Source organism: Escherichia ruysiae (assembly GCF_031323975.1).
In the GTDB taxonomy this organism is placed as follows: Bacteria; Pseudomonadota; Gammaproteobacteria; order Enterobacterales; family Enterobacteriaceae; genus Escherichia; species Escherichia ruysiae.
The window spans coordinates 3,107,677-4,030,422 of record NZ_JAVIWS010000001.1 but is presented as its reverse complement, the minus strand read 5'-3'; the positions used below and the strand labels follow the sequence as shown (position 1 = coordinate 4,030,422).

The window sequence follows — 922,746 nt, the reverse complement described above, 5'->3', positions numbered from 1 at the left end:
GTGAAGATAATTCCGGGCTACCGGAAGAGAGCCAGTTTCAAACATGGCTGAATGCGGTGATCCCGCAGTTTCAGGAAGAATCGGAAGTGACTATTCGCCTGGTCGATACCGCCGAAAGCCACAGTCTGAATCTGACCTATCGCGGTAAGGATAAGCCGACCAACGTGCTCTCCTTCCCGTTTGAAGTGCCGCCTGGCATGGAGATGTCGCTGCTGGGCGATCTGGTTATCTGCCGTCAGGTGGTTGAGAAGGAAGCACAGGAGCAAGGCAAACCACTGGAGGCGCACTGGGCGCATATGGTGGTGCACGGCAGTCTGCATTTGTTAGGTTACGATCACATCGAAGATGACGAAGCAGAAGAAATGGAAGCCCTCGAAACAGAGATTATGCTTGCTCTGGGCTATGAGGATCCGTACATTGCCGAGAAAGAATAATTTGCCAGGCATTTGACTGGCAGATGTCCCCGCCGTTGGTGATTAACGACGGCGTTTTGATTAACTAACATGAGAACCCATACGACGCCATGAGCGACGACAATTCACACAGTAGTGACACGATAAGCAACAAGAAGGGATTTTTCTCCCTGTTACTCAGCCAACTTTTCCACGGTGAACCGAAAAACCGTGACGAACTGCTGGCGCTGATCCGTGATTCCGGGCAGAACGACCTTATCGACGAAGATACGCGCGATATGCTCGAAGGGGTGATGGACATCGCAGACCAACGCGTCCGCGACATCATGATCCCCCGCTCCCAGATGATTACCCTGAAACGCAACCAGACGCTGGACGAATGCCTTGATGTCATCATCGAGTCCGCCCACTCACGTTTCCCGGTGATTAGCGAAGACAAAGATCACATTGAAGGGATTCTGATGGCGAAAGACTTGCTGCCGTTTATGCGCAGCGATGCTGAAGCCTTCAGCATGGACAAAGTGTTACGTCAGGCGGTTGTCGTTCCTGAAAGTAAGCGCGTAGACCGGATGCTGAAAGAGTTTCGCTCTCAGCGTTACCACATGGCGATCGTCATTGACGAATTCGGTGGGGTTTCCGGTCTGGTGACCATTGAAGACATCCTGGAACTGATTGTTGGTGAGATTGAAGACGAGTATGACGAAGAAGATGACATCGACTTCCGTCAGCTGAGTCGTCATACCTGGACCGTGCGCGCGTTGGCTTCCATTGAAGACTTCAACGAAGCGTTCGGCACTCACTTTAGCGATGAAGAGGTCGACACTATCGGTGGTCTGGTGATGCAGGCGTTTGGGCATCTTCCGGCACGTGGTGAAACCATCGACATCGACGGTTACCAGTTCAAAGTGGCGATGGCTGACAGTCGGCGTATTATTCAGGTTCATGTCAAAATCCCGGATGACTCACCCCAGCCGAAGCTGGATGAATAAAACCGAAACTGGATAGATAACTACATGGCTTTTGCCTCATTAATTGAACGCCAGCGCATTCGCCTGCTGCTGGCGTTATTATTCGGTGCCTGCGGAACGCTGGCCTTCTCTCCTTACGACGTCTGGCCTACGGCGATTATTTCGCTGATGGGGCTTCAGGCGCTGACCTTTAACCGCCGTCCACTCCAGTCTGCCGCTATTGGCTTTTGCTGGGGATTTGGTCTCTTTGGCAGCGGTATTAACTGGGTCTATGTCAGCATCGCGACCTTTGGCGGGATGCCTGGCCCGGTTAACATCTTCCTGGTGGTGCTGCTGGCGGCGTATTTGTCGCTGTATACCGGACTGTTTGCTGGCGTGCTGTCGCGTCTGTGGCCGAAAACCACCTGGCTGCGCGTGGCGATTGCCGCCCCTGCTCTCTGGCAAGTGACCGAGTTTCTGCGCGGTTGGGTGCTGACTGGTTTCCCGTGGTTACAGTTCGGCTATAGCCAGATTGATGGCCCGTTAAAAGGGCTGGCACCGATAATGGGCGTGGAAGCCATTAACTTCCTGCTAATGATGGTTAGCGGCCTGCTGGCACTGGCGTTGGTCAAACGCAACTGGCGTCCGATGGTGGTGGCCGTCGTGCTGTTCGCCCTTCCCTTCCCGCTGCGTTACATCCAGTGGTTTACCCCGCAACCGGAGAAAACCATTCAGGTTTCGATGGTTCAGGGCGATATTCCGCAATCGCTGAAGTGGGATGAAAGCCAGCTTCTTAATACGCTGAAGATTTACTACAACGCAACGGCACCGCTGATGGGCAAATCATCGTTGATTATCTGGCCGGAGTCGGCGATAACCGATCTGGAAATTAATCAGCAACCGTTCCTCAAAGCACTGGACGGTGAGTTGCGCGATAAAGGTAGCTCGCTGGTAACCGGGATTGTTGACGCGCGTCTCAATAAACAGAACCGCTACGATACCTACAACACCATCATCACGCTGGGTAAAGGTGCACCGTACAGCTACGAATCAGCCGATCGCTATAACAAAAACCATCTGGTGCCATTTGGCGAGTTTGTCCCGCTGGAGTCGATTCTGCGTCCGTTAGCGCCGTTCTTTGATCTGCCGATGTCCTCATTCAGCCGTGGACCATATATCCAGCCGCCGCTGTCGGTGAATGGTATTGAGCTTACTGCGGCTATTTGCTACGAGATCATTCTCGGCGAGCAAGTGCGTGATAACTTCCGCCCGGATACCGACTATCTGCTGACTATCTCCAACGATGCGTGGTTCGGCAAGTCTATTGGCCCGTGGCAGCACTTCCAGATGGCGCGAATGCGTGCGCTGGAGCTGGCGCGCCCGCTGCTGCGCAGCACCAACAACGGCATTACAGCGGTGATTGGCCCGCAGGGTGAGATTCAGGCGATGATCCCGCAGTTCACCCGCGAGGTGTTAACCACTCACGTGACGCCGACCACCGGACTCACACCTTACGCACGTACCGGCAACTGGCCGCTGTGGGTGCTGACGGCACTGTTTGGTTTTGCCGCTGTGTTGATGAGCCTGCGTCAGCGACGTAAATAACCCCTTCTTATCGTGCCGGAATACATCCCGTATTTCGGCACGCTCGCCGGATGCGGCATCAGTGCGTTATCCGGATAACAAAATTCCCCTATCCAACTTTGGCACATCTATTGCTTTGTTATACAAGGCAAACCCTGAACCGGCATTAGCGCAACCCGGTTGCACCACAGCAATACAGCAATAGCACCAAAAAGGTGCATTTTAAGAATTTTGCTTCGGAATGGTGCGGTACATCTCGCAAAAACAAACAATAAAACAGCAATATCTTTACATTTAGCCAAACTAAATGTTACCTAACAAGCACAACACTGCACAATAAAGTTGCAGATGATAACAACACAAACACTCACAACGGGTATCCATGCGTTCTTAACGCAGGAGATAAAGGAGTTGGATATGCAATTACGTAAACCTGCCACATCAATCCTGGCCCTGGCGCTTTCTGCTGGACTGGCACAGGCAGAAGACGCTGCCCCGGCAGCGGGCAGTACGCTGGACAAAATCGCCAAAAACGGCGTGATTGTCGTCGGTCACCGTGAATCTTCAGTACCTTTCTCTTATTACGACAATCAGCAAAAAGTGGTGGGTTACTCGCAGGATTACTCCAACGCCATTGTTGAAGCAGTGAAAAAGAAACTCAACAAACCGGACTTGCAGGTGAAACTGATTCCGATCACCTCACAAAACCGTATTCCGCTGCTGCAAAACGGCACTTTCGATTTTGAATGTGGTTCTACCACCAACAACCTCGAACGCCAGAAACAGGCGGCTTTCTCTGACACCATTTTCGTGGTCGGTACGCGCCTGCTGACCAAAAAAGGTGGCGATGTTAAAGATTTTGCCGATCTGAAAGATAAAGCCGTAGTCGTCACTTCCGGCACCACCTCTGAAGTTTTGCTCAACAAACTGAATGAAGAGCAAAAAATGAATATGCGCATCATCAGCGCCAAAGATCACGGTGACTCCTTCCGCACCCTGGAAAGTGGTCGCGCCGTTGCCTTTATGATGGATGATGCCCTGCTGGCCGGTGAGCGTGCGAAAGCGAAGAAACCAGACAACTGGGAAATCGTCGGCAAGCCGCAGTCTCAGGAAGCTTACGGTTGCATGTTGCGTAAAGATGATCCGCAGTTCAAAAAGCTGATGGATGACACCATCGCTCAGGTGCAGACCTCCGGTGAAGCGGAAAAATGGTTTGATAAGTGGTTCAAAAATCCAATTCCGCCAAAAAACCTGAACATGAATTTCGAACTGTCAGACGAAATGAAAGCACTGTTCAAAGAACCGAATGACAAGGCACTGAACTAATTACAAGAACCAGGGGCGGAAATTCCAGCCCTCTCGATTGTTACGTAGCACGGACAGACTATACGCCTGATGGTCGTTCCCCATCGAGCCTGAAAACCGCAATACGCTGGGTAACAATCTTCGAGGGTAGCAGTTAACGCTGCTACCCTCTTTTTTCTGGAGTAGATTTATGTCTATAGACTGGAACTGGGGTATTTTTTTACAACAAGCCCCGTTCGGCAACACCACCTATCTTGGCTGGATCTGGAGCGGCTTTCAGGTGACGATCGCTTTGTCGATCTGCGCCTGGATTATCGCTTTCCTCGTCGGCTCGTTATTCGGCATTTTGCGTACCGTTCCTAACCGTTTTCTCTCCGGTCTGGGTACGTTGTATGTCGAACTGTTCCGCAACGTGCCACTAATTGTGCAGTTCTTTACCTGGTATCTGGTGATCCCGGAGCTACTGCCGGAGAAGATCGGCATGTGGTTTAAGGCCGAGCTGGATCCCAATATTCAGTTTTTCCTTTCATCCATGCTCTGTCTGGGGCTGTTTACCGCCGCTCGTGTTTGCGAACAGGTGCGCGCCGCGATCCAGTCGCTGCCACGTGGGCAAAAAAATGCCGCGCTGGCGATGGGGTTGACGCTACCACAGGCTTATCGCTACGTGCTGTTGCCTAACGCTTATCGCGTTATCGTCCCGCCGATGACGTCCGAGATGATGAACCTGGTGAAAAACTCCGCCATCGCCTCGACCATCGGGCTGGTGGATATGGCGGCGCAGGCCGGTAAATTGCTCGATTACTCCGCCCACGCCTGGGAATCGTTTACCGCCATTACGCTGGCGTATGTATTGATTAACGCGGTTATCATGCTGGTGATGACGCTGGTTGAACGTAAAGTTCGCCTGCCCGGCAACATGGGAGGCAAGTAATGTACGAGTTTGACTGGAGTTCCATAGTTCCTTCCCTGCCGTATCTGCTGGACGGGCTGGTGATCACCCTGAAAATTACCATCACGGCAGTCGTGATTGGTATTTTATGGGGCACCATGCTGGCGGTGATGCGCCTGTCCAGCTTTGCGCCCGTGGCGTGGTTTGCCAAAGCCTACGTTAACGTGTTCCGTTCAATCCCATTAGTAATGGTTCTGCTATGGTTTTACCTGATCGTGCCGGGTTTTCTGCAAAACGTGCTGGGATTATCACCAAAAACAGATATCCGCTTAATTTCTGCCATGGTGGCGTTTTCGATGTTTGAAGCGGCCTACTATTCCGAGATTATCCGCGCCGGTATTCAAAGTATCTCCCGTGGGCAGTCGAGCGCCGCGCTGGCACTCGGCATGACCCACTGGCAGTCGATGAAACTGATTATTCTGCCGCAGGCATTCCGTGCAATGGTGCCGCTACTGCTCACTCAGGGCATCGTACTGTTTCAGGATACCTCGCTGGTGTATGTGTTATCTCTGGCCGATTTCTTCCGTACCGCCTCAACCATTGGTGAACGTGATGGTACGCAGGTTGAGATGATCCTGTTTGCCGGATTTGTTTATTTCGTTATTAGCCTTAGCGCATCGTTGTTGGTCAGCTACTTGAAAAGAAGGACAGCATAATGATTTCCCTGAAAAATGTTTCAAAATGGTATGGTCACTTTCAGGTGCTGACCGACTGCTCAACCGAAGTGAAAAAAGGCGAAGTGGTGGTGGTTTGTGGCCCGTCCGGCTCCGGTAAATCAACGCTGATAAAAACCGTCAACGGCCTCGAACCGGTGCAGCAAGGCGAAATCACCGTGGATGGCATCGTGGTTAATGACAAGAAAACCGATCTGGCAAAGCTGCGATCCCGCGTCGGCATGGTGTTCCAGCATTTTGAACTGTTCCCCCATCTGTCGATTATCGAAAACCTGACGCTGGCTCAGGTGAAAGTGCTTAAACGCGATAAAGCACCGGCTCGTGAAAAAGCACTGAAATTGCTGGAGCGAGTCGGGCTTTCTGCTCACGCCAATAAGTTCCCGGCGCAGCTTTCCGGCGGTCAGCAGCAGCGTGTGGCAATCGCTCGCGCGTTGTGCATGGATCCTATTGCGATGTTGTTCGACGAACCGACGTCGGCACTCGATCCGGAGATGATCAACGAAGTACTGGACGTGATGGTCGAACTGGCGAACGAAGGAATGACCATGATGGTGGTGACCCACGAAATGGGCTTTGCCCGCAAAGTGGCGAATCGGGTGATCTTTATGGATGAGGGTAAAATTGTCGAAGACTCGCCGAAAGACGCTTTCTTCGATGATCCGAAATCGGACCGCGCGAAAGACTTCCTCGCGAAAATCCTGCATTAATCCCTCTGGCGCGCATAGCCAAGTGCGCGCCATCTCACGCTTTATCGTTTCGCTCCTCGTATCTGTTACATCCTGGCGTTACCCTTGTCGCAAAGAAGCACACAACAAGGAGCAACAATGGCACTGCCAATTCTGTTAGATTGCGACCCAGGTCATGATGACGCTATCGCAATAGTTCTCGCCCTCGCCTCGCCAGAGCTTGATGTCAAAGCGATTACTTCCTCCGCCGGAAACCAGACACCAGAAAAAACCTTACGTAATGTTCTGCGTATGCTGACCTTGCTTAATCGCACCGATATTCCGGTAGCAGGCGGCGCGGTGAAACCGTTAATGCGTGAGTTGATTATCGCGGACAACGTGCACGGCGAAAGTGGGCTGGACGGTCCGGCATTACCGGAACCCGCATTTGCGCCGCAAAATTGCACGGCGGTGGAGCTGATGGCGAAAACGCTGCGCGAAAGTGCTGACCCCGTCACCATTGTTTCTACCGGACCACAAACTAACGTCGCCTTGCTGCTCAATAGCCATCCGGAACTGCATAGCAAAATCGCCCGTATCGTGATTATGGGCGGTGCAATGGGGCTTGGTAACTGGACGCCAGCGGCGGAATTTAATATTTACGTTGACCCGGAAGCGGCAGAAATTGTCTTCCAGTCAGGGATCCCGGTGGTGATGGCCGGTCTGGATGTTACTCACAAAGCACAAATCCACGTTGAGGACACCGAGCGTTTCCGCGCGATTGGCAACCCTGTTTCAACCATTGTTGCCGAACTGCTGGATTTCTTCCTCGAATATCATAAAGACGAAAAATGGGGCTTTGTCGGCGCACCACTGCATGACCCATGCACCATCGCCTGGCTACTGAAACCTGAACTGTTCACCACCGTTGAACGCTGGGTCGGCGTGGAAACACAGGGGAAATATACCCAGGGTATGACGGTGGTTGATTATTATTATCTGACTGGCAATAAACCGAATGCCACTGTAATGGTCGATGTTGATCGTCAGGGCTTTGTTGATTTACTGGCTGAACGGCTTAAATTTTACGCTTAATAACTCGCCGGATGGTATCACGTCATCCGGCACTACCATTACGGCTCGAACGGGCGTCTCTGGAACTGGTCATGACCACATTTCGGGCATAGCGTTAGGACTTCCGGCGTGTAGATCGGGAGATGGAAGTGACATTTCTCGCAGACCAGATTCCCCAGCCCTACCACTTCTCCGCTGTGATAAACCCCGTGATGGTTGAGATCCTGGAAAACTTCGCGCCATTCAAGCTGCGTTTTATCGGTGATGTCTGCCAGCTCCTGCCACAAGCTTTCTTTTATCACCCGCATAAAGACGCTGTCAGATTCTTCTTTCAGGCTCTCTTCATAGCTCATGGCGAACTCTTCCAGGTCACGTCTGACAGCTCGCGTCAACTCATCGACCTCGGTTCGCGTTAACTCCCCTGTTTTTATTACGCGCTCCCGCGCCTGTTCCACCAGTGCGTCGATATCACGTTCGCCATTACGCAGGCGTTCGCTCAGTGACGCGACCAGTTCACGGTAATATTGAGCAACCTTGTTCATCGTTTCATCTCCCGGGTCGTTAACTGACTATAATAATAGACGTTCTTTGTTCCTTGCTTTGCTAATACGCCCACAAACTCTGTAAATTAATGTATGAATAATCCGGGCATCATTTCAACGTCGAGTGCGCGAAAGGCTGTTTTGACGCGGACGTTTGGGCTATGCTATGCGGATCTGAAAAACCACCTCAACGCTACATTTGTAGCCGTATTGAAAACAGGACCACTGGCTGCCATGCAAGAGCAATACCGCCCGGAAGAGATAGAATCCAAAGTACAGCTTCATTGGGATGAGAAGCGCACATTTGAAGTAACCGAAGACGAGAGCAAAGAGAAGTATTACTGCCTGTCTATGCTTCCCTATCCTTCTGGTCGACTACACATGGGCCACGTACGTAACTACACCATCGGTGACGTGATCGCCCGCTACCAGCGTATGCTGGGCAAAAACGTCCTGCAGCCGATCGGCTGGGACGCGTTTGGTCTGCCTGCGGAAGGCGCGGCGGTGAAAAACAACACCGCTCCGGCACCGTGGACGTACGACAACATCGCGTATATGAAAAACCAGCTCAAAATGCTGGGCTTTGGTTATGACTGGAGCCGCGAGCTGGCAACCTGTACGCCGGAATACTACCGTTGGGAACAGAAATTCTTCACCGAGCTGTATAAAAAAGGCCTGGTATATAAGAAGACTTCTGCGGTCAACTGGTGTCCGAACGACCAGACCGTACTGGCGAACGAACAGGTTATCGACGGCTGCTGCTGGCGCTGCGATACCAAAGTTGAACGTAAAGAGATCCCGCAGTGGTTTATCAAAATCACCGCTTACGCTGACGAACTGCTCAACGATCTGGATAAACTGGATCACTGGCCAGACACCGTTAAAACCATGCAGCGTAACTGGATCGGTCGTTCCGAAGGCGTGGAAATCACCTTCAACGTTAACGACTATGACAACACGCTGACCGTTTACACTACCCGCCCGGACACCTTTATGGGTTGTACTTATCTGGCGGTAGCGGCGGGTCATCCGCTGGCACAGAAAGCGGCAGAAAATAATCCTGAACTGGCGTCCTTTATCGACGAATGCCGTAACACCAAAGTTGCCGAAGCTGAAATGGCGACAATGGAGAAAAAAGGTGTCGATACCGGCTTTAAAGCGGTTCACCCATTAACGGGCGAAGAAATTCCGGTTTGGGCAGCAAACTTCGTATTGATGGAGTACGGCACTGGCGCAGTCATGGCGGTTCCGGGTCACGACCAGCGCGACTACGAGTTTGCCTCTAAATACGGCCTGAACATCAAACCGGTGATCCTGGCTGCTGACGGCTCTGAGCCAGATCTTTCTCAGCAAGCCCTGACTGAAAAAGGCGTGCTGTTCAACTCTGGTGAGTTCAACGGTCTTGACCATGAAGCGGCCTTTAACGCCATTGCCGACAAATTGACGGCAATGGGCGTTGGCGAGCGTAAAGTAAACTATCGCCTGCGCGACTGGGGTGTTTCCCGTCAGCGTTACTGGGGCGCACCGATTCCGATGGTGACGCTGGAGGACGGCACTGTGATGCCTACTCCGGACGACCAGTTGCCGGTGATCCTGCCGGAAGATGTGGTAATGGATGGTATTACCAGCCCGATCAAAGCAGATCCTGAGTGGGCGAAAACCACCGTTAACGGTATGCCGGCACTGCGTGAAACCGATACTTTCGACACCTTTATGGAGTCCTCCTGGTACTATGCGCGCTACACTTGCCCGGAGTACAAAGAGGGTATGCTGGATTCCAAAGCAGCTAACTACTGGCTGCCGGTAGATATCTACATTGGTGGTATCGAACACGCCATCATGCACCTGCTCTACTTCCGCTTCTTCCACAAACTGATGCGTGATGCAGGCATGGTGAACTCTGACGAGCCAGCGAAACAGCTGCTGTGTCAGGGTATGGTGCTGGCAGATGCCTTCTACTATGTAGGCGAAAACGGCGAACGTAACTGGGTTTCCCCGGTTGATGCTATCGTTGAGCGCGACGAGAAAGGCCGTATCGTGAAAGCGAAAGACGCGGCAGGCCATGAACTGGTGTATACCGGCATGAGCAAAATGTCCAAGTCGAAGAACAACGGTATCGACCCGCAGGTGATGGTTGAACGTTACGGCGCGGACACCGTTCGTCTGTTTATGATGTTCGCTTCTCCGGCGGATATGACTCTCGAATGGCAGGAGTCCGGCGTTGAAGGGGCTAACCGCTTCCTGAAACGTGTCTGGAAACTGGTGTACGAGCACACTGCGAAAGGTGATGTTGCGGCGCTGAACGTTGACGCACTGACTGAAGATCAGAAAGCTCTACGTCGTGATGTTCATAAAACTATCGCTAAAGTGACCGATGATATCGGTCGTCGTCAGACCTTCAACACCGCAATTGCGGCGATTATGGAGCTGATGAACAAACTGGCGAAAGCACCGACCGATGGCGAGCAGGATCGCGCTCTGATGCAGGAAGCCCTGCTGGCCGTTGTTCGTATGCTTAACCCGTTCACGCCGCACATCTGCTTCACGCTGTGGCAGGAACTGAAAGGTGAAGGTGATATCGACAACGCGCCGTGGCCGGTTGCAGACGAGAAAGCGATGGTGGAAGATTCCACTCTGGTGGTGGTGCAGGTTAACGGTAAAGTCCGTGCCAAAATCACCGTTCCGGTAGATGCAACGGAAGAACAGGTTCGCGAACGTGCTGGCCAGGAACATCTGGTAGCAAAATATCTTGATGGCGTTACCGTGCGTAAAGTGATTTACGTACCGGGTAAACTCCTCAATCTGGTCGTTGGCTAAGCGCGGGAGGAAGCGTGCGATATCTGGCAACATTGTTGTTATCTCTGGCGGTGTTAATCACCGCCGGGTGTGGCTGGCATCTGCGTGATACCACGCAGGTTCCTTCCACTATGAAGGTCATGATCCTGGACTCTGGCGACCCGAACGGGCCGTTAAGCCGTGCGGTGCGTAATCAGTTGCGTCTGAACGGTGTTGAGTTGCTTGATAAAGAAACCACGCGTAAGGATGTTCCATCCCTGCGTTTGGGTGCTGTATCAATCTCCCAGGATACCGCTTCAGTTTTCCGTAATGGTCAAACCGCTGAATATCAAATGGTGATGACTGTCAGCGCGTCAGTATTGATCCCTGGCCGTGACATCTACCCGATTAGCGCCAAAGTCTTCCGTTCGTTCTTCGATAACCCGCAAATGGCGTTAGCGAAAGATAATGAGCAAAGCATGATCATTCAAGAGATGTACGACCGTGCTGCCGAACAGCTGATACGTAAGCTGCCAAGCATCCGCGCTGCGGATATCCGTTCCGACGAAGATACGTCGAAAACAACGGATACTGCAGCAACGCCTGCACGCGTCTCTACTACGCTGGGTAACTGATGATTCGGTTGTACCCGGAACAACTCCGCGCGCAGCTCAATGAAGGGCTGCGCGCGGCGTATCTTTTGCTTGGTAACGATCCTCTGTTGTTGCAGGAAAGCCAGGACGCTGTTCGTCAGGTAGCTGCAGCACAAGGATTTGCAGAACACCACACTTTTTCCATTGATCCCAACACCGACTGGAATGCGATATTTTCGCTATGCCAGGCCATGAGCCTGTTCGCCAGTCGACAAACGCTATTGCTGCTGTTACCAGAAAACGGACCAAATGCGGCGATCAATGACCAACTTCTGACACTGACCGGACTGCTGCATGACGATTTGCTGCTGATCGTGCGCGGCAATAAATTAAGCAAAGCGCAGGAAAATGCTGCCTGGTTTACTGCTCTTGCTAATCGAAGCGTGCAGGTAACCTGTCAGACACCGGAGCAGGCTCAGCTTCCTCGCTGGGTTGCTGCGCGTGCAAAACAGCTCAACTTAGAACTGGATGACGCTGCAAATCAGATGCTCTGCTATTGTTATGAAGGTAACCTGCTGGCGCTGGCACAGGCGCTGGAGCGTTTATCGCTTCTCTGGCCGGACGGCAAACTGACATTACCGCGCGTTGAGCAGGCAGTGAATGATGCCGCGCATTTCACCCCTTTTCATTGGGTCGATGCTTTGTTGATGGGCAAAAGCAAGCGCGCATTGCACATTCTTCAGCAACTGCGTCTGGAAGGCAGCGAGCCGGTTATTTTGTTGCGCACATTACAACGTGAACTGTTGTTACTGGTTAATTTGAAACGTCAGTCTGCCCATATGCCGTTACGCGCGTTGTTTGATAAGCATCGCGTTTGGCAGAACCGGCGGGGCATGATGGGCGAGGCATTAAATCGCTTAAGCCAGCCGCAGTTACGTCAGGCCGTGCAACTTCTCACACGAACGGAACTCACCCTCAAACAAGATTACGGCCAGTCGGTTTGGGCAGATCTGGAGGGATTATCTCTTCTGTTGTGCCATAAACCACTGGCAGACGTATTTATCGATGGTTGATATGAAATCTTTACAGGCTCTGTTTGGCGGCACCTTCGATCCGGTGCACTATGGTCATCTTAAACCCGTGGAAACGCTGGCGAATCTGATTGGTCTGACGCAAGTGACTATCATCCCTAACAATGTTCCTCCGCATCGTCCACAGCCGGAAGCAAACAGCGCGCAGCGAAAACACATGCTTGAACTGGCTATTGCCGACAAACCACTGTTTACCCTTGATGAACGTGAGTTAAAGCGCAATGCCCCCTCTTACACTGCGCAAACACTCAAAGAGTGGCGACAGGAACAAGGTGACGATGTGCCACTGGCGTTTATTATTGGTCAGGATTCACTGCTGACTTTTCCCACCTGGTACGAATACGAAACAATTCTCGACAATGCGCATTTAATTGTCTGTCGGCGTCCCGGTTACCCGCTTGAAATGGCGCAACCACAATACCAGCAGTGGCTGGAAGATCATTTGACGCATAATCCAGAAGATCTGCACCTTCAGTCTGCCGGTAAAATTTACCTCGCTGAAACGCCGTGGTTTAACATCTCGGCGACCATCATCCGCGAACGCTTGCAAAACGGCGAATCATGTGAAGATTTGTTACCGGAATCGGTATTGACCTACATTAACCAACAAGGCTTGTATCGCTGATACCTGTCATCACGGAGGGAATGATGCGACTGTGGTTAATTCGTCACGGCGAAACGCAGGCAAATGTCGATGGATTGTACAGCGGTCATGCGCCGACGCCACTGACTGCACGCGGTATCGAGCAAGCTCAAAGCCTGAATACCCTGTTGCGTGATGTTCCCTTCGATATGGTTTTATGTAGTGAGCTGGAACGCGCGCAGCATACCGCGCGGCTGGTTCTCAGTGACCGCCAGCTCCCTGTACAAACCGTCCCTGAGCTTAATGAAATGTTTTTTGGTGACTGGGAGATGCGGCATCATCGCGATTTGATGCAAGAAGATGCCGAAAACTATAGCGCATGGTGCAATGACTGGCAGTATGCCGTCCCAACTAACGGCGAAGGTTTTCAGGCGTTTTCGCAACGGGTAGAAAGGTTTATTGCCGGATTTGTTGAATATCAGCACCACAAAAATATATTAGTCATCAGCCATCAGGGCGTGTTGAGTCTGTTAATTGCACGCTTACTTGGTATGCCAGCCGGGGCGATGTGGCATTTTCGTGTAGACCAGGGCTGCTGGAGCGCCATTGAAATCAATGACGCATTCGCAACTCTACGTGTCCTCAATAGCCGTGCTATATGGCACAGGGATGCATGACTTTTCTGTTTTTTTGCATGTAAGGTGCAGCGCCCATTGACAGCCCCGGACAGGCTGATATTCTCCGCAGCCGGACTTTTTCCGCTAAACACGACTTTGTAGAAATTGTTTTACAAAAATGGCGATGCAATCTGCGGCGCAGGGTGGGATGATAGCCCACTTTCGAAAGCCGATTCGGCGACAATTGTCCCGAAATCGCCTCTGGTTCAGGTATACTGGCAGACCGTTTTTTATCTTTTTAATTCACCCAGGGGGAAAACTTGCAGGGTAAAGCACTCCAGGATTTTGTTATCGACAAAATTGATGACCTCAAAGGTCAGGACATCATCGCCTTAGACGTTCAGGGCAAATCCAGCATCACCGACTGCATGATCATCTGTACGGGTACGTCCAGCCGTCATGTTATGTCCATTGCTGACCACGTTGTGCAGGAGTCTCGTGCTGCTGGTCTATTGCCGCTCGGCGTAGAAGGTGAAAACAGCGCCGACTGGATTGTCGTTGATTTGGGCGAAGTTATTGTCCATGTCATGCAGGAAGAGAGCCGTCGCCTGTATGAACTGGAAAAACTCTGGAGTTAATGTGTGAAGCTGCAACTTGTGGCCGTGGGAACGAAAATGCCGGACTGGGTACAAACCGGTTTTACCGAGTACCTGCGTCGTTTTCCGAAAGATATGCCTTTTGAGCTGATTGAAATTCCGGCCGGGAAACGCGGCAAGAACGCGGACATCAAGCGCATACTCGACAAAGAGGGTGAGCAGATGCTGGCAGCCGCAGGCAAAAACCGCATTGTCACCCTCGACATTCCAGGCAAGCCCTGGGACACACCGCAGTTAGCCGCTGAACTGGAACGATGGAAGCTTGATGGCCGCGACGTCAGCCTGCTTATTGGCGGGCCTGAAGGGTTATCACCTGCCTGTAAAGCAGCGGCAGAACAAAGCTGGTCGCTTTCCGCGCTGACCCTCCCCCATCCGCTGGTTCGCGTACTGGTCGCAGAGAGTCTGTACCGGGCGTGGAGCATTACCACCAACCATCCTTATCACCGTGAGTGATAAGAAAGCTTTGAGTAGAAAACGCAGCGGATGAAACTACAGAACTCTTTTCGCGACTATACGGCAGAGTCCGCACTGTTTGTGCGCCGGGCACTGGTCGCCTTTTTGGGAATTTTGCTGCTGACCGGCGTGCTTATCGCCAACCTGTATAATCTGCAAATTGTTCGTTTTACCGATTATCAGACCCGTTCTAATGAAAACCGCATCAAACTGGTGCCTATCGCCCCCAGTCGCGGCATTATCTACGATCGTAACGGCATCCCTCTGGCACTCAACCGCACTATCTATCAGGTAGAGATGATGCCGGAGAAAGTCGATAACGTGCAGCAAACGCTGGACGCTTTGCGCAGCGTGGTCGATCTGACCGATGATGATATCGCTGCATTCAGAAAAGAGCGCGCACGTTCACACCGTTTCACCTCGATTCCAGTGAAAACTAACCTGACCGAAGTACAAGTAGCTCGCTTTGCCGTCAATCAGTACCGTTTTCCGGGTGTCGAAGTTAAAGGCTATAAACGCCGTTACTATCCTTACGGTTCGGCGCTGACCCACGTCATCGGCTATGTGTCGAAAATCAACGATAAAGATGTCGAACGCCTGAATAATGACGGCAAACTAGCCAATTATGCGGCAACGCATGATATCGGTAAGCTAGGCATTGAGCGTTACTATGAAGATGTGTTGCACGGTCAGACCGGTTATGAAGAGGTTGAAGTTAACAACCGTGGTCGCGTCATCCGCCAGTTAAAAGAAGTACCGCCACAAGCCGGGCACGATATTTACCTGACGATAGATCTCAAACTCCAGCAGTATATTGAAACACTACTGGCAGGCAGCCGCGCGGCTGTGGTAGTCACCGATCCGCGCACAGGTGGTGTGCTGGCGCTGGTTTCCACGCCAAGCTATGACCCAAACTTGTTTGTTGACGGTATATCCAGCAAAGATTATTCCGCATTGCTGAACGACCCGAACACACCGCTGGTGAACCGAGCCACGCAGGGGGTTTATCCACCGGCGTCTACGGTTAAACCTTATGTAGCAGTTTCAGCATTAAGTGCTGGGGTGATCACGCGCAATACTACGCTGTTTGACCCAGGCTGGTGGCAGCTGCCTGGTTCGGAAAAACGTTACCGTGACTGGAAAAAATGGGGTCACGGACGCCTGAATGTCACAAGATCGCTGGAAGAATCTGCGGATACCTTCTTCTATCAAGTGGCCTACGATATGGGGATCGATCGTCTTTCCGAATGGATGGGGAAATTCGGTTATGGCCATTACACCGGTATCGACCTGGCAGAAGAACGTTCCGGCAACATGCCTACCCGCGAATGGAAACAGAAACGCTTTAAAAAACCGTGGTATCAGGGTGACACCATTCCGGTCGGTATCGGTCAGGGTTACTGGACAGCGACCCCAATCCAGATGAGTAAGGCACTGATGATCCTGATTAATGACGGTGTCGTGAAAGTTCCGCATTTGCTGATGAGCACCGCCGAAGACGGCAAACAGGTGCCATGGGTACAACCGCATGAACCGCCAGTTGGCGATATTCATTCCGGTTACTGGGAGCTGGCGAAAGACGGTATGTACGGGGTTGCTAACCGCCCTAACGGTACGGCGCATAAATACTTTGCCAGCGCACCGTACAAAATTGCGGCGAAATCTGGTACGGCTCAGGTATTCGGTCTGAAAGCGAACGAAACCTATAATGCGCACAAAATTGCTGAGCGTCTGCGTGACCACAAATTAATGACCGCCTTTGCGCCGTATAACAATCCGCAAGTGGCTGTCGCCATGATTCTGGAGAACGGCGGCGCGGGTCCGGCGGTCGGTACGCTGATGCGCCAGATCCTCGACCACATTATGCTGGGCGATAACAACACCGATCTGCCTGCGGAAAACCCAGCGGTTACCGCAGCGGAGGACCATTAATCATGACGGATAATCCGAATAAAAAAACATTCTGGGATAAAGTCCATCTTGATCCCACGATGCTGCTGATTTTACTGGCATTGCTGGTCTACAGTGCTCTGGTAATCTGGAGTGCCAGCGGCCAGGATATCGGCATGATGGAGCGTAAAATCGGTCAGATCGCAATGGGTCTGGTCATTATGGTGGTAATGGCGCAAATCCCTCCGCGCGTTTATGAGGGCTGGGCGCCCTATCTCTATATCATCTGTATTATTTTGCTGGTAGCAGTAGATGCCTTTGGCGCCATCTCCAAAGGTGCTCAACGCTGGCTGGATCTCGGTATCGTTCGTTTCCAGCCGTCGGAAATTGCCAAAATAGCTGTGCCGCTGATGGTGGCACGCTTTATCAACCGCGACGTTTGTCCTCCGTCGTTAAAAAATACCGCCATCGCCCTGGTGCTGATATTTATGCCCACGCTGCTGGTCGCAGCGCAGCCTGACCTGGGGACGTCAATTCTCGTTGCGCTTTCCGGTCTGTTCGTACTGTTCCTCTCTGGCCTTAGCTGGCGCCTGATCGGCGTTGCAGTGGTGCTGGTAGCAGCGTTCATTCCGATTCTGTGGTTCTTCCTGATGCATGATTACCAGCGCCAGCGCGTAATGATGCTCCTCGACCCAGAATCAGACCCTCTTGGCGCGGGTTATCACATTATTCAGTCTAAAATAGCTATTGGCTCCGGCGGATTACGCGGCAAAGGCTGGCTGCACGGCACTCAGTCACAGCTTGAATTTCTGCCCGAGCGCCATACCGACTTTATCTTCGCGGTACTGGCGGAAGAGCTGGGATTAGTGGGCATTTTGATTCTGCTCGCTCTCTACATTCTGCTGATCATGCGCGGGCTGTGGATAGCCGCCAGAGCACAAACCACCTTTGGTCGCGTCATGGCTGGCGGTTTAATGCTGATATTATTCGTTTATGTCTTCGTAAATATTGGTATGGTAAGCGGTATTCTGCCGGTTGTAGGGGTTCCGCTCCCACTGGTCAGTTATGGAGGATCGGCGCTTATAGTGCTGATGGCTGGGTTCGGGATTGTGATGTCAATCCACACCCACAGGAAAATGTTGTCGAAAAGCGTGTAAGAGGTGCGCAATGCGTAAGCAGTGGCTCGTGATCTGCATCGCGGCAGGAATGCTCGCGGCATGTACAAGCGATGATGGTCAGCAACAGACGGTAAGTATACCGCAGCCTGCGGTATGTAACGGCCCAATAGTTGAGATTGGCGGGGCAGAACCGCGTTTCGAACCACTGAACGCGACAGCGAATCAGGATTACCAACGCGATGGCAAAAGCTACAAAATCGTGCAGGATCCCTCACGCTTTAGTCAGGCTGGCCTGGCGGCTATTTATGATGCCGAACCGGGCAGCAATCTGACGGCCTCAGGTGAAGCGTTCGATCCGATGCAGCTAACAGCGGCACATCCGACTCTGCCGATCCCCAGCTACGCGCGAATCACGAACCTGGCTAATGGTCGGATGATTGTGGTGCGCATTAACGATCGTGGTCCCTACGGCAACGATCGCGTAATTTCACTTTCCCGCGCGGCAGCCGACCGTCTTAACACCTCGAACAACACCAAAGTTCGTATCGATCCGATTATCGTCGCCCAGGATGGTTCTCTTTCTGGTCCAGGCATGGCTTGTACCACTGTCGCCAAACAGACTTATGCCCTGCCAGCGCCCCCCGACTTAAGCGGCGGAGCGGGAACAAATTCAGTATCTGGCCCGCAGGGTGATATTCTTCCGGTCAGCAATTCGACGCTGAAAAGTGAAGATCCGACCGGCGCGCCTGTCACCAGCAGCGGTTTCCTCGGCGCACCAACCACCTTAGCGCCTGGTGTACTGGAAGGCAGTGAACCGACGCCGACACCACAGCCAGTGGTCACAGCACCGGCTTCAACGCCTGCAACAACACCTGCAATGGTGACACCGCAAGCTGCTTCGCAAAATGCCAGCGGTAACTTTATGGTGCAAGTCGGTGCTGTTAGCGATCAGGCTCGCGCTCAACAGTATCAACAGCAGTTAGGACAGAAGTTCGGCGTCCCCGGTCGAGTGACCCAAAACGGCGCAGTCTGGCGGATCCAGCTTGGCCCATTTGCCAGCAAAGCCGAAGCCAGTACCTTGCAGCAACGTTTACAAACCGAAGCCCAATTACAGTCATTTATTACCACCGCGCAATAGCGTAAAGCAGGCAACTGAAGTGTCAATTTCTGTAAATGACGTTAACAAAGTCACGCGGAAAGTCAGATGCCTGTCGGTAGTGCATTTGCTATAGTAGGGCACTTTTTTTAATTCCATCACGGATGTCGTAGTTCAGACCATGAATACCATTTCTTCCGCTCGTATCATGAAGCGCCTGGCGCTCACCACGGCTCTTTGCACAGCCTTTATCTCTGCTGCACATGCCGATGACCTGAATATCAAAACTATGATCCCGGGTGTACCGCAGATCGACGCGGAGTCCTACATCCTGATCGACTATAACTCCGGCAAAGTGCTCGCCGAACAGAACGCAGATGTCCGCCGCGATCCTGCCAGCCTGACCAAAATGATGACCAGCTACGTTATCGGCCAGGCAATGAAAGCCGGTAAATTTAAAGAAACTGATTTAGTGACCATCGGCAACGACGCCTGGGCTACCGGTAACCCGGTGTTTAAAGGTTCTTCGCTGATGTTCCTCAAACCGGGTATGCAGGTTCCAGTTTCGCAGCTTATCCGTGGTATTAACCTGCAATCCGGTAACGATGCTTGTGTTGCTATGGCAGACTTTGCCGCCGGTAGTCAGGATGCTTTTGTTGGCCTGATGAACAGCTACGTTAACGCGCTGGGTCTGAAAAATACCCATTTCCAGACCGTACACGGTCTCGACGCTGACGGTCAGTACAGCTCTGCACGAGATATGGCGCTGATCGGTCAGGCGCTGATTCGTGACGTACCAAATGAATACTCTATCTATAAAGAGAAAGAGTTCACCTTTAACGGTATTCGTCAGCTCAACCGTAACGGCCTGCTGTGGGATAACAGCCTGAATGTTGACGGTATCAAAACCGGTCATACTGACAAGGCAGGTTACAACCTTGTTGCTTCTGCGACAGAAGGTCAGATGCGTCTGATCTCCGCAGTCATGGGCGGACGCACTTTCAAAGGCCGTGAAGCCGAAAGTAAAAAACTGCTGACCTGGGGCTTCCGTTTCTTCGAAACCGTTAACCCGCTGAAAGTAGGCAAAGAGTTCGCCTCTGAACCGGTTTGGTTTGGTGATTCTGATCGCGCTTCGTTAGGTGTTGATAAAGACGTTTACCTGACCATCCCACGTGGCCGCATGAAAGACCTGAAAGCCAGCTACGTGCTGAACAGCAGTGAGCTTCATGCGCCGCTGCAAAAGAATCAGGTCGTTGGTACTATTAACTTCCAGCTTGACGGTAAAACCATTGAGCAACGTCCGCTGGTGGTGTTGCAGGAAATCCCGGAAGGCAACTTCTTCGGCAAAATCATTGATTACATTAAATTAATGTTCCATCACTGGTTTGGTTAAAAATTGAACACTTGAAAGTGTGATTTCCGCCCCCATATACTAAGCATCAGTAAAAACTCCCGCCTTCTGGCGGGAGTTGCTATTTAATTACGTTACGCCGGAGCTGACATGAAAACCAAACTTAACGAACTGCTTGAATTCCCTACTCCTTTTACTTACAAAGTTATGGGGCAGGCGTTACCTGAGCTGGTTGATCAGGTGGTTGAAGTGGTACAGCGCCATGCGCCAGGTAACTACACCCCAACGGTAAAACCAAGCAGCAAAGGCAACTACCACTCGGTATCTATCACTATCAACGCCACTCATATCGAGCAGGTTGAAACACTGTATGAAGAACTGGGCAAAATCGATATTGTCCGCATGGTTCTGTAACTCGCTTTACCATTACCCGGCCTCCTGGTCGGGTAACTCCCCTCCCTCCTCTGTGATATACTTTTTCTCCACTTTTACTCATTCTCCACGGAGATGCCGTTTTGTATCAGGATAAAATTCTTGTCCGCCAGCTCGGTCTTCAGCCTTACGAGCCAATCTCCCAGGCTATGCATGAATTCACCGATACCCGCGATGAAAGTACCCTTGATGAGATCTGGCTGGTCGAGCACTATCCGGTATTCACGCAGGGACAAGCAGGAAAAGCGGAGCATATTTTAATGCCGGGTGATATTCCGGTGATCCAGAGCGACCGTGGCGGTCAGGTGACTTATCACGGCCCAGGTCAGCAGGTAATGTACGTTTTGTTTAATCTTAAACGCCGCAAACTGGGTGTGCGTGAGTTGGTGACCTTACTCGAACAAACGGTTGTAAATACCCTGGCTGAACTGGATATTGATGCACATCCTCGTGCAGATGCTCCGGGTGTCTATGTCGGGGAAAAGAAAATTTGCTCGCTCGGCTTACGTATTCGTCGCGGTTGTTCATTCCACGGCCTGGCATTAAACGTCAATATGGATCTTTCGCCATTTTTACGCATTAACCCTTGTGGGTATGCGGGAATGGAAATGGCTAAAATATCGCAATGGAGACCTGATGCAACAACCGACAATGTTGCGCCACGCTTGCTGAGAAATATTTTAGCCCTGCTAAATAATCCTGCCGTAGAATATATATCTGCTTAACGACGCTCATAAATGACCCAACTTGTACTGGGTCATTACTCATGCCCACATTTATGTCCTCTTTAACCGTTGCAGGCCTCTGGAGAAATAGCTCTTTTCAGCATTAAATGAGGGGCAAATGGATTTTGCTGTCTATTACAACACATTCATCCAGCGTGCTCAGACTTCATGAGTGATTGATGTTACCGACAACGTCATTTGAAAAAATTATTGTTACAGCCAGATCACAGAGATAAACGACAAAATGGCACAAACCAACAACAATTTTACATTTTCGCGACCGCTTTGGCTGCTTTCTGGACCGTTTCAATGATATACTGCCAGTCGTTAATTCAAAAATAGTTGATAATTACAACAATCTATTGAGTTGAACGCTTTCCTTCGTAATTCGCAACTGGAACACGCACGCTATGAGTAAACCCATTGTGATGGAACGCGGTGTAAAATACCGCGATGCCGATAAGATGGCCCTTATCCCGGTTAAAAACGTGGCAACAGAGCGCGAAGCCCTGCTGCGCAAGCCGGAATGGATGAAAATCAAGCTTCCTGCAGACTCTACACGTATCCAGGGCATCAAAGCCGCAATGCGCAAAAATGGCCTGCATTCTGTCTGCGAGGAAGCCTCCTGCCCTAACCTGGCAGAATGCTTCAACCACGGTACAGCAACGTTTATGATCCTCGGCGCTATTTGTACCCGCCGTTGTCCGTTCTGTGACGTTGCCCACGGTCGCCCGGTAGCTCCGGATGCCAATGAGCCGGTGAAACTGGCGCAGACCATTGCCGATATGGCACTGCGTTATGTGGTTATCACCTCCGTTGACCGTGACGACCTGCGCGATGGCGGTGCCCAGCACTTTGCGGATTGCATTACTGCCATTCGGGAAAAAAGCCCGGAAATCAAAATTGAAACTCTGGTGCCGGATTTCCGTGGTCGTATGGATCGCGCGCTGGATATTCTGACCGCCACGCCGCCAGACGTGTTCAACCACAACCTGGAAAACGTGCCGCGTATTTACCGTCAGGTACGCCCAGGCGCGGATTACAACTGGTCGCTGAAACTTTTAGAACGCTTTAAAGAAGCGCATCCGGAAATCCCGACCAAATCGGGTTTAATGGTGGGTCTGGGCGAAACCAATGAAGAAATTATTGAAGTGATGCGAGATCTGCGTCGTCATGGTGTGACCATGTTAACGCTGGGGCAATATTTGCAGCCAAGCCGCCATCACCTGCCAGTTCAACGTTACGTTAGCCCGGATGAGTTCGACGAAATGAAAGCCGAGGCACTGGCGATGGGCTTTACCCATGCTGCATGTGGTCCGTTTGTCCGTTCTTCCTACCACGCTGATTTGCAGGCGAAAGGGATGGAAGTTAAGTAATCCCGTAATAATTACTTACATCTGTCTGATAAAAACCCGCTATCTGAAGCGGGTTTTTTTATCGAACAAGATATAGAGGGAGCGTCCTGCTCGCCACGTCACTCTTTATGAGAGAGCTTTTCAGCCTGAAGATCAACGTCTGCGCCTTTCTTCGCCGCAGCATCGTCATCATTCATCGCTTTCTTGAATCCTTTGATAGCCGCTCCAAGGTCTCCGCCCAGCGTACGTAACTTCTTAGTCCCAAACAGCAGAACGACCAGTGCCGCAACGACCAGCAGTTTGGTAATACTAATCTCACCCATAGATACCTTCTTGACATAAAACCGGCAACAGAACGCGCCTTAAAAACCAGAGAATATTAACGGTCATTCGACGCGCGCACACAATAGCAATCTGTAACAAGGTGAATCAAGCGCCGAATAAAAAAACATCATAATAATTGCGGTGGCGCAAACCGTCGGTTGTTTAAGACGGGGAGTTGTGCACGTACCTGACGCACGCGTTCAGGTGTCACTTCCGCCATGATTAAGGCCGGCATTTCTGCCGCCGCCGCAATGGTGACGCCAAAGGGATCGATAATCCGGCTTTGCCCGATATTTTTGTTCCCGCACTCCCCTGCCGCCACCATATAACAGGTGGTATCCAGAGCACGAGCAGCAAGCAACGTTGACCAGTGGTGCTCTTTGAGCGGTCCGCGAACCCAGGCTGCCGGAAGGACCAGGATTTCTGCTCCCTGTATAGCCTGTGCCAGCGCCAGCTCCGGAAAGCGTAAGTCATAGCAGGTCATAAGACCGACCTTCATGCCTTCGACCTCCAGTAACTGGGCTATTTCATTACCTGCATCAACATGACGCGACTCCTGAATGGAAAACGCATCATAAAGATGCAATTTGGCATAACGAGCGACAATTTTTCCTGCCTGAAGAGCCACCAGCATATTCCATGCTCGCCCCGGCGTAGAGGGAACATGAATCGTCAGAATCGTCGTCATCATGTTACGTTTACTTTCCCGCAATAAACGCCCGATAAATTGGCCTTCCAGCAGCTGCGCTGATTTAACAGATAGATCCGGATCATGATCGTCCCGCGCCAGCAAGGCTTCCGGCAGGACAAACAACGAGACGTCGTTTTCCGCCGCCTGCGCCATCAACGAGGCGCAAATTTCAGCGTTCTTTTCCCACACGGATGTAACAGCAAATTGTCCTGCGGCAACCAGCATTACCACCTCCTGCCAAAGTCGTAAAATTCGCCAACGATGATTATTCGGCGTTACACTTATCACTCATACAAATCAAATAGCAGGATTTTGCAGTGTTACAACTCCTTTTAGCAGTTTTTATTGGCGGTGGTACGGGAAGCGTGGCGAGATGGCTGTTAAGTATGCGATTTAACCCGCTGCATCAGGCGATTCCTTTGGGAACATTGGCAGCAAACCTGATCGGCGCATTCATCATAGGTATGGGATTTGCCTGGTTCAGTCGGATGACAAACATTGATCCAGTGTGGAAAGTATTAATCACCACCGGATTTTGTGGCGGGTTGACAACCTTCTCAACATTTTCAGCCGAAGTGGTGTTTTTGTTGCAGGAAGGGCGTTTTGGTTGGGCATTACTGAACGTCTTCGTAAACCTGTTAGGTTCTTTTGCCATGACTGCACTGGCTTTCTGGTTGTTTTCAGCATCAACCGCACACTAAAGACCAAAAAAAACCCGCTGATTAAGCGGGTTTTGAATTCTTGCTGACGTATCTTACAGAGCGATTACGTTTGCAGCAGAAGGGCCTTTGGCACCGTTAGTGATTTCGAACTCTACGCGCTGACCTTCAGCAAGAGTTTTAAAACCATTAGTCTGGATTGCAGAGAAGTGTACGAACACATCTTTGCTGCCGTCTTCCGGAGTAATGAAACCGAATCCTTTGGACTCATTAAACCACTTAACGTTACCTTTAATCTTAGACATCAAAATTACCTTTACATGAAAAATAGACACAAATGCTGTGTCGGTTACCAGTACACCAATTGTGGTACGCTTTGTCCAGTGCAACTTTGCTAAAAAGTGATAAAAGTCGCGTTATTTTTGGTGATACTTGCCTTACGCTATGATTTTTAAAGGTTTTGTAAAAACATAACTTGTCTAAAACTGAAACCGCATCCAGGCAAAGTAAACATTGCCATTGTTGTAGGTGCCAGGAATATAGGTCATCTGAAAAGTAGCCAGCTCATAGCCCACACAAACCAATGGCAGTACACCGGGACAGGTATGTCGTTCCCGTTATCACGCGTCGTTACGTACAAACCGTACCCGTTACTTTTCTCATCCCAACGCAACTGACCCAAACCGCTGCCCCACGATTTTTCGTTATAGCGATCGTTTTTTCTTTGTTATAAGCGAAAAGTGAATGCCAGGTTTTACCGAGATTCTATCTAAATGTAGTAATCCATAGATCCGTACCAGCAGAAACTTAGTCAACACGGATTCGCTCAATGAAAACAAGGGGAATTACGGCAATACATTTACTTGCGCCCATTAGTGGCCATAAAATATTTATCAGAAATCCACTGTCAGCATAGCTAAACTAAAATAAACAAACCTTAATTACTTCAACCTAAAGAACAAACTTAATATTTAATAGCGTTATACAAGAAAATATCATCAAATTATTCCGGAGACTTAAGTTGTATTTTTCTTTCATATAGCTGCTTAATCACAAAATTCATCCCAGCACGGTTCGCAATCTACAACAGAAAAAAACCTTATTTTTTAACTAGATGAAATAATAAGTCAGCAAATAAACATCTCCTACACTCTCATCACGCGTATACAGAAAATCATTTTTTAAGTAAGAAAAGGTTCTCCCATCAAGCGATTAACAAAACTGCATCAATTACTTATCAATTAGCATACATAATCACATTGATAAATACCGGTCATAAAAACGCATTTTGTTATTCAGGTATAAAAAACAAAAACATCAATGTATTAATGGTAGCTTTTCTTGATTTTAATCAGCATTCGCCACCCATTTATTCGGCATATTTTTTCTTTAGTCTTAGGAATTTGTTATTATTTACCTTGGAGTCTGGAACAGGAAAAATTATGCTGACATTCATTGAGCTCCTTATTGGAGTTATGGTTATTGTGGGTGTAGCTCGCTACATCATTAAAGGGTATTCCGCCACCGGGGTATTATTTGCAGGTGGTCTGTTATTGCTGATTATCAGTGCCATTATGGGGCACAAAGTTTTACCTGCCAGCCAGACTTCAACGGGCTATAGTGCCACGGATATCGTTGAATACATTAAAATATTGCTGATGAGTCGCGGTGGCGACCTTGGCATGATGATCATGATGCTGTGTGGTTTTGCCGCTTATATGACCCATATCGGCGCGAACGATATGGTCGTCAAGCTGGCGTCAAAACCGCTGCAGTACATAAACTCCCCTTACCTGCTGATGATTGCCGCCTATTTTGTTGCCTGCCTGATGTCACTGGCAGTTTCCTCCGCAACGGGCCTGGGCGTTTTACTGATGGCAACGTTGTTCCCGGTCATGGTGAACGTGGGTATTAGTCGCGGCGCGGCTGCTGCCATTTGCGCCTCACCGGCGGCAATTATTCTCGCACCAACTTCTGGTGATGTGGTGCTGGCGGCGCAGGCTTCCGAAATGCCGTTAATTGACTTCGCCTTCAAAACGACGCTGCCTATCTCAATTACCGCAATTATCGGCATGGCGATAGCCCATTTTTTCTGGCAGCGTTATCTGGATAAAAAAGAGCACATCTCTCATGAAATGTTAGATGTCAGCGAAATCACTACCACCGCCCCCGCGTTTTACGCCATTCTGCCGTTCACACCGATCATTGGCGTGCTATTTTTTGACGGCAAATGGGGTCCGCAATTGCACATCATCACCATTCTGGTGATATGTATGCTGATTGCCTCCGTTCTGGAATTTATTCGCAGCTTTAATACACAAAAAGTCTTTTCTGGCCTCGAAGTGGCTTATCGCGGCATGGCTGATGCCTTCGCTAACGTGGTAATGCTATTAGTTGCTGCGGGGGTATTTGCCCAGGGACTTAGCACCATCGGTTTTATCCAGAGCCTGATCTCAATCGCTACCTCGTTTGGTTCAGCGAGCATTATCCTCATGCTGGTGTTGGTTATCCTGACGATGCTGGCGGCGGTGACTACGGGTTCCGGCAATGCGCCATTCTATGCATTCGTTGAGATGATCCCGAAACTGGCGCACTCTTCAGGCATTAACCCGGCATACCTGACTATTCCAATGCTACAGGCGTCAAACCTGGGTCGCACGATTTCGCCTGTCTCTGGCGTTGTGGTTGCGGTTGCCGGGATGGCAAAAATTTCGCCTTTTGAAGTGGTTAAACGCACCTCGGTGCCGGTGCTTGTTGGGCTGGTGATTGTCATCGTGGCTACAGAGTTGATTGTACCCGGAACAGCCGCCGCAGTTACAGGTAAATAATTCTCCTTGCCGGAGGTATGCTTCCTCCGGCACTCTCTTCAGCCACTGTGGTAAATGCGCTGCGGCCTGCCAACTTTACCGTGAACAATTTCAGCAATAACAAGATGGCGGCTGGCGCAATATTCAAGATAACGTCTGGCGGTAGTGCGACTGATGGTCAATGCCTGCGCTACCGTCTCCGCCGTATGTTGCACACCTGGCTCTTTGAAAAGTTTCCGCACTGCGTTAAGTGTCAACGCATCAATACCAGTCGGAAGATCGTCCTTCGGTTCGCCACGCGCATAAGCGTTAAACATCTCATCAATTTGCTTCTGACTGGCACTATCAATACTTTCCAGCATATGTTTACGCTGGCGAAAACGGGTCAATGTCTGTCCCAGACGCTCATAAGCAATTGGCTTGATCAGATAATCAAACACACCACAGCGTACTGCTTCAGATACCGTTTCCATATCGCTGGCAGCAGTAGTAAACACCACGTCACCGGGATAATGCGCCTGCACTAGTTCATGCAGTAAATTAATACCTCTACCGTCAGGGAGATAGTTATCCAGCAGGATAAGCCCCGGCTTAAAACGCTCGATCATCATTCGGGCCTGCGCCAGGTTTCCCGCCAGCAATATCTGACTGAATCCGGGAATATGACGAATATATTCCGCATGCATCTCTGCCAGCGGCGTTTCGTCCTCAACGATCAATAGAGTTAATGGAGCTGTCATTAGGTTTCACTTTCGGAATATAGATTGAAAATAAAGTACCGCAGGGGTCATTCTCTTCAAGAGTGATAACTCCACCGCAGCGCGTTACATAGCTGGCAATAAGATACAACCCAATGCCATGCTCACCGGGTTCATCAGCACGCGTACTGACGCCCTGCTCAAATATTTTGTCGCGCAGAGCCTCTGGGACACCGCAACCCTGATCGGCGACTTCTATCACCACATCATCGCCTTCATCACTCAAATATAACTCGACTATCTTATTCCCTTCATCGCTGCGCAAACTGGCTTCGAAAGCGTTATCGAGTAAGTTGCCCACAATCGCCGCAAACTCAGTGCTGTCCAGCCCTGGCGGCAGTTGAGAAAGCTGGCTGCCGGGGACGATTGTCATTTTTAGCCCCAGTTCGCGGGCGCGCTGTACTTTACCAAACAACAGCCCCGCCACCTGGCGATCGGCAAAGGCTTCGCGCAGACTGTCAATAAGCTGTTGCTGAGCCTGGGACTCCCCCTGAACCATCGCCAGCACGCGATCATACTCTTTCATCTGCAACAGACCATTGAGCGTAGACATCCAATTGAGATGTTCATGACGCAATGTGCGCAGGCTTTCGACATATTGTTTAATTTGCGTCAGTTGTGCATTGAGGGTGGAAATTTCGTCTTTACTACGAAAGCTGATAATTGCCCCCAGCAAATCGTCACCAGAACGAATAGCCTCCCGATTAGCAATGACGCTCAGGCCGTTAAAATTTGTCACCACATCCTGGCGTTTTTCATCAATCTGCTCGGTGAAGAAATCGGCGGGTCTGACCACCTCTGCAATGGGTTTGCCCAGCCACTGCCGCCCAGGGGAACTCAGCCCCAGCATTTTTCTTGCGTTACGGTTGATGGCGGTTATGTCACCGTGCGGATCCACTGCAATCAGCCCTTCATAAACCGAACTAAACAGCGCCTCTTGCTGACGAACAACCCGCGCAATTTGCTTCGGTTCCATCCCCATCATTTGGCGGCGGATATGTGCGGCTAAGAACCACGACAACAGCATCAGAATACCCAGTAGCACGACAAATACGCCGGCCATTGGTAATAAAAATTCGGCGCGCCAGCTATCGATTTTACTGACCAGATAACCCACCGACACCACGCCGATGACTTTGCCATCATCATCAAAGATCGGTGTTTTGGCACGCATCGCCATACCTATCGACCCTTTACCCGTGATGAAGTAGCTCTCCCCTTTCTCCAGCGCGCCGGGTTTGGTGAATTGCATAGGATAACCAATTTTCTCGGGATTAGGATGGTAAAGGCGGATCGAGTTGCGGTCACCTATCACCACATAGTCAAAATCAGTATCTCTTTGTAATTTATCGGCAATGGTCGCCAGCCGTTTGTAATTACGCGCTTTAACCGCCGTGATGATGCTGTCATTGGAGGCAATAATTTTCGCCTGATTCATTGCCATATCGCGCACATGAAGCGTTAAATAGTCCTCAAAACTGGCCGTAAAATATTGCGCCAGTGCTGCGATGACAAATATTGAGAACACCAGAATCAGCAGGAAGATACGCAACGGAAATGCCAGTCGTTCGAAAAAAGCAAACTGTTTATTCTCATTAAACTGCAACATTGTTTTCCTTGCGGGGTAAACCCTGTCTTTTGGTGAATGTAATTAAAATGTTGAATCTCGATATATAAAAATCAAATATGATCGTGGCAAAATTCATTCATTAAATCAATTAAATAACTTAAAACCACGCACCAATCCGCAATTACATTAATTAAAAAACTTAAAACCATTAAATAAATAAAAAACCACTAACTCTATGTGAAATAAATCAAAATTTCACGCCGCAATACTCCTTAGGATGTATGGCAAAAGGAGAAACAGATATACCTCGCTCGCTGCCTTTTCTCCCAACTGAAAATAAAAGGTTATCAGTTTGCAACACTGACTAACATTCATTGCAAATTGATAACAACACATACCTTCAGGATATGACTTATTATGTTCGGCAATGATATTTTCACCCGGGTAAAACGTTCAGAAAATAAAAAAATGGCAGAAATTGCCCAATTTCTGCATGACAATGATTTGAGCGTTGACACAACAGTCGAAGTATTTATTACCGTAACCCGCAATGAAAAGCTTATCGCTTGCGGTGGAATCGCCGGAAATATTATTAAGTGCGTCGCTATCAGCGAATCTGTTCGCGGTGAAGGACTGGCGCTGACATTAGCCACCGAACTGATAAACCTCGCCTATGAACGGCACAGCACGCATCTGTTTATTTATACCAAAATCGAATACGAGGCGCTGTTCCGCCAGTGCGGTTTTTACACGCTGACCAGCGTACCAGGCGTGATGGTGTTGATGGAAAACAGTGCCACACGTCTGAAACGCTATGCCGAGTCACTAAAAAAATTTCGTCATGAAGGGAACAAAATTGGCTGCATTGTGATGAACGCCAATCCCTTTACTAACGGTCACCGTTATCTGATTCAACAGGCAGCGGCACAGTGTGACTGGCTGCATCTGTTTTTAGTCAAAGAAGATTCTTCGCGCTTTCCCTATGAAGACCGGCTGGATCTGGTGTTGAAAGGCACCGCCGATATTCCGCGCCTGACCGTGCATCGCGGCTCCGAATACATCATCTCCCGCGCCACGTTCCCCTGCTACTTCATTAAAGAACAGTGCGTCATTAACCATTGCTACACCGAAATTGATCTGAAGATTTTCCGTCAGTACCTCGCTCCAGCATTGGGCGTTACCCATCGCTTTGTCGGTACTGAACCTTATTGCCGCGTGACCGCCCAGTACAACCAGGATATGCGCTACTGGCTGGAAACACCGACTATCTCCGCACCGCCCATTGAACTGGTTGAAATTGAGCGGCTGCGTTACCAGGAGATGCCGATATCCGCTTCCCGGGTACGCCAACTGCTGGTGAAAAACGATCTCACGGCTATCGCGCCGCTGGTTCCGGCAGCCACGCTGCATTACTTGCAGAATCTGCTTGAACACTCCCGTCAGGACGCGGCAGCTCGTCAAAAGACCCCCGCATGAGAAACAGGTGAAAAATGAAAATAAACCAGCCCGCCGTTGCAGGCACCCTTGAGTCTGGGGATGTGATGATACGCATCGCCCCGCTCGATACGCAGGATATCGACCTGCAAATCAACAGCAGCGTTGAGAAACAGTTTGGTGATGCGATTCGCACCACCATCCTGGACGTTCTCGCCCGCTATAACGTGCGCGGCGTACAGCTGAATGTCGATGACAAAGGCGCACTGGATTGCATTTTACGTGCACGACTGGAAGCCCTGCTGGCGCGCGCCAGCGGTATCCCGGCTCTGCCATGGGAGGATTGCCAATGATTTCCGCTTCGCTGCAACAACGTAAAACCCGCACCCGCCGCAGCATGTTGTTTGTGCCTGGCGCTAATGCCGCGATGGTCAGCAACTCTTTCATCTACCCGGCTGATGCCTTGATGTTTGACCTCGAAGACTCCGTGGCGCTGCGTGAAAAAGACACCGCTCGCCGCATGGTCTACCACGCACTGCAACATCCTCTGTATCGCGACATTGAAACCATTGTGCGTGTAAACGCGCTGGATTCCGAATGGGGTGTTAACGACCTGGAAGCTGTCGTTCGCGGTGGTGCAGACGTTGTGCGTCTGCCGAAAACTGATACCGCTCAGGATGTGCTGGATATCGAAAAAGAGATCCTGCGTATTGAAAAAGCCTGCGGACGCGAACCGGGCAGCACCGGTTTGCTGGCGGCAATTGAATCTCCGCTGGGTATTACCCGCGCGGTAGAAATCGCTCACGCATCTGAACGTTTAATCGGTATCGCGCTGGGCGCGGAAGACTACGTGCGTAACCTGCGCACTGAACGCTCACCGGAAGGTACAGAACTGCTGTTCGCTCGCTGCTCCATTTTGCAAGCCGCGCGCTCTGCCGGTATCCAGGCGTTCGATACCGTCTATTCCGACGCCAACAACGAAGCCGGATTCCTGCAAGAAGCCGCACACATCAAACAGCTGGGCTTTGACGGCAAATCGCTGATCAACCCGCGTCAGATTGATCTGCTCCACAACCTCTACGCACCAACCCAGAAAGAAGTGGATCACGCACGCCGCGTCGTAGAAGCCGCTGAAGCCGCCGCTCGCGAAGGCCTCGGTGTGGTTTCCCTGAACGGCAAGATGGTTGACGGTCCGGTTATCGATCGTGCCCGTCTGGTGCTCTCCCGCGCAGAACTTTCCGGCATCCGCGAAGAATAAGGCAATCAAAATGACGCAGAAAATTGAACAATCTCAACGACAAGAACGGGTAGCGGCCTGGAATCGTCGCGCTGAATGCGATCTTGCCGCTTTCCAGAACTCGCCAAAGCAAACCTACCAGGCTGAAAAAGCGCGCGATCGCAAACTGTGCGCCAACCTGGAAGACGCTATTCGTCGTTCTGGTTTAAAGGACGGCATGACCGTCTCCTTCCACCACGCTTTCCGTGGCGGTGACCTGACCGTCAATATGGTGATGGACGTCATCGCGAAGATGGGCTTTAAAAACCTGACACTGGCGTCCAGCTCTTTGAGCGACTGCCATGCACCGCTGGTAGAACATATTCGTCAGGGTGTGGTCACCCGCATTTATACCTCTGGTCTGCGCGGCCCACTGGCGGAAGAAATCTCCCGTGGCCTGCTGGCTGAACCGGTACAAATCCACTCTCACGGCGGTCGTGTACATCTGGTACAGAGCGGTGAACTGAATATCGACGTTGCTTTTCTCGGCGTCCCGTCCTGTGATGAATTCGGTAATGCCAACGGTTACACCGGTAAAGCCTGCTGCGGCTCCCTCGGCTATGCGATGGTCGATGCCGACAATGCGAAACAAGTAGTCATGCTCACCGAGGAACTGCTGCCTTATCCGCATAACCCGGCCAGTATTGAACAGGATCAGGTTGATCTGATCGTCAAAGTTGATCGCGTTGGCGATGCCGCAAAAATCGGCGCAGGCGCGACCCGTATGACCACTAACCCGCGCGAACTGCTGATTGCCCGCAGCGCAGCAGATGTGATTGTCAACTCTGGCTACTTCAAAGAAGGTTTTTCCATGCAGACAGGCACCGGCGGCGCTTCGCTTGCGGTAACCCGTTTTCTGGAAGACAAAATGCGTAGCCGCGATATTCGCGCCGACTTCGCCCTCGGCGGCATTACCGCAACGATGGTTGATCTGCACGAAAAAGGGCTGATCCGCAAACTGCTGGATGTGCAGAGCTTTGACAGCCACGCTGCGCAATCGCTGGCTCGTAACCCGAATCATATCGAAATCAGCGCCAACCAGTACGCCAACTGGGGTTCGAAAGGTGCATCGGTTGATCGTCTCGACGTGGTGGTACTGAGCGCGCTGGAAATTGACACCCAGTTCAACGTCAACGTGCTGACTGGCTCTGACGGCGTACTGCGTGGCGCTTCCGGCGGTCACTGCGATACCGCGATTGCATCCGCCCTTTCCATCATCGTCGCACCGCTGGTACGCGGTCGTATTCCGACTCTGGTGGATAACGTGCTGACCTGCATCACCCCGGGTTCCAGCGTCGATATCCTGGTTACCGACCACGGTATCGCTGTTAACCCGGCACGTCCTGAACTGGCAGAACGTCTGCAGGAAGCGGGCATTAAAGTGGTTTCCATTGAGTGGCTGCGCGAACGTGCGCGTCTGTTGACCGGTGAACCACAGCCGATTGAATTCACCGACCGCGTCGTTGCCGTCGTGCGTTACCGCGATGGCTCAGTGATTGATGTTGTACATCAGGTGAAGGAATAAGCCATGCACCTGCTCCCTGAACTCGCCAGCCACCATGCGGTTTCGATTCCCGAGTTGCTCATCAGCCGGGATGAAAGGCAAGCACGGCAACACGCCTGGCTCAAGCGCCATCCTGTTCCACTGGTCTCCTTTACCGTGGTTGCGCCTGGGCCGATTAAAGACAGCGAGGTCACACGCCGGATTTTTAATCATGGCGTGACTGCCCTGCGTGCTTTAGCCGCAAAACAGGGCTGGCAAATTCAGGAGCAGGCTGCACTGGTTTCCGCCAGCGGGCCGGAGGGCATGTTGAGCATTGCCGCACCGGCTCGCGACCTCAAGCTCGCCACCATTGAGCTTGAACATAGTCATGCTCTTGGACGTTTGTGGGATATCGATGTCCTGACGCCCGAAGGCGAAATTCTCTCCCGCCGCAATTATTCACTGCCGCCTCGCCGCTGCCTGTTGTGCGAGCAAAGTGCGGCAGTTTGTGCGCGTGGGAAAACCCACCAACTGACCGATTTACTCAACCGTATGGAGGCGCTGCTGAACGATGTCGATGCCTGCAACGTCAACTAAAACCACAAAGCTTGCGACGTCATTAATCAATGACTACGCCCTGCTGGGCTGGCGCGCCATGCTGACTGAAGTCAATCTGTCACCGAAACCCGGTCTCGTGGATCGCATTAACTGCGGTGCGCACAAAGATATGTCGCTGGAAGATTTCCACCGTAGCGCGCTGGCGATTCAGGGCTGGCTACCACGTTTCATTGAATTTGGTGCCTGTAGTGCAGAAATGGCACCAGAATCGGTACTCAGCGGATTACGCCCAATTGGTATGGCCTGCGAAGGCGATATGTTCCGCGCTACCGCTGGTGTAAACACCCATAAAGGCAGTATTTTTTCTTTAGGGCTGATGTGTGCGGCAATTGGTCGTTTGCTTCAGCTCAACCAGCCGGTAATGCCCAAAACCGTTTGTGCGACGGCAGCCAGTTTCTGCCGTGGTCTAACCGATCGCGAACTGCGCACCAATAATCCACAACTAACGGCAGGCCAACGGTTATATCAGCAACTTGGTCTTACCGGTGCGCGCGGTGAAGCCGAAGCGGGCTACCCGCTGGTTATCAACCGCGCCCTCCCGCATTACCTCACTCTGCTGGATCAGGGGCTGGATCCTGAACTGGCATTGCTCGATACCTTATTGCTACTGATGGCGATCAACGGCGATACCAACGTCGCATCGCGCGGTGGCGAGGGGGGCCTGCGCTGGCTACAGCGCCAGGCGCAAACATTATTGCAAAAAGGGGGCATCCGAACCCCCGCCGATCTCGATTATCTCCGGCAGTTCGACAGGGAGTGTATCGAACGAAATCTCAGTCCAGGCGGCAGCGCCGACCTGCTGATCCTTACCTGGTTTTTAGCACAGATTTAATAATTTAAGCACTTGATAAATTTGGAAATATTAATTTTCGGAGAACCCGTATGTCTTTAGCAAAAGATAAGATATGGAAATTATTGGCCCCACTGGTGGTGATGGGCGTCATGTTTCTTATCCCTGTACCCGACGGTATGCCGCCGCAGGCATGGCATTACTTCGCCGTGTTTGTGGCAATGATTGTCGGCATGATCCTCGAGCCAATTCCGGCAACGGCGATCAGTTTTATTGCAGTGACTATTTGCGTTATTGGCAGTAATTACCTGCTCTTTGACGCCAAAGAATTAGCTGACCCCGCTTTTAATGCCCAAAAACAGGCACTGAAATGGGGACTGGCTGGCTTTTCCAGTACCACTGTCTGGCTGGTATTTGGCGCATTTATCTTTGCATTAGGGTATGAAGTTTCCGGATTAGGCCGTCGTATTGCCCTTTTCCTGGTGAAATTCATGGGCAAACGCACGCTGACGTTGGGTTATGCAATTGTCATTATCGACATTCTGCTGGCTCCGTTTACACCGTCTAACACCGCACGTACCGGGGGTACGGTTTTCCCGGTCATTAAAAACCTGCCGCCGCTGTTTAAATCATTCCCGAACGATCCGTCCGCGCGTCGTATTGGCGGCTATTTAATGTGGATGATGGTCATCAGTACCAGTCTGAGTTCCTCCATGTTTGTCACCGGTGCGGCACCGAACGTGCTGGGTCTGGAGTTCGTCAGCAAAATTGCCGGTATCCAGATTAGCTGGTTGCAGTGGTTCCTCTGCTTCCTGCCTGTTGGGGTTATCTTACTTATCATTGCACCGTGGCTTTCCTACGTGCTGTACAAACCGGAAGTCACTCATAGTGAAGAAGTGGCAACCTGGGCAGGCGACGAGCTGAAAACTATGGGGCGCCTGACTCGCAGAGAGTGGACGCTGATTGGTCTTGTTCTGCTCAGCTTAGGTTTGTGGGTATTTGGTAGTGAAGTGATTAACGCCACTGCGGTTGGCCTGCTGGCAGTTTCGCTGATGCTGGCGCTGCACGTTGTGCCGTGGAAAGACATTACCCGCTATAACAGCGCATGGAACACGCTGGTTAACCTGGCAACGCTGGTTGTCATGGCTAATGGCCTGACCCGTTCTGGCTTTATCGACTGGTTCGCCAGCACCATGAGTACGCACCTGGAAGGTTTCTCACCACACGCAACAGTGATTGTACTGGTTCTGGTCTTCTACTTTGCACACTACCTGTTTGCCAGCCTGTCTGCGCATACCGCAACTATGCTGCCAGTCATTCTGGCCGTCGGTAAAGGGATTCCGGGCGTACCAATGGAACAACTGTGTATCCTGCTGGTGCTGTCTATCGGTATCATGGGCTGTCTGACGCCGTATGCAACCGGTCCTGGGGTGATTATTTACGGCTGTGGCTATGTGAAATCGAAAGATTACTGGCGTCTTGGCGCTATCTTCGGGGTGATTTATATTGCCATGCTGCTTCTGGTAGGCTGGCCGATTCTCGCCATGTGGAACTAATACGTTCGTCAAACGCTGAATAAATCATCACGCCCGCCAGGTACCCCCACCTGGCGGGCTTTTTTATGATTTAATAGATAGTATTCAGTGTATGTATGAGTTCCACACCCATTATGAAAGCATTCTGGCGTAACGCCGCTTTACTGACGGCTTCTCTGCTCTCCTTATCTTCTGTCAACGCCGCTGCGTTGCAGGCAAAACAGTATGGCGATTTTGACCGCTATGTCCTGGCTCTCTCCTGGCAAACAGGATTTTGCCAGAGTCAACACGATCGAAATCGTAACGAACGAGATGAATGTCGCCTGCAAACCGAAACGACCAACAAAGCTGATTTTCTGACCGTACATGGCCTGTGGCCGGGGTTGCCAAAATCAGTCGCAGCGCGTGGCGTTGATGAACGCCGCTGGATGCGCTTCGGCTGCGCCACTCGTCCAATCCCGAACTTGCCGGAAGCTCGCGCCAGCCGGATGTGTTCATCACCGGAAACCGGGTTATCGCTGGAAACCGCAGCTAAACTGAGTGAAGTTATGCCAGGGGCTGGCGGACGCTCCTGTCTGGAACGTTACGAATACGCGAAACATGGTGCCTGTTTTGGTTTTGACCCGGACGCTTATTTCGGCACGATGGTGCGTCTGAATCAAGAAATTAAAGAGAGCACAGCCGGAAAATTCCTTGCGGATAACTACGGTAAAACCGTAAGCCGCAGTGACTTTGACGCGGCCTTTGCCAAAAGCTGGGGGAAAGAGAACGTCAAAGCGGTCAAGTTAACGTGCCAGGGTAACCCGGCGTATTTGACTGAAATCCAGATTTCGATAAAAGCTGACGCCATCAACGCACCGCTCTCAGCAAACTCATTCTTACCACAACCACACCCTGGCAACTGTGGCAAAGCCTTTGTGATTGATAAAGTGGGTTATTAATCATCTGATCTGTAAAACGTCGTCGCGCGTTTTACGTAAAACATGATGATTAATATATATACATAATGCGCTGCATTGAGGAATTACCTGAATGTGACGTATATCACTTCAAAGAGTGAGCAACAGTCAGTATCATCATATGAGTTAAACCCTCGCCGCCTGACGGTGAGGGTTTTCTTTTGGGTATGTTTATCTGCGACACTCGCAGTACCGACGACATGGAGTAAAAATGTCCAGACCAACTATCATCATTAACGACCTGGATGCCGAACGCATCGATATTCTGCTGGAGCAACCCGCCTATGCCGGTTTGCCAATCGCCGACGCGTTAAACGCAGAGTTGGATCGCGCCCAAATGTGTCGGCCAGAAGAGATGCCACACGACGTGGTGACGATGAACAGCCGGGTAAAATTCCGCAATCTTAGCGATGGCGAAGTGCGTGTACGCACACTGGTGTATCCGGCCAAAATGACCGACAGCAATACTCAGCTTTCCGTTATGGCTCCGGTAGGTGCCGCACTGCTGGGACTGCGCGTTGGCGATTCCATTCACTGGGAACTTCCGGGCGGCGTTGCAACCCACCTTGAAGTGCTGGAACTCGAATACCAGCCAGAAGCTGCTGGCGACTACCTGCTTTAATCCCATCTGCACAAGCGTTAACTCGCTTTGCCCAGAGGATGCACTCGCATCCTCTTTCCGCTCAAATATCAACCAGATTTATCATTTTGCTCTTCCCCGCTACGTTCTAATCTGAACTGGTTATCAACCTGCGGACTCCATTATGAGTGAAGCTCTTGGTATTACAGTATTTTATATTTTCATCGCGGCAATACTTGTTGTCGCGGTGCTATACCTTGAGCAACACTGGTAGTGTTTATGTGAATATATTTTACCAATCAATACTTAATAGATATAAAATCAACGTCGCAAATCACAGAACTGCAATCAATAATGTGATGTTATGTATTCATGCAACAGCAAGGAGAGAATGCTTATGTACAAAACAATCATTATGCCGGTAGACGTATTTGAAATGGAATTAAGCGACAAAGCCGTTCGTCATGCTGAATTTCTCGCCCAGGATGATGGTGTAATTCATTTACTCCATGTATTACCTGGCGCCGCAAGCCTTAGTCTGCACCGTTTTGCTGCCGATGTGCGTCGTTTCGAAGAGCATTTGCAACATGAGGCGGAAGAACGCCTGCAGACAATGGTTGGTCATTTCAATATTGATCCCTCCCGTATCAAAACTCATGTACGTTTTGGTAGCGTGCGAGATGAGGTGAACGAGTTAGCCAAAGAACTGAATGCAGATGTCGTGGTTATCGGTTCACGTAATCCATCAATTTCAACTCATCTGTTAGGATCTAATGCTTCCAGTGTGATCCGCCACACCAACCTGCCTGTATTAGTCGTTCGTTAACAGATTAACGTATTTATGATGCCCTGCCCGGAGCAATCCCGGCAGGTTTTTTATAACGAAAAAAAGCCGCCAGATTTGACCCCGGCGGCTAAACAATAGCAGGTGAATCTTACTTCTTCTTATGCAGTTTTGGTGCGAATCAGGTAGTCAAAGGCGCTCAGAGAGGCTTTGGCACCTTCGCCAGTGGCGATGATGATCTGCTTGTACGGAACAGTCGTACAGTCACCAGCAGCAAACACACCTTTAACGTTGGTTTCGCATTTCGCATCGATGATGATTTCACCCATGCGGTTACGTTCTACTGCGCCTTCCAGCCAGTTAGTGTTCGGCAGCAGACCGATCTGGACGAAAATACCGGCCAGTTCGATGTTGTGAATATCGCCGCTAACACGGTCGCGATATTCAAGGCCGGTCACTTTGCTGCCGTCGCCTTTTACTTCAGTGGTTTGCGCGTTCAGAATGATATCGACGTTTTTCAGGCTGCGCAGTTTGTCCTGCAATACCTGGTCTGCCTTCATTTCCGGAGCAAACTCAAGCAGGGTTACGTGTTCAACAATACCTGCCAGGTCGATTGCCGCTTCCACACCGGAGTTACCGCCGCCAATCACCGCCACACGTTTGCCTTTAAACAGCGGGCCATCGCAGTGCGGGCAGTAGGTTACGCCCTTAGTGCGATACTGATCTTCACCTGGTACATTCATGTTGCGCCATTTCGCGCCGGTCGCCACGATAATGCTGCGTGCTTTCAGCACCGCACCGGAGGCCGTTTCAATCTGATGCAGACCGCCTTCAACCGCCGCAGGAATCAGTTTGCTCGCGCTCTGGCTGTCGATTACATCAACATCGTATTCATCAACGTGAACTTTCAGCGCACCAGCCAGTTTCTGGCCTTCGGTTTTCGGTACGGAGATGTAGTTTTCGATATCGACGGTATCGAGGATCTGACCGCCAAAACGTTCGCCCATCAGACCGGTACGAATGCCTTTACGTGCGGAATAAATGGCCGCCGCTGCACCTGCCGGGCCGGAACCGACGATTAATACGTCATAAGCATCACGTTTGTTCAGTTCTTCTGCCGCACGTTTTTCCGCACCCGTATCGATTTTGGCAACGATTTCGGAAATAGTCATACGACCCTGACCAAACTCTTTACCATTCACGAACACAGCCGGAACACCCATCACGTTGCGATCGGTAATTTCGTTCTGGAACGTACCGCCATCAATCGCCGTGTGCTTAATGCGCGGGTTCAGTACGCTCATCAGGTTCAGCGCCTGCACCACGTCCGGGCAATTATGGCAGGAGAGCGAATAATAAGTTTCAAATTCAAAATCACCGTCGATATGGCGAATCTGCTCCAGCAAAGATTGTGCTTCTTTCGACGGATGACCGCCGGTCCACAACAGCGCCAGTACCAGCGAGGTAAACTCGTGACCCAGCGGGGAACCTGCAAAGCGCGGCCCCTGGTTGGAACCTGGATTGGTGATCAGAAATGACGGCTTACGCACCGGCAAGCTGTTATCTTCTTTAAAGGTGACTTTGTCTGACAGTTCAGCGATTTCAGCCAACAGTTCCTTGATTTCTGCCGATTTTGCGCTGTCATCCAGCGTGGCAATTAACTCAACAGGCTTTGTCAATTTCTCAAGGTAAGCCTTGAGTTGAGTTTTCATATTTGTGTCGAGCATGTTTATCTCCTGGGCTTTAAACATCATCATGCAAGCGGCCTCATCGGCTACCTGGATGCAGCTTGCATCATGGTGCGGGGAAGAAAATCGGGTGCCGCAGCACCCGAAGAATTAGGTGAATTTCCAAAGTATTTCACGCCAGAGCAAGGCGGCTAGCCTGTGAATCCCCGGAAGCTTACACAAGTAAGTGACCGGGGTGAGCGGGCGACGCCAACGCCGCTATGGCGTGAAAGACGAAGGAAATTTAGATTTTACCAACCAGGTCCAGGGACGGAGCCAGAGTTGCTTCACCTTCTTTCCATTTAGCCGGGCAAACTTCACCTGGGTGAGAAGCCACGTACTGTGCTGCTTTGATTTTACGCAGCAGGTCAGACGCGTCACGGCCAATGCCTTCAGCGGTAACTTCGATAGCCTGGATGATACCCTGCGGGTCAACAACGAAGGTAGCACGGTCAGCCAGACCTTCGTCTTCACGCATGTTGTCGAAGTTACGGGTCAGGGCGCCAGTCGGGTCGCCGATCATCGCATATTTGATTTTAGCGATGGTTTCAGAGCTGCTGTGCCATGCTTTGTGGGTGAAGTGAGTATCGGTAGATACTGCGTATACGTCTACGCCCAGTTTCTGCAGTTCTTCGTAGTGGTCAGCAACGTCGCCCAGTTCGGTCGGGCATACGAAAGTAAAGTCAGCCGGGTAGAAGAAGAAGACGCTCCAGCGGCCTTCGGTATCTTTTTCGGTGATTTCAATGAATTCGCCGTTTTTGAATGCCTGGTTTTTAAAAGGTTTAATTTTGGTGTTAATCAAGGACATCTATACTTCCTCCGTGTTTTCGATGTGATGTAAGGTAACCAATTTTTGCCGATTCGGCTAATGCGTTTCCATTATCAAATCGATAAGTTTTACCTTACAACCTTCGTAAGACAACTTTGTGAACTTTGCACCGCCAGCGGCGATAAAAAGTAAAAAGGGTCCCCTTTCCAGGTGACCGCATAACCTGAACTACCCTTTGGTATCTTCAGCGCCTGTTCAACAGGCTGCGGTGTTGCAATGATGATCGCAACGACGAGAGGGATTACAACACCCTCATAAACAAAGGGCAATCATCTGACATAAGGTCTTAACTATGACAGTGATAGGTTAAGCCTTTTATTGTGTATTTGCACTGAACGAAAAGGACAAAGCAATGTTAAAAAAGATAATTTTTTTAACCCTACTCCCAGGATTAGCTTACGCCGAAGAGCTTCCTGCGCCCGTTAAAGCGATTGAAAAACAGGGGATTGCGATTATTAGATCGTTCGATGCACCGGGTGGCATGAAAGGTTATCTGGGGAAATATCAGGACATGGGAGTCACTATCTACCTTACGCCTGACGGCAAACATGCCATCTCTGGCTATATGTACAACGAAAAGGGAGAAAACCTCAGTAACGCCCTTATTGAAAAAGAGATTTACGCACCTGCCGGACGCGAAATGTGGCAGCGCATGGAACAATCAAGCTGGTTACTTGACGGTAAAAAAGATGCACCCGTCGTGGTTTATGTTTTTGCCGATCCTTTCTGCCCATATTGCAAACAATTCTGGCAACAAGCGCGCCCCTGGGTTGATGCCGGTAAAGTACAAATTCGTACCCTACTGGTTGGCGTGATAAAACCCGAAAGCCCAGCCACTGCGGCGGCAATCCTTGCGTCTAAGGATCCTGCAAAAACGTGGCAAGAGTATGAAGCATCAGGCGGCAAGTTAAAGCTGAACCTCTCCGGGAGCGTGAGTCCGGAACAGATGAAGATTCTAAGTGCCAATGAGGCGTTGATGGACGAATTGGGTGCAAATGTCACACCTGCGATTTATTACATGAGTCAAGAGAACACATTGCAGCAGGCTGTCGGATTACCGGATCAAAAGACCTTAAATATTATTATGGGAAATAAATAGCATACATTTTATGGATAATTGGAATAGATCACTCTTTTTCAGTTATCCATAAAATCGCAAGTATTGTTCACCCCACTCATACCAACTATGCTATTTTAGAAAAACTTAATCGTAAATTAAGTAAAACAACATAATATATAAAAATACATAAAGCCATATCATTGACTTGATGAATATTATGAGAGCAAGCATATGAATGGAGTGCATCATGGCTAATCTTTACGACTTAAAAAAATTTGATTTAAACTTGCTTGTCATTTTTGAATGCATATATCAGCATCTTAGCATTAGCAAGGCCGCAGAATCGTTATATATAACACCTTCTGCGGTAAGCCAATCTTTACAACGTCTACGCGCACAATTTAATGACCCCTTGTTTATTCGCTCCGGGAAAGGTATTGCACCAACAACAACAGGGTTAAATTTGCATCATCACCTTGAGAAGAATCTTAAAAACCTTGAACAAACTATCAACATTGTCAATAAAGCAGAACTGAAGAAAAAATTTATTATTTATGGCCCGCAACTCATCTCTTCAACTAATAGTAGCCTTTTGATCGGATGTCTACGACAAGATACAGCCGTAGAAATTGAACATCATGACATTATGATGTCAGCAGAAAGCGCCGAAGATTTATTGACTTATCGCAAAGCAGATCTGGTCATCACATTAATGCCTGTCATCAGTCGCTCGGTGATCTGCATGCCTTTTCAGTCGATACGAAACACGCTTATCTGTAGCGCAACCCATCCGAGAATAACGGAAAACAGTAGCCGCGAAGAAATTCTTGATGAAGAGTTCACCTCCCTGGCATCAAAAGCACCTGGCCTTGAAGATTTTCAGATGGAAATAGAAGCGATTCTGGCAAACCGAAAAATAGCATTTCGTAGCTCGTCACTGTTTACTATTGTCAATACTATTGCAGTAACCGATTTACTGGGTATTGTCCCCTTCGAATTATATCGTAACTATCAAAAAAACCTTCAATTAAAACAAATAAAACTAGAACAAAATCTACCTTCTAATACTCTTTATATTTCCTATAATAAATCATCATTAAACAACCTGAGCTTCTCTCGTTTTATTGACCGCTTGAATGATAACTTTTGTTAAACAGCTGCCAGTATGGATAATATCCGCCAGAAAGATTTATTATATGAATATAAAATAAGATACCTCATTTTAATTTATTAATATTATAATCAGGAAACTATCGCACTTTTCTCACGGTCACGTTAAGAGAGCGTCTTCAGATGTCCATTTATAAAATTCCGCTACCTCTCAATATCCTGGAAGCAGCACAAGACCGTATCACCTGGACACTTAATACTCTGCCTCGCGTATGCGTCTCTTTTTCTGGTGGTAAAGATTCTGGCTTAATGCTCCATTTGACCGCAGATCTGGCCAGAAAAATGGGAAAAAAAATACACGTCCTGTTTATCGACTGGGAAGCTCAGTTTTCTTGTACGATTGACTATGTTCAATCGCTACGTGAGCAGTATGCCGATGTTATCGAAGAGTTTTATTGGGTGGCACTACCGCTAACAACGCAAAATTCATTATCCCAATATCAACCCGAATGGCAGTGCTGGCAGCCTGATATTGAATGGGTTCGTCAACCGCCAGAAGATGCGATAACCGATCCCGCATTTTTCTCGTTTTATCAATCTGGCATGAGCTTTGAACATTTCGTGCGTGAATTTGCCGAATGGTTTTCACAACATCGCCCAGCCGCAATGATGGTCGGTATCCGTGCCGACGAGTCTTATAATCGTTTCGTCGCCATTGCCAGCTTAAATAAACAACGTTTTGCTGACGATAAACCGTGGACCACCGCCGCACCAGGTGGCCATTGTTGGTATATTTATCCCATTTATGACTGGAAGGTGGCCGATATCTGGACCTGGTATGCTAAACACCAGTCTCTATCTAACCCTTTGTATAACCTGATGTACCAGGCTGGCGTCCCTCTGCGTCTTATGCGAATCTGCGAACCTTTTGGCCCAGAACAACGGCAAGGTTTGTGGCTATATCATGTTCTTGAACCTGACCGATGGGCCGCAATGTGCGCCCGGGTCAGTGGCATAAAAAGCGGTGGAATTTACGCAGGTCATGACAATCAATTTTATGGTCACAGGAAGATCCTTAAGCCCGACCATCTAGACTGGCAGGAATATGCCTTATTACTGCTTAACAGTATGCCGGAAAAAACGGCTGAACATTATCGCAATAAAATTGCTGTTTATTTGCACTGGTATCAAAAAAAAGGCATCGAGATCCCTCAGACACAGCATGGAGATATTGGCTCAAAAGACGTCCCTTCCTGGCGACGTATCTGCAAAGTATTGCTCAACAATGATTATTGGTGTCGGGCATTATCATTCAGCCCCACAAAAGCCAAAAATTATCAACGTTATAACGAACGGATTAAAGGAAAACGTCAGGAATGGGGAATACTATGCAGCAGCGATTAACGCAGGATTTAACTCAATTTCTCGCCAGTCTGGCAGAAGAAGATCGCATTAAGGCGATCAATGAGATCAGAACGGCGATCCATCAAGTGAGTCCATTTCGCGACGAACCGGTCGATTGTGTTTTGTGGGTTAAGAACACCCAACTCACTCCCAATGATTACAATCCGAATAACGTCGCGCCGCCAGAGAAACGATTACTACAAAAATCAATTGAGATCGATGGTTTTACCCAGCCAATTGTGGTGACCAATACACGAGCCAGCACACTTGAAATTGTTGATGGTTTTCACCGTCATGAAATTGGTAAAGGCTCTAACACGTTAAAATTGCGATTAAAAGGGTATTTACCGGTCACCTGTCTGGAAGGAACACGTAACGAACGTATCGCTGCAACTATTCGCCACAACCGTGCGCGTGGTCGCCACCAGGTCACGGCAATGTCAGAAATTGTTCGAGAACTCAGCCAGTTAGGTTGGGACGATAATAAAATCAGTAAAGAGCTGGGTATGGATAGCGACGAAGTATTGCGCCTCAAGCAAATTAACGGCCTGCAAGAACTGTTTGCCGACCGTCAATATTCCCGCGCCTGGACGGTTAAATAGCTAAAGCTGGCGCAGGCGTTCAGCCGCCGCCAGCAGCGTCGATTCCTTCTTGGCAAAGCAGAGACGAATCAGTTTATGCGGGAAGGGATCGGCGCAAAACACCGACAGCGGGATCGCTGCCACGCTATGCTCCCACGTCAACCACTGGCAAAACTCAACATCATCCAGCGTAGAAACCGCGCTGTAATCCACCAGCAAAAAGTAAGTGCCTTCGCACGGTAAAATCTCCAGCCGACTCTCACTTAAGGCATTCACCAGAATATCGCGTTTCTGGCGATAAAAGTCCGGTAACGCAAGATAATGCTCAGGTTCTGCACGTAGCATATCGGCAAGCGCCAGTTGCGCCGGGGTATTTACCGAAAAGGTCAGATACTGATGTACCTTGCGAATTTCGGCACTGATGGGCGCTGGCGCAACGCAATAACCCACTTTCCAGCCGGTCATATGATAAGTCTTGCCAAATGAAGAAACTGCCACCGCCCGCTCACGCAGCTGCGGATGCGACAGCACGCTGGCATGGCCCTGTTGTGAAAAGTTGATGTGCTCGTAAACTTCATCGCTAATGACAAAAATCTCGTGCCCGGCAATTGCCTGCCACAAAGCGGCGAAATCAGCCTGCTGCCAGACAGTTGCACTGGGGTTATGCGGGGTGTTGAGGATCACCAGTCGGGTGCGCTCGCTTAACAATGCGGCAAATTCCTGCCAGTCCACGCGAAAATGCGGTGGTTGCAGTGCAATACGTTTCACTATTCCCCCCGAAAGCGCGATGGCGGGCGCGTAACTGTCATAGCTGGGATCAAAGCAGATCACTTCATCACCATTGCGCACCAATGCGGTAATCGCTGCATATAACGCTTCCGTCGCCCCTGCCGTTACGGTGATATCGCTATCGGCATCTGGTTGATAGCCATACAAACGTTCCGTTTTCTGAGCAATCGCCTCGCGCAAGGCCTGCACGCCGGTCATGGGCGCGTATTGGTTTGCCCCCTGGGCAACGTGGTACGCCAGCCGCTCCTGTAAATAGCGCGGACCATCAAAATCAGGAAAGCCTTGCGACAGGTTAATCGCCTGGTGTTGCTGCGCCAGCGCGCTCATCTGGGTGAAAATAGTGGTGCCAAGTTGTGGAAGTTTGCTTTGTGGAATCAGAGGGTTATTTGTCATTTTTATTGTGCCTGACGAAGTTGCGTGTTGAAGGCACTATAACACGATGCTAGTATTTGGCAATCAAGACGTTTAGATGTCTAAATAAAACAATAAGGACAACACAACATGCCTCACAATCCTATCCGCGTCGTCGTCGGCCCGGCTAACTACTTTTCACATCCAGGAAGTTTCAATCACCTGCACGACTTTTTCACTGATGAACAGCTTTCTCGCGCGGTGTGGATCTACGGCGAACGCGCCATTGCTGCGGCGCAAATCAGACTTCCACCAGCGTTTCAACTGCCTGGTGCAAAGCATATTTTGTTTCGCGGTCATTGCAGCGAAAGCGATGTACAGCACCTGGCGGCTGAGTCCGGTGACGATCGCAGCGTGGTGATTGGCGTCGGCGGCGGCGCACTGCTCGACACCGCGAAAGCCCTCGCCCGCCGTCTCGGTCTGCCGTTTGTTGCCGTTCCGACGATCGCCGCCACCTGCGCCGCCTGGACACCGCTCTCCGTCTGGTATAACGATGCCGGACAGGCGCTGCATTATGAGATTTTCGACGACGCCAATTTTATGGTGCTGGTGGAGCCAGAGATTATCCTCAATGCGCCGCAAGAATATCTGCTGGCGGGGATCGGTGACACGCTGGCGAAATGGTATGAAGCGGTGGTGCTGGCTCCGCAACCAGAAACCTTGCCGCTAACCGTGCGTCTGGGAATCAATAATGCGCAGGCCATTCGCGACGTCTTGTTAAACAGTAGCGAACAGGCGCTGAGCGATCAGCAAAAACAACAGTTAACGCAATCATTTTGCGATGTGGTGGATGCGATTATCGCCGGAGGTGGAATGGTCGGTGGTCTGGGCGATCGTTTTACGCGTGTGGCGGCGGCTCATGCCGTGCATAACGGTCTGACCGTGCTACCGCAAACCGAGAAGTTTCTTCACGGCACCAAAGTCGCCTACGGAATTCTGGTGCAAAGCGCCTTGCTGGGTCAGGATGATGTGCTGGCACAATTAACCGGGGCGTATCAGCGTTTTCATCTGCCGACTACGCTGGCGGAGCTGGAAGTGGATATCAATAATCAGGCGGAGATCGACAAAGTGATTGCCCACACCTTACGTCCGGTGGAATCCATTCATTACCTGCCGGTCACGCTGACACCAGATACGTTGCGTGCAGCGTTCGAAAAAGTGGAATCGTTTAAAGCCTGACGTACATATTTAGCAGCAGCGCGCGCCGCCTTTTCCACCGTAGCGCGCGTCCTGCCGCTCACGGAAAAACTCTTCGTAGGTCATCGGCGTTTGATCGGGATGGTTAACCCGCATATGTTCGACATAGTTGTCGTAATCAGGCATACCAATCATCAGCTTCGCCGCCTGACCTAAATATTTTCCGGCTTTTGCCAGTGAATCAAACATTAATACCTCCGGTAAACAGGTTGCTGATAGAGTGCATTAATAGCTATCAACGCGCTCGGTCAGTCCCCTCGCCCCACCGGGGAGAGGGTTAGGGTGAGGGGGAACCCTCGGCACTATGCCAACATTCGCCAACATCCCCCCACACTCTGACTTTAGTGCGCGCCTTTCGCCTGCGCTACGATCTCCTCAACATTTTCCGGCATTGGCTCATACGGCGTTTCTTTCGCCGTTGGCTTCGGCTCTTTCAATGCCGCCAGTGCCGTCTTAATCGAGAACAGCGCCAGAACCACCACAACCACCATAAAGAAGATGGTCAACCCGGCATCCAGACGGTTGTTGAACACCAGTTGCGCCAGTTGTGACTCGGTATACTGCGACGGAATGTTGCCGCTGTCGATCATTGCCTGGAACTTATTGGCAATGGCCAGGAAGCCCACTTTCGCATCCGGGCTGAACGCTTTCTGCCAGCCTGCGGTCAGGGTACAAATCAGCAGCCAGGCTGTTGGCACCAGCGCCACCCAGGCGTAACGTTGACGTTTCATCTTGAACAACACTACGGCACAGAGCATCAGCGCCATCCCTGCCAGCATCTGGTTGGCAATACCAAACAGCGGCCACAGAGTGTTAATACCACCCAGCGGATCGACTACGCCCTGATGCAGGAAGTAACCCCACGCCAGCACACACAGCGCCGTTGCCAGCAGGTTAGCAGGCAGAGAATCTGTCCGTTTCAGACCCGGAGACACCACGCCCAGCAAATCCTGCAACATAAAGCGCGCAGCACGCGTACCCGCATCTACCGCCGTCAAAATAAACAGTGCTTCAAACAGAATGGCGAAGTGATACCAGAAGGCCACATCCATCATGCCGCCCAGCGCACCGTGCAGAATGTAGGCCATCCCCACCGCCAGCGTCGGCGCACCGCCCGCACGGGAAATGATCGACTGTTCACCCACTTCGCTGGCAATCTGGTTTAACGTATCCGGAGTTATCGCAAAGCCCCAGCTACTCACCACCTGCGCCGCAGAAGCGACCACATCCGCCGTCCCTGCCGGAGCCAGCACCGCCATCGGGCTGTTCATAGCGAAGTACACGCCCGGATCGATGATACAGGCAGAAACCAACGCCATAATCGCCACGAAGGATTCCATCAGCATTCCGCCATAGCCGATAAAGCACGCCTGACCTTCGTTCGCCAGCATCTTCGGCGTGGTGCCGGAAGAGATCAGCGCATGGAAGCCAGACACCGCACCACAGGCGATGGTGATAAAGAGGAACGGGAACAGGTTACCGGTCCATACCGGGCCAGTGCCATCGACAAATTTGGTCAGCGCAGGCATGGTCAGCGTCGGGCGCATGATCAAAATGCCTACCGCCAGACCGACGATAGTCCCGATTTTCAGGAAGGTAGATAGGTAGTCACGCGGAGCCAGCAGCAGCCATACGGGCAGCACCGCCGCCACAAAACCGTAACCCACCAGCATCCAGGTCAACTGCACGCCGGTAAAATCAAAGTACGGTGCCCAGGTTGGGCTTTCTGCCACCCAGCCGCCAGAGATAATGGCGAAAATCAGGAACACCAGGCCAATGACCGACACTTCGCCAATACGACCTGGACGCAGATAGCGCAGATAGATCCCCATAAACAGCGCCAGCGGAATGGTGAACGCAACGGTATACGTTCCCCACGGGCTATGGGTCAGGGCTTTCACCACGATCATCGCCAGCACTGCAAGGATGATGACCATGATCATAAAGCAGGCAACCAGCGCAATCACCCCGGCGGTTGGCCCCATCTCTTCTTTGACCAGCTCACCCAGCGAGCGACCGTCACGGCGCGTGGAAACAAACAGCACCATGAAATCCTGTACCGCACCGGCGAGAACCACCCCAGCAAGCAGCCAGATCATCCCCGGCAGGTAGCCCATTTGCGCTGCCAGCACCGGCCCCACCAACGGACCAGCTCCGGCAATGGCCGCAAAATGGTGACCGAACAGCACTTTCTTATCCGTCGGCACATAATCCAGACCGTCGTTATGGCGCACCGCTGGCGTCATACGCGTCGGGTCAACCGCCAGCACATTTTTGGCGATATACAGACCATAAAAACGATAAGCGATCAGATAGATACAGACCGACGCCACCACAATCCACAGCGCGTTGATCTGTTCCCCACGATTTAAAGCAATGTATCCCAGAGCAAATGCTCCCATTACAGAGAGCACTGTCCAGACGAGGTATTTCCCTGATTTGTTCATAGTTGTTATCCGTGTGCGTGTCCATAGAGATGTTACATTTTGTTTCTATAACATCTCTGGATAATTTAACAACACAGTAACCATGTAAATCGGAGTTGAAACCAATATTTAACTTAACAATGTTAACTCGATCACTCCGTTAACCGAGTTTTCCTGCAATCTCATTTAATTCTGTCGGGTTCATCCCAAAACCGCCGTGCCCAGCCGACAAGTGCAGCAACGCCGCCCCTGTTCATCGAAAACGACGATTTCCCAACTCTGATTTTGCCGCCCAAGATGCAGCGGCTGGCAGACGCCGCGCACCTTTCCCTCAGACACCGGACGATGATGTGTGGCATTAAGTTCCGTGCCTACCACACACTGCCCGTCGCGGGTCATCATAAATCCGGCCATCGATCCCAGCGTTTCCGCCAGCGCCGCCGACGCACCGCCATGCAGCAGGCCAAACGGCTGATGAGTACGGGTATCAACCGGCATTTCGGCTTCCAGCACATCATCGCCCAAACGGGTATACACAATTCCCAGATGCGCCACCATTGTGTTGTCGCTGGTGGCGTTGAGTTCGTCGAGCGTTAAATGGCGTTTCCAGATCATGCTTATGCTCCCAGCGTTGAGCCGCCATCCACCACGATATCCTGTAGCGTGATATGGCTGGCGAGGTCAGAGGCGAGGAACAAAATCGTGTTGGCGATCTCTTGTGGACGGGCGATTTTCCCCAGCGGAATGCCGAGCTTAAACTGCTCGCCAAAGCCACGAATACGCTGTTCTTCGGCGTCATCGCTCACCCACAGCGTGCGTTGCATATCGGTATCGGTGGAACCAGGGGAAACCACATTACAGCGCACGCCACTACCCGCCAGTTCCAGCCCGACGCTCAAGGCCAGGCTTTTCAGCGCCGCTTTCGACGCACCATAAGCACTCATACCAATACGCGGCGTGTGTGCAGCGTCGGACGCTACCGTAACAATCGCCCCGCCCCGCTGACGGCGAAACTGGTTCATGGTTTGCTGAAACAGGTTAAACGCACCGCCAACGTTGACCGCAAAGGTCTGCTGCCAGTCTTCTTTGCTGAGCTGATCGGTCGCGCCCATGCGTAAAATTCCCGCTGCATTGACCAGCACGTCCAGTCGTTCCGTTTCCGCTAACAGCCGCTGACACACTTGCGCAACCTGCCCAGCATCGGCAACATCCATCACTTCGGTCGCAAAGGGATATTGCTCCTGCGCGAACACCCGATCAAAGCCCGTGACCTTCGCACCCGCTTCAACAAATGCCAGCGCCGTGGCGTAACCGATACCTTTCCCCGCACCGGTTACCCAGACATTTTTGCCGCTGAAATCCATTATTTCACCTCGCGGGAGAGCAGTTTCCACCAGGCATCAATGGTTGGGTTTTTCGCCAGCATGACAAAATCGATATCGCCATGTACTTTGCGCCAGCGCGCCGCCAGCGCCATCATGCGCACCGAATCCAGACCGTAGTCGATCAGGTTGTCGTCATCGAACGGTTCATCGGACTCATCCAGCAGCGGCAGGATCACCTCGCGCAGCGCCGCTTTACTGGAAGGGATCGGTGCTGGCAGTAACTCTTCAGTCATCACCACCCGACCAGAACGTCCGGCCACATATTTCAGCGACATCAAATGCTCGTCACGGCTGAAATCAGCCAGCGCATCCGCCACCATAAACGGTTTAATATCGCGCATAAATGCGTCGGTCGCGGTGGTCATACAGCCAATGTGCGCGTACACCCCGGTGATAATCAGTTGGTTACGTCCGCTTTCTTTCAGCATTTGCTCCAGCGGGGAACGATGAAACGCGCTGTAGCGCCACTTCACCAGCACCGTGTCGTCGGCATCTGGCGTCAGGCGATCCACCACCTTTTGCTGTTCCGGCGAACGGGTCAGACCCGGCCCCCACATATCATTCAGCAGCGCCCGATCTTCATCGCTTTGCTCTTTCGGCTGGGCGGTGTAATAAACCGGGATATTGTGCTTTTTGCAGTAGTCGCGCAGCGCAGCAATATTGGCGATCACCTGCTCCATCATCGGGCAGTTCTCGCCCCAGAAGCTGACAAAATAGTCCTGCATATCATGAATTAACAGCGCGGCGCGTTGCGGTTCAAAGGCCCAGTCGACTTTATTTTGCGGAATATCGTGAGACTCCGGCAGTGCGTAAGCCTGTAATTTTGGAATAGCCATCGTGTTCTCTCCTTCAGGCTGAAGCGCGTGACGCCAGCCACTGACGTAATTGTTTTTTATCGACTTTCCCGACCGCCGTCAGCGGAAGTGAATCCACACACTCCACGCGATCCGGTAATTTAAATTCGGCAATACCCTGTTCACGCAGGAAGCGACGCACCTGCACCGCGCGCAGCGGTTCTTTCACCACCAGATAAGCGCAGCTTTTTTCGCCCATCAGCTCATCTTCCATGCTAACCAGTGCGGCGTAGATCACCGCCGGATGGCGCAGCAGCAGGTTTTCGATCTCTTCGGCAGCAATCTTCTCGCCGCCACGGTTGATCTGATCTTTCTCGCGCCCCTGCACGGTGATGTAACCCTCTGGATCAATGGAGATCAGATCGCCGGAACAGTAAAAACCGTTGGCATCAAAGGCGCTGGCATTGTGCTGCGGGCTTTTGTAATAGCCACGGAAGGTGTACGGCCCGCGCGTCATCAGGCGTCCGACTTCCCCTTGCGGCAGTGGATTTCCATCAGCATCCGCGACCCATACTTCATCGTCCGGGCACATTGGGTAGCCCTGGGTATGGATAATTTTCTCCGCACTATCATCAAGACGGGTGTAGTTCACCAGCCCTTCCGCCATGCCGAACACCTGCTGCAACTGGCAGCCAATCTCTGCGGGAATACGCGCCGCCAGCGTGGCAGAAAGACGTGCGCCGCCGACCTGTAACAGTTTCAGCGAGACAAGTTGCGCCCGGTTTTCGCCTTCAGCCAACGCCTGCAACCACAGGCTTACCGCCGGCGGCACCAGCGCGGTAACGTTGACCTGATGTTTTGCAATCAATGGAAAGCAGAGCGCGGCGCTAGGATCGGCCGCCAGAACGACAGTGCCGCCCGCAAGAAATACGCCCAGCGATCCCGGCGAACTCATGGCATAGTTGTGCGCCGCCGGAATCGCGCACAGGTAGCGCGTCTGCTGCGTGAACTGACAAATCTCGACGCTACGGCGCACGCTGTAGTAATAGTCGTTATGGGTACGCGGGATCAGTTTCGGCGTACCGGTGGTGCCGCCAGAAAGCTGGAAATAGGCCACTTCATCAGCGGGTGACGGCGTGGCAGTAAAATCCTCTGCCTGATGGTTAAACGCATCCTGCAAATTGTGCTCGCCGCTATCGTTCAGCAGTTGCACCACACGAATAGAGGAATGTTCTGTGACGAAAGTATTGAGGAAATCATCCCCGCTAAACAGCGCATGTTGGCGATCGGCAATCAGCAAGGCGGGTTCAATCTGGCTGGCATAGGCGTTCAGTTCACTACGCTGATGGCTGAACAGCGCCAGAACCGGCGCAACGCCCAGTTTCAGCAGGGCAAAAAAGGTAATGTACAGTTCAGCGACATTGCCCAACTGTACCAGCGCGGTTTCGCCGGGTTTAATGCCCTGACGGCGCAAGCTACAGGCGAGATTATCCGCCGCCTGATTCAGCTCCCGGTAACTCAACTGCCGCTCGCCGTCGATAACCGCGATGCTGTCACTCGCAGCGTGGCGAGTCAGAATGTCGGTCAGCGGCAAATCCTGCCAGTAGCCTTTTTCCCGATAGCGACGGGCAAACTCTTCCGGCCAGCGGGTGAATGGAATGCTCATCCTCGCTCCTTAATGCAATCCAAAAACGTTCAACATGGTAGAAAGTTTGACGCCGGTTTCGCGCCACTCACCCAACGGTGACGACGCAGGCACAATCCCCGCTCCGGCAAACAGACGCACCTGATTTTCCCGCAGCTTCGCGCAGCGGATGGTCACCACCCATTCGCCGTTACCTTCGCTGTCACACCAACCCACGATGCCTCCAAACAGTTCGCGGTCGAACGGCTCCAGTTCAGCAATAACCTGGGTCGCGGCCTGATGCGGGAAACCGCTCAGCGCGGGGGTCGGATGCAGCAGACAGGCCAAAGTCAGTGCGTTTTCTTGCGAATTCGCTTTACCTTCAAAGGGGGTTGCGAGATGCCACAGCGTCGGCGTGGTGATCAATTGTGGGGAGGAAGGAACGTGTAACTCACTACTGCGTTCGCGCAGTACCTCTTTCATCGCCTGAGTCACCAGTTCATGTTCATGGCGGTCTTTTTCCGACGCCAGCAGTCGATTTCCCGCTTCCCTGTCCAGCACTTCATCCGGCTGACGGCGTGCGGAACCGGCTAACGGAATGGAGCTAAAACGCTCGCCGTCTTTGCGCAGCAGCAGTTCCGGGCTGGCACCGAGCAGAACTCCACCATCGGACAGCGGGACATGGAAGTTGTAACTAACCGGGTTTTGCGCGATCAACCGTTCCAGTAGTACACCGCTGTCAATGGCGGCGTCGGTGGTGATATCAATCAACCGTGATAACACCACTTTGTCGACCTGCGGCGTGGCAGTGAGTGCAGCGGCGCGGGCGACCATCTGTTCAAAAGTAGCTTGCTCCGGAATTGCCTGACGTTCTACCACGTTCAGCGCCTGGCTGCGGGTGAAACGGCGCGCGGAAGCTTGTTTTTCTTTACGGGAGAATGGCTGCCAGGATTCGGGAATATACAGCGACGAAGGCTGACGTGGATCGAAGGGAATCGCCCCGACCATCACCGGATTTTTGATGCCCTGCGCTTTGGCATCAGCAAACAGCGCGGCGAGTTTTTGCTGGAAGGGACTGTCGGGCGAATCCCCGTTCACAGCAGGTTCATCGAAGCGGGCGAAACATCCTGACGTCGTAAAACTGCGGTACGGCGACATAAAGAAAAAGCGATTGGGCGCAAGTGTTGCCATGGTCTGCTGTACTTCCTCAGCCAGTGACGTATCCATATCATCCTCCATAAAATGATAAAGGCTTTAATAATGATTATCATTTATATTTTCGGTCGCTAACCTAAAAGCAAACGCGCACTATGTCAACTCTTGAGGCAACGCAATCTGCAACTCAGGGTTGCATCTGGTTGTGGTTACAATGAAAATGAGAAGCATTATTGATGAATTCGCATAAGCGCAATGTGATGTCCTGCGCCGTTCTGCCCCCTCTCCCTTCCAGGGAGAGGGCTGGGGTGAGGGTCAGTGTTCGCACCAGTGCTGGCTGTTCCCCTCACCCTAACCCTCTCCCCAAAGGGGCGAGGGGACGGATTGTGCGCTTTGTCGAATTTGTCATTACGCCCTTAACCTTATTAATAACAGGAAGCTGATTTGTGAGACTCGCCCCGCTCTACCGCAACGCCCTTCTATTAACAGGAATTTTGCTTTCAGGAATAGCCGCCGTTCAGGCCGCCGACTGGCCGCGTCAGATTACTGACAGCCGTGGCACTCATACCCTGGAAAGCCAGCCGCAGCGTATTGTTTCCACCAGCGTCACCCTGACCGGCTCACTGCTGGCGATCGATGCTCCAGTGATTGCCAGCGGCGCGACCACGCCGAATAACCGCGTAGCGGATGACCAGGGCTTTTTACGCCAGTGGAGCAAGGTGGCGAAAGAACGCAAACTGCAACGGCTCTATATCGGCGAACCGAGCGCCGAAGCCGTTGCCGCGCAAATGCCGGATCTGATTTTAATTAGCGCAACCGGCGGTGATTCGGCGCTGGCGCTGTACGATCAGCTTTCCACCATCGCCCCGACATTAATCATCAATTACGACGACAAAAGCTGGCAGTCGCTGTTAACGCAGCTTGGCGAAATTACCGGGCATGAGAAACAAGCGGCAGAGCGGATTGCACAGTTTGATAAGCAACTGGCGGCGGCGAAAGAGCAAATCAAATTACCGCCGCAGCCGGTCACTGCCATTGTCTATACTGCCGCTGCACACAGTGCCAATCTCTGGACGCCGGAATCAGCACAAGGGCAAATGCTGGAACAACTCGGCTTTACGCTGGCGAAGTTGCCCGCAGGCTTAAACGCCAGCCAAAGCCAGGGCAAACGCCATGACATCATTCAGCTTGGTGGGGAAAATCTGGCGGCAGGGTTAAATGGCGAGTCACTATTCCTGTTCGCCGGTGATCAGAAAGACGCCGATGCTATTTATGCTAATCCGCTGCTCGCGCACCTGCCCGCAGTACAAAACAAGCAGGTTTATGCGCTGGGAACCGAGACGTTCCGCCTGGATTACTACAGCGCCATGCAAGTGCTGGACAGACTTAATTCACTGTTTAAAAAAGATTGATAAAACATACAATTAGAGCACTAACAGTCCCCTCGCCCCTTTGGGGAGAGGGTTAGGGTGAGGGGAAAATGCACCTTTAGCTAACTGTCGGACGCTGTCACCTGCGGCGGCGTCTGGCGAAAACGTCGCAACTCCACCAGCACCAGCAACAACAACACGCCGATAATCAACAAACCAAAACCGCTCGCGCTTGCGGAAGCAACCGGTGTCATCATCGCTCCCAAACCGCCCAGCAGCGCCGCGCCTATGGCATCTCCCGTCACGTTTTGCGCCGTCCACAAACCGTTAATCCGCCCTAACATCGCTTCCGGGGTTTGCGTTTGCAGCATTGTATATTGCAGCAACGAACTAACCGCGCTCAGCCAGCCGAACAGCGCCAGACAAACCACGCCTAAAATCCACATCGGCATCAGGCCAAACAGACCAATGGCGAGGAACGATCCCAGCGTGGAGAGCAGCATCAATAACCCTGGTCGCGCGCTATGTGCCAGCTTCCCGCTGGTTAACGCGCCAATAGCCGCACCGAGCGGGATCGCCGCATAGAGAAAACCAATCTGTGCCGCCGACATCTGCCAGTTGTCAGCCAGCGCCGGATACAGTACCCGCACCGCACTCGCCATCGTCAATAACCCCCCCAGCAGCGCAATTCCCCCCACCAGCGGGCTGGCGAGCAGAAAACGAATCGCTGCCAGAAGCGATTTCAGCGGATGCTCACGCGGCTGCGGTGGCGGTGGCAGCGCCGGAAGGCTTAACAACGGCAGCAGGGTAATAAACGTTCCCGCCGCCGCCAGCCCGTAGTTCCAGGCCACGCCACCGGTCGCCAGCAATAAACCGCCAATCATGGGCGAAATCACCGAACCCAGGCGCACGGTCAACATGGTGATCGCCCCGGCCTGCATTAAGTTTTCACGCCCTACCAGTGCAGGTGTCGCCGCCAGTAGCGCCGTAACGCCAAGCGATGCGAAAAAACCATCCCATAAACCAAGTAAATAGATTGCCAGCAATGACGGCTCCGGCAGCAGCGCGTTCAGGCACAGTCCAATGAAGCCAATGCCACAGGTGCCGCGCGCCAGCAAAATCACTTTTTTGCGCTCATAGCGATCCGCCAGCACGCCGCCAACCATCAGGCCAACAAACATCGCGCTGCCGGTGAGCGTCACCGAAAGCCCCACCTGCCAGGTAGAATGCGTCATCATCTGGATCTGCACCGGCACCGCGACGCCGAGCAAACCCAGAGACACAATTGAGATAAAACGAGCGAGGAATACTGCGCGAAACGCCGGGTGCGTTTTCAACAGGCTGAGGTTAAGCAGCCAGGATTGTTTATTCATTACAATGCCTTGCCATCAAATATTTTAAATACCTATTCTTAGGCTGCACATGCTAACATATCCAAATAAGATCGATAACGATAATTAATTTCATTATCATGGAAGTTCGTATGTCTGGTTCTGTTGCCGTGACACGCGCCATTGCCGTGCCCGGATTGCTGTTATTACTGATTATCGCGACGGCATTAAGCCTGCTCATTGGAGCAAAATCACTCCCCGCTTCCGTAGTGCTGGAGGCCCTCTCCGGCACCTGTCAGAGCGCCGACTGCACCATCGTGCTCGACGCGCGACTGCCGCGCACCCTTGCCGGTTTACTTGCAGGCGGCGCGCTTGGCCTTGCCGGGGCGTTGATGCAAACCCTCACCCGAAATCCACTTGCCGACCCCGGCTTGCTTGGCGTGAACGCCGGAGCCAGCTTTGCCATTGTGCTGGGTGCGGCGCTGTTTGGTTACTCTTCCGCACAGGAACAACTGGCGATGGCCTTCGCCGGGGCGCTGGTGGCCTCGTTGATTGTTGCCTTTACCGGCAGCCAGGGCGGCGGGCAGTTAAGTCCGGTGCGTTTAACCCTGGCGGGCGTGGCGCTGGCGGCGGTGCTGGAAGGGCTGACCAGCGGCATCGCCCTGCTTAATCCTGACGTCTACGATCAACTGCGTTTCTGGCAAGCCGGTTCGCTGGATATTCGCAATCTACATACCTTAAAAGTGGTGCTGATCCCGGTGCTGATCGCCGGAGCAACCGCGCTATTACTGAGCCGCGCACTGAACAGTTTAAGCCTCGGTAGCGACACCGCGACGGCGCTGGGCAGTCGCGTGGCGCGCACACAGTTAATTGGTCTGCTGGCGATTACCGTGCTTTGCGGAAGTGCGACGGCGGTAGTTGGCCCAATTGCCTTTATTGGCCTGATGATGCCGCACATGGCGCGCTGGCTGGTGGGTGCCGATCATCGCTGGTCACTCCCCGTCACGCTACTTGCTACCCCTGCCCTGCTGCTGTTTGCCGATATCATCGGGCGTGTGATTGTGCCCGGCGAGCTGCGCGTTTCTGTGGTCAGCGCCTTTATTGGCGCACCAGTGTTGATCTTTCTTGTCCGACGTAAAATGCGAGGTGCCGCATGATTTACGTCTCTCGCCGATTACTCATCACCTGTTTGCTGCTGATTTCCACCTGTGTGGTTGCAGGTATCTGGGGATTACGCAGCGGTGCCGTCACGCTGGAAACCTCGCAGGTATTCGCCGCGCTGATGGGCGATGCGCCGCGCAGTATGACGATGGTGGTCACCGAATGGCGTTTACCACGCGTGCTGATGGCGCTGTTGATTGGCGCGGCGCTGGGCGTCAGCGGCGCGATTTTTCAGTCGCTGATGCGTAACCCGCTCGGCAGTCCGGATGTGATGGGCTTTAACACCGGGGCGTGGAGCGGCGTACTGGTGGCGATGGTACTGTTTGGTCAGGATCTGACAGCTATCGCGCTGGCAGCAATGGCGGGCGGCATTGCCACTTCTCTACTGGTCTGGCTGCTTGCCTGGCGTAACGGCATCGACACCTTTCGATTGATTATTATCGGCATCGGCGTTCGCGCCATGCTGGTGGCCTTTAATACCTGGCTGCTGCTGAAAGCGTCTTTAGAAACGGCGCTAACAGCGGGGTTGTGGAATGCCGGATCGCTCAATGGCCTGACGTGGGCAAAAACCTCGCCCTCCGCACCCATTATTATATTGATGCTCATTGCCGCCGCCTTGCTGGTAAGGCGGATGCGCTTGCTGGAGATGGGCGATGACACCGCCTGCGCACTGGGCGTCAGCGTCGAACGCTCGCGTCTGTTAATGATGCTGGTCGCCGTAATACTTACCGCAGCTGCCACTGCCCTGGCGGGGCCAATTTCCTTTATCGCGCTGGTTGCACCGCACATTGCCCGACGCATTAGCGGCACTGCTCGCTGGGGGCTAACTCAGGCGGCGCTGTGCGGGGCGTTGTTACTGCTGGTGGCCGATCTCTGCGCTCAGCAACTGTTTATGCCGTATCAACTTCCGGTTGGCGTCGTTACCGTCAGTCTCGGCGGTATTTACCTTATCGTCTTGTTAATTCAGGAGTCTCGCAAAAAATGACCGAATCAGTAGCCCGTTTGCGCGGCGAACAGTTAACCCTGGGATATGGCAAATATACCGTCGCGGAAAATCTTACTGTAGAAATTCCTGACGGTCACTTCACGGCAATTATCGGGCCAAATGGCTGCGGTAAATCCACGTTACTGCGTACCTTAAGCCGCCTGATGACGCCTGCTCACGGGCATGTCTGGCTGGATGGCGAGCACATTCAACATTACGCCAGTAAAGAGGTCGCACGCCGGATTGGCTTGCTGGCGCAAAATGCCACCACGCCGGGCGATATCACCGTGCAGGAGCTGGTGGCGCGTGGGCGTTACCCGCATCAACCGCTGTTTACCCGCTGGCGCAAAGAAGATGAAGAAGCGGTAATGAAAGCGATGCAGGCCACGGGCATTACTCATCTGGCGAATCAAAGCGTGGACACCCTTTCCGGTGGGCAACGGCAGCGAGCGTGGATTGCCATGGTGCTGGCACAGGAAACGGCAATTATGCTGCTCGACGAGCCGACCACCTGGCTGGATATCAGTCATCAGATTGATCTACTGGAATTATTGAGCGAACTGAACCGCGAGAAAGGCTATACGCTGGCGGCGGTGCTGCACGATCTTAATCAGGCCTGTCGCTACGCCAGCCATTTGATTGCGCTGCGGGAAGGAAAAATTGTCGCTCAGGGAGCGCCGAAAGAGATTGTCACTGCTGAACTGATCGAGCGTATTTACGGTTTGCGCTGCATGATTATTGATGATCCGGTAGCAGGAACACCGTTAGTGGTGCCGCTCGGACGAACGGCACCGTCAACCGCCGTGATTTAAACTAACCGATCTTCCATCATGGCATCCTGTTTTCTGGATGCCATTGCATGATGCAAGAGCACACTGCCACAAGCAACCATACCGCCGATCAACGCGGAAAGGATCACGATAATTGCTTTGCCCGGACCGTCTTTTTTCACCGGCAAAGTCGGACGCAACTGATATTTAAACGGCGTAAAATTTACATCGTTGACATTTGCTTTTGTTAACTGATTGACAAAATATTGACGATTACGTAACTCACCGTTCAGTTCCGCAACATCGGTGACCGCTTTTTCAATTTCAAGTTTGCGTTCAATACCGTCTGCGCCGAGAGAAATAGAAAAATCAGGGTCGTCTTTAACGGCCTGACCATTACTGTAAACAGGCTTTTTAATTCCTGCCGCATTGGCAATATCCAGTGAATAATTGAGGCGCTGAATATTTGCATCAAGCTGGTTTTTCGTTTTAATACGATCCTGAGCCAGTTTTTCTTTTTCAAACTGGGTTCTGATTTCCAGTTTATTACGCACATTTTCAATCGACTCTTTCACCACGATAGCAGAGATATAATCGATATACCCTGCCAATACTGTCTGCGCTTCTTCACTGGTGGGTGCGGTGAAACTTAATGTCCAGGAGGTATACAACGCAGGCTCATCTTTTTTCTTACTGGCGTTGTCATCAACCGCTTTCATTTTTTCGCTCAATGTAACAATAGCGCGATGCAGCTCCTGTTCATCAATCTTCGCCTCTTTTAATTGATCCATGACATAAGGTGATGAACGCAGATAGTCTTCCAATAAACTCACAGACTGAAATTTCTTGATAAACAGGTTAAACACACCGTTGCGATCGATATTGGCATCCAGATCCAGCACGCGGAGTTTGGTGAAGACCTTCTCCAGATCTTGCCACTGGACAGCCTCTGCGGGCGTGATAACTGCCGAGCTGGTCCATTTTTGCGGCAAAATGAAAGACACCAGTAACCCAATACAGGCAAAGGCTAAAGCCACCGCTATTACCCGCGTTTTTGCGTACCACAAAACTTCGATAAGTTTAAGTAAATCAATTTCATTATTACTGGGCGACGCCAGATGATAATCGGGAAAATGAGAATCGCTTCCCTGCTTAATATTCAGTGATGACATGCGATATGACCTGAAATGAGTCCAATAAGATTAAATCTCCACGGCGCTCACTTTATCAGTTAGCAAGAATTATCCGAAGCTGAACTTTGTAAATTCCCCTCACCGAACACAACATTAAGCGTGTTTTCAGAGAAGCAACTGAGGATTCATCATAATAATAAATAATAAAATCCACAATCATTTACAGTAATTATGGATTTTATTTAAGATAAAGTTATTTATTTAGCGTCGCCAAAATAATTGGCCCGATTTTTTCAAACGCCATCGGCGAGATAATATCCACATGCGCACAATCTAAACGATAAATATCCAGCTCAGCTATCCATGGCGACCAGGCGCGTTCAGGACTCATACCTTCCTGAAGTGTACGTTCGGCAACAAACAGCGTCGCTTTGCCATCAAACGGTACGCTATGGGCAGTGGTCAACAAGCGCACTGCATCAGCGTAGTTGCCTTCAATAGTGGTAAACAGCTCCGTCGACGCACTCCCTTGCTGAGCCGCCAGGAAGGCTTCGCGCTCGCGGTTAATCTCCGCCAGCACTTCCGGGTCCAGACCGTTAGCTTCTTTTTCCTGCCAGTTTTGCGTTTCTGGCGGCCAGGTATCCAGCAAGCCAAGAAATGCCACCTGTTCGCCACGGGCACGCAACCGCGCCGCAATCCCCTGCGCCAGCGTACCGCCCAGCGAATAACCCAGCAGGTAATAAGGGCCGTGAGGTTGTTGTTCAAGTAACGTGGCCAGATGCGCTTCACAGACTTCATCCAGGTTTGCCGCCGTCTGCATAGCTCCATGAGGGCGCGGCGACTGAATGCCAATAATCGACCATTGTGGATCGAGATAACGCGAGAGCACGCTAAACTGCCAGGCAAAACCGGACGCCGGATGGAAACAAAACAGCGTCGGGCCATTGCCTTCACGCAACGGCAGAATGGTTTCGAATCCCATGCGCCGGGTGCTGTCTTCTTTACCATCAATAATCGTTGCCAGTTTGGCGACGGTTGACGCAACCATCACCTGCCCCGGCGTCACCTGGCGGGAAAACTGCCGACTTAACTGCGCCGCCAGTTTCATTGCCAGTAGCGAATGACCGCCAAGCGCGAAGAAATCAGCGTCGGCATCCTGCACATCACAGCCCAGCAATGACGAGAACGCCCTGGCGATAATCGTTTCACTGCCCGCTTTCGGCGCACGCCCCGGCGCTTGTGTCTTCAGTTCAGGCAACGGTAAGGCTTTGCGATCCAACTTACCATTGGCGCTAAGTGGCAACTGTGGAAGTTGTAGCAGAACCACGGGCACCATATGCGGTGGCAAGGTTTCGCGCAACTGCGCCTGCAATGCGCTGGTATCCAGCGGTAAGCCTGATTGCGACACCAGATATCCTACCAACTGGCGAGCGTCGCCGCCGGTTGCTGCCGCCTGGTTAATCACACAGGCATGGGTAACGGCTTGTTCGACATCCGGCAGCGCCTGCATCACGCGATCGATTTCGCCCAGTTCGATACGCTGCCCGCGAATTTTTAGCTGATCGTCACTGCGCCCGAGGTACTCCACCGCGCCGTTATCCAGCCAGCGGGCAACGTCTCCGGTACGGTACATCCGCTCACCGGGGGCGAAAGGGTCGGCAATAAAGCGGCTGGCTGTCAGATCGGGTCGTCCCAGATACCCCTGCGCCAGTTGAATGCCGGTGAGATAGAGATCACCCGCCACCCCCAGCGGCACCGGATGCATCATCGCATCAAGAATACGCAGCCCCGTGTTCCACACCGGGTAGCCAATCGGCACACTGCTGCCGCGTACCTGTGCCAGTTCCTCGCCAAAAGCCGGATACCAGCTAACGTCCACCGCTGCTTCCGTCGGGCCATACAGATTATGTAACGGCGCACCGGTTAACTGTTGCCATTCGCGGCATAAATCAGCCGGTAACGCTTCACCACTACAGAAAACCTGTTTCAACGTCGCGCAACTCTGGCGAGCGGTTTCCGGCGTCAGCGAAGCAACAAATGCCGCCAGCATTGAGGGAACAAAGTGCGTGGTCGTTACGCCATATTCGGCAAAGAATTGCTGCATAGCGAGCGGATCGCGGTGCGCCTCTGGTTCAGCCATCACCAGTTTCGCCCCCGCAATAAATGGCCAGAAAAACTCCCACACCGAGACATCAAAACTGCACGGTGTTTTTTGGGCAACGACATCTTCGCCTGTAAGCGGATAATGATTTTGCATCCACAGCAGGCGGTTAACGATAGCCGTCTGCCCGACCATCACCCCTTTCGGCCTGCCGGTGGAACCAGAGGTGAAGATGATATAAGCCGTATGGTGCGGTTGTGAAAGTTGCAGCGGCGCACTGCCCTGTGGAGTAAGCGGGGCGTTATAGCAAAGGCTTATTAAATTGGGAACATCGCTAAAGCGCGGCAGTTGATCGTCGGTGGTGATTAACAGCGACGGACGCGCATCTTCCAGCATCATTTTCAGACGATCGTCCGGATAACCCGTATCCAGTGGTAGCCAGGCCGCACCTGCTTCAACAATCGCATGTAGTGCCAGGGTCAAAAAGACCGAGCGCGGTAGCGCCACCGCCACGCTGTCGCCAGGTTTAACGCCGCGCTCACGCAGCAGATTCGCCAGCGCCACCACCTGCTCGCGCATTTCCCGATAGCTGAACTGGTAATGCGCATCTGCCAGCGCCGGTGCATCCGGTGCTTTTGCCGCTTGTTCTGCCACCAGCGCGCTCAGCGTGGTTTCAGGGATTTCTACCTGTGTGGCGTTGATCTGCGCCAACTGTGCATACTCACCTGGCAGCATAATATCGACATCGCCGCACAACAGCGCCGGATTCGCGGCGAACTGCGCAATCAGCATTTTCAGCCGTTCGGCGTGCTGAATTAACGTTGGCTCATCGTAACGCTGTTTATTGGCGAGAATCTCAATACTCAAACCACCGTGTTCATCCGGGAACAGCGCCAGTTCAAGGTCATTAACCGGACCGGTTGCCAGTGTATGGGTTTGCGCCTGAACACCAGGAATATCCAGTTGGTAATCAAATACCTTGATATTGAGTACCGGACCAAACAGCGGTTCATCACCTGCCGCTCGCCCGCTGTCACGGACAATCTGTTCGGCATCGTAGCGTTGATGACGGCGCATTTTTTTCAGTTGAGCCGCCAGGCGGATTGCCAACTGAGGCAGCGTCTCTTGCGCCTCAATGTGAATACCCAACGGCAAAACATTGAGCACGGGACCGGTCGCCGTAAGCGCCGCCGACCCCATTCGACGCATAAAGATAAATCCGGCAGCGTAGTCCATGCGGTTGCACAATCGCCCCAGCCATAAGGTCGCCAGCGCGAGAGCTAAATCGGTACGTTGTACGGTCGGCAGTTGTGCTGCCAACTGCCGAAATTCCCCATCGGTAAATTCCAGTTTCAGGCGCAGAATATCTGCCGAGGCGCCGCGCCCCGCTAAAGGTGCAGACGAAAGTGACGCAGGCGGCGGCAGTTGGCGACGCTGTTCCGCCCAGAATGCCGCATCACGCTGCCAGGCCTCGCTTTCCCGATACTGCTGGTACTCTTCCACCACTTCAGCGAAAGGCGTAAACGGCGAAGCAGGCGTTGGTTCGCCACGCAGCCATGCACAGTAAATATTGGCGATCTGGCGGGTAATTGCCGGAAAACTGAAACCATCAACCAGCAAATGATGATAACGCTGATACCAGTACCAGCGGTTATCCGCCACCTGTATCAGCTGATGAAAGACCAGTGGGTTACCGTTATCGACACGCAGATTTTGTTGCAAATCGGTTTGCATTAATGCCTGCGCAGTTCCGTGTGGATCAATGTTGGCACGCAGGTCGATAATTTCTGGCTGTTCGAACGTCAACGCATCATCGACCCATTGCCAGACTTCGCCGTTATCTTCCGTAAAACGCATCCGTAGCGTATCCGCTTGTGCTAATCCGGCAACCACCGCGCGAGCCAGTAATGGCGCATCAACCTCTCCGGTTAACTCAACGTAATGCGCCACGCTCCAGGTGGAAGGTAAATCTGACAGTTTTTCTGCCATCCAGATGCCGGGCTGTGCGGCGACCAAAGGTAAATGTTGGCTCATTGCGCCTCCTGCTGCTGGGTAAAATTCGCCGGTGTCAGAGTACGCCAGTGGGCTTCCAGCCACTGCTGGCAGGACGCCTGTGACTGCGGCTGACACACAACATCCCAGTCTGCCGGTAACGCGCACTGTTGCGGCCACAGACTGAATTGCCCCTGCGCATTGCGCAAAATGTAAAACACGCCCTGCGGATCATCGAAGGGATTACTGAATGCCATATTCAACTCCTGTCATGGAAAAGCGGTTGCCAGAGGTCAATTAGCCCCTGCATCAAGCCACCGCGCCAACAAAGCGCATCATGTCCGCCGTCAACCTGACGCCAGAAAATGGATTCTTTTATGGGATATAGTTGCGCATACAGCGCCTGATTGGCTCGCATGATCAGCGGCTCACGAATCCCCGCCTCCAGAACAATGCGCAGACCTTCGGCGCTAACTTCGCCAGTTTTAAGCTGTTCAAGTAACACGCCCTCTTGCTGACCGCCCCGATGCGGCCACCAGTACGATCCTGACTGGCTTAATACACAGCCAAAGCGTTCAGGCCAGTGCAATCCGGCATACAGCGCGGAAAGCCCACCAAAACTTTGCCCGGCGACCACTGTGCGATCGGCACGATCGCTAAAAGGAGCGATCGTTTTCACCAGCGGCAGTAACTCTTGCTGTACTGCCAGCCAGAAATCCGCATTACACGGCAGTTCGCGGGCACGGTGCGCGGTGTCGATGGCGTCAATCAACACATACACGGCGGGAGGAAGCTGCTGACGACGGGTCAGCGAAGTCAACGCAGGCCAGACGGGCATACTTTGCGCCCAAAATTCACCATCGAGCAGAATAGCTAACGGACGCTCCTCGACTGGCGTATCGCCGGTGGTAAAAATCCATACACGACGTGAATTTCCCAACCGTTCACTTTTCCAGGTTATTTCTTTCGCTGAGTTAGCGGGGGCTTGCGGACAATCCCAGCCGGGTTGCTGCGGCGCTTGCGGCATTTCGAGTGCGGAAACAGCGTGCCCTCGCCCTCCTTTCCAGCTTTGCGGATTCAGCGGATCGGCTATCGCCTGGGGTAATAGTTTTCGCCAACCTTCGCGTAATTCGAGGCGATCGGGTGATGGTGCAGAAAAAATGTCATCGCGTTCGGTGGGAATAAAACAGTAACTGCCGCGCCAGTTAGCATTGAGTTGTGTCGTCCACTGCCAGACGTCGGTGCCTGCAATGCGCTGCATCGACTGGGGCTGGCTGTTCTGATGGTGATCGGTAACGCCAGTGATGTAAACCCATACGCGCTTCACCGTCGAGCGGTCTTCAGAACCTTGGGGATCACGCCACCAGAAAGTGACCTCAAACATTTCGTCATTCAGACGCTGCCATTCCGGGCCATGTTTCGACTGCCACCAGCTCTCATTTCCCACATTTAACACCGTCACACCATAACCCCATGTTTACTGTGCAATTTTTCATTGATTGCAGAAATATATTGATAATATTATTGATAACTATTTGCATTTGCAATAGCGTATTGGCGCGCCATGTCAAGCGCGGACATTAATTAACCAACTGCACTGCGTGTCTTTCAGGATCAAAGGTTTTCGCGGTAGCGGGATGCGTCATGCTGATGACGACCATGCCCGACAGTTGCAATTCGTGGCAAAAATGCAGGAATAAAACAATGAACAAGAAGATTCATTCCCTGGCCTTGTTGGTCAACCTGGGGATTTATGGGGTAGCGCAGGCACAAGAGCCAAACGATCCCCCTGTTTCACATGACGATACCATTGTCGTTACCGCCGCCGAGCAGAACTTGCAGGCGCCTGGCGTTTCGACCATCACCGCAGATGAAATCCGCAAAAATCCGGTTGCCCGCGATGTATCGGAGATCATCCGTACCATGCCAGGCGTTAACCTGACCGGTAACTCCACCAGTGGTCAGCGCGGTAATAACCGCCAGATTGATATTCGCGGCATGGGGCCGGAAAACACGCTGATTTTAATTGACGGCAAACCGGTCAGCAGCCGTAACTCGGTGCGTCAGGGCTGGCGCGGCGAGCGCGATACCCGTGGTGATACCTCCTGGGTGCCGCCGGAGATGATTGAACGAATTGAAGTTCTGCGTGGTCCGGCGGCTGCACGTTATGGCAACGGCGCGGCGGGCGGCGTGGTTAACATCATTACCAAAAAAGGCAGTGGTGAGTGGCACGGTTCCTGGGACGCTTATTTCAATGCGCCAGAACATAAAGAGGAAGGTGCCACCAAACGCACCAACTTCAGCCTGACCGGTCCGCTGGGCGACGAATTCAGCTTCCGCTTGTATGGCAACCTCGACAAAACCCAGGCTGACGCGTGGGATATCAACCAGGGTCATCAGTCCGCGCGTGCCGGAACGTATGCCACGACGTTACCAGCCGGGCGCGAAGGGGTGATCAACAAAGATATTAATGGCGTGGTGCGCTGGGACTTCGCGCCTCTGCAATCACTCGAACTGGAAGCGGGTTACAGCCGCCAGGGCAACCTGTATGCAGGCGATACCCAGAACACCAACTCCGACGCTTATACCCGCTCTAAATACGGCGATGAAACCAACCGTCTGTATCGCCAGAATTACTCACTGACCTGGAACGGTGGCTGGGATAACGGCGTGACCACCAGCAACTGGGTGCAGTACGAACATACCCGTAACTCGCGTATTCCGGAAGGTCTGGCGGGCGGCACCGAAGGGAAATTTAACGAAAAAGCGACGCAGGATTTCGTCGATATTGATCTCGATGACGTGATGCTGCACAGCGAAGTTAACCTGCCGATTGATTTCCTCGTTAACCAGACGCTGACGCTGGGTACGGAGTGGAATCAGCAGCGGATGAAGGACTTGAGTTCCAACACCCAGGCGCTAACCGGGACGAATACCGGCGGTGCTATTGATGGTGTGAGTGCCACCGACCGTAGCCCGTATTCAAAAGCAGAAATTTTCTCGCTGTTTGCCGAAAACAACATGGAGCTGACTGACAGCACCATCGTGACACCGGGGCTGCGTTTCGATCATCACAGTATAGTCGGCAATAACTGGAGCCCGGCGCTGAACATATCGCAAGGTTTAGGCGATGACTTCACGCTGAAAATGGGCATTGCCCGTGCTTATAAAGCGCCGAGTCTGTACCAGACTAACCCGAACTACATTCTCTACAGTAAAGGTCAGGGTTGCTATGCCAGCGCGGGCGGCTGCTATCTGCAAGGTAATGATGACCTGAAAGCGGAAACCAGTATCAACAAGGAGATTGGTCTGGAGTTCAAACGCGACGGCTGGCTGGCGGGCGTCACCTGGTTCCGTAACGATTATCGCAATAAGATTGAAGCGGGCTATGTGGCTGTAGGGCAAAACGCAGTCGGCACTGACCTCTATCAGTGGGATAATGTACCGAAAGCGGTGGTTGAAGGTCTGGAAGGATCGTTAAACGTACCGGTTAGCGAAACGGTGATGTGGACCAACAACATCACTTATATGCTGAAGAGTGAAAACAAAACCACGGGCGACCGTTTGTCGATCATCCCGGAATATACGTTGAACTCAACGCTGAGCTGGCAGGCGCGGGAAGATTTGTCGATGCAAACAACCTTCACCTGGTACGGCAAGCAGCAACCGAAGAAGTACAACTACAAAGGCCAGCCAGCGGTTGGGCCGGAAACCAAAGAAATCAGTCCGTACAGCATTGTTGGCCTGAGCGCGACCTGGGATGTGACGAAGAACGTCAGTCTGACCGGCGGCGTGGACAACCTGTTCGACAAGCGTTTGTGGCGTGCGGGTAATGCCCAGACCACAGGTGATTTGGCAGGAGCCAACTATATTGCCGGTGCCGGTGCGTATACCTATAACGAGCCGGGACGTACGTGGTATATGAGCGTAAACACTCACTTCTGATGCTAACGTCAGATTGTTGACAAAGTGCGCGTCGTTCATGCCGGATGCGGCGTGAACGCCTTATCCGGCCTACAAAATCTTGCCAATTCAATATATTGCAGGATCACGTAGGCCTGATAAGCGCAGCGCAACAGGCAGTTTTGCGTTTGTCATCAGTCTCTAATATGGTCGACATGAAAACTACGCATACCTCCCTCCCCTTTGCCGGACATACGCTGCATTTTGTTGAGTTCGATCCGGTGAGTTTTCGCGAGCAGGATTTACTCTGGCTGCCACACTACGCACAACTGCAACACGCTGGACGTAAACGTAAAACAGAGCATTTAGCCGGACGGATCGCTGCTGTTTATGCCTTGCGGGAATATGGCTATAAATGTGTGCCCGCAATCGGCGAGCTACGCCAACCGGTGTGGCCTGCGGAGGTATACGGCAGTATTAGCCACTGCGGGACTACGGCATTAACCGTGGTTTCCCGTCAACCGATTGGCGTTGATATCGAAGAAATTTTTTCTGCGCAAACAGCGACCGAATTGACAGACAACATTATTACACCAGCAGAACACGAGCGACTCGCAGACTGCGGTTTAGCCTTTTCTCTGGCGCTGACACTGGCATTTTCCGCCAAAGAGAGCGCATTTAAGGCAAGTGAGATCCAAACTGATGCAGGTTTTCTGGACTATCAGATAATTAGCTGGAATAAACAGCAGGTCATCATTCATCGTGAGAATGAGATGTTTGCTGTGCACTGGCAGATAAAAGAAAAAATAGTCATAACTCTGTGCCAACACGATTAATTGACAACATCTGGTACGATTCGCCCGCAGCCATCACTGACTGCGGGCGAAAGTGTAAAGCAGGTGCCTTACCACTCTGACCTGACAACCGGATATGCGGGGATTGCTCCCCGCACAACGGCTACTTCTTCGGTTCGTAAGCGAGAACAGCCTTAAACTCAATATTACGTTCCTTTACGGTGAACTCACACAGCGAGTCTCCGACCAGAAGCGTAAATCCCAGCACTGTTAAACACAGTACTATGACCGCCACAAGGGCATATTTCGTCAGCATGTTTATATTGCCTCCATGCGAAGAAGGGACTACCATCCAAATTGTCTGGTTTGGAGTGGCAGCCCCAGGGTTGATAGAAATATCTCCTGGGGCTTCATCTTTCCAGACCTCAGAGTAAACCTGAAACCGGAAAGCTTCAGGCACCCGCTGTTATCTTACCCTTCCTTAGCAAAATATCTGTTTATTTATACAGCAAATCCTGTTCCGGACTTCTGCTAATACAACTCATCATGGCCTTAAAACGAGATCGCCCGCAGCCATCACTGACTGCGGGCGAAAGTGTAAAGCAGGTGCCTTACCACTCTGACCTGACAACCGGATATGCGGGGATTGCTCCCCGCACAACGGCTACTTCTTCGGTTCGTAAGCGAGAACAGCCTTAAACTCAATATTACGTTCCTTTACGGTGAACTCACACAGCGAGTCTCCGACCAGAAGCGTAAATCCCAGCACTGTTAAACACAGCACCATGACCGCCACAAGGGCATATTTCGTCAGCATGTTTATATTGCCTCCATGCGAAGAAGGGACTACCATCCAAATTGTTGGGTTTGGAGTGGCAGCCCCAGGGTTGATAGAAATATCTCCTGGGGCTTCATCTTTCCAGACCTCAGAGTAAACCTGAAACCGGAAAGCTTCAGGCACCCGCTGTTATCTTACCCTTCCTTAGCAAAATACCTGTTTATTTATACAGTAAATCCTGTTCCGGACTTCTCACACTACTCATTTGATCAACCGAAGCTGAGCCAGTTTTTTTCTGCACGCCCCAATCGTCAAAATTCTTCGCCGCCAGCCAGCTCTGCCGCTACTTGTCACATTGCAAAAGTAGCCAAATTGCTTCAGTAGCAATCAGTTCACCATCACCAAAAAAAGAAACATTCCAGAACTTCCGCATCTCGCCCTGCCGCTGACACTTCTATACTGGAATGAAAACGCCAACATAAGAGAAACCTATGCCATTACCCGATTTTCATGTCTCTGAACCTTTTACCCTCGGTATTGAACTGGAAATGCAGGTGGTTAATCCTCCGGGATATGACCTTAGCCAGGACTCTTCAACGCTGATTGACGCGGTAAAAAGCAAGATCACTGCCGGGGAGGTGAAGCACGATATCACCGAAAGTATGCTGGAACTGGCGACGGATGTTTGCCGTGATATCAACCAGGCTGCCGGGCAATTTTCAGCGATGCAGAAAGTCGTATTGCAGGCAGCCGCAGACCATCATCTGGAAATTTGCGGCGGTGGTACGCACCCGTTTCAGAAATGGCAGCGTCAGGAGGTGTGCGATAACGAACGTTATCAACGGACGCTGGAAAACTTCGGCTATCTCATTCAACAAGCGACTGTTTTTGGTCAGCATGTTCACGTTGGCTGCGCCAGTGGTGATGACGCTATTTATTTGCTGCACGGCTTATCACGCTTTGTACCGCACTTTATCGCCCTTTCTGCCGCATCGCCGTATATGCAAGGAACGGATACACGTTTTGCCTCCTCACGACCGAATATTTTTTCTGCCTTTCCCGATAATGGTCCAATGCCGTGGGTCAGTAACTGGCAACAATTTGAAGCCCTGTTTCGCTGCCTGAGTTACACCACGATGATCGACAGCATTAAAGATCTGCACTGGGATATTCGCCCTAGCCCTCATTTTGGCACGGTGGAGGTTCGGGTGATGGATACCCCGTTAACCCTTAGCCATGCGGTAAATATGGCGGGATTGATTCAGGCCACCGCCCACTGGTTGCTGACGGAACGCCCGTTCAAACATCAGGAGAAAGATTATCTGCTGTATAAATTCAACCGTTTCCAGGCCTGCCGTTATGGTCTGGAAGGCGTCGTTACCGATCCGCACACCGGCGATCGTCGTCCACTGACAGAAGACACCTTGCGATTGTTGGAAAAAATCGCTCCTTCTGCACATAAAATTGGTGCATCCAGTGCAATTGAAGCACTGCACCGCCAGGTCGTCAGCGGTCTGAATGAAGCGCAGCTGATGCGAGATTTTGTCGCCGATGGCGGCTCGCTGATTGGGCTGGTGAAAAAGCATTGTGAGATTTGGGCTGGAGACTAAGCGGAGAATTGCGTTACGCAGAAATATCCCCGACAATGGTGTTTTAACTTACATTTAACAATGTTATGAAACACCCCTTAGAAACCTTGACCGCAGCAGCAGGCATTTTGCTGATGGCTTTTCTCTCTTGCCTGCTGCTGCCCGCCCCTGCGCTGGGGCTGACGCTGGCACAGAAACTGATGGCCACGTTCCATCTGATGGATCTGAGTCAGCTTTACACGTTGTTATTTTGCCTATGGTTTTTAGTGCTGGGCGCTATTGAGTATTTTGTTCTGCGCTTTATCTGGCGACGCTGGTTCTCGCTAGCGGATTAAACGTCGATTATCGCCGAACTTCGCGGCATACTTTGCTTATTCTCCTTCGCCTAAAGGAACGTTTATGGATAAGCAATCACTGCACGAAACGGCGAAACGCCTGGCTCTTGAGTTACCCTTTGTCGAGCTTTGCTGGCCTTTTGGCCCGGAGTTCGATGTTTTTAAAATTGGCGGCAAGATTTTTATGCTGTCGTCAGAACTGCGCGGCGTCCCCTTTATCAATCTGAAGTCCGATCCACAAAAATCCCTGTTAAATCAGCAAATATACCCGAGCATTAAGCCTGGGTATCACATGAATAAAAAGCACTGGATTTCGGTGTATCCCGGCGACGAAATCTCTGAATCGTTGCTCAGCGATCTGATTAACGATTCGTGGAACTTAGTGGTTGATGGCCTGGCTAAACGCGATCAAAAAAGAGTACGTCCAGACTAAAGCGGAAATCTATAGCGCATTTTTCTCGCTTACCATTTTACTTCGATCCTTGTAATCTGCTGGCACACAAACATCTTTCACAAGGAGTCTTTATGGATATCATTTCTGTCGCCCTAAAGCGTCATTCCACTAAGGCATTTGATGCCAGCAAAAAACTTACCCCGGAACAAGCCGAGCAGATCAAAACCCTGTTGCAGTACAGCCCATCCAGCACCAACTCCCAGCCATGGCATTTTATTGTGGCCAGCACGGAAGAAGGTAAAGCGCGTGTCGCTAAATCCGCCGCCGACAATTACGTGTTCAACGAACGTAAAATACTTGATGCCTCGCACGTCGTGGTGTTCTGCGCGAAAACCGCAATGGACGATGCCTGGCTGAAGCTGGTTGTTGACCAGGAAGATGCCGATGGTCGCTTTGCCACGCCGGAAGCCAAAGCGGCGAACGATAAAGGCCGTAAGTTCTTCGCCGATATGCACCGTAAAGATCTGCATGATGATGCAGAGTGGATGGCAAAACAGGTTTATCTCAACGTCGGTAACTTCCTGCTGGGCGTTGCGGCACTGGGTCTGGACGCGGTGCCAATCGAAGGTTTTGACGCGGCGATCCTCGATGAAGAATTTGGTTTGAAAGAGAAAGGTTACACCAGTCTGGTGGTCGTACCGGTAGGCCATCACAGCGTGGAAGATTTTAACGCTACCCTGCCAAAATCTCGTCTGCCGCAAAGTATCACCTTAACTGAAGTGTAATTCTCCTTTATAGCCGGGAACTGTTCCCGGCTATTTCACATCAGATTTTCCTGATTTGCATAACCCTGTTTCAGCCGTCATCATAGTCCGCTGTTGTATACAGGAGACGTTATGCAGGATTTAATATCCCAGGTTGAAGATTTAGCGGGTATTGAGATTGATCACACCACCTCAATGGTGATGATTTTCGGTATTATTTTTCTGACCGCCGTTGTAGTACATATTATTTTGCACTGGGTGGTATTACGTACCTTCGAAAAACGCGCCATTGCCAGTTCACGGCTGTGGCTGCAAATCATTACCCAGAATAAACTATTTCACCGTTTAGCTTTTACCCTGCAGGGGATTATCGTCAATATTCAGGCGGTATTCTGGCTGCAAAAAGGCACCGAAGCGGCTGATATTCTGACCACCTGCGCACAGTTGTGGATCATGATGTATGCGCTGCTTTCAGTCTTCTCGTTGCTGGATGTTATTTTAAATCTGGCGCAGAAATTCCCGGCAGCAAAACAGTTACCGCTGAAAGGGATATTTCAGGGGATAAAGCTGATCGGCGCTATTCTGGTCGGCATTTTGATGATCTCGCTGCTGATTGGTCAGTCACCGACCATTCTGATCAGTGGTCTTGGCGCAATGGCTGCCGTGCTGATGTTGGTATTTAAAGATCCGATTCTTGGTCTGGTGGCAGGTATTCAGCTTTCCGCGAACGATATGCTGAAACTGGGCGACTGGCTGGAAATGCCGAAATACGGCGCGGATGGCGCGGTGATCGATATTGGTTTAACCACCGTCAAAGTACGTAACTGGGACAATACCATTACCACTATTCCCACCTGGTCTCTGGTTTCTGACTCCTTTAAAAACTGGAGCGGAATGTCAGCCTCTGGTGGACGACGCATTAAACGCAGTATCAGTATTGATGTCACCAGCATTCGCTTTCTTGATGAAACCGAAATGCAGCGGCTGAATAAAGCGCATCTGTTAAAGCCTTATTTAACCAGCCGCCATCAGGAAATTAATGAGTGGAACCGCCAGCAAGGGTCTACGGAGTCAGTATTAAACCTGCGCCGAATGACGAATATTGGAACATTTCGTGCCTATCTGAACGAATATCTACGTAACCATCCACGTATTCGTAAAGATATGACCTTAATGGTACGCCAGCTTGCACCGGGCGATAATGGTTTACCGCTTGAGATATATGCGTTTACCAATACCGTAGTGTGGCTGGAATATGAAAGCATTCAGGCGGATATTTTTGACCATATATTTGCCATTGTCGAAGAGTTTGGTCTGCGACTTCATCAGTCGCCAACCGGCAATGATATTCGCTCTCTGGCGGGTGCATTTAAGCAGTAATTAAAAAAACCGCTCTCATCGAATGGATGAGAGCGGACATCGTTTTGTCGGATGTAGCGTGAATGCCTTATTTCCGACGCAGCGTTTTAAACGCCACAAACAGGAACACAATCCACACCGGCAGTAGGATCGCTGACAAGCGCATATCATCTATTGTGCACATCAGCAGCAAAATCATGCCGAGAAAGGCAATGCAAAGATAGTTGCCAAACGGATACATCAGAGCTTTGAAGCGGGTTTCACGCCCCTGACGTCGCATCGCCGCACGAAAACGCAGGTGCGCCAGGCAGATCATAATCCAGTTCAACAGCAGCGTTGCTACCACCAGCGCCATCAGCAGACCAAACGCTTTTTGCGGCAGCAGATAGTTGATTAACACCACCAGCGAAGTGATCGCTCCGGAAAGCATCAGCGAGTTAATCGGAACACCGCGACGGCTTACGCGAGTCAAAAACTTCGGCGCATTCCCCTGGACGGAAAGGCCAAACAGCATCCGGCTGTTGGAGTAAACTCCGCTGTTATACACTGACAGCGACGCCACCAGAATGACGAAGTTCAGCGCAGAAGCTACCACGTTGCTGTCGAGATTATGGAAAATCATCACAAACGGGCTACTGTTGGATTTCACTTCCACCCACGGGTAGAGCGCCAGTAAAACCACCAGTGAACCGATATAAAACAGCAGGATGCGATACACGACCTGATTCACTGCTTTAGGGATGCTTTTTTCTGGATCGCGCGCTTCAGCCGCAGTAATCCCAATCAGCTCCAGACCGCCGAAGGAGAACATAATCACCGCCAGCGACAAAATCAGCCCATTCCAGCCGGTGGCAAAGAAACCGCCGTAGCGCCAGAGGTTGTCGATACTGGCTTTCTCGCCGCCGTGACCAGAGAACAGTAGCCACAGGCCAAAACCGATCATGCCGATAATCGCCAGCACTTTAATCAGCGCAAACCAGAACTCGGTTTCGCCATATAAGCGCACGTTCACCAGGTTAACGGCGTTGATGATAATAAAGAAGGCGGCAGCCCAAATCCACGTTGGAACATCCGGGAACCAGTACTGCATATAGATACCCGCAGCCGTCAGTTCAGCCATTCCTACCAGCACGAACATCACCCAGTAGTTCCAGCCGGAGAGGAAGCCCGCAAACGGTCCCCAGTATTTATAGGCAAAATGGGCAAACGAACCAGATACCGGCTCTTCGACCACCATCTCGCCGAGCTGGCGCATAATCAGGAAAGCGATGATCCCGGCAACGCCGTAGCCCAGCAATACAGCCGGCCCCGCCATCTGAATCGCCGGACCAATGCCAAGAAACAGACCAGTACCAATGGCGCCACCCAGCGCAATTAGCTGAATATGACGGTTATGTAATCCCCGATGAAGCGTCGGTTCTTGATTCGACGCAGTATCTTCCGATACGGTTGACGCGTTTTTCACGTCTTTCCCCTGTGTGTCTTTTTTATTGAGGGGCTCCTTTTAACATTTAGTGCTGGTCGTCGCAAGACACAATCCACACAGTTAAACCGGGTATCCCTTTCTTATGCAAATTGCCGACAAAAAGTACCTTGTTATTGCCAATTAGGGTGTTAACGCCTTATTTGGCCTACAGAAATGTGCAAATTCAATAAATTATAATTCACGCTGTAGGCCTGATAAGCGTAGCGCATCAGGCAATTTTGCCTAAATCCGATGCCGGTGCAGCCACATCAGCTTATACGCCGCCGGGATAATAAACAGCGACAGCAAAGGTGCAGTAATCATGCCGCCAATCATCGGCGCGGCGATGCGGCTCATCACCTCTGAGCCCGCCCCCGTTCCCCACAGAATCGGCAGCAGACCGGCGATAATCACCGCCACCGTCATCGCTTTCGGGCGCACGCGCAGTACCGCGCCGTGATACAACGCCTCATCCAGTTTCTGCTCGCTAAAGGTCTGCGGGTTATCCAGCGACGGCTCTGCCTCTATGGCGTGACGTAAATACATCAGCATCACCACGCCAAACTCGGCAGCGACTCCGGCGAGAGCGATAAAACCGGTGCCCGTCGCGACGGAAAGATGAAAGCCCATCCACCACAGGAACCAGATGCCGCCCACCAGCGCAAACGGTACGCTGCTGATAATCAGTAACGCTTCCCCCACGCGACGGAACGCCAGATATAGCAGCACGAAAATGATCATCAGCGTCATCGGCACCATGAGTTTCAGCTTATGGTTGGCGCGCTCCAGTAGCTCGAACTGACCGGAAAACGCCACACTGGTGCCCGGTTTCAACTGCACTTTTTCGGCAATCGCTTTTTGCAGATCGTGAACCACTGACACCATGTCACGATCGCGGGCGTCGATATAAATCCAGCTTGTCGGGCGCGCATTCTCGGTTTTTAGCATCGACGGTCCGGTGGAGACGTTAACGTCGGCCACGTCCGCCAGGGTGATTTGCTGCTTCATCGGCGTCAGGATCGGTAACTGTCGCAGCGCCTGCGGGCTATCGCGCCAGCTTTGCGGATAACGCAGATTAATCGGATAACGGGCAATTCCTTCCACCGTTTCGCCAACCATCGCCCCGCCCACCGCAGAGGTGACAAACAACTGCACATCCGCCACCGTCATACCGTAACGCGCGGCTTTTTCACGGTTAATCTCAACGTTAATATAGCGCCCACCTTCCAGACGCTCGGCAAGGGCCGAAACCACGCCTGGCACCGTTCGCGCCACGTCTTCAATTTGCTCTGCCATCGCGTCGATATCTGCCAGCACAGTGCCGGACACTTTAATGCCGATGGGGCTTTTAATGCCGGTTGAGAGCATGTCGATGCGGTTACGGATTGGCGGCACCCACAGATTCGCCAGCCCCGGCAGCCGCACGGTGTTATCCAGCTCTTCGATGATTTTGTCCATCGTCATGCCTGGCCGCCACTGATCCTGCGGCTTAAGCTGAATGGTCGTTTCTACCATCTCCAGCGGAGCGGAGTCGGTGGCAGTTTCCGCTTTCCCTGTTTTGCCAAACACCCGCGCCACTTCAGGTACGCTCATAATCAGCTTGTCGGTTTTTTGCAACATACTCGCTGCTTCCGACGCGGAAATCCCCGGCAGCGTCGATGGCATATATAACAAGTCGCCTTCATTGATCTGCGGTAAAAATTCCCCGCCAACTTTATTCAGCGGCCAGATAACCGTCAGCACCGAAAGCGCCGCCACCAGCAGCGTGGTTTTCGGCCAGTGCAGTACTTTCAGCAACAGCGGATGGTAAATACGAATCAAAAAACGGTTGAGCGGGTTACTGCTTTCTGGCGGAATTTTGCCACGTATCCAGTAGCCCATCAGGATCGGGATCACCACGATCGCCAGCAGCGCCGCACCCGCCATGGCATAGGTTTTGGTGAACGCCAGTGGGCCAAACAGACGCCCTTCCTGCCCTTCCAGGGTGAAGATCGGGATAAACGACAACGTGATAATCAGCAGACTGATAAACAGCGCCGGCCCCACTTCAACAGATGCATCGGTGATAATCTGCCAGCGCGTTTTATTATCCAGCGTGGCGTCAGGATGCTGGTGCTGCCACTCTTCCAGCCGTTTATGCGCATTCTCGATCATGACGATAGCGGCATCGACCATCGCCCCGACGGCAATCGCAATGCCGCCCAGCGACATAATATTGGCGTTCAGTCCCTGAAAGTGCATGACAATAAAAGCAATACACAACCCCAGCGGCAACGAAATAATCGCCACCAGCGCCGAGCGCACATGCCAGAGAAACAGCGCGCAGACTATCGCCACCACAATAAACTCTTCCAGCAACTTGCCGCTGAGGTTGTCGATGGCGCGATCAATGAGCTGGCTGCGATCGTATGTTGTAACTATCTCCACGCCTTCCGGCAGACTGCTTTTCAGCGTTTCCAGCTTGTCCTTCACGGCGGCGATCACTTCACGGGCGTTTTTGCCGGAACGCAGGATCACCACTCCGCCAGCGACTTCGCCTTCGCCGTTCAGTTCCGCAATGCCCCGGCGCATTTCCGGCCCTACCTGGACTTTCGCAACATCACGCAGATAAACAGGCACGCCATTTTCACTGGCTTTTAAAACGATGTGATTAAAGTCGTCGAGCGTTTGCAGATAGCCGCTGGCGCGCACCATATATTCCGCTTCCGCCAGTTCGATCGACGAACCGCCCGCTTCCTGGTTTGAAGCATCCAGCGCGCTTTTTACTTCGGCGAGACTGATGCCATACTGCGCCAGGCGCTGAGGATCGATGACCACCTGGTACTCTTTCACCACTCCGCCCACCGACGCTACTTCCGCAACGTCTGAGATGGTTTTTAGCTCATATTTGAGAAACCAGTCCTGCAATGAGCGTAAATCAGCCAGATCGTGCTTACCGCTGCGATCCACCAGCGCGTATTCATAGATCCAGCCAACACCCGTAGCGTCTGGCCCCAGCTCGGCGCTGACTCCTGCAGGCAGCTTACCCTGCACCTGGTTGAGATACTCCAGCACCCGCGAGCGCGCCCAGTACGGATCGGTGCCATCTTCGAAAATGACATACACATAAGAATCACCAAACTGCGAGAAACCGCGCACGGTCTTCGCGCCAGGCACCGACAACATGGTGGTGGTTAGCGGATAAGTCACCTGATTTTCAACGATTTGCGGTGCCTGACCGGGATAGCTGGTTTTAATAATCACCTGCACATCGGAAAGATCCGGCAGCGCATCCACTGGCGTGTTAATGATGGTCCAGGTGCCCCAGATACTCAGAAACAACGCGCCCATCAGTACCAGAAAACGGTTCGCCACCGAGCGACGAATAATCCATTCAATCATTAGTTATTCCCTCAATGCGCATGGGTAGCACTTTCAGAGCGCATCCGCTCCAGTGCGCCGGAAATATTGGCTTCAGAATCAATCAGGAACAGGCCGCTGGAAACCACCTTTTCACCTTCCGCCAGACCAGAACGTAACGCGGTGACGCCTTGCGAGGCCTGGAAAACGGCAACGCGTTTCGGTACAAAGCGTCCGTCGGCATCAACGGTAATCACCCGCTGTTCGCTGCCGGTATCAATCAGCGCCTGTGACGGAATGAGCAGCATCGGTTCGCTGGCGGTGTTGAGTTGCAACCAGGCGTTCATTCCCGGTTTTAGTGCCTCGTCGGCGTTATCGACTTCCAGACGCAGTTGCAAAGTGCGGGTCGCGGCATCCACGCCCGGTAGTAGCGTCCATTTGCGGATGGTGAGCGTTTTATCGGGTCGCGCCGGAACGGTGAGTGTAAACTGCGAGGCATCTTTCACCAGCCAGGCGATGGACTCCGGGATCGCAGCAGTGACCCACACCGGATCCATACCCTGAATTTTCGCTACCACGTTATCTTTGGCGATATTCATTCCCGCGCGCAGATCAAACGCGGTGATCACGCCATCAATGGGCGCTTTGAGCGTAAAGCGAGTCTGGATTTTTTGCGTGGCGATCAGGCGGCGAATATCAGCCTCCGGCATTCCCGCCAGTCTCAGCCGCTCAAGAATGCCTTCAGTCTGGGTCGCCGTACCGCCGGTTTCGCGCAGCAGTAAATACTCACTCTGCGCTTCCACCCAGTCGGGAATGGTCAGGTCGAGAAGCGGCGCGCCCTTTTGCACTTTATCGCCCACGGTAAGCGGATAAACTTTGTCGATAAACCCGGCGGCGCGAGCCTGTACAATGGCAAACTGATACTCGTTGTAACTGACATTCGCCGGGAAACTCTGGGCAAACGTCAGCGACCCGCGCGTGACGGTAGCCGTTTTCACCCCAAGGTTCTGCGTCTGAGTCGGGTCAATGCGCACACCAGACGCAGAACTCTCTTCATCGGCATATTTCGGCACCAGATCCATATCCATAAACGGCGATTTACCCGGTTTATCGAACCGCGTATTGGGATACATCGGGTCGTACCAGAATAAGATTTTACGTTCTGCGGTTGGCGTTTTTTCCACTGGCGGTTCCGCCTTTGCAAACCAGGTAAAACCTGCCGCAGAAATAATGCCGCCCGCGATCATGCTGCCGATAATAAGCGCGATTTTTTTCATTGAATTAAACCTGGGTTACTGGCTGACTTTAATATCCTGTAATAAAGAGAGATTGCCCTGCTGGACAAAATTAAACGCCACTTTGTCGCCGGTTTTAATTTCGCTCATTTTCGTCTGCGGGGTGATGGTAAAACGCATGGTCATCTCCGGCCAGTTGACTGCGGCAATCGGATCGTGATGGATGGTGATTTTTTTGCTTTCCAGATCAACGCCTTTTACCACACCGGTGGCGCTAATGACCTGTGGCTGTGCTTCGCTCATGGTTTCATGATGATGTTCGTTAGCCTGGGCATTAAAGCCAATAACGGTAAACAGACTGAACATTGCGACTTGCAGTGCTTTTTTCATTTATTATCTCCTGGAGTTAAAAATTACTGCTACCAACCGCCACCAAGTGCGGTATATAAAGAAACTTCGTTAGCCTGACGGGCATAATTCAGGTCGAGTAAAGTTTGTCGGGTTGCAAATAAAGAACGTTCGGCATCCAGCACTTCCAGATAACTAACCGCGCCGTGCTGATATAATGCCCGCGCCCGTTGCAGGGTAATTTGTAGCGACGCCAGATAACGCTGCTGGGCGCTAATTTGATCATTCAGGCTTTGACGTAATGCCAGCGCATCAGCCACTTCTTTAAAGGCGTTCTGGATTTTCTGTTCATAATTCACTACCGACTGCTGCTGGCGAATTTCGGCGATATCCAGATTGGCCTGGTTGCGCCCGGCATTAAAAATGGGGATCTCAATTTTGGGAATAAAATTCCACATCCCGCTGCTGGCGTTAAATAATGACGACAGTTCGCTACTAGCGGTCGATATTCCGCTGGTCAGGCTTATAGACGGGAAAAATGCCGCGCGTGCGGCGCCAATATTGGCATTAGCCGCCATTAACGCGTGTTCAGCTTCCATAATATCCGGGCGCTGCAACAAGATTTGTGACGACAAGTCCGCCGGTAATTTAACACTTTGCAGGCTGTCGCTATCCGCTGTCTGCGCTTGCGGCAGCTTGCCGTAGCTTCCCAGTAACAGTTGCAATGCATTATTCGCCTGCGCCAGTTCCCCCTGACGTTTAGCGATATCGCTGCGGGTACTTTCAATCACCCCGCGAGCCTGTTCCAGCGCCAGAACATTGCTGCTACCTGTCAACAGTTGTTTTTCGACAAACGCATATGACTGCTGATAATTACGCAGCGTTTCTTCGGCTATTTGCAATTGCGCATAAGCCAGCTGCTGATTGAAATAGCTTTGCGCGACATTAGAAACCAGCAGAATATGCACCGCGCGCTGAGCTTCCTCAGTGGCTAAATAATTTTGTCGCTCGGCTTCGCTCATGTTCTTTAAGCGACCGAAAAAATCGAGATCAAAGCTGGCGTTAAGGCCAGTCGAGAACTCCCGTGTCGTAGCCGAATCGCCCTGAAGATTGCCGCTCCAGCTACCGCTGCCCTCGCCATTGAGCTGTGGGTAGCGATCGGCATCGGTCAGACGATATTGCGCACGCGCTTCCTGCACTTTCAGCGTCGCCATGCGCAAATCCCGGTTATTCACCAGCGCCTCGCTAATCAGCGTCTTCACCTGATTATCAACAAAAAAGGTGCGCCAGCCCGCGTTCTGATAGTTATCTGCTGCGTTAACCAGCCCGTTCTGGCTGAGTGAGAACTGCTGCGGCACGGGCATTGCCGGACGCTGATAATCCGGTGCCAGCGAACAACCGGTTAGCACAAGACCCACACAAAATGTCAGAAGTTTACAAGGAGACATAGGCACATAATTTTTAGTGATTTTATGCCGCCAACTTTACCCTCCAGGCTCTGATTTTCCGGTGACAGGAAAATGACAAAATTGTCATTTTGCCAATAAGCGATTGCCATCTGATCCCGCTACTCTAGAATTGCCCGGGCAACATGCGGAGGAAATATGAAACTGTTGATTGTCGAAGATGAAAAGAAAACTGGCGAATACCTAACCAAAGGGTTAACTGAAGCCGGTTTTGTGGTCGATTTAGCCGACAACGGGCTGAATGGCTACCATCTGGCGATGACCGGTGATTATGACCTGATAATCCTCGATATTATGCTGCCGGACGTGAACGGCTGGGATATCGTGCGCATGTTGCGTTCTGCCAATAAAGGGATGCCGATTCTGTTGCTCAGCGCGCTGGGTACGATTGAACATCGCGTCAAGGGACTGGAGCTGGGAGCGGATGACTACCTGGTGAAGCCGTTCGCTTTTGCTGAACTGCTGGCGCGGGTGCGCACTCTACTGCGGCGCGGGGCGGCGGTGATTATCGAAAGTCAGTTTCAGGTTGCCGATTTGATGGTCGATCTCGTCAGCCGCAAAGTCACCCGCAGCGGCACGCGCATCACTTTGACCAGTAAAGAATTTACTCTGCTGGAGTTTTTCCTCCGCCATCAGGGCGAAGTGCTGCCCCGCTCGCTTATCGCCTCGCAGGTATGGGACATGAATTTTGACAGCGATACCAACGCCATTGATGTGGCGGTGAAGCGGCTGCGCGGCAAAATCGACAACGACTTTGAACCAAAGCTGATTCAGACCGTGCGCGGCGTGGGTTACATGCTCGAGGTGCCGGATGGCCAGTAAGCCGTTTCAGCGCCCGTTTTCACTGGCAACCCGCCTGACCTTTTTTATCAGCCTGGCCACCATCGCGGCATTTTTCGCCTTTGCATGGATCATGATCCACTCGGTAAAGGTGCATTTTGCCGAGCAGGATATTAATGATTTAAAAGAGATTAGCACCACGCTCAAGCGCGTTCTTAATCATCCCGAAGAGACACAAGCCCGACGCTTAATGACGCTGGAAGACATTGTCAGTGGTTATTCCAACGTGTTGATTTCCCTGGAAGATAGCCACGGAAAAACGGTGTATCACTCCCCCGACGCGCCCGATATCCGCGAGTTTGCGCGCGACGCCATACCCGATAAAGACGCACGGGGCGGCGAGGTATATCTCCTTTCTGGCCCGACGATGATGATGCCGGGCCACGGTCATGGGCATATGGAACACAGCAACTGGCGGATGATTAGCTTGCCGGTTGGCCCGCTGGTGGACGGCAAACCTGCTTATACGCTCTATATCGCGCTATCGATCGATTTTCATCTTCATTACATAAATGATTTGATGAATAAACTTATTATGACCGCATCGATCATCAGCATCCTGATCGTCTTTATCGTGCTGTTGGCGGTACATAAAGGCCATTCGCCAATTCGCAGCGTCAGTCGTCAGATCCAGAACATTACTTCAAAAGATCTCGATGTTCGCCTTGACCCGCAGACCGTGCCGATTGAGCTGGAACAGTTGGTACTGTCGTTCAACCATATGATCGAGCGTATTGAGGATGTCTTTACCCGCCAGTCCAATTTCTCAGCGGATATCGCCCACGAAATTCGCACGCCGATTACTAATCTCATTACGCAAACGGAAATCGCCCTCAGCCAGTCGCGCAGCCAGAAGGAACTGGAAGATGTGCTCTACTCTAATCTCGAAGAGCTGACGCGAATGGCGAAAATGGTCAGCGATATGCTGTTTCTCGCCCAGGCCGATAACAACCAGTTAATCCCCGAAAAGAAAATGCTCAACCTGGCAGATGAAGTCGGCAAAGTGTTCGATTTTTTCGAGGCGTTAGCGGAAGATCGCGGCGTGGAGTTGCGGTTTGTTGGCGACGAATGTCAGGTTGCGGGCGATCCGCTGATGCTGCGTCGGGCGTTAAGCAACCTGCTTTCTAATGCCCTGCGTTATACGCCACCCGGAGAGGCAATTGTAGTGCGCTGCCAGACGGTCGATCACCAGGTGCAAGTTACCGTCGAAAACCCCGGTACGCCCATTGCGCCCGAGCACTTACCGCGATTGTTTGACCGTTTCTATCGCGTTGACCCCTCCCGTCAGCGAAAAGGCGAAGGTAGCGGCATTGGTCTGGCGATAGTGAAATCGATAGTTGTCGCGCATAAAGGCACGGTTGCAGTAACGTCAGATGCGCGGGGGACAAGGTTTATTATCACATTACTCGCTTAATTATTCAGCAAACGGCAACTTTTATAACCAGTGTAAAAATAACGTGCCGCAATAGTCATACCTATTAATGGTAAAAAGCTGTCACAATTCATAAAAAACCTTAATATACGCCACCCTAAACATAACCAGCGTTAATGTAAGGTTTTTGTGTGGACTGGCTTCTTGATGTTTTTGCTACCTGGCTCTACGGCTTAAAAGTAATCGCGATAACGTTAGCGGTCATCATGTTCATCAGCGGGCTGGACGATTTTTTTATTGATGTCGTCTACTGGGTACGCCGCATTAAACGCAAGTTGAGTGTTTATCGCCGCTACCCGCGAATGAGTTACCGCGAACTGTATAAACCAGATGAAAAACCGTTAGCGATTATGGTTCCGGCGTGGAATGAAACGGGCGTCATCGGCAATATGGCCGAGCTGGCGGCGACCACGCTCGATTACGAAAACTATCATATCTTTGTTGGCACCTACCCCAACGACCCCGATACTCAGCGTGATGTTGACGAAGTGTGCGCTCGCTTTCCGAATGTACACAAGGTGGTCTGCGCGCGTCCTGGCCCCACCAGTAAAGCCGACTGCCTGAACAACGTGCTGGACGCCATCACCCAGTTTGAACGTAGCGCCAATTTCGCCTTTGCTGGTTTTATTTTGCATGATGCTGAAGACGTGATTTCGCCAATGGAATTGCGTCTGTTCAACTATCTGGTTGAGCGTAAAGATCTGATTCAGATCCCGGTGTATCCGTTTGAACGCGAGTGGACACACTTCACCAGCATGACCTATATCGATGAATTTTCAGAACTGCATGGCAAAGATGTTCCGGTGCGTGAAGCTCTCGCCGGACAGGTGCCTAGCGCAGGCGTCGGCACCTGCTTCAGCCGCCGCGCCGTGACCGCGCTGTTAGCCGACGGTGACGGTATCGCTTTCGACGTGCAGAGTCTTACCGAAGATTACGATATTGGTTTCCGCCTGAAAGAAAAAGGTATGACGGAAATTTTTGTCCGTTTTCCGGTGGTGGACGAAGCCAAAGAACGCGAGCAGCGTAAATTTTTACAGCACGCGCGGACGTCAAACATGATCTGCGTGCGCGAATATTTCCCCGACACCTTTTCGACTGCGGTTCGACAAAAATCTCGCTGGATCATCGGCATTGTTTTCCAGGGCTTTAAAACCCACAAATGGACCTCCAGCCTGACGCTGAACTACTTTCTCTGGCGCGACCGCAAAGGGGCAATCAGTAACTTTGTCAGCTTCCTCGCGATGCTGGTGATGCTCCAGCTTTTGCTGTTGATGGCGTATGAAAGTTTGTGCTCCGATGCCTGGCATTTTCTTTCTATTTTCAGCGGCAGCGCATGGTTAATGACCCTGCTGTGGCTAAACTTTGGCTTGATGATCAACCGCATTGTGCAACGGGTGATTTTTGTCACTGGCTACTACGGCCTGACGCAAGGTTTACTCTCCGTCCTGCGGCTATTCTGGGGCAACCTGATTAACTTTATGGCCAACTGGCGCGCGTTGAAACAGGTTCTTCAGCACGGCGACCCGCGTCGCGTGGCATGGGATAAAACGACGCATGATTTCCCCAGCGTGACTGGCGATACCCGTTCGTTGCGCCCGTTAGGTCAAATCCTGCTGGAAAATCAGGTCATCACTGAAGAGCAACTCGATACAGCACTGCGTAATCGTGTTGAAGGTCTACGCCTCGGCGGTTCGATGCTGATGCAGGGATTGATTAGCGCCGAGCAACTGGCGCAGGCACTGGCGGAGCAAAACGGCGTGGCGTGGGAATCGATCGATGCCTGGCAGATCCCTTCCTCGCTGATTGCCGAAATGCCTGCGTCCGTGGCGCTACATTATGCGGTACTGCCGCTGCGTCTGGAAAACGATGAGTTAATTGTCGGCAGCGAAGATGGTATCGATCCGGTTTCACTGGCGGCTCTGACACGTAAGGTCGGACGCAAGGTGCGTTACGTCATTGTTCTGCGCGGGCAAATCGTCACCGGTTTACGTCACTGGTATGCGCGTCGTCGCGGTTATGACCCACGAGCAATGTTGCACAATGCGGTTCAGCAGCAATGGCTCACTGAACAGCAGGCCAGCGACATCTGGCAGCAATATGTACCGCATCAGTTCCTGTTCGCCGAAATACTGACCACGCTCGGCCATATTAATCGTTCTGCAATTAACGTGTTGTTATTGCGCCATGAACGCAGCTCACTGCCGCTCGGTAAATTTTTGGTCACCGAAGGCGTTATCAGCCAGGAAACGTTGGATCGCGTCCTGACAATTCAACGCGAATTACAAGTTTCGATGCAATCACTATTACTCAAAGCAGGTTTAAACACAGAACAGGTTGCGCAACTGGAGTCCGAAAATGAAGGAGAATAACCTTAATCGCGTCATCGGATGGTCTGGTTTACTGCTGACGTCTTTATTGAGTACCAGCGCACTCGCAGACACTATCGGCACCAGCGCAGAAGAGCTGGGGCTTAGCGACTATCGCCATTTTGTTATTTATCCCCGTCTCGATAAGGCGCTAAAGGCACAGAAAAATAACGACGAAGCAACCGCCATCCGCGAATTTGAATATATTCATCAGCAGGTGCCGGATAATATTCCGTTGACGTTATATCTGGCGGAAGCCTATCGCCATTTTGGTCATGATGATCGCGCGCGGCTGTTGCTTGAAGATCAACTGAAACGTCATCCTGGTGATGCCCGCCTTGAACGCAATCTTGCGGCTATTCCAGTAGAAGTCAAAACCGTTAATACCGTTGAAGAACTGCTGGCTCAGCAAAAAGCGTGCGATGCTGCGCCGACCCTGCGTTGCCGCAGTGAAGTCGGGCAGAATGCCCTGCGACTGGCACAGTTGCCTGTCGCCAGAGCGCAACTGAACGATGCAACGTTTGCCGCATCGCCGGAAGGAAAAACGTTGCGTACCGATCTGCTGCAACGCGCAATCTACCTCAAGCAGTGGCCGCTGGCAGAAGCGTTATTCAGTGAATCACGGCAACAAAATACATTAAACGCAGCTGAGCGCCGTCAGTGGTTTGATGTTCTGCTTGCCGGGCAGCTGGACGATCGGATACTGGCGCTGCAATCACAGGGGATCTTCACCGATCCACAGTCATATATTACTTACGCGACCGCGCTGGCTTATCGTGGCGAGAAAGCACGCCTCCAGCATTATCTCATTGAAAATAAGCCGCTGTTTACCACGGACGCACAAGAGAAAAGTTGGCTCTATCTGTTATCTAAATACAGCGCCAACCCCGTTCAGGCGTTGGCGAATTATACGGTGCAGTTTGCCGATAACCGCCAGTATGTTGTTGGCGCAACGCTACCGGTGCTTTTAAAAGAAGGTCAGTACGACGCAGCGCAAAAACTGCTCGCCACCCTCCCCGCCAATGAAATGCTTGAGGAGCGTTATGCCGTTAGCGTAGCGACCCGTAACAAGGCTGAAGCTCTGCGTCTGGCACGATTGCTGTATCAGCAAGAACCGGCAAATCTTACCCGTCTGGATCAACTGACCTGGCAACTGATGCAGAACGAGCAGTCACGCGAAGCTGCCGATTTATTGCTGCACCGCTATCCTTTCCAGGGCGATGCGCGTGTCAGCCAGACTCTAATGGCGCGACTGGCGTCTCTGCTGGAAAGTCATCCTTACCTGGCGACGCCTGCGAAAGTGGCGATTTTATCGAAACCCTTGCCGCTGGCGGAGCAACGTCAGTGGCAAAGTCAGTTGCCGGGTATTGCAGATAATTGCCCGGCGATAGTCCGCCTGCTGGGCGATATGTCGCCTTCCTACGATGCTGCGGCCTGGAACCGTCTGGCGAAGTGTTATCGGGACACGCTACCCGGTGTGGCGTTGTATGCATGGCTTCAGGCCGAACAACGACAACCGAACGCGTGGCAACATCGCGCGGTGGCTTATCAGGCATATCAGGTTGAGGACTACGCCACCGCACTGGCGGCCTGGCAGAAAATCAGCCTTCACGACATGAGCAATGAAGATCTACTTGCTGCCGCCAATACCGCTCAGGCAGCAGGAAATGGCGCGGCTCGCGATCGCTGGCTTCAGCAGGCAGAACAACGCGGGCTGGGAAACAATGCTCTGTACTGGTGGCTACATGCACAACGTTATATTCCTGGTCAGCCGGAACTCGCACTGAACGATCTCACGCACTCAATTAACATTGCACCTTCTGCTAACGCTTACGTTGCGCGGGCGACGATTTATCGCCAACGTCATGATGTCTCTGCGGCGGTGAGCGATTTGCGCGCCGCTCTGGAACTGGAACCCAATAACAGCAATACCCAGGCGGCGCTCGGTTACGCCTTGTGGGATAGCGGTGATATCGCGCAATCGCGGGAAATGCTGGAACAGGCACATAAAGGATTGCCGGACGATCCGGCACTGATCCGACAACTGGCCTACGTGAACCAGCGTCTGGATGATATGCCTGCAACACAACAGTACGCCCGACTGGTGATTGATGATATTGATAACCAGGCGCTGATAACCCCACTTACGCCAGAGCAAAATCAGCAACGCTTCAATTTCCGCCGTCTGCATGAAGATGTCGGTCGCCGCTGGACGTTCAGTTTCGATTCTTCCATCGGCTTGCGTTCCGGGGCGATGAGTACCGCTAACAACAATGTTGGCGGCGCTGCGCCAGGGAAAAGCTATCGTAGCTACGCGCAACTGGAAGCCGAGTACCGCATCGGGCGCAATATGCTGCTGGAAGGCGACCTGCTTTCGGTTTACAGCCGCGTCTTTGCCGATACCGGAGAAAACGGTGTAGCAATGCCGGTGAAAAATCCGATGTCCGGCACCGGCCTGCGCTGGAAGCCCCTGCGCGACCAAATCTTTTTCCTCGCCGTTGAACAGCAGTTGCCGCTGAACGGACAAAATGGCGCCTCCGATACCATGCTGCGCGCCAGTGCCTCGTTCTTTAACGGCGGCAAATACAGCGACGAGTGGCACCCGAACGGTTCAGGCTGGTTTGCCCAAAACCTGTATCTCGATGCGGCGCAATATGTCCGCCAGGATATTCAGGCGTGGACGGCAGATTATCGCGTGAGCTGGCATCAGAAGGTGGCGAACGGACAAACCATTGAGCCTTACGCTCACGTTCAGGACAACGGCTATCGTGATAAAGGCACTCAGGGCGCGCAGCTTGGCGGTGTTGGCGTGCGCTGGAATATCTGGACCGGCGAGACGCACTATGATGCCTGGCCGCACAAAGTCAGTCTCGGCGTCGAATATCAGCATACCTTTAAGGCGATTAATCAACGTAGCGGGGAGCGCAACAACGCGTTTCTCACCATTGGAGTGCACTGGTAAATGCGTAAGTTAATTTTCGTAATGCTGACACTGCTGCTGGTCAGCCCTTTTTCCTTTGCGATGAAAGGTATCATCTGGCAACCGCAAAATCGTGACAGTCAGGTCACCGACGCCCAGTGGCAGGGACTGATGAGTCAGTTGCATTTGCAAGGATTCGACACCCTGATTCTGCAATGGACCCGTTACGGCGATGCGTTCACCCAGCCAGAACAGCGTGCATTATTGTTCAGACGAGCAGCGGCAGCGCAGCACGCTGGCCTGAAGCTGATTGTTGGCCTGAATGCCGATCCGGAATTTTTTATGCATCAGAAGCAGTCATCTGCGGCGCTGGAGAGCTATCTTAATCGCCTGCTGGCGGCCGATCTCCAGCAAGCCAGATTATGGAGCGCCGCACCGGGCGTAACGCCGGATGGCTGGTACATCAGTGCGGAAATTGACGATCTGAACTGGCGCAGCGAAGCCGCCCGTCAGCCATTGCTGAAATGGTTAAACAATGCTCAGCGACTGCTTAGTGATGTTTCGGCAAAACCGGTTTATATCAGTAGTTTCTTCGCCGGAAATATGTCGCCCGATGGCTATCGGCAACTGCTGGAACAAGTTAAAGCAACCGGCGTTAATGTCTGGGTACAGGATGGCAGCGGCGTGGATAAACTCACCGCCGGGCAGCGCGAACGTTATCTGCAAGCCAGTGCAGATTGCCAGGCTTCCTCACCCGCCAGCGGCATTGTTTATGAACTGTTTGTCGCGGGCAAAGGTAAAACGTTTGAAGCTAAACCAAAACCGGATGCGGAGATCGCCTCGCTATTAGCAAAACGTTCCGCCTGCGGCAAAGACGCGCTCTATTTCTCCCTGCGCTATTTGCCCGTCGCGCGTGGCATCCTCGAATATTAATTGTTTAAGGGAGCAACTTTGCTTGCTCCCTTCCTTTTCACTTTCCTAATCAGAATCCTGTTTGTATTAATTGTTTAGCAGATTCTCTTTTTTCAACGCATTTTATGCGTCTCGGTTTTGCCCCACTACGACCTGCATAGCCAATAAGAAGATAGCCGTGACACAAATAACCGGTGCAGCCACTACTCAGAGGCATTATATAATCATATTCATGCCACTATATAACCTGTAAATAAGAACAATCATTCATTGATTGCAATAACATCAGCATATTCCTTTACACAGGAATAAAACCTTTTATTTAATAAACAAAGAGAGTCAAAGATGAGTAAAATTACAGGCGTTTTAGTTGACAACCATATCTATGATATTAACAATGATATGAAGAATGGTTACCATTTTCCTAACTGCTTGTTTCCAGGCGCCACCTTTAAGATGGTTATTGATAATGACCCGGTTAATAATGACAAGGTAAAATGGAGCTGTAGCACTGATGCAGACAATAATGTTCTGGCGGTCAGTCAGGATGGCACAGTAACTTTTCCTGACGTTGACGAAAAGTGTATTGGGAAGATTTTTGCTATTTTCGCCACTGATAAATCAACGAACAAAACTGCCGGTATTTATATTTTTACTGTTAAGCGTTTTTTAAATACAGCATTGAAACTTATGATTCAATTCAAAAGATTTTACCATGGGTTGAGAGCATGAACGGAGAATTTCCTGAAGCACAGGATATCGATAGTTACGATTATAATGATCATAATTCAGGTCATATTATCTCGCGAGAAGTTAACGCAGGTCTTTACCAGGAGTGGGGCAATGTAGCTAATAGTGGATGGAATACAAATAATGAGATTGGCGGTATTTGTAGAATTTACGCTTTTAATAAAGAAAATAATATTTATTATTGGCTGAAAAATGATGGAGTCAGACAGGTATTGAGCGGGGGACTCACCGCTCAGGCAGTAGCATCCTACGGTGACTCTATCAACTGATTGTACTTTTTGTCCACTATCATTTGTATTATTACAGCGTAAACATTCACTGAAATTATAAAATTAAACTTACGCATAACCACCCGTTCAGCGGGTGGTTATCATTTTATCAGCGATGTGTACGAAGGTTAAAAATAAACAAACTTAATATTTCATTTTTATTTTTCTATAAACTATCAACTCTCGATATCAAATACCTACCTATACCGCCAATATCCGTTTCATCACAAAATGCTGGCGGCATTTCTCACCGAAAACTTTATTGCTACTGTTCAAAACGCAAATGTGGTAATCCCCTGCTCCACTTGCCAAAAAAAATTTACCCGCAGTATAAAAAGTAGCCCGTATAAACATACGGGCTACCATATTTCACTCGATTCAAAAGAAATTATTTTTAATGTGGTGCGCTTCGTGACAATAAGTTAATTACCAACACTCCGGCACAAATCAACATCATGCCTATAATGGCTGGCAGATCCAACCGTTGGCCGAAAAATCCCCAGGACAGTAAACTAATCAGGACGATACCGACTCCTGACCAGATAGCATAAGCAATCCCTGTAGGAATATAAGCCAGCGTCTGAGCTAATAACCAGAATGATGCACAGTAACAAATAATTGTACCAACAGAGGGCCATAACCGTGTAAAACCCTCTGAAAACTTCATTAAAGTTGTACCAATGACTTCTGCAAGTATTGCGCCACCAAGATAAATATAAGGGTTCATAGCATATTCTTTCCTGTTAATACCGGAGCGAATTGTACTACAGTTTGAACTTAACTCACCGGATTCATTCTGGTGCATTCATTGATGTTCTTCATCAGTGCTTCAGGAAATGGGCGGATGGGAATCCATAGAAATGGTGCGTAGTTATGCTCACCTTGCGCCTAATCATTTGACAGAGCACGCGAGGAAAATAGACGACATCTTTGGTGATGATGTCCCAGATATGTCCCACTCTGGAATTATGGAGGAGATAAAGAAGGCGTAACTGATTGAATTTTAATGGCGCGCCCTGCAGGATTCGAACCTGCGGCCCACGACTTAGAAGGTCGTTGCTCTATCCAACTGAGCTAAGGGCGCATTGATACCACAATGTGTGTGTAATTGCGTGAATTATACGGTCAACCCTTGCTGAGTCAATGGCTTTTGAACCGGTTGCTGAACAAGTGTACGACCGCATCTGATTTACCTCGCTACAGCGGCAAACCAACGACGGTTATCATTATCGCCAGGTACAGAAGGTTTTACTTTTCAGAAAACGAAAACTGACAGCACGCCCCGCTTCTGACAAAATAGACGCATCCCCTTCGACCTACGTAACAGATGGAATCCTCTCTCTGATGGCAGCAAAGATTATTGACGGTAAAACGATTGCGCAGCAGGTGCGCTCTGAAGTTGCTCAAAAAGTTCAGGCGCGCGTTGCGGCCGGACTGCGGGCGCCAGGACTGGCCGTTGTGCTGGTGGGTAGCAACCCTGCATCGCAAATTTATGTCGCAAGCAAACGCAAGGCTTGTGAAGAAGTCGGGTTCGTCTCCCGCTCCTATGACCTCCCGGAAACCACCAGCGAAGCAGAACTGCTTGAGCTTATCGATGCGCTGAACGCCGACAACACCATTGACGGCATTCTGGTGCAGTTGCCGCTTCCGGCGGGAATTGACTACATCAAAGTGCTGGAACGTATTCACCCGGACAAAGACGTGGACGGTTTCCATCCTTATAACGTCGGTCGTCTGTGCCAGCGCGCGCCGCGTCTGCGTCCTTGCACTCCGCGCGGTATCGTCACGCTGCTTGAGCGTTACAACATTGATACCTTTGGTCTTAATGCTGTGGTGATTGGCGCATCAAATATCGTCGGTCGCCCGATGAGCATGGAACTGCTGCTGGCAGGTTGCACCACCACCGTGACCCACCGTTTCACTAAAAATCTGCGTCATCATGTAGAAAACGCCGATCTGTTGATCGTTGCCGTCGGCAAGCCGGGCTTTATTCCAGGTGACTGGATCAAAGAAGGCGCAATTGTGATTGATGTCGGCATCAACCGTCTGGAAAATGGCAAAGTTGTGGGCGACGTAGTGTTTGAAGAAGCGGCTAAGCGCGCTTCTTACATTACGCCCGTTCCCGGCGGCGTTGGCCCGATGACGGTTGCCACGCTGATTGAAAACACGCTCCAGGCGTGCGTTGAATATCATGATCCACAGGGTGAGTAACATGGCGACATTTTCTTTAGGTAAACATCCGCACGTTGAGCTGTGCGACTTGCTGAAACTGGAAGGCTGGAGCGAAAGCGGCGCGCAGGCGAAAATCGCGATCGCCGAAGGCCAGGTGAAAGTCGACGGCGCGGTTGAAACACGCAAACGTTGCAAAATCGTCGCCGGTCAGACAGTGAGTTTTGCAGGGCACAGCGTACAGGTTGTTGCCTGATCCCACTTCGGCCTGCCGGTATGCAGGCCGATTCTCTTTTCAGACCTTTGCCCTCTTCGTCGCTTTCATCCATGCTGATAGCGTCGACATTTTGCCGAAGCGATCATCATGCCAACCGTTATTACTCACGCCGCCGTTCCCCTTTGTATTGGTTTAGGTCTGGGATCGAAAATCATCCCTCCGCGTCTGTTATTTGCCGGAATCGTCCTGGCGATGCTGCCAGACGCCGACGTATTGTCGTTTAAATTTGGCGTTGCTTACGGCAATGTCTTTGGTCATCGCGGGTTTACCCATTCGCTGGTGTTTGCGTTTGTTGTCCCGTTACTATGCGTACTTATTGGTCGACGATGGTTCAGGGCTGGGCTGATTCGCTGCTGGCTGTTTTTAACCGTCTCGTTGCTATCGCACAGCTTGCTGGATTCGGTAACCACTGGCGGTAAAGGGGTTGGCTGGCTGTGGCCGTGGTCAGATGAACGCTTTTTCGCTCCCTGGCAGGTGATTAAAGTCGCGCCGTTTGCATTGTCTCGTTACACCACGCCGTACGGGCATCAGGTGATTATTTCTGAATTGATGTGGGTGTGGTTGCCGGGGATGCTACTGATGGGAATGTTGTGGTGGCGCAGACGATAACCGGATGCGAAAACTCGCATCCGGCAATAGCGCAATTACTTACGACGCCAGGTGGTCCCTTGCGGGCCATCTTCCAGCACGATCCCCATCTCGTTAAGACGGTCACGCGCCGCATCTGCCGCCGCCCAGTCTTTCGCTTTACGGGCATCCAGACGCTGTTGAATTAACGCTTCAATCTCAGCCACTTCGCTGTCGTCTGCCTGCGCGCCGCTTTGCAGGAACGCTTCCGGTTCTTGCTCCAGCAGGCCCAATACAGCGGAAAGTTTACGCAGGTGAGATGCCATTGCATTCGCCGCTGTCATATCTTCTGCTTTCAGACGGTTTACTTCACGCGCCATATCAAACAGTACGGAATAGGCTTCCGGGGTGTTGAAATCGTCGTCCATCGCTTCAATAAAGCGCGCTTCAAACGCTTCGCCACCGGCAGGAGCAACGGTTTTGTCTGTGCCGCGCAGGGCAGTGTAGAGACGCTCCAGCGCCGCACGCGCCTGCTTCAGGTTCTCTTCGCTGTAGTTCAGCTGGCTGCGATAGTGTCCCGACATCAGGAAGTAACGCACGGTTTCCGCGTCGTAGTATTTCAGCACATCGCGCACGGTAAAGAAGTTACCCAGCGATTTGGACATCTTCTCGCGGTCAACCATCACCATGCCGGAGTGCATCCAGTAGTTTACATACTGACCATCATGCGCACAGGTGGACTGGGCAATTTCGTTCTCGTGGTGCGGGAACATCAGGTCAGAACCGCCGCCATGGATATCAAAGTGGTTACCCAACTGTTTGCAGTTCATTGCTGAACACTCAATGTGCCAGCCTGGACGCCCCGCGCCCCACGGAGACGGCCAGCTTGGTTCGCCCTCTTTAGACATCTTCCACAGAACGAAGTCCATCGGGTTGCGTTTGTCGTCGACCACGTCAACGCGCGCGCCTGCCTGCAGCTGGTCAAGATCCTGACGCGACAGCACGCCATAAGTTGGATCGGTCGGTACGTCGAACATCACGTCGCCGTTGTCCGCCACATAAGCGTGACCTTTGGCGATCAGTTGCTCAGTGAGTTCAATAATTTCTGCGATATGGTGCGTCGCGCGTGGCTCCATATCCGGGCGCAGAATGTTCAAAGCATCAAAATCTTTGTGCATTTCGGCGATCATGCGATCCACCAGCGCCACAAAGCTTTCGCCATTTTCATTGGCGCGTTTGATGATTTTATCGTCGATATCGGTAATGTTGCGCACATACTTCAGCTTGTAGCCGAGGAAACGCAGGTAGCGTGCAACCACGTCAAAGGCAACAAAGGTACGCCCGTGACCGATATGACAGAGGTCGTAAACGGTGATTCCACACACGTACATGCCGACTTCCCCGGCGTGAATAGGCTTAAATTCCTCTTTTTGGCGTGTCAGAGTATTGAAGATTTTTAGCATCGAAGATTCCGTTTAGACATGTGTGGGTAATTGAGTTGCGTATAATACCCATATTTCCCGCGCGATTCAGCATACATTGCGAGATGATCCGATCGTGCGGTTATGCTATAACACCACCCTATATATGACCCGAACCGGGTTGAAGCACCAATCAAACGGAACAGGATGCAAAAATGGTTACTTTCCACACCAATCACGGCGATATTGTCATCAAAACTTTTGACGATAAAGCACCTGAAACAGTTAAAAACTTCCTGGACTACTGCCGCGAAGGTTTTTACAACAACACCATTTTCCACCGTGTTATCAACGGTTTTATGATTCAGGGCGGCGGTTTTGAACCGGGCATGAAACAAAAAGCCACCAAAGAACCGATCAAAAACGAAGCCAACAACGGCCTGAAAAATACCCGTGGTACGCTGGCAATGGCCCGTACTCAGGCTCCGCACTCTGCAACTGCACAGTTCTTCATCAACGTGGTTGATAACGACTTCCTGAACTTCTCTGGCGAAAGCCTGCAAGGTTGGGGTTACTGCGTGTTTGCTGAAGTGGTTGAAGGCATGGACGTGGTAGACAAAATCAAAGGTGTTGCAACCGGTCGTAGCGGTATGCACCAGGACGTGCCAAAAGAAGACGTTATCATTGAAAGCGTGACCGTTAGCGAGTAATCGTGGCGACACTCTTTATTGCAGATCTTCATCTCTGCGTGGAAGAACCGGCGATCACCGCCGGTTTTCTGCGTTTTTTAGCGGGAGAAGCCAGCAAGGCCGACGCGCTGTATATTCTTGGCGATCTGTTTGAAGCATGGATTGGCGACGACGATCCCAACCCACTCCATCGCCAGATGGCGGCAGCAATCAAAGCGGTATCCGATTCCGGCGTTCCCTGTTATTTCATTCATGGCAACCGTGATTTTCTGCTCGGCAAACGCTTTGCCCGTGAAAGCGGCATGACGTTATTGCCGCAAGAAAAGGTGCTCGAACTTTATGGTCGTCGGGTGCTGATTATGCATGGCGACACGCTGTGCACCGATGATGCGGGTTATCAGGCTTTTCGCGCCAAAGTCCACAAACCGTGGCTACAAACGCTATTCCTCACCCTGCCGTTGTTTGTACGCAAACGCATTGCCGCGCGAATGCGCGCGAACAGTAAAGAAGCCAACAGCAGCAAATCGCTGGCGATCATGGACGTTAACCAAAACGCGGTGGTCAGTGCGATGGAAAAGCATCAGGTGCAATGGCTGATCCACGGGCATACCCATCGCCCGGCGGTGCATGAATTCATCGCCAATCAGCAACCTGCTTTCCGCGTCGTGCTGGGTGCCTGGCATACCGAAGGTTCGATGGTGAAAGTCACGGCGGATGACGTTGAGCTAATCCATTTCCCGTTTTAATAACGCACAAGTTTGCTGATTCCACAGCCACGCAACCGTTTTCCTTGCTCTCTTTCCGTGCTATTCTCTGTGCCCTCTAAAGCCGAGAGTTGTGCACCACAGGAGTTTTTAGACGCATGTCTTCCCGCAATAATCCGGCGCGTGTCGCCATAGTGATGGGGTCCAAAAGCGACTGGGCTACCATGCAGTTCGCCGCCGAAATCTTCGAAATCCTGAATGTCCCGCACCACGTTGAAGTGGTTTCTGCTCACCGCACCCCCGATAAACTGTTCAGCTTTGCCGAAAGCGCCGAAGAGAATGGTTATCAGGTGATTATTGCGGGCGCGGGCGGCGCAGCGCATCTGCCAGGCATGATTGCCGCCAAAACGCTGGTGCCGGTGCTGGGCGTGCCAGTACAGAGCGCCGCACTGAGCGGTGTCGATAGCCTCTACTCCATCGTACAAATGCCGCGTGGCATTCCGGTGGGTACGCTGGCGATTGGTAAAGCGGGCGCGGCAAACGCGGCGTTGCTGGCAGCACAAATTCTTGCGACTCATGATAAAGAACTGCACCAGCGTCTGAATGACTGGCGCAAAGCTCAGACCGACGAAGTGCTGGAAAACCCGGATCCGCGAGGTGCGGCATGAAACAGGTTTGCGTCCTCGGTAACGGGCAGTTAGGCCGAATGCTGCGTCAGGCAGGCGAACCGTTAGGCATTGCTGTCTGGCCGGTCGGGCTGGACGCTGAACCTGCGGCGGTGCCTTTTCAACAAAGCGTGATTACCGCTGAGATCGAACGCTGGCCGGAAACTGCATTAACCCGCGAGCTGGCGCGCCATCCGGCCTTTGTGAACCGCGATGTGTTCCCGATTATTGCCGACCGTCTGACTCAGAAGCAACTTTTCGATAAGCTCCACCTGCCGACCGCACCGTGGCAGTTACTTGCCGCTCGCAGCGAGTGGCCTGCGGTGTTTGATCGTTTAGGTGAGCTGGCGATTGTTAAGCGTCGCACTGGTGGCTATGACGGTCGCGGTCAATGGCGTTTACGCGCCGATGAAACCGAACAGTTACCGGCAGAGTGTTACGGCGAATGTATTGTCGAGCAGGGCATTAACTTCTCTGGCGAAGTGTCGCTGGTTGGCGCGCGCGGCTTTGATGGCAGCACGGTGTTTTATCCGCTGACGCATAACCTGCATCAGGACGGTATTTTGCGCACCAGCGTCGCTTTCCCGCAGGCCAATGCACAGCAACAGGCGCAAGCCGAAGAGATGCTGTCGGCGATTATGCAGGAGCTGGGCTATGTGGGCGTGATGGCGATGGAGTGTTTTGTCACCCCGCAAGGTCTGCTGATCAACGAACTGGCTCCGCGTGTGCATAACAGTGGTCACTGGACGCAAAACGGCGCCAGCATCAGCCAGTTTGAGCTGCACCTGCGAGCGATTACCGATCTGCCGTTACCGCAACCGGTAGTGAATAGTCCGTCGGTGATGATCAACCTGATTGGTAGCGATGTGAATTATGACTGGCTGAAACTGCCGCTGGTGCACCTGCACTGGTACGACAAAGAAGTCCGTCCGGGGCGTAAAGTGGGGCATCTGAATTTGACCGACAGCGATACATCGCGTCTGACCGCGACGCTGGAAGCCTTAATCCCGCTGCTGCCGCCGGAGTATGCCAGCGGCGTGATTTGGGCGCAGAATAAATTCAGTTAATCAGGTACTCATTTTCTTGCCGGATGCGGCGTGAACGCCTTATCCAGCCTACCGATCCGGCACCCATTGTAGGCCTGATAAGACGCGTCAAGCGTCGCATCAGGCACAAATGTCTACTGCCTACAACTACAGCGAAATACAGGTCCCCGCCTCGCCCGCCAGCGTCTCTTCAATCCGCGATAACGCCCCAATCCACGCGGGTTTACCACCGCTTCTGACATAGCCACTCACCGCCGTTACCTTCGGCCCCATCGAACCATCGGCTTTGGCAAATGGAGCTAACTCATCCGGTGTGGCATGGCGAATGGCACGTTGCTGCGGCGTTCCCCAGTTTTCATATACCGCATCAGCATCGGTGAGGATCACCAGTCCATCGGCATTAATCTGCTCGGCGAGCAACGCAGCGGCGAGATCTTTATCAATCACCGCTTCACTCCCAGCCCCGTCTTCCGTCACAGGCACACCACCGCCGCCACTGCAAATCACCACATGCCCCTCTTTGAGCAACAACTCGATGGCTTCGCTGTCGAGAATTTTACGCGGTTGCGGAGACGCCACCACCCGGCGCAAATATTTACCATCACGTTTCATATGCCAGCCGTAAGCCGCTTCCAGTGCCTCTTGTTCTTCTGGCTGATAAACCGGACCAATAAACTTCTCTGGCTGCAAAAACGCCGGATCATCCGGCGAAACCTCAATGCGCGTCAGCACCGTCGTGACAGGCGGCATCTGCGGCTGTGCGCTCAAACTCTGCGCCAGCATATAGCCAATCATCCCCTGGCTTTCCGCCACCAGCACATCCAGCGGATACGGTTCTACCTCTTTCCACGCCAGATTCTGTAACGCCAGCAGCCCCACCTGTGGCCCGTTGCCGTGAACAATCGCCAGCCGATAAGAACGGGCCAGGCGCGCCAGTGCGGGTACAGCACTGGCAATGTTGCGATATTGATTTTCTGCCGCCAGCGCCTCACCGCGCTGGAGTAAGGCGTTGCCCCCAAGAGCTACAACCAGTGTTTTCATGGTTTTCCTTGTAATAATTGTTGACCAAGCCAGAACCCCAGCAGCGTATCTGCCCCTGACGTGTGCCCCAGCGCCAGCAGCGAATCAATCGCAACAGCGGTACGTTTCGGGCAACTCAGAGCATGAACAAAGTGCAGGAGTGGCGAGGCGAAATATCCTTGCGCGGCATAACGTAAATAACTGACGCTCACCGCTGTGGTAACGAGTTGAAGATTGTTGGAACAGGCAAAAAACGGGCGACCGGAGCACGCATCTAAAGCGCCATAATACCAGGCCGCCAGCAGCATTCCGCTCAGCGTGTCATCATGACTCGGCGTTAATCCGGGGCCTTTACCCAGCCAGTGCCGCCAGTCGGTCTTAATGCCATTGAGCGCGGCCTGAAAACAGTGACGAAACTGGCGTAATTCAGCAGGCAGCGGATCGCTTGTCGCCATCGCCAGTGGCCCGAAAAGCCCGGTTTCCTCCGCGCGTTGCATCCATGCAGCGGCAAGCGGTTGAGGATGTGCAGGCGGCGTAATACGCAGCAAACAATAACGCTGTGGCTGTTTAACCGTGAAACGCCCGAGGCGAATCCCTTGAGCCACAACCTGTGGTCGTTCATTGCCGCATAATCCACCGCATAACGCATCGAATTGCGCGCGGCGAAGCACCCATCCTCCGGGGCCGAAACCACTACCCTGACGATGCAGCGTTAACAGTTCGCCGCTTTCCGTCATCAGGTTAATCGCCCGTCGCCACACTCCCGCTAACCGCCAGGACTGGCGATAATTCGGTGCGCTACGGCTGGCAAGCAGAGGATGGATGATCGTCATTGCACGTTCCTCAACCAATCCCCATGCTTTCAGCCAGTGCTTCCAGCGCCTGTTCAAAACACGCCAGCGGTGCCCGCACAGTGCCTGCGCCAATCTGCCCGATCCCCGCCTCTTTATGGGCGATACCGGTATTGATGAGTGGCGTAATGCCGGTTTCTACCACGCGACGAATGTCCAGTCCCAGACACGCGCCCTGAAAATCCCAGCTTGGGATCTGCAACTGCATATTGCGTTCAAGGTAAATTTCCGCCATCTCTTCAGATACCGCTCTGGCCGCTTCCATGCCACCCGCACCGACAAAGCGCGTTACGCCAGGCGCTGCGATCATTGCGGCTCCGCCAATACCAAAGGTTTCGGTAATCGCGCTATCGCCCATATCCGGGTTCGCCTGCTCCTGCGAGAAGCCGGTGAAAAACAGACCTTGCGGAGTGTTTACAGGCGCAGTAAACCAGCGTTCACCCAGCCCGCTTACCCGAATCCCGAACATATTGCCGTTGCGGGTCATAGCCGTAACGATGCTGCCTGCGCGGATCATCGCGCCAGCATCCATCGCCGCCTTGCAGTAAGCCATCGCGAGGTTGAGGAAGAACTGATCGGTCACGCTGAGGAAATCCATCACTTCGGCGATGTGCTGTTTATCATGATCGAGTCGGGCAATTTGTGGGGCCAGCGCACGCATTAACAATGCTGAGGAAGCAATATTGCGTTGATGGAACTCATCGCCCATCGTAATGCCCTGCGCCATCATCGCGGTGAGATCGATACCGCGCTCCATGCGCCCCAGCGCCGCACTTAATACTGGCATTAACACATCGCGCATCCAGCGATGGCGAGTCAGGACATCTTCGCCGTAAGCGCCAAAACGCATCACTTTGCCGATACCTTCGTTGAGGTTGCAGTACGCCCGGTTGCCGTCGGTCACGTTCTCGACCACCAGCATCGGCATACTGGCAGAAGTAATGCCGCCCATTGGCCCGACGGCATTCACATGGTGACAAGGAATGAAGTTCACTTCCCCCAGCTCCAGTATTGCCAGCGCCTGCGCTTCATCTTTCGCCCAGCCTTCAAACAGACATGCGCCCACGCACGCCCCTTTCATGGGTCCGGTCATCTCCTGCCAGCGCATCGGCGGCCCGGCGTGAAGCAGTGTTTTGCCCTGATTCAATTCGCTAATGAGTAAAGACGCCGGTTGCACATCCAGCCAGTGTGGACGAGCGCGACGAATTTGTTCGATAACCGCAGCATTGGCTTGCGCCACTGATGTAAACATGGGAACCCCTTATTGCAAACGTTCTAATAAACGAGCCAGTTTTTTATTGCCGCCAGCGACTGGCGCCCATTGGTAATGCACGACCGGTTTGCTGGCGCCTTGTAGTTCCAGCGCAAAACTGCGTAATCCGGCGTTAATCACCGCGACGTTTTCCAGTAATGACGGTGTGTGTTGCAGTGTGGCAGGCGAAAGCGGGCGAATCAGTGCCGCCGCCAGTAATGTGGCTTCCGGCAGCGAACTCACTACCGCGATCCCCGCATCTTCCAGGATGGCGATTTGCTGCGAGCGGCATTGCGGGTCACGTTCGGTACCTGTCACCGTGGCAATGGCGTACAGCGGTTGGTTGTCTTCACGCGCGGCACAGGCTTGTTGCCAGGCGCTTACCAATGAAGCAGCAGGATCGGCAGTGGCGCCGAAGCCAATGACTACGTCAATCAGCAACACGCGCACTTGTGGTTTTGAGCCAAGATCGGCAATTAGCAGGTTGCGTAAGGTCGGGTCGATCATCGGATGGGGACGCCCGACGGTGTAGAAATCATCGCCCAGGTCAATGATCTGGTGACCATCAGCGTCCAGCATCATGCCATGATGATGGACATCGTCGGCTACCACGCCAGGATGCCCGGCGAGTAATCCCGCCGCTTCGGCGGCCAGCGTACCACCGGTATACAAGCCGCAAATAACTCCGCTGCTGACCGGCGCTATTGCGTTACGTCGCGCAGTGACCCGCGAAAGCAGGCAAGCCAGACGCGCGGCATCATCCAGCGAGGAGGCAAACCAGATATTTTCGTCACGAGCCACCGCCGGGGCATAACCTAAAAACAGCGCCACCGTCGGTTTACCCGTCGCTTTCATCGCGTTAACGATACGCAGGCACACGGCTTCGGCAGGTGGTTTAGAGACAAACGCCAGCACTTCACTTTTCGCATCGGCACTCAACATTTCCAGCGCCGTCAGCGCACTGATGCCGCCCACTTCACGACTGAGATCGCGCCCGCCAAGACCAATCGCGTGAGTAATTCCCTCACCTGCCAGCGCAATCTGCGAGCACAGTTCCTGAATCCCTGTACCAGAAGCGCCAATGACACCAATATTGCCTTCCGGCATCACATTGGCGAAAGCCAGCGGCGTGTCGGCAATCATCGACGTACCGCAGTCCGGTCCCATCACCAGCAAGCCTTTTTCCCGCGCGCGGGTTTTGAGTTGGATTTCATCTTCCAGCGTGACGTTATCGGAGAACATCATCACGTTGAGGTTGCGATCCAGCGCCTGGTTCGCCAGCTCCGCCGCGTACTCACCAGCCACTGAAATCAGCGCCAGATTGGCATCGGGTAATTTCTGACAGGCACTGTCCCAGCGACGCACCTGCGTCAACGCCTGGCTGCTGCCTGAACCTTGCGCCAGTTGTTTTAGCGCCTCTTCAAGCTGCTGCATAATCGCCTGCGCGATCCCCGCATCCGCCGCTTCGCTACGAATTGCCACGCAAATATCGTTCGGCGTGGCGTTATTAAAATCGTCATGCCAGAAACCTGTGGTATCTAATAACGCTTTATTGGCGGGAGTACCCATCATTACGGAAACATCATCAATATTTTCTGATTCGCTGAGTTTTCGTGAAATAATCATTAAACTGACCGAATCCTGAAAACACCCTTTTTTAATAAAGGCGTGGATCATAACAACTCCTTAAAAATTGCACCCATGGCAATTGCACGAGCAGTGTTAATGTGTCAATTACGGTATCGATGACCGATGAAAAATAAGGTGATGAATATCACACGGGAATTATTAGCAAAAGAATTCAAATAACCGCCAGACTATTATCTGCTAATTTTTAACAAGCAGGGTTATTTTAAAAAACAAACCAAAAGTGCGCGGATTATCAAATAAATTCTAATTATATTTTTTTGCCTGTCTGGATCACATAATCCAGATATTTTCCCTGTATGTTAATTGCAGTCATGCTTCACACCGTCGTTAAAAAGGAAGACAGATGAAAATCAGTCGGGAAACACTCCACCAGCTAATCGAGAATAAACTCTGCCAGGCTGGATTAAAACGTGAGCACGCTGCAACCGTGGCTGAAGTATTGGTTTATGCCGATGCCAGAGGGATCCACTCTCATGGCGCGGTACGCGTGGAATACTACGCAGAACGTATTTCAAAAGGCGGCACCAACCGCGAACCGGAGTTCCGTCTTGAAGAAACGGGGCCGTGTTCGGCAATTTTACATGCCGACAATGCCGCCGGGCAGGTCGCCGCGAAAATGGGCATGGAACATGCCATTAAAACAGCACAACAAAATGGCGTTGCGGTGGTCGGTATCAGCCGGATGGGTCACAGCGGCGCAATCTCTTATTTTGTGCAGCAGGCAGCCCGCGCCGGATTAATTGGCATTTCGATGTGCCAGTCCGATCCAATGGTGGTGCCGTTTGGCGGCGCGGAAATTTACTACGGTACTAACCCACTTGCCTTTGCCGCGCCGGGAGAAGGCGACGAGATCCTTACCTTTGATATGGCGACTACCGTACAGGCATGGGGAAAAGTGCTCGACGCCCGCTCGCGTAATATGTCTATCCCGGAAAGCTGGGCGGTCGATAAAAACGGTGCACCAACAACCGATCCGTTCGCGGTACATGCTCTGCTCCCCGCCGCTGGGCCGAAAGGGTATGGCCTGATGATGATGATTGACGTCCTCTCAGGCGTGTTACTCGGCTTACCGTTCGGGCGCCAGGTCAGTTCGATGTATGACGATCTACACGCCGGGCGTAATTTGGGGCAATTACATGTAGTTATTAACCCGAACTTTTTCTCCTCCAGCGAAATATTCCGTCAACATCTTAGCCAGACCATGCGTGAATTAAATGCCATTACCCCCGCGCCCGGTTTTAACCAGGTTTATTATCCCGGTCAGGATCAGGATATTAAACAACAAAAAGCCGCCGTCGAAGGCATCGAAATTGTTGATGACATTTACCAGTATTTAATTTCCGGCGCGCTTTATAACACGTCATACGAAACGAAAAATCCCTTTGCGCAATAATTATTGAGACAGGACTTTCCTATGATTACACATTTTCGTCAAGCTATAGAAGAAACGCTGCCCTGGCTTTCCTCTTTTGGCGCGGATCCAACCGGCGGTATGACCCGTTTACTTTATTCGCCGGAATGGCTGGAAACCCAGCAGCAATTTAAAAAAAGAATGGCAGCAAGTGGGCTGGAAACACGTTTCGATGACGTGGGGAATTTATACGGTCGCCTGAGTGGCAGCGAATATCCACAGGAAGTGGTTCTGAGCGGTTCGCATATCGATACCGTGGTTAACGGCGGTAACCTCGACGGGCAATTCGGCGCACTGGCGGCGTGGCTGGCAATTGACTGGCTGAAAACACAATACGGCGCGCCGCTACGTACTGTCGAAGTGGTGGCGATGGCGGAAGAAGAAGGCAGCCGCTTCCCGTATGTCTTCTGGGGCAGTAAAAATATCTTTGGGCTGGCGAATCCTGACGACGTGCGGAATATCTGTGATGCCAAAGGAAATAGTTTTGTCGATGCGATGAAGGCTTGCGGATTCACTCTGCCGAACGCCCCACTAACTCCGCGTCAGGATATTCAAGCCTTTGTCGAACTGCATATCGAACAGGGCTGTGTGCTGGAAAGTAATGGGCAGTCAATTGGCGTGGTGAATGCAATTGTCGGGCAACGTCGCTATACGGTGACGCTGAACGGCGAATCAAACCATGCAGGCACCACGCCGATGGGCTATCGTCGTGACACGGTTTATGCGTTTAGCCGCATTTGCAATCAGTCCGTAGCCAAAGCGAAAAAGATGGGCGATCCGCTGGTGCTGACCTTTGGCAAGGTGGAGCCGCGCCCAAATACGGTTAACGTAGTGCCGGGTAAAACCACGTTCACCATTGATTGTCGTCACACCGACGCTGCCGTGCTGCGCGATTTCACCCAACAGTTAGAAAACGACATGCGGGCGATTTGCGATGAAATGGACATTGGTATTGATATCGATTTATGGATGGACGAAGAACCGGTGCCGATGAACGAAGAGCTGGTCACCACCCTGACGGAACTGTGTGAAACAGAAAAACTGAATTACCGGGTGATGCACAGTGGTGCCGGGCACGATGCGCAAATTTTCGCGCCTCGCGTGCCGACCTGCATGATTTTCATTCCCAGCATTAACGGGATCAGCCATAACCCGGCGGAACGCACCAATATTACCGACCTTGCCGAAGGGGTCAAAACGTTGGCACTCATGCTTTATCAACTTGCCTGGCAGAAATAAGGAGTTATAAATGGGATATTTAAATAACGTCACCGGTTACCGCGATGATTTACTGGTTAACCGTGCGATTGTTAAACACGGTAATTTCGCGCTGTTAACCCCGGATGGTCTGGTAAAAAATATTATTCCTGGCTTTGAAAATTGTGACGCGACAATCCTGTCCACACCAAAGCTTGGCGCTACGTTTGTCGATTATCTGGTGACGCTGCATCAAAACGGCGGTAATCAGCAGGGATTCGGCGGAGAAGGAATTGAAACGTTCCTGTATGTCATTTCTGGAAATATCACTGCCGAAGCCGAAGGAAAAACATTTGCCTTAAGCGAAGGTGGCTATCTTTATTGCCCGCCAGGCTCCTTAATGACGTTTGTTAATGCCCAGGCCGAAGACAGCCAAATCTTCTTGTATAAGCGCCGCTATGTTCCGGTAGAAGGTCATGCGCCGTGGCTGGTTTCTGGCAATGCCAGCGAACTGGAACGCATTCATTATGAAGGTATGGATGATGTGATCCTGCTGGATTTTCTGCCCAAAGAGTTAGGTTTTGATATGAACATGCATATCCTCTCTTTTGCGCCAGGTGCCAGCCACGGTTATATCGAAACCCACGTTCAGGAGCACGGTGCTTATATTCTTTCCGGTCAGGGAGTTTATAACCTTGATAATAACTGGATACCGGTGAAAAAAGGCGATTACATCTTTATGAGCGCATATTCTTTACAAGCCGGTTATGGCGTAGGGCGTGGTGAAGCGTTCAGCTATATTTACTCGAAAGATTGCAACCGCGACGTAGAGATTTAAGTCATACCACTCGCCTGATTATTTTTAGCTATGTTGGATTTTGCCACGGTTTATACCGTGGCTTTTTTTGCGGTAAATTCAGGCAAAAAACAGATGCGGGATAAAATGCATCCGCTTCAGGCTGAAAACCGCACAGACAATCCCCTCGCCCCTTTGGGGAGAGGGGGAAAGCCATGCTCGTAGCAATCAGAAGCAGATGCGATATGAACCGCATCCGCTTTAAAGGTAAGAATCAGGGTTTAATTCCCTGACCTATTTTAATGGCGCAGGCAATATTTCGCGCGCTGTTGAAGAGATTGGTTTCACCACTGGCGAGCACTTCGGCTAAAGGTGCCAGACGTGGCAAAATGCTGAACACCGCGTCAATGCCGTACTGGTGCACCACTTCCACACCATCACCCAATACGCCAGCAATCCCAATCACCGGTACATTAAACTGCTTCGCCACCGACGCCACGCCCAGCGGCGCTTTACCGCCTGCCGTTTGCGAGTCGATGCGCCCTTCCCCGGTGATCACCAGCGCCGCTCCCTGCACCGCCTGCTCCAGGTTGACCGCCCGCAGTACAATCTCAATACCCGGTTTAATATCCGCATTGAGAAATACCGCCGCCGCAATACCCATACCGCCCGCCGCGCCGCCGCCCGCCATCTGGCAGACATTGATTTCCGTTTGCTGCTGCAAAACACGGGCGAAATTTTGCAGCCCCTGCTCCAGCTCTTCGACCATCTCCGGCGTTGCCCCTTTTTGCGGGCCAAACACCGCCGCCGCGCCGCGTGCCCCTACCAGCGGGTTATCAACATCACACGCCACTTCAATATGACAGCTCGCCAGACGCGGATCGCATTCCTCCATCTCAATGCTTGCCACACGCGCTAAATTGCCGCCGTTTGCCGCCAGCGCCTGACCGTCGGCATCAATGAAACGCACACCGAGCGCCTGCGCCATGCCCATACCGCCGTCTACCGTCGCGCTGCCGCCAATGCCGAGAATAATATGGCGAATGCCGTTATCCAGCGCATGACGAATCAGCTCGCCGGTGCCATAACTTGACGCCAGCAATGGATTACGCTTTTCAGGCGCGACCAGCATCAGGCCACTTGCTGCCGCCATCTCAATCACCGCCGTTTTCCCGTCGCCGGTAAGGCCATAAAAAGCATTCACTTTTTCGCCCATCGGCCCGCAGACTTCAAGCTTCACGATGTTGCCGCCCGTCGCGGCGACCATCGCATCCACCGTCCCTTCGCCGCCATCCGCTATCGGCAAACAGATATAGTGCGCATCGGGAAAGAGGGTCGAAAACCCGGCTTTAATTGCCTGACAACATTTTTCTGCACTTAAGCTCTCTTTAAAAGAGTCTGGCGCAATGACAATCTTCATTATCAATCCTTTTTCAACAAATTATTCGATGCGTTCCCACGGAATAAGATTATCCATAAGAACAGCCAGTAAAATTCCGACCAGTAAGCCGTTACTGAGCAGAGGACGAAGCGTTAATGGAAGGTCTTGCAGATACACAGGCGGTAATGCCATTAAAAATATGCCGACAAATAACGGCAATGCGAGTCGATAAATATTGCGAGCGGTAAACGTTATTTGCTGACTAAACACCAGCGCGGAAAAGAGTAAAGGCAGATAAGAAACCAGCATGACCGCGCTACTCACTGGTAAAGGGATACTGCAAAATAGTCGCGTGAGTGCCGGAACCAGTGCCACCAGCAGGCAAATAACGCTGCCATAAATAAACGAACGCCGCGTGTAATCGCCAGTCTGGGTTAATAAACCAATGGATGAAACAAACGGCGAGAATGGTATTACCGCCAGCGGCACGGTTATCAGCGTCATAAATCCGGTTGCCACAAAGCTGCGACGATAACGCGTATTCCCCGCGCCCTGCTGCGGATAAAAAACATCCGTGCCCCGAATCGCACCGTAGGTATTACTGATATTCACCAGACCTGTAATCACCGCCGTCAGAATAATTCCCGGCGACAACGCACCGCCACTGCCGAGCGGGAACCACTGCCAGTGCAACTCACCGGAGAGCGAATGCGAAGAAGGAAAGCAAAAGTACCACAACAACCAGCCGGTTATCGTGCCGACCAACAGGCCGTAACGAGCAAAACGTTGCGGCAGGAAGATAATCATCCCCAGTACCAGGCACATCACCGCCACCGAGAGCGCGAACGGCGGTAACTGAATTTTAAAATTCGGGTCGGCTATGCCAAACGGCAGCCCGAGCATACCTTTGAAAAAGATAGTGGTCAGCTGCGCGCCCAGCATCAGCATAAACAGCACCATCACCGTCGGAGTAAATAACCGCGCAAGGCGATGACCTAATCCACTAAGTCCAATCAATATCGTCAGCACGCCGGAAATCGCAATCCCCACCGCCAGACTGGTGGCGATATCATTGACAGGCGTTCCGCGCGATGCTTCGCCAAGGGTGATAGTGAGGATAGTTCCCCACCACAGGCCACCTGGCCCTTCCATAATAGCGCGACGATGACCGCAGAACGCCTGAGCGAAGCAGGCCAGTGCAGTAGCAAGAAAAGCATATTGGGTGAGCGTAAGCAGACTACTTTGCGGCAACTGAAAAGCCGAAAGCAGCGTAGGAGGAACCACAACCGTGTTGCAAAAAATAAAGAAAAACCACTGAAATCCTGATAACAGGCTTTCGCGGCTCACTGCAAAATTGAACATAAACACACCTTAACCGGAGAATGCCCGCCGCGAAGGCGGGCATTGCAGGGGCCAGATTACTGCTGATGTTTAAGGATAAATTGACCTTTCGGCGCAACAGGGAAGCCCTGTTCGATGTCGTAAATCACATCACCACGTAAGATGGTTTTCGTGATACGCGCGCCAATGGTTCGGCCAACATACGGGCTGACTTTGTGGCGATATTCCAAATCGTCATTGGTAAGAACATAGCTGCTATTCGGTTGAATGAAGACAAAGTCGGCATCTTTTCCTGAGGCGATACGACCTTTTTGCTGCAGACCGAAGATATCTGCTGCATTAGTCGCCATTAATTTGCCAAACATGGCCAGAGACATACCGCGTTTCTGTACTGCTTCATCGAACATCACGTCCATGCAGCTTTGCAGACCGGCGATACCGCCCCATGCTTTCATGATGTTACCGGCTTTCATTTCCGGCGGGCATGGAGAGTGGTCGGAAACCAGGCAGTCGATTTCACCGTTAAACAGTTTTTCCCACATGCCTTTCTGGTTTTCCAGATCGCGGATCGGCGGTGAACACTTCGCCAGGGTGCCAATTTCTTCGAACTGATCGGTATCCAGCACAAAGTAATGCGGGCAGGATTCACAGGTAACATCCTGACCTTCCTGACGCGCACGAGTCACTTCCTCAACACCTTCCGGGCTGCTGATGTGGCAAACGTACAGACGGCAACCGGCAACTTTCGCCAGGTACAGTACGCGGCGAATCGCTTCCACTTCGGTAAATACCGGACGAGAAGCCACATAGTCATGTGCGGTTACGCGACCTTCACGCTTCGCTTCTTCGCCCAGTTCATCACAGATCAGGGCGTTTTCGCAGTGCACCAGCACCGGCTGCCCCATTTCGCCCAGCTTCTGCGCGCCTTTGAAGAACTGCCAGTCGTTTACGTCACGGAAGTCGTTGTCGATACCACGATCGCCACAGGTCGCAACGAAGCATTTGAAGCCGACAACGCCCACTTCATCCAGTTCGTGCAGACGGTCGATGTTATAAGAGACCAGGCCACCCAGTTGTGCCGCATCGACAGTCAACTTACCTTTAGCGGCGTCGAACTTCAGTTCAATCGATGCGCGATCAACGGTTGCTGGCAACTGGTTGAGCGGCATTTCGATCATGGTGGTGATACCGCCTTTTGCCGCTGCGCGAGTGCCGGTTTCATAACCTTCCCAGTGGCTACGACCCGGTTCAGAAATATGGCTGTGCGCATCGACCATACCCGGAGAAACCACCAGACCAGACGCATCCATAACTTCTTTTGCATCGCCCAGATCCTGACCGATAGCGGCAATTTTTCCGCCTTTAACGGCAATATCTACAACGCGAGCTTCGTTTTCTAAAATGACGGTGCCGTTTTTAATAATTAAATCAAAAGACATAACAAACTCCTTGTAAAATACAGATTGTTTTTTAACTCAATGTTCAATATCGGGATTAATTAACCTGTGACTTTTTGCTCTCCTGTTTTTTCTACTGCTGTGCGTTTCTTTAATAAAGCGTAGGCCGCAAAGGCGACGATGACGCCGACAAACCATGAAACACGCGATAACGGTTCCATGACCGGAATAAATTTACCGCCGAGAGATAAAATAACCGCCACCAGAGTGACAGAGAATGCAGTGAGGTTAAAACCGTTATCGTAATATTTAAAATCACCTGGTGCGGTGTACAGTTCATCAAGATTAATTTGCCCGCGCATTACTACGAAATAATGCGCCATCATCACACCAATTACCGGCCCCAGCATCCCACCGATAATATCGAGGAACAGATAAATACTGTCCTGATTCTCCATTAATTTCCACGGGCAGATCAGCAGGCTGATAATACTGGCAATCAGTACGCCGTTTTTATAGGTCAGTTTCGTCGGTGCAATAGCGGCAATCTGATAACCGGCCGGAATAATATTACCGGTGGCGTTAGTGGAGATGGTTGTCATCAGAATAACCAGTACCGCAAAGAACGAGGCAAACAGGCTGTCCCAACGCTGAACAATATCCAGCACGTTCCAGGTGTCAGCGCCGTAATGAATACTGGCTCCGGCAATAATACATACCCCGGCGACCGCAAACAGAATATAGGCCACAACCAAACCGAGCGTTTGCCCCAGCGCCTGCTCACGGAAAGAGTGAGCGTTTTGCGTAAAGTCTGATGCGCTCACCGCCGGTGCCGCCCAGACCGCAACCACCGCGTTGATCACCACCAGGAACAGGAAGCCACTATTTTCTGCTTTCTGAATACCGCCAGGAATGTAGTCAAAGATTGGAGCAATCCCTACCAGCGAAATCGCCCAAATTGCCATACCGCCGAAGACGATATAGATGCACGGGTTAAGAATAGCGGTGAATTTATTTAAAACTTTGCCACCGCCAAAACCAATACCAACGTTAACCAGCCAGAAGAGTAAGAAAGTGATTAAGCCCGGTAGAGAAAGCCCTAACAGGGTAAAATCACCGCCGAGAGTTAAAAATCCCGGCCAGATTTTGCCAATCAGGATCAAGCAGGCCAGCGATCCGGCATAACACTGCAAACCAAACCACATGATGGCGGCAATCCCGCCTCTTAACAGTCCGGGAAACAGTGCGCCACGCACGCCATACGAAGCTCGCAGGATCATAGCAAAAGGCACGCCGTATTTACTGCCCGCAGCACCGTTTAATACCATTACCGCAGCTATAAAAAAGGCGCTAAGGATAATTGCCAGCATAATACTAAAAGTAGACAAGCCGAGAATAAAAAAGCCGCCGACCATTACATAATTGGGAACGTTATGAACCGAACCCATCCATAAGGTAAAGTAGTTAAATGTTTTCCAGGTACGTTGACTTTGTGTTTTCGGTAATAAATCTTCGCTATATCCGCGTTGCTGGAATAGTTTTCTCTGATGTTCCATAAATCCCTCTTAATTTCACGTATCGAATAACGTTGTTATTAATCTAGCTATGAGGAACTAATAAAATAAAAAATAATTTTTTAATACTGAAGCAACGTCGTTGGCTGCTTTCTTTTTTAATATTGCTGGCCGATTCATTTTCTGATATCGGCCATTTTGATTGCGGACATCAGGTCAGTTTATGATTCGCCATTAACTCCAGCGCCTGCACTAATGCAGAGTGATCCAACTGGCTGCCGCCGTTTGCCGCACAGGTATTAAATAACTCCTGGCAGGTTGCGGTGTTTGGCAGATTCAGCGCCAGTGCTTTCGCACTTTGCAGCGCCAGGTTGAGATCTTTCTGGTGCAGAGCGATTTTGAAGCCCGGATTAAAGGTGCGTTTAATCATACGCTCACCGTGAACTTCCAGAATGCGCGAGGAAGCAAAGCCGCCCATCAGCGCCTGGCGCACACGCACCGGATCGGCACCGGCTTTCGATGCAAACAGCAGGGCTTCAGAAACCGCTTCAATATTGAGCGCCACGATAATCTGGTTTGCTACTTTACAGGTCTGACCGTCGCCGTTACCGCCCACGAGGGTGATATTTTTACCGAGCAATTCAAACAGCGGTTTAACACGTTCAAATACCGCTTCGTCACCGCCAACCATAATCGACAACGTCCCTTCACGCGCGCCGATTTCACCGCCGGAGACTGGCGCATCAAGATAATCGCCGCCCAGTTCATTCACCTGACGAGCGAAACGTTTAGTTTCAATCGGGGAAATGGAGCTCATATCAACAATGGTTTTGCCCTTCAGCGAGGCTTTGGTACAACCATTTTCACCAAACAGAACTTCTTCAACCTGTGGCGTATCCGGCACCATAATAAAAATGATGTCTGACGCTTCTGTTACCTGGCGCGCAGTGTCAACGCTGACGGCACCGAGTGACAGTAATTCATCAGCAACCGAACCAATAGTTGTGACATGCAGTTGATGACCGGCGCGCGCCAGATTAATGGCCATCGGAGTACCCATAATGCCTAAGCCAATAAATCCCAGTTTCATATTTAGCCTCTTTTAAATGTCGCTTTTCCTGAATTCAGACAACGCGATCCCCTGCCGACGTAGCGGCCTAAAAAAGCATTGTCTGAACAGCGTTACGTTTTAACGGTACGGTTTCATCCAGCCTAAACCGGCTTCCGTGGTGGTTCTGGGTTTATATTCACAGCCAACCCAACCGTTGTAGTCAGAATTTTCAATTACCTTAAAGAGATAATCGTAATTAATTTCTCCGGTTCCCGGTTCGCCACGATGTGGATTATCGGCGATTTGCAGGTGACCAATTTTATCGGCCCATTGGGTCATGGTGTTGGTTAATTCACCTTCCATCCGCTGCATATGATAAATGTCATACTGAATTTTCAAATTGCAGCAGCCTACATCATCAATCAGTTTCAGCGCCTGCTGAGTTCCGGTGAGATGGAAACCAGGGATATCGAAATGGTTGATAGGTTCAATCAGTAATAAAATATCTTCTTTCATCAACATATTCGCGGCATAACGCAGGTTTTCCACAAGCGTTGCGTGAATCTGTTCACTGCTGAAACCCGCCGGAGTTTTACCGACCAGACAGTTGATTTTTTTATTACCCAGCGCACGGGCATAACGAATCGCCGCCGCTACGCCATCACGAAACTCTTCTTCACGGCCAGGAATACAGGCAATACCCCGCTCGCCCGCCGCCCAGTCACCCGCAGGTAAATTATGCAGCGTATGCTCGAGTTTATTACTCACCAGCACCTGTTTTAATTCTTCAATGTCGTAGTCATAAGGGAACATAAATTCAACGCCGCGAAAACCACACTGCGCGGCTTTCTCAAAACGGGCGAGAAAATCATATTCGCCAAATAACATCGATAAATTAGCAGAGAAACGTAACATTATTTATCTCCCTTATTCATAGTGCATGAAGCAGGTTTCAGTCGGCGCGTCCGCTGCGTTATCGGCGATATCTTCAAATTCCATAACGTTATCCAGTTCGCTACCCATCGAAATATTGGTTACTCGCTCCAGCATAATTTCCACCACCACCGGGACTCGGTACTGATTCATTAAGACTTTCGCTTGTTCAAAGGCCGGAGCAATATCTTCCGGTTTGAAAACGCGAATCGCTTTACAACCTAAACCTTCCGCCACTTTCACGTGGTCAACGCCATAACCGTTCACATCACTGGAGTTAATATTTTCAAACGCAAGCTGTACGCAGTAATCCATATCAAATGCACGCTGCGACTGACGAATCAGGCCGAGATAGGCGTTATTAACCAGCACATGGATGTACGGAATATTGAACTGTGCGCCAACGGCTAACTCTTCAATCAGGAACTGGAAGTCGAAGTCACCGGAAATCGCCACCACATTACGCTCTGGATCAGCCGCACACACACCCAGCGCCGCCGGAATGGTCCAGCCCAGCGGGCCTGCCTGACCACAGTTGATCCAGTGACGGTCTTTAAAGACGTGCAGCATTTGCGCCGCAGCAATTTGTGACAGGCCGATGGTGGTGACATAGCAAACATCGCGACCAAAGGCTTTGTTCATCTCTTCATACACGCGCTGCGGTTTCACCGGCACGTTGTCGAAGTGAGTTTTACGCAGCAAAGTGCGTTTGCGCTGCTGGCAGTCGGCGACCCACTCTTTACGACACGGCAGACGACCGGCTTTTTGCATCTCCTGCGCCACATCAACCAGCAGCGTCAGTGCCGCTTTGGCGTCGGAGACAATACCCAGATCCGGGCACAGTACGCGACCAATTTGCGTCGGCTCAATATCGATATGGACGATTTTGCGCCCTTCGGTGTATTTCTCTACCGAACCGGTATGACGGTTGGCAAAACGGTTACCGATACCAAACACCATGTCGGACGCCAGCAATGTTGCGTTACCGTAACGATGCGCAGTTTGCAGACCCACCATCCCGGCCATCAGTTCATGATCGTCCGGGATACAGCCCCAGCCCATCAGCGTTGGGATCACCGGAACGCTGGTCAGTTCAGCAAACTGTTGTAACAGCGCGGCTGCGTCAGCATTGATAACCCCGCCCCCGGCAACGATCACTGGACGCTCAGCCTGGATTAACATTTCTACGGCTTTTTCGATCTGCATACGGCTGGCAGCAGGTTTGTAGACCGGCAGCGGTTCGTACATATCAGGATCAAACTCGATTTCCGCTACCTGAACGTCGAACGGTAAATCCACCAGTACCGGCCCCGGACGACCAGAACGCATCAGGTGAAATGCCTGTTGCAGCACACGAGGCACCAGCGCCGCTTCACGTACTGTAACCGCCATTTTACTGACCGGCTTGGCGATAGCTTCAATATCAACGGCCTGGAAATCTTCTTTATGCAGACGGGCACGCGGAGCCTGGCCGGTAATGCACAAAATAGGAATGGAATCAGCAGAAGCGGAATAGAGCGCGGTGATCATGTCAGTGCCTGCTGGTCCCGACGTTCCCAGACATACGCCGATATTCCCTGCCGTTGCGCGGGTGTAGCCTTCCGCCATGTGCGACGCACCTTCCACGTGACGCGCCAGAATGTGACGAATACCGCCGTGCTTACGCATCGCTGAATAGAAAGGATTGATTGCTGCTCCCGGAACGCCGAAGGCGGTGGTGATACCTTCTTTCTCCAGCACATACATTGCCGCGTCAACGGCTCTCATTTTTGCCATTTTCTTCCTACCTCAATTAATTGGAAAAATTTTCCAACTTTCAAATTTTGTCAAAAAAACCCGCTCCGCAGAGCGGGATGCGACAGACACTATGGATGTGCTTTCAGTCCCAACGCCGTGCTGATATCGCGGGCGGTGTCTCTGACCAGCTCACCCTGACTGACAAAACGATCTTCTGTCAGTCTTGATGAAGGCCCGGAGATGGAGATAGCGGCAACAACACTACCCACATCATCGTAAATTGCTGAAGCTATGCAATTCAGGCCAACAACATGCTCTTCTTTATCTACGGTATAGCCCAGTTCACGCGCTTGTTCCAGATCCTTCAGCAAGGTGGGCATATCCACAAGCGTAGTTGGCGTAAACTGCTGCAAACCGGTTTGCAGGATGATGCTCATCAACTCCTCTTCCGCCAGCGGATAAAGCAGCGCCTTGCCCGCACCGGAAGCATGCAGCGGCAGACGACTGCCCAGCGGCGCACACATCCTGACCATCGATTTACACTCTAACTGACCAATTAATACTGCTTCATTGCCGTTACGAATCGCGACATTGACCGTTTCGCCGGAAAGTAACATCAGGCGGCGCATAAACGGCCCGGCGACGGAGAGGACATCGCGGTTATGGATGTACGCCGCACCGACGTTAAAGACACCTAATCCTATATGCCACCAGCCTAACTGACTGTCCTGATAGACAAAATCCGCTGCCTGTAAAACCTTCAGCAGGCGAAAGGTCGTGGAGAGCGGCAAATCCAGATTGAGAGAAATATCGCTAACTGACGAACTTCCCCCACTTTTTTCCAGATATTGCAGAATCGCAATTCCCCGCTCTAATGCCTGTGCGCCCTTCTGTGCCACAGGCTCCGCCTGTCCTGGCCTGCCGCGCCGTCTAACTTCCGTCATACCTACGTTAACTCCGACCTACAAGTGAGCATAAACAATGAACAATTCGTTTATCTTATGCAAGTCGGTTGCAGGCGTCACGCAAAACAGAGCTCCTGCTCAGGAATACTTTCGACATCACAGTTGTCACTGCCGCCGCGATCGATGGTCAGAAAATCGGTGACTCGTTGCCAGGCGAAAAGCGGGTGATGCCAGACATTACGATGGTAATTCACCCCCTGCTCACCGTTGGTGATAAACGCCCGCAGCGTTGTCAGGTCTGGTTTGTCGTCACCTAACGCCACGACCACCACAAACACTTCCCCTTTCATCGGGATAAACGCCTGAGTGCCCAGCGGATGACGTTCGAGTTCGTGAATGGTCAGCGGCAGCCTGGCAGGTTGCGCGCGGTTAATGCTAATCAGAGTACGGTCTTGCTCAAGAATCTCAACCAGCGCCAAATCGTGATAACGCTCCACCAGGCCATTGTTAATATGAAAAAAATCCCGTTGCTGCGTTTCGATTACGTCGCCATAAGCACTGAAGGCTTCCTGACTTAACGGTAATACCTGAAGTTTCATCTTGTTGTCCTTGTAACATAATTCCGTTCAACCAGCGCCGACCGGTCAGCTTGGTTTCAATAACAGGCAATCTAAAACCTTAAGAGAACAACATCAACACAAAAGTTGGAATATTTTTCCAAAACTAGATTTAGCCCACAAATCACACAGGGTTATCATGTAAAAATACAAGTAAATCAAAGGACAGCAAAATCACGCAACTTGCTGATTTAAAAGGGGATACCTGAAGATGTTTGATCCAGAAACCTTGCGGACTTTCATTGCGGTTGCTGAAACAGGAAGTTTTTCAAAAGCGGCAGAACGATTATGCAAAACCACGGCGACCATCAGTTATCGCATTAAACTTCTGGAAGAGAATACCGGGGTGGCGTTGTTTTTCCGCACCACTCGCAGCGTGACATTGACAGCGGCAGGCGAGCATCTGCTTTGTCAGGCCAGAGACTGGCTGAGCTGGCTGGAAAGTATGCCCAGCGAGCTGCAACAGGTGAATGATGGCGTAGAACGCCAGGTGAATATTGTCATCAACAACCTGCTCTACACCCCCCAGGCCGTCGCCCAATTGCTGGCGTGGCTGAATGAACGTTACCCGTTTACCCAGTTTCACATCTCCCGGCAAATCTATATGGGCGTCTGGGATTCTCTATTGTACGAAGGTTTTTCACTGGCTATCGGCGTCACAGGAACCGAGGCGCTGGCAAATACCTTTAGTCTTGATCCCTTAGGATCGGTGCAATGGCGCTTTGTCATGGCGGTGGATCATCCGCTGGCGAACGTTGAAGAGCCGCTCACAGAAGCGCAGTTACGGCGCTTTCCGGCGGTCAATATTGAAGACAGCGCCCGCACATTAACCAAACGCGTGGCCTGGCGATTGCCGGGGCAAAAAGAGATTCTCGTTCCGGACATGGAAACGAAAATCGCCGCCCATCTGGCGGGCATTGGCATTGGTTTTTTGCCAAAATCACTTTGCCAGTCAATGATCGATAATCAACAACTGGTCAGCCGGGTCATTCCAACGATGCGCCCTCCTTCGCCATTGAGTCTGGCATGGCGCAAATTTGGCAGCGGCAAAGCGGTAGAAGATATTGTGACCTTGTTCACCCAGCGCAGGCCGGAAATCAGCGGATTTTTAGAAATTTTCGGCAACTCACACAGTTAAAAATCAAGTTTCCTTGCGCGTTGGCGCGTAAAATAGCGCGCAAGCTGATTTGAGGTTCACTTTTAACTATGCAAGAGAGACACACGGAACAGGACTATCGTGCCCTGCTGATTGCTGATACGCCCATTATTGATGTTCGCGCCCCCATTGAGTTTGAGCAAGGCACAATGCCCGCCGCTATCAACCTGCCGTTAATGAATAACGATGAACGCGCCGCCGTTGGCACCTGCTACAAACAGCAAGGGTCAGACGCGGCGCTGGCGCTGGGGCATAAACTGGTGGCGGGTGAAATTCGTCAGCAGCGCATGGACGCCTGGCGGGCAGCGTGCCTGCAAAATCCGCAAGGTATTCTCTGCTGCGCCCGTGGCGGTCAACGTTCACATATTGTGCAACGTTGGCTGCATGAAGCGGGGATTGATTATCCGCTGGTGGAAGGCGGTTATAAGGCACTGCGCCAGACCGCGATTCAGGCGACCATTGAACTGTCACAAAAACCGATAGTGCTGATTGGCGGTTGTACCGGCAGTGGTAAAACGCTGTTAGTGCAGCAACAGCCGAACGGTGTCGATCTGGAAGGGCTGGCGCGCCATCGCGGTTCTGCTTTTGGTCGCACGTTACAGCCGCAACTTAGCCAGGCGAGTTTTGAAAACCTGCTGGCTGCCGAGATGCTAAAAACTGACGCCCGTCAGGATCTGCGCCTGTGGGTGCTGGAAGATGAAAGCCGGATGATTGGTTCAAACCATCTGCCGGAATGTCTGCGCGAGCGAATGACCCAGGCGGCGATTGCCGTGGTAGAAGACCCGTTTGAGATCCGGCTTGAACGCCTGAACGAAGAATATTTCTTGCGTATGCATCATGATTTTACCCATGCATATGGCGACGAACAGGGCTGGCAAGCGTATTGCGAATATCTGCATCACGGTCTTTCGGCGATTAAGCGTCGGCTGGGGCTACAACGATATAATGAACTGGCTGCCCGGCTGGATGCGGCGCTGACAACGCAACTCGCAACCGGCAGCACCGACGGTCATCTGGCCTGGCTGGTGCCGTTACTTGAAGAATATTACGACCCGATGTATCGCTATCAGCTTGAGAAAAAAGCGGAAAAAGTTGTCTTTCGCGGTGAGTGGGCTGAAGTGATGGCGTGGGTTAAGGCGCGGTAATGAGCGGTATTCTGAAACGGCGATTGTCGTGAGAACAGAATGATTGCAACAGAATACAGATATAAAAAAACCGACATGACAGTCGGTTTTTTTATTTTTCCGCCCGAGAGTTGGTGGTTCTGGGCAGAGATGAAACAGTCCTCATCTAGCAAGTGAATTATAAGTCAGGATACCTACATATTCAAACAGCTATGCCGGCGATACAATCCCAACGCTAGTAATGATACTGCCTCAAGGGATTACCGCAGTGCGGAAAAGTACTTTTAAGTCCTGGTCAGGATACAGGTGGTGCTGATTCTGGTGCTCTGATTTGGAGAGAGGCAGTCCTCATCTAGCACATGAAGGAAAATCATAGTTACAGGCAACGTAAGGGTAAGCTGTGATTGTCTTTCTCCCTTAAGGGAGCAACGGATGAAAACTTTTCTCGATAAAGTTCTCATCGTTCTTAAGGCGCTGATCGCGCTGCTGGAACTGATCCGCCAGTTTATTGAATAACTGAGGAAACGTAGCTAAGGCCGAAGGTTTACCACCTTCGGCCTTTAACAAACCGGCATGACAGTCGGTTTCAGATTGTTGCCAAAGGGCGCACTATTCATGCCGGATGCGCTACGCCTGTCATCACCCCGCAAACTGCCTGAACAGCGCCTTCCCCTTAACCAGTCGCGCGCCCAGCCAGCCGCCGCAAAGCGACAGCAGCAACGCACCGCTGCACGGCAGCACAATCCACAATCGCCAGTCTGGCTCCCACGGGAAATCAAACACTTTTGATTGCAGTACCGCCAGCGCCGTTTCCGCACCGATGGCGGCCACCAGGCCAGAAACAAACCCGAGCATGGCAAACTCACACCACAATGTCGTGCGCAGCAGTTTTTTGCCCGCACCGAGTGTGCGCCACACCACCAGCTCCTGATGGCGCTGACGCATTCCCACCTGCACCTGTGCCAGCAACAGCAACATACCGCAGGCGGTGACCAGCACCACCATCACTTCCAGCGCCCGACTTACCTGCTCCAGCACCTGACCGACCTGTTTTAAAATCGCGCCAATGTCTAACAGGCTAATGGTCGGGAACTGGCGGTTGAGTTGCGTCAACATGCCGTTGCCGTTCTCCCAGCGGAAACTGGTGAGCCAGCTTTGCGGCTGCCCGTCCAGCGCCCCTTCCGGGAAAATAAAATAGAAATTAGGCCGCAGACTTTCCCAGTCCACTTTGCGCAGGCTACTCACTTTAGCGCGGAACTCCTGGGTATCGCCCATAAAGGTGACGGTATCGCCAAGGGTAACGTTTAAGCGTTTCGCCAGCCCCTCTTCCATCGACACTTCATCAGCTTTTGGCGGCCAGTTACCGGCGACAATCGGGTTATGATCGGGCCGCGTATTTTGCCAGGTGAGGTTGAGTTCGCGGTTGAGCGCCTCATCTTCATTGCCTTCTGTCGGCTTGCCGTTAATCGCCGTCAGCCGCGCCCGCACTACCGGATAAAACGATTCCGGGACTATCTGATGTTCCGCAAGGAACGCTTTTAGCGGTATAACCTGTTCTGTTGCGATGTTGATTAAAAAGTAGTTCGGGCTTTCTGGCGGTAGCTGCTGTTGCCAGCGGTCGAGCAGATCGCCACGCAACACCAGCAGCAGTGCCAGCAGCATAAAGGAGAGCGAAAATGCCGAAAGCTGGCTTAACGTTGACCACGGCTGACGTAACAGGCGGCTGACTGCCAGACGCAGAGGTAGCGATTTTAGCGTCATGCTGCGTAATACATTAAGCAGCATCCAGCCCAGCACACCGCACAGCAAAGCCAGCACTACCGCGCCCGCCAGCACTGCCCAGAGCAGCATACTGCCACCCATTAATCCGGCGAGCAGCAGCACAACCACCACACTGACAATCGGCAGATAAAACTTCAGCGGCCAGACGTTCGCTACCACATCATTACGTAATACGCGTAAAGGCTGCGTTGCCAGCAACAGGCGGTACGGTCGCAGCCCCACCAGCAGCGAGATGACCGTCATGGTGCCGAGCGCCCACAGCCACGGCCAGAGGCTGGCTGGCGGTAGTGCGGCAGGCAGAACGGGCTTGAGCAGCACCATCAACACGTTTTCGAACAACAGACCTATCGCCCCACCGGTAACGGCTGAAAGCGTCAGCACCATCAACCACTGACCGACGATTAGCTTACGCAGTTGCGCTCGCCCTGCCCCCAGCGTTTTGAGGATCGCCACCAGATCGTAGCGACTGCGACAGTAATGATTCATCGCCACAGCCACCGCTGCCACTGCCAGCAGCAAGGTCAGAAGCGCCGAAAGCAGCAGGAACTGCTGCGAGCGTTCCATCGAGCGCCCCAGCGCGCCTTCGTCCTGTTCCAGCCCGTACCAACGTTGTTCGGGTTTAAGCTGCGGTAACAGCCATTTCTCATAGCCGTCGAGCTGGTTCTCGTTGCCGCCGAATTTATAGCGCCAGGTGACGCGACTCCCCGGCTGCACGGCTCCGGTTTTATCGACATCCGCCAGGTTCATCATCAGACGCGGAGCCATCTGGAAGGGGTTAAAACCGGAATCAGGTTCCTGAATTACTTCTCCGGCAATCCGCAGTGTGGCATCGCCCACGTCGATGGTGTCGCCCGTTTTCAGGTTAAGGAGCGCCATCAGGCGTGGGGCCAGTAATACGCTGCCCGCCTGCGGTTTCAGGTCTGGGGGATTAGTTTGCAGATCGCCATACATCGGGTAGATATCATCCACCGCTTTGACGTTCGCCAGCTGCGGAGTGTCGCCCGCAAAGGTCATAGTGGCGAAAGTCAGCTGCTTGCCGACTTTCAGGCCGCGCTTTTGCGCTTCCTCCAGCCACGCTTGCGGCACTTCGCGCGAACTGCGCAACGCCCGATCGCCCGCCATAAACTCCCGGCTTTGCTGGCTTAAACCTTTCTCCATGCGATCGCTGATATTGCCCAGCGCCAGCACGCAGGCCACCGCCAGGCTTAGCGCCAGCCAGACAATTAATAGCGACGGCGAGCGCCATTCGCGCCAGAACCAACGTGCAATCATGCTTCCTCCTGCAACTGCCCGTTAACCAGCCGTAAGCAGCGGTCGCAGCGCGCCGCCAGTTGCAGGTCGTGAGTCACCATAATCAACGTGGTGCCATGTTCACGGTTGAGGGAAAACAGCAGGTCGGCAATTTTATCGCCCGTCTGGCGGTCAAGGTTGCCGGTAGGTTCATCGGCAAACAGCACATCAGGCCGACCGTTAAAGGCTCGCGCCAGCGCCACACGTTGCTGTTCGCCGCCGGAAAGCTGTGCCGGAAGATGATCAAGACGTTTACCCAGCCCTAACTGTTCGAGCAACGCTTTCGCTCCGTTACGACTTTCCACGCTACTCTCACCGCGCAGCAGCGCCGGAAGCTCGACGTTTTCCAGCGCGTTAAGGGTAGGAATTAACATAAATGACTGAAAAACAAAGCCGACGTGCTTCGCGCGCAACTTTGCCCGCGCTTCTTCGTCCATATTATGTAGCGGTTGTCCCACCAGACTCACTTCGCCACTGCTGCCGTCATCCAGCCCGGCGAGGATCGCCAGTAAGGTTGACTTACCCGATCCCGACTCGCCCACCAGTGCGATGGTTTCGCCACGTTTGACAACCAGCTCAACTCCGGTGAGGATGGAGAGTTCATGCTCCCCCTGACCGACGGACTTCTTAAGATGATGAACTTCAACAATGTTTTCCGCTGGCATTTGCCCTTCCTGTTCCTGGTTCTGTTAACCTTCCGTGCCGCCGCAGCGGACACGTTATTAATTCTGGGTGATAGCCTGAGCGCCGGGTATCGAATGTCTGCCAGCGCGGCCTGGCCTGCCTTGTTGAATGATAAGTGGCAGAGTAAAACGTCGGTAGTTAATGCCAGCATCAGCGGCGACACCTCGCAACAAGGGCTGGCGCGCCTTCCGGCTTTGCTGAAGCAGCATCAGCCGCGCTGGGTGCTGGTTGAACTGGGCGGCAATGATGGATTGCGTGGTTTTCAGCCACAGCAAACCGAGCAAACGCTGCGCCAGATTTTGCAGGATGTCAAAGCCGCCAACGCTGAACCATTGTTAATGCAAATACGTCTGCCTGCAAACTATGGTCGCCGTTATAATGAAGCCTTTAGCGCCATTTACCCCAAACTCGCCAAAGAGTTTGATGTTCCGCTGCTGCCTTTTTTTATGGAAGAGGTCTACCTCAAGCCACAATGGATGCAGGATGACGGTATTCATCCCAACCGCGACGCCCAGCCGTTTATTGCCGACTGGATGGCGAAGCAGTTGCAGCCTTTAGTAAATCATGACTCATAAAGCAACGGAGATCCTGACAGGTAAAGTTATGCAAAAATCGGTCTTAATTACCGGATGTTCCAGTGGAATTGGCCTGGAAAGCGCGCTCGAATTAAAACGCCAGGGTTTTCATGTGCTGGCAGGTTGCCGGAAACCGGATGATGTTGAGCGCATGAACAGCATGGGATTTACCGGCGTGTTGATCGATCTGGATTCACCAGAAAGTGTTGATCGCGCAGCCGACGAAGTGATCGCCCTGACCGATAATTGTCTGTATGGGATCTTTAACAATGCCGGATTCGGCATGTATGGCCCCCTTTCCACCATCAGCCGTGCGCAGATGGAACAGCAGTTTTCCGCCAACTTTTTCGGCGCACACCAGCTCACCATGCGCCTGTTACCCGCGATGTTACCGCACGGTGAAGGACGTATTGTGATGACCTCATCGGTGATGGGATTAATCTCCACGCCGGGTCGCGGCGCTTACGCGGCCAGTAAATATGCGCTGGAGGCGTGGTCAGACGCGCTGCGCATGGAGCTGCGCCACAGCGGAATTAAAGTCAGCCTGATAGAGCCGGGGCCCATTCGTACTCGCTTTACCGACAACGTCAACCAGACGCAAAGTGATAAACCGGTCGAAAACCCTGGCATTGCTGCCCGCTTTACGTTGGGGCCGGAAGCGGTGGTCGCCAAAGTGCGCCACGCTTTTATTAGCGAGAAGCCGAAGATGCGCTATCCGGTGACGCTGGTGACCTGGGCGGTAATGGTGCTCAAACGCCTGCTGCCGGGGCGCGTGATGGACAAAATATTGCAGGGGTGAGTTGAAGCGCGCGCTTAAGCCCCCATGTCAAAGAAAATATCGACAACAGAGAGCGACTCCATGTCCGTAGAAAATATTGTCAACATTAACGAATCTAACCTGCAACAGGTTCTTGAACAGTCGATGACCACACCGGTGCTGTTCTATTTTTGGTCTGAACGTAGCCAGCACTGTTTGCAGTTAACCCCAATTCTGGAAAGCCTCGCGGCGCAGTACAACGGGCAATTTATTCTGGCGAAGCTGGACTGCGATGCGGAGCAGATGATTGCCGCGCAGTTTGGTCTGCGCGCGATTCCGACCGTATATCTGTTCCAGAACGGGCAACCGGTAGACGGCTTCCAGGGGCCGCAACCGGAAGAGGCGATCCGCGCCCTGCTGGATAAAGTGCTGCCGCGCGAAGAAGAGCTGAAAGCGCAGCAGGCGATGCAACTGATGCAGGAAGGCAATTACACCGACGCCCTGCCATTGCTGAAAGACGCCTGGCAGTTGTCGAATCAGAACGGGGAAATCGGCCTGCTGTTGGCAGAAACGCTGATTGCGCTGAACCGTTCTGAAGATGCAGAAGCCGTGCTGAAAACCATTCCATTGCAGGATCAGGACACCCGCTACCAGGGGCTGGTGGCGCAAATCGAACTGCTGAAGCAGGCGGCTGATACGCCGGAAATTCAACAATTGCAACAGCAGGTAGCAGAGAATCCTGAAGATGCCGCACTGGCAACGCAACTGGCGCTACAGTTGCATCAGGTTGGGCGCAATGAAGAGGCGCTGGAGTTACTGTTCGGGCATCTGCGTAAAGATCTCACCGCCGCAGACGGTCAGACACGTAAAACGTTCCAGGAGATCCTCGCTGCGCTGGGTACGGGGGATGCGCTGGCGTCGAAGTATCGCCGCCAGTTGTATGCATTGTTGTATTGATATTCCGTTGATCGGCACATGAACCACAACGCCGGATGCGATGCTGCGCATCCGGTATCGCATCATTTCTTCTTCAATTGCGTCACCACCAACTGGTGGCGCGAATTGTAAAACTTACGATAGGTTAAATAGCAGGCAATAATGGTCGACAAGCTGGCGGTTGAGAGCAGCATAAAGGTCACCATAATCTGATATTTAATCGCCTTCACCGGATCAATCCCGGCAAATATCAACCCGGACATCATTCCCGGTAGACTAACTAAGCCAACCGTTTTTGCTGAATCGACCGTTGGAATTAACGCCGCTCGAATACTGTCGCGTATTAATATTGCAGAAGCCTGTTTTGGCGTTGCGCCAAGACTCAATTTTTCCTGAATTTGCTGCTGTTCGCTGATAAACCGCTGACCGAGATTGTTATAACACAACCCCACCGCTACCATGGCGTTACCGGCTATCATCCCGGCGATAGGGATCACCTGCATCGGGATAAACTCAATCGAACCCGATAAAATTAACACCGCAAGGGTAACTCCCGCCCCGACCGTAATGGCAATAAACGATGAGATAAAAGCTTTAGCAATATATTTACTGCGTTTTTGCGCGTTCCACGCCGCATTAAAGCAGATAAATAACACCATCAATAATGTCAGGCTGGCATCATCCACGCTGAAAATATACTTCAGCACATAGCCAACAATAATCAGCTGAATTATCGCTCGCCCGACGCTCCAGAGAATATCTTTCTCCAGCGCCAGTTTTTCTTTATGGCTAATTAAGATTGCCACCACCACCAGCATTAATGCCAGTGCTAATGATTCGTTGGTAATATTATGCGTGTTCATAGCGTGCTTCCTGCATTTCTCCGGCATGCGGTTGCAGCGTAATCACTTTATCCGCATGATTAATTTCATCTTTATCGTGTGTTACCCACAGTACGGCAATATTTTGCTCGCGCACATAACGGTGGATCATCTCATTAACGTTATGTTTATTACTTTCATCCAGTGCACTGGTTATTTCATCCAGCAATAAAACCTTCGGCATAAATTGCAGGTTACGAATCAATGAGATGCGTTGTTTTTCACCACCAGATAGCTCGGCGATATTCTTCGTCAAAATGGTGTCCGCTAAGGCGAAACGTTCGAGGAAATCGAGAAAAATAGCCGGGTCAGGCTGCTGGTTACGGATCTGCCAGGGAAAAATCAGGTTATCGTATACCGTGTCGCCAAACAACACTGGTGTCTGGGCACAGTAGGAGACTTGCTGGCGATACTCCTCTGGCTTCAGGGTGAATATATCTTCGCCTGCAAATAGTAACGTTCCACTACTCGGACTGATTAATGAAGCAACAATTTTTAGTAGCGTACTTTTGCCGCAGCCGGAAGGGCCGGTAATTAACTTAAATTCGCCAGCACGCAGCGAAAAATTGATGTTATTTAGAATCTTCGTATCGCCCACCTGATATCCAACATTTTGCAGTTGGAGCAAAAGACTATTTTCCTGCATTACCCATCCCTTTTTCTGATTTTTACTAAAAACAGTTTATCCTCCGCAAGAATAAGGGGGAACTCTCTTTCAGTAATCAGGTATAATTTGTTTAATCAAGCAGCAATTTTGCTCTTTATGGACGGTACAACAGGAGGTTTTTCCGATGCTTATTTTTATCCCGATTCTCATTTTTGTCGCGCTGGTGATTGTCGGCGCGGGCGTCAAAATCGTGCCGCAGGGCTATCAGTGGACGGTAGAACGTTTTGGTCGCTATACCAAAACGTTACAGCCGGGGCTCAGTCTGGTGGTGCCATTTATGGATCGCATTGGTCGCAAGATCAATATGATGGAGCAAGTGCTCGATATCCCTTCCCAGGAAGTTATCTCGAAAGATAACGCCAACGTGACCATCGACGCAGTCTGTTTTATTCAGGTGATTGATGCCCCGCGTGCCGCTTATGAAGTCAGCAATCTGGAGCTGGCAATCATCAACCTGACCATGACCAACATCCGTACCGTGCTTGGCTCAATGGAACTGGACGAAATGCTCTCCCAGCGCGACAGCATTAACTCGCGCCTGCTGCATATTGTCGATGAAGCCACCAACCCGTGGGGGATTAAAGTCACCCGTATTGAAATTCGTGATGTGCGCCCACCGGCAGAGCTTATCTCTTCGATGAACGCGCAGATGAAAGCGGAACGTACCAAACGCGCTTACATCCTTGAGGCGGAAGGGATCCGTCAGGCGGAAATCCTCAAAGCCGAAGGTGAAAAACAATCGCAAATCCTGAAAGCGGAAGGCGAACGTCAGTCGGCGTTTTTACAGGCTGAAGCGCGAGAACGTTCCGCCGAAGCGGAAGCTCGCGCGACCCAAATGGTGTCTGAAGCCATCGCCTCCGGTGATATTCAGGCGGTGAACTACTTCGTAGCACAGAAATACACCGAAGCGTTGCAACAGATCGGTTCGTCCAGTAACAGCAAAGTGGTGATGATGCCATTAGACGCCAGCAGCCTGATGGGGTCGATTGCCGGGATTGCCGAACTGGTGAAAGACAGCGCCAACGAGCGAAATAAATCATGATCGAGCTGCTGGTAGTACACCCGCATATTTTCTGGCTGAGTCTCGGCGGTTTATTGCTGGCTGCCGAGATGCTGGGCGGAAACGGTTATCTGTTGTGGAGCGGTGTCGCGGCGGTGATTACTGGCCTGGTGGTCTGGCTGCTGCCGCTGGGTTGGGAGTGGCAAGGGGTGATCTTTGCCATCCTGACGCTGCTCGCCGCCTGGCTGTGGTGGAAATGGTTGTCACGGCGGGTACGCGAACAAAAGCACAGCGACAGTCATTTAAACCAGCGTGGCCAGCAGTTGATTGGCAGGCGGTTTGTGCTGGAATCGCCGCTGGTCAACGGGCGCGGTCATATGCGCGTCGGCGACAGTTCATGGCCTGTCAGCGCCAGCGAGGATCTCGGCGCAGGTACGCATGTTGAGGTGATTGCGATTGAAGGGATAACGTTGATCATCCGTGCGGTCATCGCCTGATGCGACGCTGACGCGTCTTATCAGGCCTACAAAACCTGCCAGTCTATGCGCGAACGTAGGCCGGATAAGGCGTTTACGCCGCATCCGGCATGTGGGCGGGGAATGGCAATTTACTCTTCTGTGGTTTTACCCATACTTTTCTGGTCTTCATCCGGATAATGTTTTTTTAAATATTCCAGGACGTTTTTATTGACCTTATGTTGGGTATACACCCACCCTTTCCAGTAATCGGGCTGATCCAGGTAAACTTCTGGCGGAATGGTGAAATCAGAAAGCGTTAACCATTCGGCTAACAAATCGGGGTTTCTCTTCTGGATCAACTGCAACAGCATGATCAGCGACATGGCAGAGGCAGGAGCCGTACTATCGCCGCTTAAATACTTCCACACCGTGGAGCGATTCGAACGAAAAAGGATAGGGAGTAACGCCCTGTCCAGATTCATTTCATTAAAAATCTTCTCAAATTCATTCATTTAATTTTCCTGCCTGGTGTAAACCTCTTAAAAATTGAGATTTATCAAAGAAACGCATTCTAACATACATCAGCAACAGCATCACGTTTAGTGCAGAAACAGAGTTTATTTCGCTTATCAAAACAAGTCTTTACGGTTTGTTACTGAGAAATAGCACAAAATGATTTTCCATTTTATTTCCAATGGAAACTTTTTTAGTTTCTATTAGTCGGTGTTTACGCTTACATCGTATAAAAACGCGCTTTACATCACACAAATGCCAGCGTAGATTTCGATCAATACGAAACGCATAATATTTCTTATAACAACAATTAATGTTGCTATAAGAAACATAAATGCGACTTACTTTGATTGAGAAAAAATGAATGAAAACTGTAAAGATGTCTTTACTGGCTGTCGTTATTGCTACTGCTGTCAGTCCATCTGCCTTTGCGGGTGATACGATTGAGGCGGCAGCGACAGAACTGGAGGCAATCCAACCAGGGATGTCACATGAAGAAGTTGACCAGAAAATTGGACGCTTCATGATTCGTACTGGAAATACAGAAGCCGCGCAAGACTACCTGTTTTCGCATGGGTATATGTCTCCAGAGACGGGCGACAATATCTCCCCGGAACAGACCCAGGCAGACCGCGATGCGGCACAGGATACCGCCATCCAGAATGCGCAAACCACCGCTAACACAGCAGTGTCGACCGCCAATGAAGCGCACCAGGCCATTACGTCAGCGCAAACCGAGATTGACGCCAGCAAAGCGGCTATTCATAAAAATACTGACGACATTATCGAACAGAAGAACATTCTTAGAGCTCAACAAGACCAAATTAACGATACGCAAAAAACGGTTGCTGCTACCGGTGATGTCCAGAACACAGCCCGTTATCAGAGTATGGTAAACGCCCGTCAGGAGGCTGCGGATATCGCACAGCAGCAACAAGCCGAAGCCCAGCAAACGCAGATTACCGAACAACAAAAGCAAATCGAAGCTACACAAAAAACAGTCGCCGCTACCGGTGATGTCCAAAACGCAGCGCGTTATCAGAGTATGGTCAACGCTAAACTGGCTGCGGAAAATGAAGCCAGCACGCGCGCTTCTGCGGAGCAAGGGAAAAAAATTGACGCTCTTTCTTCTACCATGACGACGGTATCTCAAAGTGTTGCCACCGAGAACCAATCAAAAGAACTGGAAGAAATTCATGGCGATATAACAAAAACCAACACTGCGGTAAGTAAGCTGGCGGCACAACAACAGATTGATAGCGTTCATTACGGTGAACAAATTCAAAATCTGGTGCAGGATTCCACCGATACACATCAGCAGTTATCAACCACGCAAAAACGAGTAGCGGATAACAGCCAGCAAATTAATACGCTCAATAACCATTTCAGCTCACTGAAAAACGAAGTTGAAGACAACCGTAAAGATGCCAATGCGGGGATTGCGTCAGCTATTGCCATTGCCTCACAGCCGCAGGTAAAAACCGGTGATTTAATGATGGTGTCTGCGGGCGCGGGAACGTTTAATGGTGAATCAGCGGTATCTGTCGGCACGTCTTTTAATGCCGGAACGCATACAGTGCTTAAAGCGGGTGTTTCTGCGGATACGCAATCTGATTTCGGTGCTGGTGTCGGTGTGGGATATTCGTTCTAAAATTTTACCAGACACCTTATAAATACCAATAAAAAACAGAACTATTGAATAAATTAGAGCAAGGACGTTTGCCTAATATCACCTCTTCATTAATTCTCATATTATTTAAGGTTAACAATGATGAATAGCACCATTAAATCGATTTCCCTGCTGGCGTTAATCATGCTGGCTGGTTGTAGCTCTCCCGCGTCTCGCATTGCAGACTGCCAGGCGCAAGGCGTATCTCATGACACCTGTTATCTTGCCGAACAACAGCGTCAGGCGGCTATTTTAAGTGCATCCGAAGCGCAGGCATTTAAAAATGCAGAAGCCGCACAACATGCCCAGGCGACAAAGAAAGCCATTTATAAAGGATTTGGCATGACCTTTAGAATGAGCAGTAAGAACTTTGCTTATCTCAATGATTCATTATGTGCGATTGATGAAGATAATGCCGATGCCACAGTTTATCAGTCAGGTCTTTATAACGTCATTGTTTATCACCACACGGGAAAAGTCGCCTTAATGAAGGAAGGTCAGTTTGTGGGTTATTTAAAATGAAGGATGAAAAGAAAATATCCCTGACACATATTCTGATTATCGGTGCGTTTATTTTTGCCTTCTTGCAAGTAGTATTATTAGCCTCCCTGGTTCACGCGGTTAATGCCAGCAACGCAATACAGGAAGGCTTATTTCAGACGGGACGCATTATGGTAGAAAGTTTGCAGCATATTCTTTCGGTGCAAACGGGGATTAACTGATTTTTCACCCCGCCCGATGATGACAGCAGCCGGAGAGATTTTCGATAATCGGGCAGTCGGCGCTGTCATCGCCGGGGCAGGCATTCGCCAGCGCCAGTAACTGGTCGCGCATGGATTGCAGTTCTTCGATATGTCGCTCGATCTCCGCCACCTTCTCCAGCGTGCGCCGTTTTACATCAGCACTGTGGCGCTGCGGGTCGTTAAACAGATTCACCAGTTCGCCGCTCTCTTCCAGGTTAAAGCCCACCTGGCGCGCCTGGCGCAGTAAGGTCAGTTCGTTGAGATGCTGCTGCGTGTAGGTGCGATAACCATTTTCGCTGCGCATCGGTGGTGTCACCAGCCCCTTCTCTTCATAGAAGCGAATGGCTTTGCTGGTCAGGCCGGTAATTTTTGCTACATCGCTAATGTTCATCGTTCGCGCAACGCCTCCTGTGCTTTGTTAAAGGGTTTCAACAGATAATCCAGCACGCTCTTTTTGCCGGTGCGGATATCGACCGTCGCCACCATACCGGGAAATATCGGAAACTGCTGTTTGCTTTTATTTTCCAGATGGTTGCTGAAAGTGCGAATGTACACCCGATAGTAATAAACATCGCGCCGCACTTCATCCTGCACGGTATCCGGTGAAATCACCGCCACTTCTCCCGGCAGACCGCCATAAATGGAGTAATCGTAAGCGGTTATTTTCACCAGCGATTTTTGCCCAGGATGGATAAACGCCACATCGCGCGGGGAGATTTTTGCCTCAATCAGCAATTGCTCATCCAGCGGCACAATGGTCATCAGTTTACCACCGGGGGCAATGACGCCGCCAACCGTGGTGACATCAATATCCTGAACAATGCCACGAACTGGCGCAGTAAAGTTGAGCCTGGTGAGGGAGTCTTCACGCCCACGGATCACCGAACGCTGGGTTTCCACTTCCGCATTGGCTTTCGCTAACTCTTCCCGCGCCTGTACGTAGTATTGCGTGCGCACGTCGCTAAGTTTGTTTTCCAGTTCATTGGCCTGGCGTTGCAGGCGCAGCACTTCGACGCTGCTCGCAGCCCCTTGTTTCACCAGCGGCTGGGTCATCGCCAGTTCACGGTTGACCAGGCTAATCCCCTGCGTCAGCCCGGTGGTGGCTTTGTTCAACCCGTCGCGGCGAGTGTTGTACAACGCCGTTTCCGACTCGATAAGTTCGGGGAATTTATTCAGTTCGTCAGGGAAGACCAGCGGTTTATTACTCACTTCCGCCCGCAGCCGCGCCGAGGTTGCCAGCGCCGCGTACAAGCGCGACATCGCTTCCTGGACGTCGGATTCCGTTTTGGTGCGGTTAAGCTGCGCCAGCGGCTGGCCCTGTTCAACAATATCGCCAACCTTGACGTCGAGATGATACAGAATTCCGCCTTCCAGCGACTGCACCACCTGTTCGCGCCCGGAGGGTTCTACCGTGCCGCTGCCGGTGGTCACTTCATCAAGCTGGAAGTACCACGCCCAGCCGAGAAAACAGAGCAGCATTACGGCAGTCACGCGTACCGCCAGCGCCGAACGCGGCAGGCGAGGTTCAGTCAGGCCACGGTTGTATTGCAGTTGTCCGTTCATGCGGCAGACCCCTTATTCTTCTCCTGCAACACCACGCGTCGCGCCGTGGGTTCGCCCTGTTCACGCAAAATAGTCTCTTTCGCGCCGTCCATCACAATGCGCCCCTGATCCATCACGATTATCCTGTCCACCAGTTGCAGCATCGCCGTGCGGTGAGTGGCGATAATCAGCGTGCGATGCCCAATCCACTGTTTCAGTTGTTCGATTAAATACGCTTCCGCCATTTCGTCCAGCGAGGCGCTGGGTTCATCGAGCAGCACGATATTGGGTTGAGAGATGAGCAGCCGCGCCAGCAGCAGCGTTTGCCGCTGACCACCAGAGAGGCCAAATCCCCCTTCCTGAATCATGTAGTTGAGGCCGTTTTTCTGCTTCTGCACAAAGGGCAGCGCCCCGCTGAGGGTTAATGCGCGTTCGATATCTTCATCGCTGGCTTCCGGCATCCCCATAGTGAGGTTTTCCCGCAGCGAACCGAAGAACAGTCGCCCGGTCTGGCTGAGCAGCCCCATGTCGCGGCGCAGATCCGCCGGATCAAGCTGCCCGATGCTGATGTTATCCAGCAACACCTGCCCCTGCTGGGCGATACGCATTCCGGCGAGCATTTGCAGCAGCGTTGATTTACCCGCGCCGTTGCGCCCAAGAATGGCTATTTTCTCACCAGCCTGAATGTTGAGTTTGCCAATCGCCACATCGGCAATCTTCTCTTCTTCGTCGTAATAAAACACCGCGTTGCTGAACTGATAATTGCCGTGCAGCACCGCTTTATGCACCAGTTTGCCGTGTTCCGGCTGATCCACCGGGCGCTTCATCAGTTCATCAAGGCCATTACGCGCCACTTTTGCCTGCTGCCAGCGCGAGAGCACGCCGGATATCTGCGACAGCGGCGCGATGGTACGCGAAGCCAGGATCGTCGTCCCGACCAGTGCGCCGGTGGTCATGTCGCCGTTCATCACCATAAAACAGCCCACCAACAGCACCACGACGTAGACTATGGATTGCACTTCCTGGGTCCAGGTGAGCAGTAGCCCGGTGAGAAAACGTTGCTTCATGCTGATGGACGAGGCCACGTCGTTGGTGTGATTCCACTGATTCTGAAAACGCTGTTCAGCGCGCAGCAGTTTAATGTCTTCAATCGACTGCACGGCTTCCACCAGCGTAGCGTTACGCACCGCCGACTCGCGCATCCCTTCGTTCGCCAGCCGCGCCAGCGGGCGTTGTACCAGCAGGCCGGGGATCACCAATAACGGCAGCGCCAGCAAAACCACCAGCACCAGCCAGCCGCCAATCATCCACAAAATAAAGACAAACAGCAGGAAGAACGGCAGATCCGCCACTGCACCAATGGTGGTGGAGGTGATCAGCTCCCGCACCGATTCCAGTTCGCGGATCTGCGAGATAAACGATCCGGTGGATTTCGATCGCACGTTGTTTTTCAGCCGTAATGCGTGACCAAAAACGCGATCCGAAATGCGCAGATCCGCCCGCTTGCCGATCACATCGGAAAGGTGCGTGCGCACCATGCGCATACAGAACTCAAACAGGATCGCCATCATCACCCCGGCGAACAGCACCCACAGCGTCGGGTACGACTGCGCCGGAACGACGCGGTCGTAAACCTGCATCGAGAAAATCATCGCCGCCAGCGCCAGCACGTTCGCCACCAGCGAGGCCAGCATAATGTCGCCATAGCGCCGCCAGTCTTTCAGCGACAGATTCCAGAACCAGTTCGCCTGATACGGGCGAATATAGTCATCCACGCGCGCGTCGGGGATGGCGCTGAGCGGGCGCAGTAGCGCCAGTTCGACGATTTTATCTTCAATATCCGCGACGTTAAGCGTGGTTTCCAGCCCTTCGTCACCGCTGAACTGAACGCTGATATTGTCGTGGTTATCGCGGCGGGTGATCACGCCAATCTGCTGATTATCAAACACGGCGATCAACGGCAGTCGCCACGGGTTAAGCGAATCGGCGGAAAACTCCACCAGCCGTAACCCCATTCCCAGCTGCCGCGCCATATCGGTGAGCAACTCCTCCCGCTTACTGTCGCGCTCCCAGTTGACGGTCGCGCGCACGTTCTCCTGAGAAAAATCAAGGCGGTAATAACGCGCCACGGCGATCATCGCCTCCAGCCAGGCTTCCACGGACTGGGCATTTTTTTTCATTCTCTACACCACCATCAACTGATGATTCGCCAGCAAAGTGGCGAGGTCGGTATGCACGCCCGTCAGCGTGACCACGTTAGTTGCCGCAAAAGTGCCGCCCGTGCCGTCGCGGTCGATCTGCACGATGGTGTCGCTGCCGCTCTGGGTGACTTTGACAAAATCACCGATGTTCCCGGCCTGCGCATCCAGCGTTGCCACGCCGTTGACGTAGCTGGCTTTGCCGTTGCCGGTGTAGCCGCTGCCCTGTAACAACTCGCGGATATCAATGCGATCGGTGTCGGCGGTGCCTTCCCATGTCCCTACCGTAAAGCCATTCACCACGTCTGAGCCGTTGCCGCCGGTAGCGTCACTGGCGTTGAGCAGTTTATAGAGCAAGGTATCATGACCGCCGTTTCCGATGTTAAGGGTGTCGTTGCCGCCGCGCCCTTCCAGTTGGTTATCGCCGCTGCTGCCGGTCAGAGTGTCGTTAAAATTCGAGCCGGAAATGCCTTCGATATTGGTAAATGTCGAGGTGTTAAAGCCAGTAGCCTGCGCGGCGGTGCTGCTTAAGTTCGCGGTCACGCCCACCGTCGAGAGGCGGAAATCAACCACGTCCATCCCGCCATTCGCCAGCCAGGTTCCGGTACCGGAGCTGTACACCCAGCCGCCGGAACCGTCGTAGGTATCGGTGCCTGCGGTGGCAAAGAAGGTGTCGTTATAACCGGTGCCGACGAACTTGCCGTTGTTGCTCGCGGTACCCGCTTCGGCGCTGAGATCGTAAGCGTGGGTGGCATCGGTGGCCTGTAAGCCGCCCCAGCTGGTGTTGACCGTCTGGTCGATATTGCTGGCTGTGGTGCCGGTGGATTTGATCAGCACCGCGTTATAGGTTTCTCCGGCGTTCAGCCCGTAGAAGTTGACCAGCGCCGAGGTATCGTTAACCCCCATCCCCGACTGTGGATTGATAATTTGCGTGGCAACCAGCACACCCGCCGAGTTGTACAGTTTTACGGTATTGCCGTAATAGACGTTAATGCCGTTGGGATCGGTAATGCGCAGGTGCAGCGAAGTGCCGTAGCTCACCGTGTTGGTGTTGCGGATCAGGAACACGCTGCCCGACTGTTTGGTTACCAGTACATCCACCGCACCGTCCCAGTCGTAGTCCATTGCCGCCACGCCGCTGGTAGTGCCGCTCTGGCTGCCGCCGAGTACCGACTGCGTCCAGTTGCTGGCTCCGCCAACGTTGGTGTAAAGGTAGGATTGTCCGGTCTGGGCAATACGGGCGATATCCATCAGACCGTCGTGGTTCCAGTCCACCGCCAGGCTAAACTGGCTGGCGTAGGTGGTTGCCGTTGCCCCCACCGCCACCGGATTTCCCAGCACGCCGTTGGTGTTGAATAACAGGGAGCCGTAGTTAGCTCTTCCCTGGCTGGCGGGCAGGAAGAGATCCATATCGCCGTCGCCATCGAAATCCGCCCAGGTCATGGAGACAGACGTCGAGTTGCCGCCGCTGCCCGCCGTGCTGAGGAAGGTATTGATGGTGTTCTGCCCCCAGACAAACGTGCCGTTGCCCTGGCTGATGAGCGAGGACAGCGTGTAATAGTTATTCAGGTTGAAAGTGTGCTGAACCAGGTCAATCCTGCCGTCGTTGTTAAGATCAACGCCAGAACCCTCGTTGAGCGAAAGATACCCCGTCACCGCCCCGCCGACCGTGGCGCTCCCCCCGTTGTTAGTCACGGTAGAGTTCCCCGTCAGCACGCCCGCGTTGTTCCACAGGAAGGTATTGGAGTCTGGCCCCCCGGCGTCGCCAATCCAGAAATCAAGATAGCCGTCGCCCTCTTTATCAAACGCTACTACCGAGCCATACCACGTCAGAGTGCCAACGGCGACCAGAATGGCACTGGAAAACGTGCCGTCGCCGTTATTGGTAAAGCCGTTGATATAGCCCGTGCCGTAATCATCACGGGTAATAAACAGATCGCCCGTACCGTTACGGTCGTAATCGGCAATGGAACTGGTGGCGTAGTTGTTGCCGCTCTGATACAGCGTCAGGGCGGTCTTCGACCAGGTAAGCGGGTCGGTAGATTGCATCACCTGCTGGTTGGCCAGCACCGTCCACATTCCGTGCGTGTCGAGGCCGTAGGTCAGCCCCCAGGCAGTTGTTTTATTGGCGGTCGTCCAGGCTGGCGTGTAATCAATTGCCGCGTTGACTGTCACCGTGCCATTGCTGACGTTGGCGGTGTTGCCGTTGCCCGCCGAGCTTTTCACCTGCGCGGTGACGTTATAAGCAGTTGCGGACGCTGCCAGCGCGTCGGTATCCGGCAGTTGCACATACCAGGTATTGTGCGCCGGATCGACCACTACCGCGCCGCCCGGCTGTGAGGTGTAGGTTTTGCCGTTGATCACCACTTCGACGTACTGCCCACTGGCAAGCGCAGCGGTGATTACGCCGCTGATAATTGGCGTGGTGTCACGCGTGGTCTGGCTGGTGATTTGCGCCAGCGTCGTCGGAATAGAGGTATCGACTGTCAGGATAAAATCACTGGAGGAGGTGATATTCCCCGCCAGATCCACCACTCGCGCGCTGTAGGTATAGGCACCGCTGACCAGACCACTGTCGCTGTAGGTCCAGTTCAGTGCGCCGACCATCGTTACCGCGCCTAACAACAAGCCATTGCGGTAGAGGTAAACCACTTCGCCGCTGGCCAGCGGAGCGGAGAGCACGCCGTTCAGCAGTGGCGTGGTGTCGTCGGTAGCCTGCGCACTGCTTAACGTCCCCTGCCGCTGCCCGACATCATCGGTATACGACACAATACCTGGCGTGGCGGTGGGGTTAATCGTATCGACCACCACCGTTTTCGACACCACCGGGCCGGTATTTCCCGCCAGATCCAGCACCCGCACCTGATAAACGTAGCTGCCGTCGATCAATGTGCGGCTGTCGGTGTAAGTCCACTGCGTGCCGTTGGTGGTGAGCGTAGTCCAGGTCGCGCCGCCATCAAGGCTAATCTGCGCTACTTCGCCGCTGGCAAGCCCCGCTCCCAGCGAACCGGTTAGCGTGAGCGAGGTATCGCTGGTGATAAAGTCAGTTGCCGAGCTCCCCGTGTCGGTGCTGATGCTGGCGATGGTCAACACCTGCGCCGGGTTAACGGTATCAATCTGCGCCGACTGGCTGCCGGTGGCACCAACGTTGCCCGCCAGATCGACCACCCGCACCAGCCAGGTTGTCGTGCCGTTAGTCAACGTGCGCCCATCAGCGTATGTCCAGTTAAGGCCGTCTGCCGCCAGCGTCACGTTCACCCAGGTTGCGCCGTTGTCGGTACTGATTTGCGCGAATTCGTTAGCGCCGAGCGCCGCGCCCAGCACGCCGCGCACGGTAAGCGTAGTATCGCTGGTAATAAAGTCGCTGCTGCTGGCTCCGGTGTCATCGCTGATACCGGTAATGGTGATGCTTTTCGCCGCTTCCGGGCTGGTGGTATCGACCACCACGTTTTGCGTCGCGGTCTGCCCGACGTTCCCCGCCAGATCCACCACCCGCACCGTGTAGTTCCAGGTGCCGTCGGTAAGCGTGCGACCATCGGCATAGCTCCAGCTGGTGCCGATAACGGTTAACGTAGTCCAGGTAACACCGCCGTCGAGGCTGATTTGTGCCCGTTCATCTGCCGCCAGCGCCGCGCCGAGTGTACCGCGCACGGTCAGCGTCGTGTCGCGAGTAACAAAATCGCTGCTGCTTAAGCCGGTGTCATCGCTAATGCCCGCAATGACGATGGTTTTGCTCGCCAGCGGCGCGCTGGTGTCAACGGTGACAATCTGGCTGGCGGTCGCGCCGATATTTCCGGCGGTGTCGATAACCCGCACCTGATAGTTGTAGTTGCCGTCAGTCAGCGTGCGCCCATCAAGGTACGTCCAGGTCAAACCGCTTACCGAAAGATTCTGCCAGGTGGTGCCGCCATCGATACTGATTTGCGCGAACTCGCCGGCAGAAAGAGTCGCGCCCAGCGTGCCGCTCACCGCCAGCGTCGTGTCGCTGGTGATAAAATCGTTAGTGATCAATCCAGTATCGGTGGTGATCGCGCTGATGGCGATGGTTTTCACCGCTGGATCTGGCGCGATGGTGTCGATCACCACGTTCTGGCTGTCAGTCGCGCCGACGTTGCCCGCCGCATCAATCACCCGCACCTGATAGAGATAGTTGCCATCAGTCAGCGTGCGGCTGTCGTTATAGCGCCAGGTCGTGCCGGTCACGGTGAGCGTGCTCCAGGTTGCGCCGCCGTCGATACTGATTTGCGCCGTCTCGTTACTGGCAAGCGCGGCGGTGAGTGAGCCATTGACCACCACCGGGCTGACGCTGGTGATAAAGTCGCTGGCGCTAAGGCCGGTGTCGGCTTGCAGGGAATCGATATTAATCCCCATCGCCGGGGCGCTGAGATCGACGGTGATAGTGTGATTGCTGCTGCCGGTGTTGCCAATGGCGTTAGTGACCGAGGCGTTAATCACATAGGCGTTGCCATCCGCCAGCGCGGTGACATCGGCGCTGGCAAGAGTGTAGCTCCAGCTACCGCCGGTCTGCACCGTGGTGGTGTAGGTTTTGCCGTTTAAGGTAAGAGTCAGCGTCTGGCCGACCGGCGCGGTGGTGGTGCCGCTGATAACCAGAGACGAACCGTGTTCCGCCGCGTTCACCACATCATCGCCCGCAAAGGTGTTGATGGTGACGGTGGGGACGTCGCCGTTCAACGTGACGCCACGGCTGGCGCTGCCGGGGTTTCCGGCCTGATCGCTGACCGACGCGCTAATGGTGTAGCTGCCGTCGCTTAATCCGGCAAACTGCTGCGCCGGAATAAATACCGACCAGTTTCCGCCGCTGCCAACCGTTGCGCTCCAGCTCTGACCGTTAAAGGTGACGGTTACCGTCTGGCCCACTTCGGCGGTGGTGGTGCCGCTGATAGTTTGCCCGGCGAGCTGTTCGGCGTTGTTGATAATATCGTCGCCCGCTACCGTGGCGATGGTCACCGTCGGCGCAGCGGTGTCGACGGTCAGGGCGTGCGTGGTTTGACCGGGGTTACCGGCGCGATCGTTCACGCTGGCGGTGATGGTCTGCGCGCCCTGCCCGAGCGTTGCCAGATCCGCCGCAGGTACGTTCAGCGCCCAGGTGCCATTGGCGGCTACCGTGGCGGTATAGGTTTTGCCGCCAAAGGTCACGGTGACCGTCTGCCCCACTTCCGCGCTGGTCGATCCATTAAGGGTTAACGGCTGCTGTTGTTCGGCGGCGTTGAGTCGGTCGTCAGTTGAAACGGTGTTGATGCTGATAACCGGTGCGGTGAGATCCACCGCCACGCTGCGCGAGGCCGTGGCGCTGTTTCCGGCGCTGTCCTGAGCGGAGGCGCTAACCGTATAGCTGGTGCCATCCGCAAGCGCCGCAACGTCTGCCGCTGGCACATTCACGCTCCAGCTCCCGTTGCTTTGAATGGTGGCGCTGTAGCCTTTGCCGTTAAGCAACACGGTCACCACTGTGCCTGTCGCAAAATTGGTGCCGGTGCCGCTAAGGGTCAGCGCACTGCCTGCTTCGGCGGCGTTAATGAGGTTATCGCCGCTGATGGTGCTGACCGAGAGCGATACCGCCGCCGTATTCACCTGCACGTTGTGGGTCTGCGTGCTGCTGTTGCCTGCGCTGTCGGTGATGGTGGCGCTGATGGTCACCGTGCCATCCGCAAGACCGGAAATTACGCTGGCAGGCACGCCGACGCTCCAGTTGCCGCTGGCATCGGTGCTGGTGACATACTGCTGCCCGGCGATGGTCACCACCAGGCGGTCGCCAGCTACCGCGCCCGTGGCGGTGCCGCTGATAATCTGCGCCTGGGTGTGTTCGACGTTGTTAATCACATCATCGCCCGCCACGGTGTTAAAACTGATCACCGGCGCGGTGGTATCGACGGTTACGCCTTTACTGGCGCTGCCAGGGTTACCCGCCAGATCGCTGACCGTAGCGGTCAGGGTGTAGCCATTATTGGCAAGCGCGGTTAAGTCGCCGGCAGGCAGCGTTAAGCTCCAGCTCCCGTCTGCCTGCACCGTGGTCTGGTAGTTACTGCCGTTAAGCGTGACGGTCAGCGTCTGCCCCGTCTCCGCCGTGCTGGTGCCGGAAACCGTCACACCTGCCGCCGCTTCGCTGGCGTTGATGATGTTATCGCTGGCAATGGTGTTGATGGTCACCGTTGGCGCGGCGCTATCGACGCTGTATTCATGCGTTGCCGTGGCGCTGTTGCCGTTAACGTTTGTCACCCGCACCTGGGCGCTGGCATCGCCATCACGCAGAGCCGCCATATCCGCTGCCGGAACGGTGGTGCTCCAGCTACCGTTTGCCGCCACCGTGGTGGTGTAGGTTTTACCGCCAAAGGTGACGGTGACGGTTTGCCCCGCTTCGACGCCGGAGGTGCTGCCGGAGAGCGTTAACGCTGCACTTTTTTCAACGGCATTAATCACATCATCGCTGGTGATGCTGTTCATGCTGATGGCGACGGCGGTGAGATCAACGGTCAGCGGATGGGTAATACTGGTTTGCGTTCCGGCACTGTTCGCCCCGCTAACGGTAATATTCAGCGTTCCCGCAGGCCAGTTGCTGACATCCGCCGCCGGAACGCCGACGCTCCAGGTGCCGTTCGCCAGCACCGTGGCGGCGTAAGTTTGGTTATTTATCACCACCGTCAACGCCGTGCCTGCCGCAAAGCCGGAACTGCTGCCGGTAATCACCTGCGCCTGACCGTGTTCGATGATATTGACCACATCATCGCCAGCGACAGTATCGACCCGCAGACCGGGCAGACTGGCATCGATGGTGATATCGCGCGTGCCGCTGCCGGTATTGCCAACGGCGCTGGTCACCGAGGCGTTAACCGTTAACTCACCGTTACCCAGCGCCTGCCAGTCGGCGGCTGGTACGCTCACATTCCAGCTTAAATCTGGCTGGACGGTGGCGGTGTAAGTTTTACCGCCCAGTTCAACGGTGACGGTGCTGCCCGCCGCCGCCCCGGTGACCTGGCCGCTGATGGTTTGCGCACTGCCTGCTTCGGCGGCGTTGATAATATCGTCCGTCGCCACCGGATTGATGGTGACGCCCGGCAGCGCGGTATTGACCTGTACGTTATGGCTGGCGGTGCTGCTGTTGCCCTGAGCGTTGGTGACGCTCGCCGTGACGCTGTAGGTGGCCTCACCCAGCGTACTGACCGCCGAGGCAGGAACGGTGACGCTCCAGTTGCCGGAGGCGTCGGTGGTGGCGCTGTAGTTTTGTCCGTTCAGCGTGACGGTGATCGCCGTACCCGCAGGCTGATCGCTGGTGCCGGAAAGCGCCAGATCAGATCCTTTTTCCGTCGCGTTGATCACATCATCGCCCGCGATGGTGTTGATACCAATCACTGGCGCTGTGAGGCTGACGGTAACGGTGCGGCTGGCGTCATCGCTGTTGCCCGCCCGATCGCTGACGCTGGCAGTGATGGTCTGTGCGCCGCTACCCAGCGCCGTCACATCCGCCGCCGGTACTCCGACGCTCCAGTTACCGGAGGCGTCCAACGTGGTGGTGTAGGTTTTGCCGTTGAGCACAACGCTCACCACATCGCCCGCTTCCCCGCCGCTGCTGGTGCCGGAGATCACCAGCGCCTGCGCGTGCTCGGCGTCGTTGATGATGTCATCGCCTGCCACGGTGTTAATGGTGAGAACCGGTGCGATGGTGTCTATCGCCAGATTATGGCTGGCGCTGCCGGGGTTGCCCGCTTTGTCGTTGACCGTGGCGCTGACGGTGTAATTGCTTGCGGTGAGCGCGCCTAAGGCTGAAGTGGGAACACTGACGCTCCAGCTACCGTCCGCCTGTACGTTCCCGCTGTAGGTTGCGCCATTAAGGGTGACGGTCACCGTCTGCCCGGTTTCGGCGGTGCTGGTGCCGCTGATGGTGAGCGGGCTTCCGGCCTCCGTAGCGTTCAGGATATCGTCGCTGGCGATGGTGTTAATGGTGAGCGTTGGCGCACTGGCATCGACGCTGTACGCATGGGTCGCCGAAGCGTTATTGCCGCTCGCGCTGCTGACGCTGGCCTGCACGTTCGCCGCGCCGTCTGGCAGAGTTGCCAGATCTGCCGCCGGAACCGTTACGCTCCAGCTTCCGTTGGCGGCGACGCTTGCGGTGTAGGTTTTGCCGCCAAAAGTGACGGTGACGGTTTGCCCGCTTTCAATCCCGCTGGTGCTGCCGGAAAGGGTCAGATCGGCACCTTTTTCAGCGGCATTAATTACGTCGTCGCTGGCAACGGTGTTGATGCTGATAGCCACCGCTGTTAAATCGACGGTGAACGGATGGCTGACGCTGACCGGGTTTCCGGCGCTGCTCTGCCCTGCTACCTCAACGGTTAACGGCCCCGCAGGCCAGGCGCTGACGTTTGCCGCCGGAATACCTACGCTCCAGCTACCATCCGCCTGTACCGTGGCGGCATAGGCCGTGCCGTTGATGGTGACCGTCAGCACGGCGCCGGTATTCAAACCGCTACTGCCACCAGTGATCACCAGCGCCTGTCCGTGCTCTATGCTGTTGACGATATCATCGCCCGCGACGGTATCCACGCGCAGACCTGGCAGGTTGGCGTCAATGGTGATATCTCGCGTGCCGCTACCGGTGTTGCCACTGGCGTTGGTGACCGAAGCGGTAATGGTCAAATCACCATTACCCAACGCCTGTAAATCGGCTGCCGGAACGCTGACGCTCCAGCTTAAATCAGCCTGAACTTGTGCAGTATAAGTATTGCCGCCCAGCGTGACGGTCACCATATCGCCTGCGGCGGCGCGGGTCACCACCCCGCTGATGGTTTGATCGGCGCCCGCTTCAGCGGCGTTGATAATATCGTCGCCCGCCACGGTGTTGATGGTGACGCCCGGCAGGCCGCTGTCGACCAGTAAATTCGCCTGGCTGCTGGCGGTGTTACCCTCCGCGCTGGTAGCACTGGCGCTGACGGTATAGTTGGCCTGGCCTAAGGCCGCCAGATCGCTCACCGGTACGGTTAACGTCCAGTTGCCCGCCGCGTCGGTGGTGGCGCTGTAGTTATGACCGTTGAGCGTGACGGTAACCTGTGCGCCGGTCGCCAGCCCCGTACTACTGCCGCTGATGGTCAACGGCTGACCTTTTTCATCGGCGTTCAGGACGTTATCGCCGCTGATGGCGTTAAAGGTAATGGTTGGCAGCCCGGTATTGACCGTCACCTGATGGGTGGCGCTGCCGCTGTTACCCCCGGCATCGGTGACGCTGGCGTTGATGGTGACCGTGCCGTTTGCCAGCGCCGAAACGACGCTCGACGGTACGCCGACGCTCCAGTTACCGCTGGCATCCAACACGGTGGTGAAGGTATTGGTGCCGATAGTCACCGTCACGGTGCTACCGGTTGCCGCACCCGTGGCGGAGCCGCTGATAATCTGCGCCTGGGCGTGTTCAGTCGCGTTGATCACATCATCACCCGCCACCGTGTTGATGGTGACAACCGGAACGGAAGTATCCACCGTCAGGTTATGGTTAGCGGAGGCCGGGTTTCCGGCTTTGTCGCTCACCGCCGCGCTGACGGTGTAGTTACTGGCGGTCAAGGCGCTTAAGTCGGCTGGCGGCACGCTGACGCTCCAGCTGCCGTCCGTCTGTACGGTGCCGGTATAGTTTTCGCCATTGAGGGTGACGGTCACCGTCTGCCCCGCTTCCGCCGTACTGCTGCCGGTGATGGTCAGCGCCGATCCGGCTTCGGCGGCGTTAAGAATGTCGTCGCCCGCAATGGTGTTAATGGTCACCGTTGGCGCGCTGGCATCGACGCTGTACGCGTGGGTCGTGGTGGCGCTGTTGCCGTTAACGTTGCTGACGCTGGCCTGTGCGCTGGCATCGCCATCACGCAGGGCTGCCATATCCGCCGCCGGAACTGTGGTGCTCCATAAACCGTTCGCCGCGACGCTTGCAGTGTAGTTTTTGCCGCCAAAGGTGACGGTGACCGTTTGCCCGGCCTCCACGCCGGACGTGCTGCCGGAGAGCGTTAACGCCGCGCCTTTTTCGGCGGCGTTAATCACATCATCAGCGGTAATGGCGTTGATGCTGACGGCAATCGCCGTGAGATCGACGGTGACCGGGTGCGTGACGCTGACCGGATTTCCGGCGGTGGTGCTACCACTCGCCGTAATCGTGACCGTCCCCGCAGGCCAGGCGCTGACATCCACCGCCGGAACGCCGACGCTCCATGAACCATCGGCTAAAACCGTTGCGCTATAGTTCTGGCTATTAATCGAAACCGTGAGTACGGCACCCGCTGCCAGACCAGAACTGCTGCCGGTTACCACCAGTGCCTGACCGTGCTCGATGATATTCACCACATCATCGCCAGCGACGGTATCGACCCGCAGACCTGGGAGATTAGCGTCAATGGTAATGTCACGCGTACCGCTGCCAGTATTGCCCACGCTGTTCGTCACCGAAGCCGAAATGCTCAACTCGCCGTTGCCCAACGCCTGTAAAGCGGCTGCCGGAACATTAATACTCCAGCTTAAATTGGCCTGCACTGTCGCCGTGTAAGTCTCGCCACCCAGCGTGACGGTCACCGTGTCGCCCACCGCCGCGCCTGTAACCTGACCGCTGATAGTTTGATCTACCCCAGCTTCGGCGGCGTTAATAATATCGTCCATTGCCACAACGTTAATGGTGACGCCCGGCAGCGCGGTATTGACCTGTACGTTATGGCTGGCGGAACCGCTGTTGCCAGTGGAGTCAGTAGCGGCGGCGGTCACGGTATAAGTCGCTTCACCAAGCGTACCAACCGCAGACGCCGGAACGGTCACGCTCCAGTTACCGGAAGCATCGGCTGTGGTGGTGTAATTTTGCCCGTTGAGCGTCACGGTTACCTGCGTGCCCGCAGGCTGGTTGCTGCTGCCGGAAATCGCCAGATCCGCGCCTTTCTCGGTGGCGTTGATGATGTCGTCGACGGCGATGGTGTTAATGCCGAGTACCGGAGCACCGAGCGCCACGCTGACGATGTGCGAGGCTGTGCCGCTGTTGCCTGCGGAGTCGGTGACCGTGGCGGTAATGGTCACATCGCCCTGCGCCAGTGCGGAAATCACGCTGGCAGGTACGCCGATGCTCCAGTTGCCGTTGGCGTCCAGCACTGTGGTGTAGGTGGTCGTGCCAATCGTCACGGAAACCGTGTTACCTGTGGTCGCGCCCGTTGCCGAGCCGCTGATAATCTGCGCCTGGCTGTGTTCCGTGGCGTTAATGATGTCGTCGCCCGCCACCGTGTTGATGGTGACGACTGGGGCAATCAGATCCACCGCCAGATTATGCGTTGCCGAGGCCGGATTTCCGGCTTTGTCGCTGACCGCCGCGTTGACGGTATACGAGCTGGCGGTGAGATTCGCTAAATCGCCAGTTGGTACGCTGATGCTCCAGCTTCCGTCTGCTTGTACGTTGCCGCTGTAATTGACGCCGTTTAGCGTCACGGTCACCATCTGCCCGGCTTCTGCCGTGCTGGTGCCGCTGATGGTCAGCGCCGTTCCGGCTTCGGCGGCATTAAGAATATCGTCCGTGGCGATGGTGTTGATGGTGACAGAGGGCGCGGTGGCATCAACGCTGTAAGCATGTGTTGTCTGGGCAATGTTGCCAGCTACGTTGCTGACGCTGGCTTGAACGTTTGCTGCACCGTCCGGTAAAGCCGTGAGATCGACGGCTGGGATTGTCATCCCCCAGGTATTATCCGCAGCAACCGTCGTGGTGTAGCTTTTGCCGCCAAAAATAACGGTAATAGTCTGCCCCGCCTCCACGCCGAAGGTGGTGCCGGAAAGCTGCAAATCACTGCCCTTTTCGGCGGCGTTAATCACATCATCAGTGGAAAGGGGGTTGATGGTAATCGCCACGTCGGCGAGATCGACCGTGACCGGATGGCTAATACTGGTAGTTGTTCCGGCGGTGTTAGTGCCTGTAACCGTAATATCGACTGTCCCCGCAGGCCAGTTAGCGACATCCGTCGCCGGAACGCCCACGCTCCAGGTGCCATCGGCTAATACCGTTGCGCCATAGGTGACGCTGTTGATTTCCACGGTTAGTGGCGTCCCCACCGCCAGTCCGGTACTGCTACCAGTGACAACCAGCGCCTGACCGTGTTCGATAATATTGACCACATCATCGCCTGCCACGGTATCGACGCGCAGACCAGGCAGGTTGGCGTCTATCACGATGTCGTGCGTGGCGGTGCCGGTATTGCCTGTGGTGTTGGTCACCGAGGCGCTGATGGTCAGCTCACCGTTACCCAACGCCTGCAAATCTGCCGCCGGCACGCTGACACTCCAGCTTAAATCTGGTTGCACGGTAGCGGTATACTGGTTGCCACCAAGCGTGACCGTCACCGTATTCCCCGCCTGCGCCGTCCCCGTTACCTGGCCGCTAATAGTCTGGTTAACACCGCTTTCAGCCGCGTTGATAATGTCATCGCCTGCCACGGTATTAATGATCACCCCAGGCAGGAGCGATTCGACATTCACCGTATGGGTGGTGCTGCCGTTGTTGCCCGCGCTGTCGGTAGCACTGGCGCTAATCTGGTATACCGCCTCGCCCAGTGCGCCGACTGCCGAAGCAGGCACGGTAATGCTCCAGTTGCCAGAACCATCGGTGGTGGCGCTGTACGCCAGGCCGTTCAACATCACGGTGACCGTGGTGCCGGTCGCCAGACCGCTGGAGCCGCCGCTGATGGTCAGATCCTGGGTTTTCTCGGTATTGTTAATGATGTCATCGCCGGAGACGGTGTTGATGGTCAGCGTCGGGCCGCTGAGATCAACGGTCACATCGTGAGTCGTGCTGTCGCTGTTGCCCGCGCGATCGCTCAGGCTGGCGGTGATCGTCTGGCTTCCGGTTGCCAGCGCCGTGACATCCGCCGCCGGAATGCCCACACTCCAGTTACCTGAGGCGTCCAGCGTAGTGGTGTAGTTTTTACCGTTCAGCGTGACGGTTACCACATCCCCCGCCGCCGCGCCCGTGCTGGTGCCGCTCACCACCAGCGCCTGACCGTGTTCGATGGCGTTGATAATGTCATCGCCCGCGACGGTATTAATGGTGAGATCCGGCGCGGTGACATCCACCGCCAGTGCGTGGTCGGCGCTTGCCGGGTTACCCGCTTTGTCGCTTACCGTGGCGGTCACGGTATAGCTGCTGGCGGTTAATCCGCTTAAATCCGCTGCCGGAACATTCACGCTCCAAGTGCCATCCGCGAGAACGGTGGTCTGGTATGTGTTGTTATTGAGCGTGACGGTCAGCGTCTGTCCGGCCTGTGCCGTGGTGGTACCGCTGATGGTTATCCCCGCGCCCGCTTCGCTCACGTTGAGAGTATCGTCGCTGGCGATGGTGTTGATGGTCACAAGCGGTGCGGTGGCATCGACGCTGTACGCGCGATCCGCCTGGGCATTATTGCCGTTAATGTTGCTGACGCTCGCCTGCACGTTGCCCGCGCCGTCCGGCAGCGCAGCGAGATCGGCAGGCGGCACATTCACCGTCCAGCTGCCGTTGGCCTCCACGGTGGTGGTGTAATTTTTACCACCAAAGGTGACGGTTACCGTCTGCCCGGCTTCCACACCGCTGGTGCTGCCGCTTACGACCAGCGTTTCGCCTTTTTCGACGGCGTTGATCACATCATCACCAGAGAGAGTGTTAATGGTGATGGCGACCGCCGCCAGATCGACGGTAACCGGATGGGTAATGGTGGAGGTTGTTCCGGCGCTGTTGGTGCCGCTTACCATGATATCCACCGTACCCGCAGGCCAGTTGCTAACGTCTGCCGCCGGAACACCGAGGTTCCATGTGCCGTCGGCTAACACCGTCGCGCCGTAAGTGACGTTATTGATAACGACCGTTAACGCGGTTCCCACCGTTAATCCGCTGCTGCTCCCGGTGATCACCAGCGCCTGATTGTGCTCAATGCTGTTAATAACATCATCGCCCGCCACGGTATCGACCCGCAGGCCAGGTAGATTGGCGTCGATAGTGATGTCTCGCGAACCGTTGCCGGTGTTGCCGACGACGTTGGTCACCGAGGCGTTAACCGTCAAGGAGCCGTTACCCAGCGCCTGAATATCCGCCGCCGGAACGCTGACGCTCCAGCTTAAATTAGCCTGCACCGTGGCGGTGTAGGTATTGCCGCCCAGCGTAATGGTGACCGTATCTCCCTGCGCCGCACCCGTGACCTGGCCGCTGATGGTTTGCGCGTTTCCGGATTCAGCAGCGTTAATAATATCGTCGGTCGCCACCGCGTTAATGGTGACAGCAGGCAAGGCGCTGTTGACCAGCACATTATGGCTGGCGGAATTACTGTTGCCTGCCGTGTCAGTGACGTTTGCCGTTACCGTGTAGTTGGCTTCACCCAGCGCGCTAACCGCCGAGGCTGGCACCGTGGCGATCCAGTTGCCGTTGCTATCGGTAGTGGCAGTGTAATTTTGCCCGTTCAGCGTCACCGTAACCGTAGTGTCCGCTGGCTGATTACTGGTGCCGGTGATTTGCAGATCCGCACCTTTTTCCGTGGCGTTAATCACGTCATCCGTAGCAATGGTGTTGATGCCAATTGTCGGCGAGGTGAGATTCACAGTAACCGTGCGGCTGGCGTCGTCGCTGTTGCCTGCCGCGTCGGTAATGGTCGCGGTGATGGTTTGTGCGCCGCTGCCCAGCGCAGTGACATCTGCCGCCGGAACGCCGACGCTCCAGTTGCCGGAAGCGTCCAGCGTGGTGGTGTAGGTTTTACTGTTTAACGTGACGGTGATGACATCGCCCGCTTCGCCACCAGTGCTGGAACCGGAGATCACCAGCGCCTGCCCGTGCTCGGTAGCGTTAATTATGTCATCGCCGGAGACAGTGTTGATGGTCAGCACTGGAACAGTGAGATCCACCGCCAGGCCGTGAGTGGCGGTCGCCGGGTTACCCGCTTTATCGCTTATCGAGGCGCTGACCGTGTACTGGCTGGCGGTCAGATTGCTGAGATCCGCCGTCGGTACGCTGACGCTCCAGCTGCCGTCCGCCTGGACGGTGCCAGTATAAGTCACGCCATTAAGGGTAACGGTGACCATCTGCCCCGCTTCGGCGGTAGTGGTGCCGCTGATGGTTAACGGATTGCCCGCCTCGGCGGCGTTAAGAATATCGTCAGTGGCGATGGTGTTAATGGCAAGCGTCGGTGCCGTGGCATCGATGCTATAGGCGTGTGTCGCCGAAGCCGTGTTGCCGTTAACGTTGCTGACGCTGGCCTGTACCGTGGCGTCGCCATCGCGTAACGCGTTGAGATCGGCGGCAGGCACGGTGGTTGTCCAGCTACCATCGCCCGCTACGGTCGCGGTATAGGTTTTTCCGCCAAAGGTGACGGTGACCGTTTGCCCCGCTTCCACGCCAGAGGTGCTGCCGGACAGGGTTAAATCTGCCCCTTTTTCGGCGGCGTTAATCACATCATCACCGGAAACGGTGTTAATGGAGATCGCCACCGCCGCCAGATCGACGGTGACCGGATGGGTGATAGTGACCGGGTTTCCGGCGCTACTGGCACCTGAAACCGTGATATTCACCGTCCCCGCAGGCCAGTTGCCCACATCTGCCGCCGGAACGCCAACGCTCCATGTGCCATCGGCTAATACTGTTGCAGCGTAAGTGACCGTGTTAATCACCACCGTCAGTGCCGCGCCCGTCGCCAGCCCACTGCTGCTACCGGTGATCACCAGCGCCTGAGCGTGCTCGATGCTGTTGACCACATCATCGCCCGCCACGGTATCAACGCGCAGACCCGGCAGGTTGGCGTCTATCACAATATCGCGCGAACCGCTGCCGGTATTGCCAACGCCGTTGGTTACCGAGGCGTTAACCGTGAGAGAGCCATTGCCCAGCGCCTGCATATCTGCCGCCGGAACGTCCACGCTCCAGCTTAAATTGCCCTGCACGGTGGCGGTGTAGGTTTTCCCGCCCAGCGTTACGGTGACGGTATCGCCCGCCGCCGCGCCCGTCACCTGGCCGCTGATGGTCTGCGCCACGCCCGATTCGGCGGCGTTAATAATATCGTCGCTCGCCACCGGATTAATGGTGACACCAGGCAGCGCGGTATTGACCTGCACGTTATGGCTGGCGGAATTGCTGTTACCTGCGCTGTCGGTGACGTTCGCCGTCACCGTGTAGCTGGCTTCGCCCAGCGCACCTACTGCGGAAGCGGGCACCGTGGTGCTCCAGTTACCTGCTGCGTCCGTCGTGGCGGTGTAATTTTGCCCGTTAAGCGTCACCGTAATTGCGGTGCCTGCGGGCTGGTTGCTGGTGCCGCTGATTTGCAGATCCGCGCCTTTTTCCGTGGCGTTAATCACGTCATCGGTGGCGATGGTGTTAATGCCAATGGTCGGCGCGGTAAGGTTAACGGCGACCGTGTGCGTCTCGCTGTCGCTGTTGCCCGCCGCATCGGTAACGCTCGCCGTTACGGTTTGTGAACCGCTGCCCAGCGCAGTGACGTCCGCCGCCGGAACGCCGACGCTCCAGTTGCCGGAGGCATCCAGCGTCGTGGTATAGGTTTTACTGTTTAGCGTGACGGTGACGACATCCCCCGCTTCTCCACCGGTGCTGGAACCAGAAATCACCAGCGCCTGCCCGTGTTCGGCGGCGTTAATAATATCGTCGCCCGCAATGGTGTTGATGGTGAGTACCGGAACGGTGAGATCCACGGCCAGATTATGCGTGGTGCTCGCCGGGTTGCCCGCTTTGTCATTGACCGTCGCGGTCAGGGTGTGGCTGCCATCGGTCAACGCTGCGAGATCTGCCGCAGGAATATTGATGCTCCAGCTGCCGTCGGCCTGTACCGTTGCCTGATACGTCTGCACGGTCGGGCTGTTAAGCGTTATCGTAACAATCTGCCCCGCTTCGGCGGTGGTGCTGCCGCTCACCGTCACGCCCGCATCGGCTTCGCTGCCGTTGACGATATTGTCGCTGGCAACGGTATTGATAATGATGGTCGGCGCGCTGCTATCGACGCTGTAGTTATGCACCGCCGAGGCGCTATTGCCGTTGACGTTGCTGACGCTGGCCTGCGCGGTGGCGCTACCATCGGTTAATGACGCTAAATCGGCAGCGGGTACAGTGGTTGTCCAGCTACCATCGCCTGCAACCGTGGCTGTGTAATTTTTACCGCCAAAAGTGACGGTGACCGTTTGTCCGGGTTCTACGTTAGTGGTGGTGCCGGAAAGGGTTAAATCAGCGCCTTTTTCTGCGGCGTTAATCACATCGTCCGTGGCGATGGTATTGATGGCGATCGCCGCCGGTGTGAGATCGACCGTAACGGAATGGGCGATGCTCACCGGATTTCCCGCGCTACTTTCCCCGGACACGGCAACCGTCACCGTCCCCGCAGGCCAGGCGCTAACCTGCGCCGCCGTCACGCCCACGCTCCAGCTACCATCGGCCTGCACCGCAGTGGTGTATTCGACGTTATTAATCGTGACGGTAAGCGGCGTGCCTTCAGCCAGCCCCGAGCTGCTGCCGGTGACCACCAGTGCCTGCCCGTGCTCGATGATATTGACCACATCATCACCCGCTACCGTATCGACCCGCAGGCCAGGCAGATTGGCGTCGATGGTGATATCCCGCGAGCCGCTACCGGTGTTGCCGTTTTGATTGGTGACCGAGGCATTAACCGTTAAATCACCATTACCCAGCGCCTGAATATCTGCTGCCGGAACGCTCACGCTCCAGCTTAAACCAGCCTGAACGGTAGTCGTGTAGGTATTACCGCCCAACGTAATAGTTACCGCGTCGCCAACGGCTGCACCAGTCACCTGTCCGCTGATGGTTTGCGCAGCGCCCGCTTCGGCGGCGTTAATAATATCGTCGCTCGCCACAGGATTAATGGTCACGCCGGGCAGCGCGCTATCGACCAGCACGTTATGGCTGGCGGTGGCGCTGTTGCCAATACTACTGGTCACCGCTGCCGTCACCGTGTAGTTGGCCTGGCCTAATGCGGTTACCGCCGACGCCGGAACGGTGACGCTCCAGTTGCCGGAGGCGTCGGTCGTGGTGGTGTAATTTTGCCCGTTCAGCGTCACGGTGATGGCGGTATTAACAGGTTGATCGCTGGTGCCGGTAATTTGAACATCGGCTCCTTTTTCGCTGGCGTTAATCACATCATCGCCAGCAATGGTATTAATTCCAACCACTGGCGCGGCGGTATTAACCGTGACGGTGAGTGCCTGGCTGCCGCTGTTTCCGGCGCGGTCAGTCACTGAAACGTTGATCGGATAACTGCCGTCCACCAGCCCGCTGACAACGGAAGCCGGAACGCCCAGGCTCCAGTTGCCGGAAGCATCCACCACCGTGGTGTAATCCACATTATTCAGCGTAACGGTGACAACATCGCCAGCCTGCGCGCCGGTAACCGTGCCGCTGATGATTTGCGCCTGGGTATGTTCCGGCGTGTTAATGACGTTATCGCTTGCCACCGGATTAATGGTCACCACAGGCGGCGTGGCATCGACCAGCGCCACGCGTGAAACGCTGCTCGGGTTACCAGCAACATCGTTCACGCTGGCGGTGACCGTGGCGTTGCCGTCAGCCAGTGCGTCAACGTTGGCGGCGGGAACCGTCACACTCCATGTGCCATCTGGTTGCACGATGCCCTGATACGTCTGCCCGTTAAGCGTCACCGTTACCGTCTGCCCCGGCTGGGCGTCAGTGGTGCCAGTGATGGGCAGATCCTGCCCGCTTTCGGCGGCGTTGATGATGTTGTCGGCGGTCAGTGGATCAATGCTTAAGGCCGGCGCCTGGCTATCGACGGTAATGGTGCGGGAGGTGTTGCCGGTATTACCACTGAGATCCGTCACAGAAGCGGTAATCGCTACGGCACCGTCAGGCAGATCACCCATATTGGCAGCGGGTACTGTCAGACTCCAGGAGCCATCGGCCTGCACGGTAGTGGTAAAACTCTGTCCAGCCAGGGTTACTGTGACGGTTTGTCCTGTCTCGGCCTGTTGAGTGCTACCGGTAAGGGTCAGTGGCGCACCTTTTTCTGCGCCACTGATAATGTCATCGCCGGAGACGGTGTTAATGGTGATCAACGGAGAAACACCTACCAGCGTGATTGCACGAGACGCCGCGCCGGTATTTCCGGCGGCATCTGTCACGGTGACGAAAATCGTATTGGCTCCGCGATCCAGCGTGCGGGTTACCGCCGGATCCAGCGCCACATTCCAGCTACCGTCTGCCAGCACGACGCCCGTCAGGACATGAGCGCCCAATTTCACAGTCACCGTATCGCCAGGAGAAGCACCGCTGACATTTCCGGAGATGATCTGTGCGACGGCCTGTTCGGCATTATTAAGAATATCGTCGCCCGCCACGGTGTTGACGTTAATCGTCGGCGCGCTGGTATCTACCACGAAATTCGCGCTGTTGCTGGTGGTGTTTCCTGCCCGGTCGCTGACGCTGGCATTTACGGCGTAGTTACCATCTGCCAGCGCCTGCACTTCTGCGGCAGGCAGCGCCACCTGCCATGTGCCATCGCTACCGACGGTTGCTGTATGGCTTTTACCATTTACTGTCAGTGTAACGATTTGCCCGGCTTCAGCATTCGAAGTCCCGCTCAGTACCAGCGCGGCGTTATGTTCTGCGGCGCTGACAATGTTGTCCTGGGCGATAGTGTTGATAGCAAGCGTCGGCGGCTGAGTATCGACGGTTAACAGCTGCGCGCCGGTGACCGTATTGCCCGTGGCATCTTTCCCGCTGACCAGCACTGCCTGATTCCCTTCGCCTAACGCCTGGGCGTCAGCGGTCGGCACCTGCACGCTCCACGCGCCGTTAGCACCTACGCTGGTCGTGTAGGTTTTACCGTTTAGCGTGACGCTGAGTTCTGTTCCCTGCGGCAAGTTGCTCGTCGTACCTGAAAGCGTAAATCCGGCGGCCTGTTCGCTGGCGTTAATAATGTTATCGCCTGCGGTGGTGGCGACCTGCACGCTGGCCTGGCTGTCGTCGATGGTTAACGTTATCGAACCAGCGTCAGTGATGGTGCTGCCGACAATTTGCACCACTGACCAGGTATGTTCACCTGCGCTTTGCGTGGGTAAAGAGACACTCCAGTGCCCGTTGCTGTCTACCTGAGTACTGGCAATAGTATTGCCGTTACTGTCTTTAATCTGGATGGTCGCACCCGCCTGCCCGCTACCGCTAAAGGTTGGCGTGGTGTCATCGGTGATGTCATTGGTGGCGAGAATACCGCGCTGATCGCCCTGATTATCGGTGACTAAAAATGACGGGGTTGCATTGCCTGGCCGGTGGGTGGCGGAGGGTTGTTAACCACTTCAGTTTTTGAATCGTCATCGCCACCGCTTGCCAGTAAAGCGCCAAGCGCACCGCCACCTACCGCCGCACCGGCTAACCATCCCCACGGGAAGGTGCTGGTCTGAGCAACGGTATCAAGAAATGGCGCAATGCTTTCAATAGCGGTGGTCTGGGCGCTCAGTTCTACGGGGGCTAATCCCCCCGCTGCGGCATCGGCAAAGGTGACGTGGGTTAGCTGTTGCCCATCAGCAAACACCAGTTCCGATTGTTCAGTGGTATTTGCCGCTTGCAGGAAATAGCCGTTGCAACGGATAACCGTGCCATCCTGCATATAGATCAACAGATCATTTCCTTCGCGAACGTAACGCGCAACGGCAGATGCCTGAGCATGAACCTGCACCACAGAGGGCTCATAAATAACAACCGTAACGCCGCCAGGATTAATCAGCGTTTGTTTGACGGATGTTTTACGCGAAATAACATCAATAATCAGGCTCATAATGGCATTCCTGATAAATGGCGCACATCCTTAGCGAGTCCATTTATCTAAATAAGACAAAGGTAATAACTCAACAACGATGCCTACCTGATATTAATAATGGCAGGATTATTTTAAATCGGGTAAGTCGTTGTATAAGCCCTGTTTAATTCCCGCTAATGGAATAAGGTTATTAACCGCAGCGGCATAATTTACTGCGGCAACCCAGCCATCATAACTGGCATTTATTTCAGCCGATTGCGCCTGAAAGACATCTTGCTCGACGGTTAATAGATCATTCAGACTGCGTTTACCTAATTTATATTCATTTTGATACACATCTCGCGTTTTGTGTGCACTTTCGGATTGCGCTAAACCGGCTTCTTCGCGCCCCCGTGCGCCAGTCCAGTTGGCATACGCCACTGATGCCCGTTGTAATACATCCAGTTTTGCCTGTTCGACCTGCGAGGCGGAGATTTTTTGTTGCCCTTCGGCCTGTTGTACCTGGGCAGAAACCGCACCGCCCTGATACAACGGCGCGTTAACGTTCAGCTGTAACTGGTCGTCCCAGTACGAGCGATCGCTGGTCTGGTAGCGCGTTTTGCCTCCCTGAATACTGAGCGTCGGCCAGTATTGCGCTTTGGTTTTTTCCACGCCGTACTGTGCCGACTGGCGTAAATTTTCTGCCGCCAGCACCAGCGGAATGGACTGGTAATCAATATTTTTTAGCGATACCGGCTGCTCGGCTAATTCCGCAGGTGGCGCGGCTATCGCCTCCGGCTGTACGCCAGTCAGCACCGCCAGTTGCGCTTTGGCGCTCGCCATTTGCGCCTGATATTGCTCCAGCGTCGAGCGCATTCCGGCAATGCGTGTCTGAGCCTGCAATTCATCAGAAGATGAGTTCAGGCCGGCGTTGGCGCGTAGTGCCGCCATGTTGTAGACATTTTCCAGCGAGTGGATATTACGTTGAGCCGCATCGCACAAAGCCTGATAACGGCTAACTTCCATATAGGTGGTCGCCGTTTTCTCTGCGACATCGGTTAGGGTTGCCATCAATTTAAATCGGTAGCTGTCACGAGCGGCAGTTTGCAGTTTGATATCGTTGTTCGTTTTACCAAAGTCATACACCAACTGCGTCAGGGTTATGCCATACGAAACGTTGTTATCAAGCCTGCCGCTGGAGTCCGTTTGTCGGGACGGCCCCGCGTTACCGGTTAAGCCAACGTGCGGATACCAGGCACTTTTGGCTTCATCGATTTGCGCTTCGCCAATACCTATCTGCGCCGCCTGTTGGGTGACGTCGGGGTTTCGCGCAAATGCGCGTAATATACTTTCCTGTAAGGATAAACTGGCAACCGACGTAACCGCAGGGGCGTTAGCCCATTGTGGTAATGGCGCTGCAAGCGCGTTTTCTCCCATCACAATAAAACTTATTAAAAATATCAGGCATTTATTTTTACGGTTTTTTAATTGTAATCGCGCCATAGATAAGTCACTTCCTTCCAGGTCATTATTTTAACTGGTTTTTATAACCAGCCTCATTTTATTTAAGAAGGGTAATAACTTGTGCATCTCTTTCGTTTTTATTCCCCCTATTAAAAGAAATGCAGCTAAAAAGCTTATACGTTATTTATTAAGAATACACTACGAGTTTTAGATTACCATCATCCGCATTGAGAATAATCCATAGTAAGAAGTGATAAGAATCACAGTTTTATCGTGTATATACCATTTTTTTGTGACTTATTTATTAAAAGTATAAGACGGAGGATTTGATTAAGAAAAAAAATAAAGGCGCAGCACAGAAAGCACTGCGCGCAGGTAGATTTTATATGGTTTTATTCCGTTTCATTACCATTGCCACAATAAGGCTTAGTAATAGTGCGCCAATAATCCACATCAGTGCGCTGCTGCCCTGGGACCATAGACTGTAAATAAAACCGATGATTACCAATAGCATGACCATCATACCGACAACGAGGATTGGCAACGAGGCGTGAATATCATGACGCAGACGGATCGCCACCACAAACACCGCAAGGTAGCAGATCAAAAAGGTGGCGCTGGCAACACTGGCCAGGGAACCTAAATTAAGCGCGGCCGTCATCAGCATGATCAACACCACTATGATGATGTTGCCCCACGTACTCTGCCGCCACAGGGATTTATTCATTAGCTTCGGCAGTTCACGCTCGCTGCCCATGTTGTCCATGATATTAAACACCGCAAACAGGTTTGCGTTGATGGCTGATGCCGTCGCCAGCAAAGCACCTATCACCACTATCACATAACCCACATGCCCAAGCAGTGGAGAAGCGGCCTGCGCTACGGCGGTATCGGCATATTTTTCTAACTCTAATGCCGAAACATCACTAAGCAGCACCAGTGCCAGGGAAATATAGAGCAGTGTGGTAACGCCTATCGCCAGCAAAAATGCTCGCGGCATAATGACCGCCGGATCTTTCACTTTATCCGCCGCGTTTGCCATCATGCCAAAGCCCGCATAAGCAAGGAAGGTAATCCCGATACAAGAGAAGAATGCGCCGGAGCTGGGGGGCGCAGAGACGGAAATATGCGCCGGTTGCAGCGACCAGACGCCCGCAATAATCAGCAACAACAGGATCATCATTTTGATGCCGACAAGGATCACTTCCAGTCGCCCTACCGCATGGTTGCTTAAGGAGTTGAACAGCGTCATCAGGGCAATGATCGCCAGCGCGTAGAGCAAAATAAGATGCTCATCCTGGCTGCCCTCATGCAAAAACTGCACAGCATAAGCACCAAAGGCACGGGCAACCATCGCGATACTCACCGCCAGCGTCATCAGGTACAGCAACGAGAGCGCCAGCGAAAAAACACCGTTGCCTAACCCCCGGCGAAAGAAGTCAATAATCCCGCCATTGCTGGGATAACTTGCACCAAGGCGCGCATAAGCATATCCGGAAAACATCGCCACAATGCCGCCAAAAGCAAAAGCGACCCAGGTCGAGGCTTCCATTAGCAACGCCGCTTGCCCCAACAGGGCAAAGATCCCCGCCCCCACCATCGCCCCGATACCTATGGAAACCACATTCCATAGTCCCAGAGGTTTGTCACCGTTATTACCTTCCGTGTTCATCATGATCAGCCCTTAAACACGTTATAGCCGAGTTGTTTAGCGACCGATGCCACCATTTTTTGTCCACGAACACTGTTGCCTTCTTCATCCAACGGTGGCGAGAACGCGGCAATCCCCATCACGCCAGGCACTACCGCCAGAATGCCGCCACCGACGCCGCTTTTGCCGGGTAAGCCAACGCGATACGCCCAGTCACCAGAGCGACCATACAGCCCTTCCATCATCATTTCGGCCAGGATGTACGGCACATTGTCAGCCTGGAGAACGCGTTTTTGGCTTAGCGGATTAACACCGCCCGCCGCCAGTGTCGCGCCAAGCGTAGCCAGCTCAACGGTATTGATAAGCGTGGAGCACTGACGGGTATACACATCACAGGCTTCCATCGCATCGCAATAGAGATATCCAGAGGAATACAGCAGCCAGGCAATCGCCCGGTTGTGGAAGTTGGTGGTCTGTTCCGACTGGTTCACTTCCTCAGAAAGCGCCACCTGCTCACCAGCAAGTTGTTGTTGGATGTGTAAAATTCTCTGCCAGCGTTGTTCAGCATTATCGGCTTTGATCAGACTGGTAGTGGCGATAGCGCCTGCATTTACCAGCGGCGACAACGGCTTGCCACCATGAAGTTCTAAGGCAATGACTGAGTTAAAAGGCAATCCGGTCGGGTCAGCGCCAATTTTGTCCTGCACCGCCTGCGGGCCGACATCTTCCAGCGCGAGGGCTAAAGTACAGACTTTCGAGATGGATTCCAGCGCAAAGCGGTAATCACTATCACCCGCGCGATAGACGTTGCCATCGCAAGTCACAATAGCTACCCCCGCCAGTTGGCTGGGGACATTCGCCAGAAAGGGAATGTAATCGGCATTTTGCCCGCCGCTAAGTGAGTGAAATTGGACATATGCCTGATCCACTGCCTGCTGTAAATTTTTTGCATCTGACATCTGTTGTTAACTCCTTTTTATAGATGCGGGAGGCTATTCCTCATCCCGATGCCAATTTTCAGGCATCCTGATTTAACTTAGCACCCGCAACTTAACCAAAGGAAAACAAAGAGATAAATGTCTAATCCTGATGCAAATTGAGCCAATCTTTTAATCTCCACCGCGTTTTCATTGCGCTACGAAATAATTTCTTGACCTTCCCCTTGCTGGAAGGTTTACCCTTTATCACAGTCAGTCAAAACTGTCTTAAAGGAGTACGTTATGTCACAAACTATCGACCTGACCCTGGACGGCCTGTCCTGCGGTCACTGCGTTAAACGCGTGAAAGAAAGTCTCGAACAGCGCCCGGACGTTGAGCAGGCAGATGTGTCAATTACTGAAGCGCACGTCACCGGTACTGCCAGCGCGGAACAGCTTATCGAAACCATCAAGCAAGCGGGTTATGACGCATCTGTAAGCCACCCAAAGGCTAAACCGCTGGCGGAGTCATCAATCCCGTCGGAAGCACTGACAGCGGTTTCTGATGAGCTTCCGGCAGCAACCGCCGATGACGACGATAGCCAGCAGTTGCTGTTGAGCGGCATGAGCTGCGCCAGTTGTGTCACCCGCGTACAAAATGCGCTGCAAAGCGTACCGGGCGTCACCCAGGCACGGGTAAACCTGGCGGAGCGCACTGCGCTGGTGATGGGCAGTGCCTCCGCACAAGATTTAGTGCAGGCGGTGGAAAAAGCGGGCTACGGCGCAGAAGCGATTGAAGATGACGCTAAACGACGTGAGCGCCAGCAGGAAACAGCCGTCGCTACCATGAAACGCTTCCGCTGGCAGGCAATTGTCGCTCTGGCGGTGGGTATCCCGGTAATGGTCTGGGGGATGATCGGCGATAACATGATGGTCACCGCCGACAACCGCAGCCTGTGGCTGGTTATTGGGCTGATAACCCTGGCGGTTATGGTTTTCGCTGGCGGACATTTTTACCGCAGTGCATGGAAAAGCCTGCTCAACGGCGCGGCGACGATGGATACGCTGGTGGCGCTGGGTACTGGCGTGGCATGGCTCTATTCAATGAGCGTTAACCTGTGGCCGCAGTGGTTCCCGATGGAAGCACGACATCTTTATTACGAAGCCAGCGCGATGATTATCGGTCTGATTAATCTCGGTCATATGCTGGAAGCGCGTGCGCGTCAGCGTTCTTCAAAGGCGCTGGAGAAATTACTCGATTTAACCCCGCCGACGGCGCGACTGGTTACTGACGAAGGTGAAAAGAGTGTGCCGCTGGCAGACGTTCAGCCAGGTATGTTGCTGCGCCTGACAACCGGTGACCGTGTGCCGGTGGATGGCGAAATCACTCAGGGCGAAGCGTGGCTGGATGAGGCGATGTTAACGGGCGAACCTATTCCACAGCAAAAAGGCGAAGGCGATAGCGTTCATGCCGGGACAGTGGTACAGGACGGTAGTGTGCTGTTTCGCGCCAGCGCAGTCGGCAGCCATACCACGCTGTCGCGGATCATTCGCATGGTGCGCCAGGCTCAGAGCAGTAAACCGGAAATCGGCCAGCTGGCGGATAAAATCTCTGCCGTGTTTGTGCCGGTGGTAGTGGTGATTGCGTTGATCAGTGCGGCAATCTGGTATTTCTTTGGACCCGCACCGCAAATTGTTTATACCCTGGTGATTGCCACCACGGTGCTGATTATCGCCTGTCCGTGTGCGCTGGGGCTGGCAACGCCGATGTCGATTATTTCCGGCGTCGGGCGCGCGGCAGAATTTGGGGTGCTGGTGCGTGACGCCGATGCGCTGCAACGTGCCAGTACGCTCGACACCGTGGTGTTCGATAAAACCGGGACGCTGACCGAAGGTAAACCACAGGTTGTCGCAGTAAAAACGTTTGCTGATATTGATGAAGCGCAGGCATTGCGTCTGGCGGCGGCACTGGAGCAAGGTTCCAGCCATCCGCTGGCGCGGGCAATCCTCGATAAAGCAGGCGATATCACGCTGCCACAGGTCAATAGCTTCCGTACATTGCGCGGACTGGGGGTAAGTGGCGAAGCGGAAGGCCATTCACTGCTGCTGGGGAATCAGGCTCTGTTAAATGACCAGCAAGTCGATACGAAAGCGATTGAAGCTGATATTTCAGCCCAGGCATCACAAGGCGCAACGCCGGTGTTACTGGCCGTTGATGGCAAAGCGGTGGCTCTGTTGGCGGTACGCGATCCATTGCGTAGCGATAGCGTGGCGGCGCTGCAACGTCTGCATAAAGCGGGATATCGTCTGGTAATGTTAACCGGCGATAACCCAACCACCGCCAATGCGATCGCCAAAGAAGCAGGGATTGATGAAGTGATTGCGGGTGTATTGCCGGATGGAAAAGCCGAAGCGATTAAACGTCTGCAAAGCGAGGGTCGCCAGGTAGCAATGGTGGGCGACGGCATTAACGACGCGCCGGCGCTGGCCCAGGCGGATGTCGGTATTGCAATGGGTGGCGGGAGTGATGTTGCCATTGAAACAGCGGCGATTACCCTGATGCGCCATAGCCTGATGGGGGTTGCAGACGCACTCGCCATCTCCCGCGCGACGCTACGCAATATGAAGCAAAACCTGCTTGGCGCGTTTATCTACAACAGTATCGGTATTCCGGTCGCCGCCGGTATTTTGTGGCCGTTCACCGGAACACTGCTTAACCCGGTGGTCGCCGGAGCGGCAATGGCGCTCTCGTCGATTACGGTGGTGAGTAACGCTAACCGATTGCTGCGGTTTAAACCGAAGGAATAAGTATGTCATTGCGGATGCGCTGCTTTAGGGTGGCGCATCCGTTATAGGGAAATGATTCTACGCGACCTTTTTTGCACGCTCTTCACGGCGTGCCAAATATTCAGCCACTGTTTCAATCCGTCCCAATTCTTCCTGGGTGCGCATGTTGTTTTCAACTTCCCAAAGATCAACTGCCGCCTGGAGGTTTAGCCAAAAATCGACTGTGGTATCAAAAACTTTCGCCAGACGAAATGCCATATCAGTGGTGAGTTTACGATTATTATTGATCAGTGCACTGACGCTATTACGATGAACATGCAGCAACTCTGCTAACTCATTGATTTTCAAATCGAGCGGTTCCAGATATTCATAGAGAAGAATATCTCCGGGTGTCGTCGGTTTTCTTGTTGCCTGTTTCATGGTTTTACCTTTCTCGTCAATACGACAGCTATGTTTTAGTAGTTGTGTGGATCTAAAAACAATTCTTCGGCCTTGCCATTAACCCATTTAAATATCAGTCGGTACTGTTTATTCACTCTAATGGAGGAGTATTCCTGCAATTTCCCCGATAACTCTTCGTACCGGTTCCCTGGTGGGGAACGTAAATCCCGATGGGAAGTGGCAGCATTAATGATGTCCAATTTTCTTGATAACGCGTTATGGATTTCAGCAGGGATCTTTCGATGTGGCGTTGAGTGGACAAAAAAATCAGCCAGCCAGGGATCACGAAAACTCCTTATGTTGATTTTTTGAGCCATTCCATTCTCATCTCCTTGTCCATTATTTAATCATTATAATGCACACAAGCACTGTGCACAAGTGCAACAATCAACTCCATTTGCGCCATCCCTCCCCGCGCGCTAGCATGATATTTCACAAAGGGAGGTCGTATGGATCTGTTGTACCGGGTAAAAACACTTTGGGCCGCGCTGCGCGGTAATCATTACACCTGGCCTGCCATCGATATCTCCCTCCCCGGCAATCGCCATTTTCATCTGATTGGCAGTATTCATATGGGTAGCCACGATATGGCTCCTCTACCCACCCGTTTGCTTAAAAAGCTCAAACAAGCCGATGCGCTGATTGTCGAGGCAGATGTTTCCACCAGCGATACGCCTTTTGCTAATTTGCCTGCCTGCGAGGCGCTGGAAGAGCGCATCAGCGAAGAACAATTACAAAATCTGCAGCACATCAGCCAGGAAATGGGCATTTCTCCGTCGCTCTTTTCTACCCAACCACTGTGGCAAATCGCGATGGTTCTCCAGGCGACGCAGGCGCAAAAACTGGGGCTGCGGGCAGAATATGGTATCGATTACCAGCTATTGCAGGCGGCGAAACAACAACATAAGCCCGTGATTGAACTGGAAGGGGCAGAAAATCAGATTGCCATGTTGCTCCAGCTCCCCGACAAAGGACTGGCGCTGCTGGACGATACGCTGACCCACTGGCATACCAACGCACGGCTACTACAACAAATGATGAGCTGGTGGCTGAATGCGCCGCCACAAAATAATGAAATAACGCTGCCCAATACGTTCAGCCAGTCGCTGTACGACGTGTTGATGCATCAGCGAAATCTTGCCTGGCGGGATAAATTACGGGCCATGCCACCGGGGCGCTATGTGGTCGCGGTCGGTGCGTTACATCTGTATGGAGAAGGGAATTTGCCACAAATGTTGCGCTAAAAAAATGGCCAATATCGCTATTGGCCCGTCAAAGAGGAATTTCATATTTTTATTATTATGCCGTCACTTTAAGCGACGGTGTAACTCGATTGTCGCTCAATCTCACCATCCTGCCAATACTATTAGGCAAGATGACTCTTTTTTTTGAGCCGCCATCAGGCGTATGCTTTCTCCGTTTTTTTGTTTAAGGCAGGAAAATTACGATGACACCCGCAGTTAAATTACTCGAAAAAAACAAAATTTCATTCCAGATTCATACCTACGATCACGATCCGGCTGAAACCAACTTTGGCGATGAAGTGGTCAAAAAATTAGGCTTGAATGCAGATCAGGTCTACAAAACGCTGCTGGTCGCAGTGAACGGCGATATGAAACATCTGGCGGTGGCCGTTACGCCGGTCGCCGGTCAACTGGATCTTAAAAAGGTGGCAAAGGCGCTGGGTGCCAAAAAGGTAGAGATGGCCGATCCGATGGTGGCACAGCGTTCGACGGGATATTTAGTTGGGGGAATTAGCCCACTAGGACAGAAAAAACGTCTGCCGACGATTATTGATGCCCCCGCGCAAGAATTTGCCACTATTTATGTTTCCGGTGGCAAGCGCGGACTGGATATTGAACTTGCGGCAGGCGATCTGGCGAAGATCCTCGATGCGAAATTTGCCGATATCGCCCGCCGGGATTAAGCATTGTGCCGGATGCAAACATCCGGCACTTTCAGATTACTGCCAGCTCACCTCACCTTTCGGCTCATACGCGCTCGCATCCAGCGGCGAGTTTTTCTGGATATAGCCTTTCAGCACTTCAGCATCTATAAAGCCGGTATTGACATAGCCCGGTTTGTTATCAAGGCGCGGATAACCATCACCGCCGGTGGCATTGAAGTTTAACGTCGCCATGCGGTAAGTTTTTGCCGGATCGACCGGTTCGCCTTTGATTTTCAGGTCGTTAAGTTTGCCATCTTTCGCCACAAAGCTGACGTTGGCAAATTGCGGATAGGCACCGGAATCCGGCTTCATTTGTGCAACGGCGGTCAGGTAATCAATCACTTCCTTACCGCTCATGTCGGCATACACCACCACATTGCCGAACGGCTGCACTTTCAGCACGTTTTTATAACTGATGTTACCCGCGTCGATGGAGTCACGAATTCCGCCTCCGCTCATCACCGCAAAGTCGGCTCCGGTGCGATCCATTTGTGCTGCCAGAATCAACCGTCCCATATTGGTCTGTACGAAACGAACTTTGCTGCGGTCGCCTTCAAGACGGTCACTAACCTCACCAATTTTCACTTCCAGCTGTGCTTTGCCTTTGTTCTGGAACGGTGATAACAGCGAGATCATTTGCTGGTTTTCGGCGATTTCCGGAGTGTACAGCACGCGTTCGCTTTTTCCGTCTTCCCAGGTCACTTTTTTCTTCAGGTTCACCGGAATCAACTGGTAATTGACCATTTTCATTTCGCCATTGCGAAACTCAAAATCGGCTCGTCCCACATACTTGCCCCACTCATGCGCCTGGACAATCCAGATGCCGTTTTGTTGATCCGGCTTGCAAGGTGTACCCGGCACATAATCGACCTGTTTTTTATTTTCTGCTGCCATGCAGACCGGATCTTGCGAGTGACCGCCGACAATCATCGCCAACGATCCGGCAGGCAGGCTGCGCGCCATCTCTACATCGCCCGGTGCGTTTGAACCGTGTTCACCATTGTCGTAATGCCCCATATGCGTGGCTGCAATAATAATGTCCGGCTTTTCTGTCTGTTGCAGTTCCTGAATCACCAGCTTCGCTTCGTCGGCAGGTTTACGAAATTCAATGTCGGTGAAATATTCCGGGTTACCAATTTTCGCCGTGTCATCGGTCGTCAGACCAATTACCGCGATTTTCAGATCCTGACGCTTAAACAACGCCCAGGGTTTAAACAAACGCTCGCCGGTACTTTTTTGATAGATATTGGCGGAGAGCAACGGGAACTTTGCCCATTTTTCCTGCTGACGTAATACGGTGAGCGGGTTATCAAATTCATGATTACCGATTGCCATCGCGTCATAACCCACCAGATTCATGCCGCGAAAATCCGGTTCGGCGTCCTGTAAATCAGACTCTGGAACACCAGTGTTAATGTCACCTCCAGAAAGTAACAGCACGCTACCGCCTTCAGCCGCGACTTCTTTGCGGATACCATCCACCAGCGTTTTTTGCGCCGCCAGACCATATTCGCCATATTCATTACGCCAGAAATGACCGTGGTGGTCGTTGGTATGAAGTACCGTAATTTTGTAGGTTTTATCCTGCTCATAAGCCTGGGCGGTTTCACTCGCCAGTGTAAATGCGGCTAATAGTGCTAATGCCACACCCCGCTGCAAAAACTTCATATTTCTCTCTCCCTGACCAGATATCAACGTGTTGAAAATTAGTATGACGCGACATAATAGACAAGTCTGTGTTCGGTGATGGTAAATCTACATACAAAAATGGAAATTCTGTATTAAGCATTGAGACTTCCTTCAGACAGCGCATACAGGTATGTTAGTCGGGTAATAATCACAAATAAGATCATTCTTTACATCGCAACTCTGAAAAAGTGACTTTCCTATGGCAATGAGTGAACAAACCCAGCCTGCGGCGGGCGCGGCTGCATCGACCACTAAGGCTCGTACATCATTTGGTATTTTAGGCGCAATCAGCCTTTCGCATCTGCTGAACGACATGATCCAATCGCTAATTCTGGCGATTTATCCGCTGCTTCAGTCAGAGTTTTCCCTGACGTTTATGCAGATTGGGATGATTACCCTCACCTTTCAGCTCGCCTCTTCGCTGTTGCAACCGGTAGTCGGTTACTGGACAGATAAATACCCAATGCCGTGGTCATTACCGATTGGCATGTGCTTTACCATGAGCGGCCTGATACTGCTGGCGCTGGCGGGTAGTTTTGGCACGGTTCTGCTGGCGGCGGCGCTGGTCGGTACGGGTTCGTCGGTCTTTCACCCGGAATCTTCCCGCGTGGCGCGTATGGCGTCTGGTGGACGTCATGGCCTGGCGCAATCTATCTTCCAGGTAGGCGGTAACTTTGGTAGTTCGTTGGGGCCATTGCTGGCGGCGGTGATCATCGCCCCTTACGGCAAAGGCAACGTTGCATGGTTTGTGCTGGCGGCGTTGCTGGCTATCGTGGTACTGGCGCAAATCAGCCGTTGGTACTCTGCACAGCATCGGATGAGTAAAGGCAAACCGAAAGCAATAATAATCAATCCACTGCCGCGTAATAAGGTCGTGCTGGCTGTTTGTGTGCTGTTAGTGCTGATTTTCTCGAAATATTTCTATATGGCGAGCATCAGCAGCTATTACACCTTTTATCTGATGCAAAAATTCGGATTATCTATCCAGAATGCCCAGCTTCATCTGTTTGCCTTCCTGTTTGCCGTCGCGGCGGGTACGGTGATTGGCGGGCCTGTAGGCGATAAAATCGGTCGAAAATATGTGATTTGGGGCTCTATCCTCGGCGTTGCGCCATTTACCTTGATTTTACCCTACGCCAGCCTGTACTGGACGGGGGTTTTAACGGTGATTATTGGATTTATCCTCGCCTCGGCGTTTTCCGCCATTCTGGTCTACGCTCAGGAGCTACTTCCGGGACGTATCGGCATGGTTTCTGGACTGTTTTTCGGTTTTGCTTTCGGTATGGGGGGGCTGGGCGCTGCGGTTCTGGGGCTTATCGCCGATCATACCAGTATCGAGTTAGTTTATAAAATCTGTGCTTTCCTTCCACTTCTTGGTATGTTGACCATATTCCTGCCTGATAACCGGCATAAATCCTGATTTCCATGCAGCCAAAGGTAAACTTTGGCTGCTTCATTTTGCAGTAGCCATAAGCCTTTCCTCTTCATACACCTTATCACTTTTCCGATCCGTGCCTTTTTTGCGGTTAATTCCATTTTTCTGCAAAATTCAACAATTATTCATAAACATCAACCATGAAATTGTCATAAACTATTACCTGTAATTTTGGTTTTCCCAGCCAAAAATGGACAACAACCACCAGGAACAGGAGACGGAATGCATCACGCCACCCCGCTTATCACCACCATTGTTGGCGGCCTTGTGCTCGCTTTTATCCTCGGCATGATTGCTAATAAACTGCGTATTTCTCCTCTGGTGGGATATCTGTTAGCGGGCGTGCTGGCAGGGCCATTCACTCCAGGGTTTGTTGCCGATACCAAGCTTGCGCCGGAACTGGCGGAGCTGGGCGTTATTTTGCTGATGTTCGGCGTCGGTTTGCATTTTTCGCTCAAGGATTTGATGGCGGTAAAGTCCATTGCCATTCCCGGCGCGATCGCCCAGATAGCCGTGGCGACGCTGCTGGGTATGGCGCTCTCTGCCGTGCTGGGCTGGTCGTTAATGACCGGTATCGTGTTCGGTTTATGTCTTTCCACCGCCAGTACCGTGGTGTTACTGCGCGCACTTGAAGAACGGCAATTAATAGACAGCCAGCGCGGGCAAATCGCCATCGGCTGGTTGATTGTGGAAGATTTGGTGATGGTTCTGACGCTGGTGTTGCTGCCCGCAGTGGCAGGGATGCTGGAACAGGGCGATGTGGGCTTCGCGACGCTGGCGGTTGATATGGGGATCACCATCGGCAAGGTGGTAGCATTTATCGCCATAATGATGTTAGTGGGTCGCCGTCTGGTGCCGTGGATTATGGCACGCAGCGCGGCAACCGGTTCGCGTGAACTGTTTACCCTGTCGGTGCTGGCACTGGCGTTAGGCATTGCTTTTGGTGCGGTAGAACTGTTTGACGTCTCCTTTGCGCTCGGTGCATTCTTCGCCGGGATGGTGCTGAATGAATCCGAACTTAGCCACCGCGCCGCACACGATACGCTGCCATTGCGCGACGCCTTTGCGGTGCTGTTTTTTGTCTCCGTCGGGATGTTATTTGATCCGTTAATTCTGATTCAGCAACCGCTGGCAGTGCTGGCAACGCTGGCAATTATTCTGTTTGGTAAATCTGTCGCGGCACTGTTCCTCGTTCGGTTGTTTGGTCACTCCCAGCGCACGGCGTTAACCATCGCCGCCAGCCTCGCGCAGATTGGTGAGTTCGCGTTTATCCTGGCGGGACTGGGAATGGCATTAAATTTACTGCCGCAGGCCGGACAAAACCTGGTACTGGCAGGCGCGATCCTGTCGATTATGCTCAACCCGGTGCTGTTCGCGCTGCTGGAGAAATATCTGGCAAAAACCGAAACGCTGGAAGAACAGACGCTGGAAGAAGCTATCGAAGAAGAGAAGCAGATCCCGGTGGATATTTGCAACCATGCGCTACTGGTGGGCTACGGTCGTGTAGGCAGTCTGCTGGGGGAGAAATTACTCGCCTCTGATATTCCGTTAGTGGTGATTGAAACATCACGAACCCGCGTCGATGAACTGCGTGAGCGCGGCGTTCGCGCGGTACTGGGCAACGCGGCGAATGAAGAGATCATGCAACTGGCGCATCTGGAGTGCGCGAAATGGCTGATTCTGACCATTCCTAACGGTTACGAAGCTGGCGAGATTGTGGCCTCTGCTCGCGCCAAAAACCCGGATATTGAGATTATCGCCCGCGCCCATTATGACGATGAGGTGGCGTATATCACCGAACGTGGCGCGAATCAGGTAGTGATGGGTGAACGTGAAATCGCCCGTACTATGCTGGAACTGCTGGAAACGCCACCGGCGGGTGAAGTGGTGACGGGGTAATACATTGACGCCATTGCCGGATGCGATGCTGCCGCATCTTATCCGGCCCACAGGTGCCATCTTCCGTAGGTCGGATAAGGCGTTTACGCCGCATCCGACTGTCATTGGTTCAATGGCTTAACGATCCCAGTAAGACTCTTCCAGGCTGTCTTCTCGCTCCGGCAGACCGCGCGTTAAACGTGGTGAATGCTGGTTCAGTACCTGATAGCTCACACGGTTAGCATATTTACACACCTGCGCTAACGACGAATAAGTCAGCCAGGTGAATTTATGCTTGCTGGAATTTGGCACGTTAGTGCGGTGATAGCTATTGGCGGTAATGTCATGCAACAGCGCCGCCAGCGCCCCATCACCGGCACCGTTAGTGTTCATGATTTTTTCTGGCCCGCCCATATACGGCGCAATGTGCGAATAGACGCGCAGCGGATTCTGGCAATCTTTGTGGCGCATGGCGCGGCTAAACTCATACTGGTTAAATTCCGCGATAGCGCCCGGCAACAGCGGATGCTGGGTTTTGCGTTTCGCTTCGTCTTCCGTAAAGCCCGCCATATACAAGCCGATTGGCCCGGCGGTGCACAGCACCAGATCAACCCAGTCCAGCGCCTTATCAGATGCCAGCAGCGGATCGCTCTCTCCGGTCAACGCTTCAGCTTCTTCTTCGTTCATCGCAAGGATGGAGACGTGTTCTTTGAGGAATTGCTGCCACCATTGTGGATTCTCGGCGATGACAAATTTAGTGCCCAGCGTCAGCACCACCGGTACGTTATATTTCTTCGCATACTCAATGGCTTTCATGGTCGCTTCCGGCATCGGTTCACCCGGCTTGCAACGCACCAGATAGGACGTTAATACCAGCGCCGACGCTCCGGCGATAACATCTTCCGGAATGCTTTCTGCCCGTAACTGGTTCATATGACCTGGACTGATAGCAAAGGTACGTTCGCCAGACTCACCAATCAGCGTAAAGCAACGACCAATCGGGCCATCCACACCCTGCAGATAGTTAAGATCGGTACGGCTGGATGTATTGCACAAGTAACGATAGGCATAGCTGCCAATTTCAATATTGCTGCACATCACGCCCAGCAGCACCGAACGGTCGTCCGCGAGCACCGAGTAGTTGTGCATGGTATTGCCAATAGTGCCACCTGCAAACTGATGAGTAATCAGGTTTTTCTGTTTCAGCTCCTGATAAAGTGCTTCAGCAACATCATCTTCAATGACCAGTGAATGCCCGGCGCTTAATCCATAACGTTCAATAAAATCGTCTTCCACTTTCGCTTCAATATCCACCAGCGTCTGGTCGATACCGACCACCCAGGCTGCGCTGGTTTCGTTTTCTGGTTGGATTTGCTGCAACAGCGGATCGCGTGCATTTACGGGGAAGTAATGTTTGGATTTACGTTTGCCGGGAAATTTCATGGTTGTTTTTACGGGTGGTTAACTGAGCGGCGAATGTTAACACAATCATGCCTGAACGCGCGAGACGCAGGCAGTTTCAATATCAGCCGACGGGATCGCATTTTCATGGGAGATGTTCCTTACAATGACGCAATTTGAAAGGAGTTTTTGCATGAAGCCGGAAAACAAACTACCCGTGCTGGAGCTAATCTCTGCCGAAATGAAGGCGGTTGTTAATACTCTTCAGCCCGATTTACCGCCCTGGCCCGCAACGGGAACGATTGCCGAACAACGCCAGCATTACACGCTTGAGCGCCGATTCTGGAACGCTGGCGCTCCAGAAATGGAAACCAGAGCTTACGCGGTTCCGACAAAATATGGTCAGGTAGAAGCACGGCAATTTTGTCCGAACCCGGATAGTCCGGCGACGCTGTTTTATCTACATGGCGGCGGTTTTATTCTCGGCAATCTCGATACCCACGATCGCATTATGCGTCTGCTGGCAAAGTACACCCAGTGTACGGTGATTGGCATTGATTACACCCTTTCGCCAGAAGCGCGTTTTCCGCAAGCGATAGAGGAAATCGTGGCGTCTTGTTGTCACTTCCACCAGCAGGCGGGCGATTATCAGATCAATATGTCACGCATTGGTTTTGCCGGTGATTCCGCTGGCGCCATGCTGGCGCTCGCCAGTGCTTTATGGTTGCGTAATAAGCAGATCGATTGCGGCAAAGTTGTGGGCGTTTTGCTGTGGTATGGGCTTTACGGATTACGTGATTCCGTGACTCGTCGTCTGTTGGGGGGTGACTGGGATGGCTTAACGCAACAAGATTTGCAGATGTATGAAGAGGCATATTTAAACAACGAAGCAGACCGCGAGTCGCCGTATTACTGCCTGTTTAATAACGATCTCACTCGCGATGTGCCCCCCTGCTATATCGCCGGCGCAGAGTTCGATCCGCTGCTGGATGACAGTCGCTTGCTTTACCAGACGTTAGCGGCGCATCAGCAGCCCTGTGAGTTCAGACTCTACCCAGGCACGCTGCACGCCTTTTTGCATTATTCACGGATGATGAAAACCGCCGACGATGCTCTTCGCGACGGCGCTCAATTCTTTACCGCTCAGCTTTAGCGATACGCGGCAACAAGATTAGCCATCATTTCGATATGTTCCGGTGTGGCATTAAGCGCCGGAATATATTCATATTTTTTTCCGCCTGCACCGAGGAAGACTTCACGGTTTTGCTCGGCAATCTCTTCCAGTGTTTCCAGACAATCCGCAGCAAAACCCGGACACATCACCTGAATATGGCCGACACCTTTTTCTCCCAGCATTTTCAGCGTTTCGTCGGTATAAGGCATCAACCAGGGTTCCCGACCAAAGCGCGACTGGAAGGTCATCATCACTTTTTCCGGTGCCATTCCCAGCGCAGACGCCAGTTCACGAGTCGTTGTGCGACAACGTTGCGGATAATCATCGCCTTCATCCGCATAACGTTGCGGAATGCCATGATAAGAAAGCAACAGCAGATCCGGTTCGCCATGTTTAGCGAAAGAGGCGCGAACGCTATTCGCCAGCGCATTAATGTAATCGTGGTTATCGGCGTAATCACGTATAAACGATATCCCCGGAATGCTACGTTTGCGCGCCAGAATGCGAGCCAGTTCATCCCACACCGCACCGACCGTTGAACAGGAGTATTGCGGGTAGAGCGGCAGTACCACGATATGATCAACATGTTCAGCCAGTAGTTCATCTACGGCGCTTTCCAGCGATGGCGTGCCGTAGCTCATTCCCAGCGCCACGGGCGTCTCCGGTAAACGTTGTGCCAGCGCCTGTTGTTGCTGGCGGCTGTAAACCATCAGCGGCGAGCCACCTTCCATCCAGACAGAGGCATACAGCTTCGCCACACGCGGCGAGCGCAGCGGCAAAATCACGCCGCGCAGCAATGGCCACCACAACAGCCGTGAAGTATCGACTACGCGTCTGTCGCTTAAAAATTGTTTCAGGTAGCGTTTTACCGCTTCAGGTGTGGGGGCATCGGGTGTGCCCAGGTTTGCCAGCAGGATACCGGTTTTTGTCTGACGCATTACCGCCTCTTATCGATTCAACTTGTTGATAATTGTAGCGGAAAAGTGAGGAAGAAGAACTAATTGCTGTGAGAGGTCAAATCAGAAAAAGGAATAACGCAGATTGAGGTTTTTGTAAAAGGCCGAATGAAAATCCGGCCTGAGATTGCTGATAAGTTTGCTTGTGCGGGCCTGTTCCCCTCACCCTCTCCCCGAGGGCAAGGGGACTATCCGTGCGCGCTTTCGAATTAACCGAGGATTTTTTCCAGAGCCGCGCGAACTTCAGCAACCGGTTTGGTGCCGTCGACTTTTGCGTATTTGGTGTTGCCCGCTTCCGCTTCTTTAGAGTAGTAGCCAATCAGCGGCGCAGTCATCTGATGGTATTCAACCAGACGTTTACGCACGGTTTCTTCCTGATCGTCTTTACGGGTAGTCAGTTCTTCACCGGTAACGTCGTCTTTGCCTTCTACTTTCGGCGGATTGAATTTAACGTGATAAACACGACCAGACGGCGCATGAACGCGGCGACCGACAATACGGTCAACGATCAGTTCGTCCGGTACGTCGAATTCCAGAACGTAATCAACATTGATGCCCGCTTCTTTCATCGCGTCTGCCTGCGGAATGGTACGCGGGAAGCCGTCCAACAGGAAACCATTACGGCAGTCTTCCTGAGCAATGCGCTCTTTAACCAGCGCGATCACCAGTTCGTCGGTGACCAGTTTGCCAGCATCCATAATGTCTTTTGCTTGTTTACCCAGCTCGGAGCCAGATTTGACCGCAGCACGCAGCATATCGCCAGTGGAGATTTGCGGAATACCATATTTCTCCATGATGAACTGAGCCTGAGTCCCTTTCCCCGCGCCCGGAGCGCCAAGCAGAATGATACGCATTGCGAAAATCCCCTTAAAATGTGTCGAATTTTTTGAAAAAGCGATAAACGATACCACCAACAGGCAATTGCCTCAAGAAAGGCACATGGGGCTGAAACGGTTAAGGAGAGAAAGTTTGGGGGAAAGTGCGGTTGATGCCCCTCACCCCGGCCCTCTCCCCAAAAGGGCGAGGGTGAAAACCAGCGCAGTTCTTTAATATCTGCACGATCGATCCCCTCTCCCCTTTGAGGAGAGGGTTAGGGTAAGGGGGTAAAAGGCTTACGACACCAGCAGCTGGTTCATACGACGAATAAACAGGTTCGGATCTTCCAGCGTACCGCGTTCTGCCAGCAGCGCCTGATCCAGCAGCAGTTCTACCCACTCGCTGAACTTGGCTTCATCTTCAGTATCTGCCGCACGTTTCACCAGTACGTGATCCGGGTTCAGTTCGAAGATATATTTCACTTCTGGCACTTTCTGGCCCGCCGCAGCGAACAGTTTCGCCATCTGAGTGCTCATTTCGTCCGCGTCGGTCGAAACGATCGCTGGCGTATCGGTCAGACGGTGAGTCAGACGGACATCTTTCACGCGCTCGCCGAGCAGAGCTTTCACACGGTCAATGAACGGAGTCAGTGCTTTCTCCGCTTCTTTCGCGCTCTCATCAACTTCGTCAGCCAGTTTTTCCAGCGACTCGTCAACTTTAGACACCGACTGGAACGGTTTACCGTCGAACTCAGTCAGATAGTTCATCATCCACTCATCGATGCGGTCGGAAAGCAGCAGAACTTCGATGCCTTTCTTACGCAGCAGTTCCAGGTGCGGGCTGCTCTTCGCTGCCGCATAGCTGTCTGCGGTGATGTAGTAGATTTTCTCCTGCCCTTCTTTCATGCGGGAAACATAGTCTTCCAGAGACACGGTCTGCGCAGAAGAGTCGGTATGGGTAGAAGCAAAACGCAGCAGTTTGGCGATCGCTTCCTGGTTAGCGAAATCTTCCGCCGGACCTTCTTTCAGTACCAGACCAAACTGTTGCCAGAAGGTCTGGTATTTTTCCGCGTCGTCTTTCGCCAGTTTTTCCAGCATTTGCAGCACACGCTTGGTCAGCGCATTGCGCAGGTTACGCGTTACCGTGCTGTCCTGGAGGATTTCACGGGAAACGTTCAGCGGCAGATCGCTGGAGTCAATCAGACCACGCACGAAGCGCAGATAGTTCGGCATGAACTGTTCTGCGTCGTCCATGATGAACACACGCTGAACATACAGTTTCAGGCCGTGTTTATGATCGCGGTTCCACATATCCCACGGAGCCTGGGACGGGATGTACAGCAGGCTGGTGTACTCCTGCTTACCTTCAACGCGGTTGTGGCTCCAGGTCAGCGGATCGTTAAAGTCGTGGGCGATGTGTTTGTAGAACTCTTTGTACTCTTCATCGGTGATTTCCGACTTGTTACGCGTCCACAGCGCCTGCGCTTTGTTGATTTTCTCCCAGGAAATAACGGTTTCGCCGTCTTTCTCTTCGCGTTTTTCGATCTCTACCGGCAGCGCGATATGGTCGGAGTATTTGCTGATGATGGAGCGAACGCGCCAGTCATCGAGGAATTCATCTTCGCCTTCACGCAGATGCAGGGTGATTTCAGTACCGCGATCTTCTTTGGTGATGTCGGCAACGGTGTATTCACCTTCGCCAGCCGATTCCCAGAACACGCCGTTTTCTGGTTTTTCGCCTGCCGCGCGAGTACGCACGGTCACTTTATCGGCCACGATAAATGCGGAGTAGAAACCAACACCAAACTGACCGATCAGCTGGCTGTCTTTCGCCTGATCAGATCCCAGAGATTCGAGGAACGATTTGGTGCCGGATTTAGCGATAGTCCCCAGGTGGTCGATCACTTCGTCGCGGGTCATCCCCACGCCGTTGTCGGAAATAGTCAGCGTGCGCTTGTCTTTATCGAAAGAGACACGAACGCGCAGTTCGCCATCACCTTCGTACAGATCCGGATTAGAGAGCGCGCGGAAACGCAGCTTGTCCGCCGCATCGGAGGCGTTAGAGATAAGCTCACGCAGGAAGATTTCTTTATTGGAATAGAGAGAATGGATCATCAGATGCAGAAGCTGCTTCACTTCTGACTGAAAACCACGAGTTTCTTGTCCTTTCATGTAGGTCTACCTCAATGATGCCATTTTAAGGTTAAAAACAGGATGAGGGAGAGATGGGGACAAGGGGGGGTAATTTCAAGCGAGAGCAGGTGATCCTGCTCTCGTTTGCTTAAAAACGAATCTTATGACGCCCGGCGAGTGAGTGCGACAGCGTGGTGCCATCGACCATTTCCAGTTCGCCGCCAACCGGTACGCCGTGGGCAATACGGCTGGCTTCCACGTCATACTGCGCGCAAAGCTCGGCAATGTAGTTAGCGGTGGCTTCACCTTCGACCGTTGGGTTGGTGGCGAGGATCACTTCGGTGATTTTTTCCTCCGCCAGACGCTGTTCCAGACGATCAAGTCCGATATCATCCGGGCCAATGCCGTCCAGCGGTGACAGGTGCCCCATCAACACAAAATAGCGACCGGAAAACTGCCCCGTCTGCTCAATGGCGTAGATATCCGCAGGACTCTCTACCACGCAAATCTGACCGTTTTCCTGACGACGCGGGTTTGAACAGATGTTACAGACTTCCTGTTCAGTGAAGGTGCGGCAATCGGCGCAGTGACCGATTTCCGACATCGCCCGGGTGAGCGCCTGCGCCAGACGCATCCCGCCGCTACGATCGCGCTGAAGCAGCGTGAACGCCATACGCTGCGCTGACTTCGGGCCAACGCCCGGCAGACAGCGCAGTGCTTCCATAAGCTGTGTTAACAGCGGGCTGGTTTGCATCAGAACGGCATCTTAAAGCCTGGCGGCAACTGCATTCCGGAGGAAACAGAGGCCATTTTTTCTTTCTGAGTTTCTTCGATACGACGCGCCGCATCGTTGAATGCCGCAGCAACCAGATCTTCCAGCATCTCTTTGTCATCTTCCAGCAGGCTTGGGTCGATCTCAACGCGACGGCAGTTGTGTGCGCCGTTGATGGTCACTTTCACCAGACCTGCGCCGGATTCGCCGGTCACTTCCAGCTTCGCGATTTCTTCCTGCATCTGCTGCATTTTTTCTTGCATCTGCTGGGCCTGCTTCATCAGGTTGCCCAGACCGCCTTTACCAAACATAGGTTTCTCTCTCAATCACGTTAAGGATGACGATCGTAAGCTATGCTTACGATCAAATGGGGCGGATACTTTCTTCATCCAGCTCCGCATCGAAGAATCGACGCAGGGTCTGAATATTATTATCCGCAATAATGGACTCGCGCGCCTGCGCAAGTTTTTCTTCGTATATCGCCTGACGCCACTCCAGCGGCGTACGCACCGCTGGATTATCATCTTCAACGATAGTCAGTTCAACCGTTGAGCCATTTAACGTACTCAACGCTTCAGCCAGTTTTTGTTGTGCACCGCTGTTATTCAAATGACGCTGAGAGGAGCGCAAATGCAGACACACCGTGTTGCCGTTCTCCTCTTTCCAGGCATTTAACGCCACCTGTTCGACCAGTTTTGGTAGCGAAAGTTGGCTCACCTGTGCTGCCCACGGATCGCGCTCAATGGCTTCTGCCGCCAGCTTCGCCGCCAGCTCTGGCGTTTTTTCATGTTCCAGCGCCTTTTTCAGCGCCTTCGGCGTGGCGACGACTTCTTTTTGTTGCATCACTGGGGTGGTTGCCTTCCAGCGATACGCTTCTTTTTTGGCTGGCGCTTTTTCCAGCGCCGATGGTGCCGGACGCGACTGAACGCGATCGGTGACCGAAGCCAGTCTTTCCAGCGCAGCGTTATTCACCGGCCGCGCGCGGGTAGCGGCTGCCGGTTCACTCTTTTTTGCTTTGGTTGCTCCCTGTGCGCGCTGTAGTTGTTGGCGCGCCGCCAGCACCTGGCTGGTGGTTTCTGAGAGCGGTACGGTCGGTGCCTGCTGCGGCGCTGATTGCGGCTGTGGCGGCACCTGCATTGGCGTCATTACCGCCGTCGGCGCGACTGGCGCAAAGGACTGGCGCGGCACTTCCGGTTCGGGTAGAGGCATACGCGGATGGAACGCCAGCGCGCGCAATAGCGTCATTTCAACGCCCATGCGTCTGTCCGGCGCATACGGTAATTCTTTGCGACCAATCAATAGCGTCTGGTAGTAAAGCTGAATATCTGTTGGCGGCACGGTACGTGCCAGTTCACGCATCCGCAGCTCAATGGCAGCCATGTCATTGCCAAGCGCAGCAGGCGAAAGCTGTACCATCGCAATGCGGTGCAGCAGGCCGAGCATTTCCACCAGCAACGCTTCCCACTCAATACCACGAGCAGCGGCTTCATTAATCAGCGCCATTACGCGCTCGCCGTTGGCTTCCACCATCGCTTCTACCAGCGACAGCGCCTGATCGTCGTCGAGCGTACCGAGCATCGAACTGACCGCCTGGGTCGAAACCTGACCATCACCGCTGGCAATCGCCTGGTCAGTCAGACTTAACGCGTCTCGCAGGCTGCCTTCAGCGGCGCGCGCCAGCAGTTGCAGCGCCCGAGGCTCGTGGGCGATATGTTCTTCGTTGAGAATGTGCTCAAGCTGATGACGAATTTGCTCGACATCCAGCGCCTTGAGATGAAATTGCAGACAGCGCGACAAAATCGTCACCGGCAATTTCTGAGGATCGGTGGTTGCCAGCAGAAACTTCACATGCTCTGGTGGCTCTTCAAGGGTTTTTAACAGTGCGTTGAAGCTGTGGCGCGACAGCATATGCACTTCGTCGATCAGATAGACTTTAAAGCGACCGCGCGCTGGCGCGTACTGAACGTTATCCAGCAGGTCGCGGGTATCTTCGACTTTGGTGCGCGAGGCGGCATCGATCTCAATCAGATCAACAAAGCGCCCCTGTTCGATTTCGCGGCAGTTATCGCATACGCCGCACGGCGTCGCGGTAATGCCTGTTTCGCAGTTTAGCCCCTTCGCCAGCAGTCGGGCGATAGAGGTTTTTCCGACGCCACGGGTGCCGGAAAAAAGATAAGCATGATGAATACGCCCTAACGACAAGCCGTTCGCCAGTGCGGTCAGCACATGTTCCTGGCCGACGACGTCAGCAAAGGTTTGTGGGCGCCATTTTCGGGCTAAGACCTGATAACTCATTGGCAGGCTCTGAAACGCTGGAAGGTGGATTCACGAAGGGGTAATGCTAACACAGCCCCGTCAGAACGGCGAGGCTGAATGTACATCTTGTGCTGCCCATGGCGCGGGCTGTCGAAAATTAGTGGCCCGGGAACGGGACAAGGCTATAACAGGTAATGCCTTGATTTTCGAGACGCTGTTCACCGCCGAGGTCGAACAAATTAATGATGAATGCAGCGTCAGTGACTTCACCGCCCAGACGACGGATCAATTTCACTGTCGCCTCAATGGTGCCCCCAGTTGCCAGCAAATCGTCGACTACCAATACTTTGTCACCTGGTTTAATGGCATCAACGTGGATTTCCAGCTTATCGGTGCCGTATTCCAGTTCGTAAGTTTCGCTGATGGTTTCGCGCGGCAGTTTGCCCGGTTTACGTACCGGTACAAAACCTACGCCCAGACCCAATGCTACCGGAGCACCAAACAAGAAGCCACGTGCTTCGGTGCCGACAACTTTGGTAATACCCGCATTTTTGTAACGCTCAACCAGCAGGTCGATGCTGAGAGCGTAAGCTTTCGGGTCTTCCAGTAAGCTGGTGACATCACGGAACAGAATGCCGGGTTTTGGGTAGTCCTGAATGCTTTTGATGCTATTTTTGAGATACTCAAGCTGCTGTGCAGTCGCGGTCATAAGTGTATGCCTGCTTGTTACGGTGGTACTCACGGCGCGTTTTAAACGTATCAAAAGTAACTTTTGTTTAACCTTTGACCGCCTGCGCCTGTGCTCGAAAACGCCAGAATGTACTGGCTGTGCGCGATAATTGCAACAGCGATTGTTGTGCTTCAGTGCTTTTCTTGCTTTTCATCAATCACCGGGATTCGCCACATAAAAATCAGCAAACAAGTGAGGATCACCAGCAACAAAATGCGTACCCACACCATATGCACAAACCATAGTGAAATAGCAAAAGTCACGAGTATCAATAAAATCGCCCGTGGTTTTGCGCCACGCGGCATTGCATGGTATTTCTGCCAGAAACGTAAATAGCTGCCAAACCATGAGCGGTACAACAGCCAGGCGTGAAAACGCGGGGAAGAGCGCGCAAAGCACCAGGCCGCCAACAGGATAAACGGCGTAGTCGGCAATACCGGTAATACCACGCCCAGCGTACCCAACACTACCGCCAGCCAGCCAATGATGATTAAAATGATTCGTTGCATATTGAGTGTTGTCAGCTTACAGAGTGGCTACTTTAGCATAACAATTATCATTTTCATTGAGGTCTTATCGTGAAAACTACCTTGCTGCTGGAAAAACTGGAAGGTCAGCTCGCCACGCTGCGCCAGCGTTGTGTCCCGGTGGCGCAGTTCAGCACGTTAAGCGCCCGTTTCGACAGGCATCTTTTTCAGACTCGCGCGACAACGTTACAGGCTTGTCTTGATGAGGCGGGCGATAACATGGCTGCGCTTCATCACGCAGTCGAACAGCAGCAGCTGCCGCAAGTAGCCTGGCTGGCAGAACACCTGGTCGCCCAACTGGAAGCGATTGCCCGTGAAGCGGCATCCTGGTCACTGCGCGAGTGGGACAGCGCGCCACCAAAAATTGCCCGCTGGCAACGAAAAAGGATTCAACATCAGGATTTTGAACGGCGATTACGTGAGATGGTAGCGGAACGTAAATCCCGTCTGGCGCAGGCAACCGATCTCGTAGAGCAGCAAACGCTGCATCGTGAAGTAGAAGCCTATGAAGCGCGTCTGGCGCGGTGTCGCCATGCGCTGGAAAAAATCGAAAACAGGTTAGCGCGTTTAACCCGCTAACAATGGAGAGAGTATGTCACTGGAAAATGCCCCTGACGATGTCAAACTGGCCGTCGATTTGATTGTGCTGCTGGAGGAAAATCAGATCCCTGCCAGTACCGTGCTGCGCGCCCTTGATATTGTAAAACGTGATTATGAAAAGAAATTAACGCGCGATGATGAGGCGCAAAGCGAAAAATAAATGGGGTGGCTAGATGCCGTCCCTGCGATTGCTGACAAACTCGCTTACGGGTCAAAACGGGCACGGCTTTCCCCCTCGCCCTTTTAGAGAGAGGGTCGGGGTGAGGGTATTATTCGCACAGGCGCTGGCCTGCCCCCTCACCCTAGCCCTCTCCCCGATGGGGCGAGGGGATCGTCCGTGCATATGCCGGGCTTTGTCAGCAATCTCGGGGGCGGATAAATGTCGCCCCCTTTCGTTATTACCCTACCGCTGGCGTCGGATCGTCGCCTTTGTAGTCGCGTTTTACTTCCGTCACCTCATCGCCCTTCTCGTTGTGCAGATGCACTTCAAGCTGGTTAAAGGCAATGTTGATGTCGTTTTCACGGCACAGCTGATCAATGGTACGGTTCAGTTCATCGACAGTACGGCTACGGTCGCGCAGTTCACGAACGTACAGGCGCAGCTCGTGATCCAGGGTGCTGGCGCCAAACGCAGTAAAGAAGACTTCCGGCATCGGTTCGTGCATCACCCTTGGATGCTCAGTCGCTGCCTGAAGCAGGACTCTGCGTACTTTTTCCAGATCAGAACCGTAAGCCACACCCAGGCGGATCACCAGACGAGTGGTGGTATCGGTTAACGACCAGTTGATCAGACGCTCGGTTACGAACGCTTTGTTCGGGATGATCACTTCTTTGCGATCGAAGTCCGTAATAGTCGTTGCACGAATACGAATCTTACTGACTGTCCCGGAGAAAGTACCGATGGTTACCGTATCGCCAATGCGCACCGGACGTTCGAACAGGATGATCAAACCAGAAACGAAGTTACCGAAGATCTCTTGTAAACCAAAACCCAGACCTACAGATAATGCCGCTGCCAGCCACTGGAGTTTATCCCACGAGACGCCCAGCGATCCGAACACCGTCATCGCACCAACGGCAATGATGATGTAGTTAAGGATGGTAGTAATGGCATACGACGCGCCCTGCCGCATATTCAGTCGCGAGAGCACCAGCACTTCCAGCAAACCAGGCAGGTTGCGGATCAGCGCCCAGGCAACCATCGATGCGATAATCGCAAACAACAGACTGCCCATAGTGACGCTTTTCACCACCGCAACCCCGGCTTCAGTGCCGTTGTAATGCCAGAGCGTGATGCTGTCGAGATAGCTGAACACGGTGATCAAATCGGACCAAATTGCCCAGAACATGACACCGAACAGCGCAAACATCAGCAACATGGTAATACGCAGCGTCTGCTGGTTAACCTGCTCCAGTGCAATGGTGGGTTCTTCCGGCGGTTCGGCACCTTCTGCGCCCTCTTTCACCAGATTCTGCCGACGCGCCAGCGCACGACGCCAGGCGATACGCCGCGCCGCTACGCTTAAGCCGCGCAATACCGTCTGGTACAGCAGGTTCCAGATGATCACCAGATAAACGGTTTCAATCCAACGCCCGGAGAGGCGCAGCGTGGTGTAGAAATAACCTGTGGCGGTCAGCACCATCAACGCAATCGGGATAATCGACAGCACGGTAATGGTGACCAGTCGCATGGTGTGCGACTCTTTATCGCGCCAGCTTTCGCGGCACATCGGCCATACCAGGAAGGCAATCAGCAGCAGGTTGAAGAAAATCATCGCCTGCCCCAGCACATCATCCATCAGATGCAGCGGGGAAAGTTCTGCCACCACAGACCAGAAATGGATTGGCAGCAACGCGAGGCTGATGCGGACAATTTGCCGACGCCAGTGGCTGGTCTGCTGTTCCGGCATACCAAAGTGACGAACAGCAACGCCATTTTTCTCCAGCACCTTCCAGCACAGGCCAAACACCAGCCAGAAAATCGCCAGTTTTTTGCTGAACGACCACAGTAATTCACTGATGTTGAGCTGCATGGTGAGCAGAATCAAACCGACGGCAAGAATAATCAGACACACCGGCAGCGCGCGGATCAGATCGATAAGGATCGCTTTTGGTGTGTTGAGCTGGCTGTCGTTACGCAGGGAACCTACGGCGGAAGCCAGTTTTTGTTGATACGCTTTCAGCCATCCCAGACGCCAGTGAATCAACCCGGCGATGAGCAGCAGCGGCAAACCAGCGAGGAAAGCGATAAAGACGGCAGGCCAGGCTTTTTCCCAGTTCACCGTAATTTTCATCGACTTGAATTCATCCTGCAGCGTTTGCGGGAACGCTTTAATCCAGTCCCAGTCCATCGGGCGGTTACTGTTCACCCAGAAAATCTGCTGGGTCAGGATGGATTTCAGGTTTTTCGATACGCTCATTAACTGTTGCTGGTTGATTTGCAGGTTAATGGCCATCATGAGTTGGTTGCCCAACTGTTTGTTAAGCTGATCCAGCAATTCGCGACGCATATCAACTACTTGCAACAATGCGTCACGGACTTCGTCGTTGACTTCATTCGCATGACCCTCTTCCAGTTTGGCGACATAAGCATCGCTCTGGAAGAGTGCGTCACGCTGCTGGTTCACTTCGAACTGTTCGAGACGCAAATCCGCAATGCGGTTGGTCATATTTTCCAGTTCGTCCGCCGAGGGCAGCGTTTGTTGTTGCTGATAAAGAATACGTGACAGCAGCAGACTGCCCTTCAGGACAGAAATCTGCTCTTTGATATTGCGTTCCGATTGCAGCGCCCGCTCCAGCCAGTTTTTGACTTTTATGTTTTGCTGCATCAGCAAATTGCCGTTTTCAGTGGCGCTAATCAGACGCTGACTTAACTGCTGGTTAATTTCCAGCTCTTGTTTCACCAGCGGATTAGCCTGAATACGCGCAGCTTCGTCCGGCGTTACCGCTTCCTGCGCCGTTTTTTCAGTTAATGTCAGACGCTTGCTGTTAACCGCCTCCTGCAATAGTTGCAGCTCATGTTCCAGACGAGTGCTGTTCGCCGTCACATAATCGCGTTGCTTTTGCAGGGTATCCTGTAAGACGGTGTTCCCTTCCAGGCTTTTACGTTGCTGGTCAATCTCGGCATTCAACAAAGCCTGCTGCGCCTGCATCAGCACTTTCTGGCTGGGACGTAAGGCTGTCTCACCGACTTCCGTGCCATCCAGGCGGCTGCGAATTTGTTGCAGCTGCTGTGAGGCGGTATACATCGCATTTTGCACGCGTTCAGGCTGCGTCTGTAAAGAAACTAACTGGCTGTTATAAGACGCCAGATCGTTTTGTGCGTTTTGCAAATCGTCCAGCGCCTGGGCAACGCGAGTTTCCAGTTGGCGCAACGAAAGCGTGCTCAGAATTTTGCGCGTTTCGTCGTCGTTGTCCACATCGCTAAGTGCGGTTAACGCTGCGGTCGCCTGGCGCATTTTTTCTGGCGCTTCAGCCACTTTTTGTCGTAACTGAACCGTCTCTTCTTTTACGCGATCGATTTTATCGAGAGTGGCTAATGTGTCTGTCAGATCCTGCTGAACCAGTTTGTCCTGAGCAGAAAGATCTTTTTGTTTATTAAGCGAGTCAAGCTGTGCCTGTAGATCCGCTTTCGTCGGTAAGTCACCATTTGATGACGCCCGCGCAAAGGCCGTGTTCTGGCATAACAAGACCAAAACAAAAGCAATAAATGCTGAAAAAACAAAATGCCGTGATCGTTTGTAATACTGGAACATAGTCATGATGAATGAAGGTTTCTGAACCTGAAGGACGACCTGAAATAGTCAAGCGGCTAGAATAGCACGCCGTAGAGAGCCAGAATAGCAACAGAGAAAATGTCCAGGAAAAATCCTGGAGTCTGATTCAGGATTTTTCGTTGGTGGCCGGTGTACGAAGCGTAGGGCAAAGAAGATACATTTCCAACAATATGGCAACGTAATCGCGGGCTTCTTTTTTGAGGTCAAAAGATTGCGGGGCAAAGAGCCAATTTTCCATTAAGCCGGAAATATAGCCGCGCATAATAATTGCTGCGCGACGCGTCATTAAATCTGCGGGCAGCATTTTCGCTTCAATACAATGTCTTAACGTTTGTTCTATACGGTCATAACTTTCCAGACAGAGATTACGTTGTGCCTGTTGAACAACAGCCATTTCTCCGACAAATTCGCATTTGTGGAAAATAATCTCCATCAATAATCGCCGCCGCTCTTCAGTCACCGTCGATTCAAGAACATGAATTAGTATTTCTCTTAATACTGAGAGTGGATCGTCAGGGAATTTTGCCTGATACTCAAGCTCTAGTTCACCAATATTGGATTCTGACAGCTCCCAGATCTCACTGAACAAATCCGACTTATCTTTAAAATGCCAGTAGATTGCACCACGCGTAACGCCTGCTGCTTTTGCAATCTCTCCCAGTGAGGTGGATGATACCCCCTGCTGTGAGAAAAGACGTAAAGCCACATCGAGGATGTGTTGACGCGTTTCTTGCGCTTCTTGTTTGGTTTTTCGTGCCATATGTTCGTGAATTTACAGGCGTTAGATTTACATACATTTATGAATGTATGTACCATAGCACGACGATAATATAAACGCAGCAATGGGTTTATCGACTTTTGACCATTGACCAATTTGAAATCGGACACTCGAGGTTTACATATGAACAAAAACAGAGGGTTTACGCCTCTGGCGATCGTTCTGATGCTCTCAGGCAGCTTAGCGCTTACAGGATGTGACGACAAACAGGCCCAACAAGGTGGCCAGCAGATGCCCGCTGTTGGGGTAGTAACAGTCAAAACTGAACCTCTGCAGATCACAACCGAGCTTCCGGGTCGCACCAGTGCCTACCGGATCGCAGAAGTTCGTCCTCAAGTTAGCGGGATTATCCTGAAGCGTAATTTCAAAGAAGGTAGCGACATCGAAGCAGGTGTCTCTCTCTATCAGATTGATCCTGCGACCTATCAGGCAGCGTACGACAGTGCAAAAGGCGATCTGGCTAAAGCGCAGGCAGCAGCCAATATCGCGCAGTTGACTGTTAATCGTTACCAGAAGCTGCTGGGTACTCAGTACATCAGTAAGCAAGAGTACGATCAGGCGCTGGCTGATGCGCAACAGGCAAATGCGGCTGTTACTGCGGCGAAAGCGGCTGTTGAAACCGCGCGCATCAATCTGGCTTACACCAAAGTCACCTCTCCGATTACCGGCCGTATTGGTAAATCGAACGTGACGGAAGGCGCATTGGTGCAAAACGGCCAGGCGACTGCGCTGGCGACCGTGCAGCAACTTGATCCGATCTACGTTGATGTTACTCAGTCCAGTAACGATTTCCTGCGTCTGAAACAAGAACTCGCCAACGGCACACTGAAGCAAGAGAACGGTAAAGCCAAAGTCTCGCTAATCACCAGTGACGGTATTAAGTTCCCGCAGGACGGTACGCTGGAGTTCTCTGACGTTACCGTTGATCAGACCACCGGTTCTATCACTTTACGCGCTATCTTCCCGAACCCGGATCACACCCTGCTGCCGGGTATGTTCGTGCGCGCACGTCTGGAAGAAGGGCTTAATCCAACCGCCATTTTAGTTCCGCAACAAGGTGTAACTCGTACACCACGCGGCGAAGCTACCGTTCTGGTAGTTGGCGCGGATGACAAAGTGGAAACTCGTCCGATCGTCGCAAGCCAGGCCATTGGCGATAAGTGGCTGGTGACTGAGGGTCTGAAAGCAGGCGAACGAGTAGTAGTAAGTGGGCTGCAGAAAGTGCGTCCTGGTGTCCAGGTGAAAGCACAAGAGATAACCGCTGATAACAACCAGCAAGACGCAAGCGGTGCTCAGCCTGAACAGTCCAAGTCTTAACTTAAACAGGAGCCGTTAAGACATGCCTAATTTCTTTATTGATCGCCCGATTTTTGCATGGGTGATCGCCATCATCATCATGTTGGCAGGGGGGCTGGCGATCCTCAAACTGCCGGTGGCGCAATATCCTACGATTGCACCGCCGGCAGTAACGATCTCCGCTTCCTATCCTGGCGCTGATGCAAAAACGGTGCAGGACACTGTTACACAGGTTATCGAACAGAATATGAACGGTATCGATAACCTGATGTACATGTCCTCCAACAGTGACTCCACGGGTACTGTGCAGATCACCCTGACCTTTGAGTCTGGTACTGATGCGGATATTGCGCAGGTTCAGGTGCAGAACAAACTGCAACTGGCGATGCCATTACTGCCGCAGGAAGTACAGCAGCAAGGGGTGAGCGTTGAGAAATCCTCCAGTAGCTTCCTGATGGTTGTCGGCGTTATCAACACCGATGGCTCCATGACGCAGGAGGATATCTCCGACTATGTAGCGGCGAATATGAAAGATGCCATCAGCCGTACATCAGGCGTCGGTGACGTTCAGCTGTTCGGTTCACAGTATGCGATGCGTATCTGGATGAACCCGAATGAGCTGAACAAATACCAGTTAACACCGGTTGATGTCATTACCGCTATCAAAGCACAAAACGCCCAGGTCGCGGCCGGTCAGCTCGGTGGTACGCCGCCGGTGAAAGGCCAGCAGCTTAACGCCTCTATTATTGCTCAGACGCGTCTGACCTCCACTGAAGAGTTCGGCAAAATTCTGCTGAAAGTGAATCAGGATGGTTCCCGCGTACTGCTGCGTGATGTGGCGAAAATTGAGCTGGGTGGTGAGAACTACGACATCATCGCAGAGTTTAACGGACAACCCGCTTCTGGTCTGGGTATCAAACTGGCGACCGGTGCGAACGCGCTGGATACGGCTGCGGCAATCCGTGCTGAACTGGCGAAGATGGAGCCGTTCTTCCCATCGGGTCTGAAAATCGTTTATCCATACGACACTACGCCGTTCGTGAAAATCTCCATTCACGAAGTGGTTAAAACGCTGGTTGAAGCGATCATCCTCGTGTTCCTGGTCATGTATCTGTTCTTGCAGAACTTCCGCGCGACGTTGATTCCGACCATTGCCGTACCGGTGGTATTGCTGGGAACCTTTGCGGTTCTTGCTGCCTTTGGCTTCTCGATAAACACGCTAACGATGTTCGGGATGGTGCTCGCTATCGGCCTGTTGGTGGATGACGCCATCGTTGTAGTAGAAAACGTGGAACGTGTGATGGCGGAAGAAGGTTTGCCGCCGAAAGAAGCTACACGTAAATCGATGGGGCAGATTCAGGGCGCACTGGTGGGTATCGCGATGGTGCTGTCTGCGGTATTCGTACCAATGGCCTTCTTCGGCGGTTCGACTGGTGCAATCTATCGTCAGTTCTCCATTACCATTGTTTCGGCAATGGCACTGTCGGTACTGGTGGCATTGATCCTGACTCCGGCGCTTTGTGCGACCATGCTGAAACCGATTGCCAAAGGCGATCACGGGGAAGGCAAGAAAGGCTTCTTCGGCTGGTTTAACCGCATGTTCGAGAAGAGCACGCACCACTACACCGACAGCGTAGGCGGAATTCTGCGCAGTACGGGGCGTTATCTGGTGCTGTATCTGATCATCGTGGTCGGCATGGCCTATCTGTTCGTGCGTCTGCCAAGCTCCTTCTTGCCAGATGAAGACCAGGGCGTATTTATGACCATGGTTCAGCTGCCTGCAGGTGCAACGCAGGAACGCACGCAGAAAGTGCTCAACGAAGTGACGAATTACTATCTGACCAAAGAAAAGAACAACGTTGAATCGGTGTTCGCCGTTAACGGCTTCGGTTTTGCAGGACGTGGTCAGAACACGGGTATTGCGTTCGTTTCGTTGAAGGACTGGGCTGACCGTCCGGGTGATGAAAACAAAGTTGAAGCAATTACCACGCGTGCAACGCGCGCTTTCTCGCAGATTAAAGATGCGATGGTGTTCGCCTTTAACCTGCCAGCGATTGTAGAACTGGGTACGGCAACCGGTTTTGACTTTGAGTTGATTGACCAGGCCGGCCTCGGTCACGAAAAACTGACTCAGGCACGTAACCAGTTGCTGGGCGAAGCGGCGAAGCATCCTGATATGCTGACCAGCGTGCGTCCGAACGGTCTGGAAGACACGCCGCAGTTTAAAATTGATATCGACCAGGAAAAAGCTCAGGCGCTGGGTGTTTCTATCAACGACATTAACACCACTCTGGGTGCTGCATGGGGCGGCAGCTACGTGAACGACTTTATCGACCGTGGTCGCGTGAAGAAAGTTTACGTGATGTCAGAAGCGAAATACCGCATGTTGCCAGAAGATATCGGTAACTGGTATGTCCGCGCGGCTAATGGTCAGATGGTGCCATTCTCGGCGTTCTCCTCTTCCCGTTGGGAATACGGTTCGCCGCGTCTGGAACGTTACAACGGTCTGCCATCCATGGAGATCTTAGGCCAGGCAGCACCAGGCAAGAGTACCGGTGAAGCGATGGCGTTGATGGAGCAACTGGCGAGCAAACTGCCTACGGGGGTTGGCTACGACTGGACGGGGATGTCCTATCAGGAACGTCTCTCCGGCAACCAGGCGCCTTCGCTGTACGCAATTTCGTTGATTGTGGTGTTCCTGTGTCTGGCGGCGCTGTATGAGAGCTGGTCGATTCCGTTCTCCGTTATGCTGGTTGTTCCGCTAGGGGTTATCGGTGCGTTGCTGGCAGCCACCTTCCGTGGCTTAACCAATGACGTATACTTCCAGGTGGGCCTGCTTACAACCATTGGGTTGTCGGCGAAGAACGCGATACTTATCGTCGAATTCGCCAAAGACTTGATGGATAAAGAAGGTAAGGGTCTGATTGAAGCAACTCTGGACGCGGTGCGTATGCGTTTACGCCCAATCCTGATGACCTCACTGGCGTTTATCCTCGGTGTTATGCCGTTGGTTATCAGCACTGGTGCTGGCTCTGGCGCACAAAATGCGGTAGGTACTGGCGTAATGGGTGGGATGGTGACGGCAACAGTACTGGCAATCTTCTTCGTTCCGGTGTTCTTTGTGGTGGTTCGCCGCCGCTTTAGTCGCAAGAATGAAGATATCGAACATAACCATACTGTCGATCATCATTGATAGATCTCGTAATCACTAAGGCCGCGCAAGCGGCCTTTTTAATACGTATAATCTTAAAATAACAATGTTTACAGCTAAGCTCGCAAACGGAAGTTAGTTTTAACGCTACATAAAATTCATAAAAAATGCTTATTGTTAGTTAATTTATATTAAGTGGTAGCAATAGGTATAATAACCCATAGACATCTAGAGGCTATTCTTAATTATTTGCGGCAATCCTTTATTTATTCATATCAATTACATCATAATCAGAGTAATCCTGGGTATTAGTGTGACAAATTCCCGTCTCATTTTATCACCCCCGACGCAAGGATCCTGATTACGTTATGAATAGCATCAAACAAACTGCTTTAGCCTTTACGTGGTTGATGCAGGGTGAAAAAGTAAGCCTTTTCCCTCTCCTCCCACTAATTGTAATTTTTCGTAATAATGCGATGAAAACCTTCATAGAGTGGATTATAGTTAATCTAACAACTGTGAGGGCAAGTCCAGGTCAGTAAGTTTTCCCACCCCGAAAGGTGTCCGTTAGTTCAACCACTAAGAAGGGGACGCGTTATGGATGAATACTCACCAAAAAGACATGATATTGCACAGCTTAAATTTCTCTGCGAAACCCTGTATCATGACTGTCTTGCAAACCTTGAAGAAAGCAATCATGGTTGGGTTAACGACCCTACCTCGGCTATCAATCTGCAGCTTAATGAACTCATTGAGCATATTGCGACCTTCGCACTTAATTACAAAATTAAGTATAATGAAGACAATAAGCTCATTGAGCAGATAGATGAATATCTGGACGACACCTTTATGTTGTTCAGTAGTTATGGTATTAATATGCAGGATCTCCAGAAATGGCGGAAGTCAGGTAACCGACTGTTCCGTTGTTTTGTGAACGCCACTAAAGAGAATCCTGCGAGTTTATCTTGTTCTAATTATTACAACCATGGGTAGAAGTATGTCCGATAAGCCTTTAACGAAAACCGATTATTTGATGCGTTTGCGTCGTTGTCAGACAATTGACACGCTGGAACGTGTTATCGAGAAAAATAAATACGAATTATCAGATAATGAACTGGCGGTATTTTACTCAGCCGCAGATCACCGTCTTGCAGAATTGACCATGAATAAGCTTTACGACAAGATCCCTTCCTCGGTGTGGAAATTTATTCGATAATTAAACAGTATAAGCACTGGACTATAACCATCTGTTTATTAGATATATTTTATTTTTACTATGACGACATGCCGCGTGTGACTTCTGTCACACAGAGGTGACGGGAACGTTCTCATCACTGACATTTCGTATTACTGTGTTGCCCCATTTCCAGCAACCGGGTCGTCAGTAATGAGCACAGAAAAAGAAAAGATGATTGCTGGTGAGTTGTATCGATCGGCAGATGAGACTTTATCTCGCGATCGCCTGCGCGCTCGTCAGCTTATTCACCAATACAATCATTCCTCGCCGGAAGATCAATCCTTACGCCAAAAAATCCTCGCCGATTTACTCGGTCAGGTTGCGGATGCGTATATTGAGCCCTCCTTTCGCTGCGACTATGGCTATAACATTTTTCTCGGTAAAGGGTTTTACGCGAACTTCGATTGCGTGATGCTTGATGTCTGCCCTATTCATATCGGCGATAATTGTATGCTGGCGCCTGGTGTCCATATCTACACGGCAACACATCCCATCGACCCTGTAGCACGTAATAGCGGTGTTGAACTGGGGAAACCGGTGACTATCGGTAACAACGTCTGGATTGGTGGTCGTGCCATCATTAACCCGGGCGTTACCATTGGCGATAACGTCGTAGTGGCATCAGGTGCCGTCGTCACCAAAGATGTCCCTGATAATGTTGTCGTAGGCGGTAACCCAGCCAGAGTCATTAAAAAACTGTAACTACAAATTGCAACTGTTATGCAAAATTGTAGTTAATCTGTTACTTTTCTCATGTCATTCCCACGTTAAAATAGGGTGTTCCCTGGAGAGTTGCAGATACCACGAAGGCAAAAGATGACCGAAATACAACGCCTACTGACCGAAACAATTGAATCTCTGAATACGCGCGAAAAACGCGACAACAAGCCCCGCTTTAGTATCAGTTTTATCCGCAAACATCCGGGGCTGTTTATTGGCATGTATGTTGCCTTTTTTGCTACGCTGGCAGTGATGTTGCAGTCCGAAACGCTATCAGGTTCAGTCTGGCTCCTTGTCGTGCTATTCATCCTGCTCAACGGTTTCTTCTTTTTCGATGTCTACCCACGCTACCGCTACGAAGACATCGACGTGCTGGATTTTCGAGTTTGCTATAACGGCGAATGGTATAACACGCGCTTTGTCCCTGCCGCGCTGGTTGAAACCATACTGAACTCGCCGCGTGTCGCAGATGTTCATAAAGAACAACTGCAAAAAATGATCGCCCGTAAAGGCGAGCTGTCTTTTTACGATATTTTCACTCTCGCTCGCGCCGAATCAACATCTTAAGTCAGACTGTCACACCAGGCGTAAGCTCTGCGCCTGGTCAATTGACAATGATCGTTGCCACCCATCATTTCATGAAATACTGACCTTACCCACTTATCTCCTGCCAGCCTTTTTCCACAATCAGATATACTTTCCCTACATTGTGTTGATAAGGACATGTTGGTGAGAACACGACATCTGGTCAGCCTGATTTCGGGAGTGCTTATACTTTCAGTACTACTGCCTGTCGGCTTAAGCATCTGGCTGGCTCATCAGCAGGTAGAAGCGTCGTTTGTTGAAGAGCTGAATACCTATTCCTCCCGCGTCGCTATTCGAGCCAATAAAGTGGCGACGCAAGGGAAAGATGCACTACAAGAGCTGGAAAGATGGCAAGGCGGAGCCTGTAGTGAAGAGCATCTCATGGAAATGCGGCGGGTTTCATACAGCTATCGCTATATTCAGGAAGTGGTTTATATCGATAACAACGTTCCCCAATGCTCTTCTCTGGAACACGAAAGCCCACCGGATACCTTTCCGGAGCCGGGGAAGATTTCAAAAGATGGTTATCGGGTCTGGTTAACCTCACACAATGACTTAGGTATTACCCGTTACATGGTTGCTATGGGAACCGCACATTACGTAGTGATGATCGACCCCGCCTCCTTTATCGACGTGATTCCTTATAGCTCATGGCAAATTGATGCCGCTATTATTGGCAATGCCCGTAATATAGTCATAACCAGCAGCGACGAAATTGCCCGGGGTATTATTACCCAATTGCAAAAAACACCCGGTGAGCACATCGAAAATAATGGGATCATTTACGACATTCTGCCCTTACCAGAGATGAATATTTCCATCATCACCTGGGCTTCAACGAAAACGTTGCAAAAAGGCTGGCATCGGCAGGTCTTTATCTGGTTACCTGTAGGGTTGTTAATTGGCCTGCTGGCAGCCATGTTTGTGCTGCGTATTTTGCGTCGTATCCAGTCTCCGCATCATCGCTTGCAGGATGCCATCGAAAATCGTGATATTTGTGTGCACTATCAGCCGATTGTCTCCTTAGCCAATGGCAAAATTGTCGGTGCCGAAGCACTGGCGCGCTGGCCGCAGACAGACGGTAGTTGGTTGTCGCCAGATAGTTTTATTCCGCTGGCACAGCAAACGGGTCTTTCTGAGCCACTGACGCTGCTGATTATAAGAAACGTGTTTGAAGATATGGGCGACTGGCTGCGACAACACCCGGAACAACATATTTCCATCAATCTTGAATCCACCGTGCTCGCCTCGGAAAAAATTCCGCAACTGCTGCGAGACATGATCAATCACTACCAGGTTAACCCCAAACAGATCGCTCTTGAACTCACAGAGCGCGAATTTGCCGATCCGAAAACCAGCGCCCCGATAATTTCGCGCTACCGGGAAGCGGGTCATGATATTTACCTGGATGATTTTGGTACGGGGTATTCAAGTTTAAGTTATTTACAGGATCTGGATGTCGACATTCTGAAGATCGATAAATCCTTCGTTGATGCGTTGGAATATAAAAATGTCACACCGCATATCATCGAAATGGCAAAAACGTTGAAACTGAAAATGGTGGCGGAAGGGATCGAAACGGGTAAACAGGAAGAGTGGCTACGTCAGCATGGCGTGCATTACGGTCAGGGCTGGCTGTACAGCAAAGCGTTGCCAAAAGAAGATTTCATACGCTGGGCAGAATACCATCTGTAAATTTTGGGGGCTGGCGGCACGCCGCACAGCCCGTCACGCTACTCGTCGATGATTGACTCAAACCCGCCGTAAATCATCCGTTTGCCATCAAACGGCATTGATTCGCCGAACTCTTTCATTCGTGGGTCAGACATCATTTTTTGATTGGCAGCGTCGCGGACCTCTTTTGAAGGGTATTCAATCCAGCTAAACACCACTTCCTCATTCTCTTCCGCTTTCACTGCCATGCGAAAATCGGTCACTTTGCCGTTTGGCACATCGCTGGCCCAACATTCAACAATACGAAGCGCGCCGAACTCTTTAAACAATGGCGCGGCCTTTGCGGCCATTTCTCGATAGGCATCTTTATTTTCGGCAGGAACAGCAACCACAAAACCATCAACATACTTCATCAGAAATACCTCCGAAGCGTACTGCGCAGCCAGACAATTCTTGCGGCGTCAGTCGTGGTTAAAGTTTAGCCACGTTGGGATTTTTTGACGAAACGGCAGGAGCAGAAATGGGTGGGGGCCCTGCCAGCTACATCCCGGCACACGCGTCATCTGCCTTGGCTGCTTCCTTCCGGACCTGACCTGGTAAACAGAGTAGCGTTGCGGGAGAACCAACAGAGCCCCCATTGAGAGCGTTGAGAACCAACGCGCAGGCGCATTATCACTGCTGCCCCGGCTAATTGCAACCCATTGCGTGCCGGATGCTGGTTTCTTGCGCAATGCGGCTTCACTCAGAGGTTTTTCCAGATTATGCTGAAAAATTACCTCAGGAAGAAAAGATGGAAAAAGAAGATTCATTTCCCCAACGCGTCTGGCAAATCGTAGCCGCTATTCCCGAAGGCTACGTCACCACTTACGGCGACGTCGCAAAACTGGCAGGATCACCCCGTGCTGCGCGCCAGGTGGGCGGTGTGTTAAAGCGTCTACCCGAAGGCAGCACCCTCCCCTGGCATCGGGTGGTTAATCGCCACGGCACAATCTCGTTAACCGGCCCGGATTTGCAGCGTCAACGGCAGGCATTACTGGCAGAAGGAGTGATGGTGTCGGGAAGCGGGCAAATCGACTTACAGCGTTATCGCTGGATTTACTAACCCTCTCCAGCGGAGAGGGTTAGTGGCGCTTAGTATTGCGTAGGGGCTGGAACTGCCGAAGACGGATTCACCTGGGTTGGTGAAGTCGAAGGTACGGTGGTCGTTGCGCCACCGCTGGCCTGAACCGGTACAGCGGTTTGCTGAACCGGCACTAATGTCAGGTCAGCTTTGGTTCCGCCCTGATTGATCACCGGTTGAACGGTATCGGTGATAAACACCAATTTGTCGTTCACGGTAACCGCCGCACTCAACAGGATACGTGCGTTCGGCTGAACGTCTGCCGGGTTAAATGGCAGAACAAAACTGAACGGTGACTGTTTACCTTCGGTACGTACTGCTTTCTGCGCCAGAACTTTAGAAGGCGCATCGGCTAACGACGCGTCAGAAAGTGTCACGGTCAGCACAGCATCAGGCGGCAGTGCGACTTTCTGACGGATCCAGACCGTACCGGAAACATTCGGTTGTTGTATAGCAGGTTGCTGTGTCGCTGCAATAGACGTATTTGCAGCCGGTGCTGGCGTCTGGATATCCGCGCTTTTATCCGCGCAAGCTGCCAACGCAATTGCAACCGCTAAACCACTGACCATGTGCACGAGTTTCATTCACTTCTCCTTATTATCAATGCACCAGCGGGATAACTTTCCTCGCCGGAAGAGTGGTTAACAAAATAGTAACGTCAATAAGTGTGGCACATGTCACGTATTAACGCCTGCATTTAGCCCGTAATTCAGACCATTGCACCCATCGGACCAGTACCAAAATTGCGTTATACTCAACTCACTTTGGCTTGCTGCGGCAGCTTTGTTACTGGAGAGTTATATGAGTCAGGCGCTAAAAAATTTACTGACATTGTTAAATCTGGAAAAAATTGAGGAAGGACTCTTTCGCGGCCAGAGTGAGGATTTAGGTTTACGCCAGGTCTTTGGCGGCCAGGTTGTTGGTCAGGCGCTATATGCAGCAAAAGAGACGGTCCCGGAAGAGCGTCTGGTGCATTCGTTTCATAGCTACTTTCTTCGCCCTGGCGATAGCAAAAAACCCATTATTTATGATGTAGAAACGCTACGCGACGGCAACAGCTTCAGCGCCCGCCGGGTTGCTGCTATTCAAAACGGTAAACCGATTTTCTATATGACGGCCTCTTTCCAGGCGCCAGAGGCTGGATTCGAGCACCAAAAAGAGATGCCGCCCGCGCCAGCGCCTGATGGCCTGCCTTCGGAAACGCAAATCGCCCAATCGCTGGCGCACCTGCTGCCGCCGGTGCTAAAAGATAAATTCATCTGCGATCGTCCACTGGAGGTTCGTCCGGTAGAGTTTCATAACCCGCTGAAAGGGCACGTTGCAGAACCGCATCGTCAGGTATGGATCCGCGCAAATGGTAGCGTGCCAGATGATCTGCGCGTTCATCAGTATCTGCTCGGTTACGCTTCTGACCTTAACTTCCTGCCGGTTGCTTTACAGCCGCACGGCATCGGTTTTCTTGAACCGGGGATTCAGATTGCCACCATTGACCATTCCATGTGGTTCCATCGCCCGTTTAATTTGAATGAATGGCTGTTGTATAGCGTGGAGAGCACCTCGGCGTCCAGCGCACGCGGCTTTGTGCGCGGGGAGTTTTATACCCAGGACGGCGTGCTGGTTGCCTCGACCGTTCAGGAAGGGGTAATGCGTAATCACAATTAAAAAAACAGCCGGAGGTGAAAACCGTCCGGCTATTTTTTTGCAGTGCTTGTTACGCGTTATAAGCATTTTCACCGTGGCTGTTGACGTCCAGTCCTTCGCGCTCCTGCTCTTCCGGCACGCGCAGGCCAACTGTCAAATCCGCCAGTTTGTAGCCAATAAATGCCACCACACCAGACCAGACAATCGTAATGGCGATGCTTTCCAGCTGTACCAACAGCTGATGTCCCATCGTCACACCTTCGGCGAAGCCCACACCACCCAGCGAACTGGCGGCAAAAATCCCGGTCATGATACAGCCGACAATGCCACAAACACCGTGTACCCCGAAGACATCGCAGGGATCATCCACCCGCAGCAGGCGTTTCAACATGGTAACGCCCCACAAGCCCGCCAGACCAGCTACAACGCCGATAATCAACGCACCGCCAACCCCAATATAGCCACAGGCTGGCGTCACGCCGACCAGACCGGCAATCGCGCCAGAACACGCTCCCAGCAGTGAAGGCTTACCACGCAGCGCCCATTCACCGAAGATCCAGCCAAGAATTGCCGCTGCCGTTGCGACCACAGTATTCACAAATGCCAGTGCCGCGATTTCATTCGCCGTGCCCGCTGACCCGGCGTTAAAGCCAAACCAACCGATATAGAGAATGGCAGTCCCGGTAAAGACCATCGGCAGGTTGTGCGGTTTAAACGCCTCTTTGCCGAAGCCCACGCGTTTGCCTATCAGATATGCGCCCACCAGACCGGCAATTGCGGCGTTAATGTGCACCACCGTGCCGCCCGCGAAATCCAGCGCACCGTGAGAAGCCAGCAAACCGCCGCCCCAGACCATATGCGCAATCGGAATGTAAGAGAGCGTCAGCCACACTACCACGAAGATCAACACAGCTGAGAAGCGGATTCGTTCCGCCAGCGCCCCAACGATCAAGCCTACGGTAATGCAGGCAAACGATCCCTGAAACGCTACGTGGATATACTGATAAATGCTGCCCATCACCGCCGTCAGTTCGATGTTTTTCAGCATTAACCAGTTAATGTTGCCAAAGAAATTGTTGCCTTCACCAAACGCCAGCGAGTAGCCGTAAACCACCCAGAGAATACAGACCAGTGCAAACGTCACGGTCACCTGCGTCAGCATCGACAGCACGTTTTTGCCGCGAATCAACCCACCGTAAAACAGGGCAATTCCCGGAATAGTCATAAACAGCACCAGCGCAGTACAAATCATCATAAACGCATTGTCGGCTTTATCGGCCACCGCAGGTGCAGCCATTACCAGTCCCGGCAGCATCGCCAGTGAAGCAAGCCCAGTTTTTATCGTCGCTATCTTCATTTTTCGTTCCTGTTGCTGTGTGCCAGAGATTACAGCGCCGCTTCGTCGGCTTCGCCGGTACGAATTCGAATGACGCGTTGCAATTCAGCGACGAAGATTTTGCCGTCGCCAATTTTTCCGGTGTAAGCCGCCTTGCTGACGATATCGATCACTTCATCGAGTTGGTCATCAGCAATCGCCACATCAATTTTTACTTTTGGCAGGAAGTTGACGCTGTATTCCGCCCCCCGGTACAGCTCAGCATGTCCTTTCTGACGCCCGAAACCTTTCACTTCGGTGACGGTCAGCCCCTGAATACCAATGGAAGATAACGCTTCACGAACGTCTTCCAGCTTGAATGGTTTGATTATCACGGTCACCAGCTTCATAGATCCCCTCCGGTCAGAATTCGGTAATGGTTCTGCTACACGAAGAAGGTATTGCAAGCGGTATGCCAGAAATGAAAAACGAGAAAGAGAGCAGGAAGTTAAGAAGATTGAAAATGAAAACGCACTATGACAGTGCACAGTGCGTTACATTTTTGCACCAACGATGAAATATTGCGCTATTCAGGCGCTCAATGATTCCTCTTCACGCACGCTGGCTGCCAGCTCTTCGCCCGCAAGTTGCAGTTGATACATCTGCCAGTAGCGTCCCTGGGCCGCCAGCAGTTGCTGGTGAGTGCCCTGCTCCACGGCTTGCCCACGATGAAGCACCAGAATGGTGTCGGCATCAACAATAGTCGATAAGCGGTGAGCAATCACGACCAGCGTGGTATGTTCACGCACCGCCGCCAGAGCATGTTGAATCGCCTGTTCAGTACCGGAATCAATGCTGGCGGTTGCCTCATCAAGGATCAGGATTTGCGGCGTCTCCACCAGCACGCGCGCCAGCGCCAGCAGTTGCTTTTGCCCGACCGAAAGATTATTCCCCTGCTCGCCCAGCGGCGTATAAATACCGTCGCTCATGCTGCGCGCCAGCTCCGCCAGTTGCACGGTTTCCAGTGCCTGCCAGACACGCTCTTCGGAGATATCACGCCCCAGCGTCACGTTGGCGAGGAAAGTATCCGCCAGCACCACCGGATCTTGCTGCACCATCGCCACGCCCTGACGTAATGCGCTGTGACTTAGCGAATTTAATGGACGACCGTCGAGATGAATCTCACCTTCCGTTAGCGGGTAATACCCCATCAATAAACTTGCAAGGGTGCTTTTGCCACTGCCGGTATGCCCGACCAGCGCCACAAAGTTACGCGAAGGCACAGAGAGATTAATGTTCTTCAGTACCAGATTATTGTCGCGATAAGCAAACGACACATTATCGACTTCGATGGTGCCGCTCTGTAACGGGCGATCATCATTGCCATATTGCTGGCGCGGTCCGTCCATCAGCTCAAATACGCGCTCACCAGCAACAACAGCCTGTTGCAGCATCGCCTGTTGCGTGGTCAGTTCGATTAATGGTTCGTTAAGCCGCCCAAGATAGCTGATAAACGCATACAGCACGCCCACTTCCATGGTGCCGCTGGCGGAGAAGCCAAACAGCATCAACAAGCCACAAAGGATGAGCGACGAAAAAAGACTCAGTAATGGCCGCAGTAAAAAACCGTCGAGGCGCAGGGTTTGCATCCTCGCCATATAGTGCGACCGACTGGCCTCACCCATGCGTTCACCAAATCGTGCCTGCTGACGGAACTGCTGGATGACGCTCATACCGTTGATGATTTCGTTAAAGCCGTCGTTGATATCCGCCAGATAGGCGCGCACACGGCGGACAATCGGCGTACTGTAACGCTGGTATATCACCATCACCACCAGCACGACCGGAAAAATCATTATCGCCACCAGCGCCATCCGCCAGTCGAGGCTGAACATCGCTACCAGCATCGCGCCCACCAGTGCGGCGCTACGCAGAACGGTCGCAACCACAGTAACGTAGAGGTCGCGGATCACTTCAGTATCATTAGTGACGCGGGAAATCACCTGCCCGACAGGCTGGATATCAAACTCGCTTAATGGCTGGCGTAGCGCAGCATCCATTACATCGGTACGCAACTGTTGTACAACGCCAACTGCCGCCCGATTAAACAGCAGCGACTGTGCGTAGTGCAGTCCAGCGGCAAACAGTTGCAGCCCAACATACGCCGCCGCCAGACCGGCAACCACTTTCAACGGCAGATTATTTTTCGCCACCATATTATCGATGAAATAGCTGATGAGTAGCGGTCCACTGACTTCTGCCGCTGCCGCAACCCACATCATCAGAACCGCAATCCCCAGTGGTTTGCGCCACGGCGAACCATACGCTAACAGGCGTTTGAGAGTCGGCCAGAGTTGGCTAAAACTACGCATCGACGGCCTCCTCACGAATTTCCGGAGCATCGTCAAGCGCCGCCTCCAGTTGTTGATAGCGATACATATCGCGATACCAGCCGCTTTGTTGCGCCAGCGCATCATGATTGCCACGCTGGGCGATATGTCCGTGCTGCATCACAATAATCTCACTGGCCTCCGTCAGCGCAGAAAGGCGATGGGCACTGATGATTACTGTTCTTCCCTGCCCCCACTGGCGCAGGTTATGCAGGATCTGATGCTCTGTGCGTCCGTCCACCGCCGAAAGCGCATCATCAAGGATAAGGATTTCTGCGTTGACTAATAACGCACGAGCAATGGATATGCGCTGCTTTTGTCCACCGGAAAGCATCACGCCGCGCTCGCCCACTTCTGTGTCGTAACCTTGCGGTAGACGCAAAATATCGTCATGTACGCTGGCTAACCGCGCTACGTGTTCAATCTCTTGCTGGGTGGCATTCGGGCAACCCAGCGCGATGTTGTTCGCCACAGTGTCGGAAAAAAGGAATGGCGTCTGGCTGACTACCGCCAGGCGGCTACGCCAGCTATCGAGTTGTAACTTCGTCAGAGGAATATCATGAAAGCGGATATCCCCCTCACTGACGTCGAAATGACGCTGAATGAGTGACAGCAGAGTACTTTTGCCAGAACCGGTCGCTCCGCAAATACCCAGCATCTGACCGGGTTTGAGTGCGAAACTGACATTCTCCAGCGCAGGATGATCAGTTTGTGGATAAGTAAACTGGCGAATATTTACATCCAGTTCGCCACGCCCTTGCGGCACTGGTTCGCTACCATCATTCACCACCGGCGCTTCAGCCAGCATCGTCCGAATACGGCTATATGCCGCGCTGCCGCGTTCCACAATGTTAAACATCCAGGCCAGCGCCAGCATCGGCCAAATCATTAACCCCAGATACATCATAAAACTGGTGAGCTGCCCCAGCGTTAAGCTGCCCTGCACCACCATCCAGCTTCCCCCACCAATCGCCAGCAAATTCGCCATGCCAATCGCGATATAGATAGTCGGATCAAAACGGGCATCAATACGCGCCACCCGCATGTTTTTCTTGCCGGTGTCTTCAGCATCTGCGGCAAATAGCGCCGACTGGCGATCTTCCAGACCAAAGGCTTTGATCATGCGGATACTGGTGAGGCTCTCCTGGGTGCGATCGTTGAGACTGGAAAACGCCGCCTGCGCCAGCTTAAAGCGTTCATGCAAAGCATCGCCGTTGCGCTTAATCATGATTGCCATCACTGGCATCGGCAATAGTGCAAATAAGGTCAACTGCCAGCTAATTTGCGTTGACATCATAATCAACACTGCGCAGCCCATCACCAGTGAATCCACTAGCGTCAGCACCCCTTCTCCGGCGGCAAACACGACCCGATCGACGTCATTGGTCGCACGAGCCATGAGGTCGCCCGTACGATGACGCAGGTAAAACTCTGGATGCTGGCGGCTTAGCTGGCGGTAATAATCTTCACGCAGTTCAACAGCCAGTTGATAAGACGCGCCAAACAGCAGTACGCGCCAGACATAACGCAGGAGATAAACCACGACTGCAATCAGCACCATGGTGGCGATCCACATCAGGATCTGCCCGGTAGTAAAGTGTTGTTCCGTCACGCCATCGACAACAATACCGACCACTTTCGGCGGAACCAGTTGCAGCATCGCGATAATAACAAGCAAGGCCACAGCCCCGAGATAGCGACGCCATTCCCGACGGAAATACCAGCTTAGTTGAGCAAATAATCGCACGCGTTGTGTCCTGACCTGATTCTGGATATTTATTCGATGGGTAAAGAAGTGGTGTATTTAATCTGTTCCATAGCGAAGCTGGAAGTAACGTCCGACAGACCTGGAACGCTGTTTACCAGACGCTTATAAAATTCGTCATAGCGTTTCATATCGGCAACCTGAACACGCATCAGATAATCATATTCACCGGCCATGCGCCAGAACCCCAGCACTTCTGGCATTTCCGTTACCACCGTGACAAAGCGGCAATACCATTCGCTGCTGTGATGTTGCGTTTTAATCAACACAAAAGCAGTCAGCCCGAGGCCAATTTTTTCCGGGTCCAGCAGGGCGACTTTGCCGATAAGGATACCGTCATCCTCCAGCCGTTTCAGACGCTTCCAGCAAGGCGTGGTTGTCAGATTAACGGCTTCTGCCAGTGCCTGCAAAGAGAGGGTGCAATCCTGCTGTAGTAAGGCCAGCAGCTTACGGTCAATTTTATCTAACATAGCCAATCCGCAGAGAATTTTTTTCTCTTTTAATTCTATTTTAAAGACGAAATACCGACAATTTATTCTGTGCGGTTTAAACGCCACTGCACAAAATGACAAATTCAAAGTAAAAAAACCGGGCGATTGCCCGGCGCTGGAAGAGAGCTCGTTATTCGGGGGAATAAGGTAGATTTGGATTGTCCAGCCAGTGCGTCAAATAGTGAGAGACCGCCTGATTTCGGCAATGTCCAATCACCGGTAAATGAGGGAGTTCCGCGCGCAGTTGCGGCATCGCATTGCCCATGATAAAACCGCTACCGACGCTGCCTAACATTTCGCGATCGTTCATCGCATCACCAAAGGCCATGCAGTCGTGCAGTGAAAAACCTAAATGTTGGGTCAGCACCGCCAACGCCGCGCCTTTATTACACCCACTGGCAGCACTTCCAGGCAATTAATCGCAGAAAAACACAAATGTGCGCGCTCGCCTAATGCTTCGTTTAGTTGGATATGCAAGCGCATAAGATCGTCGTGATCGCCACAGAAACAGATCTTGGTGACGCTGCCGAGTGGCATTTTTTTGACATCGATAATCTGATAACGGAAACCGCTATACACAAATGCCTGCAACAATGCTGGGATCTCTTGCCCGGTAAACCAGCCATTGTCATTGAAGATATGCATACTGGCCTGGGTATCCCATTTCTGGTACAGCACTAATTCCGCCACGTCCGCAGGCAAATCATCACGATGTAAAAGTTCGCCTTCCAGAGAGTGCACACGCGTACCGTTGCCGGTAATTAAATACGCATCCAGCGATAGCACCCCGATAATATGCTGCATCTCCAGCGCATGGCGCCCCGTAGCAAAAGTGAGGGTAATATCGCGTTCACGCAGACGCGCCAGAGTCGAGAGGGTTTTCTCACCTAAATGGTGATCAGGCATCAATAAAGTGCCGTCCATATCAAATGCTGCCAGACGAGCCATTTCTTTCTCCACTCTGTGACACGGTTAATGGTGATTGAGTATTACCTGATATATACGGAAGTAATAGTGAATAGTTAAATAATATTGTTCCGGGTTTATATGCGACTGCTAAACCGTCTTAACCAGTATCAACGTCTGTGGCAACCTTCTGCCGGAGAGCCGCAATCCGTCACCGTCAGCGAACTGGCCGAACGCTGTTTTTGCAGCGAACGCCACGTGCGCACCCTGTTACGTCAGGCTCAGGAGTCGGGATGGCTGGAGTGGCAGGCGCAATCAGGACGCGGAAAACGCGGGCACCTGCGTTTTCTGGTGACACCGGGATCCCTGCGCAACGCGATGATGGAACAGGCACTGGAAACAGGAAAGCAGCAAGATGTGCTGGAGCTGGCGCAACTGGCCCCAGGAGAGCTGCGCACTCTGTTACAACCGTTTATGGGCGGGCAATGGCAAAACGATACGCCAACGTTGCGTATTCCCTATTATCGCCCGCTCGAACCGCTACAACCGGGCTTTTTACCCGGTCGTGCCGAGCAGCATCTCGCCGGGCAGATATTTTCCGGTCTGACCCGCTTCGACAATAATACCCAACGCCCGATTGGCGATTTAGCACATCACTGGGAAATCTCTGCTGACGGGCTACGCTGGGATTTTTATCTTCGTTCAACGCTGCACTGGCATAACGGCGATGTGGTAAAAGCAACGCAACTACACCAGCGATTATTGATGCTGCTACAACTGCCAGCGTTGGGGAAATTATTGACTAGCGTGAAGCGTATTGAAGTCACCCATCCGCAGTGTCTGACCTTCTTTTTACATCGCCCTGATTATTGGCTGGCACACAGGCTGGCGAGCTATTGTAGTCATCTGGCGCATCCGCAATTATCGCTGGTGGGAACCGGTCCTTTTCGCTTAACAAAATTCACAACAGAACTGGTGCGACTCGAAAGCCATGATTATTACCATTTACGTCACCCACTGCTAAAAGCGGTTGAGTACTGGATAACCCCACCACTTTTTGAAAAAGATTTGGGAACCAGTTGTCAGCATCCAGTACAAATCACCATCGGTAAACCTGAAGAGTTGCCACGGGTCAGCCAGGTCAGTAGCGGCATCAGTTTAGGTTTTTGCTATTTAACGTTGCGCAAAAGCCCCCGCCTTTCCCTCTGGCAGGCGCGAAAAGTGATTTCCATTATCCATCAATCCGGTTTACTACAAACGTTAGAAGTCGGAGAAAACCTGATCACTGCCAGTAATGCATTGCTGCCTGGCTGGGCTATTCCACAATGGGATGTACCGGATGAGGTCAAATTACCGGAAACCCTGACGTTGGTTTATCACCTGCCAGTGGAACTTCATGCAATGGCAGAACAATTACGAACGACGCTGGCAGCAGAAGGTTGCGAATTAACGATTGTTTTTCATAACGCGAAAAACTGGGACGACACGACCCCGCTGGCACAGGCAGATTTGATGATGGGCGACAGGCTAATTGGCGAAGCGCCGGAATATACTCTGGAGCAATGGCTGCGTTGCGATCCACTCTGGTCATATGTTTTCGACGCTTCCGCATATGCACATCAGCAATCGACACTGGATACCGTGCAGTTGATGGCTGATGAGGAAAAGCGGAATAACGCGCTGAAAACTGTGTTTAGCCAGTTAATGGAAGATGCAACGCTGACGCCGCTGTTCAATTATCACTATCGCATTAGCGCCCCGCCTGGAGTAAATGGTGTGCGACTGACACCGCGTGGCTGGTTTGAATTTACCGAAGCCTGGCTTCCCGCGCCGTCGCAATGAAGCACTGGTCGGTGTTAACCGCAGGCGTTACCATAACGCTTTTATCGATTTAGCAGGATTATCTATGAAACGTGCCGTCGTTGTGTTTAGTGGAGGTCAGGATTCCACCACCTGTCTGGTACAGGCATTGCAGCAATATGATGAAGTCCATTGCGTGACGTTCGATTACGGTCAGCGCCATCGCGCAGAGATTGACGTGGCACGCGAACTGGCATTGAAACTGGGTGCACGCGCGCATAAGGTGCTGGATGTGACGCTACTCAACGAGCTGGCGGTCAGCAGCCTGACGCGTGACAGCATTCCGGTGCCTGATTATGAACCTGAAGCCGATGGTATCCCGAATACGTTTGTCCCAGGGCGTAATATTCTGTTCCTGACGCTGGCGGCGATATATGCGTATCAGGTTAAAGCAGAAGCAGTGATCACCGGCGTCTGCGAAACGGATTTCTCCGGTTACCCGGATTGTCGCGATGAGTTTGTGAAAGCACTGAACCATGCCGTCAGTCTGGGCATGGCGAAAGATATTCGATTTGAAACACCGCTGATGTGGATTGATAAAGCGGAAACCTGGGCGCTCGCGGATTATTACGGCAAACTGGATTTAGTGCGTAACGAAACGCTGACCTGTTATAACGGTATTAAAGGCGATGGTTGTGGTCATTGTGCTGCATGTAATCTGCGCGCTAACGGATTGAATCATTATCTGGCCGACAAACCGACGGTGATGGCAGCGATGAAGCAGAAAACCGGATTGAAGTAATTATTCGTGGTGTCGCCGGATGCGGCTTGAGCATCCGGCCAACAAAACGTTTACTGAACCATCAGATCCAGTTTTTCGCGCAGTTCCCCTTCCAGAGCTAATGCTTTCTGCGTTTTGAGATCGATACAAACAAACGTGATAAGCGCATCCGCTACCACCTGCCCTTCCGGCTCAAGAGTGATGACCTGACTCAAAATGCCGCTTTTACCATTTAATTGCTGTAACTGGCTGGTAATGGTTAACAAGTCACTTAATACCGCCGGGCGGCGATAGTTGATATTGATATTGACCACCACGAAAGCGATGTTATGGGCAGTCATCCATTGAAAGCTGTCGCTATTTTCCAGCCCATCCCAGCGGGCTTCTTCGAGAAACTCAAGGTAGCGGGCGTTGTTGACGTGTTGGTAGACGTCGAGATGATATCCACGAACTTTGATTTGTGTTTGCATAGCGCAATAACCTTACGTTGTTGTTATAAGAACTGTTATAAGTACAGAGGTCATAACTGGTATGACCTCTTCAGTCTGGCAAAAAATTGCCACTATGCAAATTAATTACAGGGTTAATACCGCCAGATTACGTTCCACCAGCGAATTGCCCATTCCCGGCACCTGTTTTAAATCCTCCACCGTTTTAAACGGGCCGTACTCTTCGCGATAACTGACAATTGCCTGCGCTTTCTTCAGACCAACGCCATTCATCGCGCGGGCTAGCTCTTCCGCGCTGGCATTATTAATGCTGACCCTGGTGCCTTCTTCGTCACTGGCTTTCGCCGGTACTGCCGCTTTGCTTTGTGCTGCAGGAGCTTCCGCTTTGGTTTCTACCGCTGCCGGTTTCACCGCAGGAGCTGCCGCCAGCGCGCTATGAGACATTCCGGCACAGGCCAGAGACAGGGTGATGAGCAGTGCTTTAATTCCGTGTTTCATACTGTTTTCTCCTTGTTTGTTAACAGTGGAATCACCTTAACGGCAGCGAAAACAGTAAACAAATGGCAATGTTCAGAAATGGAAAAGGCCGCGAAAGCGACCTTTTCTTGTTACAGCTGCAAAGCATTTTTTTGCGAGGCGGCTTCCGGATTATTGCTGTTCCAGCGCATCGCCAATTTTGATTTTCGCCTCTTTACGCAGGTTACTCATCAGAGCTTCAAAGACGATTTGTGCGTTGTTCTGGGTGATGCCCTGCACCATCGCTTTTTTCTGATCTTCCGGCATAGAACCTTGTTTCACTTCGTCCAGCGCCAGCAGAACCACATTACCTTGCATATCGGTCGCCATACCGTAGCTTGGTTTGTCTTTCGCTGGCAGTGGCAGTGCAAACGCCGCCTGGCTAATCGGGTCACGACCGGAACGGCTTAAGGTTTTCGGCTCGCCAAATTTCAGACCGGCAGCCTGCATAGCTTCCGCACCTTTGCCCGCTTTCAGCTCAACCAGCAGTTTTTCAGCATCCACTTTCGCCTGTTGCTCAGCTTTGTTGTGCTGAACCAGTGCCTTAACTTGTTCCTGAACATCTGCCAACGGTTTCACCGCTTCCGGTTTGTGCTCGCTGATGCGCAACACGAATGCGCGATCGCCGTCTACGGTGATAATGTCAGAGTTGATGCCCGGCGCGCCGTTTTCACCTACCAGACCGCCGTTAAAGATAGCATCTGCAACCGGCTTGAAGTTCAACTCTTCCGGCAGTTTATCTTTGCTGAACCAGCCAGTCTGGGTAGCTTTAACGCCCGCAGCCTGCTCTGCGCCAGCCAGAGATTCGGTGTCATTGCTTGCCGCATCGCTCACTTTCTGCTGCAGCGCGTAATACGCATCGAGGGCTTTTTCGTGTTTCACTTTCGCCGCGATATCGTCACGCACTTCGTCTAACGACTTCACTTTTGCCGGCTGAATATCATCCAGACGCACAATCAGGAAACCGACCGAAGATTTGATGACGCCAGACAGTTGGCCTTTTTCTTTCAGACCGGCATTTTTCAGTTCGTCCGGGATAGTGGCATCTTCTAACCACCCCATATCGCCGCCGTTACGGGCAGAGATAATATCGGCAGATTTTTCTTTTGCTAACGCAGCAAAATCACCACCTTTATTCAGCTCCTCAAGTACTGCTTTCGCTTCATCTTCAGTTTTAGTCTGGATGATGCTGTAGCGAGTACGCTGTGGCTGGGTGAATTGATCCTGATGCTGATCGTAGTAGCTCTGGATATCCGCATCGCTAACCGGTTGCTGCATCGTTGCGGCATCCAGCTTGATGTAGCTCACGCGGAATTGTTCCGGAGTCATGAAATTGTTTTTGTTTTGCTCGTAGTAGCTGGCGATTTCTGGTTCGGTCACAGCTTGTTTAGCCGCCAGCGCGTTAACGTCGATAGTCGCTTCACGCACCACGCGTTGTTGAGCGACCAGCGCAGCCAGTTCGTCGGTTTCACCTTTCAACATAAAGTCGGTGCCCGCAACGCCGTTAATCAGCTGCTGGGTAGTGAGCTGATTACGCAGTGCCTGCGCGTACTGATCGGCACTCATCCCCATCTGGTTGAGGATACCGTTATAGCGGCTGTTATCGAACTTGCCGTCAACCTGAAACGCTGGGGTTGCGAAAATCGCCTGTTTAACCTGCTCATCGCTGATACTCAGTTTTAGTTCGCGAGCGTACTGATCCAGCAGCGCCTCGTCGATCAGACGATTCAGCACCTGTTGACGCAGGGTTTTCATATAGCCTTCGTTCGCCGCCAGCTCAGAGTATTGATCGCCCAACTGTTGCTGCATGCGATTACGCTCGCTGTTGAAGGCGTTCTCGAACTGCCCACGGCTGATTTCCTGGTCATTCACTTTTGCGGCGTAGTTATTGCCTGCGCCAATCAGGTAACCACTCACGCCGGTCAATATGAACGACACGATAATGATACCGAAAATAATCTTGAGCACGAGACTGTTTGCAGCCGTGCGTAAGCTGTCCATCATGGTGTAACAACACTCCGCTGTAGATGACTGTGTACCTCACGCAACATATCGCTGCGCGCAAAGGCCTATTGTGACAAGAAACGGGGGCAATTGTCAGCCCACAACTCGCAGAAAGTCACGCAATACAAATAAAAAAGGCACATCAGTAGATGCGCCCTTGAACTTCGTCACATCCCCAATGGGGATAATCCTTAGTTTACCGCGTCTTTCAGTGCTTTACCTGCACGGAAGCTCGGTACTTTAGCTGCAGCGATGGTGATCTCTTTACCGGTCTGCGGGTTGCGACCAGTACGGGCGGCACGCTCTTTAACGGCAAAAGTACCAAAACCTACCAGTGCTACATCATCCCCTTCTTTCAGGGATTCAGTTACGGAAGCAATAATAGCATCTAACGCACGGCCAGCCGCAGCTTTAGAGATATCAGCCCCTGCAGCAATCTTGTCAATCAATTGAGATTTATTCACTCTTCTCTTCCTCTTTATAATTTATCCCGCACTTGAATCCTTCAACGTGCGAACGCGCAGCAGTTATATCAGGCCAGCCATCCCCTTACAACACCCCTTAATAAGGGCAAGCCTAATCCGCCCTCTAACTTAACGAGACAAAAAAAGGCTGGCAAGTCCGAATTGGCTCGCCAGCCCTCTTTTTATTAGTGCAATTTGCGCAAGGTCACTATTTTGCAGTCACAACCTGCATACCAGACGGTTCATTTTGCAGCGCCAGAGTCAGAACTTCCTCAATGCGCTTCACAGGATGAATGTCCAGATCGGCAATCACGTTGTCCGGAATCTCTTCCAGATCGCGTTTATTTTCGAACGGAATTAACACTGTTTTAATCCCGCCGCGATGTGCCGCCAGCAGTTTTTCTTTCAAACCACCGATTGGCAACACCTGACCACGCAGAGTAATCTCGCCAGTCATCGCCACATCGGCACGAACCGGGTTACCGGTCAGGCAAGAAACCAGCGCGGTGCACATGGCAATACCGGCACTCGGACCATCTTTTGGCGTCGCACCTTCCGGTACGTGCACGTGGATGTCGCGTTTTTCGTAAAAATCAGGGTTGATCCCCAGTTTTTCCGCACGCGCACGAACCACCGTTAACGCCGCCTGAATGGACTCCTGCATGACTTCACCCAGCGAACCGGTATAGGTCAGTTTACCTTTGCCCGGTACACACGCGGTTTCGATGGTCAGCAAGTCACCGCCCACTTCCGTCCACGCCAGACCCGTTACCTGACCGACACGGTTTTCGTTATCCGCGCGACCATAGTCGAAACGCTGAACACCGAGGTAGTCATGCAGGTTATCGCCGTTAATTTCGATATGTTTTAGAGACTTATCGAGCAGTAACTGCTTAACCGCTTTACGGCACAGTTTGGAGATTTCACGCTCCAGACCACGCACGCCCGCCTCACGGGTGTAGTAACGAATAATGCCGATAATGGCGCTATCGTCGACGGTCAACTCACCTTTTTTCAGCGCATTACGTTCAATCTGCTTCGGCAGCAGGTGACGTTTGGCGATGTTCAGTTTTTCATCTTCGGTATAACCGGAGAGGCGAATCACTTCCATACGATCCAACAGCGGTGCCGGAATGTTCATGGAGTTCGACGTCGCGACAAACATCACGTCGCTAAGGTCGTAATCCACTTCCAGGTAGTGGTCGCTGAACGCCACGTTCTGCTCTGGATCCAGCACTTCAAGCAGTGCGGAGGCCGGATCGCCACGCATGTCAGAAGACATTTTGTCGATCTCATCGAGCAGGAACAGCGGGTTTTTAACGCCCACTTTCGCCATTTTCTGGATCAATTTACCCGGCATAGAACCGATGTAAGTACGGCGGTGACCACGGATTTCCGCTTCATCACGCACGCCGCCCAGCGCCATACGGACATATTTACGTCCGGTAGCTTTGGCGATGGACTGCCCCAGAGAAGTTTTACCTACCCCCGGCGGCCCAACCAGGCAAAGGATCGGCCCCTTGATTTTGTTGACACGGCTTTGAACCGCAAGATACTCAAGGATACGATCTTTCACGCGCTCCAGACCATAATGGTCGGTATCAAGGATTTCTTGCGCCTGACGCAGGTCTTTTTTGACCTTGCTACGCGCATTCCACGGCACCTGCACCATCCAGTCGATATAGCCACGCACCACGGTCGCTTCTGCCGACATCGGAGACATCATTTTCAGCTTCTGCAACTCTGCTTCCGCTTTCTCTTTTGCCTCTTTCGGCATCTTCGCCGCGTCGATTTTGCGCTTCAGGGCTTCGTTTTCGTCCGGTGCGTCGTCCATTTCACCGAGTTCTTTCTGAATAGCTTTCATTTGCTCGTTCAGATAGTACTCACGCTGGGATTTCTCCATCTGCTTTTTGACGCGGTTGCGAATGCGTTTCTCAACCTGCAGCAGATCGATTTCCGATTCCATCATCGCCATCAAATATTCCAGACGTTCGTTAACGTCGGACATCTCAAGAACGGACTGTTTGTCAGCCAGTTTCAGCGGCATATGCGCGGCAATGGTATCCGCCAGCCGCGCCGGATCGTCGATGCTGTTCAGCGACGTCAGCACTTCTGGTGGGATTTTTTTGTTCAGCTTGATGTAGCCTTCGAACTGGCTGATTGCGGTACGCACCAGCACTTCCTGTTCCCGCTCATCAATGGTCGGCGACTCCAGATACTCCGCCTTCGCAGAAAAGTGTTCGCCATTGTCAGAGAGCGCAGAAATACGCGCGCGCTGTAACCCCTCAACCAGCACTTTGACGGTGCCGTCAGGCAGTTTCAGCATCTGCAATATAGAGGCCACGGTCCCGACAGTGAAAAGATCGTTTACACCCGGCTCATCCGTTGAAGCTTCTTTCTGCGCGACCAGCATAATTTTTTTATCATGGTCCATCGCCGCTTCCAGACAACGGATAGACTTTTCCCGCCCAACAAATAAGGGGATGACCATGTGCGGATAAACCACCACATCGCGCAGCGGCAATACGGGGATTTCAATGCGTTCAGAACGCTCAGGATTCATAGAGCTCTCTCTTAGTTTAATTTCCGCCAGGTAATCAGATGACACGACTGTGCTTCACGCCATCTATTAACATGTACGTCAGTATATGGGGATGTTTCCCCCACATTCAACGCCGAGAATAGAGGAAAAATTAAAGGGGAGATAAAATCCCCCCTTTTTGGTTAACTAATTGTATGGGAATGGTTAATTATTCACCAGATGCCTGCTGAGCTTCCGGCTTGCCATAAATCAGCAACGGTTTGCTTTGCCCATCAATTACCGACTCGTCGATAACCACTTTTTCGACATCTTCCATGGACGGCAGATCGTACATGGTATCGAGCAGCGCAGCTTCTACGATGGAGCGCAGACCACGAGCACCGGTTTTACGCGCCATCGCTTTCTTAGCGATAGCATCCAGCGCCTCGTCACGGAATTCCAGATCCACGCCCTCAAGATTAAACAGCGCCTGATACTGCTTGGTCAGGGCGTTTTTCGGCTCTTTGAGGATCTGAATCAGGGCTTCTTCGCTCAGTTCATTCAGCGTTGCGACAACTGGCAGACGACCGATGAACTCAGGGATCAGACCAAACTTAATCAGATCTTCTGGTTCAACCTGCGCCAGCAGTTCACCTTCGCTTGCTTTGTCAGATTTCGCTTTTACCGTCGCGCCAAAACCAATGCCGGAACCGGTTTCTACACGATGGGAAATGACTTTATCCAGACCAGCGAACGCACCACCACAGATAAACAGGATCTTAGAGGTATCTACCTGCAAGAATTCCTGCTGCGGATGCTTACGTCCCCCCTGCGGTGGGACGGCGGCAACCGTACCTTCGATCAGTTTCAACAGTGCCTGCTGTACGCCTTCACCGGAAACGTCTCGGGTAATAGAAGGATTGTCCGACTTACGAGAAATCTTGTCGATTTCATCGATGTAGACAATCCCACGCTGTGCTTTCTGTACGTCGTAATCGCACTTTTGCAACAGCTTCTGAATGATGTTTTCAACGTCTTCGCCCACATAACCGGCTTCGGTCAGCGTGGTCGCGTCGGCCATGGTGAATGGGACGTCCAGCAGACGCGCCAGAGTTTCGGCCAGCAGCGTTTTACCGGAACCCGTCGGACCGATCAGCAGAATGTTACTTTTGCCCAACTCGACGCCATTGCTGGTATCGCCGTTGCGCAGACGTTTGTAGTGGTTGTATACCGCGACCGCCAGCACTTTTTTCGCCTGTTCCTGACCGATAACGTAATCGTCCAGGTGGTTGCGAATTTCATGCGGCGTCGGTAGCGCACTGCGTTCACGATGCGGTGCAACTTCTTTAATCTCTTCGCGAATGATGTCATTACATAAATCAACACATTCGTCGCAGATATACACGGATGGACCGGCAATCAGCTTGCGCACTTCATGCTGGCTTTTGCCGCAAAAAGAGCAATACAGCAATTTGCCTGAGCCATCTTTGCGTTTATCTGTCATGGGTCAAAACCTCTTCTTTGTTCTTTGTGCCGCACACGACGACGCAAATGCCATTCTCAGGCGCAAGCCGCTTACAGCGTTGTGCCGCCCTGGATAAGTATAGCGGCACAGTTGCGCCTCTGGCATCAATTACGATGGGTCAGAATCGAATCGACCAGACCGTATTCCACCGCTTCAGGGGCGGAAAGGAAGCGATCGCGCTCGGTATCACGTTCAATCTGTTCTAATGATTGACCCGTATGAAGCGCCATAAGTTCATTCATGCGCCCTTTAACTTTCAGAATTTCACGGGCATGAATTTCGATATCGGTCGCCTGGCCCTGATAGCCGCCCAACGGCTGGTGAATCATCACGCGCGAATTCGGCAGGCAGAAACGTTTACCTTTTGCCCCTGCGGTCAGCAAGAAAGCGCCCATCGAGGCCGCCTGGCCCATACAAATGGTGCTGACATCAGGCTTGATAAACTGCATGGTGTCATAGATAGACATCCCGGCAGTGATCACCCCGCCTGGGGAGTTAATGTACAGATAGATATCTTTTTCTGGATTTTCTGCTTCCAGGAACAGCATCTGCGCCACAATCAGGTTAGCCATGTGGTCTTCAACCTGGCCAGTCAGAAAAATGACGCGTTCCTTAAGTAGACGAGAATAGATATCAAAAGAGCGCTCACCGCGTGAGGTCTGTTCAATGACCATCGGCACCAGCGCCATATGGGGTGCAAAGTTATCTCGTTCGCCGCTGTATGACATTTCCGTCTCCTGGATAAAATTGAAAAAACCTGCTGTACCGATTGTAACCTTATGGACGGATTATCAGCTAGTCCCTGTGTTATGGGTACGGCATCATCCTATTTCAAGCATAACAATCTTTTGTTGTTACGCTAACACCGAAAGAGGGTTTTCGCACGGTTCCATGCAAAATTCATGACAAAAAAAAGCCCACCACCTGGCGGTGACGGGCCTTTGTGCGAATTTAGCGCGTTATGCTGCTTAAATTACGCCTGCTGGTTCATCAGCTCATTGAAAGTGGTTTCTTTTTCAGTCACTTTCGCTTTCGCCAGTACAGCTTCAACAGCCTGTTCTTCCAGAGCAACATTGCGCATGTTGTCCATCAGTTCTTTGTTTTTGCTGTAGAACTCGATAACTTCTTTCGGATCTTCGTACGCAGAAGCCATCTCTTCGATCAGGCCTTTCACGCGCTCTTCGTCAGCTTTCAGCTCGTTGGCGCGAATAACTTCGCCCAGCAGCAGGCCAACAACTACGCGGCGTTTAGCCTGTTCTTCGAACAGTTCGCGCGGCAGTTCCAGAGCTTGTTTTTCGTTGCCACCGAAACGCTGTGCAGCCTGGCGACGCAGAACGTCGATTTCGCTATCGATCAGCGCAGCCGGTACGTCGATGTCGTTAGCTTTTACCAGACCTTCGATCGCCTGAGACTTAACGCGGTTACGGATGGCGCTCTTCAGCTCGCGCTCCATGTTTTTACGCACTTCAGCGCGCAGACCTTCTACGGAACCATCTTCAACGCCGAAACGTTTGATGAATTCAGCAGTCAGTTCCGGCAGTTCACGCTCTTCAACTTTCTTCAGGTTGATAGCAAATTTCGCTGCTTTACCTTTCAGGTTTTCTGCGTGGTACTCTTCCGGGAAGGTCACGTCGATGGTGAACTCTTCGCCCGCTTTGTGGCCTTTGATACCGTCTTCAAAGCCCGGAATCATACGACCCTGGCCCATCGCCAGTACGAAATCAGACGCTTTACCGCCTTCGAACTCTTCGCCGTCTACAGAACCAGTGAAGTCGATGGTCACACGGTCTTCTGCTTCAACAGCGCCGTCTTTTTCTTTCCAGGTCGCCTGCTGTTTACGCAGAGTATCTAACATACCGTCAACGTCAGCGTCGGTCACTTCAACGATCGGTTTTTCAACTTCAATCGCTTCCAGACCCTGCAGTTCAACTTCCGGATAAACTTCAAACTCTACAGAGTAGGTGAAGTCTTCACCCAGCTTGTATTCGCCCGGAACGTAAGTCGGTGCGCCAGCCGGATTGATTTTTTCTTTAATGATGGCGTCAATGAAGTTACGGCTCATCAGGTCGCCCAGAACGTCCTGGCGTACAGACGCGCCATAACGCTGAGCAACGATATTCATTGGCACTTTGCCTTTGCGGAAGCCGTCAATACGTACTTTTTTCGCAACGTTGACCAGCTCGCTTTTAACAGCGGTCTCGATGCTGTCAGCAGCGATAGTAATCGTTACACGGCGGCCAAGGCCTTGAGTGGTTTCAACTGAAACTTGCATCTTGTTACCTCAAAAAATCACAGTGCTCGGTCAACTCTTACCCCGCAAGCACAGGTTGTTGGCTTCGCGGAACCGGGATGTTCTTATAATCAATCACATTCCCTGTTACCAGAATCATCCCGAAAGCATTCAAATAGGACGCGGCATTATAGCGGCATCACTTTTATGAGTCGAGAACGGTTATTGCGCGCTGCCGCGTATTTTTTCACAATTCTCAGGTAATTTTCGTCTGAATGCTGGGCAAAAAGCGCAAAATCCAGACAAAACAAAACGGCCCGCAGGCCGTTTTTCATAAAATCTTTAACAACATACTGGAAAAACGCTAACTGTTGCAAATGCGTTTAGGCAATGCTTCCAGCTCCACGACAGGGAGGAGAAGCAAAGATGGTATCCTGCAATCCTTCCCACTCTTTAATGGTATAAGTATGCAGAGCCAGCGCATGAACGGTAGTAGAGAGTTCCTCCGCTAAAGTACTGTAAATCATTCGATGACGATTCAGAAAACGTTCACCCATAAAACGATCGCTGACCAGCACAACTTTAAAATGGCTTTCAGAGCCGGCTGGGACATTGTGACGATAGCTTTCATCCACAACTTCGAGGAATACGGGTTGGAACGCCGTCCTTAATTTTTCTTCTATCCGCTCACGTATCATCATGAAATATCTCCTCCGACAACGCTGAGATGTCACCCATCCCTTTAAATACTAGCCGCTTTAACCGTTTCCATTACAGCTTAACAACAAATAATTAGCTTTCATCCTATTTTTTCTGTCAAGCGTATGAAGTTTACTGATTTAAAGATTGATTCACCGGCTTCACATCGGTGTTTCTTTTACCCAAGGCGATTATTTCGTCAACATAATGAATTTACATGTCTTACCCACTTCCCCTCGTCGTTGGCGATGTTATGATGGCGGGAATCTTTACCAAACACGCTAAAAAGTCTCTGAGAGCCAGAACATGTTCAAAAAAATCCTCTTCCCGTTAGTTGCTCTGTTTATGCTTGCAGGATGTGCAAAACCGCCAACAACCATTGAAGTTTCTCCGACGATGACGCTGCCACAGCAAGATCCAAGTCTGATGGGCATCACCGTTAGCATTAATGGTGCCGATCAGCGTACCGATCAGGCGCTGGCAAAAGTCACCCGCGATAATCAAATCGTTACCCTGACCGCTTCCCGCGATCTGCGTTTCCTGCTGCAAGAAGTGCTGGAAAAACAGATGACCGCTCGCGGTTATATGGTTGGCCCGAATGGCCCGGTTAATCTGCAAATCATCGTTAGCCAACTGTATGCCGACGTGTCCCAGGGCAACGTGCGCTACAACATTGCTACTAAAGCAGATATCGCCATCATTGCCACCGCGCAGAATGGCAACAAAATGACTAAAAACTATCGTGCCAGCTACAACGTTGAAGGTGCATTCCAGGCCTCCAACAAAAACATTGCCGATGCGGTTAACAGTGTGCTGACCGACACCATTGCTGATATGTCTCAGGACACCAGCATCCACGAATTTATCAAGCAGAACGCACGTTAATTTCTGCCCTCTGGCCCGGTGTAAATCGGGCCTGTAGACGCCCATGTCCAGTCAATATTTACGTATTTTCCAACAGCCACGTTCAGCTATTTTGCTGATCCTGGGTTTTGCTTCCGGGCTGCCGCTCGCCCTGACATCCGGCACCTTACAGGCGTGGATGACCGTCGAGAATATCGATCTTAAAACCATTGGTTTCTTCTCTCTGGTGGGTCAGGCATACGTCTTTAAATTCCTCTGGTCGCCGCTGATGGACCGCTATACCCCGCCGTTCCTCGATCGTCGACGCGGCTGGCTGCTCGCTACGCAAGCGTTGCTGTTACTGGCGATTGCGGCGATGGGGTTTCTCGAACCGGGTACTCAACTTCGTTGGATGGCGGCACTGGCGGTGGTTATCGCTTTTTGCTCCGCTTCTCAGGATATCGTCTTTGATGCATGGAAAACGGATGTGCTTCCTGCGGAAGAACGTGGCGCAGGTGCAGCAATCAGCGTGCTGGGTTACCGTTTAGGGATGCTGGTTTCTGGTGGTTTAGCCTTATGGCTGGCAGATAAATGGCTGGGCTGGCAAGGCATGTACTGGTTGATGGCGGCTCTGCTGATCCCCTGTATTATCGCAACGTTGCTTGCGCCAGAACCAACCGACACTATTCCTGTTCCCAAAACACTAGAACAAGCCGTTGTAGCACCGTTACGTGATTTCTTCGGTCGCAATAACGCATGGCTGATTCTGCTTTTAATCGTGCTGTATAAGCTGGGCGATGCTTTCGCCATGAGTCTGACTACCACCTTTTTGATTCGCGGCGTCGGGTTTGATGCCGGTGAAGTGGGCGTGGTTAACAAAACGCTCGGTCTGCTGGCGACCATCGTCGGCGCGTTGTACGGTGGTATTCTGATGCAGCGTCTTTCGCTGTTCCGTGCACTACTGATTTTCGGCCTTTTACAAGGTGCGTCCAACGCCGGTTACTGGCTGCTTTCGGTGACTGATAAGCATCTCTACAGCATGGGCGCAGCCGTCTTTTTCGAAAACCTGTGTGGCGGGATGGGCACATCGGCATTTGTGGCGCTGTTAATGACGCTGTGTAATAAGTCATTTTCCGCTACTCAGTTTGCCCTGCTCTCGGCGCTTTCCGCTGTCGGACGGGTATATGTCGGCCCCGTGGCGGGCTGGTTTGTTGAATCACACGGCTGGCCGACGTTTTATCTGTTCTCTGTTGCGGCCGCTGCACCAGGGCTTATTTTGCTGCTGGTTTGTCGCCAGACGCTTGAATATACACGGGTCAACGACAACTTTATCCCACGTACCGAATATCCGTCAGGTTATGCTTTTGCCATGTGGACACTGGCGGTGGGCGTCGGTCTGTTAGCCGTGTGGTTACTGCTGTTGACAATGGACGCGCTGGATTTGACCCACTTCTCTTTCCTGCCTGCGCTGTTGGAAGTCGGCGTTTTAGTCGCCCTGGGCGGCGTCGTGCTTGGTGGTTTTCTGGATTATCTGGCGCTACGAAAAACGCATCTGACGTAATCTGTGAATATAATTTAGCTGTAGTAATCACCCGGCGTAATTATTACGGCTAAATAAACATCAGCATTGCTTAATAATATTTGTTCTTTTGTGCGGCTTAGATTTCTGAAATTATTGACTGAATCTATATGTTTTATTTTTTTACACGATTCAGCTAATGACTTTTTATTTCCCTACGCCTGATTTGTCACCTCAATGATGATTATTTGTTAAATAATTGTTTTATTTTGAGATTGGTTATACCAATTGCCATCCCCACCCCCTTCTGTAGTCCCCTTTCGTTATAACGCCCTTTTGTAACAGCTTCTTAAAATCAACCTGATATGTTTTGCAACATATGTGACCTGACAGCCAAATCCAAGTAACAGGAATTTAATCATGTTTACAGTAATGTAACCTTCCCGTAAAATGCCCACACACTTTAAACGCCACCAGATCCCGTGGAATTGAGGTCGTTAAATGAGACTCAGGAAATACAATAAAAGTTTGGGATGGTTGTCATTATTTGCAGGCACTGTATTGCTCAGTGGTTGTAATTCTGCGCTGTTAGATCCCAAAGGACAGATTGGTCTGGAGCAACGTTCACTGATACTGACGGCATTTGGCCTGATGTTGATTGTCGTTATTCCCGCAATCTTGATGGCTGTTGGTTTCGCCTGGAAGTACCGTGCGAGCAATAAAGATGCTAAGTACAGCCCGAACTGGTCACACTCCAATAAAGTGGAAGCTGTGGTCTGGACGGTGCCTATCTTAATCATCATCTTCCTTGCGGTACTAACCTGGAAAACCACTCACGCTCTTGAGCCTAGCAAGCCGCTGGCACACGACGAGAAGCCCATTACCATCGAAGTGGTTTCCATGGACTGGAAATGGTTCTTCATCTACCCGGAACAGGGCATTGCAACCGTGAATGAAATCGCTTTCCCGGCGAACACTCCGGTGTACTTCAAAGTGACCTCCAACTCCGTGATGAACTCCTTCTTTATTCCGCGTCTGGGTAGCCAGATTTATGCCATGGCCGGTATGCAGACTCGCCTGCATCTGATCGCCAACGAACCCGGTACTTATGACGGTATCTCCGCCAGCTACAGCGGCCCGGGCTTCTCAGGCATGAAGTTCAAAGCTATCGCAACACCGGATCGTGCCGCATTCGACCAATGGGTCGCAAAAGCCAAACAGTCGCCGAACACCATGTCTGACATGGCTGCGTTCGAAAAACTGGCCGCGCCTAGCGAATACAACCAGGTGGAATATTTCTCCAACGTGAAACCAGATTTGTTTGCCGATGTGATTAACAAGTTTATGGCTCACGGTAAGAGCATGGACATGACCCAGCCAGAAGGTGAGCACAGCGCACACGAAGGTATGGAAGGCATGGACATGAGCCACGCGGAATCCGCCCATTAAAGGGGTTGAGGAAGAATAAAGATGTTCGGAAAATTATCACTTGATGCAGTCCCGTTCCATGAACCTATCGTCATGGTTACGATCGCTGCCATTATTTTGGGAGGTCTGGCGCTCGTTGGCCTGATCACTTACTTCGGTAAGTGGACCTACCTGTGGAAAGAGTGGCTGACCTCCGTCGACCATAAACGCCTTGGTATCATGTATATCATCGTGGCAATTGTGATGCTGCTGCGTGGTTTTGCTGACGCCATTATGATGCGTAGCCAGCAGGCTCTTGCCTCAGCGGGCGAAGCGGGCTTCCTGCCGCCTCACCACTACGATCAGATCTTCACCGCGCACGGCGTGATTATGATCTTCTTCGTGGCGATGCCTTTCGTTATCGGTCTGATGAACCTGGTGGTTCCGCTGCAGATCGGCGCGCGTGACGTTGCGTTCCCGTTCCTCAACAACTTAAGCTTCTGGTTTACCGTTGTTGGTGTGATTCTGGTTAACGTTTCTCTCGGCGTGGGCGAGTTTGCGCAGACCGGCTGGCTGGCCTATCCACCGCTATCGGGAATAGAGTACAGTCCGGGGGTCGGTGTCGATTACTGGATATGGAGTCTCCAGCTATCCGGTATTGGTACGACGCTAACTGGTATCAACTTCTTCGTTACCATTCTGAAGATGCGCGCACCGGGCATGACCATGTTCAAGATGCCAGTATTTACCTGGGCATCATTGTGCGCAAACATTCTGATTATTGCTTCCTTCCCAATTCTGACGGTTACCGTCGCGTTGTTGACCCTGGATCGCTATCTGGGCACCCATTTCTTTACCAACGATATGGGTGGCAACATGATGATGTACATCAACCTGATTTGGGCATGGGGACATCCGGAAGTTTACATCCTGATCCTGCCTGTTTTCGGTGTGTTCTCCGAAATTGCGGCAACCTTCTCGCGTAAACGTCTGTTTGGTTATACCTCGCTGGTATGGGCAACCGTCTGTATCACCGTGCTGTCGTTCATCGTCTGGCTGCACCACTTCTTTACGATGGGTGCGGGCGCGAACGTAAACGCCTTCTTTGGTATCACCACAATGATTATCGCCATCCCGACCGGGGTGAAGATCTTCAACTGGCTGTTCACCATGTATCAGGGTCGCATCGTGTTCCATTCCGCGATGCTGTGGACCATCGGTTTTATCGTCACCTTCTCGGTGGGCGGTATGACTGGCGTGCTGCTGGCAGTACCGGGCGCGGACTTCGTTCTGCATAACAGCCTGTTCCTGATTGCGCACTTCCATAACGTGATCATCGGCGGCGTGGTCTTCGGCTGCTTCGCAGGGATGACCTACTGGTGGCCTAAAGCGTTCGGTTTCAAACTGAACGAAACCTGGGGTAAACGCGCGTTCTGGTTCTGGATCATCGGCTTCTTCGTTGCCTTTATGCCGCTGTATGCGCTGGGCTTTATGGGTATGACCCGTCGTTTGAGCCAGCAGATTGACCCGCAGTTCCACACTATGCTGATGATTGCAGCCAGCGGTGCGGTACTGATTGCGCTGGGTATTCTCTGCCTCGTGATTCAGATGTACGTTTCTATTCGCGACCGCGACCAGAACCGTGATCTGACTGGCGACCCGTGGGGTGGCCGTACGCTGGAGTGGGCAACCTCTTCCCCGCCTCCGTTCTATAACTTTGCCGTTGTGCCGCACGTTCACGAGCGTGATGCATTCTGGGAAATGAAAGAGAAAGGCGAAGCGTACAAAAAGCCTGACCACTATGAAGAAATTCATATGCCGAAAAACAGCGGCGCCGGTATTGTCATTGCGGCTTTCTCCACCATCTTCGGTTTCGCCATGATCTGGCATATCTGGTGGCTGGCGATTGTTGGCTTCGCAGGCATGATCATCACCTGGATCGTGAAAAGCTTCGACGAGGACGTGGATTACTACGTGCCGGTGGCAGAAATCGAAAAACTGGAAAACCAGCATTTCGATGAGATTACTAAGGCAGGGCTGAAAAATGGCAACTGATACTTTGACGCACGCGACTGCCCACGCGCACGAACACGGGCACCACGATGCAGGCGGAACCAAAATCTTCGGATTCTGGATCTACCTGATGAGCGACTGCATTCTGTTCTCCATCTTGTTTGCTACCTATGCCGTTCTGGTGAACGGCACCGCAGGCGGCCCGACAGGTAAGGACATTTTCGAACTGCCGTTCGTTCTGGTTGAAACCTTCTTGCTGTTGTTCAGCTCCATCACCTACGGCATGGCGGCTATCGCCATGTACAAAAACAACAAAAGCCAGGTTATCTCCTGGCTGGCGTTGACCTGGTTGTTTGGTGCCGGATTTATCGGGATGGAACTCTATGAATTCCATCATCTGATTGTTAACGACATGGGTCCGGATCGCAGCGGCTTCCTGTCAGCGTTCTTTGCGCTGGTCGGGACACACGGTCTGCACGTCACTTCCGGTCTTATCTGGATGGCGGTGCTGATGGTGCAAATCGCCCGTCGTGGCCTGACCAGCACTAACCGTACCCGCATCATGTGTCTGAGCCTGTTCTGGCACTTCCTGGATGTGGTGTGGATCTGTGTGTTCACTGTTGTTTATCTGATGGGGGCGATGTAATGAGTCATTCTAACGTGAGCGGCGGCGCATCCCATGGCAGCGTAAAAACCTATATGACAGGCTTTATCCTGTCGATCATTCTGACGGTGATTCCGTTCTGGATGGTGATGTCAGGTTCTGCCTCTCCGGCCGTAATTCTGGGAACAATCCTGGCAATGGCAGTGGTACAGGTTCTGGTGCATCTGGTGTGCTTCCTGCACATGAATACTAAATCAGATGAAGGCTGGAACATGACGGCGTTTGTCTTCACCGTGCTAATCATCGCGATTCTGGTTGTAGGCTCCATCTGGATCATGTGGAACCTCAACTACAACATGATGATGCACTAAGAGCGGCGGTTATGATGTTTAAGCAATACCTGCAAGTAACGAAACCAGGCATCATCTTTGGCAACCTGATCTCGGTGATTGGGGGATTCCTGCTGGCCTCAAAGGGCAGCATTGATTATCCCCTGTTTATCTACACGTTGGTTGGAGTGTCACTGGTTGTGGCGTCGGGTTGTGTGTTTAACAACTACATCGACAGGGATATCGACAGAAAGATGGAAAGGACGAAGAATCGGGTGCTGGTTAAAGGCCTGATCTCTCCTGCTGTCTCGCTGGTGTACGCCACCGTGCTGGGTATTGCTGGCTTTATGCTGCTGTGGTTTGGCGCGAATCCGCTGGCCTGCTGGCTGGGGGTGATGGGCTTTGTGGTGTATGTTGGCGTTTATAGCCTGTACATGAAACGCCACTCTGTCTACGGCACGTTGATTGGTTCGCTCTCCGGCGCTGCGCCGCCGGTGATCGGCTACTGTGCGGTGACAGGCGACTTCGATAGCGGCGCTGCAATCCTGCTGGCTATCTTCAGCCTGTGGCAAATGCCTCACTCTTATGCCATCGCCATTTTCCGCTTCAAGGATTATCAGGCGGCGAACATTCCGGTACTGCCGGTAGTGAAAGGCATTTCAGTGGCGAAGAATCACATCACGCTGTATATCATCGCCTTTGCTGTTGCCACGCTGATGCTCTCTCTTGGCGGTTACGCTGGATACAAATATCTGGTGGTCGCTGCGGCAGTCAGCGTCTGGTGGTTAGGTATGGCCCTGCGTGGTTATAAAGTTGCTGATGACCGAATCTGGGCGCGCAAGCTGTTCGGCTTCTCTATCATCGCCATCACTGCCCTCTCGGTGATGATGTCCGTTGATTTTATGGTGCCGGACTCGCATACGCTGCTGGCTGGCGTTTGGTAACTGCGACTTCCCTGTTAAAAAAGGTGCTACGGCACCTTTTTTCTTAGCATTAGAAACATATCCCTCACGAAATATTTACTAAAAAATCCGCATGTTTACCCCATTCGTTTGCCGCTTTACACTAGTCGCGAATTTAAAACAGAGGTGGTAATGAACGATTATAAAATGACGCCAGGCGAGCGGCGCGCGACCTGGGGTTTAGGAACCGTATTTTCATTGCGTATGCTGGGCATGTTTATGGTTCTGCCGGTTCTGACCACGTACGGCATGGCTCTGCAAGGCGCCAGTGAAGCGTTGATCGGGATTGCGATTGGCATTTATGGTCTGACTCAGGCCGTTTTTCAGATTCCATTTGGCCTGCTTTCCGACCGCATAGGCCGCAAACCGCTTATCGTTGGCGGGTTAGCTGTGTTCGTCGCGGGTAGCGTGATTGCCGCGCTTTCCGACTCCATCTGGGGGATCATTCTGGGTCGTGCGTTACAAGGTTCTGGCGCCATAGCCGCAGCCGTTATGGCGCTACTTTCTGATCTGACTCGCGAACAAAACCGTACCAAAGCGATGGCATTTATCGGCGTCAGTTTTGGCATTACCTTCGCCATTGCGATGGTGCTTGGCCCGATCATCACTCACAAACTTGGGCTACATGCGCTGTTCTGGATGATCGCTATTCTGGCAACGACCGGCATTGCGTTGACCATTTGGGTTGTGCCTAACAGCCGCACGCACGTACTTAATCGTGAGTCCGGGATGGTGAAAGGCAGTTTCAGTAAAGTGCTGGCGGAACCACGCCTGCTGAAACTCAACTTCGGCATTATGTGTCTGCACATGTTGCTGATGTCGACGTTTGTTGCCCTGCCAGGGCAACTGGCTGGCGCGGGTTTTCCGGCAGCTGAACACTGGAAGGTCTATCTGGCGACGATGTTAATCGCCTTTGGCTCGGTTGTGCCTTTCATTATCTACGCCGAAGTTAAGCGCAAAATGAAACAGGTCTTTATCTTCTGCGTCGGGCTGATCGTCATTGCGGAAATCGTGTTGTGGAACGCACAAACGCAGTTCTGGCAGTTAGTGGTCGGCGTGCAGCTTTTCTTTGTGGCGTTTAACCTGATGGAAGCCCTCCTGCCTTCACTTATCAGTAAAGAGTCGCCAGCAGGTTACAAAGGCACGGCGATGGGTGTTTACTCCACCAGCCAGTTTCTTGGCGTGGCGATTGGCGGTTCTCTGGGCGGCTGGATTGACGGCATGTTTGACGGTCAGGGGGTTTTTCTGGCAGGTGCAATACTGGCGGCGGTGTGGCTGGCGGTCGCCAGTACGATGAAAGAACCGCCGTATGTCAGCAGCTTGCGCATTGAAATCCCGGCTGAAGTTGCCGCAAATGATTTGTTAAAAGTTCGTTTACTGGAAACGGCTGGCGTCAAAGAAGTGTTGATTGCAGAAGAAGAACATTCGGCTTACGTGAAAATCGACAGCAAAGTGACGAATCGCTTTGAGGTTGAACAGGCAATTCGCCAGGCATAAAAACGAGGCTAAATTGCCTGATGCGCTACGCTTATCAGGCCTACAAAGTTGCTGTAATCTTTTGAAATCACAAACTTTTGCAGGCCAGTTAAGGCGATCATGCCGCATCCGGCATGAACAGAGCGCACGTTATCGAGATTAATCGCGGAAGTTTTTGAACTGGAACGGCTGGCCGAGATCGCCACCGCGTACCATCGCCATAACAGCCTGCAAATCATCACGGGATTTACCGGTCACACGGATCTCATCACCCTGAATTTGCGCCTGCACTTTCAGTTTGCTGTCTTTGATCATCTTGACGATTTTCTTCTGGGTCGCACTCTCAATGCCCTGCTTCAGCTTCGCTTCCACAAACCAGGTTTTACCGCTATGAACGATATTTTCCGGTACATCCAGCGAACTGCCTTCAATGCCGCGTTTCAGCAGTTTGGCACGCAGAATATCCAGCAACTGATTGACCTGGAAATCGGACTCACTCAGCACTTTGATAGTTTTGTTAGCGTCGTTCAGCTCAAACGACGCTTCAACGTTACGGAAGTCAAAACGAGACTCCACTTCGCGACTCGCGTTATCGACCGCGTTACGCGCTTCCTGAAGATCAACTTCAGAGACAATATCGAAAGATGGCATCTTTTTCTCTCCCTTCATTTTTGATGCGAAGCATAATACCTGCAAAGTTAAATAACAGACAGTCCTGCGCCAGGACGTATCCCTTAATTGTGCATAGTCACAACACCATGCACAATTAAGGGATAGCCTTATTGAACACCCGGTGTGGTTGCGGGTGAGGAGGAACAATGAAAATTACCGTATTGGGATGCGGTGCCTTAGGGCAATTATGGCTTACAGCATTTTGCAAACAAGGTCACGAGGTTCAGGGCTGGCTGCGCGTACCGCAACCTTATTGTAGCGTGAATCTGGTGGAGACAGACGGTTCGATATTTAACGAATCGCTGACCGCCAATGATCCCGATTTTCTCGCCACCAGCGATCTACTCCTGGTGACGCTGAAAGCCTGGCAGGTATCTGATGCCGTCAAAAGCCTGGCGTCGACGCTACCTGTAACCACGCCAATTCTGCTGATCCACAACGGCATGGGCACCATTGAAGAGTTACAGAACATCGGGCAACCGTTACTGATGGGCACGACCACCCATGCAGCGCGCCGCGACGGCAACGTCATCATTCACGTGGCAAACGGTATCACACATATCGGCCCGGCACGGCAACAGGACGGTGATTACAGTTATCTGGCGGATATTTTGCAAACCGTGTTGCCTGACGTTGCCTGGCATAACAATATTCGCGCCGAGCTGTGGCGCAAGCTGGCGGTAAACTGTGTGATTAATCCGCTCACTGCCATCTGGAATTGCCCGAACGGTGAATTACGTCATCACCCGCAAGAGATTATGCAGATATGCGAAGAAGTCGCGGCGGTGATCGAACGCGAAGGGCATCATACTTCAGCGGAAGATTTACGTGATTACGTGATGCAGGTGATTGATGCCACAGCAGAAAACATTTCGTCGATGTTGCAGGACATCCGCGCAATGCGCCATACAGAAATCGACTATATCAATGGTTTTCTCTTACGCCGTGCCCGCGCGCATGGGATTGCTGTACCGGAAAACACCCGCCTGTTTGAAATGGTAAAAAGAAAGGAGAGTGAATATGAGCGCATCGGCACTGGTCTGCCTCGCCCCTGGTAGTGAAGAGACTGAAGCGGTCACCACCATCGACCTGTTGGTTCGCGGTGGTATTAATGTCACCACTGCCAGCGTCGCCAGCGATGGCAACCTGGCGATTACCTGCTCGCGCGGCGTGAAGCTGCTGGCGGATGCGCCGCTGGTCGAAGTGGCGGATGGCGAATATGACGTGATCGTGCTGCCTGGTGGCATTAAAGGCGCAGAGTGTTTTCGCGATAGTACCCTGCTGGTTGAAACCGTTAAACAGTTCCACCGTTCCGGGCGTATCGTCGCGGCTATTTGCGCCGCACCAGCCACCGTGCTGGTGCCGCACGATATCTTCCCGATTGGCAATATGACCGGCTTCCCGACGCTGAAAGACAAAATTCCCGCTGAACAATGGCAGGACAAGCGCGTCGTCTGGGATGCACGGGTAAAATTGCTGACCAGCCAGGGGCCGGGTACGGCTATTGATTTTGGTCTGAAAATTATCGACCTGCTGGTTGGGCGCGAGAAAGCCCATGAAGTGGCATCACAACTGGTGATGGCGGCAGGGATTTATAATTATTACGAGTAGTGTCGGATGCGGCAAACGTCGCATCTGACCAGATGCGACGTAAAAACCACAAATTACGGGCGATATACCTTCACATTATTAAAGCCCTGCTCGCGCAGATAGAGCGCCTGCAGGCGGCTCATCACCCCACGCTCACACCACAATAGCCAGGTTTTGTTCTGGTCGAGATCGCCAAATTTGGTGCTCAGTTTATAGAACGGTAGAGAAACCACGTCGATCCCTTCGACTTTCAACGGCTTATCTTCCTGTTCATCGATAGAGCGAATATCGAGGATCACGTCGTTCGGGCCGAAGCCATTGACGGTTTCCACTTCCACCACTTCCTGCTCGGTCTGCTGAGCGATTTCGCGGATATCAACGTTATTCGCTTCCTCAACTACTTTGTCGAGAATGCTGAAGTCGAACTTCTCTTCTTCCGCTTCAATCTTCGATTTAACCGCTTTCACCGTCGGGCTTTTGGAGATCACACCGCAATATTCCGGCATCGTGCGGGCAAAGTCTTCGGTGCCAATCTGACGAGCCAGGTTGATGATGTGCTCTTTGTCGTAAGAGATCAGCGGACGCAGGATCAGCGTATCAGAGACGTTATCAATCAGGCGCAGGTTGGTCAGCGTCTGGCTGGACACCTGGCCCAGCGCCTCGCCGGTGACCAGCGCCTGTACGCCATAACGTTCAGCCACTTTAGACGCGGCACGCACCATCATACGTTTGAGGATAACGCCCATCTGACCGTCGTCGATTTTCTCAAGAATCTCCCCGACGACCGGCTCGAAGTTAATCGCAACAAAACGCACGCGGTGAGAGCTGCCAAAACGGTTCCACAGATAATGCGCCACCTGACGAACGCCGATTTCGTGCGCCGCGCCGCCGAGATTAAAGAAGCAGTAATGCACGCGGCAGCCGCGACGCATCAACATATAGCTGGAAACACCGGAGTCGAAACCGCCGGAGATCAGCGACAGCACATCTTCCTGGGTGCCGATCGGGAAACCGCCAATACCTTCGTAGCGGCCTTTGATCAGCAGGAGACGATCGTCCTCAACTTCCAGATGGACAGTCACATCCGGATTGGTCAGCTTCACGCGCGCGGACTCAATATGCTGATTTAAACCGCCGCCGACGTAACGTTCCACATCAATCGAGCTAAAATCATGTTTGCCACGGCGCTTCACGCGTACACAGAAGGTTTTACCTTCCAGCTGATCGCGATACTGAACCAACGCTTTCTCAAAAATATCGTGCATGTCAGTAAACGGCACGTCTTCGACTTCGAGAATATGGTGGATACCCGGAATACGGGTCAGGGCATCGCGAATGGCCAGACGCTGATTTTCATCTTTTGCGCGAACTTCGATGTTATCCCAGTGGCGGACGACAGCGAGCGTCTCATCATAGTGCTTTAAAACGTTACGAATATTCCCGGTAAGGATTTTTATAAAGCGCAAGCGCACAGATTGGCTCTTGATGGTGATTTCCGGGAACAATTTAATGATAAACTTCATGGCGGCAATGGTTCGTTGGCAAGTCTTAAGCGACTTGTATAGGGAAAAATACAGCAGCCCACACCTGCGGCTGCATCCAGGCGCGGAAGTATACCACTAACATCGCTTTGCTGCGCACATCACCTTACCATTGCGCGTTATTTGCTATTTGCCCTGAGTCCGTTACCATGGCGGGGCGTAAAATATTGAGAGTCAGACATTCATTATGCCGAAGAAAAATGAGGCGCCCGCCAGCTTTGAAAAGGCGCTAAGCGAGCTGGAACAGATTGTGACCCGTCTGGAAAGTGGCGACCTGCCGCTGGAAGAGGCACTGAACGAGTTCGAACGTGGCGTGCAGCTGGCACGTCAAGGGCAGGCCAAATTACAACAAGCCGAACAGCGCGTACAAATCCTGCTGTCTGACAACGAAGACGCCTCTCCGACACCTTTTACACCGGACAATGAGTAATGGACTTTCCGCAGCAACTCGAAGCCTGTGTTAAGCAGGCCAACCAGGCGCTGAGCCGTTTTATCGCCCCACTGCCCTTTCAGAACACTCCCGTGGTAGAAACCATGCAGTATGGCGCATTATTAGGTGGTAAGCGCCTGCGACCGTTCCTGGTTTATGCTACTGGTCAAATGCTCGGCGTTAGCATGAGCACGTTAGACGCACCCGCTGCCGCCGTAGAGTGTATCCACGCTTACTCATTAATTCATGATGATTTACCGGCAATGGATGATGACGATCTGCGTCGCGGGTTGCCGACCTGCCATGTGAAGTTTGGCGAAGCGAACGCAATTCTTGCTGGCGATGCTTTACAAACGCTGGCGTTTTCGATTTTAAGCGATGCCGATATGCCGGAAGTATCAGATCGCGACAGAATTGCGATGATTTCTGAACTGGCAAATGCCAGCGGTATTGCCGGAATGTGCGGCGGTCAGGCATTAGATTTAGACGCAGAAGGCAAACACATACCTCTGGAGGCGCTTGAGCGTATTCATCGTCATAAAACCGGCGCATTGATTCGCGCCGCCGTTCGCCTTGGTGCATTAAGCGCCGGAGATAAAGGACGAAATGCACTGCCTATACTCGACAAGTATGCAGAGAGCATCGGCCTTGCCTTCCAGGTTCAGGATGACATCCTGGATGTGGTGGGAGATACTGCAACGTTGGGTAAACGCCAGGGTGCCGACCAGCAACTTGGTAAAAGTACCTACCCTGCACTTCTGGGTCTTGAGCAAGCCCGGAAGAAAGCCCGGGATCTGATCGACGATGCCCGTCAGTCGCTGAAACAACTGGCTGAACAGTCACTCGATACCTCGGCACTGGAAGCGCTAGCGGACTACATCATCCAGCGTAATAAATAAACAATAAGTATTAATAGGCCCCTGATGAGTTTTGATATTGCCAAATACCCGACCCTGGCACTGGTCGACTCCACCCAGGAGTTACGACTGTTGCCAAAAGAGAGTTTACCGAAACTCTGCGACGAACTGCGCCGCTATTTACTCGACAGCGTGAGCCGTTCCAGCGGGCACTTCGCCTCCGGGCTGGGCACGGTCGAACTGACCGTGGCGCTGCACTATGTCTACAACACTCCTTTTGACCAATTGATTTGGGATGTGGGGCATCAGGCTTATCCGCATAAAATTTTGACCGGACGCCGCGACAAAATCGGCACCATCCGTCAGAAAGGCGGTCTGCATCCGTTCCCGTGGCGCGGCGAAAGCGAATATGACGTATTAAGCGTCGGGCATTCATCAACCTCCATCAGTGCCGGAATTGGTATTGCGGTTGCTGCTGAGAAAGAAGGCAAAAATCGCCGCACCGTCTGTGTCATTGGCGATGGCGCGATTACCGCTGGCATGGCGTTTGAAGCAATGAACCATGCGGGTGATATCCGTCCTGATATGCTGGTTGTCCTTAACGACAATGAAATGTCGATTTCCGAAAATGTCGGCGCGCTCAACAACCATCTGGCGCAGCTACTTTCTGGTAAGCTTTACTCTTCACTGCGCGAAGGCGGGAAAAAAGTTTTCTCTGGCGTTCCGCCAATTAAAGAACTGCTCAAACGTACCGAAGAACATATTAAAGGCATGGTGGTGCCTGGCACGTTGTTTGAAGAGCTGGGCTTTAACTACATCGGCCCGGTGGACGGTCACGATGTGCTGGGGCTTATCACTACGCTTAAGAACATGCGCGACCTGAAAGGCCCACAGTTCCTGCATATCATGACTAAAAAAGGTCGTGGTTATGAACCGGCAGAAAAAGACCCTATCACCTTCCACGCCGTGCCTAAATTTGATCCCTCCAGCGGTTGTTTGCCGAAAAGTAGCGGCGGTTTGCCGAGCTATTCAAAAATCTTTGGCGACTGGTTGTGCGAAACCGCAGCGAAAGACAACAAGCTGATGGCGATTACTCCGGCGATGCGTGAAGGTTCTGGCATGGTCGAATTCTCACGTAAATTCCCGGATCGCTATTTTGATGTGGCAATCGCTGAGCAACACGCAGTGACCTTTGCTGCGGGTCTGGCGATTGGGGGGTACAAACCAATCGTGGCGATCTACTCCACCTTCCTGCAACGCGCCTATGATCAGGTACTGCATGACGTGGCGATTCAAAAGCTACCGGTTCTGTTCGCCATCGACCGCGCGGGCATTGTTGGTGCTGACGGTCAAACCCATCAGGGCGCGTTTGATCTCTCTTACCTGCGCTGCATTCCGGAAATGGTCATTATGACCCCGAGCGATGAAAACGAATGTCGCCAAATGCTCCATACCGGCTATCACTATAACGAGGGGCCGTCAGCGGTGCGCTACCCGCGCGGCAATGCCGTCGGCGTGGAGCTGACGCCGCTGGAAAAACTGCCGATTGGCAAAGGCATCGTGAAGCGTCGTGGTGAAAAGCTAGCGATCCTCAACTTTGGTACGCTAATGCCAGAAGCGGCGAAAGTCGCCGAATCGCTGAACGCTACGCTGGTCGATATGCGTTTTGTGAAGCCGCTTGATGAAGCGTTAATTCTGGAAATGGCCGCCAGCCATGAGGCGCTGGTCACCGTTGAAGAAAACGCCATTATGGGCGGCGCGGGCAGTGGCGTGAACGAAGTGCTGATGGCTCATCGTAAACCGGTGCCGGTACTGAACATTGGCCTGCCGGACTTCTTTATTCCGCAAGGAACTCAGGAAGAAATGCGCGCCGAGCTCGGCCTCGATGCCGCCGGAATGGAAGCCAAAATCAAGGCCTGGCTGGCATAATCCCTACTCCACTCCTGCTATGCTTAAGAAATTATTCATGGCAGGAGTGGCAGCATGCAATACAACCCCTTAGGAAAAACCGACCTTCGCGTTTCCCGACTTTGCCTTGGCTGTATGACCTTTGGCGAGCCAGATCGCGGTAATCACGCATGGACACTGCCGGAAGAGAGCAGCCGTCCAATCATCAAACGTGCGCTGGAAGGCGGCATAAATTTCTTTGATACCGCCAACAGCTATTCTGACGGCAGCAGCGAAGAGATAGTCGGTCGCGCATTGCGGGATTTCGCCCGCCGTGAAGACGTGGTCGTTGCCACCAAAGTGTTCCATCGTGTCGGTGATTTGCCAGAAGGATTATCCCGCGCACAAATTTTGCGCTCTATTGACGACAGCCTGCGCCGTCTCGGCATGGATTATGTTGATATCCTGCAAATTCATCGCTGGGATTACAACACGCCGATCGAAGAGACGCTGGAAGCCCTGAACGACGTGGTAAAAGCCGGGAAAGCGCGTTATATCGGCGCGTCATCCATGCACGCCTCGCAGTTTGCTCAGGCTCTGGAGCTGCAAAAACAGCACGGCTGGGCGCAGTTTGTCAGTATGCAGGATCACTACAATCTGATTTATCGCGAAGAAGAACGCGAGATGCTGCCGCTATGTTATCAGGAGGGCGTCGCGGTGATCCCGTGGAGCCCGCTGGCGCGGGGACGTCTGACTCGTCCGTGGGGAGAAACCACCGCACGATTAGTTTCCGATGAAGTAGGAAAAAATCTCTACAACGAAAGCGACGAAAATGACGCGCAGATTGCAGAACGATTAACGGGCGTGAGTGAAGAATTGGGGGCTACGCGAGCACAAGTGGCGCTGGCGTGGCTATTGAGCAAACCGGGCATTGCCGCGCCGATTATCGGAACTTCGCGGGAAGAACAGCTTGATGAGTTGCTGAACGCGGTGGATATCACGCTAAAACCAGAGCAGATTGCCGAACTGGAAACGCCGTATAAACCCCATCCGATAGTAGGATTTAAATAGATATCCAGGCCTGATAAGGCGTTCACGTCGTATCAGGCATCGGTGCGCAACCGCCGGATGCGGCGTGAACGCCTTATTCGGCCTACGACAGAATACCCATCGGCCAGTGATGGCCGATAAAATAGAGTATTCCAGCGGAAATCACCCCAGCGACAATATCATCGATCATGATCCCCATGCCGCCATGCACATTGCGATCAAACCAGCGGATCGGCCACGGTTTCCACATATCCAGAATACGGAAAATCACAAACCCGGCGGCAACCCACTGCCAGTCATTGGTCGGCAGCGCCATCAGGGTGATCCACATGCCAATAAATTCGTCCCAGACGATACTGCCGTGATCGTGCACGCCCATATCTTTCGCCGTCTGATGGCAAAGATAGACACCGATACAGATCCCCAGCATCACCACCAGCGAATAGAGCTGCCAGGGCAAAAAGGTCATCAGATACCAGAACGGAATCGCCGCCAGCGAGCCCATCGTACCAGGGACAATCGGACTTAACCCACTCCCGAACCCCGTAGCCAATAAGTGCCACGGGTTACTCATTTTCAGGCGACTTTTCGCGACATCTTTATGGCGTGGCAAAATGGTCATATCCTTTCCAGTCTAACGTGACAGGTTCACCGTCACGAACAAAACAAAGCCCTTCGATATCGGCGGTCATTTGCCCGATACAGGTAAACGGTACGCCCAGGTGTCCGAGAGCCACATCCAGCGCGCCACGGTTCAGTTCCGGCACAGTGAAACACAACTCGTAATCTTCACCGCCAGAGAGCGCCCAACGCAGCGCCTGTTCCGGTTCGACATGACGTGAAAGTGCATCAGAGAATGGCAACAACGCCAGATCAATACGTGCGCCGCAGTCGCTGGCTTTCACGATATGGCCGAGGTCGGAGATCAGACCGTCAGAGAGATCGATGGCTGAACTCGCCAGATCGCGCAATGCCTGCCCCTGTAAAATACGCGGCGACGGACGGAGATGACGTTTGATTAAATACTCCGCATCTTTAGCATCGGCAACCTGCAAACGATTTTGCAAAATCGCCAGCCCGGCGGCGCTATCGCCCGGCGTACCGGTCACGTAAATCCAGTCGCCCGGCTTCGCACCAGAGCGCGTTAAGGCGCGTCCCATCGGAACAAAGCCGTGGATACCCAACGTCATTGATAATGGTCCACGCGTGGTATCGCCGCCAATGAGTTGCATATCGTAATAATTGAGAAGGTCAAACAAACTGTCGCTGAAAGATTCAAGCCACGCTTCGTCTACGTTCGGTAAAGTCAATGCCAGCGTCAACCAGGCCGGATCAGCGCCCATCGCCGCCAGATCGCTTAAGTTTACTGCCAGTGCTTTATACGCCAGATCCGCAGGATCGATATCAGGGAGGAAGTGGTTGCCCGCCACCAGCGTATCAGTACTGATCGCCAGGGTCTGTTTCTCGGGGATATTGAGAAGTGCACAATCGTCACCGATGCCAAGTTCGACATCAAGACGAGAGCTTCTTACACGGTCAAAATAACGGGCAATCAGGGAGAACTCGCCACATGCCATACGTTATGCCTCAGCAGGTAAAAAAGAAAAGGCCGGAGAGTACGGAAATGCTTTCCGTTACTCTGCCGGCCTGGATATCACTTTTTGTTAGGGCGAATCACTGGTGCTGCTTTATCGAGTACGCCGTTGACGAACTTATGGCTGTCTTCTGCGCCGAACGATTTCGCCAGTTCGATCGCTTCGTTAATGGCCACTTTATACGGCACATCGCTACGTTTAGACAGCTCGTACAGCGCAATGCGTAGTACTGCTTTTTCTACCTGGCCCAGCTCTTCCAGCAGGCGCGAAAGATATGGCTTCATCAGTCCGTCGAGGTATGCGGTGTTAGTCGCCACCCCGGCCAGTAGCTCACGGAAGTACAGGACGTCAACGTCTTTTACATCCTGTTCAGCCAGGAACTGGTATTCAACATCAGCGATGTCGTTCTGGGACAACTGCCAGGAGTAGAGCGCCTGGACGGCACACTCACGAGCGCGGCGACGAGCAGCAGGTTTCACGGATTTCCCCTTACTAATTTCAGGCCTTGATGGCTTTCAATACATTAATCATTTCAAGCGCGGTCAGTGCAGCTTCTGCACCTTTGTTACCAGCTTTGGTGCCAGCACGTTCGATCGCTTGTTCAATGCTTTCAGTGGTCAGAACCCCAAAAGCAACCGGAATTTCGCTGTCCTGGGCAACATGCGCCAGGCCGTTGCTTGCACCACCAGCGACGTATTCAAAGTGGGCAGTGCCACCACGAATAACCGTACCCAGCGCGATCACCGCATCGTATTTACCGGTTTTAGCCAGTGCACCAGCCGCCAGCGGCAGCTCATAGGCACCTGGCACCCAAACAACGGTAATGTTTTCATCTTTTACCTGACCAATACGTTTCAGTGCGTCAATCGCACCTTCCAGCAGGCTGTCATTGATAAAGTTGTTGAAACGCGCGATGGTGATGGCGACGCGAGCGTCCGGGGTAGCAACGTTAGCTTCAATAATGTTCATTTTCTTCCTTCGGGTTCGAGTATGGCCCCGCAGGGGGGCGGATTTTAGCATAATATTTCGTGCGCTGCTTCCCTTTCGAGCCGGGAGATCATGCACCCACTAAATGCAGGCAAACATCCGGGCCTACATGACGTATCTCTTTGAATTTAAATTGGGGGGCGTCAGCTAATTTCTCAAGCCCTGGCAGCGTACATAATCCACGGGCGTCGCTACCTAAAAGTTTAGGTGCGATATAGACAATCAGCTCATCGACTAAACCAGCCTGTAGCAGTGCGCCAGCGAGCGTTGGCCCCGCCTCTACCCACACACTATTAATTTGTTGCTTGCCCAGTTGCATCATCAGCACAACCAAATCCAGATGACCTTTATGTTCCGGGATCAGCAAAGTGCGCACTGTTTCCGGCCACTCGCGGGTGTCATCCTGCGTTCGGGCAAACCAGGTCTCGCCTGGCTGCTGCACGATGCGGTGTTCCGGCGTCACGCGATTCTGACTGTCAATGACGATGCGTACCGGCTGGCGGAGATTTTGTTGCGGATAGAGCGCCTGAGTTTGTTCATCCAGTTCAGACCAACGCGCCGTTAAGGCCGGATCGTCCGCCAGCACCGTGGCGCTACTGGTTAAAATGGCATGACTTTGCGCACGCAGACGTTGTACATCGCGCCGCGCCTGAGGCGAAGTGATCCACTGGCTCTCACCGCTCGCCATCGCCGTGCGACCATCAAGCGATGCGCCAAGTTTTAACTGGATATAAGGAAAGCCAGTGCGCATCCGCTTGAGAAAGCCTTTATTCAATTGCTCGGCTTCACTCATCATCAGCCCGTGGCTGACGTCAATGCCAGCCTGTTGCAGACGGTAAAGTCCACGTCCAGCAACCTGCGGGTTCGGATCCTGCATCGCAGCGACCACGCGCGCTACGCCAGCGGCGATGAGTGCGTCACAGCACGGCGGCGTTCGACCATGATGACTGCAAGGTTCGAGTGTGACATAGGCGGTTGCACCTTTGGCTTTTTCACCCGCCATACGCAACGCGTGTACTTCGGCATGTGGTTCACCCGCACGGTGATGGTAACCTTCGCCGACAATTTCACCATCTTTCACAATGACACACCCAACATTTGGGTTTGGGTGAGTAGTGAAACGTCCTCGTTGCGCCAGCTTTAGCGCCCGCGCCATGTAATACTCGTCCTGCACGGTTTAATCCTCCAGGCGCGCGATCTCTTCGCCAAATTCTTTGATATCTTCGAAACTGCGATAGACAGAGGCAAAACGGATATAGGCGACTTTATCGAGTTTTTTCAATTGTTCCATCACCAGATTGCCAATCATCTTGCTCGGCACTTCACGCTCACCGGTGGCACGTAGCTGTGACTTTATATGGTTGATCGCCATTTCGACGTCATCGGAACTTACCGGACGTTTTTCCAGCGCCCGCAGCATTCCGCTGCGCAATTTCTCTTCATTAAACGGTTCACGCACGTCGTTGCTTTTTACAACGCGCGGCATAACCAGTTCCGCCACCTCAAAAGTGGTGAAACGTTCATTACACACCAGACACTGCCGACGGCGGCGTACAGATGAACCCTCGCCTACGAGACGAGAGTCAATAACCTTAGTGTCCACGGCGAAACAGAATGGGCAATGCATACGGCGTCCTGACCAGGTGGTTAACAGAAACCTATTTTACCCTGAACTGACGATACAACAAAGGCGCAACGCTTTTGAGATAAAGGAGCGATGTTTTCGCTGCTTTTACGCTCTATTATTAAGCTAATTGCGACAAGAAAGGGACGACCTATGAACACTAAAGTTATTCGACTATTCCTGCTGGGAAGCCTGTTCAGCTTAAGCGCCTGCGTACAGCAAAGCGAAGTACGCCAGATGAAACAAAGCGTCAGCACGCTGAATAAAGAGATGACGCAGCTCAATAAAGAGACCGTCAAAATCACTCAGCAAAACAGGCTGAATGAAAAATCCAGCAGTGGGGTTTACCTTCTGCCGGGCTCGAAAACAGCCGCACGTCTGGAAAGCCAGATCGGCACCTTACGAATGTCGCTTATGGATATTGCGCCAAATGCAGAGGGCACTACGCTGACCTTACGGATTCAGGGCGAATCCAATGACCCTTTACCCGCATTCAGCGGAACCGTTGAATATGGACAAATTCAGGGAACAATAGATAACTTTCAGGAAATCAATGTGCAGAATCAATTGATTAATGCACCAGCAAGTCTCCTCGCGCCCAGCGATGTTGACATCCCACTACAGTTAAATGGCATCACGCCTGAACAATTAGGCTTTGTACGCATTCACGACATTCAGCCTGTTATGCAATAAACGTTTGGCGGGGTGTTTTGTGCGTCCCGCAACATCTTCCCCTATTATTTTGTTACTCCGCTTACATCACCCGGATTGATAGTAAAAGTTTGCAACAAGGGTGAAAGTCAGTACAATCCCCGCCCGAATATGTGTAAACGTGAACGCAATCGATTACGTAAATGATAGAACTGTGAAACGAAACATATTTTTGTGAGCAATGATTTTTATAATAGGCTCCTCTGTATACGTAATATTTAGAAACGCAATTTGCGCCTTTTTCACTCCCGCAAGGGATTTTCAAACAGTGGCATACATATGAAAAAAACATTACTGGCAGCCGGCGCGGTACTGGCGCTCTCTTCGTCTTTTACTGTCAACGCAGCTGAAAACGACAAACCGCAGTATCTCTCCGACTGGTGGCACCAGAGCGTTAACGTCGTAGGAAGTTATCACACCCGTTTCGGACCGCAGATCCGCAACGATACCTACCTGGAGTACGAAGCATTCGCTAAAAAAGACTGGTTCGACTTTTATGGTTATGCGGATGCGCCGGTATTCTTCGGCGGTAACTCCGATGCAAAAGGTATCTGGAACCACGGTTCTCCGCTGTTTATGGAAATCGAACCGCGTTTCTCCATCGACAAGCTGACCAATACTGACCTTAGCTTCGGTCCGTTCAAAGAGTGGTACTTCGCGAACAACTACATTTACGACATGGGTCGTAATAAAGATGGTCGCCAGAGCACCTGGTACATGGGTCTGGGTACGGACATCGACACTGGCCTGCCGATGAGCCTGTCCTTGAACGTGTATGCGAAATACCAGTGGCAGAACTACGGTGCAGCGAACGAAAACGAGTGGGACGGTTACCGTTTCAAAGTTAAATACTTTGTGCCGATTACCGATCTGTGGGGCGGTCAGTTAAGCTACATCGGTTTCACCAACTTTGACTGGGGTTCCGATCTGGGTGATGACAGCGGTAACGCAATCAACGGTATTAAGACGCGTACCAATAACTCTATCGCTTCCAGCCATATTCTGGCTCTGAACTATGATCACTGGCACTACTCTGTCGTTGCTCGTTACTGGCACGACGGTGGTCAGTGGAACGACGATGCAGAGCTGAACTTCGGTAACGGCAACTTCAACGTTCGCTCTACCGGTTGGGGTGGTTACCTGGTGGTAGGTTACAACTTCTAATAGTTGAAATGCCGGATGCAACATCCGGCATTTTTTATCACTTCTTCTTATTCATCATCGCTTTTAAATCAGCGAAAGGGTTGTATTTCGCTTCACCGACATCTTTCTGCGCATCTTCCCCTGCGATAACCGTCGTACCATACTGATCCGCTTCGGTATATTTCGAATGCTCATGATCGTGGCAATACAGACACAACAATTCCCAGTTACTACCATCTTCCGGGTTATTGGTATGGTCATGATCAATGTGGTGAACGGTAAGCTCACGCAGGTTGGAGTAAACAAACTCACGGGAGCAACGTCCGCACACCCACGGATAGAGTTTCAGCGCCTTTTCGCGATAACCGTTTTCTAACCGCGCATAGTTTTTTGGGATGATAGCCATGAAAAGTTACCTGGATAAAATGTAGGGTTACGCGCAGTTTCCCAAGATGGGGTGATTTTCGCAATCACCTCATATAAAAAATCCCGATCTTCTGACCGGGATTTTCAACATCAACTGAAACTTGATTAAGGCAGAATTGACGGCTGATCCGCCCCTTCTTTTTCCACTTTCTGCTGCAGCATGTGCTCACGCTTCATGCCCAGTTTCAGAGCCAGCGCCGATGCAACATAGATGGAAGATGCCGTACCGATGGAAACACCGATAAGCATAGTCAGCGAGAAGCCTTCCAGCACCGGACCACCGAAGAGATACAGCATCAGGATAACCATCAAGGTAGTACCGGATGTGATCAAGGTACGGTGCAGCGTCTGGGTCAAGGACACGTTAAAGATTTCGTAAGGTGTACCGCGACGGATCTTGCGGAAGTTTTCACGAATACGGTCCGATACCACGATACTGTCGTTAAGCGAGTAACCGATGACCGACATCAGCGATGCCACAATGGTCAGGTCAATCTCGATATGGAATAACGACAAAATACCCAGCGTAATGATAACGTCGTGCGCCAGCGCGATAACGACCCCTGCCGCCAGTCGCCACTCGAAGCGGAAACCTACGTACACAAGGATAGACAGCAGCGCCGCCATCAACGCCATTGCGCCGGTTTGTGCAAGGTCTGCACCCACGCTCGGACCGACGAACTCAATACGCTTCACTGCTGCATTCTGATTGGTGGATTCGTTAATCACCTTCAGAACCTGGCTGCCCAGCACCTGACCGCCGGTTTCGCCTTCAGCAGGCGGCATACGGACCATGATGTCGTGGCTGCTACCAAAGTTTTGCAGCATCGGCTCTTCAAAACCGGCTTTTTGCAATGCATCACGCATTACGTCAATTTCAGCCGGCTTTTCGAGCGTAATTTCAATAACTGTACCACCGGTGAAATCCAGCCCCCAGTTAAAGCCGCGCACGCCCATAATGACGATAGCGGCGATTAACAGCAGACCAGAGATGCCAAAAGCCCAGTAGTCCCAGCGCATAAAGTCATAGACTTTACGGCCGTGGTTTAGTTGTTCAACAGTATATTCCTGTGCCACATCGCACTCCTCAGATTGACAGCTTCTTGACGCGCTTGCCGCCATATAGCAGGTTTACGATGGCACGCGTACCAACAATCGCGGTAAACATCGACGTTGCCACACCGATACCGGTAGTAATCGCGAACCCTTTAATTGCCCCGGTTCCCACTGCGTACAGGATGATGACTTTAATCAGCGTGGTGATGTTCGCATCAAAGATGGAACTGAATGCACCGCGATAACCTTCATCAATTGCCTGCTGAACAGTACGCCCGTTGCTCAACTCTTCTTTAATACGTTCGTTGATCAGTACGTTCGCATCGACCGCCACCGCAAGGGTTAAGACGATACCCGCGATACCTGGCATACTCAGCGTTGCGCCTGGCAACAGTGACATAATACCGACGATCAAGATCAGGTTGGCAACCAGAGCACTGGTCGCAATCAGACCAAACTTCTTATAGAAGAGGATCATGAACAGAATAGAAACCAGCAGGCCAGCCAGACACGCTTCCAGCCCCTGTTCAATGTTCTGCATACCCAGAGTCGGGCCAATGGTACGTTCTTCAACAATCTGAATTGGCGCGATCAATGCACCAGCACGCAGCAACAGTGACAGCTGGCGGGCTTCGTTCGGGTTGTTGATGCCGGTGATACGGAAGCTATTGCCCAGACGAGACTGGATATTAGCGATGTTAATCACCTCTTCCTGTTTCACCAGTACCGCACGACCGTTTGCATCTTTCTTACCGCTGTCTTTGTACTCCACAAACAGGGTCGCCATCGGTTTACCGATGTTGTCCTTCGTGAAGTTAGACATGATGTTGCCACCTGCGCTGTCGAGCGAGATGTTAACCTGCGGTTGGTTGTATTCGTCCTGGCTGGAAGTGGAGTCGGTGATATGGTCACCGGTCAGGATCACGCGTTTGTACAGCACAACCGGCTGACCTTCGCGGGTCTGTTTCACTTCAGAGTCACCCGGTACGCGGCCAGACGCGGCAGCGGCCTGGTCAACGTTGGTGTTTACCAGACGGAATTCCAGCGTTGCCGTCGCGCCCAGAATCTCTTTCGCGCGAGCGGTATCCTGGATACCTGGCAGTTCAACAACGATACGGTCTGCGCCCTGGCGCTGTACCACAGGCTCAGCAACACCAAGCTGGTTTACACGGTTACGCAGAATGTTGATGTTCTGCTGCACCGCATATTCACGCGCTTCGCTCAGACGTGCGTCGCTCATTACCGCACGCAGCTGGTTGCTGCCCTGGCTGCTAATCACCAGATCAGGATGACGCTTGCTCAGATACGCAATGGCTTCATCACGCGCATTAGAGTCACGGAAGGTGATGCTCAGGCCGTAGTTGTTTTCTTTACGAACGGTGGTATATGGGATGCCTTTTTCACGCAGGTCGCTGCGCAGGCTATCGATATTTTGTTCCTGGAGCTTGCCAAGCGCGGTGTCCATATCCACTTCCATCAGGAAGTGAACGCCGCCACGCAGGTCAAGACCGAGCTTCATCGGCTCAGCGTGAATAGCTGCCAGCCAGCGCGGCGTTGCCGGGGCAAGGTTAAGCGCCACGACGTATTTGTCACCCATAACGCCCATTAATGCTTCACGAGCGCGCAGTTGGGTGTCAGTGGAGTCGAAGCGCGCAAGAATAGCGCCCTCTTCCAGTGCCACAGACTTAGCAGTTATTTTTTCTTCTTGTAACGTTTTCTGGACCTGGATCAGCGTTTGCTCACTGGCGGCGACTCCGCGCGCACCAGTGATCTGAACAGCCGGATCCTCACCAAACAGGTTGGGAAGCGCATACAGCAGACCGATGACAATCACCACGATCAGCATGACGTACTTCCACAAAGGATAACGGTTTAACACGGCAATTCCCTTAGGGAAAAATTTGAATTACAGCGCCTTCATGGTGCCTTTCGGCAGAACGGCAGCTACGAAGTCACGTTTAATAACTACTTCAGTGGTGTCATTCAGCGCGATAGCAATGTAGCCGTTTTCCGCTACTTTGGTTACGCGACCAACCAGGCCACCGTTCGTCAGAACTTCATCACCTTTAGCAATGGAGTCCATCAGCTTTTTGTGTTCTTTGGTGCGCTTCTGCTGTGGGCGCAGGATCATGAAATAGAAAATCAGACCGAATACCACCAGCATCAAAATCAAAGACATCGGGCTACCTTGTGCCGGAGCACCCGTTGCCGCTACCGCATCAGAAATAAAAAAGCTCATTAAATTTCCCTCATTATTAATATTAATCAACGTTCAAAGGTGGTACTTCTCGCCCCTGACGCTGGTAAAAATCAGCTACGAAGCTCTCTAATTTACCCTCTTCAATAGCCTTGCGTAAACCCGCCATCAAACGCTGGTAGTAACGAAGGTTATGAATGGTGTTGAGTCGCGCGCCTAATATTTCGTTGCAACGGTCGAGATGATGCAAGTAGGCACGTGAATAATTGCGACAGGTGTAGCAATCACACTCAGGATCGAGCGGCCCTGTGTCGCTCTTATACTTCGCATTGCGGATTTTCACCACGCCATCGGTCACGAACAGATGACCGTTACGCGCATTACGTGTTGGCATTACGCAGTCAAACATATCGATACCGCGACGCACGCCTTCAACCAGATCTTCCGGTTTACCCACGCCCATCAGGTAACGCGGTTTGTCTGCCGGAATTTGCGGGCATACATGCTCCAGAATACGGTGCATATCTGCTTTCGGCTCACCCACAGCCAGACCGCCGACAGCGTAGCCATCAAAACCGATATCTACCAGACCTTTAACAGAAATATCACGTAAATCTTCGTAAACGCTGCCCTGAATGATACCAAACAGCGCATTTTTGTTTCCGAGACTGTCAAAACGCTCACGGCTACGCTTCGCCCAACGCAGAGACATCTCCATCGAACGTTTTGCGTAATCCCAGTCAGCAGGATACGGCGTACACTCGTCAAAAATCATGACGATATCTGAACCAAGATCATACTGAATCTCCATCGATTTTTCAGGATCGAGGAAAATCGGATCGCCGTTGATCGGGTTACGGAAGTGTACGCCCTGTTCGGTGATTTTACGGATATCGCCAAGGCTGAAGACCTGGAAACCACCGGAATCGGTGAGGATTGGGCCTTTCCATTGCATGAAATCGTGCAGATCGCCATGCAGCTTCATGATTTCCTGACCTGGGCGCAACCACAGGTGAAAGGTGTTACCAAGGATAATCTGTGCGCCGGTCGCTTCAACTTCTTCCGGCGTCATCCCTTTTACGGTGCCGTAGGTGCCAACAGGCATAAAACAAGGCGTTTCCACTACGCCACGATCGAAAACCAGGCGACCACGGCGTGCGCGACCGTCGGTGGTATCCAGTTCAAATTTCATTTTTTCTCCACTACGTCAGAAAAACAGTCCAACGTTTAAACCAGCGCCGCAGAATTACTCCCCGACGCGCTCATTAATTGCCTGCGGATTGTACGTGATAAACATCGCATCACCGTAACTAAAAAAGCGATATTTCTCTTCTACCGCCGCTTTATAGGCGTTCATCGTGTGTTGATAACCGGCAAATGCCGAAACCAGCATAATCAGCGTCGACTCTGGCAGGTGGAAGTTAGTCACCAGCGCATCGACCACTTTGTACTGGAAGCCCGGATAGATAAAGATTTGGGTATCGTCAAAGAACGGTTCGATGAGATCGTTTTTCGCCGCCTGCGCTGCGCTCTCCAGAGAGCGTACAGAGGTTGTGCCAACCGCAATCACCCGATTTCCGCGCGCTTTCGCTGCCAGCACCGCATCAACCACCTCCTGCGGCACTTCAGCGTATTCCGAGTGCATGATGTGATCTTCAATAGTGTCGACGCGCACCGGCTGGAAAGTACCCGCGCCAACGTGCAAGGTCACAAATGCCATCTCCACGCCTTTGGCACGCAATTTTTCAAGCAAAGGTTCGTCAAAATGCAGTCCGGCGGTCGGCGCGGCTACCGCGCCCGGTTTTTCGCTATAAACCGTTTGATAAAGTTCGCGATCGGCATCTTCGTCCGGACGGTCGATGTATGGCGGCAATGGCATATGACCGATGCTGTTGAGAATATCCAACACCGAACGCTCATCATTAAATTCGACTTCAAACAATGCGCCGTGGCGGGCTGTCATTGTTGCTTTAATGCTTTCGTCATCGCCCAGCAGAAGTTCAGCGCCCGGCTTTGGTGCTTTCGAAGCGCGAATATGCGCAAGAATGCGTTTGTCGTCGAGCATCCGCTCAACCAGCACTTCAATCTTGCCACCGCTGGCTTTACGCCCAAACAGGCGCGCCGGGATCACGCGGGTATTGTTAAAAACCAGAAGATCGCCGGGGTTGAGCTTATCGAGTAAATCGGTGAAAGTACCGTGCGTCAGCGCGCCCGTTGGCCCGTCCAGCGACAGTAAACGACAGCTACTGCGTTCAGGCATGGGATAGTGGGCAATCAGGGATTCGGGCAATTCAAAGGAGAAATCGGTAACGCGCATGACACTGACTCAGACTAAAATAAGAGGCGGGTAGTCTAGTGCCGGGGCGCTCTCCCTGCAACCTTTACCCCCCTTTGGATAGAATATAATCGATGAATTTTTTAGCTCACCTGCATTTAGCTCACCTGGCGGAAAGCTCGCTTTCCGGCAATTTACTGGCAGATTTCGTTCGCGGAAACCCCGATGAAATTTATCCACCCGACGTCGTGGCTGGTATTCATATGCATCGGCGAATCGACGTATTAACCGACAACCTGCCGGAAGTCCGCGAAGCGCGGGAGTGGTTTCGTAGTGAAACCCGCCGGGTTGCGCCTATCACGCTGGATGTCATGTGGGATCATTTTCTTTCCCGCCACTGGTCGCAGCTGTCACCCAATTTTCCGCTAGAGGAATTTGTCTGTTATGCCCGCGAACAAGTGATCACTATTCTGCCGGACTCACCGCCACGCTTTATCAATCTGAACAACTACTTATGGTCAGAGCAGTGGCTGGTGCGCTATCGCGATATGGATTTCATCCAGAGCGTGTTAAACGGTATGGCTAGCCGTCGCCCACGCCTGGATGCCCTGCGTGACTCCTGGTACGATTTAGACGCCCATTACGATGCCCTTGAAACCCGCTTCTGGCAGTTTTATCCCCGGATGATGGCGCAGGCGTCGCGCAAGGCGTTATAAGACGTTAATTCATCCACACCGTCGCCGATATCGCAGGCAATGTCAAAATGCCATCCGCCAGTTGCCCGTGACCTTCTTTACGTTGCCATTGCGCGACATTAAGCAACGGCGATGCGGGCAGCACTACTTCACAGGCGTCGCCACGGTTGATCGCCACCAGCACATGCTGCTGATTTAGCACGCGCACAAACACCACCACGTTATCTTCCGCGTACAGCACCTGACAGCCACCGCGACGCAGTGCCTGACTCTTCTTACGCAGCGCAATCATTCGCTGGTACAGCGAAAATAGCTCAGCATCTTGTTTTTCCGGCTGCCACGGGAATGGCTTACGGCAAAATGGATCGTTATTGCCATCCAGCCCCACTTCATCACCGTAATAAATACAGGGCACGCCAGGCCAGGTGAGCAGCCAGACCACCGCCAGCGGCAGGCGCGCAACATCCCGACCGAGCAAGGTTTTAAATCGCGCAGTATCGTGGCTATCGAGCTGATTAAACATACGCAATTGCTGTTGATGAGAAAGGCCGGCGCGGTAATTATCCATCCAGGCCATACAGGTTTGGGCATCAATCTGCTGCGGATCGTAAGAGATGTCGGTATTGGCGAGAAATCCCCACAACGGGAATGTGAAGCCGCGATAGTTCATGGCAGCATCTTCCACATCTGCCTGTAGCCATTGTCGTGCATCGCCAAAATGCTCGCCAACAATATAGGCTTCCGGCAGGGTTTCTTTCGCCGCTTCGGTGATCCCGGCGACGTGCTGCAAATTATTACGCGCACCGCCCGCTTCCCCCAGCATATGCACCACATCCAGCCGCCAACCGTCCATATTCCACGGTGCTTTCAGCCAGTGGCGGACAATGCTGTCTTCGCCGCGATAAATTTCATTCACCAGACTTTCCGATTGATAATCCAGCTTCGGCAGGCTGGCATAGCCCAGCCAGTCGAGCGCCGTGCCATCATCGCTAAACGAGTACCAGTCACGCCAGGGCGATTCGGGGTTGTGACAAGCACCCCCCGTCCCGCGATTGTGCCTGTCAAACCAGGCATGGGAATCACCACTGTGGTTAAACACACCGTCCAGTACCAGCCGCATTCCCTGTTGCTGTGTATTGTGGCGTAAGCGCAGCAATGCCCCGTCGCCGCCAAACTGCGGGTCAACGTGGCGATAATCTTCGGTATCGTATTTATGCACGCTGGGAGCTTTGAACACCGGATTGAGATACAGCGCCGTCACGCCGAGTTTTTTCAGATACGGCAGTTTTTCGCTGATACCGTCCAGATCTCCGCCATAGAACGTTGATCCACCCGCCTGCGCCGTAACCGGCTCATTCCAGTCACGCAATATGATCTCTTGTCCGGCTGCGTGATGGTAATAGACATGATCCTGCCCGGCTTCGCGTGGCAAGCTACGGGCAAAACGATCCGGGAAGATCTGATAAAAAATCTGGTCTACGACCCATTGTGGCCCAATATCTGGTACATCAACAGCAAACTGTTCCAGCCGCGCTGGCGGTATTTGGCTAAGACCTTGCGGCGAAAACCATCGCTGGCGATCGTGCCACAGCAATTTGAAGCTATAGCGCCGCCGAGGTTGTCCGGTGGAGAGATCGACAGCCGCCCGCCATGCCGTTACGCCCGGCTGTGGCTGACTGCGCAGTTTGTACATCGGTACTGACGTTTCTTCGTTATCGTTTTCCGTGCGCAGCATAATGCGCTGCGGCGGTTCTTCACCCGTCAACCACAGTGTAATAAGCAGTTGATCTTTGCTTTGCTTAACAAATGGGGGCACCGGCAGGTGCCATGTATTCAACATTATAATTCCCCTGTGATGAAAATCTGATCACATTGCCATAGCCTACTGCAGGATCACTCATCGTCTGAAGGATATTTGGGGGAGGAGGTCGGGGGCGGATAACTTTCGGAATAACCGGTTCAGGCTCTACCCTGAACCGGCTTACAAACGTGGGAATTAGTGGTTTTCAGCCAACTGGCGGTCATGGCGGCGTTTAAACATCCAGCCAATCAACAGCAGAACAATCCACGCGAAACCAACGTACAGAGAGATTCGCGTTTCAGGGTGATAACCGATCAGTCCGATGATAAAGACCAGGAAAATCAGCCCCGCGATAGTCGTTGCCACCCCGCCAGGTACTTTGAATTTCAGCGCCTTAACTTCTTCCGGCGGTAGGCGGCGACGGAAGGCAATCTGCGACAACAAAATCATAATCCACACCCACACCGTGGCAAAGGTTGCCAGCGAAGCGATCACCAGGAAGACGTTTTCCGGCATGATGTAGTTCAGATACACCGCAAACAGTAGCGCAGTGGTCATCACCAGCACAGTTACCCATGGAATACCGCGACGCGAGGTTTTACTGAAGATTTTCGGTGCGCTGCCCTGCTCTGCCATGCCGTGCAACATACGACCTACGCCAAACACGTCACTGTTAATTGCCGACAGCGAAGCGGTCAGCACAACAAAGTTAAGAATGCTGGCGGCAAAGGTAATCCCCATATGCTGGAACGTCAGCACGAACGGGCTACCGGCAGTGCCAACCTGATTCCAAGGGTAAATAGACATAATGACGAACAGCGTACCGACATAGAACACCAGAATACGCATCGGCACTGAGTTAATCGCGCGCGGAATGGATTTCTCTGGCTCTTTCGCTTCCCCGGCGGTAATCCCGATAATTTCGATCCCACCATAGGCAAACATCACCATTTGTAACGACATCACCATGCCAAGCCAGCCGTTACTGAAGAAGCCACCGTTGCTCCACAGGTTATGGATACCCGTCGGTTGCCCGCCGTTGCCAATCCCCCAGATGATGATACCGAAACCGGCGACAATCATGATGATAATGGTGGCAACTTTAAAGAACGAGAACCAGAACTCCAGCTCGCCGAACACTTTCACGCTCATCAGGTTGATGGCGCAAATGATTAACACCACACTCAGCACCCAAATCCAGTGTGGTACTGTCGGGAACCAGACGCCCATATAGATACCGAAAGCGGTCACATCGGCAATGGCGACAATAAGGATTTCAAAGCAGTAGGTCCAGCCGGTGATATAACCTGCCAGCGGCCCCAGGTTTTCCTGCGCATAACGCGAGAAAGAGCTGGCAGCCGGGTTATGTACCGACATTTCCCCCAGCGCACGCATAATGATATATGCCGCGACACCACCAATAATATAGGCCAACAACACGCTCGGACCGGCCATTTTGATGGCGTCTGCCGAACCGTAAAACAGCCCGGTGCCGATTGCTGACCCCAGTGCCATAAAGCGTATGTGTCGGGTACTTAGCCCACGCTTTAGCTTGTTCTTACTTTCCATCAATTCCTAACCCATCAACACAATAAAAAAACCACGGGGCATCGCAGCCCCGTGGTTAAAACAAATTATCAGTGATTTAGTGGGCGCTGGAGGTCACCTGACGACCTGCCGCGCGATCCCAGATAATGGCCAGAACCACCATCACCACTGTTGGCATTAACCACGCCAGACCTTGTTCGGCCAGCGGTAAACGCTGCGCCCAGGACGGTAAGATATCGCTGAATGCAGATGCTTTGATCCCGTCGAGAATACCAAAAAGCAGGCTGATAAACATCGGCGGAGCAATCACGCGGGACGAATTATGCCACCATGAGCGTGTAAAACTTAATACAACCAGTGCGATACACGGCGGATAAATGGCGGTCAGCACCGGCACAGAGATCTGAATCAACTGACTCAAACCAAGGTTAGACACCACCATCGAGAAGCCGCCGAGGATAAACACCAGCGTACGGTAAGAGAGCGGTACGTACTGGGCGAAAAATTCTGCACAAGCACAGGTCAGGCCAACTGCCGTTACCAGGCAAGCGATGAAGATTAACGCCGCCAGCAGGAAGCTACCGCCGCCGCCAAAGGTGTGTTGAACATAAGCGTGCAGAATAGCCGCACCGTTTGCTGACTGATCAACCAGCGACGCACTATCTGACCCCAGACGGAACAGCGCCAGGTAAAGCAGAGTCAGACCGACACCCGCCATCAGGCCAGCCCAGACGGTATAACGGGTCAGCAGACGCGCTTCGGTAACGCCACGAGAACGCGCCGCGTTAACAATAACGATACCAAACACCATTGCGCCCAGCGTATCCATTGTCAGATAGCCGTTGACGAAGCCGTTAGAAAACGCAGCGTTTTGATAAGCCTCAGTCGCCGTGCTGATAGAACCCGCAGGCCAGACAATCGCGGCGACAGACAGGATGACCAGCGCGATAATTTTCAGCGGCGCAAGGAAGTTGCCCACGGTATCCAGCAGCTTGCCCGGATAGAGCGAAACCAGAATAACGATAGCGAAATAGACCAGGCTGTAGATAAACAGCGGCAGCGCGGAGTCACCCGTCAGCGGCGCAATCCCCACTTCAAAGGAGACGGTGGCTGTACGCGGCGTGGCGAACAGCGGCCCCACAGCCAGGTAGCAAACCGTTGCCAGCAGTACGCCAGCGACTTTACCGATTGGCGTGCTCAGGCTGTCAACACCGCCACCAACTTTCGCCAGCGCCACTACCGTTAATACCGGCAGACCAACGGCAGTAATGAGGAAGCCGAATGCCGCAGTCCAGACGTGTTCGCCTGCCTGCAAGCCGACCATTGGAGGGAAAATAATGTTACCTGCGCCGACGAACAACGCAAATGTCATAAAGCCCAGAGCGATGATATCGCGCGATCTTAATTGATGGGTCATAAATCATACTGCCTGTGGATGTGGTGTTGTAACGTTAAATTTTTGTGCCAATCCCTGGGGATGATACAGCGGTATATTTAAACAATTTTAGCGGGAAATACTCCCAACCAGGCGCGGCGAAGAATAGTTTTTCGATTTACCGCGTGAATGCAGTCAGTATGACAGCACCTGAAGCGCAATTTAAACGCTTATAACGTTTTAAAGCAAGAAGGGATCTAAAAACCAGAGGGATATAACGATAAGAAATCACCAACCAGTATAAAACACTATTTCCGTGAAAAAGATATGGCTTATCATGCGAACAAAAAATCACCAGCCGGTGTAAAGTTCAGCGTCCATTTTTTGACTGCAAAGAAAAAAAGCCAGCATCGGCTGGCTTATGGCAACAAAAAATGACAAAGGCAGATTAATTGCTGTTTTTGGCAATTAAACGTTCCGGCAGAACAAAACTGAAACGCGTACCTTTGCCCACCGTACTGTCAATATTCAGGCGGCTTTCGTGGTGATTTACCGCATGTTTAACAATTGCTAACCCCAGTCCGCTACCGCCTGTTTGTCGGGAACGCGCTTTGTCTACACGATAAAAACGCTCGGTCAGGCGCGGAATATGCTCCGGTGCGATGCCCGGCCCATTATCTTCAACGCTAAATTCGGCACCGTGCGGCACTCGCTGCCAGCGTACCGTGATATGCGTGCCTTCTGGCGTGTGATTCACGGCGTTATAGACCAGGTTCGAAATCGCACTGCGTAGCTGATCTTCATTGCCAGACACTTTGAGGTCGTTATCTATTTCAAAGGTAAATGTCTGTTTTTTCTGGCTCAGAGTCTGAGCTTCGCGCTCAACAACGCGCAGCATCATCGGCACATCAACCTTTTCATTGAGCAACTGCGTCGGTGCGGCTTCGATTTTCGACAGTGTCAGTAACTGCTTCACCAGCCCTTCCATCCGCTGAGTCTGCTCGCGCATGGTGTGCAACGCTTTTTCGCGAACCGCGCCTTCCAGCGGTTGCTCATCCATCATCTCCAGGTAACCCTGTAACACCGTCAACGGCGTGCGTAACTCATGGCTTACGTTGGCAAAAAAGTTACGCCGCGCCCCTTCCAGTTGATGCATTTGCGTGACATCACGCGCCACCATCAGCAACTGTTTATGGGTATAAGGCATGACGCGAATTTCCAGATGCCGCCCGGTGTTGAGCACCAGATTGAGCGGGCGAGAAAAATCACGCGTTTTCAGATATTGCGTAAACTCCGGGTAACGCAGCAGGTTAAGGATGTTCTGCCCGTTATCTTCCGGCCAGCGCAGGCCAAGAATCTGTTGCGCCAGTCCGTTACACCAGAAAATACCGCCCTCTTCCGTGGTCAGCACCACCGCATCGGGCAGCGACTCCGCGCCACTACGAAAGCGTTTAATCAGATTGCCCAGCTCGCGGCGGCGTTTTTTATTTCGCAGCTGCATCTGGTGTAAGCCATATAGTAGCGGTTCCCAGCTACCACGCCCCGGTGGCGGCGTCATACTGCGATCAACCCACAGCCACCATGAAAGGCGCAATAAATTCCAGAAATGCCAGATAAGCAGTCCTGTTACCGATGCCAGCAAAAACCAGGGCAGGTAACCAAAAAATGCACCCAGGATGAAAGCCGGGAGGCAGCAAAGTAGCAGCTCCAGCACCAGCCTTTTCCACGACAGCCGTTCCAGCACGTAAGATACTCCAGTTATGAAATCATAAGCCCTGCTCTGCGTCCGATGAGCAAGGCGTTAAAAGCGGGTTGAAAAACGATATCCTGTACCGCGCACGGTCTGCACCATGCGGTCATGCCCGCCGGGCTCCAGTGCTTTACGCAGGCGACGAATGTGGACATCGACCGTGCGGTCTTCTACATACACGTTGGTTCCCCAGACGTGGTTTAATAGCTGCTCGCGGCTGTACACGCGCTCAGGATGCGTCATAAAAAAGTGCAGCAATTTAAATTCTGTCGGCCCCATCTCCAGCGGCTCTTCGCCCGCCATCACCCGGTGAGATGTCGGATCCAGACTTAGCCCCTGCATCTCGATCACCTCTTCCACCGCCATTGGCGAAATACGGCGCATTACCGCTTTGATTCGCGCCACCAGCTCCTTCGGCGAAAACGGCTTGGTGATATAGTCGTCCGCACCGGTTTCAAGACCACGCACGCGATCTTCTTCTTCCCCTCTGGCGGTCAACATCACCACTGGAATATCCCGGGTCATCGACTCGCGCTTAAGGTGTTTGATGAACTGGATACCCGAGCCGCCGGGTAACATCCAGTCGAGGAGAATCAAATCCGGCCAGGGTTCATTCAGTTGATTCACAGCACTGTCATAATCTTCCGCTTCGACCGGCTGAAAGCCATTTTGTTCGAGCACGAAGCAGACCATTTCGCGAATTGGAGCTTCATCTTCTACGACCAGAATACGTCTCGCCATGATTTGCCCTGTTGTAATAAATAGGTTGCGATCATTAATGCGACGCCATTATGCGTCAGATTTATGACAGATTTATGAAAAGCACGTCGCACATATCTTCAGGTTATTGATTTACGTGGCGCAGAAAAAAGCAAATGACACATCTGTTTGGGTATAATCGCGCCCATGCTTTTTCGCCAGAGAATCGTTATGCGCATCCTTCACACCTCAGACTGGCATCTCGGCCAGAACTTCTACAGTAAAAGCCGCGAAGCTGAACACCAGGCTTTTCTTGACTGGCTGCTGGAGACAGCACAAACCCATCAGGTGGATGCGATTATTGTTGCCGGTGATGTTTTCGATACCGGCTCGCCGCCCAGTTACGCCCGCACGTTATACAACCGTTTTGTTGTCAATTTACAGCAAACTGGCTGTCATCTGGTGGTACTGGCGGGAAACCATGACTCGGTCGCCACGTTGAATGAATCGCGCGATATCATGGCGTTCCTCAATACTACTGTGGTCGCCAGCGCCGGACATGCGCCGCAAATCTTGCCTCGTCGCGACGGGACGCCAGGCGCAGTGCTGTGTCCCATTCCTTTTTTACGCCCGCGTGACATTATTACCAGCCAGGCGGGACTTAACGGCATGGAAAAACAGCAACATTTGCTGGCAGCGATCACCGATTATTATCAACAACACTATGCAGATGCCTGCAAGCTGCGCGGCAATCAACCTCTTCCCATCATCGCCACGGGGCATTTAACGACTGTGGGTGCCAGTAAAAGTGATGCCGTGCGTGACATCTATATTGGCACGCTGGACGCGTTTCCGGCACAAAACTTTCCGCCAGCCGACTACATCGCGCTTGGACATATTCACCGCGCGCAAATTATTGGCGGCATGGAACATGTTCGCTATTGCGGATCCCCCATCCCACTGAGTTTTGATGAGTGCGGCAAGAGTAAATATGTCCATCTGGTAACTTTTTCAAACGGCAAATTAGAGAGCGTGGAAAACCTGAACGTACCGGTAACACAACCGATGGCGGTGCTGAAAGGCGATTTGGCGTCGATTACCGAACAGCTTGAACAATGGCGCGATGTGCCACAGGAACCACCTGTCTGGCTGGATATTGAAATCACTACCGATGAGTATCTGCATGATATTCAGCGCAAAATCCAGGCATTAACCGAATCACTGCCTGTCGAAGTATTGCTGGTACGCCGGAGTCGTGAACAGCGCGAGCGTGTGTTAGCCAGCCAACGGCGTGAAACCCTCAGCGAACTTAGCGTCGAAGATGTTTTTAATCGCCGTCTGGCACTGGAAGAACTTGATGAATCGCAGCATCAACGCTTGCAACATCTTTTCGCCACGACATTGCAGACCCTCGCCGGAGAACACGAAGCATGAAAATTCTCAGCCTGCGCCTGAAAAACCTGAACTCATTAAAAGGCGAATGGAAGATTGATTTCACCCGCGAGCCGTTCGCCAGCAACGGGCTGTTTGCAATTACCGGCCCGACCGGTGCGGGGAAAACCACCCTGCTGGACGCCATTTGTCTGGCGCTGTATCACGAAACTCCGCGCCTCTCTAACGTTTCACAATCGCAAAATGATCTCATGACCCGCGATACCGCCGAATGTCTGGCGGAGGTGGAGTTTGAAGTGAAAGGTGAAGCGTATCGCGCGTTCTGGAGCCAGAATCGGGCGCGTAACCAACCCGACGGTAATTTGCAGGTACCACGCGTAGAGCTGGCGCGCTGCGCAGACGGCAAAATTCTCGCCGACAAAGTGAAAGATAAGCTGGAACTGACGGCGACGTTAACCGGGCTGGATTACGGGCGTTTCACCCGTTCGATGCTGCTTTCGCAGGGACAATTTGCTGCCTTCCTCAATGCCAAACCGAAAGAACGAGCGGAATTGCTGGAGGAGTTAACCGGCACCGAAATTTACGGTCAAATCTCCGCGATGGTCTTTGAACAGCATAAATCGGCCCGTACTGAGCTGGAAAAACTGCAAGCGCAGGCCAGCGGTGTCGCATTATTAGCGCCAGAACAAGTGCAATCGCTGACAGAAAGTTTGCAGGTACTCACTGACGAAGAAAAACAGTTACTCGTCACACAGCAGCAAGAACAACAATCGCTTAACTGGTTAACGCGTCTGGATGAATTGCAAAAAGACGCCAGCCGCCGTCAGCAGGCACTGCAACAGGTGTTAGCCGAGGAAGAAAAAGCGCAACCTCAACTGGCGGCGCTCAGTCTGGCACAACCGGCACGAAATCTTCGTCCGCACTGGGAACGCATCGCAGAACACACTGCGGCACTAACGCATACTCGTCAGCAGATTGAAGAAGTAAATACTCGCTTACAGCGCACAATGGCGCTTCGCGCAAATATTCGTCACCACGCGGCGAAGCAGTCGGCAGAATTACAACAGCAGCAACAAAATCTGAATGCGTGGTTACACGAACACGACCGCTTCCGGCAGTGGAATAACGAACTGGCGGGTTGGCGGGCGCAGTTCGCCCAACAGGCCAGCGATCGCAAGTATCTGCGGCAATGGCAACAGCAATTAACCCATGCAGAGCAAAAACTTAATGCTCTTCCGGCGATCTCTTTAACTTTAACCGCCGCCGAAGTTGCCGCTGCGCAGGCACAACATGCCGAACAACGTCCGCTGCGTCAGCGCCTGAGCGCACTATATGGGCAGATTGTTCCCCAGCAAAAACGCCTGTCGCAGCTACAGGCCGCTATTCAGAGCGTTACGCAGGAACAGACACAACGTAACGCCGCGCTCACTGAAATGCGCCAACGTTATAAAGAAAAGACGCAACAGCTTGCCGATGTCAAAACCATTTGCGAGCAGGAAGCACGCATCAAAACCCTGGAAGCTCAACGTGCGCAGTTACAGGCAGGTCAGCCTTGCCCACTTTGTGGTTCCACCAGCCACCCGGCGGTCGAGGCGTATCGGGCGCTGGAACCGGGGGTTAATCAGTCTCGATTACTGGCGCTGGAAAATGAAGTTAAAAAGCTCGGTGAAGAAGGCGCGGCGCTACGTGGGCAACTGGACGCCTTAACGAAGCAGCTTCAGCGGGATGAGAACGAAGCACAAAGCCTCCGACAAGATGAGCAAGCACTTACTCAGGAATGGCATACACTAACTGCCAGCCTCAGTATCACCTTGCAGCCGCAGGACGATATTCAACCATGGCTTGCCACCCAGGAAGAGCATGAAAAGCAACTGCAATTACTCAATCAGCGTCATGAATTACAGGAGCAAATTGCCGCGCACAATCAACAAATTATCCAGTATCAACAACAGATTGAACAACGCCATCAGCAACTCTCTGCGGCGTTAACGGGTTACGCGCTGGCACTGCCACAGGAAGATGAAGAAGAGAGCTGGTTGGCGACACGTCAGCAAGAAGCGCAGGGCTGGCAGCAGCGCCAGAACGAATTAACCGAGCTGCAAAACCGTATTCAACAGCTGACGCCGATTCTGGACACATTGCCGCAAAATGATGAACTGCCACACAGCGAAGCTACTGTGACGCTGGAAAACTGGCGGCAAGTTCATGAGCAATGTCTCGCGTTGCAAAGCCAGCGGCAAACCTTGCAGCAACAAGAGGTTTTGGCGGCGCAAGGTCTGCAAAAAGCCCAGACACAGTTTGACACCGCGCTACAGGCCAGCGTCTTTGACGATCAGCAGGCGTTCCTTGCGGCGCTAATGGATGAACAGACACTAACGCAACTGGAACAACTCAAGCAGAACCTGGAAAACCAGCGTCGTCAGGCGCAAACGCTGGCCACTCAAACAGCAGAAACGCTGGCACAGCATCAGCAACACCGACCTGACGAGTTAGCTCTCACTGTGACGGTGGAGCAGATTCAACAAGAGTTAGCGCAAACTAACCAAAAGTTGCGTGCAAACACCACGAGTCAAGGCGAAATTCGCCAGCAGTTGAAGCAGGATGCAGACAACCGTCAGCAACAACAAACCTTAATGCAGCAAATTGCCCAGACAACACAGCAGGTTGAAGACTGGGGTTATCTCAATTCGCTGATTGGCTCCAAAGAGGGCGATAAATTCCGTAAGTTTGCCCAAGGGCTGACGCTGGATAATTTAGTTCATCTCGCTAACCAGCAACTTACCCGCCTGCACGGGCGCTATTTGTTACAGCGTAAAGCCAGCGAGGCGCTGGAAGTCGAGGTTGTCGATACCTGGCAGGCAGATGCAGTACGCGATACCCGAACGCTTTCCGGCGGAGAGAGTTTTCTCGTCAGTCTGGCACTGGCGCTGGCGCTTTCGGATCTGGTCAGCCATAAAACGCGCATTGACTCGTTATTCCTCGATGAAGGTTTCGGCACGCTGGATAGCGAAACGCTGGATACCGCCCTTGATGCGCTGGATGCCCTGAACGCCAGTGGTAAAACTATCGGCGTGATTAGCCACGTTGAAGCGATGAAAGAGCGTATTCCGGTGCAGATCAAAGTGAAGAAGATCAACGGCCTGGGCTACAGCAAACTGGACAACACGTTTGCGGTGAAATAACTATTCAGCAGGATAATGAATACAGAAGGGCGAATTATCTCTTGGCCTCGCTGGTCGTTATCCTGCAAGCTATCACTTTATTGGCTACGGTGATTCGTAGCCGTCCTGGTGGTTGTGATGGTGGTATGAAAAAAGTCATTTTATCTTTGGCTCTGGGCACGTTTGGTTTGGGGATGGCCGAATTTGGCATTATGGGCGTGCTCACGGAGCTGGCGCATAACGTAGGAATTTCGATTCCTGCTGCCGGGCATATGATCTCGTATTATGCGCTGGGGGTGGTGGTCGGTGCGCCAATCATCGCCCTCTTTTCCAGCCGCTACTCACTCAAACATATCTTGTTGTTTCTGGTGGCGTTGTGCGTCATTGGCAACGCCATGTTCACGCTCTCTTCGTCTTACCTGATGCTCGCCATTGGTCGGCTGGTTTCCGGCTTTCCGCATGGTGCATTTTTCGGCGTCGGAGCGATCGTGTTATCGAAAATTATCAAACCCGGCAAAGTCACCGCCGCCGTGGCGGGGATGGTTTCCGGGATGACAGTCGCCAATCTGCTGGGCATTCCGCTGGGAACGTATTTAAGTCAGGAATTTAGCTGGCGTTACACCTTTTTATTGATCGCTGTTTTTAATATTGCGGTGATGGCATCGGTCTATTTTTGGGTGCCGGATATTCGCGACGAGGCGAAAGGAAAGCTGCGCGAACAATTTCACTTTTTGCGTAGCCCCGCACCGTGGTTAATTTTTGCCGCCACGATGTTTGGCAATGCCGGTGTATTTGCCTGGTTCAGCTACGTAAAACCTTACATGATGTTTATCTCCGGTTTTTCGGAAACGGCGATGACGTTTATTATGATGTTAGTTGGGCTGGGGATGGTTCTGGGAAATATTCTAAGTGGACGTATTTCAGGACGTTACTCGCCTTTGCGTATTGCAGCAGTAACTGACTTCATTATTGTGCTGGCGTTGCTCATGCTTTTTTTCTTCGGCGGCATGAAAACAACGTCGCTTATTTTTGCTTTTATTTGTTGCGCAGGGTTATTTGCCCTTTCGGCACCGCTGCAAATATTGTTACTGCAAAATGCCAAAGGCGGAGAATTATTAGGTGCCGCAGGCGGGCAAATAGCGTTTAACCTCGGCAGCGCCGTCGGCGCATATTGCGGTGGTATGATGCTGACGCTGGGGCTGGCATATAATTATGTGGCGCTGCCTGCTGCCCTGCTCTCGTTTGCAGCGATGTCTTCGTTGCTGCTGTATGGTCGCTATAAGCGCCAGCAAGTGGCGGACAGTCCGGTGCTGGCGAAACCACTGGGTAAGTTGCACTAACTGTGCGCGTTGTTTATTGCCGGATGCGGCGTGAACGCCTTATCCGACCACGAGCTGCTCATTTCGTAGGCCTGATAAGACACGCCAGTGTCGCATCAGGCATCTGAGCACGGTGCCGGATGCGGCGCGAGCGCCTTATCCGGCCTACGGGCTCCGGGACGGCTCATTTTGTAGGCCTGGTAAGGCGCGGCAAGCGTCGCATCAGGCATGATGTACCAATTACCTGAATTTTTTACTCTTGCGGCCATAACCACGCGGCGCCGCGTACGCCGCTGGAATCACCATGCTTCGCCTTGCGCACCGGCGTTTCACATTCGCCGCCGAAGACAAATTGTTTAATCAACTGCGGAACCGTTTGATATAAACGGTCAACATTGCTCATCCCGCCCCCCAGCACAATCACATCCGGGTCGAGAATATTCACCACGTGTGCCAGCGACTTTGCCAGCCGCAGCTCATAGCGACGCAATGCCAGCTCTGCAACCGGATCGCTTTCTTCAACCAGGCGGATAATTTCACTACCTTTCAGCGCATGTCCGCTCAACCGATGATAATCCGTCGCGAATCCCGTGCCCGAAATAAAGGTTTCAATACAACCTTTTTTACCGCAATAACAAGGGACTTCTTCGCGATAACGCAGTTCATCTTCGTCCATCCACGGTAGCGGATTATGTCCCCACTCACCTGCCGTGCCGTTGCCGCCAATATGCGCCCGCCCATTGAACGCCACGCCCGCGCCGCATCCCGTACCGATAATCACGGCAAATACCGTCTGCGCTCCCGCTGCCGCGCCATCTACCGCTTCCGAAACCGCCAGACAGTTGGCGTCATTTGCCAGGCGCACTTCCCGCTGCAACCGCGCGCTTAAGTCTTTATCGAATGGCTGACCATTAAGCCAGGTCGAATTAGCGTTTTTCACCACGCCGGTGTAGGGCGAAATCGAGCCGGGAATGCCCATGCCTACTGTTCCGCTCTGCCCCGTCGCCTGCTCCGCCATATCAACCAACGTGGCGATAGTTTCAATAGTTTGCCAGTAATCATCACGCGGCGTGGGCAGACGATGACGGTACAATTGCTCTCCTGCATCGCCCAGTGCAATCACTTCAGTTTTGGTGCCGCCTAAATCGATACCTATACGCACGGTACTCTCCTTATTTTTTTCAATATCAATAGCGTAGAGACGGACAACCGGATTGGCAATGCAAGGCCGCCGACAATTCGTTATCATGCCCGCTAAATTTAACGACAAGGCCGTGGAAATTATCATGCTGTGGTTCAAAAATTTAATGGTTTACCGTCTTAGCCGCGAAATTTCGCTGCGTGCAGAAGAGATGGAAAAACAGCTAGCCTCGATGGCATTTACCCCATGCGGAAGCCAGGACATGGCGAAGATGGGCTGGGTTCCTCCGATGGGATCGCACAGCGATGCATTAACGCACGTTGCCAATGGTCAAATTGTTATCTGCGCGCGTAAAGAAGAAAAAATCCTTCCGTCTCCGGTGATTAAACAGGCGCTGGAAGCGAAAATCGCCAAACTGGAAGCAGAACAGGCGCGTAAGCTGAAGAAAACCGAAAAAGATTCGCTGAAAGATGAAGTGCTGCACTCTCTGTTACCGCGCGCTTTTAGCCGCTTCAGCCAGACCATGATGTGGATCGACACGGTTAACGGGTTGATTATGGTGGACTGCGCCAGCGCCAAAAAAGCAGAAGATACGCTGGCACTGCTGCGTAAAAGCCTGGGGTCGTTACCGGTTGTGCCATTGACCATGGAAAACCCGATTGAACTGACGCTGACCGAATGGGTACGCTCCGGTAGCGCGGCGCAGGGCTTCCAGTTGCTTGATGAAGCCGAGCTGAAATCGCTGCTGGAAGATGGCGGCGTGATCCGCGCGAAGAAACAGGATCTGACCAGCGAAGAGATCACCAATCACATTGAAGCTGGAAAAGTGGTGACTAAACTGGCGCTCGACTGGCAGCAGCGCATTCAGTTTGTGATGTGTGATGATGGTTCGCTCAAACGCCTGAAATTCTGCGACGAACTGCGCGATCAAAACGAAGATATCGACCGAGAAGATTTCGCCCAGCGTTTTGACGCCGATTTCATCCTGATGACCGGTGAACTGGCGGCATTAATTCAAAACCTGATCGAAGGATTGGGTGGCGAAGCACAACGTTAATTGCTGATTTGCCTTCAATGCCGGATGCGACGCCAGACGCGTCTTATCCGGCGTAAAAAGTCAAACCTGACATTGATATAATCATTCGCGATTTTTAAGGCGATAACCGGTGTTTCCACTATTTTAAATTACGCGCGGATAACTGATGCAATGAATTTATAGACGGTTCGTCAAAGTCAGTAATACAAGTTATCAACCTATTATTTTTATTCACAATCTTCGCTAAGGTTTATATCAATTTGATATTTTATGTATATATCGAAAATATAAAAACCAGCAGCCACTGGCGTTTATTATTACCAAAATAAAGAATATTCCAGAAAAATGCCCTCCCATTAAATGGGAAGGCGAGATATTACAGATAGCGGCACAAATAAGAGGTCGGTTCAGCAACTTGCAGATGGAACTCGCTGTGGCCGGGAACATTAAATACAGAGCCGGCTTCATACACTTGCCAGTCGGTCGCGTCAGGCAGTAACACATTCAGCGCCCCGCTGATTACCGTCATCTCTTCAGGTTCGGCGGTGCTGAAGGTGTATTCGCCTTCAACCATGACACCAACGCTGGCGCGACCAGTGCTGCTGCTGGAAAAGCCGATCGATTTCACTTTGCCGGAAAAGTACTCATTACTTTGAAGCATAAACTGGCCCTGTCTGGTAGTTGAACGTCTACTTCACTATAGGGGCCAGAGGCGCTGGCTGTCACGCAAAATCACATCAGTAATTCTGCAGCCAGCCTTGTAATCAATACGTTAGAGAGCAAAACAGGAACATCGAGCTGTTTTTGCAGTAAATCACGATGGCGCTGATTAAATCCCAAACAATCCAGCATGATGACATCCGCACCGTTTTCCAGTAGTTCTTTCCCGGCATCAATGATTTTCTGTTCAGAATCATGAATAGGGTTCCCCAGGGAAAACAAGGGCGGTTTCTGCAAGATTTGCCATTTTTGTGCCTGAACGTGCAACAGTTCTTCAACCGGTACGATTACACCGACCTGATGACCTTCGACAATGGTAGAAACCAGCGGTGGCAATATACGCAACGGCTCCAGAAAGATTGTATTACGCGCCGTCATACTGCTAATGTTTGCCGTACTCATCAACAAAATGACGTCGTAACCCTGGTTATCAAGCACTTCAACCACGCTTTGCAGATCGCGTTCTACTTTACGACGCGAGACGTGAGCCGGTTGATTGTCATTTAATAATGTAAGAATCGTTTCTTCGCCTGCTTCTGGCGCATACTCCGCCATCACTTCTTCGCGGCTTAACTTCCCCAGCAGGCTATGATGGGAAATGTTATTTTCGTCAATGTACTCAGTCAGGAGCGGTAAAACTTCCTGCATAGGTACAATGCCGATGGTCAGGATCGCCAACGACGCACTCATTGTTATTCCACCTTACTTTTACTTCGTCGTTAATTACCGGGCAAATGTTAAGCACCACTGCTGGCACTTACCTGTGCTACAAATGACAAAAAGCGTAGCAGTAGACGCGCCCGGAATAATGTAAAGATTCCAAATGATTCCAGTAATAGATTGTTATTGTTTAATATTCTAATTATTTGAAAAACATGAATTGTGAAAAATGTGACGCAGATCCTTTGTAGTAGCACTCAGAGTCCCTTCCGAGCAGTCTGATACGGTCACTCTTTGTCAGGATCCTCATAGCGTTTTTTAGCATCCATCGCTTCCTGAGCGGTCGGATGTTCGCTGATTAAAGAGTCAGGTTTGGGATGATCGGCTCTGAGCTGATACCAGGTTACGGTCTGCCCTGGTTTTCCTTTTTCAATCGTTACAATATATGCTTCACGAGGATAAGGCGGTTTCGTTGGCATCGTTCTTCCTTATTTCACGGGATGAACGTTAAGTATAGGCGCTCGGGAGTCAACAATTGATCGTCTGTGCCAGGGCGCTACGAATTTCAGAAATCACCTGACTGGGTTCATTATTAGCGTTAATGATAATATGCGCGACTTCACGATATAACGCATCGCGTTCTTCCAGCACTTCCCGAACTTCTTCACTTAGCGGCTTTCCGGTTAAGGTTGGTCGCAAATCCTCTTCGGGTGCTGCTTGCAGACGATTAACCAGTACCGCTACTGGCGCACACAGATAAACCACAATCCCGTTATTACGCATGTAGTGACGATTAAATTCCGTCAGAATAATGCCGCCCCCCGTGGCGATAACGGTCGATGGTGCTGTCACCGCTTCCAGTGCTGCGGTTTCTCTGGCGCGAAATCCGGCCCACTCTTCCCTTTCGACGATCTCCGCGACCGTCATATTGAGCTGTGATTGCAACCACTGGTCGGTATCGACAAACCGACGGTTAAGCGAATCGGCAAGAGCCATTCCGACCGTTGTTTTACCACAGCCCCGAGGCCCGATCAGAAAAAGAGGTTGTGTCATCGTGGGTTTTCCCCAAAAGGTCGCAATGCGGCGAAAGCCGGGTTCGTAAGAATAGCGATCATACCATCAAGCTAGTACAATTTCGATTGTAAAGAAATAATTCCACTTAGGGTGAAATTTTCAATACACTCTTTACTATACCAAGAAATGCTCAAGAAAGAAGTGTAACTAATAAATTACATTCATGAGCGACTACGTTGCACTTCCAGCCACCACTTTTCCAGTTCAGCGGCGAATGCCTGGCGGTCACGCTGCGAAAAGCTATCTGGCCCTCCGGTCTGGATACCACTGGCGCGTAAGGTATCCATAAAATCGCGCATCATCAGACGTTCACGAATGGTCGCTGGCGTGTAACGTTCACCACGTGGATTAAGTGCCGCTGCTCCCTTCTCAATGGCTTCAGAAGCCAGAGGAATGTCTGCGGTGATCACCAAATCGCCCGCTTCACACTGACGTACAATTTCATTATCGGCAACGTCAAAACCTGCCGCGACGCGTAGCGTGCGAATAAACGGCGATGGCGGTACACGTAAACTCTGGTTAGCCACCAGTACCAGCGGCATTTGCATACGTTCAGCCGCGCGATACAAAATATCTTTAATTACATTGGGACACGCGTCGGCGTCCACCCAAATTGTCATAAAGTCATCCTTTGTTGGGTAATCCTCTATTGTGTCGCGCTTTTGCCTTCCGGCATAGTTCTGTTTATGCTTCTGCCAGCGATTATCAAAACAATGAATTTCACGGCAGGAGTGAGGCAATGGAAAAGAAAATCGGTTTTATTGGCTGCGGTAATATGGGAAAAGCCATTCTCGGCGGTCTGATTGCCAGTGGTCAGGTGCTTCCAGGGCAAATCTGGGTGTATACCCCCTCCCCGGATAAAGTCGCTGCTTTACACGATCAATTCGGCATCAACGCCGCAGAGTCAGCGCAGGAAGTGGCACAAATCACCGACATCGTTTTTGCCGCCGTTAAACCGGGCATCATGATCAAAGTGCTTAGCGAAATCACGTCCAGCCTGAATAAAGACTCGCTGGTTGTCTCTATTGCAGCGGGCGTCACACTCGACCAACTTGCCCGCGCACTGGGCCATGACCGGAAAATTATCCGCGCGATGCCAAATACCCCCGCGCTGGTCAATGCCGGGATGACTTCCGTAACGCCAAACGCGCTGGTTACGCCTGAAGATACTGCTGATGTGCTGAATATCTTTCGCTGTTTTGGCGAGGCGGAAGTGATTGCCGAACCAATGATCCATCCGGTGGTCGGCGTGAGTGGTTCTTCTCCTGCCTATGTCTTTATGTTTATCGAAGCGATGGCCGACGCAGCCGTGCTGGGGGGAATGCCACGCGCGCAGGCGTATAAATTTGCCGCCCAGGCGGTAATGGGTTCTGCAAAAATGGTGCTGGAAACCGGAGAACATCCGGGCGCGTTGAAAGATATGGTTTGCTCACCAGGAGGCACCACCATTGAAGCGGTGCGCGTACTGGAAGAGAAAGGTTTCCGTGCCGCAGTGATCGAAGCAATGACGAAGTGTATGGAAAAATCAGAAAAACTTAGCAAGTCCTGATGCACTCTCCCCGGACGTCAGGCCGCCACTTCGGTGCGGTTACGTCCGGCTTTCTTTGCTTTATAAAGTGCCATATCTGCCGATTTCAGCCACTCACGATAGTGACTCATTTGCGGGCTCAGCGGCGCGACACCGACACTTATCCGCAACATTACCTGCGGCGTATTTGGTAAACGTAATGTATTTAACCCTTCATGTACCCGTAACATGGCGGTAATGGCATTTTCTGCTGGCGTACCAGACATAATCACCGCAAATTCATCCCCCCCAAAACGACCAATCACATCACTACCGCGCAGAGTAATTTGTAACTGACGGGTGAGAGCAACTATCGCTTCATCGCCCACATCGTGGCCCCAGGTGTCGTTGATACTTTTGAAATGGTCGATATCGATGATTAACAACGTCGCATCGCGGTTATGTCGCCGACAATTATCAAACTCATTGCGCAACATTAGTTCCCAGTGACGCCTGTTGTAAACGCCCGTCATGCCATCACGGGTACTCATTACCTGCAATCTGCGTTTATGTTCTGCAAGTTTTGTTGCCGTCTGATAGCTAACCCAGCCAAACAGCAAAGGATAAATGACGATAATGGGCAGTGAGAGCCACCATTCCAGCGGCGCACTATTTAGTGACACCGTGATACCCGTCAGTTCGAGGGTGACAAGGCAGGAAACGACCATCAGCACCAGACCAGCGACAAACAGACGAGGGCCACCGGCTCCCATCAAATTCAGACACATAATCATCAACATCGCGATCGAAGGCAGCACGTTTACGCCCATCACGCCTACCCACATTCCCGCTAACACCGCATCGGTTTTTAAGTTGTAAATTTCCCGACCAAGCGGATCAATGGCTCTGCTCGCTAACTGCCAGGCTAAATGCGGCCAGACAAAAGCCCAGCCCACTAACACCAGCCACCACCAGCCCGACGGCGGATGCGAAACCAGCGTTGAAGCAATCGGTAAGAACATCCCCGCCAGTCCTACCATACGGGGTAACCTGACGCGCCGGGCGAAGCGCAGCCCGGAACGCTGATGTTCGTTTTGAGGAGTTAATGGTGGTTCCTCCCCGTACGCCGCCGCTTTTTTGAAAAAATTTTCATCATTCATTATTTTTGGGAACATTCAGAAACAATTTTCCCAAATTATAGAGACGGGGCGAAAAGCGGAAGTATGATATTTCGGGTGAGCCATTTTCTTAGCTCACCCGTTAGCACTATCAGGGATCAGGCGGCGTTCTTAAGGCAAGTGCTCATAAACTTATTGCGATCATCGCCTTTCAGAGATTGCTGCGTCGCCTGGCCATTGCATTCACGCATCTTCTGCTGCTGCGGCGTCAAGCTCTTCTCGCCGGGCGCAGATTTACTGTTCTTCAGGCAATCACTCATATACGTCTTGCGGGCATCCCCTTTCAACGCCTTCGCCGTCGCCTGTTGATTACAGGAAGTCATACGTTGTTGTTGCGGGGTTAACGTCTTCTCGGCAGCGCCGACAGTGGTTAAAAAAACTAAACCGAATAACAGGGTAACCAGTAATGTTATTTTCATAGCACCATCCCTCTTCACATTTTAACCAGGAGCGTTTGCGCCCGTGATCTGCCTTTAAGTCTGGTTGCTAACAGAAAAAATACCAACCGGCGGCAAAAATTCACCGCCGGATGCGTTTTGACTACAGACCCAGCGCGGCTTTCATGGTGTAGAAGAGATCGGTCTGATCGGTCAGACCAACCACGTTGGAAGCGTGCGGACCATAAGCGGCAATACGCAACTGGCTGCCGGTATGTTCTTGTGAATCTTCTTCCGAGTTACCGTAGCTCATTACCATCACCGCACCATCTTTGGTCATTAATGCCTGAGTCAGACCCGGAGCTTTGGTATCCGGCGCGACAATCTGGCTGGCGTGAGCGTGGTCAGCGGTAACTATCACCAATGTATTGCCATCTTTTTTGGCAAACTCAAGCGCACGTTGTACCGCTTCATCGAGGTCAACCGTCTCACCAATTTGCCCACAAGGATTAGCGGCATGATCCTGTTTATCGATAGATGCACCTTCAACTTGCAGGAAGAATCCTTTCTCGTTTTTACTCAATAACTCAATAGCTTTATCGGTCATCTGCGCTAACGTCGGCACACTGTCATTTCGTTGCGGATTCGGGGTACAGGTTACTGCGGGTTTATCGATATTACCGTGATAAGACGCCTTCGGCCCTTCCCAACGAACTGGCATATTGCCGTCAGAAAACAGCCCAAGTAGCGGTTTATCCTGATTTGCCTCTGTTACTGCCTCCAGCGACGCTGCGTCACTCACTAACTGATAGCCGCGAGCCTGCGCCTGTTCACGCAGCGTTTTTCCCTGCCACTCACCGGCGGTTGCCGTTTCTGCAAACGTTTTTGCACCGCCGCCAAGCGTAACATCGGCACGGGCGTTAAGAAGTTGTTCGGTAATGGAACCTTTACCGCCTTTTTCCAGCGCATTACTTGGACATTTTTCACTGGTCACGCTCGGTCCGTAGCATTTGCGCGATGTCACATGCGCCACCAGCGCAGCGGGTGTGGCATCCTGCAATTCTGCCGTTGAAACGTTGCCGGTCGCCAGTCCTGCGGCTTTTGCTATCTCCAGAATCGTTGGATGATCTTTTTCATGAATATCGACGCCCAGCGCGCCGTTATAAGTTTTGACGCCAGTTGACCAGGCGGTTGCTGATGCAGCGGAGTCGGTGACATAGTCCGGTTTACCGGTTTTTTTATCCAGTGAGTAGTGGGTGTATTGTCCGGTAAGCGGTAAGGCATCGATTCCTTTAAAAAAACCGCCCGCACCTTCGGCATAATTTCGTGCGGCAGTTATTTCCGAATCCCCCATCCCATCGCCAATAAGTAAAATAATATTTTTCGCCGGTTTATCGCTAAGAGAATCACGCAAGGCAGCAGTCTGATCGCCAGTTAAACGGCGAGCGCCGCCCGGCGTAGTAATATCTCCCTGTGCAGCTCGTTTTTCCAGAATGGGTACATCAGGTGTCCGGGCTTTTGTCACAGGGGTAAACAGTAACGGTAAGAGAGCCAGTGCAATAGTGCTTTGTTTCACTTTATTTTCTCCATGTACAAATACAGTAAAAAATAAAAACAAAGCGACTATAAGTCTCTGCCGTGACAGCTTTATGACAACGGTTGAAAAGGTTTAACGTTTTACTGACGAGGATGCCTCAATAACTTTTTTACGTAATCGCGCAGCAGCTCCGTATCGTCGTCAGGAATGCTGGCATCGGGCTTTACCGCGTACAGTGCCCCCTCAACCTGATCAATCAACTGCTGTTGGTCTTTTTGCGTCATATTGCGAAGCATCGCGGTGACTATAATCTCCAGTGCCTCAACCTGCGCGCACAGTTCTTTCGACTCTTCTTCTTTTTGGGCAAGCTTAAATAACAACTCAGCAATGAGATTTTTCATGTCTGTATTTCCTTATCCAAAGTATGGAGAAGTTAACATTATGCTTCATAACTGCATAGGGGTTGTAAGTAGTATTTTTATGACACAGGAAATACTTTGCAAAAATATTTGCACATATTTATCAGCGAAACGTTTCTCTTATTTAAATAATTCCCTTATAAATAAAACAGCTATTCAATTATAAAGCATTAATATAATAAAAAGTTATGAAATATATTTACTTCGTTAACTTATTATTAAGCTATTCACTGATTGAACCATGGTTAATACCAGAGATAAATTAGCTTCCCGTTCATCATTTTTGTGATCTAACGCACATAATTTAGCCATTGATATTTCTCAGTCAGTACGCTGGGCGCTTTGTGACCAGAAGATTGCAACATTCTGTCAGAAGGCCGCGAATCAACCGTTTTGTCGTGGTAATGTATGTGCTTTATGTTCGACGGGATAGGTTTTTAAGATGGAAAAACTGCGGGTAGGTATCGTTTTTGGTGGAAAATCAGCGGAACATGAAGTGTCTTTGCAATCGGCAAAAAACATTGTTGATGCCATTGATAAAAGTCGCTTCGACGTTGTGCTGCTGGGCATTGATAAACAAGGGCAATGGCACGTCAGCGATGCCAGCAATTATCTGCTAAACGCAGACGATCCTGCCCATATTGCGTTGCGTCCTTCGGCGACCAGCCTTGCGCAGGTGCCGGGTAAACATGAACACCAGCTTATTGATGCACAGAATGGTCAACCATTACCAACGGTGGATGTCATTTTCCCGATTGTCCACGGTACGCTGGGTGAAGATGGCTCCCTGCAGGGGATGTTACGCGTCGCCAATTTACCATTTGTTGGTTCCGATGTTCTGGCTTCTGCTGCATGTATGGACAAAGACGTCACCAAACGTCTACTGCGTGATGCCGGATTGAACATCGCGCCATTTATTACCCTGACGCGCGCCAATCGCCACAACATCAGTTTTGCCGAAGTGAAGTCTAAACTGGGTTTACCGCTGTTTGTAAAACCGGCTAACCAGGGTTCCTCCGTAGGCGTCAGCAAAGTAACCAGCGAAGAACAGTATACAATTGCCGTCGATCTGGCGTTCGAGTTCGATCACAAAGTGATCGTTGAGCAAGGGATCAAAGGGCGTGAGATCGAATGCGCGGTTCTGGGCAATGACAATCCGCAGGCCAGCACCTGTGGCGAGATCGTACTGACCAGTGATTTCTACGCCTACGACACCAAATACATTGATGAAGATGGTGCAAAAGTGGTGGTTCCGGCGACCATTGCGCCAGAAATCAACGATAAGATCCGGGCGATTGCGGTTAAGGCTTACCAGACGTTGGGATGTGCTGGCATGGCGCGTGTAGACGTCTTTTTAACGCCGGAAAACGAAGTGGTGATCAACGAGATCAACACGCTGCCAGGCTTCACTAATATCAGCATGTATCCGAAATTGTGGCAAGCCAGCGGCCTGAGTTACACCGATCTGATCACGCGTTTGATTGAGCTGGCACTGGAACGTCATGCTGCGGATAACGCATTGAAAACCACTATGTAATTTTCAATCGCCCGGTAATATTTTATTGGGCGTTTAAGACTGATAGTAAACGTAAGATTGCCTGATACGCTTCGCTTACCAGGCCTACCAGATAATTGCAATGTATTGATTTTGCACTATTTTGTAGGCAGGGTAAGACGTTCAAGCCATATCCGGCATAAACAACGAGCACTTTGTCAGCACTCCAGAATTCCCAATCCTCTGTTATTGGGCGTTTTCAGTATCCTCTTCGCGACGACGAATAATCATTCCCGCCAGCCAGAAACTAATCACCCACGTCAGCAGACCGACTGCATAGGTTTGCCAGCCTTTTGCTTCAAATCCCAGCAACCCCACCACACCGTTAAGAATGAAAATCAGGCCAATAGCGAACGCATAATAGTGCCAGTCACGGCGGATTTTTACAGGCAGATTCATGGCGGCTCCGTTAACGAAAAATCACATCCTCGCATAATCGATAACATACGTCTGTGGTGTAGACAGCATTTCCCGTATCGTTAAAAAATTTAACTTAAAGTTACCGTTTTGTGACTCATGGCGAATATTCACGCTTCGGGAATATTCCCACCATCAATTTACCATGATTCTGATATTGACAATCTAAATGACCTGTCAGACTTGCCATAAGCCGCTGGTATCACACCAGAAGAGAAGCAGATGACTTCCGGAGGTTTTTATGGCTGATTTCACCCTGTCAAAATCGCTGTTTAGCGGAAAATATCGCAACGCCTCTTCAACGCCAGGCAACATTGCCTATGCGCTGTTTGTACTGTTTTGCTTTTGGGCTGGGGCGCAATTGCTTAATCTCCTGGTACATGCGCCCGGCGTTTATGAGCGTTTGATGCAGGTGCAAGAGACAGGCCGTCCACGGGTGGAAATTGGTCTGGGAGTCGGCACTATTTTCGGGCTGATCCCGTTTTTAGTTGGCTGCTTCATTTTTGCAGTGGTGGCGCTATGGCTGCACTGGCGACATCGCCGCCAGTAAGATTTACTTTGCCAGATGCGGCCTAAAACGCCTTATCTGGCCTGGTGTTCTCGATTGATCACTGTTTCATACAACGCGCACGTCGTTCATCAACGCGCTTCGCAAACCATGCAGTGGTAAGGTTACGGGTGATTTTCGGGCTTTCCAACTGAATCCCAGGCAACATCTCTCGTGGCAGAGATTTCCCCGTTTTCGCTTCTGCAAGCTGATAAACTTTCTTGTACAGTGCCGTCTCTTCAAAAGAGAAGCTATCCCCTTTCTCTAACTGTCGGCGGATTTCGCTGTCGCTCATTCCCAGTTTGCCCGCCAGTTTGCGCGTTGCCAGTTCTGTTTTCCCAGGCTCTTTGCTGTCATAGCGAATTAAATCACCATCCAGCGCCAGCTTCACGCCGCTGGCTTTACTGACCGCGTTCTGAAACGCGGCATTCCGGCTGGCATACCAGCCAGCGTTAAAATCGGCAAAACGGAAGATTGGCGCACTGTAACTCGCTGGATAATTCAGTAAATGGTAAGTACCGAACCACAAGCCACCGCGACGACTGAAGACTTCCTGACGTACCGTTCCGTCCATTTTCCACGGATAACCTTTGGTATGCTGTTCGGCAAAAGCAATGCTGACCTGCATCGGCCCACCGGTGCGTACCGGGTTGAGCGAACCAAACAGCGTCTGCCCCATCGGCACCATGCTGATCAGATCATCAAAAATCGCGCTTAACTGCTTTTCTGTACGCACAGAATCTAATCGTTCGCTGTAACTTTTGCCGTTTGGCGATTTAATTTTTAGCGCGGTATGAACCAAAAACGCGGGGATATGCATCCGTTCGGCGCGACGGTCAATCTCTTGCCAGGCAATTTTGCTTAAGCCCGGAACAGCCGGATCTGCCTGATAATTTGACTCCTGCTGCGCCACTGCCAGCACCGAGCAGACGTTTTCCAGCGTCGGTGCCAGCCCCTGACTTTCAAAAGTGGTGGCAAGATCTTTCGCCCAGGCATCGCGGTCTTTCACGCTGGCGGGTAACTTCTGCCGCACCACGCTCGCCACATCTATCGCTTTTTCACCCTTTTTCAACGGTTGCGGAGCCTGACTACTACACCCCGCTAAAACCAGAACTACCAATAATGAAAGCGAAGAAAGACGAGTGACCTGCGACATTACCTCTCCTTTTTAACTCAACGTATGGGTTACTTCCTGAATTTTGTCACTATCCAGCTCATGTTCAAAGCTACGCAGACGTTTGTAGATAGACATCAGCTCAACCAGCGTAGTCCACGAGTTAATCAGATACTGGAAAGCACCACGAACCTGACCGAAAACGTTGGTAATTTGCGTCATCAGTCCGAGCGTAATCGTACCGGCAACAATCGACGGAAACAGCAGGAACAAACCGAAAACGTTATCGACTTGCAAATAGAGGATACGGGCGATGTTGAAATACATATAGTGAAAATAGAGGCGGAAATAGTTTTTCCGCACGGCGCTGAACAACTCACGTACCGTTGGCGGCGTCGCGCGCGATGCATCATCTTCACCGTAGACCAACTCTTTACGATAAGCCGCTTCTACGCGTTGGTTTTTAAATTCCAGCCCCGGCAGTTTGATACCCACAACCGCCAGCAATCCGGTTCCCATCAACGACCATACGATGGCTGCAATCACCAGTCCATATGGTATATGCCCGATAATCGGCAATTCCGGTACATGTGCGGAGAGCGTCACCAGTACCGGTAAAAAAGCGATTAACGTCATGATAGCGTTGATAAAACTGACCCCCATATTCTCCAGCGTTGAGGCAAAACGCATAGTATCTTCCTGCACACGCTGAGCGGCACCTTCGATATGACGCAGTTGTTGCCAGTTCGCCATGTAATATTCGTTCATCGCCGTACGCCAACGAAACACGTAATGGCTGACAAAGAAGTTGTTCAGCACACTGATCACCACAGCAATCAGCGCGATTCCCAGAAAGACGCCCACTTCGCGATAAAATTGTTCGATGGTGACTTTATGCGGCGAACTTAGCGCGGTTTGAATCAGATCATAGAACGGTGCATACCAGGCGTTGACGGCAACCCCAACTTCCACCAGAAACCAGGTAACGAAGATAATCAGCGCAGTGCCGAGTATTGACCAGTATTGCCAACGATGCGGACTGTAGATAAACCAGAACAGCGCAAAAAGCCCTACACAAACAATGTAGTAAGCGTAAAAAACCAAGAAGTCTAACGACCAGAAACGTGCGGCGCTAATCGGGATCTGCCCAGTAGCTCCGGTGATACGCGCCACCCAATCACCACCACCGGCTTGCCAGAAGATCACGGCAATCAGTGCCCAAATAAAGGCCGAGAGAAAAAAGGCTCCCGGCTTTGGGAAAAAAGACTTAAACATATGCTCTCCTGCTAACTTCTTATCGTTTTAACAACTGCTGTGCATTAACCGCATGATTGCTCCGAGGAGCCAGCTAAATGAAACCGCCCATTGTGACCAACGGCAAGGTACTTAGTTCGTCATGCTGACCGTAAGAATTGTTTCGACGGATTTCACAAACAAAGGATTGTTTACATTAGCAGATTCACACGCGCAGGATCACAAATGCAGGCATTGGTGCTCAGGAAAAAGATCGTGTTTACGCGCCGTTACGTTTTTAGCACTATTATTGCACTAATTCGCCCTTTGCAATCCATCTATGAGTAGTATAAATACGCTCAGTTACCTTCATTTAATTTATGGACACCACCGTTGAAACGTAGTCTGCTTTTTTCTGCCGTGCTGTGTGCGGCGTCATTGACCTCCGTCCATGCGGCACAGCCGATCACCGAACCGGAGTTCGCCTCTGATATTGTCGATCGCTATGCCGATCATATTTTTTACGGCAGCGGTGCCACGGGGATGGCACTGGTCGTTATTGACGGTAATCAGCGCGTCTTTCGCAGTTATGGGGAAACGCGTCCCGGTAATAACGTTCGCCCACAATTAGACTCTGTAGTCCGAATTGCGTCCCTCACTAAACTGATGACCAGTGAAATGCTGGTTAAGCTGCTCGATCAAGGCACGGTGAAGTTAAACGACCCGTTAAGTAAATATGCTCTACCAGGCACACGCGTGCCGACCTACAATGGAAAGCCCATTACGCTGGTGAATCTGGCAACCCATACCAGCGCCCTGCCGCGTGAACAGCCTGGCGGTGCAGCAAATCGTCCGGTGTTTGTCTGGCCGACACGCGAACAACGCTGGAAATACCTTTCTACGGCGAAGCTGAAAGCCGCGCCCGGCAGTCAGGCTGCATACTCTAACCTTGCGTTTGATCTGCTGGCGGATGCGCTGGCGAATGCGTCCGGAAAGCCTTATACACAGTTGTTTGAAGAGCAGATCACTCGTCCGTTGGGGATGAAAGACACCACCTACACGCCATCGCCAGATCAGTGCCGACGTTTAATGGTTGCCGAGCGCGGTGCCAGTCCGTGCAATAACACGCTGGCGGCAATCGGTAGCGGCGGCGTCTATTCCACGCCTGGCGATATGATGCGCTGGATGCAGCAGTATTTGTCGTCTGATTTTTATCAGCGCAGTAACCAGGCGGATCGTATGCAGACGCTGATTTATCAACGCGCGCAGTTTACGAAAGTGATCGGCATGGATGTACCTGGCAGAGCGGATGCGCTCGGTTTAGGCTGGGTATATATGGCGCCGAAAGATGGGCGTCCGGGAATTATTCAGAAAACTGGTGGCGGCGGCGGATTCATTACCTATATGGCGATGATCCCGCAAAAAAATATTGGTGCTTTTGTGGTCGTCACTCGCTCGCCGTTGACTCGCTTTAAAAACATGAGCGATGGTATCAATGATCTGGTAACCGAACTGAGCGGGAATAAACCGCTGGTCATCCCCGCGTCCTGATTAATACTCTGAAGGCAAACGGTTGATAGCGACCAGTTTGCCTTTATTCATTTCGATATAGCCGCCTTTGCGCAAAGCCGCGAGAACTTCTGCGACGACGGAACGTGATATGCGTGTACGTTGATGGATATAATTCATCACACCAATACGTGCGCGTAATTCGTCATTCCAGTCAATCATTGATAATAAAGTGGCGCGAATTTGTTCGTAAGAATTATGTCCAATAAGCTGAACGTCACGTAATTCCAGAATTCGATTTTGCCATGCTAACCAGTAAAAAGCGTCACGCCAGAGTTGATGTTGTTCAATCAGAGAAATGGTTTGTTTGGCAGGCAGATGATATCCCGTACAGTTTCCTTCTGATATTAATTTGTATGGTATATCGTTTTTCATTAAACCATCAGCCAGTCCCATAATAAAAGGAGCCTGGGTAATACCGATAAGTACATTTTCTTCTCTACGCAGAGAGATAACACCTTCTAAAATAACGAATGTGTCTTCGCTATTAACGTCACTTGAAAATATAACTTGCTTTTCATTATTAAACTCGAAGCGAGTGCCGTATCTGGACAAACATTTATCGAGCTTACCAAATTCCTGAAGCGGTTTAACTACAGATAACATTTGCGCGTCCTTTGCAGTAATGCCCGTCAAATCCTTGACGGGCATTATTTAGATTAAATTACCTATTTCTTCGCAGTGAAGAATATTACCAGGTATATTTAACACCCACGTTCGCGGACCAGTCTTGATCTACGTCACCACCACCGAGGTAGTTAGCATCGGTATAGGCGCTGAAGTTTTTGGTGAAGCTGAACTGAGTACCCAGACCAACACGTACCGCAGACCCTTCAGTACCGTTATCGATGGAATCACCATTCACATCGTTATCGTTGTTAGAGTCGTCGTAGACGTAAGCCAGTTTGAAGTACGGAGTCAGAGCCTGGTCTTCGCTGTAGGTGAAGGTATAACCTGCATCTACACCCAGTTCATAACGCATGCTGTCGTAAGACTGACCGTCAACTTTCATGTCGTTGCTCAGCTGGTAGTCATCACCAGACTGGAACAGACCAGAAACGCTGCCGTAAGGAGTCACGTAACCAGCATCACCCAGTTTGAAGTCGTAACCGGCTTTCAAACCGAAGCCCCAAGCGTCGGAGTTGGTGCTACCGTCAACGTAAGTACCGTTGCTCATGGTTGCAGACAGATCGTTGTTGAAGTGAGAGTAGCTCAGGCTACCATCAACAAAGATGTTGTTCGCGAAGCGAGCAGAAGAGTAGATGTAGGCAGACTGGCTGTCTTGATCTACCTGACCAGAACGGTCGTTCATGTCACCTTTAGCAAAGCCTGCTGCTGCACCGACGATCCACTTAGCGTTGTTACCGTCAACTTTGGTATCAACACCGACCATGATGCCGTTAACATCCTGATCATAGTTGATGGTGCCGTTGTCGCCGTTAAAGTTACCACCGAAGTAGCTTACCCATGCGCCGCCGTTATCAGCCAGGCCATGACGAGAGTTGGTCAGACGAGTACCAACGGTGTCTTGTTCCAGGTTCCAGATATTGGTGTTTGCAGACGGGATGCTCAGCGCCATGTTAGCGTAGTCGGTCAGCTCCATCTGTTGCAGAACAACGGTGTTACCGCGCTGTTCAGCCTGATAGGTGTATGCACCCAGGTCAGCTTTGTTAGCAGCAGAGAAGGTAGCGTTGCTGTTTTTGTCGTTAACGTAAATCAGCTCGTTGCCGTTGTAGTCAGCGATTGAACCAGCACCAGTAGCGTTGTCGATACGGACTTTGTAGTTACCGGTTGCAGCTGCAACATGGTCACCGTTGTTATCAACTTCGTTCTGACCGGCTTCGATAGAAGCAGTGTTATCGTTATCGCCGTTACCGTTAATGGTCAGGTGACCATCAGAGTTCATTGCGATTAAGCCATAACCGTAGTTTGACTTGGTAGTATCGTTGGTACGGTCGTTGGTCAGGTCTGCATCAAGTACGAAGCGGTTGCTTTCGATGTTGAACACACCAGCGTGAATGTTACCACTGGTATCAGTAGTGCTGGTCAGGTTCAGAGTATCAACCTGCAAAGCATTCGCCGCAGTGTTACCGACATCCAGAATACCGTCGTTAGTAACGTTGATGGTGTTCGCATACAGAGCAGCATCACCTACAGCCCAACCAGCAGAAACTTCATCAGAAATAGTTACGGTACTGTTGTCGACAGTCAGTGAATCAGTTGCAACATGACCATCTTCGTTGATGTTCAGCGCAGAAAGACCTGTCAGAGAGATAGAGTCAGAAATCAGCGTTGAATCAGCAACATTAACAGCTGAACCACTGTTGATGCTCAGGGTGTCAATCAGAGAAGTTTTGGTGGTATCCCACTGTGAACCGGTGTTCAGGGTCACATTGAACAGACCGCTCTGGTAAACTTCGTTACCGATGATGTGATCAAATTCGCTGTATTCAGAGTCGCTGTTTTCTACACCAACAGTTGACGAAGGCCACAGGCTGTTAGCTGCGATGTCGATCAGAGTTGCAGTGGCTTCAGTATTGATTCCATATGTATAGGAGTCATTTACACCATCGTCATCAGTATCAACGCCAATCTGATGCGCAGACATTGCCGCACCAACCCACTTGCTGCCATTGTTCAGGGTCAGATCCAGGCGATCAGTACCATCCCAACCGTTAGTATCTACATCACCATCGGCATCACGATAGCTATCACGACCATGTGGGAAGAAGTTCTCATCAAAGTTGCTTGAGAAGAGTACATCGCCCATCAGTGTGGAATTATCGAATGTTGCAGTAGTCTGCATGGCATTATCAGCAGCAGGATGTGCAATAACTGCTAATGCGATATCGTCAGCGATCCAGCCATTACCATTGTAATCACTTGCATTACCAGTATTACCAAACCAGCCAGTAGTACCTTCATCAGTCCATGAACCAGAGGTCACGGTAGAATCTTTAACAGTGATGGTGTTATTAAACACTTCGCTGCTATTTACGCCAGTGCTAACTGTGTTGTCGTCGATATCCTCCCACTCATAACCCTGAGTCAGCGTAATACCTGCTACGTGAGAGTTATTAGAGATGGACAGATCAACTTCCTGATCCAGAGTGATGGCAGTACCGATGTTATAAACGTCTACAACATGAGTATCAGCGGCATTATTGTAGGTGCCGTTATATGTGTAGTGTTCGTAGTTATCGTCGATTGTTGAATTATCAACAGTCAGCGCCAGACGATCATGATAGTAATCATTCGCGCGATCTGCACAACCGTCTTTGGTCATACACTCGGAATAAATCATACCGTGAATAGTGCTGTTTTTGATTGTCAGACTATTGGCGTTGGTATTGGTAGAAATACCGTCGTCCAGATAGTAAGTAGAAATTACGCCGTTAACGGTAGCGTTATTAATGACCGGATAGATATCGCCGTTGTAATAGCTATCAGCGGCATAGTTGTTCCAGCCTACATAACCATCATAGTAAACGCCATCAACATAGGTGGCGTCGTTGTAGTGATGGAAAGTATTGTAAGTTTGACCAGAAATATCGTTGGTCGCTGCATTAGCCTGAGAGGTGATAGCCAGAGTGCAAGCCAATGCTAATTGTGATACTACAAGTTTCTTTTTCCAGGAGTGCATTTGTCATCCCTCCTCAGGGACGTAATAAGTTGATCCATCAATTATCAATGCATAGAAAACATATTATGTTTCGCGTTTACGATTATGCGGCGTTACAGATGAATGGTTCAATTATTCTTTCCCCTAAGTCCGAATGTGGACATATATGAATAACGTGTAAACACAGATCACAAAAACAGACAAAAACCTAACATTTCAATCTGTTAATGACAGCATTGATTTCAAAGTTATATACTCTACAAATATTACATCAGCAAATTAGACAAATAATGTATTAATAAACAATGAACTTTAAGTCATTCTATTTTTAACAGCGCAGTCAAACTCCCAAAAACAATAATCAGGGAGAATTAATAAAAATTAAAAATATTTTCAGTGAATATGAAAATATTGCTATTTATATTAAAAAGATGTCCAGGCCGGTCTTTCCTTCTCTTCTTGTCAACATCGCGACAACTTTCGTAAAACACCCCCGCCCTGCTTCAGGTATACTATGTCCCTCGATTCCACAAACATCAGGCAGACCATGACAGACTTAATCCAACGCCCTCGTCGCCTGCGCAAATCTCCTGCGCTGCGCGCTATGTTTGAAGAGACAACACTTAGCCTTAACGACCTGGTGTTGCCGATCTTTGTTGAAGAAGAAATTGACGACTACAAAGCCGTTGAAGCCATGCCGGGCGTAATGCGTATTCCAGAGAAACATCTGGCGCGCGAAATCGAACGTATCGCCAATGCCGGTATTCGGTCAGTAATGACTTTCGGCATCTCTCACCATACCGATGAAACGGGCAGCGATGCCTGGCGGGAAGATGGTCTGGTGGCGCGTATGTCACGCATTTGCAAGCAGACCGTGCCTGAAATGATCGTTATGTCAGACACCTGTTTCTGCGAATACACCTCTCACGGTCACTGCGGTGTGCTGTGCGAGCACGGCGTCGACAACGACGCGACCCTCGAAAATTTAGGCAAACAAGCAGTGGTCGCTGCTGCTGCGGGTGCAGACTTCATCGCCCCTTCCGCCGCAATGGACGGTCAGGTACAGGCGATTCGTCAGGCGCTGGACGCTGCGGGTTTTAAAGATACGGCGATCATGTCGTATTCGACCAAGTTCGCTTCCTCCTTTTATGGTCCGTTCCGTGAAGCTGCCGGAAGCGCATTAAAAGGTGACCGCAAAAGCTATCAGATGAACCCAATGAACCGTCGCGAAGCGATTCGTGAATCACTGCTGGATGAAGCTCAGGGCGCAGACTGCCTGATGGTTAAACCAGCCGGAGCGTACCTGGACATCGTGCGTGAGCTGCGTGAACGTACTGAACTGCCGATTGGCGCGTATCAGGTAAGCGGCGAGTACGCGATGATTAAGTTCGCCGCGCTGGCGGGTGCTATAGATGAAGAGAAAGTAGTGCTCGAAAGCTTAGGTTCGATTAAGCGTGCGGGTGCGGATCTGATTTTCAGCTACTTTGCGCTGGATCTGGCTGAGAAGAAGATTCTGCGTTAATTTTGTTTCCTCTCAGAAAGGGGGAGTTAACCTGTTGAAAGTACGGTGAACGCCCCCTCACCCTAACCCTCTCCCCAAGGGGGCGAGGGGACCGTCCGCACTCGCTTCATCTATATCACCGTTCTTTCGCCGCTCAAGGGGACCGTCCGTATTCGTTTTATCTAAATCACCGTTCTTTCGCCACACGAGGGGACCGTCCGCGCTCGTTTCACCCCGCCCGATAAAACGGTTTATCCCCGAGGATCGTCGCCCGATGCATAATCCGCCGCTGTGGCAGATAATCTGCATTCGCATAGTGCTGAGTCACGCGGTTATCCCAAATCGCGATATCATTTGGCTGCCAGCGCCAGCGCACCTGAAACTCCGGTTTGGTGATATGGGTAAATAAAAAGCCTAGCAAGGCTTCGCTCTCTTTCTCACTGACATCGACAATTCGCGTGGTAAATCCTTCATTAACAAACAACGCCTGTTTACCGCTCACCGGATGCGTTCGCACCACCGGATGTAGTAAAGGAGGATTTTTCGCTGCCGCCTCGCGCCAGCGTTGATGCTCCTCCTCCGTTTTGCGGTATTTGTATTCCGGGAACGATTTACGGAAATCATGCTCCGCGCGCAGCCCGCTCAACAACTGACGGAAGGGAACAGAGAGCGCCTCATACGCCGCAATACCACTGGTCCATAGCGTATCGCCCCCGGTTGATGGTAACTCTTTCGCTGCCAGTATCGCTCCCGCTGGCGGCGTCTCAATAAATGTCACATCGGTGTGCCAGTTGTCGTTATCCGGCGGATTATCGTTATGGGTATCCAGTACGATAATCTCCTCAACCCCTTCGGCATGAGGGTAAACAGGATGAATATGTAGCTCGCCAAAACGCTGGGCCAGCGCGCGTTGCTGCTGTGGCGAAATGCCTTGTTCACGCAGAAACACCACCTGATGGCGCAACACCGCATGGTAAAGCTGTTCAAACTGATTATCACTTAACGGACGCGTCAGGTCGGCACCCGAAATTTGTGCGCCGATATACGGCCCCAGCGGGGTAATGCTCAGACGTTCACTCATTGTACTTCTCCATGCCAGGGCGTCAGGCGGCGCTGTAACGCACGCAGACCCAGTTCTAAAAGAAAGGCGATAATCGCAATCACCGCGATCCCCGCCAGCACCACGTCAGTTGCGAGAAATTCACCCGCTGACTGAACCATAAAACCTAAGCCTCGCGTCGCGGCAATCAGCTCCGCCGCCACCAGCGTAGACCAGCCAACCCCCAGACCAATACGTAATCCGGTGAGAATTTCCGGCAGCGCGCCAGGCAGAATGACAAACCACAGCACCTGCGTGCGACTGGCGCCCAGCGACTGCGCGGCACGAACGCGAACCTGCTGCACGCTTTTCACCCCCGCCAGCGCCGACATCGCCACCGGTGCAAAAATCGCTAAATAGATCAGTAAGATCTTCGAGGTTTCACCAATACCAAACCAGATCACCATCAGCGGCAAATAGGCCAGCGGCGGCACCGGGCGATACAGTTCAATTACCGGATCCAGAATGCCGCGCACCGTCGGGCTTAGCCCCATGGCGATCCCAACCGGAATGCCGATTAACACCGCCGCAAGTAGCGCCAGCACAATGCGCGTCAGGCTGGCTGCCAGATGCTGCCACAGCGTGGCGTCCATAAATCCTTGCGTTCCGGCAATGGTGAGCAGTTTTGCCAGTACCTGTTGCGGCGGCGGCAAAAACAGCGGGCTAATCAGTTGCAGCGCCGCCACTGCCCACCATAAAGTCAGTAAAACCGCTAGTGTGCCAATGCTTAAAGTCACCTGACGCGAGAGCGGCCAGCGCAATTTCAGCCGACGCGAATGCATTTTTTCATTAATAAGCACACTCATGAGAACGCCTCTCGTTGCTCAAATACGCGGCTTAAAACATATTCGCGCATGGCGATGAATTGTGGATCGGACTTGATGCTGCGGCTCGACTCACCCGCAACAAAGCGGCGGGCGAAGTTGAGCCGCAGACGCTCCAGCACACGACCCGGCCCCGGTGAAAGCAGAACCAGTTCGGTCGCCATAAACACCGCTTCTTCTATATCATGGGTAATCAACAACACCTGCTTGCCTGTCTCCTGCCAGAGTTTCAGCAGCAGTATTTGCATCTGGTCGCGGGTGAAGGCGTCCAGCGCGCCAAACGGTTCGTCGAGTAATAACATCCGGGGATTAGCCGCCAGCGCGCGGGCAATCCCTACCCGCTGACGCTGACCGCCGGAAAGCTGCCAGATGTCGCGTTTTTCTGCACCTTCCAGGCCGACTTTTTTCAGCATTTGGTGAGCGATTTCCAGACGTTGCTTTTTCTCCATCCCCGCCAGTTGCAGGCCGAACGCCACGTTATCCTGCACATTACGCCACGGCAGCAGCCCTTCATTCTGAAAAACCACCCCGCGCTCTGCACCCGGTCCCTCGATACGCTTGCCCGCCAGTTGAATGCTGCCTTGCTGATAATGCACAAAACCGGCAATCAGATTCAGTAAGGTGGTTTTGCCACAGCCAGACGGCCCCAGCACCACCAGCAGTTCGCCGCTTTCCAGCGTCAGATTGATATCTTCCAGCGCCGGTTTACCGCCATAATCGGCATAGAGATGAGAGATTTGCAGCATTCGCGCCTCCTTTTATTGCACGAAGCGCGAGGTAACGTACTGGCTGTAATCATTCGCCACGGCGGGAACTTTACCCTGCTCTTTCAAAAACTGCGCGGTGTCGATGATCGCTTTGTTCACCGCTCCGGTCAGTTCTGCCGTTTGCTGCTGCGGCGTCAGATAGGTATTTCCCTTGACCAGCCCCGGTACGTCAGCTTCCGGTACACCGCTCAAGCGCGCCAGTTTGCTGATGTTTTCCGGCTGTTTCAGCCACGCGTCCGGATTCGCAATGTACGGTTGCTGGGCATCGATGGCGCTTTTAGCGAACGCTTTCACCACCTCAGGATGTTTCTGGGCAAAATCTTTGCGCACTACCCAAACGTCCAGCGTCGGCGCGCCCCACCGCCCGACCTGTTCTGAGTCTGTCAACACCTTGCCGTCTTTTTCCAGCGCATTAACCGCAGGTGCCCAGACATAAGCGCCATCAATATCTCCCCGTTGCCAGGCGGCAATAATCGCTGGCGGTTGCAGGTTCACAATCTCCACTTGTCCGGGTTTAATGCCCCAGTGTTTCAACGCTGCCAGCAGGCTGTAGTGCGTGGTGGAGATAAACGGCACGGCGATGCGTTTGCCAATCAGATCTTCGGGTTTGCTGATGTTTTTCTTAACTACCAGCGCCTCGGAGTTACCCAGTTTTGACGCCAGCAAGAAAACTTCAATCGGCACCTGCTGGCTGGCAGCAACCGCTAACGGGCTGGAACCGAGATTACCGATTTGCACGTCGCCAGAAGCCAGCGCCCGAACGATGCTGGCTCCGCTGTCAAACTTGCGCCAGTCCACGGTCGCCCCGCTCTCTTTGGCAAAGGTGTTATCAGCCTGAGCCACTTTCGCCGGTTCGGCGGAGGTTTGATACGCCACGGTGACGTTCACCGCCTGCGCCTGAAAAGTGATGAATGCCAGTGTGGCAAGAAGTGTGTTACGCGATGAAATTGCCATAATTGTCTGCTCCCCTGTCTTGTTATGAGAGCAGTATTCGCGGAGAAAGATATTTGATAAAAGAATTAATCATTATGGACAATATGTTTTTATTCTTAGCAAAAAAATGGCAAACGATAGATGAGTTATGCATTTACCAACCGTTTTCCTACAAAGCAATGCCACATTTACTTTTATATACGAATAAAAATTCAAACAATAAAAATTTATTTCACCCTCCACCAACCAGACAACCAATAATAAATATATATATTATTTTTATTTTATATAATGCAATCTTCAAAACCTCTTTGCCATACCAATTCATTCATAAAACGAATATAAAAAGTAATGGTTGATAGAAGATATTTTTTAAATGCAATTAATTGACAAACTAAATCACATCTAAATACAATATGTAAAAAATATAATCACGCTCACAAAACACACAAATGTTTAACATATGATGCACACAAATCAAACTTATACCGCTTACGGCCCTCCGGGCATTAATTGACCTGTTCTCAGGATTATTCTTTTTTTACCGCGTGTCATTTTTAACATCTGAGTATGTTGCAGAGGGTTGCCGCTCTGCATTCGTCGCGCTTTCAGCATAATAATTACAATGGAGTGTCATGAATTGGATAAGGTTTTAAATTCTGCGTTGCATTCTTCAGCAGAAAAGAGGAAAGGTATTCTTGCGATTGGTGCGCATCCTGACGATATTGAATTAGGTTGTGGCGCATCGCTTGCTCGTCTTGCGCAGAAAGGATTTTATATCACCGCCGTTGTCATGACTGCTGGCGATTCGGGTGTAAGCGAAATCATCGATCGTCATGAAGAATCTCGCGAAGCATTAAAGATGTTGGGGTGTCAGAAAACTATTCATCTTAATTTTTCAGACACCCGTACACATCTGCAACTCAATGATATGATTTCCTCCCTGGAAGATATTATTAAAAATCAAATTCCCGCTGATGTAGAAATCATACGGGTATATACCATGCATGATGCTGACCGCCATCAGGATCATCTGGCAGTTTATCAGGCATCAATGGTTGCCTGCCGCACTATTCCACAGATCCTCGGCTATGAAACGCCAAGCACCTGGCTTTCATTTATGCCCCAGGTTTTTGAATCCGTAAAAGAAGAATATTTTACCGTAAAACTTGCAGCGTTAAAAAAACATAAAAGCCAGGAGCGACGTGATTATATGCGTCATGAACGTTTACGTGCTGTTGCACAATTTCGCGGACAACAGGTCAATAGTGATCTGGGTGAAGGCTTTGTTATTCATAAAATGATTCTTTGAGCAGACTTAATGAAAACCTGGATCTTTATATTTATGGCCGTAGCAATATTGCTATGGTTTTTGAGTACGTTAAGGCGTAAGCCCAGCCAAAAGAAAGGCTGTATTGACGCGATTATTCCTGCCTATAACGAAGGCCCCTGTCTGGCACAATCACTGGATAATCTGCTGCGCAATCCTTATTTTTGCCGGGTAATTTGTGTTAACGACGGCTCCACGGATAATACCGAAGCGGTAATGGCGGAAGTCAAACGCAAATGGGGCGACCGCTTTGTTGCTGTTACGCAAAAAAATACCGGCAAAGGCGGCGCTCTGATGAACGGCCTGAACTACGCCACCTGCGACCAGGTTTTTTTAAGCGATGCTGACACCTATGTTCCGCCCGATAAAGACGGAATGGGTTATATGCTGGCGGAAATTGAGCGCGGCGCTGATGCCGTCGGCGGCATTCCTTCCACAGCGTTAAAAGGCGCAGGTTTGCTGCCTCATATTCGCGCCACGGTAAAACTGCCGATGATCGTTATGAAGCGCACGCTACAACAGCTTTTGGGCGGCGCGCCCTTTATTATCAGCGGTGCCTGTGGGATGTTCCGTACCGATGTATTGCGTAAATTTGGTTTCTCGGATCGTACCAAAGTCGAAGATCTGGATCTCACCTGGACGTTGGTCGCCAATGGTTACCGCATTCGTCAGGCGAATCGCTGTATTGTATACCCTCAGGAATGCAACAACCCGCGTGAGGAGTGGCGTCGCTGGCGGCGCTGGATTGTGGGTTACGCGGTCTGTATGCGTCTGCATAAAAGGCTTTTATTTAGCCGTTTCGGCATCTTCAGTATTTTCCCTATGCTGTTGGTCGTGCTCTATGGCGTTGGGATTTATCTAACCACCTGGTTTAATGAATTAATCACCACCGGGCCACATGGCGTGGTACTGGCCATGTTTCCGCTTATCTGGGTCGGCGTAGTTTGTGTTATTGGTGCTTTTAGCGCCTGGTTTCATCGTTGCTGGTTGTTGGTGCCTTTAGCGCCACTTTCCGTTGTGTATGTATTATTAGCTTATGCCATCTGGATTATTTATGGACTTATTGCCTTTTTTACTGGACGCGAACCTCAGCGCGACAAACCCACCCGTTATTCCGCACTGGTGGAAGCGCCAACCGCTTATTCCCAACCTTCTGTCGCAGGAACTGAAAAGCTATCTGAAGCTTAATGTTAAAGAGAAAAATATTCAGATTGCTGACCAGGTGATTATTGATGAAAGTGCCGGTGAAGTTGTTATCGGTGCCAATACCCGTATTTGCCACGGTGTGGTTATTCAAGGGCCGGTAGTGATTGGTACAAACTGCCTGATAGGTAATTATGCGTTTATTCGCCCCGGTACGGTAATCAACAATGGCGTAAAAATTGGTTTTGCCACTGAAATCAAAAATGCGGTTATTGAGGCGGAAGCGATGATTGGACCGCAATGCTTTATTGCCGATTCCGTTGTTGCAAGCCAGGCATATTTGGGCGCACAGGTGCGTACCAGTAACCATCGACTGGATGAACAGCCAGTATCGGTTCGCACCCCAGAGGGTATTATCGCTACCGGCTGCGATAAATTAGGTTGTTATATTGGTCAGCGTTCACGTCTTGGCGTGCAGGTAATTATTTTACCTGGCCGAATTATTTCGCCAAACACGCAACTTGGCCCGCGCGTTATTGTAGAACGCAATTTACCTACCGGAAATTATTCACTCCGGCAAGAACTTATCCGTACAGGAGATTAAAATGATAAAACGGACGTTATTAGCAGCGGCAATCTTTAGCGCATTGCCCGCTTATGCCGGGTTAACTTCTATTACCGCAGGCTACGATTTTACCGATTATTCTGGCGATCATGGCAACCGTAATTTAGCGTATGCTGAACTGGTGGCGAAAGTTGAAAACGCAACGCTGCTTTTTAATCTTTCCCAGGGGCGTCGTGATTATGAGACTGAACGTTTCAATGCCACACGCGGTCAGGGCGCTGTCTGGTACAAATGGAATAACTGGCTGACAACCCGCACGGGTATTGCCTTTGCCGATAATACACCGGTCTTTGCCCGCCAGGATTTTCGTCAGGATATTAACCTGGCTTTGCTGCCAAAAACGCTGTTCACGACTGGTTATCGCTACACTAAATATTACGATGATGTTGAAGTCGATGCCTGGCAAGGCGGCGTATCGCTCTACACTGGCCCGGTGATCACCAGCTATCGCTATACCCATTATGACTCCAGCGATGCTGGCGGCAGTTACAGCAATATGATTTCCTTGCGTCTGAATGACCCTCGCGGCGGCGGTTATACTCAACTTTGGCTTAGTCGTGGGACGGGAGCTTACACCTACGACTGGTCTCCGGAGACGCGTCACGGCAGCATGAAGAGCGCCAGTTTACAACGTATTCAACCGTTGACTGAGCAACTGAATCTGGGGCTGACTGCCGGTAAAGTGTGGTATGACACGCCGACCGATGATTATAACGGCCTGCAATTCGCTGCCAATCTGACATGGAAATTTTGATTCCTTCCGCCGCCTGCTATCCGGGCGGCAATCCCACGAGATTAGCGCCCAAACACTCTTCTTTCCTCTTCGTTTCCTCCAGATATCACCCACATTCATCGGATAAATTTTATTCTCCAGTGTTATATACTATAGGGGGGTATGCATTGACATATAGCATACCCCCCTATAGTATATTGCGTACAGATGATGAGGTGCGAAATGCCCAGTACTCCGGAAGAGAAGAAAAAGGTGCTTACTCGAGTTCGTCGTATTCGGGGGCAGATTGATGCTCTGGAACGGTCACTGGAAGGTGATGCCGAATGCCGTGCCATACTCCAGCAGATCGCTGCCGTTCGGGGCGCGGCTAACGGGCTGATGGCAGAAGTGCTTGAAAGCCATATCCGGGAAACGTTTGACCGAAATGACTGCTATAGCCGCGAAGTCAGCCAATCCGTTGATGACACGATTGAACTGGTTCGTGCCTATCTTAAATAGCAGAAACCACTACCCTATTGAGGAAAAGCGAAATATGAAATCACGTGCTGCCGTTGCATTTGCTCCCGGTAAACCACTGGAAATCGTTGAAATTGACGTAGCGCCACCGAAGAAAGGTGAAGTGCTGATTAAAGTCACTCATACCGGCGTCTGCCATACTGATGCATTTACCCTCTCCGGCGATGACCCGGAAGGTGTATTCCCGGTCGTTCTCGGTCACGAAGGGGCTGGCGTTGTGGTTGAAGTCGGTGAAGGCGTGACCAGCGTTAAACCTGGCGACCATGTGATCCCGCTTTACACCGCAGAGTGCGGCGAGTGCGAATTCTGTCGTTCCGGTAAAACCAACCTCTGTGTCGCGGTTCGCGAAACCCAGGGCAAAGGTCTGATGCCAGACGGCACAACACGTTTTTCTTACAACGGGCAACCGCTTTATCACTACATGGGCTGTTCCACCTTCAGTGAATATACCGTGGTCGCGGAAGTGTCTCTGGCAAAAATTAACCCAGAAGCAAACCATGAACACGTCTGCCTGCTGGGCTGTGGCGTCACCACCGGCATTGGCGCAGTACACAACACCGCTAAAGTTCAACCTGGTGATTCCGTTGCCGTATTCGGTCTTGGTGCGATTGGTCTGGCGGTTGTTCAGGGCGCTCGTCAGGCGAAAGCGGGACGGATTATCGCTATCGACACTAACCCGAAGAAATTCGATCTGGCGCGTCGCTTCGGTGCCACCGACTGCATTAATCCGAATGACTACGACAAACCGATTAAAGATGTCCTGCTGGATATCAACAAATGGGGTATCGACCATACCTTTGAGTGCATCGGCAACGTCAATGTGATGCGCGCGGCGTTGGAAAGTGCTCACCGTGGCTGGGGTCAGTCGGTGATCATCGGTGTGGCTGGCGCCGGTCAGGAAATCTCAACCCGTCCATTCCAGTTGGTCACCGGTCGCGTATGGAAAGGTTCCGCGTTTGGCGGCGTGAAAGGTCGTTCCCAGTTGCCGGGTATGGTTGAAGATGCGATGAAAGGTAATATCGACCTGGAGCCGTTTGTAACGCATACCATGAGTCTGGATGAAATTAATGACGCCTTTGAATTAATGCATGAAGGCAAATCAATTCGAACCGTGATCCGTTATTAATATCCCGCACGTAACGAACCGTCGCCATCCTGTTCGCGGATGGTGACGGACATATAATTACCACATCAAATCATCAGGCACCTTAAAGTCGGCATACGGATCGTCTTCATCCTGCTCTTCGGCGCTGAGTGCACTGTGCAACACAATACTGCTGGCATCACGTTGGGCGATTTTGTCGGCAACGCTTGCCGGAATAATGGCGTATTCACCTTCACTATTGCCGTCAGTAACCAAACGGGCAATTGCCAGGCGGCCATTAATCAACTGCGTTTGCGTGAGCTTATCTACAAAAATTTTCTTAATCAGATTGCCGTCGGTGAAGTTAAAACCGATATCGCCATTAGCAATGGTGATACGGTTCATTTCAATAAGCTGCTTCACCTGGGCTTTATATTCTTTCGCTAATGCCGCTTGTTTTTGTTGTTCACTAAGCTGTTTATCACGCTCAAGCTGTGCCTTTTTATTTTCTTCTACCGCCGCCCGTGCTTCACGCGCCTGAACACGCGATTTTTTCGCCGTTCTCTCGACCTTCGCCGCTTTTTTGCTGGTGACTAATCCTGCTTTGAGCAACTGCTCTTGTAAGGTAAGTTTTGCCATCTTTATTTCCAAACCCGCTGAATAATTTTTGCGAGTATACCTGTAAATACAGTGAGTGTATCGAAGTGGGCTTTCTCTCTCCTGTGACCTGGCGTCAGCATTTTAAATTTCACTTTGGTGTCAGCCCTGCCGGGTGGCGCAAAACCTTCCGTGGTATGGCATGATAACGCCCGGAAGAGAGTCAATTCAGGATGGTGAATGTGAAACCAGTAACGCTATACGATGTCGCCGAGTATGCCGGAGTCTCTTATCAGACCGTTTCCCGCGTGGTAAATCAGGCCAGCCACGTTTCTGCGAAAACGCGGGAAAAAGTGGAAGCGGCAATGGCGGAGCTGAATTACATTCCCAACCGCGTGGCACAGCAACTAGCGGGCAAACAGTCGTTGCTGATTGGCGTTGCCACTTCCAACCTGGCGCTTCATGCGCCTTCACAAATTGTTGCGGCAATTAAATCCCGCGCCGATCAACTCGGTGCCAGCGTAGTGGTATCAATGGTGGAACGCAGTGGCGTCGAAGCCTGTAAAGCGGCGGTTCATAATCTTCTCGCACAACGCGTCAGCGGCCTGATTATCAACTATCCCCTGGATGAACAAGATGCCATCGCCGTAGAGGCAGCCTGCGGCCACGTGCCGGTTTTGTTTCTTGATGTCTCCGACAAATCCCCCATTAACAGCATTATTTTTTCCCATGATGACGGCGCACGGCTCGGCGTGGAACATCTGGTCGCGTTGGGTCACCAGCAAATTGCGCTGTTGGCGGGTCCATTAAGTTCTGTCTCGGCGCGTCTGCGTCTGGCGGGCTGGCACAAATATCTCGATTGCAATCAACTACAGCCAATAGCGGAGCTTGAGGGTGACTGGAGCGCCATGTCTGGTTTTCAACAAACCATACAGATGCTGAATGAGGGCATTACCCCCACCGCAATGCTGGTTGCTAACGATCAGATGGCGCTGGGTGCAATGCGCGCCATTACCGAGTCAGGGCTGCGCGTTGGTGCGGATATCTCAGTGGTGGGGTATGACGATACCGAAGACAGCTCGTGTTATATCCCACCGTTAACCACCATTAAACAGGATTTTCGCCTGCTGGGGCAGACCAGCGTGGATCGCTTGCTGCAACTCTCTCAGGGTCAGGCGGTGAAGGGAAATCAGCTATTGCCCGTATCACTGGTGACACGTAAAACCACCCTGCCACCCAATACGCAAACCGCCTCTCCCCGCGCGTTGGCGGATTCATTAATGCAGCTGGCACGGCAAATTTCCCGGCTGGAAACCGGGCAGTGAGCGCAACACAATTAATGTGAGTCAGCTCACTCATTAAGCACCCCAGGCTTTACACTCTATGCTTCTGGCTCGTATGTTGTGTGAAATTGTGAGCGGATAACAATTTCACACAGGATACAGCAATGACCATGATTACGGATTCACTGGCCGTCGTATTACAACGTCGTGACTGGGAAAACCCTGGCGTTACCCAACTCAACCGCCTTGCGGCGCATCCCCCTTTCGCCAGCTGGCGAAATAGTGAAGAAGCCCGCGAGAATTGCCCTTCCCGCCAGTTGCGCAGTCTGAATGGCAAATGGCAATTTGCCTGGTTTCCCGCCCCAGACGCGGTGCCAGAAAGCTGGCTGGAGTGCGATCTTCCTGACGCCGATACAGTCCCCGTCCCCTCAAACTGGCAGATGCACGGTTACGACGCGCCCATCTACACTAACGTAACCTATCCCATTGCGGTCAATCCGCCGTTTGTTCCCGCAGAGAATCCGACGGGCTGTTACTCGCTCACATTTAATATTGATGAAAGCTGGCTACAGGAAGGCCAGACGCGGATTATCTTTGATGGCGTTAACTCAGCATTCCATTTGTGGTGCAACGGACGCTGGGTCGGTTACGGGCAGGACAGCCGTTTGCCGTCTGAATTTGACCTGAGCAACTTTTTACGCGCCGGAGAAAACCGCCTCGCGGTGATGGTGCTGCGCTGGAGTGACGGCAGTTATCTGGAAGATCAGGATATGTGGCGGATGAGCGGCATTTTCCGCGACGTCTCGCTGCTGCACAAACCGACCACGCAAATCAGCAATTTCCATGTTGCTACCCATTTTAATGACGATTTCAGCCGTGCCGTTCTCGACGCTGAAGTCCGCATGTGTGGCGAACTGCGCGACGATCTGCGGGTAACGGTATCCTTATGGCAGGGGGAAACGCAGGTCGCCAGCGGCACCGCGCCTTTCGGCGGTGAAATTATCGATGAGCGCGGTGGTTATGCCGATCGCGTCACACTACGTCTGAACGTCGAAAGCCCGGCGTTGTGGAGCGCAGAAACCCCGAACCTTTACCGTGCGGTAGTTGAACTGCACACCGTCGACGGCGCGCTGATTGAAGCAGAAGCCTGCGATGTCGGTTTCCGCGAGGTGCGGATTGAAAATGGCCTGCTGCTGCTGAACGGCAAGCCGTTGCTGATTCGCGGCGTTAACCGTCACGAGCATCATCCTCTGCATGGTCAGGTCATGGATGAGCAGACGATGGTGCAGGATATCCTGCTGATGAAGCAGAACAACTTTAACGCCGTGCGCTGTTCGCATTATCCGAACCATCCACTGTGGTACACGCTGTGCGACCGCTACGGCCTGTATGTGGTGGATGAAGCTAATATTGAAACTCACGGTATGGTGCCGATGAACCGCCTGACAGATGATCCGCAGTGGCTGCCCGCGATGAGCGAGCGCGTAACGCGGATGGTGCAGCGCGATCGTAATCACCCGAGCGTAATTATCTGGTCGCTGGGTAATGAATCAGGCCACGGCGCTAATCACGACGCGCTGTATCGCTGGATCAAATCCGTCGATCCTTCCCGCCCGGTACAGTATGAAGGCGGCGGTGCAGACACCTCCGCAACCGATATTATTTGCCCGATGTACGCGCGCGTGGATGAAGATCAACCCTTCCCGGCAGTACCGAAATGGTCAATCAAAAAATGGCTTTCGCTGCCAGGTGAGTTACGCCCGCTGATCCTCTGCGAATACGCCCACGCGATGGGTAACAGTCTTGGCGGCTTCGCTAAATACTGGCAGGCGTTTCGTCAGTACCCACGTTTACAGGGCGGCTTCGTCTGGGACTGGGTGGATCAGTCACTGATTAAATATGATGAAAACGGCAACCCGTGGTCGGCTTACGGCGGTGATTTTGGCGATACACCGAACGATCGCCAGTTCTGTATGAACGGTCTGGTCTTTGCCGATCGCACGCCGCATCCGGCGCTGACAGAAGCAAAACACCAACAGCAGTTTTTCCAGTTCCGTTTATCCGGGCGAATCATCGAAGTGACCAGCGAATACCTGTTCCGTCATAGCGATAACGAAATTCTGCACTGGTCGGTGGCACTGGATGGCAAGCCGCTGGCAAGTGGCGAAGTGCCTCTGACTGTCGCTCCACAAGGTAAACAGTTGATTGAGCTGCCTGAACTGCCACAGCCGGAGAGCGCCGGACAACTCTGGCTCACAGTGCGCGTAGTGCAACCGAACGCGACCGCATGGTCAGAAGCCGGACACATCAGCGCCTGGCAACAGTGGCGTCTGGCGGAAAACCTTAGTGTGACGCCCCTCTCCGCGCCCCACTCCTCCCCGCAATTGACCACCAGCGAAACGGATTTTTGCATCGGGCTGGGTAATAAACGTTGGCAATTTAACCGGCAGTCAGGTCTTCTTTCACAGATGTGGATTGGCGATGAAAAACAACTGCTGACGCCGCTGCGCGATCAGTTCACCCGTGCGCCGCTGGATAACGACATTGGCGTGAGTGAAGCGACCCGCATTGACCCGAACGCCTGGGTAGAACGCTGGAAAGCAGCAGGACATTACCAGGCCGAAGCGGCGTTGTTGCAGTGCACGGCAGATACGCTTGCCGACGCGGTGCTGATTACGACTGTCCACGCCTGGCTGCATCAGGGGAAAACCTTATTTATCAGCCGCAAAACCTACCGTATTGATGGTCGTGGTCAAATGACGATTACCGTCGATGTTGAAGTGGCAAGCGATACACCGCATCCGGCGCGGATTGGCCTGACCTGCCAACTGGCACAGGTCGCAGAGCGGGTTAACTGGCTGGGGCTGGGGCCGCAAGAAAACTATCCCGACCGCCTTACTGCGGCCTGTTTTGACCGCTGGGATCTGCCATTGTCTGACATGTATACCCCATACGTCTTCCCAGGCGAAAACGGTCTGCGCTGCGGGACGCGCGAATTGAATTATGGCTCACACCAGTGGCGCGGCGACTTCCAGTTCAATATCAGCCGCTATAGCCAACAACAACTGATGGAAACCAGCCATCGCCATCTGCTGCACGCAGAAGAAGGCAGTTGGCTGAATATCGACGGTTTCCATATGGGGATTGGTGGCGACGACTCCTGGAGCCCGTCAGTGTCGGCAGAATACCAACTGAGTGCTGGTCGCTACCATTACCAGTTGGTCTGGCGTCAAAAATAATAATAACCGGGCAGGCCATGTCTGCCCGTATTTCGCGTAAGGAAATCCATTATGTTCTATCTAAAAAACACAAACTTTTGGATGTTCGGCTTATTCTTTTTCTTTTACTTTTTTATCATGGGAGCCTACTCCCGTTTTTCCCGATTTGGCTACATGACATCAACCATATCAGCAAAAGTGATACGGGTATTATTTTTGCCGCTATTTCTCTATTCTCTCTGTTATTCCAACCGCTGTTTGGCTTGCTTTCTGACAAACTTGGGCTGCGCAAATATCTGCTATGGATTATTACCGGCATGTTAGTGATGTTTGCGCCATTCTTTATTTTTATCTTTGGCCCGCTGTTACAATACAATATTTTATTGGGTTCGGTTGTTGGCGGTATTTATCTTGGTTTTTGTTTTAACGCCGGTGCGCCAGCAGTAGAAGCATTTATCGAGAAGGTCAGCCGTCGCAGTAATTTCGAATTTGGTCGCGCGCGAATGTTTGGCTGCGTTGGCTGGGCGCTGTGTGCCTCGATTGTCGGCATCATGTTCACCATCAACAACCAGTTTGTTTTCTGGCTGGGTTCTGGCTGTGCACTCATCCTCGCTGTATTGCTCTTTTTCGCCAAAACAGATGCCCCTTCTTCCGCCACGGTTGCCAATGCCGTAGGTGCCAACCATTCGGCATTTAGCCTTAAACTGGCGCTGGAACTGTTCAGACAGCCAAAGCTGTGGTTTTTGTCACTGTATGTTATTGGCGTTTCCTGCACCTACGATGTTTTTGACCAACAGTTTGCTAATTTCTTTACTTCGTTCTTTGCCACCGGTGAGCAAGGTACGCGGGTATTTGGCTATGTCACAACAATGGGCGAATTACTTAACGCCTCGATTATGTTCTTTGCGCCACTGATCATTAATCGCATCGGTGGGAAAAACGCCTTGCTGCTGGCTGGCACCATTATGTCTGTACGTATTATTGGCTCATCGTTCGCCACCTCGGCGCTGGAAGTGGTTATTCTAAAAACGCTGCATATGTTTGAAGTCCCGTTCCTGCTGGTGGGCTGCTTTAAATATATTACCAGCCAGTTTGAAGTGCGTTTTTCAGCGACGATTTATCTGGTCTGTTTCTGCTTCTTTAAGCAACTGGCGATGATTTTTATGTCTGTACTGGCGGGCAATATGTATGAAAGCATCGGTTTCCAGGGCGCGTATCTGGTGCTAGGTCTGGTGGCGCTGGGCTTCACCTTAATTTCCGTGTTCACGCTCAGCGGCCCCGGCCCGCTTTCTCTGCTGCGTCGACAGGTGAATGAAGTCGCTTAAGCAATCAATGTCGGATGCGGCGCGAGCGCCTTATCCGACCAACATATCAGGACGGAATGATCGCAATGAACATGTCGATGACAGAAAGAATAAAAGCAGGAAAGCTATTTACCGATATGTGCGAAGGCTTACCTGAAAAAAGACTTCGTGGGAAAACGTTAATGTATGAGTTTAATCACTCGCATCCAGCGGAAGTTGAAAAAAGGGAAAGCCTGATTAATGAAATGTTTGCCACAGTAGGAGAAAATGCCTGGATAGAACCGCCTGTCTATTTCTCTTACGGTTCCAACATCCATATAGGCCGCAATTTTTATGCAAATTTCAATTTAACCATTGTCGATGATTACACGGTAACGATCGGTGATAACGTACTGATTGCCCCCAACGTTACTCTTTCCGTTACGGGGCACCCGGTACACCATGAATTAAGAAAAAACGGAGAGATGTACTCTTTTCCGATAACGATAGGCAATAATGTCTGGATCGGGAGTCATGTGGTCATTAATCCAGGCATCACCATCGGGGATAATTCGGTTATTGGCGCGGGTAGCGTCGTCACAAAAAACATTCCACCAAACGTCGTAGCTGCGGGCGTTCCCTGTCGGGTTATTCGCGAAATAAACGACCGGGATAAGCAGTATTATTTCAAAGATTACAAAGTTGAATCGTCAGTTTAAATTATAAAAATTGCCTGATGCGCTTCGCTTATCAGGCCTACAAATTCAGTGATCTACGTTGGCCGCATCCGGCATGAACAAAGCGCAGGAACAGGCGTCGCCTCATGCCTCTTTGACCCACAGCTGCGGAAAACGTGCCGGTGCAAAGCGCAGGGTTATGATCATCAACCCAACAACGCACAGCGCATGAAACACCCAGTCCATCAGGTAATTGCCACTGATGCTACGCAGCACACCAGAAAACCAGGGAGCAAGCCCGGCGATAATAAAACCGATCCCCTGCATAAACGCCACCAGCTTGCCAGCAATACCCGGTTGCGCAGAGTGATCGAGCGCCAGCAGCAAACAGAGCGGAAATGCGCCGCCCAGACCTAAACCACACACCATCGCCCACAATACCGGCAATTGCAGCGGCAGCCAGATAAAGCCGCAGAAACCCACCAGTTGTAACGCCAGTGCCAACAGCAAAAGTTTGCGCCGATCCTGATGGCGAGCCATAGCAGGCATCAGTAACGCCCCCGCCGCTTGCCCAAGCGTCATCAACGCCAGCAAAGAACCGCTGTACTGCGCGCTGGCGCCAATCTCAATATAGAAGGCGGGTAACCAGGCAATCAGGCTGGCGTAACCGCCGTTAATCAGACCGAAGTAAAGTCCCAGCGTCCACGCGCGGGGAGTGAATACTACGCGAACCGGAGTGGTTGTTGTCTTGTGGGAAGAGGCGACCTCGCGGGAGCTTTGCCACCACCAGGCAAAGAGCGCAACAACGGCAGGCAGCGCCCACCAGGCGAGTGTTTGATACCAAATCTCGCTGTGTTGAACTAACCAGGGCGTCAGGGCGGCACCAAGTCCACCGCCGCCCATCAGAGCCGCAGACCACAGCCCCATCACCAGTGGCGTGCGCTGCTGAAACCGCCGTTTAATCACCGGAGGCATCACCGCCTGAATGATGCCGATCCCCACCCCACCGAGCAGTGCGCTGCTAAGCAGCAGCACACTTTGAGGGTAAAGCTCACGCATCAATGCACCGACGGCAATCAGCACCAGGCTAATGGCGACGCTGCGACGTTCGCTGACATGCTGATGAAGCCAGCTTCCGGCCAGCGCCAGCCCGCCCATGGTGACCACCGGCAGAGCCGTCAACAGGGCAGCCACGCTAAAGCTCATTCCGCTCGCCTGGCGCAATTGCGGTAGCAGTGGCCCGACGGAGGTGAGCAGTGGTCGCATATTAAGACCAATCAGCACCAGAACCAGCAGCATCGTGAACGTCTTTTGATGGTCGCGCATGGCTGTCAGAACGGTTTGGTCGGCAGATATTTGCCATCTAAAGTGATGACCGCGCGTTCGCCACCTTCCGGATCCGCCACCTTCTTGACGTCGAGTTTGAAGTTAATCGCGCTGATGATGCCATCGCCAAACTTCTCATGAACCAACGCTTTCAGGGTTGTGCCGTACACCTGCAACATTTCATAGAAACGATACATCGTTGGGTCGGTTGGAATACGGTCATCAATGCAGCCACGCAGTGGAATCATCTGCAACAGTAGAATGGCGTCTTCGTCGAGATCCAGCTTCGCCCCGACCAGGCGGGCGGCGTCGGCAGGAAGCGCCTGCTGCCCCAGCAAAGCAGCGGTCACGAAGGCTTCTGCCAGACCGGTGCCGTCGGCAAGCTCGGCAAATGAGAGATCTTTTTTCGCTTTGCTGAGCAGAATGGCATCGGCAAGATCAAGACGAATATTGCGGTTAATTTGCGACTGAATCATGGTAAATCTCCTGATGGTTTAAAAATAAGGTTACGCTGCGGTTGGCTGGCGTAGCGGTATGGCACAAACGCCGGGATTGGTTGCCAGTGGTACGAACTGGCGGGTTGCGCCGTCAAAGGCTGCGATACTGCCGCTTTCAATGTCGTAGACCCAGCCGTGCAGCGCGATCCGTCCCTCTTCGAGCGCCAGGCGCACCGATGGATGCGTTTGCAAATTAGCCAACTGAGCAATGACGTTTTCACGCACCATCGCCGCAGCTTTGGACGGTAAATCGCGATGCGGGCGCACCTCATTAACGACGCGGGCAGAATCGGCATAACGCAGCCAGTGGGAGACGGCAGGCATATGGTTCATGCACTGACAGCTGGCAATGGCGGTCATGGCGCCACAGTTGGAATGACCACAAATCACAATGTCAGATACCCGAAGCGCAGCGACGGCATACTCCACCGAAGCAGAAACGCCACCGGGTTCCGGCCCGTAGGAAGGGACAATATTGCCCGCGTTGCGAATAACGAACAGATCGCCAGGTTCACGTTGCGTCACAAGCTCAGGAACCAGACGGCTGTCGGAGCAGGAAATAAAAAGTGTGCGCGGGCTTTGTTGTGTCGCCAGCTGTTTAAACAAGGCTTCCCGCTCAGGAAATGCTTCGCGCTGGAATTTAAGAAATCCGTCAATAATCTCTTTCACCGTTAATCCTCTGTCTGTCTCTGGAATGAGAGGCAGACTACTCGCCGATTGTCATAAGGTAAAAGTCTCATTTATGATGAGTTCTATTGGATTTACTTATAGGTTGGCGAATGCTCTCTCGACATATCAATTATTTTCTTGCCGTGGCTGAACATGGCAGCTTCACCCGTGCCGCCAGTGCGTTACACGTCTCCCAGCCTGCACTTTCCCAGCAGATTCGCCAGTTAGAGGAGAGTTTAGGCGTGCCGCTGTTTGACCGTAGCGGGCGAACGATTCGTCTCACCGATGCGGGGGAAGTCTGGCGACAGTACGCCAGCCGGGCATTACAGGAACTGGGAGCGGGTAAACGGGCGATTCATGACGTTGCCGATCTGACGCGAGGATCGCTGCGTATCGCCGTCACTCCCACCTTTACAAGCTACTTTATCGGCCCTTTAATGGCGGATTTCTATGCGCGCTACCCCGGCATCACGCTCCAGCTACAGGAAATGTCGCAGGAGAAAATCGAAGATATGCTTTGCCGCGACGAGTTGGACGTTGGGATTGCCTTCGCGCCTGTGCATTCGCCGGAGCTTGAGGCAATTCCTCTACTGACAGAAAGTTTAGCGTTAGTCGTGGCGCAACATCATCCGCTGGCTGCCTGTGAACAGGTGGCGTTGAGTCGCTTGCATGATGAAAAACTGGTGCTGCTCAGCGCGGAATTTGCCACCAGAGAGCAAATTGACCACTACTGCGAGAAAGCGGGGCTGCATCCACAGGTGGTCATTGAGGCGAACTCAATTAGCGCGGTTCTGGAGCTGATTCGCCGCACTTCCCTTTCCACATTGTTACCAGCAGCGATTGCCACACAACATGACGGGCTTAAAGCTATTTCTCTTGCCCCGCCACTACTGGAGAGAACGGCGGTTTTGTTGCGGCGGAAAAATAGCTGGCAGACAGCCGCCGCGAAGGCATTTTTGCACATGGCGTTGGAGGAATGCGCGGTTGTTGGCGGGAATGAATCACGGTAGCCACTGACACAGGTCAGTGGCTGGAATTGCCTGATGCGCTACGCTTATCAGGCCTACGAGTTTAGTGCTCTACGTAGGCCGGATAAGGCGTTCACGCCGCATCCGGCATAAACTACGCTCGCTTTGTCAACACACAGCCCAGCCGATCACCGTTTGTAATCGATGGCTTCTGGCTGCTCCAGATACACGGTGGTTTGTGCCGGTTGTGTACTGGCAATCACCTTACCGCCACGAACCGAATAACGCACCGGAACCTGACGGCGCAGCGCATCAAACCCATTTTCAGCCGGCAGGATAATCAGGTTGGCGCTGTTTCCGGCGGCAATGCCGTAATCCTGCAAATTCAACGTTCTGGCGCTGTGGTGGGTGATTAAATTCAGGCCATCGTTAATCTGCCCGTAGCCCATCAGCTGGCAAACATGCAGCCCCATATGCAGCACTTGCAGCATATTCGCCGTTCCCAGCGGATACCACGGATCGAAGACATCATCGTGACCAAAGCAGACGTTAATGCCGGACTCCAGCATCTCTTTAACGCGCGTGATGCCGCGACGTTTTGGATACGTATCGAAACGCCCTTGCAGATGAATATTGACCAACGGGTTAGCGACAAAGTTAATACCGGACATTTTCAGCAAGCGGAACAGGCGCGAGGTATACGCCCCGTTATAGGAGTGCATTGCCGTGGTGTGGCTGGCGGTGACTCGCGCGCCCATTCCTTCACGGTGCGCCAGGGCGGCAACGGTTTCGACAAAACGCGACTGCTCATCATCAATCTCGTCACAGTGAACGTCGATGAGACAGTCGTATTTTTGCGCCAGGGCGAAGGTTTTATGCAGCGACTCCACGCCGTATTCACGGGTAAATTCAAAATGCGGAATCGCCCCCACTACGTCAGCCCCTAAGCGTAACGCCTCTTCCAGCAACGTTTCACCGTTGGGATACGACAAAATCCCTTCCTGCGGGAAGGCGACAATTTGCAGATCAATCCACGGCGCGACTTCCTGCTTCACTTCCAGCATTGCTTTCAATGCGGTCAGCGTTGCATCCGAAACATCGACATGGGTACGCACATGCTGAATACCGTTGGCAATCTGCCATTTCAGCGTTTGCCATGCGCGTTGTTTCACATCGTCATGGGTTAATAACGCTTTGCGCTCGGCCCAACGTTCAATACCTTCAAACAGCGTGCCGGACTGATTCCAGTTCGGTTGCCCGGCGGTTTGCGTGGTGTCCAGATGAATATGCGGCTCCACAAACGGCGGTAAAACTAAACCTTGTTCGGCATCCAGGCTATTTTCTGTTACGGGCATCACGCCGGATTGTGCATCAATGGCGCTGATTTTTCCGTCGTGCAGATGAATCTGCCACAGCCCCTCTTTGCCGGGTAAGCGGGCGTTAATAATGGTCTGTAAAGCGTTATTCGACACTGTTAGCCTCCACATGCGTCATTGTAGCTGTCGTTTTGCGATTCAAAATCGGGTTAAGGATCAGATAGCTCAGCGCGCCACCTAATACCGCGTTGACCGGAACAATTCCCGGTAACCAGTGGCCTGCGGCAATCCCCAGCGCGACAGCCAGAATCGCCACCCAATTGACACTCATCATACGCGTGGTCGCAAAGTGCTCATAGCGGCGACGGTTCATCAGATAGTCGGCGATGATCACGCCACCTACCGGAGGAATAGCTGCCGAAAGGAAGGTCAACCAGCCGACAAAATTGTTATACAGCCATAGTGCGCAGACCGTACCGATAATACCGTTAATCACCGAAAGGGTTTTGCTCGACATACCGGTAATGTTGGCGAAACCTAAACCTGACGCATACAGCGCGTTATCGTTGGTGGTCCAGATATTCAGCCCCAGCACCACAATCGCAGGCAGCAGCAAACCCTGAGCAATCATCACATCAGAGATATCCGCCATCCCCAGTGCCGCAGCGCCCGCCGCACCGAAAATAAACATCAACGAGTTGCCGAGGAAAAAGGCCACCATCGCCACCAGCACCGCCAGTTTGGCATTGCGACCAAACCGGACAAAGTCAGCGGTGAGCGTGCCCGCACTGATAAATGAACCGACAACCAGCGCCAGCGCGACATTGAAATCTAACGGTTGTGCGGGAACGACCGCTTTCAATGCATCCAGACCGCCCATGCCGTTAACGGCCAGCCACACGGAATAACCGCCCAGGCAGGCAATCGCCGGAACCGCAATTACAGACAGAACCGTCAGCGCCGAAATGCCAAAGAAGACGGTAACGGTCATCAGTAAACCGGAGACGGCAATCAGCAAATTGATATCCAGCCCGGTTGCCTTGCCCACCGGAATAGCAAACATCGCCACGCCGACGCCAAACCAGCCAACCTGAGTGCCCCCCAGCAGCAGTGAAGGCAGCCATGAGCCTTTGACACCAAACGAGAAGCGAGCAAGAAGATGGGTGGTCAGGCCGGTTTTTGCGCCAATGTAACCAAGAAATGAAGTGTAAATACCGAGGAGAAGATTACCAATGAGGACTGCGAGGAAGAAATCATGATAGCTAAGACCGGTTCCGAGAGTGCCGCCGGTCCACATACTGGCGGAAAAAAAGGTTAATCCCAGCATGACGAACGTCAATGCCAATACCCCTTTCCGCGCCGACTGCGGGACTGGCCCCTGGCTAAAGTTGTTATCTTGCGACACGAAATTCCCCCTTTTTGCTGTTTGAAACCCAAAAAATCCGCCGCATTCTATTCATCTGAAAATAAAAAGCAATCGTTTCCGTGGGGAAATATATTTTTTATATGAATGAATAAAAAAAGATGGGGAAAAATTTATCAGTGTAAAAACAGTGGGTAGGCATGATAAGACGCGTCAGCGTCGCATCAGGCATCTGCGCACGGTGTCGGATGCGGCGCGCGACGCATCCGACAATACCTTACTCTTCCATCGCCTGGCGGATCTGATCCAACGATGAAGGATCATCAATGGTCGTCAGATCCCCCGGATCGCGTCCTTCGCAAATCGCCTGGATCGTGCGGCGCAGCATTTTTCCGGATCGCGTTTTTGGCAATTGCGAGACAAACCAGACGTGCGCCGGGCGGCCAAAGTTGCCAATCTGGCTGTCCACCAGCGCCATAATCGCCTTCTCTTGCGAGTGCGCCACCTCACGGTCTTCCAGACTATCGCTCTCTTTCGGAATGACAAACGCCACCGCCACCTGCCCTTTCAGCGCATCTTTCACCCCAACCACCGCTACTTCGGCAACGCCCGGATGACTGGAAATACTCTCTTCAATCTCGCGCGTGCCCAGCCGATGCCCGGCAACGTTAATCACATCGTCGGTACGCCCGAGAATAAAGTGATAACCGTCAGCGTCGCGGATACCCCAGTCAAACGTGGCGTAAACCGGACGGGAAAACAGCGACCAGTAAGTCTTCACAAAGCGGTCGTCGTCGCCCCAGATGGTCTGAATACAGCCCGGTGGTAACGGTCCTTCCACCACCAGCATCCCTTTCTCGTTGACGCCGCACGGCTCGCCAGTGACTTCATTGAGCAACTGCACGTTGTAGCCATACATCGGCACGCCGGGGCTTCCCAGCCGCGTCGGCCTGTCGTCCAGACCGCGAGCAATCGCCATAATCGGCCAGCCGGATTCGGTCTGCCAATAGTTGTCGATCACCGGCACATCCAGCGTATTGCTCACCCAACTGGCTGTCGGCTCGTCCAGCGGTTCTCCTGCCAGATAGAGCACTTCCAGCGACGAAAGATCGTGTTTGCGAATTTCAGCGGTAGGGAATTTTTTCAGCACGCGAATGGCGGTCGGCGCTGAGAACATCCGGCTCACCTGATATTTCTCGACGATTTTCCACCACACGCCGCAGTCAGGCCAGGTCGGCAATCCTTCGTAAACAATGGTCGCCATCCCCGCCAGCAGCGGCGCGTAGACGATATACGAATGCCCTACCACCCAGCCGATATCCGACGCGCAAAAGAACACGCCACCCGCTTTGCCGCCAAAAATGGTTTCCATCGAGGTCGCCAGCGCCACCGCATAACCGCCGACGTCACGCTGCACGCCTTTAGGTTTGCCGGTCGTGCCGGAGGTGTAGAGAATGCAGGAGGTTTCGTTGGATTCCAGCCACGCCACCGGCACCCGCGCGCCGATGTGCTGATGGCGCAACGACGCGAAATCGACATCCCGCCCGCTGACGCGCGCCATTTTCGCCAGCCCGCGATCCACCAGCAAAACGTGGCGCGGCTGGTGCTGCGCCTGGCTTATCGCATCGTCGAGCAATTTTTTATAGGGAATGATTTTGCCGCCGCGCGCTCCGGCATCTGCCGAGACAATCAACACCGGTTTAGCGTCATCAATCCGCGCCGCCACGCTGTGCGAGGCAAAACCACCAAACACTACCGAGTGAATAGCGCCAATGCGCGCACAGGCCAGCAGGGTAATATGCGCTTCGGCAATCATCGGCATATACACCAGCACCCGATCGCCACGCTGCACACCCAGTGAGCGCAGCATTGACGCCACCGCGTTTACTTCGTCATGAAGCTGGCGAAAGGTAAAGGTGCGCTCTTCTTCTGTTTCCGAAGAGACGGCAATCAGCGCCAGCGCCTCTGGCTGTTTTTCCAGCCAGCGGTCGATGGCGTTGTGGCACAAGTTGGTTCGGCCTTCACAAAACCAACGGGCAAACGGCGGATTGCTGTGATCGAGCGTTTGTGTAAAGGGCGTCTGCCAGTCAATACGCTGAGCCTGCTCAGCCCAGAACTGCTCCGGTTCGTTAATCGAACGCTGATAAAATTCGCTAAAAGACATAATGCTCTCCTGTTGAACTTACGCCTTACCGCCGTTTACTTAAATGACGTACAGGTCGAGATACTCATTGACCGGCATCTGTTCCAGGCGAGTTCTGTCGAGAGAAACGTCCAGAATGCGCTGCTGCTGGCGAGTCGGGAACTGGCGCGCGAGATTGATTTTGAATTTATCGACCAGCTTCGGAATGCCATCCTGACGGCGGCGAGCATGACCAATTGGGTACTCCACCACCACTTCTTCAAAGCGCGTGCCGTCGGTGAACTCAAGGGTAATGGCATTGGCGATAGCGCGTTTTTCCGGATCGTGGTAGTCAGCGGTAAATGCCGGATCTTCAAAGCAATTGATCTTCTCGCGCAGGGCATCGATGCGTTTATCTTGCGCAACGTTATCTTCGTAATCTGCCGCCGTTAAGCGCCCGAACAGCAGCGGGATCGCCACCATGTACTGAATGCAGTGATCGCGGTCTGCCGGGTTATTGAGCGGCCCTTTTTTGTCGATGATGCGAATACAGGCTTCGTGGGTGCGAATGGTCACTTTTTCGATATCCGCCGCCGTTTTGCCTACTGCCTGCATCTGTTCATAGAGCGTCATCGCCGCTTCAACTGCCGTCTGGGAGTGGAACTCCGCCGGGAAGGAGATTTTGAACAGCACATTTTCCATAACGTAGGAACCATACGGGCGCTGGAAACGGAACGACTCGCCTTTAAAGGAGACGTCGTAGAAGCCCCACACCGGCGCGGTCAGGGCTGACGGATAACCCATTTCGCCGGTTTTCGCCATCAGTGCCAGACGTACCGCGCGGGAAGTGGCATCGCCCGCCGCCCAGGATTTGCGCGTGCCGGTGTTCGGCGCATGGCGATAGGTGCGCAGCGACTGACCGTCTACCCACGCCAGCGAAACGGCGTTGAGGATTTCCTCGCGGGTCAGGCCGAGCATTTCGGCGACCACGGCGGTGGAAGCCACTTTCACTAACAGAACGTGGTCGAGGCCGACGCGGTTAAAGGAGTTTTCCAGTGCAATACAGCCCTGAATTTCATGGGCTTTGATCATTGCGGTCAGCACCTGTTTCATGGTCAACGGCGCTTTGCCGCTGGCGACCGCGTTGCGCGAAAGCCAGTCCGCCGTTGCCAGAATGCCGCCGAGGTTGTCGGAAGGATGGCCCCACTCCGCCGCCAGCCAGGTATCGTTGAAATCGAGCCAACGGATCATCGCGCCGATGTTAAATGCCGCCTGGACGGGGTCGAGCTGGAACTGAGTTCCGGGGACGCGCACGCCGTTAGGTACGACGGTGCCGGGGACAATTGGCCCCAGCAGTTTTTTACAGGCCGGGTATTCGAGAGCTTCCAGACCGCAGCCGAGAGTGTCGAGCAGGCAGTAATGTGCGGTGTCGTAGGCCACTCTGGAGCTGATTTCGAAGTTCATTACGTAATCGACGATATCAATAATTTCGCGGTCGAATTCCGGGCGGATGTTGTTGATTTGAGCTGACATTGGGTACGTTTCCTTCGGATTTTTTATAAAGTTAAAGTGATTATTTTTTTACTCTGTTATCGAGAGTGAGTGTTTGCTTCTGAGCAGGCCTTTCCCCTCACCCTAACCCTCTCCCCGGAGGGGCGAGGGAACTGTCCGTGCACTCGGTCAAATGGAGCGCGTTTTTCCCCCTCTCCCTTCCGGGGAGTGAGCCGGGGCGAGGGAACTGTCCGTGCACTCGGTCAAATGGAGCGCGTTTTTCCCCCTCTCCCTTCCGGGGAGTGAGCCGGGGCGAGGGAATTGTTCGTGCACCCGGTCAAATGGGGCGCGTTTTTCCCCCTCTCCCTTCCGGGGAGTGAGCCGGGGCGAGGGAATTGTTCGTGCACCCGGTCAAATGGGGCGCGTTTTTCCCCCTCTCCCTTCCAGGGAGAGGGCCGGGGTGAGGGTCTGTGCTCGCACCTGAGCTGACCTTCCCCCTCACCCTAACGGGCAAATTGTGCACGCGGTTACCTCCTGCTCCGTTCTTCTTACTGCCGCTTATCCAGCGCGACAAACGGGCGGTCTTCCGGGCCAACATAATTGGCGGAAGGACGGATAATTTTGTTGTCCTGACGTTGTTCGATAATGTGCGCCGCCCAGCCAGTAACGCGGGCGATAACAAACAGTGGCGTAAACATCTCGGTGGGAACGCCCATCATGTTGTAGGAAACGGCTGAGAACCAGTCGAGATTGGGGAACATCTTTTTGCTCTCCCACATCACTGTTTCCAGGCGATCGGCAATGTGGTACATCTTCAGCGAGCCGCCTTCCTGCGAGAGCTGCTTCGCCACGCGTTTGATCACCTGATGACGCGGGTCAGCGATGGTATAAACCGGATGCCCAAAACCAATGACCACTTCTTTGTTTTCCACGCGTTTGCGGATATCTGCTTCGGCTTCGTCCGGCGTTTCGTAGCGTTGTTGGATCTCCAGCGACACTTCATTCGCCCCACCGTGTTTCGGCCCGCGCAGTGCGCCAATCGCGCCGATAATGGCTGAATACATGTCAGAGCCGGTGCCCGCAATCACCCGGCTGGTAAAAGTGGAGGCGTTAAACTCGTGCTCGGCGTACAGCACCAGTGAAATATGCATCGCCTTTTCCCAGCTTTGCGATGGCTTTTCGCCATGCAGCAGATGCAGGAAGTGACCGCCGATGGAATCGTCATCAGTTTCCGGCTGGATGCGTTCGCCGTTGTGGCTATAGTGATACCAATAGAGAAGAATCGAGCTAAGTGACGCCAACAGTTTGTCGGCAATATCCCGCGCACCAGAGACGGTGTGCCCCTCTTTTTCCGGCAGCGTGCAGCCGAGCGCGGAAACGCCGGTGCGCATGACATCCATCGGATGTGACGCCGCAGGTAAAGCCTCCAGTACAGTACGCACGTTAGCCGGTAAGCCACGTAGGGCTTTTAGTTTCGTTTTGTAAGCGGCGAGTTCGTCACGGGTCGGCAGTTTGCCGTGGATCAGCAGGTGCGCCACTTCTTCAAATTCGCAATGTTCCGCCAGATCGAGAATATCGTAGCCACGGTAATGCAGGTCATTGCCGCTTTTACCCACGGTGCTGAGCGCCGTATTGCCCGCCGGAACGCCGGAAAGTGCCACAGATTTTTTCGGTTTAATGACATGGGTATTGTTTTGCAGGATCGTTGTGTCGCTCATGTTGTCCTCGTCATTGTTATCATTTGTAGGGTCGGGATTATTGTCGGATGCGACGCCATGCGTCTTATCCGACCTACAGTTCAGTTCATCCCGTAGGCCTGATAAGTCGCGTCAGCGGCGCATCAGGCATCGGTTGTCGAATACAACCAACGGGCGTTTTTTATTTCGCCTGGTTACGGGCAAACAGGTCGTCGAGCTTCTCTTCGTACTGGTAATAGTTGATGCTTTCGTACAACTCGTTGCGGGTCTGCATGGTGTCGATCACGCTTTTCTGCGTGCCTTCCTGACGCAGGACGTTGTAGACATGTTCAGCGGCGCGGTTCATGGCGCGAAACGCTGAAAGCGGGTACAGCGCCATTGCAACATGGGCACTGCGTAATTCATCGGTAGTGAACAGGGGCGTTGCGCCAAATTCGGTGATGTTGGCGAGGATCGGCACCTGCACCGCATCGGCAAACTGGCGGTACATGGCGAGTTCGGTAATCGCCTCCGGGAACAACATCTCGGCACCGGCTTCAACGTAGGCCTGCGCACGCTCGATCGCGGCATCCAGCCCCTCTACCGCCAGCGCATCGGTGCGTGCCATGATCACAAAATCAGGATCGGTTTTCGCATCCACCGCCGCGCGGATCCGATCCACCATCTCTTCTTTTGAGACGATCGCTTTGTTCGGACGATGACCGCAGCGTTTCGCGCCGACTTGATCTTCAATATGTAAGCCTGCCGCCCCTGCTTTGATCATCGATTTCACGGTGCGGGCGACGTTAAAGGCCGAAGAGCCAAAACCAATATCAGCATCCACCAGCAACGGCAGCGAACAAACGTCGGTGATACGGCGAATGTCGGTCAGTACATCATCAAGGGTAGAAATACCGAGATCGGGCAACCCCAGCGAGCCTGCCGCCACACCGCCCCCGGAGAGATAAATCGCCTGATACCCGGCACGCTGTGCCAGCAGCGCATGGTTAGCGTTGATGGTGCCGACAATCTGCAATGGATTTTCTTTAGTGAGTGCAGCGCGAAAAGCTTTACCTGGAGAGTGTAGAGACATAGCACATCCTTTGTTATCAACTTGTTATTTGCGTTAATAAACACAAAGCAAGGGATGTGCCACAATTGCATGAATGTAATTAAATTTTTATTTTCAATAAGTTAATTTAAAATCCTTAATTTAATCCGCAAATATGCGTTTCAGTTAACGTTTCAGGCAATGTTTCACTGCGTTTCATTGCAACAATTATGAAACAAGACTAAACCCAATATTCGGTTTCTTAATTCTTTAGGGTGCTATGGCACATCCACCACGGCTGAACGACGACAAACCCGTTTTTTGGACGGTATCAGTGACGCGCTTGTTCGAACTGTTTCGCGATATCAGCCTTGAGTTTGATCACCTGGCGAACATTACGCCTATCCAGCTTGGCTTTGAAAAAGCGGTGACCTACATCCGCAAGAAACTGGCCAGCGAACGCTGCGACGCTATCATCGCCGCTGGCTCTAACGGCGCGTATCTGAAGAGCCGCCTGTCGGTGCCGGTGATTCTGATCAAACCCAGCGGATTCGATGTGTTACAGGCACTGGCAAAAGCCGGAAAACTCACCTCTTCTATCGGCGTTGTCACCTATCAGGAAACCATTCCGGCGCTGGTCGCGTTTCAAAAAACCTTTAATTTGCGCCTTGATCAACGTAGCTACATCACCGAAGAAGACGCACGCGGGCAGATTAACGAGCTAAAAGCTAACGGCACCGAAGCCGTGGTCGGTGCCGGGCTGATTACCGATCTGGCAGAAGAAGCCGGAATGACCGGAATTTTTATCTATTCCGCTGCCACCGTGCGCCAGGCGTTCAGCGATGCGCTGGATATGACGCGCATGTCTCTCCGGCATAACGCCCAGGATACTACCCGCAACGCCCTGCGTACTCGTTACGTTCTGAGCGATATGCTTGGTCAATCACCACAGATGGAACAAGTGCGGCAAACCATTTTGCTCTATGCCCGCTCCAGTGCGGCGGTGTTGATTGAGGGGGAAACGGGAACCGGTAAAGAGCTGGCGGCTCAGGCGATTCATCGGGAATACTTTACCCGCTACGATGCGCGACAGGGCAAAAAGTCGCATCCGTTTGTTGCCGTGAACTGCGGAGCGATTGCTGAATCATTGCTGGAAGCGGAGCTGTTTGGCTATGAAGAAGGGGCGTTTACCGGCTCACGACGCGGAGGCCGCGCCGGGCTGTTTGAAATCGCCCACGGCGGCACGCTGTTTCTTGATGAGATTGGCGAAATGCCGCTTCCTTTGCAGACTCGCCTGCTGCGGGTTCTGGAAGAAAAAGAGGTCACTCGCGTCGGCGGACATCAACCGATTCCGGTGGATGTGCGGGTCATCAGCGCCACCCACTGCAATCTGGAAGAGGATATGCAGCAAGGACATTTTCGCCGTGATCTGTTTTATCGACTGAGTATTCTGCGTCTGCAATTGCCACCATTGCGCGAGCGAGATGCGGATATTCTGTCGCTGGCGGAAAGCTTTTTGAAAGCGTCTCTGGCGGCGCTCTCCGCCCCGTTTTCTGCTGCATTACGCGAGGGGTTAAATACCTGCCAGGTGGTTTTATTGCACTATGAGTGGCCGGGAAATATTCGTGAACTACGCAATATGATGGAGCGACTGGCGCTATTTTTAAGTGTGGAACCGACGCCGGATTTAACACCGCAGTTTTTGCAACAGCTACTGCCGGAATTAGTCCACGAGTCGGCGAAAATTACCGCCTCCCCTTTGCTGACACCCCAACAGGCACTGGATAAATTTAATGGTAATAAAACAGCAGCGGCGAATTATTTAGGCGTCAGCCGGACGACGTTCTGGCGGCGGCTGAAAAATTAAATTGCCGGATGCGGCGTGAACGCCTTATCCGGCCTACAAAACCATGAATTTCAATATATTACGCTCACCGATAGACGTGCGCATCGGGCATATTTACAGGGGCTTCAGAATTACTTCTTCTTATAGATATTTGCCGTACCGTGGATCTTATTGTCAGTCTGACCGGAGGTCAGTACCAACACATCAGCACCTTTTTCATCCGCTTTTTTGATCAAATCTTCTTTTGCATCTGCAGTCGACATTTCATTACTTGTTGAAATATCACCTATTTTTTCATATTGCGATTCAACCTTTTCAAATTCCGCTTTGGTCATCAATTCAGCAGCATAGACGTTTGTAACAACAAAAGCTAACGCACCAACTAAGAGCTTAGTTCCAGTTTTCATAAGTGAACTCCATAATGTGTGATTGGCTAATGCCCTGAAGCTAACAGTCATCATCAGGGTTGATTAATAAGTAGTTCAGCGGTTAGGAAAAATCTATAGGAAAAGAGAATATATTTGTATTGTTCTTAATGCGAACCACTCTTGTCCAACTGGTTAATAACTTTCACTGCAAGTATCGCTGGTGTTATTTGAATTATTTTTCATGAAAATCTCATATTTTCACCCTGCCAGAGATTCAATATAAAACTTACATTATCCACATTATTTTTCTGAACAAGAAAAAACCAACCATCTATTGGATTGATTTTTATAAGCATTATTTATTTTATTCCTTATTAACCTTAAGACGATTTACTATTATTTTTAATGATAATAGTAAAAAACTTCACTCACACCATTTACAAACCACTAAAACCTATCAATACAATGAACAACTAACAATTTAATAAATTTATTGTATCTAATATTACAGATATTCTTATTTGGCAACTTGCATGCTTACACCCAACAAGTCTTCAGGAAGAAAATCAGTGCAATAAAACACATCTCGCTATTTATATTTTAAGGATGAAAGTGAGTGATATGAGTGATATGAAGTTAACAAAACATGCTTTATCAACCCTGGCTATAGCCATTTCAACAATACTATACACACCAGTATCTCTGGCCGTTGACCCTCCCTCAAATCTAAATAGTAGAGTTGTCGTCAATAATAATGAAGAATTGAAACTCATTGCTTCAGAGGGTTACAATCCCAAATGGAAGCAATTTGGTTTTTTGATGGTGGGCGAAAACTCTAATGGCTCCGTTATCCTTGATAATATGTTAATTATTACCAGATACTCTACCATAGGTAGAAATTCTGAAGGTTCCATCACTTTATTAAACCATACCGACTGGCAGTTTAATCTCACTGCACCCAGGATGGAGCTGGGGACATATGATGGTTCCGGCACCGTATATGTGTTAGAAGGCAGTAAGATAAGTGGCCTGCAAGACCTAAAAATTGGTGATTATTATGGTGATGCCAAAGGATTGATGTTTATTGATGGGGAAAACTCGTCAGTTACCTCTAACATTACTACTGTTGGCAATCAGGGAACCGGCAATTTACGTATTACTAATGGCGGTACATTCACTTCCTTAGCTCAACTAAATATAGGCTATGCTTCTCCAGTCAATGGTATATCAGAAAATCTTAATAGTTATGGAAATATCCTGGTTGACGGTAAAAATTCAACATTGAATGCTGAATATATTTATCTTGGCGGATTTAGCCCTGATGTTCCGGTTACGACTACCGGTATCCTTACCGTTAATAACGGTGCAACAATCAATGCCAATTCGTTTATCTGGGTTACTCTCGCCCCTGGCGCCACAGGCATTTTAAATATTGGTGGTGCGCAAGGTGAGGCTGAACAGCCTGCAGGTTCGATTAATACGCCATTTATTCATTTAGGCGCAGCGGATGCCTCTTCCTCTTCGGTAGTAAACTTTAATCACACCAACGCTGATTTTGTCCTGGCCTCCGCTATTGAGGGGAACGGCCAGGTTAACCAGGTCGGCTCCGGGACAACCACATTATCCGGCTCGAATAACTATGCCGGTAATACCTATATAACCAAAGGCAGCCTACGCGCAGGTAAAGAAAATACCTTCAGCCCCAACTCCGATTATATTGTCGACAACGATGGGCATCTCGATTTAAACAGTTATTCGCAGGCGTTAAAAACGCTGACGCTGGCTGGAACAACAACGTTGTCTTCGTATGAACAGGGTCACGAGTTCACGCCGACCACACTGACCATTAACGGCAACTACACCGCCAATGATGGCCTGTTAGTCATGCATACTGTATTAGGCGATGATAATTCCGTAACGGATAAACTCATCGTAAAAGGTGATACTTCCGGTAGTACCCGCATTATGGTCAACAATGCGGGCGGTCTGGGCGCGAATACTCTGGAAGGGATAAAAATTGTAGAGGTTGATGGCCTGTCAGAGGGCGTTTTCAGTAAAGAAGGTCGCATTGTTGCCGGTCCCTATGACTACAACGTGGTAAAAAGCGACAATCAGAACTGGTTTTTAACCAGTGAAATTCCCGCAGGACCGTATACTCCACCGGAACTGCCCGTCATCCCGGAACCAGATCCTGAGCCTCCTGTAACACCAGAACCGCCTGTGACACCGGAGCCGCCTGTTACGCCATCTGTCCCACAACCAGAACGAAAACATCTGTATCGCCCGGAAATTGGTAGCTATCTTGCCAATATTCAGGCGGCAAATACGCTGTTTAATACCCGACTGCATGACCGGCTGGGGGAAACACAATATACCGACCTGCTGACCGGCGAGCAGAAAGTGACCAGCTTGTGGATGCGTAACATTGGTGGACATAATCGTTTTAAAGATCGCTCAGATGAACTGAACACTCAGAGCAACCGTTATGTTCTGCAACTTGGCGGCGATCTTGCGCAATGGAGCAGTAACGCACTCGATCGCTGGCATCTCGGCCTGATGGCTGGCTATGCCAACAGCAAGAGTCACACGCATTCCAGCCTGACCGGGTACAGCTCTCGTGGGCAAATCGACGGCTACAGTGTGGGGGTGTATGGCACCTGGTACGCTAACGAAGCAGATAAAACAGGGACTTATGTTGATAGCTGGTTGCTCTATAACTGGTTTGATAACACCGTCTCCGGCGAGTATCTGCCCAGTGAAAAATATCACTCTGACGGTATCACTGCCGCCATTGAGGCGGGTTATACCTTCCGTCTTGGCGAAAGCGCAGATGCCCGCACCAGCTACTGGTTGCAGCCTAAAATGCAACTGACGTGGATGGATGTGAAGGCAGATAATCATACTGAAGACAATGGCACTCTGGTTGAGGACAGCACCGAAGGCAACCTGCAAACGCGTCTGGGGGTGAAAGCGTACCTGCAGGGTCATAATGCTATTGATGATCATAAAGCGCGTTCCTTCCAGCCTTTCGTGGAAGCCAACTGGATTTATAACTCCCGCAATTACAGCGTGAAGATGGATGGCATCAGCGATGAAATCATCGGCACGCGTAACATCGGCGAGTTAAAAGTTGGGGTGGAAGGTCAGCTTAATCCGCGTCTGCAACTGTGGGGAAACGTCGCCCAGCAGTTGGGTGACAACGGTTACAGCGATACCCAGGGAATGCTGGGCATGAAATATCTCTTTTAATGCCACTTTGCCGCCCGTCACGTGCGGGTGGCACTCTTTTTAGATCAACGTTCTTTGTGATCGCGCTCGCATTCAGTCATTTTTACTATAAATATGATGAAGTTAATTCAGCTTATTCATGGGTGAAATGACTATGGCTCCCTTGCACGCCGTATATAACCCCTCCCGTTGTGCAAGTTATTTTTCATCTGTGTAACGGAAGTTAGTTTCATTCGTATATCCGACCTCTCTTACGGTACCGTCGTACCCGGCCATGATGTGTGATTAGGCCAATGCACTAAAGCTATCAATCATCATCAGGGTTGATTAATAATTAGTTCAGCGGTTAGGAAAAATCTACAAAAAAAGAGGATATATTTCTATTTTTCTCAAAAAACAGCCACATTTCTCCTGTTGTTGAATAATGCTCACGACAATTATCGCTGGTGTTCCTTAAATTAATTTTCATAAAAATCTCAAATTCCTGCCTCCGCTAAAATCCAATATAAAATTCACATAAGCTATATTACTTTTCTGGACAAAAAACCACCACTCATCTATTAATGTGATTTCCATACCCTTTCGTTATTTCACTTACATAAACTTTAGGATTATTAGATGTATTTTTTCTAAACGACATAAAAAAACTGCATTAACTCCACTTACAAACCACTAAAACCAATCAATGTAATGAACAACTAACACTTTAATAAATTTATTACATCTAATATTACATATATTCTTATTTAGTAACTTGCATGTATGCGCCTTACAAGGCTTCAGGAAGAAAACAGTGCAATAAAAAACATCTCGCCATTTAAATTTAAGGATGAAAGTGAGTGATATGAAATCAGCAAAAAAAAGCTTATCGACACGGGCGATAGCAATTTCAACAGTATTATTTACACCCGTATCCCTGGCCGTAACCCCACCCACAGATGCAAATAGCGTTGTTATCATTAATAATGGCGAAGAGGCAAAAGTTATTGCCTCCGAAGGTTACGATCCTGGATGGAATCATTTTACTTCTTTGAATGTAGGCCAAAACTCTAATGGCTCACTACTCATTGATAATATTTCACTTATTACTGCTAATGCTACCGTAGGTAATAATGCTGAAGGTTCCCTCACTTTATCCAACCATACCAACTGGCAGTTTGATACCCCTACATCCAAATTGTTTTTGGGTACAAATGAAGGTTCCGGCACCGTATATGTGTTAGAAGGCAGTAAGATAAGTGGCCTGCAGGAACTAAGGGTTGGTGAATATTATGGTGATGCCAAGGGGTTGATGGTTATTGATGGGGAAAACTCATCTGTTTCCTCTAACATTACTCTTGTTGGCGATCAGGGAACCGGCAATTTACGTATAACTAATGGCGGCACACTCACTACCTCAGCTCAGGTAGCTATTGGATATGCTTATCCAGCCAATGATATATCAAAAAATCGTAATAGTTATGGCGAGGTTCTGGTTGACGGTAAAAATTCAACATTGAATGCTGAATATGTTTATCTTGGTGGATTCAGCCCTGATGTTCCGGTTACGACTACCGGTATCCTTACCGTTAATAACGGTGCAACAATCAATGCCAATTCGTTTATCTGGGTTACTCTCGCCCCTGGCGCCACAGGCATTTTAAATATTGGTGGTGCGCAAGGTGAGGCTGAACAGCCTGCAGGTTCGATTAATACGCCATTTATTCATTTGGGAGCCGCAGATGCTTCCTCCTCGTCGGTAGTAAACTTTAATCACTCCAGTGCCGATTTTGTTCTGGCCTCACCTATCCAGGGGAACGGCCAGGTTAACCAGGTCGGCTCCGGGACAACCACATTATCCGGCTCGAATAACTATGCCGGTAATACCTATATAACCAAAGGCAGCCTACGCGCAGGTAAAGAAAATACCTTCAGCCCCAACTCCGATTATATTGTCGACAACGATGGGCATCTCGATTTAAACAGTTATTCGCAGGCGTTAAAAACGCTGACGCTGGCTGGAACAACAACGTTGTCTTCGTATGAACAGGGTCACGAGTTCACGCCGACCACACTGACCATTAACGGCAACTACACCGCCAATGATGGCCTGTTAGTCATGCATACTGTATTAGGCGATGATAATTCCGTAACGGATAAACTCATCGTAAAAGGTGATACTTCCGGTAGTACCCGCGTCATGGTCAACAATGCGGGCGGTCTGGGCGCGAATACTCTGGAAGGGATAAAAATTGTAGAGGTTGACGGCCTGTCAGAGGGCGTTTTCAGTAAAGAAGGTCGTATTGTTGCCGGTCCCTATGACTACAACGTGGTAAAAAGCGACAACCAGAACTGGTTTTTAACCAGTGAAATTCCCGCAGGACCGTATACTCCACCGGAACTGCCCGTCATCCCGTAACCAGATCCTGAGCCTCCTGTAACACCAGAACCCCCTGTGACACCGGAGCCGCCTGTTACGCCATCTGTCCCACAACCAGAACGAAAACATCTGTATCGCCCGGAAATTGGTAGCTATCTTGCCAATATTCAGGCGGCAAATACGCTGTTTAATACCCGACTGCATGACCGTCTGGGGGAAACACAATATACCGACCTGCTGACCGGTGAGCAGAAAGCGACCAGCTTGTGGATGCGTAACATTGGTGGACACAATCGTTTTAAAGATCGCTCGGATGAACTGAGCACTCAGAGCAACCGTTATGTTCTGCAACTTGGCGGCGATCTTGCGCAATGGAGCAGTAACGCACTCGATCGCTGGCATCTCGGCCTGATGGCTGGCTATGCCAACAGCAAGAGCCACACACATTCCAGCCTGACCGGCTACAACTCACGCGGGCAAATCGACGGCTACAGTGTGGGCGTGTATGGCACCTGGTACGCTAACGAAGCAGATAAAACAGGGACTTATGTTGATAGCTGGTTGCTCTATAACTGGTTTGATAACACCGTCTCCGGCGAGTATCTGCCCAGTGAAAAATATCACTCTGACGGTATCACCGCCGCCATTGAAGCGGGTTATACCTTCCGTCTTGGTGAAAGCGCAAATGCCCGCACCAGCTACTGGTTGCAGCCTAAAATGCAACTGACGTGGATGGATGTGAAGGCAGATAATCATACTGAAGACAATGGCACTCTGGTTGAGGACAGCACCGAAGGCAACCTGCAAACGCGTCTGGGGGTGAAAGCGTACCTGCAGGGTCATAATGCTATTGATGATCATAAAGCGCGTTCCTTCCAGCCTTTCGTGGAAGCCAACTGGATTTATAACTCCCGCAATTACAGCGTGAAGATGGATGGCATCAGCGATGAGATCATCGGCGCGCGTAACACAGGCGAGTTAAAAGTCGGGGTGGAAGGTCAGCTTAATCCACGTCTGCAACTGTGGGGCAACGTCGCCCAGCAGTTAGGTGACAACGGTTACAGCGATACCCAGGGAATGCTGGGCATAAAATATCTCTTTTAATGCCACTTTGCCGCCCGTCACGATACGGGCGGCACTCTTTTTAGATCCACGGTCTTTGTGATCGCGCTCGCATTCAGTCATTTTTACTATAAATATGATGAAGTTAATTCAGCTTATTTATGGATGAAATCACTATGGATCCTTTGCACGCCGTTTACCTGACCGTCGGACTGTTCGTCATCACGTTTTTTAATCCAGGCGCAAATCTCTTTGTCGTGGTTCAAACCAGTCTGGCTTCTGGTCGTCGCGCGGGCGTACTCACCGGGCTTGGTGTGGCGTTGGGCGACGCCATCTATTCCGGGCTGGGATTATTTGGGATGGCAACGCTCATTACTCAGTGTGAAGAGATTTTCTCACTCATTAAAATCGTCGGCGGTGCTTATCTCTTATGGTTTGCCTGGAACAGTATGCGCCGACAATCAACACCACAGATGAGCGCGTTACAGCAGCCCCTTAGCGCCCCCTGGTATGTATTTTTCCGCCGTGGGTTAATTACCGATCTCTCGAATCCACAAACAGTTTTATTTTTTATCAGTATCTTCTCAGTGACGTTAAGTGCAGAAACGCCGACCTGGGCGCGTTTAATGGCCTGGGCAGGGATTGTGCTCGCGTCTGTTATCTGGCGTATATTCCTTAGTCAGGCGTTTTCTTTACCCGCCGTGCGTCGCGCATATGGACGTATGCAGCAGGTCGCCAGTCGGATTATTGGTATGGTTATTGGTCTATTTGCGCTACGGCTGATTTATGAAGGGGTGACGCGGCAATGAGCTGATGATTGGTAATTAATACGATTGAAAAGTTGGACCGCCATCGAGGCCTCGAACCCCGTACCATACAACAATCCTGGTTGTCGTCTGCTCTTCCTGATGAGCTAATGGCGGTTTTTTGATACGAACCTTACAGCATATTTTCTGTCAGGCCCTGGTGCGATGCATAAGATACAGAAAGTGCCCTACGCAAACCTGACGGAATTATGATTTTTTTCATATGAATGTCAACCCATACATTCACAAAATGTCTTTGTTGTTCATTAATAAAGCAATAGCGAATCCCTGTCGATTTACTCGCCCATGGTATTCCCTACGCCAAGGGAGTGCCCGCCAGCACCGCTTCAAAATCTGCGGCGCTCAGATCGGTTGCCCCTTTGAGCATATCTCTCGCCAATGCCCGGCGTCGGTTCAGTAATTCATCCAACGTTTCTTCAAAAGTCATTAACTGGCTATCACGCACCGTCGGATAATAGACGTAAACATCTTTCTGCTGCCCGATACGGTAGGCCCGATCGGTCGCCTGATCTTCCTTCGCCGGATTCCAGCAACGGGTAAAGTGGATGACATGATTTGCTTTCTGGACATTGACGCCAAACCCAACCGCAATGGTGGATAAAATAATGACGTTAAAACCGGGCGTTGACTGAAATGTATCGATCAGGCTCTGACGATTTTGATCGCTGCCAGATTTGGTGCTGGTATCACCATTAATAATAAAAGGCTTAAAGCCAAAATGCTGCGCAATCAGATGTTGCAGTTCTCGTTGAATATCGCGCAGTTCCGTAAAAATAATCACTTTGTCATCAGATGACTGGCGAATCGTATTTAATGTCTCCAGCAGCCATTTTACTTTCGGGGCATCGTTCCGTAAGCGCAAATCTGCACTTACGGAATAAGGCCATGCGCAAATAAGTTTCAGGCGATGCAGTAACCCCAGCATACCTGAGCCTCGTTGATCCAGCCCTTCGCTGATCTCCTGTTGATTTTGCCAGCTTGCAACCGAGTGGGTATAGAGATCCCGTTGCAATGGCAGCATATTCAACTGTTTACAGCGTTGATCTTCAATCTTATCCGGCAGGTCTTTCGCCACTTCTTCTTTGGTGCGGCGCAGCGTCTGCGGTTCTATTAATTTACGTAGCGATTCGAGGACAGCATTATCATTCTGTTGCTCAATGGGGCGCAGATAATCTTTACCAAAATTATTTAAAGCCCCCAACAAACCTGGCTGCACGAAGTCAAATAAACACCACAGATCGACAAGGGTATTTTCGACCGGTGTTCCGGTACATGCGACTTTAAATTGTGCCTGAATGGCTTTTGCCGATTGGGTAATTAATGCCGCCGGATTTTTAATTTTCTGCGCTTCGTCGCACACCATTATGGACCAGGGCTGACGAGCCAGCGAAAATTCCTGATCGCGCAACGTCTCATAGGTGGTAAGAACAATATGCGCGTCACCCACCCAGTCACTTTGCAGTAAGTTCTTAATCCCCTTACTTTTAAGCGCCTGTGGAATACTCTCTTTCGCGCATTTCTTAGCCTTAAGTTCATTACCGTAGAGTTTTAAAATCGACACCTGCTCGCGCAGGAAGAAATTCCCAACCTCACGCTCCCAGTTATCGAGTAACGACACCGGAGCAACAATCAGCGAAGGAGGCGAATCCGGGAAACGTTCACGATGCCAGATGAGAAAAGTTAGAATCTGTAAGGTTTTACCCAGCCCCATATCGTCTGCGAGCAAACATCCCGCCGTCTCTATTGGCGACTTTAGATACAACTGCTGGAGCCACGCTACCCCTTTACGCTGGTGTTCACGTAGCTGAATGGACGTTTTGAGGATCATCGGCAGTTCGACTTCTGCCTGATGTGCACCGAGCAAAGAGTCCCGCCGTTGTTTAACATACAGCGCCTGCTCGATATTTTGTTCTATCAGCAGAACGGCACGACTGACCGGCTCACTACTGACGCCATCATTTGTTTCACCGTCAATTTTCTTTTTCCATTTATCGTGGAAAATTTCTGCTTCTTCACGGGGCAAAAGGTTGTCGTTCCAGGGCATGGCGACTTCCGGCGCATCCGTGGCTTTTGCCTCTTCCAGCCGCTCTTCCAGTTCCTGAAAATGTTGATGATTATCGAGATCCCAGCCAGAGAACATAGCCTCGCACATCTCTTGCGCAAGGTTCTCCGGAAGCCATTTTTCACTTTCACTTTTGACCAGATAAGGCGAACTTATTTTTTCAAATTCACCGATCCCGATAACCCGGTCGCTGTATTTGTTCAGATCGAGGACGTGGGTAAAATTCATTCCCGCCGCCTGGTGCTGCCAGTTTTCAAGCAACGCCTGATAACCTTGCAGTTCTTCCTGGCTGAATCTGGAAAGCTCCAGATCGTAACCCTGCCAGACTCCGGCGGGCAGTTGTGCCGCTAACTTTTGCTCCAGTTCAGAGAGCAACGCCGCCAGTTCACCTGGACGTTTAAAGATATAGGTTTCATCCGCCACAGATTGCTCAGTTCTGGGGCTGAGAAGAAGCGTTACCGCCGCAATTTGCCTGTTTTCATCAATCTGCGGCTCCAGACGGAAATCATAAAAGTAGATCCCGGCGTCCTGCAAATTCTGCTCATAAACGTCAGGATCAAGCACCTGGCTCGCCTCTTCACCAATCCAGGTGTAGGGGTTGCGAACAAATGAGAGCGCATCATCCCCCGCCACGCGACGCCCCGTAATAGCGTGCACGGAGGTCAGGACGTCTTTGACTTCAGGGGAAAGAATGACATGGTTTAAGACACCATCGTCCCCTAAAACACGGTAACGATCCTGCACCTGTTGCGTGCGGTCAAAACTCTGTAACCAGTTGGCAGGCTGCTCATCAAAAACAGGTTCAATTTCCAGCACCGGAGTATCCACCACCAGCGATTTTCGCAGTTTTAACTGCAACGATTCCGGCCTGATGACGATCGTTTTCGCAAGATAGTCATCCAGTTTTGCCCCTGCTTTTTTGGCCTGCCGCCGTATTTTGGCCCAACGGGTTTGGTTGACCGTTTCGCCCGGCGTCTGTCGCTGCTGCAACCTGAGTTGCTGTAGTGCGTCCAGAAGTTGCCAGTTCTCTTCACTTAACACAAAGGTGCCTTCCGCAGAGGAAAAGCTGGCGCCTGTGCAAGTTATCTCAACAGGGCGATAGTCATCAGGTAGGGTCCATTTATCAATGAAAACGCGAAAAGTGTCATCGCTAATGCTTCCTGTTGCAGCAAGATGAGCCGTCAGATTGCGCTGTGAAGGGAAAGCAAAAATCGCCAGACTGCTGGCATAGTCGTCATTTTTCCGGATGCGGTAAAAATCATCCCAGCTAAGAAACCAGCAATCAGACCAGTGTGAAACATAATCTTCCTCATGAAGCTGTTCCAGGCATGAGGCGACAGGCCAGTTATCTTCGCTATCGGCAAGACTAAAGGGGAAAGCAAAACCCTCTTCTTTCATTACATACAGCGGCGCAAATGAAGCAGGTAGTGAAGTATTCTCTTTAATAAATTTACCCAACAATTTTTTGAACACTATTTGCTCCAGTAAGTAAATTTACCCAGCACAGGTTTAAACCCAAGGCTGAGTAATTTTTGCGCCGCTTCATGGTCTGGTTCATTGAACTGAATATGGATTGCGCCCCCCAGCCCTCGTTTATCCATCACTTTGCAATCGACCGAACGAATAATCTCCCGGATTTGTTGTTCCCGGTCGGGGAGATCTTTTTTGGCTTTTAACGAGGAGGCGATGATTTTGATTTGCTCTTCCCGGTCTGACTTTGCATCACTGACTTCATGTTCAGATAACGATGCAGATTCAGGCCGACTCACGGTCTTTGAGGCATTGAAGCGAGAGATATCCAAAGTGACAGAGGACTGATTTAAATCTTCCGCAACGTAATCAATACCCAGCTTACGAAGTTCTTCGTCATATCGGCTCATCCACCCCTCAATTCGGTTGAGTGAGTAGAGAAATACCGGCGACAAATGCGGTAAACGCAACCGGACTTTACGGCGGTTATTCCGCTTATCTTTCAGATCATAATCAATATCAAGAATGCCGGTTTCCGGATTAAAGGGCGCATTCCCCATATGGTAGGCATACATCGCCCCCACTTTCGAAAATTCGACAAACAGATAATCACCAATGCGCATAATCATGGCATTGTTATCGCGTGAACCAGAACCTTGCAGACGGCTTAATCGCCCTGCGTTTTTCGCCCTGAATTCAACATAATCGGCATCTTTGGATCGCAGCGCATCTTCGCCCAGCACAATGCGCGTATAGCTCATTTGGTTGGCAAAACGTAGCCAGTAGAACAGGCGCGCATGGTCAACATCCCGATTGCCTTTCAGCAATTCAAAGAACAGCTTCAGGTCGTCTTTGGCGAACCATCCTTGCACCATCAGTAATACCGGATTTTCAACGTGAACCTGCCAGCTTTTATTACGGCTGGTTAACTGCGGATTTCCCCAATATTCCAGGGCCAATTGCTTGAGTTCGAAATGCGTTTGATGTTTAAAAGCCGACTGATAATAACGGGTCAGAGTGGCTGCCAGAATATTATCTTTAAACCGCGTAAGCTGGCGGCTCAAGGCGATAAGAGAATGAATTTTCTGCTGAAAAGCATCGTCAGTCAGGCAAAAAATCTCATTGACCAGGTGGTTAACAATTTTGCGCCATAACCAGCTGGTTTGCGGAATTTGCGCGACTTTCTCCAGCACCGAAATATCCGTGATTTCTCCACGCCCAAGCTGTTGTCCGAGAAGAAAACCTGCATTATCGGTAAAAATATCGCTATAGGTGTCAATGACCGACATCCAGGACATCTGACGCGGCGCACTCTCTTTTAGCTGTTGAAACCCACGAGCAATCTGCGTGCGTAGCTGAAGCCACTGCGGATTCTTTTCCGGTGTATCGCTGGAATGACCAAAGTAGCTGGTACATAGCGCCAGCCATTCGCGGCGTGTTAACCGCTGCTGCGCAATTTTTTGTTCAATTTCAGCGATAATCCTCGCGAAGTTTGTTGCATCATCAATCAATGCAATTTCAAACAGATCGCCTTCTGCCACGTCATTAAGGCCAAAAAAAATCATCTTCCACTCGAAGGGCTTTGGCGTATCCCCCGCACGCAGCCGGGCAATGGCCTGTCGGCGTTTCTCCAGAGGGGGAACCATCTGCACCGCGCGAGCATCTACCTTCCTCTCAAGTTGCGCGATAACGCGCTGAAGATAGTGAAAAGCATGACTTACCGTCGGCTGCACGTTCTGCTCCCGATAGGGCAGCAAACGGGTTTTCAGTTTTTCAATAGCGGAAGTCATTGCATGGCTCCCAACTGACAGGTTTCCTGACTAATGCCAGGAACAACATCCATGCTTTCGTCGCGCTTTTTGTCTTTCAGGCCAAAGAATTGCATCCGCAGTTCTACGCGACGGCTGGCTTCTTTGCTCTCTTTCGCATTGTTGAACGAAACCCCGCCCGCCAGAAATAATTTACGGATCTGGACCTGTTGTTCCGGGGTTATTTTTTGCTGTAGCGCGCTTCTGCTATCCAGCAAACTGCACATCACCCATTCCGAGCGTTGCAACGAAAGGTGCAGGTTATAGAGATAAGAACCGTCAGTATCCGTAAAACCTTCTATAACAATTTGCTTAAACCATTTTTTGCCTTCATCGCTATTTGCCGCCTCCAGCACTAACGGCACCACATCCTGTAGCGCCTGTAATCCTTCGGCGTTAAGCGCAAAGCGATTGTGCTCAAAACGCCCTGCTTCACCAAAGCTGATACGGTTGTCATGGCAGTCAACCTGAATCGTCTTATTGAGATTCTTTGCCTGAAGCTCAAGTTTTTCACACAGGCGAGCGATATCATGCCCGCGCGATTTCTCCCCCGCCTCCGCCTGCTGGATCCGCTGCGTAACAGAGCTAAGTGACGCCACCATCACCACCAAAAACAGCACCATCATGGCGGTCATCAGGTCTGCATAGGAGATCCAGAAGGGTTTTTCCGCTTCATCGCTGCGCCGTTGCCTGCCATTAAATACCCGGTTAAACATCAGCCTGTTCCTTACGCGCGACGATGACGGAGTACTGTTTCCAGCGTATCCACGCTTTCACCGATAATCTCAACCGAAGAACTTAAGGCTCCCGCCGCTTTCGTCAGTTGCGTATCCATCTCTTGCAGTGAACGATTCAGGCCGTTTTCCACTCCGGTCGTAAAGGATTCAAAACTGGTTCCCATTACCTCGGCAATGTTATGCAGGAACTCCTGAGCCTCACGGTTATATTGTTGCAGGCGTTCAGAGTACGCTTTCAGATCGTCAACAAAACGGCTGCGCGATGTTTGTTCATCATGGCTACGGTTAATCAGCGTTTCGAGTGCCGTTATGGCATTCGCCACGACTTCACGGGTATTACGATAATCGGCAATCAATGCCCCCAACTCCGCGCTGGCACTGGAAAGCGTGCGTCCTGCCTGTTGCGTGCCATTGAGCACCTCAGCGGTCAACTGATTAGCCTCAGCAACACGATCGCCCGCAGCTTCAAAGCGGTCGGCAGCCACGCGCATTTTATCGGCTCCTGTTTGTATCTCTTCCAGATGGCGCGTGGTGTTTTGCGCCATCCGTTGCAGCAGATCGCCTGAAGCAGATTGCTGTTCACGCAGCATCTGCATCAGCGACTCAACCTGACTTTCAAGCTGACCAATGATTCGCTGCGCTTCCTGTTGTAACGCACTCTGCGCAGATTGCTGTTGCTGACTGAGCGACTTCTGACCTTCTTCCAGTTGCCCAAACAGGTTGCCAAGTTGGCTACCCAGGTGATCGATACCGCTGGTCATTTTCTCTCGCAGGGCATCCTGACCGGAATGCATGGTTTGCTGTAACGACGTCATAAACTGTTGCTGTTGCTCAGCCGCCGCCTGCTCACGCGCTTCGCTACGTGCCAGAAGCTGCTGAGTTTCTTCATGCAGCACGCGTTGCCCCTGTTCTTGAGTCTGGCTCATCTGTTTTTGCCCTGACTCCAGTTGGCTGAATACTCCCGCCAGGTTTTGCGTCAGCGTTTCGATACCTTTGCTCATATTGCCCATCAGCAGATTTTGCGCCTGGTTTTGCTGCTGATTAAGTTGCTGCTGACCATTTTCCAGTTGTGCAAAGAGCGTCGCCATATGGCTGCCAAGCGTATCCACGGAAGCTGCCATTTTCTCCATGGTTTCATTTTGCCCTTGCTGAACACTGGACTGGATAGCCTCAATAAACGCGCGCATCTGTTCCGCCATCGCTTTTTCACGCGCTTCGCTGTCGGCAAAGATTTTTTCCAGTTGTTGCGCCATCCGTTCGCCCGCGCCCTCACCTTCTGCGCCAATACGGGCAACGGATTCCTGCAAGCTGCGCAGCATCTCATTCATCCCTGCCTGCATCTCCTGCTGACCGCTTTTCATTTCGCTTAACAGTTGAGAGATCAGTTGCGCGCTGCCCTGACGTGAGTCATCCCCGGCCTGACGCATATCCTGCAACAACGTTGAGAAGCCGCTTTGCATAGACTGAATGGCTTCCACAGAACGCCCCATCATCTCCTGCATGGTGGTGAATTGCTGACCAAAGGTATTATCCATTTTGCTCATAAAGGCGGTCAGGACGTTCTCCAGCATCGACTGCACACGATGGCTCTGATCGCCGGAGGCGGTTTGCACCACACCAGCAATTTTATCCAGCGGATTTTTCAGACTGGTTTCGATAGCACCACTGACCTGTTCAGCAAACTGTTGGCCTGACTCGCGGTATGTTGTTGATAATGTCTCTGCCAGCTTTTGATTTTCCCGCACCTGGCTATCCACCAGGTTTTGCAGCATTTCGCGCAGGTCAGTGACCAGACCATCCTTAAGTTGCCGCGCATGGGTGGTGTTTTCTTTAGTACTGGAAAGAAGTTGCGAAAGGTAATCTTCACCGACGCCGCCCTCAAAAAGCTGGTCAATGCTGGCGGTAAGAAGTTCAAGGTTTTTATAACATTGCGCCAGTCGCCATTTTTCAAACATGGTGACCAGAATGGAAAACGTAATAGCAAACGCCGAACCTAAAAACGCATACAGAACGTCGCGTAAAAGGTTAGCGACGCTGGCGCTGACCTGCTCTGGCGTGCTGGGGTCAAAATGGTGCAAACCAATCATCAGCCCCGAAAAGGTGCCGATGATCCCAATTCCGGTCAGGATGCCAGGGAGATGTTTAAACGCTTCCGTATAGAGAGGAATTTCGACTAATAACGGTTCCGTAAACCATGCTGACGACGGAGCCGTTGAACGGATGGCGCTAATTTTTTTTTGCCCGCTGTTTTCGTCAAACTCAAACTGGCGATGTAGAGACTCTTTAAATTCGCTCCAGGGATGCGCAAAAAATTTATCAGAGAATAACGCGTCTAATTTTTCGAGTTGTTGTGCCGGTTTTTCATTGCCAAGTTGCCGAATTGCTTTCGCTTTTTGTTTAAAGCGCGCTGAAACCCTAAATGAAGGAATAGCGTAACGGACAATGAAACCCAACAACAAAACCCCAACCACAATAGCGACATAAATCGGCACATTTTCTGGATTAACAGAGGTTAACGTGTCGAGGAACGAAGTCAGCGAAAACATCTAAATACCTTGAGTGAAGGAAAAGAAATTTGCAGGGCAGAACATCACCAGCAAGGAAAAAAATCGCCCGCTCATTATAGGAAAAGTCTCGATTTTTACATCAATAAAACGTTATATATCTCACAAAAACATTGATCACACGCATATGTAAGAAATTTAAATCGCTTGGTGAAAATAATTCACAGAATTTATGCTTTATGACACAAAGATTGGGGATTTTATTTTTTTCGCCGCCAGACTTACGTATGAAACTTTTTCGTAGGGCGCGCTGCTTCTAATAACGTCCAGTCACTATTCAACGAGACAATTAAATGAGTGAGATTGACATTAAGGGCGATGAAACGCTGGTTGCTCTGCTACTGAACGCCGACAAAAACGATATCGATCTGCTGATTGATTACATTACCCCAGACGGAAAATTTAATTTTTCCCAGTCTGACCGCGTTAAAAAGGCCTTGCGCGATGGTAAAAATAGCGAAGCTGTTGATGAGGAAACATTGCGTTTGCTGATTCGCGAACTGCAACATTTTGGCGGTAACACCGTAATGAATCTGTTCCGACGCAATGGCGTTAGCTATAGCGAAATTGTTGACGATGTCGCCAGCCATCTGAAAATTAAAGTCGCGAAAAATGCCCCGGTAAAAGAAAAAGAATCACTGATTATCGATGCCGTTTTTGCGTCATCCTGGAACAAAATGTCAGATGACGATCGCCGTCAGCTTCTCCGTGATATGGGAATTAACACCAGTATTAGCCTGGATAAGTTGTCACGTATGGAGCTGCCACTTTTGCAACGTGCGGCAATGGTAGCAAGCGGTCTGGCGCAGATCGCCACGGGGAAGGCACTCCCGCTAATTGCGGGTCTGGGGATAGGTCGCGTGTTGGGCGTTCTCACCGGTCCTGTCGGGTTAGCCCTCACCGGTTTATATACCGCTTATGATATTTCCAACCCGGCGTTCCGAATCACCTTGCCCTGTGTAGTGCAAATTGCCTGGATTCGCTTAAAAAATTCCCGCCATCACCGTCTGAGCGAATCGGTATCATCAACGGCAATGTCAACCGCAAACTATGGCAATCGCTGGGTGTTTGAAAATGAAAAGTCGCAGCGCGTTTTAACTGTATCGTCTATCGCTTTAAATGAAATTACCCACCCCGACACTCTGATACGACATGACATTACTGAAATTTCACGGTTAGGCCCACTCTTACAGACGCTTCCTTCGCTCGCCACCGCCGCCCATGTCGCCAGTCATCACTATATGGAAGTCATAATTGATGGCGCACTGGCGAAAGTGAAAGATGGCTCGGGATATCGTGGCTTCAGTCTCGGGGAAAAAGGAATTAAAGCGCACGCAGTTTTGCTGAACCCTGACAAACTGAATCAATTAGTCAATGCCAGCATATTACTGAATGTCGCTTCGGCGATACTGGCACAAAAACATCTGGCAGATATCAGCAATAAACTGACGCAGATAATTGAAACTATTCGGGAGATTTCTGCGTTCCAGAACAATGCCCGCAAATCTGAAATTGTCGGCGCTATTCAGTATTTACAGCAAATCACACCTGTCGTCATTGAGGGGCAATCTTCGCCAGAAATACGGCAAATACTTGAAGCTATCGAAAAGGATTTTTCAACGCTCCAGGATCATCTGCTGACGGATATTGCCTTTGCTGGCGAGAAGGTAGCCTCTATAAATGACGGCAGTTTTTTCAGTAGCGCAACCATCACCAGTAAAATTCAGGCGCAACAAAAAATTATTGAAGAACGGACGATGGAGTGGGATTTAGCGATGAGGGTACGCGGGCAAGCATTACATCTGGTCAGCCATAGTGAGGGTCAGACGATGCTGGTAGAACGTCGTCAGCAGGCTATAGAACATCATTATGCGCAGTTCGATACGGTTATCAGCAAGGTAGAAAAACAATTACAGTCACGAATTGATAGCATCGGCGCCGTAGCGGAACAGGCGAATACCACCAGCGCCAATAAAGTCATTTTGCGAAAATGGTGCAATAACCGCTTAATGCCGCAAAAAGTCGCAATTAAGGAAGCCCGCATGGCGTTCGACCAATTCCAGCAAAATATGCTGGACAAGCCGTTGCAGACCAGCCGCATGTTGGTGGAAATGAAAGACGGAAAACCGGTGAAGTGTTATGCGTTGCCGGATGCTTAAGGCGGCTCGTAAGGTTTACTGTGTGGTTAGCGGTGCCACACACAATGTCTCCGACTCAGAAGAATCAAGGCCAACAAACCCATATTCAAGTTGCCCCACTCCCTGGGGCGATAAATCTCTTACGACTCACCGTTGAAGACATTTCAAACGGACATCAACCTGCCACACGCCCCCATACCAGTTGCCCTTTATGGAACGTTGCTGTACGTGGCGAGATACGCGCCACCGCCTCGGCGGAACAGGAGGCGTCCACCAGCACAAAGCTGGCGTCATCCTGCGCTTTTGGCCAGACGCGCTCGCCTTTTTCATTCAGCGGCAGGACATCGCCAGTGGCTAAAAACAGCGATCGGGATAAATTCTGTTCGTTAGGGCGAATATAGAGCTGCGCATACAGATTGGCTTTTTCCAGCATGTCGCCCAGGCCGTAAGGCGACCAGTGGTCGATAACGCTGTCGGTTCCTGTCATGACTTTTACGCCTTTGTCGTGCAACTGTTTGAGCGGCATATGCAGCGTGCCAATCGGCACCGTCGAGGCGATAGTAATTTGCTGCGCCGCCATGCGGTTTGCCAGTCCATCCACCTGTTGCTCGTTAAGCGTTGCCAGCGCAAAGGCGTGACTGATGGTCAGCTTGCCCTTCAGTTGCGGCGTTTTCTCTACGGTTTCAACCATATAATTGATGGCCGCCACGCCTGCCGGCGTGGTTTCGTGCAGGTGAATATCGACGCCTTTGTCGTAGTCCAGCGCAATCTGGAACATGGTGTCGAGAGATTTTTCCATCGCGCCATCAACACTGGTCGGGTCCAGCCCGCCGACGTAATGCGCCCCCGCCTGCATCGCTTCGCGCATTAAGGATTCCGATTTCGACAACAGCAAACCGTGCTGCGGGAAGGCGACAATTTCACACTCGAAGCCCGCCTGACGTCGCGCCAGCACCGCCTGCAAGTTTTGCAGATTTTTCAGGCCGGAAACCGGTTCGATATTGCAGTGGCTGCGGGCAATGGTGGTGCCTTTCGACTGCAATAAATCGATCAGTTTTTCCGCCCGCTCCTGAGTGTAAGGTTGCAGCTCCGGCAGCATTTTCTGCTCAAGCTTAATCATGTCCTGGATGGTGGTGCCTGCCGGGCGATTGAGCGAGCGCCACGGCCCGCCGTAAAAGGTTTTGTCGAGATGAATATGCATGTCGCGGGTGGTGGGCAGCATCAACTTACCGCCAGCGTCATAGTGCGGCAGCGTGGCGTCCGGATGCTGCTTATTCTCGCGCAGGGCAACAATTTTACCGTTCTGAATCTCCACGGTCTGGCGCGCCGTGCGGGTCTGCACCGCTACGCCGTTTTCGTAATCAAAACCGGTTTCCAGCAACACGTTGTCGAGATAGTAGTGCGGGTCAGTGATTTTCATGGTGTTATTCGCTTCGCAGTTTGCGGTGCCAGAGACTGCCGCGTGGGCGAGCGGCACAGACGTACCAAACAGCGCGGCGGCGGTAACCATCTTACCGCTCTGGCTCAAAAACTCACGACGGCTATTGCTTTCTTTCATCTTACGTCCTTACGTTTTAATAATATGGGTGCCCGTTTCACCGCGCAGCGCCGCTGGCAGGCATTCCGGCGTGGTGATAATCACTTCTTTGCCGCCCTGTTCTAAAAATGTCAGGCTGGCGATAATTTTTGGCAACATGCTGCCGGGCGGGAAATGCCCTTCCTGCATATAGCGGGTCATGGTGGCAATATCCACCCGATCCAGCGCCTGCTGCTGCGGCTTGCCAAAGTGAATACACACCTTTTCCACGCCAGTGGTGATCACTAAAATGTCAGCGTGAATTTCGCGCGCCAGCAGTGCAGTGGAGAGATCTTTGTCGATAACCGCGTCCACGCTTTGGTAATCGCCTGCTTCACTGCGCACCACCGGAATTCCGCCACCGCCCGCGCCAATCACCACAAAGCCTTGTTGGATCAGCGCCTTAATAGCAGGCGCTTCCACAATGCGTTTCGGTTCCGGCGAGGCGACAACGCGGCGATAGCCCCGTCCGGCATCCTCAACAAAATGCCAGTCAGGGTTTGCCTTTTGTAATTCGTCACGCTGGCTTTCACTAAAGAATGCACCGATGGGCTTGGTGGGATGAGCAAAACCCGGATCGTTTTTATCCACTTCCACCTGAGTCACCACGGTGACGGCTTTTTTCTCGCCGTGACGCGCCAGTCGGTTGTTCAGCGCCTGTTGGATCAGATAGCCAATGCCGCCTTGCGTATCTGCCACACAGTTCGCCAGCGGCGTTAAGGGCAGCCCTTCACGCTCGTGGGCAATCTCCGCGCGGCGTAAATCCAGCCCGACCTGCGGCCCGTTGCCGTGGGTCAGCACAATGTCGTAATCGGAAGCCAGCATTTCCAGCACCGTATCGGCGACGGCTTTCACCGCCTCCGCCTGATGCTCAATCGACTGGCTGGCGTTATCTTTGATAATGCTGTTGCCACCAATGGCAACGACCACAAGTTCTTTCATGTTGTTATGTCCGCGACAGAGGGTGATGGGGTTATGACCAACGCCAGACTGCCTGATGCGCTACGCTTATCAGGCCTACAGATTCTTGTGCCATCCGGCAATGGTGAAAAATGCCTGATGCGACGTTCGCGCGTCTTATCAGGCCTACAAACTCTTGTGCCATTCGTAGGCCGGATAAGGCGTTCACGCCGCATCCGGCATAAACATGTAGGTCAGACGCCGTAACGTTCGCACCAGCCAAGAATGGCTTTCTCGAAGCAGGCGAATGGTGGATGCACAATGCCCGCGCCAATCATGCCGACGCCCGCATCTTTATGGGCGATGGCGGTGTTGATCACCGGCAGAATGCCGCTGCTGCCCACGCGGGTGATGTCGATTGCCGACGGCACGCCCATAAAACCGAGCAGCGGAATGGTGACATTCGGGTTTTCACCGAGGGTGATTTCTCGCATCTGACGGGAGAAATCGATAGCCTCTTCCACCGTGCCGCCCACCAGCGCGACGATCGCAGGCGCGGTCGCCATAGCAAATCCGCCAATACCGTAGGTTTCGGTGATGGCGCTGTCGCCGATATCCAGCCCCGAATCCTCCGGCTTATAACCGGCAAACATCGGGCCGATGACCTGCTGCGCCGGGCCGGTAAACCACTGCCCCGGCAGGCCGCTGACCCGCAGGCCGAACTCGACGCCGTTTCGCGCCATCGTGGTGACCACGGTGCTGTATTCGATGCCGTGCGCCGCATCCATCGCCGCTTTACACATCGCCATCCACGTCGGGCCGGAGAAGTAGTCGCTGCTGGCGACAAACTCAAACACTTCGCGCTGTTGCTCCACGGAATAGCCCGCCTGAATAATCCCCGGCGTCAGCGCCTGAATCAGCAGCGTCGTCCCGGCGTTATTGCGGTTATGGCATTCATCGCCCATATGCAGCGCCTGCGCCAGCATTAAGCGCAGATCGATTTCGCCGATAATTTTCATCGCGTCGCGCAGTATTGGTCCCTGCACATCACGCATCCAGTTCAGGCGGTCAATCACGCTCTGGTCGTTAGCGCCCATACGCAAAATCTTCGCCATCTGCTCGCTCATGTTGGTATAAGCGATGTTGCCGTAGGTTTTGTTTTTTACGATGTGCATAAACATCGAGGCCGAGGTAACACCCGCCATCGATCCCACACAGTCGTGTTCGTGGCACGGCGAGAAGGTGATCTCCCCGGAGGCCGCCAGTTCAGCCGCCTCGTCGAGATCTTTCGCCAGCCCTTCGAACACCAGCGCCCCGGTGACCGCGCCTTTCATTGCGCCGCACATTTTTTCCCAGGTAACCGGCGGCCCGGCGTGAAGAATGGTTTTCGGCGTCATGCCCGGCACCACGTTAATCGCCTGATCAAAACCAATTAGCACCGGATGCGACTGAATAATGCGCTCCAGCGCCTGCTGATTAGCGGCAGCGATTTTGTCTGCCAGGGGCGAATCGGCAATATTATCCAGCGCCTGCACCACCTGCATATTGCCCTGCCCCGGCGGCGTCCAGTCGAGCTGGGTCACTTCTACATGCTGCTTTTTAAGATCATCGCTAAACATGGCGATGCCGACGTTAATAACGTTCAACGGTTGGCTAAACAGTGACGGGCTCATCAGGCTTCCTCCCCTTTGCAGATAAATTCACGCGCCAGCAATCCAGTATTGGTGCTGCTGCTGGCCAGAATCACTCCGGCATCAAGCAGCGTCTGGCTCTGTTGTTCTAATGATGGCGTATCGAGATCGGTGCCCAGCACATAGGCGAGAATGATCAACTCGCGCCCTTCGGTAGCGGCGATCGCTTTTGCTTCTTTGATCGCCTCGATGGTGGAGCCGACCGGATCTTCATGCGATCCAAATCCGAGCACAAAATCCATCACGATCACCGCCACTTCGGGATCGCGCGCCTCTTCGATCAACCGGCTGATACGGTTGGTGGGGTCAATCATTGGATGTGGTTTGCCGTTGGTGAAATCATCATCACCAAAGTCGAGGAAGGTATGTTTGATGCTGCGGTTGATATCTTTCAGGCGGAGTTCAGGATCGGGCTGAATGTTGCTGTACACATCGCCGTGTTTTTCCATCACCGCGAACATCGTTTCGTCACACAGCGTACCGCCGCAGAACAGGCCACGAATGTATTTCTGTTGCGGCTTCAGGCGAGCGCGCACGTCAGCAATCAACGGCTGGTTTAGCGTATGCAGGTCGAGATGTTCTTGTTTCACGCCGGAAAGCATCACTGCTTTCAGCGCCGCTTCTTTGGTGCCGCGAGCAAACTGTAGCCCCTGCTCATCCACTGGCGTTTCGCCACGACCGAGGAAGCAGACTACCACCGGTTTGCGGCAGGCGCGCGCGCGTTCCAGCACTTTGCGAGCCACCGCCGGCGCTGGCGGTTTAGAAATTAAGGCGATGATTTCAGTTTGCGGATCGTTTTCTAACATGCCGATGGCGTCGAGCATCATCAGGCCGCCAATTTTCTCGCTCAGGTCACGCCCGCCGGTGCCGATCAGTTGCGAAACGCCGCCGCCAAATTCATGGATGCGGACACTCAGTTCCTGGCTGCCGGTGCCGGATGCGCCAACAATACCGATGTTGCCACGACGCACGGCGTTACCAAAGCAGAGCGCCGCGCCGTTGATAATCGCCGTGCCGCAGTCTGGCCCCATCATCAGCAGCCCTTTTTCGTGAGCGAGCTGCTTGAGCGCCAGTTCATCTTCAACCGAGACGTTATCGGAGAACAGCATCACGTTGAGGTCATTTTGCAGCGCCTGACGCGCTTCGCGAGCGGCAAACAGGCCGTTGACGGAAATCACCGTCAGGTTACTTTCCGGGATATGCTTTTTGGCGCTGGTGATAGTGGCATAACGCGCCTCGTGCGTACCACTTTGCGCTTTGGTATTGAACAGTTCTTCAATCTCCACCAGCAACTGCTCGTTGTCCACGCCCGCTTTGCCGTTGATAACGATCATCAGGTCGCCGTTTTTCGCCTGCTCCAGTTCCGGCGTCAGCAGCCCTAAATTTTTCAGCACGCCTTTGTTCATTTCGGTCGCCATCGCCACAAATGCCTGCTCAACACCGTCGAGTTTATTTGCACGCGTGGAGATGGACATCAACGAGACAGAATCAAAATAGGTATTCGGTTTAATGACTATTTTAACTGACATAATTCCCTCCGTAGGTTTGGCTCAGCGCACAACCATCGGCCATGCCATACAGCATGTCGCAGCCGGAACTGGAGCCAATATGTTTAATTTTTTCTATTGTCTGAGTGGCGTTCTCAGGGATGTCATTAATGATGCCGTGAATAAAGTGATAAATATTTTCCCGACAGCGTTGTTGTAATGCGGCTTCCAGCGTTATGGCACTTAATAACGTGGTATTATTTCTGCCGCGTTGCAGGCCGAGATAAAATTCCTCTTTGTATTTTTCTACCGGATGCCCGGAAATAAATAAAACAAGCGCCAGACCTGTTAAATAATCATCGGCTGAAGGCGTCAGACCAATCCCTAATCCAATCATATTAGCGACCGCTGACGCGATATTTTGCTTATCGTTTACTGCCTGAATAACAGCACGTCGCCTGATATGTAATTCTTTATTTAACGCCTGATAAAATGGATTATCGCCGCGATAATTAAACAGGGTTTCATTTTCCCCCAGATGCTGATGAATAATGTCGTACCACTGTTGCCAGGCAATAAGGTGAAAATTCAGAGCGGTCATTTGCAGTGTTGGGGACAGCCAACGCTGACAACGATGCTTATCTATATGAATATCTTTACCAATCGTAATCCCGTGCTCGTCAAACTGAACCTTATCGCCATGATGGAACAGACCATCAAAGTGAGTGAGTGCCAACCGACAACTGTTTGGTGCATTGTCATATTCTTCACAAAGCAGCGTCAGCAACTGCTGGCGAGCCGGGAGTGCGATATTTACCGCTCTGGCAAAGACCTGTTCAACCTGTCCTTGCCCCCGCTGCGCCAGAAAATCCGCATCCGCAGTTAGCGCCCACACACACCGTCTTTGTGGTGTGTCGATAGCAAGCCTCCCGGATTATGCACCTGCGGCAATCAGCAATTGAGCAATCTCTTCAAAACCGCGTTCCCGCGCCAGTTCCAGCGGCGTTTTGCCATATTTATCGGTCAGATGCGGGCTGGCACCGTGTTCCAGCAATAACTGGACAATCGCCTGCTGTTTAATACCGCCATCATTAAGCACAATCGCTTCCAGTAATGGCGTCCAGCCAACATGGTTGGTCTGGTTAACGTTAATTTCCGTATGCGCCAAAAGCTCTTTTACAATACTTAAATGGCCTTTTTCACAGGCAGGCGTCAGGCCGACACCGCCAAAACGGGTTACGCAATTAAGATCGGGTTTAGCCGGTAAAATAATTCGTAGTAGCGTTAAATCATCGTTCAGACAGCTAATTAAAAAAGGATTTAAACAGGTATGATCTTGTTTATTAATATCCGCTCCGGCGTCAATTAATGCCTGAATGCAAGCATATTGCTGATATAAACTTGCCAGCGTAATTGCCGTTTTCCCCTGACGATCGCAGGTATTAATATCGACACCCAGCGCAAGGCAGGTTTTTACTTTATCGATATCGCCCTGTTGTGCAGCCAATAAATAGTCGGCAGGCAGATTATTTATAGTCATTAACATTCCCCTGGTTTTTGTGGCTGTTTTCGATGAATTGAGAATAGCAACGAAATTCAGCTAAAAGAACCCGCTTAAATTTAATTCGCCGTATTTCGCCTTTTTGTTGAAAGATGTTCAACAATCTTTTCGCAGTGTGCGGTAGTGCAATATTTGTTTCTTTGACCCGATACCCTTTCACTCAATCAGGTTTTATTTCTCTATAGTCTGCACATGTAAGAGTAGCTTTCGTCCATGTCTAACCAGAGGGGAACAAGATGAACGGACTCACGGCAACGGGTGTCACCGTCGGTATTTGTGCTGGGCTTTGGCAGTTAGTGGCTTCACATGTCGGGCTCTCTCAGGGATGGGAATTATTAGGAACCATTGGCTTCGTCGCCTTTTGCAGTTTTTATGCCGCAGGCGGCGGTAAATCGGGGTTTATCAGAAGCCTGGCGGTTAATTATTCCGGGATGGTGTGGGCGTTTTTCGCCGCGCTGGCTGCCGGCTGGCTGGCTTCTGTAAGTGGTCTTTCTGGATTCTGGGCAAGCGTGATTACTACCGTGCCCTTCTCAGCGGTGGTGGTCTGGCAAGGACGTTTCTGGTTACTGTCATTCATTCCCGGTGGCTTTCTCGGCATGACGCTATTTTTTGCCAGCGGGATGAACTGGACGGTAACGTTACTGGGTTTTCTGGCGGGTAACTGCGTGGGGATAATTTCCGAATATGGCGGACAAAAATTAAGCGAAGCGACAACTAAACGCGACGGGTATTAAAAGTTATTCAAAAATGATTATCTATCTTTAACCGATACCTCTACAGTCATGGCTGGAGAAATTCATATTAGAAAATGGCGGGAATGGTTTAATGAACTCAATTTTTACCGAAGAAAATCTGTTGGCATTTACTACCGCTGCGCGTTTTGGCAGCTTCAGTAAAGCGGCAGAAGAGTTGGGTTTAACCACTTCCGCCATTAGCTACACCATCAAGCGAATGGAAACGGGGCTGGATGTAGTGCTGTTCACCCGCAATACCCGCAGCATTGAGTTAACGGAGTCCGGGCGTTATTTTTTCCGCAAGGCCACCGACCTGCTGAATGATTTTCACGCCATCAAACGCAGCATCGATACTATTTCGCAGGGCATAGAAGCACGCGTGCGCATTTGTATTAATCAGCTACTTTATACACCCAAACACACCGCACGCTTATTACAGGTGCTGAAAAAGCAGTTTCCTACCTGCCAGATTACCGTCACCACCGAAGTGTATAACGGCGTCTGGGATGCGATTATCAATAACCAGGCGAATATCGCCATCGGCGCGCCCGATACGCTGCTGGACGGTGGCGGCATTGATTACACCGAGATTGGTGCGATTCGCTGGGCTTTTGCTATCGCCCCGGATCACCCGTTAGCCTTTGTGCCGGAGCCGATCGCCGAAAGCCAGCTGCGTCTCTACCCTAATATTATGGTGGAGGACACCGCGCATACGATTAATAAAAAGGTTGGTTGGTTGCTGCATGGGCAGGAGTCGATTCTGGTGCCAGATTTCAACACCAAATGTCAGTGCCAGATTTTAGGTGAAGGGATTGGTTTTTTGCCAGATTACATGGTTCGTGAAGCGATGGCGCAATCACTGCTGGTTACCCGACAAATTCATAATCCGCGCCAGGATTCACGCATGTTACTGGCGACCCAGCACTCTGCAACGGGTCAGGTGACGCAATGGATTAAAAGGCAATTTGCGCCAAATGGCATATTAACGGGGATCTATCAGGATTTACTGCATCGGGAGAATTAATCGCTGCCAACCTCCCGATGCGCTGTGAATAGCGGCTTACATCAACCACCGGCTTTCATTACCCAGTCAGAGACAAATTTATTACCCGGAACCGGCGGAGAGTACAAATAGCCCTGCAAAAAGTGAACGCCTTTACCGATCATTAAGTCCGCCTGCTCCTGGGTTTCTACCCCTTCCGCTACGATACTCAGACCAGGCTTACGCGCCAGTTCGACAATATTGTCCACAATATGGCCGGAGATTTCGTCAACACTCGCCATTTGCACAAACGACTTGTCAATTTTAATAAAATCGACCGGAAACGCCTGCAGATAACGATAGGTCGCATAACCCGTACCAAAGTCATCCAGCGCAAAGGTAATGTTGTGCTGATGAAGGCTGTCAAATATCGCTCTGGCTTCTGGTGTTACCGGAATGGGGTTACGTTCTGTCAGCTCAAGAACCAGCTTGATTTTATCATTACCTAATTTCTTGACCAGGTTCAGACACTCTTTTTCAAATCCCGCAGCCAAAAAACAGCCCGCCGAGACGTTGATACCAATATGGAAATTGTCCGGTAGCAAATGTTTTACCGGCAGCAGAATATCCGCAGTCTGTTTCATCAACTGGCGGGTCATTATGACAATAAGGCCAGATGACTCCGCCAGAGGAATAAACTGATCCGGAGGGATAATTCCCGTTTGCGGGTGCTCCCAGCGAACAAGCACTTCACAGCCTGTTAGTACCCCTGTCTGTGCGCAGAAAACAGGTTGGATCCACGGTTTAAATTCATGGTTTTCCAGCGCCAGGCTAATGGCTTCAGGCGTGACAATATGGTGACAACGGTTGTCAGGGATATAGAATTTATTTTTATTACCTGTGGCGGTGACTACCTGTGGATGATATTGAAAAAAGATATCCCGCCAGAAGGTAATATCACTCTGAATACCGAGTTTTTCGTACAGTTGTTTCTTTTGATGTGAAATTGTTTTTGCACTGCGGTTTCTATATTGTGATATTTCTGTAACAGACATCCCCTCCATCAGCAGCTTGAGTAAAAGCCGTTCTTTCTCGGACACAATACCAGGCAACGTCAGATTAACGGTTGCCCCGAACTCTTCAAGAAAAACACTCAAATCATGCGAAGCCATTTAACACACCTTGCTTAAATCATGTGCGCCAGCTAAATCCGCTTGTCTCCTTTCTGGCAGAAAAAGCTGGCGGCAAAAAAATAATACAGAGAGTCGAATTGTCACTCATCCGACTCCCTCTCCTTTTACGAATTATTCAGTTCAGAATGACCACTTAACGCCAATCATCGCGGAGGTGTCATTATATCCCTTGTCAGCAACCTGAACGCCCACATTTCCCCAGACATTCAGGTTGGCATTTAGCTGTCCTTCCACCCCGGTTTTTATCTCGGCAATATTTCGGGTTCCATCCTGAGAGACTGACACGCCATCCATGCGAGTGCTGAAATCCTTACTGTTATGTAGCCAGTTCACTTCCATAAATGGCTGGAACTCGCGGGATTTGCCTTCATCCATTTTATGGTGGCTCTTAAGCCAGGTTTTCACGCCCAGTCGGGTCTGAATATTACCGTCTCCTTCGCTTCGCACCAGAGTACCGTTGCTTTCGCGATGCTTATCAGCTTTTACTCCCATCCAGGTAATCTGTGCTTGTGGCTGGATATACCATTCGTTCCGCGTTCCCTGGCTGCCATTAAATTCAGCTAATTTGTGCTTGTATCCAGCCTCCAGTGAAGCGGTAAACCCTTTTGATTTATAAGATTCGCTCTGTAAATCATCACCTTTCACTGTGTTATCAAACCAGCTGTACTGCGCCCAACTGTCGAGATACGCCCCGTTATGTGACTCATCATCCGCATACCAGGTCGCATATAACCCCGTGCTGTAACCATTCACGCTTGCTTTAGTTCGATAACCGGTGCGCGATGAAATAGTCTTGCTGTCACTGTTACCGTAACCAGCCATGACCCCCAGATGCCAGCGGTCGTTGCCACTTATACTCCACTGCGCGATATCGCCCCCCAGTTGCAGAACATAGCGATTGCTTTGGGTTTTCAACTGGCCACTTGCATCACGCCATTTGTTGTGACCCCCTTCATGACGCATCCACATGGTGGTTTGTTTCTGCTCACCCGTGACCAGATCGGTATAGTATGTGCTCCCCAGACGTTCATGCAGTCGGGAGGTAAACATTGTGTTGGCTGCCGCAAGGTTCGCGATGTAACCACCAGCCTCCGGGCGCAGGTCATTATCCAGAGTCTGGTCAGGAACAGGCGTTGGCTCTGGCGTCGGCTCTGGTGTCGGATTCGGCTCCGGATTCGGCTCCGGATTCGGCTCCGGATTCGGCTCCGGATTCGGCTCCGGCATCGGCTCAGGCTCCGGTTGCGGTTCAACTGACTCACCACCGCTGGTCAGATACCAGTTACCGCTGTTTGCCCCCTGACCACGTGCGAGAGTGTAGTCATACGCGCCCGCAACGATACGCCCCGCCTGAACAAACTCCCCCTCAGACTTACCACCTACATGGATAAGTTCGATACCGTTAAGGGTTTGAGCGCCTGTACCGCCAGCGTTATTCACCGTAACGGACGTCATGCCGCTGGTATCGCCCTCAACAACCAGTTTATCAGTCACTGAATCATCGCCATTCAGTACCGTATTCATAACCAGTTGACCGTTATTACCGTGGTAGTTCCCCTTCACCACTAACGCATTGCCCGCTTGCTGTCCTGACATCCCGGTCATCAGCGTGCCGTTGTTGGTCAAATTGCCACCCAGGCTGTAACTCACTGGCACAGCCGCTCTTTTTTCACCGCTATTATTCAACACCAGGGTGCCGTTGTTCTCAACGTTTGCGCTACCCAATCCCTGTGCGTGGCTTACCAGGACATGAGCTGAGTTAGCAATATTCATATTCGCCGTCAGGCTGCTGTTATCGCCCGCGATATCCAGCGTACCACCCTGAACATTCAGCGTCCCGCTCCCCGTTAATGAACCGGTTGCAGTGCCCCCGTTGGCAAGAGTCAGAGTTCCGCCGTTTAAGTTCAACAGCGAATCGGCGCTACCATTGAGCGTACCCACGGTCTGGCTATGACCATTCATATCCATTTCAGTTTCTGCCGCCAGACGCAGTTCCTGGGTATTACCCAACACATTATCGTTATTCAGCAAGAGCGTCCCGCTACGCAGATCGGTAACACCGGTATAGTCGTTGTCTTTGTTAGAAAGCGATACAGTCTGGCCTTTCTGGCTGCTGAATGCCAGGTCACCATTACCGGTAATTTTTGCGCTGAGATCGGCGGCATTCTCGCTTTTACCATTGGCACTCAGCACCAGGGCATCGCTGTCAGTAGCCTGCAAATCAAGCTGCGTCAGGCCATAGCCGATATACAGGCCGTCATTATTTACCCCACTCGTCAGACGATAGTCATAAGTGCCAACGGCAGCTTTTTTCCCATTCTGCTGAATATCACGTTGCGCACTGCTGGAGAGAGTTTGTCCATTTTTATCCTGCAATTGCAGATTGCCCGCATCCCCCAGCACCTCCGCCCCCTGCGCATCAACCAGCAGAATGGCGCTGTTATCATCATCAACTTCAGTGAGCGATAATGCAGAGTCAATATCACGAGATACTGAGCTTACAACGTCGCGGTCGGCAACCTGAATAACCCCCTCGCCCCGTAGATCCAGCGTTTTGCTAACTTTGACGGTTCCTTCTGTCATCTGTGCATCAGTTGTCAGAGCACCAAAATCAACGGTTCCGCCGGAGAACCCCAGAGTGCTAATGGAGTGAGTACCATTACCCACCGTTATCTGACTTCCCTGACCCGCAGTGATCCCGCCTCTCTGCAGAAACTCAGCATTCTGTTCCAGGTTAAATGTCGTGTTCTGGAACGCCAGTGAACCCTGGAACCAGTCGGTGTAAGCAAACTCATCGAAGGAGAATGCATGATTCCCCATGTCTATTTCAACAATGCCTTTACCTTGAAGATCGTTATCAAATACCCAATCTTTGTTGGCATTAATTTGCAATTTGCCATCAACATCCAGATCCGCATTACCGATGTTCTTTTCTTCAGTAATAACAGCTACAGCATCGGAGGCAACATCAATATATCCGCTGAATGCATAATTATTACCGGTCAAAGCAACCGTCCCACTGTCGATACTGATTGTACCGTTGCCGGAGATCTTATTGGCAAAGGTCATGCTATCGTCAGCCTTCAGGTGTAATTTTCCGCGATTAGAGATATCTGCCGTGCCTATATTTTGAGTGATCCCCAAAGCTCCATTTTGGCCAATCGTTACTTTGCCGCTAAATGCAGAATTATCACCGGTTAAGTAAGTCGTGCCACTGAGCGCATTGATATTGCCCAGCCCCTCACTACCACTGACAATGTTAGCGGAAATAGTCGCGTTTTTATCCGTGTGGTTTAATGTGATTTTCTTTTCGGATGTCGAAGCCCACACAAACTCAATTTTTTCGGCATCAATAATCCCTGCTGCTTTCGCATCACTCCCTTCCTGTGCACCTAACGCCAACTCCGAATTGGTGCTTAAACTAATTTTCGGTGCAGAAATTTTGCCGCCGTCTGAAACAGCAAGTGTGGTATCGGAGTTTTGATTATAATAGCCCAGACTAATTTGCTCACTGGCATTAACTTCACCACCGTTATTAACAGACAGGTACTGATCTCCACCGTAACTGCTGTAAACGCCCATGAAGAAAGTTTTGGAATTTACCTGGCTGCCTTCGCCACTGACATTTCCCTGCGTATAAGTCAGACGACTGGTGCCATTAACATGAATTTTGCCGCCGTTGGAGACATTAAAATAGCCGCGATCGTGCCTGGAGCCAGAGTTTGAGTCATAGAGATCATCAGCATACAATTCACTACCGGCATTTGAAACGTTTAGAAAACCCGTCCCTTTCAGCAATACATCAAGCTGACCATTGATATACACTTTCCCTCCGGTGATATCCAACCCACCACCAGAATTGAGCGTGAAACGTGGACGAGAAGTGTCTGTAACGTCGATAACCAGATTAGCATTATCAGTAACCGTAATACGGTAATCGATGTTTTGATCGGCCTTGCCAAAATCAATAGTCTTGTCCTGGTTCACGGTGACATCACCAGAGAACGCCAGAGATGAATATAAACCTATCGCGCTAATTAAAACGGCTCTTGCCTTCTTTCCTTTTATTCTACTTCCCAGCTCAGAGCAAACGCACCAACAGTTACGGGACCTGTTCCACTTTAGCCGATATATTTTATTCATGAGACTCTCCAGCAATGCATCCAGACAAAACCAAGCTCTCATACACCGAGGTGAATTAAATTCCGCACCTCGACTCATGAGAGATATAAAAATTCAAAAAGACTGCATAATATCGAAAACTGTATAATTCAGGCATACAGTTCAGAGGGTAATATAGGGCTAACTCTCCACTGGACACGTTTTCCAAATTAACAACCGCAACATCATCCTTACATTAACTTCCAGTTTTGAACACAGGCGCATTATATGTATCTACGAATCCAGATCAACTCAAAATATAGTCCAAAGCAAAGCAATGAGAGCTCATATTAATATAAGAAAAATTGGTAACACTAAATGAGTATATAAATATAAGACTTATCTTATTAAAAATAATATATCAACTTAGGACTGAATCCATTCAGCAAAAATATAAGATATTATTAAGAAAAGAATAAATCTCAGCGGGATTTAACTGTGATTACAAGGAAAGCATCTGAATGCTGTAAAAATATAAGCGTGGATTTTTACACTAAATCTTTACAGCGTAAAACTATAATGACACAAACAATCGACGTTCGGTTTATTTTTATCCACCAAACATAACACAAATGAACGGGTGTTTTAACTGCCTATTTTTCCATCACCCTGGTATATGCGCTCCCGTTTCTGAGCGCCCAGATAGAGCAGTTATTCCGTTCAATATGACAGCGCCATTCTGGATGTTCATACCAGAATGGCCGCCAATCTCTCTCTCAACAATCCTCAATAATCAGGTACACCGCCTTCACCGGCCCGTGAACCCCAACGACTTTGATAAGCTCAATGTCCGCTGTTGAACTGGGACCACTGATGATGTTAATGCAGGATGGCATACGTTCACCGGCCTGCGCTTTCTGGTGCAATTTTTCTGCCAGCTGCGCCACTCGGGGCAAAATAGTGCTTTTACGCAAGATAAAAATAGAGGACTCAGGTAGCAGACTCAATGAACGCCCGCGCTCAGCGGCGGAAAAAAGAACCACACCTCCCGACTCTGTTAAGCCATATTCAGCATACACAACGCCAACTTTCGCCTGCTCCGCCAGAGCGATATTCTCGACACCTTTCGCCGGATCCCAAACAGCGGCATTGCATTCCTGCTGTAAACGTCCACTGATCCCCAGCTCCTCCAGTCGCTTGTCGCCACTCACCACGACCGACTGATCTCCCAGCTCTTTACACAAACGTAATGCCGCTTCTGCCGCCTGCGCCTCGCTGGTCAGTTCACAACGCGTCAACATGACATCGCTGGCAAACTGGATAAACGCATCACAGTGCTGCTGTTGATTAAGTTCGGTAAGCCGCTCGTTAGCATAGTTGTTAAGCGGCGCATCTTCTGCTTGCGGTTCACGTCGCAGCGGGCGCCCCAGTGCCTGAGCAACGTTGTTCAAAAATTCGCTCCGATTATCCATTCTTTTTCTCCTGCGCCTGATGTTTCTTAAACCAGCTACGAAAACTCTCTCCGTCAGCTTCAGGAAGATCGCGTGCTTCCATCCAGTCGCTAATTGCGCCGATCCTGAGCGGTGTTTTGCCGCCATTGATAAACCAGCTTGCCGCATGGGCGCCAGCCATCATTCCGACTTTCCACAATCCCGGATGACTATTGGCATAAGCAAACATTTTGATCGCCCGTTGCTCTGCTTTTGCGGTGATTCCTTTTTCAGCCATCACCCGACGATGGCGTAAAATCAGTTTCGACAGAGGAATACGCACCGGACAAACGCTGTCACAGGCCGTGCATAAAGAGCAGGCGTAAGGCAAATCTTTAAAATCTTTATAGCCGCCAAGCAATGGAGAAATCACCGCGCCAATTGGTCCTGGGTAAATAGAGCCATATCCGTGACCGCCAATATGGCGATATGCCGGGCAGGTATTCATACAGGCTCCGCAGCGAATACAGCGCAGCACATCACGAAATTCAGAGGCCAGCACCTCGGAGCGTCCGTTATCAACAATAACCAGATGAAACTCTTCAGGGCCATCAACGTGTCCTGCTTCGCGCGGTCCTGTCAGCCAGGTGTTGTATCCCGTCAAACGCGCACCAACGGCACTGCGCGCCAGCATGGTGATCAATACGTCTACCTCGGCAAACGTGGGGGCGATACGCTCCATACCCATCACCGCAATGTGCGTTTTAGGCAGCGTGGTACACATTCGCGCATTACCTTCATTAGTCACCAGACATACCGAACCGGTTTCTGCCACCGCGAAATTACAGCCGGTAATACCGATTTCAGCACTGAGGAAATCTTCGCGGATCTTTTGGCGAATGAATAAGGTCATCGCTTCAGGCGTTTCCGGGCCATCATAACCCAGGCGTTCGTGTAGCACCCGGCGGATCTGGTGGCGATCTTTATGAATAGCCGGAACCACAACATGAGATGGCGGATCTTGATCCAACTGCAGAATGTATTCCCCCAGATCGGTTTCAATCACCTGAATGCCAGCATCCTGCAACACATGGTTGACGCCAATTTCTTCGGTCACCATTGATTTCGACTTCACCACTTTCCGCGCATTTTTACGCTGGGCGACCTGTAAAATGTAGCGGGTAGCGTCTTCTTTGGTTTTTGCAAAATAGACGTGACCGCCGTTTTGCGTCACTTTTTCTGAGAGCTGGTACAAATAAGCGTCAAGATTACTCAGAACATGATCACGTATCTGGGCAGCGCGATCGCGCCACTCCTCCCAGTGCCCTAGTTCATCAACCATTTTTTGCCGATTTGCACCAATACGCTGCTGCGCATTTGCCACCGCTTTGCGCATGATCGGATCTTCAATTTGCTGACGGATGCGTGTCTTAAATTCTGTATTACTGGTTTTGATCGACATATTTATATCCTCAGCGGCTCATCAGCACTTCAGCAATATGCATCACTTTGACTTTCTGCCCTTCACGTTGTAATCGCCCACTAATGTTCAGCAGGCAACTCACGTCAGCGCCAATTAAATACTCAGGGCGGACTTCCATCAGGTGCGAAACCTTTTCTTTCACCATCTCGCCGGATATTTCGGCCATTTTGACCGAGAACGTGCCGCCAAACCCGCAGCAAGTGTCCTGTTCGGCAAAGGGCAACAGCTCCAGTCCGCGTACATTTTTCAGCAGCGTAAGTGGCTCGTCCTTCACCCCCAGCTTACGGGACAGGCTGCAAGATGGGTGATACACCGCTCTCCCCTGCAAGCTGGCGCCGACATCCACTACCCCTAATTTATTAACAATAAAAGAGGTGAGATCCTGCATACGCGCGGCAACCTTTTCGGCACGTAATGCCCATTCAGGTTCATCCGCCAGATACGTCGGGTAACTTTTTACGGCATAGGTGCAGGAACCAGCAGGTGAAATAATGGGATCGTCGTTATCCTCCAGTGCAGCGATCAGATTTTTCATCCCCGGAATCGCTTCTTTGATATAACCACTATTGATCGCAGGCTGACCGCAGCATCCCTGTTTCTCCGGGAAATTTACGCGACAGCCGAGTTTTTCCAGTAGCAGCACGGAGTCTCGTGCCATCCTTGATTTCAGTGCATCACCAATACAGGTAACAAAGAAATTTACATTCACAACCAACACTCCATTACTTCATTTCTGTTTATGCCCGATGGCAACCACCCCTTCTGGGTTATCAATCATCAATAAAAATAGGGGCTCTTTTTTATTAAGTAATAAAATACAATTCCAAACTCATTTGTATGACAAAACAGATAATCCGTCATTCAATACCTGGATGCAATAACTAATTTTATTTCTTTCGGCATCGCTCACATTTTTATAAAGACACCAGCTATCAACACTGGGGTGAAAATTTGACTTAAGTGGGTCACAAAATTCATAAACCCGACCTTGAATACCTATTTAGAGTTACTCATTAAGGAGCTGTTAAAATATACATACATTATTTTATAAATCAGAATATTAACAATAAATATACAAACATTAACAATGTGTAATTTTATTTTACTGAAGCGATTCAGTTTGCATTTTTTATTTTAATAATGAGATAACCTCCATCGGAAAAATAGATAAACAAGGTTGATAAATATAGTCAGGAATAGAAATGCACGGATATTTAATGTTTGCTATTGCACTCTCACCTTTGCTCCTTATGGTATTTTTGATTCTGAAACTGAAGATACCTGTTCATTATTCAGTTCTGATATCACTGGCATTTACAGCGGCTTTATCTGTCCTGTTCTGGGACATGCCAATACAGAATCTGAAAGCCTCAGTGGGTTATGGCGCACTCAAAGGATTATGGCCGATCGTGATTGTGATCCTCGGTGCAATATTCAGTTATAACGTCATGCAGGCAACCAAAGCTCTGGATATTCTCCGCGATATTCTCGCCAGTATTAGCGAAGATAAGCGTATCCAGGTGCTCCTTATTTCATGGTGTTTTGGTGGTTTTCTTGAGGCTGCTGCCGGCTACGGTACTGCGGTCGCCATTCCTATTGGTATCCTCATCGCGTTGGGATTCAACCCACTGAAAGCCGCAATTGCTTCACTGGTTGCCAATACGGTGCCTACAGCGTTTGGGGCGGTAGGTATTCCGGTTTCAATCCTCGCCGAGCAGGTTAATCTGTCTGTTTACACCTTAGGTGGCACAATTATTCTACAATTAGCGATTTTTAATCTCCTGCTGCCCTTTGTCATTATTTGTATTATTGGCGGCGGCGTGAAAGCGATTCGCGGCGTATTCCTTATCACACTGCTATGTGGCATCGCGACACTTATTCCGCAATACTTTGTTGCCGTCCATCTTGGTGCCGAATTGCCCGCTTTTGCTGGCAGCCTGGCTAGCCTTTTCGCTGTCGCAATTGCCAGCCGTCTGCGCAAAGGTGAAGTAGACCCAGAGTGGCGTATTGAAGCCAGCCATACCCGTGAAATGGCACCACGTTCGGCAAAGGTGCTGTTCCGGGTCGGTTCTATTTACCTGTTTATTTTTGTCTTTATTCTGCTGTGCTCACCGTTATTCCCAACGATAAAAGCAGCAGCATCTCAGCTGGCTTCAGTGCTGCATTTTTCACTGGTCGATGGCGGAACATTAGCATTAAAAATAGAATGGCTCACAACGCCTGGAATGTTGATTATCTTTGCAACTATTCTCGGCGGTTTTATTCAGGGGGCATCAGCACGCGGTATGCTGGAAGTATTTATCAAAACCGTATTCCAGCTTAAAAATTCTATTATTGCGATTATGGCCATTGTCGCCATGGCAACAGTTATGGATCTCAGCGGCATTATTTCTACGCTGGCACGGTCAATTGTCGATCTCACCGGAAGTTCATACGTCTTTCTCGCGCCGGTCATTGGTGCGCTGGGTACTTTTGTCACCGGCAGCGACACTAACTCGAATATTTTGTTTGGCAAACTACAAACTATTGCAGCCAGCAAGCTGCATATCGATCCCAATTGGCTGGCGGCGGCAAATACTTCCGGTGCCACGGGTGGGAAAATGATTTCACCGCAAAGTATTGCCATTGCCGTTTCTGCCACAAAAATGGAAGGGCAAGCCAATCAAATAATGTCTGGCACCATGAAATACTGCTGTGCTTACATCGCAATACTTGGCTTAAAAGTAGGTCTCTTTTATTTCTGGTTTATGCGATAAAGTGGTTTTCTTAACCATACGCTTTTATATGGATAAGGATGCATACAAAGATTAAGTAACAGAAATCTTACCTTTAGAATGCCTGGATGTTCTTTATTTCTACCAGAACATCCGGCTGTTTTTCCCCGCTACGCTGAGTATGACTTGCTCTATTTTTATAACAGATAATCTTATCCATACTTAGCTTATAAGATAACCTCCTGAAGCTGTCTGACTCTTTCCCGATATTCACCTGGAGTACAGCCAAACTCGCGAACAAAAGCCTTGTGAAAGGATGATTCACTGGCATAGCCTACTGACTCAGCGATCACCACGACGGGGAGCGTTTCCCGGGAAAACCGCTGAGCCGCTATTTGTAGCCGCAACTTTGTTAATACAGCCAGTGGCGTGGTTCCAGAAACATCACGAAAAAGTTGGGCAAAACTTGCCCTGGACATGTGAACGATGCTGGCCAGCGATTCGACTGTCCAGGGATGGCCAGGTATTTCCAGCATTTGCTGAATCACCGCGCCAAGGCGAGGATGAAGCAACAAACTGAGAATATTTTTCTCCGTATTAGCCTGTACGATCCATCCACGCACGGCGAGTGTAAAGAGTGTGGCGCATACCTGGCTACACAGAGCATCCGCTCCCGGCATTGCCGCTCTGGATTCCTGTTGTAAAAAAGGAATCGCCTCCCTCAGCCAGTTAAACTCCACGCTGTCACTTTCCGGTGCCAAAAACAGAGCTTCCGGCAAAGAGGTCAAAAAATAACGCGCCGAACGTTGCAGCCGAAGAGTGCCACATACGATACAGGTCGATTCATTTTCAATGTGACTCAGGCGATGAGCTGAGTTTTGTGGTAGCAGAACCACATTCCCAGGGCGCAATGTAAAGGTCTGCCCCGCCGGCATTTCCAGTTTCGCCGCACCTTGTGTTAACACATGCCAACGAATAACCGATAGTTCCCCCGCAACATGTGGAAGCTGCCAGTCACTTCCTAACTCGCAATTTTTATCGATCGTTCCTTGTGGAGCGTTAAGCATCAACAAACGGCTAAGGGCATCCATATCAGACTCCTGAGTAGTTTTTTGATTATAGATAGCAATAATCTTATATAAGACTTAAGCCAATATCATCAATAAGTTAATCATCATCGTTATATTGTGACCCTGATTAAAAAACAACGAACATCAGACGATAAGACAAAATATCAAGCGTTGTGAAGAAGTGTTATTTGCGCATTTACGTCTATAGTCATTACGTCAAATGAATACGTTTCGACAGGAAATTATCATGAATAAATATCAGGCAGTTATTATTGGTTTTGGTAAGGCAGGAAAAACATTAGCCGTCACGCTGGCTAAAGCGGGTTGGCGTGTGGCTCTCATCGAACAATCGAATGCAATGTATGGCGGGACATGTATTAATATCGGCTGCATCCCAACCAAAACATTGGTTCATGACGCACAACAGCACACAGATTTTTCCCGTGCCATGCAGCGTAAAGATGAGGTCGTCAAATTCTTACGCAATAAGAATTTCCATAATCTTGCGGATATGCCCAATATCGACGTGATCGTCGGGCAAGCGGAGTTTATCAATAATCATATTCTGCGTATTCATCGACCAGAGGGAAATCTGGAGATTCACGGTGAGAAAATTTTTATTAATACCGGCGCACAAACTGTGGTTCCATCAATTCCAGGAATAACCACGACGCCAGGCGTCTATGACAGTACCGGATTACTTAACCTGAAGGAATTACCCGAACATTTAGGTATTTTGGGCGGGGGATATATTGGCATTGAGTTCGCCTCTATGTTCGCTAATTTTGGCAGTAAGGTGACTATTTTCGAAGCAGCGCCTCTGTTTTTGCCTCGGGAAGATCGGGACATTGCTGATAATATCGCGACTATTTTACGCGAGCAGGGAGTGGATATTATCCTCAACGCCCATGTGCAGCGTATCAGCCACGATAAAAATAAAGTACAAGTGCATACCGGACACACTCAACTGGCGGTGGATGTCCTGTTAATTGCTTCCGGTCGCCAGCCTGCTACCGCCTCGTTAAAACCAGAAAATGCCGGGGTTGCGGTGAACGAGCGCGGGGCAATTGTCGTTGACAAGCGATTACATACCACCGCAGACAATATTTGGGCGATGGGAGATGTTACCGGCGGGCTGCAGTTTACTTATATTTCACTGGATGATTACCGCATTGTGCGCGATGAGTTACTGGGAGAAGGCAAACGTAGTACTGATGATCGGAAAAATGTGCCTTATTCCGTATTCATGACTCCTCCACTGTCTCGGGTTGGTATGACAGAAGAACAAGCCAGAGAGAGTGGTGCAGATATTCAGGTGGTTACATTGCCTGTAGCGGCAATTCCGCGCGCCAGAGTGATGAACGATACCCGTGGGGTATTAAAAGCGATTATCGATAATAAAACCCAACGTATATTAGGGGCATCACTGCTATGTGTTGACTCCCACGAGATGATCAATATTGTGAAAATGGCGATGGATGCCGGGCTGCCTTATAGCATATTACGCGATCAGATATTTACTCATCCGTCGATGAGCGAATCACTCAATGATCTATTTTCATTAGTCAAATAAACCTAAAATCAGACGCCAGGACAAATATTCTGGTGTCTCAGAGAAAACAATTTTATCAATTTTTGCTTATTCTATAATTCCTCAATCACTTCATTGATGGTATTTTATATGTTTAAAAAAACTGTTTTATTTGCAATGCTATTATCTGGTGTTATGGCTTTTTCCACCAATGCAGATGACAAAATAGTTCTGAAACATGTCAGCGTCTCGTCAGTATCAACATCACCGACAGTTCTGGAGGATGCCATTGCTGATATCGCCAGAAAACATGACGCATCATCATGGAAAATTACCTCCATGCGGATTGATAACAACTCAACCGCGACGGCAGTATTGTATAAATAAGGACGTTGATAATGGAAAAATACCTGCACCTGTTAAGTCGGGGAGATAAAATTGGCCTGACATTGATTCGTCTGAGCATTGCGATTGTTTTTATGTGGATTGGGTTATTAAAGTTTGTCCCTTACGAGGCCGACAGCATTACACCATTCGTCGCGAACAGTCCGCTAATGTCGTTCTTCTATGAACATCCGGAAGAATATAAACAGTATCTGACTCACGAAGGCGAATATAAGCCGGAAGCCCGGACATGGCAAATTGCTAATAATACCTATGGTTTTTCCAATGGCCTTGGCGTCGTGGAGGTGATGATTGCTCTGCTGGTGTTAGCAAATCCTGTTAACCGGTGGTTGGGTTTATTGGGTGGATTAATGTCATTTGCCACACCGCTGGTAACACTCTCATTTTTAATCACCACTCCTGAAGCCTGGGTGCCTGCTCTGGGGGATGCTCATCATGGTTTTCCCTATTTATCCGGAGCCGGTCGTCTGGTGTTGAAAGATACCCTGATGCTGGCTGGCGCAGTCATGATAATGGCTGATTCGGCGCGGGAAATCCTTAAGCAACGAAGTAATGAGTCATGTTCAGATTTTAAAATTTAACTCTTTATAATCAGAACAGAATCTGTTGTTTAATTTTTCAGGCGTCAGTTTTCCCTTTGTACAGGTAAGGCTGACGCTATTTTTATGCTCAATGTTTCCTTGTTTAAGGTTGGGGCTTACCATATCTCTCACGCTAACATGTAAACAGATATCTTTTTCCCGCAATGAGAGGCAGAGAGTGGCACGAGAAAATCTTAATGATTTAATGGCATTCATCGTTGTTGCGCGTGAAAAGAGTTTCACCAGGGCTGCTGCTCAATTGGGGATATCACAATCAGCTTTGAGTCACAGTATGCGCACCCTTGAATCTCGTCTGGGTATGAAACTCCTCACTCGCACCACCCGCAGCATATCGCTGACGGATGTAGGGCAATCAATGCTTGATGAGCTGGGGCCTTATATTGATGGGATTCAGGGAACATTGCAGCAACTAAAAGATCTCAACAAGAAGCCTGCTGGAACCGTTCGAATATCCACATCTGATTACGCTATCAGGTCTGTCATCTGGCCAAAACTTGAGCCATTACTAAAAGAATATCCGGATATAAATCTGGAATTAATTGATGATTATACTTTAACGGATATTGTATCCGGCCGATTCGATGCAGGAACGCGCCTGGGAGAACAGATATCCAGCGGTATGATCTCTGTACGTATTGGTCCCGACGTGCGCTTTGCTGTTGTCGGTTCGCCAGCATATTTTTCTCAACACCCTTATCCAAAGCATCCAGATGACCTTATTAGTCATAACTGCATTAATCTTCGTTTTCCAACGCATGGCAATCTGTATGCGTGGGAGTTTGAAAAAGAAGGAAAAAGCCTGAATGTCAAAGTCAGCGGTCAACTGGTGTTTAGCCGTATCTATCAAAATTTGCAGGCGGCGTTAGAGGGCTACGGCCTGGCGCATGTTCCACGCGATATTGCGGAAAAATACATCGCCAGCGGCGAACTGATCAGTGTACTTGAAGACTGGTGTCCTTATTGGGATGGTTATTATATTTATTACCCGGAAAACAGAAATCACTCAAAAGCATTCCAGCTGGTTGTTGATGCGCTACGCCATCATAAAAAAAACTGAACATCAGGCAGACAAAAGCCAGGGCTATCGCAAGACTCTGGCTTTTTAATATAAAAATGTCTGTTAGTGCTCAGCGCAAATTCCTGCTCTCAAACACATTTTGGGTTCCATTATTGAACGCCTTTCTTGTGAGTTGCTGGAAAATATACAGAAGCTCTGCGCTGAATGATTCCGTTACTCAGCATTCAGTGAAGCCATGTCAATAACAAAACGATGTGCCATATCCCCTTTTGCAAGGCGAGTAAAAGCATCGTTTATTTGATCAATATTGATCATTTCACATTCGGGATAAATATTATGCTTCGCACAGAAATCCAGCACTTCCTGTGTTTCTGCAATACCGCCGATGAGTGAGCCAGCAACACGGCGACGCCCCATAATCAGAGGAATTGTTGACGGTTCTTCCATTGGTCCAACCTGTCCAACAATAACTAATGAACCATCAATATCTAACAATGGGGTGTAGATATTCAGGTCATGTTTAACGGGAACTGTATCGATAATCAAATCGAATGCACAGGCTGACATCTGTAATGCCTCTGGGTCTGAAGACGGCAGAATGCCTTTTGCACCGAGCAATTTTGCGTCTGCTTCTTTGCTTTTAGTCCGGCTAATCACAGTAACGTCAGCCCCCATCGCGACAGCCAGTTTTACAGCCATATGACCTAAACCGCCTAACCCAATAACGCCAACACGGCTGCCTGGGCCAACATTCCAGGTACGTAATGGTGAGAACGTGGTAATTCCGGCACAGAGAATCGGCGCAGTTTTGGCTAAATCCATATTTTCAGGGATCCGCAGTACAAATTCTTCACGTACTACAATATGTTTGGAGTAGCCTCCCTGAGTAATTTCGCCGCTAATCCGATCCTTAGCACCGTAGGTTGGCGTCATCCCGTGGCGGCAATACTGTTCTTCACCTTGTTCACACTGGTCGCAATGCATACAGCTATCGACCATACAGCCAACGGCAACATGATCGCCTACTTGATATTTTTTAACCCCCTGCCCCACTGCTCTCACGATACCGACAATTTCGTGCCCCGGAATTAACGGATAAGGCTGAGGCCCCCAGTCACCATTAACTGTATGTAAATCTGAGTGACAAACGCCACAATAAAGAATTTCGATGGCAATATCATTGTCCCGTAACTCACGACGTTTAAAATGATAAGGAACCAGTTTTGCATCGGAAGAGAGTGCGGCATAACCGATAGTTTTCATAAAGTGCCTCTTCATTATGAAATGATTGATAATTTAAGAATCATATTCTTAAATCGCTGGTTAAAACCCATATTGTCTGATTTTACTATTTTATAAAACAAAACCTGTAAGCTCAGATAAAAACGTCATTATCCAAATAATATAGCTCAACAAATACTAAAATCAGTCATGTATTTTTACGCCAAGACAACCACGAACAAATTCAGGATTAAAATGTTTTACGGATTCACCAACATAGCCTAAATCAAGCGAACTAATTTGCTCCATTTCTGCCTCTGTCAGTGAAAAATCCCAGATGGCGAAGTTCTCTTCAATACGCTGTTGATGAGTTGATTTTGGGATAACAACCACGCCACGTTGAATATTCCAGCGCAATATCACCTGAGAAATCGTTTTTTGGTGGGCATCAGCAATACTCTGAAGCATTCTGTTTTCAAACGGCTTATGTCTTCCGCCGCCTAATGGAGCCCAGGCTTCAGGTTGCACATTATAGTGTTTCATGGTTGCCAGCGCCTCTGGTTGTGCAAAATAGGGATGCAGCTCAACCTGGTTCACCATTGGTTTTATTCTGACTGTTTCACAAAAGTTTGCTAATACATGAGGATAGAAATTGGAAACACCAATCGCTTTCAGTTTGCCTTCATCATAAGCGGCTTCCAGGGCTCGCCACGCACTGAAATAATCGCGCATCGCCTGGTGCAATAAATAGAGGTCAAAATATTCAAGTCCCGATTTTTTTAACGATGCTTCAATTCCTGCTTTTGCTGTATCCTGATTAACCATATCCTGCACCCACAGTTTTGACGTAATAAATAACTCCTCACGGGTACAAAGACCTTCCGAAATGGCCTCACGAACAGCTTCACCGACGGCATCTTCATTACCGTATACCGCAGCCGTGTCGATAAGACGATACCCGGTTCGGATAGCACTTAACACTGACTGTTTACACTCTTCTTTATCGGTAACCTGAAAAACCCCAAACCCTATCATTGGCATTTTTAGGTTGTTGCTTAATACAGAAAACACCACGGTAAGCACCTCCATCAGGTATGACTTATTATTCTAAGTTAAAATACGACTCTCGATTAGTATGTAAATATCGATTTCACTTATGCAAATAATTCATCAATAAAATAGACCTACACGATAACAGTGCTACTCAATCAGCATTGAGGCAGATTAATGAATTTTGTTCATAGCCCCTGACAAATCCCGCCGTCTAATTGAATAACTCTCTTTACGTTATGCTTCCAATGAACAATAACGGGAGGCTAACACCATGCAAACTGTAAGACTGAACAACGGTATTGAAATGCCCTTGCTGGGTTTTGGTGTATTTCAGATGACCGATGCCACCGAATGCGAAAGAGCGGTCATTGACGCTATTGATACTGGTTATCGACTGATTGACAGCGCCGCCTCATATCAGAATGAAACTCAGGTCGGGAATGCGCTGAAACAAAGCGGTATCGCGCGTAACGAACTCTTTGTCACTACTAAACTCTGGTTGCAGGATACCAGTTACGAAGGAGCCAAAGCCCAATTCGAACGCTCTCTGAATCGGCTGCAATTAGATTACGTTGACCTGTATTTGATTCATCAGCCTTACGGCGATGTCCACGGTGCCTGGCGTGCCATGGAAGAGCTGCACCAGGCAGGCAAGATCCGCGCTATTGGCGTCAGTAACTTCCATCCTGACCGACTGGCTGACCTTATCGCCTTTAATAAAGTGGTTCCGGCGGTCAACCAGATTGAAGTTAACCCCTTCAACCAGCAACTTCATGCCGTTCCGTGGATGCAAAGCCGTGGCATTCAGCCAGAAGCCTGGGCACCGTTTGCGGAAGGTAAAAATGGTCTGTTCCAGCATCCCGTGTTAACGGCAATTGGCGAGAAGTATGGCAAAAGCGTGGGCCAGGTTGTTCTTCGCTGGATCTACCAACGAGGCATCGTTTCACTGGCAAAATCAGTGCGCAAAGAACGCATGGAAGAGAATATCAACATTCTCGATTTTGAACTCAGTCCTGAAGATATACTGCAAATTACCGCCCTGGATACCGCAACCAGCGCGTTCTTCTCTCACCGCGACCCGGCGATGGTGGAATGGCTGACTGGCCGCAAACTTGATGTTTAAGCCGCGATAAAAGAGGTATTCATTCAATGCAAAAACGTTATCTGGGTAAATCCGGACTCGAAGTCTCCGCGCTTGGGCTAGGTTGCATGGGTTTAAGCCACGGCTACGGCCCGGCGACAGATACCCGTCAGGCTATCGAACTCATTCGTGCTGCGGTTGAACGCGGCGTCACCTTCTTCGATACCGCCGAAGTGTATGGTCCGTATCTGAATGAAGAAGTGGTCGGTGAAGCCTTAAGACCGTTTCGTGACCGCGTGGTGATTGCGACTAAATTTGGTTTTACCTTCGGCGATGATAATAAGCAGCAGATTCTAAACAGCCGCCCGGAACATATCCGTGAAGCCGTTGAAGGATCATTACGCCGCCTTAAGACAGATGTTATTGACCTGCTGTACCAACACCGTGTCGATCCGGATGTCCCGATTGAAGATGTTGCAGGAACGGTGAAAGACCTAATCGCAGAAGGTAAGGTCAAACATTTTGGCTTGTCAGAAGCGGGGGCACAAACCATTCGTCGTGCCCATGCGGTACAACCAGTCACCGCCCTGCAAAGCGAATATTCCATGTGGTGGCGTGAACCTGAACAGGAAATCCTGCCGTTGCTGGAGGAACTGGGGATTGGTTTTGTACCGTTCAGCCCATTAGGTAAAGGTTTCCTGACGGGGTCGATTAAGCCGGGGACAACTTTCGGTAAGGATGATTACCGTAGCACCGTACCGCGTTTCGCTGCACAAGCCATTGAAGTCAATGAAAAACTGGTCACTTTGTTAGGCGAACTGGCTGCGGAGAAAGGGGTAACCTCTGCACAAATCGCACTGGCATGGCTGTTAGCACAAAAGCCGTGGATTGTTCCCATCCCAGGCACCACTAAACTGCACCGGCTGGAGGAAAACCTGGCCGCTGTCGACATCGTTCTTTCGCAGAATGATACTCAGCAGATAACCCAGGCACTGGAAACGATTAAAATCGTCGGTGAACGTTACTCGCCTGAGCATCAGGCTCGCGTAGGCCGTTAATGCTCAAACGGAGCCACAGTAAAATGCGGCTCCGTTATTCTGCGTAGCGAAGTGCATCGATCATCAGCGCAAAAGCAGGTGGGTGCTGCTTACGGCTTGGATAGTAAAGGTAATATCCGGGGAAATAAGGACACCACTCCTGTAAAACCTGAATAAGCTCGCCTGACTTTATATGATCCTGAACCGCGTTTTCGGGAACACAGGCGATACCAAATCCTGATAATGCTGCATCAATTCTTTCTGGCAGCAAATTAAATGTCAGTTGCCCATCAACTCTGACCCGTAACAGTTTCCCTTCTCGCTCAAACTCCCAGTGATAAAGTCCACCGGCAGTTGGCAGACGCATATTGATGCAGCGATGATTTTGTAGTTCGTGAGGCGTTCCAGGCGCAGGGTTTGTAGCGAAATAAGACGGTGCCCCCACTACAGCCATTCTCATGTCCGGCCCAATTCTTACCGCAATCATGTCCTTATCCACGCTTTCGCCCAGCCGTACCCCGGCATCAAAGCGACCTTCAACAATATCGACAAAACCGTTATCCACCACCAGTTCGACATTGATTTCGGGATACTCTCTGAGAAAGGGTTTTAGCTTCGGCCAGATCAGACTGCGCGCGGCATGTTCCCCGGCAGATAACCGAATATTCCCGGAGGGCGTGCCGTTCAGTTGAATAAGTGATTCCAGCTCCTGTTCAAGTTCGTCAATACGAGGCTCAAGACAGGCGATTATTCTCTCCCCCGCTTCTGTGGGAGCCACGCTGCGAGTCGTTCGGGTTAAGAGGCGGATATTTAACCTTTCCTCCAGAGCCTTAATCGCGTGGCTGAGAGCTGACTGAGAAACACCGAGTTTGCCCGCTGCTTTGGTAAAACTTCGCTCCCTTGCCACCACAAGAAAGATTTGCAGTTCATTGAAGTTTTCTTTGAGCATTAGCGATTTCCTTGTAGAAGCATTCCCTTCAAAACGTACTTATGAAGGGTGTTCATAGACACAATCATTTTAGCCGTATTATTGGTAATAATGATAATCTATAAGTCTGAACTCTCAGGAGATTTATTATGAATAAACGTACCCTCACGATTGCGCTATTCTTCTTACCGATATTCTGACACACATCATTAATTTTCGATTTCTATTCTTTTCTCCACCATAAAATCGATAAAAGCACGAACTTTAGAGGGCATTCTCACCCGTGATGAAACATAAATATAAAATCCAGGAAATGAAACGGCCCAATCCTGAAGAATCGGCTGTAACTTACCCGCATTGATGTGTTCAGCGATTGCAAAATCCAGATGTTGGATGATACCTGTCCCATTAAGCGCCATTCGTATCATGCTTTCGTCATCATTAGAAATGTACTTCCCTGACACCTCTATTTCGAACTCTTCATTATTCCCCGTGACATTAGAAAACTCCCATGCTGAGAGTGCACCGCTACTTTTATGCCGCAACCGTAGACAATTATGGTTACTCAGTTCCTGAGGCGTTTCAGGAATACCGTGTTCTCTTAAATAATCTGGTGATGCCACGGTAACCAGTTTAATAAGCGGAGAAACAGGAACGGCAGTCATATGCTCATCCAGCCTTTGCTCAAGGCGTATGCCCACATCACAGCCGTCCGCAATAATGTTAGATAAACCGTCATCCATAATCAGTTCTATCTTTATTTTGGGGTAACGGGTAAGAAACTCGCCAATATGAGGCTCAACAAGCATCCTTGCTGCAACACGGGAGGAATTTATTCTCAATAGGCCAGTAGGTTCAAGTTGGGTATCACCGACATCTTTCAAAGCATCATCAATCTGCCCCAAAGCAGATACCAGCACGTCATACAGACGCTGCCCCTCTTCGGTAAGCGACATATTGCGGGTTGTACGGTATATCAGCTTGGTGTTAAGACGTTCCTCAAGAGATTTTAAATTTTGGGATAATGCCGCCCGCGTAATACCCATTTCAGAAGCGGCTCTGGAGAAACTTCCGGCTCGAACAATCAATGCAAACCAGGCAAGAGAAGGCAAAATTGAAGGCTCTATTTTCATCATTGTAAACCTTAACTTAACACTGTGATAGATATTAGACCATTGATGATAACCAATACAAGTCATACTATTACGCCGTTCGCGATATGAACACGAATGCCAGTTGCGGATAATAGAAATGATATTTAAATCTGTTTAGGCAAATCCCCGGAGCTTGAAATGAAAACTGTTTCGATAAAACATACCTACTGGGATATAGCTGCTGATATCTATTTCCCTGACGATTTTAATAGCGAGAAAAAATATCCTGCCATTATCAGCGCCCATCCTATTGGAAGCTGCAAAGAACAGACATCGGGTAGCGTCTATGGAGCAGCACTGGCAAAAGCAGGCTTTATCGTCATTGCTTTTGATGCCAGTTTTCAGGGAAGCAGTGGTGGAGAACCGCGTTATCTGGAAGATCCAACAATGCGAGTCAAAGACTTCAGCATTGTCGTTGATTACCTGACCACCTTACCTTACGTTGATGCCGAGCGTATTGGTGTTCTGGGCATTTGTGGTGGGGGTGGATATGCTATTAATGCCGCAATGACAGAACGTCGAATTAAAGCTATTGGTACTGTCACGGGTGCAAACTATGGGCGTCTTATGCGTGAAGGGTTTTCGGCGTTTGATCCTATCGGAGCACTCGAAGCAATGGCGCAACAAAGAACAGACGAAGCTAATGGCGCAAAACTTCGCGTAGATGATTTACTCCCCTCTTCTCCAGACGCAGCTCTTGAAGCGGGATTAACAGAAATAGATCTTTTTGAAGCAACAGAATATTATCGTTCGCCACGAGGCTGTGCGCCAAATGGGGTAAATCGTTCACTATTTTCTCATCAGACTGTTGCTGTGGGCTGGGATGCTTTTCATCTTGCAGAAGTCCTCTTAACTCAACCACTAATGGTTGTAGTGGGTGATAGAGTGGGCGCTTTTGGTGCATACCGTGACGGCTGCGAAATTATTGGTCGTGCTGCCTCAAAACATAAAGAGCTGGTCGTGGTTGAAGGTTATTCACATTACGACCTGTATGATAAGCCAGAACCTGTGAAACAGGCACTCGATAAATTAATTCCTTTTTATAAAACACATTTGTAATAATCTTACAGGGAGATTTCTTATCTCCCTGACATTTATCCTTTATTGACTACACAACAATAATAAAATTACGCAAAAAGAAATTTCATTAAAGAAACAAAAAAGCAGCAACTCAATTATTAAGATTATTAGAAACCCTTTGAAGGAATTATAAATAAAGCCAGAAATCTTGGTTCCAAAGCTGGCAACAACTAACCAGTTAAAACATACGCATCAAAATCAGATAAACATTTGAGGTATTGTTATGACAAATAAACACCCATCATTGTTTTCTCCTTTTATGCTGACAGAAGAAATAAAATTACGTAATCGTATCGTTATGGCTCCTATGACGACCTGGTCAGCGAATCCTGATGGAACCATCTCTGAGCAAGAACTCGAATTTTATAAACGCCGTTCACAAAATGTTGGTCTGGTAATAACAGGATGCACCTATGTCACGCCAAGCGGCATTGGGTTTACTCATGAATTTGCCGCATATGATGACCGTTTCATTAACAGCCTTGAAAAATTAGCTGCTGCAGCCAAAAGTGGCGGAGCTCCGGCAATCCTGCAGATTTTTCACGCCGGTAATAAAGCTCTCCCAGAGCTTGTGCCGAATCACGATGTTATTAGTGCCAGCGCATCAAGCGTAAAATCCGGTGATTTTATGAAGAGAGTGGTACAAAGCAGGGAAATGACTGAAAACGAAATTCAGGAAACTATCAGAGCATTCGGAGACGTCACAAAGAGAGCCATTAAAGCAGGTTTTGATGGCGTTGAACTTCATGGCGCGCATGGATTCCTTCTGCAGAATTTCTTTTCTCCTCTCTTTAACCGTCGTAATGATCGATGGGGAGGTGATCTCGAAAGACGTATGCGCTTCCCGCTGGCCGTATTACAGGAAGTAAAAAATGTAGTCTATGAATATGCGACCAGGCCCTTTGCTATCGGTTACAGAATATCCCCTGAAGAATCTGCAACAGGGGGGCTGCGGATAGAGGATACTTATAAACTCCTGGACCGGCTAATTTCATCCGGTATTTCGTATATACATACCTCGCTGGTCAGTGTTAACGATAGCTACCCCGTTGATTCGCCAAATGGACCACGAACCATTGAGCTGATTTTAAATCATATCGCAGGAAGAGTACCGGTAATCGCCGCAGGTAAAATACGCACGCCGTCTCAGGCTCAAGAGGCAATTTCTGTTGGCCTGCCACTTGTTGCAATCGGTAAAGGGCTGGTGATTAATCCAGAATGGGTGACTTTAGCTGCATCAGGTAGAAGTCATGAAATTCAAACAACCCTTAATCCACAGCGCGTTCCTGAATTAACCATTCCGGATAAACTATGGGTTCAAATTCAGGCATCGAAAGGAACTGGCTGGTTTCCATTAATGGATTAAATATCTATTTCCTTTGGAGAGGCGATAACCTGTTGTTCACATAATAGTAAAACTATCAAGCAAACTCGAACTCTGTTCAGGTTCACAAACTCTTTTAGATAATTAACCCGTCGCCGCAGCACACTCTTGCATATGGCGTGCCTGCGGTGTAATCCAGTAATGACTATTCCATATATTCGGCACTGTTGACAGCTTAATAGAACCCGATACGTCCTCTGATTACCAATAACGATATCTTGTATAATACCCTGAGAGATCCGACATTCTGAACAGTTGTGATATGTTTCCCCTGTGCCAATCGACGCCAGAATTGGTCACTCATGAGAGCAGACGCATCCACGGAGATGATTTCAGGTGATGTATATCGATGACTTTGCTATCATAAGTGATGGCTGATGTGATACATCTTTTCAAATTTGTGATACACCTCAAAAAATTGGTTGACCAAACTCGTTATTTATATAAGAGCACTTACGAAGTGCACTCTTTTTTAAAGCGAGGAAGTACCAATGAAAGAGAATAAAATACAGCAAATCAGTAATAAACTGATTAATATCGTTGTTTTTGTTGCAATTGTAGAATACGCCTATTTGTTCCTCCATTTCTATTAATAACATCATAAAACAATTCACTTGCGTGATATTTAAAATATGTACCCCCCCTGCTTTTCAAGCTATTTAGCGGCGTAAGAAAAATTGTTGATTATGAATTTGACGGTTTAACAATATCTGTCTGACTGGCAACATAATCATCTGTGATTAATGCTGGCCTATTGATTACACCAGCATTAACCACTTAAGGATGTATTATTCCTGTTCATTTATAGAATGCGAAAGAGAGAGTAAATAAAACTGTGGCAAATATTACTTTAGCACACCAAACCGAAGCATCCGTAAAATTAGCAGAATAACTGGTACAGTAGGTTGGAATAGAGCCATTTGTCAGGCATTCCATTGCCATAACAATGACAATTTTGAATCAATATACAAGCTTTCTGGTAATGTATTACAATTTAAACCATTTGCTTTATGAAGCGTTATTTTTATTTACAGGTGTTAACTTTGCTATCATATAAACTCTGTTCTTAAAAAACACCCCAAGAATTTCATATGATTTTCCTTGTTTTTCTGCCTGTAAAGATATTCCTTTCTCAGCACTGTCAATGATTGAACCGACGGCAGTAACAGTTTTAGCGACGCTACTGAAGGACAATAAAGACAGAGCGGCAATGACAATTAAAGAATACGTAGTATTCATGGTTATTATCCTGATAATTAAGAGTATGGCTTTTTATATGCAAAGGAATTAAACAAGCGACAGTTTATTCCCTGATAAAATCATTTTACTGCAATTAAAACTCTATCTCCCTCGGAGTGAGAATGCATAATTTAGTGAATCTTGCTAGGCACGACAGAGGGATATGAAATTTCCTCCCGATATATTGAATAAAACGGGAATGTAAACATTAACGTTATCCTTCAGTTTGCAGACGCAGTGGGTCTGATGGTAATTTCAGTTGTATCAACGCTTTCAGGAGATTCAATAATATGCCTTACTGCACGAGCTATATCTGCGGGTTGAAGTGCAACAGAACGGTAGGCGTCCATTGCCTTTATGGTTTCTACATGGGTAATGCTTGACGCTAGCCCACTTTCTACAACGCCAGGATTTACGCAGGTCACGCGTATTTTCGAACTTTCCTGCCGTAAGCCATCAGAAATAGCCCGTACAGCAAACTTAGTTGCACAATAGACTGCGCCAGTAGGCACGACAGAAAGAGCACCAATAGAACCAAGATTGATGATCTGACCGGAACCCTGTGCTTCCATCACCGGAAGTACGGCGCCAATTCCCCAAAGCACGCCCTTGATATTCACGTCAATAGTGAGCTCCCATTCATCCTGTTTTCCTGCTGCAAGCGGTGAAAGCGGCATAACGCCCGCATTATTGATAAGAACATCAACCCGGCCCCAGCTATCCAGCGCAGCTTGCACAAAACCGCTCATGGACTGTCGGTTTGTAACATCCAACGCCCGCGCTTTAGCAATACCGCCTGCGCGACAGATTTCTGCTGCAATGGCTCCGATCCGCTCAAGTCTGCGTGCTCCCAGTAAAACCTTCGCACCTGTCGTTCCCAACTCTCTGGCAATACCTTCCCCAATACCACTTGATGCGCCGGTGATTAATATGACCTTATCCATTACGTTCTCCTTCAAATGTGTTCGGAGAGATAATAGAACTTTATGATTGGTTCCAGTATCCTGCTTTCAATGTACTCAGTGGTTAGCGGCATTAAACAATGAAAATCGATCTTAATCTTTTACCCATTTTTATCGCGGTAGCAGAAGAGAGTAATTTCAGTAAAGCCGCCGCACGACTGGGCGTTACCCGTTCAGCGGTCAGTCAGGGAATAAGACGGCTTGAAGATACTTTCGGGACAATGCTTGTAATGCGGACCACGCGCTCAGTTAATTTGACGGAAGCAGGAGAACGGCTGCACAAATCGCTGTCATTACCTTTATCCGGTATTGAGGCGGCGTTCGAAGAAATGGTATCTGACCATATGCCACGTGGACTTCTCAGAATCGCGGTGACGTCGATAGCTGAAGAATTTCTTTCAGGTCCGCTAATCGCTTCGTTTGCTGCTGCCAATCCCGCCGTTACGCTTGATATTGTAGTCACAGATGAGGAATTCGATATCGTAGCCGCAGGTTACGATGCTGGCGTAAGGCTCGGAGAAGTCATTGAAAAAGACATGATTGCTGTTCCCCTTACCGCCAGGCAGCGTGAAATGGTGGTTGCCTCTCCCTCCTATCTCGCAGCCCACAGCACACCTGTTCATCCGCGTGAACTTGTGAATCATAAGTGTATCGGCTGGCGTCAATCCCCGGATGTTGCGCCTTATCGCTGGCCATTTGAAGAAAACGGGAGAGCTTTCGACCTTGCGATTGAACCGCAGATTACGACTAATGATCTGCGTCTGATGTTGAGGCTGGCTCTTGCCGGAGGAGGCATAACAATTGCCACTCAGGAAACTTTCAGGCCGTATATTGAAAGTGGTAAGCTCGTATCTCTGCTTGATGACTTTCTTCCACAATTTCCTGGCTTCTATCTGTATTTCCCTCAGCGTCGCAATATTGCACCAAAGCTCCGCGCCCTGATTGACCACGTCAAGGAATGGCGACAGCAATTGGCTTAATTATCTGCACCTACACTGCCTCATGCCAGAGCATGTATTTTGATAAATTGGCAGGGTTGCAATGGCGCAAATACGGCATAGGAGGGAAAACATGGAGCATTTAAATATGGAGTAACTGCTTGATTTAAATGGTGCCGATAATAGGAATAAAATAAAACGATAACATACTGAAAAATATACAAAAAAGAAACACACCGTTAAGTAATGCCCCCGAAAATGCCCCCATAATAGATGCCGCAGTAAGTCGACTTGTCCCAAGGACTGGTAAGTAATGTCAATAGCGGGAACAAAGAGACATTACTTACCGAGAATGGAATCCATTTAGGTTATGCTGGCCAATCCCACTGCTGATAGGCAGAGAATAGGCGCGTGAGCTCAGCAGGCGCAAGAATATCAACAATATTAGCTCTGTAGCTATGCGATTTACCTAATGGAACATTTTCGAAATAATTAGCTTGATAAGGATTAAAATCGTGAAGCTCACCTAATGTTGAGATATCGGTATTAATAGTTTTAAGCCAAGAAACAAGAATTACTTTTGCCCCTGTTCTCTGTATGTAAGCTCTTGCCGATTCAAAACTATAGCCTCGAGTTGTTATATCATCTATAAGAAGTACTGTTTTACCAGGGCCTAAAGGTGGTTTTTTATAGGTAGTTCTAGGATTTCTGTGTGGCTTAGAATTAAGACAAATTGTATTAAGTTGATTGCAATGGTCAATTGCAACTCCCTCATTTCTTGCTTTTTGAGATTTTTTGGAAGTCGTATGCCTTAAAATAAGATCTGGGATATACGTCTTGCGAAAACATTTTCCAAATATTGAAATCGCTTCATCCATGATATTATTCCCATATCCTTGCTTATGCCCTGGATAAACACTAACATAATTAATCATCTTATGAATGCCACTAAAATAGAGACTGGATATTAAGGCACTCGTCCAAAATTCAGGATGGCCTAATCCATGTTTAGCAGCAGCACGAGCATCTTCAGAGTAAAGAGTATACTCTTCCTTCATGGTGCTGAAAGGAGCAAGTGCATAGAAATTAAAATCACCATCGTGAATTTCATGACACCAAAGATGCTCTCTTAAACAGAAGGTATCTATAAATCTAGCAATATCTTTAGGGGTTGAAAACTCGAAACCATAATCTGTTTTGTCTGCCCACCATGTAGCTCTTAAAAAGAGCAACTCACCATTAACTGCTGTTTGCATGTCGTTTATCGAAGCACCAATGTACAAAGTTTCTGTACTTTCCCAACCCATCAAATCAAGGACATATTTTGTAGCATCCGCAGTTGGCTTCCCTGGAATGCTCTTATCTTTCGCTCGACAAAGATATTTAAATTCTCCCCAATGCTTTTGTAACACATCCTCTAAAGGGGTTCTTTCATCTCCGACAACCCAACCCCTGTTAGTGAATACAACAAACTCGATCTTTTTAGTTCTGAAATATCTAATTAATTTATCTACCTCTGCAAAGATTTCGCTATCGATCTTTCCCTTAGGCACAAGAATATCTTCAACACTAAGAATCACACCCTTAATTTTGCTCATTTCATCTTCCTTAGAGATCTAAGCTCTGCTGTATCGGCTGTGCTTTTAAATCATGATTATTATTCAAAATATAATTACTCATCTCATTCAATTCAAAAGGCATTAAAAAAGATAAAGAATTTCTATTTTCTTCAGCAAACTTCAATTCTGGTCTACTTTCATACGTAGTAGGAAGATATGGACTCGCTATCTTTTTTGCATACTTAAAAGCATAATCAACAGTATGTGATGTTCCACTTTTAATATTCCATTCGACTGGTATTAGTGAATCACATAAAGCAGCCTGGATTCTGTTGCGCCTTACAAAATTTTCTGCGCTATATGTTTGTTCAGGTAGATACTCGGTAACGATAGCCCCACCATTAGAAACTATTGCTCGATATAACTCTTTAGAACCTTTCGGATACTCGACAAAAATCCCATTACCCAATACCGCAATAGTTGGAATGCCATATCTCAGCGATTCATAATGACAACATTGATCTATTCCTGTCGCCAAACCACTGACTGTTGAAACATCTTTAGAATATAGAGAAGAAACAATCAGTTTTACTAGAAAAATACCATCATCCGTTGGCTTTCGTGTCCCCACAATTGCAACAGATTTCTTATTAAGAAGTTCATAATTACCATGAACAAAAATCCAAAATGGCGGATCGCTTATGTTCTTTAATGATTGAGGAAATGTAGCCTGATCATAAAAGGTGAGCACAATACCATTTTTATTGAGTTCACGAGCTCTCTCCAGTCCCTTAGACCAAAGGTCTTGTTGAAATGTTTCCCAAGATATATTTTTAGGCAAGGAAACTCTTAGATATCCTGCCAAGGCATCAGCTGTATTATCTTTTAATATATTCTTAAATCCAATTTTGGATTGATAGATTTTGCGAAGCGTCCAGTAACCAACCCCCTTTAGACAAGTTAAGGCAAGAAACGCAATAATTTCATTTTTCCAAAACTCTCTAACTTCAGTGTAATCTTTATATTCCATTTTACGTTTGCCTTTTAGATTACAACCCGTACTCAACACAAAAAATTTAGAAAATTGTTGCCAAAAGCATATTATAAATAGCATCTTACCGCAGATTTGTGAAGCAACAACATCCCTAGGAGAAACCTTAACCTAGCGGGATAACTTACTGACCAATCCTCAGCTAGCTCATTGAATTGCCCCCATATCGCACAGCCCCGCACGCCTGCCCGCTTCGCTTAACAGACTGGTTTTCATGCACCTCATAAATCGTCTCAGAAGCCACCAAACAAGGGCTTTCTCGTCAAAAATGGTGCATAAGACTCATGCGTTTTCATGCGCCATAGACATGCACTCATGCGCTCTCAAGCCAGCCAGGGAAAAGGTGTTAAAAATCCCGGTACTCGACCGGGATTACGTGAGAGTTTTTTTCTAATCAGACAGGAATCTGCTGACGGCTTGACAGTTTTGACGCGGAGCCATAGCGATTGAGCGTTTGCTGTTGTTTTACCAGGGTTTGTGATTTGTCTGGTTCCTGTTCATTGCGCCGGGGTTTCATGATTATCTTATCCACACTCTCCAGTGCCGTAAATGTGCAGGAACATTCCAGATTCTGGCACTGATACCACGAGCGTTTAACTGACGGAGCTTCATAGGCTGCTGTTCTGGCGTGTGCAACTGTACCGCATTCCGGACATTTAAGTGCCATTAATATCACTCCTGTATATCGTTAATGTCATTCAGGCGTTGCTGAAAACGCAGATGTTGTGCCGGAGTGTAAGAGCCCTGGCAATCACGAATCATACTGGGGTCAGGCATCAAACCGGATTCATCCAGGATCTCACGATAATCCCCGGCAATTTCAGGCGGTGTTATTGCCAGCTGGCGAACCAGAGCACTGCGTAATATACGGGACGCAACGTCAACCCCTCCGCGCCCCTTCAGGAACGGAGCCAGTGCAGATGTCAGGGCTGCCCCATTCGCCTGCATAAAATTGCTGAGAGCGGCTTCTGTGCAGGTCTCCATCAGTAAATGCTGCGAGTAAATGCATTCGCGCGCAGCACAGTTAATTTGCCATTTCAGCACATCCAGACGTTCCCGCAGGAATTCGAGCTGTCGGGCATAATCTGCTGGTTTTTCTGTGGCAGCGAGGAGAGATGTTATCTGTTGTTCAACGGCTTTTCGGCTCTCACTATGTCTGGCCCACAGAATACGGGCATTCCGAAAACTGGTAAGTACCTGGTCAGGTGTGCCTCGGGCCGTCATACTGCTTTCTCCTTCTCAGCAAGTTCCTGACGAACCTTTATTTTATGCATAGCTGCTGGAGAGAGTTGATTACTGAAATCCAGACGCGCCGCATAATCCGGGGCAACTCCCGCCAGTTTAAACACCGGGTCCTGTTCAGGCATCGCATCGTTAGCCAGAGCCGGTCTGGTGATATGTTTATGAATAAAGTCTTTCAGCACTGTGTCCGGGTCATTAACTGAATTCACCACACCCACAACGGCACTGGCTTCCCGGCCCATTGTGGATTTAAGCAGGCTCAGCGTCTGAATAAGCGCTTTTCCATGCGACTGCATAAAATCCTCCCAGATTTGTTTTGCGCGAATATCCACAAGAATGTTATGCGCGTGGATATACTTTCCGGCTAATTCCGCAGCTTTCTGCGGCAAAAGTGCATTTTCGCTTTCCTGAGCCGCCAGCAGCTCATCAAAATCCTCAAGCGTTTCTCGTCCCAGCGCAATTTCCGTGCGCAGTTTTTTCATTTCCTTTGAGACCACGCCCTGACTTTCACGAAACAGCGTGCGCCACTCCTCATTCAGTGTATTCGTCGTGGATTCCATTTCAGCGCGGCGCTGGCGGATTGTCGCAATATTATCCGCTGCCGCTTTCTGCTGACGACGTGCTTCAAGCCATGCGTTTCTGGCTGTGTTCATGGTTTCCAGTGCCCGCTGCGTTACAGCCGGAAAAGTGGAAAGGTTGTTATTCACTGCGGTGTTGTTCATGACTTCTCCTGTCGGGTTGGTTCGTTACGTCAATTGTGTCGTGGCTGACACAAGCACACTATCGGTGCTCAGTGTGTGGTGGCTGGCACAACGGGCGCTTGCGGTTATTCAGACGTGGCTATGAAAGCCAGCCAGATAAAAATGCCCACTGTTTCAGTCTGCTTTATGTCCCTGATGCGGTGGAACAGGTGAAACATGTGTTACAGCTTTGTTTTATAAATCATTTATATACACTGCACCCGTGGAACATCGCGGGTAACAAGGTGGAACAGCGGATTGGCTGGCGTTACATCTGTTCCACCTCACTATTTCAGAAGGTGGAACAGGTTCAGCCCCTGTAAAATACGGTTGTTCCACCTGTTTCACCTGTTACCCTTAATAAATAAGACTCACGCAAAGCCTTAACCCGGCACCTCGCTGTTGAAGACATAGAGCCTGCGGGGATTCATCTCTGGCGGGCGAATGGTTGTCTGGAGTTTGCCATCAGTGGAGGGCAGCAGGTATCCACGATCTGCGCACAGACGCGCCACCTTGCGCGGGTCAAATCCCCTGCAGATTTCTTTCCAGCCGGACGGCATGACATAAAACGTAGTGACAGCTTCCGTGCCCTGCGCGGTACTGCCTTTCTCCACCCTGCGCCAGCCCACCATATTGGCGGGACGGTTGCGCTCGTCATACCAGTCTGCAAAGCGGCTGTACTGATTCGCGGTAAAGAAACTGCGAACCTGCTCCAGTGCGGCGATATCTTCCTGATTGGCGGTGTGCCCGCGCTCTTTCAGCCATGCGTTCAGGCAGACGCGGGTTGCCCGCAATGCTTCACCCTCAGGCCAGCCGGTGATACCCAGACGGGTTGCCAGTTCACCTGCCATCGCCACCAGTGCAAAGCGGTTCACAGCCCGGCCCACCTGATTGCCTGCATCTTTCGGAGTCAGGGCGGCAGCATATTCCTTCATCAACGATTTTGCCTGTGCCGTTAGTCCGTTAAGATCAGCGGTCAGTGCTTTCAGCCACTCCCGGAACGGCGAACCGTAGTAGCAGGACGTGGCCCATTCAAGATGCTCTGCCAGAGCCTTGCCGCTGTCGAAGCCGTGCAGCTCCTCAAAAACGCCAAACTTCCCGGAATCGCTGGGGATCTGGATCATCCTGACTTCCATCCCGGCAAAAGTACGCTCACCGGCCTTTGCCGCATGTTCGGTCAGAGATAACTCGCCAGTTGAAAAGAACAACAGGCGCCACTGCTTACGGGTACGCAGTTCACCGTCCGTACCGGCACGACCCTTGCCCTGACCGTTTGCCAGCATGTAGGCGATATTGCCTGCCTCGCGTCCGTCAACTTCCCGGATCTCATCAAGCATCATGGCGGCATCGTTGCGGCGGCTGGCACATCCCTCCAGCGCGTTGCCGGTGGCCCGCCATGTCTGCCAGTAGTCAGGCCCGCCGCAGACGGAGGTTGCCGCTTTCATGGTGGTGGTCTTACCGTCTGTCGATTCCCCTTTGAGGTGGTAGCCGCCGCCGTCCATACCAACCAGCCGTAACAGTGGTGCAGCAAAGGCCAGGCTGACAGCAAATGCCACGCGGGAGTTGCCGGTACAGTAGCGGGATACGTTCTCCCGCCATTCCTCTGTTGTGCCCGACACGCGGAAATCACGCCCCTGCACGGAAGTGGTCTGGAGAATGACACCCTCTGCACCTTCACCGCTGACCTCATCCTGCAGGACGTAAACCTGACCATGCCAGCCAGTACGGCTGACGCAGGTCACGCGACGTTCCGGTTTACACAGTGAGATATATTCCATCAGGCGTGCGCGTGCCTCACCGGTGGTGCTGATATAAGACAGCCCGTTAACAAGCAGTACCCGGCGCAGTTCCTCACCACTGCCGCTCAGCATTTCCATCGGCATCGCCCAGCGGCGACGCTCACCCCACGTATCTTCCCATTCCAGCAGTCGTCCGAAGTTACCGCCATCGGCATCGCAGGTGATTGCCGTCACGCGCAGCGGGCTGCATATTTTGACGTTCTGGATCTCCGTCTCACCGTTGCGCTGTACCTGCTTTTCATACCAGAGATATTCCTGGGTAAGACGGAACCCGTGCGGCAGTTGCGTGCGGCCTTCCCCGCACAGTACCAGACCGTTGCGAAAGGCTTCACGGGCACGGGTAATACCGTGCTCCCGATGAAAGTCATTCCAGTCAGCCTTAATCTCTCCTGGTGGCAGCGTCATCCAGCCGCCAACAGCTTTTGCCGCCCGTTCAGCAAAGGCTCTGCCGGGATTCTCCCCCCCGTCCTGAAAATCGTTATCACCGGCGATGATAATTTTTACCTCAGGCCAGCGTGCCCGCAGCGACTGCGCCACATTGGGCAGGTTGCCCGCAGATATGGCAGCCACTACGCATCCGGCAGTGAGCTGGCTTACCGTCAGCGCCGTAGCGTAACCTTCGGTAATCACCACCTGTACCGGTGGTTCAGACGGTAACGGGCTGAGCGACACAAACGCGCCTTTCATCGTGCTGCCGGGCAGTATGCTTTTTTCACCCGTCGGGGCGATAAGCTGTGCACCGGTCACGGCTCCGGTGTTGGTCGTGAGTGGTAACAGCAGGGAACCGGCAGGAAAATCCTTACCGCTGATATGCTGCACGCTTCCGGTCAGAGAGGCCGGGTATCCGGCGAACCCTTTTCCTGCCAGATAGGCACTTTCTCCCGTGTGGCTCTCTTTCATCAGCGTCGCCACGGTAAGGCTCATGTCGCGTTTAGGGGCTTTTTGTCTGGCAGGCTTAACAGGCAGTTCCTGCACATCCGGCACATTAAGCACCTGCGCCACCTGCTGCGCAGCCTTTCTGACGTTGTAGCCGGTTACGAGCTTAACCAGATCCAGACCGTCACCATTGCCACACTGGCTGCAGATCCACGTCCCGCGCCCGTCAAGGTCATCGAGGCGAAAACGATCCTTGCCCCCACATTTCGGGCAGGGACCGTGCCTGCCGTTTTCAGGTACATCAATACGCAGCATATGCAGAATAACGGGCCATTTCCCCCGCGCGGCGGCTGAAATCTGCGTAACCGTCTGTATTGTCATACTTCCCCCTGATACAACGTCACACCAGTACTGCAGAAGTCATCAAAGGTCGCCGGAAGCGTGCGGTACATCTCCGCCATTACTTCACAGCCGCGCGCGGTCAGTACCGGCGGCGCGGTCAGCAGTGACGGCTCCAGCATGTCAGTCAGCAGTGCCAGCGCGGCAGCGGCGCCCTGTGCTTCGCCGTACTCGTTAATCAGTGCGCACTCGATATGCAGCGCAATGGCCATTTCAATACGCTCCACCGTCAGGCTGTGCGGACCATACTGATCACTGCCAGTTTCGTTCAGCATTTTCTGCCGCCATGCTGAAGCAATAGCCCGCCGGTAAAGCGCGGTTGTCATTTCTGCCGGGAAAATGGAAACCTGCGGCTGGTTCATCTGGCACCTCCTTCAATCAGTGCACAGCTGTGCGCAATATCCGTCAAATCTGCCCGCAGGTACTCCATCAGCGCGGCGACACCATGCGCACAGCCAGCGTCCAGTGCTCCGGCCTGAGACGGGTATTCAGAAAAGAGAAGCTGGAGCATGTCGCAGGCATTTCTTGCGCGGGTCAGCTTTCCGAAACTGTCCTCTGACAACCATAGGCAAAAGCACCGGTATTGTGTTTTTCAGGCAAAGTGTGGCCCTGAGCACCGTTGTGCCCGTTTGAAATATTCATCGTGGATTACTCCGTTTTCAGCGGTATTTTGTCAGAGAAACTTTGAATAGTGACCGTCGTCAGGCTCAGCAGAACGCCGTATGCTACGCTCCCGCCAGCGGATAAATAGCACAGACGGATGCAGTGTCAGCGGGCCGGAACCACTACCGCCTGCAGGAGCTGGTGCAGGCTTAAAGAGCGGTACATCAAACAGGCGCGTATACCGCTGTTCAAACCATGCCAGAGGGCAGGAAGAAAGCTGGTTGTCGCTGTCATGACGTATCAGCACTTCACAGCTGAATTCAGGATTAACCAGCGCCACAGAGGGCGAGGCTTCAATTAATCGGATAATCGTGACCGTCCAGCCACGTTCATGCTGCCAGCGTTCGCCGGGGTGCGGATAATTACGCATGTTCACCTCCGCAGGGAATGCGCCCGGCAAAGCTCAGTACATAATCCGGGGCAAGTCTGCGCCGCGCTGACCGCTCGTTATCTGCGGTGATCCTTAACATCACAGGACGGGCATTGCGTTGACTGCGGTTGATCGCCGCAAATAACCAGGTACACTTCTGTTTAGCCATCTTCGTTACCTCTTATAACGGTTGGTTAAATGCCCGATTTGTGTTCCCGCACAATCGGGCATTGCTTTTACAAGCGAACTATACTTACAATGGTAATTACCATGTAGTCATCATATTCTAGGGTAATTACCATGTCAACACCACAAGAGAAACGTTCCCCACCATTCCAAATGCGTCTTACCGACGATTTTAGGTTGCAACTCGAAAAAGAAATGCGCAAAGATGGAGATAGCGCGTTGGCAACTTGGATTAAAAGAATTTTACGTAAAGAACTACAATCACGCGGGATTGACCCTAAAGGTTAATCAGTTAAATATTACTAACTATCAATTAAGGCTTAGGGAGTAGGTGATAATCTATTCCCTTTATTAATTGCTCTTGCCTTATTTCTCATCCCCTCAAACTGTTGACCTGAGTTTTCTTCAAACCCATCTCGCCACTTATAATAATCAGCAGCGCGCCATCGGGACATCCGACCTATTTTTATAGGTTTTGGAAAGCGATTCAGAGAAATCAATCGATAAATCCATTTGTCACTTAATAAACAATCGGAAGTAATAAACTTCATATCGATCAGAGAATCCATTGAAGGTCGTTGCAAAGTAGTATTATCATGTTTAGATAACATTCATCATTCTCCGTTTATCTAAGTCTATTGGCTTCAACACGGAAAATTAAAACATAGGTTATAAATGAGAAAAATGTGACTAATGAAAAAAATCCAAAATCATTAGTCACAATAATTGTTAACATTTAGTTAAACTTAATGTTTTTCATGCAACTACGTAGCAAGCTAACAACAGTATCATAGCTCAAAGGTGGTTCTCCGGTCTTAGGCCAGAACTCACTGGCATGTTGAAAAAGATAATCAGCTATCGCTGCTGGACTCTCTCTTCTTAGCCTCATATCACGATGATAGAGCGAAATAATAGCCATGAGTATTTCAGTTCGAGGAACAGCATGTTTTTGTTTTTGCGCCTCAGATTGTGATTTATATTTATTGGCGTTTTTTATCCGTTTTTGTTCGCATAAGACTATATCAATGAATTTTTGAATCTGTACCTTTGTAATCCACAAAACCTCAAAAAGATAATAATTTTCTTTTTCATCATAATTTACATAAAGAATTACCTTACAATTTATATTAGGCGTACCCGCCAGTAGAAAATGAATAGGCCAGGAATCCGGTTGCCCCTCATGCTTAACTAACAGATCTTTATATTCATAATCAACAGCCCATAAACCGGATATAAAGCATCGAATAAAACCATTTTTATCAATTAAATTATTTTCATCAGGGATTCTTATAGAGCTTAAGTCTGACAACATAATATTGCCATTTCTATCTCGTGGTAAATATTTCAGATTAGATAAGAACTCATCCATTTGACCATCAATCTTCAAACCACATGAAACATCATACTCATCATCATGGAATTCCATGCATAGCTCTACATCTCGTTCTCTGGCAAACCAGAGTATATCCTTTTCACTACAACCAATTTTTTCTGAAGCTTCATCCAACTGGTAGTAATCTCTGAGCAGAGAATCAGTATTATTAATTTTTAAAATATTCATTTATGAGTACCAATTAGCTCAGATAAATAATTAGCATACCATTGCATCATTTCTCTTCTCCCTTCGAGATATTGGGCATGGTTATAAATTCCACGAATAGAGTTTTTGTCCGAATGAGCAAGCTGGGTTTCAATCCAAGCGCTGTTAAATCCTTTCTCATGTAGAATTGTACTCATCGTATGCCTGAAACCATGTCCCGTAACACGCCCTGCATATCCAATACGTTTAAACACCTGATTGATGCTTGCTTCACTCATAAATTTGCTAGGATCGTTGCGTCCAGGGAACATCAGCGGGTAGTTCCCAGTTAGTTCTTTCAAACTTTTGAGATGGGATAATGCTTGTTTTGGTAACGGGACAATATGGCTCCTACGCATTTTCATACGTTCTTTTGGGATCTCCCACACCGCATTATCAAAATCCACCTCTCGCCACTCACCTGCTCGTAGTTCTCCAGTTCGTAGACCTGTCAGGATAAGTAAATGCGCCCCCAACAATACAATTGGACTTCCTGAATAAGAATTAAGGGCATTAAAGAACTCCGGTAGTTCGTTGGCTTTGAGGAATGGATAGTGGACTGCTTCATGTCCTTGCATCGCACTGGCAAGATCCGGTGCCGGATTGTAGATTGCCCTACCCGTTACGATGGCATAGCGAAAAACTTCACCGCATCGCTGACGGACTTTCTTCGCTTTCTCCATAGCGCCTCGAGCTTCTATCAACCTCAGAACTTCAAGCAGTTCAAGGGGCTGAATATCAGCTATAGGTCTGTGCCCAATATGCGGAAAAATGTCTTTCTCAAATGCCTCAATGATGTCGGAAGCATAGCCCTCAGACCATTTGGATGATTTCATTTTGTGCCACTCTAACGCCACTTCTCTGAATGGGTTAAGTGTCTCAATCGCTGCGTTTAAAGCCTGCTTTTTGGCTTTTTTGACTTCGCCGGGATCTTCACCTGCTGCGAGTAGTTTCTTTGCGTCTTCTCGTTTTTGTCTGGCATCAGCAAGTGTGACTGTTGGATAAACACCAAAGGACAATCGTTTCTCTTTACCAGCAAAACGGTATTTCATACGCCAGTAACGCGAGCCATTAGGTTCGACCTGAAGGTATAGGCCACCTCCATCAAACAGCTTATAGCTTTTCTCTTTTCCTTTCGCAGCTTCAACCTTGCGGGCATTCAGCATCATTGGGGGCACATTTCCTAGACCGAACAGAACATGCCCCTGATTGTGCCCCCAACCGCGTGTTGATTTCAAGAGACAAGGGTTGACCTCAAACGTATGAAAACAACGTAATATATATGTTTTTAAATGATTTTGTTGATGTGGGTTGACTTGGGAAAACTAGGTGATGGTGCCGATAATAGGAGTCGAACCTACGACCTTCGCATTACGAATGCGCTGCTCTACCAACTGAGCTATATCGGCCCTGAAAGGACATGTTCACGAACGTGAATCACGGTGGACAAGGTTAAAACTAACCGGGCGATGCGTCAATGGCCTTGTGAATCAAACGGCTACTTTTGCATCACCCGGTTTTGTTTACGCACGAATGGTGTAATCACCAATGCCGATCCACTTGTAAGTGGTCAGTGCTTCCAGCCCCATCGGGCCGCGCGCGTGGAGTTTTTGTGTGCTTACCGCCACTTCCGCGCCAAGACCAAACTGGCCGCCGTCGGTAAAACGTGTAGAGGCGTTGACGTAAACAGCAGAAGAATCCACTTCGTTAACAAAACGCTGGGCATTGCGCATATCACGTGTCAGGATCGCATCGGAGTGCTGGGTGCCGTGTTCACGAATATGAGCGATGGCATCGTCAAGATCGCTGACGATTTTGACGTTCAAATCTAATGACAGAAACTCATCGTCATACTCTTCGGCTTTAACAGCCACCACCTTCGCAGGGCCTGCCTGTAACTGCGCCAGCGCAGCTACATCTGCGTGTAACGTCACGCCGCTTTCCGCCATTTGCTTGCTTAATGCGGGCAGGAAGCTATCAGCGATGTTTTTATTTACCAGCAACGTTTCTACCGTATTACATGTGCTCGGACGCTGAGTTTTCGCGTTGATAATTACTTTCAGGGCTTCAGCTATCTCTGCACTTTCATCAACATAAATATGGCAGACGCCAATACCGCCGGTGATCACCGGGATCGTTGACTGCTCGCGGCACAGCTTATGCAAACCAGCGCCACCGCGCGGGATCAGCATGTCGATGTATTTATCCATACGCAGCATTTCACTCACCAATGCGCGATCCGGATTATCAATCGCCTGCACTGCGCCTGCCGGTAAACCGCAGGATTGCAGGGCGTCCTGAATCACCGCCACCGTTGCAGCGTTGGTGCGGCAGGTTTCTTTACCACCGCGCAGGATCACCGCGTTACCGGTTTTCAGGCACAGGGAAGCGACATCAACCGTCACGTTCGGGCGCGCTTCATAAATCACCCCAATCACGCCAAGTGGGACGCGACGACGCTCCAGACGCAGACCGCTGTCCAGCACACCACCATCAATCACCTGCCCCACCGGATCGGCGAGATTACACACCTGGCGCACATCGTCGGCAATGCCTTTCAGTCGCGCGGGCGTCAGTGCCAGACGGTCAAGCATCGCTTCGCTAAGGCCATTGGCACGCGCGTCTGCAACATCCTGGGCGTTAGCGTTGAGGATATTTTCGCTTTGTGCTTCCAGTTCATCGGCGATCTTTTCCAGCACGCGATTTTTTTCGCGGCTGGAGAGTTGCGCTAATTTATACGAGGCTTGCTTCGCGGCAATGCCCATTTGTTCCAGCATCGGCCTGCTCCTTAACGGGTAATCATGTCATCACGGTGAACGGCAACCGGGCCATATTCATATCCCAGTATTGCATCAATTTCTTGCGAGTGGTGTCCGGCAATGCGACGCAATGCATCGCTGTTGTAACGGCTGACACCGTGGGCTATATCGCGACCTTCGAGGTTGCAAATACGAATGACTTCACCACGCGAGAAGTTGCCGCTCACGCTTTTAATACCTTTCGGCAACAGGGAGCTGCCGCGTTCAAGAATAGCAGCAGTCGCCCCTTCATCAACGGTAATTTCACCCGCAGGTGGCGCGCCAAAAATCCAGCGTTTACGATTTTCTAAAGGCGTTGCCTGGGCATGGAACAGCGTACCGACAGGAATACCTTCCATCACATCACCAATGACGCCCGGCTTGTTACCTGCGGCAATAATGGTGTCGATCCCCGCACGGCAAGCCACGTCCGCCGCCTGCAATTTGGTGCCCATGCCGCCGGTTCCAAGACCTGAAACGCTGTCACCGGCAATCGCCCGCAGTGCGTCATCAATGCCGTAAACATCTTTAATCAGTTCCGCCTGCGGATTGCTGCGCGGGTCAGCGGTATACAAACCTTTTTGATCGGTCAGCAGCAACAGCTTATCGGCACCTGCCAGAATCGCCGCCAGCGCAGAAAGGTTGTCGTTATCGCCGACTTTAATCTCTGCCGTAGCAACAGCATCGTTCTCATTAATTACCGGAACGATGTTGTTATCGAGCAGCGCACGCAGCGTATCGCGGGCATTCAGGAAGCGTTCACGGTCTTCCATATCGGCACGGGTCAGTAACATCTGCCCGACGTGAATGCCGTAAATTGCAAAGAGTTGTTCCCACAGTTGAATCAGTCGACTCTGCCCTACCGCCGCCAATAGTTGCTTCGAGGCGATAGTCGCTGGCAGTTCCGGGTAACCCAGGTGCTCACGTCCGGCGGCAATCGCGCCCGACGTCACAATGACTATCCGATGCCCGGCGGCATGTAACTGCGCGCACTGGCGAACAAGTTCTACGATATGGGCACGGTTCAGACGGCGCGATCCGCCTGTTAGCACACTGGTGCCGAGTTTTACCACCAGCGTCTGGCTGTCACTCATGATTCTCTGCCATTCAATTTTAGGAAAAATGATATCAAACGAACGTTTTAGCAGGACTGTCGCCGGTTGCCAACCATCTGCGAGCAAAGCATAGCGTTTTGTTGCGCGGGATCAGCAAGCGTAGCGGCAGTTGTTTACGTTTTTATTACAGATTTAATAAATTACCACATTTTAAGAATATTATTAATCTGTAATATATCTTTAACAATCTCAGGTTAAAAACTTTCCTGTTTTCAATGGGTCTCTCCCGCTGAATATTCGCGCGTTAATTAAAATCAGGAATGGAAATGAAAAAGAGCACTCTGGCATTAGTGGTGATGGGTATTGTGGCATCTGCATCCGTTCAGGCCGCAGAAATATATAACAAAGACGGTAATAAACTGGATGTCTATGGCAAAGTTAAAGCCATGCATTATATGAGTGATAATGACAGTAAAGATGGCGACCAGAGTTATATCCGTTTTGGCTTTAAAGGCGAAACGCAAATTAACGATCAACTGATCGGTTATGGTCGGTGGGAAGCGGAGTTTGCCGGAAATAAAGCGGAGAGTGATACCGCACAGCAAAAAACGCGTCTCGCTTTTGCCGGGTTGAAATATAAGGATTTAGGTTCTTTCGATTATGGACGTAACCTGGGCGCGCTGTATGACGTCGAAGCCTGGACCGATATGTTCCCGGAATTTGGTGGCGACTCCTCGGCGCAGACCGACAACTTTATGACCAAACGCGCCAGCGGGCTGGCGACGTATCGGAACACCGACTTCTTCGGCGTTATCGATGGCCTGAACTTAACCCTGCAATATCAAGGGAAAAACGAAAACCGCGACGTTAAAAAGCAAAACGGCGATGGCTTCGGCACGTCATTGACATATGACTTTGGCGGCAGCGATTTCGCCATTAGTGGGGCCTATACCAACTCAGATCGCACCAACGAGCAGAATCTGCAAAGCCGTGGCACAGGCAAGCGTGCAGAAGCATGGGCAACAGGTCTGAAATACGATGCCAATAATATTTATCTGGCAACTTTCTATTCTGAAACACGCAAAATGACGCCAATAACTGGCGGCTTTGCCAATAAGACACAGAACTTTGAAGCGGTCGCTCAATACCAATTCGACTTTGGTCTGCGTCCATCTTTAGGTTATGTGCTATCGAAAGGAAAAGATATTGAAGGTATCGGTGATGAGGATCTGGTCAATTATATCGACGTCGGTGCCACGTATTATTTCAACAAAAACATGTCAGCATTTGTTGATTATAAAATCAACCAACTGGATAGCGATAATAAGTTGAATATTAATAATGATGATATTGTCGCGATAGGAATGACATATCAGTTTTAATAATATTGCCGGATGCGACGTGAACGCCTTATCCGGCCTACGAAAACCACTATTTCAGGCCGGAAGAGATGCTCAAACATCACATCCGGCACTTTTCACTCACGCCGTTAACTTCACCGGCTCATCACGAAAATCATCCGCCGGTTCCAGCTTCAGATTCAGCGTCGCCAGCAGTTCACGCAGCTTTTCATGAAACTCTCGCAGAGTGTGCTCCAGCCGCTCAACCACTTCCGCATCTTTTACCTGAACATGCGTCCAGTCGCCTGCTTTATCGAACAGACCAAACTGGTAACTGTAGGTAAAACGGGATTCCTGCGCTTCCAGTTCCATCCACCAGCCCCAGAACTCACGCACTTCCGGCGCCGGTTTCACATTGACGCATACAGCCAGACAATCGAAAAAGAATCGATTATCTTCGCACTTACCTTCACGAATATACGGGCCTAGTGCGGTAAATTTTTTGATCAATCTGCTTTTCGGGTGTCCACTCGGTAACGTCATTGCGATCTCCTGTTGTGAAGCAACTGTTTTACCAAATTGGCAAAATTTAGCAAATCTTTAACACAATCGCTTTTCGAGCCAGTTAGTAATTTCCTGGAGTGCTTTGTCAAAATTCCGATACACCGGATTAAATGGAATTTCTAACAATTTACCGTCAGCAGATGACGAAGTGATTAATCGTGAATCCTCTTCCGGGCTGAACGGATCGTTCTTCCAGAAGCCTGATAACATTGGCGTTGGGCAGCGACGTCCCAGCAACCCTTGCACTTTCAATGAATAGCGATTCAACTCTACACGTAACGCTTCGTCGGAAGCATCGTGCATCCCTAAACGACTCGCCAGAACGTCAAGATACATTTCCGGCACCTGTTGCTGGCAATTAAAATCACTCAGCAAGGTGTGAACCACCGGACCAAGGCAGGCCACAGCTTTCAGACGCGGCGATTCAAGGTAAGCCAGACGTACAGCGACGTTAGCACCAAAACGGAAACCAAAGGCCGCAACGCGTGTGTGATCCACCCACGGCACATTAGGCAGAGCCTTTAACACATGCTGATGCAGAAGGCTGGAATCCTGGGTGAGTTTCCATTTTGAAGAAAAACCAACCGAAGGCATATCGATAGTCAACATCGCAATGCCGCGCGGCGCAAAATAACGCTCATAAAGAGAGTAATAGTCCGTTTGCATCGCATCCAGACCACCACACATTAATACTGTCGGGAACGGACCATCGCCTTTTGGCATATGGAGAAACCCGGTGATGGGCGCGCCCCCTGGCACAGTGAATTCCATTTGCCGCATCGTTCCTGGCAGACGTTGCGCCGCTTCTTCATAAGCGCGGTTTGATAACGTCTGCGCCTGTTCTGCCAGATCATCACCCTTCAGGTGTGGATAGGCAGCAATATTGTACAACGTCGCTGCGTGCAGCCAGTAACGACCGCTGACTTGTGGATTTTCTTCCGCACACGCTTTCTGTTGCCACAACATCGCCTGGGTGGCCCACTCATAAATCCAGTTACCGCCACGGTAACCAATCACCGTATCGTACAAATCATTGTCGGTGCGTTCGGCATCGCTCATCACAATACGCGCCTGGACGTCGAGGATTTCGCGCGGATCAACGCCGCGCCAGATCCACATCAGGCGGTTAATCATGCGATACCAGTGGGGAATAGTTTTGCCATCAAGAGCCGACTGCACTGGCGGTTGTGCACCGTGATTAAAGCGGCGGACAAGCGTCGAGGTTTCAGGGTGTTTAAAGCGGGGTTTGAACAGGGTTTCGCTCAGGTTTGCCTGTGTCATGGATGCAACCTCCAGGAATACTTACTGGAAGCTATTGTAACTCGCCTGCAGTTAAAAAGAACAACGCCCGGCGAAGCCAGGCGTTGAAAAGATTAGCGACCAGAGATAGGCGGAACGAATACCACGCCCATATCCCACGGTTGCTCAATCCAGGTATCTTGTGGGATATCAATAACATAATCATCAACCAGTGGACGACCAGCCGGTTTAGCGAAGATGGTGACAAAGTGCGCTTTAGGATACATTTCACGAATCGCAACCGCAGTACCGCCGGTATCCACCAGATCATCAATGACGATGAAGCCTTCACCGTCGCCTTCTGCACGTTTCAGCACTTTCAGTTCGCGCTGGTTATCGTGATCGTAGCTGGAAATACAAACGGTATCGACATGACGAATACCCAGTTCACGCGCCAGTAACGCACCCGGCACCAGACCGCCACGGCTAACGGCAATAATGCCTTTCCATTGTTCAGAAGGCATCAGTCGGCTTGCGAGTTTACGTGCATGGATCTGCAACATGTCCCAGGTGACGATGTATTTTTCGCTCATGTGAAGTGTCCCAGCCTGTTTATCTACGGCTTAAAAAGTGTTCGAGGGGAAAATAGGTTGCGCGAGATTATAGAGATCTGACGCACTAAAAACCAGTATTTCACATAAGTCCGCGTCTTTTTGCGCACTGCTACTACCTGTCGCTGGATAAAGTGGTATTCTCAAACATATCTCGCAAGCCTGACTTGTGCTGACAACATTTTCTGCTAACCCTGTGACCTGCAATACTGTTTTGCGGGTGATCGACAAGGAGACTTAACGTGTCTGAACTGTCTCAATTATCTCCACAGCCGCTGTGGGATATTTTTGCCAAAATCTGTTCTATTCCTCACCCGTCCTACCACGAAGAGCAACTCGCTGAATACATTGTAGGTTGGGCAAAAGAAAAAGGTTTCCATGTCGAACGCGATCAAGTGGGGAATATCCTGATTCGTAAACCTGCCACCGCAGGTATGGAAAATCGTAAACCGGTCGTCTTACAAGCTCACCTCGATATGGTGCCGCAGAAAAACAACGATACCGTGCACGACTTCACTAAAGATCCTATCCAGCCTTATATCGATGGCGAATGGGTTAAAGCGCGCGGCACCACGCTCGGTGCAGATAACGGCATTGGCATGGCGTCTGCGCTGGCGGTTCTTGCCGATGACAACGTGGTACACGGCCCGCTGGAAGTGCTGCTGACCATGACCGAAGAAGCCGGTATGGACGGTGCGTTCGGCTTACAGAGCAACTGGTTACAGGCAGATATTCTGATTAACACCGACTCTGAAGAAGAAGGTGAAATCTACATGGGCTGCGCGGGGGGTATCGACTTCACCTCCAACCTGCATTTAGACCGTGAAACAGTTCCGGCTGGTTTTGAAACCTTTAAATTAACCTTAAAAGGTCTGAAAGGCGGTCACTCTGGTGGCGAAATCCACGTTGGCCTGGGTAATGCAAACAAACTGCTGGTGCGCTTCCTGGCAGGTCATGCGGAAGAACTGGATCTGCGCCTTATCGATTTCAACGGCGGCACACTGCGTAACGCCATCCCGCGTGAAGCCTTTGCAACCATCGCTGTCGCAGCCGATAAAGTCGACGCGCTGAAATCTCTGGTGAATACCTATCAGGAGATCCTGAAAAACGAGCTGGCCGAGAAAGAGAAAAACCTGGCATTACTGCTGGATTCAGTAGCGAACGACAAAACTGCGCTGACCACCAAATCTCGCGATACCTTTATTCGCCTGTTGAACGCCACCCCGAACGGTGTGATCCGTAACTCCGACGTGGCAAAAGGCGTGGTTGAAACCTCACTGAACGTCGGTGTGGTAACCATGACCGACAATAACGTACAAATTCACTGCCTGATCCGTTCTCTGATCGACAGCGGTAAAGACTACGTGGTCAGTATGCTGGATTCGCTGGGTAAACTGGCAGGCGCGAAAACCGAAGCGAAAGGCGCATATCCTGGCTGGCAGCCGGACGCTAACTCTCCGGTAATGCATCTGGTACGTGAAACCTATCAGCGTCTGTTCAACAAGACGCCGAACATCCAGATTATCCACGCGGGTCTGGAATGTGGTCTGTTCAAAAAACCGTATCCGGAAATGGACATGGTTTCTATCGGGCCGACTATCACCGGACCACACTCTCCGGATGAGCAAGTTCATATCGAAAGCGTTGGTCATTACTGGACGCTTCTGACTGAACTGCTGAAAGAAATTCCGGCGAAGTAATTATTTGATTTGCTGCCGGATGGCGTTTAATCGCCTTCCGGCAGTTTCCCTTCACTATCCTTCGATAAAAGCCATCCCTGTAAATGTCCGTCGCGGGTTGCCACGTTCAATCTGGTGATGGAACATTCGCCGCTGCGATTTCAGCGCCGTGCTATTTTCCAGTTGCTGTTGTTCCAGCTTCCAGGCAATCAGCAATCGCGCCAGCCGTTTGTTAGCATGCTGGCTGCGCTCTGACTGAACCTTCACGCTAATCCCGGTTGCCAGATGCGTGGCGCGCACCGCCGAGTCGGTTTTATTGACATGTTGACCGCCCGGCCCCGACGAACGCAGCGTCTCATACCGGATCGCATCGGATTGCTCCTGCTCATCAGCGGTAAAACGCCCAATACCCAGAAACCAGTTTTTGCGCCCATGATGAGGCCGATACGGACTCGGACAAATCCACTGAATAGTGCCACACCAGCTTTCGCTTAATGCCCATGCGCTGTCGCCATCAAGTGAAATCAGCGCCGAACGCAGAGTGTCAGAATAGCGACCCGTTTCTGTTTCCAGCACCGTTACCGCGACGTCTTGTCGGGTAGCTTCTTTAATCAACCTGTCCAGCGCCTTTTTCACTGCGAGACAACATTCTTCCGGCCCCTGAGCTGAGGAGAGTTGTAGCAAAATCATCCTTTTTTCCCTCCACTGTTTTTGAGCGTCAGCACCGGACGCAGCCGCGCGACAGGAATAATTAAACCGGCCTGCACCAGACATTGCACCACGCTTTCTGCCGATTTATAGGCTTGTGGCGCTTCTTCGAAGATGAGTTGTTTATCGCGACAAATTACCCGGCTGCCAAGTTCAGTACGCGAGAGTTGCGTCGCCGTGTATTTCGCTGCCAGCCGCCCTTTACACTCGGTGCGCCCCCATTTACGCCCTGCCCCATGCGCCAGCGAGTGAAGCGTTTTTTCGTTCGCAACAGGCTGTACAAGCCAGGAGTAATCACCGCGTGAACCGGGAATAATCACCAGACCGTTGTCATCCGGCGTGGCACCTTTACGATGCAAGAAACCCTGTTGATCGCCGATTTGACACGCGCTAACAAAGTTATGCGCCACATCCAGAACCGGACTTCCGCTGGCTTTCACCTGTTGCATTATGCGCAGAGCGATCATCTGGCGATTAATACGCGCAAACGCCAGCGCATCGTCATGTTCCGCAATATACCGTAGCGCGTCATCACTGCCTTCAGGCAAACCATGATGCGAAAACGAGGCAATATGTCGCTGTAAAATAGACTGCCCCAAACCCCGCGAGCCGCTATGAACCAGCAGTTGCAGATGCTGCGCATCCAGACCAGCCAGTGCAAACAGTTCCGCGTCGATAATTTGATCAACTTGTTGCAGTTCTGCGAAGTGGTTTCCGCCACCGATAGAGCCAAGCGCGCTGCGCCACGAATGCTGTGCAAACGCTGACGGCAGGTTTTCCTCCAGCCAGCTTTCTTCAGCAACGTCATCCAAAGCTGATAATCGCTTTTCAAACTTATCGGCGTTGTATTTGCGAGCGAGAATATCTGTTTGCCATAGCGCCATGCCGCAGCCGATATCATTGCCGACCAGTGCCGGGTAAAAACGACCAACGGAGAAGAACGCTGCGCCAATCGGGTAGCCGCGTCCGGGGTGTAAATCTGGCATCCCAACTACGCGTTGCATGTTGGGTAAATTTGCCGTGGTGTGTAATTGTTGGATCGCTGAACTCTCGATCCACAGGTCATCAGATGCGATGGTAAATACCGCATCGGATAAGGGACGAATATATTTGCCCATGTACCATTCCATTTATACTCGTCATACTTCAAGTTGCATGTACTGCGACTCGAATTATTTAGAGTATATAAATATAAAAATCAGAAAATGGCAGACGAATCCAGGGCAAGAAAAAAAGAATTAATCCTGGAAAGGTCTGCAAAGAGTCATTGATAAAGGATTTGTCATGATTTACCTCCTTGCAGTTTGTGGAATAAAAAAACGCGCACATATTAGGCGGGCGTTATTTTCATTGCAAGCTGGATTTAATGTTGCTGTTTATATCGCATATAAAAATTAGTAAACCACGCCCCCCGACATTCAACGCGTTGCTGCTTAACCACCTGAAAACCATAACGTTCAAAAAAGGGTTTTGCAGTTATGCTGGCGTCCACCGTAAGTTCGGATTCAGACTTAATCAAAGGTTTTAACAAGGCACTGGCGACACCACAGCGGGTGTATTCCGGGTCAACAAATAGCATATCGATATAATGTTCAATACGGGTAATAAAGCCGACCGTTTGTGTATTAATCACCGCAACCCGCACTTGTGATTGTGCGAGTTTCTCCTTCCAGCGAGATTCATCAATCTGCGCCCAGGCGGCAATTTGTTGCGGTGAATAATGCTGACTGGCAGTCATCGTAACCGCTCTAATGAAAATAGCGCATAGTTGCTGAAAATCGCCAGACTGATAGTCTCTTATTTGAATGTTATTCATAATCCCAGCACCAGTTGTCTTTCCATTTGCGGATCAAGCAACGTCACATGCAGCCCCACCAACCGTACACCGCGTCCGCCGCGACGTTCATCCCAGGTTTTACGCGCAGTGGCGATTAGGTCAGCTTTATTCAAACGCGGCCAGACATGCTCCTGAGTGGTTTGCTGAAAATCATCGAACTTTAATTTCACTCCCTGGCGGGCGATCAGTAAATCAGGCTTCACCTTTGCCAGACGGCGCTCCAGTTCAGGATAAAGCCGCTCAATAATCGCTTCGCATTCAGACCAGTGATGGATATCTTCCGCCATCGTGCGTTCCACACCGACGGATTTACGCAGCCGTTCACTGTTAACATCGCGCTCGTCGATACCCTGGCTACGCTCCCACAAAATGCGGCCAAATTTGCCAAAGCGCTTGAGCAATGTCACCAGATCACACTTTTGTACATCACCACAGGTGCGCAGCCCCATCGCCTCTAGTTTTGCCGCTGATACTTTGCCGACACCAGGAATCTTCGCCAGCGGCAACGTTTCCAGAAATGCAGGAACGTCAGCAGGTGTAATCACAAACTGACCGTTGGGTTTGTTCATGTCAGAGGCGATTTTGGCGAGAAACTTAACCGGCGCCACGCCCGCAGAAGCCGTCAAGTGCAACTCGTTAAAGATCGTCTGACGGATTTCCTGGGCGATGAGAGTCGCAGAACCGTGGCAATGCACGCTGTCGGTGACATCGAGATAGGCCTCATCCAGCGACAACGGCTCAATGCGCGAAGTGTAACGCGAGAAGATTTCGCGGATATGATTTGAGGCTTCTTTGTAGGCGTCAAAGCGCCCCGGAAGCAAGGTGAGGTGCGGGCATAATTTGAGCGCCATGCCGGTCGGCATTGCGCTGCGTACACCAAATTTACGCGCGGGATAATTGGCGGTGCTGATCACCCCCCGACGTTCGCGGCTACCGCCAATAGCTACAGGGATATCGCGCAGGGCGGGATTATCACGCATCTCCACCGCTGCGAAAAAGCAGTCCATATCCACATGAATGATTTTACGCATCGCTCACCTCTCAATACTGGTAAAGTATACAGTGATTTTAAGGTTTGAGAAATGCGTAAAGATTCTGCAATCAGTCCCCTTATTGCCGGATGCGCTGCGCTTATCTGACCAACAGGAGGCCGTTTTTGCTACCCGTGCTGCTTATCCAGTTTTTGCACCAGCGGCTGCACCACTTTATCCCCATGCTGACCAAAATATTGATACAGCGTATCCGACGCGCTTTTGGTTAGCACCATAATCTCAATGCGCCGGTTGCCTGCGCTTTGCGGATTATTCGCGTCCAGCAGCATCTGGTCCGCCATCGCACTTACCTGCATCACTTTATCTTCCGGCATTCCGGCATCTTCCAGCACCCGACGGGCCGAAAGCGCGCGGTCACCCGAAAGGTTCCAGTTGTTATAGATATTGCTTTTATAGGCCATCGCATCGGTATGCCCGGTGATAATGATCTTGTTATCGAGTGAGTCAAAAACCGGCGCTAATTCTACCAGCAGCGTTTTAAAAAACGGCATAATCTTCGCGCTGCCGCGTTCAAACATATTGCGGTTTTGGTCATCTTTAATCAGCACGCGTAATCCCTGCGGGACAATCTCCATCTCCAGATTGGCTTCCATATGCGCATTACGGGCGATGGTATTGATATTGGTCGCCAGCTCGCCCAGTTCAGTGGCGGATTTCTTCTTCAGTAACGCCGTTTTCTCGTTCACATCACGTGCTTTTTTCTCGGTTTCTTCCGGCACCGCCACGGTAGTCGGTTTCGGCGGATGAGTCGGGCTTATTTTATTTAACGGCGACAGCCCGCCACCGTTGAAGATCGACTGCCCATGCAGCGCCGCCATAATGCTTTCGCGCTCGGATTTACTGACGCTGTTGACAATCCACAGCGTCATAAACAGCGCCATCATCGCCAGGGTAAAGTCGGCGAACGCCACTTTCCACGCGCCGCCGTGATGCCCGGCATGATTCTTTTTGATCTGCCGCCGGACGATGGTGGTTTTTGCCCCACGCTCGCGGCGGTTGCCCGTATTTCTCATGCTTATTCTTGCTCCAGCATCGCATTCACCCACGCATCGAGATTGGCGAAGGTCGGTTTGGACGCCAGATGCAGCAGCTTACGCCCGGCGTCCACCGCCAGCAGCGTCGGTTTGCCGCCCGCCTGCGCCACCAGCACGGTACGCACGCACTCCAGCAGCGAATGTTCCGCTCGTGCCTGCTGTTCCATGGCGTTGGCGAGCGGGTCCATCAGGCAATAGCAGATAAACACGCCTAAAAACGTACCCACCAGCGCCGCCGCCACTTTCAGGCCAATCAGAGCAATAGAGCCATCGATTGACTGCATGGTGATGATAATGCCCAGCACCGCCGCACAAATGCCAAATCCCGGCATCGCTTCAGCGGTACGTTGCAGCGAGCGTGACGGCGTTAACAGAGACTCTTCAGCGGTGTCCAGCTCCTGATCGAGAATGCCTTCCAGTTCATGGGCGTCAATCTTGCCCATCGCCATCAGGCGAAAGTTATCGGCAATAAAAGTCACCAGCCGCTTCTGGGTTAGCACCAGCGGGTATTTCTGGAAAATAGTGCTCTCTTCCGGTTGCTCAATATGTTGATCAAGCATCCGCAGACCGCCGTTTTGCACCATTTCGAGCAACTCATACAGGCACATTAAAAGCTGACGCTGAAACTCCGGCCCGAGCTGTTTTTTACTGATCACACCTTTAATTTGATGGGCTATCTCTTTCAGCACATGTTTCGGGTTACCAATAATCATCGCCCCGAAACCGGCGCCTAAAATAATGATCATTTCCGCCGGTTGCCAGATAGCCACTAATTGCCCGCCTGCTTCAAAATAGCCGCCAAATACGCAGCCGAGCACCACCAACAAGCCTAAAATCTTTTGCATGATTTCCTCTTCACATTAATTCGGACAGACACAATCACGAATTTTCTGTGCGATCTGTTTATTCAGTTGACAAATTCTGGCTTCAGTCAGCCCTAATACCAGCGCAATCTCTTTTAGATTCATCTCATGCTGGTAATACATTGAAAGGATCAGTTGCTCTTTTTCACTTAATTGCGCCAGCGCGTATTGCAGCATTTTCTGGGTGACAAACTGCTCTTCCAGTTCTCTGCCCGCAAGCGGAATGCCTGAACCTTCTCCGTTGAGCAACTCATCAAGACTGGCGAGGGTTTCCGCCCCTTCCAGTTGCTGATATTCGAGGTAGTCTTCATGCGAGATCCCTTCCCCGGCCAGTTCTGACCACTCCGGTTCGTGCCCCAGTTTTTTCCGCGTTTCACGAATCAGGTCTTTCATCTGGTGATATTTCTGCCGCAGCTGGCGCGGTCGCCAGTCGAGTGCGCGCAGCTCATCAAGGATCGCACCGCGAATACGGTGCACGGCGTAACCTGCAAAACCTTCATCCGGCAGCCCGTATCGGCGAATGGCGTTAAGCAACCCCATTAACGCCGTCTGCTCCATATCCTGACGGTCAATAATGCCGTTACACTGCGGAGCAAGTTGCCGCACCACTTTACGCACCAGTGGTAAATAGGCCTGCAAATAATGACTCTCCTGCTGCGGGGTTAATACCGGCGCGGCAGCAAATTCTTCTGACTCGAATACGTCCTGTAGCATGTTTATATCCGCCTGGTGATTACTGGAAGACCACTTTTTTCACCAGCAAATCCTTATACGGTGCGCTCATTTTGCGACGCTGCAGATCTTTCTTTAACGCGTCAGAAATCAGTTTGCGGATGGCAGATATTTTCATGCCGCGCAAATCTTCAAATTTCATTTCCGTCAGGCATTCAACCGCAATACTTTGATACAGCGGCTCCTGATGTTTTATTTTTTCCGCTTCTTTGTCACTGGCGACCACCATCACTAATTCTGCCGACAAATAATGGTCAGCGCCGTTATTGTCATGCAGCGTGACAATGGTTTCCGGCAAGGTCACAAATACGCTTTTGCTTTCATCCATCGTTTCCACCGATTCCGCCCGCGCAACGGCAATCGGTTTTCCTTTTCCGGCATAATGATGCCAGACTCCCCATCCAGCCCCGGCACCGACCACCAGCGCCAGAACGGCGCTGACCACGCCCGCCACCACGATTTTCTTCATATTGCCTTTACACTTTGATCAAAACGGATTCGTTCTGTTGAAATTGAGGCGCATCGTCGAGAAGTAAGGCTGCACTCACCTCCTCCTGCTGATGGCCCGACTGTTGTTGCTGCTGCGACTGCCCTTCGGAGGAGACCTGTACGTTCACCTCCATAAAATTTTGCGCCGTCAGATGTTGTCGAAGATCGTCGCTAAACTGCTGTAACGCGCGGCAGACCTCACTTTGGTTCGCACCGATGTGCACCGTCAGTTTGCCGTTGTCGAGCTGTACGGCAATCTCGAGTTTGCCAAGCGACGGCGGATCAAGGCGGATGGTGGAGATCTGCTGCTGTTTATTGAGCTGAAAGTGGATCTGATCTTTCAGCAAGGTTGTCAGTTTTTCGCCCAGTTCATCCATCGAGAGCGTGGCAGGTCTGGCGGCGATCTCATGAGGATCGCTGACCAGCTCCGGCGTTTTAACCTGCAACACCGCGCGCGGCATCACCGGCTCGCTGTCCGGTACTTTTTCTGCTTTACGCTCGACCTGCGGGCGCACAGTCACGCGGTTTGTCTCAGGTTTCTGGCGAGCGGGCTGTGTTGATACGCGTGGCTGCGAGGGTGCAATGGCGCGTAAATCTTCGCTGGCGTAAGTCGCCAGTCTGGCCTGCTGTTCGGGTTTTGCCTGCGGCAACTGGGCGAGAGCCTCCTGCAACTGTGGCGGCAGTTCCTGCGTTGTTGGCGCAAGAGTTTGCTGCGACGCATGTTGTACGATCGCCTTAGCCAGATGCTGCATCACCGGCGATGCAGCCACCGTCAGCGACGGCTGCACGGCTGCCTGTTGCGCTTGAGGCGCGGCAGATTGTGGCAGTAACAGCGCCATCAAGGCCTGCATCGCCGCCGGATCGTTCTCCTGCGCACGCGTCGCCTGCTGTTGGGGGGGTTTAGCACTATGCACACGCTCTGCCACCGCCGCGACGGCCATTTTCGGCAGCGTAAACGCAGGCGCGTTTTCCCCGCTCACCGGCGGTAAGATGTCCGTTTTCAGCGATGCCGTTTCTGCAAGCGTTCCGAGCGTGGCAAGCAATGCCGGATTCATGACTTCTCCGAGAATAAATTAACAATTGAGTAGGCCAGTACGCCTTCCTGATGCCGCTGATGCTGTTCCATGCGCGCCTTTAACACATCTGCGCGCTGCTCGCGCCGTTTAATCAGGGCATTAAACGCGCCGTACAGTTGCGCCTTCACCGCATCCAACTGTGCCGCATCGGTTTCTGCCACCGCGTAGTCGTGAAACTGGCGCATCAACTGCTGATGCAGCGCCGGAAGGCGTCGCCAGCGTTGTTTATCCAGCGCCTCATTCATCGCCTCAACCAGCGCGAAAAGTTGCCTGCGTTGTTTTTCCATCGTCTTAACCCAGCTTGCCCGAAAGCCCTTCCCAGCCTTCACGCAGGTTGCTTAAGATGAGCATCACTTCATCGATTTTTTCCGCCGACAATTCACCGCTGGCTTCATATAAACGCCAGACGCAATGGTCATAGAGACGCGAAAGATTCACCACCAGCTCGCCGCCGGTTTCAAACTCCAGCGAGCTAGTGAGCGCGTTGAGAATGTCGATGCATTTGTTGATGCTCTGAGCTTTCTTTTCGAATCGCTTCGCCGCGATATGGCTTTTGGCGCGTTCCAGCTCATCCATCAGGCCGGAAAACAGCACCAGTACCAGTTCCAGAGGTGACGCCGCTGCCGTGCGAGCCGCAAGGTCAACCTCTTTATATTGCGAATAGCCGTCCTGTACTTCGTACATCTTTAGGGATATTCCTTGTTAATTACGCGAATGCCGCCATGCTGGCTTTCATGGTGTACACCTCGACCAGCGTGTTGGTGTACTCCTCAAGATAGCGATCGTAGTTAGCGTTATAGGTGTCAGTAAGCTGGTCGCCTTCGTCCTGAATTTTGCTCATCTGATCGTCAATGTTCTGCTGACGCAGGGTAATGATGCCGTTGCTGGAGTCCGTATAGGTGTCGATCAGGTCATCCATCTTCGCCACCATGCTGTTATCGCCGACGAAAATAGAGGTCAGACCGTCGGGATTTTTCGCCATTTCGTCGTTGAACTGGTCAGAGTCGATCTGCAAATGACCGTGAGAATCGAGGGTGATGCCATAGTCAACAATCGACACGCCGTTGTAGCTGGCATGGGCGATGTCATCGAGCTGGTTCGCCAGTGAACTTAGTCCGGCGTCGCCCGCAAACACCCCGGCGCTGCTACTGTCATCACCGTGGGTGGTCAGTGAATCAACCGTATCAATCAGCGAGTTATAGGCATCAACGAAGGTCTGTACTTTCTCCTGGCTGGCGCTGGAATCTTCGCTGATGTTAAAAGTGGTGAGATCGCTGTCAGAATCGCTGACTTCGGTGAAAGTCATGGTGACGCCGGGGATCACATCATCAAAGGTGTTGCTGCTGTTGGTGATGGCCGGCCCTGTGGCGCTACCAAGATGAATAATCGCGTCCTGAGCCGTGGAAACATCCGTGGGAACGGGCGCGCTGGCGCTGTCGTTCGTGGCATCATGCCCCGTTACGCTGAACGAAAACGCACTGTCTACTCCGGTGCTGTCTGATGTCAGCATGATGGTGGTGGTGCCGTCGGTTTTCACCAACGCCGCCGAAACGCCTGGATTATCATCGGAGTCGTTAATCGCATTCACCAGTTCGCTGGCGTCGATAAAACCGTCGCCGTCACCGTTCTGATCCGCCGCCGCCAGATCGATATCCATGGTGCTGTCGCCCATCGTCATTTCGAAGGTGCCGGTGGCGGAAAAGGCGTCGTCGCCCATACTGAAAGTGGTCTGCTGCCCCTGCGCCAGTTGCTCAACGAAAAATGAGTAGCTCCCCGCCTGCGCCTGCGAGTTAGCGGAAACGGTCGCCGAGTCATTATTGCTGGAAGCGGCAAAAGTCACCGGGCCGTCGGTATCGCTGTTCAGCGCGTCAACGGCGCTCTGGAAATCGCTCAACGCCGAGCTGAGCGAGTCCAGGCCGCTGCTTTCAGCATCCAGCTCACTCTGCTTCTCCTGCAAATTTGTCGCCTGAGTGGCGACATCGGCATAAGCGATTTCTTGCGCAATGGTTCTTGGGTTAATCATTGATGACTCCGGGTAACGATGTCTGGTTATTGGCAAAAGGCGTGCCAATAATTTTTATGTGAATAATCAATAAATTGAAAAACAGGCGGAAAGGCCGTTTCCGGTCTGGCGGAAGAGTGCCTGCCGCAGAAAGGACAACACCGCCCGCAGGCGGTGTCTTTTTTCCCCCTCGCCCTTCCAGGGAGAGGGCCGGGGTGAGGGTCAAAGCCCGCACAGCCCCTCACTCTAACCCTCTCCCCAAAAGGTCAAGAGGACAATCCGAACTTACTGCAGCAGGCTAGAAACCATGCTGGACATGCTGTTGGACTGTTTCAGCATGGTAATGCCGGTCTGCATCAACACCTGCTGTTTGGTCATGTTGGACGCTTCCGTCGCGTAGTCGGTATCCATGATGTTACCGATAGCGACTTCGGTGTTGTCCTGCATACTGGTCAGGTTGTTGGCGGTATCGTTCAGACGGTTGATAGACGCACCCAGCTTGGACTGGATCTGAGAAACATCATCCATCGCGGTAGAAATGCTGGTGATCATCTGGTTAGCCGAGCCAGACGCGGTCAGTTCAGTACCGCCAGAAACGCCTGCTGTGCCCGTGGTGTCTGCCTGATCCGCGCTAAAGGAGTTGCTGATCGCAGAAAGGTCTGTCACCAGCGTATTCAGTTGGCTTGAAATATTCACGGTCATGGTGTCAGAAGATTCCGCGCCCACCTGGAAAGTTACCGCGCTCTGGAACAAGCCGTCAGTACCGGTGTTGCTGGTGCCGGAAACACCGAACAGGTTGGTGCCGCCGTAGGTGGTGTTTTGCAGCATGTCAGACATCTGCTGACCCAGTTCGTCGTATTCGTCCTGCATCGCCTGCAGGTCGTCGTCGCTGTAGGTGCCGTTCGCTGCCTGAGTGGAGAGGTCTTTCATACGCCCCAGTACATCAGACATTTCGTCGAACATGCTGTCGGCCGTTTGCAGCATCGCGGTGGCATCGTTAATGTTGCTCAGCGCCACGCCCATACCGCTGGACTGTGCAGTTAAACGGTTAGCAATCTGTTTGCCCGCCGCATCATCTGCTGAAGAGTTAATACGGTTACCAGTCGCAAGGCGTTCCATAGAAGTAGAAAGAGACGCGCTACTTTTGCTGATTGCGTTAACGGCGGCCATTGATGCGTTATTGGTATTCATAGATAACATGATACTGCTCCTTGGGATTAATCGTGTTCGTTTCGATACCCTGTAAAAACGACACCCCACGAGCAAACTTAAAATGACTATTAAAAATTTTTCCGTCTCTTTTATCGGATGCCACTTTTAGCTAAAAAAAACAGAATCAAATTCAGATAAAAAGATTATTAGCAATATATGCCACATGGCCAGGTGACAAAAAATGTCAGCCTCAAATGCTTGTTATCATTCAGATTACTATCAGAAAAATTGATTATTACCCAACGAACTGATGCCAAAATTTACATTGCGTTGCAAATAACACACATTTTACTATTGTGACTCGCCATCCATTTCGTTACATTCTCACGCCATATAGAGATTAAGAATAATCCTATTACCATTAAATATTAATTATTACGCGGTAAAACCATCTTCTCAAGGATGTATAAGACTCTGCTTAATGCAGCGGACTATCAGGAAACATTTATCCCTTGCTAAGGTAAACTCAACCATGAGTATTATTATCAATAACTGGCGGATGGACCCGTCGCTTAATGCCTTAATTCATTGTGAAACGGGTGAAACACGTCGTCTTGGCGAATACCATTTTATTTTGCTGGAAACATTAGCAAAAAATGCCGAGACAGTTTTATCGCGATCTTATTTATGTGCCGAGGTGTGGAAAAATCGCATTGTCGGCGGTAACAGCTTGCCGACGGCGATCCACGCCTTGCGTGTTGCCATTGACGATGATGGTAAACAACAGAACATTATTAAAACCATTCCGAAAAAAGGTTACTTGTGCAATAAAGAGTATGTAGCTTTTCCGGAATCATCGCCTGCGGAGGCGCTGATTATTACCAATCAGGTACAGGAAACTGTGCCAGAAGAGATATCTTCGACAACACCGCCTGTGCCTGTTAGAAAAAAACATAAAGGAATGATGGGGCTGGCATTAACCGCTGCTGTTATATTCGTTGGCTCGACCGTGGGTTATCCACACTTAAAAAGTACACCTGATGTCCCGCAACTGGTAAAAGAATCAATTAACAGTCCAAGAATAAAAATATTTCATCTTAGCTCTGGAAAAGAAAATAATTCCTTACCATTACTGTCACAAACTCTCGCACCAGGAAAAGACAAACTCGATAATTTATTGTCAGCGCACAATATGATCATGACAACCTATTATAAATATGTTCGTAACCGACTGGAGAGTGATATCGTTCTGCGTAACCAGTGCAACGGTAGCTGGCAATTAACCTTTAATGTGGAAAGCTGGCAGAATAGCGATATTAGTAGCGCGATGTATCAGAACTTAGAGAAGTTGTTAAATACTGTGCAGAAATGCTGATGCGCGCCAACATATGCCGGATGCGACGTTTTCTTATCCGGCATTCATATAATTAGCCCAATAAATTCCTCACCGTCTGGCTGGAAATCCGTGCCTGACCGTTCACCGCCTGTAATAACACCTGATAATTATGATTGGCGCTGTCCAGCACCCCGCCGAGGTTTTCCGATGCCTGCACCGCATTCTCCGCATCCGGGAAGCGGGACATGCTGTCGATCAACTGCCGCGCCTTCTCCTGCTGCACCGCCATTTGCGCACGTTGCTGACTAATACTTTCTAACGTCTGAGAAATCCCCGCCCCGCCCTGTTGCAAACTTTGTACTAAACGGTCGACCTGCGACGGCTCGGCAAACGTTTTTAGCGGCGTAAACGTCGACTTATCGCCATCGGCGCGCACGCTTAAGGTGCTTTCGATATGGGGCCACTGTTTTTCTGACGTGGAGAAACTGATGCCATCGGCGTGTTGATGCATCTGCACCCCCACGCGGCGCAGCGCGTTGGTCAGCCGTGTCTGATACTGCCCGGCGCTATCATCATCAGATAACATCACCGCTGCAAGCTGGGTCTGACGCCCGTCAGAAACGCTGAACATCCGCGTTCCCGGCGTAGGGTTGTGCACCAGATTCACCAGATCCGGCGAGTGAAAGGTTACCCGCGCTTCGCCCTGCAACACCGGCTGCAACTGGCGGTTCACCGCACCGCCGGAAAGCGCGGCGCGTTTGTCCAGCATCTGCATGAGCACCGAGCTCTGCGCCTGCCCGCCTTTGCGCTGGCTATGACGATAATCGAGCAACTGCTGCTCCAGCTGCCCGAAATAGTGATCCGCCTGCTGCAAGGTGGTGAGCTGATCGTTAAGCTGCACGCTGTAACGCTGCGGGCGAGTGGTAATCAGCGGCGAGGCCGGATATTCACTCGCCGTCGCCGGGAGTTTTTGCCGCACCGCCTGAGTGGGCGCAACGGTTGACGACGATACCGCAGAGCTATGCGCCCCACCGGTGGCGAGTGATGAAGATGTAAGTCCGACCTGCATACTGTTCCTGAAAGAGTTAGAGAACGCTGAACAAATTCAACTCACTCACTTTCGAGTAAGTCTTGAGGGTAGCTTCCATTGCCACTTCCAGTCCGGTAAAGGTGATCGACGCCGGGCCGTAATCGAGATCCTGTAAAGAGCCAATCAACTGATCGTTGGAGGTGGAGATATCCGTCTGCGCATCGCTCAGCATCGACATGGTGTTTTGCGTTTCGCCAAGCGAAGCAATTGATGCGTTGAGGTTGTCCGAGGCGGTGTCCACCACATCAACGGCGTTCTGAATATCGCTTTGCACCTGCGGATCCGCCGGGTCAACGTCCGGGTTTTGCAGCTCCTGCGACAGGGAATTCAGCGTGTTGAGCACGTCTAAATTGCTGCCGAAGAAATCGCTCGCCGCCACGTTGGTATCCACTTCCACGCCGTTCGACACGGTGGTCTGGCGGTGGTCGCTGTTACCCTGATAGCTATAGCTGTCGGTCATGCCGTCGCCGTCATCATCCACCGCCACGATCGGCGGCTGATCGTTGATGGTGCCGCCAAACACGTAGTGCCCGTCTTCATCCTGATAGTTCAGCGCCGCGACCATCGATTCGGTGAGCGACTCAATATCCTGGCCCAGGCTTGCGAGCGAATCGGCGGTATTGGTGCCGTTCGCCGCTTCCAGCAGGTCGTCGCGCACAGCCAGCAGGCTGTTGTTGACGCCATCAAGAATCGACTCCTGCTGACTTAACCCCGCCGACGCGGAGTCGATATTGCTCTGATACTGCTCAATCGCCGACTGCTGGCGGTTCAACTGGGTAATGCGCGTGGCGGCGATTGGGTCGTCCGACGGCTGCAAAATCTGCTTGCCGGTTGCCATCTGCTCGACCACGTGCGCCAGATCGCCGGAGAGATTATTAAAACTTTGCGTCATCGAGACGTAGGTTTGTTGGGTGGTTACTCGCATTCTCGCGCTCCCGCTTAGCTGCACATTTCCAGTACCGAATCGAAAATCTCGGCGCCGGCGGAAATGACTTTCAGATTGGCTTCATAAATTTGTTGATAGGTGATCAGGTTCACCGCTTCTTCGTCCATGCTGACACCGCTAACGCTGCTCTGCTGGTTTTGCGCCTCAGAATAGACATTGGACGCGGCGGTCACTTCGGTCTGGTTTTGCTGACTGTAGATGCCGATATTGCTGATAATCGACGAGCAGGCCTGCCCGACCGTCACGCTGCCAAGGTTGTCGATCTCCAGCGGTTCGGTGGAGATGTTGATCAGCGCCTGGAGGTTGTCGCTGTTACCGCTTTCGTCCGGTGAACTGGAGAACGCCAGCTCATCGGCAGTGATATCCGGGTTGACGGTCAGCGGGCCATCGGCATTGCTGGCGTCGTAAATAAACAGCGGCTCACCGGGGTTGCCGTTGAGATCGTATCCCTGCGCCAGTTGGTTGTTGACCGCATCGGCAAACTGCGAGGCGATGCTGTTGATGGTGTCGGTCAGCGGCGTCAGCACGTCGTTTTGATAATCAAACAGCGCGCCTAATGAACCGCCGGTATCGGTGGTCATCGTCGAGGTAGTTCCGGCAAAGGTCAGCGACATGGTCGGCGTGCCGTCGGCGTTGGTTTCCAGCGCGATGGTCGAACTTTGCTGCCCACTCACCAACGGCTGACCGTTTTTCAGCGTGACGTTGTAGTTGCCCTGGTCGTCGATATTGACCTGCACATCCATCATTCCGCTGAGTTCTTCCACCATTTGATCGCGGGCATCGTACAGCGCGGAGGCGTTATCACCGTTGGCTTCGGCCTGGGCGATTTGCTGGTTATAGCTGGCGATGCCGCTGGTGAGCGTATTGATTTGCGACACCATCGCCTGCTGCTGGCTGATGATTTCCGTGCTTTGCGAGTCGATGTAATCCAGCGTGTTGTCGATACGCAGCGACAGCGCCCCGGCTTCGCTGATCACCTGCTCGCGCAGGGCGGAATCATCGGGGCTGGTGGTCGCTTCGTTAAGGGCGGCGAAGAAGTTATCGAAGCCGCCGCTCAGGCTGCTGTTATCGTCGCTCAGTACGGCTTCCAGTTGGCTAAGATACCCCTGCTGGGTGCTGTAATAGCCGTAATCGCTGGCGGCATACCACACCTGATTCACCTGATACTGGTTGGAGACGCGGCGAATGCTGTCGACCTGCACGCCGTTACCGGCGCTGTTCGGCGAACCGCCGCTGGCACCGATGGTGCTGATTTCCGCCACCTGGCGGGTGTAGCCTGTGGTCATGGCATTAGCGGTGTTTTGCGCCGTGACGTTCAGCTCCACCTGCGCGGTTGAGGCGCCGCTGTAGCCGATGTTAATCATGTCCATGTTGGATCCTTACCGGTAAATCGTGCCGGTTAAAAGCGGCGTGAAGTTGTCGATTCTTAAGTGGGTAATGGTGCGCGCTGATGCCCTCACCCCGCCCCTCTCCCACAGGGAGAGGGAGAAAACCAGCGCCCTGTTCAATACCGCGCTCGATCGGTTCCCTCGCCACTTTTGGAATAGCGGGAAAACCTGCGCCATATTCACCTCCGCGCTCGATCGATCCCCTCGCCACTTTTGGAATAGCGGGAAAACCTGCGCCATATTCACCTCCGCGCTCGATCGATCCCCTCGCCCCTTCGGGGAGAGGGTTAGGGTGAGGGGCAAAGCGCGTACCTCCCCTCACCTATGCTTCGGCGACAACTGCTTCACAATCATCGCCGCAATCCCGATCCCGTGCTGCTGCGCCAGGGTGTTACACAACTCATCGTCATAAAACCCCTGCATCATGCGCACCGAATCGCTGTTAAACGGGTTATCTTTCGAATCAAACAATTCGTTGGTTTTACGCATCTCTTTGAGCATGTTGCGTAAAAAAATCGCCTCGAACTGTTCGGCGGCCTGCCTGATATCATTGGCCTGAACTTTCGGCCCCATTAACGCATCGCTGCCGTCAATCCCGCCGCTACCGTTGATTTTCATCAGATCACCTCCAGGTCGGCATCCAGCGCGCCCGCTTCATGCAGCGCCTGCAAAATCGACATAATGTCGTCCGGCGTTGCGCCTAAACTGTTCAGGGCATTAACCAGCGTTTTCAGGCTGCTCGACTCCGGCAAGCTCACCACGCCAGGGCGCGCATGATTCACCGCGATATTGCTCTGCGGCGTCACCGCCGTGCGCCCACCGGCAAAGGCATTCGGCTGGCTGACGTTGCTGGTTTCGTTAATCGAGACAGTAAGACTGCCGTGCGACACCGCCGCCGCATGCAACGAAACGCCGTCGCCCATCACCACCGTACCGGTGCGCGAGTTAAACACCACGCGGGCGCGGATTTTCTCCGCCTGAACCTGCACATCATCCAGTTGCGACATAAACGCCACCCGCGCGCCGGGGCTGGTGGGGGCACGCACGGTAACGTTGGTGGAACTCTGCGCGGTGGCGATGCCGCCAAACGAGGCGTTGATCGCCGCCGCAATGTTGTTGGCATCTTTAAACGACGGGCGTTTCAGGTTGAGGGTGATGGTATCGCCCATCTGAAAATCGCTGGGGATCTCACGCTCCACCGTCGCGCCGTTGGGAATTAACCCGGCGGTCGGCGTGTTAACCGTTACGCTTGAGCCGCTGGCCCCGGTGGCATTCATCCCGCCCACCACCACGCTACCCTGCGCCAGCGCGTAAACTTCGCCATCTGCGCCGTGCAATTGGGTCAGCAGCAAAGTGCCGCCGCGAATACTTTTGGCATCACCAATCGACGAGACGGTAACGTCGATGGTTTGCCCGCGTGAGTACATCGGCGGCAGCGTGGCGCTCACCGCCACCGCCGCCACGTTTTTCACCTTCGGGTCGATTTTATTCGGCAGTTGCACGCCAAACTGGCGCAGCATATTGGTGATGGTCTGGTTGGTGAATTTGACCTGGTTTTTATCGCCAGTGCCGTCAAGGCCGACCACCAGGCTGTAGCCCACCAGTTGGTTTTCACGCACGCCCTGTACGTTGACCAGCGACTCCAGCGATTGCGCCAGCGCCACGCCGGGCAGCACCAGGCTTACGGCGATCATCACCGTCTTTATCCAGTTTTGCATTGCACTCTCCGGCATTAAATCGGGAACAGAGGATGGTTAAACAGCCGCGTCAGCCAGCCTGCAGCGTTGGCGTCGCTTAACGCGCCGCGTCCGGCATAGGAGATGCGGGCATCGGCGATCCGCTGAGAGGAAACCGAGTTGTCGTTCTGAATATCGTCGGCTCGCACCAGACCGCTTAAGCGGATGTACTCATCGCCCTGGTTAAGGGTGAGCCATTTCTCGCCGCGAATTTCCAGGATGCCGTTGGGCTGCACCGCATGGACGGAAACGGTGATCTCCCCGCGCAGGCTATTCTGCTGCTGGGAGGTGGCGCTGCCGTCAAAGTCGCGGTTGGCGTCGATGGAGCCGGAAAGCTTATCTTTGGTGTGACCGAACACCGTTGGCGCGGTGATATCGACGCTGTTGCTCTTGCCGAAATTGGTTTTCGCCTGTTTGCTCGACTGGGTCGATTCTTCGAGAATCACCGTCAGGATATCGCCCACACGGTAAGCTCGTCGGTCGGCGGTGAGCGACCAGTTGTAGCCAGTTTCAAACACGCCTCCGGCACGCCCGTCAGCCGGAGGCGGCGCTTCGGTTTTCGGTGGCGCAAAGTATGCGTCGTCTTTTTTGACCAGAATGGCCTGCGATTCACACCCGCTAAGCAGGGGAAGCAGCGCCACCAGCCAGAGATAATTTTTCACGTTCTGCCTGTTTAGTGTTGCAGGCCACGGGGGTGGCCGGTTGTTTGGTGGGTGTGGAGTTGTTTGTTCCCCTCACCCTAACCCTCTCCCCAAAGGGGCGAGGGGACTGATCGAGTGCGATGTTGAATACGGCGCCAGTCTGCTCCCTCTCCCTGTGGGAGAGGGCCGGGGTGAGGGCATCAGACCGCACCGCCCTCACTCCCTTACAGCGTCTGGCTGATGTACTGCAACATATCGTCCGCAGCCGACACCATTTTGGCGTTCATCTCATAAGCGCGTTGCACCGTAATCATCGCCACCATTTCGTTGACGATATCCACGTTCGAGCCTTCCAGCGCGTTGTCCTGCAAGGTGCCCAGCCCATCTTCGCCCGGCACACCTTCGGTCGGCTGACCGCTGGCGGCAGTTTCCAGATAGAGGTTGTCACCCTCGGCGGAAAGCCCTGCCGGATTAGCGAAGTTGACCAGCGTCAGTTGCCCTAACTCGGTCACATCGCTGTCGCCGGGTAAGATCGCCGTCACCGTGCCATCCTCACCAAACGCAACGTTGGTCGCCCCCGCCGGAACGTCGATTTCAGGCTGCAACGGCAAGCCCTGCGAGTTGGTCAGCACACCGTCGGCGTTCACCTGCAAATTGCCGTCGCGGGTATAGGCGATATCGCCATTAGCCTTTTGCACCTGTAAAAACCCCTGCCCCATAATGGCGACATTCATCGCGTTGTCGGTGGTTTCGACGTTGCCTTCGGTGAAGGTTTTCTGGGTGCCGACAATGCGCACGCCGCTGCCAAATTGCAGCCCGGTCGGCATGATGTTGTTCTGGTCAAGCATAGCGCCCGGCGCTTCCTGGGTCTGGTAGAACAGATCCTGAAACATCACCCGGTCGCGCTTGAAGCCGGTGGTGTTAACGTTGGCGATGTTGTTGGCAATCGCGCTCATTTCAGCATCCTGCGCCGAGAGGCCGGTTTTGCTAATCCATAGTGCTGCGTTCATGGTGGTAAATTCCGTGTTGTTTTTTGCCGCCGATTGCCGGATGCGGCGTGAACGCCTTATCCGGCCTACGATGTACGGTTACGAGCCGCGCAATAAGCGGTTGCCCGCGTCGCTGATATCTTCGGCGGTTTTCATCATCTTGATCTGCGCTTCGAACTGACGATTCATGGCGATGGACGACATCATCTCACTCACCGCCGAGACGTTACTGCCCTCCAGAAAACCGCCGCTGACTTTGATGTTTTCATCGCGTTGAGCCGGAACTCCGTCGGCAGTTACCAGCATCCCTTCGCCGTTTTTCGCCAGGTTAGCGACCGGAATATCCACCAGCTTCAGGCGGTCGATATCCATCGTCGCGGTCACGTCACCGTCATCGGGCGTCACCGAGAGCGTGCCGTCGCTGCCAAACGAGGCAATCGCGTTCGGCGGCAGAATGATCGGCCCGTTATCCCCCAACACCAGATTGCCATTGATGGTCAGTTGCCCCTGATCGTCCTGCTGAATGTTGCCGTTGCGGGTATAGACTTCGTTGCCGTTTTTATCCTGCACTGCAATGTAACCCGCGCCCTGAATCGCCACGTCCAGCGGGCGCTCGGTTTTCTCCGCCACGCCCGTGCTGTCGTTCACGCCGCTGGCTCCTTCCTGCGCCATATAGCGCGTGTCGAAGCCACCGCCTTTCACCTTGTCGTTGGTCGCCATCGCCATATCGGCACGAAAACCGTTGGTGTTGACGTTCGCAAGGTTGTTGGCGCTAATTTGCTGCTCGTACAACGTCTGAGAAGCCCCGCTCAGGGCGGTATAAATCAGGCGATCCATTACATTGCCTGGAACAGCGCGTCATCGAGCTGTGTACTGGTGGCGATCACTTTGGTGTTGGCCTGATAGTTACGCTGGGCGGTCATCAGGTTGACCAGTTCGCTGGTGATATCGACGTTAGAGCTTTCAAGCACGCCGGACGTGAGCGTGCCGCAGGTGCCGGAGCCGGGAACGCCAATCAGCGGAGTGCCGGATTCCCCCGTTTGTACCCACGCGGTGCCGCTCACCGCTTCGAGGCCGTTTTCATTCGGGAAGGTCGCCAGCACCACCTGCCCCTGCAACATGCGCTCGCCGTTGCTGTAGGTGGCGTAAACTTTGCCATCATCATCGACCTGCACACCGTTTTGCGTTGCAGAGGCGTAGCCGTTGGCGGAGTTGGTGGTGACCGAGAAGTCCGAGCCGTATTGCGTACAGGTGGAGTAATCGACGGTTAAATCGATGGGTGCGGCGGCGTCGGTCTGAAACTCAATGGTCTGCGGCGTGGTTGGTGAAGTCAGCTTCCCGGTGTTCGGGTCGAAGGTTAATGTCGTCGCCGGAACGCCGGTCTGCTGCTGACCGTCGAAGGTGTACTGCACTTCCCAGGTGTTATCGCTGGTTTTGGTGAAATACTGGCATACCGAGTGTTCGTTACCTAATGAGTCGTACACCGTGGTGGTGTAGCTGTCGGTGTACGAGCTACTGTTGGCCGGGTCGAACGGTACGGTGGTGCGGTCGATAGCCGCATCGCTGGCGTTGAAGTTGGCGGTAAAGGTCAGGCTGCTGCTGGCCTGCGCCGGGATATTGCCGGTTTTGATCTGGATATCCGTCACCGTGCCGGTTTGCAGGGTGCCGCTGTCATCGACCGGATAGCCCTGCAAATAAGCGCCCGACGCGTTTACGATATAACCGTTTTTGTCGGTTTCAAACGAACCGGCACGGGTATAAGAAATGTTGCCCGCGCTGTCGCAGGTAACAAAAAAACCATCGTTGTTAATCGCCAGATCCAGCGCGTTGCCGGTGGATACCAGCGAGCCGCCACGGGAAATACTTTGCGCCGTGCCTGCCACGCTGACGCCCATCGCCTGACTTCCGGCATACATCGCTGAAAACTGGGTGGTCATCGACTTATAGCCCACCGTTCCGGCGTTAGCGATGTTGTTACTGATCCCGTCGAGCTGTTCGTTAACGGCATTCAGCCCCGTTGCGGCAATTTCATAACTCATTGTTTCTTCCTGTTAATTCAGATTTTGGCAGCGTGCCCGTTGTTTTGCCGGATACGGCGTGAACATAAAAATATGCGCGAATTCGTAGGCCTGATAAGACGCGCCAGCGTCGCATCAGGCATCTTGCACCGAACGCCGGATGCGGCGTGAACGCCTTATCCGGCCTACAAAACCATGCAGATTCAATACATTGCTGTTTCATGTAGGCCTGATAAGCGAAGCGCATCAGGCAATTTGGCACCGGACATCACGCCACATCACTGTCGGCATCGGGTACGCCAAACTGGCTAATCATGGTGAATGGCACTTCGCCCACGCCTGCAACGTTGAGCACCGGAGAGCTGCCGTCGAGCGGGATGCGTACATCTTCCACTTCGCCGGAGACTTCAATCGGCACTTCTTCTTCCCCGGTGTTGGTCACCACCGAGACGTCGTAATCGCCCGGCGGGATGCCGTAATCAGCCGGATTAATTGAGAAATCCACCTGCCCTGGCCCCACGGAAGAACTGCCTTCCGGGATTAGCGAGACGGTGTAGTCATCGCCTGCGGCATCGGTAAAGTGGAGATCGGCAGTGGTACAGGCATCGTCCAGCGTGGCGCGACCGTTAATAGTCTGGTCGCTTACCTGCAAGGCGGAGGTCTGTACCATAATGTCGTCGCCCACCAGGTTGCCAAGCGCCATCACCTGAATGTTGCTCATCAGCACCGCGTTGGTGTTGGCCTGCACGCTCATCTCCTCCATCATCGCCACCTGCGCCATCGACGAAAGCTGGTCGATATATTCGGTGGCGTCGGTCGGGTCGGTCGGGTCCTGGTTTTGGATCTCGGCGACAAACAGCGTCAGGAAAGTATCGACGGGCGAGCTATCGCTGCTGCTTGTCGTGTCGCTGGCCGCCACGTTATTGCTTTCCGCCGTGGCGGTCGGCTGCGGCGATTGCGCATTCAGCGCCAGGGTATTCATCAGGCTTCTCCCAGTTTCAGCAGGCTTTGCTGCATACTTTTCACGTTGTTGAGCACATCAACGTTGGTTTCAAAATCGCGCGAAGCCGACATCATGTCCGCCATCTGCTCCACCACGTTGACGTCGGGATACCAGACATCCCCGTTAGCATCGGCGAGCGGCGAATGCGGTTCATAGCGTTTCACCGCCCCGCCGGTTTGCAGCACGTCCTGCACCTGCACGCTGGCGCCGTCAATGGCATGACGATGTGTTCCCGCCAGCAAGCTGTGGTGATACACCGCCGCAAACACCGGGCTGCGCGCTTTATACGCCTGCGCCTCGCTGCTGGCGGGCGCATTGGCATTTGCCAGGTTACTGGCGACGGTATTCAGACGCAGCGTTTGCGCCGTCATCGCCGAGCCGGAAATCTGATAGATATCAGTAAATGACATGCTTATTTCCCTTCAATGGCCTCTCTGATGCCGCTGATTTGCAGATTCAGAAAGGTCAGACTGCTTTGATAATCCATACTATTTTGTGAAAATCGCGCCTGTTCGCTGTTCAGTTCCACGGTGTTGCCATCTTCCGACGGCTGCATCGGTACGCGGTACTGGACATCCACCGCCGCGTTATTTGCCCGTTGCATCTCCCTGGCAAAATCAATATCTTTAGCCTTGAAATTTGGCGTATCGACATTCGCCAGATTCGCAGTCAGTAGCTCGGTCCTCTCAAGACGTAACTTCACTGCCTGCGGATGCACTCCCAATGCCTGTTGAAAACTGATCCCCATTTCTTGCGTCACTCCTGCTTCAATCCGCATACGCTAAGCAATCGCTGTGCCAATTTTTAAGTAACTGATGAGAAAGGGTTTATGAGTTTTCAATTTTGCGGGCGGAAGATGTTCTTCCTCCTGGCGCTGGCCTTACCGGGCTACGCCGCCATCCATCCCGTGCAACACAGCGCGCGGGAACAAGTCAACGCTCAGATGCTGAGCGCCGCCAGCCAGCAGATTGAATCACTGGCACAGCAGCGGCAGTGGCATGACTATCGCTACACCTTTAACGTCTACATTCCCTCACAGATTGCGACTGCCGCGCCCTGTGCGACTACACCCGCCGTCACGCTGACTTCGCCAACTGACATAGCCCTCAACCGGATGAACTTCACCATCAGTTGCCCGCAAAGCTGGCAGATGAACGTGGCAGTGCGCCCGGATGTGCGGGTGCCAGTGGTGATGGCAAAGTCAGTGATTGCCCGCGATACGCCGCTTACGGCGAATGATGTGGAACTGAAGCCTTACAACGTCAGTGCCCAACGGCGAGATGTGTTGATGGCTCTTGATGACGCGATTGGTTTGAGCAGTAAACACGCCCTGCAACCAGGTAAACCCATCACCAAAGAGGAACTGGTTTCTCCGGTGCTGGTCGGGCGCGATCAACCGGTGATGATTGTTTACCAGAGCGTGGGGATCACCGCGTCGATGCCCGGCGTGGCGCTGAAAAATGGTCGCAAAGGGGAGATGGTGAAAGTACGTAACGCCAGCAGCCAGCGGGTCATCAGCGCGATGGTGGCGGAAAGCGGCGTGGTGACGACAGTGACCGCAGAGTAATTTGCGCAGGCGATTAAAGTTTTGCCCCACATTCACCGCTTTACCGGAGTAACACACCTTCAAACAGAGACGAGGTTGCGATGAAAATCACCCCGACTATGCCTGGCAATCGCCCAATTGCTACCGCTGCTGGCACCCGCCAGACCAGCAAAAGCACGGCGGCCACCACTACCACGCTGAGCGCCGACGACATTACCCAGGCAGGATTGCAGTCTGCCCAGCAAACGCTGAACGACCAGCAAGAGAGCGATATCGACAGCGACAAAGTGGCGCAAATGCAGGCGATGCTGGCCTCTGGCAGTCTGCAAGTGGACACCGAACAATTAGCCAGCGACATGCTGAGTTTTTTCCAGAACTAAGAGGCCGATAAAGTGAGTATTCGGTTGCAACAGGTAAAGGCGCTGCTACAGGGCATTCGCGACGATGACGCGCTGTATGATTCCCTGCGCGAACTGCTTCAGCGACAGCGGATCTGCATGATTCGCCGCGCGAGTGAGGAATTACTGGCGGTGAATGATGAGATAACGCATCACTACGATCAGTTAAACAGCCACAGCCAACAACGCCACAGCCTGCTGAAATTTCTCGGCGTCAGTGTCAATCGGGAAGGTTTAGAGCAGATTTTTAACTGGTTACCCGCCGTACAAAAAGAGGCGGCACAACGCTTGTGGCAACGACTTGAACAAAAAGCCGAACGCTGTAAGGCGTATAACGATAAAAACGGTGAATTGTTGATTCGTCAGTATGAATTTATTCAGTCTTTTTTAGGCAGCGAAGCGGATTTTATTTATCAGGAATAATGACCATTCCTTACCCCATAGCGGAAATGGATTTTCCGCCTGAAAAACAATTCTTTGTTTTATATTAAAAAATTTTCCGGCACGGTAATTGCAATTCCTGTTCAGCATTAAAGACTGGAAGCCACCTATGAGTTTTATTGAATGTTACGAACCTGAATTTGTGCGCAAATTTATTGCACAACATCCTGGTTCGCCTTTGTATGTCCGCAAGGTATGGAAAAATGAAATTCGCCTGAGTCTGATGCTTACAGAGCCAGAAAGCTGCGAAGCGGTGCTCAACAACGCCAGTGCGTTTGAATTACAGCTCACCTATCGGTCTATGGAAGAGAGTGCCGGTGAGCTTTCCGCACGCGATGTGATATTAAACCAGGTCATTTTGAGCACCCTTACGCTCGCCGATTTAACCCCGGAATTGTCACTGTATGCCGTCGGTATCCTGCTCTCCCGCGCCAGTAAAATGCCGGGCAAGAATGGCGATACTCTGGCCCGTTTGACGACGCTGCCGCAGGCGCTGGCCGACCATGCGCGAAAAGGTACGCTACAGGCACAGTTCGCCCAGTTGCCACCTGTGCCACAGCTGGCACGCCAGCTGGTGACGCTGCTCGGAAGTTTTGCGTTTGACTGGTCGATTCTGCCGGAAAGCCCGCGCAAAGCCTCGCTGCCGTTGCAGGTTTCTTTACTGACATTGCATGACGCCAACAGCGAAGCCCTGTTACATCAGCAGCTTCAGGCGCAGTGGCAAACTACCTGGCAGCAGCATTTCACCACTTCACCCTGGATTTTGCGTAATTACCTGATCTACCGCGTTTACCACGATGCGATCGGGCAGGCAGACGGGGCGGATTATTTCCCGCTGGTGTGCGATTTTTATCTCCTCCTCACGTTAATCAGTTTGTGGACGCTGGATGATTCTCCACTGCGACAAGAGGATATTTTCGCCCTTTTCGCCATGTTTGAACGCTGGCGAGTGAGTGAAAATGCTGCGGCGATTCGCCAGCAAATTCAGTCATTATGTGCCGCAGAGCCACTGCTGTCAGCTTTTTCGCTGCTGACGTGAGTCGCTCTGTGCGCGCTTTGCCCCTCACCCTAACCCTCTCCCCAAAGGGGCGAGGGGATCGATCGAGCACGGTGTTAAAATCGGCGCTGGTTTTCTCCCTCTCCCTGTGGGAGAGGGTCGGGGTGAGGGCATCAGCGCGCACATTCATCACATTCACCCATTAACTTACCCAAACACCATGCCAACACCAACCATCATCAAAACACTCGCCACCCACCGCGAAAAACCGTTTGTCAGCGTCGTCACGCCAACCTGGAATCGCAGCGCATTCCTGCCGTACCTGCTGTATATGTACCGCTATCAGGATTACCCGGCAGACCGCCGCGAACTCATCATCCTCGACGACTCCCCGCAAAGCTACCAGCACATCATCGACCGGCTGACCAATGACACGCCGGAAGCCTTTAACATCCGCTATATCCATCACCCGGAAAAACTGCCGCTGGGCAAAAAACGCAATATGCTTAACGAACTGGCGACGGGCGAATACATCCTTTGTATGGATGATGACGACTACTACCCGGCAAATAAAATCTCGTACACCATCGCCATGATGCAAAAACACCGGGCGTTAATCTCCGGCTCCGACCAGATACCGATCTGGTACAGCCATATCAACCGCATTTTCAAAAGCCGCAGCTTTGGCTCGCATAACATCCTCAACGGCACCTTTTGCTATCACCGTAACTACCTGAAAAAGCACCGTTACGACGATAATTGCAGCCTTGGCGAAGAGAAAAGTTTCACCGACAATTTCAGCGTTAACCCGCTACAACTGCCCGGCGAGCGCACCATTCTGTGTATCTCGCACAGCCACAACACCTTTGATAAAGACTTTATTCTCGGGGCCAGTACGCCGGTAAACACCGAACTGGGTGAAATCGTCGGCGATCCGCTGCTACGCAATGCTTATCTGAGTCTGCATAACGCCACTCATCACCAGACGATCAACCATCAGGCGATCGATCAGGTCGTATTGATCAATCTGGATAAACGCCCGGATCGCTTACAGCAGATCCGTGAAGAACTGGCACTGCTGCATATTCCGCCCGAGAAGATCACCCGCATTGCCGCCTGCGAAGATGAAAACGGTCAACGAGGCCGCCTTCAATCGCACTTGCAGGCGCTGCGCCTGGCGCAACAGCACGGCTGGCAAAACTATCTGTTGCTGGAAGATGATGCGGTCATTCTCAAGCAGGAGAAACATATTCAGGTGCTGAACACCCTGCTCGCCAGCCTGACGAAAATCCCCTGGCAGGTGATGATCCTCGGCGGCGAAATTACCCAAGGAACGATGCTAAAAAGCTTGCCGGGGTTGGTGCACGCGCGGGACTGCCTTAAAGTGTGTGCTTATCTGGTGAACAGTCGCTACTACCCGCAACTGGCGCAGCAGATGAGCAACGATGAGCACTCGCTGGAAGCCTGCTGGCAGCCGCTGCTGCGCGCCGACAAATGGCTGGCCTGTTATCCGAGCCTTTGTTATCAGCGACCAGGCTTTAGTGATATCGAGAAAAAAGTAACTGACAACATTAGTCACTATTTCAATAAGTTACCCGTAGCCACAAAGCCATCTGCGTTACCCATCGCCGACACCATCGGCTTTTTTATGGAAACCTCCTTTCACTACGCGCTGTACCGCCCCATCATCACCGCCCTGCAGGCGCAGGGGCAAGGCTGCACGCTGGTGATTAACGACCGCGTGTTTAAACCGTTTCTTGATGAAATGCTGGAAACGCTGAAAAGCATCGACGATCCGCAGCTTAAAGGTATGCGTCTGTCAGAAATGCAGGCACACGGTCAGCGAGTGAAATGCCTGGTTAGCCCCTACCACACACTCGCGCTCAATGGCCTGGCAGCGGTGAATGTCCGCGCCATGTACGGCTTAGCCAAAGAAACGTGGAACCACGCCGACTGGAACCGTTTTTATCAGCGCATTTTGTGTTACAGCCACTACAGCCAGCAGGCGCTGGCGCATTTTGGCAGCGCGAAAGTGGTTGGTAATCCGCGCTTTGACGCCTGGCATAACGGCACGTTCAACCGTGCGTTGCCGGAAAATATCAAACTGGACGAGCGTAAACCCTCCGTACTCTACGCCCCAACGTTTGGTGCATTAAGCTCCCTGCCCCATTGGGCTGAAAAATTGGGACGCTTAAGCGGTGATGTGAACCTGATTTGCAAACTACACCACGGCACCCGCTCGCGCCCGGAAGAAGCGGCATCGCTGGCCCTGGCGCGCAGGCATTTAAAACAGCGCACCGACTCTGCTCAGCACACGCTGGCACTGCTGGATAAAGCGGATTATGTGCTGACCGATAACAGCGGTTTTATTTTCGATGCTATCCATATTGATAAGCGGGTGATCCTGCTCGACTTTCCGGGCATGACGGAACTGCTCGATGGCGAGAAAAGCTACTCCTCGCCCGAAAGCGCCGACCAGCAAATCCGCGCGATATTACCCGTCGCCCACGATATGGCGGAACTGCGTTATCTGCTGTCAGAGGCGTTTGACTGGAAAGCGTTGCAGGCGAAGCTGGCGGAGATTCGCCATCACTATTGCGATGCGTTTATGGATGGCAAGGCGGGGGAACGGGCGGCGATGGTGATTGTGGAGGCGCTGGCGGACAAGGAATCGTCAGGGATATGTCGATAAAATTCGATTTTTTAACATGTCGTTGGAATACGTTTATGCCATCGACATGTTTTAGGGATATGTCGAAAAAACGCGATTTTTTAAACATATTTAACATAGCCAAACGGCAGACGGCATCATCTTCTCTCACTACGGGAATTAAATCAGTAGGTGGCTGATTTACCCCTAATCACCTCAATAATCCCCGTCGTCGACACCGACGGCGTGCGGGGAAAATACACCACCTCACAAATATACGCAAAGCTATCAAACTTCCCTGCCCAGTCATCGCCCATCACTAAAATATCTGCACTGTACCCCCGCAAATACTCTGCTTTCTGCTCCAGCGATTCCTCCAGAAAAACGCCATCCACGCACGCCAGCCCGGCGATAATCGCCATGCGGTCATCCTGATGGTATACCGGTGCTCTGCCTTTTTTGGCGATGTTCAGGGCGTCGGACGATACGCCGACCAGCAGCCGCTCGCCCAGCGTGCGGGCGCGTTGTAAAAGACGCAGATGACCGACATGAAACACATCGAAGGTGCCGAAGGTGATGACCGTTTTCATGGCTACTCCGCTAATTTGTGCCGTAGCCAGCACTGCACCGCAATATCGTCCACCGCTTTTTGCGCTTTCGCCGTGGCGCTTTCCTGCTGCTCGCGGCGTTTGTCGTCCAGCGTCAAAGCCACCACTTTCTCTTCGCACGCCGCCGCCGTCAGGTTTTTCTGCATTCGCGTGGCTTTGATGTTAGCCAGCGTTTTTTCCTGCTCCTGCCAGGCAATCACCTTGCGCAGGGTGCCTTTGTAGCCGCTGACATTTTTCAGCGATTCCACCGACGCCGTCGCGCCCGCAGAGGTTTTCTCCACCAGGTAACCTAATGCTTTGATATTGTTGTCATAACCCGCGCAAATCTGTTTTTGCTTTGCCAGCTCGACGGTTTTGTCCTTGACCGATTTATCCCGCAGGCGTTGCAACTGCGCCAGCGTGTCGATGATTTGTCGCATGGTTACTGTTCTGCCTTTTTGACGCCAGGAAAGAGGATTTGCAGGCGGCTTTGCACCAGTTCGAGGGAGGCGGGTTCGCGCATCTCCTGACGTAGAAATCGCTCGATGGTCGGGTACATTTTTACCGCCTTGTCGACGCTGGCATCCGCACCTGGCACGTAGCCGCCGAGCGGGATCAGCGGTTTGATCTCCATATAGGCAGCGTAGTGTTGTTTCATCGCGCGGGCAGATTGCTGATGTTCCAGGCTGGTGACCTGGTTCATGCAGCGACTGATCGACTGGCCGATATCAATGGCCGGATAGTGCCCCGCTTCCGCCAGTTTGCGGGTTAATACAATATGCCCGTCCAGCACCGCGCGGGCGCAGTCTACAATCGGATCTTGCTGGTCGTCGCCTTCCGCCAGCACGGTGTAGATGGCGGTCATCGAGCCGGTGCTTTCGCTGTTGCCTGCACTTTCGACCAGTTTGGGGATCATGCCGAATGCCGATGGCGGATAGCCTTTGGTGGCGGGTGGTTCGCCAAGCGAGAGGGCGATTTCTCGCTGCGCCATCGCGTAGCGGGTCAGGGAATCCACCAGCAGTAAAACGTGATGCCCACGGTCGCGAAACCAGGCGGCGATGGAGTGGCACAGTTCGGTGGCTTTCAGGCGCATCAGCGGCGATTCATCGGCAGGCGCGACGACAACAATAGACTTTGCCAGCCCGTCCGCACCCAGCGAGTGGTCGATAAACTCTTTCACTTCGCGCCCGCGCTCGCCAATCAGCCCGACCACCACAATATCGGCTTTAGTCTGGCGGGTGATCATCCCCAGCAACACGCTTTTCCCCACGCCGCTGCCCGCCATCAGCCCGACGCGCTGGCCTTTGCCGATGGTCAGCAGGCCGTTGATCGCTTTCACGCCCACGTCCAGCGGTTCGTCCACTGAACGCCGGGTTAAGGGATTGACCGACGGTGGCAGCGGCGGCAAAAGATCGCTGCCATTTAAGCGCCCTTTGCCATCCAGCGGCTCGCCGAGGCCATTCACCACGCGGCCTAGCCAGCTTTCGCCAATCAGGATGTCGTGGGCTTTTTCCTCCGGGAAGACGCGCGCGCCCGCCATCAAGCCGACCGGCTGTTTAAACGGCATTAAGTAGGTGATGTCGCGATTAAATCCCACGGCCTGCGCGTCGATCAGCGTGTGGTTGGCGCTTTCGATGCGGCACAGTTGTCCGGTCATTAGCGGGCAACCGACGCTCTCCAGCAGGATGCCGTTAAGGCGCACCAGTCGCCCGGCGACGCGGGCTAATGGGATCGACTCCAGCGAGCGCAGGGCGTTATCGAAAGCGGAAAAATCACTCACTTTGCGACTCCGGCGTTAGGGTCTCTTTTAGTGCTGTCATGCACTGTTCAAGGCGGTGCTCGCAGCCGATATCCAGTTCGGATTTATCGGTAATCACCCGGCATTCACCCGGCGCTAAGTCGAGTGACGGCATCAGCCCCCATTCGTTGACTTTTTCCGGCACCGCGTCACGGATGCGGTTAAATTCTTCCGCACTCATCATCACTTGCAGGGTTTCCGGCATGGAAGGGAACGCCGCCAGCGCCTCTTCCACCAGCGCCAGCAATTGCGTCGGTTGCAGCGCCAGTTCGCAGCGGATCACCTGGCGGGTGACTTTTTCCACCAGTTGCAGCAAATCTTCCCGCTGTTTACGTTCGATATGGGCGAGGAAGTCGTTCACTTTTCCGCTGATGGCTTCCAGCGGCTGCGCCGCCTCCACAAACTGCTTGCGCCCTTCCTGCTGCCCGGAGAGGCTGCCTTCGGTGTAGCCCTGGCGTCGCCCATCTTCAAACCCTTTTTGATGACCTTCAAGAAATCCCTGGTCGATCCCTTCGGTCATCCCCTGCTCAAAGCCTTTTTGCAGCCCTTCCTGAAAACCGTCTTTTAACTGGCGCTGGTAGTCGGCGGCGCTGATCCCTGCGGTCAGTGGTTCACTCGCCATAGCTCGCTGGCGCGGCGGAAAACGGTGCAGACGATAACGCCCGCGCAGTGTTTCAATGGTCATGGGTTACTCCGCCGTCTGTTCCGCAAAAAGCTGTAGCTGAATTTCGCCCGCCTCTTCCAGCTCACGGGCAATGCCCATGATTTCGCGGCGGATCTGTTCGATACGGCTGACCGGCACCGGCCCCAGGCGCGCGGTGATCGCTTCCAGTTGCTGAGCCTGACGTTTTGGCATTACCGCGTAAATGGAACGGCGCAGCAGAGCTTCAGTACCTTTCAGCGCCACCGCCCAGTCTTCCATCGGCACTTCGTCGAGCAGACGTCGGCGCACCTCTTCGTTCTGGCGGCTGAGGATAAAGAAGTCATACATCTCATCCTGGAGCTGCTCCAGCACGTTTTCGTCACGCTCGCGCATCTGGTCGAGGATCACCTGCTGGTTGCCCTGAAAGCGGTTGACGATATCCGCCGCCTGTTTGATGCCTTTCACCTTCGAGCCGTGCTCCGAAAGCACCGACAGGCCGCGTTCGATCAGGCGGTCCAGTTCATCCACCACGTCGCGGTTGACGTCGTTGAGTTTCGCCACCCGATAGAGAATTTCGTTTTGTACCGATTCGTTGAGATATGAAAGCACCGCCGCCGAGATTTCCGGTGTCAGAAACGCGAGGAACACCGCCTGCAATTGCAGATGCTCTTCGGAGATCAGCATCGCCAGCTGGCGTGGTTCCACCCATTGCAGACGCGCCATCCGTGAGCGGATCTCATCGCCGTAGATGCCGTTGATCACGCTGCTGGCGATCTCGGTGCCGAGGGCTTTGTTGAGAATGCCCTGCAACATGGATCGCGATGCGCCGTTGATGCCGCTCTGTTCGCGGAACTCATCAAAGAAGTTATTGATCACTTTGCGCGCCATGCTGGTTTTGACGCCGGAAAGCCGCGCCATGTTTTCGCTCAGGCGCACCACTTCTTCGCGGCTGAGTTTTTGCATCACCGTCGCCGCCGCCTCTTCGCCCAGACACAGCAGCAGGATCGCCGCCTGTTCCAGGTAGCTGTTGCTTTTATTTGTTGTCAATTCGCTCATTGCTGGTGATCCATTGTCTGAGAACTTCGGCTACGCGATCGGTGTCGCTCATGGCCAGTTTTTGCAGGAACTCGAGTTTTACTTCGAGGCCGGAACTCTGGGACGGCAGGCTGTCATCGCCGGGTAGCGACGGCAGATCGACGTTTTTGCGCTCCTCTTCCGGCATGGCGATCCACGGTTCGCTGACGGCTTCCGGTTCTGGCGGGATAACCGGCGCACGTACCGCCGTCAGGCGTTTCATTACCGGGCGCACCACAAAGAACAGCAACAACAGCGCCAGCAGGCCGCAGCCAATCAGCCGCACCCAGGCCAGCACGCTGTCGTCTTTCCACAGCGGAATAATTGGTTCGACCGGCACCGCCTGCGGCACAAAGTTAAGCAGCGATAAGGTGAGATTGTCACCGCGCTGGACGTCGATCCCGGCGGCATTGTTCAGCAACGCGGTCAGTTGCGCAGTCTGCTCCGGCTTCCAGTTTTTCAGCGCCGGGGCGTTTTGATTGAGCACCACCGCCACGTTGAGGCGTTTCACCGCAAACCCGGGATGCTGAATATGCTGGACGCTGCGGTCGTAAGAGTAATCGCGCTTGCTTTCGCTGTGTTTGGATAACGCTTCCGGCGAGCGGTTTTCTTCCGTACCGTTGGTCATCTGATTCGCCGCAACCGGCGGACGGTTACTGAGCGAACCGGGCACGCCCATCGCCACCTGGTTAGTGTCGCTGTCCAGCACGCTCTCTTCGCGGTTGATTTTCGGCGCGTCGCCGTAGTGTTCCTGGGTTTCGTCGATGGTGCTGAGGTCGAGATCCGGCATCACGCTGACGCGGTAATTCCCGCTGCCGACCAGCGAATCCAGCACGTTTGCCACGCTGGCGCGGGTTTTGTCCTGGATGTCTTTGAGAATCTGATCGCGTTTACGGGTAGCGGCAGAAACCGCCTCGCCCGCGCCAATGCCGTCGGTTAGCAGATTTCCCGCCTGATCGACGACGCTAACTTTGCTGGCGTGCAGCCCCGGAATGCTGCCGGAAACCAGATGCACAATGGCGTTCACCTGGTCCATATTCAGCTTCGCGCCGTAGTGCAGACGCACCACCACCGAGGCGCTGTTTTGCGGCTCATCGCTGACCACAAACGAGCTTTCTTCGTTGAGCGCCAGATGCACCCGCGCGCTCTCCACCGCGTCCAGCGACATGATGCTCTGCGCCAGCTCCCCTTCGAGGCTGCGTTTATAGCGCACGTTCTGCACGAACTGGCTGCTGCCGAGCACTTCGTCTTTGTCCATCAGCTCGTAGCCGCTGGGCAATATCGCCTGCACACCTTTGGCGGCGAGGGTCATGCGCGTTTTCGACAGTTCATCTTCCGGCACCAGAATTTGCCCGCTCTGCGGGTCGATGCGGTAGCTGAGCTTTTCGCCGCCCAGCACGGTGACAATCTGCGACACGGGCAGATTTTCCTGGCGTCCGTAGAGCGAGACGTAGCCGCGATTAGCAGTCCACAGCACGCTGACGATAATCGCCGTTGCCGCAACGGCAAGCCCCACTCCCGCCATCAGCACCCAGCGTTTGTTATCTGCGAGACGCAGTCGAAACGCCGGAAACGCCTGGGTTAACTTCTTGATTTGTGCATTCATAGGGTTAGATCGACATACTCATCAGGTCGTTAAACCCGGTGGCGATTTTATTGCGCACCTGCACCAGCGCGGAAAAAGAGAGCGATGCCTGCTGGCTGGCGATCATCGCACCTGCCAGGTCATCACTTTTGCCCATGTCGACAGCCGTTTGCTGCTGCTCCGCCACCTGCTGGAACTGGTCAACGTGACTGAACGCGCCGCTCATAATGCGGTTAAACGAAACGTCCGGGTCGGTGGAACTGAAGGTCATGGCGGGCAGCACCGGTGCCTGGGCGTTGGCCTGCATCCGCTGCACGTCCTGCATGATTTGCGCCTGCATGGTGCTGTTGATTGTGGTAATGCTCATTTTTAACTTCCGGGTCAGGAGAAAACTTCGATACCGTGCTTGCGCATGGAGGCCAGTCGATAGCGCAGTGCGCGCGGGGTAATGCCTAACAGGTCGGCAATTTTGCTGCGGTTGCCCTGATATTTACGCATCAGGTCGGCGATATATTGATATTGCGCGCTTCGTCCGTGCTGGCCTAAATCGCTGGTTTCGGCAATGTGGACGGCGGGCTGAACAGGCCATTGCAATTCTGTCTTTTCGGTTACATCTGTTTCTGGCAGACCTAATGCGTCCGGGAAAATCACGCCGTCGCGATTTAAAATCATTCCCCGCTGAATGGCGTTCTCCAGCTGGCGCACGTTGCCGGGCCAGCGGTAATTGAGCAGCGCCCGGCGGGTAGATTCTGAAAGGGTGATGTTTTTCACCAGCACCGTTGAGTATTTTTTAATAAATGACTCTGCCAGCGGAATAATATCGTTCAGGCGTTCACGCAGCGGCGGCATGGTAATGGGAATAACCGCCAGACGATAATAGAGATCTTCACGAAAACGCCCGGCAGCCACTTCCTGCTCAAGATTTTTATTGGTACAGGCAATCAGGCGAAAATTGAGTTTAATTTGTCGGTTGCTGCCTAATCGCTCGACCTGTTGTTCCTGCAACACGCGTAATATTTTGGCCTGTAATGCCAGCGGCATTTCACCAATTTCATCGAGTAATAAGGTGCCATTATTCGCCAGTTCCATTTTCCCCGGCACGCTGGCAATGGCACCGGTAAATGCGCCTTTATCGTAGCCAAATAAGGTGGATTCCAGCATGTTTTCTGGGATCGCCGCGCAGTTCACGCCGATATAGGGCGCGTTTTCATTTTCACCAAAGGCCACGGTGTGAATATATTTTGCCACACATTCTTTGCCCGCACCGGTTTCGCCCTGAATCAGGACCGGCACGTTAAAGGCGGCGACACGCTTTGCCAGAGTAAAAGCGTTAATGCTGGAAGCGGCAGTTGCAATAAGTTCAGACATAGGGTGAACGATATAAGTAGCGACAATAATCAGGATGTTCTGAAGCGTATCACCGGCAGGATTAATAAGTTTGAATTAAACGATAATAAAAATATTATTTTAGTTTAAACAATGAGTTAGATATTAATACTGCTAATTGCGACATCTGTGACGCCCCCTCACCCTACCCCTCTCCCCGGATGGGGCGAGGGGACAGACCGCAGACTGATTGGCGAAAATCACTCCCATTAAGCAATTAATCGATTAATTATTTTTTCACCCGATTAATAATTTGCCCCTTTATCGCTCCCTCTATTTAATACCTCACCTTGTGTCACTGCCGGACTTGCGGACACAGAAACATCCATACCATTACAGCAGAGAAAGTAAGCCATGCTGAAGTACAGTAAAACGCCAGGCATCTTTAAATTAGAAGGTAATCGGCTCGGACGCCCCTACCATCGCCTGCCGACCCTGTTTACGGGGAGTTTTGATGTGATTGATTCACATCTGGGCAGCTATTTTCTCAAAAAGCATCGCAGCAATATCACCTTAAAAAAGATTGGCTGCGAAATGGATATTATTAATAAAAACGCTGAACTGATGGTTTCCCAGGTCGGGCATCTGGCGTTTGATATTGATCGCTCCTTGCTATTAATGCTGCTGGGCAATTTTTATGGTCTGGAATCATCTCTCGAAGAGGCGAAAGCGCACAACGGGCTGCCAACCAAAACCGAAACGCGTTTAAAGAACCGTCTGGCGCTGGATATCTGCACCCTGATTTTTAATCTGCAAACCTCCGGTATTGCGCTGAAATTAAAGCTGGACAGCAGCACGGTTATTACCCACTGGGCATATCAATTAACCTTTACCCTTGCGGGCGACGAAGAGAGCAGCTTTCGTATTTTGCTCGACGACGCCCACACCGATTTTATTTTGAATCTGATCCGCCACAGCGAGCACAGTAAACCGCAGCAGGTGGCGAAATCCGTTAATAAACCGGCCCTGATTAAAGAAATCATCCGCTCCCTGCCGCTGACCCTGAACGTCAAAATCGCCGAGCTATCGATGAATGTCGCCGATCTGGCGCAGATAAAAGCCGGGGATATTTTACCCATATCACTGGGAGAAACGTTCCCGGTGGCGATTGGGCAATCTGAATTATTTAGCGCCCTGATTGTGGAAGACAAAGACAAACTGTTTTTGTCGGAGCTGGCGGGCAAAAATGAGAATAGCCATGAGTAAGCAAGAAGATATTTTAGCCGGGGATTTTGGCCTCACTGATGAAGTTGTGCCTGTCGCGAAATCCCCCGACGCCGAAACGCTGGTCACCCGCCTGGAAGACCGCTTTTCCGACTCAATGACGCTGCTGAAACGTATTCCGGTGACCTTAACGCTGGAAGTGTCGTCGGTAGAAATCATGTTAGCCGACCTGCTGAACATCGACGACGACACGGTGATTGAACTGGATAAACTCGCCGGGGAGCCGCTGGATATTAAAGTGAACAATATCCTGCTGGGCAAAGCGGAAGTGGTGGTGGTCAACGAAAAGTACGGCCTGCGCGTGCTGGAGTTTAACACCCGCGACATCAACGATCTGGCGCCATGAAACGCCGCACTCAACTGACGCTGGGTCTGGCGTTACTGACGCTCGCACCGCTGGCACTGGCTCAGGGCGGAGATATTGCGCTGCTTAACGTGGTGACCCACGGCAACACTCAGGAATACAGCGTCAAAATTCAGGTGCTGATTCTGATGACCCTCGTCGGTTTGTTGCCGACGATGGTGCTGATGATGACCTGCTTTACGCGCTTTATTATCGTGCTGTCGCTGCTGCGCCAGGCGCTGGGGCTGCAACAAACGCCGCCGAACCGCATTCTGATTGGCATTGCCCTGGCGCTGACCATGCTGGTGATGCGCCCTGTCTGGCTCAATATTTACGACCATGCGGTGGTGCCGTTCGAAAACGATCGGATTACCCTGACCGATGCGTTGAGCACCGCCGCTACGCCGCTGAAACGCTTTATGCTGGCGCAGACTGACAAAAAAGCGATGGCGCAAATCATGACCATCGGCGGCGCGAAGGGCAATGCTGCCGATCAGGATCTCTCGATCGTGGTGCCCGCCTATGTGTTGAGCGAGCTGAAAACCGCTTTCCAGATTGGCTTTATGATTTACATCCCGTTTCTGGTTATCGACCTGATTGTCGCCAGCGTACTGATGGCGATGGGGATGATGATGCTGTCGCCGCTGATTGTTTCGCTGCCCTTTAAGCTGATGCTGTTTGTACTGATCGACGGCTGGTCGCTGACCATCGGCACGCTCACCACCAGCATTCGCGGGCTGGGGCTGGGCTGATTATGTTGACCGTAGACGTAGCCGCCGACATTGTCGCCAGCGGCATAAAAGTGGTGATTTTGCTGGTTTCCGTACTGGTGGTGCCGAGCCTGCTGGTCGGCCTGCTGGTGAGCGTGTTCCAGGCAGTGACGCAGATTAACGAACAAACCCTGAGCTTTCTACCAAGGCTGATTGTCACGCTGGTCGTGCTTGGCGTGTGCGGCAAATGGATGATTATCCAGTTGCACGATCTGTGCATTCACCTGTTTACCCAGGCCGCGTTGCTGGTTCATTGAGATGCGCACAAGCGACGTGACGCAATTGATGGATCTGGCGCTGGGGCTGTGGTTTCCCTTCGTGCGCATTATGGCGTTTCTGCGCTATGTGCCGGTGCTGGATAACAGCGCCCTGACCGTGCGCGTGCGGATTATTATGGCGCTGGCGCTGGCGATCATCATCACACCGTTAATTCCGCATCCCATTCCCCACGACCTGCTATCGCTCAACAGCCTGATCCTGACGGTGGAGCAAATTTTATGGGGCATGTTGTTCGGGCTGATGTTTCAGTTTCTGTTTCTCGCGCTGCAACTGGCCGGGCAAATTCTCTCGTTCAATATGGGGATGAGCATGGCGGTGATGAACGACCCAAGCAGCGGCGCATCGACCACCGTGCTGGCGGAGCTTATCAACGTCTACGCGATCCTGCTGTTTTTTGCGATGGACGGGCATCTGCTGCTGGTAAGCGTGCTGTACAAGGGCTTCACTTACTGGCCGATTGGCAACGCGCTGCATCCGCAAACCCTGCGCACCATCGCGCTGGCCTTTAGCTGGGTGCTGGCATCGGCATCGCTGCTGGCGCTGCCAACCACTTTTATCATGCTGATTGTGCAGGGCTGCTTTGGCCTGCTCAACCGCATTGCGCCGCCGCTAAATCTCTTTTCGCTCGGCTTTCCCATCAACATGCTGGCGGGGCTGGTCTGCTTTGCCACCCTGCTCTACAACCTGCCGGATCACTATCTGCATCTGGCGAATTTTGTATTGCAGCAACTCGACGCGCTGAAAGGTCACTATGGCGGATAGCAGCAGCGAAGAAAAAACAGAAAAGCCCTCGGCGCAAAAGCTGCGTAAAGCGCGTGAAGAGGGGCAACTGCCGCGCTCGAAGGATATGGGGCTCGCGGCGAGCCTGTTTGCGGCGTTTGTGGTGATCTCCAGCAGCTTCCCGTGGTATGCCGATTTTGTGCGCGAGAGTTTTATCAGCGTGCATCAGTACGCGCAGGAGATTAATAACCCGGACGTTATCGGCCAGTTTCTGCGCCATCATCTGTTAATTCTCGGCAAGTTTATTCTCACCTTGCTGCCGATGCCCGCCGCCGCGCTGCTCTCATCGCTGGTGCCCGGCGGCTGGCTGTTTCTGCCGAAAAAAATCCTCCCGGATTTCAGCAAAATCAGCCCGTTAAAAGGCATTGGGCGGCTGTTCTCCAGTGAACATCTGGCGGAAACGGGGAAGATGACGGTGAAGTCGGTGGTGGTGCTGGTGATGTTGTGGATTAGCCTGCGCAATAACTTTACCGCCTTTCTCGGCCTGCAGGCGCTACCGTTCAAACTGGCAATTAACGATGGTTTGTCGCTCTACGCCAGCGTGATGCGCAACTTTGTCATCCTGTTTATCTTCTTTGCGCTTGTCGACGTGCCGCTGGCGAAAGCCCTGTTTACCAAAGGGCTGAAGATGACCAAACAGGAGCTGAAAGAAGAGTACAAAAATCAGGAAGGCAAGCCGGAAGTGAAGGCGCGCGTGCGGCGGCTGCAACGGCAACTGGCGATGGGGCAAATCCGCAAAGTGGTGCCGAAAGCCAACGTGGTGATCACTAACCCGACCCACTACGCCGTTGCGTTGCAGTATGACCAGTCGCGCGCTGCCGCGCCGTTTGTGGTGGCGAAAGGCACCGATGAAATCGCCCTCTATATTCGCCAGGTCGCTACTGAAAATCAGGTGGAGGTGGTGGAGTTCCCGCGACTGGCGCGCTCGGTTTACTACACCACCCAGGTGAATCAGCAAATTCCGTTTCAGCTTTACCGGGCCATCGCCCACGTTCTGACCTACGTCCTGCAAATGAAACACTGGCGCGACGGCGCACAGCCGCGTCCGGCTCTGAACAGACATATTTCCATTCCCAAAGAGGTGCTTAAACTGGATGGCGAAAACAACTAAATCGTTCCTCGCGCTGCTGCGCGGCGGCAATCTCGGCGTGCCGCTGGTGATCCTGTGTATTCTGGCGATGGTTATTCTGCCGCTGCCGCCTGCGCTGCTGGATATTCTGTTCACCTTCAACATTGTGTTGGCGGTGATGGTACTGCTGGTGGCGGTGTCGGCGAAAAGGCCGCTGGAATTCAGCCTGTTCCCGACCATTTTGCTGATCACCACCTTAATGCGCCTGACGCTTAACGTCGCCTCTACGCGCGTGGTGTTGCTGCACGGACATCTCGGCGCGGGTGCGGCGGGTAAGGTGATTGAGTCGTTTGGTCAGGTGGTGATTGGCGGCAACTTTGTTGTCGGTTTCGTGGTGTTTATCATTCTGATGATCATCAACTTTATCGTCGTCACCAAAGGGGCCGAGCGTATTTCCGAGGTTTCTGCCCGCTTTACCTTAGACGCGATGCCCGGCAAACAGATGGCGATTGATGCCGATCTTAACGCCGGGTTGATCAACCAGGCGCAGGCGCAAACCCGGCGTAAAGATGTTGCCAGCGAGGCCGATTTCTATGGCGCGATGGACGGGGCATCGAAGTTTGTGCGCGGGGACGCCATCGCGGGGATGATGATTCTGGCAATCAACCTGATCGGCGGTGTCTGTATCGGGATCTTCAAATACAACCTGAGCGCCGATGCCGCCTTCCAGCAATACGTGCTGATGACCATCGGCGACGGCCTGGTGGCGCAGATACCTTCCTTGCTGCTCTCCACTGCGGCGGCGATTATTGTCACCCGCGTCAGCGACAACGGCGATATCGCCCACGACGTGCGCCACCAACTGCTGGCAAGCCCGTCGGTGCTCTACACCGCCACCGGGATTATGTTCGTGCTGGCGGTGGTGCCGGGAATGCCACACTTCCCGTTCCTGATGTTCAGCGCCCTGCTTGGTTTTACCGGCTGGCGGATGAGCAAACGCCCTCAGGCGGCGGAGGCGGAAGAGAAAAGCCTCGAAACGCTGACCCGCACTATCACCGAAACCAGCGAGCAACAGGTCAGTTGGGAGACCATTCCGCTGATCGAACCCATCAGTTTAAGCCTCGGTTATAAGCTGGTGGCGCTGGTCGATAAAGCACAGGGTAACCCGCTCACCCAGCGTATTCGCGGCGTGCGGCAGGTGATTTCCGACGGCAACGGCGTGCTGCTACCGGAGATCCGTATTCGGGAAAACTTCCGCCTCAAGCCCAGCCAGTACGCTATTTTCATCAACGGCATTAAGGCTGATGAAGCGGATATTCCGGCGGATAAACTGATGGCCCTGCCCTCCAGCGAAACCTACGGCGAGATTGATGGCGTGCTGGGGAATGACCCGGCGTATGGGATGCCGGTGACCTGGATTCAACCTGCGCAGAAAGCGAAGGCGCTGAATATGGGGTATCAGGTGATCGACAGCGCCAGCGTGATTGCCACCCATGTGAACAAGATTGTGCGCAGCTATATCCCTGATTTGTTTAACTATGACGATATTACGCAGTTACATAACCGCCTGTCGTCGATGGCACCGCGCCTGGCGGAAGATTTGAGCGCGGCGCTGAATTACAGCCAGTTGCTGAAAGTGTACCGTGCGCTGCTGACCGAAGGCGTTTCCCTGCGCGATATCGTCACCATCGCCACCGTGCTAGTTGCCAGTAGTACAGTGACCAAAGATCATATTCTGCTGGCAGCCGATGTGCGCCTGGCGCTGCGGCGTAGCATTACCCATCCGTTCGTTCGCAAGCAGGAGCTGACGGTATATACGCTGAATAATGAGCTGGAAAATCTGCTGACCAATGTGGTGAGTCAGGCGCAACAGGGCGGGAAAGTGATGCTCGACAGCGTGCCGGTTGACCCGAATATGCTCAACCAGTTCCAGAGCACGATGCCGCAGGTGAAAGAGCAGATGAAAGCGGCGGGGAAAGACCCGGTGTTGCTGGTGCCGCCGCAGTTGCGTCCTTTGCTGGCGCGCTACGCAAGATTGTTTGCGCCAGGGCTGCATGTGCTGTCGTATAACGAAGTGCCGGACGAGCTGGAGTTGAAGATAATGGGGGCGTTGAGTTGATGCCTTTTAAGAAACGCAATACGATGACATCAATTTATGACGTCAGGGATTGATAAGATGATGAAAACGCGTTCATTAATATCTCAAGCATCGAACATTATCACAATTAAAGGTCAACCAGCCGCAGTGACATTTGAAGCTGATATCAACGCATTTCGCGGCAAATTCCTTAATGTAAATGGTTATTGCGACTTTGTGGCCACAAGCATTGAAGCATTGTACCGTGAAGGTGAAAGCGCGCTGGATGAGTGGATTGCAGATTGTGAAGAGGACGGCATTGCCCCTTTTCGTGAAGAAGAAGAGCAAAAACGCCTGACGCTGCGCGTTCCTCATCACATCGATTCACGGCTGACCATCGTCGCCAGGCAACATTCCATTTCAAAAAACCAGCTCATTGTTGATGTCTTAGAACGTGAGTTTTCAGCCCAGATGTAAACAGGCCGGATGCCGCATGGCATCCGACCCTTTGCCTGATCGTCAATATTACCCATTTACAAAATCGTCTCTTCCGTCAAAATCCGTCGCGCGCCCAAAAAATGATCCTGCCAGAAAGGTTCGGCTAAGCGACTTATCCGAATGGTTTCCCCGGTGCGTGGCGACTCGATAAACTGTCCATCGCCCAGATACACGCCCATATGGTCAGCTATCTCACGGCTATGAATATGGAAAAACAGCAAATCCCCCCGGCGCAGGTCGTTGTTCGCCACAATCGTCGCCCGATGGTAGTGATACATCTCATTCGCCGTGCGCGGAAGTTTCGCCTCGAGGATCTTGTTGTAGGCATAAAAAACTAACCCGCTACAGTCGAAGCCTTTATCGGGCCGCGTGCCGCCCCAGACGTAGGGCTTGCCAAGCTGCAGCTCCAGGCGGTGGATCGCTACTTCGGTAATGTTGTGCAGATGATTGCTGCTTAAGAAATGGTTGTTCTCTGCCAGTGCCTGCCAGCGTCTGTCACTCGCCTTGAGTGGCGCAGGAAACCATTCAGGATGCTGTTTTATCTGTTCGCGGTTATGCTGGCGCAGCGCCTTTCTGCTTTCGGCATTACCTTCCACAATGTAGCTGGCCTGTTTTTTCAGATGGGTTTGGTACTGTTTTAATAAACGCGCACGGTTTTGCATCCGCTGGCGGGCGGCGTAGCTGAAAGAGATGTGTGATGTGGTGGCGCTGGCGAGTACAGGAAGCAAAACGCATAACGAAAACACGCCTGGATGCAGAAATCTGCCGTGAAAGAACGAAGACATGAAGGACATAAACCGGCTGAATGAAGGTGAGAATTTTAAAAGACCGAGGGAGTAAACGGGATTATTAATTGCTTATTTGCATATTAATATTGGGGTTTCATAATCTTAGGAAATAAGTAATTAATCCGCGATACATACGCTTTTCGGACTTTTGAAAATCGCCTCTTATGCTAAATTTGTAAACCCTGCACCGACAGGCTTGCGTAAAACTCTTTTGGTGCTAATGTGAGCCTTCCAAATCCAGACTATTCCGATTTGGGATCTATTTTGCCGCCCTGGCGTGTGTAACCGTTTTATCAAGGAATAAGCAGTATGCGTAAAATCGCATTAATTCTTGCGATGTTGTTGATCCCGTGCGTTTCGTTTGCCAGTTTGCTGGGCAGCGGTAGTTCCACCACGCCAGTGAGCAAAGAGTATAAGCAGCAGTTGATGGGATCTCCTGTCTACATCCAAATCTTCAAGGAAGAGCGCACGCTCGATCTCTACGTCAAAATGGGCGAGCAATATCAACTGCTCGACAGTTATAAAATCTGTAAATATTCCGGCGGGTTAGGCCCCAAACAGCGTCAGGGCGATTTCAAAAGTCCGGAAGGGTTTTATAGCGTTCAGCGTAATCAATTAAAACCAGACAGCCGTTACTACAAAGCAATCAATATTGGTTTCCCTAATGCCTATGACCGCGCGCATGGTTACGAAGGGAAATACCTGATGATTCACGGCGATTGTGTTTCCATCGGCTGCTACGCGATGACCAATCAGGGTATTGATGAGATCTTCCAGTTCGTTACTGGTGCGCTAGTATTTGGTCAGCCGAGCGTGCAGGTGAGTATTTACCCGTTCCGCATGACCGACGCCAATATGAAGCGCCATAAGTATTCCAACTTTAAGGACTTCTGGGAGCAACTGAAGCCGGGCTACGACTACTTTGAACAGACTCGTAAGCCACCGACCGTTTCTGTGGTCAATGGCCGTTACGTCGTCAGCAAGCCGTTAAGCCACGAAGTTGTGCAACCACAACTGGCATCAAACTACACGCTCCCCGAGGCAAAATAAGCGCCATTCGCCTGGCATAATCTTTTGCCAGGTTTCATTGCCCGTCAGCGGCTGTGTCGCAATCACCGTGACCACATCATTCGGTGTGGTCTGCGAGCTGAAGTCGATTTCCACATCCTGATCCAGCAACGTCGCCACGCCAAACGGCGCGCGCCGGGTGATCCAGTGTAAATTAGTCGAGCAATACGCCATTACATAGCGCCCGTCTGAAAGCAGCATGTTGAAAACGCCCTTCTGCCGCAACTCATCCGCCAGTGAGGCGATATATTTAAACACCGCCGCCATGTTGCCCGGCGTGCGCGGGTAACGCTGCGTCAGTTTATACAACAACCAGCAGAAGGCTTTTTCGCTGTCGGTTTCACCTACCGGACGGAAGTTGCCGGTTTCCAGTGATTTATAGCCCGTCAGTTGCCCGTTGTGCGCATAAGTCCAGTTGCGTCCCCATAGCTCACGGGTAAACGGGTGAGTATTTTCCAGCGCCACCTCGCCCCGATTTGCCTGGCGAATATGAGCGATTACCGAGCAGGATTTTATCGGGTAGTCCTGAACCAGTTTAGCGATGGGGGAATTAAAGCTGGGTTGTGGATCTTTAAATGTGCGACAACCTTTGCCTTCGTAAAAGGTAATGCCCCAGCCATCTTTATGTGGCCCGGTTCCACCACCGCGCTGTACAAGCCCGGTGAAACTAAAGCAGATATCGGTAGGGACGTTGGCGCTCATCCCGAGCAATTCGCACATCGGTAACCTCCACAACAGCAGGGGAAATGCCCCGGCGAAGATTGATTAAAAAGTAAAAAAGTGAGTGCTGTTATCCTCACCCCGACCCTCTCCCTGAAAGGGAGAGGGGGAAGTGCTCTTACTTAACCATCTCTTTTTCAATTAACTGGATCAGGATATGGATAACTTTAATGTGGATCTCCTGAATGCGATCGGCATAGCCAAAGTGCGGAACGCGAATTTCGATATCCGCCGTGCCAGCCATTTTGCCGCCGTCTTTACCGGTCAGGGTGATCACTTTCATGCCCTTCTCACGCGCCGCCGCAATCGCCTTGATTACGTTTGCAGAGTTACCCGAGGTGGAGATCCCCAGCAGCACATCACCTTCGCGACCTACTGCTTCAACGTAACGGGAGAAAATGTCGTTAAACCCAAAATCATTCCCCACACAGGTGATGTGGCTGACATCAGAAATGGCAATCGCCGGATAACCCGGACGGTTTTCACGGTAGCGCCCCGTCAGTTCTTCTGCAAAGTGCATGGCGTCGCAATGGGAGCCGCCGTTGCCGCAGGAAAGCACTTTGCCACCGGCTTTAAAACTGTCTGCTAACAGGACCGCCGCGCGCTGAATGGCGTGAATATTGGCGTCATCTTTTAAAAAGTTAGCCAGCGTTTCCGCCGCTTCGTTCAGTTCGTTACGAATAAGATCCTGGTACATGAGGATATCCTTCAGCATAAATGAATTAGACAAAATGCAGTGTACCGGATACCGCCAGAAGCGAGAAGACCAGTGCGGCGGAATGACCAGGACTTTTTGACCTGAAGTGCGGATAAAAACAGCAACAATGTGAGCTTTGTTGTAATTATATTGTAAACACATTGCTAAATGTTTTCACATCCACTACAACCATATCATCACAAGTGGTCAGACCTCCTACAAGTAAGGGGCTTTTCGTTATGATGATTTTGAGTATTCTCGCTACGGTTGTCCTGCTCGGCGCGTTGTTTTATCACCGCGTGAGCTTATTTATCAGCAGTCTGATTTTGCTCGCCTGGACAGCCGCCCTCGGCGTCTCTGGTTTGTGGTCGGCGTGGATACTGGTGCCTCTGGCCATTATCCTCGTGCCATTTAACTTTGCGCCAATGCGTAAGTCGATGATTTCAGCGCCGGTATTTCGCGGTTTCCGTAAGGTGATGCCACCGATGTCGCGCACTGAGAAAGAAGCGATTGATGCGGGCACCACCTGGTGGGAGGGCGACTTGTTCCAGGGCAAGCCGGACTGGAAAAAGCTGCATAACTATCCGCAGCCGCGCCTGACCGCAGAAGAGCAAGCGTTTCTCGACGGCCCGGTAGAAGAAGCCTGCCGGATGGCGAATGATTTCCAGATTACCCATGAACTGGCAGATCTGCCGCCGGAGCTGTGGGCATATCTGAAAGAGCATCGTTTCTTCGCGATGATCATCAAAAAAGAGTACGGCGGGCTGGAGTTCTCGGCTTATGCCCAGTCTCGCGTGCTACAAAAACTCTCCGGCGTGAGCGGGATCCTGGCGATTACCGTCGGCGTGCCGAACTCATTAGGCCCGGGCGAGCTGCTGCAACATTACGGCACTGATGAGCAGAAAAAGCACTATCTGCCGCGTCTGGCACGTGGTCAGGAGATCCCTTGCTTTGCGCTAACCAGCCCGGAAGCGGGTTCCGATGCGGGCGCTATTCCGGACACCGGGATTGTTTGCATGGGTGAGTGGCAGGGCCAGCAGGTGCTGGGAATGCGTCTGACCTGGAACAAACGCTACATTACGCTGGCACCAATTGCGACCGTGCTTGGGCTGGCGTTTAAACTCTCCGACCCGGACAAACTGCTCGGCGGAGACGAAGATTTAGGCATTACCTGTGCGCTGATCCCGACCACCACGCCGGGCGTGGAAATTGGTCGTCGCCACTTCCCTCTGAACGTACCGTTCCAGAACGGACCGACGCGTGGCAAAGATGTCTTCGTACCGATCGATTACATTATCGGCGGCCCCAAAATGGCCGGACAAGGCTGGCGGATGCTGGTGGAGTGTCTCTCGGTAGGTCGTGGCATCACCCTGCCTTCCAACTCAACCGGCGGCGTGAAGTCGGTGGCGCTGGCAACGGGCGCGTATGCTCACATTCGTCGTCAGTTCAAAATCTCTATCGGTAAGATGGAAGGGATTGAAGAGCCGCTGGCGCGTATTGCCGGTAATGCTTACGTAATGGATGCTGCGGCGTCGCTGATTACCTACGGCATTATGCTCGGTGAAAAACCGGCTGTGCTGTCGGCTATCGTTAAGTATCACTGTACCCACCGTGGGCAGCAGTCGATTATCGATGCGATGGATATTACTGGTGGTAAAGGCATTATGCTCGGTCAGAGCAACTTCCTGGCGCGTGCTTACCAGGGGGCTCCGATTGCCATCACCGTTGAAGGGGCGAATATTCTGACCCGTAGCATGATGATCTTCGGTCAGGGGGCGATTCGTTGTCATCCATATGTGCTGGAAGAGATGGAAGCGGCAAAAAACAATGACGTCAACGCGTTCGATAAACTGTTGTTCAAACATATCGGTCACGTCGGTAGTAACAAAGTTCGTAGCTTCTGGCTTGGTTTGACGCGCGGGTTAACCAGCAGTACGCCAACCGGCGATGCAACTAAACGTTATTATCAGCACCTGAACCGCCTGAGCGCCAACCTTGCCCTACTTTCTGATGTGTCGATGGCGGTGCTGGGTGGTAGCCTGAAACGCCGTGAGCGTATCTCGGCACGTCTGGGGGATATTTTAAGTCAGCTTTACCTCGCCTCCGCCGTTTTGAAACGTTATGACGACGAAGGCCGCAATGAAGCTGACCTGCCGCTGGTGCACTGGGGCGTTCAGGATGCGCTGTATCAGGCTGAACAGGCGATGGATGATTTGCTACAAAACTTCCCGAACCGCGTGGTTGCCGGACTGCTGAATATGGTGATCTTCCCAACCGGTCGTCACTATCTGGCGCCGTCTGACAAGCTGGATCATAAGGTGGCGAAGATTTTACAAGTGCCAAACGCCACCCGTTCTCGCATTGGTCGCGGTCAGTACCTGACGCCGAGTGAGCATAATCCGGTTGGCTTGCTGGAAGAGGCGCTGGTAGATGTGATTGCCGCCGATCCAATTCATCAGCGGATCTGTAAAGAGCTGGGTAAAAATCTGCCATTTACCCGTCTGGATGAACTGGCACACAACGCGCTGGCGAAAGGGCTAATTGATAAAGATGAAGCCGCCATTCTGGTGAAAGCGGAAGAGAGCCGTCTGCGCAGTATTAACGTTGATGACTTTGAACCGGAAGAGCTGGCGACGAAGCCGGTAAAGTTGCCGGAGAAAGTGCGGAAAGTTGAAGCCGCGTAATTGAATAACGGAGCCGAAAGGCTCCGTTTCTTTATCAGCTAATTATTTGAAATTAAATCCATCCGGATGGTTTTCCAGGCTGCCAGTCAACGCCGCGAACAGCACCGTTTTACCATCAATCGAGAGCGCATCGTTCACATTCAGCCAGGTGAGCTTCTCTTGCGAAGTTTTCTCATCAATGGTTGAGAACAGACCCGTCATCTGATTAGATTTCTCGGACCACATCACCGCAATACGTTGCGAGCCGCAATCATGCGGTTTGCACGCACTCATCACCTGATAAGTCTCATCGCCCAACGTTACGGTTTGTGCGGGGGTATAAGTACCGCCTTTCATCACCCAGACTGGTAGCTTATGCCCTTGCACCATCTGATTAAACGCAGCTTTGGTGGCTTCGCCCTTTGCCAGGCTGCTAATTGTTAAATCATCCTGCGCCATTGCACTGGTGGCGATGACCAAAGCGGCGACTGTCGTTATTGCCTTAAACATCATTCCTCCCGAGCTTATCCTGCCCATGTTATTAACACCCTAAAGCCTGGCGATAACACGATATTTTGCAAATCAGATATTTCCAATATCTGCATTTGTTATCAATTTATTCCGCAGTAAGGTAATAGCCTGATAACGTGTTAAAGTTATAAAACCCCTCGAATAAAGGAGTTGTACACCGTGCCTGGTTTGAAGATTACGCTTTTGCAGCAACCGTTGGTGTGGATGGATGGTCCTGCCAACCTGCGCCATTTTGATCGTCAACTGGAAGGTATTACCGGGCGCGATGCGATCGTTCTACCAGAGATGTTCACCAGCGGCTTTGCCATGGAAGCGGCGGTTTCATCGCTATCGCAAGAGAACGTGGTGGACTGGATGAGCGCCAAAGCGCAACAGTGCAATGCGTTGATTGCGGGCAGTGTTGCATTACAAACGGACTCAGGTTCGGTTAATCGCTTTTTGCTGGTTGAGCCGGGCGGCACGGTACATTTTTATGACAAGCGTCATCTGTTCCGCATGGCGGATGAGCATCTGCATTATAAAGCGGGCAATGAGCGAGTGATTGTGGAATGGCGCGGCTGGCGTATTTTGCCGCTGGTGTGCTACGACCTACGTTTTCCGGTGTGGTCGCGCAATTTCAACGATTATGACCTGGCAATCTACGTCGCCAACTGGCCTGCCCCGCGCTCTCTGCACTGGCAGGCTTTGCTGACGGCTCGCGCTATTGAAAATCAGGCGTATGTGGCGGGATGTAATCGCGTGGGTAGCGATGGCAATGGCTGCCACTATCGCGGCGACAGTCGGGTGATTAATCCGCAAGGCGAAACTCTCGCTAGCGCCGAACCACACCAGGCCACACGCATTGATGCAGAACTTTCGATGGTGGCATTACGAGAATATCGTGAAAAATTCCCGGCATGGCAGGACGCGGATGGGTTCAGGTTGCTGTGAGTGGGCGTTGTTTTTAGGGAAGGGGCTGGGTAGACGCCCTCCGCAAGGACTGACGCGCGGTCACTGTAATCTCATTGGATTTCTCATCTGTCTTAATCTGCCCAAGGCTCAGACTGTGCATAGTTGAGAACGCACTAATGACATGAATCGCTCCCTTGCGGCGACTCTTATCATAAGAGTGCCGGAGCGTTTTTCCATCAATTGCGATAATGTCTTTATCATTTGAGGAATGGCAGTCACGCATCCAGTTAAAATTTTGCAGGACTGATACAGGATCCAACTCTGGCAATGGAATCGTGAACGGGGATGCCATTTTTAAAATGACCATATTGCTTCAAAAAATCGAGATGTGTTTCTCCAAAATCCTCTATATCTTCCTATCCTTCAGCCCCGAAAATGACGGCACAAATAGTCAACAGTAGAATATCTGACAAATTATGTTCCACTTTCCAGGCTTGTCTGTAATCAGGGGTAATAGAAATATGCTCCATCATTTTTTAAGTACCATTTTGTTCTCCTTATTTATGTAAGGAGTATTTGATTATATATAAGCTGTGAAAAACAGTTTTGAGTAATAAGGAATTACTCAATTATTGAATATATAGTGCGAATTATTTAGTGCAAAAAACAACGTTATGTGATCTTTCCCTGGGGCTGTCCCCCCCCCCTTAATCACCGCTCACCACAAGCAACTAATCAAGGTAGTTAATCATGGCTGAACACGATATTACGCCAGAAGTCACCATTTCCAAAACACAGCGCCGCTATAAAGTCGGCTATGTCAGCGCCCGCCACGAAGACCGCACAACCGGTATAGCCCGGTATTATTCACAACACCCCAGCCTGAACCTCAAGAGCGACTGGCTGAAAGAGGCCGGGTTTGATACCGGGCGGGGTGTGACGGTGAAGATCTCGGAGGGGTGCCTGACCATCATCGCTGACAGTGACGAGGTGCAGGAACTGCGGGAAGAACTTTATCAGGTTAAACAATCGGTTAAGGTGATGCGTGATGGGATGTTTAGTGTGCTGAACGAGAGTTAAATAATAAAAAGCCGGGAAGAGTTAATTTCTTACCCGGCTATTAATCAATTTTTGCAACTCCGTATTTTGTCCAGTCCTTTCTCAAGACGGCTAATATTCTCTATTTTCCCACCTTTATCAAGAAACTGAGACCATCTAGGAATTACACTTTTAAATAACTCAAGTCCTTCATTCGTAACATTTGATTTTTTTATAACCAAATCTTCTTTCAGATTATTGTCACCATCAAAAGGTGTCACACTTACTAATAAGTTATTTTTATATAAAAAAGAAACCAAAATATTAGCACGAGCTAAAATCTGCTCACGCCACTCCTTACTTTTATTTCTGGTAAGAAGCATTGGAAGACTATATAGTGTAAAATCAATATCTTGCATATATACTCCTACTTCCCTCTAACCACAATTGAGACATCTTCGACATAGACTAACTTCCCAGTACTAGGATCCTTAACATAAACACCTCCCAACTCGCGTATTCGTCCTTCTTTAGCAAGCTGAAGATCCTTATTTGCTGTCTTACTTGTTATTTCCACGCCATGCCATTTTCCATCTTGTCCCTTTACAACAAAATCCACTCTACGGCGCTCGCCAGTTAAAGGGTCCTTAACTGATTTACCATCAGCACCTCTTAAATAACGCTCACTTAAAACATTTCCCTTACCGTAACGCTTTTCTAAAATAGCCCTAGCTCTGGCTTCTCTTGCAGTTCCATCCACTTTATTTTTTATACAAGCCAGACCTAATGGGTCGATCCAACTGAGAGGGTTTGAAGCATACTGATATAAGTTTAACCCGCCAAGTAGCCCTATCGGATCATCGGGACGATCCGGTGGGGGTCACACTTTTTAACATGCTACCGCCCGCGCCGTTTCTGGCTTCCCGGCCATCACCTTTTACTTATTTAACAGCACGTTAACCCGACTTTCCCGATACGCGTTTGCACGCCCGCTCACCATAGCATCACCACCACCGCCTGTCATTCCGCTTTCCACTAAGTCCGTTTCCGGCAACCCGCGACGGGGGGCTGCCAGGCCGCCTCCGGCGGCATGGCGGGGCCACGGCGCGGGTCTGCGGGTGCGGGCGGCAGAGAGTCCGCAAGCGACGGAACGGCGCTCTGTGGCACCGCTGCCTGACCGGGGGTTGCCTTTGCATGACCACACCGGACCTGGGCGGGCAGCGGTGGCTGGCGAGGCGGGAACGAGTGACGCGCGGCCTTTTGCGCGGCACGAGCCGCCGCAGCCAGACGACGCCGGGCGGGCATAAAGCCCTTTTAAGCGGAGGCCGCCAGGCCGACAACCTCTTACAACAGGCTGCCCCACGATGACGCCGCCGGACCGGACCACCGGAGCCGCCAGGGATGGCGGCGGCTGCGGGGCCACAGAAGAACACCGCACCCGACAGCAGAGCGGAGCGCCAGCGAAGCTTTGCGCTGCACGGACCACGGGGCTGAACGCGGGGGCGTCAGACATAATGCGGATTGTGCGAACACGAGCCGCGCGCAGCGGGTCGGGTTCGCCGCCGTTGCCACCCGGCGAGAGTGCGCATAATCCCCCGCATTATGTTGAATGACGTTTGCCCCGTGCGCGTGGCCGCATGGGACACGCCTGCCTCCACGGGGCGAACGGCATTTACCCCCGCGCTCTCCGCTGGCAGGGGGCAGTCAACCGCCAGGGAAGGCGGTTGTCTGCCCTGCACCGCACCCCACGGCCTCACAGGGATCGCCCGCTAACTTTGCGGTCTTTCCGGCGGCGCAGCTGCTTCGCCCGACGTCAGCGTCTCCGGCTGCGTTTCCTGCTGACCAGCGCCCGCTCCATCTCTGCATGGTTACGCTCACGCCGCGTCTGCGGCTCTGCCACCGCATCCGCAACGTGCCGTTCCTGCCATGTCTCATCCTGCTCTTCCGGGTGCGTCAGCGCGTGAACTTCCTGCAAGTGACCGATGGCTACCCGCGTGTAGACCTGCGTCGTCTCCAGCTTCTCATGGCCGAGGATCGCCTGGATATGCCGAGTGTCCGCGCCGTTGTCCAGCATCTGCGTCGCCATTGAGTGCCGGAAGATGTGGCAGGCTCCGGGCTTGTTGATACGCGCTTTCTCCCGGATGGTTTCCCCGCCGATCTGCGTCAGCGTTCCCCGGTTCAGTCCTTTGCCGTGCCAGGTGATGAACAGATGACCACTGTCGAAGCGGTAAGCCAGCCGGGGCCGCACATCGCGCAGGTAGCGCGTCACCCACTCCAGCGCCACATGGCCCACAGGAACAACGCGATCCTTTTTCCCTTTGCCCTGGCGCACGTTCACCACGCCCCGCGTGAAGTCCACGTCACATAACATCAGGTTCGCCACCTCCATGCGCCTGATCCCGGTACTCCATAACACCTCCAGGATCGCCCGGTTACGCAGGCCCAGCGGCTTCTCCGTGTCCAGACTGCCCAGCACCTGCCGCGTCTCCTGCTCGCTGAACACCTGCGCCGGAAGCCGTTTCTCTTCCTTCGGCAGTGTCAGCATCTCCGCCGGACTGTAGAGGATGACGTGGCGTTTCAGCAGCCAGCGGTAGAAGTTTTTCACCGCACTGAGGCGGTTAAGCTGCCCGCCCACCGCCAGCGTGTTGCCGTCGGCCTTGCGGTAACTGCGTAAGTGGCGCTGGTACGCTTCCAGCACGGCCAGGCTTATCTGCGGCGCGTACAGCAGCCCGCGCTCCTCGCACCACGTCACGAACGGCAGCACCCGTTCGCGGTAGCCTTCCACGCTGCGCGCGCTGTAGCCTGCGGCTTCCAGGCTTTCCAGCCAGGCGAGCACATGCCGGCGCTGCGTCGTGTGTTCGTTCTGGCGGCTGAGATAAAGGGCTTCCGGCCCCGGTGATTTGGGCTTTGTCATGATGATTGTCCTGAGTGAGATTACGGTACGATGGGGATAAGAACAGAGGGTGGAACAGTGATTTTCAGGCAGGCCGACCGCTTCGTGGTATCAGCCTTGCAGGGCGCGGCCTGCGGGGATTTTACGTTACCCGACCACCTGCCGACTGACTGCCGACCGGGGGCCGACCATTGCAGCCGTTGCCCCGACCGGATGAAGTCGTACTTATGCTTCCGTGTTGCTCCGGCCCGGACGGGCCGCAGTATGATTGCGGGGCAGGTTTTTTGCGTTCTGCCGGAACAGGGCTTTTTCCTCTGCCCCGACAGATCCGGCCTGTAAGCCTTGTGGTGTCTGGTCTGGCACGGTTTCAGCCTTACCCGACTGACCGCCGACCACTGCCCGACCGGAGGCCGACTGCTTCACCGCCTGCCCCGACCGGGCGGAGTCATACGGTGGTTTCTCCGGCGTTTCCGGCACGTCGATCAGACCGCACAGGTGCGCGGCGTCTGCGTTGCCGTCCCCGTCGAACAGCAGTTCATAGCAGAACGTCAGCCCGCGACGGTGGACCAGCAGGTATTCCATTTCGACCAGCCGCGCCAGGTGGATCTTAAGCTGCGTGTCGCCCCACTGCACCGCGTCACGCAGTTGTTTACGGGTGAACAGCATCGCCTCACGCACCTGACCGCTGCCGCTCACCCATTGCTGGATCAGGGTTAACAGTTTCCGCGTCTGCGGCGGCATCTCGTCCAGGGTGCGCCCGAGTATTTCATGCGCTAACTGGTTCGCCAGGGCGATGTCCTCCCGCGTCACCTCGATGTACTCCACCACCTGCCCGCGATGCTCCACGCGCTTGATCTCCCGCTGGTACTGGTGCAGCAGCGTGATGCTCTGGATCAGCGTCAGGTATTTCATATGGTCGCGCCGGGTGCGCGTCTTGTTGCTCATGAAGGTCAGTTGTGACGCGAACGGGTTCACCACGTTGAGCGGGCGTAACAGCCGCTGCGCGTTCTGGTGAAGCTGAGTGATGTAACTTTTTTCATTCGCCGCCAGAAGGCCTTCCAGCGTCTGCGCGTAACGCTGCGCCGCGTGGATGGCCTCCGTCTGCTCCCGCGACTCGTTCACCGTCAGCACCAGGCAACGGTTTAACAGTTCTTCATCGACGTCGATCGCCGTGGTGGTCAGCATCAGCATCACCGGGCCTTTCACCGTGTACTGTTTGGTTACCAGGTTGCCGCTGGCGTCGTCCTTGCCCGTACTGGCGATGGTCAGTTCCCCGTCTGACTGCAACAGTTTCAGCGCATACGCCGCCTGGCGCACACCTTCTTCTTCTGCGATGGCGAGGATCTTGTGTTGCAGGTTGGTTTCGCCGAGGTAGAACAGGCTCTGCCCGGTCATGGCGCTGTATTGCAGCCGTTCTTCCGGCGGGATCAGATTGAGCACCGCATCCATTAAGCTGGACTTACCCGCCGCGCTCGATGACTGGATCAGCACCGCCAGCGGCCTGTCCAGTTTGCGCGACACCGCCGCCAGATACGCCGCCGTCAGGTTGGTGGACTCACCCACCACGCCACACGCCGCCATATCAGAAGCGATGCGCCCGGCAAGACACTCGTCGCGCAGCAGATCCAGCGCCGCCTCCCGATCTTCCGGCGTCATCTCCGGGGCGACGCTCTCCGGCTCCGGTGCCGCCTGCCAGTGCTCCAGCGCCAGCAGCACCTTACCCAGCGAACGGCGCAGGTCGCCTTCGGCAAGCCCAAGCTCTGCCGCTGCGGCCCGCGCATAACCGGAACGGCTGCGGGCGCTCATCATATCCACCGCATCAGCGAACACCACGCCGCTGTTGGTGTCCAGCACCTGCGCATTGACCTTCATCGCGGCGACGTTCGGTTTGCGGCTTACGCCCCTGATAGTCCAGCGTTCGCCGGGTAAGGCTACCATCAGTTCGCCATCGGTCAGGGTTTCCACGCTGACGCCCGGTGCAGGCGCGGCGGCTGCGGGTAAGACCGCAACCCCGGCAGCTAATGAAGTCAGGTGTGCAGGCTCCGCGCTGGCCTGCGGCGCGATACTCTCCGCATCGGCCAGGTCACTCATGGGCACCGCGCCATCCAGCAACAGACTGAACGCCTGTTCCGGCTCTGCCACACTGCACAGATAACCGTTCGCATCCATGCCCGCCGGGAACAGTACGCGGAACGTGGCGATCCCGGAAGCGGCTAAGGAAGAAGCCCGTTTCACCGCCGCCTCATTGCCCGCCGGATCGTTGTCGTAGGCGATCAGTACCTGCCTGACGCCGTGTGCCAGCAGTGCGGCCCGCATCTCACCGGTGAAGCCGTTCACCCCGTAAGCCGCCGTGACGTTACGGACCCCGGCGACCCAGAACGACATGGCGTCGATCAGCGATTCGCACAGGACAACCGTTGATGAACCGATCAGCGCCTGCTCATTCCACACGCCGCCGTGAGCGCCAGGAAGGTACAGATGCAGCGGCGTTCCCTTACGCAGATCGCCGCCGATCTTGCGCCCGTACATCTCGCGGATCTGCCCGTTCAGATCCATCACCGGCACAACCAGCGACCCTGTAAAATGCTCATGCCCGGACTCACGCAGCACCCCCACCCCCTTAAGCCGGGCGCGGATCTTTTCTCCGGCGCGTGATTTAACCGCTGGCAGGCGGTAAGGCAGCGTCCGGTTGGCGAAGCCGGGTTTAAAGGCGGCGACCAGTTCAGGATGGTTAAGGCGGCGCTTTTCCAGATACGCCACCGCTTCCGGTGCGTTCAGCAGCGTGTGGTGATAGAAGTCCACCACGCGGCCCAGCAGCGCCTGACGGCCCGCTTCATCTTCCGCGAAGATTTCCGGCTCATCTTTGGTAACCAGCGGCACCACGGCGGGATTATCGCCCAGCTCCGCTTTCAGACGTTCCGCCGCCTTACGCAGGCTGAGTTTTTCCGTCTGCATCACCCAGTCCAGCACCGAACCGCCTGCGTTACAGCCGAAGCAGTGATACAGGTTTTTCTCCGGCGAGATCACACAGGACGGCGTTTTCTCGTCATGGAACGGGCACAGCGTGGTGAAGTCCTTCCCCTTCTTAACCAGTTGTCGCCCCTGCGCCTGAACCACGGCGACTAAGGAGACGGCGGCTTTCAGGTGCTGCAACTCTGCTTCCGGGATGCGGGCCATAACGGGAACTCCTGTAAAAACCTGTCAATAGGGTTTGTATAAAAATAACTCGACAAGTATATACATCAGCTAGTAGTATTTACAACAGTTAAATGTAAAACATGGAGTAGATTATGGTCATCAGGTCTCAAAGGATTTCAGGTAAAACGACTATGGCCGCACCAATAAGCAACGAAGAACAGGTATTTATTACGGAACTGGGCAGGCGGATCACCGCGCTGAGGAAGGATGCCGGGATGACACAGACGCAGGTTGCACAGGCGCTGAATGTCTCCCAGCAGGCCGTACAGGCATGGGAAGCCGGAAGGCGGCGGATACAGATATCCATACTCCCAGCCGTGGCAAGACTGTTAGCGGTTTCTCTGGAGGATTTGCTTGGCGAAGAACCGGAGAAGATCGCCCGTAAGCGTGGCCCCGCGCCAAAATGGCAGCAGCTTATTGAAGAGATCGACAGCCTGCCGAAGGCAAAGCAGAAGATGATTTCGGAGATGTTACAGGCCCTGATTGTTCAGGCGCGTAACTGACTGATAAATAACGCGGTGACTAAGGGCGGCAACCCTTAACCGCCGCTCACCACAAGCAACTAACTGAGGTAGTTAATCATGGCTGAACACGATATTACGCCAGAAGTCACCATTTCCAAAACGCAGCGCCAGTATCAGGTGGGCTATGTCAGCGCCCGCCATCAGAACAGTAAAACAGGCATGACCACGTATTATTCACGACACCCCAGCCTGCACCTTAAAGGCGACTGGCTCGCTGAGGCGGGATTTGATACCGGACAAGGTGTGACGGTGAAGATTTCGGAGGGGTGCCTGACCATCATCGCTGACAGTGACGAGGCACAGGAACTGCGGGAGGAACTTTATCAGGTTAAACAGGTGGTTAAGGGGATGCGGAACGGGATGTTTAGTGTGCTGAACGAGAAATAAATAAAAGGGGCGATGCTGATTTCGCCCCCTTTTATTATTTAACAATATTTAATTTCATATATCCCTATAATATCGAACACATGGTCATAAGTACTGATAATTATGTGCTGAACTCCATCTCTTTGGATATCCTCTACTAAATCGAAACTTGATGTAGTATATTGATCAAGAGGATAATTATCAACTTTATATATAGATAACTTTTCAATTTTGCTAATAAAAATCTCGAGACTTACATCATGAGCATCTTTAATAGCAGGTTTGCAGGCAGACAACGATAAGGAAGCTTTGATGGTAAAGTTAAATGGATACAGATTTAACTCTGTCCCAGTTAAAATCAACGCATCTCGGCCATATATTTGACCATATTTTGTTTCTAGTGCTTTTACAATCATATTAGCCACAACCTCTTGTCCTCACTGTTCTGCCGCCATTTTGAGTTGAAAATCTTCGATCTAAATTAATTTTTGACAATTCCTCTGGAGTAGCCCATCTCGAAGGGATCTTCGATACACCGGCTGCTTTGGCAGCATAAAGTCGTCTATTATCTAAAGTAAAGACTGAATCTTTATGAGCACCTTGTGATAACAATCTTTCCTGAACATTTGCAGGTAAATCCCGCATTCTAACTTTTCTAATAGGTTCAACGTGATTTATATATGACGGGTCATTTATAAGTCTGTGAATAAGCCCATTAACATTTCTTCCGTCTTCAAAAACACCATTTATACTATCTTGTGAGAATAGAATTGTTTTAGGACTTACTGGTGATAATCCAAGAGGATCTATCCATGATAACGGGTTTGGAACATAACTATAGAGATTTAATCCACCCGCCAGCCCTATCGGGTCAAATCGCGCAATCTAATCGAAGTCCGGATCGTACTGTCAGTTTCGTCTATAAATCACTAAAACCATCACGTCATAGTTCATACGCTACCGCCACACCCTGACAAAGTAAGCTATCTGCACGAAGTTTATTTTACTATCTAATCAGCAGGTTAAATACAAAAATATCATTTCCAAAACACAGCGCCACTGTACCGTGGGCTATCTGCCCAACCGAAGCGACACGCCGGTGATCAAAATCAGCGCCAAATGGCTGAGAGAAGCGGGATTTGAGATCGGCACGGGCGTTACCGTGAAGATCTCGGAAGGTTGCCTGATCCTGCTAGCGGATAACAACGAAGTACAGGAACTGCGCAGGGAACTTTACCAGGTCAAACAGGCGGTTAAGGGGATGCGGAACGGGATGTTTAGTGTGCTGAACGAGAGTTAAATAATAAAAAGCCGGGAAGATTTAATTTTCTTCCCAGTTTTTTTAAAGTTTATTTATAGCTTGGTTAATTTCAAATAATAATGAGACAATATCTTTCGCAGAACCATTATAAATGGGATAATCCCAATCAAAATCCTTTATTAAACAAATATAAAACTTCCCATTTATATCAAAAGATGGTCGCCACCCAACATCCAAAAGATACCCACCAGGATATTCAACCTGGAGCATATCTTCCTTAAGTTCATCTCGCTGTTCATTAAGAGGGATGCTTTGTTTCAGGGAGAAGTCATTAAAAACTATATTCCCTTTTTTTCCTAAGAAATCAATGTTCATGATGTTGTTAGCCTTCGGAATTCATCGATTGATATAGGATGTCCATGTATTGTCCCACCGCTAAGTTCAACTCGAACCCATTGAGATTCTTTACCCTCACTGGCCCCAATAACTTTTCCCATATCTTTTACTTTCCATGGTTTACCGTTCGTAACAGGTGTGCCTGTATTAAAAACATCGTATTCCAACGTTTTAATATCAATATCTGGAGAATATTTTGCCGGGCCTGATTTTGTTGATTTAATTATATCCTTCCATGATTTGTTTTTTGGAGGAAAATGTTTGTATCCATGATTTGTCCATTCAGGTTGCCCACATTTCAAACCCAAAGGATCGATCCAGTTTACTGGATTAGGCGCGTATTGGTATAAGTTTAATCCGCCTCTCAGCCCTATCGGGTCATCGGAACGATCCGGTGCAGGTCACACTTTTTAACACGCTACCGCCCGCGCCGTTACCCGCTTCACAGCCACTGCTTTTTACTTATTTAACAACATGTTAACCCAACTTTCCCGACACGCGTTTTCACGCCCGCTAACCATAGCATCACCACCACCGCCTGTCATTCCGCTTTCCACTAAGTCCGTTTCCGGCAACCCGTGACGGGGGGCCGCCAGGACGCCTCCGGCGGCATGGCGGGGCCACGGCGCGGGGTCTGCGGGTGCGGGCGGCAGAGAGTCCGCAAGCGACGGAACGGCGCTCTGTGGCACCGCTGCCTGACCGGTGGTTGCCTTTGCATGACCACACCTGACCGGGGCGGGCAGCGGTGGCTTGCGAGGCGGGAACGAGTGACGCGCGGCCTTTTTGCGCGGCACGAGCCGCCGCAGCCAGACGACGCCGGGCGGGCATAAAGCCCTTTTAAGCGGAGGCCGCCAGGCCGACAACCTCTTACAACAGGCTGCCCCACGATGACGGGGCCGGACCGGACCACCGGAGCCGCCAGGGAGGGCGGCGACTGCGGGGCCACAGAACGGCACCACTGCCAACAGCAGAGCGAAGCTTTGCGCTGCACGGACTGCGGGGCTGAACGCGGGGGCGCCAGACATAATGCGGATTGTGCGAACACGAGCCGCGCGCAGCGGGTCGGGTTCGCCGTCATTGCCACCCGGCGAGAGTGCGCATAATCCCCCGCATTATGTTGAATGACGTTTGCCCCGTGCGCCGTGGCTGCATGGGACACGCCTGCCTCCACGGGGCGAACGGCATTTACCCCCGCGCACTCCGCTGGCAGGGGGCAGTCAACCGCCAGGGAAGGCGGTTGTCTGCCCTGCCCCTCACCCCACGGCCTTACAGGGATCGCCCGCTAACTTTTCAGGCTGTCCGGCGATGATCACGCTTCCGGCCTGCATCAGCGTCTCCGGCTGCGTTTCCTGCTGACCAGCGCCCGCTCCATCTCTGCGTGATTACGCTCACGCCGCGTCTGCGGCTCTGCCGCCACCTGCGGGCCACGTCGTTCCTGCCATGTCTCGTCCTGCTCTTCCGGGTGCGTCAGCGCGTGAACTTCCTGTAAGTGACCGATGGCTACCCGCGTATAGATCTGCGTCGTCTCCAGCTTCTCATGGCCGAGGATCGCCTGGATATGCCGCGTGTCCGCGCCGTTGTCCAGCATCTGCGTCGCCATCGAGTGCCGGAAGATGTGACACGCCCCCGGCTTGTTGATACGCGCTTTCTCCCGGATGGTTTCCCCGCCGATCTGCGTCAGCGTTCCCCGGTTCAGTCCTTTGCCGTGCCAGGTGATGAACAGATGACCACTGTCGAAGCGGTAAGCCAGCCGGGGCCGCACATCGCGCAGGTAGCGCGTCACCCACTCCAGCGCCACATGGCCCACAGGAACAACGCGATCCTTTTTCCCTTTGCCCTGGCGCACGTTCACCACGCCCCGCGTGAAGTCCACGTCACATAACATCAGGTTCGCCACCTCCATGCGCCTGATCCCGGTACTCCATAACACCTCCAGGATCGCCCGGTTACGCAGGCCCAGCGGCTTCTCCGTGTCCAGACTGCCCAGCACCTGCCGCGTCTCCTGCTCGCTGAACACCTGCGCCGGAAGCCGTTTCTCTTCCTTCGGCAGTGTCAGCATCTCCGCCGGACTGTAGAGGATGACGTGGCGTTTCAGCAGCCAGCGGTAGAAGTTCTTCACTGCGCTTAAGCGGTTAAGCTGCCCACCCACCGCCAGCGTGTTACCGTCGGCCTTGCGGTAGCTGCGAAGATGGCGCTGGTACGCTTCCAGCACCGACAGGCTGACCTGTGGCGCGTACAGCAGCCCGCGCTCCTCGCACCACGTCACGAACGGCAGCACCCGTTCGCGGTAGCCTTCCACGCTGCGCGCGCTGTAGCCTGCGGCTTCCAGGCTTTCCAGCCAGGCGAGCATATGCCGGCGCTGTGTCGTGTGTTCGTTCTGGCGGCTGAGATAAAGGGCTTCCGGTCCCGGTGATTTGGGCTTTGTCATGATGATTGTCCTGAGTGAGATTACGGTACGATGGGGATAAGAACAGAGGGTGGAACAGGGGTTTTCGTGCTGCCCCAACTTGCGGGGCATTCAGGCCAGTAATGGCGCAGCCTGCGGGGGATTTTCACTCCCCCAACTTAGCCCCAACATGGGGGCAACTTAAGGGTAACTTGCGCTGATTCAGATCCAACTTGCGGATGTCATACCGCTGGCGCACCGTCATGGGGTGTCGGGCGGCTTTCCGGTGTATTACTATTACGGTGTGCGGTTTTCCTGGCTGCCGGGAACAGTGCTTTTTCATCTGCCCCAACTTACGGCACATCACCGCCAGCACTGGCGAGGCTTACAGGTGGTTTCACCGCCCCCAACTTAGCCCCAACATGAGGGCAACTTAAGGGCAACTTGCCCGCATCATGCCCCAACTTGCCGGAGTCATACACCGGGCTGTCCTCCGGTTCGATCAGGCCGCACAGGTGTGAGCCGTCACCGCTGCCGTCCCACAGCAACTCGTATTGCAGCAGGTGACCCCGGCTGCCGCCATGCACAAGCAGGTATTCCATTTCCGCAAGCCGCATACAGTGGACTTTAAGCTGGTTGTCGCTCCACTGCGTGAAGTCGCGGATCTCCCGCCGTGTGAAGCGCACCTCGCCGGGTTTGCAGTGCTGCGCCGATGCCAGTTCACCGACCATCGTCTGGATCAGCAGTAACAGTTTGCGCGTCTGCGGCGGCATCTCATCCAGGGTACGCCCGAGTATTTCATGTGCCAGGCGGTTCGCCAGGGCGATGTCCTCCCGCGTCACCTCGATGTACTCCACCACCTGCCCGCGATGCTCCACGCGTTTGATCTCCCGCTGGTACTGGTGCAGCAGCGCGATCGCCTGGATCAGCGTCAGGTATTTCATATGGTCGCGCCGGGTGCGCGTCTTGTCGCTCATGAAGGTAAGCTGCGAGGCGAACGGGTTCACCACGTTAAGCGGGCGCAGCAGCCGCTGCGCGTTCTGGTGTAACGTCGTGATGTAACTTTTTTCATTCGCCGCCAGCAGTCCTTCCAGCGTCTGTGCGTAACGCTGCGCCGCGTGGATCGCTTCCGTCTGTTCCCGCGACTCGTTCACCGTCAGCACCAGACAGCGGTTGAGTAACTCCTCGTCAACGTCGATGGCGGTGGTGGTCAGCATCAGCATCACCGGGCCTTTGACGGTGTACTGTCTGGTGACGAGGTTTCCGGTGGCATCATCCTTGCCCGTTGAGGCGATGGTTAACTCACCATCCGACTGCAACAGTTTCAGCGCATACGCCGCCTGCCGCACACCTTCTTCTTCGGCGATGGCGAGGATCTTGTGTTGCAGGTTGGTTTCACCCAGGTAGAACAGGCTCTGCCCGGTCATGGCGCTGTATTGCAGCCGTTCCTCTGGCGGGATCAGGTTCAGCACTGCATCCATCAGCGACGATTTACCCGCCGCGCTCGATGACTGGATCAACACGGCAAGCGGGCGCCCCAGCTTGCGCGACACCGCCGCCAGATACGCCGCCGTCAGATTGGTGGATTCACCCACCACGCCACACGCCGCCATGTCTGCCGCGATGCGTGACGCAAGACACTCGTCGCGCAGCAGCTCCAGCGCCGCGTCCCGATCCTCCGGCGTCATCTCCGGGGCGGCGTTCTCCGGCTCCGGTGCGGCCTGCCAGTGTTCCAGCGCCAGCAGCACCTTACCCAGCGAGCGGCGCAGATCGCCTTCTGCAAGGCCAAGCTCTGCCGCTGCGGCCCGCGCATAACCGCCGCGAGAACGGGCGCTCATCATATCCACCGCATCCGCGAACACCACGCCGCTTTCAGTGTCCAGCACCTGCGCGTTAACCTTCATCGCCGCCGCGTTGGTTTTGCGACTTACGCCCCGGATCGTCCAGCGTTCGCCCGGTAAGGCTACCATCAGTTCGCCATCAGCCAGGGTTTCCACGCTGACGCCCGGTGCAGGGGCGGCGGCTGCGGGTAAGGCCGCAACCCCGGCAGCTAATGAAGTGAGGTGTGCAGGCTCCGCGCTGGCCTGCGGCGCGATACTCTCCGCATCGGCCAGGTCACTCATGGGCACCGCGCCATCCAGCAACAGACTGAACGCCTGTTCCGGCTCTGCCACACTGCACAGATAACCGTTCGCATCCATGCCCGCCGGGAACAGTACCCGGAACGTGGCGATCCCGTCAGCGGCTAAGGAAGAAGCCCGTTTCACCGCCGCCTCATTGCCTGCCGGATCGTTGTCGTAGGCGATCAGTACCTGTTTAATGCCGTAGTTTCTGAACGCCTGATGCATCTCATCGGTGAAGCCGTTCACCCCGTAAGCCGCCGTGACGTTACGGACCCCGGCGACCCAGAACGACATGGCATCGAGAAGCGATTCGCACAGGACAACCGTTGATGAACCGATCAGCGCCTGCTCATTCCACACGCCGCCGTGAGCGCCGGGAAGGTACAGATGCAGTGGCGTTCCCTTACGCAGATCGCCGCCGATCTTGCGCCCGTACATCTCACGGATCTGCCCGTTCAGATCCATCACCGGCACAACCAGCGACCCGGTGAAGTGCTCATGCCCGGACTCACGCAGCACACCCACCCCCTTAAGCCGGGCGCGGATCTTCTCGCCTGCCCGTGACTTAACCGCTGGCAGGCGATAAGGCAGCGTGCGGTTGGCGAAGCCGAGTTTAAAGGCGGCGACCAGTTCAGGATGATTAAGGCGGCGCTTTTCCAGATACGCCACCGCTTCCGGCGCGTTCAGCAGCGTGTGATGGTAGAACTCCACCACACGGGAGAGCAGTTGCTGACGGCCCGCTTCATCTTCCGTGAAGATTTCCGGCTCATCTTTGGTAACCAGCGGCACCACGGCGGGATTATCGCCCAGCTCCGCTTTCAGACGTTCCGCCGCCTTACGCAGGCTGAGTTTTTCCGTCTGCATCACCCAGTCCAGCACCGAACCGCCTGCATTACAGCCGAAGCAGTGATACAGGTTTTTCTCCGGCGAGATGACGCAGGACGGCGTTTTCTCGTCATGGAACGGGCACAGCGTGGTGAAGTCCTTCCCTTTCTTAACCAGTTGTCGCCCCTGCGTCTGAACCACGGCAACTAAGGAGACGGCGGCTTTCAGGTGCTGCAACTCTGCTTCCGGGATGCGGGCCATAACGGGAACTCCTGTAAAAACCTGTCAATAGGGTTTGTATAAAAATAACTCGACAAGTATATACATCAGCTAGTAGTATTTACAACAGTTAAATGTAAAACATGGAGTAGATTATGGTCATCAGGTCTCAAAGGATTTCAGGTAAAACGACTATGGCCGCACCTATAAGCAACGAAGAACAGGTATTTATTACGGAACTGGGCAGACGGATCACCGCGCTGAGAAAGGACGCAGGGATGACACAGACGCAGGTTGCACAGGCGCTGAACGTCTCCCAGCAGGCCGTACAGGCATGGGAAGCCGGACGGCGGCGGATACAGATATCCATACTCCCAGCCGTGGCAAGACTGTTAGCGGTTTCTCTGGAGGATTTGCTTGGCGAAGAACCGGAGAAGATCGCCCGTAAGCGTGGCCCCGCGCCAAAATGGCAGCAGCTTATTGAAGAGATCGACAGCCTGCCGAAGGCAAAGCAGAAGATGATTTCGGAGATGTTACAGGCCCTGATTGTTCAGGCGCGTAACTGACTGATAAATAACGCGGTGACTAAGGGCGGCAACCCTTAACCACCGCTGACCACAAGCAACTAACTGAGGTAGTTAATCATGGCTGAACACGATATTACGCCAGAAGTCACCATTTCCAAAACACAGCGCCACTGTACCGTGGGCTATCTGCCCAACCGCAGCGACACGCCGGTGATCAAAATCAGCGCCAAATGGCTGAGAGAAGCGGGATTTGAGATCGGCACGGGCGTTACCGTGAAGATCTCGGAAGGTTGCCTGATCCTGCTAGCGGATAACAACGAAGTACAGGAACTGCGCAGGGAACTTTACCAGGTCAAACAGGCGGTTAAGGGGATGCGGAACGGGATGTTTAGTGTGCTGAACGAGAGTTAAATAATAAAAAGCCGGGAAGATTTAATTTTCTTCCCAGTTTTTTTAAAGTTTATTTATAGCTTGGTTAATTTCAAATAATAATGAGACAATATCTTTCGCAGAACCATTATAAATGGGATAATCCCAATCAAAATCCTTTATTAAACAAATATAAAACTTCCCATTTATATCAAAAGATGGTCGCCACCCAACATCCAAAAGATACCCACCAGGATATTCAACCTGGAGCATATCTTCCTTAAGTTCATCTCGCTGTTCATTAAGAGGGATGCTTTGTTTCAGGGAGAAGTCATTAAAAACTATATTCCCTTTTTTTCCTAAGAAATCAATGTTCATGATGTTGTTAGCCTTCGGAATTCATCGATTGATATAGGATGTCCATGTATTGTCCCACCGCTAAGTTCAACTCGAACCCATTGAGATTCTTTACTCTCACTGGCCCCAATAACTTTTCCCATATCTTTTACTTTCCATGGTTTACCGTTCGTAACAGGTGTGCCTGTATTAAAAACATCGTATTCCAACGTTTTAATATCAATATCTGGAGAATATTTTGCCGGGCCTGATTTTGTTGATTTAATTATATCCTTCCATGATTTGTTTTTTGGAGGAAAATGTTTGTATCCATGATTTGTCCATTCAGGTTGCCCACATTTCAAACCCAAAGGATCGATCCAGTTTACTGGATTAGGCGCGTATTGGTATAAGTTTAATCCGCCTCTCAGCCCTATCGGGTCAAATCGCGCAATCTAATCGAAGTCCGGATCGTACTGTCAGTTTCGTCTATAAATCACTAAAACCATCACGTCATAGTTCATACGCTACCGCCGCCCCCTGATAAAGTAAGCTATCTGCACGAAGTTAATTTTACTATCTAATCAGCAGATTAAATATAAAAATATCATTTCCAAAACACAGCGCCACTGTACCGTGGGTTATCTGCCCAACCGCAGCGACACGCCGGTGATCAAAATCAGCGCCAAATGGCTGAGAGAAGCGGGATTTGAGATCGGCACGGGTGTTACCGTGAAGATCTCGGAAGGTTGCCTGATCCTGCTAGCGGATAACAACGAAGTACAGGAACTGCGCAGGGAACTTTATCAGGTTAAACAGGTAGTTAAGGGGATGCGGGATGGGATGTTTAGTGTGCTGAACGAGAGTTAAATAATAAAAAAGCCGGGAAGATGATCCCGGCTCATTATAAATTAAACTCGCTCACTTCTAAGTAAAATAAATTTTGCGGATTTCAATATGATGTATTTTAATTCAGAAGGTCTGGATGTATCATTAATATAAAGAAGATAATTATGTTCTGGATAATCCATCTCATCAGGTTCGTTATCTAATAAATCAATATTTTCCTTTAAGATAAAATGTTCATGCTTCTTATCACCTGAAATATAATAGACACCATGATAAGAACTATCCCTTTCGATAAAAAATATATTCAGCGACGACTCCAGTAATTCACGAGCCTCATTTAAATCTCTTCCAGAAAATCCATACAAATCATAGTAACTCATTGTTAACTCACAAACTATGGCAATATTATACTTGGTGCTCTACCAGTTGCTGCTGGAATAGAGTCAAAAATCATGAAGTTAACGTCTCTTCCATATTGTTCACTCATTCTATCTGCTAGTCCTTTTAGCCCCAACTTATCCAGATCCCGTGCTTTTAACGGCCCAGTTCTTAATCCACCACTTCTGGTGGCAATTCCAGCGTTTTTGGCTGCACTCAAAATATCATCACCTGCAAGAGCGATATCAAAATCACTCACTCTTCCTACATCAAAAGGCTGCCCAGTACGGTAACTTTTCCCAGAAACAGCACTACCTTGAATAATAGGCGTAGTATCAGGGAAACCAGCATCAGAAAGACCTTGTCTTATTTCTCGACCAAATTGATTAAATTCATCTGCATCCCTAAAACCTTTCGGTGTACATGGCGTTAATCCAAGAGGATCGATCCATCCAAGCGGATTTGGCGCATACCGATAAAGGTTTATTCCCCCCGCCAGCCCTATCGGGTCCGGCTGCGTAAACCGCCCGACATCCGGATCATAGTACCTGTGCAGATTGTAGTGCAGCCCCGTTTCCCTGTCGAGGTACTGTCCCTGGTAGCGCAGGCTCTGCTCCACCCCGCCGTGATCCTTCTCCTGTATTGTGTTTCCCCAGACCTGGTATCCCGTCTCCCACACGATTTTCCCGTCGCTGTCCGTCAGCTCTTCCGGCGCGCCGTTCACATCCGTGTGAAAATACAGTACCCGGGCCGGTTCCCCTTTGCCCGCCTTATCCACCCGCGCCAGCGGTTCATAACTCCCCGGGGCACTGTAAATATACAGGCTGCTGCTCCCTTCCGGCCTGCTCTCCTGCGCCAGCCGCATCCCGTCCCATAAAAATTTTGTCCGGTTGTACGCTTTACCGTCATGGCTGATATGCTGTTTTTCCGTCCGCCTCCCCAGCGCATCGTACACATACCGGTATGTCCCCCGCGCTGTCCTCGCCTCCACCATCCGGTGCTCCGCATCATAGCGGTAACTCTGCGTTCCGCTCCGGCCCTGCTTTTCCACCATCCGGCCATATTCGTCATAACGGTAGTGCACACCACGGTAAGACATCAGCCGGCTGAACGGCACCACGCTGTTTTCTGCCGTGGCCCTTTCCCCCGCACGCCGGTCCAGCAGGTTTCCCGCTGCGTCGTACTGCCAGCTCGCCAGATACCCCTCATCCTCCAGGCGGCACGCCGTGATGCGCCCCGTGCTGTCGTAAAAGTAATCCGTTTCGCCCCGCCGGCTGTGCTGTGTCTTCAGCAGTTCGTCCTGACCGTTGTAGCTGTACTGCCGGTCCGTGAACGTCTCCGGCACCACCCCGCGCATTCCGCTGCAGGTCTCCTTACGTTTCAGCCGCCCGGCAGGGTCATAAAGCTGCCGCGTGCTCAGCCGCCCCTGGCTTCTGAGTACCTCCCGGTGCAGGCTGTCACGCGTGAACTCGCTGATGACTTCCCGGTCCAGATTTATCTGCTGGAGATGACCGCTGCCGTAGTACAGATGCCGCTGCGTTCTGCCGTCCGGAAACGTGGTGGCAGTCCGGTTGCCCAGTTCGTCGTACCGGTGGGTCAGGACGCCCTGCGCCGTCTCCTCGCTCAGCATCCGGCCTGGTCTGTCGTAACTGAAGCGGATTATCTCCGGCGCGCCGGTTTCGTCTGCGTCGTGCCGCCGGCAGCGGATTTCCAGCAGCTGGTCTGCCGCGTCATAAACGTATTCCGTGCGGGTTTCTGCCGTCTCCTTTGCGGTGAGCCGGCCCGCTGCATCACGCATCAGCCGGTGGCGGATTTCTCCGCCCTGGTCGCCCGTGAACACCACCTCCGTGACCGCGTTCAGCGCGTTGTAACGGTACGCCTGACGGCAGCAGTCCGGATTTATCTGCTCCGCCAGACGATCCAGCACATCGTGGCGGAACCGGTAGCTTTCTCCGTTCTCGTTTGTCAGCGTGACCAGACGCCCGTAGGCGTCGTACCCGAACCCCGTCCTGCGCCCCGCCGCGTCCGTGCGGATGCGCACCCGCCCCTGCCCGTCGCGCTGCCAGCGCGTTATCTGCCCTGCCGGGCTGGTGTATTTCACCAGCCTGCCCGCCGCATCCGGCTGGTAACGCGCCGTGCGACCGTCCGCCAGTATCACCTCCACCAGGTGACCGCTGTCGTCATACCCGTAGCGCGTGCTGTGGCTCTGCGCGTCTGTCATCCGTATCAGCCGCGTGCGTTCATCATAGAACCAGGCCGTCTGCGAGCCGGAGCAGTCCGTGTGCCGCATCAGCTGCCCGTCTTCGTTCCACTGAAGGTATTTATTTCCCCCGCGTGCGTCGGTTATCTGCACCACCTGGCCGTGGCGGTCATACTGATACCGGGTGCTCTGTTGCAGCGGGTCGGTCACGGCAAGAAGATTGCCGCGTTCATCGTACTCACAGCGCCAGCTGTTGCCCCCCGCATCCACCTCCGTCTCCGGTTCGTGCCACACCGGGTGCCACTGCGTCTGCGACACCCGCCCCATTGGGTCGTGCGTCTCCGTGATATGCCCCTGACGGTCATACACATAGCGCCATCTGCCGCCCTGAGCATCGGTCATCCCCAGCAGCAGCCGTTCTTCGTCGCTCCAGCGGAACGTCATCACCTGCCCGGCCTCGTCCCGGTACGCCGTCACCTGGTTCTGCGCATCCCACTGATGATAACGCGTGCGCCCCAGACCGTCCGTCACGCACAGCCTGCGCGCCGCCAGGTTCCACGCCAGCCGGTACTGTTCACCGCTGTCCGTGTGGTGCCCCGTCACCCGCCACGCTGCGTCATCCGGACCGTCATACCAGCCCCACTGATAATAATATCCCTCGCCGCCCGGCTGGCGGTGCAGGGTCATGCAGTGATTATCGTTGTAGGCAAACTCGCGCAGCAGGTGGCCGGTACTGTCGTACACGCCGGTCAGCTGCCCGGCGGCGTCATAACTGTAACGACGCAGCAGTAAAGGTGCAGTATCAGGGAAATGCTGATAAATCTGCGTCACCCGACGGGGATGCGCCGCCAGGTCGTAATGCAGACGGATGCACGGACGCCGCTGTTCACCACTGATTTGCGTGATGCGCCCCAGCTCGTCGTGGTACAGATTCAGACAGTTGCTGTTACGGTCGCCCAGCATTTTCAGCCGCTGGCGCTGCGGGTGATGCGGGTCGGCTTCAAACAGAAAAAACTGTCCATCATCGCTGCTGATAAGCCAGTGCCCCTGCTCACCACGCCGTACTGCCAGTCCTTCACCGGGACTGTAAAACCCGCTCCCCGGCAGCACGGCTTCCATATCCAGGCGTCGCCCCATACCCGACACAAAGGTCATGCAGTTTTCGTCCGCGTTACCCGGTGTGCGCTCGAGGCTCACTTCATACATCACACTCCAGCCCTGACCGAACATCCCATCCGTGCGCTCGTCACGACTGCTGTACACACGCTGCCAGTCCAGCGGAAAGTGACCCGGCAGGCTGAAGTCGAAATCGTCGTCATCCGCCAGATATTTGGCTCCGGTGGCGGCGTTGACCGGATGTGGAAGGGCGCTGATGGCCTTCTGTGTTATCATGCTCATCCCGACACCGGCAGCAAAACAGGCGATTTTAGAAAGCATTTTGCCCGGGCGGAGAAACATCAGCGCCACGGTTGCCACCAGGGTTATCTGCGACCTGCCGCTTCTGATATCCCTGACCACCAGTAACGGCCCCCCAATGCGGACATCCGGTGACACAAACGCCCCGTCCCCCGGCTCATTCACCACCCGGGCCTCACAGGTACAGCGTGCCCCGCTGCGTGCCGCCGGCTGGCTGTTGATACGCACATCCCGAGCGCCTTCCGCGATATACTCCGCCGCTGGCGGTTCGTCATCATCTCTGAACAGATTGCTGATACTGCCAATAACCGCATTCACGCCCTGAAAGGCGGTTTCCAGCATACCGTCCGGACTGAACAGGTTAAGGACCGTTCCCGCAGGGTCATCCAGAAAGGCGGCTTTTTTTTGTGCGAGTAACTGAGTCAGTGAGGAGGGATGTTTATGGCAGTCGATTTTATCGTCAGGGGTCGGGGTGGAGCCCGGAGCCGCACTGGCCACAGTGGGCTGCCACAGTTCCGACACAAAATGTGTCACGCCATCCACCAGCTCAGCACGCCCTTCTTCCGTACTGAGCTGGCCGGACAGCGCCCGGGACATCAGCACAGGTCCTGTCACCGGGTTAACCGCCAGGGCTATGGCCCCCGCCATTTCCAGATATTCCCCGGCCACATCCCGGAATGTTCTGGCGTCCTCCTGACGCTGCGCTTCTTCCTGTTCCGCCTTCACCTGCGCTTCCTGCGCCTCAATCTCCTGCCGCGATACCGCAGTGGCTGCTGCCCGCGCGGCAGGTTTGCTGTTGATCAATGTGTCACCAGAGCCGGTGAGGATGTAACCTTCAGTCTGAGGCGGGAACAACATATCAGCGAGGGCAGAACAGGCTTCGCTGACCGTTTCTGTCACGCCGGTGTACACCATCGCCACCCCCGCCACAAAACCGATCAGCACGACGGCCGTGCACCCCAGCGTCACCCCCGCTGACGCTGCCAGCACCGTGGCAGCCCCGACAATGAGGGCATCAATAACGACATTTGCCGCCACTTCCAGCACAGCCCCCAGCACATCTGCCATAAACGACGTATGCAGCAGGGCATCCCCCTGCCTTGCCGCCCAGAATGCCTCTTCCATGTCCCGTTCCCTGTGTGATTAATTCGTCCTGGCTTCCTGCCGCATCCTGAAGCGCAGATTCTTTTTAATTTCAGCCCAGCGCGTCATGTCTGCCGGGGTCAGCGGTGTGGTTCTGGCGTAGGTGAAGGCCATCATGACCCGCTCACCCGGCAATACAAATGCCACCTGACACTGGTACACCTGCTCGTTACCCCGGAGAAACTGACTCTGTATCTCCAGCCCTTCTTCGCCGTCATTAATCCCCACCCGGGTCACCTGCACGGGCGTGTAGTGCAGCTCCTTAACCTGCTTTTCCAGTTTTTTCATCTGCTGTTCAACCTGAGAGGCTAATTCGTCTCCCTCCTGCATCTGGCCCCGGCTGATAATTAATGCGGCATCGGGATCACTGAGGCGCAGCATATTAATGGTACTGTCCTGAGATATATTGCCGTCGAAAGACAGAACGGCTTCATTTACATAATATTCCGTCATAATGGAAAGAGTCCCTTTGAATAAAATATTTAATAATGGTTGTGATTTATTTTTCAGTCATGAAGGTGATATCTATCGCCGTCTGAAGAGTAGTTTTCTCTAATGTGCCAGGCGGCGATATATCTGCCTTTCTGTCATTCATGTTTAAATCAAGCTGCCCTGATTGTGTATTTATTTTTCCGTTCTCTGTTGCAGTAATATTAAAGTTCTTACAGGTTATATTAAATATTCCGTCACTGGTCATTTGTAGGATAGTTTCTCCGCAGCTAAGAATAATGGAATCTCCCGCTGCAAAGCGTAAATTCTGTACGGTCTGAATTGTTTTATCTCCTCCGGCAAGGGAAGTATCATCCGTCTGAACTGTAAGAGAACGTTTCTCACCAATAATCGCTGTTTCTGTTTTATCAATAACTTTAAGTCGATTATTCCCCACCCAGTGGCTTTCATTATTATTTACTTCAATGCGCTGATCTTTCTCGGCATGCAACCAGACCTCTTCCCCACCAGGTTTATCCTCAAAACGCAGGGCGTTGGCATTCGTCGGCCCCCCACCAATTGTGTGGCTGTAAAACCCACTTTGCGTCGCTGCACCAGGCAATCCCCACGGCGGCATCGTGTCCTGGTTGTATGTCCGCCCCACGATGATGGGTAAATCCGGGTCACCATTTTTGAAATCCACCAGCACTTCCTGGCCAATACGCGGGATCTGGATCATGCCGAATCCTTTTCCCGCCCACGGATAGCTAACACGGACCCAGCAGGAGCTGTTTTCGTCATTGTTACCATAACGATCCCAGCCAAACTGCACCTTCACCCGGCCATATTTATCCGTCCAGATCTCCTGCCCCGCCGGACCGGTGACGATGGCGCTCTGCGGGCCTTTGGTATGGGGTTTGCTCAGGGTTCGCTGTGGGCGGTAGACTTCACTGGTAGGGTGCAGTTCGAACGTGGTGACATAGGTAAAATGCTGGTCCTGGCCGCTGTACTGCGCATTGTCCCGTAAAAACAGTGTGGTCTGCACCAGCAGATATTCCTGGTTGACCTCCGCCGTCGGATGATTCATCAACGTAAAGGTGTAACCAGTCATGAGGGTGCGGATATTCCCCGCCCCTCCAACCCGGCTGCCAGGGCTGCGCTGCGCTTCCATACGAATGCGCGTCAGCATCTCGCCTTCCCCCATAGTGAAGTAATCACCAGGCCATTCGTAATGCTCATATTCAGCATGACCGGTATCACGCGGATTAGCCACGGTACTTTTCAGCAGTGAACGCGGCTTCATAAAATCAAAATCGTCCAGCACCCACTTTCCAGTACGCAGCCTCTCACTGGCCGTAATGGTGTGGATAAATTCCTTATCGAGCTTCAGTCCTTCCTGGTGCCACTCTACCAGCGGCGAGTCCGGGCACGTTTTATGACCATTGATGGCATCAGCCAGTACCAGCGTGTGGCTGTTCTCGCTGTGCTCAAACCACCAGTAGATACCCCATTCCTGCATCAGGCGCTGGATGAAATCAAAATCGGTTTCACCATACTGCACCTGCCAGGCGCGGGGGGGATAATTTTCCACCAGCCGTTTTTCCACCGGAAAAGAATATTCAGCCAGGACTTCATCGAGAATCTCCACCACGGTTTTGTTCTGGAAGGCTTTGTAGTCGCTGGTGTGGGTCAGCAGCTTCAACCACGGTTCAATGCGCAATTCATACGTGACTGAGCGCCCCTCGTGACCGACTACCCTCGCAGCCGTCACCAGCCCGCTGATATGCCGTTTGCCACCACCGTCCAGTTCGATATTGACACACATGTCTTTGCCCACCATCGGTTTGAGCGGCAGATTGGCAGCAGGGGAGACATATCCGAGGTTCAGGGTGTCAGGCGTTTTAAGCTGTACTGTATAGGAAAACAGATTCCCAAGCCCTTCCGAACCATTCATACCTGCAAACAGCAGAATCTGCGCCGGCACCGCACTACCACTTACTGTGACGTTATGCGCCCCCGAACCAGCGGCAGCAAGCGATGCCGCCGCATCCTGAGCTGCACCAGCCATATCCGAGATCCCTGACGCGGCGGCGGCGGCCTGCGCAGCAGCTACTGCAGCTTTAACCAGTCCTGACGGTTCTGGAAGCGCACCAAATAGATCTGCAACTGCCTGTTCTGCCATCTGTTCGGCTGCATCAGCTACATCGGTTGCGGCTGAACTTGCGCTTATAGCACTACTTTCTCCGGCTATCGGTGGCGTGGAGATAGCTGGCCCACCGTTACTGCCAGATTTATTACCCGTAGATACAAAACTCATGATATTTATTCCTTTAATATCGGATTAGAATTTAGCGCCCGGAGACCAGAAAAAATAAGAAATAACCCGCCACTGTCCATCTTTATAATGAAAAAAACATGTAAGATTTAAATCCTGCCGCAAATGCCAAAACATTTCTTTGATGGAGATATTTTTGAATTCAGGATTTGTTGAGCGATAGGTATTTTCAATTTCGATATAATACTCGCCGACAAGTTTATAACGAGGCTTTATAAATTCATGCTCTGGCTTACCATAGTTATTTAATAAAACATTCTCTTCAACTCCATTATACACACCACTCGCATTCAGATAAGCATGTTCAGGGATATCAGACATGCTATTTTTCGCCCCACCCACTATCAAAAAAATAATCACAGCGTATATTAGCTTCATTTTTTTACGCTTTTCACAAAAAATTCAGAACCCGGGACCATTCTATTTAACCGCTCAATGACATTTTCCATATAACGAGAGCGCAGTTCCATACCAATATTCATTAACGCACTGGCGTCGCCGGAGAATGGTGTAGTTGCTTTATCTGCATCGTCACTATAGTATTCATCAGTAAGATATCCAATAATATGCCCAAGCTCGTGAGACAGCCCTATTTGCTCATGGCAAACTTTTGATGAGCCAAGACATTTAGCTGCTGCAACTATATCTTTAGAGTCAAATTCAACGTATCGACTATTCCAGACAATGTTACTCTGACGAAAGCTATTTGGATCATCATTATCAATTTTAAACACCACTACATCCCAATACCCATGACGATCAGTCTGAATTATTTCTATTGTGAAGGGTAAGTCTTTACCATTAAACTTACTAACAAACTCAGACTTCCCAGAAACGGATAAAAAAACCTTATTATTCCATGTTTGATTAATGACAAAAATAACCTTCCCATGAAAGGCATTTTTCTCCATATCTGTCCAATCAGTTTTTGCATCCCATCTTTTTATCCAATTATATTTCCATCTCAGCAATAATGAGATTGCACCATTTTCACGGTCAATTCTTAAATCGCCCCAGGCATCATTGTCCCTGATATATCGTTTATCCAGCATTAAGTCGTCATAAGCATCATATGCCTGCTGAATAGCCTCATCATGAGAGTTACCCATGTTCACCTCCGTATATTGCTATATATCCAATAAACCTGAAGATGCTTGCTTATCCGCCAACGCAGACGGGACCAGGGATAGCCTGAAGATAGCAATCAACTTGAATTTCATGGGTATATTTGTTTCCCATCTACACGTTTATCGTCATATTTTTGTATAGCTATTCTCAGCATTCGTGGCACATGATTTTTTCTCCAGCCGCAGCGCATCCACATACCGCCCCTCGCTGTTCTGCTGCCAGAACCACCCCTGCCCTTGTTGTGCCTGTGTCAGCATTTTGTCCGGCCAGCCCGGCCACGGCAGGTGCCGCACGCCGGGCAGTTCCACTACCGGTGCGTCCGGCAGGTCGGTGAGTTCCCGGCTGCGCTGCGGTACACGCCGCAAACCACGCAACCACTGCGCCCAGCGCGGCCCCGGTCGCCACATCGCCCACAGCTGGTCTGCCTGCTCCGCCAGCCGCCCACAGCGTTCTGTCTGTGGTGAGACATGTACTGCCGCCAGTCTTGCCAGCCAGTACAGCCAGCCAGTACAGCCAGCCTTGCGTTTCATCCAGACTCTCTTCCAGCCATTCCCGTCCGGCACGCTGGTAAATCACCAGCGGCCACGGCCTGCCCGTGCTGTCTCGCGAGGCGGTCAGTACCCCTGTCATCCATTCATCACGCCCGCCAATGGGTAAAAACCCCGGCGACAGGACGAAGCTCCACGGCAGCGGATGGTGCTCCGGCAGCACCGACTTTTCACGCGGTGATAAGTGCATCCAACCGTCATTCTCTCCCGTCGTCACGGCATCCGTTCCTTCCGGCAGTACAATATGCCGCCCCTGCCCAAGCCACGTCTGCTGGTTCAGCCACGCCTGCCACACCTGTCCTTCGTTCGCGCTCACCCGCCAGCGCACATAATCACGCTGGTCCGGCAACCTACCGAACATCGACGGGGTCGATACTGCCGTAGCACGGCGCATTAGAGCGCCCTCTCCGGGCAGGCGAAACGTTGCAGTAGTCCCCGGTTCACCGGGTCAAAGTCTCTCCCGGCGGTGATTTCCAGCACTACCCGTCGCCCATCAAAACTGTACTCCACCTGCTGCGTTCCCCGTACCGCTGTATCCTGCGCGTTACCCGCGTCCAGCAGGTGAAACAGCGCCCACGGCCCGTTCGTCAGCAGCGTCGAGGTGTCCTGGCGGATGCGCGGGCTGGCGGTGATTTCCGCCATTGAGCCATTACGCGGCCCCGGCCAGTTCACTTTTAGCGGCCTGACCGGGCCGTGAGCGTAACGCAGCACCTGCCCATCAATGTCAATCACCAGCTCGGTGATGGCCGGATCCATATCCACGACGCGGACCTGCATCGCCCAGGAAAACTTTTTCCCGCCTTCCCCGTTAAAAAAGACGCGGCGGATTTGTTCTGCCTCCTGAAACGGCACCAGATCTGGCCCGTGCAGCGTCATGTTGCCTTCGGTCGGTTTGTAACGCCACGGATTGCTGGCAATGTCCGCCAGCGGGGCCAGTTGTTTCGTCCAGAACGCATCCAGCACGCCGCCGCTGGCAAAGATACGGTTAAAATCGTCCGCGCTGACCTCCTGCGGGCTGTCGGTAAAGGGATAGCGCCCGTCAATGGCGTCACGGCACTCATCACCGATCACCGCCTCCATTTGCGCATTCAGCACTTCACCCGTTCCGGCATTGATTTTGCGTGTCCCCTGTAGTGTTAAATCCAGCAGAATATTTTTCAGCGGCGCGGGTAGTTTTGCTGCCTCCAGTTGAAGTTTATCCGCAGCCGAAATGCGGCCCGGTAATGTGCTTGCCGCCAGTGCACTGTCTGCAATGGTGAGCTGGGTGTAATATTCATTGAGCATCGTCAGCAGCGAATTAAGCTGTGGTGCACCGCCCCCTTGTCCGCTGTCCATACGCCCGGAAACAACTTCCCGCAATGCGGCAAAACGATCATCCACCAGCGTTTTCTCCAGACGTTCTTCTGGATGGATGTCCTGGAACAGCTTCGCCGTCTGTACCACTTTTCCCGCATTACCGGAAAGCCGATCCTGCGCTCGCTGGGCCATCTGCTTTTGTCTGGCCTGTGCATCCAGCGGCGGTACCAGGGTGGTCTGCTCCACCACGGCTTTACTCAGCCGCATCAACGGTGAATCTGGCGAGGCCAGGGTACGGAGCACCTGAAGATCATAGGCCAGCCCCGGACCACCGTCCTCCCCGGCGCTGTTGATGCTGTGAATACTGACCAGAAAATCCTGCCACCGGCGGGCATATTCAGTCAGGTACAGGCGACGGACTTCACGGGTAACCGGGAGTTCCTGTCCCGGTAGCTGACTCATTACACTCTCAGTCGTTTTTTTTTTGCGCATTTTCCCGCCCCATCACCCAGGCATCATTCGCTGACGCTGCGGCAACAAATTCAGGCAGTCGTTTGTCGAATAACTCCCGGTAGCCTTCGCGGGTGAAGATGCCCGGTACGCCCCGACCCAGCGGCGCGCCATCCGTGCGAACAAAGACGGTTCCAGCATCTGCCCCTACAGCGCGCACCAGCGAAAACTCCTGCGGTGCTTCACTCTCCATAGAAGCCAGTGCACGGGCATAGATACGCTCAGTGCTGGTGTGTCCATCGAGGAAAGTTCGCGCCTGGCGGATCAACCCCTCATCTTTTTCGTAGGGCGAATGCACTACGCGGCTACCGTCAAACAGAGCGTCGATATGTTCCAGCACGGCTGCACGACCACCAAACTCCGCCACGCTGTCGCGGTTGTCCAGGTCATTCAGTACCCATGAGTGAATTTCCGCCGCGTTGTATTTGTCCTCGTGGTCTTTATCGAGGTTCAGCAGCAGATAAACATGCAGGGTGTCGTAGGCGGCTTTGCTGTTCTGACGTGCTATCGCATCCGAAAGCACATATTCCATGCGTTTCACCAGCGGCGGCAACAGCAGCTGGTCCAGCAGGCGGTCGTACAGAGAGGCCACACTCTCCATCACCGGCGGAACGCTGTACAGCCCGTAACGCCAGGCCAGCGGCGGTGAGTCCGGATCCAGCCCCGGCCAGGCAGAGAGCGCCCACGCCTGGTTCAGTAATGCGGGAACCGGGTGCATCGCAGGTTTTCCGGTATAGGCTTTGACATCAGTATCCAGTTTAGCCGTCCGGGTGGCGATTTCATTCAGATACCCGTTGTTACCCTGCTGGCTGCCCTGCATTCCCTGCCATAACCAGAAAGCCAGCGCCAGTACTAGCAGATGCCCGCCGGTACGCAGTAGCCGGTAACGCCATGCCCACTGGAGATTCGGCTCCACCAGGTGCGCTTCGCGGAAGATTAACCGTTTCAGTAGATCGTGGAGAAAATAGCTGCGGTTGCCGTCCGGCAGGGTATGAGACGGTGAATCCGCCTTCCCTTTTATTGCCCGGACAAAACGCGGCCAGATGCCCGTATGGTCTGCCACGGCGTCCGCCTGCGCCTGTGCCGCGCTGGTGAAAAATACGCCGCGCAAGGTGTTGTTAAGCTGGGTGGCATCGAATTTTGAATCGAGGAAGATCTGTTCAATGGCTTCCAGCAATGGCGCGCCCAGCGCGGCAAATTCACGCGGGAAGCGATACAGCCGCTGGCGGCTTTTAAGGTCGTACTCTTCCTGCAACCGGGTATCCAGCCCCTGATCCAGCCGCAGCGTCAGATTTGCCAGTTCCTGCCCACAGAGCGCATGTCGCGACTGCAGATCTGCGGAATTACGTTTCCGGCTGTAAGGCAAAGTGAAGCCCCATACCTGGGTACGAAGGTGACTGGTAAGACCACGAAAATACTCCGTAAAGCCCGGCAACAGATCCATTTTTGTGACAATAAGATACACAGGAAAACGGATCCCTAGCGTCTCTCTCAGTTCTGCCAGCCGTGCACGCAGGGCTGCACAAGTAGCCAGGCGTTCTGCCGATGACTGCGCGGTTAGATCTGCCACGTTCAGCGTCAGAAGCACGCCGTTCAACGGCGCGTTGGGGCGGTGTTTTCGCAGCAACCCCAAAAATCCTTGCCACTCTCCGGCGTTACGCTGTGTCGCGTTCGTTTCGCCGCCATCATCGTGGCGGGCATAGCGCCCAGCGGTATCGATAAGTACCGCTTCGTTGGTAAACCACCAGTCGCAATGCAGCGTGCCGCCACCAGGTACATTCAGGATATGTACGGTCTGTTCCATCTGTTCTGCTAGTGGGAACTGCAATCCAGTGTTGAGCAACGCGGTAGTTTTACCATCGCCCGGACTGCCGATGACCATAAACCACGGTAACTCGTACAGAAAACGCTTTCCTTCCAGTGCCTTACGCCAGAATGGCTGATCTACTCGTAGTTGTTTTAGTTGCCGGATGGCGCGGGTGACAATATTGCTGACGGTGCGCAAATCAGCTTTAATTTCCCCGGCCACCGGCACGTCTTCCCCGCGTGGATGCAGGAAACGGCGCAGCAATTGTTCATCCAGGCGCAGCGCCCGCCACAGGCGGTACAGGCCGTATAGTGCATAAGTCAGCAGGATCAGGCCGATAAGCGTCAGACGCAGCCACAGTGGCGCAAACGGGCGAACGTCGCCAAAGGCCAGCAACGGTGACACAAAACCGATGATCAGGCACAGAACCGTAACGCCAATAATGCTCATTGACCAGTTCACCAGCCACAGGATGAGCAGCATCAGTAATAGAACGATGGTCACCCCCCTACTGCTCACGGACACCAGCGGATGCAGGGTGTCAAACGCCACCAGCGGTCCGATAAACCAGACCAGCAGCGCAAGCATCACCACGCCGACAATCGCCAATGCGCGGCGGGAAAACAGCAGACTGAGAAATTTTTGCATTATTGTTCAGAGCTCCATGCGATAATCAGTAATAGCAAAATACCCAGGACTGAAAACCCCTTTCCTGTACGTGATACTGAAAGAAAATAAAGAACAATCTGAATAGCCGCTGAAATAAAATAAATTAATCTTCTGATTACCTCTCTATTTCCATTTCTCTGAGGCAATGCTGTTATTGAAGGCTCCATATCCTGCATCCACTGATACTCATTCCCGGAAAAAAGCATGATAGTGACCAACCCCATAATGAATAATAACCATCCTGTTATCTTAATTATTTCTCTCATGAGGACTCCCAGACAGTCATTAATAAACCAGAGAAATGCAACCATTTGTTGATAATAAAATCGCCATAGCTGGTATCTTGCTTTATTTTTTCCAGACTAAGAGAAATACCTCGATTATAACGAGCTTCAATAATTCTTACTTGTTCTTCTGTCAGGTGAGGTAAGGATACCTGAAAGCCATCTTTTTCAGCCAATTGATAACGATGCCTTGCAGCTAATTTTATATTAAAAACATCATGTTGGAGGTAATTTTCCAACTCACGCAACTGAGAATTATCCATTTTAGTCTCATCAAGCCCGAGTGTTTTGGCTGCAGTTCGCAATTGCATACTCACCGCACCAAAAGATGTTTTTTCTGGTTTCGAAGCTATTGTGATATGTTCATCAACCCACTCAGGCCCACTCCAACTCATAGCACGAAATTCAAATGCCAACGTGTCTACAATCTGAGGATCTCCCACTACTTCAATCCAACAAACTCCAGCAAGCAAGGGAGCAGGTAAATGCCAGGCATTTGCAGCTGCATTGATCAAAAGGCTGTTATGCTTCACCCAACCATCTTTAAAATAACGCCCAAATGCTACTCCTCCCCCCCATTTTTTAGGCGCCAGTTTCCAGAATATAAATTCTGTTACTCCCCACACTGGCGAATGGTTAGACGCATTACACTCCAGCTTTTCCATTATTAATTTACTCCACCACCAGAATTTCTACCCGGCGATTCTGCGCTCGTCCGGTTTTAGTGCGGTTATCAGCCACCGGCACGGTATCCCCCTTCCCGACAACCCGGATTCGACTGATAGAAACACCACCGGACTTCAACAGCGTAGCCACTTCCGTCGCCCTTTTTTCCGATAACTCCTGGTTAGATGGGAATTCCGCAGAATGGATCGGCTGGCTGTCAGTGTGACCAGTCACCGTCACTGCGCCCCCCACTCGCGCAATCTCGCGCGCGGCCTTATCAATCACCGGGCGGAGCGCGTCATTCACGGTTTTCTGCCCCGGCACAAACATCGTGTCGCCCCGGAAGACCACCCGACTGTGATGCTCATCTTCCTCCACCGTCAGCAGACCACGGGTGATCTCGTTCGCCAGCAAGATTTTCAGTCGCAGTTTATGCACGGGAACGGGTGGTGGTGGCAGATTTTTACCAATGGCATCGATACGCTGCTGTACGGCTTCTGTGGCGAGACTCATCCGGTAGTTGTAAAAACCAAATAAGGTCAACATCACCAGCAGGGCTATTCCGCCACTCAGCCAGACAGGCACTCGCTGCATCCGCCGAATCCGACCGCCGACGGCACCGGTGAAACCAGGCGAAAGTGTTGGTGTTACCGGATCGCGGCGCTGGATCAGTTGAGTCAGCAGTTGCTGGCGGATATCGTCCAGTTGTTTACGCCCGTCGGGGCGCACGCTGTAACGCCCCTCAAAACCCAGCCCCAGTATGTGGTAAATGATTTCCAGCACATCGCTGTGCTCCTGGAAGCTGGAGGCCAGACGACCAATTATCTGAAACAGCTTGATGCCGCCTTCACTTTCGCCATGAAAGGTGATCAGCAGGCTTTTTCCAGCCCAAACCCCACGTCGCCCCCAGCTTGTATTGTTGGCGGCTTCATCCAGCGCCGTACACAAGCAATAGCGAACCGCCAGCACATGCTCGCGGCGCAGGTTTGCCTGGTCGCACAGCGTCTGATATCGGCGAACCTCCCGCTCTAGCAGGGCGCGGTAATGTTCGATAAAACCAGGGGCGAGTTCGCGGGGCATCTGCGCCAGTGCACATAACAGAGGACTTGCCGCCGCCAGCAGGGGATTAGTGGCGGCAGTGATTTCAGCCAGCCGGAGTTTCATATCCGGGCCGTCCTCAACGACCACCTTGCTCTCCTCCTTGCGAAGAGTGTCCTTTATGGCCGCGCCGGAACCGTCATTGTCGGGTGTCTTTCCCCCCCCGGTTGATGGCTGAAATGGCAGGGTATTCGCCGCCTGCGGCGTCAGGATATCGTCGGTCATTTATCACGCACTCCCCACAGAGCCATCTCCAGCCCCGGAAACTCTCCGGCAGTGTGCATGGCCATGCCTCCATAGCGGGCAATATGTTCCCAAAGCACGCCATCGCGGCGAATGTCGTAATAGATGTACCCGGACTGGAACGGAATCTGACGCGGGGGCACCGGCAGCACCTGCAAAGTCAGCCCCGGCAGGTGCGAGCGGATCAGTTCCGGCAGGCGTTCGGACGGCCCGATTTTGGTCTGGGCGGAAAAATATTGCAGCAGGGCGTCGGCAGACATCTGCGCCTTCACCGTCAGCACAAGCGCGCTGAAACCCGATAGTTCGGAAGGTTCAACCACCGCATTGAGGATGCCATAAGCCCCCTCTTCCAGCGGAATCCGCTGCGCCCCCCGGATCAGCACGGCATTCAGCAGGTACTGTACCTCGTCCACCACCGATTTCAGCCCTGCATAAGGCGTCAGGTGTTTATATTCTTTATATTCTTCCGGGCGGCGAGTTTGTGGTCGCACATAGGTCGAGAGTTCACCGGCCAGTTCGGACAGGTTACGATAGAGCACTTCCGGCGACAGCGGCGTTTTCGCCAGATGGATCAGTAATGGGCCAAAACGATTGAGAATTTGTAACAGCAGGTAATCCGACACTTCCGCCGCCTCATGGCCGTGTTTATCACTGCCCGTCAACCGTTCCGCCAGTGAATCTGCGCGCATTTTTATCAGATCGTTGATCCACGACAGCCAGGTGCATATCAGTGAACTTGCCTGGTAGTTCACCACTGGCGGGATCAAATCTTTGTCAAGCTCGATCCGGCCATCGGGATGCAGAGCCGTAATGCGCGTCAGCGGCAGGCCGATCCACGCATCCGTCACTGCTTTTTCCGGCAACAGGCGCAGGCGCAGGTGGCTGAGCTGCAACAATTGTGCGCCACGCCCCAGCGAGTTGGCATCGCGAATTTCATTTTCATGCACCGAAAAGCGCGCCAGCGATTCCGGGTTATTGTCGAAGCTGGTTTCCTCGCTGTTCGGCGTGCGTACCGGCACCGCCAGGCAAATCTGCTGGTTAAGATGCTCCGGCAGAATGGTCAACGGCGGCGGCAGCGGCGTATGGCCCAGCGCATTAAACGGCGTACCGTCCGCAAACACCCCGGCAGCCTCTTTCAGTACCAGTTTGCCGATGTTCAGCGCCTCACTGTCAATGCTGTATTCACTGAAGCCCCAGAAAAAGGGGGAAAGCGGCAGACTGCGGTAGTGAATAACGTGTTCCAGATAGCGTTCCTGCTGCTGAAACATCTGTGGCAGCAAAAATTGTCCTTCACTCCAGACCACCCGGTTATTCCAACTCATAATTTACTCATCCCGTTCTTTAATCACGATGGCGCTTTGCTCTATGTCAGCATCCAGTTCGACTTTTTTCTTCGGCATAAAGCGGCTGTACCAACTTTTTTCCGGTGGATCAGGAATTTTATATGTGGCTCGCCAGACCGATTTTCCCAGATTGCGGTATCCGGCGAGGATCCCCAGCGTGGTGGTTTCCTTATTGAGAGAGCGGCGCAGTTTTTTCTCCTCGCCCGGGCGCAAGATAAAGCTGTCGCGGTGCAGTAAATCATCGGCAAGAACAGCCTTGTCATTGTCCTGAAGTGACCACCAGTCCGCCGCCGTGAAGGCTGCATCATTTTTCAGTTCATAAACGCGTATCTCTATGGGCGCGGCTTTTTTCTGATTGTCAGGATTCACCTTATCGGAAGCCTTAATCACCAGATCGAGTCTTTGTGACATCAGGTCCGGCACGTCGTCGCTGTCAATGCTGCACCCGGAAAGCAGGCAGACAAAAGACAAAGCTACCGCACATAACCACCCGCCGGGGTTACGCCATTTATTCACTATAATTTCCTTTAAAATCAAACAATAAAAACCAGCCCGGCTATTTTCCGGGCCGGAAAAGTACCGCTTAAATTTCTTTATTGGCCTTGAAGTCGTAGCCTGCGGTGATGGTGCCGCCGCTGCCACCTTGCTGGTTCTGCACCACGTATTCCTGCTTCACGGTGCTGAAAGAGAGTTCGACTCTCTCGCGGGAAGCTATCTCGCCCTCCTTGCTACCACTGGGGGAAACCACAGCCACAATCAGGTCAGTAAAGGTGTACTTGAGGTATTCCAGTGGATTGCCGCCTGCTTTACGCATGACAAGGATGGACTTCGGAATATGCTTACCGGATGCGCAGTATTTGAACAGATTCGGGCTGGCGCGATCGATGTAATGTTCAAACTCCAGGTTAGTCACGGAGACTTTACCGGATCCCAGACCGCTGCCTGCGTGCATGGTGGACTCCTGATGGATATTCCAGCGCCAGCTCAGTACCTCAATTTCATTTTTATGTTTGTCATCCATTGACTCGCCATCAATGCCGTCAATTTTCAGAAAAATGTCATAAGCCATTTTCATTTCCTTATTAAGAATTACTTAAAAATAATCTCTGATTTATCTGTACATCTGGATACAGGTAAATCATTGCCGTACAGAACCCCCTCTCCTTAATTTCAGAAGAACAGAAGGCTGTATAATTTCCGGTAATGAGATACCGGCATATAATTAATTCATAAACTGAATGGATTATATTTATTTACATATCACAGATACCGGTGACTCTCCTTGTTCCCGCTGACCCAGCAGAGAAGATGCCTGACACCGTGTCGCCGATGCAGGTACTGGTTGTGATAACCAAACCTGTCCGTGGTTATAAATACAGGAAACCCAGTAACGTTCACTATCCTGATTACTGTTCATTGTGGTATCCCATATTTGCCTGGTTTCACCCTTTATTTTCTCTGTCTCTGGTTTTAGATCTACCCGGTTTTCAGGTTTTCCCTGCGACATCCCTACGCCGTCCAGCCACAGACGGGGTTCATAGCGGGAAGATTCCTGCCACGATGTAGGTACATCCGACTCCAGTACTGTCGTTGAGGATTTTATATTGATAAACACGGGACAACTGACTTCCCACGCTGCAACATATTGTGGATAAAACAATATATAACCCAATAACAGAGAAAAAATAAAACGCGTCTCCATAGCATCTATTCTCTACTCAATAACATAAAAAGCTTCCGCATTATTACTGGCATCAGGATAGGATCCATCACTGCGCATTCCGCCTTTTCTGGAGATTTTGCGCGCCGATACATTCGAGGCTTTACCTGTCCACTGGTCCATAACATAAATATACGAATCATCTTGTTCGAGATAGAAAGCAGCATGTTTATGAGCATCTTCCCTCGGTGGATATTTCCCATTCACAAAAGTCGCGATTGCTGTTCCTCTGCGGATCGATTTATCTCCGAAAACTTTCCGCCCCTGCTTCCACGTTCCGGTATGCCCTACATGTGCATATACCTGAACTAAGCACACACATTCCTTTCTGTCTCCTGCTCCCGCCATTCCCACCATTTCAGTGCCCTGCAATGAATCTACCAGGCCATAAACATATGACATATCTCCCCCTGAGTATTATCTGACATCATTCATTAAAATATTCATAAAAATCAGGCAGTACCCTGTTTTACTGACGGCAGTTTTGTGACCAGACGCAGCGACCCCGTTAATCCTTCAAGCTGGAAATGCGGGCGCAGGAAGAATTTGGCATCGTAATAACCCGGATTACCTTCCACTTCTTCCACCACCACTTCAGCAGCCGCCAGCGGCCGACGAGCTTTAGTTTCCTGTGAGGAGTTCACCGGATCGGCATCAACGTAGTTCATGATCCATTCATTGAGCCAGCGCTGCATATCTTCACGTTCTTTGAACGAGCCGATCTTGTCGCGCACGATGCACTTGAGGAAGTGCGCAAACCTTGAACAAGCGAACAGATATGGCAACCGGGCTGAGAGATTGGCGTTGGCCGTGGCGTCCGGGTCGTAATATTCCTGAGGTTTTTGCAGCGACTGTGCGCCAATAAAGGCGGCGTAATCAGAGTTTTTGCGATGGATAAGCGGGATAAAGCCATTTTTTGCCAGTTCCGCTTCACGGCGGTCAGAGATGGCGATTTCCGTCGGGCATTTCATGTCCACGCCGCCGTCATCGGTCGGGAAGGTATGACAGGGCAGATTTTCTACCGCCCCACCAGATTCCACACCACGGATCAACGTACACCAACCGTAATGTTTGAAAGAACGGTTGATATTTACCCCCATTGCATAGGCGGCATTACTCCAGACATATTTGCTGTGATCTGCGCCATCCGCATCTTCTTCAAAATCAAACTCATCGACAGGGTTTGTTTTCGCGCCATAAGGCAAACGGGAGAGAAAACGCGGCATCGTCAGGCCAATGTAACGAGAATCCTCGCTTTTACGCAGTGAGTTCCACGGTGCATATTCGAGGTTCTGGGTCACAATTTTGGTCAGGTCACGCGGGTTGGCCAGTTCCTGCCAGGAATCCATCTGCAACACTGATGGAGAGGCCCCGGCAATAAACGGCGCATGGGCGGAGGCTGCCACTTTGGCAATGGAGCCGAGCAGATCCACATCCGGCGGGGTGTGATCAAAATAATAATCCGCAATGATACAACCGTAAGGTTCTCCGCCTAACTGCCCATATTCGGCTTCATACAGCTTTTTGAACATGGGGCTTTGATCCCACGCGATCCCTTTGTAACGTTTCATATTTTTCCGCAATTCATCCTTCGAAAGGTTCATAAAGCGGATTTTTAATTTTTCATCGGTTTCAGTGTTGTAAACCAAATGTTCCATCCCACGCCAGGAGGACTCCAGTTTCTGAAAATCTGGATGACTCAGGATTAGCTTGATCTGTTCCGTTAATTTGAAATCGATCTGCTCAATAATCGCAGCAATACTTTTATAAGCATCGTCACTAACGATGACCGTATTTGTCAGAGCCTGTTGAGCCAGCGTCTGAACTGCCGCCTCAACCGCCTTTGCAGCCTGAGGTGTCTTGGGACGGAAGGCTTTATCCAAGAGCGAATCAAACTCCGTTTCCTGATAGGCAGTGGTTTGCGCAGTAGAGAGGTCGCCAGTCGCCAGAAGAGTATCGTTTACCATGAAAGTTCCTTAATAAAATCGCAGTTAGTCTGCTGTTCCCGTTTCACCTGATAAGACACTTTCCTGTTGAGCGACAGGTTTTGGCGCGCTGGCCAGAGCTTTCAGTAACGTTGGGTCTTGTAATAGTTTGTTGATCAGATTTTCTGCTCCCGCTTTACCATCCATATAGGTTTGCAGGTTGGCAAGCTGAGTACGTGCTTCCAGCAACTGGTTCAGGGCATCCACCTTACGGGCAATCTGCGCAGGCGAAAAATCGTCCATATTCTCTAACGTGATATCGACCATTAACTGCCCTTCGCCCGTCAGCGTATTGGGGACAGCAAATGCCACGCGCGGCGCAATGGCTTTCATCCGCTCGTTGAAGTTATCGATATCAATATCAAGGAATTTACGATCGGTGACCGGTGGCAGCTCTTCGCGTGGTTTACCGGCCAGATCGGCCAGCACCGCCATGACAAACGGCAGTTCGATTTTTTTCTCGGAGCCGTAAATCTCTACGTCATACTCAATCTGCACGCGGGGCGCGCGGTTGCGGGCAATAAACTTCTGCGCGCTGTTGTTGATAGCCATAATCCTTCATTTCCTTATCAGTCAGCCGACGACACCAGGGGAGTGGTCCGACGGTACAGTTTAAAAATCATACGCAGAGAGTATTTTTATAATCTCTTTGTTTTCTTTTTGTTTTTTCCGCAACACAGGGAGTGATTTCTTCTCCGGAGGACACCAGGTATCACCCCCTTTTTCGATGTCTCTTTTATCCTTCTCTGGTAAAGAGCTGTCCCATTCACCAGCAAGATGCTGGCACATTTCCGCATTACTCAGAAAATGCTGCACATCCTGTGGTAAAGGCGGTTCCCCCTGAACACAGGGGGCGAACATCATTAACAGGAATGTCAACAACATCGGATAACGAAATGCCATACTTAATGTCCATCAATTGACCAGCGCATGAGATATGCTCTGGCGGGAGGGCGATATGTTGCAGAAATACAGCCCCTTGCACGCGCATTAGCAGGCGTGCGCAAAAATTTATCTACCGATGCACAAAAAGCCCCCTGCAAATCATTGGTGGAAGAATCTCCAGGAAAGCGACTAACTCACAATGCACCACTTAATTCTTTTGCAATAAGGATGTTCCATTAATCCGTTTCAAAAATAATCTGTTCATCCTCATCAACACGGATGCAGATTTGCGTGATAGCTGTTTTCTCTGTCATCGCCTGCAACCAGTAACGGGACAGTTGCGGCAGAATATGCTGCTCGATATAACCAATCAGCAAGCGTGCCCCTGTTTCGTGCATCGGGCAGTGCGCCACAATGTGCGTAATGAGTTCGTCGCCATAGATGAGTGAAACGCTATGCTGCTCCGCCATACGATCCATCAGTCTGCCAAGATGCAGACGGGCAATAACACCTCGCGCCTTCTCATCCAACGGCAAATAAGGGATAACCGTCACCCTCCCCAGGAAAGCCGCTGGGAAGTGTTTGCGTAACTCCGGCATTAACGCCTCTTTTAGCCCTGCTGAATCGGGCATCAGCGCCGGATCCTCGTAGAGCTGGCTGATAAGCTCCGCACCTGCGTTAGTGGTCAACAACAGCGTGGTATTTTTGAAATCGATGTGGACACCTTCGCCATCCTCCATCGCACCTTTATCGAATACCTGGTAGAACAACTCGTGGACGTCGTGATGGGCTTTTTCAATTTCATCCAGCAACACCACGCTCCAGGGATGACGGCGTACAGCTTCCGTCAACACACCGCCTTCGCCATAGCCAACATAGCCGGGCGGCGCGCCTTTCAGCGTGGAGACGGTGTGAGATTCCTGAAACTCGCTCATATTGATAGTAATCAGATTCTGCTCACCGCCGTAGATTGCTTCTGCCAGCGCCAGCGCGGTCTCGGTCTTGCCAACACCGGACGGCCCGGCCAGCAAAAAGACGCCCACAGGTTTGCGCGGATCGCCTAACCCCGCCCGCGCGGTCTGGATACGCTCACCAATCTGCGCCAGAGCATCCATCTGCCCGGTAACACGTTGCGCCAGGCGGGCAGGCAGTTCCAGGATCTGGCTGGCTTCATCTTTTACCATGCGCCCAGCGGGAATGCCGGTCCAGTCGGAGACAATCGCCGCTACCACCGCCGCATTCACTTCCGGAAACACGATGGGGTTTTCACCCTGCCAGACTCTTAATGCTGCTTCTGACTGTTGCAGTGTGATTTCATCACGCTCGCTGGTTTCTGCAGCACGCTGCTCCTGTAATCTGTTAACCAGCTCTAGTTCTTGCTGCCAGCGTTCATCCGCATCAAATAGTTCTCTTTTCAGCGATATAATCTGCGACGCCAGTGTGTCGCCTCGCTCTGCGCGGATTCCCATTTTTTCCTGTTTTAATAGCAGTTCCTGCTCCATTTCAGCGGCTTTGAGCCGTTGACGCAGAAACTGGATATTCGCTGGTGGAGTGTGCAGCGACAGCGCCACGCGGGCTGCGGCTGTATCCAACAAACTGATGGCTTTGTCCGGTAGCTGTCGAGCCGGGATATAACGGTGAGAAAGCTGTACAGCAGCACGCACGGCTTCATCAAGGATGAGTACGCTATGGTGCTTTTCCAGCGTAGTGACTAACCCGCGTACCATCTCAACAGCGGCAGCCTCTTCCGGCTCTGCCACCTGCAACACCTGAAATCGCCGGGTCAATGCCGGATCTTTCTCTATATGGCGTTTATACTCACTCCAGGTGGTCGCCCCAATCGTTCGAAGACTGCCACGCGCCAGCGCCGGTTTCAGCAGGTTGGCAGCGTCACCTGTACCGGATGTACCTCCGGCGCCTACCAGGGTGTGAACCTCATCGACAAACAGAATCACCGGCTGCGGCGAGCACGCAGCCTCTTCCAGCAGCGCCTTCAGGCGGGATTCAAATTCGCCTTTCATAGACGCTCCCGCCAGCAGCGCCCCGACATCCAGCGACAGCAACCGCACGTTACGCAGTGAGGGCGGCACTTCCCCCTCGGCAATCGCCAGCGCGAATCCTTCCACCACAGCCGTTTTCCCGACGCCTGCCTCGCCAGTTAGCAGCGGATTGTTCTGCCGACGGCGCAGCAGAATATCCGTCATAGTACGAATTTCGTGCTCTCGACCGGTGACTGGATCGATGCCACCTTCGCGAGCCTGTGCAGTCAGATCCTGACAGTATTTCGCCAGCGCGGATTTACTCCCTGCTGATTTACTGGAAAATGCCTGACTGCTTTCTCCCGGAACCGCAGAATTCAAATCCGAACCATCATATGGAATCTCTGATATTTCAGGGGATGATGAGATTAAAGACGGAAGAATATCCAATAGTTCATTTACCGGTAACCCAGCCAATGGCGCACAGATATTTTTTAACACTCGATACAATTCTGGTGTGGTTAACCAGGCTAGTAGTAACCATCCGCTACGAATTTTGTGATCGCCAAAACGGATGCTTGCCAACATCCAGGCTTTTTCAACAGAAAGATCTATATGGTGGGAAAAATCGCTAATTACGCTAGCTCCGGCAGGCAATATATCCAATTGCTGAATTAACGCATTCTCTACATCAAAAGATGTTATTTGGTAATGCCGAAGAACATGGTGAATATCATTCTCTGGTTGTTGTATTAGCTGATGCAACCAATGCGTTAGTTCGACATAAGGATTAGCGCGTAATTTACAGAACGTTGTCGCAGACTCCAAAGACCTGAATAAAGGTTTTGTTAGCTTTCCATATAGTGCACTGCGTGAAACAGGAGTGTCCATCTGTTACACCTGATGATGTAAGAACATATAAATGATACATAAACATAAATGTACCGATTAGAACTTCTAATTAATAGAATCATCAAAATTCCAGAATGAAACAATGATGCATATCACAGAACGTAATGTAATATAGCGGTTAGTATCTTTTTTATGTTTTTTTTCAATACAGAAAATCAATCACATATACATTATGAATATATTACATCAAAATTATCACAATACATTTCCGCAGGAATTAATATTGATAAAATAAATTGTTCAGCATTACTTATCTAAAAAATTGAAATTATTCTTCTATTGAAAAGAACACTCTATACAGCGATACGTAATGAAACGAAATATTTCCTGGGGACTACAAAAAATACAGGCGCACGGGGTTACCGATAGCACAATTTACGCGACTGCAGGAACACAGATTATCTTCACCGTCAACGCGCCCTGGCTTCCTGTTTTTGAGGTGGATGAGAATGCGAAAATTGCTCTCAGCCTGACTCGCCACGAAGAGGCGTGGTGGATAATCAATCAGTCCGATGAATATTGTTGCACGGTAAATGATCAGATTGTCGAGCCGCATCACCGTATGCGCCTGAATGAAGGGGATCTGATTGAATGGGGATTATCTTCCTGGTGTCTTGTTCGTAACAATCCGACGTCTCTTACTCCACGTGAGGAAAAGACGACACCACAGACTGCTGTTTCGCTGGAAACAATAAGCGAATATCTCGATCTTGACTGGTTTCGACAACAGCAACGGCAGTCGCAAAATCCGTTTGATATCATTCCGGTTCATGGCACAGTCGCCACCGAAGGCACCCCAGAAACAGATAACCCACTAACCCTACTTTACCAGGAATACCGCCAGGCATTATTGTCCCCTGAACAAGATATCCATCGTTATGCCGATCCATTTCCCCTTAATGAAGAGGCAGTTACGCTGGATCTGGCCTCATTGCGCAATCTGACCACTGAAGCTGATTCATTGCAGGATATGGTCACAGGAGGGTTAAGCATTGACGCTATTCTCGATGTCCTGGATACCACCGGCGAAGGAGAAACGATCTGGCCTACCGAAACGGTTCTCCCCGATATTCTGCACTTGCTTTCCCCGGAATACGCATCGGAAATGGTGCATAGCGCCGTCTTACCCGATCTGACACAACGTGAGCACCGCATCATTGGCATTGACAGCCATTACCGGGTAAACCCGGTACAACACGGAGATATCTATCATGACAAGCAATAACGTGCTACCGGCTACCTTGTCGGCACTGCTGCGGAATTATTCTGTAGCGGAAGGTATTCAGATGGCTGAGCAACAAGTAAAGATGCACCCAACTAAGGCTTTACATCGGCACAGCCTGTTTCAGTTATTGTGCGTGATCGGCTACTGGTCACGAGCGCTGCAACAAATCCAACTGTGCGCCCGACTGGACGCAAATTATACCCGAGAAGCGCAGGTATTTGGGGAGTTGATTCGCTGTGAGATATACCGCCAGTCCTGCTTTCATGGTGAACAACGTCCCGGCTTTATTCTCCCTCCGCCCGTCTGGATGGAGGATCTGCTTGTCGCCCTCGCCTGTAACGCCCATGGTAAAACGTCAGATGCCGATGCCCACCGCAGCCACGCGTTTGAGACCATAACAGACACTGCCGGACAGTGGAATGGCGGCACATTTGACTGGATAAGCGACAGCGACTCCCGTACCGGCCCAGTGCTGGAACTGGTCACTGGTGGCATGTATATCTGGCTGCCGCTTTCGCAAATTCGCTCACTGAAATCGCCCCCGCCAGCGAGTCTGACCGATCTGATCTGGAAACCCGTCAATATCACACTTCACAATGGTGATGTGCATGGTGCCTGGCTATTTTCCCGCTACAGCGGTTCAGAAAAAGCCTCCGATACCCTGTGTCTGTGCCGCAAAACCGTCTGGCAGGATGGTTCCGGAGAAACCCTGGTACAGGCTCTGGGGCAAAAAATGTGGCTCACCAGCCACGGAGATATCAGCCTGCTGGATTTGAGCACCTGCACCTTTAATTCACCTGAAGGCCAAGATGCATGAATGCCTCCCACCAGCGCCCAGGCAAACACTTACTACCCACTCTGTTTGACCGCCTGTGCGACGACACCCCAAACCAGAAGCGCGACCACGATATCAGTGTTAGCCCAGCTCAGCTTAAAGAGATCATCCGCCGGGATTTGTCGTTTCTGCTCAACACCATCAGCCATGAAGATGATATTGATGCCGCGCGTTACCCGCAGGCGGCTGCTTCCGTAGTGAACTACGGCCTGCCGCCGCTGGCGGGGAGCTTTTTGTATGAACATAAGTGGGATGATATCCGCAGAGCCATTTTGCGTACTATTACCCGGTTTGAACCCCGGCTGAAGACCTCCACACTGCAAATCATCCCGCTACAGGATGAACAACGCCAGAATGGCCATAACACATTACAGTTTGAAATTTGCGGTGAGATCCTCACGCAGCCGTATCCGACAGCATTCCGGGTACGTAGTGCGCTGGATATGGAGCACAGCCGCATTACATTTTATTAATATAGAGGGTGAGTGATGGATCCACGGCTACTGGAATACTACAACCGCGAATTGAGCTACCTGCGGGAAACGGGAGCCGAATTTGCCGCCCGTCATCCCAAAATCGCCGCCCGTCTGGGAATGCAGGGAGCGGATATTGCCGATCCCTATGTGGAGCGTATGATCGAAGCTTTCAGCTTCCTGACCGCCCGCACGCAGCTTAAAATTGACGCTGAATTTCCCCGCTTCACCCAGCGTTTGTTGGAGGTCGTCAGTCCCAATTACATCACCCCAACCCCCTCAATGAGCGTGGCACAACTACATCCCGATCCGGAAGAAGGTGATTTGGCGAAGGGATTCACCGTCCCACGCAACACTGCCTTTTTTTCCTCCATTCCGGAAGGTGAAAGCGCCGCCTGCCAGTTTCGCAGCAACCAGGATGTGACACTGTGGCCGCTTGCCATCGAAGAGGCGCGCCTGACCGCCGCGCCGCCGGATATGCCCGCCCTGCACCGCTACCTGCCAGCTAACATTCACGTCGCCGGAGCACTACGCATTACCCTGCGCACCTTCGGTGAACTGACCTTCAGCCAGCTTGCCGGGCTGGACAAGCTGCCGCTCTATCTCTGCGGCGAGGAGCGCACGACCTCACACCTGTTCGAACTGTTGCACACCAGCGCCATTGCCACACTGGCTGGCGTTCCGGGTCATTTTGACGGCGTACTGGATGTGAATCTGAAACAGCCCGTCATGTACGAGGGTCTGGAGCCGGATCAAGGGCTATTGCCGCTGGCGTGGAACGTGTTCCACGGCCATAACCTGTTGCATGAATATTTTGCCTGCCCGGAACGCTTTTATTTTTTCACCCCGACGGGTCTGTCTGCCGGGTTACAAAAAATTCACAGCGGCGTGGCGGAAATTGTTATCTTACTGAACCGCCTGCCGCCAGACTGGCTGATCCACCAGACAAATGCTGCACAGTTCAGCCTGTTCTGTACCCCGGTGATCAACCTGTTTCCCCGCGTCACCGCCCGGATCGATATCACACACAGCACGACGGAGCAGCACCTGGTGGTGGACAGAACCCATCCGCTCGACTATGAGGTGTTTTCGGTCCAGGAAGTGGAAGGGTTGGAAGCCGACACCACGCGGAAGATGACATTTCGCCCGCTCTACCACACCCGCAATAATGATGAAGGCAATCATGGGCGTTATTTTTCCCTGCGCCGGGAGCCGCGTCGGTTGTCTGAGAACGCCCGCCGCTACGGCACCCGCACACCCTATACGGGTTCGGAAGTATTCCTGTCGCTGGTTGACCAGTATGAAGCCCCATACCCGGAAAATCTGCGCCATATCACCATCACTGCCATGGTCACCAACCGCGATCTGCCCTGTCTTATCGCACGCAATGGCCGGGACGATCTGACCGTGGATGCGGCCATCCCTGTGGCAGGTGTGGGGCTTATCCGTCCACCTCGTCCACCACAGCCACCACTGGCGGAACGTGAAATGGCCTGGCGGTTGATCCGCCAGTTATCCTTTAATTATCTGCCGCTGGCCGATCTGGATCACCGCACCGGCGGTCAGGCACTGCGCGATCTGCTGAACCTGTTTATTCCGGCGCATGACAGTCCGCAGTCGCGTCAGGTACGCAGCCTGATTGGCTGTAAAACAACGCCTGTTACCCGCCGTCTGCCCGGTTCCGGGCTGCTGGTTTATGGTCGCGGCGTCAGTTGTGAGCTGACGGTGGATGAAGACGGATTCTCTGGTATTAGCCCGTATCTGTTCGGTCTGGTGTTGGAGCAATATATCGCTCGTCATGTTTCCATTAATACCTTCTCGCAGATGACGCTGCACAGTATGCAACGTGGGAAAATTATGACCTGGCCGGTCAGAGCCGGACTACGGGGAAGTGTATGAGCGGCGATTTCACCCAAGCGCAGAAAACGCCCTGGCGCTATGGTTTTCTGAACCTGATGCGCCGCGTGGATGTGCAGTTGTGTACCGTCCCCGCAGGTAGTGCCTGGCAACCAGGCATGGAAAAATTTCGCCTGGGACAAACACCTACACTGACCTTTGCGCCACGGGAAATCGCCAATGTGAGCTGGCAACAAGGACGCCTGCACCTTAGCCTTTACAGCCTTGGACTGTGGGGTCCGAACGGTCCGCTGCCACTGCATTACACTGAACTCGCGCGCAATCGGACCGAAAGCCGCTGCGATCCGACCCTGACCCGTTTTACCGATCTTTTTCATCACCGCTGGCTGACGCAGTTTTATCAGGCATGGCGCAGCGCCCAGTCCGCCGGGGGCGGTCTGGATAAACAGGAATATGACCGTTTTGCCTTTTATATCGCCAGCCTCAGCGGGCAGGATTTACGGGAAAGTGCAGATAGCTCGCTGCCGGATCACGTTCGCCTGGCGGCATCGGCCCATCTGGTGCGCGAATCCCGCAACCCGGACGGCTTGGCCGCCACGCTGGCGCACTATTTCAGTGTGCCTTTCCGGATACAAGAGTATGTCCTGCACTGGATAACGGTGGCTGATGATGAAATTACCCGACTGGGGATACCAGCCCCCTCTTCCGTCATTGGCAACGGCGCACTCATCGGCCAGGCCGTGCCGGACATGCAATATAAGTTCCGGCTGGTGATTGGCCCGCTGACACTGGCTGACTACCGGCGTTTCCTGCCTGGTGGTAATAACCTGCCAGTACTAACGGAACTGGTTCGTGCATTTACCGGGTTTGAATACTGCTGGGAAATTGAGCTACAGCTTAAACCACACGCAGCCCCTCCGGCTGTTACTGGCGGTCCATATCAGCTTGGCTGGACCGCCTGGGCAGGGAAAGCCCTGCACGACAACCCGGTGACGGGCATGATTTTCGAACCTGAACACTATCTGGCACACTGAGGATAATTTAATGGATACCCCCCTGTCTGACCCTATTTCGGCTGAATGCCCCTGCGGCCCGGATCTGGAGTATGATCCAGAGTACCTGTTGCTGTTCACCCGCGCCTTAGCGCGTGAAGAGGCGCAATATGGCGATTTTGTCAGTACACCGGAAACTATTAACTGGGCGGAGCTGGAGCGGGACGCCCGCCGCCTGCTGGCACGCAGTAAAGATATCCGCATCCTGGTTGTCCTGCTGCGTTGCCGTATCCAGCAGGCCGGAGCCAGAGGGCTGGTGGAGACACTCACGCTTCTGGAAACGTTGTGTGTCGCAAACCCGGACACCATCCATCCACAACTGCTTACGGCTGAAGATACCACCGCCGAAGATGCGGCTGTAGCACGCAGTAACGCGCTGTCGGCGCTACTGGACCACGAAGGCGTAATGGCTGATATTCGTGGCATTACGCTATCAAACAACGCCGCCATGCGCCTTCAGGTTCGGGATGTGGAACGTTCGCTGTCTGCATCACGCCCGGCGGATGCGCTGGCACCGGAATCAGTACGTCAGCAACTGGCCGACCTGGAAGCACGCGGCGCACTGCCGCTGGACGCATTTCGCCAGGCCGCCGAGATCACTGAGCGACTGCAACACCATGCTCGTGAAACGCTGAATGACCTGGCCCCGGACTTTTCGCGTCTGACGCAACTGCTGACCCTGTTGCCTGGGGCGGTACAGACAACTACGCCAGAAATCCCACAACCAAAACCGCAGGCTGATCAGCCGAAGTATGCTGCTATCGATAATACCGGACTGACACTAGCAGGGCATGTCGCTCCCACAGTGGATATACCAGCCGAAACGACCGCAAAGATCATCGCAGAGCCACAGCAAATCAGCGATCGGAACGACGCACTGAAACGCCTGCGAGTCATCCGCCGCTGGTTTGAGCACAGTGAACCAAGCAGTCCGACCATTCCTTTGTTGCGTCAGGCGGAACGACTGGTCGGTAAACGCTTTTCGGAGATAATCAATGAAGTTCCAGCAGAACTGCTGGAGAAGTGGGATGCGCAGGAATAACCAAAATGACCAGAACTTATAACTACTGGTCATTATATGGTGTAACTATTTTCTGGATTAAATCCATTTAACTTCCGGGGTGAAAAATCCCGAAAGCCAGAAACGACAAAAGCCTGAACCATTGCTGATTCAGGCTTTCTAAATATTGGCGGAACGGACGGGACTCGAACCCGCGACCCCCTGCGTGACAGGCAGGTATTCTAACCGACTGAACTACCGCTCCGCGTTTTATTCCGTTGGGAACGAGGCGAATACTACGGATTGCCTCGCCCTTCGTCAATTGTTTTTCTCATCTTTTGAATCGTTTGCTGCAAAAATCGCCCAACTCGCTATTTTTAGCACCTTTTACATGTATTTATGCCCGCCAGAGGCAGCTTCCGCCTTTCTTCTGCACCAGATCGAGACGAGCTTCATGCGCTGCTAGCTCTTCATCCGTCGCAAAAACAACGCGTAACTTACTTGCCTGGCGCACAATGCGCTGAATTGTTGCTTCACCTTGTTGCTGTTGTGTTTCACCTTCCATCGCAAAAGCCATCGACGTTTGGCCACCGGTCATCGCCAGATAAACTTCCGCAAGGATCTGGGCATCGAGTAATGCCCCGTGCAATGTACGCTTGCTGTTATCTATTTCGTAGCGGGCGCATAACGCATCGAGGCTGTTGCGCTTACCAGGAAACATTTTCCTCGCTACCGCAAGGCTATCGGTGACCTTACAGAAGGTATTGGTCTTCGGAATATCGCGCTTGAGCAGCGAAAACTCGTAGTCCATAAAGCCGATATCGAACGCTGCGTTATGGATCACCAGCTCCGCGCCACGAATATAGTCCATGAACTCATCAGCTACTTCGGCAAACGTAGGCTTATCGAGCAAAAACTCATCGGCAATACCATGTACGCCAAAGGCTTCCGGATCCACCAGCCGATCGGGCTTAAGATAAACGTGAAAGTTATTGCCCGTCAGTCGACGGTTCACCACTTCAACGGCACCAATCTCAATGATCTTGTGGCCTTCATAGTGCGCACCAATCTGGTTCATACCGGTGGTTTCGGTATCGAGAACGATCTGGCGTGTAATTGCAGTGCTCATAGCGGTCATTTATGTCAGACTTGTCGTTTTACAATTCGATTCAATTACAGGAAGTCTACCAGAGATGCTTAAACAGGTAGAAATTTTCACCGATGGTTCGTGTCTGGGTAATCCAGGACCTGGGGGTTACGGCGCTATTTTACGTTATCGCGGACGCGAGAAAACCTTTAGCGCAGGCTACACCCGCACCACCAATAACCGTATGGAGTTGATGGCTGCTATTGTCGCGCTGGAAGCGTTAAAAGAACATTGCGAAGTCATTTTGAGTACCGACAGCCAGTATGTCCGCCAGGGGATTACCCAGTGGATCCATAACTGGAAAAAACGTGGCTGGAAAACCGCAGACAAAAAACCGGTAAAAAATGTCGATCTCTGGCAACGTCTTGATGCCGCGCTGGGACAGCATCAAATCAAATGGGAATGGGTAAAAGGCCATGCCGGACACCCGGAAAACGAACGCTGTGATGAACTGGCTCGTGCTGCGGCAATGAATCCCACGCTGGAAGATACGGGCTATCAAGTCGAAGTTTAAGCCTGTGGTTTACGACATTGCCGGGTGGCACCGACCGCCTGGCGAATTCGCGGTTTGTTTTTACTCTGTTTCATCGGATTTAGCGTTAAAGGAATAGTCCGTTTCCGGGCAACAATAAGTTGTAAGCAACCAAGCGCAGGAATGTGCGTGCTCAATAGTTTTCCACCGTGCTTGTTCCACGGGAGAACATGGAAACGGCTGGCGTGTAGCACTTCAAAATTCAACAAAGAGAGCCAGTCCAGTTGCCGCATCAGAGTAAACATCCGGCTGTTATAGGGCGATGTTTTTCGCAATACCGGCACAAGTTTGCGTAATCCCATTAAACTGATGGGATTGAAGCCGCTAATAACCAGCCAGCCATCATCAATCAATACCCTATCGGCTTCGCGCAATAAACGATGCGGATCGGTGCACCACGGCAATGTATGCGCCAGTAGACAAACATCGACGGATTTATCGGCAAAAGGAAGGTGAAGTGGGTCCGCCTGCACCTGGACGGGCATTCCTTGCGCTGAAACATTCACTTGATGAGAAACCGCGCACGCTTCGCAATTGATTTCTGCGCTTAAATTGCCAATCTTAAGCAGATGAAAACCATACATTTTAGCGAACCACGGGTTGAGCTGGCGTTCCAGCGCCTTGCGATAAAGCTCTCCCCAGGGCAAATCGCCCCAGCAATCAGGAGCCACGACAGTTTGGGGGATCCTTGCCGGTTTCATCACAACCTTCCGTTTCGCACTGAGAGGTAATATATGAATCTTAACAGTATTTCCGCCTTTGATGACAATTACATCTGGGTTTTGTCTGATGAAGCAGGTCGTTGCCTGATTGTCGACCCAGGAGAGGCAGAACCCGTATTAAAGGCGATTTCAGCTAACAACTGGCAACCAGTAGCGATTTTCCTCACCCACAATCACCACGATCACGTTGGCGGTGTAAAAGAACTGGTAGAAAAGTATCCGCAAATTGTGGTGTATGGGCCAGAAGAGACACAAGATAAGGGAACAACGCAGGTAGTCAAAGATGGCGATACTGCCTTCGTTTTGGGGCATGAATTTAGTGTAATTGCTACGCCAGGTCACACTTTAGGACATATCTGTTACTTTAGCGAACCTTATCTATTTTGTGGCGACACTCTGTTTTCTGGCGGTTGCGGTAGACTATTCGAAGGCACTGCATCACAGATGTATCAATCACTTAAAAAATTAAGTGAACTTCCTGACGATACTCTGGTGTGTTGCGCTCACGAATATACTTTATCAAATATGAAGTTTGCTTTGAGTATTCTTCCGCACGATTTGTCTATAAATGATTATTATCGTAAAGTTAAGGAGTTACGGGCAAAAAATCAAATAACACTACCCGTAATTCTGAAAAATGAGCGGCAAAATAATGTTTTTTTGAGAACAGAAGATATTGATTTAATTAATGTAATTAATAAAGAAACATTATTGCAACAACCTGAAGAACGTTTTGCCTGGTTAAGGTCAAAGAAAGATAGATTCTGATAAAACTTTCTTGTCATCAGCTTCGTTCGCCGTTATGATCGGTCGTCTTTTAAGCAACTATTGACACACACATGAAGGCAAAAGCGATATTACTCGCCTCTGTCCTGCTCGTGGGTTGCCAGAGTACTGGTAACGTTCAACAGCACGCACAGAGCCTTTCTGCAGCTGGTCAAGGGGAAGCAGCAAAGTTTACAAGTCAGGCACGATGGATGGACGATGGGACGTCTATCGCGCCGGATGGTGACTTGTGGGCTTTCATAGGCGACGAGCTAAAGATGGGAATTCCGGAAAACGACCGGATTCGCGAACAGAAACAGAAATATTTACGCAATAAGAGCTATCTCCACGATGTAACTTTACGGGCAGAGCCGTATATGTACTGGATAGCCGGGCAAGTTAAAAAACGTAACATGCCTATGGAACTGGTACTACTACCCATAGTGGAGAGCGCTTTTGATCCTCACGCGACGTCTGGCGCCAATGCCGCAGGCATCTGGCAGATCATTCCGAGCACGGGGCGCAATTATGGTTTGAAACAGACTCGCAATTATGACGCGCGTCGCGATGTTGTTGCTTCAACAACTGCCGCGCTGAACATGATGCAGCGTCTGAACAAAATGTTTGACGGCGACTGGCTTCTGACCGTAGCGGCTTATAACAGCGGCGAAGGTCGGGTCATGAAGGCAATTAAAACGAACAAAGCGCGTGGGAAATCCACGGATTTCTGGTCGTTACCGTTGCCGCAGGAAACGAAGCAGTACGTGCCTAAGATGCTGGCATTGAGTGATATTCTCAAAAACAGCAAGCGTTATGGTGTACGTCTGCCGACGACCGATGAAAGCCGTGCTCTGGCGCGTGTACACCTGAGTAGCCCGGTTGAAATGGCGAAGGTTGCAGATATGGCGGGAATTTCCGTCAGCAAACTGAAGACCTTCAACGCTGGCGTGAAAGGCTCCACGCTGGGCGCAAGTGGTCCACAGTACGTGATGGTGCCAAAGAAACATGCAGATCAACTGCGTGAATCTCTGGCTTCAGGCGAAATTGCTGCCGTACAGTCGACACTGGTTGCCGACAATACGCCGCTTAATAGCCGCGTTTACACCGTACGCTCTGGCGACACGCTTTCAAGCATCGCTTCACGTCTCGGCGTAAGCACAAAGAATTTGCAGCAGTGGAACAATCTGCGCGGTTCTAAGCTGAAACCAGGTCAAAGTCTGACAATTGGCGCTGGTAGTAGCGCACAGCGGTTGGCAAACAACAGCGATAGCATTACGTATCGTGTGCGCAAAGGTGATTCGCTTTCAAGCATTGCTAAGCGTCACGGCGTAAACATCAAAGATGTGATGCGCTGGAACAGCGATACTGCGAATCTGCAACCAGGCGACAAGCTGACGTTGTTTGTGAAAAACAACAATATGCCAGATTCCTGACAAACCAGATAACAGAAAGGCACCGATTCCCCCGGTGCCTTTTTTATTTATGCCGCTTTATGTGCTTCAACCATGATGATATCACTGGTGAAAGAGCCATCATTCTGCAAGGCAAAATACGTTTTCACCTCTGTCGATGCGCTCTGTTGGTAAACGCGAATAGCGTCCACTAACACTTCTGGCGTACGCATTCTCGCAATCCACGAAGAGAATTCCAGAGGTAATTTATCGGTGATCACATTATCGACAAGCAGATATGCTTCATTGATTAACGTCAACCACTCACCGCTGGCGTAATTACGCACGTGAGAAGCATCGCGCAATGCTTCTATCGTCTGTAACCAAATATCGCGTACCGGGTGACCCGGAGACATTACGTCCATCACAATCAGCATACCGCCGGGCTTCAAGACCCGATTCACTTCACGCAATGCCGCACCGACATCATGCCAGTGGTGAGCAGAATAACGACTAATAACAATATTAAAGGTGTGATCGGCAAAAGGCAGGCTTTCGGCATACCCCTGGCGGGTGGTGATATTTTTCAGTTGTCGGGTATCTGCAGCCTGTGCAACAACATCCAGCATTTGGGAAGATAAGTCATACGCCACCACTTCCTGCACGTTTTGCGCGGCGACAAAGCTGGCATGTCCTGCTCCACAGCCCATATCAAGTACGCAAGCGTCAGGATACTCTGCCAGACACGCCGCCAGGCGCTGTAAGTCGCGCCCGGATGCATGCACGGCACTGGTTAAATATTCACTGGCCTGCGAGCTAAATTGCTTTTCTACGTGCTCATGGTGGGATTGTGTTGTCATTGCACTGTCCTTTTGTTGTTTGAGTATAAAAAGGCAGCGCCAAACGTTGGTCTGCCCTGTGGCAGACCTGACATACCTTATTTATCAGGCTTGCCGGGACTGAATTCAACGAGTAGCGGATTGTGATCAGAAGCGCGCGTAACCAGTACGGAAGCTTCGCTGACATTCAGACCACGGTAGAAAACAAAATCGAGCGGGCGACCAAACGCCCGGCGGCGCTGATCATCAGTAAAACGCACCTGGCGCAGCGACATTTCTCGCGCAAAGCGATATAACGCGTTCATCCTTCTACGGCTCCAGGCATTGAAATCTCCCGCCATAATGACCGGACCGCTGTGGTGGGCTATCTGATCGCCAATAGGAAGCAATTGCTTGCTATAAACATCCACGCCCAGACTGAAGTTGACCGCATGGATATTGACTACCATCAACAGGCGGGTGTCAGGTAATGGATAGACCGTCACCAGTGCCGATTTCGCCAGACGTAAAATAGGTTCACGTTCGCGTAACGGGCAGCAATACACCGGATGCGCTGCCGAAAGGGTCATTACGCCGGAAGGATGTTGTGGCAGAACAAAAGCGGGCACCTGATCGGCAGCAAGATAGTTAGCGGTCGCAAACTGCACTAACTCTGGCGTTGTCTGCGCTTCCTGCAATAACACCAGATGTGCATCTTTGCCGTAGTTCTTTAATACCGACAACCATTCAGCGCGTTGCTGTTTGTAAATGTTCCACACCAGGATCCGAATACGCTCTTCGGTACTTAACGGTTCTCCGGGTGGTAATGCCTGGCCGATGCTCGCAAATGACCCCGGCGGTAAGATCCTTTCCGCAGGTTGTCCGGCTACATAGCGCATGGCATAGGTATTTTTTCGCACTTTTGACTTTGAAACCTCTATTACGTCAACCCTTCCGCACTCGGGAGGGTTCTACTGTTATAGGGATTTTAGCTCACTCTTTCAACGAGCAATTGTATATTGTTATGTAAGCAAGTGCTTACACCGCACAGAATTTTGCTCATTATTGAGAACATTAAATCGGATGACATATTACGTATCCTGATGGTTTAATAACAAATAAATTCAAAATATCTCTTCTATTTTGCAACAGGAGCAAAAATGAAAGCCACGTCGGAAGAACTCGCCATTTTTGTTTCGGTCGTCGAAAGCGGCAGCTTTAGCCGGGCAGCGGAACAATTAGGGCAAGCAAACTCAGCGGTCAGCCGTGCGGTAAAAAAGCTGGAAATGAAACTTGGCGTCAGCCTACTTAATCGAACCACACGACAACTTAGCCTGACGGAAGAAGGCGAGCGTTATTTTCGTCGCGTACAGTCAATTTTGCAGGAGATGGCAGCGGCAGAATCAGAAATTATGGAGACGCGTAATACACCGCGCGGACTGTTACGGATCGATGCCGCAACCCCCGTGGTACTACACTTTCTGATGCCGTTAATTAAGCCTTTCCGCGAACGCTATCCGGAAGTCACTTTATCGCTAGTCTCCTCCGAAACGATTATTAATTTGATCGAAAGAAAAGTGGATGTCGCGATACGCGCCGGTACGTTAACGGATTCCAGCTTACGAGCCAGGCCGTTATTTAACAGTTATCGAAAAATTATCGCCTCCCCCGACTATATTGCCCGCTACGGGAAGCCAGAAACTATCGACGATTTAAAGCAACATGTTTGCCTGGGATTTACTGAACCCGCTTCCCTCAATACCTGGCCGATAGCCTGTAGTGATGGACAATTACATGAGGTGAAGTACGGTTTGTCATCCAATAGTGGAGAAACACTGAAACAGCTTTGCCTGAGTGGCAACGGGATTGCGTGTTTGTCCGACTATATGATCGACAGAGAAATTGCTCGTGGTGAACTGGTGGAGTTAATGGCAGATAAAGTGTTGCCAGTGGAAATGCCCTTCAGCGCCGTCTATTACAGCGACCGCGCGGTAAGTACTCGCATCCGGGCCTTTATCGATTTCCTTAGCGAGCATATAAAAACAGCTCCCGCAGGAGCTGTCAGAGAGGCTTAATCCCATTCAGGAGCCAGACCTTCCGGACTTACGAGGCGGTCGTTGCAATCCAGTTCGGCGATCGCTTTTTTGTCTTCTGCATCAAGCTGTAAACTTTGTGCCTTAAGATTACTTTCCAGGTTTTCACGTTTAGTGGAAGACGGTATTACTGAGTAGCCTTCCTCCATTGCCCACGCCAGAATTACTTGTGCCGGGGTCGCATTGTGTTTAGCTGCGATACGAGCAATAACCTCATCTTTCAGAGCCTTCCCATAAGCCAGCGTCATATAGGAAGTAATATGAATGCCGTGCTGTTTAGCCCAGGCGACCACTTTACGGTTTTGCAGATAAGGAGAGAGTTCAATCTGGTTGGTAGCGATGTTTTCAGCGCCAACAGCAGCAATTGCCTTTTCCATCAACGGGATCGTGAAGTTGGAAATACCGATTTCACGCGTCAGCCCTTGTTTTTTCGCTTCCAGCAACGCCTGCATAAACTCTTCAACAGAGACTTCATCGTTTGGTGACGGCCAGTGGATTAGCGTCAGATCAACATAATCGGTACGCAATTTTTGCAGGCTCTCTTTCAGACTCGGGATCAGTTTGTCTTTGCTGAGATTTTCAATCCAGATTTTAGTGGTGATATAGAGTTCATTACGTGGCACGCCACTTTCTGCAATCGCCTGACCTACTGCAGCTTCGTTATCATAGATTTGTGCGGTATCAATTGCGCGATAGCCAAGTTCAAGCGCCGTTTTCACAGATGCAATAACAACGTCGTCTTTGAGACGGAAAGTACCTAAACCAAATGCAGGGATAGCCATAATATGCCTCTTCTAATGCTATGTTCGTTAACTGAGATGATTATGGGCTTCAGACTATTGCGGAAAAAGAGCGTAAAATGCAGAGGATTTTTGCGATTTTGGCAATAATAGAAATACAGACGAAAAAAAACCTCGAGCGTTAACTCGAGGTTTCTTAATAAGTGGCGGAACGGACGGGACTCGAACCCGCGACCCCCTGCGTGACAGGCAGGTATTCTAACCGACTGAACTACCGCTCCACCGAATTCTTTTACAACCACCGGTTTTATGACCGGCTAACTGCTTAATTTGATGCCTGGCAGTTTATGAATCACTTCGTGATTCACCCTTCGGGCCGTTGCTTCGCAACGTTCAAAAGCTTTCGCTTTTGTCCTACTCTCTTATCGAGTAGTGAACTGCCTCAAAGGTCATTACCATTCTTCGTAATTTGATGCCTGGCAGTTCCCTACTCTCGCATGGGGAGACCCCACACTACCATCGGCGCTACGGCGTTTCACTTCTGAGTTCGGCATGGGGTCAGGTGGGACCACCGCGCTACGGCCGCCAGGCAAATTCTGTTTTATCAACACGTCCTGTTCTGACCTGTCGATTTAATCTGTATCAGGCTGAAAATCTTCTCTCATCCGCCAAAACAGCTTCGGCGTTGTAAGGTTAAGCCTCACGGTTCATTAGTACCGGTTAGCTCAACGCATCGCTGCGCTTACACACCCGGCCTATCAACGTCGTCGTCTTCAACGTTCCTTCAGGACTCTCAAGGAGTCAGGGAGAACTCATCTCGGGGCAAGTTTCGTGCTTAGATGCTTTCAGCACTTATCTCTTCCGCATTTAGCTACCGGGCAGTGCCATTGGCATGACAACCCGAACACCAGTGATGCGTCCACTCCGGTCCTCTCGTACTAGGAGCAGCCCCCCTCAGTTCTCCAGCGCCCACGGCAGATAGGGACCGAACTGTCTCACGACGTTCTAAACCCAGCTCGCGTACCACTTTAAATGGCGAACAGCCATACCCTTGGGACCTACTTCAGCCCCAGGATGTGATGAGCCGACATCGAGGTGCCAAACACCGCCGTCGATATGAACTCTTGGGCGGTATCAGCCTGTTATCCCCGGAGTACCTTTTATCCGTTGAGCGATGGCCCTTCCATTCAGAACCACCGGATCACTATGACCTGCTTTCGCACCTGCTCGCGCCGTCACGCTCGCAGTCAAGCTGGCTTATGCCATTGCACTAACCTCCTGATGTCCGACCAGGATTAGCCAACCTTCGTGCTCCTCCGTTACTCTTTAGGAGGAGACCGCCCCAGTCAAACTACCCACCAGACACTGTCCGCAACCCGGATAACGGGTCCACGTTAGAACATCAAACATTAAAGGGTGGTATTTCAAGGTCGGCTCCACGCAGACTGGCGTCCACGCTTCAAAGCCTCCCACCTATCCTACACATCAAGGCTCAATGTTCAGTGTCAAGCTATAGTAAAGGTTCACGGGGTCTTTCCGTCTTGCCGCGGGTACACTGCATCTTCACAGCGAGTTCAATTTCACTGAGTCTCGGGTGGAGACAGCCTGGCCATCATTACGCCATTCGTGCAGGTCGGAACTTACCCGACAAGGAATTTCGCTACCTTAGGACCGTTATAGTTACGGCCGCCGTTTACCGGGGCTTCGATCAAGAGCTTCGCCTTGCGGCTGACCCCATCAATTAACCTTCCGGCACCGGGCAGGCGTCACACCGTATACGTCCACTTTCGTGTTTGCACAGTGCTGTGTTTTTAATAAACAGTTGCAGCCAGCTGGTATCTTCGACTGATTTCAGCTCCACGAGCAAGTCGCTTCACCTACATATCAGCGTGCCTTCTCCCGAAGTTACGGCACCATTTTGCCTAGTTCCTTCACCCGAGTTCTCTCAAGCGCCTTGGTATTCTCTACCTGACCACCTGTGTCGGTTTGGGGTACGATTTGATGTTACCTGATGCTTAGAGGCTTTTCCTGGAAGCAGGGCATTTGTTGCTTCAGCACCGTAGTGCCTCGTCATCACGCCTCAGCCTTGATTTTCCGGATTTGCCTGGAAAACCAGCCTACACGCTTAAACCGGGACAACCGTCGCCCGGCCAACATAGCCTTCTCCGTCCCCCCTTCGCAGTAACACCAAGTACAGGAATATTAACCTGTTTCCCATCGACTACGCCTTTCGGCCTCGCCTTAGGGGTCGACTCACCCTGCCCCGATTAACGTTGGACAGGAACCCTTGGTCTTCCGGCGAGCGGGCTTTTCACCCGCTTTATCGTTACTTATGTCAGCATTCGCACTTCTGATACCTCCAGCATGCCTCACAGCACACCTTCGCAGGCTTACAGAACGCTCCCCTACCCAACAACACATAGTGTCGCTGCCGCAGCTTCGGTGCATGGTTTAGCCCCGTTACATCTTCCGCGCAGGCCGACTCGACCAGTGAGCTATTACGCTTTCTTTAAATGATGGCTGCTTCTAAGCCAACATCCTGGCTGTCTGGGCCTTCCCACATCGTTTCCCACTTAACCATGACTTTGGGACCTTAGCTGGCGGTCTGGGTTGTTTCCCTCTTCACGACGGACGTTAGCACCCGCCGTGTGTCTCCCGTGATAACATTCTCCGGTATTCGCAGTTTGCATCGGGTTGGTAAGTCGGGATGACCCCCTTGCCGAAACAGTGCTCTACCCCCGGAGATGAATTCACGAGGCGCTACCTAAATAGCTTTCGGGGAGAACCAGCTATCTCCCGGTTTGATTGGCCTTTCACCCCCAGCCACAAGTCATCCGCTAATTTTTCAACATTAGTCGGTTCGGTCCTCCAGTTAGTGTTACCCAACCTTCAACCTGCCCATGGCTAGATCACCGGGTTTCGGGTCTATACCCTGCAACTTAACGCCCAGTTAAGACTCGGTTTCCCTTCGGCTCCCCTATTCGGTTAACCTTGCTACAGAATATAAGTCGCTGACCCATTATACAAAAGGTACGCAGTCACCCTGATAAATCAAGGCTCCCACTGCTTGTACGTACACGGTTTCAGGTTCTTTTTCACTCCCCTCGCCGGGGTTCTTTTCGCCTTTCCCTCACGGTACTGGTTCACTATCGGTCAGTCAGGAGTATTTAGCCTTGGAGGATGGTCCCCCCATATTCAGACAGGATACCACGTGTCCCGCCCTACTCATCGAGCTCACAGTATGTGCATTTTTGTGTACGGGGCTGTCACCCTGTATCGCGCGCCTTTCCAGACGCTTCCACTAACACACACACTGATTCAGGCTCTGGGCTGCTCCCCGTTCGCTCGCCGCTACTGGGGGAATCTCGGTTGATTTCTTTTCCTCGGGGTACTTAGATGTTTCAGTTCCCCCGGTTCGCCTCATTAACCTATGGATTCAGTTAATGATAGTGTGACGAATCACACTGGGTTTCCCCATTCGGAAATCGCCGGTTATAACGGTTCATATCACCTTACCGACGCTTATCGCAGATTAGCACGTCCTTCATCGCCTCTGACTGCCAGGGCATCCACCGTGTACGCTTAGTCGCTTAACCTCACAACCCGAAGATGTTTCGTAAAACACCATCGTGTTGCGAAAATTTGAGAGACTCACGAACAACTTGCGTTGTTCAGTGTTTCAATTTTCAGCTTGATCCAGATTTTTAAAGAGCAAAACTTCGCAGTGAACCCTTGCAGGTACACTCTGAAGTATTTTTTATTTAATCACTACAGAGATGGTGGAGCTATGCGGGATCGAACCGCAGACCTCCTGCGTGCAAAGCAGGCGCTCTCCCAGCTGAGCTATAGCCCCATAACATGTAGTTAAAACCTCTTCAAATTTGCGGTGCAAATTTGGTAGGCCTGAGTGGACTTGAACCACCGACCTCACCCTTATCAGGGGTGCGCTCTAACCACCTGAGCTACAAGCCTGTAGAGGTTTTACTGCTCATTTTCATCAGACAATCTGTGTGAGCACTTCAAAGAACGCTTCTTTAAGGTAAGGAGGTGATCCAACCGCAGGTTCCCCTACGGTTACCTTGTTACGACTTCACCCCAGTCATGAATCACAAAGTGGTAAGCGCCCTCCCGAAGGTTAAGCTACCTACTTCTTTTGCAACCCACTCCCATGGTGTGACGGGCGGTGTGTACAAGGCCCGGGAACGTATTCACCGTGGCATTCTGATCCACGATTACTAGCGATTCCGACTTCATGGAGTCGAGTTGCAGACTCCAATCCGGACTACGACGCACTTTATGAGGTCCGCTTGCTCTCGCGAGGTCGCTTCTCTTTGTATGCGCCATTGTAGCACGTGTGTAGCCCTGGTCGTAAGGGCCATGATGACTTGACGTCATCCCCACCTTCCTCCAGTTTATCACTGGCAGTCTCCTTTGAGTTCCCGGCCGGACCGCTGGCAACAAAGGATAAGGGTTGCGCTCGTTGCGGGACTTAACCCAACATTTCACAACACGAGCTGACGACAGCCATGCAGCACCTGTCTCACAGTTCCCGAAGGCACCAATCCATCTCTGGAAAGTTCTGTGGATGTCAAGACCAGGTAAGGTTCTTCGCGTTGCATCGAATTAAACCACATGCTCCACCGCTTGTGCGGGCCCCCGTCAATTCATTTGAGTTTTAACCTTGCGGCCGTACTCCCCAGGCGGTCGACTTAACGCGTTAGCTCCGGAAGCCACGCCTCAAGGGCACAACCTCCAAGTCGACATCGTTTACGGCGTGGACTACCAGGGTATCTAATCCTGTTTGCTCCCCACGCTTTCGCACCTGAGCGTCAGTCTTCGTCCAGGGGGCCGCCTTCGCCACCGGTATTCCTCCAGATCTCTACGCATTTCACCGCTACACCTGGAATTCTACCCCCCTCTACGAGACTCAAGCCTGCCAGTATCAGATGCAGTTCCCAGGTTGAGCCCGGGGATTTCACATCTGACTTAACAAACCGCCTGCGTGCGCTTTACGCCCAGTAATTCCGATTAACGCTTGCACCCTCCGTATTACCGCGGCTGCTGGCACGGAGTTAGCCGGTGCTTCTTCTGCGGGTAACGTCAATGAGCAAAGGTATTAACTTTACTCCCTTCCTCCCCGCTGAAAGTACTTTACAACCCGAAGGCCTTCTTCATACACGCGGCATGGCTGCATCAGGCTTGCGCCCATTGTGCAATATTCCCCACTGCTGCCTCCCGTAGGAGTCTGGACCGTGTCTCAGTTCCAGTGTGGCTGGTCATCCTCTCAGACCAGCTAGGGATCGTCGCCTAGGTGAGCCGTTACCCCACCTACTAGCTAATCCCATCTGGGCACATCCGATGGCAAGAGGCCCGAAGGTCCCCCTCTTTGGTCTTGCGACGTTATGCGGTATTAGCTACCGTTTCCAGTAGTTATCCCCCTCCATCAGGCAGTTTCCCAGACATTACTCACCCGTCCGCCACTCGTCAGCGAAACAGCAAGCTGTTTCCTGTTACCGTTCGACTTGCATGTGTTAGGCCTGCCGCCAGCGTTCAATCTGAGCCATGATCAAACTCTTCAATTTAAAAGTTTGATGCTCAAAGAATTAAACTTCGTAATGAATTACGTGTTCACTCTTGAGACTTGGTATTCATTTTTCGTCTTGCGACGTTAAGAATCCGTATCTTCGAGTGCCCACACAGATTGTCTGATAAATTGTTAAAGAGCAGTTGCGACGCGGCTTTCAGCTCACTGTCGCGAGGTGGCGTATATTACGCTTTCCTCTTTCAGAGTCAACCCTGAATTTCAGGATTTTTCTCTTTAACCGAACTGGCTGTTTGTGTGAAGTGATTCACATCCGCCGTGTCGATGGAGGCGCATTATAGGGAGTCGTTTCAGGAAGACAAGCGGAAAAATGCATTTTTATTTCAACCGCTCATCTTTTAATCATTACGCCGGTTTTTGCTGCTTTTTTATCGCTTGCGGCAGGTCTGCCAGGCTATTTAACACCCAATCCGCCGCGTTTTCTGCTTCAGGCGTAATAGGTTTACCCGTACGCACCAGCACTTTTGTTCCCACGTTCGCCGCAGCCGCTGCCTGCATATCTTCTAATTTATCGCCCACCATATAAGAAGCGGCCATATCAATATGCAAATAATCGCGTGCGGACAAAAGCATCCCCGGATGTGGTTTACGGCAATCGCAGACCTGGCGAAACTCTTCAACACTACCCTGCGGATGATGCGGGCAATAATAGATGCCATCCAGATCGACATCGCGGTCCGCCAGCGACCAGTCCATCCACTCGGTCAGCGTTTCAAACTGTGCTTCAGTAAATTTACCGCGAGCAATGCCAGACTGGTTGGTTACTACCACCAGCGCAAAGCCCATTTTTTTTAGCTCGCGCATGGCGTCAATAACACCATCGATAAATTCAAAGTTGTCGATCTCATGGACATAGCCGTGATCGACATTAATGGTGCCATCACGGTCAAGAAAAATTGCGGGTACGCTCTTCGCCACCTTTTATAGCTCCTTAATAAGGCATGTGACGCTAGTATCGCATGTTTCGACCAGCAAGAAAGTGCTCTTCGCATAAACCTGATTGATTTAGACGTCTGGATGCCTTAACATCCATTTCATTGACGGCGTTGCCCGTTCCAGGCATTCGAAATGCCACGACTAACTTAATGACGATAATAAATAATCAATGATAAAACTTTCGAATATCACCAAAGTGTTCCACCAGGGCACCCGCACCATCCAGGCGTTGAACAACGTCAGCCTGCATGTGCCAGCTGGACAAATTTATGGCGTTATCGGTGCCTCAGGCGCGGGTAAGAGTACGCTTATACGTTGTGTAAACCTGCTGGAGCGCCCAACCGAGGGTAGCGTGCTGGTCGATGGCCAGGAACTGACTACGTTGTCAGAATCCGAGCTGACTAAAGCTCGCCGCCAGATTGGTATGATTTTCCAGCATTTTAACCTGCTCTCTTCGCGTACTGTTTTTGGCAACGTGGCTCTGCCGCTGGAGCTGGACAATACACCGAAAGACGAGATCAAACGTCGCGTGACGGAATTGCTGTCATTGGTTGGTCTTGGCGATAAGCATGATAGCTACCCGTCGAATCTTTCCGGTGGGCAGAAACAGCGTGTGGCGATTGCCCGTGCGTTAGCCAGCAATCCCAAAGTATTGCTGTGTGATGAAGCCACCAGCGCGCTGGATCCGGCAACCACACGTTCTATTCTCGAACTGCTGAAAGACATCAACCGCCGTCTGGGTTTGACGATTCTGTTGATAACCCACGAAATGGACGTTGTGAAGCGAATTTGTGATTGCGTGGCGGTCATCAGCAATGGCGAACTGATCGAGCAGGACAAGGTAAGTGAAGTGTTCTCGCATCCGAAAACGCCGCTGGCGCAAAAATTTATTCAGTCGACTCTGCATCTGGATATCCCAGAAGATTATCAGGAACGTCTGCAAGCGGAGCCATTCACTGACTGCGTACCGATGCTGCGCCTGGAGTTTACCGGTCAGTCGGTAGATGCCCCACTGCTTTCTGAAACTGCGCGTCGTTTCAACGTTAATAACAACATTATTAGCGCGCAGATGGATTACGCCGGTGGCGTTAAGTTCGGCATCATGTTGACTGAAATGCACGGCACACAACAAGATACGCAAGCCGCCATTGCCTGGCTGCAGGAACACCATGTAAAAGTAGAGGTACTGGGTTATGTCTGAGCCGATGATGTGGCTGCTGGTTCGTGGCGTATGGGAAACGCTGGCAATGACCTTCGTATCCGGTTTTTTTGGGTTTGTGATTGGTCTGCCGGTTGGCGTCCTGCTTTATGTTACTCGTCCGGGGCAAATTATTGCTAACGCGAAGCTGTACCGTACCGTTTCAGCGATTGTGAACATTTTCCGTTCCATCCCGTTCATTATCTTGCTGGTATGGATGATTCCGTTTACTCGCGTTATTGTCGGTACATCGATTGGTTTGCAGGCAGCGATTGTTCCGTTAACTGTTGGTGCAGCACCGTTTATTGCCCGTATGGTCGAGAACGCCCTGCTGGAAATCCCAACCGGGTTAATTGAAGCCTCTCGCGCAATGGGTGCCACACCAATGCAGATCGTGCGCAAAGTGCTGTTACCGGAAGCGTTACCAGGTCTGGTTAACGCCGCAACTATCACCCTGATTACCCTGGTCGGTTATTCCGCTATGGGCGGCGCAGTCGGTGCCGGTGGTTTGGGTCAGATTGGCTATCAGTATGGCTACATCGGCTATAACGCGACGGTGATGAATACGGTACTGGTATTGCTGGTCATTCTGGTTTATTTAATTCAGTTCGCAGGCGACCGCATCGTCCGGGCTGTCACTCGCAAGTAACGTTCAACACAACATAAATAATTGAAGAAGGAATAAGGTATGGCGTTCAAATTCAAAACCTTTGCGGCAGTGGGAGCCCTGATTGGATCACTGGCACTGGTAGGGTGCGGCCAGGATGAAAAAGATCCAAACCACATCAAAGTCGGCGTGATTGTCGGTGCCGAACAGCAGGTTGCAGAAGTCGCGCAAAAAGTCGCGAAAGACAAATATGGCCTGGACGTTGAGCTGGTAACCTTCAACGACTATGTCCTGCCGAACGAAGCATTAAGCAAAGGCGATATCGACGCTAACGCTTTCCAGCACAAACCGTACCTTGATCAGCAGCTGAAAGATCGTGGCTACAAACTGGTCGCAGTAGGCAATACTTTTGTTTATCCGATTGCTGGTTACTCCAAGAAAATCAAATCGCTGGATGAACTGCAAGATGGTTCGCAGGTTGCAGTACCAAACGATCCGACTAACCTCGGTCGTTCACTGCTGCTGCTGCAAAAAGTGGGCTTGATCAAACTGAAAGATGGCGTTGGCCTGCTGCCGACCGTTCTTGATGTTGTTGAGAACCCCAAAAATCTGAAAATTGTTGAACTGGAAGCACCGCAACTGCCGCGTTCTCTGGACGACGCGCAAATCGCTCTGGCAGTTATCAATACCACCTATGCCAGCCAGATTGGCCTGACTCCGGCGAAAGACGGTATCTTTGTCGAAGATAAAGAGTCCCCGTACGTAAACCTGATCGTAACGCGTGAAGATAACAAAGACGCCGAGAACGTGAAGAAATTCGTCCAGGCTTATCAGTCTGACGAAGTTTACGAAGCGGCAAACAAAGTGTTTAACGGCGGCGCTGTTAAAGGCTGGTAATATTTAGGCTGTTTCCACAATTTGTAATATCATTCAGGACGGGCGCTTGCCCGTCTTGTCATTTTTACAAGCGCCTGATTCAATATTGACGTTTTGATCATACATTGAGGAAATACTATGCGTGCTTTACCGATCTGTTTAGTAGCACTCATGCTAAGCGGCTGTTCCATGTTAAGCAGATCCCCTGTCGAACCCGTTCAAAGCACTGCACCCCAGCCGAAAGCGGAGCCTGCAAAACCGAAAGCACCGCGCGCCACGCCGGTCCGAATTTATACCAATGCAGAAGAATTAGTCGGCAAACCGTTCCGCGATCTCGGTGAAGTCAGTGGCGACTCTTGCCAGGCCTCTAATCAGGACTCTCCACCGAGCATTCCAACCGCGCGTAAGCGGATGCAAATCAACGCCTCTAAAATGAAAGCCAATGCTGTTTTACTGCATAGCTGTGAAGTCACCAGCGGTACGCCAGGCTGCTACCGTCAGGCTGTATGTATCGGTTCTGCGCTTAACATTACGGCGAAATGAGCAGTTTCCAGTTTGAGCAAATAGGCGTTATTCGCTCGCCCTATAAAGAAAAATTCGCCGTTCCGCGCCAGCCAGGTCTGGTAAAAAGCGTCAACGGCGAACTGCATCTCATTGCTCCCTACAACCAGGCCGACGCCGTGCGCGGCCTGGAAGCATTCAGCCATTTATGGATCCTTTTCGTCTTTCATCAAACGATGGAAGGCGGCTGGCGTCCGACTGTGCGCCCACCGCGCCTCGGCGGTAACGCCAGAATGGGCGTTTTCGCCACACGCTCTACTTTCCGCCCTAACCCGATTGGTATGTCGCTGGTAGAACTGAAAGAGGTTGTTTGCCATAAAGACAGCGTGATTCTGAAGCTCGGTAGCTTGGATCTGGTTGATGGTACGCCAGTGGTGGATATCAAACCGTATCTCCCCTTTGCCGAATCGCTTCCCGATGCCAGTGCCAGCTATGCGCAAAGTGCGCCATCGGCAGAGATGTCTGTGACCTTTACCGCAGATGTTGAAAAGCAACTATTGATGCTGGAGAAGCGTTATCCGCAGTTAACGCTGTTTATCCGCGAAGTACTGGCGCAGGATCCGCGTCCGGCCTATCGTAAAGGTGAGGAAACGGGCAAAACCTATGCCGTCTGGCTGCATGATTTTAATGTTCGCTGGCGCGTCACCGACGCAGGTTTTGAAGTCTTTGCGCTGGAACCGCGTTAAATTCACGCCCTTCTCTTTTGACATTTCTCCTGCACTGGTAAACTAAATCACTTTTTTTGTCCCAGGCTCACCTTGAGCCTGTTCTACCTTCCAACTGGAACCGTAACAACATGCGTACTAGCCAATACCTGCTCTCCACTCTCAAGGAGACACCTGCCGACGCCGAGGTGATCAGCCATCAGCTGATGCTACGCGCCGGGATGATCCGCAAGCTGGCCTCCGGGTTATATACCTGGCTGCCGACCGGCGTGCGCGTTCTGAAAAAAGTCGAAAACATCGTGCGTGAAGAGATGAACAACGCCGGTGCGATCGAGGTGTCGATGCCGGTGGTTCAGCCAGCCGATTTGTGGCAAGAGAGTGGTCGTTGGGAACAGTACGGTCCGGAACTGCTGCGTTTTGTTGACCGTGGCGAGCGTCCGTTCGTACTCGGCCCAACTCATGAAGAAGTTATCACTGACCTGATTCGTAACGAGCTTAGCTCTTACAAACAGCTGCCGCTGAACTTCTATCAGATCCAGACCAAGTTCCGCGACGAAGTGCGTCCGCGTTTCGGCGTCATGCGTTCCCGCGAATTCCTGATGAAAGATGCTTACTCTTTCCACACTTCTCAGGAATCCCTGCAGGAAACCTACGATGCAATGTATGCGGCCTACAGCAAAATCTTCAGCCGCATGGGGCTGGATTTCCGCGCCGTACAGGCCGACACCGGTTCTATCGGCGGCAGCGCCTCTCACGAATTCCAGGTGCTGGCGCAGAGCGGTGAAGACGATGTGGTCTTCTCCGATACCTCTGACTATGCAGCGAACATTGAACTGGCAGAAGCTATCGCGCCGAAAGAACCGCGCGCTGCTGCTACCCAGGAAATGACGCTGGTTGATACGCCTAACGCGAAAACCATCGCTGAACTGGTTGAACAGTTCAATCTGCCGATTGAGAAAACGGTTAAGACTCTGTTGGTTAAAGCGGTTGAAGGCAGTAGCTTCCCGCTGGTTGCGCTGCTGGTGCGTGGTGACCATGAGCTGAACGAAGTTAAAGCAGAAAAACTGCCACAGGTTGCCAGCCCGCTGACTTTCGCGACCGAAGAAGAAATTCGTGCCGTGGTTAAAGCCGGTCCGGGTTCACTGGGTCCGGTAAACATGCCGATTCCGGTGGTGATTGACCGTACCGTTGCGGCGATGAGTGATTTTGCTGCCGGTGCTAACATTGATGGCAAACACTACTTCGGTATCAACTGGGATCGCGATGTTGCTACCCCGGAAGTTGCTGATATTCGTAATGTAGTGGCTGGCGATCCAAGCCCGGATGGTCAGGGTACGCTGCTGATCAAACGTGGTATCGAAGTCGGTCACATCTTCCAGCTGGGTACTAAGTACTCCGAAGCACTGAAAGCCTCCGTACAGGGCGAAGATGGGCGTAACCAAATTCTAACTATGGGTTGCTACGGTATCGGGGTAACACGCGTAGTCGCTGCGGCAATTGAGCAGAACTACGACGAACGCGGCATCGTATGGCCTGACGCTATCGCGCCGTTCCAGGTGGCGATTCTGCCGATGAACATGCACAAATCCTTCCGCGTACAGGAGCTTGCTGAGAAACTGTACAGCGAACTGCGCGCGCAGGGCATCGAAGTGCTTCTGGATGACCGTAAAGAGCGTCCGGGCGTGATGTTTGCTGATATGGAACTGATCGGTATTCCGCACACTATTGTGCTTGGCGACCGTAACCTCGACAACGACGATATCGAATACAAATATCGTCGTAACGGCGAGAAACAGTTAATTAAGACTGGTGACATCGTCGAATATCTGGTGAAACAGATTAAAGGCTAATGCCAGAAAGGGTCCTGAATTTCAGGGCCCTTTTTTACATGGATTGTATAAAATGGATAAACCAAAGGCGTACTGCCGCCTGCTTCTCCCCTTCTTTCTTTTACTTTCGGCCTGTACCGTTGATATCAGCCAGCCAGACTCATCAGCAACAGCGGTGGATGCCGAGGCGAAAACATGGGCAGTCAAATTCCAGCATCAAAGCTCTTTCACCGAACGATCAATAAAAGAAATAACCGAACCTGATCTCAAACCCGGCGATTTGCTGTTCTCCTCAAGCCTTGGGGTAACCTCATTTGGTATCCGCGTCTTCAGCACTTCCTCTGTAAGTCACGTTGCAATATATTTGGGTGAAAATAACGTTGCAGAAGCGACTGGAGATGGCGTCCAGATTGTTCCTCTTAAAAAAGCCATGAAGCACAGTGATAAGCTTTTCGTCTTACGAGTCCCGGATCTGACCCCGCAACAAGCCACAGAAATCACCGCTTTCGCCAATAAAATCAAAGACAGCGGTTACAACTATCGTGGCATTGTCGAGTTCATTCCGTTTATGGTGACCCGCCAGATGTGCTCACTAAATCCTTTTTCCACAGATTTTCGCCAACAGTGCATCAGCGGGCTGGCAAAAGCACAGTTAAGCGGTGTGGGCGAAGGAGACAAAAAGTCGTGGTTTTGTTCAGAATTTGTCACTGATGCATTTGCCAAAGCCGGGCATCCGCTTACGCTGGCGCAATCGGGCTGGATTAGCCCTGCCGATCTGATGCATATGCGTACTGGCGATGTCTCTGCGTTTAAGCCAGAAACGCAGTTACAGTATGTTGGACACCTGAAGCCTGGGATTTATATCAAGGCGGGTCGCTTTGTTGGGCTGACTCAGTGATGAAAGCCGGAGAATGCTCCGGCTTTCAATTACTGCCCCAAACTACTGCAATCCTGGTTTGGGTAAAATTTCCCTGCCGTATCGGGCGCTAATACTTTGGTCGGCGCACCGGTATCCGGGTTAGCCTCAAGCGTAAAGTGACCTTCTACAGACAGTAACACGGTTTTTTCACTGTTACCGCGAGCAGCCAGGTAGCCACGTTCCAGCTCTGCGTTATTCGCCACCATGAAACGTTTTCCAGTCGCGCAATCAGTAAAGGTCGCCGCATCAGCCATATAAAAATACATGCCACGCAGAGTCATCGGTGTCATGGGGAGGCTGGACTTTGCAGGTTCCAGCGTGTAGTTGAACTGCGATTCAATCGGATTACCTTCACGATCGAGCATCTCCAGCGCATCCCCTTTCGCCCGATAATATGACTTTTCACCTTTGCTGTCGGTTAATACCAGCTTGTCAGCGGTTCGCGCCCATGTACCGTAGGAAGCGAAGGATGAAGGCTCTTCGCGCGCACCCAGATAACGCTCATTCATCACCCATGTTCCGTCTTTTTCGAGGAACAGAGAGGTTTCGATTCCTTCGCAATCGGCACACGGCAGCACGCCGCGCCAACTTTGCGGCATCGGTTTCAGTTCGGCAGCCTGCGCCGGGGAAAGCGTATCGACTTCGGCCCGATTATTACATCCCATCAGTGTAAAGAGGCTGATTACAGCCATCGCTGTCACAATCGCTTTTTTCACCATCCATTCCTTCTTTTTATTCCCGACCGCTGCGCACTTTGCCACGCATCGCCTTCACGCTTGATTTTTGTGCTTTCGATGCCAGCCTGCGCTCTTTCGATGCGCGGGTAGGTCGTGTCGGTCGCCGGGCTTTTTGTTCTGTTGTTAATTCTTTAATCACTGTCACCAGCCGGGCCAGCGCCGCTTCGCGGTTCAGCTCCTGGCTGCGGTATTCCTGTGCCTTAATGACTATCACCCCATCGCTGCTAATCAGATGATGGCTGGCGGCGAGCAGGCGCTCTTTGTAATACTCTGGCAGGCTGGACGCCCGAATGTCAAAACGCAGATGAATAGCCGTTGAGGTCTTATTAACATGCTGCCCGCCCGCGCCCTGCGCACGAATGGCGGTGATCTCAAGCTCACCATCGGGAATAGCAACATGTCGGGAAATCACAATCATGAAGGTTGTTGCCAGGCGGTTAAGTTCACTTCCAGATTATTCTTATCATCCGATAACCAGATCACGCCATCCTGAATTGTTGCCTGCAGCGTCATGGTACGATCGGCAAAGGCGCTTACTTTCGCCAGTTGCTCGTCATCCAGATACCAGACGGAAAGATTGGCAAACTGCGCGCATTTGCTCTGATTTTGCTGCCACCAGATTTGCGCCGCCCGACTATTATAGGCAAACAGCGCCACTTCTGCGGCCTGGGTGCAGGCTTTCTTAACCCGCCGCTCATCCGGCAGCCCCAGCTCAATCCACAAATCAATGCCCAGGTGATCGTTACGCAGCCACGCTTCCGGCTCATCATCGGCACACAAGCCACGGGTAAATTGCAGACGTTCATCGGCATATTTCAGCCACGCCAGCAGGCGCAGCATCATACGCTCCTGGGTTTCTGAAGGATGGCGCGCCAGCGTCAGAGAGGCATCGAGAAACTGGTTGCGGTCGAGATCGGCCACATTAACCGTCGCTTTATAAATTGTCGCTTTAAGCGCCATAAGAAAACTCCTTTCGAATCAGGAGGCCATTGTAACGGAATACGTGCAGTTGCGGCGCTGATATTGCAGAAATGAGTGTGGTATAGTCACCTTGCGAAACAGAGTTTATCTTCGTAGGCTTAGACTTGCATCCACGGTTAAGTCAGAGTGCTGACAGGAGGGCATGTGGAAAAATATTGTGAGTTAATACGCAAGCGGTACGCGGAAATCGCCAGCGGAGACTTAGGATACGTTCCGGACGCGCTGGGCTGCGTTTTGAAAGTGCTGAATGAAATGGCTGCCGACGACGCCCTTTCTGAGGCTGTCAGGGAAAAAGCAGCATACGCTGCGGCAAACTTACTGGTGAGCGATTATGTCAATGAATGATACGTATCAACCAATCAATTGTGATGATTACGATAATCTTGAGCTCGCCTGCCAGCATCATTTAATGCTGACACTTGAGATGAAAGATGGCGAAAAATTGCAGGGGAAGGCCAGCGATTTAGTCTCCCGCAAAAATGTGGAGTATCTGGTCGTCGAAGCCGCTGGCGAAACCCGCGAGCTACGTCTGGATAAAATTACCAGCTTTAGCCATCCGGAAATCGGTACGGTGGTGGTGAGCGAGTCCTGATTCACTTTTGCCGGATGCGACGTTTGATACGTCTCATCCGGCTTTCACTTAACTAAGCGTTTCTCTGCCAGACAAAACTTACGCCATTCTCATCTTCTGCCACACCGTCTTGCGTCACAAAAATCCCCGCCGCCGCAATCAGCGTTTCGCCATAAAACAGTAGTGGCGTGGTGTCACGTAGCCACGGCGGCACGCCCAGCTCCTGCCAGATTTTCTTTAGCTTGCGCCCGCCGTTGCGCCCGACAATATGCAGCAATCCTGGCGCTTTAAAACGCACGCTGACCGCTTCGTCTGCACGCGGAGGGCGAATATCTCCACCCGCAATAAGTTGCACACTTCTCAGACTTGCCGGTAATTCCAGCGGCTGTTGCCACGCCTGCCACGGCACAACCGTTTCGCTTTGTCCGGCAACGGATTTAATCCACCACAATTGCGACTGATAGCGACGTATTTCAAACGCACCAAATCGCAAGCAAGGAGAAGCATCTTCCCGCGCCAGCGCCACTTCTTGCCAGATGCGCACCATCGCATCTCGGGAAGGCATCGGAGCATTCTGCCCTGCCAGCCAGCGGCGGATAATCGCCGCTCGACGGGCGTCGCTCATCGTCATCATTGGCGCAATCTGCAACGTCCCCTGCGGCGTTTGACAGTGCGCTAAATCATCCGCCAGCAGTTCATCTAACAGGCTCTCTTGTTCAGCGCAAAGTGCGGCGCTGCGAGCCGTTGCTTCGGTAAAATGCGACCAACGCTGCTGCAATAACGGCACCACGCGCAGACGCAGGAAGTTACGATCGTATGAGTCGTCCTGATTACTTTCGTCTTCAATCCAGCGTAAATCATGCGCCAATGCCCACTGCTCCAGTTCCCCCCGCGTGCGGGCAAGCAACGGGCGGATAAGCCGTGTTCCGGCAAACTCCGAAACTTCCGCCATAGCCGAAAGCCCGGCAGGGCCGCTACCGCGTTTTAGCGCCAGCAGAAAAGTTTCACATTGATCGTCGAGATGTTGCGCGGTGACCAGCACTTCACCGGGCAACAAGGTGCGGGCAAATGCCTGATAACGCGCCTGCCGCGCCTGGGCCTCAATCCCCAGCCCCTCTTGCGCAAGTTGTACGCGTTCGACCACCAGCGGCACCTGCCACTGTTGGCAGACGTTTTCGCAATGCGTAACCCAGGCATCGGCATTGGCACTTAAACCGTGATGCACATGGATAGCGCGTAGAGTGACGCCTGGATTTTCCGCCCGCCACTGCACCAACTGATGCAGCAGAACGGTGGAGTCAAGCCCGCCGCTAAAGGCCACCAGAATCTGGCGGGAGGTGAGAAGTTGTCTATTGAGCGTGAGTGTCATGATGGTGGAAATCTACAAGGTCGTTGCCCGGCACGTTACCGGGCAAATGCGGCAATGACAAGCCTTACTGCTCATACAGTTCCAGCGGCAGCCCGTCAGGATCGCTAAAGAAGGTGAACCGTTTTTGCGTGTATGGATCGACACGTATGGCTTCACACTTCACGTTATGGCTTTCAAGGTGCGCCACTGCCGCATCGATATCATCAACGCTAAACGCCAGATGCCGCAGGCCGCAGGCTTCCGGTCGGCTGGGGCGCTCCGGCGGGAACGGAAATGAGAAAAGTTCAATCACATATTGCCCATTAAGCGCCAAATCCCCTTTCCACGAATCGCGCTCTTCACGATAGACTTCGCTTTGCAGCGTGAAGCCGAGAATATCGCAGTAGAAAGCTTTGCTCACCGCATAATCCGTCGCAATAATCGCAATATGGTGAACCTGTTTTAAACCCAACATAGAATCTCCTGCATTGATATGATACGCACGTGCATCGCGATATATTGATAATACGCATAAATTGCAGGAAAGATGAATCAGACATTTACACTGACTTTAAAACAACATCTCAAACGCCTGTAATAGCGGTTGAGATGCGGTTTGGTGAAGCGTTTTACGGGAGATTACTCTGCGCTATTCTTGCTAACACTCTCAGCAATGCGGCGCAAATATTCGTTATTCTTAAACGCTATCATAATTAATTCGAAAGTCATACGACAGCTTATAAGACCAATGACGGTATAAGCTAACCCTAAGAGAAAGTTTCCGCTAAATATGGAGAAGACACCACCTATCAGTGTCAGCACCATAGCCAGCCAGTAAAAAAACACCAGTACACGCGGCATAAGAAGACGATCAAATCCTAAAATTGCTTTCATATTTTATCCTTAAAAATTCTATGAGCCTGATAAATTTATATTATTTTTAACCACTGTGTATATTGGTATATGCCTCCGAAATCGGAGTTATCAACATGAGTTCAAGAATTTTTGGGATGGGGAAAATGAAAGTGAGATTATCTAAATGTATTTATAATATGACTAAATAAACTACATACAAAAAAGGTCACCGAAGTGACCCTTTTCAGAACATTTGCTGATTACGCGTAGCCGTAGCTCATCAGGCGCTGATAACGACGATTTTTTAAATCTTCAGTGCTTAACACGTCGAGATCGGCCAGATCCGCCAGCAGTTGCGCTTTCAAAGACGCCGCCATCGCTTCCGGGTTACGGTGAGCGCCGCCCAGCGGTTCCGGGATGATGGAGTCGATCAATTTCAGTTCTTTCAGACGCGGAGCGATGATGCCCATCGCTTCAGCCGCCAGCGGCGCTTTATCGGCGCTCTTCCACAGAATGGACGCACAACCTTCCGGCGAGATAACAGAATAGGTGCTGTATTGCAGCATATTCACTTTATCGCCCACGCCAATCGCCAGCGCGCCGCCAGAACCACCTTCACCAATAACGGTACAAATAGTCGGTACGCTCAGGCGAGACATCTCACGCAGGTTGCGTGCGATGGCTTCTGACTGACCACGCTCTTCTGCGCCCACGCCCGGATATGCCCCCGGTGTGTCGATAAAGGTGATGATTGGCATCTTAAAGCGTTCAGCCATTTGCATCAGACGCAGTGCTTTGCGGTAACCTTCTGGCGCTGGCATACCAAAATTACGGCGAATTTTCTCTTTGGTTTCACGACCTTTCTGGTGACCAATAATCATCACCGGACGACCATCAAGACGTGCGATGCCACCGACGATAGCTTTGTCATCTGCATACGCGCGGTCACCTGCCAGTTCGTCAAATTCATCAAATGCCAGGCGAACGTAATCCAGGGTATAAGGACGCTGTGGATGGCGAGCCAGTTGCGCAATTTGCCATGCACCGAGATCGGCGAAGATTTTACGCGTCAGTTCTACGCTTTTTTCACGCAGACGATGCACTTCTTCATCGATGTTAATATCCAGTTTCTCATCCTGGCGGCTAACCGCAGTCAGAGAATCGATTTTCGCTTCCAGCTCTGCAATCGGCTGTTCAAAATCAAGGAAATTCAGACTCATAGTATTCCTGTATTAGTCAAACTCCAGTTCCACCTGCTCCGAACCAATGAGGCCACGGAGATCGTTTAATAAACGATCGCTCGGAGAGACACGCCACGTCGCGCCAAAACGCAACCGCGCACGTGCATCCGCCCTCTGATAGTAGAGATGTACTGGAATTGTCCCAGAGCGGTGGGGTTCCAGAGACTGACGGAGTCGGTTTAAAAGCTGGTCATCAATTTGCCTGTCCGTCAGCGAGATAGCAAGCCCGCGAGCATATTTTTCCCGGGCTTCGTCAATATCCATCACTTCGCGAGCGGTCATTTTAAGCCCACCGCTGAAGTCATCAAAGCTGACCTGTCCGCTGACGATAAGTATGCGGTCTTTTTCCAGCAATTGCTGGTATTTATCCAGGGCGTCAGTAAACAACATGACTTCCAGGCGCCCGGAACGGTCATCCAGCGTGCAGATACCGATACGATTGCCGCGCTTGGTGACCATAACCCGCGCGGCAATAACGAGCCCCGCAGCCGTGGTGACTTTACCACGTTCTGTCGGGTGCATGTCTTTCAGCCTTACGCCTCCGACATAACGCTCAATCTCTTTTAAATACTGGTTGATAGGGTGTCCCGTCAGGTACAGACCTAACGTTTCACGTTCCCCATCTAACACCACCTGCTCCGGCCACGGTTGGCAGCTGGCGTAGGATTGTTCAATTTGCTCAGGCTCTTCCGCCAGTACGCCAAACATATCGGCCTGGCCGATGGCTTCTGCTTTCGCGTGTTGATCTGCCGCTTTTAACGCATCGCCCAGCGAGTTCATCAGCGCCGCACGGTGTGGCCCCAGACGGTCAAACGCCCCGGACATGATCAGTTTTTCCAGCACCCGCCGGTTCAACTTTTTCGTGTCGGTACGGGCGCAGAGATCAAAAAGCTCGCGGAAGTAACCACCTTTATTTCGGGCTTCGATGATTGCCTCAATTGGCCCCTCACCTACCCCTTTGATGGCGCCAATACCATACACGATTTCGCCGTCGTCGTTGACGTGGAAATGGTAAAGACCGGAGTTTATATCCGGCGGCAGGATTTTCAGCCCCATCCGCCAGCACTCATCCACCAGGCCAACCACCTTCTCGGTGTTGTCCATATCGGCGGTCATTACCGCCGCCATAAACTCCGCCGGATAGTGCGCCTTCAGCCATAACGTTTGATATGACACCAAAGCATAGGCTGCGGAGTGCGATTTGTTAAATCCGTAACCGGCGAATTTCTCCACCAGGTCGAAGATTTTCATCGCCAGTTCGGCGTTGATCCCGTTCTTTTCTGCACCTTCAGCAAATACAGAACGCTGCTTAGCCATCTCTTCCGGCTTTTTCTTACCCATCGCACGGCGCAGCATATCCGCGCCACCGAGGGTATAACCAGAAAGCACCTGCGCAATCTGCATGACCTGTTCCTGATACAGGATGATGCCGTAGGTTGGCTCCAGTACCGGTTTCAGGCTTTCATGCTGCCACTGTACGTCCGGATAGGAGATTTCTTCGCGACCATGTTTACGGTCGATAAAGTTATCCACCATCCCTGATTGCAACGGGCCGGGGCGGAACAGTGCCACCAGGGCTATCATATCTTCGAAGCAGTCAGGTTGCAGACGCTTGATCAGGTCTTTCATGCCGCGCGATTCAAGCTGGAATACCGCCGTGGTTTCCGAGCGTTGCAGCATGTCAAAACTTTTCTTGTCATCCAGCGGGATCGCAGCGATATCCAGCGGCGGCTCGCCATTCTTCGCTCGCCGCTTGTTGATCATCTCCAGCGCCCAGTTGATGATGGTGAGCGTACGCAAACCAAGGAAGTCGAACTTCACCAGCCCGGCATATTCAACGTCGCTTTTATCAAATTGAGTGACTGGATGTTTGCCCTCTTCATCGCAATAAAGCGGCGCAAAATCGGTAATTTTGGTCGGCGCGATAACCACCCCACCGGCGTGTTTACCAGCGTTACGGGTGACCCCTTCCAGCTTGCGCGCCATGTCGATGAGCGCCTTAACTTCTTCATCCGCTTCGTAGATTTCTGGCAGTTGCGGTTCAGCTTCAAACGCTTTCGCCAGCGTCATCCCCGGATCGGGCGGGATCAGTTTCGAGATACGATCGACAAAGCCATATGGATGCCCTAGCACGCGACCTACGTCGCGGATCACCGCTTTTGCCGCCATCGTACCGAAGGTGATGATCTGCGATACCGCATCACGACCATACATGTCCGCCACGTGTTCGATAACCTGGTCGCGTTTCTCCATACAGAAGTCAACGTCAAAGTCAGGCATGGAGACACGTTCCGGGTTAAGGAAACGTTCGAACAGCAGGTCAAATTCCAGTGGATCGAGGTCGGTGATTTTCAGCGCATAAGCCACCAGTGAACCCGCACCGGAGCCACGGCCTGGCCCTACCGGTACGCCGTTATCTTTCGACCACTGGATAAATTCCATAACGATGAGGAAGTAGCCGGGGAAGCCCATCTGGTTGATAACCTGAAGTTCAGTATCCAGACGTTCGTCATATTCCGGGCGACGCTTAAGACGCTCTTCCTCGTCAGGGAATAAAAATGCCAGACGCTCTTCCAGCCCTTCTTTTGCGCGCTTGACCAGATAATCTTCGGTGCTCATGTCCCCGGTCGGGAACTGTGGCAGGAAGTATTCACCAAGACGCACAGTTACGTTACAGCGTTTGGCGATCTCAACGGTGTTGGCAAGGGCTTCGGGGATGTCGGCAAACAGCTCGCACATCTCCTCTTCGCTACGCATATATTGCTGCGGCGAATAGTTACGCGGGCGTTTAGGATCGTCGAGGGTAAAGCCGTCGTGGATCGCGACGCGGATTTCGTGTGCGTCAAAGTCGCTGCTGTCGATAAAGCGCACGTCGTTGGTCGCCACGACGGGCAAACCGCGCGCTTCCGCCAGTTCCACCGCCGCGTGCAAATAGCTTTCTTCGTCCGGTCTGCCGGTGCGAATCAGTTCGAGAAAATAGCGATCCGGGAAGTGTTCTTCATAAAACGCGACACACTCATCTACCAGCGCGCTGTTACCACGCAAAAGACTGCGTCCGACGTCGCCCATGCGCCCGCCGGAAAGAAGGATCAACCCTTCGTTTAATTCGATAAGCCAGTCGCGATCGATGATCGGCCCGGCGGCACCGTACCCGCGCTGATACGCTTTTGAGATCAGCAACGTCAGATTCTGATAGCCGGTATTGTTCGCCGCCAGTACCGTCAGGTGGGTTAACTCATCACCCAGCAGGTCGCACTGGACATTAAAATCCGCCCCGACGATGGGCTTAATCCCTGCGCCATGTCCCGCTCCGTAGAACTTCACCAGACCGCAAAGGTTGGTGAAATCGGTGATCGCCAGTGCAGGCATACCCAACGCCGCCGCCTTTTTTACCAGCGGCGCGGTTTTTGCCAGGCCATCGATCATCGAGTAGTCGCTGTGCACCCGCAGGTGAACGAAACGTGGTTCAGACATCTTCAGATTCCGGTTTACTTAATCTCGACACAAGAATCAGGACGCAAGTCCCAGTGCGCGTTTGACAGGGCCAAAGCTGCGCCGATGGTGTTCGGTCGCGCCGTGTTCAGCCAGTTTTTCAAGATGAAAAGCTGTTGGATACCCTTTGTGTTGGGCAAAACCATATTGTGGATAAACAATGTCCAGTGCCGCCATTTCAGCGTCGCGCGTCACTTTCGCCAGAATAGACGCCGCACTGATTTCCGGCACGCGGCTGTCGCCTTTAACTACAGCCATCGACGGCATCGGTAATTTCGGACAGCGGTTACCATCAATCAACACATATTCCGGGACGATATGCAGTCCCGCAACCGCACGCTGCATCGCCAGCATGGTCGCGTGTAGAATATTCAGTTCGTCGATTTCATGAGGTTCAGCGCGACCCAGACTCCAGCTTAACGCTTTCTCTTTAATCTCTTCATACAACGCCAGACGGCGTTTTTCGCTCAGCTTTTTGGAATCATTCAGCCCGACAATCGGGCGCGCCGGGTCGAGGATTACGGCAGCGGTGACAACCGCGCCAACCAACGGCCCACGTCCGACTTCATCCACACCCGCAACGAGCTGCGTGTGCGGATAAACAAATTCGATCATTGTGCTAACTCCAGAACGGCTTGTGCCGCCTGCTCATCGGCATTGCAGCGGATCTGCTGATGCAGTTCGCGGAAGGTGTCGTGCATCGCGTGGCTGGTTTTCCCGTTCGCCAACAGCGGTAACAACGCCTCTGCCAGTTTTTGCGGCTCACACTCTTCCTGCAATAACTCTTTGACTAACTCTCTGCCCGCCAGCAAATTGGGTAGAGAGACATAATCAGTTTTCACCAGTCGCTTCGCCAGCCAGAAGGTGAAAGGCTTCATGCGATATCCCACCACCATCGGGCATTTCGCCAGCATACACTCCAGTGCTGCCGTACCCGACGCCAGTAGCGCCGCATCGCTTGCCACCATCGCCTCACGCCCCAATCCATCTAAGAGATGAACAGCAAGGTCTGGCGCAACTTCAGCTTTGATGCGTTCAAACTGCTCGCGGCGTTTGGCATTCACCAGCGGCACCACAATCTCAAGATCGGGATATGTCTGGCGCAAAAGCTGAGCCGTTTTCAGGAAATCGGCACTAAGCATCTCAACTTCCGCACCACGACTGCCAGGCAGCAACGCCAGGCAGTGGGCATCATGGGGGATCCCCAACACATCACGGGCGGCGTTTTTATCTGGATCTAACGGCATGGCATCAGCCATGGTGTGACCGATAAAACGACACGGCACGTTGTATTTGTCATAAAACGCTTTTTCGAAAGGCAGAAATGCGAGCACCAGATCGGTGGCTCTGCCTATTTTGAAAACGCGTTTCTGTCGCCACGCCCAGACGGACGGACTGACGTAATGAATGGTTTTGATACCCTGCTTTTTGAGGTTACCTTCGAGGGTAATGTTGAAATCAGGCGCATCAATGCCGACAAAAACATCTGGCTTCAGTTCACCAAAACGCTTTGTCAAATCGGCACGAATATACAGTAAGCGACGCAAACGGCCGAGCACTTCCACAATGCCCATCACCGCCAGCTCTTCCATTTCGTACCAGGCTTCGCAGCCTTCAGCCTGCATCCGTGGCCCGGCAACACCAACAAAGCGGGCGTTGGGCACACGTTCTTTCAGAGCGCGGATTAAACCGGCTCCCAGGATATCGCCGGAGGTTTCTCCGGCGACCAGGGCAATCGTTAATGGACGCTGTTCAGCCATTAACGAATCAGACCGCGCGTTGAGCGTGCAAAGAAATCGGTAAACGCTTTCACTTCCGGATAAGTTTCCGCCAGTTCAGCAATTTCCGGTTTCACTTCATCGAGCGTTTTACCGCTGCGATAAATCAGCTTATACGCATTGCGGATAGCAGTAATCGCCTCACGGCTAAAACCGCGACGCTTCAGCCCTTCGATGTTGACACCGAACGGCGTTGCGTGGTTACCCTGCGCAATGACATAAGGAGGGACGTCCTGCGCCACACCGGAGCAACCGCCAACCATCACGTGCGCACCAATGATGCAGAACTGATGGACTGCGGTCATGCCGCCGATGATCGCGAAGTCATCTACCGATACGTGCCCCGCCAGCGTTGCGTTGTTGGCGAGAATACAGCGGTTACCTACCGTACAATCGTGCGCAATGTGCGCATTGATCATCAGTAAGTTGTCGCTGCCCACCTTCGTCAATCCACCGCCCTGGACTGTGCCACGATGAATGGTGACGCTTTCGCGAATGCGGTTACGATCGCCGATTTCCACACGGGTCGGTTCACCAGCATATTTCAGATCCTGGTTAACTTCGCCGATGGAGGCGAACTGATAAATCTCATTGTCGCGACCAATTTTAGTATGGCCATTCACGACAACGTGAGATTTCAGTACGGTCCCCTCACCAATTTCAACATGGGGTCCAACGATACAAAAAGGACCAATGTGAACGTTGGCACCAATCGACGCGCCCTCTTCCACAATGGCGGTTGGATGCACAAAGGCGGATTTATCAATCACGTATCAGGCCTCCCGGCTACGAGCACACATCATCGTTGCTTCGCAAACTACTTTACCGTCGACCAGAGCAACCCCTTTAAAGCGGGTCAGGCCACGGCGCGTTTTTTCGAAAGTGACTTCCATGATCATTTGATCACCTGGCACGACCGGGCGCTTAAAGCGCGCTTCGTCAATACCAGCGAAGTAGTACAGCTCACCCGGTTCCAGTTTTCCTACGCTTTTAAACGCCAGAATACCTGTTGCCTGTGCCATTGCTTCCAGAATCAGCACACCCGGGAAAATCGGTTTTCCAGGGAAATGGCCCTGGAAGAATGGCTCATTGACAGAGACATTTTTTACTGCGCGCAGAAAACGACCTTCTTCAAAATCCAGCACGCGATCCACCAATAAGAACGGGAAACGGTGCGGCAGAAGTTCTAAAATCTCTTCAATCTGCAGAGTATGAGTGTTAGTAGTCAAGATACTCTTCCTGTCAAAATATAAGAAACGACAATAATAACACGGCCTGCCGCAATCGTAAGAATGAGACAGGCCGTAAAGTTTGGCGAACAAAAGATGGAACGTTAGTCTTGTTGATTAACCTTGCGCTCAAGCGATTTCAGACGCTTGCTCATATCATCAATGTTCATCACCAGTGCAGCGGTTTTGCGCCAGACTTTGTTGGGTTGCAGCGGAATGCCTGAGGAATAGACGCCAGGTTCAGTGATGGGACGCATCACCATCCCCATGCCCGTAACCGTCACTTTATCGCATATTTCCATATGCCCGTTGATTACGCTGGCACCGCCGATCATGCAGTAACGACCAATTTTCAGGCTGCCCGCCATAATGACGCCACCGGCAACCGCCGTATTGTCGCCAATCACGACGTTATGTGCAATCTGGCACTGGTTATCAATGATCACGCCATTGCCGATAATGGTGTCATCCAGCGCACCGCGATCGATGGTAGTACAGGCGCCGATCTCCACGCGATCGCCAATAATCACGCGACCAATCTGAGGGATCTTCACCCAGTTACCACGATCGTTGGCATAGCCAAAGCCGTCCGCACCTACCACCGTTCCGGATTGAATCAGGCAATTCTGACCGATCTGGATCTCGTGGTAAATGGTTACGTTCGCCCAAAGGCGCGAACCTGCGCCGATTTTGCTATTTTTACCAACGAAGCAACCGGCACCGATAATCACGTTATCGCCCAGCTCAACGCCGGACTCAATCACCGCGTTAGCACCAATTGAGACGTTGTTACCCAGCTTCGCCGTTGCATCGATCACTGCACTGGGTGCAATGTTCTGCGCGGGCTGTGGCGTGGTATCTAAAATTTGCGCCATGCGCGCGTAAGTCAGGTAGGGATTCTTCACTACCAGCGCGGCACTTTTCGCGAAAGGAAGATCGTCCTGGGTCATGACAACCGCAGACGCCTGGCACAAGCCTAAATGCTCACGGTATTTTGGGTTAACCATGAACGTGATGTGACCTGTTTGTGCAGATTGCATGGACGCAACGCCGGTGATGACGATATCGCCATCACCGTGTAGTTCTGCATCCAACTGCTGCGCTAAATCAGCCAGTCGAATTGAAGGCATTACTTATTTAACCTGTTTCAGTACGTCGGCAGTGATGTCTTTTACATCGCTGCTGTTGTAAGCAACGGCGTTTGCATCAACAACCAGGTCGATATCCTGGCTGTTGGCAACGGATTTCACAGCAGTCTGGATACGAGTAACCAGTTTGCCGCGTTCTTCGTTGGAACGACGTGCGCGATCCTGCTCAAAAGCCTGCGCTTTCTGAGCAAAAGTCTGGCGCTGAGCCATCACGTCTTTTTCCAGCTTAGTACGATCACTACCGGCTTTCATAGACTGCAGCTTTTTCATTTTAGCTTGCAGATCGGTTTCCATACGCTGCAGTTCGCTGGCACGGCCTTTGAACTCATTTTCCAGCGTGTTAGAAACACCGGTTTTCTGTGCTACCTGCTGGAACAGGCTGCCCATATTGACGATTGCAATTTTGTCAGCCGCCTGAGCAGAAGTTGCCAGTGCTAAACCGAGACCTGCAGCTAATAACCACTTTTTCACAATAAACTCCTTACCATCCCATTTGCACCGGAGGGTGCAGTTCTTTGCGTGGCCCGGCGATCTTATATTGATCGCCTAAAGTCATCGCTACACTACCACTACATTCCTTTGTGGAGAACACTTACCAGGTTTTACCAATGTTAAACTGGAACTGTTCTGCCTTGTCTCCATCGTACTTTTTGAACGGCTGGGCGTAGGAGAACACCAACGGCCCCAATGGGGACATCCATTGTAATGCGATACCCGCAGACATACGGATATTGCTTGGATCACTATAGTCCGGATATCCAGAATATTGGCTGGAATCCCAGTTTGTATCCCAAACGGTGCCCATATCCCAGAAGAAGGAAGTACGAACAGAGTTAGCATACTTGTCGCTAATGAACGGCGTCGGGGTGATGAGTTCGAGGCTGGCAACCGCCATGGCGTTACCGCCTACAGCATCATCCGATTTACACAGGTCTTTCGCTCCGTCCTGAGTCGCACATTCGTAATCATAGTCTGGGTCATAATTACTGGCCTGATGCGGGAAGTAAACCGCTTTTGGACCGATGGTGTTGGACTGGAAGCCACGCACGGTGCTGGAACCACCAGCATAGAAGTTCTCGTAGAACGGCATCTCTTTGCCGCCTAAACCATCACCATAACCCCAGCGGGTACGACCCAGAACAACCCATTTGTGATCGTCGTCGATCGGTACATAGGTCGCCGTGTCTAACGTCACTTTGTAGTATTCGTTATCCGATCCCGGAATGGTCACTTTACCGGTCAGGTTGACACGTGAACCATCTGTCGGGAAATAACCACGGTCAAGCTTGTTATAGGTCCAACCATAGTTGAACGTGAAGTCGTCCGTTTTGAAGCTGTTATCCTGATCAGAGGTGCTCGGATGTTCACCCATAGAGTACAGATAACGCCACATCGCAACCTGCGGCTGCATGTTGGACAGGGAGTTATGTACATAACCCAGACCTGCACGCAGCGAGTTGTATTCGTTGATCGGGAAGCCCAACGTCACGTCTGTACCATAACTCTTGTTGGTATAGTCGGACAGGTCGGCGTCATCTGCCTGGAAGTCATTATAGAAGAGACGGCCACCGAGGCTTACGCCATCTACGGTGAAGTACGGGTTGGTTACCGACAGTTCAGCATAGGTCTGGTAATCGTTTTTGGTTCCGTTGATACCAACGGCATAACCCGTACCTAACCAGTTATCCTGTTGCACGCCAGCCTGGAAGCTCACGCCACTTTCAGTACCGTAACCAATACCGAAGTTGAAGCTACCGGTGTTACGTTCTTTCACCTTGTAGACTACATCAACCTGGTCCGGGCTACCCGGAACACGTTGGGTATCGGTATCGACCGTTTCAAAGAAGCCAAGACGATTCAGACGCTCCTTACCCTGATCGACCAGATCGCTACCCAGCCATGCACCTTCCATCTGACGCATTTCGCGACGCAGGACGGCATCTTTCGAGGTATCGTTACCTTCAAAACGGATCTTACGCACGTAGAAACGGTTACCCGCATCAACGTTCACGCGTAATTTAACGGTTTTGTCGGCATCGTTAATTTCAGGCATCGACTGTACGCGCGGATAGGCATAACCATAGCGACCGAGAAGCTTTTTAATGTCATCTTCCATCTTGGTCACTTTGGTGCCGTTATACAGCTCGCCCGGCTCGATCTTAGTTAGCTGCTCAATTTCAGCGGAGTGCCCGGCAAGGTTACCGCTCACTTCAACCCCAGAAAGCTTGTACTGATCGCCTTCGGTGATGTTCACCGTGACGTAAATACCTTTTTTATCTGGCGTCAGACTGACCTGGGTCGAGTCGATGTTGAAACGGGCATAACCGCGATCCAGATAGTAGCTGCGCAGGGTTTCAAGGTCGCCCGCCAGTTTTTGTTTCTGGTATTTACGATCGCCTACCACGTTCCACCACGGCACTTCGTCACGCAGTTGGAAATGAGAGATCAGTTCGTCGGTGGTGAAAGCATGGTTACCAACAATGTTAATTTGCTGGATTTCAGCTGACACACCTTCCTGGAACACCAGTTTTAGGTCAACACGGTTGCGCGGCAGCGGGGTCACGACAGCTTTAACGCTGGCGCTATATTTACCGACGCTATAGTAGAAGTCTTCCAGACCTTTTTCGATATCAGCAATGGTGGTGCGATCAAGAGATTCGCCCACACGCACGCCAGAAGCCTCGAGGTTTTGCTTCAGCATGTCATCTTTCACCGATTTGTTACCGGAGAAAGTGATGCTGGCAATGGTCGGACGTTCTTTTACCTGAACCAGAAGGGTATCACCATCACGAAGGACACGAACATCCTCAAAGTTGCCGGTAGCAAACAGAGCGCGAATGGTATTACTGATATCTTCATCATTAACCGTGTCGCCTGTGCGCACCGGCATACTGAGGAGGGCCGCACCAACGGCGACACGCTGAAGGCCTTCGAAATGAATATCTTTCACTACGAACCCTTCAGCACCGTATACGGTGGCGCTGCTAAACAGCAGCGACGCTATGAGCAACTTTTTCATCGCCATCGTTATTATGCGTTCTTCCTAACTAACTCTCATAACCGAGAGAAATCATTGAAAAGTGCAAGCCCCATTAACAGCACCAGCAGAATCGAGCCAATGCGATAACAAAAGTCTTGAACCCGCTCGGATACCGGTCCGCCCTTGATCTTTTCGATCGCAAGGAACAGCAGATGCCCCCCGTCAAGTACGGGCAACGGAAACAGGTTAATTATCCCTAAGTTCACGCTAATAAGCGCAAGAAACGGTAGATAATAAACAACCCCGAGTTCCGCTGTCATCCCAGCCCCCTTGGCGATAGAGATCGGCCCACTGAGGTTGTTCAGTTTCACATCACCGGTGATCAATTTTCCCAGCATACTGACCGTCAGCTTCATCAACTGCCACGTTTTGTCCGTGGCTTCGACGATGGCGTTGAACGGCCCATACTGGCGTACAACTTTATACTCATCTGGCAGAGGAATGACTTTCGGCTCAATACCGACAAAACCAATCGCCTTACCATTACCCGGTTTACTCTCCGGGATTAATGTCAAAGACAAGGGACTCCCCTGCCTTTCGATTTCCAACGCTAAGGATTTACCCGGATTATCCCGGACAAGCAACACAAAGGTCACCCATTGCGTTAATGGCTGACCATCGACTTTAACGATCCTGTCGCCTGCTTGCAAACCCGCCTTGTTTGCCGCCGAGTTTGGCTGCACATTTTCCACTACTGGTTCAATTTGCGGCCCACGGGGACGAATCCCCAAAGAAGATACTGGATCTTCTTTATCAGGCTCAAACGCCCACTGACGTAAATCGAGCTTTACATCCCGCCGTTGGTCGCTGCCAAATGGCGCTACCGTAATGGTGGTGCTTTCATCGCCAATTTTATCGACCAACTGCAAACGCACGGCATCCCAATCAGGCGTTTCGATACCATCTACGGCTTTTAGTTCCGTTCCTGGTGCAATTTGTGCTTGCGCAGCTATCGAATTGGCTGCTATTTCGCCAACCACCGGACGTACACCAGGCACACCGATGATAAAAACCAGCCAGTAAGCAAAGATAGCAAAAATGAAGTTTGCAACCGGACCTGCGGCAATGATCGCCGCACGTTGGCCAACAGATTTATTATTGAAGGCATGGTGGCGAAGCTCCGGAACAACCGGTTCAGCACGCTCATCCAGCATTTTGACATAACCGCCCAAAGGGATCAGGGCGATGACATATTCGGTGCCTAGCTTATCAGTTCGGCGCCAGAGCGCCTTACCAAAACCTATAGAGAAACGCTCAACGCGAACACCGCAACGCCGGGCAACCCAGAAATGACCAAATTCATGCACGGTGATGAGTACACCCAATGCAACGATGAACGAAGCCAAATCCCAGAGAAAACTCAGCATAATACCTTCCGTTAAAGCGTCCTGAATACCAGCAACAGCAGGCAAGCAAAGACCGGTACAGCAGCCGTCAGGCTATCAATACGATCCAAAATACCGCCATGTCCTGGAATTAAATGACCGCTGTCCTTAATTCCTGCTTCACGCTTAAACATGCTCTCGGTCAGATCGCCGAGCACTGAAGCTAACGCTGCGACAATAGAGCAAATGAGTAAGGTGACGGGTGCAACGTCCAGATTCGCCCACATGCCATAACCCCATGAGATTACCGCTGCGGTCGCGAGTCCGCCAATAAAGCCTTGCCAGGTTTTACCTGGAGAAACCTTCGGTGCCAGCTTATGTTTGCCAAACAATTTGCCAAACATATATGCGCCAGAGTCAGCGCCCCAGACCAGGATCATGACATAGAGCAACCATATCGCGCCACTGTAATGATTCTCGTCATAGTGCCAGGCCCGTAACGCCAACATGCCCCAAAAGAAGGGAACAATGGTTAGCACGCCAAAGATAATGCGCAATGTTCTGGAGTTACGCCATATTGTCGCGGAACCGGGATAGAATAACACCAGCAATAGCGCGGCAACCCACCAGCCAAGCGAAGCCCAAAGTGAGACCTCAACCAGTGGTTGATGGATATTTCGGTGATATTCCGGCAACAGAAAAAGCATCAGCGCCAACAATAACCCGCACAGCACCGCCAGCCATACCCGCTGCGAGCGAGAGGTAAAACCGCTAAGCTGTCCCCATTCCCACGCTGCCAGCATACAGACTACCAGCGTAACAATAGCGAACCCTACCGGCGGCAATAAAAACAGCGCCGCGATGACGACAGGTATTAAAACAAAAGCAGATATCAGGCGATACTTCAGCAAAAGCGACCCCCATCAGGCTGTTTCATCACCGGGCTCGGTGCCGCCGAAACGACGCTCTCGATTAGCAAAGGCATTTAGTGCCCCTTCAAAGTCTTGTTCATCGAAATCGGGCCAGAGAACATCTGTAAAGTAAAGTTCGGCATAGGCAATTTGCCAAAGCAAAAAGTTACTAATGCGATGCTCCCCCCCAGTCCTAATTACTAAATCTACAGGGGCCAGTTCATGCATACAGACATGCTGGTTTAGCATCTCTTCATCTATCTGATCTGGTTGCAGGTTTCCTTGCTGCACCTTTTCAGCCAGTTGCCTGACACCCTGGACTATATCCCAACGTCCACCGTAGTTCGCCGCAATATTCAACGTCAGACCGGTATTCCCGGCAGTTAACGCTTCAGATTTACGAATACGTTCTTGCAAACGCGAGTTAAAACGACTGGTATCGCCAATAATACGCAGACGCACATTATGTCGGTGCAGGCTTTTTACTTCGCTATCAAGCGCCCACACAAACAGTTCCATTAACGCACTGACTTCCTGCGCTGGTCGGTTCCAGTTTTCACTACTAAAGGCATACAGCGTTAACGCCTCAATACCGTTGTTGGCCGCAAAAGAGACAGCCCGGCGGACGGATTTTGCCCCGGCTTTATGCCCAAAGGCACGAATCTTCCCTTGCTTTTTTGCCCAGCGCCCGTTGCCATCCATAATGATCGCGACATGGCGACAGCCATGAACTGGCAATTTTTCGCTAAGTGGTTGAGTAGCAGACAACATCACGCGTTTCTTATTCCCTGACAGGGTTTACGGTACTCAGGAATACTGAAGCCTATACAAAAAAAAGCCGTGTAAAACCACGGCATACCTGATCTTAGAAAGCCAACTACTTACGATCAGATGGCGCAGACTATATCACTGAAGCCCTACGCTAACAAATAGCACGACTCTCTGTAGCCGGATTATCCTCAGCTTGCGAGACGCATCACCTCTTTTCTGGCGACGTCACGCGCACAGGCATCGACAGACAACACATCGTCCACGCATTGTGGTTCGCGCATATCCATTTTTTCCAGAACGGATAAATTCAATGCGGCGATATCCGTAAAGCGGATTTGTTGCGCAAGAAACGCAGCAACGGTGATTTCGTTTGCGGCATTCAATGCAGTCGTCGCAGCCTGGCCTTGTTCGAAAGCATCCATCGCCAGTTTCAGGCATGGATAGCGATCATAATCCGGTGCGGCAAATGTCAAAGCACTCAGTTTGCAAAAGTCGAGCGCCTTCACACCAGAGTTCACGCGATTCGGCCATGCCATGGTGTGGGCAATTGGCGTACGCATATCAGGTTCTCCCAGTTGCGCCAGAACGCTGCCGTCCTGATAACGCACCATTGAGTGAATCACTGACTGCGGGTGAATCAGCACTTCCATCTGGCTGGCACTGGCGTTAAACAACCAACGCGCTTCAATGTATTCCAGACCTTTGTTCATCATGGTAGCCGAATCGACAGAAATTTTACGTCCCATCGACCAGTTCGGATGACGGCAGGCTTGATCGGGCGTCATTGTTGCCAAATCGTGCAATGGCGTCTCACGGAAAGGGCCACCAGACCCGGTAAGTAAAATGGACACCACGCCATTTTGCTCAAGGTCAGCGTATCCCAGATTGTGCTGGATAGGTTGCGGTAAACTCTGAAAAATGGCGTTATGTTCGCTATCGACCGGTAATAACTGCGCTTTACTCTGCTTTACGGCGTCCATAAACAGACGTCCACAGGTGACCAGTGATTCTTTGTTGGCCAGCAGTATGGTTTTACCCGCGCGGATAGCAGCAAGCGTAGGTAACAGGCCTGCAGCACCGACAATCGCCGCCATCACCTGATCAACATCTTCAAGCGCCGCCATATCGCAGGCAGCCTGCTGACCGCTTAAGACTTCAGTGCAACTACCCTGTTGTTGTAGCGTCGTTTTAAGAAGTTTCGCACTCGCTTCATCGTCCATTACGGCATAGCGGGGAGAGAATTCCAGGCACTGTTCTACCATGCGAGTGACATTTTTGCCTGCCACCAGCGCAACTACGCGGAAGTGTTCGGGATTATGGCGCACCACGTCCAGCGTGCTGCAACCAATCGAGCCGGTCGAGCCCAGAATGGTGAGTTGCTTCATGAAACATCCAGAGTTGAGACAGAATAAAAAGCAAAACGCCGCCAGCCGATCCGCAAGGATCTACTGAGCGGCGTTTTTTGTCGTTCAAGAAATCAGAACTGCATCAGTTCTGCTTCTTTGTCTGCCAGCGCCGCTTCAATTTTCTTGATTGCAGCATCAGTCAGTTTCTGTACATCGTCCTGAGAACGGCGATCGTCGTCTTCGCTGATCTCTTTATCTTTCAACAGTGCTTTCACTTTGTCGTTCGCATCACGACGCACGTTACGTACTGCAACACGCGCCTGTTCAGCTTCACCACGAACGATTTTAGTCAGATCTTTACGACGTTCTTCCGTCAGCGGCGGCAGCGGAACGCGGATGTCGCTACCTGCAGAGTTCGGGTTCAGGCCGAGATCGGACGCCATAATCGCTTTTTCAACGGCCGGAGACATTGAACGATCAAACACGTTGATTTTCAGAGTGCGGGAATCTTCTACCGTTACGCTTGCCAGCTGACGCAGCGGCGTCGGCGTGCCGTAATATTCCACGACAATGCCATCCAGCAGGCTGGGAGAAGCACGACCCGTGCGTATTTTGCTGATTTGGGTTTTGAACGCTTCGACGCATTTGTCCATGCGTACTTCAGCATCTTTTCTGATATCGCTAATCACGTTACGAATCCTTGAAAACTTGTCTCAGTCAGACCAGACAGTCACACACAGTGGAAGTGTGCTAAGTATAGCCCTGATTAAACATATTACGGGTAATCGTCTGGATTATTAGGCTATTTTATTTGCCATTTTGACCCCGGGCAGTGCTCACTATCCTCACGTACTTATGTACGCTCCGGTTGCTGCGCGCTGGCCGTGACCAAACTGCCTGCAACAATAACGCCTTATAACCAGACTTACGCCCCCGCGATACTTATGCGGAATCTTACCCTTATTTATCCATCACGGGAATTATTCCGTGATTAAAGTCCCTTCTTTTTCACCCATTACCACACGGCGCAGCGCACCCGGTTTGTTCATGTTGAAAACACGAATCGGTAATTTGTGGTCACGAGCCAGCGTAAAGGCCGCCAGATCCATTACTTTCAGCTCTTTTTCCAGCACTTCACTGTAGGTCAGCTGCTCGTACATAGTTGCAGTTGGATCTTTCGCCGGGTCAGCGGTAAACACACCGTCAACTTTGGTTGCTTTCAGCACCACATCGGCTTCAATTTCGATACCACGCAGACAAGCTGCGGAGTCAGTGGTAAAGAATGGATTACCAGTACCGGCGGAGAGGATCACCACACGGTTGTTGCGCAACAGACTGATAGCTTCTGCCCAGCTGTAGCTGTCGCATACGCCATTCAATGGAATAGCGGACATCAGACGAGCGTTCACATAGGCGCGGTGCAGTGCATCACGCATTGCCAGACCGTTCATTACGGTAGCCAGCATCCCCATGTGGTCGCCCACAACGCGGTTCATACCCGCTTTCGCCAGACCAGCGCCACGGAACAGGTTACCCCCACCAATCACCACACCAACCTGAATACCCAGTTCAACCAGTTCTTTGATTTCCTGAGCCATGCGATCCAGTATGCTTGCATCAATACCGAAGCCTTCAGTGCCCTGCAGAGCTTCGCCACTCAACTTAAGCAGAATGCGTTTATAGACGGGTTTTGCATTGGTAGCCATGTTTCTTTCCTGAGACTGTCAACGATTGAAATGAATTAATACTAGCGACATTGTACGTCGCTTTTCAGCGCAGCCCCATAAGGGTTAGCTGAATTTACAAGATGGGCGCAAAAAGAAGCCGCCCTCAGGCGGCTCCTTTTCGATAATTAAGACTGCTTGGACATCGCAGCAACTTCTGCTGCAAAGTCAGTCTCAACTTTCTCGATACCTTCACCCACTTCGAAGCGGATGAAGCCAGTCACTTCAGCGTTATGCTCTTTCAGCAGCTGACCAACAGTTTTTGCCGGTTCCATAACGAACGGCTGACCGGTCAGAGAAACTTCGCCGGTGAATTTCTTCATGCGGCCTTCAACCATTTTCTCTGCGATTTCTTTCGGCTTACCAGACTGCATCGCGATATCCAGCTGTACCTGGTATTCTTTCTCTACCACTTCAGCAGATACGTCTTCCGGCTTGATGAATTCCGGCTTGCTTGCAGCAACGTGCATAGCGATGTGTTTAACCAGCTCTTCGTCAGCGCCTTTAGCAGCAACCAGAACGCCGATACGCGCACCGTGCTGATAAGAACCCAGAACGTCGCCTTCCAGCGCAGCAACGCGGCGAATGTTGATGTTTTCACCAATTTTCGCTACCAGCGCAACGCGTTCTTCTTCGAACTGTGCTTTCAGAACTTCAACGTCAGTGATTTTGCCAGCAACAGCTGCGTCCAGAACTTTGTCTGCGAACGCCTGGAAACCAGCGTCTTTTGCTACGAAGTCAGTCTGGCAGTTAACTTCCAGAATGATGCCGTAGTTGCCGTCGATTTTGGTTTTGATCACGCCATCAGCAGCAACGTTGCCTGCTTTTTTCGCTGCTTTGATAGCACCGGACTTACGCATGTTTTCGATTGCCAGCTCGATGTCGCCGTTAGCTTCAGTCAGTGCTTTTTTGCAATCCATCATGCCTGCGCCAGTACGCTCACGCAGCTCTTTTACCAGGGATGCGGTAATTTCAGCCATTCTAAAATCCTCGGAGATGTGATCTGCCCGGAATTAAACCGCACAGATATAAAAGTGAAAAAGGGGGCCATATACAGGCCCCCTAACCAAACGTGTACTACCTGGTCTATAAGGGCTCTCCCCCCTTCATATTTCGCGCCGCAGATGCGTTGTCTTCGCTCGCTCATCCCGGTCACTTACTGATGTAAGCTCCCAAGAATTATCGAGCTTGCCGCCTTTCTGCAACTCGAACTATTTTGGGGGAGTTATCAAGCCTTATTACTCAGCTTCTACGAAGCTTTCTTCCGCCTGGGAAGCCAGATCCTGAGAACGGCCTTCACGTACGGTTGCAGCTACAGCGCCCAGGTACAGGGTCACAGCACGGATTGCGTCGTCGTTACCCGGGATAACGAAGTCAACACCGTCCGGATCAGAGTTGGTATCAACGATAGCAAATACCGGAATACCCAGGTTGTTTGCTTCTTTGATAGCAATGTGTTCGTGGTCAGCATCGATTACAAACAGAGCGTCCGGCAGACCGCCCATGTCTTTGATACCGCCCAGGCTGTTTTCCAGTTTCTCCAGCTCACGAGTGCGCATCAGCGCTTCTTTCTTGGTCAGCTTGTCGAAAGTACCGTCCTGAGACTGAGTTTCCAGGTCTTTCAGACGTTTGATGGACTGACGAACGGTTTTCCAGTTAGTCAGCATACCGCCCAGCCAGCGATGGTTCACGAAGAACTGGTCGCAGCTCAGAGCAGCGTCTTTCACCGCTTCGCTTGCAGCGCGTTTAGTACCAACGAAAAGGATTTTACCTTTGCGAGAAGCAATCTTGTTCAGTTCAGCCAGAGCTTCGTTGAACATCGGTACAGTTTTCTCAAGGTTGATGATGTGAACTTTGTTACGCGCACCGAAGATGAACGGCTTCATTTTCGGGTTCCAGTAACGGGTCTGGTGACCGAAGTGAACACCAGCCTTGAGCATGTCGCGCATGGAAACAGTTGCCATGATTAAAACCTCTATATAAAAGTTGGGGTTATGCCTCCACGTATCCCATATTACCGACCCCAAAGGGCACCCCGGAATATGTGCCGATACGTGTGTGTTGTTACACAAAGTGAGATTGTCGCTCCCGTCCAGTCTGTGTATACGAAATGGATCGGAAGTCCGGCGCGCTTTATACCACAAATACGCCGTGGACTCCAATAATTGTTGGCGCTGTGTACAGCATCAGACGCTGAATTTTCTATTATAGAAAACCCTCGGTGGCACGTTTCGCGAAGTTCAGAATGATTCTCAATTTGACAGGGTGTGATACCATTGACAGCACTTACATATATATTGTCGGTATCACCGACGCTGATGGACAGAATTAATGGCTATCTCAATCAAGACCCCTGAAGATATCGAAAAAATGCGCGTCGCTGGCCGCCTGGCTGCCGAAGTGCTGGAGATGATCGAACCCTATGTTAAACCGGGCGTCAGCACCGGCGAGCTGGATCGCATCTGTAATGATTATATTGTTAATGAACAACACGCGGTTTCGGCCTGCCTCGGCTATCACGGTTATCCGAAATCCGTTTGCATCTCTATTAATGAAGTGGTGTGCCACGGTATCCCGGACGACGCCAAACTGCTGAAAGACGGTGACATCGTTAACATTGACGTCACCGTAATCAAAGATGGTTTCCACGGCGACACCTCGAAAATGTTTATCGTCGGTAAACCGACCATCATGGGCGAACGCCTGTGCCGCGTGACGCAGGAAAGTCTGTACCTGGCGCTACGCATGGTAAAACCAGGTATTAATCTGCGCGAAATCGGCGCGGCAATTCAGAAATTTGTCGAAGCAGAAGGCTTCTCTGTCGTTCGTGAATATTGCGGACACGGTATTGGTCGCGGCTTCCACGAAGAGCCGCAAGTGCTGCACTATGACTCACCTGAAACCAACGTCGTGCTGAAACCGGGGATGACCTTCACCATCGAGCCAATGGTCAACGCGGGTAAAAAAGAGATCCGCACCATGAAAGATGGCTGGACGGTAAAAACCAAAGATCGCAGCTTGTCTGCACAATACGAGCATACTATTGTGGTGACTGATAACGGCTGCGAAATTCTGACGCTACGCAAGGATGACACCATCCCGGCGATAATCTCGCACGACGAATAAGAGGCAGACAAACGCAAAAATGCCTGATGCGCTACGCTTATCAGGCCTACTTTCTCCTGCAATATATTGAATTTGCAAGGAGTTGTAGGCCGGATAAGGCCTTCACGCCGCATCCGGCATGAACACGTGCACTTTGTCAACAATCTGAAGCCGGCGAATGCCGGCTTTTTTAATGCGATAATTTAATCTTATGGGTGGCGCACAATGAATACCCTTCCAGAACAGTACGCAAATACCGCTCTCCCCACCCTGCCCGGTCAACCGCAAAATCCATGCGTCTGGCCCCGTGACGAATTAACCGTCTCTGGGATAAAAGCCCATATTGATACCTTTCAGCGTTGGCTGGGCGATGCCTTTGATAGCGGGATCTCCGCAGAACAGTTGATTGAAGCCCGCACCGAGTTTATCGACCAACTCCTGCAACGCTTGTGGATTGAAGCCGGTTTCAGTCAGATTGCCGACCTGGCGCTGGTCGCTGTCGGTGGCTATGGTCGTGGCGAGCTGCATCCACTTTCGGACGTCGATTTACTGATCTTAAGCCGCAAGAAACTGCCGGACGACCAGGCACAAAAAGTAGGCGAGTTGTTAACGCTGCTCTGGGATGTGAAGCTGGAAGTCGGTCATAGCGTGCGGACACTTGAAGAATGCATCCTGGAAGGGTTATCGGATTTAACCGTAGCCACCAATTTAATTGAATCACGCTTGTTGATTGGCGATGTTGCGCTATTTCTCGAACTGCAAAAACACATTTTCAGCGAAGGATTCTGGCCTTCCGACAAGTTCTACGCGGCGAAAGTTGAAGAACAGAACCAGCGCCACCAGCGTTACCACGGCACCAGCTACAACCTTGAGCCAGACATCAAAAGCAGCCCCGGGGGCTTGCGTGATATTCACACTTTACAGTGGGTGGCCCGCCGTCATTTTGGCGCAACATCGTTGGATGAAATGGTCGGGTTTGGCTTCTTAACCTCAGCGGAGCGAGCGGAATTAAACGAATGTCTGCATATATTGTGGCGTATTCGCTTTGCCCTGCATCTGGTCGTCAGCCGTTACGATAACCGCCTGTTGTTTGATCGCCAGCTTAGCGTCGCCCAGCGTCTGAATTACAGTGGTGAAGGTAACGAACCGGTCGAGCGGATGATGAAGGATTACTTCCGCGTCACGCGCCGCGTCAGCGAACTCAACCAGATGCTGCTACAACTGTTTGATGAAGCCATCCTCGCCCTGCCCGCCGATGAAAAGCCGCGTCCGATTGACGATGAGTTTCAGCTACGCGGTACGCTTATCGACCTGCGTGATGAAACACTATTTATGCGCCAGCCGGAAGCCATCTTGCGTATGTTCTACACTATGGTACGCAACAGTGCGATCACCGGCATTTACTCCACCACGCTGCGCCAGTTACGTCACGCCCGCCGTCATCTGCAACAACCACTGTGCAACATTCCGGAAGCGCGAAAGCTATTTTTGAGCATTCTGCGTCACCCCGGCGCAATGCGTCGCGGGTTACTGCCAATGCATCGCCATAGCGTGCTGGGCGCCTATATGCCCCAATGGTCGCATATCGTCGGGCAGATGCAGTTTGACCTGTTCCACGCTTACACAGTGGATGAACATACCATTCGCGTGATGTTGAAACTGGAGAGTTTTGCCAGTGAAGAAACGCGCCAGCGCCATCCGTTGTGTGTGGACGTCTGGCCGCGCCTGCCATCACCAGAGCTGATTTTTATCGCCGCACTGTTTCACGATATCGCCAAAGGGCGCGGCGGTGACCACTCCATACTCGGCGCACAAGACGTGGTGCATTTTGCCGAACTGCACGGCCTGAACTCGCGCGAAACGCAACTGGTCGCCTGGCTGGTTCGCCAGCACTTGCTGATGTCGGTCACCGCCCAGCGCCGCGATATTCAGGATCCGGAAGTCATCAAACAATTCGCCGAAGAAGTACAAACGGAAAATCGACTGCGTTTTCTGGTCTGTCTGACGGTAGCCGATATTTGCGCCACTAACGAAACGCTGTGGAATAGCTGGAAGCAGAGTCTGTTGCGCGAACTCTATTTTGCCACCGAAAAACAGCTACGACGCGGAATGCAAAACACGCCAGATATGCGCGAACGAGTTCGCCATCACCAGCTTCAGGCACTGGCGCTGCTGCGTATGGACAATATCGACGAAGAGGCGCTACACCAGATCTGGTCACGCTGTCGCGCTAACTATTTTGTCCGCCATAGCCCAAATCAACTGGCCTGGCACGCTCGCCATTTATTACAACATGATTTAAGCAAGCCGCTGGTATTACTTAGCCCACAGGCTACGCGCGGCGGTACGGAGATATTTATCTGGAGTCCTGATCGGCCGTATCTGTTTGCTGCCGTGTGTGCCGAATTAGACCGCCGCAATTTAAGCGTTCATGACGCGCAAATTTTCACGACCCGCGACGGTATGGCGATGGATACCTTCATTGTGCTGGAGCCGGATGGCAGCCCGCTATCCGCAGATCGCCATGAGGTTATTCGCTTTGGCCTGGAGCAAGTACTGACACAAAGTAGCTGGCAGCCACCGCAGCCGCGTCGTCAACCCGCCAAATTACGTCACTTTACTGTTGAAACCGAAGTGACGTTTTTGCCGACCCATACCGACCGAAAATCATTCCTCGAACTGATCGCCCTCGACCAACCAGGACTGCTGGCACGGGTGGGGAAAATTTTTGCCGATCTGGGAATTTCGCTTCATGGCGCCCGAATTACAACCATTGGTGAGCGAGTAGAAGATTTATTCATAATCGCCACCGCCGACCGACGTGCGCTTAATAATGAGTTGCAGCAGGAAGTGCATCAGCGGTTGACAGAGGCCCTCAATCCAAACGATAAAGGGTGATGTGTTTACTGATATGAAAAGAGTTTAACAATGCAGCAGTTACAGAACATTATTGAAACCGCTTTTGAACGCCGTGCCGAAATCACGCCAGCCAATGCAGACACTGTTACCCGCGAAGCGGTAAATCAGGTGATCTCGCTGCTGGACTCCGGCGCGCTGCGTGTTGCGGAAAAAATTGACGGTCAGTGGGTGACGCATCAGTGGTTGAAAAAAGCGGTGCTGCTCTCTTTCCGTATTAATGATAATCAGGTGATCGAAGGGGCAGAAAGCCGCTACTTCGATAAAGTGCCGATGAAATTCGCCAACTACGACGAAGCACGTTTCCAGAAAGAAGGCTTCCGTGTTGTACCACCAGCGGCGGTACGTCAGGGTGCGTTTATTGCCCGTAACACCGTGCTGATGCCGTCTTACGTCAACATCGGCGCATATGTTGATGAAGGCACCATGGTTGATACCTGGGCGACCGTCGGTTCCTGTGCGCAGATTGGTAAAAACGTGCACCTGTCTGGCGGTGTAGGCATTGGCGGCGTGCTGGAGCCGCTGCAGGCTAACCCGACCATCATTGAAGACAACTGCTTCATCGGCGCGCGCTCTGAAGTGGTTGAAGGGGTGATTGTCGAAGAAGGTTCCGTTATTTCCATGGGCGTATACATCGGTCAGAGCACCCGTATTTACGACCGTGAAACCGGCGAAATCCACTACGGTCGCGTTCCGGCAGGCTCTGTGGTTGTTTCTGGCAACCTGCCGTCGAAAGATGGCAAATACAGCCTTTATTGTGCCGTTATCGTTAAGAAAGTTGACGCGAAAACTCGCGGTAAAGTCGGTATCAACGAACTGCTGCGTACCATCGACTAAAAGTATGCAAACGGGCAGCACGATGCTGCCCGTGTGCTTTCTGACTCAGATTAATTCGCCCTACTCATTCTTGTCCCTTCTTTTAAATACTTTTTCATCTTTTTTGGACTGTCATGTAATTCGCAAAACGAAGATAAATGTGCTAATCCATCCTCTGGAATATCGCCAGAATAAAGCAGGTAATTTTTTAAATTTTACGCCATGATAGAAGTCTGGAAGAAAAAGGCTTTCTGCGATCACAGTCGAGCCGGGCGGGCCAGGCCAAATGCTAAGATAAGCACAATTTACTGACTCATTTTGAGGTAACGCTATGTACGACAATCTGAAAAGTCTGGGTATTACCAATCCTGAAGAAATTGATCGTTACAGCCTCCGGCAGGAAGCCAACAACGATATTCTGAAAATCTATTTTCAGAAAGACAAAGGTGAGTTTTTCGCCAAGAGCGTGAAGTTTAAATATCCGCGTCAGCGCAAAACGGTGGTCGCCGATGGTGTGGGTCAGGGTTATAAAGAAGTGCAGGAAATCAGCCCAAATCTTCGTTATATCATTGATGAGCTTGATCAAATCTGCCAGCGTGACCGTAGCGAAGTTGATCTTAAGCGTAAGATCCTCGATGACTTGCGTCACCTGGAGTCAGTGGTAACCAATAAGATCAGTGAGATTGAAGCGGATCTGGAAAAGCTGACACGCAAATAATAGTAACTGATGTCATTCTGCGAGCCGGGTAAAGTATCACCCGGCTTTAATTTTGTTATGAACCTACCGCTCTTCATCCAGTTGCAGCGCCACATACAGCAGCAACCTGTCATCAAAATTGCCCAAATCCAGGCCGGTCAGTTCTGATATACGATTAAGTCGATACTCCAGCGTATTTCGATGGATAAACAGCGCCTTTGACGTTGCCAGCGGTTGCACATTGTGGCGAAACCACGCCGCCAGTGTTCGCCGCAGCAATCCGTTATTGTCCATCGCTTTCAATCGCGCCAGCGGTCGCGCCAGTTCGTTGGCTTGCCAGTCGCCGCGCAAACTATCCAGTAAAACTGGTAGCATCAGATCCTGATAAAAATAGCAGCGATTTTCGGGCATTCGCTGTTTACCGACTACCATCGTTGTTTTCGCCGTGCGGTAAGAGCGGGCAATACTGCCAGGTCCAGTAAAATAATTACCCAGCGAAACGCGAAACCGCAGCTGACCGTACTCTTTCATACGAGTAATGAGCTGCTCAACTCGCTTACAATGATCTTCTGCATCCCAGCGCCCAAACGGATTCAACGCCGGTTTCAACACCACCATTTCGGTCAGCGAGACAATCGCCACCAGATTATTACGCTCCGGCGTAATCAGCGCGTTTTGCAATTGCTGTAACTCTGCCATTGCGCTGTCCACGCCAAGCTGACCGCTGTCGACCTCGACAATAGCCACCACTCGCGGTTGATTGAGATCTATCCCTAACCGTTGCGCCCATTCAGTGAGTGCGGGTGTATTCTCCTCGGCCTGAATCAGGTTCATCACCAGTTCTTCCCGCAAACGGCTATCCTGCGCCAACAGGTGCATCAACCGCGACTGTTCCAGCATCATTTCAGCCGTCATGCAGACCAGTTCGCCATATTTGCGCAGATTCTCTGGTTCACCAGTCAGGCCAATTACGCCGACAATCTCACCTTCCAGCCGTAACGGTAGATTAATCCCTTGCCGCACACCGTGCAGATGACGTGCTACCGCGTCATCGATATCGACAACTCGCCCCTGCGAGAGTACCAGCAATGCACCTTCGTGCAATTCACCAATACGTTCACGATCGCCGCTGCCGATAATGCGCCCGCGAGCATCCATTACATTGATATTGGTATCGATAATGCGCATGGTGCGCGCCACGATATCCTGCGCCATTTTGGTATCAAGATGCCAGCCAGCCATAAGCCCTCCATTGTGCACGGCTTAGCATAAGGAAGTACGGAACGCACGGCATTGTGCAAATGCCCAAAGGAACGAAGATATATATGGAGTTGTGGGGAAGTTCACAGATTGCATGAAGACCCCCTTCCCTGAACGGGAAGGGGTTGAGGAAGATTACTGCATTAACAGGTAGATGGTGCTGTCGCCGCGCTGAATGTTCAGTGCCAGCACGGATGGTTTGCTGTCGAGAACTTTACGCAGTTCAGCGATGTTTTTCACTGCCTGCTGGTTCGCGCCAATAATCACATCACCTTTTTTCAGGCCAATCTGTGCAGCCGGAGTGCCCGTTTTCACGTTGTTCACGACGACGCCCTGATCTTTGCCTTTGTTGCTCATCTCAGCGCCTTCAATGCCGTTGAAGATGGAGCTGGAGTCAACCTGATTCTGGCTGCTCTGCTGCAGTTCCAGGTTCACGTTAACCTGCTTACCGTCGCGCAGTAAGCCCAGAGTCAGTTTGCTGCCCACCGGCATGGTGCCTACCTGGGCACGCAGCGCGGCAAAGCTGCTGATTGGCTTACCGTTCAGTGAGGTGATCACATCACCCGCTTTAATACCTGCTTTCGCGGCAGAAGAATTCGGCAGAACCTGACTTACAAATGCACCGCGCTGGGCGTCAACTTTCATCGCTTTCGCCAGTTCGGAGTTCAGTTCGGTTCCCATAATACCCAGCTCGCCGCGTTTCACCTGCCCGTATTCCACCATCTGCGAGGTCAGGTTTTTCACCATGTTGCTAGGGATAGCAAAACCGATACCGATGTTGCCGCCGTCCGGTGCGAGGATTGCGGTGTTGATACCAATCAGTTCGCCGTTCAGGTTAACCAGCGCACCACCGGAGTTACCACGGTTGATTGCCGCATCGGTCTGGATGAAGTTTTCGTAGTTTTCGGCATTCAGGCCGCTACGCCCCAACGCAGAGACGATACCGGAAGTTACCGTCTCGCCCAGACCAAACGGGTTACCGATAGCGACGGTGTAATCACCCACGCGCAGCGCGTCGGAATCCGCCATCTTAATTGCAGTCAGGTTTTTCGGGTTCTGGATCTGGATCAGCGCGATATCAGAGCGCGGATCTTTGCCAACCATCTTCGCGTCGAACTTACGGCCATCGCTCAGTTGGACTTTAATTACCGTCGCATTATCAACAACGTGGTTGTTGGTGACGACATAGCCTTTATCGGCATCAATAATAACGCCGGAACCCAGCGCCATGAATTTTTGTTGCTGGCCGCCGCCATTGCCGCCCTGGCCCCCCTGGCAGAACGGAGAGCTCTGGAACGGAGAACCGTCCTGGCAGAACGGAGAATCATCGCCGAAGAACTGCTGGAAATTACGCGGCATACGCGGCGTATTGACGGTTGTGCTACCTTCTACGTTAATACTGACCACCGAAGGCATCACCTTTTCGAGCATCGGTGCAAGGCTTGGCATCTGCTGTGCTGTCGTTGCTGAAGATGTCTCAGCCGCCGTCGCAGAGAGCGGAGATAACGCCAAACCTAAACTCAGAGCCAATGCACTCAGTGCTAATGTGGTTTTTTTCATGTATTTCAGTCTCGATTAACAGATAACGCAAAATTGCTGTGTTCTTCAGATTCGTTTTATAGCGCGAAGTTCCGAACTAAAGTTTCTGCAAAAAGTAAAAATTTATTGTCCGTCTTTACAAAAGCCTGGTTATTGTTCTACCGCCATCAGCCGCCGATATTCATCCCACGCATAAAGGTCCGTCATGCCGCTGATATAATCCTGTAACAGCCGACAACGATAATAATATTCCCATAACGGGAACTCAGGAGAATCTGACGGTAATTTACTGACAGCCTCGACATAGGCCAGCCGATGGCGCGTTGAGAGCTTGTGGAATAAGCGTGATTCAATGGGGAAACGTTTTACTCGCTCTTTTTCTACCAGTTCAGTAAAGTCTGATAATGACATGCTTAATAAAGGACGATAAATCTCTAATAACCCGCTAATCACCCGATACCCCTGCAACTCAAGCTGCTCGACATCTGGATGGCTAAACACATGTTTTACGGCGACATTTTTATATAATTTTAAAAGTTCACTACATTCACTGGCATCTTCTAACAGGGCATGATTAAACGTTCCGGCAAAAATCGTCGGCAAATTATCAATAAATCGTTGTGCCGCATAGGGCACCAGCTTATTGAGGGTGTTCACCCGTAAATACATAAAAAACTGATCTTCCGTACTGCGGCTTAAACTATTTGAGCGCGATTTTTCCCAGGCATTTTCTACCACTTGTGCAAACAGAGAACCTTTCTCATGCTGACCCCACGCATCATGCAAATGATGATAAAGCTGCTCAACGGTAAATATTCTTTTCTCTACCGCATCTTCAAGATCAGCCACACAATAAGAGATATCGTCAGCTGCTTCCATAATCCACGTTAATGGAAAACGACTGTAAAGCGCCAAATTAAGTTCTTTACGCAAACGGGCAATATAGGCTTCTTCAGAAAGATAATAGCCCGGTTTTTTCATTAAATAGTGGTGAGTCTCAGGCGTTTCACCACGCCACCACGCCGGACGAGTATATTTTAAAATACCGCCAACCTGCGCCCAGGTGAGATTCATCCGCATCAATGTATGCACCAGACGAATACCTTGTGCATTGCCTTCAAAATGACATAAGTCCTGACGAATTTTGCGCCGCAGCTCGTTAAGTTGTTCCTCCCCTTCCCGCAATCGCAACGCTGTCACGCTACAGCGATCGTCGGTCAGCGGCTGACTTTCGGCATCCGCTGGGTACAAACGCTGGCGAAACCAGTCATTTATAGCCGCTTCACCAAAATGACCAAACGGTGGATTACCGATATCGTGCATCAGGCATGACATCTCGACAATGCTTTCAAACGGCCCGGTCAGTTCATCCAGGCCGTACTCCTCCAGCAATTTAAGTTCTTTCAGACGACTTAAAATCTCTTTGGCGATATAGCGCCCCACCTGCTGAACTTCCATTGAATGGGTAAGACGCGTGCGTACGGCGGCATTGCGCTCAAGTGGAAAAACCTGGGTCTTTTGTTGCAGACGACGAATCGCCGGAGAGTTAATAATACGCCCGCGATCGCTTTCAAAGATCCGCAAGATCTCATGTTCGGTTTTAACGCCCTGCGGTGAACGATAACGACGATGCCAGTTTATTTTGTTTCGGAAATCAATCTGTGCCATGTCCTCTCCCGCGTGAGAAATACGCTTCCTCTTAAGCGCATGATAAACTATGCCCTCAAATCAGGCTTATCGCGAGTAAATCTATGAAAATCGGCATCATTGGTGCAATGGAAGAAGAAGTTACGCTACTGCGTGACAAAATCGAAAACCGTCAAACTCTCCGTCTGGGTGGCTGTGAAATCTACACAGGTCAACTGAACGGAACCGAGGTTGCGCTTCTGAAATCGGGCATCGGTAAAGTCGCTGCGGCGCTGGGTGCAACTCTGCTGCTGGAACACTGCAAACCAGATGTGATTATTAACACCGGTTCTGCAGGGGGCCTGGCGCCAACGCTGAAAGTGGGCGATATCGTTGTCTCTGACGAAGCACGTTATCACGACGCGGATGTCACGGCATTTGGTTATGAATATGGTCAGTTACCTGGCTGTCCGGCAGGCTTCAAAGCTGATGATAAACTGATCGCTGCCGCCGAGTCCTGCATTGCCGAACTGAATCTTAACGCTGTACGAGGCCTGATTGTCAGCGGCGACGCGTTCATCAACGGCTCTGTTGGTCTGGCGAAAATCCGCCACAATTTCCCGCAGGCCATTGCGGTAGAGATGGAAGCGACAGCTATCGCTCATGTCTGCCACAATTTTAATGTACCGTTTGTGGTGGTACGCGCCATCTCCGACGTGGCCGATCAACAGTCTCATCTCAGCTTCGACGAATTTCTGGCCGTTGCAGCCAAACAGTCCAGCCTGATGGTTGAGTCACTGGTGCAGAAACTGGCGCATGGCTAAGTCACTGTTCAGGGCGCTGGTCGCCCTGTCTTTTCTCGCACCGCTGTGGCTCAACGCCGCGCCGCGCGTTATCACACTTTCTCCCGCCAACACTGAACTTGCCTTTGCCGCCGGGATCACGCCGGTAGGGGTCAGCAGTTATTCCGACTATCCGCCAGAAGCGCAGAATATTGAGCAGGTTTCCACCTGGCAAGGGATGAATCTGGAACGCATCGTGGCGCTGAAACCCGATTTGGTGGTTGCCTGGCGCGGAGGGAACGCCGAGCGGCAGGTTGACCAACTTGCTTCGCTGGGAATAAAAGTCATGTGGGTCGATGCGACAAGCATTGAACAAATTGCCGATGCGTTACGTCAACTGGCTCCCTGGAGTCCGCAACCTGACAAGGCCGGAAAAGCCGCGCAAACCTTACTGGAACAGTATGCGCAACTGAAAGCGCAATATGCTGATAAACCGAAAAAACGTGTTTTCTTACAATTCGGCATTAATCCGCCATTCACCAGCGGAAAAGAGTCGATTCAGAACCAGATACTGGAAGTTTGCGGCGGAGAAAACATCTTTAAAGACAGTCGAGTTCCCTGGCCGCAGGTTAGCCGTGAACAAGTATTAGCACGCGCACCGCAGGCCATTGTCATCACTGGCGGAGCGGATAAAATTCCTAAAATAAAGCAATACTGGGGCGAACAACTCAAAATTCCCGTTATTCCTCTCACAAGTGACTGGTTTGAACGCGCAAGCCCACGTATTATCCTCGCTGCACAACAACTCTGTAATGCGCTTTCACAAGTGGATTAGCGCCTGACCTTTCAGGTGCTCAGTGGGGATTGAAAAATGCTCGTCTATTGGCTGGATATAGTCGGTACAGCGGTATTTGCCATCTCCGGCGTTTTGCTGGCCGGAAAATTGCGTATGGACCCTTTTGGCGTCCTGGTTCTGGGCGTGGTTACCGCAGTAGGTGGCGGGACAATTCGCGACATGGCGCTGGATCACGGTCCGGTATTTTGGGTGAAAGATCCCACCGATCTGGTCGTCGCGATGGTGACCAGTATGCTGACTATCGTTCTGGTACGCCAGCCAAGGCGCTTACCCAAATGGATGCTGCCGGTGCTGGATGCTGTTGGTCTGGCAGTGTTTGTTGGCATTGGTGTCAACAAAGCCTTTAATGCGGAAGCGGGTCCGTTAATCGCGGTTTGTATGGGTGTGATCACCGGCGTCGGCGGCGGGATCATCCGCGATGTACTGGCGCGCGAAGTTCCGATGATATTACGCACAGAAATCTACGCGACGGCCTGTATTATCGGCGGTATTGTCCATGCTACAGCTCATTACACCTTCTCCGTACCGCTGGAAACAGCCAGTATGATGGGAATGGTTGTAACGCTATTGATACGGCTGGCGGCTATTCGGTGGCATCTGAAATTGCCGACGTTTGCTCTGGATGAGAATGGGCGTTGAAGAGAGAAGGTGTGCCGGATAGTTTATCCGGCACATTAACAGCAGATTAGATGCTAAAGGAAGAACCGCAACCGCAGGTGCTTTTCGCATTCGGGTTGGTTACGATGAAGCGTGAACCTTCCAGACCTTCGGTATAATCAACGGAACCGCCGACCAGATATTGCAGGCTCATCGGATCAACCACCAGGCCAACGCCCTGTTTTTCGATGGTCATATCGCCTTCGTTCACCTGATCATCAAAGGTGAAACCATACTGGAAGCCGCTGCAACCGCCACCGGTGATATACACGCGTAATTTCAGATTCGGGTTATCTTCGTCAGCGATCAGGCTTTTAACTTTGTTGGCTGCTGCGTCGGTAAACTCCAGCGGCAGTGCTACGTCATCACTCATATTTTGCTCCAAACGACATCGGCAATTGGGCAAATTCTAACCCAATAATAACTGCCATTATCTAATACCCTGGTATTTCGTTCAAGTATTCTCGCTGGCAGCCACGGCCTTGCTTCGCGCCAGCTGCTCCGCTTCCTGTTTTGCCAGCGTGCGGGCAAGAATCGCCGAGTATAACGGTTTTCCACCAGTAAATTGTGCTAATAGTGTTGCGCCAAGACCGGTAATAATCATTGGCAAAATGAGCTGATAGTTATCTGTCATCTCAAGCACCAGGATGATCCCGGTCAACGGCGCCCGAACAGAGGCCGCCAGTAACGCCCCCATTCCAGCTATAGCAAATGTCCCTGCTTCAAGGTGGTATTGCGGAAATATCTCCGTGGCAGCCATGCCAAATGCCGTTCCCAAAACCGTACCGAGCGCCAGCATCGGAGCGAAAATACCGCCCGGCGCGCCAGAAGAGAAGCAGAGCAGCGTAGTGATCACTCGCGCGACAAAAATAAATATCAGCATTCCCATGCTGAAATTCCCCGCCGTAGCGATAGGAATCAGGTTAAAACCGCCGCCCGAAGTTTCTGGTGCAACGAAACCCAACAACCCGCACAGACCGCCAATCGCACCGCCCATCAACACCCATTTAGTGATATTGCCGCCGTGCACACGGTGCAGCAAATCCTGCATCCCCAGAACCCATTTATTAAAAACAGGGCCGAAGATACCAAAAATAATGCCGAGGATCAGATAAAGCCACAGGGTATTGAGCGGCGCGTCAGAAAGTTTACCGACGTCAATCAGCGCAACTTCATGATTAAAAATCCGATACATAATGGTCGACATAATGACGCCAATAAATACCGCTTTAATCGAAATTAACGTATAGCGAAACTGCGGACGCATCTCTTCGATAATAAATAGAATACCCGCGAGCGGCGCGTTAAAGGCCGCCGCCAGCCCCGCCGCTGCACCGGTTGCCAGCAACGTGTGGCGAGCTTCATCACCTTTCATGCGGAAAATATCAAGCACCATACGGCCAATGTTACCGCCGATCTGCACGGTTGGTCCTTCACGCCCCAGAACCATACCACCACCGAGTGTCCCCAACCCGCCAAAGAATTTCACCGGCAAAACACGCCACCAGCGAACGGGACGTTGATCTTCCAGCGCCCCTTCAATTTCCGGAATCCCTGAACCACCTGCTTCTGGCGCGTATTTACGCACCAGAAAGTAGCCGAACATTGCCAGCACCGCCGAACAAAGAAAAGCGACGGTTAACAGAAGTGGGTAATTATCAGCAGTATGTACCAGCGCACCCATACGTTGGTTTTGCAACCAGGCGACGCCTTTGTCAAAAGCAACTGCAGCCAGCCCGACAAGGGTGCCGACGACCGCCGCCATAAACAAAATGGCTAACGGGGTTTTGTCGCGCTCAAGAAGTTGGCGAATCAGTTGTCTGCGTCGCAGACGCGCGGCCTGCGGTATTTCATAAGAAGGAGTTTCAGTTTTCATCCAATGATCACATATTGGTCATACAAATAAGATGACGGCATTTTACTCGCTCGTTCCATGAAAATCCTTTGCAAAGCGTAATGTTTCAAATACCCAAAACTTTTATACTCTTAGAAATCCAGGTTGCAGCAGTATAAGCAACCTGATGTTTGACGAGTATTTAACTTGTTATGAATAACATAGAATAGCAGCCATTCACTTTTTCTACGAATCAGGAACCCTCCATGAGTAAGTCTGAAAACCTATACAGCGCAGCGCGCGAGCTGATCCCTGGCGGTGTGAACTCTCCTGTTCGCGCCTTTACCGGCGTGGGCGGTACTCCACTGTTTATCGAAAAAGCGGACGGCGCTTATCTGTACGACGTTGATGGCAAAGCCTATATCGATTATGTCGGTTCCTGGGGGCCGATGGTGCTGGGTCATAATCATCCGGCGATCCGCAATGCAGTGATTGAAGCCGCTGAACGTGGTCTGAGCTTTGGTGCGCCGACCGAAATGGAAGTAAAAATGGCGGAGCTGGTGACCGAACTCGTGCCGACGATGGATATGGTGCGCATGGTGAACTCTGGCACCGAAGCAACGATGAGCGCCATCCGCCTGGCGCGTGGTTTTACCGGTCGCGACAAAATCATTAAATTCGAAGGTTGTTACCACGGCCACGCTGACTGCCTGCTGGTGAAAGCCGGTTCTGGCGCGCTCACGTTAGGTCAGCCAAACTCTCCGGGCGTTCCGGCAGATTTCGCCAAACATACCTTAACCTGTACCTATAACGATCTGGCGTCTGTACGCGCCGCGTTTGAACAGTATCCGCAAGAGATTGCCTGCATTATCGTCGAGCCAGTGGCAGGCAACATGAACTGTGTTCCTCCGCTGCCAGAGTTCCTGCCGGGTCTGCGCGCGCTGTGTGACGAGTTTGGCGCGTTGCTGATCATCGATGAAGTTATGACCGGTTTCCGCGTGGCGCTGGCAGGCGCACAGGATTATTACGGCGTGGTGCCGGATCTTACCTGCCTGGGCAAAATCATCGGCGGTGGGATGCCAGTAGGCGCATTCGGCGGTCGTCGTGATGTAATGGATGCACTGGCTCCGACCGGCCCGGTCTATCAGGCTGGTACGCTTTCCGGTAACCCAATTGCGATGGCAGCAGGTTTCGCCTGTCTGAATGAAGTCGCGCAGCCGGGCATTCACGAAACGCTGAATGAGTTAACCACGCGTCTGGCAGAAGGTCTGCTGGAAGCGGCAGAAGAAGCGGGAATTCCGCTGGTCGTTAACCATGTTGGCGGCATGTTCGGTATTTTCTTTACCGACGCCGAGTCCGTGACGTGCTACCAGGACGTGATGGCTTGTGACGTGGAACGCTTTAAGCGTTTCTTCCATATGATGCTGGATGAAGGTGTATATCTGGCACCGTCAGCGTTTGAAGCGGGTTTTATGTCTGTGGCGCACAGCATGGAAGATATCAACAACACCATCGATGCTGCGCGTCGGGTGTTTGCGAAGTTGTGATGATTTTGCCTCGCCCACCGGGCGAGGCATTCAATTAACGGCTCTGCTTTCTCAACAAATAGATAAAGTACGGCGCGCCAATAAACGTCGATAGCAACCCCGCTGGGATCTGGAACGGAAACAGCACCATCCGCCCACACCAGTCAGCGAATACCAGCAGCAAACCTCCCACCAGCGCCGAAATCACAATATGCGGCATCGTTCGTCGAAAGCCCATCATCCGCGCAATATGCGGTGCCATCAGACCAACAAAACTCAACGGTCCAATAGTCATCGTCGCGGTCGCTGTCAGGCAAGCCGCTAACAGCAGCAACGCAATTCGCGTCGGCGTCAGCGCCATTCCCACAGCTCGTGCGGTATCGCCACCCAGCGGCAAAATGGTCAGCCAGCGGCGGCACAGCGGGGTAATCGCCAGCAAAATCACCATCACAATTCCTGTGCGCCAGACCTGTGCATCGGTCGCGTTGTAGGTCGAACCGGAAATCCAGGTCAGCACTTGCGCCATTCGCGGGTCACCACTCGCCTGCAACATCATCAAAAGCATGGTGAACGCGGTGCTTAACGCCATCCCCGCAAGCAGCATCCGGTGTGGGGAAAATCCACCTCGACCGGCGGCGATCATAATGATTAACAAGGTCACCGCCGCGCCAAGACTTCCCGCAGGCAACAGCCAGCCAAAGGCATTGCCCGGCACCAGAAACAGCATCAACACTACGCCAAACGCCGCACCGGAGCTAATCCCCAGCACTTCCGGGCTTGCCATCGGGTTTCCGGTCAACCGCTGAATAATGCAGCCCGCCACCGCCAGCATGACGCCCGCAAACAGTGCTGCCATAATTCGTGGCCAGCGCCAGGGCATTAAATCATCAAGCAGCGCCCCGCTCGCCCACGTCCAGCCGTGCGCATCACGACCAAACGACAACGCCACAACCACAGCAATCAACAGCAGCACGCCGCCAGCGAGGGCAAACGCCAGCACATGTTGGCGTTCAGTCGCGACACGATCGTTCACCTTCATATCTGGCGCGCTAATGCTGCGTAAACGCGGCAGCAGCCACAACAGCAGCGGCGCACCGATGAGCGCAGTGACCGAACCGGTGGAAACCTCCATCCACACGCGAGTCAGCCAGAGGATGATTTGATCGGAAAGCCAGAGGATCAGCGCACCAATCAGCGACGCCAGCATCAACCGTGGCAGCAAACGCCGCGCCCCCAGCATTTTCGCCAGCAGTGGTGCGAACAACCCGATAAAGCCGATAATCCCTACCGCATTCACCAGCAGAGCACTGATGACAATCGCCAGCGACAGCGCCGCCAGACGCGCCAGCGACAAGGCCAGCCCGAGATTGCGCGCCACGCCATCATCAAGCCCCATCAGGGTTAACGGACGAAGTAGCAGTAACGTCAGCATCACGCCACCCAGCAGCTGCGGCCATAAACGCTCAACGCCGCCCCAGTCGGTTTGCGTCAGCGTTCCTGTGCTCCACAGGAACATGCTTTGCAGCTGGTCGTGATGGAAGATAACCAGTAACTGATTGATTGCCCCACAATAAAGGCTCACCACCAGACCCGCGAGGATCAGCGTTACCGGCGAAAGCCGTTTCCCCCACGCGACGCCAAAGACAATTAAGCCAACAACACAAGCCCCTGCCAACGCGGCAAACTGGCTCGCCATCGCGCCGGGGATCGCCCAGAGCGTAGTGACGGTAATCCCCAGTTGTGCGCCCGTTGCGACGCCCAGCGTGGTCGGTTCCGCCAGCGGGTTACGCAGCACTTGCTGAAACAGCACGCCTACCAGCCCCAGACCTGCGCCAACCAGCAGTGAAATCGCCAGACGCGGCAGCAAGCTGTAGTGAAAAATCATCTGCTCAATGACGTCAATATCCGGCGACCAGGCAGCCTGCGCCCACTGGCTACGCGGCAGCGCCTGCGAGAAGTTCATCCAGGTCAACGCCGCAGCGGCAATCACCAGCAGCGCCAGTAATAACGCCGGGAAAAGCGCAATTCGTTTACTCACGCTTGACCTCCGATGGCGTTATCCAGAATACGCACAAAATGCATTGCCGAGAGCGTCGCACCATAGAACCAGACGGCGGGTACGCGCTGAAAGCGTCCGGCACGGACAAACGGCATTGCCTGCCACAGCGGCGTCGCCATTAACGCGTCCATGTCTTTGCTGTTGTCGTGATCAAAACAGAGCACATCAACGTCTTTATAGGCTGCCAGACGATCGATACTGACGGCGGTACTGCCCCAAAAGTTGGTTTCCCCTTGCCAGGCATTTGGGATGCCGTACTCATCAAGAATTTCCTGGAATAAGCTGTTTGGACCGAAGACCAACATATGGCGCGAATCGATAAGCGTCGTCAGCAGTAACGGACGCGATCCTCGCTTTACAAAGCGGGGTTTCATGCTGCGGATAAAGTCTTCATATTGCGCTAAATGCATTTCCGCTGCGCTTTGCAGGTTAAGTAAATCTGCCATTTCCGTCAGCGATTTACGCGCCATCGCCAATGGCTGTTTGCCGTCGCTGAAGTTAAATCCGCGTCCCGGCGCAATACGTGCCAGCATTTCAGGTGAAGGGCCATATCCCGCCGACCAGACCATAAACGATGGTTTCATTTCGGTCAGCAGTTCGAGGTTAGGTTCTGTGCGCAAACCAACGTCAATCACTGAGTCCGGCAATGGTGGTTCGCTGACCCACAAGCGATAGTTGATGGTGTCCGCCACGCCGTAAGGCACGATGCCGAGCGCCAGCAGTAATTCCACCGGCAACCACTCCAGCGCCACAATACGATTGGGATCAATAGCCGCCGCGTGGGCGGTATTCATCTGCCATAACAACGGAGAAAGCGCCATCGCCGTTAACAGTCGACGGCGCGAAATAAGAGGTAAGCCGCTCATCAATAAACAAAACTCACAGGTGCAGCACCCGCCGGATGCGGCAAAATACCCATCGGGATGCCATAAATCATTTCGAGGGTTTCGCCGCGCATAATTTCCGCAGGCGTTCCCTGAGCAATCATTTCACCGCCGCGCAGGGCGACCAGATAATCACAGTAACGCGCAGCCATATTGATATCGTGCAGCACGGCAATGACCGTCAGGCCACGCTCCTGACTTAAACGATGCACCAGCGCCAGCACATCAACCTGGTGGGCGATATCCAGCGCCGAGGTCGGTTCGTCCAGCAACAGACAGCGGCTATCCTGCGCCACCAGCATGGCGATCCATGCCCGCTGACGCTCGCCGCCAGAGAGACTATCGACCAGCCGCTGCGCCAGCGGTTTTAAGCCAACCAGCGAGATAGCTTCCTCGACCTTTTCGCGATCTACCGCGCCAAAGCGCCCCAGCGCGCCATGCCACGGGTAACGACCAATCGCCACCAGTTCACGCACCGTCATCCCTTCTGCCGGAGGAAGCTGCTGCGGCAAATAAGCCACTTTGCGGGCGAACGCTTTGCTGCTCCAGCTTTCCAGCGGCTGGGCATCAAGAAGAATTTCACCTTCCGACGGCGGCTGATGACGACCGAGCATTTTCAGTAACGTGGATTTACCGGAACCGTTGTGACCAATCAGACCGGTCACTTTCCCGGCAGGAAAGGTTAACGACAGCGGATGCAAAAGCGTGCGCCCAGGCACACGAAAGGAGATATTACGCAGTGCAAAAGTGGTATCGGAATGATTCGTGTATTCCTGCATAACAGCCAACTTGTGAAACGGGCACGGAAATCCGTGCCCCAAAAGAGAAATTAGAAACGGAAGGTTGCGGTTGCAACGACCTGACGTTCTGCGCCCCAGAAGCAGCCATAAGTGTTAAAGCAGCTGGCGACGTATTCACGATCGAACAGGTTGTTAACATGCAGCGCCACGTTGGAGCCAGCCATACCGACTCGCGCCAGATCATAACGCACTAACGCATCCACGACCGTATAACTTCCCACTTTAAAGGAGTTAGCCGGATCACCATAGCTGGAGCCTGTATAACGACCACCGGTGCCCAGTGTCAGACCTGAAAGTGGGCCGTCAAAGAAGGTGTAGTCAGCCCACAGAGAAGCCATGTGTTTTGGCACCTGCGCAGGCGTATTGCCTTTGTAGGTAGTATCGGTGGTGTATTCCGCATCGGTGTAGGTATAAGAACCCACCACGTTAACACTCGCCGACAATGCCGCTTTTGCTTCGATTTCTACGCCACGTGCGCGGATCTCGCCACCTTCAACCGAGAAGAAGGAACCCTCAGGGTCCGCCATCAGGTTATTGGTTTTGGTGAGATTATACAGTGCACCTGTCACCACAATTGGGCGATCTTCCGGTACATATTTCACGCCGACTTCGTACTGCTTACCTTTAGATGGTGCGAAAATATTACCATCCTTTCCGACCTGGGAAGAAGGTTCAAACGATTCGCTATAACTGAAGTAAGGTGTTACGCCATTATCAAACAGGTAGTTAACACCACCACGCCAGGTAAACTGTTTGTCATCACGTTTATCGGTCGTCCCGGCAACGCGGTTAAGAGATTCTTGATCCGCCCAGTCATAACGACCGCCCAGGGTGACCAGAACTTTATCCCACTGCGCCTGATCCTGAACGTAAATACCCGTTTGCTTCTGCTTATTCAGAATGCGGTAAGGGCCGGAGTTTGCCGGATCTTTCGCATTGAAATCGAAATCGGTATTCACCGGATTGTACAGATCGAGCAGCGGTACGGAGTCGTCGTAACCAAACCAGGCGTTGATGTCGTTACGCATACGCATGAAATCAACACCCGTCAGCAGGGTGTGGTCAATATCGCCAGTGGCAAATTTGCTCTGCAGCTGGGTATCAACAGAGAAGTTTTGCAGCTTCTCATCATCAACGACATATTTACGCGCCAGATAATGGCCTTTGTCCGCTGGCGCTAATGCCGCACATTGTTGGCTGTAAGCATTCGCCGGATCGGAGCAGACACCGTAACCATAAACGCTGTTTTGCGAGGTTTTGTTTTCCGCAAAGCGCAGGTTCTGACGCACAGTAAAGGTATCGTTAAATTCGTGGTCGAAGCTGTAGCCCACCATCTTCTCATTACGAGAATAGGTGTTGTTCTTCGCCCCTTCGTTAAAGTCCGTCGGCAGACGCTTACCATTCGGCAGCGGCTCAACGGTTCCCTCTTTCGGCAACCAGCCGTAATAACCGGTTTCCGGCTCGTTCTGGAAGTAAGAAAGGAAGGTGAAATTGGTTTTATCGTCCGGACGCCAGGTGAACGCCGGTGCAATAGCATAACGCTGCTCTTCTGACCCTTTCTGCTGAGCATTGGCAGAACGCGCAAGACCGGTCAGACGATAAGAGTAAACGCCGTCATCATCCAGCGCATCGCTAAAGTCAAAACCAGTCTGGAACAGGCTGTCAGTACCGGCTTTAAACTGAACTTCTTTCAGCGGTTCGGTAGTCGGGCGCTTGCTGACCATGTTCAACAGGCCGCCAGGACTGCTTTTACCGTAAAGCACGGAAACCGGGCCACGCATAATTTCAGCGCGTTCCAGCATATACGGGTCAATGACCGCATCGTTATAGAAGTTGCCCTGCAACTTCAGGCCATTCAGATAGTTATTCTGGCTTTGGCCTTCTGCCGCAAAACCGCGAATGATCAGGTGGTCATAGGTGTTGGATGCGCCACGCGTACCAACAGAGACACCTGGCGTGTAGCTGAGCGCCTCTTTTACTGACTTAGGCTGATGCAGCGCCATCTCTTCGGCGGTCACAACAGAAATAGACTGTGGCACTTTTTGAATCGGCGTATCTGTTTTGGTGCCGGTAGCGGACTGTCGCGCCGCAATAGTTGCAGCCGGCCCCCATGCGCTTTCTTGCGGCGCAGGTGCAGCGGTAACGGTGATAGTGTCTTCTTTCGGTTCAACCGCTGCCTGTGCATAAACAGACATGCCGCTAACCGCTGTGGCTACTACAACTGCGATTTTACGCAGCGAGTGTTTTGGCTGAGCAGTTTTGTAACGCGCCATTGGTATATCTCTGATGTAAAGTGAATGATAACGTAAACGAGAATGATTATTATAAAGATAAGATAATATTCGAAAGGCTGACGGGTTCGCAAGCGGTACGCAATATGCGCGCCCCTGAAGGGTCAATAAACAATCAGATGAAAAGAAAGGGTTAATTGTTTAGGCGGGATGTTACTGATATTGACTTATCTACGCCCTGTGTTCATTCATTCCACAAGGCGTAGTGATTTATTCCCCAGTCTATACAAGCCGCGTCAGGATAACGCTTTCAGAAGAAGCTGCGCGCGATGCTCATCGCTCACGGTCTCCCAGGCTTCCGCAAGCTGAACGTGCGCTTGTTTACTGATATCTATAGAAACCGCCAGTCCTTCATCAACTTCCGGCGCCTGAGTGTTGTTCTCACTCTGTTCAATGGCACGGAAAATTGCTTCATTCATGGTGGCAGTGTCGAGCGAACCCAGACGGCTTTTTAGTGCCTGAGCGGTGGAGGCAGAAACCCACATGCGGACGATCTCTTCATTCACCGGTTCACTCTGCACGCGAAAATAACAAAGGTTCTCGTCTGACGGCAGCGGCACGTCAAAATATGGCTGGATCTTGATACCCGCACTGGTCGTCACGGAATAGCGTTTCTGCTTTGTATCCCGGTCATATATCCACAAACTTTTGCTGGCCTTACGTGCCCCTTTAGCTGGAGTAACATTCCATACCGCTGTGTACTGCTCCGGATTTGGCGGGATCATCCGCTCTTCAAAATAGAGGAATTCCGTCAGACTATCCTCCCATAGTAGCCAGCCTGTACGCATATCAGGGGTCTTATGAGGTGCGGCATCTCTTACCGTTTGCGTTCGACGTTCTATAAGCTCTGCGTATTGCTGGAAGACGTCATGCATCACGTCGTTAGCATCACGAGTGGTATCATCAATACGGATCGAACGCGTTGCAGCCGGGTGCATAAGCGTAGTGCCGCAGACTGACTTGATCGGTCTGTCACGCAGGCCTGCTATGCGCAAGAGTTTCATCTCCAGCCCCAATCCCTGATAATTGACATCAATATGTAAATTGCTCCAGCCACCATCAGGAATATTTTTTGCCAGGCAGTAAACGCGACTCCAGTCACCTTCCTCCAGCTTTCTGCCCATCATGGCGGCAACCTGAGTTGCCAACCACCGTTTAGCAAATACCTTTTCAGTATCAGTAAATGCTTGTAAGTATGCCATTACAACGGATCCTTATTACCTTCCAAAAGAGCAATTGCCTGAGACCTGAAGGTCGCGAAGTCCAACATTTTCCCATGCAGTAAAAGACTTTCAGCCAGATATTCGCTGTAGAGAGTGCGATAATCAATATCAGCCTCACGTTTAACGTGCAGATAAGGAAGCACGGGGATCGTACCATTTCGCTGGCTCAGGAATTCCTTAACTGAAATGGTTTTCGCCTCCGCCGTTGACACTTCCTGCTTGTTGCCATTTTCAACTTTACGACAATGCAGCATGAGATCAGCACCTGCGGTGTTATCGCTAACAAATTGCTTAAACGTACCATGCTGCTTGTCGAAAATATCGATCCTTTCAATGGTAAAACCAGCATCCAGCACTGCATTACGCAGACGATTCCAGATGTCCTCCGAAGAGTTCATAAATACCAACACCATCCAGTGTCCTGGTCTTAGCACACGATAACTTTCAGCCAGACTCTGCGTCATTAATTCCTGATATCTGTTGGCATCCTTTTTTTGTACGCGATTAACTATGGCTTCATCCGTGGCATCCGTATAGGACATTAACCAGGACTCCCACAACATATTCATTTCGCTATAGTTAATGTTGGCTCCAAACGGCGGATCGGTGAAAATCAGATCAACACTATTATCCGGCAGAAACGAAAGATCGGTCGCAGAACCCGTTTTAACCTGACAACGACCAACGTAGGCTTTAGCCGTGGTTTCAAGGTGATCAATAATTGATCTGGCCTTGCGTTCGAAGGTCAAAAAGATATTCGCTTCATTGAAAATATACGGGACATTAAAATTTGCCGTATTACCGCTGCCGCCCCAAAAACGGTACTCAGAAAGCCGGGTCACACGCTGATAGAGCGAAGTGAAAACAAAGCCGAGAAATGCGGCAATATTGGTATCTTCAACGCGATGAATCGCTTTCCACAACTGGCTCATCGCCGCCAGATTTCTGGCAGTATAAAAATGCTTTATGTTAGTCAGGCCATGACGCTTGGGCTGTGCCAGATTCACTCCATCTGGTAGATCGAAATCCGGGATGAACCCCTCAGCAAGATATTTGCCTGCGTCAATTGCGGCAATGAGCTTGAGATCGGCCTCCACAGGCGGCACCTCGGACTGAGCTTTACCGCAGCATTTATACCCCACGAGAACCGGCACTGGCGTCGTTCGGGCAAGGCGCGATTTTTTGACCTGATGATGACAATAAGGGCACGGGAACTCGCGCAAAAATTTATGTTCGCGCACAGTGTTACCGTAGCTACGGCATTCGTCCCAAAGCACAAACTCCTTACTACACTCGCTGCAAATGACTTTGTATGACCAGACAGTAAAGAGCAACTCTGCCTCTTTTCCACAGGTACGGCATTGCGTTGTGTAAAGGGTTTTACGCAGATCCTCCAGACTCTCAGTAACTACTTTTACCGCCGCCGCGAGCGCAGCGGGATCGCATTGCGATGTAAATCGATTAGCGATAAAACTGGCTGCAGGTGACAGTTCATTGAGAATGACATCATGACCGGTCGTCAGTGCCGCGACCCCTGTCATACCGCTTCCCGCAAAGGGATCAAGCACCAGTCCGCCTTCGGGCAAATATTTTTGCAGCACCTGGGCAATCCCTTGAGGCGGAACTTTGGTGTGATATGTATGCGCGTCATAAGTATACGTATTCTTTCCTGCTGAAACGCCCTCCGCCACAGCCTCTTTCACGGTCTGCGCAGCTTCAGAATGCGATGAAAGAATTTCAGCCAACAGGTATTCACCATTGCCCCAAAGTTCTCCTTTTTTAAGTCGGGAGAGCAGAGGCAGCCCCGGCTCATCGCGCAGCACAATCGTGCCTTCATATTTGTCGGCTGTCGTTTTTTTACGTATCCCACGAGAGGCGAATGTTCGTGTCGTATTCAGATTCGCAAGATCGATCGCCAGACCCGCATTGAGCTTCGCAAGTAGCTCATGCAATTCTTTTATCGTATCGGCACTGGGTTCAATATCCCCGCGAATCCAGCGAGCAACTGAAATGTAAGAAGTGCCGAGATACTGCGCCACGCCTTTCGGATCCAGGCCACTTAATGCCATAATTTCCTGCAATAATGCCTGATAGTGATTCTCAGGATGTGATACTTGCTGACCAGAGCGCATCATCTTTTGCCCCCCTCATTAATACCAATAACAACGTTGAGAGATACCTCATTAGCGTGCACTGCTATAGTCATTCACTATTTACCTTTTTGATTCGCTTTCTCATTAAGTCCGGCAAAGGCTGTGTCGATACGCTTTCATCGACTATTCTGAGAGGATGTCTGTTGGCATCAAAGGAAGAATGTTTCACGCAAAAAATATTTAAATTCATTGCGTTGAATATTAAACAGGTCAATTTCTTCTGATATTTGCATCCCACTAAATTTAGCAGGTTCCCTGTATCAACAGAGAACCTGCCATTAGTATCAACGCATTACTGCCTGAGAACGTTAATTACTGCCAAACATGTCCTTGATCCAGCCTGCTACGCCGTCGCTGTCTTTCTGCTCCTGTTGCGCAGGTTGCTGCGGCTGAGAAGACTGATCAAACGGATTGCCCGACGGCTGCTGTTGAATCTCGCTTTGCTGGCACAACGAATCAGGATCGCTGGTCCATACTGGCAAGGTTCTCATACCACCGCTGCAAACAAAGTTACCGTCGTAGTCCACGCCCATATCCACAATATCTTCCGGCGGTACAAGATTCAGCGGCGTTGGCGTCTGGTTCGCCAGATAACGCTGGTAAATCGACATCGCCCCACTGGCGCCATACAGTTTAGTTGGCTGGTTGTTATCGCGGCCAACCCAGGTGATGGTCACCGTGCTGCCGTCAATGCCCGCAAACCAGGTATCAACGTTGTTGTTGGTAGTCCCTGTTTTCCCTGCCAGATGCAGATTTGGATATTTCGCCCCAAGCTGACGACCCGTACCGCGTTGTACAACCTGCTGCATGGTCCACAATGTCAGATACGCCGCCTGCGCCGGAACAGCGCGTTCCGCCTGCGGGAAACTCTGATAGAGCACTTTACCATCTTCAGCAATCACTGAACGCAGTGCAGAAAGCGGTGCGCGGTTACCTCCGCTGGCGATAGTCTGGAATGCCTGCGCCACTTCGATTGGCGTTAAGTTCAACGCCCCCAGTAACATAGCCGGAACCGGATTCAGCTGATCTTTCGGCACGCCCAGCTTAATCCAGGTGTCCGTAACCGCAGGCAGCCCCAGCGCCATCCCCAGATTTACCGTTGGCACGTTCATAGAACGGGTCAACGCATCCACCAGCATCACTCTGCCGCTTTCGCTATAGCGACGATCATCGTTCTGCGGTGACCAGACCTGACCGTTCGGCTGACGCAGCGCGATGGGGGCGTCGGCAATCCACGTGTTCAGACGATAGATTTTCGGCTGGCTTAAGGCCGTCAGATAAGTCGCTGGTTTTGCCAGTGAACCAATCGAACGACGCGCCTGCATCGCACGGTTATAACCCGCAAACTGCGGTTCCGAACCACCGACCATGGCACGAACCTCACCGCTAAAGCGGTCAACAACCACAATAGCCGTTTCCAGATCGCTCAACTTACGCTGTTTCTTCAGTGCCGGAATACCTTCCACGGCAGCTTTTTCTGCCGCGTCCTGAGCCACCGAGTCAAAGGTAGTGAAGATCTTCACGCCGGAGAGATCTTTCACTTTATCGCCCAGTTTCGCCTGCAGCTCCTGACGTACCAGTTGCATAAAAGCAGGCTGTGGAGAGATTACCCCACCGCGCGGCTGAACGCCCAGCGGACGCGCGCTCAACATGTCGTAGAGTTCTTGATCAATAATCTGCTGTTGTTGCAGCAATCGCAGCACCAGATTACGTCGCTCCAGTGCCAGTTTTGGGTTACGCCACGGGTTGTAAATTGACGCGCCTTTCACCATACCGACTAACAGCGCCTGCTGGTCAAGGCTCAACTCTTCCACCGGACGACCAAAGTAGTACAGGCTCGCCAGCGGGAAACCACGGATTTCGTTGTCACCGCTCTGACCGAGATACACCTCGTTCATATACAGCTCAAGAATGCGGTCTTTGCTGTAACGCGCATCCATGATCAGCGCCATATAAGCTTCGTTCGCTTTACGCCAGTAAGAACGCTCACTGGAAAGGAACAAGTTTTTCACCAACTGTTGCGTCAGCGTACTCGCCCCCTGCACCGTGCGACCGGCGGTCAGGTTTGCCAGCACCGCACGCCCAATTGAGTAGAGGCTGATCCCATCATGCTCATAGAAATGACGGTCTTCCGTCGCCAGCAAGGTATCCACCAGCAGATCCGGGAATCCACTGCGCGGCACAAACAGACGCTGCTCACCGTTTGGCGAGGAGATCATGGTGATCAGGCGCGGATCAAGACGGAAGAAGCCGAACTGACGGTTGTTCTCCATATTGACGATGGTCGCCAGATGATCGCCATCAAAGGTCAGGCGCGCACGCACCTGCCCTTCTTTACTATCCGGGAAATCAAACGGACGGCGGATCATCTCAATGCTGTTAGCCTGCACGGTAAATTCGCCAGGACGGGTCATCTTCGACACCTGACGATATTGGGTCGCCTCTAACAGTTTCACCATCTCGTTCTTGCTGATAGTCATGTCTGGCTCAAGGTTTACCATCCGACCATAAACTGCCGCTGGCAATTGCCAGACCTTGCCATCAATACGGCTGCGAATTTTTTGATCGAGATAAACCCCGTAAACGGCGATTAACACCGCAAATACGATGCCCAGTTTCAGTAGCAGCCAGAGCCAGCCGCGTTTACCACGAGGCTTACGCCCTTTGCCCTTACCTTTGCGCGGCATCGGTTCTTCATCCTCATAGTCATCATAATCATCGTCATCTTCGTAACGACGACGGCTTACCTTTTGTTTGACAGGACGCGTCGGTTTCCCTTTGCGTCCAATTGGCTCGCGGTCATTCCCGGCCATACTTTTTCTCCGCAATATTCAGGCGCAAAAGCCCGATTTTCTGTTCTTCCGTTGCAAGACAGAAGAAGATATCTCTCAAAATTGCTTTTCTCCCTCTCCCTGTGGGAGAGGGCCGGGGTGAGGGCATCAGCGCGCACATTACCCCTCACCCTATCCCTCTCCCCATAGGGGCGAGGGGACTGCCCATACCCGTTTTACGAATACTTTTTCGTCCGGCGCGTCGGCGCGGTGTTGGCGGGGTCGTCCGGCCAGACATGTTTGGGATAACGCCCTTTCATCTCTTTTTGCACTTCGCGATACGCCCCCTGCCAGAAGGCGCTTAAATCACGCGTGATTTGCAGCGGCCTTTGGGCGGGTGAAAGCAACTCCAGCACCAGCGGCACGCGCCCCTGGGCGATCGTCGGATTGGTGGCCTCGCCAAACATCTCCTGCATTCTCACCGCCAGCGCGGGCGGGTTATCTTCATGATAACGAATGGCGATCCGGCTTCCCGTCGGCACAGTGTAATGCGCAGGAAGTTCACTATCCAGCCGTTGCTGCATTCCCCAATCAAGTAACCCGCGCAGCGCCTGGTAAATATCGAGTGATTTCAGGCCACGCAGTGAATGTACACCGCTCATATGTGGCAACAACCACGCTTCCAGCGTCGCCAGCAAATTTGCCTCATCAACCGCTGGCCAGTCATATTCCGGTAGCCACTTCGCAGCACACAGCAAACGCAAACGTAGCTGTTCCGCTTCCGGTGTCCAGTTAAGTACACTGAGACCTTTATCGCGAATACCGTTGAGCATTGCATGATGTAATTCATCTTCCGACGGTTTCGCCAGCGGCTGTACTTTTACTGTGAGCTGACCAATCTGCAACCGACGCCAGGCTTTTAGTGTGCCTTGCACATCGTCCCATTCAACGGTATCAGACTGCCGTAATAGCTGCGGACAACGCTGTATTAACTCATCGATATCGACCGGTAGCGCCAGTAAAATTCGCGCATCCGGCGAGGCGCTGCCCTGCAATAATAACGGTGCGACCAGCCATTCATGGCGGCTTAAGGCATCATCGGTGTCCAGCATCGCTCCCATGCCGTTCGCCAGCTGATAGCGCCCTTCTTGCCCACGACGACGAGCAATGCGATCGGCAAACGCCTCAGCAAGTAACGGCGCGATAAGCGAACTGTCTGCCTCGCCGCCACGCACATTTAAGCGTTTTAATAGCTGTTGACTGCGTTGCTGCCAGGCCGGTTGATTACGCGAAAACGCCACACCCAGATCGCTATTCCCCATCCGTGGCGGCTCTTCGAGAATGGCAGCAATTTTTGCGGCGGTTGCGGCTTCGTCGTCGCTCTTCGCGCTCACCAGCATTGCCGCTAAACGTGGATCGTTACCCAGTGTCGCCATTTTTTGCCCTTGCGCACTAAGCCGTTCGCCGTCCAGTGCCCCCAGCATCCCTAACAGGCGTTTCGCGGCCTGTAGATTCACCGCTGGCGGTTGATCAAGCCAACTCATCTGCGCCGGATCGCTGCATCCCCATTGCAGTAATTCCATCAGCAAACCGGAGAGATCGCTTTGTAAGATCTCCGGTTCACTTTGCGCGGCAGCGCGTTCTGCTTGTTCTTTGGCGATTAAATGCAGACAAATACCCGGTTCCAGACGCCCGGCACGCCCGGCGCGTTGCGTCATTGATGCCTGACTAACGCGTTGAGTAATCAATCGCGTAAGCCCCGTGCGCGGATCAAAGCGCGCTACACGCTCCTGGGCACAATCCACCACCAGGCGAATACCTTCGATGGTTAAACTGGTTTCAGCGATATTGGTTGCCAGCACCACTTTACGCATTCCTTGCGGTGCCGGAAGGATCGCTTTTCGCTGATCGTTCAGCGACAACGCGCCATACAGCGGGCAGAGCAACACATCACTGCCGATGCGCGAAGACAGTTGTTCCTGAACGCGCTGAATTTCTCCGACGCCGGGTAAAAATAAGAGTAATGATCCGCTTTCCTGACGCAGCAATTCGGCGGTAGCAACCGCGACAGCCTCGTCAAAGCGTTGATGTGTGGACAACGGCAAATAGCGACGTTCTACTGGATACGAACGTCCTTCGGAAACAATAACCGGCGCTTGCGGCAGCATTTGTTGCAAACGATCGTTATCCAGCGTGGCCGACATAATGAGCAGTTTTAAGTCATCGCGCAGCCCTTGTTGCACGTCCAGCAATAGTGCCAGCGCCAAATCCGCCTGCAAGCTACGCTCGTGAAATTCATCGAGGATCACCATACCGACGCCGCTCAGCTCTGGGTCGCGTTGGATCATGCGCGTCAGCACGCCTTCCGTAACCACTTCCAGTCGGGTATTCGGCCCCACGCAGTTTTGCGCACGCATCCGGTAGCCAACCGTGTCACCAGGCTTTTCGTTAAGCAGCTCCGCCAGTCGTTGCGCAACGTTACGTGCCGCCAGACGCCGTGGCTCCAGCAGGATAATTTTTCCGTTAATGCCTGGATGCGCCAGCAGTTGCAGCGGCAACCAGGTCGATTTCCCGGCTCCGGTCGGCGCGCTTAATAACACCTGCGGTGCGGTATCGAGAGCAGCAAGTAATTCAGGTAAGACGGCAGCAACGGGCAACGACGACACAAAACGCTCCTGAGGGTTAACATTCTTCGCGCCACATTGTAGCATCGCGGTAATTCATAACCGAGTACCTCACATGTCTGAACCGCAACGGCTGTTCTTTGCCATCGACTTACCCGCAGAAATTCGCGAGCAGATTATCCACTGGCGCGCCGCACAATTTCCGCCTGAAGCCGGGCGTCCGGTTGCCGCCGAAAATTTGCATCTGACGCTGGCGTTTTTAGGCGAAGTGAGCGCAGAGAAAGAGAAGGCGCTTTCTCTTTTAGCCGGACGGATTCGTCAACCGGGATTCACTCTGACGCTTGATGACGCCGGTCAGTGGCTGCGTTCGCGCGTGGTGTGGTTAGGGATGCGTCAGCCACCGCGCGGCTTAATCCAGTTAGCAAATATGCTCCGTTCGCAGGCCGCCCGCAGTGGTTGTTTTCAAAGCAATCGACCGTTTCATCCGCATATCACCTTATTGCGCGACGCCAGCGAGGCGGTGACAATCCCGCCGCCAGGTTTTAACTGGTCATATACGGTGACGGAGTTCACTCTTTACGCCTCCTCGTTTGCCCGTGGGCGCACACGCTACACGCCGCTAAAACGCTGGACACTGACGCAATAACAAGGGTTGTCACAATGAAATTTTCACCCCCTCTACAACGCGCCACGCTGGTTCAGCGTTATAAACGCTTTTTAGCTGATGTGATCACACCCGATGGTCGCGAATTAACGCTACACTGCCCTAATACTGGTGCGATGACCGGTTGTGCAACGCCTGGCGATACCGTCTGGTATTCCACTTCCGACAGCACAAAACGGAAATATCCGCACACCTGGGAATTGACCCAAAGCCAAAGCGGTGCATTTATTTGCGTCAATACACTTTGGGCAAACAGATTGACGAAAGAGGCTATCCTCAATGGGGATATTTCGGAACTGTCAGGCTATAGCTCGCTGAAAAGCGAAGTAAAATACGGCGCCGAGCGCAGTCGTATTGACTTCATGTTACAGGCGAGGTTTCGACCTGACTGCTATATTGAAGTGAAATCGGTTACGTTAGCGGAAAATGAACAGGGATACTTTCCCGATGCAGTCACTGAACGAGGTCAGAAACATCTTCGGGAGTTGATGAGCGTAGCAGCTGAAGGTCAGCGTGCAGTGATTTTTTTTGCCGTGCTGCATTCAGCCATTACACGGTTTTCACCCGCGCGCCACATCGATGAGAAATACGCGCAACTATTGTCAGAGGCTCAACAAAAGGGGGTGGAAATTCTGGCTTATAAAGCGGAACTTTCTGCTGAAGGCATGGCTCTTAAAAAATCACTGCCGGTTACATTGTAGTAAAGTAAGTAACTGGTTAATTTACATTCTGGTCGCGTGCGCAAATACGCTTTTCCTCACACAGTTGTCAAGTGTTACGTTTAGATAATTGCTATCCGGAAAAGCATCTGCTATTTATAGCGGCCTCATTTTTCCCCCGAACATGGGGATCGATAGTGCGTGTTAAGGAGAAGCAACATGCAAGAAGGGCAAAACCGTAAAACATCGTCCCTGAGTATTCTCGCCATCGCTGGGGTGGAACCATATCAGGAGAAGCCGGGCGAAGAGTATATGAATGAAGCCCAGCTGGCGCACTTCCGTCGTATTCTGGAAGCATGGCGTAATCAACTCAGGGATGAAGTCGATCGCACCGTTACACATATGCAGGATGAAGCAGCCAACTTCCCGGATCCGGTAGACCGTGCAGCCCAGGAAGAAGAGTTCAGCCTCGAACTGCGTAACCGCGATCGCGAGCGTAAGCTGATCAAAAAGATCGAGAAGACGCTGAAAAAAGTGGAAGACGAAGATTTCGGCTACTGCGAATCCTGCGGTGTTGAAATTGGTATTCGTCGTCTGGAAGCGCGCCCGACAGCCGATCTGTGCATCGACTGCAAAACGCTGGCTGAAATTCGCGAAAAACAGATGGCTGGCTAATTACAGCCGTTCCATCACGTTTACCACAGGCGGGAAATGCTCCCGCCTTATTTTTTGTTCAACGAGATGACAGACACACACTATATTGGTCGCTTCGCCCCCTCTCCTTCCGGCGAGCTTCATTTTGGCTCTCTGATTGCCGCGCTTGGTAGCTATCTACAGGCACGCGCCCGGCAAGGTCGCTGGCTGGTACGCATTGAAGATATCGACCCGCCTCGTGAAGTTCCCGGTGCCGCAGAGACAATCCTGCGCCAGCTGGAACATTACGGTCTGCACTGGGACGGCGATGTTCTCTGGCAATCGCAACGTCATGACGCCTATCGCGAAGCACTCGCCTGGTTACGTGAGCAAGGGCTAAGTTATTACTGCACCTGTACGCGTGCGCGTATTCACAGCATTGGCGGTATTTACGACGGTCATTGCCGTGAATTACATCATGGTTCAGAAAACGCCGCAGTACGCATCCGCCAGCAGCATCCGGTCACCCAGTTTACCGATCAGTTGCGCGGTATTATTCACGCCGACGAAAAACTGGCGCGGGAAGATTTTATTATTCATCGCCGTGATGGTTTGTTCGCCTATAACCTGGCGGTGGTGGTTGACGATCACTTCCAGGGCGTGAGCGAAATTGTCCGTGGCGCAGATTTGATCGAACCGACGGTGCGACAAATCTCGCTGTACCAGCTTTTTGACTGGCAAGTGCCAGATTACATTCATTTGCCGCTGGCACTTAACGCACAAGGCGCTAAACTTTCCAAGCAGAATCATGCGCCTGCGTTACCGAAAGGCGATCCGCGCCCGGTGTTAATCGCCGCGCTTCAATTTTTGGGTCAGCAGACAGAAACACACTGGCAGGATTTCAGCGTCGAGCAAATCCTTCAGTCTGCCGTCAAAAACTGGACGCTGACCGCCGTGCCTGAGTCGGCAATTGTAAATTCAACATTCTCAAATGCGTCATGCTGAGCTATGATTAGCCGCTATTTTTTTGTCCTGAATGATGTTTGACACTACCGAGGTGTACTATTTTTACCCGAGTCGCTAATTTTTGCCGCAAGGTGCTAAGCCGCGAGGAAAGCGAAGCTGAACAGGCTGCCGCCCGTCCCCAGGTAACGGTGATCCCGCGTGAGCAACATGCTATCTCCCGCAAAGATATCAGTGAAAATGCCCTGAAGGTAATGTACAGGCTCAATAAAGCGGGATACGAAGCCTGGCTGGTTGGCGGCGGCGTGCGCGACCTGTTACTTGGCAAAAAGCCGAAAGATTTTGACGTGACCACCAACGCTACGCCTGAGCAGGTGCGTAAACTATTCCGTAACTGCCGCCTGGTGGGTCGCCGTTTCCGTCTTGCTCATGTGATGTTTGGCCCGGAGATTATCGAAGTCGCAACCTTCCGTGGACACCACGAAGGTAACGTCAGCGACCGCACAACCTCCCAACGCGGGCAAAACGGCATGTTGCTACGCGACAACATTTTCGGTTCCATCGAAGAAGACGCCCAGCGCCGCGATTTCACTATCAACAGCCTGTATTACAGCGTCGCGGATTTTACTGTTCGCGATTACGTTGGCGGCATGAAGGATCTGAAAGACGGCGTTATCCGTCTGATTGGTAATCCGGAAACGCGCTACCGTGAAGATCCGGTACGGATGCTGCGCGCGGTACGTTTTGCTGCAAAACTGGGGATGCGCATCAGCCCAGAAACCGCAGAACCGATCCCCCGCCTCGCTACCTTATTGAACGATATTCCTCCGGCACGCCTGTTTGAAGAGTCTCTTAAACTGCTACAAGCGGGATACGGTTACGAAACCTATAAACTGCTGTGTGAATATCATCTGTTCCAGCCGCTGTTCCCGACCATTACCCGTTACTTCACGGAAAATGGCGACAGTCCGATGGAGCGCATTATTGAGCAGGTACTGAAGAATACCGACACGCGTATCCATAACGATATGCGTGTGAACCCGGCGTTCTTGTTTGCCGCCATGTTCTGGTATCCGCTGCTGGAGACGGCACAGAAGATCGCTCAGGAGAGTGGCCTGACCTATCACGACGCTTTCGCACTGGCGATGAACGATGTGCTGGACGAAGCCTGCCGTTCACTGGCGATCCCGAAACGTCTTACTACCTTAACGCGCGACATCTGGCAGCTACAGTTGCGTATGTCTCGTCGTCAGGGTAAACGTGCGTGGAAGCTGCTGGAGCATCCTAAGTTCCGTGCGGCTTACGACCTGTTGGCCTTGCGAGCTGAAGTTGAGCGTAACGCTGAACTGCAACGTCTGGTGAAATGGTGGGGTGAGTTCCAGGTTTCCGCGCCACCAGATCAAAAAGGGATGCTTAACGAACTGGACGAGGAACCGTCAACGCGTCGTCGTACTCGTCGCCCACGCAAACGCGCGCCGCGTCGTGAGGGCACCGTATGACAGTGGCGTATATTGCCATAGGCAGCAATCTGGCCTCTCCACTGGAGCAGGTCAATGCTGCCGTGAAAGCAATCGGTGATATCCCTGAAAGCTGCATTCTTGCCGTTTCTTCGTTTTACCGCACCCCACCGCTGGGGCCGCAGGATCAACCTGATTACCTCAACGCCGCCGTGGCGCTGGAAACCGCACTCGCGCCCGAAGAGTTACTCAATCACACACAGCGTATTGAATTGCAGCAAGGTCGCGTCCGTAAAGCCGAACGCTGGGGGCCGCGCACGCTCGATTTAGACATTATGTTGTTTGGCAATCAGGTGATTAACACCGAGCGCCTGACCGTTCCGCACTACGATATGAAAAATCGTGGATTTATGCTGTGGCCGCTGTTTGAGATTGCGCCGGAATTAATTTTCCCTGATGGAGAGACATTGCAAAGTTTATTAACGAGCAATGCTTCTTGTCCCTTACCACGCTGGTAATCACCCTCCCCTTTCTAATTATTCAAGCTAGTATGCGTAGTGAAATACGCATCAGTAATCTGGTTCTTGCCTCTGATATGCCAGTCATAATCTTTATGGTTAAAATTCCTTTCTTCTTTTAGATAATTAAGATCAAAAAAAAGTGAGATCCCCCCAAGAAAGGCACAAATGGGCAAAAAAAACACATGAAAATTAACGTACATATTAATAATATTAAACTTTATATTAAGATAATCTAATATGTAAATACAGAAAAACTAATGCATACAAAATGACACACTAAAATATATATATAATAAAAATGACACACCACAATCAATCACAAGAAAAATAATAAAATTAAAAAAATCAATAAGTTACCAATCAAACCACCCTTATAAACACTCTTATACTCACCTAACCGCTTGCTCTAAAATAAATAGCTATTCAAATGATGAATGCAAGGGAAGGTAAATCAATAAATCACCCCAAATCATTCACACCATCAATTTTTATTTTCATCCTTATATTGCTAGTCTCTGCCGCGTTTTTGGAAGACGTAGAATAACAATAAATTAATATTTGTTATTGATTCGTCTCTCTTTTTTTATGGAGAATTTTAATGAACAAAAAGCTACTTGCCATCGTATTAGCAGCATCTTCCCTTTCAGCCGGTTCAGTAATGGCTGGTGTTGACGGTGGGCAGTTGAATATCGGTGGTTTTGTTACCGCTGGTACTTGTGTAACGACAATAAATGGTGGCGGTAAAGACGTTACGGTTATGCTACAGACTGCACAAATTGCTGATGTCCCGGCAATGAGCAAAACTGCTGCAGGTGGGTTCCCGGAAGATATTAATATTAAAGTTGATTGTGCGACAGGTAATGCAACGGCTCAAAACGCAGTCATGAGTTTCAGTTCTATGTACCATAACTCTAACCAGGGTACTTTGAGTAATGACGGCTCAGTTCAGGATCCAGCAGGTAATGTCGATATCGCTCTGCACCATGTAAATAATACTGGAGCACTGAATCTGGTCGAAGTGAATAACCCGAGCAACCAGATCACTGAAGCATTCGACACCACCACTCATGTTGCGAACTTCCATTTAAAAGCATCTTATGTGAAGTCTGATGCTAATGCCACCGTGACCTCTGGTCATGTGAAAACTAACAGCACCTATACCTTAACTTACAATTAATTTTTATTGGAGTTGAATTAATTGTATTAAGAGGCTGTGCTTGCAGCCTCTTATTTATGATTTTGCGTTTTTCAAGGAGAGAAGAGATGCAGATTTATCAGAAAATTATTCCGCTATTACTTGCAAGTACTTTATCTGTTTTCGCATCAGTTGCGCAGGCTGATATTGTCATTAACGGAACACGTGTTATTTATAAAGAAAAAGACAAGAATGTCACTATGCGCCTGGAAAATAAAGGCTCGCGCCCATTACTGGTTCAGTCATGGCTGGATACGGGTGACGATAATGCCGATCCGGCGACCATTAAAGTTCCGTTTAACGCTACCCCCCCGGTTTCACGCATCGACCCGAAACGCGGTCAGACAGTGACAATCACCTATACGAATAGCCAGACGTTACCAAAAGATCGCGAAAGTGTCTTTTGGTTTAATGTGCTGGAAGTACCGCCTAAAGTAAAAGATAAAGAAGCTGAAAATAAAAATCTTCTGCAACTGGCTTTCCGTACGCGCATTAAATTATTTTACCGACCGGAGGGGTTAAGTGGTGATCCGTTTACGGCGCCATCCCAATTAAAATGGCAATGGAGCGGTAATAAAATCAAAGTAACTAACCCTACTCCATACTATGTCTCATTTTCAGCCGTTGATGTTGTATCAGGCACAAAGTCTTATGTTGTAAATACTTCTATGATAGCTCCAAATAGCAATAGCGATTTTAGTGTGCAAGGGCTACAAACATCTATAGGCGGCGCAAAATTACGCTATTCAGCAATTAGTGATTATGGCAGTGAAATTAAAGGTGAAAGCAATCTTTAAACCTGATTTTATTGATGATTTTTTTGCGATGCGAGTATAAAAAAAAGATGGCTCATTGTAAATTAACAAGGATCGCTATTATCTTCTCCTGCATTTATGCCCAAAGCACGAATGCAACAGAGACGATTGAGTACGACCCAAGCTTTCTCATGGGCTCTTCCGCCAGAGGAATAGACTTATCGCGCTATTCTGATGGCAACCCGGCAATGCCTGGAAATTATGACGTAAAGGTTTACGTCAATAATATTTCCGCCAGCAGCCTGAACATCGAAATGATTGATGTGGGCAAGAGAAACGCCGAAGCCTGTATTTCGCGAAAAATACTGAGTCAGCTTCATATAAAACAACCTGATCTCCGGGACGGAGAAGCAGTATTACAAAAACGCAATGAAAGCGCAGATGATTGCCTTGATATCGCAAAAGCTATTCCACAGTCACAGGTTTATTTCGATACTAACGATCAAAAACTGGAACTGACAGTTCCGCAAGTCTGGATCATGCGTAATTACCAGGGCTATGTTGATCCTTCACTATGGGAGGATGGTATAAATGCAGCCATGCTCTCCTATCGTATGAATGCCTGGCGCAACACGCAGCATAACGACGAAAACCAGACTTTTTATACCGCCTTCAATACCGGTATTAACCTCGGAAACTGGCATCTGAGAAGCAACGGTAACTACAGTTGGCAGCAGGATATTGGCAGCAATCTGGATTTCCAGAACAGCTATCTTCAGCGTGAACTGCCATTTATTCGCTCACAATTAGTGGTCGGGGAAACCTATACAACCGGGGAAACTTTCGACTCCGTTAGTATAAAAGGGGTACGCCTGTATAGCGACGACCGCATGTTGCCACCGTCAATGACCGGATTTGCGCCTGTTATCCGTGGTGTTGCTAACAGCAACGCTAAGGTTACCGTAACACAGGGCGGCTACAAAATTTATGAAGGCACCGTTCCTCCGGGTGAGTTCGCCATCGACGATATTTCCCCTTCCGGCTACGGCAACGACCTGTTAGTCACTATCGAGGAAGCAGATGGTTCGCGTCGCACTTTCTCTCAACCCTTCTCGTCCGTTATTCAGATGCTGCGCCCTGGCGTGGGTCGCTGGGATATCAGCGGCGGGCAGATTGATCGCGACGATCTTCGCGATGATTACAATCTTCTACAAGGTACATGGTATTACGGCATTAACAACACCTTTACTGGCTACACCGGCATTCAACTCACCGATGCTGACTACCAGGCCTTCCTGTTAGGGGTCGGGGTAAACACGTCAATTGGCGCCGTGTCGTTTGATGTGACGCAATCTCAGGCCAGGATATATGAGGACAAGACCTACACAGGGCAGAGCTACCGTGTTTCATGGAACAAAATGTTTAATGAAACCAATACGTCTTTAAATCTTGCCGCTTATCGCTACTCCACCAGCAACTACCTGGGGCTCAATGACGCACTGAATCTACAGGATGATGCCAAACATCTACCCGCCAATGAACGGCAGACGATGAACACTTACCAGCGTCTACGCAACCAGTTTACGATCAGCCTCAACCAACCGTTGAAATTTAAAGAGATAGATTATGGTTCTTTTTATCTGAACGGTAGCTGGACAGATTACTGGGGCGGAAGCAGCAGCCGGAGCTACTACTCAATGGGCTACAGCAAAGGGACGGATTGGGGCTCCTGGAGTGCTTCCATTCAGCGTACCTGGAATGAAGATGGCGAGCAGGATGATAGTTTCTATCTGAGCGTCAGCCTTCCTATCGAAAAATTGTTTGGTGGTAAACGACGTGAAAGTGGCTTCCAGTACGTTGACGCACGAATGAACACCGACTTTAACGGCAGCCACGCTTTCAGCGCCAGCACCAACGGTGCCAGCGGTGATGGTAAATACAGCTACAGCGTGAGTACTGATTACATCATCAATAAAAACAGTACCGATCTGGCTGATATCGGGGGCTACATAAGTTACGAATCTCCCTGGGGAACGTTGTCTGCTTCCGCAAGTGCAGATACTGACAGTAACCGTCAGATGTCATTAAGCACTGACGGCGGTTTTGTTCTGCATCAGGGAGGGGTTACGTTTTCTGGCGACAGCTTCAGCGACAGCGATACATTGGTTCTGGTAAAAGCCCCTGGCGCTGCAGGCGCACGAATAAACTATGGTAACAATACCATCGATCGCTGGGGATATGGCATCTCCTCATCCGCATCGCCTTACAAGGAAAATAACATCAGCCTGGATATTAAAGGGCTGGAAAACGATGTCGAGCTAAAAAGTACCAGTTCCCGCACCGTACCGCGCTACGGTGCTATCACACTGACCAACTTTGAAACTGACCAGGGGCGCTCAGCAATGGTGACCCTACACCGCAATGACGGCCAGCCATTGCCGTTTGCCGCAGATGTCACCGATGAACAAGGTAATGTCCTTGGTTATATCGGCCAGGGTAACCGGGCCTTTATCAGAGGTATAGAAGATAAAGGGGTGTTGCGGGTGAACTGGTTCGATGAGAACAGACAAGCTCAGCATTGCCTTGCTCATTATCAGGTTCCGATGACAGCTACTGAAGAAAGTGGCAACCGGTCCCTGTTGTTGGATAACGTACTGTGTACGGTATCTGTGACTCGCTAAATCCGCAAATTTTGGAAAAGCTATGAGACGGAAAAGTATTCCCTTTGCTTTAGGCGCACTTATGCTAACCGCTCCGGTGTTCGCTGTTGATGTCGATGTAAAGTTCATCGCCACAATCGTACAGCCAACCTGTGATATGTCGGTGATCCCCTATGGCGGTTCAAACATCAGTAATGCAGGAACGAACGCCTATAAGCTAACTATTCCCGATATTCGTCTCGATCAATTGCGTGCTAAAGGTGCCGAGAGCCAGGCAAACTTTACATTGAAGCCTGCTAACTGTAATGGGCTTACAGGACTGAAAACGACAATAAAAGCGGAAAAAACATCTACCGAACAACCCGTGTTAGCCATACCGTCTTCAGCCACTGGCAAGGCCTCAAACATTGGCGTTGCTTTCCGCCGCCAGTCATCATCGGACGATGTCTACTTTGGCTTAAATAATAACACCACCATTGTATGGACGGCCGATGAAATGAGTAAAGGATTAAACTTAAGCGCAGCCATGCGTGAAGTTACGCCAAATACTGGCACGATCGGCCCATTTGATGCCAAAGTCACGTTTAATTTCACCTATGAGTAACGGGGTAATCTAATGAAAAGAGTAAAATTAGCCTGGTGTGTCGCGAGTGTTTTGACCTGCGCTACTCTTGGTATCAACCCGGTGCAAGCGACCGTTGACGCATTAGATTTGACTATTGTTACCAATATCACCGCCGGGACCTGTAAAGTTGAGTTGCAGGACACGGGTAGTGCAAAGATTGACACCGTCAATTTCCAGAACGTCTATATTCCCGAAGTGATCAGCAAAGCAAAGGTGCAAAAATTCCAGTTGGCATTTAGCGGCTGTGATGGTCTGCCACAGAATCAGGCGGTATTTACCCTAAGCCCGGGAAATGGCGCAACTTGTGATGGCAACGGCAATGGGAAAGCATTTGCTAACGCCGCATCGACCAACAAAGCGGAAGCGGTAGCCGTCGAAGTTTGGGACTCTGCGACACCAGACAGTGGTAAGCAAATCGAGTGTAAAGCTAAAAACTCGACCACTGTGAACATGACGAATAATGCCAAAGTGTTTCCGCTTAGCGCACGGTTGGTACGCGACAGTGGCAAAGCAGATACTGACGTCAGAGCCGGTGATTTTAACACCCCTGCGGTGTTTAACATCACTTACCAGTAAATTTTGACGTAGCCAGTGCAAAAGTGATGTTATGAAAAGACATAATTTATTTGCCGCTTTAACGATAAACATAGCCTTGATGTGTTCCGCCGCCTATGCGGAGCTTAATGTTGATTTTAATGCTAAAGTTCTCAGCTCAACTTGCAAAATGGAAATCGACAATAACGGTATCATTAATTTAGCCACTGTAGGGCTGGATTATTTCGCCAACAGCACGACAGCGGAACAATATTATACGGGCGGCAAAAACTTCTCCATTCTGTTATCTGGTTGTTCCGGTACAGCATTAACCGGAACAAAACAGTTGCACTTGGACTTTAAACCCAGAACGGGCTCTTTTGCACCTGGCTCATCGCAGATATTCCCAAACGAGGACATCAACGGAGCCAGTAATATCGGAATAGTCATTTTTTCGGTTAATGACAGTAATAATAAGTTTAATGTCTGGTCTCCTGCAGGAGTTTCCCGGTCTGTATACGCTATCGACGCCGATAAAATGAATGACTCACGCTGGAATTTTTATACCAGAATGCAAAAAGTCAATAACGCTGCCAGCGTTGGTAGTGGCAAAGTGACAACCAGCGTACTGGTCGATGCATGGTACGAATAACCAGCGTAAGGAAATGGAAAAATCAGGATGGAACCTATGATTTTAACACAATTAGAAATTCTCAATGAGCAGGTGCAATTGACAAGCACAATTTCATTATCGCCTGGACGAACGCCTCAGGTTAGCTATGCCAGCTATTCTTTAGTAAGACAATTTATTATGCACTCATACAACAAACATATTTAAAGGAGTGAATATGAAAACATCTTCACATATTATTTTTTTTAGTATTCTTTTTTTGTTTAGTTCTGTTTGTTACGCAAAAATTGATTTTATTGTGGGTGCCGGCGCGACTCCACCAGACAGAGATGGTCGCGTAAATTTTATGTATCCTGGAAATAATAGTCTGGTGTTTTATCGCCCGAAATCGTTGGGTCCTACTGGGGTACAATTATACTGGGAGGGTCAGGATACAGCTTCTAATGGTGTTCTTTATTGTACAGCACATAAGAGCGCCTCTGGTGGCCCGATGACGATACGAAATGCAATGGTCGACTCCGGACTCTCTTATGGCGGACATAAATTATTCAAAACATCTGTTACCGGACTTTATTACACATTAAAAATTTCAGCTATATGGTCAGCTTATAATACAAGAGCAGATGTTTCTGAAATATATATCGGGGATACAGAAGCGCAAAAATTTCACTTTGTATTCCATGACGCCGATATGGAAAGAAGATGTAAAGACATGGATAATAACTATCCACAATTTTGGGGATTAGGAGGAATATTCCAGACTTTTACCGTTGAATTTTATACAGATGCCACGTTTGCGCCTACAGCAACCCAAAATATCACATTACTGAGCACAAGTGATTATATTTATCGTTTTAAAGCCGAAGACGCCGGCTCAGCGATCCAGGGATACAGCGGGCCTATCTATATCAACTTTAATTTAAGTAATGTAAAACTATCGCTTCCTACATGTTTTTCTTCAGTTGTAACAGGAGATACCGTCCAGAACTCAACTGTCGCATTGGGGAGCTACGAAGTCAGTCAAATTAAAAATGGCGCAACGCCTGTGCCTTTTCAGATAACATTGCAAAACTGTATTCGAGTACAAAATATTGAAACCAAAATGACCTCTGCAAAAATAGGGCAACAGAATAAAAAGTTACTCGCCAATACCCTGCAAGGTAACGGTGCAGCAGAGGGCGTCGGCGTACTTATTGAAGGCTTAAAAAACAGTGTTAATGGAAAAATGGTTCTTGAGCCTAATGTAGGAACGTCTGTTTATAAAGCGTATGAAAGCGAGATTGATTCATCAGGGGGGATTTACCCCGGAAAAGGTCAAGGCACAACACAGCCCCTTGAATTTCAGGCGACATTGAAGCAAGACGGGAATAGTACGATAAAAGCAGGCGATTTCGAAGCCACCGGCAGATTCCAGATTACCTACCCTTGACAAGCCAAACACATCGTCAGGCAACTGACGATGTGACCCACTAAAACGATTGCCCCCCTTAATACGACTGATAGAATGCCAACAGATCTGACATTAGCCATCAGGACACGTTATGAAACCAACTACCATTTCCCTGCTGCAAAAATGTAAACAGGAAAAAAAACGCTTCGCCACCATCACTGCTTACGACTATAGCTTTGCAAAATTGTTTGCCGACGAAGGAATTAACGTCATGCTGGTGGGGGATTCCCTTGGAATGACGGTTCAGGGCCATGACTCCACCCTCCCTGTCACTGTGGAAGATATCGCCTACCACACTGCCGCCGTTCGTCGCGGTGCGCCAAACTGTCTGCTGCTGGCTGACCTGCCATTTATGGCTTATGCCACTCCTGAACAAGCATTTGAAAACGCCGCAACTGTCATGCGCGCGGGTGCGAATATGGTCAAAATCGAAGGCGGTGCCTGGCTGGTAGAAACAGTTCAAATGCTGACCGAACGCGCAGTTCCTGTTTGTGGGCATTTGGGCTTAACGCCACAGTCAGTGAATATTTTCGGTGGTTATAAAGTGCAAGGGCGTGGCGATGCAGGCGACCGTTTACTTAATGACGCCTTAGCCTTAGAAGCCGCTGGGGCACAGTTGCTGGTGCTGGAATGCGTACCGGTTGAGCTGGCAAAACGTATTACCGAGGCGCTGGCGATTCCGGTTATCGGTATTGGCGCGGGGAATGTAACCGACGGACAAATCCTCGTGATGCACGACGCATTCGGCATAACCGGTGGTCACATACCTAAATTCGCCAAAAATTTCCTTGCCGAAGCGGGCGACATCCGCGCTGCTGTACGGCAGTATATGGCTGAAGTGGAGTCCGGCGCTTATCCGGGCGAAGAACACAGTTTCCATTAAGGAGTCACGTTGTGTTAATTATCGAAACTCTGCCGCTGCTGCGTCAGCAAATCCGCCGCCTGCGTATGGAAGGCAAGCGTGTGGCGCTGGTGCCTACCATGGGTAACCTGCACGATGGTCATATGAAGCTGGTCGATGAAGCGAAAGCCCGCGCCGATGTGGTCGTCGTCAGTATTTTCGTTAACCCGATGCAGTTCGATCGCCCGGAAGATCTGGCTCGCTATCCACGCACCTTGCAGGAAGACTGCGAGAAGCTGAATAAACGTAAAGTGGATCTGGTTTTCGCTCCATCAGTAAAAGAGATCTACCCGAACGGTACAGAAACCCACACCTATGTTGATGTTCCCGGTCTTTCCACCATGCTGGAAGGTGCCAGCCGCCCAGGGCATTTCCGTGGCGTTTCGACCATCGTCAGCAAACTGTTCAACCTTGTCCAGCCGGACATCGCCTGCTTCGGTGAAAAAGATTTTCAGCAACTGGCGCTGATCCGCAAAATGGTTGCCGATATGGGCTTTGATATTGAGATTGTCGGTGTGCCGATTATGCGCGCGAAAGACGGTCTGGCGCTCAGTTCCCGTAATGGTTATCTGACGGCAGAACAACGCAAAATTGCGCCAGGCCTGTACAAGGTTTTAAGTTCGATTGCCGACAAATTGCAGGCTGGAGAGCGGGATCTCGATGAAATTATTGCCATTGCCGGGCAAGAACTGAATGAAAAAGGTTTCCGCGCCGATGATATTCAGATTCGTGATGCTGACACGTTGCTGGAAGTCACTGAAAACAGTAAACGCGCCGTGATTCTGGTAGCAGCCTGGCTTGGCGATGCTCGCCTGATCGACAATAAAATAGTCGAACTGGCGTAATACTTAACTGGCGCTACGGCTGATGGCGCCAGTTATTCATTTGCCCACGTCATGGCGATGACGTCTGTAAGCGATTATTCATATCGCAGGCAATTTAGTTAGAGTTAATTAGCTTATCAATCTCGGCAAGAGGTAAATTTGCCATCTCTGCAACGTCTTCCCGAGACATTCCTTTACTCAGAAGACGATGGGCCATCTTCTCAATTCCCTGCTGTATCCCCTTCTCAATTCCCTTCTCAATCCCCTTCTCTTCAAACCACTGCGCCAACGTCATCATAGACTCCCCTCCCGATTCCCTGTCTCTCACCACACCGTAAAACAAATCCGCTTGTTCAGTATGACCGCGTTGCAGCATATAGTTTTGCATGGCAACTAACTGACTTCCGTTAGTGTACCCTTCGTCAATCAGCGTGACCAGTTGCTCCAGCAATAACATTAAGTCGCGCTGGCGAATATGTTTTTGCAGCAGTTCGAGAATCGCAATCCGCCGATGCTGCATGATCTCGTCATCCGGCGTGATAGTGATATCCACCAGCGTGAAAGGGTTGTTATAGACACGTCGCGCCAGTTCCGGTGAGTAAAACATATCAAACCAGCACATTGAGAGCGGGTAAGGCGTGGCCTCGCCCTGATAAAACAGAATCGGCACCACCAGCGGCAGCTTATCGTGGTCAGCCTCCAGATGTCGGTGCATGGCGGCAATAGAGTAGCGCATCATGCGAAAGGCCATTTTTTTGTCCGGCTTGCTTTGATGTTCAATCACGACATACAGATAGCCGGGATTACCCAGCATTTGCACGGAATAGAGCACGTCGGTGCTGTGCCCTTTCAGGCTTTCTTCGATGAAACTCCCCGACTCCAGATGCAGCGTGTTGAGATCGCAGATCTCACGCAATTCCTCAGGCAGGTGTATGTCGAGGAAGTCGCGAGCGGTATCCGCATGCATTAAAAATTGTTTAAACACCGCGTCATGCGGCGTGGTACTTGGTGCGTCCATCTTACCTGCCTTCCGTGTTGTCTTGCGTGAAGGCAGTATCCAGTCAAGGCGCGCAGTCGTCAGCCGCCTCTTTATTGTTTACCGAGCTGCGTTCAGAGAAATTTCAATCGGTTACAGGCGTTGCATGGCGGGCTTCGGCGCGGTACGCAAACTGCTGATGCAAATGCCGTCAGATGAGTAGACACTAAACAAAAATCGGGCAATACTGCGTGAGAATTTTCTCAAAGCAGGCTCCGCCTGCTTCGTTAACGACAGGGTAGAAAGGTAGAAGTTATGATTCGCACGATGCTGCAGGGCAAACTCCACCGCGTGAAAGTGACTCATGCGGACCTGCACTATGAAGGTTCTTGCGCCATTGACCAGGATTTTCTTGACGCAGCCGGTATTCTCGAAAACGAAGCCATTGATATCTGGAATGTCACCAACGGCAAGCGTTTCTCCACCTACGCCATCGCGGCAGAGCGCGGTTCGAGAATTATTTCTGTCAACGGCGCGGCGGCTCACTGCGCCAGCGTCGGCGATATTGTCATCATCGCCAGCTTCGTCACTATGCCAGATGCCGAAGCCCGCACCTGGCGCCCCAACGTTGCCTACTTTGAAGGCGACAACGAAATGAAACGTACCGCGAAAGCGATCCCGGTTCAGGTTGCCTGATAATCACCCCTGCGGCTGGTTACTCACCAGCCGCGACATCGTCTCCAGCGAATCTGTTCTTAAGATATAAAGCCGTTTTAGCAACAAGGGATTATCCCCCAGTTTTACTTTACCTTTCATGGTCGTCACCGCCAGATGAAATCCGGCATCATTTGCCGCTTTAACCGCTTTGTCATTAAATCCGCCAAACGGATAAGAAAGATACAATACATGCGGATTAAATTGCGTCAGCGCCCGACGTGAACGTTCAAAATCAAATAAAATATTATGCTCACTGCGGCTAAGTAATATGGGTCGGCGATAACCATCAACCCGATGTAAAAAATGGGTATGTGACTGGAAATCAAAAACATCGCTGACATCATGCAGTTCAGAAATACTCATAAACTGTAACGACTGTGGATTCCATTTTTGTGGATGGCGTTTAATACGCGAGGTAATAATAAATGCCGTCGCCTTCATACCGTATTGTTTCAGAATGGGGTATGCATAACGACTCACCGACTTCAAACCATCATCAAATGTCAACACAACCGCGCGAGCGGGGAGATTCATCGAATTACGCAGATATCCTTCCAGTTGATACAAGGTCAACGTGGTATATCCCCTGTCGCGCAACCAGGTCATCTGGTTATTGAATGCACGTACCGACGTTGTGGTCGACGTATGGCGAAAACGGGTATTCTCTTCATCGCGTAAAATATGATGGTAGGTCAATACAGGAATACCGTTATCCTGCTGCGCATCCAGCGCGCTGATATAGGCCAGACGTTCGCCAATACGAATTTGATACCAGGTTTGATTCAGGCGATCTTTCAATTTACTGATAATGGGATAACGCAAGTTATCGGCCAGCACGCCAAATGGCGCACTGCCTGCATCGGGCGCGTTATATACCGGCGTATCTTTCCAGGTAATAAGATTTTGGTTGCTCAGTGGTTTATTCAGATCACCCAGACCATCTTCAACTTTTTGCCGCCCTTGTACAGGTTCAAGATGACCTTTATCAATATACCCCGTAGCAAAACCAAAATTGAATTCATAATAATCGGCTGTGGTTGGGATGACCGAAATAATCTGCCCGGCACGAATGTTACCGACGGTTACCGTGTTGTCGCCAATTTTTCCCCAGATAGTCGCATCCTGAGTGGTTTGCATATAACGCGTGGGAAGTGCTGCGCTGACAGCAGATGAAACCAGCAGCACCAGGAAAATTATCTTTTTAATCATGAGGAAACTACCAGGCGAGAAACAACGCAGTTAGTGTAGCAAAATCAGAATGCGATTTAATACTCGAACCAATTGTGCTTGAGGACAAAAGGGGGATTCTTTTGTTGCTGATGCCAGAGGCTACTGACTTCAGGTGCTCCTGATGCCACGATATGCTCTCGAAATGCCGCACTGGACATTGTCTCCCGACAGGGGAGCATCTGCTCAATTAACGGTAACGTCACCCCAGAAATGACTTCACAACGAGAATGCTTGTGGCTTAATAACGACGCAACACGATAAGGTGCAGCGCCTGCTATATCGGTTAAAAAAATCACCCCATCGCCAGAATCAGTTTCATGCAGAGCATCGCACATCATGCGGCTGAGCATATTTGAACTTAACCCGCGCCAGAAATTCACTGCCCGGCACTGGATAAGTGCGCCATGTTTTTTTTCCAGCGCATCCAGTATCTCTTGCGCCCTATCGTCGTGACAGGTAATAACCCAACCTAACATCGCCTTCCTCCTTAGCCGAAAATCAGTCTACCCTGACCAGTATTGATAAAGGGTGATAGCCGTCAAAACTCCCCTCCCCCGTATCCGGAGGAGAGGAGAGCGACTTAGCTACGCAAGCCGCGCCCACGCTGGATCAGCGACCAGCAGATCAGATAAAACGCAATAATAAAAACAACCAGCACGCCAAAAGTCGTGACCAGCGGCACATCATTAATGCCGAGGAAGCCGTAGCGGAATCCACTGATCATATAAACGATTGGGTTCAGATGCGACAGTCCCTGCCAGAACGGCGGCAGCAAAGTCAGGGAGTAAAAGACCCCGCCCAAATACGTGAGTGGCGTTAATACAAAGGTTGGCACCAGGCTGATGTCATCGAACGTTTTGGCAAACACACCGTTCAGCAAACCCGCAAGGGAGAACAACACCGCCGTGAGCACCAGGGTTAAGGCAACGAATACCCACGAATGCACCTGAAACGGCACAAAGAACAGCGAAATCGCCGTCACCAGAATGCCAACAAACAACCCACGCGCAACACCACCGCCGACATATCCGGCGATAATCACGTGCGTTGGAACCGGAGCGACCAGCAACTCTTCAATATTACGCTGGAACTTGGCACCAAAAAATGATGATGCAACGTTGGCGTAGGCATTGGTGATCACCGACATCATGATCAGCCCCGGCACGATGAACTGCATATAGCTGAAGCCATGCATATCACCAATGCGCGAACCAATCAGGTTGCCGAAGATAATAAAGTAAAGGGTCATGGTGATGACCGGTGGCACCAGCGTCTGCACCCAGATACGCATAAAGCGATGAATTTCTTTCGCCCAGATGCTTTTTAATGCCACCCAGTAAAGATGCATCATGCGCGATCTCCTTGTTTTTCATTAACCAGTGAAACGAACAGCTCTTCCAGACGGTTGGCTTTGTTACGCATACTTAATACCTGAATGCCCTGCTCGCTTAACTGCGTAAATACGCTGTTGATCCCCTGCTCACGCAGCACTTCAACTTCCAGCGTGGCGGTATCTACCAGTCGATACTGATAACCATCGAGCTTCGGCAACGGGCTTTTCGGTGCGAGATCGAGAATAAAGGTTTCCGATTTCAGCTTCGCCAGCAGCGCCTTCATCGAGGTATTTTCCACCAGCTCACCGTGTTGAATAATGCCGATATTGCGGCACAGCATTTCTGCTTCTTCCAGGTAGTGTGTGGTGAGAATGATGGTGGTGCCTTTGTCGTTTAAATCCTTCAAAAAGCCCCACATTGAGCGGCGAAGTTCAATATCCACGCCTGCGGTCGGTTCGTCGAGAATCAGTAGTTTAGGTTCATGCATTAACGCACGGGCAATCATTAAACGGCGCTTCATCCCGCCAGATAACATACGCGCACGTTCGTTGCGTTTTCCCCATAGATCGAGTTGTTTAAGATATTTTTCGCTGCGGATGTACGCTTCTTTGCGCTCCACGCCGTAGTACCCCGCCTGATTCACCACAATTTGCTGCACGGTTTCAAACGGGTTGAAGTTAAATTCCTGCGGCACCAGCCCCAACTGGCGTTTGGCGTTGACGACATCTTTTTCAAGATCGTAACCAAATACGCTGACGCGCCCGGAGGTCTTATTTACCAGCGAGCTGATAATACCGATAGTGGTCGATTTCCCGGCCCCATTCGGCCCCAGAAGCGCATAAAAATCACCCGCCTCGACCTGCAAATCTATTCCACGAAGCGCCTGAACGCCGCCTGGATAGGTTTTTTTAAGCTGTTGAAGTTCCAGTGCAATGGTCATAAATTTTTACTTACCTTACGTTCTTACACTTTATCTGTGGTTTAAATCGTCCCGGAGTTGCCCTATATTAGCCAAACGTAATTATTTGGTTACAGGTCGTTAACCTCCATGAAAGACATAGATACACTCATCAGCAATAATGCACTATGGTCAAAAATGCTGGTGGAAGAGGATCCCGGGTTTTTTGAGAAACTGGCACAAGCGCAAAAACCGCGCTTTCTATGGATTGGATGTTCCGACAGTCGCGTTCCTGCAGAACGTTTAACCGGTCTTGAGCCGGGCGAACTCTTTGTTCACCGTAATGTTGCTAACCTGGTCATTCACACCGATCTAAACTGCCTCTCCGTGGTTCAGTATGCAGTGGATGTTCTCGAAGTTGAACATATTATTATCTGTGGCCACTATGGTTGCGGCGGCGTGCAAGCTGCTGTTGAAAACCCGGAACTGGGGCTTATCAACAACTGGCTGCTGCACATCCGCGATATCTGGTTCAAACATAGCTCATTGCTCGGCGAAATGCCGCCAGAGCGTCGTCTGGATACCCTGTGCGAACTGAACGTAATGGAACAGGTATATAACCTGGGTCACTCCACCATTATGCAATCAGCGTGGAAACGCGGGCAGAAAGTCACCATTCACGGCTGGGCTTACGGCATTCACGACGGCTTACTGCGTGACCTGGATGTCACAGCCACTAACCGCGAAACCCTGGAGCAACGTTACCGTCACGGGATTTCCAACCTCAAGCTGAAGCACATCAATCACAAATAAATTCGCCATGCCGGATGCAACACATCCGGCAAATCCGCACTTACTCGTCCAGCAGAATCACTTTGCCGATATACGGCAGATGGCGGTAACGCTGTGCGTAATCAATACCGTAACCCACCACAAACTCATCCGGGATCGAGAAACCGATAAATTCTACCGGCACGTTCACTTCACGGCGGGACGGTTTATCCAGCAGCGTACAAATCGCCAGCGACTTCGGTTCGCGCAGGCTTAAGATTTCACGCACTTTCGACAGTGTATTACCGGAGTCGATGATATCTTCAACAATCAGCACGTCCTTGCCACGGATATCTTCATCCAGATCTTTGAGGATTTTCACATCACGGGTGGTGGACATGCCGCTACCGTAGCTGGAGGCGGTCATAAAGTCGACTTCATGAGATACCTGAACTTCACGGCACAGGTCCGCCATAAACATAAATGAGCCACGCAGCAGGCCTACCAGCACCATATCGCTGCCGCTGTCTTTGTAACGCTCAGTAATCTGACGACCCAGTTCGGCGATACGCGCTTTAATCTCCGCTTCGGGGATCATTACTTCTACAGTATGTTTCATATCTCTAACCATATGATTTAAAAACAAATCACTTCGCACGGGCTAGCTTCGGCACCGCAGCAAAGCGCAAGACACGCAGTATACCAGTAAAACTATTCATTGGCGGAATCTGTTAATAAAGCTCAAATTGTGATGACGATCACACATGTTAAAACCTATAATTAATTGCTACTAAAATATTAATGAATTGAAATGGTGTCTCTTTATGGCAATTAACAATACCGGCTCGCGACGATTACTCGTCACGCTAACAGCCCTTTTTGCAGCTCTTTGCGGGCTGTATCTTCTCATTGGCGGAGGCTGGCTGGTCGCGATTGGCGGCTCCTGGTACTACCCTATTGCAGGCCTTGTGATGCTCGGCGTCGCCTGGATGCTGTGGCGCAGTAAACGCGCCGCGCTTTGGCTATACGCGGCTCTGCTGCTCGGCACTATGATTTGGGGCGTCTGGGAAGTCGGTTTCGACTTCTGGGCGCTGACTCCGCGCAGCGACATTCTGGTCTTCTTCGGCATCTGGCTGATCCTGCCGTTTGTCTGGCGTCGCCTGGTCATTCCTGCCAGCGGCGCAGTTGCCGCACTGGTGGTCGCACTGCTGATTAGTGGCGGAATCCTCACCTGGGCCGGATTTAACGATCCGCAGGAAATCAACGGCACCTTAAGCGCCGATGCCACGCCAGCAGAAGCCATCTCCCCCGTTGCCGATCAGGACTGGCCTGCCTATGGTCGCAATCAGGAAGGCCAACGCTTTTCGCCGCTGAAACAAATTAACGCCGATAACGTCCACAACCTGAAAGAAGCCTGGGTATTTCGCACGGGCGATGTGAAACAGCCGAACGATCCGGGCGAAATCACCAATGAAGTGACGCCAATAAAAGTGGGCGACACGCTTTACCTGTGTACTGCTCACCAGCGCCTGTTTGCACTTGATGCCGCCAGCGGCAAAGAGAAATGGCATTACGATCCTGAGCTGAAAACCAACGAGTCTTTCCAGCACGTAACTTGTCGTGGCGTCTCTTATCATGAAGCCAAAGCAGAAACTGCTTCGCCGGAAGTGATGGCGGATTGCCCGCGTCGTATCATTCTTCCGGTGAATGATGGCCGCCTGATTGCGATTAACGCTGAAAACGGCAAGCTGTGTGAAACCTTCGCCGATAAAGGCGTGCTCAATCTGCAAAGCAATATGCCGGATACCAAACCGGGTCTGTATGAGCCGACTTCGCCGCCGATTATCACCGATAAAACCATCGTGATGGCTGGTTCAGTCACCGATAACTTCTCAACCCGTGAAACATCTGGCGTGATCCGTGGTTTTGATGTCAACACCGGGGAGCTGCTGTGGGCTTTTGATCCGGGCGCGAAAGATCCGAACGCGATCCCGTCTGACGAACACACCTTTACCTTTAACTCGCCAAACTCGTGGGCACCTGCGGCCTATGACGCGAAGCTGGATCTGGTGTATCTGCCGATGGGCGTGACCACGCCGGATATCTGGGGCGGTAACCGCACACCGGAACAGGAACGTTATGCCAGCTCGATTCTGGCGCTGAATGCCACTACCGGGAAACTGGCGTGGAGTTACCAGACCGTTCACCATGACCTGTGGGATATGGATCTTCCGGCACAGCCGACGCTGGCGGATATCACCGTTAACGGTCAAAAGGTTCCGGTCATTTACGCTCCGGCGAAAACCGGCAACATTTTTGTGCTCGATCGTCGTAATGGTGAACTGGTGGTTCCTGCCCCGGAAAAACCAGTGCCACAAGGCGCAGCGAAAGGCGATTACGTTACCCCTACTCAACCGTTCTCTGAGCTGAGCTTCCGTCCGACAAAAGATCTAAGCGGTGCGGATATGTGGGGTGCCACCATGTTTGACCAACTGGTGTGCCGCGTGATGTTCCACCAGATGCGCTATGAAGGCATTTTCACCCCACCATCTGAACAGGGTACGCTGGTCTTCCCGGGTAACCTGGGGATGTTCGAATGGGGCGGGATTTCCGTTGATCCGAATCGTGAAGTGGCAATTGCCAACCCAATGGCGCTGCCGTTTGTTTCGAAACTGATCCCACGCGGTCCTGGCAACCCGATGGAACAGCCGAAAGATGCCAAAGGCACGGGTACGGAATCCGGTATTCAGCCGCAGTACGGCGTGCCGTATGGCGTCACGCTTAACCCGTTCCTTTCACCGTTTGGTCTGCCGTGTAAACAACCAGCATGGGGTTACATCTCGGCACTGGATCTGAAAACCAATGAAGTGGTGTGGAAGAAACGTATTGGTACGCCGCAGGACAGTATGCCGTTCCCGATGCCCGTTCCGGTGCCGTTTAATATGGGTATGCCGATGCTCGGCGGACCAATCTCCACGGCGGGTAACGTGCTGTTTATTGCCGCTACGGCAGATAACTACCTGCGCGCTTACAACATGAGCAACGGTGAAAAACTGTGGCAGGGTCGTCTACCAGCGGGCGGTCAGGCAACACCGATGACCTATGAAGTGAATGGTAAGCAGTATGTGGTGATCTCCGCAGGCGGTCACGGTTCATTTGGTACGAAGATGGGCGACTATATTGTGGCTTATGCGCTGCCGGATGATGTGAAGTAAGATTCGCTCAGATTACTGACAAAGTGCGCTTTGTTCATGCCGGATGCGGCGTAAACGCCTTATTCGGCCTACAAAATCGTATGGTGCGTAGGCCTGATAAGTGTAGCGCATCAGGCAATTTTGCGTTTGTCATCAATTTAAAGCCCGGAGAGATCCGGGCATATTTCCGAATACGTATTTTTACACCGTAAACCCTAACATCATCCCCGTATCTTCATGCTCCAGCAGATGGCAGTGCGCCATATAAGCATGTTCTTTCGGTGCGTCGTGATTAAACTTCACCAGCACTTCACTGACATTGCCTTCTACTTTAACGGTATCTTTCCAGCCTGCGCGATGCGTCGCTGGCGGTTTGCCATTTTCTGACAAGATACGGAACTGCGTACCGTGGATATGGAACGGATGCAGCATCATGTCACCCACGCCAGAAATAACCCAACGTTCGTACTGTCCTTTCGCCGCCGCAAACATCGGCTTGTTCATATCAAACGCCTGACCGTTGATTTTATTGGCATGGTGGAAATCGAACTTCCCGCCGTGGCTCATATGATTCATATTACCGTGCCCCATATGCCCCATCATCTGGCTGTGATCCATCCCGGCCATCGCCTGATCGCCATATTTCTCCATCAGCATCTGCATCCCCATCATATCGAGCATCGGATCCATAGAGAGTTGCAGATTGCGTACCGTTAATCCGTCCAGCGAAGGTAAAGCAGGCAGGCTACTTAATGTGTCAGGTAAGGCACCTGAAGCACTAATGGCAATCGGCTGAATACGCATTACCGGATGCGGCTTATCAAACGGCGCAATCGCCATTCCCATCTGGCTGACCGGTAGCGTCACCAGATCAAACGGTTTGTTGTCGTTAACCTCCACCAGCACTTCAAAACGCTCGCCCATCAGCACCGGCAGTTCGCTCACCTTCACCGGTTCAGGCAGCAGACCACCATCGCTGGCAATCACATACAGCGGGCGATTGTCGCTGGTGGCGAAATTGAGCGAGCGGGCATTACAGCCATTAAGCAAACGCAGGCGCAGCCAGCCACGCGGTGCAGCGTGTTGCGGGTAAATAGCGCCGTTGGTCAGCAGCGTATCGCCAAACCAGCCCACGGCGGCAGTCATCACATCCAGTTGATAATCAATCTGCCCGTCGGCGTTAAATTTTTTATCCTGAACGATCACCGGGACATCATCGATACCCCACTGTTTCGGCAGCATTAATTTCAGGATCTCGTCATCTTCAATCACTACCAGTCCTGCCAGCCCCATCGCCACCTGACGCCCGGTTTTGCCGTGTTGATGCGGATGGAACCAGCAAGTGGCGGCAGGTTGATCAACGTTCAGCGTCACCGTGCGTTTACCGCCAGGCGGAATAATCCCCTGCGGGCCGCCGTCCACTTCACCCGGCACTTCCAGCCCGTGCCAGTGCAACGTCGTCTCTTCCGCCAGTTGGTTATAGATATCAACCGTTACCGCTTTGCCGCGCTGTAATTTCACCGCCGGCCCCAGCAGATTGCCGTTGTAACCCCAGGTGGTCGCCGTTTTCCCGGCAAAGCTGGACTGGCCTTCACCAATAGTTAACTGAATACGATTACGGGCATCGGTCGTGAGCAAATCAGGGATCGGTAACGTTGGACGATCCGCCGCAAATACTGCGCGGCTCCACAGTGGCAAAGCCGAAGCCACGCCCAGCGCGACGGAATATTTTAAGAAATCACGACGTTGCATAGTTATTTCCTTATTCTTAAGCAGGCGAAACAAAATCAAACGTTGAGCATAGTCCTTCCCCTTACAGGAAGGTCAAGCCACAGACACAATTTAATCCACAATAATGGTCGTCGCCTCGCTCGCAGTGTGCTAACGTTTATCATCTTTAAGTCCTGGTAGAAGCAATGAAGACGTTTTTCAGAACAGTATTATTCGGCAGCCTGATGGCTGTATGCGCAAACAGTTACGCGCTCAGCGAGTCTGAAGCCGAAGATATGGCCGATTTAACGGCAGTGTTTGTTTTTCTGAAGAACGATTGCGGTTACCAGAACTTACCTAACGGGCAAATTCGTCGCGCACTGGTCTTTTTCGCCCAGCAAAACCAGTGGGATCTCAGCAATTACGACACCTTCGATATGAAATCTCTCGGTGAAGATAGCTATCGCGATCTCAGCGGTATTGGCATTCCCGTCGCTAAAAAGTGCAAAGCCCTGGCTCGCGATTCCTTAAGCCTGCTTGCCTACGTCAAATAATCCCTGATACCTTTTTGTAGAAATATTGACCGTGCATCTGCGGTCAATGTTAGCTATTATGTTGCGCCCTTTTTTTACGGGTGTTAACAAAGGAGGTATCAACCCATGGCCGAAAAAAAACGGTGGCATGAAACGCTACACGACCAGTTTGGGCAGTACTTTGCGGTAGATAACGTTCTGTATCATGAAAAGACCGATCACCAGGATCTGATCATTTTTGAGAACGCTGCATTTGGTCGCGTAATGGCGCTGGATGGCGTAGTACAAACCACCGAGCGCGACGAGTTTATCTATCATGAGATGATGACCCACGTTCCTCTACTGGCTCACGGTCACGCGAAACATGTGCTGATCATCGGCGGCGGCGACGGTGCCATGCTGCGTGAAGTGACCCGACATAAAAACGTTGAGTCAATCACGATGGTGGAAATCGATGCGGGTGTCGTGTCGTTCTGCCGTCAGTATCTGCCCAACCATAATGCCGGTAGCTACGATGATCTACGCTTTAAACTGGTGATCGATGATGGTGTCAATTTCGTTAATCAAACCAGCCAGACCTTCGACGTAATTATCTCCGACTGCACCGATCCTATCGGTCCCGGCGAAAGCCTGTTTACCTCAGCATTTTATGAAGGTTGCAAACGTTGCCTGAATCCTGGCGGTATTTTCGTCGCGCAGAACGGTGTCTGCTTTTTACAGCAGGAAGAGGCCATCGACAGCCATCGCAAACTCAGCCATTACTTCAGCGACGTTGGCTTTTATCAGGCGGCGATCCCGACCTATTACGGCGGTATCATGACTTTTGCATGGGCGACAGATAACGACGCCTTACGCCATCTCTCAACCGAAATTATTCAGGCGCGTTTTCTCGCCTCTGGCCTGAAATGCCGTTATTACAATCCGGCAGTCCATACAGCAGCTTTTGCCTTACCTCAGTATCTGCAAGACGCACTGGCTTCACAGCCGTCCTAAGGAGAAGATAAGAAATTGAAAAAACTGAAACTACATGGCTTTAATAATCTGACCAAAAGTCTGAGTTTTTGTATTTACGATATCTGCTACGCCAAAACTGCCGAAGAGCGCGACGGTTATATTGCTTATATCGATGAACTCTATAATGCCAATCGTCTGACCGAAATCCTGTCAGAAACCTGTTCCATTATCGGAGCCAATATTCTTAACATCGCCCGCCAGGATTACGAACCACAGGGTGCCAGCGTCACTATTCTGGTGAGCGAAGAGCCGGTTGATCCGAAACTTATCGACAAAACAGAACACCCCGGCCCGCTGCCAGAAGCCGTGGTTGCCCATCTCGATAAAAGTCATATTTGCGTACATACCTACCCGGAAAGCCATCCTGAAGGCGGTTTATGTACCTTCCGCGCCGACATAGAAGTCTCCACCTGCGGCGTGATTTCCCCGCTGAAGGCGCTGAATTACCTGATCCATCAGCTTGAGTCCGATATCGTAACCATTGATTATCGCGTGCGTGGCTTTACGCGTGACATCAACGGTATGAAGCACTTTATCGACCATGAGATTAATTCGATTCAGAACTTTATGTCCGAGGATATGAAGGCGCTGTATGACATGGTGGATGTAAACGTCTATCAGGAAAATATCTTCCATACCAAGATGTTGCTTAAAGAGTTCGACCTTAAGCACTACATGTTCCACACCAAACCGGAAGATTTAACCGACAGCGAGCGCAAAGAAATTACCGCTGCGCTGTGGAAAGAGATGCGCGAGATTTATTACGGGCGCAATATGCCAGCTGTTTAACGGCTCAGGCGGAGCACAGAGGCTCCGCCTGCTTTATTTACTTCTGCTGTACGAATTTACGGTACGCCGCCACCACCTGAAGAAAATCCTCAACGCCGCACAGCGACAGGCTTTCTTCGTCGTAGTAGTTCATCCCCTCTTCCATTTCATCGCCAGCAAATTCCAGTTGATTGGCGCGAATCATCACCTCTTCGCCGTCCATCCATAGCGTGTACTCATGCCCTGCCCGCTGCCAGGAACGTTCGCTACCTTTGAGCGTGCGCGCGGCGTCTTCCACTTCATCAAGCAAGGCCAGGTTTTCTTTCACCTCTTCATTAAACCAGTGCCCGACCACTTCATGCCCCATGGACATACGCACCTTTACCACTCCGGTAATATCGCGCAGAAATTCGTAATCCATAGTGTGTTCCTCTGCTCCCGGCAATGCGCCGAAATCGCATTGCGCCATTGATGTAATTATCGCAGCCTTACCGGAGAAAAACAGCGGAACGGCGATGGTTTAGAAATAAAAAATGCCCGGGAATCTCATTCACCGGGCATTGTGTTGTTTATGCGCAGCGCGTGCGCTTACTTATTAAACCGCAGTCTGGAAAATCACCCCGTCCGCTTTTTCGGTGTACTGAGAAAGCTGGTTGAAGTTCAGATAACGGTAAGTATCAACGGCTGTTTTATCTACCTGCGCAACATAGGTCTGGTACTCTTCCGGCGTTGGCAGTTTGCCAAGAAGTGCCGCGACAGCCGCCAGTTCCGCAGAAGCCAGGAAGACGTTCGCGCCAGTACCCAGACGGTTCGGGAAGTTACGGGTAGAGGTGGAAACCACCGTCGCACCGTCTGCCACACGCGCCTGGTTACCCATACACAGGGAACAGCCAGGTATCTCGATACGCGCACCGCTCTTACCGAAGACGCTGTAGTAGCCTTCTTCGGTCAACTGCGCGGCGTCCATACGGGTTGGCGGTGCCACCCACAGGCGGGTCGGCAGCTGGCCTTTATGCGCATCCAGCAGTTTACCAGCGGCACGGAAGTGACCGATGTTAGTCATGCAAGAACCGATAAACACTTCGTCGATCTTCTCGCCCTGTACCGCAGACAGCGGACGTGCGTCATCCGGGTCGTTCGGTGCACAGAGGATAGGTTCTTTGATATCAGCCAGATCGATGTCAATCACCGCTGCATATTCCGCATCCGCATCGGCTTCCAGCAGCTCAGGATTCGCCAGCCATTTTTCCATGCCCTGAATACGACGTTCCAGGGTACGACGATCGCCGTAACCTTCCGCGATCATCCACTTCAGCAGGACGATGTTGGAGTTCAGGTATTCGATGATCGGTTCTTTGTTCAGCTTGATGGTACAACCGGCAGCAGAACGCTCGGCAGACGCATCGGTCAGTTCAAATGCCTGCTCAACTTTCAGATCCGGCAGACCTTCAATTTCCAGGATGCGACCAGAGAAGATGTTTTTCTTGCCTTTCTTCTCAACGGTCAGCAGACCTTGTTTGATCGCATACAGCGGAATGGCGTGTACCAGATCGCGCAGGGTGATTCCCGGCTGCATCTTGCCTTTGAAGCGCACCAGAACAGATTCCGGCATGTCCAGCGGCATGACGCCAGTTGCGGCAGCAAATGCCACCAGACCAGAACCCGCCGGGAAAGAGATACCGATCGGGAAACGGGTATGGGAGTCACCGCCAGTACCGACGGTATCCGGAAGCAGCATACGGTTCAGCCAGGAGTGGATTACGCCGTCACCCGGACGCAGCGACACACCGCCACGGTTCATAATGAAGTCCGGCAGCGTGTGGTGTGTGTTAACGTCAACCGGCTTCGGATAAGCCGCAGTGTGACAGAAAGACTGCATCACCAGGTCAGCCGAGAAGCCCAGGCACGCCAGGTCTTTCAGTTCATCACGAGTCATTGGGCCGGTGGTGTCCTGAGAACCGACCGAAGTCATTTTCGGCTCACAGTAAGCGCCCGGACGAATGCCTTTAACGCCACAGGCACGCCCCACCATTTTCTGCGCCAGCGAGAAGCCGCGATCGCTCTCAGCGACATCTTTCGCCTGACGGAAAACATCGCTGTGCGGCAGGCCAAGTGCTTCACGCGCTTTGGTGGTCAGGCCACGACCGATAATCAGCGGAATACGGCCGCCAGCACGCACTTCATCAATCAGCACGTCGGTTTTCAGTTCGAAGGTCGCCAGCAGTTCGTTGGTTTCGTGGTTACGCACTTCACCTTTGTACGGATAAACGTCAATCACGTCGCCCATGTTCAGGCTGGAAACGTCCACTTCAATTGGCAACGCACCGGCATCTTCCATCGTGTTAAAGAAGATTGGTGCAATTTTACCGCCGAGGCACAAACCACCGCCGCGTTTGTTCGGCACATGTGGAATATCATCGCCCATAAACCACAGTACGGAGTTAGTGGCGGATTTACGCGAAGAACCAGTCCCTACAACGTCACCCACGTAGGCCAGCGGGAAACCTTTTTGTTGCAGAGCTTCGATCTGTTTGATCGGTCCAACAACGCCTGGCTGGTCTGGCTCGATGCCTTCACGGGCGTTTTTCAACATCGCCAGGGCGTGCAGTGGGATATCCGGACGCGACCATGCATCCGGTGCCGGAGAGAGGTCATCGGTGTTGGTTTCACCGGTCACTTTGAAGACGGTAACGGTCAGTTTTTCAGCCAGCGCCGGGCGATTCAGGAACCATTCGGCATCTGCCCAGGACTGCATAACCTGCTTCGCATATTTGTTGCCGGCTTTGGCTTTCTCTTCTACGTCATAGAAGTTATCGAACATCAGCAGCGTATGAGACAGTGCTTTGGCGGCAATTGGCGCCAGTTTGGCATCGTCCAGCGCATCGATCAGCGGATGAATGTTGTAACCACCCTGCATGGTGCCCAGCAGTTCAATGGCTTTTTCTGGAGTCAACAGTGGGGATTTGGCTTCGCCTTTCGCGATAGCAGCAAGGAAACCAGCTTTTACATAGGCGGCTTCATCGACGCCAGGGGGAACACGGTTGGTTAACAGATCTAACAGGAATTCTTCTTCGCCCGCAGGCGGGTTTTTCAGCAGCTCTACGAGCGCGGCCATTTGGTTTGCATCCAGGGGCTTGGGCGCAATCCCCTCAGCGGCACGCTCAGCTACGTGCTTACGGTATTCTTCTAGCACGACGGTTCTCCTCGCTCTCATTGTCATAGTGCGGCAGGCGATTCTCTTCACGCTCCTGTGAGACAGCAGTTTGTAGGGTAAATGCCCAGTACCGCAACGGGCAGAATAGCAGGATTTTGACGATGTGTTAATCTGTTTACAAAAAAGCAACATAAAAAAGTGGCTGAATCGTTAAGGATGGTCTAGAGATTGTTTCCCTTCGTAAAAACTTCGTTAATTCGCAGAGTGATAATCACCTTTATCAACGAATCCCAAGATTAGTCAAAATTTAAACTACCGCCTCTTTATACTCGGATTCACAGCACCTGCGGGTGGCAGTTCGCCGACCATTGCGATTTCCTTGAGATCCGAATTATGAAAATGACTTTGCCGTTTAAACCCCATGTGCTGGCGCTAATTTGCAGTGCCGGGCTTTGTGCCGCTTCCGGTGCTTTGTATGTAAAAAGCCGCACTGTGGAAACGCCTGTAGAAGCGCAAACTGTGCCTGTTGTCACTACAGCTACGCTTCCAGCAACGGTTTCCGCGCCGCCAGTAGTACCTGCCGTCGTCAAATCTACCTTCAGTACTGCGCAAATTGATCAATGGGTCGCGCCTGTCGCACTGTACCCCGATTCTCTGCTTTCACAAGTGTTAATGGCATCAACCTATCCGGCAAACGTTGCGCAAGCAGTGCAATGGTCGCACGATAATCCACTTAAACAAGGTGACGCTGCTATTCAGGCAGTAGCTGACCAGCCGTGGGATGCCAGCGTCAAATCACTGGTGGCGTTTCCACAGTTGATGGCATTGATGGGCGAAAACCCGCAATGGGTGCAAAACCTGGGCGATGCGTTTCTGGCACAGCCGCAGGACGTGATGGACTCGGTACAGCGTTTGCGTCAACTGGCGCAACAAACCGGGTCGCTGAAGTCATCAACCGAACAGAAAGTCATTACGACAACGAAGAAAGCTGTACCGGTAAAACCGGCTGTCGCGCCTTCCGCCATACAATCCAATACCGTTTCAACAGCCAGCCCCGTCATTACAGAACCTGCGCCAACCGTAATAACCATTGAGCCAACCAATCCGGATGTGGTTTATATTCCCAACTATAACCCAACCGTGGTTTACGGGAACTGGGCCAATTCCGCGTATCCGCCGGTTTACCTGCCGCCGCCAGCCGGAGAGCCGTTTGTTGACAGCTTTGTGCGCGGTTTCGGCTACAGCATGGGCGTTGCTACTACATACGCGTTATTCAGCAGCATCGACTGGGATGACGACGATCATGACCATCATCATGACGATGATGATTATCATCACCACGATGGCGGTCATCGTGACGGCAACGGCTGGCAACACAACGGTGACAACATCAATATTGACGTCAACAATTTCAACCGCATCACCGGTGAGCATCTTACTGATAAGAATATGGCATGGCGGCACAATCCAAACTACCGTAATGGTTTGCCTTATCATGATCAGGATATGGCAAAGCGGTTTCATCAAACCGATGTCAGTGGCGGCATGAGCGCCACGCCGCTTCCTGCACCGTCGCGCGACAGTCAGCGTCAGGCGGCGGCAAGCCAGTTTCAGCAACGAACACACGCCGCACCAGCCATTACGCGAGATACGCAACGTCAGGCTGCGGCACAACGGTTTAATGAAGCGGAACACGATGGCAATTATGAAGATTTTCGCGAGTTCAGCCGTCGCCAACCACTGACCCAGCAGCAAAAGGATGCCGCTCGTCAGCGTTATCAGTCGGCCTCACCTGAACAGCGCCAGGCGTTCCGTGAGAGAATGCAAACTAACCCGCAGAACCAGCAGCGAAGAGATGCAGCGCGTCAGCGTATTCAGTCCGCTTCACCTGAGCAGCGCCAGGCAGTCCGCGAGAAAATGCAGACTAACCCGAAGAACCAGCAGCGAAGAGATGCAGCGCGTGAGCGTATTCAGTCCGCATCACCAGAGCAGCACCCACTCAACCAACAGCAACGTGATAACGCCCGCCAGCGTATTCAATCGGCATCTCCTGAACAACGTCAGGTTTTTCGGGAGAAAGTTCAGGAGAACCGCCCGCAACGTCTAAACGACAGTAACCGTACTGCCAGGCTGAATAACGAGCAACGGTCTGCGGTACGTGAACGGTTGTCTGAGCGTGGAGCAAGAAGACTGGAAAGATAAATTGCAGGCGTAAAAAAAGCGGCGTTGTTAGCCGCTTAAGACTGATGACAAACATCGAATCGCCCGATGCGCAAGTTTATCGGGCCTACACGACACCTGCAATATATTGAATTTGCATGATTTTGTAGGCCAGATAAGGCGTTTACGCCGCATCCGGCATCAACAACGAGCACTTTGTCAACAATCTGAAGCGGCCAGAATAGCCGCTTCTTAATTTGCCGGATGTTCCGGCACACGAAGAATTACTTCTTCTTCGCTTTCGGGTTCGGCAGGTCAGTGATGCTACCTTCGAATATTTCTGCCGCCAGACCCACAGACTCATGCAGAGTCGGGTGCGCGTGGATGGTCAGCGCGATGTCTTCCGCGTCACAACCCATTTCGATTGCCAGACCGATTTCACCCAGCAGCTCACCGCCGTTAGTACCGACAATTGCACCACCGATCACACGGTGAGATTCTTTGTCGAAAATCAGTTTGGTCATACCGTCTGCGCAGTCGGAAGCGATAGCACGACCAGAAGCAGCCCACGGGAAGGTGGCGGTTTCGTAGCTGATGCCTTTCTCTTTCGCTTCTTTCTCAGTCAGACCTACCCATGCAACTTCTGGTTCGGTATAAGCGATGGACGGGATAACTTTCGGATCGAAGTAGTGTTTCTTACCTGCGATAACTTCAGCAGCAACGTGACCTTCGTGAACACCTTTGTGTGCCAGCATCGGCTGACCGACGATATCGCCGATAGCAAAGATGTGCGGTACGTTAGTACGCAGTTGTTTATCAACGCGGATGAAGCCACGGTCGTCCACTTCCACGCCTGCTTTACCTGCGTCGAGGTTTTTACCGTTCGGCACACGACCAATCGCTACCAGCACGGCATCGTAACGCTGCGGTTCAGCCGGTGCTTTTTTGCCTTCCATCGTCACATAAATACCGTCTTCTTTCGCTTCAACGGCAGTAACTTTGGTTTCCAGCATCAGGTTGAATTTCTTGCTGATACGCTTGGTGAAGACTTTAACGATGTCTTTGTCAGCCGCAGGGATAACCTGGTCGAACATTTCAACCACGTCAATCTGTGAACCCAGCGCGTGGTATACGGTTCCCATTTCCAGACCGATGATACCACCACCCATAACCAGCAGACGTTCTGGTACTTCTTTCAGTTCCAGCGCGTCAGTGGAGTCCCAGATACGCGGATCTTCATGCGGAATAAACGGCAGTTGGATCGGGCGAGAACCCGCTGCGATGATCGCGTTATCGAAGTTGATCACGGTTTTACCGTTCTCACCTTCAACTTCCAGGGTGTTCGCCCCGGTGAATTTACCCAGACCGTTGACCACTTTGACTTTGCGGCCTTTCGCCATACCAGCCAGCCCACCGGTCAGCTGATTGATCACTTTCTCTTTCCAGGTACGAATCTTGTCGATATCGGTTTTCGGTTCACCGAAGACGATACCGTGTTCAGCCAGAGCTTTGGCTTCTTCGATAACTTTCGCTACGTGCAGCAGTGCTTTAGAAGGGATACAGCCGACGTTCAGGCAAACACCGCCGAGGGTGTTGTAGCGTTCTACGATTACGGTTTCCAGACCTAAATCAGCGCAACGGAAGGCAGCAGAATAACCTGCGGGGCCTGCCCCAAGTACCACGACCTGAGTTTTGATTTCAGTACTCATCATGACCTCTATTTATTTATCTCCGGCGGTCATACCCGTCGTCTTTCAGGCCGCAGCGGCGTTAGCTTCACGCCCTCACCCCAGTCACTTACTTATGTAAGCTCCAGGGGATTCTGGCGCTTGCTACCTTGCTGCACCCAGAAATCCATAGGGTATGTGAAGTAATACCCTAACCACCACCGGGTCGTTCTATCCGTCGGTATTTTACAAAATTGTTAACAATTTTTAAACAACAAACGGCAACCGATTTGTCTATTCGCTAATAATCTCAATATATTCATGAGATTACCAGAAAAAAGCCGGCCGATGGGCCGGCTCTTTTATTTACATCACCAGACGGCGAATGTCAGACAGCGTGTTGTTAATGATGGTAATGAAACGGGCACCATCAGCACCGTCGATCACGCGGTGGTCGAAGGAGAGAGAGATCGGCAGCATCAGACGCGGCACGAACTCTTTACCATTCCACACCGGCTCCATCGCGGACTTAGAAACGCCGAGGATAGCCACTTCCGGCGCGTTCACAATCGGCGCGAAGTGGGTAGTACCCAGGCCGCCGATGCTGGAGATGGTGAAGCAACCGCCCTGCATTTCGCCCGCAGTCAGCTTACCGTCACGCGCTTTCTTAGAAATAGTCATCAGCTCGCGAGACAGCTCGATGATGCCTTTCTTGTTGACGTCTTTGAATACCGGAACAACCAGACCGTTCGGGGTATCCACCGCCACACCGATGTTGATGTATTTCTTCAGGGTCAGACGCTGACCGTCCTCCGACAGCGAACTGTTGAAGCGAGGCATCTGCTCAAGTGCCGCAGCAACGGCTTTCATGATGAAGACAACTGGGGTTATCTTCACATCCAGCTTACGTTTCGCTGCTTCTTCGTTCTGCTGTTTACGGAACGCTTCCAGCTCGGTGATATCGGTTTTGTCGAAGTGGGTAACATGCGGGATCATCACCCAGTTACGGCTCAGGTTAGCACCAGAGATTTTCTGGATACGGCCCAGTTCCACTTCTTCGATTTCACCAAACTTGCTGAAGTCCACCTTCGGCCACGGCAACATGCCAGGGATACCACCGCCAGTCGCCGCCGGAGCTGCTTCTGCACGTTTGATAGCTTCTTTCACGTAAGCCTGAACGTCTTCGCGCAGGATACGACCTTTACGGCCAGTGCCCTTCACTTTCGCCAGGTTAACGCCAAACTCGCGTGCCAGACGGCGGATCAGCGGAGTCGCGTGAACGTAAGCGTCATTTTCAGCAAATTCAGATTTGCCTTCCGCTTTCGCAGCCGGTGCTGCTGCCGGGGCTTCAGCTTTTGCTGCCGGAGCCGGCGCTGCCGCTTCCTGTTTCGCCGGAGCTGCCGCAGGCGCTGCGCCTTCAACTTCGAAGATCATAATCAGCGAGCCAGTTTTCACTTTATCGCCAACGTTGACTTTCAGTTCCTTCACGACGCCCGCGAACGGAGCCGGAACTTCCATAGAGGCTTTGTCGCCTTCTACGGTGATCAGTGACTGTTCAGCGGCAACTTTGTCGCCCACTTTCACCATCACTTCGGTCACTTCAACTTCGTCACCGCCGATATCCGGAACGTTAACTTCTTTCACGCCAGCCGCTGGCGCAGGTGCTGCTGCCGGAGCTGCTTCCTGTTTAGCCGCCGGAGCCGGAGCTGCCGCACCTGCTTCACCCGCAACTTCGAAGATCATAATCAGCGAGCCGGTAGACACTTTGTCGCCAACGTTCACTTTGATCTCTTTCACGGTGCCTGCAAACGGCGCCGGAACTTCCATAGAAGCCTTGTCGCCTTCTACGGTGATAAGCGACTGTTCAGCTTCAACTTTATCGCCCACTTTCACCAGGATTTCGGTCACTTCGACTTCGTCGCTGCCGATATCCGGAACGTTAACGTCTTTTGCCGCCGCTGCCGCTGGTGCTGCTGCCGGAGCGGCTTCTTTCTTCTCTTCTGCCTGAGCAGGTGCAGCGTCAGCTGCACCGTCGGCGGAATCGAAAATCATAATCAGTGCGCCGGTCTGGGTTTTGTCGCCAACAGAGACTTTGATCTCTTTAACGATACCCGCCTGCGGAGACGGTACTTCCATAGAGGCTTTGTCGCCTTCTACGGTGATCAGCGACTGTTCGGCTTCAACTTTGTCGCCCACTTTGACCAGGATCTCGGTGATTTCAACTTCATCAGCCCCGATGTCCGGTACTTTGATTTCGATAGCCATTATTCTTTTACCTCTTACGCCAGACGCGGGTTAACTTTTTCTGCATCGATGTTGAATTTGGCGATTGCGTCAGCAACCACTTTCTTATCGATTTCGCCACGTTTAGCCAGTTCGCCCAGCGCCGCAACCACTACGTAGGAAGCATCAACTTCGAAGTGGTGACGCAGGTTCTCACGGCTGTCGGAACGACCGAAGCCATCAGTACCCAGTACGCGATAGTCGTCAGCCGGTACGTAAGTACGGACCTGCTCAGCGAACAGTTTCATATAGTCGGTAGATGCCACTGCCGGAGCGTCATTCATCACCTGAGCGATATACGGAACGCGCGGTGTTTCCAGCGGGTGCAGCATGTTCCAGCGTTCACAATCCTGACCATCACGCGCCAGCTCGGTGAAGGAGGTCACGCTATAAACGTCAGAACCTACGCCGTAATCTTTCGCCAGGATCTCTGCCGCTTCACGGACGTGACGCAGAATAGAACCGGAGCCCAGCAGCTGAACTTTACCTTTGCTACCTTCAATGGTTTCGAGTTTGTAGATACCTTTACGGATACCTTCCTCAGCACCTTCCGGCATTGCCGGCATGTGGTAGTTTTCGTTCAGCGTAGTGATGTAGTAGTAAACGTTCTCTTGTTTTTCACCGTACATACGCTCCAGACCGTCATGCATAATGACAGCAACTTCGTAAGCGTAAGCCGGGTCGTAAGAGATACAGTTCGGGATAGTCAGCGACTGAATGTGGCTGTGACCATCTTCGTGCTGCAGACCTTCACCGTTCAGGGTGGTACGACCGGAAGTACCGCCGATCAGGAAGCCACGCGCTTGCTGGTCGCCAGCCGCCCAGCACAGATCGCCGATACGCTGGAAGCCGAACATCGAGTAATAGATGTAGAACGGAATCATCGGCAGGTTGTTGGTGCTGTAAGAGGTCGCCGCTGCCAGCCAGGAACAACCTGCGCCCAGCTCGTTGATCCCTTCCTGCAGAATCTGACCTTTCTCGTCTTCTTTATAGTAAGCAACCTGCTCGCGGTCCTGCGGGGTGTACTGCTGACCGTTCGGGCTGTAAATACCAATCTGACGGAACAGACCTTCCATACCGAAAGTACGCGCTTCGTCGGCGATGATCGGTACCAGACGATCTTTGATCGACTTGTTCTTCAGCATCACGTTCAGGGCACGAACGAAAGCGATAGTGGTAGAGATCTCTTTGCTCTGCTCTTCCAGCAGCGCGCCGAAGTCTTGCAGGCTCGGCAGCTCCAGCTTCTCGGTGAAGTTCGGCTGGCGGCTTGGCAGATAACCGTGCAGTTTCTGACGCTGAGCGTGCAGATAGGTATGCTCTTCAGAACCTTCCGGGAAGGTGATGTACGGCAGTTTTTCGATATCTGCATCAGACACCGGCACATTGAAACGGTCGCGGATGTGACGCACGCCGTCCATGTTCATTTTCTTAACCTGGTGCGCGATGTTTTTACCTTCAGCCGCGTCGCCCATGCCGTAACCTTTAATGGTATGAGCAAGGATTACAGTCGCTTTGCCTTTGGTTTCCTGCGCTTTCTTGAATGCAGCGTAGATTTTCTTCGGATCGTGACCGCCACGGTTCAGAGCCCAGATCTGCTCGTCAGTCCAGTCTGCAACCAGTGCTGCGGTTTCCGGATATTTACCGAAGAAGTGTTCACGAACATACGCACCATCTTTCGATTTGAAGGTCTGGTAGTCGCCGTCAACGGTTTCGTTCATCAGCTGGATCAGTTTACCGCTGGTATCTTTACGCAGCAGTTCATCCCAACGGCTACCCCACATCACTTTGATCACGTTCCAGCCAGCACCTTCGAAGATGCCTTCCAGTTCGTTGATGATCTTGCCGTTACCAGTTACCGGGCCGTCAAGACGCTGCAGGTTACAGTTGATAACGAAGACCAGGTTATCCAGTTTTTCACGGGTAGCGATGGTAATCGCACCTTTGGATTCCGGTTCGTCCATTTCACCGTCGCCGAGGAACGCGTAAACGGTCTGTTTAGAGGTATCTTTCAGGCCACGGTGTTCCAGATATTTCAGGAATTTAGCCTGGTAAATAGCACCAATCGGACCCAGACCCATAGATACGGTCGGGAACTGCCAGAATTCCGGCATCAATTTCGGGTGCGGATAGGAAGAGAGGCCATTGCCGTGAACTTCCTGACGGAAGTTATCGAGCTGCTCCTGAGTCAGACGACCTTCCAGGAAAGCACGAGCGTAAACGCCCGGGGATATGTGACCCTGGAAGTAAACCAGGTCGCCGCCATCCTGCTCGTTGCGTGCACGGAAGAAGTGGTTAAAGCACACATCATAAATGGTTGCGGAAGACTGGAAGGATGCCATGTGGCCGCCCAGTTCCAGATCTTTTTTGGATGCACGCAGAACCGTCATGATGGCGTTCCAGCGGATAGCTGAACGAATACGGCGTTCCAGTTCCAGATTACCCGGATACTCCGGTTGTTCTTCAACGGGGATGGTGTTGATGTAGTTGCTGACGCCGGTGCCTGCGGCTACGTTGACTCCGCCTTTGCGGGCTTCAGCAAGCAGTTGGTCGATCAGATACTGAGCACGCTCAACACCTTCTTCACGGATGACCGATTCGATCGCCTGGAGCCAGTCGCGAGTTTCGATCGGATCCACGTCATTTGGGAAACGTTCTGACATGGGTTATTCCTTATCTATCTAATAACGTTGAGTTTTCTGGAACCTGTCCCATTGAACTCTCGCCGGAAAGCTCAATAAGACAGGTTCTACGTTTAGTTGCCGCGCTTTTATATGCGCTTGATTTACAACATCTTCTGGCTAATTTTCACCAGAAAAATCACTAATTCTTTCGTTGCTCCAGACGGCGCAGAGAACGCTCACGGCGACTCTCTTCACGGCTTCTGTCGAGCAAAATTTCTTCGATAAAGGCCAGATGGCGATGTGATGCTTCGCGCGCTTCTTCCGGCTTACCGGCCATAATCGCTTCGAATATGCGGGTGCGGTGACTACTCACCAGCGGCAGCATCTCGCGACGCGAATAGAGCAATTCGAAGTTCTGACGGACATTCTGAGCCAACATCGGCTCCATACACCTTAGCAGATGAAGCAAAACCACATTGTGGGCCGCTTCGGTGACGGCAATCTGATACTGGAGTACGGCGTTTGATTCCGCGTCCAGATCGCCAGACTGCTGCGCCAGCTCTATGGCGTGATGGAGTTCACGGATGCGTTCCTTGTCTTCATCGGTACTACGCAGCGCGGCGTAATAAGCGGCGATACCTTCCAGGGCGTGTCGTGTTTCGAGCAAGTCATACTGTGATTCAGGATGGTCGGAGAGCAGCTCCACCAGCGGATCGCTGAAACTTTGCCAGAGGCTGCTCTGGACAAAAGTGCCGCCACCCTGGCGACGAAGCAACAAGCCCTTCGCTTCGAGACGTTGAATCGCCTCACGCAAGGAGGGACGGGAGACGTCGAACTGTTTCGCCAGTTCGCGTTCCGGTGGGAGTTTTTCGCCCGGACGAAGTGTGCCTTCGAGGATCAAAAACTCCAGTTGCTGCTCAATCACATCGGAGAGTTTTGGTTGGCGGATTTTGCTGTAGGCCATGAGTTCCTGTCTTAAGCCACTTGCCGAAGTCAATTGGTCTTACCAATTTCATGTCTGTGACGCTAAAGTAACAAAGTATTCACCTCATGTCCATACAGGTTTTGATTGAAATCATGAAACTGTGCACATTTTAACAACTTGACACATATGACGTTTCAAAGTTGTAACTATGCACAAATGTAGACTTTACGTGAGCAATGGTTTTTTTAACGTTTATTAAACTATAAAAATCCGAATTGAACCGATTCACTTACCAATTTTTCGATTTTTAATGCCATTAAAATGAATTTATATTCATTTATTGCGGTGGGGGTGTTTCGGGGCTTCCCTTTACAAACGATTTCTTTTTAGGCAACTCATCTTCAACCTGGCATAAAGCGAGTGCATTCGCTGCCGCATACCATTATTCTTGATCTGACGGAAGTCCCTTTGTAACAATTCAAACGCCTTTGATGTAAACAAATTAATACAACAAACGGAATTGCAAACTTACACACGCATTACTGCGTAGATCAAAAAAACAATCACCGCACGAGGTTTCATGATGGAAGGTCAACAGCACGGCGAGCAGCTAAAGCGCGGCCTTAAAAACCGCCATATCCAGCTTATCGCGCTGGGTGGCGCGATAGGAACCGGGCTATTCCTGGGAAGCGCCTCCGTAATACAGTCCGCAGGGCCAGGGATTATCCTGGGTTACGCTATTGCCGGTTTTATCGCCTTTCTGATCATGCGTCAGTTAGGTGAAATGGTGGTCGAAGAACCGGTCGCTGGCTCCTTCAGCCACTTTGCTTATAAATACTGGGGCAGCTTTGCCGGTTTCGCCTCTGGCTGGAACTACTGGGTACTGTACGTTTTAGTTGCCATGGCAGAGCTTACTGCCGTGGGTAAATATATTCAGTTCTGGTATCCGGAAATCCCCACCTGGGCTTCGGCCGCCGTATTCTTTGTGGTGATCAACGCCATCAACCTGACCAACGTTAAAGTGTTTGGCGAGATGGAGTTCTGGTTTGCCATTATCAAAGTTATCGCGGTGGTGGCGATGATCATCTTCGGTGGCTGGCTGCTGTTTAGCGGCAACGGCGGCCCGCAGGCGAGCGTTAGCAACCTGTGGGATCAAGGTGGCTTCCTGCCGCACGGCTTCACCGGGCTGGTGATGATGATGGCGATTATCATGTTCTCGTTCGGCGGTCTGGAACTGGTGGGCATCACCGCAGCAGAAGCAGATAACCCGGAGCAAAGTATTCCCAAAGCGACTAACCAGGTTATCTACCGCATCCTGATTTTCTATATTGGTTCGTTAGCCGTTCTGCTCTCCCTGATGCCGTGGACACGCGTTACCGCCGATACCAGTCCGTTTGTGCTTATCTTCCACGAGTTGGGCGATACTTTTGTAGCTAACGCCCTGAATATCGTGGTGTTGACGGCGGCGCTTTCGGTTTACAACAGTTGCGTCTACTGCAACAGCCGTATGCTTTTCGGTCTGGCACAACAAGGAAACGCACCGAAAATGCTCGCTTCCGTCGATAAACGCGGCGTACCGGTAAACACCATTCTGGTCTCTGCGTTGGTTACGGCATTGTGCGTACTGATTAACTACCTTGCCCCAGAGTCCGCATTCGGACTGTTAATGGCGCTGGTGGTTTCCGCTCTGGTGATCAACTGGGCGATGATTAGCCTGGCACATATGAAGTTCCGCCGCGCTAAGCAAGAACAAGGTGTGATAACTCGTTTCCCTGCCCTGCTCTATCCACTGGGTAACTGGATCTGCCTGCTATTTATGGCGGCGGTACTGGTGATTATGCTGATGACGCCGGGAATGGCGATTTCGGTTTACCTGATCCCGGTATGGCTGCTCGTGTTAGGCATCGGCTATCTGTTTAAAGAGAAAACCGCAAAAGCCGTAAAAGCGCATTAATTTCTCTACGCCCTCACCCGCGCTGGGTGAGGGCTACAATCTTTTACACCAACGCTCCGTAAATCGTCAGTAGCGCAATCACCACCACAACCACGAACGAAGTTTTCTTCGCCATTGAAACCGCTGCTTTCGGCGTCTCCACCTTATCAACATGCGGTTCACGCGCCAGAGAGAACTGCGCCAGACGCGTTAACACCTGATATTGCGAAGTATGGAAATCACCCAGCGAAGCAAACCAGGCAGGTAATGCTTTCTCACCGTGACCGATCAAGGCATATACCACACCCGCAAGACGAACCGGCACCCAATCCAGCACATGAAGCACGGCATCAATGCCGGACTGTAAACGATGATGCGGCGTCTGGTAACGCGCCAGCCAGTATTGCCATGCTCGCAAAAACGCATACCCCATCAGCGTAACTGGCCCCCAGGTTCCCCCTACAATCAACCAGAACAGAGGCGCCAGGTAAAAACGGAAATTGATCCACAGCAGTGCATTTTGCAGCTCACGCAAGAACTCACGTTCATCACAACCTGCAGGAACACCGTGAATCATGGTTAATTCGCCAGCCATCGTGGAACGGGCATGGTTATCGTTACGTGAAGCGGCTGTCAGATATGCATGATAATGGAGACGCACTTTACCCGCGCCAATACACAGTAAACCAAGCAACAGCCATACCAGCAGCGTAGGGACGTTGAACAATAACCCATGCAACGCGCGCAACAGCAAAAAAGTCACCCCCATCGCAATAATGGTCATACCTAACGTGCGCCCCAGCGAAAAATGTTTCACCCCCCGAAAGAACGCTTCAAGACGGTGATCAAGCTGCCAGTGCTCGCCCAACTTAAACAGGCGCTCAAAAATTAGCACCAGTAAGGTTGTAAATAGCGTCATGTTGTCTCCTTGCTAACCAGCGCACGAAACCGTGCCCAATCAAATGCAGGACCGGGATCGGTTTTCCGCTCCGGCGCAATATCGCAATGCCCCGTCATGTTTTTAGCGATATCTGGATAGCGATCAATCAGCGCCCGCGTAACCGCCGCAAGCTGTTGATACTGCGCATCGGTGTACGCCAGCGTGTCAGTACCTTCCAGCTCAATCCCAATAGAAAAATCATTACAGCGTTCGCGACCTTGATACTGAGAGACTCCCGCGTGCCAGGCGCGTTTATCGAAAGGAACATACTGGACAATTTCACCATCACGGTGAATCAAACAATGAGCGGAAACGCGCAAATGGGCGATCTCAGCAAAGAAAGGATGTGCCTGCGGATCAATAGTTCCGGTGAATAATGCGTCGATCCACGGACCGCCAAACTCGCCTGGCGGCAGGCTAATATTGTGCACCACCAGCAGGGTGGGTGTTTCGTCATCCGGGCGACAATCGTAATGTGGTGAGGGAACGCGGCGCGCGCCGACCAGCCACCCCTGTTCTAACAACATGCAGGATCTCCTTATATGTGGTGCTAATACCCGGTTCAGAGTAGCATGTTTCTACCTTATGATTCGTTAGCTATCTGGAGTTTTAACATGCCGCCTCGCCGCTATAACCCTGACACCCGACGTGACGAGCTGCTGGAACGCATTAATCTCGATATCCCCGGCGCGGTGGCTCAGGCGCTGCGGGAAGATTTAGGCGGAACAGTCGATGCCAACAATGACATTACGGCAAAACTTTTACCGGAAAATTCTCGCTCTCATGCCACGGTGATCACCCGCGAGAATGGCGTATTTTGCGGCAAACGCTGGGTTGAAGAGGTGTTTATTCAGCTGGCAGGCGACGATGTCACCATCATCTGGCATGTCGATGACGGCGATGTCATCAACGCCAATCAACCCTTGTTCGAACTTGAAGGCCCATCCCGCGTGCTGTTAACGGGCGAACGCACTGCGCTCAATTTTGTGCAAACTCTTTCAGGGGTTGCCAGTAAGGTACGCCACTATGTCGAATTACTGGAAGGCACCAACACGCAGTTGTTGGATACGCGCAAAACCTTACCCGGCCTGCGTTCAGCTCTGAAATACGCGGTACTTTGCGGCGGCGGAGCGAATCACCGTCTGGGGCTTTCTGATGCCTTCCTTATCAAAGAAAACCATATTATTGCCTCCGGCTCAGTGCGTCAGGCGGTCGAAAAAGCGTCCTGGTTGCACCCGGATGCGCCAGTAGAAGTCGAAGTAGAAAATCTGGAAGAACTTGATGAAGCCCTGAAAGCAGGTGCCGATATCATCATGCTGGATAACTTCGAAACAGAACAGATGCGCGAAGCCGTCAATCGCACCAACGGCAAGGCGCTACTGGAAGTGTCTGGCAACGTCACCGACAAAACTCTGCGCGAATTTGCCGAAACGGGCGTGGACTTTATCTCCGTCGGTGCGCTAACTAAACACGTACAGGCACTCGACCTTTCAATGCGTTTTCGCTAATTGCTGACAGATTTATCCGCTCCGTAGCGGGCGGATAATCTTCCCTTCCCCCATCTTTCTTCGTAACGCCTCGCAAATTTCTTGTCTTTCACTGCAACGTAATAAAAAACCCCGGAAGCTGCTTTCCCGTTTTGTTTTTTGCCCCTCGCCTGTGCCGATGGCGTTTGCCAAAGTAGCGCCAACGAAATCAAGGAGCAAAACAGATGGACAAGCAACGCGGTTTTACACTTATCGAACTGATGGTGGTTATTGGCATCATTGCCATTTTAAGCGCCATCGGCATTCCCGCTTATCAGAACTACCTGCGCAAAGCCGCACTCACCGACATGCTACAAACCTTTGTGCCTTACCGTACTGCCGTAGAGTTGTGCGCGCTGGAACATGGTGGATTAGATACCTGTGACGGCGGTAGCAATGGCATCCCCTCGCCCACCACCACTCGCTATGTTTCAGCCATGAGTGTGGCAAAGGGCGTGGTGTCGCTGACCGGGCAAGAAAGTCTCAATGGGCTAAGCGTCGTCATGACACCGGGTTGGAATAACGCAAACGGCGTCACCGGCTGGACGCGCAACTGCAATATTCAAAGTGACAGCGCGTTGCAGCAAGCCTGCGAAGATGTCTTCCGCTTTGATGACGCTAACTAAGGAGCGGCCATGAATATTTCACAGCTCACCGCCCTGTGTCTGCGTTATCAGGGAGTCTTGCTGGATGCCAGCGAAGAGGTGGTTCATGTGGCGGTGGTCGATGCGCCTTCGCATGAATTCCTCGACGCCTTACATTTTGCCACCACTAAACGCATTGAGATCACCTGCTGGACGCGCCAGCAGATGGAAGGTCACGCCAGTCGCGTACAACAAACGTTGCCCTTAGCCGTTCAGGAGAAGCATCAGCCCAGAGCAGAGTTGCTGGCCCAAACGTTACAATCTGCGCTGGAACAACGCGCGTCTGATATTCATATCGAACCAGCAGACAATGGATACCGTATCCGCCTGCGTATCGACGGTGTACTGCATCCTTTGCCGGACATTCCGCTGGATATCGGAGTGGCATTAACCGCCAGATTAAAAGTGCTGGGAAGCCTGGATATTGCGGAACATCGCCTGCCGCAGGACGGGCAATTCACTGTCGAACTGGCAGGGAACACCGTCTCATTTCGTATTGCGACCTTGCCATGTCGGGGCGGTGAAAAGGTGGTATTACGGTTGTTACAGCAGGTGAACCAGGCGCTGGATGTCAACACGCTGGGAATGCAGCCGTTACAACTGGCGGACTTTGCTCATGCCCTACAGCAACCACAGGGACTGGTGCTGGTAACTGGCCCTACCGGAAGCGGCAAAACGGTCACGCTTTATAGTGCCCTGCAAACGCTGAATACCGCTGACATTAATATTTGTAGCGTCGAAGATCCGGTTGAGATCCCCATCGCCGGGCTAAACCAGACGCAAATACATCCGCGTGCCGGGCTCACCTTTCAGGGCGTTTTGCGTGCGTTATTGCGCCAGGATCCTGACGTCATCATGATCGGAGAGATCCGCGATGGCGAAACGGCAGAAATCGCTATTAAAGCCGCGCAAACGGGTCATCTGGTATTGTCCACGCTACACACTAATTCCACCTGCGAAACGCTGGTGCGTTTACAGCAAATGGGGGTCGCCCGCTGGATGCTCTCGTCGGCGCTCACGCTGGTAATAGCCCAGCGTCTGGTACGCAAACTTTGCCCACATTGTCGCCGGCAGCAAGGGGAGCCTATCCATATTCCCGACAATGTATGGCTATCGCCGCTGCCCCGCTGGCAAGCACCCGGTTGTGAACATTGCTACCTCGGTTTTTATGGTCGCACGGCCTTGTTTGAAGTTTTGCCCATAACACCGATTATACGTCAGCTTATTGCCGCTAATACCGACGTTGAATCGCTGGAAACGCACGCCCGACAGGCGGGAATGCGCACGCTTTTTGAAAACGGCTGCCTGGCCGTGGAGCAAGGCTTAACCACCTTTGAAGAGTTAATCCGCGTATTGGGGATGCCGCATGGCGAGTAAGCAACTCTGGCGCTGGCATGGCATAACCGGCGACGGCAATACGCAAGATGGGATGCTATGGGCAGAGAGCCGTGCTTTGCTGCTTATGGCACTACAGCAACAGATGGTTACTCCACTAAGCCTGAAGCGAATCGCCATCAATTCTGCGCAGTGGCGAGGAGATAAAAGCGCGGAAGTCATTCATCAACTGGCGACGCTACTCAAAGCCGGGTTGACGCTTTCTGAAGGGCTGGCACTGTTGGCGGAACAGCATCCCAGTAAGCAATGGCAAGTGTTGCTGCAATCACTGGCGCACGATCTCGAGCAGGGCGTTACCTTTTCCAATGCTTTATTACCCTGGTCAGAGGTATTTCCACCACTCTACCAGGCGATGATCCGCACGGGTGAACTGACCGGTAAGCTGGATGAATGCTGTTTTGAACTGGCTCGTCAGCAAAAAGCCCAGCGTCAGCTGGCCGACAAAGTGAAATCAGCATTGCGTTATCCCATCATCATCTTAGCGATGGCAATCATGGTGGTTGTGGCAATGCTGCATTTTGTTCTGCCGGAGTTTGCCGCTATCTATAGGACCTTTAACACCCCGTTACCGGCGCTAACGCAGGGGATCATGACGCTGGCAGATTTTAGTGGTGAATGGGGCTGGCTGCTGGTGTTGTTCGGCTTTCTGCTGGCAATAGCTAATAAGTTGCTGATACGCCGCCCGACCTGGCTTATCGTGCGACAGAAATTGCTGTTACGCATCCCAATTATGGGTTCCCTGATGCGGGGACAAAAACTCACGCAGATTTTTACGATTCTGGCGCTGACACAAAGTGCAGGGATTACTTTTTTACAAGGGATTGAGAGCGTCAGAGAAACAATGCGCTGTCCGTACTGGGCGCAACTTCTGACACAAATCCAGCACGATATCAGTAACGGTCAGCCTATCTGGCTGGCGCTAAAAAATGCCGGTGAGTTTAGCCCACTCTGTTTGCAATTAGTGAGAACAGGAGAGGCATCCGGCTCGCTGGATCTCATGTTAGATAACCTCGCTCACCATCATCGGGATAACACGCTGGCGCTGGCAGATAATCTTGCAGCCTTACTGGAACCGGCGTTGCTGGTTATTTCAGGAGGAATTATCGGTACACTGGTGGTGGCAATGTATCTGCCAATTTTCCATTTAGGCGATGCGATGAGTGGGATGGGATAACGCTGGCGTGGTGATCCACGCCAGCATTGGGAGATTACAGGTTATTGAAGATGCGGTTTTCTTGTTCCTGCACACGGATAAACGTGGTGCGCTTGGTCAGCTCTTTCAGGCGTGAAGCCCCAACGTATGTACAAGCTGAACGCAGACCGCCTAAAATATCACGCGCGGTATTTTCAACCGGGCCACGCAGCGGCAGCTTAACGGTTTTACCTTCTGCAGCGCGATATTCCGCAACGCCGCCAACGTGGCGTTTCATCGCAGACTCGGAGCTCATGCCGTAGAACAGCATAAATTTCTCGCCGTTCTCTTCAACAATGCGACCACCGCTCTCTTCGTGGCCTGCCAGCATACCACCGAGCATCACGAAATCAGCACCGCCGCCAAAGGCTTTCGCGACATCGCCCGGTGTGGTGCAGCCACCATCGCTGACGATCATCCCGCCCAGACCGTGCGCGGCATCGGCACATTCGATTACCGCAGAAAGTTGCGGATAACCGACGCCTGTTTTGACGCGAGTTGTACAGACAGAACCTGGGCCAATACCAACTTTAACGATATCAGCACCGGAGAGGATAAGCTCCTCACACATTTCACCAGTCACTACGTTGCCAGCACAAATGGTTTTGGTCGGCCACGCTTCACGCGCTTTCGCAACGAACTGCACGAAGTGTTCGGAATAACCATTTGCCACATCAATACAAACGAAGTTTAATGCCGGGTTCAGGTCGAGAATTTGTTTGGTTTTTTCGAAATCCGCATCAGACGTGCCGGTAGAAACCATCACATGTTTCAGCACATCAGCGGAAGAATTGTTGATAAACGCTTGCCACTCTTCGACAGAATAGTGTTTATGCACAGCAGTCAGAATATCAAAAGAAGCCAGCGCAGAGGCCATGGAAAAAGTGCCTACGGTGTCCATATTCGCGGCGATAATCGGCACGCCGGACCAGCTCTGACCTGAATGTTTGAAGGTGAATTGACGTTCCAGTTCAACATCGGAACGACTTTTAAGAGTAGAACGTTTAGGACGGATGAGGACGTCTTTAAAACCTAACTTCAGATCTTCTTCAATACGCATGTGCGGATTCCTGGGGTTAATGGCTATAAGGATAAGAGCGCAACTCCAGTGACGCTATCATACGCACTAATCGATGTGGCGCAAGACTGCGAAATTGTCTTTTTTTACGCTACAATCCCATAAATTTACCTGGTAAATAATGAGCGAATGTTCCATCAATTTCGCTTTTGTACGCTCATTTTTAACATTTTGATAATCATGATGAATTCCCGGGAATATAAATTATGAGGTATATAGTTGCCTTAACGGGAGGCATTGGCAGTGGCAAGAGTACCGTTGCAAATGCGTTTGCAGACCTCGGAATTAACGTCATTGATGCCGATATTATTGCGCGTCAGGTGGTTGAACCAGGTGCACCTGCGCTACGTGCCATTGCTGAACACTTTGGCGCTGACATGATTGCTGCTGATGGGTCATTGCAGCGCAGGGTCTTGCGCGAGCGGATCTTCGCTAACCCGGAAGAGAAAAACTGGCTTAACGCCCTGCTGCATCCGCTGATTCAGCAGGAGACGCAACGTCAGATCCAGCAGGCAACTTCTCCCTATATACTGTGGGTTGTGCCATTGCTGGTAGAAAACTCACTGTATAAAAAAGCGAATCGTGTGCTGGTGGTGGATGTCAGCCCAGAAACGCAACTTAAGCGCACCATGCAGCGCGATGATGTTACTCGCGAGCATGTCGAACAAATTCTTGCTGCCCAGGCAACGCGCGAAGCCCGTCTTGCCGTGGCAGATGACGTCATTGATAATAACGGCGCACCGGATGCTATTGCATCGGATGTTGCCCGCCTGCACGCACACTATTTGCAGCTTGCGTCGCAGTTTGTCTCACAGGAAAAACCGTAATGCAGACCCAGGTCCTTTTTGAACATCCACTAAATGAAAAAATGCGTACATGGCTGCGCATTGAGTTTTTAATTCAACAACTCACCGTAAATTTACCCATCGTTGACTACGCTGGCGCCCTGCATTTCTTCCGTAATGTCAGCGAATTGCTGGATGTTTTCGAGCGCGGAGAAGTGCGCACTGAGCTGTTGAAAGAGCTTGACCGCCAGCAACGTAAACTCCAGACCTGGATTGGCGTGCCAGGCGTTGATCAGAGCCGTATTGAAGCATTAATTCAGCAGTTAAAAACAGCGGGTAGCGTGTTGATTTCCGCGCCGCGTATCGGGCAATTTCTACGTGAAGACAGGCTGATTGCCTTAGTGCGTCAGCGTCTGAGCATCCCTGGCGGCTGTTGTAGCTTTGATTTGCCCACTTTGCATATCTGGCTGCATTTACCCCAGTCACAACGCGACAGCCAGGTAGAAACCTGGATTGCCAGCCTGAACCCGCTCACCCAGGCACTTACCATGGTGCTTGATTTAATTCGCCAGTCTGCCCCCTTCCGCAAACAAACCAGCCTGAATGGTTTTTATCAGGATAATGGTGACGATGCCGATTTGCTGCGCCTGAATCTGGCGCTCGATTCACAGCTTTATCCGCAAATTTCCGGTCATAAAAGCCGTTTTGCGATTCGTTTTATGCCGCTGGACAGTGAAAATGGACAAGTACCGGAACGTCTGGATTTCGAACTGGCCTGTTGCTAAGGAGTAAAAATGTCAGAAACTATTACGGTGAATTGCCCTACCTGCGGGAAAACGGTGGTTTGGGGTGAAGTCAGCCCGTTTCGGCCATTTTGTTGCAAACGTTGTCAACTGATCGACCTCGGAGAATGGGCTGCTGAAGAAAAACGAATCCCCAGCAGCGGTGATCTTTCTGAGAGTGATGACTGGAGCGAAGAGCCAAAGCAGTGACATTTTGTCTGATGCCGCACGTAGGCCTGATTAGACGCGGTCAGCGTCGCATCAGGCATCTTGCGCAAATGTCGGATGCGGCGTAAACGCCTTGTCCGACCTACAGACGCTTAAGCTTCGCAATTACCGGTTCATTGGCTGGCGGAAAATCATCGGCATTCAGACCGACCAGCGACATCCACTTACCGGGTTGCCCTTCTTTACCCCACGGCTCCCCTTCCCAGCTTTCGACCAGCCAGAACCACAGAGTTATATGCCTGTCCGGGAATTCATATTCCAGCTTTTCAAATAGATAAAAATGTTGCGGGGTAATCCCGACTTCTTCCTGAAGTTCACGCACCACCGCTCGTTCCGGTGTTTCGCCCATTTCAATTTTACCGCCTGGAAACTCCAGTTTATTCGCCATGTGCGCATCTGCGGCACGACGAGTAATAAAAATTTCATTGTTCTCGTTGCGAATAATACCCACCGCAATTTGCAGTTTTTTCATTGTCTTAAACCTATAAAAAAGGCGCAGAATCCTGCGCCTTTTATTTCAACAGTTAGCTTTTATTGCAGGCGACCATGGCACTGCTTGTATTTTTTACCAGAACCGCACGGGCAAGGATCGTTACGTCCTACTTTGCGCTCACCGGTTTGCGCCGCCAGTGCCGCTGCGGCTGCAGAGTCGTCATCCTGATGGCTAAGCTGCTGCATTTGCGCTAAACGCTCGGCTTCCATACGACGCTGTTGTTCCAGCTCCTCAACCTCTTCAGGCATACGTACCTGGACTTTGCTCAGCGTGCTGATAACTTCATATTTCAACGACTCCAGCATCGCTGCAAACATGGAGAACGATTCACGTTTGTATTCCTGCTTCGGATCTTTCTGTGCATAGCCACGCAGGTGGATACCCTGACGCAGATAGTCCATCGCTGCCAGGTGCTCTTTCCACAGGGAGTCAAGCGTTTGCAGCATGACGCCTTTCTCGAAGTGACGCATCATCTCAGCACCAACCACTTCTTCTTTACGCTGATACACTTCGATGGACTGCGCCAGAATACGCTCACGCAGCGTCTCTTCATGCAGTTCAGGCTCTTTGTCCAGCCACTCGGCAATCGGCAAATCGAGGTCGAAATCGTTTTTCAGACGTTCCTGCAGACCCGGAATATCCCACATTTCTTCCAGTGACTGTGGCGGAATGTAGGCATCGATGGTCGCTTTGAACACATCTTCACGAATGCTGTTGATGGTTTCGCTCACATCGCTAACATCCAGCAGTTCGTTACGCTGGGAGTAAATGGCGCGACGCTGGTCGTTAGCCACGTCATCATATTCCAGCAGTTGCTTACGAATATCGAAGTTACGGCTTTCAACTTTACGCTGGGCGTTGGCAATCGCTTTGGTCACCCACGGGTGCTCAATGGCTTCGCCTGGTTTCATACCCAGTTTACGCATCATGCCGGATACTCGGTCGGAAGCAAAAATACGCATCAGCGCATCTTCCATCGACAGGTAGAAACGGGAAGAACCAGCATCCCCCTGACGACCAGAACGACCGCGCAACTGATTATCGATACGACGAGATTCGTGACGTTCGGTGCCGATGATATGCAGGCCACCTGCTGCCAGTACCGCATCGTGACGTACCTGCCAGTCGGCTTTAATTTTTTCAATTTGCTCTGCGGTCGGATTTTCCAGCGCGGCAACTTCTGCCTGCCAGCTACCACCAAGCACAATGTCAGTACCACGACCCGCCATGTTGGTCGCGATGGTCACCGCTGCCGGATAACCTGCCTGAGCAACAATCGCCGCTTCGTTGGCGTGGAATTTGGCGTTGAGGACGTTGTGTTTGATACCGGCTTTGGTCAGCTCATTTGACACCAGCTCCGATTTTTCGATGGAGATAGTACCCACCAGCACCGGCTGACCTTTCGCAGTACGTTCTTTGATATCTTCAATGATCGCCTGAATTTTTTCTGCTTCGGTCATGTAGACCAGGTCTGGCAAATCTTTACGAATCATCGGACGGTTGGTCGGAACGACGACGGTATCCAGCTTGTAAATTGAGCTGAATTCGAATGCTTCGGTATCAGCAGTACCGGTCATCCCCGCCAGTTTTTCATACAAACGGAAGTAGTTCTGGAAGGTGATAGAAGCCAGCGTCTGGTTTTCGTTCTGGATCTGCACACCTTCTTTAGCTTCAACAGCCTGGTGCAGACCATCGGACCAGCGACGCCCCTGCATGGTACGACCGGTGTGTTCGTCAACGATGATAACTTCGCCATCTTTAACGATGTAATCGACGTCGCGAGTAAACAGCGCATGAGCGCGCAGCGCCGCCGTTACGTGATGCATCAGCATGATGTTGGCCGGAGAGTACAGCGACTCCCCTTCATCCATGATGCCTTCTTTCACCAGCAGTTCTTCAATCAGCACCAGACCACGTTCGGTCAGGTTCACCTGGCGAGATTTTTCATCAACCGAGAAGTGGCCTTCACCCTGGAAGGTTTCGGAGTCTTCTTTTTCCTGACGGATCAGGTGCGGAATGATTTTATTCACACGTTTATACATTTCCGAGCTGTCTTCAGCCGGGCCGGAAATAATTAGCGGTGTACGCGCTTCATCGATCAGGATGGAGTCCACTTCGTCCACCAGCGCATAGTGCAGTTTACGCTGTACACGTTCTTCAGGGCTGAACGCCATGTTGTCGCGCAGGTAGTCAAAGCCGTATTCATTGTTCGTACCGTAAGTGATGTCAGCCGCGTAAGCCTCACGCTTTGCCGGCGCAGGCATTCCCGGCAGGTTGACGCCGACGGTCAGGCCGAGAAATTCAAACAGCGGACGGTTGTTTTCGGCGTCACGTTGCGCCAGGTAGTCGTTGACGGTAACAACGTGCACACCTTTACCGGTTAATGCGTTCAGGTAAGCAGGCAGCGTTGCGGTCAGAGTTTTACCTTCACCAGTACGCATTTCCGCGATGCAACGTTCATTAAGAACCATACCGCCGAGCAACTGTACATCGAAGTGACGCATACCAAAGACGCGCTTACTTGCTTCACGCACGACGGCGAAGGCTTCCGGGATCAGATTTTCCAGCACTTCGCCTTTTTCCAGGCGCGCGCGGAACTCTGCGGTTTTCCCTTTCAGTTCTTCGTCGGAGAGTTTTTCCATCTCCGGTTCCATGGCATTGATGATGTTCACCACTTTGCGCATCCGGCGCAGGGTACGATCGTTACGACTACCGAAAACTTTAGTTAATAATTTGATTAGCATAATAAAATCTCAAACGCCCCGCGTTGCGGAGTTAATAAAATGAAATAAAGGTTTATTGTTGTTAGCTGAGGCGTTGAGGGCCAGCACGGATGCCTTGCGCCAGGCTTATCCAGACGGGCGTGCTGAATGTTGCTTGTGGGGTAAAATGCGCATAATCAATGCGATAATCATTTTCAGACGGCGTGCCTTCCTGGGTCAGCAGCGCGCTGAGCGTATCCAGTAAAGCAAGATGTTGCGCCTGAAGAGGCAAAGATTCTTCGGCAACGGGCAGCGTTTGCGGTGCCATTGCGAAGGAAAGATGACGGATTACCGTGCGAATTGCGTGCTGATGCCAGTAATCAACAGAATAGTTTGAGTTCGGGCGGCGCGTGTTCGCTTCCAGCAAGGCCAACTGACCAAAGTTAACTTTGGCGGAAGGCTCGTGGTTGCGGGTTGTCGCTTTTGCGGGCGCATTTGGTTCGGCGGCGTTGCTGAGCGCAGGCAGACCTAAACTCGCCGCGACCATCCCTAACAAGAGATGCGGCCAGAAGTAGCGTTTACCAAACTGTCGCCAGCGCGTCAGTATTCCACTCACGTTATTGCCATCCCGATCGTATTCAAACGTTTTTAGCGCACAAATCTTACCATTAAAGCCTGAAGTCCACAGCAGGAATGAAGATAAGTTGTGCGTAAAAGTGCTTAAGAAAACAGCGTTCGCACCGTTTCTTACGGCTCTGATAAAAGCTCAAAAAAAACGACTGGTTCACCTGGCCGGAGAGAGTGCCAGATTTGCCAGTCGAATTTTATACGACAGTATAAATGTCGTTATGCCAGTACGGCTGAAGGCGCTTTGAAGGCCAACGGCAGTTCTGCGTCGTCCTGGAAGGTCACATATTCCCAGGCTTCCTGTTTTGCCAGGACAGCCTGCAACAATTTATTATTCAGTGCATGACCGGATTTATAAGCGGTGAATGCACCAATAATGTTGTGACCACACATGAACAAGTCACCGATCGCGTCGAGCATTTTGTGACGAACAAATTCGTCTTCAAAACGCAGACCGTCTTCGTTCAGTACGCGATAATCGTCAACAACGATGGCACAATCGAAACTGCCGCCCAGGCACAAACCACGGGACTGCAGGTATTCGATATCACGCATGAAACCGAACGTACGCGCACGGCTGATCTGGCGCATAAACGCATCAGCAGAGAAGTTCATCGCATAACGTTGATTGCTGGAATCGATAGCCGGATGGTTGAAATCGATGGTGAAATCCAGCGAAAAACCATTGTATGGCTTAAATTCAGCCCACTTATCGCCATCTTCGACACGAACAGTCTCTTTGATGCGAACAAATTTCTTGGCGCAGTTCAGCTCGTCGATACCCGCATCAAGCAGCAGGTAAACAAACGGAGCGGCACTACCGTCCATGATCGGGATTTCCGGTGCGTTAACTTCGATAACAATGTTATCGATGCCTAAGCCCGCGAGCGCAGCATTCAGGTGCTCAACGGTTGAAATCCGTACATCATGCTCGTTGACCAGACACGTACAGAGCATGGTATCACGCACAGATTTGGCATCGGCCGGAAAATCTACCGGTGGATTCAAGTCGGTGCGACGATAGATGACCCCGGTGTTGGCCGGCGCAGGGCGTAACGTCAGAGTGACTTTCTTGCCGGTATGTAAACCGACACCCGTCGCCTGAACGATACGTTTAAGTGTCCTTTGTTTGATCATCGTATTATCTCGCCAAATTACCTATCCAACCGAAGTGTACTATACATTCGGCAGGCCAGTTTAGCACAAAGAGCCTGGTAACCCAAATTCCAGCTTAATCTTAGTCAGCTTGCTTACGCAGGAAAGCAGGGATATCCAGATAATCCGGCTCTTTCGCAGTTTGCGGCGTATTGTCGTTCACCACTTTAGCTACCGGTTTCTGCTCTTGCGTCAGCGGTGCCATACCGTGCTGCTGGTAACGATCCATCACCGGCTGCTGAACTTGTTTATTGGTCACCAGAGTGATTTCAGGACGTTTGTCCATGCCGATACCTGTTGCAACCACGGTTACACGCAGTTCGTCGTTCATATCCGGGTCAAGAGAAGTACCGATAACCACAGTCGCGTTATCCGAAGCAAATGCACGGATGGTGTTACCTACGGTTTCGAACTCATCCAGACGCAAGTCGAAGCCCGCCGTGATGTTAACCAGCACGCCGCGCGCACCAGACAGGTCGATGTCTTCCAGCAATGGAGAAGAGATAGCCATTTCAGCCGCTTCTTCCGCACGATCTTCACCGCTCGCCACGCCAGAACCCATCATTGCGTAGCCCATTTCAGACATCACGGTACGTACGTCTGCAAAGTCCACGTTCATCAGACCCGGACGAGTAATCAGTTCGGCGATACCCTGAACTGCGCCTTTCAGCACATCGTTCGCGGCGCCAAACGCATCAAGCAGGGAGATACCGCGACCCAGCACTTTCAGCAGTTTGTCGTTCGGGATGGTGATCAATGAGTCCACATGCTTGGACAATTCAGTGATCCCCTGCTCCGCGAAGGCCATACGCTTCTTGCCTTCAAAGTTGAAAGGCTTAGTCACGACAGCAACGGTCAGGATACCCAAATCTTTTGCCACTTCAGCAACGACCGGCGCAGCACCTGTACCAGTACCACCCCCCATACCTGCTGCAATAAATACCATGTCTGCACCTTCCAGCGCCGCACGTAGTGCATCGCGATCCTCATCAGCCGCATTACGGCCAACTTCTGGATTAGCGCCAGCGCCCAGTCCTTTGGTGATACCACTACCGATCTGAATCGTCTGCCCAACCGCCGTTTTACGCAGCGCCTGTGCATCGGTATTTACCGCGAAAAATTCAACACCTTCAATGCGCTCACGCACCATGTGCTCAACAGCATTACCGCCGCCGCCGCCGACGCCGATGACTTTAATCACCGCGTCGTTGGTAAGTTCCATTGGTTCAAACATAGTTTCTCTCCGATATGTGCCTGTCGCCTGAGGCCGTAATCACCGTCGACCTCATAAAAATTAAAACTCTTTTCGCAGCCAACTATTGAGTCGCTTGATCCACGAGCCAACTGATGCTGTAACACGTTTTTCTACTTCCGCTTCACCGTTAAGATGTGACTCTTTCCCGTAGTGAAGCAATCCCACAGCCGTCGAGTAATACGGCTCCTGAGCATAATCAGTTAAACCGGTGATATTCAGCGGCGCGCCAATACGCACCTGCGTATGAAACACGCGCTGAGCGCAGGCGGCAAGTCCTTCGATCTGCGCCGCGCCACCGGTTAATACAATGCCCGCCGCCAGGTGATGTTTCACGCCTTGTTGGCGAAGCTTTTCCTGCAGCTGCAATATCTCTTCGTTGACCAGGTTGAGCAACTCGGTATACCGTGGCTCAATCACCTCCGCCAGCGTCTGACGTTGCAGACTACGCGGTGGTCGCCCACCTACGCTCGGCACTTCCACGCTCTCATCTTTACCGACGATGGAACCCAACGCGCAGCCATGGCGAACTTTAATCGCTTCGGCGTCGCTTGGCGGCGTGCCAAAGGCATAGGCGATATCACTGGTCACCACATTGCCAGCATAAGGAATTACCTTGGTGTGGCGCAATGCCCCACCGGTATAAACGGCGATATCCATTGTACCACCACCGATATCGACGACGCAGACTCCCAGTTCACGTTCGTCTTCCGTCAATACCGAATAACTTGATGCCAGTCCGGCAAATATCAGTTGGTCAACTTTCAGCCCACAACGTTCAACCGCTTTGACGATGTTTTTCGCCATATCGTTGTGACATGTGATCAGGTGCACTTTTGCCTGCATTCGCACGCCCGAAAGTCCTACCGGATTTTTGATCCCTTCCTGATAGTCAATCGCATATTCTTGCGGGATCACATGCAGCACACGATGTTCATCGCGCACACGCACCGATTTCGCGGTATGGACGACGTTTTCCACATCTTCTTGCGTCACTTCTTCTTCAGAAATGGGCACCATACCAATTTCATTCTGGCAGCTGATGTGCTTACCAGAAAGCGCCAGATATACCGAAGAGATCTGGCAATCTGCCATTAATTCTGCCTGGTCAATGGCGCGTTGTACGCATTTGACCACAGATTCGAGGTCGTTAACCCCGCCTTTATCCATACCACGTGACGGGCAGCTGCCCACACCAATGATATTGACCATACCGTCGGGCAGAACTTCCCCTACTAAAGCGGCAACCTTCGCGGTGCCGATCTCCAGTCCTACTACCAGTTTTCTGTCCGTCGCCTTGATCATTGTTGTTCTGCCTGTGCCTGATTTTGTTGCTGAGTAGATTCCTCCGGCGGCAAGGGCGCCCAGCCTACTGCCGCTCCAGAGTCATAACGCAAATCAACGTAGCTAATCCGTTTGCCATCGGTTTGCGCCTGCTGCTGTAAAACCGGATAAAGTTCTACAAAGCGAGCCAAACGTTTCATCGTATCGCCCCGGCCAAGGTTGAGCTTAATATCGTTATTCAGCGTCAACTGCCAGGAACGCCGCGCGGTCATCGCCGCTTCCTTCAGAGTAAATCTGTCCTTTGCCAGCATCTGCCCCATTTCGCGATAGCCCTGCAACACTTCATTGGCGCTGCCTTCCGGGCCATACAGCATTGGAAGCACCTGCTTGCTGGTGCGATCTGGCGGCACGCTGAAGGTGTTTCCTTCCGCGTCTACCATGTGTTGATCATTCCACCGCGCAATCGGCACATATTCAACCAGATGAATCTTCAATTCATCAGGCCACTGCTTTCTGACGCTCACCTGCTTAATCCACGGCAGGCGTTGTTCAATTTGCGTCTGGATGATGTTGACATCCTGAGTCATAAAAGTACCCGGCTCACCCAATGCCAGGATCGACTGCCGGATATCGTCATTACGCGTGTAATGGCGTTCACCGGTCAACACCAGCTTTGAGAGCGGCAGGCGTTGCGCATCTTCCATCCAGCCCAACACGACCCAGCCGCTCACCAACACAGTCGTTAAAACCGTCAGCAGGAAAAGTATCCCCGCCAGACGCGTTCCATTATTGCGGTGAGAAGAAATTTCTTCTTCACTGTTTCGCGTGTTCAGAGCAGCCTGCGACATATTAGTCCGCCAGTTCCAGAATTCGTACTACCAACTGCGAGAAGCTTAAGCCTGCCTGACGTGCCGCCATCGGCACCAGACTGTGGCTGGTCATACCCGGAGAGGTATTGGCTTCCAGCAGATAAAACTGTCCATCGCTGTCCAGCATGACATCAATACGCCCCCATCCTTTGCAACCTAACGTCGTCCATGCTTTCAGCACTAATGCCTGCAAATTGGCCTCTTGTGCCGCGTCTAAACCTGCGGGGCAGAAATACTGTGTCTCATCAGAGAGATACTTCGCCTCATAATCATAGAAGGTTCCGGCGGGTTGAATACGTATTGACGGTAAAATTTCTTCACCGAGTATCGCAACAGTGAACTCCGGCCCACTTAGCCATTTTTCAATCAATACTTCTTCATCGTGCTGAAATGCCAATCTTAATGCATCTTGTAGAGCATTTTCTGCTACTACTTTTGACATTCCCACGCTGGAACCTTCGCGGCTCGGCTTAACGATTAATGGTAAACCCAGAGCAGAAATTTCGGCTAACTGCTTATCGCTAATGCCTTTTTCAAACTCTGCGCGGGTTAACGCTACCCACGGCGCTACGGGTAAACCAGCACCTTGCCACAGCAGTTTGCTGCGTAGTTTATCCATTGAAAGCGCAGATGCCATCACTCCGCTGCCGGTATAAGGCAGTCCCATCAGCTCAAGCATCCCCTGCAATGTGCCGTCTTCACCGCCGCGCCCGTGCAGAGCGATAAATACTTTCTGAAATCCCATCGATTTCAGTTGCGTCACGTCAACTTCTTTCGGGTCGACAGGATGCGCGTCGACGCCGCCTTCGCGCAGCCCGGCTAACACTGCGGCACCAGAGTTCAAAGAAACTTCCCGTTCTGCGGAGGTTCCGCCCAACAGAACCGCGATTTTATCAGTCATGTTGTTCTTCCTCCGGAGTTTGCGGCTTCAGTTTGATTTCAGCTAAAGAACGGGCAATTTTTCCGATATTACCAGCCCCCTGAACGAGAATCAGGTCGTTACCGGTTAATACCGGTGCTAGCATCTCGGCTACCTGCGCCGGGTCCGGCACCAGAATGGGGTCAATTTTCCCACGTCCACGAATCGTGCGACACAGCGAACGGCTGTCCGCTCCCGGAATTGGCGCTTCGCCAGCCGGATACACTTCCAGCATCAACAGGGTATCAACCTGCGTCAGCACATTGGCGAAATCATCATACAGGTCGCGCGTACGGGTAAAACGGTGCGGCTGAAACAGCATTACCAGGTTTTTATCCGGCCAGCCTGCACGCGCCGCCTTAATGGTGGCGTCCACTTCGGTCGGGTGGTGACCGTAGTCATCGACCAGCATTGCTGTACCACTTTTACCGTTGACCGGCTCCAGCGGGAATTCACCGAGGAAATCGAAGCGACGACCGGTTCCCTGGAAGCTCTCCAGCGCACGCAGAATAGCGTCGTCGTCAATCCCCTCTTCCGTAGCAACCGCAACCGCAGCCGCCGCGTTCAGCGCATTATGACGACCAGGCGCATTCAGGGTTACGCGCATTGGCTCTTTGTCCTGGCGTAGCAGCGTAAAGTGTCCCTGCGGACCAATCTGCTGATAATCTTCTACACGCACGTCGGCATCTTCACTGAAGCCGTAAGTTGTGGTCTGACGCCCCACGCGCGGTAACAATTCGCGGATCACCGGATCGTCAACACACATTACCGCACGCCCATAAAACGGCAGGTTGTGCAGAAAATTAATAAAGGTCTGTTTTAAATTCTCAAAGTCGCCCTGGTAGGTATCCATATGGTCGGCTTCGATATTGGTGACAATCGCCACCATGGGTTGCAGATGCAGGAACGATGCATCGCTCTCATCCGCTTCGGCAATCAGGTAGCGGCCATGCCCCAAACGTGCATGAACGCCAGCCGCTTTTACCAGCCCACCGTTAACGAAAGTTGGATCGAGACCCGCTTCCGCATAGATGCTGGAAACCATCGCGGTGGTTGTCGTTTTGCCGTGCGTTCCGGCAATGGCGATGCCATGACGAAAACGCATTAACTCAGCCAGCATTTCCGCGCGACGGATCACCGGAATACGCGCTTCATGGGCAGCAACAATTTCCGGGTTATCGGCAGAAATTGCACTGGAAACAACGACCACGCTGGCGTCGCGCACATTTTCCGGGCGATGGTTGAAGTAAATCGTCGCCCCCAGATTCATTAACTGCTGCGTGACCGGATTTGGCGCTAAATCTGAACCACTGATCTGATACCCTTCATTGGCCAGAACTTCGGCAATACCGCCCATACCGGCACCACCGATGCCGACAAAGTGAATGTGCCGAACGCGACGCATTTCGGGCACGATGTAACGCAGTTTTGCCAATTGTTGTGTATTCATTCTTTACGCCATTAACTTCTCAAATTCATGCGATGCAAAAGGCATCGCCACAATTACGCCCGGGCAGCCCGGCTCACTTCATTTGCCACTCGCTCGGTGGCATCCGGGATGGATGCAGCACGGGCGCGTTCTGCCATGGTTAATAAGGTTTCTCGCGACCACCCGGCCAGGGTGTTGGCGACAGCATCCACAGTAAGCTGTGGTTGCTCGATAATTTTGGCTGCGCCCGCTTTTTCCAGCGGCAGTGCATTCCAGTATTGCTGGCGGTCTTTATGCTGAAACGGCACAAACAATGCTGGTAACCCCGCCGCAGCGATTTCACTCACCGTCAACGCACCAGAGCGGCAAACGACAACATCCGCCCACGCATACGCCGCCGCCATATCATCAATAAATTCCGTCACTTTATGCTGCGGTTGCCCTGCTTCGGCATACGCTTGTTCAACGGATTGTTGCGAACCTTTGCCGCTCTGATGCCAGATAGTGACTGAATCGCCCAGCTTTGCTGCAACCAGCGGCATTGTCTGGTTAAGAATGCGTGCGCCCTGAGAACCACCCACTACCAACACACGAACCGGACCTTCACGTCCAGCCAAACGTTGCTGCGGCAACGGCAGCGCCAGCACATCGGTACGAACAGGATTACCCACCACTTCCGCATTAGGGAAAGCGCCTGGAAACGCCTGCATCACTTTGGTCGCAATCTTCGCCAGCCATTTATTGGTTAAGCCCGCAATACCGTTTTGTTCATGAAGTACGACCGGAATGCCTAACGACCACGCGGCCAGACCACCTGGACCTGATACGTAGCCGCCCATACCGAGCACCACGTCAGGTTTATACGCTTTCATAATCGCCCGCGCCTGACGCCAGGCGTTAAAGATACGCAACGGAGCTGCGAGTAACGCTTTAATACCCTTACCGCGTAGACCAGAGATACGAATAAAGTCGATCTCGATACCGTGCTTCGGTACTAAGTCCGCTTCCATACGATCGGCAGTACCCAGCCAGCGAACTTGCCACCCCTGGGCCATTAAATGATGCGCAACCGCAAGCCCCGGGAACACATGTCCGCCAGTGCCGCCAGCCATCACCATTAATCGCTTCCCTTGACCACTCATCGTGAACCTCGTACAAACGCCTGCGCTTTCTCCAGACGCGTTTCATAATCAATACGCAACAGCATCATGATGGCTGTTGACATAATCAGTAAGCTCGAACCACCGTAACTGATTAGCGGCAATGTCAAACCTTTAGTCGGTAACATCCCTGCCGCCGCGCCTACGTTAACCAGTGCCTGGAAACTAAACCAGATGCCAATTGAACAAGCGAGAAAACCGGAAAAACGATGGTCAATTTCTAACGCTTTACGACCAATCGACATCGCGCGAAAAGCGACGAAGAATACCATTAAAAGCGCCAGCACCACACCGATATACCCCAGTTCTTCGCCGATAATGGCGAAAATAAAGTCAGTGTGCGCTTCCGGCAGATACTCCAGTTTTTGTACCGAGTTACCTAAACCTTGCCCCCACAGTTCGCCGCGACCAAACGCCATCAGCGATTGCGTTAACTGATAGCCGCTGCCGAAGGGATCTTCCCACGGGTTCCAGAATGCGGTAACACGGCGGATACGGTACGGTTCAGCGAGGATCAGCAACACAACCGCTGAAATCCCCATACCGATAATGGCAATGAACTGCCACAATTTCGCCCCCGCCAGGAATAGCATTGCCAGCGTGGTCACAAACAGCACCACCACCGTACCGAGGTCTGGTTGCGCCAGCAGCAACACCGCCAGCACCAGAATCACGCCCATCGGTTTCAGGAAGCCACGCAGGTTATTACGCACTTCGTCGCCTTTGCGCACCAGATAGTTGGCGATATAGCAAAACAGCGACAGCTTGGTCAGTTCGGCTGGCTGGATACGCAACAAGCCAAGATCGATCCAACGCGATGCCCCTTTAACCGAGCTACCCACCACCAGCACGATCATCAACAGGATGATTGATCCGAGCAGCATCGTGGCACTGTAGCGTTGCCAAAACTCCATCGGCAGACGCAGCGTAATGATCGCCAGAATGAACGCCAGGATCAGATAGACGCCATCACGCTTCGCGAAGAAAAACGGATCGTTGGTTAAGCGTTGCCCTATGGGCATTGACGCCGAGGTCACCATGATAAAGCCAATCGCCGCGAGGCCGAAGGTCAGCCATAGCAAGGTGCGATCGTACATGATCAGGCTGTCGGTATCTTTTTCCCGCGAGCCCATCACCCAGCCCTTTAGCGCCGTGGAGATCCAGACCAGGATACTGAATCCCGGCAGGCGCGGCATTTTCAGGCGAGGGAGAGATAAACGCATCAACCTAACTCCTTCGCCAGACGAGCAAACTCATTGCCTCGTTGTTCAAAGTTCTTGAACTGATCAAGGCTGGCACATGCCGGGGAGAGCAGAACCATATCGCCAGGCTGAACACGCGGAGCCAGCAAGCGCATCGCCTGTTCCATCGTTTCGGTTTGCTCTGCCACTTCCGGGCGTAACGCCGCCAACTGTGCGCCATCACGACCGAAACAATACAGACGCACGTTATCGCCATTCAGATAGCGCGCCAGTGGGCTGAAGTCTGCCGATTTACCATCGCCGCCCAGCAACAAATGCAGCGTGCCGTCTACGTGCAGGCCATTCAGCGCCGCTTCGGTACTACCGACGTTGGTCGCTTTCGAATCGTTAATCCAGCGCACACCGTTATGCTCCAGCACCACTTCAAAGCGATACGGAAGACCGGTAAACGTGGTTAATGCTTTCAGGCTGCTGGCACGCGGCAAACCTGCGGCATCTGCCAGCGCCAGTGCTGCCAGCGCATTGGTGTAGTTATGCTGCCCGGAAAGTTTCATCTCTTTCACGTTCAACACTTTCTCGCCTTTCACCCGCAGCCAGGTTTCACCCTGCTGATGGTTCAGGTGATAGTCACCCATATTGACGCCGAAGCTGACACAACGTTCATCTGCACCGCGAATCGGCATCGTTAAGGCATCATCGGCATTAACCACGCAAACTTTTGCGTTTTCGTAAATACGCAGTTTTGCCGCACGATACTGCTGTAAACCAAATGGATAGCGATCCATATGATCTTCAGTCACGTTCAGAATGGTCGCCGCCACCGCCTGTAAGCTGGAAGTCGTTTCCAGCTGGAAGCTTGACAGTTCCAGCACGTACAGTTCGCACTCAGCATCCAGCAGCATCAAGGCTGGCAGGCCAATGTTGCCACCCACGCCAACGTTAACACCTGCTGCTTTCGCCATTTCGCCCACTAAGGTAGTAACAGTGCTTTTGCCGTTAGAACCGGTGATCGCCACAATCGGCGCTTGTGCTTCGCGGCAGAACAGCTCGATATCGCCAACAATTTCAATTCCGGCATCGGCAGCGGCGCTTAGGGACGGATGCGCCAGCGCAATGCCGGGGCTGGCGACAATCAGATCTGCCGCCATCAGCCATTCATCATTGAGACCGCCAGTATGGCGCTCCACCGCTTCGGGTAATTTATCCAGGCCAGGCGGTGTCATACGCGTATCCATTACGCGCGGCGTCACGCCGCGAGCAAGGAAAAAGTCCACGCAAGAAAGCCCGGTGAGGCCCAGGCCGATAATAACGACATTTTTACCCAGGTAATCAGCCATGATTAACGTACCTTCAGCGTTGCCAGACCAATCAGAACCAGCATCAGCGAAATAATCCAGAAACGCACAATGACGCGCGGTTCCGGCCAGCCTTTCAGTTCATAGTGGTGATGAATCGGCGCCATGCGGAAAATACGTTGCCCGCGCAGTTTAAAGGAGCCGACTTGCAAAATAACCGACAGGGTTTCGACGACAAACACGCCGCCCATAATCACCAGCAGGAATTCCTGACGCAGCAGTACAGCGATAATGCCCAACGCGCCGCCTAACGCCAGCGAACCAACATCGCCCATAAAGACCTGTGCCGGATAGGTGTTAAACCACAGGAAGCCCAGCCCTGCTCCGACTATCGCGGTACAGACAATGACCAGTTCCCCTGCATGTCGCAGATACGGTATGTGTAAATAGCTGGCAAAGTTCATGTTGCCGGTCGCCCACGCCACCAGCGCAAAACCACCAGCGACAAATACGGTCGGCATAATCGCCAGGCCATCAAGACCATCGGTCAGGTTTACCGCGTTACCGGTGCCGACAATAACGAAGTAGGCCAGCAGGATGTAGAACAAACCTAACTGCGGCATCACATCTTTAAAGAACGGTACAACCAATTGCGTTGCTGGCGTGTCTTTGCCGGCAAGGTACAAAGCGAAAGCAACACCCAGCGCAATGACCGACATCCAGAAATACTTCCAGCGTGCGATCAACCCTTTGGTGTCTTTGCGCACGACTTTGCGATAGTCATCAACGAAGCCAATGATGCCGTAACCAACCAGCACCACCAGTACGCACCAGACATACGGGTTAGACGGGTAAGCCCACAGCAGTACGGAGATCACAATCGCCGTCAGGATCATAATCCCGCCCATAGTCGGCGTACCGCGCTTGCTGAAGTGCGATTCCGGGCCATCGTTACGCACCACCTGACCAAAGGAGAGTTTTTGCAGATGAGCAATCATGCGCGGCCCCATCCACAATGAGATGAACAGCGCGGTCAGCAGGCTGACGATGGCGCGAAACGTCAGATAGGAAAAGACGTTAAAGCCGGAATAATATTTGACCAAATGTTCGGCCAGCCAAACTAACATGTCCCATTCTCCTGTAAAGCGCGTACTACCTCTTCCATGGCAGCACTACGTGAACCCTTAACTAAAATCGTAATCACCTGTTGCTCTGCAATCAGTGACTTAAGACGCGTAATTAACGCGGATTTATCAGCAAAATGTTCGCCAACACCGCTGGCGGTGCTGATAGCATGGCTTTGTTTACCCACGCTTAATACACGGTCAATACCGGCAGCTTTTGCCGCTTCGCCCACCTGTACATGGCAGGCTTCGCTTTCAGCGCCCAGTTCCGCCATATCGCCAACGACCAGTACACGGTAGCCCGGCATCTCAGCCAGAACCTGAACAGCGGCGGTCATGGAACCGACGTTAGCGTTGTAGGAGTCGTCGAGCAGCAACTGGTTTTCTGCCAGTTGGATGGGGAACAGACGGCCTGGAACAGCTTTCAGATTTGCCAGCCCCGCTTTGATAGCATCAAGCGTTGCGCCCACGGACATGGAGAGCGCAGCGGCTGCCAGCGCATTCGCAATATTGTGACGCCCCGGCAACGGCAGCAGAACATCGACGCTACCCGTTGGAGTTTGCAGCGTAAATTCAGTACCGTGCGAGGTCACATGAATATTGGTGGCGGTAAAATCACTGTTGGCGGCATTGGGTGAGAAACGCCACACTTTGCGATTGCCAATCACGCTTTGCCAGTTCAACCAGTCGTTGTTGTCGGCATTCATAATGGCGATACCGTTTTCCGGCAGGCCGGTAAATATTTCGCCTTTCGCTTTTGCCACGCCCGCCAAAGAACCGAAGCCTTCCAGATGCGCCGCCGCCAGGTTGTTGACCAGCGCGGCTTCCGGGCGGGTCAGGCTAACTGTCCAGGCAATTTCGCCCTGATGGTTCGCGCCAAGTTCAATAACTGCGTAATCGTATTCCGGCGTTAAGCGCAACAGCGTCATCGGCACGCCGATGTCGTTGTTGAGATTGCCTGCCGTATAAAGCGTGTTGCCGCACTGGCTTAAAATCGCCGCCGTCATCTCTTTAACGGAGGTTTTGCCGGAGGAACCGGTCAGAGCAACCACGCGCGCCGGAACTTGCTGGCGAACCCATGCAGCCAGTTCACCAAACGCCAGACGCGTATCTTTAACGATTAACTGCGGCAGATCGATATCCAGCGGACGGCTAACCAATAGTGCGCCCGCGCCGCCAGCTTTCGCCTGGTCAGCAAAGTCATGAGCATCGAAACGTTCGCCTTTCAGGGCAACAAACAGGCAGCCCGGCGTCAGTTTTCGCGTGTCAGTGGTTACAGCATCAAGGGTGATATCTGCACCTTGCAGTTCACCGTTGAGAATATCGGTAAGTTGGCTAAGGGTTACGCTAATCATGCAATCACCCCCAGCAGACGCGCCACCGTGACGCGATCGGAGTAGTCCAGACGCTGATTGCCAACAATCTGATAATCTTCATGGCCTTTGCCCGCGACCAGCACCACATCATTCTCTTTAGCCTGCATAACGGCGCACGTTACCGCTTCAGCGCGGCCTTCCATCACTTTGACATGTCCGGCATCTAACATTCCCGCCAGAATATCGTTGATGATGGCACGCGGTTCTTCGGTACGCGGGTTATCGTCCGTCACCACCGCCACGTCAGCAAACTCTTCGGCAATTGCGCCCATCAGTGGACGCTTACCTTTATCGCGATCGCCACCACAGCCAAAGACACACCACAGCTTGCCCGCACAGTGCAGACGCGCCGCCTGTAAGGCTTTTTCCAGTGCATCCGGCGTATGCGCGTAATCCACCACCACCGTCGGTTTGCCTGGCGCAGTGAACACTTCCATACGTCCGCAAACCGGTTGCAGACGTGCGCCGGTTTTTAGCAGATCGGCCAGCGGATAACCCAGCGCCAGCAGTGTCGCCAGCGCCAGCATCAGGTTGCTGACGTTAAAAGCGCCCATCAGGCGGCTTTCTATTTCGCCATCGCCCCAGCTTGAGGTGAAGCGGATAGTCGCACCGCTGTCGTGATAGTTCACATCGGTCACTTTCAGCCAACGACCGTGACAGTTCGGATTGATATTGTCTTCCATCGACACCGCAACCGCGTCTGGTAGTTTTGCCAGCCAGCGGCGACCCACTTCATCGTCGGCGTTAATAATCGCCTGACCGCAATGATGCTCAGAATAAAGCAGCCATTTCGCGGCTTCGTAGTTTTCCATATCACCATGATAATCAAGGTGATCGCGGCTTAAGTTGGTAAAGACCGACGCCGCAAATTTCAATGCCGCCACACGGTGCTGTACCAGCCCGTGGGAGGAAACTTCCATCGCGCAAAAAGTCGCGCCCTGATCCACCAGCCCCGCCAGCTCATGCTGAACGTCAACTGCCGATCCGGTTGTATTTTCCGTCGGGATGACTTTCCCCAGCAGGCCGTTACCAACGGTGCCCATTACCGCGCTGGTTTCGCCAAGCAGTTGGCTCCACTGCGCCAGAAGCTGGGTAGTCGTGGTTTTGCCGTTGGTGCCCGTTACGCCCACGAGACGTAAATTGTCAGAGGGTTCATGGTAAAAGCGGCCCGCCAGTGCAGATAAACGCTCATTGAGCTGGCTGAGATAGATGACCGGTACGCCGTGCATTTCACGGATTTCACCGTCGGTCGCCTCATCTTTCGCCTCTGCAATAATGGCAGCCACACCTTGCGCTATCGCCTGCGGGATATATCGACGCCCGTCCGCCTGATGACCTACTACAGCTACAAAGAGATCGCCCGCCGCAGCCACACGGCTGTCGAGTGTCATCTCTCGCAGTGCTCGCGAAGGTGCGTCTGGCACCCACGGAGCAAGAAGGTCGCGCAAATTACGATCTGCCACCTGTCCCCTCGCCTTGATTAATCACAAATTCATTTTTATCGCCCGTTGTCAGCGCATCCGGCTCGATGTTCATGGTACGCAATACGCCGCCCATGATGGCACCAAAGACCGGCGCGGAAACGGCGCCGCCGTAGTATTTACCCGCCTGCGGATCGTTGATAACAACAACCAGCGCGAAGCGCGGCTGACTCGCAGGCGCAACGCCTGCGGTATAAGCAATATATTTATTGATGTAGCGACCATCCGGCCCGACCTTTTTCGCAGTACCGGTTTTAATGGCGATACGATAGCCTTTAATCGCCGCCTTCACGCCACCGCCGCCCGGTAGCGCCACGCTTTCCATCATATGCACCACGGTGCGAACAATGGATTCCGGGAAGACACGTTCACCGGGAACCGGGGGGTCAACTTTAGTAATCGACAGCGGGCGATAAATGCCGTAGCTGCCGATAGTTGCGTAGACTCGCGCTAACTGTAACGGTGTTACCATTAGCCCGTAGCCGAAAGAGAAGGTGGCCCTCTCTATGTCAGACCACCGTTGTTTTTGAGGATATAAGCCACTGCGTTCTCCGACCAACCCCAAATTGGTCGCTTTTCCCAGTCCAAAACGTGAGTAAGTGTCTACTAACGCTGAGGACGGCATCGCTAACGCCAGCTTGGAAACACCGACGTTACTCGACTTCTGTAATACCCCGGTCAGGGTTAATTCGCTGTAGCGCGCCACGTCTTTGATTTCGTGGCCGTTAATTCGATAAGGAACGGTATTCAGTACCGAGTTTTCCCGCACGACGCCGCGTTGCAGCGCAGTCATCACCACCATCGGCTTGACGGTTGAACCTGGTTCAAACACGTCGGTGATGGTACGGTTACGCATCGCCTCTTTCGGCGTGCCACTCAGATTGTTTGGGTTATATGACGGGCTGTTAGCCATCGCCAGCACTTCACCGGTGTTGACATCCACCAGCACGGCACTACCGGATTCCGCCTTGTTAAAGGCCACCGCGTTGTTCAGTTCGCGATAAACCAGCGCCTGCAGGCGTTCATCAATACTCAGCGCCAGGTTGTGCGCTGCCTGGCTGTCGGTGGAAGAAATATCTTCAATTACGCGACCGTAGCGGTCTTTTCGCACAATGCGTTCGCCCGGCTGCCCGGTAAGCCATTTATCGAAACTCTTCTCGACACCCTCAATCCCCTGACTATCGACGTTGGTAAAGCCGATGAGGTGAGCGGTCACTTCGCCAGACGGATAATAACGGCGAGATTCTTCACGCAGATGAATCCCCGGTAGTTTTAGTTTCTTGATGTAGTCCGCCATGTCAGGGTTTACCTGACGCGCCAGATAAATAAAGCGTCCTTTCGGGTTGGCGTTAATGCGGGCTGAGAGCTGATCCAGCGGAATGTTAAGCGCGTTAGCCAGCGCCTTCCAGCGGTCACCGACGCTGATACCACCAGCGTCATGCACTTCTTTTGGGTCAGCCCAGATCGCTTTTACCGGCACACTTACTGCTAATGGGCGACCAGAGCGGTCAGTAATCATGCCGCGTGAGGTGGATACTTGTTGAACGCGAAGAGAGCGCATGTCGCCCTCTTTAACCAGCATATCCGGGGAGATAACCTGTAACCACGCTACGCGCCCGAGCAGAAAAGCCAGCGCCAGTAAAATACAGCCGCATAACAACGCAAAACGCCAACTGATAAAGTTGGCATGTTCTTCCTGACGTTTTGGTTTCTGCGTTTTCGCCGCTGCTTTCATGCGTCGCGTTTATCCTTATTTTTGCACTACGATATTTTCTTGTGATGGATCGACATGCTGCATTTGCAGCTTCTCCGTGGCGATCCTTTCCACCCGGCTATGGTCGCCGAGCGCATTCTCTTCAAGAATCAGGTTGCGCCATTCAATGTCTAAAGCGTCTCGCTCCAGCACCAATTGTTCGCGCTGAGCGGTCAGCAAACGGGTATGGTGTGCTGTGGTCACCACAGTCACCGCCGTCAAAATAATGCAAATGAACAGGCAGAGTGGCAGCTTCCCAAATCGCAAAAGATCGTCACCAATGACGCCAGGCAAGGCATGGCGCTCGTGACTTCCCATCGATCCTTTAACTTTGCTTAGAGCTTCTGTCACTCTGCTGATCATGCGTTCGTCCTCTCTGCAATACGCAGAACTGAACTACGGGCGCGAGGGTTCTCTGCCACCTCTTCTTCGCCCGGCATCAACTTGCCTAGTGCTCGCAACTGACGGCCACCCAGTTTTTTGAGCTGCTCTTCGGTCATCGGTAATCCTGCCGGAACCTGCGGACCACGACTGTTTTCACGCATAAAGCGTTTCACAATACGGTCTTCCAGCGAATGAAAACTGATGATCGAAAGCCGCCCACCTGGCGCCAGCACGTTGAGCGAGCTTTTTAGCGCCTGCTCTATCTCCTCCAGTTCACTGTTTACCCAGATGCGCACCGCCTGGAAGGTACGGGTCGCGGGATGTTTGAATTTGTCCTTCACCGGCGTTGCCGCCGCCACCACTTCTGCCAGTTCTTTGGTGCGTGTCATCGGCTGTTCGCGGTTACGCTCGACAATGGCGCGCGCAATACGTTTAGCGAAACGTTCTTCGCCATACGTTTTCAATACCCAGGCGATATCGGCTTCTTCGGCAGTTTGTAGCCATTCAGCAGCGGATTGACCGCGCGTCGGATCCATACGCATGTCCAGCGGGCCATCGCGCATAAAGGAAAAACCGCGTTCAGCATCATCGAGTTGTGGTGAAGAGACGCCAAGATCGAGGAGAATGCCGTCAATCTTGCCGATAAGATCACGCTCGGCGACGTATTCGCCCAGCGCGGAGAAAGGTCCATGTATGATGGAGAAGCGCGGATCATCAATAGTCTTCGCAACGGCAATAGCCTGCGGATCGCGATCGATCGCCAGCAAACGTCCCTCTTCGCCAAGCTGCGAGAGGATCAGACGTGAGTGACCACCGCGACCAAAAGTTCCATCAATGTAGATACCGTCAGGACGGATATTGAGGCCATTTACGGCTTCATCCAGCAGCACCGTAGTGTGTTTATAGTTTTCCATCATTTTATAGAGACAAGTCCTGCAGCCGCTCCGATAAGTTTTCGGTAGCCAACTGTTCTGCGTCGATATCTTCCCTGACTTGTTGATGCCAGGTTGTTTCATCCCACAGTTCAAACTTATTGAACTGTCCAACCAACATCACTTCTTTTGTCAGCCCGGCATGTTGCCGCAGTACTGGCGCGATTAACAATCGACCTGCGCCATCCATCTGACATTCGCTGGCATGACCTAACAGAAGGCGCTGCACACGGCGCTCAACCGGGTTCATGCTCGACAGACGCGATAATTTTTGCTCGATAATTTCCCATTCAGGAAGGGGGTAAAGCAGCAGACATGGGTGATGAATGTCAATGGTACACACCATTTGACCGGCAGCGTTCCCGAGCAGCTCTTCCCGATAACGGGTGGGCACCGATAAGCGCCCTTTACTGTCGAGATTGACTAACGTTGCTCCCCGGAACATGCCAGTCTTCCCCCAATTACCACTTTATCCCACAAATTCCCACTAAAAGGAGTTTACGGAGCGGAGGAAAAGCTTGTCAAGCCAGGAACATTCCTTACCGAAGCAAAAAACCCGATGTTTACGACTAATATCTGCATTGTTTAAAAATCGCCCAACGAACGAAGCAAATTAACGTTATGAATAGTTGTAAGAAAAAATCCCACTCATCATTACCGTTTTAAAAACGACTTCTTTTTCCTTAATGAAAATATAAAGTGTCAGTTTGCGACGCGAGCGGCATTTTAGGACATATCGCCCCCGGATAACAGTCCCTGTTGCGCACGCGCCATGCCTGACGTCAGCGACTTTGCGTAAAAGATTAGAAAAGTGTTTGTTTAATCGGCAATTGCCGATTTGCATGTAACAAAATAATGCAATCGCAATCCATCGTTACGACTTAATTATCATTAAGCACATCGAATGAAGTTAATTGGTGAGATATTTAGAAGGTCTTATGGATAATAGTCAGGAATAGTCTTATTTACATAAAGGATATTGATGTCCAATTACGTACTCAATGCGCCAGCCGCAATCAACCGGCGCATCATTTTTTGTTTAACGTTTAGCTACGACTGAGTACGCCGCGACGATAGAGATTTCGTTTGATGCGCGTTAAGCCTGGTTTTGGCTTACGCGGCTCGTCCAGACTCGCCAGGACAATCTCCAGCACGCGCTCAGCGACATCCCGATGACGCTGAGCCACGGCCAGCACAGGACATTGTAAGAAGTCGAGCAATTCGTTATCGCCAAAGGTGGCAATCGCCAGATCGGAAGGCAGTTTACCATCGCGACGCAACGTGACATCCATCACTCCCTGCAACAATGCAAAAGAGGTAGTGAACAGCGCCTGCGGCATCGGATGCGTTTCCAGCCATTTTTCGAATAACTGGGCAGCAGCTTCCCGCTCATAGCTATTGGCATAAAGGAAATGCACTTCGCGCGGATCATCTTTCCAGGCAGTTCGGAAACCCTGCTCACGCAGGAAGCTGACAGAAAGCTCCGGCAGCGCGCCAAGATAAAGTACTGTTTCGGCCGGAAACTTACGTAACTCTTCCGCCAACATTTCGGCATCATCCTGGTCGGCACCAACCACGCTGGTGAAATGTTCACGATCGAGGGCGCGATCCAGCGCGACAATTGGGAACGGGTCATTAGCCCAGCGTTGATAGAAAGGATGCTCTGGCGGCAGCGAAGTCGAAACAATGATGGCATCGACCTGACGCTGTAAAAGATGCTCAATACAACGCATTTCGTTGTCTGGCTGATCTTCGGAACAAGCAATGAGTAGCTGATAGCCGCGTTGACGCGCCTGGCGTTCAAGATAGTTAGCAATGCGGGTATAACTTGTGTTCTCAAGATCGGGGATAACAAGACCAATAGAACGTGTGCGTCCAGCACGAAGCCCAGCCGCCACGGCATTCGGGTGGTAATTGTGCTCACGCACCACGGCCATGACTTTCTCAACGGTTTTGTCGCTCACACGGTATTGCTTCGCTTTGCCGTTAATAACATAGCTTGCAGTGGTCCGCGACACTCCCGCCAGCCGAGCGATTTCATCCAGTTTCACAATTGCCCCTTGCGTAAAATGTAAAAACCATAACCATTGTACTGGTATGGATTAAATTCATTAACATCTAAGCGCAGAAAATTAACTGCGGCAACTGCTTTTATTCCAGATTCCTACTAAATTCGCAAAAAAAGCCCAACGTGACTTATTGGGCTGCAAATTGCACATTGAGATCATTCTCAACGCATTATTTTATCGCCGCGCGAAAGACCGACGACGCCGGAGCGGGCAACTTCAACAATTTTCGCCACATCGCGAATCGATGCTAAAAATGCGTCGAGTTTATCGCTGGTGCCTGCCAGTTGAACGGTATAAAGCGAAGGCGTGACATCAATGATTTGCCCACGAAATATTTCCGTATTGCGTTTCACTTCGTCACGTCCATAGCCGCTGGCCTGAATTTTCACCAGCATAATCTCCCGCTCAACGTGCGCGCCCTGCCCTAGCTCGCTCACGCGCAACACATCGACCAGCTTGTGTAATTGCTTTTCGATTTGCTCAAGCACTTTTTCATCGCCCACGGTCTGGATAGTCATGCGCGATAATGTCGGATCGTCGGTTGGCGCAACGGTCAGGCTTTCAATGTTATAGCCACGCTGGGCAAAAAGGCCGATCACGCGGGATAACGCGCCTGATTCATTTTCGAGTAATACTGATAATATCCGGCGCATAATCAGGTTCTCTCCGTTTTGCTTAACCACATTTCATCCATTCCGCCCCCGCGAATCTGCATCGGATAAACGTGCTCACTGCCATCGACGGTGACATCAACAAATACCAGGCGATTATTTCGTACCTGTTCCAGCGACTCGCCAAGTTTACTTTCCAGCTCATCCGGGCGCGAAATCTGGATACCAACATGACCATAGGCTTCTGCCAGGCGGACGAAATCTGGCAGAGATTGCATATAAGATTGTGAATGACGGCCGGAATAGATCATGTCCTGCCACTGTTTCACCATCCCCAGATAGCGGTTATTAAGATTCACCACCAGCACCGGAAGCTCGTATTGCAAGGCTGTAGACAGCTCCTGAATATTCATCTGAATACTGCCGTCGCCAGTAACGCAGACCACAGTTTCTTCCGGCAACGCCATTTTGACGCCCAGCGCCGCAGGTAAACCAAACCCCATGGTGCCGAGGCCACCGGAGTTGATCCAGCGACGCGGTTTGTCGAAAGGATAATAAAGTGCGGCGAACATCTGGTGCTGCCCGACGTCGGACGTAACGTAAGCGTCCCCCTTCGTCAGTCGCCAGAGCGTCTCTATCACCGCCTGCGGTTTAATCTTTTCGCTCTGAGTGTCGTATTTCAGGCACTGGCGAGCGCGCCACTGTTCAATTTTCTGCCACCAGTCGCGGATCTCATCCAGTGGTTGCGAAGACGTTTCTTGTGATAACAACTCCAGCATTTGATCCAACACCAGCCGCGCATCGCCAACAATCGGGATGTCGGCGGTCACGGTTTTTGAGATAGAGGTTGGATCAATATCAATATGTAACACCGTCGCATTTGGGCAGTACTTTGCCAGATTGTTAGTAGTGCGGTCATCAAAGCGTACGCCAACGGCAAAAATCACATCCGCATTATGCATTGTCATATTGGCTTCGTAAGTGCCGTGCATTCCCAACATTCCCAGCGCCTGACGATGCGTTGCCGGAAACGCGCCTAATCCCATTAATGACGAGACGACAGGAAGATTAAGTTGCTCAATAATCTGTTTGAGTTGTTGATGGCAAGCCGCAGTCACTGCACCACCGCCTACGTAAACAACCGGTTTTTTCGCCGCAGCCAGCGTTTGTAATGCGCGTTTAATCTGCCCTTTATGACCCAACGTTGTCGGGTTATACGAGCGCATACTGACCGATTCCGGCCAGACGTAAGGTAATTTGTTCGCCGGATTAAGAATATCTTTCGGTAAATCAACCACCACCGGACCAGGACGCCCGCTTGCCGCCAGCCAGAAAGCCTTTTTCAGCACCTGCGGAATGTCTTCCGTTTGCTTAACCAGAAAACTGTGTTTAACCACCGGCCGGGAAATTCCCACCATGTCACACTCCTGAAAGGCATCGTAACCTATCAACGAGGTTGCCACCTGCCCGGAAAGGATAACCAGCGGAATGGAGTCCATATAGGCGGTGGCGATACCGGTAATTGCGTTGGTGGCTCCAGGACCCGATGTCACCAGCACAACGCCCACTTCTCCGGTCGCGCGCGCCAGGCCATCGGCCATATGTACCGCTGCCTGCTCATGACGAACTAATACGTGATCAATACCGCCCACGGTATGCAATGCATCGTAAATATCAAGGACCGCGCCTCCGGGATAACCGAATACTTGCTTAACGCCCTGATCGATAAGCGATCGGACGACCATCTCGGCTCCAGACAACATCTCCATGGCTTGCCTCACTATTTGGCGGAAAAAATGTGTAAAACACATTAACCGTCCGATCTTGCTTAAGCAATTGACAAGCAGAGTCACAAGCGTGAAGAAATAAGAATAAACAGGAGGAAAGGAGAAAATAAACGATAAAATAATCCAGAATGGCGGACAGAATTGATAATAAATCGGTCAAATTCGACCAGTTACAGCAATTTCTCTATTTTTTCATTATTTCTAAAATCAGGGCAAACATGTATTCAGAATAAAATTCTACATTTAATAAAAAATGCAGAATAAACCAGAATTACGCGCCTGATTTATTCTGCCTTTGTTTAACGTTTACAAATAGAGACTAATTGCTCTTCCATCCATTGATGGCCTTTATCACGCCCGGCAGCCTCATGCCAGGAGAGGTAACAGGTTCTGCTATTTTGTTTTAATGGCAGCGGTAATACCTGTAACTCTAAGGACTCAGCGAACTCTTCAGCCAGCCAACGCGGCGCAATAGCAACCAGATGCGTTTGCGACACCACGCTAAGAACGCTCATCATTGCCATGCCCTGATACGCGATACTGGCTTGCTTATCTACCGTGTCATACCACGGTTGACTAAATGACGCGAAACGATCAAGCGAAACCGCCGCATGTTGTTCGTTATAAACGTCATGTTTCAGTAATGTGCCTTTAATAGTCGGATGGTTCTTGCTGGCTACCAGCACCATTTCATCTTTAAATAATGGCACACTGGTAAATTCAGGACGATGGAAGTCTTCATAACTAATAACAAACTCCGTTTCCTGATAACGTAGCTGATGTTCGGTGTTCTGATTTAATGAAGACTTGAATATCACATGAATATTTGGCGCGATTTGCTCAATGTGATTATAAATCTGCGAGGTAAGAATGCTATCTAACGGGCTGCAAACGCAAAGATGGAATACACGTTCGCTGCTGGCCGGCTCAAAACCTGAACCTGGTAATTCGTTTTGCACTAATTGCAGCGCCTGACGCACAGAGCCAAAAAGTTGAAAAGCGCGGGCAGTCGGTTGGATACCACGCCCATAACGAACAAAAAGCTCGTCATTAAACATCACCTTCAGGCGTGCAACAGCGTTACTGACCGCAGGTTGCGACATGCCCAGAACATGCGCGGCACGGGTAATGTTCTGCTCCTGCATCACGGCATCGAAAACGGTTAATAAGTTTAGATCGACCATGCGTAGCTGTGGCTTACTTAACTCCGCAATTTCTGGATGATCTGTTTTTACCTCTGACATAGTTAACTCCACTGTCACACTTAACTCCCTTTCCCTTATTGGAATGCAGAGAAATAATCCTGAAAAATATGATTTACCATGCATATAAAATAAGAAAAAGAAAAATGCGTAAAATTAGGAAAACATAAAGATACGGGTTCTGATAAAAACAGAATCCATTGCCGTGCGAAGAGTCATTCACCACAGCATAATAATCCATAATGTTTTTGTTGCGAAAACAATCTAATCATAAGTTCCGCGAATACTCAATCATCCAAAAAATGGATTAAACGTGCGCATTTAATAATTCATTTATATATTTGATGCATTAATTCTTAACATTAATCGATCAATAATATTCATAAAATCAATATCAAAACATTCACTCAAAATATAATTCAATACAAATCATCAGGATAGATAGGGTAAAGAATAAATTTCCCTCCTTCTTACCTCATTGATTAAATGCCATAAATTATTCTGAAGTATGTCCACCAATGAAAGGTATGTGTGGTTAAGCAGAAATTAATATCGACTGTTTTAACCCGCGCAGCACAATTAGCTAATTCAACTCATGCAGAACTCACACTGACGGGACGTTTTTGTTGCGTCAGGGTTGACATCCGTTTTTGTATCCAGTAACTCTAAAAGCATATCGCATTCATCTGGAGCTGATTTAATGACTCACATCGTTCGCTTTATCGGTCTACTACTACTAAACGCATCTTCTTTGCGCGGTAGACGAGTGAGCGGCATTCAGCATTAAGCCAGCACGCAGTCAAACAAAAAACCCGCGCCATTGCGCGGGTTTTTTTATGCCCGAAGCGAGGCGCTCTAAAAGAGATAAGGACCCAAACCATGAGCCAGCAAGTCATTATTTTCGATACCACATTGCGCGACGGTGAACAGGCGTTACAGGCAAGCTTGAGTGTGAAAGAAAAACTGCAAATTGCGCTGGGTCTTGAGCGTATGGGGGTTGATGTGATGGAAGTTGGTTTCCCCGTCTCTTCGCCGGGCGATTTTGAATCGGTGCAAACCATCGCCCGCCAGATCAAAAATAGCCGCGTATGTGCGTTAGCCCGCTGCGTGGAAAAAGATATCGACGTGGCGGCCGAATCCCTGAAAGTCGCCGAAGCCTTCCGTATTCATACCTTTATTGCTACCTCCCCAATGCACATCGCCACCAAGCTGCGCAGTACGCTGGATGAGGTTATCGAACGTGCTATTTATATGGTGAAACGCGCACGTAATTACACTGATGACGTTGAGTTTTCTTGTGAAGATGCCGGACGCACACCGATTGCCGACCTGGCGCGAGTGGTCGAAGCGGCAATTAACGCCGGCGCCACCACCATCAACATTCCGGATACCGTGGGCTACACCATGCCGTTTGAGTTCGCCGGAATCATCAGCGGCCTGTATGAACGTGTACCGAACATCGATAAAGCCATTATTTCCGTGCATACCCACGACGACTTAGGCCTGGCGGTCGGCAACTCACTGGCGGCGGTACATGCCGGAGCGCGGCAGGTAGAAGGCGCGATGAACGGGATCGGCGAGCGTGCCGGTAACTGTTCGCTGGAAGAAGTGATCATGGCGATTAAGGTACGTAAGGATATTCTCAACGTCCACACCGCCATTAATCACCAGGAAATATGGCGCACCAGCCAGCTAGTTAGCCAGATTTGTAATATGCCGATCCCGGCAAACAAAGCCATTGTCGGCAGCGGTGCGTTCGCACACTCCTCAGGTATTCACCAGGATGGTGTGCTGAAAAACCGCGAAAACTACGAAATCATGACACCAGAATCTATTGGTCTGAACCAAATCCAGTTGAATTTGACCTCTCGTTCCGGTCGTGCGGCGGTGAAACACCGCATGGATGAGATGGGATATAAAGAAAGTGAATATAATTTAGACAACCTGTACGACGCGTTCCTGAAACTGGCAGATAAGAAAGGTCAGGTGTTTGATTACGACCTGGAGGCGCTGGCCTTCATCGGTAAACAGCAAGAAGAACCGGAGCATTTCCGTCTGGATTACTTCAGCGTGCAGTCTGGCTCTAACGATATCGCCACCGCCGCCGTCAAACTGGTCTGTGGCGAGGAAGTAAAAGCGGAAGCCGCCAACGGCAACGGCCCGGTCGATGCCGTCTACCAGGCAATTAACCGCATCACTGACTACAACGTCGAACTGGTGAAATACAGCCTGACCGCCAAAGGTCACGGTAAAGATGCGCTGGGTCAGGTGGATATTGTCGCCAACTACAATGGTCGCCGCTTCCACGGCGTCGGCCTGGCCACTGATATTGTCGAGTCCTCCGCCAAAGCGATGGTACACGTGCTGAACAATATCTGGCGCGCCGCAGAAGTCGAAAAAGAGTTGCAACGCAAAGCTCAACACAACGAAAACAACAAGGAAACCGTGTGATGTCGAAGAATTATCATATTGCCGTATTGCCCGGAGATGGGATCGGGCCGGAAGTGATGACCCAGGCGCTGAAAGTGCTGGACGCCGTGCGCAACCGCTTTGCGATGCGCATCACCACCAGCCATTACGATGTAGGCGGCGCAGCCATTGATAACCACGGGCAACCACTGCCGCCTGCGACGGTTGAAGGTTGTGAGCAAGCCGATGCTGTGCTGTTTGGCTCAGTTGGTGGCCCGAAGTGGGAACATTTACCACCAGACCAGCAACCGGAACGCGGCGCGCTGTTGCCTTTGCGTAAGCACTTCAAATTATTCAGCAACCTGCGTCCGGCAAAACTGTATCAGGGACTGGAAGCGTTCTGCCCGCTGCGAGCAGACATTGCCGCTAACGGCTTCGACATCCTGTGCGTGCGCGAACTGACCGGCGGCATCTATTTCGGTCAGCCCAAAGGCCGCGAAGGTAGCGGACAATATGAAAAAGCATTTGATACCGAGGTGTATCACCGTTTTGAGATCGAACGTATCGCTCGCATCGCGTTTGAATCTGCCCGCAAGCGTCGCCACAAAGTGACGTCGATCGATAAAGCCAACGTGCTGCAATCCTCTATTTTATGGCGGGAGATCGTTAACGAGATCGCCATTGAATATCCGGATGTCGAACTGGCGCATATGTACATCGACAATGCCACCATGCAGCTGATTAAAGATCCATCGCAGTTTGACGTTCTGCTGTGCTCCAACCTGTTTGGCGACATTCTTTCTGATGAGTGCGCGATGATCACTGGCTCGATGGGGATGTTGCCTTCCGCCAGCCTGAACGAGCAAGGTTTTGGTCTGTATGAACCGGCGGGCGGCTCAGCACCAGATATCGCAGGCAAAAACATCGCCAACCCGATTGCGCAAATTCTGTCGCTGGCGCTGCTGCTGCGCTACAGCCTGGATGCCGATGATGCGGCTTCCGCCATTGAACGCGCCATTAACCGCGCATTAGAAGAAGGCATTCGCACCGGGGATTTAGCCCGGGGCGCTGCCGCCGTTAGTACCGATGAAATGGGCGATATCATTGCCCGCTATGTGGCTGAAGGGGTGTAATCATGGCTAAGACGTTATACGAAAAATTGTTCGACGCTCACGTAGTCTACGAAGCTGAAAACGAAACCCCTCTGTTATATATCGACCGCCATCTGGTACATGAAGTGACCTCACCGCAGGCGTTCGATGGCCTGCGCGCCCACGGCCGCCCGGTGCGTCAGCCAGGTAAAACCTTCGCCACCATGGATCACAACGTCTCTACCCAGACCAAAGACATTAATGCCTGCGGTGAAATGGCGCGCATCCAGATGCAGGAACTGATCAAAAACTGCAAAGAGTTTGGCGTTGAGCTGTATGACCTGAATCACCCGTATCAGGGGATCGTCCACGTGATGGGGCCAGAACAGGGTGTCACCTTGCCGGGGATGACCATTGTTTGCGGTGACTCACATACCGCCACTCACGGCGCGTTTGGCGCACTGGCGTTTGGTATCGGTACTTCCGAAGTTGAACACGTACTGGCAACGCAAACCCTGAAACAGGGTCGTGCGAAGACCATGAAAATTGAAGTCCAAGGCAAAGCTGCGCCTGGCATTACCGCGAAAGATATCGTGCTGGCGATCATCGGTAAAACCGGCAGCGCAGGCGGCACCGGGCATGTGGTGGAGTTTTGCGGCGAAGCAATCCGTGATTTAAGCATGGAAGGCCGCATGACTCTGTGCAATATGGCAATCGAAATGGGTGCGAAAGCTGGTCTGGTTGCGCCGGACGAAACCACCTTTAACTATGTCAAAGGCCGTCTTCATGCGCCGAAAGGCAAAGATTTCGACGACGCCGTCGCCTACTGGAAAACCCTGCAAACCGACGAAGGCGCAACTTTCGATACCGTTATCACTCTGCAAGCAGAAGAGATAGCCCCACAGGTGACCTGGGGAACTAACCCAGGACAGGTGATCTCCGTTAACGAGAATATCCCTGATCCCGCTTCGTTTGCCGATCCGGTTGAACGCGCGTCGGCAGAAAAAGCGTTGGCCTATATGGGACTGAAACCGGGTATTCCGCTGACCGAAGTGGCTATCGACAAAGTGTTTATCGGCTCCTGTACCAACTCACGTATTGAAGATTTACGCGCGGCGGCGGAAATCGCCAAAGGCCGGAAAGTCGCGCCAGGCGTACAGGCACTGGTGGTTCCCGGCTCCGGTCCGGTAAAAGCCCAGGCAGAAGCGGAAGGTCTGGACAAAATCTTTATTGAAGCCGGTTTTGAATGGCGCTTGCCTGGCTGCTCAATGTGTCTGGCGATGAACAACGACCGTCTGAATCCGGGCGAGCGTTGTGCCTCTACCAGCAACCGTAACTTTGAAGGCCGCCAGGGGCGCGGCGGGCGCACGCATCTGGTCAGCCCGGCAATGGCGGCCGCCGCTGCCGTGACCGGACATTTCGCCGACATTCGCAACATCAAATAAGGAGCACACTATGGCAGAGAAATTTATCAAACACACAGGCCTGGTGGTTCCGCTGGATGCCGCCAATGTCGATACCGATGCGATTATCCCGAAACAGTTTTTGCAGAAAGTGACGCGCACTGGTTTTGGCGCGCATCTGTTTAACGACTGGCGTTTTCTCGATGAAAAAGGCCAACAGCCAAACCCGGACTTTGTGCTGAACTTCCCGCAATATCAAGGGGCTTCCATTTTGCTGGCGCGAGAAAACTTCGGCTGCGGTTCCTCGCGTGAGCACGCGCCGTGGGCGTTGACCGATTACGGTTTTAAAGTGGTGATTGCGCCGAGTTTCGCCGATATCTTTTACGGCAACAGCTTTAATAACCAGTTGCTGCCGGTGAAATTAAGCGATGAAGAAGTGGACGAGCTGTTTGCCCTGGTGAAAGCCAATCCGGGGATTCACTTCGATGTGGATCTGGAGGCGCAAGAGGTGAAAGCGGGAGAGAAAACCTATCGCTTTACCATCGATGCCTTCCGCCGCCACTGCATGATGAATGGTCTGGACAGCATCGGTCTGACCCTGCAGCACGACGACGCCATTGCGGCTTATGAAGAGAAGCAACCGGCGTTTATGCGTTAGTTTGTACACCGTCCGGCACTCAATCGCTAAAAAGAAAAAAGCCAGCAGGTATTCACTGCTGGCGTGGCGATTAACACCAATACTCAGTCACACATGATGTCTGCAAATCAGTAGTCAGAATCACTCCCCTCCCACTGCATCTTGTTCTTCAGGCATAGCTAAACGTTGTAGAACACTTAACCCGCGAAGCCAGCACATCTTCTCTGTCACGATAAAATAGTGCCGCTAAAACTGACGCATGGGATACCTCATTGCTTCATCGTTAAGAATTATTGACTTAATATAGGGAAAATAAAATTGCTGACTTTTGCGCAGGAGTTCCCCTTTTATGCCATCTGCTCGTCTGCAACAACAGTTCATCCGCCTGTGGCAATGCTGTGAGGGTAAATCTCAGGAGACAACGCTGAACGAACTGGCGGAGTTATTGAGCTGCTCCCGTCGTCATATGCGCACCCTGCTCAACACCATGCAGGATCGCGGCTGGCTGACGTGGGAAGCGGAAGTCGGGCGCGGCAAACGCTCGCGTTTAACGTTCCTCTATACCGGGCTGGCGCTACAACAACAGCGGGCAGAGGATCTGCTGGAGCAGGATCGCATCGACCAACTGGTACAACTTGTCGGTGATAAAACCGCCGTGCGGCAAATGCTGGTTTCTCATCTGGGGCGTAGCTTCCGCCAGGGGCGACACATCCTGCGCGTCCTCTACTATCGTCCGTTGCGCAACCTGCTGCCTGGCAGCGCATTACGCCGTTCCGAAACGCATATCGCCCGGCAAATCTTCAGCGCGTTAACCCGCATAAATGAGGAAAATGGGGAACTGGAAGCGGACATCGCCCACCACTGGCAACAAATTTCCCCGCTTCACTGGCGCTTCTTTTTACGTCCGGGTGTCCATTTTCATCATGGTCGTGAACTGGAAATGGACGACGTGATCGCCTCATTGAAACGGATCAATACGCTGCCGCTCTATTCGCATATTGCTGAAATTGTATCGCCGACGCCCTGGACGCTGGATATCCATCTCACGCAGCCAGACCGCTGGTTGCCGTTACTGCTGGGGCAAGTTCCGGCGATGATCCTGCCGCGTGAATGGGAAACCCTCAGCAACTTTGCCAGCCATCCCATCGGCACCGGTCCGTATGCGGTAATGCGTAACAGCGCCAATCAACTGAAAATTCAGGCATTCGATGACTTCTTCGGTTATCGCGCGCTAATCGACGAGGTTAACGTCTGGGTCTTGCCGGAAATTGCCGACGAGCCAGCCGGAGGGCTGATGCTGAAAGGACCACAGGGCGAGGAAAAAGAGATTGAAAGCCGTCTGGAGGAAGGTTGCTACTATTTACTGTTCGACAGCCGCACCCATCGCGGGGCGAATCAGCAAGTCAGAAACTGGGTAAGCTATGTGCTTTCTCCGACCAATCTGGTTTATTTCGCCGAGGAACAGTACCAGCAACTGTGGTTCCCGGCTTATGGAATGCTCCCCCGCTGGCACCATGCCCGCCCGACACATTGCGAAAAACCAGCCGGACTGGAACATCTCACCCTGACCTTTTACCAGGATCATATTGAACATCGGGTCATTGCCAGGATCATGCAGCAGATTCTGGCAAGTCACCATGTCACGCTGGAAATCAAAGAGATCAGCTACGATCAGTGGCACGAAGGTGAGATTGAAAGCGACATCTGGCTTAACAGCGCCAACTTTACGCTACCGCTAGATTTTTCGCTGTTCGCGCACTTGTGCGAGGTGCCGTTGCTACAACACTGTATTCAGATCGACTGGCAAGCCGACGCCGCCCGCTGGCGCAATGGCGAGATGAATCTGGCGAACTGGTGCCAGCAACTGGTCGCCAGCAAAGCAATGGTGCCGCTGATCCATCACTGGCTGATTATTCAGGGGCAACGCAGTATGCGCGGCCTGCGCATGAATACCCTCGGTTGGTTCGATTTTAAATCGGCGTGGTTTGCGCCGCCGGATCCATGATTGCTGGTTGATAACAAAATCACTACACTAACGCCGTTCTCAACGGGGTGCCACGCAGACGCGTGCGCTGAGAAAATACCCGTCGAACCTGATCCGGATAACGCCGGCGAAGGGATTTGAGGCTCCTTCTCAAGTCCTTTGCCACTCTTTTTTGAGGTGCAAAGTGTTAAAAAAATGTCTTCCCCTGCTGTTGCTGTGCACAGCGCCCGTTTTCGCTAAACCCGTTCTGACTGTTTATACCTACGACTCCTTCGCCGCCGACTGGGGGCCTGGTCCGGTGGTTAAAAAAGCCTTTGAAGCCGACTGTAACTGCGAACTGAAACTGGTGGCGCTGGAAGATGGTGTCTCACTGCTCAACCGTCTGCGGATGGAAGGCAAAAACAGCAAAGCCGATGTGGTGCTGGGGCTGGATAACAATCTGTTAGATGCCGCAAGCAAAACTGGGCTGTTTGCTAAAAGCGGTGTGGCAGCGGATGCCGTTAACGTTCCCGGCGGCTGGAATAATGACACGTTCGTACCGTTTGATTACGGTTATTTCGCCTTCGTCTATGACAAGAACAAACTAAAAAATCCGCCGCAAAGCCTGAAAGAGCTGGTTGAGAGCGATCAGAACTGGCGAGTGATTTATGAAGATCCGCGTACCAGTACGCCGGGGCTAGGTCTGCTGTTGTGGATGCAAAAAGTCTATGGCAATAACGCCCCGCAAGCCTGGCAGAAACTGGCGAAAAAAACCGTCACGGTAACGAAGGGCTGGAGCGAAGCCTACGGCCTGTTTTTAAAAGGCGAAAGCGATCTGGTACTGAGTTATACCACCTCTCCGGCTTATCACATTCTCGAAGAGAAGAAAGATAACTACGCCGCCGCGAACTTCAGCGAAGGTCACTATCTGCAGGTGGAAGTCGCCGCCCGCACCGCTGCCAGCAAGCAGCCGGAGCTGGCGCAAAAATTCCTCCAGTTTATGGTTTCTCCGGCTTTCCAGAATGCGATCCCAACCGGCAACTGGATGTATCCGGTGGCAAACGTCGCGCTGCCTGCCGGATTTGAACAACTGACCAAACCAGCAACCACGCTGGAATTCACGCCAGCCGAAGTGGCGGCACAACGTCAGGCATGGATTAGCGAATGGCAACGCGCCGTCAGCCGTTAATTCCCGGTTGGTTAATTCCAGGTGTAAGCGCCGCTACGCTTGTGGTGGCGGTTGCACTGGCGGCGTTTCTCGCCCTGTGGTGGAACGCGCCGCAGGGTAGCTGGGCGGCAATCTGGCAGGACAGCTACCTGTGGCATGTGGTGCGCTTCTCCTTCTGGCAGGCGTTTCTCTCGGCGTTGCTCTCTGTCGTACCCGCAATATTCCTTGCCCGCGCGCTTTATCGCAGGCGCTTTCCGGGTCGGCTGGCGCTGTTACGTCTGTGCGCAATGACCTTGATCCTCCCGGTGCTGGTTGCTGTTTTCGGCATTCTTAGCGTCTATGGTCGCCAGGGCTGGCTGGCAACACTCTGCCAATCGCTCGGTCTGGAGTGGACCTTTTCGCCCTACGGCCTGCAAGGCATTTTGCTGGCCCATGTGTTTTTTAATCTGCCGATGGCTAGCCGTTTATTACTTCAGGCACTGGAAAACATTCCCGGCGAACAACGTCAACTTGCCGCACAGCTTGGGATGCGCGGCTGGCATTTCTTTCGTTTCGTCGAATGGCCGTGGTTACGGCGACAAATCCCGCCGGTTGCCGCGCTTATCTTTATGCTCTGTTTCGCCAGCTTCGCCACCGTGCTATCACTGGGCGGCGGTCCGCAGGCGACCACTATCGAGCTGGCTATTTATCAGGCGCTGAGTTACGACTACGATCCTGCCCGCGCGGCGATGCTGGCGCTGATCCAGATGGTGTGTTGCCTTGGGCTGGTGCTGCTGAGTCAACGACTAAGTAAGGCCATTGCGCCCGGCACCACGCTGCTGCAAGGCTGGCGCGACCCGGACGATCGTCTGCATAGCCGCATTTGCGACACTGTGTTAATTGTGCTGGCGCTGCTGCTGTTGCTGCCACCGTTACTGGCGGTGATCGTCGATGGGGTAAATCGCCAGTTGCCGGAAGTGCTGGCACAACCGGTGCTGTGGCAGGCGCTGTGGACCTCGTTGCGTATTGCGCTGGCGGCAGGTGTATTGTGTGTAGTGCTGACCATGATGCTGCTGTGGAGCAGTCGCGAACTGCGGGCGCGGCAAAAAATACTGGCGGGTCAGGCGCTGGAGATGAGCGGCATGTTGATCCTCGCCATGCCGGGTATTGTACTGGCAACGGGTTTCTTTTTGCTGCTCAACAATACGACTGGCCTGCCGCAATCTGCTGACGGCATTGTGATTTTCACCAATGCGTTAATGGCGATCCCTTACGCGCTGAAGGTACTGGAAAATCCGATGCGCGATATCACCACCCGCTACAGCATGTTGTGTCAGTCGCTGGGCATTGAAGGCTGGTCGCGCTTAAAAGTGGTGGAGCTGCGCGCCCTGAAACGTCCACTGGCGCAGGCGTTGGCCTTTGCCTGCGTGCTGTCGATTGGTGATTTTGGCGTGGTGGCGTTGTTCGGTAACGACGATTTCCGCACCCTGCCGTTTTATCTCTACCAGCAAATTGGCTCTTATCGCAGCCAGGACGGTGCGGTCACCGCGTTAATTCTGCTGCTGCTCTGTTTTCTGCTGTTTACCGTGATTGAAAAACTACCGGGGCGAAATGTTAAAACTGACTGATATCACCTGGCTTTACCACCATTTGCCGATGCGTTTTAGCTTAACGGTGGAACGCGGCGAGCAGGTGGCGATCCTCGGGCCAAGCGGCGCGGGTAAAAGTACCCTGCTGAATTTGATCGCCGGTTTTCTGACGCCAGCCAGCGGTTCGCTGACTATCGACGGCGTTGATCACACCACGACGCCACCGTCACGCCGTCCGGTATCGATGCTGTTTCAGGAGAACAACCTGTTCAGCCACCTGACGGTCGAGCAGAACATCGGGCTGGGGCTAAATCCGGGATTGAAACTGAACGCGGCACAGCAGGGGAAAATGCACGCTATCGCCCGCCAGATGGGGATTGATAATTTAATGGCGCGGTTACCGGGCGAGCTTTCCGGCGGTCAGCGGCAGCGCGTAGCGTTAGCGCGTTGTCTGGTACGCGAACAGCCGATTTTATTGCTTGATGAACCGTTCTCCGCGCTCGATCCGGCGTTACGTCAGGAGATGTTGACGCTGGTGAGCACGAGCTGCCAGCAGCAAAAAATGACGCTGTTGATGGTATCGCACAGTGTGGAAGATGCGGCGCGGATCGCCACGCGCTCGGTGGTGGTCGCCGACGGGCGCATCGCCTGGCAGGGTAAGACTGATGAGTTGTTGAGCGGTAAGGCGAGTGCTTCGGCGCTGTTGGGAATTACAGGTTAAAAGCGCACGGACAGTCCCCTCGCCCCTCTGGGGAGAGGGTTAGGGTGAGGGGAACAAACCAGCGCCGGTGCAAACTATCCCCTAAACCCCAACCACTTTACGCAAAATATCGATATACACCGGCATCAACGGATGGCGAATTAACACCACCAGCGCCACCACGCCAGTGGCAGATATCAACGGTGTCAGCCACAACAAATGACCACGCGACAAATAATGACTTAAACGGTCAGTTGCTTTACCGCTGCGCCATAACCGCCAACACAGCCAGCCGCCAACCCACAAAAACACCGCCGTCGCCAGCAACAGCCACTTAAACTCACCGCTCTGCATCCCGGCAGGAATATCAATCGCCGCGCCCGCCAGAATCCCCGGCAGGAAGTAAAACGGCGGCCACAACAAACAGCCGATAATATTTGGCGTGATAAATTTCGCCACCGGCAGATCCAGCATCCCCGCCACCATTGGCACCAGCGGACGCGTCGGGCCGACAAAACGACCGACCAGAATGGTGAACATGCTGTGCTGATGCAGCGCATGTTCGGTTTTGTCGAGTAGTGCTTTGTTTTTCTTCAGAAATGACCAACGATGCAACGGCTTTTTAAAACGCCAGCCCAGCCAGAAGGAGATCCAGTCGCCCATCAGGCAGCCAATAATCCCTGCCAGCCAGGCGTGCCAGAAACTTAACTCGCCACTGCCAATCAGCGCCCCCAGCCCCGCCATCAGCACCGTACCGGGTAGAATCAACCCGACCAGCGCCAGCGACTCCAGAAAAGCCACCAATAACACCGCCATCAATGAGTACACGGTGGATTGGGTAATAAAGTGTTCCAGCAATGCTTGCATAATGTGCCTGTCAAAGGGACGAAGCAGGGATTCTGCAAACCCATTGCCACTCCGTCAAGCCATCAATTGTCTGATTCGTTACCAGTTATGACAACCTGACAGCTACATCATTCACTTTTTCTTCACAACCAGCACGGAACTCACTAGGGCTCGCCCCGGTACATTTTTTAAATACCCTGGAAAAATAGAGTTGATCATCAAAGCCAACATTGCGCCCGACGGTGGCGATAGGCATCCGGGTGGTGCTCAAAAGCAGCTTCGCCTGACTAATGCGCTGGTCCTCGCGCCAGCTTAAGACGCTAATCCCTAACTGCTGGCGGAACAGATGCGACAGACGCGACGGCGACAGGCAGACATGCTGCGCAACGCTGGCGATATCAAAATTGCTGTCCGCCAGGTGATCGCTGATGTACTGACAAGCCTCGCGTACCCGATTATCCATCGGCGGATGGAGCGACTCATTAATCGCTTCCATACGCCGCAGTAACAATTGCTCAAGAAGATTTATCGCCAGCAATTCCGAATAGCGCCCTTCCCCTTGCCCGGCGTTAATGATTTGCCCGAACAGATCGCTGAAATGCGGCTGGTGCGCTTCATCCGGGCGAAAGAAACCCGTATTGGCAAATATTGACGGCCAGTTAAGCCATTCATGCCAGTAGGCGCGCGGACGAAAGTAAACCCACTGGTGATACCATTCACGAGCCTCCGGATGACGACCGTAGTGATGAATTTCTCCCGGCGGGAACAGCAAAATATCGCCCGGCCGGCAGACAAATTCTCGTCCCTGATTTTTCACCACACCCTGTCCACGAATGGTGAGGTTGAGAATATAGCCTTTCATTCCCAGCGGCCGGTCGATAAAAAAATCGAGATAACCGTTGGCCTCAATCGGCGTTAACCCCGCCACCAGATGGGCGTTAAACGAGTAACCCGGCAGCAGGGGATCATTTTGTGCTTCAGCCATACTTTTCATACTCCCGCCAATCAGAGAAGAAACCAATTGTCCATATTGCATTAAACATCATCAGCATTGCGTCTCTGGTGGGCTATCTTCACTAATCCAACCGGCAACCCCGCTTGTGAAAAGCATTTTGTAACAAGGAGGGACGAAAGCCATGACAAAAACGCGTAACAAAAGTGTCTATAATCGCGGCAGAAAAGTCCACATTGATTATTTGCACGGCGTCACACTTTGCTATGCAATAGCATTTTTATCCATAAGATTAGCGAATACTGCCTGACTGTTTTTATCGCAACTCTCTACTGTTTCTCCATACCCGTTTTTTTTGGATGGAGTGAAACGATGGCGATTGCAATTGGCCTCGATTTTGGCAGTGATTCTGTGCGAGCTTTGGCGGTGGACTGCGCCACCGGTGAAGAGATCGCCACCAGCGTAGAGTGGTATCCCCGTTGGCAGAAAGGGCAATTTTGTGATGCCCCGAATAACCAGTTCCGTCATCATCCGCGTGACTACATTGAGTCAATGGAAGCGGCGCTGAAAACCGTGCTTGCAGAGCTTAGCGCCGAACAGCGCGCAACTGTGGTCGGAATTGGCGTGGACAGCACCGGCTCGACGCCCGCACCGATTGACGCTGACGGTAACGTGCTGGCGCTGCGCCCGGAGTTTGCCGAAAACCCGAACGCGATGTTCGTATTGTGGAAAGACCACACTGCGGTTGAAGAAGCAGAAGAGATCACCCGCTTATGTCACACACCGGGCAACGTTGACTACTCCCGCTATATTGGCGGTATTTATTCCAGCGAATGGTTCTGGGCGAAAATTCTCCACGTTACCCGTCAGGACAACGCTGTTGCGCAATCTGCCGCATCGTGGGTTGAGCTGTGCGATTGGGTGCCAGCCCTGCTTTCCGGCACCACCCACCCGCAGGATATCCGTCGTGGACGTTGCAGCGCCGGGCATAAATCACTGTGGCACGAAAGCTGGGGCGGCCTGCCACCAGCCAGTTTCTTTGATGAGCTGGATCCAATCCTCAACCGTCATTTACCTTCCCCGCTATTCACTGATACCTGGACTGCCGATATTCCGGTGGGCACCTTATGTCCGGAATGGGCGCAGCGTCTCGGCCTGCCTGAAAGCGTGGTGATTTCCGGCGGCGCGTTTGACTGCCATATGGGCGCAGTTGGCGCAGGCGCACAGCCTAACGCGCTGGTAAAAGTTATCGGCACTTCCACCTGCGACATTCTGATTGCCGACAAACACAGCGTCGGTGAACGCGCGGTGAAAGGTATTTGCGGCCAGGTTGATGGCAGCGTGGTGCCTGGATTTATCGGTCTGGAAGCAGGCCAATCGGCCTTTGGTGATATCTACGCCTGGTTTGGTCGCGTACTCGGCTGGCCGCTGGAACAGCTTGCCGCCCAGCATCCGGAACTGAAAGAGCAAATCAACGCCAGCCAGAAACAACTGCTTCCGGCGCTGACCGAGGCGTGGGCCAAAAATCCGTCTCTGGATCACCTGCCGGTGGTGCTCGACTGGTTTAACGGCCGCCGCACACCGAACGCAAACCAACGCCTGAAAGGGGTGATTACCGATCTCAATCTCGCCACCGACGCCCCGGCGCTGTTCGGCGGTTTGATTGCCGCCACCGCCTTTGGCGCTCGCGCGATTATGGAATGCTTCACCGGTCAGGGGATCGCCGTCAATAACGTGATGGCGCTGGGCGGCATCGCGCGGAAAAACCAGGTCATTATGCAGACCTGCTGCGACGTGCTGAATCGCCCGCTGCAAATTGTTGCCTCTGACCAGTGCTGTGCGCTCGGTGCGGCGATTTTCGCTGCCGTCGCCGCGAAAGTGCACGCAGACATCCCATCAGCACAGCAAAAAATGGCCAGTGCGGTAGAAAAAACCCTGCAACCGCGCACCGAACAGGCACAACGCTTTGAACAGCTTTATCGCCGCTATCAGCAATGGGCGATGAGCGCCGAACAACACTATCTTCCAACTTCCGCCCCGGCACAGGCTGCCCAGGCCGTTCCGACTCTATAAGGACACGACTATGACGATTTTTGATAATTATGAAGTGTGGTTTGTCATTGGCAGCCAACATCTTTACGGCCCAGAGACTCTGCGTCAGGTCACCCAACATGCCGAGCACGTCGTTAATGCGCTGAATACTGAAGCGAAACTGCCCTGCAAACTGGTGCTGAAACCGCTGGGCACCACGCCGGATGAAATCACCGCTATTTGCCGCGACGCCAATTACGACGATCGTTGCGCCGGTCTGGTGGTGTGGCTGCACACTTTCTCCCCGGCAAAAATGTGGATCAACGGCCTGACCATGCTCAACAAACCGTTGCTGCAATTCCACACCCAATTCAACGCGGCGCTGCCGTGGGACAGCATCGACATGGACTTTATGAACCTGAACCAGACCGCGCACGGCGGCCGCGAGTTCGGCTTCATCGGCGCGCGTATGCGTCAGCAACATGCCGTCGTTACCGGTCACTGGCAGGATAAGCAAGCGCATGAGCGTATCGGCTCCTGGATGCGTCAGGCGGTATCTAAACAGGATACCCGTCATCTGAAAGTCTGCCGTTTTGGCGACAACATGCGTGAAGTGGCGGTCACTGACGGCGATAAAGTTGCCGCACAGATCAAGTTCGGTTTCTCGGTGAATACCTGGGCGGTTGGCGATCTGGTGCAGGTGGTAAACTCCATCAGCGATGGCGATGTTAACGCGCTGGTCGATGAGTACGAAAGCAGCTACATCATGACGCCTGCCACACAAATCCACGGCGAAAAACGGCAGAACGTGCTGGAAGCGGCACGTATTGAGCTGGGGATGAAGCGTTTCCTGGAACAAGGTGGCTTCCACGCGTTCACCACCACCTTTGAAGATTTGCACGGCCTGAAACAGCTTCCGGGTCTCGCCGTACAGCGTCTGATGCAGCAGGGTTACGGCTTTGCGGGCGAAGGCGACTGGAAAACTGCCGCCCTGCTTCGCATCATGAAGGTGATGTCAACCGGTCTGCAGGGCGGCACCTCCTTTATGGAGGACTACACCTATCACTTCGAGAAAGGTAATGATCTGGTGCTCGGCTCCCATATGCTGGAAGTCTGCCCGTCGATCGCCGCAGAAGAGAAACCGATCCTCGACGTTCAGCACCTTGGCATTGGCGGTAAAGACGATCCTGCCCGCCTGATCTTCAACACCCAAACCGGCCCTGCGATTGTCGCCAGCTTGATTGATCTCGGCGATCGTTACCGTCTGCTGGTTAACTGCATCGACACGGTGAAAACCCCGCACTCCTTGCCGAAACTACCGGTGGCGAATGCGCTGTGGAAAGCGCAACCGGATCTGCCAACCGCTTCCGAAGCGTGGATCCTCGCCGGCGGCGCGCACCATACCGTCTTCAGCCATGCGCTGAACCTGAACGATATGCGCCAGTTTGCCGAGATGCACGACATTGAAATCACGGTGATTGATAACGACACCCGCCTGCCTGCGTTTAAAGACGCGCTGCGCTGGAACGAAGTGTATTACGGATTTCGTCGCTAAGTAGTCGCATCAGGCATTCAACGCCTGATGCGACGCTGACGCGTCTTATCAGGCCTACGCGCTGCGATTTTGTAGGCCGGATAAGCAAAGCGCATCCGGCATTCTTTTCCCCCTCGCCCCTTTGGGGAGAGGGCCGGGGTGAGGGGAAATGACCTCTCTGGAGTCAACATGTTAGAAGATCTCAAACGCCAGGTATTAGAAGCCAATCTGGCGCTCCCAAAACACAACCTGGTCACGCTGACCTGGGGCAACGTCAGCGCCGTTGATCGCGGGCGCGGCGTCTTGGTGATCAAACCTTCCGGCGTCGATTACAGCGTCATGACCGCCGACGATATGGTCGTGGTCAGTATCGAAACCGGTGAAGTGGTTGAGGGCAAGAAAAAGCCCTCCTCCGACACGCCAACTCACCGGCTGCTCTATCAGGCATTCCCGTCCATTGGTGGCATTGTGCATACACACTCGCGCCACGCCACCATCTGGGCGCAGGCGGGTCAGTCGATTCCAGCAACCGGCACCACCCACGCCGACTATTTCTACGGCACCATTCCCTGCACCCGCAAAATGACCGACGCAGAAATCAACGGTGAATATGAGTGGGAAACCGGTAACGTCATCGTAGAAACCTTCGAAAAACAGGGTATCGATGCGGCGCAAATGCCAGGCGTGCTGGTGCATTCTCACGGTCCGTTTGCGTGGGGTAAAAATGCCGAAGATGCGGTGCACAACGCCATCGTGCTGGAAGAAGTCGCTTATATGGGGATTTTCTGCCGTCAGTTAGCGCCGCAGTTACCGGATATGCAACAAACATTGCTGGATAAGCACTATCTGCGTAAGCATGGCGCAAAAGCCTATTACGGCCAGTAATGACTGTATAAAACCACAGCCAGTCAACCAAAACCAGGCTATACTCAAGCCTGGTTTTTTATTGGATTTTCAGCGTGGCGCAGGCAAGTTTTATCTTAACCCGACACTGGCGGGACACCCCGCAAGGAACCGAAGTTTCCTTTTGGTTAGCGACGGACAACGGGCCGTTGCAGGTCACGCTTGCGCCGCAAGAGTCCGTGGCGTTTATTCCCGCTGATCACGTTCCCCGCACTCAACATATTTTGCAGGGTGAGCAAGGATTTCGCCTGACGCCGCTGGCGTTAAAGGATTTTCACCGCCAGCCGGTGTATGGCCTTTATTGTCGCGCCCATCGCCAGTTGATGAATTATGAAAAGCGCCTGCGTGAAGCTGGCGTTACCGTTTACGAGGCCGATGTGCGCCCGCCAGAACGCTATCTGATGGAACGGTTTATTACCGCTCCGGTGTGGGTCGAGGGTGATTTGCGTGATGGCGCTATCGTTAATGCTCGCCTGAAACCGCATCCCGACTACCGCCCGCCGCTCAAGTGGGTCTCTATAGATATTGAAACCACCCGCCATGGTGAGCTGTACTGCATCGGCCTGGAAGGTTGCGGGCAGCGCATCGTTTATATGCTGGGGCCAGAGAATGGCGACGCCTCCTCGCTCGATTTCGAACTGGAATACGTCGCCAGCCGCCCGCAGCTACTGGAAAAACTCAACGCCTGGTTTGCCAACCACGATCCCGATGTGATCATCGGCTGGAACGTGGTGCAGTTCGATCTGCGAATGCTGCAAAAACATGCTGAGAGATACCGCATTCCGCTGCGTCTGGGGCGTGATAACAGCGAGCTGGAGTGGCGTGAGCACGGCTTTAAAAACGGCGTCTTTTTTGCCCAGGCCAAAGGCCGGCTAATTATCGACGGTATCGAGGCGCTAAAATCCGCGTTCTGGAATTTCTCTTCATTCTCGCTGGAAACTGTCGCTCAGGAGCTGTTAGGCGAAGGCAAATCTATCGATAACCCGTGGGATCGGATGGACGAGATTGACCGCCGTTTCGCCGAAGATAAACCTTCGCTTGCGACTTATAACCTGAAAGATTGCGAGCTGGTCACCCAGATCTTCCACAAAACCGAAATCATGCCGTTTTTACTCGAACGGGCGACGGTTAACGGCCTGCCTGTAGATCGCCACGGGGGTTCGGTGGCGGCGTTTGGTCATCTCTATTTTCCGCGAATGCATCGCGCTGGTTATGTCGCGCCTAATCTCGGCGAAGTGCCGCCGCACGCCAGCCCTGGCGGCTACGTGATGGATTCGCGACCAGGGCTGTATGATTCGGTGCTGGTGCTGGACTACAAAAGCCTGTACCCGTCGATCATCCGCACCTTTCTGATTGATCCCGTCGGGCTGGTGGAAGGCATGGCGCACCCCGATCCAGAGCACAGTACCGAAGGTTTTCTCGAAGCCTGGTTCTCGAGGGAAAAACATTGCCTGCCAGAGATCGTAACTAACATCTGGCATGGACGCGATGAAGCCAAACGTCAGGGCAATAAGCCGCTGTCGCAGGCGCTGAAGATCATTATGAATGCCTTTTATGGCGTGCTTGGTACGACCGCCTGCCGGTTCTTCGATCCGCGCCTGGCGTCGTCGATCACCATGCGCGGACATCAGATCATGCGGCAAACCAAAGCGTTAATTGAAGCGCAAGGCTATGACGTGATCTACGGCGACACCGACTCAACGTTTGTCTGGCTGAAAGGCGCACATTCGGAAGAAGAGGCGGCGAAAATCGGTCGTACACTGGTGCAGTACGTTAACGCCTGGTGGGCTGAAACGCTGCAAAAACAACGGCTGACCAGCGCACTGGAACTGGAGTATGAAACTCATTTCTGCCGTTTTCTGATGCCAACCATTCGCGGAGCCGATACCGGCAGTAAAAAGCGTTATGCCGGGCTGATTCAGGAGGGTGACAAACAGCGGATGGTATTTAAAGGGCTGGAAACGGTGCGCACCGACTGGACGCCACTGGCTCAGCAGTTTCAGCAGGAGCTGTATTTGCGCATCTTTCGCAACGAGCCATATCAGGATTATATCCGCGAGACCATCGACAAACTGATGGCAGGTGAACTGGATGCGCGGCTGGTTTACCGTAAACGCCTTCGCCGTCCGCTGAGCGAATATCAGCGTAATGTGCCACCTCATGTACGCGCCGCACGCCTTGCCGATGAAGAAAACCAAAAGCGTGGTCGTCCTTTGCAATATCAGAACCGTGGCACCATTAAATATGTCTGGACCATAAACGGCCCGGAACCGCTGGACTATCAACGTTCACCGCTGGATTACGAACACTATCTGACTCGCCAGCTTCAACCGGTGGCGGAAGGAATACTCCCTTTTATTGAGGATAATTTTGCTACACTTATGACCGGGCAACTTGGGCTATTTTGAGCAAAAAAAAGAGTTCGTCAGATACCATTTTGATGCGTGACGAATCCTTTGCCATCCAGTACCATAGCGCCCTTTCCATTCCTGGACCTGAATAACGCCACTACCACATAAGCCCGGTAGCGGGTAGTTATTGCCTGCAATTAAAGATATAGAGCCGAACACATATGCCTTTTACACTTGGTCAACGCTGGATCAGCGATACAGAAAGCGAATTGGGACTTGGAACCGTTGTCGCGGTGGATGCGCGAACTGTCACTCTGCTTTTCCCATCTACGGGTGAAAACCGTCTGTACGCACGCAGTGATTCCCCCGTGACCCGCGTGATGTTCAACCCTGGTGATACCATTACCAGCCACGATGGCTGGCAGATGCAAGTCGAAGAAGTAAAAGAAGAAAATGGCTTGCTGACCTATATCGGTACTCGCCTGGATACTGAAGAAGCCGGCGTGGCCCTGCGCGAAGTTTTCCTTGATAGCAAACTGGTGTTCAGCAAACCGCAAGACCGCCTGTTTGCCGGGCAGATCGACCGCATGGATCGCTTTGCGCTGCGTTATCGCGCGCGTAAGTATTCCAGCGAACAGTTCCGTATGCCGTACAGCGGCCTGCGCGGTCAGCGTACCAGTCTGATCCCGCACCAGCTCAACATCGCTCATGATGTTGGTCGCCGCCACGCGCCGCGCGTTCTGCTGGCTGACGAAGTGGGTTTAGGGAAAACCATTGAAGCTGGGATGATCCTGCATCAGCAGTTGCTCTCTGGCGCTGCTGAACGTGTGCTGATTATCGTCCCGGAAACTTTACAGCATCAGTGGCTGGTAGAAATGCTGCGCCGTTTCAACCTGCGTTTTGCTCTGTTTGATGATGAGCGTTATGCCGAAGCTCAGCACGATGCTTACAACCCGTTCGATACCGAACAGTTGGTGATTTGCTCGCTGGATTTTGCCCGTCGTAGCAAACAGCGTCTGGAACATCTCTGTGAAGCCGAGTGGGACCTGCTGGTGGTCGATGAAGCGCATCACCTGGTGTGGAGCGAAGATGCGCCGAGCCGTGAATATCAGGCCATTGAACAACTGGCAGAGCATGTGCCGGGCGTTCTGCTGCTGACCGCAACCCCGGAACAGCTGGGGATGGAAAGCCACTTCGCCCGTCTGCGTCTGCTGGACCCGAACCGTTTCCACGATTTCGCGCAATTCGTTGAAGAGCAGAAAAATTATCGTCCGGTTGCGGACGCCGTTGCCATGCTGCTGGCAGGTAACAAACTGAGCAATGACGAACTGAACATGCTCGGTGAGATGATCGGCGAACAGGATATCGAGCCGCTGTTGCAAGCAGCAAACAGCGACAGCGAAGATGCCCAGAGCGCCCGTCAGGAACTGGTTTCGATGCTGATGGATCGCCACGGCACCAGCCGCGTGCTGTTCCGTAACACCCGTAACGGCGTAAAAGGCTTCCCGAAACGCGAGCTGCACACCATTAAGCTGCCGCTGCCGACGCAGTATCAGACGGCTATTAAAGTGTCCGGCATTATGGGCGCACGTAAAAGTGCGGAAGACCGCGCCCGCGATATGCTCTATCCGGAGCGTATTTATCAGGAATTTGAAGGCGATAACGCCACCTGGTGGAACTTTGATCCGCGCGTTGAGTGGCTGATGGGCTATCTGACCAGTCATCGCTCGCAGAAAGTGTTGGTGATCTGCGCCAAAGCCGCCACCGCGCTGCAACTAGAGCAGGTGCTTCGCGAACGTGAAGGTATTCGCGCAGCGGTGTTCCACGAAGGCATGTCGATTATCGAACGTGACCGCGCAGCCGCCTGGTTCGCCGAAGAAGATACCGGCGCACAGGTGCTGCTGTGCTCGGAAATCGGTTCTGAAGGACGTAACTTCCAGTTCGCCAGCCACATGGTAATGTTCGATCTACCGTTCAACCCAGACCTGCTGGAGCAGCGTATTGGTCGTCTGGATCGTATCGGTCAGGCGCACGATATTCAGATCCACGTACCTTATCTGGAAAAAACCGCTCAGTCGGTGCTGGTGCGCTGGTATCACGAAGGTCTGGATGCGTTCGAGCACACCTGCCCGACCGGACGTACTATCTACGATAGCGTGTACAACGATCTGATTAACTACCTGGCTTCACCCGATCAAACCGAAGGCTTTGACGATCTGATCAAAAACTGCCGCGAGCAACACGAAGCCCTGAAAGCACAACTGGAGCAGGGTCGTGACCGCCTGCTGGAGATCCACTCCAACGGTGGCGAAAAAGCCCAGGCACTGGCAGAAAGCATTGAAGAGCAGGATGACGATACCAACCTGATCGCCTTCGCCATGAACCTGTTCGATATTATCGGTATTAATCAGGACGATCGCGGCGACAACATGATCGTGCTGACGCCGTCCGATCATATGCTGGTGCCGGACTTCCCGGGCTTGTCGGAAGACGGTATTACCATCACCTTTGATCGTGAAGTGGCGCTGGCGCGTGAAGATGCACAGTTTATTACCTGGGAGCATCCGCTGATCCGCAACGGTCTGGATCTGATCCTTTCTGGCGATACTGGTAGCAGCACGATTTCACTGTTGAAAAACAAAGCGTTGCCGGTAGGTACGCTGTTGGTGGAGCTGATTTACGTGGTTGAAGCACAAGCGCCGAAGCAGTTACAGCTTAACCGCTTCCTGCCGCCGACGCCGGTACGTATGCTGTTGGATAAAAACGGCAACAACCTGGCGGCACAGGTAGAGTTTGAAACCTTTAACCGTCAGCTTAACGCAGTGAATCGCCACACCGGTAGCAAGCTGGTTAACGCCGTACAGCAAGAGGTTCACGCTATCCTGCAACTGGGTGAAGCGCAGATTGAGAAGTCTGCCCGTGCACTGATCGATGCGGCGCGTAACGAAGCTGACGAAAAACTGTCTGCGGAACTGTCGCGTCTGGAAGCACTGCGCGCAGTGAACCCGAACATTCGTGACGACGAACTGGCCGCCATTGAAAGCAACCGTCAGCAGGTAATGGAAAGTCTGGATCAGGCAGGCTGGCGTCTGGATGCCCTGCGTTTAATCGTTGTGACGCATCAGTAACGGAGCCGAAGATGGGGATGGAAAACTACAATCCGCCGCAGGAACCCTGGCTGGTTGTCCTGTATCAGGATGATCACATTATGGTGGTCAACAAGCCGAGCGGTTTGTTGTCTGTGCCGGGACGTCTGGAAGAGCACAAAGACAGCGTGATGACGCGCATTCAGCGCGATTATCCGCAGGCGGAATCGGTGCATCGTCTGGATATGGCCACCAGCGGCGTGATTGTAGTGGCGCTGACTAAAGCTGCGGAGCGGGAATTAAAACGCCAGTTCCGCGAGCGCGAGCCGAAAAAACAGTATGTGGCTCGCGTCTGGGGGCATCCATCCCCTGCGGAAGGTCTGGTGGATCTGCCGTTGATTTGCGACTGGCCAAACCGCCCGAAACAGAAAGTCTGTTACGAAACGGGTAAGCCTGCGCAGACAGAATATGAAGTCGTGGATTATGCGGCGGATAACACGGCAAGAGTGGTGTTAAAGCCGATTACCGGACGTTCGCATCAGCTACGTGTGCATATGCTGGCGCTGGGGCATCCGATTCTCGGCGATCGTTTTTATGCTTCACCAGAAGCCAGGGCGATGGCACCGCGTTTGCTGCTACATGCAGAGATGTTGACGATTACCCATCCGGCATATGGCAATAGTATGACGTTTAAGGCGCCAGCGGATTTTTGATAGTGACGACGGCGCAGTCCGGTAGTCCGGATAAGGCGTTCACGCCGCATCCGGCAATTTGTGCCGCCGGATGCGACGCTGGCGCGTCTTATCCGGCCTACAATTTCTTACTCGCTCTGAAACTTATTTAAACCCTTTCTGCTGCTTAATCAGCTCATACGCCTGCTGAATTTCCTGCGCTTTCTGCTTCGCCATCTCCATCATCTCTGGCGGCAAACCTTTCGCCACCAGCTTATCCGGATGGTGTTCGCTCATCAGCTTACGGTAGGCTCGTTTAATGGTGGTTGCATCGTCCGTCGGCTTCACGCCCAGCACGTTACAGGCATCTTCCAGTGTCGGGCCACGCTGCGCTTGCTGCCAGTTACCACCGCCAGATTGCTGCTGATAACCGCCGCCAAATTGCGCCCCACCCTGCATCATGCGCAGAAACTGGTCAAACTGGGCGCGGGAGATCCCTAACTCTTCAGCAATCACATACAGCACCGCCCGTTCATTCGGGTGCAGTGAACCATCAGCAAACGCCGCCTGAATCTGGATCTCCAGAAACATACGAATTAAGTCGAAACGACCAAAGCAAACACTGCGAAACTGACGCATCTTTTCGCGCAGCGGGTAATTGTCTGATTTTCCCACCCGAAATGCATTTTGCGCCGCAGTACGGGAAGCACCGTGTAAATTCATCCGATCCATGAGCAATGTGGCAATATGAATATCAGCCTCAGTAACACGTCCTTTGGATTTGGTTAAATGCCCCATTACTTCAAAAGTGGTGGCAAAAAACAGCGCCTGACGCTCGCGCTGGTTGGCGAACCACGCCATTTTGCGGCTGCGGGCTTTATCAAACATATGGCCGATTAACAGACCTAATACAACGCCCCAAAAGCCGCCGCCCATCAGTAAGGCCACGACCACGCCAATGATTTTTCCCCAATACTGCATATATTCCCCAAATCGACACACGGATATCAGGGCTATCTCCCACAATATAAAGGTGCTTTTACCGTTTTCCGGCTGCGGTCAATTGTGGGACATCGCCTATAATTTGCATTATCATACCTGTCATTCAATGCCGTGCCTAACACCACTGACGCTATTCGGACAGGATTAACACTAGCGTAGAGATGACGAGTACGTTAGTCTCTGACCGTTTGTCACGCGCAACGTTACCGATGATGGAACAATAAAATCAACGTATGAAAAAACGTATCCCCACTCTCCTGGCCACCATGATTGCCACCGCCCTTTATAGTCAACAGGGACTGGCAGCCGACCTCGCCTCACAGTGCATGTTGGGCGTGCCAAGCTATGACCGTCCTCTGGTACAGGGCGAGACTAACGACTTACCCGTGACGATTAATGCTGACCACGCAAAGGGGAATTACCCCGATGACGCCGTGTTTACTGGCAGCGTAGATATCATGCAGGGTAACAGCCGTCTGCAGGCCGACGAAGTGCAGCTCCATCAAAAAGAGGCACCAGGACAACCGGAGCCGATACGTACTGTTGATGCGCTCGGTAATGTCCATTACGACGATAACCAGGTGATCCTCAAAGGGCCGAAAGGCTGGGCGAATCTGAACACCAAAGATACCAACGTCTGGGAAGGTGATTACCAGATGGTGGGTCGCCAGGGTCGTGGTAAAGCGGACCTGATGAAACAACGTGGCGAAAACCGCTACACCATTCTGGATAACGGTAGCTTTACTTCCTGTTTGCCAGGTTCCGATACCTGGAGCGTGGTAGGTAGCGAAATTATTCATGACCGCGAAGAACAAGTTGCGGAGATCTGGAACGCCCGCTTTAAAGTGGGTCCGGTTCCGATCTTTTACAGCCCGTATTTGCAGTTGCCGGTGGGTGATAAACGCCGTTCTGGTTTCTTGATCCCGAACGCCAAATACACCACCACCAACTACTTTGAGTTCTATCTGCCATATTACTGGAACATTGCGCCAAATATGGATGCCACCATCACGCCGCATTATATGCATCGTCGTGGCAACATCATGTGGGAGAACGAATTCCGTTATCTCACCCAGGCAGGCGCAGGCTTGATGGAACTGGATTATCTGCCTTCGGATAAAGTCTATGAAGATGAACATCCAGAAGATAGCAATTCACGCCGTTGGTTGTTCTACTGGCAACACTCCGGAGTGATGGACCAGGTTTGGCGCTTTAACATCGACTACACCAAAGTCAGCGACCCGACCTATTTCAACGATTTTGATAATAAATATGGTTCCAGTACCGATGGTTATGCCACGCAAAAATTCAGCGTGGGCTATGCGGTGCAGAACTTTGACGCCACGCTTTCAACCAAACAATTCCAGGTCTTTGACGATAACAGTGGCAACAGCTACGCCGCTGAACCGCAGTTAGACGTCAATTACTACCATAACGATCTCGGTCCGTTTGATACCCGCATCTATGGTCAGGCTGTGCATTTTGTAAATACCAATAGCAATATGCCAGAAGCCACACGTCTGCACCTTGAACCGACAATCAATCTTCCGTTGTCGAATAACTGGGGGAGTCTGAATACCGAAGCCAAACTGATGGCGACGCATTATCAACAGACCAATCTTGACTGGTATAACAGCAACCCACAAAACAATAAGTTGGCAGATTCTGTTAACCGTGTAATGCCGCAATTCAAAGTTGACGGCAAAATGGTCTTTGAACGCGATATGGAAATGCTGGCGCCGGGTTACACCCAGACGCTGGAACCGCGCGCGCAATACCTGTATGTGCCGTATCGCGATCAGAGCGATATCTACAACTACGACTCGTCTCTGCTGCAATCTGACTACTCTGGCCTGTTCCGGGACCGGACTTACGGTGGTCTTGACCGTATTGCTTCGGCTAACCAGGTGACGACCGGCGTCACAACTCGCGTATATGATGACGCAGCCGTTGAACGTTTTAATATTTCCGTTGGTCAAATCTACTACTTCACGGAGTCTCGCACCGGCGATGACAACATAACATGGGAGAATGACGACAAAACGGGCTCACTGGTATGGGCAGGCGATACCTACTGGCGCATCTCCGAACGCTGGGGATTGCGTGGCGGCATTCAGTACGATACTCGTCTGGATAACGTAGCCACCAGTAACACCAGCATTGAATACCGTCGGGATGAAGACCGTCTGGTACAGCTGAACTACCGCTACGCCAGCCCGGAATATATTCAGGCTACGCTGCCTAAGTACTATTCCACCGCCGAGCAGTACAAAAACGGTATTTCGCAGGTAGGCGCAGTCGCCAGCTGGCCAATCGCCGATCGTTGGTCAATTGTCGGGGCTTACTACTACGACACCAATGCGAACAAGCAAGCCGACTCAATGTTAGGCGTGCAATACAGCTCCTGCTGCTATGCGATTCGCGTCGGTTACGAGCGGAAGCTGAACGGTTGGGATAACGATAAACAACATGCGGTATATGACAACGCAATCGGCTTTAACATCGAACTTCGCGGCCTGAGCTCTAACTACGGTCTCGGTACGCAAGAGATGCTGCGTTCGAACATTCTGCCGTATCAAAACTCTTTGTGATTTGTTGATTTACCACGTAATCCGCAGTGCGGTTAATTGAAATGGAAAAAGTATGAAGAACTGGAAAACGCTGCTTCTCGGTATCGCGATGATCGCGAATACCAGTTTCGCTGCCCCCCAGGTAGTCGATAAAGTCGCAGCCGTCGTCAATAACGGCGTCGTGCTGGAAAGCGACGTTGATGGATTAATGCAGTCGGTAAAACTGAACGCTGCTCAGGCAAGGCAGCAACTTCCTGATGACGCGACGCTGCGCCACCAAATCATGGAACGTTTGATCATGGATCAAATCATCCTGCAGATGGGGCAGAAAATGGGAGTGAAAATCTCCGATGAGCAGCTGGATCAGGCGATTGCTAACATCGCGAAACAGAACAACATGACGCTGGATCAGATGCGCAGCCGTCTGGCTTACGATGGTCTGAACTACAACACCTATCGTAACCAGATCCGTAAAGAGATGATTATCTCTGAAGTGCGTAACAACGAGGTGCGTCGTCGCATCACCATCCTGCCGCAGGAAGTCGAATCCCTGGCGCAGCAGGTGGGTAACCAAAACGACGCCAGCACTGAGCTGAACTTAAGCCACATCCTGATCCCGCTGCCGGAAAACCCGTCTTCTGAGCAGGTAAACGAAGCGGAAACACAGGCGCGTGCCATTGTCGATCAGGCGCGTAATGGCGCTGATTTCGGTAAACTGGCGATCGCTCACTCTGCCGATCAGCAGGCGCTGAACGGCGGCCAGATGGGCTGGGGTCGCATTCAGGAACTGCCGGGAATTTTCGCCCAGGCATTAAGCACCGCGAAGAAAGGCGATATTGTTGGTCCGATTCGTTCTGGCGTTGGCTTCCATATCCTGAAAGTTAACGATCTGCGCGGCGAAAGCAAAAATATTTCGGTAACCGAAGTTCATGCTCGCCATATTCTGCTGAAACCGTCGCCGATCATGACTGACGAACAGGCTCGCGTAAAACTGGAGCAAATTGCAGCGGACATCAAGAGTGGTAAAACCACGTTTGCCGCTGCGGCGAAAGAGTTCTCTCAGGATCCAGGCTCTGCCAACCAGGGCGGCGATCTCGGCTGGGCTACGCCAGATATTTTCGATCCGGCCTTCCGTGACGCGTTGACCCGCCTGAACAAAGGTCAAATGAGCGCACCGGTTCACTCTTCATTCGGCTGGCATTTAATCGAACTGCTGGATACCCGTAATGTCGATAAAACCGACGCTGCGCAGAAAGATCGTGCTTATCGTATGCTGATGAACCGTAAGTTCTCGGAAGAAGCAGCAAGCTGGATGCAGGAACAACGCGCCAGCGCCTACGTTAAAATCCTGAGCAACTAATGGTTAAAACCCAACGTGTTGTGATCACTCCCGGCGAGCCAGCCGGGATTGGCCCGGACTTAGTTGTCCAGCTTGCACAGCGTGAGTGGCCGGTCGAACTGGTTGTTTGTGCCGATGCCACTCTCCTTACTGACCGGGCAGCGATGCTCGGTTTGCCGCTTACTCTCCGCCCTTACTCCCCAGACTCCCCTGCACAACCGCAAACTGCGGGCACATTAACGCTACTTCCTGTCGCGCTACGTGCACCTGTGACTGCGGGGCAATTAACGGTTGAAAATGGGCATTACGTGGTAGAGACGCTGGCGCGAGCGTGTGATGGCTGTCTGAACGGTGAATTTGCCGCGCTGATTACCGGCCCCGTGCATAAAGGCGTCATTAACGACGCTGGCATTCCGTTTACCGGTCATACCGAGTTTTTCGAAGAGCGTTCGCAGGCAAAAAAAGTCGTGATGATGCTGGCAACCGAAGAACTTCGCGTGGCGCTGGCAACGACGCATTTACCGCTGCGCGATATCGCTGACGCCATCACCCCGCCCCTGCTGCATGAAGTCATTTCTATTTTGCATCACGATTTGCAAACCAAATTTGGTATTGCTGAGCCGCGCATTCTGGTCTGTGGCCTGAATCCGCACGCGGGCGAAGGCGGTCATATGGGCACGGAAGAGATAGACACCATCATTCCGGTGCTCGACGAGTTACGGGCGCAGGGTATGAAACTCAACGGGCCTTTGCCTGCCGATACCCTGTTTCAGCCTAAATATCTCGACAACGCCGACGCGGTGCTGGCGATGTACCACGATCAGGGTCTTCCCGTGCTAAAATACCAGGGCTTCGGGCGCGGTGTGAATATTACGCTGGGCCTGCCCTTTATTCGCACATCAGTGGACCACGGCACCGCGCTGGAACTGGCGGGACGTGGCAAAGCCGATGTCGGCAGTTTTATTACGGCGCTTAATCTCGCCATCAAAATGATTGTTAATACCCAATGAATAAACGAGTCCACCAGGGCCACTTAGCCCGTAAACGCTTCGGGCAAAACTTTCTCAACGATCAGTTCGTGATCGACAGCATTGTTTCTGCCATTAACCCGCAGAAGGGTCAGGCGATGGTCGAAATCGGCCCCGGTCTGGCAGCGTTGACCGAGCCAGTCGGCGAACGTCTGGATCAACTGACAGTCATCGAACTTGACCGCGATTTGGCGGCACGTCTGCAAACGCATCCATTCTTAGGCCCGAAACTGACGATTTATCAGCAGGATGCGATGACCTTTAACTTCGGTGAGCTGGCTGAGAAAATGGGTCAGCCGCTACGAGTTTTCGGTAACCTGCCGTATAACATCTCCACGCCGTTGATGTTCCATCTGTTTAGCTATACTGATGCCATTGCCGACATGCACTTTATGTTGCAAAAAGAGGTGGTGAATCGTCTGGTTGCAGGACCGAACAGCAAAGCGTATGGTCGATTAAGCGTCATGGCGCAATATTATTGCAACGTGATCCCGGTGCTGGAAGTACCGCCATCGGCCTTTACACCACCACCAAAAGTGGATTCCGCCGTCGTGCGCCTGGTTCCTCATGCAACGATGCCTTACCCGGTTAAAGATGTTCGCGTGTTAAGCCGTATCACCACCGAAGCCTTTAACCAGCGTCGTAAAACCATTCGTAACAGCCTCGGCAACCTGTTTAGCGTCGAGGTGTTAACGGGAATGGGCATCGACCCGGCGATGCGAGCGGAAAATATCTCTGTCGCGCAATATTGCCAGATGGCGAACTATCTGGCGGAGAACGCGTCTTTGCAGGAGAGTTAACGATGATCAATTCGCCCCGAGTGTGTATTCAGGTTCAAAGTGTTTACATTGAAGCACAATCTTCACCTGATAATGAACGTTACGTTTTTGCTTATACCGTAACCATACGCAACCTGGGGCGAGCGCCAGTGCAGTTGTTGGGGCGTTACTGGCTGATCACCAACGGCAATGGCCGTGAAACCGAAGTCCAGGGCGAAGGTGTGGTGGGCGTTCAGCCGCATATCGCCCCTGGCGAAGAGTACCAGTACACCAGCGGTGCGATAATCGAAACACCGATGGGCACCATGCAGGGTCACTACGAAATGATCGATGAAAATGGCGTTCCATTCAGCATCGACATTCCTGTATTTCGACTCTCCGTTCCAATACTCATTCATTAAAATAATATGGCGACATACCTTATTGGCGACGTTCATGGTTGTTACGATGAACTGATCGCTTTGCTGCATAAAATAGAATTTACCCCTGGGAAAGATACCCTCTGGCTGACGGGTGACCTGGTCGCTCGCGGGCCTGGTTCGCTTGATGTTCTGCGCTATGTAAAATCCTTAGGCAACAGCGTGCGTCTGGTGCTGGGTAATCACGATCTGCATCTGCTGGCGGTATTCGCCGGGATCAGCCGTAATAAACCGAAAGACCGCCTGACACCGCTGCTGGAAGCGCCCGACGCTGATGAGCTGCTTAACTGGCTGCGTCGCCAACCTCTGCTGCAAATCGACGAAGAGAAAAAGCTGGTGATGGCTCACGCGGGGATCACGCCGCAGTGGGACTTAGAGACTGCTAAAGAGTGTGCTCACGACGTAGAAGCAGTATTGTCGAGTGACTCCTATCCTTTCTTCCTCGACGCCATGTACGGCGACATGCCAAACAACTGGACGCCAGAGTTACGCGGACTGGCACGACTGCGTTTTATCACCAACGCTTTTACCCGTATGCGTTTTTGCTTCCCGAACGGTCAACTGGATATGTACAGCAAAGAGTCGCCAGAAGACGCGCCAGCACCATTGAAACCGTGGTTTACCATTCCAGGGCCAGTTAGCGAAGAGTACAATATTGTGTTTGGTCACTGGGCATCGCTGGAAGGAAAAGGTACGCCGGAAGGTATTTACGCGCTGGATACCGGATGCTGCTGGGGTGGGACATTAACCTGCCTGCGCTGGGAAGATAAGCAGTATTTCGTCCAGCCATCGAACCGGCATAAGGATATGGGCGAAGCGGCGGCGTCTTAAACACAGCCTGATACAGGAAGGCCGGATAAGACGCGACCGGCGTCGCATCCGGCACTAGCCGTAAATTCTATACAAACTTACCGCCGTTCCAGAATCTCAAAACAATAGCTATGAGAGTTCTGCGCATCGGCGTCGTGGAATTCGCTGAACACCGATTCCCAGTCATCCGGCTCATAGTCCGGGAAATGGGTGTCGCCTTCCACTTCCGCGTCGATATGCGTCAGATACAGTTTTTGCGCTTTGGGCAGGAACTGCTCATAAACGCGACCACCGCCAATCACCATAATCTCCGGTACGTCACCACACGCCGCGATGGCTTCATCCACCGATTTCACCCACGTTACGCGATCGTCCGTACCCGGTTGACTGCTGAGGATAATATTTTTGCGTCCTGGCAGAGGACGACCGATGGATTCCCAGGTATGGCGGCCCATAATCACGGGTTTATTTAAAGTGTTGCGTTTAAACCAGGCGAGATCGGCAGGCAGGTTCCACGGCATGGCGTTTTCCATGCCGATAACGCGATCTACCGCTAACGCCGCAATCAGACTGATCATTGAGATTTCCCGATAAAAAAAATTGTCGCCACTATACGTAAAGCGTAAACCGTCGTCGACTGGTGCGAGGATGATGTTGAGGAAAATTTTATATTCTGCTGGCGAGTCCACGCTCTCCCCCTGGACTCGCCGCATTACAATGAAACAAAAACAAACAGTTAGCTGTAAAGTGTGATTTACGTCACTCTTTATTAGGATGAGGGTTTCGTTTCCGGTTCATCCGCCATGTTGCCGGTATGTTTACCTTCTTCGGTTCCCTGCCAGCCATGTCGTTGAATTAATGACAGATGTTCACGGTCTTCAGTAATGATCTCACTTAACATCGCGCTGGTGCGTTTATAGACCGCCGCGCGGGCTTTGGTGTCGTTCTCAACCATTGCCATCTCTTCCACCATCTGAATATTAAAGCGGCGGAACACATCGGCGCGTTCTCGCGCTTCATACGGCCCCAGACCTAAACTTTCCAGTGCCAGACGCCCGGTTTTCAGCGCACCTTCAAAGGTTTCACGCTCCGGCTTTTCAACGCCTGCCTGACGCAAACGAATGTAGTGGTCGACATCGCGGGCGCGGGCAATAATCTGCAAATGCGGGAAATGTTCTTTCACCATCTCCGTCAGTTGCAGGTTGGTTTGCGGATCGTCGATGGCGTTAATCAGCACTTCCGCTTTCGCCGCTCCCGCAGATTCCAGTAAATCCATCCGCGTGGCATCACCGTAAAAGACTTTCATGCCGAATTTGCGCAACGTTTCGATATGGTCAGGATCGTGATCGAGCACCACCATTTTTACCCCACTGGAGAGCAGTAAACGTCCGGTTATCTGCCCAAAACGACCGAATCCAGCGATAATCACACGCGGCTGTTCTTCGTCGATCTCATCGGCTTCACGCGCTTCTTCAGTAGAAGATTGCTCAAGGCGATTGAGGATCACCAGCAGAATCGGCGTTGCTGCCATCGACAGCGCCACCGCCAGGGTCAGCGATTTCGCCCACTCCGGCTCCAGCACATTCGCCATCTGCGCCGCGCCAAATACCACAAAGGCAAACTCACTGCCCTGCCCTAACAACACCGCAAACCAGCGACGCTGTTTATTTGGCACCTGCAACGGTCGGGCAATCAGCCACAGCATGGCGATTTTGATGATGAGGAAACCAAGCAGCAAAATGACAATGCGCAATGGGTTTTCAAGCAGCGTGCCAAAGTCTATCGACATGCCAACACCGATGAAAAACAGCCCCAGCAGCAAACCTTTAAATGGTTCGATATCGCTTTCCAGCGCATGACGGTATTCCGAGCTTGCCAGCAGTACGCCCGCCAGAAACGCGCCCATCGCCATCGACAAGCCAACCTCTTCCAGCAGCAAACCAAAGCCAAACACGAGGAATAAAGCCACGGCACTAAACACTTCCCGCAAGCCAGAGCGGGCAACAAAACGCAGCGCCGGACGCGTGACATAGCGCCCAAGCAGTACCACCAGCACCAGCGCGCCCGCCACTTTTAACGCCGAGAGAGCAAATGCGCCCATCGTCGTCGAGGCACTGCTCGCCGCCAGTAGCGGGATCATCGCTACCAGAGGGATCGCGGCGATATCCTGGAACAGCAGCACCGCAAAGGCACTGCGGCCCATTTGCGTCACCATCAGGTTACGCTCATTCATCGCCTGCATGGCAATCGCCGTAGAAGAGAGCGCCAGCGTCATGCCGATCAATTCCGCTACCTGCCAGCGCAGCCCAAGTAACATGCAGAAGAGCCCCAGTAGGCCGCCGCAAATCACCATCTGCAATGCGCCACCGCCGAACACTGCCGCACGCAGCTTCCACAACCTTTGTGGATCGAGTTCGAGGCCGATAATAAACAGCATCAGCACCACGCCGATTTCAGCAAAGTGCAGAATAGATTCGGCATCAGTCACCAGTCGCAGCCCCCACGGGCCAATAATGCAGCCCGCAATCAGGTAGCCAAGTACCGATCCCAGACCGAGGCGTACCGCAATGGGTACAATCAGCGCCGCCGAACCGAGATAAATCAGCGCCTGAATCAGCGTATGGCTATCCATGATGTGCCTCCTGCCATTCCAGCAGACGTTGCTTATAGTGGCGCGCCTGCCCTTCGAGGGTTTCGTCGTCACAAATAAAGGTGCAGTGCATGGCAAACGGCGGCAGCCAGTTCAGCCCGCAGTAGATTGCCGTCGCCTGTAGCGGCTGCGACAGCACATCAAAGCCCGGATGCGCACCAATTTCAAAATGGCTTTCCCCGCCGCCGGTCGTCACCGCCCACAGCAAGTGTTTGCCATGCAGCGCCGTACCGCCGTGACCGTAAGCCCAGCCGTGCGAGAGGACTTTATCGATCCAAAGTTTAAGGAGCGGTGGAATGCTGTACCACTGCATCGGGTGCTGCCAGACGATCAGATCGGCGCGAGACAGCGCCTCCTGCTCGGCGGCAATATCGATATTGAAGTCAGGATAGAGTTGATAAAGAGAGCGAATTTCGACGCCTTCCAGCGTCCTTGCCTGTTCAAGCATCCGTTTATTCGCATGGGAATGATGCGGATACGGATGCGCATAAATTATGAGGATCATAGTTATTAGCCCGCGTGTTTACGCCTTTGTTTTCCCACAAAGTGTAGTCACATATTCACGCGGCTTATAGTCAATAATATTGATTCAGAAAAGAGAGAATTCTGAATAAATTACCCCGCTCGCTGCCTGCGGATCGTCATATTGCTGGTCTGCGCCAGTGACATCCCACGGGTTTCCGGGGCAAACGCTACGGAAATCAACAAGCCAAACAGCGAGATCCCCGCCCCCATCAGCATCGTGTTACTGATACCGTAATTATTGATAAAGATCGGCAGCGCCCAGGTTGAAACAATGGTGCCAATCCGGCTTAAGGACATAATCACCCCCACGGCAGAAGCGCGGATATCCGTCGGGAAGAGTTCATTAGGATAAAGCCACTGCAAATTACCCGGCCCGCCAGAGAAAAAGGCATATACCGCAAAGGCCATCACTACCAGCCAGATCCCCATATCCGGGATCAGCCCCAAAACCGCCAGCGCCAGCGTCATCATGGCAAAGCTGCCAATCAACAATGGACGCCGTCCGGCAGTGTTTAACCACAGCATCGGCGGAATACAGCCGAGCATAAAGAACAGGCTAATCACCACATTTCCCAGTGCCGCGTTTTTGCCAACACCCAATCCCAACAAACCAACGATTTGCGGGCCAAAGGTGTAGATGGCGAACATTGGGATCACCTGGCAAGTCCAGATGGCGGCAACAAACAGGACAAAAGGAAAATGGCGGCGATTAAACAGATCGCGAAAACGGGTTTGCTGCGGCTGCTCTTCATCGAAAGCCACCGGTTCGCCAAACAGTTTTATCATCATCTCTTCGCACTCTTTTACTCGCCCTTTGCGTAACAACCAGCGGGGAGATTCAGGCAGTTCGAATCGACCAATCAAAATCAACAAACAGGGGATCGCCGCGCTGCCCAACATCCAGCGCCAGCCACCTTCCACATCATAAAGCCAGTAGCCAACCAGATCGGCACAGGTTGCGCCGACATACCACATGGCAGCAATAAAGCTGATGGAAAACGCCCGCTGACGGGTGCTGGAGAACTCGGTGATCATCGAGGTGGCGATGGGATAATCCGCGCCGATGACAATGCCGATGAGTACCCGCATCACCAGCAGTTCGACGGGGGATGAGACAAACATCGTCGCCACCGATATCACGCCAATGGCGATAATATCAATGAGGAACATTTTGCGCCGTCCAACTTTATCGGAGATATAGCCAAACAGCGATGTGCCGACGAACAGCCCGGCGAGCGTTCCCGCGCCCAGCAAGCCAATCCAGTCTGCATCCAGTTTCAGTGCCGGAGTCAGTTGCTCCAGCGCCACGCCTATCATTACCAGGACATAACCATCCAGAAACGGCCCACCGCTTCCCCACAGCAAAATGCGGCGGTGAATAGAGGAGAATTTGAGATCGTCAAAGTTTCTGGACGGTTGCATGGGTTATTCCTGTTTTTTTGCAATGAGAGTCAGTACGGCGTTACGTATCAAACCAACATCAGCCGTAACGGAACTCCACACCAAAGGTGCCGCGCGGGTATTCCCACTGTTCCAGCGCCGACCCCAGCCCCAGAATGCGACAGGTGCCGCACTCCAGACATCCGGCGTAATCGAAGCGCACACTGCCGTCATCCTGCTTCTTGTACAGACCAGCGGGGCACGCTTTCACCAGCAGTTCCAGCGCCTGTTTATCGGCATCGGCCTTCACAACGATGTGCGGATGCTCTTCATCGACATTGAATTTATTGACGCCCAGTTTGACGTCCACATTGACGGGAGAAGTCATAAAACGGTCACTCCTTTCATGCCATCCTTGATCAGATTGATGAAGCCCACTTTCTTGCCGTGGCGGAGGATTTTCTTGCGCATCAGTTCCGGCGCGCTGCCGTCAATGGTGAACAGGTCACGCGCCACGCCCACCGCCAGTTCCGGGTAGCCGCTAAACATGCGTGGGTTATCAAGGAACGCCGGTAGTTTTTGGTACATGCGCATATCGCGCAGCGGGCCACTCTCCAGATGCTGACGATATTCCGCCAGTTTTTGCTTACCAAAATCGTCGCTTTTCATCGCTGAAAGCACGGTTTTTGCTGCTGCTTCCCCGGCGGCAATCGCCAGATCCATACCGCGAATGGTAAAACCGAGGTTCATACACATTCCGGCGGCATCACCGGCAATCAGCACGCCGTCACCGACCAGTTCCGGCAGCATGTTGATGCCCGCTTCCGGCACGACGTGAGCAGAATATTCCACCAGCTTGCCGCCCGCGATCAGCGGTGCAACTGCCGGATGTTGTTTGAAATCTTCCAGCATTTGCGGCACCGATTTTTTCGCGTCATGCAGATGATGCAGGCCGCAAACCAGCCCCAGCGACAGGGTATTTTCATTGGTATAAAGGAAACCGCCGCCCATCAGGCCATCGGTGGGGGAACCCGCAAATAAGCAGGCCGCGCCCTGATTACCCTGCAACTGAAAACGGTCTTCGATAACTGACTTCGGTAACTCGATCAGTTCCTTCACGCCAACCGCCACATCCGTCGGTTTGACGCGTTTTGCCATCCCCAGCTTTTCGGCAAGGATGGAGTTCACCCCGTCGGCAAGGATCACCGTCTTCGCTTCAATTACATCGCCATCGGCTTCTACACCGACGACTTTACCATCGCGCTGTACGAGGTTATCGACACGAATCCCGGTAATTAACTGCGCGCCCGCTTCTTCGGCCTGCTCCATTAACCAGGCATCAAATTTACTGCGCAAAACAGAGTAAGAACGCTGGGATGGCGAGGTTTCGTCACCGTTGCAGTAGTCCATAGTCATCGCTGACTTTTCCGTCATAAACGCGAGTTTTTCATGGGTAATCAGGCGTTCTACGGGGGCGGATTCGGCGAAACCTGGAATAATGTGTTCCAGACTGTGGGCATAGAGACGCCCGCCGGTGACGTTCTTGGCACCTGCGGAATTGCCACGCTCGATAACTAACACTTGCGCCCCTTCGCGGGCGAGCACCAGTGCGGCAACCGAACCGGCAAGCCCTGCACCGACGATGATGGCGTCAAAGATATCTTCGGACATAAGAGCTCCCTGTCAGCGGCAGGGCCGAAATGCAGCCCTGCCAGAGTGGATCAACGCGCTAAAGCTGCGGTCAGCGCCGGAAGGATCTTCACGGCGTCGCCAACAATGCCGTAATCCGCGTACTGGAAGATCGGCGCATTTTTATCTTTATTGATGGCGAAAATGGTTTGCGACGCGTTAGCGCCAACCATGTGCTGGATCTGCCCGGAGATCCCCACAGCCAAGTACAGTTCAGGTTTCAGCATCAGGTTGGAGATACCGACATAGCGTTCGTGCTCCATCCATTTTTCGTTTTCTGCCACCGGACGAGAACAGGCCAACTCCGCACCTATCGCCTTACAAAGCTGTTCTGCCAGCGCAATGTTATCTTTGCTGCCAATGCCGCGACCGACGCTGACCACCAGACGGGCTTTGTCGAGATCGACGCTGTTGCTCTGACGCGCCTGGGTTGCCGTGCGGGTAATCGCCACAGCCGGAGCCTGCCACTCCACGGTGTGCGTTTCGCCAGTGCGTGACGCGTCTGGCTGAGCCGCATCAAACGTGCCGCTGCTGATGGTCAGTACCGCATACGGCGTGGCAATGCGTTCTTCGCCAATCGCCAGACCGCCGTAAACCATGTGTTTCACTGTCGCTTTACCGTCCTGTACGCTGACGGTGCTGGCATCGTTAGACACCGCCGCTTTAAGGCGATAACCCAGTTTTGCCGCCAGTAATTTGCCGCGACGGGTGTTTGGCAGCAGCACCAGACCGTCTGCGCCGTGCTGGCGAATAGTGTCAGCCATGACACCTGCGTAATCTTCGATCATCCGATCGTCCGGTTTGCCGTTTAATTTCCAGACATGATTAGCGCCTAGCTGGATTGCCTGTGCGCCGTCGGCATCATTGAGGACAAAGGCATTGATTTGATTAGCTAAAGCCTGCGCACCGTTCATCAGTTCCGGCAGACGAGAAGGGGTATCGCTGAATACCCAGACTTGAGAAAACGTGTTCATAGCATCCCCTGTAATTAAATGACTTTGCGAAGATTTTCAGCAAATGCGGCGATCTGTTCTTCGCCGTCGCCTTCAATCACGATGCGCTGACGCTCGCGCTGTTTCGGCGCGGCAACCTGTTGTTCTGACCAGGCTGCCTCTGCGTTAAAACCGATATCCGCCGCCGACCATACCTGGACGGGCTTTTTCGCCGCGCCGAGAATAGCTTTCATCGAAGGAATTTGTGGGGAGTTGATATCAGTGGAAACAGCAACAACCGCAGGCAGCGGAATGCTTAAGGTTTCGGTTTCATCTTCCAGTTCGCGCTCAACGGTGAGGGTATCTGCCGTCAGGGAGAGGATTTTGCCCACGCCATTAACTGCAGGAATATTGAGGATTTCGCCCACCAGCAAACCAACCTGCTGGGCATAAAGGTCGGAAGAACCATCGCCGCAGAGGATCAGATCAAAGCCTGCTTTCTGGGCAGCCGCAGCCAGTGCGGTCGCCGTTTGTTGCGGCAGTGCCTGCTCGAACTGGTCGTCAATCACCACAATCAGTTCATCCGGGCCGCGCGATAGCACATCTTTACGCCCTTTGGCGTTGGTCAGGGCTTTACCGCCCACACTTAAGGCTGTCACCTGCGCCTCTGCTGCCTGTTGCTTTAGCTGGCAAGCCGCTTCAATAGCGTTGAGATCGTATTGGCTTATTTTGGCATCGGCTTTGCTGAAGTCTAATGAACCATCAGCATTATTGACCGCAATATCCTGTTCATCAGGCACGCACTTATAGCAAGTAATAATCTTCATTGCATCTCCAGAAATCATGAAGGAAACGTCGTTCATATCGGTGGTGTTAATTACAGATATCACGCCCTTTAATTTGGAAATAAAACTTTAATCACCAATATTGAAAATGTCACACGCAGATAAATCCAACTTTCAATATTGTTAAGTCCCTCACCAATATTGAAAACATGGCGTAGCAAAAAGAAATTTTCAATATTGTTTTATGGATCACCAATATTGAAAGTCAGATGCTATTTTTTTACGCACAACCAAACACAACTAATTGATTAATAAATAATATTAACATCAAAAGCTCTTGTTTTTACCCGATAGAAAAATGTGATTCAAATCACAGAATGCAGCCAATTGAATACCCATTATGAGTTAGCCATTAACGCGTTTACGAGGTTAATAATAATTATATTAAATGTTAACAAAAATAAAACAAACGGGAACGCAAAATAAATATTCGTTTTCACAGTGGAATTAACTCATGAAAGATAAAAAGAGAAAAACGGGAATAGAACCGAAGGTATTCTTTCCGCCGTTAATAATCGTTGGCATACTTTGCTGGCTTACAGTCAGAGATCTGGATGCGGCGAATGTCGTTATTAATGCTGTATTCAGTTACGTCACCAATGTATGGGGATGGGCATTTGAATGGTATATGGTGGTGATGCTTTTCGGCTGGTTCTGGCTGGTGTTTGGCCCGTATGCCAAAAAGCGTTTAGGTAACGAACCACCAGAATTTAGCACCGCCAGTTGGATCTTTATGATGTTCGCCTCCTGTACGTCTGCTGCCGTACTGTTCTGGGGCTCTATTGAGATCTACTACTACATCTCCACCCCGCCGTTTGGCTTAGAACCGAACTCGACAGGAGCGAAAGAGTTGGGGCTGGCTTACAGCTTGTTCCACTGGGGACCTCTGCCGTGGGCCACTTACAGCTTCCTTTCTGTCGCCTTCGCTTACTTCTTCTTTGTCCGCAAAATGGAAGTGATTCGCCCCAGCTCTACGCTGGTGCCGCTGGTGGGTGAAAAACACGCCAAAGGGTTGTTCGGTACTATTGTCGATAACTTCTATCTCGTCGCCTTGATCTTCGCGATGGGCACCAGTCTCGGCCTTGCCACACCGCTGGTGACCGAGTGTATGCAGTGGTTGTTTGGCATTCCGCATACCCTGCAACTGGACGCCATCATCATTACCTGCTGGATTATCCTCAACGCCATTTGCGTCGCCTGCGGCCTGCAAAAAGGGGTACGTATCGCCAGTGATGTGCGTAGCTACCTGAGCTTCCTGATGCTGGGTTGGGTGTTTATCGTCAGTGGTGCCAGCTTCATCATGAACTACTTCACCGACTCGGTGGGGATGTTGCTGATGTATCTGCCGCGCATGTTGTTCTATACCGATCCTATCGCCAAAGGCGGCTTCCCGCAGGGCTGGACGGTTTTCTACTGGGCATGGTGGGTGATTTACGCTATCCAGATGAGTATCTTCCTGGCGCGTATTTCCCGTGGTCGTACCGTGCGTGAACTGTGCTTCGGCATGGTGCTGGGGCTGACAGCCTCCACCTGGATCTTGTGGACCGTGCTTGGTAGTAACACTTTGCTGTTGATAGATAAAAACATCATCAACATTCCGAACCTGATCGAACAGTACGGTGTGGCGCGCGCCATCATCGAAACCTGGGCCGCTCTGCCGCTCAGCACCGCCACCATGTGGGGCTTCTTCATTCTTTGCTTTATTGCCACCGTTACGCTGGTTAACGCCTGCTCTTATACCCTGGCGATGTCCACCTGCCGCGAAGTACGCGACGGCGAAGAGCCGCCGCTGCTGGTGCGTATCGGCTGGTCAATTCTGGTTGGCATTATCGGCATTGTTCTGCTGGCGCTCGGCGGCCTGAAACCGATTCAAACCGCCATTATCGCCGGAGGATGCCCGCTGTTCTTCGTCAACATTATGGTGACGCTCTCCTTTATTAAAGACGCGAAACAGAACTGGAAAGATTAATTAACCCCCAAAATATCAAGAGGTTGAAAGATGGATTTTAATTTAAATGATGAGCAGGAACTGTTTGTCGCCGGTATCCGTGAACTGATGGCCAGTGAAAACTGGGAAGCCTATTTTGCCGAGTGCGACCGTGACAGCGTCTACCCGGAACGTTTTGTTAAAGCACTGGCGGATATGGGTATCGATAGCCTGCTGATCCCCGAAGAACACGGTGGTCTGGACGCAGGATTCGTCACCCTCGCCGCCGTGTGGATGGAACTGGGGCGTCTGGGGGCGCCAACCTACGTGCTGTACCAGTTGCCGGGTGGGTTTAACACCTTCCTGCGCGAAGGCACACAAGAGCAGATCGACAAGATTATGGCGTTCCGTGGCACGGGTAAGCAGATGTGGAACTCAGCGATTACCGAACCGGGCGCGGGCTCCGACGTGGGTAGCCTGAAAACGACTTATACCCGTAGAAATGGTAAGATTTATCTTAATGGTAGTAAGTGTTTTATTACCAGCAGCGCCTACACCCCGTACATCGTGGTGATGGCGCGCGACGGTGCTTCTCCGGACAAACCTGTCTACACCGAATGGTTTGTTGATATGAGCAAACCGGGCATCAAAGTGACCAAACTTGAGAAGCTCGGTCTGCGTATGGATAGCTGCTGTGAAATCACCTTTGACGATGTGGAACTGGACGAGAAAGACATGTTCGGTCGGGAAGGTAACGGCTTTAACCGCGTGAAAGAAGAGTTCGACCACGAACGTTTCCTGGTAGCCCTCACCAACTACGGTACGGCGATGTGCGCCTTTGAAGATGCGGCGCGCTACGCCAATCAGCGAGTGCAGTTTGGCGAGGCTATTGGTCGTTTCCAGTTGATTCAGGAAAAATTCGCCCACATGGCGATCAAATTAAACTCCATGAAAAACATGCTGTATGAAGCAGCGTGGAAAGCAGACAACGGCACCATCACCTCTGGCGATGCTGCGATGTGCAAATACTTCTGCGCCAATGCGGCATTTGAAGTGGTGGACAGCGCAATGCAGGTGCTGGGCGGCGTCGGGATTGCGGGTAACCACCGCATCAGCCGCTTCTGGCGTGACCTGCGTGTAGACCGCGTCTCCGGGGGATCTGACGAAATGCAGATCCTGACGCTGGGTCGTGCGGTGCTGAAGCAATACCGCTAAGTCCGTGCGCTGCCTGATGCGACGCTTGCCGCGTCTTATCAGGCCTACGGTTGGCCGGATAAGGCGTTTACGCCGCATCCGGCAGTCATGCGCTACATAAATTTTTCAGGAGCTAATATGGATCATCTACCCATGCCGAAATTCGGGCCGCTAGCCGGATTACGGGTTGTCTTCTCCGGTATCGAAATCGCCGGGCCATTCGCCGGGCAAATGTTCGCAGAATGGGGTGCGGAAGTTATCTGGATCGAGAACGTCGCCTGGGCCGACACCATTCGCGTTCAACCGAACTACCCGCAGCTCTCCCGCCGTAATTTGCACGCGCTGTCGTTAAATATTTTCAAAGATGAAGGCCGCGAGGCGTTTCTGAAATTAATGGAAACCACCGATATCTTCATCGAAGCCAGTAAAGGCCCAGCCTTTGCCCGCCGTGGCATTACTGATGAAGTCCTGTGGCAGCACAACCCGAAACTGGTTATCGCTCACCTGTCCGGTTTTGGTCAGTACGGCACCGAGGAGTACACCAACCTTCCGGCCTATAACACCATCGCCCAGGCCTTCAGTGGTTACCTGATTCAGAACGGTGATGTTGACCAGCCAATGCCTGCCTTCCCGTATACCGCCGATTACTTCTCCGGCCTGACCGCCACCACGGCGGCGCTGGCGGCACTGCACAAAGTGCGCGAAACCGGTAAAGGCGAAAGTATCGACATCGCCATGTATGAAGTGATGCTGCGCATGGGTCAGTACTTCATGATGGATTACTTCAACGGTGGCGAAATGTGCCCGCGCATGACCAAAGGTAAAGATCCCTACTACGCCGGTTGCGGTCTGTACAAATGCGCCGACGGCTACATTGTGATGGAACTGGTGGGTATTACTCAGATCGCAGAGTGCTTTAAAGATATTGGTCTTGCGCATCTGCTTGGTACGCCGGAAATCCCGGAAGGCACTCAGCTTATCCACCGTATCGAATGCCCTTACGGCCCGCTGGTTGAAGAGAAACTCGATACCTGGCTGGCAGCACACACCATCGCGGAAGTAAAAGAACGCTTTGCCGAACTGAATATCGCCTGTGCCAAAGTACTGACCGTACCGGAACTGGAAAGCAATCCACAGTATGTGGCTCGCGAATCAATCACTCAGTGGCAAACGATGGATGGTCGCACCTGCAAAGGGCCGAACATCATGCCGAAATTCAAAAATAACCCCGGCCAAATCTGGCGCGGAATGCCATCGCACGGCATGGACACGGCTGCCATTTTGAAAAATATCGGCTACAGCGAAAACGACATTCAGGAGTTGGTCAGCAAAGGTCTGGCCAAAGTTGAGGATTAAACGCGTGGCGTAGGTCGGGTTACCCGACTAGCGCCCGCTCAATAACAAACGAACAAAATGGATAGAGGTGCAATGGATATCATTGGCGGACAACATCTACGTCAAATGTGGGACGATCTGGCGGACGTTTACGGTCATAAAACGGCGCTGATTTGTGAATCCAGCGGCGGAGTCGTTAACCGGTACAGTTATCTTGAGTTAAATCAGGAGATTAACCGCACGGCAAACCTGTTTTATACGCTGGGGATCCGCAAAGGCGACAAGGTCGCGCTGCATCTGGACAACTGCCCGGAATTTATCTTTTGCTGGTTCGGGCTGGCAAAAATTGGCGCGATTATGGTGCCGATTAACGCCCGCCTGCTGCGCGAAGAAAGTGCGTGGATCCTGCAAAACAGCCAGGCGTGCCTGCTGGTGACCAGTGCGCAATTCTATTCCATGTATCAACAGATTCAGCAGGAAGATACTACGCAGCTACGGCACATTTGCCTGACCGATGTGGCGCTTCCCGCTGATGATGGCGTCAGTTCGTTTACTCAACTGAAAGAGCAACAACCTGCCACCTTGTGCTATGCGCCGCCGCTAGCGACCGACGATACGGCGGAAATTCTCTTTACCTCCGGCACCACCTCCCGACCGAAAGGGGTGGTGATTACCCATTACAATCTGCGCTTCGCCGGATATTACTCCGCCTGGCAGTGCGCCCTGCGTGACGATGACGTCTACCTGACGGTAATGCCTGCATTTCATATCGATTGCCAGTGCACTGCGGCGATGGCGGCGTTTTCTGCCGGAGCCACCTTTGTGCTAGTCGAGAAATACAGCGCCCGCGCCTTCTGGGGACAGGTACAGAAGTACCATGCCACCGTTACCGAATGTATTCCGATGATGATTCGTACGTTGATGGTGCAGCCGCCTTCAGCGAACGATCAGCAACACCGCCTGCGGGAAGTGATGTTTTATCTCAACCTGTCGGAGCAGGAAAAAGATGCGTTTTGTGAACGCTTCGGCGTTCGCTTGCTGACGTCTTATGGGATGACAGAAACCATTGTGGGCATTATCGGCGATCGCCCTGGCGATAAACGACGCTGGCCGTCGATTGGCCGGGCGGGATTTTGCTACGAAGCGGAGATCCGCGACGATCACAATCGTCCGCTCCCGGCGGGAGAGATCGGCGAAATCTGCATTAAAGGCGAACCGGGGAAAACCATCTTCAAAGAGTACTTTCTCAACCCGCAAGCCACCGCCAAAGTCCTGGAAGCCGATGGCTGGCTTCATACTGGCGATACCGGATACTGCGACGAAGAGGGCTTTTTTTATTTCGTCGATCGTCGCTGCAACATGATCAAACGCGGTGGCGAGAATGTTTCCTGCGTGGAGCTGGAAAATATCATCGCCACCCATCCGAAAATTCAGGATATCGTGGTTGTTGGTATTAAAGATTCTATTCGCGATGAAGCTATCAAGGCCTTTGTGGTGCTGAATGAAGGTGAAACATTGAGCGAGGAAGAATTTTTCTGCTTCTGTGAACAAAATATGGCGAAATTTAAAGTGCCTTCTTATCTGGAGATCAGAAAAGATCTGCCGCGTAATTGCTCGGGGAAAATAATCAGAAAGAATCTGAAATAAACATAATGGCAGGGAATTATCCTGCCAGCTAATAATCACGCTCTAAAAATAAATGCATTCTTTGCAGGGATGTTGTCGTCCCTGAAAAAATAAAAATGGAGAAAAGGAATGAGTGAATCATTACATCTGACCCGCAATGGATCAATTCTGGAAATTACCCTTGATCGTCCAAAAGCCAATGCTATTGATGCAAAAACCAGCTTTGAGATGGGCGAAGTATTTCTTAATTTCCGTGACGATCCGCAATTGCGCGTCGCTATTATTACCGGAGCCGGAGAGAAATTCTTTTCCGCCGGCTGGGATTTAAAAGCGGCAGCAGAAGGCGAAGCGCCGGATGCTGATTTCGGGCCAGGCGGATTTGCTGGGTTAACCGAAATTTTCAATCTCGATAAACCGGTTATCGCAGCCGTGAACGGCTACGCCTTTGGCGGCGGCTTTGAACTGGCGCTGGCGGCAGATTTTATTGTTTGTGCCGATAATGCCAGCTTCGCCCTGCCGGAAGCCAAACTGGGTATTGTCCCGGACAGCGGCGGCGTGCTGCGTCTGCCGAAGATCCTACCACCTGCCGTCGTCAATGAAATGGTGATGACCGGCAGACGAATGGGCGCAGAAGAGGCGCTGCGTTGGGGGGTAGTCAACCGCGTGGTTAGCCAGGCTGAACTGATGGATAACGCCCGCGAACTGGCGCAGCAGCTTGTTAATAGCGCCCCGCTGGCAATTGCGGCACTGAAAGAGATCTATCGCACCACCAGCGAAATGCCGGTTGAAGAAGCATATCGCTATATTCGCAGCGGTGTGTTGAAAAACTATCCCTCAGTTCTGCATTCGGAAGATGCCATTGAAGGGCCGCTGGCGTTTGCTGAGAAGCGCGATCCGGTGTGGAAAGGGCGTTAATAACCGTGAGCTATTACGCCTTTGAGGGATTAATTCCGGTGGTTCACCCGACGGCGTTTGTCCATCCCAGTGCGGTATTGATTGGCGATGTAATTGTGGGAGCCGGAGTCTACATCGGTCCCCTCGCCTCGCTGCGTGGTGATTACGGACGACTGATTGTGCAAGCAGGAGCCAATATTCAGGATGGCTGCATTATGCATGGCTACAGCGATACTGACACCATTGTCGGGGAAAACGGTCATATCGGTCATGGCGCGATCCTGCATGGCTGTGTGATCGGTCGTGATGCATTGGTCGGGATGAACAGCGTGATTATGGATGGCGCGGTCATTGGTGAAGAGAGCATTGTTGCCGCCATGAGCTTTGTCAAAGCAGGCTTTCGCGGCGAGAAACGCCAGTTGTTGATGGGCACGCCAGCCCGTGCCGTGCGCAGCGTCAGCGATGACGAGTTGCACTGGAAGCAATTGAATACTAAAGAGTATCAGGATCTTGTCGGGCGCTGCCATGCAGCGTTACATGAAACGCAACCGTTGAGGCAAATGGAGGAAAATCGTCCCCGTTTGCAGGGGACGACGGATGTGACGCCAAAGCGGTAACATCATCGGATGCGGCGTAAACGCCTTATCCGACCAACCAGGAGCGCAACCGTAGGCCGGATAAGATGCGCCAGCATCGCATCCAGCAACCAGGCTGCGTGGTATCAACGAAATGACATTAACGACGCATACTCTTTGACAACATCATCTGCCACTTCTGCTCGCGGTTAAGTTCCGTGAGCGGAACGGCAGGAATACGCGGCGTCTTTCTTACGCCGACTAATTTTTCCCGGCTGTTATTGCGCAGGCGCGCGTAAATGTGCTCATCAATATCGACCACTTTAACCAGTCGCTGGCACTGACATCCCCGCCCTTCCAGCTTATTAGGGATCATCTTAACTTCGCAGCTTATTTCTGCGACTTCCGACAGAATATAAGTTAGGGTATTAATCGCCTTGCTGTGTTCAATATCGAAATGAATAGAGATCTCTCTTGCTATCACCCAGCGATTTTCAGCCATCATCCATTCGGCGATTAACAAATAGAGTGGTTTTTCAACATATCCTTCACACATACGAACTCCAGTTTCACAAATTAAAAGTCTGGCTATGACTCGTTTTGAAGCAATCAAACAAGGCCATATTAAAATTGTGGATATATCGATAGTATGCAACTTCCCTGTCAATAAGTGTGAGCTAAATCCTGCTTACATCATCAAAAATAGAGTTTCCCGGAAAGATTATCCTTACTGGTAAAAAAAACGGTTCTCATCAGAGAACCGTATTAGTTATTCGATCAAATTGGCGGATAAAAAATATCTGCCATGACACGCTATTATTTGATCTGCGCGTGCATTTCCTGTACCGAAATAACTTTTTCGGTCGCATCTGCATTCAGTGCCATCGCGGTAGCAAAACCGCCGTTCAGGGTGGTGTCGTAATGTACTTTATATTGCAGCGCGCTGCGACGAATCACGCGGGAGTCTTCAATCGCGCGACGACCTGACGTGGTGTTGATGATGTAGGTATATTCGCCATTCTTAATACGATCCTGAATGTGCGGACGACCTTCATGCACTTTGTTCACCAGACGTGGATTAATACCCGCTTCGCCCAGCACAATCGCCGTACCGTGGGTCGCATCCAGCTCGAAGCCCTGTTTCAGCAGTTTTGCCGCCAGATCAACCACGCGTTCTTTGTCGCCTTCACGCACGGAGAGCAGCGCACGACCGTGTTTCTTCATGGTGGAGTTACTACCCAGTTGCGCTTTAGCAAACGCTTCAGCGAAGGTGCGACCGACGCCCATCACTTCCCCGGTGGAGCGCATTTCTGGCCCTAACAGCGGGTCAACGCCGGGGAATTTGTTGAACGGCAGCACCACTTCTTTCACCGAGTAGTACGGCGGGATAACTTCTTTAGTTACGCCCTGCTCAGCCAGCGATTTGCCAGCCATCACGCGCGCCGCCACTTTTGCCAGCGGTACACCGGTGGCTTTGGAGACGAACGGAACGGTACGCGCCGCACGCGGGTTAACTTCAATCAGGTAGACTTCGTTGTTTTTCACTGCAAACTGCACGTTCATCAGACCGCGCACCTGCAATTCGAAGGCCAGTTTCTGCACCTGCTGGCGCATCACATCCTGAATTTCCTGACTTAAGGTGTAGGCTGGCAGAGAACATGCGGAGTCACCGGAGTGCACGCCCGCCTGCTCAATATGCTCCATGATGCCGCCAATCAGCACCATTTCGCCGTCGCAGATGGCGTCCACATCAACTTCTACCGCGTCATCAAGGAAATGATCCAGCAGCACCGGCGCATCGTTAGAGACACTCACCGCCGTCTGGAAGTAACGGCGCAGGTCGGCTTCATCGTAGACGATTTCCATCGCCCGACCGCCGAGAACGTAAGATGGGCGCACCACCAGCGGGTAGCCAATCTCTTTCGCCTTCTCAACCGCCATTTCAATAGCGGTAACGGTAGCGTTAGCCGGTTGTTTCAGTTTCAGACGGTCAACCGCGTGCTGGAAGCGTTCACGGTCTTCTGCACGGTCGATGGCATCCGGGCTGGTGCCGATAACCGGCACGCCAGCGGCTTCCAGTGCGCGCGCCAGTTTCAGCGGGGTCTGACCGCCATACTGAACGATAACGCCTTTCGGCTTCTCAATACGCACGATTTCCAGCACATCTTCCAGGGTTACCGGCTCAAAGTAGAGACGGTCGGACGTGTCGTAGTCGGTAGAGACAGTTTCCGGGTTACAGTTAACCATAATGGTTTCGTAACCGTCTTCGCGCAGCGCCAGCGAGGCGTGTACGCAGCAGTAGTCGAATTCGATCCCCTGACCGATACGGTTCGGGCCGCCGCCGAGCACCATGATTTTTTCACGGTCAGTAGACGGATTCGCTTCGCACTCTTCTTCATAAGTGGAGTACATGTAAGCGGTGTCGGTAGCAAACTCTGCCGCACAGGTATCCACACGTTTGTAGACCGGATGCAAATCATACTGGTCGCGCAGCTTGCGGATTTCCGCTTCACGCACGCCCGCCAGTTTTGCCAGACGCGCATCAGCAAAGCCTTTGCGTTTTAGCTGGCGCAGGAAGTCAGCGTTCAGGCCAGTGATGCCCACTTCTGCCACTTTCTCTTCCAGACGCACCAGCTCTTCAATTTGCACCAGGAACCAGCGATCAATGTTGGTCAGGTTGAAAACGCCGTCTACAGACAAGCCCGCACGGAAGGCATCGGCGATGTACCAGATACGCTCTGCGCCGGCATCTTTCAGTTCGCGGCGGATTTTTGTCAGGGCTTCCGGGTCATCGAGGCTCACTTTCGGGTCGAAGCCGGTCGCACCGACTTCCAGGCCGCGCAGGGCTTTTTGCAAGGATTCCTGCTGCGTGCGACCAATCGCCATCACTTCGCCAACCGATTTCATCTGGGTGGTCAGACGGTCGTTCGCACCAGCGAATTTCTCGAAGTTGAAGCGAGGAATTTTAGTAACCACGTAGTCGATGGACGGTTCGAAGGAAGCCGGAGTACGCCCGCCGGTGATGTCGTTCATCAGCTCGTCAAGGGTGTAACCCACCGCCAGTTTCGCCGCCACTTTGGCAATCGGGAAGCCGGTGGCTTTCGATGCCAGCGCCGAAGAACGCGACACACGCGGGTTCATTTCGATAACAATCAGGCGACCGTTTTTCGGGTTAACCGCAAACTGAACGTTGGAACCGCCAGTTTCAACGCCAATTTCACGCAGTACCGCCATCGAGGCGTTACGCATGATTTGATATTCTTTGTCGGTCAGCGTCTGGGCTGGCGCCACGGTGATGGAGTCACCGGTGTGGATGCCCATCGCATCGAAGTTTTCGATAGAGCAGACGATGATGCAGTTGTCGTTTTTATCACGCACCACTTCCATCTCGTACTCTTTCCAGCCGATCAGCGACTCATCAATCAGCAGCTCTTTGGTCGGGGAGAGATCCAGACCACGGGCGCAAATTTCTTCAAACTCTTCGCGGTTATAGGCGATACCGCCACCACTACCGCCCATAGTAAAGCTAGGTCGAATGATGCACGGGAAGCCAACTTCAGCGGCAACCGCCAGCGCCTCTTCCATAGTATGTGCGATACCAGAACGCGCGGTTTCGAGGCCGATTTTCTTCATCGCCACGTCGAAACGGCGGCGGTCTTCTGCTTTATCAATCGCGTCGGCGGTAGCACCAATCATAGTCACACCGAACTCTTCCAGCACGCCCTGACGCTCAAGCTCAAGCGCACAGTTCAGCGCCGTCTGACCGCCCATCGTTGGCAGCACCGCATCCGGACGCTCTTTTTCAATAATCTTACGTACCACTTCCCAGTGAATCGGCTCGATGTAGGTCGCATCAGCCATTTCCGGGTCGGTCATGATGGTCGCCGGGTTGGAGTTCACCAGAATGACGCGGTAACCCTCTTCGCGAAGGGCTTTACATGCTTGCGCGCCAGAGTAGTCAAACTCACACGCCTGACCGATAACAATCGGGCCCGCACCCAGAATCAGGATACTTTTTATATCTGTACGTTTTGGCATGGCTCTTTTACTCCTGATTACTTAGCGGTTTTACGGTACTGCTCAATTAACTCGATAAAGTGGTCGAACAACGGCGCTGCGTCGTGTGGACCAGGGCTGGCTTCAGGGTGCCCCTGGAAGCTGAACGCCGGTTTATCGGTGCGATGAATCCCTTGTAACGTACCGTCGAACAGGGATTTATGTGTAACACGCAGGTTTGCAGGTAATGTTGCTTCGTCCACCGCAAAACCGTGGTTCTGGGCGGTGATCATCACCACGTTTTTCTCAATATCTTTCACCGGATGGTTGCCGCCGTGGTGACCAAATTTCATTTTGATGGTCTTCGCCCCACTTGCCAGCGCCAGCAGCTGATGACCGAGGCAGATACCAAATACCGGGATGTCGGTTTCGAGGAATTTCTGGATGGCGGTAATGGCGTAATCGCACGGTGCCGGATCGCCAGGGCCGTTGGAGAGGAAGATACCGTCCGGATTCATTTTCAACACGTCTTCCGCAGAGGTTTGTGCCGGAACGATGGTCAGGCGACAGCCTCTGTCCACCAGCATCCGCAAGATGTTGCGCTTGGCACCGAAATCATAAGCCACGACGTGGAACGGCAGCTCGTCTTCTTTTTTCGCTTCTGGCAGGCCGCCGGTCAGCCTCCAACTCCCTTGTGTCCAGCTATAGGCCTCTGCGGTAGTCACTTCTTTTGCCAGATCCATACCATTGAGGCCAGGGAACGCGCGGGCTTTTTCTAATGCCAGCGCCGCATCCGGGTTGTCGCCCGCGATGATGCAGCCGTTCTGTGCGCCTTTCTCGCGCAGTAAACGCGTCAGCTTACGGGTATCGATATCGGCAATCGCTACGATGTTATGGCGCTTCAGGTAAGAAGAGAGGTCTTCGGTATTACGGAAGTTGCTGGCAATCAGCGGCAGGTCGCGAATCACCAGACCTTGTGCATGTACCTGAGAAGATTCTTCATCAGCGTCATTAGTGCCGACATTGCCAATATGGGGATAAGTAAGAGTAACGATTTGACGAGAATAGGAAGGATCAGTGAGGATTTCTTGATAACCGGTCATTGAAGTATTGAAAACGACTTCCCCAACCGCCGAACCTGTTGCCCCTATGGCCCGACCGTGAAACTGGGTTCCGTCTTCCAGAACCAATAGCGCTGACTTAATCAAAACACCCTCCAGAGAATATTCACTCACTTTATTTGCATATTAATTCACAATGATGCGATGAATCAATGCAAATCTGCTTACCGACGAATTTCTGGCAAACGGCGGCATTCTGGAGATATGGGCGCTAAAAGTCAACTCAATAGCGGGATTTATTATATAATTTTATGCCTCACATCTATTTTACAGGCACTAACCGACAAAAACACAATCTAACAAGGTCTGGAAAACGCTTGCGCAGCGAGAAGAATGTGTAAACAAAGAACACGAAGAAAAAAAGTGGACCAGATGGTCAAAATTTACATTAAAACAACAAAAGAAGAAGACAAAACATGTAATTTTTAGCACTTGAATAAAATTCAAAAACATAACACCAAAAATAAAAGGGCTTAAAATTAAAGCCCTTTATAATCAATAAATTAAATGTGTTATTTTTGCGTCATTACAAATGTTTTGTGGTTACAATTTATTGAGATTAAGCACATCTCTCATATCAAAAAGGCCACTTTCCTTGCCACTCAGCCACAATGCCGATCTTACTGCGCCGTTAGCAAATGTCATGCGGCTGGAAGCCTTATGAGTGATCTCCAGACGTTCGCCGATATCGGCAAACATGGCGGTATGTTCACCCACGATGTCTCCGGCACGTACAGTGGCAAAACCTATCGTTCCGGGAACGCGTTCACCGGTATGCCCTTCGCGGCTGTAAACGGCACAATCTTTCAGATCTTTATCCAACGCATGGGCAATCGCTTCCCCCATCGCCAGCGCAGTGCCTGACGGCGCATCGACTTTATGTCGATGATGCGCTTCGATAATTTCGATATCAGTGTAGTCACCCATGACCTGAGCCGCTTTCTCCAGCAACTTAAGCATGACGTTGACACCGACGCTAAAGTTGGCGGCAAAGACAATCGCAATATCTTTGGCAGCTTCACCAATCGCCTGTTTACCTGCGTCATCAAAACCCGTGGTGCCAATCACCATCCCTTTGCCATGTTGGCGGCAAAAAGCGAGATGGTTCAGCGTACCTTCCGGACGGGTAAAATCGATAAACACATCAAAATCATCTTTTACAACATCAAGGCTGCTTTGTACGATAATGCCGGTTTTTCCTGCTCCAGCCAGTTCGCCAGCATCGCTGCCCAGTAAAGAAGATCCTTCGCGTTCCAGCGCCGCGCCAAGCTGCACGCCCTCTAATGCCAGCGCCGCCTGAATCAACTGGCGGCCCATACGCCCCCCGGCTCCCGCGATGGCAACGCGGATGTTTGCATCATGCATAGCTATTCTCTTTTGTTAATTTGTATAGACCGTTTTCAGAGTAACCAGCGCATCGCTACGCCGCCAGCCAAAAACGCTGATAATTAGAAATTAATGATAAACAGGGAGGGATATCAGTGAAAGGCATGAGTCAGTGAATGACTACATGCTGATAACATGTGACAGGTTACGGCGCCAGCGCCAGCACCTCCGCCACCCACTGCTGGAAACCTTTCACGTCCAGATCCAGCGCAACCTGAACATTTGCCGGTTTATCCAGCCGACCGTCAATATCGACGACTGTCGTACCCGCAGTAAATTCACCTTGTGTTTCTACCGCCACAAAACACGGTTTGAGAGTGAACAAGTCCGGGCGAACCAGCCAGGCAATGGCACAGAGATCGTGCATTCGTAGGCCACTTTGCATACTGCCGCTGCGGTAGTGACTAAACAGTGCATGAAGCATTTTTCCGGTGCGATTCAATTCCGGTAGTGTGATGAGATATTCGGGAGTGAGCATCGCCTGATTGGTGACGTCCAGGCCACACATCACAATCTCCAGTCCGCTCTGGAAGACCTGGGCCGCCGCTTCAGGATCAATCGCAATATTAAACTCGGCATTCGGCGTGAAATTGCCACGACCGGCAGAACCGCCCATGATCACCAGACGACGAATATGCGGTTTGCATTCCGGGCACTGCGAAAGTAATAGCGCGATATTCGTCAACGGCCCGATCGCCACCAGGGTAACGGGTTCAGGCGCGCACATTAGCGCATCACGAATCGCCAGAAACGCCGGTTTCTCCAGTGGTTTTCGATTGTGCTCAACGAAGTCATAACCTTCCATGCCGGATTCGCCATGAACATAAGACGCATCACGCGGTGCGCGTACCAACGGTGTTGCCGCCCCCTGGGCGAGTGGGATATCCGCATCCCAGAAATGCAGCAATTGCAGCGCATTTCGGGTAGTTTTCTGCACCGATACATTGCCTCCGACAGTCGTCATCAGTTGGAGATCGAGTTGTGGGGCGAAGATCGCGGCAGCAATCGCTGCGGCATCGTCGATACCAGGGTCAGTATCCAAAAAAATCGGCAAGCGCATGTTTTCTCCATAAAAAATGCCGGTAATAAGACCGGCATTTTCGCATAACTTAGGCTGCTAATGACTTAATCAACTTCACGAATATCGACACGCAGCTCTTTCGGCACTTCGAAAACAATGTTTTCTTCACGGCCTTCAAGCGAAATGGCTTCACCACCGCCAAGCTGCTGTAAACGTGCGACGACGTTCTGTACCAGAATATCCGGAGCTGATGCGCCCGCAGTCACACCGACGCATTTCGCTTCTTTCACCCACTCTTCCTGGATATCTGCCGCATCGTCAATTAAAAACGCGCGTTTGCCCATACGCTGTGCCAGTTCCGCCAGACGGTTGGAGTTGGAGGAGTTTTTCGAACCGACCACCAGCACAACTTCCGCCTGCTCTGCCAGGGCGCGTACTGCTTCCTGACGGTTGGTAGTGGCGTAACAAATGTCATCTTTGCGCGGCCCGACAATTTTCGGGAAGCGTTTACGCAGCGCGTCGATAACATCAGACGTGTCATCCACCGACAGCGTGGTCTGGGTCATAAAAGAGAGCTTCTCTTCGTTTTTGACCGTCAGCTTCCATACGTCATCTGGCGATTCAACCAGATACATTCCCCCTTCCGGGTTGCTGTACTGTCCCATCGTCCCTTCCACTTCCGGGTGCCCGGCGTGGCCGATGAGAATAGATTCTTCACCACGACGACTAGCGCGGGCAACTTCCATATGCACTTTGGTCACCAGCGGACAGGTGGCGTCGAATACCGTCAGATCGCGACTTTTCGCTTCGTTGCGTACCGCCTGGGAAACGCCATGCGCAGAGAAAATCAGGATCGCACCGTCCGGCACTTCGCTGATCTGCTCAATAAAGATAGCCCCACGCTCGCGCAGGCTATCGACCACGTAGCGGTTATGCACCACTTCGTGGCGGACATATATCGGTGCGCCGTAAATGGCCAGCGCGTTTTCAACAATGCTGATAGCGCGGTCTACCCCGGCACAAAAACCACGCGGGTTGGCCAACAGGATCTGCATGTTACGCCTCCAGTGCCGGATCGATTTCCAGCACTTCAATATCAAAATGAACGGTCTGCCCGGCCAGCGGATGGTTAAAATCAACGGTAATAGAGTCGCCGTTAATTTCGCGGATCACGCCAGGCATCTCACTGCCATCCATTGCGGTAAAAAGCATTATTGCGCCAATTTCTGGCTCGCCTGCATCCATAAACTCACGGCGGGAGAAGTACTGAATCAGGTCTGGTGACGGCACGCCAAACGCCGCATCTGGCTCCAGCGTGAAGGTGGTTTTATCGCCCACTTTCAGCCCCAGCAGATGTTGCTCCAGCCCTTCGGAAAGAGAAGCATCACCCAGGCGGAACAGCGCCGGTTTACCGTTGTTGCGGGTAGACTCGGCGGTAGTGCCATCGTCGAGTTTTAGCGTGAAGTGCACCAGGACGGCGCTATTGCTCTGTACAGATTCAGACATGCAGGTTTGCTCTTGTATTTGAGGATTTTTGCCGGATGCGGCCTACGATTTCGCAGCAATCGGTAGGCCGGATAAGATGCGTCAGCATCGCATCCGGCAGGGTTTATTATTGTTTTTTCGCTTTAGAAGGTAAAAAACCTTCCAGCACAATCAATGCCGCACCGACACAGATTGCGCTATCGGCGAGGTTGAAGGTGGCGAAATGCCAGTCGCCGACGTAGAAGTCGATCATATCGACCACAAAGCCGTGCCACAGACGGTCGAACAGGTTGCCCAGTGCGCCGCCAATAATCAGCGCGTAAGCGATATTGTTTAGCTTTTGCGTAGCCTTCGAGCGATACATCATCACCGTCAGGATCACACTAATACCAATCGCAATACCGGCAAAAAACCAACGCTGCCAGCCGCCGCTATCGGCAAGGAAACTAAACGCCGCGCCATAGTTACGCGCATAATGCAGATTAAGCGACGGGAACAGCGGAACCGTATCCCCCAGAGCAAAGTTCTGGAGGATCAGGTATTTGCTGCCCAGATCGATAATCAGCACGACTACCACCAGCCACAGCCAGCGTAGCCCTGTTGAACAGATCGATTGACTCATCAGGCAAACTTACGTTTTTCACCGTCGCCGGCGACGTTGCTGACACAGCGGCCGCAGATTTCTGCGTGTTCCGCCACCTTGCCGACATCCTGGGTGTAGTGCCAGCAGCGTGGGCACTTATCACCTTCGGCTTTACTCAACGCGACTTTCAGCCCTTTGAGTACTTCGCTCTGCTGCGCATCAGCAGGTGCGTCGTTATAGTCTGCAACGGCAGCGCCAGAGGTCAACAGGACAAATCGTAATTCATCACCCAGCGCGGTCAGTTTCGCCGCCAGTTCGGGTTCCGCGTACAGGGTCACTGCCGCTTCCAGAGAACCGCCGACTTTCTTATCCGCACGAGCCTGCTCGATGACTTTGTTCACTTCGCCACGCACTTTCAGCAGCTCGTCCCAGAATGCATCGTTCATCGCTTCGCTGTCTGCCAGACCAAACAGGCCTTCGTACCACTCACCGGTGAAGACGTATTTTTCACGCTCGCCCGGCAGGTAGCCCCACACTTCATCAGCGGTGAAGGAGAGGATCGGCGCCATCCAGCGCACCAGCGCTTCTGCAATGTGATACAGCGCAGTCTGGCAGCTACGACGCGCCACGCTGTCCGCTTTAGCGGTGTACTGACGGTCTTTGATGATATCGAGGTAGAAAGAGCCCATCTCAACGGAGCAGAAGCGCATCAGGCGCTGTACCACTTCGTGGAAATCGTATGCTTCGTAAGCCTTGAGGATGTCTTCCTGAGCCGCTTTCGCACAACCCACAGCCCATCTGTCCAGTACCACCATCTCTTCCGGTTTCACCATATCTTTTGCTGGATCGAAACCATTGAGGTTTGCCAGCAGGAAGCGCGCGGTGTTACGGATACGACGATAGCTGTCAGCAGCACGTTTCAGGATCTCGTCAGAAACAGCCATTTCGCCGGTGTAGTCGGTTGATGCCACCCACAGACGCAGAATATCCGCGCCAAGTTTGTTCATCACATCCTGCGGCGAAACGGTGTTGCCGATGGATTTAGACATCTTGCGACCCTGACCATCCACGGTAAAGCCGTGAGTCAGTACCTGACGATACGGCGCTTTGCCTTTCATCGCAGTGGAGATCATCAAAGAAGACATGAACCAACCACGGTGTTGGTCAGAACCTTCCAGATACATGTCCGCAGCGTGGCCGGCAAATTCCGGACGCACGTCAACAACGGAAGAGTGGGTAGATCCAGAGTCAAACCACACATCCAGCGTATCAGGCACTTTCACGTACTGGTCAGCTTCGTCGCCGAGGATCTCTTTCGCATCGAGATCCCACCACGCCTGAATGCCATCAACTTCAACGCGTTTTGCCACTTCTTCCATCAGTTCGAGAGTACGCGGATGCAGCTCTTCAGTGTCTTTGTGCACGAACAGTGACATCGGTACGCCCCAGGTACGCTGACGGGAGATACACCAGTCAGGACGGTTAGCGACCATCGACTCGATACGCGCCTGACCCCAGTCCGGGATCCACTGCACGCCTTTGATCTCTTTCAGTGACTGCGCACGCAGACCTTTCTGATCCATGCTGACGAACCACTGCGGCGTCGCGCGGAAGATGATCGGCGTTTTGTGACGCCAGCAGCACGGATAGCTATGCTGCATTTTCTCAACATGCAGCAGCGCGCCTTTTTCCTGCAACAGCGCAACGACGATGTCGTTCGCTTTGAAGACGTTCACACCATCCAGCGTCGGGTAAGTACCCGGCAGATAAGTGCCGTCCGGACCAACCGGGTTAGCGGTTTCCAGGCCGTATTTCTGACCAATCACATAGTCGTCCGGGCCGTGGCCAGGCGCGGTGTGAACAGCACCAGTACCGGCATCCAGGGTAACGTGATCGCCGAGGATTGCGGGAACGTCGAAGCCCATAAACGGATGAGTAAAGCGCAGCAGCTCAAGCTCTGCACCTTTCACCGTGCCGAGAATGGTGTAATCGGTCACGCCGATACGTTGCATTACGCTTTCAACCAGATCTTTCGCCAGAATCACGGCCTGACCGTCGATCTGCACCAGCGCATAGTCGAAATCAGGTGCAATGGAGATTGCGCGGTTCGCAGGCAGAGTCCACGGCGTAGTGGTCCAGATCACCAGCGAAATTGAGCCGTTAACGTTGCTGACGCCAAATTTCGCTTTCAGCGCATCCTGATCGACTGCCTGGAAAGCAACGTCGATGGACGGAGAGGTTTTGTCGTAATACTCAACTTCCGCTTCTGCCAGCGCAGAACGGCAGTCAACGCACCAGTGTACCGGCTTCGCACCTTTGTGCAGGTGACCGTTGCCGATGATTTTACCCAGCGCGCGGATGATATTGGCTTCAGTTTTGAAGTCCATGGTCAGGTACGGGTGCGACCAGTCGCCCAGCACGCCCAGACGGATAAAGTCTTTGCGCTGACCATCAACCTGGGTCGCAGCGTATTCGCGGCACTTGGCGCGGAACTCGGCGGCGGTGAATTTCTCACCCGGTTTACCGTATTCTTGCTCTACTTTCAGTTCGATCGGCAGACCGTGGCAGTCCCAGCCTGGCACATACGGCGAGTCATAACCGGAAAGCCCTTTGGACTTGATGATTATGTCTTTCAGAATCTTGTTAACCGAGTGACCAATATGAATGCTGCCATTCGCATATGGAGGGCCATCATGCAGAATGAAGGTTTTTTTGCCTTTTTTAGCCGCACGGATGATGCCGTACAGATCATCATCAGTCCAACGCGCCAGCATTCCCGGTTCGCGCTTGGCGAGATCGCCACGCATCGGGAACCCTGTTTCCGGCAAATTCAGGGTTGATTTATAGTCACTCATCAGATTCTCGGTTCCGTATTTCGGTTTGATTACATAACAGGCTTAAGCCGGTTTTGTTAGCCCAAAAAATTCGCGGGCGGTTAATTCATCACGCGCAATCTGCGCTTTCAGTTCGTCCAGCGACGCAAATCGCTGCTCACTGCGTATTTTTTTACGCAACACTACTTGTATATGGCGACCGTACAGGTCCATTGCAACATCTAACAAATGCACTTCCAGCTGCTGGCGAATACCGGCAACCGTAGGGCGTGTTCCGATGTTTGCCACGCCGGGTAACGGCTTTTCACCGAGGCCCAGCACTTCTACCGCATAAACCCCTTTCACCGGGGAAACCTGACGGCGTAGCGGTACATTCGCCGTCGGGAAACCAATAGTGCGCCCTAACTCATCACCGTGGACAACGCGCCCAGAGATGGCAAACGGGTGCCCCAGTAAACTTTCCGCCAGAGCAAGGTTGTCATCTGCCAATGCCTGACGCACAGCGGTACTGCTGATACGCACGCCGCCTTCGCAAAAAGTTTGCGTACTGGTGATGTCGAAGCCGTATTCCGCGCCCGCTTTCTGTAATAACAAGAAATCACCTTCACGACCAGCGCCAAAGCGGAAATCATCACCAACAGCCAGAAATTTTACCCGCAAATGCTTCACCAGAAGATCGCTGATGAAATTTTGCGCGGTTAACGCCGCGAAACGTCTGTCGAAACGCACGCACAGCACGTAATCAACGCCACACTCTGCAAGGTAACGCAGTTTTTCCCGCAGTCGGGTCAGACGTGCCGGGGCTTTGTCGGTAGCAAACAGTTCCAGCGGTTGAGGCTCAAAAATCATCACCATCACCGGTAAGTTGCGCTTGCGCCCTTCTTCCTGCAACCCTTGCAACAGCGCGCGATGACCACGATGCACGCCGTCGAAATTACCAATAGTCAGCACACACCCTTCTTGCGGGGCCTGGCTGAGATTATGTATGCCGCGTATCAGCTTCATGTCTGGCTCAAAACAGTGAAAATCGTCCGAGTATACCTTGTACAGCGGTCAAGGTTAACCGGCGATTGAGTACTGAAATCAGAAAGAAGTGGCTTTTCATTGCCATGGCGCAAATCACGGTAAGAAACTAACGACCTGCTGCAATTTTATCGCGGAAAAGCTGTATTCACACCACGCAAGCTGGTAGAATCCTGCGCCATCACTACGTAACGAGCGCCGCCATATTAACGGCGCTTATTTGCACAAATCCATTGACAAAAGAAGGCTAAAAGGGCATATTCCTCGGCCTTTGAATTGTCCATATAGAACACATTTGGGAGTTGGACCTTGGCTAATATCAAATCAGCTAAGAAGCGCGCCATTCAGTCTGAAAAGGCTCGTAAGCACAACGCAAGCCGTCGCTCTATGATGCGTACTTTCATCAAGAAAGTATACGCAGCTATCGAAGCTGGCGACAAAGCTGCTGCACAGAAAGCATTTAACGAAATGCAACCGATCGTGGACCGTCAGGCTGCTAAAGGTCTGATCCACAAAAACAAAGCTGCACGTCATAAGGCTAACCTGACTGCGCAGATCAACAAACTGGCTTAATCGCCTTTTGTTGTCAGCTTTGTAAAAAAACCCGCGTAAGCGGGTTTTTTTATGTCTCCAGCAGGCCGAAACTGCAGCCTGCAAAGTACGAATAGTTATTTCGCGGCTGGCGTAAACAGCGCAGAGTAATCGGCATTGCAAATACGCTGTACCGCAGGGTGTTGAATCATCCTTTCGGCAAAAATCGCATGGTACTCTTCCATGACGTTCTCAACTCGCCCAATCTCCACAACCGAGTTATCATTATAAAAATCATTGGCATATAGCGAAGGCGCAACGAAAATAGCGTTATGCGTCGCCCCAAAGGCTTTCATCAACGCCGCATCATCAAACTCCCCCAGAATTTCAACGTTTAAGCCCTGAGAGTTAAACCAGTTTAATAGCTTGCGTCCCAACATTGAGCGACGCCCCGGAATAAGTAAACGACGCTCTTCCAGACAGGCAGGAAACGGCTTTTCCGGCAGCGGGTTAGTACACCAGAAACTGACGCCACACTCGCCAATTTTCATGGAAAACAGCCCTTCTTGTTGGGTGGAGTCGATCGGACAGTCAGAGATGATCATATCCAGCTTATGCTGACTCAACTGCTCTAACAGCATCTCGTGCGTCGATTCGAAACAGCGTAGATGGATCTGCTCGTCTTCTACAACGGCTGCATCCAGAACACTGCTGACCAGGCGTTTGGAAAGGGCATCTGCCACACCAACATCAAATAATAAGTTGGACTCTTTGCGATAGTTGACGATATCCAGCATTTCCTGGCTTAACGTGAACATTTTATCGGCATAGCGATAGACCAGTTCCCCCAGTTCACTGGGTTCCAGACCGCGTCCTTTACGCTTAAATAATTTCCCTTGCAGGCGCTCTTCCAGCGCCCGGATCTGTCCGGTAATGGTTTGTGGTGTTAAATAAAGCGCCTCCGCTGCGCCAACCACAGAGCCTTCTTTGTAGACATGCCAGAAGTAATACAAGTGGTTGTAATTGATATGAGACATGCTCATTTCTCTCCCTGATAAGAATGAAAAGGGAGCCATTTATGGCTCCCCGGAACATCGTCCTGTCAAACTGATGGACGTAAACGAATGCGTAACCAGCTATATCCAATTACCGCCGAAGAGATTGAGCCAACCAGAATGCCCAATTTCGCCCAGTTAATCAGTTCTGGATCTACGCTACCAAAAGCCAGGCTGGCGATAAAGATAGACATAGTAAAACCGATACCGCACAGGATACCAACCGCCATAATTTGCTGATAAGTGGTTCCCTCCGGCAAATGCGCCAGTTTCAAACGCAGCGCCAGCCAGCAGAACAAACTAATACCCAACGGCTTGCCAATCAGCAAACCGGCGATGATCCCTAATGGCAGGATGGAGGTCAGGCCATCCAGCGTCACGCCTTGCAGAGAAACGCCGGCATTGGCAAAAGCAAACAACGGCAAAATCAGATAAGCCACCCACGGATGCAATACATGCTCCAGGCGCTTCGCCGGAGAACGACCATGCTTCTCTTTCAATGGAATAAAGAAACCGACAATGACGCCTGCCAGCGTTGCGTGGACGCCTGATTTCAACACTGCAGTCCACAACACCACGCCGACCAGAATATAAACTCCCGTGCGGCGAACACCACAAATGTTCAGCACCGCGAGCACCGCAATTGCTACAGCTGCAACGCCAAGAGAGGCCATTGACAAGTCATTAGTGTAAAACAAGGCGATGATAATGATGGCTCCAAGATCGTCGATAATAGCCAGCGCCATCAAAAAGATCTTCAGTGCTAATGGTACACGACTTCCCAATAACGCCAGGACACCGAGGGCAAAGGCAATATCAGTCGCCGCCGGGATTGCCCACCCTTCACGAGTGATAGAATCGGCGTAGTTAAAGGCCAAATAGAGCAATGCCGGGACAATCATCCCGCCGATTGCGGCAATAACCGGAAACGCAGCCTGGCGCAAACTGGCCAGCGATCCTTGCATCAGCTCGCGTTTAACTTCCAGACCAACTAACAGGAAAAATATCGCCATTAGCGCGTCATTTATCCATAACAGCATGTTTTTATTGATTTCAAGAGAACCTACCCGCAGCTGAACCGGCGTCTCAAGAAAGTCGTGATACCATCCACTGGTTGCACCGCTGTTGGCCATAATCATCGCCAGAACAGCGGCAATGATGAGAATAATGCCTCCCGAGGCATCACTACTAAAGAATCGATGCAGATGTTTCACTTTTTATTTCTCTTTCAGGTGAATAGATCGTTTTTACTATTTTACTCTGCACGAATCATCGTTAAAATCAGATTATAGTGTAGGAATAATTCGCTTTTAACGATCTATAAAGAAGATTGCGTCACCAGCAGAGGGAGTGTTTTTGGCGCCCGAAAGCGGTGGCTGATGACCTCAAGCCCTGATAATCATAGCTTAATGTCAAGATTTCTGAGGGGTTTATTCGGAATAAGTAATAATTAATTTGCAATAAACCGGAGCTGTTTGTTAAGGCGATATTTCAAATATCTCCAATTTATCGTCAATAATCGCAATAAAAAGCTAAATCAAAGTTAACTAATTGAATCCTTAAAAAAATTACGCCATAAAAATGCGAGGCGTCTTCAGGATTAGAATCGATAAAACAGAATGGATTAAAGAGAGCAGTATAATAGCGGCGGGTGCTTGAGGCTGTCTGTCTCAGGCATTAGCTGGATGGCAGATAGAGAAAAGCCCCGAGTGATATTTTACCATCAACCCGAGGCCCCCTATATGCAGACCCATGTAGAGTGCCTCTTACTGACCGTAAGGTCAAGGAGAAGAGAGCAATGAAGCAGCATAAGGCGATGATAGTCGCCCTGATCGTCATCTGTATCACCGCCGTAGTGGCGGCGCTGGTAACGAGAAAAGACCTCTGTGAGGTTCACATCCGAACTGGCCAGACGGAGGTTGCTGTTTTCACGGCTTACGAATCCGAGTAAGAGCAACGGCGGGGAGCGATCCCCGCCACTTTACAGGTGCCCGCATATCTTCAACGCACCCTATTTTTTTTACCCTGGCCTGCCCACGGGCAGGCCTTTGGGAAAATTAGCGAGTCAGGTCGTCAAAAAACTTCTTCACGCCATCAAAGAAACTCTTCGAGCGTGGGCTGTTGTGCTCGCCGGTTGGGCCACCGAAGCTTTCTTGCAGCTCTTGCAGCAGCTGTTTCTGCTTCTCGTTCAGACCTACCGGCGTTTCGACGACAACGCGACACAGCAAATCGCCCTGTGCACCGCCGCGAACAGACTTAACGCCTTTACCGCGCATACGGAACAACTTACCGGTCTGGGTTTCGCCAGGCACTTTCAGCTTGACGCGACCATCAAGGGTCGGCACTTCGATTTCGCCGCCCAGCGCCGCCATAGCGAAGTTGATCGGGACTTCACAATACAGGTTGTTGCCTTCACGCTCGAAAATCGGGTGCTGTTTAACCTGAACCTGAACGTACAGATCGCCTGCCGGTGCGCCATGCTCGCCTGCTTCACCTTCGCCCGCAAGACGGATGCGGTCTCCAGTGTCCACCCCTGCCGGGATTTTAACGGACAGCGTTTTGCTACGCTCAACACGACCATGACCATGGCATTTGTTGCACGGATCTTTGATAAGCGTACCGCGCCCCTGACAGTGCGGACAGGTCTGCTGCACGGCAAAGAAGCCCTGGCGCATCTGCACCTGACCAGAACCATGACAGGTCGGACAGGTCTGCGGCTGCGTACCTGGTTTTGCACCGCTACCGTGGCAAACGTCACACTCTTCCAGAGTCGGAATGCGGATCTCTTTGGTCACGCCACGTACAGCTTCTTCGAGGGTGAGCTCCATGTTATAGCGTAAATCAGCACCACGCGCCGCACGTTGACGACCACGTCCGCCGCCAAAAATATCGCCGAAAACGTCACCAAAAATATCGCTGAAGTCTGCGCCGCCGCCAAAACCGCCGCCGCCCATGCCGCCTTGCTCAAATGCCGCATGACCGTACTGATCATATGCCGCGCGTTTTTGCGAGTCGGTCAGAACTTCATAAGCTTCCTTGATCTCTTTAAATTTCGCCTCGGCCTCTTTGTCACCCTGGTTACGGTCCGGGTGATATTTCATGGCCAGGCGTTTATAGGCCTTTTTGATTTCACGCTCTTCCGCTGTTTTGGAAACGCCTAAAATCTCGTAATAATCTTGCTTAGCCATTTTTTTTGATTTGCCCCTAGATGAATGCACGGGCGGAGAGGAAAATCCCCTTCGCCCGTGTCAGTATAATTACCCGTTTATAGGGCGATTATTTTTTGTCTTTGACTTCTTCAAACTCAGCGTCGACAACATCGTCATCTTTCGCGTTGTTTGCAGAAGCATCAGCACCGGCAGTCTGCTGCTGTGCATGTTGCTGCTGGGCGATTTCCATCAGTTTCTGGGAAACTTGTGCCAGTTCCTGCATTTTCGCTTCGATAGCGGCTTTGTCTTCACCTTTCAGAGCAGTTTCCAGTGCAGTCAGCGCAGACTCGATAGCAGTTTTGTCGTCAGCCGGCAGTTTGTCGCCTGCTTCTTCAACCTGCTTACGGGTGCTGTGCAGCAGATGGTCGCCCTGGTTGCGAGTCTGTACCAGCTCTTCAAACTTACGGTCTGCTTCGGCGTTAGCTTCCGCGTCGCGTACCATTTTCTGGATTTCATCTTCGTTCAGACCAGAAGAAGCCTTGATGGTGATCTTCTGCTCTTTACCGCTGTTTTTGTCTTTCGCGGAAACGTGCAGGATACCGTCAGCATCGATATCGAAGGTAACTTCGATCTGCGGCATACCGCGCGGAGCCGGGTTGATACCATCCAGGTTGAACTGACCCAGAGATTTGTTATCAGCAGCACGTTTACGTTCACCCTGCAGCACGTGGATGGTTACCGCAGACTGGTTGTCTTCAGCGGTAGAGAACACCTGGCTGTGCTTGGTCGGGATAGTGGTGTTTTTCGCGATCAGCGTCGTCATCACACCGCCCATGGTTTCGATACCCAGAGACAGCGGGGTAACGTCCAGCAGCAGTACGTCTTTCACGTCGCCAGTCAGTACACCACCCTGAACGGCAGCACCGATTGCCACAGCTTCGTCCGGGTTAACGTCTTTACGCGGCTCTTTACCAAAGAACTCAGCAACTTTCTTCTGAACCATCGGCATACGAGTCTGACCACCAACGAGGATAACATCGTCGATATCAGATACGGACAGGCCAGCATCCTGCAGAGCAACTTTCAGCGGCTCGATGGAACGGTTCACCAGGTCTTCGACCAGGCTTTCCAGTTTTGCACGAGTCACTTTGATGTTCATGTGTTTCGGACCAGTCGCATCTGCGGTGATGTACGGCAGGTTAACGTCGGTCTGCTGAGCGGAAGACAGTTCGATTTTCGCTTTTTCTGCCGCTTCTTTCAGGCGCTGCATTGCCAGCGGATCGTTGCGCAGGTCAATGCCCTGATCTTTCTTGAATTCTTCAACCAGGTAGTTGATCAGACGGCTGTCGAAGTCTTCACCACCCAGGTGGGTATCACCGTTGGTTGCCAGAACTTCGAAGGTTTTTTCGCCGTCAACTTCGTCGATTTCGATAATAGAAATATCGAAAGTACCACCACCCAGGTCATAAACCGCGATAGTACGGTTGCCAGTACCTTTGTCCAGACCGTAAGCCAGTGCAGCAGCGGTCGGTTCGTTGATGATACGTTTTACTTCCAGACCAGCGATACGGCCTGCGTCTTTGGTTGCCTGACGCTGAGCATCGTTAAAGTATGCCGGTACGGTGATAACTGCTTCAGTTACCGGTTCGCCCAGGTAATCTTCTGCAGTTTTCTTCATTTTTTTCAGCACTTCAGCAGAAATCTGCGGTGGTGCCATTTTTTGGCCTTTAACTTCGACCCATGCGTCGCCGTTATCAGCAGCAATAATTTTGAACGGCATGATGGAAACATCACGCTGTACTTCTTCGTCCTGGAAGCGGCGGCCAATCAGGCGTTTAATCGCAAACAGGGTGTTTTGCGGGTTCGTCACTGCCTGACGTTTAGCCGGCTGACCAACCAGAGTTTCACCATCCTGGGTATAGGCAATGATAGAAGGCGTGGTGCGATCGCCTTCGGCGTTCTCCAGCACACGAGGAGTGGTGCCATCCATAATCGCTACACAAGAGTTGGTAGTACCCAGGTCGATACCAATTATTTTACCCATCTAAACGTCTCCACTATATATTCGGTCATCATGTGGTTGTGAGTCTGTAATAGGGGCGAAACGTCTGGTTTCAACTGCCCAATTTCATTTTTTTGCAGACTCACTCACTGCGGTTGACTACTAAATGGGGTCGTAACCCACGTCATCAAGGGGGAGATGCAAAAATTTTTTGTGCTTTTGCGCAGAAATTTCACGATATGCCGGAAGAAGTGAAAAAAAGGGAGCAATAATATTCACGTAAAAAATGAATTTCACACAAATCATTCACTAAAAAATTGTAATAAAAAGAAAAGATTACGCACCTGAATCTTCTTTTCGTCAGCAGTAAACTAGTGGCTATTCTTCCCCCGACTGCTCCCCGCTAAGAGAATCTTCATGAAATCCATTTTTATGATTTCCGCCACCCTCGTGCTCGGCCTGATGCTGTGCTGCACCGCGCAGGCCAACGACCATAAAATCCTCGGCGTCATTGCCATGCCGCGTAACGAAACCAACGATCTGACGTTGAAACTCCCCGTTTGCCGCATTGTAAAACGCATACAACTCACTGCCGATCATGGCGATTTACAGTTAAGCGCCGCGTCGGTTTATTTCAAAGCAGCCCGTAGCGCCAGCCAAAGCCTGAACATTCCGGCTGAAATCAAAGAAGGGCAAACCACCGGCTGGATCAACATTAACAGCGATAACGACAACAAACGCTGCGTGTCAAAAATCACCTTTTCCGGTCATACGGTGAACTCATCGGATATGGCCACGCTGAAAATTATCGGCGACGACTAATCTTTTAATACAGAAGCCACAATGACATGAACGTCAATTATCTACATGATTCGGACTTAGATTTTCTACAGCATTGCAGCGAAGAACAGCTGGCAAACTTTACCCGCTTACTCACTCATAATGAAAAAGGCAAAACCCGCCTGTCCAGCGTATTAATGCGCAACGAACTGTTTAAATCGATGGAAGGGCATCCAGAGCAGCATCGCCGCAACTGGCAGCTAATTGCCGGGGAATTACAACATTTCGGCGGCGATAGCATCGCTAACAAACTGCGCGGACACGGCAAACGGTATCGCGCTATTTTACTCGACGTCTCCAAACGGCTGAAACTGAAAGCCGATAAAGAGATGTCTACCTTTGAAATAGAGCAACAGTTACTCGAACATTTTCTGCGCAACACCTGGAAGAAAATGGACGAGACGCATAAAAAGGAGTTTTTGCAGACCGTCAACGCGAAGGTTAACGAACTGGAAGAGCTGCTGCCGTTATTGATGAAAGACAAGCAACTGGCCAAAGGCGTGTCGCATCTGCTTTCCAGCCAGCTGACCCGCATTTTGCGTACCCACGCAGCGATGAGCGTACTTGGGCATGGTCTGCTACGCGGTGCGGGTCTGGGAGGGCCGGTGGGTGCAGCATTAAATGGGGTTAAAGCCGTTAGCGGCACTGCCTTTCGGGTGACAATTCCAGCGGTGTTACAAATCGCCTGTCTGCGACGAATGATTAGCGCCACTCAGCCCTGATACCTGACACAGGGGAAAATTTTCATTTTCCCCTCAAAAGATCGTAGACACTGCCCCACTGGCTGATTATTATGCCGCGCCCTGAAAACACTACAGTTATTCAGGGAAATTATTTCACCATTCATTCGATGATGATTTTTGAGGAATTATGGGCAACACTAAGTTGGCTAATCCGGCACCGCTGGGCCTGATGGGCTTCGGCATGACCACCATTCTGCTTAACCTGCACAACGTGGGTTATTTCGCTCTGGACGGTATTATTCTTGCCATGGGCATTTTCTACGGCGGCATCGCGCAAATTTTTGCTGGTCTGCTGGAGTACAAAAAAGGCAACACTTTCGGTTTAACCGCATTCACCTCTTACGGTTCTTTCTGGCTGACGCTGGTTGCGATTCTGCTGATGCCGAAACTGGGTCTGACCGATGCGCCAAATGCACAGTTCCTTGGTGTCTACCTGGGTCTGTGGGGCGTATTTACGCTGTTTATGTTCTTCGGCACGCTGAAAGGCGCACGCGTTCTGCAATTCGTTTTCTTTAGCCTGACCGTGCTGTTTGCTCTGCTGGCGATCGGTAACATTGCCGGTAATGCTGCGATCATCCACTTTGCCGGCTGGATTGGTTTGATCTGCGGTGCCAGCGCAATCTATCTGGCGATGGGTGAAGTGCTGAACGAGCAGTTTGGCCGCACCGTTCTGCCAATTGGTGAATCCCACTAATTGTTTGAGATCCCCCCGCTCGGGGGGATTTTTTTATTCGTTAACTTCGCGTCTTGCACTCTTTGGTCTGAATGCCGCTACCACTTCCGGTGCCGTTTCAACGTATGGCCCTTCCAGCAACTGAATGCAGTACGGTACGCTGGCAAAAATACCGTGCACCACGACGTTACCCTCAGCATCCTTCACACCTTCCAGCGTCTCTTTGATGGACTTAGGCTGACCGGGTAAGTTAAGGATCAGTGCCTGTTTGCGAATCACACCCACCTGACGCGAAAGGATCGCGGTTGGTACAAAATGCAGGCTAATCTGGCGCATCTGTTCACCAAAGCCCGGCATCTCGCGGTCAGCTACTGCCAGCGTCGCATCAGGCGTCACGTCACGGCGCGCCGGCCCAGTCCCTCCCGTAGTGAGTACCAGATGGCAACTCATTTCATCCACCAGCTCACACAACGTTTGCTCGATGATCGCCTGCTCATCGGGGATTAAGCGGGTTTCCAGTTCAAAGGGGGTTGTCAGTGCTGATGTCAGCCATTCTTCCAGCGCAGGGATGCCTTTATCCTGATAAACGCCGCTGGATGCACGATCAGAGATGGAAACTAAGCCAATACGTAAAGTATTCATCAAGATTTTTCCGTTTAAACAGTCTCGTTAAACAGAATGATACACTGTGAAGGGAGTGACAGACAGGCTTCAGAAGAGGTAGCGTGACCGACTTCCCGGTCACGCTAAGAATGATTACAGCAGATCGCCGATCATTTTTTCCAGTTTTTCCTGGTCAACAGCAAACTTACGGATACCTTCCGCCAGTTTATCTACTGCCATTGGATCCTGGTTGTGCTGCCACAGGAACTCAGACTCGGTGATACGCGCCGGACGCGCTTTCACTTCGCCGGTGTAAGACAGTTTACGTTCGATAGCCCCTTCGCTCTCAGCCAGCTCTTTCAGCAGTGCCGGTGCGATGGTCAGACGGTCGCAGCCTGCCAGTTCCAGAATTTCGCCGATGTTACGGAAGCTTGCGCCCATAACCACGGTTTCATAACCGTGCTCTTTGTAGTACTGGTAGATTTCAGATACAGAAACCACGCCCGGATCTTCTGCCGGAGCGTACTCTTTCTTATCGGTATTCGCTTTGTACCAATCCAGAATACGACCAACGAACGGAGAAATCAGGAACACGCCCGCTTCCGCACAAGCACGCGCCTGAGCGAAGGAGAACAGCAGGGTCAGGTTACAGTTGATGCCTTCTTTTTCCAGCTGTTCCGCAGCACGGATACCCTGCCAGGTAGACGCCAGTTTGATCAGAATACGATCGTTGCTGATACCCGCATCGTTGTAGAGTTTGATCAGGCGTTTTGCTTTCGCAATTGACGCTTCAGTGTCATAAGAAAGACGCGCATCAACTTCAGTGGAGATACGGCCCGGAACCAGTTTAAGGATTTCCAGACCAATATTTACTGCCAGTTTGTCGGTCGCGTCCACAATCTGCTGCGCGCGATCGTTACTCTGCTGTTTCGCCCAGGCGACAGCATCATCAATCAACTTACGGTATTCCGGAATCTGCGCTGCGTTAAGAATGAGAGAAGGGTTGGTTGTGGCATCCTGCGGTTGATACAGCTTCATTGCCGCGATGTCCCCAGTGTCGGCCACTACAGTGGTGTACTGACGAAGGGAGGTCAATTTGTCCGTCATGATAGTATTTCTCTTTAAACAGCTTGTTAGGGGGATGTAACCGGTCTGCCCTGATGATATCACGACGCAACGACAGCGCAACCGCAGACGAGAGGGTTATAGCCCGGCGAGACTGTTTAAGTTTTCTGACACTGCGTTGATATCGCTCGCCATTTTTAAACAAAAACTCGAGTATGCTACACAGGCGTTATCTACCAATGCACATCGTATATAATTCTTAATCAATTGGTAACGTTTACACAGGAATGTAACCGCGTGCCGGCGACAAGAGGGATACGAATGCCTGATTTTTTCTCTTTTATTAACAATGTACTATGGGGATCAGTGATGATCTACCTGCTCTTCGGTGCAGGTTGCTGGTTCACTTTTCGCACCGGATTCGTTCAGTTTCGCTACATTCGCCAGTTTGGCAAAAGTCTCAAAAATAGCGTTCATCCCCAACCGGGTGGCTTAACCTCTTTTCAGTCACTGTGCACTAGTCTTGCCGCGCGCGTCGGCAGCGGTAACCTCGCAGGTGTTGCGTTGGCCATTACTGCCGGTGGCCCCGGGGCTATCTTCTGGATGTGGATTGCCGCGTTTATCGGCATGGCAACCTCTTTTGCAGAATGTTCCCTTGCCCAGCTTTATAAAGAACGTGACGCTAATGGGCAGTTTCGCGGTGGTCCAGCATGGTATATGGCACGTGGATTGGGGATGCGCTGGATGGGCGTGCTATTCGCTATCTTTTTGCTCATTGCCTACGGATTGATTTTCAGCGGTGTTCAGGCAAACGCCGTTGCCCGCGCGATGAATTTTGCGTTTGATGTTCCACCATTAGTAACTGGCATCATTCTCGCCGTCTTTACTCTGTTGGCGATAACCCACGGTATTCATGGCGTAGCCCGACTGATGCAATGGTTTGTCCCTGCGATGGCATTAATCTGGGTACTCACCAGTCTGGCCATTTGTGCGATGAATATCGAGCAACTTCCTCACGTCATTTGGTCTATTTTTGAAAGCGCCTTTGGCTGGCAGGAAGCGGCAGGCGGTGCGGCGGGTTACACCCTGAGTCAGGCGATTACAAACGGCTTTCAGCGCAGTATGTTTTCTAATGAGGCGGGAATGGGTTCGACACCAAATGCAGCAGCGGCAGCGGCATCCTGGCCGCCGCATCCGGCTGCGCAAGGCATTGTCCAGATGATCGGCATTTTCATCGACACCCTGGTCATCTGCACGGCGAGCGCCATGCTGATATTACTGGCCGGAAACGGTACAACCTATATGCCGCTGGAGGGTATACAACTTCTCCAGAAAGCGATGCGAGCACTAATGGGTTCCTGGGGAGCAGAGTTTGTCACAATCGTGGTAATTCTGTTTGCCTTCAGCTCCATCGTTGCCAATTACATTTATGCAGAAAATAATCTTTTCTTTTTACGCCTGAACAGCCCCAAAGCGATCTGGTGCCTGCGTATCTGCATCTTTACCACCGTGATTGGTGGCACGTTACTTAGTCTGCCCATGATGTGGCAACTGGCTGATATTATTATGGCGTGTATGGCTATCACTAATCTGACCGCTATTTTGCTGCTCTCTCCGGTAGTGCATACCATTGCCAGTGATTATCTTCGCCAGCGCAAACTTGGTGTGCGTCCGGTGTTTGATCCGCTGCGCTACCCGGATATCGACCAGCAACTCGCGCCTGATACGTGGGATGATGTTTCGCGGGACTAATCACAACTATCGATCAATTCATCCGCTTTTTTTGCTACAGTCGCTGTAAATTTCCTGCAAGGACTGGATATGCTGATTCTGATTTCACCTGCGAAAACGCTTGATTATCAAAGCCCGTTGGCTACCACGCGCTATACGTTGCCGGAGCTGTTAGACAACTCTCAGCAGCTTATTCACGAAGCGCGGAAGCTGACGCCCCCGCAGATTAGCACGCTGATGCGCATCAGTGACAAACTGGCGGGTATCAACGCCGCTCGCTTTCAAGACTGGCAGCCAGATTTCACCCCGGAGAATGCCCGACAGGCGATTCTGGCGTTCAAAGGCGATGTCTACACAGGTTTGCAGGCCGAAACCTTCAGTGAAGAAGATTTCGCTTTTGCCCAGCAGCACCTGCGTATGCTTTCCGGTTTGTATGGCGTACTGCGCCCACTTGATTTAATGCAGCCATATCGTCTGGAGATGGGTATTCGTCTTGAGAACGCCAGGGGTAAAGATCTGTACCAATTCTGGGGTGATGTGATCACAAACAAGCTGAACGAGGCGCTCGAAGCGCAAGGCGATCAGGTAGTGATTAATCTGGCGTCAGATGAGTATTTTAAATCAGTGAAACCGAAGAAACTGAATGCTGAGATTATCAAGCCGGTGTTCCTCGATGAGAAGAACGGTAAGTTTAAGGTTATTAGCTTCTACGCTAAGAAAGCGCGTGGCCTGATGAGTCGTTTTATTATTGAAAATCGCCTGACCAAACCAGAGCAACTGACTGGTTTTAATAGTGAAGGTTACTTCTTCGATGAAGCCAGTTCCAGCAATGGCGAACTGGTGTTTAAACGCTACGAACTGCGTTAAGTTTGCGGTAAATGCCGGAGGTCATCCGGCATTTGTATTTACCGATGGTGCCTGTCCGGACCCGGACGATGATCGCCGCCGTGATCGTGTCGATGATCTCCACGGTGATCATTTCGATGATCATTATACCAATTATGACGCGGCGCTCCGTGTGGGTGCCAGCGATTGTCTCGCCATTCATAATTTCGATACCACCAGTCACGGTCACGCCAGTAACCGCCATCCCAGTAGTAACCACGGTGGTCGCGATCGCCAATCTGTAATTTCACTGATGGTACTAGCATTATTTCCCCAGCCTGCGCTGCCATAGGAGCGACCAGAATCAGGGAAAGTGCGAGTAAGATAGGTTGCATCTTTTTCACAGGTGACTCCTTTTATCATTGCCAGTTATGGGCCGATATCAGGAGCTTACGGTAAAAGAATCCCCGTTGTCATTCTCTACAATTCAAAGAGCTAAGTTACCGCATTTATTGAAAATTTCTCCTTTTTTTCTGTCGATTTTTCTCATGTTTTCTCCATAAAAAAGCCGAACTGCATAAACGCAAGCCCGGCCATTTTCAGGAAATTAATGGATACTACTTATGATTCATCATCAGCTTGCGCAACGCGGCAAAATCGGCGGGCAGATTATGAGAAAGCAGCGGTAATTCAGCTCGTTCTGCCAGCTCTTTTGGCAGCGCCAGCGATTCACCGAGAATCGCTTCCACACTCTCTTTAAACTTCGCCGGATGTGCGGTGCCAAGGAACAGACCATATTCGCCTGGATGCAACTGGTCACGCAGCGCACGGTAAGCCACAGCAGCGTGCGGTTCTGAGGTATAGCCCAGCTCTTTTAACTCACGCATCGTCTGTTGCGTGGTTTCATCATCCACCGCCGCATAACCCAGCTCTTTCAGTTGCCAGATTTTGCGGCGAAACAACTCTTCCACGCGCGGCCAGTTGTTCGGCTGACTCACGTCCATCGCGTTGGATAACGTCGCCTGGGTGGCTTTTGGCGACCACTGCCCGTCGTGCAGGAAACGCGGCACGGTATCGTTCACGTTGGTCGCAGCAATAAAACGCTTCACCGGCAGGCCAAGAGATTTCGCCAGCAGGCCTGCCGTCAAATCGCCGAAGTTACCGCTCGGCACCGAGACAACCAGCTGGTTGCGCGCTTCCTGCGGCAACTGCGCCACAGCTTCAAAGTAGTAGCAAATTTGCGCCAGCAAACGGCTGATGTTAATGGAGTTAGCGGAGTTTAACCCCAGCGCCACTTTCAGTTCTTCATCATCAAACGCCTGCTTCACCAGCGCCTGACAGGCATCGAAATCGCCGTCGATGGCAACGGTTTCAATATTGCCGCCCAGCGTACAGAACAGCTTTTCTTGCAGGGGACTGATTTTGCCGCGTGGATAGAGGATAACCACTTTTACATTCGGTAAACCGTAAAAAGCGTGAGCCACTGCCGCCCCGGTATCGCCGGAGGTTGCAGTCAGAATAGTCACTGGCTTATCACCCGCAATATGGGTCAGCATTTGCGCCATAAAGCGACCGCCGAAATCTTTAAATGCCAGCGTTGGCCCGTGGAACAATTCCAGACAACCGACATCGCTTTCAACATTGGCGACCGGAGCCGGGAAGGCAAACGCCGCGCGCACGCGCTCTTCCAGTATTTCCTGCGGGATTTCATCACCAATAAACGCCGAAAGGATCTTCGCACTGCGGGTGACAAAATCCAGCTTCAGCATCTCATCAATTTCAGTCAGGCTGAATTCCGGCAGGTCGTGCGGAAAAAACAGCCCCTGATTTTTGCCCAACCCCTGGGTTACGGCTTGCGCAAAACTGACCTGCTCGTTGTGATCTTTCAGATTGTAGAGTTTCATTTAGTTTTCCAGTACTCGTGCGCCCGCCGTATCCAGCCGGCAAATATGAACAAAACCTTCCTGATTTTGCAGGTAGTTCTTACCCAACCAGTCGGCAACGCGCTGGGCGGTATCCGGCTTGTCACACAGAGCGAACAATGTCGGACCGGAGCCGGAGATACCGCTCGCTACCGCGCCTATTTCCGCAACCGCCTGCCGCGACTGCCTGAAGCCTGGCAATAAACGTTCACGGTAGGGTTCAGCGATAACATCTTTCATCAGCTTCGCGGCAAGCTCAGGCTGACGGGAATAGCAGGCGTGAATGAAGCCCGCCAGATGTCGCCCGTGCGCAATGCAATCCTGGCGGCGATACTGCGCCGGTAATATAGCTCGAGCTTCTGCTGTCGAGACTTTAATCCCCGGATACGCCAGCACCCACAGCCACTCATCAAACCCCGGCACTTGCTGACTGATGATGCCATTTTCTTCGATCATCAACTGCATACCACCAAGAAAGCACGGTGCCACGTTGTCATAATGAATGCTGCCGGAGATACGTCCTTCCAGCTCGCCCATCAAAGCCAGCAAACGGGTGTCATTAAGTGGCTTGCCGCAGTGTTCATTCATCGCTACCAGTGCCGCGACCACCGAACAGGCGCTGGAACCTAAACCAGAACCGATCGGCATATTCTTTTCCAGGGTCATCGCCACTGGAATTTGCTTGCCCAACTCCTGGCAAAAACGCTCCCAGCACTGATAAACGATATTTTCTCGTGGTTCTGACGGTAGCTTGTCGGCAAAGCGTCCAAGGTTGTTGAGGCTGAATGTCTCTGCCGCCGCAACCGTCACCACATCCCCAAGCAACTCGCCATCAACAGGCGTTACCGCCGCGCCAAGCACATCAAACCCGACGCTCATATTGGCACTGGAAGCCGGAGCATAAACTTTAACCATGTCAGACTCCTAACTTCCATGAGAGGGTGCGTAGCAGATCGGCAAAGACACCGGCAGCCGTAACGTCATTGCCCGCGCCGTATCCGCGCAGAACCAACGGCAGCGGCTGATAATAGTGGCTATAGAAGGCCAGGGCGTTTTCGCCATTTTTCACTTTGAACAGCGGATCGTTACCGTCCACTTCAGCAATTTTCACGCGGCAGACGCCATCGTCATCAATATTGCCAACATAGCGCAAAACTTTACCCTCATCACGAGCCTTCGCCACGCGCGCGGCAAAGAGATCGTCGAGCTGTGACAGATTCGCCATAAAAGCTGCAACATCACCCTCTGCGTTAAACTCTGCGGGCAGCACAGGTTCGATCTCGATATCCGCCAGCTCCAGTTCACGTCCAGTTTCACGGGCGAGAATCAACAGTTTGCGCGCCACATCCATACCAGAAAGATCATCACGCGGATCCGGTTCGGTATACCCCATTTCCCGCGCCAGCGTGGTCGCCTCAGAGAAACTCATGCCTTCGTCTAGCTTGCCGAAGATGTATGAAAGCGAACCAGAAAGAATGCCGGAGAATTTCATCAACTCATCACCTGCATTGAGCAGGTTTTGCAGATTCTCAATGACCGGTAATCCCGCACCGACGTTGGTGTCATAGAGGAATTTACGTCGCGATTTTTCCGCCGCATAACGCAACTGGTGGTAGTAATCCATCGACGAGGTGTTGGCCTTTTTGTTCGGCGTGACAACGTGGAAACCTTCGCGCAGGAAGTCGGCATATTGATCCGCCACCGCCTGGCTGGAGGTGCAGTCAACAATGACCGGGTTCAGCAGATGATATTCTTTCACCAGGCGAATTAAGCGCCCAAGGTTGAACGGCTCTTTGGCCTGCGCCAGCTCTTCCTGCCAGTTTTCCAGGTTGAGGCCATGCACATTGGTGAGCAGTGCCTTCGAGTTGGCAACGCCACAGACTCGTAAATCAATATGTTTGTTCTTCAGCCAGCTTTGCTGACGCTTCAGTTGCTCCAGCAGCGCGCCGCCAACGCCACCGACGCCAATCACAAACACTTCGATAACCTGATCGGTATTGAACAGCATCTGGTGGGTAACGCGCACGCCAGTCGTCGCGTCATCGTTATTTACCACGACAGAGATTGAGCGTTCAGAAGAACCCTGAGCAATGGCGACAATGTTGATATTGGCACGAGCCAGCGCGGCAAAGAATTTCGCCGAGATCCCACGCAGCGTGCGCATACCATCGCCCACCACCGAGATTATGGCCAGTCGTTCCGTCACCGCCAGCGGCTCCAATAAACCTTCTTTCAGTTCAAGATAGAACTCTTCCTGCATTGCCCGTTCAGCTCGCACACAGTCGCTTTGTGGAACGCAGAAACTGATGCTGTATTCGGAAGACGATTGCGTAATCAGCACCACTGAAATGCGGGCGCGTGACATTGCTGCAAAGACGCGCGCCGCCATGCCGACCATCCCTTTCATTCCTGGACCGGAAACGCTGAACATTGCCATGTTATTCAGATTGGAAATGCCCTTGACCGGTAATTCGTCTTCATCACGGCTGGCACCGATGAGCGTCCCTGGCGCTTGTGGATTTCCGGTGTTTTTAATCAGGCAAGGGATCTGGAACTGAGCGATGGGGGTAATGGTGCGGGGGTGAAGAACTTTAGCGCCGAAGTAGGAAAGCTCCATCGCTTCCTGATAGGACATCGACTTTAACAACCTCGCATCGGGCACCTGACGCGGGTCGCAGGTATAGACACCGTCGACGTCCGTCCAGATCTCGCAACAATCGGCACGTAAACAGGCGGCCAGTACCGCAGCGGAGTAGTCGGAACCGTTACGTCCCAGCACCACCAGTTCGCCTTTTTCATTACCGGCGGTGAAACCTGCCATCAGCACCATGTGGTCAGCCGGAATGCGGCTTGCCGCAATACGGCGGGTGGACTCAGCAATATCGACGGTAGATTCGAGGTAATGACCGACTGCCAGCAGTTTTTCGACCGGATCGATAACGGTAACGTTATGTCCGCGCGCTTCCAGTACACCGGCCATAATGGCGATCGACATTTTTTCACCACGGCAGATGAGCGCAGCGTTGATGCTGTCCGGGCACTGTCCCAACAGGCTGATACCATGCAGAACATGTTTAATTTGGGCAAATTCTTGATCGACGAACGTTTTCAGTTGCGCCAGCGGAAATCCCGGCTGGGCGGCGGCGAGTCCCGTCAGAAGTTCGGCAAAAATACGTTCGGCATCGCTGATATTGGGCAAAGCATCCTGGCCGCTAATCGTTTTTTCAATCATCGCCACCAGATGGTTGGTTATTTTGGCGGGAGCAGAGAGGACTGTAGCCACCTGCCCCTGCCTGGCATTGCTCTCCAGAATATCGGCAACCCGCAGAAAACGTTCCGCATTTGCCACTGATGTACCGCCGAACTTCAACACTCGCATGGTTGTTACCTCGTTACCTTTGGTCGAAAAAAAAGCCCGCACTGTCAGGTGCGGGCTTTTTTCTGTGTTTCCTGTACGCGTCAGCCCGCACCGTTACCTGTGGTAATGGTGATGGTGGTGGTAATGGTGGTGCTGATGCGTTTCATGGATGTTGTGTACTCTGTAATTTTTATCTGTCTGTGCGCTATGCCTATATTGGTTAAAGTATTTAGTGACCTAAGTCAATAAAATTTTAATTTACTCACGGCAGGTAACCAGTTCATAAGCTGCTGGCAGATGCTCTTTTTTAATCCATTCAGAGACAGATTTCCCGTTGCAGTCAGAATGAAAACCTAAAAACAACATGACGTGGCGTTTTTTATTTGGTGATATTTTTTTCAATATCATGCAACAAACGATGCAACATTGCGGTATCCCGTTGCTCTAAAAGCCCCAGACGTTGCTGTAACCAGTCGACCAGTTTTGTGTCATCTGCCACCGCTAACGTCGTTAACAACGACATGGCACGTTCGCGTAAAGCGCGCAGTTGATGTTGGTCTGCCGTTGCGTCACTTTTCGTCGGTTGTTGTATTAATGTTGCTAATTGATAGCAATAGACCATCACCGCCTGCCCCAGATTGAGTGAAGGGTAATCCGCCACCATTGGCACGCCGGTAAGAATATCAGCCAGTGCCAGTTCCTCGTTGGTCAGCCCGGAATCTTCACGACCAAAGACCAGCGCCACATGATTCATCCACGCCGATTTTTCTTCCAACAATGGCACCAGTTCCACCGGTGTCGCGTAGTAATGATATTTCGCCCGACTACGCGCTGTAGTGGCGACAGTGAAATCTACGTCATGTAACGATTCAGCCAGCGTCGGAAAAACTTTAATATTATCAATAATATCACCGGAGCCATGAGCAACCCATCGGGTGGCAGGTTCCAGATGCGCCTGGCTATCGACAATCCGCAGTTCGCTAAAACCCATCGTTTTCATTGCCCGCGCTGCTGCCCCAATATTTTCTGCTCTGGCGGGTGCAACCAGAATAATCGTCAAACGCATGTTGCTACTCTTCTTGACCAAATAACCGCGAATAGAGTGATGAATGTCAACTTACTGCGCGGAGAGAATTTACAAAATATTAACGCAAGTCGCAGAAAAAGCCCTTTACTTAACTTAAAAAAAGCTAAACTATTTCTTGACTGTACTAACCGTTCAATTGTTAAAAAACGCTACATATCTTTCTGTTTACTTAGGATAATTTTATAAAAAATAAATCTCGACAATTGGATTCACCACGTTTATTAGTTGTAGGATGCAACTAGTTGGATTATTAAAATAATGTGACGAAAGCTAGCATTTAGATACGATGATTTCATCAAACTGTTAACGTGCTACAATTGAACTTGATATATGTCAACGAAGCGTAGTTTTATTGGGTGTCCGGCACGTCTTAGCCTGTTATGTCGCTGTTAAAATGGTTAGGATGACAGCCGTTTTTGACACTGTCGGGTCCTGAGGGAAAGTACCCACGACCAAGCTAATGATGTTGTTGACGTTGATGGAAAGTGCATCAAGAACGCAATTACGTACTTTAGTCATGTTACGCCGATCATGTTAATTTGCAGCATGTATCAGGCAGGTCAGGGACTTTTGTACTTCCTGTTTCGATTTAGTTGGCAATTTAGGTAGCAAACATGCAGACCCCGCACATTCTTATCGTTGAAGACGAGTTGGTAACACGCAACACGTTGAAAAGTATTTTCGAAGCGGAAGGCTATGATGTTTTCGAAGCGACAGATGGCGCGGAAATGCATCAGATCCTCTCTGAATATGACATCAACCTGGTGATCATGGATATCAATCTGCCGGGTAAGAACGGTCTTCTGTTAGCGCGTGAACTGCGCGAGCAGGCGAATGTTGCGTTGATGTTCCTGACTGGCCGTGACAACGAAGTCGATAAAATTCTCGGCCTCGAAATCGGTGCAGACGATTACATCACCAAACCGTTCAACCCGCGTGAACTGACTATCCGTGCACGCAACTTGCTGTCTCGTACCATGAATCTGGGTACTGTCAGCGAAGAACGTCGTAGCGTTGAAAGCTACAAGTTCAATGGTTGGGAACTGGACATCAACAGCCGTTCGTTGATCGGCCCTGATGGCGAGCAGTACAAACTGCCGCGCAGCGAGTTCCGCGCCATGCTTCACTTCTGTGAAAACCCAGGCAAAATTCAGTCCCGTGCTGAACTGCTGAAGAAAATGACCGGCCGTGAGCTGAAGCCGCACGACCGTACTGTAGACGTGACAATCCGTCGTATTCGTAAGCATTTCGAATCTACGCCGGATACGCCGGAAATCATCGCCACCATTCACGGTGAAGGTTATCGTTTCTGCGGTGATCTGGAAGATTAATCGGTTTACCACCGTCAAAAAAACGGCGCTTTTTAGCGCCGTTTTTATTTTTCAACATTATTTCCAGATGCGTAACTCATCGTCTGTTGTGACTTCTTTACTGGTTTTCATTTTCGGTAGTGAAAATGCATACCAGTCGATATCACGTGTCACAAACATCATGCCAGCCAGCGCCACCACCAGCACACAGGTTCCCAACAACAGCGCGCTATCGGCAGAATTCAGCAGTCCCCACATCACGCCATCCAGCAACAACAGCGCGAGAGTAAACAACATGCTGTTGCGCCAGCCTTTTAATACTGCCTGCAAGTAAATACCGTTCATTAACGCCCCAATCAGACTGGCGATTATCCATGCCACGGTAAAACCGGTATGTTCAGAAAGCGCCAGCAAGAGCAAATAAAACATCACCAATGACAGCCCTACCAGCAAATATTGCATCGGGTGTAAACGCTTTGCCGTTAATGTTTCAAAGACAAAGAAGGCCATAAAAGTTAGCGAGATCAGCAAAATGGCGTACTTGGTCGCCCGATCCGTTAATTGATACTGATCGGCTGGCGTAGTGACTGCGACGCTAAACGCCGGGAAATTTTCCCAGCCGCTATCATTGCCTGAAGCAAAACGCTCACCGAGATTATTAGCAAACCAGCTACTTTGCCATTGCGCCTGAAAACCGGATGCACTTAACTCCCGTTTCGTTGGCAAAAAATCGCCTAAAAAACTGGGGTGCGGCCAGTTGCTGGTTAAGGTCATCTCGCTATTACGTCCCGTCGGCACCACAGAAAAATCACCAGTACCGCTTAAATTCAGCGCCATATTCAGCTTCAGGTTCTGCTTCAGCCAGTCTCCTTCGGGTAAAGGGATATGCACGCCCTGCCCGCCTTGCTCTAACCCGGTGCCAGGTTCAATGCTCAGCGCAGTTCCGTTAAGTTCAGGCGCTTTCACCACGCCAATACCACGCGCATCCCCGACGCTAATCACAATAAATGGCTTGCCTAAGGTGATATTTGGCGCGTTGAGTTCGCTAAGACGCGAAACGTCAAAATCGGCTTTCAGCGTTAAATCACTGTGCCAGACCTGGCCGGAATAAATACCGATCTTCCGTTCTTCCACGTTCTGATTGCCATCAACCATCAACGACTCAGGTAACCAAAAATGGATAAAACTTCGTTTCCGCTCCACGGTTTTATCCTCTTCCTGCACCGTATAAAGCTCGGTCACAGGAATAGCGATGAGCGGCCCAACGAGTTTTTGCGGTCCGCTGGTGCTTTGGCGAATCGCATCTTCCACATCGCTCCGGTAATCGGCACGTTCGACAATCACCTGCCGAATCAACATTAATGGAATTAACAACAGCAACACCGTGCCAAACAAAGTGGTCATTTTCCAGAACAGGGGGGATTTCAACATAGTCTTCTCCTTTGCAATGACGGCAGTGTATGAAGGCTATGTGAGAAGAATTTGAAGTTATGTGAAGTGACGGTGAAGCCGAAGCGAGGCCAGCACACCGCTTTCCGGCATGTTGTGCAGCGTGACTTCGCCATTGAGCAAACGGGCAACTTCGCTGACAAACGCCAGCCCAAGACCACTGCTTTTTTGCCCATTTGCACGCGGTAAAGAGTAAAAGCGTTCAAAAATGCGCGACAGCGCGTAGTCAGGAATGCCACTGCCGGTATCCTGCACCTTAAGCGTAACTTGCTCCTCATCTGCCACAGCACTAAGCGTTATGCAGCCATGATCGGGAGTAAAATCGATGGCGTTATCCAGTAAATTCCCCAGCGCCTGCTCCAGTAACGCAGGTTCAGCAGCAACCTTAACCTCTGTAGGCATAACATGCAGAGTGATATTTTTTTCTGCCAACTGCACGGTGCGCGCTTCGCTGATGCGGTTAAATAATGCCGCTACGTCAACCGCAGAAAGAACCACTTCCTGGCGATTCTCCAGTCTTGCCTGGCGTAATAACGTTTCTACCAGTGCCTGCATTCGCGCATTTTGCGTCAAAATATTATCGGTAAAGCGAGCCACCACTTCTGGCGGCGGGCCTTCACGTAAAATTTCCGCTGCGCCACGAATCGCCGCCAGTGGGCTTTTTAGCTCATGAGTTAATGCGTAAACATACTGCTCAATATAGTTTTTCCCTTCCAGCTTCACGCGCATACTTTCCAGCGCCTGCGCTAACTTACGCAGCTCGCTACTGCCGAGTTCAGGGAGAGGAACGGGTTTATTGTCGGTAACGGAATCAGCATAGCGGGTGAGTCGGGCAATGGAGCGGTTGATCCACCAAACCATTCCCGCACCAATCACCAGCGCAATCCCCAGCAAAATGGTACTCGCCCATAAAATTCGTCGCTCGCTGCGTTTAATGACCGGTGCCATCGCCGCGTTCGGTTTGCCTACGCTCAAAACGCCAATAAGCCGTGAACCGTCCATAATCGGCGCGGCGACATACATCACAGAACTTTCGGGGTCGGCAGGATTTTGCAACGTGCTGCGCGCACCATACTGACCACGCAACGTTAGCCAGACATCATTCCAGCGGGAATAATCCTGTCCCACGGCTTTGTTTGCCGAATCGAACAATACTTTGCCCTGCGCATCAGTCATATAGACATGGTATTCATTGCGCACTTTGTTAATGCCGCCGATATTGGCGCGAAACGGGCGATTTTGTAGCTGGTTAAACGCCTGCGCCAGTTGTCCATGCTCGGGGTCACCAGAGAGCAAATCGGGACGCGCCAGCTCCGCCAGCAACGTTGCGGTGTCGATCAGCGTACCTTCCGTCGCCCTTCGCACACCCGGTTTAACTTCTTTGACAAAAATTGCCAGTACGAACCAGGCTGCCACCGCCACCAGTAAAAAATAGCCCAGCAACAGGCGCATCCCGATGCGCATTACAGGCTCCTCAGGCTGTATCCCATTCCGCGATGAGTATTAATTGGCGAAAGGTCGGGATTTATAGCGCGCAGTTTGGCGCGCAGCGTTTTGATGTGAGTATCGACAGTGCGATCGTAAGTGTCCTGTGCATCTTCCCAGACGCTATCCATCAATTGCTGGCGTGACCAGACGCGGCCTGGCGACTTGAGTAACGTTTTCAACAACAGAAATTCGTACCGCGTCAGCGTTAATGGCGTGTCAAACCAGCTGATCTGCGCCGCAGGTTCATTCAGTTCAAAATGACCAATACGGATGACGGGAGACGGCGTAGAAAACTTCTTCACCCGACGCAGTAAGGTGCGCACCCTGGCGCACACTTCGCGAGGTGAAAACGGTTTAGCCACGTAGTCGTCAGCGCCAATCTCCAGCCCAAGCAGGCGATCCACCTCTTCACTACGGGCGGTCAGAAACAGTACAGGCAACGCAGGATGGAGCGCCAGCAACTGGCGACACAGTTCGAAACCGCTAATATCAGGCAGGCCGACATCGAGAATGATAACGTCAGGAACCTGCAGGCGCGCTTTATCCAGCGCCGGTAAGCCCCGTTCAAAGAACTCGACGGCAAAACCTTCCTGCTGCAACATGTAGACCAGCGTGTCGGCTATCCCTTGCTCGTCTTCCACTAACCAGACCGTTTCCCGTTGCATAAATCGCCTCTGTTATTGTCGCCACGGCATGACAGGAACGGCGCTGATGGCATTTTTCGGTGAACCATCGACAACTTTGTCGGAGTAAGCCAGGTAAGCGAGCGCGTTGCGTTTGGCGTCATAGAAACGCACGACCTGTAACGACTTAAAGACCAGAGAAGTCCGTTTTTTGAACACGACTTCGCCTTGAGCTTTGCCGTTTTTAATGCGATCCGACAGTTCAATCGGCCCTACCTGCTGGCAGGAAATGGCCGCATCGGAAGTATCTTCCGCCAGACCTAATCCCCCTTTAATACCGCCGGTTTTCGCCCGACTCACATAACAAGTGACATTTTTTACATCGGGATCGTCAAAGGCTTCCACGACAATTTTGTGATCCGGGCCGATCATTTTAAATACGGTGTCGACCGAACCAATTTCTTCCGCATGAGCCAATGGTCCCAGCATTATCAGGCTTAAGGACAAGATCAAATGCTTGTATTTCATATTGTTACCATTTTTATAAGTTACACTGAGCAATTAGTTCGTCATGATAAATAACATATTGATTAAGAACAAAAACTCAATATTTTTATCTCCGTCAAGACCTAAAACATACTCTGCTAAGAAAAAAAACACTGAATGCTAAAACAACAAAAAATGCTATTATCCAATTACCTGATGTCAGGTGCTCGTTGTTGAAAGGATGAGGATATTTTATGGATCAGGCCGGCATTATTCGCGACCTTTTAATCTGGCTGGAAGGTCATCTGGATCAGCCCCTGTCGCTCGACAATGTAGCGGCGAAAGCAGGTTATTCCAAGTGGCACTTACAGAGAATGTTTAAAGATGTCACTGGCCATGCTATTGGCGCGTATATTCGTGCTCGTCGTTTGTCGAAATCGGCGGTCGCACTACGCCTGACTGCGCGTCCGATTCTGGATATCGCGCTGCAATACCGCTTCGACTCTCAACAGACATTTACCCGCGCATTCAAGAAGCAGTTTGCCCAGACTCCCGCACTTTACCGCCGTTCTCCTGAATGGAGCGCCTTTGGTATTCGCCCGCCGCTGCGTCTGGGTGAATTTACCATGCCAGAGCACAAATTTGTCACCCTGGAAGATACGCCGCTGATTGGTGTTACCCAGAGCTACTCCTGTTCGCTGGAGCAAATCTCTGATTTCCGCCACGAAATGCGCTACCAGTTCTGGCACGATTTTCTCGGCAACTCGCCAACCATTCCACCAGTGCTTTACGGTTTGAACGAAACGCGTCCAAGCCAGGATAAAGATGACGAGCAAGAAGTGTTTTACACCACGGCTCTGGCTCGGGATCAAGCTGACGGCTATGTACTGACGGGACATCCGGTACTGTTGCAGGGTGGCGACTATGTGATGTTTACCTACGAAGGTCTGGGAACCGGCGTGCAGGAGTTTATTCTGACGGTATACGGAACCTGTATGCCGATGCTCAACCTGACCCGCCGTAAAGGTCAGGATATTGAGCGATACTACCCGGCAGAAGATGCCAAAGCGGGAGATCGCCCAATTAATCTGCGCTGCGAGCTGCTTATTCCAATACGTCGTTAACGCTGTAGCTCGTCTAATGCAGGGGCGTCCAGATGCGAGATGTCCCCTGCGGTTTCAACTACCCAGCCAGATGCCAGCCACAGGCTTTCCTGATAATCCACGCGCGAAATAGAACAGTTACGCAGACGTAAGCGGCGTTCTGCCCATGCCGGTAAGCCCAGAATGGTACTCACCAGGCATCCCAGCGCGATACCGTGACTCACCAGCAGTGGTCGACTTCCCGGTGGTAAATCCCGACAAGATTCCAGTGCTGCGTTAACGCGATCGCTAAGTTCCTGCATCGACTCGCCTTCAGGAATACGCCCGTCAACGGTGCCATTGACGAGCTGACGACGCCAGTTCTCTTCTTCTTCAGTCAGAGAGTCAATGTGTCTTTTCTCCAGCACGCCCATATTTAACTCACGCAAGCGGGAATCAAAGATGATGTCACAACCACAAGCCTGGGCGATGATTTCCGCCGTACGCCGGGTGCGGCCTAAATCACTACTGATGATATGCGTAATGCCAAGCTCTTTGGCACGGTTCGCCACCTGCATTGCCTGTTGCTCACCTTTTGCAGTCAGCGGGCTGTCAGACTGGCCCTGAATACGTCGCTCGGCGTTCCACTGTGTTTCACCGTGGCGGACAAGGTATACCTGTAACATGCTTTTTTTCCGTATACTGCTTTAACGTTAATTTTGTGAGTAATCCTGATTATGCACCATGTTGTCTGTGCGACCACCAATCCCGCTAAAATTCAGGCCATTCTGCAGGCATTTCACGAGATCTTCGGCGAAGGATCCTGCCACATTGAGTCCGTTGCCGTCGAGAGCGGCGTACCGGAACAGCCCTTTGGCAGTGAGGAAACGCGCGCTGGCGCACGAAATCGGGTAGCAAATTCTCGTCGTTTACGCCCAGAGGCTGATTTTTGGGTAGCAATTGAAGCGGGTATTGATGGTGACAGCACCTTCAGTTGGGTGGTGATTGAAAACGCGAGCCAGCGCGGTGAAGCGCGTTCGGCAACTTTGCCGTTACCTGCGGTAATTCTGGAGAAAGTGCGTGAGGGCGAGGCGCTTGGCCCCGTGATGTCGCGTTATACCGGCATTGATGAGATTGGCCGTAAAGAGGGCGCGATCGGCGTGTTTACCGCCGGGAAACTCACCCGCGCCAGCGTCTATCACCAGGCGGTGATCCTGGCGCTAAGTCCGTTTCATAATGCGATATATCAGCCATTGTAGGACGGATAAGGCGTTCACGACGCATCCGGCATTCGGTGCGCAATGCCTGATGCGACGCTGACGCGTCTTATCAGGCCTACAAAATCAATCGCTTTTCAGCAGCACTTCTTCCAGCCACTGGCGCAACTCGACAGGCGCGGCTTTCAGACTGTTAGATCCACGAGTAATGGTCGCAATGCCCGCGCCGAGTTCGTTTTTTAACTCACGCTGGCTCATTTCACCGCGCAACAACTCTTCTACGATACGCACGCGAGTCCCCAACGCTTCGCGCTCATCCGGCGTCAGCATCAGGTTTAGCAACGGTAAATGGAGATCGTTTTCGTAGGCATTCTTAAGCAGGTCAACAAAACGTAACCACTCCTGGTGACGCTGTTCTGCCATCGCTGCTGAATAGGGTGATTGTTGAGCCATAGTGTGTCGCCATTGTTAGCGGGGGAAGCCTGATGCCTCCCCCGGTTGTACTCGCAAAAGAGTACGATAGCATATCATAAACGGGCGGTTCAGTAACGACGCCCCCATTCTGTGGCGCTCAAAAGCGTCGGTTTATCGCCCATGAAATAGCGATAGTACGCGTCATAAGCCAGCACGTTCTTCACATAACCGCGCGTCTCGGAGAACGGGATACTCTCGACAAACGCCACCGCGTCGATACGTCCGGCGCTGTTGCCAAGCCAGGTACGCACTCTCCCTGGTCCCGCGTTATAGGCTGCCGATGAGAAAATACGGTTATTACCAAACTGCTGATAAACATATTGCAGGTAACTGGTGCCAATGTTGATGTTCGTTTCCGGATCAAGCAATTGTCCCGGGCTGCTGTAACCTGGAATTGAGAACATCTTCACCGTATGGGTCGCTGTGCCAGGCATAATCTGCATCAGGCCGCTGGCGCCTACCGGCGACTTCACTTTCGGATTCCAGGCGCTCTCCTGGCGGGCAATCGCCATTGCATAGCTTTGCGGGATATCTTTGCCATTGGTGTAGCGTTTGAAAAGATCGTTGTAGGCCAGCGGGAATCGCTCTTCCAGATGATCCCACAGCTTCCCGGCGATCGTTGCCTGAACGCTAAGATCCCACCATTGGTTATTGAAAGCATATCGCGCCAGTTGAGCCTGCTCTGCTTTTGACTTGCTCTTCACAAGATTGGCCCACTCGCTACGCGCGGTATTATCGAGATTCCAGTACATCAACTCGCGCACGCGCGCCATCTCCGACCCCTGAGTCAGGGCGCTGTCAACATTCTGCGGCGCTTTATCAATCTTCAGCTCATACTCTTCGCCGATCCGCTGTGCAGCAACCATCGGGTAGAAACCACGCTGTTGCATGAGTTGATGCAAAATCTCTTTTGCTTCCGCTTCACGACCGCGTTCCAGCAGTAAATCCGCCTGCCAGTAACGCCATTCATCTTTCTCTTTCGCTTCCATCGGCAAGCGTGCCAGCCAGGTATTCAGGCCAGAACGGTCGCCAGTGCCAAGCGCCATCCGCACGCGTCGTTCAATTAACGACGTGGATTGCGAACGCATAATGGCGTCATCGCGCCATTTCGCCTGCTCGTCGGTGACGTCGTTGCCCATCAGACGCCAGGCGACGATATCGCGTAGCTCCTGAATCTGATCTTCATTAAGCTGCTGCGCCTGGGCAAGCGACGGGATCATCAGCCGTGCGTTTTCTGCATCCTGGCGCGCCACGCTGGCAAACGCCACCGCTGCCATCTGGCGGGTAAAATCAGTCGCTCCGGTAGTACGCGCGAATGTCAGCACTGTATTAGGATCGTTCGCCAGCGAAATAATCGCCGAGGCGATAGTTTGATAATCGGCAGGCATCTGCCCTGCGAGTACCGTCACCAGCCCGGTATTGCCCGCTTTCATCGCCAGGCGGATACGCTCTAAATAAGCCAGTGGTTCTTGCTTACCGGACGCGCGCCAGACGCTAAACAACTTATCGCAAGCGTTAGGCTGACTCTTTCCGGTTAGCCAAAGTTCTTTCGCCCCCTGCCAGGCTTCTTCGCTCTGCCCGATATTCCATTTCGCATAGTAATAATTACATTGCGCTTCGGTAGTCCCTGGTTTTTCCGGGCTAAAAGCTAACAGACCACGCCAGTCTTCACGCCGCGCCAGTTCATTGACGAAGCGAGATTGTAGCGTGCGAGCGGGAGGAAGCGTGGGGTTAGCGCGAACAAAGTTAGTGACCTTGACCGCCGGTTGATTCATCAGGTCATCGGTAATCTGGCGGTATTCCAGGTAGGGATAAAGCGGATAATCCTTCAGTCCAGGCATCATTTGTTCGACCACATCCATTTGTCGATTATCCCAGGCCTGCTTGATTTGCGCGTAACGGCTACGCTGCTCATCCAGTGAGTCGGCTCGCGCCACGCTGCTGACCGTCAGCAGACAGACACCGGCAGCCAACAGCCGCCAGGTAACTTGTTTGGCTTTTTCCACAAGCGCATCCTCTAAGTGTAAATACATCAATGCAGCGTCATGCCGCCTAATAGATTTATGCTAACCAGTCATTGCCGTTTGTGCCACGTTATGGACACTTTTTTACTTTTACTGCGAGGGTGATCGACCGGCTGGGATTAGATAAGGAAACAGGCTACACTTCGCCTTTGAAAACTCATCATCACGATAAACATAGAGGCGAAGTCCAACGTGGCTCAATTCGTTTATACCATGCATCGTGTCGGCAAAGTTGTTCCGCCGAAACGTCATATTTTGAAAAACATCTCTCTGAGTTTCTTCCCTGGGGCAAAAATCGGCGTCCTGGGTCTGAACGGCGCCGGTAAATCTACCCTGCTGCGCATTATGGCGGGCATCGATAAAGACATCGAAGGCGAAGCGCGTCCGCAGCCGGATATCAAGATTGGTTATCTGCCGCAGGAACCGCAGCTGAACCCGGAACACACCGTGCGTGAGTCCATTGAAGAGGCGGTTTCTGAAGTGGTTAACGCCCTGAAACGTCTGGATGAAGTGTATGCGTTATACGCCGATCCGGATGCCGATTTCGACAAGCTGGCCGCTGAACAAGGCCGTCTGGAAGAGATCATTCAGGCTCACGACGGTCATAACCTGAACGTGCAACTGGAACGTGCAGCAGATGCGCTGCGTCTGCCGGACTGGGAGGCGAAAATCGCTAACCTCTCCGGTGGTGAGCGTCGTCGCGTGGCGTTGTGCCGTCTGCTGCTGGAAAAACCAGACATGCTGCTGCTCGACGAACCAACTAACCACCTGGATGCCGAATCCGTAGCGTGGCTGGAACGCTTCCTGCACGACTTCGAAGGCACCGTTGTGGCGATTACCCACGACCGTTACTTCCTCGATAACGTTGCGGGCTGGATCCTCGAACTTGACCGTGGCGAAGGTATTCCGTGGGAAGGTAACTACTCCTCCTGGCTGGAGCAGAAAGATCAGCGTCTGGCGCAGGAAGCTTCGCAAGAAGCAGCACGTCGTAAGTCGATTGAAAAAGAGCTGGAGTGGGTACGTCAGGGGACTAAAGGCCGTCAGTCGAAAGGTAAAGCACGTCTGGCGCGCTTTGAAGAGCTGAACAACACCGAATATCAGAAACGTAACGAAACCAACGAACTGTTTATTCCACCTGGACCGCGTCTGGGCGATAAAGTGTTGGAAGTCAGCAACCTGCGTAAATCCTACGGCGATCGCCTGCTGATTGACTCCCTGAGCTTCTCGATCCCGAAAGGGGCAATCGTCGGGATCATCGGGCCGAACGGTGCAGGTAAATCGACCCTGTTCCGTATGATCTCTGGTCAGGAACAGCCGGACAGCGGCACCATCACTTTAGGTGAAACGGTGAAACTGGCGTCTGTTGATCAGTTCCGTGACTCAATGGATAACAGCAAAACCGTTTGGGAAGAAGTTTCCGGCGGGCTGGATATCATGAAGATCGGTAACACCGAGATGCCGAGCCGTGCCTACGTAGGCCGCTTTAACTTTAAAGGGGTTGATCAGGGCAAACGCGTTGGCGAACTTTCCGGTGGTGAGCGCGGTCGTCTGCATCTGGCGAAGCTGCTGCAGGTTGGCGGCAACATGCTGCTGCTCGACGAACCGACCAACGATCTGGATATCGAAACCCTGCGTGCGCTGGAAAACGCCCTGCTGGAGTTCCCGGGCTGCGCGATGGTTATCTCGCACGACCGTTGGTTCCTCGACCGTATCGCGACGCACATTCTGGATTACCAGGATGAAGGTAAAGTCGAGTTCTTCGAAGGTAACTTTACCGAGTACGAAGAGTATAAGAAACGCACGCTGGGCGCAGACGCGCTGGAGCCGAAGCGTATCAAGTACAAGCGTATTGCGAAGTAATCCGTAAAATGCCGGATGCGGCGTGAACGCCTTATCCGGCCTACAAGCCCAGCGATTTCAATACGTTGCGAAACAGTAGGCCTGATAAGACGCGTCAGCGTCGCATCAGGCATTGGGTCTTAACCCTGCTCCCCCATCATCTCCCGCACCAGCTCCACGCAGCGCAGGAAACGGCTGTCGTAATCGTCCTCTTCAACCCGCACAAATTCGATATTGTTCTCTTCCAGCATTTCCACCAGCAGATTCTGGAACTCTTTACGATCCACCGAACTACCGAGGCTGCGTAAACCATCCGCCACCCACGGCGTGTTGTTCTCCAGCAGGATCACCAGATCGAAACGGTATTCATCAATCAGCGCCTGCACAAACGGATGTTCGCGTCCTTCGTACTTTTTGCAGAACGCTTGGGTGGTCACGAAATCGGTGTCGATAAACGCCACTTTATTGGCATATTTAACTGCAAAATCAATATATTGTGCGTGACCCAGCGCGATTTTATCGTAGTCGGAATACTGCAACGCAATCTCATCTCCGCCAAGGTGTGAAAAGACATAATCACGACCAAACTCCCACGCACTGGTGGTGTTGAAGATGTTGGCGAGTTTATTTACCAGGGTAGATTTACCGCTCGACTCGCCGCCGAGGATCGCCACGGTGCGCACAAAGAACGGCTTCACTTCGGTAGGAATATATTCCCAGTAGCGGAACGGGTTTTCGCGGATCTGCGCACCGCTGATACTCATAAAGGTACGTTTCGGATCGATAAGCACCGTTTCGATCCCCAGATGCTCCAGGTACTGTGGTGCGTCGGTCTCTTCCGAGGTGTAGATCAAATCCGGCTGAATGCCTTTTTCAGCCATAAACTTTTTGATGCCGTTGCTCCACACATCCCAACCGTGCGGATACGGCTCCATGCCCTCTTCGTTGAAGGCATGAATGCGGATATTTTTCTGATATTTAAAGGTTTGCAATAACCAGCGCAGACGATCCGGCACCGTTGGCTGCTGCGACATGGCGCTGTCTTCAAATAACGCGCGGTCGCGAGTATCGTCAAAGCCCATAATGATATGCAGCTCGTCAACCTGGCTACAGGCGCGCTGGATAAGGTAGATATGTCCGGTATGCAGCGGGTAGAACTTACCGAATACCACACCAATGGTTTTCTTCTGTCGGGGAAACTCAAGCCCCAAAAAACGGTGCAACGCCTCCAGCTTTTGCGCGCTGGGGCTTTTAATTTTGGCATTCAGTAACTGGCTTAAATACCCTTTGGTCATACCGCTGGCATCAGCCACCTGCTGTAACGTGCAGCCCTGTTGCTTGATGGCAGTTTTCAGGTAATCAAATGACGACATATCTCCCTCCGTATCTCTCATTATAAGTCGTCGAACACGCTAAGCGCGTCGGAGAGTTTTTTAACGCCAAAAATCTGCATCCCTTCCGGCGCTTTTTTCGGCACGTTGGCTGCCGGAACAATCGCCCGGCGGAAACCGTGTTTCGCCGCTTCAGAGATTCGTTCCTGACCGCTGGGCACCGGGCGGATCTCCCCTGCCAGCCCCACTTCGCCAAACACCACCAGATCCTGCGGCAGCGGTCTGTCACGCAGGCTGGAAACCATCGCCAGCAGTAACGCTAAGTCGGCGCTGGTTTCCGTCACCTTCACGCCGCCGACCACGTTCACAAAGACATCCTGATCAGCCATTTGCAGACCGCCGTGACGGTGCAGCACCGCCAGCAGGATCGCCAGACGGTTTTGTTCCAGCCCGACCGCCACGCGGCGCGGATTCGCCATCATCGAATGATCGACCAGCGCCTGAATCTCCACCAGCAGCGGGCGCGTCCCTTCCCATACCACCATCACTGAACTGCCAGAGGTCACTTCATCGCCACGGCTTAAGAAGATTGCCGAAGGATTGCTGACTTCACGCAGTCCCTGTTCGGTCATCGCGAATACACCCAGCTCATTCACCGCGCCGAAGCGGTTTTTATGGCTGCGTAAGGTGCGAAAACGGGAGTCGGCATCGCCATCCAAAAGCACCGAACAGTCGATACAGTGTTCCAGCACTTTCGGGCCAGCCAGCGAGCCATCTTTGGTTACGTGCCCAACCATGACAATCGCCACGCCGCGCGTTTTGGCGAAGCGCGTCAGATAAGCCGCCGTTTCACGCACCTGCGCCACGCTGCCAGGCGATGACTGAACATCCGCCATATGCATCACCTGGATCGAGTCAATTACCATCAGCTTCGGTTGCTCTTCTTCGGCAATCAGGCAGATCTGCTCGATGCTGGTTTCCGACAACATATTGAGATTGTCAGTCGGCAGGCCGAGACGATGAGCGCGCATTGCCACCTGTTGCAGCGACTCTTCGCCAGTGACATACAGCGTTTTCATCTGCTGCGCCAGTTTGCACAGCGTTTGCAGCAGCAGCGTGGATTTACCGGCACCAGGGTTACCGCCAATCAGAATGGCGCTTCCCGGCACCACCCCGCCGCCTAATACGCGGTCGAACTCTTTAAATCCGGTAGAAAAACGCGGCAATTCCTCAAGGCTGATATCGGAGAGTTTCTGGACTTTCGCCACTCCGGCGCTACCGGCATAGCCACTGAGACGCTCGTTACGCGCCACCGTTGGCGACGCAGCAAGACGCACCTCGGTGATGGTGTTCCAGGCATGACAGGCGCTGCACTGCCCTTGCCAGCGCGGATAATCTGCCCCGCATTCATTACAAACAAAGGCGCGTTTTGGAGCTTTTGCCACGGTGTACCTCGTTAATGCTGTGCCGCCCGCAGGATGACGGGCGTGCAATTACTTCTGATTCAGGCTGCCGGAGAGGATGCAGAACACCCCCATCAGGTCAGCGTGACGGATGGTGACTTCCGTCTTTTCATTCACTTTTGGCTTGGCATGGTAGGCAATCCCCAGCCCTGCCGCTTTGATCATCGGCAGGTCGTTGGCACCATCGCCAATCGCCACGGTCTGCGCCAGCGGGATTTCATACTCCTGTGCCAGTCGGGTCAGGGTATTAGCTTTGTACTGCGCGTCTACGATGTCGCCGATCACATTGCCGGTAAATTTACCGTCCATGATCTCCAGTTCATTAGCTACCACGGCGGTCAGGCGCAGCTTGTCGCGCAGGTATTCGGCAAAGAAGGTGAAGCCGCCGGAGGCAATCGCCACTTTCCAGCCCAGCGTTTCCAGTTTGAGTACCAGCTGCGTTAAGCCTGGCATCAGCGGCAGATTTTCACGTACCTGAAGCAAAATGTTCGCGTCAGCGCCTTTCAGCGTCGCCACGCGACTGCGCAGGCTGGCGGTAAAATCAAGTTCTCCACGCATCGCCCGTTCTGTCACTTCCGCCACCATCTCGCCCGTTCCGGCCAGTTTGGCAATTTCATCAATACATTCAATCTGGATAGCGGTGGAGTCCATGTCCATCACCAGCAAACCCGGCGTGCGCAGGTGCGGAATTTTCCCCAACGGCGCAACATCCAGTTGTGCTTCATGCGCCAGGCGCGTAGCCCGCGCGGTGAGCGAACCAGCCAGACGAATCACCTGATAATCTTCCACGCACCAGGCGGCAACAATCACCATCGCCGCGCCCAGTTTGCTCTGGTACTGGGTCAGTCGTTGTTTATCCAGCCCACGACCATACAGCAGCCAGCCGCTACGACCTGCGTGGTAATCCAGTGGCATCACTTCATCACCACTTAATGAAAGAGGCAGACCCGGCCATAAAGAGACATCTTCAGGCAGGTCGCACCAGGTAATGTTAGGCATTAAGGCTCCTGTAAAATCGTTCGAAGCAGGGAAAATAACGCATGAGGCTACCTTGTATCCATTGCTTCTGGCAACATTAAGTCTCAAATTTTCAAAGGGTGGAAGATGGCTCGCACAAAACTGAAATTCCGGCTGCATCGGGCAGTGATTGTCCTGTTCTGTCTTGCCTTGTTAGTGGCGCTGATGCAGGGGGCGTCATGGTTTAGTCAAAACCACCAGCGACAGCGTAATCCACAGCTGGAAGAACTGGCCCGTACCCTGGCGCGTCAGGTGACGCTGAACGTTGCACCGCTGATGCGTACCGACTCACCGGATGAAAAACGCATTCAGGCGATCCTCGATCAGTTAACGGATGAAAGCCGCATCCTCGACGCGGGTGTGTATGACGAACAAGGCGATCTTATCGCACGTTCTGGCGAAAGCGTCGAAGTGCGCGACCGGCTGGCGCTCGACGGTAAAAAAGCAGGCGGCTATTTTAACCAGCAGATTGTCGAGCCAATTGCGGGTAAAAACGGACCGCTCGGCTATCTGCGCCTGACACTCGACACCCATACGCTCGCCACCGAAGCCCAACAGGTGGATAACACCACTAACATTTTACGCCTGATGTTGCTGCTCTCACTGGCAATCGGCGTAGTGCTGACCCGCACGTTGTTGCAGGGTAAGCGCACCCGCTGGCAGCAATCTCCCTTCCTGTTAACCGCCAGCAAACCGGTGCCGGAAGAGGAAGAAGGCGAGAAAAAAGAGTGACCCATTACTACAAGAAAGGAAATCGTTATGTCCACATTACGCCTGCTTATCTCTGACTCTTACGACCCGTGGTTTAACCTGGCGGTTGAGGAATGTATTTTTCGCCAGATGCCCGCCACGCAGCGCGTTCTTTTTCTCTGGCGCAATGCCGACACCGTGGTGATTGGTCGCGCGCAGAACCCGTGGAAAGAGTGTAATACCCGGCGGATGGAAGAAGATAACGTCCGCCTGGCGCGGCGCAGTAGCGGTGGCGGCGCGGTGTTCCACGATCTCGGCAATACCTGTTTTACCTTTATGGCTGGCAAGCCGGAGTACGATAAAACCATCTCCACATCGATTGTGCTCAATGCGCTGAACGCGCTTGGCGTCAGCGCCGAAGCGTCTGGACGTAACGATCTGGTGGTGAAAACCGCCGAAGGCGACCGCAAAGTATCAGGCTCGGCCTATCGCGAAACCAAAGATCGTGGCTTCCACCACGGCACCTTGCTGCTCAATGCCGACCTCAGCCGCCTGGCAAACTATCTCAACCCGGATAAAAAGAAACTGGCAGCGAAAGGCATTACCTCAGTGCGTTCCCGCGTGACCAACCTCACCGAATTGCTACCGGGAATTACCCATGAGCAGGTTTGCGAGGCCATAACCGAGGCCTTTTTCGCCCATTATGGCGAGCGCGTGGAAGCGGAAATCATCTCCCCGGACAAAACGCCAGACTTGCCAAATTTCGCTGAAACCTTTGCCCGTCAGAGTAGCTGGGAGTGGAACTTCGGTCAGGCTCCAGCGTTCTCGCATCTGCTGGATGAACGCTTTACCTGGGGCGGCGTAGAACTGCATTTCGACGTTGAAAAAGGCCATATCACCCGCGCCCAGGTATTTACCGACAGTCTTAACCCCGCGCCGCTGGAAGCCCTCGCCGGGCGACTGCAAGGCTGCCTGTACCGCGCAGATATGCTGCAACAGGAGTGCGAAACGCTGTTGGTTGACTTCCCGGAACAGGAAAAAGAGCTACGGGAATTGTCAGCGTGGATGGCTGGGGCTGTGCGGTAACTACGCGCCCATGCGGGCAACTTTCTCTTCGATTTGCCGGATTTTTTCCGGCATTTCTTGCGCAATGTGGCGAAACGCCTCGCTGATACGCGGATCTCCGGCGACCGTTTGCCAGAACTGCTGCGCCAGCGGGATCGCCGTTAACCATGCGCTTTTACTGACGTTAAGATCAAACTTCACCTCAATGGCAGCATCTCGCAACATTCCGGCGCTGTTTGGCGCATAAGCCATCGGCAGCATGTCGTAGACGGGCGTCAGCGCAAATGGCGGTTCAGATAAATAAAACGATAAATTGCCTGCATGCATATCACTGTTAGCGATAAGTCGCCCAAACGCCCAGATCACTTCTGTTTGCGCCACGCTCTCATGGGTGGCAAGTTGTTGCTCACACAAACGGCGCATTGCCTCCGGCCACGATCCCGGAGAAGTGATAAACTCACTTTGCACCGCCTCCAGCGACACAATGGGCAAGCGACCATCGTTACCTTTGCAGTCAAAGCGTTCCGCTTCAAGGAATACCTGCCTGTTACTTGTTACAAGCACCGTTGACTGGCTGGCGTAGATCCCGCCAGCGCGCAGGATTTGCGCGGCAATAGATTCCGCAATAAGCAGGTCACCCCAACGTTGGCTGACTGCGGTTTGCTGCGGCACGGTGAATTTCACCAACACATGTTTATTGCCTGACGGCGTTTGTGCATAGCAGGTAAATTTTGGCTGCTCACCGCCCGCAGAAGAACCCACAATTTCTCCTGACAGTGCGTCATGTGCCAGTTGTTCATAGCGGATGAGTTTTTCATCCAGAGTAATTGCCGCAGGGCGTTGTGCAGTAATCCATTGCTGATAATTCCCCTCCCCGACCAGCCAGCCGCCGGTATATTCACCGCTAAATACGGTCAGGGCGTAGAGCACCTCTTCTTCCTGCCAGAGACGGATATCTTCGGTCAGATTCAGTTGCGCGGCTAACTTCCTGCCCCACGCGCGCCCTAAAAAACCCTGTGGTCGGAGATCGGTCAAATACCAGGGCAAACCATCAAACCACTGTTCGTCGCCATCTGCGCCTGTTACCAGACAACTTCCCTGCGGCCAGCACAACCGGATGTCGGCGAATTTATGCGCCTTTCCGGCAGCGTCCACTCGCCAGACGGGAATACGTTCTATTCCGCGATAAGGCCGCAGCAGTACATATCGCGTTGCCCGTGCTTTACCAAAGCGAATCACCCGATCTTCTCTGGCAACAAGGCGTGAGAACGTCGCCTGACTGATTGCCAGACGCTGGCGCAATTCCGGGGCAGAACGCGGCCCTTGCAGTAAAAGATCGGTCAGTTCGCTCATTAATGACTAGATTCGTGAATAGATACTTGAATAGATTTATTAACACATTTCACTGAAAAGTATAGCGAAAACATTCAAGCTGGAGAGAAAAATGAATTGATACTAAAAAGCCGGAGCAGTCTCCCGCTCCGGCTTAACACGACAATCGCCTTTCAGCGAAAAACAATTACTCTTTATCGCCCAGCAGAACGGATTCCAGTGCGATTTTGATCATGTCGTTAAAGGTGGTCTGACGCTCTTCAGCAGTGGTCTGCTCGTGAGTGCGGATGTGGTCAGACACGGTGCAGATAGCCAGGGCTTTCGCGCCAAATTCTGCTGCTACGCCGTAGATACCAGCCGCTTCCATTTCTACGCCAAGGATGCCGTATTTTTCCATCACGTCGAACATTTCGCCGTCCGGAGAGTAGAACAGGTCAGCGGAGAACAGGTTACCAACGCGCGCATCCACGCCCAGAGCTTTAGCCGCGTCTACCGCGTTACGCACCATGTCAAAGTCAGCGATAGCAGCAAAGTCATGGTCTTTAAAACGGATGCGGTTAACTTTGGAATCGGTGCAGGCACCCATACCGATAACTACGTCACGCAGTTTTACGTGCGGCAGAACAGCGCCACAGGAACCCACGCGGATGATTTTTTTCACGCCGAAATCGGTGATCAGCTCTTTGGTGTAGATGGAGCAGGACGGGATCCCCATACCGTGACCCATTACGGAAATTTTGCGGCCTTTGTAAGTACCGGTGAAGCCCAGCATACCGCGAACGTTGTTCACTTCACGGGCATCTTCAAGGAAAGTTTCAGCAATATACTTCGCACGCAGCGGGTCGCCTGGCATCAAAACTACGTCAGCGAAATCGCCCATTTCTGCATTAATGTGTGGGGTAGCCATTGTTTTATCCTTATCAACATGTTTTCACCCTCTCCCTGTGGGAGAGGGCCGGGGTGAGGGCATCAAGCCGCACCCATTATCAGAACATGGCTTTGCCATATTCCATATCAGAAGTGCCAAAATATTTTGCCAGAGTCTGACCGATATCCGCGAAGGTTTCACGGTGACCCAGCGAACCCGGTTTTACTTTCGGGCCATACACCAGTACCGGAATGTGTTCACGGGTGTGGTCAGTACCAGTCCAGGTTGGGTCGCAACCGTGGTCAGCGGTGAGGATCAGGATATCGTCATCGCGCAGCAGTGACATCAGCTCTGGCAGACGGCGGTCGAACAGTTCCAGACCCGCAGCATAACCCGCGACGTCACGACGGTGCCCCCAGGAAGAGTCGAAGTCAACGAAGTTGGTGAAGACGATGGTGTTATCACCTGCTTCCTTCATCTCTTTAATGGTGGCGTCAAACAGCGCGTCCAGACCGGTCGCTTTCACTTTTTTGGTGATACCGCAGTTAGCGTAGATGTCTGCAATTTTACCGACAGAAACCACCTGGCCGTGTTTTTCATCAACCAGTTTCTGCAACACAGTTGGTGCTGGCGGTTCAACAGCCAGATCGTGACGGTTGCCGGTACGCTGGAAGTTACCGGCTTTGTCGCCGATAAACGGACGGGCGATAACGCGACCGATGTTGTAGCCGCCGTTGGTCAGCTCTTCACGGGCGATTTCGCACAGTTCGTAGAGTTTATCCAGGCCAAAGGTTTCTTCATGGCAGGCAATCTGGAACACGGAGTCAGCGGAGGTATAGAAAATCGGCTTGCCGGTTTTCATGTGCTCTTCGCCCAGTTGATCCAGGATGACCGTACCGGAAGAGTGGCAGTTACCCAGGTAACCCGGCAGATTAGCGCGTTCGACCAGTTTATCCAGCAGTTCTTGCGGGAAGCTGTTTTCATGATCGGAGAAGTATCCCCACTCAAACAGAACCGGTACACCGGCGATTTCCCAGTGACCAGACGGGGTATCTTTACCGGATGACATTTCGTGCGCCCATGCGTACGCGCCGATAACTTCAGCGTTGCCGTCCATTCCTGCCGGAATGAAACCGGTAGAACCTTCGTGTGCTTTCGCCAGCCCCAGACGGGTCAGATTTGGCAGATTCAGTGGCCCTTTACGACCATTATCAGCTTCGCCTTTAGCACAAGCTTCTGCGATATGACCCAGGGTGTCAGCCCCGACGTCACCAAAGCGTTCTGCATCTTCTGTAGCGCCGATGCCGAATGAGTCCAGCACCATAATAAATGCACGTTTCATATGTTCTCCGTACTCAGTGCTTCAAATTTAAATGATCAGATCAGTATACAATTATTCACTGATACGACGATAGACGGTTGGTGTGCTTTCTGGTGCTTTATCGGCAAGTTTAATTGCCGCTTTCACCGCTTTCGCCGCTTCCTGCCAGCTGTTTTCGTCTTTCGCGTGGACAACTGCCAGCGGACGCTGACCGTCTACCTGGTCGCCCAGACGCGCCATATCAGTAAAGCCGACGCTGTAATCGATGGTGTCAGATGCCTGACGGCGACCGCCGCCCATTGCAACCACTGCCATCCCCAGCGCGCGGGTATCCATTTCACTGACAAAACCTTCGGTATCAGCATAGACTGCTTTCGTCAGCATCGCTGTCGGCAGATACTTCGCGTAGTTCTCAACGAAGTCGGTTGGGCCTTTTTGTGCCGCCACCATACGACCAAAGACTTCTGCCGCTTTACCGTTGTCCAGCACCGCCTGCAATTTCGCGCGCGCTTCAGCGTCATCTTTCGCCAGTTTGCCGGAGATAAGCATCTCCACGCACAGTGCCATCGTGACATCAAACAGACGCGGGTTACGGTATTCACCGGTCAGGAACTGCACCGCTTCACGCACTTCAACCGCGTTACCGGCACTGGAGGCCAACACCTGATTCATGTCGGTGAGCAGCGCAGTGGTGCGCACGCCAGCGCCATTTGCCACGCCAACAATCGCTTCGGCAAGGGCTTCGGAGAGTTCGTAGGTCGGCATAAACGCGCCGCTACCGACTTTCACGTCCATCACCAGTGCATCCAGCCCTTCCGCCAGTTTCTTAGCCAGAATAGAGGCAGTGATCAGCGGGATGGAGTCCACGGTTGCGGTGATATCACGGGTTGCGTAGAAACGTTTATCCGCCGGAGCCAGTGAGCTGGTCTGGCCGATAATCGCCACGCCGACGTCTTTAATAATTTCGCGGAAACGGTTGTCATCCGGGAAGATATCGAAGCCAGGGATTGATTCCAGTTTGTCGAGCGTACCGCCAGTATGACCGAGGCCGCGACCGGAGATCATCGGAATATAGCCGCCGCAGGCAGCGACCATTGGCCCTAACATCAGCGAAGTCACATCGCCGACGCCGCCGGTGGAGTGTTTATCAACAATCGGGCCATTCAGATGCAGGCTTTTCCAGTCGAGAACGGTTCCTGAATCTCGCATCGCCATCGTCAGCGAGACACGCTCCGGCATTGTCATATCGTGGAAGAAAATGGTCATCGCGAGGGCGGCAATTTGCCCTTCGGAGATAGTATTGTCGCGAATGCCGTTGATAAAGAAACGAATTTCTTCATCGCTCAGCGCATGACCATCACGTTTTTTACGAATAATTTCTTGTGCGAGAAACAAGGTAACCTCCCGTGGAATAAGTTTGAAGGCGTTGTTGCCAGATGGCGGATGTTGTTATTGCCTGATGCTGACCGCTTCTTATCATGCCTACACGGCACTCGCCCCGTAGGCCGGATAAGGCGTTCGCGCCGCATCCGGCATCACTGCTGACAGCCTGATGCAACGCTGACGCGTCTTATCAGGCCTGCAGGGGCACCCGACCCGTAGCATCCGGCATCCGCCCTCTGGCAAAAGGCAGCTTAGTAGCTGCTGGCGCTCTTACCGTCGCCGTGGCCCAGAGCTTTCAGCAGGCTTGCCAGCAGGCTGGAAGCGCCAAAGCGATAGTGACGTGCATCTGCCCAGTCAGCACCGAACAGTTCATCTGCAATCGCGAGATATTTCTGTGCATCTTCCGCAGTACGCACGCCACCCGCCGGTTTGAAACCAACGGTTTTTTCTACGCCCATGTCGCGGATGACTTCCATCATGATGCGCGCGCTTTCAGGCGTCGCATTCACCGCGACTTTACCGGTAGAGGTTTTGATAAAGTCAGCGCCCGCTTTGATGGAGATTTCAGATGCTTTGCGGATCAGGGCTTCGTCTTTCAGTTCACCGGTTTCGATGATCACTTTCAGCAGCACATTCGCCGCTGCACAAGCCTCTTTACAGGCTTTCACCAGGTCAAAACCAACCTGCTCGTTACCCGCCATCAGCGCACGGTACGGGAACACCACGTCAACTTCATCGGCACCGTAGGCGATTGCCGCACGGGTTTCTGCCAGTGCGATGTCAATGTCGTCGTTACCGTGTGGGAAGTTAGTTACCGTAGCAATACGGATTTCCGGGGTGCCCTGCTCTTTCAGAGTCTTGCGAGCAATCGGGATAAAGCGAGGATAGATGCAGATAGCGGCGGTATTGCCGACCGGAGTTTTAGCCTGATGACACAGGGCGATCACTTTCTCGTCAGTGTCGTCGTCATTCAGAGTGGTCAGGTCCATCAATTTCAGTGCACGCAGGCTGCTTGCTTTCAGATCAGTCATTTCATTCTCCTGGCTTGTCGCCAATAAAATTCACCTTGCGAGTTTGTTAGTATTCTAACATCGACTCCGCAACACACTTCGATATACATCACAATTAAGAAAATCTACTTACAAATTTGCATTATGGTAATGCGATCTGGATCAAATAATTCACTTTCAAATGAATGCGCCAGTGGTGGCAAACGCATCAGGATCAAAGTGAACATCACGAAACCTCTTACAATGGCGCATCACCTTCGGCATAAAAGGAAAAGAAGATGCCCACTTCTCATGAAATGGCACTGCAACAACGTTGCCAGCAAATTGTCACCAGTCCGGTACTTAGCCCGGAGCAGAAGCGCCATTTTCTGGCGCTGGAAGCAGAAAACAATCTGCCTTACCCACAGCTTCCTGCCGAAGCCCGCCGCGCGCTGGATGAAGGCGTAATCTGCGATATGTTTGAAGGTCATGCGCCGTACAAACCGCGCTATGTCTTACCCGATTACGCCCGTTTTCTGGCGAACGGTTCTGAATGGCTGGAGCTGGAAGGCGCGAAAGATCTTGATGATGCGCTCTCCCTGCTGACCATTCTTTATCACCATGTCCCGTCAGTCACATCAATGCCGGTCTACCTGGGGCAACTGGATGCGTTGTTGCAACCGTATGTTAAAATTCTAACACAAGACGAAATCGATATTCGAATAAAACGTTTCTGGCGTTATCTCGACAGAACCCTGCCAGACGCTTTTATGCATGCCAATATCGGCCCGTCTGATTCACCCATTACCCGTGCAATTTTACGCGCAGATGCTGAGCTGAAGCAGGTTTCTCCAAATCTGACCTTTATCTACGATCCTGAAATCACCCCTGATGATCTGCTGCTGGAAGTGGCAAAAAACATTTGTGAATGTAGCAAACCGCACATCGCCAACGGTCCGGTGCATGATAAAATTTTCACAAAAGGGGGCTACGGGATCGTGAGCTGTTACAACTCACTGCCGCTGGCTGGCGGTGGCAGCACGCTAGTACGCCTTAACCTGAAAGCCATTGCAGAGCGCAGTGAATCGCTGGATGACTTCTTTACGCGCACTCTACCGCACTACTGCCAGCAGCAGATCGCCATCATCGATGCTCGATGTGAATTTCTCTATCAACAATCACACTTCTTTGAGAATAGCTTCCTGGTAAAAGAAGGGTTGATTGATCCTGAACGTTTTGTGCCGATGTTTGGCATGTACGGGCTGGCGGAAGCGGTTAACTTGCTGTGCGAGAAAGAAGGGATTGCCGCGCGCTACGGTAAAGAAGCCGCCGCAAATGAAGTCGGTTATCGCATCAGCGCGCAACTGGCGGAGTTTGTCGCCAATACTCCCGTGAAATATGGCTGGCAAAAACGCGCCATGTTACACGCACAGTCGGGGATCAGTTCCGATATCGGCACCACGCCGGGGGCGCGATTGCCGTATGGCGATGAGCCAGATCCAATCACCCATCTGCAAACCGTCGCCCCGCATCATGCATATTATTACTCTGGGATCAGCGACATTCTGACGCTCGACGAAACCATCAAGCGTAATCCACAGGCGCTGGTACAGCTTTGCCTCGGTGCCTTTAAAGCCGGAATGCGTGAATTTACCGCCAATGTCAGCGGTAACGATCTGGTTCGCGTTACCGGTTATATGGTGCGTTTGTCGGATTTAGAAAAATATCGTGCCGAAGGTTCACGTACCAACACAACATGGCTGGGCGAAGAAGCTGCACGTAACACTCGTATTCTGGAACGCCAGCCGCGCGTGATAAGCCATGAACAGCAGATGCGCTTTAGTCAGTAAGATTATCCCCTTCTCCTGCGTTGACGGGCCAGGCAGTCGTCTGGCTCTGTTTTTACAAGGGTGCAATCTGCGCTGCAAAAACTGTCACAATCCGTGGACGATGGGGCGCTGTAATAATTGCGCGGAATGCGTGCCACAGTGTCCGCATCAGGCGTTGCAGATTGTTGACAGCAAAGTGGTGTGGAACGTTGCAGTCTGCGAGCAGTGCGATACCTGCCTGAAGATGTGCCCGCAGAATGCCACGCCGATGGCGCAAACCATGAGCGTGGACGAGGTGCTTAGTCATATCCGCAAAGCGGTGTTGTTTATTGAAGGGATCACGGTGAGCGGTGGCGAAGCCACGACCCAACTGCCGTTTGTGGTGGCGCTGTTTACTGCTATCAAAAATGATCCACAATTGCGCCATCTCACCTGTCTGGTGGACAGCAACGGCATGTTGAGCGAAACCGGCTGGGAAAAATTGCTTCCGGTGTGCGACGGCGCAATGCTCGATCTCAAAGCGTGGGGGAGCGAATGTCATCAACAGTTAACCGGACGCGATAATCAACAGATTAAGCGCAGCATCAGTTTGCTTGCAGAGCGCGGCAAGCTGGCAGAACTGCGTTTACTGGTAATCCCCAATCAGGTGGATTATTTGCAACACATTGAAGAACTGGCGGCGTTTATCAAGGGACTTGGCGATGTTCCGGTACGCTTGAACGCGTTTCATGCCCACGGCGTGTATGGCGAAGCGCAAAGCTGGGCGAGCGCCACACCGGAAGACGTTGAGCAGTTGGCTGGTGCGTTACGGGAGCGCGGGGTAAGTCGATTGATATTTCCGGCGCTGTATTTGTGACATGCCAGAGATGTCGCAAAACTCAACATCAAGCACAATCAGTCCCCTCGCCCCTCTGGGGAGAGGGTTAGGGTGAGGGGAACAAGCAGCACCATTGTTCACTTACGGACGGCCTTACCAGCCATCGGGCACGTTAAACAACGCATACGTGTTATTAAGCAACACGTCGGCAATCTCATCTGCGGGTTCCGGGCGTAACTCGCACAGTACGGCAAATACCCGGGCAGCCTGCTCCGGGCGGTTGGGCTGCCCCTGAAAACCATTTAGCGGCATATCCGGCGCGTCGGTTTCCAGCAACAACGACGCCAGCGGTAATTTTGCGATGACATCGCGGGTTTTACTGGCGCGCGGATAGGTGATAGTTCCACCAACGCCAATTTTGTAGCCCAGTTGCACAAACCGCTCGGCCTGTTGCTGGCTGCCAGAAAAACCATGAACCACGCCAGCACGCGGCAAATTGTGGCGTTTAAGATGCATCGCCAGTTTGTCATGCGTGCGCCGTGAATGAAGGATCACCGGCAGATCGTAGCGTTTCGCCAGCTTAAGTTGTTCGTCGAGCAACCACTGCTGGCGATCAAATTGTGGATCGTCGCCAAAGAGATCCAGACCTACCTCCCCTACCGCCACCACCTTCGGCGAGCGCCTTTCCAGTGCCTGCTGTAACTGCTCCAGCGACGCATCGCAATGTTTTTCCAACATCCCCGGATGCAACCCTAAGGCGGCATACAGCGGTTGATAATTTTCCGCTAACGCCTGCACGCGGGCAAAATTTGCCGCCTCAGTTGCCGGTACAATGATCTTGCCTACGCCCGCTTGTGCCGCGCGTTGCAGGCTGGCCTCTTCATCACCGCTAAACGGCGGAAAATCAAAATGGCAGTGGGTGTCGATAAAACGGCAAATCAAGCCAGATCCTCGTTGTTGAATGTCGGGTCATTCGCCTGCGGGGCGTCTATCACCTCGGTAACCAGCGTATCGTTGGCGACTGGCGCAGGCGGAATGACGATTGGTTCCGGCGTCGCCACAGGCACCAGATGGCGAGTGAACGGTGCTTTTTCGGTTAGCATTTTACCGACCGTGGCCAGGAAATAGCGACCGCATAAACGCCCAAGTTTATAGTCATCGCGTAGCGCCGGAAGCCGACTGCCAAGCGCGATGCTATGCAGCGGCTTCGGCGGATAAATTTCGAAAATGCGTAGCTTGCCTGGCGGTTTCTCAATAAATTGCTGGATGGCACGATAGTTGGTTTCATGATGCTGCACCAGATTGACCAGCGGTTGTAGGCTACTGTCCCCCAGCCAACGTTCCATACGTTTAAACCACTGCGGCGTGTAGTACATTTGCGACGGCACGGTGCGGATTACCACCAGCGTTTTCGCCCCCTGTCTTGCCGCTTCTTTAACCGGAATCGCATCGCTGACGCCACCATCAAAATAGTTAATCCCATCAAGTGAAACCCCGGTGCGATAAAAACCTGGAATAGCACTGGAGGCGCGAATCAAATCCAGCCAGTTTTGTTTGGTTGGTAAAAAGTAATTTGGTGTGTAGTCATCCTGACGACAGGCACACATATAAAACGATTTGCCGCTATCGAACAACCGCGCGGCGGTATCCATCTGCAACGGCATCTGGCGTGCAGTCGCTTCCACCAGCCAGTCGAGATCGATAAGATTTCCTCCACGGACAAAGCGCACTGGATCGAAAAATTCGCGCTTTGTGGTATAGCGCATGATGACTTTGCGCGCGTAACCGGGCTGATTACAAATATACGCCGAAAGGTTCTGCGCCCCGGCGGACGTGCCAAAATAGAGATCGAAAGGATTAAACTGCGCGCGCATAAACTCATCCAGCACGCCAGCCGTAAAGATTCCACGCTGCCCGCCGCCTTCGCACACCAACGCAATTCGTCCAGGCTGGAACGGCCTTAGCGACAACGGCGCAATATTACCAAGCGTTACAGGTATTCGCTGCCCCACCTCTGCCTTCCTGTTTTTGTTGTGAAAGAATGACAAAGTAACGCAATTTATTATTCGCTAAAACCGCAAAAGCCAGTCCGCTGGACTGGCTTTGTATAAAATTTTCTTAATCGTCTGAAATCTAGGGTCGTTTTCGGCCCATGAACAAACTCACCAGGAACAGAATAATCCCGACGACAAAGACAATTTTTGCAGCACCCGCTGCAGTACCGGCCAGACCACCAAACCCAAGAGCGGCGGCGATTAACGCGATAACCAGAAATATGATGCCCCAACGAAACATAAGCCTCTCCTTTACCATAGTTAATGTCACCGCTTGATATTCACTCAATGCGATATTTTTAGTGTGGTGCACATCGCGCCTCCCGACAAAGTTCGGGAGGACGAATTACGACGAATTACTTAGTTTTCAGATCATTTTTAACGCTTTTCACACCATCTACCGCTTTGGCGATACTTTCAGCACGGTCGCTCTGTGCCTGAGAATCTACGGTTCCGGAGAGCTGAACCACGCCATCGGTGGTTTCAACTTTCACTTTACGTGAAGGAACAATGTCGTCCGCCAGCAGTTTGGCTTTGATTTCACTGGTGGTGGCGGTGTCACCGGCGTAACCCTTCACGGAGCTTTCTTTAGCGTCGCGAACGTGCAGTTTGTCGCTGACGGAGGTCACGCCTTCAACGCCTTTCGCCACTTTCACTGCCTCTTCGGCCTGTGCCTGGCTTTCAACAAATCCGCTTAAAGTCACGACTTTTTGATCGGTTTTGACAGAGATATCAGTGCTCTTGATATTTTCATGATCCACCAGAGCCGCCTTCACTTTCGCTGTGATGGCGCTGTCATCCATGAAATTACCGACTTTATTCATAGAGCTATCGACTTTTTGCCCTGCGCTTTCATTGGTGGTCTGCGCGTTGTTTTCCGCGTAGGCAGAACCGGTCGCGACGGCAGAGGTCAGCATTACAGCCAGCAGAGTTTTCGAAATCTTCAGTCTTGTCATAGTCATCGATTTATTCCTGTATATTTGCTCGTAATTTGAGCCAGGCAACACGAGGTTGCATTGCTGAATAGGGAGAGACTTCACCCTCGACAGAAGTCAATGGTCGCCATCACAAAAGCGATAGGTGATGAATAACGACCGTTACAACTTCTTAATCAGTTATTAATATCAATCGAATGACAGTTAACGGTTTTAAATACTGTTACCTACTCACATAACGGTATTTAAAGCCGACACAAATGTCATTGCTTTGTTAAATATAGATCACAATTTTGAAACCGCCCGCCATATCGGCTAAAAAGCGAGCAAACATAAGCGAAAGCGAATGTTTTAAGAACATTCCGCAAGCGGCTAATAAGGAAGGGAAATTGACAGGGCGCAGCGGCTGCCGCGCCCTGGAGGCAAGAATTAATGCTCGCGGGTCTGGTGGAATTGAACGTCCGGATAACGCTCTTGCGCTAAGCGTAGGTTAACCATGCTGGTGGCGATGTAAGCGAGGTTATCGCCGCCATCGAGCGCCAGTTGACCTTCGTTCTTACGCTTGAACTCTTCGAATTTCTTTGCGTCCGCGCATTCTACCCAGCGGGCGGTGGCAACGTTGACTGACTCATACACTGCTTCAACGTTGTATTCGCTTTTCAGGCGCGATACCACCACATCAAACTGCAGCACACCAACCGCACCGACGATCAGGTCGTTATTGGAGATCGGACGGAACACTTGCACTGCGCCCTCTTCAGAAAGCTGTACCAGCCCTTTGAGCAGCTGTTTTTGCTTCAGCGGATCTTTCAGACGTATACGACGGAACAGTTCCGGTGCGAAGTTCGGAATACCAGTGAACTTCATCATCTCACCCTGGGTAAAGGTGTCGCCGATCTGAATGGTGCCGTGGTTGTGCAGACCGAGGATATCGCCCGGATAAGCCTCTTCAACGTGCGAACGGTCACCCGCCATAAAGGTCAGCGCGTCGGAGATCACCACATCTTTCGCGGTGCGCACCTGGCGCAGCTTCATGCCTTTTTCATATTTACCGGATACCACGCGCATAAACGCCACACGGTCACGGTGTTTCGGGTCCATGTTGGCCTGAATTTTAAATACGAAGCCGGTAAATTTGTCTTCGCTCGCTTCTACGGTACGGGTGTCAGTCTGACGCGGCATCGGTGCAGGCGCCCACTCCACCAGACCATCCAGCATATGATCGACGCCGAAGTTACCCAGCGCAGTACCGAAGAATACCGGAGTAATTTCGCCCGCAAGGAACAATTCTTTGTCGAACTCGTTAGAGGCGCCTTTCACCAGTTCCAGTTCGTCACGCAGTTGCTGTGCCAGATCTTCACCGACCGCAGCGTCGAGATCCGGGTTGTTCAGCCCTTTAACGATACGCACTTCCTGAATGGTGTGACCTTTACCGCTCTGGTAGAGATAGGTTTCATCTTTATACAGGTGATAAACGCCTTTAAACAGCTTGCCGCAGCCAATCGGCCAGGTGATCGGCGCACAGCCGATTTTCAGCTCGTTCTCAACTTCATCGAGCAATTCCATCGGGTCGCGGATATCACGGTCAAGTTTGTTCATAAAGGTGAGGATCGGCGTATCGCGCAGACGGGTAACTTCCATCAGCTTGCGGGTACGATCTTCAACACCTTTTGCAGCGTCGATAACCATCAGGCAGCAGTCCACCGCCGTCAGGGTACGATAGGTATCTTCCGAGAAGTCTTCGTGCCCCGGGGTGTCAAGCAGGTTAACCAGGCAGTCGTGATACGGAAACTGCATCACAGACGTGGTAATGGAGATCCCACGCTGCTTTTCCATCTCCATCCAGTCCGACTTGGCGTGCTGGTTGGAACCACGGCCTTTTACTGTACCGGCGGTCTGAATGGCCTGTCCGAACAGCAGCACCTTCTCGGTGATGGTGGTTTTACCGGCGTCCGGGTGAGAAATTATGGCAAAGGTGCGGCGCTTCGCCACCTCTTGCAAATAAGGAGACAACGTCATAATTCTTTCTTCTTGAGTAAGCGGCATCGCGCCGCGCTTGTTGAAAACGAAAAATTGCGGCTATTTTACCCATCAACGGGGGGGAGGCAATCAGTGTTTACACAGGAGTTGCTCCAGTTCGTGCAACGAAGAAACGGTCCAGGTGGGCGCAATGCCTTCTGGTTGCTCGCGATTGTGCGCATTCAGCCAGCAGGTAGCAAGCCCGGCGTTGATGCCACCGAGAATATCGGACTCAGCAGTGTCACCAACCATTAGCACGCGTGAACGGTCAGGATTGCCCGCCTGTTCCAGCGCATAATCGAAAATTTTCTTATTCGGTTTGGCAACGCCAACTTCTTCGGAAATCACCAGCAAATCGAAATAATCACGCAAACCCGTTCGTTCCAGACGCACTTGCTGCAAGGCACTAAAACCGTTGGTGATGATGCCGATTTTGGCATTGCCGCGAATGGCGTTAAGCAGGGAAACCGCGCCAGGCAGCGGTGTGCAGATTTCCGCCATCGCATTAATAAAGGCAGCGTTGAGTTTACCCGGCTCGACGTTCAGCCGTTCGGCCCAGCTTTCAAAACGCCCGTGCTGGAGCTGTAATGAAGTGATCGCGCCGTTTTGATAATCCACCCACAGTGGTTTGTTAACGGCCTGATAGTCCTGAAAATCTTCAGCGGTAAAGGTGACGCTGTAGTCAAGGAACATCCGCTGCAGGCCGGTGAACGAGTCAAAAGTAAACAGCGTTTCATCGGCATCAAAGAAAATCCAGTCCCACTTCATTATTCCACCTTGTCTTACATACTGATTGGCAACGCCATGATGATGGCGTCTTCGCGACCGTCCGTGGTGGGGTAGTAATTGCGGCGAATTGTCGCCTCGTTAAAGCCTAAACTTTCGTACAGAGCAATGGCGGCGGCGTTAGAGGCGCGGACTTCCAGCCATAGCGTCGCCACGCCGCGTTTTTCCAGCTCGTCGATCAGATGTTCCAGCAACGCCCTTCCCAGTCCCTGACGCTGATAGTCGGGATCGACCGCAATATTGAACAATGTAGCTTCATCCAGCACCACTTGCGTAATCGCAAACGCAGCCATTTTGCCGTCTTGTGTCAACTGAAAGTTGAGATAGCGTTCGCCCTGGTTGCTGGCAAAGGTTTTTTCACTCCACGGAAAGGCGTGGGCGCGTTGTTCAATGTGGAAAGCCGCAGGTAAATCAGTCGTTTCGAGGGAAGAAATCGTGTTCATATGTGCAAATTTGTTGCCATAACGCGGCGCGTGCCGTTGGGTTTGCCCGTAATTCGGTGAGCGCCGGTGATGTCACCTGAGCGCCCTCCAGTGACAGCGGTTCGTCAGTACCCAACCGCCAACTGTTGCATCGACTGCCTTGCGGCAGCATCGCGATCCTATCTGGCGTCAGTTGCAGCACCTGATCGGGGCTGACGGTTAATGCGCGCAGAACATCGCTCACCAGAGGATCGGTCAGGGCGGGAAGATCGTTTGCCACCATCACCAGACGGACGTGTGCCGGGATCGCAATGGCAATCTCCCCCTGCAACGCGCCAGGGCGACGCAGCGACCACTGGGTAATGCCCAGCTGCTGTAACTGCCAGTCTCGTCGGGATGTCATAGCGAATCGCTCCTGTTGTCAGGGGCGCAAATATAGCAAATTCGTCGATACCGCGCCAACATATGGCTATAATCGCCGCCAGTATCAATTGAGGAGCATTCCATGTCTGCATTTACCCCGGCAAGTGAAGTCTTGCTGCGCCACAGTGATGATTTCGAACAAAGCCGTATTCTGTTTGCCGGTGACTTACAGGATGACCTGCCCGCGCGTTTAGATACCGCGACCAGTCGTGCTCATACCCAGCAATTCCACCACTGGCAGGTGTTAAGCCGCCAGATGGGTGATAACGCCCGTTTTAGTCTGGTTGCAACGGCGGACGACGTCGCAGATTGCGATACGCTGATTTACTACTGGCCGAAGAACAAACCGGAAGCTCAGTTCCAGTTGATGAATTTACTTTCTCTGCTGCCAGTGGGCACTGACATTTTCGTCGTTGGCGAAAACCGTAGCGGCGTGCGCAGCGCCGAGCAGATGCTGGCAGATTATGCGCCGTTGAATAAAGTCGACAGCGCCCGTCGCTGCGGCCTCTATTTTGGTCGTCTGGAAAAGCAGCCAGTGTTCGATGCGGATAAATTCTGGGGCGAATATAACGTAGATGGACTGACGGTCAAAACGCTGCCTGGCGTGTTTAGCCGCGACGGTCTGGATGTCGGCAGCCAGCTGCTGCTCTCGACATTAACCCCGCACACAAAAGGCAAAGTGCTGGATGTCGGCTGCGGTGCAGGTGTGCTTTCAGTTGCGTTTGCGCGCCACTCGCCGAAGATTCGTCTCACTCTGTGCGATGTCTCTGCCCCGGCGGTAGAAGCCAGCCGTGCGACGCTTGCGGCCAACGGTGTTGAAGGTGAAGTCTTTGCCAGTAACGTCTTTTCCGAAGTGAAAGGTCGTTTTGATATGATCATCTCCAACCCGCCGTTCCATGATGGGATGCAAACCAGCCTGGATGCAGCACAAACGCTGATTCGCGGCGCGGTGCGTCATCTTAACAGCGGCGGCGAGTTACGAATTGTGGCGAACGCCTTCCTGCCTTACCCGGACGTGCTGGATGAGACATTTGGCTTCCACGAAGTCATTGCGCAAACCGGGCGTTTCAAGGTATATCGCGCGATTATGACCCGCCAGGCGAAGAAAGGTTAAGTCTCTCGCCGCAAGCCTTGTTGGATGCGGCGTGAACGCCTTATCCAACCTACAAAACCTGCACATTAGCCCTTCGTAGGCCAGATAAGACGCGCCAGCGTCGCATCTGGCATCTGCACCCACATACCATGTCGGATGCGGCGTGAACGCCTTATCCGACATACAAAACCTGCACGTTAGCCTCCTGATGACCATTTTTCCAGCAATTACACATCAGTCGATAATTAACTATTGACGAAAAGCTGAAAACCACTAGAATGCGCCTCCGTGGTAGCAATTCTTTTTAAGAATTGATGGTATGCGAAGGTGGCGGAATTGGTAGACGCGCTAGCTTCAGGTGTTAGTGTCCTTACGGACGTGGGGGTTCAAGTCCCCCCCCTCGCACCAAAAACCACGTTGATATTGCTCGCACTGGGCGAAGGTGGCGGAATTGGTAGACGCGCTAGCTTCAGGTGTTAGTGTTCTTACGGACGTGGGGGTTCAAGTCCCCCCCCTCGCACCAAACGAGGCGATATCAAAAAAGTAAGATGACTGTGCGAAGGTGGCGGAATTGGTAGACGCGCTAGCTTCAGGTGTTAGTGTCCTTACGGACGTGGGGGTTCAAGTCCCCCCCCTCGCACCAATTATCTTTACTTCCTCTCTTGTTTCTTCCCTGCTTTTTCATCCCTGATTCCACTTTATTATCATTAACATGACGCCAGAAATAAGCGCCAGGCACGATGGTAGTAAAACGTAATGCCGTAACTGTTTGTGATATAGCATCAGCGGCGTCAACACTAATCCCATCAGAATGACAATCCGCCACTGATCCGGCGATAAATCCGCATACGTCATCCCTGCAATCAGCAATCCCGGCAGCAACACTCCCCAACCACTGCCCAGCATACGTTGCAACATGGTTTAATCTCTCAAAGCGATAATAATAACCAATATCATATGATAATTTTTATCATTTGCAAGCCAGAGAAATCCCTTGCTATCGGGCAAACCTATCGCTAGGATTAGCAATCATTATCATTTAGATTACTATCACGATTATGGCCTATCGTTCTGCACCGCTCTATGAAGATGTTATCTGGCGAACGCATCTCCAGCCGCAGAATGCTGGGCTTGCGGAATCAGTACGGGCGACGATCGCAGAACATCGTGGACATTTGCTGGAGTTTATCCGTCTGGATGAACCCGCCCCGCTTAACGCCATGACACTGGCGCAATGGTCATCACCGAATGCGCTACGTTCTCTACTGGCGGTCTATTCCGATCATATCTACCGTAATCAACCGATGATGATCCGTGAGAACAAACCGCTGATCTCACTCTGGGCGCAATGGTATATCGGCCTGATGGTGCCACCCTTAATGCTGGCGCTGCTGACGCAGGAAAAAGCGTTAGACCTTTCTCCAGAACATTTCCACGTTGAGTTTCACGAAACCGGGCGCGCAGCCTGTTTCTGGGTCGATGTATGTGAAGATAAAAACGCAACAACGCATTCTCCACAACAACGAATGGAAACGTTAATCAGCCAGGCGCTTGTCCCGGTAGTGCAGGCATTAGAAGCAACTGGAGAGATCAACGGCAAACTCATCTGGAGTAATACCGGTTATTTGATCAACTGGTATCTGACAGAGATGAAGCAGTTGCTCGGCGAGGCAGCGGTTGAATCGCTGCGTCATGCCCTGTTTTTTGAGAAAACGCTCACTACAGGTGAAGATAATCCACTCTGGCGTACAGTAGTGCTACGCGATGGTCTGCTGGTACGCCGTACCTGCTGCCAGCGTTATCGCCTACCGGATGTGCAGCAATGTGGTGACTGTACGCTGAAATAAAAACTTTGCCGGGACGATAACCCGGCATTAAGCATATTAAAAGGGATGCAACACGTTACTTGTTTCGCAATGCCGCATACATAACAGAATATCTGCGGCCTCCAACAACCCCGCATCAGAACTGACGCCCAGTTTCGACATCACATTAAATTTATGCGCCCGGATCGTTTTAATATTGCGTTTAAGCTGCTCGGCAATTTGTGTCATTGAGTAGCCACGCGACATAAAACGCAATATTTCTCTCTCCGTTGGGCTTAACGTCCGGCTTTGGTTAATGTACCACTGATTATTCAGCCGATCTGTCGCCTGACGCACACCATTTAATGACAGAAACAACTCCTGATGAAAAACTTCCAGCGTCGATGCTTTACTTAATACTCCGTCCAGCGGAGATGGAGATAATGAACCAATCAACCGTGCTTCAATATCATCATCTGCAATAACCAAACGTCGGGTACGCGGAAATTTAATCGCCAGCTCAGTCAGGCAAGATAATCCTTCTCTGCGCTCACTTCTCATGGCAGAAAAAGAAAAAATGACCGCCGCGAACGAGATCCGCGACATTGCATTCTGAAACGACTCCTGACTGGTATAGGTGTGGAGCTTATAAGGGTTACCCGCAAACTTTCTGAATAAACTCTCAATACCGATACTGCTCATGACGCATTTTTCTACGAGTGCGACATTTCTCTTCTTAATTCGGCTGTGTTCCATTCTGCGGCATCTCCATAAACAGAAGGCAAGTTAAGTTCTCTTGCACCCTGTGCGCTATTTATCCATGCATACATCTCAGCATTGCTGTGAATTGCCAGCCGACGCATCGCACTGTTTTTTTGTGCGCTGATAGTTTTATTACTTTTCTTGAGCAATGAAGCTATCTGGTTGATGCCCCATCCTTTGCCTAACAGCCGCAGTACCTTACGCTCTGAAAGCGTCAGAACGACGGTGCGATATCTAAAATCCTGAGTTTCAGCCATTGTCGGAGAGGTCAGCATCGCGCTGATACGATCCGCATACGCATTACCGGAACGAACGGTTTTAACCAGATTCTCAATGGGTTCAATATCCGACAGTAACGTCGCTGTTGGACACATAAGCAGTTCTACTGCCGGGGAGTACCAGGCACGCGAAACCATGAAAACCCAATGTATTTCCCGGTATTGTGAGATCAATGAATAGTAATGTTCACAAACGGAACGCGGGTCTTCCGTTTCGCCGGATAAATCGGCAACCACTAACCCAGCACGACGTAATTGTAATAAGGTTAACTCCTCCGCAGAGGCGCTACTCGTTATTTCATATTCAGGTAGATGGGTCCTCATGACCTCTTTTAATCCTGCCTGCATAACGGGTATTTTACTGATAACAATTCCATTTTTGCAGCATCCTGGCAACATATATCCTCCATATCCACTCTCTATAAATCATGATGGTTAATTCAGGATATTCACCCCCTAAATTAATCCAACAAATTAATAGTTCTAGCGAATAAATTATCCTTAGCATTCACTTCCATATCAGTTTACCCCTGACACACCAAAAATCCTTTGTATGTTTCAGGAGGCTAGCATCAAATAATAACCTGGTAAAATACCTCTGACACATTTAAAATATCTAAATTATGTTGTTAGAAATACTTAATCAAAAACCACAAATCCAATCAGTTTACGATATCATTCAAAATAATGGTCAAAGGCGAAAATCAAGACCTTTAGACCGAAAGAGCAACAAAAAAATCAATAAAAACTGAAAGATATTTCTTATCCAGATTCGAAAAATTGATTTTCCCTGCTATTAGCCAAACGAGTAAAAACAAAACTATAAATTCATTTCAGTGATAATATTCATGAGGATATTTATTTGACCTCTGACGCAGATCGCTTCCTGTCGCCATAACCAGAATTAATCAGCGCAATTTTGATCTTAACCAACCCCAAAACAACCGCGCTTCATGATACAAATGGGGTCTCATTATTTGAACAATACGCAGCACGTCTATGACAAAGGGCGAGTTATGCAAACTGAGCAACAGCGAGCCGTAACACGGTTATGTATCCAGTGCGGATTATTTCTTTTGCAGCACGGGGCGGAAAGCGCACTGGTGGATGAGCTTTCTTCAAGACTTGGGCGCGCGCTGGGGATGGACTGCGTTGAAAGCTCCATCTCTTCCAACGCAATTGTGCTAACCACCATTAAAGATGGTCAATGTTTAACCTCGACACGTAAAAATCAGGATCGCGGCATTAATATGCATGTGGTTACTGAAGTACAACACATTGTGATTCTGGCGGAACACAAATTGCTGGATTACAAAGGTGTGGAGAAGCGTTTTAGCCAAATACATCCTCTGCGCTATCCGCGTTGGCTGGTAGCCTTGATGGTAGGACTTTCTTGCGCCTGTTTCTGCAAACTGAATAACGGTGGCTGGGACGGCGCGCTAATTACGTTCTTCGCCAGCATGATCGCTATGTACATCCGCCAGCTGCTGGCACAACGCCATCTTCACCCACAGATAAACTTTTGCCTCACTGCATTTGCCGCCACCACGATTTCCGGCCTCCTTTTACAACTTCCGACATTCAGTCATACGCCTACCATCGCGATGGCGGCCAGCGTTCTGTTGCTGGTGCCGGGCTTTCCGTTGATTAATGCCGTCGCCGATATGTTTAAAGGCCATATCAATACCGGGCTGGCACGCTGGGCAATTGCCAGCCTGTTGACGTTGGCTACCTGCGTTGGCGTGGTGATGGCACTCACGATTTGGGGGCTACGCGGATGGGTGTGATCGAATTTCTCATAGCGTTGGTGCAGGATATGATCCTCGCGGCAATTCCTGCGGTCGGATTTGCGATGGTATTCAACGTTCCGGTTCGAGCGTTACGCTGGTGTGCGCTGCTTGGCGCGATTGGTCATGGTTCACGAATGATCTTAATGACTACCGGGCTGAATATTGAGTGGTCAACCTTTATGGCCTCTATGCTGGTCGGCACCATTGGAATTCAATGGTCGCGCTGGTATCTGGCGCATCCAAAAGTCTTTACCGTGGCGGCCGTTATCCCTATGTTCCCTGGCATCTCTGCTTATACAGCAATGATTTCAGCTGTAAAAATCAGTCAGTTAGGTTACAGCGAGCCGTTGATGATTACCCTGTTAACCAACTTTCTTACGGCGTCATCAATTGTTGGAGCATTATCCATCGGCCTTTCCATTCCTGGATTATGGTTGTACCGCAAGCGCCCTCGCGTATAAAATTGCCTCGCTTAAAGCACACGGATGAGAGACAGCCTCCTTTCATCCGTGTGTTACTATAAAAGTAATCTCCCTTCTCGTTCATCGTTCCATATTGAGAAACAGTATGTCTTCCAGAGTTTTGACCCCGGACGTCGTTGGTATTGACGCCCTGGTACACGATCACCAGACCGTTCTGGCAAAAGCTGAAGGCGGAATGGTTGCCGTATTTGCTAACAACGCTCCGGCGTTTTATGCCGTCACGCCCGCGCGTCTTGCTGAACTGCTGGCGCTGGAAGAAAAGCTGGCACGTCCGGGAAGCGATATCGCTCTGGACGATCAACTCTATCAGGAACCGCAAACTGCCCCCGTTGCCGTACCGATGGGGAAATTTGCCATGTACCCAGACTGGCGACCCGATGCCGACTTTACCCGCCAGGCCGCGTTATGGGGCGTGGCACTAAGAGAACCCGCTACCGCCGAAGAACTGGCCTCATTCATTGCCTACTGGCAGGCGGAAGGTAAAGTTTTTCACCATGTGCAGTGGCAGCAAAAACTGGCGCGCAGTCTGCAAATTGGCCGCGCCAGCAACGGCGGACTAGCCAAACGAGATGTGAACACGGTCAGCGAACCTGACAGCCAAATTCCACCAGGATTCAGAGGGTAACGATGAAAAACGTTGGCGACCTGATGCAACGCCTGCAAAAAATGATGCCTGCCCATATCAAACCCGCCTTCAAAACGGGTGAAGAACTTCTGGCGTGGCAGAAAGAACAAGGGGCGCTCCGCTCCGCCGCTCTGGAGCGCGAGAATCGGGCGATGAAAATGCAGCGCACCTTTAACCGCTCCGGCATTCGTCCGCTGCATCAGAACTGTTCCTTTGAGAACTATCGTGTTGAATGCGAAGGGCAGATGAATGCGTTGAGCAAAGCGCGTCAATATGTCGAAGAGTTCGACGGCAACATCGCCAGCTTTATCTTTTCTGGCAAGCCGGGCACCGGTAAAAACCATCTGGCGGCGGCAATCTGCAACGAACTACTGCTGCGCGGCAAATCGGTATTGATTATTACTGTTGCCGATATTATGTCGGCGATGAAAGATACCTTCAGAAATAGCGGCGTCAGTGAAGAACAACTGCTCAACGATCTGAGCAACGTTGATCTACTGGTGATCGACGAGATCGGCGTGCAGACCGAATCTAAATACGAAAAAGTGATCATCAATCAGATCGTCGATCGTCGTTCTTCTTCCAAGCGCCCAACCGGAATGCTGACGAACAGCAATATGGAAGAAATGACGAAGTTGCTGGGCGAGCGTGTTATGGATCGTATGCGCCTGGGTAACAGTCTGTGGGTGATCTTCAACTGGGACAGTTATCGTAGTCGGGTAACGGGTAAAGAGTATTAATCCCCATTCCCGGCGTTATACTGCGACACAATTCCACCTTGAGTAATGATGATGAAAACTGTTAAACACCTTCTGTGCTGTGCAATTACCGCCAGCGCATTAATTTCCACCGGGGTAAATGCCGCTTCCTGGAAAGATGCGCTCTCCAGTGCCGCCAGCGAGTTAAGCAATCAAAACAGCACTACACAGGAAGGCGGCTGGTCGCTCGCTTCATTAACTAACCTGCTTAGTAGCGGCAACCAGGCATTAAGCGCAGATAACATGAACAATGCCGCAGGCATTCTGCAATACTGCGCGAAGCAAAAGCTGGCTTCGGTGACCGATGCGGAAAACATCAAAAACCAGGTGCTGGAAAAGTTAGGTCTGAACAGCGAAGAGCAGAAAGAAGACACCAACTATCTGGACGGTATTCAGGGTTTGCTGAAAACCAAAGATGGCCAGCAGCTTAATCTGGATAACATCGGTACGACTCCGCTGGCGGAGAAAGTGAAAACCAAAGCCTGCGATCTGGTATTAAAGCAAGGTCTGAACTTTATCTCTTGATCCGCATAACGCCGCGTTTTAGCTGTTAATCGGCTGGCGCGGCAATCCCCTTCTCTTTTTCCCGCTTCTGACGCTTTCATCCCCTGCTATGCGGGAAACAACCCCGATCAAAAAAGTCTGTTTATAAACTAATTCCTAACAACATCGCATTTTTTTGACACTAGAATTGCAGCAATATGGCAGCGCCATTACATTGTGTTTCTCAAAAAATCTTAAGCATCGGCTACACAGCCTGGTTTAGTGAGGATCGCCCGTTGTCAGAACTACTCTCATTTGCCTTGTTTCTCGCCTCTGTGCTGATCTACGCATGGAAAGCGGGACGTAACACCTGGTGGTTTGCCGCCACATTAACGGTGCTGGGGCTATTTGTCGTTTTAAATATCACCCTTTTTGCCAGTGACTACTTTACTGGCGATGGCATTAACGACGCGGTTCTCTATACCTTAACCAACAGCCTGACCGGTGCAGGCGTCAGCAAATATATCCTGCCAGGTATTGGCATTGTACTGGCACTGGCAGTCGTTTTCGGTGCACTGGGCTGGATCCTGCGCCGCCGCCGTCATCATCCGCACCATTTTGGTTACAGCCTTTTGGCGCTCTTGCTGGCACTGGCTTCTGTCGATGCCAGCCCGGCGTTTCGTCAGATAACGGAACTGGTGAAATCACAGTCACGCGACGGCGATCCGGACTTTGCGGCTTATTATAAAGAACCGTCGAAAACCATTCCTGACCCGAAACTCAACCTGGTTTATATCTACGGAGAAAGCCTCGAGCGCACCTATTTTGACAACGATGCTTTCCCGGATCTCACGCCTGAATTGGGCGCGCTGAAAAATGAAAGTCTGGATTTCAGCCACACGCAGCAGTTGCCGGGAACGGACTACACGATTGCGGGCATGGTGGCTTCCCAGTGTGGCATTCCGCTTTTTGCTCCATTTGAAGGCAACGCTTCTGCATCCGTTTCCAGCTTCTTCCCGCAGAACATCTGTCTGGGCGATATTCTGAAAAACTCGGGTTATCAGAACTATTTCGTACAGGGAGCCAATCTGCGTTTTGCCGGTAAAGATGTGTTCCTGAAATCACACGGTTTCGACCATTTGTACGGCTCGGAAGAGCTGAAAAGCGTGGTCGCAGACCCACATTATCGCAACGACTGGGGATTCTACGACGATACCGTGCTGGATGAAGCATGGAAAAAATTTGAGGAGCTGTCTCGCTCCGGTCAACGGTTCTCACTGTTTACCCTGACGGTCGATACCCATCACCCGGATGGTTTTATCTCTCGTACCTGTAATCGCAAAAAATATGATTTTGACGGTAAACCGAACCAGTCATTCAGCGCGGTAAGTTGCAGCCAGGAGAACATTGCGGCGTTTATCAATAAAATCAAAGCCTCTCCGTGGTTTAAAGATACCGTCATTGTCGTCTCTTCCGACCATCTGGCGATGAACAACACGGCATGGAAATACCTCAATAAGCAGGATCGCAATAACCTGTTTTTTGTCATCCGTGGCGACAAACCGCAGCAAGAGACGCTGGCGGTGAAGCGCAACACGATGGATAACGGCGCTACGGTACTGGATATCCTTGGTGGTGATAATTTTATCGGCCTCGGACGCAGTAGCCTTTCTGGTCAGTCAATGTCAGAAGTGTTCCTCAACATGAAAGAGAAAGTACTGGCGTGGAAACCGGATATCGTTCGTCTGTGGAAATTCCCCACCGAGATAAAAGAATTTACCATCAATCAGAATAAAAATATGATCGTCTTCTCAGGTAGTCATTTCCGTTTGCCGCTGCTGTTGCGGGTTTCAGACAAACGAGTGGAACCACTGCCAGAAAGTGAATACTCCGCGCCACTGCGTTTCCAACTGGCCGATTTCGCCCCACGTGATAATTTCATCTGGGTTGACCGCTGCTACAAAATGGGGCAGTTGTGGGCGCCGGAACTGGCGCTTTCTACCGACTGGTGTGTTTCACAGGGGCAACTTGGCGGGCAACAAACAGTGCAGCATGTCGATAAGCCAGAATGGAAAGGTAAAACGGCATTTAAGGACACGGTCATCGACATGGAACGCTACAAAGGCAATGTCGATACACTGAAGATTGTCGATAACGATATTCGCTACAAAGCAGACAGTTTCATCTTTAACGTCGCGGGTGCGCCGGAAGAGGTAAAACAGTTTAGCGGGATTTCCCGTCCGGAGTCGTGGGGTCGCTGGTCCAACGCACAGCTTGGCGATGAAGTGAAAATCGAGTACAAGCATCCGCTGCCGAAGAAATTTGATCTGGTGATTACCGCCAAAGCCTACGGTAATAACGCCAGCCGCCCCATTCCGGTACGCGTTGGCAATGAAGAACAAACCATCGTGCTGGGCAACGAAGTAACCACCACTACGCTGCATTTCGAGAACCCAACCGATGCCGACACCCTGGTGATTGTGCCGCCGGAACCCGTCGCAACCAACGAAGGGAATATTCTCGGTCACTCGCCGCGTAAACTCGGTATCGGGATGGTGGAAATTAAAGTGGTGGAGCGAGAAGGGTAATCACTGACTGATTTACAGGTCGGATAAGACGCGTAAACGCCTTATCCGACCAACAAAACATTATTGATAAATAAAAATAGTGTCCAACACTGCATAGCCACTTTACCAGTCACTCATTCTCAGAAAGTAACCACGCCCTTAATCAACTCACGATTGTTAATCACATCGCGCTCATAGGTTTCTGCCAGCGTGGCGAACGGATAGCGATGGGTTAACATCATGTCAGCAGTGATTTTCCCTTCCGCCATCAGCCGCCAGACTTTCGCAAAATCTTCCGGCGTAGCGTTACGGCTACCCATTATTGTGGTCTCTTTTTTGTGGAATTCTGGATCAGAGATTTGCAAATCGCCTTTAAACAGGCCGACAAAGACTACCGTGCCACCGTGGCGAATCAGATTAACAGTGTTATTCATCGCATGTTGATTACCTGTCGCGTCGATCACTTTCTGCGCCAGAGAGCCGCCAAATTGCGCACGTAGTTGGTCATCAAAATCTTCTGCGAACGGATCAAGCACGGGCAGCTCCAGACGCCTTATCACATGCTCACGCCGCGCCGGACTGGTATCCACCACCACCACATGTGCGCCATCAACTTTAGCGATTGCCGCAGCTCCCAAACCGATTGGCCCCGCCCCGACCACCAGCACTTGCTCACCAGGCGCAACTGCCGCGCGACGTACCGCATGAGCACTAATGGCGAAGGGTTCAATCAACGCTGCCGCCTGCGGGTCAATGCCATCTGCGGGCAAAATGTTCGCCTCTGGCACGCTTAAATACTCACTAAAACCGCCATCCTGATGAACGCCAATGACCGAAATGCTTTCACAGCAGTTGGTGCGACCACTTTTACACGCCGGGCATTTCTGGCAGGCAATATAAGGGATCACGGCAACTTGCTGACCATTTTTGAGATCAGCAATATCTTTACCTAATTCAACAATCTCGCCACATATTTCATGGCCTAACACACGTGGATAACTAAAAAATGGTTGATTCCCACCCCAGGCATGAATATCAGTACCACAAATTCCGACAGACTTAATCTTTATCAATACTTCATCGCCACCGGGAATAGGCATTTCATATTGTTTCCAGACTAATTCTTTCGGTTTCTGGCAAATTAATGTATTTATCTTAGGCATAATTCTGCTCTCCATTTTTTGTTATCTTAGATATCAATGAAAATGAAAAACGCCAGTGAAATAGAAAATCTATTTTGTGAAAATACACGCATAAAAATGTTTTAAATCGGGTTTTAATAGCGCGACAAGGAGAAAAATATGAGTCGCTCACAAAATTTACGCCATAATGTAGTTAACCAGTTTATTGATGAGATGGTATGTGGTCATATCCCTTCCCCACTCCCATCGCAAAGCTCACTAGCGGAAATGTACAACGTCAGTCGCACCACGGTGCGTCATGTTCTCAGCCACTTACGCGAATGCGGTGTCCTGACGCAGGTCGGAAATGACCACGTCATCACGCGTAAACCTGATCACAACGACGGTTTTGCCTGTCCCGCAGCTTCGATAAGTGAGCAGGATAAAGTATTTGAGCAGTTTTTTTTCACGATGATAAATCAGCGTCAGTTGTTGCCTGGTGAAACTTTTTCTGAGCTGCAACTGGCGCGAGCAGCAGGTGTCAGCTCGATTACGGCAAGAAAATATCTTTTAAAATTATGGTGCTACAACCTCACCCAAAGCGAAAAACGCGGTCAGTGGAGGATAAAGCATTTCGATCAATCCTACGCCGAGCAGCTTTTTGAACTGCGCGAAATGTTGGAAACGCGCTCAATCCAGCGTTTTCTCACTCTGCCTGATAATGATCCGCGCTGGTTTCAGGTGAAAACCATGCTCGAACGCCACCGAATGCTGCGTGACAACATCGGCAGTAATTTTCACACCTTCTCGCAACTGGACAGAGAGTTCCATGCCTTATTGCTTTCAGCCACTGACAATATCTTTTTCAATCAATCCATTGATATTATCTCCGTCATCTTCCACTTCCACTATCAATGGGACGAAAACGATCGCAGGCAGCGCAATATTATTGCCATAGATGAGCATATGACTATTCTCAGTGCTTTGGTTTGCCGCAGCTATGTGGATGCAACGCTTGCACTACGTAACCATTTGAATTCAGCTAAACAAGCGATGATTCGTTCCATCAAGAAGAACAAGCGGTACGTTTATTAAATACAGATTAAAAACAGCAAACTATTAGATTGTGCACGGTTTTATCAAAATATAAACGCCCGAAATTTCCGGCTTACCTATGCTCGCAACCAGTCGACTATAAATGTTTTTTTGTGAGCGGTAGTGAAATCCTAAAAATTTCATCTGCCATTAATATTAACCCTGCGCAATACATAATTACGCAATAATTAAAATATTATAAATACAGGAGTTCGGCGTGGAAAAAGAAAATATTACCCTCGATCCGCATTCGTCCTTTCGCTCATCGTCGTCGGTAGATATCCCCGTGCCACCAAATGGATTAATTCAACGTAGTCCCCGAATTAAACACATTCAAACCACCGCCATGTTGTTATTATTTATTGCTGCGGTAATAAATTTTCTCGATCGCAGTTCGCTGTCGGTAGCAAATGTAACTATTCGTGGAGAGCTGGGGTTAAACGCCACCGAGATGGGCGCTTTACTCTCCGTGTTCTCGCTCTCTTATGGGATTGCGCAATTGCCCGCAGGCATACTGCTGGACCGCAAAGGCCCACGCCTGATGCTGGGGCTAGGGATGATCGTCTGGTCGCTGTTCCAGGCAATGTCTGGCATGGTGCACAGCCTGGCGCAGTTCGTGCTGATGCGCATAGGTATGGGGATCGGTGAGGCTCCCATGAACCCGTGCGGTGTTAAAGTGATTAACGACTGGTACAACATCAAAGAACGTGGACGCCCGATGGGCTTTTTCAACGCGGCCTCCGTCATTGGTATTGCCATAAGCCCGCCGATTCTGGCGGCGATAATGCTGGCCATCGGCTGGCGTGGGATGTTTATAACCATCGGCTTACTGGGCATTTTTCTCGCCATCGCCTGGTTTATGTTCTATCGCAACCGCGAGCAGGTGGTGCTGACCGCCGCTGAACAAACCTATCTCAACGCCGGTAGCGTCAATACCCGCCGCGACCCACTCACTTTTGCCGAATGGCGCAGCCTGTTTCGTAACCGCACAATGTGGGGAATGATGCTCGGTTTCAGTGGTATGAACTATGCGGGGTGGTTGTACATTGCCTGGTTGCCAGGTTACCTGCAAACAGTCTATCACCTGGATTTAAAAAGCACGGGCTTGATGGCAGCAATACCTTTCCTGTTTGGTGGGATCGGGATGCTACTCAACGGATATGTGACCGACTGGCTGGTCAAAGGCGGGATGAAGCCGATTAAGAACCGTAAGCTCTGTATTGTTACCGGGATGTTCATTTCAGCCGCCTTTACTCTGGTAGTACCACAAGCGACAACCCCCATGAGTGCGGTTCTGCTGATTGGCATGGCGCTGTTCTGCCTTCACTTTGCTGGAACCTCCTGCTGGGGGCTGGTTCACGTAGCGGTCGCTTCTCGCATGGCTGCGTCAGTGGGCAGTATCCAGAACTTTGCCAGCTTCATGTGTGCCTCATTAGCACCGATTATTACCGGTTTTATTGTCGATACCACTCACTCATTCCGTCTGGCGCTGCTCATCTGCGGTTGCGTCACCGCAGCAGGCGCGCTGGCGTACATCTTCATGGTACATCAACCCATTAGCGATCCGCATAAAGAGTAATCTCCCCTTGCCCGATAAGTCATCGCTTATCGGGCATTTTTTGTGGCAATTAAAACGTTTCCCAGTTATCCCCGCCATCAGCCACTACCGCTTTACGCGGCACAACCGGCGTCACCGTTTTTACCGCCAACGCTTCGCGCTGACGCTGTTGCTCTTGCTGAATACGAAATACAGCCACAGCTTCAGTCAGGCGGCTGGCCTGCTCTTCCAGCGCGGCAGCAGCAGCGGCTGACTCTTCCACCAGCGCAGCGTTCTGTTGCGTTACCCGGTCCATCTCAACAACCGCTAAACCAACCTGATCGATACCGCGACTCTGCTCATCAGAAGCGGAGGCAATTTCGCCCATGATATCGGTCACGCGGGTCACGGCGCTGACAATCTCCGCCATAGTTTCCCCGGCGCTTTCGACGAGTGTCGATCCGACATCCACTTTGCCAACCGAATCTTCAATCAGACTTTTAATTTCACGCGCCGCCTGGGCGCTACGCTGAGCCAGATTACGCACTTCTCCCGCGACCACCGCAAAACCACGCCCTTGTTCACCCGCACGCGCTGCTTCGACCGCCGCATTCAAGGCCAGAATATTAGTCTGGAAAGCAATACCGTCGATAACGCTGATAATATCGGCGATTTTCTGCGAACTGGTAGAGATATCGCGCATAGTTTGTACCACGCTATCGACCACATTACCGCCACGTTGTGCCGTTTCGGAAGCACTTAACGCCAGATGGCTTGCCTGTCGCGCGTTCTCGGCATTCTGTTTCACTGTCGCAGTCAATTGCTCCATGCTGGCTGCCGTCTCTTCTAACGAAGCGGCTTGCTGCTCGGTGCGTGAAGAGAGATCGTTATTACCGGTAGCGATTTCGCTGGCTCCGCTATAGATGGCATTTGCACCATTACGCACATCACCCACGGTACGTACCAGTTCACTTTGCATATGGCGCAAACTCTCTGCCAGTTGCCCCACTTCATTGGAGCCGTCTACCTCGATCGGTTTCACCAGATCGCCGCCAGCAATATGACGAATGTTGTCGATCAGGCGATTCATCGGCGCTACCAGCGATGTTTTAATACCAAACCAAACGACGAAGATGACCGCCAGTACGACGATCAGCACACCCGCCAGCACCCACATTGCCTGGTTAAAGGCAGCATTATTATCAGCGACGGCGATGTCATAGAGACGATCGTTTTGCTGCATGTACGCCATATACTGCTTCTCGAAACCGTCCTGATATCCCTGAGTAGGTTGGTCAAAAAACTCGTTGATTTTGCCCGCCCCTAACAACTGGATCAGCTCCGCCAGTGCATTGTGATAGATATCGTAATTACGTTTGATCTCCGTAGCAGCCGCTGTGCTCTGATGCAAGTTACGCGGTAGTGCTTCGTAATCTGCCCAGTCTTTTTCCGCGTGTTTCAACGAAATAGTGGCACTCTGCATCAGCTCGGCGACGGTTGAACCGCTGCCAATATTGTTCTGATCCATCATGTAGCGGATACCCGCACGGTTGAGGGTGTTACGCGTCTGCAACAACGCAACCCAACTGCCATTTAGCGTAGATTGCTGCTGGCGAATGGTTTGTAAGACGGAGAGATTTTCTTTGTCCTTTTTTAAAGCGTTAAAGAACAGGCTGCCTGATGTCAGTTGCAAAAGGCCGAAAACGGCCAAAACCAGCAGTAAGCTGGTCACGATCCTGATACGTTTTAACATGGTTTCTCTTTTCCTGTTGACCGATAGCAGAATTTTCGGCCTGGAATGAGAAAACTTTATAGGTAGTGACCTGAAATTGATTAAATTTACCTCACTTTTTTATTTTTGTTCAAAAATACAATAACCGCGTATTGATATATTTTTCTTTCTTATTTTTCACATTAGCTGTATCTATTTTGAACGTGAGGATATTTGCCAATAGATTAATATTATTGGCCAAAATAATATTATCAGTGAGGAAATGGGGTTTTAATATATATAGCATGAATATAATTTTTATATGAGTAACACAACTGAGGGCTAAAAATCGCTTCGGTTGTGATCAATATCACATAAATAGCTTTCATAAACCTTGCTCAATACCGCTCAACCGCAAAACTGACCGCTTACGTCCCTAATTTAACCACTCAGTTATTTACCTTACTTTACGCGCGCGTAACTCTGGCAACATCACTGCAGGATAGCGGTCAATTTACCTCCTCAAACGCAACGCAAACCTAGAACGGCTTCGGCCAACTATTAATCAATACATGCCAGGTTTTACTATGGATACTAAAAAGATATTCAAGCACATACCCTGGGTGATTCTTGGAATCATCGGTGCATTCTGCCTCGCGGTAGTTGCATTACGTCGGGGGGAGCACGTCAGCGCCCTGTGGATCGTGGTCGCCTCTGTGTCGGTGTATCTGGTGGCTTATCGCTACTACAGCCTATACATCGCCCAGAAAGTGATGAAACTCGACCCCACGCGCGCGACGCCTGCGGTTATTAACAACGACGGTCTGAACTACGTTCCGACCAACCGTTACGTGTTGTTTGGTCACCACTTCGCCGCTATCGCCGGTGCCGGTCCGCTGGTTGGTCCGGTTCTCGCCGCGCAGATGGGCTACCTGCCAGGTACGCTGTGGCTGCTGGCGGGGGTGGTGCTGGCCGGTGCAGTGCAGGACTTTATGGTGCTGTTTATCTCTTCTCGCCGTAACGGCGCATCTCTCGGTGAGATGATCAAAGAAGAGATGGGGCCAGTACCGGGAACTATCGCGCTGTTTGGCTGTTTCTTAATTATGATCATCATCCTCGCCGTCCTGGCGCTGATTGTGGTTAAAGCCCTGGCCGAAAGTCCATGGGGTGTCTTCACCGTTTGCTCAACCGTGCCGATTGCGCTGTTTATGGGTATCTACATGCGCTTTATCCGTCCGGGGCGTGTGGGTGAAGTCTCTGTCATTGGTATCGTGCTGCTGGTTGCCTCTATCTACTTCGGTGGCGTGATTGCTCACGATCCGTACTGGGGTCCGGCACTGACCTTTAAAGACACCACCATTACCTTCGCGCTGATTGGCTATGCGTTTGTTTCTGCACTGCTGCCAGTGTGGCTGATCCTTGCACCGCGCGACTATCTGGCAACCTTTCTGAAAATTGGCGTTATCGTCGGCCTGGCGCTGGGTATCGTGGTACTGAACCCGGAACTGAAAATGCCTGCGATGACCCAGTACATTGACGGTACTGGCCCGCTGTGGAAAGGCGCTCTGTTCCCGTTCCTGTTCATCACCATCGCCTGTGGTGCGGTATCTGGCTTCCACGCACTGATCTCTTCCGGTACGACGCCGAAACTGCTGGCTAACGAAACCGACGCGCGTTTCATTGGCTACGGCGCAATGCTGATGGAGTCCTTCGTGGCGATTATGGCGCTGGTTGCTGCGTCCATCATCGAACCGGGTCTTTACTTCGCGATGAATACCCCGCCTGCGGGTCTCGGCATCACCATGCCTAACCTGCATGAAATGGGTGGCGAGAACGCGCCGATCATCATGGCGCAGCTGAAAGACGTTACCGCACACGCGGCAGCAACCGTCAGCTCCTGGGGCTTCGTGATTTCGCCAGAGCAGATCCTGCAAACCGCGAAAGACATTGGTGAACCTTCTGTCCTGAACCGTGCAGGTGGTGCGCCGACGCTGGCGGTAGGTATCGCTCACGTGTTCCACAAAGTGCTGCCGATGGCTGACATGGGCTTCTGGTATCACTTCGGTATTCTGTTCGAAGCACTGTTCATCCTGACCGCACTGGATGCCGGTACGCGTTCTGGCCGCTTTATGCTGCAAGACCTACTGGGTAACTTCATCCCGTTCCTGAAAAAAACCGACTCTCTGGTTGCCGGTATCATCGGTACAGCGGGCTGTGTGGGTCTGTGGGGCTACCTGCTGTATCAGGGCGTGGTCGATCCGCTGGGCGGCGTTAAGAGCCTGTGGCCGCTGTTCGGTATCTCCAACCAGATGCTGGCAGCCGTGGCGCTGGTACTGGGCACCGTTGTGCTGATTAAGATGAAGCGCACCCAATACATCTGGGTAACTGTTGTTCCGGCGGTATGGCTGCTTATCTGCACCACCTGGGCGCTGGGCCTGAAACTGTTCAGCACCAACCCGCAGATGGAAGGCTTCTTCTACATGGCAAGCCAGTACAAAGAGAAGATTGCTAACGGTACTGACCTGACGGCGCAGCAGATTGCCAACATGAACCACATCGTTGTGAACAACTACACCAACGCGGGTCTGAGTATTCTGTTCCTGATTGTGGTGTACAGCATCATCTTCTACGGTTTCAAAACCTGGCTGAAGGTGCGTAACAGCGACAAACGTACTGACAAAGAAACGCCGTACGTTCCAATCCCGGAAGGCGGCGTGAAGATCTCTTCGCACCACTAACCGTGTTTAGCCCCGCTTCGGCGGGGCTCAGACTGATGACAAAGCCAGGCAAGCGCACGGATTGTCCCCTCGCCCCTTCGGGGAGAGGGTTAGGGTGAGGGGAACAGGCCAGCGTCGGTGTATATAAATACTCTACCCTGGCCCTCTCGCCTTCCAGGGAAAGGGAGCAAACAGTGACCGTATTGACCTGTAAGCGAGTTTGTCAGCAATCTCAGCCCCGCTTCGGCGGGGCTTTGTTCTTATCAGAGTGAACTATGTTTGGTAACTTAGGACAGGCAAAAAAATATCTCGGCCAGGCGGCGAAGATGTTGATTGGCATTCCAGACTACGACAACTACGTCGAGCATATGAAGACCAACCATCCCGACAAGCCGTACATGAGCTATGAAGAATTCTTCCGCGAACGCCAGAACGCGCGCTACGGCGGCGATGGTAAAGGCGGTATGCGCTGTTGTTAATGGAGAGAGCATGAACCCGATTGCAGTTACCCTACTCACCGGTTTTTTAGGCGCGGGCAAAACCACCCTGCTGCGCCATATTCTTAACGAACAACACGGCTACAAGATTGCCGTGATTGAAAACGAATTCGGCGAAGTCTCCGTTGACGATCAATTAATTGGCGACCGCGCCACGCAGATCAAAACGCTGACCAACGGCTGCATCTGCTGTTCGCGCTCCAACGAGCTGGAAGACGCGCTACTCGACCTGCTGGATAATCTCGACAAGGGCAATATTCAGTTCGACCGTCTGGTGATTGAATGCACCGGCATGGCCGATCCCGGCCCGATTATTCAGACCTTTTTCTCCCATGAGATTTTATGCCAGCGCTACCTGCTGGACGGCGTGATTGCGCTGGTGGATGCGGTACATGCCGATGAGCAGATGAACCAGTTCACCATCGCCCAGTCCCAGGTTGGCTACGCCGACCGTATTCTGCTGACTAAAACCGACGTCGCAGGCGAAGCAGAGAAACTGCGTGAACGCCTGGCGCGCATCAACGCCCGTGCACCGGTCTACACCGTCACCCACGGCGACATCGACCTGGGCCTGCTGTTCAACACCAACGGTTTTATGCTGGAAGAGAACGTCGTCAGCACCAAACCACGTTTCCACTTTATCGCTGATAAACAAAACGATATTTCGTCGATTGTGGTGGAACTGGATTACCCGGTAGATATCAGCGAAGTTTCACGGGTGATGGAAAACCTACTGCTGGAATCGGCGGATAAACTGCTGCGTTACAAAGGGATGCTGTGGATTGACGGCGAACCTAACCGCCTGCTGTTCCAGGGCGTCCAGCGCCTCTACAGCGCCGACTGGGATCGCCCGTGGGGCGATGAAAAACCGCATAGCACGATGGTGTTTATCGGGATTCAGCTGCCAGAGGAAGAGATAAGGGCGGCGTTTGCGGGGTTGAGGAAGTAAGTTCGAGAAAGATCAACTTTTCGAGAGTTCCACCGCAACATTATTACGTGTGGAACTCTTTAGATATGTCAGACCAACCAAAGCTTCTTCAATTGCGTTTTCATTTTTTCATGTCTCATTTTCAGTTCAGCCAATCCCCATTCTGAAGAATTACAAACATCTTTTGTTAAATCAAAAGAGCTTTTACTATTAAGTTTCTCATAAATAGATTTCTTTTTGATAAAATCATAGTGTTGTGCTTCAGAATTTTTGGAGCCACTTATGAGTGTCAAATTACCTATTTTATGCAACCAGTAGACATGCTCTTGAGGTTGGAATCTATTAATCCAGTATTCATTAACTAATGCTTGAGGAAGAATATGCTCAATTATGATTCGCCCTGTATAGGTTTTAATCACACTCTCATCTTGTTGCTCCATATCTAAGCGAAGCAAAATTGCTTTTATTAAGTTCACTTGATTCGGACGAGGCTCATATAAATCTTCATCCAGAGCAGCTATAAAACCTGAATTATCTGCATGTTGGTTTATCTGATTTATCACAGAATCAAAAGGCATATCATCATTTATTGCGACCAGAGCTGAATAACAAACCATTTCTCTTTGGCTTTTAATTTGTTTTTTTAATCACCCATGCATATACACCTTCTCAAAGGCTGTAATAAATTGCGAAAAATCATCCAAATTAAAATCTTCTGTACGAGCCATCCGATTCATGAATGCCATAACCGGAGGAATCCACTCATCTACCCCTAAATTACTTAGCGATGCAATTTTTCGTCGTATTGAAGGATGTTCAAAATCATTCTCTAATATCTTAGTATAATTTTTTGCAGAATTAACCAACATCAGTGACATAGCAATAGCATCTCCATCAAATTGCTGTTGGAGATTTTCAATAAAAGCTTCAAAACTTTTTTGTAACACCCTGTCACGATCTTTTTTCTCGGAAAGCTTATGAAGAGTAAGAAATTTATCAAGCCGTCTCACTCCAACCATATCTTCAATTTGCGACCATGCTGATTCTATTTGCTCTGATTTTTTATTATGCGTAGAAGCTGATTCAAACAATGCATTTTTTAAAAGGTCTGCATTACTTAAAGGTAAACCACGACTATTTAATACATTAAAGAGTCTAAATGATGATGCGAAATCATCTGTTTGCACAAATACGATATATACATTTTGCAAAATATATTTAGCAAGCAACTTCAACTCATCAACAGATAATCGCAACAAATAATCTCTAATTGTTTCAGCGTTGCTAATGAATACTAACTCAGTATCCGATGGTTTTTCAGGTTTATAATCTTTCGAATCCTGCAGTATGTAATATTTATAAAGGTCATACTCTTTTTTTCTTACAATTAGTCTTGGTTCATCTGTTTCATCAGAATAAACATCAATAGGCAGAACTCTTTTTTGCAAATCATCTTTTACCCCCTGAATCGGGATGATTTTTTTTAGCTCAGAGACAATAATGCTTAACGTTGTAAGACGTTGTTGCCCATCTACAACTTCATACTGATTTTTCCCTTTATTGATACAAATCATACTCCCAATAAAATATTCATTCTCTTCTGATTGAGAGCTTTTATAAATGTCATCAATGAGTTGCTCTGCATTATCTACCGTCCAACTGTAAGGACGCTGATAAGAAGGAATAATAAACTTTTTGTTTTCAGTAAGGATATCATGCACCTTACATTCTTTAGCTTCCATTTTGTATACTCAATTAAACAATCAACAATAACATTATCTTTCCTGCTCGAAAGAAACGCAACTATAAGATTTTTATATATTTTGTTAGAGATGATACGGTTCCTGTAACTTCTGTTTATCTGGCTCTGATATACCCAGATTAATTCAAGCAAGGTATAACAGAGATCTCTGTTACGTACTTCACGTTGAAACACCGCCCTAAGTCATAGCCAGTCTATTGATTTTATGTACAATCAGAATCGTCCTGATAAAAGCGAGAACACCCCATGGCGGAACTGAACCTAAGTAACCTGACGGAAGCAGACATCATTACCAAATGCGTTATGCCAGCCATTCTTAATGCAGGCTGGGACAACACAACGCAAATCAGACAGGAGGTCAAACTCCGGGACGGTAAAGTCATCGTACGTGGTAAAGTTGCGGCACGCAGAACGGTAAAATCTGCTGACATCGTGCTGTATCACAAACCAGGCATTCCCTTAGCCGTGATTGAAGCAAAAGCCAACAAACATGAAATTGGCAAAGGGATGCAACAGGGCATTGAATACGCGCGCCTGCTGGACGTTCCTTTTGTTTTTGCCACCAACGGTGATGGCTTTATCTTCCGCGATGCTACCGCAGCCGAAGGTGAATGCCTTGAAAAGCAAATAACGCTGGATGACTTCCCCTCCCCCGCTGAACTCTGGCAAAAATTCTGCCTCTGGAAAGGATACACACAAGCTCAGCTTCCGGTGATTACTCAGGACTATTACGACGATGGCAGCGGTAAATCGCCACGTTATTATCAGCTTCAGGCAATCAACAAAACCATAGAAGCCGTCTCCAACGGGCAAAACCGCATTCTGCTGGTAATGGCGACCGGAACAGGGAAAACCTATACCGCATTCCAGATCATCTGGCGCCTGTGGAAATCAAAAAATAAAAAACGCATTCTGTTCCTTGCCGATCGCAACATTCTGGTCGACCAAACCAAAAATAATGATTTCCAGCCATTTGGTACGGCAATGACCAAAGTCAGCGGACGCACCATTGATCCCGCTTATGAAATACACCTCGCGCTCTATCAGGCTATAACTGGCCCGGAGGAAAACCAAAAAGCGTTTAAACAAGTCGCACCAGATTTCTTCGATCTGATCGTGATCGACGAATGCCATCGCGGCAGCGCATCCGAAGATAGCGCCTGGCGAGAGATCCTTGATTATTTCAGTTCAGCCACCCAAATTGGCTTAACCGCCACGCCAAAAGAGACGCATGAAGTCTCCAGCACGGATTACTTCGGCGATCCGGTTTACGTCTACTCGCTAAAAGAAGGGATCGAAGACGGCTTCCTCGCCCCGTATAAAGTTGTCCGTGTTGATATTGATGTTGATCTGCAAGGCTGGCGCCCAACCAAAGGGCAAACTGACTTAAACGGCGAAGTGATCGACGATCGTATCTATAACCAGAAAGATTTCGATCGCACGATGGTAATCGACGAACGCACAGAACTGGTTGCCAGAACCATTACCGACTACCTCAAGCGCACCAACCCGATGGATAAAACCATCGTCTTCTGTAACGACATCGATCATGCAGAACGTATGCGCCGCGCCCTGGTTAATCTCAACCCGGAGCAGGTGAAAAAGAACGACAAATACGTCATGAAAATCACCGGTGATGATGAAATTGGCAAAGCTCAGTTGGATAACTTCATCAACCCGAAAAAACCGTACCCGGTTATCGCGACCACTTCAGAGCTGATGACCACCGGTGTGGATGCTAAAACCTGCAAACTGGTAGTACTGGATCAGAACATCCAGTCGATGACCAAATTCAAGCAGATTATCGGTCGTGGTACACGCATCGACGAACGTTACGGCAAACTCTGGTTTACCATCCTCGACTTTAAAAAAGCCACCGAACTGTTTGCCGATGAGCGTTTCGATGGCATTCCCGAAAAAGTCATGGATACCACACCAGAGGATATCGCCGATCCAGAATCTGATTTTGAAGAGAAACTCGAAGAAATCAGCGAACATGACGAAGAACAGGTGACAGGCGTTGATGAACCGCCTGCGCCGCCATACCAGGTTACCGATACCGATGATGTCGGCCCACTTCCGGAAGAAGACGAGAAGAAAATCCGCAAGTTTCACGTCAACGGTGTAGCGGTGGGTGTTATTGCGCAGCGTGTTCAGTATTACGATGCCGACGGTAAACTGGTTACCGAATCTTTTAAAGATTACACCCGCAAAACACTGCTTAAAGAATATGCCTCGCTGGATGACTTTACCCGCAAGTGGCAGGACGCCGATCGCAAAGAAGCGATCATTCACGAGCTGGAGCAACAGGGGATCATCTGGGAAGTACTGGCAGAAGAAGTCGGTAAAGATCTCGACCCGTTCGACATGCTTTGCCACGTAGTGTATGGTCAGCCGCCGTTAACCCGCAAAGAGCGCGCCGAGAACGTGCGCAAGCGGAACTACTTCACAAAATACTCTGAAGCAGCGCAAGCCGTGCTCGATAATCTGCTGGATAAATACGCCGATGCGGGCGTACAGGAGATCGAAAGTATTCAGGTGCTGAAACTTAAACCATTCGACAGCATGGGCACCTTACCGGAGATTATTAAAACCGGATTTGGCGACCGTAACGGGTATAATCAGGCGCTCAGCGAGCTGGAAAACGAAATCTACCAATTACCGCCCCGCTCTGCTTAACAACTCTCTTTTGTGCCTTCTGCAACCATCATGTTGCAGAAGGCCTTGTTTTTCATGGAATACAACATGTCTATCAGTTCAGTAATCAAATCATTACAAGATATTATGCGCAAAGATGCCGGTGTGGACGGCGATGCGCAGCGTCTCGGTCAGCTCTCCTGGCTGCTGTTTTTGAAAATCTTCGATGCCCAGGAAGAGGCGCTGGAACTGGAGCAGGATAACTATCAATATCCGATCCCCCAGCGTTATTTGTGGCGCAGTTGGGCCGCAAACGCGCAGGGCATTACCGGTGATTCTCTGCTGGAATTCGTTAATGATGATCTGTTCCCGGCGTTGAAAAACCTCACTGCGCCTATCGATAAAAACCCACGCGGCTACGTGGTGAAGCAGGCGTTCAGCGATGCCTATAACTATATGAAAAACGGTACGCTACTGCGTCAGGTGATCAACAAGCTGAACGAAATTGACTTTACCAGCGCCAGCGAACGCCATCTGTTTGGTGATATTTACGAACAGATCCTTAAAGATCTGCAATCTGCGGGCAATGCTGGCGAATTCTATACTCCACGCGCCGTCACTCGCTTTATGGTGGATCGCATTGATCCGAAACTCGGCGAATCCATTATGGACCCGGCCTGCGGTACGGGTGGTTTTCTTGCCTGCGCGTTCGATCATGTAAAGAACAAATACGTGAAGAGCGTCGCCGATCATCAGACGCTGCAACAACAGATCCACGGTGTTGAGAAAAAACAGCTTCCGCACCTGCTGGCGACCACCAATATGCTGCTGCACGGCATTGAAGTACCGGTACAAATTCGTCACGACAACACCCTGAACAAACCGCTTTCCTCCTGGGATGAGCAACTGGATGTCATTGTTACCAACCCGCCGTTTGGTGGCACGGAAGAAGACGGTATTGAGAAGAACTTTCCGGCAGAGATGCAAACCCGCGAAACGGCGGATCTGTTCCTGCAACTGATTGTGGAAGTACTGGCGAAAAACGGTCGTGCGGCGGTGGTATTGCCGGATGGCACGCTATTTGGCGAAGGCGTTAAAACCAAAATCAAAAAGCTACTTACCGAAGAGTGCAACCTGCATACCATCGTGCGTTTACCGAATGGTGTGTTTAATCCCTATACCGGCATTAAAACCAACCTGTTGTTCTTTACCAAAGGTCAACCAACCAAAGAGATTTGGTTCTATGAACATCCGTATCCGGCGGGCGTGAAAAACTACAGCAAAACCAAGCCGATGAAGTTTGAAGAGTTTCAGGCGGAGATCGACTGGTGGGGCAACGAGGCTGATGGTTTTGCCAGCCGCGTCGAGAATGAGCAGGCTTGGAAAGTCAGCATTGATGATGTCATTGCGCGTAACTTCAATCTGGATATTAAAAACCCACATCAGGCGGAAACCGTCAGCCATGATCCGGATGAACTGTTAGTGCAGTATGCAAAACAGCAGGCGGAGATCCAGACGCTGCGTAATCAACTTCGCGATATTCTTGGCGCTGCGCTGTCTGGCAAGGAGGTTCACTGATGAGTGTGGAAAAGCTGATCGTTGATCATATGGAAACCTGGACCTCGGCGTTGCAAACCCGTTCCACCGCCGGGCGCGGCAGTTCCGGTAAAATTGATTTGTATGGCATTAAGAAATTGCGTGAGCTAATTCTGGAACTGGCTGTGCGCGGTAAACTAGTGCCGCAAGATCCGAATGACGAACCGGCGTCGGAGCTGTTGAAGCGTATTGCGGCGGAAAAGGCCGAGCTGGTGAAACAGGGCAAAATTAAAAAGCAAAAACCACTGCCAGAAATTAGCGAGGAAGAGAAGCCGTTTGAATTGCCGGAGGGATGGGAGTGGACAACGCTAACTAGAATTGCGGAAATAAATCCTAAAATTGATGTCAGTGATGATGAGCAAGAAATATCATTTATTCCAATGCCACTCATATCTACTAAATTTGATGGCACGCATGAATTTGAAATAAAAAAATGGAAAGATGTTAAAAAAGGTTATACACACTTTGCTAATGGTGATATCGCTATTGCAAAAATAACACCTTGCTTTGAAAATAGTAAAGCAGCTATTTTTTCTTGCTTAAAAAACGGCATTGGTGTTGGAACAACCGAATTACATGTTGCACGCCCTTTTAGCGATATAATTAATCGAAAATATCTTCTTTTAAACTTTAAATCACCTAATTTCCTTAAGTCTGGTGAATCACAAATGACTGGTTCTGCAGGTCAGAAACGTGTTCCAAGGCTTTTTTTTGAAAATAATCCTATTCCCTTCCCTCCATTGCAAGAACAAGAGCGCATTATTATTAGGTTTACTCAGTTAATGTCCCTCTGCGACCAACTGGAACAGCAATCCCTGACCAGTCTGGACGCACATCAGCAACTGGTTGAAACCCTGTTGGGAACACTTACAGACAGCCAAAACGCCGAGGAACTGGCTGAAAACTGGGCGCGTATTAGCGAGTATTTCGACACACTATTTACCACCGAAGCCAGCGTGGATGCGTTAAAACAGACCATTCTGCAACTGGCCGTAATGGGTAAACTTGTGCCGCAGGATCCGAATGACGAACCTGCCTCTGAACTGCTCAAACGTATTGCGCAGGCAAAAGCTCAATTGGTGAAAGAAGGGAAAATAAAAAAACAAAAACCGTTGCCGCCAATTAGCGATGAGGAAAAACCGTTTGAACTGCCTAATGGATGGGAATGGTGCAGGCTCGGAGAGCTTATTGATTCCATTGATGCTGGGTGGAGTCCTGCATGTTCTTCTGAACCAGCCGCTCCAGGAGAATGGGGGGTGTTAAAAACGACCGCAGTTCAATCTCTTGAATATAGAGAGTACGAAAACAAGGCGCTCCCTAAAAATAAAGCCCCAAGGCCACAACTAGAAGTAAAAGCAGGAGATATTCTTATAACAAGAGCTGGTCCTAAAAATCGGGTTGGTATTTCATGCCTTGTTGAAAAAACAAGAGAAAATTTAATGATTTCAGATAAAATAATCAGATTTCATTTGATATCAGAGGATATCTCCGAGAAATACATTTCCTTATGTCTAAACTATGGGTTTACTTCAACATATCTTGAAAACTCCAAATCTGGCATGGCAGAAAGTCAGATGAATATTTCACAAGATATTTTAAAAATGGCACCTATAGCTATCCCGACTACACATGAACAATTAAAAATAACAGATAAAATAAATGAAATGATGGATTATTTTATAACTCTAAAGAGTCAAATTCAATCTGCCCAACAAACCCAACTGCACCTTGCAGACGCACTCACTGACGCGGCGATAAACTAATTTTCTCGCCATCAAAAAATCAATAAAGCGGCTAAATAGCCGCTTTATTCACATCATCAAAAATTATATTTCACGCTAATTTTCATCTTATTTTCATTAATTTTTAGCTGGACTTTCCCCATATTTACTGATGATATATACAGGTATTTAGCGCGGTGCGGATGTGCGCCAACACACCCGCACCGCTCATCACAATCACTATTTATAGGGAATAGCAGTTATGACTGACACGCATTCTATTGCACAACCGTTCGAAGCAGAAGTCTCCCCGGCAAATAACCGTCAATTAACCGTGAGTTATGCGAGTCGCTACCCGGATTACAGCCGTATTCCCGCCATCACCCTGAAAGGTCAGTGGCTGGAAGCCGCCGGTTTTGCCACTGGCACGGCGGTAGATGTCAAAGTGATGGAAGGCTGTATTGTCCTCACCGCCCAACCACCCGCAGCCGAAGAGAGCGAACTGATGCAGTCGCTGCGCCAGGTGTGCAAGCTGTCGGCGCGTAAACAAAAGCAGGTGCAGGATTTTATTGGGGTGATTGCGGGTAAACAGAAAGTCGCCTGATAGATTGACCCGGTAGCGCCAGTGCTACCGGGTATTATTCGCCGCGTTATACCAACGCACTCTCCATCTGTTTTTCAAATGCCTGACGAATTAATCCCATAATGTAAGGAAGTTGTGCGAGGTCGCTGAAACCAATTTCCACATCACCATTGCCCCAGCGCCCAACATTTGTCACATCTTTGGCAATACCTTTCGGATCGACCAGTTCATGAAACTGCATATTAAGCGACAACCGCAGTCGGCTTTTTTGCGGCACAACATCAACAAAATTCGTTTCAGCTTTAAACGCAATATACAGCTTTAAAACTTCCTGTGTGATCCCTGCGTCCAGGCGCATAACTTCATCGCGAAGATGATCGAATAACACCCAGCTATGCGAACCATCAGCAAGGAAAGGAAAATCATTCAGGCTGTAACTGGTTTTGTTCTCCGGCTGCCCCCGATAAACAGCTAAAACCTCTTCAGGAAGAGAAGGCGCTTGCCAGACCTGAACCGCGAGATCGGCCAGACGATCGGCACGGGTGCGAATGGCGGCTTCATCCCATTTTTCGCACTGTCCAAGACCGATATTCAAATAGAGCGGGCTATGCTTAAAGCCGTCTTCAATATCGCGTTTTTCCGCGAAAGGTCTGTCACTGTAGCGGGAGTTATAGCGTGTTAAAGTGAGATTCCCCAACGTATGCAACAATTCTTTATGAATACGCTGCCAGTCGCTTCCCAGCTCTTCGCGCCATTTAGCCGACAGATTTTCGTTCTGCGGCATAATGTGTTCAATCGTAAACTCTTCCACGCGCTCTCTGCGTTTATCGTTTTCCAGTCGTCGTAACCAGTAGCTGCGACTGCGGAAGTTATAGAGATCGCGAACTTTTAATTCCCGTTTAAATTCATCATCGTTGGGGAAACGACGATACGAAGGCAGGTTCATAAAATGCACCTGAATGCTTTCCAGATAATTTTCTTTATTAATGATCTTATAAAAAGTGGCAAACGTCTTGTTCAAAGAATTCGTCGGAATTGCACACACTGCACGGCGGAAAACATAAGATTCAATTAAACGAATTATGCTCAGGAAATCTTCGTGAGACAAAACGCCATTTTTATAGTCATGATAAAGCGCCAGTAAGAAAGGATATGCCACATCGACCTTTAACTCGCGCAAATCCTGAAAAGCCGTGGCAAGCGATTTGTCACTTTCCTTACCCAATGCCATTGCACAGTAATACTCCGCGTAGATGTGTATATCTTCAACCAGCCGATCTACGCCTTTTTCAGCAACACTCTGGCTGCGGGCATGTAGTTTAAATGCCTCATAGACTTCATCTGTCCGAGGGATCTCCCCCGTTTTTACCGTCAGATAATGACGCATAAAACTGTCAAAATATTCGCTGTAACCTTGCTGACCAAAAGCGATTTCCATTGGACGCCAGTGATCTTCATACAACCGTGTTTGATGCTCTGGTTCGAGGCCCATCAGAATAAAATTGCGCACCAGATCGGCCTGACTTAACGCCTTACCGGTGGAGTTCATACTTTCAAAAATCAGTTGCGGATTATCCTGACCACGATTAAGCGCCACATCAACAATTAATAACTTTGCTAACCCACGACATAAGGGGATCAAGTCATCACCGATTTTGGTAATTTGCTCATCAAAGAAACTAAAATTTTCCATTATTCGATGGGAATAGTTTTCTGGCATTGGTCTTTGTTTTATTAACGCCAGCAAACTGTCTTTATCGGTCTCGGTCAGCAGTAATTTAAATCCTTTCTCACCGGACTCATAAGGATTGAGTAAATAATAATTACGCAATTTCATTGCCGAAAAGCCATCAAAAACTTCTTCTTCGCCAAGATGGCGCGATAAAGCCTCAATCAGCAACATTGCGGTCGTCAGCCGCTGTTGACCATCAATGACCAGCAACGGAGAAATACCGGAAACCTGATACAACCCCTGCTCTATATAAACAACCGAACCGATAAAATGCGCGGATATATCGTCACGCTTTCCGGCACGAATGATGTCGTCCCAAAGTTGCCGACATTGTTGCTCTGTCCATGAATAGGTGCGTTGATAAATGGGAATAACAAACTGCTGCGAACGTTTTAAAAAATCGAGTAAACGGGCTTCTGTTGCTTTCATTCTGACGTCTTTCCGTGGAGCGATGATTTCACAATAATAAACACTTCCTTGTGAAGGTTATAGAGAAATCCTGTTTATCCGCGACGAACAGCCCCTCACTCCACATCCTCCCTGCGTAACCCAATATCCCTCAACCGTTCATCACTCATCTGCTGTAACACCCGCCGGGTCTGTTTTTTCAGCCACCAGCTTCTCACTGCCTGCCAGAGTTGTACGAAGCCAGTAAACGGCGCTTTGGCTCTGTTTTCGTGAAATTCCATCTGCTGCCTCCTCATCTTTCAGAGGCTTAATCATCCGCCTTCTGGCAGTTCACAATACAGATGCAAATATTACTTTTATTTAACATACAGACAGGTTAAAACAGCATCTGCATCCGGTTTTTTAGCCTCATCTGTACCGGTTTTTCTCTCTGTATGCTCCAAATAAGGAATACAGCATGACGCGTTATCAACATCTGGCGACTCTGCTTGCCGAACGGATTGAGCAAGGGCTGTATCGTCACGGGGAGAAATTGCCGTCGGTGCGCAGCTTAAGTCAGGAGCACGGCGTCAGTATCAGCACCGTGCAGCAGGCGTATCAGACGCTGGAAACGATGAAGCTCATCACTCCGCAGCCGCGTTCGGGTTATTTTGTCGCACAACGTAAAGCCCAGCCGCCTGTACCGCCGATGACGCGTCCGGTGCAGCGCCCGGTGGAAATTACCCAGTGGGATCAGGTGCTGGATATGCTGGAAGCGCATAGCGACAGTTCCATTGTTCCGTTAAGCAAAAGCACGCCGGATGTCGAAACGCCCAGCCTGAAACCGCTCTGGCGGGAGCTAAGCCGGGTGGTGCAGCATAATCTGCAAACCGTTCTCGGTTATGACTCATTAGCCGGTCAGCAGGTATTGCGCGAGCAGATTGCCCGTCTGATGCTCGACAGCGGCTCGGTGGTCACCGCCGATGACATTATCATCACCAGCGGCTGCCATAACTCGATGTCGCTGGCGTTAATGGCGGTGTGTAAACCGGGCGATATCGTCGCGGTCGAATCCCCGTGTTATTACGGTTCAATGCAGATGCTGCGCGGTATGGGCGTGAAAGTGATTGAAATCCCAACCGATCCAGAAACCGGTATCAGCGTTGAAGCTCTGGAACTGGCGCTGGAACAGTGGCCGATTAAAGGCATCATTCTGGTGCCAAACTGCAATAATCCGCTGGGATTTATTATGCCGGACGCCCGCAAACGAGCCGTTCTCTCTCTCGCTCAGCGTCATGATATTGTGATTTTTGAAGATGATGTCTACGGCGAACTGGCAACGGAGTATCCACGCCCGCGTACTATTCATTCATGGGATATCGATGGTCGGGTGCTGCTGTGCAGTTCGTTCAGTAAAAGCATTGCGCCAGGCCTGCGCGTGGGCTGGGTCGCGCCGGGGCGATATCACGATAAACTGCTGCATATGAAATACGCCACCAGCAGCTTTAATGTACCGTCCACGCAAATGGCGGCGGCGACGTTTGTGCAGGAAGGTCACTATCATCGCCATATCCGGCGGATGCGGCAGAATTATCAGCGCAATATGGCGCTTTATACCTGCTGGATACGGGAATATTTTCCCTGCGAAATCTGTATTACGCGCCCGAAAGGTGGATTTTTACTGTGGATAGAATTGCCTGAACAGGTCGATATGGTCTGCGTCGCGCGGCAATTGTGCCGCATGAAAATCCAGGTGGCGGCAGGCTCGATTTTCTCAGCTTCCGGTAAATACCGTAATTGCCTGCGCATCAACTGCGCTTTGCCGCTCAGCGAAACCTACCGCGAAGCACTGAAGCAAATTGGCGAGGCCGTGTATCGGGCAATGGAATAAATACGGCATCGTGACGACGCGCCTGAATTTCCTCTGACGAATAGCTTGTGGCTCGTTTTGTCTCTATAGCAACATCTCTACGTTCCAGCATGGCTTAGGCAAAAAGCGTTTTGTTCATGCCGGATGCAGCGCGAGCGCCTTATCCGGCATACAGAATATTGCAAATTCAATATATTGCATGGGCTATGTAAGCCTGATAAGCGTAGCGCATCAGGAAGTTTGGCGTTTGTCATCAGTCTCTGATTATTATTCGATCCCTGAATCGCGGTAACTGTCAGGCAAAGACTGACCTAATGCCTGTATTTGCTCTGATGAATGTCCGGTAATCTTTTGTATCCATTCAGGATCTGCACCATTTTGCAAAAATAATCGGAGAAGGCGCTGTTCCCCTTCTTCTTTGCCTTCGATCCTCCCTTCTTCCCTTCCCAACAGCCATCCCGCATTATGAATTCGCTCTGCAATCGTCATGATTCGCTCCCTGTGTTGTGGCATTCGCCTGGTAAGTTCGCTGATAAACTCCTTAAAACTCGCTTCATCACCAGCCAGTAAAATGTAATTTAACAGCGCGGTTATCTGGCTGTCATTAGCGCACTCTGTAACCAGTAATGCTACCAGTTGATCAATCAGCCCCATCATATTGCGCTGGCGAATATGCTTTTGGATCAACTCCAGCAGGGCGACTCTGCGATGCTGAACAATCTCGTCGTCCGGCACCACAGTGATATCCACCAGCGGGAACGCAGCGGTATAAAGTTTCCGAGCGGTAATCGGGTCGGCAAATTCGTCCAGCCAGCACAAAGACCAGGGGTAAGGACTACGACTGCCGTGATAAAACAGCATCGGAATGACCAGCGGTAGTGGTCGGCGTTTATCATGCTCTATATGACGCTGCATCACCGCCATGGAATATCGCATCAGGCGAAAGGCCATATGAATATCCTCGCGGCTCTGATGTTCAATCACCACATAGATATAACCATCGCCTTCGCGGGTCTTTACCGACCATAAAATATCGGAGTGCAGCGCCCGCAATTTTTCATCGACAAAGCTGGCTGATTCCAGTTTTAAGGTGTCGAGATCGCACAGTTCACGTAAACCTTTTGGTAAGTGGATCTCCATAAAATCCCGCGCGGTGTCAGGATGCGTGAGGAAGGATTTAAATAATGCGTCATGCGGCGTACTGGTCGTGAAGTTTGTCATGGCGATCCGTCACCTGTTGAAGAGATAGTCCGACTTTAGCGATTCCTAATTCCGCTCACACCCGGCAATATCTCATTCCCCGAGGCGCTTTCCAGGCTATTTTTGTTCTCCTGCAAGCGATACATTTTTCTGGAAGGCATCTCGATTTTTGCGTGAACCTGCCGTCAGGCTCTATTCTTACGATATGAATAAAATCATTGAACTCCGACGCGCCAAAATGCTGGCGCTCTCTTTACTGCTCGTTGCTGCCGCGACTTTTATCGTTACGCTTTTTTTGCCCCCCAATTTTTGGGTGAGCGGCGTGAAGGCGATTGCGGAGGCGGCAATGGTCGGCGCTCTGGCTGACTGGTTTGCGGTGGTGGCGCTGTTTCGCCGCGTGCCGATTCCGATTATTTCTCGCCATACGGCGATTATCCCGCGTAATAAAGACCGGATTGGCGAAAATCTCGGTCAGTTCGTACAGGAAAAATTTCTCGATACCCAATCCCTGGTGGCGTTAATTCGTCGTCATGAACCGGCGTTGTTAATCGGTAACTGGTTTAGTCAGCCGGAAAACGCCCGCCGCGTTGGGCAGCATCTTTTGCAGATCATGAGTGGTTTTCTCGAACTTACCGATGATGCGCGTATTCAGCGTCTGCTTAAGCGCGCGGTGCATCGGGCGATTGATAAAGTGGATCTTTCCGGCACCAGTGCGTTAATGCTGGAAAGCATGACCAAAAACGATCGTCATCAGGTGCTGCTGGATACTCTGATCGCACAACTGATCGCCCTGCTCCAGCGCGATAAATCACGCAAATTTATCGCCCAACAGATCGTCCGCTGGCTGGAGAGCGAGCATCCGCTGAAAGCGAAAATTTTGCCGACTGAATGGCTGGGTGAACACAGTGCGGAGCTGGTTTCTGATGCGGTAAACTCTTTGCTTGATGATATCAGCCGCGATCGCGCGCATCAGATCCGCCATGCGTTTGATCGCGCTACCTTTGCACTGATCGATAAGCTGAAAAACGATCCGGAAATGGCGGCGCGCGCCGACAATATCAAAGCGTATCTGAAAGAAGATGAAGCGTTTAACCGCTATCTCGGTGAATTGTGGGGGGATTTGCGGGAATGGTTGAAGGCCGATATCAATAGCGAAGATTCTCGCGTGAAGGAACGTATCGCGCGGGCGGGTCAATGGTTTGGCGAGACGTTAATTGCCGATGATGCCTTGCGGGCGTCGTTAAATGGTCATCTCGAACAGGCTGCGCACCGCGTCGCACCAGAGTTTTCGGCATTCCTGACACGCCACATTACTGACACGGTGAAAAGCTGGGATGCGCGGGATATGTCGCGGCAAATCGAGTTAAATATTGGCAAAGATCTCCAGTTTATCCGCGTCAACGGTACGCTGGTTGGTGGTTGTATTGGATTGATACTGTATCTTTTATCGCAAATCCCGACTTTGTTACCCCTCGGCAATTTTTAACCGCGAGAGAGAACAAATAAAGCAAACTCAAATCATGGTAATAATGCGGCCTTTTTCATTGTCTCCCGTGTACGGGGAAGGAAAATCATGCCATTTGTCGCCATTTTCGAGCAGTTCTCCGAAATGCGGCATTCCGCTGGTCGGCACTTACTGCACGTTTATGCCGCAGAAGATGCTAACGGCCTGCGATGCGGTTGCTCCACCTCAACTGAAACTCTCGAAGAAGCAGAGAAAGAGCCTGCGCAATCTTTGTCATTGCGCAACGAGCTGAATGCGATATCTGCCTGCATTCGTCAGTAACAGGAAGAAAGACAGCGACAGGAAATGCATTGCGCATTACGCTCTGGCTCCGCGTTAAGGATTCATTAAGATCACTACGTATACTTATCGATATCTTATTGATTTTGTTGGATGGATATGCCATGACAAAAAGGTTTTCGTTAAGTAAACGTATCAGCATTATTATTCTTTTTGCCATTGTGGCAGTGTGTGCTTTCTTCGTGCAATCTTGCGCTCGCAAAAGCAGTTATCCCGCAGGGTTTCAAAATTACCACGTGACTATTGATGGCAAAGAGATTGCAGGTGTAACGAATAATATCTCCTCACTGACCTGGTCTGCGCAGAGTAATACCCTGTTTAGCACTATCAATAAACCTGCGGCGATTGTTGAAATGACCACGAATGGGGATCTGCTCCGCACCATTCCTCTGGATTTTGTGAAAGATCTCGAGACTATCGAATATATTGGTGATAATAAATTCGTCATCAGTGATGAACGCGATTATGCCATTTATGTGATTTCACTTAATGAAAAGTCAGAAGTAAAAATCCTCAAAAAAATAAAAATTCCGTTGCAGGAAACGCCAACCAATAGTGGTTTTGAAGGGCTGGCTTATTCTCGCCAGGATCACACCTTCTGGTTTTTTAAAGAGAAAAATCCGATTGAGGTCTACAAAGTTAACGGGCTACTAAGTAGCAATGAATTGCACATCAGCAAAGACAAGGAACTACAACGTCAATTTACTTTAGATGATGTGTCCGGCGCAGAATTTAACCAACAAAAAAATACGCTTCTGGTACTGTCTCATGAGTCACGCGTACTGCAGGAAGTGACCGCCACTGGGGAAGTGATCGGTGAGATGTCACTTACCAAAGGCAGTCGGGGTTTGTCACATAACATCAAACAGGCTGAAGGGATTGCGATGGATGCCTCTGGCAATATTTATATCGTTGGCGAACCGAATCGTTTTTATCGCTTTACCCCTACATCATCACATTAACAGACTGGCATGTTTCACCTTTTTGTTATTAACTTGTTAACAACAAAAAGACAAGCAAGGTAAAACATGTCCCCGTCATCGCATCCCGTAGAACGCTTTTCCTTCAGCACCGCGCTTTTCGGGATGCTGGTTCTGACCTTAGGTATGGGGTTAGGTCGCTTTCTTTATACGCCGATGCTGCCAGTTATGCTGGCGGAGGGGCAGTTTTCATTTAACGAACTATCGTGGATTGCCAGCGGCAACTACGCTGGGTATCTGGCTGGAAGCCTGTTGTTTTCATTCGGCGCATTTCATTTACCCTCACGTCTGCGCCCGTTTTTATTGGCTTGCGCCCTGGCAACCGGCTTGTTGATCCTCGCGATGGCGTGGTTGCCATCGTTTATTCTGGTGTTGTTGGTTCGCTTTCTGGCGGGTATCGCCAGCGCCGGGATGTTGATTTTCGGCTCGACGCTCATCATGCAACATACCCGCCATCCTTTTGTACTTGCGGCACTGTTTTCTGGCGTTGGTGTTGGCATCGCACTAGGCAATGAATATGTGCTGGCTGGGCTGCATTTTGCCCTCTCCTCGCAAATGCTATGGCAAGGTGCCGGGGCGCTTTCTGGCATGATATTGATTGTACTGGCGCTTTTGATCCCCTCGAAAAAAAACACCATCACGCCTGCGCCGTTAGCAAAAACCAATCAACAACCTATGAGCTGGTGGTTGCTGGCTATTCTGTACGGTCTGGCGGGTTTTGGTTATATCATCGTTGCCACTTATCTGCCGCTCATGGCGAAAGACGCCGGCCTGCCGTTACTGACCGCCCATCTCTGGACGCTGGTCGGCTTGTCGATTGTGCCAGGCTGCTTTGGCTGGTTGTGGGCAGCAAAACATTGGGGGGCGTTACCCTGCCTGACGGTGAATTTGCTGGTACAGGCTATCTGCGTACTGTTAACCCTCGCCAGCAGTTCTCCTTTATTACTCATCATCAGCAGTATTGGCTTTGGCGGCACCTTTATGGGCACGACCTCGCTGGTGATGACCATCGCCCGCCAGCTTAGTGTGCCGGGAAATCTCAACCTGTTAGGCTTTGTGACGCTTATTTATGGCATTGGGCAAATTCTCGGCCCGGCACTGACCAGTATGCTCGGCAACGGAACGTCGGCGCTCGCCAACTCCACGCTTTGTGGCGCAGCGGCGCTGTTTATTGCCGCGCTCATCAGCACAGTGCAATTATTTAAGCTGCAAACGGCGACTTCATAAGGGGGGATTTTTCTCCCCGCCATACCAGAGAAGAGCGCCCTGGTATTTTCCTTTGGGGCATTTCCCTTGCCAGTCAAGAAACTCAACCGCAACAGTTGCTGTCAGTCTGACCATTAACACCGTTTTACTGCCCGCAATGTATTTAATGGCCAGCACGGTGCAAAATGTCGGTCGCAGCCTGGAGACAGCCGAAGTGAATGCTAAATACCATCTGCATATCATTACGGTCTGCGTGATTAACGCTTTTCTGTCGATCTGGGTTATGCAGTTTATTGTTTAACAAGGAGTTTACATGATTGATTATTCCGCAGCCGGTTTCATCCTGCTGCAGGGAGCGCATTTGTATGCGCCGGAAGATCGGGGAGTTTGCGATGTCCTCGTCGCTAACGGCAAGATTATCGCCGTTGCCAGCAATATCCCTTCTGACATCGTACCGGACTGCACGGTTGTCGATCTCAGTGGGCAGATCCTCTGCCCTGGCTTTATTGATCAACACGTTCATTTGATTGGCGGCGGCGGCGAAGCTGGTCCCACGACACGCACGCCGGAAGTGGCGTTAAGCCGCCTGACGGAAGCGGGCGTCACATCGGTGGTTGGCCTGCTTGGCACCGACTCTATCTCTCGCCACCCGGAATCCCTCCTTGCCAAGACCCGTGCGCTCAATGAAGAAGGTATCAGCGCCTGGATGCTGACCGGTGCGTATCATGTACCTTCCCGCACCATTACGGGTTCCGTGGAAAAAGATGTGGCGATTATTGATCGGGTGATTGGTGTGAAATGTGCCATTTCTGATCACCGCTCTGCCGCACCGGATGTTTATCATCTGGCTAATATGGCGGCAGAATCCCGCGTTGGTGGCTTGCTCGGCGGTAAACCTGGCGTCACCGTGTTCCACATGGGCGACAGCAAAAAGGCGTTACAGCCAATCTATGACCTCCTGGAAAACTGCGATGTGCCAATCAGCAAGTTACTGCCGACGCACGTTAACCGTAACGTTCCTTTGTTTGAACAGGCGCTGGAGTTCGCCCTGAAAGGCGGCACCATCGACATCACCAGCAGCATTGACGAGCCGGTTGCCCCTGCAGAAGGGATTGCCCGCGCCGTTCAGGCGGGTATTCCGCTGGCTCGCATCACCCTCAGCTCCGACGGCAACGGTAGCCAGCCGTTCTTTGACGACGAGGGGAATTTAACGCATATCGGCGTTGCCGGTTTTGAGACTTTACTGGAAACCGTACAGGTGCTGGTCAAAGACTTCGGTTTCAGTATCAGCGATGCCGTGCGTCCACTCACCAGCAGCGTCGCCGGTTTCCTCAACCTGACAGGGAAAGGTGAAATTCTGCCCGGCAATGACGCGGATTTGCTGGTTATGACACCGGAACTGCGCATTGAGCAGGTGTACGCTCACGGCAAACTGATGGTCAAAGACGGCAAGGCGTGTGTGAAAGGAACGTTTGAAACTGCATAAGCGGTTGTCTGCCGCCCGAATGGACGTAGAAGCCCGTTCGGACGGCTGACAGAGTAAAACGCAGAAGATGGTATTTAGCTGACTTTTCCCACCGTCGCACTGTACCAACCGCCAGGCTGCCAGACCAACTCAAACGTCAGAGGTTCATCGTCGTGGTACAGCATCATCTCCAGACTGATCGTCAGATCGTGGCAATATGCTTCTTTCAGACTCACTTGCAATGCAGCAATACGTGGTTCATGAAATAAAAGAGCGGAACGCAACTGACGGCAATACCAGCTCTGGAGATGTTTGTCGCTCTGATTATCCCCTTGCCACTCTGGCATACCTGAAATAAGTAATGCAGGTAGCGGTGAATGAGGAGAATTGAAAAGTTGAAAGAGATCCCGACATACGGAATCACGCAGCGATGATGTATTGCTGCCTGTGTTTTCAGGTAATACGGTCTGAAGTAATTGGCGCATCATTTTGCGCACTCCTGACGTTTAGCGGCATCGATATCTTGCCCTGACGGCTTGACACCACTGGGTTGATGCTCATTTTCCATAGTCATTCCTTTTTGCTCATTGCATCCGTGCCTGATAACAGGCTTGATTCTCGCCCGCAAAGTATAAGACCCTGAACAGAAATGAAGATCCACTTACTTTTTATTTAAAAAGATATAATTTGATAAAAGTCACTAAACCAGACAGAAACAAATCAATATATTTTGATTATTCCGAATAATCACTCAGATTTAAATAGATATAAAATGCTTATAAAAGACATGTAATAAGTAATTATTAAATTACTCATCGTTTATTAATAATATCGGTTATTACGTGGCTAAAAGGCCTGGTGCAAAGCTGCTCAACTTGGCACCAGAAATAAGGGTCAGGCGTCAACTTTATCCAACGGCCAGGAGTCGAAGAGATAGCCGTCAAAATAGATATCATCAACATTGGAAAATTCCAGCAGGCGCTGTTTCACATTTTCCAGATGCTGCCACATTGCCAGCTTCGCCGCACGGGCGTCTTTTTTGATTAACGCAGCGAGGATCTGTTTGTGATCGCCCAGCCACTCTTTGCGATACAAGCTGTCATCCAGATGGCTGTGCAACTGGATCCACATCGGATTGTTTTCACGCCACTGCCAGGACTGACGGAACAACTCCACCAGCATACTGTTATGGGTCGCTTCCGCGATGGCGAGGTGGAACTGCATATCGCCGCTTTCACTGCTGCCCGGTGCGCTGGAGGCCAGTTCGCGTTCTTCAAGCTGCAATGCCTGGCGCATTTTGACGATATCTTCGCGGGTGGCCTGCAAAGCGGCAAATTCCGCGATGTTACTTTCCAGTAACTGACGCGCCTGTAACAGCTCAAAAGGACCGGCGTCATTGCAGACGTTGGCATCTGCGTTGTCGGCAGTGTGGCTGGTTGAACTGTCGAGAACATAAATACCGGCGCCGCGCCGCACTTCTACCAGCCCTTTGATCTCCAGCATGATCAACGCCTCACGCACCACAGTACGCGTAACCTCGAGCATTTCTGCGATTTCACGCTCCGGCGGCAGTCGTTCGCCAGGATTGTACGGTGTTTTGATGATCAGATCGCGGATCATCGCCCCGACTTCCTGGTAAGGTCTTTGCGCAGAGGTGGCAGATTTCATGATGTTGTGTCCGTTAGGTGCGGTTAATCAAATTATTGCCGGATGCGGCGTGAACACCTTATCCGACCGACAAAGAGTGCGTATTTAATAAGTTGCGATTGATACCCTGGCTCGATAAGCGTGCGCATCGGGCGATCTTACGTTGATCGTCAATGACAAACTATACCATTAGCACTGGAAGTTGGCACGTACAGGTAGGCAAAAAAACGAAAACTGGTCAACCAAATATTGGTTTGATTGACCAGTAAGTCTGTATGGTAATCAGTCAGTTACAGTGCAGCCACGCATTCGCGCGCGCCGCGCTCGCACAGTTGCTGATATGCCGCTGTCACTGCGCCAACAAAGTCGGCATTCTGCGGCAGATCATCTGCAAAAATACCGCTCAGGCTCAACAGGGCTTTTACGCGTTCTGCTCCCTGATATTGCGCGTTGATCTTCTGGAATTCAGCCAGCATCGGGTCAACTACGTCGATGGCGTTGCCTTGCTCATCCACACCCTGGGTGTAACGCATCCAGCCCGCCACGCCGAGCGCCAGGTGACGCCAGCTACCGCCGTTTTGCAGGTGCAGACGCACCGGGTCCAGCAGACGCTGCGGTAACTTCTGGCTGCCGTCCATCGCAATCTGCCAGGTGCGGTGACGCAGAGACGGGTTGCTGAAACGCTCGATCAGCAGCGTCGCATAGGCGTTCAGGTCAGTCCCTTCCGGCATCGACAGCGTTGGCGCTTGTTCCTGCATCATCAGGGCAAAGGCGGCTTTGCGATAAGCCGGGTTAGTCATGGTATCAGCAATGGTTTCATAGCCACCGAGGTAACCAAGGTACGCCAGGAAAGAGTGGCTGCCGTTGAGCATACGCAGTTTCATCATTTCGAATGGTACAACGTCCGAAACGAACTGTGCGCCCACTTTATCCCAGTCCGGGCGACCATTAACGAAGTTATCTTCAATCACCCACTGACGGAACGGTTCACAGGCAATCGCGCACGGATCGTAAACACCCAGTTGATCAGCAATTTCCTGTAAGGTTTCTGGCGTCGCCGCCGGAACAATGCGGTCAACCATGGTGCACGGAAAGGTGACATTTTCTTCAATCCATGCCGCCAGCTGTGGGTCGCGCGCCTGAGCCAGCCCCAGAACGGCAACTTTCGCCACATGACCGTTTTCACGCACGTTGTCGCAGGACATTACGGTAAACGCTTTCAGCCCTTTTTCACGACGCAGGCGCAGAGCTTCAACGATGTAACCAATCGCGGACTTCGGCGCGGTCGGATTTTCCAGGTCGTGCTTGATCAGCGGGTTATTGAGATCCAACTGACCGCTTGCCGCATCGGCGCAGTAACCTTTTTCCGTGACCGTCAGGGAGACAATCGCTGTTTGCGGACGCGCCATTGCGTTGAGAATACCTTCGCAACCGTCGATTTCCGGATGCAGAGCTTCTTTCATCGAACCGATAATTTTCAGTTCAGTGCTTTCTGCACCTTTTTCCGCCACGGTGTACAGCAGTTGCTGTTTTTTCAGGTTTTCGATCAGCACACGGTCGTTACCTGGCATCAGGTTAACTTCGCAGATACCCCAGTCGCTGTCGGTGCTTTCCAGCAGATGATGGGTGTACAGCGCCTGGTGCGCGCGGTGAAACGCCCCGCAACCGAGATGCACAATGCGTGATTCCAGACGAGAATGATCCCATGACGGGCGGGCAACCGGCAGATTGCTGTCAACAATAGTAGTCATCGTAAACTCCAGAATCCGTCTTCAGAGAGTGACGGCAAGGAAGAAGGAACCGGCACGGCGCGCAGCCATGCCGGTGGGTATTAACGGCTAAAGAAAGCGCGCTGGATCGCCAGTTCGACACCGCGAACTTCGGCCAGGCCTTTCAGACGACCAATCGCGGAGTAACCTGGGTTGGTTTTCTTCTTCAGGTCGTCCAGCATCTGATGACCGTGGTCCGGACGCATCGGGATCAGGTCTTCTTTGCCTTCCGCTTTACGACGGTGTTCTTCTTCAACAATCGCTTTCACCACTTCGTACATATCAACGTCACCGTTCAGGTGCGCCGCTTCGTGGAAGGTTTTCGGGTTATCTTCACGCATGGTGGAACGCAGATGGGTGAAGTAAATACGCGGACCGAACTGCTTGATCATATCAACCAGATCGTTGTCAGCACGCACGCCGTAAGAACCGGTGCACATGGTGAAACCGTTCGCCATGCTGTTTACGGTATCAACCATCCACTGCATATCTTCAATGGTGGAAACAATGCGCGGCAGGCCGAGGATCGGGCGCGGCGGATCGTCCGGGTGAACAGCCATACGCACGCCAACTTCTTCGGCAACCGGAATAATGGCTTTCAGGAAGACCGCAAAGTTTTCGCGCAGCTTCGCTTTGTCGATATCTTTGTACAGCTCCAGGTGCTTACGGAACTGGTCGAGGGTGTAGCCTTCTTCCGCGCCCGGCAGACCAGCAATGATGTTACGGGTCAGACGCGCTTTGTCTTCGTCGCTCATAGTGGCGAAGCGTTCAGCAGCCTGAGCAATTTCTTCTTCGGTGTAATCCGCTTCCGCGCCTGGGCGCTTCAGGATGTGCATTTCAAACGCAGCAAATTCGATCTGGTCGAAACGCAGGGCTTTGGAGCCGTCCGGCAGTACGTATTCGAGGTCAGTACGGGTCCAGTCGAGCACTGGCATGAAGTTGTAGCACACGGTGCGAATACCGCACTGCGCAAGGTTGCGCAGGGTCTGCTGATAGTTAGCGATCCACTGCTCATAGTTGCCGGTATGGGTTTTGATATCTTCGTGAATTGGCACGCTTTCTACGACAGACCACACCAGGCCAGCATCTTCAACGATAGCCTTGCGTTTGAGGATCTCTTCTACGGACCATACTTCGCCGTTCGGGATATGGTGCAGCGCGGTAACCACGCCAGTTGCGCCCGCCTGACGGACATCAGCTAAAGAAACCGGATCGTTTGGGCCGTACCAGCGCCAGGTCTGTTCCATGATTTTTCCTCTTTCACATAGTGGGTTCAACAGCGAAGAGACGCGGAACCCCGGAGTTGTTTAGGTATCCGGATGAACAACCAGACCACAGCCGTGGCGTCGCACCGGATGAGATGGCGTATAAGTTCTACCTTTTGGTAAGACATGTCAACCCGGATTCTAAAATTGGTTAACCACATCACAAGAAATCTACTCTCCCGCCGATTGTTGCAAATTACAGCAAGGGTAAACAACGGTTATTGATCAGGGTATGTGATATTCATCGCAACAATGGTTGACCAATTTACATAACATGTCGCCCAAAATAACAACGGTTCAACCAGGTAAGGTAAAACGTTATGCATGTGCTTAACATTCTCTGGGTGGTATTCGGCATTGGCCTGATGCTGGTACTGAATTTGAAGTTCAAAATCAATTCAATGGTGGCTTTGCTAGTGGCGGCGCTGTCCGTCGGGATGCTGGCGGGCATGGATTTGATGTCGCTGCTTCACACCATGAAAGCGGGCTTCGGCAACACGCTGGGGGAACTGGCGATCATCGTGGTATTCGGTGCGGTCATCGGTAAATTGATGGTCGACTCTGGCGCGGCTCACCAGATAGCGCACACGCTGCTGGCGCGTCTCGGTCTGCGCTATGTTCAGATATCGGTGATTATCATCGGCTTGATTTTCGGTCTGGCGATGTTCTATGAAGTGGCCTTTATCATGTTGGCACCGCTGGTGATCGTGATTGCAGCCGAAGCCAAAATCCCGTTCCTGAAACTGGCTATTCCGGCAGTAGCAGCTGCCACTACCGCACATTCACTGTTCCCGCCGCAGCCGGGCCCGGTGGCGCTGGTAAATGCTTATGGCGCGGATATGGGGATGGTTTATATCTATGGCGTACTGGTGACGATCCCAAGTGTAATCTGCGCTGGCCTGATCCTGCCGAAGTTCCTCGGTAATCTGGAACGCCCAACGCCGTCATTTCTGAAAGCAGATCAACCGGTAGATATGAACAATCTGCCTTCTTTCGGCGTTTCGATTCTGGTGCCGCTGATCCCAGCGATCATTATGATCTCCACCACCATCGCCAATATCTGGCTGGTAAAAGAGACCCCTGCCTGGGAAGTGGTTAACTTTATCGGTTCCTCGCCGATTGCAATGTTTATTGCGATGGTGGTTGCATTCGTACTCTTTGGCACCGCGCGCGGGCACGATATGCAGTGGGTAATGAACGCCTTTGAAAGCTCGGTAAAAAGCATTGCGATGGTGATTCTGATCATCGGTGCTGGCGGCGTACTGAAGCAGACCATCATCGACACCGGCATTGGTGACACCATCGGCATGTTGATGTCGCATGGCAATATTTCGCCCTACATCATGGCGTGGCTGATCACCGTACTGATTCGTCTGGCGACCGGTCAGGGTGTGGTTTCGGCGATGACTGCCGCCGGGATTATCAGTGCTGCAATCCTTGATCCGGCAACCGGTCAACTGGTTGGCGTGAATCCGGCGCTGCTGGTGCTGGCGACGGCTGCAGGTTCCAACACCCTCACCCACATTAACGATGCATCTTTCTGGTTGTTTAAGGGTTATTTTGACCTGTCGGTAAAAGACACGTTAAAAACATGGGGTCTGCTGGAACTGGTCAACTCCGTGGTTGGGCTGATTATTGTGTTGATTATCAGCATGGTAGCGTAAAGGAACACCAGAGCCTGCCAATGGCAGGCTCTGACTGATGACAAAGTCTAAAAATGTGCCCAGACAGTCCCCTCGCCCCTCCGGGGAGAGGGTTAGGGTGAGGGGAACAGACCAGCAAAGTGCGCTTTGTGTATGCCTGATGCGACGCTGGCGCGTCTTATCTGGCCTACAAAGGGCTAACATGCAGGTTTTGCAGGTAGCCTGGCGCATCACGTAATATTACGTACCAGCATTAGCAAGCCCTGTGATTTCTTTATTGATAAACAAAAGTAACACCAATAATCGACTGCACATTACCTGCAGTCACCTGCCCTCCAGTACGTGCGTAATTTGCCGTTAATCCCAGACTTACCGCCGAAGTCCCTACTGCCCCTAATGACACAGTGCTATTCGCTGGAATAATCGTTCCGTTGCGCGTCAACTGTACGCCGACTCCCTGTGCTGGCGAAAACGACGCGGTATTGGTGAAAATCGAGTTGCCCGCATCTGCGGTTGTGCCTGAAAGGTAATACCCCAGGTTTTGGCTTTTCGCACAATAAACGGTAAGAGGAATCGGCACCGAACCGGGATAGTCCGGCAGTGTAACGGTGACATCACGAGCGGAAACATCACAGCCGCCAGTGGGCACCACCACATCATTATTGGCGTAAATATTCCAGACGAACTGGAAATCATCGCTGTTATAGTTGTTGGTCTGTCGCAAAATAAGCACGGCAATTAATGAGCCTGCCTTAATCGCAACGCCACCCGCACTGCTGACAGGCGTCAGATAAAGCGCCACCGGCCAGGGCTTATCCGTTCTCGAATTATAAACAATGCGCGGCGTTTCGCTGGTGGTCGGGAAAGGATAGCTACTACCATTATATTTTACGGTTCCGGAAAAATTAGATAACACACCGCCATAAGCTGAACCTCGTTGCAGTGTGACATAGTCTGTAATGGTTTCCGGGTAATCGTTATGGCAAAAGATCTGCGTCGAAAGATCCACGACCAAGTTTTGCCCCACATTCACGGCGGGCGCAAGGCTGACATAGACATTGGCGCTGCCACCGCCAATTGGGATAGCTGTGCCATTGGCGGTTTTACAGGCGAATGACCAGGCATTTACCGACCAGCCCATCAGCAGTACAGCAAACAAGGTAATAACTCGTTTCATTACAATCATCTCTTCGGGTTCAGCTGTAGGTATAGGTGATGCTAACCACTGCCTGAATGGTTCCCTGAGTGGCTCCGCCATTTACCGTCAATGCTCTGACCTGTAACGGGAAGTGCGCTGATTGTGAGGAATCATCCACCTGAACTGTTTTGGTTGCGCTAGTATTCAATGTGTTGCCACTGTCATCCTGTAGCTCTAACTGGATGTTTTGCGCGGTCCCTTGGTTTTTATAATATCCGGTACTGTCGGCTGCCCCGCTGAAGCTGGCGGTGACCCTGGACGTTCCCACCGGACAATTAGTCAACTCAAGCGCAACATCATGCCAGGCCGATGCCGCTCCGGCAGATATCAGGCTAAAAGAATAAAGATCGCCGAGATCTACCGTGGCATTGGTGGTGGAAACTGTGCACGGTTTGGCGACGACCTTACCGTTCACCGTGATGGTGACATCGGCTGCCTGTATCGTCGCACTTGCGAGCGCCAACATTGCCGCCAATAAATACCCACGTTTGCGCCATTTCATGAGCATCTCCAGTTACTGATATTCAAGAGTAAAGGTTGCCGTGGCATTGATATGCCCCGCAGTGACAGGCACCTGTGTCGCCATTAGCCGGGCGTAAAAATTCAGCGTATTTGGTTTACCCGGCGTCAGGGTCGTCCACGAAATCGCGGACGATGGGGCATTAAGGGGTATCTGATTTTGTTGCTCATTCAGAAACTGTATTCCCAGCCCTGCGGCCGCTGACACCGTATTATCAAGTGCAAGCAGGTTGGCATTGTGGCTATCTGAAACACCGGTAAACCCAACCTTTACGGCGGAAACGGCATTACCACAGGGTGACAGCACAATACGAAATGGAACGGCTGGAGTCGTCGCCCCAATGTTGCTAAATTGCTTCGCTGCGTTTTCCATCAGATCAACGGTAAAATTGGTTGATTCAGCGGCCACACTACAGCCGTTATCCCTGACATAGCCGCGAATAGTAATCGTGCTATCTGCGGCTCTGGCGTGACTGACAACCAGCGACAAAAAAACGCAGAGAAGATAAAAAGGTTTGCTTTTCATCACGCCCCCTTAACGACATTCAGCTGATAGCTGAGTTAATAACTGCTGCTGACTCTCTGGTGGCAGTTGATAATTGGCGACACAGTGAGCACTCTCCCCTTCTCCCCATTTCACCTGAACTTTTCCCGCTAAAGGCATTCCGCTGAGATAAACCTGGCCATTATCCGCAACAATGCCGCTACTCTGGCTGCTCTCTGATGTGACCATCGCCCCAAACGGCAGCGGCTTATTATTGTGGGTTAGCGTCATGAGCAGTTTTATTCCAACGCGCGCTTTAAACTCTGCTCGCACAATTGCCCCACGGGTGGGAACAACGTTAGCGACCGCGTTATCTAAATCGACGTTATCAGCCAGGGTATTGGTATCCAGCGCCACTCTATTTTCGCGATATTCAGTGGCATAAGGCAGCACGGCATAACCGCGCCAGTCGGTACGCACCCCCGTCTGGTTTTCGACTTTTGCATCTTTTGCGCCAGGCGCTTTAACAAGCACCACCGTATCGTTTAACGGCTGCCCCAGCGTTATGCCATTGGCATGAGCCAATACCCCACCGCTGACTCCGTAATAGAACTGCTTAATATCATCGTTATGGCTGTAACCGATGTTGGCATTGCCGTAGCCACCGCGATAATTCAGCGTGGCGTAGCCTGTACTTCCGCTATTACCATCGCCTCCCCCGGCATAGCCGGTTTGCACGCTATAGCTGAGGTTGTTGTCTTCCAGCAACGTACCGTATACACCAGCCAGATTGGTCATCCGACCGTTGAGATCGTGCGACATGCTGTAGCTGGCACTGGCATGTCGCCACTGAGATTTACTGTCAGAACGCAGCCAGTGGCTGAAAGGAATGTTGACGTTAAGAGCTAACATCTGATCCCGTCCTTTTTGCCAGGCGTTTTTCGTCAGGCTATAGCTGAGCGTCCAGTTGATATCTTCGAACGCAGTATTTAATCCAGCCTGGAATTGCTCATCGACATTACTTGTTCCCCAATAAGTTTGATGGCTACCACTCAAATACAGTGTTGATGTGCGCCCGAGTTGCTGAGTAACAGTGAGCTGTAATTTCCCGCGTTTGTTATAAGTGAGGTTGTAATAGTCGGTGAATTTCGGCTTAACCTGAATAACACCATCCTGTGTTTCGATGTTGTAGCCATTCATTCGACTGTATGTTGTATCAGCGAAATTAAAATATCCGCTGGTCGAATAGCGGTAACCCACTAACTGAATATTCGTGCCTGACTCATTGAGCGATTTGTTATAAAGAAAACGCACCGATTGCCCGTCATGCTGACTGTCATCGGGAAGTGTGGCATTAGCCTGCGTCATATCCACCGACAGAGCGCCCAGTGCCCCCATGTTTTTCCCGATACCGAAATTAAAAGCACGATAACGATCCGCCAGTTGCGTTCCACCATATATTGTCCAGCCAGCCGGAAGGCCGTGGAGTAATGTACTCTGGAAAAAGCGGGGTTTTTCCTGTTGCGCATTTCCACTACGGTATTCTCCTGCCGTAATGGAATAACGTGTATGCCCTTCACGTTGCAAAAGCGGGACTGACGAATAGGGTACGGTAAAGATCTGCGTGCTACCGTCAGCCTCTTTAATCGTTACCTGCAAGTCACCACTATTACCTGCGGCATAGATATCGTTGATGGTAAAAGGCCCCGGTGGCACCGTACTATTATAAATGTCATACCCATTTTGTTTAATAGTGACCTGTGCAGTACCACGCGCAATACCGTGGATCACCGGGGCAAATCCTCTTTGGCTATCGGGTAACATATTGTCATCTGAGGCCAATTGTGCGCCGCGAAAGTTAATACCATCGAAAATATCGCCCTGGGTATAACCATCACCCAGCGTCAGCCGGGAACGTAACGGAATGATGTCTCGCTCAAGCCAGGTATTGATATGCTGCCATTTATTTTTGCTACCTGATGAACTGTCGCTACTGTTATAACTCCAGGTGGTATTGTCGCGTAAACGCCATGCACCAATATTTAACCCACTCTGTAGGTTTAAATATGCATAATGGCTGTTACCCCCAACCCGATTCTGCACACTATTTCCACTGAAGTTATAATTGAGCAATCCGGCATTAATACCGGGATCCCATAACTCAGGAGGAATATAACCACGCGCGCGATTACTCATAAATGCCTGAGGGATCGTCAGGTTGAGTCGCTGCTGACCAACATCTAAATGCGCAGTAGCGTCATGGATCATTGTAGTTAATGGCACGCAGGCATCATCCGCCAGCAGATTCATACCGGAGACAGAAGCTGTATTCAGCCCCATACTGGCGAGTTGAGCGCGAGTCAGGCAAGGGACAATCCCTTGTTTACTGTCACCCGTATTAAACGTGACGTCACGCGTCGCCATATAACCATTATTCAAATAGATATCGACGCGATACGTCCCCGGCGGTAACTCTTGCCCATTTTCAAAACGCGATAAATCAGCCACAGCCTGGGGATCATCCGCTAAAAAACGCGGATTAAAATAGAGTTCGGCAGATGACAAAGGTGCCTGTGCGACAAAAGCACAGGCAACAGAGAGTCGGACAAAAAAACCAGCCAGACGAGGCTTACGAATATGTAAGCATTGTGTGTTTCGCTGGTAAAGTCTTAAATTCAGATATGACATTATTCCTCCGGTTAAAATTATCCGGCAGTCAATTCTTTTTATTCAGGCGAAAAATTCTCCCTGCGTTATTCCATTACGCCCGTCATTTTTGGGGTAAGTGCGCCATAATCATTTATTGTTCGGTAAGTAATATTGCTTCCTGCATCAGGAGGCAATTTAACCGTGCTTTCGCCCATTGGAGGCACCAATGCATTTTCAAGAATCCGTGTTCCGGCATTTAACTCTGTTACCGTCAGGTAATAGGGTGTCGGGTTAATCAACGTCAGAGAATTTGCGCCGCGACGGAATCTTAATTTTTCTGCGGCCTGATCGGGTGGCAACGCTAATTTAGCCGGGCGATAGTACAGTTTAATGCGGCTGATAATTGCGAGCTGTAGCGTATTCTCGGTCAATTTTGATTTATCCATTGACGGAATCGCTTTGACATTCATCCAGAACAAACTTTCCCGATCCTGCGGCAATTGGTTATTTGTGGCATCAAGAATACGCAAGGTATTCTCTTTTTTTCCCTTCATCGCAAACAGAGGTGGCGTCACGATAAAACGACCATCCTTTACACCATCGGCATTTTCTACCCATGATTGAATTAAATAGGTGCTATTCTCATCATTATTTGTCACGGCAAGTTGCACTTGTTTTTGCCCTGCAGGATAAATTACGCGTGTCGCACCTAAGGCCACTCCCGCTTCAGCACGTCCGGCAACCATCATTGCCATGATCATCAGGATACCTGCCAGTAAGCAGAATGTTATTTCCTGCGATTTCCTTACATTGACGTTTTTATTACTCACTGTCCTGTTCCTGTTATCACATTGTCTGCTGAACAATTACTGATAGGTTAAAGAGAACCAGGCCTGGGCATTGGCGATGCCGCCAGTAACCCGACGCCCGGTAGCACGATATTTGGCGATGAAATGTAGCGAAGTAGAGCCAGAGTAAAGCCGTTTCCAGTTCACAGGAGGACGATTAATCGGTACGAGGTTTCCTTCATCATCAAACAACGCTACACCAATATTGGTTGCTATCCCTGGCCCCTCTCCCACAGAAAGCACATCCGGATTTTTACCATCCGCGACACCGTGAAAAGCCACGCCCACACGTTCACTCACCACCGTGCTACATTCCCGTAAATGAATAACAAAAGGCACCGGTGCGCTATCTTCCCCTACCGCATGAAACCGGTTACTGCTGATTTGCCCCATATTGACCGTCATTTGTTTATCACCGGCTTCAATCCGGCAAGTTTCCGCAATAATGACGCCCTGAAATTGCATATTTCCGCCGGGCAACGTGGTGTTCCATTTATTTCCGGCCAGAGCAAACATCGGCAGCAACAACGCTACTAGAAATAATCTCGTCCTTTTCATCATTATTCTTATCGCACAAGGAGTGGGCATCCTTGCCCATAATGACGTCCCTAAACCTGAGTAGGTTATTGATACTGAACCTTGAAGGTCGCATCCGCATTAGCAGCACCAGGGGTTGCAGCACCGGTTGCAAAATAACGTGCCTGGAACGGAATGATGTTGGTTCCGTTGTTCAGGGTTGTTTGTGCGCTAAATGTCGCACCGTCCAGCGCCAGCGCAGTACCCGTTCTGTCCAGGATCTGCACACCAACATTTGTTGCGCTGCCCGCAGCTGAACTCTGCAGAGCCAGTACGTTGGTATGATTTCCATCAATTGCTGTGCCAAGGAAGGCAATGGCTGCTTTGTCTGCAACAGTGGTATCGCAATCATTCAGCTGAATGTTAAAACCGACAGCAGAACTGGTTGCACCTTCTTGTGCCAACGAAGCGGTACGCACTTGACCTAACTGAACAGTTTGATCAACAGAGCCTGCATCAACCGCACAAGCGGCGTTAACAACTTCCCCTTTAAAGTGAACTGTCCCACCATTTACCGTCGTAGCAGCGGCCAAAGCCGCTGTGGAACTGAGGGACAGAGCCGACAGAACAACGATTGCCAGAGTTTTAATTTTCATGCTGCTTTCCTTTTTAAATCTACGTATAAATCAATATGGGCAGTCGTTCTGTACACTTTGTTTTGGAAACGAGTTTGACTGCCAACACTGCACAGTTTCCCCCCAAAAAATGAAACATTTGGGGCCATTTTGACTCATAGAGGAAAGCATCGCGCACGAACTTTTTCAGTTTATTTGTTGGCTTTATGTTCTGTGATTATATTTATTTATAGATTTTTATATTGAATGAGGTGGTTTTTGGAGAGAAGAATGAGGAAGTTGCTTCGAGAAAGAGAGACGTTATCTTTACGTAAAGCGGAGGTGATGTGAAATTAATTTACAATAGAAATAGTCTACATATCAAACAGTTAGTTGATTTTTGTCGTTTTTTGATGTTTTTATGCTTGAGAAAAAATACGAAACTTTTTTATGATATGGACAGTTTGGCCCCAATTGTCTTGTATTTCTTTATTTTTTCATTTTCTTATCAATAAGTTATATCAAACCTCTTCTCTTTTTAATTTTTCGTTTATGAGATTATTTCTTTCCCATAATCCGGCAAAACGTGCTGCATTACTGGCGGTATAACGCACAGTATGGCGAATATTTCGATGCCCCAGATAATCCTGAATTAAACGGGTATCAGCACCACGCTCCGCCAGTTCATAACCGCAAGCATGTCTTAACATATGAGGGTGAGTCTGTGTCACGGTTCCAGCTTCAATACCGGCATCACGAATGATGCGATAGGCCTGCTGACGAGAAAGTCGACTTCCACGACGGGAAATAAATATGGCGTCGGTCTGCTCAGCGCCTTTCCAGTTAGCACGTTCCTGGGTCCAGCGTTCTACAGCTTCACGCTCATCAAAACGTAATGGGTGAACTGTAGAAAATCCGTTCTTCAGTCGGCGAATATTTATTCGACCTTCATTAAGGTCAAGATCTTGATAATGCAAATCAAGCAGCTCACTAATACGCATCCCATGCCGATATGCCAACAGAATAAGACAATAATCTCTGGCGCCCGTTGCCCCATAGCAAACCGCTTGCATCATTGCCTGAACTTCTTTACCGGTAAGATAACGACGTTTACTCACAATAGTAGTACTCCTGACTGAGATATATTTGAATGAATACCTATAGGAAACCTCAAACGGTCAAAATTAGCCCAATAGATAAAAAGATAATCACACATAAAGTTATGTGGTTATCAGTCAATTACATTAAACATCATACAAAAATAAAATATCACTGATGTGACAACATCTATTTTCATTGATTTAATTCAATATAACAATAGATAGCACCTGATTAACTCCCAGTTGCTTAAAAAATAAAGAAAAAAGTGCAGAAAGAGAAGGATCTAAGTGATATGTAAATTTATGAATGCTTTTGTTTGTTTATTTCGAATAAAATAAACCATTGTATTTTGTATGGGTATGGTTAAGCTAATGTTTATTATGATAATTAAGAATTACACCAACAATAACATCAATTAATAAATGGTTAATTATTATTGAAATATCGTAAGAATAATGTAGGTTTTAACACCATCCCTGGTATCTCATCCATCTTTATAAAACAGCGTGACGCTGTCGACCTCTGGGTCTGTCCCAGATGCCGTAAAAACGCCCTGCATTGCTGGCGGTATACCAGACGGTATGACGAATATTACGATGCCCAAGATAATCCTGGATAAGTCGTGTATCTATTCCCATATTCGCCAAAGCAAAACCACACGAATGGCGTAACATGTGCGGATGAATCTCCAGTGATAGCCCGGCATTACCACCTGAAGTCGAGATAATATGGTAAAACTGTTGACGAGAAAGCGGATTCCCTTTGCGTGATAAAAATACCCACTCACTCTCAGCATGTGGATAAGAAGTACGCGTACTCAACCAGTTTTTTAAAGCCTGAACTTCTTTATTCAATAGCGGGTGCGTCGTTGAAAAGCCTTTTTTTAATCGATGGATATATATGCACTTTGCCTTCAGATCAATATCCGAAATTCTCAATCGGCAAATTTCACTCGCCCGAAAGCCATGAATAAAACAAAGCAAAGTCAGACAATAATTGCGTGCAGCATGAGGCCCGGTATTTGCTGCTTTAAGGAGTGACTCGATTTCACTGTGGGTCAGGAAGTTCCTTTTTTTGTTATCAGCCTTATTCTTCATCGTTTTCCCTTATTATTACAGACGCGCACTAGCTGTGCTGGGTTAGCAATAATCCAACATTGTAATCCTGATTATGTTTATAAAAGCGAATGTTTGCTTAATGACTAACGCAAGTGGACCAGCTCTTTTGAATGAACTTAAATAGAATGGCGATAGCTACTTATAATAACTTTGCCATACAACGCTATGCTCTTGCATGCTATGTTCTTTTATATATTTTCAATCTGAGACGAATCTAATAATAACCCTCATCATCAATGTAACTAATCTTATCTATATATCACGTGATATGTTCTGTAACAAGTAAAATCAACATAAAAAAATTCAGCAAAATTTAATTTTTTGTTCAACGCGCTATCTCACATATAACATTATTAGTCAACTCCATTTCCCTCAAAATTGCTATTTCATGAGATTCCTTAATTTTTAAGTGGCTATTATCATGCTAATGCTTAGTTCCCTAGCCATTATTACCCTTTGGTTTGTAAATTCATGCAGTGAGATTGTTATATTCCTTTCCAGACCGTGTATTGTCCAAAGATATGGGGGGAAGTCTGCACGCACCTTTTTTCATCTACATTCGTGTTAAATGTGGTGTGGTTACTTCAACTTAATCTTTTCTTACTCACTGCTATTTACTGGTGATACGGCAAATAACCGATTCCCCCCCATCCTGAAGTGTGCTGAACATCAACGAGCCAGCCCTGGACAGGATCAGAAACTCCTCTACTACATACCAGGTTGCCCTTAGTCTCAGAACGTTAAAACATATTTTATGATGAGAATTATTGTCAATCTGATAGCGGATAAACACTCATTTTCACCATACCTGAGGAGTTAGCTTGTAAACCCGGCACTGCCGAAAATCATTAAAAATACATTATAAACAATTAGTTAATAACAAAACTTCAGTTTCATGAAGGCAGTCGAGAATGACCATCTGGCCTTACATAACATCTTTACCTTCGAAAAATATCGACATATTTTGTGACGCGAATTGCAAATCTGGTTTTGTTGTATGGATTGCGTGATTTTTGATCTGGTATAACAGGTATAAAGGTACACACAAGAGATAAATAAGACGACTCATATCGCAATCTAATACAAACATCCTTGGCGTCCTCTCTTATCGGGTGATGAAAGAGCACTTCAGTCTGACAGGAGTATGAAAATGAGATCAACAAACAATCCATTTTATGACACTGGCTAAAAATGGATTTAGTAAGTGAAATAGCTTACGAACACTAAAATCAAATAAACATCAGAATAGATTTAATACTCAGGTATTTAATCCAGATCTCTGTTTATCTTAAATTATGTGGAAAGCAATTTCTCACAGGAGGCATTATACAAAAAAAAATAAAACATAATTATCCGTGGCCAATGACGCTATAAGCCTGGCAAAAAAGAGCACATAACATAAATGCTATTTGTTTATTCGGACTTCGTATTACTTTCTGTATTCTACAAATGAGTGAAATTTATGAAAAAGGCTAAAATACTTTCTGGCGTATTATTACTCTGCTTTTCGTCACCATTAATTTCTCAGGCTGCAACACTGGATGTGCGTGGTGGATATCGTAGTGGAAGCCATGCCTATGAAACTCGACTCAAAGTCAGTGAGGGGTGGAAAAATGGATGGTGGGCAAGTATGGAAAGTAATACCTGGAATACCATTCATGATAATAAAAAGGAAAATGCCGCATTAAATGATGTTCAGGTTGAAGTTAATTACGCGATTAAACTTGATGATCAATGGACCGTGCGCCCAGGAATGTTAACCCATTTTAGCAGCAATGGCACACGCTATGGACCTTACGTAAAACTGTCATGGGATGCGACAAAAGATCTCAATTTTGGCATTCGCTATCGTTACGACTGGAAAGCTTACCGACAACAAGACTTATCTGGTGATATGTCTCGTGATAACGTTCATCGTTGGGATGGATATGTCACTTACAATATTAATAGTGATTTCACCTTCGCATGGCAAACGACGCTGTACAGCAAACAAAACGATTATCGCTATGCAAACCATAAGAAATGGGCGACGGAAAATGCATTTGTTCTACAATACCATATGACGCCCGATATTACGCCATACATAGAATATGACTACCTTGACCGTCAGGGTGTTTACAACGGTAGAGATAATTTATCGGAAAACAGTTATCGCATTGGTGTGTCATTTAAACTGTAGTAGACAGGAGACAGTCACAATGAATAAAACAATAACGGCACTTGCTATCATGATGGCTTCATGTGCCGCAAACGCGTCGGTATTACCAGAAACTCCTGTGCCATTTAAAAGTGGTACTGGTGTAATTGATAACGACACTGTCTACATTGGTTTAGGTAGCGCAGGTACGGCATGGTACAAGCTGGATACGCAAGCCAAAGATAAAAAATGGATAGCTCTGGCGGAATTCCCCGCTGGCCCGAGAGATCAAGCAACCTCTGCCTTTATTGATGGTAATTTGTATGTATTTGGCGGTGTTGGTAAAAACAGTGAGGGGTTAACTCAGGTATTCAACGACGTACACAAATATAATCCCAAAACCAATACCTGGGTTAAATTAATGTCGCACGCACCGATGGGCATGGCAGGTCATGTGACCTTTGTACACAACGGCAAAGCCTATATTACTGGCGGCGTTAACCAAAATATCTTTAATGGCTATTTTGAAGATCTCAAGGAGGCAGGAAAAGATTCAGCGGCTATAGATAAAATCAACACCCACTATTTTGACAAAAAAGCAGAAGATTATTTCTTCAATAAGTTCCTGTTGTCTTTTGATCCCTCTACACAGCAATGGAGTTACACTGGCGAATCCCCCTGGTATGGTACGGCTGGTGCAGCGGTAGTAAATAAAGGTGATAAAACCTGGCTTATTAATGGCGAAGCCAAACCAGGACTGCGAACTGATGCTGTATTTGAGCTTGATTTCACCGGCAATGGCATAAAATGGAATAAACTTTCTCCCGTCTCCTCCCCAGATGGCGTAGCTGGCGGTTTTGCAGGTATTAGCAATGACTCTCTTATATTTGCCGGGGGAGCCGGATTCAAAGGTTCACGAGAAAATTACCAGAACGGTAAAAACTATGCGCATGAAGGTCTGAAAAAATCGTATAGCGCCGATATTCATCTTTGGCATAACGGGAAATGGGAGAAATCTGGCGAACTGTCGCAAGGTCGGGCCTACGGAGTATCATTGCCCTGGAATAATAATTTATTGATTATTGGCGGTGAAACTACGGGCGGCAAAGCTGTGGCGGATTCAGTGTTGCTCTCTGTGAAAGATAATAAAGTTACTGTACAAAACTAACTTTTCAGGGCTCCAGCAAAGGAGCCCTGCGATCAATGGCTCATCACCTGTTGTCATTTCAATTACGCATATATATGAACACGATAATATCGCCCGATTATTACTATGTTCTTACCGTTGCAGGACAATCTAATGCCATGGCATATGGCGAAGGACTTCCCTTACCAGACAGTGAAGATGCGCCTCACCCCAGAATAAAACAACTGGCAAGATTTACACAGACGCATCCCGGTGGCTCGTCATGTCAATTTAATGACATTATTCCACTGACTCACTGCCCACACGATGTTCAGGATATGCGGGATTATCACCATCCTCTGGCAACGGATCATCAAACACAATACGGTACAGTTGGACAGGCACTACATATTGCGCGGAAATTACTCCCCTTCATTCCTGATAATGCTGGCGTTCTCATCGTTCCTTGTTGTCGTGGCGGATCGGCTTTTACCGCAGGCTGCGAAGGAACATATTCAGAACAGCACGGAGCCAGCCATGATGCATGTCGTTGGGGAACGGATACTCCGCTGTATCAGGATTTAGTCAACAGAACGCGAGCTGCACTGGCGAAGAATCCGCAGAATAAATTCCTCGGCGTATGCTGGATGCAGGGCGAATTTGATTTAATGACGAGTGACTACGCGTTACACCCTCAATATTTTAATAATATGCTTGAGGCCTTTCGTAAGGATTTAAAGCAGTACAGTTCTCAGCTTCTGAATACTAACACTTCCGCTGCTCCGTGGTTCTGCGGCGATACCACCTGGTACTGGAAAGAAAATTATCCTCATGCGTACGAAACTATTTATGGCAATTACAAAAAGAATGCCTTAACCAATATTATTTTTGTCGGCTTCCAGCAACAAGACGAACGAGGGCTAACGAACGAGCCTGATGAAGATCCGGACGATTTAATCACGGGATATTACGGTTCAGCGTACCGAACGCCAGAAAACTGGACAACGGCGCTACGAAGCAGTCATTTTAGCTCGGCAGCCCGTCGGGGGATTATTTCCGACAAATTTGCTGACGTTATTTTGCGGTTTTGGCAGGAAAAGTGAGCACTCACAAATTTGATTTATGCGCATCCATCAATGCTCTGAACTCTGTTGGTAATCTTCAGCCTCTTCAAACGGTATCTACAACGATTATGTAATCACAACCTATGCAACATAGGGCGATTGCGCTTGTAGAAAATAATGATGCAGAAAACTTTGTTTAACGCTATTCAGACGGGCAACAGATACAAAAAAAGACGCTTTTCAGCGTCTTTCTTTTGGAATATTGGTACTGAGGATGGGACTCGAACCCACAAGCCCGTTAGGGCACTACCACCTCAAGGTAGCGTGTCTACCAATTCCACCACCTCAGCACAGATACTATTCTTAGTTCGGGATATCGCTGGTCGGCTTAGCCGGAGCAGCTGGCTGAGTTTGTTCGGTTTTCGCCGGAGCACTCAGATTTTCCCATTCGCTACCTTTATTGGTTTTGTTGCTGTTGATGTTACCCAGCACCAGACTGATGATGAAGAACAACGTTGCCAGCACAGCCGTCATACGGGTCATGAAGTTGCCAGAACCACTTGAACCAAACAGCGTAGCGGAAGCGCCTGCTCCGAAGGAGGCTCCCATATCAGCGCCTTTACCTTGCTGCAGCATGATCAGACCAACAAGGCCAATTGCTACAATAAGGAAAACTACTAAAAGAGCTTCGTACATAATCAACCTGTTCCTTGCGGAGTTGCCGCGTACCAATGCTTCAACCAATAAAGCGGGAGAATTTAATCTTTCCCACTGAAGCGGGTGTGAATACTAACCAAAGCGAATGACCTTCGCAAGGGCAATTTTATTGCATTGTATCAACTGCGGAAAAAAACAGCAAAATAGATGTGCATAAGAAAAACAAAGGCGACAATCGCCGCCTTTTTAGCCAGTTAGTTATCGCATTAAACCGCTTTTACCGCATCAGCGATACGGTGAGCAAACTCGGTGACCTGCGCTTCGTCTTCACCTTCAACCATCACGCGAATTAACGGCTCAGTGCCGGATTTACGCAACAGCACACGCCCACGGCTACCCAGCGCCGCTTCAACTTCGGCGGTCACGGCTTTAACAGACTCATGCTCCAGCGGATCGCCGCTACCTGCGGTATAACGCACGTTAACCAGAATCTGCGGGAACATTTTCATGCCACTGCAAAGGTCGTGCAGGCTCATATGGTTACGCGCCATCGCCGCCAGCACCTGCAAACCAGCAACGATGCCGTCACCGGTAGTAGTTTTATCCAGCAGGATCACATGACCGGAGTTCTCTGCACCGATACGCCAGCCTTTTTCCTGCATTTTTTCCAGTACGTAGCGGTCGCCCACTTTCGCACGTGCAAATGGAATGCCTAACTGTTTCAGCGCCAGTTCCAGCCCCATGTTGCTCATTAATGTACCCACCGCGCCACCACGCAGCTGCCCCTGACGAAGACCTTCACGCGCGATGATATACATGATCTGATCGCCATCGACTTTATTGCCTTCATGGTCAACCATAATCACGCGGTCGCCGTCGCCGTCAAAGGCAATGCCGAGATCTGCTTTTTCAGCCAATACGCGTGCCTGTAGCGCACGAACATCAGTTGCCCCCACTTCGGCATTGATGTTTACGCCGTTCGGCTCACAACCGATGGCGATAACGTTCGCTCCCAACTCGCGCAGCACGTTTGGCGCGATGTGATAAGTCGCGCCATTTGCGCAATCCACCACAATCTTCAGTTCACTGAGGCTAAGTTCGTTCGGGAACGTGGCTTTGCAAAATTCGATATAGCGACCCGCAGCATCAACGATACGGCTGGCTTTACCCAGTTCTGCCGAATCAACGCAGCTAATCTCTTTTTCCATTTCAGCTTCGATGGCCTCTTCTACCGCATCCGGCAGTTTGGTGCCGTCGATAGAGAAGAATTTAATGCCATTATCGTAGAACGGGTTATGCGATGCGGAAATCACAATCCCGGCCTCTGCGCGGAAGGTACGCGTCAGATAAGCCACTGCCGGTGTTGGCATCGGGCCGGTAAAAAGTGCGGAAAGTCCCGCTGCCGCCAAACCCGCTTCCAGCGCCGACTCCAGCATATAGCCAGAAATACGCGTGTCTTTACCAATAATGATCTTACGGGAACCATGACGCGCCAGCACTTTACCTGCTGCCCAGCCCAGCTTCAGCACAAAATCAGGGGTGATCGGCGCATCCCCAACACGACCACGGATCCCATCGGTCCCGAAATATTTACGATTACTCATAGCGTTTGTTTTCCTTTGCAGACAGAGTGGCTTCCACCACTCGCATCGCTTCTACGGTTTCTTTGACGTCATGAACACGAATGATGTGTGCGCCCTGCATCGCAGCAATAACTGCACAGGCCAGACTACCGCTCAGGCGTTCGGACGGCCCCACGTTCAGCAGTTGTCCAATCATCGATTTTCGTGACATACCCACCAACAGCGGCAGGTTGAAATGGTGAAATTCAGCCAGACGCGCCAATAATGAATAGTTATGGTGGAGATTTTTACCGAAACCGAATCCCGGGTCGAGCAACAATTTCTCTTTTGCGATACCCGCCCGTTCACAGCGTGCTATTTGCTCAATAAAGTAGCGATTCACTTCAGCATAAACATCGTCATACTTCGGCGCTTCCTGCATGGTCTTTGGATTTCCCTGCATATGCATCAGGCATACGGGTAAACCAGTTTCCGCAGCCGCTTCCAGAGCGCCAGGTTCGGAAAGGGAGCGGATATCGTTAATGATGTGAGCGCCCACTTTCGCCGACTCACGGATAATTTCCGGTTTGGAGGTATCCACAGAGATCCAGACTTCGAATCGTTGCGCAATTGCCTCAACCACCGGAATAACACGTTGCAACTCTTCTTCAACACTCACTTCCGCTGCACCTGGACGCGTAGACTCTCCACCAACGTCGATAATCGTCGCGCCAGCGTTGATCATCAGATTCGCATGTTTCACTGCATCAATCAGAGAGTTATGCGTACCACCATCAGAAAAAGAATCTGGCGTGACGTTGAGTATCCCCATCACGTGAGGATGGCTAAGATCCAGTGAAGTGCCCTGGGCAAAGAGTTTCATGGTGTTATCCCTGGTATAAATTGATAAGAAAAAACCCCGGAGCACGCCCCGGGGTTTTCGGTACAAATACAGTCATCTGATGCGGGAACTTACTTGTCGCCTAACTGCTCTGACATGGTGTTACCCGGATTTGGCGTACGTGGTTCATCAACCGGACGCGGCGCCTTTGGAGTGCCATTATTGTCAGAATTGTTAGATGCTCCCGACTCATCCCAACCTGCAGGCGGGCGTACATCGCGACGAGCCATCAAGTCATCAATCTGCGGTGCGTCGATGGTTTCATATTTCATGAGTGCATCTTTCATCGCATGAAGAATATCCAGGTTGTCGTTCAACAACTGACGCGCACGATTATAGTTACGTTCAATCAGTGACTTCACTTCCTGGTCGATGATACGCGCGGTTTCATCGGACATATGTTTTGCTTTCGCCACGCTACGACCGAGGAAAACTTCACCTTCTTCTTCCGCATACAGCAGCGGACCGAGTTTTTCAGAGAAGCCCCACTGGGTCACCATGTTACGCGCCAGGTTAGTCGCAACTTTAATATCGTTCGACGCACCGGTAGAAACATGTTCTGGTCCGTAGATGATCTCTTCTGCCAGACGACCGCCGTACAGGGTACTAATCTGACTTTCCAGTTTCTGTCGGCTGGCGCTGATTGCGTCGCCTTCAGGCAGGAAGAAGGTCACACCCAACGCGCGACCGCGCGGGATAATCGTTACTTTGTGCACCGGATCGTGTTCCGGCACCAGACGACCAATAATCGCGTGGCCAGCTTCGTGGTAAGCAGTCGATTCTTTCTGCGCTTCCGTCATCACCATGGAGCGACGTTCCGCACCCATCATGATTTTGTCTTTCGCTTTTTCGAATTCAACCATTGATACAACGCGTTTGTTGCCACGTGCCGCAAACAGTGCCGCTTCGTTCACCAGGTTCGCCAGGTCTGCACCGGAGAAGCCTGGTGTGCCTCGAGCAATAATTGCCGCATCAACATCTGGCGCCAACGGTACGCGACGCATATGCACTTTCAGGATCTGCTCACGCCCACGGACATCTGGCAGACCAACCACAACCTGACGGTCGAAACGACCAGGACGCAGCAGTGCCGGGTCGAGAACGTCCGGACGGTTAGTCGCCGCGATAACGATGATACCTTCGTTACCTTCGAAGCCATCCATCTCAACCAGCATCTGGTTCAGGGTCTGTTCACGCTCATCATGACCACCACCCAGACCAGCGCCACGCTGGCGACCTACGGCGTCGATTTCATCGATGAAGATGATGCACGGTGCCGCTTTCTTCGCCTGTTCGAACATGTCACGCACACGAGATGCACCCACACCGACGAACATTTCTACGAAGTCAGAACCGGAGATGGTAAAGAACGGAACTTTCGCTTCACCTGCAATGGCTTTCGCCAGCAGCGTTTTACCCGTACCCGGAGGACCGACCATCAGGACGCCTTTCGGGATCTTACCGCCCAGTTTCTGGAAGCGGCTCGGCTCACGCAGATACTCAACCAGTTCGGCAACTTCTTCTTTTGCTTCGTCGCAACCAGCAACATCAGCAAAGGTCGTTTTGATCTGATCTTCCGTCAACATGCGCGCTTTGCTCTTACCGAACGACATCGCGCCTTTACCGCCGCCGCCCTGCATTTGACGCATGAAGAAGATCCAGACACCAATCAGTAACAGCATCGGGAACCATGAGATGAAGATAGAAGCCAGCAGGCTTGGCTCTTCAGGCGGTTCACCGACAACCTTGACGTTCTTGGTCAGCAGGTTATCCAGTAGTTTCGGATCCTGAACCGGAATGTAAGTGGTATAACGGTTACTATCTTTCTTGGTAACGTTGATTTCACGTCCGTTGATACGCGCTTCACGAACCTGGTCGTTATTGACCTCTTGTAGGAAGGTAGAGTAATCCACCTTACGGCCATTAGACTCGCTGGGCCCAAAGCTCTGGAATACTGACATCAGCACAACGGCAATGACCAGCCAGAGTATTAGGTTTTTCGCCATGTCACTCAAGGGATTAACCTCTTATTACAACTGTGTTAAAAACAGCGTCAGGATACTCTATATCCAGCATCTTTCAAACTTTCGTCTGAAATCTCCCGGTTAGGGTTTACGCCCGGTCGCTACAATATACACTTCCCGCGAACGTGCACGAGAAGAGTCCGGCTTACGAACTTTGACCTTCGTAAACAGGGAGCGAATTTCCCTTAGATACTCATCGAAACCTTCGCCCTGGAACACCTTCACTACAAAACTGCCACCCGGCGCTAACACATCACGACACATTTCTAGCGCCAGTTCCACCAGATACATGGCACGGGGGATATCCACCGCCGGTGTTCCGCTCATGTTTGGTGCCATATCGGACATGACAACCTGGACTTTGCTGTCGCCTACGCGTTCCAGCAGTGCTTTCATCACCAGTTCATCACGAAAATCGCCCTGAAGAAAGTCCACACCAACGATAGGATCCATAGGTAAAAGATCGCAAGCGATGATGCGGCCTTTGCCGCCAATTTGGGTGACCACATATTGTGACCAACCACCCGGGGCAGCACCAAGGTCGACAACCGTCATTCCCGGTTTAAAGAGTTTGTCACTTTGCTGTATTTCATCAAGTTTAAACCAGGCACGGGAACGTAACCCCTTTTTCTGTGCCTGTTGAACATATTTATCGCTAAAGTGTTCCTGAAGCCAGCGGCTGGAGCTGGCAGAACGCTTCTTACCTGTCATTTAACTTTCCCATTGGGATAACTCATCGTAACCAATTGCGTAAATTTTTACGCGCCTATTTGGTGATATATGGGAGATGGCGGTAGAATGACCCGTTTTCAATCCCAACGTAAGCAAAAAAATACGATGAATCTGAGTACTAAACAAAAACAACACCTGAAAGGTCTGGCACATCCGCTCAAGCCAGTTGTTCTGCTTGGCAGTAATGGTTTGACCGAAGGGGTGCTGGCCGAGATTGAACAAGCGTTAGAGCACCATGAACTCATCAAGGTGAAAATCGCCACCGAAGATCGCGAAACTAAAACCTTGATCGTGGAAGCTATCGTGCGCGAAACCGGCGCCTGTAATGTACAGGTCATCGGTAAAACGCTGGTGCTTTATCGCCCAACTAAAGAACGTAAAATCTCGCTGCCACGCTAAGATTATCCTAAAGTTACACACATTTTCTGTGTAAAACGAGGGATTTTCCGCAGGCAGGAGAGCAAAATGCCACGCTCTGTTCGTTGATAAAAGGCCGCATAGCGGCCTTTTTCCTTTCTTTACAATACATCAACATCTTGAGTATTGGGTAATTCTTACAGGTATTCTACCTTAATTACTTCAAATTCTACTTCGCCGCCTGGCGTTTTGATGACCACAACATCATCTTCTTCTTTGCCGATCAGGCCACGAGCGATAGGTGAGTTTACAGAAATCAGGTTTTGTTTAAAGTCAGCTTCGTCATCGCCTACGATGCGATAAGTCTGTTCTTCATCAGAATCCAGATTCAACACCGTTACGGTAGCACCAAAAATAACGCGGCCATTGTTTGGCATTTTGGTGACATCAATCACCTGCGCGTTCGACAGCTTGGCTTCGATGTCTTTGATACGGCCTTCGCAGAAGCCCTGCTGTTCACGCGCAGCGTGATATTCAGCGTTCTCTTTCAGGTCGCCATGTTCACGCGCTTCCGCGATAGCAGCAATGATTTCAGGACGGCGCACAGATTTCAGAAAATCCAGCTCTTCGCGTAATTTTTCAGCGCCGCGTAAGGTCATCGGAATAGCTTGCATTTGTTATACCTCTTGAATATTCCTGATGGGGCGAGTCTCCACCCACCCCGGCTGTTCGGTCAGCCCGGCATAACTCCTCACCAGGCCAGAAGCAAAAAAATACCGACCCGGAAACAGGTTCCAGGTCAGCTACAATTCACATTTTGATGATCATTTTACCCTGAAGTTCCCGAAGGGTCATCGTTTACTTTATAGGGCGTTGCGCCGTAGTATGACGGCTCGATTCCAGGTTGTTAGCGCGAGATTATGCGATTTTCCAGATTTATCATCGGATTGACCAGCTGTATAGCGTTCAGTGTTCAGGCTGCGAATGTTGATGAGTACATTACTCAACTTCCCGCTGGTGCCAACCTTGCCCTGATGGTGCAAAAAGTCGGCGCGTCTGCCCCCACGATTGATTACCACAGTCAGCAGATGGCGCTGCCCGCCAGTACGCAAAAAGTAATCACTGCGCTGGCTGCGTTGATTCAACTCGGCCCCGATTTTCGTTTTACCACTACGCTTGAAACCAAAGGTAATGTGGAAAACGGAGTGCTTAAAGGCGATTTAGTGGCGCGATTTGGTGCCGATCCGACGTTAAAACGTCAGGATATTCGCAATATGGTCGCGACTCTGAAAAAATCTGGTGTCACACAAATCGATGGCAATGTACTCATAGATACCTCCATTTTTGCCAGCCATGATAAAGCTCCCGGCTGGCCATGGAATGACATGACACAATGCTTTAGCGCACCACCCGCCGCTGCCATCGTTGACCGCAATTGCTTCTCCGTCTCGCTCTACAGCGCCCAAAAACCCGGTGATATGGCTTTTATACGCGTGGCATCTTATTACCCCGTTACGATGTTCAGCCAGGTACGCACCCTACCCCGTGGTTCTGCCGAAGCGCAATACTGCGAGCTGGATGTCGTGCCAGGCGACCTGAACCGCTTTACGCTGACCGGATGCCTGCCACAACGTTCCGAACCTCTACCGTTAGCCTTTGCGGTGCAAGATGGTGCCAGCTATGCCGGGGCGATTCTGAAAGATGAGTTAAAACAAGCGGGTATCACCTGGAGCGGAACACTGCTGCGACAAACGCAGGTTAACGAACCGGGAACGGTGGTGGCCAGTAAACAATCGGCTCCTTTGCATGATCTGCTTAAGATTATGCTGAAAAAATCAGACAACATGATCGCCGATACGGTTTTCCGCATGATAGGCCATGCGCGCTTCAATGTGCCTGGAACATGGCGGGCCGGGTCGGACGCCGTGCGCCAAATTCTGCGTCAGCAAGCCGGTGTCGATATTGGCAACACGATTATTGCCGACGGCTCGGGACTTTCACGCCATAACCTGATTGCGCCTGCCACCATGATGCAGGTGCTGCAATATATCGCCCAACATGACAATGAGCTTAACTTTATCTCTATGCTGCCGCTGGCGGGTTATGACGGCTCGTTACAGTACCGTGCGGGTCTGCATCAGGCGGGCGTGGATGGCAAAGTCTCAGCGAAAACCGGTTCGTTGCAGGGGGTATATAACCTGGCGGGATTCATTACCACAGCGAGCGGGCAACGAATGGCATTTGTGCAATATCTTTCTGGCTATGCAGTAGAACCGGCGGATCAGCGTAATCGCCGTATTCCGTTAGTGCGCTTTGAAAGCCGCTTGTATAAAGATATTTATCAGAACAATTAGTCAAAAAGAAACCCCGGCGCATGGTCGGGGTTTCAGATTATTGACAAAGTGCGCTTTGTTTATGCCTGATAAGCGTAGCGCATCAGGCTATTTGGCGTTTGTCATCAGTAATTAACGCTTGTAAATGAACTCAACGCCTTCTTCGTCGTCTTCGTCCCAGTCGTCATCCCAGTCTTCATCATCCTCTTCAGCAATTTCTTCAAGCTGCTGACGGTGATAATCATCCCACATGAATTCGACTTTCTCTGGCTGTTTCGCTTCTTCGGCCTGCACGACCGGGTTTTCAATGATAAAGGTCATCACATCCCAGCAGAGATCTTTCACGCCCAGTCCGCTTGCCGCAGAGATCAGATAATATTTATCTTCCCAGCCCAGCGCCTCAGCGATCGCTTTCGCTTTCTCTTCGGCTTCCGCTTTATCCAGCAGATCGATCTTGTTGAAGACTAACCAACGCGGTTTCGCCGCCAGATCCTGACTGTATTTTTCCAGCTCGCTGATAATAATACGCGCGTTTTCAACCGGATCGGTGCCGTCAATCGGATCGATATCGATAAGGTGCAACAGGACGCGGCAACGTTCCAGGTGCTTCAGGAAGCGAATCCCCAGACCTGCGCCTTCCGCAGCGCCTTCAATCAGCCCTGGAATATCGGCAACAACGAAGCTCTTTTCGTTGTCCATTCGTACCACACCCAGACTTGGCACCAGAGTGGTAAATGGATAGTCCGCTACTTTCGGTTTAGCCGCCGAAACAGCGCGAATGAATGTCGATTTACCAGCATTTGGCATCCCCAGCATCCCGACGTCCGCCAGCAGCATCAGCTCCAGCAGCAGCTCGCGCTTATCGCCCGGCGTGCCGTTGGTTTTCTGCCGTGGTGTACGGTTAACGGACGATTTGAAACGAGTATTGCCCAGACCGTGCCAGCCGCCCTTAGCAACCAGCAGACGCTGACCGTGTTTGGTCATATCGCCCATGGTTTCACCGGTGCCCTGATCGATAACACGCGTACCTACTGGTACTTTAATCGTCACGTCTTTACCACGCTTACCGGTGCAGTCGCGGCTTGCGCCATTCTGACCACGCTCGGCGCGGAAAGATTTTTCAAAACGATAATCGATAAGCGTATTCAGGTTCTCGTCGGCTTCCATCCATACGTCACCGCCGTCACCACCGTCGCCGCCATCCGGGCCGCCTTTCGGAATATATTTTTCGCGGCGGAAGCTCACGCAACCATTACCGCCATCACCTGCAACGACCAGAATCGATGCTTCATCAACAAACTTCATTTTATTCTCCGTAAATCATTCGCCTGCGCGGGGTTGCGATACCACCGTTGTATGCTTACGTAATCCGCCCCAAATACGATGACCAATGGCGGAATACATCGCGCCCGCAACCACGACAAACGCACCGAGATAACCTAAAAGGTTTAACATCGGTCTGGCGAAGAAATCGGGCCAGGCCAGTGATAAAAGATCTGAAAAAAACAGCGTAAACAGTGGGGTGAGCGTGATTATCGCGCTCACCTGCGCTGCCTGCCAGCGAGCCATCGCTTCCGCCAGGGCGCCATATCCTACCAACGTATTCAGTCCGCAAAAAATTAAACATGCGAGCTGCCAGTGGCTAAGCTGCGCTATCACCCCTGGCTTTGCCAGAGGGAAGAGCGCGATTGTACATAAAGTGTACAGTAAAAACAGGATCTGCGGTGAGGCCAGCCGACGCAATAAAACCTTTTGCGCCACGCCATAACTCACCCAAACCGTCGCCGCACCGACCCCAAAGATAACTCCCCAGGTGTAATCGGTGAGCTTTGTAAATATCTCGACCAGACTGGTGTTAAAGAACATCACCAGGCCGCTCAGGAGCATCAATGCTCCCACAACCTGGGTGCTGCGCATTTTCTCTTTCAGGATAAATACGCTGGCAACCATCATGCCAACCGGCGAGAGTTGCCCAATCACCTGCGAAGCGGTCGGACTCAGGTATTGCAAGGATGAGCTGAACAGGATGAAGTTCCCAAACAGCCCGGCAGTCGCCACCGCCAGTAATATCAACCAGCGTGGCTTACGAAACACGCGTAATGGCGGCAGCTTCTTCTTCACCGCAAGAATGGCACCAAGGCCAATACTCGCCATCAAGAAACGGTAAAACACAATTGTCGGAGGTTCCATCACCTCCAGCACCTGCTTCATTGCGATTGGCAACGCCCCCCAGCAAATTGCTGTGGTGAGCGCCAAAAGAATGCCAATGCCTGCCTGCTGCTTCATACCGTAATCCCTGCAAAACGCATTTGCGGATTAACGCCGCACGATGCGCATTTTTACCGGCTATCGAATGTAAAAAGCCCCGCAACGTGTTGCGGGGCTTTCATCCGTTACCGGGACGCGAAAAACTTATTCAGCTTCGATGCTGATAAATTTACGGTTTTTCGGGCCTTTAACTTCGAATTTCACTTTACCGTCTGCTTTAGCAAACAGAGTGTGGTCACGACCGCAACCTACGTTAGTGCCAGCGTGGAATTTGGTGCCACGTTGACGAACGATGATGCTACCCGCCAGAACGGATTCGCCACCGAAACGCTTAACGCCCAGGCGTTTAGCTTCTGAATCGCGACCGTTACGTGTGGAGCCGCCAGCCTTTTTATGTGCCATTTGAAATCTCTCCTCAGGTCTTAGGCGCTGATGCCAGTAATTTTCACATCAGTGAACCACTGACGATGGCCCTGCTGCTTACGATAGTGTTTACGACGACGAAACTTAACGATTTTAACTTTCTCGCCACGACCGTGAGCAACAACTTCAGCTTTGATTACGCCGCCATCAACGAAAGGAACGCCGATTTTGACTTCTTCACCGTTTGCGATCATCAGCACTTCAGCGAACTCAACAGTTTCGCCAGTTGCGATGTCCAGCTTTTCCAGGCGAACGGTCTGACCTTCGCTTACTCGGTGTTGTTTACCACCACTTTGGAAAACCGCGTACATATAAAACTCCGCTTCCGCGCACACCTTTTCAATGATTCAGAGTGCGCTATAAATATTCACAATAGGGCGCGAATATTACGCAAAACGCACGCCTTTGACAAGTGCTACAGTCAATACACGAAGAAAAAAAACACAACTTGTACGGTAACGTTTATCTGTGCCATTTTTTCAGTACAATCACCCTATATTCCTAACCATAAACCCTAAGTTGCCTTTGTTCACAGTAAGGTAATCGGGGCGAAAAGCCCGGCTTTTGCGATGAATTTAGAAAAAATCAATGAGTTAACCGCGCAAGATATGGCGGGTGTTAATGCGGCAATCCTTGAGCAGCTTAATTCCGACGTCCAACTGATCAATCAGTTAGGCTATTACATCGTCAGCGGCGGCGGTAAACGTATTCGTCCGATGATTGCTGTACTGGCTGCACGAGCTGTTGGCTATGAGGGAAATGCGCATGTCACCATTGCCGCTCTGATCGAGTTTATCCACACAGCGACTCTGCTACACGACGACGTTGTGGATGAATCAGATATGCGCCGTGGTAAAGCTACCGCCAACGCCGCGTTTGGCAATGCCGCCAGCGTGCTGGTAGGCGATTTTATTTACACCCGCGCGTTCCAGATGATGACCAGCCTCGGCTCGCTCAAAGTGCTGGAAGTGATGTCCGAAGCCGTAAACGTCATTGCAGAAGGTGAAGTTCTGCAACTGATGAACGTTAACGACCCGGATATCACCGAAGAAAACTACATGCGCGTTATCTACAGCAAAACTGCACGTCTGTTTGAGGCTGCTGCGCAGTGTTCCGGGATTCTGGCAGGATGTACACCGGAAGAGGAAAAAGGCCTGCAGGATTATGGACGTTACCTCGGCACCGCTTTTCAGCTCATCGACGATTTGCTCGATTACAGCGCCGATGGTGAACAGTTAGGTAAAAACGTCGGGGACGATCTGAACGAAGGTAAACCGACGCTGCCGCTGCTACATGCGATGCATAATGGTACACCGGAGCAGGCGCAAATGATCCGTACTGCTATTGAGCAAGGCAACGGGCGTCATCTTCTGGAACCAGTTCTGGAAGCAATGAACGCGTGTGGATCTCTTGAATGGACGCGTCAGCGTGCCGAGGAAGAGGCAGACAAAGCCATCGAAGCGTTACAGATACTCCCGGATACCCCGTGGCGAGAGGCGTTAATCGGCCTTGCACATATCGCGGTTCAACGCGATCGTTAATTCCTTCCCTTTATCCCGCGCATTGCGCGGGATAACTCCAGTAAGTTCCATAAAAACACTTATTCAGTGCAATACCATCTGAATAATCAGCTGTTTGTCTTTATATATTCTGAATCTTCACACTATTTACATGAACTTTTTAGAGCAATGCGCCATCAGGAGTATAGTGATGCTCGATAGAACACATGTTCTGAATGAAAGCGACTAACTTAAGGAGTGAGGCAAGATGGAGAGTAATTTCATTGACTGGCATCCCGCTGACATCATTGCGGGTTTGCGCAAGAAGGGAACGTCAATGGCGGCGGAATCTCGCAGAAATGGTTTGAGTTCCTCGACGCTGGCAAATGCATTATCGCGTCCATGGCCAAAGGGAGAGATGATTATTGCGAAAGCCCTGGGTACTGACCCCTGGGTTATATGGCCATCACGCTACCATGATCCGCAGACCCATGAGTTTATCGACAGAACGCAGTTAATGCGCAGCTACACTAAACCGAAAAAATGAGTGGTCTGGCGGTAGCCCCGCGAACGGGGCTGCCAGCTTTCAGACGATTACTCGCCTTTCACACGCTCGATATTCGCACCTAATGCACGCAATTTGTCTTCAATGCGTTCGTAGCCGCGATCGATGTGATAAATACGATCAACAACCGTAGTCCCTTCCGCAATACAGCCAGCCAGCACCAGACTTGCTGATGCACGCAGATCGGTCGCCATGACCTGTGCGCCGGAAAGTTTTTCGACACCGTGACAAATAACGGTATTGCTTTCAATCTCGGCTTGCGCGCCCATACGGCTCAGCTCTGGCACGTGCATAAAGCGGTTCTCAAAGACCGTTTCGGTGATGAATCCGGTGCCTTCTGCCACCAGGTTCAGCAGCGTGAACTGAGCCTGCATATCGGTCGGGAACGCCGGATGCGGCGCAGTGCGGACATTAACGGCCTTCGGACGTTTGCCATGCATATCCAGGCTAATCCAGTCCTCACCTACTTCAATGTCCGCTCCTGCGTCACGCAGTTTCGCCAGCACAGCGTCAAGAGTATCTGGCTGGGCGTTACGGCAGATAATTTTGCCGCGAGAGATTGCCGCTGCCACCAGGAACGTGCCGGTTTCGATGCGATCCGGCAGCACGCGATAGACACCGCCGCCTAAATGTTCCACACCTTCGATGACGATACGATCGGTGCCTTGACCGCTAATTTTCGCGCCCAGCGTAATCAGGAAGTTCGCGGTATCGACAATTTCCGGTTCACGCGCGGCGTTTTCAATAATCGTGGTGCCTTCCGCCAGGGTTGCAGCACACATGATGGTCACGGTTGCGCCGACGCTGACTTTATCCATCACGATATGCGCGCCTTTCAGACGCCCATCGACGGAAGCTTTTACGTAACCTTCTTCCAGTTTGATCGTCGCGCCTAATTGCTCAAGCCCGGAAATATGCAAATCAACCGGACGCGCACCAATCGTACAACCGCCTGGCAGCGAAACCTGTCCCTGACCGAAACGTGCCACCAGCGGCCCCAGCGCCCAGATAGAGGCTCGCATGGTTTTGACTAAATCATAAGGTGCGCAGAATACATTAACGTCGCGGGCGTCAATATGCACAGAACCATTACGTTCTACTTTCGCACCCAGCTGGCTTAGCAGCTTCATTGACGTATCAACGTCTTTCAGTTTCGGTACGTTCTGGATCTCTACCGGTTCTTCCGCCAGTAGTGCGGCAAAAAGGATAGGCAGAGCAGCATTTTTAGCGCCGGAAATTGTGACTTCGCCCTGGAGCTTCGTTGGCCCCTGAACACGAAATTTATCCATTTAGTTTGTTCTCAGTTAACAATTCATATCCGCTACCGGCAAATCGCCCATAGCTCAAAAGCCGTTCAGTTTGCGATCTCGCGCCCACTCCGTAGGGGTATACGCTTTGATCGACACAGCATGAATGCGGTTATCCGCAATATATTCCATCAGCGGACCATAAACCGTCTGCTGTTTTTTAACCCGGCTCATGCCGTCAAACATCTCACCCACGGCAATAACCTGAAAGTGGCTGCCATCGCCGGAAACGTGGACTTCCTGGAGGGAGAGAGCGTTCATCAGCACGCTCTGAATTTCATTATTTTCCATGGGATCTTCATTCATCAGTTAATAAACCAGCAAAACATCTTAGAGCAAAGTTGCGCTGGCATAAATAAGCAAAAAGCCTTGCTGATAAATCAAACAAGGCTCGACTTGCAGGCGGATTGGCCGGACAGGCGGTTAACGTCTTATCCAGCCTGAAAAAATTTAACGAGGCAGGACATCAGACGGCAAATTATACAACTTTGCCAGGGTATACACCTTATCGTTTACCCCCTGAAGCGTCACGCTGTTGCCCTGCTTTTTCGCCAGATCGATAAGGTGGAGCAGCAGCGCCAGTCCACCAGTATCGACGCGGGACACGCGGCTAAGATCGATGCAGGTAATTCCCTTCACCGCTTCTTCACGCACTTCCCAAAGCGGTAGCAGTACGTCTTGATCCAACTCTCCGGTTAATACCAGAGTGTTGCCCGTCTGCACCCAGCTCAGTGACTCGCTCATTATTTTTTCTCTTCCAGAGTGATTTTCTGTTGAGAAATTGATTTCAGTTGCGCGGTCAGGCCGTCAATACCTTTGGTACGCAGCAGCGTTCCCCACTCGTTTTGTTTAGTGGTGATCATGCTGACGCCTTCGGCAATCATGTCGTAAGCCTGCCAGTTGCCAGTCTGGGAGTTTTTACGCCACTGGAAGTCCAGACGCACCGGCGGGCGACCATTCGGATCAATAATAGTAACGCGAATAGGCACAATGGTTTTATCACCCAGCGGCTGTTCTGGCGCAATCTGGTAAGTCTGCCCGTGATACATCGCCAGCGCCTGACCATAAGCCTGCTTCAGGTACTCACGGAAAGCGGCAAAGTATGCATCACGTTGGGCTGGGGTCGCGCCCTTGTAATACTGACCCAGTACCAGTGCACCAGCGTATTTCACCTGCACATACGGCAGCAGTTCCTGATCGACGATAGTACGCAGGTAATCCGGGTTGGCCCGGATTTGCGGTTGCTCATTCTTCAGGCGATCGAACGTTTTCTGCGCCGCCTCGTCCATCAGCTTATACGGATTGGTTTGGTCTGCCGCAGTTGCCGCACTCAGCGGTGCAATCACCAGCAAAGCGACCATCATTAAACGTTTAAACATGCGTCGGTTCTCCTGAAATTATTTCGTTGTACCCACAGGTTCAGTGGTTTCATTATTACCTGGCGCAGCAGCTGGCGCATCGCCACTATTCTTATTGTCATCGCCTTTACTGCCGTAAAGGAACTGACCAATGAGATCTTCCAGCACCATCGCAGACTTGGTGTCCTGAATCGAATCGCCATCCTTCAGGATAGCAGTACCCAGTTCGGGGTCTTCAAAACCGACGTTTAACGCCAGATATTGCTCTCCAAGCAGGCCGGAAGTACGAATGCTCAGCGAACTGGTGTCAGGAATGTGGTTATAACGTTGTTCAATTTCCAGCGTCACGCGCGGCAAATAGGTTTTCGGATCCAGCGTAATATCTGCCACCCGACCGACGACAACGCCGCCAATGCTGACCGGAGAGCGCGCTTTCAGGCCGCCAATGTTATCGAACGTCGCATAAAGCGTGTAGGTCGGTTCAGTACGTATGGACGTCACGTTTGCCGCCTTCAGGCAGACAAACAGCGCCGCCAGCAGTGCTGCTAATAAAAAGATACCCACCCAAATTTCATTTTTTTTCGTTTGCATGAACTCAATTCCCAAACATCAATGCGGTCAGCACAAAATCCAGCCCCAGAACAGCCAGAGACGAGTGGACAACGGTGCGAGTGGTTGCCCGGCTAATCCCGGCAGAAGTCGGGATGGCGTCGTAGCCGTTAAACAACGAAATCCACGTCACCGTAATAGCGAACACCACGCTCTTAATCAGACAGTTGACCAGATCCATACGCCAGTCGACGGCATTTTGCATTGCCGACCAGAAGAATCCGCTATCAATACCTTTCCAGCTCACGCCGACCAGCGATCCGCCCCAGATCCCCACGGCGACGAAAATAATCGTCAGCAACGGCAATGAAATAACCCCAGCCCAGAAACGCGGAGAAATAACCCGACGCAGCGGATCGACCGCCATCATCTCCATGCTGGAGAGCTGCTCTGTGGCGCGCATCAAGCCGATTTCTGCGGTTAACGCCGAACCGGCTCGACCGGCAAACAGCAACGCAGCAACCACCGGTCCCAGTTCACGCAGTAGCGATAACGCCACCAGCATACCCAGACTGGTTTCCGCACTATAAGTGGTCAGAACCAGATAACCTTGCAGACCCAGCACCATTCCGATGAATACGCCAGAAACCACAATAATCAGCATTGACAGGACGCCGACATTATAGAGCTGACGCACCAGCAGCGGCGCATGTTTACGAAATTCCGGTTTGCCGACCAGCGCATTGAATAACATTAACCCGGCCCGTCCGAACGTTCTCAGGGTTTTAATCCCTTTATGTCCAAGCGAGGCCAGCGCATTTAACAGCATGAGTGGCTTAACTCCCTGGTAAAAGATCAGCGTGATAATCGCCGGCAGGATAGCGGAACGGAACAGGTCCGTCAGCTATCCCGTCCAGAAACTGACGTACGCGCGGATCAGGATTCGCCTGCAACGCCTGGGCGCTACCGTGAGCGACAATTTTTTTATCCGCCAGAATCCAGGCGTGATCCGCAATACTTAAGACTTCCGGCACATCATGAGAAACTACCACGCAGGTCACGCCCAACGCGCTGTTCAGCTCAGAAATCAGCTTCACCAGTACGCCCATAGTGATCGGATCCTGCCCAACAAACGGTTCATCAAACATGATGAGATCCGGCTCCAGGGCAATCGCACGCGCCAGTGCAGCGCGACGAGCCATCCCGCCGGAAAGCTCAGAAGGCATCAGTTTAGCCGCTCCACGCAGCCCCACGGCTTCCAGCTTCATCATCACCGTGCTATGCAACAATGGCGCGGGGAGCTGGGTATGTTCGCGCAGTGGATAGGCAACGTTGTCAAATACGTTCATATCTGTGAACAACGCCCCGGACTGAAACAACATGCTCATCCGTTTGCGCACAGTGTACAGGCGCGAACGAGACATCGCCGGAATATTCTCGCCATCAAAAAGGATCTCACCGTGATCTGGTGCGATTTGCCCGCCAATCAGACGGAGTAGCGTCGTTTTACCGATGCCCGATGGCCCCATGATTGCCGTGATCTTCCCTCGCGGCACGGTCAGGGAAATATTATCGAAGATGCAGCGATTGCCACGCGTAAAACTGACATCGCGCATATCGACTAAATTCGCCACAGACTGCTCCATAATTCACCCTTCGTCTTGCGTTGATTTTCTAAGCATGGTGCTCAATTTAACCTTGAACCCAACATATTTACAGAATATTACCCGCCGTGGTTAGCTAAAGCTGGCATTTGTTTTACTTTTTAGCCGCATAAAGTCAAAATTAAGAATCCGTTACGGCTTTCTGAGAATCTTCAGCGACCGGCGAGTATACCTGAAGAAAGGACGTTAGATGCTTTTAGCTACGGCACTGTTAATTGTTGGTTTACTTTTGGTCGTATACAGTGCCGATCGTCTGGTATTTGCCGCTTCCATTCTTTGCCGCACTTTTGGCATCCCACCGCTGATCATTGGCATGACTGTGGTCAGTATTGGCACGTCGCTTCCTGAGATTATTGTTTCGCTTGCCGCGTCACTGCACGAACAACGCGATTTAGCCGTCGGTACGGCGCTTGGCTCAAACATTATCAATATCTTGCTGATCCTCGGTCTGACCGCACTGGTGCGCCCTTTTACCGTCCATTCCGATGTTCTGCGCCGCGAGTTACCATTAATGTTATTCGTCAGCGTGGTGGCCGGTTCCGTACTCTATGACGGACAACTTAGCCGCAGCGATGGTATCTTTCTCCTTTTTCTGGCTGTGCTATGGCTGCTGTTCATTGTTAAACTTGCACATCAGGCCGAACGTCAGGGAACCGATAGCCTGACCAGAGAGCAGCTTGCAGAGCTACCGCGTGAAGGCGGTTTACCCGTCGCATTTTTATGGCTTGGCATTGCGCTGATCATCATGCCAGTGGCAACGCGGATGGTGATTGATAACGCCACCGTTCTGGCGAATTACTTTGCCATCAGCGAATTGACTATTGGTCTGACGGCAATCGCTATCGGCACGAGTCTGCCGGAACTGGCAACCGCGATAGCCGGTGTTCGCAAAGGTGAAAACGACATCGCCGTCGGTAATATCATTGGCGCGAATATTTTTAATATCGTCATCGTGCTGGGTCTGCCGGCGCTGATTACGCCAGGGGAGATTAACCCACTGGCGTACAGCCGTGACTACAGCGTGATGTTGTTGGTAAGCATTATTTTTGCGTTGCTGTGCTGGCGACGCTCCCCGCAACCGGGCCGTGGCGTAGGGGTATTATTAACAGGCGGATTTATCGTATGGCTGGCGATGTTGTACTGGTTATCGCCAATACTCGTTGAATAACTGGAAACGCATTATGTCGCACGTAGAGTTGCAACCGGGTTTTGACTTTCAGCAAGCAGGTAAAGAAGTCCTGGCGATTGAACGTGAATGCCTGGCGGAGCTTGATCAATACATCAATCAGAATTTCGCGCTCGCTTGCGAAAAGATGTTTTGGTGTAAAGGTAAAGTCGTGGTTATGGGGATGGGCAAATCGGGACACATTGGACGCAAAATGGCCGCGACCTTTGCCAGCACCGGTACTCCGTCATTTTTCGTCCATCCTGGCGAAGCCGCGCATGGCGATTTAGGCATGGTCACCCCGCAGGATGTGGTAATAGCTATCTCTAACTCTGGTGAATCCAGCGAAATCAATGCCTTGATTCCGGTGCTTAAGCGTCTTCACGTGCCGTTAATCTGCATTACCGGTCGCCCGGAGAGCAGCATGGCTCGTGCCGCAGATGTGCATCTGTGTGTTAAAGTAGCAAAAGAAGCCTGCCCGTTGGGGCTGGCACCGACCAGCAGCACCACCGCCACGCTGGTTATGGGCGATGCGCTCGCCGTCGCTCTGTTAAAAGCGCGCGGCTTTACCGCCGAAGATTTTGCGCTCTCACATCCCGGCGGCGCACTGGGTCGTAAACTTCTACTGCGCGTAAACGATATTATGCATACGGGTGATGAAATCCCGCATGTCAAAAAAACCGCCAGCCTGCGCGATGCATTACTGGAAGTTACCCGCAAAAATCTTGGTATGACCGTCATTTGCGATGACAATATGATGATTGAAGGCATCTTTACCGACGGTGATTTACGCCGTGTCTTCGATATGGGCGTGGATGTCCGTCAATTAAGTATTGCCGATGTGATGACGCCGGGGGGAATTCGCGTACGCCCTGGCATTCTGGCCGTTGAGGCACTGAACTTAATGCAGTCCCGCCATATCACCTCCGTAATGGTTGCCGATGGCGACCATTTACTCGGTGTGTTACATATGCATGATTTACTGCGTGCTGGCGTAGTGTAAAGATTCAAGGATAAACAACAATGAATAAAGCAGGTGCGTCACTTGAGACCTGTTACGGCCCTGTCAGTGCCGACGTTATGGCAAAAGCAGAAAATATTCGTCTGCTGATCCTTGACGTCGATGGCGTGCTGTCAGATGGCCTGATTTATATGGGCAACAACGGCGAAGAACTTAAAGCGTTCAATGTTCGTGATGGTTATGGCATTCGTTGTGCGCTCACCTCTGATATTGAAGTCGCCATCATTACCGGGCGAAAGGCTAAACTGGTAGAAGATCGCTGTGCCACATTGGGGATTACTCACTTGTATCAGGGGCAGTCGAATAAACTTATCGCCTTTAGCGATCTGCTGGAAAAACTGGCGATCGCCCCGGAAAACGTGGCTTACGTTGGGGATGATCTCATCGACTGGCCGGTAATGGAAAAAGTGGGCCTAAGCGTAGCCGTGGCCGATGCGCATCCGCTGTTGCTCCCGCGCGCCGATTACGTGACTCGCATTGCTGGCGGTCGTGGCGCAGTGCGTGAAGTTTGCGACTTATTACTCCTGGCGCAGGGCAAACTGGATGAAGCCAAAGGGCAATCGATATGAGTAAAGCCAGACGTTGGGTTATCATTGTGCTATCACTGGCGGTTCTGGTGATGATCGGCATTAACATGACCGAGAAAGACGATACCGCCCAGGTGGTCGTCAACAACAATGATCCCACCTATAAAAGCGAGCATACGGACACGCTCGTCTATAACCCAGAAGGGGCGCTAAGCTATCGATTGATTGCTCAACACGTTGAATATTATTCCGATCAGGCCGTTTCGTGGTTTACGCAACCGGTACTTACTACGTTTGATAAGGATAAAATCCCGACATGGTCCGTAAAAGCGGATAAAGCCAAGCTGACCAATGATCGGATGCTCTATTTATATGGACACGTTGAAGTCAACGCACTCGTGCCGGACTCTCAACTTCGCAGAATCACGACGGATAACGCGCAGATCAATCTGGTGACGCAGGATGTTACCTCTGAAGACCTCGTCACGTTATACGGAACAACATTTAACTCCAGCGGTCTGAAAATGCGCGGCAACTTACGCAGCAAGAACGCCGAGCTGATTGAAAAGGTTAGAACATCCTATGAAATTCAAAACAAACAAACTCAGCCTTAATCTTGTGCTTGCCAGCTCACTTCTGGCCGCCAGTATTCCGGCATTTGCCGTTACCGGAGACACTGACCAGCCGATTCACATTGAGTCGGATCAGCAATCTCTTGATATGCAAGGCAACGTAGTCACCTTCACGGGTAACGTCATCGTTACCCAGGGCACCATCAAAATTAATGCCGATAAAGTGGTCGTTACCCGCCCGGGCGGCGAGCAGGGCAAAGAAGTGATCGATGGCTACGGTAAGCCAGCGACGTTCTATCAAATGCAGGACAACGGTAAACCTGTCGAAGGTCACGCTTCCCAGATGCATTACGAACTGGCGAAAGATTTTGTCGTTCTGACCGGTAATGCTTATCTGCAGCAGGTCGATAGCAATATAAAGGGCGATAAAATCACTTATCTGGTGAAAGAGCAGAAAATGCAGGCTTTCAGCGATAAAGGTAAGCGCGTAACCACCGTTCTGGTGCCGTCGCAGTTGCAGGATAAAAACAACAAAGGCCAGACCCCGGCGCAGAAGAAAGGTAATTAATTCGTTATGGCAACATTAACAGCAAAGAACCTTGCAAAAGCCTACAAGGGTCGCCGCGTGGTAGAAGACGTCAGCCTGACCGTCAACTCCGGAGAAATTGTCGGTCTGCTGGGGCCAAACGGTGCCGGTAAGACCACCACTTTCTACATGGTTGTTGGCATTGTGCCGCGCGATGCAGGCAACATCATTATTGATGATGACGATATCAGCCTGCTGCCATTACACGCGCGCGCGCGTCGCGGTATCGGCTATCTGCCGCAGGAAGCCTCCATTTTCCGCCGCCTCAGCGTTTACGATAACCTGATGGCGGTACTGCAAATTCGTGACGATTTGTCTGCTGAACAACGTGAAGACCGTGCGAACGAGCTGATGGAAGAGTTTCACATTGAGCACCTGCGTGACAGCATGGGGCAATCGCTCTCCGGTGGTGAACGTCGCCGTGTAGAAATTGCCCGCGCACTGGCTGCGAATCCGAAATTTATTCTGCTTGATGAACCGTTTGCCGGGGTTGACCCGATCTCGGTTATCGACATCAAACGCATCATTGAGCACCTGCGCGACAGCGGCCTGGGCGTGCTGATCACCGACCATAACGTGCGTGAAACACTGGCAGTTTGTGAACGCGCTTATATCGTTAGTCAGGGGCATTTGATCGCCCACGGCACACCTACAGAAATCTTACAAGACGAACATGTTAAGCGTGTATACCTTGGGGAAGACTTCAGACTCTGATAGGGTAGAAGCTCGCGACGTTTTAGCAGGAGAGTACGATTCTGAACATGAAGCAAGGTTTGCAACTCAGGCTTAGTCAGCAACTGGCGATGACGCCTCAGCTACAACAGGCAATTCGTCTGTTGCAGCTGTCCACGCTGGAACTTCAACAGGAGCTGCAGCAGGCGCTGGAGAGTAATCCACTGCTTGAGCAAATCGACACTCATGATGAAATCGACACTCACGAAACGCCAGACAGCGAAACGCTGGACACCGCTGACGCGCTCGAACAAAAAGAGATGCCGGAAGAGCTGCCGCTCGACGCCAGTTGGGACACCATCTATACAGCCGGTACGCCGTCCGGCACCAGCGGTGACTATATCGACGACGAGCTACCGGTCTATCAAGGCGAAACGACGCAGACCTTGCAGGATTACCTGATGTGGCAGGTCGAGCTGACACCGTTTTCCGACACTGACCGCGCTATCGCCACCTCCATCGTTGATGCCGTTGATGATACCGGTTATCTCACCGTCCCACTGGAAGATATTCTCGAAAGCATGGGCGATGAAGAGATCGACATCGATGAAGTTGAAGCGGTCCTCAAGCGGATCCAACGGTTTGACCCGGTCGGTGTAGCGGCGAAAGATCTGCGCGACTGTCTGCTGATCCAACTCTCCCAATTCGATAAGACCACGCCGTGGCTGGAAGAGGCCAGGCTGATCATTAGCGATCATCTCGATCTGTTAGCCAATCACGACTTCCGCACTTTAATGCGCGTCACGCGTCTGAAAGAAGATGTGCTGAAAGAAGCCGTCAATCTGATCCAGTCGCTCGATCCACGCCCCGGCCAGTCGATCCAGACCGGTGAGCCGGAATATGTCATTCCAGATGTGTTGGTGCGTAAGCATAACGGCCACTGGACGGTGGAACTCAACAGCGACAGCATTCCGCGTCTGCAAATCAACCAGCACTACGCCTCGATGTGCAATAACACACGTAACGATGGCGACAGCCAGTTTATCCGCAGCAATCTGCAGGATGCCAAATGGTTGATTAAGAGTCTGGAAAGCCGTAACGATACGCTACTGCGCGTGAGTCGCTGTATTGTTGAACAGCAGCAAGCCTTCTTTGAGCAAGGCGAAGAATATATGAAACCGATGGTACTGGCCGACATCGCCCAGGCCGTCGAAATGCATGAATCGACGATATCTCGCGTGACCACGCAAAAGTACCTGCATAGTCCACGAGGCATTTTTGAACTGAAGTATTTTTTCTCCAGTCACGTCAATACCGAGGGCGGCGGCGAAGCCTCGTCCACGGCGATTCGTGCGCTGGTGAAGAAATTAATCGCGGCGGAAAACCCAGCGAAACCGTTGAGCGACAGCAAGTTAACCTCTTTGCTGTCGGAACAAGGTATCATGGTGGCACGCCGCACTGTTGCGAAATACCGAGAGTCTTTATCCATTCCGCCGTCAAACCAGCGTAAACAGCTCGTTTGACCCAACCGATAAGGAAGACACTATGCAGCTCAACATTACCGGAAATAACGTCGAGATCACCGAGGCCCTGCGCGAATTTGTCACATCAAAATTTGCCAAACTTGAGCAATATTTTGACCGAATCAACCAGGTCTATGTTGTTCTGAAAGTGGAGAAAGTCACCCATACCTCAGATGCAACACTGCATGTAAACGGTGGCGAAATTCATGCCAGCGCGGAAGGTCAGGACATGTATGCTGCCATTGATGGCTTAATTGATAAGCTGGCACGCCAGTTGACCAAGCATAAAGATAAATTGAAACAACACTAATTGTCCGGGCAATTAGCAAGTGCATGGCGGCCTGTTGTGCGACACAACGGGCCATTTGTACAGTTAATGCTCCGAACCTGTCCCACGATTTGAGTGGTCAGGTTCTTAGGTGAAATTATGACAAATAATGATACAACTCTACAGCTTAGCAGTGTTCTTAACAGGGAATGTACGCGAAGCCGCGTCCACTGTCAGAGCAAAAAACGTGCACTGGAAATTATCAGCGAACTGGCTGCGAAACAACTCAGCCTGCCGCCTCAGGTGGTTTTTGAAGCTATTCTGACGCGGGAAAAAATGGGCAGTACCGGTATCGGTAATGGCATTGCCATTCCGCATGGCAAACTGGAAGAAGATACTCTGCGTGCCGTTGGTGTTTTCGTTCAGCTCGAAACGCCTATAGCTTTCGATGCCATCGACAACCAACCGGTGGATTTACTTTTTGCCCTGCTGGTGCCGGCTGACCAAACTAAAACGCACCTGCATACTCTTTCGCTGGTGGCGAAACGTCTGGCGGACAAAACCATCTGCCGCCGTTTACGTGCAGCCCAGAGTGATGAAGAGCTGTATCAAATCATTACGGATACCGAAGGTACTCCGGATGAAGCGTAGTTATTCTGTAATGTCTCTTTTAGACGTTGTGAGGAGAAACAGTACATGGTACTGATGATCGTCAGCGGACGTTCAGGCTCAGGTAAATCTGTCGCCCTGCGTGCGCTGGAAGATATGGGTTTTTACTGCGTGGATAACCTTCCCGTAGTGCTGTTACCCGATCTGGCTCGCACGCTCGCCGATCGCGAGATTTCTGCCGCCGTCAGCATTGATGTTCGTAATATGCCGGAGTCACCAGAAATATTCGAACAGGCGATGAGTAACCTGCCTGATGCTTTCTCACCGCAACTGCTGTTCCTGGATGCTGATCGTAACACCCTGATTCGTCGTTACAGCGATACGCGCCGTCTGCATCCGCTCTCCAGCAAGAACCTGTCGCTGGAAAGTGCTATCGACAAAGAAAGCGATCTGCTGGAGCCACTGCGTTCGCGGGCAGATTTGATTGTCGATACCTCAGAAATGTCCGTTCACGAGTTGGCAGAAATGTTGCGTACCCGTTTGCTGGGAAAACGCGAGCGTGAACTGACGATGGTCTTTGAGTCCTTCGGCTTCAAACACGGCATTCCTATCGATGCCGATTACGTCTTTGACGTGCGCTTCTTGCCGAACCCGCACTGGGATCCGAAACTGCGTCCAATGACAGGTCTTGATAAACCTGTCGCCGCGTTCCTCGACCGCCACACAGAAGTACACAATTTTATCTACCAGACGCGAAGCTACCTTGAGCTATGGTTACCTATGCTGGAAACCAACAACCGTAGCTACCTGACGGTCGCCATTGGTTGTACCGGCGGGAAGCACCGTTCGGTGTATATTGCAGAACAGCTGGCAGACTACTTCCGCTCGCGCGGTAAAAACGTCCAGTCACGCCATCGTACGCTGGAAAAACGTAAACCATGACCGTCAAGCAAACTGTTGAAATCACAAACAAGCTGGGCATGCATGCCCGGCCTGCCATGAAACTCTTTGAATTAATGCAGGGTTTTGACGCTGAAGTGCTGTTACGTAATGACGAAGGCACCGAGGCTGAAGCGAACAGCGTTATTGCGCTGCTGATGCTGGACTCCGCCAAAGGACGGCAGATTGAAGTCGAAGCGACCGGTCCACAGGAAGTGGAAGCACTGGCCGCCGTTATCGCCCTCTTTAACTCTGGTTTCGATGAAGATTAATCTTCATAACCCTGACGCTTAATTCCCCCCAGATATACACCTTCAGCCCGTAGGGGTGAAAAAAGTACAAGCGGAAAATGTCCTCATTTTTCGCAACTTGTACATTTTGTGCTCTTTTCTGTACGAACAAAACCTTAAGAAAACCTTAAAAAGTCCTGTTTAGGTTTTGTTTAAGTTAAGTCCTCATACTGGAGATTGTCAGAAAATATTTCCAGGAGATGGCATGATTCGCTTATCTGAACAAAGTCCCCTGGGCACCGGAAGACATCGGAAATGTTATGCGCATCCGGAAGATGCCCAACGCTGTATCAAGATTGTCTACCACCGTGGCGACGGTGGTGATAAAGAGATCCGCCGTGAGTTAAAGTACTATGCGCACCTTGGTCGTCGTTTGAAAGACTGGAGCGGTATTCCACGCTATCACGGTACGGTTGAGACGGATTGTGGAACCGGTTATGTCTACGATGTCATTGCCGATTTTGATGGCAAGCCGTCTATTACATTGACCGAATTTGCTGGACAATGCCGTTACGAAGAAGATGTTGCTCAGTTGCGTCAGTTACTGAAGCAGCTGAAGCGTTATTTGCAGGATAACCGCATCGTGACGATGTCGCTGAAGCCGCAGAATATTCTTTGCCACCGCATCAGCGAGTCAGAAATCATTCCCGTCGTCTGTGACAACATTGGTGAAAGCACGTGGATTCCGCTGGCGACCTGGTCGAAGTGGTGTTGTCTACGTAAGCAAGAGCGTTTGTGGCAACGTTTTATCGCTCAACCCGCGTTATCGGTCGCCCTGAAGAAAGGCGCACAACTCAGTGAGAACAAGAAACTCACCCTCACCTCGCGCGAAGCTTAATCCAGCTGGTGTTGTCGCATAAACGACTCACCGCCCAACTGATGCATCTGCCGTAAAATCCACGCCTGACGGCTACGCACGTAGCCTGACGGTGCGGAAGCTTTAAAGCGTAGTGGGTTCGGAAGTACCGCTGCCAGTAAGGCAGCCTCCGACTGAGTGAGTTTGCTCGCGGGTTTGTGGAAATAGCGTTGCGCTGCGGCTTCAACACCAAACACACCATCGCCAAATTCGGCGATATTCAGGTAAATCGTCAGGATACGCTTTTTGCTCCAGACCGTTTCTATCCCCAATGTCAGACCTGCTTCCAGCCCTTTACGTATCCAGCTACGCCCATCCCATAAAAAGAGATTTTTGGCTGTCTGCTGAGAAATCGTTGATGCGCCGCGAATACGATTTTCATTGCGCTCGTTGTGCGCCAGGGCTTTCTCAATGGAAGCGACATCAAAGCCCCAGTGCTCAGGGAATTTCTGATCTTCTGCGGCAATCACTGCCAGCCCCATCCACGGCGAGATTTGATCCATACTGACCCAGTCAGAATGCGCCACGTAACGAAAATTGCCATGCAGCCAGGCACTGACCTGTCGCTCGACCATCACCGCTGAGAACGGGACAGGCGCTATGCTAAACAACGCGATGCCCCCGCCCCATAAAACGGCGAGGACAACCACTAACCGCAGAAGAAAACGACGAACGAAACCGAACGCCGTTAAGCGGCTTTTACTCATTCAGCCAGAACCAGCACGCGGGAAACCAGCTTATCAATGCCGTTCGCCGCTTCCGCAATGTTCTGTGCCAACATATAAGCCGGTGTAGTGACAATCTTATTGTCTTCATCAACCACGATATCATCGACCGGACACGGTACATGCTCTGCGCCCATCTCTTCCAGCACTTCTGCGGTATCGATATCAGTACCGATGGTCAAACGCAGTGGGAAATCGAAAATTTTCGGCAGCATCGCAGGGGCAATACACATAAAACCAAGCGGTTTACCGGCCTGATGCATCGCTTGCGCCAGCGCCTTTAATTCACGCTCAACAGTGCATTCACTGCCAAGGCTGGCAAAATTGCTTAAATTCTTCGCCGCACCAAAGCCACCAGGCACAATCAACGCATCCAGTTCGGCAGCATCGGCCTGAGCCAGAGGACGGATCTCACCACGCGCAATACGCGCGGCTTCAATCAGCACATTGCGCGATTCCGTCATCGCCTCGCCGGTTAAATGGTTGATAACGTCAACCTGCTGCTTATCCGGTGCAAAGCAGACCGCCTGCGCGCCGCTACGCGATATCGCCAGTAACGTCAACACAGCTTCATGAATTTCGGAACCGTCATAAACGCCGCACCCGCTCAGAACTACGCCAATTTTCTTCATTGTGATCATCCTTTCGCAACTGACTGAAACACATTAATCTTTTTAATAAAAATGCTACGCATCACACATTTAACTGATTCATGTAACAAATCATTTAAGATTTGCTATCTTAACTGCGTGCGGCCTGAAAAACAGTGCTGTGCCCTTGTAACTCATCATAATAATTTACGGCGCAGCCAAGATTTCCCTGGTGTTGGCGCAGTATTCGCGCACCCCGGTCTAGCCGGGGTCATTTTTTAGTAGCTTTCGCAACCCACGCTTTCAGCACATCTACGTCGTGACGCCACTCTTCTTTCATCTCTTCAATCCATTCACCTACGTTATCTTCCCACGCAGGAAGGTCGGGAGACTGAATTTGCTGACCCAGCTGTTGCAGATGGCGTAACCCCACTGAACCCGCCGCGCCTTTAATTTTATGCCCTTCCTCGACAATGCCTTTTTTATCCTGCGCCGTCAGATTCGACTCCAGCACGCTGACATAGCCCGGCATCATCTTCTCAAACACCGCTAACCCGTCGGTAATCAACTTCGGCCCTACAAGTTCGAGATACTGTTCCAGCATGGGAATATCGAGTAATGCTTCAGATTTGCTGTTCTCTTCTGTCGTCACCGTGCTCTCCTCATCATCCGGGGTATCCCAGAATTTCTTGATCATCGCGGTTAGCGCCGGTACGGAAAGCGGCTTACTCAGCACATCATCCATTCCAGCATTGAGGTACTCTTGTTTATCTTTCAGCACATTGGCAGTTAAAGCCACCAGCGGCGGTAAATCTTCGCGCGGATAACGCTTCGTCAGTTCACGAGAGATATCCAACCCGGTCATATCTGGCAACTGAATATCCAGCAATACCAGGTCATATTCGCCCGGCTTAAACATCTCCAGCGCCGCCTTGCCGGTCATTGCTACATCAACGCTGTTACCTAATTTTTCCAGTACAGAACGCGCGACAATAACGTTCAGTTCAATGTCTTCCACCAGCAGCACATTTAGTGCCGGTAAAGGCATATCGTCTTCATCAAACGCATCATCGACCTCTTCTGCCACCGACGGTGCGTGGATCGTCAACCTAAAGGTTGAACCTTTGCCCTGTTCGCTGGTAACAGTAATATCGCCGCCCATATTTTTCGCCAGCCGACGAGAAACGGCCAGACCAATGCCGGTGCCGGTGGCAGGTTTACCGCCGTGACTGTCTTTCACCTGGTAATACATGGCAAAAATTTTATCCAGCTCATCCTGCGGAATGCCGATGCCTGAGTCTTCCACTTCAAAATGCAGCATGTCGCCTTCATCGTAGCGCACGCGCACGGTAACCTGACCTTGCTGGGTAAATTTGACGGCGTTACTGATGAGATTCCACAGGATCTGCCGTAAACGCGTACCGTCGGTAATGACCTGATGCGGTAATGGTAGCGTCGGTTCCAGATTAAAGCGCAGCCCTTTTTGTTGCGCCTGCAATGCGGAAAGATTTTCCAGATCGGCAAGGAAGCTGGTGAAATCAACCGGCTGATTATCAAGCTGAACCTTGCGGCGCTCCATCTTATCCATGTCGATAATATCGTTGAAGATATTCCCCAGAGTGATGGCCGAAACATGGATAGTTTTGAGATATTTTTCCTGCTCGGCAGTAAGTTCGGTATCCAGCAGAATGCGGCTTAAACCAACGATACCGTTCAGAGGTGTACGCAATTCGTGACTGATGGTGGAAATAAACGTCGTTTTGTCGCGGCTGGCGCGTTCGAGCGCATCCTGATACCGCTTACGCTCGGTAATGTCGCGACCAAAGCCCATCAAACCATGCCGTTTACCCACACGGTCGTAGTACGGCACTTTACGGATTTCAAAGCAGGCTTTGCGTCCGTCCGGATAATCCAGCCACTGTTCATAAGTCAGTGACACATTATGACGAAACACTTTCTCATCGGTTTCAATAACTTTCGCGGCGGCTTCCGGCGAGTAAACATCAGCAGGTTTCAGGTGAACCAGTTGTTTTTCGCTCTTCCCGGTTAGCAATTCCATTGCACGGTTACAGCCGGAAAACTCTTTATCTTCGTTACGGTAAAAAACCAGATCAGGAGAGGCGTCAAGGAAGGAACGTAAAAAAGAGGATTGCTGTTCGAGCTGAATTTGTGTCTCTTCACGCTCTTTGATTTCAATTTTCAGCTGACCGAAGGTTTCCTGCAATTCAGCTTCAGCTTTTTCACGAACGGCGATTTCCTGATTAAGCTGGGTAATATTGTCTTTTAACTGAACGTTGAGGCTCAGATCGCGCTCGCGCATCTCCTCCAGTTTTTGCACCAGCCGTGACAGACGTTGTCGTGACTCCTCCAGTTGCTCGACGACCACCGAAAGAAAGTAGACCGCCCACGGCGTAATCAGCAGACCAAAGAAGATAGAACGAATAACATCAATACTTTCGACCTGACCATGCAGCACCATGGTCACCGCCATTTGCACCACAATGGCGAGAACGACAAGGGCCAGCGCCAGCAACATTGAGAAGCGCACCAGACCTAACTTCATCATCAGGTCAACATAATACTGCGCCAGCAGACGAATTTGCTTCATTAGGGAATTCCTTCACGACAACCTGCCCCAATAATACCCAATTCTGACAGTTACGTTATAAATTGTGTGAGAAATGCGGAATTCCCCTCAATGGCCTACGCCGTTGGAGGTAGCCACGGACGTCCCAGCGCCGATCCCTGTACGCCATGTTCATTCAGATAGCGATCCAGCTCGACCATACCCGTCCAGCGATTTTCACACCACAGCGGAGCAAGTAACGTCGGGCGACGGGCGCTGGCGGAAATGCGGTGGTAGATAACTTCCGGTGGCGTATGGCGAATCATCTCTCCCGCCGTCAGCGTGTAATCGTCCAGTTCAATACCGTTCAAACGTCCCGCTTCCCAGGCTTTCGCCATAATGCTGCCTTTCACGATATGCAGGGGATGAAGCTTGATGCCGTCCACGCCGGTTTCAACCACTCTCTCCAGTGTTTGCAAACATTCCGCTTGCCCTTCGCCAGGCAGGCCGACAATTAAGTGAGAACACACCTTAAGCCCACGCTGACGCGCCAGCTGGGTCGTGCGCTGATAGCAGGCAAAATCATGTCCGCGATTGATGCGATGCAGCGTTTTGTCGTGCGCGGTTTGCAGCCCCAGCTCCAGCCACACTTCGTAGCCCTGGTCTTTATATTCACAAAGCAGATCCAACACCGCATCCGGCACGCAGTCCGGGCGCGTACCAACACACAAACCGACAATATTGGCCTGGCTCACCGCCTGTTGATACATGGAACGCAGCACCTGAACTTCCGCAAAGGTGCTGGTATAAGCCTGAAAGTAGGCCAGATAGCGTTTCGCACGGTTAACCAGATTCGCCTGATGCGCCAGCTGTTCAGCAATGGAGCGGTGTTGCTGCGCTTCGTCGGCAAACGAAGCAACATTACAGAATGTGCATCCGCCGCGTCCGATGGTTCCGTCACGATTCGGGCAGCTAAAACCGCCATGCAGCGTCAGTTTATGCACCTTTTGCCCGTAACGACGGGTAAGATCCCCACCAAACATATTGACTAATTTCTGTAACTGCATAATCTGATAGACCGCGCCTTGAAAAGAGGCCAAAGCCTGCCATTTTTAGCTCAATTCGGCGATGACCTGGATCAATCGTCCCGACCCGCTTATACCAACTGCATAATAAATCACAATTACTGAAATTTAATGCAATAGCACATAAATTACTTTTGCTTATCTTGCGTCGGATTTTTTTATCCGCTAATGGATTTTAAACAAAAACAGTAGCATGAAATGCCTTTTCCTCTTAAGACAGTATAAAACACTGCTTCAAACGTCAATTCAAGGCAGGATAAGGGTTAACTCGCCGCTAAAGTAGTCAGGCACTCAACGTTTTCCTTTTTCTCTTTCCATTAATTAAGAATAACAAATTTAGTTTAATTTCAATATCTTAATAAAGATTTTTGCGCTAAAGCACATTTCCAGACCAATAAGCTTGCCATTTGACCTGTATCAGCTTTCCCGATAAGTTGGAAATCCGCTGGAAGCTTTCTGGATGAGCAGCCTGCTCATCATATTTATGCAGTAATTGAGTTCCCCTCTTCACCGTATTAACTGATGCGAAAAGGACAAAAAAGGGGGCGAATGCGAGGTAAGCGTATGAAACGCAAACCCCGTCGCCATGCTCTTTCTGTGCCCGTGCGCAGCGGTTCGGTAGTGGGGTTCCCGCAGAGCCTGGGGGAGGTTCACGATATGTTGTACGATAAATCCCTTGAGAGGGATAACTGTGGTTTCGGCCTGATCGCCCACATAGAAGGCGAACCTAGCCACAAGGTAGTGCGTACTGCAATACACGCACTGGCTCGTATGCAGCACCGTGGCGCGATTCTCGCTGATGGTAAAACTGGTGACGGTTGCGGCCTGCTGTTACAAAAACCGGATCGCTTTTTTCGCATCGTTGCGCAGGAACGCGGCTGGCGTTTAGCGAAAAACTACGCCGTCGGGATGATCTTCCTGAATAAAGATCCTGAACTCGCCGCCGCCGCACGCCGCGTCGTTGAAGAAGAGCTACAACGCGAAACCTTGTCGATTGTCGGTTGGCGTGATGTCCCTACCAACGAAGGTGTACTGGGTGAAATCGCCCTCTCCTCGCTGCCGCGCATTGAGCAAATTTTTGTGAACGCCCCGGCAGGCTGGCGTCCGCGCGATATGGAGCGCCGTCTGTTTATCGCCCGTCGCCGCATCGAAAAACGTCTCGAAGCCGATAAAGACTTCTACGTCTGTAGCCTGTCGAATCTGGTCAACATCTATAAAGGTCTGTGTATGCCGGCGGATTTGCCGCGCTTTTACCTGGATCTTGCGGATCTGCGTCTGGAATCTGCTATCTGCCTGTTCCATCAACGCTTCTCCACCAACACCGTGCCACGCTGGCCGCTGGCGCAGCCGTTCCGCTATCTGGCGCACAACGGCGAAATCAACACTATCACCGGTAACCGTCAGTGGGCGCGCGCCCGTACTTATAAATTCCAGACGCCGCTGATCCCGGATTTGCACGACGCCGCGCCGTTCGTCAACGAAACCGGCTCTGACTCCAGTTCGATGGATAACATGCTGGAACTGCTGCTGGCAGGCGGGATGGATATCATCCGCGCCATGCGTCTGTTAGTTCCACCAGCCTGGCAGAACAACCCGGATATGGATCCGGAACTGCGCGCGTTCTTCGATTTTAACTCCATGCATATGGAGCCGTGGGATGGCCCGGCGGGCATCGTGATGTCAGACGGTCGCTTCGCTGCCTGTAACCTCGACCGTAACGGTCTGCGTCCGGCGCGCTACGTCATCACCAAAGATAAGCTCATCACCTGCGCCTCTGAAGTCGGCATCTGGGATTATCAGCCTGACGAAGTGGTTGAAAAAGGCCGCGTGGGGCCGGGCGAACTGATGGTGATCGACACCCGCAGTGGGCGTATTCTGCACTCGGCAGAAACCGATGATGACCTGAAAAGCCGCCATCCATATAAAGAGTGGATGGAGAAAAACGTTCGCCGCCTGGTGCCGTTTGAAGACTTGCCCGATGAAGAAGTGGGTAGCCGTGAACTGGACGACGACACGCTTGCCAGCTACCAGAAACAGTTTAACTACAGCGCGGAAGAGCTGGACTCTGTGATCCGTGTGCTGGGCGAAAACGGTCAGGAAGCTGTCGGTTCGATGGGCGACGACACCCCATTCGCCGTGCTCTCCAGCCAGCCGCGCATTATTTACGACTACTTCCGCCAGCAGTTTGCCCAGGTCACTAATCCGCCAATCGACCCGCTGCGTGAAGCGCATGTTATGTCGCTCGCTACCAGCATCGGGCGCGAAATGAACGTCTTCTGTGAAGCCGAAGGCCAGGCACACCGTTTAAGCTTTAAATCGCCGATTCTGCTCTACTCTGATTTCAAACAGCTCACGACCATGAAAGAAGAGCACTACCGCGCAGATACGCTGGATATCACCTTTGACGCAACCAAAAACACGCTCGAAGCGACGGTCAAAGAGCTGTGCGATAAAGCCGAAAAAATGGTGCGTAGCGGCACCGTGCTGCTGGTGCTTTCCGACCGGAATATCGCTAAAGATCGCCTGCCGGTTCCAGCCCCGATGGCGGTTGGCGCGATCCAGACCCGTCTGGTCGATCAAAGCCTGCGTTGCGACGCCAACATCATCGTCGAAACCGCCAGCGCCCGCGATCCACACCACTTCGCCGTGTTGCTGGGCTTCGGCGCGACGGCTATTTATCCGTACCTTGCCTATGAAACACTGGGTCGCCTGGTTGACACCCACGCGATTGCCAAAAATTATCGTACTGTGATGCTCAACTACCGTAACGGCATCAACAAAGGCTTGTACAAAATCATGTCCAAGATGGGCATCTCCACCATCGCCTCTTACCGCTGCTCGAAACTGTTTGAGGCGGTCGGTCTGCACGATGATGTTGTGAGCCTGTGCTTCCAGGGCGCGGTCAGCCGCATTGGCGGGGCAGGCTTCGAAGACTTCCAGCAGGATCTGCTGAATCTGTCAAAACGAGCCTGGCTGGCGCGTAAGCCCATCAGCCAGGGCGGCCTGCTGAAATATGTGCATGGCGGCGAATACCACGCCTACAATCCAGACGTCGTGCGCACGCTGCAGCAGGCGGTACAGAGCGGCGAGTACAGCGACTATCAGGAATACGCGAAGCTGGTTAACGAGCGCCCGGCAACAACGCTGCGCGATCTGCTGGCAATTACGCCGGGTGAAAACGCGGTCAACATTGCTGATGTTGAACCGGCAAGCGAACTGTTTAAACGCTTCGATACCGCTGCGATGTCTATCGGCGCGTTAAGCCCGGAAGCCCACGAGGCACTGGCGGAAGCGATGAACAGCATCGGCGGCAACTCCAACTCCGGTGAAGGGGGTGAAGATCCGGCGCGCTACGGCACCAACAAAGTCTCGCGCATTAAACAGGTCGCTTCCGGTCGCTTCGGCGTCACTCCGGCGTATCTGGTCAATGCCGACGTGATTCAGATTAAAGTCGCTCAGGGCGCGAAGCCAGGCGAAGGCGGTCAGTTGCCGGGCGATAAAGTCACTCCTTACATCGCCAAACTGCGCTATTCCGTACCCGGCGTAACGTTGATCTCCCCGCCGCCGCATCACGATATCTACTCTATCGAGGACTTAGCGCAGCTTATTTTCGACCTGAAACAGGTTAACCCGAAAGCGATGATCTCCGTGAAGCTGGTGTCTGAGCCGGGCGTTGGCACTATCGCCACCGGCGTGGCGAAAGCCTATGCGGACTTGATCACCATCGCAGGCTATGACGGCGGCACTGGAGCAAGTCCACTTTCGTCGGTGAAATACGCAGGCTGCCCGTGGGAGCTGGGGCTTGTTGAAACACAACAGGCGCTGGTTGCCAACGGCTTGCGTCATAAGATCCGTTTGCAGGTTGATGGCGGTCTGAAAACCGGCGTCGATATCATCAAAGCAGCCATCCTCGGCGCGGAAAGTTTCGGTTTCGGCACTGGCCCAATGGTGGCGCTCGGCTGTAAATATCTGCGTATTTGCCATCTGAACAACTGCGCCACCGGCGTGGCAACTCAGGACGAAAAACTGCGTAAAAATCACTACCACGGCCTGCCGTTCAAGGTGACGAATTACTTTGAATTTATCGCCCGTGAAACCCGCGAGCTGATGGCACAGCTGGGCGTGACGCGTCTGGTGGATCTGATTGGTCGCACCGACCTGCTAAAAGAGCTGGATGGTTTCACCGCTAAACAGCAAAAACTGGCGCTATCGAAGCTGCTGGAGACTGCCGAGCCGCATCCTGGTAAGGCGCTCTACTGCACCGAAAACAACCCGCCGTTCGATAACGGTCTGCTGAACGCGCAGTTGCTGCAACAGGCGAAACCGTTTGTCGATGAGCGTCAGAGTAAAACCTTCTGGTTCGATATTCGTAACACCGACCGTTCCGTGGGCGCATCGCTTTCAGGTTATATCGCCCAGACGCACGGCGATCAGGGGCTGGCTGCCGATCCGATTAAAGCGTACTTCAACGGCACCGCAGGCCAGAGTTTCGGCGTGTGGAACGCGGGCGGCGTGGAGCTGTATCTGACGGGCGATGCCAACGACTATGTCGGTAAAGGCATGGCGGGCGGCTTAATCGCCATTCGTCCTCCGGTTGGCTCGGCCTTCCGCAGCCACGAGGCGAGCATTATCGGCAACACTTGCCTGTATGGCGCGACCGGCGGTCGTCTGTATGCCGCTGGCCGCGCGGGTGAACGTTTTGGCGTGCGTAACTCCGGTGCGATTACCGTGGTAGAAGGCATTGGCGACAACGGCTGTGAATACATGACGGGTGGTATCGTCTGTATTCTGGGTAAAACCGGTGTTAACTTCGGTGCGGGCATGACCGGCGGCTTCGCTTACGTTCTCGACGAAAGTGGTGATTTCCGCAAACGCGTTAACCCGGAACTGGTCGAGGTCTTAAACGTTGACTCTCTGGCGATCCATGAAGAGCATCTGCGTGGTCTTATCACTGAGCATGTGCAGCATACCGGTTCTCAGCGTGGCGAAGAGATTCTGGCGAACTGGTCAATCTTCGCCACTAAATTTGCGCTGGTTAAACCGAAGTCCAGTGATGTAAAAGCACTGCTGGGGCACCGTAGTCGTAGCGCAGCAGAGTTGCGCGTGCAGGCGCAATAAGGGGTAGCAACAATGAGTCAGAATGTTTATCAATTTATCGACCTGCAGCGCGTTGATCCGCCAAAGAAACCGCTGAAGATCCGCAAAATTGAGTTTGTTGAAATTTACGAGCCGTTTTCCGAAGGCCAGGCCAAAGCGCAGGCTGACCGCTGCCTGTCGTGCGGCAACCCATACTGCGAGTGGAAATGCCCGGTACACAACTACATCCCGAACTGGCTGAAGCTCGCCAACGAGGGACGTATTTTTGAAGCGGCAGAACTGTCGCATCAAACCAATACCCTGCCGGAAGTGTGTGGACGCGTTTGCCCGCAGGATCGTCTGTGCGAAGGTTCCTGTACCCTGAACGATGAGTTTGGCGCAGTGACCATCGGCAATATTGAGCGTTATATCAATGATAAAGCGTTCGAAATGGGCTGGCGTCCGGATATGTCCGGCGTGAAGCAGACGGGTAAAAAAGTGGCGATTATCGGCGCAGGCCCGGCAGGTCTGGCGTGTGCGGATGTGCTGACACGCAACGGTGTCAAAGCTGTCGTCTTCGACCGTCACCCGGAAATCGGCGGCTTGCTGACCTTCGGTATTCCGGCTTTCAAGCTGGAAAAAGAGGTAATGACGCGCCGCCGTGAAATCTTCACCGGCATGGGTATTGAATTCAAACTCAATACCGAAGTGGGCCGCGACGTACAGCTGGACGATCTGCTGAGTGATTACGATGCCGTGTTCCTTGGCGTCGGGACTTATCAGTCCATGCGCGGCGGATTAGAAAACGAAGATGCCGATGGCGTGTACGCGGCGCTGCCGTTCCTCATCGCCAACACCAAACAGTTGATGGGCTTTGGCGAAACCCGCGATGAACCGTTCGTCAGCATGGAAGGTAAACGCGTGGTGGTACTTGGCGGTGGCGATACCGCGATGGACTGCGTGCGGACTTCCGTGCGCCAGGGTGCTAAGCACGTTACCTGTGCCTATCGTCGTGATGAAGAGAACATGCCGGGTTCCCGCCGCGAAGTGAAAAACGCGCGGGAAGAAGGCGTAGAGTTCAAATTCAACGTCCAGCCGCTGGGTATTGAAGTAAATGGCAACGGTAAAGTCAGCGGCGTGAAAATGGTGCGCACCGAAATGGGCGAACCGGACGCTAAAGGCCGTCGCCGCGCGGAGATCGTGGCAGGTTCCGAACATATCGTTCCGGCAGATGCGGTGATCATGGCGTTTGGTTTCCGCCCGCACAGCATGGAATGGCTGGCAGAACACAGCGTTGAGCTGGATTCACAGGGTCGCATTATCGCTCCGGAAGGTAACGAAAACGCTTTCCAAACCAGCAATCCGAAAATCTTTGCCGGTGGTGACATCGTGCGTGGTTCGGATCTGGTGGTGACCGCCATTGCCGAAGGTCGTAAGGCGGCAGACGGCATTATGAACTGGCTGGAAGTTTAAGCGAGGTAACAATAAATTCGCCAGACAGTGTCTGGCGAATTTATAAAACGAGCTATCCAACTAAATTTTAAGCCATTAACTCGGCCTTAACCTTCACTACCACCTTTTTAATCTCACCAGGTTCGCCGACAACGCATCCCGGTTTATGCGGTTCTCCTGGCATAAACACGGCGAACATTCCCGGTTTCAGGATGATGGCTTGCTCGTTCTCAATGGCGCTGCAAAGCTGGTAATCATCTTCATGGTGGAACTCTTCACACTGGCGCGCAGTACCTGCCATACCAAACAGAATCCGCTCCTCGCCGTTTAATAACAGCTGGATGTCAATGTACTGCTGGTGCAATTCGGCTTTTTTCTCAACGGGCGATTGAGTGTTAAACGTCATGACATTCATAAAGATATTGTCGCCCTGCAATTCGTAACGACCCGGCGCTTTTTCCTGCGGCCTGGCAGCTAATGCCAGCGTTAACGCGTCCAGTAGTGCTGGATGTAAACCGGCAGATGGTAACGACTGTACTTCACCCATCATCATAATTTTTCTCCCTGAGCCAACAACGCAGCCCCAAGTAAACCTGCATCATGGCGGTAGTGCGCCGCCAGTAACTCAACATGAAATGCCGCTGGCTCCTTAGCCAGATTCGTTTCCACCAGCGCCAGATACCCTTCCGCCAGCCCAACACTGCCGCCGAGCACCACACACTGGCAATCAGTCGTGGCTTTAACATCGGCAATCAGTCTTGCCAGCGCATGTGCGGAGCGATGAATCAGTTGCTGCGCCTGCTCGTCACCCTGTCCGGCGCGCGTGAAAATGGTTTTCGCATCCGCGCCAGCCAGCTCACCCTGCGCCGCCGCCGCAATACCGCGACCAGAAGCAATCGCTTCCACGCAACCTGTGCGTCCACAGCCACAGACAGGCCCCTGCGGATCGGCAAGCGTATGCCCGATGTGCCCCGCCAGACCGCCTGGGCCGGTAAGCAGTTTGCCGCCGCTCACTACACCGCCGCCAACACCAGTGGAAACGGTGATAAACACCATATCGGTTATATCGCCTTCCAGCGCCTGATACTCCGCCCACGCTGCGGCCTGCGCATCGTTAATAGCAATGGTCGGCAAATCGGTAAGTTGTTCCAAAGTTTTGACTAACGGAAAATGTAGTAATCCACCGAGATTATGCGGATTCAGCGCCAGCAAGCTGCCATCGCGGATGATCCCGGTTGAAGCGATGGCAACCTGCTGCGCATGAGCTTGCAACGGGGAGACTAACGCGGCCAAGGCTTCACGCAAGGCTTCTGGTGTCTGGCTGGCAGGCGTAGGAAGTTCTCGGCGATCGCGGATCTGCCCATCAGCGCCAATCAGCGCGGCGGCAAGTTTAGTACCGCCGATATCAATCGCCAGTGTGGTCATAGCACCGCCTTTTTCATCGCTGTGTTGTACCACTGACAAATGTGTTCAAGACGCGTAATGGCAGAACCGACCGTTACCGCCCATGCGCCGTGGCGCATCGCATCCGCCGCCTGCGCTGGCGAGTTGTAACGTCCTTCGGCAATTACCCGACATCCGGCGTCGCTCAACGTTTTCACCAGCGCCAGATCCGGCTCTTCTGGCGTTACAGGCGTGGTATAGCCAGAAAGCGTAGTGCCAATAATTTCGGCTCCCAGCTTTTGGCATGCCAGGCCGTCTTCCGGCGTTGAGCAGTCGGTCATCGCCAGTAAACCGTGATGGTGAATACGTGCCAGCAGCGTTTCAACAGGCACCGGACGCGGTCGGTCGGTGCCGTCAATCGCGATAATGTCCGCGCCCGCCTGCGCCAGTGCATCAACATCTTCAATATAAGCTGTGATACGTACCGGAGAATCCTCCAGATCGCGTTTCACAATCCCGATAATCGGCACGCTCACCACCGCACGCGTGGCTTTCAGGTTTGCCACACCTTCTATGCGAATAGCAACCGCACCTGCCTGCTCTGCCGCTAATGCCATGGCAGCAACGATTTCGGGTTTATCGAGCGGGCTGTCCGGAACCGGCTGGCAGGAGACAATCAGTCCACCGTTAGCGGCGATTTTTTGATCCAGTTGTGCAAGTAACGACATACATCTTCCCTTAGCGAAAGACCCGGTACAGAGACCGGGCTACAGAATTAACTTTTGGTTTTGACTAAATCGTTTTTGGCGCTGCCAAACGGTACGGCACCGCTAAATGGTTTGCCGTCGATAGCGTCATGAGTCCGCAACGCTTCCGGGCGCAGCCAACGCTGAACGCGGGATGGCATATCCAGACCAATCAGCAAGATCACCACGAACGTCAGACTGAACGAGAGCGATCCCAGCGCAGTGCCCAGATCCAGACGTTGAGCGATCAACGCGCCGAGGATTGGAGCCAGTGCGCCGCCAAGTGCGCCGACGTTGTAGGTAAAGCCCAGCCCCGCTGCACGCTGGTCGGTATCGAAATAACCGCCGATCAGTTTCGGTAAGATCCCGGAGATGCCCTGACCAAGCATTTGCTGGAAGAACAGTAACAGACCGAGTACCCAGACGTTTGCGCCGCCAATCGCAAACACCGGAATAATCAGCAATTGTGAAGCTAACAGGCTACAAACGTAGGCTTTGCGCGTTCCCAGCCAGTCACCGAGGAAGCCACCGACGCAGCAACCCACCGCCGCACCAAAACCACTAAAGAACAACACATTGGCGACCGTATGTGGGTTATAAGCCAGCTCAGTTTTCAGATACGTCGGCAGCAGCGCCTGAATCGGCCATGAGTAGAGGAAAGCAAACAACACAACCACCATCAGCATCACACCGGTTGGCCAGCGTTTGCCCGTACTCTGTACCATAAAGCTGATAAAAATTGCGGCGCATAACAGCCCAAGAACAGCGACGATTGCGGCATTTTGCAGGTTGCCGGCAAAGCAGAACCACAGCGCAGTAGCTGCCGCCAGTGTCATCACGATATTGGCGATGCGATGTTCACCACGGTAAAGAATATCCACCATTGTGCGTACCGGTGCTTTACCCCCGTGTTTCTCTTTCCAGTCTTCCGCTTCCGGGATATTTTTACGCAGCCAGAGAGCAAAGATGATCGGTAAGATGCCGATAAAGAACAGCGCACGCCAGCCCCAGATCGGAACCACCAGGCTGTAAACCTGAGCGGCAACGACAGCACCCACAGAGAAACCGGAAATCAGAAAACCACTGGCTTTGTTACGTAGGTGTTTTGGCCAGCTTTCAATGACATAGGTGGCGCTGGAACCGTATTCTCCTGCCATCCCCATGCCGATCACCAGACGAGCGATAAACATAGTGATGTAGCCTGGCGCAAAGCCACAAGCCAGCGTCCCGACCGAGAAGAGAACGATACTGGTGACCATTGCCAGACGACGCCCGTAACGATCCCCCATAGCCCCAAGCATCAAGCCGCCGAACCAGCGTGAGATAAAGGCTGCGGAGATCAGACTTGCCGCCTGCACCGTCGTCAGCCCAAATTCACCTTGTACTTCGGTGAGTACCAGGGCAATTAAAACGAAATCAAAACCATCAAGTAGATATCCCAACCAGGCAGCGGAAAATGCTCGCCATTGTGCGCGGTTGAGATGGCGATACCACGGGATATTCTGGGTTGTAGTACTCATTGTGAGTCTCCCGCGATGGGCGTTGCCCACACGCTTTGGTATGAAAGTTGTAGGGTACAGATGCGTTTATTTCCCCTCACCCGGTAGGGGCGAGTGAGGGGAAAAACTCACCCGCGCTCTTGCATCAACTGCTGAGCCAGCGCCTTCAGTTCTGGCAGATATTTTTCATCCACCGGACCAAACGGTTTGCGGCACAGCGGAACGGACACCACATCCATATAGTGAAGAACTGTTTTCAGGCCACGGAATACGCCTGTTTTAATCAGCAAATCAATGACTTTGTTGCACTCGGTTTGCAGTTTCTGCGCGGTTTGAATATCGCCCTCTTTCAACGCCTTAACGATGCCCTGATAACGCCAGCCCATGATGTTGTAGGTACTACCGATACCACCATCAGCGCCCGCCAGCAGGCCGGAAGCAAAGATTTCGTCGTAACCGTTGTAGAGCACCAGATCAGGATGTTCACGACGGATCTGCTCCATCTGATAGAGATCGCCAGAGGTCTGTTTCAGCGCCCCGACACCCGGCAACGTAACCAGAGTGTTGATCTGATCCAGGGTCAGTTTAACGCCGCTTAACGCCGGAATGTTGTACACCACCATCGGCAAACCATCCGCTGAATCAATGATTGCCCGATAGTGATCGCAGTGTTCTTCAAAGCTAAAAGGATAGTAGAACGGCGTAACGGCAGAGACGGCATCAAAGCCATAACGTTTAGCGGATGCCGCAAGTTGTTGGCTTTCAGCAGTGCTGACGCAACCTACGTGAGCGATTAATTTAATCTTGCCTTTCGCCTCTTCCGCGACGATTTCCAGTACCTGTTCACGCTCGGAAAGGCTCTGCACAAAGGCTTCGCCGGTTGAACCACCTACGTATAAACCGTCGATGCCCTGCTGAATATTGAACTGAACCAGGCGGCGCAGACTCGCTTTATCCAGTGCTTGTTGTTGGTCAAAAGGAGTCAGGAGTGCGGCCATTACGCCACGTAAATTTGTTGCCATAAATACCTCTGAAGTGATGCTTGCCTGTTAAAAACGATATACCTTTATACCTGTTATACCAGATCAAATAAGCAACACATCATACAGAACGCTTATAATGCGATCTGCTTCACTAAAGTGGCATTATTTTTTTTTGTTAGTGGTTTGACCGAAGGCGTGCCAGGTGGCAGAAACGCTGTTGAGGTGCGATTGCAATGCGCGATCGGCTTCATCGGGATCGTGACGACGGATCGCATCAACGATCGCAATATGCTGCTGATAACTAACGTTGTTATGCTCGTGCAGCGCCTGATCGGCGACTGTCGGACGGGCGGCGATCAGCCAGTCGAGCAGAGCAACGTGGATCGCCATAAAGATCGGGTTCCCAGGGATCTCTGCCAGCACACGGTGGAAATCAACATCTGAACGAATAAACGCGGCGTTGTTATCCAGCGACTGACTGTTGATTTCCAGTGCTTTGGCCAGCAAATCAATTTGTTCATCGGTGGCATGTTCAGCCGCATAGCGCACCAGGCTGGACTCAAAGAACAGACGTAACTGTTCGAAATGGGCTATCCCGCCAGGATGGGAAAGAAAATCTTTTGCCATGCCGGAAAGCTCGCCGATGATGGTGTCCGCAGAAGGACGCGAGACACGAGCGCGTTCACCATTATTAATTTGTACCAGACCTTTGCGCTTTAACGCCGCCAACGCTTCACGTACCGAAGGACGCCCAACGTTAAAGAACGCCATAAGTTCGCGTTCAGATGGCAGTTGCTCACCTTCGCCAAATTCACGACGGCGGATCATCTGCTCCAGCTCTTCCTCCACCATTTCGGAGAGTTTTTTGCGCGCCAGTGGACGACGACGCAAGTTACGACCGATAGTAGCCGGAGAATCTTCTGCTTGCGGATCAAATGCGTTCATAGAGCTCTTTCTGGGAAAATATGTTGACGGATAATAGCGAAGTTATCGTAACACAGTATTAAAATCAGGCGAAAAGAAGGTAGATAGCAAAACAGGCCACATGGGCCTGTTTATCATTTATTTCACAACCCGCAATGCCGGGCGTCCACCGCGTGGAGGCTGTGGCGGTTCATCGTCAGGATGATGGTCATCATCGTGATCGGGCTTATCGCCATCAATAACCGACATAACGGTTTCATTATCTGCCGACGCTTCATCATCATTCATGATACTGGCATCTTCATCGTAGGCAGCTTCAGGCTCGAACATTGTTCCTGCGCCATTTTCGCGGGCGTAGATAGCCAGCACGGCAGCCAGCGGTACTGAAACCTGACGCGGAATGCCACCAAAGCGCGCGTTAAAACGCACTTCATCATTCGCCAGTTCCAGATTGCCAACCGCACGCGGCGCAATGTTGAGTACGATTTGCCCATCACGTGCATATTCCATAGGAACCTGCACGCCAGGGAGCGTCACATCCACCACCAGGTGCGGCGTGAGCTGGTTATCCAGCAACCACTCATAGAATGCACGCAGCAGATAGGGACGACGTGGTGTTAGCTGTGACAAATCCATACAGATTAACTCCGGCCCAGACGCATTTCACGTTCTGCTTCAGTTAAAGAAGCAAGGAAAGAGTCACGCTCAAAGACGCGGGTCATATAGCCTTTCAGCTCTTTCGCACCCGGGCCGCTAAACTCGATGCCCAGTTGCGGCAGACGCCACAGCAGCGGAGCAAGGTAGCAATCGACCAGGCTGAACTCATCGCTCAGGAAGTACGGCTTCTGACCGAAGACCGGCGCAATCGCCAGCAGTTCTTCGCGCAGTTGCTTACGTGCGGCATCGGCTTCAGAGGCTGAACCGTTGATGATGGTGTTCATCAGCGTGTACCAGTCTTTTTCGATACGGTGCATGTACAGACGGCTTTCACCGCGAGCTACCGGGTAAACAGGCATCAGTGGCGGATGCGGGAAACGCTCATCCAGATATTCCATAATGATGCGAGATTCCCACAGGGTCAGTTCACGATCCACCAGGGTCGGAACGCTCTGATTCGGGTTGAGGTCAATCAGATCCTGAGGCGGATTGTCCTTTTCCACGTGTTCGATCTCGAAACTTACACCTTTCTCAGCCAGCACAATGCGGACCTGATGGCTATAGATGTCAGTAGGACCGGAAAACAGCGTCATTACCGAACGTTTGTTGGCAGCGACAGCCATGAAAACCTCCAGGTATAGTCAGAATTTTTACTGCTACCAGCCACCAGGTGGCCAGTCAGAAGTTATGTTACCCAGTAAGGAACGACTCTCTTTGTTCGAAAATCAAACAAAAAATGAGCAATACCCGACATTTGGGCAGAAAATTGGATGATAGTTTACCAGATTTTGCGACCTTTGTGGTAAGTCGATACCAGAAATGGGGAAAAAGAGATGCGCTTTAGTCTGAAATGGTTGACTTAATCCCTTATCGGCGATGTTGTTTTTGTTTTACCTGCCTGTCAGGCGGTAGCAAAAAGCACCTTTCCATTTTTACGCTGATTCAGATTTTAGCCATAAAAAAACCCGCCGAAGCGGGTTTTTTTCGCAAATTGTATTCTGCCGGAGCAGAAAGCAATTAACGTTTGGAGAACTGCGGACGACGACGTGCTTTACGCAGACCGACTTTCTTACGTTCAACCTGACGAGCGTCACGAGTAACGAAGCCAGCTTTACGCAGTTCAGAACGCAGGGACTCGTCGTACTCCATCAGAGCGCGGGTGATACCGTGACGGATCGCACCAGCCTGACCAGAGATACCACCACCTTTAACGGTGATGTACAGATCCAGTTTCTCAACCATGTCGACCAGTTCCAGCGGCTGACGAACTACCATGCGGGCAGTTTCACGACCGAAGTACTGTTCCAGAGAACGTTGGTTGATAACGATTTTACCGTTGCCCGGTTTGATGAAAACGCGAGCTGCGGAACTTTTGCGGCGACCAGTGCCGTAGTATTGATTTTCAGCCATTGCCTATAATCCCGATTAGATGTCAAGAACTTGCGGTTGCTGTGCCGCGTGGTTGTGCTCGTTACCCGCGTAAACTTTCAGTTTACGGAACATAGCACGACCCAGCGGGCCTTTTGGCAACATGCCTTTAACCGCGATTTCAATCACACGCTCAGGACGGCGAGCAATCATCTCTTCAAAGGTCGCTTGTTTGATACCACCGATGTGACCGGTGTGATGATAGTACACTTTGTCAGTACGCTTGTTGCCGGTTACAGCAACTTTGTCAGCGTTCAGAACGATGATGTAATCACCAGTATCTACGTGCGGAGTGTATTCCGCTTTATGCTTACCGCGCAGGCGCAGAGCCAGTTCGGAAGCCAGACGGCCCAGAGTTTTACCGGTCGCGTCAACAACATACCAGTCGCGTTTTACGGTTTCTGGTTTAGCTGTAAAAGTTTTCATTAAAAGCTTACCCAATAAATAGTTACACGTTGGTGAACACCCAAACGTCTTCAATTGTTGAGGTTCACACGACAAAGTCCGGCAAACCTACCCCTTCGAATAGCCTATGCCAGCACACAAAAAGTTTTGGGAAAAAAACTTTCTTGTAACGTGGGGTCGCAAGATTATAGAGAAGTCGGGGTCAAAGATCGACCCCTTTTTGTGATTTGTGACAGGTTTTAACCCGCCAAATGCTCGCGCTTCAAATACTCTTCGCTTTGCATCTCTTGCAGACGTGACAGGCAACGCTGGAACTCAAACTTCAGCCGCTCGCCCTGATAAATCTCATACAAAGGTACTTCCGCGCTCACCACCAGCTTGACATGGCGCTCGTAAAATTCATCCACCAGCGCAATGAAACGCCGCGCTTCACTCTCCATCAACCGCGTCATGACGGGCACATCAAACAACATCACCGTGTGAAACAGACGTGAGAGCGCAATATAGTCATGCTGGCTGCGGGCATCAACGCACAGCGTGGTAAATGACACCGCCAGCGTCTGGTTTTCTACGCCCATCGTCGCCAGCGGTCGATGATTGATTTCCAGCGTAGGGGCTTGTTCTCGTTTTGCACCTGCCAGCGCCAGCCACAGCTTATCCATCTGCTCACGCGTTTCATCATTAAGCGGCGACAGCCACAGATGCGCCTGAGTAAGGGTACGCAGCCGATAATCAACACCGGCGTCCACGTTCATAACATCACAATACTGTTTAATGGCATCAATTGCAGGAAGAAAACGCGCACGTTGCAGGCCATTGCGATAAAGCTCATCCGGTGGAATATTTGACGTCGCCACCAGCGTTATGCCGCGAGCAAACAATGCTTTCATCAGGCCACCCAGCAGCATGGCGTCGGTAATATCAGAAACAAAAAATTCGTCAAAACAGAGCACGTCAGTTTCGGCTTTAAAGCGATCGGCAATAATTTCCAGCGGATCGCTCTGCCCTTGCAATGCGGTTAATTCTTCATGCACCCGCAGCATAAAACGGTGAAAATGCAGCCGCTGTTTTCGCTCTCCCGGCAAGCTTTGATAGAAAAGATCCATCAACCAGGTTTTTCCGCGCCCTACACCGCCCCACATATATAAGCCACGCACCGGCGCGTTGCTTGTATCTTCGCGCTTACCCCACAGCTTACCGACCCGTGCCATTAACCCGCTAGCCCTGGCGACTGGCGGCGTGCTGTTGATTAATTCCTGGTAGATAATCTCCAGCCGACTGACGGCCTCTTTTTGTACGTCGTCGGGTTGATGGCTGCCTTCATTGAGCGCCTTCAGGTATTGCGATGTCGGGGTAACGCTTTGCATGATGTTCTTGTTATTCCTTGAATAATCGGTGTGCCGTTGTTCACGGTTGACGAAAAAAAGGCCGTTCTACACTACGCGATATGCAGTCGGGATTCCACTTCTGTGGAATTAACGGTTATAGTGGCATAATCAGCCGCAGGCATGGAGCCTGAAGCCAACACCCTACGGAAACAAAAGACAACGGGAGATGTTCATGACCTGGGAATATGCGCTAATTGGGTTAGTCGTCGGCATCATTATTGGTGCTGTGGCCATGCGTTTTGGTAATCGTAAACTGCGCCAGCAACAGGCGTTGCAGTACGAACTTGAAAAGAATAAAGCTGAACTGGACGAGTATCGCGAAGAGCTGGTTAACCACTTTGCCCGCAGCGCGGAATTACTGGATACTATGGCGCACGACTATCGCCAGCTGTATCAACACATGGCGAAAAGCTCCAGCAGCCTGCTGCCGGAACTGTCTGCTGAAGCCAACCCGTTCCGCAATCGTCTGGCAGAATCTGAAGCCAGCAACGATCAGGCTCCGGTGCAGATGCCGCGTGACTATTCTGAAGGCGCATCCGGCCTGTTACGTACCGGCGCGAAGCGCGACTAATTTATTTTGCGGGCGCAGCCATTGCGCCCTCCTCTTCTCTTCTTCCCCCGACTATCATTTAATCTGGTGTCTCATTGTTTACCATCTGAAAATTCAATAACATCAAACTGTTTTGAATCTCTTTTTCTTATCATTCAGGTACGAGAGCAGGAATAATGAAAAAGCAAACCCAGCTGTTGAGTGCATTAGCGTTAAGTGTCGGGTTAACTCTCTCGGCGCCGTTTCAGGCCATCGCATCGATTCCCGGCCAGGTTGCCGGTCAAGCGCCACTGCCCAGTCTGGCGCCGATGCTGGAAAAAGTGCTTCCCGCAGTGGTCAGTGTTCGAGTCGAAGGAACCGCCAGCCAGGAGCAGAAAATTCCGGAAGAATTCAAAAAGTTTTTTGGTGATGATTTACCGGATCAGCCTGCGCAACCTTTCGAAGGTTTAGGTTCCGGCGTCATAATCAATGCCAATAAAGGTTATGTGCTGACCAACAATCACGTCATTAATCAGGCACAGAAAATCAGTATTCAGCTCAATGACGGGCGTGAGTTTGATGCGAAGCTGATTGGCGGTGATGAGCAGAGCGATATTGCCCTGTTGCAAATTCAGAATCCCGGCAAATTAACGCAAATTGCCATTGCCGACTCCGATAAACTGCGCGTCGGTGATTTTGCCGTCGCGGTCGGCAACCCGTTTGGTCTTGGGCAAACCGCCACCTCCGGGATTGTTTCCGCATTAGGCCGCAGCGGGTTAAATCTCGAAGGTCTGGAAAACTTTATTCAGACCGATGCCTCTATTAACCGTGGTAACTCCGGCGGTGCACTGTTAAACCTTAACGGTGAATTAATTGGCATCAACACCGCAATCCTTGCCCCGGGCGGCGGTAGCGTAGGAATTGGTTTTGCCATTCCGAGTAATATGGCGCGTACCCTGGCGCAGCAACTTATCGACTTTGGTGAAATCAAACGCGGCCTGTTAGGCATTAAAGGCACCGAAATGAGTGCCGATATCGCCAAAGCATTTAATTTAGACGTTCAGCGCGGCGCGTTTGTCAGCGAAGTGCTGCCAGGTTCTGGCTCGGCAAAAGCAGGCGTGAAAGCAGGCGATATTATTACCAGTCTCAACGGCAAACCGCTGAATAGCTTTGCTGAGTTGCGTTCCCGTATCGCGACCACCGAGCCGGGCACGAAAGTGAAACTCGGCCTGCTGCGTAACGGCAAACCGCTGGAAGTAGAAGTGACGCTCGATACCAGCACCTCATCGTCAGCCAGTGCCGAGATGATCACACCTGCGCTGGAAGGCGCGACGTTGAGTGACGGTCAGCTAAAAGATGGCGGCAAAGGTATTAAGATCGATGAGGTTGTCAAAGGAAGCCCCGCCGCTCAGGCTGGCTTGCAAAAAGATGATGTGATCATTGGCGTCAACCGCGATCGGGTGAATTCGATCGCTGAAATGCGCAAAGTGCTGGCGACAAAACCGGCCATCATCGCCCTGCAGATCGTACGTGGCAATGAGAGCATTTACCTGCTAATGCGTTAATGTCGTAAACCGGGCATCAGGCTGACGTGTGATGTCCGGTTAACTCGTGGTATGCTGCTGCCGTTCCCTTTTTTAATGACGCCTCCATCATGTTTGTGAAGCTCTTACGTTCCGTTGCGATTGGATTAATTGTCGGCGCTATTCTGCTGGTTGCCATGCCTTCGCTGCGCAGCATTAACCCGCTTTCCACACCGCAATTCGACAGTACCGATGAGACGCCTGCCAGCTATAATCTGGCGGTTCGCCGCGCCGCGCCAGCGGTAGTCAACGTTTATAACCGTGGTTTGAACACCGCCTCACACAACCAGCTTGAGATCCGTACACTGGGATCTGGCGTGATCATGGATCAACGCGGTTATATCATCACCAATAAACACGTGATCAACGACGCCGATCAGATCATCGTCGCCTTACAGGATGGTCGTGTTTTTGAAGCATTACTGGTGGGATCTGACTCTCTAACCGATCTGGCGGTGCTTAAAATTAATGCCACTGGTGGTTTACCCACTATTCCTATCAATTCACGACGCGTACCGCACATTGGCGATGTGGTGCTGGCGATCGGTAACCCGTATAACCTTGGGCAGACCATTACCCAGGGCATTATCAGTGCCACAGGTCGAATCGGCCTGAACCCGACCGGGCGGCAAAACTTCCTGCAAACCGATGCTTCCATTAACCACGGTAACTCCGGCGGCGCGCTGGTGAACTCGCTGGGAGAACTGATGGGTATCAACACGCTGTCGTTTGATAAGAGTAACGATGGCGAAACGCCGGAAGGTATCGGCTTTGCGATTCCTTTCCAGTTAGCAACCAAAATTATGGATAAGCTGATCCGCGATGGTCGCGTGATCCGTGGATACATTGGCATTGGTGGACGAGAAATCGCACCTTTGCACGCGCAGGGCGGCGGCATCGATCAACTGCAAGGGATTGTGGTTAACGAAGTGTCACCTGATGGTCCGGCGGCTAACGCGGGTATCCAGGTCAACGATCTGATTATCTCTGTGGATAACAAACCAGCCATCTCCGCACTGGAGACGATGGATCAGGTTGCGGAAATCCGACCTGGCTCAGTGATCCCAGTTGTAGTGATGCGTGACGATAAGCAGCTAACGTTGCAGGTCACCATTCAGGAATATCCAGCGACTAATTAAGTCGTGCGCTCAAAACAAAAAACCGGAGTCTGTGCTCCGGTTTTTATTATCCGCTAATCAATTACTTATTAACGAACTCTTCGCCCAGGGCGATATCTTTCTTCAGCGTATCCAGCATACCTTCCAGCGCGTTCTGTTCAAATGCGCTCAGGGTGCCGATAGATTTACGCTCTTCCACGCCGTTTTTACCCAGCAGCAGCGGTTGAGAGAAGAAACGTGCGTACTGACCGTCGCCTTCAACGTAGGCACATTCTACAACGCCTTGTTCGCCCTGCAGTGCGCGAACCAGAGACAGACCAAAACGTGCAGCGGCCTGGCCCATAGACAGGGTTGCAGACCCGCCACCGGCTTTCGCTTCAACCACTTCAGTACCCGCGTTCTGGATACGTTTGGTCAAATCAGCCACTTCTTGTTCGGTGAAGCTTACGCCAGGAACCTGAGACAGCAGCGGCAGAATGGTAACACCAGAGTGACCGCCAATAACCGGCACTTCAACTTCGCCCGGCTGTTTGCCTTTCAGTTCCGCAACAAAGGTGTTGGAACGAATGATATCCAGCGTGGTAACGCCGAACAGTTTGTTTTTGTCATAAACACCGGCTTTTTTCAGCACTTCTGCAGCGATAGCCACAGTGGTGTTCACCGGGTTAGTGATAATACCAATGCACGCTTTCGGGCAAGTTTTCGCAACTTGCTGTACCAGGTTTTTCACGATACCGGCGTTAACGTTAAACAGGTCAGAACGATCCATACCCGGTTTACGCGCAACACCTGCAGAAATAAGAACGACATCTGCGCCTTCCAGAGCAGGGGTCGCATCTTCACCAGAAAAACCTTTGATTTTCACAGCAGTAGGGATATGGCTCAGGTCGACGGCCACACCGGGAGTGACTGGAGCGATATCATACAGGGAGAGTTCTGAACCTGAAGGCAGTTGGGTTTTTAACAGTAGTGCAAGCGCCTGGCCGATACCACCAGCAGCGCCGAGGACTGCGACTTTCATCCTAAACTCCTTATTATATTGATAAACTAAGATATGTTGCTCCGCTGCCGCGACCTTAATCCACAAATTCCCTGTTTACAATGACCACTTCTCAAGAATGTGTAGTCACGCAAATTTGGCGTTTATGCATTTAATTGACGTAATCAGGGAGCTAACTTACGTAATTAACAGTCGCTTATGCATTAGGGCAACATTCCAACAGGTGGTGACAATATACCCTACCGTTCAGCCAAAACAACATCATTTTGATAACAATTAATTTACTTTTAAGCGAAATTTACATGCCGTGACGCAGGCATGTTTCTCAATAACGAAATTTGATAAAATCCCGCTCTTTCATAACATTATTTCAGCCTTCTCCAGGGCAGACTGTTTGCATAAAAATTCATCTGTATGCACAATAATGTTGTATCAACCACCATATCGGGTGACTTATGCGAAGCTCGGCTAAGCAAGAAGAATTAGTTAAAGCGTTTAAAGCGTTACTTAAAGAAGAGAAATTTAGCTCCCAGGGCGAAATCGTCGCCGCATTGCAGGAGCAAGGCTTTGACAATATTAACCAGTCTAAAGTCTCGCGGATGTTAACCAAGTTTGGTGCTGTACGTACCCGCAATGCCAAGATGGAAATGGTTTACTGCCTGCCAGCTGAACTGGGCGTACCAACCACCTCCAGTCCGCTGAAAAATCTGGTGCTGGATATCGACTACAATGACGCTGTTGTGGTGATTCATACCAGCCCTGGCGCGGCACAATTAATTGCGCGTCTGCTGGACTCTCTGGGCAAAGCAGAAGGTATTCTTGGCACCATTGCCGGTGATGACACCATCTTTACCACCCCTGCTAAAGGTTTTACCGTCAAAGACCTGTACGAAGCGATTTTAGAGCTGTTCGACCAGGAGCTTTAATCTCTACCCCGCCGCTTCTGGCGGCGGGAAAAATGCTGCATTCGCCTCTTATCCCCCTGCTTTCCCCTGTCATCTATTAACGAATAGTGCGCTTTGCTGCGACAAAACATTCACATATCGAATACATAGGGTAATAATCGCACATTATGCAAAAAACTATATCATATTGAAATTAATGACATTTATAATGGTGCCCTATGTTTTTAATTCCACTTTGTTATAAAAATTAATATTTTTAACACTTTAAATCCAATAGAAACAGTTAGCGTGGTATTAATTAGCCAAATAATTAGTGTATACTTGATTTTGTGATATGGGTCACGAAACAAAGGCCCAGCTAAAAGATTATGTCGAGGTAAAAATCATGAAAATCAAAACCACTGTTGCTGTATTAAGCGTACTTTCTGTTCTCTCTTTCGGTGCCTTCGCTGCCGATTCCATTAATGCTTCACAAGCGCAAAACCGTGAAGCTATCGGTACAGTGTCCGTCAGCGGGGTGGCGTCTTCGCCGATGGATATGCGTGAAATGTTGAATAAAAAAGCGGAAGAAAAAGGCGCAACGGCCTACCAGATTACTGAAGCTCGTAGCGGTGACACCTGGCACGCTACGGCTGAACTGTACAAATAAACCCTCATCGTCTTGTCCGACGATATTGCCCCCGGTTCGGGGGCTTTTTTTTGCGCTAATGACGAACATTAAAACGCAAATGCCCTTCCAGCTCTTCCTCTGCCTCATCAAACAGCAATATTAACGCGCCAAAACGGCGACGCATTTTCTCTCCCAGATGAACGAATTCGATCTCCAGCGGTAGCGGCAGGACATCATTCATTAACACATCCCATAGAGAGTCGAGATCGCGTACCTTATCTTTCGCCAGGCCAAAGGTTTGGCTAAAGTCGCGATAAAAATCCTCCTGACTCTCAATCTCATCAAAATCAAATGTATAGATATTCATCTGTTGCCACCGTCACGTTTCGCGGCGAGTTCTGCCGTTCATCGCTAAGTATAGACATGAAAAAACCGACGCTTTTGGCGTCGGTTTTAACTTAACTATCGGTCAGCGCATGTTGATACTTATGGAGCATACCGGTAAGCCGATGCACCGGTTCCGTCACCTGCGGTGGCGCTTGCCAGATGCGTAGCTTTTCCTGGTAGATTTCCAGTTCTTCCAGCAACTGCCCAAAGTACCGACGACGTTTATCATCGCTACGGGCAGATATCACATGGTCTGCTGTGCGGCGCATTTGTCGGTGAAACGCCGATAAATCCTCGTTAACCGGGATCGGCGCATCACGCAGGCGCTGGTGCGCGATAATCATCGTCAGCGCCAGGCGAAATTTCGGCAAATCTCCGGGAAATTTATTCATCAGCAAAAACAACTGCTGATAAAGTGCCGGAAGATGGTTCTCTTTACGACGCGCGACATTGGTGGTCATCGCGGAAACAGCAGCAGAAACAAATTGATTAAGCAATACGCGTCCGGTTCTGTCGCGTGATTTATCCCGCACTAACAGAATAACAATAAACGCCAATACACAGCCAACGATTTGCCCTAATGCGCTGTCGAGAAACTGACTGAAATGGAACGTCATCGGGTTATCCAGCACGATAATATTGATGGTGCTGGCCAGCGCCCCCATTGAACCCAGTCGCCGTTTCTGTACTTCAATGCCAAGGAAGAATCCCAGCACGGCAAGGCTGATACACAGCAGCAACATACTCTGTTGGGTATTTGGGATAATCACCAAAAAGTAGAGCAGCCCTAACGGCAACGCCGCCAGCGTCCCGTAGATAAAGTCGATCGCCACCATGCGTGGATTCGGCAAACGCATCGCCAGTGACGTCACTACCGCAATCATCACCATTGCGCCACTGCCGGAAGTCCAACCCGTCCACAGCCAGAAAAGCGTGCCCAGAATGCAGGAAAGTGTGGTTCGCCAGAAGTTAACCATCGCATGATGACGTTCGGCTGACTCTACTTTTACTTCCGGCTCGCCTTGCAGGATCTCTTCTTCGGTGGCGTTGATTTTTGTATTACTGATAACACCGCGTTTGAGCAATTGATAACGTGTTACCGCCGCGACCCAGCTATAAATGGTGACAGGTGTTTCCCGTTCCCCGGTCCAGGTAATAACTCTTCGCAGGCGTTTGAGCTGCTTGTGGACGTCCTGCGCGGTTTCTACCGGCGTGTCAAAAAATTCGCGGAAAGTATCAGTGATCAATTCCGGGCGCGAATTCTGAATCAAATAGGTTTCGCAGGACTGGGTAATCAGCGTCAGCGATAGCGTATTAATCGCTTTTAAACGTCGATTAGCTCGCGCCCAACGGGAAGATTCCATATTCAGGTTGCTGCGCATACCTTGTAGCGCCGTGGTGCGTCGAACCAGGTCGCCCCAGGCCTTATCGACAACTTCACCATCGCCATGCTTGATACAGAGTTGCATTAATTGATATTGCGCGACCAACAAACTTTCCAGCTCCCGATCCACTTCTTGTTTGATCGATCGCGGAGAAAAGAGCAGATCCGCCATAATCGCACACACAATACCGATAACGATCTCACTACAACGTTCGACGGCAAACTGCGGCGTCAGCAACGGTTCCGGCTGAATGGTGATCACAATGATCAGCGCGGTATAACCAGCCAGTCCCCACGCATAGGAGTTCTCTATTCGTACCAGTGAAGAAATCCAGGTACAAAAACCGGCCCAGATACAGCACACCAGAATCATCAGCAAAGGGGCGCGGATCATCGCAATAATGATCACCAGCCCGGCAATACAGCCGATAAATGTGCCGATGATGCGTAAAAAGCCACGATAGCGAATAGCGCCAGAATACGGTTCGCCACCTGCTGCAAAGGCCGGGCCGGCGGCAACAATCGCCGCTGTCAGTACCGCCCAGCGTGGCGTTTCCAGCTGAAAGTGAAAGCCAACAAACAGCGCCAGCACAATGGCGGTCGCCAGTTTTACCGCAAAGCGAATATGTTGGTTAGCAATGGAGAAAATACCCATCGTGATTAACCAAACTCACGCAGGCGATGAGCCATTTTACGGAAGAACGAATCCTGGCTTTCGTCACGATCCTGTTTGCCAGTGACCACCACCGTCGCGGTGGTGCCCGCAGGCCAGATGTTCTCTTGCTGATTATCGAGACGAATACGTACCGGAACTCGTTGCGCCAGACGCACCCACTCCAGGTTAGAGTCGATAGTCGCCATTCCTTTATCATCGCGCGTACTGCTGGCGTTGGTGACCCCGGCAGCGACGCTATCAACCGTACCTTTCAGCACTTTGTTACTGCCAAGCGGCGTGATCTCTGCGCGATACCCAGGGCGCACCCCTTCCAGCTTGGTTTCTTCCATATAGGCCAGCACATAGAAGGAGTTCTGTTTCACCAGCGCAACCGCCGTTGAGCCACGGGTAATAAACTCACCGGTATAGACGTTGAGGTTGGTCACCCAGCCATCCGCCGGTGCGCGGATCACCGTGCGTTCAAGATCCAGTTTTGCCAGATCGCGGGTCGCCTGCGCTTTCGCTAACTGATGCAGAACCGTTTGTAGTACGTTGTTGGCCTGGTCTATCTCTTCGCGAGACATCGCCTGTATGCCGAGACGGTTACGACGTCCGGCCTCCTGGCGTTTTTCCTGTGCCAGCACCTGATAATAAGCAACATCGGCTTGCGCTTCTTCGAGCGCCTTTTGATAGCGTGGCTGGTCGATGGTGAACAGTACCTGTCCTTTTTTCACCAGCTGGTTATCATGAACATTTACCTGAGTAATGAGTCCGGATACGTCCGGCGCGATCGCAACGACGTCGGCGCTAAAGCGTGCGTCACGCGTCCACGGGGATTCGGTGTAATAGACCCAGGCATTAAAAATTGCGATGAAGGCCAGAATGACTAATACGACCGTGATGGCCGTACGGGAGAATTTTCTTATTAGTGTTTTCACTTCAACCTCAAACGAACAGTCGCGATATCAAATAAAACAAGCAGCAATAGAGCGCGGTGTTGAACAACGCCGGATGCCAGACAAAGTCGTAGATACCTGTTGGCACAAGTACCCGGCGCACCAGCCAGAAAATCGCCAGTGATAAAAGCAATTCGAAAAATATCGGTGGGAAGGACAGCCCAAACACCACGATAACGGGAAACAGACTCATGTTGACCTTGGTTGTATAGAGAGAGCAGGCGTTATTATTTTCAGCATCTGTCGCCGCAGAGAAGGGCATGGAAAGCCGGGCGAGAGCAACATTGCTGTAGATTGATATTTAATATATTAGCGTAACTGTTATGCTGTTATCTATATTATGTGATCTAAATCACTTTTAAGTCAGAGTGAATAATGGAACGACTAAAACGTATGTCGGTGTTTGCCAAAGTAGTTGAATTTGGCTCTTTTACCGCCGCCGCCAGACAGCTACAGATGAGCGTTTCGTCCATCAGTCAGACGGTGTCAAAACTGGAAGATGAGTTGCAGGTAAAGCTGTTAAACCGCAGCACACGCAGCATTGGCTTGACTGAAGCCGGTAGAATTTACTACCAGGGCTGCCGTCGGATGCTCCATGAAGTGCAGGATGTCCATGAGCAATTGTATGCCTTCAATAACACCCCCATCGGGACGCTGCGCATTGGCTGTTCTTCAACTATGGCACAAAATGTTCTCGCCGGGCTGACAGCAAAAATGCTGAAAGAGTACCCAGGCCTGAGCGTGAATCTGGTCACAGGTATACCTGCACCCGACCTGATCGCTGATGGTCTGGATGTGGTGATCCGCGTCGGCGCATTGCAGGATTCCAGCCTGTTTTCCCGCCGTCTGGGCGCGATGCCAATGGTGGTGTGCGCAGCTAAAAGCTATCTCACACAATACGGCATACCGGAAAAACCCGCCGATTTAAGTAGTCATTCATGGCTGGAATACAGCGTGCGCCCGGACAATGAATTTGAACTGATCGCGCCAGAAGGGATCTCAACACGACTGATCCCGCAAGGACGGTTTGTCACAAATGATCCGATGACGCTGGTGCGCTGGCTGACGGCAGGCGCCGGCATCGCCTACGTGCCGCTGATGTGGGTGATCAACGAGATCAATCGCGGGGAACTGGAGATCCTGCTGCCGCGTTACCAGTCAGATCCACGCCCGGTTTATGCGTTATATACCGAAAAAGATAAGCTGCCACTGAAGGTGCAGGTCGTGATCAACTCACTGACAGATTATTTTGTTGAGGTCGGTAAGCTGTTTCAGGAGATGCACGGGCGCGGGAAAGAAAAGTAATTTATGTGCGTAAGTCGGTAAGCGCCGCATCCGGCAACCAATGCCTGATGCGACGCTTACCGGCCAGGATAGATTACGCAGTACCGCCAACGGTCAGGTTATCGACTTTAAGCGTCGGCTGACCCACGCCAACCGGCAAACTCTGCCCTTCTTTGCCGCAGACACCCACGCCGTTATCCAGTTTCAGGTCGTTGCCCACCATCGAAATCTGCTGCATGGTTTCGATGCCGGAACCAATCAACGTTGCGCCTTTCACTGGCTTCGTTACTTTACCGTTTTCAATCAGATACGCTTCTGAGGTGGAGAAGACAAATTTGCCGGAGGTGATATCCACCTGGCCGCCACCGAAGTTCGGCGCATAGATGCCATACTCAACGGATTCAATAATTTCCTGCGGGGTCGATTTACCCGGCAGCATGTAGGTGTTGGTCATACGCGGCATGGGCAGGTGAGCGTACGATTCACGGCGACCATTGCCAGTCGGCTTCATACCCATTAAGCGCGCGTTGAGTTTATCCTGCATGTAACCTTTCAGGATGCCGTTCTCAATCAGCACATTGTACTGACCTGGCGTACCTTCATCATCAATCGCTACCGAACCACGGCGATCGACCATCGTGCCATCATCAACCACGGTACACAGTTCAGAAGCCACCAGCTCCCCGACCTGTCCACTAAAGACTGAAGTACCACGGCGGTTGAAGTCGCCTTCCAGGCCATGACCGACCGCTTCATGCAACAGCACGCCGGGCCAGCCAGCGCCGAGAACTACCGGCATGGTGCCCGCAGGTGCGGCAACAGCAGAAAGATTGACCAGCGCCATACGCACGGCTTCTTTTGCCCATGCATCCGCACGGACTTCGCCATCGAGATCGGCAAGGAAGAACTCATAACCAAAACGACCGCCGCCGCCACTGGCGCCGCGTTCGCGTTTGCCATCTTCTTCGACCAGAACGCTCACAGAAAGACGCACCAGAGGGCGCACATCCGCTGCCAGCGTGCCGTCGGTGGCCGCAACCAGAATTAATTCATAGACGCCACTGAGGCTGGCAGTCACTTCCTGTACGCGCTTGTCCGCTTCGCGAGCAACCTTATCGACACGACGCAGGATATCCAGCTTCTCTTCACGGCTCATGCTTTGCAGCGGGTCAACCGAGGTATACAGCGGGCTATGCTCTACCGCGCCCAGCGTCTGTACTTTGCCATCGCCGTTGTCACGCACAATGGTACGCGCCGCTTGCGCACTTTGTTCCAGCGCCAGCAGGCTGATTTGGTCAGCGTAAGCAAATCCGGTCTTTTCACCGCTGATTGCACGCACGCCAACGCCCTGATCGATGTTGTAAGAACCATCTTTAATAATGCGGTCTTCTAAAACCCAGGATTCGTGATAGCTCGACTGAAAATAGAGATCGCCATAATCAAGGCGACGTTCGGTCAGTTGACCGAGGATCGCGAACAAGTCCTGATGTTTCAGGCCATTCGCCGCTAGCAATTGTTCACTTACCAGGTTCAGACTCATCGTTTTTGCTACTCGTTAGTTACTGCGGTAGAGGATTTTTTACGGCTGCCGGATGCGGCGTGAACGCCTTATCCGACCTACGGTTATGTTCCGGCTCGTTGGCCTTTGGCAACGATTATCATAAGAGATTGGGGCAATTACGCGCCCTCGTCAAATCATTGCGCTTTTTCTTTACGCGGTTGGCGCAATACTTCGTTGATTTGCGGATCGTCCAGCGGACCAGAAATGTGATAGCGCAAAATGGAGACTTTGCTCCATAGCGGCCCCAGCACTTTACTGGCGGCAAACACCGCAGCGCCGACAATGGGGTTAACCGCAAAGGCCGCAGCCACCCCCACCGTCGCGGAAATTTCCGGCGCGACAACCGCTTCCATATTCAGATCGCGACGCACCAGATTCACCGACCCTTTCATGGCGATATCCGCTTCCAGGCCATCCACCAGCGTGTCATCGGTGTGCATAACGCCGTCTTTAATCCACGCGGTGCTGCGAATGGAGTCAAAATAGAACCCTTCGCCAAAGGTGTCTCTGAAATCAAAACGCAGCTTACGCATCAGGGCATCAACGCTCAATAAGCGCAGCAATTGCCCGGCATGTCCGGTGCTGATTTCGGTAATTTCGCCTTTGCCCAGTTGGGTATGAATGATGCCATTCAACGTCGCTTCATCCGGCTGCCACGGTGCTTTACGCCAGTGTAAATCGTAATCCACATTAAATGACGACTGGCGTATTGGCGTCGTGACACCAAAAAATTCTGCGGCGGCATCAATTTTCTGGCCGCGCAGTTTTCCTTTCAGCGAGGTGCGTTCATTCCCCGGATTGTTAACCCATTCACCATCGGCAGTGAGTCGCGAGAAACCAGTATCAATCAGTCCATTGGTCAGCGTTAACGTATCGCCGGAAATGGTGATATCGCTGTCGATGCGACCGAATTTTTGCCCCCAGAACCAGCACTCTGCGCAACGTATTTGTGCGTCCGGCCAGCCACGGAAGCTGATGCGCTCCGTGGTCGGGAAAGGTGATGAATTCGTTGATTCACCACCGGTTTTCGTCACGTTCGGGTTGTAATAGAGATATTTAATATTCGCCAGCCACGGCGCGTTATTACGCATCGCCAGCGTAGCGTTGATTTCACGCCCTTGCGCCTCAACCTGCGTACCGTTTGCCATCGGCTGCGAGACGATGCTCAGGTTATTCCACTGCTGATTCCCCAATGACAACGCCGGTGTACGCAACGTAATGTGCTGAGGGAAACTCGCCGCGCTGCCAACCTTTTCCGTCGCGCCTTTCTGGAATAGCGCCAGCCACTCGGCGCCGTCCATTGGCGGCATATTTAACTCAACACCACTCTGTTCCGGTAACGGTGGAAGCGTTTTGCTGTCTGCCGCCCAGATGGCGCGATCGAGCGTCAGCTTTTGACCGAGCAACCAGCGGCTGTTGAAATGGTTATCCGCACCAGCCTGTCCGGTTAATTCAAAGCTATTGAGGCTGCCATCGACCTTAATGTTAACCGGCAGCGATTCGCCAGCGGGTTTGGCTAACGGCGAAGGTAAGTGACTACTCACATTCTTCAGATCGCCGTTCAGCTCTACGTTATAGGTCGCGCCAGCATGATAAGGCAGCTCAATGCCCACTTTACCATCCCAGGCCACGCTGCCGCTTAACGCTTCGTTCACCGCTTCAGGCAGAACGCCGGTTTTCGCCGGTTGCCAGTTGCCGTTGAGATTCACCGCAACCTGGTAGGCTTTCGCCCCTTCTTTGGTGGAAAAATCCACGTTCAGTGGCTGGTTAAACCAGCTTGCGGTCAGTGGTTCACTTTGCAGATCACCATTGATAAAGCTGAATTTACCGCTCAAATTTTTCAGGGTGCTGTCGAGGGGTTTGATAAACAGGCTGTTGTTGCGCAGCGCCACTTCACCTTTCGCTGTAACCAGTTCGCCATTCAGCGGGATATCGAGATGTAAGCGAGCATTCACATCGCCGTCGAGCTGGAGTTCTTGCAGGGTCGCCCCCAGCGAATCCTTCAGCGGCGTCTCATCAAAGTAAGGACCAACGGCTTTACCCGAACCTTTAATGTCAGCGTCAATAAGCAACATTTCTTTCGAGTAGTCAGGGATCACCGCAGTGAGGTTACTGGCGCGCACACCGCCCAGATTAACGCCATCGGTTTTCATCCATAAACCGTCGTTAATAAAGTCCAGTTCAATATCAAGGTTAGTTAATGCAGGCCAGTCCGGCTGGAAGGCAAACTTCGCGTTACGCAGCGGCACCAGCACTTCAAACTGACCTTCGTTGTGTTTGTAAGGGAAAAGATGTGGATTGCCGCCATAAACCAGCGTCGCGTTATCCGCTTTACCGCCCTGAATTGCGCCACTTAGATAATCGACTAACTCTTTCCCCATCAGGTTTTCCGGGAAATAGCGCCAGGCTTGTGAACCATCATCGGTACTGATGCCAGCCAGAATCCCCAGCCAGGGTTCATCGTTAGCAGGTTGCAGGTAACGAAAACCGCCGTGCGCATGGACGGCTTTGGCTTTAACGTCGATGTTACGCCCATCCAGCTGGAAACCTTTATCATTATTCAACCAGCTTATGGTTGCCTTACCGTCGGCAATTTCCAGCGGTGCGCGAAATACCGTTTCATAAGGCATTTTCGCCTGCTTCATGGAAGCCGTCAGCAAACCATTTTCTACGCTTCCTGAAAGCGTCCCGGAGAAATGTTCCGCACCCGGCAGTAATTTCCATTGTTTCCAGGCCAAATTGCTCCACGACGCCTGAAAGCGGGTTTTCTCTGCCGCCTGAAGCGGGATATCCAGCGCCAGCGTGTTGATCTTGCCGCTCGGCTGGGTTGAACGCCAGATATCACCCAGCGCAGGTGAAAGTTTCGCTGCTAATGGGCGTATGCCTTCCAGCCCCGCCAGCTCCAGATTGCTGGCGCGAATCCGTAGTTCGTCACTACGTTTATTGTTTTTGCCGCCAACGTCCTGTTCTGGTATCCAGGCCAGCGTCAAAGCTCCACTCGGCCAGGGTTTGCCGTCCATGGTGATCCGCGTATCAGGAATGGAAAACTGCCAGCCCGAATGTTCGCGCGTTATGTGCGCAGTCAGATTATCCACCGACAGCGAATGCGTTTTTTTCTCGCCCAACCAGCTTGCACCGCCCTGTTTCAGCCAGACGTCGCCTCCGATCACATCGCCTTTGTCGATGGTCATCCAGCCTTCAAGGGAGAACTGTGCCGTTTCCAGCGCAATATTGTCCTGCATCCATTTACCGAGCCACGGCTTCAGGTCAATGTCATCAGCCTGAAGCCAGACGCGACCATTGCTTAACAGTCCCTCATCATCACGCAGATCCATGCGCACCTGCATCACGCCGTGTTGTCCGGTCAGACTGGAGAGACTTACCTGACCTTCCGCACGGTGTCTACGTGGATCGTTAAGCCAGGTGAGTTGCGGGATCGCCAGTTCAGCGCGCTGACCGGATGGTGTCAGGAAGCTGATTTCGCTATCGCGGAGATCGAAGTGATCGAACTGACGAAGAAACAGATCGCTGATATGGCTGGCTTCCAGGCTATCATTGCTACCACCACTGGTGATGGGTGTATTGGTGCGAAAGCGCAGTTGCCAGAAAGTGAGGTCACGAAACTGCCAGCGCATATGCAGCAGGCTCTGCCAGACATCCAGCGCCAGGGTGACGCGTTTAACTGAAAATTCACCGCCATCTTTCAACTCAGCGCGGATGTCGTGCGCTTCGAGTGTTGGGCCAAAATTTTGCCAACTGGCGGAGAGCTGACTGGCTGCCACCGGCATACCCGTCGCGGATTCAATTTTGTTAAGGATTTCCGGGCGCCAGGCGTCGAGGTGCGGTAAAGCAATACGCAGGCCGCTGACCAGCAGCGCAGCGATCACTACGAGCGCGGCTCCAGTAAGCAGTAAAATCCCCGGCAATCGCCTCACCCGTCACTCCTTGTCTGCTAAAAATGTGACTCAAAAACCCTTTGCCGGATGGCGGCCCAGCATCTGTTTACATCATTACGACGTCAAACTGCTCCTGGTTGTAGAGCGGTTCAATTTGTACTTTAACCTGTTTGCCAACGAAAATTTCCACTTCCGCCAGCGAGTGCGATTCTTCGCCTTTCAAGGCTTCAGCTACTGCCGGGGAAGCATAGACCAGGAAACGGTCAGAGTCGTAAGCATGGTGCACGCGAACGATCTCACGCATGATTTCATAGCATACGGTTTCCACGGTTTTCACCGTTCCGCGACCGTGACAGGTTGGGCATTCATTACACAGTACGTGCTCAATGCTTTCGCGGGTGCGTTTACGCGTCATCTCCACCAGCCCCAGCGCCGAAAAACCATTAACGCTGGTTTTCACCCGGTCTTTGCTCAACGCCTGTTCCAGCGAATGCAGTACGCGGCGACGGTGATCTTCATTATTCATGTCGATGAAATCAATAATGATAATCCCGCCCAGATTACGCAACCGTAACTGGCGAGCGATAGCCTGCGTCGCTTCAATATTGGTATTGAAGATGGTGTCGTCCAGATTGCGATGACCAACAAACGCCCCGGTATTGATGTCCACGGTGGTCATTGCTTCGGTCTGGTCGATAATCAGATAGCCGCCGGATTTCAGTTCTACTTTGCGTTCCAGCGCCCGCTGGATTTCGTTTTCGACATCAAAGAGATCGAAAATTGGCTGGCGTCCGGTGTAATGTTCCAGCTTACTGGTCATCTCGGGAATGTATTCCGAAGTGAACTCAAGCAACGCTTCGTAAGTCAGGCGCGAGTCAACGCGAATACGATCCAGCTCAGCGTCGGCGAAATCACGCAGAACACGCTGCGCCAGCGCCAGTTCGCCGTACAGTTGATAACGGGTCTGTGGACGCTTTTTACGTTCCATCACTTTGGTCCAGACGCGTTTCAGGTAGGCAGCATCGGAGGCCAGCTCCGCTTCGCCAACCCCTTCCGCCGCAGTACGGATGATAAATCCGCCCTGCTCGTCGCAATACTCTGCGACCACTTTTTTCAGGCGTTCACGTTCAGATTCACTTTCAATGCGTTGGGAAACCCCAACGTGAGAAGCCCCTGGCATAAACACCAGATAGCGAGACGGCAGCGTGATATCGGTGGTCAGACGCGCACCTTTGGTGCCAAGCGGATCTTTCACCACCTGCACCATCAGATCTTGTCCCTGACGCACCAGCTCCGAAATATCGCGCACCGTGAACTGCTTTTGTTCTTCACCCGCCACACATTCGGTGTGTGGCATGATGTCGGATGCATGAAGAAACGCGGCTTTATCCAGCCCAATATCTACAAAAGCCGCCTGCATACCCGGAAGTACACGACTTACACGACCCTTGTAGATATTGCCTACTATTCCGCGTCGCGCCTCACGTTCAATATGAATTTCCTGCAGAATACCGCCATCAATATACGCCACTCGTGTTTCCGAAGGCGTTACGTTTACCAACAATTCAGCCGTCATGTTTATCCCTTTTGTCACGCAGTGCGTTAAAATTACTTAATAATTCATACGTTTCAACCAGCGGTAAGCCGACTACGGCGTGATAGCTGCCATTTATCTTCCTGACAAAACAACCACCCAGCCCCTGAATACCGTATGCACCTGCTTTATCTAACGGTTCACCGCTGGCAACATAGCCCGCGATGTCTTCGTCTGTTAACGTTCTGAACGTCACATCGGTGACCACCAGACAATCGAGAATGTACTGGCTGTCTGCCAGCGCCACCGCCGTCATTACCTGATGAGTCTGTCCCGATAATTTGCGCAACATCTGCGCCGCATGTTCTGCATCGCGCGGTTTCTCTAACACTTCCCCATTCAGGACAACAATGGTATCCGCTCCCAGTACTGGGAGATCCTGCGCAGTATGAGCAACACCTGCTTGTGCTTTCTCACGCGCCAGACGCATAACATACTGCTGCGCGCTCTCCTGCGGATGGCGCTGTTCCTCAATGCCCGTAACAATACGTTCAAAGGTCACGCCAAGTTGCGCAAGTAACTCCTGACGACGCGGAGAACCGGAAGCTAAATACAGAGAAGTCATAGAAACCTTTATTGCACTGCAAACTGCTGACGGATTTTGCGCATCAGCAAGAAAATCCACGGCCAGAGCACACCATTGACTACACTACTCCAGAACACTTCGGGTCTGAAAGAGACGTTGATCACTAAAAACTCTGCCCAGAAAACAATAATATCCACTACCAGCGAAAGCAACATGACGACCAGCGCCTGCTGCCATAATGCCAGGTTGCGGAAAAGCTGGAATTTCAGTGCTACCAGATAAGCAATGATACTCATCGACAACGCCCGGACACCGAGCGTAGAGCCACTGATCAGATCCAGTATGGCACCCATCACAAAACCTGTGCCCACATTTACGCGATGGGGCAAGGCCAGGATCCAATACAGCAAGATGAGCAATACCCAGTTTGGCCGGAAAACGATGAGATTATCCGGCCAGGGCATAATTTGTAGTAACAAGGCGATGAGGAAAGAGAGCCAGATAACCCAGCGCCCCTGGCTACGATATCTCGCCACTATTGCCCTCCTGGCGCACGTGCAGGCGGTTGAGCACCACTTTGCGGCGGCGTAGCCCTTTGTGGAGAGCGGTTAGCAGCGGGCTGTGTCGGCGCAGCAGGCGCAGTAGCTGCATTTCCTGTCGTCGGTTGCTGCGGAGTCGGCTGAGCGATCCCCGTTGCCGGTTCAGGTAACTTTGGCCCCATCGCGTCTGGCGAAGGCAATACCTGCGGCATCATCTGCATCAGACGTTCATTAGCAACGCGATGCACCTCTTCCGGCGTCATCGGGTTAGCGCCGTTACGATCTGCGCCCCACAGCAGCAGCAGATAACGCAAACGTTGCAGTCCCGCAGTCGGACGCGCCTGGATCACGGTATAAGCGCGCTGGGTATCGAGTTTCACAGAAGAGACGACCGCCACCGGATAACCTTCCGGGAAGCGTCCACCAAGACCAGATGTCACCAATACATCACCAACACGAATATCAGTATTCGCTGGCAGGTGCTCAAGTTGTAAATCATCAGTACAACCGTTACCCGCAGCAATTACGCGGATATCATTACGGAGAACCTGAATTGGCAGTGCATGGGTCGCGTCGCAAATCAGCAACACGCGGCTGGTCAGTTTGGCGACCGCCACCACCTGGCCAACAACACCTTTGTCGCTGATGACCGGCTGGCCTTCATAAACTCCGTTAACGCTGCCTTTGTCGATAACGACTTGATCGCTATACGGATCGTTAACCGTAGAGATAACCTGGGTCACCATCTTTTGCTCATCCTGGCGCAACGGAGAACCCAGCAGCTCGCGCAGGCGCGCGTTCTCCTGTTTGTATTGTCCAAGCATCAGCAGTTCGCTGTTTTTCAACAGCAATTCCTGACGTAACGCCCGGTTTTCAAGTTCTAGTTGATCACGCGAGGCCAGCGTCTGTGATACGCCATCCAGCAATTCTCGAGGAGCATTGGAAACAAAGTAGAAAGGACTGACGGCGGTATCCATATAGGTACGGATTTGACTAAACATCCCCAGGCGACTGTCGGCAATAATAACGCCGAGCGCCACCAGCACCGCCAGAATAAGGCGAATCTGTAGCGACGGGCCACGGCTAAAAATTGGCTTCATAAGTTATGCGTATTCTCGTATCAGACCAGGCAGGGTAAACAGATGTTCCCCCTGCCTGCATCCGATTACTCTTCGCTGAACAGGTCGCCGCCGTGCATGTCGATCATTTCCAGTGCTTTGCCGCCACCGCGTGCCACACAGGTCAGCGGGTCTTCAGCAACAACAACTGGAATGCCGGTTTCTTCCATTAACAAACGGTCAAGGTTACGCAGCAGCGCACCACCGCCAGTGAGCACCATTCCGCGCTCGGAAATGTCGGAAGCGAGTTCCGGCGGGCACTGCTCCAGCGCAACCATCACCGCGCTAACGATGCCGGTCAGCGGTTCTTGCAGCGCTTCGAGGATTTCGTTGGAATTCAATGTAAAGCCGCGTGGCACGCCTTCTGCCAGGTTACGGCCACGAACTTCGATTTCACGGACTTCATCGCCCGGATAAGCAGAACCGATTTCGTGTTTGATACGTTCTGCAGTCGCTTCACCGATCAGAGAACCGTAGTTACGACGAACGTAGTTGATGATCGCTTCGTCGAAGCGGTCACCGCCAATACGTACAGAAGAGGAGTAAACTACACCGTTCAGAGAGATAACGGCAACTTCAGTAGTACCACCACCGATATCAACCACCATGGAGCCGGTTGCTTCAGATACCGGCAAGCCGGCACCGATTGCTGCTGCCATCGGCTCTTCAATCAGGAATACTTCGCGGGCGCCTGCGCCCTGCGCGGATTCACGAATAGCACGACGCTCAACCTGGGTAGCGCCAACCGGCACACAAACCAGAACTCGCGGGCTTGGACGCATAAAGCTGTTGCTGTGCACTTGTTTGATAAAGTGCTGGAGCATCTTTTCAGTCACGAAGAAATCAGCGATAACGCCATCTTTCATTGGGCGAATGGCAGCAATATTGCCCGGCGTACGGCCCAGCATCTGCTTCGCGTCATGACCTACTGCAGCTACGCTTTTCGGTGAACCGGCACGATCCTGACGAATAGCCACCACAGAAGGCTCATTCAATACGATGCCTTGTCCTTTTACATAAATGAGGGTATTCGCAGTACCCAGGTCAATGGACAAGTCATTGGAAAACATGCCACGAAATTTTTTCAACATACTAAGGGATAATCCTGAAAGCTGGGGCGGAAAAGAAAATCCGCTTACTTTACCAACCACACGCAGCAGCGACAAGGCGCAAAAATCATCTGCTACGGTGAAAATTAGTGCAGTTTGTTTCCTTTGTTACAAATCTCTACCTGAGTCCAGAGAGGCTAAATGCATCAGCATGCATTCCTCGCCTGTTTGCAACTGCGTAAGGTCATTAATCTGCATATGTGCTGCAACAATCTGGCGAACAGACAAGCACGCTCCCGTGAAACGCAGCGCGCGTTATTCTACGTGAAAACGGATCAAACGGCAGGTTAAACCGAGTATCTTTGTGAATATTTTTTCACGTTAGTATCAAGTGGCTGTGAGGACGCAAAAAAATCTCCCTGCCCACCCAAAACCCCACGCTGAATCAGGGTCTGCCACTCGCTTCGCGAACGTACACCAGTAGCGTAAACCTGGGTGTTGGTCCCGGAACACGCTTCTACCATGCTTTGAACCAACAATTGATTCTCTGTTCGCTTCTCAATGTTTCTTACCAGCCCCGGATGGAGCTTGAGTAATTCAACATTAAGTTCTTTGATCCAACGGGTACTTACCAGCGTCAAACCAGCCTGGTTGACGGCGACCCGAGCCCCTAAAGCATTCATCAAACGAATGACTGGTTGCAAGCGACCGATATGTTGACCAACATCAGCCTCTGCAAGTTCAATAATTATGCGTTTTCGCTGTGATTTTTCACACTGCATCAGCGTATCACGTAGCCAACGCTGGAAACGCGGTCGAATCAACGACTCAACGGTGACCTGAATCGCCAGATTTTCTTGTGGCCAATAGCGTAACAGCGGGATGAGGCGACTGACTTGCAGACGGTCATACTCTTCCGATAAGCCAAACTGCAACACCATCGGCATATATTCCGCCGAACTGACCTCTTCGTTACCATCAAAGATACGACACATCAGTTCGCGATGATGAACCAGCCCTTCACGAGTAACCGCCGGTTTTTGATAAAGACGCGGGCCTCCGCGACTCAGCATTTGCTCGATGAGCGTCCGCCAGCGAACGTTACCGCGTCCTTTTTCAGGTAACGAGTCATCGTAAATAGCCCAGCTATTGCCGCCCTGTAATCCCGCATTGCGCGTGGCGGATTCCGCATGTTCCATCACCTGTTCGGTATCCTGCCCGCTACGCCAGGCACAGATGCCGATGTGAATCATATCATCACGATCGAGCATTTTATTCGTCGGTAAGGTATCGACCGCCTTGATCAATTGCCCGGCAATGCTCTCCGCCTCTTTTAATGTCCGATGTGGCAACAGCACGGCGAAATCGCTACGGTGATAACGCGCCAATAGCGCCCCGGGATAACGCATCATAAATGTCGATAACAGATTTGTCAGGGTGAAGAGTTGTTCTTCAACCTGGCTGTGCCCCCAAGTGTCGCTCAACATATTGAAATCCGGCAGGCGGATCATCATCACGATCCCGTGAGTCCCCACTTTCTCCTGATCTTCCAGTAACGTTGCTAACTGATTATCGAAAAAAAGTCGGTTATTGAGGCCGGTTTTGATGTCCTGAGCAGCATAGGAGCGGATCAGTGTATCAAGACGACTGTGCTGTTCGCGTGCGTTCTGAATTTCACAAAGCAGCGTATCCAGCGCACTGCTGGTTCTGGGCGGCCATTCATAGATGGTTCCCAACACATTCGAGCCACGCTCGCCATTTAAAATACGTGTAGCGCGGGTTTCCAGCAATTCTTGCCCGGCAAGTTGTCGTTGTAACCAGCGTACTGCCAGGAAGAGCATAATAATGATAAATCCAATCGCACCGGTGAGCGGTGCGGTGGTCATCAACGAGTGGAAATAGTTGCCCATCGGGTCCTGATAAACCAAACGCAGCGACATCCCCGGATGTTTAATCAACGGCACAGTCAGTTCGCGAAACAGATCGCTGGTTCCCACCGGACGGTAACTACCATTGCGGGACTGGGTATAAACCTGTTTTTTATCGTGCAAAAGATCCACGCGAACGATATCCGCAGACATCATCAGTTCGCTGATTTGTGGCCTCAACGTGCTGAAGTCATTCGACACAAGGTGGGTATCGATCGCCGTCGCCACTGCCTGAACACGATGACTAAACTTATACTGAATGGCGTTATAGAAACTAAGCGAGCAGCCCAGCAGGGTCACAAAAATTGTTAACCCGGTGAGCAGCGTGACAAAGGCCGAAAATTTCGTCGTTAATCTCATCCTTGTGTTAACTCCGATAGTGAGGACGCGGGCATACTAGCAAATCAGATTTATCTCGCAATTTATTGCGCTTCATCGGCTTTGCTTTTCCATTAGCGAGTATAGTCTTCAGAAATTATTTTCCAATCCATCATGCACATGAGGATCTCTTATGCAGGCGTTACTTTTAGAACAGCAGGACGGTAAAACCCTCGCATCTGTACAGACTCTGGACGCAAGTCGCCTGCCGGAAGGCGATGTGACGGTCGATGTCCACTGGTCGAGTCTGAATTATAAAGATGCGCTGGCGATTACCGGTAAAGGAAAAATCATCCGTAATTTTCCGATGATTCCTGGTATTGACTTCGCCGGAACTGTACGCGCCAGTGAAGATCCTCGTTTTCATGCCGGTCAGGAAGTGTTACTGACGGGTTGGGGCGTCGGTGAAAACCACTGGGGCGGGCTGGCACAACAGGCGCGCGTAAAAGGTGACTGGCTGGTTGCGATGCCGCAGGGTCTGGACGCGCGTAAAGCGATGGTTATCGGTACTGCCGGGTTTACCGCCATGCTGTGCGTACTGGCACTGGAAGATGCCGGTATTCGTCCGCAGGATGGCGAGATTGTGGTGACGGGCGCCAGCGGCGGCGTCGGCAGTACGGCTGTGGCGCTGCTGCATAAGTTGGGTTATCAGGTCGTTGCTGTATCTGGTCGCGAAAATACCCATGAATATCTGAAAAGTTTAGGAGCCAGCCGTATTCTGCCCCGCGATGAGTTTGCTGAGTCCCGTCCCCTGGAAAAGCAACTCTGGGCAGGCGCAATTGACACTGTTGGTGACAAAGTACTGGCGAAAGTGCTGGCACAAATGAACTACGGCGGCTGCGTGGCGGCTTGTGGTCTGGCGGGTGGCTTTGCTCTGCCAACCACGGTAATGCCGTTTATTCTGCGCAACGTCCGTCTGCAAGGAGTGGATTCAGTCATGACGCCACCAGCTCGTCGGGCGCAGGCCTGGCAGCGTCTGGTCGCCGATCTACCGGAATCATTCTATTCACAAGCAGCAAAAGAAATCTCACTGACAGAGGCACCGAAGTTTGCCGAAGCCATTATTAATAACCAGGTGCAGGGGCGCACTCTGGTAAAAATAAGTTAAGATTTCGTACAAAATAATTTACATATAACTAACGAATTTTAGCAGCACTTTGACATTCTCCCTGCCATAGTAATCAGGAGCATACCGGGAGTCTGTTATGAAAAAAATTCGTCAATTTACAGAAGCCGATGTCACTGCCGAATCGGCTTTTTTTATGCAACGTCGGCAGATTCTGAAAACGTTAGGCATCAGCGCGGCTGCACTTTCTCTGCCAACCACTACACATGCCGACCTGCTTAGCTGGTTTAAGGGCAACGATCGTCCGCCCGCGCCAGCCGGGAAGCCGCTGGAGTTTAGTAAACCTGCCGCCTGGCAAAATAACCTGCCGCTCACGCCGGAAGATAAAGTTTCCGGCTATAACAACTACTATGAGTTCGGGCTGGATAAAGCGGATCCAGCGGCAAATGCCGGCAGCCTGAAAACCGATCCGTGGACGTTGAAAATCAGTGGTGAAGTCGCCAAACCATTAACGCTCGACCATGACGCCTTAACCCATCGTTTCCCGCTGGAAGAGCGGATTTACCGTATGCGCTGTGTGGAAGCGTGGTCGATGGTAGTACCGTGGATTGGTTTCCCGCTGCACAAATTACTGGCACTGGCGGAACCAACCAGTAACGCGAAATACGTCGCCTTCGAAACCATTTATGCGCCGGAACAGATGCCAGGCCAGCAGGATCGGTTTATTGGCGGTGGCCTGAAATATCCTTATATAGAAGGATTACGTCTCGACGAAGCGATGCATCCACTCACGCTGATGACCGTCGGTGTCTATGGCAAGGCGCTACCGCCACAAAATGGCGCACCGGTGCGACTGATTGTGCCGTGGAAATATGGCTTTAAAGGGATTAAATCGATTGTCAGTATTAAGCTGACCCGTGAACGTCCGCCAACCACCTGGAATCTGGCAGCGCCCAATGAATATGGCTTTTACGCCAACGTCAATCCGCATGTTGATCATCCCCGCTGGTCGCAGGCTACCGAACGTTTGATTGGTTCAGGCGGCATTCTGGATGTACAACGCCAGCCAACGCTGCTGTTTAACGGATACGCCGATCAAGTGGCGTCGCTTTATCGTGGCCTGGATTTACGGGAGAATTTTTAAGTGCGACTGACAGCAAAACAAGTGACATGGTTGAAAGTTTGCCTGCATCTTGCCGGATTTTTGCCGTTTGTCTGGCTGGTATGGGCAATTAATCATGGCGGATTAAGCGCCGACCCGGTGAAAGATATTCAACATTTTACCGGTCGGACTGCGCTGAAATTCTTGCTGGCGACCTTATTAATTACGCCATTAGCGCGCTATGCTAAACAGCCCTTATTGATACGCACCCGCCGCCTGCTGGGTTTATGGTGTTTCGTCTGGGCAACGCTGCACTTAACCAGTTATGCCTTACTGGAACTGGGCGTGAATAACCTGACGTTATTCGGTCAGGAATTAATCACCCGACCTTATTTAACGCTCGGAATTGTCAGTTGGCTGATTTTACTGGCTTTAGCATTGACTTCCACGCAGGCGATGCAGCGAAAATTAGGCAAACGCTGGCAACAGTTGCATAACTTCGTCTATCTGGTTGCGATCCTGGCTCCCATACATTATCTGTGGTCAGTGAAGATTATCTCACCACAGCCGGTTATCTACGCCGGGCTGGCTTTATTACTTTTAGCCTTACGTTTTAAGAAGTTCCGTCAATGGTGGCGCTAATTTCATGAACTGTGCGGCTTGTTGCAAAATGCGCGGCGTTGAAAGTTATTTACATGTTAGCTGTTGATTATCTTCCCTGATAAGACCAGTATTTAGCTGCCAATTGCTACGAAATCGTTATAATGTGCGACTTCGTTCTCCCTAACGCGGTTTTTAAGCTGCGGAAAAGGTGACAATGGCGCAACGAAGGTATATTTTGTTTTTTGCCGGAGGATAGCAGCAGATCGCTGCACAATGTCCGTCAAGTCTCACATTGACGCTCTGGGGCAAAATAGACCGGCGTCCCGGTCAGCTGGAATTTATCGCTATGCATACAGCTGTCGGGGCATACGCTTTACAGACGGCGGTGAAACGCCTGTCACAATCACACTAAACAAAGAGTACGGAACCCACTCATGGATATTCGTAAGATTAAAAAACTGATCGAGCTGGTTGAAGAATCAGGCATCTCTGAACTGGAAATTTCTGAAGGCGAAGAGTCAGTACGCATCAGCCGTGCAGCACCTGCCGCTAGTTTCCCGATGATGCAACAAGCTTACGCTGCACCGATGATGCAGCAGCCAGCTCAATCTAACGCAGCCGCTCCGGCGACCGTTCCTTCCATGGAAGCGCCAGCAGCAGCGGAAATCAGTGGTCACATCGTACGTTCCCCAATGGTTGGTACTTTCTATCGCACCCCAAGCCCGGACGCGAAAGCGTTCATCGAAGTGGGTCAGAAAGTGAACGTGGGCGATACCCTGTGCATCGTTGAAGCCATGAAAATGATGAACCAGATCGAAGCAGACAAATCCGGTACTGTGAAAGCAATTCTGGTCGAAAGTGGACAACCGGTAGAATTTGACGAGCCGCTGGTCGTCATCGAGTAACGAGGCGAACATGCTGGATAAAATTGTTATTGCCAACCGTGGCGAGATTGCATTGCGTATTCTTCGTGCCTGTAAAGAACTGGGCATTAAGACTGTCGCTGTGCACTCCAGCGCGGATCGCGATTTAAAACACGTATTACTGGCAGATGAAACGGTCTGTATTGGCCCGGCTCCGTCAGTAAAAAGTTATCTGAACATCCCGGCTATCATCAGCGCCGCTGAAATCACCGGCGCAGTAGCAATCCATCCGGGTTACGGCTTCCTTTCCGAAAACGCCAATTTTGCCGAGCAGGTTGAACGCTCTGGCTTTATCTTCATCGGCCCGAAAGCAGACACTATTCGCCTGATGGGCGACAAAGTGTCTGCAATTGCAGCAATGAAAAAAGCTGGCGTTCCTTGCGTACCGGGTTCTGACGGCCCGCTGGGCGACGATATGGATAAAAACCGCGCCATTGCAAAACGCATTGGTTATCCGGTGATTATCAAAGCCTCCGGTGGCGGCGGCGGTCGCGGTATGCGCGTTGTGCGCAGCGACGCTGAACTGGCGCAGTCTATCTCCATGACCCGTGCGGAAGCAAAAGCTGCTTTTAGCAATGATATGGTTTACATGGAGAAATACCTGGAAAATCCTCGCCACGTCGAGATCCAGGTACTGGCGGACGGTCAGGGCAACGCTATCTATCTGGCGGAACGTGACTGCTCCATGCAGCGCCGCCACCAGAAAGTGGTCGAAGAAGCACCAGCACCGGGCATTACCCCAGAACTGCGTCGTTACATCGGCGAACGTTGCGCTAAAGCGTGTGTTGATATCGGCTATCGCGGTGCAGGTACTTTCGAGTTCCTGTTCGAAAACGGCGAGTTCTATTTCATCGAAATGAACACCCGTATTCAGGTAGAACACCCGGTTACTGAAATGATCACCGGCGTTGACCTGATCAAAGAACAGCTGCGTATCGCGGCAGGTCAACCGCTGTCGATCAAGCAAGAAGAAGTTCACGTTCGCGGCCATGCGGTGGAATGCCGTATCAACGCCGAAGATCCGAATACCTTCCTGCCAAGCCCGGGCAAAATCACCCGTTTCCACGCACCTGGCGGTTTTGGCGTGCGTTGGGAGTCTCATATCTACGCTGGCTACACCGTGCCGCCGTACTATGACTCAATGATCGGTAAACTGATTTGCTACGGTGAAAACCGTGACGTGGCGATTGCTCGCATGAAGAATGCGCTGCAGGAGCTGATCATCGACGGTATCAAAACCAACGTTGATCTGCAGATCCGCATCATGAACGACGAGAACTTCCAGCATGGTGGCACTAACATCCACTATCTGGAGAAAAAACTCGGTCTTCAGGAAAAATAATTGTGATGCGCGGTGCTTTCATCGCGTTTAACAATGAATGCATTCACACCGGGCCTGTTAACACTGCCCGGTGTTTTTATTGCCGCTAACGGTAGCCTGCAATTTCCGTTTTTAACGCAGTAATTTCAGCATCGCCTTCGACAATCCCCAGTTCGAAAAAATATATCTTCGTTTCACCAGGCTGAATAAACGGCAAACGCCCCTGTGCTCGCTCGTTATCGCGCCCATCAGGGAAACTGTTGCTCACTTCCAGTCCCATAACATATTCGCCTGCACCTAAATTTTTCCACTGGATAAAATTGGGTAGCTGCCGGGTGTCGAATTTTTCGTAAATTCCCCATCCCAGTTCGGCATTCACTAGCGCAACCTTACTCATTCCGTCATCGTCGCTATTTAACGTGAGATAGTAAACCTGCTCGTCAAAACCTGGCTGCGGGGCACAAATCTCCAGATGGTTGGCTAACCCTTCCGCCGCGCGCGGAGTCCGTGGCGTCACGCTTTTCGCTGACAGCAATATTTCTGCCCGTGGCGATAATAAAGGCCAGCCGTAATTAAAGTGATAGAGAATTTGTAGCGGCTGGCGGGTGAAACCTTGATTAGTAACCCTGTCTTCAATGCGCAGCACATTTTCGCCATAGCGGCAGCAAATGGTTCTCTCAAGTGTCAAATTTTCACCGAACAGCCGCGTTTCCCGCACTTTGCCATTGATGATAAATTCAATACCGTCGTAGGTTCGTTCTGTGCGATATCCCACCTCTTCAGCTGGTGTCGCAGCCAGGCGCCCATGTAATCCTAACGTTTCGCCATTATCTTCACAGGGCGTACCGATGTAGCTTAACCCGCAGGTGGTTAATAATCCCGCATAGAAGCTACGCAAAAAACCGTTGCCATGCGGCTCAAAAAAAGCTGGCGCGACGATGCCGTTGGGGGTGATGAAAGAAAGCGCCGTGTCTTTATAGCTGGCCCAGGCAATGTCCAGCGCACGATCTTTTACCACCGTAAACGCCAGCCCCGCACCTGTGCGGACATCAAACGCTTCCGTGCCCTTTGCTCTGCCACTACGTAATTCATAGTGTTTAATCCCGGCAACCTGCGAGAGCTCGCCTATCCACGGCCATATTTCATTATTCATTGCGCGGCTTCCCGAATAGTCATGCTATGGCACTGGATAAACGCTTCGATCTCCGCCAACCGGGAAGTCCCTTCCATCGGGCCGCGTCGGGTTACCGCCAGTGCACCGCAGGCGTTGGCGTATTGCAATGCCCGATGGGCATCAAACCCTAGCTGGCGGCAGGCAATCCACGCACCACCAAAGCAGTCTCCCGCACCGGTTGGGTCGACTTCTTCCACCGGATAGCTCTCAACATGAAACTGCTCATTCTCGGAGTAGTAACTGGCACCTTGATTGCCGCGCTTCACAATCACCTCTTTAACACCTTCTTCAAGAAAACCAGCGATTGCACGCTCCGGCGTCGAATGTGGCGACAAGAGCAACACTTCGCCCTCGCTGGGCATATAGACATCCGTTAACTCAAGAACAAAGTGGAGGGCGTCGCGCATTTCTGGAATATCGAGCATCTCTTTCCGAATATTAGGGTCGAAAGAAATAACACCACCATTTGCTTTAACGATGGTTACTGCTTTTTTTACTGCGTCTACCATATGAAATGAAAACAGGGATGAGCCCATAATATGAAAATGGGTACAGTCCTTCAGAATATTTTCATCAACATGCTGCGCTGATAATTTACCGCACGCGGCATTCTTAATGTTAAAAATAAAATCACGGTCGCCTGACTTATGATACGTCACAAAAGCACTACCGGTAGCCTCCAGAGGTAAGATGGAAATCCCTCGAATATCAACACCATCAGCCGCCAGGCGATGAATATTAATATCGCCAAAACCATCATTCCCCACACAGCTAATGATACCGCATGGAACCCCCAGACGTGTTACCTGGTCAATAAAAATAGCAGGCGCGCCACTGGGATAAGGGCCGTTCCAGACACCCGGTTGGTCAAATGGCTGGCCGATTTTACTCGCCATAATTTCAACCAGAATTTCTCCAATTGTGAAGACCTTATTCATATGATTAATTCCTTGAAATAATTAGCTGCGTTTTCTTTTATTTCTTACGTCAAAATAAACGGCTACCAGAATGACTAATCCTTTAACCACCATCTGGTAGAAATAAGGAACGTTCATTAAGTTCATACCATTATTAATAATGCCTATGGTTAATGCGCCGATCACCGTACCCACCACCGTGCCATAACCACCGTTGAGACTGGTGCCCCCCAATACGGCAGCAGCAATGGCATCCAACTCGTAGCTAAGTGCGGAATTCGGCTGCCCTGAGTAAAGGCGCGAGGCGAGGATCATCCCACTAATGCCTGCCAACACCGCCGTAATCATAAAGACTTTAATTTTTAGGCGAGTTACATTAATACCCGAATAGATTGCCGCTTCTTTATTACCGCCGGTAATATATATTTTCCGACCAAAGGTTGTTTTAGTAAGAATAAAATGATTAACCAGCAATAAGATGATTAATATCCAGATAGGAATAGGTATATAGAGAAATTCACCGTTCCCCAGCGCCAGAAAGGCATCATCTTTAATCATGACAGGCATACCGTCAGTGACAATATAAGCAATGCCTCGAAATATTCCCATGGTAGCAACAGTAACAATAAACGAAGGGATACCCGCTATAGCCGTCAAGCCACCATTTATCATCCCCAGAGCCAGTGCTGCAATAATGGATAATGGAACCAATAAAATAAATGGAATTCCCCATGAAGCCCCAAGCGCAGCAAATGTACCAATCAATGCAATAGTTGAACCGACCGATAAATCAATATCGCCAAGTAAAAGAACATAAGTCATTCCATAGGCGGTAATTGCAATTATCGACACCTGAAGAATGATGTTGGTGATGTTATTGGTGGTAAAAAAACTGTCATTAATAAAACTGAACAGAATGATTAACACCACCATTCCACTGAGGATACCGCCATATTGCCTGAAGACTTTTTTAAAGCTATTTGCGATGGAAATTTCAGAACGTTTTGGACTGGAGAGAGTTTTCTCTGTCATTTAGCGCACTCCTGTTGCAGCGGTCATTACTTGCGTCTGCGTTAAATTTTCACATGAATAAATATCGGCAATTGTTTTATTACGCATCACCACCAGACGATCGCTTAGCGCCATAACCTCTGGCAGTTCAGAAGACACCAGAATAATGGCCGTCCCCGCCGCCGCCAGTTGGCGTATCACGTTATAAATTTCAAATTTTGCGCCGACATCCACACCGCGCGTTGGCTCATCAAGCAATAAAATTCGCGGGGTTTTCTCCAGCCATTTCGATAACACGATTTTTTGTTGATTGCCGCCGCTCAGCGCCCCCACAGCCTGATGTACGGAACTCACTTTTGTGTTCATTCTGGCGACAGATTTAACCGTTCTCGCCTCTTCTTGCCGGTGATTAATGAGTCCCATCCGCGAAGCGTTATATTGAAACGCCACATGGTGCGTGTTCATATTGACGTCGTGCATCAGCACCAACCCTTCTTCCTTGCGGTTTTCCGTTACGAAAGCAATTCCATGATCAATGGCCTGTTTGGGATTAGCGATCCTGACCTCTTTGCCATCAATCAACACTGTTCCGTGGTACGGAATAAGGCCAAACAGCGCCTTCATAACATCAGAACGCCCGGCACCTACAAGGCCAAAAAATCCCAGCACTTCCCCCGGGCGAACAGCAAAATTAACCTCCTTAAAGAGCGAAGGATGGGAAAGATTTTTTACTTCCAGTTTTGCAGGAACATTTTCATCCGGCTTTTCCCCAAGACGTGCTGGCCAGATATTTTTCATTTCCCGCCCAACCATCTGGGCAATCAAATGCTGGATATCACTGTTTTTCTTTTCATGCGTTGCAATATATTCACCATCGCGGATCACTGAAATATCATCCGAAATCCGCATAATTTCATCCATGCGGTGAGAGATATAAATAACCGCACATCCTCGCTGTTTTAACTTTTCAATAATATTAAACAAAATCTCTGCTTCGTTATCACTGAGCGAAGATGTCGGCTCATCCATAATCACGACATCCGCCGCGTAGCTTAATGCTTTGGCGATTTCTACCAGTTGACGATGCGCCATCGACATATTGCCGACCATTTCCAGCGGATCCAGTGGGATGCCCAGTTCCGCGAGCAGACTCTGGCAATCTGCGAGCATTTTTTTATCGTTAATAATGCCAAAACGGCGTGGTTCATTATTGGCATAAATGTTTTCCGCCACTGTCATATTGTTGCTCAGGCTTAATTCCTGAAAAATAATAGCAATCCCTAACTGGCGTGAATGTTGTGGATTATTAATGGTGATGGTTTCACCACGTAGTTTTATCGTTCCCTGAGTTGGCGGATAAACTCCAGCGAGTATTTTCATTAATGTCGACTTACCCGCTCCATTCTCGCCTAATAAAGTATGCACCCGCCCTTTGCGTAAGGAGAGTGTAATATCTTTTAACGCCTGAACATGACCAAATGTCTTCGCAATATGCGAAACATCAAGAATAACATCCGTCATAATGACCTCGGTGTCACAACAAAACGCCGATGACGTTTTGTTGTGAGTTGAAGATGTTTATTATTTACCTGTATAAACGCCGGGTTGTACCGGGATCATTTTTTCTACCGGTTTACCATTGAGATGATCCACAGCGGCATCAATCGCTTTAGCGCCCATTTGATCCGGGTATTGTCGAATCACTGCGGCAAAGGTTTTTTCACTGTCTACGGCATCGCGCGCTTCTTTCATGCCATCAAAACCGATAATTTTGATATTGTCGTTATGCGCAGATTTCGCCGCTATAACCGCTGCCAGTGCGGCATCATCACCAAAACCAAACAGCCCATTCAGGTTGGCGTTTGCCTGCATAATATTTTGTGCCGTCGTTAACGCTTCAGCACGCGTAATACCCGGTTGCTCAGCAACAATTTTAATCTCCGGTGTATCGCTTAACCCTTTTTTAAAGCCATCGACGCGCGCAACTACCGATTGCAGTGCCGGGTAAGAAATAATGGCTACAGTCCCCTTACCGTTCAATAGTTTTCCCATTAACTTGCCCGCTTCAACACCTCCCGCGTAGTTATCGGTCGCAACATGCGATACTACCGGAACACCTTCCGCAGCAACATCAACAGTGATAACAGGGATACCAGCTTTGTCGGCTTTAATTATCGCAGCCTGTACACCTTTAGAGTCCACTGGAGATATAATAATGGCATCCACTTTTTTAGTAATAAAATCTTCGACATCTGAAAGTTGCTTATTTAAATCCTGGTTGGCAATAGAAACGCTTAAATTGACATTATCTTTTTTAGCTTCTTCTTTCATTGCATTCGCAAGATCGATATAAAAAGGATGTTGTTGCGTTAATAATGATGCACCAATTTTATACTCTTTTGCTAATGAGCTTTGTGAGAACAACGCCAGACTCACCAACATTGCCGAGCCAAGTAATTTAATATTTTTCATAAACAGTCCTCATTGTTTTTGTAGGGTACAACGTATTAAATTTTTCCTTCACTGCCGCAAACGCCGATAATGCGCGTAACGACTTCCTTCATAGCGGCTTTTGCTGGCTGCATATAATGGCGAGGATCATTCGCCGCCGGATTGTTGTAGAAATATCCTTTTAACGCATCGGCAAAAGCAATTTTCAGTTCTGTCGCAACATTCACTTTGCAGATACCGCTGCGGATACAGTGCTGAATGTCCTGTTCCGATAACCCCGAAGCGCCATGCAACACCAACGGAACATCCACTAACTGACGAATTTGTTCCAGCCGGGCAAAATCCAGACGTGGTTCATTCGCATACAAGCCATGTGCAGTGCCTATTGCTACCGCCAGGGAGTCAATTTGTGTGCGTTGTACAAACTCTGCGGCTGCAACAGGTGAGGTATAAGCCGAATCTTTTTCATCCACCAGCAGATCATCCTCCTGCCCGCCAAGGCGGCCCAGTTCAGCCTCGACGCTGACATCAAGGCTGTGGCAAAACGTAGTGACTTCTTTCACCCGCGCTATATTTTCTTCAAACGGCAGATGAGAACCATCAATCATGACTGAACGAATCCCTGCGCGTACTTTGTTAAAAATATCATCGCGCTCTTCATGGTGGTCGAGATGCAGGACTAATGGCAGGCGGTACTCATGAGCCAGAGATTGTACTAACGAAATTAAACTTCCCACTCCGCCATAACGATAAGTACCGGGTGTTCCCGCCAGCATAACGGGAGAGCGAAGTTGTGCGGCGCTCTCAACGACAACCTGTAATGTTTCAAGGTTATGAATATTGAAAGCGGGGACGGCATATCCCTCTGACTGGGCTTTTTTCAGCATATTTTTGCTTGAAATGATGTACATCGCGGCTCCTGTTTTTCGGCGTTCTTCTTACAAAACGAAGAAAGAGAATTATTACTTTCATTTTGAAAGCAAAGTAGCACAGCAAAAGCGCCAAAAAGCGTGATGCATGTCGAATATCGTCAAAATAACTTACAAGATATAACTAAAGTTGGTTTTTACTTTATAAACGAAACCATCACAAAATATCTCAATAAAAATATTTCTTATTAATTTCAATAAATTAAATACATTGCGTTGCTGTTTTTTTATCCAGTATTTTGTTTTCAAAATGTAGATAACGTTGAAGGGTAACTTTCAAAGAAAAATACAAGGGGCTATAGTGTTACGCATTAAAGGCCAATGATGAGTGTTAACGTGCCGAGAAAATCATCTAACCTACTGAAACGAAGATTAAAAATTGCAGAAATTGTTGCTACCCAGGGTGAAATCAAAGTTGATGACTTATCTGCTCAACTTGGCGTCTCTGGCGTGACAATCCGTGGCGATCTCAGTTATCTGGAGCAACAGGGGTATTTAAAGCGTTCTTTTGGTGGTGCCATTGCGACACCACTCGCCCCTGAACCTGAATCGGCACCACCCATTACGATATTGTCTCTGACCCAACAAATGGAAATTGCGCGGCATTGTGCCCGCCTTATCAGCGATCGTGACACGCTATTTCTTGGACATGGAACAATCTGCCGCAAGATCATTCCATTACTCAGCGAAGTAAAAAAACTGCGTCTGATCACTAACGATCCCGAACATGCGCTGCTGGCAAATCAGTTTATTGATGGCGAAATAATTCTGGCTGGCAGTGAAATGCTGCGCCCTGACACCGCACTGGCGGGAAAACCGCTCGAACAGGCGCTTCAGCATTTCACCATTACCCATAGCATTCTGGAAATCAGTCATCTGGATGCAGATGGTACTCTGAATATCAATACCCCCAGAGTTGCCGCCGCCTGGCAACTCTGTTTTGACAATGCCCAGAATAAGACAGTAATCGTCACTGCCAATACCGATTCATCGACGGCTGCTATCGGACATCTTCATCAGGCAGAAAATGTGATTGTCAGTCGCAGCATGAACGAACGATATCAGCAGCAATTGCAGTCTGCTGATTTCGTTATTCTTTATACCAGCAATGACTGCTTTACCTGGTCCAATCGCGAAAGGCTTCAGGAATGAGAGGGGTTTTGTGACAATAACCATCTGCGCTATGGGAGAATTGCTGGCCGAGTTTTTGTCCCGCAACCCACAACAAAAATTCACTCAGCCAGGGGAGTTTATCGGGCCATTTCCCAGCGGCGCACCAGCAATCTTTGCTGCACAGGTGGCAAAATTGTCCCGGCGGGCTATTTTCTTCGGTTGCGTTGGTAACGATGATTTTGGCCGTCTCATTATTGAACGCCTGCGTCATGAAGGTGTCATTACCGATGGTATCCACATAATGAACAATGCTGTAACAGGCACAGCGTTTGTCAGTTATCAAAATCCGCTGAAACGGGATTTCGTCTTTAATATTCCTAATAGTGCCTGCGGTTTGTTTACTGCCGGGCACATTGATAAGGATTTGCTAAGACAGTGTAATCATCTGCACATTGTGGGCTCATCACTGTTCTCATTTCGTATGATCGATGTCATGCGCAAAGCGATAACAACGATCAAATCTGCTGGCGGCACCGTCTCTTTCGACCCCAATATTCGCAAAGAGATGCTGAGTATTCCCGAAATGGCGCAGGCTCTCGATTATTTAATTGAATATACAGATATCTTTATCCCAAGCGAAAGCGAACTCCCTTTCTTCGCCCGTCACAAAAATCTGTCAGAAGAACAGATTATTAGCGATCTTCTCCACGGCGGCGTAAAACATGTGGCGATAAAACGCGCCCAGCGTGGAGCCAGCTATTACCAACTAAAAAACGGGACATTACACGCCCAGCATATTGCAGGCCACGATAGCGAAATCATCGATCCAACCGGTGCTGGCGACTGCTTTGGCGCTACTTTTGTCACTCTTTTCTTGTCGGGTTTCCCGGCACACAAGGCGTTACAATATGCTAACGCCAGCGGCGCACTCGCCGTAATGCAGCAAGGCCCGATGGAAGGGATATCCTCACTGGCTGACATTGAAGACTTTTTGCAACGGCACTGAACGGCAATTTTCTGTCAGATTGTTTTCCCTGCCTGAAGACTTGCCGTAGAATTGCCCGTTTCTCGTATCCCCCCATGAGGAGGACCCCTTCCGTGGACACTCGTTTTGTTCAGGCCCATAAAGAGGCGCGCTGGGCGCTGGGGCTGACCCTTTTGTATCTGGCGGTATGGTTAGTAGCCGCTTACTTACCTGGCGTTGCCCCCGGTTTTACCGGCTTTCCGCGCTGGTTTGAGATGGCCTGCATCCTGACGCCGCTGCTGTTTATTGGACTGTGCTGGGCAATGGTAAAATTTATCTATCGCGATATCCCGCTGGAGGATGACGATGCAGCTTGAAGTAATTCTACCGCTGGTCGCCTATCTGGTGGTGGTATTCGGGATCTCTGTCTACGCGATGCGTAAACGGAGCGCGGGCACGTTCCTTAATGAGTATTTCCTCGGCAGCCGTTCTATGGGCGGTATTGTGCTGGCGATGACGCTCACCGCAACCTATATCAGTGCCAGTTCGTTTATCGGCGGGCCAGGTGCTGCTTATAAATACGGGCTGGGCTGGGTGTTGCTGGCGATGATCCAGTTGCCTGCGGTATGGCTTTCACTCGGTATTCTTGGCAAAAAGTTCGCGATTCTCGCGCGCCGCTACAATGCGGTGACGCTGAACGATATGCTGTTTGCCCGCTACCAGAGCCGTCTTCTGGTGTGGCTGGCGAGTTTGAGTTTGCTGGTTGCGTTCGTTGGTGCAATGACCGTGCAGTTTATCGGCGGTGCGCGCCTGCTGGAAACCGCTGCGGGTATTCCTTATGAAACCGGGCTGCTGATTTTCGGTATTAGTATTGCGTTGTATACCGCCTTTGGCGGCTTTCGCGCCAGCGTGCTGAACGACACCATGCAAGGACTGGTGATGCTGATTGGCACCATTGTGCTGCTGGTCGGCGTGGTTCATGCTGCTGGCGGCTTAAGCAACGCAGTAGAGACGCTGCAAACCATCGATCCACAACTGGTTACGCCACAAGGTGCTGACGATATTCTGTCACCTGCCTTTATGACGTCGTTCTGGGTGCTGGTGTGCTTTGGCGTGATTGGTCTGCCACATACTGCGGTACGCTGCATCTCTTATAAAGACAGTAAAGCAGTACATCGTGGGATCATCATTGGTACGGTTGTAGTGGCGATCCTGATGTTTGGAATGCACCTTGCCGGAGCGTTAGGTCGTGCAGTGATCCCCGATCTCACCGTGCCGGATCTGGTGATCCCGACGCTGATGGTAAAAGTGCTGCCACCGTTTGCTGCCGGGATCTTCCTTGCTGCACCAATGGCTGCGATCATGTCAACAATCAACGCCCAATTGCTGCAAAGTTCCGCTACGATCATTAAAGATCTCTATCTGAATATCCGTCCGGATCAAATGCAAAATGAGACGCGTCTGAAGCGGATGTCGGCAGTAATTACGTTAGTTCTCGGCGCGTTGCTGCTGCTTGCCGCCTGGAAGCCGCCAGAAATGATCATCTGGCTGAATTTGCTGGCCTTCGGTGGACTGGAAGCCGTTTTCCTGTGGCCGCTGGTGCTAGGTCTTTATTGGGAACGCGCCAACGCCAAAGGCGCGCTAAGTGCGATGATCGTCGGCGGCGTGCTGTATGCCGTACTTGCGACGCTGAATATTCAGTACCTGGGCTTCCACCCTATCGTGCCCTCGTTACTGCTAAGTTTGCTGGCTTTCCTGGTCGGAAACCGTTTCGGTACATCCGTCCCGCAAGCTACCGTTTTGACTACTGATAAATAAAGAGTTTTGCCATGCCTTGGATCCAACTGAAACTGAACACCACCGGCGCGAACGCAGAAGATCTTAGCGATGCGCTGATGGAAGCAGGTGCCGTTTCTATCACTTTTCAGGACACCCACGATACGCCGGTGTTTGAGCCTCTGCCTGGCGAAACTCGCCTGTGGGGCGATACCGATGTGATAGGTCTGTTCGACGCTGAAACCGACATGAATGACGTGGTGGCGATTCTGGAAAACCATCCGCTGCTCGGCGCGGGCTTCGCGCATAAAATCGAACAACTGGAAGATAAAGACTGGGAGCGCGAATGGATGGATAATTTCCACCCGATGCGCTTTGGTGAACGACTGTGGATCTGCCCAAGCTGGCGTGATGTGCCGGACGAAAATGCGGTTAACGTGATGTTAGACCCAGGGCTGGCGTTTGGTACAGGGACTCATCCAACCACCTCTCTGTGCCTGCAATGGCTCGACAGCCTCGATTTAACCGGTAAAACAGTCATCGACTTTGGTTGTGGTTCCGGCATTCTGGCTATCGCGGCGCTGAAGCTGGGTGCAGCAAAAGCCATTGGTATTGATATCGATCCGCAGGCGATTCAGGCCAGCCGCGACAACGCCGAACGTAATGGCGTTTCTGACCGTCTGGAACTCTATCTCCCGAAAGATCAGCCAGAAGAAATGAAAGCCGACGTGGTGGTCGCTAATATCCTGGCAGGCCCATTACGTGAACTGGCACCGTTAATCAGCGTCCTGCCGGTTTCAGGCGGTTTGCTGGGCCTTTCCGGTATTCTGGCAAGCCAGGCAGAGAGCGTTTGTGAGGCTTATGCAGCTAACTTCACGCTCGACCCGGTTGTGGAAAAAGAAGAGTGGTGTCGCATTACCGGTCGTAAGAATTAACCTTCGCATCACCGCATGGTGATGCAGAGCAAAGTGCGAGCAAGGTCACAAAAGGCACGTAAATTTGCTGATTATTTACGCAATTTTGCGTGCCAAAATTTTCATTCATAAAGAAAAATTGAGAACTTACTCAAATTTCTTGGAGTGTAAATTTTAGTCACTATTTTCTAATATGATGATTTTTATGAGTAATTATCGCGCCACGCTCATTTTAAATGCAATTCTTTGATCCATCTCAGAGGATTGGTCAAAGTTTGGCCTTTCATCTCGTGCAAAAAATGCGTAATATACGCCGCCTTGCAGTCACAGTATGGTCATTTCTTAACTCATGCGCATCGGACAATATCAGCTCAGAAATCGCCTGATCGCAGCGCCCATGGCTGGCATTACAGACAGACCTTTTCGGACGTTGTGCTACGAGATGGGAGCCGGATTGACAGTATCCGAGATGATGTCTTCTAACCCTCAGGTTTGGGAAAGCGACAAATCTCGTTTACGGATGGTGCACATTGATGAACCCGGTATTCGTACCGTGCAAATTGCCGGTAGCGATCCGAAAGAAATGGCAGATGCAGCACGTATTAACGTGGAAAGCGGTGCCCAGATTATTGATATCAATATGGGTTGCCCGGCTAAAAAAGTGAATCGCAAGCTCGCAGGTTCAGCCCTCTTGCAGTACCCGGATGTCGTTAAATCGATCCTTACCGAGGTCGTCAATGCAGTGGACGTTCCTGTTACCCTGAAGATTCGCACCGGCTGGGCGCCGGAACACCGTAACTGTGAAGAGATTGCCCAACTGGCTGAAGACTGTGGCATTCAGGCTCTGACCATTCATGGCCGTACACGCGCCTGTTTGTTCAATGGAGAAGCTGAGTACGACAGTATTCGGGCAGTTAAGCAGAAAGTTTCCATTCCGGTTATCGCGAATGGCGACATTACTGACCCGCTTAAAGCCAGAGCTGTGCTCGACTATACAGGGGCGGATGCTCTGATGATAGGCCGTGCAGCTCAGGGAAGACCCTGGATCTTTCGGGAAATCCAGCATTATCTGGACACTGGGGAGTTGCTGCCCCCGCTGCCTTTGGCAGAGGTTAAGCGCTTGCTTTGCGCGCACGTTCGGGAACTGCATGACTTTTATGGTCCGGCAAAAGGATACCGAATTGCACGTAAACACGTTTCCTGGTATCTCCAGGAACACGCTCCAAATGACCAGTTTCGGCGCACATTCAACGCCATTGAGGATGCCAGCGAACAGCTGGAGGCGTTGGAGGCATACTTCGAAAATTTTGCGTAAACAGAAATAAAGAGCTGACAGAACTATGTTCGAACAACGCGTAAATTCTGACGTACTGACCGTTTCTACCGTTAACTCTCAGGATCAGGTAACCCAAAAACCCCTGCGTGACTCGGTTAAACAGGCACTGAAGAACTATTTTGCTCAACTGAATGGTCAGGATGTGAATGACCTCTATGAGCTGGTACTGGCTGAAGTAGAACAGCCCCTGTTGGACATGGTGATGCAATACACCCGTGGTAACCAGACCCGTGCTGCGCTGATGATGGGCATCAACCGTGGTACGCTGCGTAAAAAATTGAAAAAGTACGGCATGAACTAATTCAGGTTAGCTAAATGCTTGATTAAAAAGGCGCTACTCGGCATGGGGAAGCGCCTTTTTTATAGGTGTCACAAAGGGAGTGACCATGAGAACAGGATGTGAACCGACCCGGTTTGGTAATGAAGCTAAGACCATTATTCACGGTGATGCGCTTGCCGAGCTTAAAAAACTACCCACCGAAAGCATCGATCTGATCTTTGCCGACCCACCTTATAACATCGGTAAAAATTTTGATGGTCTGATCGAAGCCTGGAAAGAAGATCTGTTTATCGACTGGCTGTTTGAAGTGATTGCAGAGTGCCACCGCGTTCTGAAAAAACAGGGCAGCATGTACATCATGAACAGCACGGAAAACATGCCCTTTATCGATATCCAGTGCCGCAAGTTCTTTACCATCAAAAGTCGCATCGTCTGGTCATATGACAGTTCTGGGGTGCAGGCGAAGAAACACTATGGCTCCATGTACGAACCCATCCTGATGATGGTGAAAGATGCAAAGAACTACACGTTCAACGGTGATGCTATTCTGGTTGAAGCTAAAACCGGTGCGCAACGCGCGTTGATCGATTATCGCAAAAATCCTCCACAGCCTTACAATCACCAAAAAGTACCGGGTAATGTCTGGGATTTTCCGCGCGTGCGTTATTTGATGGATGAATATGAAAACCATCCGACGCAAAAACCGGAAGCATTACTGAAGCGCATAATTCTCGCTTCTTCCAACCCTGGCGATGTCGTTCTCGATCCGTTTGCCGGTAGCTTTACTACCGGCGCCGTAGCCGTCGCCAGCGGGCGAAAATTCATTGGTATTGAGATTAACAGCGAGTACATCAAGATGGGACTTCGACGGCTGGATGTCGTGTCACATTACTCCGTGGAAGATCTGGCGAAAGTGAAAAAAAGAAAGACCGGCAACCTGTCAAAACGAAGCCGGATCAGCGAAGTTGACCCCGATCTCATTGCAAAGTAAAGGAAGTGTAAGCCTGGTTTTCAGATTATTCATTTCGTGTATATTTCCTGCCAGACTTGGTTAAACATGCACAGGCTCAGGTAATGATTCGCAAGTATTGGTGGCTCGTCGTTTTCGCTGTCTCCGTTTTTCTGTTTGATACCTTACTGATGCAGTGGATTGAACTACTGGCAACAGAAACAGACAAATGTCGCAATATGAACTCGGTTAATCCGCTAAAACTGGTTAACTGTGACGAACTGGATTTTCACAATAGAATGTAACTTTATACGATACCTAATTCATTTGTTTTATGAATTAATTTCGTTGTGTTTTCATCTGGCATAAACATTCTTAATACATTATCGACTAATGCGGGTGCTTGTTTATAAAGATCGTAACCCGCTATATTCATTAACCAGTTTTGAACAATACCGCTGAAGGCACCATCAATAATAATCATTACGACGTCTAAGTCGAGGCTTTTAGCTACATACCCTTGTTGCTGACATGATTGCAATACTTCGCGCAGAGTCTGCGGATTAAAGCCCATCTTCTCGCGTATTACTGCCTCTTCCAGCATCTCATCATTAAATTCACATTTGTGATATAAGATTTGTAGTAATGCCTGTTGACGGGGAATTTTGGCAATATATTGCAAGCCGACAATCAATTTTTCACGCAATTGTTGAAACGGGTCATGCTCTAATCCAGCCGTCAAGTGTTCCTGGATTAACTCCCGCAATGAAGGCTGTTGCAACCACATCTCATTAAACAGTTGGGTCTTGTTTTCGAAGTGCCAGTAGATAGCGCCACGTGTGACGTTAGCGGCGTCGGCAATGTCGTTGAGTGTCGTCTTGCTTACACCATGCTGCGCAAACTGGGCGATGGCAGTTTCAATCAGTTCTTGCCGGGTCTTCAGGGCTTCGGCTTTGGTTCTTTTTGCCATGATTAATTATTCAGAAAATAAATATATTCGACACAGGGTGAGAAAATAGCGAAGGGTAATCTATCACCTAACGCATATTTATACGAGAGGCTAATATTGAGTTGCTATAAATCGTCAAATAATTCAAACCTATCATTTAGCCAATATGCATTCATTTGATGAATGCATATTTCATTTTAAGTGAAAGTAATTCATCTCATTTCAATTAACGGCAAAACAAAACATTAGAATATTAATCTTTTTTTGTGTTTATGTGCCTTAGATGCCAGTATTCATAACTATTCCTTACATCGACGAATGATAATTTGTAGGATAGCGAACTGTATTTTTTCTTTCTGCGAGTTAACGCGTTGCCTTTTCGGGTAAATAACGCGCTTTTGGTTTTTTGAGGAATAGTAATGACGAAACATGCCAGGTTTTTCCTCCTGCCCTCCTCTATTCTGATCTCCGCTGCTTTAATCGCGGGTTGTAACGATAAGGGAGAAGAGAAAGCTCACGTCGGTGAACCGCAGGTTACCGTTCATGTTGTGAAAACGGCCCCGCTAGAAGTTAAGACTGAATTACCAGGCCGCACCAACGCTTTCCGTATCGCTGAAGTTCGCCCACAGGTTAGTGGGATCGTACTGAATCGTAATTTCACTGAAGGTAGCGATGTGCTGGCAGGACAGTCCCTGTACCAGATCGATCCAGCGACCTATCAGGCAAGTTATGACAGCGCGAAGGGCGAACTGGCGAAAAGTGAAGCCGCCGCCGCCATCGCGCATTTGACGGTAAAACGTTACGTTCCACTCGTGGGAACGAAATACATTAGTCAGCAGGAGTACGATCAAGCCATTGCTGATGCTCGCCAGGCCGATGCCGCCGTGATTGCGGCAAAAGCCACCGTCGAAAGCGCCCGAATCAATCTCGCTTATACCAAAGTGACTGCGCCAATTAGCGGACGTATCGGCAAATCTACTGTGACCGAAGGTGCGCTCGTCACTAACGGGCAAACGACCGAACTGGCAACTGTCCAGCAGCTCGATCCTATCTACGTCGATGTTACCCAATCCAGCAACGATTTTATGAGGCTGAAGCAGTCCGTAGTGCAAGGGAATTTGCATAAGGAAAACGCCACCAGCAACGTAGAGTTGGTCATGGAAAACGGTCAAACCTATCCCCTGAAAGGCACACTGCAATTCTCCGATGTGACCGTTGATGAAAGCACCGGCTCCATAACCCTACGTGCCGTCTTCCCTAACCCACAACATACGCTTTTGCCGGGTATGTTTGTGCGCGCACGGATTAATGAAGGTGTACAACCCGATGCCATTCTTATCCCGCAACAAGGCGTTAGCCGCACACCGCGTGGTGACGCAACCGTGCTGATTGTTAACGATAAAAGTCAGGTTGAAGCGCGTCCTGTCGTTGCCAGCCAGGCGATTGGCGATAAATGGTTGATTAGCGAAGGGCTGAAATCTGGCGATCAAGTCATTGTCAGCGGCCTGCAAAAAGCGCGCCCGGGAGAGCAGGTTAAAGCCACTACCGATACCCCCGCAGATACTGCATCGAAGTAAGGCAATCTGACATGGCAAACTTTTTTATTCGACGACCGATATTTGCATGGGTGCTGGCCATTATTCTGATGATGGCGGGCGCACTGGCGATCCTACAATTGCCCGTCGCCCAGTACCCAACCATTGCGCCGCCTGCGGTTTCTGTTTCGGCAAACTATCCGGGCGCTGATGCGCAGACCGTACAGGATACGGTGACGCAGGTTATCGAACAGAATATGAATGGTATCGATAACCTGATGTATATGTCCTCGACCAGCGATTCCGCCGGTAGCGTGACAATTACCCTCACCTTCCAGTCCGGAACCGATCCAGATATCGCGCAAGTGCAGGTGCAGAACAAACTCCAGCTCGCTACGCCGTTGCTGCCGCAGGAAGTTCAACAGCAGGGGATCAGCGTTGAAAAATCCAGTAGCAGCTATCTAATGGTGGCGGGCTTTGTCTCTGATAACCCAGACACCACACAGGACGATATCTCGGACTATGTGGCCTCTAACGTTAAAGATACGCTTAGCCGCCTGAATGGCGTTGGTGACGTGCAACTCTTTGGCGCACAGTATGCGATGCGTATCTGGCTGGACGCCGATCTGCTGAACAAATATAAGCTGACACCGGTTGATGTAATTAACCAGTTGAAAGTGCAGAACGATCAGATTGCTGCCGGACAGTTGGGCGGAACACCTGCTTTACCAGGGCAACAGTTGAACGCCTCAATTATTGCTCAGACGCGATTAAAAAATCCGGAAGAGTTCGGCAAAGTTACCCTGCGCGTGAACAGCGACGGTTCGGTTGTGCGCCTGAAAGATGTCGCACGGGTTGAACTTGGCGGTGAAAACTATAACGTTATCGCTCGCATCAACGGTAAACCGGCGGCGGGTCTGGGTATTAAGCTGGCAACCGGTGCGAACGCTCTCGATACCGCGAAAGCCATTAAGGCAAAACTGGCGGAATTACAGCCATTTTTCCCGCAGGGAATGAAGGTTCTCTACCCTTATGACACCACGCCATTCGTCCAGCTTTCTATTCACGAAGTGGTAAAAACGCTGTTCGAAGCCATTATGCTGGTATTCCTGGTGATGTATCTGTTCTTGCAGAATATGCGAGCAACGCTGATCCCCACCATTGCTGTGCCCGTGGTGTTGTTAGGGACGTTTGCCATCCTCGCCGCTTTTGGTTACTCCATCAACACACTAACGATGTTCGGGATGGTGCTTGCCATTGGGCTACTCGTCGATGATGCGATAGTGGTGGTGGAGAACGTCGAGCGCGTAATGATGGAGGATAAGCTCCCGCCAAAAGAAGCGACGGAAAAATCAATGTCGCAAATTCAGGGCGCACTGGTGGGTATCGCGATGGTGCTGTCAGCGGTATTTATTCCGATGGCATTCTTCGGCGGCTCTACCGGGGCAATTTATCGCCAGTTCTCTATCACCATCGTTTCGGCAATGGCGCTTTCTGTTCTGGTGGCATTGATTCTCACCCCGGCGTTATGTGCAACGCTGCTCAAACCCGTCTCTGCTGAGCATCACGAAAATAAGGGTGGTTTCTTCGGCTGGTTTAATACCACCTTCGATCATAGCGTTAATCACTACACCAACAGCGTCGGCAAAATCCTCGGTTCCACAGGACGATATTTACTGATCTATGCGCTAATAGTTGCCGGAATGGTGGTGTTGTTTTTACGTCTCCCCTCTTCTTTCTTGCCAGAAGAAGACCAGGGTGTCTTTCTGACCATGATTCAGCTACCCGCTGGCGCGACGCAAGAGCGGACGCAAAAAGTGTTGGATCAGGTGACGGATTACTACCTGCACAATGAAAAAGCAAACGTTGAAAGTGTCTTTACGGTTAACGGGTTTAGCTTCAGCGGCCAGGCGCAAAACGCCGGGATGGCCTTCGTCAGCCTGAAACCATGGGAAGAACGTAGTGGTGAGGAAAACAGCGCGGAAGCGGTTATCCATCGCGCCAAAATGGAATTGGGTAAGATCCGCGACGGTTTTGTCATTCCGTTTAATATGCCTGCTATTGTTGAACTGGGCACGGCAACGGGTTTTGACTTTGAGTTAATTGATCAGGCAGGGCTGGGTCACGATGCCCTAACCCAGGCTCGTAACCAGCTGCTTGGCATGGCGGCGCAACATCCTGGCAGCTTAGTCAGTGTGCGCCCTAATGGCCTGGAAGATACCGCGCAATTCAAACTTGAAGTTGACCAGGAAAAGGCGCAGGCATTAGGCGTTTCGCTTTCTGACATCAATCAGACCATTTCTACGGCGTTGGGCGGGACTTATGTTAACGACTTCATCGACCGTGGCCGTGTGAAAAAGGTTTATGTTCAGGCGGATGCCAAATTCCGTATGCTGCCAGAAGATGTCGATAAACTTTACGTCCGCAGCGCCAATGGTGAAATGGTGCCATTCTCTTCCTTTACCACTTCACATTGGGTGTATGGTTCTCCACGACTGGAACGCTACAACGGTCTGCCGTCAATGGAGATTCAGGGGGAAGCTGCGCCAGGAACCAGTTCCGGCGATGCCATGGCGTTGATGGAAAACCTTGCGTCAAAATTACCTGCAGGCATTGGTTATGACTGGACAGGTATGTCGTACCAGGAACGCTTATCGGGCAACCAGGCTCCTGCTTTGGTGGCAATCTCCTTCGTGGTGGTTTTCCTGTGCCTTGCTGCGCTCTATGAAAGCTGGTCAATACCTGTCTCGGTTATGTTGGTCGTGCCATTAGGGATTGTCGGCGTGCTGCTGGCAGCGACAATCTTTAATCAAAAAAATGACGTTTACTTTATGGTGGGTTTGTTAACGACAATTGGCTTGTCGGCCAAAAACGCCATATTGATTGTTGAGTTCGCTAAGGATCTGATGGAGAAAGAGGGAAAAGGTGTTGTCGAAGCGACGCTGATGGCAGTACGTATGCGCCTGCGTCCTATCCTGATGACCTCTCTCGCCTTTATTCTCGGCGTATTACCACTGGCTATCAGTAATGGTGCCGGCAGTGGCGCGCAGAACGCAGTGGGTATCGGTGTAATGGGCGGAATGGTCTCTGCAACATTGCTGGCTATTTTCTTCGTACCGGTGTTCTTTGTCGTGATCCGCCGTTGCTTTAAAGGGTAAATCAGAAACATAAAGGCGCTTTCGGGCGCCTTTATTATTTTTAGTGAAAACCATAAAAATTAATAAGATAATCTTCTGCTCATTCTTTAAAAACTTTTCGTAGACCATGTTCCCTTCACTATTTTTACAATTCACATAATTTGTCATTATTCATTCCGCAAGATTTATAACCTCCAGTGATAAAATGGTACTCAGCTCGTTAATAAGAGAGTTAACTTATTAAGCGTTAGCGTTATTACTGAGGTAACACCATGAAAAGATTAATTCCTGTGGCATTGCTCACTGCATTGCTGGCGGGCTGTGCTCACGATTCCCCCTGCGTTCCGGTTTATGACGATCAGGGACGCCTGGTTCACACCAATACCTGTATGAAAGGTACAACACAGGATAACTGGGAAACTGCCGGGGCTATTGCTGGCGGAGCAGCGGCTGTCGCCGGCCTTACGATGGGGATCATTGCTCTGTCAAAATAACTGAACAGAGCGCGGACTTTCGCGCTCTGTTTAACGATACAGAATCTACCAATACGTTAAACACCGCTATATTTCGCTGGCTAATCCCATTTTAATTAAGCATTTTATCTCGCAGCATTATCTCAATGTCGAAATAACGCATTAATTTATTTTTTAATCACATCATCCCCACCGATACTCACGCCAATAATCATTATTCTGCTTAGCAAAATACGAGTAAATATTTTGCGCCAAAATGTGGCGCATGTTTCATTTTCGCACCATTGCGGGGCGCTGTTTTTATTATTTCCTGTCTACACTCAGCTTATTGCGACGCGAAATCGTGCGCAAAAGCTGGCACTACTTTTGCTTATAAGAGGATGGCCACAGACAGGTAAAAGGCGTTTCCCAAACGTCCTATAACGATAATTTTCGCCTCACAGGAAGCATTATGAAAAAGATGATGATAGCCACACTGGCTGCCGCCAGCGTGCTGCTTGCCGTTGCAAATCAGGCACAGGCTGGCGCGACACTCGATGCCGTAAAGAAAAAAGGTTTTGTACAATGCGGGATCAGTGACGGATTGCCTGGATTCTCTTATGCCGATGCAGATGGCAAGTTTTCTGGTATTGATGTTGATGTTTGTCGTGGCGTTGCCGCCGCTGTATTTGGCGACGACACAAAAGTGAAATACACCCCGCTCACCGCAAAAGAACGTTTCACTGCATTGCAATCCGGCGAAGTGGATTTACTCTCCCGTAATACAACCTGGACTTCATCTCGTGACGCAGGTATGGGAATGGCATTTACTGGTGTCACTTATTACGATGGCATTGGTTTCCTGACGCACGATAAAGCGGGGCTAAAAAGCGCGAAAGAGCTGGATGGCGCAACGGTCTGTATTCAGGCTGGTACAGACACCGAGCTCAACGTCGCCGATTACTTCAAGGCGAACAAAATGAAGTACACGCCCGTGACCTTCGATCGCTCTGACGAATCCGCGAAGGCACTGGAATCTGGTCGCTGCGATACGCTGGCCTCGGATCAGTCACAACTGTATGCATTGCGAATCAAATTAAGCAACCCTGCCGAATGGATCGTGCTGCCAGAAGTTATCTCTAAAGAACCGCTTGGGCCGGTAGTCCGCCGTGGCGATGACGAATGGTTCTCTATTGTGCGCTGGACGCTTTTCGCCATGCTGAATGCTGAAGAGATGGGCATCAATTCCCAGAACGTCGATGAAAAAGCGGCTAATCCGGCAACGCCTGATATGGCACATCTGCTGGGTAAAGAGGGCGATTACGGCAAGGATCTGAAGCTGGATAATAAATGGGCTTACAACATCATCAAACAGGTGGGTAACTACTCGGAAATTTTTGAGCGTAACGTAGGTTCAGAAAGCCCGCTGAAAATTAAACGTGGGCAAAATAATCTCTGGAACAACGGAGGTATTCAGTATGCGTCGCCCGTGCGTTAAGTCGATATGAGGTAACGAGCGTCGCCACGGCGGCGCTCTCTTTAGCGTTATGGTTTCCGAGGTTCCTATGTCTCATCGCCGCACAACCGTTAAAGGTTCACTTTCATTTGCCAATCCTACAGTGCGCGCCTGGCTTTTCCAGATCCTTGCCGTTGTCGCCGTCGTCGGCATTGTAGGCTGGCTATTCCATAACACCGTAACGAATCTCAGTAATCGCGGCATTACTTCAGGTTTTGCCTTCCTGGATCGCGGCGCTGGCTTCGGCATCGTCCAGCATTTGATCAATTACCAGCAGGGCGATACCTACGGACGCGTTTTTATTGTTGGCTTACTCAACACGTTACTGGTTTCAGCATTGTGTATTGTGTTCGCTTCTGTTCTGGGCTTCTTTATCGGTCTGGCGAGACTTTCGGATAACTGGCTGCTACGAAAGCTTTCCACAATTTATATTGAGATCTTCCGTAATATTCCGCCGCTGCTGCAAATCTTCTTCTGGTATTTTGCCGTGTTGCGCAATTTACCCGGACCACGCCAGGCGGTGAGTGCGTTAGATCTGATCTTTTTGAGCAATCGTGGGCTTTATATTCCGTCACCGCAGCTGGGAGATGGGTTTCTTGCATTTATCCTGGCTGTTGTTATGGCTATAGCCCTTTCTGTTAGGCTATTCCGCTTTAATAAAACACACCAGATAAAGACCGGACAACTGCGCCGAACCTGGCCTGTCGCCGTTGGGTTGATCATTGGTTTGCCTTTACTGGCACACTGGCTTTTCGGTGCAGCAGTGCACTGGAATATCCCTGCGCTACAAGGGTTTAACTTCCGTGGCGGTATGGTTCTCATACCCGAACTGGCAGCCTTAACGCTGGCTCTTTCAGTTTATACCTCTGCATTTATCGCTGAGATTATCCGCGCCGGGATTCAGGCAGTGCCTTATGGTCAACATGAAGCTGCCCGCTCGCTGGGATTACCCAACCCGGTTACGCTACGCCAGGTGATTATTCCCCAGGCGCTGCGGGTGATTATTCCACCACTTACCAGCCAGTATCTCAACATCGTCAAAAACTCCTCTCTTGCCGCCGCTATTGGCTATCCGGATATGGTTTCGCTGTTTGCTGGCACCGTGCTGAACCAGACGGGGCAAGCCATCGAAACGATAGCCATGACCATGTCGGTATATCTGATTATCAGCCTGACTATCTCGCTGCTGATGAATATCTATAACCGCCGCATCGCGATCGTTGAACGCTAAGGAGTCATGATGACAAAAGTATTACTGGCTCATCCCCCGCGCCCGGCGAGCCATAACTCAAGCCGCGCTATGGTGTGGGTGCGAAAAAATCTGTTCTCCAGCTGGGGCAATAGCCTGCTGACTATTGGCTGCTTGTGGTTGATGTGGGAATTGATTCCACCGTTGCTGAACTGGGCATTTTTGCAGGCTAACTGGGTTGGCTCAACGCGTGCCGACTGCACAAAAGCCGGTGCCTGTTGGGTTTTCATCCACGAACGATTTGGTCAATTTATGTATGGGCTTTACCCACACGACCAACGCTGGCGAATTAATCTGGCATTACTGATTGGCCTGGTTTCGATTGCGCCGATGTTCTGGAAAATATTCCCACATCGCGGTCGCTATATTGCGGTCTGGGCGGTGATTTATCCACTTATCGTCTGGTGGCTGATGTATGGCGGTTTTCTTGGTCTTGAGCGGGTTGAAACCCGGCAATGGGGCGGGCTGACGCTAACTTTAATTATTGCATCAGTTGGAATTGCGGGGGCGCTACCGTGGGGGATCTTACTGGCGTTAGGCCGCCGCTCCCATATGCCGATTGTGCGTATCTTATCGGTCATTTTTATCGAGTTCTGGCGCGGCGTACCGCTAATCACCGTCTTGTTTATGTCTTCGGTAATGCTGCCGCTGTTTATGGCAGAAGGCACCAGTATCGACAAACTGATCCGCGCACTGGTTGGCGTGATCCTGTTTCAGTCAGCATATGTTGCGGAAGTCGTGCGAGGCGGATTACAGGCACTGCCTAAAGGGCAATATGAAGCGGCGGAATCACTGGCGTTGGGTTACTGGAAAACTCAGGGGCTGGTTATTCTGCCACAGGCGTTGAAGCTGGTAATCCCTGGGCTGGTAAATACCATCATCGCACTCTTCAAAGATACCAGCCTGGTGATCATCATCGGGTTGTTCGATCTTTTCAGTAGCGTTCAGCAGGCAACCGTTGATCCCGCCTGGTTGGGTATGTCGACGGAAGGGTATGTTTTCGCCGCGCTGATCTACTGGATCTTCTGTTTCAGCATGTCACGTTATAGCCAGCATCTGGAAAAACGTTTTAACACCGGGCGTACACCGCATTGAGGACACTATGAGCCAAATTTTACTGCAACCTGCTAACGCGATGATTACGCTTGAAAATGTTAACAAGTGGTATGGGCAATTCCATGTACTGAAAAATATAAATTTAACCGTGCAACCGGGAGAACGAATCGTTCTGTGTGGCCCATCTGGTTCCGGGAAATCGACAACCATTCGTTGTATTAATCATCTGGAAGAACATCAACAGGGACGGATCGTGGTGGATGGGATCGAACTTAACGAAGATATCCGCAATATTGAGCGTGTCAGACAGGAAGTGGGAATGGTCTTTCAGCATTTTAATCTTTTCCCACATCTGACCGTTTTACAGAACTGTACCCTTGCACCTATTTGGGTACGCAAGATGCCAAAGAAAGAGGCTGAAGCTCTGGCGATGCATTACCTTGAGCGGGTGAGAATTGCCGAACATGCACAGAAGTTTCCCGGACAGATCTCCGGTGGTCAGCAGCAACGCGTTGCTATAGCACGTTCACTTTGTATGAAGCCCAAGATTATGCTGTTTGATGAACCAACATCCGCGCTCGATCCGGAGATGGTAAAAGAAGTACTGGATACGATGATTGGGCTGGCGCAATCGGGTATGACGATGTTGTGCGTAACGCATGAGATGGGATTTGCGCGAACCGTCGCTGACCGGGTGATTTTTATGGATCGCGGAGAGATAGTGGAACAAGCTGCACCAGATGAGTTTTTTGCGCATCCTAAATCAGAGCGTACTAGGGCATTTTTATCGCAGGTAATCCATTAAGTTGCGTTTCCTGGACTGAAAAGGTGAATCCAACTTTTTTTTTCGCACAATGCAAAAAGGCCATCCTTTCGGATGTCCTTTCGCCTGATTTGATGTCTGGCAGTTTATGGCGGGCGTCCTGCCCGCCACCCTCCGGGCCGTTGCTTCGCAACGTTCAAATCCGCTCCCGGCGGATTTGTCCTACTCGGGAGAGTGTTCACCGACAAACATCAAATAAAACAAAAGGCCCAGTCTTCCGACTGAGCCTTTTGTTTTATTTGATGTCTGGCAGTTCCCTACTCTCGCATGGGGAGACCCCACACTACCATCGGCGCTACGGCGTTTCACTTCTGAGTTCGGCATGGGGTCAGGTGGGACCACCGCGCTACTGCCGCCAGACAAATTCTTTTCTAATCTGCCGAACTTTAACCTAAAAAGTGGTGCTGATACCCAGAGTCGAACTGGGGACCTCACCCTTACCAAGGGTGCGCTCTACCAACTGAGCCATATCAGCACGCTAAATTTGATGCCTGGCAGTTCCCTACTCTCGCATGGGGAGACCCCACACTACCATCGGCGCTACGGCGTTTCACTTCTGAGTTCGGCATGGGGTCAGGTGGGACCACCGCGCTACGGCCGCCAGGCAAATTCTGTTTATCAACACGTCTTATTCCGACATGTCGATTTAATCTGTATCAGGCTGAAAATCTTCTCTCATCCGCCAAAACAGCTTCGGCGTTGTAAGGTTAAGCCTCACGGTTCATTAGTACCGGTTAGCTCAACGCATCGCTGCGCTTACACACCCGGCCTATCAACGTCGTCGTCTTCAACGTTCCTTCAGGACTCTCAAGGAGTCAGGGAGAACTCATCTCGGGGCAAGTTTCGTGCTTAGATGCTTTCAGCACTTATCTCTTCCGCATTTAGCTACCGGGCAGTGCCATTGGCATGACAACCCGAACACCAGTGATGCGTCCACTCCGGTCCTCTCGTACTAGGAGCAGCCCCCCTCAGTTCTCCAGCGCCCACGGCAGATAGGGACCGAACTGTCTCACGACGTTCTAAACCCAGCTCGCGTACCACTTTAAATGGCGAACAGCCATACCCTTGGGACCTACTTCAGCCCCAGGATGTGATGAGCCGACATCGAGGTGCCAAACACCGCCGTCGATATGAACTCTTGGGCGGTATCAGCCTGTTATCCCCGGAGTACCTTTTATCCGTTGAGCGATGGCCCTTCCATTCAGAACCACCGGATCACTATGACCTGCTTTCGCACCTGCTCGCGCCGTCACGCTCGCAGTCAAGCTGGCTTATGCCATTGCACTAACCTCCTGATGTCCGACCAGGATTAGCCAACCTTCGTGCTCCTCCGTTACTCTTTAGGAGGAGACCGCCCCAGTCAAACTACCCACCAGACACTGTCCGCAACCCGGATAACGGGTCCACGTTAGAACATCAAACATTAAAGGGTGGTATTTCAAGGTCGGCTCCACGCAGACTGGCGTCCACGCTTCAAAGCCTCCCACCTATCCTACACATCAAGGCTCAATGTTCAGTGTCAAGCTATAGTAAAGGTTCACGGGGTCTTTCCGTCTTGCCGCGGGTACACTGCATCTTCACAGCGAGTTCAATTTCACTGAGTCTCGGGTGGAGACAGCCTGGCCATCATTACGCCATTCGTGCAGGTCGGAACTTACCCGACAAGGAATTTCGCTACCTTAGGACCGTTATAGTTACGGCCGCCGTTTACCGGGGCTTCGATCAAGAGCTTCGCCTTGCGGCTGACCCCATCAATTAACCTTCCGGCACCGGGCAGGCGTCACACCGTATACGTCCACTTTCGTGTTTGCACAGTGCTGTGTTTTTAATAAACAGTTGCAGCCAGCTGGTATCTTCGACTGATTTCAGCTCCACGAGCAAGTCGCTTCACCTACATATCAGCGTGCCTTCTCCCGAAGTTACGGCACCATTTTGCCTAGTTCCTTCACCCGAGTTCTCTCAAGCGCCTTGGTATTCTCTACCTGACCACCTGTGTCGGTTTGGGGTACGATTTGATGTTACCTGATGCTTAGAGGCTTTTCCTGGAAGCAGGGCATTTGTTGCTTCAGCACCGTAGTGCCTCGTCATCACGCCTCAGCCTTGATTTTCCGGATTTGCCTGGAAAACCAGCCTACACGCTTAAACCGGGACAACCGTCGCCCGGCCAACATAGCCTTCTCCGTCCCCCCTTCGCAGTAACACCAAGTACAGGAATATTAACCTGTTTCCCATCGACTACGCCTTTCGGCCTCGCCTTAGGGGTCGACTCACCCTGCCCCGATTAACGTTGGACAGGAACCCTTGGTCTTCCGGCGAGCGGGCTTTTCACCCGCTTTATCGTTACTTATGTCAGCATTCGCACTTCTGATACCTCCAGCATGCCTCACAGCACACCTTCGCAGGCTTACAGAACGCTCCCCTACCCAACAACGCATGAGCGTCGCTGCCGCAGCTTCGGTGCATGGTTTAGCCCCGTTACATCTTCCGCGCAGGCCGACTCGACCAGTGAGCTATTACGCTTTCTTTAAATGATGGCTGCTTCTAAGCCAACATCCTGGCTGTCTGGGCCTTCCCACATCGTTTCCCACTTAACCATGACTTTGGGACCTTAGCTGGCGGTCTGGGTTGTTTCCCTCTTCACGACGGACGTTAGCACCCGCCGTGTGTCTCCCGTGATAACATTCTCCGGTATTCGCAGTTTGCATCGGGTTGGTAAGTCGGGATGACCCCCTTGCCGAAACAGTGCTCTACCCCCGGAGATGAATTCACGAGGCGCTACCTAAATAGCTTTCGGGGAGAACCAGCTATCTCCCGGTTTGATTGGCCTTTCACCCCCAGCCACAAGTCATCCGCTAATTTTTCAACATTAGTCGGTTCGGTCCTCCAGTTAGTGTTACCCAACCTTCAACCTGCCCATGGCTAGATCACCGGGTTTCGGGTCTATACCCTGCAACTTAACGCCCAGTTAAGACTCGGTTTCCCTTCGGCTCCCCTATTCGGTTAACCTTGCTACAGAATATAAGTCGCTGACCCATTATACAAAAGGTACGCAGTCACCCTGATAAATCAAGGCTCCCACTGCTTGTACGTACACGGTTTCAGGTTCTTTTTCACTCCCCTCGCCGGGGTTCTTTTCGCCTTTCCCTCACGGTACTGGTTCACTATCGGTCAGTCAGGAGTATTTAGCCTTGGAGGATGGTCCCCCCATATTCAGACAGGATACCACGTGTCCCGCCCTACTCATCGAGCTCACAGTATGTGCATTTTTGTGTACGGGGCTGTCACCCTGTATCGCGCGCCTTTCCAGACGCTTCCACTAACACACACACTGATTCAGGCTCTGGGCTGCTCCCCGTTCGCTCGCCGCTACTGGGGGAATCTCGGTTGATTTCTTTTCCTCGGGGTACTTAGATGTTTCAGTTCCCCCGGTTCGCCTCATTAACCTATGGATTCAGTTAATGATAGTGTGACGAATCACACTGGGTTTCCCCATTCGGAAATCGCCGGTTATAACGGTTCATATCACCTTACCGACGCTTATCGCAGATTAGCACGTCCTTCATCGCCTCTGACTGCCAGGGCATCCACCGTGTACGCTTAGTCGCTTAACCTCACAACCCGAAGATGTTTCGTAAAACACCATCGTGTTGCGAAAATTTGAGAGACTCACGAACAACTTTCATTGTTCAGTGTTTCAATTTTCAGCTTGATCCAGATTTTTAAAGAGCAAAACTTCGCAGTGAACCCTTGCAGGTACACTCTGAAGTATTTTTTATTTAATCACTACAGAGATGGTGGAGCTATGCGGGATCGAACCGCAGACCTCCTGCGTGCAAAGCAGGCGCTCTCCCAGCTGAGCTATAGCCCCATAACATGTAGTTAAAACCTCTTCAAATTTGCGGTGCAAATTTGGTAGGCCTGAGTGGACTTGAACCACCGACCTCACCCTTATCAGGGGTGCGCTCTAACCACCTGAGCTACAAGCCTGTAGAGGTTTTACTGCTCATTTTCATCAGACAATCTGTGTGAGCACTGCAAAGTACGTTTCTTTAAGGTAAGGAGGTGATCCAACCGCAGGTTCCCCTACGGTTACCTTGTTACGACTTCACCCCAGTCATGAATCACAAAGTGGTAAGCGCCCTCCCGAAGGTTAAGCTACCTACTTCTTTTGCAACCCACTCCCATGGTGTGACGGGCGGTGTGTACAAGGCCCGGGAACGTATTCACCGTGGCATTCTGATCCACGATTACTAGCGATTCCGACTTCATGGAGTCGAGTTGCAGACTCCAATCCGGACTACGACGCACTTTATGAGGTCCGCTTGCTCTCGCGAGGTCGCTTCTCTTTGTATGCGCCATTGTAGCACGTGTGTAGCCCTGGTCGTAAGGGCCATGATGACTTGACGTCATCCCCACCTTCCTCCAGTTTATCACTGGCAGTCTCCTTTGAGTTCCCGGCCGGACCGCTGGCAACAAAGGATAAGGGTTGCGCTCGTTGCGGGACTTAACCCAACATTTCACAACACGAGCTGACGACAGCCATGCAGCACCTGTCTCACAGTTCCCGAAGGCACCAATCCATCTCTGGAAAGTTCTGTGGATGTCAAGACCAGGTAAGGTTCTTCGCGTTGCATCGAATTAAACCACATGCTCCACCGCTTGTGCGGGCCCCCGTCAATTCATTTGAGTTTTAACCTTGCGGCCGTACTCCCCAGGCGGTCGACTTAACGCGTTAGCTCCGGAAGCCACGCCTCAAGGGCACAACCTCCAAGTCGACATCGTTTACGGCGTGGACTACCAGGGTATCTAATCCTGTTTGCTCCCCACGCTTTCGCACCTGAGCGTCAGTCTTCGTCCAGGGGGCCGCCTTCGCCACCGGTATTCCTCCAGATCTCTACGCATTTCACCGCTACACCTGGAATTCTACCCCCCTCTACGAGACTCAAGCCTGCCAGTATCAGATGCAGTTCCCAGGTTGAGCCCGGGGATTTCACATCTGACTTAACAGACCGCCTGCGTGCGCTTTACGCCCAGTAATTCCGATTAACGCTTGCACCCTCCGTATTACCGCGGCTGCTGGCACGGAGTTAGCCGGTGCTTCTTCTGCGGGTAACGTCAATGAATAAAGGTATTAACTTTACTCCCTTCCTCCCCGCTGAAAGTACTTTACAACCCGAAGGCCTTCTTCATACACGCGGCATGGCTGCATCAGGCTTGCGCCCATTGTGCAATATTCCCCACTGCTGCCTCCCGTAGGAGTCTGGACCGTGTCTCAGTTCCAGTGTGGCTGGTCATCCTCTCAGACCAGCTAGGGATCGTCGCCTAGGTGAGCCGTTACCCCACCTACTAGCTAATCCCATCTGGGCACATCCGATGGCAAGAGGCCCGAAGGTCCCCCTCTTTGGTCTTGCGACGTTATGCGGTATTAGCTACCGTTTCCAGTAGTTATCCCCCTCCATCGGGCAGTTTCCCAGACATTACTCACCCGTCCGCCACTCGTCAGCGAAACAGCAAGCTGTTTCCTGTTACCGTTCGACTTGCATGTGTTAGGCCTGCCGCCAGCGTTCAATCTGAGCCATGATCAAACTCTTCAATTTAAAAGTTTGATGCTCAAAGAATTAAACTTCGTAATGAATTACGTGTTCACTCTTGAGACTTGGTATTCATTTATCGTCCGAGGACGTTAAGAATCCGTATCTTCGAGTGCCCACACAGATTGTCTGATAAATTGTTAAAGAGCAGTTGCGACGCGGCTTTCAGCTCACTGTCGCGAGGTGGCGTATATTACGCTTTCCTCTTTCAGAGTCAACCCTGAATTTCAGGATTTTTCTCTTCGTTGTTACGACCATCTTGTGAAGTGTTTCACGTTGTCGTCTCAACGGAGGCGCATTATAGGGATCCCAATTTTTTGCACAAGTACTTTTTTGATCTTTTTTTCTGTTTGTTCTTTTTTCAGCCTCTTTGCTGCATTCACATGCAAAATGGCGCATTTTTACATAGCAAAACACTTGCGCAAGGCTAATAAAGCACCCAAAGTCATAGATAAATCATTTTTCGTTGAGGTAAGTATGTCAGACACTCTACGCCCATACCGGGATCTTTTTCCACAAATCGGTCAGCGAGTCATGATTGACAGTAGCAGTGTGATTATTGGTGATGTTCGGTTGGCCGATGATGTGGGGATCTGGCCACTTGTTGTAATTCGTGGTGATGTTAATTATGTTCAGATCGGCGCCCGAACCAATATCCAGGATGGCAGCGTCTTACACGTGACCCATAAATCAACGGCTAATCCACAAGGCAATCCGTTAATCGTCGGCGAAGACGTTACGGTTGGACATAAAGTGATGCTCCACGGCTGCACCATTGGCAATCGAGTTTTGGTTGGGATGGGCTCAATTTTACTTGATGGCGCAATAGTAGAAGATGATGTGATGATTGGTGCGGGTAGCCTGGTCCCACAAAATAAACGGCTGGAGAGCGGATATCTGTATCTCGGTAGCCCCGTCAAACAGATCCGCCCGTTAAGTGATGAAGAGAAGGCTGGGTTACGCTATTCCGCGAATAATTACGTCAAATGGAAAGACGAATATCTGGATCAGGGTAACCAGACCCAGCCTTGATCATCTTCACTTTGTTCCTGAATTAAGTTTTCCGCTTCTTCTTCCAGGTCCCAGCGATGCTGACGAAAACTCGCTAACCACTGTTCTGGCGTATCTCCAGTAAAGCGATACGCCAGGCTCTCGCCAGAGATCGCACATGTCAGTTGCATGCCATTCACGAGAGCGGGAAAACATACACATTTTTTATTCTCGTCCCACTCTTCCCTGTCTGGAAACTGGATGGCCTGATTCACACCGACAGCTCCTGTTGCAATTGTTTGATGACCGGTTCTACATCAGGCAGAACGCCATGCCAAAGAAGGAAGGCATGAGCCGCCTGTGCCACCAGCATCCCTAAACCATCAGCATTATGCTTTGAGCCTCGCTGCTCACACCATGCCAGAAAAGGTGTTTTTCCTTTCTGATAGAACATGTCATAACAACAAATACCTGGATGGATGAGCGATGCTGGGATCGCGGGAATATCACCACTGATGCCACTGGATGTTGCATTAATAATGAGATCGAACTCATGACTTTCCAGTTCGTCCATACCCAACGCCTGAATACTGCCAGTATGCGCAAACAATTTAGCCAACTCTTCCGCGCGGGAAACCGTCCGATTAGTGATTGTCACCGCACAGTCCAGGGAAAGAAGTGGCAGTAGTACACCGCGAGATGCCCCGCCAGCGCCAATGAGCAGGATACGTAACCCGGGGCGGATAAAAGAGAGACGTTCCAGATCGCTTAACAAACCTACGCCATCGGTATTGTCACCCAGCAGGCGCCCATCTTCTAACTGCTTGAGGGTATTAACAGCACCAGCCAACGCTGCCCGTTCAGTGAGTTCATCCGCTCTGGCAAAAGCCTCTTCTTTAAAAGGCACCGTCACATTCGCACCTTTGCCACCAGCACTTAAGAAAGCGTTCAGTGTGTTGATGAAATCATTGATGGGTGCCAACACGCGCCCATAGGGATGTTCAATATTCAGTTGCTGAGCAAATTGCTGATGAATGAATGGCGATTTGCTGTGGGCTATCGGATTACCAAAAACAGCATAGATTTCCATTATGTTACCCCTGTCGAAACAGTTCACCCGTCAGGGCATCGCGGATTTCTGAAGGATTTAAACGCCCCCCCGTTTCACCAGGCACAACCGGGAACGCCGCGCCAAATTGTGCGCGAACTTCGTCTACTGTCCGGCAAGGTGGCAATCCACTCAAGTTGGCACTAGTAGAAACCAGCGGTTTACCATAAGCCTGGCACAAAGCAATCACCAACGGATGGTCGGTGACTCGTACAGCAAGCGAATCAAAGCGCCCCGTCAACCAGCGCGGTGTTGTCGCAGGC

The 922,746-nt window shown here is 51.5% G+C and carries 806 protein-coding genes, 13 tRNA genes, 7 rRNA genes, 1 other RNA gene, 21 pseudogenes, 1 riboswitch and 2 other annotated features (2 of these 851 cut by a window edge); of the genes and pseudogenes, 361 read left to right on the top strand and 487 right to left on the bottom strand.

The features are described 5' to 3' along the window. From ybeY to rihA, 8 genes are all read left to right on the top strand, one after another. Positions 1–434 carry the 3' portion of an rRNA maturation RNase YbeY gene (ybeY, locus tag RGV86_RS19295; protein WP_000084457.1) on the top strand. It extends 34 nt beyond the left edge of the window, so 434 of the gene's 468 nt are visible here — the last part of the coding sequence; the start codon falls outside the window, past its left edge; the stop codon is at positions 432–434. Positions 435–523: 89 nt separating this feature from the next. Then, positions 524–1,402 carry a CNNM family magnesium/cobalt transport protein CorC gene (gene corC / locus RGV86_RS19290; protein WP_001278605.1) on the top strand — a complete coding sequence of 293 codons (879 nt, stop codon included), beginning with the start codon at positions 524–526 and terminating at the stop codon, positions 1,400–1,402. A gap of 24 nt (positions 1,403–1,426) precedes the next feature. Beyond that, positions 1,427–2,965, top strand: a complete 1,539-nt coding sequence (gene lnt, locus RGV86_RS19285; RefSeq protein ID WP_000853090.1) for an apolipoprotein N-acyltransferase — start codon at positions 1,427–1,429, stop codon at positions 2,963–2,965. Positions 2,966–3,361: 396 nt separating this feature from the next. Continuing rightward, positions 3,362–4,270: a glutamate/aspartate ABC transporter substrate-binding protein GltI gene (gene gltI / locus RGV86_RS19280; protein WP_309508455.1), complete on the top strand. Its 909-nt coding sequence runs from the start codon at positions 3,362–3,364 to the stop codon at positions 4,268–4,270. A gap of 169 nt (positions 4,271–4,439) precedes the next feature. Beyond that, positions 4,440–5,180, top strand: coding sequence for a glutamate/aspartate ABC transporter permease GltJ (gene gltJ / locus RGV86_RS19275; RefSeq protein ID WP_000020950.1), 741 nt, complete (start codon positions 4,440–4,442; stop codon positions 5,178–5,180). Further along, a complete protein-coding gene (gltK, locus tag RGV86_RS19270; protein ID WP_000272809.1) occupies positions 5,180–5,854 on the top strand; it encodes a glutamate/aspartate ABC transporter permease GltK in 675 nt (224 codons plus the stop codon). The genes gltJ and gltK overlap by 1 nt, the downstream gene beginning before the upstream one ends. Then, positions 5,854–6,579 carry a glutamate/aspartate ABC transporter ATP-binding protein GltL gene (gltL, locus tag RGV86_RS19265; protein ID WP_000624497.1) on the top strand — a complete coding sequence of 242 codons (726 nt, stop codon included), beginning with the start codon at positions 5,854–5,856 and terminating at the stop codon, positions 6,577–6,579. The genes gltK and gltL overlap by 1 nt, the downstream gene beginning before the upstream one ends. A 117-nt stretch (positions 6,580–6,696) precedes the next feature. Beyond that, positions 6,697–7,632 carry a pyrimidine-specific ribonucleoside hydrolase RihA gene (rihA, locus tag RGV86_RS19260; protein WP_001207497.1) on the top strand — a complete coding sequence of 312 codons (936 nt, stop codon included), beginning with the start codon at positions 6,697–6,699 and terminating at the stop codon, positions 7,630–7,632. Between the two features lie 38 nt (positions 7,633–7,670). Here rihA and RGV86_RS19255 read toward each other — a convergent pair whose 3' ends face one another. Continuing rightward, complete coding sequence (locus RGV86_RS19255; protein WP_001044880.1) at positions 7,671–8,153, bottom strand: zinc ribbon-containing protein; 483 nt, start codon at positions 8,151–8,153, stop codon at positions 7,671–7,673. Between the two features lie 234 nt (positions 8,154–8,387). On the opposite strand from RGV86_RS19255, the gene leuS reads away from it, so the two are divergent. The 14 genes from leuS (at position 8,388) to lipA (ending at position 22,909) form a co-directional block, all read left to right on the top strand. Continuing rightward, positions 8,388–10,970 (top strand): leucine--tRNA ligase, encoded by a 2,583-nt coding sequence (leuS, locus tag RGV86_RS19250; RefSeq protein WP_010346551.1) that lies wholly within the window; start codon positions 8,388–8,390, stop codon positions 10,968–10,970. 14 nt (positions 10,971–10,984) lie between these two features. Beyond that, positions 10,985–11,563 (top strand): LPS assembly lipoprotein LptE, encoded by a 579-nt coding sequence (gene lptE / locus RGV86_RS19245; protein WP_001269667.1) that lies wholly within the window; start codon positions 10,985–10,987, stop codon positions 11,561–11,563. Continuing rightward, positions 11,563–12,594 (top strand): DNA polymerase III subunit delta, encoded by a 1,032-nt coding sequence (gene holA, locus RGV86_RS19240; RefSeq protein WP_000620515.1) that lies wholly within the window; start codon positions 11,563–11,565, stop codon positions 12,592–12,594. Before lptE ends, holA begins: the two co-directional genes overlap by 1 nt. A 1-nt stretch (position 12,595) precedes the next feature. Continuing rightward, positions 12,596–13,237 (top strand): nicotinate-nucleotide adenylyltransferase, encoded by a 642-nt coding sequence (nadD, locus tag RGV86_RS19235; protein ID WP_024165169.1) that lies wholly within the window; start codon positions 12,596–12,598, stop codon positions 13,235–13,237. A 23-nt stretch (positions 13,238–13,260) separates the two neighbouring features. Beyond that, positions 13,261–13,872: an adenosylcobalamin/alpha-ribazole phosphatase gene (locus RGV86_RS19230; RefSeq protein ID WP_010346554.1), complete on the top strand. Its 612-nt coding sequence runs from the start codon at positions 13,261–13,263 to the stop codon at positions 13,870–13,872. Positions 13,873–14,132: 260 nt separating this feature from the next. After that, entirely contained in the window at positions 14,133–14,450 is a 318-nt protein-coding gene (gene rsfS / locus RGV86_RS19225) for a ribosome silencing factor (protein WP_001161665.1), read from the top strand. Positions 14,451–14,453: 3 nt separating this feature from the next. After that, positions 14,454–14,921, top strand: coding sequence for a 23S rRNA (pseudouridine(1915)-N(3))-methyltransferase RlmH (gene rlmH / locus RGV86_RS19220; RefSeq protein WP_000776104.1), 468 nt, complete (start codon positions 14,454–14,456; stop codon positions 14,919–14,921). Between the two features lie 30 nt (positions 14,922–14,951). Beyond that, positions 14,952–16,853 (top strand): peptidoglycan DD-transpeptidase MrdA, encoded by a 1,902-nt coding sequence (gene mrdA / locus RGV86_RS19215; protein WP_000776207.1) that lies wholly within the window; start codon positions 14,952–14,954, stop codon positions 16,851–16,853. A gap of 2 nt (positions 16,854–16,855) precedes the next feature. Continuing rightward, positions 16,856–17,968: a peptidoglycan glycosyltransferase MrdB gene (mrdB, locus tag RGV86_RS19210; protein WP_000131717.1), complete on the top strand. Its 1,113-nt coding sequence runs from the start codon at positions 16,856–16,858 to the stop codon at positions 17,966–17,968. Positions 17,969–17,978: 10 nt separating this feature from the next. Beyond that, on the top strand, positions 17,979–19,067 hold the full coding sequence (gene rlpA / locus RGV86_RS19205) for an endolytic peptidoglycan transglycosylase RlpA (protein WP_085460513.1): 1,089 nt from the start codon (positions 17,979–17,981) through the stop codon (positions 19,065–19,067). Positions 19,068–19,206: 139 nt separating this feature from the next. Further along, positions 19,207–20,418 carry a D-alanyl-D-alanine carboxypeptidase DacA gene (dacA, locus tag RGV86_RS19200; protein ID WP_001092444.1) on the top strand — a complete coding sequence of 404 codons (1,212 nt, stop codon included), beginning with the start codon at positions 19,207–19,209 and terminating at the stop codon, positions 20,416–20,418. A 108-nt stretch (positions 20,419–20,526) separates the two neighbouring features. Continuing rightward, positions 20,527–20,790 carry a DUF493 family protein YbeD gene (gene ybeD / locus RGV86_RS19195; RefSeq protein WP_085460512.1) on the top strand — a complete coding sequence of 88 codons (264 nt, stop codon included), beginning with the start codon at positions 20,527–20,529 and terminating at the stop codon, positions 20,788–20,790. A gap of 101 nt (positions 20,791–20,891) precedes the next feature. After that, a complete protein-coding gene (gene lipB / locus RGV86_RS19190; RefSeq protein ID WP_000284039.1) occupies positions 20,892–21,533 on the top strand; it encodes a lipoyl(octanoyl) transferase LipB in 642 nt (213 codons plus the stop codon). Between the two features lie 410 nt (positions 21,534–21,943). After that, positions 21,944–22,909, top strand: a complete 966-nt coding sequence (gene lipA, locus RGV86_RS19185) for a lipoyl synthase (protein ID WP_000042625.1) — start codon at positions 21,944–21,946, stop codon at positions 22,907–22,909. A gap of 98 nt (positions 22,910–23,007) precedes the next feature. Here the strand turns inward: lipA and tatE are convergent, their stop codons facing one another. Beyond that, positions 23,008–23,211 (bottom strand): twin-arginine translocase subunit TatE, encoded by a 204-nt coding sequence (gene tatE / locus RGV86_RS19180; protein WP_000503931.1) that lies wholly within the window; start codon positions 23,209–23,211, stop codon positions 23,008–23,010. A gap of 128 nt (positions 23,212–23,339) precedes the next feature. Continuing rightward, positions 23,340–24,128, bottom strand: coding sequence for a deaminated glutathione amidase (locus RGV86_RS19175; protein WP_010346575.1), 789 nt, complete (start codon positions 24,126–24,128; stop codon positions 23,340–23,342). Between the two features lie 92 nt (positions 24,129–24,220). Here RGV86_RS19175 and crcB point away from each other — a divergent pair, with 92 nt between their 5' ends. Continuing rightward, on the top strand, positions 24,221–24,604 hold the full coding sequence (crcB, locus tag RGV86_RS19170) for a fluoride efflux transporter CrcB (RefSeq protein WP_000939738.1): 384 nt from the start codon (positions 24,221–24,223) through the stop codon (positions 24,602–24,604). Between the two features lie 53 nt (positions 24,605–24,657). Here the strand turns inward: crcB and cspE are convergent, their stop codons facing one another. Continuing rightward, a complete protein-coding gene (cspE, locus tag RGV86_RS19165; RefSeq protein WP_000034825.1) occupies positions 24,658–24,867 on the bottom strand; it encodes a transcription antiterminator/RNA stability regulator CspE in 210 nt (69 codons plus the stop codon). A 174-nt stretch (positions 24,868–25,041) separates the two neighbouring features. Then, positions 25,042–25,315 (bottom strand): annotated as a pseudogene (gene pagP, locus RGV86_RS19160) (lipid IV(A) palmitoyltransferase PagP); the annotation flags it as partial. A gap of 689 nt (positions 25,316–26,004) precedes the next feature. Between pagP and dcuC the strand changes: the two are divergent. Next, a complete protein-coding gene (gene dcuC / locus RGV86_RS19155) occupies positions 26,005–27,390 on the top strand; it encodes an anaerobic C4-dicarboxylate transporter DcuC (RefSeq protein ID WP_032224920.1) in 1,386 nt (461 codons plus the stop codon). 38 nt (positions 27,391–27,428) lie between these two features. Here the strand turns inward: dcuC and dpiA are convergent, their stop codons facing one another. Then, a complete protein-coding gene (dpiA, locus tag RGV86_RS19150) occupies positions 27,429–28,109 on the bottom strand; it encodes a two-component response regulator DpiA (RefSeq protein ID WP_000126493.1) in 681 nt (226 codons plus the stop codon). Continuing rightward, positions 28,078–29,736, bottom strand: coding sequence for a sensor histidine kinase DpiB (gene dpiB / locus RGV86_RS19145; RefSeq protein WP_000938911.1), 1,659 nt, complete (start codon positions 29,734–29,736; stop codon positions 28,078–28,080). Before dpiB ends, dpiA begins: the two co-directional genes overlap by 32 nt. Positions 29,737–30,114: 378 nt before the next feature. Here dpiB and citC point away from each other — a divergent pair, with 378 nt between their 5' ends. The 11 genes from citC (at position 30,115) to uspG (ending at position 39,198) form a co-directional block, all read left to right on the top strand. After that, complete coding sequence (citC, locus tag RGV86_RS19140; protein WP_085460511.1) at positions 30,115–31,173, top strand: [citrate (pro-3S)-lyase] ligase; 1,059 nt, start codon at positions 30,115–30,117, stop codon at positions 31,171–31,173. A 14-nt stretch (positions 31,174–31,187) separates the two neighbouring features. Beyond that, positions 31,188–31,484, top strand: coding sequence for a citrate lyase acyl carrier protein (gene citD, locus RGV86_RS19135; protein WP_000700703.1), 297 nt, complete (start codon positions 31,188–31,190; stop codon positions 31,482–31,484). Then, positions 31,481–32,389, top strand: a complete 909-nt coding sequence (citE, locus tag RGV86_RS19130) for a citrate (pro-3S)-lyase subunit beta (RefSeq protein ID WP_000622357.1) — start codon at positions 31,481–31,483, stop codon at positions 32,387–32,389. Before citD ends, citE begins: the two co-directional genes overlap by 4 nt. 10 nt (positions 32,390–32,399) lie before the next feature. Continuing rightward, positions 32,400–33,932, top strand: a complete 1,533-nt coding sequence (gene citF / locus RGV86_RS19125; RefSeq protein WP_000192233.1) for a citrate lyase subunit alpha — start codon at positions 32,400–32,402, stop codon at positions 33,930–33,932. A 3-nt stretch (positions 33,933–33,935) separates the two neighbouring features. Then, the gene (gene citX, locus RGV86_RS19120) at positions 33,936–34,487 is read left to right on the top strand and encodes a citrate lyase holo-[acyl-carrier protein] synthase (RefSeq protein WP_032224916.1); all 552 of its coding nucleotides are present in this window, start codon (positions 33,936–33,938) and stop codon (positions 34,485–34,487) included. Then, the gene (gene citG / locus RGV86_RS19115; protein WP_085460510.1) at positions 34,462–35,340 is read left to right on the top strand and encodes a triphosphoribosyl-dephospho-CoA synthase CitG; all 879 of its coding nucleotides are present in this window, start codon (positions 34,462–34,464) and stop codon (positions 35,338–35,340) included. Before citX ends, citG begins: the two co-directional genes overlap by 26 nt. Positions 35,341–35,390: 50 nt before the next feature. After that, on the top strand, positions 35,391–36,854 hold the full coding sequence (gene citT, locus RGV86_RS19110) for a citrate/succinate antiporter CitT (protein ID WP_085460509.1): 1,464 nt from the start codon (positions 35,391–35,393) through the stop codon (positions 36,852–36,854). 113 nt (positions 36,855–36,967) lie between these two features. After that, positions 36,968–37,774, top strand: a complete 807-nt coding sequence (gene rna / locus RGV86_RS19105; RefSeq protein WP_010346591.1) for a ribonuclease I — start codon at positions 36,968–36,970, stop codon at positions 37,772–37,774. Positions 37,775–38,003: 229 nt separating this feature from the next. Beyond that, the gene (rnk, locus tag RGV86_RS19100; protein ID WP_085460508.1) at positions 38,004–38,414 is read left to right on the top strand and encodes a nucleoside diphosphate kinase regulator; all 411 of its coding nucleotides are present in this window, start codon (positions 38,004–38,006) and stop codon (positions 38,412–38,414) included. A gap of 142 nt (positions 38,415–38,556) precedes the next feature. Then, on the top strand, positions 38,557–38,646 hold the full coding sequence (gene yldA, locus RGV86_RS22345; RefSeq protein WP_016159109.1) for a small membrane protein YldA: 90 nt from the start codon (positions 38,557–38,559) through the stop codon (positions 38,644–38,646). A 123-nt stretch (positions 38,647–38,769) separates the two neighbouring features. Further along, positions 38,770–39,198 carry a universal stress protein UspG gene (uspG, locus tag RGV86_RS19095; RefSeq protein ID WP_010346594.1) on the top strand — a complete coding sequence of 143 codons (429 nt, stop codon included), beginning with the start codon at positions 38,770–38,772 and terminating at the stop codon, positions 39,196–39,198. A 119-nt stretch (positions 39,199–39,317) separates the two neighbouring features. Here uspG and ahpF read toward each other — a convergent pair whose 3' ends face one another. Together ahpF and ahpC are read right to left on the bottom strand one after the other, a co-directional pair. After that, a complete protein-coding gene (gene ahpF, locus RGV86_RS19090) occupies positions 39,318–40,883 on the bottom strand; it encodes an alkyl hydroperoxide reductase subunit F (protein WP_032224910.1) in 1,566 nt (521 codons plus the stop codon). Between the two features lie 244 nt (positions 40,884–41,127). Continuing rightward, a complete protein-coding gene (gene ahpC / locus RGV86_RS19085) occupies positions 41,128–41,691 on the bottom strand; it encodes an alkyl hydroperoxide reductase subunit C (protein WP_000052796.1) in 564 nt (187 codons plus the stop codon). Positions 41,692–42,064: 373 nt separating this feature from the next. Between ahpC and dsbG the strand changes: the two genes are divergently transcribed. The 4 genes from dsbG (at position 42,065) to RGV86_RS19065 (ending at position 45,888) form a co-directional block, all read left to right on the top strand. Next, positions 42,065–42,811 (top strand): thiol:disulfide interchange protein DsbG, encoded by a 747-nt coding sequence (dsbG, locus tag RGV86_RS19080; RefSeq protein WP_085460507.1) that lies wholly within the window; start codon positions 42,065–42,067, stop codon positions 42,809–42,811. A 208-nt stretch (positions 42,812–43,019) separates the two neighbouring features. After that, on the top strand, positions 43,020–43,925 hold the full coding sequence (gene citR / locus RGV86_RS19075; protein ID WP_000002457.1) for a DNA-binding transcriptional repressor CitR: 906 nt from the start codon (positions 43,020–43,022) through the stop codon (positions 43,923–43,925). 140 nt (positions 43,926–44,065) lie between these two features. Beyond that, positions 44,066–45,286, top strand: coding sequence for a phosphoadenosine phosphosulfate reductase (locus RGV86_RS19070; RefSeq protein ID WP_085460506.1), 1,221 nt, complete (start codon positions 44,066–44,068; stop codon positions 45,284–45,286). Then, the gene (locus RGV86_RS19065; protein ID WP_000528559.1) at positions 45,259–45,888 is read left to right on the top strand and encodes an IbrB-like domain-containing protein; all 630 of its coding nucleotides are present in this window, start codon (positions 45,259–45,261) and stop codon (positions 45,886–45,888) included. The genes RGV86_RS19070 and RGV86_RS19065 overlap by 28 nt, the downstream gene beginning before the upstream one ends. On the opposite strand, the gene ybdL is transcribed toward RGV86_RS19065, so the two are convergent. Then, on the bottom strand, positions 45,889–47,049 hold the full coding sequence (gene ybdL / locus RGV86_RS19060) for a methionine-oxo-acid transaminase (RefSeq protein ID WP_085460505.1): 1,161 nt from the start codon (positions 47,047–47,049) through the stop codon (positions 45,889–45,891). It abuts the gene before it with no gap. Positions 47,050–47,157: 108 nt separating this feature from the next. Between ybdL and hcxA the strand changes: the two genes are divergently transcribed. Next, positions 47,158–48,246, top strand: a complete 1,089-nt coding sequence (gene hcxA, locus RGV86_RS19055) for a hydroxycarboxylate dehydrogenase HcxA (RefSeq protein WP_065226349.1) — start codon at positions 47,158–47,160, stop codon at positions 48,244–48,246. Between the two features lie 9 nt (positions 48,247–48,255). Here the strand turns inward: hcxA and RGV86_RS19050 are convergent, their stop codons facing one another. From RGV86_RS19050 to entC, 7 genes are all read right to left on the bottom strand, one after another. Beyond that, a complete protein-coding gene (locus RGV86_RS19050; protein ID WP_000460431.1) occupies positions 48,256–48,453 on the bottom strand; it encodes a YbdD/YjiX family protein in 198 nt (65 codons plus the stop codon). A 152-nt stretch (positions 48,454–48,605) separates the two neighbouring features. Next, positions 48,606–50,711, bottom strand: a complete 2,106-nt coding sequence (gene cstA / locus RGV86_RS19045; RefSeq protein WP_001043146.1) for a pyruvate/proton symporter CstA — start codon at positions 50,709–50,711, stop codon at positions 48,606–48,608. Positions 50,712–50,891: 180 nt separating this feature from the next. Continuing rightward, on the bottom strand, positions 50,892–51,305 hold the full coding sequence (entH, locus tag RGV86_RS19040) for a proofreading thioesterase EntH (RefSeq protein ID WP_000637953.1): 414 nt from the start codon (positions 51,303–51,305) through the stop codon (positions 50,892–50,894). A 2-nt stretch (positions 51,306–51,307) separates the two neighbouring features. After that, positions 51,308–52,054, bottom strand: coding sequence for a 2,3-dihydro-2,3-dihydroxybenzoate dehydrogenase EntA (entA, locus tag RGV86_RS19035; protein ID WP_085460504.1), 747 nt, complete (start codon positions 52,052–52,054; stop codon positions 51,308–51,310). After that, entirely contained in the window at positions 52,054–52,911 is an 858-nt protein-coding gene (entB, locus tag RGV86_RS19030; protein WP_085460503.1) for an enterobactin biosynthesis bifunctional isochorismatase/aryl carrier protein EntB, read from the bottom strand. The genes entA and entB overlap by 1 nt, the downstream gene beginning before the upstream one ends. A 13-nt stretch (positions 52,912–52,924) precedes the next feature. Then, positions 52,925–54,535, bottom strand: a complete 1,611-nt coding sequence (gene entE / locus RGV86_RS19025) for a (2,3-dihydroxybenzoyl)adenylate synthase EntE (protein ID WP_085460502.1) — start codon at positions 54,533–54,535, stop codon at positions 52,925–52,927. A 9-nt stretch (positions 54,536–54,544) separates the two neighbouring features. Then, on the bottom strand, positions 54,545–55,720 hold the full coding sequence (entC, locus tag RGV86_RS19020) for an isochorismate synthase EntC (RefSeq protein ID WP_085460501.1): 1,176 nt from the start codon (positions 55,718–55,720) through the stop codon (positions 54,545–54,547). 374 nt (positions 55,721–56,094) lie between these two features. Here entC and fepB point away from each other — a divergent pair, with 374 nt between their 5' ends. Then, a complete protein-coding gene (fepB, locus tag RGV86_RS19015) occupies positions 56,095–57,060 on the top strand; it encodes a Fe2+-enterobactin ABC transporter substrate-binding protein (protein ID WP_085460500.1) in 966 nt (321 codons plus the stop codon). An 80-nt stretch (positions 57,061–57,140) separates the two neighbouring features. On the opposite strand, the gene entS is transcribed toward fepB, so the two are convergent. After that, a complete protein-coding gene (entS, locus tag RGV86_RS19010; protein WP_001041810.1) occupies positions 57,141–58,391 on the bottom strand; it encodes an enterobactin transporter EntS in 1,251 nt (416 codons plus the stop codon). Between the two features lie 110 nt (positions 58,392–58,501). Here entS and fepD point away from each other — a divergent pair, with 110 nt between their 5' ends. From fepD to fepC, 3 genes are read left to right on the top strand one after another with little or no spacing between them, the layout of a single operon-like run. After that, positions 58,502–59,506: a Fe(3+)-siderophore ABC transporter permease gene (fepD, locus tag RGV86_RS19005; protein ID WP_010346614.1), complete on the top strand. Its 1,005-nt coding sequence runs from the start codon at positions 58,502–58,504 to the stop codon at positions 59,504–59,506. Further along, on the top strand, positions 59,503–60,495 hold the full coding sequence (gene fepG / locus RGV86_RS19000) for an iron-enterobactin ABC transporter permease (RefSeq protein ID WP_000640982.1): 993 nt from the start codon (positions 59,503–59,505) through the stop codon (positions 60,493–60,495). Before fepD ends, fepG begins: the two co-directional genes overlap by 4 nt. After that, positions 60,492–61,307: an iron-enterobactin ABC transporter ATP-binding protein gene (gene fepC / locus RGV86_RS18995; RefSeq protein WP_000140639.1), complete on the top strand. Its 816-nt coding sequence runs from the start codon at positions 60,492–60,494 to the stop codon at positions 61,305–61,307. Before fepG ends, fepC begins: the two co-directional genes overlap by 4 nt. Here fepC and wzz(fepE) read toward each other — a convergent pair. From wzz(fepE) to fes, 4 genes are all read right to left on the bottom strand, one after another. After that, positions 61,304–62,437, bottom strand: a complete 1,134-nt coding sequence (wzz(fepE), locus tag RGV86_RS18990) for an LPS O-antigen length regulator Wzz(fepE) (protein ID WP_000096751.1) — start codon at positions 62,435–62,437, stop codon at positions 61,304–61,306. The genes fepC and wzz(fepE) overlap by 4 nt on opposite strands. Positions 62,438–62,651: 214 nt before the next feature. Beyond that, positions 62,652–66,533 (bottom strand): enterobactin non-ribosomal peptide synthetase EntF, encoded by a 3,882-nt coding sequence (entF, locus tag RGV86_RS18985; RefSeq protein ID WP_085460499.1) that lies wholly within the window; start codon positions 66,531–66,533, stop codon positions 62,652–62,654. Continuing rightward, positions 66,530–66,748 (bottom strand): MbtH family protein, encoded by a 219-nt coding sequence (locus RGV86_RS18980; protein ID WP_085460498.1) that lies wholly within the window; start codon positions 66,746–66,748, stop codon positions 66,530–66,532. Before RGV86_RS18980 ends, entF begins: the two co-directional genes overlap by 4 nt. A gap of 2 nt (positions 66,749–66,750) precedes the next feature. After that, positions 66,751–67,953, bottom strand: coding sequence for an enterochelin esterase (gene fes / locus RGV86_RS18975; protein WP_085460497.1), 1,203 nt, complete (start codon positions 67,951–67,953; stop codon positions 66,751–66,753). Between the two features lie 242 nt (positions 67,954–68,195). Here fes and fepA point away from each other — a divergent pair, with 242 nt between their 5' ends. Both fepA and entD read left to right on the top strand, forming a co-directional pair. After that, complete coding sequence (fepA, locus tag RGV86_RS18970) at positions 68,196–70,436, top strand: siderophore enterobactin receptor FepA (protein ID WP_001034860.1); 2,241 nt, start codon at positions 68,196–68,198, stop codon at positions 70,434–70,436. 173 nt (positions 70,437–70,609) lie between these two features. Beyond that, positions 70,610–71,230: an enterobactin synthase subunit EntD gene (gene entD / locus RGV86_RS18965; RefSeq protein ID WP_085460758.1), complete on the top strand. Its 621-nt coding sequence runs from the start codon at positions 70,610–70,612 to the stop codon at positions 71,228–71,230. A gap of 121 nt (positions 71,231–71,351) precedes the next feature. On the opposite strand, the gene hokE (RGV86_RS18960) is transcribed toward entD, so the two are convergent. Beyond that, positions 71,352–71,504 (bottom strand): type I toxin-antitoxin system toxin HokE, encoded by a 153-nt coding sequence (hokE, locus tag RGV86_RS18960; protein ID WP_000956465.1) that lies wholly within the window; start codon positions 71,502–71,504, stop codon positions 71,352–71,354. Here hokE (RGV86_RS18960) and RGV86_RS18955 point away from each other — a divergent pair. Then, a pseudogene (locus RGV86_RS18955) lies at positions 71,473–71,734 on the top strand (hypothetical protein); the annotation flags it as partial. The gene hokE (RGV86_RS18960) and the pseudogene RGV86_RS18955 overlap by 32 nt on opposite strands. Before the next feature lie 118 nt (positions 71,735–71,852). Here RGV86_RS18955 and hokE (RGV86_RS18950) read toward each other — a convergent pair. Continuing rightward, positions 71,853–72,005: a type I toxin-antitoxin system toxin HokE gene (hokE, locus tag RGV86_RS18950; protein ID WP_180514785.1), complete on the bottom strand. Its 153-nt coding sequence runs from the start codon at positions 72,003–72,005 to the stop codon at positions 71,853–71,855. Between hokE (RGV86_RS18950) and RGV86_RS18945 the strand changes: the two are divergent. From RGV86_RS18945 to ybdG, 6 genes and pseudogenes are all read left to right on the top strand, one after another. Beyond that, positions 71,974–72,249: pseudogene (locus RGV86_RS18945) on the top strand (hypothetical protein). The gene hokE (RGV86_RS18950) and the pseudogene RGV86_RS18945 overlap by 32 nt on opposite strands. A gap of 208 nt (positions 72,250–72,457) precedes the next feature. Continuing rightward, the gene (locus RGV86_RS18940; RefSeq protein WP_085460496.1) at positions 72,458–73,576 is read left to right on the top strand and encodes a YbdK family carboxylate-amine ligase; all 1,119 of its coding nucleotides are present in this window, start codon (positions 72,458–72,460) and stop codon (positions 73,574–73,576) included. A gap of 65 nt (positions 73,577–73,641) precedes the next feature. Further along, positions 73,642–73,890 carry a DUF1158 domain-containing protein gene (locus tag RGV86_RS18935; RefSeq protein ID WP_000682507.1) on the top strand — a complete coding sequence of 83 codons (249 nt, stop codon included), beginning with the start codon at positions 73,642–73,644 and terminating at the stop codon, positions 73,888–73,890. 64 nt (positions 73,891–73,954) lie between these two features. Then, a complete protein-coding gene (locus tag RGV86_RS18930) occupies positions 73,955–74,323 on the top strand; it encodes an MmcQ/YjbR family DNA-binding protein (protein WP_000360945.1) in 369 nt (122 codons plus the stop codon). A gap of 92 nt (positions 74,324–74,415) precedes the next feature. Next, positions 74,416–75,069, top strand: a complete 654-nt coding sequence (gene nfsB, locus RGV86_RS18925) for an oxygen-insensitive NAD(P)H nitroreductase (protein WP_000351445.1) — start codon at positions 74,416–74,418, stop codon at positions 75,067–75,069. A gap of 111 nt (positions 75,070–75,180) precedes the next feature. Continuing rightward, positions 75,181–76,428, top strand: coding sequence for a mechanosensitive ion channel YbdG (gene ybdG / locus RGV86_RS18920; protein ID WP_001153137.1), 1,248 nt, complete (start codon positions 75,181–75,183; stop codon positions 76,426–76,428). Positions 76,429–76,495: 67 nt separating this feature from the next. On the opposite strand, the gene pheP is transcribed toward ybdG, so the two are convergent. The 5 genes from pheP to cusC all read right to left on the bottom strand — a co-directional run bounded on the left by pheP (position 76,496) and on the right by cusC (position 84,242). After that, a complete protein-coding gene (gene pheP, locus RGV86_RS18915) occupies positions 76,496–77,872 on the bottom strand; it encodes a phenylalanine transporter (RefSeq protein WP_085460495.1) in 1,377 nt (458 codons plus the stop codon). Positions 77,873–78,115: 243 nt separating this feature from the next. Beyond that, positions 78,116–81,253, bottom strand: a complete 3,138-nt coding sequence (cusA, locus tag RGV86_RS18910) for a Cu(+)/Ag(+) efflux RND transporter permease subunit CusA (protein WP_309508456.1) — start codon at positions 81,251–81,253, stop codon at positions 78,116–78,118. A gap of 11 nt (positions 81,254–81,264) precedes the next feature. After that, positions 81,265–82,488 carry a Cu(+)/Ag(+) efflux RND transporter periplasmic adaptor subunit CusB gene (gene cusB / locus RGV86_RS18905; RefSeq protein WP_085460493.1) on the bottom strand — a complete coding sequence of 408 codons (1,224 nt, stop codon included), beginning with the start codon at positions 82,486–82,488 and terminating at the stop codon, positions 81,265–81,267. Positions 82,489–82,503: 15 nt separating this feature from the next. Next, positions 82,504–82,836 (bottom strand): Cu(+)/Ag(+) efflux RND transporter periplasmic metallochaperone CusF, encoded by a 333-nt coding sequence (gene cusF, locus RGV86_RS18900; RefSeq protein WP_000709873.1) that lies wholly within the window; start codon positions 82,834–82,836, stop codon positions 82,504–82,506. 29 nt (positions 82,837–82,865) lie between these two features. Further along, positions 82,866–84,242 (bottom strand): Cu(+)/Ag(+) efflux RND transporter outer membrane channel CusC, encoded by a 1,377-nt coding sequence (gene cusC, locus RGV86_RS18895; RefSeq protein ID WP_085460492.1) that lies wholly within the window; start codon positions 84,240–84,242, stop codon positions 82,866–82,868. A 156-nt stretch (positions 84,243–84,398) separates the two neighbouring features. On the opposite strand from cusC, the gene cusR reads away from it, so the two are divergent. From cusR to RGV86_RS18860, 7 genes are all read left to right on the top strand, one after another. After that, positions 84,399–85,082, top strand: coding sequence for a copper response regulator transcription factor CusR (gene cusR / locus RGV86_RS18890; RefSeq protein WP_000770938.1), 684 nt, complete (start codon positions 84,399–84,401; stop codon positions 85,080–85,082). Continuing rightward, complete coding sequence (gene cusS / locus RGV86_RS18885; protein WP_309508457.1) at positions 85,072–86,514, top strand: Cu(+)/Ag(+) sensor histidine kinase CusS; 1,443 nt, start codon at positions 85,072–85,074, stop codon at positions 86,512–86,514. Before cusR ends, cusS begins: the two co-directional genes overlap by 11 nt. Positions 86,515–86,663: 149 nt before the next feature. After that, positions 86,664–88,901 (top strand): cyclic di-3',5'-guanylate-activated glycosyltransferase NfrB, encoded by a 2,238-nt coding sequence (gene nfrB / locus RGV86_RS18880; protein WP_000383955.1) that lies wholly within the window; start codon positions 86,664–86,666, stop codon positions 88,899–88,901. Further along, positions 88,888–91,860: a bacteriophage adsorption protein NfrA gene (nfrA, locus tag RGV86_RS18875; protein WP_085460490.1), complete on the top strand. Its 2,973-nt coding sequence runs from the start codon at positions 88,888–88,890 to the stop codon at positions 91,858–91,860. The genes nfrB and nfrA overlap by 14 nt, the downstream gene beginning before the upstream one ends. Then, positions 91,861–92,751, top strand: coding sequence for a DUF4434 family protein (locus RGV86_RS18870; RefSeq protein WP_001228559.1), 891 nt, complete (start codon positions 91,861–91,863; stop codon positions 92,749–92,751). Positions 92,752–93,075: 324 nt separating this feature from the next. Further along, on the top strand, positions 93,076–93,462 hold the full coding sequence (locus RGV86_RS18865; RefSeq protein WP_241957195.1) for a hypothetical protein: 387 nt from the start codon (positions 93,076–93,078) through the stop codon (positions 93,460–93,462). After that, positions 93,459–93,749, top strand: a complete 291-nt coding sequence (locus RGV86_RS18860; RefSeq protein ID WP_241957194.1) for a hypothetical protein — start codon at positions 93,459–93,461, stop codon at positions 93,747–93,749. Before RGV86_RS18865 ends, RGV86_RS18860 begins: the two co-directional genes overlap by 4 nt. Before the next feature lie 394 nt (positions 93,750–94,143). On the opposite strand, the gene emrE is transcribed toward RGV86_RS18860, so the two are convergent. Continuing rightward, positions 94,144–94,476: a multidrug efflux SMR transporter EmrE gene (gene emrE, locus RGV86_RS18855; RefSeq protein ID WP_001070440.1), complete on the bottom strand. Its 333-nt coding sequence runs from the start codon at positions 94,474–94,476 to the stop codon at positions 94,144–94,146. A gap of 94 nt (positions 94,477–94,570) precedes the next feature. Between emrE and RGV86_RS18850 the strand changes: the two are divergent. Continuing rightward, positions 94,571–94,741 (top strand): annotated as a pseudogene (locus RGV86_RS18850) (integrase); the annotation flags it as partial. Positions 94,742–94,756: 15 nt separating this feature from the next. Here the strand turns inward: RGV86_RS18850 and RGV86_RS18845 are convergent. Continuing rightward, positions 94,757–94,833 (bottom strand) — tRNA-Arg (locus tag RGV86_RS18845). Positions 94,834–95,093: 260 nt separating this feature from the next. Here RGV86_RS18845 and folD point away from each other — a divergent pair. The 3 genes from folD to RGV86_RS18830 all read left to right on the top strand — a co-directional run bounded on the left by folD (position 95,094) and on the right by RGV86_RS18830 (position 96,804). Then, positions 95,094–95,960, top strand: a complete 867-nt coding sequence (gene folD, locus RGV86_RS18840; protein WP_000729172.1) for a bifunctional methylenetetrahydrofolate dehydrogenase/methenyltetrahydrofolate cyclohydrolase FolD — start codon at positions 95,094–95,096, stop codon at positions 95,958–95,960. Between the two features lies 1 nt (position 95,961). Then, positions 95,962–96,174 carry a ribosome-associated protein YbcJ gene (gene ybcJ / locus RGV86_RS18835; RefSeq protein ID WP_000190288.1) on the top strand — a complete coding sequence of 71 codons (213 nt, stop codon included), beginning with the start codon at positions 95,962–95,964 and terminating at the stop codon, positions 96,172–96,174. A gap of 108 nt (positions 96,175–96,282) precedes the next feature. Then, positions 96,283–96,804: a metal-dependent hydrolase gene (locus RGV86_RS18830; protein WP_085460488.1), complete on the top strand. Its 522-nt coding sequence runs from the start codon at positions 96,283–96,285 to the stop codon at positions 96,802–96,804. 35 nt (positions 96,805–96,839) lie between these two features. Here RGV86_RS18830 and cysS read toward each other — a convergent pair whose 3' ends face one another. After that, entirely contained in the window at positions 96,840–98,225 is a 1,386-nt protein-coding gene (cysS, locus tag RGV86_RS18825) for a cysteine--tRNA ligase (protein WP_000912349.1), read from the bottom strand. Between the two features lie 173 nt (positions 98,226–98,398). Here cysS and ppiB point away from each other — a divergent pair, with 173 nt between their 5' ends. The 4 genes from ppiB (at position 98,399) to purK (ending at position 101,308) form a co-directional block, all read left to right on the top strand. After that, positions 98,399–98,893 (top strand): peptidylprolyl isomerase B, encoded by a 495-nt coding sequence (gene ppiB / locus RGV86_RS18820; RefSeq protein ID WP_000256002.1) that lies wholly within the window; start codon positions 98,399–98,401, stop codon positions 98,891–98,893. 2 nt (positions 98,894–98,895) lie between these two features. Further along, positions 98,896–99,618, top strand: a complete 723-nt coding sequence (gene lpxH / locus RGV86_RS18815; protein ID WP_085460487.1) for a UDP-2,3-diacylglucosamine diphosphatase — start codon at positions 98,896–98,898, stop codon at positions 99,616–99,618. 116 nt (positions 99,619–99,734) lie between these two features. Then, positions 99,735–100,244 carry a 5-(carboxyamino)imidazole ribonucleotide mutase gene (gene purE / locus RGV86_RS18810; protein ID WP_001295318.1) on the top strand — a complete coding sequence of 170 codons (510 nt, stop codon included), beginning with the start codon at positions 99,735–99,737 and terminating at the stop codon, positions 100,242–100,244. Next, complete coding sequence (purK, locus tag RGV86_RS18805; RefSeq protein WP_000815512.1) at positions 100,241–101,308, top strand: 5-(carboxyamino)imidazole ribonucleotide synthase; 1,068 nt, start codon at positions 100,241–100,243, stop codon at positions 101,306–101,308. Before purE ends, purK begins: the two co-directional genes overlap by 4 nt. Before the next feature lie 126 nt (positions 101,309–101,434). On the opposite strand, the gene RGV86_RS18800 is transcribed toward purK, so the two are convergent. From RGV86_RS18800 to RGV86_RS18785, 4 genes are read right to left on the bottom strand one after another with little or no spacing between them, the layout of a single operon-like run. After that, the gene (locus RGV86_RS18800) at positions 101,435–102,328 is read right to left on the bottom strand and encodes a carbamate kinase (protein ID WP_309508458.1); all 894 of its coding nucleotides are present in this window, start codon (positions 102,326–102,328) and stop codon (positions 101,435–101,437) included. After that, positions 102,325–103,140 carry an oxamate carbamoyltransferase subunit AllH family protein gene (locus tag RGV86_RS18795; protein WP_065226323.1) on the bottom strand — a complete coding sequence of 272 codons (816 nt, stop codon included), beginning with the start codon at positions 103,138–103,140 and terminating at the stop codon, positions 102,325–102,327. Before RGV86_RS18795 ends, RGV86_RS18800 begins: the two co-directional genes overlap by 4 nt. A gap of 10 nt (positions 103,141–103,150) precedes the next feature. Next, positions 103,151–104,410: a YlbE family protein gene (locus RGV86_RS18790; protein ID WP_085460486.1), complete on the bottom strand. Its 1,260-nt coding sequence runs from the start codon at positions 104,408–104,410 to the stop codon at positions 103,151–103,153. Positions 104,411–104,419: 9 nt separating this feature from the next. Next, entirely contained in the window at positions 104,420–106,087 is a 1,668-nt protein-coding gene (locus RGV86_RS18785; protein WP_085460485.1) for an acyl-CoA synthetase FdrA, read from the bottom strand. A gap of 316 nt (positions 106,088–106,403) precedes the next feature. Here RGV86_RS18785 and allD point away from each other — a divergent pair, with 316 nt between their 5' ends. Genes allD through allE form a run of 3 tightly spaced genes read left to right on the top strand, consistent with a single transcriptional unit; the run spans position 106,404 to position 109,506 of the window. Beyond that, on the top strand, positions 106,404–107,453 hold the full coding sequence (allD, locus tag RGV86_RS18780) for an ureidoglycolate dehydrogenase (RefSeq protein ID WP_309508459.1): 1,050 nt from the start codon (positions 106,404–106,406) through the stop codon (positions 107,451–107,453). 21 nt (positions 107,454–107,474) lie between these two features. Beyond that, positions 107,475–108,710, top strand: coding sequence for an allantoate deiminase (allC, locus tag RGV86_RS18775; RefSeq protein WP_085460483.1), 1,236 nt, complete (start codon positions 107,475–107,477; stop codon positions 108,708–108,710). Between the two features lie 10 nt (positions 108,711–108,720). After that, positions 108,721–109,506, top strand: a complete 786-nt coding sequence (gene allE, locus RGV86_RS18770) for a (S)-ureidoglycine aminohydrolase (RefSeq protein ID WP_085460482.1) — start codon at positions 108,721–108,723, stop codon at positions 109,504–109,506. Between the two features lie 232 nt (positions 109,507–109,738). Here allE and glxK read toward each other — a convergent pair whose 3' ends face one another. From glxK to allA, 9 genes are all read right to left on the bottom strand, one after another. Beyond that, complete coding sequence (glxK, locus tag RGV86_RS18765; protein ID WP_085460481.1) at positions 109,739–110,884, bottom strand: glycerate 3-kinase; 1,146 nt, start codon at positions 110,882–110,884, stop codon at positions 109,739–109,741. A gap of 21 nt (positions 110,885–110,905) precedes the next feature. After that, entirely contained in the window at positions 110,906–112,207 is a 1,302-nt protein-coding gene (locus RGV86_RS18760; protein ID WP_085460480.1) for a uracil/xanthine transporter, read from the bottom strand. A gap of 56 nt (positions 112,208–112,263) precedes the next feature. Next, positions 112,264–113,625, bottom strand: coding sequence for an allantoinase AllB (gene allB, locus RGV86_RS18755; RefSeq protein ID WP_309508460.1), 1,362 nt, complete (start codon positions 113,623–113,625; stop codon positions 112,264–112,266). 59 nt (positions 113,626–113,684) lie between these two features. Then, entirely contained in the window at positions 113,685–115,139 is a 1,455-nt protein-coding gene (locus tag RGV86_RS18750; RefSeq protein ID WP_085460478.1) for an allantoin transporter, read from the bottom strand. Between the two features lie 169 nt (positions 115,140–115,308). Then, positions 115,309–116,187 carry a 2-hydroxy-3-oxopropionate reductase gene (gene glxR, locus RGV86_RS18745; protein ID WP_085460477.1) on the bottom strand — a complete coding sequence of 293 codons (879 nt, stop codon included), beginning with the start codon at positions 116,185–116,187 and terminating at the stop codon, positions 115,309–115,311. A gap of 99 nt (positions 116,188–116,286) precedes the next feature. After that, the gene (hyi, locus tag RGV86_RS18740) at positions 116,287–117,063 is read right to left on the bottom strand and encodes a hydroxypyruvate isomerase (RefSeq protein ID WP_085460476.1); all 777 of its coding nucleotides are present in this window, start codon (positions 117,061–117,063) and stop codon (positions 116,287–116,289) included. A gap of 12 nt (positions 117,064–117,075) precedes the next feature. After that, the gene (gene gcl / locus RGV86_RS18735) at positions 117,076–118,857 is read right to left on the bottom strand and encodes a glyoxylate carboligase (RefSeq protein WP_085460475.1); all 1,782 of its coding nucleotides are present in this window, start codon (positions 118,855–118,857) and stop codon (positions 117,076–117,078) included. Between the two features lie 89 nt (positions 118,858–118,946). Continuing rightward, on the bottom strand, positions 118,947–119,762 hold the full coding sequence (allR, locus tag RGV86_RS18730; protein ID WP_000141275.1) for an HTH-type transcriptional repressor AllR: 816 nt from the start codon (positions 119,760–119,762) through the stop codon (positions 118,947–118,949). A 77-nt stretch (positions 119,763–119,839) separates the two neighbouring features. Beyond that, positions 119,840–120,322, bottom strand: coding sequence for an ureidoglycolate lyase (gene allA / locus RGV86_RS18725; protein ID WP_000776394.1), 483 nt, complete (start codon positions 120,320–120,322; stop codon positions 119,840–119,842). 229 nt (positions 120,323–120,551) lie between these two features. On the opposite strand from allA, the gene allS reads away from it, so the two are divergent. The 3 genes from allS (at position 120,552) to dinQ (ending at position 123,136) form a co-directional block, all read left to right on the top strand. After that, positions 120,552–121,478 (top strand): HTH-type transcriptional activator AllS, encoded by a 927-nt coding sequence (allS, locus tag RGV86_RS18720; protein WP_085460474.1) that lies wholly within the window; start codon positions 120,552–120,554, stop codon positions 121,476–121,478. A 68-nt stretch (positions 121,479–121,546) separates the two neighbouring features. Further along, positions 121,547–122,641: a tRNA 2-selenouridine(34) synthase MnmH gene (mnmH, locus tag RGV86_RS18715; RefSeq protein ID WP_085460473.1), complete on the top strand. Its 1,095-nt coding sequence runs from the start codon at positions 121,547–121,549 to the stop codon at positions 122,639–122,641. A 411-nt stretch (positions 122,642–123,052) separates the two neighbouring features. Next, positions 123,053–123,136 carry a damage-inducible type I toxin DinQ gene (gene dinQ / locus RGV86_RS22340; RefSeq protein WP_349808740.1) on the top strand — a complete coding sequence of 28 codons (84 nt, stop codon included), beginning with the start codon at positions 123,053–123,055 and terminating at the stop codon, positions 123,134–123,136. 123 nt (positions 123,137–123,259) lie between these two features. Here the strand turns inward: dinQ and ybbP are convergent, their stop codons facing one another. Together ybbP and ybbA are read right to left on the bottom strand one after the other, a co-directional pair. Further along, on the bottom strand, positions 123,260–125,674 hold the full coding sequence (gene ybbP / locus RGV86_RS18710; RefSeq protein ID WP_085460472.1) for a putative ABC transporter permease subunit YbbP: 2,415 nt from the start codon (positions 125,672–125,674) through the stop codon (positions 123,260–123,262). Further along, positions 125,671–126,357 (bottom strand): putative ABC transporter ATP-binding protein YbbA, encoded by a 687-nt coding sequence (gene ybbA / locus RGV86_RS18705; protein WP_001110581.1) that lies wholly within the window; start codon positions 126,355–126,357, stop codon positions 125,671–125,673. Before ybbA ends, ybbP begins: the two co-directional genes overlap by 4 nt. On the opposite strand from ybbA, the gene tesA reads away from it, so the two are divergent. The 3 genes from tesA to cnoX are packed head-to-tail and all read left to right on the top strand — an operon-like array spanning position 126,328 to position 128,665. Further along, positions 126,328–126,951 (top strand): multifunctional acyl-CoA thioesterase I/protease I/lysophospholipase L1, encoded by a 624-nt coding sequence (gene tesA / locus RGV86_RS18700; protein WP_001295836.1) that lies wholly within the window; start codon positions 126,328–126,330, stop codon positions 126,949–126,951. The two genes, ybbA and tesA, sit on opposite strands and share 30 nt — an antisense overlap. Beyond that, positions 126,941–127,750 carry an NADP(+)-dependent aldehyde reductase gene (ybbO, locus tag RGV86_RS18695; protein WP_000148958.1) on the top strand — a complete coding sequence of 270 codons (810 nt, stop codon included), beginning with the start codon at positions 126,941–126,943 and terminating at the stop codon, positions 127,748–127,750. The genes tesA and ybbO overlap by 11 nt, the downstream gene beginning before the upstream one ends. A 60-nt stretch (positions 127,751–127,810) precedes the next feature. After that, positions 127,811–128,665: a chaperedoxin gene (gene cnoX, locus RGV86_RS18690; protein ID WP_001295322.1), complete on the top strand. Its 855-nt coding sequence runs from the start codon at positions 127,811–127,813 to the stop codon at positions 128,663–128,665. A gap of 62 nt (positions 128,666–128,727) precedes the next feature. Here the strand turns inward: cnoX and fetB are convergent, their stop codons facing one another. After that, entirely contained in the window at positions 128,728–129,507 is a 780-nt protein-coding gene (gene fetB, locus RGV86_RS18685) for an iron efflux ABC transporter permease subunit FetB (RefSeq protein ID WP_085460471.1), read from the bottom strand. Beyond that, complete coding sequence (gene fetA, locus RGV86_RS18680; RefSeq protein ID WP_085460470.1) at positions 129,494–130,171, bottom strand: iron efflux ABC transporter ATP-binding subunit FetA; 678 nt, start codon at positions 130,169–130,171, stop codon at positions 129,494–129,496. The genes fetB and fetA overlap by 14 nt, the downstream gene beginning before the upstream one ends. Positions 130,172–130,316: 145 nt before the next feature. Between fetA and RGV86_RS18675 the strand changes: the two genes are divergently transcribed. Both RGV86_RS18675 and RGV86_RS18670 read left to right on the top strand, forming a co-directional pair. Further along, on the top strand, positions 130,317–131,234 hold the full coding sequence (locus RGV86_RS18675; protein ID WP_000904498.1) for an SPFH domain-containing protein: 918 nt from the start codon (positions 130,317–130,319) through the stop codon (positions 131,232–131,234). Then, a complete protein-coding gene (locus RGV86_RS18670) occupies positions 131,231–131,689 on the top strand; it encodes an NfeD family protein (RefSeq protein ID WP_000571572.1) in 459 nt (152 codons plus the stop codon). Before RGV86_RS18675 ends, RGV86_RS18670 begins: the two co-directional genes overlap by 4 nt. A gap of 110 nt (positions 131,690–131,799) precedes the next feature. Here the strand turns inward: RGV86_RS18670 and RGV86_RS18665 are convergent, their stop codons facing one another. Next, a complete protein-coding gene (locus tag RGV86_RS18665; RefSeq protein WP_001001645.1) occupies positions 131,800–132,162 on the bottom strand; it encodes a hypothetical protein in 363 nt (120 codons plus the stop codon). Between the two features lie 365 nt (positions 132,163–132,527). Between RGV86_RS18665 and RGV86_RS18660 the strand changes: the two genes are divergently transcribed. The 3 genes from RGV86_RS18660 (at position 132,528) to RGV86_RS18650 (ending at position 134,554) form a co-directional block, all read left to right on the top strand. After that, positions 132,528–133,814, top strand: a complete 1,287-nt coding sequence (locus RGV86_RS18660; RefSeq protein ID WP_085460469.1) for a YadA-like family protein — start codon at positions 132,528–132,530, stop codon at positions 133,812–133,814. Between the two features lie 117 nt (positions 133,815–133,931). Continuing rightward, a complete protein-coding gene (locus tag RGV86_RS18655; RefSeq protein ID WP_016231612.1) occupies positions 133,932–134,354 on the top strand; it encodes a hypothetical protein in 423 nt (140 codons plus the stop codon). Continuing rightward, positions 134,351–134,554 carry a hypothetical protein gene (locus RGV86_RS18650; protein WP_000650964.1) on the top strand — a complete coding sequence of 68 codons (204 nt, stop codon included), beginning with the start codon at positions 134,351–134,353 and terminating at the stop codon, positions 134,552–134,554. Before RGV86_RS18655 ends, RGV86_RS18650 begins: the two co-directional genes overlap by 4 nt. Before the next feature lie 4 nt (positions 134,555–134,558). On the opposite strand, the gene cueR is transcribed toward RGV86_RS18650, so the two are convergent. The 7 genes and pseudogenes from cueR to glsA all read right to left on the bottom strand — a co-directional run bounded on the left by cueR (position 134,559) and on the right by glsA (position 163,112). Then, positions 134,559–134,966: a Cu(I)-responsive transcriptional regulator gene (cueR, locus tag RGV86_RS18645; protein WP_001026747.1), complete on the bottom strand. Its 408-nt coding sequence runs from the start codon at positions 134,964–134,966 to the stop codon at positions 134,559–134,561. Beyond that, positions 134,963–136,138 (bottom strand): HlyD family type I secretion periplasmic adaptor subunit, encoded by a 1,176-nt coding sequence (locus RGV86_RS18640; RefSeq protein ID WP_001014327.1) that lies wholly within the window; start codon positions 136,136–136,138, stop codon positions 134,963–134,965. The genes cueR and RGV86_RS18640 overlap by 4 nt, the downstream gene beginning before the upstream one ends. Next, positions 136,135–138,297: a type I secretion system permease/ATPase gene (locus tag RGV86_RS18635; protein WP_085460468.1), complete on the bottom strand. Its 2,163-nt coding sequence runs from the start codon at positions 138,295–138,297 to the stop codon at positions 136,135–136,137. The genes RGV86_RS18640 and RGV86_RS18635 overlap by 4 nt, the downstream gene beginning before the upstream one ends. 3 nt (positions 138,298–138,300) lie before the next feature. Then, positions 138,301–159,077, bottom strand: a pseudogene (gene siiEA, locus RGV86_RS18630) (BapA-related adhesin SiiEA). A 108-nt stretch (positions 159,078–159,185) separates the two neighbouring features. Then, entirely contained in the window at positions 159,186–160,541 is a 1,356-nt protein-coding gene (locus RGV86_RS18615) for a TolC family outer membrane protein (protein WP_000113318.1), read from the bottom strand. Between the two features lie 343 nt (positions 160,542–160,884). Then, entirely contained in the window at positions 160,885–162,177 is a 1,293-nt protein-coding gene (locus RGV86_RS18610; protein ID WP_000982146.1) for an APC family permease, read from the bottom strand. 2 nt (positions 162,178–162,179) lie between these two features. After that, on the bottom strand, positions 162,180–163,112 hold the full coding sequence (gene glsA, locus RGV86_RS18605) for a glutaminase A (RefSeq protein WP_085460466.1): 933 nt from the start codon (positions 163,110–163,112) through the stop codon (positions 162,180–162,182). Between the two features lie 261 nt (positions 163,113–163,373). Here glsA and copA point away from each other — a divergent pair, with 261 nt between their 5' ends. Continuing rightward, positions 163,374–165,878: a copper-exporting P-type ATPase CopA gene (copA, locus tag RGV86_RS18600; RefSeq protein ID WP_000083930.1), complete on the top strand. Its 2,505-nt coding sequence runs from the start codon at positions 163,374–163,376 to the stop codon at positions 165,876–165,878. A gap of 57 nt (positions 165,879–165,935) precedes the next feature. Here copA and RGV86_RS18595 read toward each other — a convergent pair whose 3' ends face one another. Together RGV86_RS18595 and RGV86_RS18590 are read right to left on the bottom strand one after the other, a co-directional pair. Continuing rightward, a complete protein-coding gene (locus tag RGV86_RS18595) occupies positions 165,936–166,277 on the bottom strand; it encodes a HigA family addiction module antitoxin (protein WP_000806439.1) in 342 nt (113 codons plus the stop codon). 35 nt (positions 166,278–166,312) lie between these two features. Next, positions 166,313–166,615 carry a type II toxin-antitoxin system RelE/ParE family toxin gene (locus RGV86_RS18590; protein ID WP_000057518.1) on the bottom strand — a complete coding sequence of 101 codons (303 nt, stop codon included), beginning with the start codon at positions 166,613–166,615 and terminating at the stop codon, positions 166,313–166,315. A 132-nt stretch (positions 166,616–166,747) separates the two neighbouring features. Between RGV86_RS18590 and RGV86_RS18585 the strand changes: the two genes are divergently transcribed. Both RGV86_RS18585 and ybaK read left to right on the top strand, forming a co-directional pair. Further along, positions 166,748–167,542, top strand: a complete 795-nt coding sequence (locus RGV86_RS18585; RefSeq protein ID WP_085460465.1) for a TraB/GumN family protein — start codon at positions 166,748–166,750, stop codon at positions 167,540–167,542. A 203-nt stretch (positions 167,543–167,745) separates the two neighbouring features. After that, positions 167,746–168,225, top strand: a complete 480-nt coding sequence (gene ybaK / locus RGV86_RS18580) for a Cys-tRNA(Pro)/Cys-tRNA(Cys) deacylase YbaK (RefSeq protein WP_000186623.1) — start codon at positions 167,746–167,748, stop codon at positions 168,223–168,225. A gap of 36 nt (positions 168,226–168,261) precedes the next feature. Here ybaK and ushA read toward each other — a convergent pair whose 3' ends face one another. Beyond that, positions 168,262–169,914, bottom strand: a complete 1,653-nt coding sequence (gene ushA, locus RGV86_RS18575; protein ID WP_000670592.1) for a bifunctional UDP-sugar hydrolase/5'-nucleotidase — start codon at positions 169,912–169,914, stop codon at positions 168,262–168,264. Between the two features lie 220 nt (positions 169,915–170,134). Here ushA and fsr point away from each other — a divergent pair, with 220 nt between their 5' ends. After that, positions 170,135–171,355, top strand: coding sequence for a fosmidomycin MFS transporter (gene fsr, locus RGV86_RS18570; RefSeq protein WP_001251623.1), 1,221 nt, complete (start codon positions 170,135–170,137; stop codon positions 171,353–171,355). A gap of 237 nt (positions 171,356–171,592) precedes the next feature. Further along, the gene (ybaL, locus tag RGV86_RS18565; protein WP_000546195.1) at positions 171,593–173,269 is read left to right on the top strand and encodes a YbaL family putative K(+) efflux transporter; all 1,677 of its coding nucleotides are present in this window, start codon (positions 171,593–171,595) and stop codon (positions 173,267–173,269) included. Positions 173,270–173,386: 117 nt separating this feature from the next. Here the strand turns inward: ybaL and gsk are convergent, their stop codons facing one another. Continuing rightward, positions 173,387–174,691 (bottom strand): inosine/guanosine kinase, encoded by a 1,305-nt coding sequence (gene gsk, locus RGV86_RS18560; protein ID WP_000671589.1) that lies wholly within the window; start codon positions 174,689–174,691, stop codon positions 173,387–173,389. 151 nt (positions 174,692–174,842) lie between these two features. Here gsk and aes point away from each other — a divergent pair, with 151 nt between their 5' ends. Next, complete coding sequence (aes, locus tag RGV86_RS18555; protein WP_085460463.1) at positions 174,843–175,802, top strand: acetyl esterase; 960 nt, start codon at positions 174,843–174,845, stop codon at positions 175,800–175,802. Here aes and hemH read toward each other — a convergent pair. The 8 genes from hemH to RGV86_RS18515 all read right to left on the bottom strand — a co-directional run bounded on the left by hemH (position 175,799) and on the right by RGV86_RS18515 (position 183,994). Then, on the bottom strand, positions 175,799–176,761 hold the full coding sequence (hemH, locus tag RGV86_RS18550) for a ferrochelatase (protein WP_001250121.1): 963 nt from the start codon (positions 176,759–176,761) through the stop codon (positions 175,799–175,801). The two genes, aes and hemH, sit on opposite strands and share 4 nt — an antisense overlap. Positions 176,762–176,988: 227 nt before the next feature. Continuing rightward, positions 176,989–177,633, bottom strand: coding sequence for an adenylate kinase (gene adk, locus RGV86_RS18545; RefSeq protein WP_001313630.1), 645 nt, complete (start codon positions 177,631–177,633; stop codon positions 176,989–176,991). A 258-nt stretch (positions 177,634–177,891) separates the two neighbouring features. Next, positions 177,892–179,766, bottom strand: coding sequence for a molecular chaperone HtpG (htpG, locus tag RGV86_RS18540; RefSeq protein WP_000678201.1), 1,875 nt, complete (start codon positions 179,764–179,766; stop codon positions 177,892–177,894). Between the two features lie 109 nt (positions 179,767–179,875). Beyond that, complete coding sequence (gene recR, locus RGV86_RS18535; RefSeq protein WP_001195025.1) at positions 179,876–180,481, bottom strand: recombination mediator RecR; 606 nt, start codon at positions 180,479–180,481, stop codon at positions 179,876–179,878. After that, the gene (locus RGV86_RS18530; protein ID WP_001515903.1) at positions 180,481–180,810 is read right to left on the bottom strand and encodes a YbaB/EbfC family nucleoid-associated protein; all 330 of its coding nucleotides are present in this window, start codon (positions 180,808–180,810) and stop codon (positions 180,481–180,483) included. The genes recR and RGV86_RS18530 overlap by 1 nt, the downstream gene beginning before the upstream one ends. Positions 180,811–180,862: 52 nt before the next feature. After that, positions 180,863–182,794, bottom strand: coding sequence for a DNA polymerase III subunit gamma/tau (gene dnaX, locus RGV86_RS18525; protein WP_000122041.1), 1,932 nt, complete (start codon positions 182,792–182,794; stop codon positions 180,863–180,865). Continuing rightward, positions 181,466–181,530 (bottom strand) — a sequence feature (DnaX frameshifting element). Its footprint overlaps the gene before it by 65 nt. Positions 182,795–182,912: 118 nt before the next feature. Next, complete coding sequence (gene apt, locus RGV86_RS18520; RefSeq protein WP_001515901.1) at positions 182,913–183,464, bottom strand: adenine phosphoribosyltransferase; 552 nt, start codon at positions 183,462–183,464, stop codon at positions 182,913–182,915. 152 nt (positions 183,465–183,616) lie between these two features. Continuing rightward, complete coding sequence (locus tag RGV86_RS18515; protein WP_001188910.1) at positions 183,617–183,994, bottom strand: DUF454 family protein; 378 nt, start codon at positions 183,992–183,994, stop codon at positions 183,617–183,619. Positions 183,995–184,063: 69 nt separating this feature from the next. Between RGV86_RS18515 and priC the strand changes: the two genes are divergently transcribed. Beyond that, positions 184,064–184,591, top strand: a complete 528-nt coding sequence (gene priC / locus RGV86_RS18510; protein WP_000858962.1) for a primosomal replication protein N'' — start codon at positions 184,064–184,066, stop codon at positions 184,589–184,591. 13 nt (positions 184,592–184,604) lie between these two features. Continuing rightward, positions 184,605–184,772: a pleiotropic regulatory protein RsmS gene (gene rsmS / locus RGV86_RS18505; protein ID WP_000051156.1), complete on the top strand. Its 168-nt coding sequence runs from the start codon at positions 184,605–184,607 to the stop codon at positions 184,770–184,772. 238 nt (positions 184,773–185,010) lie between these two features. On the opposite strand, the gene mscK is transcribed toward rsmS, so the two are convergent. Both mscK and acrR read right to left on the bottom strand, forming a co-directional pair. After that, entirely contained in the window at positions 185,011–188,373 is a 3,363-nt protein-coding gene (gene mscK / locus RGV86_RS18500) for a mechanosensitive channel MscK (protein WP_032224796.1), read from the bottom strand. Positions 188,374–188,494: 121 nt separating this feature from the next. Next, a complete protein-coding gene (gene acrR, locus RGV86_RS18495) occupies positions 188,495–189,148 on the bottom strand; it encodes a multidrug efflux transporter transcriptional repressor AcrR (RefSeq protein ID WP_000101734.1) in 654 nt (217 codons plus the stop codon). 141 nt (positions 189,149–189,289) lie between these two features. On the opposite strand from acrR, the gene acrA reads away from it, so the two are divergent. From acrA to pdeB, 7 genes are all read left to right on the top strand, one after another. Next, positions 189,290–190,483, top strand: coding sequence for a multidrug efflux RND transporter periplasmic adaptor subunit AcrA (gene acrA / locus RGV86_RS18490; protein ID WP_010347661.1), 1,194 nt, complete (start codon positions 189,290–189,292; stop codon positions 190,481–190,483). 22 nt (positions 190,484–190,505) lie between these two features. Beyond that, the gene (acrB, locus tag RGV86_RS18485) at positions 190,506–193,655 is read left to right on the top strand and encodes an efflux RND transporter permease AcrB (protein ID WP_001132459.1); all 3,150 of its coding nucleotides are present in this window, start codon (positions 190,506–190,508) and stop codon (positions 193,653–193,655) included. A gap of 555 nt (positions 193,656–194,210) precedes the next feature. Then, positions 194,211–194,606: an Hha toxicity modulator TomB gene (tomB, locus tag RGV86_RS18480; protein WP_000344801.1), complete on the top strand. Its 396-nt coding sequence runs from the start codon at positions 194,211–194,213 to the stop codon at positions 194,604–194,606. Positions 194,607–194,610: 4 nt separating this feature from the next. Continuing rightward, the gene (gene hha, locus RGV86_RS18475; protein WP_001280991.1) at positions 194,611–194,829 is read left to right on the top strand and encodes a hemolysin expression-modulating protein Hha; all 219 of its coding nucleotides are present in this window, start codon (positions 194,611–194,613) and stop codon (positions 194,827–194,829) included. A 171-nt stretch (positions 194,830–195,000) separates the two neighbouring features. Further along, positions 195,001–195,552, top strand: a complete 552-nt coding sequence (maa, locus tag RGV86_RS18470; RefSeq protein WP_000102550.1) for a maltose O-acetyltransferase — start codon at positions 195,001–195,003, stop codon at positions 195,550–195,552. A 114-nt stretch (positions 195,553–195,666) separates the two neighbouring features. Beyond that, positions 195,667–196,137, top strand: coding sequence for a YlaC family protein (locus tag RGV86_RS18465; protein WP_085460461.1), 471 nt, complete (start codon positions 195,667–195,669; stop codon positions 196,135–196,137). Between the two features lie 162 nt (positions 196,138–196,299). Continuing rightward, positions 196,300–197,850, top strand: coding sequence for a cyclic-guanylate-specific phosphodiesterase PdeB (gene pdeB, locus RGV86_RS18460; RefSeq protein WP_085460460.1), 1,551 nt, complete (start codon positions 196,300–196,302; stop codon positions 197,848–197,850). Positions 197,851–197,888: 38 nt separating this feature from the next. Here the strand turns inward: pdeB and RGV86_RS18455 are convergent, their stop codons facing one another. Together RGV86_RS18455 and ffs are read right to left on the bottom strand one after the other, a co-directional pair. Next, the gene (locus RGV86_RS18455) at positions 197,889–198,242 is read right to left on the bottom strand and encodes a DUF1428 domain-containing protein (protein ID WP_000878149.1); all 354 of its coding nucleotides are present in this window, start codon (positions 198,240–198,242) and stop codon (positions 197,889–197,891) included. Between the two features lie 118 nt (positions 198,243–198,360). Then, an RNA gene (ffs, locus tag RGV86_RS18450) (signal recognition particle sRNA small type) lies at positions 198,361–198,457 on the bottom strand. Between the two features lie 162 nt (positions 198,458–198,619). Here ffs and RGV86_RS18445 point away from each other — a divergent pair. Then, positions 198,620–198,931 (top strand): MGMT family protein, encoded by a 312-nt coding sequence (locus RGV86_RS18445; protein ID WP_000409910.1) that lies wholly within the window; start codon positions 198,620–198,622, stop codon positions 198,929–198,931. A 29-nt stretch (positions 198,932–198,960) separates the two neighbouring features. On the opposite strand, the gene RGV86_RS18440 is transcribed toward RGV86_RS18445, so the two are convergent. After that, positions 198,961–199,533: a YbaY family lipoprotein gene (locus tag RGV86_RS18440; RefSeq protein ID WP_016248421.1), complete on the bottom strand. Its 573-nt coding sequence runs from the start codon at positions 199,531–199,533 to the stop codon at positions 198,961–198,963. 217 nt (positions 199,534–199,750) lie between these two features. On the opposite strand from RGV86_RS18440, the gene tesB reads away from it, so the two are divergent. Further along, a complete protein-coding gene (gene tesB / locus RGV86_RS18435) occupies positions 199,751–200,611 on the top strand; it encodes an acyl-CoA thioesterase II (protein ID WP_010347651.1) in 861 nt (286 codons plus the stop codon). 49 nt (positions 200,612–200,660) lie between these two features. Here tesB and amtB read toward each other — a convergent pair whose 3' ends face one another. The 6 genes and pseudogenes from amtB to cof all read right to left on the bottom strand — a co-directional run bounded on the left by amtB (position 200,661) and on the right by cof (position 207,499). Next, a complete protein-coding gene (gene amtB / locus RGV86_RS18430; RefSeq protein WP_000685029.1) occupies positions 200,661–201,947 on the bottom strand; it encodes an ammonium transporter AmtB in 1,287 nt (428 codons plus the stop codon). Between the two features lie 29 nt (positions 201,948–201,976). Then, complete coding sequence (gene glnK / locus RGV86_RS18425) at positions 201,977–202,315, bottom strand: P-II family nitrogen regulator (RefSeq protein ID WP_000780338.1); 339 nt, start codon at positions 202,313–202,315, stop codon at positions 201,977–201,979. 180 nt (positions 202,316–202,495) lie between these two features. Further along, on the bottom strand, positions 202,496–204,277 hold the full coding sequence (locus RGV86_RS18420) for a SmdB family multidrug efflux ABC transporter permease/ATP-binding protein (protein ID WP_085460459.1): 1,782 nt from the start codon (positions 204,275–204,277) through the stop codon (positions 202,496–202,498). Beyond that, complete coding sequence (locus RGV86_RS18415) at positions 204,270–206,042, bottom strand: SmdA family multidrug ABC transporter permease/ATP-binding protein (RefSeq protein WP_032224778.1); 1,773 nt, start codon at positions 206,040–206,042, stop codon at positions 204,270–204,272. Before RGV86_RS18415 ends, RGV86_RS18420 begins: the two co-directional genes overlap by 8 nt. A 29-nt stretch (positions 206,043–206,071) precedes the next feature. After that, complete coding sequence (gene decR / locus RGV86_RS18410; RefSeq protein WP_000884589.1) at positions 206,072–206,530, bottom strand: DNA-binding transcriptional regulator DecR; 459 nt, start codon at positions 206,528–206,530, stop codon at positions 206,072–206,074. A gap of 151 nt (positions 206,531–206,681) precedes the next feature. Then, positions 206,682–207,499 (bottom strand): annotated as a pseudogene (gene cof / locus RGV86_RS18405) (HMP-PP phosphatase). Positions 207,500–207,598: 99 nt separating this feature from the next. Here cof and RGV86_RS18400 point away from each other — a divergent pair. After that, complete coding sequence (locus tag RGV86_RS18400; protein WP_085460456.1) at positions 207,599–209,299, top strand: SgrR family transcriptional regulator; 1,701 nt, start codon at positions 207,599–207,601, stop codon at positions 209,297–209,299. Positions 209,300–209,363: 64 nt separating this feature from the next. Next, positions 209,364–210,059 carry a 7-cyano-7-deazaguanine synthase QueC gene (queC, locus tag RGV86_RS18395; RefSeq protein ID WP_000817227.1) on the top strand — a complete coding sequence of 232 codons (696 nt, stop codon included), beginning with the start codon at positions 209,364–209,366 and terminating at the stop codon, positions 210,057–210,059. 50 nt (positions 210,060–210,109) lie between these two features. Here the strand turns inward: queC and fadM are convergent, their stop codons facing one another. The 9 genes from fadM to bolA all read right to left on the bottom strand — a co-directional run bounded on the left by fadM (position 210,110) and on the right by bolA (position 220,448). Beyond that, on the bottom strand, positions 210,110–210,508 hold the full coding sequence (gene fadM, locus RGV86_RS18390) for a long-chain acyl-CoA thioesterase FadM (protein ID WP_001194533.1): 399 nt from the start codon (positions 210,506–210,508) through the stop codon (positions 210,110–210,112). A gap of 105 nt (positions 210,509–210,613) precedes the next feature. After that, a complete protein-coding gene (locus RGV86_RS18385) occupies positions 210,614–210,985 on the bottom strand; it encodes a helix-hairpin-helix domain-containing protein (RefSeq protein ID WP_000680302.1) in 372 nt (123 codons plus the stop codon). A gap of 150 nt (positions 210,986–211,135) precedes the next feature. Beyond that, entirely contained in the window at positions 211,136–213,007 is a 1,872-nt protein-coding gene (ppiD, locus tag RGV86_RS18380) for a peptidylprolyl isomerase (RefSeq protein WP_000969349.1), read from the bottom strand. 191 nt (positions 213,008–213,198) lie between these two features. Further along, positions 213,199–213,489: a nucleoid-associated protein HU-beta gene (gene hupB, locus RGV86_RS18375; protein ID WP_254892905.1), complete on the bottom strand. Its 291-nt coding sequence runs from the start codon at positions 213,487–213,489 to the stop codon at positions 213,199–213,201. Between the two features lie 190 nt (positions 213,490–213,679). Further along, positions 213,680–216,034: an endopeptidase La gene (gene lon / locus RGV86_RS18370; protein ID WP_001295325.1), complete on the bottom strand. Its 2,355-nt coding sequence runs from the start codon at positions 216,032–216,034 to the stop codon at positions 213,680–213,682. 187 nt (positions 216,035–216,221) lie between these two features. After that, positions 216,222–217,496: an ATP-dependent protease ATP-binding subunit ClpX gene (clpX, locus tag RGV86_RS18365; protein WP_000130305.1), complete on the bottom strand. Its 1,275-nt coding sequence runs from the start codon at positions 217,494–217,496 to the stop codon at positions 216,222–216,224. Between the two features lie 125 nt (positions 217,497–217,621). Further along, a complete protein-coding gene (gene clpP / locus RGV86_RS18360; RefSeq protein ID WP_000122253.1) occupies positions 217,622–218,245 on the bottom strand; it encodes an ATP-dependent Clp endopeptidase proteolytic subunit ClpP in 624 nt (207 codons plus the stop codon). A 245-nt stretch (positions 218,246–218,490) separates the two neighbouring features. Beyond that, entirely contained in the window at positions 218,491–219,789 is a 1,299-nt protein-coding gene (gene tig / locus RGV86_RS18355) for a trigger factor (RefSeq protein ID WP_001198383.1), read from the bottom strand. Between the two features lie 341 nt (positions 219,790–220,130). Beyond that, a complete protein-coding gene (gene bolA, locus RGV86_RS18350) occupies positions 220,131–220,448 on the bottom strand; it encodes a transcriptional regulator BolA (protein WP_000973458.1) in 318 nt (105 codons plus the stop codon). 304 nt (positions 220,449–220,752) lie between these two features. Here bolA and RGV86_RS18345 point away from each other — a divergent pair, with 304 nt between their 5' ends. The 8 genes from RGV86_RS18345 (at position 220,753) to RGV86_RS18310 (ending at position 229,620) form a co-directional block, all read left to right on the top strand. Beyond that, positions 220,753–221,331 (top strand): lipoprotein, encoded by a 579-nt coding sequence (locus RGV86_RS18345; protein WP_000473500.1) that lies wholly within the window; start codon positions 220,753–220,755, stop codon positions 221,329–221,331. A gap of 43 nt (positions 221,332–221,374) precedes the next feature. Next, positions 221,375–222,850 carry a muropeptide MFS transporter AmpG gene (gene ampG / locus RGV86_RS18340; protein WP_309508463.1) on the top strand — a complete coding sequence of 492 codons (1,476 nt, stop codon included), beginning with the start codon at positions 221,375–221,377 and terminating at the stop codon, positions 222,848–222,850. Between the two features lie 459 nt (positions 222,851–223,309). Further along, a complete protein-coding gene (gene cyoA / locus RGV86_RS18335; RefSeq protein WP_001239436.1) occupies positions 223,310–224,257 on the top strand; it encodes a cytochrome o ubiquinol oxidase subunit II in 948 nt (315 codons plus the stop codon). A gap of 21 nt (positions 224,258–224,278) precedes the next feature. Then, entirely contained in the window at positions 224,279–226,270 is a 1,992-nt protein-coding gene (gene cyoB / locus RGV86_RS18330) for a cytochrome o ubiquinol oxidase subunit I (protein WP_000467154.1), read from the top strand. After that, positions 226,260–226,874: a cytochrome o ubiquinol oxidase subunit III gene (locus RGV86_RS18325; protein WP_000179822.1), complete on the top strand. Its 615-nt coding sequence runs from the start codon at positions 226,260–226,262 to the stop codon at positions 226,872–226,874. The genes cyoB and RGV86_RS18325 overlap by 11 nt, the downstream gene beginning before the upstream one ends. Further along, the gene (locus tag RGV86_RS18320) at positions 226,874–227,203 is read left to right on the top strand and encodes a cytochrome o ubiquinol oxidase subunit IV (RefSeq protein ID WP_000019801.1); all 330 of its coding nucleotides are present in this window, start codon (positions 226,874–226,876) and stop codon (positions 227,201–227,203) included. The genes RGV86_RS18325 and RGV86_RS18320 overlap by 1 nt, the downstream gene beginning before the upstream one ends. A gap of 11 nt (positions 227,204–227,214) precedes the next feature. Further along, positions 227,215–228,105 (top strand): heme o synthase, encoded by an 891-nt coding sequence (gene cyoE / locus RGV86_RS18315; RefSeq protein ID WP_000971347.1) that lies wholly within the window; start codon positions 227,215–227,217, stop codon positions 228,103–228,105. Between the two features lie 150 nt (positions 228,106–228,255). Continuing rightward, positions 228,256–229,620 carry an MFS transporter gene (locus RGV86_RS18310; RefSeq protein WP_001000994.1) on the top strand — a complete coding sequence of 455 codons (1,365 nt, stop codon included), beginning with the start codon at positions 228,256–228,258 and terminating at the stop codon, positions 229,618–229,620. A 138-nt stretch (positions 229,621–229,758) separates the two neighbouring features. Here the strand turns inward: RGV86_RS18310 and yajQ are convergent, their stop codons facing one another. After that, entirely contained in the window at positions 229,759–230,250 is a 492-nt protein-coding gene (yajQ, locus tag RGV86_RS18305; protein ID WP_001138897.1) for a nucleotide binding protein YajQ, read from the bottom strand. Between the two features lie 167 nt (positions 230,251–230,417). Between yajQ and panE the strand changes: the two genes are divergently transcribed. Both panE and yajL read left to right on the top strand, forming a co-directional pair. Beyond that, positions 230,418–231,329 (top strand): 2-dehydropantoate 2-reductase, encoded by a 912-nt coding sequence (panE, locus tag RGV86_RS18300; RefSeq protein WP_000705825.1) that lies wholly within the window; start codon positions 230,418–230,420, stop codon positions 231,327–231,329. Continuing rightward, a complete protein-coding gene (gene yajL, locus RGV86_RS18295) occupies positions 231,292–231,882 on the top strand; it encodes a protein deglycase YajL (RefSeq protein WP_001276329.1) in 591 nt (196 codons plus the stop codon). The genes panE and yajL overlap by 38 nt, the downstream gene beginning before the upstream one ends. A 53-nt stretch (positions 231,883–231,935) precedes the next feature. On the opposite strand, the gene RGV86_RS18290 is transcribed toward yajL, so the two are convergent. Beyond that, positions 231,936–233,384, bottom strand: coding sequence for a tRNA 4-thiouridine(8) synthase ThiI (locus RGV86_RS18290; RefSeq protein WP_000668662.1), 1,449 nt, complete (start codon positions 233,382–233,384; stop codon positions 231,936–231,938). Positions 233,385–233,589: 205 nt separating this feature from the next. On the opposite strand from RGV86_RS18290, the gene xseB reads away from it, so the two are divergent. Genes xseB through yajO form a run of 4 tightly spaced genes read left to right on the top strand, consistent with a single transcriptional unit; the run spans position 233,590 to position 237,647 of the window. Further along, positions 233,590–233,832, top strand: a complete 243-nt coding sequence (gene xseB, locus RGV86_RS18285; RefSeq protein WP_001124936.1) for an exodeoxyribonuclease VII small subunit — start codon at positions 233,590–233,592, stop codon at positions 233,830–233,832. Next, a complete protein-coding gene (gene ispA / locus RGV86_RS18280) occupies positions 233,832–234,731 on the top strand; it encodes a (2E,6E)-farnesyl diphosphate synthase (protein ID WP_000347245.1) in 900 nt (299 codons plus the stop codon). The genes xseB and ispA overlap by 1 nt, the downstream gene beginning before the upstream one ends. A 24-nt stretch (positions 234,732–234,755) precedes the next feature. Continuing rightward, complete coding sequence (gene dxs / locus RGV86_RS18275; protein ID WP_000006803.1) at positions 234,756–236,618, top strand: 1-deoxy-D-xylulose-5-phosphate synthase; 1,863 nt, start codon at positions 234,756–234,758, stop codon at positions 236,616–236,618. A 54-nt stretch (positions 236,619–236,672) separates the two neighbouring features. Beyond that, positions 236,673–237,647 carry a 1-deoxyxylulose-5-phosphate synthase YajO gene (yajO, locus tag RGV86_RS18270; RefSeq protein WP_001199803.1) on the top strand — a complete coding sequence of 325 codons (975 nt, stop codon included), beginning with the start codon at positions 236,673–236,675 and terminating at the stop codon, positions 237,645–237,647. A gap of 82 nt (positions 237,648–237,729) precedes the next feature. Here yajO and pgpA read toward each other — a convergent pair whose 3' ends face one another. The 6 genes from pgpA to nrdR all read right to left on the bottom strand — a co-directional run bounded on the left by pgpA (position 237,730) and on the right by nrdR (position 241,835). After that, complete coding sequence (gene pgpA / locus RGV86_RS18265; protein ID WP_000154038.1) at positions 237,730–238,248, bottom strand: phosphatidylglycerophosphatase A; 519 nt, start codon at positions 238,246–238,248, stop codon at positions 237,730–237,732. Next, positions 238,226–239,203, bottom strand: coding sequence for a thiamine-phosphate kinase (gene thiL / locus RGV86_RS18260; RefSeq protein WP_137598236.1), 978 nt, complete (start codon positions 239,201–239,203; stop codon positions 238,226–238,228). Before thiL ends, pgpA begins: the two co-directional genes overlap by 23 nt. A 77-nt stretch (positions 239,204–239,280) precedes the next feature. After that, the gene (nusB, locus tag RGV86_RS18255; protein ID WP_000801125.1) at positions 239,281–239,700 is read right to left on the bottom strand and encodes a transcription antitermination factor NusB; all 420 of its coding nucleotides are present in this window, start codon (positions 239,698–239,700) and stop codon (positions 239,281–239,283) included. Positions 239,701–239,719: 19 nt separating this feature from the next. Beyond that, complete coding sequence (ribH, locus tag RGV86_RS18250; RefSeq protein ID WP_001021161.1) at positions 239,720–240,190, bottom strand: 6,7-dimethyl-8-ribityllumazine synthase; 471 nt, start codon at positions 240,188–240,190, stop codon at positions 239,720–239,722. Between the two features lie 88 nt (positions 240,191–240,278). After that, positions 240,279–241,382 carry a bifunctional diaminohydroxyphosphoribosylaminopyrimidine deaminase/5-amino-6-(5-phosphoribosylamino)uracil reductase RibD gene (ribD, locus tag RGV86_RS18245; RefSeq protein ID WP_085460453.1) on the bottom strand — a complete coding sequence of 368 codons (1,104 nt, stop codon included), beginning with the start codon at positions 241,380–241,382 and terminating at the stop codon, positions 240,279–240,281. Between the two features lie 3 nt (positions 241,383–241,385). Further along, positions 241,386–241,835, bottom strand: coding sequence for a transcriptional regulator NrdR (gene nrdR / locus RGV86_RS18240; protein ID WP_000543535.1), 450 nt, complete (start codon positions 241,833–241,835; stop codon positions 241,386–241,388). Between the two features lie 150 nt (positions 241,836–241,985). On the opposite strand from nrdR, the gene RGV86_RS18235 reads away from it, so the two are divergent. Further along, on the top strand, positions 241,986–242,525 hold the full coding sequence (locus RGV86_RS18235) for a SadB/YajI family lipoprotein (protein ID WP_001093513.1): 540 nt from the start codon (positions 241,986–241,988) through the stop codon (positions 242,523–242,525). A gap of 297 nt (positions 242,526–242,822) precedes the next feature. Continuing rightward, a complete protein-coding gene (tsx, locus tag RGV86_RS18230) occupies positions 242,823–243,707 on the top strand; it encodes a nucleoside-specific channel-forming protein Tsx (protein WP_010344683.1) in 885 nt (294 codons plus the stop codon). A gap of 37 nt (positions 243,708–243,744) precedes the next feature. On the opposite strand, the gene yajD is transcribed toward tsx, so the two are convergent. The 6 genes from yajD to queA form a co-directional block, all read right to left on the bottom strand. Further along, positions 243,745–244,092: an HNH nuclease YajD gene (gene yajD / locus RGV86_RS18225; RefSeq protein ID WP_000974807.1), complete on the bottom strand. Its 348-nt coding sequence runs from the start codon at positions 244,090–244,092 to the stop codon at positions 243,745–243,747. A gap of 125 nt (positions 244,093–244,217) precedes the next feature. Beyond that, complete coding sequence (gene secF, locus RGV86_RS18220; protein WP_000046637.1) at positions 244,218–245,189, bottom strand: protein translocase subunit SecF; 972 nt, start codon at positions 245,187–245,189, stop codon at positions 244,218–244,220. A 10-nt stretch (positions 245,190–245,199) separates the two neighbouring features. Next, complete coding sequence (secD, locus tag RGV86_RS18215; protein ID WP_000934830.1) at positions 245,200–247,047, bottom strand: protein translocase subunit SecD; 1,848 nt, start codon at positions 247,045–247,047, stop codon at positions 245,200–245,202. 27 nt (positions 247,048–247,074) lie between these two features. Beyond that, positions 247,075–247,407 carry a preprotein translocase subunit YajC gene (gene yajC / locus RGV86_RS18210; RefSeq protein ID WP_000007629.1) on the bottom strand — a complete coding sequence of 111 codons (333 nt, stop codon included), beginning with the start codon at positions 247,405–247,407 and terminating at the stop codon, positions 247,075–247,077. 22 nt (positions 247,408–247,429) lie between these two features. Next, positions 247,430–248,557: a tRNA guanosine(34) transglycosylase Tgt gene (tgt, locus tag RGV86_RS18205; RefSeq protein ID WP_000667317.1), complete on the bottom strand. Its 1,128-nt coding sequence runs from the start codon at positions 248,555–248,557 to the stop codon at positions 247,430–247,432. 54 nt (positions 248,558–248,611) lie between these two features. Next, positions 248,612–249,682 (bottom strand): tRNA preQ1(34) S-adenosylmethionine ribosyltransferase-isomerase QueA, encoded by a 1,071-nt coding sequence (queA, locus tag RGV86_RS18200; protein ID WP_001266486.1) that lies wholly within the window; start codon positions 249,680–249,682, stop codon positions 248,612–248,614. 92 nt (positions 249,683–249,774) lie between these two features. On the opposite strand from queA, the gene acpH reads away from it, so the two are divergent. Beyond that, positions 249,775–250,356 (top strand): ACP phosphodiesterase, encoded by a 582-nt coding sequence (acpH, locus tag RGV86_RS18195; protein ID WP_001009861.1) that lies wholly within the window; start codon positions 249,775–249,777, stop codon positions 250,354–250,356. Between the two features lie 4 nt (positions 250,357–250,360). Here acpH and malZ read toward each other — a convergent pair whose 3' ends face one another. From malZ to phoB, 5 genes are all read right to left on the bottom strand, one after another. Beyond that, entirely contained in the window at positions 250,361–252,178 is a 1,818-nt protein-coding gene (gene malZ, locus RGV86_RS18190) for a maltodextrin glucosidase (protein WP_162536049.1), read from the bottom strand. A gap of 153 nt (positions 252,179–252,331) precedes the next feature. Beyond that, on the bottom strand, positions 252,332–253,705 hold the full coding sequence (gene proY / locus RGV86_RS18185; RefSeq protein WP_010344685.1) for a proline-specific permease ProY: 1,374 nt from the start codon (positions 253,703–253,705) through the stop codon (positions 252,332–252,334). A gap of 76 nt (positions 253,706–253,781) precedes the next feature. Beyond that, on the bottom strand, positions 253,782–255,101 hold the full coding sequence (gene brnQ, locus RGV86_RS18180) for a branched-chain amino acid transporter carrier protein BrnQ (RefSeq protein WP_000149639.1): 1,320 nt from the start codon (positions 255,099–255,101) through the stop codon (positions 253,782–253,784). Between the two features lie 406 nt (positions 255,102–255,507). Further along, positions 255,508–256,803, bottom strand: a complete 1,296-nt coding sequence (gene phoR / locus RGV86_RS18175) for a phosphate regulon sensor histidine kinase PhoR (RefSeq protein WP_000893608.1) — start codon at positions 256,801–256,803, stop codon at positions 255,508–255,510. A gap of 57 nt (positions 256,804–256,860) precedes the next feature. Beyond that, complete coding sequence (phoB, locus tag RGV86_RS18170; protein ID WP_000113933.1) at positions 256,861–257,550, bottom strand: phosphate response regulator transcription factor PhoB; 690 nt, start codon at positions 257,548–257,550, stop codon at positions 256,861–256,863. 189 nt (positions 257,551–257,739) lie between these two features. Between phoB and sbcD the strand changes: the two genes are divergently transcribed. From sbcD to araJ, 3 genes are all read left to right on the top strand, one after another. After that, positions 257,740–258,942, top strand: a complete 1,203-nt coding sequence (gene sbcD, locus RGV86_RS18165; protein ID WP_001221336.1) for an exonuclease subunit SbcD — start codon at positions 257,740–257,742, stop codon at positions 258,940–258,942. Continuing rightward, on the top strand, positions 258,939–262,082 hold the full coding sequence (sbcC, locus tag RGV86_RS18160) for an exonuclease subunit SbcC (RefSeq protein WP_000698857.1): 3,144 nt from the start codon (positions 258,939–258,941) through the stop codon (positions 262,080–262,082). The genes sbcD and sbcC overlap by 4 nt, the downstream gene beginning before the upstream one ends. Positions 262,083–262,207: 125 nt before the next feature. Further along, the gene (araJ, locus tag RGV86_RS18155; protein WP_032224900.1) at positions 262,208–263,401 is read left to right on the top strand and encodes an MFS transporter AraJ; all 1,194 of its coding nucleotides are present in this window, start codon (positions 262,208–262,210) and stop codon (positions 263,399–263,401) included. 232 nt (positions 263,402–263,633) lie between these two features. On the opposite strand, the gene mak is transcribed toward araJ, so the two are convergent. Then, positions 263,634–264,542 (bottom strand): fructokinase, encoded by a 909-nt coding sequence (mak, locus tag RGV86_RS18150; protein WP_198599197.1) that lies wholly within the window; start codon positions 264,540–264,542, stop codon positions 263,634–263,636. 124 nt (positions 264,543–264,666) lie between these two features. Between mak and rdgC the strand changes: the two genes are divergently transcribed. Continuing rightward, positions 264,667–265,578, top strand: coding sequence for a recombination-associated protein RdgC (gene rdgC / locus RGV86_RS18145; protein WP_024165072.1), 912 nt, complete (start codon positions 264,667–264,669; stop codon positions 265,576–265,578). A 355-nt stretch (positions 265,579–265,933) separates the two neighbouring features. Here rdgC and ppnP read toward each other — a convergent pair whose 3' ends face one another. The 5 genes from ppnP to RGV86_RS18120 all read right to left on the bottom strand — a co-directional run bounded on the left by ppnP (position 265,934) and on the right by RGV86_RS18120 (position 268,631). Next, complete coding sequence (ppnP, locus tag RGV86_RS18140; protein ID WP_000941942.1) at positions 265,934–266,218, bottom strand: pyrimidine/purine nucleoside phosphorylase; 285 nt, start codon at positions 266,216–266,218, stop codon at positions 265,934–265,936. Positions 266,219–266,289: 71 nt separating this feature from the next. Further along, on the bottom strand, positions 266,290–266,967 hold the full coding sequence (locus tag RGV86_RS18135; protein ID WP_001276432.1) for an AroM family protein: 678 nt from the start codon (positions 266,965–266,967) through the stop codon (positions 266,290–266,292). A gap of 257 nt (positions 266,968–267,224) precedes the next feature. Beyond that, entirely contained in the window at positions 267,225–267,416 is a 192-nt protein-coding gene (gene yaiA / locus RGV86_RS18130; RefSeq protein ID WP_001142439.1) for a protein YaiA, read from the bottom strand. Between the two features lie 49 nt (positions 267,417–267,465). Further along, entirely contained in the window at positions 267,466–267,990 is a 525-nt protein-coding gene (gene aroL / locus RGV86_RS18125) for a shikimate kinase AroL (protein ID WP_000193398.1), read from the bottom strand. A gap of 182 nt (positions 267,991–268,172) precedes the next feature. Then, positions 268,173–268,631 (bottom strand): YaiI/YqxD family protein, encoded by a 459-nt coding sequence (locus RGV86_RS18120; RefSeq protein ID WP_085460451.1) that lies wholly within the window; start codon positions 268,629–268,631, stop codon positions 268,173–268,175. Between the two features lie 119 nt (positions 268,632–268,750). Here RGV86_RS18120 and proC point away from each other — a divergent pair, with 119 nt between their 5' ends. After that, entirely contained in the window at positions 268,751–269,560 is an 810-nt protein-coding gene (gene proC / locus RGV86_RS18115) for a pyrroline-5-carboxylate reductase (RefSeq protein ID WP_010344698.1), read from the top strand. Between the two features lie 17 nt (positions 269,561–269,577). Here proC and adrA read toward each other — a convergent pair whose 3' ends face one another. The 4 genes from adrA to iraP form a co-directional block, all read right to left on the bottom strand. Then, the gene (adrA, locus tag RGV86_RS18110; RefSeq protein WP_000484078.1) at positions 269,578–270,693 is read right to left on the bottom strand and encodes a diguanylate cyclase AdrA; all 1,116 of its coding nucleotides are present in this window, start codon (positions 270,691–270,693) and stop codon (positions 269,578–269,580) included. Positions 270,694–270,794: 101 nt separating this feature from the next. Continuing rightward, positions 270,795–271,115 (bottom strand): phosphate starvation-inducible protein PsiF, encoded by a 321-nt coding sequence (gene psiF / locus RGV86_RS18105; protein ID WP_010344700.1) that lies wholly within the window; start codon positions 271,113–271,115, stop codon positions 270,795–270,797. A 121-nt stretch (positions 271,116–271,236) separates the two neighbouring features. After that, a complete protein-coding gene (gene phoA / locus RGV86_RS18100; RefSeq protein WP_085460450.1) occupies positions 271,237–272,649 on the bottom strand; it encodes an alkaline phosphatase in 1,413 nt (470 codons plus the stop codon). A gap of 101 nt (positions 272,650–272,750) precedes the next feature. Further along, positions 272,751–273,011 carry an anti-adapter protein IraP gene (iraP, locus tag RGV86_RS18095; protein ID WP_000792977.1) on the bottom strand — a complete coding sequence of 87 codons (261 nt, stop codon included), beginning with the start codon at positions 273,009–273,011 and terminating at the stop codon, positions 272,751–272,753. Positions 273,012–273,471: 460 nt separating this feature from the next. Here iraP and ddlA point away from each other — a divergent pair, with 460 nt between their 5' ends. Next, positions 273,472–274,566 carry a D-alanine--D-alanine ligase gene (gene ddlA / locus RGV86_RS18090; protein ID WP_000413688.1) on the top strand — a complete coding sequence of 365 codons (1,095 nt, stop codon included), beginning with the start codon at positions 273,472–273,474 and terminating at the stop codon, positions 274,564–274,566. A gap of 204 nt (positions 274,567–274,770) precedes the next feature. Here ddlA and RGV86_RS18085 read toward each other — a convergent pair whose 3' ends face one another. Beyond that, the gene (locus RGV86_RS18085) at positions 274,771–274,983 is read right to left on the bottom strand and encodes a DUF2754 domain-containing protein (RefSeq protein ID WP_016159209.1); all 213 of its coding nucleotides are present in this window, start codon (positions 274,981–274,983) and stop codon (positions 274,771–274,773) included. 259 nt (positions 274,984–275,242) lie between these two features. Between RGV86_RS18085 and RGV86_RS18080 the strand changes: the two genes are divergently transcribed. Beyond that, the gene (locus tag RGV86_RS18080; RefSeq protein ID WP_000763150.1) at positions 275,243–275,551 is read left to right on the top strand and encodes a YaiY family protein; all 309 of its coding nucleotides are present in this window, start codon (positions 275,243–275,245) and stop codon (positions 275,549–275,551) included. A gap of 58 nt (positions 275,552–275,609) precedes the next feature. On the opposite strand, the gene yaiW is transcribed toward RGV86_RS18080, so the two are convergent. After that, entirely contained in the window at positions 275,610–276,704 is a 1,095-nt protein-coding gene (gene yaiW, locus RGV86_RS18075) for a surface-exposed outer membrane lipoprotein YaiW (protein WP_000084714.1), read from the bottom strand. 12 nt (positions 276,705–276,716) lie between these two features. Further along, positions 276,717–277,937 carry a peptide antibiotic transporter SbmA gene (gene sbmA / locus RGV86_RS18070; RefSeq protein ID WP_000477003.1) on the bottom strand — a complete coding sequence of 407 codons (1,221 nt, stop codon included), beginning with the start codon at positions 277,935–277,937 and terminating at the stop codon, positions 276,717–276,719. 351 nt (positions 277,938–278,288) lie between these two features. Between sbmA and ampH the strand changes: the two genes are divergently transcribed. After that, positions 278,289–279,446: a D-alanyl-D-alanine-carboxypeptidase/endopeptidase AmpH gene (gene ampH, locus RGV86_RS18065; RefSeq protein WP_085460449.1), complete on the top strand. Its 1,158-nt coding sequence runs from the start codon at positions 278,289–278,291 to the stop codon at positions 279,444–279,446. On the opposite strand, the gene iprA is transcribed toward ampH, so the two are convergent. Then, on the bottom strand, positions 279,447–280,070 hold the full coding sequence (gene iprA / locus RGV86_RS18060; protein ID WP_010344702.1) for a hydrogen peroxide resistance inhibitor IprA: 624 nt from the start codon (positions 280,068–280,070) through the stop codon (positions 279,447–279,449). 85 nt (positions 280,071–280,155) lie between these two features. Beyond that, on the bottom strand, positions 280,156–283,107 hold the full coding sequence (gene ehaB, locus RGV86_RS18055; RefSeq protein ID WP_085460448.1) for an autotransporter adhesin EhaB: 2,952 nt from the start codon (positions 283,105–283,107) through the stop codon (positions 280,156–280,158). A 526-nt stretch (positions 283,108–283,633) separates the two neighbouring features. Here ehaB and hemB point away from each other — a divergent pair. Beyond that, on the top strand, positions 283,634–284,608 hold the full coding sequence (gene hemB, locus RGV86_RS18050; RefSeq protein ID WP_001295337.1) for a porphobilinogen synthase: 975 nt from the start codon (positions 283,634–283,636) through the stop codon (positions 284,606–284,608). A 208-nt stretch (positions 284,609–284,816) separates the two neighbouring features. Here the strand turns inward: hemB and tauD are convergent, their stop codons facing one another. From tauD to tauA, 4 genes are read right to left on the bottom strand one after another with little or no spacing between them, the layout of a single operon-like run. Then, positions 284,817–285,668 carry a taurine dioxygenase gene (tauD, locus tag RGV86_RS18045; RefSeq protein WP_000004056.1) on the bottom strand — a complete coding sequence of 284 codons (852 nt, stop codon included), beginning with the start codon at positions 285,666–285,668 and terminating at the stop codon, positions 284,817–284,819. After that, positions 285,665–286,492 (bottom strand): taurine ABC transporter permease TauC, encoded by an 828-nt coding sequence (tauC, locus tag RGV86_RS18040; RefSeq protein ID WP_000114626.1) that lies wholly within the window; start codon positions 286,490–286,492, stop codon positions 285,665–285,667. Before tauC ends, tauD begins: the two co-directional genes overlap by 4 nt. After that, positions 286,489–287,256, bottom strand: coding sequence for a taurine ABC transporter ATP-binding subunit (gene tauB, locus RGV86_RS18035; protein ID WP_105281367.1), 768 nt, complete (start codon positions 287,254–287,256; stop codon positions 286,489–286,491). Before tauB ends, tauC begins: the two co-directional genes overlap by 4 nt. A gap of 12 nt (positions 287,257–287,268) precedes the next feature. Continuing rightward, entirely contained in the window at positions 287,269–288,231 is a 963-nt protein-coding gene (gene tauA, locus RGV86_RS18030) for a taurine ABC transporter substrate-binding protein (RefSeq protein ID WP_085460446.1), read from the bottom strand. Positions 288,232–288,835: 604 nt separating this feature from the next. Between tauA and RGV86_RS22470 the strand changes: the two are divergent. After that, positions 288,836–289,261: pseudogene (locus RGV86_RS22470) on the top strand (PIG-L deacetylase family protein); the annotation flags it as partial. Positions 289,262–289,438: 177 nt separating this feature from the next. Here RGV86_RS22470 and RGV86_RS22465 read toward each other — a convergent pair. Then, entirely contained in the window at positions 289,439–289,507 is a 69-nt protein-coding gene (locus tag RGV86_RS22465; RefSeq protein WP_432758337.1) for a hypothetical protein, read from the bottom strand. Between the two features lie 24 nt (positions 289,508–289,531). On the opposite strand from RGV86_RS22465, the gene RGV86_RS18020 reads away from it, so the two are divergent. The 5 genes from RGV86_RS18020 (at position 289,532) to frmA (ending at position 293,683) form a co-directional block, all read left to right on the top strand. Beyond that, a complete protein-coding gene (locus RGV86_RS18020) occupies positions 289,532–290,728 on the top strand; it encodes a glycosyltransferase family 2 protein (RefSeq protein WP_000860450.1) in 1,197 nt (398 codons plus the stop codon). Continuing rightward, positions 290,694–291,287, top strand: a complete 594-nt coding sequence (locus RGV86_RS18015) for an LbetaH domain-containing protein (protein ID WP_249940735.1) — start codon at positions 290,694–290,696, stop codon at positions 291,285–291,287. The genes RGV86_RS18020 and RGV86_RS18015 overlap by 35 nt, the downstream gene beginning before the upstream one ends. A gap of 1 nt (position 291,288) precedes the next feature. Further along, a complete protein-coding gene (locus RGV86_RS18010; protein WP_085460444.1) occupies positions 291,289–292,062 on the top strand; it encodes a YaiO family outer membrane beta-barrel protein in 774 nt (257 codons plus the stop codon). Positions 292,063–292,263: 201 nt separating this feature from the next. Beyond that, on the top strand, positions 292,264–292,539 hold the full coding sequence (frmR, locus tag RGV86_RS18005; protein ID WP_001141271.1) for a formaldehyde-responsive transcriptional repressor FrmR: 276 nt from the start codon (positions 292,264–292,266) through the stop codon (positions 292,537–292,539). Between the two features lie 34 nt (positions 292,540–292,573). Further along, complete coding sequence (gene frmA, locus RGV86_RS18000) at positions 292,574–293,683, top strand: S-(hydroxymethyl)glutathione dehydrogenase (RefSeq protein WP_000842101.1); 1,110 nt, start codon at positions 292,574–292,576, stop codon at positions 293,681–293,683. A 57-nt stretch (positions 293,684–293,740) separates the two neighbouring features. Here the strand turns inward: frmA and RGV86_RS17995 are convergent, their stop codons facing one another. After that, on the bottom strand, positions 293,741–294,280 hold the full coding sequence (locus RGV86_RS17995; protein ID WP_001096713.1) for a DUF2058 domain-containing protein: 540 nt from the start codon (positions 294,278–294,280) through the stop codon (positions 293,741–293,743). Positions 294,281–294,342: 62 nt separating this feature from the next. Between RGV86_RS17995 and RGV86_RS17990 the strand changes: the two are divergent. The 5 genes and pseudogenes from RGV86_RS17990 to lacA form a co-directional block, all read left to right on the top strand. Beyond that, positions 294,343–294,444 (top strand): annotated as a pseudogene (locus RGV86_RS17990) (GlxA family transcriptional regulator); the annotation flags it as partial. A 27-nt stretch (positions 294,445–294,471) separates the two neighbouring features. Then, positions 294,472–295,563 (top strand): DNA-binding transcriptional repressor LacI, encoded by a 1,092-nt coding sequence (lacI, locus tag RGV86_RS17985; protein ID WP_137326111.1) that lies wholly within the window; start codon positions 294,472–294,474, stop codon positions 295,561–295,563. A gap of 122 nt (positions 295,564–295,685) precedes the next feature. Then, positions 295,686–298,760 carry a beta-galactosidase gene (gene lacZ, locus RGV86_RS17980; protein ID WP_085460443.1) on the top strand — a complete coding sequence of 1,025 codons (3,075 nt, stop codon included), beginning with the start codon at positions 295,686–295,688 and terminating at the stop codon, positions 298,758–298,760. Between the two features lie 17 nt (positions 298,761–298,777). Continuing rightward, the gene (lacY, locus tag RGV86_RS17975; protein WP_309508464.1) at positions 298,778–300,064 is read left to right on the top strand and encodes a lactose permease; all 1,287 of its coding nucleotides are present in this window, start codon (positions 298,778–298,780) and stop codon (positions 300,062–300,064) included. Between the two features lie 65 nt (positions 300,065–300,129). After that, a complete protein-coding gene (gene lacA, locus RGV86_RS17970; protein ID WP_085460755.1) occupies positions 300,130–300,741 on the top strand; it encodes a galactoside O-acetyltransferase in 612 nt (203 codons plus the stop codon). 102 nt (positions 300,742–300,843) lie between these two features. Here the strand turns inward: lacA and cynX are convergent, their stop codons facing one another. From cynX to cynT, 3 genes are read right to left on the bottom strand one after another with little or no spacing between them, the layout of a single operon-like run. Beyond that, on the bottom strand, positions 300,844–302,025 hold the full coding sequence (gene cynX, locus RGV86_RS17965) for a cyanate transporter CynX (RefSeq protein WP_038809064.1): 1,182 nt from the start codon (positions 302,023–302,025) through the stop codon (positions 300,844–300,846). A 5-nt stretch (positions 302,026–302,030) separates the two neighbouring features. Then, positions 302,031–302,501, bottom strand: coding sequence for a cyanase (cynS, locus tag RGV86_RS17960; RefSeq protein ID WP_000616250.1), 471 nt, complete (start codon positions 302,499–302,501; stop codon positions 302,031–302,033). A gap of 30 nt (positions 302,502–302,531) precedes the next feature. Continuing rightward, complete coding sequence (gene cynT / locus RGV86_RS17955) at positions 302,532–303,191, bottom strand: carbonic anhydrase CynT (protein WP_000658635.1); 660 nt, start codon at positions 303,189–303,191, stop codon at positions 302,532–302,534. Positions 303,192–303,301: 110 nt separating this feature from the next. Between cynT and cynR the strand changes: the two genes are divergently transcribed. Then, positions 303,302–304,201 (top strand): transcriptional regulator CynR, encoded by a 900-nt coding sequence (gene cynR, locus RGV86_RS17950; RefSeq protein ID WP_085460442.1) that lies wholly within the window; start codon positions 303,302–303,304, stop codon positions 304,199–304,201. A 146-nt stretch (positions 304,202–304,347) separates the two neighbouring features. On the opposite strand, the gene codA is transcribed toward cynR, so the two are convergent. The 6 genes from codA to prpB all read right to left on the bottom strand — a co-directional run bounded on the left by codA (position 304,348) and on the right by prpB (position 313,220). After that, complete coding sequence (gene codA, locus RGV86_RS17945) at positions 304,348–305,631, bottom strand: cytosine/isoguanine deaminase (RefSeq protein ID WP_085460441.1); 1,284 nt, start codon at positions 305,629–305,631, stop codon at positions 304,348–304,350. Further along, on the bottom strand, positions 305,621–306,880 hold the full coding sequence (codB, locus tag RGV86_RS17940; RefSeq protein WP_085460440.1) for a cytosine permease: 1,260 nt from the start codon (positions 306,878–306,880) through the stop codon (positions 305,621–305,623). Before codB ends, codA begins: the two co-directional genes overlap by 11 nt. 235 nt (positions 306,881–307,115) lie before the next feature. Continuing rightward, a complete protein-coding gene (gene prpE / locus RGV86_RS17935) occupies positions 307,116–309,002 on the bottom strand; it encodes a propionate--CoA ligase (RefSeq protein ID WP_137326114.1) in 1,887 nt (628 codons plus the stop codon). Positions 309,003–309,041: 39 nt separating this feature from the next. Next, positions 309,042–310,493, bottom strand: a complete 1,452-nt coding sequence (gene prpD, locus RGV86_RS17930) for a 2-methylcitrate dehydratase (RefSeq protein WP_001275841.1) — start codon at positions 310,491–310,493, stop codon at positions 309,042–309,044. 506 nt (positions 310,494–310,999) lie between these two features. Continuing rightward, positions 311,000–312,169 carry a bifunctional 2-methylcitrate synthase/citrate synthase gene (gene prpC / locus RGV86_RS17925; RefSeq protein ID WP_085460439.1) on the bottom strand — a complete coding sequence of 390 codons (1,170 nt, stop codon included), beginning with the start codon at positions 312,167–312,169 and terminating at the stop codon, positions 311,000–311,002. Positions 312,170–312,329: 160 nt separating this feature from the next. Then, positions 312,330–313,220 carry a methylisocitrate lyase gene (gene prpB, locus RGV86_RS17920; RefSeq protein WP_000052203.1) on the bottom strand — a complete coding sequence of 297 codons (891 nt, stop codon included), beginning with the start codon at positions 313,218–313,220 and terminating at the stop codon, positions 312,330–312,332. A 238-nt stretch (positions 313,221–313,458) separates the two neighbouring features. On the opposite strand from prpB, the gene prpR reads away from it, so the two are divergent. Beyond that, entirely contained in the window at positions 313,459–315,045 is a 1,587-nt protein-coding gene (gene prpR / locus RGV86_RS17915) for a propionate catabolism operon regulatory protein PrpR (RefSeq protein WP_085460438.1), read from the top strand. A gap of 110 nt (positions 315,046–315,155) precedes the next feature. Here prpR and yahO read toward each other — a convergent pair whose 3' ends face one another. Further along, on the bottom strand, positions 315,156–315,431 hold the full coding sequence (yahO, locus tag RGV86_RS17910; protein ID WP_000848012.1) for a DUF1471 family periplasmic protein YahO: 276 nt from the start codon (positions 315,429–315,431) through the stop codon (positions 315,156–315,158). A gap of 582 nt (positions 315,432–316,013) precedes the next feature. Here yahO and RGV86_RS17905 point away from each other — a divergent pair. The 3 genes and pseudogenes from RGV86_RS17905 to RGV86_RS17895 all read left to right on the top strand — a co-directional run bounded on the left by RGV86_RS17905 (position 316,014) and on the right by RGV86_RS17895 (position 322,850). Next, on the top strand, positions 316,014–318,641 hold the full coding sequence (locus RGV86_RS17905; protein WP_137598254.1) for an autotransporter outer membrane beta-barrel domain-containing protein: 2,628 nt from the start codon (positions 316,014–316,016) through the stop codon (positions 318,639–318,641). Between the two features lie 814 nt (positions 318,642–319,455). Continuing rightward, positions 319,456–322,083 (top strand): annotated as a pseudogene (locus RGV86_RS17900) (autotransporter outer membrane beta-barrel domain-containing protein). 134 nt (positions 322,084–322,217) lie between these two features. Beyond that, a complete protein-coding gene (locus RGV86_RS17895) occupies positions 322,218–322,850 on the top strand; it encodes a LysE family transporter (RefSeq protein WP_000371333.1) in 633 nt (210 codons plus the stop codon). A gap of 313 nt (positions 322,851–323,163) precedes the next feature. Here the strand turns inward: RGV86_RS17895 and zorD are convergent, their stop codons facing one another. From zorD to zorA1, 4 genes are read right to left on the bottom strand one after another with little or no spacing between them, the layout of a single operon-like run. Further along, the gene (gene zorD, locus RGV86_RS17890; RefSeq protein WP_085460437.1) at positions 323,164–326,403 is read right to left on the bottom strand and encodes a type I Zorya anti-phage system protein ZorD; all 3,240 of its coding nucleotides are present in this window, start codon (positions 326,401–326,403) and stop codon (positions 323,164–323,166) included. Further along, positions 326,403–328,190, bottom strand: coding sequence for a type I Zorya anti-phage system protein ZorC (gene zorC, locus RGV86_RS17885; RefSeq protein WP_137598239.1), 1,788 nt, complete (start codon positions 328,188–328,190; stop codon positions 326,403–326,405). Before zorC ends, zorD begins: the two co-directional genes overlap by 1 nt. Beyond that, positions 328,187–328,924, bottom strand: a complete 738-nt coding sequence (gene zorB1 / locus RGV86_RS17880; protein ID WP_000483327.1) for a type I Zorya anti-phage system protein ZorB1 — start codon at positions 328,922–328,924, stop codon at positions 328,187–328,189. The genes zorC and zorB1 overlap by 4 nt, the downstream gene beginning before the upstream one ends. Positions 328,925–328,935: 11 nt before the next feature. After that, positions 328,936–331,491 carry a type I Zorya anti-phage system protein ZorA1 gene (gene zorA1 / locus RGV86_RS17875; protein ID WP_085460435.1) on the bottom strand — a complete coding sequence of 852 codons (2,556 nt, stop codon included), beginning with the start codon at positions 331,489–331,491 and terminating at the stop codon, positions 328,936–328,938. 311 nt (positions 331,492–331,802) lie between these two features. Between zorA1 and RGV86_RS17870 the strand changes: the two genes are divergently transcribed. Next, positions 331,803–333,668 carry a YaaW family protein gene (locus RGV86_RS17870; protein WP_085460434.1) on the top strand — a complete coding sequence of 622 codons (1,866 nt, stop codon included), beginning with the start codon at positions 331,803–331,805 and terminating at the stop codon, positions 333,666–333,668. A gap of 154 nt (positions 333,669–333,822) precedes the next feature. Here RGV86_RS17870 and RGV86_RS17865 read toward each other — a convergent pair whose 3' ends face one another. From RGV86_RS17865 to RGV86_RS17840, 6 genes are all read right to left on the bottom strand, one after another. Then, positions 333,823–335,205: an amidohydrolase family protein gene (locus tag RGV86_RS17865; protein ID WP_085460433.1), complete on the bottom strand. Its 1,383-nt coding sequence runs from the start codon at positions 335,203–335,205 to the stop codon at positions 333,823–333,825. 9 nt (positions 335,206–335,214) lie between these two features. After that, positions 335,215–336,165: a carbamate kinase family protein gene (locus RGV86_RS17860; protein ID WP_000661628.1), complete on the bottom strand. Its 951-nt coding sequence runs from the start codon at positions 336,163–336,165 to the stop codon at positions 335,215–335,217. Between the two features lie 212 nt (positions 336,166–336,377). Next, positions 336,378–337,796: a YlbE family protein gene (locus RGV86_RS17855; protein ID WP_085460432.1), complete on the bottom strand. Its 1,419-nt coding sequence runs from the start codon at positions 337,794–337,796 to the stop codon at positions 336,378–336,380. Beyond that, positions 337,796–339,343, bottom strand: a complete 1,548-nt coding sequence (gene fdrA, locus RGV86_RS17850; protein ID WP_085460431.1) for an acyl-CoA synthetase FdrA — start codon at positions 339,341–339,343, stop codon at positions 337,796–337,798. The genes RGV86_RS17855 and fdrA overlap by 1 nt, the downstream gene beginning before the upstream one ends. Further along, positions 339,333–340,196 (bottom strand): oxamate carbamoyltransferase subunit AllH family protein, encoded by an 864-nt coding sequence (locus RGV86_RS17845; RefSeq protein ID WP_085460430.1) that lies wholly within the window; start codon positions 340,194–340,196, stop codon positions 339,333–339,335. Before RGV86_RS17845 ends, fdrA begins: the two co-directional genes overlap by 11 nt. Before the next feature lie 39 nt (positions 340,197–340,235). After that, on the bottom strand, positions 340,236–340,841 hold the full coding sequence (locus tag RGV86_RS17840; protein WP_085460429.1) for an ankyrin repeat domain-containing protein: 606 nt from the start codon (positions 340,839–340,841) through the stop codon (positions 340,236–340,238). Between the two features lie 257 nt (positions 340,842–341,098). Between RGV86_RS17840 and RGV86_RS17835 the strand changes: the two genes are divergently transcribed. Further along, complete coding sequence (locus RGV86_RS17835) at positions 341,099–341,596, top strand: DUF1097 domain-containing protein (RefSeq protein ID WP_001013863.1); 498 nt, start codon at positions 341,099–341,101, stop codon at positions 341,594–341,596. Positions 341,597–341,687: 91 nt separating this feature from the next. Beyond that, positions 341,688–342,620, top strand: coding sequence for a LysR substrate-binding domain-containing protein (locus RGV86_RS17830; RefSeq protein WP_001084384.1), 933 nt, complete (start codon positions 341,688–341,690; stop codon positions 342,618–342,620). A gap of 41 nt (positions 342,621–342,661) precedes the next feature. On the opposite strand, the gene RGV86_RS17825 is transcribed toward RGV86_RS17830, so the two are convergent. The 5 genes from RGV86_RS17825 to RGV86_RS17805 all read right to left on the bottom strand — a co-directional run bounded on the left by RGV86_RS17825 (position 342,662) and on the right by RGV86_RS17805 (position 351,491). After that, positions 342,662–343,750, bottom strand: coding sequence for an EAL domain-containing protein (locus RGV86_RS17825; RefSeq protein ID WP_000146396.1), 1,089 nt, complete (start codon positions 343,748–343,750; stop codon positions 342,662–342,664). Between the two features lie 141 nt (positions 343,751–343,891). Beyond that, positions 343,892–347,911 (bottom strand): autotransporter outer membrane beta-barrel domain-containing protein, encoded by a 4,020-nt coding sequence (locus RGV86_RS17820; protein ID WP_309508465.1) that lies wholly within the window; start codon positions 347,909–347,911, stop codon positions 343,892–343,894. A 734-nt stretch (positions 347,912–348,645) separates the two neighbouring features. Continuing rightward, the gene (locus RGV86_RS17815) at positions 348,646–349,341 is read right to left on the bottom strand and encodes a LutC/YkgG family protein (protein WP_000370408.1); all 696 of its coding nucleotides are present in this window, start codon (positions 349,339–349,341) and stop codon (positions 348,646–348,648) included. Then, positions 349,334–350,761: a LutB/LldF family L-lactate oxidation iron-sulfur protein gene (locus tag RGV86_RS17810; protein ID WP_000023938.1), complete on the bottom strand. Its 1,428-nt coding sequence runs from the start codon at positions 350,759–350,761 to the stop codon at positions 349,334–349,336. Before RGV86_RS17810 ends, RGV86_RS17815 begins: the two co-directional genes overlap by 8 nt. A gap of 10 nt (positions 350,762–350,771) precedes the next feature. Beyond that, entirely contained in the window at positions 350,772–351,491 is a 720-nt protein-coding gene (locus tag RGV86_RS17805) for a (Fe-S)-binding protein (protein WP_001102104.1), read from the bottom strand. A 493-nt stretch (positions 351,492–351,984) separates the two neighbouring features. Here RGV86_RS17805 and RGV86_RS17800 point away from each other — a divergent pair, with 493 nt between their 5' ends. Further along, a complete protein-coding gene (locus tag RGV86_RS17800) occupies positions 351,985–353,538 on the top strand; it encodes an L-lactate permease (protein ID WP_309508466.1) in 1,554 nt (517 codons plus the stop codon). Positions 353,539–353,723: 185 nt separating this feature from the next. Here RGV86_RS17800 and rclR read toward each other — a convergent pair whose 3' ends face one another. Continuing rightward, positions 353,724–354,587, bottom strand: coding sequence for a reactive chlorine-specific transcriptional regulator RclR (rclR, locus tag RGV86_RS17795; RefSeq protein ID WP_000339577.1), 864 nt, complete (start codon positions 354,585–354,587; stop codon positions 353,724–353,726). A 226-nt stretch (positions 354,588–354,813) separates the two neighbouring features. On the opposite strand from rclR, the gene rclA reads away from it, so the two are divergent. The 4 genes from rclA (at position 354,814) to RGV86_RS17775 (ending at position 358,161) form a co-directional block, all read left to right on the top strand. Beyond that, entirely contained in the window at positions 354,814–356,139 is a 1,326-nt protein-coding gene (rclA, locus tag RGV86_RS17790; RefSeq protein ID WP_085460424.1) for a reactive chlorine resistance oxidoreductase RclA, read from the top strand. A 108-nt stretch (positions 356,140–356,247) separates the two neighbouring features. Then, a complete protein-coding gene (gene rclB, locus RGV86_RS17785; RefSeq protein WP_309508467.1) occupies positions 356,248–356,484 on the top strand; it encodes a reactive chlorine resistance periplasmic protein RclB in 237 nt (78 codons plus the stop codon). Between the two features lie 11 nt (positions 356,485–356,495). Next, positions 356,496–357,083, top strand: a complete 588-nt coding sequence (rclC, locus tag RGV86_RS17780) for a reactive chlorine species resistance protein RclC (protein ID WP_000417409.1) — start codon at positions 356,496–356,498, stop codon at positions 357,081–357,083. 178 nt (positions 357,084–357,261) lie between these two features. Next, the gene (locus RGV86_RS17775) at positions 357,262–358,161 is read left to right on the top strand and encodes a LysR family transcriptional regulator (RefSeq protein ID WP_085460423.1); all 900 of its coding nucleotides are present in this window, start codon (positions 357,262–357,264) and stop codon (positions 358,159–358,161) included. Positions 358,162–358,335: 174 nt separating this feature from the next. On the opposite strand, the gene RGV86_RS17770 is transcribed toward RGV86_RS17775, so the two are convergent. Both RGV86_RS17770 and RGV86_RS17765 read right to left on the bottom strand, forming a co-directional pair. Beyond that, positions 358,336–359,385 (bottom strand): NAD(P)-dependent alcohol dehydrogenase, encoded by a 1,050-nt coding sequence (locus RGV86_RS17770; protein WP_085460422.1) that lies wholly within the window; start codon positions 359,383–359,385, stop codon positions 358,336–358,338. A gap of 162 nt (positions 359,386–359,547) precedes the next feature. Then, positions 359,548–360,417, bottom strand: a complete 870-nt coding sequence (locus RGV86_RS17765; RefSeq protein WP_137598256.1) for an aldo/keto reductase — start codon at positions 360,415–360,417, stop codon at positions 359,548–359,550. Between the two features lie 250 nt (positions 360,418–360,667). Here RGV86_RS17765 and RGV86_RS17760 point away from each other — a divergent pair, with 250 nt between their 5' ends. Both RGV86_RS17760 and RGV86_RS17755 read left to right on the top strand, forming a co-directional pair. Further along, entirely contained in the window at positions 360,668–361,519 is an 852-nt protein-coding gene (locus RGV86_RS17760; protein ID WP_001195331.1) for an aldo/keto reductase, read from the top strand. A 26-nt stretch (positions 361,520–361,545) separates the two neighbouring features. Continuing rightward, the gene (locus RGV86_RS17755; protein WP_001172296.1) at positions 361,546–362,535 is read left to right on the top strand and encodes an aldo/keto reductase; all 990 of its coding nucleotides are present in this window, start codon (positions 361,546–361,548) and stop codon (positions 362,533–362,535) included. A 34-nt stretch (positions 362,536–362,569) separates the two neighbouring features. Here the strand turns inward: RGV86_RS17755 and RGV86_RS17750 are convergent, their stop codons facing one another. Both RGV86_RS17750 and RGV86_RS17745 read right to left on the bottom strand, forming a co-directional pair. Further along, entirely contained in the window at positions 362,570–363,463 is an 894-nt protein-coding gene (locus tag RGV86_RS17750) for a LysR family transcriptional regulator (RefSeq protein WP_085460420.1), read from the bottom strand. Positions 363,464–363,651: 188 nt separating this feature from the next. Next, a complete protein-coding gene (locus RGV86_RS17745) occupies positions 363,652–364,578 on the bottom strand; it encodes a LysR family transcriptional regulator (RefSeq protein ID WP_085460419.1) in 927 nt (308 codons plus the stop codon). A gap of 156 nt (positions 364,579–364,734) precedes the next feature. Between RGV86_RS17745 and RGV86_RS17740 the strand changes: the two genes are divergently transcribed. From RGV86_RS17740 to ykgR, 3 genes are all read left to right on the top strand, one after another. Then, entirely contained in the window at positions 364,735–365,655 is a 921-nt protein-coding gene (locus RGV86_RS17740; RefSeq protein WP_085460418.1) for an alpha/beta hydrolase, read from the top strand. A 244-nt stretch (positions 365,656–365,899) separates the two neighbouring features. After that, the gene (locus RGV86_RS17735) at positions 365,900–367,042 is read left to right on the top strand and encodes an NADH-dependent flavin oxidoreductase (RefSeq protein ID WP_085460417.1); all 1,143 of its coding nucleotides are present in this window, start codon (positions 365,900–365,902) and stop codon (positions 367,040–367,042) included. Between the two features lie 509 nt (positions 367,043–367,551). Then, on the top strand, positions 367,552–367,653 hold the full coding sequence (gene ykgR, locus RGV86_RS22330) for a small membrane protein YkgR (RefSeq protein WP_000662205.1): 102 nt from the start codon (positions 367,552–367,554) through the stop codon (positions 367,651–367,653). Between the two features lie 415 nt (positions 367,654–368,068). Here the strand turns inward: ykgR and RGV86_RS17725 are convergent, their stop codons facing one another. After that, positions 368,069–368,299: a hypothetical protein gene (locus RGV86_RS17725; protein ID WP_001098708.1), complete on the bottom strand. Its 231-nt coding sequence runs from the start codon at positions 368,297–368,299 to the stop codon at positions 368,069–368,071. A gap of 221 nt (positions 368,300–368,520) precedes the next feature. Beyond that, complete coding sequence (locus tag RGV86_RS17720; protein WP_085460416.1) at positions 368,521–369,243, bottom strand: SDR family oxidoreductase; 723 nt, start codon at positions 369,241–369,243, stop codon at positions 368,521–368,523. A gap of 98 nt (positions 369,244–369,341) precedes the next feature. Here RGV86_RS17720 and RGV86_RS17715 point away from each other — a divergent pair, with 98 nt between their 5' ends. Then, entirely contained in the window at positions 369,342–370,241 is a 900-nt protein-coding gene (locus RGV86_RS17715) for a LysR family transcriptional regulator (protein ID WP_085460415.1), read from the top strand. A 326-nt stretch (positions 370,242–370,567) separates the two neighbouring features. Here RGV86_RS17715 and RGV86_RS17710 read toward each other — a convergent pair whose 3' ends face one another. From RGV86_RS17710 to RGV86_RS17665, 10 genes and pseudogenes are all read right to left on the bottom strand, one after another. Then, positions 370,568–371,797 carry a phosphoribosyl transferase gene (locus tag RGV86_RS17710; RefSeq protein ID WP_309508468.1) on the bottom strand — a complete coding sequence of 410 codons (1,230 nt, stop codon included), beginning with the start codon at positions 371,795–371,797 and terminating at the stop codon, positions 370,568–370,570. 10 nt (positions 371,798–371,807) lie between these two features. Beyond that, a complete protein-coding gene (locus tag RGV86_RS17705) occupies positions 371,808–372,788 on the bottom strand; it encodes a DNA-processing protein DprA (RefSeq protein WP_001567470.1) in 981 nt (326 codons plus the stop codon). 415 nt (positions 372,789–373,203) lie between these two features. After that, entirely contained in the window at positions 373,204–373,476 is a 273-nt protein-coding gene (locus RGV86_RS17700; RefSeq protein WP_001567469.1) for an ogr/Delta-like zinc finger family protein, read from the bottom strand. Positions 373,477–373,481: 5 nt separating this feature from the next. Continuing rightward, positions 373,482–374,033: a phage polarity suppression protein gene (locus RGV86_RS17695; RefSeq protein ID WP_001567468.1), complete on the bottom strand. Its 552-nt coding sequence runs from the start codon at positions 374,031–374,033 to the stop codon at positions 373,482–373,484. Then, positions 374,030–374,773 carry a phage polarity suppression protein gene (locus tag RGV86_RS17690; protein WP_001567467.1) on the bottom strand — a complete coding sequence of 248 codons (744 nt, stop codon included), beginning with the start codon at positions 374,771–374,773 and terminating at the stop codon, positions 374,030–374,032. Before RGV86_RS17690 ends, RGV86_RS17695 begins: the two co-directional genes overlap by 4 nt. 401 nt (positions 374,774–375,174) lie before the next feature. Beyond that, positions 375,175–377,847, bottom strand: coding sequence for a TOPRIM and DUF927 domain-containing protein (locus RGV86_RS17685; RefSeq protein ID WP_001716164.1), 2,673 nt, complete (start codon positions 377,845–377,847; stop codon positions 375,175–375,177). Then, the gene (locus RGV86_RS17680; RefSeq protein ID WP_001567464.1) at positions 377,844–378,227 is read right to left on the bottom strand and encodes a DUF5375 family protein; all 384 of its coding nucleotides are present in this window, start codon (positions 378,225–378,227) and stop codon (positions 377,844–377,846) included. The genes RGV86_RS17685 and RGV86_RS17680 overlap by 4 nt, the downstream gene beginning before the upstream one ends. Next, a pseudogene (locus RGV86_RS17675) lies at positions 378,224–378,507 on the bottom strand (hypothetical protein). Before RGV86_RS17675 ends, RGV86_RS17680 begins: the two are co-directional and overlap by 4 nt. A gap of 31 nt (positions 378,508–378,538) precedes the next feature. After that, the gene (locus RGV86_RS17670; RefSeq protein WP_001567462.1) at positions 378,539–378,898 is read right to left on the bottom strand and encodes a hypothetical protein; all 360 of its coding nucleotides are present in this window, start codon (positions 378,896–378,898) and stop codon (positions 378,539–378,541) included. Continuing rightward, the gene (locus tag RGV86_RS17665) at positions 378,891–379,067 is read right to left on the bottom strand and encodes a host cell division inhibitor Icd-like protein (protein WP_001118612.1); all 177 of its coding nucleotides are present in this window, start codon (positions 379,065–379,067) and stop codon (positions 378,891–378,893) included. Before RGV86_RS17665 ends, RGV86_RS17670 begins: the two co-directional genes overlap by 8 nt. A gap of 131 nt (positions 379,068–379,198) precedes the next feature. Between RGV86_RS17665 and RGV86_RS17660 the strand changes: the two genes are divergently transcribed. Then, a complete protein-coding gene (locus tag RGV86_RS17660) occupies positions 379,199–379,372 on the top strand; it encodes a hypothetical protein (RefSeq protein ID WP_021537047.1) in 174 nt (57 codons plus the stop codon). 32 nt (positions 379,373–379,404) lie between these two features. On the opposite strand, the gene RGV86_RS17655 is transcribed toward RGV86_RS17660, so the two are convergent. The 6 genes from RGV86_RS17655 to proB form a co-directional block, all read right to left on the bottom strand. Further along, entirely contained in the window at positions 379,405–379,695 is a 291-nt protein-coding gene (locus RGV86_RS17655; RefSeq protein WP_001567459.1) for a helix-turn-helix transcriptional regulator, read from the bottom strand. Positions 379,696–379,820: 125 nt separating this feature from the next. Further along, the gene (locus RGV86_RS17650; protein ID WP_001567458.1) at positions 379,821–380,645 is read right to left on the bottom strand and encodes a hypothetical protein; all 825 of its coding nucleotides are present in this window, start codon (positions 380,643–380,645) and stop codon (positions 379,821–379,823) included. Next, a complete protein-coding gene (locus RGV86_RS17645) occupies positions 380,642–381,832 on the bottom strand; it encodes a tyrosine-type recombinase/integrase (protein WP_001567457.1) in 1,191 nt (396 codons plus the stop codon). The genes RGV86_RS17650 and RGV86_RS17645 overlap by 4 nt, the downstream gene beginning before the upstream one ends. A gap of 164 nt (positions 381,833–381,996) precedes the next feature. Continuing rightward, a tRNA-Thr gene (locus RGV86_RS17640) sits at positions 381,997–382,072 on the bottom strand. A gap of 114 nt (positions 382,073–382,186) precedes the next feature. Next, the gene (gene proA, locus RGV86_RS17635) at positions 382,187–383,440 is read right to left on the bottom strand and encodes a glutamate-5-semialdehyde dehydrogenase (RefSeq protein ID WP_085460414.1); all 1,254 of its coding nucleotides are present in this window, start codon (positions 383,438–383,440) and stop codon (positions 382,187–382,189) included. Between the two features lie 11 nt (positions 383,441–383,451). After that, positions 383,452–384,555, bottom strand: a complete 1,104-nt coding sequence (proB, locus tag RGV86_RS17630) for a glutamate 5-kinase (RefSeq protein ID WP_001285271.1) — start codon at positions 384,553–384,555, stop codon at positions 383,452–383,454. Positions 384,556–384,842: 287 nt separating this feature from the next. Between proB and phoE the strand changes: the two genes are divergently transcribed. Next, entirely contained in the window at positions 384,843–385,898 is a 1,056-nt protein-coding gene (gene phoE, locus RGV86_RS17625) for a phosphoporin PhoE (RefSeq protein ID WP_085460413.1), read from the top strand. Between the two features lie 99 nt (positions 385,899–385,997). On the opposite strand, the gene crl is transcribed toward phoE, so the two are convergent. The 3 genes from crl to gpt all read right to left on the bottom strand — a co-directional run bounded on the left by crl (position 385,998) and on the right by gpt (position 388,252). Further along, entirely contained in the window at positions 385,998–386,399 is a 402-nt protein-coding gene (gene crl / locus RGV86_RS17620) for a sigma factor-binding protein Crl (RefSeq protein WP_000174679.1), read from the bottom strand. 57 nt (positions 386,400–386,456) lie between these two features. After that, positions 386,457–387,701, bottom strand: coding sequence for an esterase FrsA (gene frsA, locus RGV86_RS17615; protein ID WP_000189561.1), 1,245 nt, complete (start codon positions 387,699–387,701; stop codon positions 386,457–386,459). Between the two features lie 92 nt (positions 387,702–387,793). Then, on the bottom strand, positions 387,794–388,252 hold the full coding sequence (gene gpt, locus RGV86_RS17610; protein ID WP_001291989.1) for a xanthine phosphoribosyltransferase: 459 nt from the start codon (positions 388,250–388,252) through the stop codon (positions 387,794–387,796). Between the two features lie 260 nt (positions 388,253–388,512). Between gpt and pepD the strand changes: the two genes are divergently transcribed. Then, positions 388,513–389,970 carry a cytosol nonspecific dipeptidase gene (gene pepD / locus RGV86_RS17605; protein WP_032224563.1) on the top strand — a complete coding sequence of 486 codons (1,458 nt, stop codon included), beginning with the start codon at positions 388,513–388,515 and terminating at the stop codon, positions 389,968–389,970. A 54-nt stretch (positions 389,971–390,024) separates the two neighbouring features. Here pepD and prfH read toward each other — a convergent pair whose 3' ends face one another. From prfH to lafA, 13 genes are all read right to left on the bottom strand, one after another. Further along, on the bottom strand, positions 390,025–390,639 hold the full coding sequence (gene prfH, locus RGV86_RS17600) for a peptide chain release factor H (RefSeq protein ID WP_085460410.1): 615 nt from the start codon (positions 390,637–390,639) through the stop codon (positions 390,025–390,027). Then, the gene (locus RGV86_RS17595) at positions 390,636–391,775 is read right to left on the bottom strand and encodes an RNA ligase RtcB family protein (protein ID WP_179143912.1); all 1,140 of its coding nucleotides are present in this window, start codon (positions 391,773–391,775) and stop codon (positions 390,636–390,638) included. Before RGV86_RS17595 ends, prfH begins: the two co-directional genes overlap by 4 nt. Positions 391,776–392,020: 245 nt before the next feature. Next, complete coding sequence (locus RGV86_RS17590; protein WP_085460408.1) at positions 392,021–392,473, bottom strand: GNAT family N-acetyltransferase; 453 nt, start codon at positions 392,471–392,473, stop codon at positions 392,021–392,023. Then, positions 392,470–393,525, bottom strand: coding sequence for a DNA polymerase IV (gene dinB / locus RGV86_RS17585; RefSeq protein ID WP_001226214.1), 1,056 nt, complete (start codon positions 393,523–393,525; stop codon positions 392,470–392,472). Before dinB ends, RGV86_RS17590 begins: the two co-directional genes overlap by 4 nt. 128 nt (positions 393,526–393,653) lie before the next feature. Then, complete coding sequence (gene lafU / locus RGV86_RS17580) at positions 393,654–394,559, bottom strand: putative lateral flagellar export/assembly protein LafU (RefSeq protein ID WP_085460407.1); 906 nt, start codon at positions 394,557–394,559, stop codon at positions 393,654–393,656. Positions 394,560–394,561: 2 nt separating this feature from the next. Beyond that, the gene (gene motA / locus RGV86_RS17575) at positions 394,562–395,425 is read right to left on the bottom strand and encodes a flagellar motor stator protein MotA (protein ID WP_001169518.1); all 864 of its coding nucleotides are present in this window, start codon (positions 395,423–395,425) and stop codon (positions 394,562–394,564) included. A gap of 15 nt (positions 395,426–395,440) precedes the next feature. Further along, positions 395,441–396,157, bottom strand: a complete 717-nt coding sequence (locus RGV86_RS17570; RefSeq protein ID WP_085460406.1) for a FliA/WhiG family RNA polymerase sigma factor — start codon at positions 396,155–396,157, stop codon at positions 395,441–395,443. Positions 396,158–396,176: 19 nt separating this feature from the next. Beyond that, positions 396,177–396,644: a flagellar basal body-associated FliL family protein gene (locus tag RGV86_RS17565; protein ID WP_085460405.1), complete on the bottom strand. Its 468-nt coding sequence runs from the start codon at positions 396,642–396,644 to the stop codon at positions 396,177–396,179. A gap of 7 nt (positions 396,645–396,651) precedes the next feature. Then, positions 396,652–397,719, bottom strand: a complete 1,068-nt coding sequence (locus RGV86_RS17560; RefSeq protein ID WP_085460404.1) for a flagellar hook-length control protein FliK — start codon at positions 397,717–397,719, stop codon at positions 396,652–396,654. Beyond that, positions 397,716–398,027 (bottom strand): flagellar protein FliT, encoded by a 312-nt coding sequence (locus RGV86_RS17555; protein WP_085460403.1) that lies wholly within the window; start codon positions 398,025–398,027, stop codon positions 397,716–397,718. Before RGV86_RS17555 ends, RGV86_RS17560 begins: the two co-directional genes overlap by 4 nt. Before the next feature lie 4 nt (positions 398,028–398,031). Next, positions 398,032–398,424, bottom strand: a complete 393-nt coding sequence (fliS, locus tag RGV86_RS17550; protein WP_085460402.1) for a flagellar export chaperone FliS — start codon at positions 398,422–398,424, stop codon at positions 398,032–398,034. Positions 398,425–398,446: 22 nt separating this feature from the next. Beyond that, positions 398,447–399,763: a flagellar filament capping protein FliD gene (gene fliD, locus RGV86_RS17545; RefSeq protein ID WP_085460401.1), complete on the bottom strand. Its 1,317-nt coding sequence runs from the start codon at positions 399,761–399,763 to the stop codon at positions 398,447–398,449. A 264-nt stretch (positions 399,764–400,027) separates the two neighbouring features. Beyond that, a complete protein-coding gene (gene lafA / locus RGV86_RS17540) occupies positions 400,028–400,942 on the bottom strand; it encodes a lateral flagellin LafA (RefSeq protein ID WP_105280664.1) in 915 nt (304 codons plus the stop codon). Between the two features lie 484 nt (positions 400,943–401,426). Here lafA and RGV86_RS17535 point away from each other — a divergent pair, with 484 nt between their 5' ends. Beyond that, entirely contained in the window at positions 401,427–402,269 is an 843-nt protein-coding gene (locus RGV86_RS17535) for a transcriptional regulator (RefSeq protein WP_137598243.1), read from the top strand. A 52-nt stretch (positions 402,270–402,321) separates the two neighbouring features. Here the strand turns inward: RGV86_RS17535 and RGV86_RS17530 are convergent, their stop codons facing one another. The 12 genes from RGV86_RS17530 to RGV86_RS17475 all read right to left on the bottom strand — a co-directional run bounded on the left by RGV86_RS17530 (position 402,322) and on the right by RGV86_RS17475 (position 412,789). Next, a complete protein-coding gene (locus RGV86_RS17530; RefSeq protein WP_137598244.1) occupies positions 402,322–403,299 on the bottom strand; it encodes a flagellar hook-associated protein in 978 nt (325 codons plus the stop codon). Positions 403,300–403,315: 16 nt separating this feature from the next. Then, positions 403,316–404,245, bottom strand: coding sequence for a flagellar hook-associated protein FlgL (gene flgL / locus RGV86_RS17525; RefSeq protein WP_085460398.1), 930 nt, complete (start codon positions 404,243–404,245; stop codon positions 403,316–403,318). A 14-nt stretch (positions 404,246–404,259) separates the two neighbouring features. Next, entirely contained in the window at positions 404,260–405,636 is a 1,377-nt protein-coding gene (gene flgK, locus RGV86_RS17520) for a flagellar hook-associated protein FlgK (RefSeq protein WP_085460397.1), read from the bottom strand. A 336-nt stretch (positions 405,637–405,972) separates the two neighbouring features. After that, on the bottom strand, positions 405,973–406,272 hold the full coding sequence (locus tag RGV86_RS17515; protein WP_085460395.1) for a rod-binding protein: 300 nt from the start codon (positions 406,270–406,272) through the stop codon (positions 405,973–405,975). Continuing rightward, positions 406,272–407,372, bottom strand: coding sequence for a flagellar basal body P-ring protein FlgI (locus tag RGV86_RS17510; protein ID WP_137598245.1), 1,101 nt, complete (start codon positions 407,370–407,372; stop codon positions 406,272–406,274). Before RGV86_RS17510 ends, RGV86_RS17515 begins: the two co-directional genes overlap by 1 nt. Before the next feature lie 14 nt (positions 407,373–407,386). Then, the gene (gene flgH / locus RGV86_RS17505; RefSeq protein WP_085460393.1) at positions 407,387–408,052 is read right to left on the bottom strand and encodes a flagellar basal body L-ring protein FlgH; all 666 of its coding nucleotides are present in this window, start codon (positions 408,050–408,052) and stop codon (positions 407,387–407,389) included. A gap of 203 nt (positions 408,053–408,255) precedes the next feature. Then, the gene (flgG, locus tag RGV86_RS17500) at positions 408,256–409,041 is read right to left on the bottom strand and encodes a flagellar basal-body rod protein FlgG (protein WP_000990540.1); all 786 of its coding nucleotides are present in this window, start codon (positions 409,039–409,041) and stop codon (positions 408,256–408,258) included. A 78-nt stretch (positions 409,042–409,119) separates the two neighbouring features. Next, positions 409,120–409,857, bottom strand: coding sequence for a flagellar basal body rod protein FlgF (locus RGV86_RS17495; protein WP_137598246.1), 738 nt, complete (start codon positions 409,855–409,857; stop codon positions 409,120–409,122). Then, positions 409,857–411,059, bottom strand: a complete 1,203-nt coding sequence (flgE, locus tag RGV86_RS17490; protein ID WP_085460390.1) for a flagellar hook protein FlgE — start codon at positions 411,057–411,059, stop codon at positions 409,857–409,859. Before flgE ends, RGV86_RS17495 begins: the two co-directional genes overlap by 1 nt. A gap of 247 nt (positions 411,060–411,306) precedes the next feature. After that, complete coding sequence (locus RGV86_RS17485) at positions 411,307–412,020, bottom strand: flagellar hook capping FlgD N-terminal domain-containing protein (RefSeq protein ID WP_085460389.1); 714 nt, start codon at positions 412,018–412,020, stop codon at positions 411,307–411,309. Next, on the bottom strand, positions 412,020–412,451 hold the full coding sequence (flgC, locus tag RGV86_RS17480) for a flagellar basal body rod protein FlgC (protein WP_000010949.1): 432 nt from the start codon (positions 412,449–412,451) through the stop codon (positions 412,020–412,022). Before flgC ends, RGV86_RS17485 begins: the two co-directional genes overlap by 1 nt. A 2-nt stretch (positions 412,452–412,453) precedes the next feature. Continuing rightward, positions 412,454–412,789 (bottom strand): flagellar basal body protein, encoded by a 336-nt coding sequence (locus RGV86_RS17475; RefSeq protein ID WP_000512950.1) that lies wholly within the window; start codon positions 412,787–412,789, stop codon positions 412,454–412,456. An 81-nt stretch (positions 412,790–412,870) separates the two neighbouring features. On the opposite strand from RGV86_RS17475, the gene flgA reads away from it, so the two are divergent. From flgA to RGV86_RS17450, 5 genes are all read left to right on the top strand, one after another. After that, positions 412,871–413,608, top strand: coding sequence for a flagellar basal body P-ring formation chaperone FlgA (gene flgA / locus RGV86_RS17470; RefSeq protein WP_085460388.1), 738 nt, complete (start codon positions 412,871–412,873; stop codon positions 413,606–413,608). A gap of 80 nt (positions 413,609–413,688) precedes the next feature. Further along, positions 413,689–413,967: a flagellar biosynthesis anti-sigma factor FlgM gene (gene flgM, locus RGV86_RS17465; RefSeq protein WP_085460387.1), complete on the top strand. Its 279-nt coding sequence runs from the start codon at positions 413,689–413,691 to the stop codon at positions 413,965–413,967. Positions 413,968–413,979: 12 nt separating this feature from the next. Next, positions 413,980–414,408: a flagella synthesis protein FlgN gene (locus tag RGV86_RS17460; protein ID WP_085460386.1), complete on the top strand. Its 429-nt coding sequence runs from the start codon at positions 413,980–413,982 to the stop codon at positions 414,406–414,408. Between the two features lie 127 nt (positions 414,409–414,535). After that, complete coding sequence (locus RGV86_RS17455) at positions 414,536–415,465, top strand: lysine-N-methylase (RefSeq protein WP_085460385.1); 930 nt, start codon at positions 414,536–414,538, stop codon at positions 415,463–415,465. 178 nt (positions 415,466–415,643) lie between these two features. Continuing rightward, positions 415,644–418,115, top strand: a complete 2,472-nt coding sequence (locus RGV86_RS17450) for a glycosyltransferase (RefSeq protein WP_137598249.1) — start codon at positions 415,644–415,646, stop codon at positions 418,113–418,115. Between the two features lie 143 nt (positions 418,116–418,258). Here the strand turns inward: RGV86_RS17450 and RGV86_RS17445 are convergent, their stop codons facing one another. The 8 genes from RGV86_RS17445 to RGV86_RS17410 are packed head-to-tail and all read right to left on the bottom strand — an operon-like array spanning position 418,259 to position 425,128. After that, positions 418,259–418,663 (bottom strand): FAD synthase family protein, encoded by a 405-nt coding sequence (locus RGV86_RS17445; protein WP_021563996.1) that lies wholly within the window; start codon positions 418,661–418,663, stop codon positions 418,259–418,261. Between the two features lie 2 nt (positions 418,664–418,665). Further along, on the bottom strand, positions 418,666–419,100 hold the full coding sequence (fliJ, locus tag RGV86_RS17440; protein WP_085460384.1) for a flagellar export protein FliJ: 435 nt from the start codon (positions 419,098–419,100) through the stop codon (positions 418,666–418,668). A 2-nt stretch (positions 419,101–419,102) separates the two neighbouring features. Next, a complete protein-coding gene (gene fliI / locus RGV86_RS17435; RefSeq protein ID WP_085460383.1) occupies positions 419,103–420,440 on the bottom strand; it encodes a flagellar protein export ATPase FliI in 1,338 nt (445 codons plus the stop codon). Then, positions 420,433–421,143, bottom strand: coding sequence for a flagellar assembly protein FliH (gene fliH / locus RGV86_RS17430; protein WP_065226159.1), 711 nt, complete (start codon positions 421,141–421,143; stop codon positions 420,433–420,435). The genes fliI and fliH overlap by 8 nt, the downstream gene beginning before the upstream one ends. A gap of 3 nt (positions 421,144–421,146) precedes the next feature. Further along, positions 421,147–422,157 (bottom strand): flagellar motor switch protein FliG, encoded by a 1,011-nt coding sequence (locus RGV86_RS17425; protein WP_065226158.1) that lies wholly within the window; start codon positions 422,155–422,157, stop codon positions 421,147–421,149. Beyond that, positions 422,135–423,781, bottom strand: a complete 1,647-nt coding sequence (gene fliF / locus RGV86_RS17420; protein ID WP_085460382.1) for a flagellar basal-body MS-ring/collar protein FliF — start codon at positions 423,779–423,781, stop codon at positions 422,135–422,137. Before fliF ends, RGV86_RS17425 begins: the two co-directional genes overlap by 23 nt. A 4-nt stretch (positions 423,782–423,785) precedes the next feature. After that, positions 423,786–424,127: a flagellar hook-basal body complex protein FliE gene (gene fliE / locus RGV86_RS17415; protein WP_085460381.1), complete on the bottom strand. Its 342-nt coding sequence runs from the start codon at positions 424,125–424,127 to the stop codon at positions 423,786–423,788. Between the two features lie 14 nt (positions 424,128–424,141). Further along, on the bottom strand, positions 424,142–425,128 hold the full coding sequence (locus tag RGV86_RS17410) for a sigma-54 interaction domain-containing protein (RefSeq protein WP_085460380.1): 987 nt from the start codon (positions 425,126–425,128) through the stop codon (positions 424,142–424,144). Between the two features lie 372 nt (positions 425,129–425,500). Between RGV86_RS17410 and RGV86_RS17405 the strand changes: the two genes are divergently transcribed. The 8 genes from RGV86_RS17405 to RGV86_RS17370 all read left to right on the top strand — a co-directional run bounded on the left by RGV86_RS17405 (position 425,501) and on the right by RGV86_RS17370 (position 432,165). Continuing rightward, entirely contained in the window at positions 425,501–426,352 is an 852-nt protein-coding gene (locus RGV86_RS17405) for a FliM/FliN family flagellar motor switch protein (protein ID WP_085460379.1), read from the top strand. Then, the gene (locus RGV86_RS17400) at positions 426,345–426,716 is read left to right on the top strand and encodes a FliM/FliN family flagellar motor switch protein (protein WP_085460378.1); all 372 of its coding nucleotides are present in this window, start codon (positions 426,345–426,347) and stop codon (positions 426,714–426,716) included. The genes RGV86_RS17405 and RGV86_RS17400 overlap by 8 nt, the downstream gene beginning before the upstream one ends. Beyond that, complete coding sequence (fliP, locus tag RGV86_RS17395) at positions 426,713–427,465, top strand: flagellar type III secretion system pore protein FliP (protein ID WP_085460377.1); 753 nt, start codon at positions 426,713–426,715, stop codon at positions 427,463–427,465. The genes RGV86_RS17400 and fliP overlap by 4 nt, the downstream gene beginning before the upstream one ends. A 2-nt stretch (positions 427,466–427,467) precedes the next feature. Continuing rightward, positions 427,468–427,740, top strand: coding sequence for a flagellar biosynthetic protein FliQ (locus RGV86_RS17390; protein ID WP_000958542.1), 273 nt, complete (start codon positions 427,468–427,470; stop codon positions 427,738–427,740). Between the two features lies 1 nt (position 427,741). Beyond that, entirely contained in the window at positions 427,742–428,524 is a 783-nt protein-coding gene (fliR, locus tag RGV86_RS17385) for a flagellar biosynthetic protein FliR (RefSeq protein WP_085460376.1), read from the top strand. Further along, a complete protein-coding gene (gene flhB / locus RGV86_RS17380; RefSeq protein WP_137598251.1) occupies positions 428,514–429,653 on the top strand; it encodes a flagellar type III secretion system protein FlhB in 1,140 nt (379 codons plus the stop codon). The genes fliR and flhB overlap by 11 nt, the downstream gene beginning before the upstream one ends. Beyond that, a complete protein-coding gene (gene flhA, locus RGV86_RS17375) occupies positions 429,637–431,730 on the top strand; it encodes a flagellar biosynthesis protein FlhA (RefSeq protein WP_085460374.1) in 2,094 nt (697 codons plus the stop codon). The genes flhB and flhA overlap by 17 nt, the downstream gene beginning before the upstream one ends. A gap of 78 nt (positions 431,731–431,808) precedes the next feature. Then, complete coding sequence (locus tag RGV86_RS17370; protein ID WP_024165144.1) at positions 431,809–432,165, top strand: type II toxin-antitoxin system HicB family antitoxin; 357 nt, start codon at positions 431,809–431,811, stop codon at positions 432,163–432,165. Between the two features lie 56 nt (positions 432,166–432,221). On the opposite strand, the gene RGV86_RS17365 is transcribed toward RGV86_RS17370, so the two are convergent. After that, the gene (locus RGV86_RS17365; protein WP_000093874.1) at positions 432,222–432,971 is read right to left on the bottom strand and encodes a C40 family peptidase; all 750 of its coding nucleotides are present in this window, start codon (positions 432,969–432,971) and stop codon (positions 432,222–432,224) included. A gap of 312 nt (positions 432,972–433,283) precedes the next feature. On the opposite strand from RGV86_RS17365, the gene dpaA reads away from it, so the two are divergent. Next, a complete protein-coding gene (dpaA, locus tag RGV86_RS17360; RefSeq protein WP_001225687.1) occupies positions 433,284–434,024 on the top strand; it encodes a peptidoglycan meso-diaminopimelic acid protein amidase in 741 nt (246 codons plus the stop codon). Here dpaA and RGV86_RS17355 read toward each other — a convergent pair. Beyond that, a complete protein-coding gene (locus RGV86_RS17355) occupies positions 433,995–434,762 on the bottom strand; it encodes a class II glutamine amidotransferase (protein WP_010346050.1) in 768 nt (255 codons plus the stop codon). The two genes, dpaA and RGV86_RS17355, sit on opposite strands and share 30 nt — an antisense overlap. Before the next feature lie 118 nt (positions 434,763–434,880). Further along, positions 434,881–435,459, bottom strand: coding sequence for a D-sedoheptulose 7-phosphate isomerase (gene lpcA / locus RGV86_RS17350; RefSeq protein ID WP_016159301.1), 579 nt, complete (start codon positions 435,457–435,459; stop codon positions 434,881–434,883). Positions 435,460–435,698: 239 nt separating this feature from the next. Between lpcA and fadE the strand changes: the two genes are divergently transcribed. Beyond that, positions 435,699–438,143, top strand: coding sequence for an acyl-CoA dehydrogenase FadE (fadE, locus tag RGV86_RS17345; protein ID WP_085460373.1), 2,445 nt, complete (start codon positions 435,699–435,701; stop codon positions 438,141–438,143). Positions 438,144–438,185: 42 nt separating this feature from the next. On the opposite strand, the gene ivy is transcribed toward fadE, so the two are convergent. Next, entirely contained in the window at positions 438,186–438,632 is a 447-nt protein-coding gene (ivy, locus tag RGV86_RS17340; RefSeq protein WP_016159303.1) for an Ivy family C-type lysozyme inhibitor, read from the bottom strand. 180 nt (positions 438,633–438,812) lie between these two features. Here ivy and RGV86_RS17335 point away from each other — a divergent pair, with 180 nt between their 5' ends. Continuing rightward, positions 438,813–439,583 carry an amidohydrolase gene (locus tag RGV86_RS17335; RefSeq protein ID WP_001118008.1) on the top strand — a complete coding sequence of 257 codons (771 nt, stop codon included), beginning with the start codon at positions 438,813–438,815 and terminating at the stop codon, positions 439,581–439,583. Positions 439,584–439,647: 64 nt separating this feature from the next. Here RGV86_RS17335 and RGV86_RS17330 read toward each other — a convergent pair. Then, positions 439,648–440,077 (bottom strand): annotated as a pseudogene (locus RGV86_RS17330) (ISAs1 family transposase); the annotation flags it as partial. Positions 440,078–440,294: 217 nt separating this feature from the next. Between RGV86_RS17330 and RGV86_RS17325 the strand changes: the two are divergent. Beyond that, the gene (locus RGV86_RS17325; protein ID WP_137598252.1) at positions 440,295–440,624 is read left to right on the top strand and encodes a SymE family type I addiction module toxin; all 330 of its coding nucleotides are present in this window, start codon (positions 440,295–440,297) and stop codon (positions 440,622–440,624) included. 44 nt (positions 440,625–440,668) lie between these two features. On the opposite strand, the gene RGV86_RS17320 is transcribed toward RGV86_RS17325, so the two are convergent. The 5 genes from RGV86_RS17320 to RGV86_RS17300 all read right to left on the bottom strand — a co-directional run bounded on the left by RGV86_RS17320 (position 440,669) and on the right by RGV86_RS17300 (position 446,652). Continuing rightward, complete coding sequence (locus RGV86_RS17320; protein WP_085460370.1) at positions 440,669–441,001, bottom strand: hypothetical protein; 333 nt, start codon at positions 440,999–441,001, stop codon at positions 440,669–440,671. A gap of 8 nt (positions 441,002–441,009) precedes the next feature. Then, a complete protein-coding gene (locus RGV86_RS17315) occupies positions 441,010–441,342 on the bottom strand; it encodes a hypothetical protein (RefSeq protein ID WP_085460369.1) in 333 nt (110 codons plus the stop codon). Between the two features lie 177 nt (positions 441,343–441,519). Further along, complete coding sequence (locus RGV86_RS17310; protein ID WP_309508469.1) at positions 441,520–442,005, bottom strand: hypothetical protein; 486 nt, start codon at positions 442,003–442,005, stop codon at positions 441,520–441,522. Between the two features lie 390 nt (positions 442,006–442,395). Continuing rightward, a complete protein-coding gene (gene xerC / locus RGV86_RS17305; protein ID WP_309508470.1) occupies positions 442,396–443,496 on the bottom strand; it encodes a site-specific tyrosine recombinase XerC in 1,101 nt (366 codons plus the stop codon). Positions 443,497–443,700: 204 nt separating this feature from the next. Further along, complete coding sequence (locus tag RGV86_RS17300; protein ID WP_309508471.1) at positions 443,701–446,652, bottom strand: CHC2 zinc finger domain-containing protein; 2,952 nt, start codon at positions 446,650–446,652, stop codon at positions 443,701–443,703. A 152-nt stretch (positions 446,653–446,804) separates the two neighbouring features. On the opposite strand from RGV86_RS17300, the gene RGV86_RS17295 reads away from it, so the two are divergent. Together RGV86_RS17295 and RGV86_RS17290 are read left to right on the top strand one after the other, a co-directional pair. After that, positions 446,805–447,176, top strand: a complete 372-nt coding sequence (locus RGV86_RS17295) for a helix-turn-helix domain-containing protein (protein WP_085460752.1) — start codon at positions 446,805–446,807, stop codon at positions 447,174–447,176. 78 nt (positions 447,177–447,254) lie between these two features. Further along, positions 447,255–447,584 carry a SymE family type I addiction module toxin gene (locus RGV86_RS17290; RefSeq protein WP_085460367.1) on the top strand — a complete coding sequence of 110 codons (330 nt, stop codon included), beginning with the start codon at positions 447,255–447,257 and terminating at the stop codon, positions 447,582–447,584. 38 nt (positions 447,585–447,622) lie between these two features. On the opposite strand, the gene RGV86_RS17285 is transcribed toward RGV86_RS17290, so the two are convergent. Then, positions 447,623–447,979, bottom strand: a complete 357-nt coding sequence (locus tag RGV86_RS17285; RefSeq protein ID WP_085460366.1) for a hypothetical protein — start codon at positions 447,977–447,979, stop codon at positions 447,623–447,625. A 623-nt stretch (positions 447,980–448,602) separates the two neighbouring features. On the opposite strand from RGV86_RS17285, the gene RGV86_RS17280 reads away from it, so the two are divergent. After that, the gene (locus RGV86_RS17280) at positions 448,603–448,863 is read left to right on the top strand and encodes a SymE family type I addiction module toxin (RefSeq protein ID WP_274541217.1); all 261 of its coding nucleotides are present in this window, start codon (positions 448,603–448,605) and stop codon (positions 448,861–448,863) included. A gap of 42 nt (positions 448,864–448,905) precedes the next feature. On the opposite strand, the gene RGV86_RS17275 is transcribed toward RGV86_RS17280, so the two are convergent. The 5 genes and pseudogenes from RGV86_RS17275 to RGV86_RS17250 form a co-directional block, all read right to left on the bottom strand. Further along, positions 448,906–449,199, bottom strand: coding sequence for a hypothetical protein (locus tag RGV86_RS17275; protein ID WP_001017803.1), 294 nt, complete (start codon positions 449,197–449,199; stop codon positions 448,906–448,908). Continuing rightward, a pseudogene (locus RGV86_RS17270) lies at positions 449,196–449,606 on the bottom strand (RHS repeat-associated core domain-containing protein); the annotation flags it as partial. The pseudogene RGV86_RS17270 and the gene RGV86_RS17275, both read right to left, overlap by 4 nt. Before the next feature lie 72 nt (positions 449,607–449,678). Further along, on the bottom strand, positions 449,679–450,014 hold the full coding sequence (locus tag RGV86_RS17260; protein ID WP_286136792.1) for a hypothetical protein: 336 nt from the start codon (positions 450,012–450,014) through the stop codon (positions 449,679–449,681). Between the two features lie 533 nt (positions 450,015–450,547). Continuing rightward, the gene (gene xerC, locus RGV86_RS17255; protein ID WP_309508472.1) at positions 450,548–451,648 is read right to left on the bottom strand and encodes a site-specific tyrosine recombinase XerC; all 1,101 of its coding nucleotides are present in this window, start codon (positions 451,646–451,648) and stop codon (positions 450,548–450,550) included. 311 nt (positions 451,649–451,959) lie between these two features. After that, the gene (locus RGV86_RS17250; RefSeq protein WP_085460363.1) at positions 451,960–454,815 is read right to left on the bottom strand and encodes a CHC2 zinc finger domain-containing protein; all 2,856 of its coding nucleotides are present in this window, start codon (positions 454,813–454,815) and stop codon (positions 451,960–451,962) included. 152 nt (positions 454,816–454,967) lie between these two features. Between RGV86_RS17250 and RGV86_RS17245 the strand changes: the two genes are divergently transcribed. Continuing rightward, complete coding sequence (locus RGV86_RS17245) at positions 454,968–455,339, top strand: helix-turn-helix domain-containing protein (protein ID WP_085460752.1); 372 nt, start codon at positions 454,968–454,970, stop codon at positions 455,337–455,339. 78 nt (positions 455,340–455,417) lie between these two features. Further along, positions 455,418–455,711, top strand: a complete 294-nt coding sequence (locus RGV86_RS17240) for a SymE family type I addiction module toxin (RefSeq protein ID WP_085460362.1) — start codon at positions 455,418–455,420, stop codon at positions 455,709–455,711. Positions 455,712–455,753: 42 nt separating this feature from the next. Here the strand turns inward: RGV86_RS17240 and RGV86_RS17235 are convergent, their stop codons facing one another. Together RGV86_RS17235 and RGV86_RS17230 are read right to left on the bottom strand one after the other, a co-directional pair. Next, positions 455,754–456,047: a hypothetical protein gene (locus tag RGV86_RS17235; RefSeq protein WP_001017803.1), complete on the bottom strand. Its 294-nt coding sequence runs from the start codon at positions 456,045–456,047 to the stop codon at positions 455,754–455,756. Then, positions 456,044–456,448: pseudogene (locus tag RGV86_RS17230) on the bottom strand (RHS repeat-associated core domain-containing protein); the annotation flags it as partial. The gene RGV86_RS17235 and the pseudogene RGV86_RS17230, both read right to left, overlap by 4 nt. A 166-nt stretch (positions 456,449–456,614) precedes the next feature. On the opposite strand from RGV86_RS17230, the gene RGV86_RS17220 reads away from it, so the two are divergent. Further along, complete coding sequence (locus RGV86_RS17220) at positions 456,615–456,875, top strand: SymE family type I addiction module toxin (protein ID WP_286135450.1); 261 nt, start codon at positions 456,615–456,617, stop codon at positions 456,873–456,875. A 41-nt stretch (positions 456,876–456,916) separates the two neighbouring features. Here the strand turns inward: RGV86_RS17220 and RGV86_RS17215 are convergent, their stop codons facing one another. From RGV86_RS17215 to tssH, 20 genes and pseudogenes are all read right to left on the bottom strand, one after another. Continuing rightward, the gene (locus RGV86_RS17215; protein ID WP_085460360.1) at positions 456,917–457,234 is read right to left on the bottom strand and encodes a hypothetical protein; all 318 of its coding nucleotides are present in this window, start codon (positions 457,232–457,234) and stop codon (positions 456,917–456,919) included. Between the two features lie 14 nt (positions 457,235–457,248). Then, positions 457,249–461,973, bottom strand: a complete 4,725-nt coding sequence (locus tag RGV86_RS17210) for an RHS repeat-associated core domain-containing protein (RefSeq protein WP_309508473.1) — start codon at positions 461,971–461,973, stop codon at positions 457,249–457,251. An 18-nt stretch (positions 461,974–461,991) separates the two neighbouring features. Continuing rightward, the gene (locus tag RGV86_RS17205; protein WP_000141613.1) at positions 461,992–462,444 is read right to left on the bottom strand and encodes a DcrB-related protein; all 453 of its coding nucleotides are present in this window, start codon (positions 462,442–462,444) and stop codon (positions 461,992–461,994) included. Between the two features lie 46 nt (positions 462,445–462,490). Continuing rightward, positions 462,491–464,737, bottom strand: coding sequence for a type VI secretion system Vgr family protein (locus tag RGV86_RS17200; RefSeq protein WP_137598257.1), 2,247 nt, complete (start codon positions 464,735–464,737; stop codon positions 462,491–462,493). A 24-nt stretch (positions 464,738–464,761) separates the two neighbouring features. Further along, positions 464,762–465,076, bottom strand: a complete 315-nt coding sequence (locus tag RGV86_RS17195) for a hypothetical protein (RefSeq protein WP_001280221.1) — start codon at positions 465,074–465,076, stop codon at positions 464,762–464,764. A gap of 53 nt (positions 465,077–465,129) precedes the next feature. Continuing rightward, positions 465,130–465,864 carry a hypothetical protein gene (locus RGV86_RS17190; protein WP_000528403.1) on the bottom strand — a complete coding sequence of 245 codons (735 nt, stop codon included), beginning with the start codon at positions 465,862–465,864 and terminating at the stop codon, positions 465,130–465,132. Between the two features lie 144 nt (positions 465,865–466,008). Continuing rightward, positions 466,009–466,825: pseudogene (locus tag RGV86_RS17185) on the bottom strand (TagF domain-containing protein). Continuing rightward, positions 466,825–470,692: pseudogene (gene tssM, locus RGV86_RS17180) on the bottom strand (type VI secretion system membrane subunit TssM). The pseudogenes RGV86_RS17185 and tssM overlap by 1 nt, the downstream one beginning before the upstream one ends. Continuing rightward, complete coding sequence (locus RGV86_RS17175) at positions 470,692–470,979, bottom strand: hypothetical protein (protein WP_001206794.1); 288 nt, start codon at positions 470,977–470,979, stop codon at positions 470,692–470,694. Before RGV86_RS17175 ends, tssM begins: the two are co-directional and overlap by 1 nt. Then, the gene (locus RGV86_RS17170; protein WP_137598259.1) at positions 470,976–471,662 is read right to left on the bottom strand and encodes a hypothetical protein; all 687 of its coding nucleotides are present in this window, start codon (positions 471,660–471,662) and stop codon (positions 470,976–470,978) included. The genes RGV86_RS17175 and RGV86_RS17170 overlap by 4 nt, the downstream gene beginning before the upstream one ends. Before the next feature lie 7 nt (positions 471,663–471,669). Next, positions 471,670–472,986 (bottom strand): type VI secretion system protein TssL, long form, encoded by a 1,317-nt coding sequence (tssL, locus tag RGV86_RS17165; RefSeq protein ID WP_137598260.1) that lies wholly within the window; start codon positions 472,984–472,986, stop codon positions 471,670–471,672. Continuing rightward, entirely contained in the window at positions 472,983–474,326 is a 1,344-nt protein-coding gene (gene tssK, locus RGV86_RS17160) for a type VI secretion system baseplate subunit TssK (protein ID WP_309508474.1), read from the bottom strand. The genes tssL and tssK overlap by 4 nt, the downstream gene beginning before the upstream one ends. A 3-nt stretch (positions 474,327–474,329) precedes the next feature. Next, complete coding sequence (gene tssJ, locus RGV86_RS17155; RefSeq protein WP_032224536.1) at positions 474,330–474,863, bottom strand: type VI secretion system lipoprotein TssJ; 534 nt, start codon at positions 474,861–474,863, stop codon at positions 474,330–474,332. A 67-nt stretch (positions 474,864–474,930) separates the two neighbouring features. Continuing rightward, on the bottom strand, positions 474,931–475,416 hold the full coding sequence (locus tag RGV86_RS17150) for an Hcp family type VI secretion system effector (protein ID WP_000312804.1): 486 nt from the start codon (positions 475,414–475,416) through the stop codon (positions 474,931–474,933). Between the two features lie 180 nt (positions 475,417–475,596). Continuing rightward, complete coding sequence (locus RGV86_RS17145) at positions 475,597–476,049, bottom strand: STY0301 family protein (RefSeq protein WP_085460359.1); 453 nt, start codon at positions 476,047–476,049, stop codon at positions 475,597–475,599. Positions 476,050–476,061: 12 nt separating this feature from the next. After that, positions 476,062–476,469: a BPSL0067 family protein gene (locus tag RGV86_RS17140; protein ID WP_085460358.1), complete on the bottom strand. Its 408-nt coding sequence runs from the start codon at positions 476,467–476,469 to the stop codon at positions 476,062–476,064. A gap of 50 nt (positions 476,470–476,519) precedes the next feature. After that, a complete protein-coding gene (tssC, locus tag RGV86_RS17135) occupies positions 476,520–478,034 on the bottom strand; it encodes a type VI secretion system contractile sheath large subunit (RefSeq protein ID WP_000245851.1) in 1,515 nt (504 codons plus the stop codon). A gap of 24 nt (positions 478,035–478,058) precedes the next feature. Continuing rightward, positions 478,059–478,604, bottom strand: a complete 546-nt coding sequence (tssB, locus tag RGV86_RS17130; protein WP_000996814.1) for a type VI secretion system contractile sheath small subunit — start codon at positions 478,602–478,604, stop codon at positions 478,059–478,061. 60 nt (positions 478,605–478,664) lie between these two features. Then, a complete protein-coding gene (locus tag RGV86_RS17125; RefSeq protein ID WP_085460356.1) occupies positions 478,665–478,955 on the bottom strand; it encodes a hypothetical protein in 291 nt (96 codons plus the stop codon). 218 nt (positions 478,956–479,173) lie between these two features. After that, complete coding sequence (gene tssH / locus RGV86_RS17120; RefSeq protein WP_085460355.1) at positions 479,174–481,807, bottom strand: type VI secretion system ATPase TssH; 2,634 nt, start codon at positions 481,805–481,807, stop codon at positions 479,174–479,176. Between the two features lie 331 nt (positions 481,808–482,138). Here tssH and tagK point away from each other — a divergent pair, with 331 nt between their 5' ends. From tagK to RGV86_RS17090, 6 genes are read left to right on the top strand one after another with little or no spacing between them, the layout of a single operon-like run. Further along, positions 482,139–483,053 (top strand): type VI secretion system-associated protein TagK, encoded by a 915-nt coding sequence (gene tagK / locus RGV86_RS17115; RefSeq protein WP_085460354.1) that lies wholly within the window; start codon positions 482,139–482,141, stop codon positions 483,051–483,053. After that, a complete protein-coding gene (locus tag RGV86_RS17110) occupies positions 483,040–483,870 on the top strand; it encodes a type VI secretion system accessory protein TagJ (RefSeq protein WP_000203357.1) in 831 nt (276 codons plus the stop codon). Before tagK ends, RGV86_RS17110 begins: the two co-directional genes overlap by 14 nt. After that, positions 483,867–484,361 (top strand): type VI secretion system baseplate subunit TssE, encoded by a 495-nt coding sequence (gene tssE / locus RGV86_RS17105; RefSeq protein ID WP_000994234.1) that lies wholly within the window; start codon positions 483,867–483,869, stop codon positions 484,359–484,361. The genes RGV86_RS17110 and tssE overlap by 4 nt, the downstream gene beginning before the upstream one ends. Before the next feature lie 15 nt (positions 484,362–484,376). After that, entirely contained in the window at positions 484,377–486,260 is a 1,884-nt protein-coding gene (gene tssF / locus RGV86_RS17100) for a type VI secretion system baseplate subunit TssF (protein ID WP_309508475.1), read from the top strand. Continuing rightward, positions 486,257–487,252, top strand: coding sequence for a type VI secretion system baseplate subunit TssG (gene tssG / locus RGV86_RS17095; protein WP_000012133.1), 996 nt, complete (start codon positions 486,257–486,259; stop codon positions 487,250–487,252). The genes tssF and tssG overlap by 4 nt, the downstream gene beginning before the upstream one ends. 10 nt (positions 487,253–487,262) lie before the next feature. Continuing rightward, positions 487,263–488,312 carry a type VI secretion system protein TssA gene (locus RGV86_RS17090; protein WP_000380755.1) on the top strand — a complete coding sequence of 350 codons (1,050 nt, stop codon included), beginning with the start codon at positions 487,263–487,265 and terminating at the stop codon, positions 488,310–488,312. Positions 488,313–488,458: 146 nt separating this feature from the next. Here the strand turns inward: RGV86_RS17090 and RGV86_RS17085 are convergent. Then, positions 488,459–488,535: transfer RNA gene (locus RGV86_RS17085), tRNA-Asp, on the bottom strand. 132 nt (positions 488,536–488,667) lie between these two features. Then, a complete protein-coding gene (gene dnaQ, locus RGV86_RS17080) occupies positions 488,668–489,399 on the bottom strand; it encodes a DNA polymerase III subunit epsilon (protein ID WP_001366128.1) in 732 nt (243 codons plus the stop codon). Between the two features lie 64 nt (positions 489,400–489,463). Between dnaQ and rnhA the strand changes: the two genes are divergently transcribed. Beyond that, a complete protein-coding gene (rnhA, locus tag RGV86_RS17075; RefSeq protein WP_000917883.1) occupies positions 489,464–489,931 on the top strand; it encodes a ribonuclease HI in 468 nt (155 codons plus the stop codon). Here the strand turns inward: rnhA and RGV86_RS17070 are convergent. Further along, complete coding sequence (locus tag RGV86_RS17070) at positions 489,928–490,650, bottom strand: class I SAM-dependent methyltransferase (protein WP_010344979.1); 723 nt, start codon at positions 490,648–490,650, stop codon at positions 489,928–489,930. The two genes, rnhA and RGV86_RS17070, sit on opposite strands and share 4 nt — an antisense overlap. 33 nt (positions 490,651–490,683) lie before the next feature. Here RGV86_RS17070 and gloB point away from each other — a divergent pair, with 33 nt between their 5' ends. Together gloB and mltD are read left to right on the top strand one after the other, a co-directional pair. After that, positions 490,684–491,439 (top strand): hydroxyacylglutathione hydrolase, encoded by a 756-nt coding sequence (gene gloB / locus RGV86_RS17065; RefSeq protein ID WP_085460352.1) that lies wholly within the window; start codon positions 490,684–490,686, stop codon positions 491,437–491,439. 71 nt (positions 491,440–491,510) lie between these two features. Beyond that, positions 491,511–492,869 carry a murein transglycosylase D gene (mltD, locus tag RGV86_RS17060; RefSeq protein ID WP_000644688.1) on the top strand — a complete coding sequence of 453 codons (1,359 nt, stop codon included), beginning with the start codon at positions 491,511–491,513 and terminating at the stop codon, positions 492,867–492,869. 47 nt (positions 492,870–492,916) lie between these two features. Here the strand turns inward: mltD and RGV86_RS17055 are convergent, their stop codons facing one another. Continuing rightward, positions 492,917–493,687, bottom strand: a complete 771-nt coding sequence (locus RGV86_RS17055) for a class I SAM-dependent methyltransferase (RefSeq protein WP_085460351.1) — start codon at positions 493,685–493,687, stop codon at positions 492,917–492,919. A gap of 77 nt (positions 493,688–493,764) precedes the next feature. Then, a complete protein-coding gene (locus RGV86_RS17050) occupies positions 493,765–494,565 on the bottom strand; it encodes an endonuclease/exonuclease/phosphatase family protein (RefSeq protein ID WP_001230983.1) in 801 nt (266 codons plus the stop codon). A 240-nt stretch (positions 494,566–494,805) separates the two neighbouring features. Between RGV86_RS17050 and yafC the strand changes: the two genes are divergently transcribed. Beyond that, on the top strand, positions 494,806–495,720 hold the full coding sequence (gene yafC / locus RGV86_RS17045; protein WP_000648557.1) for a DNA-binding transcriptional regulator YafC: 915 nt from the start codon (positions 494,806–494,808) through the stop codon (positions 495,718–495,720). On the opposite strand, the gene dkgB is transcribed toward yafC, so the two are convergent. From dkgB to gmhB, 8 genes are all read right to left on the bottom strand, one after another. Continuing rightward, complete coding sequence (gene dkgB / locus RGV86_RS17040) at positions 495,717–496,520, bottom strand: 2,5-didehydrogluconate reductase DkgB (protein ID WP_000997006.1); 804 nt, start codon at positions 496,518–496,520, stop codon at positions 495,717–495,719. The genes yafC and dkgB overlap by 4 nt on opposite strands. A gap of 162 nt (positions 496,521–496,682) precedes the next feature. Further along, positions 496,683–496,759, bottom strand: a tRNA-Asp gene (locus RGV86_RS17035). A 193-nt stretch (positions 496,760–496,952) separates the two neighbouring features. After that, positions 496,953–497,068 (bottom strand): 5S ribosomal RNA (gene rrf, locus RGV86_RS17030). Positions 497,069–497,167: 99 nt separating this feature from the next. Then, positions 497,168–500,074 (bottom strand): 23S ribosomal RNA (locus tag RGV86_RS17025). Between the two features lie 181 nt (positions 500,075–500,255). Continuing rightward, positions 500,256–500,331, bottom strand: a tRNA-Ala gene (locus RGV86_RS17020). Positions 500,332–500,373: 42 nt separating this feature from the next. Next, positions 500,374–500,450, bottom strand: a tRNA-Ile gene (locus RGV86_RS17015). Between the two features lie 68 nt (positions 500,451–500,518). Next, a 16S ribosomal RNA gene (locus RGV86_RS17010) occupies positions 500,519–502,060 on the bottom strand. The 16S, 23S and 5S rRNA genes sit together here with 3 tRNA genes alongside, the layout of an rRNA operon. 365 nt (positions 502,061–502,425) lie before the next feature. Continuing rightward, positions 502,426–502,998 (bottom strand): D-glycero-beta-D-manno-heptose 1,7-bisphosphate 7-phosphatase, encoded by a 573-nt coding sequence (gene gmhB / locus RGV86_RS17005; protein WP_001140174.1) that lies wholly within the window; start codon positions 502,996–502,998, stop codon positions 502,426–502,428. A 187-nt stretch (positions 502,999–503,185) separates the two neighbouring features. Here gmhB and metN point away from each other — a divergent pair, with 187 nt between their 5' ends. From metN to RGV86_RS16970, 7 genes are all read left to right on the top strand, one after another. After that, the gene (gene metN, locus RGV86_RS17000; RefSeq protein WP_000593990.1) at positions 503,186–504,217 is read left to right on the top strand and encodes a methionine ABC transporter ATP-binding protein MetN; all 1,032 of its coding nucleotides are present in this window, start codon (positions 503,186–503,188) and stop codon (positions 504,215–504,217) included. Continuing rightward, on the top strand, positions 504,210–504,863 hold the full coding sequence (locus RGV86_RS16995; protein ID WP_001294600.1) for a methionine ABC transporter permease MetI: 654 nt from the start codon (positions 504,210–504,212) through the stop codon (positions 504,861–504,863). Before metN ends, RGV86_RS16995 begins: the two co-directional genes overlap by 8 nt. Before the next feature lie 39 nt (positions 504,864–504,902). Next, positions 504,903–505,718 (top strand): methionine ABC transporter substrate-binding lipoprotein MetQ, encoded by an 816-nt coding sequence (metQ, locus tag RGV86_RS16990; protein WP_000874226.1) that lies wholly within the window; start codon positions 504,903–504,905, stop codon positions 505,716–505,718. A 117-nt stretch (positions 505,719–505,835) separates the two neighbouring features. Continuing rightward, positions 505,836–506,240: an Rcs stress response system protein RcsF gene (rcsF, locus tag RGV86_RS16985; RefSeq protein WP_001202329.1), complete on the top strand. Its 405-nt coding sequence runs from the start codon at positions 505,836–505,838 to the stop codon at positions 506,238–506,240. Next, complete coding sequence (gene tsaA, locus RGV86_RS16980; protein ID WP_085460348.1) at positions 506,237–506,944, top strand: tRNA (N6-threonylcarbamoyladenosine(37)-N6)-methyltransferase TrmO; 708 nt, start codon at positions 506,237–506,239, stop codon at positions 506,942–506,944. Before rcsF ends, tsaA begins: the two co-directional genes overlap by 4 nt. A 110-nt stretch (positions 506,945–507,054) precedes the next feature. After that, on the top strand, positions 507,055–508,773 hold the full coding sequence (gene proS, locus RGV86_RS16975) for a proline--tRNA ligase (RefSeq protein WP_001260712.1): 1,719 nt from the start codon (positions 507,055–507,057) through the stop codon (positions 508,771–508,773). A 52-nt stretch (positions 508,774–508,825) separates the two neighbouring features. Then, the gene (locus RGV86_RS16970) at positions 508,826–509,650 is read left to right on the top strand and encodes a YaeF family permuted papain-like enzyme (protein WP_085460347.1); all 825 of its coding nucleotides are present in this window, start codon (positions 508,826–508,828) and stop codon (positions 509,648–509,650) included. A gap of 29 nt (positions 509,651–509,679) precedes the next feature. Here the strand turns inward: RGV86_RS16970 and nlpE are convergent, their stop codons facing one another. The 3 genes from nlpE to RGV86_RS16955 are packed head-to-tail and all read right to left on the bottom strand — an operon-like array spanning position 509,680 to position 511,368. Then, a complete protein-coding gene (nlpE, locus tag RGV86_RS16965; RefSeq protein ID WP_000239167.1) occupies positions 509,680–510,390 on the bottom strand; it encodes an envelope stress response activation lipoprotein NlpE in 711 nt (236 codons plus the stop codon). Between the two features lie 13 nt (positions 510,391–510,403). Next, positions 510,404–510,826, bottom strand: a complete 423-nt coding sequence (gene arfB, locus RGV86_RS16960; RefSeq protein WP_000635553.1) for an alternative ribosome rescue aminoacyl-tRNA hydrolase ArfB — start codon at positions 510,824–510,826, stop codon at positions 510,404–510,406. Further along, positions 510,823–511,368 (bottom strand): YaeQ family protein, encoded by a 546-nt coding sequence (locus RGV86_RS16955; RefSeq protein ID WP_001185297.1) that lies wholly within the window; start codon positions 511,366–511,368, stop codon positions 510,823–510,825. Before RGV86_RS16955 ends, arfB begins: the two co-directional genes overlap by 4 nt. Before the next feature lie 165 nt (positions 511,369–511,533). Between RGV86_RS16955 and RGV86_RS16950 the strand changes: the two genes are divergently transcribed. Together RGV86_RS16950 and rof are read left to right on the top strand one after the other, a co-directional pair. Further along, positions 511,534–511,734, top strand: coding sequence for a YaeP family protein (locus RGV86_RS16950; protein WP_000417058.1), 201 nt, complete (start codon positions 511,534–511,536; stop codon positions 511,732–511,734). Then, complete coding sequence (gene rof / locus RGV86_RS16945; protein WP_000062320.1) at positions 511,721–511,981, top strand: Rho-binding antiterminator; 261 nt, start codon at positions 511,721–511,723, stop codon at positions 511,979–511,981. The genes RGV86_RS16950 and rof overlap by 14 nt, the downstream gene beginning before the upstream one ends. A gap of 52 nt (positions 511,982–512,033) precedes the next feature. Here the strand turns inward: rof and tilS are convergent, their stop codons facing one another. From tilS to rpsB, 20 genes are all read right to left on the bottom strand, one after another. Continuing rightward, positions 512,034–513,329 (bottom strand): tRNA lysidine(34) synthetase TilS, encoded by a 1,296-nt coding sequence (tilS, locus tag RGV86_RS16940; protein WP_137598363.1) that lies wholly within the window; start codon positions 513,327–513,329, stop codon positions 512,034–512,036. 64 nt (positions 513,330–513,393) lie between these two features. Next, the gene (locus tag RGV86_RS16935; protein ID WP_085460345.1) at positions 513,394–513,783 is read right to left on the bottom strand and encodes a VOC family protein; all 390 of its coding nucleotides are present in this window, start codon (positions 513,781–513,783) and stop codon (positions 513,394–513,396) included. 164 nt (positions 513,784–513,947) lie between these two features. Next, complete coding sequence (locus RGV86_RS16930) at positions 513,948–514,202, bottom strand: DUF4282 domain-containing protein (RefSeq protein ID WP_000644313.1); 255 nt, start codon at positions 514,200–514,202, stop codon at positions 513,948–513,950. 221 nt (positions 514,203–514,423) lie between these two features. Further along, a complete protein-coding gene (gene accA, locus RGV86_RS16925; RefSeq protein ID WP_000055746.1) occupies positions 514,424–515,383 on the bottom strand; it encodes an acetyl-CoA carboxylase carboxyl transferase subunit alpha in 960 nt (319 codons plus the stop codon). 12 nt (positions 515,384–515,395) lie between these two features. Beyond that, entirely contained in the window at positions 515,396–518,878 is a 3,483-nt protein-coding gene (gene dnaE, locus RGV86_RS16920) for a DNA polymerase III subunit alpha (RefSeq protein ID WP_021550226.1), read from the bottom strand. A 36-nt stretch (positions 518,879–518,914) separates the two neighbouring features. Then, the gene (rnhB, locus tag RGV86_RS16915) at positions 518,915–519,511 is read right to left on the bottom strand and encodes a ribonuclease HII (RefSeq protein ID WP_000569438.1); all 597 of its coding nucleotides are present in this window, start codon (positions 519,509–519,511) and stop codon (positions 518,915–518,917) included. Then, positions 519,508–520,656 (bottom strand): lipid-A-disaccharide synthase, encoded by a 1,149-nt coding sequence (gene lpxB, locus RGV86_RS16910; RefSeq protein ID WP_000840598.1) that lies wholly within the window; start codon positions 520,654–520,656, stop codon positions 519,508–519,510. Before lpxB ends, rnhB begins: the two co-directional genes overlap by 4 nt. Next, entirely contained in the window at positions 520,656–521,444 is a 789-nt protein-coding gene (lpxA, locus tag RGV86_RS16905) for an acyl-ACP--UDP-N-acetylglucosamine O-acyltransferase (protein ID WP_000565979.1), read from the bottom strand. The genes lpxB and lpxA overlap by 1 nt, the downstream gene beginning before the upstream one ends. 3 nt (positions 521,445–521,447) lie before the next feature. Further along, positions 521,448–521,903 (bottom strand): 3-hydroxyacyl-ACP dehydratase FabZ, encoded by a 456-nt coding sequence (gene fabZ / locus RGV86_RS16900; protein WP_000210739.1) that lies wholly within the window; start codon positions 521,901–521,903, stop codon positions 521,448–521,450. Between the two features lie 104 nt (positions 521,904–522,007). Beyond that, on the bottom strand, positions 522,008–523,033 hold the full coding sequence (gene lpxD / locus RGV86_RS16895; protein ID WP_001139279.1) for a UDP-3-O-(3-hydroxymyristoyl)glucosamine N-acyltransferase: 1,026 nt from the start codon (positions 523,031–523,033) through the stop codon (positions 522,008–522,010). 3 nt (positions 523,034–523,036) lie between these two features. After that, entirely contained in the window at positions 523,037–523,522 is a 486-nt protein-coding gene (gene skp / locus RGV86_RS16890; protein WP_000758956.1) for a molecular chaperone Skp, read from the bottom strand. A 121-nt stretch (positions 523,523–523,643) separates the two neighbouring features. Further along, positions 523,644–526,076, bottom strand: coding sequence for an outer membrane protein assembly factor BamA (gene bamA, locus RGV86_RS16885; RefSeq protein ID WP_001240898.1), 2,433 nt, complete (start codon positions 526,074–526,076; stop codon positions 523,644–523,646). Positions 526,077–526,105: 29 nt separating this feature from the next. After that, positions 526,106–527,458 carry a sigma E protease regulator RseP gene (rseP, locus tag RGV86_RS16880; RefSeq protein ID WP_000948224.1) on the bottom strand — a complete coding sequence of 451 codons (1,353 nt, stop codon included), beginning with the start codon at positions 527,456–527,458 and terminating at the stop codon, positions 526,106–526,108. An 11-nt stretch (positions 527,459–527,469) separates the two neighbouring features. Beyond that, the gene (cdsA, locus tag RGV86_RS16875) at positions 527,470–528,327 is read right to left on the bottom strand and encodes a phosphatidate cytidylyltransferase (protein ID WP_000922432.1); all 858 of its coding nucleotides are present in this window, start codon (positions 528,325–528,327) and stop codon (positions 527,470–527,472) included. A 12-nt stretch (positions 528,328–528,339) separates the two neighbouring features. Then, positions 528,340–529,098 (bottom strand): (2E,6E)-farnesyl-diphosphate-specific ditrans,polycis-undecaprenyl-diphosphate synthase, encoded by a 759-nt coding sequence (ispU, locus tag RGV86_RS16870; RefSeq protein WP_001517776.1) that lies wholly within the window; start codon positions 529,096–529,098, stop codon positions 528,340–528,342. A 188-nt stretch (positions 529,099–529,286) separates the two neighbouring features. After that, positions 529,287–530,483, bottom strand: coding sequence for a 1-deoxy-D-xylulose-5-phosphate reductoisomerase (ispC, locus tag RGV86_RS16865; protein ID WP_000811945.1), 1,197 nt, complete (start codon positions 530,481–530,483; stop codon positions 529,287–529,289). Between the two features lie 92 nt (positions 530,484–530,575). Continuing rightward, positions 530,576–531,133 carry a ribosome recycling factor gene (frr, locus tag RGV86_RS16860; RefSeq protein WP_000622418.1) on the bottom strand — a complete coding sequence of 186 codons (558 nt, stop codon included), beginning with the start codon at positions 531,131–531,133 and terminating at the stop codon, positions 530,576–530,578. 291 nt (positions 531,134–531,424) lie between these two features. Next, a complete protein-coding gene (gene pyrH / locus RGV86_RS16855) occupies positions 531,425–532,150 on the bottom strand; it encodes a UMP kinase (RefSeq protein WP_000224573.1) in 726 nt (241 codons plus the stop codon). Between the two features lie 146 nt (positions 532,151–532,296). Continuing rightward, positions 532,297–533,148 carry a translation elongation factor Ts gene (tsf, locus tag RGV86_RS16850; protein WP_000818112.1) on the bottom strand — a complete coding sequence of 284 codons (852 nt, stop codon included), beginning with the start codon at positions 533,146–533,148 and terminating at the stop codon, positions 532,297–532,299. A gap of 258 nt (positions 533,149–533,406) precedes the next feature. Further along, positions 533,407–534,132: a 30S ribosomal protein S2 gene (rpsB, locus tag RGV86_RS16845; protein ID WP_000246882.1), complete on the bottom strand. Its 726-nt coding sequence runs from the start codon at positions 534,130–534,132 to the stop codon at positions 533,407–533,409. 367 nt (positions 534,133–534,499) lie between these two features. Here rpsB and map point away from each other — a divergent pair, with 367 nt between their 5' ends. The 4 genes from map to RGV86_RS16825 all read left to right on the top strand — a co-directional run bounded on the left by map (position 534,500) and on the right by RGV86_RS16825 (position 539,723). Continuing rightward, complete coding sequence (gene map / locus RGV86_RS16840) at positions 534,500–535,294, top strand: type I methionyl aminopeptidase (protein ID WP_001018198.1); 795 nt, start codon at positions 534,500–534,502, stop codon at positions 535,292–535,294. A 204-nt stretch (positions 535,295–535,498) separates the two neighbouring features. After that, entirely contained in the window at positions 535,499–538,171 is a 2,673-nt protein-coding gene (glnD, locus tag RGV86_RS16835; RefSeq protein WP_001094592.1) for a bifunctional uridylyltransferase/uridylyl-removing protein GlnD, read from the top strand. A 30-nt stretch (positions 538,172–538,201) separates the two neighbouring features. Next, complete coding sequence (gene dapD, locus RGV86_RS16830; RefSeq protein WP_001186663.1) at positions 538,202–539,026, top strand: 2,3,4,5-tetrahydropyridine-2,6-dicarboxylate N-succinyltransferase; 825 nt, start codon at positions 538,202–538,204, stop codon at positions 539,024–539,026. Between the two features lie 310 nt (positions 539,027–539,336). Further along, a complete protein-coding gene (locus tag RGV86_RS16825) occupies positions 539,337–539,723 on the top strand; it encodes a DUF3461 family protein (protein WP_000272188.1) in 387 nt (128 codons plus the stop codon). A 63-nt stretch (positions 539,724–539,786) separates the two neighbouring features. Here the strand turns inward: RGV86_RS16825 and cdaR are convergent, their stop codons facing one another. The 3 genes from cdaR to dgt all read right to left on the bottom strand — a co-directional run bounded on the left by cdaR (position 539,787) and on the right by dgt (position 544,169). Beyond that, positions 539,787–540,944, bottom strand: a complete 1,158-nt coding sequence (cdaR, locus tag RGV86_RS16820; RefSeq protein ID WP_000929427.1) for a DNA-binding transcriptional regulator CdaR — start codon at positions 540,942–540,944, stop codon at positions 539,787–539,789. Positions 540,945–541,097: 153 nt separating this feature from the next. Further along, positions 541,098–542,522, bottom strand: coding sequence for a serine endoprotease DegP (degP, locus tag RGV86_RS16815; protein WP_000753934.1), 1,425 nt, complete (start codon positions 542,520–542,522; stop codon positions 541,098–541,100). A 129-nt stretch (positions 542,523–542,651) separates the two neighbouring features. Then, entirely contained in the window at positions 542,652–544,169 is a 1,518-nt protein-coding gene (gene dgt, locus RGV86_RS16810; RefSeq protein WP_032224478.1) for a dGTPase, read from the bottom strand. A gap of 83 nt (positions 544,170–544,252) precedes the next feature. Between dgt and mtnN the strand changes: the two genes are divergently transcribed. The 3 genes from mtnN to RGV86_RS16795 are packed head-to-tail and all read left to right on the top strand — an operon-like array spanning position 544,253 to position 546,404. Next, on the top strand, positions 544,253–544,951 hold the full coding sequence (mtnN, locus tag RGV86_RS16805) for a 5'-methylthioadenosine/S-adenosylhomocysteine nucleosidase (protein WP_000689855.1): 699 nt from the start codon (positions 544,253–544,255) through the stop codon (positions 544,949–544,951). Then, a complete protein-coding gene (gene btuF / locus RGV86_RS16800; protein WP_010345996.1) occupies positions 544,944–545,744 on the top strand; it encodes a vitamin B12 ABC transporter substrate-binding protein BtuF in 801 nt (266 codons plus the stop codon). The genes mtnN and btuF overlap by 8 nt, the downstream gene beginning before the upstream one ends. Positions 545,745–545,780: 36 nt before the next feature. Then, positions 545,781–546,404 (top strand): TRIC cation channel family protein, encoded by a 624-nt coding sequence (locus RGV86_RS16795; RefSeq protein WP_000964226.1) that lies wholly within the window; start codon positions 545,781–545,783, stop codon positions 546,402–546,404. Between the two features lie 46 nt (positions 546,405–546,450). Here RGV86_RS16795 and erpA read toward each other — a convergent pair whose 3' ends face one another. From erpA to RGV86_RS16775, 4 genes are read right to left on the bottom strand one after another with little or no spacing between them, the layout of a single operon-like run. Continuing rightward, the gene (gene erpA, locus RGV86_RS16790; protein ID WP_001295564.1) at positions 546,451–546,795 is read right to left on the bottom strand and encodes an iron-sulfur cluster insertion protein ErpA; all 345 of its coding nucleotides are present in this window, start codon (positions 546,793–546,795) and stop codon (positions 546,451–546,453) included. Continuing rightward, positions 546,788–546,853, bottom strand: coding sequence for a small protein YadW (gene yadW, locus RGV86_RS16785; protein ID WP_122998795.1), 66 nt, complete (start codon positions 546,851–546,853; stop codon positions 546,788–546,790). The genes erpA and yadW overlap by 8 nt, the downstream gene beginning before the upstream one ends. A gap of 23 nt (positions 546,854–546,876) precedes the next feature. Continuing rightward, positions 546,877–548,298, bottom strand: a complete 1,422-nt coding sequence (gene clcA / locus RGV86_RS16780) for a H(+)/Cl(-) exchange transporter ClcA (RefSeq protein WP_000846361.1) — start codon at positions 548,296–548,298, stop codon at positions 546,877–546,879. Continuing rightward, the gene (locus tag RGV86_RS16775) at positions 548,295–548,357 is read right to left on the bottom strand and encodes a hypothetical protein (RefSeq protein ID WP_212741837.1); all 63 of its coding nucleotides are present in this window, start codon (positions 548,355–548,357) and stop codon (positions 548,295–548,297) included. Before RGV86_RS16775 ends, clcA begins: the two co-directional genes overlap by 4 nt. A gap of 165 nt (positions 548,358–548,522) precedes the next feature. On the opposite strand from RGV86_RS16775, the gene hemL reads away from it, so the two are divergent. Then, a complete protein-coding gene (hemL, locus tag RGV86_RS16770) occupies positions 548,523–549,803 on the top strand; it encodes a glutamate-1-semialdehyde 2,1-aminomutase (RefSeq protein WP_000045244.1) in 1,281 nt (426 codons plus the stop codon). A gap of 34 nt (positions 549,804–549,837) precedes the next feature. On the opposite strand, the gene fhuB is transcribed toward hemL, so the two are convergent. The 8 genes from fhuB to hrpB form a co-directional block, all read right to left on the bottom strand. After that, positions 549,838–551,820: a Fe(3+)-hydroxamate ABC transporter permease FhuB gene (fhuB, locus tag RGV86_RS16765; RefSeq protein ID WP_105290121.1), complete on the bottom strand. Its 1,983-nt coding sequence runs from the start codon at positions 551,818–551,820 to the stop codon at positions 549,838–549,840. Next, on the bottom strand, positions 551,817–552,707 hold the full coding sequence (gene fhuD / locus RGV86_RS16760) for a Fe(3+)-hydroxamate ABC transporter substrate-binding protein FhuD (RefSeq protein ID WP_085460342.1): 891 nt from the start codon (positions 552,705–552,707) through the stop codon (positions 551,817–551,819). The genes fhuB and fhuD overlap by 4 nt, the downstream gene beginning before the upstream one ends. Then, positions 552,707–553,504, bottom strand: a complete 798-nt coding sequence (fhuC, locus tag RGV86_RS16755) for a Fe3+-hydroxamate ABC transporter ATP-binding protein FhuC (protein WP_085460341.1) — start codon at positions 553,502–553,504, stop codon at positions 552,707–552,709. The genes fhuD and fhuC overlap by 1 nt, the downstream gene beginning before the upstream one ends. 50 nt (positions 553,505–553,554) lie before the next feature. Beyond that, positions 553,555–555,798 carry a ferrichrome porin FhuA gene (fhuA, locus tag RGV86_RS16750; protein ID WP_000135208.1) on the bottom strand — a complete coding sequence of 748 codons (2,244 nt, stop codon included), beginning with the start codon at positions 555,796–555,798 and terminating at the stop codon, positions 553,555–553,557. A 254-nt stretch (positions 555,799–556,052) separates the two neighbouring features. Next, a complete protein-coding gene (locus RGV86_RS16745) occupies positions 556,053–557,018 on the bottom strand; it encodes a hypothetical protein (protein ID WP_000323819.1) in 966 nt (321 codons plus the stop codon). Further along, complete coding sequence (locus RGV86_RS16740) at positions 557,018–559,078, bottom strand: DNA methyltransferase (protein WP_286135315.1); 2,061 nt, start codon at positions 559,076–559,078, stop codon at positions 557,018–557,020. The genes RGV86_RS16745 and RGV86_RS16740 overlap by 1 nt, the downstream gene beginning before the upstream one ends. A 422-nt stretch (positions 559,079–559,500) precedes the next feature. Next, positions 559,501–562,005, bottom strand: coding sequence for a bifunctional glycosyl transferase/transpeptidase (mrcB, locus tag RGV86_RS16735; RefSeq protein ID WP_000918200.1), 2,505 nt, complete (start codon positions 562,003–562,005; stop codon positions 559,501–559,503). 194 nt (positions 562,006–562,199) lie between these two features. Further along, on the bottom strand, positions 562,200–564,629 hold the full coding sequence (gene hrpB / locus RGV86_RS16730; protein WP_085460338.1) for an ATP-dependent helicase HrpB: 2,430 nt from the start codon (positions 564,627–564,629) through the stop codon (positions 562,200–562,202). Positions 564,630–564,702: 73 nt separating this feature from the next. On the opposite strand from hrpB, the gene thpR reads away from it, so the two are divergent. The 15 genes from thpR to panC all read left to right on the top strand — a co-directional run bounded on the left by thpR (position 564,703) and on the right by panC (position 579,080). Beyond that, a complete protein-coding gene (gene thpR, locus RGV86_RS16725; RefSeq protein WP_001294672.1) occupies positions 564,703–565,233 on the top strand; it encodes an RNA 2',3'-cyclic phosphodiesterase in 531 nt (176 codons plus the stop codon). 14 nt (positions 565,234–565,247) lie between these two features. Then, on the top strand, positions 565,248–565,952 hold the full coding sequence (sfsA, locus tag RGV86_RS16720) for a DNA/RNA nuclease SfsA (protein ID WP_085460337.1): 705 nt from the start codon (positions 565,248–565,250) through the stop codon (positions 565,950–565,952). Between the two features lie 177 nt (positions 565,953–566,129). Continuing rightward, positions 566,130–566,585 carry an RNA polymerase-binding protein DksA gene (dksA, locus tag RGV86_RS16715; RefSeq protein ID WP_001155227.1) on the top strand — a complete coding sequence of 152 codons (456 nt, stop codon included), beginning with the start codon at positions 566,130–566,132 and terminating at the stop codon, positions 566,583–566,585. Positions 566,586–566,651: 66 nt separating this feature from the next. Beyond that, a complete protein-coding gene (gene gluQRS, locus RGV86_RS16710) occupies positions 566,652–567,548 on the top strand; it encodes a tRNA glutamyl-Q(34) synthetase GluQRS (protein WP_171000946.1) in 897 nt (298 codons plus the stop codon). Positions 567,549–567,607: 59 nt separating this feature from the next. Further along, positions 567,608–569,005, top strand: coding sequence for a polynucleotide adenylyltransferase PcnB (gene pcnB, locus RGV86_RS16705; protein WP_212741838.1), 1,398 nt, complete (start codon positions 567,608–567,610; stop codon positions 569,003–569,005). Beyond that, entirely contained in the window at positions 569,002–569,481 is a 480-nt protein-coding gene (gene folK, locus RGV86_RS16700) for a 2-amino-4-hydroxy-6-hydroxymethyldihydropteridine diphosphokinase (protein WP_000215154.1), read from the top strand. Before pcnB ends, folK begins: the two co-directional genes overlap by 4 nt. Before the next feature lie 601 nt (positions 569,482–570,082). Further along, positions 570,083–570,661: a fimbrial protein gene (locus tag RGV86_RS16695; RefSeq protein ID WP_001035567.1), complete on the top strand. Its 579-nt coding sequence runs from the start codon at positions 570,083–570,085 to the stop codon at positions 570,659–570,661. A gap of 86 nt (positions 570,662–570,747) precedes the next feature. Next, positions 570,748–571,476: a fimbrial chaperone gene (locus tag RGV86_RS16690; protein ID WP_001167881.1), complete on the top strand. Its 729-nt coding sequence runs from the start codon at positions 570,748–570,750 to the stop codon at positions 571,474–571,476. A 14-nt stretch (positions 571,477–571,490) separates the two neighbouring features. After that, a complete protein-coding gene (locus RGV86_RS16685; RefSeq protein WP_000576774.1) occupies positions 571,491–574,115 on the top strand; it encodes an outer membrane usher protein in 2,625 nt (874 codons plus the stop codon). Between the two features lie 22 nt (positions 574,116–574,137). Then, entirely contained in the window at positions 574,138–574,698 is a 561-nt protein-coding gene (locus RGV86_RS16680; protein ID WP_024165102.1) for a fimbrial protein, read from the top strand. Between the two features lie 12 nt (positions 574,699–574,710). Then, complete coding sequence (locus RGV86_RS16675; protein WP_000832274.1) at positions 574,711–575,295, top strand: fimbrial protein; 585 nt, start codon at positions 574,711–574,713, stop codon at positions 575,293–575,295. A gap of 31 nt (positions 575,296–575,326) precedes the next feature. Then, positions 575,327–575,905 (top strand): fimbrial-like protein, encoded by a 579-nt coding sequence (locus RGV86_RS16670; protein ID WP_000820615.1) that lies wholly within the window; start codon positions 575,327–575,329, stop codon positions 575,903–575,905. Positions 575,906–576,101: 196 nt separating this feature from the next. Next, positions 576,102–577,313 (top strand): fimbrial-like adhesin, encoded by a 1,212-nt coding sequence (locus tag RGV86_RS16665; RefSeq protein WP_085460334.1) that lies wholly within the window; start codon positions 576,102–576,104, stop codon positions 577,311–577,313. Positions 577,314–577,425: 112 nt separating this feature from the next. Then, on the top strand, positions 577,426–578,217 hold the full coding sequence (gene panB / locus RGV86_RS16660; RefSeq protein WP_000805494.1) for a 3-methyl-2-oxobutanoate hydroxymethyltransferase: 792 nt from the start codon (positions 577,426–577,428) through the stop codon (positions 578,215–578,217). Between the two features lie 11 nt (positions 578,218–578,228). After that, a complete protein-coding gene (gene panC, locus RGV86_RS16655; RefSeq protein WP_032224453.1) occupies positions 578,229–579,080 on the top strand; it encodes a pantoate--beta-alanine ligase in 852 nt (283 codons plus the stop codon). A 94-nt stretch (positions 579,081–579,174) separates the two neighbouring features. On the opposite strand, the gene RGV86_RS16650 is transcribed toward panC, so the two are convergent. Continuing rightward, positions 579,175–580,077 (bottom strand): Rpn family recombination-promoting nuclease/putative transposase, encoded by a 903-nt coding sequence (locus tag RGV86_RS16650; protein WP_085460332.1) that lies wholly within the window; start codon positions 580,075–580,077, stop codon positions 579,175–579,177. A 273-nt stretch (positions 580,078–580,350) separates the two neighbouring features. On the opposite strand from RGV86_RS16650, the gene panD reads away from it, so the two are divergent. Next, complete coding sequence (gene panD / locus RGV86_RS16645; protein ID WP_000621508.1) at positions 580,351–580,731, top strand: aspartate 1-decarboxylase; 381 nt, start codon at positions 580,351–580,353, stop codon at positions 580,729–580,731. A 3-nt stretch (positions 580,732–580,734) separates the two neighbouring features. Here panD and RGV86_RS16640 read toward each other — a convergent pair whose 3' ends face one another. The 4 genes from RGV86_RS16640 to RGV86_RS16625 form a co-directional block, all read right to left on the bottom strand. Further along, the gene (locus RGV86_RS16640; protein ID WP_085460331.1) at positions 580,735–581,961 is read right to left on the bottom strand and encodes a polysaccharide deacetylase family protein; all 1,227 of its coding nucleotides are present in this window, start codon (positions 581,959–581,961) and stop codon (positions 580,735–580,737) included. A 56-nt stretch (positions 581,962–582,017) separates the two neighbouring features. Continuing rightward, on the bottom strand, positions 582,018–582,458 hold the full coding sequence (locus RGV86_RS16635; RefSeq protein ID WP_000901973.1) for a PTS sugar transporter subunit IIA: 441 nt from the start codon (positions 582,456–582,458) through the stop codon (positions 582,018–582,020). Positions 582,459–582,562: 104 nt separating this feature from the next. Next, positions 582,563–583,333: an ABC transporter permease gene (locus tag RGV86_RS16630; RefSeq protein WP_000972201.1), complete on the bottom strand. Its 771-nt coding sequence runs from the start codon at positions 583,331–583,333 to the stop codon at positions 582,563–582,565. Next, the gene (locus tag RGV86_RS16625; protein ID WP_000150637.1) at positions 583,330–584,256 is read right to left on the bottom strand and encodes an ABC transporter ATP-binding protein; all 927 of its coding nucleotides are present in this window, start codon (positions 584,254–584,256) and stop codon (positions 583,330–583,332) included. Before RGV86_RS16625 ends, RGV86_RS16630 begins: the two co-directional genes overlap by 4 nt. A 108-nt stretch (positions 584,257–584,364) precedes the next feature. Between RGV86_RS16625 and can the strand changes: the two genes are divergently transcribed. Beyond that, a complete protein-coding gene (can, locus tag RGV86_RS16620; RefSeq protein WP_000651596.1) occupies positions 584,365–585,027 on the top strand; it encodes a carbonate dehydratase in 663 nt (220 codons plus the stop codon). 40 nt (positions 585,028–585,067) lie between these two features. On the opposite strand, the gene hpt is transcribed toward can, so the two are convergent. After that, positions 585,068–585,604 carry a hypoxanthine phosphoribosyltransferase gene (gene hpt / locus RGV86_RS16615; RefSeq protein ID WP_000683335.1) on the bottom strand — a complete coding sequence of 179 codons (537 nt, stop codon included), beginning with the start codon at positions 585,602–585,604 and terminating at the stop codon, positions 585,068–585,070. A 205-nt stretch (positions 585,605–585,809) separates the two neighbouring features. Here hpt and gcd point away from each other — a divergent pair, with 205 nt between their 5' ends. Next, positions 585,810–588,200, top strand: a complete 2,391-nt coding sequence (gcd, locus tag RGV86_RS16610) for a quinoprotein glucose dehydrogenase (RefSeq protein ID WP_085460330.1) — start codon at positions 585,810–585,812, stop codon at positions 588,198–588,200. A 180-nt stretch (positions 588,201–588,380) separates the two neighbouring features. On the opposite strand, the gene cueO is transcribed toward gcd, so the two are convergent. Beyond that, the gene (gene cueO, locus RGV86_RS16605) at positions 588,381–589,931 is read right to left on the bottom strand and encodes a multicopper oxidase CueO (RefSeq protein WP_032224445.1); all 1,551 of its coding nucleotides are present in this window, start codon (positions 589,929–589,931) and stop codon (positions 588,381–588,383) included. A gap of 164 nt (positions 589,932–590,095) precedes the next feature. Between cueO and RGV86_RS16600 the strand changes: the two genes are divergently transcribed. From RGV86_RS16600 to speD, 3 genes are all read left to right on the top strand, one after another. After that, the gene (locus RGV86_RS16600; RefSeq protein ID WP_000846617.1) at positions 590,096–590,443 is read left to right on the top strand and encodes a YacC family pilotin-like protein; all 348 of its coding nucleotides are present in this window, start codon (positions 590,096–590,098) and stop codon (positions 590,441–590,443) included. A gap of 105 nt (positions 590,444–590,548) precedes the next feature. After that, positions 590,549–591,415, top strand: coding sequence for a polyamine aminopropyltransferase (gene speE, locus RGV86_RS16595; protein ID WP_085460329.1), 867 nt, complete (start codon positions 590,549–590,551; stop codon positions 591,413–591,415). 15 nt (positions 591,416–591,430) lie between these two features. Further along, the gene (gene speD / locus RGV86_RS16590; RefSeq protein WP_000734284.1) at positions 591,431–592,225 is read left to right on the top strand and encodes an adenosylmethionine decarboxylase; all 795 of its coding nucleotides are present in this window, start codon (positions 591,431–591,433) and stop codon (positions 592,223–592,225) included. Between the two features lie 37 nt (positions 592,226–592,262). On the opposite strand, the gene yacL is transcribed toward speD, so the two are convergent. Further along, positions 592,263–592,625 carry a protein YacL gene (gene yacL / locus RGV86_RS16585; protein WP_010345363.1) on the bottom strand — a complete coding sequence of 121 codons (363 nt, stop codon included), beginning with the start codon at positions 592,623–592,625 and terminating at the stop codon, positions 592,263–592,265. 174 nt (positions 592,626–592,799) lie between these two features. Next, positions 592,800–595,397: a bifunctional aconitate hydratase 2/2-methylisocitrate dehydratase gene (gene acnB / locus RGV86_RS16580; protein WP_085460328.1), complete on the bottom strand. Its 2,598-nt coding sequence runs from the start codon at positions 595,395–595,397 to the stop codon at positions 592,800–592,802. A 354-nt stretch (positions 595,398–595,751) separates the two neighbouring features. Here acnB and RGV86_RS16575 point away from each other — a divergent pair, with 354 nt between their 5' ends. Next, on the top strand, positions 595,752–597,560 hold the full coding sequence (locus RGV86_RS16575) for a DUF3300 domain-containing protein (RefSeq protein ID WP_085460327.1): 1,809 nt from the start codon (positions 595,752–595,754) through the stop codon (positions 597,558–597,560). A 242-nt stretch (positions 597,561–597,802) separates the two neighbouring features. On the opposite strand, the gene lpdA is transcribed toward RGV86_RS16575, so the two are convergent. From lpdA to pdhR, 4 genes are all read right to left on the bottom strand, one after another. Continuing rightward, positions 597,803–599,227, bottom strand: a complete 1,425-nt coding sequence (gene lpdA, locus RGV86_RS16570) for a dihydrolipoyl dehydrogenase (protein WP_000102484.1) — start codon at positions 599,225–599,227, stop codon at positions 597,803–597,805. Positions 599,228–599,551: 324 nt separating this feature from the next. Beyond that, complete coding sequence (gene aceF, locus RGV86_RS16565) at positions 599,552–601,450, bottom strand: pyruvate dehydrogenase complex dihydrolipoyllysine-residue acetyltransferase (protein ID WP_016159377.1); 1,899 nt, start codon at positions 601,448–601,450, stop codon at positions 599,552–599,554. Between the two features lie 14 nt (positions 601,451–601,464). Then, positions 601,465–604,128 (bottom strand): pyruvate dehydrogenase (acetyl-transferring), homodimeric type, encoded by a 2,664-nt coding sequence (gene aceE / locus RGV86_RS16560; RefSeq protein WP_000003834.1) that lies wholly within the window; start codon positions 604,126–604,128, stop codon positions 601,465–601,467. A 160-nt stretch (positions 604,129–604,288) separates the two neighbouring features. Further along, positions 604,289–605,053 carry a pyruvate dehydrogenase complex transcriptional repressor PdhR gene (gene pdhR / locus RGV86_RS16555; RefSeq protein WP_000331776.1) on the bottom strand — a complete coding sequence of 255 codons (765 nt, stop codon included), beginning with the start codon at positions 605,051–605,053 and terminating at the stop codon, positions 604,289–604,291. 541 nt (positions 605,054–605,594) lie between these two features. Here pdhR and aroP point away from each other — a divergent pair. Then, positions 605,595–606,968 (top strand): aromatic amino acid transporter AroP, encoded by a 1,374-nt coding sequence (gene aroP / locus RGV86_RS16550; protein WP_000969909.1) that lies wholly within the window; start codon positions 605,595–605,597, stop codon positions 606,966–606,968. Positions 606,969–607,011: 43 nt separating this feature from the next. On the opposite strand, the gene ampE is transcribed toward aroP, so the two are convergent. Then, the gene (gene ampE / locus RGV86_RS16545; RefSeq protein WP_000171976.1) at positions 607,012–607,866 is read right to left on the bottom strand and encodes a beta-lactamase regulator AmpE; all 855 of its coding nucleotides are present in this window, start codon (positions 607,864–607,866) and stop codon (positions 607,012–607,014) included. Continuing rightward, positions 607,863–608,414: a 1,6-anhydro-N-acetylmuramyl-L-alanine amidase AmpD gene (gene ampD, locus RGV86_RS16540; protein ID WP_137598367.1), complete on the bottom strand. Its 552-nt coding sequence runs from the start codon at positions 608,412–608,414 to the stop codon at positions 607,863–607,865. The genes ampE and ampD overlap by 4 nt, the downstream gene beginning before the upstream one ends. A gap of 87 nt (positions 608,415–608,501) precedes the next feature. Between ampD and nadC the strand changes: the two genes are divergently transcribed. From nadC to hofC, 4 genes are all read left to right on the top strand, one after another. Further along, positions 608,502–609,395, top strand: a complete 894-nt coding sequence (gene nadC, locus RGV86_RS16535) for a carboxylating nicotinate-nucleotide diphosphorylase (protein WP_001135170.1) — start codon at positions 608,502–608,504, stop codon at positions 609,393–609,395. A gap of 203 nt (positions 609,396–609,598) precedes the next feature. Continuing rightward, positions 609,599–610,039 carry a prepilin peptidase-dependent pilin gene (gene ppdD, locus RGV86_RS16530; protein ID WP_085460325.1) on the top strand — a complete coding sequence of 147 codons (441 nt, stop codon included), beginning with the start codon at positions 609,599–609,601 and terminating at the stop codon, positions 610,037–610,039. A gap of 9 nt (positions 610,040–610,048) precedes the next feature. Further along, positions 610,049–611,434, top strand: a complete 1,386-nt coding sequence (gene gspE, locus RGV86_RS16525) for a type II secretion system protein GspE (RefSeq protein ID WP_085460324.1) — start codon at positions 610,049–610,051, stop codon at positions 611,432–611,434. Further along, positions 611,424–612,626: a protein transport protein HofC gene (hofC, locus tag RGV86_RS16520; RefSeq protein ID WP_309508476.1), complete on the top strand. Its 1,203-nt coding sequence runs from the start codon at positions 611,424–611,426 to the stop codon at positions 612,624–612,626. The genes gspE and hofC overlap by 11 nt, the downstream gene beginning before the upstream one ends. 34 nt (positions 612,627–612,660) lie before the next feature. Here the strand turns inward: hofC and guaC are convergent, their stop codons facing one another. Then, on the bottom strand, positions 612,661–613,704 hold the full coding sequence (gene guaC / locus RGV86_RS16515; RefSeq protein WP_001217338.1) for a GMP reductase: 1,044 nt from the start codon (positions 613,702–613,704) through the stop codon (positions 612,661–612,663). Between the two features lie 224 nt (positions 613,705–613,928). Here guaC and coaE point away from each other — a divergent pair, with 224 nt between their 5' ends. Genes coaE through yacG form a run of 3 tightly spaced genes read left to right on the top strand, consistent with a single transcriptional unit; the run spans position 613,929 to position 615,499 of the window. Then, positions 613,929–614,549 (top strand): dephospho-CoA kinase, encoded by a 621-nt coding sequence (coaE, locus tag RGV86_RS16510; protein ID WP_001269534.1) that lies wholly within the window; start codon positions 613,929–613,931, stop codon positions 614,547–614,549. After that, positions 614,549–615,292 carry a cell division protein ZapD gene (gene zapD, locus RGV86_RS16505; RefSeq protein WP_001194742.1) on the top strand — a complete coding sequence of 248 codons (744 nt, stop codon included), beginning with the start codon at positions 614,549–614,551 and terminating at the stop codon, positions 615,290–615,292. Before coaE ends, zapD begins: the two co-directional genes overlap by 1 nt. Before the next feature lie 9 nt (positions 615,293–615,301). Beyond that, positions 615,302–615,499 (top strand): DNA gyrase inhibitor YacG, encoded by a 198-nt coding sequence (gene yacG / locus RGV86_RS16500; protein ID WP_000005045.1) that lies wholly within the window; start codon positions 615,302–615,304, stop codon positions 615,497–615,499. 100 nt (positions 615,500–615,599) lie between these two features. Here the strand turns inward: yacG and mutT are convergent, their stop codons facing one another. The 24 genes from mutT to leuO all read right to left on the bottom strand — a co-directional run bounded on the left by mutT (position 615,600) and on the right by leuO (position 642,665). Next, positions 615,600–615,989, bottom strand: coding sequence for an 8-oxo-dGTP diphosphatase MutT (gene mutT / locus RGV86_RS16495; protein WP_000736036.1), 390 nt, complete (start codon positions 615,987–615,989; stop codon positions 615,600–615,602). 59 nt (positions 615,990–616,048) lie between these two features. Continuing rightward, positions 616,049–618,754 (bottom strand): preprotein translocase subunit SecA, encoded by a 2,706-nt coding sequence (gene secA / locus RGV86_RS16490; RefSeq protein WP_000905801.1) that lies wholly within the window; start codon positions 618,752–618,754, stop codon positions 616,049–616,051. Positions 618,755–618,815: 61 nt separating this feature from the next. After that, complete coding sequence (secM, locus tag RGV86_RS16485) at positions 618,816–619,328, bottom strand: secA translation cis-regulator SecM (protein ID WP_000014323.1); 513 nt, start codon at positions 619,326–619,328, stop codon at positions 618,816–618,818. 230 nt (positions 619,329–619,558) lie between these two features. Next, positions 619,559–620,476, bottom strand: a complete 918-nt coding sequence (gene lpxC, locus RGV86_RS16480; protein WP_000595482.1) for a UDP-3-O-acyl-N-acetylglucosamine deacetylase — start codon at positions 620,474–620,476, stop codon at positions 619,559–619,561. A 100-nt stretch (positions 620,477–620,576) separates the two neighbouring features. Then, a complete protein-coding gene (ftsZ, locus tag RGV86_RS16475) occupies positions 620,577–621,728 on the bottom strand; it encodes a cell division protein FtsZ (protein ID WP_000462777.1) in 1,152 nt (383 codons plus the stop codon). A 60-nt stretch (positions 621,729–621,788) separates the two neighbouring features. Further along, positions 621,789–623,051, bottom strand: coding sequence for a cell division protein FtsA (gene ftsA, locus RGV86_RS16470; protein ID WP_000588474.1), 1,263 nt, complete (start codon positions 623,049–623,051; stop codon positions 621,789–621,791). After that, positions 623,048–623,878 carry a cell division protein FtsQ gene (gene ftsQ, locus RGV86_RS16465; RefSeq protein WP_000075731.1) on the bottom strand — a complete coding sequence of 277 codons (831 nt, stop codon included), beginning with the start codon at positions 623,876–623,878 and terminating at the stop codon, positions 623,048–623,050. The genes ftsA and ftsQ overlap by 4 nt, the downstream gene beginning before the upstream one ends. Position 623,879: 1 nt before the next feature. Next, a complete protein-coding gene (gene ddlB / locus RGV86_RS16460) occupies positions 623,880–624,800 on the bottom strand; it encodes a D-alanine--D-alanine ligase (protein ID WP_032224424.1) in 921 nt (306 codons plus the stop codon). Further along, on the bottom strand, positions 624,793–626,268 hold the full coding sequence (murC, locus tag RGV86_RS16455) for a UDP-N-acetylmuramate--L-alanine ligase (RefSeq protein WP_001096083.1): 1,476 nt from the start codon (positions 626,266–626,268) through the stop codon (positions 624,793–624,795). Before murC ends, ddlB begins: the two co-directional genes overlap by 8 nt. Positions 626,269–626,321: 53 nt before the next feature. Beyond that, a complete protein-coding gene (gene murG / locus RGV86_RS16450; protein WP_000016572.1) occupies positions 626,322–627,389 on the bottom strand; it encodes an undecaprenyldiphospho-muramoylpentapeptide beta-N-acetylglucosaminyltransferase in 1,068 nt (355 codons plus the stop codon). Further along, positions 627,386–628,630 (bottom strand): cell division protein FtsW, encoded by a 1,245-nt coding sequence (ftsW, locus tag RGV86_RS16445; RefSeq protein ID WP_010345404.1) that lies wholly within the window; start codon positions 628,628–628,630, stop codon positions 627,386–627,388. The genes murG and ftsW overlap by 4 nt, the downstream gene beginning before the upstream one ends. Then, positions 628,630–629,946, bottom strand: coding sequence for a UDP-N-acetylmuramoyl-L-alanine--D-glutamate ligase (gene murD, locus RGV86_RS16440; RefSeq protein WP_309508477.1), 1,317 nt, complete (start codon positions 629,944–629,946; stop codon positions 628,630–628,632). The genes ftsW and murD overlap by 1 nt, the downstream gene beginning before the upstream one ends. Before the next feature lie 2 nt (positions 629,947–629,948). Next, positions 629,949–631,031, bottom strand: coding sequence for a phospho-N-acetylmuramoyl-pentapeptide-transferase (gene mraY, locus RGV86_RS16435; RefSeq protein ID WP_000964122.1), 1,083 nt, complete (start codon positions 631,029–631,031; stop codon positions 629,949–629,951). Next, the gene (gene murF, locus RGV86_RS16430) at positions 631,025–632,383 is read right to left on the bottom strand and encodes a UDP-N-acetylmuramoyl-tripeptide--D-alanyl-D-alanine ligase (RefSeq protein ID WP_085460322.1); all 1,359 of its coding nucleotides are present in this window, start codon (positions 632,381–632,383) and stop codon (positions 631,025–631,027) included. The genes mraY and murF overlap by 7 nt, the downstream gene beginning before the upstream one ends. Beyond that, positions 632,380–633,867 carry a UDP-N-acetylmuramoyl-L-alanyl-D-glutamate--2,6-diaminopimelate ligase gene (gene murE / locus RGV86_RS16425; RefSeq protein ID WP_085460321.1) on the bottom strand — a complete coding sequence of 496 codons (1,488 nt, stop codon included), beginning with the start codon at positions 633,865–633,867 and terminating at the stop codon, positions 632,380–632,382. The genes murF and murE overlap by 4 nt, the downstream gene beginning before the upstream one ends. Further along, positions 633,854–635,620 (bottom strand): peptidoglycan glycosyltransferase FtsI, encoded by a 1,767-nt coding sequence (ftsI, locus tag RGV86_RS16420; protein WP_000642204.1) that lies wholly within the window; start codon positions 635,618–635,620, stop codon positions 633,854–633,856. The genes murE and ftsI overlap by 14 nt, the downstream gene beginning before the upstream one ends. A 15-nt stretch (positions 635,621–635,635) precedes the next feature. After that, positions 635,636–636,001, bottom strand: coding sequence for a cell division protein FtsL (ftsL, locus tag RGV86_RS16415; RefSeq protein ID WP_000625658.1), 366 nt, complete (start codon positions 635,999–636,001; stop codon positions 635,636–635,638). Beyond that, positions 635,998–636,939 carry a 16S rRNA (cytosine(1402)-N(4))-methyltransferase RsmH gene (gene rsmH / locus RGV86_RS16410; protein WP_000970479.1) on the bottom strand — a complete coding sequence of 314 codons (942 nt, stop codon included), beginning with the start codon at positions 636,937–636,939 and terminating at the stop codon, positions 635,998–636,000. Before rsmH ends, ftsL begins: the two co-directional genes overlap by 4 nt. A gap of 1 nt (position 636,940) precedes the next feature. Beyond that, positions 636,941–637,399: a division/cell wall cluster transcriptional repressor MraZ gene (mraZ, locus tag RGV86_RS16405; protein ID WP_000488288.1), complete on the bottom strand. Its 459-nt coding sequence runs from the start codon at positions 637,397–637,399 to the stop codon at positions 636,941–636,943. Between the two features lie 601 nt (positions 637,400–638,000). Then, on the bottom strand, positions 638,001–639,005 hold the full coding sequence (gene cra / locus RGV86_RS16400; protein WP_000762401.1) for a catabolite repressor/activator: 1,005 nt from the start codon (positions 639,003–639,005) through the stop codon (positions 638,001–638,003). 81 nt (positions 639,006–639,086) lie between these two features. After that, positions 639,087–639,173: a fruR/shl operon leader peptide gene (locus tag RGV86_RS16395; RefSeq protein WP_309508496.1), complete on the bottom strand. Its 87-nt coding sequence runs from the start codon at positions 639,171–639,173 to the stop codon at positions 639,087–639,089. An 11-nt stretch (positions 639,174–639,184) separates the two neighbouring features. Then, positions 639,185–639,676, bottom strand: a complete 492-nt coding sequence (gene ilvN, locus RGV86_RS16390; protein WP_010355142.1) for an acetolactate synthase small subunit — start codon at positions 639,674–639,676, stop codon at positions 639,185–639,187. A gap of 2 nt (positions 639,677–639,678) precedes the next feature. After that, positions 639,679–641,403, bottom strand: a complete 1,725-nt coding sequence (ilvI, locus tag RGV86_RS16385; RefSeq protein ID WP_137598368.1) for an acetolactate synthase 3 large subunit — start codon at positions 641,401–641,403, stop codon at positions 639,679–639,681. Positions 641,404–641,720: 317 nt separating this feature from the next. Next, positions 641,721–642,665 (bottom strand): transcriptional regulator LeuO, encoded by a 945-nt coding sequence (gene leuO, locus RGV86_RS16380; RefSeq protein WP_085460319.1) that lies wholly within the window; start codon positions 642,663–642,665, stop codon positions 641,721–641,723. Between the two features lie 658 nt (positions 642,666–643,323). On the opposite strand from leuO, the gene leuL reads away from it, so the two are divergent. The 9 genes from leuL (at position 643,324) to thiQ (ending at position 653,583) form a co-directional block, all read left to right on the top strand. After that, positions 643,324–643,410 (top strand): leu operon leader peptide, encoded by an 87-nt coding sequence (gene leuL, locus RGV86_RS16375; RefSeq protein WP_001300467.1) that lies wholly within the window; start codon positions 643,324–643,326, stop codon positions 643,408–643,410. A gap of 92 nt (positions 643,411–643,502) precedes the next feature. Then, positions 643,503–645,074 carry a 2-isopropylmalate synthase gene (gene leuA / locus RGV86_RS16370; protein ID WP_000082869.1) on the top strand — a complete coding sequence of 524 codons (1,572 nt, stop codon included), beginning with the start codon at positions 643,503–643,505 and terminating at the stop codon, positions 645,072–645,074. Further along, positions 645,074–646,165 (top strand): 3-isopropylmalate dehydrogenase, encoded by a 1,092-nt coding sequence (leuB, locus tag RGV86_RS16365; RefSeq protein ID WP_000042349.1) that lies wholly within the window; start codon positions 645,074–645,076, stop codon positions 646,163–646,165. The genes leuA and leuB overlap by 1 nt, the downstream gene beginning before the upstream one ends. 2 nt (positions 646,166–646,167) lie before the next feature. Beyond that, positions 646,168–647,568, top strand: a complete 1,401-nt coding sequence (gene leuC / locus RGV86_RS16360; RefSeq protein ID WP_001140644.1) for a 3-isopropylmalate dehydratase large subunit — start codon at positions 646,168–646,170, stop codon at positions 647,566–647,568. Between the two features lie 10 nt (positions 647,569–647,578). Beyond that, positions 647,579–648,184, top strand: coding sequence for a 3-isopropylmalate dehydratase small subunit (leuD, locus tag RGV86_RS16355; protein ID WP_000818244.1), 606 nt, complete (start codon positions 647,579–647,581; stop codon positions 648,182–648,184). 328 nt (positions 648,185–648,512) lie between these two features. Further along, positions 648,513–650,168: a DNA-binding transcriptional regulator SgrR gene (gene sgrR, locus RGV86_RS16345; protein WP_085460318.1), complete on the top strand. Its 1,656-nt coding sequence runs from the start codon at positions 648,513–648,515 to the stop codon at positions 650,166–650,168. Between the two features lie 33 nt (positions 650,169–650,201). After that, a riboswitch (TPP riboswitch) is annotated at positions 650,202–650,301 on the top strand. 30 nt (positions 650,302–650,331) lie between these two features. After that, on the top strand, positions 650,332–651,315 hold the full coding sequence (gene thiB / locus RGV86_RS16340) for a thiamine ABC transporter substrate binding subunit (protein ID WP_024212615.1): 984 nt from the start codon (positions 650,332–650,334) through the stop codon (positions 651,313–651,315). After that, a complete protein-coding gene (thiP, locus tag RGV86_RS16335; protein ID WP_085460317.1) occupies positions 651,291–652,901 on the top strand; it encodes a thiamine/thiamine pyrophosphate ABC transporter permease ThiP in 1,611 nt (536 codons plus the stop codon). The genes thiB and thiP overlap by 25 nt, the downstream gene beginning before the upstream one ends. Further along, positions 652,885–653,583, top strand: coding sequence for a thiamine ABC transporter ATP-binding protein ThiQ (gene thiQ, locus RGV86_RS16330; protein ID WP_085460316.1), 699 nt, complete (start codon positions 652,885–652,887; stop codon positions 653,581–653,583). The genes thiP and thiQ overlap by 17 nt, the downstream gene beginning before the upstream one ends. Positions 653,584–653,664: 81 nt before the next feature. Here the strand turns inward: thiQ and RGV86_RS16325 are convergent, their stop codons facing one another. Continuing rightward, positions 653,665–654,429, bottom strand: a complete 765-nt coding sequence (locus RGV86_RS16325) for a DedA family protein (protein ID WP_001148380.1) — start codon at positions 654,427–654,429, stop codon at positions 653,665–653,667. 85 nt (positions 654,430–654,514) lie between these two features. Next, entirely contained in the window at positions 654,515–655,393 is an 879-nt protein-coding gene (gene araC, locus RGV86_RS16320) for an arabinose operon transcriptional regulator AraC (protein ID WP_016159393.1), read from the bottom strand. A 339-nt stretch (positions 655,394–655,732) separates the two neighbouring features. On the opposite strand from araC, the gene araB reads away from it, so the two are divergent. The 6 genes from araB (at position 655,733) to rluA (ending at position 665,978) form a co-directional block, all read left to right on the top strand. Further along, positions 655,733–657,433 carry a ribulokinase gene (gene araB, locus RGV86_RS16315; RefSeq protein WP_085460315.1) on the top strand — a complete coding sequence of 567 codons (1,701 nt, stop codon included), beginning with the start codon at positions 655,733–655,735 and terminating at the stop codon, positions 657,431–657,433. Between the two features lie 10 nt (positions 657,434–657,443). Further along, positions 657,444–658,946 (top strand): L-arabinose isomerase, encoded by a 1,503-nt coding sequence (gene araA, locus RGV86_RS16310; RefSeq protein ID WP_000151749.1) that lies wholly within the window; start codon positions 657,444–657,446, stop codon positions 658,944–658,946. A gap of 168 nt (positions 658,947–659,114) precedes the next feature. Then, complete coding sequence (araD, locus tag RGV86_RS16305; RefSeq protein WP_000888701.1) at positions 659,115–659,810, top strand: L-ribulose-5-phosphate 4-epimerase; 696 nt, start codon at positions 659,115–659,117, stop codon at positions 659,808–659,810. A 74-nt stretch (positions 659,811–659,884) separates the two neighbouring features. Then, a complete protein-coding gene (gene polB / locus RGV86_RS16300; RefSeq protein ID WP_085460314.1) occupies positions 659,885–662,236 on the top strand; it encodes a DNA polymerase II in 2,352 nt (783 codons plus the stop codon). Between the two features lie 164 nt (positions 662,237–662,400). Beyond that, on the top strand, positions 662,401–665,307 hold the full coding sequence (rapA, locus tag RGV86_RS16295; RefSeq protein ID WP_085460313.1) for an RNA polymerase-associated protein RapA: 2,907 nt from the start codon (positions 662,401–662,403) through the stop codon (positions 665,305–665,307). An 11-nt stretch (positions 665,308–665,318) separates the two neighbouring features. Continuing rightward, positions 665,319–665,978, top strand: a complete 660-nt coding sequence (gene rluA, locus RGV86_RS16290) for a bifunctional tRNA pseudouridine(32) synthase/23S rRNA pseudouridine(746) synthase RluA (RefSeq protein WP_000525207.1) — start codon at positions 665,319–665,321, stop codon at positions 665,976–665,978. Between the two features lie 123 nt (positions 665,979–666,101). On the opposite strand, the gene djlA is transcribed toward rluA, so the two are convergent. Then, positions 666,102–666,917 carry a co-chaperone DjlA gene (gene djlA, locus RGV86_RS16285; RefSeq protein ID WP_309508478.1) on the bottom strand — a complete coding sequence of 272 codons (816 nt, stop codon included), beginning with the start codon at positions 666,915–666,917 and terminating at the stop codon, positions 666,102–666,104. Between the two features lie 254 nt (positions 666,918–667,171). Between djlA and lptD the strand changes: the two genes are divergently transcribed. Genes lptD through apaH form a run of 6 tightly spaced genes read left to right on the top strand, consistent with a single transcriptional unit; the run spans position 667,172 to position 673,904 of the window. Next, a complete protein-coding gene (gene lptD / locus RGV86_RS16280; protein WP_085460312.1) occupies positions 667,172–669,529 on the top strand; it encodes an LPS assembly protein LptD in 2,358 nt (785 codons plus the stop codon). 52 nt (positions 669,530–669,581) lie between these two features. After that, positions 669,582–670,868 carry a peptidylprolyl isomerase SurA gene (gene surA / locus RGV86_RS16275; protein ID WP_085460311.1) on the top strand — a complete coding sequence of 429 codons (1,287 nt, stop codon included), beginning with the start codon at positions 669,582–669,584 and terminating at the stop codon, positions 670,866–670,868. After that, positions 670,868–671,857 carry a 4-hydroxythreonine-4-phosphate dehydrogenase PdxA gene (gene pdxA / locus RGV86_RS16270; RefSeq protein WP_000241237.1) on the top strand — a complete coding sequence of 330 codons (990 nt, stop codon included), beginning with the start codon at positions 670,868–670,870 and terminating at the stop codon, positions 671,855–671,857. Before surA ends, pdxA begins: the two co-directional genes overlap by 1 nt. Continuing rightward, positions 671,854–672,675: a 16S rRNA (adenine(1518)-N(6)/adenine(1519)-N(6))-dimethyltransferase RsmA gene (gene rsmA, locus RGV86_RS16265; RefSeq protein WP_001042779.1), complete on the top strand. Its 822-nt coding sequence runs from the start codon at positions 671,854–671,856 to the stop codon at positions 672,673–672,675. Before pdxA ends, rsmA begins: the two co-directional genes overlap by 4 nt. Positions 672,676–672,677: 2 nt before the next feature. Beyond that, positions 672,678–673,055 (top strand): Co2+/Mg2+ efflux protein ApaG, encoded by a 378-nt coding sequence (gene apaG / locus RGV86_RS16260; protein WP_000610899.1) that lies wholly within the window; start codon positions 672,678–672,680, stop codon positions 673,053–673,055. Positions 673,056–673,061: 6 nt separating this feature from the next. Then, complete coding sequence (gene apaH / locus RGV86_RS16255) at positions 673,062–673,904, top strand: bis(5'-nucleosyl)-tetraphosphatase (symmetrical) ApaH (RefSeq protein ID WP_085460310.1); 843 nt, start codon at positions 673,062–673,064, stop codon at positions 673,902–673,904. 77 nt (positions 673,905–673,981) lie between these two features. Here apaH and folA read toward each other — a convergent pair whose 3' ends face one another. The 8 genes from folA to RGV86_RS16215 form a co-directional block, all read right to left on the bottom strand. Continuing rightward, positions 673,982–674,461, bottom strand: coding sequence for a type 3 dihydrofolate reductase (gene folA, locus RGV86_RS16250; protein ID WP_000624375.1), 480 nt, complete (start codon positions 674,459–674,461; stop codon positions 673,982–673,984). A gap of 191 nt (positions 674,462–674,652) precedes the next feature. Beyond that, positions 674,653–676,515, bottom strand: coding sequence for a glutathione-regulated potassium-efflux system protein KefC (gene kefC, locus RGV86_RS16245; protein ID WP_000377117.1), 1,863 nt, complete (start codon positions 676,513–676,515; stop codon positions 674,653–674,655). Beyond that, positions 676,508–677,038, bottom strand: a complete 531-nt coding sequence (kefF, locus tag RGV86_RS16240) for a glutathione-regulated potassium-efflux system oxidoreductase KefF (RefSeq protein ID WP_000600737.1) — start codon at positions 677,036–677,038, stop codon at positions 676,508–676,510. The genes kefC and kefF overlap by 8 nt, the downstream gene beginning before the upstream one ends. 110 nt (positions 677,039–677,148) lie before the next feature. After that, positions 677,149–678,480: an MFS transporter gene (locus RGV86_RS16235; RefSeq protein ID WP_001183199.1), complete on the bottom strand. Its 1,332-nt coding sequence runs from the start codon at positions 678,478–678,480 to the stop codon at positions 677,149–677,151. A 58-nt stretch (positions 678,481–678,538) separates the two neighbouring features. Beyond that, positions 678,539–678,826 carry a ferredoxin-like protein FixX gene (fixX, locus tag RGV86_RS16230; RefSeq protein ID WP_000203741.1) on the bottom strand — a complete coding sequence of 96 codons (288 nt, stop codon included), beginning with the start codon at positions 678,824–678,826 and terminating at the stop codon, positions 678,539–678,541. Further along, a complete protein-coding gene (locus tag RGV86_RS16225) occupies positions 678,823–680,109 on the bottom strand; it encodes an FAD-dependent oxidoreductase (protein WP_085460309.1) in 1,287 nt (428 codons plus the stop codon). Before RGV86_RS16225 ends, fixX begins: the two co-directional genes overlap by 4 nt. A 50-nt stretch (positions 680,110–680,159) precedes the next feature. Next, positions 680,160–681,101 (bottom strand): electron transfer flavoprotein subunit alpha/FixB family protein, encoded by a 942-nt coding sequence (locus tag RGV86_RS16220; RefSeq protein ID WP_001091478.1) that lies wholly within the window; start codon positions 681,099–681,101, stop codon positions 680,160–680,162. 14 nt (positions 681,102–681,115) lie between these two features. Beyond that, the gene (locus RGV86_RS16215; protein WP_085460308.1) at positions 681,116–681,886 is read right to left on the bottom strand and encodes an electron transfer flavoprotein FixA; all 771 of its coding nucleotides are present in this window, start codon (positions 681,884–681,886) and stop codon (positions 681,116–681,118) included. Between the two features lie 472 nt (positions 681,887–682,358). Between RGV86_RS16215 and caiT the strand changes: the two genes are divergently transcribed. The 6 genes from caiT (at position 682,359) to caiE (ending at position 689,497) form a co-directional block, all read left to right on the top strand. Further along, positions 682,359–683,873: an L-carnitine/gamma-butyrobetaine antiporter gene (gene caiT, locus RGV86_RS16210; RefSeq protein WP_032224380.1), complete on the top strand. Its 1,515-nt coding sequence runs from the start codon at positions 682,359–682,361 to the stop codon at positions 683,871–683,873. Positions 683,874–683,903: 30 nt separating this feature from the next. Further along, positions 683,904–685,046 carry a crotonobetainyl-CoA dehydrogenase gene (gene caiA, locus RGV86_RS16205; protein ID WP_000347117.1) on the top strand — a complete coding sequence of 381 codons (1,143 nt, stop codon included), beginning with the start codon at positions 683,904–683,906 and terminating at the stop codon, positions 685,044–685,046. Between the two features lie 117 nt (positions 685,047–685,163). After that, positions 685,164–686,381, top strand: coding sequence for an L-carnitine CoA-transferase (gene caiB / locus RGV86_RS16200; protein ID WP_000349946.1), 1,218 nt, complete (start codon positions 685,164–685,166; stop codon positions 686,379–686,381). A gap of 72 nt (positions 686,382–686,453) precedes the next feature. Further along, on the top strand, positions 686,454–688,007 hold the full coding sequence (gene caiC / locus RGV86_RS16195; protein WP_085460306.1) for a crotonobetaine/carnitine-CoA ligase: 1,554 nt from the start codon (positions 686,454–686,456) through the stop codon (positions 688,005–688,007). Between the two features lie 108 nt (positions 688,008–688,115). Then, positions 688,116–688,901 carry a crotonobetainyl-CoA hydratase gene (caiD, locus tag RGV86_RS16190; RefSeq protein WP_085460305.1) on the top strand — a complete coding sequence of 262 codons (786 nt, stop codon included), beginning with the start codon at positions 688,116–688,118 and terminating at the stop codon, positions 688,899–688,901. A gap of 5 nt (positions 688,902–688,906) precedes the next feature. Beyond that, entirely contained in the window at positions 688,907–689,497 is a 591-nt protein-coding gene (gene caiE / locus RGV86_RS16185) for a carnitine operon protein CaiE (RefSeq protein WP_085460304.1), read from the top strand. A 118-nt stretch (positions 689,498–689,615) separates the two neighbouring features. On the opposite strand, the gene caiF is transcribed toward caiE, so the two are convergent. The 11 genes and pseudogenes from caiF to RGV86_RS16130 form a co-directional block, all read right to left on the bottom strand. Further along, positions 689,616–690,011, bottom strand: coding sequence for a carnitine metabolism transcriptional regulator CaiF (gene caiF, locus RGV86_RS16180; protein ID WP_085460303.1), 396 nt, complete (start codon positions 690,009–690,011; stop codon positions 689,616–689,618). 260 nt (positions 690,012–690,271) lie between these two features. After that, a complete protein-coding gene (carB, locus tag RGV86_RS16175; RefSeq protein WP_001126394.1) occupies positions 690,272–693,493 on the bottom strand; it encodes a carbamoyl-phosphate synthase large subunit in 3,222 nt (1,073 codons plus the stop codon). A 17-nt stretch (positions 693,494–693,510) separates the two neighbouring features. Continuing rightward, a complete protein-coding gene (gene carA / locus RGV86_RS16170; RefSeq protein ID WP_085460302.1) occupies positions 693,511–694,659 on the bottom strand; it encodes a glutamine-hydrolyzing carbamoyl-phosphate synthase small subunit in 1,149 nt (382 codons plus the stop codon). Positions 694,660–695,115: 456 nt separating this feature from the next. Then, entirely contained in the window at positions 695,116–695,937 is an 822-nt protein-coding gene (gene dapB, locus RGV86_RS16165; RefSeq protein WP_309508479.1) for a 4-hydroxy-tetrahydrodipicolinate reductase, read from the bottom strand. A 166-nt stretch (positions 695,938–696,103) separates the two neighbouring features. After that, a complete protein-coding gene (rihC, locus tag RGV86_RS16160) occupies positions 696,104–697,018 on the bottom strand; it encodes a ribonucleoside hydrolase RihC (protein WP_085460301.1) in 915 nt (304 codons plus the stop codon). Positions 697,019–697,083: 65 nt separating this feature from the next. Then, entirely contained in the window at positions 697,084–698,034 is a 951-nt protein-coding gene (ispH, locus tag RGV86_RS16155; RefSeq protein WP_001166392.1) for a 4-hydroxy-3-methylbut-2-enyl diphosphate reductase, read from the bottom strand. 1 nt (position 698,035) lies between these two features. Next, positions 698,036–698,485 carry an FKBP-type peptidyl-prolyl cis-trans isomerase gene (fkpB, locus tag RGV86_RS16150; protein WP_000004661.1) on the bottom strand — a complete coding sequence of 150 codons (450 nt, stop codon included), beginning with the start codon at positions 698,483–698,485 and terminating at the stop codon, positions 698,036–698,038. Positions 698,486–698,591: 106 nt separating this feature from the next. After that, positions 698,592–699,086 carry a signal peptidase II gene (lspA, locus tag RGV86_RS16145; RefSeq protein ID WP_000083378.1) on the bottom strand — a complete coding sequence of 165 codons (495 nt, stop codon included), beginning with the start codon at positions 699,084–699,086 and terminating at the stop codon, positions 698,592–698,594. Continuing rightward, positions 699,086–701,902 carry an isoleucine--tRNA ligase gene (ileS, locus tag RGV86_RS16140; RefSeq protein ID WP_085460300.1) on the bottom strand — a complete coding sequence of 939 codons (2,817 nt, stop codon included), beginning with the start codon at positions 701,900–701,902 and terminating at the stop codon, positions 699,086–699,088. The genes lspA and ileS overlap by 1 nt, the downstream gene beginning before the upstream one ends. Before the next feature lie 42 nt (positions 701,903–701,944). After that, positions 701,945–702,886: a bifunctional riboflavin kinase/FAD synthetase gene (gene ribF, locus RGV86_RS16135; protein ID WP_032224365.1), complete on the bottom strand. Its 942-nt coding sequence runs from the start codon at positions 702,884–702,886 to the stop codon at positions 701,945–701,947. Positions 702,887–702,893: 7 nt separating this feature from the next. Beyond that, positions 702,894–703,111: pseudogene (locus RGV86_RS16130) on the bottom strand (DUF2575 domain-containing protein). A gap of 102 nt (positions 703,112–703,213) precedes the next feature. Between RGV86_RS16130 and rpsT the strand changes: the two are divergent. Beyond that, positions 703,214–703,477: a 30S ribosomal protein S20 gene (gene rpsT, locus RGV86_RS16125; protein WP_001274021.1), complete on the top strand. Its 264-nt coding sequence runs from the start codon at positions 703,214–703,216 to the stop codon at positions 703,475–703,477. Positions 703,478–703,572: 95 nt separating this feature from the next. Here the strand turns inward: rpsT and nhaR are convergent, their stop codons facing one another. Beyond that, positions 703,573–704,478 carry a transcriptional activator NhaR gene (gene nhaR, locus RGV86_RS16120; protein ID WP_000062880.1) on the bottom strand — a complete coding sequence of 302 codons (906 nt, stop codon included), beginning with the start codon at positions 704,476–704,478 and terminating at the stop codon, positions 703,573–703,575. A 59-nt stretch (positions 704,479–704,537) separates the two neighbouring features. Beyond that, positions 704,538–705,704: a Na+/H+ antiporter NhaA gene (nhaA, locus tag RGV86_RS16115; protein ID WP_085460299.1), complete on the bottom strand. Its 1,167-nt coding sequence runs from the start codon at positions 705,702–705,704 to the stop codon at positions 704,538–704,540. Positions 705,705–706,288: 584 nt separating this feature from the next. Between nhaA and mokC the strand changes: the two genes are divergently transcribed. Next, positions 706,289–706,441 carry a type I toxin-antitoxin system toxin MokC gene (gene mokC / locus RGV86_RS16110; RefSeq protein ID WP_000809168.1) on the top strand — a complete coding sequence of 51 codons (153 nt, stop codon included), beginning with the start codon at positions 706,289–706,291 and terminating at the stop codon, positions 706,439–706,441. A gap of 106 nt (positions 706,442–706,547) precedes the next feature. Here the strand turns inward: mokC and dnaJ are convergent, their stop codons facing one another. Both dnaJ and dnaK read right to left on the bottom strand, forming a co-directional pair. Further along, positions 706,548–707,678 (bottom strand): molecular chaperone DnaJ, encoded by a 1,131-nt coding sequence (gene dnaJ / locus RGV86_RS16105; RefSeq protein WP_001118464.1) that lies wholly within the window; start codon positions 707,676–707,678, stop codon positions 706,548–706,550. Between the two features lie 88 nt (positions 707,679–707,766). Then, entirely contained in the window at positions 707,767–709,683 is a 1,917-nt protein-coding gene (dnaK, locus tag RGV86_RS16100) for a molecular chaperone DnaK (RefSeq protein WP_000516135.1), read from the bottom strand. Positions 709,684–710,058: 375 nt separating this feature from the next. Between dnaK and RGV86_RS16095 the strand changes: the two genes are divergently transcribed. From RGV86_RS16095 to satP, 3 genes are all read left to right on the top strand, one after another. Then, a complete protein-coding gene (locus tag RGV86_RS16095; RefSeq protein WP_000835566.1) occupies positions 710,059–710,463 on the top strand; it encodes a DUF2541 family protein in 405 nt (134 codons plus the stop codon). Positions 710,464–710,489: 26 nt separating this feature from the next. Continuing rightward, positions 710,490–711,203 carry an acidic protein MsyB gene (gene msyB, locus RGV86_RS16090; RefSeq protein WP_001102347.1) on the top strand — a complete coding sequence of 238 codons (714 nt, stop codon included), beginning with the start codon at positions 710,490–710,492 and terminating at the stop codon, positions 711,201–711,203. A gap of 148 nt (positions 711,204–711,351) precedes the next feature. Further along, positions 711,352–711,918 (top strand): acetate uptake transporter, encoded by a 567-nt coding sequence (gene satP / locus RGV86_RS16085; RefSeq protein WP_000528538.1) that lies wholly within the window; start codon positions 711,352–711,354, stop codon positions 711,916–711,918. Between the two features lie 33 nt (positions 711,919–711,951). Here the strand turns inward: satP and mog are convergent, their stop codons facing one another. Together mog and tal are read right to left on the bottom strand one after the other, a co-directional pair. Beyond that, a complete protein-coding gene (gene mog / locus RGV86_RS16080; protein ID WP_024212610.1) occupies positions 711,952–712,539 on the bottom strand; it encodes a molybdopterin adenylyltransferase in 588 nt (195 codons plus the stop codon). Positions 712,540–712,653: 114 nt separating this feature from the next. Next, positions 712,654–713,607: a transaldolase gene (tal, locus tag RGV86_RS16075; protein WP_000130187.1), complete on the bottom strand. Its 954-nt coding sequence runs from the start codon at positions 713,605–713,607 to the stop codon at positions 712,654–712,656. Positions 713,608–713,886: 279 nt separating this feature from the next. On the opposite strand from tal, the gene RGV86_RS16070 reads away from it, so the two are divergent. Together RGV86_RS16070 and yaaA are read left to right on the top strand one after the other, a co-directional pair. Continuing rightward, entirely contained in the window at positions 713,887–715,317 is a 1,431-nt protein-coding gene (locus RGV86_RS16070) for an alanine/glycine:cation symporter family protein (protein ID WP_085460297.1), read from the top strand. 69 nt (positions 715,318–715,386) lie between these two features. Then, a complete protein-coding gene (gene yaaA / locus RGV86_RS16065) occupies positions 715,387–716,163 on the top strand; it encodes a peroxide stress protein YaaA (protein ID WP_000906161.1) in 777 nt (258 codons plus the stop codon). A gap of 38 nt (positions 716,164–716,201) precedes the next feature. Here the strand turns inward: yaaA and RGV86_RS16060 are convergent, their stop codons facing one another. The 7 genes from RGV86_RS16060 to yjjY all read right to left on the bottom strand — a co-directional run bounded on the left by RGV86_RS16060 (position 716,202) and on the right by yjjY (position 723,007). After that, entirely contained in the window at positions 716,202–716,525 is a 324-nt protein-coding gene (locus tag RGV86_RS16060) for a DUF2502 domain-containing protein (protein WP_032224357.1), read from the bottom strand. 213 nt (positions 716,526–716,738) lie between these two features. Continuing rightward, positions 716,739–718,025 (bottom strand): threonine synthase, encoded by a 1,287-nt coding sequence (gene thrC / locus RGV86_RS16055; RefSeq protein WP_000781060.1) that lies wholly within the window; start codon positions 718,023–718,025, stop codon positions 716,739–716,741. Then, positions 718,026–718,958: a homoserine kinase gene (gene thrB, locus RGV86_RS16050; RefSeq protein ID WP_000241673.1), complete on the bottom strand. Its 933-nt coding sequence runs from the start codon at positions 718,956–718,958 to the stop codon at positions 718,026–718,028. Position 718,959: 1 nt separating this feature from the next. After that, entirely contained in the window at positions 718,960–721,422 is a 2,463-nt protein-coding gene (thrA, locus tag RGV86_RS16045; protein WP_085460296.1) for a bifunctional aspartate kinase/homoserine dehydrogenase I, read from the bottom strand. A 25-nt stretch (positions 721,423–721,447) separates the two neighbouring features. Further along, positions 721,448–721,567: a sequence feature (Thr leader region), on the bottom strand. Continuing rightward, positions 721,503–721,568: a thr operon leader peptide gene (thrL, locus tag RGV86_RS16040; RefSeq protein WP_001386572.1), complete on the bottom strand. Its 66-nt coding sequence runs from the start codon at positions 721,566–721,568 to the stop codon at positions 721,503–721,505. Its footprint overlaps the feature before it by 65 nt. 212 nt (positions 721,569–721,780) lie before the next feature. Next, a complete protein-coding gene (locus RGV86_RS16035; RefSeq protein WP_085460295.1) occupies positions 721,781–722,467 on the bottom strand; it encodes a tRNA/rRNA methyltransferase in 687 nt (228 codons plus the stop codon). 399 nt (positions 722,468–722,866) lie between these two features. Next, positions 722,867–723,007 carry a YjjY family protein gene (gene yjjY, locus RGV86_RS16030; protein ID WP_001303782.1) on the bottom strand — a complete coding sequence of 47 codons (141 nt, stop codon included), beginning with the start codon at positions 723,005–723,007 and terminating at the stop codon, positions 722,867–722,869. A gap of 95 nt (positions 723,008–723,102) precedes the next feature. Here yjjY and arcA point away from each other — a divergent pair, with 95 nt between their 5' ends. Continuing rightward, positions 723,103–723,819, top strand: coding sequence for a two-component system response regulator ArcA (gene arcA / locus RGV86_RS16025; protein WP_001194358.1), 717 nt, complete (start codon positions 723,103–723,105; stop codon positions 723,817–723,819). 57 nt (positions 723,820–723,876) lie between these two features. Here the strand turns inward: arcA and creD are convergent, their stop codons facing one another. From creD to creA, 4 genes are read right to left on the bottom strand one after another with little or no spacing between them, the layout of a single operon-like run. Continuing rightward, on the bottom strand, positions 723,877–725,229 hold the full coding sequence (gene creD, locus RGV86_RS16020) for a cell envelope integrity protein CreD (RefSeq protein ID WP_000920370.1): 1,353 nt from the start codon (positions 725,227–725,229) through the stop codon (positions 723,877–723,879). 57 nt (positions 725,230–725,286) lie between these two features. After that, on the bottom strand, positions 725,287–726,711 hold the full coding sequence (creC, locus tag RGV86_RS16015) for a two-component system sensor histidine kinase CreC (protein WP_085460294.1): 1,425 nt from the start codon (positions 726,709–726,711) through the stop codon (positions 725,287–725,289). Beyond that, positions 726,711–727,400, bottom strand: a complete 690-nt coding sequence (creB, locus tag RGV86_RS16010) for a two-component system response regulator CreB (RefSeq protein WP_001188653.1) — start codon at positions 727,398–727,400, stop codon at positions 726,711–726,713. Before creB ends, creC begins: the two co-directional genes overlap by 1 nt. Before the next feature lie 12 nt (positions 727,401–727,412). Beyond that, complete coding sequence (creA, locus tag RGV86_RS16005; RefSeq protein ID WP_000875485.1) at positions 727,413–727,886, bottom strand: protein CreA; 474 nt, start codon at positions 727,884–727,886, stop codon at positions 727,413–727,415. A 212-nt stretch (positions 727,887–728,098) separates the two neighbouring features. On the opposite strand from creA, the gene robA reads away from it, so the two are divergent. Then, positions 728,099–728,968 (top strand): MDR efflux pump AcrAB transcriptional activator RobA, encoded by an 870-nt coding sequence (gene robA, locus RGV86_RS16000; RefSeq protein WP_000371672.1) that lies wholly within the window; start codon positions 728,099–728,101, stop codon positions 728,966–728,968. Here the strand turns inward: robA and gpmB are convergent. Further along, on the bottom strand, positions 728,965–729,612 hold the full coding sequence (gene gpmB / locus RGV86_RS15995) for a 2,3-diphosphoglycerate-dependent phosphoglycerate mutase GpmB (protein WP_000942335.1): 648 nt from the start codon (positions 729,610–729,612) through the stop codon (positions 728,965–728,967). The genes robA and gpmB overlap by 4 nt on opposite strands. 51 nt (positions 729,613–729,663) lie before the next feature. Here gpmB and yjjX point away from each other — a divergent pair, with 51 nt between their 5' ends. After that, positions 729,664–730,185 (top strand): inosine/xanthosine triphosphatase, encoded by a 522-nt coding sequence (gene yjjX / locus RGV86_RS15990; protein WP_000546621.1) that lies wholly within the window; start codon positions 729,664–729,666, stop codon positions 730,183–730,185. Positions 730,186–730,269: 84 nt separating this feature from the next. On the opposite strand, the gene trpR is transcribed toward yjjX, so the two are convergent. Both trpR and sltY read right to left on the bottom strand, forming a co-directional pair. Then, the gene (trpR, locus tag RGV86_RS15985) at positions 730,270–730,596 is read right to left on the bottom strand and encodes a trp operon repressor (RefSeq protein WP_000068670.1); all 327 of its coding nucleotides are present in this window, start codon (positions 730,594–730,596) and stop codon (positions 730,270–730,272) included. Positions 730,597–730,685: 89 nt separating this feature from the next. Then, positions 730,686–732,623: a murein transglycosylase gene (sltY, locus tag RGV86_RS15980; RefSeq protein ID WP_000409436.1), complete on the bottom strand. Its 1,938-nt coding sequence runs from the start codon at positions 732,621–732,623 to the stop codon at positions 730,686–730,688. Positions 732,624–732,833: 210 nt separating this feature from the next. Here sltY and ettA point away from each other — a divergent pair, with 210 nt between their 5' ends. Further along, entirely contained in the window at positions 732,834–734,501 is a 1,668-nt protein-coding gene (gene ettA / locus RGV86_RS15975) for an energy-dependent translational throttle protein EttA (protein WP_000046760.1), read from the top strand. 119 nt (positions 734,502–734,620) lie between these two features. On the opposite strand, the gene nadR is transcribed toward ettA, so the two are convergent. The 3 genes from nadR to serB are packed head-to-tail and all read right to left on the bottom strand — an operon-like array spanning position 734,621 to position 738,273. Then, positions 734,621–735,853: a multifunctional transcriptional regulator/nicotinamide-nucleotide adenylyltransferase/ribosylnicotinamide kinase NadR gene (gene nadR, locus RGV86_RS15970; RefSeq protein WP_000093819.1), complete on the bottom strand. Its 1,233-nt coding sequence runs from the start codon at positions 735,851–735,853 to the stop codon at positions 734,621–734,623. Positions 735,854–735,873: 20 nt separating this feature from the next. After that, positions 735,874–737,256, bottom strand: a complete 1,383-nt coding sequence (radA, locus tag RGV86_RS15965; protein WP_001029698.1) for a DNA repair protein RadA — start codon at positions 737,254–737,256, stop codon at positions 735,874–735,876. Between the two features lie 48 nt (positions 737,257–737,304). Continuing rightward, positions 737,305–738,273: a phosphoserine phosphatase gene (gene serB, locus RGV86_RS15960; RefSeq protein WP_001132952.1), complete on the bottom strand. Its 969-nt coding sequence runs from the start codon at positions 738,271–738,273 to the stop codon at positions 737,305–737,307. A gap of 105 nt (positions 738,274–738,378) precedes the next feature. Between serB and RGV86_RS15955 the strand changes: the two genes are divergently transcribed. Both RGV86_RS15955 and lplA read left to right on the top strand, forming a co-directional pair. Continuing rightward, complete coding sequence (locus tag RGV86_RS15955; protein ID WP_000124613.1) at positions 738,379–739,023, top strand: YtjB family periplasmic protein; 645 nt, start codon at positions 738,379–738,381, stop codon at positions 739,021–739,023. Positions 739,024–739,050: 27 nt separating this feature from the next. Next, the gene (lplA, locus tag RGV86_RS15950) at positions 739,051–740,067 is read left to right on the top strand and encodes a lipoate--protein ligase (protein WP_137598371.1); all 1,017 of its coding nucleotides are present in this window, start codon (positions 739,051–739,053) and stop codon (positions 740,065–740,067) included. On the opposite strand, the gene yjjJ is transcribed toward lplA, so the two are convergent. The 5 genes from yjjJ to deoC all read right to left on the bottom strand — a co-directional run bounded on the left by yjjJ (position 740,068) and on the right by deoC (position 745,981). Then, positions 740,068–741,399, bottom strand: a complete 1,332-nt coding sequence (gene yjjJ, locus RGV86_RS15945) for a type II toxin-antitoxin system HipA family toxin YjjJ (RefSeq protein WP_085460293.1) — start codon at positions 741,397–741,399, stop codon at positions 740,068–740,070. Positions 741,400–741,565: 166 nt separating this feature from the next. Continuing rightward, entirely contained in the window at positions 741,566–742,285 is a 720-nt protein-coding gene (gene deoD, locus RGV86_RS15940) for a purine-nucleoside phosphorylase (RefSeq protein ID WP_000224878.1), read from the bottom strand. Positions 742,286–742,364: 79 nt separating this feature from the next. Continuing rightward, positions 742,365–743,588 carry a phosphopentomutase gene (gene deoB, locus RGV86_RS15935; protein WP_000816471.1) on the bottom strand — a complete coding sequence of 408 codons (1,224 nt, stop codon included), beginning with the start codon at positions 743,586–743,588 and terminating at the stop codon, positions 742,365–742,367. A gap of 51 nt (positions 743,589–743,639) precedes the next feature. Next, on the bottom strand, positions 743,640–744,962 hold the full coding sequence (gene deoA / locus RGV86_RS15930; protein ID WP_000477816.1) for a thymidine phosphorylase: 1,323 nt from the start codon (positions 744,960–744,962) through the stop codon (positions 743,640–743,642). Between the two features lie 239 nt (positions 744,963–745,201). Beyond that, positions 745,202–745,981 carry a deoxyribose-phosphate aldolase gene (gene deoC / locus RGV86_RS15925; RefSeq protein WP_001298497.1) on the bottom strand — a complete coding sequence of 260 codons (780 nt, stop codon included), beginning with the start codon at positions 745,979–745,981 and terminating at the stop codon, positions 745,202–745,204. A gap of 257 nt (positions 745,982–746,238) precedes the next feature. On the opposite strand from deoC, the gene RGV86_RS15920 reads away from it, so the two are divergent. Next, positions 746,239–747,789 (top strand): YjjI family glycine radical enzyme, encoded by a 1,551-nt coding sequence (locus tag RGV86_RS15920; protein ID WP_032224330.1) that lies wholly within the window; start codon positions 746,239–746,241, stop codon positions 747,787–747,789. Next, positions 747,761–748,624: a YjjW family glycine radical enzyme activase gene (locus RGV86_RS15915; RefSeq protein ID WP_001088440.1), complete on the top strand. Its 864-nt coding sequence runs from the start codon at positions 747,761–747,763 to the stop codon at positions 748,622–748,624. The genes RGV86_RS15920 and RGV86_RS15915 overlap by 29 nt, the downstream gene beginning before the upstream one ends. A 114-nt stretch (positions 748,625–748,738) precedes the next feature. On the opposite strand, the gene RGV86_RS15910 is transcribed toward RGV86_RS15915, so the two are convergent. The 8 genes from RGV86_RS15910 to holD all read right to left on the bottom strand — a co-directional run bounded on the left by RGV86_RS15910 (position 748,739) and on the right by holD (position 755,204). Further along, positions 748,739–749,527, bottom strand: coding sequence for a metal-dependent hydrolase (locus RGV86_RS15910; RefSeq protein WP_085460292.1), 789 nt, complete (start codon positions 749,525–749,527; stop codon positions 748,739–748,741). Then, entirely contained in the window at positions 749,524–750,597 is a 1,074-nt protein-coding gene (locus RGV86_RS15905; RefSeq protein ID WP_085460291.1) for a patatin-like phospholipase family protein, read from the bottom strand. The genes RGV86_RS15910 and RGV86_RS15905 overlap by 4 nt, the downstream gene beginning before the upstream one ends. A gap of 121 nt (positions 750,598–750,718) precedes the next feature. Then, positions 750,719–750,880: a DUF1328 domain-containing protein gene (locus tag RGV86_RS15900; RefSeq protein ID WP_000490275.1), complete on the bottom strand. Its 162-nt coding sequence runs from the start codon at positions 750,878–750,880 to the stop codon at positions 750,719–750,721. 115 nt (positions 750,881–750,995) lie between these two features. Further along, positions 750,996–751,601, bottom strand: a complete 606-nt coding sequence (osmY, locus tag RGV86_RS15895) for a molecular chaperone OsmY (protein ID WP_032224325.1) — start codon at positions 751,599–751,601, stop codon at positions 750,996–750,998. 402 nt (positions 751,602–752,003) lie between these two features. Then, on the bottom strand, positions 752,004–753,593 hold the full coding sequence (gene prfC / locus RGV86_RS15890) for a peptide chain release factor 3 (RefSeq protein ID WP_000175941.1): 1,590 nt from the start codon (positions 753,591–753,593) through the stop codon (positions 752,004–752,006). A gap of 90 nt (positions 753,594–753,683) precedes the next feature. Beyond that, positions 753,684–754,361, bottom strand: a complete 678-nt coding sequence (gene yjjG / locus RGV86_RS15885; protein WP_000870704.1) for a pyrimidine 5'-nucleotidase — start codon at positions 754,359–754,361, stop codon at positions 753,684–753,686. A 14-nt stretch (positions 754,362–754,375) separates the two neighbouring features. Next, positions 754,376–754,822, bottom strand: a complete 447-nt coding sequence (gene rimI, locus RGV86_RS15880; protein ID WP_001092448.1) for a ribosomal protein S18-alanine N-acetyltransferase — start codon at positions 754,820–754,822, stop codon at positions 754,376–754,378. After that, positions 754,791–755,204: a DNA polymerase III subunit psi gene (gene holD / locus RGV86_RS15875; RefSeq protein WP_000204010.1), complete on the bottom strand. Its 414-nt coding sequence runs from the start codon at positions 755,202–755,204 to the stop codon at positions 754,791–754,793. Before holD ends, rimI begins: the two co-directional genes overlap by 32 nt. 102 nt (positions 755,205–755,306) lie before the next feature. On the opposite strand from holD, the gene rsmC reads away from it, so the two are divergent. From rsmC to RGV86_RS15855, 4 genes are all read left to right on the top strand, one after another. Continuing rightward, positions 755,307–756,338, top strand: coding sequence for a 16S rRNA (guanine(1207)-N(2))-methyltransferase RsmC (rsmC, locus tag RGV86_RS15870; RefSeq protein WP_001272353.1), 1,032 nt, complete (start codon positions 755,307–755,309; stop codon positions 756,336–756,338). Positions 756,339–756,638: 300 nt separating this feature from the next. After that, positions 756,639–756,725: transfer RNA gene (locus tag RGV86_RS15865), tRNA-Leu, on the top strand. A gap of 28 nt (positions 756,726–756,753) precedes the next feature. Continuing rightward, positions 756,754–756,840, top strand: a tRNA-Leu gene (locus RGV86_RS15860). 33 nt (positions 756,841–756,873) lie between these two features. Continuing rightward, positions 756,874–756,960: transfer RNA gene (locus RGV86_RS15855), tRNA-Leu, on the top strand. Positions 756,961–756,998: 38 nt separating this feature from the next. Here RGV86_RS15855 and RGV86_RS15850 read toward each other — a convergent pair. Beyond that, positions 756,999–757,235: a DUF1435 domain-containing protein gene (locus RGV86_RS15850; protein ID WP_000941740.1), complete on the bottom strand. Its 237-nt coding sequence runs from the start codon at positions 757,233–757,235 to the stop codon at positions 756,999–757,001. A gap of 140 nt (positions 757,236–757,375) precedes the next feature. Here RGV86_RS15850 and fhuF point away from each other — a divergent pair, with 140 nt between their 5' ends. After that, on the top strand, positions 757,376–758,164 hold the full coding sequence (gene fhuF, locus RGV86_RS15845) for a siderophore-iron reductase FhuF (RefSeq protein ID WP_085460290.1): 789 nt from the start codon (positions 757,376–757,378) through the stop codon (positions 758,162–758,164). Between the two features lie 36 nt (positions 758,165–758,200). Here fhuF and bglJ read toward each other — a convergent pair whose 3' ends face one another. Both bglJ and RGV86_RS15835 read right to left on the bottom strand, forming a co-directional pair. After that, complete coding sequence (gene bglJ / locus RGV86_RS15840; protein WP_024165170.1) at positions 758,201–758,878, bottom strand: DNA-binding transcriptional activator BglJ; 678 nt, start codon at positions 758,876–758,878, stop codon at positions 758,201–758,203. After that, a complete protein-coding gene (locus RGV86_RS15835) occupies positions 758,836–759,561 on the bottom strand; it encodes a helix-turn-helix domain-containing protein (RefSeq protein WP_309508480.1) in 726 nt (241 codons plus the stop codon). The genes bglJ and RGV86_RS15835 overlap by 43 nt, the downstream gene beginning before the upstream one ends. Before the next feature lie 617 nt (positions 759,562–760,178). On the opposite strand from RGV86_RS15835, the gene RGV86_RS15830 reads away from it, so the two are divergent. The 6 genes from RGV86_RS15830 to opgB all read left to right on the top strand — a co-directional run bounded on the left by RGV86_RS15830 (position 760,179) and on the right by opgB (position 765,888). Beyond that, entirely contained in the window at positions 760,179–760,949 is a 771-nt protein-coding gene (locus RGV86_RS15830; protein ID WP_024212502.1) for a threonine/serine exporter family protein, read from the top strand. Next, positions 760,940–761,413, top strand: a complete 474-nt coding sequence (locus tag RGV86_RS15825) for a threonine/serine exporter (RefSeq protein ID WP_032227057.1) — start codon at positions 760,940–760,942, stop codon at positions 761,411–761,413. The genes RGV86_RS15830 and RGV86_RS15825 overlap by 10 nt, the downstream gene beginning before the upstream one ends. A 106-nt stretch (positions 761,414–761,519) precedes the next feature. After that, positions 761,520–762,059: a primosomal protein DnaT gene (dnaT, locus tag RGV86_RS15820; RefSeq protein ID WP_010346632.1), complete on the top strand. Its 540-nt coding sequence runs from the start codon at positions 761,520–761,522 to the stop codon at positions 762,057–762,059. Between the two features lie 2 nt (positions 762,060–762,061). Further along, positions 762,062–762,799 (top strand): replicative helicase loader DnaC, encoded by a 738-nt coding sequence (gene dnaC, locus RGV86_RS15815; protein ID WP_000799918.1) that lies wholly within the window; start codon positions 762,062–762,064, stop codon positions 762,797–762,799. Between the two features lie 48 nt (positions 762,800–762,847). Beyond that, a complete protein-coding gene (gene yjjA, locus RGV86_RS15810) occupies positions 762,848–763,342 on the top strand; it encodes a DUF2501 domain-containing protein YjjA (protein ID WP_077629660.1) in 495 nt (164 codons plus the stop codon). A 254-nt stretch (positions 763,343–763,596) separates the two neighbouring features. Next, positions 763,597–765,888, top strand: a complete 2,292-nt coding sequence (gene opgB, locus RGV86_RS15805) for a phosphatidylglycerol--membrane-oligosaccharide glycerophosphotransferase (RefSeq protein WP_309508481.1) — start codon at positions 763,597–763,599, stop codon at positions 765,886–765,888. A 119-nt stretch (positions 765,889–766,007) separates the two neighbouring features. On the opposite strand, the gene RGV86_RS15800 is transcribed toward opgB, so the two are convergent. Then, the gene (locus RGV86_RS15800) at positions 766,008–767,030 is read right to left on the bottom strand and encodes a zinc-binding alcohol dehydrogenase family protein (RefSeq protein ID WP_001124254.1); all 1,023 of its coding nucleotides are present in this window, start codon (positions 767,028–767,030) and stop codon (positions 766,008–766,010) included. A gap of 138 nt (positions 767,031–767,168) precedes the next feature. Between RGV86_RS15800 and RGV86_RS15795 the strand changes: the two genes are divergently transcribed. Then, positions 767,169–768,083 carry a GntR family transcriptional regulator gene (locus tag RGV86_RS15795; protein ID WP_000091591.1) on the top strand — a complete coding sequence of 305 codons (915 nt, stop codon included), beginning with the start codon at positions 767,169–767,171 and terminating at the stop codon, positions 768,081–768,083. 217 nt (positions 768,084–768,300) lie between these two features. Further along, positions 768,301–769,662, top strand: coding sequence for an MFS transporter (locus tag RGV86_RS15790; RefSeq protein WP_085460289.1), 1,362 nt, complete (start codon positions 768,301–768,303; stop codon positions 769,660–769,662). A gap of 49 nt (positions 769,663–769,711) precedes the next feature. Here the strand turns inward: RGV86_RS15790 and tsr are convergent, their stop codons facing one another. Beyond that, positions 769,712–771,373, bottom strand: coding sequence for a methyl-accepting chemotaxis protein (tsr, locus tag RGV86_RS15785; protein ID WP_000919636.1), 1,662 nt, complete (start codon positions 771,371–771,373; stop codon positions 769,712–769,714). 545 nt (positions 771,374–771,918) lie between these two features. Between tsr and btsT the strand changes: the two genes are divergently transcribed. The 3 genes from btsT (at position 771,919) to yjiA (ending at position 775,494) form a co-directional block, all read left to right on the top strand. Then, positions 771,919–774,069: a pyruvate/proton symporter BtsT gene (btsT, locus tag RGV86_RS15780; protein ID WP_001314407.1), complete on the top strand. Its 2,151-nt coding sequence runs from the start codon at positions 771,919–771,921 to the stop codon at positions 774,067–774,069. 254 nt (positions 774,070–774,323) lie between these two features. After that, on the top strand, positions 774,324–774,527 hold the full coding sequence (locus RGV86_RS15775) for a YbdD/YjiX family protein (protein WP_000467859.1): 204 nt from the start codon (positions 774,324–774,326) through the stop codon (positions 774,525–774,527). Positions 774,528–774,537: 10 nt separating this feature from the next. Further along, positions 774,538–775,494 (top strand): GTPase, encoded by a 957-nt coding sequence (gene yjiA / locus RGV86_RS15770; RefSeq protein WP_001297640.1) that lies wholly within the window; start codon positions 774,538–774,540, stop codon positions 775,492–775,494. Positions 775,495–775,562: 68 nt separating this feature from the next. Here the strand turns inward: yjiA and RGV86_RS15760 are convergent. Continuing rightward, a pseudogene (locus RGV86_RS15760) lies at positions 775,563–777,215 on the bottom strand (DUF262 domain-containing protein). 266 nt (positions 777,216–777,481) lie between these two features. Between RGV86_RS15760 and hsdR the strand changes: the two are divergent. The 4 genes from hsdR to symE all read left to right on the top strand — a co-directional run bounded on the left by hsdR (position 777,482) and on the right by symE (position 783,793). Beyond that, entirely contained in the window at positions 777,482–779,914 is a 2,433-nt protein-coding gene (gene hsdR / locus RGV86_RS15755) for an EcoAI/FtnUII family type I restriction enzme subunit R (protein ID WP_309508483.1), read from the top strand. Between the two features lie 66 nt (positions 779,915–779,980). Continuing rightward, positions 779,981–781,450: an N-6 DNA methylase gene (locus RGV86_RS15750; protein WP_085460287.1), complete on the top strand. Its 1,470-nt coding sequence runs from the start codon at positions 779,981–779,983 to the stop codon at positions 781,448–781,450. After that, positions 781,450–783,231 carry a restriction endonuclease subunit S gene (locus RGV86_RS15745; protein ID WP_085460286.1) on the top strand — a complete coding sequence of 594 codons (1,782 nt, stop codon included), beginning with the start codon at positions 781,450–781,452 and terminating at the stop codon, positions 783,229–783,231. Before RGV86_RS15750 ends, RGV86_RS15745 begins: the two co-directional genes overlap by 1 nt. 220 nt (positions 783,232–783,451) lie before the next feature. Then, positions 783,452–783,793: an endoribonuclease SymE gene (gene symE, locus RGV86_RS15740; RefSeq protein WP_085460285.1), complete on the top strand. Its 342-nt coding sequence runs from the start codon at positions 783,452–783,454 to the stop codon at positions 783,791–783,793. A 46-nt stretch (positions 783,794–783,839) separates the two neighbouring features. Here the strand turns inward: symE and RGV86_RS15735 are convergent, their stop codons facing one another. The 3 genes and pseudogenes from RGV86_RS15735 to RGV86_RS15725 all read right to left on the bottom strand — a co-directional run bounded on the left by RGV86_RS15735 (position 783,840) and on the right by RGV86_RS15725 (position 786,193). Next, the gene (locus RGV86_RS15735) at positions 783,840–785,003 is read right to left on the bottom strand and encodes a GmrSD restriction endonuclease domain-containing protein (protein ID WP_286135936.1); all 1,164 of its coding nucleotides are present in this window, start codon (positions 785,001–785,003) and stop codon (positions 783,840–783,842) included. A 276-nt stretch (positions 785,004–785,279) separates the two neighbouring features. After that, a pseudogene (locus RGV86_RS15730) lies at positions 785,280–785,933 on the bottom strand (DUF262 domain-containing protein); the annotation flags it as partial. Between the two features lie 95 nt (positions 785,934–786,028). Then, a complete protein-coding gene (locus RGV86_RS15725) occupies positions 786,029–786,193 on the bottom strand; it encodes a DUF1127 domain-containing protein (protein WP_085460283.1) in 165 nt (54 codons plus the stop codon). Positions 786,194–786,369: 176 nt separating this feature from the next. Between RGV86_RS15725 and RGV86_RS15720 the strand changes: the two genes are divergently transcribed. Continuing rightward, positions 786,370–787,782, top strand: a complete 1,413-nt coding sequence (locus RGV86_RS15720; protein WP_085460282.1) for an aminotransferase-like domain-containing protein — start codon at positions 786,370–786,372, stop codon at positions 787,780–787,782. Positions 787,783–788,028: 246 nt separating this feature from the next. Here RGV86_RS15720 and RGV86_RS15715 read toward each other — a convergent pair whose 3' ends face one another. Beyond that, a complete protein-coding gene (locus tag RGV86_RS15715) occupies positions 788,029–788,982 on the bottom strand; it encodes an Rpn family recombination-promoting nuclease/putative transposase (protein ID WP_085460281.1) in 954 nt (317 codons plus the stop codon). Positions 788,983–789,166: 184 nt separating this feature from the next. Here RGV86_RS15715 and RGV86_RS15710 point away from each other — a divergent pair, with 184 nt between their 5' ends. The 6 genes and pseudogenes from RGV86_RS15710 to iadA all read left to right on the top strand — a co-directional run bounded on the left by RGV86_RS15710 (position 789,167) and on the right by iadA (position 794,437). Then, positions 789,167–790,447 carry a DUF445 domain-containing protein gene (locus RGV86_RS15710; RefSeq protein WP_032227046.1) on the top strand — a complete coding sequence of 427 codons (1,281 nt, stop codon included), beginning with the start codon at positions 789,167–789,169 and terminating at the stop codon, positions 790,445–790,447. Between the two features lie 127 nt (positions 790,448–790,574). Beyond that, positions 790,575–790,699, top strand: a pseudogene (locus tag RGV86_RS22325) (double-cubane-cluster-containing anaerobic reductase); the annotation flags it as partial. 170 nt (positions 790,700–790,869) lie between these two features. Beyond that, positions 790,870–791,727 carry an SdiA-regulated domain-containing protein gene (locus RGV86_RS15700; RefSeq protein WP_085460280.1) on the top strand — a complete coding sequence of 286 codons (858 nt, stop codon included), beginning with the start codon at positions 790,870–790,872 and terminating at the stop codon, positions 791,725–791,727. A 66-nt stretch (positions 791,728–791,793) separates the two neighbouring features. Beyond that, entirely contained in the window at positions 791,794–792,972 is a 1,179-nt protein-coding gene (locus RGV86_RS15695) for an MFS transporter (RefSeq protein ID WP_085460279.1), read from the top strand. A 118-nt stretch (positions 792,973–793,090) separates the two neighbouring features. Next, a pseudogene (locus RGV86_RS15690) lies at positions 793,091–793,252 on the top strand (hypothetical protein); the annotation flags it as partial. A gap of 12 nt (positions 793,253–793,264) precedes the next feature. Continuing rightward, complete coding sequence (iadA, locus tag RGV86_RS15685; protein WP_085460278.1) at positions 793,265–794,437, top strand: beta-aspartyl-peptidase; 1,173 nt, start codon at positions 793,265–793,267, stop codon at positions 794,435–794,437. Positions 794,438–794,511: 74 nt separating this feature from the next. On the opposite strand, the gene iraD is transcribed toward iadA, so the two are convergent. The 4 genes from iraD to uxuA all read right to left on the bottom strand — a co-directional run bounded on the left by iraD (position 794,512) and on the right by uxuA (position 799,079). Beyond that, entirely contained in the window at positions 794,512–794,904 is a 393-nt protein-coding gene (iraD, locus tag RGV86_RS15680; protein ID WP_085460277.1) for an anti-adapter protein IraD, read from the bottom strand. A 406-nt stretch (positions 794,905–795,310) separates the two neighbouring features. Beyond that, positions 795,311–796,084, bottom strand: coding sequence for a Uxu operon transcriptional regulator (uxuR, locus tag RGV86_RS15675; protein ID WP_000833697.1), 774 nt, complete (start codon positions 796,082–796,084; stop codon positions 795,311–795,313). Positions 796,085–796,353: 269 nt separating this feature from the next. After that, positions 796,354–797,814 (bottom strand): fructuronate reductase, encoded by a 1,461-nt coding sequence (locus tag RGV86_RS15670; RefSeq protein ID WP_085460276.1) that lies wholly within the window; start codon positions 797,812–797,814, stop codon positions 796,354–796,356. A gap of 80 nt (positions 797,815–797,894) precedes the next feature. Continuing rightward, positions 797,895–799,079 (bottom strand): mannonate dehydratase, encoded by a 1,185-nt coding sequence (uxuA, locus tag RGV86_RS15665; protein ID WP_000438582.1) that lies wholly within the window; start codon positions 799,077–799,079, stop codon positions 797,895–797,897. Positions 799,080–799,417: 338 nt separating this feature from the next. Between uxuA and gntP the strand changes: the two genes are divergently transcribed. Then, on the top strand, positions 799,418–800,761 hold the full coding sequence (gntP, locus tag RGV86_RS15660) for a gluconate permease GntP (protein WP_085460275.1): 1,344 nt from the start codon (positions 799,418–799,420) through the stop codon (positions 800,759–800,761). A 253-nt stretch (positions 800,762–801,014) separates the two neighbouring features. Here gntP and fimH read toward each other — a convergent pair whose 3' ends face one another. The 9 genes from fimH to fimB all read right to left on the bottom strand — a co-directional run bounded on the left by fimH (position 801,015) and on the right by fimB (position 809,766). Continuing rightward, complete coding sequence (gene fimH, locus RGV86_RS15655; RefSeq protein ID WP_085460274.1) at positions 801,015–801,917, bottom strand: type 1 fimbria D-mannose specific adhesin FimH; 903 nt, start codon at positions 801,915–801,917, stop codon at positions 801,015–801,017. 19 nt (positions 801,918–801,936) lie between these two features. Further along, a complete protein-coding gene (fimG, locus tag RGV86_RS15650; protein ID WP_373890474.1) occupies positions 801,937–802,380 on the bottom strand; it encodes a type 1 fimbrial minor subunit FimG in 444 nt (147 codons plus the stop codon). Positions 802,381–802,452: 72 nt separating this feature from the next. Next, positions 802,453–802,983 (bottom strand): type 1 fimbrial adaptor subunit FimF, encoded by a 531-nt coding sequence (gene fimF / locus RGV86_RS15645; RefSeq protein ID WP_085460272.1) that lies wholly within the window; start codon positions 802,981–802,983, stop codon positions 802,453–802,455. A gap of 9 nt (positions 802,984–802,992) precedes the next feature. Next, positions 802,993–805,629, bottom strand: coding sequence for a fimbrial usher FimD (gene fimD / locus RGV86_RS15640; RefSeq protein ID WP_309508484.1), 2,637 nt, complete (start codon positions 805,627–805,629; stop codon positions 802,993–802,995). A gap of 65 nt (positions 805,630–805,694) precedes the next feature. After that, the gene (gene fimC / locus RGV86_RS15635) at positions 805,695–806,420 is read right to left on the bottom strand and encodes a type 1 fimbria chaperone FimC (RefSeq protein WP_085460270.1); all 726 of its coding nucleotides are present in this window, start codon (positions 806,418–806,420) and stop codon (positions 805,695–805,697) included. A 36-nt stretch (positions 806,421–806,456) separates the two neighbouring features. Beyond that, on the bottom strand, positions 806,457–806,996 hold the full coding sequence (fimI, locus tag RGV86_RS15630; RefSeq protein WP_077629697.1) for a type 1 fimbrial minor subunit FimI: 540 nt from the start codon (positions 806,994–806,996) through the stop codon (positions 806,457–806,459). Positions 806,997–807,061: 65 nt separating this feature from the next. Next, positions 807,062–807,610 (bottom strand): type 1 fimbrial major subunit FimA, encoded by a 549-nt coding sequence (fimA, locus tag RGV86_RS15625; protein ID WP_000695568.1) that lies wholly within the window; start codon positions 807,608–807,610, stop codon positions 807,062–807,064. A 479-nt stretch (positions 807,611–808,089) separates the two neighbouring features. After that, positions 808,090–808,686: a type 1 fimbria switch DNA invertase FimE gene (gene fimE / locus RGV86_RS15620; protein WP_000044716.1), complete on the bottom strand. Its 597-nt coding sequence runs from the start codon at positions 808,684–808,686 to the stop codon at positions 808,090–808,092. A gap of 477 nt (positions 808,687–809,163) precedes the next feature. Then, positions 809,164–809,766, bottom strand: a complete 603-nt coding sequence (gene fimB / locus RGV86_RS15615) for a type 1 fimbria switch DNA invertase FimB (protein WP_000790591.1) — start codon at positions 809,764–809,766, stop codon at positions 809,164–809,166. 1,483 nt (positions 809,767–811,249) lie between these two features. Between fimB and nanC the strand changes: the two genes are divergently transcribed. From nanC to RGV86_RS22460, 3 genes and pseudogenes are all read left to right on the top strand, one after another. Beyond that, on the top strand, positions 811,250–811,966 hold the full coding sequence (gene nanC / locus RGV86_RS15610) for an N-acetylneuraminic acid outer membrane channel NanC (protein ID WP_016159471.1): 717 nt from the start codon (positions 811,250–811,252) through the stop codon (positions 811,964–811,966). Positions 811,967–811,985: 19 nt separating this feature from the next. Further along, positions 811,986–813,092 (top strand): N-acetylneuraminate epimerase, encoded by a 1,107-nt coding sequence (nanM, locus tag RGV86_RS15605; protein WP_024212370.1) that lies wholly within the window; start codon positions 811,986–811,988, stop codon positions 813,090–813,092. A gap of 35 nt (positions 813,093–813,127) precedes the next feature. Further along, positions 813,128–813,733 (top strand): annotated as a pseudogene (locus RGV86_RS22460) (sialate O-acetylesterase); the annotation flags it as partial. A gap of 338 nt (positions 813,734–814,071) precedes the next feature. On the opposite strand, the gene RGV86_RS22455 reads toward RGV86_RS22460, so the two are convergent. From RGV86_RS22455 to rlmE, 7 genes are all read right to left on the bottom strand, one after another. Then, positions 814,072–814,170 (bottom strand): hypothetical protein, encoded by a 99-nt coding sequence (locus RGV86_RS22455; protein ID WP_432758338.1) that lies wholly within the window; start codon positions 814,168–814,170, stop codon positions 814,072–814,074. Between the two features lie 207 nt (positions 814,171–814,377). After that, positions 814,378–814,464, bottom strand: a tRNA-Leu gene (locus tag RGV86_RS15595). A gap of 13 nt (positions 814,465–814,477) precedes the next feature. Then, the gene (gene secG / locus RGV86_RS15590; RefSeq protein WP_001517162.1) at positions 814,478–814,810 is read right to left on the bottom strand and encodes a preprotein translocase subunit SecG; all 333 of its coding nucleotides are present in this window, start codon (positions 814,808–814,810) and stop codon (positions 814,478–814,480) included. A gap of 227 nt (positions 814,811–815,037) precedes the next feature. Then, on the bottom strand, positions 815,038–816,375 hold the full coding sequence (gene glmM / locus RGV86_RS15585) for a phosphoglucosamine mutase (protein ID WP_000071137.1): 1,338 nt from the start codon (positions 816,373–816,375) through the stop codon (positions 815,038–815,040). Beyond that, positions 816,368–817,216, bottom strand: a complete 849-nt coding sequence (folP, locus tag RGV86_RS15580) for a dihydropteroate synthase (protein ID WP_085460269.1) — start codon at positions 817,214–817,216, stop codon at positions 816,368–816,370. The genes glmM and folP overlap by 8 nt, the downstream gene beginning before the upstream one ends. Before the next feature lie 89 nt (positions 817,217–817,305). Next, complete coding sequence (gene ftsH, locus RGV86_RS15575) at positions 817,306–819,240, bottom strand: ATP-dependent zinc metalloprotease FtsH (RefSeq protein WP_001107477.1); 1,935 nt, start codon at positions 819,238–819,240, stop codon at positions 817,306–817,308. A 99-nt stretch (positions 819,241–819,339) separates the two neighbouring features. Further along, positions 819,340–819,969: a 23S rRNA (uridine(2552)-2'-O)-methyltransferase RlmE gene (gene rlmE, locus RGV86_RS15570; protein WP_000145975.1), complete on the bottom strand. Its 630-nt coding sequence runs from the start codon at positions 819,967–819,969 to the stop codon at positions 819,340–819,342. A gap of 126 nt (positions 819,970–820,095) precedes the next feature. Between rlmE and yhbY the strand changes: the two genes are divergently transcribed. Then, on the top strand, positions 820,096–820,389 hold the full coding sequence (yhbY, locus tag RGV86_RS15565; RefSeq protein ID WP_001054420.1) for a ribosome assembly RNA-binding protein YhbY: 294 nt from the start codon (positions 820,096–820,098) through the stop codon (positions 820,387–820,389). Positions 820,390–820,544: 155 nt separating this feature from the next. Here yhbY and greA read toward each other — a convergent pair whose 3' ends face one another. Further along, positions 820,545–821,021: a transcription elongation factor GreA gene (gene greA / locus RGV86_RS15560; RefSeq protein ID WP_001148001.1), complete on the bottom strand. Its 477-nt coding sequence runs from the start codon at positions 821,019–821,021 to the stop codon at positions 820,545–820,547. Between the two features lie 246 nt (positions 821,022–821,267). On the opposite strand from greA, the gene dacB reads away from it, so the two are divergent. Then, entirely contained in the window at positions 821,268–822,701 is a 1,434-nt protein-coding gene (gene dacB, locus RGV86_RS15555) for a serine-type D-Ala-D-Ala carboxypeptidase (protein WP_001212643.1), read from the top strand. A 111-nt stretch (positions 822,702–822,812) separates the two neighbouring features. Here dacB and cgtA read toward each other — a convergent pair whose 3' ends face one another. The 4 genes from cgtA to rplU form a co-directional block, all read right to left on the bottom strand. Beyond that, positions 822,813–823,985 carry an Obg family GTPase CgtA gene (gene cgtA, locus RGV86_RS15550; RefSeq protein ID WP_000673561.1) on the bottom strand — a complete coding sequence of 391 codons (1,173 nt, stop codon included), beginning with the start codon at positions 823,983–823,985 and terminating at the stop codon, positions 822,813–822,815. Between the two features lie 15 nt (positions 823,986–824,000). Next, the gene (locus RGV86_RS15545) at positions 824,001–824,966 is read right to left on the bottom strand and encodes a DMT family transporter (RefSeq protein ID WP_000813014.1); all 966 of its coding nucleotides are present in this window, start codon (positions 824,964–824,966) and stop codon (positions 824,001–824,003) included. Between the two features lie 126 nt (positions 824,967–825,092). Next, positions 825,093–825,350, bottom strand: a complete 258-nt coding sequence (gene rpmA, locus RGV86_RS15540) for a 50S ribosomal protein L27 (protein ID WP_000940596.1) — start codon at positions 825,348–825,350, stop codon at positions 825,093–825,095. Between the two features lie 20 nt (positions 825,351–825,370). Then, entirely contained in the window at positions 825,371–825,682 is a 312-nt protein-coding gene (gene rplU / locus RGV86_RS15535; protein WP_000271401.1) for a 50S ribosomal protein L21, read from the bottom strand. A 258-nt stretch (positions 825,683–825,940) separates the two neighbouring features. Between rplU and ispB the strand changes: the two genes are divergently transcribed. Continuing rightward, positions 825,941–826,912, top strand: coding sequence for an octaprenyl diphosphate synthase (gene ispB / locus RGV86_RS15530; RefSeq protein ID WP_010346507.1), 972 nt, complete (start codon positions 825,941–825,943; stop codon positions 826,910–826,912). 226 nt (positions 826,913–827,138) lie between these two features. Then, positions 827,139–827,417 (top strand): DNA-binding transcriptional regulator SfsB, encoded by a 279-nt coding sequence (gene sfsB, locus RGV86_RS15525; protein WP_000445413.1) that lies wholly within the window; start codon positions 827,139–827,141, stop codon positions 827,415–827,417. Between the two features lie 47 nt (positions 827,418–827,464). Here sfsB and murA read toward each other — a convergent pair whose 3' ends face one another. From murA to mlaF, 7 genes are all read right to left on the bottom strand, one after another. Then, positions 827,465–828,724, bottom strand: coding sequence for a UDP-N-acetylglucosamine 1-carboxyvinyltransferase (murA, locus tag RGV86_RS15520; protein ID WP_000357255.1), 1,260 nt, complete (start codon positions 828,722–828,724; stop codon positions 827,465–827,467). A gap of 54 nt (positions 828,725–828,778) precedes the next feature. After that, positions 828,779–829,033: a BolA family iron metabolism protein IbaG gene (gene ibaG, locus RGV86_RS15515; protein ID WP_010346509.1), complete on the bottom strand. Its 255-nt coding sequence runs from the start codon at positions 829,031–829,033 to the stop codon at positions 828,779–828,781. 159 nt (positions 829,034–829,192) lie between these two features. Continuing rightward, positions 829,193–829,486 carry a lipid asymmetry maintenance protein MlaB gene (mlaB, locus tag RGV86_RS15510; protein WP_000004491.1) on the bottom strand — a complete coding sequence of 98 codons (294 nt, stop codon included), beginning with the start codon at positions 829,484–829,486 and terminating at the stop codon, positions 829,193–829,195. Continuing rightward, on the bottom strand, positions 829,486–830,121 hold the full coding sequence (gene mlaC / locus RGV86_RS15505; protein ID WP_000476479.1) for a phospholipid-binding protein MlaC: 636 nt from the start codon (positions 830,119–830,121) through the stop codon (positions 829,486–829,488). The genes mlaB and mlaC overlap by 1 nt, the downstream gene beginning before the upstream one ends. Positions 830,122–830,139: 18 nt before the next feature. Beyond that, a complete protein-coding gene (mlaD, locus tag RGV86_RS15500; RefSeq protein ID WP_016159478.1) occupies positions 830,140–830,691 on the bottom strand; it encodes an outer membrane lipid asymmetry maintenance protein MlaD in 552 nt (183 codons plus the stop codon). A gap of 4 nt (positions 830,692–830,695) precedes the next feature. Next, entirely contained in the window at positions 830,696–831,478 is a 783-nt protein-coding gene (gene mlaE / locus RGV86_RS15495; protein WP_000925792.1) for a lipid asymmetry maintenance ABC transporter permease subunit MlaE, read from the bottom strand. Between the two features lie 7 nt (positions 831,479–831,485). Continuing rightward, a complete protein-coding gene (mlaF, locus tag RGV86_RS15490; protein ID WP_000438245.1) occupies positions 831,486–832,295 on the bottom strand; it encodes a phospholipid ABC transporter ATP-binding protein MlaF in 810 nt (269 codons plus the stop codon). Positions 832,296–832,503: 208 nt separating this feature from the next. On the opposite strand from mlaF, the gene RGV86_RS15485 reads away from it, so the two are divergent. The 12 genes from RGV86_RS15485 (at position 832,504) to yrbL (ending at position 841,323) form a co-directional block, all read left to right on the top strand. Beyond that, on the top strand, positions 832,504–833,481 hold the full coding sequence (locus RGV86_RS15485; protein ID WP_000922894.1) for a calcium/sodium antiporter: 978 nt from the start codon (positions 832,504–832,506) through the stop codon (positions 833,479–833,481). A gap of 13 nt (positions 833,482–833,494) precedes the next feature. Beyond that, a complete protein-coding gene (gene kdsD / locus RGV86_RS15480; protein ID WP_010346512.1) occupies positions 833,495–834,481 on the top strand; it encodes an arabinose-5-phosphate isomerase KdsD in 987 nt (328 codons plus the stop codon). Positions 834,482–834,501: 20 nt separating this feature from the next. Then, positions 834,502–835,068, top strand: a complete 567-nt coding sequence (gene kdsC / locus RGV86_RS15475) for a 3-deoxy-manno-octulosonate-8-phosphatase KdsC (protein WP_001030165.1) — start codon at positions 834,502–834,504, stop codon at positions 835,066–835,068. Continuing rightward, positions 835,065–835,640, top strand: coding sequence for an LPS export ABC transporter periplasmic protein LptC (lptC, locus tag RGV86_RS15470; protein WP_000030542.1), 576 nt, complete (start codon positions 835,065–835,067; stop codon positions 835,638–835,640). Before kdsC ends, lptC begins: the two co-directional genes overlap by 4 nt. Next, positions 835,609–836,166, top strand: coding sequence for a lipopolysaccharide ABC transporter substrate-binding protein LptA (gene lptA, locus RGV86_RS15465; protein WP_000669785.1), 558 nt, complete (start codon positions 835,609–835,611; stop codon positions 836,164–836,166). Before lptC ends, lptA begins: the two co-directional genes overlap by 32 nt. Before the next feature lie 6 nt (positions 836,167–836,172). Beyond that, the gene (gene lptB / locus RGV86_RS15460) at positions 836,173–836,898 is read left to right on the top strand and encodes an LPS export ABC transporter ATP-binding protein (RefSeq protein WP_000224099.1); all 726 of its coding nucleotides are present in this window, start codon (positions 836,173–836,175) and stop codon (positions 836,896–836,898) included. Positions 836,899–836,945: 47 nt separating this feature from the next. After that, positions 836,946–838,379, top strand: coding sequence for an RNA polymerase factor sigma-54 (gene rpoN / locus RGV86_RS15455; RefSeq protein WP_000809026.1), 1,434 nt, complete (start codon positions 836,946–836,948; stop codon positions 838,377–838,379). A 22-nt stretch (positions 838,380–838,401) separates the two neighbouring features. Next, positions 838,402–838,689, top strand: a complete 288-nt coding sequence (hpf, locus tag RGV86_RS15450; protein WP_001176602.1) for a ribosome hibernation promoting factor — start codon at positions 838,402–838,404, stop codon at positions 838,687–838,689. Positions 838,690–838,806: 117 nt separating this feature from the next. Further along, on the top strand, positions 838,807–839,298 hold the full coding sequence (ptsN, locus tag RGV86_RS15445) for a PTS IIA-like nitrogen regulatory protein PtsN (protein ID WP_000183676.1): 492 nt from the start codon (positions 838,807–838,809) through the stop codon (positions 839,296–839,298). Positions 839,299–839,343: 45 nt separating this feature from the next. After that, positions 839,344–840,198, top strand: coding sequence for an RNase adapter RapZ (gene rapZ / locus RGV86_RS15440; protein WP_000243741.1), 855 nt, complete (start codon positions 839,344–839,346; stop codon positions 840,196–840,198). Beyond that, a complete protein-coding gene (npr, locus tag RGV86_RS15435; protein ID WP_000216792.1) occupies positions 840,195–840,467 on the top strand; it encodes a PTS phosphocarrier protein NPr in 273 nt (90 codons plus the stop codon). The genes rapZ and npr overlap by 4 nt, the downstream gene beginning before the upstream one ends. Positions 840,468–840,690: 223 nt before the next feature. Next, positions 840,691–841,323: a PhoP regulatory network protein YrbL gene (gene yrbL / locus RGV86_RS15430; protein WP_000620414.1), complete on the top strand. Its 633-nt coding sequence runs from the start codon at positions 840,691–840,693 to the stop codon at positions 841,321–841,323. Here the strand turns inward: yrbL and mtgA are convergent. From mtgA to mnmL, 4 genes are all read right to left on the bottom strand, one after another. Beyond that, entirely contained in the window at positions 841,320–842,048 is a 729-nt protein-coding gene (gene mtgA / locus RGV86_RS15425; RefSeq protein WP_085460268.1) for a monofunctional biosynthetic peptidoglycan transglycosylase, read from the bottom strand. The two genes, yrbL and mtgA, sit on opposite strands and share 4 nt — an antisense overlap. Continuing rightward, positions 842,045–842,698: an isoprenoid biosynthesis glyoxalase ElbB gene (gene elbB, locus RGV86_RS15420; RefSeq protein WP_010346520.1), complete on the bottom strand. Its 654-nt coding sequence runs from the start codon at positions 842,696–842,698 to the stop codon at positions 842,045–842,047. The genes mtgA and elbB overlap by 4 nt, the downstream gene beginning before the upstream one ends. A 229-nt stretch (positions 842,699–842,927) precedes the next feature. Further along, positions 842,928–845,264 carry an aerobic respiration two-component sensor histidine kinase ArcB gene (gene arcB, locus RGV86_RS15415; RefSeq protein WP_085460267.1) on the bottom strand — a complete coding sequence of 779 codons (2,337 nt, stop codon included), beginning with the start codon at positions 845,262–845,264 and terminating at the stop codon, positions 842,928–842,930. A gap of 95 nt (positions 845,265–845,359) precedes the next feature. Continuing rightward, a complete protein-coding gene (gene mnmL / locus RGV86_RS15410; RefSeq protein WP_024165162.1) occupies positions 845,360–846,289 on the bottom strand; it encodes a tRNA modification radical SAM protein MnmL/YtqA in 930 nt (309 codons plus the stop codon). A gap of 675 nt (positions 846,290–846,964) precedes the next feature. On the opposite strand from mnmL, the gene gltB reads away from it, so the two are divergent. Together gltB and gltD are read left to right on the top strand one after the other, a co-directional pair. After that, positions 846,965–851,425, top strand: a complete 4,461-nt coding sequence (gene gltB / locus RGV86_RS15405) for a glutamate synthase large subunit (protein ID WP_032226595.1) — start codon at positions 846,965–846,967, stop codon at positions 851,423–851,425. Positions 851,426–851,437: 12 nt separating this feature from the next. After that, complete coding sequence (gltD, locus tag RGV86_RS15400) at positions 851,438–852,856, top strand: glutamate synthase subunit GltD (protein ID WP_000081675.1); 1,419 nt, start codon at positions 851,438–851,440, stop codon at positions 852,854–852,856. Positions 852,857–852,923: 67 nt separating this feature from the next. Here gltD and nanQ read toward each other — a convergent pair whose 3' ends face one another. From nanQ to zapE, 11 genes are all read right to left on the bottom strand, one after another. Further along, the gene (gene nanQ, locus RGV86_RS15395) at positions 852,924–853,388 is read right to left on the bottom strand and encodes an N-acetylneuraminate anomerase (protein WP_085460266.1); all 465 of its coding nucleotides are present in this window, start codon (positions 853,386–853,388) and stop codon (positions 852,924–852,926) included. Next, on the bottom strand, positions 853,385–854,260 hold the full coding sequence (gene nanK, locus RGV86_RS15390; RefSeq protein ID WP_000209043.1) for an N-acetylmannosamine kinase: 876 nt from the start codon (positions 854,258–854,260) through the stop codon (positions 853,385–853,387). Before nanK ends, nanQ begins: the two co-directional genes overlap by 4 nt. Next, positions 854,257–854,946, bottom strand: coding sequence for an N-acetylmannosamine-6-phosphate 2-epimerase (locus RGV86_RS15385; RefSeq protein WP_000054234.1), 690 nt, complete (start codon positions 854,944–854,946; stop codon positions 854,257–854,259). Before RGV86_RS15385 ends, nanK begins: the two co-directional genes overlap by 4 nt. A 47-nt stretch (positions 854,947–854,993) precedes the next feature. After that, positions 854,994–856,484: a sialic acid transporter NanT gene (gene nanT / locus RGV86_RS15380; RefSeq protein ID WP_000108483.1), complete on the bottom strand. Its 1,491-nt coding sequence runs from the start codon at positions 856,482–856,484 to the stop codon at positions 854,994–854,996. A 107-nt stretch (positions 856,485–856,591) separates the two neighbouring features. Beyond that, entirely contained in the window at positions 856,592–857,485 is an 894-nt protein-coding gene (gene nanA / locus RGV86_RS15375; protein ID WP_000224714.1) for an N-acetylneuraminate lyase, read from the bottom strand. 123 nt (positions 857,486–857,608) lie between these two features. After that, the gene (gene nanR / locus RGV86_RS15370) at positions 857,609–858,391 is read right to left on the bottom strand and encodes a transcriptional regulator NanR (protein ID WP_000990910.1); all 783 of its coding nucleotides are present in this window, start codon (positions 858,389–858,391) and stop codon (positions 857,609–857,611) included. A gap of 117 nt (positions 858,392–858,508) precedes the next feature. Further along, entirely contained in the window at positions 858,509–859,006 is a 498-nt protein-coding gene (gene sspB, locus RGV86_RS15365) for a ClpXP protease specificity-enhancing factor (protein ID WP_000366123.1), read from the bottom strand. A 5-nt stretch (positions 859,007–859,011) separates the two neighbouring features. Then, positions 859,012–859,650 (bottom strand): stringent starvation protein SspA, encoded by a 639-nt coding sequence (gene sspA, locus RGV86_RS15360; RefSeq protein ID WP_000257293.1) that lies wholly within the window; start codon positions 859,648–859,650, stop codon positions 859,012–859,014. Between the two features lie 394 nt (positions 859,651–860,044). Continuing rightward, entirely contained in the window at positions 860,045–860,437 is a 393-nt protein-coding gene (gene rpsI / locus RGV86_RS15355; protein ID WP_000829818.1) for a 30S ribosomal protein S9, read from the bottom strand. 15 nt (positions 860,438–860,452) lie between these two features. Beyond that, the gene (rplM, locus tag RGV86_RS15350; protein WP_001517180.1) at positions 860,453–860,881 is read right to left on the bottom strand and encodes a 50S ribosomal protein L13; all 429 of its coding nucleotides are present in this window, start codon (positions 860,879–860,881) and stop codon (positions 860,453–860,455) included. Positions 860,882–861,099: 218 nt separating this feature from the next. Beyond that, the gene (zapE, locus tag RGV86_RS15345) at positions 861,100–862,227 is read right to left on the bottom strand and encodes a cell division protein ZapE (protein WP_001192359.1); all 1,128 of its coding nucleotides are present in this window, start codon (positions 862,225–862,227) and stop codon (positions 861,100–861,102) included. A gap of 193 nt (positions 862,228–862,420) precedes the next feature. On the opposite strand from zapE, the gene zapG reads away from it, so the two are divergent. The 3 genes from zapG (at position 862,421) to degS (ending at position 865,499) form a co-directional block, all read left to right on the top strand. Next, positions 862,421–862,819 (top strand): Z-ring associated protein ZapG, encoded by a 399-nt coding sequence (gene zapG / locus RGV86_RS15340; RefSeq protein ID WP_010345273.1) that lies wholly within the window; start codon positions 862,421–862,423, stop codon positions 862,817–862,819. 155 nt (positions 862,820–862,974) lie between these two features. After that, positions 862,975–864,342 (top strand): serine endoprotease DegQ, encoded by a 1,368-nt coding sequence (gene degQ / locus RGV86_RS15335; protein ID WP_000745039.1) that lies wholly within the window; start codon positions 862,975–862,977, stop codon positions 864,340–864,342. A gap of 89 nt (positions 864,343–864,431) precedes the next feature. Further along, a complete protein-coding gene (degS, locus tag RGV86_RS15330) occupies positions 864,432–865,499 on the top strand; it encodes an outer membrane-stress sensor serine endopeptidase DegS (protein ID WP_000497715.1) in 1,068 nt (355 codons plus the stop codon). Between the two features lie 61 nt (positions 865,500–865,560). On the opposite strand, the gene mdh is transcribed toward degS, so the two are convergent. Next, a complete protein-coding gene (gene mdh / locus RGV86_RS15325; RefSeq protein WP_001295272.1) occupies positions 865,561–866,499 on the bottom strand; it encodes a malate dehydrogenase in 939 nt (312 codons plus the stop codon). A gap of 434 nt (positions 866,500–866,933) precedes the next feature. Here mdh and argR point away from each other — a divergent pair, with 434 nt between their 5' ends. After that, complete coding sequence (gene argR, locus RGV86_RS15320) at positions 866,934–867,404, top strand: transcriptional regulator ArgR (RefSeq protein WP_001257843.1); 471 nt, start codon at positions 866,934–866,936, stop codon at positions 867,402–867,404. A gap of 364 nt (positions 867,405–867,768) precedes the next feature. Beyond that, entirely contained in the window at positions 867,769–868,032 is a 264-nt protein-coding gene (gene yhcN, locus RGV86_RS15315; RefSeq protein WP_085460264.1) for a peroxide/acid stress response protein YhcN, read from the top strand. 55 nt (positions 868,033–868,087) lie between these two features. Here yhcN and RGV86_RS15310 read toward each other — a convergent pair whose 3' ends face one another. The 4 genes from RGV86_RS15310 to aaeX all read right to left on the bottom strand — a co-directional run bounded on the left by RGV86_RS15310 (position 868,088) and on the right by aaeX (position 871,568). Further along, positions 868,088–868,360, bottom strand: a complete 273-nt coding sequence (locus RGV86_RS15310; protein WP_001029011.1) for a barstar family protein — start codon at positions 868,358–868,360, stop codon at positions 868,088–868,090. A gap of 91 nt (positions 868,361–868,451) precedes the next feature. Next, positions 868,452–870,419 carry a p-hydroxybenzoic acid efflux pump subunit AaeB gene (gene aaeB / locus RGV86_RS15305; protein WP_085460263.1) on the bottom strand — a complete coding sequence of 656 codons (1,968 nt, stop codon included), beginning with the start codon at positions 870,417–870,419 and terminating at the stop codon, positions 868,452–868,454. A gap of 5 nt (positions 870,420–870,424) precedes the next feature. Continuing rightward, the gene (gene aaeA, locus RGV86_RS15300) at positions 870,425–871,357 is read right to left on the bottom strand and encodes a p-hydroxybenzoic acid efflux pump subunit AaeA (RefSeq protein ID WP_000854026.1); all 933 of its coding nucleotides are present in this window, start codon (positions 871,355–871,357) and stop codon (positions 870,425–870,427) included. Positions 871,358–871,364: 7 nt separating this feature from the next. Continuing rightward, positions 871,365–871,568, bottom strand: coding sequence for a p-hydroxybenzoic acid efflux pump operon protein AaeX (gene aaeX, locus RGV86_RS15295; RefSeq protein WP_000051841.1), 204 nt, complete (start codon positions 871,566–871,568; stop codon positions 871,365–871,367). 182 nt (positions 871,569–871,750) lie between these two features. On the opposite strand from aaeX, the gene aaeR reads away from it, so the two are divergent. Then, complete coding sequence (gene aaeR / locus RGV86_RS15290) at positions 871,751–872,680, top strand: HTH-type transcriptional activator AaeR (protein WP_000440317.1); 930 nt, start codon at positions 871,751–871,753, stop codon at positions 872,678–872,680. 73 nt (positions 872,681–872,753) lie between these two features. Here aaeR and tldD read toward each other — a convergent pair whose 3' ends face one another. The 7 genes from tldD to mreB all read right to left on the bottom strand — a co-directional run bounded on the left by tldD (position 872,754) and on the right by mreB (position 882,984). Continuing rightward, positions 872,754–874,199 carry a metalloprotease TldD gene (gene tldD, locus RGV86_RS15285; protein ID WP_000055925.1) on the bottom strand — a complete coding sequence of 482 codons (1,446 nt, stop codon included), beginning with the start codon at positions 874,197–874,199 and terminating at the stop codon, positions 872,754–872,756. 155 nt (positions 874,200–874,354) lie between these two features. Further along, positions 874,355–878,155 carry an AsmA2 domain-containing protein YhdP gene (gene yhdP / locus RGV86_RS15280; RefSeq protein WP_001253522.1) on the bottom strand — a complete coding sequence of 1,267 codons (3,801 nt, stop codon included), beginning with the start codon at positions 878,153–878,155 and terminating at the stop codon, positions 874,355–874,357. Between the two features lie 67 nt (positions 878,156–878,222). Further along, positions 878,223–879,692: a ribonuclease G gene (gene rng, locus RGV86_RS15275; protein ID WP_000123197.1), complete on the bottom strand. Its 1,470-nt coding sequence runs from the start codon at positions 879,690–879,692 to the stop codon at positions 878,223–878,225. Beyond that, on the bottom strand, positions 879,682–880,275 hold the full coding sequence (gene yhdE / locus RGV86_RS15270; protein WP_000203083.1) for a nucleoside triphosphate pyrophosphatase YhdE: 594 nt from the start codon (positions 880,273–880,275) through the stop codon (positions 879,682–879,684). The genes rng and yhdE overlap by 11 nt, the downstream gene beginning before the upstream one ends. 8 nt (positions 880,276–880,283) lie before the next feature. Continuing rightward, entirely contained in the window at positions 880,284–880,772 is a 489-nt protein-coding gene (gene mreD / locus RGV86_RS15265) for a rod shape-determining protein MreD (protein ID WP_000135265.1), read from the bottom strand. Next, entirely contained in the window at positions 880,772–881,875 is a 1,104-nt protein-coding gene (mreC, locus tag RGV86_RS15260; protein WP_000802526.1) for a rod shape-determining protein MreC, read from the bottom strand. Before mreC ends, mreD begins: the two co-directional genes overlap by 1 nt. A gap of 65 nt (positions 881,876–881,940) precedes the next feature. Continuing rightward, positions 881,941–882,984 (bottom strand): rod shape-determining protein MreB, encoded by a 1,044-nt coding sequence (gene mreB, locus RGV86_RS15255; protein WP_000913396.1) that lies wholly within the window; start codon positions 882,982–882,984, stop codon positions 881,941–881,943. 159 nt (positions 882,985–883,143) lie between these two features. On the opposite strand from mreB, the gene RGV86_RS15250 reads away from it, so the two are divergent. Continuing rightward, positions 883,144–883,293, top strand: a complete 150-nt coding sequence (locus RGV86_RS15250) for a hypothetical protein (RefSeq protein WP_016159494.1) — start codon at positions 883,144–883,146, stop codon at positions 883,291–883,293. Here the strand turns inward: RGV86_RS15250 and csrD are convergent. Further along, entirely contained in the window at positions 883,290–885,230 is a 1,941-nt protein-coding gene (gene csrD / locus RGV86_RS15245; RefSeq protein WP_001241425.1) for an RNase E specificity factor CsrD, read from the bottom strand. The two genes, RGV86_RS15250 and csrD, sit on opposite strands and share 4 nt — an antisense overlap. Positions 885,231–885,381: 151 nt before the next feature. On the opposite strand from csrD, the gene acuI reads away from it, so the two are divergent. The 5 genes from acuI (at position 885,382) to accC (ending at position 890,284) form a co-directional block, all read left to right on the top strand. Next, positions 885,382–886,356 (top strand): acrylyl-CoA reductase (NADPH), encoded by a 975-nt coding sequence (gene acuI, locus RGV86_RS15240; protein ID WP_085460262.1) that lies wholly within the window; start codon positions 885,382–885,384, stop codon positions 886,354–886,356. 97 nt (positions 886,357–886,453) lie between these two features. After that, positions 886,454–887,458, top strand: coding sequence for a protein-methionine-sulfoxide reductase catalytic subunit MsrP (gene msrP, locus RGV86_RS15235; RefSeq protein WP_000723882.1), 1,005 nt, complete (start codon positions 886,454–886,456; stop codon positions 887,456–887,458). Continuing rightward, on the top strand, positions 887,459–888,058 hold the full coding sequence (gene msrQ / locus RGV86_RS15230; RefSeq protein WP_001240072.1) for a protein-methionine-sulfoxide reductase heme-binding subunit MsrQ: 600 nt from the start codon (positions 887,459–887,461) through the stop codon (positions 888,056–888,058). A 395-nt stretch (positions 888,059–888,453) separates the two neighbouring features. Further along, entirely contained in the window at positions 888,454–888,924 is a 471-nt protein-coding gene (gene accB, locus RGV86_RS15225) for an acetyl-CoA carboxylase biotin carboxyl carrier protein (RefSeq protein ID WP_000354618.1), read from the top strand. Positions 888,925–888,934: 10 nt separating this feature from the next. Next, positions 888,935–890,284: an acetyl-CoA carboxylase biotin carboxylase subunit gene (gene accC, locus RGV86_RS15220; protein WP_000884623.1), complete on the top strand. Its 1,350-nt coding sequence runs from the start codon at positions 888,935–888,937 to the stop codon at positions 890,282–890,284. 85 nt (positions 890,285–890,369) lie between these two features. Here the strand turns inward: accC and RGV86_RS15215 are convergent, their stop codons facing one another. The 6 genes from RGV86_RS15215 to RGV86_RS15190 are packed head-to-tail and all read right to left on the bottom strand — an operon-like array spanning position 890,370 to position 896,727. Beyond that, positions 890,370–891,416: an aldose 1-epimerase family protein gene (locus tag RGV86_RS15215; protein WP_001058382.1), complete on the bottom strand. Its 1,047-nt coding sequence runs from the start codon at positions 891,414–891,416 to the stop codon at positions 890,370–890,372. Next, the gene (locus tag RGV86_RS15210) at positions 891,413–892,375 is read right to left on the bottom strand and encodes a sugar kinase (protein ID WP_001045025.1); all 963 of its coding nucleotides are present in this window, start codon (positions 892,373–892,375) and stop codon (positions 891,413–891,415) included. Before RGV86_RS15210 ends, RGV86_RS15215 begins: the two co-directional genes overlap by 4 nt. 21 nt (positions 892,376–892,396) lie before the next feature. Next, positions 892,397–893,386, bottom strand: a complete 990-nt coding sequence (locus RGV86_RS15205; protein ID WP_000137066.1) for an ABC transporter permease — start codon at positions 893,384–893,386, stop codon at positions 892,397–892,399. Next, positions 893,387–894,886, bottom strand: coding sequence for a sugar ABC transporter ATP-binding protein (locus RGV86_RS15200; protein ID WP_085460261.1), 1,500 nt, complete (start codon positions 894,884–894,886; stop codon positions 893,387–893,389). It lies immediately after the preceding gene. 60 nt (positions 894,887–894,946) lie between these two features. Then, positions 894,947–895,837 carry a substrate-binding domain-containing protein gene (locus RGV86_RS15195; RefSeq protein WP_000789632.1) on the bottom strand — a complete coding sequence of 297 codons (891 nt, stop codon included), beginning with the start codon at positions 895,835–895,837 and terminating at the stop codon, positions 894,947–894,949. 35 nt (positions 895,838–895,872) lie between these two features. Continuing rightward, positions 895,873–896,727 (bottom strand): tagatose bisphosphate family class II aldolase, encoded by an 855-nt coding sequence (locus RGV86_RS15190; RefSeq protein ID WP_085460260.1) that lies wholly within the window; start codon positions 896,725–896,727, stop codon positions 895,873–895,875. Between the two features lie 339 nt (positions 896,728–897,066). Here RGV86_RS15190 and RGV86_RS15185 point away from each other — a divergent pair, with 339 nt between their 5' ends. The 9 genes from RGV86_RS15185 to RGV86_RS15145 all read left to right on the top strand — a co-directional run bounded on the left by RGV86_RS15185 (position 897,067) and on the right by RGV86_RS15145 (position 904,382). Further along, the gene (locus RGV86_RS15185) at positions 897,067–897,897 is read left to right on the top strand and encodes a DeoR/GlpR family DNA-binding transcription regulator (RefSeq protein WP_000987962.1); all 831 of its coding nucleotides are present in this window, start codon (positions 897,067–897,069) and stop codon (positions 897,895–897,897) included. 31 nt (positions 897,898–897,928) lie between these two features. Continuing rightward, complete coding sequence (locus RGV86_RS15180; RefSeq protein WP_085460259.1) at positions 897,929–898,864, top strand: sugar kinase; 936 nt, start codon at positions 897,929–897,931, stop codon at positions 898,862–898,864. Between the two features lie 92 nt (positions 898,865–898,956). Then, entirely contained in the window at positions 898,957–899,199 is a 243-nt protein-coding gene (locus RGV86_RS15175) for a YhdT family protein (RefSeq protein WP_000381170.1), read from the top strand. Next, positions 899,189–900,640, top strand: a complete 1,452-nt coding sequence (gene panF, locus RGV86_RS15170; protein WP_001175701.1) for a sodium/pantothenate symporter — start codon at positions 899,189–899,191, stop codon at positions 900,638–900,640. The genes RGV86_RS15175 and panF overlap by 11 nt, the downstream gene beginning before the upstream one ends. Before the next feature lie 11 nt (positions 900,641–900,651). Further along, a complete protein-coding gene (prmA, locus tag RGV86_RS15165; protein WP_001145823.1) occupies positions 900,652–901,533 on the top strand; it encodes a 50S ribosomal protein L11 methyltransferase in 882 nt (293 codons plus the stop codon). Positions 901,534–901,861: 328 nt separating this feature from the next. Continuing rightward, a complete protein-coding gene (gene dusB, locus RGV86_RS15160) occupies positions 901,862–902,827 on the top strand; it encodes a tRNA dihydrouridine synthase DusB (RefSeq protein WP_001219652.1) in 966 nt (321 codons plus the stop codon). A gap of 25 nt (positions 902,828–902,852) precedes the next feature. Beyond that, positions 902,853–903,149: a DNA-binding transcriptional regulator Fis gene (fis, locus tag RGV86_RS15155; protein WP_000462905.1), complete on the top strand. Its 297-nt coding sequence runs from the start codon at positions 902,853–902,855 to the stop codon at positions 903,147–903,149. Between the two features lie 85 nt (positions 903,150–903,234). Then, the gene (gene yhdJ, locus RGV86_RS15150; protein WP_001258912.1) at positions 903,235–904,119 is read left to right on the top strand and encodes an adenine-specific DNA-methyltransferase; all 885 of its coding nucleotides are present in this window, start codon (positions 903,235–903,237) and stop codon (positions 904,117–904,119) included. Positions 904,120–904,202: 83 nt separating this feature from the next. Further along, positions 904,203–904,382, top strand: coding sequence for a DUF2556 family protein (locus RGV86_RS15145; protein ID WP_010345321.1), 180 nt, complete (start codon positions 904,203–904,205; stop codon positions 904,380–904,382). 2 nt (positions 904,383–904,384) lie between these two features. Here the strand turns inward: RGV86_RS15145 and acrS are convergent, their stop codons facing one another. Beyond that, positions 904,385–905,047 (bottom strand): multidrug efflux transporter transcriptional repressor AcrS, encoded by a 663-nt coding sequence (gene acrS / locus RGV86_RS15140; protein ID WP_085460258.1) that lies wholly within the window; start codon positions 905,045–905,047, stop codon positions 904,385–904,387. Between the two features lie 398 nt (positions 905,048–905,445). On the opposite strand from acrS, the gene acrE reads away from it, so the two are divergent. The 7 genes from acrE (at position 905,446) to RGV86_RS15105 (ending at position 914,776) form a co-directional block, all read left to right on the top strand. After that, on the top strand, positions 905,446–906,603 hold the full coding sequence (acrE, locus tag RGV86_RS15135; protein WP_000160374.1) for a multidrug efflux RND transporter periplasmic adaptor subunit AcrE: 1,158 nt from the start codon (positions 905,446–905,448) through the stop codon (positions 906,601–906,603). 11 nt (positions 906,604–906,614) lie between these two features. Further along, positions 906,615–909,719 (top strand): multidrug efflux RND transporter permease subunit AcrF, encoded by a 3,105-nt coding sequence (gene acrF / locus RGV86_RS15130; protein ID WP_032226586.1) that lies wholly within the window; start codon positions 906,615–906,617, stop codon positions 909,717–909,719. Between the two features lie 251 nt (positions 909,720–909,970). Then, a complete protein-coding gene (locus RGV86_RS15125; protein ID WP_000825639.1) occupies positions 909,971–910,192 on the top strand; it encodes a putative periplasmic lipoprotein in 222 nt (73 codons plus the stop codon). A gap of 430 nt (positions 910,193–910,622) precedes the next feature. Further along, a complete protein-coding gene (locus RGV86_RS15120) occupies positions 910,623–911,648 on the top strand; it encodes an amino acid ABC transporter substrate-binding protein (protein WP_000738598.1) in 1,026 nt (341 codons plus the stop codon). A 67-nt stretch (positions 911,649–911,715) separates the two neighbouring features. Continuing rightward, positions 911,716–912,897 (top strand): amino acid ABC transporter permease, encoded by a 1,182-nt coding sequence (locus RGV86_RS15115; RefSeq protein ID WP_085460257.1) that lies wholly within the window; start codon positions 911,716–911,718, stop codon positions 912,895–912,897. Positions 912,898–912,906: 9 nt separating this feature from the next. Then, positions 912,907–914,010, top strand: coding sequence for an amino acid ABC transporter permease (locus tag RGV86_RS15110; RefSeq protein WP_032226589.1), 1,104 nt, complete (start codon positions 912,907–912,909; stop codon positions 914,008–914,010). 7 nt (positions 914,011–914,017) lie between these two features. Further along, complete coding sequence (locus RGV86_RS15105; RefSeq protein WP_000078344.1) at positions 914,018–914,776, top strand: amino acid ABC transporter ATP-binding protein; 759 nt, start codon at positions 914,018–914,020, stop codon at positions 914,774–914,776. A gap of 262 nt (positions 914,777–915,038) precedes the next feature. Here RGV86_RS15105 and rrf (RGV86_RS15100) read toward each other — a convergent pair. The 7 genes from rrf (RGV86_RS15100) to RGV86_RS15070 all read right to left on the bottom strand — a co-directional run bounded on the left by rrf (RGV86_RS15100) (position 915,039) and on the right by RGV86_RS15070 (position 920,391). After that, positions 915,039–915,154, bottom strand: a 5S ribosomal RNA gene (rrf, locus tag RGV86_RS15100). Between the two features lie 39 nt (positions 915,155–915,193). After that, positions 915,194–915,269 (bottom strand) — tRNA-Thr (locus RGV86_RS15095). Between the two features lie 14 nt (positions 915,270–915,283). After that, positions 915,284–915,399: ribosomal RNA gene (gene rrf, locus RGV86_RS15090) — 5S ribosomal RNA — on the bottom strand. Between the two features lie 98 nt (positions 915,400–915,497). Then, a 23S ribosomal RNA gene (locus tag RGV86_RS15085) occupies positions 915,498–918,405 on the bottom strand. A gap of 181 nt (positions 918,406–918,586) precedes the next feature. Further along, positions 918,587–918,662, bottom strand: a tRNA-Ala gene (locus RGV86_RS15080). A 42-nt stretch (positions 918,663–918,704) separates the two neighbouring features. Continuing rightward, positions 918,705–918,781: transfer RNA gene (locus RGV86_RS15075), tRNA-Ile, on the bottom strand. A 68-nt stretch (positions 918,782–918,849) separates the two neighbouring features. Then, positions 918,850–920,391 (bottom strand): 16S ribosomal RNA (locus RGV86_RS15070). Positions 920,392–920,862: 471 nt separating this feature from the next. Here RGV86_RS15070 and RGV86_RS15065 point away from each other — a divergent pair. Then, a complete protein-coding gene (locus RGV86_RS15065; RefSeq protein ID WP_085461310.1) occupies positions 920,863–921,417 on the top strand; it encodes a gamma carbonic anhydrase family protein in 555 nt (184 codons plus the stop codon). On the opposite strand, the gene RGV86_RS15060 is transcribed toward RGV86_RS15065, so the two are convergent. The 3 genes in view from RGV86_RS15060 to tsaC are tightly spaced (at most 4 nt apart) and all read right to left on the bottom strand, a layout consistent with a single transcriptional unit that may run on beyond the window. Further along, complete coding sequence (locus RGV86_RS15060; protein ID WP_001070563.1) at positions 921,393–921,650, bottom strand: DUF1488 family protein; 258 nt, start codon at positions 921,648–921,650, stop codon at positions 921,393–921,395. The two genes, RGV86_RS15065 and RGV86_RS15060, sit on opposite strands and share 25 nt — an antisense overlap. Further along, positions 921,647–922,465 (bottom strand): shikimate dehydrogenase, encoded by an 819-nt coding sequence (aroE, locus tag RGV86_RS15055; protein WP_085461311.1) that lies wholly within the window; start codon positions 922,463–922,465, stop codon positions 921,647–921,649. The genes RGV86_RS15060 and aroE overlap by 4 nt, the downstream gene beginning before the upstream one ends. Before the next feature lie 4 nt (positions 922,466–922,469). Further along, positions 922,470–922,746, bottom strand: the 3' portion of a protein-coding gene (tsaC, locus tag RGV86_RS15050; RefSeq protein WP_010346162.1) for an L-threonylcarbamoyladenylate synthase type 1 TsaC. Its footprint extends 296 nt past the window's final position; 277 of the gene's 573 nt are visible here — the last part of the coding sequence; the start codon falls outside the window, past its right edge; it ends in the stop codon at positions 922,470–922,472.

Coding starts and splice junctions, on each gene's coding strand:
- rof (WP_000062320.1), top strand. CDS start 511,721: ATGTCAATGAATGATACGTATCAACCAATCAATTGTGATGATTACGAT.
- rdgC (WP_024165072.1), top strand. CDS start 264,667: ATGCTGTGGTTCAAAAATTTAATGGTTTACCGTCTTAGCCGCGAAATT.
- rpsI (WP_000829818.1), bottom strand. CDS start 860,437: ATGGCTGAAAATCAATACTACGGCACTGGTCGCCGCAAAAGTTCCGCA.
- RGV86_RS16995 (WP_001294600.1), top strand. CDS start 504,210: ATGTCTGAGCCGATGATGTGGCTGCTGGTTCGTGGCGTATGGGAAACG.
- npr (WP_000216792.1), top strand. CDS start 840,195: ATGACCGTCAAGCAAACTGTTGAAATCACAAACAAGCTGGGCATGCAT.
- yrbL (WP_000620414.1), top strand. CDS start 840,691: ATGATTCGCTTATCTGAACAAAGTCCCCTGGGCACCGGAAGACATCGG.
- araA (WP_000151749.1), top strand. CDS start 657,444: ATGACGATTTTTGATAATTATGAAGTGTGGTTTGTCATTGGCAGCCAA.
- RGV86_RS17450 (WP_137598249.1), top strand. CDS start 415,644: ATGCCAACACCAACCATCATCAAAACACTCGCCACCCACCGCGAAAAA.
- aaeX (WP_000051841.1), bottom strand. CDS start 871,568: ATGAGTCTGTTTCCCGTTATCGTGGTGTTTGGGCTGTCCTTCCCACCG.
- RGV86_RS18640 (WP_001014327.1), bottom strand. CDS start 136,138: ATGAACGGACAACTGCAATACAACCGTGGCCTGACTGAACCTCGCCTG.
- allD (WP_309508459.1), top strand. CDS start 106,404: ATGAAAATCAGTCGGGAAACACTCCACCAGCTAATCGAGAATAAACTC.
- lacZ (WP_085460443.1), top strand. CDS start 295,686: ATGACCATGATTACGGATTCACTGGCCGTCGTATTACAACGTCGTGAC.
- ehaB (WP_085460448.1), bottom strand. CDS start 283,107: ATGCACTCCTGGAAAAAGAAACTTGTAGTATCACAATTAGCATTGGCT.
- cusC (WP_085460492.1), bottom strand. CDS start 84,242: ATGTCTCCTTGTAAACTTCTGACATTTTGTGTGGGTCTTGTGCTAACC.
- RGV86_RS15800 (WP_001124254.1), bottom strand. CDS start 767,030: ATGCCTAAGATAAATACATTAATTTGCCAGAAACCGAAAGAATTAGTC.
- tagK (WP_085460354.1), top strand. CDS start 482,139: ATGAAACGAAATATTTCCTGGGGACTACAAAAAATACAGGCGCACGGG.
- lafA (WP_105280664.1), bottom strand. CDS start 400,942: ATGTTATCTATGAATACCAATAACGCATCAATGGCCGCCGTTAACGCA.
- ftsI (WP_000642204.1), bottom strand. CDS start 635,620: ATGAAAGCAGCGGCGAAAACGCAGAAACCAAAACGTCAGGAAGAACAT.
- lacY (WP_309508464.1), top strand. CDS start 298,778: ATGTCTGCCCGTATTTCGCGTAAGGAAATCCATTATGTTCTATCTAAA.
- yaiA (WP_001142439.1), bottom strand. CDS start 267,416: ATGCCAACGAAACCGCCTTATCCTCGTGAAGCATATATTGTAACGATT.
- ilvI (WP_137598368.1), bottom strand. CDS start 641,403: ATGGAGATGTTGTCTGGAGCCGAGATGGTCGTCCGATCGCTTATCGAT.
- RGV86_RS16955 (WP_001185297.1), bottom strand. CDS start 511,368: ATGGCGCTTAAAGCGACAATTTATAAAGCGACGGTTAATGTGGCCGAT.
- RGV86_RS18445 (WP_000409910.1), top strand. CDS start 198,620: ATGGAAAAAGAAGATTCATTTCCCCAACGCGTCTGGCAAATCGTAGCC.
- argR (WP_001257843.1), top strand. CDS start 866,934: ATGCGAAGCTCGGCTAAGCAAGAAGAATTAGTTAAAGCGTTTAAAGCG.
- RGV86_RS17895 (WP_000371333.1), top strand. CDS start 322,218: ATGGATCCTTTGCACGCCGTTTACCTGACCGTCGGACTGTTCGTCATC.
- proB (WP_001285271.1), bottom strand. CDS start 384,555: ATGAGTGACAGCCAGACGCTGGTGGTAAAACTCGGCACCAGTGTGCTA.
- yajQ (WP_001138897.1), bottom strand. CDS start 230,250: ATGCCATCTTTCGATATTGTCTCTGAAGTTGATCTTCAGGAAGCGCGT.
- RGV86_RS18865 (WP_241957195.1), top strand. CDS start 93,076: ATGAGTAAAATTACAGGCGTTTTAGTTGACAACCATATCTATGATATT.
- RGV86_RS15745 (WP_085460286.1), top strand. CDS start 781,450: ATGAGTGTGGAAAAGCTGATCGTTGATCATATGGAAACCTGGACCTCG.
- RGV86_RS17815 (WP_000370408.1), bottom strand. CDS start 349,341: ATGGATAATCGGAGCGAATTTTTGAACAACGTTGCTCAGGCACTGGGG.
- adk (WP_001313630.1), bottom strand. CDS start 177,633: ATGCGTATCATTCTGCTTGGCGCTCCGGGCGCGGGGAAAGGGACTCAG.
- RGV86_RS15915 (WP_001088440.1), top strand. CDS start 747,761: ATGAACAGCAGATGCGCTTTAGTCAGTAAGATTATCCCCTTCTCCTGC.
- map (WP_001018198.1), top strand. CDS start 534,500: ATGGCTATCTCAATCAAGACCCCTGAAGATATCGAAAAAATGCGCGTC.
- rapA (WP_085460313.1), top strand. CDS start 662,401: ATGCCTTTTACACTTGGTCAACGCTGGATCAGCGATACAGAAAGCGAA.
- RGV86_RS15115 (WP_085460257.1), top strand. CDS start 911,716: ATGTCTCATCGCCGCACAACCGTTAAAGGTTCACTTTCATTTGCCAAT.
- RGV86_RS17865 (WP_085460433.1), bottom strand. CDS start 335,205: ATGAAAGAAAGCAATAGCCGTCGTGAGTTTTTGAGCCAGAGCGGTAAG.
- rna (WP_010346591.1), top strand. CDS start 36,968: ATGAAAGCATTCTGGCGTAACGCCGCTTTACTGACGGCTTCTCTGCTC.
- RGV86_RS16685 (WP_000576774.1), top strand. CDS start 571,491: ATGATTTTTTTGCGATGCGAGTATAAAAAAAAGATGGCTCATTGTAAA.
- pyrH (WP_000224573.1), bottom strand. CDS start 532,150: ATGGCTACCAATGCAAAACCCGTCTATAAACGCATTCTGCTTAAGTTG.
- RGV86_RS15900 (WP_000490275.1), bottom strand. CDS start 750,880: ATGTTTCGTTGGGGCATCATATTTCTGGTTATCGCGTTAATCGCCGCC.
- RGV86_RS15795 (WP_000091591.1), top strand. CDS start 767,169: ATGAGTCGCTCACAAAATTTACGCCATAATGTAGTTAACCAGTTTATT.
- gltL (WP_000624497.1), top strand. CDS start 5,854: ATGATTTCCCTGAAAAATGTTTCAAAATGGTATGGTCACTTTCAGGTG.
- RGV86_RS17405 (WP_085460379.1), top strand. CDS start 425,501: ATGCTGAAGTACAGTAAAACGCCAGGCATCTTTAAATTAGAAGGTAAT.
- yajC (WP_000007629.1), bottom strand. CDS start 247,407: ATGAGCTTTTTTATTTCTGATGCGGTAGCGGCAACGGGTGCTCCGGCA.
- fsr (WP_001251623.1), top strand. CDS start 170,135: ATGGCAATGAGTGAACAAACCCAGCCTGCGGCGGGCGCGGCTGCATCG.
- lptA (WP_000669785.1), top strand. CDS start 835,609: ATGAAATTCAAAACAAACAAACTCAGCCTTAATCTTGTGCTTGCCAGC.
- recR (WP_001195025.1), bottom strand. CDS start 180,481: ATGCAAACCAGCCCGCTGTTAACACAGCTTATGGAAGCACTGCGCTGT.
- clpX (WP_000130305.1), bottom strand. CDS start 217,496: ATGACAGATAAACGCAAAGATGGCTCAGGCAAATTGCTGTATTGCTCT.
- mlaF (WP_000438245.1), bottom strand. CDS start 832,295: ATGGAGCAGTCTGTGGCGAATTTAGTCGATATGCGCGATGTCAGTTTT.
- aroL (WP_000193398.1), bottom strand. CDS start 267,990: ATGACACAACCTCTTTTTCTGATCGGGCCTCGGGGCTGTGGTAAAACA.
- tauD (WP_000004056.1), bottom strand. CDS start 285,668: ATGAGTGAACGTCTGAGCATTACCCCGCTGGGGCCGTATATCGGCGCA.
- lon (WP_001295325.1), bottom strand. CDS start 216,034: ATGAATCCTGAGCGTTCTGAACGCATTGAAATCCCCGTATTGCCGCTG.
- cysS (WP_000912349.1), bottom strand. CDS start 98,225: ATGCTAAAAATCTTCAATACTCTGACACGCCAAAAAGAGGAATTTAAG.
- rihA (WP_001207497.1), top strand. CDS start 6,697: ATGGCACTGCCAATTCTGTTAGATTGCGACCCAGGTCATGATGACGCT.
- yjjA (WP_077629660.1), top strand. CDS start 762,848: ATGATGAAAACTGTTAAACACCTTCTGTGCTGTGCAATTACCGCCAGC.
- tssE (WP_000994234.1), top strand. CDS start 483,867: ATGAATGCCTCCCACCAGCGCCCAGGCAAACACTTACTACCCACTCTG.
- lptD (WP_085460312.1), top strand. CDS start 667,172: ATGAAAAAACGTATCCCCACTCTCCTGGCCACCATGATTGCCACCGCC.
- frmA (WP_000842101.1), top strand. CDS start 292,574: ATGAAATCACGTGCTGCCGTTGCATTTGCTCCCGGTAAACCACTGGAA.
- RGV86_RS17475 (WP_000512950.1), bottom strand. CDS start 412,789: ATGGGGATCAGTTTTCAACAGGCATTGGGAGTGCATCCGCAGGCAGTG.
- hcxA (WP_065226349.1), top strand. CDS start 47,158: ATGCCTCACAATCCTATCCGCGTCGTCGTCGGCCCGGCTAACTACTTT.
- RGV86_RS17195 (WP_001280221.1), bottom strand. CDS start 465,076: ATGTCTGATATCCCTGAACATGCTTATCTGAATGCGAGTGGTGTGTAT.
- citC (WP_085460511.1), top strand. CDS start 30,115: ATGTTCGGCAATGATATTTTCACCCGGGTAAAACGTTCAGAAAATAAA.
- aaeR (WP_000440317.1), top strand. CDS start 871,751: ATGGAACGACTAAAACGTATGTCGGTGTTTGCCAAAGTAGTTGAATTT.
- RGV86_RS18830 (WP_085460488.1), top strand. CDS start 96,283: ATGCCAACCGTTATTACTCACGCCGCCGTTCCCCTTTGTATTGGTTTA.
- hokE (WP_180514785.1), bottom strand. CDS start 72,005: ATGCTGACGAAATATGCCCTTGTGGCGGTCATGGTGCTGTGTTTAACA.
- RGV86_RS17325 (WP_137598252.1), top strand. CDS start 440,295: ATGGCTGAACACGATATTACGCCAGAAGTCACCATTTCCAAAACACAG.
- ppdD (WP_085460325.1), top strand. CDS start 609,599: ATGGACAAGCAACGCGGTTTTACACTTATCGAACTGATGGTGGTTATT.
- acrS (WP_085460258.1), bottom strand. CDS start 905,047: ATGGCAAAAAGAACCAAAGCCGAAGCCCTGAAGACCCGGCAAGAACTG.
- folP (WP_085460269.1), bottom strand. CDS start 817,216: ATGAAACTCTTTGCCCAGGGCACTTCACTGGATCTTAGCCATCCTCAC.
- mscK (WP_032224796.1), bottom strand. CDS start 188,373: ATGACTATGTTCCAGTATTACAAACGATCACGGCATTTTGTTTTTTCA.
- RGV86_RS18615 (WP_000113318.1), bottom strand. CDS start 160,541: ATGGCGCGATTACAATTAAAAAACCGTAAAAATAAATGCCTGATATTT.
- RGV86_RS17275 (WP_001017803.1), bottom strand. CDS start 449,199: ATGAACATTGATTTCTTAGGAAAAAAAGGGAATATAGTTTTTAATGAC.
- RGV86_RS16575 (WP_085460327.1), top strand. CDS start 595,752: ATGAAAATGACTTTGCCGTTTAAACCCCATGTGCTGGCGCTAATTTGC.
- RGV86_RS15545 (WP_000813014.1), bottom strand. CDS start 824,966: ATGAAGCAGCAGGCAGGCATTGGCATTCTTTTGGCGCTCACCACAGCA.
- yacG (WP_000005045.1), top strand. CDS start 615,302: ATGTCAGAAACTATTACGGTGAATTGCCCTACCTGCGGGAAAACGGTG.
- sspB (WP_000366123.1), bottom strand. CDS start 859,006: ATGGATTTGTCACAGCTAACACCACGTCGTCCCTATCTGCTGCGTGCA.
- fdrA (WP_085460431.1), bottom strand. CDS start 339,343: ATGTCAGTTAAAATAGTCATTAAACCGAATACCTATTTTGATTCTGTC.
- RGV86_RS17425 (WP_065226158.1), bottom strand. CDS start 422,157: ATGAGCGAATTGACAACAAATAAAAGCAACAGCTACCTGGAACAGGCG.
- lpxD (WP_001139279.1), bottom strand. CDS start 523,033: ATGCCTTCAATTCGACTGGCTGATTTAGCGCAGCAGTTGGATGCAGAA.
- ybbO (WP_000148958.1), top strand. CDS start 126,941: ATGACTCATAAAGCAACGGAGATCCTGACAGGTAAAGTTATGCAAAAA.
- RGV86_RS15215 (WP_001058382.1), bottom strand. CDS start 891,416: ATGAATAATGAAATATGGCCGTGGATAGGCGAGCTCTCGCAGGTTGCC.
- dgt (WP_032224478.1), bottom strand. CDS start 544,169: ATGGCACAGATTGATTTCCGAAACAAAATAAACTGGCATCGTCGTTAT.
- rapZ (WP_000243741.1), top strand. CDS start 839,344: ATGGTACTGATGATCGTCAGCGGACGTTCAGGCTCAGGTAAATCTGTC.
- RGV86_RS16325 (WP_001148380.1), bottom strand. CDS start 654,429: ATGCAAGCATTGCTGGAACACTTTATTACCCAATCCACCGTGTACTCA.
- satP (WP_000528538.1), top strand. CDS start 711,352: ATGGGCAACACTAAGTTGGCTAATCCGGCACCGCTGGGCCTGATGGGC.
- RGV86_RS15830 (WP_024212502.1), top strand. CDS start 760,179: ATGCAAACTGAGCAACAGCGAGCCGTAACACGGTTATGTATCCAGTGC.
- caiD (WP_085460305.1), top strand. CDS start 688,116: ATGAGTGAATCATTACATCTGACCCGCAATGGATCAATTCTGGAAATT.
- nanC (WP_016159471.1), top strand. CDS start 811,250: ATGAAAAAGGCTAAAATACTTTCTGGCGTATTATTACTCTGCTTTTCG.
- prpR (WP_085460438.1), top strand. CDS start 313,459: ATGGCACATCCACCACGGCTGAACGACGACAAACCCGTTTTTTGGACG.
- copA (WP_000083930.1), top strand. CDS start 163,374: ATGTCACAAACTATCGACCTGACCCTGGACGGCCTGTCCTGCGGTCAC.
- flgE (WP_085460390.1), bottom strand. CDS start 411,059: ATGAGTTATGAAATTGCCGCAACGGGGCTGAATGCCGTTAACGAACAG.
- araJ (WP_032224900.1), top strand. CDS start 262,208: ATGAAAAAAGTCATTTTATCTTTGGCTCTGGGCACGTTTGGTTTGGGG.
- ilvN (WP_010355142.1), bottom strand. CDS start 639,676: ATGCGCCGGATATTATCAGTATTACTCGAAAATGAATCAGGCGCGTTA.
- RGV86_RS17390 (WP_000958542.1), top strand. CDS start 427,468: ATGTTGACCGTAGACGTAGCCGCCGACATTGTCGCCAGCGGCATAAAA.
- hemH (WP_001250121.1), bottom strand. CDS start 176,761: ATGCGTCAGACAAAAACCGGTATCCTGCTGGCAAACCTGGGCACACCC.
- sbcD (WP_001221336.1), top strand. CDS start 257,740: ATGCGCATCCTTCACACCTCAGACTGGCATCTCGGCCAGAACTTCTAC.
- dnaK (WP_000516135.1), bottom strand. CDS start 709,683: ATGGGTAAAATAATTGGTATCGACCTGGGTACTACCAACTCTTGTGTA.
- fimF (WP_085460272.1), bottom strand. CDS start 802,983: ATGAAAAGCAAACCTTTTTATCTTCTCTGCGTTTTTTTGTCGCTGGTT.
- metQ (WP_000874226.1), top strand. CDS start 504,903: ATGGCGTTCAAATTCAAAACCTTTGCGGCAGTGGGAGCCCTGATTGGA.
- RGV86_RS16930 (WP_000644313.1), bottom strand. CDS start 514,202: ATGAAAGCAATTTTAGGATTTGATCGTCTTCTTATGCCGCGTGTACTG.
- RGV86_RS15210 (WP_001045025.1), bottom strand. CDS start 892,375: ATGAATAAGGTCTTCACAATTGGAGAAATTCTGGTTGAAATTATGGCG.
- tilS (WP_137598363.1), bottom strand. CDS start 513,329: ATGACACTCACGCTCAATAGACAACTTCTCACCTCCCGCCAGATTCTG.
- RGV86_RS17110 (WP_000203357.1), top strand. CDS start 483,040: ATGACAAGCAATAACGTGCTACCGGCTACCTTGTCGGCACTGCTGCGG.
- proC (WP_010344698.1), top strand. CDS start 268,751: ATGGAAAAGAAAATCGGTTTTATTGGCTGCGGTAATATGGGAAAAGCC.
- RGV86_RS17235 (WP_001017803.1), bottom strand. CDS start 456,047: ATGAACATTGATTTCTTAGGAAAAAAAGGGAATATAGTTTTTAATGAC.
- yaaA (WP_000906161.1), top strand. CDS start 715,387: ATGCTGATTCTGATTTCACCTGCGAAAACGCTTGATTATCAAAGCCCG.
- tal (WP_000130187.1), bottom strand. CDS start 713,607: ATGACGGACAAATTGACCTCCCTTCGTCAGTACACCACTGTAGTGGCC.
- thpR (WP_001294672.1), top strand. CDS start 564,703: ATGTCTGAACCGCAACGGCTGTTCTTTGCCATCGACTTACCCGCAGAA.
- gltJ (WP_000020950.1), top strand. CDS start 4,440: ATGTCTATAGACTGGAACTGGGGTATTTTTTTACAACAAGCCCCGTTC.
- RGV86_RS15920 (WP_032224330.1), top strand. CDS start 746,239: ATGCCCACTTCTCATGAAATGGCACTGCAACAACGTTGCCAGCAAATT.
- yajD (WP_000974807.1), bottom strand. CDS start 244,092: ATGGCTATCATCCCAAAAAACTATGCGCGGTTAGAAAACGGTTATCGC.
- ykgR (WP_000662205.1), top strand. CDS start 367,552: ATGAAAGAGAATAAAATACAGCAAATCAGTAATAAACTGATTAATATC.
- RGV86_RS17680 (WP_001567464.1), bottom strand. CDS start 378,227: ATGAACCAGCCGCAGGTTTCCATTTTCCCGGCAGAAATGACAACCGCG.
- RGV86_RS18860 (WP_241957194.1), top strand. CDS start 93,459: ATGAACGGAGAATTTCCTGAAGCACAGGATATCGATAGTTACGATTAT.
- RGV86_RS16095 (WP_000835566.1), top strand. CDS start 710,059: ATGAAATCCATTTTTATGATTTCCGCCACCCTCGTGCTCGGCCTGATG.
- RGV86_RS15700 (WP_085460280.1), top strand. CDS start 790,870: ATGACAAAAAGGTTTTCGTTAAGTAAACGTATCAGCATTATTATTCTT.
- allA (WP_000776394.1), bottom strand. CDS start 120,322: ATGAAACTTCAGGTATTACCGTTAAGTCAGGAAGCCTTCAGTGCTTAT.
- ppnP (WP_000941942.1), bottom strand. CDS start 266,218: ATGCTTCAAAGTAATGAGTACTTTTCCGGCAAAGTGAAATCGATCGGC.
- dusB (WP_001219652.1), top strand. CDS start 901,862: ATGCGCATCGGACAATATCAGCTCAGAAATCGCCTGATCGCAGCGCCC.
- RGV86_RS18590 (WP_000057518.1), bottom strand. CDS start 166,615: ATGGCTCAAAAAATCAACATAAGGAGTTTTCGTGATCCCTGGCTGGCT.
- panB (WP_000805494.1), top strand. CDS start 577,426: ATGAAACCAACTACCATTTCCCTGCTGCAAAAATGTAAACAGGAAAAA.
- djlA (WP_309508478.1), bottom strand. CDS start 666,917: ATGCAGTATTGGGGAAAAATCATTGGCGTGGTCGTGGCCTTACTGATG.
- leuC (WP_001140644.1), top strand. CDS start 646,168: ATGGCTAAGACGTTATACGAAAAATTGTTCGACGCTCACGTAGTCTAC.
- RGV86_RS18235 (WP_001093513.1), top strand. CDS start 241,986: ATGAACACTAAAGTTATTCGACTATTCCTGCTGGGAAGCCTGTTCAGC.
- ushA (WP_000670592.1), bottom strand. CDS start 169,914: ATGAAGTTTTTGCAGCGGGGTGTGGCATTAGCACTATTAGCCGCATTT.
- RGV86_RS17705 (WP_001567470.1), bottom strand. CDS start 372,788: ATGGAATATAAAGATTACACTGAAGTTAGAGAGTTTTGGAAAAATGAA.
- glnD (WP_001094592.1), top strand. CDS start 535,499: ATGAATACCCTTCCAGAACAGTACGCAAATACCGCTCTCCCCACCCTG.
- cusR (WP_000770938.1), top strand. CDS start 84,399: ATGAAACTGTTGATTGTCGAAGATGAAAAGAAAACTGGCGAATACCTA.
- psiF (WP_010344700.1), bottom strand. CDS start 271,115: ATGAAAATAACATTACTGGTTACCCTGTTATTCGGTTTAGTTTTTTTA.
- ispU (WP_001517776.1), bottom strand. CDS start 529,098: ATGTTGTCTGCTACTCAACCACTTAGCGAAAAATTGCCAGTTCATGGC.
- mreB (WP_000913396.1), bottom strand. CDS start 882,984: ATGTTGAAAAAATTTCGTGGCATGTTTTCCAATGACTTGTCCATTGAC.
- robA (WP_000371672.1), top strand. CDS start 728,099: ATGGATCAGGCCGGCATTATTCGCGACCTTTTAATCTGGCTGGAAGGT.
- cstA (WP_001043146.1), bottom strand. CDS start 50,711: ATGAACAAATCAGGGAAATACCTCGTCTGGACAGTGCTCTCTGTAATG.
- flgM (WP_085460387.1), top strand. CDS start 413,689: ATGAAAATCACCCCGACTATGCCTGGCAATCGCCCAATTGCTACCGCT.
- degP (WP_000753934.1), bottom strand. CDS start 542,522: ATGAAAAAAACCACATTAGCACTGAGTGCATTGGCTCTGAGTTTAGGT.
- yjjY (WP_001303782.1), bottom strand. CDS start 723,007: ATGACTAAAGTACGTAATTGCGTTCTTGATGCACTTTCCATCAACGTC.
- ispH (WP_001166392.1), bottom strand. CDS start 698,034: ATGCAGATCCTGTTGGCCAACCCGCGTGGTTTTTGTGCCGGGGTAGAC.
- RGV86_RS18760 (WP_085460480.1), bottom strand. CDS start 112,207: ATGTTCAATTTTGCAGTGAGCCGCGAAAGCCTGTTATCAGGATTTCAG.
- fimH (WP_085460274.1), bottom strand. CDS start 801,917: ATGAAACGAGTTATTACCTTGTTTGCTGTACTGCTGATGGGCTGGTCG.
- RGV86_RS17245 (WP_085460752.1), top strand. CDS start 454,968: ATGGCCGCACCTATAAGCAACGAAGAACAGGTATTTATTACGGAACTG.
- RGV86_RS15485 (WP_000922894.1), top strand. CDS start 832,504: ATGCTTTTAGCTACGGCACTGTTAATTGTTGGTTTACTTTTGGTCGTA.
- fhuF (WP_085460290.1), top strand. CDS start 757,376: ATGGCCTATCGTTCTGCACCGCTCTATGAAGATGTTATCTGGCGAACG.
- glmM (WP_000071137.1), bottom strand. CDS start 816,375: ATGAGTAATCGTAAATATTTCGGGACCGATGGGATCCGTGGTCGTGTT.
- gluQRS (WP_171000946.1), top strand. CDS start 566,652: ATGACAGACACACACTATATTGGTCGCTTCGCCCCCTCTCCTTCCGGC.
- speE (WP_085460329.1), top strand. CDS start 590,549: ATGGCCGAAAAAAAACGGTGGCATGAAACGCTACACGACCAGTTTGGG.
- citT (WP_085460509.1), top strand. CDS start 35,391: ATGTCTTTAGCAAAAGATAAGATATGGAAATTATTGGCCCCACTGGTG.
- ftsH (WP_001107477.1), bottom strand. CDS start 819,240: ATGGCGAAAAACCTAATACTCTGGCTGGTCATTGCCGTTGTGCTGATG.
- cueR (WP_001026747.1), bottom strand. CDS start 134,966: ATGAACATTAGCGATGTAGCAAAAATTACCGGCCTGACCAGCAAAGCC.
- creA (WP_000875485.1), bottom strand. CDS start 727,886: ATGAAATACAAGCATTTGATCTTGTCCTTAAGCCTGATAATGCTGGGA.
- nadD (WP_024165169.1), top strand. CDS start 12,596: ATGAAATCTTTACAGGCTCTGTTTGGCGGCACCTTCGATCCGGTGCAC.
- thiP (WP_085460317.1), top strand. CDS start 651,291: ATGGCAACGCGCCGTCAGCCGTTAATTCCCGGTTGGTTAATTCCAGGT.
- dcuC (WP_032224920.1), top strand. CDS start 26,005: ATGCTGACATTCATTGAGCTCCTTATTGGAGTTATGGTTATTGTGGGT.
- ribF (WP_032224365.1), bottom strand. CDS start 702,886: ATGAAGCTGATACGCGGCATACATAATCTCAGCCAGGCCCCGCAAGAA.
- yldA (WP_016159109.1), top strand. CDS start 38,557: ATGAGTGAAGCTCTTGGTATTACAGTATTTTATATTTTCATCGCGGCA.
- RGV86_RS17715 (WP_085460415.1), top strand. CDS start 369,342: ATGAAAATCGATCTTAATCTTTTACCCATTTTTATCGCGGTAGCAGAA.
- frsA (WP_000189561.1), bottom strand. CDS start 387,701: ATGACACAGGCAAACCTGAGCGAAACCCTGTTCAAACCCCGCTTTAAA.
- tauC (WP_000114626.1), bottom strand. CDS start 286,492: ATGAGTGTGCTTATTAATGAAAAAATGCATTCGCGTCGGCTGAAATTG.
- caiB (WP_000349946.1), top strand. CDS start 685,164: ATGGATCATCTACCCATGCCGAAATTCGGGCCGCTAGCCGGATTACGG.
- RGV86_RS17725 (WP_001098708.1), bottom strand. CDS start 368,299: ATGAATACTACGTATTCTTTAATTGTCATTGCCGCTCTGTCTTTATTG.
- sgrR (WP_085460318.1), top strand. CDS start 648,513: ATGCCATCTGCTCGTCTGCAACAACAGTTCATCCGCCTGTGGCAATGC.
- RGV86_RS15720 (WP_085460282.1), top strand. CDS start 786,370: ATGACGCGTTATCAACATCTGGCGACTCTGCTTGCCGAACGGATTGAG.
- caiT (WP_032224380.1), top strand. CDS start 682,359: ATGAAAGATAAAAAGAGAAAAACGGGAATAGAACCGAAGGTATTCTTT.
- RGV86_RS15105 (WP_000078344.1), top strand. CDS start 914,018: ATGAGCCAAATTTTACTGCAACCTGCTAACGCGATGATTACGCTTGAA.
- allS (WP_085460474.1), top strand. CDS start 120,552: ATGTTTGATCCAGAAACCTTGCGGACTTTCATTGCGGTTGCTGAAACA.
- yhdE (WP_000203083.1), bottom strand. CDS start 880,275: ATGACTTCTCTGTATTTAGCTTCCGGTTCTCCGCGTCGTCAGGAGTTA.
- lacA (WP_085460755.1), top strand. CDS start 300,130: ATGAACATGTCGATGACAGAAAGAATAAAAGCAGGAAAGCTATTTACC.
- fepC (WP_000140639.1), top strand. CDS start 60,492: ATGACCGAATCAGTAGCCCGTTTGCGCGGCGAACAGTTAACCCTGGGA.
- yafC (WP_000648557.1), top strand. CDS start 494,806: ATGAAAGCCACGTCGGAAGAACTCGCCATTTTTGTTTCGGTCGTCGAA.
- hemL (WP_000045244.1), top strand. CDS start 548,523: ATGAGTAAGTCTGAAAACCTATACAGCGCAGCGCGCGAGCTGATCCCT.
- RGV86_RS17455 (WP_085460385.1), top strand. CDS start 414,536: ATGAGTTTTATTGAATGTTACGAACCTGAATTTGTGCGCAAATTTATT.
- RGV86_RS18800 (WP_309508458.1), bottom strand. CDS start 102,328: ATGAAAACACTGGTTGTAGCTCTTGGGGGCAACGCCTTACTCCAGCGC.
- araD (WP_000888701.1), top strand. CDS start 659,115: ATGTTAGAAGATCTCAAACGCCAGGTATTAGAAGCCAATCTGGCGCTC.
- RGV86_RS17210 (WP_309508473.1), bottom strand. CDS start 461,973: ATGGAAGAGGCATTCTGGGCGGCAAGGCAGGGGGATGCCCTGCTGCAT.
- ampG (WP_309508463.1), top strand. CDS start 221,375: ATGTCCAGTCAATATTTACGTATTTTCCAACAGCCACGTTCAGCTATT.
- araC (WP_016159393.1), bottom strand. CDS start 655,393: ATGGCTGAAGCACAAAATGATCCCCTGCTGCCGGGTTACTCGTTTAAC.
- ftsQ (WP_000075731.1), bottom strand. CDS start 623,878: ATGTCGCAGGCTGCTCTGAACACGCGAAACAGTGAAGAAGAAATTTCT.
- fadM (WP_001194533.1), bottom strand. CDS start 210,508: ATGCAAACACAAATCAAAGTTCGTGGATATCATCTCGACGTCTACCAA.
- dnaQ (WP_001366128.1), bottom strand. CDS start 489,399: ATGAGCACTGCAATTACACGCCAGATCGTTCTCGATACCGAAACCACC.
- RGV86_RS17645 (WP_001567457.1), bottom strand. CDS start 381,832: ATGATGCTGAATGCCCGCAAGGTTGAAGCTGCGAAAGGAAAAGAGAAA.
- fliF (WP_085460382.1), bottom strand. CDS start 423,781: ATGAATGCACAAATCAAGAAGTTAACCCAGGCGTTTCCGGCGTTTCGA.
- cnoX (WP_001295322.1), top strand. CDS start 127,811: ATGTCCGTAGAAAATATTGTCAACATTAACGAATCTAACCTGCAACAG.
- dpiB (WP_000938911.1), bottom strand. CDS start 29,736: ATGTTGCAGTTTAATGAGAATAAACAGTTTGCTTTTTTCGAACGACTG.
- RGV86_RS17745 (WP_085460419.1), bottom strand. CDS start 364,578: ATGATGAAAATAGAGCCTTCAATTTTGCCTTCTCTTGCCTGGTTTGCA.
- fliR (WP_085460376.1), top strand. CDS start 427,742: ATGCGCACAAGCGACGTGACGCAATTGATGGATCTGGCGCTGGGGCTG.
- RGV86_RS17205 (WP_000141613.1), bottom strand. CDS start 462,444: ATGACGGAATATTATGTAAATGAAGCCGTTCTGTCTTTCGACGGCAAT.
- proS (WP_001260712.1), top strand. CDS start 507,055: ATGCGTACTAGCCAATACCTGCTCTCCACTCTCAAGGAGACACCTGCC.
- RGV86_RS17855 (WP_085460432.1), bottom strand. CDS start 337,796: ATGAGCCCGTCACTGTTTAGCCAACCGTTGAACGTTATTAACGTCGGC.
- RGV86_RS17250 (WP_085460363.1), bottom strand. CDS start 454,815: ATGGCCCGCATCCCGGAAGCAGAGTTGCAGCACCTGAAAGCCGCCGTC.
- RGV86_RS18940 (WP_085460496.1), top strand. CDS start 72,458: ATGCCATTACCCGATTTTCATGTCTCTGAACCTTTTACCCTCGGTATT.
- RGV86_RS17200 (WP_137598257.1), bottom strand. CDS start 464,737: ATGAGTTTTGTATCTACGGGTAATAAATCTGGCAGTAACGGTGGGCCA.
- RGV86_RS18670 (WP_000571572.1), top strand. CDS start 131,231: ATGATCGAGCTGCTGGTAGTACACCCGCATATTTTCTGGCTGAGTCTC.
- nanA (WP_000224714.1), bottom strand. CDS start 857,485: ATGGCAACAAATTTACGTGGCGTAATGGCCGCACTCCTGACTCCTTTT.
- tatE (WP_000503931.1), bottom strand. CDS start 23,211: ATGGGTGAGATTAGTATTACCAAACTGCTGGTCGTTGCGGCACTGGTC.
- dnaJ (WP_001118464.1), bottom strand. CDS start 707,678: ATGGCTAAGCAAGATTATTACGAGATTTTAGGCGTTTCCAAAACAGCG.
- rluA (WP_000525207.1), top strand. CDS start 665,319: ATGGGGATGGAAAACTACAATCCGCCGCAGGAACCCTGGCTGGTTGTC.
- nfrA (WP_085460490.1), top strand. CDS start 88,888: ATGAAGGAGAATAACCTTAATCGCGTCATCGGATGGTCTGGTTTACTG.
- acrR (WP_000101734.1), bottom strand. CDS start 189,148: ATGGCACGAAAAACCAAACAAGAAGCGCAAGAAACGCGTCAACACATC.
- rplU (WP_000271401.1), bottom strand. CDS start 825,682: ATGTACGCGGTTTTCCAAAGTGGTGGTAAACAACACCGAGTAAGCGAA.
- mlaC (WP_000476479.1), bottom strand. CDS start 830,121: ATGTTTAAACGTTTAATGATGGTCGCTTTGCTGGTGATTGCACCGCTG.
- RGV86_RS16670 (WP_000820615.1), top strand. CDS start 575,327: ATGAAAAGACATAATTTATTTGCCGCTTTAACGATAAACATAGCCTTG.
- RGV86_RS18675 (WP_000904498.1), top strand. CDS start 130,317: ATGCTTATTTTTATCCCGATTCTCATTTTTGTCGCGCTGGTGATTGTC.
- dapB (WP_309508479.1), bottom strand. CDS start 695,937: ATGCATGATGCAAACATCCGCGTTGCCATCGCGGGAGCCGGGGGGCGT.
- acrE (WP_000160374.1), top strand. CDS start 905,446: ATGACGAAACATGCCAGGTTTTTCCTCCTGCCCTCCTCTATTCTGATC.
- sspA (WP_000257293.1), bottom strand. CDS start 859,650: ATGGCTGTCGCTGCCAACAAACGTTCGGTAATGACGCTGTTTTCCGGT.
- lptC (WP_000030542.1), top strand. CDS start 835,065: ATGAGTAAAGCCAGACGTTGGGTTATCATTGTGCTATCACTGGCGGTT.
- motA (WP_001169518.1), bottom strand. CDS start 395,425: ATGCAAAAGATTTTAGGCTTGTTGGTGGTGCTCGGCTGCGTATTTGGC.
- RGV86_RS17735 (WP_085460417.1), top strand. CDS start 365,900: ATGACAAATAAACACCCATCATTGTTTTCTCCTTTTATGCTGACAGAA.
- accB (WP_000354618.1), top strand. CDS start 888,454: ATGGATATTCGTAAGATTAAAAAACTGATCGAGCTGGTTGAAGAATCA.
- lspA (WP_000083378.1), bottom strand. CDS start 699,086: ATGAGTCAATCGATCTGTTCAACAGGGCTACGCTGGCTGTGGCTGGTG.
- fis (WP_000462905.1), top strand. CDS start 902,853: ATGTTCGAACAACGCGTAAATTCTGACGTACTGACCGTTTCTACCGTT.
- panE (WP_000705825.1), top strand. CDS start 230,418: ATGAAAATTACCGTATTGGGATGCGGTGCCTTAGGGCAATTATGGCTT.
- lptB (WP_000224099.1), top strand. CDS start 836,173: ATGGCAACATTAACAGCAAAGAACCTTGCAAAAGCCTACAAGGGTCGC.
- dinQ (WP_349808740.1), top strand. CDS start 123,053: ATGAAAACTTTTCTCGATAAAGTTCTCATCGTTCTTAAGGCGCTGATC.
- RGV86_RS17700 (WP_001567469.1), bottom strand. CDS start 373,476: ATGGCACTTAAATGTCCGGAATGCGGTACAGTTGCACACGCCAGAACA.
- thiQ (WP_085460316.1), top strand. CDS start 652,885: ATGTTAAAACTGACTGATATCACCTGGCTTTACCACCATTTGCCGATG.
- acrA (WP_010347661.1), top strand. CDS start 189,290: ATGAACAAAAACAGAGGGTTTACGCCTCTGGCGATCGTTCTGATGCTC.
- rpoN (WP_000809026.1), top strand. CDS start 836,946: ATGAAGCAAGGTTTGCAACTCAGGCTTAGTCAGCAACTGGCGATGACG.
- RGV86_RS18660 (WP_085460469.1), top strand. CDS start 132,528: ATGAAAACTGTAAAGATGTCTTTACTGGCTGTCGTTATTGCTACTGCT.
- thrA (WP_085460296.1), bottom strand. CDS start 721,422: ATGCGAGTGTTGAAGTTCGGCGGTACATCAGTGGCAAATGCGGAACGT.
- rihC (WP_085460301.1), bottom strand. CDS start 697,018: ATGCGCTTGCCGATTTTTTTGGATACTGACCCTGGTATCGACGATGCC.
- fimA (WP_000695568.1), bottom strand. CDS start 807,610: ATGAAAATTAAAACTCTGGCAATCGTTGTTCTGTCGGCTCTGTCCCTC.
- RGV86_RS18325 (WP_000179822.1), top strand. CDS start 226,260: ATGGCAACTGATACTTTGACGCACGCGACTGCCCACGCGCACGAACAC.
- RGV86_RS15835 (WP_309508480.1), bottom strand. CDS start 759,561: ATGTTGCCAGGATGCTGCAAAAATGGAATTGTTATCAGTAAAATACCC.
- RGV86_RS18980 (WP_085460498.1), bottom strand. CDS start 66,748: ATGGCATTCAGTAATCCCTTCGATGATCCGCAGGGCGTGTTTTACATT.
- RGV86_RS18750 (WP_085460478.1), bottom strand. CDS start 115,139: ATGGAACATCAGAGAAAACTATTCCAGCAACGCGGATATAGCGAAGAT.
- RGV86_RS16625 (WP_000150637.1), bottom strand. CDS start 584,256: ATGACCATTGCACTGGAACTTCAACAGCTTAAAAAAACCTATCCAGGC.
- maa (WP_000102550.1), top strand. CDS start 195,001: ATGAGCACAGAAAAAGAAAAGATGATTGCTGGTGAGTTGTATCGATCG.
- RGV86_RS17495 (WP_137598246.1), bottom strand. CDS start 409,857: ATGGATCGCCTGATTTATACCGCCCTGAGCGGGGCTTCTCAGACGTTG.
- RGV86_RS17400 (WP_085460378.1), top strand. CDS start 426,345: ATGAGTAAGCAAGAAGATATTTTAGCCGGGGATTTTGGCCTCACTGAT.
- deoB (WP_000816471.1), bottom strand. CDS start 743,588: ATGAAACGTGCATTTATTATGGTGCTGGACTCATTCGGCATCGGCGCT.
- secG (WP_001517162.1), bottom strand. CDS start 814,810: ATGTACGAAGCTCTTTTAGTAGTTTTCCTTATTGTAGCAATTGGCCTT.
- rlmE (WP_000145975.1), bottom strand. CDS start 819,969: ATGACAGGTAAGAAGCGTTCTGCCAGCTCCAGCCGCTGGCTTCAGGAA.
- citR (WP_000002457.1), top strand. CDS start 43,020: ATGGCTAATCTTTACGACTTAAAAAAATTTGATTTAAACTTGCTTGTC.
- deoC (WP_001298497.1), bottom strand. CDS start 745,981: ATGACTGATCTGAAAGCAAGCAGCCTGCGTGCACTGAAATTGATGGAC.
- cyoB (WP_000467154.1), top strand. CDS start 224,279: ATGTTCGGAAAATTATCACTTGATGCAGTCCCGTTCCATGAACCTATC.
- nrdR (WP_000543535.1), bottom strand. CDS start 241,835: ATGCATTGCCCATTCTGTTTCGCCGTGGACACTAAGGTTATTGACTCT.
- RGV86_RS16695 (WP_001035567.1), top strand. CDS start 570,083: ATGAACAAAAAGCTACTTGCCATCGTATTAGCAGCATCTTCCCTTTCA.
- RGV86_RS16640 (WP_085460331.1), bottom strand. CDS start 581,961: ATGATTAAAAAGATAATTTTCCTGGTGCTGCTGGTTTCATCTGCTGTC.
- msrP (WP_000723882.1), top strand. CDS start 886,454: ATGAAAAAAATTCGTCAATTTACAGAAGCCGATGTCACTGCCGAATCG.
- dkgB (WP_000997006.1), bottom strand. CDS start 496,520: ATGGCTATCCCTGCATTTGGTTTAGGTACTTTCCGTCTCAAAGACGAC.
- RGV86_RS18020 (WP_000860450.1), top strand. CDS start 289,532: ATGAAAACCTGGATCTTTATATTTATGGCCGTAGCAATATTGCTATGG.
- nanR (WP_000990910.1), bottom strand. CDS start 858,391: ATGAACGCATTTGATCCGCAAGCAGAAGATTCTCCGGCTACTATCGGT.
- flhA (WP_085460374.1), top strand. CDS start 429,637: ATGGCGAAAACAACTAAATCGTTCCTCGCGCTGCTGCGCGGCGGCAAT.
- tssH (WP_085460355.1), bottom strand. CDS start 481,807: ATGGACACTCCTGTTTCACGCAGTGCACTATATGGAAAGCTAACAAAA.
- hokE (WP_000956465.1), bottom strand. CDS start 71,504: ATGCTGACGAAATATGCCCTTGTGGCGGTCATAGTACTGTGTTTAACA.
- tgt (WP_000667317.1), bottom strand. CDS start 248,557: ATGAAATTTGAACTGGATACCACCGACGGTCGCGCACGCCGTGGTCGC.
- RGV86_RS18635 (WP_085460468.1), bottom strand. CDS start 138,297: ATGAAAAAAAATGCCCAGTCCGTGGAAGCCTGGCTGGAGGCGATGATC.
- nadC (WP_001135170.1), top strand. CDS start 608,502: ATGCCGCCTCGCCGCTATAACCCTGACACCCGACGTGACGAGCTGCTG.
- RGV86_RS18080 (WP_000763150.1), top strand. CDS start 275,243: ATGGCTGATTTCACCCTGTCAAAATCGCTGTTTAGCGGAAAATATCGC.
- fimD (WP_309508484.1), bottom strand. CDS start 805,629: ATGTCATATCTGAATTTAAGACTTTACCAGCGAAACACACAATGCTTA.
- RGV86_RS17300 (WP_309508471.1), bottom strand. CDS start 446,652: ATGGCCCGCATCCCGGAAGCAGAGTTGCAGCACCTGAAAGCCGCCGTC.
- RGV86_RS16675 (WP_000832274.1), top strand. CDS start 574,711: ATGAAAAGAGTAAAATTAGCCTGGTGTGTCGCGAGTGTTTTGACCTGC.
- yacL (WP_010345363.1), bottom strand. CDS start 592,625: ATGGATTACGAATTTCTGCGCGATATTACCGGAGTGGTAAAGGTGCGT.
- fadE (WP_085460373.1), top strand. CDS start 435,699: ATGATGATTTTGAGTATTCTCGCTACGGTTGTCCTGCTCGGCGCGTTG.
- fliD (WP_085460401.1), bottom strand. CDS start 399,763: ATGATTAACCCAAGAACCATTGCGCAAGAAATCGCTTATGCCGATGTC.
- ileS (WP_085460300.1), bottom strand. CDS start 701,902: ATGAGTGACTATAAATCAACCCTGAATTTGCCGGAAACAGGGTTCCCG.
- fepA (WP_001034860.1), top strand. CDS start 68,196: ATGAACAAGAAGATTCATTCCCTGGCCTTGTTGGTCAACCTGGGGATT.
- ampD (WP_137598367.1), bottom strand. CDS start 608,414: ATGTTGTTAGAACAGGGGTGGCTGGTCGGCGCGCGCCGCGTTCCCTCA.
- zapG (WP_010345273.1), top strand. CDS start 862,421: ATGACCTGGGAATATGCGCTAATTGGGTTAGTCGTCGGCATCATTATT.
- RGV86_RS16635 (WP_000901973.1), bottom strand. CDS start 582,458: ATGTTAGGTTGGGTTATTACCTGTCACGACGATAGGGCGCAAGAGATA.
- RGV86_RS16220 (WP_001091478.1), bottom strand. CDS start 681,101: ATGAACACGTTTTCTCAAGTCTGGGTATTCAGCGATACCCCTTCTCGT.
- fetB (WP_085460471.1), bottom strand. CDS start 129,507: ATGAACACGCATAATATTACCAACGAATCATTAGCACTGGCATTAATG.
- RGV86_RS17710 (WP_309508468.1), bottom strand. CDS start 371,797: ATGAGCAAAATTAAGGGTGTGATTCTTAGTGTTGAAGATATTCTTGTG.
- ribH (WP_001021161.1), bottom strand. CDS start 240,190: ATGAACATTATTGAAGCTAACGTTGCTACCCCGGACGCTCGCGTCGCC.
- RGV86_RS17410 (WP_085460380.1), bottom strand. CDS start 425,128: ATGTCTGAACTTATTGCAACTGCCGCTTCCAGCATTAACGCTTTTACT.
- RGV86_RS17810 (WP_000023938.1), bottom strand. CDS start 350,761: ATGTCGATCAAAACCAGTAATACAGAATTTAAGACACGCATCCGTCAG.
- RGV86_RS17150 (WP_000312804.1), bottom strand. CDS start 475,416: ATGGCTTATGACATTTTTCTGAAAATTGACGGCATTGATGGCGAGTCA.
- RGV86_RS18320 (WP_000019801.1), top strand. CDS start 226,874: ATGAGTCATTCTAACGTGAGCGGCGGCGCATCCCATGGCAGCGTAAAA.
- RGV86_RS15205 (WP_000137066.1), bottom strand. CDS start 893,386: ATGACAGAGAAAACTCTCTCCAGTCCAAAACGTTCTGAAATTTCCATC.
- thiL (WP_137598236.1), bottom strand. CDS start 239,203: ATGGCATGTGGCGAGTTCTCCCTGATTGCCCGTTATTTTGACCGTGTA.
- RGV86_RS17650 (WP_001567458.1), bottom strand. CDS start 380,645: ATGAATATTTTAAAAATTAATAATACTGATTCTCTGCTCAGAGATTAC.
- fepD (WP_010346614.1), top strand. CDS start 58,502: ATGTCTGGTTCTGTTGCCGTGACACGCGCCATTGCCGTGCCCGGATTG.
- prpC (WP_085460439.1), bottom strand. CDS start 312,169: ATGAGCGACACAACGATCCTGCAAAACAATACCCATGTCATTAAACCG.
- accC (WP_000884623.1), top strand. CDS start 888,935: ATGCTGGATAAAATTGTTATTGCCAACCGTGGCGAGATTGCATTGCGT.
- accA (WP_000055746.1), bottom strand. CDS start 515,383: ATGAGTCTGAATTTCCTTGATTTTGAACAGCCGATTGCAGAGCTGGAA.
- lpxC (WP_000595482.1), bottom strand. CDS start 620,476: ATGATCAAACAAAGGACACTTAAACGTATCGTTCAGGCGACGGGTGTC.
- fetA (WP_085460470.1), bottom strand. CDS start 130,171: ATGCAGGAAAATAGTCTTTTGCTCCAACTGCAAAATGTTGGATATCAG.
- cynS (WP_000616250.1), bottom strand. CDS start 302,501: ATGATTCAGTCGCAAATTAACCGCAATATTCGTCTTGATCTTGCCGAT.
- yahO (WP_000848012.1), bottom strand. CDS start 315,431: ATGAAAACTGGAACTAAGCTCTTAGTTGGTGCGTTAGCTTTTGTTGTT.
- RGV86_RS17560 (WP_085460404.1), bottom strand. CDS start 397,719: ATGAATCCGGCATTGCTTGCCACGCTCGGAACGCTTGCAGAAACGGCA.
- RGV86_RS15750 (WP_085460287.1), top strand. CDS start 779,981: ATGTCTATCAGTTCAGTAATCAAATCATTACAAGATATTATGCGCAAA.
- hpt (WP_000683335.1), bottom strand. CDS start 585,604: ATGAAACATACTGTAGAAGTAATGATCCCCGAAGCGGAGATTAAAGCG.
- cusA (WP_309508456.1), bottom strand. CDS start 81,253: ATGATTGAATGGATTATTCGTCGCTCGGTGGCGAACCGTTTTCTGGTA.
- osmY (WP_032224325.1), bottom strand. CDS start 751,601: ATGACTATGACAAGACTGAAGATTTCGAAAACTCTGCTGGCTGTAATG.
- queC (WP_000817227.1), top strand. CDS start 209,364: ATGAAACGTGCCGTCGTTGTGTTTAGTGGAGGTCAGGATTCCACCACC.
- RGV86_RS17595 (WP_179143912.1), bottom strand. CDS start 391,775: ATGGGCAAATATATTCGTCCCTTATCCGATGCGGTATTTACCATCGCA.
- entE (WP_085460502.1), bottom strand. CDS start 54,535: ATGAGCATTCCATTCACCCGCTGGCCGGAAGAGTTTGCCCGTCGCTAT.
- RGV86_RS17840 (WP_085460429.1), bottom strand. CDS start 340,841: ATGACTATAAATAATCTGCCTGCCGACTATTTATTGGCTGCACAACAG.
- rsmC (WP_001272353.1), top strand. CDS start 755,307: ATGTCTGCATTTACCCCGGCAAGTGAAGTCTTGCTGCGCCACAGTGAT.
- ybdG (WP_001153137.1), top strand. CDS start 75,181: ATGCAGGATTTAATATCCCAGGTTGAAGATTTAGCGGGTATTGAGATT.
- rclB (WP_309508467.1), top strand. CDS start 356,248: ATGTTTAAAAAAACTGTTTTATTTGCAATGCTATTATCTGGTGTTATG.
- ybcJ (WP_000190288.1), top strand. CDS start 95,962: ATGGCGACATTTTCTTTAGGTAAACATCCGCACGTTGAGCTGTGCGAC.
- RGV86_RS17670 (WP_001567462.1), bottom strand. CDS start 378,898: ATGCGTAATTATCCGCACCCCGGCGAACGCTGGCAGCATGAACGTGGC.
- lnt (WP_000853090.1), top strand. CDS start 1,427: ATGGCTTTTGCCTCATTAATTGAACGCCAGCGCATTCGCCTGCTGCTG.
- lpxB (WP_000840598.1), bottom strand. CDS start 520,656: ATGGCTGAACAGCGTCCATTAACGATTGCCCTGGTCGCCGGAGAAACC.
- RGV86_RS18795 (WP_065226323.1), bottom strand. CDS start 103,140: ATGACGATCATCCATCCTCTGCTTGCCAGCCGTAGCGCACCGAATTAT.
- uxuA (WP_000438582.1), bottom strand. CDS start 799,079: ATGGAACAGACCTGGCGCTGGTACGGCCCAAACGATCCGGTTTCTTTA.
- murG (WP_000016572.1), bottom strand. CDS start 627,389: ATGAGTGGTCAAGGGAAGCGATTAATGGTGATGGCTGGCGGCACTGGC.
- symE (WP_085460285.1), top strand. CDS start 783,452: ATGACTGACACGCATTCTATTGCACAACCGTTCGAAGCAGAAGTCTCC.
- RGV86_RS18310 (WP_001000994.1), top strand. CDS start 228,256: ATGAACGATTATAAAATGACGCCAGGCGAGCGGCGCGCGACCTGGGGT.
- clpP (WP_000122253.1), bottom strand. CDS start 218,245: ATGTCATACAGCGGCGAACGAGATAACTTTGCACCCCATATGGCGCTG.
- RGV86_RS15250 (WP_016159494.1), top strand. CDS start 883,144: ATGCATCAGCATGCATTCCTCGCCTGTTTGCAACTGCGTAAGGTCATT.
- fimB (WP_000790591.1), bottom strand. CDS start 809,766: ATGAAGAATAAGGCTGATAACAAAAAAAGGAACTTCCTGACCCACAGT.
- RGV86_RS16745 (WP_000323819.1), bottom strand. CDS start 557,018: ATGGCATACTTACAAGCATTTACTGATACTGAAAAGGTATTTGCTAAA.
- RGV86_RS18400 (WP_085460456.1), top strand. CDS start 207,599: ATGCGACTGCTAAACCGTCTTAACCAGTATCAACGTCTGTGGCAACCT.
- RGV86_RS15310 (WP_001029011.1), bottom strand. CDS start 868,360: ATGAATATCTATACATTTGATTTTGATGAGATTGAGAGTCAGGAGGAT.
- entA (WP_085460504.1), bottom strand. CDS start 52,054: ATGGATTTCAGCGGCAAAAATGTCTGGGTAACCGGTGCGGGGAAAGGT.
- zorB1 (WP_000483327.1), bottom strand. CDS start 328,924: ATGTTTAACCGGGTATTTAATGGCAGGCAACGGCGCAGCGATGAAGCG.
- RGV86_RS17570 (WP_085460406.1), bottom strand. CDS start 396,157: ATGCTACAGGACGTATTCGAGTCAGAAGAATTTGCTGCCGCGCCGGTA.
- RGV86_RS16650 (WP_085460332.1), bottom strand. CDS start 580,077: ATGGACGCACCAAGTACCACGCCGCATGACGCGGTGTTTAAACAATTT.
- fliE (WP_085460381.1), bottom strand. CDS start 424,127: ATGAGCATTACCACAATCAACAGCACCATGCAGGCGCAAATCATGCAG.
- pdhR (WP_000331776.1), bottom strand. CDS start 605,053: ATGGCCTACAGCAAAATCCGCCAACCAAAACTCTCCGATGTGATTGAG.
- apt (WP_001515901.1), bottom strand. CDS start 183,464: ATGACCGCGACTGCACAGCAGCTTGAGTATCTCAAAAATAGCATCAAA.
- prfH (WP_085460410.1), bottom strand. CDS start 390,639: ATGATTTTGCTACAACTCTCCTCAGCTCAGGGGCCGGAAGAATGTTGT.
- RGV86_RS18585 (WP_085460465.1), top strand. CDS start 166,748: ATGGATCTGTTGTACCGGGTAAAAACACTTTGGGCCGCGCTGCGCGGT.
- RGV86_RS17215 (WP_085460360.1), bottom strand. CDS start 457,234: ATGAGTTACTATGATTTGTATGGATTTTCTGGAAGAGATTTAAATGAG.
- RGV86_RS17295 (WP_085460752.1), top strand. CDS start 446,805: ATGGCCGCACCAATAAGCAACGAAGAACAGGTATTTATTACGGAACTG.
- RGV86_RS18085 (WP_016159209.1), bottom strand. CDS start 274,983: ATGAATCTGCCTGTAAAAATCCGCCGTGACTGGCACTATTATGCGTTC.
- aceF (WP_016159377.1), bottom strand. CDS start 601,450: ATGGCTATCGAAATCAAAGTACCGGACATCGGGGCTGATGAAGTTGAA.
- RGV86_RS17825 (WP_000146396.1), bottom strand. CDS start 343,750: ATGGCTTCGCATGATTTGAGTGTTTTTCTTGAAGAGTTCGGGGCAACC.
- aes (WP_085460463.1), top strand. CDS start 174,843: ATGAAGCCGGAAAACAAACTACCCGTGCTGGAGCTAATCTCTGCCGAA.
- cyoA (WP_001239436.1), top strand. CDS start 223,310: ATGAGACTCAGGAAATACAATAAAAGTTTGGGATGGTTGTCATTATTT.
- RGV86_RS16690 (WP_001167881.1), top strand. CDS start 570,748: ATGCAGATTTATCAGAAAATTATTCCGCTATTACTTGCAAGTACTTTA.
- hpf (WP_001176602.1), top strand. CDS start 838,402: ATGCAGCTCAACATTACCGGAAATAACGTCGAGATCACCGAGGCCCTG.
- dsbG (WP_085460507.1), top strand. CDS start 42,065: ATGTTAAAAAAGATAATTTTTTTAACCCTACTCCCAGGATTAGCTTAC.
- emrE (WP_001070440.1), bottom strand. CDS start 94,476: ATGAACCCTTATATTTATCTTGGTGGCGCAATACTTGCAGAAGTCATT.
- mltD (WP_000644688.1), top strand. CDS start 491,511: ATGAAGGCAAAAGCGATATTACTCGCCTCTGTCCTGCTCGTGGGTTGC.
- aroP (WP_000969909.1), top strand. CDS start 605,595: ATGATGGAAGGTCAACAGCACGGCGAGCAGCTAAAGCGCGGCCTTAAA.
- mdh (WP_001295272.1), bottom strand. CDS start 866,499: ATGAAAGTCGCAGTCCTCGGCGCTGCTGGTGGTATCGGCCAGGCGCTT.
- folK (WP_000215154.1), top strand. CDS start 569,002: ATGACAGTGGCGTATATTGCCATAGGCAGCAATCTGGCCTCTCCACTG.
- RGV86_RS17055 (WP_085460351.1), bottom strand. CDS start 493,687: ATGACAACACAATCCCACCATGAGCACGTAGAAAAGCAATTTAGCTCG.
- bamA (WP_001240898.1), bottom strand. CDS start 526,076: ATGGCGATGAAAAAGTTGCTCATAGCGTCGCTGCTGTTTAGCAGCGCC.
- ftsZ (WP_000462777.1), bottom strand. CDS start 621,728: ATGTTTGAACCAATGGAACTTACCAACGACGCGGTGATTAAAGTCATC.
- RGV86_RS16665 (WP_085460334.1), top strand. CDS start 576,102: ATGAAAACATCTTCACATATTATTTTTTTTAGTATTCTTTTTTTGTTT.
- RGV86_RS17995 (WP_001096713.1), bottom strand. CDS start 294,280: ATGGCAAAACTTACCTTACAAGAGCAGTTGCTCAAAGCAGGATTAGTC.
- ispA (WP_000347245.1), top strand. CDS start 233,832: ATGGACTTTCCGCAGCAACTCGAAGCCTGTGTTAAGCAGGCCAACCAG.
- entB (WP_085460503.1), bottom strand. CDS start 52,911: ATGGCTATTCCAAAATTACAGGCTTACGCACTGCCGGAGTCTCACGAT.
- hemB (WP_001295337.1), top strand. CDS start 283,634: ATGACAGACTTAATCCAACGCCCTCGTCGCCTGCGCAAATCTCCTGCG.
- RGV86_RS17685 (WP_001716164.1), bottom strand. CDS start 377,847: ATGACAATACAGACGGTTACGCAGATTTCAGCCGCCGCGCGGGGGAAA.
- RGV86_RS15735 (WP_286135936.1), bottom strand. CDS start 785,003: ATGGCATTGGGTAAGGAAAGTGACAAATCGCTTGCCACGGCTTTTCAG.
- RGV86_RS17800 (WP_309508466.1), top strand. CDS start 351,985: ATGCACGGATATTTAATGTTTGCTATTGCACTCTCACCTTTGCTCCTT.
- pgpA (WP_000154038.1), bottom strand. CDS start 238,248: ATGACCATTTTGCCACGCCATAAAGATGTCGCGAAAAGTCGCCTGAAA.
- ddlB (WP_032224424.1), bottom strand. CDS start 624,800: ATGACTGATAAAATCGCGGTTCTGTTGGGCGGAACCTCCGCAGAACGG.
- RGV86_RS18515 (WP_001188910.1), bottom strand. CDS start 183,994: ATGCAACGAATCATTTTAATCATCATTGGCTGGCTGGCGGTAGTGTTG.
- ftsA (WP_000588474.1), bottom strand. CDS start 623,051: ATGATCAAGGCGACGGACAGAAAACTGGTAGTAGGACTGGAGATCGGC.
- uxuR (WP_000833697.1), bottom strand. CDS start 796,084: ATGAAATCTGCCACCTCTGCGCAAAGACCTTACCAGGAAGTCGGGGCG.
- mrdB (WP_000131717.1), top strand. CDS start 16,856: ATGACGGATAATCCGAATAAAAAAACATTCTGGGATAAAGTCCATCTT.
- RGV86_RS19230 (WP_010346554.1), top strand. CDS start 13,261: ATGCGACTGTGGTTAATTCGTCACGGCGAAACGCAGGCAAATGTCGAT.
- apaH (WP_085460310.1), top strand. CDS start 673,062: ATGGCGACATACCTTATTGGCGACGTTCATGGTTGTTACGATGAACTG.
- erpA (WP_001295564.1), bottom strand. CDS start 546,795: ATGAGTGATGACGTAGCACTGCCGCTGGAGTTTACCGACGCAGCAGCC.
- degS (WP_000497715.1), top strand. CDS start 864,432: ATGTTTGTGAAGCTCTTACGTTCCGTTGCGATTGGATTAATTGTCGGC.
- RGV86_RS17565 (WP_085460405.1), bottom strand. CDS start 396,644: ATGAAGAAAATCGTGGTGGCGGGCGTGGTCAGCGCCGTTCTGGCGCTG.
- ftsW (WP_010345404.1), bottom strand. CDS start 628,630: ATGCGTTTATCTCTCCCTCGCCTGAAAATGCCGCGCCTGCCGGGATTC.
- dacA (WP_001092444.1), top strand. CDS start 19,207: ATGAATACCATTTCTTCCGCTCGTATCATGAAGCGCCTGGCGCTCACC.
- RGV86_RS15110 (WP_032226589.1), top strand. CDS start 912,907: ATGACAAAAGTATTACTGGCTCATCCCCCGCGCCCGGCGAGCCATAAC.
- RGV86_RS18455 (WP_000878149.1), bottom strand. CDS start 198,242: ATGAAGTATGTTGATGGTTTTGTGGTTGCTGTTCCTGCCGAAAATAAA.
- RGV86_RS17290 (WP_085460367.1), top strand. CDS start 447,255: ATGGCTGAACACGATATTACGCCAGAAGTCACCATTTCCAAAACGCAG.
- btsT (WP_001314407.1), top strand. CDS start 771,919: ATGGATACTAAAAAGATATTCAAGCACATACCCTGGGTGATTCTTGGA.
- RGV86_RS17750 (WP_085460420.1), bottom strand. CDS start 363,463: ATGCTCAAAGAAAACTTCAATGAACTGCAAATCTTTCTTGTGGTGGCA.
- nhaR (WP_000062880.1), bottom strand. CDS start 704,478: ATGAGCATGTCTCATATCAATTACAACCACTTGTATTACTTCTGGCAT.
- RGV86_RS17145 (WP_085460359.1), bottom strand. CDS start 476,049: ATGGAGACGCGTTTTATTTTTTCTCTGTTATTGGGTTATATATTGTTT.
- kefF (WP_000600737.1), bottom strand. CDS start 677,038: ATGATCCTCATAATTTATGCGCATCCGTATCCGCATCATTCCCATGCG.
- lacI (WP_137326111.1), top strand. CDS start 294,472: ATGGTGAATGTGAAACCAGTAACGCTATACGATGTCGCCGAGTATGCC.
- dpaA (WP_001225687.1), top strand. CDS start 433,284: ATGCGTAAAATCGCATTAATTCTTGCGATGTTGTTGATCCCGTGCGTT.
- RGV86_RS18290 (WP_000668662.1), bottom strand. CDS start 233,384: ATGAAGTTTATCATTAAATTGTTCCCGGAAATCACCATCAAGAGCCAA.
- RGV86_RS16680 (WP_024165102.1), top strand. CDS start 574,138: ATGAGACGGAAAAGTATTCCCTTTGCTTTAGGCGCACTTATGCTAACC.
- kdsD (WP_010346512.1), top strand. CDS start 833,495: ATGTCGCACGTAGAGTTGCAACCGGGTTTTGACTTTCAGCAAGCAGGT.
- caiF (WP_085460303.1), bottom strand. CDS start 690,011: ATGTGTGAAGGATATGTTGAAAAACCACTCTATTTGTTAATCGCCGAA.
- RGV86_RS17285 (WP_085460366.1), bottom strand. CDS start 447,979: ATGATTGTAAAAGCACTAGAAACAAAATATGGTCAAATATATGGCCGA.
- fliS (WP_085460402.1), bottom strand. CDS start 398,424: ATGTACGAAGTACAGGACGGCTATTCGCAATATAAAGAGGTTGACCTT.
- RGV86_RS15065 (WP_085461310.1), top strand. CDS start 920,863: ATGTCAGACACTCTACGCCCATACCGGGATCTTTTTCCACAAATCGGT.
- mrdA (WP_000776207.1), top strand. CDS start 14,952: ATGAAACTACAGAACTCTTTTCGCGACTATACGGCAGAGTCCGCACTG.
- zapD (WP_001194742.1), top strand. CDS start 614,549: ATGCAGACCCAGGTCCTTTTTGAACATCCACTAAATGAAAAAATGCGT.
- murC (WP_001096083.1), bottom strand. CDS start 626,268: ATGAATACACAACAATTGGCAAAACTGCGTTACATCGTGCCCGAAATG.
- mutT (WP_000736036.1), bottom strand. CDS start 615,989: ATGAAAAAACTGCAAATTGCGGTGGGTATTATTCGCAACGAGAACAAT.
- RGV86_RS15145 (WP_010345321.1), top strand. CDS start 904,203: ATGATTCGCAAGTATTGGTGGCTCGTCGTTTTCGCTGTCTCCGTTTTT.
- yhdJ (WP_001258912.1), top strand. CDS start 903,235: ATGAGAACAGGATGTGAACCGACCCGGTTTGGTAATGAAGCTAAGACC.
- elbB (WP_010346520.1), bottom strand. CDS start 842,698: ATGAAGAAAATTGGCGTAGTTCTGAGCGGGTGCGGCGTTTATGACGGT.
- folA (WP_000624375.1), bottom strand. CDS start 674,461: ATGATCAGTCTGATTGCGGCGTTAGCGGTAGATCGCGTTATCGGCATG.
- lpdA (WP_000102484.1), bottom strand. CDS start 599,227: ATGAGTACTGAAATCAAAACTCAGGTCGTGGTACTTGGGGCAGGCCCC.
- yhbY (WP_001054420.1), top strand. CDS start 820,096: ATGAATCTGAGTACTAAACAAAAACAACACCTGAAAGGTCTGGCACAT.
- RGV86_RS15190 (WP_085460260.1), bottom strand. CDS start 896,727: ATGTACATCATTTCAAGCAAAAATATGCTGAAAAAAGCCCAGTCAGAG.
- murD (WP_309508477.1), bottom strand. CDS start 629,946: ATGGCTGATTACCTGGGTAAAAATGTCGTTATTATCGGCCTGGGCCTC.
- rseP (WP_000948224.1), bottom strand. CDS start 527,458: ATGCTGAGTTTTCTCTGGGATTTGGCTTCGTTCATCGTTGCATTGGGT.
- RGV86_RS16395 (WP_309508496.1), bottom strand. CDS start 639,173: ATGTGCAATTTGCAGCCCAATAAGTCACGTTGGGCTTTTTTTGCGAAT.
- csrD (WP_001241425.1), bottom strand. CDS start 885,230: ATGAGATTAACGACGAAATTTTCGGCCTTTGTCACGCTGCTCACCGGG.
- yjjJ (WP_085460293.1), bottom strand. CDS start 741,399: ATGAGCGAACTGACCGATCTTTTACTGCAAGGGCCGCGTTCTGCCCCG.
- RGV86_RS17760 (WP_001195331.1), top strand. CDS start 360,668: ATGCAAACTGTAAGACTGAACAACGGTATTGAAATGCCCTTGCTGGGT.
- aceE (WP_000003834.1), bottom strand. CDS start 604,128: ATGTCAGAACGTTTCCCAAATGACGTGGATCCGATCGAAACTCGCGAC.
- phoB (WP_000113933.1), bottom strand. CDS start 257,550: ATGGCGAGACGTATTCTGGTCGTAGAAGATGAAGCTCCAATTCGCGAA.
- nfsB (WP_000351445.1), top strand. CDS start 74,416: ATGGATATCATTTCTGTCGCCCTAAAGCGTCATTCCACTAAGGCATTT.
- creB (WP_001188653.1), bottom strand. CDS start 727,400: ATGCAACGGGAAACGGTCTGGTTAGTGGAAGACGAGCAAGGGATAGCC.
- mog (WP_024212610.1), bottom strand. CDS start 712,539: ATGAATACTTTACGTATTGGCTTAGTTTCCATCTCTGATCGTGCATCC.
- RGV86_RS17240 (WP_085460362.1), top strand. CDS start 455,418: ATGGCTGAACACGATATTACGCCAGAAGTCACCATTTCCAAAACACAG.
- RGV86_RS18010 (WP_085460444.1), top strand. CDS start 291,289: ATGATAAAACGGACGTTATTAGCAGCGGCAATCTTTAGCGCATTGCCC.
- gpt (WP_001291989.1), bottom strand. CDS start 388,252: ATGAGCGAAAAATACATCGTCACCTGGGACATGTTGCAGATCCATGCA.
- rpmA (WP_000940596.1), bottom strand. CDS start 825,350: ATGGCACATAAAAAGGCTGGCGGCTCCACACGTAACGGTCGCGATTCA.
- RGV86_RS17320 (WP_085460370.1), bottom strand. CDS start 441,001: ATGCAAGATATTGATTTTACACTATATAGTCTTCCAATGCTTCTTACC.
- RGV86_RS15775 (WP_000467859.1), top strand. CDS start 774,324: ATGTTTGGTAACTTAGGACAGGCAAAAAAATATCTCGGCCAGGCGGCG.
- mokC (WP_000809168.1), top strand. CDS start 706,289: ATGAAGCAGCATAAGGCGATGATAGTCGCCCTGATCGTCATCTGTATC.
- ftsL (WP_000625658.1), bottom strand. CDS start 636,001: ATGATCAGCAGAGTGACAGAAGCTCTAAGCAAAGTTAAAGGATCGATG.
- entH (WP_000637953.1), bottom strand. CDS start 51,305: ATGATCTGGAAACGCCATTTAACGCTCGACGAACTCAACGCCACCAGC.
- RGV86_RS18665 (WP_001001645.1), bottom strand. CDS start 132,162: ATGAATGAATTTGAGAAGATTTTTAATGAAATGAATCTGGACAGGGCG.
- iprA (WP_010344702.1), bottom strand. CDS start 280,070: ATGTTATCTGTAGTTAAACCGCTTCAGGAATTTGGTAAGCTCGATAAA.
- queA (WP_001266486.1), bottom strand. CDS start 249,682: ATGCGCGTTACCGATTTCTCCTTTGAATTGCCCGAATCCCTGATTGCC.
- flgA (WP_085460388.1), top strand. CDS start 412,871: ATGAGTTTTCAATTTTGCGGGCGGAAGATGTTCTTCCTCCTGGCGCTG.
- nanK (WP_000209043.1), bottom strand. CDS start 854,260: ATGACCACACTGGCGATTGATATCGGCGGTACTAAACTTGCCGCCGCG.
- RGV86_RS17590 (WP_085460408.1), bottom strand. CDS start 392,473: ATGAATAACATTCAAATAAGAGACTATCAGTCTGGCGATTTTCAGCAA.
- gsk (WP_000671589.1), bottom strand. CDS start 174,691: ATGAAATTTCCCGGCAAACGTAAATCCAAACATTACTTCCCCGTAAAT.
- yaiW (WP_000084714.1), bottom strand. CDS start 276,704: ATGTCGCAGGTCACTCGTCTTTCTTCGCTTTCATTATTGGTAGTTCTG.
- surA (WP_085460311.1), top strand. CDS start 669,582: ATGAAGAACTGGAAAACGCTGCTTCTCGGTATCGCGATGATCGCGAAT.
- zorC (WP_137598239.1), bottom strand. CDS start 328,190: ATGACTTCCGCTATTGAAAAACTGAAAACCCGTTTGCTGCCCTATCGG.
- mreC (WP_000802526.1), bottom strand. CDS start 881,875: ATGAAGCCAATTTTTAGCCGTGGCCCGTCGCTACAGATTCGCCTTATT.
- RGV86_RS17770 (WP_085460422.1), bottom strand. CDS start 359,385: ATGAAAACTATCGGTTATGCCGCACTCTCTTCCGATGCAAAACTGGTT.
- RGV86_RS18610 (WP_000982146.1), bottom strand. CDS start 162,177: ATGATGAACACGGAAGGTAATAACGGTGACAAACCTCTGGGACTATGG.
- tomB (WP_000344801.1), top strand. CDS start 194,211: ATGGATGAATACTCACCAAAAAGACATGATATTGCACAGCTTAAATTT.
- hsdR (WP_309508483.1), top strand. CDS start 777,482: ATGGCGGAACTGAACCTAAGTAACCTGACGGAAGCAGACATCATTACC.
- RGV86_RS16795 (WP_000964226.1), top strand. CDS start 545,781: ATGCTCGTCTATTGGCTGGATATAGTCGGTACAGCGGTATTTGCCATC.
- RGV86_RS18655 (WP_016231612.1), top strand. CDS start 133,932: ATGATGAATAGCACCATTAAATCGATTTCCCTGCTGGCGTTAATCATG.
- rimI (WP_001092448.1), bottom strand. CDS start 754,822: ATGAACACGATTTCTTCCCTCGAAACGACTGATTTACCTGCGGCTTTC.
- tauA (WP_085460446.1), bottom strand. CDS start 288,231: ATGGCAATTTCATCGCGTAACACACTTCTTGCCACACTGGCATTCATC.
- RGV86_RS15725 (WP_085460283.1), bottom strand. CDS start 786,193: ATGGAATTTCACGAAAACAGAGCCAAAGCGCCGTTTACTGGCTTCGTA.
- caiA (WP_000347117.1), top strand. CDS start 683,904: ATGGATTTTAATTTAAATGATGAGCAGGAACTGTTTGTCGCCGGTATC.
- entC (WP_085460501.1), bottom strand. CDS start 55,720: ATGGATACGTCACTGGCTGAGGAAGTACAGCAGACCATGGCAACACTT.
- aaeB (WP_085460263.1), bottom strand. CDS start 870,419: ATGGGTATTTTCTCCATTGCTAACCAACATATTCGCTTTGCGGTAAAA.
- aroE (WP_085461311.1), bottom strand. CDS start 922,465: ATGGAAATCTATGCTGTTTTTGGTAATCCGATAGCCCACAGCAAATCG.
- fliP (WP_085460377.1), top strand. CDS start 426,713: ATGAAACGCCGCACTCAACTGACGCTGGGTCTGGCGTTACTGACGCTC.
- flgC (WP_000010949.1), bottom strand. CDS start 412,451: ATGTCATTTACTGATATCTATCAGATTTCCGGCTCGGCGATGACGGCG.
- ybbA (WP_001110581.1), bottom strand. CDS start 126,357: ATGCCAGCGGAAAACATTGTTGAAGTTCATCATCTTAAGAAGTCCGTC.
- RGV86_RS15955 (WP_000124613.1), top strand. CDS start 738,379: ATGGCTCGCACAAAACTGAAATTCCGGCTGCATCGGGCAGTGATTGTC.
- ybaL (WP_000546195.1), top strand. CDS start 171,593: ATGCATCACGCCACCCCGCTTATCACCACCATTGTTGGCGGCCTTGTG.
- RGV86_RS16970 (WP_085460347.1), top strand. CDS start 508,826: ATGGATAAACCAAAGGCGTACTGCCGCCTGCTTCTCCCCTTCTTTCTT.
- tssC (WP_000245851.1), bottom strand. CDS start 478,034: ATGGTAAACGATACTCTTCTGGCGACTGGCGACCTCTCTACTGCGCAA.
- ptsN (WP_000183676.1), top strand. CDS start 838,807: ATGACAAATAATGATACAACTCTACAGCTTAGCAGTGTTCTTAACAGG.
- dnaX (WP_000122041.1), bottom strand. CDS start 182,794: ATGAGTTATCAGGTCTTAGCCCGAAAATGGCGCCCACAAACCTTTGCT.
- hyi (WP_085460476.1), bottom strand. CDS start 117,063: ATGTTACGTTTCTCTGCTAATTTATCGATGTTATTTGGCGAATATGAT.
- RGV86_RS15180 (WP_085460259.1), top strand. CDS start 897,929: ATGGGAGAATTGCTGGCCGAGTTTTTGTCCCGCAACCCACAACAAAAA.
- nadR (WP_000093819.1), bottom strand. CDS start 735,853: ATGTCGTCATTTGATTACCTGAAAACTGCCATCAAGCAACAGGGCTGC.
- can (WP_000651596.1), top strand. CDS start 584,365: ATGAAAGACATAGATACACTCATCAGCAATAATGCACTATGGTCAAAA.
- holD (WP_000204010.1), bottom strand. CDS start 755,204: ATGACATCCCGACGAGACTGGCAGTTACAGCAGCTGGGCATTACCCAG.
- dnaE (WP_021550226.1), bottom strand. CDS start 518,878: ATGTCTGAACCACGTTTCGTTCACCTGCGGGTGCACAGCGACTACTCG.
- panF (WP_001175701.1), top strand. CDS start 899,189: ATGCAGCTTGAAGTAATTCTACCGCTGGTCGCCTATCTGGTGGTGGTA.
- RGV86_RS18785 (WP_085460485.1), bottom strand. CDS start 106,087: ATGATCCACGCCTTTATTAAAAAAGGGTGTTTTCAGGATTCGGTCAGT.
- RGV86_RS18120 (WP_085460451.1), bottom strand. CDS start 268,631: ATGACAATTTGGGTGGACGCCGACGCGTGTCCCAATGTAATTAAAGAT.
- fhuA (WP_000135208.1), bottom strand. CDS start 555,798: ATGGCGCGTTACAAAACTGCTCAGCCAAAACACTCGCTGCGTAAAATC.
- guaC (WP_001217338.1), bottom strand. CDS start 613,704: ATGCGTATTGAAGAAGATCTGAAGTTAGGTTTTAAAGACGTCCTCATC.
- tssG (WP_000012133.1), top strand. CDS start 486,257: ATGAGCGGCGATTTCACCCAAGCGCAGAAAACGCCCTGGCGCTATGGT.
- RGV86_RS16215 (WP_085460308.1), bottom strand. CDS start 681,886: ATGAAGATTATTACTTGCTATAAGTGCGTGCCTGATGAACAGGATATT.
- RGV86_RS16235 (WP_001183199.1), bottom strand. CDS start 678,480: ATGCAACCGTCCAGAAACTTTGACGATCTCAAATTCTCCTCTATTCAC.
- mtgA (WP_085460268.1), bottom strand. CDS start 842,048: ATGAGTAAAAGCCGCTTAACGGCGTTCGGTTTCGTTCGTCGTTTTCTT.
- dxs (WP_000006803.1), top strand. CDS start 234,756: ATGAGTTTTGATATTGCCAAATACCCGACCCTGGCACTGGTCGACTCC.
- araB (WP_085460315.1), top strand. CDS start 655,733: ATGGCGATTGCAATTGGCCTCGATTTTGGCAGTGATTCTGTGCGAGCT.
- gltD (WP_000081675.1), top strand. CDS start 851,438: ATGAGTCAGAATGTTTATCAATTTATCGACCTGCAGCGCGTTGATCCG.
- RGV86_RS15715 (WP_085460281.1), bottom strand. CDS start 788,982: ATGACAAACTTCACGACCAGTACGCCGCATGACGCATTATTTAAATCC.
- caiC (WP_085460306.1), top strand. CDS start 686,454: ATGGATATCATTGGCGGACAACATCTACGTCAAATGTGGGACGATCTG.
- cynX (WP_038809064.1), bottom strand. CDS start 302,025: ATGCGCGACCATCAAAAGACGTTCACGATGCTGCTGGTTCTGGTGCTG.
- crl (WP_000174679.1), bottom strand. CDS start 386,399: ATGACGTTACCGAGTGGACACCCGAAAAGCAGATTGATCAAAAAATTT.
- RGV86_RS17660 (WP_021537047.1), top strand. CDS start 379,199: ATGTCAACACCACAAGAGAAACGTTCCCCACCATTCCAAATGCGTCTT.
- flhB (WP_137598251.1), top strand. CDS start 428,514: ATGGCGGATAGCAGCAGCGAAGAAAAAACAGAAAAGCCCTCGGCGCAA.
- ybbP (WP_085460472.1), bottom strand. CDS start 125,674: ATGATTGCACGTTGGTTCTGGCGCGAATGGCGCTCGCCGTCGCTATTA.
- RGV86_RS15825 (WP_032227057.1), top strand. CDS start 760,940: ATGGGTGTGATCGAATTTCTCATAGCGTTGGTGCAGGATATGATCCTC.
- yjiA (WP_001297640.1), top strand. CDS start 774,538: ATGAACCCGATTGCAGTTACCCTACTCACCGGTTTTTTAGGCGCGGGC.
- yjjG (WP_000870704.1), bottom strand. CDS start 754,361: ATGAAGTGGGACTGGATTTTCTTTGATGCCGATGAAACGCTGTTTACT.
- thrC (WP_000781060.1), bottom strand. CDS start 718,025: ATGAAACTCTACAATCTGAAAGATCACAACGAGCAGGTCAGTTTTGCG.
- rnhA (WP_000917883.1), top strand. CDS start 489,464: ATGCTTAAACAGGTAGAAATTTTCACCGATGGTTCGTGTCTGGGTAAT.
- RGV86_RS17870 (WP_085460434.1), top strand. CDS start 331,803: ATGAGTGAGATTGACATTAAGGGCGATGAAACGCTGGTTGCTCTGCTA.
- RGV86_RS18420 (WP_085460459.1), bottom strand. CDS start 204,277: ATGCGTAGTTTTAGCCAACTCTGGCCGACTCTCAAACGCCTGTTAGCG.
- RGV86_RS15125 (WP_000825639.1), top strand. CDS start 909,971: ATGAAAAGATTAATTCCTGTGGCATTGCTCACTGCATTGCTGGCGGGC.
- RGV86_RS16035 (WP_085460295.1), bottom strand. CDS start 722,467: ATGCGTTTGACGATTATTCTGGTTGCACCCGCCAGAGCAGAAAATATT.
- RGV86_RS15850 (WP_000941740.1), bottom strand. CDS start 757,235: ATGTTGCAACGTATGCTGGGCAGTGGTTGGGGAGTGTTGCTGCCGGGA.
- RGV86_RS16600 (WP_000846617.1), top strand. CDS start 590,096: ATGAAGACGTTTTTCAGAACAGTATTATTCGGCAGCCTGATGGCTGTA.
- zorA1 (WP_085460435.1), bottom strand. CDS start 331,491: ATGTTTTCGCTGACTTCGTTCCTCGACACGTTAACCTCTGTTAATCCA.
- RGV86_RS17835 (WP_001013863.1), top strand. CDS start 341,099: ATGAACGGACTCACGGCAACGGGTGTCACCGTCGGTATTTGTGCTGGG.
- panD (WP_000621508.1), top strand. CDS start 580,351: ATGATTCGCACGATGCTGCAGGGCAAACTCCACCGCGTGAAAGTGACT.
- tig (WP_001198383.1), bottom strand. CDS start 219,789: ATGCAAGTTTCAGTTGAAACCACTCAAGGCCTTGGCCGCCGTGTAACG.
- corC (WP_001278605.1), top strand. CDS start 524: ATGAGCGACGACAATTCACACAGTAGTGACACGATAAGCAACAAGAAG.
- dacB (WP_001212643.1), top strand. CDS start 821,268: ATGCGATTTTCCAGATTTATCATCGGATTGACCAGCTGTATAGCGTTC.
- RGV86_RS17695 (WP_001567468.1), bottom strand. CDS start 374,033: ATGACGGCCCGAGGCACACCTGACCAGGTACTTACCAGTTTTCGGAAT.
- xerC (WP_309508472.1), bottom strand. CDS start 451,648: ATGACAAAGCCCAAATCACCGGGACCGGAAGCCCTTTATCTCAGCCGC.
- gpmB (WP_000942335.1), bottom strand. CDS start 729,612: ATGTTACAGGTATACCTTGTCCGCCACGGTGAAACACAGTGGAACGCC.
- iraP (WP_000792977.1), bottom strand. CDS start 273,011: ATGAAAAATCTCATTGCTGAGTTGTTATTTAAGCTTGCCCAAAAAGAA.
- allC (WP_085460483.1), top strand. CDS start 107,475: ATGATTACACATTTTCGTCAAGCTATAGAAGAAACGCTGCCCTGGCTT.
- mlaE (WP_000925792.1), bottom strand. CDS start 831,478: ATGCTGTTAAATGCGCTGGCCTCGCTTGGACATAAAGGGATTAAAACC.
- iraD (WP_085460277.1), bottom strand. CDS start 794,904: ATGATGCGCCAATTACTTCAGACCGTATTACCTGAAAACACAGGCAGC.
- brnQ (WP_000149639.1), bottom strand. CDS start 255,101: ATGACCCATCAATTAAGATCGCGCGATATCATCGCTCTGGGCTTTATG.
- entF (WP_085460499.1), bottom strand. CDS start 66,533: ATGAGCCAACATTTACCTTTGGTCGCCGCACAGCCCGGCATCTGGATG.
- dinB (WP_001226214.1), bottom strand. CDS start 393,525: ATGCGTAAAATCATTCATGTGGATATGGACTGCTTTTTCGCAGCGGTG.
- sbmA (WP_000477003.1), bottom strand. CDS start 277,937: ATGTTTAAGTCTTTTTTCCCAAAGCCGGGAGCCTTTTTTCTCTCGGCC.
- msyB (WP_001102347.1), top strand. CDS start 710,490: ATGAACGTCAATTATCTACATGATTCGGACTTAGATTTTCTACAGCAT.
- sfsA (WP_085460337.1), top strand. CDS start 565,248: ATGAAATTTTCACCCCCTCTACAACGCGCCACGCTGGTTCAGCGTTAT.
- yjjX (WP_000546621.1), top strand. CDS start 729,664: ATGCACCATGTTGTCTGTGCGACCACCAATCCCGCTAAAATTCAGGCC.
- cusB (WP_085460493.1), bottom strand. CDS start 82,488: ATGAAAAAAATCGCGCTTATTATCGGCAGCATGATCGCGGGCGGCATT.
- RGV86_RS17755 (WP_001172296.1), top strand. CDS start 361,546: ATGCAAAAACGTTATCTGGGTAAATCCGGACTCGAAGTCTCCGCGCTT.
- RGV86_RS17535 (WP_137598243.1), top strand. CDS start 401,427: ATGAGTATTATTATCAATAACTGGCGGATGGACCCGTCGCTTAATGCC.
- RGV86_RS17140 (WP_085460358.1), bottom strand. CDS start 476,469: ATGTCATATGTTTATGGCCTGGTAGATTCATTGCAGGGCACTGAAATG.
- zapE (WP_001192359.1), bottom strand. CDS start 862,227: ATGCAAAGCGTTACCCCGACATCGCAATACCTGAAGGCGCTCAATGAA.
- citG (WP_085460510.1), top strand. CDS start 34,462: ATGTCGATGCCTGCAACGTCAACTAAAACCACAAAGCTTGCGACGTCA.
- phoE (WP_085460413.1), top strand. CDS start 384,843: ATGAAAAAGAGCACTCTGGCATTAGTGGTGATGGGTATTGTGGCATCT.
- RGV86_RS17820 (WP_309508465.1), bottom strand. CDS start 347,911: ATGAATAAAATATATCGGCTAAAGTGGAACAGGTCCCGTAACTGTTGG.
- RGV86_RS15385 (WP_000054234.1), bottom strand. CDS start 854,946: ATGTCGTTACTTGCACAACTGGATCAAAAAATCGCCGCTAACGGTGGA.
- citX (WP_032224916.1), top strand. CDS start 33,936: ATGCACCTGCTCCCTGAACTCGCCAGCCACCATGCGGTTTCGATTCCC.
- decR (WP_000884589.1), bottom strand. CDS start 206,530: ATGTTAGATAAAATTGACCGTAAGCTGCTGGCCTTACTACAGCAGGAT.
- RGV86_RS16935 (WP_085460345.1), bottom strand. CDS start 513,783: ATGTTGGGTTTAAAACAGGTTCACCATATTGCGATTATTGCGACGGAT.
- ybeD (WP_085460512.1), top strand. CDS start 20,527: ATGAAAACCAAACTTAACGAACTGCTTGAATTCCCTACTCCTTTTACT.
- RGV86_RS17860 (WP_000661628.1), bottom strand. CDS start 336,165: ATGAAAGAACTTGTGGTCGTTGCCATTGGTGGCAACAGCATTATCAAA.
- ddlA (WP_000413688.1), top strand. CDS start 273,472: ATGGAAAAACTGCGGGTAGGTATCGTTTTTGGTGGAAAATCAGCGGAA.
- RGV86_RS18385 (WP_000680302.1), bottom strand. CDS start 210,985: ATGAAACACGGAATTAAAGCACTGCTCATCACCCTGTCTCTGGCCTGT.
- rsmS (WP_000051156.1), top strand. CDS start 184,605: ATGTCACTGGAAAATGCCCCTGACGATGTCAAACTGGCCGTCGATTTG.
- xerC (WP_309508470.1), bottom strand. CDS start 443,496: ATGACAAAGCCCAAATCACCGGGGCCGGAAGCCCTTTATCTCAGCCGC.
- mraY (WP_000964122.1), bottom strand. CDS start 631,031: ATGTTAGTTTGGCTGGCCGAACATTTGGTCAAATATTATTCCGGCTTT.
- RGV86_RS18595 (WP_000806439.1), bottom strand. CDS start 166,277: ATGAAACAGGCAACAAGAAAACCGACGACACCCGGAGATATTCTTCTC.
- clcA (WP_000846361.1), bottom strand. CDS start 548,298: ATGAAAACTGAAACTCCTTCTTATGAAATACCGCAGGCCGCGCGTCTG.
- coaE (WP_001269534.1), top strand. CDS start 613,929: ATGAGGTATATAGTTGCCTTAACGGGAGGCATTGGCAGTGGCAAGAGT.
- purK (WP_000815512.1), top strand. CDS start 100,241: ATGAAACAGGTTTGCGTCCTCGGTAACGGGCAGTTAGGCCGAATGCTG.
- dpiA (WP_000126493.1), bottom strand. CDS start 28,109: ATGACAGCTCCATTAACTCTATTGATCGTTGAGGACGAAACGCCGCTG.
- rclA (WP_085460424.1), top strand. CDS start 354,814: ATGAATAAATATCAGGCAGTTATTATTGGTTTTGGTAAGGCAGGAAAA.
- glnK (WP_000780338.1), bottom strand. CDS start 202,315: ATGAAGCTGGTGACCGTGATAATCAAACCATTCAAGCTGGAAGACGTT.
- tsaA (WP_085460348.1), top strand. CDS start 506,237: ATGAGCAGTTTCCAGTTTGAGCAAATAGGCGTTATTCGCTCGCCCTAT.
- arfB (WP_000635553.1), bottom strand. CDS start 510,826: ATGATTGTGATTTCCCGACATGTTGCTATTCCCGATGGTGAGCTTGAG.
- acrB (WP_001132459.1), top strand. CDS start 190,506: ATGCCTAATTTCTTTATTGATCGCCCGATTTTTGCATGGGTGATCGCC.
- creC (WP_085460294.1), bottom strand. CDS start 726,711: ATGCGCATCGGGATGCGCCTGTTGCTGGGCTATTTTTTACTGGTGGCG.
- folD (WP_000729172.1), top strand. CDS start 95,094: ATGGCAGCAAAGATTATTGACGGTAAAACGATTGCGCAGCAGGTGCGC.
- tsr (WP_000919636.1), bottom strand. CDS start 771,373: ATGTTAAAACGTATCAGGATCGTGACCAGCTTACTGCTGGTTTTGGCC.
- fliJ (WP_085460384.1), bottom strand. CDS start 419,100: ATGCGACAAATCATCGACACGCTGGCGCAGTTGCAACGCCTGCGGGAT.
- RGV86_RS15695 (WP_085460279.1), top strand. CDS start 791,794: ATGTCCCCGTCATCGCATCCCGTAGAACGCTTTTCCTTCAGCACCGCG.
- RGV86_RS18465 (WP_085460461.1), top strand. CDS start 195,667: ATGACCGAAATACAACGCCTACTGACCGAAACAATTGAATCTCTGAAT.
- RGV86_RS17445 (WP_021563996.1), bottom strand. CDS start 418,663: ATGAAAACGGTCATCACCTTCGGCACCTTCGATGTGTTTCATGTCGGT.
- creD (WP_000920370.1), bottom strand. CDS start 725,229: ATGTTGAAATCCCCCCTGTTCTGGAAAATGACCACTTTGTTTGGCACG.
- ivy (WP_016159303.1), bottom strand. CDS start 438,632: ATGTTTAAGGCAATAACGACAGTCGCCGCTTTGGTCATCGCCACCAGT.
- RGV86_RS15710 (WP_032227046.1), top strand. CDS start 789,167: ATGAATAAAATCATTGAACTCCGACGCGCCAAAATGCTGGCGCTCTCT.
- htpG (WP_000678201.1), bottom strand. CDS start 179,766: ATGAAAGGACAAGAAACTCGTGGTTTTCAGTCAGAAGTGAAGCAGCTT.
- rclR (WP_000339577.1), bottom strand. CDS start 354,587: ATGGATGCCCTTAGCCGTTTGTTGATGCTTAACGCTCCACAAGGAACG.
- allB (WP_309508460.1), bottom strand. CDS start 113,625: ATGTCTTTTGATTTAATTATTAAAAACGGCACCGTCATTTTAGAAAAC.
- purE (WP_001295318.1), top strand. CDS start 99,735: ATGTCTTCCCGCAATAATCCGGCGCGTGTCGCCATAGTGATGGGGTCC.
- leuA (WP_000082869.1), top strand. CDS start 643,503: ATGAGCCAGCAAGTCATTATTTTCGATACCACATTGCGCGACGGTGAA.
- glxR (WP_085460477.1), bottom strand. CDS start 116,187: ATGAAACTGGGATTTATTGGCTTAGGCATTATGGGTACTCCGATGGCC.
- RGV86_RS18790 (WP_085460486.1), bottom strand. CDS start 104,410: ATGTTTACATCAGTGGCGCAAGCCAATGCTGCGGTTATCGAACAAATT.
- frmR (WP_001141271.1), top strand. CDS start 292,264: ATGCCCAGTACTCCGGAAGAGAAGAAAAAGGTGCTTACTCGAGTTCGT.
- RGV86_RS17485 (WP_085460389.1), bottom strand. CDS start 412,020: ATGAATACCCTGGCGCTGAATGCGCAATCGCCGCAGCCGACCGCCACG.
- RGV86_RS19070 (WP_085460506.1), top strand. CDS start 44,066: ATGTCCATTTATAAAATTCCGCTACCTCTCAATATCCTGGAAGCAGCA.
- iadA (WP_085460278.1), top strand. CDS start 793,265: ATGATTGATTATTCCGCAGCCGGTTTCATCCTGCTGCAGGGAGCGCAT.
- prfC (WP_000175941.1), bottom strand. CDS start 753,593: ATGACGTTGTCTCCTTATTTGCAAGAGGTGGCGAAGCGCCGCACCTTT.
- yhcN (WP_085460264.1), top strand. CDS start 867,769: ATGAAAATCAAAACCACTGTTGCTGTATTAAGCGTACTTTCTGTTCTC.
- prmA (WP_001145823.1), top strand. CDS start 900,652: ATGCCTTGGATCCAACTGAAACTGAACACCACCGGCGCGAACGCAGAA.
- dnaT (WP_010346632.1), top strand. CDS start 761,520: ATGTCTTCCAGAGTTTTGACCCCGGACGTCGTTGGTATTGACGCCCTG.
- tldD (WP_000055925.1), bottom strand. CDS start 874,199: ATGAGTCTGAACCTGGTAAGTGAACAATTGCTAGCGGCGAATGGCCTG.
- RGV86_RS17905 (WP_137598254.1), top strand. CDS start 316,014: ATGAGTGATATGAAGTTAACAAAACATGCTTTATCAACCCTGGCTATA.
- nanQ (WP_085460266.1), bottom strand. CDS start 853,388: ATGATGATGGGTGAAGTACAGTCGTTACCATCTGCCGGTTTACATCCA.
- RGV86_RS18345 (WP_000473500.1), top strand. CDS start 220,753: ATGTTCAAAAAAATCCTCTTCCCGTTAGTTGCTCTGTTTATGCTTGCA.
- RGV86_RS17070 (WP_010344979.1), bottom strand. CDS start 490,650: ATGAAACCGGCAAGGATCCCCCAAACTGTCGTGGCTCCTGATTGCTGG.
- fhuD (WP_085460342.1), bottom strand. CDS start 552,707: ATGAGCGGCTTACCTCTTATTTCGCGCCGTCGACTGTTAACGGCGATG.
- sfsB (WP_000445413.1), top strand. CDS start 827,139: ATGGAGAGTAATTTCATTGACTGGCATCCCGCTGACATCATTGCGGGT.
- rnk (WP_085460508.1), top strand. CDS start 38,004: ATGTCCAGACCAACTATCATCATTAACGACCTGGATGCCGAACGCATC.
- RGV86_RS18870 (WP_001228559.1), top strand. CDS start 91,861: ATGCGTAAGTTAATTTTCGTAATGCTGACACTGCTGCTGGTCAGCCCT.
- mrcB (WP_000918200.1), bottom strand. CDS start 562,005: ATGGCCGGGAATGACCGCGAGCCAATTGGACGCAAAGGGAAACCGACG.
- leuB (WP_000042349.1), top strand. CDS start 645,074: ATGTCGAAGAATTATCATATTGCCGTATTGCCCGGAGATGGGATCGGG.
- fixX (WP_000203741.1), bottom strand. CDS start 678,826: ATGACTTCTCCCGTCAATGTGGACGTCAAACTGGGCGTCAATAAATTC.
- RGV86_RS17555 (WP_085460403.1), bottom strand. CDS start 398,027: ATGGAAAAACAACGCAGGCAACTTTTCGCGCTGGTTGAGGCGATGAAT.
- cusF (WP_000709873.1), bottom strand. CDS start 82,836: ATGAAAAAAGCACTGCAAGTCGCAATGTTCAGTCTGTTTACCGTTATT.
- RGV86_RS16225 (WP_085460309.1), bottom strand. CDS start 680,109: ATGTCCGAAGATATCTTTGACGCCATCATCGTCGGTGCAGGGCTTGCC.
- RGV86_RS17125 (WP_085460356.1), bottom strand. CDS start 478,955: ATGGCATTTCGTTATCCGATGTTGTTGACATTCCTGTTAATGATGTTC.
- entD (WP_085460758.1), top strand. CDS start 70,610: ATGAAAACTACGCATACCTCCCTCCCCTTTGCCGGACATACGCTGCAT.
- dnaC (WP_000799918.1), top strand. CDS start 762,062: ATGAAAAACGTTGGCGACCTGATGCAACGCCTGCAAAAAATGATGCCT.
- trpR (WP_000068670.1), bottom strand. CDS start 730,596: ATGGCTCAACAATCACCCTATTCAGCAGCGATGGCAGAACAGCGTCAC.
- citD (WP_000700703.1), top strand. CDS start 31,188: ATGAAAATAAACCAGCCCGCCGTTGCAGGCACCCTTGAGTCTGGGGAT.
- sbcC (WP_000698857.1), top strand. CDS start 258,939: ATGAAAATTCTCAGCCTGCGCCTGAAAAACCTGAACTCATTAAAAGGC.
- pdxA (WP_000241237.1), top strand. CDS start 670,868: ATGGTTAAAACCCAACGTGTTGTGATCACTCCCGGCGAGCCAGCCGGG.
- gltK (WP_000272809.1), top strand. CDS start 5,180: ATGTACGAGTTTGACTGGAGTTCCATAGTTCCTTCCCTGCCGTATCTG.
- gspE (WP_085460324.1), top strand. CDS start 610,049: ATGAATATTTCACAGCTCACCGCCCTGTGTCTGCGTTATCAGGGAGTC.
- cdaR (WP_000929427.1), bottom strand. CDS start 540,944: ATGGCTGGCTGGCATCTTGATACCAAAATGGCGCAGGATATCGTGGCG.
- kdsC (WP_001030165.1), top strand. CDS start 834,502: ATGAATAAAGCAGGTGCGTCACTTGAGACCTGTTACGGCCCTGTCAGT.
- ahpF (WP_032224910.1), bottom strand. CDS start 40,883: ATGCTCGACACAAATATGAAAACTCAACTCAAGGCTTACCTTGAGAAA.
- ybdL (WP_085460505.1), bottom strand. CDS start 47,049: ATGACAAATAACCCTCTGATTCCACAAAGCAAACTTCCACAACTTGGC.
- lpcA (WP_016159301.1), bottom strand. CDS start 435,459: ATGTACCAGGATCTTATTCGTAACGAACTGAACGAAGCGGCGGAAACG.
- RGV86_RS17510 (WP_137598245.1), bottom strand. CDS start 407,372: ATGCAAAACTGGATAAAGACGGTGATGATCGCCGTAAGCCTGGTGCTG.
- cynR (WP_085460442.1), top strand. CDS start 303,302: ATGCTCTCTCGACATATCAATTATTTTCTTGCCGTGGCTGAACATGGC.
- ispC (WP_000811945.1), bottom strand. CDS start 530,483: ATGAAGCAACTCACCATTCTGGGCTCGACCGGCTCGATTGGTTGCAGC.
- lplA (WP_137598371.1), top strand. CDS start 739,051: ATGTCCACATTACGCCTGCTTATCTCTGACTCTTACGACCCGTGGTTT.
- prpB (WP_000052203.1), bottom strand. CDS start 313,220: ATGTCTCTACACTCTCCAGGTAAAGCTTTTCGCGCTGCACTCACTAAA.
- rplM (WP_001517180.1), bottom strand. CDS start 860,881: ATGAAAACTTTTACAGCTAAACCAGAAACCGTAAAACGCGACTGGTAT.
- bolA (WP_000973458.1), bottom strand. CDS start 220,448: ATGATGATACGTGAGCGGATAGAAGAAAAATTAAGGACGGCGTTCCAA.
- rclC (WP_000417409.1), top strand. CDS start 356,496: ATGGAAAAATACCTGCACCTGTTAAGTCGGGGAGATAAAATTGGCCTG.
- amtB (WP_000685029.1), bottom strand. CDS start 201,947: ATGAAGATAGCGACGATAAAAACTGGGCTTGCTTCACTGGCGATGCTG.
- leuL (WP_001300467.1), top strand. CDS start 643,324: ATGACTCACATCGTTCGCTTTATCGGTCTACTACTACTAAACGCATCT.
- RGV86_RS17830 (WP_001084384.1), top strand. CDS start 341,688: ATGAACTCAATTTTTACCGAAGAAAATCTGTTGGCATTTACTACCGCT.
- rng (WP_000123197.1), bottom strand. CDS start 879,692: ATGACGGCTGAATTGTTGGTAAACGTAACGCCTTCGGAAACACGAGTG.
- RGV86_RS17655 (WP_001567459.1), bottom strand. CDS start 379,695: ATGTTATCTAAACATGATAATACTACTTTGCAACGACCTTCAATGGAT.
- lafU (WP_085460407.1), bottom strand. CDS start 394,559: ATGAGAAATACGGGCAACCGCCGCGAGCGTGGGGCAAAAACCACCATC.
- RGV86_RS19065 (WP_000528559.1), top strand. CDS start 45,259: ATGGGGAATACTATGCAGCAGCGATTAACGCAGGATTTAACTCAATTT.
- allR (WP_000141275.1), bottom strand. CDS start 119,762: ATGACGGAAGTTAGACGGCGCGGCAGGCCAGGACAGGCGGAGCCTGTG.
- flgL (WP_085460398.1), bottom strand. CDS start 404,245: ATGCGAGTAACCACCCAACAAACCTACGTCTCGATGACGCAAAGTTTT.
- cgtA (WP_000673561.1), bottom strand. CDS start 823,985: ATGAAGTTTGTTGATGAAGCATCGATTCTGGTCGTTGCAGGTGATGGC.
- nlpE (WP_000239167.1), bottom strand. CDS start 510,390: ATGGTGAAAAAAGCGATTGTGACAGCGATGGCTGTAATCAGCCTCTTT.
- fimI (WP_077629697.1), bottom strand. CDS start 806,996: ATGAAAAGGACGAGATTATTTCTAGTAGCGTTGTTGCTGCCGATGTTT.
- prpD (WP_001275841.1), bottom strand. CDS start 310,493: ATGTCAGCTCAAATCAACAACATCCGCCCGGAATTCGACCGCGAAATT.
- ampE (WP_000171976.1), bottom strand. CDS start 607,866: ATGACGCTATTTACAACCTTACTGGTGCTAATTTTTGAGCGCCTGTTT.
- cyoE (WP_000971347.1), top strand. CDS start 227,215: ATGATGTTTAAGCAATACCTGCAAGTAACGAAACCAGGCATCATCTTT.
- proY (WP_010344685.1), bottom strand. CDS start 253,705: ATGGAAAGTAAGAACAAGCTAAAGCGTGGGCTAAGTACCCGACACATA.
- dksA (WP_001155227.1), top strand. CDS start 566,130: ATGCAAGAAGGGCAAAACCGTAAAACATCGTCCCTGAGTATTCTCGCC.
- hha (WP_001280991.1), top strand. CDS start 194,611: ATGTCCGATAAGCCTTTAACGAAAACCGATTATTTGATGCGTTTGCGT.
- acpH (WP_001009861.1), top strand. CDS start 249,775: ATGAATTTTTTAGCTCACCTGCATTTAGCTCACCTGGCGGAAAGCTCG.
- RGV86_RS18650 (WP_000650964.1), top strand. CDS start 134,351: ATGAAGGATGAAAAGAAAATATCCCTGACACATATTCTGATTATCGGT.
- carB (WP_001126394.1), bottom strand. CDS start 693,493: ATGCCAAAACGTACAGATATAAAAAGTATCCTGATTCTGGGTGCGGGC.
- citE (WP_000622357.1), top strand. CDS start 31,481: ATGATTTCCGCTTCGCTGCAACAACGTAAAACCCGCACCCGCCGCAGC.
- RGV86_RS16630 (WP_000972201.1), bottom strand. CDS start 583,333: ATGATGCATCTTTACTGGGTGGCATTAAAAAGCATCTGGGCGAAAGAA.
- RGV86_RS17190 (WP_000528403.1), bottom strand. CDS start 465,864: ATGGGTAACTCTCATGATGAGGCTATTCAGCAGGCATATGATGCTTAT.
- RGV86_RS17170 (WP_137598259.1), bottom strand. CDS start 471,662: ATGGAAAAGCTGGAGTGTAATGCGTCTAACCATTCGCCAGTGTGGGGA.
- flgK (WP_085460397.1), bottom strand. CDS start 405,636: ATGGACATGATTAACATCGGCTACAGCGGCGCCTCAACCGCGCAGGTG.
- RGV86_RS18440 (WP_016248421.1), bottom strand. CDS start 199,533: ATGAAACTCGTGCACATGGTCAGTGGTTTAGCGGTTGCAATTGCGTTG.
- RGV86_RS15120 (WP_000738598.1), top strand. CDS start 910,623: ATGAAAAAGATGATGATAGCCACACTGGCTGCCGCCAGCGTGCTGCTT.
- prpE (WP_137326114.1), bottom strand. CDS start 309,002: ATGTCTTTTAGCGAATTTTATCAGCGTTCGATTAACGAACCGGAGCAG.
- secA (WP_000905801.1), bottom strand. CDS start 618,754: ATGCTAATCAAATTATTAACTAAAGTTTTCGGTAGTCGTAACGATCGT.
- gntP (WP_085460275.1), top strand. CDS start 799,418: ATGCATGTGCTTAACATTCTCTGGGTGGTATTCGGCATTGGCCTGATG.
- citF (WP_000192233.1), top strand. CDS start 32,400: ATGACGCAGAAAATTGAACAATCTCAACGACAAGAACGGGTAGCGGCC.
- gltI (WP_309508455.1), top strand. CDS start 3,362: ATGCAATTACGTAAACCTGCCACATCAATCCTGGCCCTGGCGCTTTCT.
- holA (WP_000620515.1), top strand. CDS start 11,563: ATGATTCGGTTGTACCCGGAACAACTCCGCGCGCAGCTCAATGAAGGG.
- RGV86_RS17665 (WP_001118612.1), bottom strand. CDS start 379,067: ATGGCTAAACAGAAGTGTACCTGGTTATTTGCGGCGATCAACCGCAGT.
- RGV86_RS17365 (WP_000093874.1), bottom strand. CDS start 432,971: ATGTCTTCGTTCTTTCACGGCAGATTTCTGCATCCAGGCGTGTTTTCG.
- RGV86_RS17515 (WP_085460395.1), bottom strand. CDS start 406,272: ATGAAAATCAACGGTAGCGGCGGGATTGACGGCAGCGATGCGTTAATG.
- tsf (WP_000818112.1), bottom strand. CDS start 533,148: ATGGCTGAAATTACCGCATCCCTGGTAAAAGAGCTGCGTGAGCGTACT.
- ppiB (WP_000256002.1), top strand. CDS start 98,399: ATGGTTACTTTCCACACCAATCACGGCGATATTGTCATCAAAACTTTT.
- RGV86_RS15185 (WP_000987962.1), top strand. CDS start 897,067: ATGATGAGTGTTAACGTGCCGAGAAAATCATCTAACCTACTGAAACGA.
- hofC (WP_309508476.1), top strand. CDS start 611,424: ATGGCGAGTAAGCAACTCTGGCGCTGGCATGGCATAACCGGCGACGGC.
- rsmA (WP_001042779.1), top strand. CDS start 671,854: ATGAATAAACGAGTCCACCAGGGCCACTTAGCCCGTAAACGCTTCGGG.
- xseB (WP_001124936.1), top strand. CDS start 233,590: ATGCCGAAGAAAAATGAGGCGCCCGCCAGCTTTGAAAAGGCGCTAAGC.
- RGV86_RS17175 (WP_001206794.1), bottom strand. CDS start 470,979: ATGAGAGAAATAATTAAGATAACAGGATGGTTATTATTCATTATGGGG.
- RGV86_RS19175 (WP_010346575.1), bottom strand. CDS start 24,128: ATGCTGGTTGCCGCAGGACAATTTGCTGTTACATCCGTGTGGGAAAAG.
- RGV86_RS19255 (WP_001044880.1), bottom strand. CDS start 8,153: ATGAACAAGGTTGCTCAATATTACCGTGAACTGGTCGCGTCACTGAGC.
- ppiD (WP_000969349.1), bottom strand. CDS start 213,007: ATGATGGACAGCTTACGCACGGCTGCAAACAGTCTCGTGCTCAAGATT.
- proA (WP_085460414.1), bottom strand. CDS start 383,440: ATGCTGGAACAAATGGGCATTGCCGCGAAGCAAGCCTCGTATAAATTA.
- RGV86_RS15670 (WP_085460276.1), bottom strand. CDS start 797,814: ATGACTACTATTGTTGACAGCAATCTGCCGGTTGCCCGCCCGTCATGG.
- greA (WP_001148001.1), bottom strand. CDS start 821,021: ATGCAAGCTATTCCGATGACCTTACGCGGCGCTGAAAAATTACGCGAA.
- thrB (WP_000241673.1), bottom strand. CDS start 718,958: ATGGTTAAAGTTTATGCTCCGGCTTCCAGTGCCAATATGAGCGTCGGG.
- nanT (WP_000108483.1), bottom strand. CDS start 856,484: ATGAGTACTACAACCCAGAATATCCCGTGGTATCGCCATCTCAACCGC.
- tssL (WP_137598260.1), bottom strand. CDS start 472,986: ATGACCGACGATATCCTGACGCCGCAGGCGGCGAATACCCTGCCATTT.
- yajO (WP_001199803.1), top strand. CDS start 236,673: ATGCAATACAACCCCTTAGGAAAAACCGACCTTCGCGTTTCCCGACTT.
- RGV86_RS17090 (WP_000380755.1), top strand. CDS start 487,263: ATGGATACCCCCCTGTCTGACCCTATTTCGGCTGAATGCCCCTGCGGC.
- degQ (WP_000745039.1), top strand. CDS start 862,975: ATGAAAAAGCAAACCCAGCTGTTGAGTGCATTAGCGTTAAGTGTCGGG.
- RGV86_RS17740 (WP_085460418.1), top strand. CDS start 364,735: ATGAAAACTGTTTCGATAAAACATACCTACTGGGATATAGCTGCTGAT.
- RGV86_RS17690 (WP_001567467.1), bottom strand. CDS start 374,773: ATGAACAACACCGCAGTGAATAACAACCTTTCCACTTTTCCGGCTGTA.
- gcd (WP_085460330.1), top strand. CDS start 585,810: ATGGCAATTAACAATACCGGCTCGCGACGATTACTCGTCACGCTAACA.
- ispB (WP_010346507.1), top strand. CDS start 825,941: ATGAATTTAGAAAAAATCAATGAGTTAACCGCGCAAGATATGGCGGGT.
- tsx (WP_010344683.1), top strand. CDS start 242,823: ATGAAAAAAACATTACTGGCAGCCGGCGCGGTACTGGCGCTCTCTTCG.
- cusS (WP_309508457.1), top strand. CDS start 85,072: ATGGCCAGTAAGCCGTTTCAGCGCCCGTTTTCACTGGCAACCCGCCTG.
- tauB (WP_105281367.1), bottom strand. CDS start 287,256: ATGCTGCAAATCTCTCATCTCTATGCCGATTATGGCGGTAAACCGGCG.
- RGV86_RS15200 (WP_085460261.1), bottom strand. CDS start 894,886: ATGACGGATGTTATTCTTGATGTTTCGCATATTGCGAAGACATTTGGT.
- RGV86_RS19050 (WP_000460431.1), bottom strand. CDS start 48,453: ATGTTTGATTCACTGGCAAAAGCCGGAAAATATTTAGGTCAGGCGGCG.
- mtnN (WP_000689855.1), top strand. CDS start 544,253: ATGAAAATCGGCATCATTGGTGCAATGGAAGAAGAAGTTACGCTACTG.
- tesA (WP_001295836.1), top strand. CDS start 126,328: ATGAACTTCAACAATGTTTTCCGCTGGCATTTGCCCTTCCTGTTCCTG.
- acrF (WP_032226586.1), top strand. CDS start 906,615: ATGGCAAACTTTTTTATTCGACGACCGATATTTGCATGGGTGCTGGCC.
- rpsB (WP_000246882.1), bottom strand. CDS start 534,132: ATGGCAACTGTTTCCATGCGCGACATGCTCAAGGCTGGTGTTCACTTC.
- murA (WP_000357255.1), bottom strand. CDS start 828,724: ATGGATAAATTTCGTGTTCAGGGGCCAACGAAGCTCCAGGGCGAAGTC.
- metN (WP_000593990.1), top strand. CDS start 503,186: ATGATAAAACTTTCGAATATCACCAAAGTGTTCCACCAGGGCACCCGC.
- tssF (WP_309508475.1), top strand. CDS start 484,377: ATGGATCCACGGCTACTGGAATACTACAACCGCGAATTGAGCTACCTG.
- glsA (WP_085460466.1), bottom strand. CDS start 163,112: ATGTCAGATGCAAAAAATTTACAGCAGGCAGTGGATCAGGCATATGTC.
- tssK (WP_309508474.1), bottom strand. CDS start 474,326: ATGAGTTGGAATAACCGGGTGGTCTGGAGTGAAGGACAATTTTTGCTG.
- gltB (WP_032226595.1), top strand. CDS start 846,965: ATGTTGTACGATAAATCCCTTGAGAGGGATAACTGTGGTTTCGGCCTG.
- ahpC (WP_000052796.1), bottom strand. CDS start 41,691: ATGTCCTTGATTAACACCAAAATTAAACCTTTTAAAAACCAGGCATTC.
- serB (WP_001132952.1), bottom strand. CDS start 738,273: ATGCCTAACATTACCTGGTGCGACCTGCCTGAAGATGTCTCTTTATGG.
- leuS (WP_010346551.1), top strand. CDS start 8,388: ATGCAAGAGCAATACCGCCCGGAAGAGATAGAATCCAAAGTACAGCTT.
- RGV86_RS17355 (WP_010346050.1), bottom strand. CDS start 434,762: ATGTGCGAATTGCTCGGGATGAGCGCCAACGTCCCTACCGATATCTGC.
- entS (WP_001041810.1), bottom strand. CDS start 58,391: ATGAATAAACAATCCTGGCTGCTTAACCTCAGCCTGTTGAAAACGCAC.
- glxK (WP_085460481.1), bottom strand. CDS start 110,884: ATGAAGATTGTCATTGCGCCAGACTCTTTTAAAGAGAGCTTAAGTGCA.
- fliH (WP_065226159.1), bottom strand. CDS start 421,143: ATGACCATTGAAACACTGCGCGGGCGTTATCGTCTGCACCGTTTTCCG.
- mnmH (WP_085460473.1), top strand. CDS start 121,547: ATGCAAGAGAGACACACGGAACAGGACTATCGTGCCCTGCTGATTGCT.
- cueO (WP_032224445.1), bottom strand. CDS start 589,931: ATGCAACGTCGTGATTTCTTAAAATATTCCGTCGCGCTGGGCGTGGCT.
- murF (WP_085460322.1), bottom strand. CDS start 632,383: ATGATTAGCGTAACCCTTAGCCAACTTACCGATATTCTCAACGGTGAA.
- tssB (WP_000996814.1), bottom strand. CDS start 478,604: ATGGCTATCAACAACAGCGCGCAGAAGTTTATTGCCCGCAACCGCGCG.
- gloB (WP_085460352.1), top strand. CDS start 490,684: ATGAATCTTAACAGTATTTCCGCCTTTGATGACAATTACATCTGGGTT.
- lipA (WP_000042625.1), top strand. CDS start 21,944: ATGAGTAAACCCATTGTGATGGAACGCGGTGTAAAATACCGCGATGCC.
- mraZ (WP_000488288.1), bottom strand. CDS start 637,399: ATGTTCCGGGGAGCAACGTTAGTCAATCTCGACAGTAAAGGGCGCTTA.
- rcsF (WP_001202329.1), top strand. CDS start 505,836: ATGCGTGCTTTACCGATCTGTTTAGTAGCACTCATGCTAAGCGGCTGT.
- acuI (WP_085460262.1), top strand. CDS start 885,382: ATGCAGGCGTTACTTTTAGAACAGCAGGACGGTAAAACCCTCGCATCT.
- tesB (WP_010347651.1), top strand. CDS start 199,751: ATGAGTCAGGCGCTAAAAAATTTACTGACATTGTTAAATCTGGAAAAA.
- rlpA (WP_085460513.1), top strand. CDS start 17,979: ATGCGTAAGCAGTGGCTCGTGATCTGCATCGCGGCAGGAATGCTCGCG.
- RGV86_RS16070 (WP_085460297.1), top strand. CDS start 713,887: ATGCCTGATTTTTTCTCTTTTATTAACAATGTACTATGGGGATCAGTG.
- leuO (WP_085460319.1), bottom strand. CDS start 642,665: ATGTCAGAGGTAAAAACAGATCATCCAGAAATTGCGGAGTTAAGTAAG.
- rnhB (WP_000569438.1), bottom strand. CDS start 519,511: ATGATCGAATTTGTTTATCCGCACACGCAGCTCGTTGCGGGTGTGGAT.
- kefC (WP_000377117.1), bottom strand. CDS start 676,515: ATGGATAGCCATACGCTGATTCAGGCGCTGATTTATCTCGGTTCGGCG.
- allE (WP_085460482.1), top strand. CDS start 108,721: ATGGGATATTTAAATAACGTCACCGGTTACCGCGATGATTTACTGGTT.
- gcl (WP_085460475.1), bottom strand. CDS start 118,857: ATGGCAAAAATGAGAGCCGTTGACGCGGCAATGTATGTGCTGGAGAAA.
- ibaG (WP_010346509.1), bottom strand. CDS start 829,033: ATGGAAAATAATGAAATTCAGAGCGTGCTGATGAACGCTCTCTCCCTC.
- bglJ (WP_024165170.1), bottom strand. CDS start 758,878: ATGGAACACAGCCGAATTAAGAAGAGAAATGTCGCACTCGTAGAAAAA.
- RGV86_RS16825 (WP_000272188.1), top strand. CDS start 539,337: ATGTACGACAATCTGAAAAGTCTGGGTATTACCAATCCTGAAGAAATT.
- mlaB (WP_000004491.1), bottom strand. CDS start 829,486: ATGAGCGAGTCACTGAGCTGGGTGCAGACGGGCAACACTCTGGTATTA.
- leuD (WP_000818244.1), top strand. CDS start 647,579: ATGGCAGAGAAATTTATCAAACACACAGGCCTGGTGGTTCCGCTGGAT.
- RGV86_RS15195 (WP_000789632.1), bottom strand. CDS start 895,837: ATGAAAAATATTAAATTACTTGGCTCGGCAATGTTGGTGAGTCTGGCG.
- apaG (WP_000610899.1), top strand. CDS start 672,678: ATGATCAATTCGCCCCGAGTGTGTATTCAGGTTCAAAGTGTTTACATT.
- adrA (WP_000484078.1), bottom strand. CDS start 270,693: ATGTTCCCAAAAATAATGAATGATGAAAATTTTTTCAAAAAAGCGGCG.
- btuF (WP_010345996.1), top strand. CDS start 544,944: ATGGCTAAGTCACTGTTCAGGGCGCTGGTCGCCCTGTCTTTTCTCGCA.
- mlaD (WP_016159478.1), bottom strand. CDS start 830,691: ATGCAAACGAAAAAAAATGAAATTTGGGTGGGTATCTTTTTATTAGCA.
- arcA (WP_001194358.1), top strand. CDS start 723,103: ATGCAGACCCCGCACATTCTTATCGTTGAAGACGAGTTGGTAACACGC.
- RGV86_RS18935 (WP_000682507.1), top strand. CDS start 73,642: ATGAAACACCCCTTAGAAACCTTGACCGCAGCAGCAGGCATTTTGCTG.
- RGV86_RS18930 (WP_000360945.1), top strand. CDS start 73,955: ATGGATAAGCAATCACTGCACGAAACGGCGAAACGCCTGGCTCTTGAG.
- dapD (WP_001186663.1), top strand. CDS start 538,202: ATGCAGCAGTTACAGAACATTATTGAAACCGCTTTTGAACGCCGTGCC.
- flgG (WP_000990540.1), bottom strand. CDS start 409,041: ATGAACGCAGCACTATGGATTAGCAAAACCGGCCTCTCGGCGCAGGAT.
- nanM (WP_024212370.1), top strand. CDS start 811,986: ATGAATAAAACAATAACGGCACTTGCTATCATGATGGCTTCATGTGCC.
- RGV86_RS18530 (WP_001515903.1), bottom strand. CDS start 180,810: ATGTTTGGTAAAGGCGGTCTGGGCAACCTGATGAAGCAGGCCCAGCAG.
- cspE (WP_000034825.1), bottom strand. CDS start 24,867: ATGTCTAAGATTAAAGGTAACGTTAAGTGGTTTAATGAGTCCAAAGGA.
- fepG (WP_000640982.1), top strand. CDS start 59,503: ATGATTTACGTCTCTCGCCGATTACTCATCACCTGTTTGCTGCTGATT.
- RGV86_RS17530 (WP_137598244.1), bottom strand. CDS start 403,299: ATGCAGGTCGGACTTACATCTTCATCACTCGCCACCGGTGGGGCGCAT.
- RGV86_RS18135 (WP_001276432.1), bottom strand. CDS start 266,967: ATGAGTGCGTCGTTGGCGATCCTGACCATCGGCATTGTACCTATGCAG.
- deoD (WP_000224878.1), bottom strand. CDS start 742,285: ATGGCTACCCCACACATTAATGCAGAAATGGGCGATTTCGCTGACGTA.
- arcB (WP_085460267.1), bottom strand. CDS start 845,264: ATGAAGCAAATTCGTCTGCTGGCGCAGTATTATGTTGACCTGATGATG.
- rsmH (WP_000970479.1), bottom strand. CDS start 636,939: ATGATGGAAAACTATAAACACACTACGGTGCTGCTGGATGAAGCCGTA.
- yajL (WP_001276329.1), top strand. CDS start 231,292: ATGAGCGCATCGGCACTGGTCTGCCTCGCCCCTGGTAGTGAAGAGACT.
- RGV86_RS17720 (WP_085460416.1), bottom strand. CDS start 369,243: ATGGATAAGGTCATATTAATCACCGGCGCATCAAGTGGTATTGGGGAA.
- fkpB (WP_000004661.1), bottom strand. CDS start 698,485: ATGTCTGAATCTGTACAGAGCAATAGCGCCGTCCTGGTGCACTTCACG.
- ybaK (WP_000186623.1), top strand. CDS start 167,746: ATGACACCCGCAGTTAAATTACTCGAAAAAAACAAAATTTCATTCCAG.
- uspG (WP_010346594.1), top strand. CDS start 38,770: ATGTACAAAACAATCATTATGCCGGTAGACGTATTTGAAATGGAATTA.
- mnmL (WP_024165162.1), bottom strand. CDS start 846,289: ATGCAGTTACAGAAATTAGTCAATATGTTTGGTGGGGATCTTACCCGT.
- fhuC (WP_085460341.1), bottom strand. CDS start 553,504: ATGCAGGAATACACGAATCATTCCGATACCACTTTTGCACTGCGTAAT.